847 protein-coding genes, 6 tRNA genes and 6 pseudogenes (2 of these 859 only partly in view) are annotated in these 902,540 nt (G+C 66.3%); 460 read left to right on the top strand and 399 right to left on the bottom strand.

The genetic code is table 11. The features are described 5' to 3' along the window. Positions 1–133 carry the 5' end (the start) of a response regulator gene (locus H7F35_RS04790; protein WP_187111817.1) on the bottom strand. It extends 272 nt beyond the left edge of the window, so 133 of the gene's 405 nt are visible here — the first part of the coding sequence; the start codon lies at positions 131–133; its stop codon lies off the left edge, out of view. A 237-nt stretch (positions 134–370) separates the two neighbouring features. Here H7F35_RS04790 and H7F35_RS04785 point away from each other — a divergent pair, with 237 nt between their 5' ends. Then, a complete protein-coding gene (locus tag H7F35_RS04785; RefSeq protein WP_187111816.1) occupies positions 371–2,383 on the top strand; it encodes an AsmA family protein in 2,013 nt (670 codons plus the stop codon). A gap of 15 nt (positions 2,384–2,398) precedes the next feature. On the opposite strand, the gene H7F35_RS04780 is transcribed toward H7F35_RS04785, so the two are convergent. From H7F35_RS04780 to gpmA, 3 genes are all read right to left on the bottom strand, one after another. Then, positions 2,399–3,157, bottom strand: coding sequence for a HesA/MoeB/ThiF family protein (locus H7F35_RS04780; protein ID WP_187111815.1), 759 nt, complete (start codon positions 3,155–3,157; stop codon positions 2,399–2,401). Between the two features lie 81 nt (positions 3,158–3,238). Next, complete coding sequence (locus H7F35_RS04775) at positions 3,239–4,681, bottom strand: S41 family peptidase (RefSeq protein WP_187114144.1); 1,443 nt, start codon at positions 4,679–4,681, stop codon at positions 3,239–3,241. Positions 4,682–4,785: 104 nt separating this feature from the next. After that, positions 4,786–5,529 (bottom strand): 2,3-diphosphoglycerate-dependent phosphoglycerate mutase, encoded by a 744-nt coding sequence (gene gpmA, locus H7F35_RS04770; RefSeq protein WP_187111814.1) that lies wholly within the window; start codon positions 5,527–5,529, stop codon positions 4,786–4,788. 106 nt (positions 5,530–5,635) lie between these two features. Here gpmA and H7F35_RS04765 point away from each other — a divergent pair, with 106 nt between their 5' ends. The 6 genes from H7F35_RS04765 (at position 5,636) to nadA (ending at position 9,995) form a co-directional block, all read left to right on the top strand. Next, a complete protein-coding gene (locus H7F35_RS04765) occupies positions 5,636–6,019 on the top strand; it encodes a rhodanese-like domain-containing protein (protein WP_410010812.1) in 384 nt (127 codons plus the stop codon). 20 nt (positions 6,020–6,039) lie between these two features. After that, positions 6,040–6,300, top strand: coding sequence for a glutaredoxin 3 (grxC, locus tag H7F35_RS04760; protein ID WP_187111813.1), 261 nt, complete (start codon positions 6,040–6,042; stop codon positions 6,298–6,300). A 127-nt stretch (positions 6,301–6,427) separates the two neighbouring features. Beyond that, entirely contained in the window at positions 6,428–6,892 is a 465-nt protein-coding gene (secB, locus tag H7F35_RS04755) for a protein-export chaperone SecB (protein ID WP_187111812.1), read from the top strand. Between the two features lie 25 nt (positions 6,893–6,917). Continuing rightward, the gene (locus H7F35_RS04750; protein ID WP_187111811.1) at positions 6,918–7,961 is read left to right on the top strand and encodes an NAD(P)H-dependent glycerol-3-phosphate dehydrogenase; all 1,044 of its coding nucleotides are present in this window, start codon (positions 6,918–6,920) and stop codon (positions 7,959–7,961) included. A 26-nt stretch (positions 7,962–7,987) separates the two neighbouring features. Then, the gene (nadC, locus tag H7F35_RS04745; protein WP_187111810.1) at positions 7,988–8,866 is read left to right on the top strand and encodes a carboxylating nicotinate-nucleotide diphosphorylase; all 879 of its coding nucleotides are present in this window, start codon (positions 7,988–7,990) and stop codon (positions 8,864–8,866) included. Between the two features lie 7 nt (positions 8,867–8,873). Next, on the top strand, positions 8,874–9,995 hold the full coding sequence (nadA, locus tag H7F35_RS04740; protein ID WP_187111809.1) for a quinolinate synthase NadA: 1,122 nt from the start codon (positions 8,874–8,876) through the stop codon (positions 9,993–9,995). A 117-nt stretch (positions 9,996–10,112) separates the two neighbouring features. Here nadA and H7F35_RS04735 read toward each other — a convergent pair whose 3' ends face one another. From H7F35_RS04735 to H7F35_RS04705, 7 genes are all read right to left on the bottom strand, one after another. Further along, positions 10,113–10,475 (bottom strand): 6-carboxytetrahydropterin synthase, encoded by a 363-nt coding sequence (locus H7F35_RS04735; protein ID WP_187111808.1) that lies wholly within the window; start codon positions 10,473–10,475, stop codon positions 10,113–10,115. 35 nt (positions 10,476–10,510) lie between these two features. Beyond that, entirely contained in the window at positions 10,511–11,149 is a 639-nt protein-coding gene (gene queE / locus H7F35_RS04730; RefSeq protein WP_187111807.1) for a 7-carboxy-7-deazaguanine synthase, read from the bottom strand. Then, a complete protein-coding gene (gene panC / locus H7F35_RS04725) occupies positions 11,146–11,985 on the bottom strand; it encodes a pantoate--beta-alanine ligase (RefSeq protein ID WP_187111806.1) in 840 nt (279 codons plus the stop codon). The genes queE and panC overlap by 4 nt, the downstream gene beginning before the upstream one ends. Before the next feature lie 9 nt (positions 11,986–11,994). Beyond that, a complete protein-coding gene (gene panB / locus H7F35_RS04720) occupies positions 11,995–12,894 on the bottom strand; it encodes a 3-methyl-2-oxobutanoate hydroxymethyltransferase (protein WP_187111805.1) in 900 nt (299 codons plus the stop codon). A gap of 72 nt (positions 12,895–12,966) precedes the next feature. After that, on the bottom strand, positions 12,967–14,538 hold the full coding sequence (nadB, locus tag H7F35_RS04715) for an L-aspartate oxidase (RefSeq protein WP_187111804.1): 1,572 nt from the start codon (positions 14,536–14,538) through the stop codon (positions 12,967–12,969). Between the two features lie 27 nt (positions 14,539–14,565). Further along, on the bottom strand, positions 14,566–15,402 hold the full coding sequence (locus tag H7F35_RS04710; protein ID WP_187111803.1) for a segregation and condensation protein A: 837 nt from the start codon (positions 15,400–15,402) through the stop codon (positions 14,566–14,568). 75 nt (positions 15,403–15,477) lie between these two features. Continuing rightward, positions 15,478–15,684 carry a DUF3460 family protein gene (locus H7F35_RS04705; protein ID WP_187111802.1) on the bottom strand — a complete coding sequence of 69 codons (207 nt, stop codon included), beginning with the start codon at positions 15,682–15,684 and terminating at the stop codon, positions 15,478–15,480. Positions 15,685–15,753: 69 nt separating this feature from the next. Here H7F35_RS04705 and H7F35_RS04700 point away from each other — a divergent pair, with 69 nt between their 5' ends. Continuing rightward, positions 15,754–16,230: an outer membrane protein assembly factor BamE gene (locus H7F35_RS04700; RefSeq protein ID WP_187114142.1), complete on the top strand. Its 477-nt coding sequence runs from the start codon at positions 15,754–15,756 to the stop codon at positions 16,228–16,230. Here H7F35_RS04700 and H7F35_RS04695 read toward each other — a convergent pair. Next, on the bottom strand, positions 16,227–17,912 hold the full coding sequence (locus tag H7F35_RS04695) for a SulP family inorganic anion transporter (RefSeq protein WP_187111801.1): 1,686 nt from the start codon (positions 17,910–17,912) through the stop codon (positions 16,227–16,229). The two genes, H7F35_RS04700 and H7F35_RS04695, sit on opposite strands and share 4 nt — an antisense overlap. Before the next feature lie 146 nt (positions 17,913–18,058). Here H7F35_RS04695 and H7F35_RS04690 point away from each other — a divergent pair, with 146 nt between their 5' ends. After that, positions 18,059–19,771 carry an enoyl-CoA hydratase-related protein gene (locus H7F35_RS04690; RefSeq protein WP_187111800.1) on the top strand — a complete coding sequence of 571 codons (1,713 nt, stop codon included), beginning with the start codon at positions 18,059–18,061 and terminating at the stop codon, positions 19,769–19,771. A gap of 16 nt (positions 19,772–19,787) precedes the next feature. Here the strand turns inward: H7F35_RS04690 and H7F35_RS04685 are convergent, their stop codons facing one another. Both H7F35_RS04685 and metG read right to left on the bottom strand, forming a co-directional pair. After that, complete coding sequence (locus tag H7F35_RS04685; RefSeq protein WP_187111799.1) at positions 19,788–20,000, bottom strand: hypothetical protein; 213 nt, start codon at positions 19,998–20,000, stop codon at positions 19,788–19,790. A 10-nt stretch (positions 20,001–20,010) separates the two neighbouring features. Next, positions 20,011–22,107 (bottom strand): methionine--tRNA ligase, encoded by a 2,097-nt coding sequence (gene metG, locus H7F35_RS04680; protein ID WP_187111798.1) that lies wholly within the window; start codon positions 22,105–22,107, stop codon positions 20,011–20,013. Between the two features lie 92 nt (positions 22,108–22,199). Between metG and H7F35_RS04675 the strand changes: the two genes are divergently transcribed. The 7 genes from H7F35_RS04675 (at position 22,200) to H7F35_RS04645 (ending at position 27,194) form a co-directional block, all read left to right on the top strand. Beyond that, a complete protein-coding gene (locus H7F35_RS04675; protein ID WP_187111797.1) occupies positions 22,200–22,862 on the top strand; it encodes an LpxA family transferase in 663 nt (220 codons plus the stop codon). A gap of 131 nt (positions 22,863–22,993) precedes the next feature. Next, positions 22,994–24,025, top strand: coding sequence for an isocitrate/isopropylmalate dehydrogenase family protein (locus tag H7F35_RS04670; RefSeq protein WP_187111796.1), 1,032 nt, complete (start codon positions 22,994–22,996; stop codon positions 24,023–24,025). A 30-nt stretch (positions 24,026–24,055) separates the two neighbouring features. Further along, positions 24,056–24,757, top strand: a complete 702-nt coding sequence (locus tag H7F35_RS04665) for a phosphodiester glycosidase family protein (RefSeq protein ID WP_187111795.1) — start codon at positions 24,056–24,058, stop codon at positions 24,755–24,757. Positions 24,758–24,813: 56 nt separating this feature from the next. Beyond that, a complete protein-coding gene (locus H7F35_RS04660) occupies positions 24,814–25,503 on the top strand; it encodes a YceH family protein (RefSeq protein WP_187111794.1) in 690 nt (229 codons plus the stop codon). Between the two features lie 60 nt (positions 25,504–25,563). Next, a complete protein-coding gene (locus H7F35_RS04655) occupies positions 25,564–25,815 on the top strand; it encodes a hypothetical protein (RefSeq protein WP_187111793.1) in 252 nt (83 codons plus the stop codon). 3 nt (positions 25,816–25,818) lie between these two features. Then, positions 25,819–26,613 (top strand): phytanoyl-CoA dioxygenase family protein, encoded by a 795-nt coding sequence (locus H7F35_RS04650; protein WP_187111792.1) that lies wholly within the window; start codon positions 25,819–25,821, stop codon positions 26,611–26,613. Positions 26,614–26,711: 98 nt separating this feature from the next. Beyond that, the gene (locus tag H7F35_RS04645; protein ID WP_187111791.1) at positions 26,712–27,194 is read left to right on the top strand and encodes a hypothetical protein; all 483 of its coding nucleotides are present in this window, start codon (positions 26,712–26,714) and stop codon (positions 27,192–27,194) included. A gap of 12 nt (positions 27,195–27,206) precedes the next feature. Here the strand turns inward: H7F35_RS04645 and H7F35_RS04640 are convergent, their stop codons facing one another. Continuing rightward, complete coding sequence (locus tag H7F35_RS04640; protein WP_187111790.1) at positions 27,207–27,797, bottom strand: TMEM175 family protein; 591 nt, start codon at positions 27,795–27,797, stop codon at positions 27,207–27,209. Positions 27,798–27,899: 102 nt separating this feature from the next. Here H7F35_RS04640 and H7F35_RS04635 point away from each other — a divergent pair, with 102 nt between their 5' ends. Continuing rightward, positions 27,900–29,102 carry a M20 aminoacylase family protein gene (locus tag H7F35_RS04635; protein ID WP_187111789.1) on the top strand — a complete coding sequence of 401 codons (1,203 nt, stop codon included), beginning with the start codon at positions 27,900–27,902 and terminating at the stop codon, positions 29,100–29,102. Between the two features lie 8 nt (positions 29,103–29,110). Here H7F35_RS04635 and H7F35_RS04630 read toward each other — a convergent pair whose 3' ends face one another. Further along, on the bottom strand, positions 29,111–30,304 hold the full coding sequence (locus H7F35_RS04630) for a patatin-like phospholipase family protein (RefSeq protein ID WP_187111788.1): 1,194 nt from the start codon (positions 30,302–30,304) through the stop codon (positions 29,111–29,113). A gap of 86 nt (positions 30,305–30,390) precedes the next feature. On the opposite strand from H7F35_RS04630, the gene apbC reads away from it, so the two are divergent. The 4 genes from apbC to tsaA all read left to right on the top strand — a co-directional run bounded on the left by apbC (position 30,391) and on the right by tsaA (position 33,657). Next, on the top strand, positions 30,391–31,482 hold the full coding sequence (gene apbC / locus H7F35_RS04625; RefSeq protein WP_187111787.1) for an iron-sulfur cluster carrier protein ApbC: 1,092 nt from the start codon (positions 30,391–30,393) through the stop codon (positions 31,480–31,482). 233 nt (positions 31,483–31,715) lie between these two features. Further along, entirely contained in the window at positions 31,716–32,675 is a 960-nt protein-coding gene (locus tag H7F35_RS04620; RefSeq protein ID WP_187111786.1) for a LysR family transcriptional regulator, read from the top strand. A 140-nt stretch (positions 32,676–32,815) separates the two neighbouring features. Further along, positions 32,816–33,163, top strand: a complete 348-nt coding sequence (locus H7F35_RS04615; RefSeq protein WP_187111785.1) for a winged helix-turn-helix domain-containing protein — start codon at positions 32,816–32,818, stop codon at positions 33,161–33,163. Further along, a complete protein-coding gene (gene tsaA / locus H7F35_RS04610; protein ID WP_187111784.1) occupies positions 33,160–33,657 on the top strand; it encodes a tRNA (N6-threonylcarbamoyladenosine(37)-N6)-methyltransferase TrmO in 498 nt (165 codons plus the stop codon). The genes H7F35_RS04615 and tsaA overlap by 4 nt, the downstream gene beginning before the upstream one ends. Here tsaA and H7F35_RS04605 read toward each other — a convergent pair. Beyond that, positions 33,618–34,289 (bottom strand): nitroreductase, encoded by a 672-nt coding sequence (locus H7F35_RS04605; RefSeq protein ID WP_187111783.1) that lies wholly within the window; start codon positions 34,287–34,289, stop codon positions 33,618–33,620. The two genes, tsaA and H7F35_RS04605, sit on opposite strands and share 40 nt — an antisense overlap. Further along, positions 34,286–34,525 carry a hypothetical protein gene (locus H7F35_RS04600; protein WP_187111782.1) on the bottom strand — a complete coding sequence of 80 codons (240 nt, stop codon included), beginning with the start codon at positions 34,523–34,525 and terminating at the stop codon, positions 34,286–34,288. The genes H7F35_RS04605 and H7F35_RS04600 overlap by 4 nt, the downstream gene beginning before the upstream one ends. 104 nt (positions 34,526–34,629) lie before the next feature. Between H7F35_RS04600 and modB the strand changes: the two genes are divergently transcribed. From modB to fdhD, 6 genes are all read left to right on the top strand, one after another. Next, complete coding sequence (modB, locus tag H7F35_RS04595) at positions 34,630–35,313, top strand: molybdate ABC transporter permease subunit (protein WP_187111781.1); 684 nt, start codon at positions 34,630–34,632, stop codon at positions 35,311–35,313. Between the two features lie 34 nt (positions 35,314–35,347). After that, positions 35,348–36,097 carry a molybdate ABC transporter substrate-binding protein gene (modA, locus tag H7F35_RS04590; protein ID WP_187111780.1) on the top strand — a complete coding sequence of 250 codons (750 nt, stop codon included), beginning with the start codon at positions 35,348–35,350 and terminating at the stop codon, positions 36,095–36,097. Continuing rightward, a complete protein-coding gene (locus tag H7F35_RS04585) occupies positions 36,094–36,885 on the top strand; it encodes an ABC transporter ATP-binding protein (protein ID WP_187111779.1) in 792 nt (263 codons plus the stop codon). The genes modA and H7F35_RS04585 overlap by 4 nt, the downstream gene beginning before the upstream one ends. Before the next feature lie 92 nt (positions 36,886–36,977). After that, a complete protein-coding gene (locus H7F35_RS04580) occupies positions 36,978–39,326 on the top strand; it encodes an FdhF/YdeP family oxidoreductase (RefSeq protein ID WP_187111778.1) in 2,349 nt (782 codons plus the stop codon). Beyond that, positions 39,323–39,613, top strand: a complete 291-nt coding sequence (locus H7F35_RS04575) for a hypothetical protein (RefSeq protein WP_187111777.1) — start codon at positions 39,323–39,325, stop codon at positions 39,611–39,613. Before H7F35_RS04580 ends, H7F35_RS04575 begins: the two co-directional genes overlap by 4 nt. 19 nt (positions 39,614–39,632) lie before the next feature. Continuing rightward, positions 39,633–40,544, top strand: a complete 912-nt coding sequence (gene fdhD / locus H7F35_RS04570; RefSeq protein ID WP_187111776.1) for a formate dehydrogenase accessory sulfurtransferase FdhD — start codon at positions 39,633–39,635, stop codon at positions 40,542–40,544. Here the strand turns inward: fdhD and mnmH are convergent. Genes mnmH through H7F35_RS04545 form a run of 5 tightly spaced genes read right to left on the bottom strand, consistent with a single transcriptional unit; the run spans position 40,478 to position 44,922 of the window. After that, a complete protein-coding gene (gene mnmH / locus H7F35_RS04565; RefSeq protein ID WP_187111775.1) occupies positions 40,478–41,548 on the bottom strand; it encodes a tRNA 2-selenouridine(34) synthase MnmH in 1,071 nt (356 codons plus the stop codon). The genes fdhD and mnmH overlap by 67 nt on opposite strands. Before the next feature lie 36 nt (positions 41,549–41,584). Beyond that, positions 41,585–42,385, bottom strand: a complete 801-nt coding sequence (phnE, locus tag H7F35_RS04560) for a phosphonate ABC transporter, permease protein PhnE (RefSeq protein WP_222622004.1) — start codon at positions 42,383–42,385, stop codon at positions 41,585–41,587. Beyond that, positions 42,382–43,242, bottom strand: a complete 861-nt coding sequence (locus H7F35_RS04555) for a PhnE/PtxC family ABC transporter permease (protein ID WP_261803528.1) — start codon at positions 43,240–43,242, stop codon at positions 42,382–42,384. Before H7F35_RS04555 ends, phnE (H7F35_RS04560) begins: the two co-directional genes overlap by 4 nt. Beyond that, on the bottom strand, positions 43,239–44,057 hold the full coding sequence (locus H7F35_RS04550; protein ID WP_187111774.1) for a phosphonate ABC transporter ATP-binding protein: 819 nt from the start codon (positions 44,055–44,057) through the stop codon (positions 43,239–43,241). The genes H7F35_RS04555 and H7F35_RS04550 overlap by 4 nt, the downstream gene beginning before the upstream one ends. A gap of 10 nt (positions 44,058–44,067) precedes the next feature. Beyond that, on the bottom strand, positions 44,068–44,922 hold the full coding sequence (locus H7F35_RS04545; RefSeq protein WP_187111773.1) for a putative selenate ABC transporter substrate-binding protein: 855 nt from the start codon (positions 44,920–44,922) through the stop codon (positions 44,068–44,070). 113 nt (positions 44,923–45,035) lie between these two features. On the opposite strand from H7F35_RS04545, the gene selD reads away from it, so the two are divergent. Next, positions 45,036–46,115: a selenide, water dikinase SelD gene (gene selD / locus H7F35_RS04540; RefSeq protein WP_187111772.1), complete on the top strand. Its 1,080-nt coding sequence runs from the start codon at positions 45,036–45,038 to the stop codon at positions 46,113–46,115. 147 nt (positions 46,116–46,262) lie between these two features. Here selD and H7F35_RS04535 read toward each other — a convergent pair. The 11 genes from H7F35_RS04535 to H7F35_RS04485 all read right to left on the bottom strand — a co-directional run bounded on the left by H7F35_RS04535 (position 46,263) and on the right by H7F35_RS04485 (position 59,376). Then, positions 46,263–46,355, bottom strand: a tRNA-Sec gene (locus tag H7F35_RS04535). A gap of 11 nt (positions 46,356–46,366) precedes the next feature. After that, positions 46,367–48,274, bottom strand: coding sequence for a selenocysteine-specific translation elongation factor (selB, locus tag H7F35_RS04530; RefSeq protein ID WP_187111771.1), 1,908 nt, complete (start codon positions 48,272–48,274; stop codon positions 46,367–46,369). Between the two features lie 13 nt (positions 48,275–48,287). After that, the gene (locus tag H7F35_RS04525) at positions 48,288–49,505 is read right to left on the bottom strand and encodes a ferritin-like domain-containing protein (RefSeq protein WP_187111770.1); all 1,218 of its coding nucleotides are present in this window, start codon (positions 49,503–49,505) and stop codon (positions 48,288–48,290) included. Further along, positions 49,471–50,331 carry a phosphate/phosphite/phosphonate ABC transporter substrate-binding protein gene (locus H7F35_RS04520; protein WP_187111769.1) on the bottom strand — a complete coding sequence of 287 codons (861 nt, stop codon included), beginning with the start codon at positions 50,329–50,331 and terminating at the stop codon, positions 49,471–49,473. Before H7F35_RS04520 ends, H7F35_RS04525 begins: the two co-directional genes overlap by 35 nt. A gap of 13 nt (positions 50,332–50,344) precedes the next feature. Next, positions 50,345–51,460: an acyl-CoA dehydrogenase family protein gene (locus H7F35_RS04515; RefSeq protein ID WP_187111768.1), complete on the bottom strand. Its 1,116-nt coding sequence runs from the start codon at positions 51,458–51,460 to the stop codon at positions 50,345–50,347. Between the two features lie 38 nt (positions 51,461–51,498). Next, entirely contained in the window at positions 51,499–52,947 is a 1,449-nt protein-coding gene (gene selA, locus H7F35_RS04510; protein ID WP_187111767.1) for an L-seryl-tRNA(Sec) selenium transferase, read from the bottom strand. Then, entirely contained in the window at positions 52,947–53,978 is a 1,032-nt protein-coding gene (gene fdhE, locus H7F35_RS04505; protein WP_187111766.1) for a formate dehydrogenase accessory protein FdhE, read from the bottom strand. Before fdhE ends, selA begins: the two co-directional genes overlap by 1 nt. Before the next feature lie 161 nt (positions 53,979–54,139). Further along, the gene (locus tag H7F35_RS04500) at positions 54,140–54,763 is read right to left on the bottom strand and encodes a formate dehydrogenase subunit gamma (protein WP_187111765.1); all 624 of its coding nucleotides are present in this window, start codon (positions 54,761–54,763) and stop codon (positions 54,140–54,142) included. A gap of 10 nt (positions 54,764–54,773) precedes the next feature. Beyond that, on the bottom strand, positions 54,774–55,748 hold the full coding sequence (fdxH, locus tag H7F35_RS04495) for a formate dehydrogenase subunit beta (RefSeq protein WP_187111764.1): 975 nt from the start codon (positions 55,746–55,748) through the stop codon (positions 54,774–54,776). A gap of 177 nt (positions 55,749–55,925) precedes the next feature. After that, a complete protein-coding gene (gene fdnG / locus H7F35_RS04490) occupies positions 55,926–59,003 on the bottom strand; it encodes a formate dehydrogenase-N subunit alpha (RefSeq protein WP_187111763.1) in 3,078 nt (1,025 codons plus the stop codon). Positions 59,004–59,091: 88 nt separating this feature from the next. Continuing rightward, positions 59,092–59,376 (bottom strand): hypothetical protein, encoded by a 285-nt coding sequence (locus tag H7F35_RS04485; RefSeq protein WP_187111762.1) that lies wholly within the window; start codon positions 59,374–59,376, stop codon positions 59,092–59,094. A gap of 201 nt (positions 59,377–59,577) precedes the next feature. Between H7F35_RS04485 and H7F35_RS04480 the strand changes: the two genes are divergently transcribed. Further along, the gene (locus H7F35_RS04480) at positions 59,578–62,094 is read left to right on the top strand and encodes an ABC transporter permease (protein ID WP_187111761.1); all 2,517 of its coding nucleotides are present in this window, start codon (positions 59,578–59,580) and stop codon (positions 62,092–62,094) included. Between the two features lie 89 nt (positions 62,095–62,183). Further along, positions 62,184–63,992: an AAA family ATPase gene (locus tag H7F35_RS04475; protein WP_261803527.1), complete on the top strand. Its 1,809-nt coding sequence runs from the start codon at positions 62,184–62,186 to the stop codon at positions 63,990–63,992. 8 nt (positions 63,993–64,000) lie between these two features. Here H7F35_RS04475 and H7F35_RS04470 read toward each other — a convergent pair whose 3' ends face one another. Then, positions 64,001–64,900, bottom strand: coding sequence for a LysR family transcriptional regulator (locus H7F35_RS04470; RefSeq protein ID WP_187111760.1), 900 nt, complete (start codon positions 64,898–64,900; stop codon positions 64,001–64,003). 143 nt (positions 64,901–65,043) lie between these two features. Here H7F35_RS04470 and H7F35_RS04465 point away from each other — a divergent pair, with 143 nt between their 5' ends. Beyond that, a complete protein-coding gene (locus H7F35_RS04465) occupies positions 65,044–66,552 on the top strand; it encodes an MFS transporter (RefSeq protein WP_187111759.1) in 1,509 nt (502 codons plus the stop codon). 139 nt (positions 66,553–66,691) lie between these two features. Here H7F35_RS04465 and H7F35_RS04460 read toward each other — a convergent pair whose 3' ends face one another. Beyond that, positions 66,692–67,585: a LysR family transcriptional regulator gene (locus H7F35_RS04460; protein WP_187111758.1), complete on the bottom strand. Its 894-nt coding sequence runs from the start codon at positions 67,583–67,585 to the stop codon at positions 66,692–66,694. 124 nt (positions 67,586–67,709) lie between these two features. Here H7F35_RS04460 and H7F35_RS04455 point away from each other — a divergent pair, with 124 nt between their 5' ends. Genes H7F35_RS04455 through H7F35_RS04445 form a run of 3 tightly spaced genes read left to right on the top strand, consistent with a single transcriptional unit; the run spans position 67,710 to position 69,655 of the window. Then, positions 67,710–68,453: an SDR family oxidoreductase gene (locus tag H7F35_RS04455; RefSeq protein ID WP_187111757.1), complete on the top strand. Its 744-nt coding sequence runs from the start codon at positions 67,710–67,712 to the stop codon at positions 68,451–68,453. A 34-nt stretch (positions 68,454–68,487) separates the two neighbouring features. Next, positions 68,488–69,384, top strand: coding sequence for an SDR family NAD(P)-dependent oxidoreductase (locus tag H7F35_RS04450; protein ID WP_187111756.1), 897 nt, complete (start codon positions 68,488–68,490; stop codon positions 69,382–69,384). A 46-nt stretch (positions 69,385–69,430) separates the two neighbouring features. Continuing rightward, the gene (locus H7F35_RS04445; protein WP_187111755.1) at positions 69,431–69,655 is read left to right on the top strand and encodes a SlyX family protein; all 225 of its coding nucleotides are present in this window, start codon (positions 69,431–69,433) and stop codon (positions 69,653–69,655) included. A 370-nt stretch (positions 69,656–70,025) separates the two neighbouring features. Here the strand turns inward: H7F35_RS04445 and trhA are convergent, their stop codons facing one another. The 8 genes from trhA to cyoA form a co-directional block, all read right to left on the bottom strand. Continuing rightward, positions 70,026–70,712, bottom strand: a complete 687-nt coding sequence (trhA, locus tag H7F35_RS04440; protein ID WP_187111754.1) for a PAQR family membrane homeostasis protein TrhA — start codon at positions 70,710–70,712, stop codon at positions 70,026–70,028. A 122-nt stretch (positions 70,713–70,834) separates the two neighbouring features. Then, the gene (locus H7F35_RS04435; RefSeq protein ID WP_187111753.1) at positions 70,835–71,380 is read right to left on the bottom strand and encodes a response regulator transcription factor; all 546 of its coding nucleotides are present in this window, start codon (positions 71,378–71,380) and stop codon (positions 70,835–70,837) included. Continuing rightward, positions 71,377–72,762, bottom strand: coding sequence for an ATP-binding protein (locus tag H7F35_RS04430; RefSeq protein WP_187114138.1), 1,386 nt, complete (start codon positions 72,760–72,762; stop codon positions 71,377–71,379). Before H7F35_RS04430 ends, H7F35_RS04435 begins: the two co-directional genes overlap by 4 nt. After that, positions 72,746–73,630 (bottom strand): SURF1 family protein, encoded by an 885-nt coding sequence (locus H7F35_RS04425; protein ID WP_410010763.1) that lies wholly within the window; start codon positions 73,628–73,630, stop codon positions 72,746–72,748. Before H7F35_RS04425 ends, H7F35_RS04430 begins: the two co-directional genes overlap by 17 nt. Further along, positions 73,627–74,022, bottom strand: coding sequence for a cytochrome o ubiquinol oxidase subunit IV (gene cyoD / locus H7F35_RS04420; protein WP_187111752.1), 396 nt, complete (start codon positions 74,020–74,022; stop codon positions 73,627–73,629). The genes H7F35_RS04425 and cyoD overlap by 4 nt, the downstream gene beginning before the upstream one ends. After that, complete coding sequence (gene cyoC, locus H7F35_RS04415; protein WP_187111751.1) at positions 74,019–74,663, bottom strand: cytochrome o ubiquinol oxidase subunit III; 645 nt, start codon at positions 74,661–74,663, stop codon at positions 74,019–74,021. The genes cyoD and cyoC overlap by 4 nt, the downstream gene beginning before the upstream one ends. Beyond that, entirely contained in the window at positions 74,656–76,665 is a 2,010-nt protein-coding gene (gene cyoB / locus H7F35_RS04410; protein ID WP_410010762.1) for a cytochrome o ubiquinol oxidase subunit I, read from the bottom strand. The genes cyoC and cyoB overlap by 8 nt, the downstream gene beginning before the upstream one ends. Then, complete coding sequence (gene cyoA, locus H7F35_RS04405; protein ID WP_187111749.1) at positions 76,662–77,687, bottom strand: ubiquinol oxidase subunit II; 1,026 nt, start codon at positions 77,685–77,687, stop codon at positions 76,662–76,664. Before cyoA ends, cyoB begins: the two co-directional genes overlap by 4 nt. Before the next feature lie 176 nt (positions 77,688–77,863). Here cyoA and H7F35_RS04400 point away from each other — a divergent pair, with 176 nt between their 5' ends. The 3 genes from H7F35_RS04400 to H7F35_RS04390 all read left to right on the top strand — a co-directional run bounded on the left by H7F35_RS04400 (position 77,864) and on the right by H7F35_RS04390 (position 80,310). Next, on the top strand, positions 77,864–79,204 hold the full coding sequence (locus H7F35_RS04400; protein ID WP_187111748.1) for an MFS transporter: 1,341 nt from the start codon (positions 77,864–77,866) through the stop codon (positions 79,202–79,204). Between the two features lie 98 nt (positions 79,205–79,302). Next, complete coding sequence (locus tag H7F35_RS04395; RefSeq protein ID WP_187111747.1) at positions 79,303–79,986, top strand: HAD family hydrolase; 684 nt, start codon at positions 79,303–79,305, stop codon at positions 79,984–79,986. Between the two features lie 60 nt (positions 79,987–80,046). After that, positions 80,047–80,310: a hypothetical protein gene (locus tag H7F35_RS04390; protein WP_261803526.1), complete on the top strand. Its 264-nt coding sequence runs from the start codon at positions 80,047–80,049 to the stop codon at positions 80,308–80,310. Here H7F35_RS04390 and H7F35_RS04385 read toward each other — a convergent pair. The 6 genes from H7F35_RS04385 to H7F35_RS04360 all read right to left on the bottom strand — a co-directional run bounded on the left by H7F35_RS04385 (position 80,253) and on the right by H7F35_RS04360 (position 85,178). Beyond that, positions 80,253–81,269 (bottom strand): isopenicillin N synthase family dioxygenase, encoded by a 1,017-nt coding sequence (locus H7F35_RS04385; RefSeq protein WP_261803525.1) that lies wholly within the window; start codon positions 81,267–81,269, stop codon positions 80,253–80,255. The genes H7F35_RS04390 and H7F35_RS04385 overlap by 58 nt on opposite strands. A 16-nt stretch (positions 81,270–81,285) precedes the next feature. Then, positions 81,286–82,029 carry an amino acid ABC transporter ATP-binding protein gene (locus H7F35_RS04380; RefSeq protein ID WP_187111745.1) on the bottom strand — a complete coding sequence of 248 codons (744 nt, stop codon included), beginning with the start codon at positions 82,027–82,029 and terminating at the stop codon, positions 81,286–81,288. Then, positions 82,026–82,745 carry an amino acid ABC transporter permease gene (locus H7F35_RS04375; RefSeq protein ID WP_187111744.1) on the bottom strand — a complete coding sequence of 240 codons (720 nt, stop codon included), beginning with the start codon at positions 82,743–82,745 and terminating at the stop codon, positions 82,026–82,028. Before H7F35_RS04375 ends, H7F35_RS04380 begins: the two co-directional genes overlap by 4 nt. Before the next feature lie 13 nt (positions 82,746–82,758). After that, complete coding sequence (locus H7F35_RS04370) at positions 82,759–83,454, bottom strand: amino acid ABC transporter permease (protein WP_187111743.1); 696 nt, start codon at positions 83,452–83,454, stop codon at positions 82,759–82,761. A gap of 170 nt (positions 83,455–83,624) precedes the next feature. Further along, complete coding sequence (locus H7F35_RS04365; protein ID WP_187111742.1) at positions 83,625–84,452, bottom strand: ABC transporter substrate-binding protein; 828 nt, start codon at positions 84,450–84,452, stop codon at positions 83,625–83,627. 111 nt (positions 84,453–84,563) lie between these two features. Next, complete coding sequence (locus tag H7F35_RS04360; protein WP_187111741.1) at positions 84,564–85,178, bottom strand: hypothetical protein; 615 nt, start codon at positions 85,176–85,178, stop codon at positions 84,564–84,566. A gap of 174 nt (positions 85,179–85,352) precedes the next feature. Here H7F35_RS04360 and fabV point away from each other — a divergent pair, with 174 nt between their 5' ends. The 4 genes from fabV to H7F35_RS04340 all read left to right on the top strand — a co-directional run bounded on the left by fabV (position 85,353) and on the right by H7F35_RS04340 (position 90,443). Next, a complete protein-coding gene (gene fabV / locus H7F35_RS04355; protein WP_187111740.1) occupies positions 85,353–86,549 on the top strand; it encodes an enoyl-ACP reductase FabV in 1,197 nt (398 codons plus the stop codon). Between the two features lie 27 nt (positions 86,550–86,576). Then, positions 86,577–86,996: a group II truncated hemoglobin gene (locus H7F35_RS04350; protein WP_187111739.1), complete on the top strand. Its 420-nt coding sequence runs from the start codon at positions 86,577–86,579 to the stop codon at positions 86,994–86,996. 42 nt (positions 86,997–87,038) lie between these two features. Beyond that, positions 87,039–88,262: an NAD(P)/FAD-dependent oxidoreductase gene (locus tag H7F35_RS04345; protein WP_187111738.1), complete on the top strand. Its 1,224-nt coding sequence runs from the start codon at positions 87,039–87,041 to the stop codon at positions 88,260–88,262. A gap of 129 nt (positions 88,263–88,391) precedes the next feature. Further along, entirely contained in the window at positions 88,392–90,443 is a 2,052-nt protein-coding gene (locus H7F35_RS04340) for a bifunctional 2',3'-cyclic-nucleotide 2'-phosphodiesterase/3'-nucleotidase (protein ID WP_410010811.1), read from the top strand. A 128-nt stretch (positions 90,444–90,571) separates the two neighbouring features. Here the strand turns inward: H7F35_RS04340 and H7F35_RS04335 are convergent, their stop codons facing one another. Together H7F35_RS04335 and radC are read right to left on the bottom strand one after the other, a co-directional pair. Next, on the bottom strand, positions 90,572–91,228 hold the full coding sequence (locus H7F35_RS04335) for a Smr/MutS family protein (protein WP_187111736.1): 657 nt from the start codon (positions 91,226–91,228) through the stop codon (positions 90,572–90,574). Next, positions 91,228–91,905 carry a RadC family protein gene (radC, locus tag H7F35_RS04330; protein WP_187111735.1) on the bottom strand — a complete coding sequence of 226 codons (678 nt, stop codon included), beginning with the start codon at positions 91,903–91,905 and terminating at the stop codon, positions 91,228–91,230. The genes H7F35_RS04335 and radC overlap by 1 nt, the downstream gene beginning before the upstream one ends. A 107-nt stretch (positions 91,906–92,012) precedes the next feature. Here radC and H7F35_RS04325 point away from each other — a divergent pair, with 107 nt between their 5' ends. The 5 genes from H7F35_RS04325 (at position 92,013) to H7F35_RS04305 (ending at position 96,001) form a co-directional block, all read left to right on the top strand. Then, positions 92,013–92,456, top strand: a complete 444-nt coding sequence (locus tag H7F35_RS04325) for a peptidylprolyl isomerase (protein WP_187111734.1) — start codon at positions 92,013–92,015, stop codon at positions 92,454–92,456. 82 nt (positions 92,457–92,538) lie between these two features. After that, positions 92,539–93,507, top strand: a complete 969-nt coding sequence (ispH, locus tag H7F35_RS04320) for a 4-hydroxy-3-methylbut-2-enyl diphosphate reductase (protein WP_187111733.1) — start codon at positions 92,539–92,541, stop codon at positions 93,505–93,507. Continuing rightward, on the top strand, positions 93,504–94,469 hold the full coding sequence (locus H7F35_RS04315; protein WP_187111732.1) for a threonine/serine dehydratase: 966 nt from the start codon (positions 93,504–93,506) through the stop codon (positions 94,467–94,469). The genes ispH and H7F35_RS04315 overlap by 4 nt, the downstream gene beginning before the upstream one ends. 52 nt (positions 94,470–94,521) lie before the next feature. Further along, positions 94,522–95,853, top strand: a complete 1,332-nt coding sequence (gene serS, locus H7F35_RS04310; RefSeq protein WP_187111731.1) for a serine--tRNA ligase — start codon at positions 94,522–94,524, stop codon at positions 95,851–95,853. A gap of 58 nt (positions 95,854–95,911) precedes the next feature. Then, positions 95,912–96,001, top strand: a tRNA-Ser gene (locus tag H7F35_RS04305). 210 nt (positions 96,002–96,211) lie between these two features. Here the strand turns inward: H7F35_RS04305 and H7F35_RS04300 are convergent. Then, positions 96,212–96,874, bottom strand: coding sequence for a tRNA-uridine aminocarboxypropyltransferase (locus H7F35_RS04300; RefSeq protein ID WP_187111730.1), 663 nt, complete (start codon positions 96,872–96,874; stop codon positions 96,212–96,214). Between the two features lie 281 nt (positions 96,875–97,155). Here H7F35_RS04300 and H7F35_RS04295 point away from each other — a divergent pair, with 281 nt between their 5' ends. Further along, positions 97,156–97,503: a hypothetical protein gene (locus H7F35_RS04295; RefSeq protein ID WP_187111729.1), complete on the top strand. Its 348-nt coding sequence runs from the start codon at positions 97,156–97,158 to the stop codon at positions 97,501–97,503. Between the two features lie 345 nt (positions 97,504–97,848). Here H7F35_RS04295 and H7F35_RS04290 read toward each other — a convergent pair whose 3' ends face one another. From H7F35_RS04290 to tssB, 23 genes are all read right to left on the bottom strand, one after another. Then, positions 97,849–99,813, bottom strand: a complete 1,965-nt coding sequence (locus H7F35_RS04290; RefSeq protein WP_187111728.1) for a 7TM diverse intracellular signaling domain-containing protein — start codon at positions 99,811–99,813, stop codon at positions 97,849–97,851. Continuing rightward, positions 99,723–100,514 (bottom strand): response regulator transcription factor, encoded by a 792-nt coding sequence (locus H7F35_RS04285; protein ID WP_410010761.1) that lies wholly within the window; start codon positions 100,512–100,514, stop codon positions 99,723–99,725. Before H7F35_RS04285 ends, H7F35_RS04290 begins: the two co-directional genes overlap by 91 nt. A gap of 134 nt (positions 100,515–100,648) precedes the next feature. Further along, entirely contained in the window at positions 100,649–101,518 is an 870-nt protein-coding gene (locus H7F35_RS04280) for a hypothetical protein (protein WP_187111727.1), read from the bottom strand. Between the two features lie 84 nt (positions 101,519–101,602). Beyond that, positions 101,603–102,835, bottom strand: a complete 1,233-nt coding sequence (gene tssA / locus H7F35_RS04275) for a type VI secretion system protein TssA (protein WP_187111726.1) — start codon at positions 102,833–102,835, stop codon at positions 101,603–101,605. After that, a complete protein-coding gene (locus tag H7F35_RS04270) occupies positions 102,835–106,914 on the bottom strand; it encodes a type VI secretion system protein (RefSeq protein ID WP_187111725.1) in 4,080 nt (1,359 codons plus the stop codon). The genes tssA and H7F35_RS04270 overlap by 1 nt, the downstream gene beginning before the upstream one ends. A gap of 40 nt (positions 106,915–106,954) precedes the next feature. Further along, positions 106,955–107,716, bottom strand: a complete 762-nt coding sequence (locus H7F35_RS04265; RefSeq protein ID WP_187111724.1) for a DotU family type IV/VI secretion system protein — start codon at positions 107,714–107,716, stop codon at positions 106,955–106,957. Between the two features lie 5 nt (positions 107,717–107,721). Continuing rightward, positions 107,722–109,062 carry a type VI secretion system baseplate subunit TssK gene (gene tssK / locus H7F35_RS04260; RefSeq protein WP_187111723.1) on the bottom strand — a complete coding sequence of 447 codons (1,341 nt, stop codon included), beginning with the start codon at positions 109,060–109,062 and terminating at the stop codon, positions 107,722–107,724. A 59-nt stretch (positions 109,063–109,121) separates the two neighbouring features. Beyond that, positions 109,122–109,598: a hypothetical protein gene (locus tag H7F35_RS04255; protein ID WP_187111722.1), complete on the bottom strand. Its 477-nt coding sequence runs from the start codon at positions 109,596–109,598 to the stop codon at positions 109,122–109,124. Further along, on the bottom strand, positions 109,595–111,064 hold the full coding sequence (locus tag H7F35_RS04250) for a dicarboxylate/amino acid:cation symporter (RefSeq protein ID WP_187111721.1): 1,470 nt from the start codon (positions 111,062–111,064) through the stop codon (positions 109,595–109,597). Before H7F35_RS04250 ends, H7F35_RS04255 begins: the two co-directional genes overlap by 4 nt. Further along, the gene (locus H7F35_RS04245; protein ID WP_187111720.1) at positions 111,052–111,786 is read right to left on the bottom strand and encodes an aspartate/glutamate racemase family protein; all 735 of its coding nucleotides are present in this window, start codon (positions 111,784–111,786) and stop codon (positions 111,052–111,054) included. Before H7F35_RS04245 ends, H7F35_RS04250 begins: the two co-directional genes overlap by 13 nt. Positions 111,787–111,799: 13 nt before the next feature. Beyond that, the gene (locus tag H7F35_RS04240; RefSeq protein ID WP_187111719.1) at positions 111,800–113,074 is read right to left on the bottom strand and encodes a dicarboxylate/amino acid:cation symporter; all 1,275 of its coding nucleotides are present in this window, start codon (positions 113,072–113,074) and stop codon (positions 111,800–111,802) included. 23 nt (positions 113,075–113,097) lie between these two features. Further along, the gene (locus H7F35_RS04235; RefSeq protein ID WP_187111718.1) at positions 113,098–114,117 is read right to left on the bottom strand and encodes an ABC transporter substrate-binding protein; all 1,020 of its coding nucleotides are present in this window, start codon (positions 114,115–114,117) and stop codon (positions 113,098–113,100) included. A gap of 17 nt (positions 114,118–114,134) precedes the next feature. Then, complete coding sequence (locus tag H7F35_RS04230) at positions 114,135–114,341, bottom strand: hypothetical protein (protein ID WP_261803524.1); 207 nt, start codon at positions 114,339–114,341, stop codon at positions 114,135–114,137. A 50-nt stretch (positions 114,342–114,391) separates the two neighbouring features. Continuing rightward, entirely contained in the window at positions 114,392–114,781 is a 390-nt protein-coding gene (locus H7F35_RS04225) for a DUF4280 domain-containing protein (RefSeq protein WP_187111716.1), read from the bottom strand. 3 nt (positions 114,782–114,784) lie between these two features. After that, a complete protein-coding gene (locus tag H7F35_RS04220; protein ID WP_187111715.1) occupies positions 114,785–115,495 on the bottom strand; it encodes a toxin-antitoxin system YwqK family antitoxin in 711 nt (236 codons plus the stop codon). A gap of 5 nt (positions 115,496–115,500) precedes the next feature. Beyond that, on the bottom strand, positions 115,501–117,450 hold the full coding sequence (tssI, locus tag H7F35_RS04215; protein WP_261803523.1) for a type VI secretion system tip protein VgrG: 1,950 nt from the start codon (positions 117,448–117,450) through the stop codon (positions 115,501–115,503). Then, a complete protein-coding gene (tssH, locus tag H7F35_RS04210) occupies positions 117,450–120,191 on the bottom strand; it encodes a type VI secretion system ATPase TssH (RefSeq protein ID WP_187111714.1) in 2,742 nt (913 codons plus the stop codon). The genes tssI and tssH overlap by 1 nt, the downstream gene beginning before the upstream one ends. Positions 120,192–120,205: 14 nt before the next feature. After that, positions 120,206–121,210, bottom strand: a complete 1,005-nt coding sequence (tssG, locus tag H7F35_RS04205; protein ID WP_187111713.1) for a type VI secretion system baseplate subunit TssG — start codon at positions 121,208–121,210, stop codon at positions 120,206–120,208. After that, positions 121,207–123,000 (bottom strand): type VI secretion system baseplate subunit TssF, encoded by a 1,794-nt coding sequence (gene tssF, locus H7F35_RS04200; RefSeq protein ID WP_187114135.1) that lies wholly within the window; start codon positions 122,998–123,000, stop codon positions 121,207–121,209. The genes tssG and tssF overlap by 4 nt, the downstream gene beginning before the upstream one ends. Before the next feature lie 10 nt (positions 123,001–123,010). Continuing rightward, entirely contained in the window at positions 123,011–123,469 is a 459-nt protein-coding gene (tssE, locus tag H7F35_RS04195; RefSeq protein WP_187111712.1) for a type VI secretion system baseplate subunit TssE, read from the bottom strand. Between the two features lie 25 nt (positions 123,470–123,494). Next, positions 123,495–123,974 carry an Hcp family type VI secretion system effector gene (locus H7F35_RS04190; RefSeq protein WP_187111711.1) on the bottom strand — a complete coding sequence of 160 codons (480 nt, stop codon included), beginning with the start codon at positions 123,972–123,974 and terminating at the stop codon, positions 123,495–123,497. A 39-nt stretch (positions 123,975–124,013) separates the two neighbouring features. Continuing rightward, the gene (gene tssC, locus H7F35_RS04185; RefSeq protein WP_187111710.1) at positions 124,014–125,513 is read right to left on the bottom strand and encodes a type VI secretion system contractile sheath large subunit; all 1,500 of its coding nucleotides are present in this window, start codon (positions 125,511–125,513) and stop codon (positions 124,014–124,016) included. A 62-nt stretch (positions 125,514–125,575) separates the two neighbouring features. Beyond that, entirely contained in the window at positions 125,576–126,154 is a 579-nt protein-coding gene (gene tssB / locus H7F35_RS04180; protein ID WP_187111709.1) for a type VI secretion system contractile sheath small subunit, read from the bottom strand. A gap of 514 nt (positions 126,155–126,668) precedes the next feature. Between tssB and H7F35_RS04175 the strand changes: the two are divergent. The 8 genes and pseudogenes from H7F35_RS04175 to H7F35_RS04140 form a co-directional block, all read left to right on the top strand. Continuing rightward, positions 126,669–126,931 (top strand): annotated as a pseudogene (locus H7F35_RS04175) (glutamate dehydrogenase); the annotation flags it as partial. Between the two features lie 788 nt (positions 126,932–127,719). After that, positions 127,720–127,989 (top strand): hypothetical protein, encoded by a 270-nt coding sequence (locus H7F35_RS04170; protein ID WP_187111708.1) that lies wholly within the window; start codon positions 127,720–127,722, stop codon positions 127,987–127,989. A gap of 388 nt (positions 127,990–128,377) precedes the next feature. After that, positions 128,378–129,292: a dihydrodipicolinate synthase family protein gene (locus H7F35_RS04165; RefSeq protein ID WP_187111707.1), complete on the top strand. Its 915-nt coding sequence runs from the start codon at positions 128,378–128,380 to the stop codon at positions 129,290–129,292. Positions 129,293–129,331: 39 nt separating this feature from the next. Continuing rightward, positions 129,332–130,090, top strand: coding sequence for an ABC transporter ATP-binding protein (locus H7F35_RS04160; protein ID WP_187111706.1), 759 nt, complete (start codon positions 129,332–129,334; stop codon positions 130,088–130,090). A 37-nt stretch (positions 130,091–130,127) separates the two neighbouring features. After that, positions 130,128–130,820: an ABC transporter ATP-binding protein gene (locus tag H7F35_RS04155; protein WP_187114134.1), complete on the top strand. Its 693-nt coding sequence runs from the start codon at positions 130,128–130,130 to the stop codon at positions 130,818–130,820. A gap of 62 nt (positions 130,821–130,882) precedes the next feature. After that, a complete protein-coding gene (locus tag H7F35_RS04150; RefSeq protein ID WP_187111705.1) occupies positions 130,883–132,076 on the top strand; it encodes an ABC transporter substrate-binding protein in 1,194 nt (397 codons plus the stop codon). Between the two features lie 10 nt (positions 132,077–132,086). Beyond that, positions 132,087–132,989 carry a branched-chain amino acid ABC transporter permease gene (locus H7F35_RS04145; protein WP_187111704.1) on the top strand — a complete coding sequence of 301 codons (903 nt, stop codon included), beginning with the start codon at positions 132,087–132,089 and terminating at the stop codon, positions 132,987–132,989. A 4-nt stretch (positions 132,990–132,993) separates the two neighbouring features. Next, positions 132,994–133,959: a branched-chain amino acid ABC transporter permease gene (locus tag H7F35_RS04140; RefSeq protein WP_187111703.1), complete on the top strand. Its 966-nt coding sequence runs from the start codon at positions 132,994–132,996 to the stop codon at positions 133,957–133,959. 236 nt (positions 133,960–134,195) lie between these two features. Here the strand turns inward: H7F35_RS04140 and H7F35_RS04135 are convergent, their stop codons facing one another. From H7F35_RS04135 to flgA, 5 genes are all read right to left on the bottom strand, one after another. After that, positions 134,196–135,059, bottom strand: a complete 864-nt coding sequence (locus H7F35_RS04135) for a response regulator transcription factor (protein WP_187111702.1) — start codon at positions 135,057–135,059, stop codon at positions 134,196–134,198. 144 nt (positions 135,060–135,203) lie between these two features. Next, positions 135,204–135,680 (bottom strand): YadA-like family protein, encoded by a 477-nt coding sequence (locus H7F35_RS04130; protein ID WP_187111701.1) that lies wholly within the window; start codon positions 135,678–135,680, stop codon positions 135,204–135,206. Positions 135,681–135,733: 53 nt separating this feature from the next. Further along, positions 135,734–136,189, bottom strand: coding sequence for a flagella synthesis protein FlgN (locus H7F35_RS04125; RefSeq protein ID WP_187111700.1), 456 nt, complete (start codon positions 136,187–136,189; stop codon positions 135,734–135,736). Beyond that, the gene (gene flgM / locus H7F35_RS04120) at positions 136,186–136,482 is read right to left on the bottom strand and encodes a flagellar biosynthesis anti-sigma factor FlgM (RefSeq protein WP_187111699.1); all 297 of its coding nucleotides are present in this window, start codon (positions 136,480–136,482) and stop codon (positions 136,186–136,188) included. The genes H7F35_RS04125 and flgM overlap by 4 nt, the downstream gene beginning before the upstream one ends. A gap of 91 nt (positions 136,483–136,573) precedes the next feature. Next, positions 136,574–137,284 (bottom strand): flagellar basal body P-ring formation chaperone FlgA, encoded by a 711-nt coding sequence (gene flgA, locus H7F35_RS04115; RefSeq protein ID WP_187111698.1) that lies wholly within the window; start codon positions 137,282–137,284, stop codon positions 136,574–136,576. A 219-nt stretch (positions 137,285–137,503) separates the two neighbouring features. Between flgA and flgB the strand changes: the two genes are divergently transcribed. From flgB to flgL, 22 genes are all read left to right on the top strand, one after another. Then, positions 137,504–137,911: a flagellar basal body rod protein FlgB gene (flgB, locus tag H7F35_RS04110; protein WP_187111697.1), complete on the top strand. Its 408-nt coding sequence runs from the start codon at positions 137,504–137,506 to the stop codon at positions 137,909–137,911. A gap of 50 nt (positions 137,912–137,961) precedes the next feature. Further along, complete coding sequence (gene flgC / locus H7F35_RS04105; protein WP_410010810.1) at positions 137,962–138,357, top strand: flagellar basal body rod protein FlgC; 396 nt, start codon at positions 137,962–137,964, stop codon at positions 138,355–138,357. 29 nt (positions 138,358–138,386) lie between these two features. After that, complete coding sequence (locus H7F35_RS04100; protein ID WP_187111695.1) at positions 138,387–139,070, top strand: flagellar hook assembly protein FlgD; 684 nt, start codon at positions 138,387–138,389, stop codon at positions 139,068–139,070. Between the two features lie 95 nt (positions 139,071–139,165). Then, the gene (gene flgE / locus H7F35_RS04095) at positions 139,166–140,383 is read left to right on the top strand and encodes a flagellar hook protein FlgE (protein WP_187111694.1); all 1,218 of its coding nucleotides are present in this window, start codon (positions 139,166–139,168) and stop codon (positions 140,381–140,383) included. A 40-nt stretch (positions 140,384–140,423) separates the two neighbouring features. Continuing rightward, on the top strand, positions 140,424–141,170 hold the full coding sequence (locus tag H7F35_RS04090; protein ID WP_187111693.1) for a flagellar basal body rod protein FlgF: 747 nt from the start codon (positions 140,424–140,426) through the stop codon (positions 141,168–141,170). A gap of 55 nt (positions 141,171–141,225) precedes the next feature. Then, on the top strand, positions 141,226–142,008 hold the full coding sequence (gene flgG, locus H7F35_RS04085; RefSeq protein ID WP_187111692.1) for a flagellar basal-body rod protein FlgG: 783 nt from the start codon (positions 141,226–141,228) through the stop codon (positions 142,006–142,008). Further along, on the top strand, positions 142,008–142,715 hold the full coding sequence (locus H7F35_RS04080; RefSeq protein WP_187111691.1) for a flagellar basal body L-ring protein FlgH: 708 nt from the start codon (positions 142,008–142,010) through the stop codon (positions 142,713–142,715). Before flgG ends, H7F35_RS04080 begins: the two co-directional genes overlap by 1 nt. 2 nt (positions 142,716–142,717) lie before the next feature. Then, positions 142,718–143,872, top strand: coding sequence for a flagellar basal body P-ring protein FlgI (locus tag H7F35_RS04075; RefSeq protein WP_261803521.1), 1,155 nt, complete (start codon positions 142,718–142,720; stop codon positions 143,870–143,872). Between the two features lie 10 nt (positions 143,873–143,882). Further along, positions 143,883–144,887 (top strand): flagellar assembly peptidoglycan hydrolase FlgJ, encoded by a 1,005-nt coding sequence (gene flgJ / locus H7F35_RS04070; RefSeq protein WP_187111690.1) that lies wholly within the window; start codon positions 143,883–143,885, stop codon positions 144,885–144,887. Positions 144,888–144,967: 80 nt separating this feature from the next. Continuing rightward, a complete protein-coding gene (locus tag H7F35_RS04065) occupies positions 144,968–145,492 on the top strand; it encodes a chemotaxis protein CheW (RefSeq protein ID WP_261803520.1) in 525 nt (174 codons plus the stop codon). A 171-nt stretch (positions 145,493–145,663) separates the two neighbouring features. After that, positions 145,664–147,223 carry a methyl-accepting chemotaxis protein gene (locus tag H7F35_RS04060; RefSeq protein ID WP_187111689.1) on the top strand — a complete coding sequence of 520 codons (1,560 nt, stop codon included), beginning with the start codon at positions 145,664–145,666 and terminating at the stop codon, positions 147,221–147,223. A gap of 7 nt (positions 147,224–147,230) precedes the next feature. Beyond that, positions 147,231–147,515, top strand: a complete 285-nt coding sequence (locus tag H7F35_RS04055; RefSeq protein ID WP_261803519.1) for a hypothetical protein — start codon at positions 147,231–147,233, stop codon at positions 147,513–147,515. 7 nt (positions 147,516–147,522) lie between these two features. Continuing rightward, entirely contained in the window at positions 147,523–149,250 is a 1,728-nt protein-coding gene (locus tag H7F35_RS04050) for a methyl-accepting chemotaxis protein (RefSeq protein WP_187111688.1), read from the top strand. A 141-nt stretch (positions 149,251–149,391) separates the two neighbouring features. Further along, positions 149,392–150,960, top strand: coding sequence for a methyl-accepting chemotaxis protein (locus tag H7F35_RS04045; protein WP_187111687.1), 1,569 nt, complete (start codon positions 149,392–149,394; stop codon positions 150,958–150,960). A 16-nt stretch (positions 150,961–150,976) separates the two neighbouring features. Further along, on the top strand, positions 150,977–152,599 hold the full coding sequence (locus H7F35_RS04040) for a PAS domain-containing methyl-accepting chemotaxis protein (protein ID WP_187111686.1): 1,623 nt from the start codon (positions 150,977–150,979) through the stop codon (positions 152,597–152,599). 15 nt (positions 152,600–152,614) lie between these two features. Beyond that, on the top strand, positions 152,615–153,136 hold the full coding sequence (locus H7F35_RS04035; RefSeq protein ID WP_187111685.1) for a chemotaxis protein CheW: 522 nt from the start codon (positions 152,615–152,617) through the stop codon (positions 153,134–153,136). 63 nt (positions 153,137–153,199) lie between these two features. After that, entirely contained in the window at positions 153,200–154,873 is a 1,674-nt protein-coding gene (locus H7F35_RS04030; protein ID WP_187111684.1) for a methyl-accepting chemotaxis protein, read from the top strand. Positions 154,874–154,973: 100 nt separating this feature from the next. Beyond that, complete coding sequence (locus tag H7F35_RS04025) at positions 154,974–156,695, top strand: methyl-accepting chemotaxis protein (protein ID WP_187114130.1); 1,722 nt, start codon at positions 154,974–154,976, stop codon at positions 156,693–156,695. Between the two features lie 98 nt (positions 156,696–156,793). Next, positions 156,794–158,191 (top strand): methyl-accepting chemotaxis protein, encoded by a 1,398-nt coding sequence (locus H7F35_RS35020; protein ID WP_187111683.1) that lies wholly within the window; start codon positions 156,794–156,796, stop codon positions 158,189–158,191. Positions 158,192–158,199: 8 nt separating this feature from the next. Then, entirely contained in the window at positions 158,200–159,564 is a 1,365-nt protein-coding gene (locus H7F35_RS04015; protein WP_410010760.1) for a methyl-accepting chemotaxis protein, read from the top strand. Positions 159,565–159,681: 117 nt separating this feature from the next. Further along, positions 159,682–161,643, top strand: coding sequence for a flagellar hook-associated protein FlgK (gene flgK / locus H7F35_RS04010; RefSeq protein ID WP_187111682.1), 1,962 nt, complete (start codon positions 159,682–159,684; stop codon positions 161,641–161,643). Positions 161,644–161,674: 31 nt separating this feature from the next. Continuing rightward, complete coding sequence (flgL, locus tag H7F35_RS04005; RefSeq protein ID WP_187111681.1) at positions 161,675–162,889, top strand: flagellar hook-associated protein FlgL; 1,215 nt, start codon at positions 161,675–161,677, stop codon at positions 162,887–162,889. A 25-nt stretch (positions 162,890–162,914) separates the two neighbouring features. On the opposite strand, the gene fliR is transcribed toward flgL, so the two are convergent. From fliR to fliF, 13 genes are all read right to left on the bottom strand, one after another. Further along, the gene (fliR, locus tag H7F35_RS04000; protein WP_410010809.1) at positions 162,915–163,700 is read right to left on the bottom strand and encodes a flagellar biosynthetic protein FliR; all 786 of its coding nucleotides are present in this window, start codon (positions 163,698–163,700) and stop codon (positions 162,915–162,917) included. Positions 163,701–163,708: 8 nt separating this feature from the next. Beyond that, the gene (fliQ, locus tag H7F35_RS03995; RefSeq protein ID WP_187111679.1) at positions 163,709–163,978 is read right to left on the bottom strand and encodes a flagellar biosynthesis protein FliQ; all 270 of its coding nucleotides are present in this window, start codon (positions 163,976–163,978) and stop codon (positions 163,709–163,711) included. Positions 163,979–163,988: 10 nt separating this feature from the next. Continuing rightward, on the bottom strand, positions 163,989–164,747 hold the full coding sequence (fliP, locus tag H7F35_RS03990) for a flagellar type III secretion system pore protein FliP (protein WP_315970469.1): 759 nt from the start codon (positions 164,745–164,747) through the stop codon (positions 163,989–163,991). Next, the gene (gene fliO, locus H7F35_RS03985; RefSeq protein ID WP_187111678.1) at positions 164,744–165,241 is read right to left on the bottom strand and encodes a flagellar biosynthetic protein FliO; all 498 of its coding nucleotides are present in this window, start codon (positions 165,239–165,241) and stop codon (positions 164,744–164,746) included. Before fliO ends, fliP begins: the two co-directional genes overlap by 4 nt. Continuing rightward, positions 165,238–165,678 (bottom strand): flagellar motor switch protein FliN, encoded by a 441-nt coding sequence (gene fliN / locus H7F35_RS03980; protein WP_187111677.1) that lies wholly within the window; start codon positions 165,676–165,678, stop codon positions 165,238–165,240. The genes fliO and fliN overlap by 4 nt, the downstream gene beginning before the upstream one ends. Further along, positions 165,671–166,672, bottom strand: a complete 1,002-nt coding sequence (fliM, locus tag H7F35_RS03975; protein WP_187111676.1) for a flagellar motor switch protein FliM — start codon at positions 166,670–166,672, stop codon at positions 165,671–165,673. The genes fliN and fliM overlap by 8 nt, the downstream gene beginning before the upstream one ends. Before the next feature lie 24 nt (positions 166,673–166,696). After that, positions 166,697–167,215, bottom strand: coding sequence for a flagellar basal body-associated protein FliL (gene fliL / locus H7F35_RS03970; protein ID WP_187111675.1), 519 nt, complete (start codon positions 167,213–167,215; stop codon positions 166,697–166,699). A gap of 151 nt (positions 167,216–167,366) precedes the next feature. Beyond that, entirely contained in the window at positions 167,367–168,776 is a 1,410-nt protein-coding gene (locus H7F35_RS03965) for a flagellar hook-length control protein FliK (protein ID WP_187111674.1), read from the bottom strand. A 16-nt stretch (positions 168,777–168,792) separates the two neighbouring features. After that, positions 168,793–169,248: a flagellar export protein FliJ gene (gene fliJ, locus H7F35_RS03960; RefSeq protein WP_187111673.1), complete on the bottom strand. Its 456-nt coding sequence runs from the start codon at positions 169,246–169,248 to the stop codon at positions 168,793–168,795. Continuing rightward, positions 169,245–170,687, bottom strand: coding sequence for a flagellar protein export ATPase FliI (fliI, locus tag H7F35_RS03955; protein ID WP_187111672.1), 1,443 nt, complete (start codon positions 170,685–170,687; stop codon positions 169,245–169,247). Before fliI ends, fliJ begins: the two co-directional genes overlap by 4 nt. A gap of 6 nt (positions 170,688–170,693) precedes the next feature. Further along, the gene (gene fliH / locus H7F35_RS03950; protein WP_187111671.1) at positions 170,694–171,491 is read right to left on the bottom strand and encodes a flagellar assembly protein FliH; all 798 of its coding nucleotides are present in this window, start codon (positions 171,489–171,491) and stop codon (positions 170,694–170,696) included. After that, a complete protein-coding gene (fliG, locus tag H7F35_RS03945; protein WP_187111670.1) occupies positions 171,478–172,476 on the bottom strand; it encodes a flagellar motor switch protein FliG in 999 nt (332 codons plus the stop codon). Before fliG ends, fliH begins: the two co-directional genes overlap by 14 nt. Next, entirely contained in the window at positions 172,469–174,202 is a 1,734-nt protein-coding gene (gene fliF, locus H7F35_RS03940; RefSeq protein WP_187111669.1) for a flagellar basal-body MS-ring/collar protein FliF, read from the bottom strand. The genes fliG and fliF overlap by 8 nt, the downstream gene beginning before the upstream one ends. Positions 174,203–174,496: 294 nt before the next feature. Between fliF and fliE the strand changes: the two genes are divergently transcribed. The 24 genes from fliE to H7F35_RS03820 all read left to right on the top strand — a co-directional run bounded on the left by fliE (position 174,497) and on the right by H7F35_RS03820 (position 199,502). After that, positions 174,497–174,814, top strand: a complete 318-nt coding sequence (gene fliE / locus H7F35_RS03935; RefSeq protein ID WP_261803518.1) for a flagellar hook-basal body complex protein FliE — start codon at positions 174,497–174,499, stop codon at positions 174,812–174,814. Between the two features lie 179 nt (positions 174,815–174,993). Beyond that, positions 174,994–176,646: a flagellin gene (locus H7F35_RS03930; RefSeq protein ID WP_187111668.1), complete on the top strand. Its 1,653-nt coding sequence runs from the start codon at positions 174,994–174,996 to the stop codon at positions 176,644–176,646. A 182-nt stretch (positions 176,647–176,828) separates the two neighbouring features. Continuing rightward, positions 176,829–177,173, top strand: a complete 345-nt coding sequence (locus H7F35_RS03925) for a flagellar protein FlaG (protein ID WP_187111667.1) — start codon at positions 176,829–176,831, stop codon at positions 177,171–177,173. Between the two features lie 55 nt (positions 177,174–177,228). Beyond that, complete coding sequence (gene fliD, locus H7F35_RS03920) at positions 177,229–178,668, top strand: flagellar filament capping protein FliD (RefSeq protein WP_187111666.1); 1,440 nt, start codon at positions 177,229–177,231, stop codon at positions 178,666–178,668. 27 nt (positions 178,669–178,695) lie between these two features. Next, entirely contained in the window at positions 178,696–179,115 is a 420-nt protein-coding gene (fliS, locus tag H7F35_RS03915; RefSeq protein ID WP_187111665.1) for a flagellar export chaperone FliS, read from the top strand. A 30-nt stretch (positions 179,116–179,145) separates the two neighbouring features. Further along, positions 179,146–179,478, top strand: coding sequence for a flagellar protein FliT (locus tag H7F35_RS03910; RefSeq protein WP_261803517.1), 333 nt, complete (start codon positions 179,146–179,148; stop codon positions 179,476–179,478). A gap of 19 nt (positions 179,479–179,497) precedes the next feature. After that, positions 179,498–180,808 (top strand): flagellar hook-length control protein FliK, encoded by a 1,311-nt coding sequence (locus H7F35_RS03905; protein WP_187111664.1) that lies wholly within the window; start codon positions 179,498–179,500, stop codon positions 180,806–180,808. Beyond that, complete coding sequence (locus tag H7F35_RS03900) at positions 180,805–181,113, top strand: EscU/YscU/HrcU family type III secretion system export apparatus switch protein (RefSeq protein ID WP_187111663.1); 309 nt, start codon at positions 180,805–180,807, stop codon at positions 181,111–181,113. Before H7F35_RS03905 ends, H7F35_RS03900 begins: the two co-directional genes overlap by 4 nt. Before the next feature lie 322 nt (positions 181,114–181,435). Continuing rightward, positions 181,436–181,822 (top strand): flagellar transcriptional regulator FlhD, encoded by a 387-nt coding sequence (gene flhD / locus H7F35_RS03895; RefSeq protein WP_261803516.1) that lies wholly within the window; start codon positions 181,436–181,438, stop codon positions 181,820–181,822. Next, entirely contained in the window at positions 181,819–182,406 is a 588-nt protein-coding gene (flhC, locus tag H7F35_RS03890; RefSeq protein ID WP_187111662.1) for a flagellar transcriptional regulator FlhC, read from the top strand. The genes flhD and flhC overlap by 4 nt, the downstream gene beginning before the upstream one ends. Before the next feature lie 63 nt (positions 182,407–182,469). Then, positions 182,470–183,330 (top strand): flagellar motor stator protein MotA, encoded by an 861-nt coding sequence (gene motA / locus H7F35_RS03885; RefSeq protein WP_187111661.1) that lies wholly within the window; start codon positions 182,470–182,472, stop codon positions 183,328–183,330. Between the two features lie 42 nt (positions 183,331–183,372). Continuing rightward, positions 183,373–184,323, top strand: a complete 951-nt coding sequence (gene motB, locus H7F35_RS03880) for a flagellar motor protein MotB (protein WP_187111660.1) — start codon at positions 183,373–183,375, stop codon at positions 184,321–184,323. 52 nt (positions 184,324–184,375) lie between these two features. Then, complete coding sequence (cheA, locus tag H7F35_RS03875) at positions 184,376–186,433, top strand: chemotaxis protein CheA (protein WP_187111659.1); 2,058 nt, start codon at positions 184,376–184,378, stop codon at positions 186,431–186,433. A 22-nt stretch (positions 186,434–186,455) separates the two neighbouring features. Then, positions 186,456–187,784 (top strand): EAL and HDOD domain-containing protein, encoded by a 1,329-nt coding sequence (locus H7F35_RS03870; protein WP_187111658.1) that lies wholly within the window; start codon positions 186,456–186,458, stop codon positions 187,782–187,784. 90 nt (positions 187,785–187,874) lie between these two features. Continuing rightward, positions 187,875–188,708, top strand: coding sequence for a CheR family methyltransferase (locus tag H7F35_RS03865; protein WP_261803515.1), 834 nt, complete (start codon positions 187,875–187,877; stop codon positions 188,706–188,708). Further along, positions 188,705–189,388 carry a chemoreceptor glutamine deamidase CheD gene (cheD, locus tag H7F35_RS03860; RefSeq protein ID WP_187111656.1) on the top strand — a complete coding sequence of 228 codons (684 nt, stop codon included), beginning with the start codon at positions 188,705–188,707 and terminating at the stop codon, positions 189,386–189,388. Before H7F35_RS03865 ends, cheD begins: the two co-directional genes overlap by 4 nt. Positions 189,389–189,444: 56 nt before the next feature. Then, positions 189,445–190,470, top strand: coding sequence for a chemotaxis response regulator protein-glutamate methylesterase (locus tag H7F35_RS03855; protein WP_261803745.1), 1,026 nt, complete (start codon positions 189,445–189,447; stop codon positions 190,468–190,470). Positions 190,471–190,500: 30 nt separating this feature from the next. Continuing rightward, entirely contained in the window at positions 190,501–190,896 is a 396-nt protein-coding gene (cheY, locus tag H7F35_RS03850; protein WP_185546042.1) for a chemotaxis response regulator CheY, read from the top strand. Between the two features lie 462 nt (positions 190,897–191,358). Then, positions 191,359–192,000 carry a protein phosphatase CheZ gene (gene cheZ / locus H7F35_RS03845; RefSeq protein ID WP_187111654.1) on the top strand — a complete coding sequence of 214 codons (642 nt, stop codon included), beginning with the start codon at positions 191,359–191,361 and terminating at the stop codon, positions 191,998–192,000. Between the two features lie 133 nt (positions 192,001–192,133). Further along, complete coding sequence (flhB, locus tag H7F35_RS03840; RefSeq protein WP_187111653.1) at positions 192,134–193,276, top strand: flagellar biosynthesis protein FlhB; 1,143 nt, start codon at positions 192,134–192,136, stop codon at positions 193,274–193,276. Positions 193,277–193,337: 61 nt separating this feature from the next. Then, the gene (gene flhA / locus H7F35_RS03835) at positions 193,338–195,437 is read left to right on the top strand and encodes a flagellar biosynthesis protein FlhA (protein ID WP_187111652.1); all 2,100 of its coding nucleotides are present in this window, start codon (positions 193,338–193,340) and stop codon (positions 195,435–195,437) included. Then, a complete protein-coding gene (flhF, locus tag H7F35_RS03830) occupies positions 195,434–197,884 on the top strand; it encodes a flagellar biosynthesis protein FlhF (protein ID WP_410010759.1) in 2,451 nt (816 codons plus the stop codon). Before flhA ends, flhF begins: the two co-directional genes overlap by 4 nt. A gap of 10 nt (positions 197,885–197,894) precedes the next feature. After that, positions 197,895–198,740 carry a MinD/ParA family protein gene (locus H7F35_RS03825; protein WP_187111651.1) on the top strand — a complete coding sequence of 282 codons (846 nt, stop codon included), beginning with the start codon at positions 197,895–197,897 and terminating at the stop codon, positions 198,738–198,740. Positions 198,741–198,767: 27 nt separating this feature from the next. After that, positions 198,768–199,502: an RNA polymerase sigma factor FliA gene (locus H7F35_RS03820; protein WP_187111650.1), complete on the top strand. Its 735-nt coding sequence runs from the start codon at positions 198,768–198,770 to the stop codon at positions 199,500–199,502. A 37-nt stretch (positions 199,503–199,539) separates the two neighbouring features. Here the strand turns inward: H7F35_RS03820 and H7F35_RS03815 are convergent, their stop codons facing one another. From H7F35_RS03815 to H7F35_RS03800, 4 genes and pseudogenes are all read right to left on the bottom strand, one after another. Next, positions 199,540–199,878 (bottom strand): hypothetical protein, encoded by a 339-nt coding sequence (locus H7F35_RS03815; protein ID WP_187111649.1) that lies wholly within the window; start codon positions 199,876–199,878, stop codon positions 199,540–199,542. Between the two features lie 47 nt (positions 199,879–199,925). Beyond that, a pseudogene (locus tag H7F35_RS35090) lies at positions 199,926–200,840 on the bottom strand (NAD(P)-dependent oxidoreductase); the annotation flags it as partial. Further along, positions 200,828–201,391, bottom strand: coding sequence for a gluconokinase (locus H7F35_RS03805; RefSeq protein WP_261803514.1), 564 nt, complete (start codon positions 201,389–201,391; stop codon positions 200,828–200,830). The gene H7F35_RS03805 and the pseudogene H7F35_RS35090, both read right to left, overlap by 13 nt. A gap of 4 nt (positions 201,392–201,395) precedes the next feature. Then, positions 201,396–202,157, bottom strand: coding sequence for an SDR family oxidoreductase (locus H7F35_RS03800; protein WP_187111646.1), 762 nt, complete (start codon positions 202,155–202,157; stop codon positions 201,396–201,398). A 184-nt stretch (positions 202,158–202,341) separates the two neighbouring features. On the opposite strand from H7F35_RS03800, the gene H7F35_RS03795 reads away from it, so the two are divergent. Together H7F35_RS03795 and H7F35_RS03790 are read left to right on the top strand one after the other, a co-directional pair. Next, entirely contained in the window at positions 202,342–203,295 is a 954-nt protein-coding gene (locus H7F35_RS03795; RefSeq protein ID WP_222622003.1) for a 2-hydroxyacid dehydrogenase, read from the top strand. 16 nt (positions 203,296–203,311) lie between these two features. After that, positions 203,312–204,379: an L-idonate 5-dehydrogenase gene (locus tag H7F35_RS03790; RefSeq protein ID WP_187111645.1), complete on the top strand. Its 1,068-nt coding sequence runs from the start codon at positions 203,312–203,314 to the stop codon at positions 204,377–204,379. 46 nt (positions 204,380–204,425) lie between these two features. On the opposite strand, the gene H7F35_RS03785 is transcribed toward H7F35_RS03790, so the two are convergent. After that, positions 204,426–205,253 carry an HDOD domain-containing protein gene (locus tag H7F35_RS03785; protein ID WP_187111644.1) on the bottom strand — a complete coding sequence of 276 codons (828 nt, stop codon included), beginning with the start codon at positions 205,251–205,253 and terminating at the stop codon, positions 204,426–204,428. 155 nt (positions 205,254–205,408) lie between these two features. Continuing rightward, positions 205,409–206,419, bottom strand: a complete 1,011-nt coding sequence (locus H7F35_RS03780) for a LacI family DNA-binding transcriptional regulator (RefSeq protein WP_187114124.1) — start codon at positions 206,417–206,419, stop codon at positions 205,409–205,411. A gap of 244 nt (positions 206,420–206,663) precedes the next feature. On the opposite strand from H7F35_RS03780, the gene H7F35_RS03775 reads away from it, so the two are divergent. Genes H7F35_RS03775 through H7F35_RS03760 form a run of 4 tightly spaced genes read left to right on the top strand, consistent with a single transcriptional unit; the run spans position 206,664 to position 211,357 of the window. Next, positions 206,664–207,590, top strand: coding sequence for an SMP-30/gluconolactonase/LRE family protein (locus H7F35_RS03775; RefSeq protein WP_187111643.1), 927 nt, complete (start codon positions 206,664–206,666; stop codon positions 207,588–207,590). Then, positions 207,587–209,113, top strand: a complete 1,527-nt coding sequence (locus H7F35_RS03770; RefSeq protein ID WP_187111642.1) for a sugar ABC transporter ATP-binding protein — start codon at positions 207,587–207,589, stop codon at positions 209,111–209,113. Before H7F35_RS03775 ends, H7F35_RS03770 begins: the two co-directional genes overlap by 4 nt. Then, the gene (locus tag H7F35_RS03765) at positions 209,110–210,201 is read left to right on the top strand and encodes an ABC transporter permease (protein ID WP_187111641.1); all 1,092 of its coding nucleotides are present in this window, start codon (positions 209,110–209,112) and stop codon (positions 210,199–210,201) included. Before H7F35_RS03770 ends, H7F35_RS03765 begins: the two co-directional genes overlap by 4 nt. 34 nt (positions 210,202–210,235) lie before the next feature. Further along, a complete protein-coding gene (locus tag H7F35_RS03760) occupies positions 210,236–211,357 on the top strand; it encodes a substrate-binding domain-containing protein (RefSeq protein ID WP_187111640.1) in 1,122 nt (373 codons plus the stop codon). Between the two features lie 48 nt (positions 211,358–211,405). Here H7F35_RS03760 and H7F35_RS03755 read toward each other — a convergent pair whose 3' ends face one another. Further along, complete coding sequence (locus tag H7F35_RS03755) at positions 211,406–212,320, bottom strand: alkaline phosphatase D family protein (RefSeq protein ID WP_187111639.1); 915 nt, start codon at positions 212,318–212,320, stop codon at positions 211,406–211,408. A 118-nt stretch (positions 212,321–212,438) separates the two neighbouring features. Then, the gene (locus H7F35_RS03750; RefSeq protein ID WP_187111638.1) at positions 212,439–213,335 is read right to left on the bottom strand and encodes a LysR family transcriptional regulator; all 897 of its coding nucleotides are present in this window, start codon (positions 213,333–213,335) and stop codon (positions 212,439–212,441) included. Between the two features lie 129 nt (positions 213,336–213,464). Between H7F35_RS03750 and H7F35_RS03745 the strand changes: the two genes are divergently transcribed. After that, positions 213,465–214,499 carry a Bug family tripartite tricarboxylate transporter substrate binding protein gene (locus tag H7F35_RS03745; protein WP_187111637.1) on the top strand — a complete coding sequence of 345 codons (1,035 nt, stop codon included), beginning with the start codon at positions 213,465–213,467 and terminating at the stop codon, positions 214,497–214,499. 361 nt (positions 214,500–214,860) lie between these two features. After that, positions 214,861–216,177 (top strand): FAD-dependent oxidoreductase, encoded by a 1,317-nt coding sequence (locus H7F35_RS03740; RefSeq protein WP_187111636.1) that lies wholly within the window; start codon positions 214,861–214,863, stop codon positions 216,175–216,177. A gap of 13 nt (positions 216,178–216,190) precedes the next feature. Here the strand turns inward: H7F35_RS03740 and H7F35_RS03735 are convergent, their stop codons facing one another. Together H7F35_RS03735 and H7F35_RS03730 are read right to left on the bottom strand one after the other, a co-directional pair. Further along, complete coding sequence (locus H7F35_RS03735) at positions 216,191–216,592, bottom strand: phage holin family protein (protein ID WP_187111635.1); 402 nt, start codon at positions 216,590–216,592, stop codon at positions 216,191–216,193. Then, positions 216,589–216,984, bottom strand: coding sequence for a VOC family protein (locus H7F35_RS03730; protein ID WP_187111634.1), 396 nt, complete (start codon positions 216,982–216,984; stop codon positions 216,589–216,591). Before H7F35_RS03730 ends, H7F35_RS03735 begins: the two co-directional genes overlap by 4 nt. Before the next feature lie 152 nt (positions 216,985–217,136). On the opposite strand from H7F35_RS03730, the gene H7F35_RS03725 reads away from it, so the two are divergent. Continuing rightward, positions 217,137–218,561: a sensor histidine kinase gene (locus H7F35_RS03725; protein ID WP_261803513.1), complete on the top strand. Its 1,425-nt coding sequence runs from the start codon at positions 217,137–217,139 to the stop codon at positions 218,559–218,561. A gap of 397 nt (positions 218,562–218,958) precedes the next feature. On the opposite strand, the gene H7F35_RS03720 is transcribed toward H7F35_RS03725, so the two are convergent. From H7F35_RS03720 to H7F35_RS03685, 8 genes are all read right to left on the bottom strand, one after another. Beyond that, positions 218,959–219,558 (bottom strand): LuxR C-terminal-related transcriptional regulator, encoded by a 600-nt coding sequence (locus tag H7F35_RS03720; RefSeq protein ID WP_187111633.1) that lies wholly within the window; start codon positions 219,556–219,558, stop codon positions 218,959–218,961. A gap of 75 nt (positions 219,559–219,633) precedes the next feature. Beyond that, positions 219,634–220,965 carry a tryptophan--tRNA ligase gene (locus H7F35_RS03715; RefSeq protein ID WP_187111632.1) on the bottom strand — a complete coding sequence of 444 codons (1,332 nt, stop codon included), beginning with the start codon at positions 220,963–220,965 and terminating at the stop codon, positions 219,634–219,636. Between the two features lie 17 nt (positions 220,966–220,982). After that, on the bottom strand, positions 220,983–221,654 hold the full coding sequence (locus H7F35_RS03710; RefSeq protein ID WP_187111631.1) for a site-2 protease family protein: 672 nt from the start codon (positions 221,652–221,654) through the stop codon (positions 220,983–220,985). Positions 221,655–221,698: 44 nt separating this feature from the next. Then, positions 221,699–222,334, bottom strand: coding sequence for an L-threonylcarbamoyladenylate synthase (locus H7F35_RS03705; protein WP_187111630.1), 636 nt, complete (start codon positions 222,332–222,334; stop codon positions 221,699–221,701). Positions 222,335–222,349: 15 nt separating this feature from the next. Next, on the bottom strand, positions 222,350–223,327 hold the full coding sequence (locus H7F35_RS03700) for a DMT family transporter (protein WP_187111629.1): 978 nt from the start codon (positions 223,325–223,327) through the stop codon (positions 222,350–222,352). Beyond that, complete coding sequence (locus tag H7F35_RS03695) at positions 223,324–224,181, bottom strand: 3',5'-nucleoside bisphosphate phosphatase (RefSeq protein WP_187111628.1); 858 nt, start codon at positions 224,179–224,181, stop codon at positions 223,324–223,326. The genes H7F35_RS03700 and H7F35_RS03695 overlap by 4 nt, the downstream gene beginning before the upstream one ends. Positions 224,182–224,402: 221 nt before the next feature. Then, entirely contained in the window at positions 224,403–225,449 is a 1,047-nt protein-coding gene (locus H7F35_RS03690; RefSeq protein WP_187111627.1) for a transporter, read from the bottom strand. Between the two features lie 38 nt (positions 225,450–225,487). Continuing rightward, entirely contained in the window at positions 225,488–227,122 is a 1,635-nt protein-coding gene (locus H7F35_RS03685; protein WP_187111626.1) for an inorganic phosphate transporter, read from the bottom strand. A gap of 158 nt (positions 227,123–227,280) precedes the next feature. On the opposite strand from H7F35_RS03685, the gene ppk2 reads away from it, so the two are divergent. After that, positions 227,281–228,201 (top strand): polyphosphate kinase 2, encoded by a 921-nt coding sequence (gene ppk2 / locus H7F35_RS03680; RefSeq protein WP_187111625.1) that lies wholly within the window; start codon positions 227,281–227,283, stop codon positions 228,199–228,201. Between the two features lie 48 nt (positions 228,202–228,249). Next, entirely contained in the window at positions 228,250–229,302 is a 1,053-nt protein-coding gene (locus tag H7F35_RS03675; protein ID WP_187111624.1) for an alpha/beta hydrolase family esterase, read from the top strand. A 15-nt stretch (positions 229,303–229,317) separates the two neighbouring features. Here the strand turns inward: H7F35_RS03675 and H7F35_RS03670 are convergent, their stop codons facing one another. Beyond that, a complete protein-coding gene (locus H7F35_RS03670; RefSeq protein ID WP_187111623.1) occupies positions 229,318–230,244 on the bottom strand; it encodes an AraC family transcriptional regulator in 927 nt (308 codons plus the stop codon). Positions 230,245–230,361: 117 nt separating this feature from the next. Between H7F35_RS03670 and H7F35_RS03665 the strand changes: the two genes are divergently transcribed. The 9 genes from H7F35_RS03665 (at position 230,362) to H7F35_RS03625 (ending at position 240,539) form a co-directional block, all read left to right on the top strand. Further along, positions 230,362–230,748 (top strand): nuclear transport factor 2 family protein, encoded by a 387-nt coding sequence (locus H7F35_RS03665; protein WP_187111622.1) that lies wholly within the window; start codon positions 230,362–230,364, stop codon positions 230,746–230,748. A 75-nt stretch (positions 230,749–230,823) separates the two neighbouring features. Beyond that, positions 230,824–232,305 (top strand): MFS transporter, encoded by a 1,482-nt coding sequence (locus tag H7F35_RS03660; RefSeq protein WP_187111621.1) that lies wholly within the window; start codon positions 230,824–230,826, stop codon positions 232,303–232,305. Positions 232,306–232,360: 55 nt separating this feature from the next. Next, entirely contained in the window at positions 232,361–232,693 is a 333-nt protein-coding gene (locus H7F35_RS03655) for a nucleotide pyrophosphohydrolase (protein WP_187111620.1), read from the top strand. A 117-nt stretch (positions 232,694–232,810) separates the two neighbouring features. Continuing rightward, positions 232,811–234,079, top strand: coding sequence for an urea ABC transporter substrate-binding protein (gene urtA / locus H7F35_RS03650; protein ID WP_187111619.1), 1,269 nt, complete (start codon positions 232,811–232,813; stop codon positions 234,077–234,079). A gap of 194 nt (positions 234,080–234,273) precedes the next feature. Beyond that, positions 234,274–235,821, top strand: a complete 1,548-nt coding sequence (gene urtB / locus H7F35_RS03645) for an urea ABC transporter permease subunit UrtB (RefSeq protein WP_187111618.1) — start codon at positions 234,274–234,276, stop codon at positions 235,819–235,821. After that, on the top strand, positions 235,818–237,041 hold the full coding sequence (urtC, locus tag H7F35_RS03640) for an urea ABC transporter permease subunit UrtC (protein WP_187111617.1): 1,224 nt from the start codon (positions 235,818–235,820) through the stop codon (positions 237,039–237,041). The genes urtB and urtC overlap by 4 nt, the downstream gene beginning before the upstream one ends. Continuing rightward, positions 237,038–237,916: an urea ABC transporter ATP-binding protein UrtD gene (gene urtD, locus H7F35_RS03635; protein ID WP_187111616.1), complete on the top strand. Its 879-nt coding sequence runs from the start codon at positions 237,038–237,040 to the stop codon at positions 237,914–237,916. The genes urtC and urtD overlap by 4 nt, the downstream gene beginning before the upstream one ends. Positions 237,917–238,465: 549 nt before the next feature. Then, on the top strand, positions 238,466–239,158 hold the full coding sequence (urtE, locus tag H7F35_RS03630; protein WP_187111615.1) for an urea ABC transporter ATP-binding subunit UrtE: 693 nt from the start codon (positions 238,466–238,468) through the stop codon (positions 239,156–239,158). 133 nt (positions 239,159–239,291) lie between these two features. Beyond that, a complete protein-coding gene (locus tag H7F35_RS03625) occupies positions 239,292–240,539 on the top strand; it encodes an MFS transporter (RefSeq protein ID WP_187111614.1) in 1,248 nt (415 codons plus the stop codon). A 22-nt stretch (positions 240,540–240,561) separates the two neighbouring features. On the opposite strand, the gene H7F35_RS03620 is transcribed toward H7F35_RS03625, so the two are convergent. Both H7F35_RS03620 and H7F35_RS03615 read right to left on the bottom strand, forming a co-directional pair. Beyond that, complete coding sequence (locus H7F35_RS03620) at positions 240,562–241,239, bottom strand: anti-sigma factor (protein ID WP_187111613.1); 678 nt, start codon at positions 241,237–241,239, stop codon at positions 240,562–240,564. Then, positions 241,226–241,792 carry a sigma-70 family RNA polymerase sigma factor gene (locus tag H7F35_RS03615; RefSeq protein WP_187111612.1) on the bottom strand — a complete coding sequence of 189 codons (567 nt, stop codon included), beginning with the start codon at positions 241,790–241,792 and terminating at the stop codon, positions 241,226–241,228. The genes H7F35_RS03620 and H7F35_RS03615 overlap by 14 nt, the downstream gene beginning before the upstream one ends. A gap of 136 nt (positions 241,793–241,928) precedes the next feature. Here H7F35_RS03615 and H7F35_RS03610 point away from each other — a divergent pair, with 136 nt between their 5' ends. The 10 genes from H7F35_RS03610 (at position 241,929) to H7F35_RS03565 (ending at position 255,802) form a co-directional block, all read left to right on the top strand. Further along, on the top strand, positions 241,929–243,173 hold the full coding sequence (locus tag H7F35_RS03610; protein ID WP_187111611.1) for a plastocyanin/azurin family copper-binding protein: 1,245 nt from the start codon (positions 241,929–241,931) through the stop codon (positions 243,171–243,173). Between the two features lie 84 nt (positions 243,174–243,257). Beyond that, positions 243,258–244,268, top strand: a complete 1,011-nt coding sequence (locus H7F35_RS03605; RefSeq protein WP_187111610.1) for an aldo/keto reductase — start codon at positions 243,258–243,260, stop codon at positions 244,266–244,268. Positions 244,269–244,403: 135 nt separating this feature from the next. Then, positions 244,404–245,894: an efflux transporter outer membrane subunit gene (locus tag H7F35_RS03600; RefSeq protein ID WP_187111609.1), complete on the top strand. Its 1,491-nt coding sequence runs from the start codon at positions 244,404–244,406 to the stop codon at positions 245,892–245,894. A gap of 4 nt (positions 245,895–245,898) precedes the next feature. Further along, positions 245,899–247,131: an efflux RND transporter periplasmic adaptor subunit gene (locus H7F35_RS03595; RefSeq protein WP_187111608.1), complete on the top strand. Its 1,233-nt coding sequence runs from the start codon at positions 245,899–245,901 to the stop codon at positions 247,129–247,131. Beyond that, positions 247,128–250,298 carry an efflux RND transporter permease subunit gene (locus H7F35_RS03590; protein WP_187111607.1) on the top strand — a complete coding sequence of 1,057 codons (3,171 nt, stop codon included), beginning with the start codon at positions 247,128–247,130 and terminating at the stop codon, positions 250,296–250,298. Before H7F35_RS03595 ends, H7F35_RS03590 begins: the two co-directional genes overlap by 4 nt. A 42-nt stretch (positions 250,299–250,340) precedes the next feature. Next, positions 250,341–251,054, top strand: coding sequence for a heavy metal response regulator transcription factor (locus tag H7F35_RS03585; RefSeq protein ID WP_187111606.1), 714 nt, complete (start codon positions 250,341–250,343; stop codon positions 251,052–251,054). Then, entirely contained in the window at positions 251,051–252,430 is a 1,380-nt protein-coding gene (locus H7F35_RS03580) for a heavy metal sensor histidine kinase (protein ID WP_187111605.1), read from the top strand. The genes H7F35_RS03585 and H7F35_RS03580 overlap by 4 nt, the downstream gene beginning before the upstream one ends. A gap of 122 nt (positions 252,431–252,552) precedes the next feature. Beyond that, positions 252,553–253,491 carry a DedA family protein/thiosulfate sulfurtransferase GlpE gene (locus H7F35_RS03575; RefSeq protein ID WP_187111604.1) on the top strand — a complete coding sequence of 313 codons (939 nt, stop codon included), beginning with the start codon at positions 252,553–252,555 and terminating at the stop codon, positions 253,489–253,491. 208 nt (positions 253,492–253,699) lie between these two features. Continuing rightward, a complete protein-coding gene (locus tag H7F35_RS03570) occupies positions 253,700–254,884 on the top strand; it encodes an MFS transporter (protein WP_187114122.1) in 1,185 nt (394 codons plus the stop codon). A gap of 39 nt (positions 254,885–254,923) precedes the next feature. After that, entirely contained in the window at positions 254,924–255,802 is an 879-nt protein-coding gene (locus H7F35_RS03565) for a DUF4272 domain-containing protein (RefSeq protein ID WP_187111603.1), read from the top strand. Here the strand turns inward: H7F35_RS03565 and H7F35_RS03560 are convergent. After that, the gene (locus H7F35_RS03560) at positions 255,763–256,695 is read right to left on the bottom strand and encodes a LysR family transcriptional regulator (RefSeq protein WP_187111602.1); all 933 of its coding nucleotides are present in this window, start codon (positions 256,693–256,695) and stop codon (positions 255,763–255,765) included. The two genes, H7F35_RS03565 and H7F35_RS03560, sit on opposite strands and share 40 nt — an antisense overlap. A 171-nt stretch (positions 256,696–256,866) precedes the next feature. Here H7F35_RS03560 and H7F35_RS03555 point away from each other — a divergent pair, with 171 nt between their 5' ends. From H7F35_RS03555 to H7F35_RS03540, 4 genes are read left to right on the top strand one after another with little or no spacing between them, the layout of a single operon-like run. Then, positions 256,867–258,213, top strand: a complete 1,347-nt coding sequence (locus tag H7F35_RS03555) for an aspartate aminotransferase family protein (protein WP_187111601.1) — start codon at positions 256,867–256,869, stop codon at positions 258,211–258,213. 8 nt (positions 258,214–258,221) lie between these two features. Further along, positions 258,222–259,109 (top strand): transporter substrate-binding domain-containing protein, encoded by an 888-nt coding sequence (locus H7F35_RS03550; RefSeq protein WP_187111600.1) that lies wholly within the window; start codon positions 258,222–258,224, stop codon positions 259,107–259,109. Between the two features lie 32 nt (positions 259,110–259,141). Then, positions 259,142–260,515 (top strand): cache domain-containing protein, encoded by a 1,374-nt coding sequence (locus H7F35_RS03545; protein WP_187111599.1) that lies wholly within the window; start codon positions 259,142–259,144, stop codon positions 260,513–260,515. Beyond that, positions 260,512–261,174: a response regulator transcription factor gene (locus tag H7F35_RS03540; protein WP_187111598.1), complete on the top strand. Its 663-nt coding sequence runs from the start codon at positions 260,512–260,514 to the stop codon at positions 261,172–261,174. Before H7F35_RS03545 ends, H7F35_RS03540 begins: the two co-directional genes overlap by 4 nt. A 518-nt stretch (positions 261,175–261,692) precedes the next feature. Here H7F35_RS03540 and H7F35_RS03535 read toward each other — a convergent pair. The 5 genes from H7F35_RS03535 to H7F35_RS03515 form a co-directional block, all read right to left on the bottom strand. Then, complete coding sequence (locus tag H7F35_RS03535) at positions 261,693–262,025, bottom strand: peptidyl-tRNA hydrolase (protein ID WP_187111597.1); 333 nt, start codon at positions 262,023–262,025, stop codon at positions 261,693–261,695. Between the two features lie 112 nt (positions 262,026–262,137). Next, entirely contained in the window at positions 262,138–262,386 is a 249-nt protein-coding gene (locus H7F35_RS03530; protein WP_187111596.1) for a hypothetical protein, read from the bottom strand. A gap of 59 nt (positions 262,387–262,445) precedes the next feature. Beyond that, positions 262,446–262,805 (bottom strand): hypothetical protein, encoded by a 360-nt coding sequence (locus tag H7F35_RS03525; RefSeq protein ID WP_187111595.1) that lies wholly within the window; start codon positions 262,803–262,805, stop codon positions 262,446–262,448. A gap of 125 nt (positions 262,806–262,930) precedes the next feature. Next, complete coding sequence (locus tag H7F35_RS03520) at positions 262,931–263,263, bottom strand: antibiotic biosynthesis monooxygenase family protein (RefSeq protein WP_187111594.1); 333 nt, start codon at positions 263,261–263,263, stop codon at positions 262,931–262,933. 195 nt (positions 263,264–263,458) lie between these two features. Next, positions 263,459–264,148, bottom strand: coding sequence for an alpha/beta hydrolase family protein (locus H7F35_RS03515; RefSeq protein ID WP_187111593.1), 690 nt, complete (start codon positions 264,146–264,148; stop codon positions 263,459–263,461). Between the two features lie 147 nt (positions 264,149–264,295). Here H7F35_RS03515 and H7F35_RS03510 point away from each other — a divergent pair, with 147 nt between their 5' ends. Further along, a complete protein-coding gene (locus H7F35_RS03510) occupies positions 264,296–264,433 on the top strand; it encodes a hypothetical protein (protein WP_187111592.1) in 138 nt (45 codons plus the stop codon). A 65-nt stretch (positions 264,434–264,498) separates the two neighbouring features. On the opposite strand, the gene H7F35_RS03505 is transcribed toward H7F35_RS03510, so the two are convergent. After that, the gene (locus tag H7F35_RS03505; protein ID WP_187111591.1) at positions 264,499–265,335 is read right to left on the bottom strand and encodes an oxidoreductase; all 837 of its coding nucleotides are present in this window, start codon (positions 265,333–265,335) and stop codon (positions 264,499–264,501) included. Between the two features lie 124 nt (positions 265,336–265,459). Between H7F35_RS03505 and H7F35_RS03500 the strand changes: the two genes are divergently transcribed. Together H7F35_RS03500 and H7F35_RS03495 are read left to right on the top strand one after the other, a co-directional pair. After that, positions 265,460–266,440, top strand: coding sequence for an AraC family transcriptional regulator N-terminal domain-containing protein (locus H7F35_RS03500; RefSeq protein WP_410010758.1), 981 nt, complete (start codon positions 265,460–265,462; stop codon positions 266,438–266,440). Between the two features lie 123 nt (positions 266,441–266,563). Next, entirely contained in the window at positions 266,564–267,190 is a 627-nt protein-coding gene (locus tag H7F35_RS03495; RefSeq protein ID WP_187111590.1) for a DUF938 domain-containing protein, read from the top strand. A gap of 2 nt (positions 267,191–267,192) precedes the next feature. Here H7F35_RS03495 and H7F35_RS03490 read toward each other — a convergent pair whose 3' ends face one another. After that, on the bottom strand, positions 267,193–268,779 hold the full coding sequence (locus tag H7F35_RS03490; RefSeq protein WP_187111589.1) for a serine hydrolase domain-containing protein: 1,587 nt from the start codon (positions 268,777–268,779) through the stop codon (positions 267,193–267,195). A 94-nt stretch (positions 268,780–268,873) separates the two neighbouring features. Beyond that, positions 268,874–269,224, bottom strand: a complete 351-nt coding sequence (locus H7F35_RS03485) for a hypothetical protein (protein ID WP_187111588.1) — start codon at positions 269,222–269,224, stop codon at positions 268,874–268,876. Positions 269,225–269,360: 136 nt separating this feature from the next. Between H7F35_RS03485 and H7F35_RS03480 the strand changes: the two genes are divergently transcribed. Both H7F35_RS03480 and H7F35_RS03475 read left to right on the top strand, forming a co-directional pair. Next, positions 269,361–270,497 (top strand): helix-turn-helix domain-containing protein, encoded by a 1,137-nt coding sequence (locus tag H7F35_RS03480; RefSeq protein WP_261803512.1) that lies wholly within the window; start codon positions 269,361–269,363, stop codon positions 270,495–270,497. A 170-nt stretch (positions 270,498–270,667) separates the two neighbouring features. Beyond that, positions 270,668–270,946, top strand: a complete 279-nt coding sequence (locus tag H7F35_RS03475; RefSeq protein WP_187111587.1) for an HU family DNA-binding protein — start codon at positions 270,668–270,670, stop codon at positions 270,944–270,946. 35 nt (positions 270,947–270,981) lie between these two features. Here the strand turns inward: H7F35_RS03475 and H7F35_RS03470 are convergent, their stop codons facing one another. Further along, positions 270,982–272,361 (bottom strand): MFS transporter, encoded by a 1,380-nt coding sequence (locus tag H7F35_RS03470; RefSeq protein ID WP_261803511.1) that lies wholly within the window; start codon positions 272,359–272,361, stop codon positions 270,982–270,984. A 152-nt stretch (positions 272,362–272,513) separates the two neighbouring features. Between H7F35_RS03470 and gcvA the strand changes: the two genes are divergently transcribed. From gcvA to H7F35_RS03455, 3 genes are all read left to right on the top strand, one after another. Next, on the top strand, positions 272,514–273,428 hold the full coding sequence (gene gcvA, locus H7F35_RS03465; protein ID WP_187111585.1) for a transcriptional regulator GcvA: 915 nt from the start codon (positions 272,514–272,516) through the stop codon (positions 273,426–273,428). Positions 273,429–273,513: 85 nt separating this feature from the next. Next, positions 273,514–273,900 carry a DUF4345 family protein gene (locus H7F35_RS03460; RefSeq protein ID WP_187111584.1) on the top strand — a complete coding sequence of 129 codons (387 nt, stop codon included), beginning with the start codon at positions 273,514–273,516 and terminating at the stop codon, positions 273,898–273,900. Between the two features lie 146 nt (positions 273,901–274,046). Beyond that, positions 274,047–274,535, top strand: a complete 489-nt coding sequence (locus H7F35_RS03455; RefSeq protein ID WP_187111583.1) for a C40 family peptidase — start codon at positions 274,047–274,049, stop codon at positions 274,533–274,535. Positions 274,536–274,539: 4 nt separating this feature from the next. Here the strand turns inward: H7F35_RS03455 and H7F35_RS03450 are convergent, their stop codons facing one another. Both H7F35_RS03450 and H7F35_RS03445 read right to left on the bottom strand, forming a co-directional pair. Continuing rightward, the gene (locus tag H7F35_RS03450) at positions 274,540–274,875 is read right to left on the bottom strand and encodes a hypothetical protein (protein WP_187111582.1); all 336 of its coding nucleotides are present in this window, start codon (positions 274,873–274,875) and stop codon (positions 274,540–274,542) included. Between the two features lie 215 nt (positions 274,876–275,090). Continuing rightward, positions 275,091–276,365, bottom strand: a complete 1,275-nt coding sequence (locus H7F35_RS03445; RefSeq protein ID WP_187111581.1) for an FAD-dependent oxidoreductase — start codon at positions 276,363–276,365, stop codon at positions 275,091–275,093. A 216-nt stretch (positions 276,366–276,581) separates the two neighbouring features. On the opposite strand from H7F35_RS03445, the gene H7F35_RS03440 reads away from it, so the two are divergent. From H7F35_RS03440 to H7F35_RS03430, 3 genes are all read left to right on the top strand, one after another. Then, complete coding sequence (locus H7F35_RS03440) at positions 276,582–278,654, top strand: carbon starvation CstA family protein (RefSeq protein ID WP_187111580.1); 2,073 nt, start codon at positions 276,582–276,584, stop codon at positions 278,652–278,654. A 4-nt stretch (positions 278,655–278,658) separates the two neighbouring features. Then, on the top strand, positions 278,659–278,865 hold the full coding sequence (locus H7F35_RS03435) for a YbdD/YjiX family protein (RefSeq protein ID WP_093238419.1): 207 nt from the start codon (positions 278,659–278,661) through the stop codon (positions 278,863–278,865). Positions 278,866–279,096: 231 nt separating this feature from the next. Next, complete coding sequence (locus H7F35_RS03430; RefSeq protein WP_187111579.1) at positions 279,097–281,262, top strand: TonB-dependent receptor; 2,166 nt, start codon at positions 279,097–279,099, stop codon at positions 281,260–281,262. A 16-nt stretch (positions 281,263–281,278) separates the two neighbouring features. Here the strand turns inward: H7F35_RS03430 and H7F35_RS03425 are convergent, their stop codons facing one another. Then, positions 281,279–282,190 (bottom strand): LysR substrate-binding domain-containing protein, encoded by a 912-nt coding sequence (locus tag H7F35_RS03425; protein WP_187111578.1) that lies wholly within the window; start codon positions 282,188–282,190, stop codon positions 281,279–281,281. A gap of 76 nt (positions 282,191–282,266) precedes the next feature. On the opposite strand from H7F35_RS03425, the gene H7F35_RS03420 reads away from it, so the two are divergent. The 5 genes from H7F35_RS03420 to H7F35_RS03400 all read left to right on the top strand — a co-directional run bounded on the left by H7F35_RS03420 (position 282,267) and on the right by H7F35_RS03400 (position 286,813). Then, entirely contained in the window at positions 282,267–283,319 is a 1,053-nt protein-coding gene (locus H7F35_RS03420; RefSeq protein WP_187111577.1) for a YeiH family protein, read from the top strand. Between the two features lie 115 nt (positions 283,320–283,434). Continuing rightward, positions 283,435–283,854: a sel1 repeat family protein gene (locus H7F35_RS03415; RefSeq protein ID WP_187111576.1), complete on the top strand. Its 420-nt coding sequence runs from the start codon at positions 283,435–283,437 to the stop codon at positions 283,852–283,854. Positions 283,855–283,897: 43 nt separating this feature from the next. Further along, positions 283,898–284,266, top strand: a complete 369-nt coding sequence (locus tag H7F35_RS03410) for a hypothetical protein (protein WP_187111575.1) — start codon at positions 283,898–283,900, stop codon at positions 284,264–284,266. Between the two features lie 135 nt (positions 284,267–284,401). Then, a complete protein-coding gene (locus H7F35_RS03405) occupies positions 284,402–285,502 on the top strand; it encodes an alpha/beta hydrolase (protein ID WP_187111574.1) in 1,101 nt (366 codons plus the stop codon). A 48-nt stretch (positions 285,503–285,550) separates the two neighbouring features. Further along, positions 285,551–286,813 (top strand): sterol desaturase family protein, encoded by a 1,263-nt coding sequence (locus H7F35_RS03400; protein WP_187111573.1) that lies wholly within the window; start codon positions 285,551–285,553, stop codon positions 286,811–286,813. A gap of 20 nt (positions 286,814–286,833) precedes the next feature. Here the strand turns inward: H7F35_RS03400 and metC are convergent, their stop codons facing one another. The 4 genes from metC to H7F35_RS03380 all read right to left on the bottom strand — a co-directional run bounded on the left by metC (position 286,834) and on the right by H7F35_RS03380 (position 291,480). After that, the gene (gene metC / locus H7F35_RS03395) at positions 286,834–288,042 is read right to left on the bottom strand and encodes a cystathionine beta-lyase (RefSeq protein ID WP_187111572.1); all 1,209 of its coding nucleotides are present in this window, start codon (positions 288,040–288,042) and stop codon (positions 286,834–286,836) included. 41 nt (positions 288,043–288,083) lie between these two features. Beyond that, positions 288,084–289,112 (bottom strand): Bug family tripartite tricarboxylate transporter substrate binding protein, encoded by a 1,029-nt coding sequence (locus H7F35_RS03390; protein WP_187111571.1) that lies wholly within the window; start codon positions 289,110–289,112, stop codon positions 288,084–288,086. A 67-nt stretch (positions 289,113–289,179) separates the two neighbouring features. Continuing rightward, on the bottom strand, positions 289,180–290,778 hold the full coding sequence (locus H7F35_RS03385; RefSeq protein ID WP_187111570.1) for a rhodanese-like domain-containing protein: 1,599 nt from the start codon (positions 290,776–290,778) through the stop codon (positions 289,180–289,182). A 111-nt stretch (positions 290,779–290,889) separates the two neighbouring features. After that, on the bottom strand, positions 290,890–291,480 hold the full coding sequence (locus tag H7F35_RS03380) for a cysteine dioxygenase family protein (RefSeq protein ID WP_187111569.1): 591 nt from the start codon (positions 291,478–291,480) through the stop codon (positions 290,890–290,892). Positions 291,481–291,587: 107 nt separating this feature from the next. Between H7F35_RS03380 and H7F35_RS03375 the strand changes: the two genes are divergently transcribed. Beyond that, complete coding sequence (locus tag H7F35_RS03375) at positions 291,588–292,460, top strand: LysR substrate-binding domain-containing protein (RefSeq protein WP_187111568.1); 873 nt, start codon at positions 291,588–291,590, stop codon at positions 292,458–292,460. Between the two features lie 27 nt (positions 292,461–292,487). On the opposite strand, the gene H7F35_RS03370 is transcribed toward H7F35_RS03375, so the two are convergent. From H7F35_RS03370 to H7F35_RS03330, 9 genes are all read right to left on the bottom strand, one after another. After that, positions 292,488–294,074: a GGDEF domain-containing protein gene (locus H7F35_RS03370; protein WP_261803510.1), complete on the bottom strand. Its 1,587-nt coding sequence runs from the start codon at positions 294,072–294,074 to the stop codon at positions 292,488–292,490. 85 nt (positions 294,075–294,159) lie between these two features. Beyond that, a complete protein-coding gene (gene lplT, locus H7F35_RS03365; RefSeq protein ID WP_187111567.1) occupies positions 294,160–295,365 on the bottom strand; it encodes a lysophospholipid transporter LplT in 1,206 nt (401 codons plus the stop codon). Continuing rightward, entirely contained in the window at positions 295,362–296,183 is an 822-nt protein-coding gene (locus H7F35_RS03360; protein WP_261803509.1) for a GNAT family N-acetyltransferase, read from the bottom strand. The genes lplT and H7F35_RS03360 overlap by 4 nt, the downstream gene beginning before the upstream one ends. A gap of 8 nt (positions 296,184–296,191) precedes the next feature. Further along, on the bottom strand, positions 296,192–297,286 hold the full coding sequence (locus tag H7F35_RS03355; protein WP_187111566.1) for a hypothetical protein: 1,095 nt from the start codon (positions 297,284–297,286) through the stop codon (positions 296,192–296,194). Then, on the bottom strand, positions 297,286–298,230 hold the full coding sequence (locus tag H7F35_RS03350) for a methyltransferase (RefSeq protein ID WP_187111565.1): 945 nt from the start codon (positions 298,228–298,230) through the stop codon (positions 297,286–297,288). The genes H7F35_RS03355 and H7F35_RS03350 overlap by 1 nt, the downstream gene beginning before the upstream one ends. Continuing rightward, positions 298,224–299,114: an iron-containing redox enzyme family protein gene (locus H7F35_RS03345; RefSeq protein WP_187111564.1), complete on the bottom strand. Its 891-nt coding sequence runs from the start codon at positions 299,112–299,114 to the stop codon at positions 298,224–298,226. Before H7F35_RS03345 ends, H7F35_RS03350 begins: the two co-directional genes overlap by 7 nt. A 108-nt stretch (positions 299,115–299,222) precedes the next feature. Beyond that, on the bottom strand, positions 299,223–300,053 hold the full coding sequence (locus tag H7F35_RS03340; protein ID WP_187111563.1) for an urease accessory protein UreD: 831 nt from the start codon (positions 300,051–300,053) through the stop codon (positions 299,223–299,225). A 32-nt stretch (positions 300,054–300,085) separates the two neighbouring features. Next, a complete protein-coding gene (locus H7F35_RS03335) occupies positions 300,086–300,607 on the bottom strand; it encodes a nucleoside deaminase (RefSeq protein WP_187111562.1) in 522 nt (173 codons plus the stop codon). Beyond that, positions 300,604–301,638: an ABC transporter substrate-binding protein gene (locus tag H7F35_RS03330; RefSeq protein ID WP_187111561.1), complete on the bottom strand. Its 1,035-nt coding sequence runs from the start codon at positions 301,636–301,638 to the stop codon at positions 300,604–300,606. Before H7F35_RS03330 ends, H7F35_RS03335 begins: the two co-directional genes overlap by 4 nt. 345 nt (positions 301,639–301,983) lie before the next feature. Between H7F35_RS03330 and H7F35_RS03325 the strand changes: the two genes are divergently transcribed. After that, positions 301,984–303,066, top strand: coding sequence for an aromatic ring-hydroxylating oxygenase subunit alpha (locus H7F35_RS03325; protein WP_187111560.1), 1,083 nt, complete (start codon positions 301,984–301,986; stop codon positions 303,064–303,066). Between the two features lie 306 nt (positions 303,067–303,372). On the opposite strand, the gene H7F35_RS03320 is transcribed toward H7F35_RS03325, so the two are convergent. After that, positions 303,373–304,674 (bottom strand): D-amino acid dehydrogenase, encoded by a 1,302-nt coding sequence (locus H7F35_RS03320; RefSeq protein ID WP_187111559.1) that lies wholly within the window; start codon positions 304,672–304,674, stop codon positions 303,373–303,375. A gap of 128 nt (positions 304,675–304,802) precedes the next feature. On the opposite strand from H7F35_RS03320, the gene H7F35_RS03315 reads away from it, so the two are divergent. Genes H7F35_RS03315 through H7F35_RS03305 form a run of 3 tightly spaced genes read left to right on the top strand, consistent with a single transcriptional unit; the run spans position 304,803 to position 306,224 of the window. Further along, the gene (locus tag H7F35_RS03315; RefSeq protein ID WP_187111558.1) at positions 304,803–305,270 is read left to right on the top strand and encodes a winged helix-turn-helix transcriptional regulator; all 468 of its coding nucleotides are present in this window, start codon (positions 304,803–304,805) and stop codon (positions 305,268–305,270) included. A 35-nt stretch (positions 305,271–305,305) separates the two neighbouring features. Next, positions 305,306–305,794 (top strand): GNAT family N-acetyltransferase, encoded by a 489-nt coding sequence (locus tag H7F35_RS03310; protein ID WP_187111557.1) that lies wholly within the window; start codon positions 305,306–305,308, stop codon positions 305,792–305,794. Positions 305,795–305,822: 28 nt separating this feature from the next. Beyond that, on the top strand, positions 305,823–306,224 hold the full coding sequence (locus H7F35_RS03305) for an OsmC family protein (protein WP_187111556.1): 402 nt from the start codon (positions 305,823–305,825) through the stop codon (positions 306,222–306,224). A gap of 12 nt (positions 306,225–306,236) precedes the next feature. Here the strand turns inward: H7F35_RS03305 and H7F35_RS03300 are convergent, their stop codons facing one another. Both H7F35_RS03300 and H7F35_RS03295 read right to left on the bottom strand, forming a co-directional pair. After that, positions 306,237–307,427, bottom strand: coding sequence for a serine hydrolase domain-containing protein (locus tag H7F35_RS03300; protein WP_187111555.1), 1,191 nt, complete (start codon positions 307,425–307,427; stop codon positions 306,237–306,239). Positions 307,428–307,449: 22 nt separating this feature from the next. Beyond that, a complete protein-coding gene (locus H7F35_RS03295; RefSeq protein ID WP_187111554.1) occupies positions 307,450–307,803 on the bottom strand; it encodes a winged helix-turn-helix transcriptional regulator in 354 nt (117 codons plus the stop codon). 114 nt (positions 307,804–307,917) lie between these two features. On the opposite strand from H7F35_RS03295, the gene H7F35_RS03290 reads away from it, so the two are divergent. Further along, the gene (locus H7F35_RS03290) at positions 307,918–308,790 is read left to right on the top strand and encodes an NAD(P)-dependent oxidoreductase (protein WP_187111553.1); all 873 of its coding nucleotides are present in this window, start codon (positions 307,918–307,920) and stop codon (positions 308,788–308,790) included. 31 nt (positions 308,791–308,821) lie between these two features. Here the strand turns inward: H7F35_RS03290 and H7F35_RS03285 are convergent, their stop codons facing one another. Further along, the gene (locus tag H7F35_RS03285; protein ID WP_187111552.1) at positions 308,822–309,940 is read right to left on the bottom strand and encodes an alpha/beta fold hydrolase; all 1,119 of its coding nucleotides are present in this window, start codon (positions 309,938–309,940) and stop codon (positions 308,822–308,824) included. A 152-nt stretch (positions 309,941–310,092) separates the two neighbouring features. On the opposite strand from H7F35_RS03285, the gene H7F35_RS03280 reads away from it, so the two are divergent. The 3 genes from H7F35_RS03280 (at position 310,093) to lpxO (ending at position 313,192) form a co-directional block, all read left to right on the top strand. Next, on the top strand, positions 310,093–310,776 hold the full coding sequence (locus H7F35_RS03280; RefSeq protein ID WP_187111551.1) for a response regulator: 684 nt from the start codon (positions 310,093–310,095) through the stop codon (positions 310,774–310,776). Further along, positions 310,773–312,200, top strand: coding sequence for a sensor histidine kinase (locus tag H7F35_RS03275; protein ID WP_187111550.1), 1,428 nt, complete (start codon positions 310,773–310,775; stop codon positions 312,198–312,200). The genes H7F35_RS03280 and H7F35_RS03275 overlap by 4 nt, the downstream gene beginning before the upstream one ends. Before the next feature lie 95 nt (positions 312,201–312,295). Then, on the top strand, positions 312,296–313,192 hold the full coding sequence (gene lpxO, locus H7F35_RS03270) for a lipid A hydroxylase LpxO (protein ID WP_116914233.1): 897 nt from the start codon (positions 312,296–312,298) through the stop codon (positions 313,190–313,192). A gap of 11 nt (positions 313,193–313,203) precedes the next feature. Here the strand turns inward: lpxO and H7F35_RS03265 are convergent, their stop codons facing one another. Beyond that, positions 313,204–314,106: a LysR family transcriptional regulator gene (locus tag H7F35_RS03265; RefSeq protein WP_187111549.1), complete on the bottom strand. Its 903-nt coding sequence runs from the start codon at positions 314,104–314,106 to the stop codon at positions 313,204–313,206. An 89-nt stretch (positions 314,107–314,195) separates the two neighbouring features. On the opposite strand from H7F35_RS03265, the gene H7F35_RS03260 reads away from it, so the two are divergent. Then, positions 314,196–314,639 carry a GlcG/HbpS family heme-binding protein gene (locus H7F35_RS03260; RefSeq protein ID WP_187111548.1) on the top strand — a complete coding sequence of 148 codons (444 nt, stop codon included), beginning with the start codon at positions 314,196–314,198 and terminating at the stop codon, positions 314,637–314,639. 15 nt (positions 314,640–314,654) lie between these two features. Here the strand turns inward: H7F35_RS03260 and H7F35_RS03255 are convergent, their stop codons facing one another. Then, entirely contained in the window at positions 314,655–315,344 is a 690-nt protein-coding gene (locus H7F35_RS03255; RefSeq protein WP_261803508.1) for a phosphatase PAP2 family protein, read from the bottom strand. 125 nt (positions 315,345–315,469) lie between these two features. Here H7F35_RS03255 and H7F35_RS03250 point away from each other — a divergent pair, with 125 nt between their 5' ends. Both H7F35_RS03250 and H7F35_RS03245 read left to right on the top strand, forming a co-directional pair. After that, complete coding sequence (locus H7F35_RS03250; RefSeq protein WP_187111547.1) at positions 315,470–316,153, top strand: response regulator transcription factor; 684 nt, start codon at positions 315,470–315,472, stop codon at positions 316,151–316,153. Next, entirely contained in the window at positions 316,150–317,496 is a 1,347-nt protein-coding gene (locus tag H7F35_RS03245) for a sensor histidine kinase (RefSeq protein WP_261803507.1), read from the top strand. The genes H7F35_RS03250 and H7F35_RS03245 overlap by 4 nt, the downstream gene beginning before the upstream one ends. Here H7F35_RS03245 and H7F35_RS03240 read toward each other — a convergent pair. After that, positions 317,432–318,628 carry an acyltransferase family protein gene (locus tag H7F35_RS03240; RefSeq protein WP_261803506.1) on the bottom strand — a complete coding sequence of 399 codons (1,197 nt, stop codon included), beginning with the start codon at positions 318,626–318,628 and terminating at the stop codon, positions 317,432–317,434. The genes H7F35_RS03245 and H7F35_RS03240 overlap by 65 nt on opposite strands. A 73-nt stretch (positions 318,629–318,701) precedes the next feature. Here H7F35_RS03240 and H7F35_RS03235 point away from each other — a divergent pair, with 73 nt between their 5' ends. Together H7F35_RS03235 and H7F35_RS03230 are read left to right on the top strand one after the other, a co-directional pair. After that, on the top strand, positions 318,702–318,932 hold the full coding sequence (locus H7F35_RS03235; protein WP_187111546.1) for an oxidoreductase-like domain-containing protein: 231 nt from the start codon (positions 318,702–318,704) through the stop codon (positions 318,930–318,932). Between the two features lie 98 nt (positions 318,933–319,030). Beyond that, positions 319,031–319,990 (top strand): DUF3829 domain-containing protein, encoded by a 960-nt coding sequence (locus tag H7F35_RS03230; protein WP_187111545.1) that lies wholly within the window; start codon positions 319,031–319,033, stop codon positions 319,988–319,990. Positions 319,991–320,047: 57 nt separating this feature from the next. Here H7F35_RS03230 and H7F35_RS03225 read toward each other — a convergent pair whose 3' ends face one another. The 4 genes from H7F35_RS03225 to H7F35_RS03210 all read right to left on the bottom strand — a co-directional run bounded on the left by H7F35_RS03225 (position 320,048) and on the right by H7F35_RS03210 (position 323,625). Further along, positions 320,048–320,818 carry an ABC transporter permease gene (locus H7F35_RS03225; RefSeq protein WP_187111544.1) on the bottom strand — a complete coding sequence of 257 codons (771 nt, stop codon included), beginning with the start codon at positions 320,816–320,818 and terminating at the stop codon, positions 320,048–320,050. A 13-nt stretch (positions 320,819–320,831) separates the two neighbouring features. Continuing rightward, positions 320,832–321,689 (bottom strand): ABC transporter ATP-binding protein, encoded by an 858-nt coding sequence (locus tag H7F35_RS03220; RefSeq protein ID WP_187114114.1) that lies wholly within the window; start codon positions 321,687–321,689, stop codon positions 320,832–320,834. Beyond that, positions 321,689–322,723, bottom strand: a complete 1,035-nt coding sequence (locus H7F35_RS03215) for an ABC transporter substrate-binding protein (RefSeq protein WP_187111543.1) — start codon at positions 322,721–322,723, stop codon at positions 321,689–321,691. The genes H7F35_RS03220 and H7F35_RS03215 overlap by 1 nt, the downstream gene beginning before the upstream one ends. A gap of 128 nt (positions 322,724–322,851) precedes the next feature. Then, complete coding sequence (locus tag H7F35_RS03210; protein ID WP_187111542.1) at positions 322,852–323,625, bottom strand: IclR family transcriptional regulator; 774 nt, start codon at positions 323,623–323,625, stop codon at positions 322,852–322,854. A gap of 159 nt (positions 323,626–323,784) precedes the next feature. On the opposite strand from H7F35_RS03210, the gene H7F35_RS03205 reads away from it, so the two are divergent. The 3 genes from H7F35_RS03205 to H7F35_RS03195 are packed head-to-tail and all read left to right on the top strand — an operon-like array spanning position 323,785 to position 327,393. Beyond that, positions 323,785–325,455, top strand: coding sequence for an OPT/YSL family transporter (locus H7F35_RS03205; RefSeq protein ID WP_187111541.1), 1,671 nt, complete (start codon positions 323,785–323,787; stop codon positions 325,453–325,455). Between the two features lie 50 nt (positions 325,456–325,505). Then, the gene (locus tag H7F35_RS03200) at positions 325,506–326,570 is read left to right on the top strand and encodes a DUF917 family protein (RefSeq protein ID WP_187111540.1); all 1,065 of its coding nucleotides are present in this window, start codon (positions 325,506–325,508) and stop codon (positions 326,568–326,570) included. Positions 326,571–326,601: 31 nt separating this feature from the next. Further along, the gene (locus H7F35_RS03195; RefSeq protein ID WP_187111539.1) at positions 326,602–327,393 is read left to right on the top strand and encodes an aspartate/glutamate racemase family protein; all 792 of its coding nucleotides are present in this window, start codon (positions 326,602–326,604) and stop codon (positions 327,391–327,393) included. 68 nt (positions 327,394–327,461) lie between these two features. Here H7F35_RS03195 and H7F35_RS03190 read toward each other — a convergent pair whose 3' ends face one another. Then, positions 327,462–329,765, bottom strand: coding sequence for an NADP-dependent malic enzyme (locus H7F35_RS03190; protein ID WP_187111538.1), 2,304 nt, complete (start codon positions 329,763–329,765; stop codon positions 327,462–327,464). A gap of 217 nt (positions 329,766–329,982) precedes the next feature. On the opposite strand from H7F35_RS03190, the gene H7F35_RS03185 reads away from it, so the two are divergent. Next, positions 329,983–331,320, top strand: coding sequence for an NAD(P)/FAD-dependent oxidoreductase (locus tag H7F35_RS03185; protein WP_187111537.1), 1,338 nt, complete (start codon positions 329,983–329,985; stop codon positions 331,318–331,320). Between the two features lie 317 nt (positions 331,321–331,637). On the opposite strand, the gene H7F35_RS03180 is transcribed toward H7F35_RS03185, so the two are convergent. Genes H7F35_RS03180 through gcl form a run of 3 tightly spaced genes read right to left on the bottom strand, consistent with a single transcriptional unit; the run spans position 331,638 to position 335,159 of the window. Further along, entirely contained in the window at positions 331,638–332,546 is a 909-nt protein-coding gene (locus H7F35_RS03180) for a 2-hydroxy-3-oxopropionate reductase (protein ID WP_187111536.1), read from the bottom strand. Positions 332,547–332,566: 20 nt separating this feature from the next. Further along, complete coding sequence (gene hyi / locus H7F35_RS03175; RefSeq protein ID WP_187111535.1) at positions 332,567–333,352, bottom strand: hydroxypyruvate isomerase; 786 nt, start codon at positions 333,350–333,352, stop codon at positions 332,567–332,569. A gap of 13 nt (positions 333,353–333,365) precedes the next feature. Next, on the bottom strand, positions 333,366–335,159 hold the full coding sequence (gcl, locus tag H7F35_RS03170) for a glyoxylate carboligase (protein ID WP_187111534.1): 1,794 nt from the start codon (positions 335,157–335,159) through the stop codon (positions 333,366–333,368). 112 nt (positions 335,160–335,271) lie between these two features. Here gcl and H7F35_RS03165 point away from each other — a divergent pair, with 112 nt between their 5' ends. Continuing rightward, on the top strand, positions 335,272–336,174 hold the full coding sequence (locus tag H7F35_RS03165) for a LysR family transcriptional regulator (RefSeq protein WP_187111533.1): 903 nt from the start codon (positions 335,272–335,274) through the stop codon (positions 336,172–336,174). A 276-nt stretch (positions 336,175–336,450) separates the two neighbouring features. On the opposite strand, the gene H7F35_RS03160 is transcribed toward H7F35_RS03165, so the two are convergent. The 5 genes from H7F35_RS03160 to H7F35_RS03140 form a co-directional block, all read right to left on the bottom strand. After that, positions 336,451–337,947 carry a carotenoid oxygenase family protein gene (locus tag H7F35_RS03160; protein WP_187111532.1) on the bottom strand — a complete coding sequence of 499 codons (1,497 nt, stop codon included), beginning with the start codon at positions 337,945–337,947 and terminating at the stop codon, positions 336,451–336,453. A gap of 10 nt (positions 337,948–337,957) precedes the next feature. Further along, positions 337,958–338,395: a DUF2141 domain-containing protein gene (locus H7F35_RS03155; protein WP_187111531.1), complete on the bottom strand. Its 438-nt coding sequence runs from the start codon at positions 338,393–338,395 to the stop codon at positions 337,958–337,960. A 148-nt stretch (positions 338,396–338,543) separates the two neighbouring features. Then, entirely contained in the window at positions 338,544–339,671 is a 1,128-nt protein-coding gene (locus tag H7F35_RS03150; protein WP_187111530.1) for an AI-2E family transporter, read from the bottom strand. Between the two features lie 161 nt (positions 339,672–339,832). Continuing rightward, entirely contained in the window at positions 339,833–340,537 is a 705-nt protein-coding gene (locus H7F35_RS03145) for a GntR family transcriptional regulator (RefSeq protein WP_187111529.1), read from the bottom strand. A gap of 8 nt (positions 340,538–340,545) precedes the next feature. Continuing rightward, positions 340,546–341,883 carry a C4-dicarboxylate transporter DctA gene (locus H7F35_RS03140; protein WP_187111528.1) on the bottom strand — a complete coding sequence of 446 codons (1,338 nt, stop codon included), beginning with the start codon at positions 341,881–341,883 and terminating at the stop codon, positions 340,546–340,548. Between the two features lie 200 nt (positions 341,884–342,083). Between H7F35_RS03140 and H7F35_RS03135 the strand changes: the two genes are divergently transcribed. Beyond that, positions 342,084–344,015: a patatin-like phospholipase family protein gene (locus tag H7F35_RS03135; RefSeq protein ID WP_187111527.1), complete on the top strand. Its 1,932-nt coding sequence runs from the start codon at positions 342,084–342,086 to the stop codon at positions 344,013–344,015. A gap of 18 nt (positions 344,016–344,033) precedes the next feature. Here H7F35_RS03135 and H7F35_RS03130 read toward each other — a convergent pair whose 3' ends face one another. Further along, positions 344,034–345,359 carry an MFS family transporter gene (locus tag H7F35_RS03130; protein ID WP_261803505.1) on the bottom strand — a complete coding sequence of 442 codons (1,326 nt, stop codon included), beginning with the start codon at positions 345,357–345,359 and terminating at the stop codon, positions 344,034–344,036. A gap of 258 nt (positions 345,360–345,617) precedes the next feature. Here H7F35_RS03130 and H7F35_RS03125 point away from each other — a divergent pair, with 258 nt between their 5' ends. Beyond that, complete coding sequence (locus H7F35_RS03125; protein ID WP_187111526.1) at positions 345,618–345,857, top strand: hypothetical protein; 240 nt, start codon at positions 345,618–345,620, stop codon at positions 345,855–345,857. Between the two features lie 21 nt (positions 345,858–345,878). Here the strand turns inward: H7F35_RS03125 and H7F35_RS03120 are convergent, their stop codons facing one another. The 3 genes from H7F35_RS03120 to H7F35_RS03110 all read right to left on the bottom strand — a co-directional run bounded on the left by H7F35_RS03120 (position 345,879) and on the right by H7F35_RS03110 (position 350,110). Continuing rightward, the gene (locus H7F35_RS03120; RefSeq protein WP_187111525.1) at positions 345,879–346,493 is read right to left on the bottom strand and encodes a response regulator transcription factor; all 615 of its coding nucleotides are present in this window, start codon (positions 346,491–346,493) and stop codon (positions 345,879–345,881) included. Continuing rightward, on the bottom strand, positions 346,490–348,655 hold the full coding sequence (locus H7F35_RS03115) for an ATP-binding protein (protein WP_187111524.1): 2,166 nt from the start codon (positions 348,653–348,655) through the stop codon (positions 346,490–346,492). The genes H7F35_RS03120 and H7F35_RS03115 overlap by 4 nt, the downstream gene beginning before the upstream one ends. 894 nt (positions 348,656–349,549) lie before the next feature. Next, on the bottom strand, positions 349,550–350,110 hold the full coding sequence (locus H7F35_RS03110) for a DUF2059 domain-containing protein (protein ID WP_187111523.1): 561 nt from the start codon (positions 350,108–350,110) through the stop codon (positions 349,550–349,552). A 410-nt stretch (positions 350,111–350,520) separates the two neighbouring features. Here H7F35_RS03110 and H7F35_RS03105 point away from each other — a divergent pair, with 410 nt between their 5' ends. Then, positions 350,521–351,165 carry an HAD family hydrolase gene (locus tag H7F35_RS03105; RefSeq protein WP_187111522.1) on the top strand — a complete coding sequence of 215 codons (645 nt, stop codon included), beginning with the start codon at positions 350,521–350,523 and terminating at the stop codon, positions 351,163–351,165. Position 351,166: 1 nt separating this feature from the next. Here H7F35_RS03105 and H7F35_RS03100 read toward each other — a convergent pair whose 3' ends face one another. Further along, the gene (locus H7F35_RS03100; protein WP_187111521.1) at positions 351,167–354,706 is read right to left on the bottom strand and encodes an indolepyruvate ferredoxin oxidoreductase family protein; all 3,540 of its coding nucleotides are present in this window, start codon (positions 354,704–354,706) and stop codon (positions 351,167–351,169) included. A 281-nt stretch (positions 354,707–354,987) separates the two neighbouring features. On the opposite strand from H7F35_RS03100, the gene H7F35_RS03095 reads away from it, so the two are divergent. The 3 genes from H7F35_RS03095 (at position 354,988) to H7F35_RS03085 (ending at position 357,392) form a co-directional block, all read left to right on the top strand. After that, the gene (locus tag H7F35_RS03095; protein ID WP_187111520.1) at positions 354,988–355,875 is read left to right on the top strand and encodes a LysR family transcriptional regulator; all 888 of its coding nucleotides are present in this window, start codon (positions 354,988–354,990) and stop codon (positions 355,873–355,875) included. A 482-nt stretch (positions 355,876–356,357) separates the two neighbouring features. Continuing rightward, positions 356,358–356,627: a hypothetical protein gene (locus tag H7F35_RS03090; RefSeq protein WP_187111519.1), complete on the top strand. Its 270-nt coding sequence runs from the start codon at positions 356,358–356,360 to the stop codon at positions 356,625–356,627. A 369-nt stretch (positions 356,628–356,996) separates the two neighbouring features. After that, positions 356,997–357,392 (top strand): hypothetical protein, encoded by a 396-nt coding sequence (locus H7F35_RS03085; RefSeq protein WP_187111518.1) that lies wholly within the window; start codon positions 356,997–356,999, stop codon positions 357,390–357,392. Positions 357,393–357,786: 394 nt separating this feature from the next. Here H7F35_RS03085 and H7F35_RS03080 read toward each other — a convergent pair whose 3' ends face one another. The 9 genes from H7F35_RS03080 to H7F35_RS03040 all read right to left on the bottom strand — a co-directional run bounded on the left by H7F35_RS03080 (position 357,787) and on the right by H7F35_RS03040 (position 368,173). Continuing rightward, positions 357,787–358,677 carry an NAD(P)-dependent oxidoreductase gene (locus tag H7F35_RS03080; protein ID WP_187111517.1) on the bottom strand — a complete coding sequence of 297 codons (891 nt, stop codon included), beginning with the start codon at positions 358,675–358,677 and terminating at the stop codon, positions 357,787–357,789. Between the two features lie 12 nt (positions 358,678–358,689). Further along, positions 358,690–360,138, bottom strand: coding sequence for an aldehyde dehydrogenase family protein (locus H7F35_RS03075; RefSeq protein WP_187111516.1), 1,449 nt, complete (start codon positions 360,136–360,138; stop codon positions 358,690–358,692). 23 nt (positions 360,139–360,161) lie between these two features. Then, positions 360,162–361,562 carry an amidase gene (locus tag H7F35_RS03070; protein WP_187111515.1) on the bottom strand — a complete coding sequence of 467 codons (1,401 nt, stop codon included), beginning with the start codon at positions 361,560–361,562 and terminating at the stop codon, positions 360,162–360,164. A 4-nt stretch (positions 361,563–361,566) separates the two neighbouring features. Further along, on the bottom strand, positions 361,567–363,060 hold the full coding sequence (locus tag H7F35_RS03065) for an ABC transporter substrate-binding protein (RefSeq protein ID WP_187111514.1): 1,494 nt from the start codon (positions 363,058–363,060) through the stop codon (positions 361,567–361,569). 41 nt (positions 363,061–363,101) lie between these two features. Further along, positions 363,102–363,923 carry an ATP-binding cassette domain-containing protein gene (locus H7F35_RS03060; protein WP_187111513.1) on the bottom strand — a complete coding sequence of 274 codons (822 nt, stop codon included), beginning with the start codon at positions 363,921–363,923 and terminating at the stop codon, positions 363,102–363,104. Continuing rightward, on the bottom strand, positions 363,920–364,915 hold the full coding sequence (locus tag H7F35_RS03055) for an ABC transporter ATP-binding protein (protein ID WP_187111512.1): 996 nt from the start codon (positions 364,913–364,915) through the stop codon (positions 363,920–363,922). Before H7F35_RS03055 ends, H7F35_RS03060 begins: the two co-directional genes overlap by 4 nt. Positions 364,916–364,919: 4 nt before the next feature. After that, a complete protein-coding gene (locus H7F35_RS03050; protein WP_187111511.1) occupies positions 364,920–365,804 on the bottom strand; it encodes an ABC transporter permease in 885 nt (294 codons plus the stop codon). Beyond that, a complete protein-coding gene (locus H7F35_RS03045; protein ID WP_187111510.1) occupies positions 365,801–366,751 on the bottom strand; it encodes an ABC transporter permease in 951 nt (316 codons plus the stop codon). The genes H7F35_RS03050 and H7F35_RS03045 overlap by 4 nt, the downstream gene beginning before the upstream one ends. Positions 366,752–367,090: 339 nt before the next feature. Beyond that, positions 367,091–368,173 carry a tartrate dehydrogenase gene (locus H7F35_RS03040; RefSeq protein ID WP_187111509.1) on the bottom strand — a complete coding sequence of 361 codons (1,083 nt, stop codon included), beginning with the start codon at positions 368,171–368,173 and terminating at the stop codon, positions 367,091–367,093. A gap of 349 nt (positions 368,174–368,522) precedes the next feature. Between H7F35_RS03040 and H7F35_RS03035 the strand changes: the two genes are divergently transcribed. Genes H7F35_RS03035 through H7F35_RS03015 form a run of 5 tightly spaced genes read left to right on the top strand, consistent with a single transcriptional unit; the run spans position 368,523 to position 372,380 of the window. After that, the gene (locus H7F35_RS03035; protein WP_261803504.1) at positions 368,523–369,986 is read left to right on the top strand and encodes a sensor histidine kinase; all 1,464 of its coding nucleotides are present in this window, start codon (positions 368,523–368,525) and stop codon (positions 369,984–369,986) included. A 32-nt stretch (positions 369,987–370,018) separates the two neighbouring features. Beyond that, a complete protein-coding gene (locus tag H7F35_RS03030) occupies positions 370,019–370,876 on the top strand; it encodes an aldo/keto reductase (protein ID WP_187111508.1) in 858 nt (285 codons plus the stop codon). Between the two features lie 21 nt (positions 370,877–370,897). Beyond that, the gene (locus H7F35_RS03025) at positions 370,898–371,389 is read left to right on the top strand and encodes a helix-turn-helix transcriptional regulator (protein WP_187111507.1); all 492 of its coding nucleotides are present in this window, start codon (positions 370,898–370,900) and stop codon (positions 371,387–371,389) included. Beyond that, a complete protein-coding gene (locus tag H7F35_RS03020; protein WP_187111506.1) occupies positions 371,386–371,793 on the top strand; it encodes a VOC family protein in 408 nt (135 codons plus the stop codon). Before H7F35_RS03025 ends, H7F35_RS03020 begins: the two co-directional genes overlap by 4 nt. After that, positions 371,790–372,380, top strand: coding sequence for a YdeI/OmpD-associated family protein (locus tag H7F35_RS03015; protein ID WP_187111505.1), 591 nt, complete (start codon positions 371,790–371,792; stop codon positions 372,378–372,380). Before H7F35_RS03020 ends, H7F35_RS03015 begins: the two co-directional genes overlap by 4 nt. 36 nt (positions 372,381–372,416) lie before the next feature. Here the strand turns inward: H7F35_RS03015 and H7F35_RS03010 are convergent, their stop codons facing one another. From H7F35_RS03010 to H7F35_RS02985, 6 genes are all read right to left on the bottom strand, one after another. Then, positions 372,417–373,907 carry a nucleobase:cation symporter-2 family protein gene (locus H7F35_RS03010; protein ID WP_187111504.1) on the bottom strand — a complete coding sequence of 497 codons (1,491 nt, stop codon included), beginning with the start codon at positions 373,905–373,907 and terminating at the stop codon, positions 372,417–372,419. 137 nt (positions 373,908–374,044) lie between these two features. After that, entirely contained in the window at positions 374,045–375,817 is a 1,773-nt protein-coding gene (locus H7F35_RS03005) for an EAL domain-containing protein (RefSeq protein ID WP_187111503.1), read from the bottom strand. A gap of 113 nt (positions 375,818–375,930) precedes the next feature. Further along, positions 375,931–376,698: a GntR family transcriptional regulator gene (locus H7F35_RS03000; RefSeq protein ID WP_187111502.1), complete on the bottom strand. Its 768-nt coding sequence runs from the start codon at positions 376,696–376,698 to the stop codon at positions 375,931–375,933. Positions 376,699–376,746: 48 nt separating this feature from the next. Beyond that, positions 376,747–377,484: an aspartate/glutamate racemase family protein gene (locus H7F35_RS02995; RefSeq protein ID WP_187111501.1), complete on the bottom strand. Its 738-nt coding sequence runs from the start codon at positions 377,482–377,484 to the stop codon at positions 376,747–376,749. 27 nt (positions 377,485–377,511) lie between these two features. Then, the gene (locus H7F35_RS02990) at positions 377,512–379,005 is read right to left on the bottom strand and encodes an NCS1 family nucleobase:cation symporter-1 (protein WP_187111500.1); all 1,494 of its coding nucleotides are present in this window, start codon (positions 379,003–379,005) and stop codon (positions 377,512–377,514) included. Between the two features lie 239 nt (positions 379,006–379,244). Further along, on the bottom strand, positions 379,245–380,981 hold the full coding sequence (locus H7F35_RS02985) for an S-layer protein (RefSeq protein WP_187111499.1): 1,737 nt from the start codon (positions 380,979–380,981) through the stop codon (positions 379,245–379,247). A gap of 215 nt (positions 380,982–381,196) precedes the next feature. Here H7F35_RS02985 and H7F35_RS02980 point away from each other — a divergent pair, with 215 nt between their 5' ends. Both H7F35_RS02980 and H7F35_RS02975 read left to right on the top strand, forming a co-directional pair. Next, on the top strand, positions 381,197–381,451 hold the full coding sequence (locus tag H7F35_RS02980) for a hypothetical protein (protein ID WP_187111498.1): 255 nt from the start codon (positions 381,197–381,199) through the stop codon (positions 381,449–381,451). 136 nt (positions 381,452–381,587) lie between these two features. Continuing rightward, positions 381,588–382,007 carry a hypothetical protein gene (locus H7F35_RS02975; protein WP_187111497.1) on the top strand — a complete coding sequence of 140 codons (420 nt, stop codon included), beginning with the start codon at positions 381,588–381,590 and terminating at the stop codon, positions 382,005–382,007. 48 nt (positions 382,008–382,055) lie between these two features. Here H7F35_RS02975 and H7F35_RS02970 read toward each other — a convergent pair whose 3' ends face one another. The 4 genes from H7F35_RS02970 to H7F35_RS02955 are packed head-to-tail and all read right to left on the bottom strand — an operon-like array spanning position 382,056 to position 386,718. Further along, positions 382,056–383,282 (bottom strand): M20 family metallopeptidase, encoded by a 1,227-nt coding sequence (locus tag H7F35_RS02970; RefSeq protein WP_187111496.1) that lies wholly within the window; start codon positions 383,280–383,282, stop codon positions 382,056–382,058. A 17-nt stretch (positions 383,283–383,299) separates the two neighbouring features. Then, entirely contained in the window at positions 383,300–385,078 is a 1,779-nt protein-coding gene (gene uraD / locus H7F35_RS02965) for a 2-oxo-4-hydroxy-4-carboxy-5-ureidoimidazoline decarboxylase (protein WP_187111495.1), read from the bottom strand. A 2-nt stretch (positions 385,079–385,080) separates the two neighbouring features. Continuing rightward, on the bottom strand, positions 385,081–386,046 hold the full coding sequence (gene puuE, locus H7F35_RS02960) for an allantoinase PuuE (RefSeq protein ID WP_187111494.1): 966 nt from the start codon (positions 386,044–386,046) through the stop codon (positions 385,081–385,083). Between the two features lie 6 nt (positions 386,047–386,052). Beyond that, positions 386,053–386,718 carry a GntR family transcriptional regulator gene (locus tag H7F35_RS02955; RefSeq protein ID WP_187111493.1) on the bottom strand — a complete coding sequence of 222 codons (666 nt, stop codon included), beginning with the start codon at positions 386,716–386,718 and terminating at the stop codon, positions 386,053–386,055. Positions 386,719–386,818: 100 nt separating this feature from the next. On the opposite strand from H7F35_RS02955, the gene uraH reads away from it, so the two are divergent. Beyond that, positions 386,819–387,169 (top strand): hydroxyisourate hydrolase, encoded by a 351-nt coding sequence (uraH, locus tag H7F35_RS02950; protein WP_056519771.1) that lies wholly within the window; start codon positions 386,819–386,821, stop codon positions 387,167–387,169. Positions 387,170–387,171: 2 nt separating this feature from the next. Here uraH and H7F35_RS02945 read toward each other — a convergent pair whose 3' ends face one another. Further along, a complete protein-coding gene (locus H7F35_RS02945; protein ID WP_187111492.1) occupies positions 387,172–387,669 on the bottom strand; it encodes a hypothetical protein in 498 nt (165 codons plus the stop codon). Between the two features lie 53 nt (positions 387,670–387,722). Between H7F35_RS02945 and xdhC the strand changes: the two genes are divergently transcribed. The 4 genes from xdhC to H7F35_RS02925 all read left to right on the top strand — a co-directional run bounded on the left by xdhC (position 387,723) and on the right by H7F35_RS02925 (position 392,969). After that, positions 387,723–388,529: a xanthine dehydrogenase accessory protein XdhC gene (gene xdhC / locus H7F35_RS02940; protein ID WP_187111491.1), complete on the top strand. Its 807-nt coding sequence runs from the start codon at positions 387,723–387,725 to the stop codon at positions 388,527–388,529. 210 nt (positions 388,530–388,739) lie between these two features. Beyond that, complete coding sequence (locus tag H7F35_RS02935) at positions 388,740–389,945, top strand: urate hydroxylase PuuD (RefSeq protein WP_187111490.1); 1,206 nt, start codon at positions 388,740–388,742, stop codon at positions 389,943–389,945. Positions 389,946–390,017: 72 nt separating this feature from the next. Continuing rightward, positions 390,018–391,358 (top strand): glycerate kinase, encoded by a 1,341-nt coding sequence (locus H7F35_RS02930; RefSeq protein WP_187111489.1) that lies wholly within the window; start codon positions 390,018–390,020, stop codon positions 391,356–391,358. Positions 391,359–391,526: 168 nt separating this feature from the next. Next, positions 391,527–392,969 carry an NAD-dependent succinate-semialdehyde dehydrogenase gene (locus H7F35_RS02925; protein WP_187111488.1) on the top strand — a complete coding sequence of 481 codons (1,443 nt, stop codon included), beginning with the start codon at positions 391,527–391,529 and terminating at the stop codon, positions 392,967–392,969. Here H7F35_RS02925 and H7F35_RS02920 read toward each other — a convergent pair. The 4 genes from H7F35_RS02920 to H7F35_RS02905 all read right to left on the bottom strand — a co-directional run bounded on the left by H7F35_RS02920 (position 392,966) and on the right by H7F35_RS02905 (position 397,839). After that, a complete protein-coding gene (locus H7F35_RS02920; RefSeq protein ID WP_187111487.1) occupies positions 392,966–393,682 on the bottom strand; it encodes an MgtC/SapB family protein in 717 nt (238 codons plus the stop codon). The genes H7F35_RS02925 and H7F35_RS02920 overlap by 4 nt on opposite strands. Positions 393,683–393,752: 70 nt before the next feature. Then, on the bottom strand, positions 393,753–396,518 hold the full coding sequence (gene mgtA / locus H7F35_RS02915) for a magnesium-translocating P-type ATPase (protein WP_187111486.1): 2,766 nt from the start codon (positions 396,516–396,518) through the stop codon (positions 393,753–393,755). 198 nt (positions 396,519–396,716) lie between these two features. Next, on the bottom strand, positions 396,717–396,911 hold the full coding sequence (locus H7F35_RS02910; RefSeq protein ID WP_187111485.1) for a hypothetical protein: 195 nt from the start codon (positions 396,909–396,911) through the stop codon (positions 396,717–396,719). Between the two features lie 364 nt (positions 396,912–397,275). Then, complete coding sequence (locus H7F35_RS02905) at positions 397,276–397,839, bottom strand: hypothetical protein (protein WP_187111484.1); 564 nt, start codon at positions 397,837–397,839, stop codon at positions 397,276–397,278. 152 nt (positions 397,840–397,991) lie between these two features. On the opposite strand from H7F35_RS02905, the gene H7F35_RS02900 reads away from it, so the two are divergent. Beyond that, a complete protein-coding gene (locus tag H7F35_RS02900; protein ID WP_261803503.1) occupies positions 397,992–398,390 on the top strand; it encodes a low molecular weight protein-tyrosine-phosphatase in 399 nt (132 codons plus the stop codon). 4 nt (positions 398,391–398,394) lie between these two features. Here the strand turns inward: H7F35_RS02900 and H7F35_RS02895 are convergent, their stop codons facing one another. Genes H7F35_RS02895 through H7F35_RS02870 form a run of 6 tightly spaced genes read right to left on the bottom strand, consistent with a single transcriptional unit; the run spans position 398,395 to position 404,019 of the window. After that, positions 398,395–398,829, bottom strand: a complete 435-nt coding sequence (locus H7F35_RS02895; RefSeq protein ID WP_187111483.1) for an acyl-CoA thioesterase — start codon at positions 398,827–398,829, stop codon at positions 398,395–398,397. Continuing rightward, positions 398,829–400,130: a TRAP transporter large permease gene (locus tag H7F35_RS02890; protein ID WP_187111482.1), complete on the bottom strand. Its 1,302-nt coding sequence runs from the start codon at positions 400,128–400,130 to the stop codon at positions 398,829–398,831. The genes H7F35_RS02895 and H7F35_RS02890 overlap by 1 nt, the downstream gene beginning before the upstream one ends. Further along, positions 400,127–400,651, bottom strand: a complete 525-nt coding sequence (locus tag H7F35_RS02885) for a TRAP transporter small permease (RefSeq protein WP_261803502.1) — start codon at positions 400,649–400,651, stop codon at positions 400,127–400,129. Before H7F35_RS02885 ends, H7F35_RS02890 begins: the two co-directional genes overlap by 4 nt. Before the next feature lie 42 nt (positions 400,652–400,693). After that, entirely contained in the window at positions 400,694–401,770 is a 1,077-nt protein-coding gene (locus tag H7F35_RS02880; RefSeq protein ID WP_261803501.1) for a TRAP transporter substrate-binding protein, read from the bottom strand. A 46-nt stretch (positions 401,771–401,816) separates the two neighbouring features. After that, the gene (locus H7F35_RS02875) at positions 401,817–403,055 is read right to left on the bottom strand and encodes an alpha-hydroxy acid oxidase (RefSeq protein ID WP_187111481.1); all 1,239 of its coding nucleotides are present in this window, start codon (positions 403,053–403,055) and stop codon (positions 401,817–401,819) included. Between the two features lie 28 nt (positions 403,056–403,083). Further along, complete coding sequence (locus H7F35_RS02870) at positions 403,084–404,019, bottom strand: Bug family tripartite tricarboxylate transporter substrate binding protein (RefSeq protein WP_261803500.1); 936 nt, start codon at positions 404,017–404,019, stop codon at positions 403,084–403,086. Between the two features lie 190 nt (positions 404,020–404,209). Here H7F35_RS02870 and H7F35_RS02865 point away from each other — a divergent pair, with 190 nt between their 5' ends. The 13 genes from H7F35_RS02865 (at position 404,210) to H7F35_RS02805 (ending at position 420,417) form a co-directional block, all read left to right on the top strand. Beyond that, positions 404,210–405,124 carry a LysR family transcriptional regulator gene (locus H7F35_RS02865; RefSeq protein WP_187111479.1) on the top strand — a complete coding sequence of 305 codons (915 nt, stop codon included), beginning with the start codon at positions 404,210–404,212 and terminating at the stop codon, positions 405,122–405,124. A 65-nt stretch (positions 405,125–405,189) separates the two neighbouring features. Further along, positions 405,190–406,443: an Nramp family divalent metal transporter gene (locus H7F35_RS02860; RefSeq protein WP_261803499.1), complete on the top strand. Its 1,254-nt coding sequence runs from the start codon at positions 405,190–405,192 to the stop codon at positions 406,441–406,443. A 152-nt stretch (positions 406,444–406,595) separates the two neighbouring features. Then, on the top strand, positions 406,596–407,375 hold the full coding sequence (locus H7F35_RS02855) for a sulfite exporter TauE/SafE family protein (protein ID WP_187111478.1): 780 nt from the start codon (positions 406,596–406,598) through the stop codon (positions 407,373–407,375). A 179-nt stretch (positions 407,376–407,554) separates the two neighbouring features. After that, positions 407,555–409,165, top strand: coding sequence for a xanthine dehydrogenase small subunit (gene xdhA, locus H7F35_RS02850; RefSeq protein WP_187111477.1), 1,611 nt, complete (start codon positions 407,555–407,557; stop codon positions 409,163–409,165). A gap of 2 nt (positions 409,166–409,167) precedes the next feature. Further along, complete coding sequence (xdhB, locus tag H7F35_RS02845; RefSeq protein WP_187111476.1) at positions 409,168–411,636, top strand: xanthine dehydrogenase molybdopterin binding subunit; 2,469 nt, start codon at positions 409,168–409,170, stop codon at positions 411,634–411,636. A gap of 94 nt (positions 411,637–411,730) precedes the next feature. Then, positions 411,731–412,723, top strand: coding sequence for a LysR family transcriptional regulator (locus H7F35_RS02840; protein WP_187111475.1), 993 nt, complete (start codon positions 411,731–411,733; stop codon positions 412,721–412,723). 77 nt (positions 412,724–412,800) lie between these two features. Beyond that, positions 412,801–414,207, top strand: coding sequence for an NCS2 family permease (locus tag H7F35_RS02835; RefSeq protein ID WP_315970467.1), 1,407 nt, complete (start codon positions 412,801–412,803; stop codon positions 414,205–414,207). A gap of 101 nt (positions 414,208–414,308) precedes the next feature. Further along, complete coding sequence (locus H7F35_RS02830) at positions 414,309–415,835, top strand: ABC transporter ATP-binding protein (RefSeq protein ID WP_187111474.1); 1,527 nt, start codon at positions 414,309–414,311, stop codon at positions 415,833–415,835. Further along, positions 415,828–416,979 carry an ABC transporter permease gene (locus H7F35_RS02825; RefSeq protein ID WP_187111473.1) on the top strand — a complete coding sequence of 384 codons (1,152 nt, stop codon included), beginning with the start codon at positions 415,828–415,830 and terminating at the stop codon, positions 416,977–416,979. The genes H7F35_RS02830 and H7F35_RS02825 overlap by 8 nt, the downstream gene beginning before the upstream one ends. Position 416,980: 1 nt before the next feature. Next, positions 416,981–417,901 carry an ABC transporter permease gene (locus H7F35_RS02820; RefSeq protein WP_187111472.1) on the top strand — a complete coding sequence of 307 codons (921 nt, stop codon included), beginning with the start codon at positions 416,981–416,983 and terminating at the stop codon, positions 417,899–417,901. Positions 417,902–417,950: 49 nt separating this feature from the next. Beyond that, positions 417,951–419,123, top strand: coding sequence for a BMP family ABC transporter substrate-binding protein (locus tag H7F35_RS02815; RefSeq protein ID WP_187111471.1), 1,173 nt, complete (start codon positions 417,951–417,953; stop codon positions 419,121–419,123). 160 nt (positions 419,124–419,283) lie between these two features. After that, complete coding sequence (locus H7F35_RS02810; RefSeq protein WP_222622001.1) at positions 419,284–419,769, top strand: hypothetical protein; 486 nt, start codon at positions 419,284–419,286, stop codon at positions 419,767–419,769. A gap of 84 nt (positions 419,770–419,853) precedes the next feature. Then, positions 419,854–420,417 carry a hypothetical protein gene (locus H7F35_RS02805; protein ID WP_187111470.1) on the top strand — a complete coding sequence of 188 codons (564 nt, stop codon included), beginning with the start codon at positions 419,854–419,856 and terminating at the stop codon, positions 420,415–420,417. A gap of 41 nt (positions 420,418–420,458) precedes the next feature. Here H7F35_RS02805 and H7F35_RS02800 read toward each other — a convergent pair whose 3' ends face one another. Beyond that, a complete protein-coding gene (locus H7F35_RS02800) occupies positions 420,459–420,854 on the bottom strand; it encodes a nuclear transport factor 2 family protein (RefSeq protein WP_187111469.1) in 396 nt (131 codons plus the stop codon). Positions 420,855–420,970: 116 nt separating this feature from the next. Here H7F35_RS02800 and H7F35_RS02795 point away from each other — a divergent pair, with 116 nt between their 5' ends. Next, a complete protein-coding gene (locus tag H7F35_RS02795; protein WP_187111468.1) occupies positions 420,971–422,035 on the top strand; it encodes an adenosine deaminase in 1,065 nt (354 codons plus the stop codon). Here H7F35_RS02795 and H7F35_RS02790 read toward each other — a convergent pair. Beyond that, positions 421,996–423,303, bottom strand: a complete 1,308-nt coding sequence (locus tag H7F35_RS02790; protein WP_187111467.1) for an MFS transporter — start codon at positions 423,301–423,303, stop codon at positions 421,996–421,998. The two genes, H7F35_RS02795 and H7F35_RS02790, sit on opposite strands and share 40 nt — an antisense overlap. A gap of 97 nt (positions 423,304–423,400) precedes the next feature. On the opposite strand from H7F35_RS02790, the gene H7F35_RS02785 reads away from it, so the two are divergent. From H7F35_RS02785 to H7F35_RS02775, 3 genes are all read left to right on the top strand, one after another. Next, the gene (locus H7F35_RS02785) at positions 423,401–424,354 is read left to right on the top strand and encodes a LysR substrate-binding domain-containing protein (RefSeq protein ID WP_187111466.1); all 954 of its coding nucleotides are present in this window, start codon (positions 423,401–423,403) and stop codon (positions 424,352–424,354) included. A gap of 95 nt (positions 424,355–424,449) precedes the next feature. After that, a complete protein-coding gene (locus H7F35_RS02780) occupies positions 424,450–425,259 on the top strand; it encodes a helix-turn-helix domain-containing protein (RefSeq protein WP_187111465.1) in 810 nt (269 codons plus the stop codon). A gap of 100 nt (positions 425,260–425,359) precedes the next feature. Further along, entirely contained in the window at positions 425,360–427,894 is a 2,535-nt protein-coding gene (locus H7F35_RS02775; RefSeq protein ID WP_187111464.1) for a penicillin acylase family protein, read from the top strand. Positions 427,895–427,929: 35 nt separating this feature from the next. Here the strand turns inward: H7F35_RS02775 and H7F35_RS02770 are convergent, their stop codons facing one another. Continuing rightward, on the bottom strand, positions 427,930–429,186 hold the full coding sequence (locus H7F35_RS02770) for an MFS transporter (RefSeq protein ID WP_187111463.1): 1,257 nt from the start codon (positions 429,184–429,186) through the stop codon (positions 427,930–427,932). Between the two features lie 192 nt (positions 429,187–429,378). Here H7F35_RS02770 and H7F35_RS02765 point away from each other — a divergent pair, with 192 nt between their 5' ends. Then, positions 429,379–430,491: a BMP family ABC transporter substrate-binding protein gene (locus H7F35_RS02765; protein ID WP_187111462.1), complete on the top strand. Its 1,113-nt coding sequence runs from the start codon at positions 429,379–429,381 to the stop codon at positions 430,489–430,491. Here H7F35_RS02765 and H7F35_RS02760 read toward each other — a convergent pair. After that, entirely contained in the window at positions 430,488–431,369 is an 882-nt protein-coding gene (locus H7F35_RS02760) for a LysR family transcriptional regulator (protein ID WP_187111461.1), read from the bottom strand. The two genes, H7F35_RS02765 and H7F35_RS02760, sit on opposite strands and share 4 nt — an antisense overlap. 105 nt (positions 431,370–431,474) lie before the next feature. On the opposite strand from H7F35_RS02760, the gene H7F35_RS02755 reads away from it, so the two are divergent. From H7F35_RS02755 to guaD, 3 genes are all read left to right on the top strand, one after another. Beyond that, a complete protein-coding gene (locus H7F35_RS02755; protein ID WP_187111460.1) occupies positions 431,475–432,080 on the top strand; it encodes a short chain dehydrogenase in 606 nt (201 codons plus the stop codon). Beyond that, a complete protein-coding gene (locus H7F35_RS02750; protein WP_261803498.1) occupies positions 432,077–433,057 on the top strand; it encodes a hypothetical protein in 981 nt (326 codons plus the stop codon). Before H7F35_RS02755 ends, H7F35_RS02750 begins: the two co-directional genes overlap by 4 nt. 76 nt (positions 433,058–433,133) lie before the next feature. Beyond that, entirely contained in the window at positions 433,134–434,420 is a 1,287-nt protein-coding gene (gene guaD / locus H7F35_RS02745) for a guanine deaminase (RefSeq protein ID WP_187111459.1), read from the top strand. Positions 434,421–434,437: 17 nt separating this feature from the next. On the opposite strand, the gene H7F35_RS02740 is transcribed toward guaD, so the two are convergent. After that, positions 434,438–435,706 carry a hypothetical protein gene (locus tag H7F35_RS02740; RefSeq protein WP_187111458.1) on the bottom strand — a complete coding sequence of 423 codons (1,269 nt, stop codon included), beginning with the start codon at positions 435,704–435,706 and terminating at the stop codon, positions 434,438–434,440. A 124-nt stretch (positions 435,707–435,830) separates the two neighbouring features. On the opposite strand from H7F35_RS02740, the gene dcd reads away from it, so the two are divergent. The 3 genes from dcd to H7F35_RS02725 all read left to right on the top strand — a co-directional run bounded on the left by dcd (position 435,831) and on the right by H7F35_RS02725 (position 439,035). Then, a complete protein-coding gene (dcd, locus tag H7F35_RS02735; RefSeq protein ID WP_187111457.1) occupies positions 435,831–436,397 on the top strand; it encodes a dCTP deaminase in 567 nt (188 codons plus the stop codon). A 110-nt stretch (positions 436,398–436,507) separates the two neighbouring features. Next, on the top strand, positions 436,508–437,416 hold the full coding sequence (locus tag H7F35_RS02730; RefSeq protein WP_187111456.1) for a neutral zinc metallopeptidase: 909 nt from the start codon (positions 436,508–436,510) through the stop codon (positions 437,414–437,416). A gap of 131 nt (positions 437,417–437,547) precedes the next feature. Then, the gene (locus tag H7F35_RS02725) at positions 437,548–439,035 is read left to right on the top strand and encodes a DEAD/DEAH box helicase (RefSeq protein ID WP_187111455.1); all 1,488 of its coding nucleotides are present in this window, start codon (positions 437,548–437,550) and stop codon (positions 439,033–439,035) included. A gap of 148 nt (positions 439,036–439,183) precedes the next feature. On the opposite strand, the gene H7F35_RS02720 is transcribed toward H7F35_RS02725, so the two are convergent. The 5 genes from H7F35_RS02720 to H7F35_RS02700 all read right to left on the bottom strand — a co-directional run bounded on the left by H7F35_RS02720 (position 439,184) and on the right by H7F35_RS02700 (position 444,013). Beyond that, a complete protein-coding gene (locus tag H7F35_RS02720) occupies positions 439,184–439,405 on the bottom strand; it encodes a hypothetical protein (RefSeq protein ID WP_187114105.1) in 222 nt (73 codons plus the stop codon). A gap of 153 nt (positions 439,406–439,558) precedes the next feature. Next, entirely contained in the window at positions 439,559–441,181 is a 1,623-nt protein-coding gene (locus H7F35_RS02715; protein WP_187111454.1) for a rhodanese-related sulfurtransferase, read from the bottom strand. After that, positions 441,178–441,795, bottom strand: a complete 618-nt coding sequence (locus H7F35_RS02710; protein WP_187111453.1) for a cysteine dioxygenase — start codon at positions 441,793–441,795, stop codon at positions 441,178–441,180. Before H7F35_RS02710 ends, H7F35_RS02715 begins: the two co-directional genes overlap by 4 nt. Further along, complete coding sequence (locus H7F35_RS02705) at positions 441,792–442,781, bottom strand: ABC transporter substrate-binding protein (RefSeq protein WP_187111452.1); 990 nt, start codon at positions 442,779–442,781, stop codon at positions 441,792–441,794. Before H7F35_RS02705 ends, H7F35_RS02710 begins: the two co-directional genes overlap by 4 nt. Next, positions 442,778–444,013, bottom strand: coding sequence for an acyl-CoA dehydrogenase family protein (locus tag H7F35_RS02700; RefSeq protein ID WP_187111451.1), 1,236 nt, complete (start codon positions 444,011–444,013; stop codon positions 442,778–442,780). The genes H7F35_RS02705 and H7F35_RS02700 overlap by 4 nt, the downstream gene beginning before the upstream one ends. A 143-nt stretch (positions 444,014–444,156) precedes the next feature. On the opposite strand from H7F35_RS02700, the gene H7F35_RS02695 reads away from it, so the two are divergent. From H7F35_RS02695 to H7F35_RS02660, 8 genes are all read left to right on the top strand, one after another. Then, positions 444,157–445,143: an ABC transporter substrate-binding protein gene (locus H7F35_RS02695; RefSeq protein ID WP_187111450.1), complete on the top strand. Its 987-nt coding sequence runs from the start codon at positions 444,157–444,159 to the stop codon at positions 445,141–445,143. 150 nt (positions 445,144–445,293) lie between these two features. Then, on the top strand, positions 445,294–446,403 hold the full coding sequence (locus H7F35_RS02690) for an LLM class flavin-dependent oxidoreductase (protein ID WP_187111449.1): 1,110 nt from the start codon (positions 445,294–445,296) through the stop codon (positions 446,401–446,403). 154 nt (positions 446,404–446,557) lie between these two features. Further along, positions 446,558–447,343 (top strand): class II aldolase/adducin family protein, encoded by a 786-nt coding sequence (locus H7F35_RS02685; protein WP_187111448.1) that lies wholly within the window; start codon positions 446,558–446,560, stop codon positions 447,341–447,343. Positions 447,344–447,370: 27 nt separating this feature from the next. Then, a complete protein-coding gene (locus H7F35_RS02680; protein WP_187111447.1) occupies positions 447,371–448,372 on the top strand; it encodes an ABC transporter substrate-binding protein in 1,002 nt (333 codons plus the stop codon). Continuing rightward, positions 448,369–449,454: an ABC transporter permease gene (locus H7F35_RS02675; protein ID WP_187111446.1), complete on the top strand. Its 1,086-nt coding sequence runs from the start codon at positions 448,369–448,371 to the stop codon at positions 449,452–449,454. The genes H7F35_RS02680 and H7F35_RS02675 overlap by 4 nt, the downstream gene beginning before the upstream one ends. After that, the gene (locus tag H7F35_RS02670; RefSeq protein ID WP_187111445.1) at positions 449,448–450,245 is read left to right on the top strand and encodes an ABC transporter ATP-binding protein; all 798 of its coding nucleotides are present in this window, start codon (positions 449,448–449,450) and stop codon (positions 450,243–450,245) included. Before H7F35_RS02675 ends, H7F35_RS02670 begins: the two co-directional genes overlap by 7 nt. A gap of 1 nt (position 450,246) precedes the next feature. Next, the gene (locus tag H7F35_RS02665; RefSeq protein WP_187111444.1) at positions 450,247–451,404 is read left to right on the top strand and encodes a c-type cytochrome; all 1,158 of its coding nucleotides are present in this window, start codon (positions 450,247–450,249) and stop codon (positions 451,402–451,404) included. 34 nt (positions 451,405–451,438) lie between these two features. Further along, positions 451,439–452,410 (top strand): ABC transporter substrate-binding protein, encoded by a 972-nt coding sequence (locus H7F35_RS02660; RefSeq protein ID WP_187111443.1) that lies wholly within the window; start codon positions 451,439–451,441, stop codon positions 452,408–452,410. Here H7F35_RS02660 and H7F35_RS02655 read toward each other — a convergent pair whose 3' ends face one another. Further along, the gene (locus H7F35_RS02655) at positions 452,411–453,895 is read right to left on the bottom strand and encodes a PLP-dependent aminotransferase family protein (RefSeq protein ID WP_187111442.1); all 1,485 of its coding nucleotides are present in this window, start codon (positions 453,893–453,895) and stop codon (positions 452,411–452,413) included. Positions 453,896–454,017: 122 nt separating this feature from the next. Between H7F35_RS02655 and H7F35_RS02650 the strand changes: the two genes are divergently transcribed. Beyond that, a complete protein-coding gene (locus H7F35_RS02650) occupies positions 454,018–454,743 on the top strand; it encodes a GNAT family N-acetyltransferase (protein ID WP_187111441.1) in 726 nt (241 codons plus the stop codon). A 321-nt stretch (positions 454,744–455,064) separates the two neighbouring features. Here H7F35_RS02650 and H7F35_RS02645 read toward each other — a convergent pair whose 3' ends face one another. Beyond that, positions 455,065–455,922 (bottom strand): symmetrical bis(5'-nucleosyl)-tetraphosphatase, encoded by an 858-nt coding sequence (locus H7F35_RS02645; protein ID WP_187111440.1) that lies wholly within the window; start codon positions 455,920–455,922, stop codon positions 455,065–455,067. 23 nt (positions 455,923–455,945) lie between these two features. Between H7F35_RS02645 and H7F35_RS02640 the strand changes: the two genes are divergently transcribed. The 8 genes from H7F35_RS02640 to H7F35_RS02605 all read left to right on the top strand — a co-directional run bounded on the left by H7F35_RS02640 (position 455,946) and on the right by H7F35_RS02605 (position 464,694). Then, entirely contained in the window at positions 455,946–457,256 is a 1,311-nt protein-coding gene (locus tag H7F35_RS02640; protein ID WP_187111439.1) for a hemolysin family protein, read from the top strand. A gap of 8 nt (positions 457,257–457,264) precedes the next feature. Continuing rightward, the gene (locus H7F35_RS02635; RefSeq protein WP_187111438.1) at positions 457,265–458,242 is read left to right on the top strand and encodes a lipopolysaccharide kinase InaA family protein; all 978 of its coding nucleotides are present in this window, start codon (positions 457,265–457,267) and stop codon (positions 458,240–458,242) included. A 26-nt stretch (positions 458,243–458,268) separates the two neighbouring features. Next, positions 458,269–459,252: a VWA domain-containing protein gene (locus H7F35_RS02630; RefSeq protein WP_187111437.1), complete on the top strand. Its 984-nt coding sequence runs from the start codon at positions 458,269–458,271 to the stop codon at positions 459,250–459,252. Between the two features lie 10 nt (positions 459,253–459,262). Next, on the top strand, positions 459,263–460,603 hold the full coding sequence (locus tag H7F35_RS02625) for an adenylosuccinate synthetase (protein WP_261803497.1): 1,341 nt from the start codon (positions 459,263–459,265) through the stop codon (positions 460,601–460,603). Between the two features lie 8 nt (positions 460,604–460,611). Next, positions 460,612–461,043: a hypothetical protein gene (locus H7F35_RS02620; protein ID WP_187111436.1), complete on the top strand. Its 432-nt coding sequence runs from the start codon at positions 460,612–460,614 to the stop codon at positions 461,041–461,043. Then, positions 461,044–461,688, top strand: a complete 645-nt coding sequence (locus H7F35_RS02615; protein WP_187111435.1) for an ankyrin repeat domain-containing protein — start codon at positions 461,044–461,046, stop codon at positions 461,686–461,688. A gap of 365 nt (positions 461,689–462,053) precedes the next feature. Beyond that, positions 462,054–463,712, top strand: coding sequence for a benzoylformate decarboxylase (mdlC, locus tag H7F35_RS02610; protein ID WP_187111434.1), 1,659 nt, complete (start codon positions 462,054–462,056; stop codon positions 463,710–463,712). 34 nt (positions 463,713–463,746) lie between these two features. Next, entirely contained in the window at positions 463,747–464,694 is a 948-nt protein-coding gene (locus tag H7F35_RS02605; RefSeq protein ID WP_187111433.1) for a ketopantoate reductase family protein, read from the top strand. A gap of 69 nt (positions 464,695–464,763) precedes the next feature. Here H7F35_RS02605 and H7F35_RS02600 read toward each other — a convergent pair whose 3' ends face one another. Continuing rightward, positions 464,764–465,114 (bottom strand): hypothetical protein, encoded by a 351-nt coding sequence (locus tag H7F35_RS02600; RefSeq protein ID WP_187111432.1) that lies wholly within the window; start codon positions 465,112–465,114, stop codon positions 464,764–464,766. A 65-nt stretch (positions 465,115–465,179) separates the two neighbouring features. On the opposite strand from H7F35_RS02600, the gene H7F35_RS02595 reads away from it, so the two are divergent. The 3 genes from H7F35_RS02595 (at position 465,180) to H7F35_RS02585 (ending at position 467,890) form a co-directional block, all read left to right on the top strand. Then, the gene (locus H7F35_RS02595; protein WP_187111431.1) at positions 465,180–465,665 is read left to right on the top strand and encodes a DUF2165 family protein; all 486 of its coding nucleotides are present in this window, start codon (positions 465,180–465,182) and stop codon (positions 465,663–465,665) included. 79 nt (positions 465,666–465,744) lie between these two features. Then, on the top strand, positions 465,745–466,089 hold the full coding sequence (locus H7F35_RS02590; protein WP_187111430.1) for a hypothetical protein: 345 nt from the start codon (positions 465,745–465,747) through the stop codon (positions 466,087–466,089). A 163-nt stretch (positions 466,090–466,252) separates the two neighbouring features. Beyond that, the gene (locus H7F35_RS02585; RefSeq protein WP_187111429.1) at positions 466,253–467,890 is read left to right on the top strand and encodes a YadA family autotransporter adhesin; all 1,638 of its coding nucleotides are present in this window, start codon (positions 466,253–466,255) and stop codon (positions 467,888–467,890) included. Between the two features lie 26 nt (positions 467,891–467,916). Here the strand turns inward: H7F35_RS02585 and nikR are convergent, their stop codons facing one another. From nikR to H7F35_RS02530, 11 genes are all read right to left on the bottom strand, one after another. Next, positions 467,917–468,396 (bottom strand): nickel-responsive transcriptional regulator NikR, encoded by a 480-nt coding sequence (nikR, locus tag H7F35_RS02580; protein ID WP_187111428.1) that lies wholly within the window; start codon positions 468,394–468,396, stop codon positions 467,917–467,919. Positions 468,397–468,420: 24 nt separating this feature from the next. Further along, entirely contained in the window at positions 468,421–468,882 is a 462-nt protein-coding gene (locus tag H7F35_RS02575; protein ID WP_187111427.1) for a GNAT family N-acetyltransferase, read from the bottom strand. A gap of 52 nt (positions 468,883–468,934) precedes the next feature. Next, positions 468,935–469,915 carry a CobW family GTP-binding protein gene (locus H7F35_RS02570; protein ID WP_187111426.1) on the bottom strand — a complete coding sequence of 327 codons (981 nt, stop codon included), beginning with the start codon at positions 469,913–469,915 and terminating at the stop codon, positions 468,935–468,937. Positions 469,916–470,263: 348 nt separating this feature from the next. Beyond that, positions 470,264–471,946: an amidohydrolase gene (locus H7F35_RS02565; protein WP_187111425.1), complete on the bottom strand. Its 1,683-nt coding sequence runs from the start codon at positions 471,944–471,946 to the stop codon at positions 470,264–470,266. Then, on the bottom strand, positions 471,943–472,980 hold the full coding sequence (locus H7F35_RS02560) for an ABC transporter ATP-binding protein (RefSeq protein ID WP_187111424.1): 1,038 nt from the start codon (positions 472,978–472,980) through the stop codon (positions 471,943–471,945). The genes H7F35_RS02565 and H7F35_RS02560 overlap by 4 nt, the downstream gene beginning before the upstream one ends. Beyond that, positions 472,977–474,029, bottom strand: a complete 1,053-nt coding sequence (locus tag H7F35_RS02555; protein WP_187111423.1) for an ABC transporter ATP-binding protein — start codon at positions 474,027–474,029, stop codon at positions 472,977–472,979. Before H7F35_RS02555 ends, H7F35_RS02560 begins: the two co-directional genes overlap by 4 nt. Beyond that, complete coding sequence (locus H7F35_RS02550) at positions 474,029–474,961, bottom strand: ABC transporter permease (protein WP_410010757.1); 933 nt, start codon at positions 474,959–474,961, stop codon at positions 474,029–474,031. Before H7F35_RS02550 ends, H7F35_RS02555 begins: the two co-directional genes overlap by 1 nt. Then, positions 474,958–475,935, bottom strand: a complete 978-nt coding sequence (locus H7F35_RS02545; protein WP_187111422.1) for an ABC transporter permease — start codon at positions 475,933–475,935, stop codon at positions 474,958–474,960. The genes H7F35_RS02550 and H7F35_RS02545 overlap by 4 nt, the downstream gene beginning before the upstream one ends. A gap of 21 nt (positions 475,936–475,956) precedes the next feature. Further along, positions 475,957–477,555, bottom strand: a complete 1,599-nt coding sequence (locus H7F35_RS02540) for an ABC transporter substrate-binding protein (protein ID WP_187111421.1) — start codon at positions 477,553–477,555, stop codon at positions 475,957–475,959. Positions 477,556–477,765: 210 nt separating this feature from the next. Then, positions 477,766–479,244 (bottom strand): NAD(P)/FAD-dependent oxidoreductase, encoded by a 1,479-nt coding sequence (locus H7F35_RS02535; RefSeq protein WP_261803496.1) that lies wholly within the window; start codon positions 479,242–479,244, stop codon positions 477,766–477,768. 34 nt (positions 479,245–479,278) lie between these two features. After that, positions 479,279–479,698 (bottom strand): nuclear transport factor 2 family protein, encoded by a 420-nt coding sequence (locus tag H7F35_RS02530; protein ID WP_187111420.1) that lies wholly within the window; start codon positions 479,696–479,698, stop codon positions 479,279–479,281. Between the two features lie 134 nt (positions 479,699–479,832). Between H7F35_RS02530 and H7F35_RS02525 the strand changes: the two genes are divergently transcribed. The 4 genes from H7F35_RS02525 (at position 479,833) to H7F35_RS02510 (ending at position 484,558) form a co-directional block, all read left to right on the top strand. Next, the gene (locus tag H7F35_RS02525; RefSeq protein WP_187111419.1) at positions 479,833–481,371 is read left to right on the top strand and encodes a PLP-dependent aminotransferase family protein; all 1,539 of its coding nucleotides are present in this window, start codon (positions 479,833–479,835) and stop codon (positions 481,369–481,371) included. A gap of 154 nt (positions 481,372–481,525) precedes the next feature. Continuing rightward, positions 481,526–482,539, top strand: coding sequence for a taurine ABC transporter substrate-binding protein (gene tauA / locus H7F35_RS02520; protein WP_187111418.1), 1,014 nt, complete (start codon positions 481,526–481,528; stop codon positions 482,537–482,539). 341 nt (positions 482,540–482,880) lie between these two features. Then, positions 482,881–483,669: a taurine ABC transporter ATP-binding protein gene (locus tag H7F35_RS02515; protein ID WP_187111417.1), complete on the top strand. Its 789-nt coding sequence runs from the start codon at positions 482,881–482,883 to the stop codon at positions 483,667–483,669. A gap of 34 nt (positions 483,670–483,703) precedes the next feature. Further along, positions 483,704–484,558, top strand: coding sequence for an ABC transporter permease subunit (locus tag H7F35_RS02510; RefSeq protein WP_261803742.1), 855 nt, complete (start codon positions 483,704–483,706; stop codon positions 484,556–484,558). Here H7F35_RS02510 and H7F35_RS02505 read toward each other — a convergent pair. Then, positions 484,470–485,489 (bottom strand): LysR family transcriptional regulator, encoded by a 1,020-nt coding sequence (locus H7F35_RS02505; RefSeq protein ID WP_187111415.1) that lies wholly within the window; start codon positions 485,487–485,489, stop codon positions 484,470–484,472. The two genes, H7F35_RS02510 and H7F35_RS02505, sit on opposite strands and share 89 nt — an antisense overlap. 201 nt (positions 485,490–485,690) lie before the next feature. On the opposite strand from H7F35_RS02505, the gene H7F35_RS02500 reads away from it, so the two are divergent. The 3 genes from H7F35_RS02500 (at position 485,691) to H7F35_RS02490 (ending at position 488,431) form a co-directional block, all read left to right on the top strand. Beyond that, the gene (locus tag H7F35_RS02500; protein ID WP_187111414.1) at positions 485,691–486,269 is read left to right on the top strand and encodes a dihydrofolate reductase family protein; all 579 of its coding nucleotides are present in this window, start codon (positions 485,691–485,693) and stop codon (positions 486,267–486,269) included. 90 nt (positions 486,270–486,359) lie between these two features. Then, positions 486,360–486,887 (top strand): polymorphic toxin-type HINT domain-containing protein, encoded by a 528-nt coding sequence (locus H7F35_RS02495; RefSeq protein WP_187111413.1) that lies wholly within the window; start codon positions 486,360–486,362, stop codon positions 486,885–486,887. After that, the gene (locus H7F35_RS02490; RefSeq protein WP_187111412.1) at positions 486,884–488,431 is read left to right on the top strand and encodes a hypothetical protein; all 1,548 of its coding nucleotides are present in this window, start codon (positions 486,884–486,886) and stop codon (positions 488,429–488,431) included. Before H7F35_RS02495 ends, H7F35_RS02490 begins: the two co-directional genes overlap by 4 nt. 112 nt (positions 488,432–488,543) lie before the next feature. Here the strand turns inward: H7F35_RS02490 and H7F35_RS02485 are convergent, their stop codons facing one another. Next, on the bottom strand, positions 488,544–489,074 hold the full coding sequence (locus tag H7F35_RS02485) for a hypothetical protein (RefSeq protein ID WP_187111411.1): 531 nt from the start codon (positions 489,072–489,074) through the stop codon (positions 488,544–488,546). 50 nt (positions 489,075–489,124) lie between these two features. Further along, complete coding sequence (locus H7F35_RS02480) at positions 489,125–489,334, bottom strand: DUF4287 domain-containing protein (protein ID WP_187111410.1); 210 nt, start codon at positions 489,332–489,334, stop codon at positions 489,125–489,127. Positions 489,335–489,619: 285 nt separating this feature from the next. On the opposite strand from H7F35_RS02480, the gene H7F35_RS02475 reads away from it, so the two are divergent. Next, positions 489,620–489,973 carry a nuclear transport factor 2 family protein gene (locus H7F35_RS02475; protein WP_187111409.1) on the top strand — a complete coding sequence of 118 codons (354 nt, stop codon included), beginning with the start codon at positions 489,620–489,622 and terminating at the stop codon, positions 489,971–489,973. Positions 489,974–490,028: 55 nt separating this feature from the next. On the opposite strand, the gene H7F35_RS02470 is transcribed toward H7F35_RS02475, so the two are convergent. Further along, on the bottom strand, positions 490,029–490,385 hold the full coding sequence (locus H7F35_RS02470; protein WP_187111408.1) for a hypothetical protein: 357 nt from the start codon (positions 490,383–490,385) through the stop codon (positions 490,029–490,031). A gap of 196 nt (positions 490,386–490,581) precedes the next feature. Between H7F35_RS02470 and H7F35_RS02465 the strand changes: the two genes are divergently transcribed. Beyond that, the gene (locus tag H7F35_RS02465; RefSeq protein WP_187111407.1) at positions 490,582–491,019 is read left to right on the top strand and encodes an SRPBCC family protein; all 438 of its coding nucleotides are present in this window, start codon (positions 490,582–490,584) and stop codon (positions 491,017–491,019) included. Between the two features lie 86 nt (positions 491,020–491,105). Here the strand turns inward: H7F35_RS02465 and H7F35_RS02460 are convergent, their stop codons facing one another. Continuing rightward, positions 491,106–491,531, bottom strand: coding sequence for a GNAT family N-acetyltransferase (locus tag H7F35_RS02460; protein ID WP_187111406.1), 426 nt, complete (start codon positions 491,529–491,531; stop codon positions 491,106–491,108). Between the two features lie 29 nt (positions 491,532–491,560). Continuing rightward, entirely contained in the window at positions 491,561–491,857 is a 297-nt protein-coding gene (locus H7F35_RS02455; RefSeq protein WP_187111405.1) for a hypothetical protein, read from the bottom strand. A gap of 214 nt (positions 491,858–492,071) precedes the next feature. Between H7F35_RS02455 and H7F35_RS02450 the strand changes: the two genes are divergently transcribed. The 6 genes from H7F35_RS02450 to H7F35_RS02425 all read left to right on the top strand — a co-directional run bounded on the left by H7F35_RS02450 (position 492,072) and on the right by H7F35_RS02425 (position 498,178). Then, a complete protein-coding gene (locus H7F35_RS02450) occupies positions 492,072–492,329 on the top strand; it encodes a ParD-like family protein (RefSeq protein WP_187111404.1) in 258 nt (85 codons plus the stop codon). Then, positions 492,329–493,120: a type I methionyl aminopeptidase gene (gene map / locus H7F35_RS02445; RefSeq protein WP_187111403.1), complete on the top strand. Its 792-nt coding sequence runs from the start codon at positions 492,329–492,331 to the stop codon at positions 493,118–493,120. The genes H7F35_RS02450 and map overlap by 1 nt, the downstream gene beginning before the upstream one ends. 159 nt (positions 493,121–493,279) lie before the next feature. Continuing rightward, the gene (locus tag H7F35_RS02440) at positions 493,280–494,509 is read left to right on the top strand and encodes an ABC transporter substrate-binding protein (RefSeq protein WP_187111402.1); all 1,230 of its coding nucleotides are present in this window, start codon (positions 493,280–493,282) and stop codon (positions 494,507–494,509) included. 82 nt (positions 494,510–494,591) lie between these two features. Continuing rightward, complete coding sequence (locus tag H7F35_RS02435; RefSeq protein ID WP_187111401.1) at positions 494,592–495,467, top strand: branched-chain amino acid ABC transporter permease; 876 nt, start codon at positions 494,592–494,594, stop codon at positions 495,465–495,467. A gap of 28 nt (positions 495,468–495,495) precedes the next feature. Further along, on the top strand, positions 495,496–497,421 hold the full coding sequence (locus H7F35_RS02430) for an ABC transporter permease subunit (RefSeq protein WP_187111400.1): 1,926 nt from the start codon (positions 495,496–495,498) through the stop codon (positions 497,419–497,421). Positions 497,422–497,455: 34 nt separating this feature from the next. Further along, the gene (locus H7F35_RS02425; protein ID WP_187111399.1) at positions 497,456–498,178 is read left to right on the top strand and encodes an ABC transporter ATP-binding protein; all 723 of its coding nucleotides are present in this window, start codon (positions 497,456–497,458) and stop codon (positions 498,176–498,178) included. 52 nt (positions 498,179–498,230) lie between these two features. On the opposite strand, the gene H7F35_RS02420 is transcribed toward H7F35_RS02425, so the two are convergent. Then, positions 498,231–498,662, bottom strand: coding sequence for a nuclear transport factor 2 family protein (locus H7F35_RS02420; RefSeq protein WP_187111398.1), 432 nt, complete (start codon positions 498,660–498,662; stop codon positions 498,231–498,233). A 17-nt stretch (positions 498,663–498,679) separates the two neighbouring features. Between H7F35_RS02420 and H7F35_RS02415 the strand changes: the two genes are divergently transcribed. After that, positions 498,680–498,871 (top strand): hypothetical protein, encoded by a 192-nt coding sequence (locus H7F35_RS02415; RefSeq protein ID WP_187111397.1) that lies wholly within the window; start codon positions 498,680–498,682, stop codon positions 498,869–498,871. A gap of 110 nt (positions 498,872–498,981) precedes the next feature. Here H7F35_RS02415 and H7F35_RS02410 read toward each other — a convergent pair whose 3' ends face one another. Continuing rightward, entirely contained in the window at positions 498,982–499,707 is a 726-nt protein-coding gene (locus H7F35_RS02410) for a hypothetical protein (protein WP_187111396.1), read from the bottom strand. Between the two features lie 10 nt (positions 499,708–499,717). Further along, the gene (locus tag H7F35_RS02405; RefSeq protein ID WP_187111395.1) at positions 499,718–500,413 is read right to left on the bottom strand and encodes a helix-turn-helix domain-containing protein; all 696 of its coding nucleotides are present in this window, start codon (positions 500,411–500,413) and stop codon (positions 499,718–499,720) included. A gap of 249 nt (positions 500,414–500,662) precedes the next feature. On the opposite strand from H7F35_RS02405, the gene H7F35_RS02400 reads away from it, so the two are divergent. The 10 genes and pseudogenes from H7F35_RS02400 to H7F35_RS02360 all read left to right on the top strand — a co-directional run bounded on the left by H7F35_RS02400 (position 500,663) and on the right by H7F35_RS02360 (position 512,029). Beyond that, the gene (locus tag H7F35_RS02400; protein WP_187111394.1) at positions 500,663–502,930 is read left to right on the top strand and encodes a TonB-dependent receptor; all 2,268 of its coding nucleotides are present in this window, start codon (positions 500,663–500,665) and stop codon (positions 502,928–502,930) included. Between the two features lie 2 nt (positions 502,931–502,932). Next, entirely contained in the window at positions 502,933–504,309 is a 1,377-nt protein-coding gene (locus tag H7F35_RS02395) for an MFS transporter (protein ID WP_187111393.1), read from the top strand. A 33-nt stretch (positions 504,310–504,342) separates the two neighbouring features. Then, entirely contained in the window at positions 504,343–506,001 is a 1,659-nt protein-coding gene (locus tag H7F35_RS02390; RefSeq protein ID WP_187111392.1) for a serine hydrolase domain-containing protein, read from the top strand. Next, positions 505,998–507,437 (top strand): annotated as a pseudogene (locus tag H7F35_RS34660) (M81 family metallopeptidase); the annotation flags it as partial. The gene H7F35_RS02390 and the pseudogene H7F35_RS34660, both read left to right, overlap by 4 nt. Before the next feature lie 51 nt (positions 507,438–507,488). Continuing rightward, entirely contained in the window at positions 507,489–508,376 is an 888-nt protein-coding gene (locus H7F35_RS34655) for an alpha/beta hydrolase (protein ID WP_315970487.1), read from the top strand. Then, the gene (locus H7F35_RS02380; RefSeq protein ID WP_261803495.1) at positions 508,373–509,566 is read left to right on the top strand and encodes an alanine racemase; all 1,194 of its coding nucleotides are present in this window, start codon (positions 508,373–508,375) and stop codon (positions 509,564–509,566) included. The genes H7F35_RS34655 and H7F35_RS02380 overlap by 4 nt, the downstream gene beginning before the upstream one ends. Positions 509,567–509,605: 39 nt before the next feature. Then, positions 509,606–510,469 carry a MotA/TolQ/ExbB proton channel family protein gene (locus tag H7F35_RS02375; protein ID WP_187111390.1) on the top strand — a complete coding sequence of 288 codons (864 nt, stop codon included), beginning with the start codon at positions 509,606–509,608 and terminating at the stop codon, positions 510,467–510,469. 34 nt (positions 510,470–510,503) lie between these two features. Further along, positions 510,504–510,932: an ExbD/TolR family protein gene (locus tag H7F35_RS02370; protein ID WP_187111389.1), complete on the top strand. Its 429-nt coding sequence runs from the start codon at positions 510,504–510,506 to the stop codon at positions 510,930–510,932. A gap of 12 nt (positions 510,933–510,944) precedes the next feature. Further along, entirely contained in the window at positions 510,945–511,379 is a 435-nt protein-coding gene (locus H7F35_RS02365; protein ID WP_187111388.1) for an ExbD/TolR family protein, read from the top strand. Next, entirely contained in the window at positions 511,376–512,029 is a 654-nt protein-coding gene (locus H7F35_RS02360) for an energy transducer TonB (protein WP_187111387.1), read from the top strand. Before H7F35_RS02365 ends, H7F35_RS02360 begins: the two co-directional genes overlap by 4 nt. Before the next feature lie 27 nt (positions 512,030–512,056). On the opposite strand, the gene H7F35_RS02355 is transcribed toward H7F35_RS02360, so the two are convergent. Then, positions 512,057–512,431: a tetratricopeptide repeat protein gene (locus H7F35_RS02355; protein ID WP_187111386.1), complete on the bottom strand. Its 375-nt coding sequence runs from the start codon at positions 512,429–512,431 to the stop codon at positions 512,057–512,059. A 191-nt stretch (positions 512,432–512,622) separates the two neighbouring features. Between H7F35_RS02355 and H7F35_RS02350 the strand changes: the two genes are divergently transcribed. Beyond that, positions 512,623–512,928, top strand: a complete 306-nt coding sequence (locus H7F35_RS02350) for a hypothetical protein (protein ID WP_187111385.1) — start codon at positions 512,623–512,625, stop codon at positions 512,926–512,928. A 44-nt stretch (positions 512,929–512,972) separates the two neighbouring features. Here the strand turns inward: H7F35_RS02350 and H7F35_RS02345 are convergent, their stop codons facing one another. Further along, complete coding sequence (locus H7F35_RS02345; RefSeq protein WP_187111384.1) at positions 512,973–514,232, bottom strand: D-alanyl-D-alanine carboxypeptidase family protein; 1,260 nt, start codon at positions 514,230–514,232, stop codon at positions 512,973–512,975. A 194-nt stretch (positions 514,233–514,426) separates the two neighbouring features. Here H7F35_RS02345 and kdsA point away from each other — a divergent pair, with 194 nt between their 5' ends. Then, positions 514,427–515,278 carry a 3-deoxy-8-phosphooctulonate synthase gene (gene kdsA, locus H7F35_RS02340; RefSeq protein ID WP_187111383.1) on the top strand — a complete coding sequence of 284 codons (852 nt, stop codon included), beginning with the start codon at positions 514,427–514,429 and terminating at the stop codon, positions 515,276–515,278. Between the two features lie 96 nt (positions 515,279–515,374). Here the strand turns inward: kdsA and H7F35_RS02335 are convergent, their stop codons facing one another. After that, the gene (locus tag H7F35_RS02335) at positions 515,375–515,674 is read right to left on the bottom strand and encodes a hypothetical protein (protein ID WP_187111382.1); all 300 of its coding nucleotides are present in this window, start codon (positions 515,672–515,674) and stop codon (positions 515,375–515,377) included. A gap of 203 nt (positions 515,675–515,877) precedes the next feature. On the opposite strand from H7F35_RS02335, the gene H7F35_RS02330 reads away from it, so the two are divergent. The 4 genes from H7F35_RS02330 (at position 515,878) to H7F35_RS02315 (ending at position 518,943) form a co-directional block, all read left to right on the top strand. Next, positions 515,878–516,921 (top strand): SAM-dependent methyltransferase, encoded by a 1,044-nt coding sequence (locus H7F35_RS02330; RefSeq protein ID WP_187111381.1) that lies wholly within the window; start codon positions 515,878–515,880, stop codon positions 516,919–516,921. An 8-nt stretch (positions 516,922–516,929) separates the two neighbouring features. Beyond that, positions 516,930–517,715 carry a DUF1295 domain-containing protein gene (locus H7F35_RS02325; RefSeq protein ID WP_261803494.1) on the top strand — a complete coding sequence of 262 codons (786 nt, stop codon included), beginning with the start codon at positions 516,930–516,932 and terminating at the stop codon, positions 517,713–517,715. Then, positions 517,712–518,359: a DUF6134 family protein gene (locus H7F35_RS02320; RefSeq protein ID WP_187111379.1), complete on the top strand. Its 648-nt coding sequence runs from the start codon at positions 517,712–517,714 to the stop codon at positions 518,357–518,359. Before H7F35_RS02325 ends, H7F35_RS02320 begins: the two co-directional genes overlap by 4 nt. Before the next feature lie 68 nt (positions 518,360–518,427). Beyond that, positions 518,428–518,943 carry a GNAT family N-acetyltransferase gene (locus H7F35_RS02315; protein ID WP_187111378.1) on the top strand — a complete coding sequence of 172 codons (516 nt, stop codon included), beginning with the start codon at positions 518,428–518,430 and terminating at the stop codon, positions 518,941–518,943. A gap of 9 nt (positions 518,944–518,952) precedes the next feature. Here H7F35_RS02315 and H7F35_RS02310 read toward each other — a convergent pair whose 3' ends face one another. Together H7F35_RS02310 and H7F35_RS02305 are read right to left on the bottom strand one after the other, a co-directional pair. After that, positions 518,953–520,266, bottom strand: coding sequence for an MFS transporter (locus H7F35_RS02310; protein ID WP_187111377.1), 1,314 nt, complete (start codon positions 520,264–520,266; stop codon positions 518,953–518,955). 61 nt (positions 520,267–520,327) lie between these two features. Next, positions 520,328–521,965 (bottom strand): GMC family oxidoreductase, encoded by a 1,638-nt coding sequence (locus H7F35_RS02305; protein ID WP_187111376.1) that lies wholly within the window; start codon positions 521,963–521,965, stop codon positions 520,328–520,330. Positions 521,966–522,060: 95 nt separating this feature from the next. Here H7F35_RS02305 and H7F35_RS02300 point away from each other — a divergent pair, with 95 nt between their 5' ends. Beyond that, positions 522,061–522,879 carry an IclR family transcriptional regulator gene (locus tag H7F35_RS02300; RefSeq protein WP_187111375.1) on the top strand — a complete coding sequence of 273 codons (819 nt, stop codon included), beginning with the start codon at positions 522,061–522,063 and terminating at the stop codon, positions 522,877–522,879. A gap of 15 nt (positions 522,880–522,894) precedes the next feature. Here the strand turns inward: H7F35_RS02300 and H7F35_RS02295 are convergent, their stop codons facing one another. Next, positions 522,895–523,344, bottom strand: coding sequence for a hypothetical protein (locus H7F35_RS02295; protein ID WP_187111374.1), 450 nt, complete (start codon positions 523,342–523,344; stop codon positions 522,895–522,897). Between the two features lie 157 nt (positions 523,345–523,501). On the opposite strand from H7F35_RS02295, the gene H7F35_RS02290 reads away from it, so the two are divergent. Both H7F35_RS02290 and H7F35_RS02285 read left to right on the top strand, forming a co-directional pair. Then, positions 523,502–524,707 carry a DUF2252 domain-containing protein gene (locus tag H7F35_RS02290; protein WP_187111373.1) on the top strand — a complete coding sequence of 402 codons (1,206 nt, stop codon included), beginning with the start codon at positions 523,502–523,504 and terminating at the stop codon, positions 524,705–524,707. 239 nt (positions 524,708–524,946) lie between these two features. Beyond that, a complete protein-coding gene (locus H7F35_RS02285; RefSeq protein WP_187111372.1) occupies positions 524,947–525,531 on the top strand; it encodes a hypothetical protein in 585 nt (194 codons plus the stop codon). 30 nt (positions 525,532–525,561) lie between these two features. Here H7F35_RS02285 and H7F35_RS02280 read toward each other — a convergent pair whose 3' ends face one another. The 8 genes from H7F35_RS02280 to H7F35_RS02245 all read right to left on the bottom strand — a co-directional run bounded on the left by H7F35_RS02280 (position 525,562) and on the right by H7F35_RS02245 (position 535,118). Continuing rightward, the gene (locus H7F35_RS02280; protein ID WP_187111371.1) at positions 525,562–526,359 is read right to left on the bottom strand and encodes a sulfite exporter TauE/SafE family protein; all 798 of its coding nucleotides are present in this window, start codon (positions 526,357–526,359) and stop codon (positions 525,562–525,564) included. Continuing rightward, complete coding sequence (locus tag H7F35_RS02275; protein ID WP_187111370.1) at positions 526,356–527,882, bottom strand: AMP-binding protein; 1,527 nt, start codon at positions 527,880–527,882, stop codon at positions 526,356–526,358. Before H7F35_RS02275 ends, H7F35_RS02280 begins: the two co-directional genes overlap by 4 nt. A gap of 8 nt (positions 527,883–527,890) precedes the next feature. Further along, positions 527,891–529,330, bottom strand: a complete 1,440-nt coding sequence (gene sauS / locus H7F35_RS02270; RefSeq protein ID WP_187111369.1) for an acylating sulfoacetaldehyde dehydrogenase — start codon at positions 529,328–529,330, stop codon at positions 527,891–527,893. Between the two features lie 18 nt (positions 529,331–529,348). Then, positions 529,349–530,338 carry a tripartite tricarboxylate transporter substrate binding protein gene (locus tag H7F35_RS02265; RefSeq protein WP_187111368.1) on the bottom strand — a complete coding sequence of 330 codons (990 nt, stop codon included), beginning with the start codon at positions 530,336–530,338 and terminating at the stop codon, positions 529,349–529,351. Beyond that, positions 530,335–531,150 carry an IclR family transcriptional regulator gene (locus H7F35_RS02260; protein WP_187111367.1) on the bottom strand — a complete coding sequence of 272 codons (816 nt, stop codon included), beginning with the start codon at positions 531,148–531,150 and terminating at the stop codon, positions 530,335–530,337. Before H7F35_RS02260 ends, H7F35_RS02265 begins: the two co-directional genes overlap by 4 nt. A gap of 402 nt (positions 531,151–531,552) precedes the next feature. Continuing rightward, the gene (locus H7F35_RS02255) at positions 531,553–533,289 is read right to left on the bottom strand and encodes a cobaltochelatase CobT-related protein (RefSeq protein ID WP_187111366.1); all 1,737 of its coding nucleotides are present in this window, start codon (positions 533,287–533,289) and stop codon (positions 531,553–531,555) included. Further along, complete coding sequence (locus tag H7F35_RS02250; protein WP_187111365.1) at positions 533,286–534,269, bottom strand: AAA family ATPase; 984 nt, start codon at positions 534,267–534,269, stop codon at positions 533,286–533,288. The genes H7F35_RS02255 and H7F35_RS02250 overlap by 4 nt, the downstream gene beginning before the upstream one ends. A gap of 30 nt (positions 534,270–534,299) precedes the next feature. Then, complete coding sequence (locus H7F35_RS02245; RefSeq protein ID WP_187111364.1) at positions 534,300–535,118, bottom strand: IclR family transcriptional regulator; 819 nt, start codon at positions 535,116–535,118, stop codon at positions 534,300–534,302. Positions 535,119–535,290: 172 nt separating this feature from the next. Between H7F35_RS02245 and xsc the strand changes: the two genes are divergently transcribed. Beyond that, entirely contained in the window at positions 535,291–537,114 is a 1,824-nt protein-coding gene (xsc, locus tag H7F35_RS02240) for a sulfoacetaldehyde acetyltransferase (RefSeq protein WP_187111363.1), read from the top strand. Between the two features lie 7 nt (positions 537,115–537,121). Next, positions 537,122–538,345 (top strand): acetate/propionate family kinase, encoded by a 1,224-nt coding sequence (locus tag H7F35_RS02235; RefSeq protein ID WP_187111362.1) that lies wholly within the window; start codon positions 537,122–537,124, stop codon positions 538,343–538,345. 27 nt (positions 538,346–538,372) lie between these two features. Here H7F35_RS02235 and H7F35_RS02230 read toward each other — a convergent pair whose 3' ends face one another. After that, complete coding sequence (locus H7F35_RS02230; RefSeq protein WP_187111361.1) at positions 538,373–539,314, bottom strand: LysR family transcriptional regulator; 942 nt, start codon at positions 539,312–539,314, stop codon at positions 538,373–538,375. 83 nt (positions 539,315–539,397) lie between these two features. On the opposite strand from H7F35_RS02230, the gene H7F35_RS02225 reads away from it, so the two are divergent. From H7F35_RS02225 to H7F35_RS02195, 7 genes are all read left to right on the top strand, one after another. Continuing rightward, entirely contained in the window at positions 539,398–542,337 is a 2,940-nt protein-coding gene (locus H7F35_RS02225) for a molybdopterin oxidoreductase family protein (RefSeq protein WP_187111360.1), read from the top strand. Continuing rightward, on the top strand, positions 542,334–543,176 hold the full coding sequence (locus tag H7F35_RS02220) for a 4Fe-4S dicluster domain-containing protein (protein WP_410010756.1): 843 nt from the start codon (positions 542,334–542,336) through the stop codon (positions 543,174–543,176). The genes H7F35_RS02225 and H7F35_RS02220 overlap by 4 nt, the downstream gene beginning before the upstream one ends. 4 nt (positions 543,177–543,180) lie before the next feature. Next, positions 543,181–544,113, top strand: coding sequence for a dimethyl sulfoxide reductase anchor subunit family protein (locus H7F35_RS02215; RefSeq protein WP_187111359.1), 933 nt, complete (start codon positions 543,181–543,183; stop codon positions 544,111–544,113). Positions 544,114–544,185: 72 nt separating this feature from the next. Continuing rightward, entirely contained in the window at positions 544,186–545,082 is an 897-nt protein-coding gene (locus H7F35_RS02210; protein WP_187111358.1) for a LysR family transcriptional regulator, read from the top strand. Positions 545,083–545,158: 76 nt separating this feature from the next. Beyond that, a complete protein-coding gene (locus H7F35_RS02205; RefSeq protein WP_187111357.1) occupies positions 545,159–545,806 on the top strand; it encodes a 4-carboxy-4-hydroxy-2-oxoadipate aldolase/oxaloacetate decarboxylase in 648 nt (215 codons plus the stop codon). A 53-nt stretch (positions 545,807–545,859) separates the two neighbouring features. After that, entirely contained in the window at positions 545,860–546,837 is a 978-nt protein-coding gene (locus tag H7F35_RS02200; protein WP_187111356.1) for a Bug family tripartite tricarboxylate transporter substrate binding protein, read from the top strand. A gap of 53 nt (positions 546,838–546,890) precedes the next feature. Continuing rightward, positions 546,891–548,027, top strand: a complete 1,137-nt coding sequence (locus H7F35_RS02195) for a hypothetical protein (protein ID WP_187111355.1) — start codon at positions 546,891–546,893, stop codon at positions 548,025–548,027. Between the two features lie 22 nt (positions 548,028–548,049). Here the strand turns inward: H7F35_RS02195 and H7F35_RS02190 are convergent, their stop codons facing one another. The 3 genes from H7F35_RS02190 to H7F35_RS02180 all read right to left on the bottom strand — a co-directional run bounded on the left by H7F35_RS02190 (position 548,050) and on the right by H7F35_RS02180 (position 550,194). Further along, positions 548,050–548,979, bottom strand: coding sequence for an SMP-30/gluconolactonase/LRE family protein (locus tag H7F35_RS02190; protein WP_187111354.1), 930 nt, complete (start codon positions 548,977–548,979; stop codon positions 548,050–548,052). Positions 548,980–549,034: 55 nt separating this feature from the next. Then, entirely contained in the window at positions 549,035–549,862 is an 828-nt protein-coding gene (locus H7F35_RS02185; RefSeq protein ID WP_187111353.1) for a hypothetical protein, read from the bottom strand. A 92-nt stretch (positions 549,863–549,954) separates the two neighbouring features. Then, the gene (locus H7F35_RS02180; RefSeq protein ID WP_187111352.1) at positions 549,955–550,194 is read right to left on the bottom strand and encodes a hypothetical protein; all 240 of its coding nucleotides are present in this window, start codon (positions 550,192–550,194) and stop codon (positions 549,955–549,957) included. 140 nt (positions 550,195–550,334) lie between these two features. Here H7F35_RS02180 and H7F35_RS02175 point away from each other — a divergent pair, with 140 nt between their 5' ends. Together H7F35_RS02175 and H7F35_RS02170 are read left to right on the top strand one after the other, a co-directional pair. After that, positions 550,335–550,991, top strand: a complete 657-nt coding sequence (locus tag H7F35_RS02175) for a response regulator transcription factor (protein WP_187111351.1) — start codon at positions 550,335–550,337, stop codon at positions 550,989–550,991. After that, the gene (locus H7F35_RS02170; RefSeq protein ID WP_187111350.1) at positions 550,988–552,373 is read left to right on the top strand and encodes a sensor histidine kinase; all 1,386 of its coding nucleotides are present in this window, start codon (positions 550,988–550,990) and stop codon (positions 552,371–552,373) included. The genes H7F35_RS02175 and H7F35_RS02170 overlap by 4 nt, the downstream gene beginning before the upstream one ends. Positions 552,374–552,433: 60 nt before the next feature. On the opposite strand, the gene H7F35_RS02165 is transcribed toward H7F35_RS02170, so the two are convergent. After that, positions 552,434–553,324 (bottom strand): LysR family transcriptional regulator, encoded by an 891-nt coding sequence (locus H7F35_RS02165; RefSeq protein WP_187111349.1) that lies wholly within the window; start codon positions 553,322–553,324, stop codon positions 552,434–552,436. Between the two features lie 147 nt (positions 553,325–553,471). Between H7F35_RS02165 and H7F35_RS02160 the strand changes: the two genes are divergently transcribed. From H7F35_RS02160 to H7F35_RS02150, 3 genes are read left to right on the top strand one after another with little or no spacing between them, the layout of a single operon-like run. Beyond that, a complete protein-coding gene (locus H7F35_RS02160) occupies positions 553,472–554,596 on the top strand; it encodes a mandelate racemase/muconate lactonizing enzyme family protein (protein WP_187111348.1) in 1,125 nt (374 codons plus the stop codon). Then, positions 554,593–555,522 carry a dihydrodipicolinate synthase family protein gene (locus tag H7F35_RS02155; RefSeq protein ID WP_187111347.1) on the top strand — a complete coding sequence of 310 codons (930 nt, stop codon included), beginning with the start codon at positions 554,593–554,595 and terminating at the stop codon, positions 555,520–555,522. Before H7F35_RS02160 ends, H7F35_RS02155 begins: the two co-directional genes overlap by 4 nt. Positions 555,523–555,551: 29 nt before the next feature. Continuing rightward, positions 555,552–556,523 carry a Bug family tripartite tricarboxylate transporter substrate binding protein gene (locus H7F35_RS02150; protein WP_187111346.1) on the top strand — a complete coding sequence of 324 codons (972 nt, stop codon included), beginning with the start codon at positions 555,552–555,554 and terminating at the stop codon, positions 556,521–556,523. Between the two features lie 30 nt (positions 556,524–556,553). Here H7F35_RS02150 and H7F35_RS02145 read toward each other — a convergent pair whose 3' ends face one another. Both H7F35_RS02145 and H7F35_RS02140 read right to left on the bottom strand, forming a co-directional pair. After that, the gene (locus tag H7F35_RS02145; RefSeq protein ID WP_261803493.1) at positions 556,554–558,347 is read right to left on the bottom strand and encodes an Ig-like domain-containing protein; all 1,794 of its coding nucleotides are present in this window, start codon (positions 558,345–558,347) and stop codon (positions 556,554–556,556) included. A gap of 278 nt (positions 558,348–558,625) precedes the next feature. Beyond that, the gene (locus tag H7F35_RS02140) at positions 558,626–559,204 is read right to left on the bottom strand and encodes an HD domain-containing protein (RefSeq protein WP_187111344.1); all 579 of its coding nucleotides are present in this window, start codon (positions 559,202–559,204) and stop codon (positions 558,626–558,628) included. Between the two features lie 346 nt (positions 559,205–559,550). Between H7F35_RS02140 and H7F35_RS02135 the strand changes: the two genes are divergently transcribed. The 3 genes from H7F35_RS02135 (at position 559,551) to H7F35_RS02125 (ending at position 564,269) form a co-directional block, all read left to right on the top strand. After that, on the top strand, positions 559,551–560,948 hold the full coding sequence (locus H7F35_RS02135; RefSeq protein ID WP_187114099.1) for a dicarboxylate/amino acid:cation symporter: 1,398 nt from the start codon (positions 559,551–559,553) through the stop codon (positions 560,946–560,948). A gap of 83 nt (positions 560,949–561,031) precedes the next feature. Next, positions 561,032–562,879, top strand: a complete 1,848-nt coding sequence (locus H7F35_RS02130; protein WP_187111343.1) for an ATP-binding protein — start codon at positions 561,032–561,034, stop codon at positions 562,877–562,879. Positions 562,880–562,886: 7 nt separating this feature from the next. Beyond that, positions 562,887–564,269 (top strand): sigma-54-dependent transcriptional regulator, encoded by a 1,383-nt coding sequence (locus tag H7F35_RS02125; protein ID WP_187111342.1) that lies wholly within the window; start codon positions 562,887–562,889, stop codon positions 564,267–564,269. 18 nt (positions 564,270–564,287) lie between these two features. Here H7F35_RS02125 and H7F35_RS02120 read toward each other — a convergent pair whose 3' ends face one another. Beyond that, positions 564,288–564,809 carry a helix-turn-helix domain-containing protein gene (locus H7F35_RS02120; RefSeq protein ID WP_187111341.1) on the bottom strand — a complete coding sequence of 174 codons (522 nt, stop codon included), beginning with the start codon at positions 564,807–564,809 and terminating at the stop codon, positions 564,288–564,290. 9 nt (positions 564,810–564,818) lie between these two features. Here H7F35_RS02120 and H7F35_RS02115 point away from each other — a divergent pair, with 9 nt between their 5' ends. Continuing rightward, positions 564,819–566,339, top strand: coding sequence for a hypothetical protein (locus tag H7F35_RS02115; protein ID WP_187111340.1), 1,521 nt, complete (start codon positions 564,819–564,821; stop codon positions 566,337–566,339). A 370-nt stretch (positions 566,340–566,709) separates the two neighbouring features. On the opposite strand, the gene H7F35_RS34585 is transcribed toward H7F35_RS02115, so the two are convergent. The 4 genes from H7F35_RS34585 to H7F35_RS02095 are packed head-to-tail and all read right to left on the bottom strand — an operon-like array spanning position 566,710 to position 574,262. Then, complete coding sequence (locus H7F35_RS34585; protein WP_222622000.1) at positions 566,710–567,966, bottom strand: HNH endonuclease; 1,257 nt, start codon at positions 567,964–567,966, stop codon at positions 566,710–566,712. A 4-nt stretch (positions 567,967–567,970) separates the two neighbouring features. Further along, positions 567,971–571,228 carry a helicase-related protein gene (locus H7F35_RS02105; protein ID WP_187111339.1) on the bottom strand — a complete coding sequence of 1,086 codons (3,258 nt, stop codon included), beginning with the start codon at positions 571,226–571,228 and terminating at the stop codon, positions 567,971–567,973. Next, positions 571,225–573,033, bottom strand: coding sequence for a phospholipase D family protein (locus H7F35_RS02100; RefSeq protein WP_187111338.1), 1,809 nt, complete (start codon positions 573,031–573,033; stop codon positions 571,225–571,227). Before H7F35_RS02100 ends, H7F35_RS02105 begins: the two co-directional genes overlap by 4 nt. Beyond that, complete coding sequence (locus H7F35_RS02095) at positions 573,027–574,262, bottom strand: DUF6361 family protein (RefSeq protein WP_187111337.1); 1,236 nt, start codon at positions 574,260–574,262, stop codon at positions 573,027–573,029. The genes H7F35_RS02100 and H7F35_RS02095 overlap by 7 nt, the downstream gene beginning before the upstream one ends. Positions 574,263–575,028: 766 nt before the next feature. Between H7F35_RS02095 and H7F35_RS02090 the strand changes: the two genes are divergently transcribed. The 8 genes and pseudogenes from H7F35_RS02090 to H7F35_RS02055 all read left to right on the top strand — a co-directional run bounded on the left by H7F35_RS02090 (position 575,029) and on the right by H7F35_RS02055 (position 583,244). Then, positions 575,029–576,354 (top strand): hypothetical protein, encoded by a 1,326-nt coding sequence (locus H7F35_RS02090; protein ID WP_187111336.1) that lies wholly within the window; start codon positions 575,029–575,031, stop codon positions 576,352–576,354. Continuing rightward, positions 576,351–576,851, top strand: coding sequence for a hypothetical protein (locus H7F35_RS02085; protein WP_187111335.1), 501 nt, complete (start codon positions 576,351–576,353; stop codon positions 576,849–576,851). The genes H7F35_RS02090 and H7F35_RS02085 overlap by 4 nt, the downstream gene beginning before the upstream one ends. Positions 576,852–576,865: 14 nt before the next feature. Continuing rightward, entirely contained in the window at positions 576,866–577,324 is a 459-nt protein-coding gene (locus tag H7F35_RS02080; protein WP_187111334.1) for a hypothetical protein, read from the top strand. A gap of 7 nt (positions 577,325–577,331) precedes the next feature. Continuing rightward, complete coding sequence (locus H7F35_RS02075) at positions 577,332–580,439, top strand: DEAD/DEAH box helicase (protein WP_187111333.1); 3,108 nt, start codon at positions 577,332–577,334, stop codon at positions 580,437–580,439. A 235-nt stretch (positions 580,440–580,674) separates the two neighbouring features. Next, positions 580,675–581,040 (top strand): transposase, encoded by a 366-nt coding sequence (locus H7F35_RS02070; RefSeq protein WP_261803491.1) that lies wholly within the window; start codon positions 580,675–580,677, stop codon positions 581,038–581,040. Then, positions 581,037–581,372: an IS66 family insertion sequence element accessory protein TnpB gene (tnpB, locus tag H7F35_RS02065; protein ID WP_218132270.1), complete on the top strand. Its 336-nt coding sequence runs from the start codon at positions 581,037–581,039 to the stop codon at positions 581,370–581,372. Before H7F35_RS02070 ends, tnpB begins: the two co-directional genes overlap by 4 nt. 74 nt (positions 581,373–581,446) lie before the next feature. After that, a pseudogene (gene tnpC, locus H7F35_RS02060) lies at positions 581,447–583,026 on the top strand (IS66 family transposase). Further along, entirely contained in the window at positions 583,023–583,244 is a 222-nt protein-coding gene (locus H7F35_RS02055) for a hypothetical protein (protein ID WP_187111332.1), read from the top strand. Before tnpC ends, H7F35_RS02055 begins: the two are co-directional and overlap by 4 nt. A gap of 433 nt (positions 583,245–583,677) precedes the next feature. Here the strand turns inward: H7F35_RS02055 and H7F35_RS02050 are convergent. The 6 genes from H7F35_RS02050 to H7F35_RS02025 form a co-directional block, all read right to left on the bottom strand. Beyond that, a tRNA-Thr gene (locus H7F35_RS02050) sits at positions 583,678–583,753 on the bottom strand. Between the two features lie 25 nt (positions 583,754–583,778). Continuing rightward, on the bottom strand, positions 583,779–584,795 hold the full coding sequence (locus H7F35_RS02045; RefSeq protein ID WP_187111331.1) for a class 1 fructose-bisphosphatase: 1,017 nt from the start codon (positions 584,793–584,795) through the stop codon (positions 583,779–583,781). Between the two features lie 37 nt (positions 584,796–584,832). Then, entirely contained in the window at positions 584,833–587,526 is a 2,694-nt protein-coding gene (gene pepN, locus H7F35_RS02040; protein ID WP_187111330.1) for an aminopeptidase N, read from the bottom strand. Beyond that, positions 587,513–588,199, bottom strand: a complete 687-nt coding sequence (locus H7F35_RS02035; RefSeq protein WP_187111329.1) for an HAD family hydrolase — start codon at positions 588,197–588,199, stop codon at positions 587,513–587,515. Before H7F35_RS02035 ends, pepN begins: the two co-directional genes overlap by 14 nt. Positions 588,200–588,204: 5 nt before the next feature. Beyond that, positions 588,205–589,309, bottom strand: a protein-coding gene (gene prfB / locus H7F35_RS02030; RefSeq protein ID WP_187111328.1) for a peptide chain release factor 2 whose coding sequence is annotated in 2 segments (ribosomal slippage) — positions 588,205–589,227 and positions 589,229–589,309 — 1,104 coding nt in all. Because the reading frame shifts where the segments join, the coding sequence is not laid out codon by codon here. 197 nt (positions 589,310–589,506) lie between these two features. Then, a complete protein-coding gene (locus H7F35_RS02025; protein ID WP_187111327.1) occupies positions 589,507–590,319 on the bottom strand; it encodes a MetQ/NlpA family ABC transporter substrate-binding protein in 813 nt (270 codons plus the stop codon). A 236-nt stretch (positions 590,320–590,555) separates the two neighbouring features. On the opposite strand from H7F35_RS02025, the gene H7F35_RS02020 reads away from it, so the two are divergent. The 4 genes from H7F35_RS02020 to H7F35_RS02005 are packed head-to-tail and all read left to right on the top strand — an operon-like array spanning position 590,556 to position 593,325. After that, positions 590,556–591,431, top strand: a complete 876-nt coding sequence (locus tag H7F35_RS02020) for a methionine ABC transporter ATP-binding protein (protein WP_187111326.1) — start codon at positions 590,556–590,558, stop codon at positions 591,429–591,431. Further along, positions 591,424–592,086: a methionine ABC transporter permease gene (locus H7F35_RS02015; RefSeq protein WP_187111325.1), complete on the top strand. Its 663-nt coding sequence runs from the start codon at positions 591,424–591,426 to the stop codon at positions 592,084–592,086. The genes H7F35_RS02020 and H7F35_RS02015 overlap by 8 nt, the downstream gene beginning before the upstream one ends. Positions 592,087–592,129: 43 nt before the next feature. After that, on the top strand, positions 592,130–592,951 hold the full coding sequence (locus tag H7F35_RS02010; protein ID WP_187111324.1) for a MetQ/NlpA family ABC transporter substrate-binding protein: 822 nt from the start codon (positions 592,130–592,132) through the stop codon (positions 592,949–592,951). A gap of 23 nt (positions 592,952–592,974) precedes the next feature. Further along, positions 592,975–593,325, top strand: a complete 351-nt coding sequence (locus tag H7F35_RS02005) for a hypothetical protein (RefSeq protein ID WP_187111323.1) — start codon at positions 592,975–592,977, stop codon at positions 593,323–593,325. A gap of 358 nt (positions 593,326–593,683) precedes the next feature. Here H7F35_RS02005 and H7F35_RS02000 read toward each other — a convergent pair whose 3' ends face one another. From H7F35_RS02000 to H7F35_RS01990, 3 genes are all read right to left on the bottom strand, one after another. Further along, positions 593,684–595,042 carry an LLM class flavin-dependent oxidoreductase gene (locus tag H7F35_RS02000; protein WP_187111322.1) on the bottom strand — a complete coding sequence of 453 codons (1,359 nt, stop codon included), beginning with the start codon at positions 595,040–595,042 and terminating at the stop codon, positions 593,684–593,686. Further along, positions 595,043–595,879: a MetQ/NlpA family ABC transporter substrate-binding protein gene (locus tag H7F35_RS01995; protein WP_187111321.1), complete on the bottom strand. Its 837-nt coding sequence runs from the start codon at positions 595,877–595,879 to the stop codon at positions 595,043–595,045. 104 nt (positions 595,880–595,983) lie between these two features. Continuing rightward, entirely contained in the window at positions 595,984–596,883 is a 900-nt protein-coding gene (locus H7F35_RS01990; protein ID WP_187111320.1) for a LysR family transcriptional regulator, read from the bottom strand. A 128-nt stretch (positions 596,884–597,011) separates the two neighbouring features. Between H7F35_RS01990 and H7F35_RS01985 the strand changes: the two genes are divergently transcribed. The 3 genes from H7F35_RS01985 to H7F35_RS01975 are packed head-to-tail and all read left to right on the top strand — an operon-like array spanning position 597,012 to position 599,860. Continuing rightward, the gene (locus H7F35_RS01985) at positions 597,012–598,022 is read left to right on the top strand and encodes an aldo/keto reductase (RefSeq protein WP_187111319.1); all 1,011 of its coding nucleotides are present in this window, start codon (positions 597,012–597,014) and stop codon (positions 598,020–598,022) included. A gap of 46 nt (positions 598,023–598,068) precedes the next feature. Next, entirely contained in the window at positions 598,069–598,767 is a 699-nt protein-coding gene (locus tag H7F35_RS01980) for an aspartate/glutamate racemase family protein (RefSeq protein ID WP_187111318.1), read from the top strand. 4 nt (positions 598,768–598,771) lie between these two features. Next, positions 598,772–599,860 (top strand): serine hydrolase domain-containing protein, encoded by a 1,089-nt coding sequence (locus H7F35_RS01975; protein WP_187111317.1) that lies wholly within the window; start codon positions 598,772–598,774, stop codon positions 599,858–599,860. A gap of 22 nt (positions 599,861–599,882) precedes the next feature. On the opposite strand, the gene H7F35_RS01970 is transcribed toward H7F35_RS01975, so the two are convergent. Further along, a complete protein-coding gene (locus tag H7F35_RS01970; protein ID WP_187111316.1) occupies positions 599,883–600,821 on the bottom strand; it encodes an alpha/beta fold hydrolase in 939 nt (312 codons plus the stop codon). 127 nt (positions 600,822–600,948) lie between these two features. Here H7F35_RS01970 and H7F35_RS01965 point away from each other — a divergent pair, with 127 nt between their 5' ends. Genes H7F35_RS01965 through H7F35_RS01945 form a run of 5 tightly spaced genes read left to right on the top strand, consistent with a single transcriptional unit; the run spans position 600,949 to position 604,368 of the window. Beyond that, positions 600,949–602,010, top strand: coding sequence for an aldo/keto reductase (locus H7F35_RS01965; protein WP_187111315.1), 1,062 nt, complete (start codon positions 600,949–600,951; stop codon positions 602,008–602,010). Further along, on the top strand, positions 602,007–602,498 hold the full coding sequence (locus H7F35_RS01960; protein ID WP_187111314.1) for an aminoacyl-tRNA deacylase: 492 nt from the start codon (positions 602,007–602,009) through the stop codon (positions 602,496–602,498). The genes H7F35_RS01965 and H7F35_RS01960 overlap by 4 nt, the downstream gene beginning before the upstream one ends. A gap of 8 nt (positions 602,499–602,506) precedes the next feature. Next, the gene (locus H7F35_RS01955; RefSeq protein WP_187111313.1) at positions 602,507–603,316 is read left to right on the top strand and encodes a DUF6348 family protein; all 810 of its coding nucleotides are present in this window, start codon (positions 602,507–602,509) and stop codon (positions 603,314–603,316) included. A 54-nt stretch (positions 603,317–603,370) separates the two neighbouring features. Beyond that, positions 603,371–604,006 carry a glycerol-3-phosphate 1-O-acyltransferase PlsY gene (gene plsY, locus H7F35_RS01950; protein ID WP_187111312.1) on the top strand — a complete coding sequence of 212 codons (636 nt, stop codon included), beginning with the start codon at positions 603,371–603,373 and terminating at the stop codon, positions 604,004–604,006. Between the two features lie 8 nt (positions 604,007–604,014). Beyond that, a complete protein-coding gene (locus H7F35_RS01945) occupies positions 604,015–604,368 on the top strand; it encodes a RidA family protein (protein WP_187111311.1) in 354 nt (117 codons plus the stop codon). A 15-nt stretch (positions 604,369–604,383) separates the two neighbouring features. On the opposite strand, the gene H7F35_RS01940 is transcribed toward H7F35_RS01945, so the two are convergent. Next, positions 604,384–605,028, bottom strand: a complete 645-nt coding sequence (locus H7F35_RS01940) for a TIGR02281 family clan AA aspartic protease (protein WP_187111310.1) — start codon at positions 605,026–605,028, stop codon at positions 604,384–604,386. Positions 605,029–605,033: 5 nt separating this feature from the next. Beyond that, positions 605,034–605,519: a YajQ family cyclic di-GMP-binding protein gene (locus H7F35_RS01935; RefSeq protein ID WP_093238814.1), complete on the bottom strand. Its 486-nt coding sequence runs from the start codon at positions 605,517–605,519 to the stop codon at positions 605,034–605,036. Between the two features lie 42 nt (positions 605,520–605,561). Here H7F35_RS01935 and murB point away from each other — a divergent pair, with 42 nt between their 5' ends. After that, a complete protein-coding gene (gene murB / locus H7F35_RS01930) occupies positions 605,562–606,614 on the top strand; it encodes a UDP-N-acetylmuramate dehydrogenase (protein WP_187111309.1) in 1,053 nt (350 codons plus the stop codon). Between the two features lie 19 nt (positions 606,615–606,633). Then, on the top strand, positions 606,634–607,479 hold the full coding sequence (locus tag H7F35_RS01925) for a glycine-rich domain-containing protein (RefSeq protein WP_187111308.1): 846 nt from the start codon (positions 606,634–606,636) through the stop codon (positions 607,477–607,479). Positions 607,480–607,573: 94 nt separating this feature from the next. Here H7F35_RS01925 and argG read toward each other — a convergent pair whose 3' ends face one another. The 4 genes from argG to H7F35_RS01905 all read right to left on the bottom strand — a co-directional run bounded on the left by argG (position 607,574) and on the right by H7F35_RS01905 (position 610,393). Continuing rightward, a complete protein-coding gene (gene argG, locus H7F35_RS01920; protein WP_187111307.1) occupies positions 607,574–608,914 on the bottom strand; it encodes an argininosuccinate synthase in 1,341 nt (446 codons plus the stop codon). Between the two features lie 13 nt (positions 608,915–608,927). Next, complete coding sequence (locus H7F35_RS01915) at positions 608,928–609,254, bottom strand: pyrimidine/purine nucleoside phosphorylase (protein WP_187111306.1); 327 nt, start codon at positions 609,252–609,254, stop codon at positions 608,928–608,930. Between the two features lie 115 nt (positions 609,255–609,369). After that, a complete protein-coding gene (locus tag H7F35_RS01910; protein ID WP_187111305.1) occupies positions 609,370–609,981 on the bottom strand; it encodes a hypothetical protein in 612 nt (203 codons plus the stop codon). Between the two features lie 58 nt (positions 609,982–610,039). Further along, positions 610,040–610,393, bottom strand: a complete 354-nt coding sequence (locus H7F35_RS01905; RefSeq protein ID WP_187111304.1) for an ArsC family reductase — start codon at positions 610,391–610,393, stop codon at positions 610,040–610,042. A gap of 36 nt (positions 610,394–610,429) precedes the next feature. Here H7F35_RS01905 and folC point away from each other — a divergent pair, with 36 nt between their 5' ends. From folC to H7F35_RS01855, 10 genes are all read left to right on the top strand, one after another. Then, entirely contained in the window at positions 610,430–611,737 is a 1,308-nt protein-coding gene (gene folC, locus H7F35_RS01900) for a bifunctional tetrahydrofolate synthase/dihydrofolate synthase (RefSeq protein ID WP_187111303.1), read from the top strand. A 60-nt stretch (positions 611,738–611,797) separates the two neighbouring features. Continuing rightward, positions 611,798–612,667, top strand: coding sequence for an SPOR domain-containing protein (locus H7F35_RS01895; RefSeq protein WP_187111302.1), 870 nt, complete (start codon positions 611,798–611,800; stop codon positions 612,665–612,667). 18 nt (positions 612,668–612,685) lie between these two features. Continuing rightward, a complete protein-coding gene (locus H7F35_RS01890; RefSeq protein ID WP_187111301.1) occupies positions 612,686–613,171 on the top strand; it encodes a CvpA family protein in 486 nt (161 codons plus the stop codon). Between the two features lie 13 nt (positions 613,172–613,184). Continuing rightward, a complete protein-coding gene (gene purF / locus H7F35_RS01885; RefSeq protein ID WP_187111300.1) occupies positions 613,185–614,687 on the top strand; it encodes an amidophosphoribosyltransferase in 1,503 nt (500 codons plus the stop codon). A gap of 8 nt (positions 614,688–614,695) precedes the next feature. Further along, positions 614,696–615,916, top strand: a complete 1,221-nt coding sequence (locus H7F35_RS01880; RefSeq protein ID WP_187111299.1) for an O-succinylhomoserine sulfhydrylase — start codon at positions 614,696–614,698, stop codon at positions 615,914–615,916. Positions 615,917–615,926: 10 nt separating this feature from the next. Then, entirely contained in the window at positions 615,927–617,315 is a 1,389-nt protein-coding gene (gene gltX / locus H7F35_RS01875) for a glutamate--tRNA ligase (protein WP_187111298.1), read from the top strand. 36 nt (positions 617,316–617,351) lie between these two features. Then, a tRNA-Ala gene (locus H7F35_RS01870) sits at positions 617,352–617,427 on the top strand. Positions 617,428–617,481: 54 nt separating this feature from the next. Next, a tRNA-Glu gene (locus H7F35_RS01865) sits at positions 617,482–617,557 on the top strand. Between the two features lie 69 nt (positions 617,558–617,626). Next, positions 617,627–617,703 (top strand) — tRNA-Asp (locus tag H7F35_RS01860). Positions 617,704–617,845: 142 nt separating this feature from the next. Continuing rightward, positions 617,846–618,001: a hypothetical protein gene (locus H7F35_RS01855; RefSeq protein ID WP_187111297.1), complete on the top strand. Its 156-nt coding sequence runs from the start codon at positions 617,846–617,848 to the stop codon at positions 617,999–618,001. Between the two features lie 88 nt (positions 618,002–618,089). Here H7F35_RS01855 and H7F35_RS01850 read toward each other — a convergent pair whose 3' ends face one another. Next, positions 618,090–618,383, bottom strand: a complete 294-nt coding sequence (locus tag H7F35_RS01850; protein ID WP_187111296.1) for a hypothetical protein — start codon at positions 618,381–618,383, stop codon at positions 618,090–618,092. 339 nt (positions 618,384–618,722) lie between these two features. Between H7F35_RS01850 and H7F35_RS01845 the strand changes: the two genes are divergently transcribed. Both H7F35_RS01845 and H7F35_RS01840 read left to right on the top strand, forming a co-directional pair. After that, entirely contained in the window at positions 618,723–618,878 is a 156-nt protein-coding gene (locus H7F35_RS01845) for a hypothetical protein (RefSeq protein ID WP_187111295.1), read from the top strand. Positions 618,879–619,371: 493 nt separating this feature from the next. Further along, a pseudogene (locus H7F35_RS01840) lies at positions 619,372–619,731 on the top strand (HU family DNA-binding protein); the annotation flags it as partial. Between the two features lie 178 nt (positions 619,732–619,909). Here H7F35_RS01840 and H7F35_RS01835 read toward each other — a convergent pair. The 3 genes from H7F35_RS01835 to H7F35_RS01825 form a co-directional block, all read right to left on the bottom strand. Then, positions 619,910–620,062 (bottom strand): hypothetical protein, encoded by a 153-nt coding sequence (locus H7F35_RS01835; RefSeq protein ID WP_261803489.1) that lies wholly within the window; start codon positions 620,060–620,062, stop codon positions 619,910–619,912. Between the two features lie 197 nt (positions 620,063–620,259). Further along, entirely contained in the window at positions 620,260–621,549 is a 1,290-nt protein-coding gene (locus H7F35_RS01830) for a DUF418 domain-containing protein (protein WP_187111293.1), read from the bottom strand. A 167-nt stretch (positions 621,550–621,716) separates the two neighbouring features. After that, on the bottom strand, positions 621,717–622,793 hold the full coding sequence (locus H7F35_RS01825) for a helix-turn-helix transcriptional regulator (RefSeq protein ID WP_187111292.1): 1,077 nt from the start codon (positions 622,791–622,793) through the stop codon (positions 621,717–621,719). A gap of 59 nt (positions 622,794–622,852) precedes the next feature. Between H7F35_RS01825 and H7F35_RS01820 the strand changes: the two genes are divergently transcribed. Genes H7F35_RS01820 through H7F35_RS01810 form a run of 3 tightly spaced genes read left to right on the top strand, consistent with a single transcriptional unit; the run spans position 622,853 to position 624,998 of the window. Beyond that, positions 622,853–623,848 (top strand): Bug family tripartite tricarboxylate transporter substrate binding protein, encoded by a 996-nt coding sequence (locus tag H7F35_RS01820; RefSeq protein ID WP_187111291.1) that lies wholly within the window; start codon positions 622,853–622,855, stop codon positions 623,846–623,848. Between the two features lie 12 nt (positions 623,849–623,860). Then, on the top strand, positions 623,861–624,562 hold the full coding sequence (locus H7F35_RS01815; RefSeq protein WP_187111290.1) for an aspartate/glutamate racemase family protein: 702 nt from the start codon (positions 623,861–623,863) through the stop codon (positions 624,560–624,562). Positions 624,563–624,605: 43 nt separating this feature from the next. Further along, a complete protein-coding gene (locus H7F35_RS01810) occupies positions 624,606–624,998 on the top strand; it encodes a Rid family hydrolase (RefSeq protein ID WP_187111289.1) in 393 nt (130 codons plus the stop codon). 124 nt (positions 624,999–625,122) lie between these two features. Here the strand turns inward: H7F35_RS01810 and H7F35_RS01805 are convergent, their stop codons facing one another. From H7F35_RS01805 to H7F35_RS01790, 4 genes are all read right to left on the bottom strand, one after another. Beyond that, complete coding sequence (locus H7F35_RS01805) at positions 625,123–625,482, bottom strand: hypothetical protein (protein ID WP_187111288.1); 360 nt, start codon at positions 625,480–625,482, stop codon at positions 625,123–625,125. A gap of 102 nt (positions 625,483–625,584) precedes the next feature. After that, positions 625,585–625,968, bottom strand: a complete 384-nt coding sequence (locus H7F35_RS01800) for a roadblock/LC7 domain-containing protein (RefSeq protein ID WP_187111287.1) — start codon at positions 625,966–625,968, stop codon at positions 625,585–625,587. A 25-nt stretch (positions 625,969–625,993) separates the two neighbouring features. Next, the gene (locus H7F35_RS01795) at positions 625,994–626,518 is read right to left on the bottom strand and encodes a GTP-binding protein (RefSeq protein WP_187111286.1); all 525 of its coding nucleotides are present in this window, start codon (positions 626,516–626,518) and stop codon (positions 625,994–625,996) included. Then, positions 626,515–627,228 carry a hypothetical protein gene (locus tag H7F35_RS01790; RefSeq protein ID WP_187111285.1) on the bottom strand — a complete coding sequence of 238 codons (714 nt, stop codon included), beginning with the start codon at positions 627,226–627,228 and terminating at the stop codon, positions 626,515–626,517. Before H7F35_RS01790 ends, H7F35_RS01795 begins: the two co-directional genes overlap by 4 nt. 417 nt (positions 627,229–627,645) lie before the next feature. On the opposite strand from H7F35_RS01790, the gene H7F35_RS01785 reads away from it, so the two are divergent. Continuing rightward, entirely contained in the window at positions 627,646–628,230 is a 585-nt protein-coding gene (locus tag H7F35_RS01785) for a YSC84-related protein (protein ID WP_187111284.1), read from the top strand. Positions 628,231–628,261: 31 nt separating this feature from the next. Here H7F35_RS01785 and H7F35_RS01780 read toward each other — a convergent pair whose 3' ends face one another. Together H7F35_RS01780 and H7F35_RS01775 are read right to left on the bottom strand one after the other, a co-directional pair. Then, positions 628,262–629,095, bottom strand: a complete 834-nt coding sequence (locus tag H7F35_RS01780) for a plasmid replication/partition related protein (protein WP_187111283.1) — start codon at positions 629,093–629,095, stop codon at positions 628,262–628,264. 30 nt (positions 629,096–629,125) lie between these two features. Next, on the bottom strand, positions 629,126–629,929 hold the full coding sequence (locus tag H7F35_RS01775; protein WP_187111282.1) for a 4'-phosphopantetheinyl transferase family protein: 804 nt from the start codon (positions 629,927–629,929) through the stop codon (positions 629,126–629,128). Between the two features lie 321 nt (positions 629,930–630,250). On the opposite strand from H7F35_RS01775, the gene H7F35_RS01770 reads away from it, so the two are divergent. From H7F35_RS01770 to H7F35_RS01735, 8 genes are all read left to right on the top strand, one after another. Then, entirely contained in the window at positions 630,251–630,784 is a 534-nt protein-coding gene (locus tag H7F35_RS01770) for a sigma-70 family RNA polymerase sigma factor (protein WP_187111281.1), read from the top strand. Between the two features lie 119 nt (positions 630,785–630,903). Then, a complete protein-coding gene (locus H7F35_RS01765) occupies positions 630,904–631,152 on the top strand; it encodes a DUF4880 domain-containing protein (protein ID WP_187111280.1) in 249 nt (82 codons plus the stop codon). 210 nt (positions 631,153–631,362) lie between these two features. Beyond that, positions 631,363–631,623, top strand: coding sequence for an MbtH family protein (locus tag H7F35_RS01760; RefSeq protein WP_187111279.1), 261 nt, complete (start codon positions 631,363–631,365; stop codon positions 631,621–631,623). Beyond that, positions 631,623–632,375, top strand: coding sequence for a thioesterase II family protein (locus tag H7F35_RS01755; protein ID WP_187111278.1), 753 nt, complete (start codon positions 631,623–631,625; stop codon positions 632,373–632,375). Before H7F35_RS01760 ends, H7F35_RS01755 begins: the two co-directional genes overlap by 1 nt. 68 nt (positions 632,376–632,443) lie before the next feature. Further along, positions 632,444–637,744: a non-ribosomal peptide synthetase gene (locus tag H7F35_RS01750; RefSeq protein WP_187111277.1), complete on the top strand. Its 5,301-nt coding sequence runs from the start codon at positions 632,444–632,446 to the stop codon at positions 637,742–637,744. Next, positions 637,744–642,303: a type I polyketide synthase gene (locus tag H7F35_RS01745; RefSeq protein WP_187111276.1), complete on the top strand. Its 4,560-nt coding sequence runs from the start codon at positions 637,744–637,746 to the stop codon at positions 642,301–642,303. Before H7F35_RS01750 ends, H7F35_RS01745 begins: the two co-directional genes overlap by 1 nt. Continuing rightward, positions 642,300–645,656 carry a non-ribosomal peptide synthetase gene (locus H7F35_RS01740; RefSeq protein WP_187111275.1) on the top strand — a complete coding sequence of 1,119 codons (3,357 nt, stop codon included), beginning with the start codon at positions 642,300–642,302 and terminating at the stop codon, positions 645,654–645,656. The genes H7F35_RS01745 and H7F35_RS01740 overlap by 4 nt, the downstream gene beginning before the upstream one ends. Next, entirely contained in the window at positions 645,656–653,875 is an 8,220-nt protein-coding gene (locus H7F35_RS01735; protein ID WP_187111274.1) for a non-ribosomal peptide synthetase, read from the top strand. Before H7F35_RS01740 ends, H7F35_RS01735 begins: the two co-directional genes overlap by 1 nt. Before the next feature lie 115 nt (positions 653,876–653,990). Here the strand turns inward: H7F35_RS01735 and H7F35_RS01730 are convergent, their stop codons facing one another. The 3 genes from H7F35_RS01730 to fhuF all read right to left on the bottom strand — a co-directional run bounded on the left by H7F35_RS01730 (position 653,991) and on the right by fhuF (position 658,010). Further along, positions 653,991–656,216 (bottom strand): TonB-dependent siderophore receptor, encoded by a 2,226-nt coding sequence (locus H7F35_RS01730; RefSeq protein WP_187111273.1) that lies wholly within the window; start codon positions 656,214–656,216, stop codon positions 653,991–653,993. 86 nt (positions 656,217–656,302) lie between these two features. Further along, positions 656,303–657,148: a formyltransferase family protein gene (locus H7F35_RS01725; protein WP_187111272.1), complete on the bottom strand. Its 846-nt coding sequence runs from the start codon at positions 657,146–657,148 to the stop codon at positions 656,303–656,305. Between the two features lie 106 nt (positions 657,149–657,254). Beyond that, positions 657,255–658,010: a siderophore-iron reductase FhuF gene (fhuF, locus tag H7F35_RS01720; RefSeq protein ID WP_261803488.1), complete on the bottom strand. Its 756-nt coding sequence runs from the start codon at positions 658,008–658,010 to the stop codon at positions 657,255–657,257. A 204-nt stretch (positions 658,011–658,214) separates the two neighbouring features. On the opposite strand from fhuF, the gene H7F35_RS01715 reads away from it, so the two are divergent. The 5 genes from H7F35_RS01715 (at position 658,215) to H7F35_RS01695 (ending at position 665,532) form a co-directional block, all read left to right on the top strand. Continuing rightward, positions 658,215–659,900 carry a cyclic peptide export ABC transporter gene (locus H7F35_RS01715; RefSeq protein ID WP_187111271.1) on the top strand — a complete coding sequence of 562 codons (1,686 nt, stop codon included), beginning with the start codon at positions 658,215–658,217 and terminating at the stop codon, positions 659,898–659,900. Positions 659,901–659,950: 50 nt separating this feature from the next. After that, on the top strand, positions 659,951–661,252 hold the full coding sequence (locus H7F35_RS01710; RefSeq protein WP_187111270.1) for a lysine N(6)-hydroxylase/L-ornithine N(5)-oxygenase family protein: 1,302 nt from the start codon (positions 659,951–659,953) through the stop codon (positions 661,250–661,252). 146 nt (positions 661,253–661,398) lie between these two features. Then, entirely contained in the window at positions 661,399–661,638 is a 240-nt protein-coding gene (locus tag H7F35_RS01705; RefSeq protein ID WP_187111269.1) for a hypothetical protein, read from the top strand. A gap of 45 nt (positions 661,639–661,683) precedes the next feature. Beyond that, positions 661,684–664,161, top strand: coding sequence for a penicillin acylase family protein (locus H7F35_RS01700; RefSeq protein ID WP_261803487.1), 2,478 nt, complete (start codon positions 661,684–661,686; stop codon positions 664,159–664,161). A gap of 207 nt (positions 664,162–664,368) precedes the next feature. Next, a complete protein-coding gene (locus H7F35_RS01695) occupies positions 664,369–665,532 on the top strand; it encodes a glutamate carboxypeptidase (RefSeq protein ID WP_222622033.1) in 1,164 nt (387 codons plus the stop codon). A gap of 31 nt (positions 665,533–665,563) precedes the next feature. Here the strand turns inward: H7F35_RS01695 and H7F35_RS01690 are convergent, their stop codons facing one another. Then, complete coding sequence (locus H7F35_RS01690) at positions 665,564–666,268, bottom strand: glutathione S-transferase N-terminal domain-containing protein (RefSeq protein WP_187111268.1); 705 nt, start codon at positions 666,266–666,268, stop codon at positions 665,564–665,566. A gap of 51 nt (positions 666,269–666,319) precedes the next feature. Beyond that, a complete protein-coding gene (locus H7F35_RS01685; protein WP_187111267.1) occupies positions 666,320–667,279 on the bottom strand; it encodes a TIGR03571 family LLM class oxidoreductase in 960 nt (319 codons plus the stop codon). Positions 667,280–667,420: 141 nt separating this feature from the next. Here H7F35_RS01685 and H7F35_RS01680 point away from each other — a divergent pair, with 141 nt between their 5' ends. Then, the gene (locus H7F35_RS01680; protein WP_187111266.1) at positions 667,421–667,855 is read left to right on the top strand and encodes a nuclear transport factor 2 family protein; all 435 of its coding nucleotides are present in this window, start codon (positions 667,421–667,423) and stop codon (positions 667,853–667,855) included. A gap of 339 nt (positions 667,856–668,194) precedes the next feature. Here H7F35_RS01680 and H7F35_RS01675 read toward each other — a convergent pair whose 3' ends face one another. Then, a complete protein-coding gene (locus H7F35_RS01675; RefSeq protein WP_187111265.1) occupies positions 668,195–668,878 on the bottom strand; it encodes a TetR/AcrR family transcriptional regulator in 684 nt (227 codons plus the stop codon). Positions 668,879–669,079: 201 nt separating this feature from the next. Between H7F35_RS01675 and H7F35_RS01670 the strand changes: the two genes are divergently transcribed. Genes H7F35_RS01670 through H7F35_RS01660 form a run of 3 tightly spaced genes read left to right on the top strand, consistent with a single transcriptional unit; the run spans position 669,080 to position 672,600 of the window. Then, positions 669,080–669,883 carry an SDR family NAD(P)-dependent oxidoreductase gene (locus H7F35_RS01670; protein ID WP_187111264.1) on the top strand — a complete coding sequence of 268 codons (804 nt, stop codon included), beginning with the start codon at positions 669,080–669,082 and terminating at the stop codon, positions 669,881–669,883. Between the two features lie 25 nt (positions 669,884–669,908). Continuing rightward, positions 669,909–671,054 carry a DUF5938 domain-containing protein gene (locus H7F35_RS01665; protein WP_187111263.1) on the top strand — a complete coding sequence of 382 codons (1,146 nt, stop codon included), beginning with the start codon at positions 669,909–669,911 and terminating at the stop codon, positions 671,052–671,054. A gap of 4 nt (positions 671,055–671,058) precedes the next feature. After that, positions 671,059–672,600, top strand: coding sequence for an acyl-CoA synthetase (locus tag H7F35_RS01660; RefSeq protein WP_187111262.1), 1,542 nt, complete (start codon positions 671,059–671,061; stop codon positions 672,598–672,600). Here H7F35_RS01660 and H7F35_RS01655 read toward each other — a convergent pair. After that, entirely contained in the window at positions 672,588–674,210 is a 1,623-nt protein-coding gene (locus H7F35_RS01655) for a class I adenylate-forming enzyme family protein (RefSeq protein ID WP_187111261.1), read from the bottom strand. The genes H7F35_RS01660 and H7F35_RS01655 overlap by 13 nt on opposite strands. 124 nt (positions 674,211–674,334) lie before the next feature. Between H7F35_RS01655 and H7F35_RS01650 the strand changes: the two genes are divergently transcribed. Next, entirely contained in the window at positions 674,335–674,988 is a 654-nt protein-coding gene (locus H7F35_RS01650) for a DUF1345 domain-containing protein (RefSeq protein WP_187111260.1), read from the top strand. Positions 674,989–675,009: 21 nt separating this feature from the next. Here H7F35_RS01650 and H7F35_RS01645 read toward each other — a convergent pair whose 3' ends face one another. From H7F35_RS01645 to H7F35_RS01635, 3 genes are read right to left on the bottom strand one after another with little or no spacing between them, the layout of a single operon-like run. Then, positions 675,010–675,954 (bottom strand): DMT family transporter, encoded by a 945-nt coding sequence (locus H7F35_RS01645; RefSeq protein ID WP_187111259.1) that lies wholly within the window; start codon positions 675,952–675,954, stop codon positions 675,010–675,012. Between the two features lie 28 nt (positions 675,955–675,982). Then, on the bottom strand, positions 675,983–676,480 hold the full coding sequence (locus tag H7F35_RS01640) for a methylated-DNA--[protein]-cysteine S-methyltransferase (RefSeq protein ID WP_187111258.1): 498 nt from the start codon (positions 676,478–676,480) through the stop codon (positions 675,983–675,985). A 6-nt stretch (positions 676,481–676,486) separates the two neighbouring features. After that, positions 676,487–678,082 (bottom strand): DNA-3-methyladenine glycosylase 2 family protein, encoded by a 1,596-nt coding sequence (locus H7F35_RS01635; protein WP_187111257.1) that lies wholly within the window; start codon positions 678,080–678,082, stop codon positions 676,487–676,489. Positions 678,083–678,192: 110 nt separating this feature from the next. Here H7F35_RS01635 and H7F35_RS01630 point away from each other — a divergent pair, with 110 nt between their 5' ends. Beyond that, positions 678,193–679,575, top strand: a complete 1,383-nt coding sequence (locus tag H7F35_RS01630) for a phosphomannomutase/phosphoglucomutase (RefSeq protein ID WP_187111256.1) — start codon at positions 678,193–678,195, stop codon at positions 679,573–679,575. Between the two features lie 168 nt (positions 679,576–679,743). After that, positions 679,744–681,126 (top strand): 3-deoxy-D-manno-octulosonic acid transferase, encoded by a 1,383-nt coding sequence (locus H7F35_RS01625; RefSeq protein WP_187111255.1) that lies wholly within the window; start codon positions 679,744–679,746, stop codon positions 681,124–681,126. 123 nt (positions 681,127–681,249) lie between these two features. Here the strand turns inward: H7F35_RS01625 and H7F35_RS01620 are convergent, their stop codons facing one another. The 4 genes from H7F35_RS01620 to H7F35_RS01605 form a co-directional block, all read right to left on the bottom strand. After that, positions 681,250–682,791, bottom strand: coding sequence for a TolC family outer membrane protein (locus tag H7F35_RS01620; protein ID WP_187111254.1), 1,542 nt, complete (start codon positions 682,789–682,791; stop codon positions 681,250–681,252). Positions 682,792–682,813: 22 nt separating this feature from the next. Beyond that, positions 682,814–683,152 carry a rhodanese-like domain-containing protein gene (locus H7F35_RS01615; RefSeq protein WP_187111253.1) on the bottom strand — a complete coding sequence of 113 codons (339 nt, stop codon included), beginning with the start codon at positions 683,150–683,152 and terminating at the stop codon, positions 682,814–682,816. Between the two features lie 16 nt (positions 683,153–683,168). Beyond that, a complete protein-coding gene (locus tag H7F35_RS01610; RefSeq protein ID WP_187111252.1) occupies positions 683,169–683,846 on the bottom strand; it encodes a protein-L-isoaspartate O-methyltransferase family protein in 678 nt (225 codons plus the stop codon). An 89-nt stretch (positions 683,847–683,935) separates the two neighbouring features. Next, complete coding sequence (locus tag H7F35_RS01605; RefSeq protein ID WP_187111251.1) at positions 683,936–684,613, bottom strand: TetR/AcrR family transcriptional regulator; 678 nt, start codon at positions 684,611–684,613, stop codon at positions 683,936–683,938. Positions 684,614–684,715: 102 nt separating this feature from the next. Here H7F35_RS01605 and msrA point away from each other — a divergent pair, with 102 nt between their 5' ends. From msrA to H7F35_RS01575, 6 genes are all read left to right on the top strand, one after another. Next, positions 684,716–685,270 carry a peptide-methionine (S)-S-oxide reductase MsrA gene (gene msrA, locus H7F35_RS01600; protein ID WP_187111250.1) on the top strand — a complete coding sequence of 185 codons (555 nt, stop codon included), beginning with the start codon at positions 684,716–684,718 and terminating at the stop codon, positions 685,268–685,270. A gap of 19 nt (positions 685,271–685,289) precedes the next feature. Continuing rightward, positions 685,290–685,679 (top strand): hypothetical protein, encoded by a 390-nt coding sequence (locus H7F35_RS01595; protein ID WP_187111249.1) that lies wholly within the window; start codon positions 685,290–685,292, stop codon positions 685,677–685,679. Positions 685,680–685,757: 78 nt separating this feature from the next. Continuing rightward, entirely contained in the window at positions 685,758–687,953 is a 2,196-nt protein-coding gene (locus H7F35_RS01590; RefSeq protein WP_187111248.1) for a TonB-dependent receptor, read from the top strand. 8 nt (positions 687,954–687,961) lie between these two features. After that, positions 687,962–688,348: a hypothetical protein gene (locus H7F35_RS01585; protein ID WP_187111247.1), complete on the top strand. Its 387-nt coding sequence runs from the start codon at positions 687,962–687,964 to the stop codon at positions 688,346–688,348. A 79-nt stretch (positions 688,349–688,427) separates the two neighbouring features. Then, positions 688,428–690,530, top strand: a complete 2,103-nt coding sequence (locus H7F35_RS01580) for a TonB-dependent receptor (RefSeq protein WP_187111246.1) — start codon at positions 688,428–688,430, stop codon at positions 690,528–690,530. Positions 690,531–690,686: 156 nt separating this feature from the next. After that, complete coding sequence (locus H7F35_RS01575) at positions 690,687–691,637, top strand: AEC family transporter (RefSeq protein ID WP_187111245.1); 951 nt, start codon at positions 690,687–690,689, stop codon at positions 691,635–691,637. 140 nt (positions 691,638–691,777) lie between these two features. Here H7F35_RS01575 and H7F35_RS01570 read toward each other — a convergent pair whose 3' ends face one another. Then, positions 691,778–692,143 (bottom strand): hypothetical protein, encoded by a 366-nt coding sequence (locus tag H7F35_RS01570; RefSeq protein WP_187111244.1) that lies wholly within the window; start codon positions 692,141–692,143, stop codon positions 691,778–691,780. A 24-nt stretch (positions 692,144–692,167) separates the two neighbouring features. Here H7F35_RS01570 and H7F35_RS01565 point away from each other — a divergent pair, with 24 nt between their 5' ends. Next, the gene (locus H7F35_RS01565) at positions 692,168–693,373 is read left to right on the top strand and encodes an OmpA family protein (RefSeq protein WP_261803486.1); all 1,206 of its coding nucleotides are present in this window, start codon (positions 692,168–692,170) and stop codon (positions 693,371–693,373) included. Between the two features lie 9 nt (positions 693,374–693,382). On the opposite strand, the gene pdxH is transcribed toward H7F35_RS01565, so the two are convergent. Continuing rightward, entirely contained in the window at positions 693,383–694,036 is a 654-nt protein-coding gene (pdxH, locus tag H7F35_RS01560; RefSeq protein ID WP_187111242.1) for a pyridoxamine 5'-phosphate oxidase, read from the bottom strand. 29 nt (positions 694,037–694,065) lie between these two features. Here pdxH and H7F35_RS01555 point away from each other — a divergent pair, with 29 nt between their 5' ends. Next, positions 694,066–694,632, top strand: coding sequence for an NTP transferase domain-containing protein (locus H7F35_RS01555; RefSeq protein ID WP_187111241.1), 567 nt, complete (start codon positions 694,066–694,068; stop codon positions 694,630–694,632). 16 nt (positions 694,633–694,648) lie between these two features. On the opposite strand, the gene H7F35_RS01550 is transcribed toward H7F35_RS01555, so the two are convergent. Both H7F35_RS01550 and H7F35_RS01545 read right to left on the bottom strand, forming a co-directional pair. Next, a complete protein-coding gene (locus H7F35_RS01550) occupies positions 694,649–695,188 on the bottom strand; it encodes a superoxide dismutase family protein (RefSeq protein WP_187111240.1) in 540 nt (179 codons plus the stop codon). After that, complete coding sequence (locus H7F35_RS01545) at positions 695,185–695,889, bottom strand: gamma-glutamylcyclotransferase (RefSeq protein WP_187111239.1); 705 nt, start codon at positions 695,887–695,889, stop codon at positions 695,185–695,187. The genes H7F35_RS01550 and H7F35_RS01545 overlap by 4 nt, the downstream gene beginning before the upstream one ends. Positions 695,890–696,024: 135 nt before the next feature. Between H7F35_RS01545 and H7F35_RS01540 the strand changes: the two genes are divergently transcribed. The 4 genes from H7F35_RS01540 to H7F35_RS01525 all read left to right on the top strand — a co-directional run bounded on the left by H7F35_RS01540 (position 696,025) and on the right by H7F35_RS01525 (position 699,974). After that, complete coding sequence (locus tag H7F35_RS01540; protein WP_187111238.1) at positions 696,025–696,573, top strand: OmpA family protein; 549 nt, start codon at positions 696,025–696,027, stop codon at positions 696,571–696,573. A 193-nt stretch (positions 696,574–696,766) separates the two neighbouring features. Next, positions 696,767–698,602, top strand: coding sequence for a phosphogluconate dehydratase (gene edd, locus H7F35_RS01535; RefSeq protein WP_187111237.1), 1,836 nt, complete (start codon positions 696,767–696,769; stop codon positions 698,600–698,602). Then, positions 698,593–699,237: a bifunctional 4-hydroxy-2-oxoglutarate aldolase/2-dehydro-3-deoxy-phosphogluconate aldolase gene (gene eda, locus H7F35_RS01530; RefSeq protein ID WP_187111236.1), complete on the top strand. Its 645-nt coding sequence runs from the start codon at positions 698,593–698,595 to the stop codon at positions 699,235–699,237. The genes edd and eda overlap by 10 nt, the downstream gene beginning before the upstream one ends. An 8-nt stretch (positions 699,238–699,245) precedes the next feature. After that, positions 699,246–699,974: a haloacid dehalogenase type II gene (locus tag H7F35_RS01525; protein ID WP_187114093.1), complete on the top strand. Its 729-nt coding sequence runs from the start codon at positions 699,246–699,248 to the stop codon at positions 699,972–699,974. Positions 699,975–699,977: 3 nt separating this feature from the next. Here the strand turns inward: H7F35_RS01525 and H7F35_RS01520 are convergent, their stop codons facing one another. Beyond that, positions 699,978–700,532 (bottom strand): DUF1697 domain-containing protein, encoded by a 555-nt coding sequence (locus H7F35_RS01520; protein WP_187111235.1) that lies wholly within the window; start codon positions 700,530–700,532, stop codon positions 699,978–699,980. Between the two features lie 256 nt (positions 700,533–700,788). On the opposite strand from H7F35_RS01520, the gene H7F35_RS01515 reads away from it, so the two are divergent. Next, positions 700,789–702,003, top strand: coding sequence for a tyrosine-type recombinase/integrase (locus tag H7F35_RS01515; protein ID WP_187111234.1), 1,215 nt, complete (start codon positions 700,789–700,791; stop codon positions 702,001–702,003). A 621-nt stretch (positions 702,004–702,624) separates the two neighbouring features. On the opposite strand, the gene H7F35_RS01510 is transcribed toward H7F35_RS01515, so the two are convergent. Next, positions 702,625–703,302 carry a helix-turn-helix domain-containing protein gene (locus H7F35_RS01510; RefSeq protein WP_187111233.1) on the bottom strand — a complete coding sequence of 226 codons (678 nt, stop codon included), beginning with the start codon at positions 703,300–703,302 and terminating at the stop codon, positions 702,625–702,627. A gap of 79 nt (positions 703,303–703,381) precedes the next feature. Between H7F35_RS01510 and H7F35_RS01505 the strand changes: the two genes are divergently transcribed. The 11 genes and pseudogenes from H7F35_RS01505 to H7F35_RS01460 all read left to right on the top strand — a co-directional run bounded on the left by H7F35_RS01505 (position 703,382) and on the right by H7F35_RS01460 (position 720,707). Then, complete coding sequence (locus tag H7F35_RS01505) at positions 703,382–703,672, top strand: helix-turn-helix domain-containing protein (RefSeq protein ID WP_187111232.1); 291 nt, start codon at positions 703,382–703,384, stop codon at positions 703,670–703,672. Between the two features lies 1 nt (position 703,673). Further along, the gene (locus H7F35_RS01500) at positions 703,674–703,850 is read left to right on the top strand and encodes a hypothetical protein (protein ID WP_187111231.1); all 177 of its coding nucleotides are present in this window, start codon (positions 703,674–703,676) and stop codon (positions 703,848–703,850) included. Further along, positions 703,847–704,860, top strand: coding sequence for a DUF1376 domain-containing protein (locus tag H7F35_RS01495; RefSeq protein WP_187111230.1), 1,014 nt, complete (start codon positions 703,847–703,849; stop codon positions 704,858–704,860). Before H7F35_RS01500 ends, H7F35_RS01495 begins: the two co-directional genes overlap by 4 nt. Beyond that, the gene (locus H7F35_RS01490) at positions 704,847–705,524 is read left to right on the top strand and encodes a DUF6475 domain-containing protein (RefSeq protein ID WP_187111229.1); all 678 of its coding nucleotides are present in this window, start codon (positions 704,847–704,849) and stop codon (positions 705,522–705,524) included. Before H7F35_RS01495 ends, H7F35_RS01490 begins: the two co-directional genes overlap by 14 nt. After that, a complete protein-coding gene (locus H7F35_RS01485) occupies positions 705,521–713,884 on the top strand; it encodes a PLxRFG domain-containing protein (protein ID WP_187111228.1) in 8,364 nt (2,787 codons plus the stop codon). The genes H7F35_RS01490 and H7F35_RS01485 overlap by 4 nt, the downstream gene beginning before the upstream one ends. A 57-nt stretch (positions 713,885–713,941) precedes the next feature. After that, positions 713,942–714,256: a hypothetical protein gene (locus tag H7F35_RS01480; RefSeq protein ID WP_187111227.1), complete on the top strand. Its 315-nt coding sequence runs from the start codon at positions 713,942–713,944 to the stop codon at positions 714,254–714,256. Further along, entirely contained in the window at positions 714,253–714,792 is a 540-nt protein-coding gene (locus H7F35_RS01475; protein WP_187111226.1) for a lysozyme, read from the top strand. The genes H7F35_RS01480 and H7F35_RS01475 overlap by 4 nt, the downstream gene beginning before the upstream one ends. Beyond that, the gene (locus H7F35_RS01470) at positions 714,792–715,337 is read left to right on the top strand and encodes a hypothetical protein (RefSeq protein WP_187111225.1); all 546 of its coding nucleotides are present in this window, start codon (positions 714,792–714,794) and stop codon (positions 715,335–715,337) included. The genes H7F35_RS01475 and H7F35_RS01470 overlap by 1 nt, the downstream gene beginning before the upstream one ends. Before the next feature lie 294 nt (positions 715,338–715,631). Continuing rightward, positions 715,632–716,360: pseudogene (locus tag H7F35_RS35085) on the top strand (DUF6531 domain-containing protein); the annotation flags it as partial. Positions 716,361–716,408: 48 nt separating this feature from the next. Continuing rightward, the gene (locus tag H7F35_RS01465) at positions 716,409–720,062 is read left to right on the top strand and encodes an RHS repeat protein (RefSeq protein WP_187111224.1); all 3,654 of its coding nucleotides are present in this window, start codon (positions 716,409–716,411) and stop codon (positions 720,060–720,062) included. A gap of 426 nt (positions 720,063–720,488) precedes the next feature. Then, positions 720,489–720,707 carry a hypothetical protein gene (locus H7F35_RS01460; RefSeq protein WP_187111223.1) on the top strand — a complete coding sequence of 73 codons (219 nt, stop codon included), beginning with the start codon at positions 720,489–720,491 and terminating at the stop codon, positions 720,705–720,707. Positions 720,708–720,903: 196 nt separating this feature from the next. On the opposite strand, the gene gloA is transcribed toward H7F35_RS01460, so the two are convergent. From gloA to H7F35_RS01430, 6 genes are all read right to left on the bottom strand, one after another. Beyond that, positions 720,904–721,353, bottom strand: coding sequence for a lactoylglutathione lyase (gloA, locus tag H7F35_RS01455; protein ID WP_187111222.1), 450 nt, complete (start codon positions 721,351–721,353; stop codon positions 720,904–720,906). Positions 721,354–721,415: 62 nt separating this feature from the next. Then, positions 721,416–722,096 (bottom strand): glutathione S-transferase family protein, encoded by a 681-nt coding sequence (locus tag H7F35_RS01450; protein ID WP_187111221.1) that lies wholly within the window; start codon positions 722,094–722,096, stop codon positions 721,416–721,418. A gap of 101 nt (positions 722,097–722,197) precedes the next feature. Next, complete coding sequence (locus tag H7F35_RS01445) at positions 722,198–722,881, bottom strand: ABC transporter ATP-binding protein (RefSeq protein WP_187111220.1); 684 nt, start codon at positions 722,879–722,881, stop codon at positions 722,198–722,200. Then, positions 722,878–724,560: an ABC transporter permease gene (locus tag H7F35_RS01440; RefSeq protein WP_187111219.1), complete on the bottom strand. Its 1,683-nt coding sequence runs from the start codon at positions 724,558–724,560 to the stop codon at positions 722,878–722,880. The genes H7F35_RS01445 and H7F35_RS01440 overlap by 4 nt, the downstream gene beginning before the upstream one ends. Before the next feature lie 37 nt (positions 724,561–724,597). After that, positions 724,598–725,665: a Fe(3+) ABC transporter substrate-binding protein gene (locus H7F35_RS01435; protein ID WP_187111218.1), complete on the bottom strand. Its 1,068-nt coding sequence runs from the start codon at positions 725,663–725,665 to the stop codon at positions 724,598–724,600. A 137-nt stretch (positions 725,666–725,802) separates the two neighbouring features. Further along, entirely contained in the window at positions 725,803–726,354 is a 552-nt protein-coding gene (locus H7F35_RS01430; protein ID WP_187111217.1) for a PaaI family thioesterase, read from the bottom strand. 75 nt (positions 726,355–726,429) lie between these two features. On the opposite strand from H7F35_RS01430, the gene H7F35_RS01425 reads away from it, so the two are divergent. From H7F35_RS01425 to H7F35_RS01410, 4 genes are all read left to right on the top strand, one after another. Further along, positions 726,430–726,885 (top strand): MarR family winged helix-turn-helix transcriptional regulator, encoded by a 456-nt coding sequence (locus H7F35_RS01425; protein ID WP_187111216.1) that lies wholly within the window; start codon positions 726,430–726,432, stop codon positions 726,883–726,885. 103 nt (positions 726,886–726,988) lie between these two features. Further along, positions 726,989–728,320 carry an MFS transporter gene (locus H7F35_RS01420; RefSeq protein WP_187111215.1) on the top strand — a complete coding sequence of 444 codons (1,332 nt, stop codon included), beginning with the start codon at positions 726,989–726,991 and terminating at the stop codon, positions 728,318–728,320. Between the two features lie 26 nt (positions 728,321–728,346). Then, a complete protein-coding gene (locus H7F35_RS01415) occupies positions 728,347–729,780 on the top strand; it encodes an MATE family efflux transporter (protein ID WP_187111214.1) in 1,434 nt (477 codons plus the stop codon). Positions 729,781–729,806: 26 nt separating this feature from the next. Then, on the top strand, positions 729,807–730,523 hold the full coding sequence (locus tag H7F35_RS01410) for an SDR family oxidoreductase (RefSeq protein ID WP_187111213.1): 717 nt from the start codon (positions 729,807–729,809) through the stop codon (positions 730,521–730,523). A 66-nt stretch (positions 730,524–730,589) separates the two neighbouring features. On the opposite strand, the gene H7F35_RS01405 is transcribed toward H7F35_RS01410, so the two are convergent. The 5 genes from H7F35_RS01405 to H7F35_RS01385 form a co-directional block, all read right to left on the bottom strand. Then, positions 730,590–730,910: a hypothetical protein gene (locus tag H7F35_RS01405; protein WP_187111212.1), complete on the bottom strand. Its 321-nt coding sequence runs from the start codon at positions 730,908–730,910 to the stop codon at positions 730,590–730,592. A gap of 194 nt (positions 730,911–731,104) precedes the next feature. After that, positions 731,105–731,842: an aldolase gene (locus H7F35_RS01400; RefSeq protein WP_187111211.1), complete on the bottom strand. Its 738-nt coding sequence runs from the start codon at positions 731,840–731,842 to the stop codon at positions 731,105–731,107. Positions 731,843–731,879: 37 nt separating this feature from the next. Then, positions 731,880–732,521: a 2-dehydro-3-deoxy-6-phosphogalactonate aldolase gene (locus H7F35_RS01395; RefSeq protein ID WP_187111210.1), complete on the bottom strand. Its 642-nt coding sequence runs from the start codon at positions 732,519–732,521 to the stop codon at positions 731,880–731,882. Continuing rightward, complete coding sequence (locus H7F35_RS01390; protein ID WP_187111209.1) at positions 732,518–733,426, bottom strand: 2-dehydro-3-deoxygalactonokinase; 909 nt, start codon at positions 733,424–733,426, stop codon at positions 732,518–732,520. The genes H7F35_RS01395 and H7F35_RS01390 overlap by 4 nt, the downstream gene beginning before the upstream one ends. Before the next feature lie 330 nt (positions 733,427–733,756). Then, the gene (locus tag H7F35_RS01385; RefSeq protein ID WP_187111208.1) at positions 733,757–735,493 is read right to left on the bottom strand and encodes an IlvD/Edd family dehydratase; all 1,737 of its coding nucleotides are present in this window, start codon (positions 735,491–735,493) and stop codon (positions 733,757–733,759) included. A 149-nt stretch (positions 735,494–735,642) separates the two neighbouring features. Here H7F35_RS01385 and H7F35_RS01380 point away from each other — a divergent pair, with 149 nt between their 5' ends. The 5 genes from H7F35_RS01380 to H7F35_RS01360 all read left to right on the top strand — a co-directional run bounded on the left by H7F35_RS01380 (position 735,643) and on the right by H7F35_RS01360 (position 740,729). Next, entirely contained in the window at positions 735,643–736,386 is a 744-nt protein-coding gene (locus H7F35_RS01380) for a FadR/GntR family transcriptional regulator (RefSeq protein ID WP_187111207.1), read from the top strand. A 103-nt stretch (positions 736,387–736,489) separates the two neighbouring features. After that, a complete protein-coding gene (locus tag H7F35_RS01375; RefSeq protein ID WP_187111206.1) occupies positions 736,490–737,872 on the top strand; it encodes an ABC transporter substrate-binding protein in 1,383 nt (460 codons plus the stop codon). A 43-nt stretch (positions 737,873–737,915) separates the two neighbouring features. After that, positions 737,916–738,791 (top strand): carbohydrate ABC transporter permease, encoded by an 876-nt coding sequence (locus tag H7F35_RS01370; protein WP_187111205.1) that lies wholly within the window; start codon positions 737,916–737,918, stop codon positions 738,789–738,791. Further along, the gene (locus H7F35_RS01365) at positions 738,788–739,639 is read left to right on the top strand and encodes a carbohydrate ABC transporter permease (protein WP_187111204.1); all 852 of its coding nucleotides are present in this window, start codon (positions 738,788–738,790) and stop codon (positions 739,637–739,639) included. Before H7F35_RS01370 ends, H7F35_RS01365 begins: the two co-directional genes overlap by 4 nt. Before the next feature lie 19 nt (positions 739,640–739,658). Next, on the top strand, positions 739,659–740,729 hold the full coding sequence (locus tag H7F35_RS01360; RefSeq protein WP_187111203.1) for an ABC transporter ATP-binding protein: 1,071 nt from the start codon (positions 739,659–739,661) through the stop codon (positions 740,727–740,729). A gap of 19 nt (positions 740,730–740,748) precedes the next feature. Here H7F35_RS01360 and H7F35_RS01355 read toward each other — a convergent pair whose 3' ends face one another. After that, positions 740,749–741,789, bottom strand: coding sequence for an endonuclease/exonuclease/phosphatase family protein (locus H7F35_RS01355; RefSeq protein WP_187111202.1), 1,041 nt, complete (start codon positions 741,787–741,789; stop codon positions 740,749–740,751). Positions 741,790–741,900: 111 nt separating this feature from the next. Next, positions 741,901–743,724, bottom strand: a complete 1,824-nt coding sequence (locus H7F35_RS01350) for a DEAD/DEAH box helicase (protein ID WP_187111201.1) — start codon at positions 743,722–743,724, stop codon at positions 741,901–741,903. 298 nt (positions 743,725–744,022) lie between these two features. Between H7F35_RS01350 and ettA the strand changes: the two genes are divergently transcribed. Further along, the gene (ettA, locus tag H7F35_RS01345; protein WP_187111200.1) at positions 744,023–745,684 is read left to right on the top strand and encodes an energy-dependent translational throttle protein EttA; all 1,662 of its coding nucleotides are present in this window, start codon (positions 744,023–744,025) and stop codon (positions 745,682–745,684) included. 69 nt (positions 745,685–745,753) lie between these two features. Here ettA and H7F35_RS01340 read toward each other — a convergent pair whose 3' ends face one another. The 5 genes from H7F35_RS01340 to H7F35_RS01320 are packed head-to-tail and all read right to left on the bottom strand — an operon-like array spanning position 745,754 to position 750,897. Continuing rightward, a complete protein-coding gene (locus tag H7F35_RS01340) occupies positions 745,754–746,218 on the bottom strand; it encodes a carboxymuconolactone decarboxylase family protein (protein ID WP_187111199.1) in 465 nt (154 codons plus the stop codon). Next, on the bottom strand, positions 746,124–746,633 hold the full coding sequence (locus H7F35_RS01335) for a MerR family transcriptional regulator (RefSeq protein ID WP_187111198.1): 510 nt from the start codon (positions 746,631–746,633) through the stop codon (positions 746,124–746,126). The genes H7F35_RS01340 and H7F35_RS01335 overlap by 95 nt, the downstream gene beginning before the upstream one ends. Before the next feature lie 51 nt (positions 746,634–746,684). Then, complete coding sequence (pabB, locus tag H7F35_RS01330; protein WP_187111197.1) at positions 746,685–748,484, bottom strand: aminodeoxychorismate synthase component I; 1,800 nt, start codon at positions 748,482–748,484, stop codon at positions 746,685–746,687. After that, the gene (locus tag H7F35_RS01325) at positions 748,465–749,850 is read right to left on the bottom strand and encodes a TAXI family TRAP transporter solute-binding subunit (RefSeq protein ID WP_187111196.1); all 1,386 of its coding nucleotides are present in this window, start codon (positions 749,848–749,850) and stop codon (positions 748,465–748,467) included. The genes pabB and H7F35_RS01325 overlap by 20 nt, the downstream gene beginning before the upstream one ends. 18 nt (positions 749,851–749,868) lie before the next feature. Then, the gene (locus H7F35_RS01320) at positions 749,869–750,897 is read right to left on the bottom strand and encodes a P1 family peptidase (protein ID WP_187111195.1); all 1,029 of its coding nucleotides are present in this window, start codon (positions 750,895–750,897) and stop codon (positions 749,869–749,871) included. Between the two features lie 39 nt (positions 750,898–750,936). Between H7F35_RS01320 and H7F35_RS01315 the strand changes: the two genes are divergently transcribed. Then, complete coding sequence (locus H7F35_RS01315; RefSeq protein WP_187111194.1) at positions 750,937–752,238, top strand: NAD(P)/FAD-dependent oxidoreductase; 1,302 nt, start codon at positions 750,937–750,939, stop codon at positions 752,236–752,238. 15 nt (positions 752,239–752,253) lie between these two features. Here H7F35_RS01315 and H7F35_RS01310 read toward each other — a convergent pair whose 3' ends face one another. The 27 genes from H7F35_RS01310 to H7F35_RS01180 form a co-directional block, all read right to left on the bottom strand. Then, on the bottom strand, positions 752,254–753,237 hold the full coding sequence (locus H7F35_RS01310; RefSeq protein WP_187111193.1) for an acetyl-CoA carboxylase carboxyltransferase subunit alpha: 984 nt from the start codon (positions 753,235–753,237) through the stop codon (positions 752,254–752,256). Positions 753,238–753,304: 67 nt separating this feature from the next. Continuing rightward, positions 753,305–753,595, bottom strand: coding sequence for a copper-binding protein (locus H7F35_RS01305; protein WP_187111192.1), 291 nt, complete (start codon positions 753,593–753,595; stop codon positions 753,305–753,307). Between the two features lie 32 nt (positions 753,596–753,627). Further along, on the bottom strand, positions 753,628–754,095 hold the full coding sequence (locus tag H7F35_RS01300) for a DUF411 domain-containing protein (protein ID WP_187111191.1): 468 nt from the start codon (positions 754,093–754,095) through the stop codon (positions 753,628–753,630). A 16-nt stretch (positions 754,096–754,111) separates the two neighbouring features. Then, the gene (locus H7F35_RS01295; protein ID WP_187111190.1) at positions 754,112–754,627 is read right to left on the bottom strand and encodes a plastocyanin/azurin family copper-binding protein; all 516 of its coding nucleotides are present in this window, start codon (positions 754,625–754,627) and stop codon (positions 754,112–754,114) included. A gap of 22 nt (positions 754,628–754,649) precedes the next feature. Further along, positions 754,650–756,038, bottom strand: a complete 1,389-nt coding sequence (locus H7F35_RS01290; protein ID WP_187111189.1) for a multicopper oxidase family protein — start codon at positions 756,036–756,038, stop codon at positions 754,650–754,652. Between the two features lie 371 nt (positions 756,039–756,409). Beyond that, positions 756,410–757,924: a TolC family protein gene (locus H7F35_RS01285; protein ID WP_410010755.1), complete on the bottom strand. Its 1,515-nt coding sequence runs from the start codon at positions 757,922–757,924 to the stop codon at positions 756,410–756,412. A gap of 77 nt (positions 757,925–758,001) precedes the next feature. Next, positions 758,002–758,418, bottom strand: a complete 417-nt coding sequence (locus tag H7F35_RS01280; RefSeq protein WP_187111188.1) for a hypothetical protein — start codon at positions 758,416–758,418, stop codon at positions 758,002–758,004. Between the two features lie 24 nt (positions 758,419–758,442). After that, a complete protein-coding gene (locus tag H7F35_RS01275; RefSeq protein ID WP_187111187.1) occupies positions 758,443–758,727 on the bottom strand; it encodes a hypothetical protein in 285 nt (94 codons plus the stop codon). Next, entirely contained in the window at positions 758,724–759,716 is a 993-nt protein-coding gene (locus H7F35_RS01270) for a glycerophosphodiester phosphodiesterase (protein WP_187111186.1), read from the bottom strand. Before H7F35_RS01270 ends, H7F35_RS01275 begins: the two co-directional genes overlap by 4 nt. Next, the gene (locus H7F35_RS01265; RefSeq protein ID WP_187111185.1) at positions 759,713–760,297 is read right to left on the bottom strand and encodes a DUF1439 domain-containing protein; all 585 of its coding nucleotides are present in this window, start codon (positions 760,295–760,297) and stop codon (positions 759,713–759,715) included. Before H7F35_RS01265 ends, H7F35_RS01270 begins: the two co-directional genes overlap by 4 nt. Before the next feature lie 56 nt (positions 760,298–760,353). Beyond that, on the bottom strand, positions 760,354–761,322 hold the full coding sequence (locus H7F35_RS01260) for a succinylglutamate desuccinylase/aspartoacylase family protein (RefSeq protein WP_410010754.1): 969 nt from the start codon (positions 761,320–761,322) through the stop codon (positions 760,354–760,356). 2 nt (positions 761,323–761,324) lie between these two features. Beyond that, on the bottom strand, positions 761,325–762,305 hold the full coding sequence (locus tag H7F35_RS01255; RefSeq protein ID WP_187111183.1) for a Bug family tripartite tricarboxylate transporter substrate binding protein: 981 nt from the start codon (positions 762,303–762,305) through the stop codon (positions 761,325–761,327). A gap of 92 nt (positions 762,306–762,397) precedes the next feature. Then, entirely contained in the window at positions 762,398–763,291 is an 894-nt protein-coding gene (locus H7F35_RS01250) for a LysR family transcriptional regulator (protein WP_187111182.1), read from the bottom strand. A 25-nt stretch (positions 763,292–763,316) separates the two neighbouring features. Further along, positions 763,317–765,020 (bottom strand): M14 family zinc carboxypeptidase, encoded by a 1,704-nt coding sequence (locus H7F35_RS01245; protein ID WP_187111181.1) that lies wholly within the window; start codon positions 765,018–765,020, stop codon positions 763,317–763,319. Positions 765,021–765,040: 20 nt separating this feature from the next. Next, the gene (locus H7F35_RS01240) at positions 765,041–765,535 is read right to left on the bottom strand and encodes a GNAT family N-acetyltransferase (RefSeq protein ID WP_187111180.1); all 495 of its coding nucleotides are present in this window, start codon (positions 765,533–765,535) and stop codon (positions 765,041–765,043) included. Between the two features lie 39 nt (positions 765,536–765,574). Continuing rightward, positions 765,575–766,072 carry an AAA family ATPase gene (locus H7F35_RS01235; RefSeq protein WP_187111179.1) on the bottom strand — a complete coding sequence of 166 codons (498 nt, stop codon included), beginning with the start codon at positions 766,070–766,072 and terminating at the stop codon, positions 765,575–765,577. 175 nt (positions 766,073–766,247) lie between these two features. After that, the gene (locus H7F35_RS01230; protein WP_261803485.1) at positions 766,248–767,027 is read right to left on the bottom strand and encodes an amino acid ABC transporter ATP-binding protein; all 780 of its coding nucleotides are present in this window, start codon (positions 767,025–767,027) and stop codon (positions 766,248–766,250) included. Further along, complete coding sequence (locus H7F35_RS01225) at positions 767,011–767,664, bottom strand: amino acid ABC transporter permease (RefSeq protein ID WP_187111178.1); 654 nt, start codon at positions 767,662–767,664, stop codon at positions 767,011–767,013. Before H7F35_RS01225 ends, H7F35_RS01230 begins: the two co-directional genes overlap by 17 nt. An 18-nt stretch (positions 767,665–767,682) precedes the next feature. Then, on the bottom strand, positions 767,683–768,345 hold the full coding sequence (locus tag H7F35_RS01220) for an amino acid ABC transporter permease (RefSeq protein WP_187111177.1): 663 nt from the start codon (positions 768,343–768,345) through the stop codon (positions 767,683–767,685). A gap of 15 nt (positions 768,346–768,360) precedes the next feature. Further along, the gene (locus H7F35_RS01215; protein ID WP_187111176.1) at positions 768,361–769,161 is read right to left on the bottom strand and encodes a transporter substrate-binding domain-containing protein; all 801 of its coding nucleotides are present in this window, start codon (positions 769,159–769,161) and stop codon (positions 768,361–768,363) included. Next, a complete protein-coding gene (locus tag H7F35_RS01210; RefSeq protein ID WP_187111175.1) occupies positions 769,158–769,931 on the bottom strand; it encodes a GntR family transcriptional regulator in 774 nt (257 codons plus the stop codon). Before H7F35_RS01210 ends, H7F35_RS01215 begins: the two co-directional genes overlap by 4 nt. A gap of 109 nt (positions 769,932–770,040) precedes the next feature. Beyond that, positions 770,041–771,381: an MFS transporter gene (locus H7F35_RS01205; protein ID WP_187111174.1), complete on the bottom strand. Its 1,341-nt coding sequence runs from the start codon at positions 771,379–771,381 to the stop codon at positions 770,041–770,043. A 33-nt stretch (positions 771,382–771,414) separates the two neighbouring features. Beyond that, positions 771,415–772,488, bottom strand: a complete 1,074-nt coding sequence (locus H7F35_RS01200) for a hypothetical protein (RefSeq protein WP_187111173.1) — start codon at positions 772,486–772,488, stop codon at positions 771,415–771,417. Positions 772,489–772,834: 346 nt separating this feature from the next. Continuing rightward, complete coding sequence (locus H7F35_RS01195) at positions 772,835–773,614, bottom strand: SDR family NAD(P)-dependent oxidoreductase (RefSeq protein ID WP_187111172.1); 780 nt, start codon at positions 773,612–773,614, stop codon at positions 772,835–772,837. After that, positions 773,611–774,117, bottom strand: coding sequence for an ester cyclase (locus tag H7F35_RS01190; protein WP_187111171.1), 507 nt, complete (start codon positions 774,115–774,117; stop codon positions 773,611–773,613). The genes H7F35_RS01195 and H7F35_RS01190 overlap by 4 nt, the downstream gene beginning before the upstream one ends. Before the next feature lie 179 nt (positions 774,118–774,296). Next, entirely contained in the window at positions 774,297–774,737 is a 441-nt protein-coding gene (locus H7F35_RS01185; RefSeq protein WP_187111170.1) for an OsmC family protein, read from the bottom strand. Positions 774,738–774,848: 111 nt separating this feature from the next. Next, positions 774,849–775,253 carry a CHRD domain-containing protein gene (locus H7F35_RS01180; protein ID WP_187111169.1) on the bottom strand — a complete coding sequence of 135 codons (405 nt, stop codon included), beginning with the start codon at positions 775,251–775,253 and terminating at the stop codon, positions 774,849–774,851. A 328-nt stretch (positions 775,254–775,581) separates the two neighbouring features. Here H7F35_RS01180 and H7F35_RS01175 point away from each other — a divergent pair, with 328 nt between their 5' ends. Beyond that, positions 775,582–777,282: a long-chain fatty acid--CoA ligase gene (locus H7F35_RS01175; protein ID WP_187111168.1), complete on the top strand. Its 1,701-nt coding sequence runs from the start codon at positions 775,582–775,584 to the stop codon at positions 777,280–777,282. Between the two features lie 24 nt (positions 777,283–777,306). Here H7F35_RS01175 and H7F35_RS01170 read toward each other — a convergent pair whose 3' ends face one another. After that, positions 777,307–777,786 carry a tetratricopeptide repeat protein gene (locus tag H7F35_RS01170; protein WP_187111167.1) on the bottom strand — a complete coding sequence of 160 codons (480 nt, stop codon included), beginning with the start codon at positions 777,784–777,786 and terminating at the stop codon, positions 777,307–777,309. 122 nt (positions 777,787–777,908) lie between these two features. Here H7F35_RS01170 and H7F35_RS01165 point away from each other — a divergent pair, with 122 nt between their 5' ends. Beyond that, positions 777,909–778,430, top strand: coding sequence for a thermonuclease family protein (locus tag H7F35_RS01165; protein WP_187111166.1), 522 nt, complete (start codon positions 777,909–777,911; stop codon positions 778,428–778,430). A gap of 25 nt (positions 778,431–778,455) precedes the next feature. Here H7F35_RS01165 and H7F35_RS01160 read toward each other — a convergent pair whose 3' ends face one another. Beyond that, positions 778,456–779,334 carry a LysR family transcriptional regulator gene (locus H7F35_RS01160; protein ID WP_187111165.1) on the bottom strand — a complete coding sequence of 293 codons (879 nt, stop codon included), beginning with the start codon at positions 779,332–779,334 and terminating at the stop codon, positions 778,456–778,458. A 72-nt stretch (positions 779,335–779,406) separates the two neighbouring features. Between H7F35_RS01160 and H7F35_RS01155 the strand changes: the two genes are divergently transcribed. Next, complete coding sequence (locus H7F35_RS01155; protein WP_261803484.1) at positions 779,407–780,810, top strand: MFS transporter; 1,404 nt, start codon at positions 779,407–779,409, stop codon at positions 780,808–780,810. 82 nt (positions 780,811–780,892) lie between these two features. Here H7F35_RS01155 and H7F35_RS01150 read toward each other — a convergent pair whose 3' ends face one another. Continuing rightward, positions 780,893–782,239, bottom strand: a complete 1,347-nt coding sequence (locus tag H7F35_RS01150; protein WP_187111164.1) for an NAD(P)/FAD-dependent oxidoreductase — start codon at positions 782,237–782,239, stop codon at positions 780,893–780,895. Positions 782,240–782,394: 155 nt separating this feature from the next. Here H7F35_RS01150 and egtB point away from each other — a divergent pair, with 155 nt between their 5' ends. The 5 genes from egtB (at position 782,395) to H7F35_RS01125 (ending at position 787,111) form a co-directional block, all read left to right on the top strand. Further along, positions 782,395–783,672, top strand: coding sequence for an ergothioneine biosynthesis protein EgtB (gene egtB / locus H7F35_RS01145; RefSeq protein WP_187111163.1), 1,278 nt, complete (start codon positions 782,395–782,397; stop codon positions 783,670–783,672). A gap of 2 nt (positions 783,673–783,674) precedes the next feature. Beyond that, positions 783,675–784,688, top strand: a complete 1,014-nt coding sequence (gene egtD, locus H7F35_RS01140) for an L-histidine N(alpha)-methyltransferase (RefSeq protein WP_187111162.1) — start codon at positions 783,675–783,677, stop codon at positions 784,686–784,688. An 811-nt stretch (positions 784,689–785,499) separates the two neighbouring features. Further along, positions 785,500–785,781, top strand: a complete 282-nt coding sequence (locus H7F35_RS01135; RefSeq protein WP_187111161.1) for a DUF427 domain-containing protein — start codon at positions 785,500–785,502, stop codon at positions 785,779–785,781. Beyond that, complete coding sequence (locus H7F35_RS01130; protein ID WP_187111160.1) at positions 785,778–786,533, top strand: 2OG-Fe dioxygenase family protein; 756 nt, start codon at positions 785,778–785,780, stop codon at positions 786,531–786,533. The genes H7F35_RS01135 and H7F35_RS01130 overlap by 4 nt, the downstream gene beginning before the upstream one ends. A 140-nt stretch (positions 786,534–786,673) precedes the next feature. Then, a complete protein-coding gene (locus tag H7F35_RS01125; RefSeq protein ID WP_124457957.1) occupies positions 786,674–787,111 on the top strand; it encodes a universal stress protein in 438 nt (145 codons plus the stop codon). Here H7F35_RS01125 and H7F35_RS01120 read toward each other — a convergent pair. After that, positions 787,101–787,775, bottom strand: coding sequence for an RluA family pseudouridine synthase (locus H7F35_RS01120; protein ID WP_187114089.1), 675 nt, complete (start codon positions 787,773–787,775; stop codon positions 787,101–787,103). The two genes, H7F35_RS01125 and H7F35_RS01120, sit on opposite strands and share 11 nt — an antisense overlap. A gap of 99 nt (positions 787,776–787,874) precedes the next feature. Between H7F35_RS01120 and H7F35_RS01115 the strand changes: the two genes are divergently transcribed. Continuing rightward, positions 787,875–789,194 (top strand): MFS transporter, encoded by a 1,320-nt coding sequence (locus H7F35_RS01115; protein ID WP_410010753.1) that lies wholly within the window; start codon positions 787,875–787,877, stop codon positions 789,192–789,194. On the opposite strand, the gene H7F35_RS01110 is transcribed toward H7F35_RS01115, so the two are convergent. From H7F35_RS01110 to H7F35_RS01100, 3 genes are read right to left on the bottom strand one after another with little or no spacing between them, the layout of a single operon-like run. Further along, entirely contained in the window at positions 789,191–789,472 is a 282-nt protein-coding gene (locus tag H7F35_RS01110) for a 2Fe-2S iron-sulfur cluster-binding protein (RefSeq protein WP_187111159.1), read from the bottom strand. The genes H7F35_RS01115 and H7F35_RS01110 overlap by 4 nt on opposite strands. A gap of 2 nt (positions 789,473–789,474) precedes the next feature. Next, on the bottom strand, positions 789,475–789,771 hold the full coding sequence (locus tag H7F35_RS01105; protein ID WP_187111158.1) for a VF530 family DNA-binding protein: 297 nt from the start codon (positions 789,769–789,771) through the stop codon (positions 789,475–789,477). Next, a complete protein-coding gene (locus H7F35_RS01100; RefSeq protein WP_013542593.1) occupies positions 789,768–789,917 on the bottom strand; it encodes a hypothetical protein in 150 nt (49 codons plus the stop codon). The genes H7F35_RS01105 and H7F35_RS01100 overlap by 4 nt, the downstream gene beginning before the upstream one ends. An 85-nt stretch (positions 789,918–790,002) precedes the next feature. Between H7F35_RS01100 and H7F35_RS01095 the strand changes: the two genes are divergently transcribed. From H7F35_RS01095 to H7F35_RS01085, 3 genes are all read left to right on the top strand, one after another. Beyond that, a complete protein-coding gene (locus H7F35_RS01095) occupies positions 790,003–790,521 on the top strand; it encodes a GNAT family N-acetyltransferase (protein WP_187111157.1) in 519 nt (172 codons plus the stop codon). Further along, positions 790,521–791,198: a PepSY-associated TM helix domain-containing protein gene (locus H7F35_RS01090; protein ID WP_187111156.1), complete on the top strand. Its 678-nt coding sequence runs from the start codon at positions 790,521–790,523 to the stop codon at positions 791,196–791,198. Before H7F35_RS01095 ends, H7F35_RS01090 begins: the two co-directional genes overlap by 1 nt. A 116-nt stretch (positions 791,199–791,314) precedes the next feature. Further along, positions 791,315–792,223: a DUF808 domain-containing protein gene (locus H7F35_RS01085; RefSeq protein ID WP_187111155.1), complete on the top strand. Its 909-nt coding sequence runs from the start codon at positions 791,315–791,317 to the stop codon at positions 792,221–792,223. 27 nt (positions 792,224–792,250) lie between these two features. On the opposite strand, the gene H7F35_RS01080 is transcribed toward H7F35_RS01085, so the two are convergent. After that, positions 792,251–792,463, bottom strand: a complete 213-nt coding sequence (locus H7F35_RS01080; protein WP_187111154.1) for a hypothetical protein — start codon at positions 792,461–792,463, stop codon at positions 792,251–792,253. A gap of 25 nt (positions 792,464–792,488) precedes the next feature. Continuing rightward, a complete protein-coding gene (locus H7F35_RS01075; RefSeq protein WP_187111153.1) occupies positions 792,489–793,676 on the bottom strand; it encodes a YncE family protein in 1,188 nt (395 codons plus the stop codon). A 103-nt stretch (positions 793,677–793,779) separates the two neighbouring features. On the opposite strand from H7F35_RS01075, the gene H7F35_RS01070 reads away from it, so the two are divergent. The 4 genes from H7F35_RS01070 to H7F35_RS01055 all read left to right on the top strand — a co-directional run bounded on the left by H7F35_RS01070 (position 793,780) and on the right by H7F35_RS01055 (position 795,904). Then, a complete protein-coding gene (locus tag H7F35_RS01070) occupies positions 793,780–794,274 on the top strand; it encodes a GNAT family N-acetyltransferase (RefSeq protein ID WP_222621998.1) in 495 nt (164 codons plus the stop codon). Positions 794,275–794,296: 22 nt separating this feature from the next. Beyond that, entirely contained in the window at positions 794,297–794,569 is a 273-nt protein-coding gene (locus H7F35_RS01065; RefSeq protein ID WP_187111152.1) for a DUF2164 domain-containing protein, read from the top strand. A 96-nt stretch (positions 794,570–794,665) separates the two neighbouring features. Then, positions 794,666–795,088: a hypothetical protein gene (locus H7F35_RS01060; protein ID WP_187111151.1), complete on the top strand. Its 423-nt coding sequence runs from the start codon at positions 794,666–794,668 to the stop codon at positions 795,086–795,088. Positions 795,089–795,106: 18 nt separating this feature from the next. Next, on the top strand, positions 795,107–795,904 hold the full coding sequence (locus H7F35_RS01055) for an enoyl-CoA hydratase/isomerase family protein (RefSeq protein ID WP_187111150.1): 798 nt from the start codon (positions 795,107–795,109) through the stop codon (positions 795,902–795,904). 34 nt (positions 795,905–795,938) lie between these two features. Here the strand turns inward: H7F35_RS01055 and H7F35_RS01050 are convergent, their stop codons facing one another. Further along, positions 795,939–797,042 carry a M14 family metallopeptidase gene (locus H7F35_RS01050; protein ID WP_187111149.1) on the bottom strand — a complete coding sequence of 368 codons (1,104 nt, stop codon included), beginning with the start codon at positions 797,040–797,042 and terminating at the stop codon, positions 795,939–795,941. A gap of 43 nt (positions 797,043–797,085) precedes the next feature. Continuing rightward, complete coding sequence (locus H7F35_RS01045) at positions 797,086–798,402, bottom strand: MFS transporter (RefSeq protein WP_187111148.1); 1,317 nt, start codon at positions 798,400–798,402, stop codon at positions 797,086–797,088. A gap of 134 nt (positions 798,403–798,536) precedes the next feature. Here H7F35_RS01045 and H7F35_RS01040 point away from each other — a divergent pair, with 134 nt between their 5' ends. Continuing rightward, positions 798,537–799,445, top strand: coding sequence for a LysR substrate-binding domain-containing protein (locus tag H7F35_RS01040; protein WP_187111147.1), 909 nt, complete (start codon positions 798,537–798,539; stop codon positions 799,443–799,445). On the opposite strand, the gene H7F35_RS01035 is transcribed toward H7F35_RS01040, so the two are convergent. Further along, positions 799,442–800,098, bottom strand: a complete 657-nt coding sequence (locus tag H7F35_RS01035) for a glutathione S-transferase (protein WP_187111146.1) — start codon at positions 800,096–800,098, stop codon at positions 799,442–799,444. The genes H7F35_RS01040 and H7F35_RS01035 overlap by 4 nt on opposite strands. A gap of 85 nt (positions 800,099–800,183) precedes the next feature. On the opposite strand from H7F35_RS01035, the gene H7F35_RS01030 reads away from it, so the two are divergent. Continuing rightward, positions 800,184–801,059 carry an AraC family transcriptional regulator gene (locus H7F35_RS01030; protein ID WP_187111145.1) on the top strand — a complete coding sequence of 292 codons (876 nt, stop codon included), beginning with the start codon at positions 800,184–800,186 and terminating at the stop codon, positions 801,057–801,059. Positions 801,060–801,113: 54 nt separating this feature from the next. Next, positions 801,114–802,010 (top strand): SDR family NAD(P)-dependent oxidoreductase, encoded by an 897-nt coding sequence (locus tag H7F35_RS01025; RefSeq protein ID WP_187111144.1) that lies wholly within the window; start codon positions 801,114–801,116, stop codon positions 802,008–802,010. A gap of 15 nt (positions 802,011–802,025) precedes the next feature. Here the strand turns inward: H7F35_RS01025 and phnN are convergent, their stop codons facing one another. From phnN to phnF, 3 genes are read right to left on the bottom strand one after another with little or no spacing between them, the layout of a single operon-like run. After that, the gene (gene phnN, locus H7F35_RS01020; RefSeq protein WP_187111143.1) at positions 802,026–802,583 is read right to left on the bottom strand and encodes a phosphonate metabolism protein/1,5-bisphosphokinase (PRPP-forming) PhnN; all 558 of its coding nucleotides are present in this window, start codon (positions 802,581–802,583) and stop codon (positions 802,026–802,028) included. Further along, positions 802,580–803,305 carry a DUF1045 domain-containing protein gene (locus tag H7F35_RS01015; RefSeq protein WP_187111142.1) on the bottom strand — a complete coding sequence of 242 codons (726 nt, stop codon included), beginning with the start codon at positions 803,303–803,305 and terminating at the stop codon, positions 802,580–802,582. The genes phnN and H7F35_RS01015 overlap by 4 nt, the downstream gene beginning before the upstream one ends. After that, positions 803,298–804,062, bottom strand: coding sequence for a phosphonate metabolism transcriptional regulator PhnF (gene phnF / locus H7F35_RS01010; protein ID WP_187111141.1), 765 nt, complete (start codon positions 804,060–804,062; stop codon positions 803,298–803,300). The genes H7F35_RS01015 and phnF overlap by 8 nt, the downstream gene beginning before the upstream one ends. 75 nt (positions 804,063–804,137) lie before the next feature. Here phnF and phnG point away from each other — a divergent pair, with 75 nt between their 5' ends. The 11 genes from phnG (at position 804,138) to H7F35_RS00955 (ending at position 813,295) form a co-directional block, all read left to right on the top strand. Then, positions 804,138–804,641, top strand: coding sequence for a phosphonate C-P lyase system protein PhnG (gene phnG / locus H7F35_RS01005; RefSeq protein WP_187111140.1), 504 nt, complete (start codon positions 804,138–804,140; stop codon positions 804,639–804,641). Further along, positions 804,638–805,276 carry a phosphonate C-P lyase system protein PhnH gene (phnH, locus tag H7F35_RS01000; RefSeq protein ID WP_187111139.1) on the top strand — a complete coding sequence of 213 codons (639 nt, stop codon included), beginning with the start codon at positions 804,638–804,640 and terminating at the stop codon, positions 805,274–805,276. The genes phnG and phnH overlap by 4 nt, the downstream gene beginning before the upstream one ends. A 1-nt stretch (position 805,277) precedes the next feature. Continuing rightward, on the top strand, positions 805,278–806,381 hold the full coding sequence (locus H7F35_RS00995; protein WP_187111138.1) for a carbon-phosphorus lyase complex subunit PhnI: 1,104 nt from the start codon (positions 805,278–805,280) through the stop codon (positions 806,379–806,381). Further along, a complete protein-coding gene (locus H7F35_RS00990) occupies positions 806,378–807,253 on the top strand; it encodes an alpha-D-ribose 1-methylphosphonate 5-phosphate C-P-lyase PhnJ (protein ID WP_187111137.1) in 876 nt (291 codons plus the stop codon). Before H7F35_RS00995 ends, H7F35_RS00990 begins: the two co-directional genes overlap by 4 nt. Further along, positions 807,250–808,038, top strand: coding sequence for a phosphonate C-P lyase system protein PhnK (phnK, locus tag H7F35_RS00985; RefSeq protein WP_187111136.1), 789 nt, complete (start codon positions 807,250–807,252; stop codon positions 808,036–808,038). The genes H7F35_RS00990 and phnK overlap by 4 nt, the downstream gene beginning before the upstream one ends. Then, positions 808,035–808,748, top strand: a complete 714-nt coding sequence (gene phnL / locus H7F35_RS00980) for a phosphonate C-P lyase system protein PhnL (RefSeq protein ID WP_187111135.1) — start codon at positions 808,035–808,037, stop codon at positions 808,746–808,748. Before phnK ends, phnL begins: the two co-directional genes overlap by 4 nt. Beyond that, entirely contained in the window at positions 808,745–809,899 is a 1,155-nt protein-coding gene (locus tag H7F35_RS00975; protein WP_187111134.1) for an alpha-D-ribose 1-methylphosphonate 5-triphosphate diphosphatase, read from the top strand. Before phnL ends, H7F35_RS00975 begins: the two co-directional genes overlap by 4 nt. Positions 809,900–809,992: 93 nt before the next feature. Then, positions 809,993–810,880, top strand: coding sequence for a phosphonate ABC transporter ATP-binding protein (gene phnC / locus H7F35_RS00970; protein WP_187111133.1), 888 nt, complete (start codon positions 809,993–809,995; stop codon positions 810,878–810,880). Positions 810,881–810,942: 62 nt separating this feature from the next. Then, positions 810,943–811,887, top strand: coding sequence for a phosphonate ABC transporter substrate-binding protein (gene phnD / locus H7F35_RS00965; protein ID WP_187111132.1), 945 nt, complete (start codon positions 810,943–810,945; stop codon positions 811,885–811,887). A gap of 37 nt (positions 811,888–811,924) precedes the next feature. Next, entirely contained in the window at positions 811,925–812,728 is an 804-nt protein-coding gene (phnE, locus tag H7F35_RS00960; protein WP_187111131.1) for a phosphonate ABC transporter, permease protein PhnE, read from the top strand. 9 nt (positions 812,729–812,737) lie between these two features. Further along, complete coding sequence (locus tag H7F35_RS00955) at positions 812,738–813,295, top strand: phosphonate degradation HD-domain oxygenase (RefSeq protein WP_187111130.1); 558 nt, start codon at positions 812,738–812,740, stop codon at positions 813,293–813,295. Positions 813,296–813,315: 20 nt separating this feature from the next. On the opposite strand, the gene H7F35_RS00950 is transcribed toward H7F35_RS00955, so the two are convergent. After that, a complete protein-coding gene (locus H7F35_RS00950; protein ID WP_187111129.1) occupies positions 813,316–813,732 on the bottom strand; it encodes a hypothetical protein in 417 nt (138 codons plus the stop codon). A 198-nt stretch (positions 813,733–813,930) separates the two neighbouring features. Here H7F35_RS00950 and H7F35_RS00945 point away from each other — a divergent pair, with 198 nt between their 5' ends. Together H7F35_RS00945 and zigA are read left to right on the top strand one after the other, a co-directional pair. Beyond that, positions 813,931–814,497 (top strand): fatty acid desaturase CarF family protein, encoded by a 567-nt coding sequence (locus tag H7F35_RS00945; protein WP_187111128.1) that lies wholly within the window; start codon positions 813,931–813,933, stop codon positions 814,495–814,497. Between the two features lie 102 nt (positions 814,498–814,599). Continuing rightward, the gene (gene zigA, locus H7F35_RS00940; RefSeq protein ID WP_187111127.1) at positions 814,600–815,793 is read left to right on the top strand and encodes a zinc metallochaperone GTPase ZigA; all 1,194 of its coding nucleotides are present in this window, start codon (positions 814,600–814,602) and stop codon (positions 815,791–815,793) included. Positions 815,794–815,833: 40 nt separating this feature from the next. Here zigA and H7F35_RS00935 read toward each other — a convergent pair whose 3' ends face one another. Next, positions 815,834–816,310: a transcriptional repressor gene (locus H7F35_RS00935; protein ID WP_261803483.1), complete on the bottom strand. Its 477-nt coding sequence runs from the start codon at positions 816,308–816,310 to the stop codon at positions 815,834–815,836. A gap of 113 nt (positions 816,311–816,423) precedes the next feature. Between H7F35_RS00935 and H7F35_RS00930 the strand changes: the two genes are divergently transcribed. From H7F35_RS00930 to H7F35_RS00915, 4 genes are all read left to right on the top strand, one after another. Then, a complete protein-coding gene (locus H7F35_RS00930) occupies positions 816,424–817,401 on the top strand; it encodes an AraC family transcriptional regulator (protein WP_187111126.1) in 978 nt (325 codons plus the stop codon). An 81-nt stretch (positions 817,402–817,482) separates the two neighbouring features. Next, positions 817,483–818,418, top strand: coding sequence for a tryptophan 2,3-dioxygenase (locus H7F35_RS00925; RefSeq protein WP_187111125.1), 936 nt, complete (start codon positions 817,483–817,485; stop codon positions 818,416–818,418). An 11-nt stretch (positions 818,419–818,429) separates the two neighbouring features. Further along, positions 818,430–819,602 carry an FAD-dependent oxidoreductase gene (locus H7F35_RS00920; protein WP_187111124.1) on the top strand — a complete coding sequence of 391 codons (1,173 nt, stop codon included), beginning with the start codon at positions 818,430–818,432 and terminating at the stop codon, positions 819,600–819,602. A gap of 111 nt (positions 819,603–819,713) precedes the next feature. Next, positions 819,714–820,700, top strand: a complete 987-nt coding sequence (locus tag H7F35_RS00915) for a Bug family tripartite tricarboxylate transporter substrate binding protein (protein ID WP_187111123.1) — start codon at positions 819,714–819,716, stop codon at positions 820,698–820,700. A gap of 24 nt (positions 820,701–820,724) precedes the next feature. Here the strand turns inward: H7F35_RS00915 and H7F35_RS00910 are convergent, their stop codons facing one another. Continuing rightward, the gene (locus H7F35_RS00910; protein ID WP_187111122.1) at positions 820,725–821,033 is read right to left on the bottom strand and encodes a hypothetical protein; all 309 of its coding nucleotides are present in this window, start codon (positions 821,031–821,033) and stop codon (positions 820,725–820,727) included. A 117-nt stretch (positions 821,034–821,150) separates the two neighbouring features. Between H7F35_RS00910 and H7F35_RS00905 the strand changes: the two genes are divergently transcribed. The 8 genes from H7F35_RS00905 (at position 821,151) to H7F35_RS00870 (ending at position 827,606) form a co-directional block, all read left to right on the top strand. After that, entirely contained in the window at positions 821,151–821,813 is a 663-nt protein-coding gene (locus H7F35_RS00905; RefSeq protein WP_187111121.1) for an alpha/beta hydrolase, read from the top strand. A 44-nt stretch (positions 821,814–821,857) separates the two neighbouring features. Next, entirely contained in the window at positions 821,858–822,175 is a 318-nt protein-coding gene (locus H7F35_RS00900) for a putative quinol monooxygenase (protein ID WP_187111120.1), read from the top strand. A 165-nt stretch (positions 822,176–822,340) separates the two neighbouring features. Continuing rightward, positions 822,341–823,897, top strand: a complete 1,557-nt coding sequence (gene gshA, locus H7F35_RS00895; protein WP_187111119.1) for a glutamate--cysteine ligase — start codon at positions 822,341–822,343, stop codon at positions 823,895–823,897. Positions 823,898–824,045: 148 nt separating this feature from the next. Then, a complete protein-coding gene (locus tag H7F35_RS00890; protein ID WP_187111118.1) occupies positions 824,046–824,426 on the top strand; it encodes a response regulator transcription factor in 381 nt (126 codons plus the stop codon). 114 nt (positions 824,427–824,540) lie between these two features. Further along, the gene (locus tag H7F35_RS00885; protein ID WP_187111117.1) at positions 824,541–825,470 is read left to right on the top strand and encodes an SDR family NAD(P)-dependent oxidoreductase; all 930 of its coding nucleotides are present in this window, start codon (positions 824,541–824,543) and stop codon (positions 825,468–825,470) included. A 102-nt stretch (positions 825,471–825,572) separates the two neighbouring features. Continuing rightward, complete coding sequence (locus H7F35_RS00880; protein ID WP_187111116.1) at positions 825,573–826,001, top strand: nuclear transport factor 2 family protein; 429 nt, start codon at positions 825,573–825,575, stop codon at positions 825,999–826,001. After that, on the top strand, positions 825,988–826,464 hold the full coding sequence (locus H7F35_RS00875) for a MerR family transcriptional regulator (RefSeq protein WP_187114085.1): 477 nt from the start codon (positions 825,988–825,990) through the stop codon (positions 826,462–826,464). The genes H7F35_RS00880 and H7F35_RS00875 overlap by 14 nt, the downstream gene beginning before the upstream one ends. Next, a complete protein-coding gene (locus H7F35_RS00870) occupies positions 826,461–827,606 on the top strand; it encodes an alpha/beta hydrolase (protein WP_187111115.1) in 1,146 nt (381 codons plus the stop codon). Before H7F35_RS00875 ends, H7F35_RS00870 begins: the two co-directional genes overlap by 4 nt. Here H7F35_RS00870 and H7F35_RS00865 read toward each other — a convergent pair. The 3 genes from H7F35_RS00865 to H7F35_RS00855 form a co-directional block, all read right to left on the bottom strand. Beyond that, positions 827,593–827,952, bottom strand: coding sequence for an HPF/RaiA family ribosome-associated protein (locus H7F35_RS00865; protein WP_187111114.1), 360 nt, complete (start codon positions 827,950–827,952; stop codon positions 827,593–827,595). The genes H7F35_RS00870 and H7F35_RS00865 overlap by 14 nt on opposite strands. A 118-nt stretch (positions 827,953–828,070) precedes the next feature. Next, positions 828,071–828,499 carry a CBS domain-containing protein gene (locus tag H7F35_RS00860; RefSeq protein ID WP_187111113.1) on the bottom strand — a complete coding sequence of 143 codons (429 nt, stop codon included), beginning with the start codon at positions 828,497–828,499 and terminating at the stop codon, positions 828,071–828,073. 133 nt (positions 828,500–828,632) lie between these two features. Next, positions 828,633–829,241, bottom strand: a complete 609-nt coding sequence (locus H7F35_RS00855; RefSeq protein WP_187111112.1) for a cell envelope protein SmpA — start codon at positions 829,239–829,241, stop codon at positions 828,633–828,635. A gap of 207 nt (positions 829,242–829,448) precedes the next feature. Between H7F35_RS00855 and ylqF the strand changes: the two genes are divergently transcribed. After that, positions 829,449–830,426 (top strand): ribosome biogenesis GTPase YlqF, encoded by a 978-nt coding sequence (ylqF, locus tag H7F35_RS00850; protein WP_187111111.1) that lies wholly within the window; start codon positions 829,449–829,451, stop codon positions 830,424–830,426. After that, positions 830,426–830,893, top strand: coding sequence for a hypothetical protein (locus H7F35_RS00845; RefSeq protein ID WP_187111110.1), 468 nt, complete (start codon positions 830,426–830,428; stop codon positions 830,891–830,893). Before ylqF ends, H7F35_RS00845 begins: the two co-directional genes overlap by 1 nt. A gap of 17 nt (positions 830,894–830,910) precedes the next feature. Here the strand turns inward: H7F35_RS00845 and H7F35_RS00840 are convergent, their stop codons facing one another. Beyond that, the gene (locus H7F35_RS00840) at positions 830,911–831,738 is read right to left on the bottom strand and encodes a hypothetical protein (RefSeq protein ID WP_187114524.1); all 828 of its coding nucleotides are present in this window, start codon (positions 831,736–831,738) and stop codon (positions 830,911–830,913) included. A gap of 110 nt (positions 831,739–831,848) precedes the next feature. Between H7F35_RS00840 and H7F35_RS00835 the strand changes: the two genes are divergently transcribed. The 7 genes from H7F35_RS00835 to H7F35_RS00805 all read left to right on the top strand — a co-directional run bounded on the left by H7F35_RS00835 (position 831,849) and on the right by H7F35_RS00805 (position 840,070). After that, entirely contained in the window at positions 831,849–832,934 is a 1,086-nt protein-coding gene (locus tag H7F35_RS00835) for a suppressor of fused domain protein (protein ID WP_187111109.1), read from the top strand. Positions 832,935–832,965: 31 nt separating this feature from the next. Beyond that, positions 832,966–833,418, top strand: coding sequence for a Fur family transcriptional regulator (locus H7F35_RS00830; RefSeq protein WP_187111108.1), 453 nt, complete (start codon positions 832,966–832,968; stop codon positions 833,416–833,418). A 109-nt stretch (positions 833,419–833,527) separates the two neighbouring features. Continuing rightward, the gene (gene ykgO / locus H7F35_RS00825; RefSeq protein ID WP_013542562.1) at positions 833,528–833,677 is read left to right on the top strand and encodes a type B 50S ribosomal protein L36; all 150 of its coding nucleotides are present in this window, start codon (positions 833,528–833,530) and stop codon (positions 833,675–833,677) included. A gap of 182 nt (positions 833,678–833,859) precedes the next feature. After that, a complete protein-coding gene (locus H7F35_RS00820) occupies positions 833,860–834,567 on the top strand; it encodes an ABC transporter ATP-binding protein (protein WP_187111107.1) in 708 nt (235 codons plus the stop codon). 385 nt (positions 834,568–834,952) lie between these two features. Beyond that, positions 834,953–836,353 (top strand): ABC transporter permease subunit, encoded by a 1,401-nt coding sequence (locus H7F35_RS00815; RefSeq protein WP_187111106.1) that lies wholly within the window; start codon positions 834,953–834,955, stop codon positions 836,351–836,353. Between the two features lie 10 nt (positions 836,354–836,363). Next, complete coding sequence (locus H7F35_RS00810; RefSeq protein WP_261803482.1) at positions 836,364–837,839, top strand: ABC transporter permease subunit; 1,476 nt, start codon at positions 836,364–836,366, stop codon at positions 837,837–837,839. A gap of 47 nt (positions 837,840–837,886) precedes the next feature. Further along, positions 837,887–840,070, top strand: a complete 2,184-nt coding sequence (locus H7F35_RS00805; RefSeq protein ID WP_187111105.1) for a TonB-dependent receptor — start codon at positions 837,887–837,889, stop codon at positions 840,068–840,070. A gap of 322 nt (positions 840,071–840,392) precedes the next feature. Here H7F35_RS00805 and H7F35_RS00800 read toward each other — a convergent pair whose 3' ends face one another. Continuing rightward, the gene (locus H7F35_RS00800) at positions 840,393–842,030 is read right to left on the bottom strand and encodes a DUF4139 domain-containing protein (protein WP_187111104.1); all 1,638 of its coding nucleotides are present in this window, start codon (positions 842,028–842,030) and stop codon (positions 840,393–840,395) included. 235 nt (positions 842,031–842,265) lie between these two features. On the opposite strand from H7F35_RS00800, the gene H7F35_RS00795 reads away from it, so the two are divergent. Then, positions 842,266–842,703 (top strand): PaaI family thioesterase, encoded by a 438-nt coding sequence (locus tag H7F35_RS00795; RefSeq protein ID WP_187111103.1) that lies wholly within the window; start codon positions 842,266–842,268, stop codon positions 842,701–842,703. Here H7F35_RS00795 and H7F35_RS00790 read toward each other — a convergent pair. Then, positions 842,630–843,871 (bottom strand): acyltransferase family protein, encoded by a 1,242-nt coding sequence (locus tag H7F35_RS00790; RefSeq protein ID WP_187111102.1) that lies wholly within the window; start codon positions 843,869–843,871, stop codon positions 842,630–842,632. The genes H7F35_RS00795 and H7F35_RS00790 overlap by 74 nt on opposite strands. 155 nt (positions 843,872–844,026) lie before the next feature. Here H7F35_RS00790 and H7F35_RS00785 point away from each other — a divergent pair, with 155 nt between their 5' ends. Next, on the top strand, positions 844,027–844,674 hold the full coding sequence (locus H7F35_RS00785) for a hypothetical protein (protein WP_261803481.1): 648 nt from the start codon (positions 844,027–844,029) through the stop codon (positions 844,672–844,674). A gap of 344 nt (positions 844,675–845,018) precedes the next feature. Here the strand turns inward: H7F35_RS00785 and H7F35_RS00780 are convergent, their stop codons facing one another. Then, positions 845,019–845,216, bottom strand: a complete 198-nt coding sequence (locus tag H7F35_RS00780) for a hypothetical protein (RefSeq protein WP_187111101.1) — start codon at positions 845,214–845,216, stop codon at positions 845,019–845,021. A 202-nt stretch (positions 845,217–845,418) separates the two neighbouring features. Between H7F35_RS00780 and H7F35_RS00775 the strand changes: the two genes are divergently transcribed. From H7F35_RS00775 to H7F35_RS00745, 7 genes are all read left to right on the top strand, one after another. Beyond that, on the top strand, positions 845,419–845,712 hold the full coding sequence (locus H7F35_RS00775; protein WP_187111100.1) for a single-stranded DNA-binding protein: 294 nt from the start codon (positions 845,419–845,421) through the stop codon (positions 845,710–845,712). Between the two features lie 10 nt (positions 845,713–845,722). Next, complete coding sequence (locus H7F35_RS00770; RefSeq protein ID WP_187111099.1) at positions 845,723–845,914, top strand: hypothetical protein; 192 nt, start codon at positions 845,723–845,725, stop codon at positions 845,912–845,914. Between the two features lie 109 nt (positions 845,915–846,023). Then, positions 846,024–846,173, top strand: a complete 150-nt coding sequence (locus H7F35_RS00765) for a hypothetical protein (protein WP_187111098.1) — start codon at positions 846,024–846,026, stop codon at positions 846,171–846,173. 70 nt (positions 846,174–846,243) lie between these two features. Next, positions 846,244–846,543 (top strand): hypothetical protein, encoded by a 300-nt coding sequence (locus tag H7F35_RS00760; RefSeq protein ID WP_187114523.1) that lies wholly within the window; start codon positions 846,244–846,246, stop codon positions 846,541–846,543. A gap of 179 nt (positions 846,544–846,722) precedes the next feature. Beyond that, positions 846,723–847,925, top strand: coding sequence for an ammonium transporter (locus H7F35_RS00755; RefSeq protein ID WP_187111097.1), 1,203 nt, complete (start codon positions 846,723–846,725; stop codon positions 847,923–847,925). A 126-nt stretch (positions 847,926–848,051) separates the two neighbouring features. Continuing rightward, the gene (locus H7F35_RS00750) at positions 848,052–848,987 is read left to right on the top strand and encodes a succinylglutamate desuccinylase/aspartoacylase family protein (RefSeq protein ID WP_187111096.1); all 936 of its coding nucleotides are present in this window, start codon (positions 848,052–848,054) and stop codon (positions 848,985–848,987) included. 13 nt (positions 848,988–849,000) lie between these two features. Then, positions 849,001–849,399: a hypothetical protein gene (locus H7F35_RS00745; protein ID WP_261803480.1), complete on the top strand. Its 399-nt coding sequence runs from the start codon at positions 849,001–849,003 to the stop codon at positions 849,397–849,399. Positions 849,400–849,469: 70 nt separating this feature from the next. On the opposite strand, the gene H7F35_RS00740 is transcribed toward H7F35_RS00745, so the two are convergent. The 3 genes from H7F35_RS00740 to H7F35_RS00730 form a co-directional block, all read right to left on the bottom strand. Beyond that, positions 849,470–850,420: a restriction endonuclease gene (locus H7F35_RS00740; RefSeq protein WP_187111095.1), complete on the bottom strand. Its 951-nt coding sequence runs from the start codon at positions 850,418–850,420 to the stop codon at positions 849,470–849,472. A 73-nt stretch (positions 850,421–850,493) separates the two neighbouring features. Next, on the bottom strand, positions 850,494–851,402 hold the full coding sequence (locus H7F35_RS00735) for a M23 family metallopeptidase (RefSeq protein WP_187111094.1): 909 nt from the start codon (positions 851,400–851,402) through the stop codon (positions 850,494–850,496). 54 nt (positions 851,403–851,456) lie between these two features. Beyond that, positions 851,457–852,008, bottom strand: a complete 552-nt coding sequence (locus tag H7F35_RS00730; RefSeq protein WP_187111093.1) for a pseudouridine synthase — start codon at positions 852,006–852,008, stop codon at positions 851,457–851,459. Positions 852,009–852,094: 86 nt separating this feature from the next. Between H7F35_RS00730 and H7F35_RS00725 the strand changes: the two genes are divergently transcribed. Further along, complete coding sequence (locus tag H7F35_RS00725) at positions 852,095–852,397, top strand: hypothetical protein (RefSeq protein WP_187111092.1); 303 nt, start codon at positions 852,095–852,097, stop codon at positions 852,395–852,397. Positions 852,398–852,407: 10 nt separating this feature from the next. On the opposite strand, the gene H7F35_RS00720 is transcribed toward H7F35_RS00725, so the two are convergent. Both H7F35_RS00720 and H7F35_RS00715 read right to left on the bottom strand, forming a co-directional pair. Next, complete coding sequence (locus H7F35_RS00720) at positions 852,408–853,802, bottom strand: hypothetical protein (RefSeq protein WP_187111091.1); 1,395 nt, start codon at positions 853,800–853,802, stop codon at positions 852,408–852,410. Between the two features lie 69 nt (positions 853,803–853,871). After that, a complete protein-coding gene (locus H7F35_RS00715) occupies positions 853,872–855,686 on the bottom strand; it encodes a glutamine--tRNA ligase/YqeY domain fusion protein (RefSeq protein WP_187111090.1) in 1,815 nt (604 codons plus the stop codon). Positions 855,687–855,834: 148 nt separating this feature from the next. Here H7F35_RS00715 and H7F35_RS00710 point away from each other — a divergent pair, with 148 nt between their 5' ends. After that, positions 855,835–856,179, top strand: a complete 345-nt coding sequence (locus H7F35_RS00710; protein WP_187111089.1) for a hypothetical protein — start codon at positions 855,835–855,837, stop codon at positions 856,177–856,179. 82 nt (positions 856,180–856,261) lie between these two features. Here H7F35_RS00710 and H7F35_RS00705 read toward each other — a convergent pair whose 3' ends face one another. The 6 genes from H7F35_RS00705 to H7F35_RS00680 are packed head-to-tail and all read right to left on the bottom strand — an operon-like array spanning position 856,262 to position 861,057. Next, entirely contained in the window at positions 856,262–857,092 is an 831-nt protein-coding gene (locus H7F35_RS00705; protein ID WP_187111088.1) for a LytR/AlgR family response regulator transcription factor, read from the bottom strand. A 21-nt stretch (positions 857,093–857,113) separates the two neighbouring features. Beyond that, entirely contained in the window at positions 857,114–858,127 is a 1,014-nt protein-coding gene (locus H7F35_RS00700; protein ID WP_187111087.1) for a sensor histidine kinase, read from the bottom strand. 59 nt (positions 858,128–858,186) lie between these two features. Beyond that, the gene (locus H7F35_RS00695) at positions 858,187–858,486 is read right to left on the bottom strand and encodes a 2TM domain-containing protein (protein WP_187111086.1); all 300 of its coding nucleotides are present in this window, start codon (positions 858,484–858,486) and stop codon (positions 858,187–858,189) included. Positions 858,487–858,532: 46 nt separating this feature from the next. Continuing rightward, on the bottom strand, positions 858,533–859,531 hold the full coding sequence (locus H7F35_RS00690) for an alpha/beta hydrolase (protein ID WP_187111085.1): 999 nt from the start codon (positions 859,529–859,531) through the stop codon (positions 858,533–858,535). 13 nt (positions 859,532–859,544) lie between these two features. Further along, complete coding sequence (locus tag H7F35_RS00685; RefSeq protein ID WP_187111084.1) at positions 859,545–860,501, bottom strand: sterol desaturase family protein; 957 nt, start codon at positions 860,499–860,501, stop codon at positions 859,545–859,547. A gap of 34 nt (positions 860,502–860,535) precedes the next feature. Next, complete coding sequence (locus H7F35_RS00680) at positions 860,536–861,057, bottom strand: DUF6622 family protein (RefSeq protein ID WP_187111083.1); 522 nt, start codon at positions 861,055–861,057, stop codon at positions 860,536–860,538. Positions 861,058–861,377: 320 nt separating this feature from the next. Between H7F35_RS00680 and H7F35_RS00675 the strand changes: the two genes are divergently transcribed. The 4 genes from H7F35_RS00675 (at position 861,378) to H7F35_RS00660 (ending at position 871,402) form a co-directional block, all read left to right on the top strand. Beyond that, entirely contained in the window at positions 861,378–862,853 is a 1,476-nt protein-coding gene (locus tag H7F35_RS00675) for an efflux RND transporter periplasmic adaptor subunit (RefSeq protein ID WP_410010752.1), read from the top strand. A 24-nt stretch (positions 862,854–862,877) separates the two neighbouring features. After that, positions 862,878–865,997, top strand: coding sequence for an efflux RND transporter permease subunit (locus H7F35_RS00670; RefSeq protein WP_187111081.1), 3,120 nt, complete (start codon positions 862,878–862,880; stop codon positions 865,995–865,997). A 625-nt stretch (positions 865,998–866,622) separates the two neighbouring features. Beyond that, positions 866,623–869,907, top strand: a complete 3,285-nt coding sequence (locus H7F35_RS00665; protein ID WP_187111080.1) for an efflux RND transporter permease subunit — start codon at positions 866,623–866,625, stop codon at positions 869,905–869,907. Between the two features lie 10 nt (positions 869,908–869,917). After that, a complete protein-coding gene (locus H7F35_RS00660; protein ID WP_187111079.1) occupies positions 869,918–871,402 on the top strand; it encodes an efflux transporter outer membrane subunit in 1,485 nt (494 codons plus the stop codon). 91 nt (positions 871,403–871,493) lie between these two features. Here the strand turns inward: H7F35_RS00660 and H7F35_RS00655 are convergent, their stop codons facing one another. Next, entirely contained in the window at positions 871,494–871,859 is a 366-nt protein-coding gene (locus tag H7F35_RS00655; RefSeq protein WP_187111078.1) for an SPW repeat protein, read from the bottom strand. A gap of 296 nt (positions 871,860–872,155) precedes the next feature. On the opposite strand from H7F35_RS00655, the gene H7F35_RS00650 reads away from it, so the two are divergent. Then, on the top strand, positions 872,156–872,884 hold the full coding sequence (locus H7F35_RS00650; protein WP_187111077.1) for a GntR family transcriptional regulator: 729 nt from the start codon (positions 872,156–872,158) through the stop codon (positions 872,882–872,884). Between the two features lie 133 nt (positions 872,885–873,017). On the opposite strand, the gene H7F35_RS00645 is transcribed toward H7F35_RS00650, so the two are convergent. After that, positions 873,018–873,884, bottom strand: a complete 867-nt coding sequence (locus H7F35_RS00645) for a MurR/RpiR family transcriptional regulator (RefSeq protein ID WP_187111076.1) — start codon at positions 873,882–873,884, stop codon at positions 873,018–873,020. 137 nt (positions 873,885–874,021) lie between these two features. Between H7F35_RS00645 and H7F35_RS00640 the strand changes: the two genes are divergently transcribed. The 3 genes from H7F35_RS00640 to H7F35_RS00630 are packed head-to-tail and all read left to right on the top strand — an operon-like array spanning position 874,022 to position 877,004. After that, positions 874,022–875,356 carry an aspartate aminotransferase family protein gene (locus tag H7F35_RS00640; RefSeq protein WP_187111075.1) on the top strand — a complete coding sequence of 445 codons (1,335 nt, stop codon included), beginning with the start codon at positions 874,022–874,024 and terminating at the stop codon, positions 875,354–875,356. Positions 875,357–875,414: 58 nt separating this feature from the next. Next, complete coding sequence (locus H7F35_RS00635) at positions 875,415–876,329, top strand: transporter substrate-binding domain-containing protein (RefSeq protein WP_187111074.1); 915 nt, start codon at positions 875,415–875,417, stop codon at positions 876,327–876,329. Positions 876,330–876,341: 12 nt separating this feature from the next. Next, positions 876,342–877,004, top strand: coding sequence for an aspartate/glutamate racemase family protein (locus H7F35_RS00630; RefSeq protein WP_187111073.1), 663 nt, complete (start codon positions 876,342–876,344; stop codon positions 877,002–877,004). Here the strand turns inward: H7F35_RS00630 and H7F35_RS00625 are convergent. Further along, entirely contained in the window at positions 876,990–877,880 is an 891-nt protein-coding gene (locus H7F35_RS00625; RefSeq protein WP_187111072.1) for a hypothetical protein, read from the bottom strand. The two genes, H7F35_RS00630 and H7F35_RS00625, sit on opposite strands and share 15 nt — an antisense overlap. A 177-nt stretch (positions 877,881–878,057) precedes the next feature. Between H7F35_RS00625 and H7F35_RS00620 the strand changes: the two genes are divergently transcribed. Then, complete coding sequence (locus H7F35_RS00620) at positions 878,058–878,882, top strand: undecaprenyl-diphosphate phosphatase (protein WP_187111071.1); 825 nt, start codon at positions 878,058–878,060, stop codon at positions 878,880–878,882. A gap of 16 nt (positions 878,883–878,898) precedes the next feature. Here H7F35_RS00620 and H7F35_RS00615 read toward each other — a convergent pair whose 3' ends face one another. Then, the gene (locus H7F35_RS00615) at positions 878,899–879,720 is read right to left on the bottom strand and encodes an IclR family transcriptional regulator (RefSeq protein ID WP_187111070.1); all 822 of its coding nucleotides are present in this window, start codon (positions 879,718–879,720) and stop codon (positions 878,899–878,901) included. A gap of 130 nt (positions 879,721–879,850) precedes the next feature. Here H7F35_RS00615 and H7F35_RS00610 point away from each other — a divergent pair, with 130 nt between their 5' ends. Then, complete coding sequence (locus tag H7F35_RS00610) at positions 879,851–880,819, top strand: Bug family tripartite tricarboxylate transporter substrate binding protein (protein ID WP_187111069.1); 969 nt, start codon at positions 879,851–879,853, stop codon at positions 880,817–880,819. A gap of 10 nt (positions 880,820–880,829) precedes the next feature. Further along, positions 880,830–883,178: a cytochrome P450/oxidoreductase gene (locus H7F35_RS00605; protein ID WP_187111068.1), complete on the top strand. Its 2,349-nt coding sequence runs from the start codon at positions 880,830–880,832 to the stop codon at positions 883,176–883,178. A 10-nt stretch (positions 883,179–883,188) separates the two neighbouring features. Here the strand turns inward: H7F35_RS00605 and H7F35_RS00600 are convergent, their stop codons facing one another. The 4 genes from H7F35_RS00600 to H7F35_RS00585 form a co-directional block, all read right to left on the bottom strand. Continuing rightward, on the bottom strand, positions 883,189–885,099 hold the full coding sequence (locus tag H7F35_RS00600; RefSeq protein ID WP_187111067.1) for an ATP-binding protein: 1,911 nt from the start codon (positions 885,097–885,099) through the stop codon (positions 883,189–883,191). Further along, positions 885,009–885,734, bottom strand: coding sequence for a response regulator transcription factor (locus H7F35_RS00595; protein ID WP_187111066.1), 726 nt, complete (start codon positions 885,732–885,734; stop codon positions 885,009–885,011). Before H7F35_RS00595 ends, H7F35_RS00600 begins: the two co-directional genes overlap by 91 nt. A gap of 127 nt (positions 885,735–885,861) precedes the next feature. Continuing rightward, on the bottom strand, positions 885,862–886,482 hold the full coding sequence (locus H7F35_RS00590) for a GNAT family N-acetyltransferase (RefSeq protein WP_261803479.1): 621 nt from the start codon (positions 886,480–886,482) through the stop codon (positions 885,862–885,864). A gap of 62 nt (positions 886,483–886,544) precedes the next feature. Beyond that, a complete protein-coding gene (locus H7F35_RS00585) occupies positions 886,545–886,925 on the bottom strand; it encodes a YciI family protein (protein WP_187111065.1) in 381 nt (126 codons plus the stop codon). A 497-nt stretch (positions 886,926–887,422) separates the two neighbouring features. Here H7F35_RS00585 and H7F35_RS00580 point away from each other — a divergent pair, with 497 nt between their 5' ends. Next, a complete protein-coding gene (locus H7F35_RS00580; protein WP_187111064.1) occupies positions 887,423–888,904 on the top strand; it encodes an amidase in 1,482 nt (493 codons plus the stop codon). Between the two features lie 13 nt (positions 888,905–888,917). Here the strand turns inward: H7F35_RS00580 and H7F35_RS00575 are convergent, their stop codons facing one another. The 3 genes from H7F35_RS00575 to mutS are packed head-to-tail and all read right to left on the bottom strand — an operon-like array spanning position 888,918 to position 893,213. After that, positions 888,918–889,736 carry an alpha/beta fold hydrolase gene (locus tag H7F35_RS00575; RefSeq protein ID WP_187111063.1) on the bottom strand — a complete coding sequence of 273 codons (819 nt, stop codon included), beginning with the start codon at positions 889,734–889,736 and terminating at the stop codon, positions 888,918–888,920. A 14-nt stretch (positions 889,737–889,750) separates the two neighbouring features. After that, a complete protein-coding gene (locus H7F35_RS00570) occupies positions 889,751–890,590 on the bottom strand; it encodes a proteasome-type protease (protein WP_187114081.1) in 840 nt (279 codons plus the stop codon). 28 nt (positions 890,591–890,618) lie between these two features. Further along, complete coding sequence (gene mutS, locus H7F35_RS00565) at positions 890,619–893,213, bottom strand: DNA mismatch repair protein MutS (protein WP_261803478.1); 2,595 nt, start codon at positions 893,211–893,213, stop codon at positions 890,619–890,621. Positions 893,214–893,433: 220 nt separating this feature from the next. Between mutS and H7F35_RS00560 the strand changes: the two genes are divergently transcribed. Genes H7F35_RS00560 through H7F35_RS00545 form a run of 4 tightly spaced genes read left to right on the top strand, consistent with a single transcriptional unit; the run spans position 893,434 to position 897,122 of the window. Then, positions 893,434–894,063, top strand: coding sequence for a hypothetical protein (locus H7F35_RS00560; RefSeq protein WP_187111061.1), 630 nt, complete (start codon positions 893,434–893,436; stop codon positions 894,061–894,063). 32 nt (positions 894,064–894,095) lie between these two features. After that, on the top strand, positions 894,096–895,073 hold the full coding sequence (locus H7F35_RS00555; protein WP_187111060.1) for a magnesium and cobalt transport protein CorA: 978 nt from the start codon (positions 894,096–894,098) through the stop codon (positions 895,071–895,073). A 52-nt stretch (positions 895,074–895,125) separates the two neighbouring features. Further along, positions 895,126–895,593, top strand: coding sequence for a MarR family winged helix-turn-helix transcriptional regulator (locus H7F35_RS00550; RefSeq protein ID WP_187111059.1), 468 nt, complete (start codon positions 895,126–895,128; stop codon positions 895,591–895,593). Then, a complete protein-coding gene (locus H7F35_RS00545; RefSeq protein ID WP_187111058.1) occupies positions 895,590–897,122 on the top strand; it encodes a DHA2 family efflux MFS transporter permease subunit in 1,533 nt (510 codons plus the stop codon). Before H7F35_RS00550 ends, H7F35_RS00545 begins: the two co-directional genes overlap by 4 nt. A 132-nt stretch (positions 897,123–897,254) precedes the next feature. On the opposite strand, the gene H7F35_RS00540 is transcribed toward H7F35_RS00545, so the two are convergent. The 3 genes from H7F35_RS00540 to H7F35_RS00530 form a co-directional block, all read right to left on the bottom strand. Further along, positions 897,255–898,094, bottom strand: a complete 840-nt coding sequence (locus H7F35_RS00540) for a siderophore-interacting protein (protein ID WP_187111057.1) — start codon at positions 898,092–898,094, stop codon at positions 897,255–897,257. Positions 898,095–898,137: 43 nt separating this feature from the next. Continuing rightward, entirely contained in the window at positions 898,138–898,725 is a 588-nt protein-coding gene (locus tag H7F35_RS00535) for a PadR family transcriptional regulator (RefSeq protein ID WP_187111056.1), read from the bottom strand. Between the two features lie 103 nt (positions 898,726–898,828). Next, the gene (locus H7F35_RS00530) at positions 898,829–899,980 is read right to left on the bottom strand and encodes an FAD-dependent oxidoreductase (RefSeq protein WP_187111055.1); all 1,152 of its coding nucleotides are present in this window, start codon (positions 899,978–899,980) and stop codon (positions 898,829–898,831) included. A gap of 73 nt (positions 899,981–900,053) precedes the next feature. On the opposite strand from H7F35_RS00530, the gene H7F35_RS00525 reads away from it, so the two are divergent. Further along, on the top strand, positions 900,054–900,494 hold the full coding sequence (locus H7F35_RS00525) for a MarR family winged helix-turn-helix transcriptional regulator (protein ID WP_187111054.1): 441 nt from the start codon (positions 900,054–900,056) through the stop codon (positions 900,492–900,494). A gap of 12 nt (positions 900,495–900,506) precedes the next feature. Here the strand turns inward: H7F35_RS00525 and H7F35_RS00520 are convergent, their stop codons facing one another. The 3 genes in view from H7F35_RS00520 to H7F35_RS00510 are tightly spaced (at most 17 nt apart) and all read right to left on the bottom strand, a layout consistent with a single transcriptional unit that may run on beyond the window. Further along, on the bottom strand, positions 900,507–901,397 hold the full coding sequence (locus H7F35_RS00520) for a 2OG-Fe(II) oxygenase (RefSeq protein WP_187111053.1): 891 nt from the start codon (positions 901,395–901,397) through the stop codon (positions 900,507–900,509). A gap of 4 nt (positions 901,398–901,401) precedes the next feature. After that, positions 901,402–902,016 carry a hypothetical protein gene (locus H7F35_RS00515; protein ID WP_187111052.1) on the bottom strand — a complete coding sequence of 205 codons (615 nt, stop codon included), beginning with the start codon at positions 902,014–902,016 and terminating at the stop codon, positions 901,402–901,404. Between the two features lie 17 nt (positions 902,017–902,033). Beyond that, positions 902,034–902,540 carry the final stretch of a cytochrome-c peroxidase gene (locus H7F35_RS00510; RefSeq protein ID WP_187111051.1) on the bottom strand. 921 nt of this gene lie beyond the right edge of the window, so 507 of the gene's 1,428 nt are visible here — the last part of the coding sequence; its start codon lies beyond the right edge, outside the window; its stop codon occupies positions 902,034–902,036.

The raw sequence follows: 902,540 nt of genomic DNA, 5'->3' as shown, positions 1-902,540 counted from the left end.
ATTCGCGTGCGTGGTCTTCGGTCTCGGCAAAACCGACGACCGTGGTGCAGGTGAGTTCTTCCAGCGTGCCAATGAGGTTTTCACGGATCGTGAGGTTGTCTTCGACGACGTATGTCTGCAATCTGGAATCCATGCCGAGCCACGCTTCCTCTGACGTTGGCAGGTGCACCCGAAGCGCCCCCGCTGAGGGAATGCCTGCACATGGACATTGAGGCCATCCCGTCGCGCATCATGCAGGGTTCATGGGCCGGGTGTTGTAGGCGTGTTCCGACGCACGCGCTGCCGGCAGCGCATTCGTAGGCAATGCCGCACGGTTTGTGCGGTCCATTGCCGACCCGGGGCCTGTCTCCACTGAGGTATTCACTTGAACATGGCAACGCACATCTTTCGCACCCGGCCGGTCTGGCAGAAGCTGCTGGTGTCCCTCGTGCTGCTGCTCGCCGCATTGCTGATTGCGCTGATCTTCTTTCCGTGGGACGTGCTGCGCGAGCCGGTCAATCGCTACGTGAGCGAGAAGACCGGACGCAAGTTCGAGATCACGCGGCGGCTCGATGTCGACCTGGGCTGGCGCACGGCCACCGTCAAGCTCGACGGCCTGGAGTTCGCCAACCCTTCGTGGGCGCGCGACCCCTACCTGGTGAAAGCCGACCGCGCCGAGTTCGACATCCGCGTCTGGCCGCTGATCGCCAGCAAGATCGACATTCCACGCCTGGCGCTTTTCTCGCCCACGGTCGGGCTCCAGATGGAGCAGGACGGGCGCCGCACCTGGGCGCTCGGCAAGGACACCTCCGATTCGGGCACGGTGCCCAGCATCGGGCTCATCCAGGTCGACACCGGGGCGGTCGACTTCCTGGCCAAGCACCTGCGCGTCGACCTGCACGCCGACCTGAGCTACGACACGAGCCGCGGCGAGTTGCCGCTCAACTACCGCATCAAGGGCCGTTACAAGGGACAGCCGCTGACCGCCAGTGGCCGCACGGGCAACGTGCTGCAGATCAACGCCGCCGGCGCGCCGCCGTTTCCGCTGGAGATCACTGCTGCGGCCGGGCAGACGCAACTCAAGGCCACCGGCACCGTGGCCGAGCTGGCGGGGCTCGACGGCATCGATGCCAAGTTCGAGATCAAGGGACAGACGCTGGGCGCACTGTTCCCGTTGCTGGGCATCGCGCTGCCGCAGACCTCGCCCTACGCGCTGAGCGGCGACCTGAGCAAGCGCGGCAAGCTGTGGGCAGTGGCGGGCCTCAAGGGCAAGCTGGGCCTGTCAGACATCGCGGGCGACATGCGCTTCGACCAAGCTGGGAGCCTGCCTCATCTGGCGGGCGAGCTGCGCTCGAAGGTGATGGACATGGACGACCTTGGGCCGCTGATCGGCCTGCCGCCGACGGCACGCACGGCCAACGCAGTGGAAGGCGTCGCACCTCCGCCGACGATCACGCAGGTCAAGCGTCCGGCGGGTGGCAAGGTGCTGCCCACCGCGCCGCTCGACTTCGAGCGTTTGCGCGCCATGAATGCCGACGTGAAGTACACGGCCGATCGCATCCGCAACGTGCGCGAGATTCCGCTGGACAGCGGCAGCGTGCAGGTGAAGCTGAACGATGGCGTGCTCACGCTCGATCCGCTCGACCTGGGCGTGGGTGGCGGCAAGCTGGTGGGCGCCATCCGCATCGATGGGGCGAAGAACCCGGCGGACATCCGTGCCTCGCTCGACCTGCGGGGCATGCAACTGGCCCGCCTGTTCCCCAAGCTCGAAACCACGGGCAACAGCGTGGGCCGTCTCGATGGTCGCCTCAACCTCTCGGGGCCGGGCAGCTCTGTGGCCAACTGGCTCGGTGGGGCGTCGGGCGACGTGGCGGTGCTGTCTGGGCGCGGCCAGTTCGGCAACCTGCTGCCCGTGTTCGCGACGCTCGTGGGCGGCGACATCATCAAGTTTTTGCTGCGTGGCGACCGCAATGTCGAGTTGCGTTGTGCGGCCATTGCCTTCGACGTCAACAAGGGCCTGATGACCGGGCGCACGCTCGTGGTGGACACCACCAATGCGCTGTTCACCGCCAGCGGCCAGGCCAATCTGGCCAATGAAACGCTCGATTTCGTGGTGCATCCGGAGCCCAAGAGCAAGAGCATCCTTTCGATCCGCACGCCGCTGGTCGTGGGTGGCACCTTCGGCAGCCCGAAGGGTGGCATCGAGATCGCGCCTCTGGCAGGGCGAGGCCTTGCCGCGCTGGCGCTCGGCGCCATCAATCCGCTGCTGGCGCTGGCCGCGACCATCGAGACCGGGCCCGGCGAGGATTCGGATTGCAAGGGTGTGGTGGCGGATGCGAATCGTCCGACGGCTGGGGCCGCGGCCAATGGGGCTGCGAGGGCGAAGGGCGCCAGGCAGCCTTGAGGCCGGATGCAGGGGTCAGGCGCCGGGGCGTTGGGCGCAGACGCTGCAGTGCGGGTCTCGCGCCACGCGCAGCGTGTCGAACGCCGTGCTGCGACCGTCGAACATCAGCAGCTTGCCCGCCAGCGACGGGCCGATGCCTGCGAGCAGCTTGAGCGCCTCGCTGGCCTGCAGCGTGCCGATGGTGCCGACCACGGGGCCGAACACGCCCAGTACCGCGCAACGCGTTTCCTCGAAGGCAGCGTCGGGGGGGAACAGGCAGGCGTAGCAGGGCGAAGCGGCATCGCGTGTGTCGTACACGCTCAACTGGCCGTCGAAACGGATCGCTGCGCCCGCCACGAGTGGCTTGGCATGTGCCACGCAGGCACGGTTGATCGCGTGGCGGGTGGCGAAGTTGTCGCAGCAGTCCACCACAACATCGGCTGCCGCGAGAAGGCGCGACAGCAGTGCTTCGTCGGCACACAGAGCGTGAGTTTCGATGGCGATGTCGGGGTTGATGTCGCGCATCGCCTGCGCAGCGGATTCCACCTTGGGGCTGCCGACGCGGGCGTTGGTGTGGGCAATCTGCCGCTGGAGATTGGTGAGGTCGACTTCGTCGTCGTCCACCAGAGTGATGTGGCCGACACCGGCGGCGGCAAGGTAAAGCGCGACGGGGGAGCCCAATCCGCCTGCGCCGATCACCAGAACACGCCCGGCACTGACGCGCGCCTGCCCGTCGATGCCGAACTCTTCAAGCAGGATATGGCGCGAGTAGCGCAGCAGGTCGTGATCGTCCATGCGCGCTTCGGTTCTCGCGAATGAAGAAGCGAAACCGTTGACGGCGCGAACCGCACTGTGCGTGCGGTCCGGTCACCGGCTTCAGTTTTCCTTCTTCTCTTCCTTGTTGTCGACGATCACCTGCGTCTTGCTGACCAGCACCGGCTGGCCCTTCAGGCGGTTGAGCGCCTGCACCAGCGGGAAGTCCTTGTCGGTACCGAATTCGGGCACCTTGCGGTCCTGCGGCGGCTTCTTGGCCTCTTCCTCGAGGCGCTTGCGGGCTTCGTCGCGGGCCTTTTCGCGTTCCGGGTCCTTGGTCTCGGGGCCCTGGCCGCTGGCCAGATGCTTTTCGAGATCGGCTTCCCGCATGCGCAGGGCGGCGAAGGGGCTGCCCTCGGCGCTTTCGTCGACCAGCACGTTGGGCACGATGCCCTTGGCCTGGATCGAGGTGCCGCTTGGCGTGTAGTAGCGCGCCGTGGTGATCTTCAGGCCGGTGTCCGGGCCGAGCGGGCGAACCGTCTGCACCGAGCCCTTGCCGAAGGTCTGGCTGCCCATGACGATGCCGCGCTTGTGGTCCTGCAGCGCGCCCGCCACGATTTCGCTGGCGGAGGCCGAGCCTTCGTTCACCAGGATCACCAGCGGCACGGTCTTCAGGGCCGCAGGCAGGCTGCGCAGCGGGTCGCTGCCTGAGCGGCGCTGGTAGTACTCGGGGGCCGCCTTGTAGACCGACTTGCTTTCGGCCAGCTGGCCGTCGGTGGTCACCACCGTGACGTTCTCGGGCAGGAAGGCCGAAGACACCGCCACGGCCGCGTCGAGCAGGCCGCCTGGGTCATTGCGCAGGTCGAGCACCAGGCCCTTGAGGTTCGGGTCTTCCTTGTACATCTCGTCGATCTTCTTGACGAAGTCTTCGACAGTGCGTTCCTGGAATTGCGACAGGCGGATCCAGCCGTAGCCCGGCTCCATGATCTTGCCGCGGACCGACTGCGTGCGAATTTCCTCGCGCGTGATCGTGACCGGGAAGGTGCGGCTCTCGTCCTTGCGGAAGATGGTCAGCAGCACCTTGGTGTTGGCTTCGCCGCGCATGCGCTTGACCGCTTCGTTCAGCGACAGGCCGCGCACGGCGGTGTCGTCGATCTTGGTGATCAGGTCATTGGGCTTGAGGCCGGCACGGAAGGCCGGGGAGCCTTCGATGGGCGAGACGACCTTGATGAGGCCGTCTTCCTGCGAAATCTCGATGCCCACGCCGACGAATCGGCCGGTGGTGCCTTCCCGGAATTCCTTGAAGGACTTCTTGTCGAAGTACTGGGAATGCGGGTCGAGCCCGGCGACCATGCCGGAAATTGCATCGGAAATGAGCTTTTTCTCGTCGACCGGTTCGACGTAGTCGCTCTTGACCATGCCGAAGACGGCAGCGAGCTGCTGCAATTCCTCGAGCGGGAGCGGCGCAAGCGATCCGCGTGCGACCGTCTGCAACGAGACGGTGGTCAGGACGCCAGCTACGGCGCCGGCGGCGACCCAGCCGGTGATCTTCAGTTTCTGGCCCATCATGAGTGGTTGTCCTTGTCGGCGGCTGTCGAACCAATATACACAGCTTGGAAGCAATTTGTTTGCCGGGGTTCCACGGGGGAGCCGGCAAGCGGGGTTTTCTTTCAGCCTTTGCCTTGCGAGGCCACCGCGGCGGCGGCCTGTTCGGCTGCGGCGGCGTCGCCGAGATAGTAGTGCCGCAGCGGCTTGAGGTCGTCGTCGAGCTCGTAGACCAGCGGAATGCCGTTCGGGATGTTCAGGCCGACGATGGCGTCGTCCGAGACGCCGTCGAGGTACTTCACCAGCGCCCGGATCGAGTTGCCGTGGGCCGCCACCACCAGGCGGCGCCCGGTGCGGATGGCCGGCGCCATCGATTCGTTCCAGAACGGCAGCACGCGCGCCACCGTGTCCTTCAGGCATTCGGTGAGCGGAATCTGCTCGGGCGACAGCTTGGCGTAGCGCACGTCGCCGCGCTCGCTGCGCGGGTCGTCGGCTTCCAGCGGGGGCGGCGGGGTGCCGTAGCTGCGGCGCCAGACCAGCACCTGCTCGTCGCCGTACTTCTTGGCGGTCTCGGCCTTGTTCAGGCCCTGCAGGCCGCCGTAGTGGCGCTCGTTCAGGCGCCAGGAGTGCACCACGGGCAGCCAGGTGCGGTCGAGTTCGTCGAGCGTGTGCCACAGGGTGCGGGTGGCGCGCTTGAGCACGCTGGTGTAGGCGACGTCGAAGTCGTACCCCTCGGCCTTGAGCAGCCGGCCGGCCTGCTTGGCCTGCGCCACGCCAGTCTCGGTCAGGTCGACGTCCGTCCATCCGGTGAAGCGGTTTTCGAGATTCCAGGTCGATTCGCCGTGACGGATCAGTACCAGTTTGTGCATGTGGGAGGCCTTTGGCTGCGCTTGCGAAACCTCGCATTCTAAAATCCCCGGTTTGCCATTCAAGGAACCCCCCGTGAAATTGATCGAATTCGTCACCGCGAACTGGATGCTGATCCTGATCGCGCTCAGCTCCGGTGCCATGCTGGCGTGGCCGCTGGTGCGGGGAGCGGGCGGTGGAACGCTCACGGCCCAGGGCGCCGTGCAGCTCATCAACCGCGAACGCGCCGTGCTGGTCGACGTGCGCGAGGCGGAAGAATTCGCCACCGGCCACATGATCGGTGCGAAGAACGTTCCCCTGAACCAGCTCGAAGAAAAGCTGGCCGGCGCGGTCAAGAACAAGACCGTGCCGCTGCTGCTGGTATGCGCCACCGGTGCCCGCGCCCAGCGCGCCGTCGCCGTGGCCAAGAAGCTCGGCTACGAGCAGGCCCAAGCGGTCGCTGGCGGGCTCAAGGCCTGGAAAGACGCTAACCTGCCCGTTGAAAAGGCCTGAAGCTTCCCAAGGTAAAGAGCATGCAAGCAGTCAAGATGTACACCACCGCCGTTTGCCCCTACTGCACGCGTGCGAAGCAAATCCTCAAGTCCAAGGGCGTCGAGCAGATCGAAGAGATCCGCATCGACACCGACCCCCAGGCCCGCAGCACCATGATGGAGATCACCCAGCGCCGCACGGTGCCGCAGATCTTCATCGGCGACACCCATGTCGGTGGCTGCGACGACCTGGTGGCGCTCGACAGCCGGGGCGGCCTCGTGCCATTGCTCCAGGGCGCCTGAAACACAAAGCGGCCGCCGTCACGAAAGTGGTCCGGCGGTAGGGCGATAATCCTTTGCTCATTCATCTGCAGCCCGCTGCGGGAACCTCTCCCCGGCGGGCATTGTTTTGATCCTCGAAAGTTCAGCCATGGCCGACCAGCAAGCCCAAGATCCCGTGTTCCAGATCCAGCGCGTCTACCTCAAGGACCTGTCGCTCGAACAACCCAATTCGCCCGCGATCCTGCTGGAGCAGGAGCAGCCCACCGTCGACATCCAGCTCGGCGTGGACGCCCAGCCCGTGACCGACGGCATCTTCGAGATCACCGTGTCGGCCACCGTGCAGACCAAGATCGGCGAGAAGACCGTGTTCCTGGTCGAAGCCAAGCAAGCCGGCATCTTTGAAATCCGCAACCTGCCGGAAGACCAGATGGGCGCCATTCTCGGCATCGCCTGCCCGCAAATCGTCTACCCGTACCTGCGCGGCAACGTCGCCGACGTGATCCAGCGCGGCGGCTTCCCGCCCGTGCACCTCGCCGAAATCAACTTCCAGGCGATGTACGAGCAGCAGCAGGCGCAGGCCGCCGGCCAGCCCTCGTCGATCGTCACGCAGTAAACACGGCACAACGCCACCAACGCCGATGAAGATCTGCGTTCATGGCGCCGGTGCCTGGGGCACGGCAGTCGCCGTCAACGCGGCAACTCGCCACGAGGTCACGCTCTGGGCGCGCGATGCGGCCCAGGCTGATGCCATTTTGAAGGCGCGCGAAAACACCCGCTACCTGCCGGGGCTGGCACTGCCGGCCTCGCTCGTCGTTCGTGCGGGCGACATCCGGCAGGCGCAGGCCGGCGCCGACCTCGTCATCGTGGCCACGCCCATGGCCGCCCTGCGCCAACAGCTCATTGCACTGCGCGGCACGACCGCGCCAGTGGCGTGGCTGTGCAAGGGCGTCGAACCCGCGCTCGACACATCCCCCACATCCTTCGGCCTGCTTGCCCACGAAATATGGGCGCAGGTTGCTCCTGATTTAAGAGCGGGCGTGCTCAGTGGCCCCAGCTTTGCGCAAGAGGTCGCCGAAGGGCGGCCGACCGCGCTGGTGGCCGCCAGCCCGCATGCGGCAGTGCGCGATGCCCTGGTCGACGCCTTCCACGGTCCGGCGCTGCGCGTCTACGCCAACGACGACATCGTGGGCGTGGAGGTCGGCGGCGCGGTCAAGAACGTGCTCGCCATTGCCACCGGCCTGTGCGACGGCCTCGCGCTGGGGCTCAATGCCCGTGCGGCGCTCATCACGCGGGGCCTGGCCGAAATGACGCGCTTCGGCCTGGCGCTCGGTGCGCGGGCCGAGACCTTCATGGGCCTTTCGGGGCTCGGCGATCTCGTGCTGACATCGACCGGCGACCTGTCGCGCAACCGCAAGGTCGGCCTGCTGCTGGCCCAGGGCCACACGCTGGCGCAGGCCGTTGCTTCGCTGGGCCACGTGGCCGAAGGCGTGTACTGCGCGCGCACCGTGGTGCAGCGTGCTCGCGGCCTGGGCATCGAAATGCCTATCGCCGAAGGCGTGGTCGCGCTGCTCGACGGCCGTGTGAGCGCCAAAGACGCCGTCGCTGCGCTGACTGGCCGCGACCCGGTGCCCGAATCGGTTCAGCCCGGCGCGGCCGCGGCGAACCCCCACCATTCCCCCTGACAAGACTGCTGAAGACAAAAAGAGCCATGAGCCCTCGCTTTGATTTTTCTGCGTCGGCCGTGGCCGCGCTGGCCCTGGCCGATGCCACGCGTGCATTGCAGGAAGACGTCGCCGACGGCGACCTCACCGCCTCGCTGGTCGATCCCGACCGCCGCGCCCGTGCCCGCGTGCTCGCGCGCGAATCCGCCGTGCTGTGCGGCGCGCCCTGGGTCGAGGCCACGCTGCGGCAGCTCGATCCGCAGGCCCGCATCACCTGGCTGTGCGGCGAAGGCGAGCGCTGCGCCGCCGACCAGACCGTGCTGGAGATCGAAGGCGCCGCCCGCGCGCTGCTGACGGCCGAGCGCACCTCGTTGAATTTCCTGCAATTGCTGAGCGCCGTCGCCACCAAGACGGCTGTCTATTCCGATGCCATCAAAGGCACCCGCGCCCGCATCGTCGACACCCGCAAGACCCTGCCGGGCCTGCGCCTGGCGCAGAAGTACGCGGTGCGTACCGGCGGCGGCCTGAACCATCGCATCGGCCTGTACGACGCGGTGCTCATCAAGGAAAACCACATCGCCGCAGCCGGTGGTGTCGCTGCGGCCCTGCGCGCGGTGGCGCCGGTGGCCGGGCGCGCGGCTTTCGTCGAGGTCGAGGTCGAAACGCTCGCCCAGTTGCAAGAGGCGCTGGAAGCCGGCGCGCGCATGGTGCTGCTCGACAACATGGACCTGCCCACGCTGCGCGAGGCGGTTCGCATCAACGACGAAGCGGGCAATGACCGCAAGGCTGTGCTCGAAATTTCGGGCGGCGTCACACTCGACGGCCTGCGCGCCCTGGCCGAGACCGGTGTCGACCGCATCTCGGTCGGCGCGTTGACCAAGGACGTGAAGGCCATCGATTTCTCGATGCGCTTCCAGGAAGGCTGATCCACGCATGGCGTCCTCTCTCGTCATCGATGTTGACTACGAGCAGCCCGCAATGCTGCAGGGCGCTGTGTGCGACACGCGCCATGCCTGGGCCCGTGTCCCGCCCGAGCCGTTGCCGGACGAACGCATCGCGCTGAAGGAGCGCATTCGCCGCCTGCTGCGCGAGCGCAATGCGGTGATGGTGTCGCACTTCTACGTGCACCCCGATCTGCAGGACCTGGCCGAGGAAACCGGCGGCATCGTGAGCGATTCGCTTGAGATGGCGCGCTTCGGCCGCGACCATGCCGCGCAGACGCTGGTGGTGTCGGGCGTGCGTTTCATGGGCGAGACCTCGAAGATCCTCTCGCCTGAAAAGCGCGTGCTGATGCCCGATCTGGACGCCAATTGCTCGCTCGACCTGGGCTGCCCCGTCGACGAATTCAGCGCCTTCTGCGACCAGCACCCTGACCGCACCGTGGTGGTCTACGCCAACACCAGCGCGGCCGTGAAGGCGCGCGCCGACTGGCTGGTCACGTCGAGCTGCGCGCTCGACGTGGTGAACGCGCTGCACGCTGCCGGCCAGAAGATCCTCTGGGGCCCCGACCGCCACCTGGGCGACTACATCCAGCGCCAGACCGGCGCCGACATGGTGAGCTGGAACGGCGCCTGCATCGTGCATGACGAGTTCAAGGCGCTCGAACTTGAGTTGCTCATGAAAGAGCATCCGAAGGCGAAGGTGCTGGTGCATCCGGAATCGCCGTCCGACGTGATCGCGCTGGCCGATGCAGTGGGTTCCACCTCGGCCATCCTGAACGCGGCGCAGCGCATGGATGCCACTGAATTCATCGTCGCCACCGACAGCGGCATGTTGCACAAGCTGCGCACGCTGAACCCCGGCAAGACTTTCATCGAAGCGCCGACCGCTGGCAATGGCGGCACCTGCAAGAGCTGCGCGCATTGCCCTTGGATGGCGATGAATGGGCTGGTGGAGCTGGCGAATGCGTTGGAAACGGGCTCGGGCGAAATTCATGTCGACCCGGGGTTGGGCCTGCGGGCGCGTGTGCCGATCGATCGGATGCTTGCGTTCACGGCAGGCCTGAAGAACGGGCAGGCGCCCGGCAGTTTGATCGCCGGCATCGGCGCAGCCTGACCTTGTCTTGCTCCTTCCCCCTCTGGGGGAAGGTTGGGATGGGGGCGGGCAGAGCGCTCAATGGGTACGCCGCTTGCCCCCACCCCAGCCCTCCCCCGGGAGGGGAGGGAGCAAGACCTAGAAATCCACGGTGCAGGAATCGCCGAGCGCCTCGCGCCAGACCTTCACACGCGCCAGTGAAGCCCGCAGATCCGGCAACGCATCCGCAATGAACACACAGAGGTTTTCCAGCGTCGGCGGATGCAACCCCGCCACGTCGTCCAGCAGGTGATGGTCGAGCAGCTCGCGCACATCCTCCAGCCGCCGACGCAGCAATCCCAGGTCAATCACCATCCCCGTCACCGGATCGCGCTCCCCTGCGAGCCAGACTTCGGCGTGGTACGTGTGGCCGTGGATACGGCGGCTGCCTTCGACTTCGATCTCCCGCTTCAGCGTGTGAGCGGCATCGAAGAAAAAGCGTTGGCTGATGGTGAAGCGCATCGTCAAAAAAGAAACTCAAAAATAAAGGCTGTCACTCAGCGGATGCCAGTGATCTTGTGCGTCTGCACGCTGAGCCGCCATGCCGGCTGGCGCATGCACTCGGCAATGCACAGCTCGGTGTTCGCGACCCGGTCGGGCCCGTCCATGGGCTGCAAGAAACGGTGCGTGAACTCGCCGGTGCGCGCCATCGTGTCGAGGTCGAACGCGGTCTGCGGCCAGACCAGCTTCAGCTCTTGCCCGCGCTGCTGCACCCACGGTGCGCCGGCCTTGGGGCTGATGCACAGCCAGTCGATGCCTTCGGGCGCGACGACCGTGCCGTTGCTCTCGACCGCGATGCGAAAGCGCCGCGCGTGCAGCGCATCGACCAGCGCCGCATCGACCTGCAGCAGCGGCTCGCCGCCCGTCAGCACCACGAGCCGGTGCTCGGCGTCGCCGGCTGGCCATTGCGCAGCGACGGTGTCGGCGAGCAGATCGGCGTTCTTGAACTTGCCGCCCAGCGTGCCGTCGGTGCCCACGAAGTCGGTGTCGCAGAAACGGCAGACGGCACTGGCGCGGTCTTCCTCGCGGCCCGTCCAGAGGTTGCAGCCCGCAAAGCGGCAGAACACGGCCGGCATGCCCGCCTGGCCGCCTTCGCCTTGCAGGGTGTAGAAGATTTCCTTGACGCTGTAAGTCATGAGGCGGGAGAGTCGGTTTCCAGGTTGTCGATCAGACGCGTGCTGCCCAGCCGCGCCGCAGCCAGTGCCACCAGCGGCTCACCCGCCGACGGGGCCTGCAGGTCCGACCGGCGCCGCAGCACAAGATAGTCCGGTTGCCAGCCGCGCTGCGTCAGCGTTTGCATTGCCCGCGCTTCGATCGCGGCCAAATCGCGCTCGCCGGCCTGCACGGCCGCAGCCATCGCCTTCAGCGCTTTCGACAATTGCACGGCCTCTGCACGCTCTGTCTCGCTCAGGTAGCCGTTGCGCGACGACAGCGCCAGCCCGTCGTCGGCGCGGAAGGTCTCGCTGCCGACGATCTCGATGGGCAGCGCGAACTGCCGCACCATGTGGCGGATCATCATCAACTGCTGGTAGTCCTTCTTGCCGAACACGGCCACGCGCGGCTGCACGCATTGAAAGAGCTTCATCACCACCGTGCACACGCCGACGAAGAAGCCGGGCCGGAAGTGGCCTTCGAGGATGTCGGCCAGCGCCGGGTCCGGGTGCACCTTGCAGGTCTGCGGCTCGGGGTAGAGCGCTTTCTCGTCGGGCGCGAACAGCACGTCGCAGCCGGCGGCGCGCAGCTTCTCGCAGTCGCTGTCCCAGGTGCGCGGGTAGGTGTCGAAGTCTTCGTGCGGCAAAAACTGCAGGCGGTTGACGAAGATGCTCGCCACCGTCACGTCGCCCAGCGGCTTGGCCTGCTTCACCAGCGCCAGATGGCCTTCGTGCAGGTTGCCCATGGTCGGCACGAAGGCCGGGCGCTTGAAGGCCGCCAGATGGTCGCGCAGGTCGGCGATGGTGTGTGCGATGTACATGAACAGTCCTTACCAGGCGTGAAGTTGATCGTCGGGAAAGCTGCCGTCCTTCACCGCATGCACGTAGGTCTGAAGCGCCTGCGCGATGCTCGAAGAATCGGCCATGAAGTTGCGCACGAACTTCGGCATGCGGCCGAGGTTGATGCCCAGCATGTCGTGCAACACCAGCACCTGGCCGGCGGTGGCCTTGCCGGCACCGATGCCGATGGTGGCGCAGTGCGTCAGTTCGGTCGTGAGTTGGGCGGCCAGCGCGGCCGGCACCATCTCCAGCACGAGCATCGTCGCGCCCGCGTCCTGCAGGGCATGGGCCTGCTGCTTGAGCAGGGCGGCGGCTTCATCGCCCTTGCCCTGCACGCGGTAGCCGCCCAGCGCATGCACCGTCTGCGGCGTCAGGCCCAGGTGCGCGCACACGGGGATGCCGCGCTCGACCAGGAAGCGAACCGTCTCGGTGGTCCAGCCGCCGCCTTCGAGCTTGACCATGTGGGCGCCGGCCTGCATCAGCACCGTGGCGCTGCGCAGCGCCTGTTCGCGCGATTCCTGGTAGCTGCCGAAGGGCAGGTCGGCAATCAGCCAGGCTGTGCCCTGCACGCGGCGCAGGCCACGCGAGACGCTGTCAGTGTGATAGCGCATGGTGTCCAGGCTCACGCCCACGGTGCTGCTCAGGCCCTGGCAGACCATGCCGAGCGAATCGCCGACCAGCAGGCAGTCGATGCCCGCCGCATCGGCCATGGCCGCGAAGGTGGCGTCGTAGGCGGTCAGCATCGCGATCTTCTCGCCGCGCGCATGCATGTCGGCCAGGCGCGGCAGGCTGACCGGCTTGCGCGACGCGGGCGGTGAGGCCGGTGGCAGCGTGCCGTAGGGCGAGGCCGGCGGGGCGGTGTGGAGGGCGGTGGCTGTGGTGGTCGACATGGTTGGGTTTCTCCCTGCGGGCGTCGGTGGCCGGGCATCCTTGGGTGACAGAAGATGAAAGCGGGTGGGTCGTCAGCCGGCCGGCGGCACCAGGACGGTCGGTGCGGTGGGCTCGGCGAGCGAAGGGTAGTCGCGGCTGAAATGCAGCCCGCGGCTTTCGTGGCGTGCCTGGGCCGAGCGCACGATCAGCTCGGCCACCTGCACGAGGTTGCGCAACTCCAGCAGGTCGCGCGTGACGTGGAAGTTCGCATAGAACTCCTGGATCTCGGCCTGCAGCAGCGCGATGCGATGGCTCGCGCGCTCCAGCCGCTTGTTGGTGCGCACGATGCCCACGTAGTCCCACATGAAGCGGCGCAGCTCGTCCCAGTTATGCGAGATGACGACGGACTCGTCGGCGTCGGTGACGCGGCTGTCGTCCCAGGCCGGCAGCGCGGCGGTGCGATGCGCGGGCGCTTCGGCAATGGCCGTTGCCGCGGCGCGTGCGAACACCATGCACTCGACCAGCGAATTGCTGGCCAGCCGGTTGGCACCGTGCAGCCCGGTGCAGGCGGTTTCGCCGATGGCGTAGAGGCCCGGCACGTCGGTGCGGCCGCTCAGGTCGCTCAGCACACCGCCACAGGTGTAGTGCGCGGCCGGCACCACCGGAATCGGCTCGCGCGTGATGTCGATGCCCAGCTCGGCGCAGCGCGCCAGGATGTTGGGGAAGTGCTCTTGCAGGAACGCGGCGGGCTGGTGCGAGATGTCGAGGTACACGCAATCGAGCCCGTGCTTCTTCATCTCGAAGTCGATGGCGCGTGCCACCACGTCGCGCGGCGCGAGTTCGGCGCGCTCGTCATGCTTGGGCATGAAGCGCGTGCCGTCGGGCAACTTCAGCAGGCCGCCTTCGCCGCGCACCGCTTCGCTGATCAGGAAGGACTTGGCATGCGGGTGGTAAAGGCAGGTCGGGTGGAACTGGATGAACTCCATGTTCGACACCCGGCAGCCGGCGCGCCAGGCTGCGGCAATGCCGTCGCCGGTGGCCGTGTCGGGATTCGTTGTGTACAGGTACACCTTGCCCGCGCCGCCCGTCGCCAGGATGGTGTGCGGCGCGCGGAAGCTCAGCACCTCGTCGGTGGCGTCGTCCAGCGCATAGAGGCCCACGCAGGCCGGGTCGTTCAGGCCGAGCTTGGTGCCGGTGACCAGGTCGACCAGCGTGTGGTGCTCGAACAGCGTGATGTTCGGCGTGCGGCGCACCCGCTCGATCAGCACCTGCTGCACGGCCGCGCCGGTGGCGTCGGTCACGTGCACGATGCGGCGCTGGCTGTGGCCGCCTTCGCGTGTCAGGTGCAGGCCGCCGCCTTCTTCGGAAAAGGGCACGCCCAGCTCGCGCAGCCAGCCGATGGCTTCGGGTGCGTGCTCGACCACGAAGCGCGTGGCCTCGGGGTCGCACAGGCCGGCGCCGGCCACCAGCGTGTCTTCGACATGCGCGTCGAAGCTGTCGCCCGCCGCCAGCACCGCGGCAATGCCGCCCTGCGCCCAGGCGCTGGAGCCGTCGTTCAGCGCGCGCTTGGTCAGCACGGCCACGCGGTGCGTGGGGGCCAGCAGCAGCGCGGCGGAGAGGCCAGCGAGGCCGCTGCCGACGATGAGGACGTCGAAGTCGTGCACGGCGGAATTCTCGAAGTAGGGAGGGGGTCAGGCCGGCGAGTAGGCCAGCCGCACGTAGATGGGGGCGAAGGCTTCGGCCTGGGTGATGTCGATCAGCGTTTCCTTCGCCAGCTCGAGCATCGCGATGAAGGTGACGATCAGCACCGGCGCGCCGCGCGACACGTCGAACAGCTTCTCGAATTCGACGAAGCGCTGCCCCTGCAGGTGGCGCAGCACGATGCTCATGTGCTCGCGCACGTTGAGCTCTTCGCGCGAGATCTTGTGGTGCTGCACGAGCTTGGCGCGCTTCATGATGTCGGCCCACGCGTCGCGCAGCTCGATCACGTCCACATCGGGAAAGCGCGGCTTGAGCGATTGCTCGATGTAGACCTGCCCCTTCCAGAAGTCGCGGCCGTAGGTCGGCAGGGCGCTGATGGCGGCGGCCTGCAGCTTGGTCTGCTCGTACTCCATCAGGCGGCGAACCAGTTCGGCGCGCGGGTCTTCGGCCTCTTCGCCGTCGGCCACCTTCTTGGGCGGCAGCAGCATGCGCGACTTGATCTCGATCAGCATCGCGGCCATCAGCAGGTACTCGGCCGCGAGTTCGAGGTTCGTTTGGCGGATTTCGTCGACGTAGCTCAGGTACTGCCGCGTGAGCCCCGCCATCGGGATGTCGAGGATGTTGAAGTTCTGCTTGCGGATCAGGTAGAGCAGCAAGTCCAGCGGGCCTTCGAAGGCCTCCAGGAACACCTGCAACGCCTCGGGCGGGATGTACAGGTCCTTCGGCATCGCGAACAGCGGCTCGCCATAGAGCCTCGCGAGCGCGACCTGGTCGACCACATCGGGCATGGCGACCACCAGCCTGCCGTTGTCCTCGTCGCTGCTCATCGAATGATCACTATCTTTTTAATAGCGGCATGCGCAATGCGGACGGGCGTCAGATGCCGATTCGGCATTGCCGGATTACTTGGCCTGGGTCTGGTAGACGTACGGCTGCATCGGCACGCGGGCTTCGCTGTATTCCTCCAGCAGGCCGCGGTCGAGGTTCTTGTCCCACAGCAGGGCGCGGCCGGCGCGCTGTTCGGCTTCCAGCGTCGGCTTCTTTTCTTTCATCTCCTCGATGAAATTGGTGATCTCGGAAGAGTAGTGGGGGCGGTTGAAGATGGACATAGACTGAACCTTTATGGCGCGAATTTTACCGGGGACGGCATGAGGCAACGGCGACTGTGGCAGATCGGCATGGCAACGGGGCTTTTGGCGGTGGTGATCGGCCTCGCAGGCTGCGACCGCAAGAACATCAGCGAGCTTGAAGAAGGCGTGTCGACCGAGGCCGATGTGCGCGCCCGGTTCGGCGAACCCGAGAACGTCTGGGACGCCCCGAACAGGGGCCGCGTGTTCGAGTACAACCGCCAGCCCCAGGGCCAGAAGAACTACATGATCACCATCGGCGCTGACGGCAAGATGAGCGCGCTGCGACAGGTGCTCACGCCCGAGAACTTCGCCAAAGTGCAGCCCGGCATGCCGATGGAAGAACTGCGCAAGCTGCTCGGCAAGCCTGCCAAGGTCACGCCCTATGCGCTCAAGCGCGAGACCGAATGGGAATGGCGCTGGGTGCAGCCGCCGAATTCACCAATGGTGTTCACTGCCACGCTGAACGACGACCAGCGCGTGCTGCGCAGCGGCTCCTCGCCCGATCGCGGCACCGAAGCGCCTTAGCTTTCTTCCGCTGGCGGCGCTCCCGGCCGGCCGGCCACCAGCTCCGCCGCGAAGCCCGAGCGCTCGATCACCTCGCGCGGCTGCGGTTGCAGCGACTCCACGCGCAGCAGCCCGTCGCGCGCCAGCACCGCCCGGTGCAACTGCCGCAACGCATCGATCCCCGTGGCATCCAGGTAGATCAGGTGCGTGGCGTCCAGCACCACCGTCATGCCGCGCGGCGCGCGCTCGGCCGCGTTCACCGCCTCGTCGAGCTTGGCGGCCGCACCGAAGAACAGCGCGCCGTAGATCCGGTAGGTCAGCACCGGCGGCTGCAGCGTCACCAGCTCGACGCTGAAGAGGCCGCTCATGCGCCGGATGAACAGCGCGCACGCCAGCACGATGCCCACCTGCACCGCCACCGTCAGGTCGAACACGACCGTCAGGAAGAAGGTGCCCAGCATCAGCAGCCGGTAGTGCCGGCTGAAGTGGCGCAACTGGCCCGGCGTGAATTCGCGCCACTCGCCCATGTTCAGCCCCACGAACACCAGGATGCCCGCCAGCACCGCCAGCGGCACATGGCGCGCGAGCGGCGCCGCCAGCAGCACCACGACCAGCAGCGTGATCGCATGCACGATGCCCGCGATCGGTGAATTGCCGCCCGAGCGGATGTTGGTCACCGTGCGCGCGATGGTGCCGGTGGCCGGCATGCCGCCGAAGAAGGGTGTGACGATGTTCGCGATGCCTTGTGCCATCAGCTCCTGGTTCGGGTCGTGGCGCGGCTGGCCGCTGATCTGGTCCGCCACGCGCGCGCACAGCCGCGACTCGATGGCGCCGAGCAGCGCGATGGTCAGCGTCGGCGTCACGAGCTGCTTGACCGTCTCCCATGAGAAGTCGGGCAGCGCAAAGGCCGGCACGCCTTCGGGAATGCCGCCGAAGCGCGTGCCGATGGTTTCCACCGGCAGCTCGAAGCCGTAGGACACCAGCGTGAGCGTGACCAGCGCGACGATCGGCCCCGGCAGGCGCGCACCCGCCTGCACCGCGCGGGAGCGCGCCACCCGGCCCACCACGCGATGCACCGCATGGCCCACCTTCGACTCGACGCGCAGCAGCAGCGGCCACACCAGCAGGCCGGCCACGCACACCACCCCGAGCGCGAAGGCATAGGGGTTGAAGGTGCCGATCTGCAGTGCCATTGCATGCAGTTGCGAGAACACGTCCGCCGGCATCTTCGCCACCGACAGCCCCAGCAGGTCCTTCAACTGCGACAGCAGGATCAGCACCGCAATGCCGTTGGTGAAGCCCACCACGATCGACAGCGGCACGAAGCGCACCAGCCGCCCCAGCCCGAACAGCCCCGCCATGAACAGCAGCACACCCGCGCAGGCGGTCGAGATCAGCAGGTTCGCCACGCCATAGCGCTCGACGATGCCGTAGACGATCACGATGAAGGCGCCGGCCGGCCCGCCGATCTGCACTGCCGAGCCGCCCAGCAGCGAGATCAGGAAGCCCGCGATGATCGCCGTCCAGATGCCCGCCTCGGGCTTCAGCCCCGACGCGATGGCAAAGGCCATCGCCAGCGGCAGCGCCACGATGCCGACTGTGGCGCCCGCACCCAGGTCCTTGAAAAAGCGTTCGCGGTTGTAACCGGCAAGCGCGTCCATCAGGCGTGGACGGAAGCGGGTGATGTTCAACGGCGATTGCATGGGCGGTCATTGTGGCCTGCGCGCCCCGAGGGCCCTCTCAGCAACCCTTCATGCGAACTTTCGATCAACTTATCCGAAACGGAAGATCCAGATACATTTTTGACATTAATTGACATTTAGACACCAACATTACCAAGGGCGTCCCGATGCACATCCTGCTTGTCGCAAGCGCGTTCAACAGCCTGACGCAACGGGTTCTGGCCGAACTCCAGGACCGCGGCCACACCGTCGGCGTGGAACTGGCCCTGGGCAATGACGACGCCCTGCGCGAAGCCGTCCGCCGGCATTCGCCCCAGCTCATCGTGGCGCCGATGCTGACCACCGCGATCCCCGAGGACGTCTGGACCGCCCACACCTGCCTGATCGTCCACCCCGGCCCACCGGGCGACCGGGGCCCGTCGTCGCTCGACTGGACGCTGCAGGGCGGCGTGGAAAGCTGGGGCGTGACGGTGCTCGAAGCCGTCGCCGAAATGGACGCGGGCGATGTCTGGGCCTGGTCGCCGCTGAAGGTGCCGCCGCTGGCCGGCAAGAGCGACCTTTATCGCGGCGAGGTGGCCGATGCCGCCATCGACGCGGTGCTGCTGGCCGTGGAACGCTTCGCCTCCGGCAAATACAAGCCCAAGCGGCAGAAGGCCGCGGACCTTGCCACCGGCTGGCGCCCGTTCATGAAGCAGGCCGAACGCCGCATCGACTGGGCCACGCAATCGACCGAATCGGTGCTGCGCCAGTTGCGCGCAGCCGATTCGCAACCCGGCGTGCTCGACGAACTGCTCGGCGAGAAGTGGTACCTGCACGGCGGCCACCCCGAGGATGAATTGCGCGGCGTGCCCGGTGCACTGATTGCCTGCCGTGCCGGCGCCATCTGCCGTGCGACCGTCGATGGCGCGGTGTGGATCTCGCAACTGCGCCCCTGGCGCGAGCCCGGTTCGGCGCTTCCCAGCTACAAGCTGTCGGCCGTCGAGGCGCTCGGTGACCTGCTTCCCTTCGAGGTGCCCGAAGTGCCGGTACCGCTGCAATTGCCCGCCGACCGGCGTACCTGGACCGACATCCGCTACAGCGAGAACGGCGCGGTCGGCGTGCTGAACTTTTCATTCCCCGGTGGCGCGATGAGCACCGTGCAATGCCGGCGCCTGCTGGAGGCCTACCGCTTCGCGAAGACGCGCCCGACCTCGGTGCTGGTGCTGGGCGGCATGCGCGATTTCTTCTCCAACGGCATCCATCTCAACGTGATCGAGGCGGCCGACGATCCGGCCGAGGAATCGTGGGCCAACATCCACGCGATGAACGACCTGGTCGAAGCGGTGCTCACCACCACCGACCGGCTCACCGTGTCCGCACTGGGCGGCAATGCGGCCGCGGGCGGCGTGATGCTCGCGCTGGCGGCGGACGAGGTCTGGTGCCGCGATGGCGCCGTGCTCAACCCGCACTACACGCTGATGGGCCTGCACGGCTCCGAATACTGGACCTACACCCTGCCGCGCCGCGTGGGCGAGAGCGAGGCGCAGCGCCTCATCCAATCGGCTTTGCCCGTGAGCGCGAAGCGAGCTGTCGAACTCGGCATGGCCGAACGTGTGCTGCAAGCCGCACCGGAAGAACTGGGCGATGAAGTGGCCCGGCTGGCCGCGCAACTGGCCGCCTCACCCGACCTGGCCGCGCGCATCGAGAAAAAGAAAGCGGCGCGAGCGCAGGGCGAATCAGCGAAGCCGCTGCAGCAATACCGCGATGAAGAACTGGCGCACATGCGCCGCAATTTCTTCGACGCGAGCGAGCCGCATCGCGCGTTGCGATCCGCCTTCGTGCGCAAGGAAAAGGCGCTGCACACGCCGCCGCACGTCGCCCGGCTGGGCTTGGCGGACTGAGCCTCTGCTGGGTGGCTTACTGGCTGTCGGGAATCACCGCATCGGCCGCGGCACCCACGGCCTTGCCGGTGATGCGCACGGTGCCGATGGCCGCGTCGGCTGCCAGCCCGACGGCGCTGGCACCCACGCTCACCGCAGTGCCCGCCACACTCACCACTGCGCAGCCGCCGAGCGTTGCCACCGCAAGCGACAGGATCGCGATCAACAGCAGGGGCGAGCGGCGCTGCATGGCGTAACGCTCAGCGAACCCGCATGCCCGGTGTTGCACCTGGCCACGGTTCGAGCACGTGAATGCCCGGATTGGCTTTCTCGTCGCCATGGCTCGCGGCCAGCACCATGCCCTCGCTCACGCCGAACTTCATCTTGCGCGGCGCGAGGTTGGCGACCAGCACCGTGAGCTTGCCCACGAGTTGTTCCGGCTGGTAGGCCGAGGCGATGCCGCTGAACACGTTGCGGGTCTTGCCCTCGCCGGCATCCAGCGTCAGGCGCAGCAGCTTGGTCGAGCCTTCGACCTTCTCGCAATTCACGATCTTCGCGATGCGCAGATCGATCTTCACGAAGTCGTCGATGGTGATGGTGGGCGCGATGGCTTCGCCGCCCGGCAGTTCCTGTGCTTCCACGACGACCGGCGCGGCAGCGGCAGGCTCGGGCGCATCGAACAGCTTGTCGACCACCTTGGCATCGGCACGCTGCATCAGGTGCTTGTAGTCGCCGATGGCGTGGCCGGCGGGCAGCGCCTGTGCGGCGTCGCCCCAGACGAGCGGTGAAATCTTCAGGAAGGCTTCGACATTCACCGCCAGAGCCGGCAGCACCGGCTTCAGGTACAGCGTAAGCAGGCGGAAGGCTTCGATACACACCGTGCACACGTCGTGCAGGCGGGCCTCGGCGCCTTCCTTCTTGGCCAGCTCCCAGGGCTTGTTCTGGTCGACGTATTCGTTCACCTTGTCGGCCAGCGCCATCACCTCGCGCAGCGCACGGGCGTAGTCGCGGCCGTCGTACAGCGAATGGATCTGGGTTGCCGCGTCGCGCAGCGCGAACAGCAGTGCGTCGCCGTCGGCCGACACTTCGCCCAGTTGGCCACCGAAGCGCTTGCCGATAAACCCCGCCGCACGGCTGGCGATGTTGATGTACTTGCCCACGAGGTCGCTGTTGACGCGCGCGACGAAGTCCTCGGGGTTGAAGTCGATGTCCTCGTTGCGGCCGTTGAGCTTGGCTGCGATGTAGTAGCGCAGCCATTCGGGATCGAGCCCGATCGACAGGTACTTGAGCGGGTCGATGCCGGTGCCGCGGCTCTTGCTCATCTTCTCGCCGCTCACTGTCAGGTGCCCGTGCACGTAGATGGCATCGGGCGCCTTGCGGCCGCTGAAGTGCAGCATCGCGGGCCAGAACAGCGTGTGGAAGGTGATGATGTCCTTGCCGATGAAGTGCACCTGCTCCAGGTCGGGGTCGGCCATGTACTCGGTGTACGAGATGCCGTCGCCGCCCAGTTCGATGCAGCGCTTGTCGAGCAGGTTTTTCAGCGAGGCGAGGTAGCCCACGGGTGCGTCGAGCCACACGTAGAAGTACTTGCCCGGCGCATCGGGAATCTCGATGCCGAAGTAGGGCGCGTCGCGGCTGATGTCCCAGTCGCCCAGGCCGCCCTTGCCTTCATCGTCCTTGTAGAGCCATTCGCGGATCTTGTTCTGCACCTCGGACTGCACGTGGCCGAGCGTGGCGGTCCATTCCTTCAGGAAGGCCTCGCAGCGCGGGTCCGACAGCTTGAAGAAGAAATGCTCCGAACTGCGCAGCTCGGGCTTGGCGCCCGACAGGGCCGAGTAGGGGTTGATCAGCTCGGTGGGCGCGTACACGGCACCGCACACCTCGCAGTTGTCGCCGTACTGGTCCTTCGAGTGGCAGTTGGGGCACTCGCCCTTGATGAAGCGGTCGGCCAGGAACATGCCCTTTTCAGGGTCGTAGAACTGCTCGACGCTCTTGGTGGCAATCAGGCCGTTGGCGCGCAGGTCGCGGTAGATGTCCTGCGCGAGCTGGTGGTTCTCGGGCGCATCGGTCGAGTGCCAGTTGTCGAACGAGATGTAGTAGCCGTCGAGGTAGGGCTTGCGGCCCGCCGCGATCTCGGCCACGAAGGACTGCGGCGTCACACCGGCCTTGTCGGCCGCGATCGTGATGGCCGCGCCGTGCGCGTCGTCGGCGCAGACGAAGTTGACGTCGGCGCCATTCATTCGCTGGTTCCGCACCCAGATGTCGGCCTGGATGTATTCCATCATGTGGCCGATATGGAACTTGCCGTTGGCATACGGCAGGGCGGTGGTAACGAAGAGCTTGCGCGGGGCGGACATCGGGGAGGGCGCTTTCGGGAGTGACGGACTTGCGGGAACCGGGCATTTTAGGTGGCGGCGTCCGTCTGCGTGTTTGCTGGCAGCATCACCCCATGCCGCACGCCATCGACCTCCATGCCTACGTCGTCGGATTTGCCACGTCGCCCCTGGCGCGATGGGGTGCCTGTCTTCCCTGGGAACTGCCGATGCAGGCGAATGCGATCGTGCGCGAATTGCTGGCGGCGCTGCCCGCCGGCGAATACGCCATCGAAGGCGACATTGCCATCCATCGCAGCGCCCGCATCGAGCCCGGCGCCGTGCTCAAGGGGCCGCTGATCCTCGGCGCCGGCTGTTTCGTGGCCACGGGCGCTTACCTGCGCGGCGGCAACTGGGTCGATGCAAACTGCAGCATCGGGCCGGGCGTCGAGCTGAAGTCGTCTTTCGTGTTCGCGGGCACGGCGCTCGCGCATTTCAACTTCGTGGGCGATTCGGTGCTGGGCGCCGGCGTCAACCTCGAAGCCGGCAGCATCGTCTGCAACCACCGCAACGAGCGCGCCGACAAGAACATCCGCGTGCGAAGCGGCGAGGGCGGCACGTTGCAGCCCTCGGGCTGCGAGAAGTTCGGTGCGCTGATGGGCGACGGCGTGCGCATCGGCGCCAATGCGGTCGTCGCGCCTGGCGCGCTGCTTGCGCCGGGGTATGTCGTGGGCCGCGCGACGCTGCTCGACCAGGAGCAAGACGCCCAAGGGGCCCGGGCCGGCAACGCCACACCATGAACCACGCACTTCCTCAACCATGACCCTTTGGAGCGACCCTGAAGCTCGTTGGGTAGCGGAGGGCGGCGTTATTCTCCAGCCTTCGCGCCGAACCGGCCGCGACACCTCATCTACCTCACAAGGGCGCTTCCATGACCACCCCCATCCCCGCAACCCTGATTCCCGGCGACGGCATCGGCCCTGAAATCGTCGACGCCACCCTGGCCGCGCTCGACGCGCTGAAGGCGCCCTTCGTGTGGGACCGCCAGATCGCCGGCCTCGGCGGCGTGGTGGCTGCGGGTGATCCGCTGCCCGTTGCCACGCTGGACAGCATCCGCCGCACCCGCCTGGCCCTGAAGGGCCCGCTGGAGACGCCATCGGGCGGCGGCTACCGCTCGTCGAACGTGCGGCTGCGCGAAGAGTTCCAGCTTTACGCCAACCTGCGCCCCGCGCTCACCATCATTCCCGGCGGCCGCTTCGACAAGATCGACCTCGTGGTCGTGCGCGAAAACCTCGAAGGCCTCTACATCGGCCACGAGCACTATGTGCCCATCGATGGCGATCCGCACGCCGTGGCCATGGCCACCGGCATCAACACGCGCCAGGGCAGCCGCCGCCTGCTCGACTACGCCTTCCAGACGGCCGTGGACACGGGCCGCAAGAAGGTCACGATCGTGCACAAGGCCAACATCATGAAGGCGCTCACGGGCATCTTCCTGGAGACCGGCCTGGACCTCTACGAGAAGAAGTACAAAGGCAAGTTCGAGCTCGACACGGTCATCATCGACGCCTGCGCGATGAAGCTGGTGCTCAATCCCTGGCAGTTCGACATGCTGGTCACGACCAACCTGTTCGGCGACATCCTGTCCGACCTCGTGGCCGGATTGGTCGGCGGCCTGGGCATGGCGCCCGGCGCCAACATCGGCGCCGATGCCGCGATCTTCGAGGCGGTGCACGGCTCCGCGCCCGACATCGCCGGCAAGGGCATTGCCAACCCCACCGCGCTGCTGCTGGCCGCCGCGCTCATGCTCGACCATGTCAAGCTGCCCGAGCTGGCCACGCGCCTGCGCAAGGCCATCGACGAGACGCTGAACATCGACAAGGTCCGTACCGGTGACCTGGGCGGCACGGCGGGCACGGCGGCTTTCACCAAGGCGCTGGTCAGCCGCATCGCGGGCGGTTGATACGCGGGGCGCAGGGCTCGCACACGCTTCATGAAAAAGCTGCTGCTCGCGCTGGCCGTTCTCTTCGCGAGCTTTTCGTCCGCTGCGGCGGACCCGCGCTACACAGTGGTAAAGGTTGACCTTCGCACCGAGAAGCTCGAGCTGTTCCTGAACGACGACACCGGCGTCGCGTTCAAGCGCTTCGACCGGCTCGACGCCTGGCTGAAGGCGCAGCACCGGCAGCTCGGCTTTGCCATGAACGCCGGCATGTACCACGCGGACTTCGCGCCGGTCGGCCTGCTGGTGCGCGATGGCCGCGAAGAGGCGCCGCTCAACCTGGACAGCGGCGCCGGCAACTTCTTCCTCAAGCCCAATGGCGTGTTCCTGGTGTCGGACGCAGGCCCGCGCGTGGTCGAGTCGTCGGAATACCCGGCGCTGGCCAAGGGCGTGCGGCTGGCCACGCAATCGGGGCCGCTGCTGCTGCGCCATGGCGTGCTGCATCCCGCGCTCATCCCGCATTCGGACTCGCGCAAGATCCGCAACGGCGTGGGCGTGTCGGGCCATGTGGCGGTCTTCGTCATCAGCGAGACGCCGGTGAATTTCCACGAGTTCGCGCTCTACTTCCGCGACGTGCTCCATTGCCGCGATGCCCTGTACCTCGACGGCACCGTCTCGGCCCTGCGTTCGCCCGCGTTGCACCGCAGCGATTTCGTGCGCGAGCTGGGACCGATACTGGCCGTGGTGTCGCCTTGAACCCGTCAAGCCCTCACCAGCCTCTTTGCGTTTTCACTTTCGATCGTCGTTGAGCCATGTCTACACCGCTGCCCATCCTGTCCCTTCTCGAAACCCGTGTCCTCGGCGTGCTGGCGGAAAAGCAGCGCACCGTGCCCGACAGCTACCCGCTCACGCTCAACTCGCTGGTGTCGGGTTGCAACCAGAAGACCAGCCGCAACCCCGTGCTCGAACTCACTGAGTCGCAGGTGCAGGCCGCCATCGACAGCCTGAAGGGCTACAGCCTTGTCGCGGAAACCAGCGGCGGGCGCGCGTTTCGCTATGAGCACAACACCGACCGGGTGCTGCGCATCCCGTCGCAGTCGGTCATCCTGCTCACGGTACTGATGCTGCGCGGGCCACAGACGGCGGGCGAACTGCGCATCGCCTGCGACCGCATGCACAACTTCGCCGACATCTCGTCGGTCGAAGGCTTCCTCGAAGAGCTTGCGGAGCGACCGGCCGGTGCGCTGGTGGTGAAGCTGGCCCGCCTGCCCGGCGCGCGCGAAAGTCGTTGGGCACATCTGCTCAGCGGTGCACCGGCGGAGGAAATCGCGGGCCCGGGGGGCGCGTCGTCATCCGATGGGTCCTATGCGGCGCACGATGTGTCGCTCGGCGAAGTGGCTGCGCTCAAGGCCAACGTGGCGCGGCTCGAAGCCGAGCTTGCAACGCTGAAGGCGCTCGTTGGACGTGTGTGTTCGGAGCTGGGGATTTCTGAAGCGGGCTGAAATGGGGTCGAGGGTGGCGATTTGCCAGGTGGGCGCACGCTGGGGTATCTTGCGCGGCACATGAAACCTCCGCTCTCGTTCATCCTCACTTGCATGGCGGCATTGATCGCGGTGGGCGTCACTCTCATCGTGGTTTCGCTGGGTATTGCCGCGTTGCTTCCCCGGGGTCATCGTGCTGCGGATCAGCTTCGGGCATTTGCGGCACGGGTGCCGCTGTTCATGTTCGGTGGCATCGCGCGGCTGGACGTCCTGATATTCGGCGGCGTCGTGCTGTTGGTGCCGGTCGTGCTGCTTTTCAAGTTCCTTTCGTAAGCGATGCCTGACAGCGCGGTTTTGAGCGAAGCGCGTGCGGATGCCTTCATTCGCGACGGATTCCTGCGTATCGACAACGCTTTTCCTCGCGAACTGGCCGATCAGGCCCTGGCGATCCTGTGGCGCGATACCGGCTGCAACCCCGACGAGCCGTCGACATGGACGCGGCCGGTCGTTCGCCTCGGCATGTACCCGCAGCCGCCCTTTGTCGATGCCGCCAACACACCGCTTCTGCACCACGCCTTCGACTTGCTGGTCGGCGCCGGGCGGTGGCAGCCGTGCAGCAGCATGGGGACCTTTCCCGTACGCTTTCCTTCGGACGAAGACCCGGGCGATGCCGGCTGGCACATCGACGTGAGCTTCGGGCTGGAGAACCCCGACTTCATGGCATGGAGGGCCAACATCCATTCAAAAGGCCGGGCGCTGCTGATGTTGTTCCTGTTCTCGGATGTGGGCGAAGACGACGCGCCGACGCGCATCCGTGCCGGTTCCCATTTCGACATCGCGAGGATGCTCGCTCCCGCTGGCGAGGAAGGCCGCTCACTGGGGGAGCTGGCGCGCAACGGTTTTGCCGAATCGGTTGGGCGGCCCGAGGTGTTGGCGACGGGGCTCGCTGGCACGGTCTACCTCTGCCACCCGTTTCTCGTGCACTCGGCTCAGCCGCATCGCGGCACGCAGCCCCGCTTCATGGCCCAGCCGCCGCTGCTCCCCATGGGGTCGTTCGACCCGGGCCGTGCGGTGTCCATGCGCAGTCCGGTCGAAGCGGCGATTCAGCAGGCGCTCGTGCAACAGACGTGAACATCGGCGCGCGGCACTTCACACAGGCTTCACGCTGACCGCACGCGCGATCCCTAAGGTCGGACCCCATTGCAGACATCACCAATGGAGCACTGGCCATGGACAACGGACACATCGCAGCGTGGCGCGACCACATGCCCTTCGACGACATCACTCGGCGTGCGCTCGCGGGGCTGGCCGCATTGGCTGGGATCGCGAGTCTCTATGCGCTTTTCTGGTGGGCCGCGTCGGCCACCGGGTTCTTCCTGTTCGATGGTTACCTCAACACTTGGCGCGGCCTGGGCACGGCGCTCGCGTTCCGGGACATGGACACGGTGTATTACCTGTCGAGCTGGGTCTTCTCGGTGTTCGGCGGGCTGTTCGGCTGGGCCGCGCTGACCGGCTTCGCCCTGGCGCACCGGCGCGGGTGGGACGCGGTGCCGTCCTGGATCAAGCTCGGCTGCGCGGTGGGCGCGGCGGCCGGACTGGCCTTCGAGCCCGGCCGTCTGCTGGCACTGGCGCCCATCGTCTGCGGGATGACGCTGCTGCTGCGATCGATGCTGATGCCGGCAGGTGCCGGTCTTTCTGCGCAAGGCCGTTAAGGCTGCGGACAGTCAGCCCGCAGGTGCGAAGCGCCGGTACACCCGCACCACCAGCCCCGCGCCCAGATTGAGCGCAAGGGCCCACAGCGCCTGCCCCGGAATCACGAAGCTCAGGGCCATCGTGAGCAGGCATGAAGCCAGCAGCACCAGCAGCGACACGCGCCGGTCCAGCCAGTGCGCGTCGCGCACGGGATCGGGCAGCAGCGACATCAGCAGGAACGCGGTCAGCGCAACGACGCCGATGTTGGCGGCGTAGATCACGGTCGCTGCAATGTGCGACGTGAAGCGCCCCATCAGCACCGTCGAGAACGGGATCAGCGTGACGAACAGCAGGTAGACAAGGCTCCACTTGGCGTAGCCCTCACCCACCATCTCGCCCCGCGAGCGGGCCTTGATGAGCGACAGCCAACTGGCGCCCAGCACATAGAAGCTCAGCAGGTACGGCAGGAACTTGGGGCTCAATGCCCACAGGGCGCGCAGCAGCGACATCTCGTCCGGGCCCACGGCGGTGTCGTCGGGGATGCGCAGGTCCAGCACGAGGATCGTCATGCCCACGGCGAAGATGCCATCGGTCAGCGCGTCGAGACGGTTCTTGGGGTGCATTGCGATGGATCTTTGGTCGTTACCCGGGCGCACGCAAAAACGTTGCGTTGTGGAGGCTGATTTTGCGCGCCCGTACCGCCGCATTGTCCATAGCATCGCGTCATGACACACCTTGACGAACCCTTGCGTGACCAGCTCACCGGCTGGCGGCGGCAACTGCACGCCATGCCCGAGACTGGCTTCGAGGAGGCGAAGACCTCGGCCTTCGTGATCGGTGTGCTGAAAGCGCTGGGGCTTGAAGTGCACACGGGTATCGGAGGCACCGGGCTGGTGGCAAACCTGAAGGTCGGCCAGGGCAAGGGCGTGATCGGCCTGCGCGCCGAGATGGATGCGCTGAACATCACCGAGGTGGCGGCCGGACGCGCCTACGCCTCGGGCACGCCCGGCAAGATGCACGCCTGCGGCCACGACGGCCACATGACGATCATCCTCGGCGCGGCGCAACTGCTGCGCGAGCGCCGCGACTTCGACGGCACCGTGCGCTTCATCTTCCAGCCCGCCGAAGAGCATGGCCGCGGCGCCAGGGCGATGATCGACGACGGCCTGTTCGAGCGCTTTCCGGTCGACGAAATCTACGGCCTGCACAACATGCCCGGCCTGCGCGCCGGCACGATCGCCACGCGCGTGGGCGGCCTGATGGCGAGCGAGGACAACTTCGTCATTCACATCAAGGGCCGGGGCACGCACGCCGCGCGGCCGCACATGGGCATCGACCCCATCGTCATCGGCGCGCAGATCGTGCTGGCGCTGCAGACCATCGTGTCGCGCACGCTCGACCCCGGCGCGCAGGCGGTGGTTTCGTGCACGGAGTTCATCACCGACGGCATCCGCAATGCGATCCCGTCGAACGTCGTCATCAAGGGCGACACGCGCAGCTACGACGCCGGGGTGCAGAAGATGCTGGCCACGCGCATGCGCGAGATCAGCGAAGGCATCTGCCGCACGCACGGCGCCGAGTGCGACTTCAGCTACACGCATGAGTTCGCGCCCACCGTGAACTGGGCCGAGTGCGTGCCGACGGCGGTGGCTGCCGCGACGGCCATCGTGGGCGCCGGGAACGTCGATGCCGACGTGGCACCGGTGATGGCGTCCGAAGACTTCGGCGTGTTCCTGAAGACCGTGCCGGGCGCTTTCGTGTTCCTGGGCAACGGGGCCGAGGGCGAGCCCGGCGGCACGCCGCTGCACAACGGCAGCTACGACTTCAACGACGCAGTGCTTGCGACAGGCGCGCGCTACTTCGCGGAAATCGTCCGGTTGCGCCTGGGAGCGACGCGCACGAGCGCGCAGGCCGTTTCAGTGGGCTGAAGGCTGCCTCAGACCGCGTTCCACCCGAAGAACTGCAGGACCTCGTCGCGCTGCTTCATCGCATCCGAACGCCCGAGCGCCATCAGCTCGCGCGTGTAGCCCGACTCGAACAGCAGGTAGCTGGCGAGTGCGCCGCCTTTCACGTCGGCCGCCACCTTCGAGCCGCCCAGCAGATGCCGCACTGCGCCGGGCAATGCGTCGACGTGGCGCGCCGCGATCACATCCAGGCGCTCCGAGGGCGAGATCACCAGCAGGTCGAGCGGGCGCAGTCCGCTGGCTTCGCGCGCTTCCGCCGGAATGAGGCCCAGCGTGTGGTTGATGCGGTGCAGGCGCTCGATGTCGACCGCCAGCGCATCGAGAAAAATGCTCGACAGCGCATGGCCCGCGATCTGCGCCATTGTCGGATAGCCGCTGTGGGTGTTGGGCGCGGGCGTCTCGCGCGGCTCGTGCATGCGGCCCGCGCCAATCACCAGGATGCGCTGCGCGCCCAGATGGATGGCCGCCGCGATGGGGGCCGACTGCCGCATCGAGCCGTCGCCGAAGTACTCGGTGTGGCCTTGCATCGGCAGCGCCGTCGCCGGAAAAACGAAGGGAATGGCGGAAGAAGCCAGCAGGTGCGCATGCGTGATGCGGTCGCGAACCGACAGCCGCTGCGAGCGCACCCAGGGCTCCATCGGCACGGCCGCCTCGAAGAAGGTGACGTGCTCGCCCGAGCTGTAGCTCGATGCGGTCACGGCCAGCGCCTGCACGTGGCCCTGTTGCATGAGTTGCGGCAGCCGGTCCAGCGGCACCATGCGCTGGAGCAAATCGGCCAGCGGCGCATTGTCGAGCAGCGACTTGGGCTTGACGCGCATCCAGTTGGCCGCAAAGCGCCCGAACCCCAGCAGCATGCGCCAGCGCGCGCCGCTGCCGATCACCGAGAGCGAATCGGCCCGGTAGACCTGTTCCGCCCGGAACTGGCTCCACACCTCGGCGATGTGTGCCACCACGTGGTCGAAGTTGTCCGCCCCGCAGGCCAGCGCTGCCGCATTGATGGCGCCGGCCGAGGTGCCGGTGATGACGGGAAAGGGGTTGCCGGTGCCGGCGGCGGGGCCGGCGGCACGCCGTATCTCGGCGATGGCTTCGAGCACGCCGACCTGGTAGGCGGCCCGCGCGCCGCCTCCGGTGAGCAGGAGGCCGGTGACGGGGCTTGTCTCTGGCATGTATCGATTGTTCTTGGTTATTGGAAGGCTGTTCGGTGCGCCCCTGGAGAGCGCACTAGACTAGCGGCCACTCAGGAGTTCGATCAATGGCAATCACCCCAGAAGGGCTCATGGACGCGCTCAAGAGCGTCGCAGACCCTAACACCGGCAAAGAATTCGTGGCGAGCCGGTCGCTCAAAAACCTGCAGATCGCCGAGGGCGATGTCTCGTTCGACCTCGAACTCGGCTACCCGGCCAAGAGCCAGCACGCGGCCATCCGCAAGGCGCTGGTAGCGGCCGCCAAGGCGGTGCCGGGCGTGGAGAACGTGTCGGTCAACATCGTCACCAAGGTCATCAGCCACGCCGTGCAGCGCGGCGTGCAGTTGATGCCCAACGTCAAGAACATCATCGCGGTGGCCTCGGGCAAGGGCGGCGTGGGCAAGAGCACCACGGCCGCCAACCTGGCGCTCGCGCTGTCTGCCGAAGGCGCCACGGTAGGCCTGCTCGACGCCGACATCTACGGCCCGAGCCAGCCCATGATGATGGGCATCGAAGGCCGCCCCGACAGCGCCGACGGCAAGACCATGGAGCCGATGGAGCGCCACGGCGTGCAGGTCATGTCGATCGGTTTCCTGGTCGACCAGGACCAGGCCATGATCTGGCGCGGCCCCATGGCCACGCAGGCGCTGGAGCAGTTGCTGCGCCAGACCAACTGGAAAGACCTCGACTACCTGATCGTCGACATGCCCCCGGGCACCGGCGACATCCAGCTCACGCTGAGCCAGCGCGTGCCGATGACGGGCGCGGTGATCGTCACCACGCCGCAGGACATCGCGCTGCTCGACGCCAAGAAGGGCATCAAGATGTTCGAGAAGGTCGGCGTGCCGATCCTGGGCATCGTCGAGAACATGGCGGTGCACATCTGCTCGAACTGCGGGCATGTCGAGCACATCTTCGGCGCCGATGGCGGCAAGAAGATGGCGGCCGAATACCAGATGGAATACCTCGGCGCGCTACCGCTGGACATCAAGATCCGTCTGCAGGCCGACAGTGGGGCGCCGACTGTGGTGTCCGATCCGGACGGCGAGGTGGCGGGTCTCTACAAGGACCTGGCACGCCGCGTGGCCGTGGGCATCGCCGAAAAGGCCAAGGACTTCTCGTCCAAGTTTCCGACCATCTCGATCAGCAAGAACACGTAGGGGATGGCATCCTGCGCATCGATTCGATGTGTTGTGCGTTCTGAGCGCTGCTGTTCAGGGCGTCGCTCACGCCGACACGGTGCTCTTTTTCGCGAATGTCCCCCGCTTCGCTCCTCCTTTATTTCGCGAAAAAGAGCCCCGTATCGACGTGAGCGTTGGACAGAGCGGTCGTTGATCGGCTGCACACCAGCAGCGTGTCCCGAACAAAAGCAACAAGCAGCGGAGCCACAGGCATGAACCTGCTCGCCTCGATGCGCTATCTGGTCGCGCTCAGCGAGCACAAGCATTTCGGCCGCGCGGCACAGGCCTGCCACATCACGCAACCGGCCTTGTCGAACGCATTGCGCGCACTCGAGACCGAGTTCGGCGTGGTCATCGTCAGGCGGGCACGCGTCTACGTCGGGCTCACCCACGAAGGCGAGCGCGTGCTCGCGGCGGGCCAGCGCATGCTGCGCGACAATGAGGTGCTGCTGCAGGAACTGCGCAGCGAAGAGGGCGACCCGCACGGGCGCCTGCGCATGGCCGCGGTGCCGACCGCGATCCCGATGCTCTCGCGCTTCGCCGCCATGCTGCACCAGCGGCATCCGGGCCTTGTGCCGGCCGTGCTGTCGATGAGTTCGCAGGAACTGGAGACGGGGCTCGAAAGCCTGTCGATCGACCTAGCCCTCGGTTACACCGAACGCATGCACCTGCCGGGCATCAAGCTCACGGCCTGGCCGCAGAGCATCGAGCACTACTTCTTGCTGCGGCGCGCAAAGACACCCTCCACCGACAAGCTGCGCATCGGCGAGCCCATCACCTGGGCCGACGCGGGCAAGCTGCCGCTGTGCCTGCTCACGCCCGACATGCACAACCGCGCCATCGTCGACCAGGCACTGCGCGAGGCCGGCGTGTCGGTGACGCCAGCCATCGAGACCAACTCGGTGCTCACCCTCACGCTGGCGGTGAGCGCAGGCACCGTCAGCAGCGTGCTGCCGGGCGGCATGGTCGCGGCCGTACGCAGCCACCGCGAACTGGAGGCGCTGCCGCTGGTGGCGCCCGAGGTTCGCACCCCGATCGGCTTCATGACGCAGCACGGCGTGCGGCCTTCGCGTGCGCTGGATGCCGCGCTGGCCTTCCTGCAGACGCCTGAATGGCAGGTCCAGGTGCAGCAGCACAGCGGTACGCTGGGCGAAACGCTTCCGCCGACCTGATAGACAAACGGCTTCGGCCTTTTTCGCAGAATCCTCGTTTCCCCGGGGTGGGTGCGCCGCAGTATTCGTCGTTGCATAGCGACTGCGGCCCGCTGCGGGCGGACAATGGCGGCCCGCATTGGTTTACGCTTCGCGCCAACATGAAATCCAAAGTCCAGTTCCGTCTGCGCGTCTATCGGGACGACACCATCGCGATCGGCCCCGGCAAGATCGCCGTGCTCGAGGCCGTGGCCGAGACCGGTTCGATTTCCGCGGCGGCGCGGCTGCTGGGCATGTCGTACCGCCGGGCCTGGATGCTGATCGACGAAATGAACCAGTCGCTGGCCTCGCCGGCAGTGAACACGGCGGCCGGTGGCTCGCGCGGCGGCGGCACGGCGCTCACGCAGGTGGGCGAGGACATCGTCAAGCACTACCGCGCGATCGAGAACGCGGCGCGCCTGGCCACGGCGGCGGACATTCGCGCGCTCACTCGGCTGCTGGCGCCATGAGCGGCGAAGAGACAGCCAAGGTCGTGTGCCGCCCGGTCGGCATCGTGCGCAGCCGCTTCACCGAAGCCACCGGCATGCCGATCCAGACGGCGGGTGCGCCCGAAGAAACGGGCCGGCTCGAAGTGTTCGCCGAGTTCGCACCGGGCCTGCGCGACATCGAAGGCTTCGACTACCTGATCCTCGTCACCCATCTGCACCAGTGCGCGCACGAGCGGCTGGAGGTGGTGCCCTTTCTGGACAACGCCTCCCACGGCGTCTTCGCCACGCGAGCCCCCGCGCGGCCGAACCGGCTGGGCCTGTCGATCGTGAAGCTCACGGCGGTGGAGGGCACCACGCTGCACTTCAGCGGCAACGACATGATGGACGGCACGCCCGTGCTCGACATCAAGCCCTACGTGCCGCGCTTCGACGTGCGCGAGACCGAACGCGTGGGCTGGTTCGGCACCCGGCTCGATCAGTTGCCGCGCATCCGCTCCGACGACAGGATGGGCTGAGCGTCCGGCTCCGGTGATGAAGCTGGCAGCGCATCGCCCTGCCAGCACGACCACACGCTTTGCGACAGCGTTTCGCGCGCCTGCGGAGGCGCCTCGCGGATGGTGCCCATGCTGATGAAGCCCGCCAGGTATTCGCCGGGCAGCACGCCCACCTGCCGCGCCAGCGTCTCGTCATAGCAGCGTTCGCCGCTCAGCACGATCGCGCCGTAGCCCAACTGGTGCGCCGCGCTCAGGATGTTGCCCAGCGCCGCGCCGGCGCTCAGCCACTGCTCGCGCGCCGGCACCCGGCTGCGCTCGCGCGGCGACACCACGAAGCCGAGCAGCACGGGCGGGCGCGTGGCGTGTTCACGCGAACGCTTCAGGTCGGTCGGGCTGGCGAGCGGGTCGCGCCGCAGCTTTTCCTGCTCGAAGCACCAGGCCAGCGCCTCGCGGTTCTGCGAACGGAATTCGATGACGCGCCAAGGGTGCAGGCTGCCGTGATCGGGCGCGCGCAAACCGGCCTGGAGGATGGCGTCGAGTTCATCGGCATGGGGCCCCGGTTGCTGCAGCCGCCGCGGCGATACCGAGCGCCGCGTCAGCAGGACTTCGAGGATGCGCTCCGCACCTGTCATGTGCCGCCACATGTGCGTCATTGCTCCCGATGGTCGACCCACACCGCCTTGCGGCGCAGGACTTCCCCGATGTCGTTGGCGTCGGCCTGTGCCACGAAGAAGGACTGGCTTTCGCCACCAGGGGCGGTGATGGAAATGACGAAGCCTTCGGAATCCATGGCCTGCTCGATGCGCCATTCCTGCACCTGTGTCGCATGGCGAAGCTCCGGCCTGCCGGAGATCGAGCGGACAACGGTGTCGTGGGCGAAGGGGCGCATGGGGGTTGGCTGACGCTGTATCCCGCAGTATATGAAGAGTCATCGGTTTGCGCATCCCCGTGAGAACCTTAGGGCTCACCGTGTAACAATCCCGCCGTATTTTCATGAACACGACGCAATCGCTCATCGCCTCGACGGACTGGTTTCCGCTGGCCCTGTCGCTCAAGGTCGCCGCGGTCGCGACCCTGCTGGCGCTGGTCGTGGGCGTGGCCTTGGGCTGGGTGTTCGCGCGCAAGCGTTTTTTCGGACGCAACGTGCTGGAAGCCGTGTTCATGCTGCCGCTGGTGCTGCCGCCCACGGTGATCGGCTACGCGATCCTGGTGGCGGCCGGCCGCCGCAGCCCGCTGGGCGCGTGGCTGCGCGAGCACCTCGACTACACCATCATCTTCAGTTGGCATGGTGCCGTGGTGGCCTCGGCCGTGGTGGCGCTGCCGCTGGTGCTCAAGTCGGCCAGCGCCGCTTTCGCGGGCGTCGACCGCTCGCTCGAAGCGGCGGCGAGCACGCTGCGCCAGTCGCCGTTCTCGGTGTTCCTGCGCGTCACGCTGCCGCTGGCCTGGCCGGGCATCCTGGCCGGCACGCTGCTGGCCTTCGCGCGGGCCATGGGCGAGTTCGGTGCCTCGCTGATGGTGGCGGGGTCCATTCCGAAGCAGACCCAGACGCTGTCGATGGCCATCTACGACGCAGTGCAGTCCGGGCATGACGACCTCGCGCTGCTGCTGGTCATCGTGACTTCGGTGCTGTCGATCACCGTGCTGGTGCTGTCGAACCGATTTTTCTCACTTCGCTGATTTCGTTCTTCATCATTCTTATAAGGAGTTGCACATGCGTCCGTTCCGTCTCTTGTCTCTCGTGGTTGCTCTCGCACTGCCGCTGGCTGCCGCCGCGCAGCAGATCACCGTGTCCGCTGCCGCCAGCCTGACCGACGCGTTCAAGGAAATCGGTCCGAAGTTCGAGGCGGCAAAGTCGGGCGCCACGGTGCGCTTCAACTTCGCCGCTTCGGGCGTGCTGCTGCAGCAGATCAGCCAGGGCGCGCCCGTCGACGTGTTCGCCAGCGCCGACCAGGAAACCATGAACCGCGGTGTGGAGCAGAAGGCGATCGACACCGCCACGCGCAAGGACTTCGTGACCAACAGCCTGGTGCTCATCGAGCCGACCAAGGACGCCGTCGGCTTGAAGACGCTGCAAGACCTGACCGGCGCCGGTGTGAAGAAGATCGCCGTCGGCAAGACCGCCACCGTGCCGGTCGGCCGCTACACCAAGCAGGTGCTGGACGGTGCCAACCTCTGGACCGTGCTCGAACCCAAGTTCGTGCAGGCCGACAGCGTGCGCCAGGTGCTCGACTACGTGAGCCGTGGCGAGGTCGAAGCCGGCTTTGTCTACCGCACCGATGCGGCCGTGGCCGGCGACAAGGTGAAGGTTGCGTTCACCCCCACGGGCCACACGCCCGTGACCTACCCGATCGCCGTGGTCGCCGACAGCAAGCAGAAGGCATTGGCCGGCGACTTCATCGCTTTCCTCTCGACGCCCGCCGCACAGGAAGTGCTCACGCGCTACGGCTTCGGCAAGCCATGATCGACGTCGATCTGAAACTGACGGTGAAGGACGGAGCCCGGCGCTTCGACCTGGCCGTGCGCTTTCAGACCGACGTTCCCTTCGCCGCGCTCTACGGCCCTTCGGGCGCGGGCAAGTCGCTGACCCTGCAGGCCATTGCCGGCCTGCTGCATCCTTCGGCGGGCCATGTGCGGCTGGACGGCCGCACGCTGTACGACTCGGCGCAGCGCATCGACGTGCCTGCGCCGGCGCGCCGCATCGGCTATCTGTTTCAGAACTACGCGCTGTTTCCGCATCTCACGGTGCGCGAGAACGTGGCCTTCGGGCTGACCGCGTGGTATCGCCGCAGCCTGCCGACCAAGGACGCCGAGCGCGTGCAGGCCCTGCTCGAAAGCTTCGGCCTTGCCGCGCTGGCCGACAGCCGGCCGCAGAAGCTCTCGGGCGGCCAACAGCAGCGCGTGGCCCTGGCGCGCGCGCTGGCCTGCGAGCCGCAGGTGTTGCTGCTCGACGAACCCTTTGCCGCCCTGAACCCGATGCTGCGCAGCGAACTGCGCAACGAATTGGCGCAGGTGCGCAAGCAGTGGGGCATTCCGGTCCTGATGATCACGCACGACATCGAGGACGTGCTGGCCCTGGCCGACGTGGCCTTCGTCTACAAGGACGGCCAGGTGGTGCGCGAGATCGACCTGCACAACGCGCAAAGCCGCGACTTCGCCCTGCGGGACATCGCCGGCGTACCGGAGGTCGAAGACACGCCGCTGCGCAGCAAGCTGCGCGGGCTGCTGATGCAGGACATGCGCGGCACCTGATCGCAACGCCGGGCGTGTTCATTTCCGTTTTGAATCGCCGCATATCCCGATTCAATTTGACGCCCGGGCTCCCCTAGGCCAACACTGCCGCCATGAGCGAGCAGAAGATCGAGTTTTACAAGGGTCCCGCCGGCGGCTGGGGCGCATTGCGCAGCGTGACGAATGCGCTGCTGCGGCAGGACATTCCCATCAAGGGCGCGAAAACGCTGCTCTCGGCCAACCAGCCCGACGGCTTTGACTGCCCCGGCTGCGCGTGGCCCGACCGCAACCATGCCTCGACCTTCGAGTTCTGCGAGAACGGTGTGAAGGCCGTGGCGGCCGAAGCCACCGCCCGCCGCGCCGGTCCTGCGCTGTTTGCAAAGCACACCGTGGCCGAGCTGGCCGCGCAAAGCGACTTCTGGCTCGAAGACCAGGGGCGGCTCACGCACCCCATGGTCTACGACGCGGCCAGCGACAAATACGTGCCCATCGAATGGGACGATGCCTTTGCGCTTGTCGCGCGCCATCTGAACGCGCTGCCCGACCCGAATCAGGCCATGTTCTACACCTCGGGCCGGGCGAGCAATGAAGCCGCCTTCCTGTACCAGCTGTTCGTGCGTGAGTACGGCACCAACAACTTTCCCGACTGCTCGAACATGTGCCACGAGCCCAGCGGCAGCGGCATGCGTCCGCAGATCGGCGTGGGCAAGGGCACGGTCACGCTCGAGGACTTCGAGAAGGCCGACGCCATCTTCATCTTCGGCCAGAACCCCGGCACCAACCATCCGCGCATGCTCGGCGAGCTGCGTGCGGCGTCCAAGCGCGGCGCGCGCATCGTGAGCTTCAACCCGCTGCGCGAACGTGGCCTGGAGCGCTTTGCCGATCCGCAGGACAAGCTGGAGATGGCGACCATGGGCTCCACGCCCATCAGCACGCACTACTTCCAGTTGCGCGTGGGCGGTGATTTCTCGGCGGTCAAGGGGATGATGAAACACGTCATCGAGCGCGAAGACGCGGCCGTGGCGCGCGGCGAAGCCTCGGTGCTCGACCACGCCTTCATCGCCACGCACACCACGGGATTCGAGACGCTGGCCGACGACCTGCGCGCCGAATCGTGGGACGTGCTGGTGCAGGAATCCGGACTCACGCAAGCGCAGATCCGCGCCGCCGCCGAGGTGTACCTCGGCGCCAGGAAGGTCATCGCCTGCTGGGGCATGGGCATCACGCAGCACCAGCATTCGGTGGCCACGATCCAGATGATCCTCAACTGGCTCATGCTGTGCGGCCACATGGGCCGCGAGGGCGCGGGTGCCTGCCCGGTGCGCGGCCACAGCAACGTCCAGGGCGACCGCACCATGGGCATCTGGGAAAAGCCGCCGGTGGCGCTGCTCGACCGGCTGCAGCAGGTGTTCGGCTTCGAGCCACCGCGCAAGAACGGCGTGGACACGGTCGAGGCCATCCAGTTGATGCTCGACGGCAAGGGCAAGGTGTTCTTCGCGCTCGGCGGCAATTTCGCGGCCGCCACGCCAGACACCTACCAGACCTGGAAGGGCCTGCAGCAGTGCGACCTGACGGTGCACGTGACCACCAAGCTCAACCGCAGTCACATCGTGCACGGTCGCGAGGCGCTGATCCTGCCCTGCCTGGGCCGCACCGAGATCGACATGCAGGCCCACGGCCCGCAGGGCGTGACGGTGGAAGACTCGATGAGCATGGTCCACATCTCGATGGGCATCAACCCGCCCGCGTCGGAGCACCTGCTGTCGGAGCCGGCCATCGTGGCGCGGCTCGCGGCCGCGACCATCGGCGCGCGCAGCAACACGCCATGGCTGTGGCTCATCGAAGACTACGCACGCATCCGCGACAAGATCGAAGCGGTGTTCGATGACTTCAAGGACTTCAACGCACGCGTGGCGCACCCCGGCGGTTTTCGCCTGCGCAACACCGCGAGCGAACGGGTGTGGGCCACCGCGTCGAAAAAGGCCGTGTTCTTCACGCACGCCGTGCCGCTGGACACGCCCTCGCACCGGGCCCGCGCGCGCTATGGCAAGAAGGGTGACACGCTGGTCTTCACGCTGCTCACCACGCGTTCGCACGACCAGTACAACACCACCATCTACGGCATGGACGACCGCTACCGCGGCGTGTTCGGCCAGCGGCGTGTGGTGTTCATCCACAAGGAAGACATCCGCGTGCTGGGCATGAAGGACGGCGACTGGGTGGACATTCAGACGGTGTGGAGCGACGGCCAGGAGCGCCGTGCCGACCGCTTCAAGCTCGTGGCCTACGACATTCCACGCGGCAACCTCGCGGCCTACTACCCTGAGACCAACCCGCTGGTGCCGCTGTCGTCGGTGGCGGAGAACGCGGGCACGCCGACTTCCAAGTCCATCCCGGTGGTGCTGTCGCTGCATGTGGCGCCAGCTCCTGCGCCGGTGGATGCCGACGCCGTCGCGGCATGACGGCAGCGGCCTTCGACGCTGATTCCTTTTCCGTCGCCATCCTGCGCGCATTGGCCGAGGCGCCCGGCGATGGCGGCATATCGCTGCCGCGCCTGGGCAAGCGGCTCGGGCAGGGCGCGAGCGTGGTGATGCGCCAGCTCACGCTGATGGGCGATGCCGCCATTGGCGGCGTACGCGGCCCCGGCTGGGTGCGTGTGGTGCAGCTCGACGACCGCTGGGTCGCGCACCTCACCGACGCCGGGCGCGCATGGGTCGAAGCCTTGCCTGCTGACGAAAATCCCGGCTGAGCGGAGAATGGCTGCGGCCATGCAAGACATCCCTGAATCCGACGACACCCTGCCGCCGCTCTCGCGGCATGCCGTGCATGTTTTCGGCGAACGCGGCGTCGCACCCGAAGGCGTGATTCGCGACGACACGCTGGCGGCCGAGGTGCCGGTGGCGCTGGTCTTCAACGGCGTCTCGCACGCGGTGATGATGGCCACGCCGCAAGACCTCGACGTCTTTGCGCTGGGCTTTGCATTGAGCGAAGGCATCCTCGATACCGCAGCCGATTGCCGCGGCATCGACGTGCGGACGGTCGACGCACTCGACGCGGGCCTGCCCGAAGGCATGCCGGGCATCGAGGTGCGGCTCGAAGTGTCCACGCGCAGCTTCGAGCGCCTGAAGGACCGCCGCCGCAGCCTCGCGGGCCGCACCGGTTGCGGCGTGTGCGGTGTCGAAAGTTTCGCGGGGCTGGACCTCTCGCCGCAGCGCGTGCCGCAGCGCGACTGGATCGAACGCATCGACCTGCCCACCGTGCTGCGCGCCTTCGCCGCCATGCCACCGCGCCAGACCCTCAACGCCGAAGCCGGTGCGATCCACGCCGCCGCATGGGCCACGGTGGATGGCGAACTCACCGACCTGATGGAAGACGTCGGGCGCCACAACGCGCTCGACAAGCTGCTCGGCAAGCTCGCGCAGGCGGGCCGCCTGGCAGAGCCCGGCTTCGTGCTGATGTCCAGCCGTGGCAGCCATGAACTCGTGCGCAAGTGCGCGCGCCTGGGCATTGCGGCGATGGCGACCATCTCCGCGCCAACCTCGATGGGCGTGCGCATGGCCGAACTCAGCGGCCTGCGCTTCTGGGGGCTGTGCCGCGCGCCGCGCGGCGTGCTCTATGCCGACGGACTCGCGCGTCCGTCGAGCGCCAGCACCGCATCGGCCACCGCCTCGATGCCCTGATCCGACAGGTCGGTCGCAGGCACGCTCTGGCGTTGGGCCCAGGCCTTGAAGTGCAGCTCCTGCGACTTCTCGTAATGCGGGTCGTAGTGCAGCGTCATCAGCTCGGCGAACAGATGGGGCAGGTCGGCTTCGCGCGCCCATTGCTGCCAGCGCGTGACCGTTTCCTTGCCCTGCATTTCCTTGAGCACGCCCATCTTGTCGGCGAGCGCCTCGCGGTCGTCGCCCAGGTAGGCGTAGTCGCGCAGTAGATAGGCCAGCCGTGCCTCGGGCGTGGCGCGCACCTCGATGCACGGCGCCGCACGCATGCGCGCCACCAGCGACAAGGGCAGCGACAGCCGCCCGATGCGGACGCTCTCGCCCTCGACATACAGCGGGCGCGACAGGTCGATGGCTTCGAGCACGGTGGCGATGCGCGTCTCGAAGTGCTTTTGCGATGGTTGCGGCACGCCCGGCAGCGAGCCGAGCAGCGAACCCTTGTGGCTGGCGAAATCTTCCAGGTCGAGCACCTGCGCGCCGCGCTCGACCAGCGCATGCAGCACGCGTGTCTTGGCGCTGCCGGTGGCGCCGCAGACCACGCGCAGGTCGAGCTGCGGGGTCAGCGCGTCGATCTGCGAGATCACGTGGCGGCGAAAGCTCTTGTAGCCGCCCGCGAGCTGCTGCGCGTCCCAGCCCACGAGGCGCAGCCACGTCACCATCGAGCCGCTGCGCATGCCGCCGCGCCAGCAGTAGACCAGCGGCTTCCAGTTCTCGGGCCGGTCGGCCAGCGTGTCGCGCAGATGCCTGGCGATGTTGGCCGCGACCATCGCGCCGCCGATGCGCCGCGCCTCGAAGGCGCCGGTCTGCACGTACACGGTGCCGACGATGCGGCGTTCCTCGTCGTCGAGCACCGGGCAGTTGATGGCGCCGGGAATATGGTCGAGCGCGAACTCGGCCGGCGAGCGGGCGTCGATCAGCGTGTCGAAGGCGTGGCGGTCGCCGACCCGCACGGGCTGGCGATGACTCATGGCAGGAACCTCATGCTTCGATTGTCACCGCAGGTCTCAGGCATAGGCAGGGCCAAGCCCCTTTCGCAAGCGAGCGCTCGCAAAGTCCACGAAGGTCACCAGCACGAACATCGCGATCAACACCGTCATCGCCTGCTGCTGCTGAAAGATCGACAGGTGGAAGTACAGCAACTGGCCCAGCCCGCCGCCGCCCACGAAGCCCAGCACCGCGGCCATGCGGATGTTCATCTCCCAGCGGTAGAGCGTGTAGGCCACCCATTGCGGCAGCACGATCGGCAGGCTGGCGTAGCTGAAGGCGGTGACCGGGCCGGCACCCGCCAGCGTCAGGGCGTGTTCGGGCTCGCGCGGCGCGTTTTCCAGCGCCTCGGCGAACAGCCGTCCCAGCACGCCCGTGGTGTGCAGCGACAACGCCAGCGCACCGGCGAACGGGCCGATGCCGGCGGCCAGCACCATCAGCGCGGCCCAGACCAGCTCGGGCACGCTGCGCAGGAAGTTCAGGATGAAGCGCGCCGCATGGCGCGGCAGTCCGCCCGCACGGCCCGATGCGGGCAGCGCGAGCACAGCGCCCGCCAGCGCCGCAAGCACGGTCCCGAGCGCCGACACCGCCAGCGTCTGCAAGGCGCCGTTGCCCACCTTCACGAGGAAGTCGGACGACACGTCGGGCGGGAAGAACTCGGCGATGAACTTGCCCATCAGCCGCAGCGACTCGGCCGACCCCAGCGCGCTGTAGTCGATGCCGAGGTAGACGAAGCTGGCGACCACCGCCGCTGCGATCAGCAGCACGGTGAACCAGCAGCGCAGGCAAGGGCGCGGACGCGGCGGCAGATTCATGCTCATGCGAGCAGCCTTCGCAGCGCGTTGCTCAACACGTCCGCCAGCAGCACGAGCGCGAGGAACACCAGCAGGATGCTGCTGGCCTCGCCGCCGTTGAGCATCTTCATCGACTGGTCCATCAGTTGCCCCAGTCCGCCCGCGCCGACAAAACCCATCACCACCGAGGCGCGTACCGCGCATTCCCAGCGGTACACGGTGTATGAAGCCAGCTCCTGCGCGGTGTGCGGCAGCAGGCCGTAGCACAGTGCTGCCAGCCGGCCGCTGCCGCCTTCGAGCAGCGCGCGCGCCGGGCGCGTGTCGGTCGATTCGAGGATCTCGGCGTAGACCTTGCCCAGCATGCCGCCGTAGGTGATGGCCAACGCCAGCACGCCGGCCGCCGGGCCGAGGCCGAGCGCGCGCACGAAGAGCAGCGCCCACACGATCTCGGGAATGGCGCGCAGCACCATCAGCAGCCAGCGCGCCGCCTGCCGCACCACGGCGGCCTGCACGCGGCCGGGCCCCGGGCCAATGCGCGAGATGGACAGCGCGCGCGTGGTCACGAAGGCCAGCGGCGCGCCGATCAGCAACGCGAGCGCGGTGCCCGCCGTGGCCATGGCCAGCGTTTCGAGCGTGGCCTTGGCGAGGAGGGCCAGAAAGTCAGGCGAGCCTTCGGGCGGAAAGAAGCCCGCGAGAAAACCGCCGATGACGGCGAGGTTGCCGCTGCCGAACAGCGCCCACGGCTTGAACTCCGACAGCGCCAGCATCGGCCATGCGATGACGAGCGCGGCCAACCAGCCGGCCAGGCGGCGCCATGCCTGCGGGTCGCGCAGCGCGACGGCGGCGCGTGTCGGCACCTGCTGTGGCGACGTAGTGCCGCTCAAGGGCAGTCCGGTCGCTGGAACGCCGGCTCCGTCGCAGTGACAGTCGGTGGCAGCGGCCCTTGCGTGGCCACGCCGCCTTCGCTGGCATAGAGCGTGTCGAGCATCGCGGACGTGACCTGCGTGGCGGGCAGGTCGAACATCACCTGTCCGTTGCGCATGCCGACGACGCGGGGAAACCAGCGCAGCGCCAGGTCCACCGCGTGCAGCGAGGCCACCAGCGTGGCGCCGGTCGATTCGCTCTGCGCGACCAGTTGGCCGATGGCCGCGTCGGCCAGCGTCGGGTCGAGCGCGGACACGGGTTCGTCGGCCAGCAACAGGGCGGGGCACTGGTACAGCGCACGCGCGATGCCCACGCGCTGCAACTGGCCGCCGGAGAGGCGGTCGCAGCGATCGAACAGGCGGTCTTCCAAAGCCAGCCGCGACAGCACCTCGTGCGCGCCCGCAATGTCCGAGGGATAGAAGAGCGAGCCCAGCGCGCGTGCCGCCGACCACTCGCCCAGGCGCCCCGCCAGCACGGCCGTGACCACCCGCAGGCGCGGTGCAATCGGTGGCGCCTGGTGCACGGTGCCGATGCGCGCGCGCAGTTTCTTCAGTGCGCTTGCCGGCAACTGCCAAGGGCTGGCACCCAGGGTCTGGACCTCGCCTTCTCCCGGGCGCAGCGCGGCACCGAGCACACGCAGCAGCGTGGTCTTGCCGGCACCCGAGGGGCCGATGACGGCGATGCGTTCGCCGTCGCGCGCGGCCAGCGTCACTCCGGCCAGCGCGCGCTGGCCGTTGGGGTGCACCACGCCCACGCCTTCCAGCGAAAAGCTCATGCGCGCAAGCTCACTTGATCAAACCCGCCGACTTGCCCGCCGTCTCGATGCCATCGTAGTTCGACGACTTGGTCGGAATGAACTTGCTCGCGCGCTGCAGCGCCATGATTTCCTTGTGCGCCGGGTTGGCCGGGTCGAGCTTCAGGAAAGCGTCGGTCAGCTTCTTCTGCAGCACCGGGTCCATGCCGGGGCGCACCGTCCAGTTGTAGTCGTAGTACGTCGGCGTGGTCGCGAGCACGCGCACCTTGGCGGCGTTGGGGTTCTTCGACTCGACCAGCTTGTCCCACACCGAGGCGTTGAGCACGCCCGCTTCAGCGCGCGACGCGGCCACGAAGGCCACCGTGGCGTCGTGCGCGCCCGAGAACGCGACCGTCTTGAAGTCCTTCTCTGGGTTGATGCCGGCTTGCAGCAGGAAGTAGCGCGGCATCAGGCTGCCCGAGGTGGAAGACGGCGCACCGAAAGCGAAGGTCTTGCCCTTCAGGTCGGCCAGCGTCTTGGCGGGGCTGTCGATCGGCACGATGAACTTGCTGGTGAACACCTCGTCTTCCGCGCGCTGCACGATCGGCACCGCGCCGCCGTTGGTGCGGATGCGCGCCTGCACGAAGGTGAAGCCGCCGAGCCAGGCCATGTCGATCTTGTTCGTCGCCAGGCCCTCGACCACGGCGGCGTAGTCGGTCACGGGCGTGAACTGCACGTCCATGCCGGTTTCCTTCTTCAGGTAGTCGCCCAGCGGCGTGAACTTGCGCTGCAGTTCGGTGGGTGCCTCGTCGGGGATGGCCGAGACGCGCAGGACGCCTTGGGCAAAGGCGCCGAAGGCCGTGAGGGAGAGGGTCAGCGCAAGCGCCAGTCGGGACAGTTTGTTCATGGGTTTGCCTGTGTGTGGGCTGGGTTCAAGAAAAGGGTGTGTCGGCGGAGGCGGGCGCAACATGGGCAAGGCTTCGATAATCGCGGCTTGTTTCATTCGACCGAACCGCTGCCATGACCGATGCCGCAACCTCCAAGCTCCTGAATCCGCTGGCGCCGTTGCGGCTCACCAGCTTCTCGCACGGTGGCGGCTGTGGCTGCAAGATCGCGCCGGGCGTGTTGTCACAGATTTTGAAGAACCATGCGGGGGGAATGATCCCGCCCGAACTCATGGTCGGCATCGAGACCGCCGACGACGCGGCAGTCTACAGGCTCAACGACGAGCAGGCGCTGATTGCCACCACCGACTTCTTCATGCCCATCGTGGACGACCCCTACGAGTTCGGGCGCATCGCGGCCACCAACGCCATCAGCGACGTGTACGCCATGGGCGGCCGTCCGATCATGGCGCTGGCACTGGTTGCCATGCCGATCAACCAGTTGCCGGTGGAAGTGATCGCCGAGATCGTGCGCGGCGGGCAGGACGTGTGCCGTGCGGCCGGCATCCCGATTGCGGGCGGCCACACCATCGATTCGGTCGAGCCCATCTACGGCCTTGTCGCGATGGGGCTGGTGCACCCCGACCGCGTGCGGCGCAACGCCGACGCAAAGGCCGGCGACGTGCTGGTGCTGGGCAAGCCGCTGGGGGTGGGCGTGTTGTCTGCTGCGCTCAAGAAGGAGCAGTTGTCCGAGGCCGGCTACCGGCAACTGATCGAGAACACGACCAAGCTCAACACGCCCGGCATCGCGTTGTCGGCGCTCGACGGCGTGCATGCGCTGACCGACGTGACCGGCTTCGGCCTGGCCGGCCACACGCTCGAGCTGGCGCGCGGTGCGAAGCTCACTGCGGTGGTCGAATGGTCGAAGGTGCCGCTGCTCGACAACGTGGCGGAGATGGTTGCGGAAGGTTTCGTCACCGGCGCATCGGGGCGCAACTGGGCGGGCTATGGGGCCGATGTGGAACTGGCGGCCGACTTGCCGGCCACGGCGCAGAACCTGCTGAGCGATCCGCAGACCTCGGGCGGCCTGCTCGTGAGCTGCGCGCCCGGGGCCGTCGACGCGGTGCTGGAGATTTTCCGCAAGGAAGGCTTCGCGCAGGCAGCGGTCATCGGCCGCGTCGAAGCCGGAAAGCCCGCGTTGCGCGTCGTGTCCTGAATTTTCGTATTTCTCCCTCCCCCGCTGGGGGAGGGCAGGGGTGGGGGCACGCGGCCTTCGATTCAGCGCTGCGGTGTTGCAAGCGCCGCCTGCCCCCATCCCAACCTTCCCCCAGAGGGGGAAGGAGCAAGATAAAGACAAAAACGGCGGAAGGAGGAGGGAGTCGAACCCTCCCGGCGACGACTGGCGCCACCCACTGGGTTTGAAGCCCAGCCGCCCCACCAGGGACGATCCCCTCCCATGAGGCCCGGTCACGGGCCTGCTCCGAACAACGAGGTGTCGGGCCGCAGCAGGTGCGTGTCTTTCACGCGCCGCGTGTAGCCCACACGGTCAAAGAATTCCAGCAACTGGATCGCGCGCTTGCGCCCCAATCCGGTCGCATCCCGAAAGCTCGCGGCTTGCAAACCTTCAGGTCCCGCAATGCAGTCGCGCACCAGGCCGGCCAACTGCTCGATGGTCGCCAGCGGATAGTACAAGTCCTTCACCACCTGGAAGGCCTCGCCTTGCCGTGCGAGGCTCGCCAGGGTCTGCCGCACCATGGGTTCGCTCACCGCGCAGTCCTTCGCGAGATCACGCACCCATGGCGGATCGAAACCGCCATCGGCCAGCTTGGGCAACAGCTTCTGTGCGAGCTTCTGCTCGGCTTCATTCAAACGTGTCGCATGGTCCGGCAGGTGCAGCCATGTGCCACTGCGCACCAGCGCGCCGCGCGCGACCAGTGCGTCGAGTGCGTGCCGCCACAACGCATCGTCGGTGCGCGGGCCGGCCAGCCGCTTGAGGCGGCGCGCGTCGGGGCCGACCTCGTCGGGCGCCGCGCGATGGAAGTCGGCCAGGCGTTCGGTGATCTGTGCTTGCAGCGTGTCGAGGTGCTGCTGCGCGATGGCCGTGTGCGCAATGCGCACCGCATCGTCGGGCAGTGCCAGTGCATCTTCGTTCGCCAGCGAAAGCGCGCAGGCCAGCCGCGCCGTGTCGATGCCGAGCGGCGCGTTGTGCAGCAGCGCCGCCACGCGCGCGGGCCGGTCGTCGATGGCCCAGGCTGCCAGCGTGCGCAGGCGTTCGGACGTGCGCCGGTAGCGCACGGGCGCGAAGGGGTCGAGCACGCGCACGCCGGCCACGGTGCGGGTGGCCGAGGCATCGCGCAACACGCCGCGGTCGCCGTGCCATGCGCCGACTTCATCGCGCAAGACCAGTTGAGCCAACGCGGTCTCGCCCGGCGCGAGCGCATCGCGATCGAGCAGGGCCACCGAGGCCATCACATCGCTGGCGCCCAGGTGTGCGTGCACCGTCGCACCCGAGCGCAGGGGCTTGGCCTCGTCGGGCCAGAGCGTGAGCAGCACATCGATGCGCGCCGTTGCGAGTGCGATGGCCGGGGTGCAGACCCAGTCGCCGCGATGCACTTCGTCCTTGGTCACTCCCGCCAGCGCGAGCGCGCAGCGTTGCCCCGCGTGCGCCAGTTCGGCCTGCCTGTTCTGGGCGTGAATGCCGCGCACCCGCACCGTGCGTTCGCCGGGCACGAGCCGCAGCGCGTCGCCGATGCGCACCGTGCCGCTGAAGACGGTGCCGGTGACGACGGTGCCGACACCCGCCAGCGTGAAGGCACGGTCCACCGCGAGACGGAACGCGAGATCGTCTTCGCGTATGTGCTCTTCGCGTGCGACGTCCAGCAGCCGCGTGCGCAGCGTGTCGATGCCCTCGCCCGTGGTGGCGGACACCGCGAGCACCGGCGCGCCGGCCAGCGCTGTTTGCGCGAGCAGGGCGTTGATCTTTGCGCGCACTTCGTCAAGCCGTTCCGCGCGCGTGGCTGTGTCGATGCGGTCGATCTTGGTGATCGCCACCGTGGCCGCGCGCACACCCAGCAGCGCGACCACGGCAAGGTGCTCGCGCGTCTGCGGCATCACGCCGTCGTCGGCGGCCACCACCAGCAAGGCATGGTCGATGCCGGTGGCGCCAGCCAGCATGGTGTGCAGCAAACGTTCATGCCCCGGCACATCGACGAAACCGAGCGACACGCCATCGGGCGCATGCAAGTAGGCATAACCGAGTTCGATGGAAATGCCGCGCCGCTTTTCCTCGGGCAACCGGTCGGTGTCGACGCCGGTGAGCGCGCGCACCAGCGAGGTCTTGCCGTGGTCGATGTGGCCTGCGGTGCCGATGATCATGGTCGTGGCGGCTTCACATGAAGTTGCGCGTGTGCAGGTCGGACAGCCGCTTCGCCTCGTCGCGCTCGAAGCCCAGCCGCGCCAGCCGCGCGCGCCGACCGGCCGCCATGTCGCGCTGCAATTGCTGCACGGCCGCGTGGCCGCGCGCGATGGCCTCGGGCGACAGCTCGCCCGCCGCCAGCAGCACCAGCGCATCGAACACTTCTTCGTTGAGGCCCGCGGTGTGGGCCAGTGCGTCGTAGCGCACCTCGATGGCGTTGCGCAGCTTGGCCTGGTAGTCGGGTTGCACCGACAGCCGATATTCCAGATGCGCCATGCCGAAGGCCACGTGGCGCGCCTCGTCGCGCGCGGTGAGTCGCGCGATCTGCCGTGTCACCGGATCGGGTGCATTCGCCTGCAGAAAGTTGAGCAGGTTCACGAAGCTGCCTTCGCCGAGCACGGCGAGCAGGAAAGTGGCGACGGAGAAATCGGGCGCGTCGAACAGCGTGCGCAACGAAGCCTGCCCGCCGGCCGTGGACAGCGCAGGCTCGTGGCCGCGCAGCGTGGCACGCCGGGTGAACACTTCGACATGCCGCGCCTCGTCGCCGCACTGCAGCGCCAGCAGCTGCAGCACCTCGCGGTAGTGCGGATGGATCTGCCCCAGGTGGCGCGCGGGCACCAGCAGCGCGGCGTTCTCGTTCTCGATCAGGTAGGTCATGACCTGCACCACGGCGGCTTCGATCGGGGGCGGCAGCTCGAACACCGCATCCCAGTCGATGGCCGTGCCCGGGTCCCATTGGGCCGCTGCGGCCTGTCGATACAGCTCGCCGGCGGTCGCGGCCCAGAGTTCGTGACGCCGGTGCAGCGCAAAGAAAAAATCAGGACTGCCGGCTTCGACCGTGGCACCGCGCGCGGCCAGCCCCCAGCCGGAGGCAGCGTCTTCAGCGGGCATGCCGTTGATGTCGCCATGCGCAGTGCCGGTCGCCTGCGCATCGCGCCATCGACCTTCGGCATGCGGGCCGCGCGTGATGCGGGCCTGCGCGATGCCGTCCACTGCAGTCTCGAAGCGCAGCGGATGCCCCTGGCTGCGGCACCAGGCTTCCAGGTGCATCTGCCAATCCGGCGAACGGCCGCGCACCTGCAGCTCACCACCCACCGGCCGTTCGGCCAGCGCGCGGCGAATGAGCAGCAGGGCGCCCTGGTCCAGGCCCAGCGACTCAATATCGATAGTCGGGGTTGAGGATGGCGCCATCGCGGCTGTAGAAGTTTTCGTCGTCCACCGCGCGTTCAAGCAACGCGTAACCGCTGGTGCGGCCCGCACGCCATTCGCGCAGGCCTTCGAGTTCGAGCAGCGGCCGCACCTGGGGGTCGTCCCAGCGCATGGCCATCAGCAGCGCGACGAAGCGCTCGATCAAATCGGCAGGCGCACCGGGGCTGGTGGTGAAGTTGCAGTGGTCATAAGCGCCAGTGCGCGCAATGACGCGCGTGCTGCCCGAAGGCAGCGTGCCATCGAGGCCGAAGGCCAGGTGGTTGCCGTCGATGAGGCAGCAGGCATCGACCTCGCCGGCCATCAGCGCCACGGCTGCATCGCGCTCGCCGCCGATGTGGTCGCCGTGCTTGCCGCCCAGAACGTCGAAGTAACGCAACTGAAAGTCGCGCTGCTTCACAAGGCCTGCGCTGCGCAGATGATCGAGCGGGATCAACGTGGCCTGCGGTGAATCGAGTGCGCCCATGCCGACGGTCTTGTCGCGCAGCTCGGCCAGCGTCTGCACCGGGCTGTCGGCGCGCACGACGATGGCCGAGCGCAGGTCGCAGTCGGTGTCGCGCATGGCAACCGCCTTCACTTGCTGGCCCCGGCTGCGCGCGATGCGGTCGGCGCGCACCCAGGCCAGCGGCGAGTTCCAGGCCAGGTGCAGCGTGTCGTCGAATTGCGCCTCGACCTGCTTTTCGTAGTTCGAATACAGCACGTAGTCGAAGGGCAGGCCGTTCTTCACGAAGAAGGCCTTGAAGCCTTCCCAGATGGTGACGACCTTGGGCGCATAGGCCACGGCGCCCATGATCAATGTGGGTTCGGACATGAAGGGCAATCTTTCAGAACAGCGGCAGGCCGGTGATGGCCTTGCCGATGAAGTCGTAGAGCACGTCGGACGTGGGCGCCATCACGCTGGAGGCGCGTGCATCGCGGAACAGACGTTCGATGCCGGCCTCCTTGCGGAAGGCCGCGCCGCCGCACACGCGCATGGCGATGTCGGTCACTTCGAGCGCGCTCTCGGCGGCTGCGGCCTTCACTTCGAGCACGCGCAGCATGGTGTCGGCGCGGCCGGCGCCGATGGCGGCCACCGTGTCGTCGAGCAGCGTCTGCACCATGTCGGTCTTGATGCGCGCGCGGGCCAGGTAGGCGCGGATGGTGGGCAGGTCGGCCAGCGATGAATCGAGGTGCACGTGCCGCGTCTGGCCCACATGGCCGATGGCACGGCTCAACGCGCCTTCCATCAGGCCGACCGAGCAGGCCGCGCTGAGCACCGAGAACCAGGGCAGCACCACGCCCATCATCGTGTCGAAGCCCTTGCCGTCTTCACCAAGCCGCGCGCTGGCGGCCACGCGCACGTCCTTCGCGGTGATCGGGGTGGAGGCGTTGCCGCGCAGCCCGAGGCCATCGAAGCGGCCGGGCTGGGTGAGGCCATCGGACTTCGCATCGACCAGCCACAGCGTGCTCGCACCTTCGGCCGCGAGCGGCTTGCTCGACCACACATAGCTGTCGGCCTCGAAGGCGGAGGTGACCCAGCTCTTGCGCGCATCGAGCACCACATTCGCGCCATCGGCACGCGCGGTGCCGGTGGGCGCCCAGAAGTGGCTGCGCGAATCGGCTTCGGAAAAGGCGAGGGTGCTCAGGTGCTTGCCTGCGGCAATTGCGCGGCGTGTGGCCTCCGGGCCGAACTGTTCGATCACCGCGCTGGCGCAGTAGTGCATGCACACCACCATTGCGGTGGAGGGGCAGGTCTGCGCGATGCGCGAAACGACCTGCGCGGCTTCCTTCAGGCCGAGGCCCTGGCCGCCGACCGATGCGGTGGAGACCAGCCCGAGCAGGCCCGCCTTGCCCATCGCATCGATCACCTCTCGTGGAAAGCGTCCCTCGCTGTCGGTCCTTGGCGCCAGTGGCTGCAGCGTTTCAGTTTCGATACTGGCGAGCACGTCGAGGGGATTCATCGCTTTCTCCTGGTGGGTGGATGGGTTGGGGGAAGAAACTACGTCAGTCGCTCTCGCAGTTCGTCGAGCTGGGCTGTGAAGGGCGCGCTGTCTTCGAGGCAGCGCAGGTCGAGCAGAAGCCGGTCTTCCGCGATGCGGCCGATCACCGGCAATGGCAGGCCGCGCAATGCGGTGGCGAGCGCATCGAGCGCGGTGCCGATGCCTTTCTTCGAGGTGCCGGCAGGTGAGAGCGCGAGGCCGGCCGAGGGCAGGCGTTCCACCGGCAGCGAGCCCGAGCCGATCTGGCCCAGCAGCGACACCACTTCGACGGTGAAGCGGGGCGACACGGCAGCCTGCACGGGCGTCAGCAACGTATCGGCCATCTCGCGGATCGCGTCGGCCGGTCGCGTCAGCAGGCGCAGCGTCGGCAGGTCCTTGGCGAGCCGTTCGGGCCGCAGGTAGAGCGAGAGCGTCGCTTCGAGCGCGGCCAGCGGCAGCTTGCTCATGCGCAGTGCGCGCTTCATCGGGAACTTGCGGATGCGGCCCACGGCCTCCTTGCTGCCGACGATGAGTCCGGCCTGCGGGCCGCCCAGCAGCTTGTCGCCCGAGAAGGTGACGACATCGCAGCCGGCTGCGAGCATCTCCTGCGGCAGCGGTTCGCGCGGCAGGCCGTAGTGGGCCAGGTCGACCAGCGAGCCGCTGCCCAGGTCGGTGGCCAGCGGCACGCCGCGCGCATGCGCGATGCCGGCGAGCGTGGCTTCGTCGACCGCGGCGGTGAAGCCCTGCACGGCGTAGTTGCTGGTGTGCACCTTCATCACGAGCGCGGTTTGTGCGTTGATGGCGCGTTCGTAGTCTTGCGGGTGCGTGCGGTTGGTGGTGCCCACCTCGACCATGCGCGCGCCGGCGCTGGCCATCACGTCGGGCATGCGGAAGGCGCCGCCGATCTCGACCAGCTCGCCGCGCGAGACGATGACTTCGCGATCGCGTGCCAATGCCGCGATGGTCAGCAGCACGGCTGCCGCGTTGTTGTTGACCACCGTTGCGGCTTCGGCGCCGGTGATGGTGCACAGCAGCTCCTCGACCAGCGAGTCGCGGTCGCCGCGGCTGCCAGTGGCGAGGTCGTATTCGAGGTTGTTGGGCGAGGTCATCACCGTCAGCAGCCGCTGCAGCGCCGCATCGGCCAGCAGCGCGCGGCCGAGGTTGGTGTGGATGACGGTGCCGGTGAGGTTCAGCACGGCGCGCATGCGCGGTGCGAGGCGGTGTTGCACGCGGGCGGCGAGTGCATGGCCGAGCGCATCGGGTTGCACTTCCGAGGTGGGCAACTTTCCAGCGACGGCGCGAGCGCGAAGCCCTTCGAGCAGCGCACGCGCCTCACTGACAACGAGGGTATGGCCATGCTCGGCCAGCAGCGCACGCGGCGCTTCGGCGCGCAGCAGTTGATCGACAGAAGGCAGATCCTGGGGCCTTGCCGTCGAGCCGTGGACCACGGACTCTTCGGGCGTCGCCATCAGCCGCCTCCGCCGTCGTCGGTGATTTCTTCAGGGTCGCCGAACAGCAGCATCAGGTTATGGCCGCTGCGCTGGTGGCCGGCTTCGGACACCAGCAGGTCGAGCGTCACGCTGGCGAGGTCGTCCGCCACGGGTTCGACCTCGGGGTCTTTCTCCATCGCGATCTGCTTGAGGTAGTGGCCGCAGCTGTCGCAGCACTCGGCCTTCACCGCACCTTCGCGCGCGCCCGTGGCGGGCAGCTCGATGCCGGGCTGCGGCGTGAGTGATTCGAAGTGAATGCCCTTGGTGCTTTCGCAGTGCGTGCACTTGATGCGCACGTAGTGCCACTCGGTGCTGCACAGCGAGCAGTGCAGATAGCGAAAGCCCGCCTCGTCGGCGCCGATGCGCGTGATGCTCACGGTCGGCACGCTGCCGCAGCAGGGGCATTCATTGCCGGGGTCGGTGCGGCCGAAGATGTTCTCGCCATCGCGTTCGGCCACCTGCAGCACGAGCTGTGTCCAGTAGGCCTGAAGACCGGAGGCGATCAGCGGGGCCGCAGCAAGATCGAGTCCGAACATGATGCGGCGCGAGAGAAGATCGGCCTGCTGGTCGAGCCAGGCATCGTCGGCGGCCACCACGCGGTCGAGCGTGTCGCGCGCCGCGCCTTCGGGCAGGCGAACGCGAAAGAGGCCCAGCAGGCGCCGAAGCTCCTGCCGCCACACGGCATCGCGCGGCCAGCCGAAGGCAGGCATCGGTGGCTTGAGCGCTTGCGATGCGGCTTCGAGTGCGGTGGATTCAGGCAGGGCGACCTTCGGGTAGTCCTGCAGCACCTGATGCTGTGCTTGCGCCAAGTCCGCAATGAAGATCAGGTACTCGCGCATCGGGTGCGAGGCCGCGAGCTGGCGCAGGCGCAACTGCCGGTCGGAGAACACGGCGGCACGCACGGGCAGGCGCAGGAACGGCATTTGCCGCCCGGCCTGCATCGCGATCTGTTCGGGATCGAGAACGCGCGTGGTCCGGATCGGTGGTGGGGTGCCGGTGGGGCTGTTCATTCCGCCCACTCTACAGCGATCTGCGTTCCCGCATGTCTCCTTCCCCTTCCAGGGGAAGGCTGGGGTGGGGGCAGCGCCCAACGAGCGCCTTTGCAGGGGCGAGGCCGCTGTGCCCCCACCCCAACCCTCCCCCGGGAGGGGAGGGAGAAAGACAGGAGGCGTTATTCACCGCGCGTCATCTTGCGATGCCACAAGGGATGATTGAGCTTGGCCCATCCCTCGGTGACGGTGCCGCGCGTCATGGCGCGCAGCGTGCCCTTGACCCAGATCGCGGCGTAGATGTGCGTGATGACCGACAGGATCAGCACCACGGCCGAGGCCGAATGCACGACCACCGCAATGCGGCGCACGAGGATCGGGAAGAAGCCGACGAACCACGGGCTCCAGAACATGAAGCCGGTCACGAACAGCAGCAGCAGGCTGATGCCGAAGGCCCAGAACACCAGCTTCTGGCCCGCGTTGTACTTGCCCACCGGCGGCATGCTCGACTTGTCGCCCTTGAGCATCTTCGGCGCGTTGGCAATCCATTCGCGGTCGACCTTGTCGAGGATGTTCTCGCGCCACATGGTGAAGAACAGGAACACGAAGCCCAGCACCATCAACAGCCCCATGAAGGGATGCAGGATGCGCGTCCACGGGCCGCCGCCGAACAGCGTGCTCAAAAAGAACAGGCTGGGGTGGAAGAAGGCCAGGCCAGAGAGCGCCGCCGCGAAGAACATGATTGCAACGAACCAGTGGTTCATGCGCGTGGCATCGCGGTAGCGGCGAAGGTAGTAGCGTGTCATCGCAGTCTCCTCAGGCGCGGGGTTGTTCGCGCACGGGTTCGGCGGGTGTGGATGCCGTGGGCGGCGCTTCGATCACCACCACGTCGTCCGGCTTGCCGTCGAGGCCGGCATCCGGATGCTCGTCCTTCGGCTCGATCGGCCCGACCTTCATGTAGTGGAAGAAGCTGCCGACTACCGCGCCGATCATCGCGACCACCGCGAGCGGCTTGGCCACGCCCTTCCACAGCGACACCAGCGGGCTGATGTGCGGGTCCTTGGGAAGACCGGCGTAGAGGCCCGGTCGGTCGGCATGCTGCAGCACGTACATCACGTGGGTGCCGCCGACACCGGCCGGGTCGTACACGCCGGCATTGGCAAAGCCGCGGTCCTTCAGGTCGACGATGCGTTCCGATGCGTACTCGTGCATGTCTTCCTTGGTGCCGAAGTGCAATGCGCCGGTGGGGCAGGCCTTCACGCAGGCCGGCTCCAGGCCCACGCCCACGCGGTCGGAGCACAGCGAGCACTTGTAGGCCTTGTTGTCGGCCTTGCTGATGCGCGGCACGTCGAAGGGGCAGCCGGTGACGCAGTTGCCGCAGCCCACGCAATGCTCGCTGATGAAGTCGACGATGCCGTTGCTGTACTTGACGATGGCGCCCGGCGATGGGCACGACTTCAGGCAACCCGGGTCGTCGCAGTGCATGCAGCCGTCCTTGCGGATCAGCCATTCGAGCTTGCCGGCCTCGGGCTCGACTTCGGAGAACTTCATCACCGTCCATGACGAAGGCGTGAGGTCGACCGGGTTGTCGTAGGTGCCGTGCGTGGTGCCGACTTCGTCGCGCAGGTCGTTCCACTGCATGCATGCGACCTGGCAGGCCTTGCAGCCGATGCAGGTGGATACGTCGATCAGCTTGGCGACTTGCTGCACCTGCGGGCGGTTGCGGATGTCGGGCGACGGCGTGGTCGTGGCCGAGCGGGCGGCGATGTCGAGGGTTTGGAGGGAGGACATCAGCGGCTCCGGTCTTCTGTCTTGCCCCTTCCCCCTTTGGGGGAAGGTCGGGATGGGGGCAGGCCTTCGATGAAGCGCCGCGTTGTCGTGGAGGCCGTCGTGCCCCCACCCCGGCCCTCCCCCGGAAGGGGAGGGAGAAAGACAAAGTCATCGAGGGCGTTGAAAGCTCGCTTCATCTCATGCCTTCTCGATGTTCACCGTGAACGACTTGTACTCCGGCGTCTGCGTGTTCGCATCGCCGACAAAAGGCGTCAGCGTGTTCACCAGATACCCGGGCTTCGCGATCCCGACAAAGCCCCAGTGGTTCGGCAGCCCCACCGTGTGCACCGTGCGCCCGTCGACCTGCAGCCCGACGATGCGCTTGGTCACCAGTGCCACGGCCTTGATGAAGCCGCGCTTGCTCCACACCTTCACCGTGTCGCCATTGGCGATGCCTTTCTCCTTCGCCAGTTCTTCGCCGATCTCGACGAACTGCTGCGGCTGGATGATGGCCGAGGTGCGCACGTTCTTGGTCCAGTAGTGGAAGTGCTCGGTCAGGCGGTAGCTGGTCGCCACGTATGGAAAGTCCTTCGGCACGCCCAGGCGTTCGAGGTCGCCCTTGAAGATGCGCGCCGCGGGGTTGGCGCGCGCCTTCTCGTTGTTCGGGTGCATCAGGTTGTTGACCAGCGGCGACTCGAAGGGCTCGTAGTGCTCGGGCAGCGGGCCTTCGGCCATGCCGGTGGGCGCGAAGAGCCGCGCCACGCCCTCGGCCGTCATGATGAACGGGCGCACCGCGTCGGCTTCCATCGGGTTCGCGTCGGGCCGGATGTCGGGGATGTCGGAGCCGGCCCACTTGGTGCCGTCCCACGCGATCAGCCGGCGCTTGGCGATCCACGGCTTGCCGGTGGTCGGATCGGTCGAGGCGCCGTTGTAGAGGATGCGCCGGTTCGCGGGCCACGCCCATGCCCAGTTCTGCACCATGCCGATGCCATACGGGTCGGCGTTGTCGCGCCTCGCCATCTGGTTGCCGGCCTGCGTCCACGCGCCGCTGTAGATCCAGCAGCCCGATGCGGTCGAACCATCGTCGCGCAGCAGGCCGAAGCCCGAGAGCTGTTCGCCGGCCTTGGCCAGCGGCGGCTTGCTCGGGTCCTTCGGATCGAGCAGGTCGGTGATGGCGCGGCCGTTGTATTCCATCGCCAGCTCTTGCGCCGAAGGCGAGTGCGGAATCTTGTAGGGCCAGGTCAGCTTGACGATTGGGTCGGGGAAGGCGCCGCCGTCCTTGATGTAGGCCGCGCGCATGCGGTTGAAGATGCCCGCCACGATCTCGATGTCGCCCTTGGCTTCGCCCGGAGGCTCGGCGCCCTTCCAGTGCCACTGCAGCCAGCGGCTGGAATTGGTGAGCGAGCCGTCTTCCTCCGCGAAGCAGGTCGAAGGGAGGCGGAACACCGTGGTCTGGATGTCGGTGGTCTTGACGTCGTTGAACTCGCCGAAGTTGCGCCAGAACTCGCTGGTCTCGGTCACCAGCGGGTCGATGGTGACGAGGAACTTGAGCTTGGACAGCCCATCGACGATCTTCTTCTTGTCCGGAAACGAGCCCACCGGGTTGAAGCCCTGGCAGATGTAGCCGTTGAGCTTGCCCTGGTTCATCAGCTCGAAGGCCTGCAGGATGTCGTAGAGCTTGTCGATCTTGGGCAGGTAGTGAAAGGCCCATTCGTTGTCGGCCGTGGCCGCATCGCCCCACCACGACTTCTGCATGCTGACGAAGAACTTCGGGTAGTTCTGCCAGTAGCTCATCTGGTTGGGCCGCAGCGCCTTCAGTGCACGGGTCTTGTAGTAGTCGGGCAGGTTCTGTTCGCTGTCCCGCGCGAGCGACATGTAGCCGGGCAGCGAGTTCGACAGCAGCCCCAGGTCGGTCAGGCCCTGGATGTTGCTGTGGCCGCGCAGCGCGTTCATGCCGCCGCCCGCCACGCCGATGTTGCCCAGCAGCAGCTGCATGATGGCGCCGGTGCGGATCATCTGCGAGCCCTGGCTGTGCTGTGTCCAGCCCAGCGCATACATCACCGTCATCGTGCGGCCGCTGGTGCTGGTGCTCGCGATGTACTCGCACACCTTCAGGAACTTGTCCTGCGGCGTGCCGGTGATGCGGCTCACCAGCTCGGGCGTGTAGCGCGCGTAGTGCCGCTTCATGACCTGCAGCACGCACTGCGGGTCCTGCATGGTCATGTCGACCTTGGCCATGCCCTTGTCGTCGAGCGCGTAGTTCCACGACGAGGGGTCGTAGTTGCGCTTCTCGGCGTTGTAGCCACTGAAGATGCCGTCCTCGAACTTGTAGTCAGGCCCGACGATGAACGGCGCGTTGGTGTAGTTGCGCACGTACTCCGTCTGGATCTTGTCGTTGCTCAGCAGGTAGTTCAGCACGCCCGCGAGGAACGCGATATCGGAGCCCGCGCGTATCGGTGCGTAGAAGTCGGCCATGGCGGCCGAGCGCGTGAAGCGCGGGTCGACCACGACAAGGCGCGCCTTGTTCTGCTTCTTGGCTTCGATGACCCACTTGAAGCCGCACGGATGCGCCTCCGCGGCATTGCCGCCCATGATCAGCACGACATCCGCGTTCTGGATGTCCTGCCAGTGGTTGGTCATTGCGCCTCTGCCGAACGTCGGGGCCAGACTGGCCACCGTAGGTCCGTGTCAAACGCGTGCCTGGTTGTCGAACACCAGCATTCCGGTCGAGCGGAATGCCTTGTGCGTGATGTATCCGGTTTCGTTGGACGAGGCCGAGGCGCAGAGCATGCCCGAGCTGGTCCAGCGGTTGACGGTCTTGCCGTCGGCGTTGGTGGTCTGGAAGTTGGCGTCGCGGTCGGCCTTGAGCAGCTTGGCGATGCGGTCGAGCGCGTCGTCCCAGCCGATGCGCTTCCACTCGGTGCTGCCGGCCTCGCGCACCTCGGGGTACTTCAGGCGGTTGGGGCTGTGCACGAAGTCGAGCAGGCCGGCGCCCTTGGGGCACAGCGTGCCGCGGTTCACCGGGTGGTCGGCATCGCCCTCGATGTGGAGGATGTCGGACACCACGTTTTTCGCCTTGTCGCCCAGGCTGTACATGATGAGTCCGCAGCCCACCGAGCAGTAGGGGCAGGTGTTGCGGGTCTCGGTGGTGCGCGCGAGCTTGAAGTTGCGGGTCTCGGCCAGCGCGGCGGTCGGCGAGAAGCCGAGCGCCACGATGCTGGAGCCGACCAGCCCGGCGCTGCTGACGCGGAAGAATTGGCGGCGGCTTATGTCCATGACATCACCTCCTGCATCGCTGAAGTGGGTTGTTTCATCGGGGTCTTCTTCTTTGCGTGGAAATCGTGAAGGAGCGAATCGGGCGCCGCTATTTGGGCGCGGTGCCATCGCCGCCGCTCGGCGCGGGCGCGCCGCCGGAGGCACTGCCACCGCCGTTCGGGCCGCTCATGCCGCCGATGGCGGTGCCGCCTTCGGACGGGCCCTTGTGGGATGCGGAGGATTCGACCTTGTCGCCGGACTCGGCGGGAGTGATGCCCGCCGGGCTCGCGCCGGTGGTGGCCTTGGGCGTGGGAGGCTTGGGATCGCAGGCGCTCAACAGCACACCCAGGGCCAGGCAGAGGCCCATGAGTTGCAAGCGCTGACATCGTGGCATCGAGACTCCTTGGGGAAAGGCGGTCTGACTACGGGCTGTTTTTCTTGCACCGCTTTGCGCTGGCAGGGGCATGCCCGGTTTGCAACAAAGAGGAGGCGTTTGTCGCATCATGCGACAGCATCTGGCCGCGATCAAGGGCCATGGGGGCGCAATAACCCTTGAACCGAGCCGTGGCCGGGCCCGTCGGCTATCGTTCGCGCCATGAATGCTTCCCTCCGCCTGGGTTGGCGCACGCTCTGGCGCGATCTGCGCGCCGGCGAGTTGCGCCTGTTGATCGTCGCCGTGTTGCTGGCCGTGGCCGCGCTCACGGCGGTCGGCTTCTTTGCCGACCGGCTGCAGGGCGGCCTGCAGCGCGATGCGCGGCAACTGCTGGGCGGCGACGCGGTGATCGTCAGCGACAACCCGACGCCCGAATCCTTCGTGGCGCAGGCGAAGTCGCTGGGCCTTGAAGGGACTGGCACCTATGGCTTTCCGACCATGGCGCGCGCGGAAGATGCTCAGGGCGGTGCCAGCAAGCTGGTCGCACTGAAGGCAGTGACCACGGGCTATCCCTTGCGTGGCAGTCTGCAGACCTCGAACACCGTCGACGGGCCGGGCGCGATCACGCGAGAAATCCCGCCTGCGGGTGAGGTGTGGGTCGATGCCTCGCTGCTCGACTCGCTCGGGCTCAAGGTGGGCGATCCGCTGCTGCTTGGCGACACCAGCTTGCGTGTAGGCCGCGTGATCACGCTCGAGCCGGACCGTGGGGCCGGTTTCATGAGCTTCTCGCCACGCGTGATGCTCAACCAAGCCGACGTGGCACGCACCGCGCTCGTGCAGCCGGCCAGCCGCGTGGGCTATCGCTTCGCGGTGGCGGGCGCCGATGCGGCCGTGAAGCGCTTCACCGACTGGTCCGATGCGGCCATCAAGAAGGGCGACCTGCGCGGCGTGCGGCTCGATTCCTTCGAAGGCGGCCGGCCCGAGATGCGCCAGACACTGGACCGTGCCGAGAAATTCCTGAGCCTGGTCGCGCTGCTCGCGGCGCTGCTGTCCGCTGTGGCCGTGGCGCTCGCCGCGCGCGGCTTCGCGGCCAGCCACCTCGACGACTGCGCGATGCTGCGTGTGCTCGGCCAGAGCCAGCGCACCATCGCGATGGCCTATGCCTTCGAGTTCGCGGTGATCGGCCTCGTGGCCAGCGCGCTGGGCGTGGCCATCGGCTTCGCGGTGCACTACATCTTCGTGCTGCTGCTGGCCGGGCTGGTCGAGACTGCGCTGCCGGCCGCCACGCTGTGGCCCGTGGCCTTCGGGCTGGGCATGGGCCTGACGCTGCTGTTCGCCTTCGGCCTGCCGCCGGTGCTGCAACTGGCCCGCGTGCCGCCGCTGCGCGTGATCCGGCGCGACGTGGGCGGCCTGAAACCCGCATCGCTCGCGGTGCTCGGCATCGGCGTGGCGGGCTTCGCGGCCCTGCTGATGGCGGCCAGCAGCGACATCAAGCTGGGCCTGATCGCGGTCGGCGGCTTCGCGGGTGCGGTGGCCGTGTTCGCATTGCTGAGCTGGCTCGCGGTGAAGGTGCTGCGCCGCAGCGTCAACGAAACGACGGCGCCGCGCTGGCTGGTGCTGGCCACGCGGCAGATTTCGGCGCGGCCGGCCTACGCGGTGGTGCAGGTCAGCGCGCTGGCGGTCGGCCTGCTCGCGCTGGTGCTGCTGGTGTTGTTGCGCACCGACCTCGTTGCGAGCTGGCGCAAGGCCACGCCGCCCGATGCGCCGAACCGCTTCGTCATCAACGTGATGCCCGACCAGAGCGATGCGTTCCAGAAGTCGCTGCGCGACGCCGGCGTGGGCAAGTTCGACTGGTATCCGATGATTCGTGGCCGGCTCGTCGCCATCAACGACAAGCCCGTCACGCCCGACGACTACGCGGAAGACCGCGCCAAGCGGCTGGTCGACCGCGAGTTCAACCTCAGCAACGCCGTGCAGGCGCCCGAGCACAACAGCATCACCTCCGGCAAGTGGACGCCCGGCGCGGCAGGCGAGGTGAGCGTGGAAGAGGGCCTGGCCGAGACGCTGGGCCTGAAGCTCGGCGACAGCCTGCGCTTCGACATCGGCGGCATGCAGAGCGACGCGCGCATCACCTCGCTGCGCAAGGTCGACTGGGGCTCGCTGCACGCCAACTTCTTCGTGATGTACACCGTGGCCACGCTGCCCGATGTGCCCGTGACCTACATGGGCGCCTTCCGCGCGCCCGAGACCAAGGGCTTCGACAACGCGCTGGTGCGCAGCTACCCGAACGTGACCAACGTGGACATGAGCGCGACCATCAACCAGGTGCAGCGCGTGCTCGACCAGGTGATCCGCGCGGTCGAATTCCTGTTCGGCTTCACGCTCGCTGCGGGGCTGGTGGTGCTGTTTGCCGCGGTGACGGCCACGCGCGAGGAGCGGGCGCGTGAATTCGCCGTGATGCGTGCTGTGGGTGCGCGCGCCAGCCTGCTGCGGCAGGTGCAGCGCGCAGAGCTGGTGGGCGTGGGCCTGCTCGCGGGCTTCCTCGCGAGCATCGTGGCCTCGGTGATCGGCTGGGCGCTGGCGCGCTATGTGTTCGAGTTCACCTGGACCGCGTCGCCGTTTGTGCCCGTGCTGGGCGCGCTGGCCGGCGCGGTGCTGGCGCTGGGCGCGGGCTGGTGGGGCCTGCGCGACGTGCTGCGCCGGCCGGTGGTCGAGACGCTGCGCCGCGCGGCCGAATAAATAAATTTTTCTTCCGGCGCGGGCGGGGAAGGGGTGGGGAATGCAATACATTCCCCGACCCTGCATTCATTCGAAGAGAAGCCCCCTACATGCGCTTGGCGTCATTCCAGATCACCAACTTTCGCTCGATCAACGACAGCGGCCCCATCGATTCATCACAGATCACAGCGATCCTCGGTAGAAATGACAGCGGCAAATCGAACCTGCTGCGCGCGCTCCACAGCCTGAACCCGACACAGGGCCTGGCACCACTCAGCCCGATCAAGGACTTCCCCAGACACCGGCGCCTGGAAGAGTGCGCGGGCGACACGCCCGTCGTGCAAACACGCTGGGCTCTCGACGACAGCGAACGGGCCGAATTGGCCGCTATCTTCCCGCGCGCCACCGGCGTTCGCCACGTCACCGCAAGCCGGGGCTACGACACGGCCCGTTGGGCCGGGTTCGAGGGACTGGTTGACCTGTCCATCGACGTGAGCGACATCAAGGGCAAGGTCCGCAAGATCGTGCCGGCCATCAAGGCTGCCGCCGAAAAGGTCGCCGAAGAGGCCAAGGCGATGCTGGAGCAGGAGGCCGATGCCTTCGACGCAGCCATGATCGCCAGCCCCGATTTCATCAAGTGGTCGGCCGGCGCTGTGAAGGCCACGCAGGCACTGCGCAAGGCGCTCGCTGCCGCAGATGCAGAGCTCAGCGACAAGCAGGAACAGATGCTGGTCGAGCTCGAAGAGCTGTCGCTGTCCATCACCAACGACAAGCCGGCCCTCGACCGGGCGAAGGCCTGGGTCATCGAGAAGCTGCCTCGCTTCATCTACGTCGACGAATACCCGGCGCTGCCCGGCCGCCAGAACCTTGCCGACTACCTCGTGCGCAAGGGCTGGGGGCAGGCCACGCCCGAGCAGCAGAGCTTCGAGAAGCTGTGCAAGGTCGCGGGGCTCGACCCGCAGCAACTGCAGGACCTGCTGGAAAAGAACGACCAGGCCACGCGCAACCAGCTCGCCAATCGCGCCGGCTCGGTGGTCACTGCCGAGATCCGCCGGCTCTGGAAGGACCGCGCGCTCAAGGTTCGCTTCAACCTCGACGGGCAGCACCTGGACACGATGGTGTCGGACCCGAACGGCAGCTACGAGGTGGAAGTGAATCTCGATGAGCGCAGCCGAGGCTTCCAGTGGTTCTTCTCGTTCTACATTGCCTTCTTCGCGGACACGAAGGGCGGTCGCGCTGAAGACGCCATCCTGCTGCTGGACGAGCCGGGGCTGCACCTGCACCCGCACTCGCAGGCCGATCTGCTGGCGCATTTCGAGAAGGACTTCGGCAACCAGATCATCTACACCACGCATTCGCCGTTCATGGTGCCGACGCACCGGATCGACGCGGTGCGCACGGCGAGCCTTGATGAGGCTCGCGGCACCACGGTGAGCAATACCGCTGAAGGCGATGAGCGCACGCTGTTCCCGCTGAAGGCTGCGCTGGCTCTGAGCCGGATCGCGGGCGAGCCGGTGAAGCCGGAGCCTGTGAAAGCGGCGGCTGCGAAGGCGGAGCCGACGAAGGCTGTGCCTGCAAAGGCTGTTGCTACGGAGGGAGCAAAGCCTGCCAAGGCAGTGAAGCCCGTTGAAGTGGTGGCCGTTGCCGAGATCGCACCGGTTGCAGCGCCTGTCGCGGCGCCAATGCCAGCGCCAGCGAAGCAGGAGCCTGCGAAGCCGGTGGTTGTGGAGAGCGCAAAGCCCGCTGCCGAAACGGCACCTGTTGCCATGGCTGTACCGGTCGCCGCGCCCGCCGAAGCCGTGGTTGCCGTGGCGCCAGAGCCCGTGAAGCCGGTGGTCGCTGAGAGCAGCGTGCCGACCGAGACACCGGCCAGCGTTGCGAGCGAACAGGCGGACAGCGAACTCACTCAGGCCGCGTAGAGAGCGTTCTAGCGCCCAGGCGACGCATCTGGGTCGTTGAACATGTGCTCGCTCGCGAAGTCCACGAAGGCCCGCACCTTCGGCGACAGCTGGCGACTCGAAGGCCACAGGGCCGAGAACTGCCCGTTGCGCACGAGGTGCGTGGCCAGCACGCGCTGCAGTTCGCCACGGCGAAGCGAATCGCGCGCGAGAAAGTCCGGCATGTAGGCCACGCCGAGGCCGGCCACGGCCGCGCCGAGCATGGCTTCCATGTTGTTGCAGATCAGGCCGGGCGGCAGTTGCGCGGGCAGGCCTGGCAGGTCCCAGTCCTCGATCTTTCCGCCGGTCACGAACTTGTAGCGCAGGCAGCTGTGCTGCGCGAGATCGGCCGGCACCTGCGGCACGCCGTGGCGTGCGAGGTAGTCCGGCGAGGCCACGAGCACGAAGCTGAACGGGCCGAGCCGGCGCGCCACGAGCTGCGAGTCGACCAGCTCACCGCTGCGGATCGCCACGTCCACGCCTTCGGCGATCACGTCGACCAACCGGTCGTTGAAGTCGAGGTCGAGTTCGATCTCGGGAAAGCGTGCCTTGAAGGCCGGCAGCATCGGCAGCAGGAAGCGGTAGCCGATGGTCGGCAAGCTCACGCGCAGGCGGCCGCGCGGCGCCGCAACGGCGTCTTGCATCATGGCGCGCGCATCGTCCAGCTCGTCGAGGATGCGGCGGCAGCGCTCGTGGAACATCGCGCCTTCCTGCGTCAGGTGCACATGCCGCGTGGTGCGGTTGAAAAGCCGCAGGCCGAGCTGCTGTTCGAGCCGCGCCACGTTCTTGCCGACCGCCGATGCCGAGATGCCCAGCAGCCGGCCGGCCTTGGCAAAGCTGAGCAGGTCGGCCGCCCGCACGAAGGATTCGAGTCCGCTGAAGCTGTCCATGGATGGTCTGATTAACAACCTTTGGTTGGGAGTTTGAGGATCAATGGCGCTATTTTCATTCCATTGAATCCTTTCTATCTTCTCTTCACGCCCGGCCGCCGTTGCCGATCTGTTTCTCCCTTCTGCGTGAAAGCCTTCCTGCGATGTCCTCGTCTTCCAACAAGAACTGGCTGCTGGCCGCCGTCTGCCTGGCGGCGCTGGGCATGCCGCTGAGCTTCACGGGGCCAGCGGTGGTGCTGCCCGCGATCCGCGAGGCGCTGGGCGGAAGCCCGGTGCAACTCAACTGGGTGACCAACGCCTTCATGCTGAGCTTCGGCGCCACGCTGATGGCGGCCGGAGCGCTGGCCGATGCCTATGGACGCAAGCGCGTTTTCTTGCTGGGCCTGGCGGTGGTCGCATTGAGCAGTTCGCTGCTGACACTCGCACCGGGCATCGTCGCCTTTGACCTCGCACGCGCGCTGCAAGGGCTGGGGTCGGCGGCGGCGTTCGCGGCCGGTACTGCAGCGCTCGCGCAGGTGTTCGATGGCGCAGCCCGCACGCGGGCCTTCAGCCTGATCGGCACTTCGTTCGGCGTGGGCCTGTCGTGCGGCTCGATTCTTTCGGGCTGGCTCGCCGAATCCTTCGGATGGCAGGCGGTGATGCTCAGCCCCGGCGGGGTCAGCCTCGTCGCGCTGTGCATCGCTTCGATGAGCATGCGCGAGTCGCGCAACCCGAGCGCGATGGGCCTGGACATGCCGGGCACGGTCAGCTTTACCGCCGCATTGAGCCTGCTCACGCTGGGCGTGCTGCAGGCGCCCGACAGCGGCTGGGGCAGCCCGTGGGTGATCGGCGCGCTGGCGGGTGCGGTGCTGATGGGCGCGGCCTTCATCGCCATCGAGCGGCGCGTGGCGCATCCGATGCTCGACCTGTCGCTGTTCCGCTTTCCGCGTTTCGTCGGCGTGCAACTGCTGGCAGCCGCGCCGGCCTATGGCTTTGTCGTGCTGCTGGTGCTGCTGCCGATCCGCTTCATCGGGCTCGAAGGGCGCAGTGCGCTGGAAGCGGGCGGCTTCATGTTCGCGCTGTCGGGGCCGATCCTCGTGGTGCCGACGCTGGCGGCGTGGCTTGCGCATCGCTACTCGGCGGGCGTGATCTCGGCCGTGGGCCTGCTGGTGTGCGCGGTGGGGTTGTTCTGGCTGAGCCGCTGCGCGCCGGGCACGCCGCTGCACGACATCGTTTGGGCGCTGCTGCTGATCGGCGCGGGCATCGGCCTGCCGTGGGGGCTGATGGATGGCCTGGCCGTGAGCGTGGTGCCGCGCGAGCGGGCAGGCATGGCCTCGGGCATCTTCAACACCGTGCGGGTGGCGGGGGAGGGGATTGCGCTGGCGCTGGTGGGAGCGGGGCTCACAGCATTGGTGACGCGGCAACTGGGATCGTTTTCAGCCGCGTCGCAGGCGGCGCAGCGCGTGACGACGGGGGATCTGTCGCAGGCTTTGGCGCTGTTGCCCGGTGTGGACCGTGCGGCGCTGCTGCATGCGTACGGCGCGGCGTTCGGCACGTTGCTGTGCGTGCTGGCGGGGGTGACTGTGTTGACTGCGCTGGTGGTGTTCGTGTTCTTGCGTGGGGAGACGCATGCGGTGGCGAGCGCTGTGGCGTTGGAGTCGCCGGCCTGTTGATGGGCACTGTCTTGCTCCTTCCCCTTCCGGGGGAAGGCTGGGATGGGGGCACGCGGCCTTGGCAAGGCCGCTGCGGGTTGTTGTGCCGCTGGCCCCACCCCGACCCTCCCCCGGAAGGGGAGGGAGCAAGGCAACAGGGTCAGGACTCCGCAGCCGCGAAAATGTCCCGCAGCCACTGCGTGAACACCCGCACGCGCGACGACAACTGCCGGTTCTGCGAATACAGCACCGACACCGGCATCGGCGGCGGGGCGAAATCGGCCAGCAGCACCTTCAGCCGCCCGTCCGCGAGTTCGTTGGCCACGCGGTAGCGCGGGACCTGCACCAGCCCGAGGCCCGCGACGGCCGAGCCGGTGTAGAGGTCGGCACCGGTCACCGAGACGATGGCGCCGAGCTGTACGTTCGTCACCCGCCCATCGACGGTGAACTCGAGCGGCACCGCCTTGCCCGTGCCGCTCGAGATGTAGTGGATGGCGCGGTGCGTCGCCAGCGCTTCGATGCTGTCGGGCTCGCCGTGCGCCGCCAGATAGGCCGGGCTCGCGACGGTGACCTGCGGCAGCAGCGCCACGCGCCGTCCGACCATCGACGAGTCCTGCAGGTTGCCCGCGCGCAGCACGCAGTCGACGCCTTCGCGCACAAGGTCGACCAGCCGGTCGTCCTCGCCGATGTGCAGTTCGAGCCCGGGGTAGCGCGCCAGGAAATCGGGCAGCGCGGGCACGACGAAATGGCGCGCCAGCGTGCCCTGCAGGTTCACGCGCAGCAGGCCCTTGGGCGCCTCGTCGCGAAACAGGCCCTCGGCTTCTTCCACGTCGGCCAGCAGGCGCACGCAGCGGCGGTAGTAGGCCTCGCCGTCGGGGGTGAGGCGCACGGTGCGCGTGGTGCGCTCCAGCAGCCGCGTGCCGATGCGTTGCTCCACGCGCTTGATGAGGTTGGTGACGGTGGCGCGCGGGATCTGCAGGTCTTCCGATGCCTGCGTGAAGCTCTGGCGCTCGGCGATCCGCACGAAGGCCTGCATTTCCTGGAAGCGGTCCATGGCGCGGGTCCCTCGTTAATTATTGAAGTAAATGGAATGGTAATGGCGATTTACGGCTGATTATCTTTTGAATGGAACGATCGAAGATTCGCTCACCCATCCACCACTGCAAAGGAAACGCCCCATGAACCAGCCCATTCACACCAAGGTAGCCATCGTCACCGGCGCATCGCGCGGCATCGGCGCCGCCGTTGCGCAACGCCTCGCACAAGACGGCTTTGCCGTCGCCATCAACTACGCGTCGAGCCCGGCACAGGCCGATGCGCTGGTTGCCGAACTCACCGCTGCAGGCGCCCGTGCGATGGCCATCAAGGCCGACGTGGCCAGCGCCGGCGAAGTGCGCGCCATGTTCGACGCCGTCGAAGCGCAGCTTGGCAAGGTCGACGTGCTGGTCAACAACGCCGGTGTGCTCAAAACTGTGCCGTTGGCCGAGCACACCGATGCGCTCTACGACCAGACCTTCGACATCAACGTGCGCGGCACCTTCAACACGCTGCGCGAGGCTGCCACCCGGCTCAACGAGGGCGGGCGCATCGTCAACTTCTCCAGCACCACGCTGGCGCTGAACATGCCCGGCTACGCGATCTACAACGCCACCAAGGCGGCGGTCGAGGCCTTCACGCATGTGTTCGCCAAGGAGCTGCGCGGGCGCAACGTCACGGTGAACGCGGTGGCGCCCGGCCCGATCGCCACTTCGCTGTTCCTCGACGGAAAGACCGAAGAGCAGATCCAGGCCTTCGCCAAGATGCCGCCGCTGCAGCGCCTGGGCCAGCCCGGGGACATTGCTTCAGTGGTGTCGTTCCTTGTCGGTCCGGATGCGGGCTGGGTCAACGGACAGATCCTGCGGGCCAATGGCGGCGTGGCTTGAGTCCCTTCCTTCTTTTTCCCTTCGGAGAAACACCATGCAAAAGCAAATCATCCTGGTCACAGGTGCCGGCACGGGCATCGGCAAGCTCACGGCCCAATCTCTGGCTGAAGCCGGCCATGTGGTCTACGCGTCGATGCGAGACATTGCGGGACGCAACAGCGGCCGTGCCACTGAACTGCGTGCCCTGGCTGCGGCCAAGGGTCTCCAGTTGCATCCGCTCGAACTCGACGTGCTGTCGCAGGCATCCGCCGATGCAGCCGCAGCGACCATCGTTCGCGAGCAGGGTCACCTCGATGTGGTGATGCAGAACGCAGGCCATCTCGTGGTCGGACCGACCGAGGCCTTCACGCCGGAAGAAATCATGAAGGTGTTCGACACCAACGTGCTCGGCGCCCAGCGCGTGAACCGTGCGGTGTTGCCATTCCTGCGCAAGCAGGAGTCGGGGCTGATGCTTTGGATCAGCAGCACGACCACCAAGGGCGGCTTTCCGCCGTTCATGGGCCCTTACGGCGCGGCCAAGGCGGCGATGGATTCGCTGGCCGTGACGCTGGCCTACGAGATCGCGCGCTTCGGCGTCGAGACCTCGATCGTTGTGCCGGGTGCGTTCACAAAGGGAACCGACCACTTCCCGAGCGCAGGCAAGCCGGCCGATGCGGCCACCGCTGCCGCCTACAGCCGCTACGACGGCGTGATGGACCAGATCGGCGAGCGCCTGTCCGCGCTGACGCCCGACCACGCCGACCCGCAAGCGGTGGCCGACGACATCGTCCGCATCGTGGGCCTGCCGGCCGGCACGCGGCCAATGCGTTCGCTGATTGACTTCGTGGGCGACGGTGCGACCGAGGTGTTCGAGGTGTCGGAGCGCGTGCGCGTCGAGTTCGCCAAGCGCATCGGCATGGGCGACCTGCTCGAAGCGAAGGTTCGGCGCTGAGCGGGGCGTCACAAAAGTGCGGATGGTCTTCCTGTCCAATAGCGGCATGGAAAACCAATCGAACGAACTCGCAGAGCGCGTGACCGAGCTCGAAATCAAGTCGAGCTACGCCGAAGACCTGCTGGACCAGTTGAACATGACGATCTACCGCCAACAGCAGCAGATCGACAGCCTGATCCAGCAGGTTGCGCATCTCCGGCAGCAGAGCCAGAACGCATCACAGGACGGCTCCGGCGGCAATCCGCGTGACGAGCTGCCGCCGCATTACTGAGGGCCTGTTTGCGGTCTGTCTGGAGTGCGTTGCTTCCGCGCTGCTGTTCAGGGCGACGCTCACGCCGACACGGTGCTCTTTTTCGCGAATGTCCCCCGCTTCGCTCCTCCTTTATTTAGCTAAAAAGAGCCCCGTATCGACGTGAGCGCTCAGAGCGGTCGTTGATCGCAGGATCAATCAGAGCGTGCCCCTGTGTGAATGACGCCAGGTGCTCCCCGCAGCGAAATAAAGGAGGAGCGAAGCGGGGGACATTCGCGGAGGGGAGCACCCGGTGTCATTCGCACGCACCCCGAATGAACCCACGCAGCGCACCCCACCCGACAGTCACCTACACGGCCCTGAACGGACCGTAAACAGACTCAAGGAACGATCAGCCGTGCGAATGCCAGAGCACTGCAAAGAAGTGGCAAGTGCTGCCTGCCAGCACGAACAAGTGCCACACCGAATGGGCGTAGCGCACCTTGTTGTCGAACAGGAACACCACCGCGCCGGCCGTGTAGAACAGCCCACCGGCCACCAGCCAGCCCAGTCCCGCCGCTGACATGCGCTCGTACAGCGGCACCGCCGCCATCAGCGCCATCCAGCCCATCGCTACATAAAGCCCGGTCGACCACAGCGGGTGCTGCAGCCGGTTGAACAACTTGGCGCTCACGCCCAGCACGGCCGCTGCGCAGATCGCGCCGAACAGGGTCCAGCCCAGCGGCCCGCGCAGCACGCCGAACAGAAAGGGCATGTAGCTGCCCGCGATGAACAGGTAGATGGCCGCATGGTCCAGCCGGTTGAACCAGGCCTTGGCGCGGCCCATCGGCAGCGCGTGGTACAGCGTCGAGATCAGGTACAGCACGATGGCCGTGCCGGCGAACAGGCAGGCGCCTACGATGCCCGCGGCTTGGCCCTTCTGCGAGGCGCTGTAGACCAGGATCGGAAGCGAGGCAATGGCGAGCACCAGGCCCAGGCCATGGCTCAGCGCATTGAAGAGTTCTTCCATCGCCGTCTGGTCGCGCGCCACCAGAACGGGGGCACGGGGCGAAGGGTGCGTCTGTGAAGGTGCAGTCATCAGGAGCGAAACCTCATGAAAAATGGATTGCGGCGTCAAGCTTGCCAGAACTGCGCGGTGCGTTCTGTGCGCTTGACCAGCTTGCGATCAAGGACTTCTCCGGTCGTTCCCGATCGAGGGGCCTACTTGACCTGCTGCTTGCCCAGCTTGCGCGCCAGCGTGCGCCGGTGCATGCCGAGCCTGCGCGCGGTTTCGGAAATGTTGAAGCCGGTTTCGGCCAGCGTCTCGTGGATGCGTTCCCATTCGAGCGTCTTGATCGAGGTCGAGCGGTTGGTCAGCTCCACCTCGATGGTGCCGGTGGCACGCCCGAAGGCGGCTTCGATGTCGTCGGTGTTCGAGGGCTTGGCCAGGTAGTGGCAGGCGCCCAGCTTGATGGCTTCCACGGCGGTGGCGATGCTGGCAAAACCGGTCAGCACCACGATCAGCATCTTGGCGTTGTGCCGGTGCAGCATCTGCACGCAGGCCAGGCCCGAGGCTTCGCCGTTGAGCTTGAGGTCGACCACCGCGTAGCCGGGCGAACGGGTTGCGAGCAGCGTCTCGACCTCTTCGAGGTTGCTCGCATGCGTGACCGTGTAGCCCCGGCGCTCGAAGGAGCGGCCCAGCGTGCGCGCGAAGGCATCGTCGTCCTCGACGATCAGCAACTGGCGCTCGGCTTCGGTGTCAGTCATGGCCTTTGCACTTCGATGGTTTCGCTTTCCACGTCTTCGTCTTCTTCCTCTTCTTCTTCCAGCACGATGGCCGCCAGCGGCAGCGTGATCTTCACGATGGCACCGCCTTCGGGGCGATTGCCCGCGGCCACGCGGCCGCCCACGGTACGCGCGACGTTGACGACCAGGAACAGCCCGAGCCCGCCGCCGGGGCGACCCTTGCTCGACTGGTAGGGCTTGCCGAATTCCTTCAGGATGCCCGGCAGGAAGCCGGGGCCCGCGTCGCTGACCGTGATGGTCAGTGTGTCGCCGTCATGTGCCGCCTCGAGGCGCAGCCAGTGCGGCGAAGCCTCCAGGGCATTGTCGAGCACGTTGCAGATCATCTGCTTGAGCGCCGAGTCGGAAACCATGGGCAGGTCGTGTCCGAAGCGGTTCTCGTAGTCGAAGTCTTCCACCGGGCGCGTGGTGCGCCATTCCTCGACCAGGTCGTCCAGGAAGGTGCTCACGGTGGTTTCTTCGGATGACTCGCCGCGCGCCTCGCCGGCCGACAGCAGGATGCCGCTCACGATGCTCTTGCAGCGCTGGATCTGCAGTTCCATCTCGGCCACCTCGGTCAGCAGCTCGGGGTCGGAGCTGAAGTGCGGCAGCCGGCGCCAGTCGCCCAAAATCACCGCCAGCGTGGCGAGCGGCGTGCCCAGCTCGTGCGCGGCGCCCGAGGCCAGCAGGCCCATGCGCACGATGTGTTCTTCTTCCGAGGCGCGCTGGCGCAGGTCGGCCAGCCGCGCGTCGCGTGCGCGCAGGTTGCCGCTGATGCGGGTGATGAAGATCACCAGCAGCGACGCGTTGAGCGCAAAGCAGATCAGCATGCCCTGGATGTAGGGGCTCCACAGGCCGCGGTTGTGGTCCAGCGGCAGTGCGAGTGGGCGCGAGAACAGCGCCAGCAGTGCAAAGCAGAAGCTCGTGACCACCACGATGGTCCAGGTCGACCAGGCCTTCAGCAGCACCGCGCCCAAGATAACCTGCAGCAGGTACAGGAACACGAAGGGGTTGGTCGCGCCCCCGCTCAGGTAGAGCTGGGCAGTCAGCATGGCCACGTCGACCAGCAGCGCAAGGAACAGCTCGCCATTGGTCACGCGGCGGTGGGTGCGCGAGCGCAGCAGGCTCACCACATTGAAGAGCGCCAGGCATGTCAGCACCTGCAGCATGTGGTCCAGCGGCAGGCGGATGCCGAAGCCGTAGTGCACGACCAGGATGGTCACGACCTGCCCGACCACCGCGAACCAGCGCAGCTGGATCAGCTGCTGCATGTTCTTGTGGCCGGTGGCGTTGTCCAGGCTCGCGACCCCGGCGCGGGGCGCGTGCAGTTCCCCCGCGATCGCGACGGCTTCAGTCGCGGCGGGCATCTTGGGTGGGGCTGGCGTCGGCATGGGCTGCATTTTCGTCGCTGCCGTGATTGCCGCCGTTCAGGCCCCGCCGGCGCCGTTCGTCGCGCCACACGAACCATGCCGCGCCCAACACCATCAACGCCAAGCCGTACCAGGTCAGGGCGTAGACGAGGTGGCTGTTGGGAAAGGCGATGACCGTCAGGCCGCCAGCGGGCCAGGCAGAGGCGGCATCGCCGGCGCCTGGCGAAGAGGGGGCGGCCTCGGCATCGACGAAGTAGGGCGCCACGTCATGCAGGCCGCGCGCAGCGGCAATGGCCTGCACGTCGCGCGAGAACCAGCGGTCGGCCGCCGGGTCGTTCTTGCGCAGGAAGCCGCCCGTGGGTTCGGTGATGCGCAGCAGGCCGGTGACGGTGGTCTCGCCCTTCGGTTCGGGGGCGGTGCGGGCCGCGCGTTCTCGCGCCTCGGGCGGCACGAAGCCGCGATTGACCAGCACGACGGTGCCGTCGGCGGCTTGCAGCGGCGTCAGCACCCAGAAGCCGGCACCGAGCCGGGTGCTGGCCTGCACGAGGGTTTCCTTGTCGTGGAGAAAAGTGCCGGCGATGCGCAGTTGCCGGTATTCGTCATTGGCCGCGTTGATCTGCGGCCAGGTTTCCCGCCCAGGGGCCGTGGCGGCCGGGGCATGCACGCGCAGGTCGACGCGGGCAATGAGATCGAGCTTCCAGGCCCTGCGCTCGACCTGCCAGGTGCCGAGCGCCAGGAATCCGGCGAAGGCGGCGGCCAGGAAGACCGCCAGTGCCACCAGCCCGGCCACGGAGCGCTTGTTGCGGCCGGTGGCTGCGTTGCCGCTGTTGTCGTCGCGGCAGTGGACTGGCGGCGAGGGCGTCAAGGCATGTTCTTCATGTCGTGCATGGACGGCATCATGTTGGTGTTCATGTGGTACATGACCCACAACGAGCCGGCCAGGGTGATGACCACCACCACGATCGTGAAGATCAGCGCCAGCATGTTCCAGCCGCCTTCGGACTTGGCGTCCATGTGCAGGAAATAGATCATGTGGACCACGATCTGCACCATGGCGAAGCCCAGCACGATCAGCGCGGTGGTGTTGGGCTTGTCGAAGACCTTGGCCATCACCAGCCAGAACGGAATCGCGGTCAGGATCACGGCCAGCACGAAGCCGGTCATGTAGCCCTTGAAGGTGCTGTGGCTCACCGGGCCGTCGTCATGGTCGTCATGGCCATGGGCACCGTGGCCGGCGGTTTCGATATGCGCGCTCATTGCAGCGATCCCATCAGGTACACGAAGGAGAAGACGCCGATCCAGACCACGTCCAGGAAGTGCCAGAACATCGACAGGCACATCAGGCGGCGGCGGTTGGCGGCGGTGAAGCCGTGCTTGGGCAGCTGGACCATCAGCACGATGAGCCAGACGATGCCGAAGGTCACGTGCAGGCCGTGGGTGCCCACCAGTGCGAAGAACGACGACAGGAAGGCGCTGCGCTGCGGGCCCGCGCCTTCGTGCAGCAGGTGCGCGAATTCATACAGCTCCAGGCCGATGAAGCCTGCGCCCAGCAGGCCGGTGATGGCCAGCCAGATCAGCACGCCGCGCATGCGCTTGCGCTGCATCTCGAGCATTGCGAAGCCGTAGGTGATCGACGAGAGCAGCAGCAGCGAGGTGTTGATGGCCACCAGCGGCAGGTCGAACAGGTCGGCGCCCGAGGGACCGGCCGCGTAGTTGCGCCCCAGCACGCCGTACACCGCGAACAGGCAGGCGAAGACGAGGCAGTCGCTCATCAGGTAGAGCCAGAACCCCAGCAGGGTGCCGTTCTCCGGATGGTGGTCCTCGTTGCGGACGTTGAACAGCTCGAACGCCGGAGCGCCCGATGCGTTGCGGGAGGGGAGAGCAGTGCTATTAGACATGGGCAGCCAGGAGGCGCGTGCGCGCGTCTTCGGTGCGAACGACTTCTTCCGCAGGGATGTGGTAGTCGCGCTTGTAGTTGAAGGTATGGACGATCACGGCGGCCAGCATGGCGACGAACGCCAGGCCCGCCACCAGCCACATCGCCCAGATCAGCGCGAAGCCGCAGGCCGCGGCCAGTGCCGCGATGATGAAGCCGGCTGCCGTGTTCTTGGGCATGTGGATCGGCGAGAAGCCGTCCACCGGACGCTGGTAGCCGCGGGCCTTCATGTCCGACCAGGCGTCGTTGTCATGAATGCGCGGCGTGAAGGCGAAGTTGTAGGCCGGCGGGGGCGACGAGGTCGACCATTCCAGCGTGCGGCCATCCCACGGATCGCCCGTGGTGTCGCGCAGCGAGTCGCGGCGGATGTAGCTCACCACCAGCTGGATGATGAACGATGCAATGCCCAGCGCGATCAGCACGGCGCCGAAGGCGGCGACCTGGAACCAGATCTGCAGCGACATGTCCTGGAAGTGGCTCATGCGGCGGGTGACGCCCATCAGGCCCAGCACGTACAGCGGCATGAAGGCGAACCAGAAGCCGATGATCCAGAACCAGAACGAGCACTTGCCCCAGAACGGGTCGAGCTTGTAGCCGAAGGCCTTCGGATACCAGTAGGTGATGCCCGCCAGCATGCCGAACAGCACGCCGCCGATGATCACGTTGTGGAAGTGGGCGATCAGGAACAGGCTGTTGTGCAGCACGAAGTCGGCCGGGGGCACCGCGAGCAGAACGCCGGTCATGCCGCCGATCACGAAGGTGATCATGAAGCCGATGGTCCACATCATGGGCAGCTCGAAACGGATGCGGCCGCGGTACATGGTGAAGAGCCAGTTGAAGATCTTCGCTCCCGTCGGGATCGAGATGATCATCGTCGTGATGCCGAAGAACGAGTTCACGCTGGCGCCAGAGCCCATGGTGAAGAAGTGGTGCAGCCACACGAGGTACGACAGGATGGTGATCACGACCGTGGCATACACCATCGAGGCGTAGCCGAACAGGCGCTTGCCGGAGAAGGTCGAGACCACTTCCGAGAAGATGCCGAAGGCCGGCAGGATCAGGATGTACACCTCGGGGTGGCCCCAGATCCAGATCAGGTTCACGTACATCATGGCGTTGCCGCCAAGGTCGTTCGTGAAGAAGTTGGTGCCGACATGGCGGTCGAGCGTCAGCAGGGCCAGAACGGCGGTCAGCACGGGGAAGGCGGCGACGATCAGCACGTTGGTGCACAGGGCGGTCCACGTGAACACCGGCATCTTCATCATCGTCATGCCGGGTGCGCGCATCTTCACGATGGTTGCCAGCAGGTTGACGCCAGAGAGCAAGGTTCCGACCCCCGCTATCTGCAATGACCAGATGTAGTAGTCGACCCCCACGTCAGGGCTGAAGAGAATGCCCGACAGCGGCGGGTAGGCCAGCCAGCCGGTCTTGGCGAACTCGCCGACGAACAGCGAGGCCATCACGAGGCCGGCGCCGAAGGTGGTCATCCAGAAGCTGAAGTTGTTCAGGAACGGGAAGGCCACGTCGCGCGCGCCGATCTGCAGCGGCACCACGAAGTTCATGAGGCCCGTGACCAGCGGCATTGCCACGAAGAAGATCATGATCACGCCGTGGGCGGTGAAGATCTGGTCGTAGTGGTGCGGCGGCAGGAAGCCGGCGTTGTCGCCAAAGGCAAAAGCCTGCTGGGCACGCATCATGATGGCGTCGGAGAAGCCGCGCAGCAGCATCACCAGACCCAGGATGATGTACATGATGCCGATCTTCTTGTGGTCGATGCTGGTGATCCAGTCGCGCCACAAGGGGGCCCACAGCTTGAAGTAGGTCAGCGCGCCGAGCACGGCGAGCCCGCCGAGCGCTACGGCGATGAAGGTCACGAGCAGGATGGGCTCGTGAAGGGGAATCGCCTCCCAGGTGAGGCGGCCGAAGACGAGCTTCGTCAGGTCAAGGTTCTCGAGCATCGTCATTCTTCGGTAGTGCACATCGCCGTGACGTACTTGCGTTTCGGCGAATTGAGGGTGTCGGGCTGCCAGGTTTGCATGGTGGCTACGTTGAAGGCGCCGGGCTTGCCCAGTCCGCCGTCGGCATCGATGGCCATCATTTGCTTCATGCACATCTTGTTGCGGTCGACGCAACGGTTGAGGATGGCGTCATACAGGTCGGCGGGCACGGAGGCGTAGTGGCGCACCGCCTCGCGTTCGCTGGGCACTTCGAGCTTCTGGTAGCCCTCGCGGGTCAGCTCGCCTTCCTTGCCGGTCTTGACCTTGGCGACCCATTGGTCGAAGTCGCCGTGGCTCAGGCCGTGGAACTTGAAGCGCATGCCCGAGAAGCCGGCACCGCTGTAGTTGGCGGAGAAGCCTTCGAACTCGCCCGGCTTGTTGATCACCGCGTTCAGCTTGGTTTCCATGCCCGGCATGGCGTAGATCTGGCCGGCCAGCGCGGGGATGAAGAAGGAGTTCATGACCGAGGACGCCGTGATCTTGAACATGATCGGGCGGTCCACCGGGGCGGCCAGCTCGTTCACCGTGGCGATGCCCTGCTCGGGGTAGATGAAGAGCCACTTCCAGTCGAGCGCCACCACTTCGACCACCAGCGGCTTGGTGTCCGCGGGAATCGCGCGCTGGGCGTCGATGCGGCGCAGCGGCTGGTACGGGTCGAGCGTGTGGGTGCTGATCCAGGTGATCGCGCCCAGCGCGATGATGATGAGCAGCGGTGCCGCCCAGATTGCCAGTTCGAGCTGGGTCGAATGGTCCCAGTCGGGGCTGTACGTGGCTTCCTTGTTCGACTGGCGATAGCGCCAGGCGAAGAAGATCGTCAGCGCGATCACCGGGATGATGATGATCAGCATCAGCACGGTCGAGACGACGATCAGTCGTCCTTGCTGATTGGCGATGTCGCCGGAAGGGTTCATCAACACCGTGTTACAGCCCGCCAGGAGGATGGCGGGGAGCAAAAGGAGTGATCGGCGAAGGTTCTTGAGGATGTGCATGCCGAGAAAAGAGGTGCGAGGACGGCGCGAAAAGACCCCACAATCTACGCCCGAAGACGGGTTTCGCCTATTGGACGTTTTGTCCTATGGCGGTAAACAGGTTTCGGTGCGACGCTACAGGTTGTCCAGAATCTTATGTGTCGCGTTGTGAAGTGACACCCGAATTACAGCAAGCCATGACGACGTCCAGCATCAGTCCACAAGGCGCGGAGCCTGTGCCGCACTCGCCCGAACGCGGGCCCCGGCAGGGTGACGCCGACCATTCGCACATCGCCCCCGGCGAAATCGCGGTCGGCGTGATCATCGGCCGCGCCTCCGAATATTTCGACTTCTTCGTCTACGGCATCGCCTCGGTGCTGGTGTTCCCGGCAGTCTTCTTCCCGTTCGAGCAAAAGCTCGAAGGCGTTCTTTATTCGTTCCTGATCTTCTCCTTCGCCTTCATCGCCCGTCCCTTCGGGACTGTCATCTCGATGGTGATCCAGCGACGATTCGGGCGAGAGGCCAAGCTGACGCTGGCGCTTTTCGTGCTCGGCACCTCCACCGCCGGCATCGCCTTCCTGCCGGGCTACGCGAGCCTTGGCTTCACGGCCATCGTGTTGCTGTCGGTCTTCCGTTTTGCCCAGGGCCTGGCGCTGGGCGGCTCGTGGGACGGCCTGCCGTCGCTGCTGGCGCTGAATGCACCGGCCAACCGCCGCGGCTGGTACGCCATGCTGGGCCAACTGGGTGCGCCCATCGGCTTCTTCATTGCCAGTGCGCTGTTTGCCTACCTGTACTCCAGCCTGCCGAGCGAGGACTTCCTCGACTGGGGCTGGCGCTACAGCTTCTACGTGGCCTTCGCAATCAACGTGGTGGCACTGTTCGCCCGCCTGCGCCTCGTGGCCACCGACGACTATGCGCGCCTGCTCGAAGAGCGCGAACTGGAACCCACCAGCGTGACCGAGCTGGTCAGCTCGCAGGGCGGCAACATCCTGATCGGCGCGTTCGCCGCGCTGGCCAGCTACGCGCTGTTCCATCTGATCACCGTGTTCCCGCTCTCGTGGATCACGCTGTACTCGGACCAGTCGGTCACCGAATTCCTCGTGGTGCAGATGATCGGCGCTGTGCTCGGTGCCGCCGGCATCGTGGCCTCGGGCCTGCTGGCCGACCGCATCGGCCGTCGCTTCACGCTGGGTGGCCTGGCCGCCGTGATCGCGGCGTTCAGTGGCTTTGCGCCGACGCTGCTCGATGGTGGCCGCGTGGGCCAGGACATCTTCATTCTGGTGGGCTTCGTGATCCTGGGCCTGTCGTACGGTCAGGCGGCCGGCGCCGTGACCTCGAACTTCGCGCCCAAGTACCGCTACGTCGGTGCAGCCCTGACGGCCGACGTGGCCTGGCTGATCGGTGCCGCGTTCGCGCCGCTGGTCGCGCTGGGCCTGTCGGCCCACTTCGGGCTGGCCTACGTCAGCATCTACCTGCTGTCGGGCGCCGTTGCCACGCTGGCGGCACTGGGCCTGAACCGGGCGCTGGTGCGCGACTGACTGACTGAGCGGCGTTGTCGCCGTTCTTTCCAAAGGGGCCTGTGGGCCCCTTTTCCATTTCCGGCGCAACGGCCGGCTCACTGGCTTAGGATTCGCCGATGTTTGCCGCCGCCATCTTCGATATGGACGGGCTGCTCATCGATTCGGAGCGGCCCATCATGGCCGCCTGGATCGAGGCGGCCCGTACGCTCGACATCGAGCTTTCGCACAGCCAGTACCTGCAGGTGGTCGGGCTGGCTACCGTGGAGTCCGAACTGATCCTGGCCTCGCTGCTGGGCGGGGCGGAGGCGTACCGCCATGCTGTGGCGCATGTCCGCCATCGCCTGCAACTGGAGCGCGTGGACGGCACGCCGCTCTTTCCCATCAAACCCGGCGCGAACGAGTTCCTGACCGCCTTGCGCGAGCGCGGCACGCGCTGCGCCGTGGCGTCGTCGTCCACCAGCGGCCAGATCCAGGCCTGCCTCGGCAGCCTTGGCCTGCTGCATCACTTCTCGGCCTTCGCGGGCGGTGACGAGGTGGTGCGCGCCAAGCCCGACCCGGCGCTCTACCGGCTCGCCGCCGAGCGGCTGGACGTGGACCCGGCGCAGTGCATCGCCTTCGAGGACAGCGAGAACGGCGCCAAGGCTGCGCTGGCGGCAGGCATGCGGGTCGTGGTCGTCCCGGACCTGAAGCATCCGCCGGCCTCGATCGTCGAGCGCGCGTTCCATGTGCTCGATTCGCTGCACGATGCGGTGGCGCATGTGCCGCGCTGGTTTCCGGTGCCACCGGCGCAGCGCGTGTGATCAGGATCGGCACGCTCTGCCATGTGGTCGACAGCTGCCTCGCGTCGCCAATGACCGAGCGTGCAGTGGGCCGCATCGTCGAAGTGGTCTCGCTGCCTGCCCTACGCGGCGCCCAGCGAGCGCTACCTGCCCGGCACCTACTACGACGTGCTGTTCGAGGGCTGGACCTTCTACTGCCGCAGCGACAAGCTCGTGCCGATCAATGACCCCGACGCGGATATCGGCCGCTGGGAGGACGAGTTCCTCGACCAGCCTGCCAACGTGCCTCAGAGCACTTCGTCGCGCAACTGCGGGAACACCTTCGACACCTTCGCGAGCAGGTAGTCGCCGTAGCGGCCGCTGAAGGCGTGCACGTTGGCGCGGTCCCAGCGCTCGGCGCTGTCGTCCAGCGCCTCGGCGCCCGCAAGCCCGTCGATGCGCTGCACGCGCGCCTCGAAGTTCGGATCGAAGAACAACGGGAACGACAGTCTGTCCCGGCCCGAGGTGTTGCGCTTCACGCGGTGAGGCGTCGACTTGTAGAGCCCGCCGGTCATGCGGTCGAGCATGTCGCCGATATTGCAGATGAACGAGCCCGGAACCGGCGGCGCATCGATCCAGCCACCTGGCGTGTGCACGGCGAGGCCGCCTACGTTGTCCTGGTGAAGAATGGTAAGCAGGCCGTAGTCGGTGTGTTCGCCCACGCCCCATTGCACGTCGAGGCCTTCGGGCACTGCTTGCGTCGGGTAGTTGAAAAGGCGGAACAGGATCAGCGGGTCGGCCGTGTACCGCTCGGCGAAATACGAAGCGGGCAGGCCGAGGCTCAACGCGATGCCTTCCATCAGCCGGTGCCCGAGCTGCGTGACGGCCGCCATGTAGTCGAGGATGGTCTCGCGAAAGCCCGGCACGTCGGGGAAGAGATTGGGCCCGTGCACCGGCGTCTTCGCCTGCACCAGCGGATGTGAGGCAGGCAGCTCGGTGCCGAGGTACAGGCCTTCCTTCCAGTCGGGCCGGCCCGAGGTCAGCTCGCCGCCGAGCGGGAAGAAGCCGCGCCATGCGCGGCCGCCCAAGGCCATGCGCCACTGCATCTTGGTTTCCTCGGGCAGCTCGAAGAACCGGTGGCTCAGGTCTTCGAGCCGCTGCACCAGCGCCGCGTCGACGCCATGACCCGTGACATAGAAGAAGCCGTGTGCGCGGCAGGCCGCACCGATCTGCGCGGCCACGCCGTCGCGTGTTGCGGTGCCGGCCACGAGCGGTGCAACGTCGATCACGGGCAGCGAGAGAAGGTCGGAAGAAGTGGTGGTCATGGTCGTGGAAAGCATCTCATGCGCCGCGCGAGAACGGCGAGCGGATGTCCGAAAGGAACTGCTGCGCGCGCGGGTGTTGCGGGCGGTTGAAGAAATCGTCGGGCGTGGCGCGCTCCAGCACCTTGCCTTCGTCCATGAAGAGCACGCGGTCGGCCACTTCGCGCGCAAAGCCCATCTCGTGCGTGACGCACACCATGGTCATGCCGTCGCGCGTGAGATCGCGCATCACCAGCAGCACCTCGCCGACCATCTCGGGGTCGAGCGCGCTGGTGGGCTCGTCGAACAGCATCAGCGGCGGCTGCATCGCGAGTGCGCGCGCAATGGCCACGCGCTGCTGCTGACCGCCCGACAGCTCGCTCGGCCACGCGTTGGCCTTGTTCGACAGGCCCACGCGGTGCAGCAGCGCCATCGCGCGCTCCTCGGCCTCCTTGCGGCTGAGGCCGCGCAACTGCATCGGCGCCATGGTGCAGTTCTGCAGCACCGTGAGGTGCGGGAACAGGTTGAACTGCTGGAAGACGAAGCCGATGCGCGAGCGGAAGGCATTCACGTCGGTGCCGGGCGCATGGATGTCCTTGCCCTCGACCAGGATGCGGCCCGACTGGATCGGCTCCAGCCGGTTGAAGGTGCGGATCAGCGTCGACTTGCCCGAGCCCGAAGGCCCGCACACGACCACCACTTCGCCCTTGTGGATGGTCTCGGTCACGTCGACCAGGGCTTGGTAGCTGCCGTACCACTTGTTGACTTTGTCGAGTTCGATCATGCGGGCACCTTGGGGGCGGTAGAGGCAACGGTAGAGAGGCCGCGTCGCGCGAGCCGGCGTTCCAACCAGTAGGCGAAGCGCGACAGGCCGAAGCACAGGATGAAATAGGTCAGGCCCAGGATCAGGTAGATCTGCGCCGGCTTGGTGAACACCTGTGTGTTGATCTGCGTCGCGATGAACGACACCTCGGCCAGCCCGATGATGTAGCCCAGCGAGGTCTCCTTGATGGTCGACACGAACTGGTTCACCAGCGACGGCAGCATGCTGCGCAGCGCCTGCGGCAGCACCACGAGGCGCATCGCGCGGAAGTAGCTCAGGCCGAGCGCCCGGGCGGTTTCCATCTGCCCGCGTGGCAGGCCCTGGATGCCGGCGCGCACGATCTCGGCGAGGTAGGCGGCGTCGAAGATCACGAGCGCGATCAGCATGGTGGTGAACTGGTCGGTCTTGATGCCGGTCACGCTGGGCAGGAAGAAGTAGGCCCAGAAGATCACCATCAGCAGCGGCAGGCCGCGCACCACGAACACGAAGCCCGTCACGGGCCAGCGCAGCCAGCGCCACGGGCTCACGCGCGCCAGGCCGAGCGCGATGCCCAGCGGCAGCGCGAGCACCAGCCCGCAGGAGGCCAGCACCAGCGTGAGCACCAGCCCGCCGAGCGGCCCCTTCGGGTACTGCCCGATGAGGAAGTAGACCCAGTAGTCGTTGATGATTTCCAGCATGCCGTGCGCCCCGTCAGATGGTTCTTACCGGGAACCGGTGCTGATACCAGGTGGCCAGCCCGGTGATCGCCAGCGACACCGTGAGGTAGGCCGCGCTCGCGAAGGCGAACGACTCGAAGCTGCGGAAGGTGGCGCTTTCCACCTGGCCGGCCTGGTACATCAGCTCGGCCACGCCGATCACGGTGGCGATGGAGGTGTTCTTCCACAGGCTCAGCGTCTGCGAGATCAGCGGCGGAATGGTCACGCGCAGCGCCTGCGGCAGCACCACGCGGCGCATGGTGGCCAGGTAGCTGAAGCCCATCGCGCGTCCGGCCTCGAACTGCACTGTGGGAATTGCGCGGATGCCGCTGCGGATGTCTTCCGCCATGAAGGCGGCCGTGTAGAGCGCCAGCGCGATCACCGCGCTGAAGGCTTCGATGTGCCCGGCATAGAGCCACTGCTTGATGCCCTCGGGCAGCAGCTCGGGCGCGCCGAAATACCAGAACAGCATGTGCGCGAGCAGCGGGATGTTGCGGATCGACTCGACGTACGCAAAGCCGAGCCAGCGCAACGCCGCGAACGGCGACAGCCGCAGCATCGCCACTGTCAGCGCGATCGGCAGCGCCAGCACCAGCGCGGCCGCGAGCAGTTGCAGCGAAAGCAGCAGGCCCGCGACAAGCATGTCGTGGTACTTGCCGGTCAGCAGCAAGGAATAGTCGAACAGGGGCATGGGGGGCGACAGTATCACCGTCGCGAGCGGTATTGGCTCCCTCCCCCGCTGGGGGAGGGTTGGGGTGGGGGCACGACGGCGATCAACGCGTCACGGCCTGCGACCTGTTCAAAGGCCGCATGCCCCCATCCCGGCCTTCCCCCAGCGGGGGAAGGAGAAACACCGGGAGGTCAGTCGATCTTGTCGGTATCGAGCTTGAAGTCGCGCGTCTGGAAGCCGGAGGCCGTGTCCGGGCCGTACCACTTGATGAAGATCTTCTGCGCCTCGCCCGACTTCTCGAGTTCGCGCAGCGTGTCGTCCACCACGGCCTTCAGGCCGGTCTCGCCCTTCTTGATGCCGATGGCCAGCGACTCGGTGCTCAGGTTCTGCTTGAGCACCACGTACTGCGCTTTCTGCGGGCCGAGCTTGGCGTAGCTGCGCAGCAGCGCGGCTTCGTCGTCCACGTAGCCCACGCCCTTGCCCTGCTGCAGCGCCTGGAAGGCCTGCTGGCTCGTGTCGAAGGTCACCACGTCGGCGGTGGGCACGGCCTTGCGGATGTTGGGTTCCTGCGTGCCGCCACGGATGGTCAGCACCTTCTTGCCGCCGAGCTGCGGTACATCGGTGATGCCGCTGTCCTTCTTCACGATGGCCTTCTGGCCGGTCACGAAGGTGGTGAGCGAGAAGTCGATCTGCGCCTCGCGCTCCTTGTTGTGCGTGAGGCCGGCCGCCACCAGGTCCACGTGGCCCTGTTGCAGCTCGGGAATGCGCGCAGCCACGGCGATCTGCTTGAGCACCGGCTTCACGCCGATCTTCTTCGCGATGGCGTTAGCCAGGTCGACTTCGTAGCCCACGATCTGGCGCGTCTTCGGGTCGATGAAGGTGGCGGGTTCGTCGGTGCCGAGCACGCCGACCACGAGTTCGCCCTTCTTCTTGATGTCGGCCAGCTGGTCGGCGTGGGCGACGGTGCCGAGCAGGAAGGTGGAAGCGGCGACGGCCGCGGCAATGAGGTTCAAGCGCATGTTCTTCTCCTTCTGGGAAAGCAAGAGCGGCACCTTATCAATAAAGCTTCAGATCATTAAATGGTCAATTCATATATCGACATGTACGTGCGGCTATGAGCGGGCGACGGCTCATGGCGGCAACTCCCATGGCATGGCTTCGTCTGTCCCGCTGCCGCCGCAATAGGGCCAAGGCTGGGTACCCCGGGTGCCGGTGTAGGAGCCGCCGAAGCTGGCGTTGAACAGGCGCCAGCTTGGTGGGGGCGGTGGCTCGTTGGCCGTGCGAAAAAGCCTGCCGATGAATGAACGTTGCCTCACAGGCGGCGGCGGTTCGACTTCAAAGATACCCAGCATGGTCTCGAGCGATTGCCGCCATTCGGGGCCTGTGCCCACCATGCCGCCGATCTGGCTGGTGTCGAGGTGGACGTACTCGAAGGGCGTCCGTGCCAGCATCGAGGCGAACTGGTTCAGCCAGACCGGGTCCATGCCTGGGAAATGCGAGATCAGCCGCGGGCGTCGCGTGTCGAGCATGGCGATGGCCTGCGCTCTCTTCTTGGCGAGGTAGGGCCAGACGTCGTCCGGCTCTTCCGACTCTCTGCGATCGGCGATGTCTTCGCCATCGAACATGGCAAGCCAGAACAGAGGCACGTGGTACTTGGAGAGCAGGTATGGAGAGGTGTCCGAAAGCTCCCCGCGCCCTGGAGGGGTCTTGACGCCCGAGAAGTACAGCTCCGAATAGTCACCCATGTCTGGCCTCGCAAAACAGATCGGTTGTGGATGTCGTTCGCGGCACCGATGGCCGCGCCGGTGGCATTCTGCCTTTGGGGATGCTGAAGGCCCCGCTTTCGGGCTGGGTTAAATTCGCGGCGCCGAAAACGCGCTCCCGCCGTTCCCCTCTGCATCTCACCCAGCGAGCTTCCCATGATCATCAAACCGCGTGTGCGCGGCTTCATCTGCATTACCACCCATCCTGTGGGTTGCGAAGCCAATGTCCGGCAACAGATCGACTACGTCAAAGCCCAGGCACCCATCTTGGGCGGACCCAAGCGGGTGCTGGTGATCGGCGCATCGACCGGCTACGGCCTGGCCGCGCGCATCACCTCGGCCTTCGGCTGTGGTGCCGACACGCTGGGCGTTTTCTTCGAGCGTGCCGGCAGCGAGACCAAGCCCGCATCGCCCGGTTGGTACAACACCGCGGCGTTCCACCGCGCCGCCACGGCCGAGGGCCGCTACGCGAAGAGCATCAACGGCGACGGCTTCTCCGATGCGGTCAAGCAGCAGACCATCGACACGATCCGCGCGGATCTCGGGCAGGTCGACCTCGTGGTCTACAGCCTGGCCGCACCGCGCCGCACGCATCCGAAGACGGGGCAGGTCTTCACCTCCACGCTCAAGCCCATCGGCAAGGCCGTCAACCTGCGCGGCCTCGACACGGACAACGAGGTCGTCAAAGAGTCGGTGCTGCAGCCCGCCACGCAGGAAGAGATCGACAACACGGTGGCCGTGATGGGCGGCGAAGACTGGCAGATGTGGATCGACGCGTTGCAAGCGGCCGGCGTGCTGGCCGACGGCGTGAAGACCACGGCCTTCACTTACCTGGGCGAGCAGATCACCCACGACATCTACTGGAACGGCTCCATTGGCGCCGCCAAGAAAGACCTCGACCAGAAGGTGCTCGGCCTTCGCGAGACGCTGGCCGAGAAGGGCGGCGACGCGCGCGTGTCGGTGCTGAAGGCGGTGGTCACGCAGGCCAGCTCGGCCATTCCGATGATGCCGCTGTACCTGTCGCTGCTGTTCAAGGTGATGAAGGAAGAGGGCACGCACGAAGGCTGTATCGAGCAGGTGCACGGCCTCTATGCCGAGAGCCTGTACGGCAATGCTCCGCACATCGACGACGAAGGCCGCCTGCGCGCGGACTACAAGGAACTGGCGCCGCAGGTGCAGGCCCGTGTGCAGGAACTGTGGCCGCAGGTGACCAACGAGAACTTGTACGAGCTGACCGATTTCGCCGGCTACAAGACCGAGTTCTTGCGGCTCTTCGGCTTTGCCGTCGAGGGCGTGGACTACGAGGCCGACGTGAATCCCGACGTGGGGATTCCGGACCTGATCCAGGTCTAGGGAGTCCACGGAGGGATACTCCCGCCCATGCAGATTCAAGAAAAACCGCCCGCCGGAACCCCCTTCGAGTGGATCGGCGGCGAACCCAAAGTGCAGGCGCTGGTCGAACGCTTCTATGACCTGATGGACCTGGAGCCGGCCTACGCGCAACTGCGCGCCGTGCACGGCACCAGCCTCGACAACGCACGCCAGCGCCTGTTCTGGTTCCTGTGCGGCTGGCTCGGCGGCCCGCAGCACTACACCGACCGCTTCGGCCATCCGATGCTGCGTGCGCGCCATATGCCGCAGGCCATTGGCGGCCACACCATCGGCATCAAGGAGCGCGACCAGTGGCTGGCCTGCATGGACCAGGCGATGGGCGAGACCGAGGTGCCCGATGCATTGCGCGAGCGCCTGCGCGGCTCGTTCTTCCAGACCGCCGACTGGATGCGCAACCGCGGCGAGTAAGCCAGACAACCAGACAACGACTCCGAAAGACTGTTCTTCATCATGAATTCCATCGTCATCATCGGTGGCGGCCACGCCGCCGCCCAGCTCTGTGCCGGGCTTGCGGAAGCCGGGCAGGGCGCGCGCGTGCACCTGGTCTGCGAAGAGGCTTGCGAGCCGTATCACCGGCCGCCGCTGTCCAAGGCATTCCTGAAAAGCGCCGAAGAAACGACGCAACCGCACAAGGCCACCGACTGGTACCGCGAAGCGGGCATCACGCTGCACCTGGGCGACGCGGCCGTGGCGATCGACCGCGAGGCGCGCACCGTCACGCTGCGCTCGGGTGCGACCCTGCCGTGGGAGCGCCTGGTGCTGGCCACCGGCACGCGCGCACGGCAGATGGCCGAACTGAAGCCGGGGCTTGAAAACGTCGCCAGCCTGCGCGCCGCCGACGAAGCGCATCGCCTGCGCGCGCGGCTTGCTTCGGCCGAACAGGTCACGGTGCTGGGCGGCGGTTTCATCGGGCTCGAAGTGGCCGCGACGGCCAAGGCACTCGGCAAGTCGGTGCAGGTGATCGAAAGCGCGCCGCGCCTGCTGGGCCGTGCCGTGTCGCCCGAACTTTCGGCGCACGTGCTTGCCACGCACCGCGCGGCAGGCATCGACATCGTGCTCGGCGCGCAGACTGGCGCGTTTGAAGTGACAGGCGACCGGCTGGTGTCGATCGAGGTCAACGGCGCGAAGCAGCCTGTGGATCTCTTGCTGCTCGGCATCGGCGCGGTGCCCGAGACGGCATTGGCGCAGGCCGCCGGCCTTGAATGTGCCGACGGCATCGTGGTCGACGGCCACATGCAGACCAGCGCGGCCGACGTGCTCGCGGTGGGCGACTGCACGCGCTTTCCGGATCGCCGCGCGGGCCGCTCGCTGCGGCTCGAATCGGTACAGAACGCCAACGACCAGGCGCGCACTGCAGTGGCCACGCTGACCGGCGCTGCGCGCACGCACGATGCGGTCGCGTGGTTCTGGTCGGACCAGGGCAGCATGCGCCTGCAGATGGTCGGGCTGATGCCGGCCGAAGGCACGCCGGGCCTGAGCAGCGTGCGCCGCCCGGGGCCCAAGCCCGAGGCGTTCTCGCTGTTCCATTACGTCGACGGCCAGCTCGTGTGCGTCGAGTCGGTGAATGCGCCGGTCGATCACATGATGAGCCGCAAGCTGCTCGAAGCCGGCCGCAGCCCCGACCCCGTGGCAATCGCCGATGCTTCAATACCACTAAAGAATCACCTGTCGTAGCCGCGCCGCAAGTCAGGGTGGATTCACCACCCTGTCACTCTGCTTTCAGAGACTGGGTCTTCCTCAAATCAGCAGGGAGACCCCTCGATGAAGAAAGCAGTGGCTGCGTCGCTTTGGCGCCTCGCCCCCATGTCCACCTGTGCCGCAGTTTTGGCCGCCGCGCTCACCGCCTGTGGTGGCGGAGGCGGAGGCGGCCCGGTCTTTCCGCCGGTCGTGCCGGTGCCTGGTCCCGCACCCGTTGCCGCAGGCACGCGCACGACGGTCGCGTTGCTGGAGACCACCGACCTGCACTTCAACGTGCGCAGCTACGACTACTTCAAGCTCGCCGAAGACAAGTCGTACGGCTATGAACGCACCGCCACGCTGATCAACGCGGCGCGCAAGGAGTTTCCGAACACGGTGCTGCTGGACAACGGCGACACCATCCAGGGCACGGCGCTGGCCGACTATGAAGCGCTGGTGAGCCGCATCCCGTGCACCCAGCCGCTGTCGATCTACAAGGTCATGAACGCCACCGGCTACGACGCCGGCACGCTGGGCAATCACGAGTTCAACTACAGCCTGGATTTTCTTAACCAGGTGATTGGCGGCGGCCTCGATGTCGAGGGCGTCGACGGCACGAAGAAGTGCGCTGGCCCGACCTTCCCCATGGTGCTGGCGAACGTGCAGAGCGTGAAGAGCGGCAAGCCGCTGCTGGCGCCCTACACCATCGTGACCAAGCAGTTCACCGCGACCGGCCCCGACGGCAAGGCCGTGACGGTGCCGATCAAGGTCGGTGTGATCGGCTTCACCACGCCCGGCATCCTGAACTGGGACAAGCGTTTCCTCGAAGGCAAGGTGAGCACCCAGGGCGCGGTGGAAGCGGCCACCAAGTACATCCCCGAGCTGCGCGCCAAGGGCGTCGATATCGTGGTGGCGCTGCAGCACGGTGGCCTCGATGCCTCGCCCTATTCGCCGACGATGGAAAGCCCTGGCCTTTATCTGTCGAAGGTGCCGGGCATCGACGCGCTGATGATGGGGCACCAGCACGGCACCTTCCCTGACCCCGGCACCAACCCGAGCTACAAGCAGCCGGGCGTGGACAACAAGGCCGGCACCGTCAATGGCGTGCCGGCCGTGATGGCCAGCTCGTGGGGCAAGGCGCTGGGCCTGATCAGGCTCGATCTTGTGTATGACGGCAAGGCCTGGAGCGTGGACAAGACCAAGACGGCCGTCGAGGTGCGCTCCACGCAGACCGGCAAGGACGGCGCAGGCAAGGCGATCTACGTCGATGCCGACCCCAGCGTTGCACCGCTGATCGAAACCCAGCACCGGGCCGCAATCACGTACGTGAAGACGCCGATCGGCAGCACCGACTTCCGCATGAACACCTACTTTGCGGACGTGGGCGATCCGGGCGCGATCCAGATCGTGAACCAGGCGCAGGCCGACTATGTGACGACCTACATCCAGGCCAACCTGCCGCAGTACGCGAGCCTGCCGGTGCTGTCGGTGAGTGCGCCCTTCAAGTCGGGCTATGAAGGCGGACGCGACTACACCGACGTGGCCGTTGGCAACCTGGCGATCTTCAACGCGGCCGACCTGTACCTGTACCCGAACACGGTGTATGCGGTGAAGGTCACGGGCGCGGAGATCAAGGGCTGGCTCGAAGCGGCGGCCAAGCGCTTCAACAAGATCAGCACTTCCGTCACGACGGACCAGCAGCTCATCAGCACCTTCCCGGGCTACAACTTCGACATGTTCACCACGCCGGACATGCAGTACGAGATCGACGTGACGCAGGACGTGGGCAGCCGCATCAAGAACCTGACGTACATGGGCGCAGCCATCGACCCGGCGAAGGAATTTGTCATCGCGACGAACAACTACCGTGCGACGAGTGGTGGGAGCTTCATTCCTGCGCTGGACGGGCGCGCGACGATCTATGCATCGCCCGATGCGAACCGCGACGTGCTGATCGCGTACATCAAGGCCAAGAAGACCATCACGCGCGCAACCAATGGTGCGGCGCGCAGCTGGCGCTTCACGCAGGTGACAACGGCGGGGAACGTGGTGTTCACGTCGGGGCAGGGGCAGTTGGGCGCGGCGACGGATGCGGGGCTCGCGAACATCTCGGTGCTGACGCCGGACGACGGCAGTGGCAAGGGCCGCTCGGTCTACAAGCTGGACCTGAGCAAGTAACCCGCATTGCTCCCTCCCCTTCGGGGGAGGGCAGGGGTGGGGGGCACGACGGCGTTGCCGCATGCGTGGCGCCTGTTCGACGGCCTGCCCCCATCCCAACCTTCCCCCGGAGGGGGAAGGAGCAAGACTCAGCGACGCACGGGCGCTAGGAGCACCACGAGGGCTCCCGCCCCGCCTTCGGCGGGCTTCGCCTGCACGAAGGCAATCACCTCGTTCTTCTGGATCAGCCAGCGCTGCGTCTTGGTCTTGAGCACCGGCTGCTTGCCGGGCGAGCCCAGGCCCTTGCCGTGCACCACGCGCACGCAACGCAGGCCTTGCTTGTGGGACGTGCGGATGAAGCCGCCGAGGGCCTCGCGCGCCTCGTCGCTGCGCAGGCCGTGCAGATCGACTTGAGCCTGTATCGACCAGTCGCCCCTGCGCAGCCGCGCGGTCACGTCGGTGCCGATGCCGGGGCGGCGAAAGCTCATGGCGTCGTCGACGTCGAGCAGCGTGGTCACGTCGAACTCGTCGGACAGCGATTCGCGCAGCACGCGCTGCTCGTCGAGCTGGTGCTGCACCGGGATCGGCGCGGGAGGCTCGGGCGTCAGTGGCACGGAGGCCTTGCGGCGCAGCGGTTCGGTGGCACCGATGGCGCGGGTGAACAGGTCTTTTTCGGCTGCGCGCCTGCGTTCGGCGGCGGCCTTCGCAGCCGCCTCGGCAGCTTCGCGCTCGCGGGTTTCGGCGAGCACGCGCTGCACCTGCTTGAGATCGGCAAGATTCTTCAGAGAAGGTGGACGCGAGGCCATCAGAGCAGTCCTTTTTCTGCCATCGAGAAACTCAACCCCGGGCTCACGATGATGTGGTCGAGCACGCGCACGTCGACCAGCGCCAGCGCGGCCTGCAGCGTCTTGGTGAGCGATTCGTCGGCGCGCGAGGGTTCGATGCTGCCGCTCGGGTGGTTGTGCGCCAGCACCACGGCTGCGGCCTGGTGGTGCAGGGCGCGCGTGACCACTTCACGCGGGTACACGCTGGTCTGCGTGAGCGTGCCGCGAAACATTTCTTCCATGGCGATCAGGCGGTGCTGCACGTCGAGGAACAGCACCGCGAACACCTCGTGCGGGCGAGCGCCGATGTGCATCTGCAGGTATTGCCTGACCGCATCGGGCGAGTCGAACACCGTGCGGTGCCGGAGCTTTTCGCCCATGGCGCGGCGCGCCAGCTCGAGCACCGCGATCAGCTCGGAGCGCTTGGCGTCGCCGCCCATGCCCTTGATGGTCTTGAGGTCGTCGGCGCGGGTGTGCAGCAGCCCCGACAGGCCGCCGAAGCGTTCGAGCAGTTGCTGCGCGAGCTGGAGCACGTTCTTGCCCGCCACGCCGGTGCGCAGCAGCAGTGCCAGCAGCTCGGCGTCGGCCAGCGCGGCGGCGCCCCGCGCGATGAGCTTTTCGCGCGGGCGGGCGTCGATTGGGAGATCCTTGAATGCCATGAAACCCTGCTGAAACCTTGGCGGATGCGGGTCGAAGTCCCGATCCTTAAAATGAGGGCCAGTTTATCGGGACACCCACCTTGTCTTTGCCCACCTCTGATGCCTCCATGTCCCATGTTGTGACTTCCGGCTCCTTCCTGACCCTGCACTACCGGCTGGCCGGTCCGGCGGGCGACATCATCAACACCTTTGCCGACAAGCCCGCGACCCTGTCGCTCGGCACCGGCGAGCTTTCGCCTGCCATGGAGCAGCGCCTGCTGGGTCTGGAAGAGGGCACGCACGCCACCTTCGAGCTGCCGGCCGGCGAGGCTTTCGGCGAGCGCAATCCCGAAATGCAGCAATGGGTGGCCAAGAAGCTGCTCGCGAAGATGGGCGATCCCGACGAGCAGTACGCCAACGGCGATGTCGTGCAGTTCCCCACGCCAGACGGCACGGGCAGCTACGCAGGCGCGGTGATCGAATCGAACGAGACCGCCGTGCGCTTCGACTTCAATCATCCGCTGGCCGGCCAGCCCGTGACCTTTGAAGTGAAGCTGATCGGAGTTCTATGACGCCCCCACGCTCATCGCTTCGCGTATCGCTGCCCCCCGAGGGGGCGCGTGTCTCCTTTGGGGCGGCCCGGCAGGAGGCACGATGAACCCCGACATCTCCGAAGTCCTCCTGGCCGAGCCGCGCGGTTTCTGCGCCGGGGTCGACCGTGCCATCGAGATCGTCGAGCGTGCGCTCGCCAAGTTCGGCGCACCGATCTACGTGCGCCACGAGATCGTGCACAACACCTATGTGGTGAACGAGCTCAAGGCCAAGGGTGCGATCTTCATCGAGGAACTGTCCGATGTGCCGCCCGGCGCCACGCTGGTGTTCAGCGCGCACGGCGTGAGCAAGGCGGTGGAGCAGGAGGCGCGCGATCGCGGCTTCGAGATCTTCGACGCCACCTGCCCGCTGGTGACCAAGGTGCACGTCGAGGTTGCCAAGCTCGCCAAGGAAGGCTACGAGTTCATCATGATCGGCCACAAGGGGCACCCCGAGGTCGAGGGCACGATGGGCCAGTTGTCCAGCGGCATCCACCTCGTGGAAGACGTGAAGGACGTGGCGACGGTGTCGCCCGGGCAGACCGACAAGCTCGCGGTCGTCACCCAGACCACGCTGAGCGTGGACGACGCAGCCGAGATCGCGGCTGCCGTGCGCGCGCGCTTTCCCAAAGTGCGCGAGCCCAAGCAGCAGGACATCTGCTACGCCACCCAGAACCGCCAGGACGCGGTGAAGATCATGAGCCCGCAGGTCGATCTCGTGATCGTGGTCGGCAGCCCCACCAGCTCCAACAGCAACCGGCTGCGCGAACTGGCCCAGCGCCTGGGCACCGAAAGCTACATGGTCGATTCGGCCGACGAGCTCAAGCCCGAGTGGTTCGACGGCAAGACGCGCATCGGACTCACGGCTGGTGCCTCGGCGCCCGAAGTGCTGGTGCGCGAGGTGATCGACCGCGTGCGCGCGCTCGGCGCGGTGTCGGTCCGCAAGATGGACGGCATCGAGGAAACCATCAAGTTCCCGCTCCCCAAGGGCCTGAAGCTCGACGACATTCCGCCCCCAGGGCACATCTCTTGAACACCATGAATACAACCAACTGGCGCTCTGAAATAGATAGCGCCATCCAAAGGCTGCGCGAGCGTTCCGGCAATTTTCTGCGTGAAACCCCGCTCTGGAAGCTGCCGGCGGCCGCGTTCGGCATCACGGTGCCGGGCGTCGAGGTCTGGCTCAAGCTCGAACACATGCAGGTCAGCGGCAGTTTCAAGGCGCGCGGCATGATGAACCGGCTGCTGGCCAACGACATCCCCGAAAGCGGTGTGGTCGTGGCATCCGGTGGCAATGCCGGCATTGCCACCGCAGCCGCAGCCAAGGCGCTGGGCGTGCGCTGCCAGGTGTTCCTGCCCGGTGTGTCGCCCGAAGCCAAGCGTGCGCGTTTGCGGGCGCTGGGCGCTGAAGTGGTCGTGGTCGGTGAGCTGTACCCCGACGCACTGGCTGCCTGCCTGACGCGCCAGAAGGAAACCGGCGCCTTGCTGACCCACGCCTACGACCAGCCCGAAGTGGTGGCTGGCGCAGGCACGCTGGGGCACGAGATCGAAACGCAGGGCGGCCTGCCCGATTCGGTGCTGGTGAGCGTCGGTGGTGGCGGCCTGATCGGTGGCCTGGCCGGCTGGTTCGAGAAGCGCGCCCGTGTGGTGGCGCTCGAACCCGAGAAGTCGCCCACGCTGTTCCGCGCCCGCGAGGCCGGCGAGCCGGTTGATGTCGACGTGAGCGGCATTGCGGCCGATTCGCTCGGCGCGCGCCGCATCGGCGCCATCGCGTGGGAGATCACGCAGCAGCAGGTGCAAGACGCGCTGCTGCTGTCCGACGAGTCGATCCGTGCCGCGCAGCAGTGGATGTGGAAAGAGATGAAGCTCGCCGTCGAGGCTGCCGCCGCACTGCCGCTGGCGGCGCTGCAGACCGGCGCCTACGTGCCGCGCGAAGGCGAGAAGGTGTGCCTGATCATCTGCGGCGCGAACGTCGATCCGGCCACCGTCGCCTGATCCCGCGGGCAGGGTGGGCACGGCCGATGCCGCGCCCACCTAAAATCGGCCGATGCTCGACATCACCCTGCTCCGAAAAGACCTGGCCTCCGCTGTGGCCGGCCTCGAAAAACGCAAGAAGAACCAGCCTTATCTCGACGTGTCGGCGTTCAGCGCGCTCGAAGCCGAGCGCAAGACCGTCCAGACCCGCACCGAAGAAATCCAGGCACGCCGCAACACGCTGAACAAGCAGATCGGCCCGCTCAAGGCCAAGGGCGAATCGGTTGATGCGCTCATGGCCGAAGTCAATGCGCTCAAGGCCGAGCAGGAATCGCAATCGAAGCGGCTCGAAGAAATTCAGCCCGAGCTGCACGCGCTGCTGCTCGCGGTGCCCAACCTGCCGCACGCCAGCGTGCCGCTCGGCGAAGACGAAACCGGCAACGTCGAAATGCGTCGCTGGGCTCCGCAAGGCGGCGCTGGTGCTGACGCCAAACCATTGGCCTTCGCCGCGAAAGACCACGTGGACCTCGGCGCGCCGCTGGGTCTCGACTTCGAGATGGGCGCCAAGCTCGCCGGCTCGCGCTTCACCGTGATGAAGGGGCCGATCGCCCGCCTGCACCGCGCGCTCGCGCAGTTCATGCTCGACATCCAGACCGAAAAGCACGGCTATGCCGAGTGCTACGTGCCCTACATCGTCAATGCCGCCACGCTCAGCGGCACCGGCCAGTTGCCCAAGTTCGAGGGTGACCTGTTCGCCGCGAAGAAGGGTGGCCAGGACGGTGAGCCCGCGCCCGACCATTCGGCGCTGTACCTGATCCCGACCAGCGAAGTGCCGCTGACCAACTTCGTGCGCGACGAAGTGGTGCCCGAGTCGCAACTGCCGATCAAGCTCACGGCCCACACGCCGTGCTTTCGCTCGGAAGCCGGCAGCGCGGGCCGCGACACGCGCGGCATGATCCGCCAGCACCAGTTCGACAAGGTCGAGATGGTGCAGATCGTGCACCCCGAAAAGAGCTACGACGCGCTCGAACAGATGACCGGCCATGCTGAAGTCGTGCTGCAGGCGCTGGAGCTGCCGTACCGTGTGGTGCTGCTGTGCACCGGTGACATGGGTTTCGGTTCGACCAAGACCTACGACCTTGAAGTCTGGTTGCCGGCGCAGAACACCTACCGCGAGATCAGCTCGGTATCGAACTGCGAGGCCTTCCAGGCACGTCGTCTGCAGGCGCGGTTCAAGAACGTGCAGGGCAAGAACGAACTCGTGCACACCCTCAACGGCTCTGGCCTGGCAGTAGGGCGCGCGCTGGTGGCCGTGCTGGAAAACCACCAGAACGAAGACGGCTCGATCAACGTACCTGCAGCGTTGCGGCCGTACATCGGCGGCATCGAAGTTTTGCGCGGTTGAAGCAGGGGCTTCAAAAAAGCGGGATTTCATCCGCTATAATCGAAGGCTCGACAGCACCGGAGAGGTGGCAGAGTGGTCGAATGTACCTGACTCGAAATCAGGCGTACTAGCGATAGTACCGAGGGTTCGAATCCCTCCCTCTCCTCCAAACTCAAGCCCCAGTAGCAGCCCTTGTTACTGGGGCTTTTTGCTGGGCGCGGGGCTTGGAGCACTGGTTGGCTGGCCGCGTGCAATGGTTTTGCCCATGTTTTGGTTTGCCCCCGTGCGCGGTGGGTGTTGGCGCCAGGCCGAAGTCCAGCAAACAGAAGAGTAAGGCAGCGGGCACAACGCGGCCAAAACCAGCCATTTAGCTGGTCGCTTAAATGAACCCTGTAACCCTTGGTCGAGGGCAGGACTTGTCAGTTTGCGCGTTTCGCTGCCCGCCAGCCTGCTCCAAGTACTCTACAAACCCGTCGAAGGCATCCAACAAGGGCTGGAACCGCGCTGCACCGCCTTCCAGTTGGCACAAGGCGTAGCAGGTCGCCTCCAGCGTGGACAGTTGGTCGGGCCCATGGGCTTTGCGGATACGGTAGTGCGAAGGCGGCACGTTGTGCAGGGCCAAGCGGGGCAACTGTTGCAGTGGCGGGCTTTGGTAGAGCATCTTTCGGCTTTTGCGCCAGGTGCCGTCCAGCACGACCAGGCGCAGGCGCGACTGGGCTTGCGGCCACTCGGACGGTAGCGGGGGCGGGACCCGCAGGTCCGGGGCGGTATCTTGCAGACTGTCTGGGTACAGCAGCAGCGTGTGCTTGCCGTCCACCGGCCAGACTGGCACGGCAAATGCCTCACCCACCACCAAGCGGCAGTGCGCCAAGCTGAGGTGCAGCAGGCGGGCACTGCCTTTGGCCTGGTGTACCTCCAGCGGGTGCTGCAGCACCAGTACCTCCACCGCGTGGGCGGTGGGCGCGACCCAGCGGCAAATGCAGGCGCTGAGCGGGCGCAGGCAAGCGGTGCACTGGGGGCGTGGGACTAAAGCGGCGGACATGGCTGGATTTTATTCAGCATGCCTGGCTAGACAATGCGTGGAAGGAGATGTCGCTTGGCTTTGGCGCGACGACCGGCAGCTTTGGACAATGTCGGAAGACCGCAGTGGGCCCATATCCGCCGATGGCGGTGGGGTGGTAGATGCCCTCTTTTTGACGAATGGCATTGCGGGCATTCAACGACGCGCCGCTCGGGTGAGCAGCCCCGCCAGTCAGGTAAGTTTTTTGCGACGATTCGGTGCGCCGCTGTCGGTCACACGCTCACCTCCACACTGGGTTCCGGATGCTCTTGCTCGAAATGCTCGTTATCGTGATTCTTCCTGCAATCTACGTTGCTGGAAGCGCGCTCCTTGCATGGCCAACAATCTCTCGCCCTTGGCTCTTTGTCGTTCTGACACTGTGCGCGATGTATCTGCTCTACGTTGCGGTCTTCTTTCTTCTACCAGCGCCGCCGCAGGGCTACTACTCCGAAGTAGGGGTGAATGCGCAGCGAGAAACCGAGGTCATCACGAGATCAACCGACGGAAGAGTTGAGCCATCGATGCTTCGTGATGTTCTCAAGCAAATTGCGGTGTTTTCGCTGCTGGCATTTCCGTCGCTTTGGGGGGCGATTCGCCTTTTCCGTCGGTGATCGATTGAACCTGCGGCCGGAACTACGAACGTCGGCCGAGGGGCATGCCTGCTGATGGCTTTGGTATTGAGCGTCTGAGCAGCACGCAGATCGGGGTGGAACTCGCGACCGTGCTACAAGCGGCCAGAACCTGTCATTCAGACCAATGAGCTATCTTCGACCTTTACTGGAAAGCGAATCCTTGCGGATGCAGTTTCCGATCTGCCCTCTCGGCGTGCCGATTGCACGGATCTCTGCGCAACTGGAAATTCCGTTTGGCGATTTTCATGAAATGGGCGAGTGTCTGCGGGAGATGTCCACCGTGGATGTGATTTCACCGCACATTCTGCCGCGCTCCCGGCGCCCTCATGTATCAGGCGGAGCACCCCTTCCGGCGCCCGGCGCGGCGTCGATGCGTGCCTCGATGAGGCTTCCCTCGCACGACGAGGTGATCCGGAACTCTGCGCCGATCCGGCTGGCGCGCGCCTCCATGCTGCGCAGGCCGATGCCGAGCATGGACTCCGACACCATGGCCGCGTCGAAACCGACGCCGTTGTCCTCTACCGCCAGCCGCGTCTGGCCATCGGCCTGTACCGACAGCGAGACGTGCAGGCGGGTGGCGCGGCTGTGCTTGATGGCGTTGGTCAGCGCTTCTTCCAGGATGCGTGTCAGGCCGAGCAACTGCTTGGTGGACAGCGGCGATGGCCAGGTCGGCGGAACCTGCCATTCGCTGTCGATGCCGAGTTCGTCGAACAGCTGGACGAAGCGGTAGCGGATCGGCGCCAGCCACTGCAATGGCGTATCAGCCACGGTGGTGGACGCGCTGCTGCTGGTGTCGATCACCTGGCGCAGATCGTCGCGCAGCGACTTGAACATCGACAGGTACTGCTTGACCTCGATCGCCTGCCCCGACTGTTCCACCAGCGCGATCGAGCGCACCAGCGAGCCGCCGAGGCCGTCGTGCAGGTCGTGCGCGACCTGGAGGCGTTCGCTCAGGCGCACGTTGTCGAGTTCCAGCCGATGCTCGCGCGTCAGCGTGCGTGCCAGGTCGTCGCGGGCGAGGCGGACCTGCCCCTCGAGCTCGACATTGAAGGACTCGGCCCGCTTCACGCTGCGCGCGAACCGGCTGGCGAGGATCAGCGTCATGCCGATCGTGATCAGGGGCGAAGTGATCGGCGTGTAGGCGGAGCCCGCGCCGATGAGGCCCAGCACCAGCAGCGTGTCGTGTACCGCCGCGACCAGAAAACCCACAAGGCACGCCGCCAGCAGCAGGTGTTCGATCTCGCGCGTGCGACTTGCCCGCACGATGAACTGCAGGCAGGCCGCGATGAAAAGCAGCACGCAGCTAAAGAAGACGGTGCGTGTCGCGTTCGCATACCAGCTCGGGGGCATGAACAGGAACAGCAGTGCAACCGCGCCGCTGACGGCCCACAGCGTGCGCGCCAGGCGCGGGAAGCGCTGACCGCCGAAGGCCCACAGGAACATGCACAGGGCGTTGCAAAAGAAAGTCATGCTGACCGTGACAAGGCGCGACCAGCCTTCGGTGGTGCTGAAAGGCCAGGGCGTCGTGACCACGGTATTGCTGAAGAACAGCAGCCAGGTGGCGGAGGTCAGGGCGTACCACCCGTAGGCGCTGTCCTGGCGGCGTAACAGCCACAGCGCCAGGAAGAAGGCACCGAGCGTGGCCGAGATGACCAGGTTGATGCCCGGCAAGGTGCGGACAAAGAAGCTCCGGTTCTGCGCGTGCGATGCCGCCGCGTCGACGCTCGCGATCATCAGGTTGCCCAGGCCGGAGTCGAAACGGCTGGCGCCGACGACCTGGATGAACAGGGCGTTGCCTTCAGGCCGCAGCGCCGCGGACGGAAGGGCGAAGAAGCGCGGCATGTTCCAGCTGCGGCTCAGCGGTTCCACGAGGCTGGGATCGCGCCAGAGCAAGGTCTGGTTGACGAAGACAGCGCCGGCCATGTTGAGGTAGTCCAGCGCCACGCCCAACTGCGCGGCGCTGTCGGCGTTGCCGGCCTGGGCCGCACAGGGCAGGCTCCAGTCGATGCGATACCACGCCGTGCCTTTGAAATCGGACCATCGCTGCGTCCAGCGGTCCGGCAGGCTGGCGGGCTCCCAGCCGGTCCGTGGCAGCGCCGCCGGATCGCGGATGTCCGGCGCGGCGCGCAACACCGACACGGCCTCGATGCGGGGCGCGCAGTCCTGGCTCCAGGCACCGGTGGCCGTGAGCAGCAGGATCAGGGCAACAAGCCACGAGAGCGCGCCTCGAAGACCGCCTTGGTCCGACTCGAAACGGCGAGCTTTTGGTAGATGTGCTTGATGTGGCATTCAACGGTATGTCGGGACAGGAGGAGCTGCTGCGCAATCTCCCGGTTGGTCAGGCCCTGCGCGACGAACTGCAGGATCTCGCGTTCGCGCGGTGTCAGGTCGACATCGGGTCGTCCCCCATCCGCCCGCGCTTCCTCGCGGCGCGGCGAAGCGGGTGCCGTCGCATGCGTCGCGGCGGGCGCCGCGTCATCGTTGGCCGCGGTCGGCGGTGAATGTGCCAGCTCGAGGATGCGCCGGGCGATGAAGGGATCGATGGGTGCGCCGCCACGCAGCACGCTGCGCACCGACAGCGACAACTCGATGTCGTCGCGCTCCTTCAATACATAGCCGGTCGCGCCGCTGCGCAACGCATTCAGGATGACGTCTTCCGTGCTCCAGGCCGAGATGACGAGGATCGGCAAGGCGGGGTCGTCGGCCCTCAGTTCCTCGATCAGCGACACGCCGCTGCCGTCGGGCAGGCCGATGTCCACCAGCGCCAGCGCATGCGGCTGCGCGGCCATGTGGGCGCGCGCCTGCGCGATCGACTTGGCGAAGACCAGCGCGTCATTGCCGTAGCCCAGCGCCGCCAGCACGCCGTAGATGCGGCGCTGCATCAACGCATCGTCCTCGACCACCAGCACGGGGGCCGGAAGAACCGCGTCGCGCCCGCCTTCGGGGCCCAGCTGCAGAGTGCGCGCCGGGCCGCCTGATTCCATTGCCATTTGCTTCCTTCGCCGCGATCGCACGCGTGCTCATGTGTCCGGCGAGTCTGACCGCCCGGCGGACATCGGAAATCACCATATCTGGTGAGCTCGCCGCGCACGCGTGTCGACCGGTGCGTCAGGGCAGGAAAGACTCAGTTGAACTTCGAATTATCGGCATCGTTGGTGTAGGCGGACTTCGTGACCGCCACCGCCGACACGGCGATCGGCTGCAGGAAGGTGGACACCGTGCCCGCGTAGGTCTTCAAGGTCTCCCAGCCTGTATTGGGGTCGTACTTCGCCTGCTTTTTGCAGTAGCACCACAGTTTGCAGTCCACATGCTGCGTCTGGATCGCCGTGATTTGCATGGCTTGAGCGGCATTGCTGGGGCTCAAAGTAGTCATCAGGGCAATTTGATCGCGCACGTTTTTCGTGATCTTGTTGGTCATGTCCGTGAGCTGCACCTCCTGGACACGCTCCAGATCCGCAATCCAGCCGTCCACCGCATCCATCACTCTCTTGAACTTGTCCAACTCTTCCTTGAGCATCTTCTTTCGGCGCTGCACCTGCTCGTACAAAAGAGTGAACTGGTACATGTCATCGCATCTTTGGGGGCTTGTGTTGTAGACCCCGATTCCTTCGTTGAGCGCTTCAAAAGACTGGGCGACCTTCCAGCGATACCTGTCGAGGTTTTCGACCGTCAGCTCCTTGATGCCGAATTTGGCCATGTCCTCGTTCGAAGCGCCGGTACCCGTATGACTGCCATGAAGTGCGCCCCGGACCTTCCCGTTGACCGCGTCGACGACCGCACCTACGACGGAGCCCACGACAGGAACCGGTATCAAGGCAAGGAACAGCTTTCCCACGCCCACAGCCGCTCCAATGCCCTTGCTGGCGAAAGAACCCTTGCTCGAGAACGCACTGCGCGTCGAGTGGAAGAGACGGGAGTGCGCAATCTGCGAGCCCATGCTCTTGTTTGCCACTTCCAATTCAGCTTGCTTGAATGGATCTGGATTGAACGCCATATCTTTTCCTCATGAATATAAAAATCATCAACAAATGAAGCGGAGCCATTCCGCTCACGGACAGCACACGGTTTGAAAGCCGACTCACTCCGGCCTGATGCCCAGAATCGAAAAGTAGCGATTGAGGTCGCCGTCCTCGCGCAGCACTTCCTGCATCAGCTGCGGCAACGGCATGCGCCCCCATGCCACCGCGCGGTTCACGAGGTAGGGCGTCGGGCTGTGCGGCTCTTCGCGCAGCAGGTAGGCGGCCGCCAGTTCCAGCAGCCGGTAGGCCTCGGCGCGGTTGCCGATGCGCTCGCCAGCTACCGCCTGGGGCAGTGAGGAAGGCTCCGCGGACGCGGTGAAGGCGGCGGAAGAAGAAAAAGGGGCTTCGCTCATGTCGTCGTCCATCGGGTTCGCGGGAGGCCGCACTGCCACGTCGTCCACCGCATGCGGTGGTGCGTACAGCGTTGCGGGGATGGGTTGGTCGCGCGGGTCGCGCTCCTGCAGCAGGCTGCGCAGCGCCTGCCGCATGCGCGTCAGCATCTCCGCCACCTTCGACAGGCTGGGCGCGTCGGCGCCCAGGCGCTCGTCGAGCAGCACGGTCAGCTCGCGCCAGGCATCGACGGCCAGGGCCACCTGGTCGTCGAGCGCGGCAAGCGCATGCAGGTTGCGCGAGGCGTGGTCGAGGATGTCCTGCCGCGACACCGTCTGCGCGGTCAGCTCTTCGGCCACTTCCGTTTCCGTCGATCTGGCGGTGCCGGCGGCGGCAGCCGCTCCGGCGCCGAACTCGGTGGTCAGCGCGCGCTGCCAGTCGCCCAGGTTGATGAAGGGCGGCGAAAAGTCGGCCCATGCGAGCAGGGGCACGCGCATCAGCAGGGTCTGCCCGAGGGTGTCGTTGATCCACACGAAAGTGGCCGCGCGCATGTCCGCATCGCCGTCCTCCTCGATGCGCGGATGCACGTCTTGCCAGAACTCGCGTGCCAGCCCTTCGAGCAGCCGCGCTCCCGCGATCAGCCCGTCGATCGCATGGCGATGTACCCAGGCCTCGGTGAGCCACGCGGCCACCTGCAGGTCCTTGCTGCGCCGCTGCAGCAGCTCGGAGCACAGCATCTCGGCGGCACGCCAGTCGGCCTTCTTGAGCGGACGGGTCCATTCGCCCATCGGCAGGCTGGCGTCTTCCTCCGTGCGCGCTTCGCGGATGCGGGCGTACACCGGGTCGTAGCGAAGCGACGGCCCCGCGGGGCCCTCGACCTCCACCGGTGCAAGGAAGGCCGCGAGGTCGGGCGCAAAGCCGTTGGCGGCCTCGGCGTTCAGGGGGGCGAGCAGGGCAGCCATCAGGGCGTGTTCCATTCAGGAGCGCGTGCGGGGAACGCGGCGGGCCAGATCAGGGCGGTCTTCTTGCCGGCGGGGCTTGCCGCAACGCGCAGGAACACGCGCGCGCGACCGCCGGCCGGCGTCTGCGCCGCGTCGCCGGCCGACTGGGCCACCAGCGGAAACTCGAACTTCAGCAGCTGCGTGCGGCCGTCCGGGCGTTGCGACGCATCACCTTCCCGCTGGCGCTGCGCCAGCGTGAGCAGCGCCCACGGATCGGCAAAACGGAAGCTCACGCTCTGCCCGTCGGTCAACAGCGCGGGCTGCTGCGGATCGGCGCGCGCCACCACCGGCGAGTCCTTCGCGATGCGCAGCACCAGCGCCACCGGCATGCCGTATTCCCAGCGCAGCGTGCGTGGTGCATCGCGCTGCTTGAGCACCTGGTCGCCGACCTCGAAGGACCAGTCGATGATCTTGTTGCCCTCGATCTCGGCCATGGTGTTTGCGCGGAAGTCCACGCTCAGGTCATAGCCCGGCGTGGCGCCATCCTCGGTCGGGAACAGCGGCGACAGGAAGTCGCGCGCGCGGCCGAACTGGTCGGCGAAGCGGCGCGCGGCCGCACCCGGCATGGCGGCGGTGCGCACGCCGCCCTCCGCGCGGCTTTCCTTCAGTGCGCGCGCCAGCGGGTCGAAGGCCCGCGCCAGGTCGTTCACGTCCGCCGGATCGGCCAGGTCGAAGGCGCGCGCCGTGGTGGCCGCGCCGAACGGATGCCGGCCCGCCAGCGAGCGGTTGAAGCGCGCGGAGAACTGCGTCCACAGTTCCTGCTGGTCACCGAACTGCAGCTCGTAGCAGCGCGCGAGCAGGGCGCTGTAGATCTGCTGGTGGCGGTCGGCAAAGTAGTCGCCGATGCGCGCCGCCGGTGCCTTGCCGGCCAGCTTGGCGGCGCAGGTCTCGCGATCGATCTCGGCGCCGGTCGTGCCCAGGAACTGTTCGAGCAGCAGCAGGCTGCTGTTCGGGTTCTTCAGCCGGTAGCGCTCCAGGTCGCGGTTGATCGCCTGCCAGCGCTGCGCGAGCACCGAGCCCGCACCCGCGCCGTCGAGCGCCGCGATGTAGCCGTCGGCCAGCTTGCCCAGCGTTTCGGTGCGGCTGAACTGCTGGCCCAGGTAGGCCGCGAGCGAGCCCGCGTCCGAGACACCGAAGGCCACCAGCATCGGCCCGCGCTCGCCGCGCCAGCCCTGGAAGTCGCGCCCGCGCATGGCGTACAGCTCCGACTGGTTGAAGGCTTCGTCCACGCCTTCGAGGCGCTGCAGCGCATCGCGCGACATCAGCGCGCGCAGGTCTTCGGCGCGCGGGCCCGCGCCCAGCTCGTACAGCAGCGCCTGCACCTTGGCCAGGCGCTGGCGCGAGGCTTCATAGGATGCGGCCTGCGTGTCCGTGGCCATCAGCGCGCCCGATGCGGGGCGCATGCCCTCGCTCGTGCCGGTCGCGGCCTCGGCCACCTGGTCGACCACCAGCTGCGCGAAGTGCGCATTCAGCGCGCTCTCGATGCCCGGGCGAACCGTTGCCGGAAAGGCCTGCATGCCGTCGGTCATGTAGCGCTTGCGGATATCGCCGATGGCCAACGCCTGGTCGAGCCGCGACAAGTCCCATCCGGCCATCGGGCGCATGCCCGCGGCCGGGAGGTCGCGATCGCGCGCGGCCGCCATGAAGGGCTGCGCCAGCAGCGCGGTGAGCGCGTCGCGCAGCGCGATGCGTTCGGGCGCCAAGGCGAAGCGGCCTTCCTTGTCCTGCCACACGAGGCCGGGCTGCGCGCCACCGAAGCGCAGATTGAACTCGGCGCGGAATTTCTGGAACGCGTCCTGCGCGCGGCTGCGCACCGCATCGGCCGGCTCCTGTCCCAGCAACCGGTTCTGCTCGATGCGCGCAATGGTGCGGTCGTAAGAAGCGCCCAGCACCAGCACCGGCTGGCGCATCCAGCCGCCCTTGCCCGAGGCCACCAGGTCTTCCTGGTCCTTGATGGCGGCGATCACTTCTCGGTAGCTCGCCGTGGTGCGCGCGAAGGTGCCGGCACTGGCGAGCGACGGCAGCAGCCGTGCCAGCGACTGCTCGGACACCAGCAGCTCGTTGTTGACGAACAGCCGCGCGTCCAGCTGTGCGGTGCCCTTGTCGAGCGCACAGCGCAGCGCGGCTTGCACCGGCGTCAGCGGAATCGCCAGCGCCTTGCCCTCGGCCGCCTGGCGGAAGTAGCGCAGGTTGCGGCTCAGGTCGGCCGGCAGCTCGGCGCCCAGCGCATAGCGCACGGCCACGCGCAGGTCTTCCGCATTGCCGGTGGATGGCTGGCGCAGGCGCTCCACCGCCTGCAGCGCGGTGTCGAGTTGTTCGGCCGAACCCAGGTAGCGCTGCAGGGCGCCGAACTCGGGCTGGTCTTCCACCAGCAAGCCGTTCTTGCGCGGTGCGTCGCCGATGGTCTTGAAGCTCGGCGGCAGGCTGCAATTGGCGCCGACGATGAACTCGCCGGTGGCTTCGTCCTGCTCCACGCCGCTCAACTGGCTCACGCGGGCCATCAGCTCGCGCCGCAGCGTGCTCACGGCGATGTCGCCGAACTCCCGCTCGATGCGCTCGATCACGCGTTCGTTCAGGTCGTCGAAGGGCTGCCACGAGCCGGGCATGAAGAAAGAGTACGTGCCGTCGGTGCGCAGCCGCTCGTTCATGGCCAGCAGCGACAGCGCCTTGTTGCGGTACCACGCGGTCGGAATGGCTTCGCCGCGCTGCAGCGCACGCATGCGGTATTGCGCGTCGTGCTGCAACTGCGACAGGGCCGACACCAGCGTGGTGTTGTGCCGGTGCAGTTGCCATGTCGCCACCACCAGGCCGATGCCCCAGCCGCCGAGGAAGATCACCGCCGTCCAGCGTAGCGCGCGGTGCAGCACCGGGCGCGCCAGGGTCTGCGTGCGCGACGGCCGCGTGAGGCCGTACTCGAGAAAGATCTTCTTCTCGAACAGGTCGCGCAGGAACGCCGGCTGGCGCATCAGCTGCGCGATCAGGTCGTCGCTGGCGGGCTCCTGCCGGCCGTAGGTGTCGCGCTCGGCGTCGATGGCGGCAACGGCCTGTGCCGATTCGCCGCTGTCGCCGGTCAGGTAGATGCCGCGAAAGAAGAAGGGCTCGTGGTACGCGCTCGGGCGCATCAACTCGTCGACGTACAGCTGCAACTGGCCGCGCAGCGCCTCGATGCGCGAGGGCAGCAGCAGCTGCGGACCTGCGCCCTGCGGCGCGGTGTCGGTGGCAAAAAGCTCGGCCGACACGTCGGACACCGTGCGAACCACCGTGCCCACCGCTTCGTCGACCCAGCCCGGCTGGTAGGTGGTCGACAGGTCGTAAGGCGACGACCAGCCCAGCATGCTCGCGCGCAGCGGCTCGGGCAGGGCGCTCGCGAAGGCGCTGAAGCCTTCGAGCTGTTCCGCGCCGGTGATCAGCACATACACCGCGAAGCGCATCGCGAAGCGGTTCTGCGCGAGCCACAGGCGGCGGTGTGCGAGCTTGGCGCGCTTGGAGAGTTCGAGCCGCCCGTCGGTGCTGTCGTCGAGCAGCAGCGCTGCCGGAATGGTGATGACCACCGAGTCGAACGGCCGCTGCGGCCGGTAGGCCCGGCACATGCCCAGGAACTCGTCCCACGGCTTCTCGGAAGCATCGTCGTCATCGGGCGAGCCGAGGTACGCGCCCTGGATGTCGATGACGACGCCACGGTCGAAGAAGTGCCACGAAATGCCCTGCGTGGTCGCGGCCGAGGCCGATTCGGTACTCAGTGCGCTCGCCACGCCCGACTGCTCGATGGGCAACTGCCGGTGGTCGTCGCCCTCGTTGAGCACCATGATCCACGGGATGCCGTAGCGGTCGGCGCGCGAGGCGATGTTGCCTTCGATCAGCTCGACGGCCTGGCGGAAGGAACTGCGCAGCGAATCGAAGCGGATGCGCGCGACCTTCGGGTCGCTCGAAGGTTTGGCGTGCGAGCGGCGCGCTGCAAAGTACAGCACCATGCCCAGCACGAGCAGCACCACCAGCGTCAGCACCGCGATGGAAATGAGGAAGAGCTGGTCTGTCAGCATGGCGACGACCTCCTGGGGCTCTTGAGTTGGCGGACGATGTTCATCGCTGGTAGGCCCCCGACGCATCGACCGCACCCGGCTGCAGCACCTGCCGCACCGGCCACGACTGCCACAGCCACAACAACTCCGACACCGCCAGCAGCGAGGCGACGCCCAGCAGGAACAACACCGTCCAGCGGCTCAGCGTGGGCAGCTTGCGCGGCGCGATGTGCGAGAGCGTGCTCGCATACGCCCGCTCGGACACCACGCGGTCGCGGCCCGAGAAATCGGCCGGCCGCTGGTAGACGAACTGGAACAGTTCCTCGCGATAGCCGAGCAGGCGCGCTGTTTCGCCACTGCCGCGGTACTTGCCCTGGAAGCCCAGCGCCAGCGCAAAGAGATACAGCCGCGCGATGTCGCGCTTCGAGGGCTCGCGGGCCGACAGCAACTCTTCGATGCGACTGAACACCAGGTCGCCCGCGATGTTGGTGCGAAACAGCGAAGACTCCAGCAGGTGGGCGGTCCAGCGCTCGCGCCCGACCCACGGCGTTTGCAGCAGGATCTCGTCGGCCAGCGCGGCCTTCAGGTAGCGCGCGTCGGCCACGTTCTCCAGCTCGAAGCGCGTGCTGTCGCGGCGCGATTCGAGCGACTGCAGCTCCAGCAGGTTTTCCAGGTGGCGGGCCAGCGCCTGCGCCACCATGTCGGGGTCGGTCTCGCGCGATTCGACGGTGCGGTCGCGGGCCTTCACGATCTCGTCGTAGAACGCGCGGAACTGCTTGGTGATGTGGTCGTCGACCGCAAGGTCGGGAAGGGTGCGTGCCATGGGCGTCAGTCCTTGATGAACAGCACGATTTCCTGCGGAGGCTGCGCGGTGGCGCCTTCGTTGGCATTGGCTATCACCAGCAGCTCGCCGGGCACGGTCAGCGCGGTGCTGGTCTGGATGGCGTAGAGCAGGTAGCCCGAGCCGGGGCGCAGGCCGAGCTCGTCGGCCGACTCGATGGGCCGGCGCACCGCGCCCAGCACGCGGCGCTCGCGCAGCGAGGGGTAGGCCGACTGCGAGCCGATGATGGCGCTGTCCATCCAGGCCAGCAGGTCCTTGTCCGACTGGCCGCGCAGGCCGACCACGATGCGCGTGCCGGCCAGCCACGGCGGCTGCAGCGTGGTCTCGAAGGCCCCTTGGCGAAACTCGAACTTGTGCTCGCGGTATTCCTGGCTCACCTCGGACACCGCATCGCGCAACGCCTGCAGCAGCGGCTTGAACACGCGCGAGGGGTTCGCATGGTCGTAGTCCATCGGCAGCGGTGGCAGGCCGCCGGGCCGCAGCAGGCTCAGCGACGCCAGCAGCGCGCACAGCGACCAGTACATCGGCAGCGGATGCAGGTGCGGCGTGCGCAGCACGGCCTCGGCATGCGGCAGGCCCGACAGCAGGCTGCGCAACCGGTCCTTCAGTTCGAGATGCGCAAGGCGGTCGTCCACGCGCGAGGACGGCACGGCCGTCTGCTTCGCAACGAAGGCGGCCTTGCCGCGCAACTGGCCCAGCAGGGCGGCAGCCGCCGTCCACAGCGGGTTGTCGCGCGCCACCTCCAGCAGCGGTGGCTGCACGTCGCCCAGCTTCACCACCTCGTTTTCCTTGAACACCTGGCCCAGGCGCAGGTGCACGTGCGTGCCGGGCGGCACGGCGCCGGCGCTGAGCGCCAGGCGCGGCAGCATGCGTGGAATGTCCGCGGGCTCGGCGTCCGACACGGCGTCTTCCAGCGGCGCGCCAGATACCGAGCGATAGCGCACGGTATCGGAGCGATGCCGTGTGAGGCCGGTAACCGGCAGCGTGAGGTAGATGTCGAGCGGCCCGTTGGCCAGTTGCTCCGCATGCGATGCGAGCGACAGCTCGAGCGTGCCGTGCGCGGCCTCGGCGGCCGAGTACTGCACGGCGGTGCCGTCCGGCAGGATCGCGTCCAGTGCCTGCACGCGCAGCAGGTTGGCGGGCAGCAGGTCCTGGTCGAACACCAGTCGGCGTACGCCCCAGCTGAAGGGCACGGCGGCCAGCGTCTGCCAGGCCACGAGGGAGTCCATGCGCGCCGAGAACTGCTGGAAGTGCTGCGGCGACAGCAGCATGCCTTCATGCCACTCGATGCGGTCGGTGATGGGCGCGGCGCGGTGCACGTCAGACATGGCGGGCTCCTGCGCGGGAAAGATGGAATGCGGTGTTCACTGATGAAGGTCCGGGTTGTTCAGCGTGTGGTGGACACGTCGAAGCTTTGAACGTCGAAGCGGGCGACAACGGCGCCCTTGAGGTCTTCCACCCGCACGCGATTGGCGCCGGGCGTGGTGTAGTTCGCGAAGACGAGCACGGCCGCCACGCGCTGCGAGCCGAAGGCGCTGGAGGGCACGCGAATCGTCTGGCCCGGCACCAGCTCCCACGAGAGGTACGACAGGCTCTGCGGAAAGGTCTTCTGCAGGTCGGCGCGCGCGCCGAACCACTTGGCTGCGGTGAGCTCGGTGATGCGGGCGAGCATGGTGTCGTCCAGCACCATCACCACATCGACTGCCACCGGGCTGTTCTGGTTGGCGCCGGGTGCGGCCGACAGCGTGAACTCGCTCCAGTCCACGCGCGTGCCCTTGGGCAGCAGGCTGCCGCACGCGGCCAGCTGCGTGAGCAGCAGCACGGCGGCGACCCATCGGAAGAAAAAATTATTTGTCCGGTTCATCGCGAAATTCCAGGATTCGTCGCGGCGGAAGTCGCATACGCGGCGGAGGGCAGGACGGCCTGCCGCGCGCCCACGGCAATGCCCATCAGCAGGATCAGCAGGGAGGCCAGCACGCTGCAGCCCGCCAGCAGCGCGATGTGGCCGCGCGTGAGCACCAGGCGCAGCGGCTGCGGGGGCGTCGCGTCTGCCGCGGGCGCCGTCACGCGCTCCGACGGCAGGCCGGCCGACACGATCGAGATCAGCGCGCAGCTGGCCAGCAGCGTGAGCAGGTTGCGCGGCCCCTCGCAGATCAGGTCGATGGCCAGGAACAGCGCCAACGCCGCTTCGATGGGCAACTGCAGCAGCGACAGCACGATGCCCGCATAGCCCACGTTGGTCAGGCTGTTGTTGCCCGCCGAGGCGAAGGCCGCGACCGTCGCGCCGGTGCCGATCATTCCGATGTCGGCCGCGCTGAGCGTGCGGTCGTACAGGTTGGCCACGAACAGCGCCAGCAGCACGTAGTAAAGCGCCGAGCCCGCGCGCAGGAACACGGATGCGGTGGGCACCACCAGCTCGACGATGCCGCGGCTGAAGCCCAGGCGCGCGCTCATCGCCTCGATGGTGTGGGGAATGCTGGCCGTGGTACTCGACGACATCAGGCTCACCAGCATCGGCGTCTTCAGGTGCTGCAGCACATGGGCCAGCGGCTGGTTGCCGCGCCGGTGGATCACCGCGATGGCGGCCATGCCCAGCAGCGCCACCAGCACCACGAAATGCAGCAGGAAGCCGCTCATGGCGCGGATCGTCACCGCGTCGGTCTGTGAGAACACATGCGCCGACATGCCGAAGGCCACCACCGGCAGCAGGATGTTGGCGCGCGCGATGATGAGTTCGAGCGTGCGGTAGATGCCCTCGAACATGTGGTTGAGCGCGGCATGCTGCGTGCGCGCCAGCGCGGCGAAGGCCAGGCCGAATATCAGCGCGCACGACAGGATGCCCAGCGAGCGCCCTTCCACCAGCACACGGAAGAAGTTGTCGGGCACCACCGTGGCCCGGGGGCGTTCGATGGGTGTTGCCTGCGTGCCGCTTTCGTACAGGCGCATCTCGAGGTCGCCGCCGTCGCCGGCCTTTTGCACCAGTTCGCCGAGGTGCTCGCGTGCATCGGCGTCCAGATGCGCGCCCGGCGCATTCACCCAGCCCAGCGCCAGCCCGGTGCCCGCGCAGCTCGCCACCAGCAGCAGCGCAAGGCCCGCGATCATCGCGATGCGCCGGCCTGGAAAGGGCAGGCCCATGGTCTGTCGCAGGCCGAAGAAGGTGGCCACCACCAGCAGCGGAATGGCCGCCATGCTCACGATCGACAGGTACACCTGCGCCGCGGTGTACGCCACGTCGCCCACCGCGGGCGCATACACGCCCGCGACAGCGCCTGCCGCCATGCACAGCAGCAGGGCGAGCAGGCTGTGGGACATGCGCGTCAGGAAACCCATGTCGGCTTGTTCCATCCCCTGTCGAGCGCGAAGGCGACGGTGGCGCGGGCCAGCTCCAGCGAGCTGTCGATCAGCGTCAGCGCGCTGTGCCCGGCGGCGTTCGCGGCATGTGCGGCAATCGGCAACTCGGTGCAGCCCATGATCACCGCGGTGGCACCGGTGGCGGCCAAGGCTTCGAGTGCAAGCTCGAAGGCGGCCGCGCCGGCCTGCACGTCGCCGCCCTTCACGGCGCGGATGCAGGCGTCCACATGGTCCTGGCCGGTCGTGGCGTCGGGCACGATGAAGTCGATGTCGCGTTCGCGCAGCGCCTGCTGGTAGAAGCCCGAGGCGAGTGCGCCGCGCGTGGCGAGCACCGCCACCCGCACGGCCCGTTCGTTCGGCGCCGTCGCGACGGCGGCCACGCACGACTGCGCGATATGGATCAGCGGCGCCCGGCTGTGCGCGGCCATCTGCGCGTACCAGTGGTGCGACGAGTTGCAGGGAATCGCGATCACGCCCACGCCGATGCCGTTGAGCACGTCGATGCCCGCGAGCAGCGCACTCAGCGGGTCGGGCCCCGTGCCCAGGATGGCGCTGGAGCGGTCCGGCACGTGCGGCAGGTTCGCCACGATCACCGGCAAGTGCTCCTGGTCGCGCGTGGCGGGCGTGAGCTGGATGATCTTTTCCATGAAGTCCACCGTGGCCGATGGGCCCATGCCGCCGAGAACGCCGATGCGTGACATGAGTGCGTGCCCTCTAGATCTTCAGTGGCCGGGGGCACACGACAGCGACGGCCGCTGTGTTGCCGATGACCAGCACCAGCGTGCGCAGCATGTCGCACACCGGGTCCACCGCCAGGAACAGGATGAATGCCGCCTCGAAGGGCAGGCCCAGGTAGGTGCAGGTCATGCCGATCAGCGACACCGTCACCAGCCCCGTCATGCCCGCCGAGGCGAAGCCCGCGAGCACCGACGAAGTGAGCACGATGCCGATCTCCACTGCCGACAGCGAGCGCCCGTAGATCTGCGCGATGAAGAGCGTGGCGCACACGTAGTACACGACCGGCCCGATGCGCAGCAGCGACACCGTGAGCGGCACCAGCAGTTCGACCCGCGAGCGCGCGAAGCCCAGCCGCGTGACCAGGCTCTCGATCATGATCGGCATGCAGGTGGCGCTGCTGCGCGTGGCCAGTGCCAGCGCGAAGGGGCCGCGCATGGCATTGAGCGTCTGCCCCAGCGTGCCGTTGGAGCGCTTCCAGATGATCACGCACGCCACCGCCAGCAGCAGCACCGACACCACCAGGAACGCCAGCACGAAGGCGCCCATCGCACGCAGCGGCTCGATGCCGGTTTTTCCCAGCTGCGCCGCGCTCATGCAGAACAGCACCACCGGCAGCGGAAAGCTCAGCCAGCGCATCAGCGTCTGGCAGGCGTGATAGACCGTCTCCAGTGCCTGCGTCAGGCCATCGGAGATGCGGGTGGGCACGTGCCCCACCGCCAGGCCGAACAGCAATGCGAACACCAGCGTCTTGAGCGTGTCGCCGTTGGCCAGCGCCGAGAAGATGTTGGCCGGCACCAGGCTCACCAGCATGTCGGCGAAGCTCGCGGTCTTCTTGACTTCGTCGACGCCGCGCAGGTTCATGGCCGTGTCGCTGGCGCTCAGGTCGCCGCCGACGATCTGGCCGAAGGTCTGCATGGTGCTGGCCGGCAGGTTCTCGCCGGGGCGAAGAATCAGCAGCGTGGCTGCGCCGGCAATGGCCACGAAGGCCGAGAACGCGAGGAACACCAGCGCCACGCGGCCCAGCAGGCTCGCGGTGCCGCCGTCGCGGAACAGCCGCTGCAGGCTGAAGATCACGGCCGAGACCATGAAGGGCAGCGTGATCATCTTCAGCAGGTCGACGTAGATGTCGCCCACGAAGCCCAGGGTGGTCGCGAGCGCGGGTGCGAGCATGCCGAAGGCGACGCCGGCCCCGAGGCTGATGATCACGACCCAGGGGTTGAGGACGAAGGCGTAGAACTTGGAGGGATTCATGATGGTGGTGTGTCCTGTGCCGCTCAGCGCTCGAGTGCCTGCAGGACCTTCTGGATGTCGAGCTTCTCGGTACGCTGGGCAAGGAACTGGTTGACGTAGGCCAGCAGCGTGGGGTCGGTCACGGCCACGCCGATGCCCAGCGTGTCCTCCAGGTCCTTCAGCGTCACGGTGCGCAGCACGAGCGACACGGTGGGATCGGCCTTGAGCACGCGCTTGACTTCGAACTCGTCGCGGTAGGCGCTCACGATCTCGCCTTTGTGCAGGGCCGCCAGCACGTCGTTCCACGTCGGGAATTCCTGCACCTTGGCGTGCGGGAAGTTGGTGCGCGCGTAGTCCGCGAACGACGACTTGGCGATCACGCCGATGCTGCCGTTGAAGTTGCGGATGACCTCCGGCAGCGGCCGCCCGTGCGAGAGCTGTGCGAACTTCACGCGGTTGAGGATCAGCGAGTGGTTCAGCGTGAGGTATGAGTCGCTGAAGGCGATGGTCTGCGTGCGCGCCAGCGTGCGCGACAGCTTGCTGATGGCCAGGTCGGCCTGGCCGCTGGCCAGCAGGTCGACCACCGCGTTGAAGGTGCCGGCGTCGCGGTTGAAGCGCAGCTTGACGCCCAGCTCCTTGGCGAGCGACTGCGCCAGGCCCACTTCCAGCCCGGTCCACTGGCCGCTGTCGTCGAAGAAGAAGAATGGCGGCGTGTCGACCTTGAGCATGGCCACCACGAGCTCGCCGCGCGTGACGATGCGCGCGATGTCGGGTGCGAGCAGGCGGCCGTCGGGCACCCGCACGAGGCCGTTGGTGATCACCGGGGCGGGCGGCGCTGCGGGGACGTCCGACGTGGTGGCGGCCGTGGATGTTGCGGAAGCGGCGACTGCCACCACGGGTGCAGCCGTGGCAGGCGCGGCGATCACGCCCTGCGCCACGGGCCGCTCGCCCGCCGCGCCAACGCCGCTGCTCGCGCAGAGGCCGGCGAATGCCAGCAAGGCGGGAAGGGCAAGGCGCCGCAGCGCGATGTGCATGCCCGTGAGGTGTCGTGTGTTGTTCGACATGCTTGGAATCACTTTGGTCATTGGGTGGGGGCGGGAGCCGGCGCGACCGCTGGAGCGGGCGCGGGGGAAGACGATGGGGATTGCAGCGGCGCGGGCGCCACGACGGCGGCAGCAGGAACAGGCGCGGGCGCCAGCAGCTTGCCGATCTCGATGCCCATCAGGAACAGGAGGGCGCACAGCAGCACCAGGCAGGTCACCGTGATGGCGACCATGCGGGAGCTCATCGTGAAAACGTATTGCGACATGGGTGGGCGGGGGTTGAGTGATGACCGGCTCAGGGAACCATGGAGGTGAACTGCCCCGGCACGACGACCTGGATCACGCCGCCCCAGTTGCAGGCGAGCTTGGAGCTGTCCTGCAGCGCGGGCATGTTGCCGAGCAGCACCGTGGGCGAACCGGGCGCCCAGGGCGCGACCGTCACCGGAATGCAGGGCATCGGCGTGAAGGCGCCGAGCGCGGCGGCGGTGGCAGCGGCCACCATCGGGTTCGACATGCTGTTGCAGGTGCCGAAGGGCAGGATGTTGGCCAGCGGCTTGTTGTCCATGATGGTGGCGCCCGGCACGCCGCTGGTGACCACGCCGCTCACGGGCAGCACCACAAGGCTGGAAGGCGCGGCGCCGAAGCTGCACTGCAGCGTGGCCCCCATGCAGACATGCATGCCCATGGTTCAGCCTCCTCTCACAAGTTTTTCCAGGCTCTTCATGAAGCCCGGTGGCGCGGCGGTGTCCACGATCTCGCGGCCCGCGTCGTCGTAGCGGCGCGGGTTGCCGTACGGCTTTCCCTGGCGGTAGGCGATCTCTTCCATCAACTGGCCGTTGGGCCAGAAGCGCCGCAGCGGACCGTGCAGCACGTTGGCCACATAGGTGGACGACTGCGCCACGCCGCCGCTTGGCAGGTGGTCGAGCACTTCGCCGTGGAGCAGTCCGGTGCGGTAGTGCTCGCGCCGCACCAGGCGCCCTTCGTGGAAGTAAGTGGCTTCGCCTTCGAGCCGGCCGGCCGTGTAGCGCAGCCGCGCCGTGACATCACCCGATTCGGCATACGCCACGGCTTCGCCATGCAGCGCGCCGCGCACATGCTGCTGTGTCTGCATCAGCTTGCCGCTGGGGTAGTAGCTGCGCGTGATGCCTTCGGCCACACCGCCCAGGCGCTGCGTTTCCTGCAGCAGCTGGCCGTGTTCGTCGAAGAGGCGCATCGCGCCGTGCGGCAGGCCTGCCTGATAAGAGGCTTCCATCGCAGGCTTGCCCGTGGCCGAGAAAACCTGCATCGGCCCGTGTGCTGCATCGCCCAGGAACGACGCGCGCACGACCGTCTGGCCGGCGCCGTCCAGCGCCTCGCGCACGACGGTATCGGGTGCGGATGGAAGAGAGGGAAGGGCCATGGCGCTCAATTGATCTTCACCAGCCCGCCCTTGAGCGTGACCATGCCGCCACCCTCGACGGCGTTCATGCCCGAGGCCTTGCTGCTGATCGACGGCGCTTCGTTCGACAGCGAGGCGCCGCCCTTGGCCGACAGTGCCACGCCGGCCTCGGCCTTGAAGTTGACGCCAGCCTTGGCGCCCAGGTCGGTGCCGGCCTTCAGGTCCAGCGTCTGGGCCGACTTGATGAGCAGGGTGCCCGTCACGTCGATCACCAGGTTGCCCGTGACCTTGAGCTCGTAGTTGCCCGTCACCGTCTGCGTGAAGTCGGCTTTGTTGCCGTGCGTCTCGTTGCCCGTGATGTCCAGCGCGCGCGTGCCCTTGACCGAGTGGGTCTCGTTGCCCGTGTCGACCTTGACCGTGCGATTGCCCTTGGTGACGGCGTGGACCTCGTTGCCGGCCATCACCGTGGTGCTCAGGTCGTTCTCGATTTCCACGCGCATGTCTTTCTGCGCGTGCAGGTAGAACTCTTCGGCGTCCTTCTTGTCCTCGAAGCGCAGCTCGTTGAACCCTTCGCCGCCCTTGGTCGAGTTCGAGCGAATGGTGCTTTGCGACGACATGCCCGGCAAGGCGACCGGCGTGGGGTTCGTGCCGTTGTAGACGCTGCCCGAGACCAGCGGCCGGTCGGGGTCGCCATCGACATAGCTCACGACCACCTCCTGCCCGATGCGCGGCAGGAAGAGCGCGCCCCAGCCCTTGCCGGCCCACATCTGCGAGACGCGCACCCAGCAGGAACTCTTCTCGTCCTTCTTGCCCAGGCGATCCCATGGGAACTGCACCTTGATGCGACCGTGCGCGTCGGTCCAGATTTCTTCACCGCTCGGCCCGACCACCCGCGCCGTGTGGCTGCCCGCCACCACCGGGCGCGGCGTCAGGCGCGGCGGGCGGAAGGCGGTGGTGGGAGGCAGGGTCTCGAAGCTGTTGCTGTAGCGCTCCTGCTCGGCGTGGTGCTGAACGCTGCGCACCACGTGCTTGGCGTTGAGTTCCTCGCGCGGATGTTCTTCCAGCGTGAAGGTGGTGCCCGGCGTCAGGTAATGGCAATGGCTGTCGCCGCGGCCCGAGCGGCTGCCGGCCTGGTGCTCTTCCAGGCGGATGCGCGCGCGCGTGGCGCCAGCAGCCGGCGACTCGGCGCGCGAGGGATATACGTAGTCGAAGCCGCGTCCGCTTTCGGCCTCGCGCTGCGCCAGCAGGCTGGTGTCGGGCGTGAGGAAGTCGTAGTCGTCCACCGCCTGCGACCTGGCCACCAGCCGTGCATCCGACTCGAAGCGGGTGACGGCATGGGTGTGCGCGCTGTCTTCCTCGCCGCTGCGCACGACGAGCTTCTCGGCATGGGGGCAGGGCGCGTATGCCGACGGGCTGTCGGCCAGCACCAGCGTGTGCGCGCCGTCCGCGAAGGTGAAGTAATAGAAGATGCCTTCTTCTTCCATCAGGCGCGAGACGAAGTCGAAGGCCGTCTCGTCGTAGCGCACGCAGTACTCGCGCTTTGCGTAGGTGCCGCTCAGCTGCGTGCTGTAGACCACGCCGAACTCCGTGAGCACCTGCTCCACGATCTCGGGCGTGCTCAGGGTCTGGTAGATCACGCGGTCGCGGCCCAGCGTGAGCAGCCACATGCGCGGCACCAGCTCGAGCGTGTAGATCGCAAAGTTGCGGCTGCTGCCCAGGTAGGTGAAGCGGGAGACGATGCCGTTGAAGAAGCGTGTTTCGCTCTCGTGCCGCTGCAGCGCGACGGTGGCCGAGGTGCCGATCACATCGGCGGCCTCCAGCGTGTTCGAGTCGGCGCGCATGGTGAGCGTGCACGCGAACAGCTGCGACAGGCCCTCCGTGGCCTGGAAGGCGTCGAGCAGCAGTTCGTCCGGCCCGAGCGCGGTCCGCACCGTCAGGAAGGCGCCGTGCTGGGTGAAGCCCTCGCGCATGTTCATCAGCTCAGCGTTGCCGGCTCGAAGCGGAAGGCGAAGGCGCCGTCGCCGTCCATGCCCATGTGCACCGCGGTGAACGCGGCGGCCATCGAGATGCGCTCCAGCACCTGGCGCGAGAGTTCGGGCAGCACCGCATGGGCCAGGATGTGGTCGATGTTGCGGGCTCCGCTGTCCACCTCGGTGCAGCGCGCGGTGATGGCGTCTTCCACCTGCACGTCCCAGGTGAAGGCGGCGTGGTGGTTCAGCGCAAAGCGCCGCGCCAGCTTGCCGAGCTTGAGGTTCGCGATCGAGCGGATCTGTTCGTCGCCCAGGTGGTGATACGGCACCAGCGCCAGACGGCCCAGGAAGGCCGGGCTGAACTGCTTGAGCAACTCGGGGCGCAGCCGCTCCACCAGCTCCTCGGGGTCGGGCCTGCGCCCGCCCTGCGAGGCCTGCGTGATCACGTCCTGCGCGGCGTTGGAGGTGAGCAGGATCAGCGTGTTCTTGAAGTCGATCTGCACGCCTTCACCGTCCTCCATGGTGCCCTTGTCGAACACCTGGAAGAACAGCTCCAGCACGTCGGGATGGGCCTTCTCCATTTCGTCGAGCAGCACCACGCTGTAGGGGCGGCGGCGCACGGCCTCGGTCAGCACGCCGCCGCGCCCGTAGCCCACGTAGCCGGGTGGTGCGCCCTTCAGGCTGGAGACGGTGTGCGCCTCCTGGAACTCCGACATGTTCACGGTGATGACATTGCGCTCGCCGCCGTACAGCAGGTCGGCCAGCGCAAAGGCCGTCTCGGTCTTGCCGACGCCACTGGGGCCCACCAGCATGAACACGCCCACGGGCTTGCCGGGGTCGTCGAGGTCGGCGCGGAAGGTGCGCACGCGCCGCGCGATGGCGTCGAGTGCGTCGTCTTGCCCGACCACGCGCTCGGCGAGCTTCTCTTTCAGGTTGAGCACCGTGTGCAGCTCGTCGGTCATCATCTTGCCGACCGGAATGCCGGTCCAGCCCGAGATGACTTCGGCCACCATCACGCCGTCGACGCAAACGGGCACCATGGGCTCGTCGCTCTGCAGAGCTTCCAGGCCTTTCTCGAGGCGGCGCAGCGCGGCGGTGAGCAGCGCGGGGTCGTTCTCCTCGTCGGGCGGTGGTGCGTTGTCGCGCAGGCTGTCGGAAATCTTGCGGCGCAGCGCGACGATTTCCATCACCGCGTGCTTCTCCTCGTCGACTTTGTCGGACAGGCGCTTGTGCTTCTGGCGCAGCGTATCGAGCCGCGCGCCGAGCGTGGCGATGGCGTCCTGGTGGTCGCCGCCGGTGGCGGCTTCGTGGCGCAGCACGCGCAGTTCGCTCTCGCCCGTGGCGATGTCGCGCGCGGCCGATTCGAGTTCGGCCGGCAGCCCGTTCTGCCCGATGGCCACCCGCGCGCAGGCGGTGTCGAGCACGCTGATGGCCTTGTCGGGCAACTGGCGGCCGGTGATGTAGCGGTGCGAGAGCTTGACGGCCTCGCGCACGGCGTCGTCGACGATCTCCACGCCGTGGTGCTTCTCCAGCGTTTCGACCATGCCGCGCAGCATGTCGATGGCCACTTCTTCGCTCGGCTCCTCGATCTTCACGACCTGGAAGCGCCGTGCCAGTGCCGGATCGCGCTCCACGTATTTCTTGTACTCGGCCCAGGTGGTGGCGGCAATGGTGCGCAGCTCGCCGCGCGCCAGCGCGGGCTTGAGCAGGTTGGCCGCGTCGCCCTGGCCCTCGGCGCCGCCCGCGCCGATGAGCTGGTGCGCCTCGTCGATGAACAGGATCACCGGCGTGGGCGAGGCCTTGACCTCGGCAATGACCGATTTGAGCCGGTTCTCGAACTCGCCCTTTACGCCCGCGCCGGCCTGCAGCAGCGCAAGGTCGAGCGAGCGCACCGACACCTGGCGCAGCGCGGGCGGCACGTCGCCCTGCACCACGCGCTGTGCGAAGCCTTCGACCACGGCCGTCTTGCCGACGCCGGCCTCGCCGGTGAGGATGGGGTTGTTCTGGCGGCGGCGCAGCAGCACGTCGATGATCTGGCGGATTTCGCCATCGCGGCCACGGATCGGGTCGATCGCGCCGTCGCGCGCGAGCTGCGTCATGTCGACGGTGTACTGGTCGAGCGAGGGCGTGGCCGAGTTGTTGCGGCGCGCGGTGGGCATCTGCAGCGGCGGTGTGCCGGCGGCTGACGCCGATGGCGCGGCCGGCTGGTTCACGGCGGGCGCCGATGCCGCTGGCGCCACCGGGGCATTGGCCAGTGCCGAAGCGGCTGCGTCCTCGGGCGAGGACTGCAGCAGGCCGGCAAGTTCGTCGCGCAGCGTGCCGCGCGGAATCTGCAGCAGCGCAGGCGCGGCGTCGACGAGGCGACCGCGCAGCCGGTCCACCTCCAGCAGCGCCAGCATCAGCGTGCCCGAGCGGATGTGTTGTTGGCCCAGCAGCATCGAGCTCATGAGCCAGGCTTCCTGGAACAGCGGCGCAAAGTCGGGCGCCAGGCTCGGCGTGCGGCCGTTGCCCCGCTTGAAGGTGTCGAGCGACTTCTGCAGTTGCGCCTGCACGGCATCGGGCCGGATGCCGAAGCGGCCGAACACCAGCCGCAGGTCGGGTGCTTCGTTGTCCACCAGCTTCAGCAGCAGGTGTTCGAGGTCGACGTTGTAGTGCGTCTGCTGCACGCACAGCTCGGCCGCCTGTTCCATGGCGCGCTTGCATTCGGGGTTGAGCCGGCCGAGCAGGGTGCGGATGTCGATGTCCATAGGGCGTGTGCGGGTCAGGCGCCGGGCGTGTCGCCGGCGTCGCTTGTCAGGGTGTGTCGAACAGGGGGCAGTGCGCCCCGGAAAGTCGGTCCCGCGATCCACGAGGTCCAGCCCAGGCGCATCGGGTTCGCGGCGCAGAGCTTGTTGCTGCGCGCCTCGGTGGGCGCGAGCCGCAGTTCCGTCTCGACCTTGAGGTCCTGCGGGATGAAGCGGCGCACCAGCCACTTGGCGAGCGCGTGGTCGGCGCCGCGTGGCAGCAGGCCGTGCAGGCGCTGCTGGCTCAGGTCGCTGAACGTGAGGCGGATGCCGGCGCCCTGGTCCCACACCCGCTTGCCGAGCACCGCGCCGCCGCCCAGCGGCGTGCGCATGTCCAGCCGTGCCGAGGCATCGGGCTCCAGCGCGAGCCAGCGGCCACGGAACTGGGTGCCCTGCACCTGCACACCGAGGCGGTCGCGCAGCAGGGCCAGCAGCGCGGTCATGCTGCGCGGCGCGCCGCCCAGCAGGCCGGCATGGCGCAGCCACAGGGCGGAGCCATCCGGCGCGCGCACGCCGGTGCGCAGGCCCAGTGCGCTGGCTGCGTCCAGCGTGGACGCCAGGGTGGAGCCAGACGGCGACTGCGGGTTGAGCGCCACATGGTGTTTGCGGCGGCTGCGGTACAGGAACGCCAGGAAGCGGTGGTTGAATATGTCGAGGAAGTCCGCCGTCGCATGGTCGCGCCGCATCCGGCGCTCCAGCAGCATTTCGGTGAAAGGCATCGGCAGCGGGCCGCCGCTGCCGCCCAGCGACAGCGCGGGCGTTGTGAGCGTGAAGGGCTCGCCGGTGACCGCATCGGTGCCAACCTCGCGCACGTCGCTGGCCTCGAATGCCAGCGAGACGAAGGCGTGCAGCCGCACGGCCTCGCGCTCGCGCGGGCCTCGCGAGCGGCCCACGGGCACCGCCTCGGGCGCGGCGCGCTCGAGCAGGCTGATGGCCTGGAACAGGTTGAAGTCCTGCGGACGGGCGGTCAGGCGTTCGATCACAGCACGACCTGGCGACCTGTCATCGGCGCCCATTGCTTGCGGACTTCCTCGCCGCTGCGCACCGCGAGGCGAACGAAGGAGTTCACCGAGGTGTACATCGCGAAGAACCGCGCGAGCACGGCCGACATCAGCAGCGGGGACCCGCCGACGAAGGCGTCGTCCTCGAAATCGAGCGTGACCTGCGTGCCGCGGCAGTAGCCACGCCAGGCCTCGGTGCCCACGTGCGCGGTGACGCCGCGCGCCGAGAGCCCGGTGATGCCGTGGATCTGGGCATGGTCGCGGCGGCTGTCGGAGGCGAACAGCCGCAGCATCTCGCGCAACTGGTCGCGGCCGGTGGAGCCGTCCACCAGCGACTGGTGGTTGAGTGTGAGCAGCGACACCAGCCGCCACAGCGTCTCGCTGCCCAGCGGTGGGTCGCGCTGCGCGGTGGGCTCGTACAGGCAGCGCACGTGCGTGGGCTGCGACGGTCCCTCGGCCACAAGGCGCGCGCCCACGGGCACCTGCTCCGCCAGCCGCCGGTTGGTGCACAGCAGGTGCGCGTAGACCACAGGCTGCACAGGCCGGCTGTGCGTCTTGCCCTGGTCGACGAAGGACAGGAAGACGTCGGTGCCGGGGATGTTCTGGCGCAGGCAGGGCTCGCGCCGCGCGGCCCAGAACACCGCGCCCTGCGTGCCCTGTGCGCCATCCATGTGGCCCAGGGCGGCGAAGCCCGGCACGTCGACGGGCTTGTCGGCATCGGGGTCGGAGGCGATCACCGAGACGATGGAGTGCACCTCGGTGGTCGCGTCGCGCTGGCGGTCGGGCACCAGCATGTATTCGTAGTGGCGCTGGTCCATCACCAGCGGCTCGCTCACGCGCGGGAACAGGTTGACGATGGGCGTGCAGCCGAGCTGGAAGTTGTCGGCGTCCAGGTGCCGCAGCGCGCGTGCGGGCCGGTCGAGCTGGAATGCCAGCTCGCAGCGGCGCCCGCGCCCCAGGCGCGAACGCAGGTGGTGCAGGTCGAAGAAATGAAACTTGCGCGGAAACGCGAAGTACTCCTGCAGCAGGCCGTAGGCCGGTTGTGCGTTGGCGGGCTGCGGCAGCACTTCCTCGCCTTCGGCAAAGCCGACCTCGCGCAACGCGTTGGCCGGCAGCGTCTGCGGCGCGCCGCCTTCGGGAGTGACGCTGACCGACTTGACGCCCGACACCAGCGCGTCGTACAGCGGCATCGTGGTCATCCAGTCGCCTTGCAGGTGGATGCGCAGCCAGTCGATCTCCAGTTCGGAGAAGTCGGCCTCGGTATCGCATTCGAGCGTGAGCCGCAGCACGGCGTCGGTGTCGATGGCGGCGTGCGCAATGCGCAGGGGCCACAGCACGGTGTCCCAGGCGGTGCGAAAGCGGCACTCCTGCGAGGGCGCGGATTGCGGCGGCACGGGCTGGGCGCGCGCGGTGCGCGCATGCAGCATGGTGTGGCGCGGCACGCGAAAGCCCGCAGTGACCTTGCCTTGCGCCGGATCGAGGCCGAATTGCGCCACCGACATCGAGGGCAGCGGCTGCACCAGCGACGGGCAGAGGTTGTCGAGCAGCGCGTAGGCGACGTCTGGAAATTCCTGGTCGAGGTCGCGGTGCACGCGCGCCGACAAAAAGGCCACCGATTCGATCAGCCGTTCGGTGTGCGGATCGAGCGATTCGCCGCCGTGCAGCGACAGCCGCGAGGCGACCTTGGGATAGCGCTGGGCGAAGTCCGACCCCTGTCCTCGCAGGTAGGACAGTTCGCGCTTGTAGTACTGCAGCAGGTCGCTATGCTGGATGTCGGACACGTCAGGCGACTTTCATCAGGCTGTCCGGCGTGCCGAGCAGCATCTCGAAGTCCACGCGTCGCAGCGTGACCCCGGCCTGCGCCTGTGCGCCGATGTGCACGAGTGCCACTTCATGCCGGTTGGGCGTGGCGCTCACTTGCACGCTCACGTCCGACAGGCGCGGCTCGTAGCGCTGCACGGCCAGGTGCAACGACGCCGCCAACTGCTGGAGGTCGGCGGCGTTCTGTGCGCTGAGCGCGGAAAAATCGGGAATGCCGTACTCCAGCACGGTGCCGCTTCCTTGCGCGTAATCGGCCACCGACAGCGGCGAACGCGTGTTGAACAGCTGGCGCAGCTCGCGGCCGATGGAATCCTGGACGGACTCCATCGTCTCGAGATGCGCGCCGTTGACGCGGTCGGACGGCGCCGACACCAGCCGGTCGAACAGGGGCGCGACGCCCCCTTTGACGAGTTCGGACACAGTAGGCGTCGGGTGTGAGCGTCGGTCAGGAAGCGGTGTTCGTCGCGACGTTCCAGACGAACGGCGCCACGCCATCCGGGCCGCCTTCCTTCTTCTGCTGCTTGTACGCGATCTCGATCTTGGAGTAGTTCAGGCTGAGGCTCTCGCTCGGAGGATCGCCACCGCTGGACAGTTGAAGCGAGCTGAGGATCGCGTCGGTGAGCTTCATGACGATCAGGTCGAGAAGGGCACCGTTGTCCTCGCGCGTGAACGAGATGATGGTTTCTCCCTTGAAGACTTCACCCGAGGCGAGCTTTTGCAGCAGCTGCGGGGTCGCCGAGTCGCAGTAGCGCGATAGGCTGATGTCGGAGAAGTTCGGCTTGTCGAGAGTCCGTGTCTTGTTGGTGGTGATGCTGGTCACGGAGATCTGGGCACCGAACGAGAAGCTCGAGACTTCCAGCTCGTCCTTGTGTCCTTCGACCTGAGTTTGTCCCGTGATACCCGGGAACTTGATGTAGATAGCCATCTGGATGTTCTTTCAGTTTGTGAGTGCGGACGAAGGGGCTCAGGCGGCTGCGGCCGGCAGGTCGGCCACCAGGCGGATCGAGGCCGAGAGTTCCTCGAGCTGGAAGTGCGGCTTCAGGAAGGCGATGGCGCGGTACGAGCCCGGCTTGCCCGGCACTTCGGTCACGTCCACGCGGGCCTGGCTCAGCGGGTACTTGGCCTTCATGGCCTGCGGCGCCGAGGGGCTCACCAGCACGTAGTTGGCGACCCAGTTGTTCAGGTGCTTTTGCATGTCGGTCTGCGTCTGGAAGCTGCCGACCTTGTCGCGCACGATCACCTTCAGGTAATGCGCGAAACGCGAAGCCGCCAGGATGTAGGGCAGGCGCGCCGAGACCGCCGCGTTGGCGTTGGCCGCGTCCTTGTCGTACACCTTGGGCTTGTTCACGGTCTGGCCGCCGAAGAAGGCTGCGGTGTTCGAGCCCTTGGAATTGACGATGGCGATGAAGCCCAGGTCGCTCAGTTCCTTTTCGCGGCGGTCGGTGATGGTCACTTCCGTCGGCGGCTTCAGCGCGATGTCGCCTTCGTCCGTCTTGTAGGCGTGGGCCACCATGCCGTCGACCTTGCCGCCGCCCTCGACGCCGCGGATGGCGGTGGTCCAGCCGTACAGCGAATGCGCCTGCGTGATGCGCAGACCCAGCTGGTAGGCCGCGTTGGCCCAGAGGTACTTGCCGTGGTCGGAGCCGTCCACGTCTTCTTCGTAGTTGAAGTTCTCGACGGGGTTGGTCTTGGCGCCGTAGGGCAGGCGCGCGGCGTAGCTGGGCAGCACCAGCGACACGTAGCGCGAGTCTTCCGATTCGCGGAAGCTGCGCCACGAGGCGAGCTCGGCGCTCTCGAAGGTCTTGGACAGGTCGCGCGGAATGCCCAGTTCGGTGAACGACTTGAAGTCGAACAGGGCGGGCGCGGCGGCGGCGATGAAGGGCGCGTGCGCGGCGGCGGCCACGCGGGAGACGCGCTCCAGCAGGGCGATGTCTTGCGGGTGGCGGCCGAAGTAGTAGTCGCCGATCAGCAGCGAGTAGGGGTGGCCGCCGTAGGTGCCGTATTCCTCTTCGTAGATCTTCTTGAAGAGCACGCTGGTGTCGTGGTCGACGGCGGTCTCCAGGTCCTTGAGCAGGTCTTTCTTGCTCACGTTGAGCAGGCGCAGCTTCAGGTTGCTGCCGGTCTCGGTGCCGAAAACCATGTCGCGCAGCCCGCGCCAGGAGCCTTCGAGGGCCTGGAACTCGGGGGCGTGCAGGATCGCGTTGAGCTGGTCGGTCAGCAGGCGGTCGATTTCGGCGACGCGCTCGTTGATCAGCGTGACCACGCCCTTGTCGGGGCTGGTCTTCATGCCTTCGTCGAGGATCTGCGAAGCCAGCTGACCGATCAGCTTCTTCGCGTAGGCGCCCTGCGAAGGCTCGGTCGTCATGTTGCCTTCTTGGACGATCTTGTCGAGCAGACCCATGTCACTGGTCGTGACGGTGGTTGCTGCGCTGCCGGCTTCGGCGGCTTTGGATTTGTTGGCCATCTCTATCACCATTCAAAAGTTGCCAGGCGCACCCCGGAAGGGGCTGCGGCCGGCGTGGTTGATCACGCTGCCGGTGCTTCGGCTTCGGGGGACGATTCGGTTTGCGCAGCCGGTGCTGCCGGGGCGGTCTGCGCCGGTGCGCTGCCCGCTTCGGCCCTGGCCTGGCTCTGGACCGTCTTGAGGTCTTCGCTGTTCTGCACCACGCGCTCGAGCAGGTCGTCGAGTTCGTCGTTGCCGTCGAGCTTGGCGAGCAGGTCGCGCAGTTGCTGGCGGGCTTCGAGCAGCTTGGCCAGGCGGGGCACCTGGCTCACGATGGCTTCGGGGTGGAAGTCGCCGAATTCCTTGAAGTTCAGCTCGATCTTCAGGTTGCCGTCGCCCTTCATGGTGTCGGGCACCGACAGGTCGAGGCGGGGCGAGATGTTGCCGAGCACCTCGTCGAAGTTGTCGCGGTCGACTTCGACGAAGCGGCGCTCCTTGAGCTTGGGCAGGGGCTGTGCGGGCTGGCCGGACAGATCGGCCAGCAGGCCCACGACCAGTGGGAGCTCCTTCTTTTCGACGGCATCGCCGATCTCGACGTCGTAGGTGATCTGAACGCGCGGCGGACGGTTGCGTCCCACCCAGTTTTGCAGGCTATTCGACATTTTTCGCTCTCAGAAAAGGTTGAATTGACAAGAACACACGTGAAGTTTTTCGGCGCTCTTCGCCAGATTGGGCGGCGCACGGACCGTTGCCGTTGCAGTCCCGACATGCATCAAAGGCGAACGGAAGATACAAATAGAGATATTTACTAACAATCCCCAGAAATGGGTAGGGACTCCATTTGCACGAGACAAAACCCAATAAAAACAAGTACCTAGAGTTGAAAAAGTTACATATATTGGTGTTTTGTCACACAAATGAGTGGGCAAATACTAGGTAGATGCGTCGGCCGGCGCATCGGACCAAAGTCCAATGACAAAAAAGCAGAGGTGGTGTTATCGCGCGCGAGAGGCGATGAAGCGCCGTCGACGGGCAACCCCTTTTGGGGGCGCAGGCGGATCGGGCAATCTTTTGAATGCACCTGAAGGGGCTTCAGGCCTCGAATTGGTTCATGAATCAGGCGAAATGCAAGATTCGCATAAGGTTATGCGTCAATTTGAAGAGGGAAGGATTGGAATGAAGCACGCATCCGTCGGGGTTTCCTGGCACATGTCGCACAACGCAACCCCGGACAGTCCGAGTACCTGCAGGCCGTGACCGAAGTGATGGAAAGCCTCTGGCCGTACATCGAGCAACACCCCAAGTACACCGGCCACAGCCTGCTGGAACGCCTCGTGGAGCCCGAGCGCGTGATCATGTTTCGCGTGTCCTGGGTCGACGACCAGGGCGAAGTGCAGGTCAACCGCGGCTTGCCGGGCGCATACAGCACGCCATGGCCTTCGAGCACTTTCACGGCCTCCATCGTTGGAGGCATGGTCGCGCCCTCGGCCAGCCGCGCACACGGTTGGAATCGTTGCCATGCAGGATGTTTGAGAACCCGCTTGGAGGCGAAATTACGGTTGGATCGGCTGGGCGTCGATCAAGTCCTCTCTTGACATGTCCATCTTGCGCGGACACGCCATGGGGCAGGTCGCATACATCCATCTTTGCAAGATCGTCATTTCGGCCCTGATCCCGCGACCGTTGTTGCTCGCGGTTGCGCTGCACGTACTCGGGCCGAGCGACTCGCGGTGGTTGCGCCAGTAGTCGGAATTGCGCTGCGACCACGCCTGCTGGGCGGCGCGTTGGTTGATCCGGTAGTCGGAATCGGACTGGCGCTTTGTCCGCTGCCACTGGCGCTTGCGGGCGCGCTGGCAGTCGGTCGAGGCGCAGTAGGCCTGGTCGGGAGTTTGCGGGCGTGGCGCGAAAGGTTTGCGACAGCAGGCACAGCATCGTGTCATCGTCGGGGGCTCCATGCAAAAGGGCGCTGGAAACCGCGGCGGCATTGCTGCCGTGCCACATGCGGGGTAGCCGATGCAGGCCGATATCGCCACGGTGGTCCTGGACGACGAACGTTGGCTTGGTTAGCGGCGGCGCTTTTCCACCATGTCGCTGCGGGCATAGGCGCGCACCGTCTGGTCGCCCACCAAGCGGGCTAGCGCAAACTCCAGCATTTCGGCGGGGTACTCGGTATGGTCCATACCCCAGGTGTTCCATCATCGGCGCCGTCAGCAAGCAGACCGGCAAGATGCTGAGCCTGCACTTTGCCGTCGAAATCGGGCGTGGCGCAAACATCGACTTTGCCTACACGGTGGTGGTTGCGAGTGCGCGAGCCGTGACGAAAGGTGCGAACACGCGGGAGATCGCGGACGCAATCACCGTCGTGATGGCCGAGGCCGTGGGCGGGCTCGACAAGACGCCGATGGAGCGCGTTACGCGAACGGTGGGCAATCGAACCTTTTCGGGCCTGGCCAGCACGGCAGCCGGGCTCATCATGAGCGTCAACCCGGCAAAGTAGCCAGCGAGCGCGAGTCTGTTGGCGGCCCGCGGTCGAGTCGCAAGAAGTTTTCCGACGGGCCGCAGGGGCCTGCAGCGCGATCCAGCGAGCAGTCTGCAGCTGGATGCTCTGTCGCCCCTCCCGTCGCAGCGCACGCATTGCGCGCGCCCTTCCGGGTCCATCTGCGGCACGGACCTTTCGGCGCATCAGCACGGTGCCCGTCCCGCTCCACCCCGGGGCACTTCTCCCTCCGACAGCCCGTTCCAGCCGTCTCATAAACAGAAATCGGTTGGCACGCAACCTGCTAAATACACCGAGAAAATATTTTAGATATCTTTCTAATATATTAGTAATTCGAGGGAATCAGCTTCCTCACAACCGACCTTCATCCGTATCAGGAGCATTCAACGTGAGCAATCCCCGCTGGCAAGGCATCTTTCCCGCCATCACCACCAAGTTCCACGCCGACGAGAGCATCGATGCCGAGGGCACCGCCCGCCACATCGACTTCCAGATCCGCAATGGCATCCACGGCCTGGTCACCTGCGGCTCGCTGGGCGAAGCCAGCACGCTGACGCTGGAAGAAAAGCTGCAGGTCGCCAAGATTGCGCTCGAAGCCGCCGACGGCCGCATCCCGGTGCTGGCCAACGTGTCGGAAACCAGCACGCGCGAGGCGCTGCGCTACGTGGACGGCGCCAACAAGCTCGGCGTGGCCGGCTTCATGATGATGCCCTCGGTGATCTATGTGGCCGATGCGCGCGAAGCCATGCTCAACGTGCGCACCATCGCCAATGCCGCGCAAAAACCCATCATGGTCTACAACAACCCGGTGGCCTACCGTGTCGACCTCAAGCCCGAGCACATGGTCGAGCTGGCCGACTGCGAATGGATCGCGGCGATCAAGGAGAGCACGGACAACATCCGCCGCATCACCGACCTGCGCAATACCGTGGGCGACCGCTACCAACTGTTCCTGGGCGTGGACGACCTGGCCTACGAAGGCCTGGCGCTGGGCTGCGATGGCCTGCTGGCCGGCGTCGGTTGTGCCTTCCCGCGCGAGACCGTGGCGCTGTACGACCTGATGAAGGCCGGCAAGTTTGCAGAGGCGCTCAAGCTCTACCAGTGGATGACGCCGATGCTGCACCTGGACGTATCGACCAAGCTGGTGCAGAACCTCAAGCTCATCGACCTGCTGGTGGGCGTGGGCTCCGAGCACATGCGCCGCCCGCGCCTGCCGCTGATCGGCGAGGAACGCGCCTTCATCGAAGCGGTGGTCAAGAAGGCGCTGGCTACGCGTCCTGCCCAGTACCAGTCGGTCGCCTGAAGCGCCGACACACCGAGCTGCTCGCGCGGAACCCATCGCATGGACACGGACATCATTCTTGAAACCAAGGGGCTCTCCAAGGAGTTCCGCGGCTTCCTCGCTGTGCGCAACGTCGACCTGCGCGTGCGGCGCGGATCGATTCATGCGCTGATCGGGCCGAACGGCGCCGGCAAGACCACGGTCTTCAATCTGCTGACCAAGTTTCACATCCCCACCAGCGGACACATCCTGTTCAACGGTGCGGACATCACGCATGAGAAACCGGCGCAGATCGCACGGCGCGGCGTCGTCCGCTCGTTCCAGATCTCGGCTGTGTTTCCCGAACTCTCCGTGCTGGAGAACGTGAAGATCGCGCTGCAGCGCAAGCTCGGTGTCGACTACCGCTTCTGGCAGTCGGTGTCCGCGATGCGCAAGCTCGATGCCCCTGCGATGGCGCTGCTGGAGCAGGTCGGCCTGCCGCGCTTCGCGGCATCGCTGGCCCGCGATCTTCCGTACGGCCGCAAGCGCACGCTCGAAATCGCCACCACGCTGGCACTGGACCCCGAGCTCCTGCTGCTCGACGAGCCCACGCAGGGCATGGGCCATGAAGACGTCGACCGCATCAAGGACCTGATCAAGAAGGTCTCGGCCGATCGCACGGTGCTGATGGTCGAACACAACATGAAGGTCGTCGCGGACATCAGCGACACGATCACCGTGCTGCAGCGTGGCGAGGTGCTCGCCGAAGGTCCGTACCCCGTCGTCTCGGTCGATGCGGCCGTGCGCGAAGCCTACATGGGAACCGAAGAGCATGAATGACGCCAAGGCCAACGCGCAGGGAAGGCCGGCCGCGGCCATGCTGACCATCCGAAACCTCAACGCCTGGTACGGCGAGTCGCACGTGCTGCAAGGCATCGACCTCGACGTCAAGGCCGGTGAATGCATCACGCTGCTGGGGCGCAACGGCGCGGGCCGCACGTCCACGCTGCGCGCCATCCTCGGGTTGGTCGGCAAGCGCACCGGTTCCATCCAGGTGGCGGGCACCGAGACCATCGGCATGCCGCCGCATCGCATCGCCCGGCTGGGCCTGGGCTACTGTCCGGAAGAGCGGGGCATCTACGCATCGCTCACGGCCGAAGAGAACCTGCTGCTGTTGCCCAAGGTCGGCGACGCCGGCATGTCGCTCGAGCAGATCTACGGCATGTTCCCGAACCTCAAGGAGCGCGCCTCCAGCCCGGGCACGCGCCTTTCGGGCGGCGAGCAGCAGATGCTTGCCATGGCCCGCATTCTGCGCACCGGCGCGAACCTGCTGTTGCTCGACGAAATCACCGAGGGGCTGGCACCGGTGATCGTGCAGAAGCTCGGCCAGGTGATCCGCGAGCTCAAGGCGCGCGGCTTCACGATGGTGCTGGTCGAGCAGAACTTCCGCTTCGCCAAGCACCTGGCGGACCGCCACTACGTCATCGAGCACGGCCAGGTGGTCGAGGTGATCGAGCGCAACGAAGTCGAGGCCAAGCAGGACCGCCTCAACGAATTGCTCGGCATCTGAGCCCGACGCATTGCCGTCTTTCCAACACCTTGTCTTCCCATCTTCAAACCCTGGAGCCTTTCATGCATTTCAAGAAACTTTCCGTGTGCCTGATGACCGGCGCGGCCCTCACGGCCCACGCGCAGGTGAGCGACGACGTCGTCAAGATCGGCGTGCTCAACGACCTGTCGGGCATCTACTCGGATCTTGCGGGCCAGGGCTCGGTCACGGCGGCGCGCCTGGCCATCGAAGAGATGGGCGGCAAGGTGCTGGGCAAGCCGGTCGAGCTGGTCTTTGCCGACCACCAGAACAAGCCCGACGTGGCGGCCAACCTGGCGCGCGGCTGGTTCGACCAGGGCAAGGTCGACATGGTCACGGACTTTCCCACCGCATCCACCGCGCTGGCCGTGATGGAGATCGCCAAGCAGAAGAACCGCATCGTCATGCCTTCCTCCGGGCTGGCCACCGCGATCCTCGGCGAGAAGTGCACGCCCCTCACGGCGCAGTGGACCACCAACACCTACGCGCTGGCGGCCGGCACGGCGCGCGCGCTGGTCAAGGACGGCAAGAAGAGCTGGTACTTCATCACCGCCGACTACACCTTCGGCCACTCGCTCGAAAAGGACGCCACCGAGGTCATCAAGGCCGAGGGCGGCACGGTGGTCGGCAGCTCGCGCCATCCGTTCCCGGGCAACGACTTCTCTTCGTTCCTGCTGAAGGCGCAGGCCTCCAAGGCCGACGTGATCGCGCTCGCCAACGCGGGCAACGACACGGTCAACGCCATCAAGCAGGCCAACGAGTACGGCATCACGCGCAAGCAGGTGGTGGCGCCGCTGCTCACCTACATCTCGGACGTGCACAGCATCGGCCTTGAAAAGGCGCAGGGCATGTACCTCAGCGAAGCCTTCTACTGGGACTTCGACGACCGCTCGCGCGCATGGTCGAAGAAGTTCTTCGACAAGCAGAAACGCATGCCGACCGCCGCACAGGCCGGCGTCTATTCGGCCACGCTCAACTACCTGAAGGCCGTCCAGGCCGCGGGCACCGACGAGGCCAAGGCCGTCATGGCGCAACTGCGCAAGATGACCATCGACGATGCGGTGATCCGCAACGGCAAGCTGCGCGAGGACGGCGCGCTGGTGCACGACATGCTGCTGCTGCAGGTCAAGTCGCCCGCCGAGTCGAAGGCACCGTGGGACTACTACAAGGTCAAGTCGGTGCTGAAGGGCGCGGACGTGTATCCGCCGCTGAACCCCGCCTGCCAGAACGGCAAGTAACGCCCGCACCATGTTCGATATCTCGATGCAGGCGCTGGCGGCCCAGCTGCTGGTCGGCCTGATCAACGGCTGCTTCTACGCCATGCTGAGCATGGGCCTGGCCATCATCTTCGGGCTGCTCAACATCATCAACTTCGCGCATGGCGCGCAGTTCATGGTGGCGGCGTTCCTGGCGTGGATCGGGTTCACGCAGCTGCCGCTGCTGCTCGGCCCCACGTTCCAGATCAACTTCTGGGCGGCGCTGGTGCTGGCGCCCGTCATCGTCGGCGGGCTGGGCGTGCTGCTGGAGAAGACGCTGCTCAAGCGCCTGTACCACCTGGACCATCTCTATGGGCTGCTGCTGACCTTCGGCGTGGCGCTGGTGCTCGAAGGCTTGTTCCGGCATTTCTACGGCATCTCCGGCGTGAGCTACGACCCGCCGCCGTTGCTGCAGGGCGGTGTCGACCTGGGCTTCATGTTCCTGCCGGTGTACCGGGCCTTCGTGGTCGTCGCGGCGATCCTGATCTGCCTGGTGACCTGGTACCTCTTCGAGAAGACCAAGCTCGGCGCGCTGCTGCGCGCGGGCACCGAGAATCCGAAGCTGCTGCAGGCGTTCGGCGTGAACATCCCGCTGATGATCACGCTCACCTACGGCTTCGGCGTGGGGCTGGCGGGGCTGGCCGGCGTCATGGCCACGCCCATCATGCAGGTCAATCCACTGATGGGAGCCAACCTGCTCAACATCGTCTTCGCGGTGGTCGTGATCGGCGGCCTCGGCTCCATCGCGGGCGCCGTGGTCAGCGGGCTCGCGCTGGGCATTCTCGAAGGCCTGACCAAGGTGTTCTATCCCGAGGCCTCGACCGTGGTGGTCTTCGTGATCATGGCCATCGTCCTGCTGACCCGTCCCGCTGGCCTGTTCGGCAAGGAGAAATAAGAACATGAAGTCGATTCCGATGCCCATCCGCATCCTGCTAGTGCTGCTGGTTCCCGCGCTGCTGGTGCCGGCCTTTCCGGAAATTGCGTACCCGGTCTTCGTGATGAAGGTGCTTTGCTATGCGCTCTTTGCGCTGGCCTTCAACCTGCTGATCGGCTTCACCGGCCTCGTGTCCTTCGGGCACGCCGCCTTCTTCGGCTGGGCCGGCTACACCACGGGCATTCTGATGATCCGGTTCTCGGCCAGCGGCTTTCCAGTCGAGCTGGCCATCCTGGCCGGCGTGGCCGTCGCCGTCGCCATCGGGTGGCTGATCGGCACGCTGGCGATTCGCCGCACCGGCATCTACTTCGCGATGATCACGCTCGCGCTGTCGCAGGTGGCCTACTTTCTCGCGGTGCAGATTCCGTGGACCGGCGGAGAAGACGGCATGCAGGGCATTCCGCGCGGGCACCTGCTGGGGCTGGTGGACCTGTCGGACGACAACCACATGTACTACTTCACGCTGGCCGTGTTCGTGGCCGGTTTTCTCGCCACCCACCGCATCGTGCATTCGCCGTTCGGGCAGGCGCTGAAGGCGCTGCGCGACAACGAGCCGCGTGCCGTGTCGCTGGGCTACGCCACCGACCGCTGCAAGCTCTATGCGTTCATGCTGTCCGCCGGGCTGGCGGGGCTTGCAGGTTCGCTCAAGGCACTGGTGCTGCAACTGTCGGCGCTCAACGACGTGATGCTCAGCACATCGACGGAGGTGCTGCTGATGACGCTGCTCGGCGGCCTGGGCACGAGCTGGGGCCCGGTGGTCGGCGCGACGCTGGTGGTCAGCCTGCAGAACCACCTGGCGGCGCTCGGCGGCGTGGTCACGATCGTGATCGGCATGACCTTCATCCTGTGCGTGTCGTTCTTCCGGCGCGGGCTGGTGGGAGAGTGGCAGGCATTGCTGGAGCGCCGGAAAGAGAAATCGCAGAAGCGGTGACGCCGTCCGGCGGCCCCGCCGCCTTCAACCCGCGCCAGTGTTGGCTCCCTTCAGCCCGGCTTAAGGTTGCGTGGCGATACTCGAGCGGACGGTCTTCAGGCGTTGGTAGAGGTCGCTTCGGCACCCGCTCACAAGAGTGGTTCCTCGAGGCCGGAGGTCGTCACAAATTTCCCCTGTCACGGGGGCTGCGGGCACGGGGCCGCAGCCCCCGCATCTGAAGAAGATCGCCTCGTGGCTCAGGCCCGGGCGCGCGCCGTCTCACCGATCCACACCGGCTCGTTCGACGTGTCCGGGAAGCCGGAGGCATTCATGCCAGGGTGGCCGTTCATGTCGTCGCGGTGGTGCGCGTGCGCATCGTCGTCGCCCAATGATGTGGTCGGCAGATGGCGCAACTCGTAGCCCCGCCCGTACACCGAATGCAGGTCGAACCCGCTCTCCTTGTGCAGCGAGAGCTTGCGACGGATGTTGGCCACGCAGCAGTCGAGCACGCGGCTCTTTCTTTCGATCCTGGCGTCCACCCACAGCGAGGCCAGCAGCCAGTCGCGTTCCAGCAGCCGTCCGGCATTGCGGAACAGCAACAACGCCAGTTCGAATTCGCGGGGCTTCAGGCGGATCTCCGTGCCCTTGTGGATCACCACGCGCCGGCTGCCCAGGAACTGGTAGTCGCCGAAGAACGCACTCACCGACTGGGGATGCAGCAGCGTCTCGTTGCGCCGCAGCGATTCGCGCACGCGCAGTTCCAGCTCGAAGTCGTCGATGGGCAGCACCGCAAAGTCGATGTTCGCGCCCGGCGAATCATTGCCTGCCGCCGAAAGCACCTCGATCAGCAGTTCCCGTTGCGAGGCGCTTGCCACCAGGCAGATCGGAATGCGCAGCGCCTTGCACATGGCCGTCAGGATCGGCCATGCGCCTTCGTCCTTCAGCATGATCAGGAGCAGGCCGAACTGGCTGCCGCCGGTCACGGCCAGCAGAAAGTCGGCGCTGGTGTCGAACGAGGCCGGCTCGCAGCCCATCAGGCGCAGCCTGTTGCCCCAGGTGGCCTGCTGGGCTTCGTCGCAACCCACCAGCGCGATCTGGCGCGAACCCTGGGAGGCCGTCATGACTGCGACCCGCCCGGCATGGCCACGTCGTTCAGGGGCATTGGCTTCGGAAGAGGATTCTTCATATCGATGGCATCCATGCGGTTGTGGTGGAAGGAGGCGCGGCGGGGCGCCGAGTGAAACGAAGGCACGGCAGGCAATGGGTCAGTGATCGCCGGCGCGCGGCAGCTTCCAGCCGATGCCGGCATTCAGGCCCCAGTCGCTGCCGGAGGTGGCGACGGCCATGCCCCAGGCCATCCGGCCGTCGTCGGACAGGGCCTTGAAGCCGAGGCTGGCCGAGGCGTAACTCCTGTAGGTGCCCATGGCCAGGCCGATGGACTTTTCTCCGGGGTAGAGCGTCGGCGCGTAGGCGCCCGACAGCGCCACGGCCATGGCCGTGCCGGAGTAGGCGATGCGGGCCACCTCGCGGCCCTCGGCACGCACCTGGTTCAATTGGCCGAGGTTGACCGCATCGCCGGGCAGCACGCCCGGTGCCAGCTCGAAGGCGCTGGCGCTGGCATGCACGGTCACAGCGGCGAGCGAAAGAACAACCAGCACGCCAGCCCACGCGAGGCGCGCGCACGACGCGGGCTGCCTGCCCTTGCCGTCGCCTGTCGCGCTTTCGCTGTGTGGAGTGACCATGTCCGTTGACTGAAGAAATGCGGTGAACCCGCTGGCAGCGTGACGCGGGGCAATCAGCCCGCGGCAAGCCGGGTGCCGGCGCCCGCCTGCGTCTTGCGAACGCCGTCGGGCCCGTAGAAAAGCTGGGCGCTGGCTTGAAGGAAGTGCAGCGCCTGCTGCGTGAAATCGAGATGCGCATAGACCATCGAGCCGTTGCGCATGTTGTGGCTGCGTGCCTCCACGGCGAACGCCAGCAATGCGGCCCATGCCTCCTGCATGGGCGCGCCGCCGGCGGCCGCCGCGGCATCCGCGCCGGCACGGCCGGGCTCGAAGCCCAACGCTGCCTGCAGGGCTTCGCGCTGCTGGTCGAGTTCGGCCATGCGGTCCAGCAGTTGGGTCTTCTGGCCGGCAATGGCAGCCAGATCGGTGAAGACGCCGCCCGACATCGCCTCGGCTTCCCGGCCCAGCACGCCGAGAAATTCCTCGATGCAGGACGCCTCTGTGCGCAGGTGGGCCAGCAATGTGTTCATTCCCTGCCCTTCGGATCGAGCAGGTCGCGCACGCTGGCCAGCAGGCCGTCGGCGATGCGCTCGGGGCGGATCTCGTAGCGGCCGGCGCGAATGTCCTCGCGGATCGCCGCCACGCGCGCTGCGTTGAAATCGCTGCCGCCCACGGCGGCAGGCATCGAATGAACGTGCGCGGAGGCCTGCGCCGCCTCTTTCGGGCGCTCGACGGCTTCGGTGCCGGTCGCGGGCGCAGCCACGCCGGTTGCGGGCGTTCGATGGAGGGGCGTCGGCGAAGGGGCGGGTGGATCGATTTTCAAGGTGATTCCTCAGGGGCTGACCCGTATATCGGCAGCTTGGGCAAGAACTTTAGGCATTGCGTGCACGAAGCTTGCGGCGGGCGGCGATGGCCTATTGCGTCAGCTGGATCTGTCCTTCTTCGTCGGCCACACCGCTGATCAGCCGCCCGTCCAGGGTCTTGGCCTGCACGATGGCGCCGACCTTCGCGCCGGTCATGGCCTTGCCCTCGGTGCTGACGACGAAACCCTGCCCCTGGGCCACTACCTTCACGGCCTGCCCCTGCTGGATGACGGTGACGCCGCGCACCAGCTCCTTGCGGATCGGCGCGCCGGGCGCGATGCGGTTGGCGCTCACTACGCCGACCAACTCGGCGGCGCTGGTGATCACCGAGCGCGGCAGCCGCGACAGGTCGCCGGTGCGTTCGGTGACATCGCCCGCGCCCAGCGGCCGGCCGGTGTCGATCGCGCGCGTGGCAACGAAGTAGCTGCCTTCGACGGACACACGGGCCTGCACGAAACGCGTCCAGGGTCGCTCCGTCTGGCAGCGCACGCCCACCGAGATCCGGCCCCACGGCGTGACGCCCGGCGGCAGAAAAACCTCGGGCGCTTCGCATTCGGGCAGCGTGGCGGTGCCGCGCCCTTCCAGGCTGATCGTGACCTTGCCCGGCAGGCCGGCGCTTTGCATCTGCAGGTACTTCTCGATGGCCACCGTGGCGGCATCAGGTGCCGGTGCGGCCGCGAAAACGCAGGCCGAACCCATGGCCGCCATCAGTGTCATCGACACGATGCGCGGCAGGCGGGTGCGGGGCAGAAAGTGGTTCATCTGGCGAGAGGAGGGCGTGCGAAAAATGCGGTGCGCCAGACCAGGAACACACAGTCCGGCGCCGTGCAATTCTAGAAATTCGGGCCCCAGGCGAAGTCGCGAGCAGCAGGCGAAAACCCCCTTTGTTCGGGCGATTGCAAACGCGCCGCATGCATAGACTCGCTTTCCATCGGTTGCCGCGCCCCGCGCATTGGCGACGACTCAAGAGATGGAAAACAGATGATCGACAAGCTGGATGCGGCGCTTCGCTTCAACCGCGAAGCCCTCAACCTCCGGGCAGAACGCCAGGAGGTGCTCGCGGCCAATATCGCCCATGCCGACACGCCCAACTACAAGGCGCGCGACTTCGACTTCAGCAGCCGGCTGAACGAAGCCGTCGAGCGCGGCCGTTCGTCGCAGTCGGTGTCGCTGGCCACCACCTCGTCGCGCCACCTGGCCGGCCAGGCGCAGGCCGCGTCCGACAAGGACCTGCTGTACCGCACGCCCCACCAGTCCAGCATCGACGGCAACACCGTCGAGATGGATGTCGAGCGCGTGGCCTTCGCCGACAACGCGCTGCGCTACGAGTCCAACCTCACCATCATCAACGCCAAGATCAAGTCGTTGCTGTCGGCGGTTCAGCAGTAAACCGCCACAGACAGCACGGAGCACCACGCATGCCCATCGCCAGCAATTCCATGAACATCTTCAACGTGGCGGGCTCCGCCATGACCGCGCAATCGCAGCGCATGAACGTCACCGCCAGCAACCTGGCCAACGCCGAGAGCGTGGCCGGCCCCGACGGCATGCCCTACCGCGCCAAGCAGGTGGTGTTCGAGGTGGCCTCCTCCGGCAACCAGGACATCGGTGGCGTCAGGGTGGCCGGGGTCATCGACGACCCGTCGCCCGCCAGGCTGGTGTTCGACCCCAAGAGCCCGCATGCCAATGCCCAGGGCTATGTGTCGATGCCCAACGTCAACGTGGTCGAGGAAATGACCAACATGATCTCGGCCTCGCGCAGCTACCAGGCCAACGTGGAAGTGCTCAACACCGCCAAGACGCTGATGGTCAAGACGCTGACGCTCGGCCAGTAAATCCATCTTCAGAAAAACCCGGACACGCCATGGCCATCTCAGACACCTCTTCCATCAGCGGGCAGAACGCTTCCACCGCGACGAACAGCAACAACGTCGCGAACGCGGACAGCGAGCAGCGCTTTCTCAAGCTGCTGGTCACGCAGCTCAACAACCAGGACCCGCTCAACCCGATGCAGAACGCCGAACTCACCTCGCAGCTTGCGCAGATGAGCACGGTGAGCGGCATCGAGAAGCTCAACACCACGCTGGCCGGCCTGGTGAACCAGACCGGTTCCAACCAGGTGCTGCAGGCCGCCTCGCTGATTGGCTACAACGTGCTGTCGCCGGGCGACGTGCTCACCACGAAGAAGCCCGAAGAGGGCAAGGAAACGGCCACCCAGGCCTTTGCAGTGCAACTGCCGGGCACGGCCGCGGACGTCGAGATCAAGATCGTCGATGCCACCGGCAAGGTGGTGCGCACCATCGACGCCGGCGCCATGAAGGAAGGCGTCAACGCCGTCACCTGGGACGGCAAGGACGACGCCGGCGCCGTGGTGCCCGTGGGCGCCTACCGCTTCACGGTCGACGCCAACAACGGCGGCGTGGCTGTGAAGGCCACCGCGCTGACTTTCTCGCAAGTGGCCGCCGTCAAGCAGGGCACCGGTGGCGTCACGCTCGAGCTGGCCTCGGGCGCCAGCATCGGCCTGGCCGACGTGCGCCTGTTCCTCTGAATCTCCGAAACGTCCTGCGCGCAAGCGGCTTTTGCAGCCGTCGCGCGGCAGGTCTTTTTTCCATCGCATCGAACGCATTGAAGTAAGGATCCATCATGAGTTTTTCCCAGGGCATCAGCGGTCTCGGCGTGGCCGCGGCAAACCTCGACGTCATCGGCAACAACATTGCCAACTCCGGCACGGTGGGCTTCAAGTCCGCCGCCGCGACCTTCCAGGACGTGTACGCCGGCTCGCGCGTCGGCCTGGGCGCCTCGGTGTCGGGCGTGACGCAGAACTTCACGCAGGGTGTGACGCAATCGAGCAGCCGCCCCCTGGACGTGGCCATCCTGAACGGCGACGGCTTCTTTCGTCTGAGCAGCCCCAGCGGTGAGGTCATGTACTCGCGCAACGGCCAGTTCACGCGCGACAAGGACGGCTACATCGTCAACGCCTCGGGCCTGCGCCTGACGGGTTACGGCGTCAACGCCAGCGGCGGCATCAACGGCGGCACGCCGTCGCCGATCCAGGTGCAAAGCGCATCCATGACGCCCAACCCGACCGGCAACGTCAACGCCGTGTTCAACCTCGACGCGCGCAGCACGGTGCCCGCCAAGACGCCTTTCGCGGCCGGCGACTCCGCCACCTTCAACTACTCGAACGCCATCGGCCCGGTCTACGACTCGCTGGGCAATCCGCACGACGTGGCCGTCTACTTCGTGAAGACCGCGGCCAACACCTGGAACGTGTACGGCACTTCCGACGGCGCGCCGCTCGCCGCCGGCGCGCCCCTGCTCACCGGCATGACCTTCGACACCAAGGGCGTGATGACCGCACCGGCGGGCGGCTCGCTGAACATCGGCCCCATCAACTTCGCCAACGGCTCCGCGCCGCTGAGCGCCAAGGTCGACCTGACGGGAACCACCCAGTTCGGCGCCACCAACGGCATGACCAAGCTGAGCCAGGACGGCTACAAGTCCGGCGAGCTGACCTCGTTCTCGATCAACCCCGACGGCACCATCACCGGCAAGTTCTCCAACGAACAGACCAAGCTGATGGGGCAGATCGTGCTGTCGTCCTTCGCCAACCCCAACGGCCTGGAGCCCAAGGGCAACAACGTGTGGGCCGAGACGCTGGCCTCGGGCAACGCGCTCACCGGCACGCCGGGCGAGGGCACCAAGATGGGCTCGCTGGCTTCCGGCGCGCTGGAGTCGTCCAACGTCGACCTGACCTCCGAACTGGTCAACCTGATCGTCGCGCAGCGCAACTACCAGGCCAATGCGCAGACCGTGAAGACGCAGGACCAGGTCATGCAGACGCTGATGAACATCCGCTGACGCGGCCACCCCGCACGACTGAAAAAATCAGGAGCACCCAGTGGATCGAATGTTGTATGTCGCCATGAGCGGCGCCAAGCAGGCCATGGAACAGCAGGCCTCGGTCGCCAACAACATGGCGAACGTCTCGACGCCGGGCTTCCGCGCGCAGATTGCCAACTTCCGCGCGGTGCCTGTGGTGGGCGCAGAAGCGCAGACCCGCGCCTTCGTGGCCGCCACCACGCCCGGCGCCGACTTCACCCACGGCCCGCTCACCGAGACCGGCCGCTCGCTCGACGTTGCTGTGAGCGGCGCTGGCTGGCTGGTGGTGCAGACCCCCGACGGCGGCGAGGCCTACACCCGCGTGGGCAACCTGCAGATCGGCGCCGACGGCCAGCTCACGACCATGGGCGGACGCCAGGTGGTGGGCGACAACGGCGCGCTGACCGTGCCGCCGGGCTCCACCGTGGTCATTGCCTCCAACGGCCTGGTCGCATCGCGCGACGCCGCCTCGGGCACGCTCACCGGCATTGCCGAAGTCGGCCGCCTGAAGCTGGTCAACCCGCCCACCGCTGATCTGGTGCGCGGCGACGACGGACTGTTCCGCATGCGCGAAGGCCAGCCGCCCGCCGAGGCCGACGAGGCCGTCACGCTGGTCACCGGCGTGGTCGAGGGCAGCAACGTCAATCCGGTCGAGGCCATGGTGGCCATGATCGCCAACGCGCGCAGCTTCGAGATGCAGATGAAGTCGCTGCAGACCGCCGACACCAACGCGCAGTCGGCCAACAAGCTGCTGTCGTACGGCTGATCCGCAGCCCACCCGGCCACACACGCCGCAACACACCCGCAGGACTCCTCAAGAAATGATTCGCTCCCTCTACATCGCCAAGACCGGCCTGGACGCCCAGCAGACCCAGCTCGACGTCGTGTCCAACAACCTGGCCAACGTCGGCACCACGGGCTTCAAGCGCAGCCGCGCCGTGTTCGAAGACCTGGTCTATCAGAACCTGCGCCAGGTCGGCGGCCAAAGCTCCGACCAGACCCGCCTGCCTTCGGGCCTGCAGGTCGGCACCGGCGTGCACGTGGTCGCTACCGAGCGCATCCACTCGCAGGGCAACCTCACCAAGACCGACAAGCCGACCGACGTGGCCATCAGCGGCAGCGGTTTCTTCCAGGTGCTGATGCCCGACGGCACCACCTCGTACACGCGCGACGGCTCGTTCCAGAAAGACCGCGACGGCCAGCTCGTGACCGCCAGCGGCTTCCCGGTGCAGCCGGCCATCACCATTCCCGCCAACGCTTCCAGCATCACGGTGGGCCGCGACGGCATCGTGTCGGTGGTGCAGGCCGGCAGCACGAACACCGTGCAGATCGGCCAGCTTCAACTGGCGACCTTCGTCAACCCGACCGGCCTGGAAAGCAAGGGCGAGAACCTGTATGCCGAGACCGATGCATCGGGCGCACCCAACCAGGTGAACCCCGGCGTCGACGGTGCCGGCGTGCTGAGCCAGGGCTACGTGGAAGCATCGAACGTCAATGTGGTGGAAGAGCTGGTGAACATGATCGCCACCCAGCGCTCGTACGAAATCAACAGCAAGGCCGTGCAGACCTCCGACCAGATGCTGCAGCGCCTGGCCCAGCTGTGATGCAGGGTGCGCGCTTTCTTCGTCGTGGCGTCTTCCTGCGGGCGCTGCTGCTGGTGCTTGCCACTGTGCTGGCCGCGGGCTGCGCGCAGGTGCCGCGCGAACCGCTGGTGCACCAGCCGATGACTGCGCGCGCCGATGCCTATGCCGCCGTGCAGTCGCGCCGCGCGCCGGGCGCGATCTTCCAGGACGGACCCGGCGCCAACGCGCTGTTCGAGGACCGCCGTCCGCGCAACGTGGGCGACATCCTCACGATTCTCATCAGCGAGAAGGTCAACGCGACCAAGAATTCCGGTGCCAATGCGAGCCGCAGCGGTGGCACCACTGGCGTGTTCGCCGGCATTCCGAAGTTGATCGGCGGCCTGCTCGACGGGCAGGACACCAAGCTGTCGGGCACCAACACGCTCAACGCCAAGGGCGGCGCCAATGCCAACAACACCTTCAACGGCGTGATCACGGTCACGGTGACGGACGTGATGAGCAACGGCAACCTGCTGGTGAGCGGCGAAAAGCAGATGGGCATCAACCAGGGCACGGAGTACATCCGCTTCTCGGGCGTGGTGAACCCGCGCACCGTGTCGGGCAACAACACCGTGCCTTCCACGCTGGTGGCCGATGCGCGCATCGAGTACTCGGCCAAGGGCTACATCGACGAGGCGCAGACCATGGGATGGATGCAGCGCATCTTCTTGAACGTGATGCCATTCTGAATATGACTTACCCCCAGGCTTCGCGCCCGGCAAAGCCGGTTCCGCTGCATCTCAAGAATTTTTCGGCCCGCTTGCGCATCGCTGCGCTTTGCGCGCTCGTGTTTTGCGTGCCCGTGCATGCAGAGCGGCTCAAGGAGCTGGCGAACATCCAGGGCGTGCGCGACAACCCGCTCATCGGCTACGGGCTGATGGTCGGGCTGGACGGCACGGGCGACCAGACCATGCAGACGCCGTTCACCACGCAGAGCCTGAACAACATGCTGCAGCAACTGGGAATCACGATTCCGCAGGGCGTGAACATGCAGTTGAAGAACGTGGCGGCCGTCATGGTGACGGCCACGCTGCCTTCGTTCGCGCGGCCGGGGCAGAACATCGACGTGACGGTGTCGTCCATGGGCAATGCCAAGAGCCTGCGCGGCGGCACGCTGCTGATGACGCCGCTGAAGGGCGTCGATGGCGCGACCTACGCGGTGGCGCAGGGCAACATGGTGGTGGGCGGCGCGGGCGCCGCCGCCAATGGCAGCAAGGTGCAGATCAACCAGCTCAGCTCGGGGCGCATTCCCGCCGGGGCGCTGGTCGAGCGCACGGTCGAGGCGCCGGTGGGGGGCGAAGGCACCTTCACGATCGAACTGAACCGTTCCGACTTCGGCACCGCGCAGCGCGCGATGGATGCGATCAACCGGCAGTTCGGCCCCGGCACGGCCGAGGCCATGGACGCCCGCGTGATCCGCGTGCAGGCCCCCGAGCCGCAGCGGCGCGTGGGCTTTCTCGCGCAACTGCAAGACCTCGAAGTCACGCCGACGCAGGCCGGCGCGCGCGTCGTGGTCAATGCGCGCACGGGCTCGGTCGTCATGAACCAGGCAGTGCGCGTGAAAGATTGCGCCATTGCGCACGGCAACCTGTCGGTGGTCATCAACACCGAGCCGGTGATCAGCCAGCCGGGCGCGCTTTCGGGCGGCAGCACGGTGGTGGCGCAGACCTCGCAGATCTCGGTCAATCAGGGCGGCGGCGCCATCCAGATGGTGCGCGGCGGTGCGTCGCTCTCCGATGTGGTCAAGGGCCTGAACAGCCTGGGTGCGAATCCGCAAGACCTGGTGTCGATCCTGCAGGCCATGAAGTCGGCCGGTGCGCTGAGCGCCGAGCTGGAGATCATCTGAGGCCGCATCCATGACCATCTCTCCCAACAGCGCGTGGACCGGCGCCGACGCGGCCAGCCGCAGCGGCGCGCTCGACCAGCGTTTTGCGCTCGACGTGCAGGGCGTCGATGCCCTGCGGCGCACCGTGCGCAGCTCGCCCGAAGAGGGCCTGCAGCAGGTCTCGCGCCAGTTCGAGGCCCTGTTCATGAACATGGTGCTCAAGAGCATGCGCGAGGCCACGCCTTCGAGCGGCATGCTCGACAGCCAGGACCAGAAGGTCTACCTGTCGATGTTCGACCAGCAGCTCACGCAGAACCTTTCGGGGCGCGGCGTGGGGTTGGCCGAGGCGATGCTCGCGCAACTGCGCCGCACCATGCCGTCGGGCCCGCCCGATGCCGAGGCCGACGCCCAGATCGGCATCAAACCGATGTCGCTGGAGCCGCGCGGCGGCCTGCCGTTTGCGCCGAATGCGGGCATTCCCATCGGCTCGGCGCCCAGCGCCCGCGTGTCGACCGCCGCCGACCTGGGTGTCTACCAGATCAACAGCAACGACCGCCGTGCACCGGCCGCGAATGCATCGCTGCAGGGGCAGGTCGATGAGTTCGTGGGCCGCATGGGCGCCTCGGCGCAAGTGGCCAGTGCCGCGAGCGGCGTGCCCGCGCCGCTGATCCTGGCGCAGGCTGCGCTCGAATCCGGCTGGGGCAAGCGCGAGATTCGCGCCGACGACGGCACGCAGAGCTTCAACCTGTTCGGCATCAAGGCCGACCGAAGCTGGAAGGGCCCCACGGTCGAGACCACCACCACCGAGTACGTCGACGGCGAGCCACAGAAGGTGCGCGCCAAGTTCAGGGCCTACGCCTCGTACGACGAAGCCTTCACCGACTACGCACGCTTCATCACCCGCAACCCGCGCTACGCGAACGTGCTGGCAACCAGCGACCCGACCGAGGCCGCGCACGGCCTGCAGCGCGCGGGCTACGCCACCGATCCACGGTACGGCGAGAAGCTGGTTCGCATCATGCAGAAGTTCGGCTGAGCTGCCCGCGGCCCGGCCTTTCATTCGCAGGTTCATTCGTACGCATGCGCGCGGCGGGACACACCACGCAAAGGAACACCATGGCAGAGATTGCAGGCATCCAGAGACAGCAAGTGCAGCAGCACGCATCGCAAGGCAGCGCCGCCAACGGCCCCAAGCTGGAGGTTGTGACCTTCAAGCTGGGCGAAGAGGAATACGGCATCGACATCCAGAAGGTGCAGGAGCTGCGCGGCTACGACGCGGTGACGCGCATCGCGAACGCGCCGGAGTACATCAAGGGCGTGGTGAACCTGCGCGGGATCATCGTGCCGATCATCGACATGCGCATCAAGTTCGCGCTGGGCGATCCGACCTATGACCAGTTCACGGTGGTGATCGTGCTGAACATCGGTGGCCGCGTGGTGGGGATGGTGGTGGACAGCGTGTCGGACGTGATCACGCTGACGGCCGAGCAGATCAAGCCGGCACCCGAGATGGGTTCGGTGCTGGACACGGACTACCTGATCGGTCTGGGCACGCTGGACGAGCGGATGCTGATCCTGGTGGACATCGACCGGCTGATGTCCAGCGACGAGATGGGGCTCATCGAAAAGATCGCCGCCTGACAAGGTGCGAATAAACCTACTGCGCGCCCCGATCTCGCACCTGCGGTCCTCACCGTACAGAGTACGGCTCCGGTCCTCGTGCAAGCTCGGCGCGCTCGCTACGGTTTCTTCACACCTTGTGAGCCCTCGAAGCGACACAACAACGGCAGAGGTTAGAGAGGAGACACGCAGATGAAGAATTGGACGATAGGAATGCGCCTGGGTGCCGGCTTTGCGCTGGTGCTGGCGCTGCTGGTGGCCACGGCGGGCGTCGGCGTGCTGCGCCTGCAGGGCGTGGGCGAGGCCACGCAGGAGATGGCCCAGCGCTCGCTGGTGAAGGAGCGCCTGGCTTCGGCCTGGCAACTGGGCACCAGCACCAACAGCGTACGCACCTTCTCATTGCTCAAGAGCAACGACGCCGAGGTGCAGGCCTACCTGCAGAAGAACATCGCCAGCACCAGCGCCGTGATCTCCGAGACGCAGAAGAAGCTCGAAGACATGCTGAGTTCGCCGGCCGAACTGGCGCTGAGCGCCGGCATCAAGAAAAAGCGCGGCGACTATGTCGAGCTGCGCAACCAGATCCTCAAGCTCAAGGCCGACGGCCATCTGGACGAGGCCGCGAAGCTCACCGACACCCGGCTGCTGCCGGCGCTCGACGGCTACGACGCGAGCATCCGCGCCATGGTGGCTCACCAGCAGCAGGACATCGACAAGACGGCAGCCGCCATCGACGCGCAGTACCGTTCGGGCCGTGTGTACCTGATCGCGCTGGCTGTGTTCTCCGTCGCGCTGGGCTCGGTGCTCGCGTGGCTGCTGACGCAAAGCATCACGCAGCCGATTGCCGAGGCGCTGTTGATCGCCGAGACGGTGGCCGCTGGCGACCTGAGCCAGGAGTTCGAGACCGAACGCGGCGGCGACTTCGGCCGGCTGCTGCGCGGCATGGGCGAGATGGAAGACACGCTCACCGACCTCGTGACCCGCATCAAGGCCTCCACCGACTCGATCGCGGTGGCATCGCGGCAAATCGCGGCGGGTAATCAGGACCTGTCGTCGCGCACCGAGCAGCAGGCCAGCTCGCTGGAGCAGACGGCTGCTTCGATGGAAGAACTCACCAGCACCGTCAAGCAGAACGCGGACAACGCGCGGCAGGCCAACCAGTTGGCCGTGTCGGCATCGGCCGTGGCGGTGAAGGGCGGCAGCGTGGTGTCGCAGGTGGTGGGCACCATGGGCTCGATCAATGACTCGTCGAGAAAGATCGTGGACATCATCGGCGTGATCGACGGCATCGCCTTTCAGACCAACATCCTTGCGTTGAATGCGGCCGTGGAAGCGGCGCGCGCGGGTGAGCAGGGCAAGGGCTTTGCGGTGGTGGCATCCGAAGTGCGCAGCCTGGCGCAACGCTCGGCAGCCGCCGCCAAGGAAATCAAGACGCTGATCGGCGACTCGGTAGAGAAGGTCGCAGAGGGCAGCAAGCAAGTCGCAGAAGCTGGCCGCACGATGGAAGAGATCGTGGGCAGCGTCAAACGCGTGACGGACATCATGGGCGAGATCACCGCAGCGAGCCAGGAACAGACCTCCGGCATCGAGCAGATCAACCAGGCCATCACGCAGATGGACCAGGCCACGCAACAGAACGCGGCCTTGGTCGAAGAGGCGTCCGCCGCGGCGCAATCGTTGCAGGAGCAGGCCGACAGCCTCGTGCAGGCCGTCAGCACCTTCAAGCTCGATGCCGACGAAGCCCTGGCGGCCTGAAGCACCCGTGTTGCGCTCCCGTCTCAATCCGAAGATTGCGCTTCGCCTGGCCATGGGCTTCGTTGCCTTGCTTCTGCTGCTGGCGGCGGCGCTCGGCCTGGGCTTCCATGCCGGTGCGGGCTGCGCCTGGGCACGCCAGGTGGTGCTGTTCCTGGCCGGTGCCGCATTGCTTGGCGGCATCGCCATCGCGTGGTTCGTCACGCGTTCGATCAGCCGGTCCTCCGACGACGCGGTGAAGGTCGCGCAGCGGCTGGACCGGGTCTTTCAACATGTCAACGCCAAAGATTCCTGAAAGCGCCATGAACTCCCTTCTCAACCTCAAGATCGGCACCCGTCTCGGCATGGGCTTTGCAGCCGTGCTCCTGCTGCTGGCGGCCGTGGTCGGCCTCGGCCTGAACTCGATGGCCGACATTCAGGCGCGGCTCAACGGCATCGTGACCAGCAATAACGTCAAGGTGTCTTCGGTCAACGCGATGGTGGATGCGATCCGCGACATTGCGATCTTCGACAGCAACCTGATCCTGCTGACAGAAGACGCCGCCATGCGCGAGGAGGTCAAGAAGATCGCCGCTGCGCGGGACCGCTTCGCCGCGGGCCGCGAGATGCTCGTCAAGATGCTGGTCACCAAGGATGGCAAGGCGCTGCTGGCCAGGGTCGAGGAAAGGGTGGCGGTGCTCTTGCCGCTGAACGCCCAGTTGACCGAACTCGGATTGCAGAACAAGAACGAGGAGGCGACGCAACTGTTCGTCACCAAGTTCCAGCCGGCTGTGCAGGCGCTGGTGGATGTGCTCAATGAAATGATCGCCCACGAAACCGAGCTGTCGAACCAGGCCAATGCGCAAGCCAACGCGGGATACGCATGGGCGCGCAACCTGATGCTCGTGCTGGGCGGCTTCGCGATGCTCGCGGGCGCAGCGATCGCGTGGTTCATCACGCGTTCGATCACGCGGCCGATTGGCGCGGCGGTGCAGGTCGCGGAGAAGGTGGCGGCGGGCGACATCAGTTCGCGCATCGAGGTGCGGTCGAAGGACGAGACCGGCCGGCTGATGTCCGCGCTCAAGGCGATGAACGAGAGCCTGGTGAAGATCGTGCGCGAAGTGCGCACGGGCACGGACACGATTGCGACGGCTTCGGGGCAGATTGCTTCGGGGAACCAGGATCTGTCTTCGCGGACTGAAGAGCAGGCGAGTTCGCTGGAGCAGACGGCTGCTTCGATGGAAGAGCTGACCAGCACTGTCAAGCAGAACGCGGACAACGCGCGTCAAGCGAACCAGTTGGCTGTCTCGGCCTCTGAGGTGGCAGTGAAGGGCGGAAGCGTTGTGTCGCAAGTGGTCGACACCATGGGCTCGATCAATGCGTCGTCCAAGAAGATCGTGGACATCATTGGCGTCATCGATGGCATTGCTTTCCAGACCAATATCCTGGCGCTGAACGCGGCTGTTGAAGCCGCGCGCGCAGGTGAGCAAGGCCGTGGCTTTGCGGTCGTTGCCTCTGAAGTTCGCAGCCTCGCGCAACGCTCGGCCGCAGCAGCCAAGGAAATCAAGACCCTGATCGGCGACTCGGTGGAGAAGGTCGAAGAAGGCAGCAAGCAAGTCGCGGAAGCTGGCCGCACGATGGAAGAGATCGTGGGCAGCGTCAAGCGCGTGACCGACATCATGGGCGAGATCACCGCAGCAAGCCAGGAGCAGACCTCCGGCATTGAACAGATCAACCAGGCCATCACGCAGATGGACCAGGTTACACAACAGAACGCCGCATTGGTCGAAGAAGCCTCGGCCGCAGCGCAATCGCTGCAAGAGCAAGCCGGCAGCCTCGTGCAGGCCGTGAGCGTCTTCAAGCTCGACGCCAATGCAGCAGCAACCACGGCCCGCCCCGGCTTCACCCGCATCACACCGATCCCCAAGCCGGCCAAGCCAGCGCCCAAGTCGCCTGCCAAGGCGCTGCCCTCCCGCCGCGAGCCCGGCACCGGCACGGCCCCCCAACTCGCCATGGCCAACGACGCCAAGGGCGATTGGACCGAATTTTGAGAAGAAAGGTCTCAAGTCTGGTGATCTGATGCCGATAACAGGGAGACGGTGTTGTCTCGGCGGCCCGTCATGAATCCATTTCATGCCGGTGGCCCCGCTGCGCGCCGCGGACACCGTCCCCGTTATTGAAGGAAGAGAGCGATGAGTTTGAAGGATCTGAAAATCGGCACGCGCCTGGGGCTGGGCTTCGCGGTGATGCTGTTGCTGATGGCTTTCATTGCAGGCACCGGCGTGCTGCGCCTGACCAAGGTGGGCAATGCCACCGACGAAATGGTGGAAGGCGCGCTGGTCAAGGAGCGCCTGGCGACCGAGTGGCTCAGCCTGCTGCGATCGAACACGGTGGCCAATTTCGCGATGGTCAAGACCACCGACCCCGAGATCGCCGCCTACTTCGCCAAGATCCAGGCGGCAGGCTCGGCGCGCATCACGCCCGCACAGAAGAAGCTCGAGGCGATGCTCGCCACGCCGGAAGAAAAAGCGCTCTACGCCGCCGTGGCGGCTGCGCGCGCCGTGGTGCTCGAAACGGTGGGCATCCTCAACAAGCTCAAGGACGAGAAGAAGCTGGACGAGGCCAACGTGATGGTCGACACCAAGTTCACGGCGGCGCTGGCCGTCTATGCCAACGCCGTCGAGGCACTGGCCAATCACCAGCGCGAACAGATCGATGCCGCAGCCAAGGGCATCGCGGTGGACCATACGGAAGGCCGCACCACGCTGATCGTGCTGTCCGCCATTGCCCTCGTGGTGGGCGCGCTGTTCGCATGGCGCCTGACCCTGGGCATCGTTCGCCCGCTGGGCCACGCACTGGAAGTGGCCGAGACGGTGGCCGCGGGTGACCTGAGCGCGAACATCCGCGTGGAAAGCCGCGATGAATCGGGGCAGTTGATGCAGGCGCTGAAGGACATGAACGCCAGCCTGGCCAAGGTGGTGGGCGAGGTTCGCATGGGCACCGACACCATTGCGACGGCATCCAGCCAGATCGCTTCTGGCAATCAGGACCTGTCTTCGCGTACGGAACAGCAAGCCAGTTCGCTGGAGCAGACGGCTGCTTCGATGGAAGAGCTGACTTCTACCGTGAAGCAGAACGCCGACAACGCGCGGCAGGCGAACCAGTTGGCTGTGTCGGCCTCTGAGGTCGCGGTGAAGGGCGGAAGCGTTGTGTCGCAGGTGGTCGACACGATGGGTTCGATCAACGCATCGTCCAAGAAGATCGTCGACATCATTGGCGTGATCGATGGCATTGCCTTCCAGACCAACATCCTGGCACTGAATGCTGCCGTTGAAGCTGCACGTGCAGGCGAGCAAGGCCGTGGGTTTGCTGTCGTTGCCTCTGAAGTGCGTAGCCTCGCGCAGCGCTCCGCCGCAGCCGCCAAGGAAATCAAGACCCTGATCGGCGACTCAGTCGAGAAGGTCGCAGAGGGCAGCAAGCAAGTCGCAGAAGCTGGCCGCACGATGGAAGAGATCGTGGGCAGCGTCAAACGCGTGACAGACATCATGGGCGAGATCACCGCAGCGAGCCAGGAACAGACTTCAGGCATCGAACAGATCAACCAGGCCATCACGCAGATGGACCAGGTCACGCAGCAGAACGCGGCGCTGGTGGAAGAAGCCTCGGCCGCAGCGCAATCGTTGCAGGAACAGGCAGGCAGTCTTTCGCAGGTCGTCGGTGTCTTCCGCCTCGGCGGCTCCAACCAACTGGCGCTGGCCTGAAAGCGGCGACCGGACCATGCGCGTCAATCTGCCCATCACCGACATCGAATACGAGCTTTCGCAGGGCGAGGCCCTGGTGTCCCGCACCGACCTCAAGGGGCGCATCACCTACGTCAACCCGGCCTTCGTCGAGGCCAGCGGCTATGCCGTCGGCGAACTCATGGGCAAGGCGCACAACATCGTGCGTCACCCCGATGTGCCACCGGAGGCCTTTGCCGACCTGTGGCAAACGCTGGGCCAGGGCCTGCCCTGGACCGGACTGATCAAGAACCGGCGCAAGAACGGCGACTTCTACTGGGTGCTCGCGAACGTGACGCCCATCAGCCGCAACGGCCGCGTGCAGGGCTACATGTCCGTGCGCAGCCGGCCCGCGCGCGCCGAAGTGGCGCAAGCCGATGCGCTCTATCGCCGCATGCGCGAGGGCGGCGCCAAGGGCATCGAGATCCTGCAGGGCGAGGTGGTGCAGCGCGGCTGGACGAACCCGCTGGCACGCCTGCGGCGCATTCCGGTGCGGGGCAGGGTTTTCGGCGCGACGGCGGTGGCCGCGTTGCTGTCGCTGGGCTTCGGCGCGATGGGCTGGATGGAAGCGTCCAGGCTGGCTGCGGCCTCCGGTGCGCAAAGCTGGCTTCCCGGTGTCGTCGCCGTGGGTTCCGTGGGCGCTGCGCTGGCCTGGCTGGGGCTGGGGCAGTTCCTTGGCCGCACCGTGTTCCGCCCGCTGGACGAGGCGGTGGAAGTGGCACGGGCCATCGCGGGCGGCGATCTGGCGCGCTTCGAGGTACGGCCCGGCGACGAGATCACGGGGCTGCTGCGCGCGCTGAACCAGATGAGCGCGAACCTCTTCGCGATCGTGGCGGATGTGGGCACCAATGTGGCCGGCGTGATGTCGGCGTCGAGCCAGATCGCCTCGGGCAACCAGGATCTTTCTTCGCGCACCGAGCAGCAGGCCAGTTCGCTGGAACAGACGGCAGCGTCGATGGAGGAGCTAACCAGCACCGTCAAGCAGAACGCGGACAACGCACGGCAGGCCAACCAGTTGGCCATGTCGGCCTCCGAAGTCGCGGTGAAGGGCGGCACCGTCGTGTCGCAAGTGGTCGACACCATGGGCTCGATCGATGCGTCGTCCAAAAAGATCGTCGACATCATCGGCGTGATCGACGGCATTGCCTTCCAGACCAACATCCTTGCGCTGAATGCGGCTGTCGAGGCCGCACGCGCGGGCGAGCAGGGCAAGGGCTTCGCGGTGGTGGCCTCCGAGGTGCGCAACCTCGCGCAGCGCTCGGCATCGGCCGCCAAGGAAATCAAGACGCTCATCGGCGACTCGGTGGAGAAGGTCGCGGCGGGCAGCAAGCAGGTCGCAGAGGCTGGCAGGACGATGCAGGACATCGTGGGCAGCGTGAAGCGCGTGACCGACATCATGGGCGAGATCACGACCGCGAGCCAGGAGCAGACCTCCGGCATCGAACAGATCAACCAGGCCATCGCGCAGATGGACCAGGTCACGCAGCAGAACGCCGCACTGGTGGAACAAGCTTCCGCCACCGCGCAATCGCTGCAGGAACAAGCCGACGGCCTGGTCAGTGCCGTGCGGGTTTTCAGGGCCGAGGCCGGCGATGGCGCCAGCGGTCGGAACGAGTTTTAAACCGGAGGAGAAGAGATGCTGACGAACGCAAAAGATCCATTGAAACAAGCCGCCTCGGCGCCGTCCCCGGCGGCCAACGGCCCCAAGCTGGAGGTTGTGACCTTCAAGCTGGGCGAAGAGGAATACGGCATCGACATCCAGAAGGTGCAGGAGCTGCGCGGCTACGACGCGGTGACGCGCATCGCGAACGCGCCCGAGTACATCAAGGGCGTGGTGAACCTGCGCGGGATCATCGTGCCGATCATCGACATGCGGATCAAGTTCGCGCTGGGCGATCCGACCTATGACCAGTTCACGGTGGTGATCGTGCTGAACATCGGAGGCCGTGTGGTGGGGATGGTGGTGGACAGCGTGTCGGACGTGATCACGCTGACGGCCGAGCAGATCAAGCCTGCGCCCGAGATGGGTTCGGTGCTGGACACGGACTACCTGATCGGGCTGGGCACGCTGGACGAGCGGATGCTGATCCTGGTGGACATCGACCGGCTGATGTCCAGCGACGAAATGGGCCTTGTCGAGGCCGCCGCCACCGCCTGATTGCCGCGTCGTGGCCGCATGGCCAGGTCCGGTTCACCGCCTTCAACCTTCAAAGCCAGCACCATGACATTGTTCTCCAACCTTCGTATCGGGACACGGCTGGCCGTGGCCTTCGCCATCGTCCTGGGCCTGACCGTGGTCTCGACCGCGATTGCCCTGGTCTCCGCGCGAAGCAACGCAGAGGCCACCCGGCTCATGATGGAAAGCCCGCTGGCCAAGGAGCGGCTGATCTCCGACTGGTATGTGCTGACCTACTCGGCGATTGCGCGCACGTCGATGATCGCCCGCACCACCGACGAGACGCTGCCGGTGGTTTTTGCGGATGTCATTTCCGACAGCGTGAAGAAGGGCAGCGAGACCATGGCGAAGGTCGAGAAGCTGTTGGTGACCGAGGAAGAGAAAGCGCTGTTCAAGTCCATCGTCGCACTGCGCGCCAAGTACCAGGCGGCCAAGGACGAGGTGGGCAAGGCCAGGGCGAGCGGCAGCGCAGTGGACACCACGCGCGCGTTCAAGGAGTCGTTCCAGCCGGCCGCCAAGGCCTACGAAGGCCGGGTGCTCGACCTGCTGCAGATGGAACGCAAGGCAATCGACGACATGAGCATCGCCATCGACGCGGCGAACGCGCACAGCTTCAACCTGCAGATGTTGTTGACTTTTCTGACGGTGATCAGCGGCGCGATCTTCGCGTTCTTCATCTCGCGCAGCATCGTCCGGCCGCTGGCCAGGGCCGTCGTGGTGGCGGAAACGGTGGCTGCCGGTGACCTGAGCGCGAACATCGAGGTCGAGAGCCGTGACGAAGCGGGCCAGTTGATGCAGGCGCTGAAGAACATGAACGCGAACCTGGCGAAGGTGGTGGGCGAGGTGCGCACGGGCACGGAGACGATCGCGACGGCTTCGGGGCAGATCGCCTCGGGGAATCAAGATCTGTCTTCGCGGACTGAAGAGCAGGCCAGCTCGCTGGAGCAGACGGCTGCTTCGATGGAAGAGCTGACTTCGACCGTGAAGCAGAACGCGGACAACGCGCGGCAGGCGAACCAGTTGGCTGTGTCGGCTTCGGAAGTCGCGGTGAAGGGCGGCAGCGTGGTGTCGCAGGTCGTGGACACGATGGGCTCGATCAATGCATCTTCCAAAAAGATCGTGGACATCATTGGCGTCATCGACGGCATTGCTTTCCAGACCAACATCCTGGCGTTGAATGCCGCCGTCGAAGCTGCTCGTGCAGGCGAGCAGGGCCGTGGTTTCGCGGTCGTCGCCTCTGAGGTTCGCAGCCTTGCGCAACGCTCGGCAGCCGCTGCCAAGGAAATCAAGACGCTGATCGGCGACTCGGTGGAGAAGGTCGCAGAGGGCAGCAAACAAGTCGCAGAAGCCGGCCGCACGATGGAAGAGATCGTGGGCAGCGTCAAACGCGTGACCGACATCATGGGCGAGATCACCGCCGCGAGCCAGGAACAGACTTCAGGCATCGAACAGATCAACCAGGCCATCACGCAGATGGACCAGGTCACACAACAGAACGCCGCATTGGTCGAAGAAGCCTCGGCCGCAGCGCAATCGCTTCAAGAGCAAGCCGGCAGTCTTGTGCAAGCCGTGAGCATCTTCAAGCTCGACACGGACGGCCAGGCCGCATCCCGGCCTCGCGCCAGGGCGCTGCCCGCCGCGAGCCAGAAGAAGCCGGCCGCCGCAGTGCCCCGGCTGGCCGCGGCAGGCGCCGACACCGGCGACTGGCGTGCGTTTTAGGAATGGATACCGCTGCGGGCACCGTCGGCCGGCCCGGCCGGGCGACCGCATCCCGCAGCGGTGAATTGAATCGGGCGCCCCATGGCCCAAAGGAAAAATCATTAAAACTTTCTACAACCTCAAAATCGCGACCAAGCTGCTTGTGTCGTTCATCGCCGTCCTTGTGTTGACGGCTTGCGTCGGCGCCTTCTCGATGGTGCAACTCGGCAAGGTCCACGACATGTCCACGGACCTGGCGACCAACTGGATGCCGGCCACGCGTTCGCTGCTCGAGATGAAGAACCTGGTGTCGCGCTACCGTTCGCAGGAGTTGCAGCACATCCTGTCGGGCTCGAACGACGAAATGGCCGGCTATGAAAAGTCCATGGACGAAACCTGGGCCAGCCTGCAGAAGGCCCGTGCCGAGTACGTGACGCTGATCTCGGAGCCCGAGGAGCGCGAGGTCTACCCGGTGTACGAGAAGCTGCTCGCCCAGTACGAGATCGAGCACAAGAAGATCATCGCCATCTCGCACACGCAGGAGAGCGAGCAGGCCACCGCGCTGATCCGGGGCAAGTCGCTGCAGTTGAACCGCGAGATGAACACAGCGCTCGACAAGCTGACCGACGTGAACGTGGCGGGTGCCATCAAGGCCGGCCGCACGGCCGATGTGGTGTACGCGGAAGCCCGCCTGTGGGTGCTCGGGCTGCTGCTGGGCAGCGTGGCGCTGGGCCTGGCGCTGGCGCTGTGGATCGCGCGCATCGTCGCGCGGCCGTTGGCCGAAGCGGTGAAGGTGGCGCAATCGGTGGCGGCGGGCGACCTGACCAGCCACATCGAGGCGCAGACGACGGACGAGACCGGCTTGCTGCTGGACGCCTTGCGAGGCATGAACGACAGCCTCGTGAAGATCGTCGGCGAAGTGCGCACGGGCACGGACACCATTGCGACGGCATCGAGCCAGATTGCTTCGGGCAATCAGGATCTGTCTTCGCGTACCGAGGAGCAGGCGAGTTCGCTGGAGCAGACGGCGGCTTCGATGGAGGAGCTGACTTCGACCGTGAAGCAGAACGCCGACAACGCGCGGCAGGCGAACCAATTGGCGGTGTCGGCGTCGGAAGTGGCTGTGAAGGGCGGCGCTGTTGTGTCGCAAGTGGTCGACACCATGGGTTCGATCAACGCGTCGTCCAAGAAGATCGTCGACATCATCGGCGTGATCGATGGCATTGCCTTCCAGACCAACATCCTGGCGTTGAACGCGGCTGTCGAAGCCGCACGCGCCGGCGAGCAAGGCCGCGGCTTCGCCGTCGTTGCATCCGAAGTTCGCAGCCTTGCGCAGCGCTCGGCCGCTGCGGCGAAAGAAATCAAGACGCTCATCGGCAACTCGGTGGAGAAGGTCGAAGAAGGCAGCAAGCAGGTCGCGGAAGCCGGCCGCACGATGGAGGAGATCGTCGGCAGCGTCAAGCGCGTGACCGACATCATGGGCGAGATCACGGCGGCAAGCCAGGAACAGACTTCCGGCATCGAACAGATCAACCAGGCCATCACGCAGATGGACCAGGTCACGCAACAGAACGCGGCACTGGTCGAAGAAGCCTCCGCCGCAGCGCAATCGCTGCAAGAGCAAGCCGGCAGCCTTGTGCAAGCCGTGAGCATCTTCAAGCTCGGCACCCACGCCGTGGCCGCGCGCCCCGCTTTCAAGCGCCTGACGCCGATTCCGAAGACCGCCAAGCCGGGGCAGAAGCCGCCCGCGAAGGCACTGCCCGCGCGTCGTGCGGCCGGATCGGGCACGGCCCCCCAACTTGCCATGGCCGGCGATGCGAAGGGCGACTGGGCCGAGTTTTAAGAGAAAGGGGCTCAACACCGCCCGGCCGGTGCCGATAACGAAGCGACAACGCCGCGTTCCGCGGCGAGATTCGTTCCAGTTCTGAAAGAAGAAGACAAATGAGTTTGAAGAATCTGAAAATCGGCACCCGCCTGGGGCTCGGCTTCGCGGCCATCCTGTTGTTGATGGCGGTCATTGCCGGCACCGGCATGCTGCGTCTGGCGAACGTGGGCAGCGCCACCGACGAAATGATGAAGCACGCGCTGGTCAAGGAGCGCCTGGCCAACCAGTGGTCGAACCTGCTGGGCCCGACGATCGTGCGCTCCTTCGCCATGGTCAAGGCCACGGACCCGGCCGTCGTGACCTACTTCGCCAATGCCCGCGCCGAAAGCTCGGCAAAGATCAACCCGGTGCAGAAGAAGCTCGAAGAGATGCTGACTTCGCCGGAAGAAAAGAAGCTGTACGCCAACGTGGCCGATGCGCGTGCGGTCGTGCTGGAGATCATCGAGAAGATCAACAAGCTCAAGACCGAGGACAAGGGTGCGGAGGCCAGCGAGCTGGCCGACACCAAGTTCGCGGCGGGACTGACCGTCTACGAAAACGCCGTGGCCAGCCTTGCGGCACACCAGCGCGACAGGATCGATGCGGTGGCCCAGGGCATCGCAGCCGACCAGTCGAGCGGCCAGACCACGCTGATGGTGCTGTCGGGCATCGCGCTGCTGGTCGGTGCGCTGTTCGCATGGCGTTTGAGCGTGGGCATCGTGCGCCCGCTCGGGCGTGCCGTGGCCGTCGCCGAGACGGTGGCCGCCGGTGACCTGAGCGCGAACATCCGCGTGGAAAGCCGCGACGAAGCAGGCCAGTTGATGCAGGCGCTGAAGGACATGAACGAGAGCCTGGCCAAAGTGGTGGGCGAGGTGCGTACGGGCACGGAGACGATCGCGACGGCTTCGGGGCAGATTGCTTCGGGGAATCAGGACCTGTCGTCACGTACGGAGCAGCAGGCCAGCTCGCTGGAGCAGACGGCTGCTTCGATGGAAGAGCTGACCAGCACTGTCAAGCAGAACGCGGACAACGCGCGTCAAGCGAACCAGTTGGCTGTCTCGGCCTCTGAGGTGGCAGTGAAGGGCGGAAGCGTCGTGTCGCAAGTAGTGGACACGATGGGCTCGATCAATGCGTCGTCCAAGAAGATCGTGGACATCATTGGCGTGATCGATGGCATCGCGTTCCAGACCAATATCCTCGCGCTGAACGCGGCTGTTGAAGCCGCGCGCGCAGGTGAGCAAGGCCGTGGCTTTGCGGTCGTTGCCTCTGAAGTTCGCAGCCTCGCGCAACGTTCGGCCGCAGCAGCCAAGGAAATCAAGACCCTGATCGGCGACTCGGTGGAGAAGGTCGAGGAAGGCAGCAAGCAAGTCGCGGAAGCCTGTCGTCGCGCGCCGCCGAGGTCAAGTCCTTCTTCGACGAGAGCGAGGAGGGCACCAAGCTCTACGGCCAGTTCGAGAGCCTGGTGGGCCCGCTGAAGGCGCACATGAACGACTTCGTGGCGCTGGTCAACAAGCAGCCGCTGGACAGCTCGCAGTTCACGAACCAGGTGGGCGAGGACAGCACGGCGCTGCTGAAGGAATCGCGCGGCCTGGAAGGCGTTCTCAAGGGCATGGTCGCGCACAGCAAGGAGCTTGCGCGCGTGCGCGCCGAGCAGGCGGATGCAACCTACAAGACATCGCGGCTGATGATGCTGGTGATGGCGCTGGCCGGCATCGCGGTCAGCGTGGGGCTGGGCGTGCTGGTCGCGCGCCTGATGGGCCGCCAACTGGGCGGCGAGCCGCAGTACGCCGCCGACGTGGTCGGGCGCATCGCCAACGGCGACCTGTCGCTCGAGGTCGAGGCCGACGCCGCGCGTGACGGCAGCCTGCTGCACTCCATCAAGCAGATGCAGGCGACGCTGACCTCGGTCGTGGGCAGGATCAAGGATTCGAGCAACACCATCGCCACGGCCTCGGGGCAGATCGCGGCGGGCAACCAGGATCTGTCTTCGCGGACTGAAGAGCAGGCGAGTTCGCTGGAGCAGACGGCGGCTTCGATGGAGGAACTGACTTCTACGGTCAAGCAGAACGCGGACAACGCGCGTCAAGCGAACCAGTTGGCCGTGTCGGCTTCGGAAGTGGCTGTGAAGGGTGGCAATGTCGTCTCGCAAGTGGTGGACACGATGGGTTCGATCAATGCGTCGTCCAGGAAGATCGTGGACATCATCGGTGTCATCGATGGCATCGCGTTCCAGACCAATATCCTGGCGTTGAACGCGGCAGTCGAAGCTGCACGTGCAGGCGAGCAAGGCCGTGGTTTTGCGGTCGTCGCCTCTGAGGTGCGTAGCCTTGCACAACGCTCGGCAGCCGCTGCCAAGGAAATCAAGACCCTGATCGGTGACTCGGTCGAGAAAGTCGCAGAGGGCAGCAAACAAGTCGCAGAAGCCGGCCGCACGATGGAAGAGATCGTGGGCAGCGTCAAGCGCGTGACAGACATCATGGGCGAGATCACCGCCGCAAGCCAGGAGCAGACCTCGGGCATCGAACAGATCAACCAGGCCATCACGCAGATGGACCAGGTCACACAACAGAACGCCGCGTTGGTCGAAGAAGCCTCGGCCGCAGCGCAATCGCTTCAGGAGCAAGCCGGCAGCCTCGTGCAGGCCGTGAGCATCTTCAAGCTCGACGCCAACGCAGCAGCAACCACGGCCCGCCCCGGTTTTACCCGCATCACACCGATCCCCAAGCCGGCCAAGCCGGCGCCCAAGCCGCCCGCCAAGGCGCTGCCCACCCGCCGCGAGCCGGGCACCGGCACGGCACCCCAGCTCGCCGTGGCCAACGACCCCAAGGGCGACTGGTCGGAGTTCTGATCAAGAAAACCGGCATGCGCCAAACCGGCCCTCAAGTTTTGGCCCGCGCTGCCGATAGATACCCAGAGGCATCGTTCGCGATGCCAGCACCATCACTCCATTGACAGGTAAAGCCTTATGTCCAGCATGTTCTACACGGGTCTGAGTGGCCTCGGCGTCGCCCGCACCGCGCTGATGACCACGGCCCACAACACCGCCAACGTGTACACGGCGGGCTACAGCCGCCAGGTGGCCGAGATCGCCTCGGCCGGTGGCATTTCGAGCGGCTCGGGCTTCATCGGCTCGGGCGCCAACGTGCTCACCGTGTCGCGCAGCTACGACCGCTACCTGACCGCGCAGCTCGCGACCGCGCAATCGGCTTCGGCCGCGCTGGCCACCAACGGCACGCAGATCAACCGCATAGACACGCTGTTGGCCGACAAGACCTCGGGCATCGCTCCGCTGATGCAGAGCTTCTTCACCAGCATTCAGGGCGTGGCCAACACGCCGGCCGACCCGGCCGCGCGCCAGCAGATGATCAGCTCCGCGCAGGCACTGGCGAGCAAGTTCCGCGCGACCGACCAGTACCTGTCGGACCTGAACAGCTCGGTCAACGAGCAGATCACCGGCAGCGTGGACCAGATCAACACCTACGCGACCAAGATCGCCAGCCTCAACCAGCAGATCAGCCAGATCAGCGCGATGGCCGGCGGCCAGCCGCCGAACGACCTGCTCGACCAGCGCGACCAGCTCGTGAGCCAGCTCAGCCAGGTGGTGGACGTGAAGGTGCTGCAGCAGGACAACGGCAAGTACAACGTGTTCATCGCCACCGGCCAGTCACTGGTGGTGGGCGACTACGCCGCGAAGATGGCGGCGGTGCCGTCGGCGGCCGACCCGACCCGCAAGGTGGTCGCGCTCTCGGGCTTTGCCGGCAACACCAGCGAGCTGGACGACAGCACCATCAAGGGCGGCGTGCTCGGCGGCCTGATGGCCTTCCGCCAGGACACGCTCATTCCCACGCAGAACGCCATCGGCCGGCTCGCGATGTCGGTGGCCGACGCGGTCAATGCGCAGCACAAGCTGGGCGTGGACCTGAACGGCGCACTCGGCACGAACTTCTTCACCCAGGCCGTGCCGGGCGCAATCGCCAACGCCGGCAACGCGGGCAACCTCGAATTGGGCGCCACCCTGTCCGACGCATCGAAGCTCACGACCAGCGACTACAACGTGAGCGTGACCGACGTGGCGGGCACGCTGACCTATTCGGTCACGCGGCTGTCCGACAAGACGTCGATGGGCAGCTTCACCACCTTCCCGATCACCTTCGACGGCGTGAGCCTCACCGCCGCCAGCGGCACGGCGCAGGCCGGCGATTCGTTCCTGGTGCAGCCCACGCGCACCGGCGCACGCGATCTCGACGTGCTGGTGCGCGACCCGGCCAAGGTGGCCGCCGCATCGCCCATCGTCACGGGCAACACCGCGGGCAACAAGGGCAGCGGCGCGCTGGGCGCGGCCACGGTCGATGCGTCCTATCCGGGCACGCCGCTGGCCGGGCCGGTCACGCTGAGCTTCAACGCGGCCACCGGCACGCTGTCGGGCTTCCCGGCCACGTCGGCGGTCACGGTCACGCTGGCCAACGGCGCCAGCACCAGCTACCCGGCCGGCACGCCCGTGCCCTACACGGCCGGCGCCAAGATGAGCTTCGACGGCATCACCGTCGGCATGACCGGCACGCCCGCGCAGGGCGACACCTTCACCATCAACAAGAACACCTCGGGTGTGTCCGACGGAAGCAATGCCTTGCTGCTGGGCGCGCTGCAGCGCAAGACCACGATGGCCAACGGCACGGCGACCTTCAGCGGCGCCTACTCGCAACTGGTCAGCGAAGTCGGCAACCGGGCGATGGCGGTCAAGGTCGCCAGCGCCACGCAGGACAGCGTGACCGGCCAGATCAAGGCCAGCCAGCAGGCGATTTCCGGTGTCAACCAGGACGAGGAAACCGCCAACCTGCTGATGTTCCAGCAGATGTACCAGGCCAACGCCAAGGTGATCCAGACCGCGTCGACCATGTTCGACACGATCCTCGGCATCCACGGCTGACCCCCACCACGCACAGATTTCAGGAACCGCGATGCGCATCAGCACCCAATCCTTCTACGAGCAGAACGTCAATGCCATGGGCGCGCAACAGCAAAAGCTGTTCAAGGTCCAGCAGCAACTGGCGACCAACTCCAAGTTCCTCACGGCGGGCGACGACCCGGTCGGTGCGGCCCGCGCGCTCGGCGTGAGCCAGACGCTCTCCGAGATTTCGCAGTACGCCACCAGCCGCCAGCGCGCGGCGCTGTCGCTGTCGACCGAAGAGAACGCGCTCAACTCGGTGACCTCGATCCTGCAGAACATCAAGACGCTGACGGTGGCGGCGGGCAGCGGCACGCTGTCGGACGCCGACCGCGGCTCGCTCGCCACCACCATCCAGAACAACCTCGACCAGCTCGTGGGCGTGGCCAACTCCGACGACGGCAACGGGCAGTTTCTGTTTGCCGGCTTCAAGAGCGGCAGCCCGCCTTTCGTGGCCGGCCCCGGTGGCGGCGTGCAGTACGTGGGCGACCAGGGCCAGCGGCTGATGCAGATCGACGTGGCGCGCCAGTTGGCGACCGCGGACGACGGCCGGTCGATCTTCCAGTCGGTGCAGGGCGGCGCGGGCTATGTGACCTCGGGCGCGGCAAGCAACATCGGCACCGGCGTCTTCGGCCCGATCGCCGTCACGAGCGCCACCACGCCGGGCTACGGGAAAGACTTCACCATCAGCTTCAACAGCGGCAACTACACGGTCACGACCAAGGACACGCCACCCGTGGTGGCGGCCAGCGGCCCCTTCTCGCCGGACACGCCGATTTCATTCGGCGGCGTGCAACTGAAGATCAGTGGCGCACCGGCAGACGGCGACACCTTCGACGTGTCGGCCGCGAAGAACGCCGGCACCGATATCTTCGCGGCCATCGGGCAACTGGTGAGCGCACTGCGCACGCCGCTGACCGGCGGCGGCCCGGCGGCACAGGCGCAGTTGCTCAACGCATTGAGCACCGCCAACGTGAAGGTCACGAACGCGCACGACAACGTGCTGACGGTGCTGTCGTCGGTGGGCTCGCGCCAGAACGAGATCGATGCGCTCGACACCGGCGGTTCCGCGCGCAAGCTGCAGGAAGAAAGCTACCTGTCGAGCATCGAGGACCTGGACCCGTACAGCGCGATCGCTGAGTTCTACCAGCGCCAGTCGTCGCTGCAGGCCACGCAGATGACGTTTGCGCGGCTCAACAGCATCTCGCTCTTCAACTACCTGGGCTGATGACCCGCCTCGCAAGGACTGTGCGCTACGGCCGCAGCCCTTGCGTGAAGCGCAGCATGTTCGCCAGCGATTCCGCAAAGCGGGGTTCGAGAAAAGCGCCCAGGTTGGGCATCAGCAGTTGCAGCATCACGATGCCGGCCAGCAGCGTGAGTGGGAAGCCCACCGCGAAGATGCTGAACTGCGGCGAGGCGCGGTTCAGGATGCCCATGGCGAGGTTGAGCGTCAGCAGCGCGGTGACGAGCGGCAGCGCCAGCAGCAGTCCGCTCGTGAAAATGTCGCCAGCGGCCAGCACCAGGAACATCCAGCCGCCGGCCACCCAGGGCCCATCGGCAATGGGCAGTGTGTGAAAGCTCTGGGCCAGCGCGTTCACCATCAGCAGGTGTCCGTCGAGCGCAAGAAAGATCAGCATGGCCAGCATGTTCAGCAGCCGCGACACCACCATCGTGCTGCCGTGGCTCATCGGGTCGAAGAAGGATGCGAAAGACAAGCCCATCTGCAGGCCGATGTATTCGCCCGCTGCCAGCACGGCCGTGAAAATCAGCCGCATCGAAAAACCCATGGCCGCGCCGATCAGCACCTGCTGGATGATGATCCAGAAGCCGCCGGCCGACACCACGGGCACTGCGGGAAACGGCCCGATGGTGGGCGAGATCACCAGCGCCAGCATGGCGGCAATGCCCACCTTGACCTGCCGTGGCGCCCACGGTTCCCCGAACACCGGCGCCGTGCTGACCAGGGCCAGCATGCGAATGAACGGCCACAGGAAGGCCACCGTCCAGGCTTCGAGCTGGCCCGAGGTGACGGAAAAGATCGAAGGCGTCACGCCAGCATCTGCGGGATGCCGGCGAACAGTGCGCGCATGTAGTCGAGCATGCGGTCGAGCATCCAGGGGCCGGCCACCACCAGCGTGGCGAACACCGCGAGCAGCTTGGGAATGAAGGACAGCGTGGCTTCGTTGATCTGCGTGGCCGCCTGGAAGATGCTGACGATCAGGCCGATGATCAGCGCCACCAGCAGCAGCGGCGCGCCCAGCAGCAGCGAGATTTCCATGGCCCGGTGGCCCATGGTCATGACGGATTCGGGAGTCATCTGTGCATGCCTAAAGGTAGAAGCTCTGCGTCAGCGCGCCGATGAGCAGTTGCCAGCCATCGGCCAGCACGAACAGCATCAGCTTGAAGGGCAGCGCAATGGACGCGGGCGGCACCATCATCATGCCCATCGACATCAGCACGCTCGCCACCACGAGGTCGATGATGAGGAAGGGAATGAAGATGGTGAAGCCGATCTGGAACGCCGTCTTCAGCTCGCTGATGACGAAGGACGGCAGCAATATGCGCAGCGGTACTTCTTCAGGGCCCTGCATGTCGGGCACCTTGGCGAGCCGGGCGAACAGCGCCAGGTCGGTCTCGCGGGTCTGCTTGAGCATGAAGGTCTTGAAGGGCGCAATGCCGCGCTCCAGTGCCTTGTCGGCACTGAGCTTGTTTTCGGAGAAGGGCACGTAGGCGTCGGTGTAGACCTTGTCGAACACCGGCGACATCACGAAGAAGGTCAGGAACAGCGACAGCCCCACCAATATCTGGTTGGGCGGCGAGGTCTGCGTGCCGATGGCGGTGCGCAGCAGGCCCAGCACGATCAGGATGCGCGTGAAGCTGGTCATCGACAGCAGCAGCGCGGGCAGGAAGGTGAGCGAGGTCAGCAACACCATGGTCTGCACGCTCAGCGACCAGGTCTGGCTGCCGCCGGGGCCGGGTGTGCTGGTGATGCCGGGCAGCCCCTGGGTCCAGGCGGCGGCGGGCAATGTGGCGGCGAGCAGCAACAGCGCGACGCGCAGGCCGCGGCGCAAGGCAGGATGCGTCATGGGGCGGTGCGCGCCTTGCCCGAGAGGGATTCGCGCAGCTTCTGGGAAAAGAGTTCGACCGCACCGCGCGGGGTGGCCTGCGTGTGGGCAGGCGTCGAATGCGCCTGGGCCGGCAGGGTGTGCAGCGTGTTGACCTGGCTGCTGGTGACGCCGAGCACCAGCCATTGGCCGCCCACTTCCACCACGACCACGCGTTCGCGCTGGCCGACCATGGCGCTGGAAACCACCTTCACCACCTGGCTGCCGCCCATCCGCTGAAGGCCGAAGCGCCGCGCGAGCCAGGCGCACAGGAAGATCAGGCCCACCACCGCAGCCATGCCGAAGCCGGCCTGCAGCAGGCCCGCGCCGCCGGTCGCGACCGGTGCGGCCTCGTGCACCGGTGTCGGCACCGTGGGCAGGGCCGCGTGAACTGCCCGTGTGCCGAGGGCCAGCAACGCCGCCCCCCGCGCAACGACGGATGCGGCCCGCGTCAGGTGGCGTCGCGCCAGGTTCATGTGCGCGCGAGCTTCTGCATGCGCTCGGAGGGCGTGACGATGTCGGTCAAGCGAATGCCGTACTTCTCGTTCACCACCACCACTTCGCCCTGCGCGATCAGGTAGCCGTTGATCAGCACGTCCAGCGGCTGGCCGGCCAGGCCGTCCAGTTCCACCACCGAGCCCTGCGACAGTTGCAGCAGGCTCTTGATGGTGATGCGTGTGCGACCGATCTCGGCCGTGAGCTGCACCGGCACGTCGAGCACGCGGGCAATGTCCACGGGCGTCGAGCTGCTGGAGGGCGCGATCGGCGTGTCCAGGATCTGCTGGAAGACCTGCGCGGTGGCCGGGGCCACGGCGGGTTCGGGAGCCGGCGTCGGCGCGGTGGCCGCGGTCTGCTCGGCCAGCGCGCTGGCCCAGTCGTCCGCGTCGCTGGCGGCAGGGGTGTTGTCAGTCATGGTCGTTCTTCAAATCGCTGTCTTGGTGGGAGATCATGTGTTGCACGCGCAGGGCGTAGCGCTCGTTGGAGGTGCCGTAGCCGCACTCCATCACCGGCACGCCGCCGACCTTGGCAACGACCGTCGCCGGCAGCTCGATGGGGAGCACGTCGCCGATCTGCAGCTTCATCACTTCGCCCAGCGTGGAGGGCATGGTCACGAAGTCGGCGGTCAGCTCGACGTCGGCGCTCTGCATCTGGCGCGACATCTGCGTGACCCAGCGCTTGTCGACCTCGACCTCGTCCTGGATCGGGTTGGACAGCAGGTCGCGGATGGGCTCGATCATCGAGTAGGGAATGCACACGTGCAGGAAGCCGCCCACCGGGCCGAACTCGATCTGCAGCGTGGTGTTGATCACCACCTCGTTGGGCGCCACGATGTTGGCGAGCTTGCCGTGCATCTCGGCGCGCACGTAGTCGAAGTCCAGCGGAAACACCGGCTGCCAGGCATCGCCATAGCACTGCAGCGACAGGTCGAGCAGGCGCTTGATGATGCGCTGCTCGGTGCGCGTGAAGTCGCGGCCTTCCACGCGCACGTGGTAGCGGCCGTCGCTGCCGAACAGGTTGTCCACCACCAGGAACACCAGCTTCGGGTCGAACACGAAGAGGGCGGTGCCGCGCAGCGGCTTCATGTGGATCATGTTGATGTTCGCGGGCACCGGAAGGTGCCGCACGAACTCGCCGTACTGCTGGATCTGCACCGGCCCCACCGAGATGTCGGGGCTGCGCCGCATGAAGTTCAGCAGCGCGCTGCGCAGGCCACGCGCAAAGCGGTCGTTGATGACCTCCAGCGTGTGCATGCGGTTGCGCACCACGCGGTCGGGCGCGCCGAGGTCGTAGGCCGGCAAGCCGTCGGGCGGTGGTGGCGGGGAGGCCGCCTGGTCGAGGTCGCCGCCGGTGACGCCTTGCAAGAGCGCATCGACCTCGTCCTGGGAAAGCACCTGTTCATACGCCATGGGTCGCTTGTCTGGGGAAGGGTGTCACTGCACGACGAAGGTGCTGAAGGAAACGCTGAAGATGCCCAGCTCGGGCATGCCGCTGGCCAGCGGCGCGTTCAGGGCCTTGCGGATTTCCTCGGCCAGCTTGGCCTTGTCGTCCGACGTGACCAGCGACTCGGGCGGGCGGTTCGACAGCAGCACCAGCAAGCGGCTGCGCAGCTCGGGCATGAACTCGACGATCTGCGCCTTGGCCGCCTCGTCGCGCACCTTCAGCGCCATGCCGATCTGCAGAAAGCGCGAGCGGCCTTCGGACTGGAGGTTGACGGTCAGCGGGTCCAGCATCACGAAGATCGGCTTTTCGGGCGTGGGTGCCTTGGCCGTTTCCGTGGGGGTGGCGACCGCGCCCATCAGGCGGGGAACGAAGACGTAGGCGGCCGCGCAGGCGGCGGCGATGCCGACGGCGATCACGAGTCCGATCAGCAGCTTCGAGGAGCGGCGTGGGGCCGATGACCCGGCCGAAAGAGGGGCGGCGGCGGTTGCAACTGGAGAGGAAGAAGCCATGGTGAAGCGGGTTGACGTGTCCGATCTATTCTTTGCGAAGTCCCCCGCGAATGAACGGCCGAACAAGCGCACAAAGGCGTTTCATATCCGTTCATTGCCGGGCGCCCCGGAGGGGGCGCCATCAGGGCGGGGAGGCGAGGGGGCGCGGGCCTCAGGCGAAGGTGTCGACTCCTGGGGCCGCGTTGCCGGGAAGGCTGGTGCGTGCGGCGGCGACAGGCGCGGCCGGCGTGCTGGCAGCAATGCGGCCGGCACCGGGGTAGGCGGGGCCTTGCTGTTGCCGCGCGGCGTTCTGCTGCTGTTGTTGCTGCTGCTGCGCGAACGCTGCGTCCTGCCCGAAGGGCTGGCGGGTTTCCGCGCCGACCGAGGCCTGGCCCAGCGTGATGCCTTGCTCCGACAGGCTGGTGCGCAACTGCGGCAGCGCGGCTTCGATGGCCTTGCGCACGCTTTCATGGGCCGACACGAACATGGCCTGTGCCTGGTTCTCGCCCATCGACAGCGTGACCTTCAGCGGGCCGAGGCCGGCGGGGTTGAGGTTCAGCTCTGCCGTGTGCGTGCCGCTGACGCTCATGCGCGCGAGCTGCTGGCCGAGGGCCGGTGCCCACTTGTCGCTGCCGACTTCGGGTGCGATGGTGTGCAGGGGGCCGCGCGTGGCGGAGGCGTCGGCCGCGCGTTCGCTCGACGTCGTGACGGCGGCGGGTTGTTGCAGCGCGACGGGGGTTGCGGTCGCGGTGGCATCCGTGTGGTCACCGCTTGCGGCAGCCAGCACGGCGGCCGTGGGTGCGACCACGGACTTCGCTTCTTCGGCAGCCTTGGGCTGCGTGGCAGCCGCCAACTGCTCGGCGGTGGTCGCGCTCATGGCGGTGCGGCTTGCGCCGGCGCGGCCCGATGCGGCCGTGCCGACGGGAGCGCCGGCAGGCGTGGAGGCAGGCTTCGCGTTGCCGACGGCCACCGTCTGCGCGGCCACGGCGGCGCGGGCGAGGTCCTGCAGCGAGGCGGGCGGTGCGACCGGCGCAGCGTCGGTATCGGGCGGCGCTTTCTGGGCGACGGGTGCAGCAGCCTTTTCGGTAGCAACGTCCTTGGCTGCGAAGGCGGCCTCGGGCGTGGCCTGCGTGTCGGCGCCGACCAGCATCGTGCCAGGCGGGGTTTTCGCCTGCGCGTCCTGCACGGCGGTGTCCACGGGAATGTCTGCTGCCACGCCGGCGGCCACCGGCACGCCGGGTGCGTCCGACGTGCGGCCGTCCTGCGCGGCGGTGCGCCCGGCGAGGGTCAGCGCATGCAGCGGCGTGTGGGCGGTGGCCAGGAAGGCGAGGTTCGGGTCGGGCGGCAGCGCGTCTTTCGTGTCCTCGGCCGGCTCCGGCTTGCGCAGCGGCTTGCGTTCGATGGTGGCGACATCGGTGCTCCCGTCCTGTGCCTTCGCGGTGTTGCCGTTGCGCGAGCGGTCGAGCGCGGCGCCGAAGCTGCGGCCCTGCGCCTCGTCGGCGTTGCGGCTGCGCGTGCCGCCCTGCGACACCGGCTGGCCGGAGGCGTTGGGAGTGACGGAGGGCGTGATCATGGGAGGCATGTCGATTCCTGGGAATTCAGAGGGTCGGGTGCGAGGCCCGGTCGAAGAACTTGCGGGCGGAGCGCTCGTCGCTGTCGCGCTGCTCGCGCTTGGCCTGGACCATCAGCTCCTGCATGCGCACGCGCTCGGCGAGGGTGTCGAAGGAATTGAGGCGGCGCTTTTCCTGCTGCCAGTCGGTGCGGCCACGGTCGAGCCGGGTTTCGGTCTGGGTGGCAATGGCGCGCTGCTGCTCGATGGCGCCGTCCAGCGTGCCGAGGAAGTTGCGGTAGTTGCGCCATTGCGAGGACGGCAGGCCGCCGCGCATCAGCGCGTCGAGCTGGTCGTGATAGTCCTGGCGGTACTGCAGCAGCAGGTCGAGCTTCTGCCGGGCGCTCAGGTGGGCGCTTTGCAGCGCGCCCAGCCGGCGCGCGGCATCGTCGGTCTGGTTCTTCGCCAGGTCGATCAGCATGTCCAGGGGTAGCTTGCTGCTCATATGCGTCCTTGCTTCATCTGCACCCGTGGTGGCTCGGGCTCGAACAGGCTGTCCAGGTGGGCGATGGAATCCGTGTAGTCGGTGCGCTCGTGCATCGACTGCTGCAGGAAGGCTTCGATGCGCGGGTACATCGCGATCGCCTGGTCCAGTTGCAGGTCGTGGCCGGGCGCGTAGGCGCCCACGCTGATCAGGTCGCGGTTGCGCTGGTAGCGCGACAGCATCTGCTTGAAGCGGCGCACGGTGTCGAACTGCGCGGGCGAAATCAGCGAGGTCATGGCGCGGCTGATCGAGGCCTCGATGTCGATGGCGGGGTAGTGCCCCGCCTCGGCCAGCGTGCGCGAGAGCACCACGTGGCCGTCCAGGATGGCGCGCGCCGCGTCGGCAATCGGGTCCTGCTGGTCGTCGCCTTCGGACAGCACGGTGTAGAAGGCGGTGATCGAGCCGCCCCGGCCCTGCGCGTCGCGTGCACCGTTGCCGGCGCGTTCGACCAATGCAGGCAGGCGCGCAAACACCGAAGGCGGATAGCCCTTGGTGGCGGGCGGTTCGCCCACGGCCAGCGCGATCTCGCGCTGCGCCATCGCATAGCGGGTGAGCGAATCCATGATGAGCAGCACGTCGCGGCCCTGATCGCGAAAGTACTCGGCCAGGCAGGTCGCATAGGCCGCGCCCTGCAGGCGCAGCAGCGGCGAGTTGTCGGCGGGGGCGGCCACCACCACCGCGCGGGCCAGGCCTTCTTCGCCCAGCGTGTTCTCGATGAAGTCCTTCACCTCGCGGCCGCGTTCGCCGATCAGGCCGACCACGATCACTTCGGCGCTGGTGTAGCGCGCCATCATGCCCAGCAACACGCTCTTGCCCACGCCGGAGCCGGCGAACAGGCCCATGCGCTGGCCACGGCCGACGGTGAGCATCGCGTTGATGGCGCGCACGCCGACGTCGAGCACCGAGTCGATGGCCGCGCGCGACAGCGGGTTGATCGGCGGCGAGGCCAGCGGCACCTTGCGCGCGACGTCGAGCGGGCCGAGCCCGTCGAGCGGGCGCCCGGCCGCATCGACCACGCGGCCGAGCATGCCTTCGCCGACCGGCAGGCGCTTGGTATGGGCATCGCCGGTCGTGCCGGGCTCCAGCAGGCCGGGCCGCGCGAACACGCGCGCGCCGGGCAATAGGCCCGCCACTTCGGTCTGCGACATCAAAAAGAGGCGGTCGCCGGCGAAGCCCACGACCTCGGCCTCGGCATGGCGTTGCGGATGGCCGGGTGGCAGCTCGATCAGGCAATCGCTGCCCACGGGCAGTTGCAGGCCCACGGCTTCGAGCACCAGGCCGACGGCGCGCGTGAGGCGGCCCGAGGCGGTGGTGGTCGTGCAGCGGCCGACATCGCCGCGTGCCTTGTCCAGCGTGGCCCGCAGGGATTGCAGATGGGGGTTGGGGTCGGTGGTCTGCATCGAAGGTCAGACCGCTTCGGCCTCGCCGTCGGCATCGCCACGCAGGGCCGCGCTCACGCGCTTCCAGCGCGTGGGCAGGCTGCCGTCCAGCTCGCCGGTGGCGGACTGCACGCGGCAGCCGCCGCGCGCGATGGTGTCGTCGGGGCGCACCTGCCAGCCGGCGGTTTCGAGTTCGTGGCCCAGGCTGTTCTTGACCAGCGCCACATCGTCGGGATGCAGCAGCAGGCGCGGTTCGCCGCGCAGCGCGGGCTCGGCGTTGATCAGGTCGCGCACCAGCGGCAGCACCCATTCGGGCTCGGCCTGGAAGGTGCGATGCACCACCTGGCGCGCCACGTCGAGCGCCAGCGCGAGCACGGCCTCGGCCAGCTCGCCTTCCACGCGGCGCAGGGCATCGGGCAGCGACTGGGCCAGTGCGCGCAGGCGTTCGGCGTGCACGCTGGCCGCGGCAAGGCCGGTGGCCAGGCCTTCGGTGTGGCCTACCTTGCGGCCTTCGGCCAGGCCCGCGATGCGGCCCTCGGCTTCGCCGTTCGTGCGCGCTTCCTTGCGGATGCGGGCCAGGTCGGCCAGGTCGATCTTCGGCGCTGGCGGTGCGGCCGGCACGCTGTTGTTGCGTTCGGCGGCCTTGCGCGATGCCGGCGTGGCGGAGGACGGGGTCTTGCCGTCGAGCGTGCCCATCTCCCAGCGTTCCCAGGCCGAGAGCACTGGCTTGCCGGACTTGCCGGGTGTGGCCTGGCGCGCGGCCGCATGGATGGCCGCGAGGCGTTCGCGCGATCCGCCGAAGGCGGTGGGGTCAGACGAAGTCATCGGTGCCAGGCGCTGCAATCACGATTTCGCCGGCTTCCGCAAGGCGGCGTGCCACCTGCAGGATGGCCTTCTGCTCGGTCTCGACCTGCGACACGCGCACCGGTCCGCGCAGCTCCATGTCTTCGCGCAGGGTCTCGGCCGCGCGCTGCGACATGTTGTTGAGGAACTTGTCGCGCAGCTCCATCGGCGCGCCCTTGAGCGCGATGATGAGCGAGTCGCTCTCGATGTCCTTGAGCAGGCGCTGGATGCTGCGGTCTTCCAGACCCAGCAGGTTCTCGAACACGAACATCTCGTCGACGATGCGCTGGGCCAGCGCCTCGTCCTGTTCGCGCACATGGGCAATGGCTTCTTCTTCCACCGCGGTGCTCATGAGGTTGACGATCTCGGCCGCCGTGCGCACGCCACCCAGGCGGCTGCGCCGCAGGCCCTGGCCCGCGAGCATTTCGGTGAGCACGTCGGTCAGCTCGTTCAGCGCCGAAGGCTGCACGCCGCCGAAGGTGGCCACGCGCATGATCACGTCGTGGCGCAGGCGCGCGGGCAGCTTCTCCAGCACTTCGGACGCCTTCATGCGGTCCAGGTGCACCAGCAGCGTGGCAAGGATCTGCGGATGCTCGTCGCGGATCAGCTCGGCCACTTCGCTGGCTTCGAGTTCGTTCAGCCGCTCGATGCCGCCGTGCGGCTCGTCGGGCTGCAGGATGTCTTCGAGCAGGTTGCTGGCGCGGTCGTCGCCCAGTGCCTTCTTCAGCACGGCGCGGATGTAGCTGGTCGAGCCCAGGTGCAGGGCCGAGAGCTGTTCGGTCTCTTGCCGGAACTCGGCCAGCACGGCGGCCAGCTCTTCCTTGGAGACCGACGTGAGCTTGGACATGGCCAGGCCCAGCGCCTGCACCTCGGAGGTGGGCAACTGGTGCAGCGCGGCGGCGGCGCGGTCTTCGCCCAGCGCCATCAGCAAGATCGCGCCCTTGCGGGTTCCGAGTTCGCTAGTCATTGGTGTTCATCCAGTGCTGGATCAGGGTCGCGACCAGCTTCGGGTCTTTGTCTGCGATCTGGTGGGCGTAGTCCATGTCGGCCTTCTGGCGGTTGGCTTCGCGCTCGCGCAGGCTTTCTGCGGGCGACAGCCCATCCGTGCCCGGTTCGTCGACCGGGGCGATGGGGGCGGCAACGGTTGCTGGCGGCGGCGTTGCGTCGGCCAGGTGGCGGCGCATCAGCGGACGCACCACGGCGAGCCAGGCGAAGAGCGCCAGGAGGGCCAGGAGCAGGTACTGCCCCAGGGTCTTGCCGATCTCCACGTTCTCGCGGTCACGCCAGAACGGCACTTCGGGCGCGGGGCCGGCCTCGGTGTCGCGGGCGAAGGCGCTGTTGACCACGTTGAGCGAGTCGCCGCGCTCCTGGCTGAAGCCCATGGCTTCCTTCGCCAGGTTGCGGATCTGTTCCAGCTCGGCCGGCGTCAGCGGGCGGTTGCTGGTCTTGCCTGCGGCATCCACCGCATCGCGGTTGTTCACCACCACGGCCACCGACAGGCGCTTCACGCCGCCAGCGGCTTGCTGGATGTGGCGGATGGTGCGGTCCAGCTCGTAGTTGGTCGTGACGTCCTTGCGGGTGTTGCTCGGGCCGTTGGCGGCGGCGGCGGTCGATGCCGTCGTGGCACCCGGCGCGCCCGGTGCGCCCGGCGTTCCCGGTGCTGGGGGCGTGCCCGGCGCATTGGGTGCGCGCGGGCCGACGATCGGCGCGCTCGGGTTCACCGGCGGCTGGTTCGACAGCGCGCCCGGCACGCCGCCGGGCGGCGCGCCGTTGTGCTGCGCCGATTCGCTGGTCTGCTGGCTGCGGATCGCCGATTGCGTCGGGTCCTGGTTGGGCTTGTACTTCTCGTCGGTGTGCTCGACCACCGTGAAGTCGATCTCGGCCGCGACCTGCGCGCGCACGTTGGTCGTGCCGACGATGGGCTGCAGGATGGCCTCGATGCGGCGGATGTAGCCGGCCTCGATCTCCTGCGCATATTTGAGCTGGCTCACGTCCAGCCCGCGGTCGCTGCCGCGCGCCGAAGACAGCAGGTTGCCGCGCTGGTCGACCACGGTGACGCTCTTGGCGTCCAGGTCGGGCACGCTGCTGGAAATCATGTGGACGATGGCGCTGACCTGGCCTTCGTCGATGCTGCGCCCGCGCATCAGGCTCAGCACCACCGACGCCGAGGGCTTCTTCTGGTCGCGCACGAACAGCGAGGGCTTGGGCAGCGCCAGGTGCACGCGCGCCGACTCGATGGTGCCGATCGACTCGATGGAGCGCGCCAGCTCGCCTTCGAGCCCGCGCTGGTAGTTGATCTGCTCGGCGAACTGGCTGGTGCCGAACTTCTGGTTGTCCATCAGTTCGAAGCCGACGCCGCCGGCCTTGGGCAGGCCCTGGGCCGCGAGCTTCAGGCGCGTTTCGGCCACCTTGTCGCCCGCGATCAGGATCGCGCCACCGCCTTCGGCGAACTTGTAGGGCACGTTCATCTGCTGCAGCGACGCGATGATCGCGCCGCCGTCGCGGTCCGACACATTGGTGTAGAGCACCTTGTAGTCAGGGGCGCGGCTCCACAGCAGGAACGCGGCCGCCGCGGCCACCAGCGCTGCGGCGCCGATGATCATCGGCAGCTTGGGCTGGGCGCGCATGCGGTCCAGGATCGGGGGGAGGCCATTGGCCGCCGGCAGGCTGCCCGCGGGCGCTGCAGTGCTCATGGGCTGGCCTTCGTCATGGCCTTCGGGCCGCAGTGGTCCAGCGCCATGGTGAGAGAGGGGATTCGGTGTTGAGATGTCATTCCGGGGGGCCGGTGATGTCGTCCGCGGCTTGTTCGTTTCGCGAACGATTGTCAACAGTCGCCGCGAAATTCGATCGGTCGAACAGCCGGGGTTTTTGCCCTCAGTTGAGCGCTTGAATCGGGGTCTTCCCTTGTTACGCTGCACGCAAGCCGGAGGGTCTGGGCCCTCCATGTCAAGTCACGCAGAAGTGTTCACACGAAAAAAGAATTCCTCATGTCGATCAACGCCATCGAATCCGTCTTGCAGCAAATGCGCACCACCGCGCTCGCCACCGGCATCGCGCCCGCGTCGGGCGCGCCCGTCGAGGCGGGGGGGTTCGCGGCCGAACTGAAGCGCTCGCTTGCCAATATCAGCGGCGCGCAGCAAAGCGCCTATGCGCAGGCCGAGTCGTTCGAGCTGGGCAAGCCCGGCGTGGCGCTGAACGACGTGATGGTCGACCTGCAGAAGGCCAACGTGGCCTTCCAGACCGGGCTGCAGGTGCGCAACCGCCTGGTGACGGCCTATCAGGAAGTGATGAACCTGCAGGCTTGATGCGGGTGGGGGTTGTGGTGTGGGCCGCCGTACATGGAACTTTTTTGTACGCCGCCCTAAATGTTTGAAAGCTCCGGCCGATAACCAAATCAACGATGGCTTGAGTCTGACAGCAGGAGCGGGTCCAGCGTTACGGCCTAGTGCCGGTTACCACAACCTTCGTAAACCAGGAGTCGAAAATGGCATCAGTCATTAATACCAATTCTCTTTCGCTGCTCACGCAGAACAACCTCACGAAGTCGCAATCGGCTCTGAACAGCGCCATCGAGCGCCTGTCCTCCGGCATGCGCATCAACAGCGCCAAGGACGACGCAGCCGGCCAGGCCATCGCCAACCGCTTCACCGCCAACATCAAGGGCCTGACGCAAGCAACGCGCAACGCCAACGACGGCATCTCGATCGCTCAAACGACCGAAGGCGCGCTGACCGAAGTCAACAACAACCTGCAACGCATCCGCGAACTGTCGGTGCAAGCCGCCACCGGCACGAACTCGTCGACCGACCTGGACTCGATCCAGGGTGAAATCACCCTGCGCCTGGACGAAATCAACCGCGTCTCGGAACAAACCCAGTTCAACGGCGTGAAGGTTCTGTCGGCCGACGCCGGCAAGCTGACCGTGCAAGTCGGTGCGAACGATGGCGAAACCATCGACATCGACCTGAAGGAAATCAGCGCCAAGACCCTGGGCCTGGACGGCTTCAACGTCAACAACACCGGCGCGAAGAACAAGACCGCGACCGAATCCGACCTGCTGATCGCCGGCTTCGCCAAGCAGCCAGTTGCTGGCGGCGTGACGCCGTACACCCGCACGCTCACGGCTGCTGCCAACGGCGCATCGGCCAACGACGTGCTGGCCGGCATGAAGGACGGCGGCAAGGTCGTCATCGGCGGTTCCACGTACACGTACAGCGCCACCAGCAAGGATTACACCGTTGCTGAAACGGCCCGTACCGCGACCAACACGCTCGCCGCGCTGACGCCGGCTGCCGGCACCACGGTGACCGCCACCGTCAAGCTCGGCTCGCAGTCGATGAACGTCAAGATCGACAGCAACGGTGCTCTGACCGATGCTGGCGACAACTCGGCCCTGTACCTCGATGCAACCGGCAACCTGACCAAGACCGGCGCTGGCGCACCGGTGGCCGCAACCCTGGCCAACCTGGTCGACAGCACCAACGGCATGAAGGCCGCCGGTGACTCCATCACGTTCGCCGCCACGGGCGCCAAGTACACGGTCAACACCCCGGGCACCGGCGTTGCCGCTACGTTCGACGTTGCCGGCGAGAAGGCTTCGGCTGGCCTCGTGACTGCCAAGATCAACTCGTCGATCGGCACCATCGACCAGACCGGCGCTGGCACCACGGTGTACAACCTGGCCGCTGCCAATGGCAAGACGGACGGCTTCATGGGCGTGAGCGGCCTGACGAAGGTTGCCGCCGAGACGATCAACGTCAACGCCAACGGCAACATCACGACCACCAGCGGCAGCATCGTGTATGCCGACTCGAACAAGGCCGGAAGCCTGACGGACAAGGCCGTTGGCGCAGGCAAGGCAACGATCGATCCGCTGAAGGCACTGGACGCCGCCCTGTCGAAGGTCGACCAGCTGCGCAGCTCGCTGGGCGCGGTGCAAAACCGTTTCGACTCGGTGATCTCGAACCTGGGCACCACGGTGACCAACCTGTCGTCGTCGCGCTCGCGCATCCAGGACGCCGACTACGCGGTCGAAGTGTCGAACATGACGCGCGCCCAGATCCTGCAACAAGCAGGTACCTCGGTGCTGTCGCAAGCCAACCAGACCACGCAAGGCGTGCTGTCGCTCCTGCGTTGATCGACAAGGTCTAGCCAGTAGCGAAAGAAACGCCGGCGCCCTCCCGCAAGGGTGGGTGTCCGGCGGGCGCAGGTCCCCGGACGCAAGCCGGGACTGCCTGCGCTGTCCTCTGCGGCCATGCCCGATGGCAAGGCTGCAGAGGACAGCGAACACAACAAAAGGTGGAAATGATGTCGAACCCCGTGCCAGCAATCCCCGCGAAGGACAGCCATTGGACGCAGATGCTCGTCGGTGGCGCCCTGGGGACGGGCTCGCGCGGCGGCGTGGTGGCCGGCGCGAAGGACGAAGCCCGGGAAGAGGCAACGCCGGTGCAGCTCGAGCAGGCCGTGCGCCAGGTGAACACGGCCCTTGCACTGCGCGAAGTCGGGATGCAGTTCGAGGTCGACAAGGACACCGACAAGCTCATCGTCAAGGTGATCGACCGCACCAGCGGCGAGGTCATCCGCCAGATCCCGAATGAAGACGTCTTGCGCATCGCGAAGCTGATGAGCGAAGGCAAGGGTCTGCTGGTGGACCACGCGGCCTGAGGTCGCACCCGATTCTTCAATTGCAGCAGCACCCCTCATTCAGGAAAACACTCACATGGCAACGATCAGCAGCCTCGGCGTCGGCTCCAACCTCAACCTTGCCGACTTGCTCAAGCAACTCGAGACCGCCGAGAGCCAGCCGCTCGTGGCACTGCAGGCGCGCGCCAAGAGCTACACCAGCAAGCTCTCGGCCTACGGCACGATCCAGGGCGCGCTCAGCACGCTGCAGGCCGCCGCCAAGAAGCTGGGCGACCCGGCGCTGTTCCAGAACGTGGTCGGCACGCCGACGGTCAGCGGCATCCTGTCCGCATCCGCCACCGACGTCAGCGCGGCCGGCAACTACACCATCGACGTGAAGCAGCTCGCGCAGGCACAGACCGTCATCAGCGGCGGCCAGGCGAACACCAAGACCGCGATCGGCAACGGCACGATCACCATCGACTTCGGCACCGTCACCGGCGGAAAGCTCGATGCCGTGACCGGCCAGTACACCGGCGCCACGTTCACGCAGGACACGAGCCAGGTCGCCAAGCCGATCACCATCAACCCCACCAACAACACGCTGGAGGGCATTCGCAACGCGATCAACGACGCCAAGGCCGGCGTGACGGCCACCATCGTGAACGATGGCAGCGGCACGCCCAACCGGCTGGTGTTGACGTCTGCGCAGACCGGCGAGAAGTCGAGCATGCGGATCTCGGTCGACGGCGACGCGGGGCTGAAGAACCTGCTGTCCAACGACCCGTCCGGCACGCAGAACCTGAAGCAGACGGCGGCCGCGCAGAACGCGCAGCTCAACGTCAACGGCATCGACGTCACCAGCGCGACCAACACCGTCAAGGACGCCATCCAGGGCGCCACGCTGACGCTGGTGAACACCGGCAAGACCGGCCTGTCGCTCAAGGAAAATACGGCCGGCGTGAAGACGGCGATCACGGATTTCGTGAAGGCCTACAACACCCTGCAGAGCACGGCCAAGACGCTGACGGCCTACGACGCCAACACCAAGACCGCCGCCGCGCTGGTCGGCGACACCACGCTGCGCAACCTGCAGGTGCGCATCCGCCAGGCGCTGACCGCGCCGCAGGACGGCGGCCCGAACGACATGAAGGTGCTCACCGAGATCGGCGTGTCGTTCCAGCGGGACGGCACCCTGGCGGTGGACAACGACAAGCTCGACAAGGCCCTGGCCACCAACCTGAAGGGCGTGGGGAACCTCTTCTCGAGCGCTGCCGACAGCCAGGGCGGCTACGGCAAGCAGCTGGACGCGATCGTGACCGACCTGAACGCCGGTGCACTGAAGGTGGCCAGCGACGGCGTGACGTCGACGATCAAGGCGCTCGACACCCAGTACGACGCCGCGCAATTGCGCGTGGACGCCACGGTCGACCGCTACCGCAAGCAGTTCAACCAGCTCGACGTGCTGATCAACAGCATGAACAACACGAAGACCTACCTCACGCAGCAGTTCAACGCGATGTCGGGCACGAAGTAACAAGACGAAGACCTGGAGCCACAGCCGATGTACACCCCTCACAACTTTCGCACCGGCGCTGGCGCGTACGCGCGCGTCGGCGTGGAAACCAGCGTGATGAGCGCGTCGCCGCACCAGCTCATCGTCATGCTTTTCGACGGCGCCAAGACCGCCATCGGCATGGCCCGGCATCACATGGTGGCGGGCGAGGGCGAAGCCAAGGGCAACGCCATCTCGAAGGCCATCGGCATCGTGGACAACGGCCTGAAGGCCGGGCTCGACGCCACGGCGGCCGGCGATGCCGGCGCCGAGCTCGTGGGCAACCTGTCGGCGCTGTACGACTACATCGTGCAGCGGCTGTTTCGCGCCAACCTGCACAACGACGTGCAGGCGCTGGACGAGGCCGACGCGTTGCTCGAGAACATTGCTTCCGCATGGCGGGAGATCGACGGCCGGGCCCGCGGCTGATGCGCGGGTCGCTATTGAAGACAGGAAAAAATGTTAGTCCAGAGTGAGGTCGTTCATTGCTACGAGGAGCTTGCCTCCAGCATCTCGTTGATGCTGGTGCTGGCACGCGCCAAGGAATGGGGTCGGCTGCCGGAGCTGGAGTCCCGGTGCTCGGCGCTCGTCGACAAGTTGAAGCTCATCGAGCCGCAGGAGGCGCTGGACGCGACGCAGGTCGAGATGGTGCTGCGCCTGATCGACCGCATCCGCGTGGAGCAGGCCGAAGTGTCCGGCCTGATCAAGCCGCAGATCGACGACCTCCTTGGCAGGATGGGGCATCTCCATCAGCAGAAGAACCTGGGCAAGGCCTACGGGCCGACGCACTGACTGACCGGATGCCGCAACCATGAGTGGACTGACCGGATTGATCGATGCGCTGCTGGCCGCGAGGCTGACGCCGCGGCTCGACGTGCTGGGCATCAAGCCTGAAGCCACCATCGGCGCGCCCGGCGCGGCGCTCGGCATCGGCAAGCTCGCCAACGATGTGCGGTTGCCTTCCAATGCGGCGCTCGACCGGCAACTGCCGGGCGCGGTGTCGGGCGGCGGCGGCGTGGCGCAGCCCGGCACGGGCGCGCCGCCCTCGGTGGCGACGCAGTTGTCGATAGCGGCACGTGTGATCGGTGCGGTGCTGGCGGATCTGCAGGCGGAGCCGGGACCGGTGCGCGGTGCTGCGCCGCTGTGGCCTTCGCGGCAACCCGCGAGTGCCCCGGCGCTGGCCGGCGCGCTGGCGCAGACGGTGTCGGGCAGCGGGCTGTTCTATGAGTCGCACCTGGCGGAGTTCGCGACGGGCACGCGCACCCTGGCGCAGATGGCACGCGAGCCGCAGGCACGCTGGGCGACGCCTGTTGCCGCACAGGCTGCTGTTGCTACGGCGGCGGTGCCGCAAGCGTTTGCACAGGCGCTCGGGTCGGCCGCGCTGCAGGATGCGTTGCAGGCCGGCGTTGCACAACAGCCCTTTGCATCGGCACCGGACGACAGTGCTGCAGGCCAGGCGCCGCGCGCGGCAATGCATGCGACCGCGCCGCAGGCTGCGCCCGGCAATGCGTCGACGCAGGGCCTTGCGGCATCGCCCGCCGCAAACACGGCGCCGAATGCAGAGCAGGTTTCTTCTTCCGACGCGGCACGTGTTCAGGCGGCCTACCGCCAGCCCGAAACCGCATCGTCCGGTAACGTGCTGGATTCGATGCCGGCGCACCGTGCGAACGAGAACACCCGTCTGGCGGACAGCCCGGCCGTTGCACAGGCAGTGCGTGGCGAGGTGATTCATCCGCAGGCCGTCACGCTCGTGCACCAGCAACTCGACCTGCTGGCCAGCGCCGCCTTCCGCTGGAGCGGTCAGGCCTGGCCCGAGGTGCCGATGGCGTGGTCGATCGAAGAAGAACAACAACAAGCGAAGTCCGATGCTCGCAGTGGCGCGGGCGCCGACGAAGAGAGCCAGCGGCGCTGGTCGACCACGGTGTCGTTGGTGCTGCCGCGACTGGGCGAAGTCGATCTGCGCCTGAGCGTGAGCGGCCCGACGATGCAGGCGCATCTGTCCGCGAGCCAGGCGTCCACCATGGCTCGCATGCGTGGCGATGCCGGCCAGCTCGCGCAGCGCTTCGAGGCGGCCGGCCTCCAGCTTCAGCAGGTGCAGGTCATGGCGAAGGCGCACGCATGAGCGACGCCCTGGACAACCGCAACAGCGCGATCGCGCTCTCGTACGCGGACAAGACCAAGGCTCCGGTGGTCGTGGCCAAGGGCTATGGCGTGGTGGCCGAATCGATCATGCGGGAGGCCCGAGAGAACGGGCTCTATGTGCACTCGTCAGCCGACCTGGTGAAGCTGTTGATGCAGGTGGATCTCGATCAGCAGATCCCGCCGCAGCTCTATCTGGCGGTCGCCGAAGTGATGGCGTGGATCTATGGCCTGGAAGAAAAGGCTGCAATTCCAACCACCATCGGCGCAGGCCGGCCGGTGCATTAAATAACCGGTGGTTCTATTCAAAGTAATGAATCATCGGAAAGTTGAAACAATCGCCATTGATCGATATGTAAAGAGGGTCAATAGTCTTTATCAATTCAATTTTGGCGGCGTATAAATTCCCATCCAAAAAGGTTATCTGTAACAACTAATTTCGCGGATGGGATTCACTCGCATCGAGCTTCGAGGAGCGCTCTCATAGGAGAGAAGTCTTCACGGTGTCAGATTCATCCTACGTTTTTTCACCGATAGCATGACAAAGTCTTCAAAGTGTAAAACTTTGTGTATATAATGTATACACGATTGATTGAAACGCGGAGTGGACATGGAATCGGAAATGGAAATGAGCATGGAAAATTGCAATGTCAACGCAAGCGGCGTGATTTCGAGGGAAATCGGCGAGATTAATCTGGCCTATATGCTGCTTGCACAGAAGCTGGTGAAACAGGACCGGGCGGAGGCCATGTTTCGATTGGGCGTAGGGCGCGAGCTGGCCGATTTGCTGGCGAACATGTCGCTCAGCCAGATCGTGAAACTGGCCGCCTCCAATTTCCTGTTGTGCAGCTTCCGGCTGGATGATCGGCCGATGTTCGCGGTGGTCGGCGAGGGCAAGGAGCCCGCGCTGCAGCAGGCGCACATGTCGATCCTGATGACTGCGCGACAGGCGCAAAGGCAGGCGCAACTGCGTGAAGCTGGCGCGGCGGCTGCATGACTCGCAAAAGCGTTCTGGGCGAGGTCCGGCAGGTTCAGCTTGCCGTCCAACTGATCGGGCTGGGGGCGCGCCTCCAGTTCCTGGAAGCCGCAGTGCAACTGAGCCGGGAACGCCTGATCCGCCTGTACAAGGAACTCAAGGGCGTCTCGCCGCCCAAGGGCCTGCTGCCGTTTTCTACCGACTGGTACATGACCTGGCTGGCCAACATCCACTCGTCGATGTTCTACAACATCTACCGCTTCATGCTCGACGAAGCCGACGAGAGCGAGCTGCCCGCACTCATCAAGGCCTACCGCCTTTATTCGGAGCAGGTCGAGTCGCAGGGTGGCGAGGTCGTGCTCGACTTCACCCGCGCCGAGACCATGGTGCGGTTCTTCGACAGCGACATGCTGCAACTGAGCACCTGCAGCCGCTGCGGCGGCCACTTCGTGGCCCATGCGCACGACAACAAGAACGGCTACGTGTGCGTGCTCTGTCGTCCGCCTTCGCGCGCGGGCAAGGCACGCAAGCCCAAGGTGCTGGAAGTGCGCCGTGGCGGCCTGATCTCCGTGGCGCCGGTGCTGGACATCGGCGGCGCTGTCTAGGGAAGTGCCTCGCGCTCCGGTGCGGGGTTTTTGATTTGACGCCTCAGGGCATAGGGGAAGCGCGTGCTGGTTCTGGTTGGATATCTCGTGGTGATCGGTGCGGTCTTTGGTGGCTACGGCCTCATGGGCGGGCACTTCGGCGTCCTGTTCCAACCGGTGGAGTTGCTCATGATCGGCGGCTCCGCGCTCGGCGCGTTCATCGCGGGCAACAACGGCAAGACCATCAAGGCGACCATCAAGGAACTGCCGCTGCTGCTGCGCTCCTCCAAGCACAACCGCCAGCTCTACATGGACCTGCTGGCGCTGCTGTACGAGCTGCTCGCGAAGGCCCGCAAGGAAGGCATGATGAAGCTGGAGTCCGACGTCGAGGACCCGGCCCAGAGCGAGATCTTCGGCCGCTACCCGAGCATCATGGCGCACGAGGGCATCACCGTCTTCCTGTGCGACTACCTGCGACTGGTGATCAGCGGCAACACCGACGCGCACGAGATCGAGGCCCTGATGGACCACGAGATCGAGACCATCCGCCACGAGGCCGCCGTGCCCGGCCACAGCCTCTCGCGCGTGGGCGACGCACTGCCCGCGCTGGGCATCGTCGCCGCCGTGATGGGCGTGGTGCATGCGCTGGCCTCCGCCAACCTGCCGCCTTCCGAGATGGGCGCGCTGATCGCGCACGCGATGGTCGGCACCTTCCTGGGCGTGCTGCTGGCCTACGGCTTCGTGTCGCCGCTGGCCTCGCTGATCGAGCAGAAGGTGGAAGAGGGCATGAAGATCTACCAGTGCGCCAAGGTCACGCTGCTCGCCAGCCTGAACGGCTACGCGCCGCAACTGGCCGTGGAGTTCGGCCGCAAGGTGCTGTTCTCGACCGAGCGTCCTTCCTTCACCGAGCTGGACGACCACGTCCGGGAAGTCAAGGCGCGCTGATGCCTCCGCGCGTCGAGTGAAACAGCGAACGAGCAAGCGACCATGAGCGAAGGCAAGCCCCGGATCATCATCAAGCACGTCCACAAGGCGGGCGGCGGCGCCCATCATGGCGGCGGCTGGAAGATCGCCTATGCCGACTTCATGACGGCCATGATGGCGTTCTTCCTCGTCATGTGGCTGCTGTCGATTTCGAGCCCCAAGCAGCGCGAAGGCATTGCCGAGCACTTTCGCATGCCGCTGCGCGTTGCGATGGCCGGCGGTGACAAGAGCAGCCTGAGCACCAGCATGATCCCGGGCGGCGGCGCCGACGTGATGCATGTCGAGGGCGAGGTCAAGCACACCGAGACGGCCAGCGAGGACGAGGCCGACGCCAGCCGCCTGGTCGAGATGAAGAAGAAGCTGGACGAGTTGATCGAGAAGAGCCCGGTGTTCCAGCAGTTCCGCTCGCAGATATTGATCGACATCACGACCGAGGGCCTGCGCCTGCAGATCGTGGACAGCGAGAACCGCCCGATGTTCGAGCTGGCCAGCGCCCGCGTGGTGCCGCACATGCGCGCCATCCTGCGCGAGCTGGCGCCCGCGCTCAATGGCCTGCCGAACAAGCTCACGCTGTCGGGTCACACCGACGCCATCGTCTACACCAACGACCGTTCCTACGGCAACTGGGAACTGTCGGCCGACCGCGCCAATGCCTCTCGGCGCGAGCTGGTGGTCGGCGGCATGACCGAAGACAAGGTGCTGCGCGTGATCGGCCTGGCCGACAGCATGCACCTGGACCGGGCCGATCCGCGCAACCCCATCAATCGCCGCATCAGCATCATCCTGCTGAACCATCGCACGCAGGAGCGCATCGAGCGGGAAAACAGCAACGACGCCGGTGTCACGCGCGTGGGCGGCCTGCCGTCCGCGACGAACGCTGGTGCCGGTGCCGCCCGTGTCTCCAGCGAAGCCGCGAAGCCGGTGGCGCCCAAGGCAACCGTCGCGGCGGAATAACAACGACAACACCCAAGTGGCCACGCCAGCGCGCCGGCCCCGGAGCAACCAGATGGACCTCAGTCAATTCACCCAGGCCTTCTTCGTCGAAGCCATCGAGCTTCTGGCGGAGATGGAGCAGTTGCTGCTCGACCTCGACGTCGAGGCGCCGGACAGCGAGCAGCTCAACGCCATCTTCCGCGCGGCGCACTCGATCAAGGGTGGCGCGGCGACGTTCGGTTTCACCGCCTTGACCAACACCACGCACGTGCTCGAAACGCTTCTGGACAGGGCCCGCCACGGGCAACTGCGCCTGAGCGGTTCGATGATCGATGCCTTTCTGGAAACGAAGGACGCCTTGCAAGAACAACTCACCGCCTACCAGGCCGGCAAGGAGCCGGATCCTGAAATGGTCGCGCACATCTGTGGCGTGCTTCACCAACTGGCACTGGAGAGCGGCGCTGAAAGCGCGGCGGCCCCTGCGGCGGCACCTGTGCCCGCGCCGGTGGCCGCCCCGGTCGCTGCGGCACCGGTCGCCGCCAGCGGTGGAGGCGACGGCGTGCTGCGCATCCGCTTCGCACGCCTGTCCGACAGCGAATGCGAGCTGCTTGCCGGCGAGCTGACCAACCTGGGCAAGGTCCTGTCGCGCACGCGCAGCAACGACCAGTTCACGGTGATGCTCGAAACCACCTGCGACCCCGACGACATCGTTGCCGTGTGCTGCTTCGTCATCGACGAGTCGCAGATCGACATCACGCGCGAAGTCGCCGAGGCCGAGACGCCCGTGGCGGCGCCCGCACCCGCACCTGTGGTGGTTGCCGAGGAACCCGCCAAGGCGCCGGTCGCCGCCGCCCCAGTGCAAGCAGCAGCCGCACCGGCGGCCGCCGCAGCAGCCCCCGGCGCCAAGGAGTCCAGCTCCATCCGCGTCGACGTCGAGAAGGTCGACCAGCTCATCAATCTGGTGGGCGAACTCGTCATCACGCAGTCGATGCTCACGCAGGCCGCGACCATGCTCGATCCGGTGGCCTACGAGCGTTTCCTGAGTGGCCTGGGCCACCTGGAGCGCAATGCGCGCGACCTGCAAGAATCGGTGATGTCCATCCGCATGATGCCGATGGACTACGTATTCAGCCGCTTCCCGCGCGTGATCCGCGATGTCAGCGCCAAGCTCGGCAAGCAGGTGCGCCTGGACACCTACGGCAAGGAAACCGAACTCGACAAGGGCTTGATCGAACGCATCGTCGACCCGCTCACGCACCTGGTGCGCAACAGCCTGGACCACGGCATCGAGACCCCCGAAGTGCGCCTGGCCAAGGGCAAGGACGCCACCGGCCAACTGCTGCTCTCGGCGCAACACCATGGCGGCAACATCGTGATCGAGGTCAGCGACGACGGCGCGGGCCTGAACCGCGAACGCATCCTCGCCAAGGCCATGCAGCAGGGCATGGCGGTGAGTGAAACGATGCCCGACGAAGAGGTGTGGCAACTGATCTTCGCGCCCGGCTTTTCCACCGCCGAGCAGATCACCGACATCTCGGGCCGTGGCGTCGGCATGGACGTGGTCAAGCGCAACATCCAGGAGATGGGCGGCCACGTCGAGATCCATTCGCGCGGCGGGCAGGGCACCACCACGCGCATCGTGCTGCCGCTGACACTCGCCATCCTGAACGGCATGTCGGTCAAGGTGGGTGACGAGGCCTACATCCTGCCGCTGAGTTACGTGATCGAGTCGCTGCAGCCGTTGCCGGAGCACCTGCATTCGATCACCGCCGACGGCCATGTGATCCGCGTGCGCGGCGAGTACCTGCCGCTGATCGAGCTGCACCGCGTGTTCGACGTGGCCGGCGCGCAGACCCATCCCACGCAGGGCATTCTGGTGATCGTGCAGGCCGACGACAGCCGCTTCGCGCTGATGGTGGACGAACTGCTCGGCCAGCACCAGGTGGTAGTGAAGAACCTGGAGACCAACTACCGCAAGGTGCCGGGCATCTCGGCCGCGACCATCCTGGGCGATGGCAGCGTGGCTTTCATCATCGACGTGGGCGCGATGCCGCGCATCCAGCGCGCACAGGCTGCGAGCACGGCAGCCCTGGCGGGTGCCGCCCGGAGGACGGACGCCGTCGCCCTGTGAGAATTCCGACGGAGACCGCCGCATGAGGTTCGATTTCTTCCGACGCTCCGGGTCCGGGGACGCCGTGCCCGATGGCTTGGGCACCGGCGCGGCCGCTTCGCATGTGCTGAGCGACGCGGGCGCCAATGGCCAGGTGGCCTACGCCATGCTGCTCGATGGGCAGCGCCGCGTCATCGGCTACCGCATGGCCTGGCGCGCCGCGGGCGAAGCAGCGCCCGGTGCCCACGCGGGTGCCGGCGTCAAGGCGCTCATGGACACGCTGGCCCTGCACCTGAACCCCGAAGGCAAGGGATGGCTGCTCGGCTCGCAGATGCTGTTCGTCGACGTGACGGTCGACGCGCTGTTCCAGAGCGAGCTGCAGTCGCTGCCGGCGCAGAACGTGGTGCTGTGCATGGGCGCCGACGACCTGATGGACGCGGACATGCGCTCCATCCTGCTGTTCCTGCGCGAGCAGGGTTTCGGCTTCATGCTGTGCGGCGCACCGGCGTTGCCGGACGACGCCGAACTGCGCGCCATCGTCACCCACGTCGAGGTGAACGCGGGCGACGCCGCCATCGTGGCGCGGCTGCAGAACGAGGTGCAACTGGGCCATCCCGCGGTCGAACTGATCGCGCCGCGCGTGGACAACTGGGCACAGTTCGACGCCTGCGCCGCGCGCCGCGTGAATGTTTTTGTCGACGGTGCGTTCCGCAATCCGCCAGTGAAGGAAGCCGAGGACGCGCTGCAGCCCGAGTCGCTGCTGATCGTGAAGCTGATGCAGATGATCCAGCGCAACGAAGACGTGCGTGCCATCGAAGGCGCCCTCAAGCACGACGCTGCGCTCACCTACCGCCTGCTGCGCTACATCAACTCGCCCTCGGTCGGCATGGCGGTGGAGATCCATTCGCTGCGCCACGCGGTGGCCATGCTGGGCTACTCGCCGCTGTACCGCTGGCTGTCGCTGCTGCTGGCCACGAGCAACAAGGCCAGCTCGCCCTTCATGATGAAGAAGGCCATCCTGCGTGGCCGTTTCGTCGAGCTGATGGGGCAGGGCATGCTGCCGGCCAGCGAATCCGACAACCTGTTCGTGGCCGGCATGTTCTCGCTGCTCGACCAGTTGCTGGGCGTGTCGATGGAAGGCGTGCTGCGCAAGGTGCAGCTTACCGAGGCGGTGCAGCAGGCCATCCTGTCGCGCAGCGGCCTCTATGGCCCCTTCGTCGCGTTGGCCGAAAGCTGCGAGATGGACGACGGCCGCGCGCCGCGTCTGTCGGAGGCGCTGTTCCTCGGTGCGTCGCAGGTCAATGCGGCGCAACTGGCGGCGCTCGTGTGGTCGCTCGATGCGAGCCCGGCCACCACGGATGCTGCCGCATGACCCCGGAAGTGCAGGGCTTTTGCGCGTCTGATCGGGCCATTGGAAACGGCGCCCGCTATGTACATTGAAAGCCATGCTTCCAGGCTGGCTGTGACTACTGAGTTCCTTTTTACCGACAACGACTTCTCCAGAATCCGGACCCTCATTCATCACCGTGCTGGCATTGCCCTGGGCGAGCAGAAGCGGCAGATGGTGTACAGCCGGCTCTCGCGTCGCCTGCGGGAGCTTCAGCTCCCGGAGTTCACGACCTATCTGGACTTGCTCGAAGCCAGTCACGACGGGCAGGAGTGGCAGTTGTTCATCAACTCGCTCACCACCAACCTGACCTCGTTCTTCCGCGAGGCGCATCACTTTCCCGCGCTGGCCGAGCACGTGCGCAAGATGCCGCAGCCGATCACCGTGTGGTGCGCGGCGGCCTCGACGGGGGAAGAGCCCTATTCGATCGCCATCACGCTGATGGAGGCGCTTGGTGAGCGCGCGGGTTCGGCCCGCGTGATCGCCACCGACATCGACACCGCCGTGCTGGCCAAGGCCTCGGCTGGCGTGTTCACCACCGAGCAGGTCGCGCGCATGTCGCCCGAGCGGCTGCGGCGCTTCTTCAACAAGGGCACGGGCGCGAATGCCGGCAAGGTACGCGTGCGCCCCGAAGTCGCGGCGCTCGTCAAGTTCTCGCGGCTCAACCTTCTCGACACCTCGTGGTCGGTGAAGGAGCCCGTCGACGCGATCTTCTGCCGCAACGTGATGATCTACTTCGACAAGCCGACGCAAAAGAAGGTGCTCGACCGCTTCGCGCCGCTGCTCAAGACCAACGGCCTGTTGTTCGCCGGGCATTCCGAGAACGCGTCGCTCGTCAACCAGGCCTTCAAGTCGCTCGGCCAGACGGTGTACGAGCTGTCGCGCACACGCGCATCGGGTGTGCCATGACGGCAGCGTCGAACGCAGCCGCGCCCGACTCGGTGGCCAGCCACCATTACTTCGATCGCGATGTCGGCTTCATGGCCGTCAAGCTGCTGCCCTCCGAGTACTACGTGACCGCCAACGACACCGTGCTGAGCACCGTGCTCGGCTCGTGCGTGGCCGCCTGCCTGCACGACGTGGAAGCCGGTGTGGCGGGCATGAACCACTTCATGCTGCCCGACGACGGCGAACCCGGCACGCGCGATCCGGCCGAGTCGATGCGCTACGGCACCTACGCCATGGACGTGCTGATCCGCGAACTGGTGCGCGCGGGCGCACGCCGCGACCGGCTGCGGGCCAAGGTGTTCGGCGGCGGTGCGGTGCTGGCCAACATGACCACGCTGAACATCGGCGACCGCAATGCCGACTTCGTGCTGCGCTACCTGCGCGCCGAGCGCATCGAGGTGGCGGCGCAAGACCTGCGCGGCCCGCACGCGCGCCGCGTGTGCTTTCTGCCGGCCACCGGCAAGGCCATCGTGCGCAAGCTGCGCGCGCAGACCGAAGTGCAGTCGATCCAGCGTGAAGAGGGCGAGCTGCTGCGCAGGCTGTCGGGCCAGCGCGCATCACCCGAGGCGGAAAGAACAACAACAAGCAATGTCGTGGCGGCCCGCATGGTGCCCGCGGCAGGAAACAAAGGAAGCCGGTGAGCGTAAAGAAAATCAAGGTGCTCTGTGTCGACGATTCGGCGCTGATCCGCAGCGTGATGACCGAGATCATCAACAGCCAGCCCGACATGACCGTGGTCGGCACCGCCGCCGATCCGCTGGTGGCGCGCGACCTCATCAAGGTCACGAACCCCGACGTGCTGACGCTCGACGTCGAAATGCCGCGCATGGACGGGCTGGAGTTTCTGGAAAAACTCATGCGCCTGCGGCCGATGCCCGTGGTCATGGTGTCGTCGCTGACCGAGCGCGGCTCGGAGATCGCACTGCGCGCGCTCGAATTGGGCGCGATCGACTTCGTGACCAAGCCGCGCCTGGGCGTGCGCGACGGCCTGCTCAACTACACCGAACTGATCGCCGGCAAGATCCGCACGGCCGCCAGTGCGCGCCTGTTGCCGAGCCGCCATGCCGCATCGGCCCGGCCGGCTTCGGACGTGCCGCAGGAGTCGCTGTTGCGCAGCCCGTTGTTGAGCACCGAAAAGCTGATCATCATCGGCGCATCGACCGGTGGCACCGAGGCCATCCGCGAAGTGCTGCAGCCGTTGCCGCCGGACTCGCCCGCGGTGCTGATCGCGCAGCACATGCCCGCTGGTTTCACGCGCTCCTTCGCGCAGCGGCTGGACGGCCTGTGCCGCATCAACGTCAAGGAAGCCGAGCACGGCGAGCGTGTGCTGCCGGGGCATGCCTACATCGCGCCCGGTGGTTTTCACCTGTCGCTGGGCCGCAGCGGCGCCAACTACGTGGCGCACCTGGACCAGGAACCGCCCGTCAACCGCCACCGGCCTTCGATCGACGTGTTGTTCGATTCGGCGGCCAAGCATGCCGGCAAGAACGCCATCGGGATCATCCTGACGGGCATGGGCAAGGACGGTGCCGAGGGCTTGCTGCGCATGAAGCGTGCGGGTGCCCACACGCTGGCGCAGGACGAGGCCAGTTGCGTGGTCTTCGGCATGCCGCGCGAAGCGATCGCGCTGGGCGCGGTGGATGAAGTGTCCCCTTTGAGTGAAATCTGTCGCCGGGTTCTGGCGCACCTGCGCACGTTCGGCGAACGTGCGAACCGAGTTTGAAAAACGACCTGTGGAGTTGGAAACATCGTGATCGATAAGAGCATCAAAATTCTGGTTGTGGACGACTTCCCGACCATGCGGCGCATCGTGCGCAATCTGCTGAAGGAGTTGGAGTTTCTCAACGTCGACGAGGCCGAGGACGGCGCGGCCGGCATCGAGAAGCTGCGCGGCGGCAACTTCGGTTTTGTGGTGTCCGACTGGAACATGCCGAACATGGACGGCCTGACGATGCTGCAGACCATTCGCGCCGACCCCGAGCTGAAGAAGCTGCCGGTGCTGATGGTCACGGCCGAGGCCAAGAAGGAAAACATCGTTGCGGCTGCGCAGGCCGGCGCCAACGGGTATGTGGTGAAGCCTTTCACTGCTGCCACGTTGGAAGAGAAGATCACCAAGATTTTCGAGAAGCTGGCCAAGGAAGCGGGCTGAGATGACGTCCCGCATTTCTGTTCGTCGCGTTGTACGTGACGTGCGAAGGGCTGGGCGGTGTTTGGGGTGCTGCTGTTTGGGGTGCCGTCGTTCAGGGCAGCACTCACGCCGACACGGTGCTCTTTTTCGCGAATGTCCCCCGCTTCGCTCCTCCTTTATTTCGCGAAAAAGAGCCCCGTATCGGCGCGAGCGTTGGACAGAGCGGTTGTTGATCGCAGGATCACCAGCAGCGTGCCCCTGTGCGAATGACGCCAGGTGCTCCCCGCAGCGAAATAAAGGAGGAGCGAAGCGGGGGACATTCGCGGAGGGGAGCACCTGGTGTCATTCGCACTCGCCCCGAATGAACCCGCACCCGCACCCGCACCCGCACCCGCACCCGACCCCGCTCCGAACAGCAGCGCCCCAAACAACGGCACTCCAAACACAAGCAATCCGCAACACAACGCGCGACGGAACACTGACATGACTCTAGATGCATCGGGAGCCGCAGACCCGACAGACACCGCGGAAAAACTGCTGGGCCGCATCGGCCAGCTCACACGCCAACTGCGCGAGGGCCTGCGCGAGCTTGGGCTCGATAAACAGGTGGCCAAGGCCGCGCAAGCCATTCCGGATGCGCGCGACCGCCTGAGCTACGTGGCCGCCACCACCGAGCGTGCGGCGCACCGCGCGCTCAATGCCATCGACGTGGCACAGCCGCTGCAGGAAGCCCTGGCAACCGATGCCAAGGGCCTGAGCCAGCGCTGGGACGAATGGTTCCAGAACCCCATCGAACTCGACCATGCACGCGAACTGGTGCTGGACACGCGCGGCTACCTCGACGGCGTGCCGCAACGCGCCAGCGCCATCAACTCGCAGTTGATGGAGATTTTGATGGCGCAAGACTTCCAGGACCTGACCGGCCAGGTCATCAAGAAAATGATGGAAGTGGTCAACGACGTCGAGACGCAACTGCTGCAGGTGCTGATCGACAACTCGCCACCCGAGAAGCGCCAGGAAGCCGTGCACAGCCTGCAGAACGGCCCGCAGATCAAGCCCGGCAACCCCGATGCCGTGACCGACCAGGCGCAGGTCGACGACCTGCTGGAGAGCCTGGGCTTCTAAGCCCGCACAAGCTGATCGATTGTCCGAATTGCAGGGCGATACCGGCCCTGATCGACGGATTGTTCCGAGCGACCGGATTCAATAATTTGGTCTTGAGCAAGGCGTACTTCGCCAGTGCTGGTTCGGAGCATGAATGGCTGAGGAAAGCGATCTCGAAAAAACGGAACCCGCCTCCGAGCGGCGCCTGGAGAAGGCGCGCGAGGAAGGCAACGTGGCCCGTTCGCGCGAGCTCACCACCTTCGTCATGCTGGGCACGGCCAGCGCAGGGCTGTGGTTCGCGGCGGAGTCGCTCAGCGCGAGCTTGAACGGCGCGCTGCGCCGCGGCCTGCAGTTCGACCGCGCCAGCGCCTTCGATCCCTCGCACATGCTGGCGCAGACCGGGCTCATGGCGCTGCAGGCGCTCATGGCCATCGGCCCGCTGTTCGGCATGATGATCGTGGCGGCCGTGGCCGCGCCGCTGATGCTGGGCGGCTGGATGTTCTCCACCAAGGCCGTCGCGCCGAACTTCGGCAAGCTCAATCCACTGGCCGGCATCGGCCGCATGTTTTCCGCGCAGGCGCTGGCCGAGCTGTTCAAGGCGCTGGCCAAGTCGGCACTGATCGGTGGCGTGGCCTGGTGGGTCATCGTGAACGACATCGAGCCCGTGATGGCGCTGATGGCCCAACCCGCGCACTACGCGCTGCCGCACGCGATCGTGCTGGTGGCCAAGCACTGCGCGCTGATCGCGGCCACGCTGTTCATCGTCGCGCTCATCGACGTACCGTTTCAGTTGTGGAGCTACTTCCGCAAGCTGCGCATGTCGCGCGAAGACGTGCGCCAGGAGCACAAGGAAAGCGAAGGCGATCCGCACATCAAGGCGCAGATCCGCCGTCAACAACAGCAGATGGCGCGCCGCCGGATGATGGCCGAGGTGCCCAAGGCCGACATCGTGCTGACCAACCCGACGCACTTTGCGGTGGCGCTCAGCTACCTCGACAGCGACATGCGCGCGCCGCGCGTGGTGGCCAAGGGCACCGAGCTGGTCGCCGCGCGCATCCGCGAGCTGGCGAAGGACAACAAGGTCGCCATTCTCGAAGCGCCGTCGCTCACGCGCGCGCTCTACAAGCACACCAAGCTGGGTGAAGAAATCCCGGCGGGCCTGTACACCGCGGTGGCCGAGGTGCTGGCTTGGGTCTACCAGCTCAAGCGCTGGAAGAACGAGGGCGGCGACGCCCCCCGCACACCTACCGATCTGCCGGTGCCGGCCGATCTTCAATATTCCGTGGACGCTGCATGAACGCAGCGCCGGGCCGCCCCAAGCAAGTTCGCACCGCAGTGCGAAGCACGAAGGTTATGAAATGTTCGCGATGACAAACCTGTTGCGTCTGCCGACGCGAATGCTCTCCGGGGTGCCGTTCAAGGGGCTTGCCGGCCCGGTGCTGATCATTCTCATCCTGAGCATGATGGTGCTGCCGCTGCCGCCCTTCCTGCTGGATTTGCTCTTCACCTTCAACATCGCCATGTCGGTGATGGTGCTGCTGGTGAGCATGTACACCATGAAGGCGCTGGACTTCGCGGCCTTCCCTGCGGTGCTGCTGTTTTCGACGCTGCTGCGCCTGTCGCTGAACGTGGCTTCCACGCGCGTGGTGCTGATGCATGGCCACACCGGGCCGGACGCCGCGGGCAAGGTGATCGAGGCCTTCGGGCACTTCCTGGTGGGCGGCAACTTTGCGGTCGGCGTGATGGTGTTCATCATCCTCGTGCTCATCAACTTCATGGTGATCACCAAGGGCGCGGGGCGCATTGCTGAGGTGGGCGCGCGCTTCATGCTCGATGCGATGCCGGGCAAGCAGATGGCGATCGATGCCGACCTGAACGCCGGCCTGATCGGCGAGGAAGTGGCCCGCAAGCGCCGCGCCGAAGTCGCGCAGGAAGCCGACTTCTACGGCTCCATGGACGGTGCCAGCAAGTTCGTGCGCGGCGATGCCATCGCGGGCCTGCTCATCATGGTGATCAACATCATCGGCGGGCTGGTGGTCGGCATGGTGCAGCACGGGCTCGACTTTTCGACGGCCGGCAAGACCTACACGCTGCTGGCCATCGGCGACGGCCTGGTGGCGCAGATTCCGGCGCTGGTGATCTCCACCGCCGCCGGCGTGATCGTCTCGCGCGTGACCACCGACGAAGACGTGGGCAGCCAACTGACCGGCCAGCTTTTCTCGAACCCGCAGGTGCTGTTTCTCACGGCCGGCATCATCGGCCTGATGGGCATGATCCCGGGCATGCCGAACCTGGCCTTCCTGCTGATCGCGGGTGGCCTGGTGTGGCTGGGCCGCCGCCTGGTGATGCGCAAGCCGCGCGAAGCCGCCGCAGAGCAAGCCGCTGCCGCCGAGGCCGCGAACCTCGCGCCCACGGCCGAGATGGCCGAGGCTACCTGGGACGACGTTGCGATGGTCGATCCGCTCGGCATGCAGGTCGGCTACCGCCTGATCCCGCTGGTGGACCAGTCGCAGCAGGGCGAACTGCTGGGCCGCATCAAGAGCATCCGCAAGAAGATTGCGCAGGAGGTCGGCTTCCTGGTGCCGGTGGTCCACATCCGCGACAACCTGGAGATCAAGCCCAACACCTACGTCATCAGCCTGAAGGACGTGGAGATCGGCCGGGGCGAAGCCTTCCCCAACCAGTGGATGGCGATCAACCCGGGGCAGGTCACCGGCACCTTGCCCGGCACGCCCACGCGAGACCCGGCCTTCGGCCTTGCCGCGACCTGGATCGACGCCAGCCAGCGCCAGCAGGCGCAGGTGTACGGCTACACGGTGGTCGATGCCTGCACCGTGATGGCCACGCACCTGAACCACCTGATCCAGACCCATGCCGCCGAGCTGCTGGGCCGCCAGGAAGTGCAGCAACTGCTCGACCAGATCGGCAAGACCGCGCCCAAGCTCACCGAAGACCTGGTGCCCAAGGTGCTGTCGCTCAGCACGCTGCACAAGGTGCTGCAGAACCTGCTCGACGAAGAGGTGCCGATCCGCGACATGCGCACCATCCTCGATGTGATGGCCGAGCACGCGCCGACCATCAAGGACCCGACCGAGCTGACCACGCTCACGCGCCTGGCCCTGGGCCGCGCCATCACGCAGCAACTGTTCCCGGGCGACACCGAGATGCAGGTGATCGGCCTGGACGGCTCGCTCGACGGCGTGCTGCAGCAGGCCCTGACCAACAGCAGCGGCATCGAGCCCGGCATTGCCGACAACCTGCTGCAGCAGGCGCAGGCCGCGATCGTGCGCCAGGAGCAGATGGGCCTGGCGCCCGTGCTGGTCGTGCAGCACTCGCTGCGCGTGCTGCTGTCCCGTTTCCTGCGGCGCAGCCTGCCGCAGCTCAAGGTGCTCTCGCATGCCGAGATACCTGATTCCCGCACCATCAAGATCACCGCCGCCATTGGAGGACGAGTTTGAATTCCCAGCAGACCGACATGCGCGACGTGCGTACCCCCGCACGCAAATTCGTCGCAGCCACCGGCCGCGAGGCCCTGCGACTGGTGCGCGAGGCGCTCGGCGCCGAAGCCATCGTGCTCACCCACCGCGCCACGGCCGAGGGCGTCGAGATCGTCGCCATGGCCGAAGGCGATGTGCAGGACGCGATGGAGAACGCCGCGCCCGCCATCCAGGTCGAGCCCGTCGTGCCCGTGGCGCCGGTTGCTGCGCCGGCACCGATGCCGCTCGCTGCGATCGCGGCAGCGGCTGCCGCTGCACCGGCGGACACGGCTGTGCTCAGCGAACTCCACTCGATGCGCGGAATGATCGAGGAACAGCTCGCCAGCGTGGTCTGGAGCGACAAGCAGCGCCGCGACCCGGTGCGCGGCCGCCTGCTGCGCACGCTGCTCGGCGCCGGCTTCAGCGCGCGGCTGTCCAAGGCCATGCTGGAGAAGCTGCCCACCGGGCAGAGCTATGCAGAGGGCATGGCCTTCGTGCGCTCCGAACTCATTCGCGCGGTGCCGGTGCATGAAGACGAAGACGCGCTGTTCGCGCAGGGCGGCGTGTATGCGCTGATGGGCCCCACGGGCGTGGGCAAGACCACCACCACGGCCAAGCTGGCCGCGCGCTGCGTGATGCGCTTCGGTGCCGACAAGCTCGCGCTGGTCACCACCGACAGCTACCGTATCGGCGCCTACGAGCAACTGCGCATCTATGGCGAAATTCTCAACGTTCCGGTGTATGCCGTGAAGGACGCGGCCGACCTGCACCTCGTGTTGCAGGACCTGCGCGACAAGCACATGGTGCTGATCGACACGGTCGGCATGAGCCAGCGCGACAGGGCCGTGTCGGAGCAGATCGCCATGTTCGGCAACAGCCACCGACCGGTCAAGCGGCTGCTGCTGCTCAACGCGACCAGCCACGGCGACACACTCAACGAAGTGGTGCATGCCTACCGCAACGGCAACGACCTGACGGGCTGCATCTTCACCAAGGTCGACGAGGCCACGCATCCGGGCGCGCTGATCGACACCGTGATCCGCCACCGTCTGCCGGTGCACTACATCTCCAGCGGCCAGAAGGTGCCCGAGAATTTGCTGAAGGCCGACCGCGCGCAACTGGTGGACAGCGTGTTCCAGCCGCGCCAGCACAGCCCGCTGTTCGTGCCCGCGGAAATCGATCTGCACGATGAACCCGCAGGTGCGGGCCCGTCGGCGCAGGTGGTGCAGGCACAGGGCGAGACTGATCGCCTGCGCCTGAAGTACCAGAACCTGATTCGCGCCATGGCGCACGACGCGCAAGAACTGGCCACCGCAGCGAGCGCGTTGGCCGGTGCGCAGATCGGCTTCGAGCGCGCGCGCGGACTCTGGCGCCAGGCGGGCGACGATGCGATCGGCCACAAGGCGGTGCTGCAGGATCTGTCGGAACATGCCCGCAGCGAAGTCGCAGCCGGTTGCGAGACCCACGTGCTCGCGCTGTGCGGGCAGGTCGGGTTGCGCTCCAGCGAAAGCGGCGATGCCTACGAATGCCACGGCAGCCTGTTGCTGTCGGACCGCACGGGCCTGCCGCTGGCCGCGCCGAACCAGTGGCTGTCCACCGCCGCCACACGCGGCGCGACGGATGCCGCGCGCAGGCCCGGCATGCGGCAGGTGCAGTGGCTGCGTCAGCAGGACTTCGGCAAGTCGCTGGTGCATGTGCTGGGCAAGCTGCCCGGCCTCGAGTTCGTGGTTCAGTGGCAGGCCTCGGGCCAGCGTTGGCTGTCGCGCGCACCGGGCTCGACGGCGGTGATCGATCCGCGCACCGGCGGCGCCTGCACGCTCGCACGCATCGGCTTCGCGTACGGTGAAGCGCGGCCCGTGAGCTTCCGCGGCAAGCCCGCGCTGCAATGCGAGGCGCATGCCGACGTGGTGCCGCGCCCCGGCGCAGCCGCCCTGGCCGCCGGCATCGACCGCGAGGCCATGCCCATGCTGCGCTGCGTGGCGACACAGGTGATCGATGCGCGCAGCCGCAAGGTCTTGTCGCAAAGCTATGCGCTGTCCAACGTCGGCAGCGAAGTCGGCACGCAGCAGCTCGCGCAATGGCAGGGTTGGGCGAATGATGCAGAGCCGTGCTTTCGCCTGATGCGCGACGGCGTGCAACTGGTCGGCGGCATGGGCGAGCTGGGCGACCCGCACATGATGAAGCGCCTGCTGATTGCCGGCCAGATGAGCACCACCGTGTGGCGTCTGCTGCAGTCGGACGGCGACTGGGCCGGGCGCACGCGCATGCTGCTGAGCCAACTGACGGGGCGCCCCGTGCGTGCGGGCCGCCCGATGACCGGCGGCGCGCTGTGCGCGGGCGTGGGCAAGTTCTTCCTGCTGCTCGAAGCGCTGGGCACCGAGTCGACCGCGCCCACGCAGGCGCCTCGCGCACTGGCGCAGATGGGGTGAGGCGCACCGCATGAGCAAGCAGGTCACGGATCAGGCAGACGGACTGCGGCGCCTGCTCGCGCAGACGCCGACGCGGGTTGTCGCCGTGGCGGGCATGGGCCCCGGCGCGGGTGCCACCACGGCCGCCATGAGCCTGGGCGCGGCGCTGGTGCAGCAAGGCAAGAACGTGCTGCTGCTGGACGAGCACTGCCCGAAAGCGCGATCAGCCTGCGACGGCTGGGCCATCGATCCGCTGGGGAACCTGGCCGATGTCGCCAGCCAGCGCCTGAGCATCGAGAAGGCCGCCGCCCGCGCGGGTTCCGGCGTGCATGTGCTGCCTGCGCCACCCGGTGTTGCGGACGACGCGACCGATCCGCGTTCGATGTGGCCCAGCGGCGTCGTCATCGTCGATGCGGCCTTCGATGGAGAAGGCCGGCTGTCGGCGCTGGCGCAATGCGCGGATGAACTGCTGCTGGTGCTGCAACCGCATCCCGCATCCATCACCTCGGCGTATGCGGGCATCAAGCGCCTGCACTACGCGCATGGGCTCAGGCAACTGCACTTTCTGGTCAACGGCGTGGCCGATGTCGAGGCCGTGCAGAAGATCATGAGCAACCTGGCCAATGCGGGCAGCCGCTATCTCGCGCTGTCGCTGCAGCCGGCCGGCTGGGTGCGTTCCGACCCGCGGCTGGCCGATGCATGGCGCCTGAGGCAGACCGTCGTCGAGGCCTTTCCTGCGAGCGCCGCCGCTGTCGATTTCCGGCGCATCGCCGATGACATGGGGCGATGGCCGTGGCGCGAGGCGGCATCGCGCGCGCCATCGGGCGAGCGCGCCGCCGCGCTGTTGCCGTCGTCACAGCACGCGGTCGCTGCCTGACCTGGAAGAAACCGGAAAAGGACGGCCGTGTACACCGCACAGGGAACCATCGAGAAATCGCATCTGCTGGCGCAGCACCAACCGCTGGTGCGCCGCATCGCGCTGCAGATGATGGCCAAGCTGCCCGCCAGCGTGGAGCTGGACGACCTGATCCAGGCCGGCATGCTGGGCCTGCTGGACGCGTCCAGTCGCTACCAGGACAATCGCGGCGCGCAGTTCGAGACCTTCGTCAGCCAGCGCATCCGCGGCGCCATGCTCGACGAATTGCGCGCCAACGACTGGGGCTCACGCGGCCTGCGCCAGTCGGCACGCGGCATCGAGAAAGCCATCCAGGCGCTGGGCCACCGGCTCGGTCGCGCACCCTCCGAAGGCGAGATCGCCAAGGAGCTGAAGATCGACCTGGAGGCCTACCAGTCGATGCTGCAGGAGATCCAGGGCTGCCAGCTTCTGTATGTGGAGGACTTCGCCAAGGGCGAGCCCGACAACCCCTTTCTCGACATGCATGCGCAGGACACGCGCAAGGACCGCCGCGGCAGCGACGACCCGCTGGAGCAATTGCTGGAGAGCGGTTTTCGCCACCAGCTCGTGGAGGCCATCGAGGCGCTGCCCGAGCGCGATCAGCTGCTGCTGAAGCTCTACTACGAGGAAGAGCTGAACCTGCGAGAGATTGGTGCGGTGCTTGAAGTGAGCCAGTCGCGCGTGTGCCAGTTGCACAGTCAGGCGGTCAGCCGGTTGCGGGCGAAGCTGAAGGACGTGCTGTAGGCGCGTGCCGCTTCAGGCGCAGCCGGCTCACTCCTTGTCAGTCCTTGGCGAGCGGAAATTCCTCGGCGCTGAACACGGTGTGAAAGACCGTGCCGTCGAACATCTCGAACAGCGCCTTCGACACTTCGCGGCTCTCGTAGCGCACGGGGGAATCCAGCGCGCGTGCGATGTCTTCGCGGCTCGCATAGCGGATGGACAGCACCATCGCCAACTCGGGGTCGCTCACATCGCTTTCGAGCTGTCGCAGCACGCGCACTTCGAGCGCACCGGGGAACCGGGTCCACAGTGGCACGAGCTTGTCGTGCACGTGGCGGTTGAAGGCTTCCTCCATGCCAGCCTTGACCTGGCCCCTGAAAAACGCGCAGCGAATGAACATGGATTTCTTCTTTCGGGTTTGAACTGTGGGACGTGTCGGTGTATCGATCAGGCGCGGTCGTAACCGCTGAACTGCCGCATCATCGCGGCCGTGTCCTCGGCACCGAGGCCGGCCGCGACGAAGCTGCGATGCAACTCCGAGACGGCGCCCGTCAGCGGCAAGGGCAGGCGTTGAACCTGCGCAAAGGCCTGCACTGCTTCGAGGTCCTTGAGCATGTTGTCGATGCGGCCGGTGGGCGTGTAGTCGCGCACGGCCATCTTGGGGCCGAACTCGCGCAGGATCTGGCTGTCGGCGCGGCCACCGGCCAGCGCGGCGGGCAGCTTCGATGCATCGACGCCGCCGGCTTCGGCCAACCGCACCGCTTCGGCCACGGCCTGGAAGCCGATGGCGCACAGGAGCTGGTTGACCAGCTTGGTGGTCTGGCCCGCGCCGTTGTCGCCCATGTGCGTGTAGTTGGCGCACAGGCTGTCCATCACGGCGCGTGCGCGCTGCACGTCGTCGGCGCTGCCGCCCGCCATGACCGTCAGTTGGCCGAGCAGCGCCTTGGGCGCGCCGCCCGAGAGCGGCGCATCGACGAAGCCCATGCCGGTGCGCTCGCGCAGCGACTGCGCCAGCCGGCGCGTGGCGGGCGGGTCGATGGACGACATGTCGATCAGCAGCCGTTGCGCATCGACGGGCGCGGCGGCAATGCCGGCCTCGCCGAAGATCGCGCGTTCCACCACGGCGGCCGAGTTCAGGCTGGTGATGACGAAGTCGCTCGTGGCTGCGGCCGTGGCCGCAGTGCTGGCGGATTGCGCGCCATGTGACTGGAGCGCGGCGACCTTGAGTGGATCGAGGTCGAACACGCTGACCGTGTGGCCGCATTCGAGCAGCCGGTGCGCAATGGCCGAGCCCATGATGCCGACGCCGATCACGGCCACGCGCTGGCTGGCGGGCAAGTTGGAAGAGGTCATGCGGGCGCTTTCATGAAGGCTGCGTTCGCGCGTTGAAGAAGCTGCGCGCCGGTGCTGGCGACGATGAGCGCAAGGGGTGCGCCGATGTCCGCATGCAGCACGTCGGGCTCATCGGCATCTGGTTTTTCAAGCGTCTGCAACTGGCTGTCGAGCAGCGTTGAAGGCATGTAGTGATTGCGGCGCGCTTCCAGCCTTTGCCGGATGAGCGCCGGCGGTCCGTCGAGAAAGACGAAACCAAGATCCGGCACTGCACCGCGCAGTCGGTCGCGGTACGCACGCTTCAGCGCAGAGCAGGCCACCACCACGCCACCGGGCGCGGCCGTGCGATCGGTCAGGCAGGCGCCGATGCGGTCCAGCCAGGGCCAGCGGTCGTCATCGGCCAGTGGCAGGCCGGCGCGCATGCGTGCGACGGCCTCGGGCACATGCAGGTCGTCGCCGTCGACCCACGGCACGCCGAGCAGGCCGGCCAGGCCCGAAGCCACGCTGCTCTTGCCGGTGCCGGACACGCCCATCACCACCACGGCCAGCCTGGGCCGTTGCTGCTGCGCCGAGTCGGACACGGTGCTACAGGCTCGCGGTGATGCCGCCATCCACATAGAGGATGTGGCCGTTGACGAAGCTCGATGCGTCCGAGGCCAGGAAGATGGCTGCGCCGCCCAGCTCTTGCACGTCGCCCCAGCGGCCGGCGGGCGTGCGGCCCGAGAGCCATGAGGTGAAGGCTTCGTCGGCCACCAGCGTCTGTGTCAGCTCGGTCTTGAAGTAGCCCGGCCCGAGGCCGTTGACCTGGATGCCGTACTTGCCCAGGTCGATCGCCATGCCCTTGGTGAGCATCTTCACCGCACCCTTGGTGGCGGCGTAGGGCGCAATGCCGGGGCGGCCCAGCTCGCTTTGCACCGAGCACACGTTGATGATCTTGCCGCGCTTGCGCTCGATCATGCGTTGCGCCACGAAACGGCCCACGAGGAACACGCTGTCGATGTTGGTGGTGGTGATCTTGTGCCAGGCATCGATCGGGAACTCCGCGAACGGCCCGCGGTGCTGCATGCCGGCGTTGTTGACGAGGATGTCGATGGCGCCGATGTCGGCTTCGATGGCGGCCACGCCGGCTTCGACCGCGGCGGCATCGGTGACGTCGAAGGCCACGGCTTCGGCCGCGACGCCCTGGGCGCGCAGCGCATCGCGGGCCGTGGCGAGCGCGGTGGCATCGCGCGCATTGAGGACGATGCGCGCGCCGGCAGCGCCAAGCGCCTGTGCCAGCGCGAAGCCGATGCCTTTGCTGGAGCCGGTGATGAGGGCGGTGCGCCCGGACAGATCGAACAGTTTCAAGAGAAGCTCCTGGGAATGGGGCGCAGCGGCATGCCCGATGCGTGACAGCGGAGATACGTTACCGGTATCTTGTTTGGACGTCAACCCGGTGAAACCTGCGTTGCGGGCTTTATGTTCGATCAATTATAGTTACCGGTATCATTTGAATTCCATCGATCCGAAACGCCATCCGCAGGAGACCCGCTTGACCGCTACCGCTACATCCCCGCACGTGCTGATGCCAGGCACCTATCTGGAATGGGACATGGTGCCGATGCAGGCGGCCTACACGCTGCACCGCCTGTGGGAGGCGCCGGACCGGCAGGCCTTCATCGCCGAACACGGGCGGAACATTCGCGCGGTCGCCACGCGCGGGGAGCTGGGGGCCAATGCCGAACTCATCGCGGCGCTGCCGAAGCTGGAGCTGATCGCCTGCTACGGCGTGGGCACCGACGGCATCGACCTGGCCGCCTGCCGTGCGCGCGGCATCCGCGTGAGCAACACGCCCGACGTGCTCAACGGCGACGTGGCCGACCTCGCTGTCGGGCTCACGCTGGCGCTGCAGCGGCGCATTCCGGCCGCCGATACCTTCGTGCGCAGCGGTGCCTGGGCCCACGGCGGCATGCCACTGGCCACACGCGTCTTCGGCCAGCGCATCGGCATCGCGGGCTTCGGCCGCATCGGCAGCACCATCGCGCGGCGCCTTTCGGGCTTCGATGTGGAGCTGGGCTACTTCAGCCGCACGGCCAAGGCGGACAGCCCGCACCGCCACTTCACCAGCCTGCCCGCGATGGCCGACTGGTGCGACGTGCTCATCGTCATCCTGCCCGGCGGCGAGGCCACGCGCGGCATCGTCAATGCGCAGGTGCTGCAGGCGCTCGGGGCGAAGGGCTGGCTCGTGAACGTGTCGCGCGGCACCACGGTCGACGAAGGCGCGCTGCTGCAGGCGCTGGAGTCACGCAGCATCGCCGGCGCGGCGCTCGACGTGTTCCTCAACGAGCCGCGCATCGATCCGCGCTTTGCGGCGCTCGACAACGTGGTGCTGCATCCGCACCATGGCAGCGGCACCGAGCAGACGCGCCGCGCCATGGGCGAGCTGGTACGCCGCAACCTGGAAGCCCACTTTGCGGGCCAGCCGCTCATTACCCCCGTTGCCTGAAGAAAGAAGAAACATCATGCGTTTGCGTTGCATGTGCCTCGTGATCCACGCGCCGGACGACCTGCGCCTGGACGAACAGGATGCCGGCGAGATCGGTCCCGGCCAGGTGCTGGTGAAGGTCGGCATGGGCGGCATCTGCGGGTCTGACCTGCACTACTTTCACAACGGCGGCTTCGGCACCGTGCGCATCAAGGAGCCGATGGTGTTGGGCCATGAAGTGGCCGGCACCGTGGTTGCGGTGGCGCCCGGCGTGGAGAGTGTTCGCATTGGTGACAAGGTGGCGATCAACCCCAGCCGGCCTTGCGGCGCCTGCAAGTTCTGCCTCGAAGGCTTGCCCAACCAGTGCCTGGAGATGCGCTTCTACGGCAGCGCGATGCGCACGCCGCACGTGCAGGGCGCGTTTCGCAACATGCTGCTGTGCGAGGCCACGCAATGCGTGAAGGTGGCCGACCATGTGCCGCTGCGGCTGGCGGCGCTGGCCGAGCCGTTCTCGGTCGGGCTGCATGGCGTGTCGCGCGCCGGCCCGCTGCTGGGCAAGCGCGTGCTGGTGTCGGGCTGCGGGCCCATCGGCGTGCTGGCGATCGCAGCGGCGCGCGCGCACGGCGCGGCCGAGATCACCGCCGCCGACGTGGTCGACGAACCGCTGGTGATTGCACGCGCGATGGGCGCCGACCAGACGATCAATGTTGCGCAGGACAAGGCCTGGGTGTCGCGCTATTCGGCCGACAAGGGCACCTTCGACGTGATGCTCGAATGCTCGGGCAACGAACGCGCGCTGCGCGACGGCCTGGAGGTGATGCGCCCGCGTGGCGTGGTCGTGCAGCTTGGCCTGGGCGGCGACGTGAGCATTCCGCAGAACATGGTGGTGTCGAAGGAGCTGAGCATCTGCGGCTCGTTCCGCTTCCACGCCGAGTTCGCGCTGGCGGTGCGGCTCATCAACGAAGGTCGGGTCGACCTGTCGCCGGTGGTGACGCACACCTTTCCGATGCTGAAGGCGCGCGAAGCCTTCGAGCTGGCCAGCGACCGGAAGCAGGCGATGAAGGTGCTGATCGACTTTGCGGATACCGCCGTCGAGTCGCTGTGATCGACGGCTGCGGATTCCCGGAATAGATCGCGTGGACCCCGCAGGGTCAGGCGATCATCGATTCGAGGTCCGCGGCGAGCACGCGCGGCGCCGGCATCTCCTGGACGATGTCCTCGGTGATGCCGATGGCCATGGCGGACTGGCTCGGCCAGAAGCCACCGACGTTGCTCAGGTCCACGCCCTGGCGCTCCAGCGCCACGCGCCACACGGCCAGATGAAGAACGCCGCCGAGCGCATCGGGGTGTTCCGACTTCGCGGGATTCACGAAGCTCGAAAGCGCACCGACCAGGTCGGAAGCGAAATCCCACCGCTGCGCCAGCGACGCACTCACATCGCCATAGTGGTACCCGAACTCGACCAGTTCCAGTTGCGCGCGCCCCAGCGCATCGAAGGGGTGCAGGGCATTCAGCGCGGCCATGCGCTCAGGCATGGCCTGCGCCATGAGCAGGTGGCCGATGGCATGCATGCTGCCCGCGGTGAACGCCAGGTTGGCGTCGACACGCCGGGTCTTGGACGCCAGGTACCGCGAGACCGACGCCACGCGCAGGCTGTGGGCCCAGAAGTCGGGAAGGTTGACGCCCTCCACCTTCCTGAAGGCGCCGGACAGGCCCGAGCTCACGACCAGCGATCGGATGGTGGAGAGACCCAGCATCAGGATCGCGCCCTGGATCGAGGAGATCTTTCGCCGAAGCCCGAAGAACGGCGAGTTGACCATCTGCAGCACCCTGGCCGCGAGCACCTGGTCAAGCTCGATCCGGTGCGCGATGGCCGCGAAGGGCACATCGTCGTTGCGCAGCATCACGATCAGATCGGACACCACCTTCGGGACGGTGGGGAGCGACTCGTCATTGGCAAAGAGTTCGTCGAGTGTCATGGCGCTGAGGGGGCGTTGCGTTTGTATGCAAAAGATTCTCCTCCCGCGCACCGCCTGGTGAACCCCCGATCCGCACGAATCTGCAATTTCTACGGATTCCGGTAGGTGCGGCTTTGCGGGCGATGCCGAGCTCGCCCGGAGGCTTCAGAACTTCTTCAAGAACTTTCGCGCTGCTCGATATGGAACGGGATCATCACCGTCTCCGCAGGCGGCCGGTGTCCATCCCGCGTGCCGTCGATCACCCGCAGCAGCAGTTCGCCCGCTGCCTTGCCGATGCCCACGCAGTCCACCGCCACGGTGGTGATGCGCGGATGGCAGGCGCGCGCCACCTCGAAGTCGCCGAAGCCCGCGATCGCGATGCGGCCCGGCACGTCCCAGCCCTGGCGCTGGCATTCCATCAGCGCGCCGAAGGCCGAGAGGTCGGACACGCAAAGCACGGCATCCACGTCGGGCCACTGGCGGATCAGTTGCGCCACCGCCTCGCCGCCTTGCGCCATCGAGATCGGCGGCTGGCCGAAGCTGATGACGCGCCCATCGGGCAGCCCCAGCTCGCGGATCGCCTGCGCATAGCCGCGCTGCCGGTCGGCACCGCGCGTGTCGCGGTTCGAGGTGCCGCCGATGTAGGCGATGCGCCGGTAGCCCTTGCCATGCAGGTGCCGCACCATCGCAGCGGCGGCTTCCGCATTCGAGAAGCCGACCGTGTGTTCGATGGGCGTGGTTGGAAGGTCCCAGGTTTCAATCACCGGCACGCCGGCCGTCTGCAGCATGGCGCGCGCGGCGGGCGTGTGGGCACCACCCGTGAGGATCACGCCTTCGGGCCGGCGCGCGAGCATGGCGCGCAGCAGGCGCTCTTCGGTCTCCACGCGGTAGTCGGTGTAGCCCAGCAGCACCTGCAGGCCGCGCGCTTCCAACGCCGCGGTGATGCCTTGCGCGGTCTCTGAAAAGTTGGAGTTGTTGAGCGACGGAATCAGCACCGCGATGAAGCCCGAGCGCTTGCTGGAGAAGGTGCGTGCCGTCTGGTCGATCACGTAGCCCATCTCTTCGCAGGCCTGCAGGATGCGCTGGCGCAGCGCTTCCGAAGTCACGCGGTCGCTGCCCACGCTGCGGTTGAGCGCGCGCGAGACCGTCATCTTCGAGACGCCGACGCGCGCGGCCACGTCGGCCATCGTGGCCGGGCGGGAAAGGGGGGCGGGGGCTTTGGTCGGGGGCAATGGGCGCTCTCTGGAAATCGGGTTCGAGGATATGCGACGGGATGCGCCGGGGTTGATGAGATACCGATAACGACGGAATGGCCTCTTTGGATATCGAAAGAGTTCCGCTTGTTTTGAAAATTCTAGAGACAAAAGGCCGCATGGGTATCTGCGGGAAAAGCCTAAGTTACCGGTATCTTTTTGGTGCCAGACTTCGCCCATGCCCATCGAAGTCTTCGACGCCCGCTTTTCTTTCGTCGCGCAACAGGCCGGCACGCTCGAGTGCCTGTGCACCGGCGCCATCTGGAGCGAAGGCCCTGTGTGGATGAAGGAAGACGGTGCCGTGCTGTGGTGCGACATCCCCAACAACCGCATGCTGCGCTGGCACGCCGAAACCGGCATGCAGGTGTGGCGCGAGGCCGTGGAGTTCACCAACGGCCACGCGCGCGAGGCCGATGGCGCGCTGCTGCATTGCTCGCACGGCCTGCGCGCCATCGTGCGCACGCGCTTCGCGCCGGGCAGCCTCGTGCCGCTGGCCGACGAGGTGCTGGTCGATCGCTACCAGGGCCGCCGGCTCAACTCGCCGAACGACGTGGTCGTGAAGCGCGATGGCAGCATCTGGTTCACCGATCCGCCCTACGGCATCGTGTCCGACCATGAAGGCCACAAGGCCGAGAGCGAACTGGGCCGCAACCATGTCTTCCGTTTCGACCCCACCAACGGCGTGCTGCGCTCGGTGAGCGACTTCGTCGAGGAGCCCAACGGCCTGGCCTTCTCGCCCGACGAAAGCATCCTCTACGTGAGCGACACCTCGGCGGCCTTGCGCACCGATGGCTCGGGCCATCACCACATCGTCGCGTTCGACGTGATCGGCGGGCAGGACCTGGCCAATCCGCGCGTGTTCGCGGTGGTGAACCCGGGGCTGTCCGATGGCTTTCGTGTCGATGTGCACGGCTTCGTCTACACGAGCAGCGCCGACAGCGTGCAGGTCTACCACCCCGACGGCACGCGCATGGCGCGCATCGCGGTGCCGGAGAAGGTGGGCAACCTCACCTTCGGCGGCGCGCAGGGCGACGAGCTGTATGTGTGCGCCTCGACTTCGCTCTACCGCATCCGCCTGAACACACGCGGAGCGACCTGCGCATGAGCAGCAGCACGCCTCACTTGCTGCAGTTCCAGTCCATCAGCAAACGCTTCGGCGGCACGCAGGCCGTGGACAACGTCACGCTCGACGTGCGTGCCGGCGAAATCCTTGCGCTGCTCGGCGAAAACGGCGCCGGCAAGTCGACGCTCATCAAGCTGCTCGCGGGCATCTATCCCGCGGACCAGGGCGAGATTTTTTTCGATGGCCGCGCGCAGGCCGACTGGCGGCGCGGCGACCGGCGCGAACAGCCGGTGGCTTTCATCCACCAGGACCTGGGCCTTGTCGAATGGATGACGGTGGCGGAGAACGTGTGCCTGGGCACCGGCTACCCGCGTCGCTTCGGCCTGATCGACTGGTCCGCCGCGAGCGTCATCGCGCGCCGTGTGATGGCGCGCGTGGGCTGCGACATCGACCCCGGTCGCCGCGTGTTTTCGCTCACCCGCGCCGAAAAGTCCCTGCTGGCCATCGGCCGTGCGCTCGAAGTGAAGGCGCGGCTGCTGGTGCTCGACGAGCCCTCGGCCAGCCTGCCCATGAGCGACGTGGAGCGCATGTTCGGCGTGCTGCGCGAGCTGCGCCGCCAGGGCATGGCGATGCTGTACGTGTCGCACCGGCTCGACGAGGTCATGGCCATCTCCGACCGCGCGGCCGTGATGCGCGACGGCAAGCTGGTCGCAGTGAAGACCACCGCCGAAACGAACGAAGGCGAACTCGTGGGCCTGATCGTCGGCAAGACCTTGTCGGCTTCGGTGCAGAAAGCCAGGGCGCCTGTGCTCCGCGACCCCGTGCTGCGGCTCGACGGCGCGGCCAGCGGCAACGCCGGGCCGTTGAGCCTGAGCGTGCATCGCGGCGAAGTGCTGGGGCTGGTGGGCCTGCGCGGCGCGGGACATGAAGCGATCAGCCGCGCCATCTTCGGACGCGAGCCGCTGTCGGCCGGGCGCATGGACCTGCTCGGCAAGGCGTGCGGCTTCACATGCCCCGCCGATGCCATTCGCGCAGGCGTGGCCTACGTGGCCGGTGAACGCCTCGAAGAAAACCTCGCCGGCTCGATGACCGTGCTGGAGAACCTCTTTCCGAATGCCGCGATGCACGGCGACCGTGGCCTGGCCTTCGGCCGCCCGCGCCGCGAGAACGACAGCGCGCTCGCGCTGATCCGGCGTTTCGACGTCAACCCGCCCGCGCCTTCGGCCGAGGTGCAGCAGCTCTCGGGCGGCAACCAGCAGAAGGTGGTGTTGGCGCGCTGGTTCCACCTGGACAAGCCGCTCGTGGTGCTCGAAGAGCCGACCGCCGGTGTAGATGTCGGCGCCAAGCGGCAGATCTACGGCGTGCTGCGCGAACGCGCGGAGGCCGGCGCCGCGTTGGTGGTCGTCTCCACCGACTTCGAGGAGATCGCGACCGTCTGCACCCGTGTGCTCGTGTTCCGCGACGGGCTGATCGCCGCCGAACTCGAAGGCGATGCGATCACGGTCGAAAAACTTCTGGCATTGGCAGCAGGCGCCGTCGTGGCGCACGAGGAAATTTCCGCATGAGCAGCAGTTCGATCAAGTCCACCGCGCTGGAGCCCGACAAGTCCCTCGACGGCGAAGCGCTGTCCGTCGCGCAGCGCATCGGCCGCGCCATACCGGTCTACGGTTTGGTGGTGCTGATGGTGGGGCTCGCGCTGTTGTTCTCGCTGCTGCTGCCCGATACCTTTCCGACGCTGTTCAACCTGCGCGCGATCCTGGCCGACAAGTCGGTGATCGCGCTGCTCGCTCTGGCCGCGACCATCCCGATGATCACCGGCAAGATCGACCTCACAGTGGGTTACGGCATCGTGCTGTGGCACATCCTGGCGATCAGCCTGCAGACCCAACTGGGCCTGCCATGGCCGGTGGCTGTGCTTGTGGTGCTGGTTTGCGCCGCGCTCTTCGGCATGCTCAACGGCCTGCTGGTCGAGCTGGCGCAGATCGACTCCTTCATTGCCACGCTGGGCACCGGCACCGTGATCTACGCGGTGGCCATGTGGCACAGCGGCGGGCGGCAGGTGGTGGGTGAATTGCCTGATGGCTTTGTCGGCATTGCAGGCGGCAACCTGCTGGGGCTGCCCATCGGCGCCTTCTACGTGCTCGCGGTGAGCGTCACCTTGTGGGTGGTCACCGAATTCACGCCGCTGGGCCGCGCGCTGTACGTGATCGGCGCCAACCCGAAGGCGGCGCAGCTCAACGGCATCGCGGTGCGCAAGCATGTGATGGGCGCGTTCGTCGCGTCGGGCCTGCTGTCGGGCTTTGCGGGCGTGCTGCTCGCCTCGCGGCTGCAGATCGGGCAGGCCAGCGTGGGGCTCGAATTTTTGCTGCCGGCGCTGGTCGGCGCCTTCCTCGGTTCCACCACCATCCGGCCCGGCCGCGTGAACGTGTGGGGCACGCTGGTCGGCGTGGCGATTCTTGCCATCGGCATCTCGGGCATCCAGCAGTTCGGGGGCGCCTTCTATGTCGAGCCGCTCTTCAATGGGCTGACCTTGCTGGTGTCCATCGGCATCGCGGGCTGGGCGCAGCAGCGGCGCAACCGCTCGATCAAGCGGCGCATTGCCGAGCGGCAACTCGACCACGCGCCATCGGTTCCCTCGACGCCTTCGGCCTGACGGCCCATCCAACAACCAACGACTGGAGACACGCATGAAGAACAAGACAGTTCGCCACGCCCGCACCGTGGCCGCCGCCGTGCTGGCGCTGTGCGCCGCCACGCTGGCACCCAAGGCCCTGGCCGACGATTTTCTCGATGCCGCGAAGAAGAAGGTCGAGGTCGCGACCATGACCAAGGAGAAATGGGACGGCCCGACCTCCGGCCCCAAGGCCACGGCCGGCAAGACCATCGTCTTCGTCGCGGGCGACATGAAGAACGGCGGCATCGTCGGCGTCAGCAAGGGCGTCGAAGAAGCGGCGCGCGCCATCGGCTGGACGGTGCGCGTCATCGACGGGCAGGGCACGGTCAGCGGCCGCACGGCGGCCCTCAATCAGGCGCTGGCCGTCAAGCCGGCCGGCATCGTGGTCGGCGGCTTCGACACCACCGAGCAGAAGGCCGCGTTCTCGGGCGCAGCCAAGTCGGGCATTCCGCTGGTCGGCTGGCACTCGGGCGAGCAGCCCGGTCCGAACGACAAGGCCGGCCTCTACGCCAACGTGACGACGGTGACCGACGACGTGGCCGATGTCGCCGCCTCGTGGGTGGTGGCCGATTCCAATGGCAAGGCGGGCGTGGTGATCTTCACCGACTCGCAATACGCGATTGCGCTCTACAAGGCCCGCGCGATGGAAGCGGTGATCAAGAAGTGCGGCGGCTGCACGGTGCTGAGCTTCGAGGACAGCCCGATCTCCGAAAGCTCCACCCGCATGCCGCAGCTCACCACCTCGCTGCTGCAGCGCTTCGGGGACAAGTGGACCCATTCGCTGGCCATCAACGACCTGTACTTCGACTTCATGGGCCCTTCGCTGACGGCGGCGGGCAAGAAGGGCGACGGCTCGCCCAAGGCGGTGTCGGCCGGTGACGGCTCCGAGGCCGCTTACCAGCGCATCCGCACGCAGCGCTACCAGGCCGGCACCGTGCCTGAGCCGCTGAACATGCAGGGCTGGCAGATCGTCGATGAACTCAACCGCGCCTTCGCCAAGGAGAAGTGGTCGGGCTATGTGCCCAAGGTGCACCTCGTGACGGTGGGCAACGTGGGCAAGGACGGCGGGCCGAAGAATGTGTTCGACCCCGACAACGGCTATCGCACGCAATACAAGGCGGTCTGGGGCAAGTAGGTCTTGCCGGATGCGGCGCTGCGCTGTTCGCGCGGCGCCGCCACATCGCTAGACCTCCTGGTACTCGAAGGTGGCGTTGTCGATGCGGTTGTGCGTTTCGAGCCCCTGCTTGTTGAAGAGCTTGATGTCGGTGCTGGCCGGTGAGTAGTCGAGGATGCCGAAGTTCTCGCGATCGCCGACGTACTTGTACTTGGTGACGAAGGCGCCCGAGGAAATGATCTCGAAGATCTTTGTCTCGCCGGGCGGCGGCAGGAAGGCGTTCTCGTGGATGTCGCCCGACAGGAAGATCACGTTGCGCTTGTAGGTGAGCTGGCGAAAGCGCGCGTAGTCGTCGCGGTAGCGCATCCAGCCGTTGCCGGTCGCCCGGATCGGCGTGCCGGCGCAGATCAGCACGAAGCCGTGCTCGTCTTTCAGTTCCGCTTCCAGGAACTTGAACTGGTCTTCGCCGAGCAGCGTGTGGCTGTCCCCGGGCAGGTCGCGATACCAGCGTGTGTCCAGGAAGATCGCCTTGCCGATGCGCTGCTGCTGGTGGATCAGGGGGATCGCGTAGTAGATGCCGGCGGTCGGCGGGTTGATCTGCATGAACTGCGAGAACAGCTCGCGCGCCACGGCCTTCACCGGCGGCTTGACCTGCGTGCCGCAGGCGTTGTTCCAGGCGAAGTCGTGGTCGTCCCAGGTGCCGTAGACGCCGCCGCCGTTGTCCTGGCGCTGGCGCATACCGTCGAACAGCAGCTTGAAGTTGGGCACGTTCCATTGCGCCGTGTACTTCGCGGTCATCACCTCCCTGAACTGGGGCGCCTCCCACTTGGCGGGCTCCTCCAGGTGGGGAAAGAAGTCCATGTAGATCTGGTCGCCCAGCAGGAACAGGTAGTCGGGCTGCTCGGCCGCGATGCGGTTCCAGACTCGCTGGTAGCCGTTGGGACCGGCCTCGAAGTTCATGCAGGAGGCGAAGGCGATTTTCATGGGGTCCCTCTCACCGGTGTCGTGCCCGGGGTGAGCCGGATCATAGGGAGCGGGGGCCTTTTGTCGCTCAACAGAATATGGGATGGCGCATACAGCGCGCGCGGTGCAGTCGCCGTGGTCAGGCGCGTTGCTTGAGTTGGCGAAGGGCCGCCTGTGCATGCACGACGAAGCGGCTCGACAGCAGCGACGCCGCGAAGTTCTGGTTGGTCACCGCGAACACGTCGAACAGCGGGGCCTTGAGGATCGGCCGGTGGCTCAGCCGGTCGGTCATGCAGCCGCGCGCCGTGAGGTCGTCGACGATGGCAATGCCGGCGCCCGCCGCGGCCAGCGCGCAGGCGGCCTGGCCGGCGCGCACCTCGATCTGCGCATCGGGCTTGCAGGCATTGCTCACGCACCAGTCGGCAATGATGCGGCCCTGCGGCGTGTCGGGGCTGAAGGAAATCATCCGCTCCTTCAGGATGTCGATCGGCCTGAGCGTGCGCTTCGCTTCGAGCGGATGGCCCTTGGGGAAGACGCCGGCCAGCGTCCATTTGCCGATGGGGCGCGAATCCAGCAACGGGTCGTCGATGGCCAGCGTCGAGATGGCGACGTCGACTTCGTGGGCCGCGAGCCGCTTGGCCATGTCCTTCGCCAATGCAACCTCCATGTAGATGCTGGCGGACGGAAACTCCCGGCCGAGCGCGGTGAGCGCGTTGGGCACCATCTCCAGCCCGGTGCCGGGGCTGCACAGCACGCGCAGCGTCAGCATCTTGCCGTTCTTCAGCGCCTGCGTGCATTCGTCGATGCGGGCGACGCCGCGGTAGACCTGCTCGACTTCGGCAAACAGCGCCTGGGCCTCGGGCGTGGCCAGCAGCTTGCCTTTGCGGCGCTCGAACAGCGGCAGCCCGAGCTGCAGCTCGATGTGCGACAGCATGCGGCTGATGCCGGGTTGCGACACATGCAGCAGCCGCGCGGCATCGGTGACCGAGCCGGCCAGCATGACGGCGCGGAAGACTTCGATCTGTCTGAGGTTCATGACTTTCTCCGTCGTCTGGAGCCCAGGGGATAACGCGATGTTATGGGCATACGACAAGTTGGTATTTGTCGGCCGCCGGACGCCTTCCTAGGATCGGCGGATTCGCAGAACACAGAGGCAGACAAGCACATGGTCCAACGTCCCCCCGCAGCTTCCGGCACGAATGCCCCGGGCATCACCCGCAGAAACGTGTTGTCGGCACTGGCCCTGGCTGCCGGCGGCACGCTGGTCGCAGGGCTGCCGCGCGAAGCTGGCGCCACGGAGGCCTGGCCCACGAAGCCGTTGCGCATCATCGTGCCCTTTGCGCCGGGTGGCGGTGCCGACGGCTCGGCGCGCGTGCTGGCCGAGGTGCTGGCGCCGCAACTGGGGCAGGCGGTGGTGGTGGAAAACAAGCCGGGCGCGGGCAGCGCGATCGGCGTGGCGGCGGCGGCGCAAAGCCGTGACGGCCACACGCTGCTGATGGGCAGCAACAGCATGGTGATCAACCCGGTGCTGAACCCCAAGCTGAGCTATGACGTGGCGCGCGACTTCGACGCGATCGGCATGGTGTCGCGCCAGCCGTTGGTGCTGGTGGTGCCTGCGGACTCGAAGGCGATGACGATCGGCGACCTGATCGGGCAGGCCAAGGCGCAGCCGGGCAGGCTCAGTGCGGGCAACAGCGGCACGGGCACGTTGGCGCATCTGACGGCCGAGCTGTTCTCGCTGGAGACGGGCACCTCGCTGGTCAGCGTGCCGTACAAGGGCGAGAGCGCGCTGATGCCCGATCTGATCTCGGGGCTGGTGTCGATGGGTTTCCTGAATCTGCCGAGCGTGATCGTGCATATCCGTTCGGGGCGTCTGCGGGCGTTGGCTGTGTCTTCGCCGCAGCCGGTGACGGAGCTGGCCAATGTGCCGACTTTCCGCAGCCTCAAGTTGCAGAGCCTGGAAGTCGAGGGCTGGGCCACGCTGGTCGCGCCCAAGGGCACGATTCCGAACGAGGGGCTGGCAAGGCTCGAAAAGCTGTTGACTGCGGCGTTGCAGTCCGAGGTCGTGAAGAAGCGCTTCGACGCGCTGAGCCTGGAAACCTTCACGAGCGGACGCGAAGCCACGACGAAGTATCTGAAGGCTGAAGGCAATCGTTGGAGCCAGGTGGTCAAGACCCGTGGCATTCGGTTGGAGAGCTGAGGATGAGCGCTCGTTTTTCTGCTCGTTGTGTTGTGTTTGACGTGCGTTGTTCAGGGCGACGCTCACGCCGACACGGTGCTCTTTTTCGCGAATGTCCCCCGCTTCGCTCCTCCTTTATTTCGCGAAAAAGAGCCCCGTATCGACGTGAGCGTTGGGCCGAGCGGTTGTTGATCGCAGGATCACCAGCAGCGTGTCCATGTGCGAATGACACCGGGTGCTCCCCGCAGCGAAATAAAGGAGGAGCGAAGCGGGGGACATTCGCACAGGGGAGTACCCGGTGTCATTCGCACGTACCCCGAATGAACCCGCCCCCCAAACCCCGAACGCCCCAATCACGAGCAACCCGAACGGGACCCCTGACATGAGCGCGAACCCAAACATCGGCAGCCACGTCATAGAAGCTGACGTGGTCGTGTGCGGCGGCGGTGTCGCGGGCACCATGGCTGCGGTTGCGGCGGCGCGCCAAGGCGCCTCGGTGGTGCTGGTGGAACGGTACGGCTTCCTGGGCGGAAATGCCACGGCCGGTGCGGTGGCGCAGTTCAACAGTTGGCAGACCGGCAACGGCCGCCGCGTCGTGGCGGGCCTGGCCGACGAAGTGGTCGCGCGGCTGCGCTTGTATGGCGGAGCGCGCGCGCACGAGAGCTTCGTCATGTCCACCGGGCACCACATGGACCGCGTGGAATACGCACCCGAAGTGCTCAAGCTGGCGCTCGACGACATGGTGGCCGAGGCCGGCGTGCGGCCGCTGCTGCACGCCAACCTGCTGGACGTCGAATGCGAAGGCCGGCGCGTCGTCGGCATGCGCGTGCTGACCAAAGGCGGCGTGCTGCGCCTGCGTGCTGGCGTGCTCGTCGATGCATCGGGCGACATGGATGCGCTGAAGCAGGCGGGCGCCCGTTTTCTCGAACTCGGCGACAACGAAACGCTGCAGCCGGCCACGATGATGTTCCGCTTCGGGCCCATCGATTTCGACCGCTTCGGCGCGCTGACGAAAGCGCAGCTGGCCGAGCTGGCTGCACGGGGCTACGCGCAGGGCCAGCTCGCGCGCGCTGCGTTGCATTCGAGCCGCGACCCCTATTCGACGGACGGCTGGTTCAACATCAGCCGTCTGGGCATCGACGCTACCGACCCGATGGCGCTGGGCGCCGCCGAGATCGAAGGGCGCCGGCAGGCCTGGAAGGCGGCCTGGTTTTTGACCAACTCGGTGCCCGGCTGCGAAGACGGCCGGCTGCGCGCCTTTGCCACGCAAGTGGGCGTGCGCGAAACCCGCCGGGTAGAAGGCGACCACGTGCTGACGGCCGAGGAGCTGTTGAAGCCCGTGCAGTTCCCCGATGCGATCGCGGCGGGCGCCTACCCGATCGATATTCACCCGGCCTCGGGCGGCGCGCTGCACTACGTGCCGATGGATGCCGACCATGCGTACCAGATCCCGTACCGCAGCCTGATCCCGAGCACGCTCGACAACGCGCTGGTGGTCGGGCGGGGCATCTCGGCCAGCCACGAAGCGTTGGCGGCGATCCGTGTCATGACCATCTCGATGGCGGTCGGCCATGCGGCCGGCATTGCTGCGGCGATGGCTGCCAGGGCCGCGGACGCTGGCATGGGCGTGCAGGTCCGGGCAGTGCCCGTACCGGCGCTGCGCGAGGCGCTGGTGCGCGGCGGCGCGGTGCTCGGCTAAGTCGGCAGGGAACTCAGAGCCAGTTGCCGCTTTGCGGCATCTGCACTTTCTCGGCCGGGTCGTTGCTCGTGACGAACGAGCCGATGACGATGCTCAGCAGCGAGATGAAGATGCTCGCGAACAGGGCCGTCCAGAAGCCGGACACCCGGAACCCCTTCACCAGCGCCGCCACCAGCAGGATCATCAGCGCGTTGATGACCAGCAGGAACAGCCCGAAGGTCACCAGCGTCAGCGGCAGCGTCAGCAAGATCAGCAGCGGCTTGACGATGGCGTTGGCCAGGCCCAGCAGCAGGGCGGACACCACCAGCGCGCCGGTGCTGTCGAACTTGAGCCCGCGAAACAGGTGGCTGGCCACCCAGAGCGAGACGGCGGTGATGGCCCAGTGGATGAGGAAGGGGGTCAGGTTGTTCATCATGTCGGTGGTGTGTGGCAGCAGACGCAGAGTTTGTTTCCGTCCGGATCGCGGAAGTAGGCGCCATAGTAGTCCGGGTGATAGTGCGGCCGCAGCCCGGGAGGGCCTTCGCACACGCCGCCCCGGGCCAGTGCCGTGGCATGGGCGCGGTTGACGGTTGCGCGGTCGGTGGCCATCAGCGCCACCATCTGGCCATTGCCCGGGCTGGCGCGGTTGCCATCGAATGCGGTACCCACCAGGAACAGCGGACGCGGCGCATCGGGGCTCTGCCAGCCGGCCCAGGGTTTGGTGTCGTCGCGAAACCTCAGCTTGAGGCCGAGTTCGCTCATGAGCGCCGAATAGAAAGGGAAGGCGCGCTCGAAGTCGGTCACGCCGATGAAAACATGGGACAGCATGCTGAGATTTTTCCCGAATGTTTTTGGGAAGGTCCGGGTTTGTTTTGAATCGTTACTCCGTGAAACAATAACCGACGGCCCGTTAAGATCGCCGACTCTTCACGCCCCTTGTCCAAAGGGGCTTTTTTTGGGTGGCCGGATAAACAAGGGTCATGCGCCATATGGCCAATGCGTCGATCGCCAGCTTGACACCCGCCCCGGCTTCGGCCGACGAGGCCGAATCGTGGGTGCGCGGCGAGCTCATCCGCAGCCTGATGCGCTCCGCGCGCGGCTCCTACTTCGTTTCCTTCGCGCTGATGCCGGCGATGGTCGGCCTGAACTGGGGCTACGTGCCCCGTTGGGAACTGCTCACCTGGCTGGTGGCCGGCGTCATCGCCACCGCCTGCCGCGCCTGGGGCGCGCGGGTCTACGCGGTGCGCTACGCCGGCCGCAGCGCCACGGCGCAGCAGCAGTTCACCGAGCGCTATGGCTTCATCTGGAGCACCAGCGCGGTGGTGTGGGGTTTCTCGATCCTGCTGTTCTTCGAGCGCACGCCGCAGGTCAACCAGTTCATGAGCTGGCTCATCGTGGCGGGCGTGGGCACCTTCCCGCTCAACGGGCTGGCGCTGCATCCGCCGCTGCTCAAGCGCTACGTCAACACGCTGTTCATCACGATGCTGGGCGCGGTGGTGATCCGCCTGTCGTTCATAGTCCTGCAGCATCCGCAGTTCCAGTACAGCTACCTGATGCCGATCCTGCCGATCCTTCACTGGTTCCTGTTGCTGCGGGCGGGGCGGCACATCCACGAGACGGCACGCAACAGCCTGGAGCTGCTGTTCCACAACCACATCCTGATCAAGTCGCTCACCCAGCAGCGGCAGGCGGCGGTGTCGGCCGTGGCCATGAAGAACCGCTTTCTGGCCAGCGCCGCGCACGACATGCGCCAGCCCGTGCTGGCACTTTCGTTGTACGCCGACTGGCTGCGCAACGAGCCCGAACTGGTGCTGGAGCTTGCGCCGAAGATCGTGCGCGCCACGCATGCGGTGAACGCGTTGTTCGATTCCATGTTCGACCTGGCGCGCATCGACTCGGGCCAGGTGCGGCTGCACATCGAGCGTGTCGACGTGTCCGAGCTGCTGCACGACCTCGAACTGCAATACCGCCCGGTGGCCGAAAGCCGCGGGCTGGACTTTCGCGTGCACGTGACCGAGGGCTCGTTCCTGACCGACCCGATCCGCGTGCGTCGCATGATCGGCAACCTGCTGGCGAACGCGATCAAGTACACGACCGAAGGCGGCGTGCTGCTGGCCGCGCGGCAGACGCGCGAAGGCATGCGCGTCGAGGTATGGGACACCGGCATCGGCATTGCGCCCGAGCACCTGCGCGACGTGTTCCTGGAGTTCTACAAGGTGGCCGACCATGCCGGCACGTCGGACGGCTTCGGCCTGGGCCTGGCCATCGTGGCGCGACTGTCGCACGTGCTGGGGCACCCGGTCAGCGTGCGTTCGCGGGTGGGTGGCGGCAGTGTGTTTCGCGTGGCGCTGCATGACGCTGACGAAGCCGTGGCGCAGGCGCGTGTGAGTGCTTCGGGCGGTTGAGGCGCGCCGCTGTTCGTTCGTGGATGGCTTGGTGTGGGTTGAGCCGGGGATACGGGTTCATTCGGGGCGAGTGCGAATGACACCAGGTGCTCCCCTCCGCGAATGTCCCCCGCTTCGCTCCTCCTTTATTTCGCTGCGGGGAGCACCTGGCGTCATTCGCACAGGGGCACGCTGCTGGTAATCGCCGATCAACAAGTGCTCTGAGCGCTCGCGTCGATACGGGGCTCTTTTTAGCTAAATAAAGGAGGAGCGAAGCGGGGGACATTCGCGAAAAAGAGCACCGTGTCGGCGTGAGCGACGCCCTGAACGGCAGCGCCTCCAACGCAGCCAATAAAAAACCGCGCACAAGGCGCGGTTCTCGACAGCAGCAGCCACTTCCAGCCGCGAAGCCCCGGGTTCAGCCCGACAGCAGCCCGTTGGTACGCGCGAAGTGCAGCGCCTGTGTGCGGCTCTTCACACCCAGGCGACGGAACAGGCGCCACAGGTGCACCTTCACCGTGTGTTCGCTGATCTCCAGGTCGGTGGCGATGTCGCGGTTGCTCATGCCCTTGTCGAGCATGGCGATCAATTGCGTCTGGCGCTTGGACAGCTTACCGCTGTTGGCCGCCGGCAGTTCCTCGGTATCTTCCGATCCCGCCATCAGCAGGCCGCGCAGGGCGGCTGCCAATTCGTTCGAGCTGGCCGACTTCTCGATGTAGGTGTCGGCGCCGGCCTCGATGCACGCGTCTTCCATGTCCGCGGCCGGTGCCGCCGAATACACGGCGATCGGCACGTTGGGATAGACCTGCTTGACCGCGATGACGCCCGAGACGCCGTTGGTGTCCGGGAGCTTCAGGTCCAGGCAGAAAAGGGTGGGAGCGCCACGCTGCTGGACGGAGCCCGCGAGCTTGTCGAGGCGCTCGAGCTCGACGATGTTCTCGGCCGGTCGCAAGCGCCGCAAGACCATCACGATCGCGTCGCGCATCAGGGGGTGGTCGTCGATGACATAAATGCTCATGTTTTCTTCCTTTGTGATCGCACCGTCTTCTCTCTTCCTGCTCACCGGCGGATAGGCCGGTGGGTCCATATCGGATCAACTTCCGTGGGTTGTGGTCGTTGCCTCCGCCATTGCCTCCAGCGCCTCGGTGACGGCGCGTGTTCCTTCTGTGTCGAGCGGCTCGAGCTGCGCGGCCAAGGTGGCCAGTGCAGCGCCGCGCTGTTCCTGCAAAGCCGCGATGGTACGGCCGGCTTCTTGCGGTGACGTGAAACCGCGACTTTGCAGCAAGGTTTCGCCGCGTGCATCGAGCAGCTTGAAATAAAAGAGCCCGTCGGCACGCTCGCGGTATTGCTTGAAGCTGGGCCTGGCGACCTTGGCCGCCTTGGTGCCGCCCTGGCCCTTGCCTGTCGCGAGGTTGCGCAGGCCGACCGCGTGGCGCAGGCGCGTCATGAAGGGTTTCGAGAGGTCGCGTGCCTTCTCCGCACCGATGAGCAGGATGCGCTCGATCTCGGCCGGGTTGCTCATGAGTGCGTCGTAGCGCGCGCGCAGCGGCGCGACTTCGAGGTCGATGCGCTCGAACAGCAACTGCTTGGCGTCGCCCCAGCCGATGCCGTCGGCATAGGCCTTGCGCAGCATCTCGGTCTCGTCGGCATCGGCAAAGGCCTGGTAGATCTGGAAGAGTGCGGAGCCCTCGGTCTCCTTGGGCTCGCCGGGCGCGCGCGAGTCGGTCACGATGCTGGCGATCTGCTTTTGCAGGTACGCACGCGCTGCGAACAGCGGAATCGTGTTGTTGTAGCTCTTGCTCATCTTGCGGCCGTCGAGGCCGGGCAGGGTGGCAACGGCGTCGTCGATCTCGGCGTCGGGCAGCGTGAAGTGCTCGCCGTACTGGTGGTTGAAGCGCTGCGCCATGTCGCGCGCCATCTCGATGTGCTGCACCTGGTCGCGGCCCACGGGCACCTTGTGGGCGTTGAACATCAGGATGTCGGCGCCCATCAGCACCGGGTACATGAACAGGCCTGCCGTGACGTCGGTGTCGGGGTCTTCGCCCTTGGCCACGTTCTTGTCGAGCTGTGCCTTGTAGGCATGGGCGCGATTGAGCACGCCCTTGCCGGTGACGCAGGTGAGGAACCAGGTGAGCTCGGGAATCTCGGGAATGTCCGACTGGCGGTAGAAGGTGACGCGCTCGGGGTCGAGCCCGCAGGCCAGCCAGCTCGCGGCAATCTCGAGCGTGGAGCGCTGGATCTTTTCAGGCTCCTGCACCTTGATGAGCGCGTGGTAGTCGGCCAGGAAGAAGAAGCTCTCGACACCGGGCGCGACGCTTTGCCGCACCGAGTGGCGGATCGAGCCGACGTAGTTGCCAAGGTGCGGCGTGCCGGAGGGCGTGATGCCGGTCAGGACGCGCAGGGGAGCTGGGGAAGACGAAGCCATGTGACGTGCGGGGAAACTTAGAGCAGCAGTGCCTTGAGCGGCGTAATGATCAGGTTGATGACGAAGTAGCCGACGTCCATCAGCGGCCGCAGCCAGTAGTTGCTGACGACACCCGCCAGCACCAGCGCCATCACGATGAAGAAGCCATAGGGCTCGATGCGCGCAAGGAAATTCTGCGCTGGCCCGTTGGGCAGCAGGCCGGCCAGCACGCGGCCGCCGTCGAGCGGCGGCAGCGGGAACAGGTTGAAGGCCCACATCACGAGGTTGACCAGCACGCCACCCTGCGCCATCTTGATGAAAAAGGTTTCACTGACGCCGGCCGCGACCAGTGCCACCAGCACCAGCGCCCACAAGATGGCCTGGATGAAGTTGGAGACCGGCCCCGCCAGCGCGACCCAGACCATGTCGCGCTTCGGATGGCGCAGCCGCCCGAAGTTGACCGGCACCGGCTTGGCATAGCCGAACAGGAAGGCACCCGATGTCGCGAAGTACAGCATCAGCGGCATCAGGATGGTCCCGATGGGGTCGATGTGCTTCATCGGGTTGAGGGTGACGCGTCCCATCGCCTCGGCCGTGTTGTCGCCGAAATGGCGCGCCACATAGCCGTGGGCCGCTTCGTGCACCGTGATCGCGAAGATCACGGGCAGTGCGTAGATGAGTACGGTCTGTATCAGATTGGAAATATCCACCGGGCGATTGTGTCAGACAGGCAATGGTTATCAGGCGCAACTTTTCAGAGGCCGAGCACGGCCAGCGTGCCGCGTCCCTGCCGCACCACAACCGGGTCGTCGCCCGTGCCCATGGGCGTCAGGTCGACCACGGTGGTGGGCTGCGAAGGGCAGGCACCGGCGTCGATGACGGCGCCGATCTGTTTCTCGAAGCGTTCGCGGATGGTCTGCGCGTCGTTCAGCGCTTCGGTTTCGCCGGGCGCAATCAAGGTGGTGGCCAGCAGCGGTGCGCCGTGCAGCGCGAGCAGCTCCAGCAGCACCTTGTGGTCGGGCACGCGCAGGCCGATGGTCTTGCGCTGCGGATGGCTCACGCGGCGCGGCACTTCCTTCGTGGCTTCGAGCAGGAAGGTGTACGGGCCCGGCGTGGCCGCCTTCAGCAGGCGGTATTGCTTGTTGTCGACGCGCGCGTAGTTGGCCAGCTCGCTCAGGTCGCGGCACAGCAGCGTGAGGTGGTGCTTGTCGTCGACCTGGCGGATGCGGCGCAACTGGTCGACCGCATCCTTGTCATCGAGGTGACAGGCCAGGGCATAGCTGGAGTCGGTGGGCACGGCGACGATCTCGCCGCGCTCCAGCAGCGCGACAGCCTGCTTGAGCAAGCGCTGCTGCGGGTTCTCGGGGTGGACTTCGAAGTACTGGGCCATAAAGCTATCTCCTGATCAGGATTCCGCGGGTTCGATGGGCACGCGCCGCTCGCGCACCGTGAGCCACGCGCCGGCCGCGCCGCAGACCGCGATCATCGCCATGCCGAGCAGCGAGAAGCGGTCGGGCACGTGGGAAAAAATGAGCCAGCCGCCCAGCATCGCAAAGCCGATCTGCGCATACAGATAAGGCGTGAGCGTGGATGCAGGCGCGCGCTGGTACGCAAGGATCAGCATGAAGTGTCCCACCGTGCCCATGAAGCCCATGAGGCACAGCAGCGCCCACCATTCCCACGAGGGCAGGGCGGTCCACACGAAGGGCAGTGCACACGAGGCGATCAGTGTGCCGACCCAGCCCGTATAGAAATGCATCGTGAGCGGGTTCTCTGTCTGCGCCAGCTTGCTGGTGAGCACCTGGAACCACGCGTTGGTCAGCACCAGCCCCAGCGGCAGCAGGACGGCCCAGCTGAACGAACTGCCGCCAGGCCGAAGAATCACCAGCGTGCCCAGGAAACCACCCGCCACCAGCGACCAGCGCAGCGGCGACACATGCTCCTTGAGCGTGGTGGCCGCCAGCAGCGTGATCACCAGCGGCGCGATCAGCACGATCGAGGTGAACTCGGCCAGCGGCATGTAGCGCAGGCTCAGGAACGAAAAGATGCTCGACGACAGCAGCAGCGCGCCGCGCAGCATCTGGTAGCGCGGATGTTGGGTACGCAGCAACGCGGGGCCGTGCAGCGGCAGCAGCACCATCGTGGTGGCAACCGCCTGGAAGGCATAGCGGAACCACACGCCCATGAGGATGGGCACGCCGAGCGTGGAGTACTTGGTGGCGGTGTCGAGCGTGGAAAAGCAGGCCACCGCCACGATCACCAGGCCGATGCCTGCGAGGATGCGTTCCGATTCCTTGCTGCGGCTTTGCTGCTGCGCTGCGCGTGCATTCGCCAGCGCAACGGTCGCCGCGTTGTCGATGCCGGGCCCGGGGCTCTGGCTCACTGCTGGATGCGATGGCCGAGCAGTTCCCACACCGGCGTGAGCTTGCCGGGCAACGGTGGCAGCTTGCCGAGATCGCAGTGGCTCTCGTCGGGGCTGTGGAAATCGCTGCCGCGCGAGGCGGCGAAATCGAACTCGAGTGCCTTGTCGGCGTATTCGACGTACTCGGCCGGCGTGTGGCTGCCCGTGACCACCTCGATCGCCTGGCCGCCATGCGCCTTGAATTCGAGGAACAGCGCGTACTCCTCGTTGGCCGTGAACTTGTAGCGTCCGGGGTGCGCGATCACGGCCATGCCCTTGGCGGCGGTGATCCAGTGCACTGCATCTTTCAGCGAGGCCCAGCGGTGCGGCACGTAGCCGGGCTTGCCTTCGGTGAGGAACTTGCGAAACACCTCGGACGTGTCGCGGCAGTGGCCTTGCTCGACCAAAAAGCGCGCGAAGTGCGTGCGCGAAATCAATTCGGGATTGCCGACGAAGCGCAGCGCGCCTTCATAGGCGCCCTGGATGCCGACCTTGGCCAGCCCCTCGGACATTTCTTGTGCGCGCTTGCCGCGGCCACCGCGCGTGTCGTAGAGGCCTTGCGTCATTGCGGCGTCGTCGGGGTCGAAGCCCAGGCCGACGATGTGCACGGTTTCGTTCGCGAAGGTCACCGAGATCTCGGTGCCCGTGAGGTAGCGCATGCCGTTCTCGCGCGCCGCAGCGGCTGCGCGGTGCTGGCCGCCGACCTCATCGTGGTCGGTGAGAGCCCACAGCTCGACCCCGTTGGCGGCTGCGCGCGCGGCCAGCGCTTCGGGCGTCAGTGTGCCGTCGGAGACCACGGAGTGGCAGTGAAGATCGGCATTGAGAGTGGAGGACACCCCGCCATTCTATGGGGTCTGGAATATCGACGCGGGCGCATGGATGCTGTGCAAGGCGCTACTAAATAAATAGCATTACTGGCCCGCTGCATGCGGCGTCACAAGGTGTGAAGAAACCGTAGCGAGCGCCCCGAGCTTGCATCGAGGACCGCAGCCGTACTCTGTACGGTGAGGACCGCAGGTGCGAGATCGGGGCGCGCAGCAGGTTTGTTCACACCTTGTCAGCGCTTCTTGCGAAAAGCCGCCCAAGCCGCCACCGCGGTGAAGCTCGCGACGATCGCCACCACGATCCAGAAGCCGTGCTTGTGGTCCGCCAGCGGAATGCCGCCCACGTTCATGCCGAACAGGCCGGCCAGGATGTTGATGGGCAACGCCAGCACCGTGACCACCGTCAGCACGAACAGGCTGCGGTTGTTGTCCTCGTTGACGTTGGCTGCTATTTCTTCCTGCAGCAGCTTGATGCGCTCCTGCAGCGCCTGCATGTCGCGCAGCACCACCGAGAACTCCTCGGTCGAGCCGCGCAGTTCCTGCGCATCGGGTTCGGTCATCCATGTGGGCGGGCCTTGCAGCAGGCGAAAGAGCGCGGCCGGCTCGGGCGCCAGCAGCCGCTGCAGCCGCACCAGCAGCCGGCGCAACACGCCCAGCCGCGCGCGCTTGTGGTCGAGGCGACCGGCCAGCAGCTCGTCTTCGATTCGGTCGATGCGCGAGGTGACGCCGCGCACGATCTTCACCAGCACGTCGGCCTGCGCGCGCAGCAGGTGTTCAAGCAACTCGGTGCTCGAGCGCGGCGCGTCGCCCGCCTTCACCGCCGTGCGCAGTGCATCGACCGAGCGCAGCGGCTTGGTGCGCGCCGTGACCACGAGGCGCGGGCCCACGCTGATCCACAAGGTGGAGATGTCCGAAGGCTCGAAGCTGAACTCGAAGTGCACGTCGTTGATGACGGCGATCAGCGAATCGTCGGCACGCTCGATGCGCGTGGAGGGCAGGCCCTCGTGCAGCGTCTCGTAGAAGGTGTCCGACAGGTTCGCATGCCGCACCAGCCAGCGTTCCGCATGTGCATGGCTCAGGTTGAAATGAAGCCAGACATAGGCCGGGTTCTCGTCCGCGTCGTCTCCGCTGCTGCATCGTTCGGCCAGCCATGCGGCAGCTTGCGCCGAGTCGATGACCCGCGCAGGCTCCGGCGCCGAGGCGTCGAACAGGTAACCGGAAATCAGCCCGGCTTCGTCGCCGCCGTAGGACTGGGCCGCGAGGTCATGAAATGCCGACAAGGTGCGTGATCAGAAAAACAGGTCAGAGGAAGCAGGTGTCAGAACAGGCGGGTGAACAGCCAGTAGAGCGAGCCCGACAGCAGCATCGCCACCGGCAGCGTGAGCACCCAGGCCAACGCGAGGTTGCGCAGCGTGGACATCTGCAGGCCCGAGCCGCTGGCTGTCATCGTGCCGGCCACGCCGGACGACAGCACGTGCGTGGTCGACACCGGCAGGCCGTACATGTCGGCCGCGCCGATGGTGAGCATGGCCACCACCTCGGCCGATGCGCCTTGTGCGTAGCTCAGGTGCGTCTTGCCGATCTTCTCGCCCACTGTGACGACGATGCGTTTCCAGCCGATCATCGTGCCCAGGCCGAGCGCGATGGCGACCGCGATCTTGACCCACAGCGGAATGAAGCGCGTCGCCGTGTCCAGTTCTTCGCGGAAGGCGCCGACACGCAGTCTGGTTTCGTCGTCGAACTTCGCGGCGCCGCTCTTGTCGAGGTGGCGGATGGCTTCGGAGGCCAGGTACATGTCGTTGCGCACGTTGGCGACGGCTTCGGCCGGCACGGCAGCGAGCGATCCGTGCTGCTTGACCTGCTGGGCGATGCTGCCCGCGGTGGCGGCCAGCGCCGGCACGACCGACGCGTTGAAATCGCGGGTGCGCACATAGGTCGAGAGCGCATCGCGCGCGGCCGCCGGTTGCAGCGCAGGCAGCGAGGTCGGCACGTTGCGGTTCAGCGCGTTCTGCGCCATCTCGGCCACGGCCACGAACTTGATCGATTCGTTGGCGGGCATCGCGCGGTTCAACGCATAGGCCATCGGCACCGTGCCCACGAGGATCAGCATGATCAGGCCCATGCCTTTTTGCCCGTCGTTGGAGCCGTGCGCGAACGACACGCCAGTGCAGGTCAGGATCAGCAAGCCGCGAATCCACAACGGCGGCGGTGCGCTGCCCTTGGGTTCTTCATACAGCGCGCGGTTCTTCACGAAGGCGCGCAGCGCCAGCAGCAGCAGGGCGGCGCAGCCGAAGCCGACCATCGGCGACAGCAGCAGCGAGTAGCCCACCTTGGTGGCCTGCGCCCAGTCGACACCGCTGGTGCCGTCGCGCCCGTGCATCAATGCATTGGCCACGCCCACGCCGATGATCGAGCCGATCAGCGTGTGCGAAGAAGAAGCCGGCAGGCCGAGCCACCACGTGCCCAGGTTCCAGATGATGGCGGCGATCAGCAGCGCGAACACCATCGCGAAGCCCGCGCCCGAGCCCACCTGCAGGATCAGCTCCACCGGCAGCAGCGCGATGATGCCGAAGGCCACCGCGCCGCTGGACGCCAGCACGCCCAGGAAGTTGAAGAAGCCCGACCACACGACCGCAAAATTGGGCGGCAGCGAGTGGGTGTAGATCACCGTCGCCACGGCGTTGGCCGTGTCATGGAAGCCGTTGACGAACTCGAAGCCCAGCGCAATCAGCAGCGCCACGCCCAGAAGAATGTAGGGAACCCAGGTCGTGACCGGTGCACCGGACGCCGTGACGTCGCCCACGAGGCTCCAGGCCGTGAACAGCAGGCCTGCGGCCAGCAGGCCCACGAAGGTGATCAGTGTGACCGGGCCGGGCTTGGCGTCGAGCTTGGGCCGGTGTGCGGCGGCGGGCGCCGGCGGCATCTCGGCGTGGGGAGCGGCGAGCGTGTTCATGGGCGCTTTTTTCGTGTTGGAGTGGCTGCAGATGGTGTTCGCGGCATGTGACAGCGGCGTGTCGGCGGGCTTGAAACCGTCTGCAAACCGTCACGCGGCAGACATATGCAGCGGGCAGAGTGCTTTTTCCTGACCCCACCACCTTCATCTTTTTCATCATGCTGACGAGCGCACTTCCAGACCACGAAGAACTGATGCAACGCATCGCCCGCGACCTGATCGACAGCTACGACGAAGAGCTCGAGCTGGAGATCGAAGACCGCAACATCGACGGGCTCGACCCCGCCGCCCACACCTCCACCGACAAGGCCGCCCGCCAGGCCTACTTCAAGGAGCTGTTCCGCCTGCAGGGCGAACTGGTCAAGCTGCAGGACTGGGTGCAGCAGAGCAAGCAGAAGGTGGTCATTCTTTTCGAGGGCCGAGATGCGGCGGGCAAGGGCGGTGTCATCAAGCGCATCACCCAGCGGCTGAATCCGCGCGTGGCCCGCGTGGCTGCGCTGCCGGCACCCAACGACCGCGAGCGCACGCAGTGGTACTTCCAGCGCTATGCCGCGCATCTTCCGGCGGCCGGCGAGATGGTGCTGTTCGATCGCAGCTGGTACAACCGCGCCGGCGTCGAGCGCGTGATGGGCTTTTGCAGCGACGACGAGTACGAAGAGTTCTTTCGCACCGTGCCCGAGTTCGAGAAGATGCTGGTGCGCTCGGGCATCAAGCTCATCAAGTACTGGTTCTCCATCACCGACGACGAGCAGCACATGCGCTTTCTCGGCCGCATCCACGATCCGCTCAAGCAATGGAAGTTGAGCCCGATGGACCTGGAAAGCCGCCGCCGCTGGGAGGAATACACCAAGGCGAAAGAGATCATGCTGGAGCGCACCCACATCCCCGAGGCGCCGTGGTGGGTGGTGCAGGCGGTCGACAAGAAGAAGGCGCGGCTCAATTGCATCAGCCATCTGCTGGGCCAACTGCCCTACCAGGAAGTGGCGCATGCGGCGGTCGAGCTGCCGTCGCGCGTGCGGCATGACGACTATCTGCGCCAACCCGTGCCGGCCAACATGATCGTGCCGGAGATCTACTGAGGATTCGCGGCCGTTTGGCCGCCCGGCGCTTTGCCCTCACACTGCGCCATGGCCCGTCGCTCCACCGCTTCCGTCTTTGCCCGCGCTTACGAGCGCAACCTGAAGGCGCTCACCAAGATCACGCTGAGCAACAGCAAGCGCGTGGCGGGGCAGGTCCAGCGCGCGGCCGCCAAGCGGATGAAGCCGCCGCCCGGCAAGGGCGACTGGCTCAGCGGCATGGCCATGGGTGCGGGCGGCGCGCGGGGCTATCACCTGTTCCGTCCGGCCGATCTGAATTTGCAGCCCGGAGAAAAGCTGCCGCTCATGGTCATGCTGCATGGCTGCGGCCAGACGGGGCGCGACTTTGCATCCAGTACGCGCATGAATGCGCTGGCGGTGCGCCAGCGCTTCCTGGTGCTCTACCCCGAGCAAGACCGGCTGGCCCATCCCCAAGGCTGCTGGAACTGGTACGAGCGCCGCTCCGGCAAGGCCGATGCCGAGGCGGCCACGCTGATGGCTGCCGTCGACCAGGCCTGCATGCTCTACCCGGTCGATCGCGATCGCGTGGCGCTGGCTGGTCTATCGGCTGGCGCCAGCATGGCGGCCCTGCTGGCCACGCGCTACCCGAACCGCTTTCGCGCGGTCGTCATGCATTCGGGTGTTGCGCCCGGCGCCGCGAAGTCGTCGGCCACTGCGCTTGGCGCCATGCGCGGGCAGAACGTGCCGCCGATGCCCGTCACCGCGGTCGGCAAGGCCATGGGCGCCGCGGCCGTCTTTGCGACCCTGCCGCCGATGCTGGTGCTGCATGGCGATGCCGATGCCGTGGTGGCGCCCAGCAATGCCGCCAGCAGCGCGGCCGTGTGGGCCACGGCCATGGGCGCGCGGCCGGGGCTTTCGCGCGACACGCAGCGCGGCAAGCGCCGTGCGATGCGCGTGACCGACTTCAAGCGCAAGGGGCGCACGGTCGTCATGCTGTGCGAGATCGCGGGCCTGGGGCATTCGTGGAGCGGCGGTGCGGCGCGGCTGATGTTCAGCGACCCGTCCGGGCCCGACGCCACGCGCATGACATGGGCCTTTGCGTCCGCGCAGTTCAAGCACGCGGCCAAAGCGACCAAGGACTGAGAAAGAACAAGCCCGCTACCCGGCCACCGTTTCGCGGGCGGCCGCGCGCCACGCACCGGGCGCCATGCCCTTCTCGCGCTTGAAGGCCTTGCTGAACGCGGCCTCCGATTCGTAGCCCACCGCGCCGGCAATCGTGCCCACGGCGGCGTGGCCCTGGCCCAGCATGTTGCCGGCCTTGAACATGCGCCACTGCGTGAGGTATTCCAGCGGGGCCTGCCCCACGCGCTCGCGAAAGCGCTGCGCGAAGGCCGAGCGCGACAGGCTCGCGGCTGCCGCCAGCGATTCGACCGTCCAGTCGCGTGCCATGTCCTTGTGCATCGCGCGCAGGGCCGGGCCGATGCGCGCGTCGGCCAGCGCGGCCAGCCAGCCCGTCTGCGATTCGTCCTGGGCCGCGACGTGGGCGCGCACCGCCTGCACGAACACGATGTCGGCCAGCCGGCTCACGAGCAGGCTGGAGCCCAGGCCGGGCTCGCCGGTTTCCATCGCCAGCAGTTGCAGCGTGCCTTGCAGCGCGAGCGCGCGGGCCCGTTCCATCTTCACGTGCAGCAGCACCGGCAGCAGGTCGAGCAGCGGCCGCGCGGCGCGCTGGTCGAAGTGGAACCAGCCGCAGATCACCGAGGCCGCCGTGCCCGTGCCGCCCAGTTCCACGAGGCCGCCGATGCGGTCGCGCACGACCGAGACGCAGCTCACCGTGGGCGTGTCCGGATGGTCGCGCAGCACGTAAGGCGTGCCGTGCGCCAGCACATAGCAGTCGCCCGCGGCCAGCGCCACGGGCTGCTCTACGCCCTCGACTTCGAGCAGGCAGCCACCGCGCACCACGAGGCCGAAGCGCGCGCTTTCTCCGCCGGCCAGGCTCACGCCCCAGGGCGCGCCGGCCTCGAGGCGGGCATACACCGCGCTGCGCACGCGCATGGCGGCGAAAACGTCGTCGAGGGGGTCCATGAAGGCTCCTGTGGAAGTGGACGATTGGACAAGATTGTCGGCCTTTCAGGCATTCACTGTCCATCGATTGCGGAAGAAACTGCAGCCTCACTCTTTCGCCGCACTGGAGCAGACCCCATGAATGCCAACCCCGCATTTGCCGAACTTGCCGACCGCTATGTCGCGGTCTGGAACGAAACCGATGCCGCCGCGCGCCGCGACGCCATCGCCAGCCTCTGGGCGCCTGATGGCGAGCACTACGTGCGCACGCTGCAGGCCAAGGGCTACGAGGCGCTGCAGCAGCGCGTCACCAGCTCGCACGAGAAAAACGTGCGCGACGGCGGCTTTCGCTTCGTTGCCACGGGTGACGCCCAGGCGTTGCACAACGCCGTGATGTTCCATTGGCAGATGGTCCCTGCCGCCGGCGGCCCCGTGGTCGCACTCGGGCTGGAGTTCCTGGTGCTGGCACAGGACGGTCGCATCGCCATCGACTACCAGTTCATCCTGCCCACGCCTGCCGTCTGATCGCCTGAAAAAGCTCGGCCATGACCTTCGAGGTCATTGCTGTCATGCGCCATCACCCCAACACTCGAGCCCATCATGACCCCCTCCAACCCCGCTGCTTCGGCAGCATCGCTTTCCTCCCCGGGCATTCAGGGCGGGGCCGCAACGAAGCCCGGGCCGCTCGGCCTGTGGGTCATGCTCAGCGGCACCTTCCTGGTGGTGCTGGATTTCTTCATCGTCAACGTCGCGCTGCCCTCGATGCAACGCGAGCTGCAGGCCGGCACCGCCACCCTGCAACTGGTGGTGGCGGGCTACGGCCTTGCCACCGCCGCCGGCCTGATCACCGGCGGCCGGCTCGGCGACATGTTCGGTCGCCGCCGCATGTTCATGCTCGGCCTGCTGCTCTTCACGCTGGCGTCGGCCGCCTGCGGCTTCGCGCCGAACGCTGAACTGCTGGTGGCCGCTCGCGTGCTGCAAGGCCTGGCCGGCGCGCTGTTGCAGCCGCAGGTGCTGGCGATGATCGGCCTGGCCTACACAGGCGAAGACCGCGCGCGTGCCTTCGCGGCCTACGGCCTCACGCTGGGGCTCGGCGCCACGCTGGGGCAGCTCGTCGGAGGCCTGCTCATTCATGCGGATCTGGCGGGGCTCGGCTGGCGCAGTTGCTTTCTCATCAACGTGCCCATCGGCCTGCTGGCGCTGGTACTCGCACCGCGCGTGATTCCGCCGACGGCAAATGGCGGAAGCCACAACAGCAAGCTCGATCTGGTCGGCATGCTGCTCGTGGCTGCGGGTTCGGTCGCGGTGGTGCTGCCGCTGGTGGAAGGCCGCCAGCAAGGCTGGCCGCTGTGGAGCTGGCTGTGCCTTGCCGCCGCGCTGCCCTTGCTGGCCGCGTTCGCCTTCCAGCAGCGCCGGCTCGCCGCACGCGGCGGTGCGCCACTGGTGGCGCCGGCCTTGTTGGCGAACCGCCGCTTCGTCATGGGGCTGCTCACCGTGCTGGCCTTCTACGTGGGCAACGCCTCGCTGTACTTCGTGATGGCCCTCTACCTTCAGCAAGGACTGGCGCTGGACCCGCTGACCTCGGGCATCGTCTTCACATCGCTGGCGATCGGCTTCCTCGTCACCTCGATGGCCGGCGCGCGCCTGGCACGCCGCTTCGGCGGCAAGCCGCCCATCACGCTCGGTGCTCTCGTGCTGGCGGCGGGCCATGCGCTGCAGTTCGTCAACGTGGCCGGATGGGCGGGGCACACGCACGTGGTCGCGTGGATGGTGCCGCTGTTCCTCTTGCAAGGCGCGGGGCTCGGCATGGTGATGGCGCCGCTGGTGTCGACCGTGCTGGCCGGCCTGCCGCCGCAGCATGCGGGCGTGGCCTCGGGTGTGTTGTCGATGGTGCAGCAGGGGAGCAATGCGCTGGGCGTCGCGTTGATCGGCATCCTGTTCTACGGCCGGCTGGGCGACGCGGTGGACACGGCCAGCTATTCGGGCGCGCTCGGTGTGGCGCTGATCTACCTGATGGGGTCTGCGCTGCTTGTCGCGGTGCTGCATCGCCGCGGCAGCCGGCAACCCTTCGCGCAGGGGTGAGCGTGCGGTTGCCATGCCAAACTCCTGCCCGCATCACAGGAGTGGCAGGAGCGACATGGACACCGGACTGGAACAACTGAATCAGGCGCTGCGCGAGTTCGCCAGGGCCCGCGACTGGGAGCCCTTCCATTCGCCCAAGAACCTGGCGTCGGCGCTTTCGGTGGAGGCGGCCGAACTGCTGGAGCATTTCCAGTGGCTGACCGAGGCGCAGAGCAGATCGCTCTCGCCCGAAAAGCGCGCCGAGGTCGGCACCGAGATCGCCGATGTCTTTCTCTACCTGCTGCAACTGGCTGACAAGCTGGGCATCGATCTGGTCGAGGCGGCGAAAAGCAAGATGGTCCTGAACGCGATCAAGTACCCGGTTCCGCCGCTGTCACCGCTGGCCTGAGTACCTCCGTGTACGCCACCCGGCGTATTTCCCCTTCCTGGTGCATTCCGCAGACTCCTCTCCATCGCCAGCCGTGCGCTGTCGACAAGGTTCAACCCACCCGGAGCAGGAGTCCACATGCAACGTCGTTTCACACTCAAGGCGCTCACCGCCGCCGTCGCGCTGGCCAGCATTTCTGCTGCGCCTGCATTTGCCGCCGACACCATCAAGGTCGGCGTGCTGCACTCGCTGTCGGGCACGATGGCCATCTCGGAAACCGTGTTGAAAGACACGGTGCTGATGGCGATCGACGACATCAACAAGAAGGGCGGCGTGCTGGGCAAGCAGCTCGAACCCGTGGTGGTCGACCCGGCTTCCAACTGGCCGCTGTTCGCTGAAAAAACCAAGCAACTGCTCGGCCAGGACAAGGTCTCGGTGATCTTCGGCTGCTGGACCTCGGTGTCGCGCAAGTCGGTGCTGCCGGTGGTCGAGGAAATGAACGGCCTGCTGTTCTACCCCGTGCAGTACGAGGGTGAAGAACTCTCGAAGAACGTGTTCTACACGGGCGCCGCGCCCAACCAGCAAGCCATTCCGGCGGTCGACTACCTGATGAGCAAGGAAGGCGGCGGCGCCAAGCGCTGGGTGTTGCTGGGCACCGACTATGTGTACCCCCGCACCACCAACAAGATCCTGCGCGCCTACTTGAAGAGCAAGGGCGTGAAGGACACCGACATTGACGAGAAGTACACCCCCTTCGGCCACAGCGACTACCAGACCATCGTTGCCGACATCAAGAAGTTCTCGGCCGGCGGCAAGACGGCCGTGGTGTCGACCATCAACGGCGACTCCAACGTGCCCTTCTACAAGGAACTGGGCAACGCGGGCCTGAAGGCCAAGGACGTGCCGGTCGTCGCCTTCTCGGTGGGTGAGGAAGAACTGCGCGGCGTGGACACCAAGCCGCTGGTCGGCCACCTGGCCGCCTGGAACTACTTCATGAGCCTGAAGAACCCGACCAACACGGCGTTCATCAAGGAATGGAGCGAGTACGCCAAGGCCAAGAAGATCCCCGGCCACATGGACAAGCCGCTGACCAATGACCCGATGGAAGCCACCTGGATCGGCATCCACATGTGGAAGCAGGCGGTCGAGAAGGCCAAGAGCACCGACACCGACAAGGTGATCGCTGCGATGGCCGGCCAGACCTTCACTGCACCGTCGGGCATCGTCTCGAAGATGGACGAGAAGAACCATCACCTGCACAAGAGCGTGTTCATCGGCGAGATCAAGGCCGATGGTCAGTTCAACGTGGTGTGGAAGACGCCGGGCCCGGTGAAGGCCAAGCCTTGGAGCCCGTATATCGAAGGCAATGACAAGAAGCCGGATTACCCGGCTGGCAAGTCGATGTAATTTTTCGACAACTCCCTGGCTCTTGCTCCCTCTCCCCTTGGGGAGAGGGCAGGGGTGAGGGCAGCGGCGGTCGATCTGGCCGCCGTGTCTTTTGGAAGGCCGCCGGCCCTCACCCCAACCCTCTCCCCCAGGGGAGAGGGGGCAACACGAATCTCATGATGCTTCGACGAACCCTTCACTGCGCACTCGCCGCCATGCTCCTCATGGCATCGGCCGCCCACGCGCTGACCGCCGACGAAGCCCGGGCCATTGCCTCCGGCGAATCCGAAGCCCGCATCGCCGCGCTCAACAAGGCCGTGCTCACGGCCGACGACAAGACCGCCGCCTTCATCCAGGCCATGTCCGACGACGCGGTCAAGTACAGCGAAGACAAGGTCTTCGTGATGAAGGACGACAAGGGCTACGACCCCGTGACCGGCGCCGAACTCAAGGTGCCCGACACAGCGGAAGACGTCGTCAACAACAACCTCATGCGCGGCGCGCTCGATGCCGCGCAAGCCGCGCTCAAGCTCACAAGCAAGGACGACGCGGTGCGCGCCGAAGCGGCGCAGGCGCTCTTCAAGGACCCTGACGAATCCCGCATCCCCATGGTCGAGAAGGCGCTCGCCGCCGAGACCAACCCGAAGATCAAGGCGCAGCTCGAATTGGTGCGCGCCGCCGGCATGCTCGCCAGCGCCGACAAGGCCAAGCGCCTCGTGGCCGCCAAGGAGTTGGGCAACAACCGCAACCCCGACACCAAGCTGCTGCTCAACCAGCGACTGGCCGATGAAACCGAGGCGGACGTCAAGGCGGCCATCGTGGCTTCCATCGCCCACATCGACGGCTCGCTGGTCTGGGGCGACCGCATCAACGCCATCTTCAGCGGCATCAGCCTGGGCTCGGTGCTGCTGCTCGCCGCGCTGGGCCTGGCCATCACCTACGGCCTGATGGGCGTCATCAACATGGCGCATGGCGAGCTGATGATGATCGGCGCCTACGCCACCTACGTGATGCAGGGCATCTTCCAGAAGTACATGCCCGAGGCGGCGTTCGGCTGGTATCTGGTGGCAGCGATCCCCGTGTCCTTCCTCGCATCGGCGCTGGTGGGCGCGGTGCTCGAACGCGGTGTGATTCGCTTCCTGTACGGCCGGCCGCTCGAAACGTTGCTCGCCACCTGGGGCATCAGCCTGATGCTGCAGCAACTGGTGCGCACGCTCTTCGGCGCGCAGAACGTCGGTGTGGAAAACCCCGGCTGGATGAGCGGCGGCTTCACCATGCTGAGCAACGTCACGCTGCCGTGGAACCGCATCTGCATCATCATCTTCGCGGTGCTCGTATTGCTCGCGATGGGCTGGCTCATCGGCAAGACGCGCCTGGGCCTGTTCGTGCGCGGCGTCACGCAGAACCGACCGATCGCTTCGTGCATGGGCGTGAACACCGCGCGCATTGACACCTACGCCTTTGCGCTCGGCTCCGGCATCGCGGGCCTGGCCGGCTGCGCGCTGAGCCAGATCGGCAACGTCGGCCCGGACCTGGGCCAGAGCTACATCGTCGACAGCTTCATGGTGGTCGTGATGGGCGGCGTCGGCCAGTTGGCGGGCACCGTGTATGCGGCGCTGGGGCTGGGCATTCTCAACAAGTTCATCGAAGGCTGGGCGGGCGCCGTGCTTGCCAAGATCGCGGTGCTGGTTTTCATCATCATCTTCATCCAGAAGAGACCACAGGGCATCTTCGCGATGAAGGGCCGGAGCGCAGAGGCATGAGCAAGGTCACGTTACCAACCAAAGGGCCGCTGCTGAGCGGCAAGGGCTGGACAGCCTTCTTCATCGCGCTGATCGTGGTGTGCGCCGTGGCGCCGGTGCTGAACATCGTGGTGCCGGTCGACAGCCCACTGCACATGAGCGACTACGCCGTGGCGCTGGTCGGCAAGATCATGTGCTACGCCATCTGTGCACTGGCCATGGACCTGATCTGGGGCTACACCGGCATCCTCTCGCTGGGCCACGGCCTGTTCTTCGCGCTCGGTGGCTACATGATGGGCATGTACCTCATGCGCCAGATCGGCCGCGACGGCAACTACAAGAGCGACCTGCCCGACTTCATGGTGTTCCTCGACTGGAAGACGCTGCCCTGGCACTGGACCTTCAGCGACAGCTTCGTGATGACGCTGGTGATGATCGTCGCGGTGCCCGGCTTCATCGCCTTCGTGTTCGGCTTCTTCGCGTTCCGCTCGCGCATCAAGGGCGTGTATTTTTCAATCATCACGCAGGCCATGACCTTCGCCGCGATGCTGCTGTTCTTTCGCAACGAGACGGGCTTCGGCGGCAACAACGGCTTTACCGATTTCAAGCGCATCCTGAACATTCCGATCGCCACGCAAGAGATGCGGATGACGCTGTTCGCGCTCACGGGTCTCACGCTGCTGGGCTTCTTCCTGTTCGCCAAATGGCTCATCGGCAGCAAGTTCGGCCGCGTGCTGCAGGCCATTCGCGATGCCGAAACGCGCGTGATGTTCTCGGGCTACAACCCGCTGCCCTACAAGCTCACGATCTGGGTGATCTCCGCCGTGATGTGCGGCGTGGCCGGCGCGCTGTATGTGCCGCAGGTCGGCATCATCAACCCGGGCGAGATGAGCGCGGCCAACTCCATCGAGATCGCCATCTGGGCCGCGGTGGGCGGACGCGCCACGCTGATCGGGCCGATCATCGGCGCCTTCATCGTCAATGGCGCGAAGAGCTGGCTCACCGTGGCGTATCCCGAATACTGGCTGTACTTCCTGGGCGCCTTGTTCATTGCTGTCACGCTGTTCCTGCCGAACGGCATCGTGGGGTTGGTGCGCAAGTGGTTGTCGCGCGAGAAGAAGAAGGAGGCCGCGCCCGCCGAAGCGGTGCAGGAGGCACGACGCGCCGTGGCAACCGAGCAGGGCGTGGAGCCCGATGCACTGGCCTCGTTGCCGGTGGACGCGAAGGGAGCCCGCGCATGACGCCCGACCTGATGGAAGCCGGCGCCGAGCGTGCAGCGCGCGCGAGCGGTCTTGTGCATGGCAGCGGCAACACCGAGTCCGGTGGCCGCGCCGCCGGCTTCGGCCGCGTCGCCACGCCGGGCGAGGTCGACATCACGCACGGCCGCATCCTGTACCTGGAAGACGTGAGCGTGAGCTTCGACGGATTCAAGGCCATCAACAAGCTGTCGCTCGACATCGCGCCGGGCGAGCTGCGCTGCATCATCGGCCCGAACGGCGCAGGCAAGACGACGATGATGGACATCATTACCGGCAAGACGCGGCCCGATTCGGGCACCGTGTTCTTCGGCAGCACCATCGACCTGCTGCGCCATCGCGAGGCCGACATTGCGCAACTGGGCATCGGACGCAAGTTCCAGAAGCCGACGGTGTTCGAGCATCTGACGGTGTTCGAGAACCTCGAACTCGCGCTCAAGACCAACAAGGGTGTGCGCGCGTCGATGCTGTTCAAGCTCGACTCGGCGCAGAGCGATCGTCTGGCCGAAGTGCTGGAGACCATTCACCTGGCCGAGAGCGTGTCGCGCATGGCCGGCAACCTCAGCCATGGCCAGAAGCAGTGGCTCGAAATCGGCATGCTGCTGATGCAAGACCCGAAACTGCTGCTGCTCGATGAGCCCGTGGCCGGCATGACCGACGAAGAAACCGCTCGCACAGCCGAACTGTTCCTCACGCTCAAGGGCAAGCATTCGCTGATGGTGGTGGAGCACGACATGAGCTTCATCCGCACCATCTCCGAGATCGTCACCGTGTTGTGCGACGGCTCCGTGCTGGCGCAGGGCACCTTGGACGAAGTGCAGGCTGACGAACGTGTGATCGAGGTTTATCTTGGACGCTGATGCTGTTCAGGGTGCGGCGATGGGGGTTGAGCCCTTGGGCGGCCGACGTCACCGGCCCTTCGGGCTTCCCTGCGCTGCTCGCGACGGGCGGGGTCTCGCAGAACTCGCTTCGCTCAAACAGCTGCGAGCCCTGATCCGCCCGTCGCTGCGCTGCTCGGCGGTGCCTCAACGGCCACCCAAGGGCTCAACCCCCATCGCCGTGGGCGGCGCTGTTGTCGATTGCCCCGCCTTTGGGGCCGTGTCTGTGCTTGCGCCCGCGTCCCTGTCTTGCTCCCTCTCCCTTTGGGAGAGGGCTGGGGTGAGGGCCGACGGCAACAACTCCACGACCGGCGCCCGGTACGCGGTGCGGTGTGATCGGCCCCTCTGTGCCGCCGAGGAGCGCAGCGTTTCGCGGATCAGGGCTCGCAGCTGTTTGAGCGCAGCGAGTTCTGCGAGACCCCGCGAAATGCGAGCACCGCAGGGAAGCCCGAAGGGCCGGCACAGTGGGGCTGACCGCGCCGTGCCGTGTACCGGGTGCTCTCCAAAGAACCCAAGGAAGGAGTCAAACAAATGCTGACAGTAAAAAACATCCACCAGTACTACGGCGGCTCCCACATCCTGCGAGACGTGAGCTTCGAGGCAACGCTGGGCAAGGTCACCGTTCTGCTGGGCCGTAACGGCGTAGGCAAGACAACGCTGCTGAAATCGCTGATGGGCCTCGTCCCCATCAAGAGCGGCAGCATCGAACTCGAAGGCAAGCCGATCCAGAAGGCGACCCCTTACGACAGGGCAAGAGCAGGCATCGGCTTCGTCCCGCAAGGCCGCGAAATCTTCGCCAGGCTCACGGTAGAAGAAAACCTGCGCATGGGCCTCGCCTACAAGAGCGGCAGCACGCCCATTCCCGCAGAGCTGTACGACCTGTTCCCCGTGCTCAAGCAGATGATCAACAGGCGCGGCGGCGACCTTTCCGGCGGCCAGCAGCAGCAACTCGCCATCGCGCGCGCCCTCGCACCCAAGCCCAGGCTGCTGATCCTCGATGAGCCCACCGAAGGCATCCAGCCCAGCATCATCAAGGACATCGGTCGCGTCATCCGCATGCTCGCCGACCGTGGCGACATGGCCATCGTGCTGTGCGAGCAGTACTACGACTTCGCCCAGGAACTGGCCGACGACTACCTCGTGATGGAGCGCGGCGAAGTCATTGCGCGCGGCCTTGGCAAGGACATGGAAGCGCAGGGCGTGCGCCAGCTCGTGGCCATCTGAACCTGCGGGGAAGGGCCTGCAAGGCGGTGCAGATACCGGGCCACCGGCATCCGTGTATCGGCATGATTTCAGGGTTTACCCTAAAATCGCGCTTCTGCCCGTCGTCGCTGGGCAACCTCTCAGGAGCCTGGCCTTGAACGCCTCCCCACCCGCGCTGGACAGCGCGGACACCGATATTTCCGTTTCCCCTTCCTCGACGTCGCCTCCCAATTTCTTGCGGGCAGTGCTTGCGCTCGGCGTTGGTGGCTTTGCCATCGGCACCGGCGAGTTCGTCATCATGGGCCTGCTGCCCGAGGTCGCGAGCGACATCGGCGTCAGCATTCCGCAGGCGGGCCACGTCATCAGCGCCTATGCGCTGGGCGTAGTCATCGGCGCGCCCGTGCTCGCGGTGCTTGCGGCCGGCTGGGGCCGGCGCGCACTGCTGATTGCGCTCATGGCCGTGTTCGCCGCCGGCAACTTCGCCAGCGCAATGGCGCCGGGCTACCTGTCGCTCAACCTGCTGCGCTTTGCGACGGGCCTGCCGCACGGCACCTACTTCGGCGTCGCCGCGCTCGTGGCCGCCACGCTCGCGCCACCCGGGCGCCGCGCACGCGCCGTGGGCCTCGTGATGCTGGGGCTCACCGGCGCCACGCTCGTCGGCGTGCCCATCGCCGCATGGCTCGGCCAGTTCTTCGGTTGGCGCGCGGCCTTCGTGTTCGTCGGCATCATCGCGCTGATCGCCGTGGCGCTGCTGCGCCGCGACATCCCCGACATCGCAGCCGCACACGGCGCCAGCCCGTGGCGCGAACTGGGCGCACTCAAGCGCAAGCAGGTGTGGTTCACGCTCGGCATCGGTGCCATCGGCTTCGGCGGCATGTTCGCGGTGTTCAGCTACATCAAGCCCACGCTCGTCGAAGTGGCCGGCCTGCCGATCGGCGGCGTGCCCCTGGTGCTCGCGCTGTTCGGCCTGGGCATGGTCATGGGCAATCTCGTCGGCGCGCGGCTGGCCGACAAGTCGCTGATGCGCACCATCGGCGGCCTGCTGGTCTATGCGGCGCTGGTGCTCGCGATGTTCACCTTTGCGGCGCACAACGTGGTGACGGCCGCCATCAACGTCTTCCTGATCGGCACCACCGTCGCCATCGGCCCGGCGCTGCAGATCCGCCTGATGGACGTGGCCGGCGATGCGCAGACACTGGCGGCCGCGCTCAATCACTCGGCCTTCAACATGGCCAACGCGCTGGGCGCGTGGCTCGGTGGCGTGGCCATTGCCGCGGGCCTGGGCTGGACATCGACCGGCTGGGTCGGCGCCTTGCTGGCGCTGGCCGGCATGGGCGTGTTCGGCTGGGCGATCGCCAGTGCGCGCGCCGAGGCGAGGCGACCGGGCACGGTGGCCTGCTGAGCGCTGCTCGCGTCGTCTTGCGCTAGGGGCGTGCGGTGGTTGGCGCGGTGCGCTCGCGCATCAGCGAGGCAAAGTTCTGCAGCTCTGCCGCATTCAGGTCCGACACGGCCCAGGCCTGCATGCCGCCCTGGGCCCAATGGATGAGCTGGTAGCCCTGCCTTGTAGAGAACGCCGGTGCTGCCGGCTTTGCATCCGCTGCCGCAGGCCAGTAAAAAAGATTGATGACGTGCGGGCCTGATCGGTACACCAGCGCGGCCACGGTGCGCCCATCGAGGTAGTCGAGCCGGCCGCCCGTCAGCGGAAAACCATCGGTGGCCAGGTCGACCACGGGCGGCGAGAAATCGAGCTTGCCCGCAAACCACGGTTTGACCGTGTGCTGGTCGGACGAAGCCACATCGGCCAGATGCGACGCCATCAGCGAGCGCACATGGTTGCCCGTGACTGCCTCGGCCAGTGCGTCCTGCGACGGCACCGGGCTCGCCAGCAGAACGAGCGCAAGGCCCCACGCCGTTGCAGCGCCCGTACCGAACCAGGCCAATCCCTTCCACCCGTCGCGTGGCTTTCGCGTCAGCGCCGGTGGTGTGGCAGCAGCCTCGGTACGCACCGACTGGCGGATGCGCTCCGCCAGCCCCTCGGGCGGCGCATGCCGTACCGCATGGCGACGGATCAGCGGCCTCAGTTCGTCGTCAGAAACCTGCATGGTGTGTCCTTTCTCCCGCATCGCCGGGGCGTTCCGCGCGCAGGCTGTCGCGCAGCAAGGCCCGCGCGCGCGACAGGCGCGACATCACCGTGCCCAAAGGCACGCCGGCGATGCGTGCAATGTCTTCGTAGCGCATCTCTTCCAGTTCGCGAAGCACGATGACTTCGCGATAGACCGGCGGCAACGCATCGATGGCCGCATTGACGCGCTCGCCCTGCGCGCGTTGCTCCCACAACCTCGCCGGATCGCCTGCATCCGCCGAAGCCGGCGCGGCGGCGGATTCACTGTCGCGCAGCTCATCGAACTCCACCTGGTCGGCCAGTTGCCGGTTCTGCCGCATCCAGTCGTAGCAGGCATTGCGCACGATGCCGAGCAGCCACGGCCGCGCGCTTTCGCCGCGCAGCCCTTCAAAGAAACGGAACGCGCGCAGATACGCCTCTTGCACCGCGTCGTCGGCCAACTGGTCGTCGCGCAACAACCAGCGCGCAAGGTTCCACGCCGCATCGAGATGCGGCAGCGCGGCGGCTTCGAACTGGCGTGTGCGGTCGGTCAATGGGCTTCTTCTTCCTGCATGACGTGGCAGCCCGGCGCTTTATTCCCACTTTTTTCAACGACCTGTCGGGAATAAGAAGGGCACGCCATGCGTCATGCCCTGTGTCGATTCTGCTCTTCATCAGGAGTTATTCACCATGACCGCCATTCCCCGATTCACCCGCTTTCTTGTTGTTCTCGCGGCCCTCGCCGCCTCCGTTGCCACCGCTTCCGCAGCCGGTCCCAAGGCCTATGTGGGCAACTTCAAGGACAGCACAGTCAGCGTGATCGACACCGACAGTGAGGCCGTCGTCGCCACCGTCCCCGTCGCCGCAGGGCCGGACGGCATCGTCGTTTCTTCCAACGGACGCAGCGTGTACGTCAGCGGCTCCGGCGCGTCGGCGGTGAGCGAGATCGACGCCGCCACCGACCGCGTGGCGCGCAGCATCGACGTGGGCAAGGGGCCGCAGGGCCTGGCGCTGACGCCCGATGGCAAGTGGCTGCTGGTCGCGGTCAACGGCGACGACCGCATGGCCCTGGTCGACACTGCAACGCATGCCGTGAGCGCCACCGTGCCGGTGCCCAAGCCGCACACCATCGCCGTGCGGCCCGACGGTCGCCAGGCTTATGTCGCGTCGCAGGAGCCGGGGCATTTCGCGCTCGTCGTCATCGACCTGGCCGCGCGCAAGGTGGTCACCGAGCTGCCGCTCGACAAGGCGCCGCGCGACCTGGAGTTCGGCCATGACGGCAAGGCGCTGTACCTCACGCTGGCCGGCGTGCCCGCCGTGCAGGTGCTGGACCCCGCAACCAACCAGTGGGGCGCGCCGATTCCCACCGGCGTCTCGCCGCACATCGCCCAGCACTTCGCCGGCATGGCGAGCGGCGTGGTGGTGGTGCAGGGGCCCGGTGAAGTCATGCTGTTCGACCCCGCCGCGCGCACGGCGGTGCGCAGCATCGGCGTGGGCAAGCAGCCGCACTGGCTCGACCTCTCGGCGGATGGCAAGAAGCTGTGGGTGAGCAACGAGGGCTCCAACGATGTGAGCGTGGTCGATCTGGCCGGCGGCCCGATGCACACCGTGGCCGTGGGCAACGCGCCGCGCAAGATTGCCGTGCAGCGCGTTGCGTTGGCAGCGTCCGCGCACGCGGCCGGCTCATCGCATGTGGCGATTCGCAACTTCGCCTTCGAGCCTGCTCAGATCACCGTCAAGGCCGGCCAGAGCGTCACATGGCAGAACGATGACGGCGCGCCGCACGGCCTGGTCTTCAAGAACGGCAGCGCCGGCATCGACCTGATGCTGCCGGGCAAGTCCTTCACCCGCAGCTTCGACAAGCCGGGCACCTACGACTACGCCTGCACCGTGCATGCGTACATGACGGCAAGGGTGACGGTCATTGCACCCTGACCGGCGCGGTTTCGGTGCGATGTCTATGATGGTTCCGCGAGCCGCGCGCGTGCACGGCCCATCCGCTTTCCAGGAGCCAACCCCATGAGCATTCCCACCACGCGGCTCGGCCGCACCGGCCTGACCGTGTCCCGCCTCGCGCTCGGCACCATGACCTTCGGCCTGCAGACCGACGAGACGGTGTCGCACCAGATCCTCGACAAGGCGGCCGACGCCGGCATCAACTTCCTCGACACCGCCGACGTGTACCCGCTCGGCGGCACCGTCGAGACCACGGGCCGCACCGAAGAGATCATCGGCAACTGGCTGCAAAAGCAGGGCCCGGTCGGCCGCCGCCGTTTTGTTGTCGCCACCAAGGCGGTCAACAAGGTCGGCCCCAACCCGTGGGACCAGGGCGCATCGCGCAAGCATCTGCTCGATGCCATCGACCTCTCGCTCAAGCGGCTGAAGACCGACCACGTCGACCTGTACCAACTGCACATGGACGACCGCGAGACACCGCTCGAAGAAAGCCTCGAGGCGCTCGACATCATCGTGAGGTCGGGCCGTGCGCGCTACATCGGCGTGTCCAACTTCCTGGCGTATCGACTGGCCCGCGCGCTGGGCAAGTCCGAGCTGCACAAGCTCACGCGCTACGTGTCGGTGCAGCCGCGCTACAGCCTGCTGTTTCGCGAGATCGAACGTGAGCTGCTGCCGCTGGCGAGCGAAGAAGGCCTGGGCGTGATTCCCTACAACCCGCTGGCCGGTGGCCTGCTGACCGGCAAGTACAAGGCCGGCGCCAAGCCCGAGGACAACACGCGCTTCACGCTCGGCACCGCCGGCAACATGTACCAGGACCGCTACTGGAACGAGCGCAGCTTCAACACCGTGACGCAACTGCACAAGCTGGCGGATGAGGCCGGCGTGCCGCTGGCGACGCTGGCCGTGGCGTGGGTGATGGCCAATCCGCTGATCACCGCGCCGCTGCTGGGCGCGAGCCGGCCCGAGCAGCTCGATGCGACCATTGCGGCGGCCGAGTACACGATCGATCCGGCGTTGAAGCAGAAGCTGGACGATCTGACCGCCGAGTACCGCAAGGGCGACGCGCCCCGCTGAGTTTGTCTTCTTGCTCCTTCCCCCGGAAGGGGAGGGAGCAAAACCGAAGCAGGGAGGGCGCAAAACCGAAACTGTCAGAACTGTCAGTTAGTCGACAGCGAGGGGTTTGAGGGCGGTACTTAGAGTGCCCTCATCATGGTTCCTTCCGCTGCAATCCCCTCACCGCGCAGGGCAATCGCGCCAACAGCCATTGCGCTCGCCGCGCTGCTCCTCGCAGGCTGCGCCGTCGGCCCCGACTACGTCCGGCCGCAGATGGACGTCCCGACCGCCTACAAGGAAACCGGCGGCCCCTGGAAGACAGCCACGCCGCAGGTCATCGACGCCGATCACCCGTGGTGGGAGGTCTATGGCGACAGCACGCTCAGCGCGTTGATCGTGCAGGCCAACGCGGCCAACCAGAACATCCGGCAGGCCGAGGCCCAGTACCGCGAGGCACAGGCCATCACCGCCGCAGCGCGCGCCAACTTCTTCCCCACCGTGGGCCTCAACGCCGGCGCGACCCGGGGCCAAAGCAACAGCACCGGCACCGTCAAGCTCGGCACCACCGACACCCTGGGCCTGAGCGCAAGCTGGGAGCCCGACCTGTGGGGCGCCGTGCGCCGCTCGGTCGAGGCCGGCACCGCCAGTCAGCAGGCCAGCGCCGACGACCTGGCCGGTGCCCGACTCAGCATCCAGACCACGCTTGCGCAGGACTACCTGCAGGTGCGCGTGATCGACCTTCAGCGCGACCTGTACGCCAGCACCACCGCGGCCTACGCCAAGGCGCTCGAACTCACGCAGCACCAGTACGCAGCCGGCACCGTGCTGCGTTCCGACGTGGCACTGGCCGAGAGCCAACTCAAGACCGCACAGGCGCAGGCGGTGGACCTCGAAGCGCAACGCAGCCTGCTCGAACACGCGATCGCGGTGCTGACGGGGCAGGCGCCCGCATCGTTCTCGCTGCCGCGGCTCGAATCGGCTGCGCAGCCGCCGACGGCGGAATCGCTGTCCTCGGCTGCGGCCCTGCATGTGCAACTGCCGGTCACGCCCACGGGCCTGCCTTCCGAACTGCTCGAACGCCGCCCCGACATCGCGGGCGCCGAGCGCCGCGTGCAGGCCGCCAACGCCAACATCGGCGTGGCCAAGGCCGCCTACTTTCCGCAGATCGTGCTGAGCGCCAGCGGCGGCTTCAGCGCCGGCAGCCTGGCTTCGCTCTTCAACACGCCCAGCCGCGTGTGGTCGCTGGGTGCTGCGCTGGCGCAGACCGTGTTCGACGGCGGCTTGCGCAAGGCCCACAGCGACCAGGCCGTGGCCGCCTACGACGTGTCGGTCGCGCAGTACAAACAGACGGTGCTCGGCGGCTTCCAGCAGGTCGAGGACAACCTCGCCACGCTGCGCGTGCTCGACAGCGAATCCGGGCTACAGGCCGACGCCGTGCGCGCAGCCCAGCTCGCCGAGCGCCTGGCGCTGAGCCAGTACCGCGCCGGCACTGCCACTTACTTGAGCGTGGTGACCGCACAGACGCTGTCGCTCACCAACCAGCGCACGGCCGCGCAGGTGCTGGGCCGCCAGTTGGCCGCCAGCGTCGCGCTCATCGCGGCCACGGGTGGCGGCTGGACCGCTGCAGAAACGACTTCCGGGAATTGATGCCATGACGACGACCACAGCAGCCACCACCACCCAAGCTCTCTTCCAGCGCCGATCGACCTGGCTCGCGACCGCCACGTTCGTGGTCCTGCTGGGCGGCGGCGCCTGGGCGATCAACCACAACACCGCCCATGCCGCCACGGCCGAAGCACCCAAGACCCCGCCGGTGCAGGTGACCACCACGCACGTCAAGCAGCAGGAGGTGCAGGTCTACCGCTCGGGCATCGGCACCGTCGCCTCGATGGCCACGGTCACGGTCAAGGCGCGCATCGACGGCCAGCTCGACAAGGTCGGCTTCGTCGAAGGGCAGGACGTGAAGGCCGGACAGTTGCTGGCCCAGCTCGACCCGCGCACGCTGCAGGCGCAGCTCGCGCAGGCGCAGGCCACCAAGGCCAAGGACCAGGCCACGCTCGTCAATGCGCGCGCCGACCTCCAGCGCTACACCACGCTGATCGCGCAGGACGCGGCCACGCAGCAGCAGGTCGACACGCAGAAGGCGCTCGTCAACCAGCTCCAGGCCACCGTGCAGAACGACGCCGCGCAGGTGCAGTACGCCGAGGTGCAACTGAGCTTCACGCGCATCGCCTCGCCCATGAACGGCCGCGTGGGCGCGCGGCTGGTGGACCCGGGCAACATCGTCCATGCGGCCGACACCAACGGGTTGGTCGTCATCAACCAGATCGATCCCATCGCCGTGCAGTTCACGCTGCCCGAAGACGCGGTGCAGGACATCAACCGCGTGCAGCAGCAAAGCGCGCAGCCGCTGTCGGTGGTGGCTTACGACCGCAGCGGCACCCAGATGCTGGGCACCGGCAAGCTCATCTTGCTCAACAACCAGATCGACACCACCAGCGGCACCGTGCAGCTCAAGGGCAGCTTTGCCAACCCGCAGCACACGCTGTGGCCGGGCCAGTACGTCAACGTGCGGCTGCAGCTCGACCGCCGGGCCAACTCGCTGACCGTGCCCGCTGCCGCCGTGCAGCGCGGGCAGGACGACACCTATGTCTGGGTGGTCGATGACCAGAACAAGGTCAACAACGTGCCGGTGCATGTGGTGCAGATTGCCGATGGCGTGGCCGTGATCGACAAGGGCCTGAGTGCCGACCAGCGCGTGGTGGTCGACGGCCAGTACAAGCTCAAGCCCGGTGCCTCCGTCATCGAGCCGCCGCCCGCGCAGAAGGGCAGCACGGGCACGGGCGCCGACGTCAAGAAGCCCGCGAGCGGGAGCAGCAATTGAGCATTTCCGCCGCCTTCATCAAGCGCCCCATCGGCACGACGCTGCTGGCGCTGGCCATCCTGCTGGTCGGTGCGGCGGTGTTTCCGCTGCTGCCGGTGGCGCCGCTGCCGCAGGTCGACTTTCCGACGATCCAGGTCTCGGCCAGCCTGCCGGGTGCCAGTCCGGAGACCATGGCCTCCAACGTGGCGCAGCCGCTGGAGCGGCAGTTCTCGCTGATCGCGGGGCTGTCGCAGATGACATCGACCAGCGGCCTGGGCTCGACGCAGATCACGCTGCAGTTCGACCTTGACCGCAGCATCGATGCCGCCGCGCTCGACGTGCAGGCCGCCATCAACGCGTCCACCGGCCAACTGCCGGCCAACTTGCCGAGCCCGCCGACCTTTCGCAAGGTGAACCCGGCCGACGCGCCCATCCTCATTCTGTCGGTGCAGTCGAAGACGTTGCCGCTGACCGAGGTGAACGACTACGCCGACAACATCCTTGCGCAGCAGATCTCGCAGATCTCGGGCGTGGGCCTGGTCAACATCGGCGGTGTGCAGAAGCCGGCCGTGCGTATTCAGCTCGATCCCGCCAAGCTCGCCGGGTTGGGCCTGAGCCTGGAAGACGTGCGCACCGTGCTCGCGTCGGCCACCGTGAACGCGCCCAAGGGCACGATCGACGGGCCGAACCAGAGCTTCACGGTCTACACCAATGACCAGTTGCTCAAGGCCCAGCCCTGGAACGATGTGGTGCTGGCCTACCGCAACGGCGCGCCGATCCGCGTGCGCGATCTGGGCGTGGCGGTCGATGGTCCCGAGAACTCCAAGATCGCGGGCTGGGCTTACGCGGGCGCCGCCGCCGTCGAGGGCAACACCATCCAGAACGGCCGCTCCATCGTGCTGGCCATCACCAAGCAGCCCGGCGCGAACGTGATCGAGACGGTGGACCGCATCAATGCCGCGATGCCGCGGCTGCGGGCTTCGATCCCGCCCACGGTGGAGATCAATTCGCTGGTCGACCGCACGCAGACGATCCGAGCGTCGGTGAAGGACGTGGAGTTCACGCTGCTGCTGACCATCGCGCTCGTGGTGGCCGTGATCTTCGTGTTCCTGCGCAACGTGCCCGCCACGTTGATTCCCAGCGTGACCGTGCCGCTCGCGCTGCTGGGCACGGTGGCCGTGATGTACCTGCTGGGCTACAGCCTGGACAACCTCTCGCTCATGGCGCTGACCATCGCGGTGGGCTTCGTGGTGGACGACGCCATCGTGATGCTGGAGAACATCTACCGCTACGTGGAAGAGGGCATGTCGCCGATGGAGGCCGCGTACAAGGGTGCGAGCGAAATCGGCTTCACCATCATCTCGATCTCGGTGTCGCTGGTGGCGGTGTTCATTCCGCTGCTGCTGATGGGCGGCATCGTGGGCCGGTTGTTCCGCGAGTTCGCGGTCACGGTGACACTGACCATTGTGGTCTCGGTCGTGATCTCGCTGACGCTGACGCCGATGCTGTGCTCTCGTTTCCTGAAGAACGAGCACGGCCGCAAGCACGGCCGGCTCTACCTGCTGTGCGAGCGCGGCTTCGACGCCATGCTCAATGGCTACAAGCGCGGGCTGCACGTGGTGCTCGACCACCAGTTCATCACCCTGATGGTCTTCATCGCCACCGTGGCCGCCACGGGCGTGCTGTTCGCGATCATCCCCAAGGGCTTCTTCCCGCAGCAGGACACGGGCTTCATCTCGGGCTTTGCAGAATCGGCGCAGGACGCCTCGTTCGCCTCGATGAACGCACGCATGATCGAGTTGGCCGACGTGGTCCGCCGCGACCCCGATGTGGCGGACTTCGGCATGAACGGCAGTTCGTCGACCTTCAATACCGGCAACTTCTACATCAACCTCAAGGGCAAGGAAGAAGGCCGCACCGCGAGCGCCGACGAAATCATCACGCGGCTGCGCCCGCAGCTTGCCAAGGTGCAGGGCGTGAACCTGTTCCTGCAGGCCGGGCAGGACATCCGCGTGGGCGGGCGTGCATCGCGCACGCAGTACCAGTACACGGTGACCGACTCGAACCTGGATGAACTGAACACCTGGGCACCCAGGTTGCTCACGCGCTTTCGGCAACTGCCCCAGCTCACCGACCTGGCCACCGACCAGCAGAACGCCGCCGCATCGGCCGTGCTGACCATCGACCGCGACCGCGCATCGAGCTTCGGCATCTCGCCGGCCACCATCGATGCCACGCTCTACGACGCGATCGGCCAGCGCCAGGTGGCGCAGTACTTCACGCAGCTCAACAGCTACCACGTGGTGCTGGAGGTGACGCCTGCGCTGCAGCAAGATCCCGCGCTTTTCAGCAAGCTCTACCTGACCTCGCCGCTGACGGGCCAGCAGGTGCCGCTGTCGACCTTCGTGAAGGTGGACACCAGCAAGACGGCGTACCTCTCGATCAGCCACCAAGGGCAATTCCCGGCGGTGACGATCTCGTTCAACCTCGCGCCAGGCGTGGCGCTGGGCGACGCCGTGAACGCCATCAACAAGGCGCAGGCCGAGATGGGGCTGCCGCAGTCGCTGACCGGTTCGTTCCAGGGCACGGCGCAGGCCTTCCAGGATTCGCTGTCTACCCAGCCCTACCTGATCGCCGCGGCGCTGGTGGCGGTGTACATCGTGCTGGGCCTGCTGTACGAGAGCTACATCCACCCGCTGACGATTCTCTCGACGCTGCCCTCGGCCGGCGTGGGGGCCCTGCTGATCCTGATGGCGGGCGGCTACGACCTGAGCGTGATCGCGCTCATCGGCATCATCCTGCTGATCGGCATCGTGAAGAAGAACGGCATCATGATGATCGACTTCGCGCTCAAGGCCGAGCGCGAGCAGGGCATGTCGCCGCACGACGCCATCTACCAGGCCTGCCTGCTGCGCTTTCGCCCGATCATGATGACGACCATGTGCGCGTTGCTGTCCGGCCTGCCGCTGATGCTGGGCCACGGCTCGGGCTCCGAGCTGCGCCGGCCGCTGGGTTATGCCATGGTCGGCGGGCTGATACTCTCGCAGGCACTCACGCTGTTCACGACCCCGGTGGTCTACCTGTACCTGGACCGCGCCCACTATTGGTACATGAGCCGCAAGGAAGCGCGCAAGGCCCGCAAGGCGGCCAGGGCCGGGGAAGCCCCGCCGGTGGCCGGGGCGCACTGATGAATACCGTTTGAACGGAGCGACCAGAGACATCGCAACGCCATGAAGATCCTGATTGTCGAAGACGAACTGAGAACCGCGGACTACCTCTCGAAGGGTCTGACGGAGCAGGGCTGCGCGGTCGACATGGCGCACAACGGCATCGACGGCCAGCACCTGGCGCTGACGCACGACTACGACGTGATCGTGCTGGACGTGATGCTGCCGGGGCAGGACGGCTTCTCGGTGTTGCGTGCGCTGCGTGCCGTCAAGCAGACGCCGGTGATCATGCTCACCGCCCGCGACCGGGTGGAAGACCGCATCAAGGGCCTGCACGAAGGCGCGGACGACTACCTCATCAAGCCCTTTTCCTTTCTCGAACTGCTGGCGCGGCTGCAGGCGCTCAACCGGCGTGGCCGCAAGCAGGAGCCGATGCAACTGCGCATTGCCGACCTGCAGATCGACCTGCTCGCGCGCAAGGCCTTCAGGGGCAGCACGCGCATCGACCTCACGGCCAAGGAATTCGCGCTGCTCGCGGTGCTGGCGCGGCGCCAGGGCGAGATCCTGTCCAAGACCGCCATCGCCGAGCTGGTGTGGGACATGAACTTCGACAGCAACACCAACGTGGTCGAGGTGGCCATCAAGCGGCTGCGCGACAAGATCGACGTGCCCTTCAGCCCCAAGCTGCTGCACACCATCCGCGGCATGGGCTATGTGATGGAGGTGCGCGAGACCGAGAACGACGGAAAGAGCGAAGGGGAGGGCGCCGCCCTGTGAAGCGCTCGATCACCGCGCGGCTGGTCATCATGTTCGCGGTGGCGGCACTGGCCACCTTCGCGCTGATCGGCGCGGCGCTGCACGGCGTGCTGGAGCGCGAGCTTGATCGTCACCAGTACGACGAACTCAAGATCGGCCTGCGCAACATGCAGTACTCCATCGAGCGCGTGGGCACGGTGGACCGCTGGGCCCGTGTGCAGGCCAAGATGGACACGCTCACGCCCGAGGATGGCAGCGTGCGCTTCTGGGTGCTGAGCGACGACCCGCGCTTCCAGTACGGCAAGGGCCTGGCCGACATCGAACGCATGAGCCATGACCCCGACGGGCGCGGCAGCATCATCCTGCCGGGCCGCCAGGAGCCGCTGCGCACGCTGTCGATCCACATCGAACCCTTGCTGGACAGGCCGGCCGTGCGGCTGATCGTCGGCAGCGATTCGGCGCCCTATGCGCACACGCGGGAGGCTTTTCTGACCGCACTGGTGGCGCTGGGGCTGGGCGCGGTGCTGGTGGTGGCGGTGGCAGGCTACTGGATCGCGCGCGTCGGGCTGCAGCCGGTGAAGCAACTGTCGCGCGAGGCACAGGCCCTGCGGCCCAAGACGCTGTCGCAGCGCCTGCAGTCGGAGGCGCTGCCGGTCGAACTCTCTGCGCTGGCCGAAGCCTTCAACGGCGCGCTCGGGCGGCTCGAGGAGGCCTATGGCCAGCTCGAGTCGTTCAACGCCGACGTGGCCCACGAGCTGCGCACGCCGCTGGCCAACCTGATCGGCAGCACGCAGGTGGCGCTGTCGCGACAGCGCAGCGCGGGTGAGTTTCAAGAGGTGCTGCAGGCCAACCTCGAAGACCTGGAACGGGTACGTTCCATCGTCAACGACATGCTGTTCCTTGCACGTGCCGACCGTGGCGAGGTGGCCACCGGGCTGGTGCTCACGCCGGTGGCGCAAGAGGTGCGAAAGACCATCGAGTTCTTCGAGTTCGTGCTCGACGAGACCCGCACGCAGGTCAGCATCGAAGGCGACGTGCTGGCCGAGGCGCGGCTTGAGAGCGCGCTGTTCCGCCGCGCCATGTCGAACCTGCTGCAGAACGCCATCGAGCACACGAAGCCGGGCGCGGGCATCACCGTCACCTTGCGCGAAGAGACGGCCGTGACCTGGATCACCGTGTCCAACCCCGGTGCCGCCATCGACGAGCAGCACCTGCAGCATCTGTTCGACCGCTTCTACCGCGTCGATGCCGCGCGCAACGATGGCGGCGAGCACCACGGCCACGGCCTGGGGCTGGCCATCGTGAAGGCGGTGGCGAGCATGCATGGCGGGCAGGTTTGCACGTCCAGCGTGGACGGAGTGAACACCTTCGGCTTCAGCGTGTCGCGGGCCGGCTGAGCCGGCGGCCTGCAAATGGCCTGTGCCCGGTACGTTCATGGGCCATGCTGGAGAATCGCCGGTGGCATGACTCCCCTACCTCGTTCGCAAACTCCCTCCATCGGATCGACCGAAAGGCTGTCATGGCACAGCTGATGTCGCTGCTGGTGCAGAACGCGATCCTGGTGGTGTTCGCCGTGAGCTTTGCCGCCCGCCTCGGGCTGCCGGTGCCGGCTGCCGCCGTGCTGGTGGTCACAGGTGCGCTGCTGGCGGCGGGCGATGTGTCCGTGGTGGGCGTGGTGCTCGCCGCGGTGGTGGCCAACCTGCTGGGCGACGGCGCGTGGTTCTATGCCGGGCGGCGCTTCGGCTACCGCTTCATGCGGATGCTGTGCCGCATCTCGCTGTCGCCCGACTCGTGCGTGCGGCGTGGCGAATCGCTCATCACCGAATGGGGCGGCCTGTCGCTGGTGGCGGCCAAGTTCGTGCCAGGCGTGTCGGTGGTGGCGCCGCCGATGGCAGGCGCGCTGGGCATGTCGGTGCGGCGCTTCATCGGTTTCGACGTGGGCGCCGCGCTGGTCTGGACGGGGTTGTTCCTCGGCCTGGGCTGGCTCTTTCGCAACCAGATCCAGGAAGTGCTGGCCGTCATGGCACAGGCCGGCGGCATTGCCACGGCCGCGCTGGCGGTGCTGCTGGTGGTGATCCTGGCGGTGCGCTACTGGCGCCGCCGTGCCTTCCGCCGGCTCACGGGCATGCCACGCATCACCGTCGACGAGCTGCACGACCTGCTGAGCGGGGAAGAGCCGCCGCTCATCATCGATGTGCGCGGCAAGGCCGGCATACAGGTCGACCCGCGCCGCATTCCGGGCGCGCTGCCGTACACGCTCAAGGCGCTGCAGCAGCGCACCCTCGACCTGACGATCGACCCCAACCGCGACGTGGTGCTGTACTGCAACTGCCCCAACGAGGTGTCGGCCGCACAGGCTGCGCGCGTGCTGCTGGCACGCGGCGCCCGGCGCGCCTTGCCGCTGACCGGCGGGCTCGACGCCTGGGTGGCTTCGGGCCGCCCCACCAGCCTGCATTGACCGGCGCCTGCAGGAATCGGCCTGCCATGCTAAGGTGCCCGGCCCGGGTTAACCCTTGGTCTTCTTTCTCCTCTCCGGAGACCGCCGCCACCCGCTACCGAGGCCTTCCGTGCCACTTCCCGACGCTCCCTTTCCCAATGCCGCGCAAGCAGCCAAGGCCGACGAGGCTGACAAGGCGCAAGCTGCCAACGATGCCGGCCACACCGGCCTGTCCCCGGCACTGACGCTGGTCTTCGCCGTCGCCTGCGGCCTGTGCGTGGCCAACATCTACTACGCCCAGCCGCTGATCGGCCCGATCTCCGACACGCTGCAACTGCATGCGGGCCTGGCCGGCCTGATCATGACGTTGACCCAGCTCGGGTACGGCGCCGGCCTGTTGCTGCTGGTGCCGCTGGCCGATGTGGTCGAGAACCGGCGCCTGATCATCGGCGCGCTGTTCGGTGCGGTGATCGGGCTGGTGGGCATTGCGCTCTCGGGTTCGGCCGTCACCTTCCTGGCGGCGTCTTTCGTGGTGGGCGCTTGCGCCGTGGCGGCGCAGGTGCTGCTGCCCTTTGCCTCGCACCTCGCACCCGAGGCCACGCGCGGCAAGGTGGTCGGCAACATCATGGCCGGCCTGCTGGGCGGGATCATGCTGGCGCGGCCTTTCGCCAGCGTGGTGGCGGCCACCCTGGGGTGGCGCGCGGTGTTCTGGATCTCGGCCGTGTTGATGGCTTCACTCATCGCCGTGCTGTGGCGCGTGCTGCCTCAACGGCATGCGCATGCATCGGTGGGCTATGCGCGCACCATGGCTTCGCTGCCCGGCATCGTGTGGAACACGCCATTGCTGCGCCGGCGCGGCCTGTACCAGGGGATGATGTTCGCGGCCTTCCAGGCCTTCTGGACGGCCGTGCCGCTGGCGCTGGTGCACGAGTTCGGCATGGGGCAGGGCGGCATCGGCCTGTTCGCATTGGCCGGTGCGGCGGGCGCGCTGCTGGCACCTGTCGCGGGCCGGCTGGCCGACCGGGGATTGACGCGGCCTGCCACCGGCGTGGCCATCGTCGTCGCGCTGCTGTCCTTTGTGCTGGGCGCCGTGTCGATGCACTTCCATTCGCTGGCCGGGCTGGTCGCGGCGGGCATCCTGCTCGACGGCGCGGTGCAGCTTTGCCAGGTGCTCAACTTCCGCAGCCTGTTCATGCTGGCGCCCGAGTTGCGCGGCCGGCTCAACGGCCTGTTCATGACCTTCATCTTCATCTGCGCGGCAATCGCTTCGGGCATTGCGGCGGCGGTGTATGCCTTCCACGGCTGGACGGGCCTGTGCCTGCTCGGTGGCGGCTTCGTGACCGTGGCGCTGCTGTACTACGCGACTGAATTCATCGGCCGCGCGGCGCCGGCCACGGCCACTGCGGGGCGTTGAACGACAGAGGAGAAATGGCCCGCGCTTAGACTGCGCGCCATGAATTTTCTTCGCCGCTGGTGGGACCGGCAGAACGAACGCGACGCCTTCAAGAAAGGAGTGATCGCGTTCAGCAAGCACTGCGTTGCGGCCGTGAAGCACCAAGTGCCGGAAGCCACCAGGGTTCGCACCCGCGCCCTCTGGTATGGCGACCAGACTGGCGCGCGCGTCGTGTGGACCGATGGCAGCGGCCGCGAGTGGCAATGGCCTCTTTACCTCGCCTTTCACGCGTACCGGCAGACACCCGCGCAGCGCGAGGCCGTCATCGCGCGTTCGCTGCATGCCTTGCTGAACCCGCCCGACGACGAAGAGGACGAGGAAGAAGAACAGCGCGTGTCCCGCACCCCAGAGCAAGTCGCACAGCGCCTGCTGGCACTGGTCGCCGTGGTGTGGCGCGCCAACGCCAGCGAAGAGATCGCGCAGGAGGGCATCGCCTGGGCCAAGGCGCAGGGCATCACCGCGTTTCTCTCTCCCGCTGAACACAGCTTCATCTTTCACGAACAGCGTCCGCCGCAAGCTGACGTTGTGAACCTCGGCTGGCGCGCAGAGGCCATGGTGCCGATGATCTGGGCCCTTGGCGGCTTGCCCGCCATGCCGCCTTCGAACGAGCGCAGCACAAGCTGGTCGAACCCGATGCTCCGGCAGGCCATGAAATCGCCGGCCGACTTCATCGCAGGCGCCACGTTGCGTCCGGCCGTCGAAGTGGAAGCGGAAGAAAGCCGCCTGCACGACGAGCACTGGCATGTGCGCGACGCCCAGTTGCGCCGCCAACCCGTGCCCTCGGGCCTCGAAGCCGGCATCGTCATCGAGCGGCGCTACGCCCTGAGCTGGATGGTCGGCTACGGCGACAACTGGGACGACGTACCCACCGACACCTGACGCGCTCCCGGGGCGCAGATGCGCTCCCACAGCCGCCCGACCACGGCCCGCGCGTTGATCCGCGACCGGTAGGCCACGATGCTCACTTCCACGTCCCAGGCGCCATCACCCACGGGCACGAGGTCCGCGAGCCGCCCTGAAACGAAAGAGCTGTCGGGCAGCCATGCGATGCCCATGCCTTGCGACGCCAGGTCGCCGAGCACGTCGGTCATCTCGGCCTCGAAGGCGCGATAGCCGAAGAGCGGCTGGGGCGACTGTTCGATGGCCGAATCGACCACGCGTGCGAAGTAGCCGCTGGGCGAATACATGAGCAACGGCACCGGCTTGGCCGATGTGCCCGGCAGTGCGAGCCCGCCCGATTCAGCCAGCGCGCGCGACACATAGGGCCGCACCTTTTCAACGCCCAGCTCATGCCGATCGAAGCGGGTCATGTCGAGCTGGATCGGATGCGCCGCCTGGTGAAAGCCGATCAGGATGTCGGCCGAGCCCGCGTTGAACGCGGACACCGTGTCGTGCACGTTGCCCACCTCCAGGCTGCAGGTGATGCCGCCTTCTTCCGACCACTGCGGCCACCATATCGGCAGTCGCGTGCTGACCAGCGCATAGGTCGAGGCGATCCGCACATGGTTGCGCGATGGCGCATCGCTGATCTCCGCCCTGGCGTCGGCGATCTGGTTCAGCAAGCCGGTTGCGATCTTGCGAAAGCGCTCACCCGCGGGCGTGAGCCGCGTTGGAAACGCAGCCCGGTCGATCAGCTTGGCGCCCAGCCATTGCTCCAGCGCCTGGATGCGGCGGCTGAACGCGGCCTGCGACACGTTGCGCATCTCTGCCGCGCGGGTGAAGTTCTGCACTTCGGCCAGCGTCACGAAGTCCTGAAACCAACGAGTGTCCATCGCGAGATTTGCTCCTTTGCACACGCGGATTGCAAGCCGTGTGCCTATTCGTTTTGCGCATCGCCCATGCGTGCCGCGCATTGCGGCCGGATGCAAACTCGACATTGGACCGCAGGGCCGCTGCTGGTGACCATTCACGAATCCTCTCTTCACAACCTCAAGGATTCGATCATGAGCGAGCAACTTCGCGCGGCGGCCAGGCAATACATGGTTCGCTACGGCGGCGACACTTTCCCCAACCTGTTCCGCAGCGCCAGGGGCGCCATCGTGATCGACGACACCGGCCGCGAGATTCTCGACTTCACCTCCGGCCAGATGTGCGCCACCATCGGCCACAACCACCCGGCCATCGTGCGCGCGGTGCATGAAGCGGGCGAGAAGGCCTTCCACATGTTCAGCGGCATGATCCCCGAGGTCGTTGCCGAACTCGCGCAGAAGATGGCGACCGACTGGATGCCCGCGCCGCTCACCAAGTCCATCTTCGTGAACACGGGCTCCGAGAGCAACGAGGTGGCACTTCGCATGGCGAAGATGTACACGGGCGGCTTCGAGATCCTGGCCGTGGGCGGTTCGTGGCATGGCGTGACGGGCGGCACCAGCGCCGTGTCTTTTGCGAGCGACCGCAAGGGCTACGGCGTGCATGTGCCGGGTGTCTTCGTGATGCCCGAACCCAACGCCTACCGGCCATACATCAAGGGCATGTCGGCCGAAGAGTCGGCGCTGACCTGCCTCGACCTCGGCCTGAAGATGTACGACATGGCATCGACCGGCCGCCGCGCGGCCATCATCATCGAGCCGATCATCAGCGCCGGTGGCGTGCTGGTGCCGCCCAGGTCGTACATGCAGGCACTGCGCAAGGCCGCGGACGAGCGCGGCATGCTGCTGATCTTCGACGAGGCGCAAACCGCCTTCGGCCGCATCGGCCATCGCACCGCATCGGACTTCTACGGCGTGGTGCCGGACATCATGTCCGTCTCGAAAACCATGGGCGGTGGCCTGCCATTGGCTGCGACCGTCACCAGCCCGAAGATCGAGCAGGACGTGTTCGAGAAGGGCTTCACCTTCTACACGAGCCACGTCTCCGACCCGCTGCCCGCCACGGTGGGTTTGGCCGTTCTGGAAACCATCCGCAAGGAGGGCCTGATCGAACGTGCCCGCACCACAGGCGCCTACCTGCGCGGCCAGCTGCTCGACATGCAAAAGCGCTACGAAGCCATCGGCGATGTGCGTGGCGAAGGCTTGCTGCTGGGCGTGGAATTGGTGCAGGACCGCGAATCGCGCCTGCCGTACCACGAGCTCGGCGCGCGCACGACGAAGAAGTGCTTCGAGCTGGGCCTGAGCATGAACATCCGCCGCCGGCCCGAACGCGGTTCGGTGTGGCGCATTGCGCCGCCGCTCACGGTGAGCAACGAGGAGATCGACCGCGCCACCGCCATCCTCGATCGCGCCCTGCGCGAGAGCCTCGACGAGATCGCCCGGCCCGCGCCCGTGGCCCCTGCGGCCGTTGCTGCGAATTGAGCGACACCATGACGAACCGATCATTGGTCGTCGGCGCCGTGCTGGCCCTCACGCTCGTGGGTGCCAGTGCGCAGGACAACGGCACGCTGGCCAAGACAAAGGCCGCAGGCACCATCACCATGGGCGTGCGCGAGGCATCGCCACCGCTGTCGTACTCGCTCGGCACCGCCTACGTGGGTTACCACGTCGAGCTGTGCGAGCAGATGCTGGCCAAGCTGCTCCCCGGCGTTGCCATCCGGCAGATGGCCGTGACCTCGCAGAACCGCCTGCCGCTGCTGCAGAACGGCACCATCGACATCGAGTGCGGCTCCACCACCAACAATGCCGCGCGCCAGCAGCAGGCCGCATTCGCCAACACGACCTACATCACCGAAGCGCGCTTCGCCGTGCGGGCTGCCAGCGGCATCACCTCCGTCGAGCAGCTCAAGGGAAAGACCGTGGTGACGACCACCGGCACCACGCTGGTCCAGCGGCTGCGCAAGCTCGAACAGGACAGGAGCTTCGGCATCACCGTGGTGCTGGCCAAGGACCATGCGGAGAGCTTCCTGCTGCTGGAAAGCGGCCGGGCCGATGCCTTCGCCATGGACGACAACACCCTGGCCGGCAACATCGCCAACGCCCGCAACCCGGCGGACTTCAAGATCGTGGGCAAGCCGCTGGGCATCGAGCCCATCGCCATCATGCTTCGCAAGGACGACCGCGCCTTCAAGAGCGCTGTCGACGGCTACCTTGCCGGCGCCGTGGCCTCCGGCGCGCTGGAGAAGCTGTATGCCAAGTGGTTCATGGCGCCGATCCCGCCGAAGAATGCCGTCATCAACATTCCGCTGAGCGATTCGCTCAAGGCGGCATTTCTCTCGCCGAACGACCGGCCGGCGGAGGCCTACGAAGACAGGTAGGCCGGCAAGCGGGGTGGTAGCCTTGCCCCCCGATGAACCTTCGCACCAAGATCGTTGCGCTTGCCGTGGCACCTCTGCTTGTCGCACTGGTGCTGGTGGCGTTGGCGGTGCGCCACCAGGAGCACGACCTCGCGCAGCGTGAGCGCGCGCTCATCGAGCGCAGCTATATGGCCCAGCGCCGCAGCGAGCTGCGCAGCTATGTCGACCTGGCCGTGAGCAACCTGCTCCCGCTCTACGAATCCGGCCAGGACGACGAAGCCACCCGCAACGAGGCGCTGCGCCGCCTGGCTGCGCTCAACTACGGCGACGACGGTTACTTCTTCGTCTACGACCTGGAGGGCAACTCGCTCATGCATTCGCGCCAGCCCGAGCTGGTCGGCCAGAACCTCTGGGAGCTGCGCGACTCGCGCGGCCGCTACACCATCCAGGAACTGATCAAGGGCGCGAAAGAAAACGGCGGCGGTTATGTCGAGTACGAATGGCGCAAGCCGTCGAGCGCGCAGATGGCGCCCAAGCTCGGCTACGTGACCGCCATGCCGCGCTGGAACTGGATGGTCGGCACCGGCCTGTACCTGGACGATATCGAGTCGACCATGGACACCCTCGACCGGCAGATGAATGCCAACGTCACCGCCACGCTGTTGTGGATTGCAGGCATCGCCGCGCTGTGCCTGGGCGTTGTCAGCGCGGCCGGCCTGTTGCTGAACCTGAGCGAACACCGCACGGCAGAGGCCAAACTGCGCCTGCTCGCGCGGCGCGTGGTGCAATCGCAGGAGGAAGAGCGTGGCCACCTCGCGCGCGAACTGCACGACGGCACCAGCCAGACGCTGGTGTCGGCCAAGCTGCTCATTGAATCGGCCGTCGAATCGCTCGACCGCCAGCAGCAGCCCACGCCGCCCGCACTCGGCAAGGCGCTGCAGCGGCTCAACGATTCATTGCTCGAAGTGCGCCGCATCTCGCATCGCTTGCGACCCGCACTGCTCGACACCCTGGGCCTGCCCGCCGCACTGGAGCGGCTGGCAGACGAGTTCAGGGAAGAGGGCGGCGTCGATGCATCCATCATGCGGCAGGGTGAGACCTTCGAGCTGTCGCCCGAAGTCAAGACCGCGCTCTTTCGCCTGACGCAAGAGGCGCTGACCAACGTGCGCAAGCACGCACAGGCCCGGCACGTGCACATTGCGCTGGGCTTCGACGAAGAAGAAGGTGTGCGGCTCGAAGTGAGCGACGACGGCATCGGTTTCGACATCGACGCCGTGCAACTCGACCCCAAGCGCGGCATCGGCCTGCGCAACATGCGCGAGCGCATGGAGTCCATCGGCGGGCGGCTCACCATGTGCTCGAACGAAGGCCGCACCTCCATACTGGCCGAGGTGCCCGCCCGCAACGCGAGGCCCGAAGCCACATGACAGCGACGACAGCAAAAGATGCATCGGGGCCCGCAGTGATCCGCCTGTTCCTGGTGGACGACCACCCGCTGGTGCGCGACGGCCTGCGCGCCCGGCTCAGCACCATGCCCAACCTGGAGATCGTCGGCGAGGCCGGCAGCGCCGCCGAAGCGCTTGCGCTGGTAGGCACCGTGCAACCCGACCTGCTGTTGATGGATGTGGGCATGAAAGACATGAACGGCATCGACCTTGCGCAGTTGCTGCTGCAACGCCAGCCCGCGCCGCACATCGTGATGCTCAGCATGTACGACAACCCCGAGTACGTGCAGAAGGCCCTGCAGGTGGGCGCGCGCGGCTATGTGCTGAAAGACGCGCCGGCGGCAGAGATCGTCGCCGCCATCGAGGCCGTGTCGGCCGGCGGCACCTTCCTGAGCCCGGCGGTGTCGAAGAAGCTGTTTCGCAACCAGGCGCCGAGGCCGCTGCTCACGCCGCGCGAGAGCGAGATCCTCACCGCGCTGGGCCGGGGTGAATCGAGCAAGCAGATTGCGCGCGACCTGGACCTGAGCGTGCGCACGGTGGAGGCACATCGGCAGAGCATCAAGCGGCGGCTGGGGATCGAAGGGCAGGCTGAACTCATCAAGTATGCGGTGGAGCATGCGCGGGAGTTCGGGCGGCGCTGAGTTGATTGCTATGCTGTTCTTCTAGCCATGGCCGCCAGGGCTTGTGCAGCGTTACAGCCTGCTTCATCGAGAGAACTTCATCTTGCAAGCTGGAGATGCCTCCTATGCCCAACGCTTGGCGGCAACGTTGAGCGACTGCTCTTCGCTGAAGCGGATGGCGGATTTGGGGTGCAATCTATGTCGGCTTCGGGCGGCTGCCACAGAGGAACGCTGCAACGTTCTGCGCCAAGACGGGGTCGGCAGACCGTACCGCCAAAGTCGAAGGCTCGTCGGCGATTGGGTCAACAGAGACGAGCTGCCCTGGCTCGCCCCGAAGACAAAGCGTCAGTTCGGTCCATTCCTCGTCGTCCGGTGTTCGACTGTTCCCGTCAGAGTCGATGTTGCAGCCGGCTCCCCACAGATGTGCCGCGAGTTTCCAGTACGCAGGACGACGCCCGGCCACGCGGATGTGCACGACGTGCATTGGGGATGATGGTTTTGAGGTCATGTCGCCAAGGTCCGGTTGTGGCGGCGCCCTGTCATTCAGACACAGCCGGAGGCAATGGAGCCTCCTTGTAGAGCCGAAGGAATTTGAACATCTTTGGCCATTCATCCCGAGGCTTGAAGACAATCGCCACCTCTCGATTCTCAAGTGCAGATTCAGTCAAAACCAGATGATCAGCAACCTGTTTGGCGTTTTCGAACTCTTTGGCATTCGCCTTACAGACAGCCTTGAAAAAAGGGCCTGAAAGCCACTTCTGTGTTTCTGGCTCGTTCTGAAACTTGAGATAACCAGCCAAGGATGCATGAGCCACGGCGACCATAGCGAAGCCTAGCGGGATGTCGTCTCGGACAAGGATGTACATCTTCATCTGTCTATTCACGCCGCAAGCGTATTGCTCCTCAGGTTGGGGTTCGAGCTCTGTTGCAATCAGCCGCGACGCTCGATGACCGGTTCTGGCCGCCCGCCGCCTGTTGTTCGTGTCACGCAGTTTGAACAACCTCCAGTTCATCGGCAAGAAAGTCACCCAACCAGACCGTCGTACCGTTGCCGTCGCTGCTCTCAACGACGTACCGGTCGGCAACGCCAGGCGCAGCTAGGACATCGAGCAAGGTTCCCATGTCTCCAACGGCGGGAGCCCGTTGATTCACTCCCCAGCCGTCATAGTCATCAGCTTGTCCGACCAACCTCAGAACACGCACGACGACGTAAGGGTTGAGAGTTTTGTCCATAACTTACATGTCTGGCGGCGACACAAACAGCCGGTTCTGGCCGCAACTTGCCACGCTCTTCATAGTCTCCATGCCATGTGAGAAATCACACCGCCTAATGCCAACCATGGCCAGAGCGAGAGAGGCCAGTTGCCACTGACAACATGCCCTTCATGGAGGGTGGTGCCATCCACCTCGACCTTGATTGGAAAGGAACGGAAGCTGGCATGTCCCCAGGACAAGGTGACTTGGTGATGGATACCCTTATGCTCGAATTCGGCCGAATGCGAGCCGGTTAGCTTGAACACGCCACCGGTCCTGAGCAAGCACTTCCCGTCAAGAAACACATCGATGGACGCGGCCTGCCACAGCTTTCGTGGAAGGAGCGTCGAAGTCACGGCGAATTTGGAGCCATTCCATTCGAGTTCTAATTTTGGCATCGCTTTGAATTTTCTTGCCGGCGGCGTTCACATGCGACGTCTGCTCCTGGTCGACTGGAGCCAAAACTTGGCACAGAGAACCTGATAGCCGACCGCCCACGGCATCGCGCTCGTATGAACGCCCGCTAGCTTTGGGGTGGAGCAGAGAAGACCTTGACCACCTCGTACATACCGGGGTCGAACTTCGCTATGGCGAGTGCTTGGTCAAGGAATGGTGACGCGACCGGATTTGAACGCATCGCTTGGTAATGCTCGGCGCTTTCCCACTGCGCGTACATCGTGACTTTTGTACCGTCGACACTGCGATGAAGAGCTGCGGAGACGAAGCCCGGTACGTTGCGGACGGACGTGTCCGTGGCGCGTGCTAGTAGCGTGAGGAGCTCCGATTGATTCGCAGGCTCGACGGTGAAGACGTTGATGAGGGTGACGAATCCTGTTTTCTCGGCAATTGTGGTCATGTGAATTTGCTCCGGACTTTGGGAGGGGAGTATGGCTCGACGCGCCACTTTTTGAGGGCGGTCGGCAACGCCTGCTTTTGGCCGTCTGTAGTCGGACGCGTCCTCGTCGAGCAGGGGCCCGATCCGTTCATTCCGTCCGACAGAATTCAGTGAGATGTGCCAGGAATGCGCACCCCGCTTGCCAGAATTCGTGCCCTAGCAAACCACGAACTTGCAAATCTCGCTCGAATACTCCCGGAGAAACGCACGCTTGTCGGGTAGTGGCTCCGTTGCGTGTGGCGGGGGAATGTCCATAAATGAGAAATGGCCGGCCCCTTCTGTGACGCGGACATCCACAGTGCTCCAATCGCGCATGGCATGCGCCAGCCATTCGGTTTGGGCCGGAGGTGTGATGCTATCCGCCGAACCCACCCATGCCAAAACTGGGATTCGCACCGCATCAAGTGCTGCCGGAGCCTGGAAGAAGCCGGTTGGTGGTGCCAAGAGCGCTAGACGAGCCAAGCGGTCGTCTGGTGCGATGCTGACGCGCCGGCCCGGCCCTAGCCACATTTGAGCTCCCGCCATGGCGACGAGGGTCGCTGCACCAATTGAATGCCCCACTCCTATTGCCTTTGCAGAGGGCTCAACGAATGCGTCGAGTGCGAGGGAGAGGCGTCTTGCCCGTAGGGTCAGCTCGTCCTCTCTGGGCGTCGTCGAAGCAAGCCGCTCGAAATGCGGTGCAACAACCGCGCAACCGGCCGCAGCCAAGGCGTTCAGGAGCGTTGAGAGACGTTCTGGTTGACCACCCGATCCCACGGCGAAAAGCACCACCGGAGAACCTGCGGCGGCTTCGTGCACCGAGACCTCGAATGAGTCAACTCCGTCTTGCAGTGTCTGCATCAGCATTGAAAATTATTCCTCGTGGCAGGTGGTTTCGATAGGGATTTGTGCCATGCATTGGCCGTCAAGCACCTGGCGGATTCTGTCCGAATGCTTAGGATCCGTTCCTCGCCGCATCTGCCTGACCGACGACCGGCTGCTTCGGAGGTCCACTTGAGCGAACAGATCGACAGGCTTCTGAAAGAGGTCTCCGCCTCGCAGGTGGACTGGCGAGATACCTTGATGGGAGCAGGTCTCGCGGGAAACGACTGGCCCTTGGTTGCCCAAAGATTGGGCTTTGAGATCGCCTAGACGATGGGCCGCGCCTGACGATGGCTTCCATAGAGCGGCTCGATGAGATCGCTCCGGACGCGACGTCAAGAAATATCGGTCGAGCGCGTCAGCCCTTCATGTCTTGTCAGGCTCGCTTGCATCGCATCGAGCTTTGCTCGTACGACCCCGAGCGCGTCGCTGCCGATCAGCAGGTGCTCCGGCGGCTCCGGCATGTCCACCAGAGTGAGGATCGCCGCAGCGGCCTTGTCCGGATCGCCTGGCTGCTTGCCGCTCTTGTCCACGCGCGATTGCCGAACTGGATCGAACAGGCTGTCGTAGTCGCTGATGGAGCGCGCGCTGCGCACCATCGAACGGCCCGCCCAGTCTGTCCTGAAAGATCCGGGGGCGACAGCCGTGACTGCGATGCCGAGGCCTTTCACCTCTTTTGCCAAGGTCTCGGAGATTCCTTCGAGGGCGAACTTGCTGCCGCAGTAGTAGCTGATGCCGGGCATCGTGATGTAGCCACCCATCGACGTGATGTTGACGATGTGGCCGCGCCGGCGCTGACGCATGAACGGCAGGAACGCCTTGATGACTGCGACCGCGCCAAAAACGTTGACGTCGAACTGGCGACGCATGTCATCGAGCGACGATTCCTCCAGGATGCCCTCATGGCCGTACCCCGCGTTGTTGATCACCACGTCCACCGGCCCGATCTCCGCCTCGACGGCGGCGGCGAGTGGCGCAACGGCGTCGAACTGTGTCACGTCGAGCAGCCTGACATGGGCCTCTGCGTGAAATTGCCCTTTGAATTCGGTCGCCGCTTGCTCGGTACGAACGGTTCCGACGACCCGGTGGCCGGCCCGCAGCGCGGCGTTCGCAATGGCGCGGCCGAAGCCGCTGCTGACGCCCGTGATGAAGAAAGTCTTGCTGTTTTTCATGCGTCGATTCTGGAATCGAGAGGACGTTGAAGCCAGTCGCAATCCTATGAGTTGCTTGCCTATTGCTATGAGCACCGTCCAACACCAGGTCACTTTTTGTTCGAATTGATGCACAGTAGGCTGAATGAGCAAGTCGCACGCATCCACCATCGACCGCGTTCGCAAGTCCCGCCAGGAGCGCCAGGCCCGCATGGTGGCGCTCTTGAAGCGACTCGCACCTCAAGAGGGCTACACGCTGACGGCGCTGCCGGACGTGCGTTTCCTGCGCTCTGATCGTCCATTGGCCTCGACCCCCGTGCTCTACGAACCCGGCATCGTCATCGTCTGCCAGGGACGCAAGCGCGGCCTCTGGGCCCATCAGGTCTACCTCTACGATGCCCAGCATTACCTTGCGGTGTCCGTGCCGGTGCCGTTCACCATGGAGACCGACGCCAGCGCCGACGAGCCTCTGCTCGCGATCTACTTCAGCCTGGATATCCCCGTTCTCGCCGACCTTGCGCTGCAGCTCGATGAACTTACCGAGAGTGAGAGCGCACGGGCCGCACCGGTGGGCATGTTCTCCACACCGATGGACGACGCGCTGGCCCAGACCGTCCTCCGGTTTCTTGAAGCCATGAGCTCGCCCGTAGAGGCGGTGTTGCTCGGGCCAGCGATCGTGCGCGAGATCTACTTTCGGGTACTCAGCACAGAGCAGGGTGGGTCGATGCGCGCGGCGCTCGCCAGCCAGGGTCAGTTCGGAAAGATCGCCAAGGCCGTGCGGCGCATCCACACCACCTACAGCGACCGCCTCACCGTCGAGCGCCTGGCCCGCGAGGCGGGCATGAGCATCCCTACGTTTCACACTCACTTTCGTGCCGTCACCCAGAGTTCCCCGATGCAGTACCTCAAGTCGGTACGCCTTCATCAAGCGCGCCTGCTGATGCTGAGAAACGGGAAGACGGCGTCCGCGGCGAGCATCGAGGTGGGCTATGAAAGCGCGTCGCAGTTCAGTCGTGAGTTCAAGCGCTTCTTCGGGCTCAGTCCGGGCGATGAGGTTGCGCGCCTGAAGTCGAGCTTCGCGATGCCTCCTTTGCCGGGTCAGCAGGGATGGGTGACGTCGCATTGATCGATTGATTGCCTGACGAGGCCGGATTCGCGCGGTGCGGCCGTTTGCCGTCGAACGACAGGCACGCGTTGGAATGGCCTCGCCTGATACCCTTCAAGCCGCATCCATGAACGCCCAATCCCTATGCCTGATCTTCCCCACAGCCCCGCCGCCGACCGCAACAAGCAGCCCATCCTCGATGCATTGACCGGCATCCTCGGCGAGAGCGGCACCGCGCTGGAGATTGCATCCGGAACAGGTCAGCACGCCGCTTGGTTCGCAGCGGCAATGCCTGCCTGGATCTGGCAGCCCACCGACGCGGATGCCCGCATGCTCCCTGCGCTCGCAAGGCGGGTCGCAGACGCTGCGCTGTCTAATCTGCGCCCGCCGCTCCTGCTCGACGTGATGGCCCCTGAATGGCCGTCGCATGGTTCCGAGTTCGCGGACAAGGAGGAGAAGTTCGACGCCATCTACTGCGCCAACATGCTGCACATCGCGCCGTGGCCCGCATGCGCCGCCCTGATGCAAGGGGCCGCGCGGCATCTGCTTCCTGGCGGGTTGCTGATCACGTACGGGCCTTACTTCGAAGAAGAAGGCCCACCGGTGCCAAGCAACCGGGCGTTCGATGAAGACTTGCGCGCTCGAAACCCCGCCTGGGGCATCCGTCGCCTGGAAGATGTAGTGGCGCAGGCGAGGCGAGCAGGCCTTGCGTTGCGCGAGCGGCATGCGATGCCAGCGAACAACCTGCTGCTGGTCTTCGGCCGCGACTAAGGTCAGTGCTGCGGCACCGCCGCAGTCAGCAGCGCAAGCGCCTTGTTCAGCGTCGAGGTTGCGAACGGCGCTCCCTTGGAATAACCGATCCGCACCACGATGAGGTCGTGCGACGGAATCACGACCACGAACTGCCCGTCGGCGCCGAGCATGTAGTAGGCCGACGTCGGCGCAGCCAGCCCACCCATCCCGTTGATCCAGAAAAAGCCGCCATAGATCGGGCGCTTGTCCGCAGCCCATGCCGGCGCCACGCTGCTCACGAATTTGACAAAGCCCTCGGGAAGGATGCGCTCGCCATTCCACACGCCGTCCTGCAGGTAGAGATTGCCCAGGCGGGCCCAGTCGCGCGCCGACATGAAGTCATAGCCTTGCGTGAGGAAGTTGCCGTACGGGTCGGTCTCGATCACCATGGAGCGAATGCCGATCTTGTCGAAGAGCGCGCGCTGCGGAAACGAGAGGTACTGCTCACCGCGTTTTTCCACCGCGAGGCGCACGAGGTAGTTGGCCAGCACCGGATCGGTGTTGCGGTAGCGGCCCACAGCGCCGGGCGGCCATTGCTGCGGCCGGGTGGCTGCGTAGTTGAACGCGTTGATGCGGCCCGTGTAGAAGTAGATGTGATCGGGGTAGGTGCCGTTGGGATCGAAGTCCGGATCGTCGGGCGCCTTGATGCGCAGCCCGCTGGACATCTGCATGATGTCCGAGATCTTGATCTTCTGGCGGCCATCGCCGGCACCTTGCCATTCAGGGATGGGCGCCTGCTGGTCGAGCGTGTAGACGCCCTGCTTCATCAGGATGCCCATCATCGTGGCCGTGACGCTCTTGCCCATCGACCATGATTCGAGCGGCGTCGTCGCGCCGATGCCGTTCATGTAGCGCTCGCCGACGATGCGGCCCTTGTGCGTGACCACGAAGGCCGATGTGTAGGCCTCCGGCACGCTGAACGCGGCGTCGACGGCCTGGGTGATCTTGGTCATGTCGACGCCGGCCGGCGGCGGGTCGCTCGGCAGCACGTCGCCCATCGGCCAGGGCTGGGTGGCGGGGTCGGGCAGGGTGCTCTTGATGTCGACGGGCGTGAAGAGCACGTCGTCCTTGCCGGCCGGCAGCGTGATGCAGCCTTGCGAGCCGAAGTAGCGCGCCACCAGCGTCGGGCCGTTGGGGATCGTGATGCGTACTTCCTTCTTGGCACGGTCGACCACGGGTTTGCCCACGTTCTGGCGCTGGGCGTATGGTCCGACGAAGTAGCCGAGGCTTTCGGCAGCAACGTCGGGGTCGATACCGGTGATGAACACGGCGGAACACATGGTCTTGGCAAAGCCGGAGGTGTTGTGCTCCAGCACGTTGCCGGGCGGCGGCACGTAGGGCGTATCGAGTTCGAGGGCACGGGCCCGTGCGATGAGGGCATCGCGTGCCGGCAATTGCGCCGTGGTGGTGGGCGCGGGCGCTCCGCCGGTGCCAGTACCGGCGCCTATGCCGATCCCGATGCCTCCACCACCACCTCCACCGCCGCCCCCTCCGCAGGAGGCCAGCACTGCCGTCAGGCACAGCGCGGCGGCGGCTGTCGTGAGTGAACTGCGGATTGAGCACTTCATGGGCGGTCCTTGCGATAAGCGGTTGCGGTCGCGAACTTCAACACCGGCGGGATTGTGGGCGAAGACCGCGCCGATGCCCAGCTTTCTTAAGAAATCAGAAGAGCTTCATACCCGGACAAGTCTGCCGTTCAACATACTGCTGCTCCCATCCGTGCTTGGCCATGCAGGCGTCGAACTTCGGCTTCCAGCAGGCCTCGGGCGAGACGATGGCTTGCGCATGGTTGGAGTAACGGGCGCCGGGCGCTTTTTCGCAGGCATCGAAGAGCGACGCGAGTTCCTTCGTGCAGGCCGTGTCCGCGTTTTCCTGGCTTTCCGCGAACAGCGAGGTCTTGACCCATTGCTGCTGCGAGCTTGTCATGGCGGGGCCCCAGAAGCAGCATCCCGTCATCGTCGCGGTCAGCGCGAGGAGGGCGGCGGCCCTGACCCATGGTGTGGTGTTGAGCATTTTTCGAGTTGTCGTGTTCGGGGTTGGCACAGGTTCGAGCAAGGGCGTGAGGCGGCATTGTGGCCGCCATCTCGCGCCCGGCACAGCTCGCCTCAAGCGCGGCTGTCGACTCGCGAATGCGCCCCGGCGCTTCTCGGTGAAAATCGCCAGCCGCGAGCACCAACGCAACAACACCCCCGCCCATCCCATGTTTCCCGATCGCGTTCTGACAGAACGCCTGCTGCTGCCCCCAGCACCGCCGATGCTCGCGCCCGGCATCGTCCACAGCAATTTCAGCGTGCAGGGCGATGCGCGTCAGAGCCTGCTGGCGTGGCAGGAGCGAATGAGCCCTGTCTACGACATACGCCCGGTGTCGAATCGCGGCGAGGAAAGCTTCGATGCTTCGCTTTCCCGCTACTCCATCGACGATCTGACTTTCTTCGAGATCCACACCAGCCCCAATGTGGCCGAGCGGTCGCTGGGCCGTGTGTCTACGGAAAGCGTTCGCGACATTTCGTTCAGCCTGTTCCTGGAAGGCGAGCCTTCTCATTTCAAGGGCCGCAGGCATCAGCCGGATACGCAGCACACGCCGTCCGTTCCAAGCATCCTGGCGCTGGACATGGACCAGCCTTGCACCATCCGGAGTTTCCATGGCCGGATGCTGCTGTTCTTCGTGCCGCGCGCGCTGGTGGAAAACGCCTTTCCTGATGCAGCCTCGCTGCATGGGCGACGGGTTCATGCCGTCACGCCATTGATGCGCATGCTGGTCGCGCATCTCGTCGCGCTCAATCAGCAGATCGTGGGCCTGAGCAGAGACGACGCGGGCGAAGCCTTCCGCACCGCGATTCAGTTGCTGGCTGCGGTTTTCAGCCGGGAGGCGGGTCTTTCCGGCAACGCCCGCGCGGCCGTGCGAGCCGCTGTCTACGGGCAGGTGCGGCGCCATGTCGAGGCCCATCTGCACGACCCCGATCTGTCTCCCGACAGCGTGCTGCAGTCGCTGCACCTGTCGCGTGCCACCGTGTACCGCCTGTTCGAGCACGAAGGTGGACTGGCCGCCTACATTCGCGCCCGCAGGCTGCGAACGGCGGCCGATGAACTGGTGCGCTTTCCGCATGTGGCGGTGCAGGACATTGCATCGGGGCTGGGGTTCAACAATGCATCGAGCTTCACGCGTGCGTTTCGTCGTGCCTATGACATCGCGCCGCAGGAACTGCATGAATATGCGCCGTTGATCCAACGCGACCGCTCGAAACCGGATCTGCATTCGTCCTGGCGCAGGCCGGCTTTCAGGTAGAGGCAGCGCCGGCTTGATCGGGCGAAGACCCGGCCATCGATCACGATGTTTCAGTTTTGAAACGCCTGCGTGCCTCGATACGGGCTCCGGGGCGTTTAAATTCGGTGCCGGTGCGCTTGCGCGTGAACCGAACCCTCCCAACCCTTCCATTGAAGAAAGAACCCCTCGTTTTGAACAAGACCGAACTCATCGCCGCCATCGCCACGGACACGAACCTCAGCAAGGCCGACGCAGCCCGCGCGCTCGACTCCGCCATCGAAAACCTGTCGGGCGCCCTGGCGCGTGGCGAAACGGTGCAACTGATCGGCTTCGGCACCTTCACGGTGGCGAGCCGCCCCGAGCGCTCGGGCCGCAACCCGTCGACCGGCGAGCCGATGACCATCAAGGCCAGCAAGGCGCCCAAGTTCGCCGCCGGCAAGGCGCTGAAGGACGCGGTCAACGTCGCCTGACGGCTCTTCAGGCGGCATCCGCATCGCGTTGCCTGTCATGCTTTTGCGCGGATCAACTGCGCAAGCAGGGTCAGCACGGCGAACACGAGGATGACCGCCACGCCCGCATACAGCATCGACAGCTGTGTGCCGGGCAAGATCGCTGCGGTGACCACCGCGAGGCCGCAGGCCCCGCCCACCTGCAGCGAGCTGTTGAGCAGGCCGGCGGCGAGCCCTTGCTCTTCGTCGGCCACGCCGCTGGTGCCGGCCACCATCAGCGCCGAGATGCTCAGGGCAAAGCCCACACCCCACAACACCGACGCGGGCAGCAGCACGCCCCACAGGTCCGGCTCCGGGCCGATGCGCAGCATCAGCAGGTAGCAGGGCACGAAGGCCGCGAGCCCGACCAGCAGCACGCGGTTGACGCCGAACCTGCCGATGAGCGCGCCGATCTTCGGCCCGATGACGACCACCATCAACCCCGCAGGCAACAGCACCAGCGCCATCTGCCACGGCGTCCAGCCGTGCAGGTTCTGCAGGTACAACGCAATCAGGAACTGAAAGCCCATCGCGCCGCCGTACAGCAATGCGGCACTGACGTTGGCGGCCACCAGGCCCCGGTTGCGAAAGATGCTCAACCGGATCAGCGGCTGCTTCGCGTTGCGCTCGATGACAACGAAGCCCACGAGCAACAGCACGGACAGGGCGAAGCCGCCGAGGGTCCGCAGCGATACCCAGCCCGCCTCTTCTGCAGAGACCACAGTGAAGACCAACAGCAACGTCCCCGCAACCAGCGTCAGCGCACCGCCGATGTCGAGCCGCAGCCGTTCGGTGCGCGGCGGGTCCGGTGGCAGAAACCGCAGGGCGGCCAACAGCAGCAGCACGGCCACCGGGATCGGCAGGATGAAGATGTAGCGCCAGTTCATCGCCGCGAGCAGGCCGCCGATCAACAACCCTGAGGAGTAGCCCGACGCCTCGAAGAGATTGAAGATGCCGAAAGCCTTGTTGCGATACGGTCCTTCGGCAAAGCTGGTGGCCAGCAACGACATGGCGGCCGGTCCGGTGAAGCCTGCGGTCATGCCCTTGATGAAGCGCGAGACGATGAGCAGGAACGCGTCGTCGGCGAACACGCCGAACACCGACACCAGCGCGAACACGGCCAGTCCGATCACCAGCACGCGCCGCCGGCCGAACAGATCGGCGCATCGCCCGCCGAGCAACAGGAAGCTGCCGAACGCCAGGATGTAGGCGCCGACAAACCACTGCGCGGTGCCCGCGCTGATGCCGAACTCGTGCTGTATCTCGGGTATGGCGACGGCAATCATCGAGATGTCGAGCCCGTCCAGCAGAATCACGCCGCTGAAGATGAGCAGCGCGACCCACAGGCGCGCGGGCCAATGCAGGGAATCTCCATCAGGGTCCAGGGGGCCGCCCAAGGTCCCGCCGGCCGTGCGCTCTTCGCACGGGGTCGAGCAAGCCGACATTTATATTCACTCCATCGTTGTCAATTCGCACGATCATTCCCGGGGGAGCGGGCGTTGGGAAACGAGTAGTTCTCGACGAACCATCAAATGGAGCTTGAAGATCGATGAACCGCATGCTGCCGGGAACGCGCGCACTCCGGACCTTCGAGGCGGCCGCGCGGCACCTGAACTTCACGCGCGCGGCCGACGAGGTCGGGCTGACGCCAGCGGCGGTCAGCTACCAGATCAAGGAGATCGAAGACCAACTGGGCGTGGTGCTGTTCACGCGCACCAGCCGCACGATCCAGCTCACGCCGGCCGGCGCCGTGATGTTCGAGACAACGGCCGATGCGCTCGACACCCTGCAGCGCGCCGCCGGCCGCGCCCGGCGCATGACGCGCAGCGCCGCGCATCTGCGCATTTCGCTGAGCGCAAGGTTCGCGACCAACTGGCTGCTGCCCAGGCTTGCCCGGTTCCGCGCCGAGAACCCGGGCCTGGAGCTGAGCTTCGACATCAGCGACGAGCTTCGCAGCTTCGACATGGACGACATCGATGTCGCGATCCGCTTTGGCACCGGTAGCCATGAACACGCACGATCCGATCGATTGTTCGACACGGTGATCGTGCCGGTCTGCAGCCCGAAGCTGCTCGAAACCGGACCCCGGCTGCAGGAGCCACAGGACCTGTTGCAGCACACGCTGTGCTACGTGGACTGGAAGACCGAGGGCATGATCTGGCCCAACTGGCGCATGTGGATGGCCGCGGCCGGCATCGCTGATTTCGACGACAGCCGGTGCGTGGCGTTCTCCGATTCAGGCTTCGTGGTGCAGGCGGTCATCGAAAGCGGTGCCGTGGGTCTGGCCGACCTGGACATGATCGCCACCGATCTTGCGCAGGGCCGGCTGGTGAGGCTGTTCGACATCGGCGTGAGCGTGGCGCGGCCTTACGCCTACCACCTTGTCTGTCCGGAGGGCAGCAGCGAAGATCCGCGTGTGCTCGCGTTTCGCGAGTGGATGCTCAAGGAGGCGGCGCAGTCGTAGACTCCGGCGGTGCGCCGCCCGATGTGCGTGGAAGGCCGATCTTCTGCCATCGGGTCGAGCCCATCAACAACGGAGACCGTCGTCCATGTCGCCCGAAGCTCCTCTCAGCATCAGCCAGATCGTCGTCCAGGTCTGCTTGTTCTTGGTGGCTGCCATCGCCATCTTCGGCGGCAGCCTCCAGATGTACCTGGGCCAGCCTGAAACCTCGCCGCGCTACGACAACGTGCACAGGTTCATGGCGGGGGTCTATCTGTCCACGGGGCTCATCTGTCTCTGGGCCGCGTTCACGGTTCGCCAGCAGGGCGTTCTCATCTATCTCCTGGCGCTCGGCGTGTTGCTTGCTGGTTGTGGGCGCCTGTTGTCCATCAGCAAAGTGGGCCTTCCCGAGCCGGCGGCCGTCTGGCTCGGCTATCTGATCCCCGAGCTTCTCATTCCTTTTGTCATGGCCGGGGCTCACTACGTGGGTCACTAGGGTGAATCGACATTCAAACGGGGCCGCGTTGGCCCGCTTTGCACCCGGCATTCGTCCTTCGCGGCCCCGTTTGAATGTCGACTCACCCTAGCAGGCAGTGCCGTCGCGCTAGAGTCGGCCCACGACCACAAGACCCGTCACGCCACATGTCCCTGCTTCAGCTTCTTCGATGGCTCCCGATCGGGGCCTGCCTTCTGGTGCTGGGCTGCGCGAGTCCGCCGGGACCGCCATCGTCATCGTCCGCACCCGTCATGTCTTCGCTGACGCCCGATCAGTCGAACGGCATCGCGATCCATGCGCTGGGTCTGGTCGGCACGCCGTACCGCTATGGCGGCAACACGCCGGAGGGCGGTTTCGATTGCAGCGGGCTCATCGGCTATGTATACCGCAGCAGCGTGGGGCAGGTGCCGCCGCGCACGGTGGCGCGAATGGCGGGCTTCGGCCGTCCGGTGGCGATGTCCGAGATCCGCACCGGCGACCTGGTGCTCTTCGGTCCGTCCACGCCATCGCATGCGGGCATCTATGTTGGGGGCGGGCGTTTCGTGCATGCGCCGTCGACCGGTGGCGAGGTGCGACTCGATCGGCTGGATGGCGTGTACTGGTCGCGGCAGGCGATGCAGGCGCGCCGGCCCTGAGTCCTCAGTCTTCGAGGTCGCGCTGCTTCCTTTGGCGCCAGGCACGGTGTTCATCGCTGACGCGCGCCGGCCTGCATGTCGTTCGCGCGGCTGTGGCTTCGCTGCGCCTCAAGGGTTGCCAGTCGCTCGGGTTCTCGGCCTGAGACAGGCTCAGCCACTCCGCGCCGCAGTGACTGCATGAGGCCACGAGCGCGTCGCGCCCACCGTGGCGTCCGATGAGGGTCTGGTCACCGAGCGTGGGCGTGCCGCAGCACGACCAGAACAGCGTCATGTCCGGCCGCGCCTGGGTCTGCCTGACCCAGGCGGCGGCGCGATACCAGAGCGTTGCGTTCAACACCATGTCACGCCCTGCCCGAACGGCTGCGCGGTGCGTCGAGCCTGCGAATGCGCACCCATGTTTCAGCCGAGACGATCCACACGGCCGCGATGACGACCAACCACACGAAGTCCATTGCTCACTCGTTGCCTTGCGAAGCATCGAGTGTCCGAAGACGCGCATAAAAACGGCGTCGAATGTTCACGCGAGCGCGTAAACAAGACATAAAGAGAAGGTGCTCAGGCGCGCGGCGACTGCACGTGCTCGGGCCGCACACCCAGCCCGACCGCGCGCGCGGGCAGCCTGCGCAGCAAGGGCCAGCGCGACAGCAGCCGCAGCGGCCATGGCACATGCCCTGCCGCGCCCGAAACCTTGCCGTCGAGCACGGGCATCAGCACACGGTCTTGCGCCATGCGCTGGGCGGCCTGTGTCACACGCACCGGCCATTCCCTGCGGCGTTGCAGTTGAGGCAGCAGGTTGTCGATCTGCTTGTCGGTCGCGCTGCCGGCCAGCGGCAATGCCAGCAGGTTGGCGGCGGCCACGGCGTCCTGCACGGCGAGGTTGATGCCCACGCCACCCACCGGCGACATGGCGTGTGCGGCATCGCCGATGCACAGCAGGCCGGGGCATGACCACGACTCGAGCCGGTCGACCGTCACTTCGAGCAGCTTCACCGCGTCCCAGTCGGGCAGGGCCGACGGCAGCCGGGCCGCAAGAAAAGGCGCGACCTTGGCGATCTCGGCGTGAAACGCGGCGATGCCCCTGGCCTGCAATGCGGCGTGGCCGCCTTTGGGGATCACGAAGGCGCACTGCCAATAGTCGCCACGGTTCAGGGTCACCAGGAGATGCCCGCCGGCGATGTGGCCGGCGGTGGCTTCGGGGTCGCCGGGTGCCTTGGGAATGCGCATCCACAAGACGTCGATGGGCGCGCCGTAGCTGATGTGCGGCAGTGCAGCGGCATCGCGCAGCGTGGAGTGGCGGCCATCGGCCGCCACCACCAGCGAGGCGTGCAGTTCGATGTCCTGCGGCTGGCCGGCCCGGCTGCCGCGCCGTACTTTCACGCCGTTGACGCGGCCTTTGTCCTGCAGCAGGCCGATGGCCTCGGCATCGGTCCACAGCTCGAAGCCCGGATAGCGCCGGGCCTCGTCGCACATGAAATCCAGGAACTCCCATTGCGGCATCAGCACCAGGAATTTGCTGTGCGAAGGCAGGTGCGAAAAATCGGCCACGGGAAGGTCCCGGCCTTCGAAGGTCACGCGCAGTTCTTCGATGCGGTCATGCGGGCGCTGCAAAAATGCGTCGAGCAGGCCCAACTCATGCAGGATCTCCAGCGTCGATGGATGGACGGTGTCGCCGCGAAAGTCACGCAGAAAGTCGGTGTGCTTCTCCAGCACCACGACGGGCACGCCGGCCCGCGCAAGCAGCAGGCCCAGCACCATGCCGGCCGGACCGCCGCCCGCGATGCAGCAGCGCGGTGGCGCGGCGGCCGGGGGAGTGGCGGAAGGTATGTCCATGGCTTCGATCTTTCTGTACCGTCGATGGCAGGGCGTATGTTGCAGTCTGGTCCGGTTCGTGCGTGTAGGCCCGCAGGCATAGCACTGCTGCGTGGCAGGCTGATTGTTCGGGTTTTCCATTACGCAATGCCACGCAGGCCGCCCACGCGGTCCGACGGATGCGCCAACACCCCGCGCCGGCAAGACTCCTCGCTCCAATATTGAGGAGACATCCGCATGCACAGCATCCGACGCCATCTGGTGTGGCTGGTCGTGGCCGTGGTCGGCGCATTCGCGCTCGGCACCGTGGCCCTGACCCGAGGTGAAAGCGTCAACGCCCTGTGGGTGGTGGCCGCCGCGATCTGCACCTACCTGATCGCCTACCGCTACTACAGCCTCTTCATCGCCGACAAGGTGCTGGGCCTGGATGGCAACCGCAAGACGCCGGCACATCGCCACAACGACGGCCTGGACTACGTGCCGACCGACAAGAACGTGCTGTTCGGCCACCACTTCGCGGCCATCGCGGGTGCGGGTCCGCTGGTGGGCCCGGTGCTGGCCGCGCAGATGGGCTACCTGCCCGGCCTGCTGTGGATCCTGGCGGGCGTGGTGTTCGCCGGTGCGGTGCAGGACTTCATCATTCTGTTCATCTCGACGCGGCGCGACGGCCGCTCGCTGGGCGACCTCGTCAAGCAGGAGATGGGCGTGGTGCCCGGCATGATCGCGCTGTTCGGCACCTTCATGATCATGATCATCATCCTGGCGGTGCTGGCGCTGATCGTGGTCAAGGCACTCGCCGAATCGCCGTGGGGCACCTTCACGGTGGCGGCCACGGTGCCGGTGGCGCTGTTCATGGGCGTGTACCTGCGCTTCATTCGCCCGGGGCGCATCGGCGAGGTGTCGCTGATCGGCTTCGTGCTGCTGATGCTGGCCATCTTCGGCGGCCAGGCCGTGAGCCAGAGCGCCGAATGGGCGCCGCTCTTCACCTTCGACGGCAAGGCGCTCACGTGGATGCTGGTGGGCTACGGCTTCGTGGCCGCGAGCCTGCCGGTGTGGCTGCTGCTGGCGCCGCGCGACTATCTTTCGACCTTCCTGAAGATCGGCACGATCATCGCGCTGGCCATCGGCATCATGTTCGTGATGCCGACGATGCAGATGCCTGCGCTCACGCAGTTCGCGCAGGGCGGCGGCCCAGTGTGGTCCGGCAGCCTGTTCCCGTTCCTGTTCATCACCATCGCCTGCGGTGCGGTGTCGGGCTTCCACGCGCTGATCTCCTCGGGCACCACGCCCAAGATGCTCGACAACGAGCGCCATGCGCGCTTCATCGGCTACGGCGGCATGCTGGCCGAATCCTTCGTGGCAGTGATGGCGCTGGTGGCGGCCTCGTGCATCGAGCCGGGCATCTACTTCGCGATGAACAGCCCGGCCGCGCTGGTGGGCAGCACGGCGCAGCAGGCGGCGCAGACCATCTCGAGCTGGGGCTTCGTGATCACGCCCGAGATGCTGCTGCAGACCGCGAAGGACGTGGGCGAAACCACCATCCTGGGCCGCGCGGGCGGTGCCCCGACGCTGGCGGTGGGCATTGCCCACATCCTTCATCAGGTGATCGGTGGGCAGGCCATGATGGCCTTCTGGTATCACTTCGCAATTTTGTTCGAGGCGCTGTTCATCCTCACGGCGGTGGACGCCGGCACCCGCGCCGGCCGCTTCATGCTGCAGGACCTGCTGGGCAGCTTCGTGCCTGCGCTCAAGCGCACCGATTCGCTGCCGGCCAACCTGATTGCCACGGCGCTGTGCGTGGCGGCCTGGGGCTACTTTCTGTACCAGGGCGTGGTCGATCCGCTGGGCGGCATCAACACGCTGTGGCCGCTGTTCGGCATCTCCAACCAGATGCTGGCCGCGGTGGCGCTGCTGCTGGGCGTGGTGGTGCTGTTCCGCATGAAGCGCGAGCGCTATGCGTGGGTGGCCATTGCGCCGGCCGCATGGCTGCTGGCCTGCACGCTCACGGCGGGCTGGCAGAAGATCTTCTCGGCCGACCCGAAGATCGGCTTTCTCTCGCATGCGGCGAAGTACACCGAAGGCCTGGCCAACGGCGTGCTGGTGGCGCCGGCCAAGACGCCCGAGGCCATGTCACGCATCGTCTTCAACGACCGGCTGGATGCGGCGTTGTGCGCGCTTTTCATCTTCGTGGTGCTGAGCGTGCTGGTCTACAGCATCAAGGCCTGCCTGGCGGCGCGCGCGGCCAACCGGCCGACCACGCGTGAAACGCCGTTCGAGCCGGTGGGCACTGCGTCGTCGGCAGCCCACTGACGCCATGGGCCTCGCATTGCCGGAAGCCGGGCGCTACTTTGCGCGCTCGCTCAAGCAGTCGCTGCGGCTCATGGTCGGGCTGCCCGACTACGACGCCTACCTGACCCACATGGCGGCCACCCACCCGGACCGGCCGCCGATGAGCTACGAGGTTTTCTTCAGGGAGCGGCTGGAGGCGCGCTACGGCGCGGGCAAGGGACGCTGCTGCTAGCGGCGGGCCTGTGCGGCTGCCGGACACAGAGAAGGCACGATTTATAATTCTTTGGTTCGCGCGATGCGATCCCTTTGCTGCAAGCCCGGCCCCGCGCCGGTGCCGAGCGGCAAAGGCACCCAACCCAGATTTTTCCAGGCAGGGCACATCCGGTTTCTCCACTTGAGAGGTGGCGAGCCGGCGTGTTGCTTCGCGATTTCACAAAAAAAATCGCCCTGAGGGAAATCAACCATGTCCGTTCGCTCGCCTGCGCCGCGTTTTCGCCTGCGCCATCCGTCCTTGTTCCTTGCCGTGCTGGCCGCCTTGAACGGCGCCGCGCATGCCCAGCAGAGTGCCGGTGGCACCACGCTCAAGGAAGTCACCGTCAGCTCCGAGCAGGATGCTGGCTACGCCCCCTCCGTCAGCAGTACCGCCACCAAGGGCAGTGCGCCGCTGCGCGACATTCCGCAGGCGGTGAACGTGCTGCCGGCGCAACTGCTGCACGACCAGGGCGCGACCTCGATGCAGGACGCCCTGCGCAATGTGCCGGGCGTGTCCTTCAACGCGGGTGACGGCCAGCGCGACCAGGTGGTCATTCGCGGCTTCTCGGCCATTGCCGACTGGTTCGTGGACGGCGTGCGCGACGATGCGCTGTACTTTCGTGACCTGTCGGACACGGAACGCATCGAGGTGCTGAAGGGCCCGGCTGCCGTGCTGTATGGCCGTGGCTCGTCGGGTGGCCTCATCAACCGCGTGACCAAGAAGCCCGTGTTCGAGCGCCCCTTCGGCGAAGTCTCGCTCGGCCTGGGCACCCATGACTTCAAGCGGCTGACCACCGACCTGAACACGCCCATCGGCGAGAACATGGCCTTTCGCCTGAACGTTGCGCGCGAAAAGTCGGGCAGCTTTCGCAACCAGCAGTTCATCGACCGCTACAGCATCGCGCCGTCGTTGGCGATCAAGTTCAGCCCGCAGACCGACCTGCTGCTGCAGTACACCAACGCCTACGACCAGCGCCTGACCGACTTCGGCATTCCCGCGCTCAACGGCCGGCCGGTGAACGTGCCCATCGGCACCTACTACGGCTCGGCCTTCGGCAAGCGCGACGACACCACCACGACCCGCGTGCAGTCCTTCACCTCGACGCTGAACCACCGCTTCAACGAATCGCTGGACCTGCGCAACGTCACGCGCTACTACACCTACAAGCTGGACCGCTTCAACACCTTGCCCAGCGGCACCACCGACCCGGTGCGCATGACGGTGGGCCGCACGCGCGGCTTCGTGGACCGCGACGAAAGCGGCTGGTTCAACCAGACCGACCTGACCTGGCGCAACACCATCGGCGGCTTCAAGCAGGAGTGGCTGGTGGGCGCGGAGTTCGGCAAGCAGGACAAGCGCCTGTACTCGGTGTCTTCGGCCACCGGCTACGAACGCGTGAGCATCCTGAACCCGATGGCCGCGCCCGCGCCCATTCCACTGGCGAGCTACCAGGCCGCCAGTGCGATCCCGAGCAACTCGACCTTCAAGACGGCCGCGATCTACGCGCAGAACCAGATCACCCTGGCGCCGCAATGGAAGGCGCTTGTGGGTGGCCGCTACGACGTGTTCGGCCAGGAGACCTCGTTCGAGCGCTCGCAGGCGCCCATCGAACGCACCGACCGGAAGTTCAGCCCGCGCGCAGGCGTGGTGTGGCAGCCGAGCGAAACGCAGTCCTACTACGTCTCGTACAGCCGCTCGTTCCAGCCTTCGGCCGAGACCTTCGCGCTGTCGACCGGCATTGCGGCCAATGACCCCGAGATCACGGTCAACAAGGAAATCGGCGCCAAGTTCGACTTTCTGGACGGCGCGCTCAACTTCACGACGGCGATCTTCAACCTCGAACGCTCGGGCATGAAGAACACCGACCCTGCCAACCCGGCGCGGCAGATCAACGTGGGCACGCAGCGCACCAACGGGCTCGAACTCGCGCTGGCCGGCAAGCTGCCGGGGCGCTGGGACATCAGCGCGGGCTATGCGTACCTCGACGGCCGCATGGTGAAGTCGCTGGCCACGGTCAGCTCGCTGCAACTGCCGGTGGGCGCGGCGTTGCCGGTACAGGGCAAGGTGGCGGCGCTCACGCCGCGCCACTCGGCCTTCGTGTGGCTCATGAAAGACCTGGGCAACGGCCTGAGCGCAGGCGGCGGCGTGAACTATGTGGCCGCGCGCTATGCGTCGCTCAGCAACCTGGTCACGCTGCCGGGCTACGTCACGGCCGACCTGGCGGCCAGCTACAAGACGGCGCGCTACGAGATTTCGGTGAACCTGAAGAACCTCACCAACAAGAAGTACTACGTCTCCGGGCACGGCAGCGTCGACAACCTCATCATGCCCGGCGCAGGGCGCGAACTGCAGGTGGCATTGACCGCGAAGTTCTGACGACGGTTGTTGCGCATCAGGCCCGCGGCGCGCGGGTCGATGCGCCGCCCTTGCGCTCCAGCAGCTCGACCATCTTGAGCGCAGCGGGCGCGAGCGGCCGGTTCTTCAGCGCCAGCCGATAGAGCGGACGCGAGAGGGCGGCACCGCCCGCCAGCTTCAGCTCGCGCAGCGTGCCGAGTGCGAGCATGTCGACCACCACCACGCGCGGCAGCATCGAGATGCCGACGCCACTGGCCACGGTGCGTGCGATGGCTTCGTTGCTGGCCATTTCCATCCAGGGCAGGGCAGCGATGCCGTGGGTTTCGCACAGCGCCTCGGTGGCCTGCCGCGTGCCTGAGCCGGGTTCGCGCAAGATCCAGTTCTGGCGGCCCAGCGCCTGTGCCGTCACCGCACGCCGCGGCAACGCCGAGTCCGGCGCCACCACCAGTGTGAGCGGGTCGGCCTTCCATTCGCTGACCTCGATGCGCTCTTCATCGACGCGGCCTTCCACCAGCGCCAGGTCGATGCGGCATTCAAGCAACTGCTCGCACACCCATTGCGTGTTGCCGACCGTCATGCGCGGCACCACCGCCGGATAGGCGTCGCAGAAGGCCGCGACATACGGCGGCAGCCAGTAGCTCGCCACCGTGGTGCTGGCGCCGATGGTCAGGCTGCCGCGCTGCACGCCGACACGCGCACGCACATCGTCGAGCGCGGCGCGCTCCATCGCGAAGATGCCGCGCGCATGCGTGAGCAGCGAGGTGCCCGCCTCGGTGAGCCGGAAGCCCTTGCCGGTGCCGCGCTCGATCAGCGTCAGGTCGAGCTGATGCTCCAGTTCGCGGATGCCCTTGGACACCGCCGGCTGGCTGATCCACAACCCTTCGGCCGCGCGAGAAAAGCTGCCCGCCTCCGCCACCGCGACGAAAAGGCGCAGCAGGTGCAGGTTCATCGCCATAACTTCATTTCATGCATCGGTGAAGTTTATGTCTTTGACTCATGGGGTGTCCATTCCTAACCTCGGGTCCATGCACTCCCTTGTTGCTTCGTTCCCCGGTTTCTCTTTTGTTCGCACCCGCTGGCCCGGGCTGCTTCTCGCGGCCCTGTTGGCCGCCATGGCCGCGCTGCTGGCGCAATGGAGCCCGATGCTGCAGATGGGCCTGAGCGCGATGACGCTGGCCATCGCGTTGGGAATGCTGGTGGGCAACACCGCGTTTCCCTCGGTGGCCGACCGCGCCGGTGCGGGCGTGGACTTTGCGCGCAGCGTGCTGCTGCGCGCGGGCATCGTGCTCTACGGCTTTCGCATTTCGCTGCACGACATCGGCGCGGTCGGCTGGCCCGGCCTGCTGATCGGCATGGCGATGGTGGCGCTGACCTTCGGCATCGCGGTCCATGTCGGCACCCGCTGGCTGGGGCTCGACCGGCAGACCGCCGCGCTGATCGGCGCGGGCAGCGCCATCTGCGGCGCGGCCGCGGTCATGGCCACGCAGCCGGTGGTGCGCGGCGAGGAGCACAAGGTCTCGATCGCCGTCGCCACGGTGGTGGTGTTCGGCACGCTGTCGATGGTGCTGTACCCGCTGGTGTTTCCGTACCTGGGGCTGTCGGAGCATGCCTTCGGCCTGTTCGCCGGGTCGACCATCCACGAGGTGGCGCAGGTGGTGGCCGTGGGCGAAACCGTCGGCCCCGCGGCAGCCAACGCAGCCGTGGTCGAGAAGATGCTGCGCGTGATGATGCTCGCGCCGTTCCTCATGTGGCTGTCGTTCCAGTCCGCCGCGTCCATGAAGGGCGCGACCAGCTTCAAGGCCTGCTGGAAGCAGGTGCGAATTCCGTGGTTCGCGGTGCTGTTCATCGTCGTGAGTGCGGTGCATTCGCTCGATGTACTGCCGCATGCGTTGGTCGAAGGGCTGGTGCAGCTGGACACACTGCTGCTGGCCACCGCCATGGCCGCGATGGGGCTTCGCACCAGTGCCGTGAGCCTGCGCCGCGCCGGTGTGCAGCCGCTGAAGCTGGGGGCGCTGCTGTTCGTGTTCCTCACGGTTGGCGGCTACTGCGTGAACGCGCTGGTGCTGTCGATGTTCTGAGGGGCACTGAAGGCAAGGCCTCAGGCAGCGGCTGAGGCGGCCTGCGTGAATTCCAAGTTCTCTTTCGAGCGCCTTCGCGCCAGGATGGTATCCACGTTATTTGTGGAGAACATCGATGTCATCCGAACTCAACCAGATCGCCAGTTGGTCGCTGCGTTGGCGCATTTTTCTTTCGGGCGTGCTGTTCCTTGCGGCGGCACTCGCATCGGCGAAGCCCTTCGACGAGAACACCGATCTGCATGCGGAGCAGCGCTTCCAGTTGGCCCTGGAAGCACAGACGGCTCGCGACTACCGCACCATGCTCGATCAGTTGCGGCTGGCTGCCACCGAAGGCCACGCCGAGGCGCAGGAAATGCTGGGCATGGTGCTGCTGACAGGCCAGACGCTGTACGGGCCGGCGGTGAAGGCCGACCGCTGTGAAGCGCGGACATGGATGCTCCGGGCTGCCGGGCAGGGGAGCGAAACCGCGAAGGTCCAACTGGCGTTCCTGAACAGGTTGCGCGGGTCGCCGGCGGGCAAGAGCGCCTGCGGTTGAACCAAAGAAGAGCGGCTGCGGTCAGAATCCGGGCAAACCTCCCATGACCCAGCCTGCCGCCTCACCACCCAGCCGCCTTCATCGCGCAGGCATCGTCATCCTGATTGCCGGGTGGGTTGTCGCGGCGTTTCTCTTTGTCCTGGCAGAGCGCAACGAAGATGGCATGGCAGCCGACCAGCGCGTCGTGAACGGGCAGGTCTACACGGTGCCGCTGGATGCATCGAAACGCGAGCTGCAAGAGGTCGAACGGATGGGCGGCAAGGCGACCGTCTGGATGGTCGAGTCCGAGGCATGGCTCGGATCGCTCTTTCATGGCAAGCGGCTCGCCTACACGCTGGCGGTGTTGTCGAGCGTGGTCGCAGGCGCATGCATCTACCTGGCCGCCTTGGCGGCGGAAGAGGTGGGCGAGTAGAGGCCGCGTCGCAATTCCTCTGTGCACAGTTGGGGTTTCAACGGAGGCCCGCCGTGCAAGCGCGGTGAGAGCATGGCAGCGCCCATGCAAGGTCCGAAGCGGGCGCGTCCGTCGAAAGAACTACAGAGGAAGACAATGAACTTCAGGCTCCCCCTCCATGTCGCGGCGCTGCTTGCCGCTGTCGCACTCGCCGCCTGTTCGCAACTGCCGCCGACTTATGCCGAGAAGGCCGCTGCGCAAGCCACGGCCAATGCGCAGCCCGGCGCACGGCGCTCTCCGGCGCAGGTGAGCCCGGTGCCGACGAACGAGGTGAGCCCGCAGATGCAGGCCTTGATCGGCGGTGGCTACCCCGGCCACTTCAACGCGGCACCCAAGGACACGGCCGAGTGGAAAGCGCTGGTCAACAGCCGCGCGGCGCCGGTGGTGGCGATGATTCCCGCGCTCAAGGAAAAGCTCGGCGTCTCCGTGCAGGCCGTGAAGATCGCCGGCGTGAACGCGTTCATCGTCACGCCCAACAAGATTGCGCGAGGCAACGAGAAGCGCCTTCTGATGCACGTGCATGGCGGCGGCTACGTGTTCGGCCCCGGCGAGTCCGCCTTGCCCGAAGCGATGCTGCTGGCCGGCTTCGGCGGCTTCAAGGTGGTGTCGGTCGACTACCGCATGCCGCCGGACTTTCCCTACCCCGCGGCCATGGACGACGCCATGGCGGTCTGGAAGGAACTGGTCAAGACCAACAAGCCGCAGAACATGGCGGTCTTCGGCACGTCGACGGGCGGCGCGATGACATTGGCACTCGTGCTTCGCGCAAAGGCGGAGAAAGTGCCGCTGCCCGGCGCCATCGCACCGGGAACCCCGTGGTCGGACATCGCGAAGATCGGTGACAGCTACCAGACCAACGAATGGATCGACAACATCCTCGTCACCTGGGACGGCTGGCTGGGGCGCGCCGCGCTGCTGTACGCCGCCGGCCGCGATCTGAAAGACCCGCAGCTCTCGCCGATCTATGGGGACTTCAGCGGCTTTCCGCCCGCGATCCTGACCACGGGCACGCGCGACCTGTTCCTGTCGAACACGGTGCGCACGCATCGCAAGCTGCGGCGCGCCGGCGTCGAGGCGGAGCTGAATGTCTACGAAGGCCAGTCGCACGCACAGTACGGGATCAACTCGGACGCGCCAGAAACCCGGGAAGCATTTGGCGATATCGCGCGTTTCTTCGACAGGCACCTGGGGCGTTGAGAAGCGCCGCTCGTCCATACTCGGTCGCCACGAAAAGAGCGACCCTGTATGCCCACTCCTTCTCCCGTAGACCGCCTCAAGAACGACGTTGCCCATGAAATCCGCAAGGGCGTAGACCTCGCCCTCTCGCACGGCCCGCTGCGACGCGGCAAGGGCATGGTCAGCGGAATGATCGCCCTCGTGCTGGCCAACTTCAGCATGCTGGCCGTGCTGATGTTCCAGTTCCCGGCCTTCCTGAGTACGCCCAAGGTGCGCGAGGTGCTGAGCTTCGACGCAATGCGCACCGTGCTGCTGGTGGCAATGGTGCTGTGCGGCGCACTGGCGTTGACCAACATCGTCTTCAACCGTGTGCGCCGCCTGTCGGCATGGGCCTTGTTCTGGCTGGCGGTTGCCGTGGTCGGGTCCCAACTGGGCGTGAGTGCCACCGGGCACGGGTGGCTGCCCGCCGGCAGCCTGCCGTCGAACATGCCGTACCTCGGCGTCGACTGGTTCATCTTCGACCTGCTGGCGACCACGCTGCTGTTCACCACGATCGAGAAGCTCAAGCCCCTGCGGCCCGACATGCCGATCTTTCGCAAGGAGTGGCAGACCGACTTCATGTACTTCGTGACGGGCCACCTGCTGGTGGGGCTCACGCTGTTCCTGGTCTACGCCATCCTCTACGGCGTGACCGGCATGTTCGCGGGTGTGAACCCGGTGGGGCAAGACACGCTGCGCGGCTGGTTTCGCAACCTGCCGTTCGGCTATGCATTGCTGCTGCTGATGCTGATCACCGACTTCGCGCGCTACTGGCTGCATCGCTTCTATCACGAGACCGCCATCGGCTGGCGCCTGCATTCCATTCACCACAGCGCCGAAAGCATGGACTGGATTTCAGGCAGCCGCACGCACGGCGTCGAAACGGTGCTGTCGACCGTGGTGATCCTGGCGCCGGCCTTCCTGCTCGGGTTTTCGCAGAGCGTGATCAACGTCTACATCGTGATTGCGGGCGTGCAGGCGGTGTTCAACCACACCAATGCGTCGGTGCGGCTGGGGCCGCTGCGCTACCTGATCGTGACGCCGAATTTCCATCACTGGCACCACAGCCGCGATGCGGAAGGGCTGGACCGTTGCTATGCCGCGCACTTCGCGTTCTGGGACTACCTGTTCGGCACGGCGGTGAAGGCCGACAAGAACAAGGTCTGGCCCGACAACTACGGCGTGGTGGGCGACTATGTGCCCAAGGGGTTCTGGCGGCAGCAGCTTTATCCGCTGACATGGTCAGGGCGGTGGACCGATGAAAACGGCGTCGAGCATCGGGAGAATCGCTGAGGCCAGGTCGAGGGAGGTTTTCAGTCCGCCGTTTTCATCGCTGCAAACCCGCGCGCCAGATCCGCCACCAGATCCGAAGGCGCCTCCAGCCCAACGTGCAACCGCACGACCGCACCGCGCCGGCTCCAATCCGTCACGCTGCGCACCGCGCGCATGTTCGTCCAGGCCACCAGACTCTCATAGCCGCCCCATGACGAGCCACGCCCGAACAGCGTGAGTGCATCGACGAAGCGCTCGACGGCCGCGTTCTCGATGCCGGGTTGCAGTTCGATCGACAGCAGCCCGTTGGTGCCGCGGCAGTCACGCTGCCAGATGGCATGCCCCGGATGCTGCGGCAGCGCCGGGCAGAACACCGTTGCCACTTCAGGCCGCGTCTGCAGCCAGTGCGCCACTTCGAGCGCATGCCGCTCGTGCATCTGCAGCCGCGCCGACAGCGTGCGCATGCCGCGCAGCACCAGCCAGGCGTCATCGGGGCTCACGGTCATGCCGAAGGCGTCACAGCGTTCGTTCAGCGGCTGCCAGGCTTCGCGCGTGGTGGCGACCGTGCCCATCATCACGTCCGAATGGCCCGAGAGGTACTTGGTGGCGGCCATCGTCGAGATGTCCGCACCCAGTTCGAGCGGGCGGTACTGCACGCCCGATCCCCAGGTGTTGTCGGCCGCGAGCAGCGCGCCGCGCGCATGCGTCAGGGCCGCCAGCTTCGGCAGGTCGCACATCTCGTAGACCAGCGAGCCGGGGCACTCGGCGTACACCAGCTTCGTGGTGGGCTCGAACAGTTCCTCGATGCCGCTGCCATCCGCAGCGAAGAACGAACTGCGAATGCCATACGGCGCCAGGAACGAATGCACGAGGTTGCGCGTGGGCTCGTACACGCTGTCCGACAGCAGCACATGGTCGCCGGGCTTCAGGTACGACAGCAGCACCATGCCGATGGCCGCCAGGCCCGTCGGAAAGAGCCGCGTGCGGTACGCGCCTTCCAGCTCGCTCACCGCGTCTTCGAGCGCGAAGGTGGTGGGCGTGCCGCGTGCGCCGTAGCTGAATGCGCGTTCGTCGCCACGGCGCGCCCGGGTGTCGCGCATCGCGGCCACGCTGTCGAACAACACGGTGCTCGCGCGCACCAGCGGCGTGTTGACGGGCGTGCCGCCGAAATACGCAGGCGCCTTGCCGGTGCGCGTGAGCCGGGTGTCGAGGGCCTGTACAGCGGGGTCTTCTTTGTGCGGGTCGGACATGGTGTTCTTCGATCGAGCGTGGGCCAGGCCTCAATGGTGCGTCAATCTGCCTTGGCGCCGGAAAGTTTGACGATGCGCGACCAGCGGTCGATGTCCTGGCGCAACTGCGCGGCAAAGGCTTCCGACGAGTTGGCCACCACTTCGCTGCCGCCATCGTTCACCAGCTTGGTCACCTCGGGCATGCGCAGCGTGCGCACGATGGCTTCGTTCAGGTAGGCCACGCGTTCGGGCGGCGTGCCGGCCGGCGCGAAGAAGCCGTACCAGTCTTCGAAGCGTGCGCCGGCGTAGCCCAGTTCCTCGAGCGTCGGTGCATTCTTGAAGACGCCGATGCGGCGCGGGCTGGTCACGGCCAGTACGCGCAGCTTGCCGTTCTGCACCAGGCCTGCGACCGAGGACGTGGAGGTCACGAGCACGTCGACCTGTCCGCCGAGCAGGTCGGTGAGCGCGGGGCCGGCGCCCTTGTAGGGCACGTGCGTCATGGCGATGCCGTCGTCCTTCGACAGCACCACGCCGACGAGGTGCGACAGCGTGCCGTTGCCCGGCGTCGCATAGGTCACCTTGCCGGGGCTGGCCTTGGCCTTGGTGGCAAGGTCGGCGAAGTTCTTGAGCGGCGAGTTGGCATCCACCACGAGCGCGAGCGGCGCGGCGTTGATCTGCGTGATCGGAATGAAGTTCTTAATGGGATCGAACCCGGCCGACGCATAGAGCGTGGGGTTGACGGCCATGATCGACACCTGCGAGGTGAGCACGGTGTAGCCGTCGGGCCGGGCGTCGGCCACGGCCTTGGCACCGATGTTGCCGCCCGCGCCGCCTCGGTTGTCGACCACCGCGACCTGTCCCATGACTTCCGACAGCCGCGTGGTAACCAGCCGAGCCGTCGCGTCGTTGCCGCCGCCCGGCGGGAAGGGCGAGATGAACTTCACCGTTTGCGAGGGGAAGCCGTTGCGCTGCGGTAGGGGCTCGGCCGAGGCGGGCTGCAGGGCGAGTGTCGCGAGCCACGCGGCGGCGACCGCGAAATTGGCAAGACGGGCAAAGCGGGCAAGGTGCGGGATACGGCTGGCAGACGACATGACGGAACTCCTGGGGTAGGAACGGACAACGACGAAAAGAAAGCGAAACCGGGGCTTGAAACGAAGGTCAGGTGTGCGATGCGGCGGGGCCGGCAGGCAGCCGGAAGGCGGCCCGCTCCTGCGCGTCGAGCTGCGCGACGAGGCCGGTTTCCCAGGCGAGGTAGCGGCGTGCGGCTTCCTTGTTGCCGTCGTGCCGGTCGTGCACGAAGAACAGGTAGTCGATGCAGGCGGCGTCGGCGGGCAACTCGGGTGTGGCTGCTACCGGCAGGCCGGCCTTGCGCCATGCGGCCATGCCGCCTTCGAGCAGCAGCGGAGCGGGCGCGTGGCCCGCGAGTTCGGAGGCAACGGCCCAGGCCGCGAGCGCGGCGTCGTCGGCGACCAGTACGAGCTGGCGCGTCTCGCCCTTCAGATCGTCGGCAAGGCGCGGGCGGATCGACCAGCGGGCCTGCGGGATGTGGCCGGCACGGAATTGCATGCTCGCGCGCAGGTCGATCAGCGCGACATCGCCTCGTGCCAGTTGCGCAGACAGCGCTTGTGCATCGATGGTCGACAGCGCGGGTGCGGAAGGCGCATCCACAGGCGCCAGCGACAAGCCGCTCGCAAGCCCGCCTTCGAGCACGCTCGCGTCATGCCCCATCTGCCGCAACCAGCTTGCGATGGTGGGGGCGCGCACACCGTCGTTGTCGAACAGCACCAGCCGCGCGCCGCGCACGCCGAAGTACTGATCGCCGGCCTGCATCAACTGGCCACCGGGCGTGTGCTGCGCACCCGGCAGGCTGCCGGCCGCGAATTCCTCGGGCGTGCGCACGTCGCACAGGAACAGCGTGCGGCCCGCGTCGGCGGCCCACTGTTGAACCGTGGGTGCCGTGACGGTCGGCACATCGAAGCGCGCGGCCAGGGCTTTGGCAGCGGGGCGCAGGTCGGCATTGCCGCTGTCGTCCGCATAGCGCTGCGTGTCGCCGTGTCCCAGCACGTGATCGCCCAGATACCAGCCCTGCGTGCCGTTTTCCAGCGCATAGACCGGATTGGGCAGGCCCAGGTTGATGAGCGTCTGCGCGCCGATGATGCTGCGCGTGCGGCCCGCGCAATTGATGACGATGGGCGTGGTGGTGTCGGGCACCAGCCGGCGTACACGGTAGGCCAACTCGCCGTTGGGGCAGCAGGTGGCGCCCGGAATGTTCATCTTGTGGAACTCGCTGACGGGGCGCCCGTCGAGCACCACCACCTTGTCCTGGCGCGCCAGCATCTGCGCCAACTGGTCGGCGCTGACGCGGGGGGTGTGGTACGTCTCTTCGGCCAGTTCGCCGAAGGTCTTGGAGGGCAGGTTGACGCCTGCGAAGAGCACATAGCCCTCGGCTTTCCAGGCCAGCGTGCCGCCCTGCAGCACATGCACGTCGGTGTAGCCCAGCGATGCGAGCCGTGCGGCGGCGCGCTCGGCGACCTTGGCCGTGCTGTCGTCGGCCGCGTCGTAGGCCACCACCCGTACGGCGCGGCGCGGCAACAGGCGCGGTGCGTCGATCTCCAGCCGGCTGAAGGGCAGGGGGATGCCGTAGAACAGGTGGGCCTCGCCGTACTGGCCGTGCTCGCGCACGTCGAGCAGCGCGATCTCGCTGCCATCGTGCAGCCAGGATTTGAGGGTCTTCGGGTCGATGTAGGAAGTCGTCATGGGCAGGAAGGTCGGTCAACAACAGCGAATGCGGCGGGACGAGCGCGCCCCTGCGAGGCCGCACGGCGGCCCGCATCCGGAAACTGCAAAGGGGAAAGAAGAAGGAGGCGCTCAGCGGCGCGTCTGCACGCCGATGCCCATCGTTTGATAGGTGCCAGCGGCCACGTCGTACGCGGTGCGCTGCGTCAGCGTTTCGAGCGCGCGGCCGTACATGTGCAGGTGGCGAATCACCTGCTCGCCCTGGATCTCGACCGAGTGGATGTCTTCAGGCATCAGCGCGATGCCCGTACCCGGCGCCACGATGACCAGCGCCGTTTCCTCGAGCTTGCCGACGCCGGGCACGGAGCCGTCGTCGGTGCGTTCGTACACGCGGTTGTGCTCGGTGCCTTCCACGGCGGAGATGCAGGCCCAGGTCGTGTGGTTGTGCGGCACGATCTTCTTGCCCGGGCGCATCACGTTCAGGTAGAGCGCGTAGCTCTGGTCCGGGTCTTCGGCGATCAGGTAGCGGGCCTGGTGCTCGCCGGCCTCGGGCGGCGGGAAATCGGCGGCGCCCCAGTACGCGGTGTGCGCGGCCAGCCCTTCCAGCGAGGCCAGCACCACGGCGAGCTTTTCGCGGGTGGGTTCAGCGCCGCCGATGCTTTGCTTCATGTCGGCGATGGACGCCGCTACGGCTTGGCGGCGTTGCTCGGATGGGGTGCTCATGCGGTGTTCTCCAGTGGGGTGGCCTGTTTCGTGTGCATTCACTGTAGTGACGGTGGCGTGACGCCACAATCCAAGCAGCGCAAGAAACACATCAATAAAATTAATGAATGCCCACGCTCGATCTTGAACTGCTGCGTTCCTTCGCGGCTGTCGTCAGCCACCACAGCTTTGCGGCGGCGGCCGTTCACCTGGGGCGTACCCAGTCGGCCATCACGCAGCAGATGCAGCGGCTCGAAGAGCAGATCGGCCAGCCGCTTTTTGCCAAGCAGGGCCGCCAGAAGCGGCTGACCGAGCAGGGCGAACGCCTGCTCACCTACGCGCATCACATGCTCGCGCTGAACGACGAGGCGCTGCGCAGCATGCGGCAGGGCCAGCTCGAAGGCAACCTGCGCATCGGCGCGCCGCACGACGTGGCCGAGACCATGCTGCCGCTGCTGCTGACCGAGGTGGCGCGCACGTCGCCGCTGCTGCAGCTCGACATCCACATCGGCCGCAGCCCCTACCTGATGACTTCGCTCAAGAGCGGCGAAGTCGACATGATCATCTCCAACCGGGCCGACCCGCAGTTCGACGGCGTGGTGCTGCGCAATTCACCCACTGTGTGGCTGTGCGCCGCGAGCTATGTGCACGACCCGACCAAGCCGGTGCCGCTGATCATGGCCGACGGGCCCAGCATCTTCCGCCGCATCGGCCACGAAGCGCTCGACGCGGCCGGCGTGGCCTGGACGCCGCGCTACACCTCGTCGAGCCTCATCGGCATCAAGGCGGCGTTGCGCGCGGGCCTGGGCGTGACGGCGCGCGGCGTGGAGCAGCTCGACGCGGGCCTGCGCGTGCTGGGCGCGGGCGACGGCATGCCGCGCCTGCCCGACCTGGCGTATTACCTGTACGTGCGCAGCCACGTGGTGAACCCGGTCACGCGGCAGGTGTTCGAGACCTTGAAGAAGCACCTGCGCTTGCCGGGCACGGACGCGCCGGCCTGAAGGCAACGGCACCGGGCAAGGCAGCGCTCAGCTCGAAGCGGGCGTCATCGCATAGCTGCTGCGCCCGCTTTGCTTGGCCCGGTACATGGCTTTGTCGGCTGCGGCGAGCAGGTCTTGCGGCGTTTCGTTGCCGTTGCCCAGGGCGATGCCGATCGACACGCCGATGACCGTCTCGGAATGCGCCAGTTGCAAGGGCTGGGCGATCGCGTCGATGCATCGTTGTGCCAAGGTCAAGGCGCCCTGTTCCGGGGCCTCTGCGAAGTCGGCGGCCAGCAGCACGAATTCATCGCCGCCGATGCGCGCCACCGTGTCGGTCTGCCGCACCAGTGCCTGCAGCCGGTGCGCGATTTCCCTGAGCGCCTTGTCGCCCGCCTCGTGGCCGAAGGTGTCGTTGAGTGTCTTGAATCCGTCGAGGTCGAGGTAGAGCACGGCCACCTGGTGGGCATGCCGCCTGGCTCGGAGCAGCGCCTGCTGCAGCCGTTCGTCCAGCAATTTGCGGTTGGGCAGGTCGGTCAGCGTGTCGTGGTGGGCCAGGTGCGCCAGCGCCTGCTGGTTGTCGAGCAGCTTGGCCAGCAGCCGGTTGAAGGCCTGCGTCAGGTGCCCGATCTCGTCGTTGCGCACCACCCGCAGCGGCGCCAGCGCGAGTTCGCCGCGGGTCATCCGGTCGGCCTGGTCGGCGGCACGCAACAGCGGGCGCAGCAGCCAGGCCATGATCAGCCCGATCACGACGAGCACCGAGATCACGGCGGGTGCGCGTTGCTGCAGGATGAAAGTCTGCATGCGCCCCACCGGCGCCAGCGCCTGCGCAACCGGCACCCGCGCCACCACGAACCAGCCGCTGTTCGGCACCGATGCAATGGCGGAAATCTCGTCGATGCCCTTGGCGTTGCGCGTCGTGCCGCTGCCGCGAAAACCTGTCATGGCGCGGTCGTGCAGCAGGTTCACGCCTTCGGGCGGGGTCGGCGTGAGCGACATCGAGACGTCCGTCGAGGCCACGAAGATGCGGTCGCGCGGCGACACCACCAGGATGCCGCCGTCCTGGCCCACGCGCCCGCGTTGCAGATGATCGAGCAGGCCGTCGGCCGAGAGGTCCGCCGTGCCGAGCAACAGGGCAGTGACTTGCCCGGCGGCGTTGCGCACGGGCACGGCCATGGGCAGCACCGAGTGCCCGGAGGGTGCCGCCTGCGGACGGCCCAGTGCGGACCGTCCCTCGCGCGCGGCCATGTATTCCGAACCGTCCGTGACCAGTTGCCCGTCGCCGTCGAGCCGCTTGCCGGTGGCGTCCGCGACCTTCAGGCCGAGCGGGAAAACGGGGCTCAGCGTGCTGCGCTCCTGCAGCCACGCGCGCAGCCGCTCGGGCTGTGCCAGGCGTTCCGGCGGCAGGGTGGCCGCCAGGCGTTCCAGGAACGACAGGCGCTCGCCGAGGTAGTTGTCGACATCGCGTGCCACGTAGGCGGCCAGCGCCGTTTGCTGCACCGCCACCGATTGGGTCAGGTCTTCCCGCAGGAAGCGGCTGAGCTGGATGTAGCTGGTGGCGGTTCCCACGATGGCCATCAACAGGCCCATCACGAGCAGGCGCACAACCAGGCTGTTGGCAGGTTTTCTGAAATTCACTCTGGCGGCGGGACGTGGGGGAGGTGCGGGACTGTATCCCAAGCGACACCCCGCGCAGGCTCCGCGCGGCAGCTACCCCCGCGCGTTACACGTTCTGGGCGGCGAGCGCGTCGCGCGCCGGCCGCAGGCGCCGCGACCAGACGAAGATGCCGCCCATGGCCAGCACCAGGAAGCCGCCGAAGCCCGCCAGCGTGGGCAGCAGCGGCGCCTCGACGTAGATCAGCGCGCCGTACACACCGAGCATGGCCAGCGAGGCCAGGCTTTCGTTGAAGTTCTGCACCGCGATCGATTGGCCCGGGTTCATGCGCAGCAGGCCACGGCTTTGCAGCAGCGCGTTCATCGGCACCAGCAGCAGGCCGGCGAACGCGCCGATCGCCACCAGCAGCGCGGCCGCGACGGCGGGCTGCGTGACCAGTGTCATCAGCAGCACCGCGGCGCCGAGCACGACGCCCAGCGGCAGCGCGCGCAGGGCACGCGGCAGCGGAAACCAGCGCGATGCGCCCAGCGCACCCATCGCCATGCCGACAGCCACCGCGATCTGCAGCAGCGCGCCTTGCGACAGCGTCATGCCCAGCCGTTCGGCGGCGAAGCGCAGCACCAGGAATTGCAGCGTGGCGGAGGCCGCCCAGAACAGGCTGGTGACGGCCAGCGAAATGCGCGCATCGGGGTCGCGCCACAGCAGGGCCAGCGAATGCCCGAAGCCCCGCAGCAGCACGCCCGGATGCGCCAGCGCCGCGCGGTTGCGCGCCGGGCTGTGCGGAATCGCGAGCGTGCACGCCGCAGCCAGCAGGTAGATCGCGCCGATGGCCAGCAGCGACTGGCCGCTGCCGACCAGCGTGCTGCCGAGCGCCACGCCGAACAGGATCGACAGCACCGTGGCCGCCTCGACCCAGCCGTTGGCGCCCACCAGCGCGTCCTGCGGCAGCAGCTCGGGCAGGATGCCGTACTTGGCCGGCGAGTAGGCCGCCGCACCCAGCCCGACCAGCGCGTAGGCCACCAGCGGCTGCACGTGGAGCAGCAACAGGCCGCAGCCGCCGAGCTTGATGAGGTTGGTGACCATCAGCACGCGGCCCTTGGGTGCCGCGTCGGCCACCGCACCCGCAAAGGCCGCCAGCAGCACGTAGGAAAGATAGAAGAACAGCCGGAGCGCCGGCGTCATCCAGCCGGGCGCGTGGCGCTGCATGAGCAAGTCGATGGCGACGATCAGCAGTGCGTTGTCTGCCAGCGAGCTGAAGAACTGGGCTGCGACCACCGTTGCCAGCGCGCGCCGCGAACGCAGGTGCACCGTCACGCGGGGGCGCCGAAGAAGTGCTGGCGGTAGCGCGGCGCCACGTCGTCCACGCGCAGCATCAGCGGCAGGTCGGCGGTGTTGAAGGCGAGGTCGAGCGCGGGCGGGCCAAGCAGGCGCGCGCCGCAGCGCAGGTAGCCCTTGATGAGCGGGGGCGCGGCGGGCGGTGCGGTGTCGCTGTCGTCATCGGCCTGTGCATCGGTGTCCAGCGGCAATGCGACGCGCGGCTCGACGCGCCAGCGCCGCTCGACCAGGTGCGTGCGGCACAGCCGGTGCCACAGCCGTGCCGCCGTCAGGCCGTGGTCGTCCATGCCGATGCTGGCGCAGCCGATCATGGTGTCGAGCCGGTGCTCGACCATGTACTGCCCCAGCGCGGTCCACAGCGCCATGATCACGCTGCCCGAGCGCCAGTCGGCGTCCACGCACGAGCGGCCCAGCTCCAGTGCGCGGCCGCGCAGCGGCGCGAGCGGGGCCAGGTCGAACTCGGTGTCGGTGTAGAAACCGCCCGCGCGCCGCGCCGCCTCGGGTGTCAGCACGCGGTAGGTGCCGATGAGCGGGCCGGGCCCGTGCACCGGATCGACGGCGCGCACCAGCAGGTGGTCGCAGAACGGATCGAAGCGATCGACATCCAGGCCGGGCGGCGTGCCGTGGGGCGGTGTCAGGCGCGCGCCCATCTCCTGTGCGAAGACCCGGTAGCGCAGGCGCTGTGCGTCGCGCACGTCGTCTTCGCAGTCGGCCCAGTGCGTTTGCAGCCGGAGCGCGTGCGTGTTGGCGGCCCAGTGATGCGATGAGGTGTGCCGGGCGAGGGTTTCCGTCTGCATGCGATGACTCAGTTGGAGGGCGGGTACCGGTCGACCAGCCGATTCTGCCGCCGGTTGAGCCGTGCGAGCGCGAGCAGGCCGATCGGCCGCACGCCGGCCCTGCATTGGGCGGCGCCAATGGCAAACAGCAGCCGCTGCTTGGCGAACACCATGCGAAAGCCTTGCAGCACACCGGTGTCCGGGTCCCAGGCCTCGATGGCTTCGGAGCCTGCGCCGTTGATCTCCATCAGGGTGAAGCCGCGCCCGGCGCCCAGCTCGCGCAGGCTGTCGTAGCGCACGTCGAAGCGCCCGAAGTGAAAGTCGGGCATGTCGCGCGCGACCGCATCGATGGCGCGCACGAGCTCCGGCGTGATGAGCGCCGCGCCGTCGCGGTACAGCCCGCCCACGCGGGTCGAGCCGATGGTGGCCAGCCGCACCTGCTGCCCGGCGGCGGGCACGCTGTCGGGCGGCACGCCGCATTCGTGGCGCGGCGAGCGTGCGATGCGGCGCGCGCGCACATCGGCCGCCACCAGTTCGGCCACCGTGCTGTGGCCGTCGCCCGTCACGCGCGGGTAGTAGCGCAGCGCCAGTCCGATGATGCGGCCCTGGCCGCTGACCGGGTCGCGCGCGTAGAAGATGCCGGCTTCGCCCTCCTGCGGCAGGTAGCGCTGCAGCACCACGGTTTCATCGCGCGGGAAGGCGTGCAGGTAGGCCTTCAGGGCCGCCATGTCGGCCAGCATGCGAACGCCGTAGCCGCACAGGCCGAGGTTCGGCTTGGCGACCACGGGGAAGGCGAGGCCGCTGTCAGTCATGGCTTGTTGAAGCGAGGCTTCCGTTGCCAAGCCGTCGTTGAAGACCCCGGAGTAGTCGGCCGTGACCGAGCGCGCGAGCGGCCCCATGCCGCTGAAGTATTCGAGCTTGCCTTCGCCCACCAGCCCGCCCGAGGTGATGTGCGGGTTGGCGGCGGACGGCACCGTGGCGCCGCCGTATCGCAGCGAGAGCCACAGCCATTGCATGACCAGCGGCACGCAGATGAGCCACTTGGGCATGCGTTCGAGCACGCTGCATTCGCGCACCACGGCCAGTCGGGCGGTGTCCACGCCGAAGTCGAGTTCGGCGGCCATCAGGCAGCTCCCGAGGGGCGGGTGGCGACGAGTCCGACAGCCGCGATGCGGTCGATGTGCGCATACACCGGCCGCTCGAGTTCTTCGCCGAACACGTCGGGGTCGATCTCCGCGTACGACCAGTCGCAGCCGGACGCTTCCAGCAGTGGCTGCATCTCCGCGAGGAACGGGTCTCCCCCGTCGAGGATGGCCACGCCGGTGTAGAGCAACAGTTGCCCGCCCGGTGCCAGCCGCTGGAGCGACTCGGCCGCGATGCGCGCGCTCAGCGCCCGGCCGAGCCGCATGCCGCCGTGCCGGTATGCGCGTTGTGCCGTATCGTCGAGGTAGGGCGGGTTGGAAATGATGAGATCGAAGTCGCCTTCGACAGCCGACAGCGCATCGCCCTGCGCGAGCGTCACCGGCACTCGTGCCACTTCTGCGTTGACGGCGGTGAATTGCAGCGCCAGCGGGTTGATGTCGTTCATGACCACCGCTGACGACAAGCCGGCTTCGGCCAATGTACGCGCTGCGGCGACGCCGCCCGCGCCGCTGCCGCAGCCCACGTCCAGCACGCGCAGCGGGCGTGGCGTGTGTGCCCGGCGCGGCTGCAAGGCATTGCGGATGAAGCGCGCGAAGCGGCTGGTATCCGGCCCGAAGAAAACCGCGTTCTCCTGGACGGTCGGGTAGGCCGAATGAAAGAACAGGTCGTCGCCAAGGCTGGCAATGCGCACGGTGCTTTGCAGCAGCGTGCCCGAATGCCGCACGATGCCGGCGTCCTTCATGCCGGCCAGCATCGACGGCGAGACGGCGCCGGTCTCGAACGGCAGGTTCCAGCCGAAGATGTCCCGCAACGTCGTGCCGGGTTCGCGCCGGGCCATGACGCGCTGATGGGTCAGCGGCGTGACCGTGGTGAAGCGATAGCCGGTGGCGGCCACCTCGCGCAGAACGCCGGCGGCATTCAGCATGCGAGCGCCTCCTCGGTGCGCAAGGCTTCGCTGTAGCGCGCGAAGCAGCGCTCGCCGCACACCAGCCGCATGAGCGCGCCTTCGGCGATGAACTGCCCGCAGGCCGGGTCGGCCTCGACCAGCGGGCGGATCACTTCGCGCAGCCATGCGCGCGCATGCGACACATCGAGCGCCCCATGCAGGTCGAAGTAGGCCCGCGCACGCCCGCTCAGGCCCAGGCGGCGCATGCCGGCCGCCACCTGCTTCACGCGGCCGGGCGCAGTGAGTTCGATGACACCGAGCGCGCCGATGGCGTGGTAGCCGTAGCGGCGGGTGGTCGCCAGGCCCACCATGGTGTTGGCGAGCGCGAGCGATTCCCACACGGTGGTGTCGATGCCCGGGTGCAGGTCGAGTTCACGCACCATGTGTTCGAGCATCTGGCCGTGCATCGCGCTCTGCTTGCCGTGGCCCATCTCGTCCCAGAAGTTGCGCGCGCATTCGAGCTTGGGCTGCGGCGGCAGCTTGACCTGGGTGTAGGCCAGCAGGTCCTCGAAGCCCGCTTCGCCCGCAGCTTCCTGCGTGAGGAACCAGCGCATCTGCGGCAGCGTGGCTTCGTGCGCCAGCCAGTCGAACAACGGGTGCTGCTGGCCCGGCCCGGTGTGTTCGAGGGCCTGGAACCACTCGACGAAGTGCGCTGCGTTGCCCGCGGCGCCTGCCGTCTGCGCTTGCACCGTGGCGCGCAGGGTTTCGAGGTAGTGGCCTTCCAGCAGCCGGAATTGATGCTCGTTGGTGAGATCGTCCCGCCACCGTGGAGAGGGGACGCCGAGCCTGAGCCGCTCGGCGTTGAACTTCGCAAGGCGCCGGTGAAGCCGCGTGTTCTCGTTCTGGGTGTCGTGCGCAGGCATGGCCGTTCCTTGTTGTCCAGCAGGGAAGAGGCAGCGTGCGCCTTTGCGGCGCGGCTGTCCGTCAGACAGCGGCTACAAATTCGTCCCCGGGGCGGGGGACCAGGGCGCTCAGGTCGCCCAGATGCGCGGCATGGCTGCGCTCAGTTGCCACAGCTCGTTTCGCCAAGCCAGCCAGACCTGCCGCAGCAGTTTCATCGCCGGCTCGACCACGGGCGTCAGCACGCGCAGCACCACCACTTCCGGATGTGGGCTGGTGGCGCCCGCGCTGTCCTGCAGGCCGTGCGCATCGAGCAGTTCGCGCGCCTGGGCAAGCAGCGCGTCGCGACGCGCGCGTGCCATCGGCGAGCCCGCCACGAAGAACAGCGATGCCATGCAGCGGTGGCCGCCCAGCCCGAGCGGGCTTTGCAGCAGTCGATGGTCGGCCGCGTCGATGCGTCCGCGCTCCAGCCAAACGCCAGGCACTTCGATGTGCTGCAGGTAGGTGCCGCGCTCGAAGGGTTGGTTGGCATTTGGCAGGCCAAGCGCGGTGACGTCCCAGCCGATCAGCTCGGCGCCGGGTTCGACTTCGATGTTCAGCCGGTTCTCGGCCTGGCAGCCGCTGTAGCAGATCGCTTCGAGCGGCAGCCATTCGAGCCGCGCGCCAGCCGCCAGCCGGATGCGCGTGCGTTGCAGCGCCAGCTCGCCTTCGGAGCGGTAGAAGCGCGAGGCGCCGGGCGTGGTGATCAGGCCGTGGCTGCCGTCGGCGGCCTCGATGTCGATGTCGAGCGTGTCGCCACCCACCAGGCCGCCTGGCGGATGCACCAGCACGTTGTGGCAGACGGTGTCGCCTTCGGGGTACAGGCTCTGCAGGATGCGCAGCGGGCCGTCATGCCGGAAACGGGCGACGGTGCGGGCGGCTTCTTTTTGGTAGTCGAGGTGGAGACGGGCGTGCCAGGGCATGCGGCGAGTCTAGTGCGCGCTCTCGTGGTCGGTCAGACCTTCCAGGCGCCGTCGTGCGCGGCGCTGGCTTCGTCGATGAGCGCCGGGCCGATGCATTCGATCGGGTGGGGCGAAGCGCGGAACACGTCGCGGCACGACAGTTCCGCATCGCGCTGGTCTTGCCGCTCGCCACGGAACACGCGCAGGCGCTCGGCGTCGATGCCGAACACCACGCGGCCGATGTTCGACCAGAAGATCGCGCCCGCGCACATCACGCAGGGCTCGCCCGAGGCGTAGAGCGTGGCGCCCGCGAGTTCTTCGCGCGTGAGCTTGCGCCCGGCCAGCGCGCGCAGCGCATTGACCTCGGCGTGGGCGGTGCAGTCGCCGGTTTCGGTGTTGCTGTTGCCGGCCTCGGCCAGCACTTCGCCGGCGGCAGAGACGATGACCGAGCCGAAGGGCCGGTTGCCGCGCCGGCGCGCTGCGTGCGACCAGACGATGGCCTTGCGCAGATAACGGCCGTCGCGTTCGTCGAGCGTGGTTTCTTCAGGGTAGGTGGTGGAGTTGCTGGAGTTCATGCCTTGGTGGGGATCGTTCGTTCGCTGCGCGATGGGAGCATGGAGCCGTTGAAGATGGCGTCGGACGCGGGCTTGACCTTGAGGCCGAACACATCGGCCACTTCGTCGACCTGCTGTTCGAGCGTGAGCTTCCTGATGTCGCCGAGGCCGTGGCCGCGCGTGTCCGCCGCGCCCACATACTGCGCCGTGACGCCCCAGCGTTCAAGCTCGATCTTCTCGTCGAGGATGGGCTCGCGCTGGCGCATGGCGGCGATGCTGGGGGCAGGGTTGGCAAAGGTCTCGACGATGGCGCGGTTGGTCGCGCGCAGGAAAGCGGCAACCACCTTCGGGTTTTGCGCGATGAGGTTGCTGCTCGCAAGGATCGCGTTGCCGTAGAGGTTGACGCCCGCGTCCGCGTACTTGAGCACCGAGAGTTCATCGGGCTTCATGCGCGCGAAGAGCGAGATGGCCGAGTCATGGAAGTAGGTGGCGGCATCGACGTCGCCGCGCACCATCACGTTGTCGCGCGCGCTGAAGTCGGTGGTCTGCCACTGGAAGGCGTCGGCGCGCATGCCTTGCTTGCGCGCCACCATCGGCCAAGCACGGCGGGTCGATTCGACGGCGGCTGCCGCAACCTTCTTGCCCTGCAGGCTCTTGAAGTCACCCGTCACGCCGCGGTCCTTGCGGCCGATGATCACGAACGGTGCGCGGTTGTAGTACTGGTAGACGGCCTGCACCATCGGCGTGCCCGCGTTCTGCGCATTGAACTCGACCAGCGAGCTGATGTCGCCCAGGCCCAGTTGATAGACGCCGCTGGCGATGCGTGTGATCGACGCGACCGAGCCGGCACCGGTGTCGATGGTCACGTCCAGGCCTTCGTCCTTGTAGTAGCCCTTGGTCTGCGCAAGGAAGAAGGGCGCGGTCTGCCCGTTGATGCGGAAGTCGAGCGTGAACTTGAGCGGGGTGAGCTTGCCGCCCTGTGCCAGGACGGAAGGAGCGGCAAGGGATGCGGCGACGGCAGAGGTGACCGCGAGAAAGGATCGGCGTTGCATGGTGGGGCCTCGGAATCGTGGGTCTTGAAATCCCCTGCAGGGCAGCAGAAGGCGCTTCAAGAGCAATTTCCGGGCGGCGCACTTGGGTGGTGCGTGCGCTGCTGAACGCTTCTACTCTTGCAAGGGGCCATGCAGGACGCATGCCAAGGCGTTTCGCTTGGGCTTTGCGCGAAAGTGCGTGCATTGGGTGCGAGGGCGCGCCACAATCCGGGCGCGCAATTTGCATGGCATCTGGCGCAGAGTAGAAGCGTTCAGCCCCTTGCCTTCACATATATCCCGAAGGCACCGTGGTCGGAAATTGCTCTTTCACGTTCGTCCCCACACGCACACCGAAGGAGTCCGCGCATGCTCGTTACCCAACAACCCGTCTTCCGCAAGTTCTGGCATGCCGTCATGCCGCTGACCGAACTGGCCCACGGCCCCAAGCCTTTCACGCTGCTGGGCGAAGACATCGTTCTCTTCATCGACGCCGACGGCCAGCCTGCCGCGCTGCGAGACCGCTGTTGCCACCGCACCGCGAAGCTCTCGAAGGGCTGGTGCGTGGATGGCGAAGGCAAGGCCTGCGGGCAGGGCGCCATTCAGTGCGGTTATCACGGCTGGACTTATGACCGCAGCGGGCAGGTGATCCGCATTCCGCAGTACGAGGCCGACCGCAAGATATCGCCCGACTACCGCACCACGGCCTACCGTTGCACTTCGCGCTACGGCTATGCGTGGGTGGCGCTGGAAGAGCCCGTTGCCGACATTCCGGCGATTCCGGAGTTCGAGGACGCGGGCTATCGCACGATCTTCCAGTTTTACGAGGAGTGGCAGACGAGCCCGATGCGCGCGCTCGAAAACTCTTTCGACAACTCGCACTTCAGCTTTGTGCACCGCGCCACTTTCGGTGTGGCTGCGAGCCCGAAGCCGAGCAAGTACGAGCTGGTCGAGAACGAGTCGGGCTTCTATGCAGAGACGGTGATCGAAGCGAACAACCCGGTGAAGTTCCACACGATCAGCGGCGTGACCGATGCGATCACCACGCGCCACATGCGCAACGCCTACTTTCTGCCGTTCTCGCGCCGGCTCGACATCGAGTACCCCTCGGGCATTCGGCACATCATCATCAACTGCTTCACGCCCATCGACGATGGCCGCATGCAGTTGTGCCAATGGCTGTTCCGCAACGACACCGAGGCGGATTGCGCGGCGCAGATGTTGATCGACTTCGACGAAGAGATCACGCGGGAGGACAAGGACATTCTTGAATCGACGGACCCTGATGCGTTGGTCGATACGCGGCGGCGGGGTGTCGAGTATTCGATGGAGTCGGATCGGCCGGGCATGTTGATTCGCAAGTATCTGATGCAGTTGCTTGCGAAGCATGGTGAGGCGGAGGTCTATCGGGGCATGAGCAGTGCGGTCATTCCGATAGCCAAGGCTGCTTGAGGGGGTGCTGCACGGTGTGATGCGGGTTCATTCAGGGCGAGTGCGAATGACACCAGGTGCTCCCCTCCGCGAATGTCCCCCGCTTCGCTCCTCCTTTATTTCGCTGCGGGGAGCACCTGGCGTCATTCGCACAGGGGCACGCGGTTGGTGATCGCCGATCAACCAGTGCTCTGAGCGCTCACGTCGATACGGGGCTCTTTTTAGCTAAATAAAGGAGGAGCGAAGCGGGGGACATTCGCGAAAAAGAGCACCGTGTCGGCGTGAGTGCCGCCCTGAACAGCAGCGCCAACGAACGACCAAACAGCGTCAAGCAGGCGCGGTCGCAGGGTTCGGGCGCGCGGTGTGCGACGCGCCCTGCTCGTAGCGGTCCATGCCCAGCCCGTCGGTACGAATCTCCGGCCGCTGGCCCATCACCATGTCGGAGATGAGCTTGCCCGAGCCGCAGGCCATGGTCCAGCCCAGCGTGCCGTGGCCGGTGTTGAGGAACAGGTTGGCGTAGCGCGTAGCGCCGACGATGGGCGTGCTGTCGGGCGTCATCGGGCGCAAGCCGGTCCAGAAGCTCGCGTTCGGCAGATCACCGCCCGGGAACAGATCGCTCACCACCTTCTCGAGCGTGGCGCGACGGTTCGGGTTCAGGCGCAGGTCGTAGCCGCCGAGTTCGGCCATGCCGCCCACGCGGATGCGGTTGTCGAAACGGGTGACCGCAACCTTGTAGGTCTCGTCGAGCACGGTCGATTGCGGCGCCAGCGATTCATCGACCAGCGGCACGGTCAGCGAATAGCCCTTGACCGGGTACACCGGAATGTCGAGACCCAGTGAGGCAATGGCGGCGCGCGAATAGCTGCCGAATGCCATCACATAACGGTCGGCCGTGAGGATCTTGCCGGTGGTGGTGCGCACGCCGGTGATGCGGCCGCCGTCGGTTTCCAGGCCGTCGATGGTCTGGCCGAAGCGGAAGTCCACGCCCAGCGTGCGTGCGATGTCGGCCAGGCCACGCGTGAACAGGTGGCAGTCGCCGGTTTCGTCATTGGGCAGGCGAAGGCCACCGGAGAGGCGGTCGCGCGCGCCGGCCAGCGCGGGCTCGACGCTGGCGAGCGCATCGCGGTCGAGCAGCTCGTACGGCACGCCGCATTCCTCGAGCACCGCGATGTCGCGCTGCACCGCATCGAGCTGCGCCTGCGTGCGGAACAGTTGCAACGTGCCGCCGGTACGGTGTTCGTACTGCAGGCCGGTGTCGGCGCGCAGTTGCTGCAGGCAACCGCGGCTGTATTCGGCCACGCGCATCATGCGTTCCTTGTTGATCGCATAGCGCTCGGGCGAGCAGTTGCGCAGCATCGCGGCCATCCAGCGCAACTGGTAGAGCGTGCCGTCGGGGCGAATGGACAGCGGGGCGTGCTTCTGGAACATCCACTTGATCGCCTTCAGCGGAATGCCCGGCGCGGCCCATGGCGTGGAGTAGCCGGGCGACACCTGGCCCGCATTGCCGAAGCTGGTTTCCTCGGCGGGGCCGGCCTGCCGGTCGAGCAGGGTGACCTCGGCGCCGGAGCGTGCAAGGTAGTAAGCCGTGGTGGTGCCGATCACGCCGCCGCCCAGAACGATGACTTTCATGGTGTTTCCGCTGATTCAAATGGAATGATGTGAATCTAAGGTGCACAATGAAGTGAATTCCATTGTTTTTGGGCGTTTGGCGGTGGAATTCACTGTCAGGAATCGCCGAATGACGCGCCCGGAGTGAAATGCCCGAACTCGACCGAATCGACCGCAAGATCCTCGACCTGCTGCAACGCCAGGGCCGTGTCTCCATGACCGAGCTGGCCGAGCACATCGGCCTGTCGGCCTCGCCTTGCGCGGAGCGCGTCAAGCGCATGGAGCGCGACGGCGTCATCACCGGTTACCACGCGCGGGTGTCGCCCGAGGCGCTGGGCAAGACGCTGCTGGTGTTCGTCGAAATCAAGTTGTCGGCCAAGTCGGGCGAGGTGTTCGACAAGGTCAAGCAGGAGCTGCTGCACATGCCCGAGGTGCTCGAATGCCACCTGGTATCGGGCAGCTTCGACTACCTCGTGAAGGCGCGTCTGAGCGGCATGAGCGAGTACCGGCACCTGCTGGGCGACATCCTGAAGAAGCTGCCGGTGGCGGCCGAGTCGCACAGCTATGTGGTCATGGAAGAGATCAAGGAAACGCTGATGCTGGCGGTGGACCGCTGACGATCGCTGTGCACGGCGGCTACCATCTCGGGCGCATGCAAGACACAGCCATTCCCATCGTCATCCGCCCCTGGCAATTCGCCGATTTCGACGTCGTCAAGGCCATCCTCGACGACAGCTTCGCGAGCACCTGGCAGCCGCAGCTCACGCCCGAGGCCTTGCAGGTCTACCGGGACAGCGGCGAGCCCATCGGCTACATCGACCAGATGGGCACTGCGTTCTTCGTCGCCGAGATCGACGGCGAAGTGGTCGGCATGGTGCATTGGGAACACGACTTCGTGCATGCGCTGCACGTGCCCACCGCGCACCAGCGCAAGGGCGTCGCCCGCGCGCTGATGGCTTTCGCCGAAGACGGCATGCGCGCGGCGGGCGTCGACGTGGCGCGACTCGAAACTGACACCTTCAACGAAAGCAGCCAGGGCTTCTACCTGGCGCACGGTTACCGCGAGGCGGGGCGCTACCCTGATCTCGAATGGCACAGCGGCTTCACGACCATCCTGTACGTGAAACCGCTCGGCCTTTGAACCCTTTCCCTTCACCAAGGACACCGGCATGAGCATTTCAATTCGCCGCGACGGCACCACCGGCACGCGCCACATCCTCAAGATCCGCAACCACGAGATTCCGGTCGATGCCTCGCCGGCTGGTGGTGGCAGCGACGGCGGCGCCGAGCCGCACGACCTGTACGACGCATCGCTGGCCGCCTGCAAGGCGCTGACGGTGCTGATCTACGCGCGCCGCAAGGGCATTCCGGTGGAAGACATCGAGGTGGTGGTCGACCGCGACGACAGCGAGGAGCGCAAGGGCGTCTACCGCCTGAAGTCCGGCCTGCGCCTGACCGGCGACCTCACCGAAGCACAGCGCGACGAGCTGCTGCGCGTGGCCGGCAAGTGCCCCATCCACAAGCTCATGACCGAGGTGAAGACCGAGATCGAGACCGGCTGGGCCGATTGATTGATTGATTGATCAGCGCAGCACGCGGTAGGCCCGCAGGGCGCGCAGCAGCGCCCACAGCCCCGCTTCCGCCGGCACGTTCTTCTCGTTGAACGCTACGGCGATGTACACGTCGTCGGCCGGCACATAGGCCACGATGCTCGTGAAGCCTTCGATGCCGCCGCTGTGGCCGAGCATCAGGCCGGGGCCGTCGGGCACGTCGTAGAGCTGAACGCCCATGCCGTAGAAGGCATTGCTCCCGGCATAGGGGCCGAGCATCGGCGGCATGTCGGTGAACATGCGGCGCACCGTCTGCGTGGGCAGCACCTGTCCGGCCAGCAGCGCATGCCAGAAGTGCACGAGGTCGCCCGCGGTCGATGCCAGCGCGCCTGCCGCGTAGGGCGTGGCGTACTGGTCCGGCGCATCGTCGACGGGGCGGCCAGCCGAATGTCCCGCCACCACGGGCAGCGCGACGCCGGGCCGGCGCATCACCGTGCGGGAAAGCGACAGCGGCTGCAGCAGCCGTTTCGCGAGCACCTCGGACAGCGGCATGCCTTCGATCTTCTCGACGATCACGCCCAGCATGGCGTAGCCGGTGTTGGTGTAGCTCCAGCCCGTGCCGGGGCAGAACTGCGGCGGCTGCGCGGTGCCGAGCGCGATGATCTCGGCGGGCGGGCGGTACTTCGTTCCGAACGAAGGCAGCGCGTTGAAACTCACCAGTCCGTTCGTGTGCCGCAGCAGTTGCTCGATGGTGATGAGCCGCGCATTCGGTGCATCGGGAAACCAACGGTCGATGCTGTCGCCGAGCTTCAGCTTGCCTTCCCCGACGAGTTGCAGCACCACGGTCGCCGTGAAGGTCTTGGCCGTGCTGGCGACCTGGAAGGCCTGGTCGGCAACGACCGGCGTGGACGACGCCTTGTTCGCCATTCCGCGCGTGGCGGACCACATGCCTTCGCCCGGAATCGCGACCGCCACGCTGGCGGCGGGCACGTGCTGGAGCATCTTGTCGAGCGCGTCGCCGAGGGTCTTTTGCAACTCGGTCGGAAGTTCGCCATCGATGGAACGGCTGAAGTCTTTCCGCCATACCGACTCGGGCGCCGAACGCATCGGCGGGCCGGCGTAGACGGGCGAGGACGCGCACGCCGATTGAGCCAGCGCCAGACCGGGCGAAAGCTGCAGGGCCGCGAAGAGCACGGCCGACGAAATCTTCAGCAACGATGGCATGTGGTTTCTCCGGCTCGCGTGATCACTTCGCCGCTTCGGCCTTCTTGCGTGCGGCATCCACGCGCTTGGCGTAGAGGTCGCCCCAATCGGCCAGCGCCCCCAGCGCCGTGTTGAGCGTCGCACCCAGCTTGGTCTCGGAATATTCGACGCGCGGTGGCACTTCGTGGAACACCTCGCGATGGACGATGCCGTCGGTTTCCAGCTCGCGCAATTGCTGGATCAGCATCTTCTCGCTGATGCCGGGCAGCAGCCGCTTCAGTTCACCGAAGCGGCAGGGTTTGGCGTGCAGCTCCCAGAGGATCACCGCTTTCCACTTGCCGCCGATGACGTCGAAGGCGGGACCGATGCCGCAGTTGTAGGGCTTCTTGGACTTCATGAGGGTTCCATTACTGACGTTTTTGTAAGTACCTTACTTTATTGTAGGTACTTGACCGTTGGGAGGCGAAATTCCTACGATGCGGGCGTCATCACAACCTGCGAACAAATCGTCATGAGCAACAAGGAAGTTTCCGTTCTGGGCCTGGGGGCGATGGGCCTCGTCATTGCACAGATCTATCTGGACCAGGGCTACAAGGTCACGTTGTGGAACCGCACGGCGGACAAGGCCGATGCACTGGTGGCCAAGGGTGCCGTGCTGGCGCGCAGCGCGGCCGAAGCATTGCGGGCCAGCCGCGTCGCCGTGATGTGCGTGTACGACTACCGCGCCGCCGATGCCATCTTCGCCATGGACGGCGTGGCGGCCGCGATGGACGGCCGCCTGCTGGTGCAACTGACCACCGGCAGCCCGCGCGATGCGCGCGACGCCGAAGCCTGGGCGCACCGGCACGGCGCCGCGTACCTCGAGGGTGCGATCCAGGCCGCGCCGGACCAGATGGGCCGCTCCGACACGCCGCTGCTGGCGTCCGGCGCGCAAGGCGTGTTCAGCGAAGCCGAGCCGTGGCTGAAGGTGCTGGCCGGCGGCATCGTCTACCTGGGCGAAAAGGCGAGCGCGGCGGCGGCCATGGACCTGGCCACGCTGTCCACCATCTACGGCACGATGCTCGGCTTTCTGCATGGCGCGCGCATTGCCGAACACGAAGGCTTCGACGTGGCCGAATTCGGCCGCATCGTCGCCGGCATCATGCCGACCTTCGCGGCCTTCCTTCAGCATGAAGGCTCCGTGATCCAGTCCGGCGACTTCACGATCTCGCAAAGCCCGATGCGCATTTCGGTCGAGGCGACACAGCGCATTCTGCAGGCGGCGCAAGAAGCGGGTATCAACACCGAGTTTCCGGCCTTTGCGGCGGGCCTTTTCAAGCGGGCCGATGCGGCAGGACTCGGTGGCGAGGAGCTGGCGGCGCTGATCAAGTTGTTGCGTCAATAGATGGCGCACCGATAGGAAGGGCAATGGAAGCTCAAGCCCATGTCATGAACTGGATCGCCCGCAACACCTCGGCTTCGCGCTCCATGTAGAAGTCGGTGTGGCTGCAGTTGTCGAGGGTCAGGCGGTGCGGTGTGTTCAGGGCGGTCATGAGGCGGTTCGAGTCCGAAATGCGCGCGTGCCGGAAGATGCGCAGGTAGTCCGCCGCGTCTTTCTCCGTCTTTGCATCGAGCGGCAGTTCGAGCCAGGGAAACAGGTCGCGGTTGTCTGCGGGCAGGGCGGTCACGACCAGCGAGGGCGCGCGCACGGCCCGGTAGTCCGGCGAGAAATTGTGGGCGGCGGTGTCCATGGCGGTGTCGATGTCCTCGGGTGTGTTCATGCGCACGCTGCCGTCGGCGCGCAGGTCGACGGCAGCGAGCAGGTTCGCTTCGAGCGCGGGCCACCAGTTCTTGGTCTTGCGTCGGTTGAACGCGATGGCGGCCTCCAGCGAGCGGCCGTCCTTGGGGCCTGGCCTGGGCTCGTCGAGCCGCCGGTTGAGCGGCGGCTCCTCGCCGCCGGTGTCGCCGCTCACGGTGTAGTCGAAGCTGGTGTCGAGGTAGATGAGCCCTCGCACCCGCTCGGGGTGACGCCCCGCAAAGCGCGTCAGCTCGTTGCCCGCGATCGAATGGCCGCCGAGCACCACACGCAGCAGGCCCAGTTCATCGAGCACCGCCTTCAGGTCGCAGGTGAGCGTGTCCACCTCGTAATGCTGGGTCGCCGTCTTCATCGGCCGTGGTTTGTCGGACTGGCCGTAGCCGCGCCGGCTGATCGCCACCACGCGCGAGCGGGAAGCCAGCGCGGGCGCAAGGCTGTCGAAACACCGCGCGTTGCCGCCCAGGCCCGCCAGCAGCACAATGGTCGGTCCGGTGGCGCCGGGGCGCTGCCAGTCGCGCACCTGTAAGGACACGTCGGGCGCGGTCGACACTTTCACACGGCGGTTGGTGACGGAAACCGGGCCGTGGCCCGCGCTGCTGCCCGCTCCCACGTGGGGAGCGCTGCTGCGGCCGCAGGCCGCGAGACCGGCCACACCGGTGAGTGCCAGGGTACGCAGGATGTCCCTGCGCCCCGGTTGAAACCGGGTGGGCCGAAGCGGCTGGACAGGGGGGCGATTCACGTCGAAGTTCCGTGTGTGAGGCATCGATCCAGTGTCGTTTTCGTACCTGAAGAACCCCTGCAGCATTCATGAAGATTTCCTGAAGTGCGTGGATGGTGCTTGGCAGATACTTCGGCCTTATCCCGAAATCGGGCGAGTTCGCGTGGAGACCCATGAATCTTTTGCTTGTTGAGGACGACCTTGATCTCGGCAACGGCGTGCGCATTGCGCTGGCCAATCAAGGCATGGACGTGGTGTGGGTCCGCCGCCTCGACGACGCCCTGCGTACCCTCGACGGCGGCACCTTCGACATGGTGCTGCTCGACCTGGGCCTGCCCGACGGCGACGGGCTCGACCTGCTGTTTCGCCTGCGCCGCGACCGCCAGATCCTGCCGGTGCTGGTGCTGAGCGCGCGTGATGCGCTCAACGACCGCCTGCGCAGCCTGGACGACGGTGCGGACGACTACCTGGTCAAGCCCTTCGCGCTGGCCGAGCTGCTGTCGCGTGTGCGGGCGCTCGCTCGCCGCAGCTACGGCTTCAACGACGAGACCATCCGCATGCGCGGCCTGGCGCTGCACGAGCCCACGCGCGGCGTGATCGTCGACGGCGAGCCGGTGGAACTGTCGCGCTGCGAATTCGATCTGCTGGCGCTGCTGCTCAAGCGCACCGGCCGCGTGGTGACGCGCCGCGTGATGGAAGAGCAGGTGCTGCCCGGTGGCCAGGCCAATGGCAGCAACTCGCTCGAAGTGCATATCTCCAACCTGCGCCGCAAGATCGGCCAGGGCTATATCCGCACGGTGCGTGGCATCGGTTATGTGATCGACGTGCAATCGCTGGTGCGGAGCACGCCGAAATGATGCAGGCGCTGGCGCAGCGCTGGAAGAACTGGGCACAACCTTCCCTGATGCGGCGCCTGCTGCTGGCGCAGATGGGCGTGGTCGCCCTGCTGTGGACCATGGCCATTGCGCTGCTGCTGTACGACTCCTACGAAGACCCGGAGCTTCTGAAGTACGACAAGATCTACCAGACGGTCACCTCGATCGCGCAGAACCTGGTCGATCGGCCCGACAAGCAGCAGGAAACGCTCGCCGCCTTCGACGCCGCATTGCTCGAAACCGTGGGCGACGGCGACGCCGCCTCCGACACCTCGCCCGTCATGCAGGTGTGGCAACGCGGCAAGCTGATCTACCGTTCGACGGCGGCGGTGCCCGTCATCCTGAATTCGGCGCCGAATCTCATCGAGACCGTCAAGGCGGGCGGGCGCGAGTGGCGTGCGCGCACGCTGCAGTCTCCCAACTCCGATACCAGCGTGATGCTGGCCGAGCCCAGCGTCTGGCGGCTGACCGTCACGGTCATCAACCGGGGCTTTTACCTGCTGCCGCTGGTCATCAGCCTGCCGTTTCTGATCTTTCCGGCCTGGCTGTCGGTGCGGCTGGCGCTGCGTCCGTGGCGCCAGGTGAGCAAGGAGACCTCCGAGCGCGGCCCCAACGACCTGACACCGCTGTCGTATGCGCCGCCCCACAAGGAGCTGAAGCCGCTGGTGCACAGCATCAACAGCCTGCTGCAGCGGGTGCGCGACAGCACCTCGCGCGAGCGCAGCCTGATCGCCGATGCGGCGCACGAGCTGCGCACGCCGCTGGCCGCCATGCGGGTGAACGTGGAAGCACTCAAGGAACAGAGCACCGACGAGGGCCAGCGGGAATTGATGGGCAATCTGCTGCGAAGCAACGACCGCGCGGCGCGGCTGGTGGGCCAGTTGCTGCAGCTCATGCGCAGCGACGCCGTTTCTGACAACGCCTTACCGGTCATGCTGTCGCTCGACGCGCTGGTGCAGGACAGGCTCGCCATGATCGAAGGCTTGGCCAGCGCCCGCGACGTCGAGCTGGAACTGGTGAGCGACGACCGCGTGCCGGTGCTGGGTGAGCGCGAGAGCCTGGTCTCGATGATCGACAACCTCATCAACAACGCCATCAAGTACAGCCCGCCGGGCGGAACGGTCATGGTGCATGTGGCCCAGGACGGGCAGCAAGCCCTGCTGACGGTGGCCGATCAGGGCCCCGGCATTCCGGCCGCGCTGCGCGAGCGGGTGTTCGACCGGTTCTTTCGCAACCCAGATCAGAACCAGAGTGGCAGCGGCCTGGGGCTGGCCATCGTCAAGTCGGTGGTCGACAAGCACGGTGGCGAGGTGGTCCTGGGCGAAGCGCCGGGGGGTGGTCTGCTGGCCTCCGTGCGGCTGCCGCTGGCGATGGCCGATGCGCCCCAGCCCATGCTCTGCAGCTGAAGATCCCTTCCGGGACGTGGCCAAAGGGCTTGGTCAGGTCCGTTTCGGGGCCGCGATTTACACTAGCCGGTGCGCTCTACAGGACACTTTCAAAAATGAAGTGGGTCATTCTTGCTATCTTCGCGCTCAGCGCGCTCTACGTTCATTTCCGTGGCCAGGTCCGGCACAAGTTCTTCAGACAGCTCTCTGACCACTCGACCTTCCTGGCCCCGCTGAACGTCTTCATGTACCTTTTCTCGAAGGTGCCGGGTACGCCGTACCTGTCGCCTGCGCAGTTTCCCGAAATGCGCATCCTCGAAGAGAACTGGGAAGTCATCCGCGAAGAAGCGCTGGCCATGCGCAACGGCGGCAGCATCAAGGCATCGAGCCAGTTCAACGACGTGGGTTTCAACTCCTTCTTCAAGAGCGGCTGGAAGCGCTTCTACCTGAAGTGGTACGACGAGGCTCATCCCTCGGCGGCTGTCCTGTGCCCGCGCACGACCGAGCTGCTCAAGGGCATCGGCACCATCAAGGCGGCGATGTTCGCCGAGCTGCCACCCGGCAGCCGCCTCGTGCGCCACCGCGACCCCTTCGCCGGCTCGCTGCGCTATCACCTGGGCTTGTGGACGCCAGGCGTCGAAGGCTGCTACATCGACGTGGACGGCCAGCGCTACCACTGGCGCGACGGCGAGGCCGTGGTGTTCGACGAAACCTTCATCCACTACGCCGAGAACACCACCGACCACGACCGCGTGATCCTGTTCTGCGACATCGAGCGCCCGCTGAAGTACCGATGGGCCAGCGCGGTGAACCGCTGGTTCGCCAAGAACCTGCTGGCCGCCGCCAGCTCGCCCAATGACGCGGGCGACAAGACGGGCGGCATCAACCGCGCGTTCAAGTACATCTACCAGATCCGCGTGGTCGGCAAGCGACTGAAGGCCTGGGACAAGCGCGCGTACTACCTCGTGAAGTGGGCCATCTTCGGTGGCCTCGCCCTCTGGATCTTCTGGTAACCAGCCAGGGTTCATGCAAGGCGCCCGGCGTGGGCGCCGACCATTTCCGCCAGCGCGTCGGCCACGGCCCGCACGCGCGGCGAGCGCCTCACATCGGGGTGCACCACGCTCCATATCTCCCGCATTGCCGGCCGGCCTTCGCCGGGCACTTCGACCAGCAGCGCGTCGCCGCGCGCCATGAAGTCCGGCAGCATCGCAAGCCCGAGACCGCCGCGGCAGGCGTTGTGCAGCGCCGTCAGGTCGTTGCTGCGCAGCACGAAAGGGCGTTCGCCCGCGATGTCGGCCAGCAACCGCTGGTGCGGCACGTTGCCGGGCGGATCGCTGTAGCCCAGGAAGCGCCAGTCGGCTTCGGGCCGTGACAGCCATGCCGGTGCGGCGTACAGCCTGAACGACAGTTCTCCGAGCTTGCGCGCCGCAAGGCCGGGCTCGGTCGGGCGCATGAAGCGCAGTGCGATGTCCGCGTCGCGCCGCTGCAGGTTGGCGCTGCGCAGCTCGCCGACGATGTCCAGTTCGATGCCCGGCCACCGCCCGGCCTGTGCGGCCCACAACGGCACGATGAAGTGGCTGGCAAAGGCCGGCGGCGCCGAAACCCTGACCGTGCCCTGCGCAGCGGTGCTGGCGGCGGCGGCGCGCGCGAAGGCCATCACCTCCTGCTCCAGCCGCTCGGCGGGCGCGAGCAGCGCTTCGCCCTCGCTGGTCAGTGCCCAGCTTCGCGGCAGGCGATCGAACAGGCGCACGCCGATGTGCGACTCCAGCGCGCCGACCCTGCGCGCCACCGTCGAATGCTCGACACGCAACTGCCGGGCCGCGCCCGACAGGCTGCCCTCGCGCGCCACCGCCACGAAATAGCGGATGTCGTCCCAGGTGAGCGAGGCGAGTGCGGCGTCGTGGGGGTGAGCTGGCGATTCGTGCACAACAGATGCGAAGGTTTGGGGAATGGCGGTTGATTCTGCCCGTCGCTATCGTTCGGCGCATCGTTCGTTTCATCTTCCAAGGACTTCGCATGAACATCGCGCCAGCAACGCAGCAACAACCCTTCATTCCCTACGGCGCGCCCGTGTCCCTCGATGTGGCGCGGCGCGTGGCCGCCGCCGCCGAGGCCGAGGCACGCGTCAACGGCTGGCCGATGGTGATCGCCGTGATGGACAGCGCCGCCAACCTCGTCGTGCTGCACAAGATGGACCACGCGCAGACCGGCAGCGTGGAGATCGCGCAGGCCAAGGCCCGCAGCACCGTGCGCTTCAAGCGGCCGACGCGCGTGTTCGAAGAAGCGCTGGCCGCGGGTGGGCTGAACCTGCGGCTGCTCGCCACCGAAGGCGCGTGCCCGCTCGAAGGCGGCTTGCCGCTGATGCACGACGGGCAATTGATCGGCGCCATCGGCGTCTCGGGCATGCAGTCGACACAGGACGCGCAGGTGGCGGCCGTGGGGGCGCAGGCCGTTGCCTGATCCTGACGGGCCGGCTCAGGCTTCGGTCAAGACGAGCCGGCCGCGCGTGGTTCCGACCCAGCTCACCACGCCCGCGAGCAACGTGCCGCCGAGCACGTCGATCAGCACGTGCTGGCGCGTCGCCAGCGTCGAGTAGACGATGCCGAGCGACCAAAGCACATTCACCGCATGCGTCCACGCGGGCGCCTTCATGCTGCGCAACTGGCGCCCCAGCAGCACGGCGGTGAGCACCGCGAACGCGACGTGCAATGAAGGGAACGCATTGCCGCCCACGTCGGTGGCCTTGAGGAACTGCAGCGCCGGGTACTGTGCCCAGTCCACCGGAAACACCGGCACCGTGGTCGGAAAAAGCCAGAAGACCGCCAGGCCAACGGCCGCCATGATCGCGGCGTCGCGCGCGCAGGCCCACAGTTCGGCCTTGTCCTTCGCGAGGGCCGGGGCCAGCGAGATGTAGAACCACAGCGAGCCGTACAGCAGCATGGCGTCGTCGCTCACGCCGACCCAGTGGTCCAGCGGCGTGAGCGGCATCACCGTCGGCTCCGACGGCGGGTTGTGCATCACCCAGAAGTACAGGACGAAGAAGCCCGAGATGCCGAGCGTGGTGCCGATCATCTTGACCAGCCAGAGCGCGGCGATCCGCTGTCCCAATGCCATGTACCAGGGCACGGAGGGAAAGGAGGAGGGGCTCGCGGGGCGGAATGTCACCGATGCAGCTTCTTCAGTAGGACGAAACGACACAGCTTATGCGCGTGCATTGCGCGAACATTGCGCAAGGTCTCTCCTAAAATGACCCGCTTATTTTTTCAGCAACCGGCGCGTCACCATCCCTCATGAGAATCCTGCTCGTCGAAGACGAAGTCGATCTGGCGCAAGCCCTGGCATCGGCGCTGCGTCAGAACCAGGCGGTGGTCGATGTGGCCAGCTCGCTGCGCGAAGCCGAAGAGGCCGTGCTCGGTGCCCAGCATGACGTGATCGTGCTCGACCGCGGGCTGCCCGACGGCGACGGCCTGTCGCTGGTGGCCTTCCTGCGCCAGAACGAGATTGCCACCGCCGTGCTGGTGCTCACCGCCATGACCGACGTGGCCCAGCGTGTGTTGAGCCTGGACGGCGGCGCGGACGACTACCTGGCCAAGCCTTTTTCAATGGACGAGTTGATGGCGCGCGTGCGTGCATTGGCGCGGCGCCCCGCCGTGCGCGCCAACCTCGTCATGACGCTGGGGCAACTGCGCTTCGACCACCACGCGCGGCAGGCCCACGTGGGCGAGTCGAGCTTCACGCTGCCACGCCGTGAATTGCTCGTGCTCGAAACCCTGCTCGAGCAACGGGGCCGCACGGTGCTGCGCGAAACCCTGCAAGACCGCGTGTACGGCCACAAGGACGAGATCCAGTCGAACGCGCTCGACACGCACGTCTCGCGCCTGCGCTCCAAGCTCGACAAGGCCGGCGCGCAGGTCGAGATCCATGCGATACGCGGCGTGGGCTATCTGATCTGCGCCGCGTCGTCTTCCCCATGATGAGCCTGCTCTCGCTGCGGTGGCGGCTGATCTGGAGCCTGATCCTGCTGCAGGTGGTGGTCGGTTCGCTGGTGCTGGGTGGTTTCATCGGCCTGGCCTGGGTGCTGGGCCGCGTGGTCGACGAAACCGGGCAGGAGACCATCGGGGTGATCCAGCGGGCGCTGGCCCGCGATGCCGAAGGCAAGCTCGTCATGGCGCCAACGCCCGAGTTCCAGCGCCTGCAAAAGGCCGATCCGCCCTTCTGGTTCATCGCCCGCGATACCAAGGGCGAAGAAGTCCGCGAAGGCGAGGTGCCGCCGAGGTACGTCGCGCTGCTGGCGGCACTCGACGGCATGGAACGCATGGGCATCGAGCCCTCGCCGGACAACACGCAGCCCAAGGCCCGCTTCGAGCGCGTGGAAACCAGCGCGGGCCCGGTCAACGTGATGGCCCAGACCGGCGGCCCGCTGACGGTCAAGAACACGCTCAAGGGCACGGGCATCGTGTTCCTGTTCCTGGTCGCGCCGATGGCGCTGCTGACCAGCCTCGGCGTGATCCTGGCCACGCCCTTCGTGGTGAAGCGCGGCCTCAAGGGCGTGGTGGCCACCGCCGAACATGCCGAGAGCATCGACGTGCACGAACGCACCACGCGGCTGCCGCTGGACAACGTGGCCAGCGAGATCCGGCCGCTGGTCAATGCGGTCAACCGCGCCTTCGACCGGCTCAACGAAGGCTACGACCGGCAGGAACGTTTTCTGGCCGACGCCGCGCACGAGCTGCGCACGCCGATCACCACGCTGCAGATTCATCTCGAAGGGCTGCCGAGCGGTGCGCTCAAGGTGAAGCTGATGCAGGCCTCGGCGCGCCTGGCCACGCTGGCCGAGCAATTGCTCGATCTGCAGCGGCTCGACCACATCGCATCGCACGACCAGCAGGTGGACCTGAAGGCGCTGTGCGAGCGCGCGGCGGCCGACATTGCGCCGCTGGCGATCATGAACCGCTGCACGCTGTCGGTCGACGCGCCCCTGGCATTGATGGTGCGTGGCGATGCACCCTCGCTCGAACGCGCGCTTGCCAACCTGATCCAGAACGCCATCGAGCATGGCGGGCAGGGCTGCGACATCCAGGTGCGGCTGTGCGAGCCGTCGTGCATCGAGGTGCTGGACTCGGGCCCCGGCATTCCCGAGGCGGACCGCGAGCGCGTGGTGGCGCCGTTTCACCGGCTCGTGCCGCGCGGGCGCGGTGCAGGGCTCGGACTGCACCTGGTTGCCGAGGTTGCGCGCCTGCACGGCGGGCAGCTCACGATCGGGTCGGGCGAATCGGGGGGCGCGAAGATGCGGCTGGAGCTGAACCTCGACGCCTGAGTGCCCGGTTGCAGGGTTCGGAAAACCACTGCGCTACCACCTGCCCCAGCAGGCCCGAGGCGGCGACCACGGCCACGAACCAGAGCGGAATCCACGCAGCCGGCGCACCGGTCTGCTGGTACAGCCAGGCACCGGGGATCACGACGAACATGTGCGTCAGATAGACCTCGTAGCTGTTGCGCCCGAACCAGCGAAGCGGTGCGGCCGCCACACCTGCGCACCACGTCCACGGCCGCCACTGCGTGACCACCAGCAGCAGCGCCACGCCCAGTTCCAGCAGCGTCACCTGCAGGCCGAAGCGCGTCAGGCCCAGATGGAACGCTTCCTTGCGAAAGCAGAAGACCCCCACGCTCAGCGCCACGCCCGCGAACAGCATGAGCCGCTGCATGGTCACCGTCGGCAACCGGGGCATGCGGTGCGCGAGCAGGGCCGCAAGGCAGCCGAAGGCGATGCCGTCCATGCCGGAGAGGTACGCGTGGTCCTGCCACAGCTCGTTGTCGGTGAACACGCTGCGCGCAAACGGCCCGAGTGCGATCGGCACGAGCAGCAGCAAGCCCAGCCGCCGCTCGTTGCCCGTCAGCACGCAGAGGAGGGGAAAGAAGAGGTAGAAGGCCTCTTCCACCGACAGCGACCACAGCACGCCCCACGGCCCGGGCAGGTAGCCGACCTGGGCTTCCAGCCAGTTCAGATGCAGCCCCAGCGCCGCCAGCCATGCGCGCCACAGCGAGACCTTGCCCGCGTCCAGTGCGAACCATGTGCTGCCCGCCAGATGCAGCACGCTCAGCACCATCAGGAGCAACAGCAGGCTCGGCAGGATGCGCGCGGCGCGCAGGCGATAGAAGGCGGCCGGCCGCACCTGCGACAGATCGCCCCAACGCCGTATCGATGCGCTTGTGATGAGATAGCCCGAGACCACGAAGAACACGATCACCGCGTAGTAGCCGCTGCGAAACAGGATGCCCATGAGCCGTGGCCCCAACGACTGCGCCAGCTCCGATGGCCCGAACGGAATGCGCAGGTTCGCGTGCAGCAGCACGACGAACACCACGAGCAGCCCGCGCAGCAGGTCGACGTGCGCCATGCGCGGCGGCGTGGTTTGCAATGGGAGCGGGGCGGTGGCAAGACGGGCCATCGCGGCGATTCTGTGCGAGCTCTTCGGGTCGAGCCTGAAGGGCTGCTGAAGCACCGACAATCGAACGCTGCCCATGCCTTTCGCCGACTTAGACCTTCCCCAGCCTGTCGACCTTGCCAGCGCCCAGGCGCTGATCGCGGCCATTCAATCCGAAGCCGCGATGCAGCAGGTCGCCTTGCGCGTGCCACCGTCCGAGCCCACCACCTGCTGTGGTCGCGGCTGCAATGGATGCGTGTGGGAGGGCTGGCTGGCGGCAGTGGCCTATTGGCGCGACGAGGCTTCCCTGCTGCTCGACTCGGCCTGAGGCATCGCCGCAATGGCTTGCACTAGCACACGAACCTGAAGGCCTCGGCGGTCACCGCCGTATAGAGTGGCCGATTCGCAAATTCAGGAGGAATCCGCATGACAGCATTTCGCCGAAGCAACGTCGCTCGTCTCGTTTCCGTTCTCGCGCTGCCGTTGGTCGTCGTGCTTGCCGGTTGCAAGCCAGAAGCCCCTGCGGCACCGTCGGCTGCGGTGGCCCCGGCCGGCCTGGTGGTGCCCGAGAAGCAGCAAGCCGAAAAGCTCAACGCCTACGTCGTGGCCTACAACAAGCTGCTGCAATGGCACAGCTTCGGCAAGATCCTGCGCGACTACCAACGTGCCAACCCGAAGATCGCCAAGGCCGGCGCGCCGCTCGACAGCTACAGCTTCGGTGGTGGTGACGTCGACGACGCCTTGCGCGCCTTCGACAAGGCAATGGCCATGACGCAGCCACTGCCGGAGCTGGACGAGCCGGGCAAGGTGCTCAAGGCCGCGCTCGAAGCGGTCAACCCGCTGATCAAGGAAGCCCGCACCTACGAAAGCACCAAGGAATACCTGAGCGACAAGGGCGCCAAGGCGCGCCAGATGGATGCGCCGCTGGTCGCGGCACTCGGTGCGGCCAACAAGGCCACGGCGACCTTCGGCACCGCCCTGTCCGGGCAGACGCTCAAGCGCGACGAGGCGGAGCTGGCCGCGCTCAAGCCGGGCACCCTGGGCTTTCACAAGCTGAAGGTGTCGCTCGAAACCCGCAAGCTCGCCAGCGCCGTCAAGCTCGCGCTCGACGACAAACAGAACGTACCTGCCATCGACACCGCACTGCAGGCCGTGAGCGCCGCGAACACCGAACTCGGCACGCTGCGCAAGGACCCGAAGGCACCGCCCGCATGGGACCCGGTGTGCGCGATGTACAAGGACAAGATCGACACTTTGATCGGTGGCACGCGCACGCTGGTGAGCGCCATGAAGGACGGTTCGGGCAAGGCGGTCGCCGATGCCGCGAACCAGTGGTTCGACATGCGCAACAAGGCGGTCGACGCGTCGAACAGTTGCGGGGATTGAGCCACTGACCGGCACGCGCCGCAGGGCGCGTGCCGGCCGGTCAGTGGTGGCCGCGCATCATTGGTTCTGCGAACCGCGATGCGCCCAGCCGGTCGTGTGCTTCTCGATCACGCTGAAGAGTTCATACATCAGCATCGCCATCGCGCCCACCACCATCAGGCCCGCGAAGGCCAGGCCCATCTGCATGGCCGAGCCGGCCGAGATCAGCAGGTAGCCGATGCCTTCGTTGGCGGCCGTCATCTCGCTCACCGTGGTGCCGACGAAGGCCAGCGTGATGGCGACCTTCAGCGAGCCGAAGAAGTAGGGCATGGAGCGCGGCAGGCCGATCTTCATGAGCACGTCCCAGCGCTTGGCGCCGAGCACCCGCAGCACGTCTTCAAGCTCCGGCTCCAGCGTGGCCAGGCCGGTCGCGATGTTGACCATGATCGGGAAGAAGCTGATCAGGAAGGCCGTGAGAATCGCCGGCCCCGCGCCGATGCCGAACCACACCACCAGGATCGGCACGAAGGCCGCCTTGGGCAGCGCGTTGAAGGCCGTCATCAGCGGGTAGATCGCCGCATAGGCAATGCGCGAGCTGCCGATGACGAAGCCCATCAGCACGCCCACCACGATCGCCAGGCCGAAGCCCGCCATCGTGACCCAGAAGGTGCGCCACGCATGGCCCGCGATGATTTCCTTGTATTCCCAGAACTGCGTCCAGATGCGCCACGGGCTCGGGAAGATGAAGTCGGAGACCTCGAAGCCCGCGCAGATGACCTGCCAAAGTATGAGCACGGCGACCAGCAGCAGCCAGGGCGACCAGCGTTCGATTTGCTTGGTGTTCTTCATGGGTGCGCTCCGCTCAATGTGACACGGCAGCGGCCGTCTGCGCCGCGCTGATGCCCGTGTTGCGGATGGCGCCGATGTGCCCGCGCAGCTCCAGCACGATGTCGGTGAACTCCTTGGTGTAGGTGATTTCGAGTTCGCGCGGACGCGGCAGCTCGATCTCGCGCTTGACCACAAAGCGCCCCGGGCTCTTGCTCATCACGTACACCGTGTCGGCCAGGAACACCGACTCGCGCAGGTCGTGCGTGACCAGGATCACGTTGAACTGCTGCTCGGTCCAGAGGTCGCGCAAGATGCACCACAGCTCTTCGCGCGTGAACGCGTCGAGCGCGCCGAAGGGCTCGTCGAGTAGCAGCATCTTGGGCTCGTGAATGAGCGCGCGGCAGATGCTTGCGCGCTGCTGCATGCCGCCCGAAAGCTGCCACGGAAACTTGTCTTCATAGCCCGCAAGGCCCACCTTCTGCAGCAGCTTGCGCGCGCGCTCGACGTATTCCTTGCGCTTGGCCTTGAAGTTCGAGCGATAGGGCTCGACGATCTCCAGCGGCAGCAGCACGTTGTCGACCGTGGTGCGCCACGGCAGCAGCGAGGGCGCCTGGAAGGCCATGCCGGAAATCTTCAGCGGCCCGGTGACCGGTGCGCCGTCGATGCGGATCTTGCCCATCGACGGCATCTTCAGCCCCGTGGTGAGCTTCATGAAGGTCGACTTGCCGCAGCCTGAAGGCCCGACGATGGCGATGAATTCCCCGCGCTTGACCTTCAGGTCGATGGCCTCGACCGCGAAGTGGTTCTCGCGCAGCAGTTCTTCGTTGTAGGCGAGCCAGACGTCCTGGAAGTCGACGAAGGGGGCCGTGGTGTCCGGTGCGGCTGCCTGCATCACTTGCGCAGGACGGTGTTGAGTTCAGCGGCGGGCGGCAGCAGCGAGGCCGTCCACACGGCATCGGGGCTCACGCGGGTCTTGGTGTTGAAGGCGTCCGACACCTGCGACGCCATCAGCGCCATGCGGCCCGCGTTGACGCCGCCGAAGCCCTCGGCGCGCGCGTCGGGGCTGTTGATGACGGTGTCGATGGCCAGTTGCAGGCGGCGCGTTTCGAGCTTGCTGTCGATGATGCCGTCGCGTGCCTTCACCGATTCGATGGCCACCGCAGGGTTGGCAATGACTTCCTTCGCGCCCTTGGTGAAGGCCGAGAGGAAGGCCTTCACCGCCGCCGGGTTCTCCTTGATGAGCTTGGGCGACGCGATGATGACGTTGCCGTAGAGCTTCACGCCGTAGTCGGGGTAGGGAAGGATCACCACGTCGGCCGTCTTGGCGCCGCGTGCTTCGAGGTTGAGCAGCGAGGTGAAGGTGAAGCCGGTGATGGCGTCGATGTCGCCGCGCATCAGCATGGTTTCGCGCAGCGTCGGGTCCATGGCGGTCCAGTTGACGGCGCCGATGTTGTTGGCCTTGGCGAAGATCGGAAACGCGCGGCGGCCCGCGTCGAACACCGGCGCGCCGAGCTTCTTGCCCGCGAGGTCGGCCGGCTTGGTGATGCCGCTCTTCTTGAGCGCCATGACCGAGGCCGGCGTATTGTTGTAGACCATCATCACCGCGACCGGCTTGTTCGGGCTGTCGGGGTTGTTGGCGTGGAATTCCATCAGCGCCGCGAGGTCGGCAAAACCCATTTCATAAGCGCCCGAAGCCACGCGCGTGACCGTGCCGCCCGAGCCGTTGCCCGCGTCGATGGTCACGTCCAGACCGGCTGCCTTGAAGTAGCCCTTGGCCGCGGGATGCAGGAACAGCGCGGCCGGTCCTTCGAAGCGCCAGTCGAGCTGGAACTTGATCGGCGTCGGGGTCTGCGCAAAGGCCGAAGACAGGCCGAAGCTGAGGGCCGAGGCGGCGAGGAAGGACTGGACCAGTTGGCGCTTGTTCATGCGGGTTCCGTGAATGTGAATGCTTCGGCATTCAAGCAAAAACGGTGCCCGCACGCGATTGGTGCGAACCCTTCCGGTGAAACGCGGTGGTGCATGGCCTGCACCCTTCAGGGGTTCAGCTCTGTGTCTCAGGCATTTGATGCACCGAAGCCGAGCCAATACGGATCGCCCACCCGCTTGCCGACGCTGCTGGCGGCGTCGCGCACGATCGCGCTGAAGCGCTCGATGAGCGGCTCCGACAGCATTTCCGCCGGCAGCGCGATGCCGAAGGCGTAGGTCTGGCGCGTGGCGGCATCGAACACCGCCGCGGAGATGCCGGCCACGTTGGTCACGTATTCACCGCGCGACAACGCCCAGCCGGTCTCGCGAATCACGGCCAGCCGGCCCAGCAAATCCTTTCGCGTCTTGGGGGCATGGCCGCGGCCCTGGTCGAGCCGGCTGCCGAGCAGCGCCGTCACTTCTTCGTCGCTCTGGCGGGCCAGCAGCGCGCGGCCCATGGCGCTCGAATAGGCCGGCGCACGGCTGCCCGGCGGCGTGTAGATCTGCAGCGCGCCGGCGCCGGTACGCATCTGGATCACCAGCGTGTCGACCCCGTCGAGCACGTTGATGTAGCCCGTGAAGCTGGTCTCGCGCACCAATGCGTCGAGGGCTTCTTCCACCAGTGACGCCGTGTTGCGCGATGCGCGGAAGTGGTAGGAGGCTTCCATGATCACGCCGCCCGGCCGGTAGGCGCGGGTGGCCGCATCGCGGTCGAGAAAACCGTAGCCGGCCATCATGCTCAGCGTGCGCGAGGCGGAGCTTTTCGGCAGGCCCAGCTCGGTCACCACGTCCGTCACCGTGATGTCGCGGCGCAGCCGCGCGATCAGCTTCAGGACGTCCATGGCGTTGGCGAGGGTGCTCATATTTCTTGGCTTGTGGCGGGTTGGGGATCATAGGTTCGACAGCGTCGGGGTCTTCCCGGATCGGCGCGAACACGTCTTGACAGCGGATTGCGCCGATCTATCATTCGGTTCTATTTTATTGGATGTAGTTCCAAAATATGGAGCTTTCAAGGAATGACCATGACCCATGAAGTGACGGCGCTCGCACCGCTGCACGACGAAGGCGCTGCATCGAAGGCCCGGCTGGCTGCGCAGGCATCGAGCGGCCCGCACCATCACCCACATCCAAAGGCGCTGGCACCCGCCAACCTGATCCTCACGGTGGTACTGAGCGTGTTCGGCGCCATCGTCGGCATGCAGATGCTGGCGAGCCTGGGCATCACGCCGAGCACTTCGCTGATCGGCGCGCTCGCGGCCATGACGCTGGCGCGGGTGCCGCTGGCCATGTTCCGTGGCTTTCGCTCGGTGCATGCGCAGAACCTGGCGCAGACCAGCATTTCGTCGGCCACCTTCGGCGCGGCCAACAGCCTGTTCCTGCCGATCGGCATTCCCTTTCTTTTCGGCCTGCCCGACATGGTGGTGCCGATGCTGGTGGGCGTGAGCCTGGCGATGCTGCTCGACGCCTGGCTGCTCTATCGCATGTTCGACACGCCGGCCTTTCCGGCCAGGAACCCGTGGCCGCTGGGCATTGCCGCGGCCGAGGCCATCAAGGCCGGTGACGGCGGTGGCAAGCAGGCGTGGCTGTTGCTCGGCGGGCTGGCAACGGGTGTGGCGGGCGCGGTGTTCAAGCTGCCGATGTCGGCCTTCGGCGTGGCGCTGATCGGCGGCCTCGGCGCCATGATCGCCTTCGGCATCGGGCTGCTGGTGCGCGGCTATTCGGCGCCGCTCTTCGGCCTGGACATCGGCGCGCTGTACGTCCCGCACGGCATGATGATCGGCGCCGGCATCGTCGCGCTGGTACAGGTGGGGCGCGTGGTGCTGAAGAAGCGCGACAGCGGCTCGCGCAACGCAGCCGCCGACACGCAGGAAGCACGCGGCGCCACCGCGCTGGGCCGCTCGCTGCGGCTGGGCAGCGTCGGCTATCTCGCGATCATGGTGCTGCTGGCCGTCGGCACCGGCGTATACACCGGCATGTCGCCCACGATGCTCGTGTGCTTCGTCGTCTACGGCACCTTTGCGGCTTTCGTGCACGAGCTGATCGTCGGCATCGCGGCGATGCACTCGGGCTGGTTCCCCGCGTTCGCGGTGGCGCTGATCTCGCTGCTCATCGGCATCCTGATCGGCTTTCCGCCCGAGGCGCTGGTGGTGCTGGCCGGCTTTTCTGCCGCCACCGGCCCGGCCTTCGCAGACATGGGCTACGACCTGAAGGCCGGCCACATCCTGCGTGGCGAAACCTCGGGCACCGCGTTCGAGCTGGACGGCCGGCGCGAACAGATGATCGCCGGCATGGTGGGCTTCGCGGTGGCCATCGTCGTGGTCGCTTGCACCTACAAGATGTTCTTCGCCAACCACCAGACGGCGCCCATCAATGCCGCTTACGTGGCTGCCATCAAGGCCGGCATCTCGGGCGACACGGCGCGCAACCTGGCGCTGTGGGCCGTGCCGGGCGCGATCCTGCAAGTGCTGGGCGGTTCGCGCCAGCAACTGGGCGTGCTGTTCGCCACAGGCCTTCTCATCGCAAGCCCGATGGCCGGCTGGATGGTCGCGGCCGGCATCGCCTGCCGCCTTGTCGTGCATCGCGTGGTCGGCGTGTCCGCGCGCGAAAAGCTCGAAGTCTTCGCGGGCGGCGTGATCGCAGGTGATGCGCTCTACAGCTTCTTCTCCGGCGCCGTGAAGAGCCTGCGCAAGTAGCGCTCTGCATCTGTCTTTTCTTCCCTTCATCACACAGGAACAACGAATCCATGAAACGCAATCTGACAAGCGACGACGTCCGCGCGGCCATCTGGGGCGGCGCCATCCTCGGCGGCGGCGGTGGCGGGCTGATCGAGGCCGGCGAGCGCGCCGCGAAGCTCGCGCTGCAGGTCGGCACACCGCAACTGTGGAGCATCGACGAGTTCGACCCCGCGGCGCTCACCGCCACCATGGCGCTGGTCGGCGCACCCGCCGCACCCGATCCGCATGTGCAGCCCGCGCACCTGCTGCGCACCATCGAGCTGCTGCGCCGCGAACTGCCGGTGGGCCAGAAGCTGGTCGGCCTGCATGCCAACGAGAACGGCGCTGAAACCACCGTCAATGGCTGGTTCCACGCCGCCATGACCGGCCTGCCCGTGATCGACCTGGCCTGCAACGGCCGCGCGCATCCGTCGAGCGTGATGGGCGCGCTGGGCTTGCACACCGAGCCGGACTACCTGTCGATCCAGGCCTATGCCGGCGGCGAGCCGCACCGTTATGTCGAAGGCGTGGTGTCGGGCCGGCTCGAACAGACCTCCGCCGTGGTGCGCCGCGCCTCGGTCGAGGCGGGCGGTCTCGTGGCCGTGGCGCGCAATCCGGTGAGCGTGGGCTATGCGGGGCAGCACGGCGCGCCGGGTGCCATCAGCCATGCGATCGCGCTGGGCCAGACCTACCTCGACGGCGGCGTCGATGCCGTGGCCCGTTCGCTGGACGGCCGCATCGTGGCCGAGGGGACAGTGCGCACCTACCGCTGCGAGCAGCAGGAAGGGTTGGACGTGGGCGTGGTCGAACTCGACGACGCGGCCGGCACCACGCTGCGCTTCATCAACGAATACATGCTGCTGGAACAAGGCGGCAAGCGCATCGCGCGCTTCCCCGATCTGGTGATGACCTTCTCGGACGATGGCCAGCCGGTGGTGTCGGCGCATGTGCGCCAGGGCGCGAAGCTGCGCGTGCTGGTCGCGCCGCGCGCGCGCTTGCTGCTGTCGCGCACGATGTTCATGCCCGAGCTGTACCGGCCGCTGGAAAAGTCGCTGGGCGAGGCCTTCGCACCTGAAGAAGAAGCGCTGGCCTGATCCGTTCAAACCTACACAGGGAGGAATCACCATGACATTGCGCGTGCGATGGATCCGAACCGTCGGCAACGACACCTACAACGAACGCTTTGCCCAGGAGTTTGCCGAGGTGAAAAACCAAGGCACCGAAGTCGAAGTGGTGTCGCTGCGAAACGCTTCGGTGCAACACCACGTCGAGTACCAGAGCTACGAGGCGCTGCTGGGCGCCGACATCGTGCGCGTGGTGCGCGATGCCGCCGTGAAGCAGTTCGACGCCGTGGTGGTCGGCTGCTTCTACGACCCGGTGCTGGTCGAGGCGCGCGAGATCTCGGGAGAGACGGTGGTGGTCGCGCCGTGCCAGGCCTCGTTCGAGGTCGCCTCGAACCTGGCGCAGAAGGTGTCGATCATCGTCGGGCGCCGCAAGTGGGTACCGCGCATCGAGTCGCGCGTGCGCGAGTACGGCCACGGCCATCTGCTGGCCTCGTGCCGCGCGCTGCAACTGGGCGTGGAAGACTTCCAGCGCGACCGCAACGAGACCGTGCGCCGCATGGTCGAGCAGGGCCGCCGCGCCATCGACGAAGACGGCGCCGAGGCGCTGATCCTCGGCTGCACGCTGGAGTTCGGCTTCTACAGGCAGTTGCAGGACGTGCTGGGCGTGCCCGTCATCGACTCGGCGCTGGCCGCCTTCAAGCGCGCCGAGGCGCTGGCCGATACGAAGCAGCGTTTCGGCTGGAAGCCCAGCCGCGTGGGTGGCTGCGAACCGCCGCCTGAAGCCGAAGAGCTGCTGGCCTGGAACGTCTTCGACCCGGCGCAGGTGCCCATCGCATCGCCGTTCAACGCTTGAGACAGCCCAAGAAAAACGCCCCGCTGCGATGACCGCAGCGGGGCGTTTTCATTGATGCGAGAGCAGGCTTACTTCAGCGCCGTCGTCGCATTCGCCACGGCCAGCGCCGTCATGTTGACGATGCGCCGCACGGTCGACGTAGGCGTCAGCACATGCGCCGAGCCCGCTGCACCCAGCAGGATCGGCCCGACCGTGATGCCGTTGGCGCCGGTCATCTTCAGCACGTTGTAGAGGATGTGCGCCGAGTCGAGGTTCGGGCACACCAGCAGGTTGGCTTCGCCGGTGAGCGTGGTCTCGGGCAGGGCGGTGCGGCGCACTTCTTCGGACAGGGCCGAGTCGCCGTGCATTTCGCCGTCGCACTCGATGTCGGGTGCCATCTGCGAGAACAGGTCGCGCGCCAGCCGCATCTTGCGTGCCGAGCCGCGGCTCGAGGTGCCGTAGTTCGAGTGCGAGAGAAACGCCACCTTGGGCGGCAGGCCGAAGCGGCGCACTTCCTCGGCCGCCATCATCGCGATGCTCGCCAGCAGCTCGGCGCTCGGGTCTTCGTTCACGTTGGTGTCGGTGATGAAGACCGTGCGCTTTTCCAGCGTGAGCGCGTTCAGCGTCGCGAAGCCCGGCGCGCCGCGCTTCAGGCCGATCAGGTTGCGGATGTGCTCCAGGTGCACGTCGAAGCGCCCGACCAGGCCGCAGATCATGGCGTCGGCATCGCCCAGGTGCAGCATCAGCGCGGCAATGGTGGTGTTGGATCGGCGCACCATCGTCTTGGCGGCTTCGGGCGTGACGCCGCGGCGGCCCATGAGCTTGTGGAAGCTCTCCCAGTAGATGCGAAAGCGTGGATCGTCTTCGGGGTTGACCACTTCCACGTCGGTGCCCACGCGGATGTGCAGGCCGGCCTTCTTGATGCGTGCCTCGATCACGGCGGGGCGGCCGACCAGGATCGGCTGCGCCAGGCCTTCATCGACGGCCAGTTGCGCGGCGCGCAGTACGCGCTCGTCTTCACCTTCGGCGTACGCCACGCGCTTGGCCGTGGCCAGCTTGGCGGCGGTGAACACCGGACGCATGAACATGCCGGTCTGGTAGACGAAGCGCGTCAGGTGCTGGCGGTAGGCCTCCATGTCCTCGATCGGGCGGGTGGCAACGCCGGAGGCGGCAGCAGCCTTCGCCACGGCCGGTGCGATGCGCAGGATCAGGCGCGAATCGAAGGGCTTGGGAATGATGTAGTCGGGGCCGAAGGCCAGCTCTTGCCCGGCGTAGGCGGTGGCCACTTCTTCGCTGATGTCGGCCTTGGTCAGATCGGCGATCTCGCGCACGCAGGCCAGCTTCATCTCTTCCGTGATCTTGGTGGCGCCGCAATCGAGCGCGCCGCGGAAGATGTACGGGAAGCACAGCACGTTGTTGACCTGGTTCGGGTAGTCCGAACGGCCGGTGGCAATGATGCAGTCGGGCCGCACGGCCTTGGCCAGCTCGGGCCGGATCTCGGGTTCGGGGTTGGCCAGCGCCAGGATGATCGGCTGCGTGCCCATGGTCTTGACCATCTCGGCCGACATCACGCCAGGGGCCGAGCAGCCCAGGAACACATCGGCGTCCTTCACCACGTCGGCCAGGGTGCGGGCGCCGGTGTCTTTCTGGGCGTAGCGCGTCTTGGATTCGTCGAAGCCGCCTGCACGGCCGGCGTAGATCAGGCCCTTGGAGTCGCAGGCGTAGATGTTGGCGGGCTTGGCGCCCAGGCCCACCATCACGTCGAGGCAGGCAATGGCGGCGGCGCCGGCACCCGACACGGCGATCTTCACGTCCTCGATCTTCTTGCCGACCAGCTCCAGCCCGTTGAGCAGCGCGGCGGCCGAGATGATGGCCGTGCCGTGCTGGTCGTCATGGAACACGGGGATGTTCATGCGCTCGCGCAGCTTCTTCTCGATGTAGAAGCACTCGGGCGCCTTGATGTCTTCCAGGTTGATGCCGCCCAGCGTGGGCTCCAGCGCCGCGATGATCTCGACCAGCTTGTCGGGGTCGTTCTCGGCCAGCTCGATGTCGAACACGTCGATGCCGGCGAACTTCTTGAAGAGGCACCCCTTGCCCTCCATCACCGGCTTGGCGGCCAGCGGGCCGATGTTGCCCAGGCCCAGCACGGCCGTGCCGTTGGTGATCACGCCCACCAGGTTGCCGCGCGCCGTGTACTCGTTGGCCAGCGACGGGTCGGCCGCGATGTCCAGACAGGGATAGGCCACGCCCGGCGAATACGCCAGCGACAGGTCGCGCTGGTTCAGCAGGGGCTTGGTCGGGGTGATCGAAATCTTGCCCTTGACGGGCGACCGGTGGTACTCGCGCGCTGCTTCGCGAAGTGCTTCTTCTGCCGGGGAAAGGGGTGCAGCCATGAATGTCTCCTTGTTTCTGACGGGCAATGAGGCTACCGCAAAAGCGCGGCTTGTTCTTACAGGGGGAATGCCGAAAACGCCTGGATCGATAACGCCCGGATGTATATCTTCCGCCGGATAAGCCCGGCGGGTCGGTTCGCTAAACTCCGACACTGTTACCCAAGGTTAATTGGGGCACCGTCAACCGCGATACAAAACGACAACGGAGGGGCAGCGCATGACACCCGGACCTTTCACCAGTACCGACCCGGACGTCTTGGTCATCGGCGGCGGCCCCTCGGGCTCCACGGTGGCGGCGCTGCTTGCGGACAAGGGCCATGACGTGGTGCTGATCGAGAAGGCGCAGCATCCGCGCTTTCACATCGGCGAATCGCTGTTGCCGATGAACATGCCGCTGTTCGACCGGCTGGGCGTGCGCACCGAGGTCGAGGCCATCGGCATCCGCAAGCACGGCGCCGAGTTCGTCTCGCCCTGGCACGACCACACCAGCCATTTCGACTTCGGCCAGGCGATGGACAAGAGTTTTCCCTATGCCGTGCACGTGCGCCGTTCGGAGTTCGACGAACTGCTGTTCCGCCATGCCGGCAACCGGGGCGCGCGCACCTTCGAGGGGCAACGCGTCACCGGCGTGGACATGGACGCCGGCAAGGGCACGCCAGACAACCGCCCGCTGGTGAAGGTCAAGGCCGACGACGGTGCCGAGACCACCTGGCGCCCGCGCTTCGTGATCGACGCCAGTGGCCGCGACACGCTGCTGTCGAACCAGTTCGACGCCAAGCAGCGCAACCGCAAGCACGCGAGCGCCGCGCTCTACGGCCACTTCGCCAATGCCGAGCGTCGGCCCGGCCGCTTCGAGGGCAACATCTCGCTGTTCTGGTTCGACCATGGCTGGTTCTGGTACATCCCGCTGAAAGACGGCACGGTGAGCGTGGGCGCGGTGGCATCGCCGGCCTACTTCAAGCGCCGCAAGGGTTCGCTCGAAGAGTTCCTGATGGAAACCATCGCGCTGGCGCCCAAGCTGGCCACGCGCCTGAAGAACGCCACGCTGATGGAGGGCGCGACCTCCACCGGCAACTACGCCTACGACTCGAAGTTCTGCCGCGGCGACCGCTTCATGATGGTCGGCGACGCCTATGCCTTCGTCGACCCGATGTTCTCGTCGGGTGTGTACCTGGCAATGAACAGTGGCTTCGAGGGCGCCACTGCGGCGGATCTCTGGCTCAAGGGCGAGGCGAAAGAAGCCGAGAAGGCCTTCCGTCACTACGAGAAGGTCATGAAGCATGGGCCGAAGATGTTCTCGTGGTTCATCTACCGCATCACCTCGCCGGCCATTCGCCGCCTGTTCATGGCGCCGCGCAACATCTGGCGCATGCAGGAGGCGTTGCTGTCCATCCTGGCTGGCGACCTGTTCCGCGACACACCCATCGGGCCGCGTTTCTGGGGCTTCAAGGTGACGTATTACGTGTCGTGCATCGGCATCCTGCCGCAGGCCGTGAAGACCTGGGCGTGGCGTCGGCGCAACCTGAAGGAGTCGCTGGAAGCCGCGAAAACTTGATCTCTTGTGGGGCATCGGGCGCCGTTGTTGTTCAGGGCGTCGCACACGCCGACACGGTGCTCTTTTTCGCGAATGTCCCCCGCTTCGCTCCTCCTTTATTTCGCGAAAAAGAGCCCCGTATCGACGTGAGCGTTGGACAGAGCGGTTGTTGATCGCAGGTTCACCAGCAGCGTGCCCCAGTGCGAATGGCACCGGGTGTTCCCCGCAGCGAAATAAAGGAGGAGCGAAGCGGGGGACATTCGCGGAGGGGAGCACCCGGTGTCATTCGCACCCGCCCCGAACGAACCCGAACCCGCGCCCGGCAACTCAACGGATGCTCAGTCTGGTGTAACAGTGTGCTGAGCGAGCGCTTCCAGCGACTTGACCAGCGCAGAGTGGTCGAGCTGGCCATAGCCCAGCGCCGAGCAAGCGTTCATGAGCTGCGCCGCATTGGCCGTCTGCGGCAACGACACGCCCAGAGAACGCGCACTCTGCAACGCCAGATTCAGGTCCTTCTGGTGCAGCGAGATGCGGAACCCCGGCGCAAAAGTGCGCTTGATCATCCGCTCGCCGTGCACTTCCAGAATGCGCGAGCTGGCAAAGCCGCCCATCAGTGCCTGCCGCACCTTGGCGGGATCGGCACCGGCCTTCGAGGCGAACACCAGCGCCTCGCTCACTGCCGCAATGTTCAACGCCACGATGATCTGGTTGGCCACCTTGCACACCTGGCCGTCACCCGCGCCGCCCACCAGCGTGATGTTCTTGCCCATCTTGTCGAGCAGCGGCTTCACGCGGCCGAAAGTGCCTTCATCGCCGCCGCACATGATCGTCAGGCTTGCGGCCTTCGCGCCCACTTCGCCGCCCGAGACCGGCGCGTCGATATAGCCGGCACCCAGCGCGACGATGCGGCGCGCAAAGTCCTTGGTGGCAATCGGGTCGATGGAGCTGCAGTCCACCACGATCTTGCCGTGCGAGTCCTTCAGACCGGCGGCCACGCCTTCCTTGCCCGGTTCGCCGAACAGCACCTTCTCCACGTCGGGCGTGTCCGGCACCATGATGAAGATGATGTCGGCCTTGCGCGCCACCTCGGCGCCCGAGGCGCAGATCGTGGCCTTCGAGACGAAAGGCTCCGGCGTGTTGCCGTGCGTGTTGACGAACAGCTCGAAACCCGCGTCGAGCAGGTGCCCCGCCATGGGCGCGCCCATGATGCCGAGGCCGATGAATCCGATTTTTTGTTGGGTTGCCATGTCTGCTTTTCCTGTGTTGTTCATTGCGGTTGCGTGAGGGCTTCGCGCCAGCCCAGGCCGTTGACCGTGTCGGTGCGCGGCTTGTATTCGCAGCCGATCCAGCCGTCGTAGCCCAATGCATCGATGTGCCTGAAGAGCCACGGGTAGTTGATTTCGCCCGTGCCCGGCTCGCCGCGTCCGGGGTTGTCGGCCAACTGGATGTGGCCGATCTGCGCCAGATGCTTCGTGAGCGTGTTGCCCAGTTCGCCTTCCATGCGCTGCGCGTGATAGATGTCGTACTGCACGCGCAGGTTCGACGAGCCCACGGCTTCGATCAGCGCCAGCGCCTTGTCGGTGCGCGTGAGGAAGAAGCCCGGAATGTCGAAGCTGTTGATCGGCTCGATCAGAAGGCGCAGGCCCGCGGCTTCCAGCTCGCGCGCAGCAAGGCGCAGGTTGTCGATCACTGTGCGGTTGACCACGTTGATGTCGGCGCCGGGCGGAATCTTGCCGATCAGGCAATTGACCTGCGGGCAGCCGAGCGCGGTCGCGTAGTCGATGGCCATCGCGATGCCTTCGGCGAACTCGCCCGCGCGATCCGGGTGGCAGGCGATGCCGCGCTCGCCCTTGTCCCAGTCGCCGGCCGGCAGGTTGTGCAGCACCTGCTGCAGGCTGTTGGCGCGCAGGGCGGCGGCCAGCTCCTTCTTCTCGAAGGCATAGGGGAAGAGGTATTCGACCCCCTTGAAGCCCGCTTTGGCGGCGGCCTCGAAGCGTTGCATGAAGGGCAGCTCGGTGAAGAGCATCGTGAGGTTGGCTGCGAACTTGGGCATGTGGTGGGTCTCCTCAATCCAGCATCGCCACGGCAAGGGCCGTGGGTGCATCGGCCGTGCTCTCGGCCAGCGGTTCGAATTCATTGATGGCGTCGATCTCGGTGCCCATCGCGATGTTGGTCACGCGCTCCAGCATCACCTCGATGACCACGGGCACGCTGAACTCGGCCATCAGCGCCTCGGCGCGGGCAATGGCGGGCGCCATCTCTTCCTGCTTGCTCACGCGGATCGCCTTGCAGCCCAGGCCCTCGACCACCTTCATGTGGTCCACGCCGTAGCTGCTCTCGATGCCGGCATCGGGTGCTGCGTTGATGTTGTCGAACGCGAGCTGAACGCAGTAGTCCATCTCGAAGCCGCGTTGCGCCTGGCGGATCAGCCCGAGGTAGGAGTTGTTGACCACGATGTGCAGGTACGGCAGCTTGAACTGCGCGCCCACGGCCAGCTCTTCGATCATGAACTGGAAGTCGTAGTCGCCCGAGAGCGCGACGATCTTGCGCGTGGGGTCGGCGGCGCGCACGCCCAGCGCGGCAGGAATGGTCCAGCCCAGCGGGCCGGCCTGGCCGCAGTTGATCCAGTGACGCGGGTTGTACACATGCAGGAACTGCGCGGCCGCGATCTGCGACAGGCCGATGGTGCTCACGTAGCAGGTGTCGCGGTCCAAGTGGTTGTTCATGCACTGGTACACGCGCTGCGGCTTCATCGGCACGTCGGCGAAGTTGGTCTTGCGCAGCATCGTCTTCTTGCGGTCGCGGCATTCGCCGGCCCAGGCGCTGCGGCTCGGCAGCTTGCCGGCGGCCTTCATCTCCTCGGCCACCTGCACGAAGAGTTCGAGCGCGGCCTTGGCATCGGACACGATGCCGAAGTCGGGCGTGAACACGCGGCCGATCTGCGTCGGCTCGATGTCCACGTGCACGAAGGTGCGGCCCTTGGTGTAGACCTCGACCGAACCGGTGTGGCGGTTGGCCCAGCGGTTGCCGATGCCCAGCACGAAGTCGCTCGCCAGCATCGTCGCGTTGCCGTAGCGGTGGCTGGTCTGCAGGCCGCACATGCCGGCCATCAGCGGATGGTCGTCAGGGATCGCGCCCCAGGCCATCAGCGTGGGAATCACCGGCACGCCGGTGGCTTCGGCAAAACGCACCAGCAGGTCGGCCGCATCGGCGTTGATGACACCGCCACCGGCCACGATCAGCGGGCGCTCGGCGGCGTTCAGCATGCCGATGGCCTTTTCGATCTGGGCGCGCGTGGCGGCCGGCTTGTACGGCGTGAGCGGCTGGTAGCTGTCGATGTCGAACTCGATCTGCGCCATCTGCACGTCGAAGGGCAGGTCGATCAGCACCGGGCCCGGACGGCCCGAGCGCATCAGGTGAAAGGCCTGCTGGAACACCTGCGGCACCTGGCCGGGCTCGCGCACCGTGACCGACCACTTGGTGACGGGCTTGGAGATCGACTCGATGTCGACCGCCTGGAAGTCTTCCTTGTAGAGCCGCGCACGCGGTGCCTGGCCGGTGATGCAAAGAATGGGAATGGAGTCGGCCCACGCCGAATACAGGCCGGTGATCATGTCGGTGCCCGCCGGGCCCGAGGTGCCGATGCACACGCCGATGTTGCCGGCGATGGCGCGGGTGTAACCCTCGGCCATGTGCGAGGCACCCTCGACGTGGCGCGCGAGGATGTGCGAGATGGTGCCGCGCTGGCGCAGCGCCGAATACAGCGGGTTGATCGCCGCGCCGGGCACGCCGAAGGCTTGGGTCACGCCTTCCTTTTCCATCACCAGAACCGCGGCCTGGATCGCTGTCATCTTTGCCATGTGGCTGTCTCCTTGAAGTGAAGGCCACTGTAGGAAGAGCGGGCGATTCCAAGAAGATGGCTGGGGACCATAAAACCTATTCCATGGCGGAATAACTGGCTACCATCCGGCCATGGATCGTCTCTTGGCAATGGAAATGTTCGTGCGCGTGGTCGAGACCGGCAGCTTCTCGAAAGCGGCGCGCGAGTTCAACACCACGCAGCCCACCGTGACCAAGCAGGTCGCGGCCACCGAGGCGCGGCTGAAGGTGCGGCTGCTCAACCGCAACACGCGCGGCGTGAGCCTCACGGAGCCGGGCGCGCTGTACTACGAGAAGTGCAAGACCATCGTGCGCGACGCCGAAGAGGCCGACAGCATCGTGCAGTTGCGGCAGAACCAGGCGCAGGGGTTGCTGCGCATCGGAACCTCTGTGGCCTTCGGTCGCCGCGTGGTGGTGCCGCTGGCGCTCGAATACATGCGAAGGCATCCGCAGGTGCAGCTCGACCTGAGCTTCGAGGATCGCTACGTCGATCTCATCGCGCAGGGCATCGACGTGGCCATCCGCATGGGCAAGCTGGCCGATTCGTCACTGGGCGCGCGCTACCTCGGCGCCAACCCGTGGGTCATGGTCGCGTCGCCGGCATACCTGAAGAAGCACGGCACACCCAAGCGTGCGCAGGACCTGAGCGCGCATGTGGCGTTGATCTACAGCAGCGTGGTGGGCGACGAGTTCTGGCGCATGCACACGCCCAAGGGCGAACCGGTGACGGTGCCGGTGTCGGGGCGCTTTCGTTCGAACAACCTGTCGGCTGTGCTGGCTGCCGCGCGCGACGGGCTGGGTATTGCGTTGATGCCGCGCTATGTGGCTAGCGAGTCTCTGGCTGCAGGCAAGGTGGTTGCGGTGCTCGGTGACCATGCGCTGCCGGAGCAGGAGATTCACGCTGTCTTTCCTTCTCCCAAGTTGGTGCCGGGGAAGGTGTCTGGCTTCGTGGCGTTTCTGCAGGGGCGGTTTGACGAAGGTTGGTGGGCGGGCTGAGGGCTGCAGGGTTCATTCGGGGCGAGTGCGAATGACGCCAGGTGCTCCCCTCCGCGAATGTCCCCCGCTTCGCTCCTCCTTTATTTCGCTGAGGGGAGCACCTGGCGTCATTCGCACATGGGCACGCTGCTGGTAATCGCCGATCAACAAGTGCTCTGAGCGCTCACGTCGATACGGGGCTCTTTTCGCGAAATAAAGGAGGAGCGAAGCGGGGGACATTCGCGAAAAAGAGCATCGTGTCGGAGTGAGCGACGCCCTGAACAGCAGCGCCCCCTTTCAGACCTTCACGAAAGCACCGTGAAGGCCCAACGGAAGCGCGTAAGGCAGCGTCGCCTGCGCCACAGGACCCGCCCCGAGGTGATCGGCCGCGAAGCACGACAGCACCGTCTTCTGCCGCCCGAAGTCGAACACCGTGCCCAGCACCCAGCCCGGCTTCTTGCCGTCCGGCACGTAGACGTGCTCTTCCACGATGGCCTGCGCGCCGTAGCTAAAACGTTGGCTGCGGCCAGTCTCGACATCCGTTTGTGCGACCGACCCGAAGCCCGGCAGGTCGGGCCGGATCTGCGTGGCGTGCACCACCTGGCGGTGACGCAGGCCGACACGGCGTGGATCGATGCGCGGAAACTCGGCCTCCTGCGCCAACGCCGTCTGCGTGGCCTTGCCGGTGCCCAGGTTCAGCGTGACCACGGTCAGGTGCGGGTCGGCGCCTCTCACGCGGCGCGCACGCATCACCTCGCGGTTGCTGGTGAACACCGAGTCGGCATTGTCCGAACGCACATAGTCGACGTGGATCAGCGTGCCGCGCGGCGTGTCTTCCTCCCAGGCATTGCCCACGTGGAAGAGGAAGCCGGCCGGCAGTTCGAGCATTTGCCGCTTTTCCCAGTTCTGCTTGTCGACCACCAGCGCGCGCATGCCCAACTCGGGCCGCCAGACATGGGCATCGAGAAAGCTCGCGCCAGCTTCCTTGCGCTTGCTGTCGTAGACCAGTGGCGGCATCAGGAACACCAGGTGCCGCTCGGTCACCGCGAAGTCGTGAACCATCGGCATGTCGGCCACCGGCACCACGGCCGCGCGGCGCAGCGCGCCCTCGGGCGCGATCTCGTACAGCGCCAGCAGGCCCTGGCCGGAGCTGACGCCGAAGTTCCACACCGTGCCGTCCGGGTCCACCTTCGGGTGTGCCGAGAACGGCATGCCGGCAAGGTCGGCGCGCCAGGTCTTCACGCCCAGCGTGTCCAGCGTGCGCGCATCGATGCGTGTCGCCGAGCCGCCTTCCCACAGTGCCAACACCTCGCCCTGCATCGGCAGCACGCTGGTGTTGGCGACGTTGATGCTGTCGGCCGATGTCGGTGGCTCGATGCCCGGCGGCATGGTGCCGAAGGCCTCGAACAGGCGGCGGCCGGCTTTCACTTCGGCCACGCGCTTGGGCGTGGCGACATAGCGGCCCTGGTGCCGCACGTCGGCGCCGTCGATCATGAAGCGATGCACCATGCCGTCGCCATCGAACCAGTGGTGATAGCGCTCGCCGCCCAGGTCATGGCCGGCCGGGCCGACGCGGAACAGCGTGCCGGCAACGGCATCGGGGAAGCGCCCGCGCACCGTGGCGCGGGTGAGCGGCAGGTCGTCCGCAGGCGTGGCAAAGCCACTTTTCCAGGGCGCGCTGGCGGCCTCGAACTGGGCTTGCCAGTCGTCGGTGCCGGCAGCACGTGCCAAGGGTGCCAGCAGGGGCAGGGCGCCGGCCGATGCCAGCAGGCGCAGGAGTTCGCGTCGTTCCATGGTGGCCACCTCAGCGCAGATGAATGACGGTCTGCAGATCGGCATCGACGCTGATCGCCGCGGCCTCGAAGTCGGGCGCGGCCCGGTTGCCCTTGGCATCGTTCGAGAAGCCGTAGCGCTCGGTCGGCATGCCCATGAGGTTGGTGTCGAGCTTGCCGTTGCCGTTCTCGTCGGCGAACACCCGCAGCGCGTAGCGCCCCGGCGCCAGCCCCGCGAACACGAGCCGGGCCTTGCCGTCGCGCATGGGCGCGGTCTGCGATGCGACGGCCTTGCTGGCGGCATAGCCGGCGGCGTCGTTGTACAGCGCGACGTAGAGCGTGGCTTCGGCGGCGGGGCCGTCGGCAACACTCAGGCTCAGGTCGGCGGCAAGCGCGCCCACGGGCGCGAGGACCGCGGCGGTGCACAGGGCGCGCACGGCCGGGCGGGACAGGAGAGCGGGAAGATGCATGGCAGGCCTCGTCTGGAGTTGGAGGCCCGACGATCTCGCAGGCACCTTGCGGTGCCCAGCGCCATGCGACGGAATGCGGAAATGCGCGCGTGAAATGCACGCAGGGAGAGCGGGACGATCAGGCCGCAGCGGGGCGACCGATCATGTTTCAGGCCTTTTCCTGGTCCTTCTTCTTGTCTTCGACGGCTTCCGCATCCTTTGCGCCTTCAGCCGCTGCATGCCCCATGCCCACATGGCCCGAGTCCACGAACAGGCTCCACGCGGCCATGAACAGCGCCGCGATCACCGGCCCGATCACGAAGCCGTTGATGCCGAAGATCGCCATGCCGCCGATGGTCGACATCAGCACGATGTAGTCGGGCATCTGCGTGTCCTTGCCCACCAGCAGCGGGCGCAGGATGTTGTCGACCAGGCCGATCACGAACACGCCCACGAAGATCAGCACGCCGCCTTGCCAGAAATGCCCCGTGGCCAGGAAGTAGATGGCCACCGGCCCCCAGATCAGCGCCGCGCCCACGGCCGGCAGCAGCGACAGGAAGGCCATCAGCACCGCCCACAGCAGCGCGCCCTGCACGCCGAGGAACCAGAAGGCCAGCCCGCCGATGGTGCCCTGCGCGATGGCCACGGCCACATTGCCCTTCACGGTGGCGCGGATCACGGTGGTGAACTTGTTCAGCAGGTAATGCGTGTGCGGCTTGGCCAGCGGCACGGCGTCGCGCATGGTCTTGGAGAGCGTGGAGCCGTCGCGCACCAGGAAGTACAGCAGGTACAGCATCACGAAGAAGCTGACGACGAAGTCGAAGGTGTTCTGGCCGATGGCCAATGCCTGGCTCGCGATGATCTGGCTCGCCTGCCCGGCGGCCGCCGAGATGCGCGCCTGCCAGGCCGCCATGTCACCGAGGTTGAAGCGCTCGACGAGGCTCAGAAGCCACTGGGGCGACGCATCGAGGATCTGCTGGAAGTAAGCCGCGAAGTTGATCTGGCCCGAGCGGATGCTCTGCGTGACGAGCGCCACTTCCTGCACCAGCGACACGCCCACCATCGCCAGCGGCAGGATCACGATGAACAGGCAGATGGTCAGCGTGGAGAGGGCGGCGATGTTGCTCCCGCCGGGCATCTTCTTGAGCAGCCACTTGAACAGCGGCGTGAACAGGATCGCCAGCGCCACGCCCCACAGCACCGCGCCGAAGAACGGCAGCAGCACCCAGATGAAGGCGGCGGTCACAGCGGCGAGAAGGGCGAGAAACACGCCGCGCTGGAGTTGGGGTGAATTCATAAGTGTCTCGGACTGTAGCCGAGCCGCAACCCAGGGCCGTGTCAGCCGGAGCGCTCTTGTGCAGCGGAATGAGGTTGCCGGACGAATCTGCCTGACACGGAGGCTGGGTCTTCGATGCCTGCTATTGAATCAGTAGCGGCTGCCGGCACTAATGCACAGCTTCAACGCTTGGCGCGCGGCAGCGCCACGGGCGCCAGCGTGGCGCGCAGCCGGCTCGGCGCGTCCGGCTCGGTGGTGGCATCGACCTCGAGCGCCCGCTCCACATTGCCGATGTGATCGAGCATCAACTGTCGCGCCTTGTCCGTGTCGCCCGCTTCGAGCGCGGCGACGATGGCGCCATGCTCGGCGCACGACTGCCCGGCCTCGTGCTTCGACTGGTAGAGCGTGGCCGCCAGCGTGGTGCGGGCCGTGAGGTCGCGCAGCACGTCGACCAGCAACTGATGCCCCATCTGCTCGGCCAGGCACACATGGAAGTCGGCCAGCAAAAAGGCGCGCGTGGCCGCGTCGGCGCCTTCGATGGCGCGCCGCTCGTCGGCGATGTGGTCGCGCAGCTTGCGGATCACCTTGGCCAGCGGCCGGCCTTCGCTCGCGGCCAGGATGCCGGCCTCGACGATGCGGCGCGCCGAGAAGGCATCGCGCGCTTCTTCGGCCGAGGGCTCCACCACGTACCAGCCGCGGCGCGACTGCACTTCGACAAAACCGCGCGCCTGCAACTGCATGAGCGCCTCGCGCACCATCGTGCGGCTCACCGAGAAGTTCTCGGCCAGCGCCTGCTCGCCCAGCCGCTCGCCCGGCGCGAGCTTCTGGGCGAGGATGGCCTCGACAACGCGCTCGGCGATGGCGGTGGGGCTGACGTCGGTGGCCATTGGTTTTTTCAGTGAGCGGTGGATGCGGTGGCGGTGCCGGTGTTTACCACGGGCTCGGCCGTGCCCAGCGGTTCGTCGTCGGGCGCGTAGGTGCCGTCGAGCACCGCATGCGCGCGCTCGCGGTCGATGTCGCCTTCCCATGCGGCAATGGCGACGGTGGCCACGCAGTTGCCGATCAGGTTGCCCAGCGCGCGGGCGATGCCCATGAACCAGTCCACCGACAGCACCAGCACGAGGCCGATGGCGGGAATCGCCGGAATGGCATGCAGCGTGGCGGCCAGCACCACGATGGCTGAGCCCGGCACGCCGTGCGCGCCCTTGGAGGTGACCAGCGCGATCGCAAGAATGGTCAGCAGGTCCGCCATCGAGATCGGCGTGTTGGTCGCCTGCGCGATGAACACGGCGGCCAGCGTGATGTAGATCGAGAAGGCATCGAGGTTGAACGAATAGCCCGTGGGAATCACCAGGCCCACCGTTGAATCGCGGATGCCCATGCGGCGCAGCTTGGCCATGACCTGCGGCAGCACGCTGTCCGACGAAGTGGTGGCGAACACGATGGCGAGCTCTTCGCGCAGATAGCGCAGCAGCTTCCAGATGCTGAAGCCCGAGAAGCGCATCACCAGCCCCAGCACCACGAACACGAAGATCAGTACCGCGCCGTAGAAGAGCGCCACCAGCATGCCCAGTTGCTTGAGCGAGCCCACGCCGTATTGCCCGACGGTGAACGCAATGGCGCCCAGCACGCCCAGCGGCGCGAGCTTGATGAGGATCCCCATGATCTTGAACAGCACCAGCGAGAGCGCGTCCACCACCACCGCCACCGGCTTGCCGCGCTCGCCCAGCAGCGTGAGCGCGCAGCCGAACAGCACCGCGAACAGCAGCACCTGCAGCACGTCGCCGGTGGCGAAGGCGTTGACCACCGTGGTCGGAATCAGCCGCATCAGAAACTCGACCGTGCCGCCGCTCGTGAGCTTGTCGGCGGTCGAGGCATAGGCGCTCATTGCGGCCGGGTCGAGCTTGGCGGGGTCGACATTCATGCCTGCGCCGGGCTGGAACACGAAGGCCAGCACCAGGCCCATCGCCAGCGCGATGGTGGTCAGAACCTCGAAGTAGATGAGCGCCTTCACGCCCACCCGGCCCACGCGCTTGAGGTCGCCCGCGCCGGCAATGCCATGCACCACCACGCAGAACACCAGCACCGGAATGATCATCTTGATCAGCTTGATGAACCCGTCACCCAGCGGCTTGAGCTTGACGGCGTACTCGGGAGCGAACAGCCCCGCGAGCACGCCGAGCACCAGCGCGATGACCACCTGACCGAAAAGCGATTTGGCGAAGCGAGGCATGGAGTCTCCTTTTTGCATGCAAACAATGCCCTGTCTTGCATGCAAGAAATGTAGGCAAGAAGACTTCCGAAGAAGCAGAGGGTTATCCCGAGCCTCGGGGAAATGGGGTTGAGCGCGCTCGTCACCCCCTTTCCCAGGGATTGCCAGCAAGGGTCGGGCGCAACACAATCCGCACCCCGCAGAACGGAAGGAGCATCCCGATGAGCGATTCCCCCGACAGGCCCGAGCCTCCCGTCGACCGCTTCTGCGATCTTGTGATGAAAGGGGGCATCACCAGCGGTGTCGTCTATCCCAAGGCCATCTCCCGCCTGGCCCGGGAGTACCGGTTCCGAAGCATCGGTGGAACCTCCGCGGGGGCCATCGCAGCGGCGGTCACCGCCGCCGCGGAATACCGCCGGCGCCAGACAGGAACCCGGGACGGCTTCGAGATCCTGTCAGGGCTGCCCGATGAACTCCAGGCCGATGTGCCTGGAACCCGTGGCACCAAATTGCTCAGCCTGTTCCAGCCACAACCTGGAACGCGGCGGCTCTTCTCGGTCCTGGTTCGAGCGCTCAATCGGGGAGGCGCGTGGAGCCGGATTGCCGCGATCACCTTGGGCCTGATGGAGGCCTACTGGCTGGCGACCGCCGCGAGCCTCGTCGTCGCGGTGGTCGCGCGTTGGTGGGGGCTGGACTGGATCGGCGTCGTGTTGCTCCTGCTGGTTGCGCTCGTGGGAAGCGTCGGGCTTTGCCTGTATCGCGACCTCACCGGCCGCGTCGTGGCCAACGGGTACGGGTTGTGCACCGGGCTGACCGCCGATCCAAAGAACCCGGCGCTGACGCCGTGGCTCCATGAACTGATTCAGCGAACTGCCGGCATCGAAACGAAGGAGCCGCTGACCTTCGGGATGCTGTGGAACGCGGCGGATCCGCCGCAAGTGTGGTCGCAGCTTCGGGCAAGCCAGAAGCCGTCGAGATCCATCGATCTGCAGATGTTTTCGACCAATCTTGGACACGGTCGGCCCTACATCTTCCCGCTCGCCGAGAGCGACGTCAGTGCCGACGCCGAACTCTTTCCGAACCGCGAACGGCTGTTTTTCAATGCCGACGAACTGAACCGGTATCTGCCCGCAGACGTCAGTGACTGGATGAAGCGCAAGGGCAAGCCTTACGTTGCCAACCCGGCGCGCGGCAACCACGAGCCCTCGACGGAAGAGGCGAGGCGACTGGGCTTGACAGAGGTTCCCGAGCCCGCGGATTTTCCGGTCATCCTGGCCGCGCGGATGAGCCTGAGCTTTCCGTTCCTGTTTGCGGCCGTGCCGCTTTGGTCGATTGACTACAGCCCACCGCCCGGCCAGCGGCATTTCCGCAAATGCTGGTTCTCAGACGGCGGCATCAGCTCCAACTTTCCGATGCATTTGTTCGACGGACTGGTCCCGCGATGGCCCACGTTCGGGATCAATCTCGAACCGGCCATCAAGGAGCGAAGCAAGCCGGAGGACGAGGTCTACCTGCCCACAAGCTATCGCGAGGGCTACGGCGAACGCTGGGACCACTTCGATGACGCCGCCGATGCCGCGCAGAGGCTCGGCGGGTTTGTCTCCGCCATCCTCGGCACCATGCAGAACTGGAACGACAACAGCTTGGCCCGCATGCCGGGTGTGCGCGACCGCATTGCGCGTGTTCGGCTGAATGCCTCTGAGGGTGGCCTGAATCTGAACATGAAGGCCGGGGACATCCACGCTGTCGTCCAGCGTGGCGAGGTCGCTGCGGAAAAACTGATTGCCCGTTTCTCGACGCACACACCACCGGCGCAGGCGCCGGGGTGGGACGAGCAACGCTTCGTCAGGCTCGGTACCTTGCTGAAGATGCTCGCGGAGCGCGCGCCATCCGTGGCCATCGCGCTCGACGCGGGCTGTCCCCACGCAACCAGCTATGCGAACCTGATTTCACAGTGGACAGCCAACAGTGCCGTGCCCGATGCGGCGGCGCCGCCTGGCTATGCGCAACCGCTCAGCCAGCAGCAGGCCGATACCTTGCGCAGGCTCGTGGCGGAACTCGAACGACTTTCACTTGCGATGGATGCGCCGGGGAATCAGACGGCGTTCCATCCGATTCCGATGCCGGAGCTGCGCGTGCGGCCACCGCTGTGAGTGGCCATTGCCGGCACCTTACTTGTCGTTGTGCAGGTACGTCGCCTGCTTCGGCAGCAGCAAGCTCACCAAAAACACCACCACCATCATCGCCGTCACGTACCAATAAAAGTACGACTCGTGCCCGATCGACTTCAGCCCCAGTGCCACGTACTCGGCGCTGCCGCCGAAGATCGCATTGCCCACTGCATACGACAGCCCCACGCCCAGTGCACGCACTTCGGGCGGGAACATCTCGGCCTTCACGATGCCGCTGATCGAGGTGTAGAAGCTCACGACCGCCAGTGCCAGGGTGATGAGCACGCCGGCCATCAACGGGCTGCTCACGCTTTGCAGGCTGGTCAGCACGGGCACCGTCATCAGCACGCCCAGCGCGCCGAACAGCAGCATGTTGCTGCGCCGGCCGATGCGGTCGGACAGCGCGCCGAACAGCGGCTGCATGCACATGTAGATGAACAGGCAGGCGGTCATGACATTGCTGGCCGTCTTGATCGACATGCCGGCCGAGTTCACCAGGTACTTCTGCATGTAGGTGGTGAAGGTGTAGAAGATCAGCGAGCCGCCGGCCGTGTAGCCCAGCACCACGAGGAAAGCGCGCTTGTGGTGCCTGAACAGTTCGGTCACGCTGCCTGCGCCCTTGGCGGCGCGGGTCTTGGTGCTGGCGGTCTCGGTCAGCGTGCGGCGCAGCAACAGCGCCACGATGGCGGCCACGGCACCCAGCACGAAGGGAATGCGCCAGCCCCAGCTCTTGAGTTCGGCGTCGTCCAGGAACTGCTGCAGCACCACCACCACGACCACGGCCAGCAGTTGGCCGCCGATCAGGGTCACGTACTGGAAGGACGAGAAGAAGCCGCGCTGTCCGCGCATGGCCACTTCGCTCATGTAGGTGGCGGTGGTGCCGTACTCGCCACCGACCGACAGGCCCTGTAGCAGGCGCGCGGCCAGCAGCAGCGCGGGCGCGGCGGCGCCGATCTGTGCGTAGGTCGGCAGGCAGGCGATGACGAGCGAGCCCACGCACATCATGACCACCGAGGTCACCATCGATGTCTTGCGGCCCTTGCGGTCGGCCAGCCGGCCGAACAGCCAGCCGCCGATCGGGCGCATCAGGAAGCCGGCGGCGAACACGCCAGCCGTGTTCAGCAACTGCGCCGTGGGGTCGGACTTGGGAAAGAACGCGGGCGCGAAATAGACGGCGCAGAACGCGTAGACATAGAAGTCGAACCATTCCACCAGGTTGCCGGACGACGCGGCAAAGATCGCGAAGATGCGCTTGCGCTTTTCTTCGAAGGTGTAGGGGGTGGAGTCGCTCGGGCTGGCAGCACCGGCGTTGGCAATGGCGGTCATGGGGGATGGTCCTTGTCTCTGGCCGCGACCCGCCGCGGGGCCGCCTGAAGCCGTGCCAGCGAGTCTGGCCCGCCGTGTCCGCGCCGTCGTCCGTAGCCTCCGGTCGCGCGGCTGCGTAGGTGTACGCAAGGGTAAGTACCTAGATGTACGTCATGGCAAACCCGCGAATCCATCCGCCGGGTCAGCGCGTAGTAGGCATGGGAAGCCCCCAATCGGGCCATTCCCCGGCTTTCTCTCCCACTGGCGCAAGGAGAAACCATGGCGACCTACGAGCAAGTCATCCGCGAGACGGACCGCATCGAAGTGATCGACGCCTTCGACCATCGGAACACGGTGATCGAATGCCGCGCCTACGTCGAGCGCGTCAGCATCACCAAGCACTACCAGCCGGTCTGCAAACAGGTCAGCTACAGGCTGGCCGACGGGCGACCCGTGCGCCGCACGCACAAGGCCTACTTCGATACGGAAGACGGCAGGGACCGCTTCTTCGTGGCCTGACCTGAACGGCCGTCGGGCCGCTCAGAGCCCGTGTTCGCGCAGGAAGCGGTCGAGTTCGTGGCTGTTCGACAGGCCCAGCTTGGCGAACACATGGGCGCGGTGGGTTTCGACCGTGCGCAACTCCAGCGGCGCGAGTTCGAGCGCGATGCGCTTGTTGGGCTTGCCTTCGGCGACCAGCCGGGCCACCTGCATCTCGCGCGGCGTGAGCTTGGCCCACAGCGTCTGCGCGGCCTGGCGGGCCTGCCGGCGCACGGCGATGTCGCCGGCCTGCTGCAATGCGCGGGCGATGCTGTCGAGCAGGCGTTCGTCGTTGCAGGGCTTTTCGAGCCAGCCGAAGGCGCCGTTCTGCACCGCCTCGACCGCCATCGGAATGTCGCCGTGGCCCGAGAGAAACAGCACCACCAGCGGACTGTCTTGCGCGCGCAGCGCATCGAACACCTGTAGCCCGCTCATGCCGCTCATGCGCAGGTCCAGCACGGCGCAGCCCGCGCGCTGCAGGTCGGCGCCGGCCAGGAAGTCTTCGCCCGAGGCAAAGGTCTGCACCGCGTAGCCGCGCGACAGCAGCAGCAGGCCGAGGGAGCGGCGCACGGCTTCGTCGTCGTCCACCACGCACAGGTTGTTGGCAAGCGCATTCACGATGCAATCTCCAGTTCCAGGGTGAAGACCGTACCGCCTTCGGCCCGGTTGGCAAAGGACAGGCGGCCGCGATGGGCCTCCACGATGGTGCGGCAGATGTTCAGGCCCAACCCCAGGCCGCCGGCCTTGGTGGTGAAGAAGGGCGCGAACACCTGCTCGGCCAGTGCGGCATCGATGCCCGGGCCGTGGTCGGCCACGCGGATATGCATGCGGCCGCCAAGCACCTCGGCCTCGACCTCCACCACGCGCTGCTCCGGCGGTGTGGCCTGCATGGCCTGAAGGCTGTTCGACAGCAGGTTCAGCAGCACCTGCTCCAACAGCACGCGGTCGCCGCGCACGGCGGGCAGTGAGGTTGGAATGCGGACCTCGGCGCGCACTTGCCGCAGCCGCATCTCGCCCTGCAGCAGCGCCAGCGCGTTCGTCACCAGCGCGGCCACCGCGCAGTCTTCAGCGCCCATGGTCCGCTGGCGCACGAAGCCGCGAATGCGCCGCACGATCTCGGCGCTGCGCTGGGCCTGTGCCACGGTTTCGTCCAGGCTGCTGACCAGCAACGACTGGTTGCCCTGTTCCGCAAAGGCCTTGGCCGCGCTGGCGAAATTGCTCAGCGCCATCAGCGGCTGGTTCAGCTCGTGCGCCAGCGTGGAAGCCATCTCGCCCAGGCTGGCCAGCCGCTGCGCGTGCTGCAACTGCTCGTCGTTCTGCCGCTGGCGCAGCTCGGCGCGCTTCTGCTCGGTGATGTCCACCACCGAACTCATCCAGCCGCTGTGGCGGCCCTCGACATCGATCAGCCGTGCGGTGTAGACCATGGTGATCACCTCATGCCCGTCGCGGTGCCGCACGCTCGACTCGAAGCCCGAGAGCGCCGACTGCCCGCTCATCATGGTTTCGTACTCGCGCCAATGCTGCGCGGTGTCTTCGGGGCGCCAGTAGGGGTAGGGCGGCAGCTTGCCGAGCAGTTCGTCGGCGCTGTAGCCGGTCATCTCGCAGAAGGCCGGGTTGACGTAGATGATGCGGCCTTCCAGGTCGCGTGCGCGCATGCCCACCAGCAGCGAATCTTCCATCGCCTTGCGGAACGCATGGGCCTCGTCCAGCGCGTGCGTGCGTTCGCGCACCCGTAGTTCGAGGTCGCGCCGCGCATCGCGCTGTTCGGCGAAGCGGCGTTCACGCAGCTGCCAGTACAGGCCGCCCAGCAGCAGCACGCCGGCGCACAACAGGCCCAACATCCAGGTGCGCTCGCGTGCCTGAGTGACCTCCGAATGGTCGGCCATCACCGTCAGCGTCCAGCCCAAGTCGGGCAGCGGCTCGTCGACTGCGAGAAAGCGGCGCGGCTTGCCGCCGATGTCGGTGCGTACCAGGTAGCCCGGTTGCCCTTCGTCGCGCGCCACCTTCCAGGGCAACAGCGGGAAGCTGGTGCGCGGGCCGTACTGCTGATGGCGCTGCACCCAGTTCAGGTCCGTCTCATCCAGCGAGCGGTTGGCCCGGTACAGCCATGCCGGCACCGAACTCAGGAACACGATGCCGCGCGCGTCGGTCAGCAGGATCGGCTCGCGTGCGAAGCCCCAGGCCTCTTGCAGCTCGCGCAGGCTGACCTTGACCGTCACCACGCCCAGCACCGGGCCGCCCTCGGGCTGCACCGGCGCCGAGATGAACAGCCCCGGCTCGCCCGTGGTCTGGCCCACGCCGTAGAACAGCCCGCTGCGGCCCGCGCGGGCGTCGATGAAGTAGGGCCGGTTGGCATAAGACTGGCCGACGAAGCTGTGCGAGGTTGCCCAGTTGCTCGCCGCCAGCGTGAGGCCCTGCAGGTCGCTCAGGTACAGGTCGTCGGAGCCGGCCAGGCGATTCACTTCCTCGATGTAGCGGTTGGCGCGCTGCCGGGTGGCCGGGTCCTGCGGATGGGCCAGCACGGCCAGCACATCGGGGTGCATGCCTGCGGTGAGCGGCAGGTAGCTGTACTTGCCGGCGGCATCGCGCAGGCCCAGTACGTGCACCTCCATCGCGCGGCGGATCGAGTCGGCCTGGAAGCTCGCCTCGCGGCTTGCGGTCCATTGGGCTGCGATGGCGATCAGCAGGAGGGCGGCCAGGACGGCTGCTGCCCAAGCGTACAGGGTGCGCTGGGCGGGGCGGGGTCTGGGAATCGTGGGTTCGGGGGTGAGGGGCGGCATGGGGGCGGGGCCGACCGGCGCGGCGGCTGGAATTTTGCCTTGATCGCGCTGGTGCCCCTGTCGGCAGAGGATGTGGCAGGGCAAAGAGGGGCACTGTGCCTGCCGTGCCAAGCCAGCAGAGTCAGAAGCGGGCCAATGAAGGTCGCGATGGAGGCAATGGACAGGGGGCGAGGCTGGTCGCGGGCCGTTCAACCCAAAGTCGATCTGGATGGCTGCTTCAGATGGGTTGCGGTCCTTCAGTCAAGGCGCCCGACCGTCGCATTCGGGCGCCAAGCGGAGGTTCCCGTCTATCGATAGCAGACGCTCATTGTTGAAGTCGAGTCGCGAGCGGCGACCTGCCGACGCGAGTCGACTCAAGCGGCTGGCTAGACGTCTTCGCGTTCGTCCCAAAGATGCAATAGCCTGTGCTCAAGATGAAGTGCAGCCAGCGCAGACCGGATATCTCGGGAAAGCTGCCGCTGATGCTCCAGACCGACTTCAATGATGGGAAAGACGCTCACGTCATACTCGTATTTGCATAGGTCGGCGGATTTCAAAATGGACTCAGGGGGGTCGTCAAACATCCAATTTCGCTCTAAGTCGAAGATGTTTCCGCTGTACTCGATGAACCCACGTAACAGCTTGGCGCCCACTAGCTGCTCGCAAAATTGACCAAGGAGTTCCCCCTCTGAAAGAGGCGAGCTAAGAAAGAGCCGAAGTCTGTAGTCGATGGGTGGAGTTAGAGTCACGGCTGTTTTTGTCTTCTGGCTGACGTCTAATGTGCAAGCTCAGCGTGCGGCGAAGCCGTTCGCTGAAGCACAGGGTTGGGCCTCTCGCTGGAGGCTAAGGAAAATGCGGGCTCGCGGTCAAAGCCTCTTCTTCGGCGATGGTCCAGTCCTGGCCGAACCCTGTCGCTCACTTTGGGTCTTTCCTGTATCTGAGCACAATGGCTTGTACCTCCTGCTGTGCTTCCTTGAATGCTCTCTCCATGGCACTTTTCATCGCCTTGTTCATGTAGGTCAGCACTGCGAAATTGGCTTCTGACGACACTGAGACATAGCGCCGACCTGCGGCTGAGGAAAAGAAAGAAACCGTCGCTTCAAGCTCACCCTCTGACAAATTCTGCGCATATTGCTCTGCAAACACTCTTGCGTACTCGTCGGCGGTAACCGCCGAACAGACTGTTGATTGATAGCGCCTGTACAGCGCTACAACTTCAGGCCAGTAGGCCGACTGCGGAGAAATGCCGCTGAAATAGCCGGGCTCTACGTCAAAAATTCGCTTGGGATCAAGATACGTCCCCTCCACGCCACATCGGGTGATGTATTCGGAGGCAACTCGCCGCACTTGAATGAGGTCGGCAAGTTCAACCGCCAATGCCGTCTTTCTTGTATCTGCGGCAGCATCGATGCCTAAGGACGCAAGTGCTGAGAATGTGAGGCATGCCGAAATCAGGCGTTTCGAAAGTTGAGCCATGTTCTATTGGTTCAGGTGAGGGTGACGATGACTTCCGTGGGCGCAAGGATCGCCGTGGTCGATGGTTCAATTGGTGAATTGGCTGGCCGACTTGAACGTCCGCCGCTGAACCCGGGAGTTTAGAGCCGGCCAACGACGGTCTGCTCCCGCTGCGAAGCAGAAGCGCGGGACGAAGTGAAGGCCCGTACGACGGCAAGGCGCCCTACGACGGGCGCCCCGTCGACATGACCGCACCGCCAATTTGCGTCTTTGGCAAGGCCTGCAACGGCTGCTTGCCTCAGACGTCACGGCGAGAACGCGTCGACTGAATCTGCGGCCGAAATCTTTGGCTTTGTCTGCAGCGCAGTACATCGGCGCCGGTAAACTCCAACTCCTCCCGCGCATCGCTGCCCCACCGGCAACCCCCCCGGATGCCCAACACCCCCACCCTCGCCGCCTTCGACTTCGACGGCACCATCTCCACTTCCGACAGCCTGCGCGCGTTCGTGCACGGGCTGGTCGGCCAAGGGCGATTCGCCACCGGCGCGTTGCGTTCATCGCCCTGGCTGGCAGGCGCATGGGCGGGCATTTGCGACCGAGGCACTGCCAAGGCGCAGTTCCTCTCCGCCACCATCGGCGGCATGCAGCGGCGCGAACTGGAAGACGCTGCACGGCATTTCGCGACGCACGAACTGCTGGAGATGATCCGCCCCGAGATGCTCGACAGAGTTCGCGAGCACAAGCGCCGCGCACACAGGCTGGTGCTGGTCAGCGCATCCCCATCGCTCTACCTGAACGTGTGGGCCGCGCAAGCGGGCTTCGACGCGGTGCTCGCAACCGAACTCGAATGCATCGACGACAGATTCACCGGCCGCCTGGCTTCCCCAAACTGCTGGGGCCCGCAGAAGGTCGCGCGTTTGAAGCAGTGGCTGGGCGATGAAGAGCGCCCCGCCACGGTCTACGCCTACGGCGACAGCCGGGGCGACCGCGAGATGCTCGCATGGGCCGACCGGCCGTGGCTGCGGGGCGACGACGGCGCATTGCCGCCGCTTCCGCCCCACGGCGCGGACAGCTAACTCATAAGACGGCGCTGACCTCGTTGCGCTGCGGTGTTACCGCATCCAGCTTCTTCACCAGCGCCTGCCACCGCACCCGCGCCGACACCACGCTTTCTTCCTTCACATGCCCGAAGCCGCGGATCTGCTCGGGCAGCCGCGCGAGCGACAGCGCGGTATCGAAGTCGATCGCATCGAAGCGCGCCAGCAGGTCTTCGACCATCGCGCGGTAGTCCTCGATCAACTGGCGTTCCATGCGCCGTTCGGCGGTGCGGCCGAAGGGGTCGAGCGCCGTGCCGCGCAGGCCACGAAACTTCGCGAGCAGGCCGAATGCGCCCAGCATCCACGGCCCGAAGCTGGTCTTTACGGCATGGCCTTCGGCATCGCGACGGCCCAGCACCGGCGGCGCGAGGTGAAAGCGCAGCGTGGGCTTGCCCTCGAACTGCTCGCTCAGCTTTTCCATGAAGCGCTTGTCGGTGTACAGCCGCGCGACCTCGTACTCGTCCTTGTAGGCCATGAGCTTGTAGAGGCCCGACGCAACGGCCTTGGCCAGTACGTTGCTGCCGCGTTCGCGCTGTTCGGCATCGTGCACGCGCTCGACCAGTTCCGAATAGCGCTGTGCATAGGCCGCGTTCTGGTACGCGGTCAGCAGCTCGATGCGATGCGCAACCAACGCCTCGAAGCTCTGCGGCCGTTGCAAGGCCACGACCTTCGACGGCGTTGCTTCGCGCGTCACGCCCGCCAGATCCAGCGCCGCCTTGCGCCCCCAGCGAAACGCCGCCTGGTTCGCCTTCACCGCCACGCCGTTGATCTCGATGGCCTTGTTCAAGGCGTCGGCCGATAGCGGCACGAAACCTTTCTGGAACGCAAAGCCCAGCAGGAACAGGTTGGCCGCAATGGCGTCGCCCATCAGGCGCGTGGCCAGTTGCGTGGCATCGATGAAGTCGGCGCGGCCCTCGACCGATTCCTCGATCAGCGCGCGCACCTGCGCGGCCGGGAATTCCCAGTCGGGCTGTTGCGCGAAATGCCCGGTCGGTTGCTCGAAGGTGTTGACCAGCGCATAGGTGCGCCCCGGCCGCATGCGCGCGATGGCATCGGGCGCGCCGGCCGTGAGCATGTCGCAGCCCAGGATCAGGTCTGCCTCGCCGGTGGGAATGCGCTGCGCCTTCAGTTGTGCCGCATCGCGCGCGATGCGCACGTGCGACGTGACGGAGCCGTTCTTCTGCGACATGCCCGTCATGTCGAGCACGCTGATGCCCTTGCCTTCGAGGTGCGCCGCCATGCCGATCAGCGCGCCGATGGTGATGACGCCCGTACCGCCGATGCCGGTGATGAGGATGTTGTGCATGCCGTCGAGCGCGAGCGGCGCGGGCTCGGGCAGCGGTGCTTCTTCCGACGCAGCCTTCGCCACCACTGGCGCGTGCTTGCGCGGCTTCACGCCTTCCACCGTCACGAAGCTCGGGCAGAAGCCCTTGATGCACGACTCGTCGGCATTGCACGCGCTCTGGTCGACGCGGCGCTTCAGGCCCAGGTCGGTCGGCTGTGGCAGCAGGGCGGTGCAGTTCGACTGCTCGCCGCAGTCGCCACAACCTTCGCACACGGCCTCGTTGATGAACACGCGCCGCGCGGCCTGCGGAAACTCGCCCTTCTTGCGGCGGCGGCGCTTCTCGGCCGCGCACACCTGGTCGTAGATCAGCACCGAGACGCCCTCGAACTCGCGCAGTTCGCGCTGCACCGCATCCATCTGGTCGCGGTGGTGCACGGTGAGCACGAAGCCCTCGCGGTCGGCCGGCAGCACGCTGCGGTCGGCCCAGCGCGTCGGGTCTTCTGCGACCAATGCGAGGCGCTTCACGCCTTCGGCCGCCATCTGGTGCGCGATGCGCGGCACGTTGATGGGCCCGTCCACCGGCTGGCCGCCTGTCATCGCCACCGCGTCGTTGTAGAGGATCTTGTAGGTGATGCTCACACCGGCGGCCACCGCCGCGCGGATCGCCATCGAGCCTGAGTGGTAGTAGGTGCCGTCGCCCAGGTTCGCGAACACGTGCTTGCGCTTCGAGAACCACGCCTGCCCCAGCCACGGCGCGCCTTCGCCGCCCATGTGCGTGGTGGTCTTGTTGTGCTCCGGGTAGATCGCGGTCGCCATCACGTGGCAGCCGATGCCCGCGAGCGCGAGGCTGCCTTCGGGCACCTTGGTCGAGGTGTTGTGCGGGCAGCCCGCGCAGTACCAGGCCGGGCGCGGCGGCGTGGCCACAGCCTTGCCCAGCACCACGTCCTTGGCGTCGAGAATCGCCAGCCGCATGCGGATGCGGTCGCTGGTGTGAAAGCGCGCCACGCGTCCGGCAATGACGCGCGCGATCTGCGCCACCGAGAAGTCAGCCGTGGCCGGCAGCAGCCACTGGCCGCGTGGATGCGCGCCCCATTCGCCCTGTTCGTCGAACTTGCCGATGACGCGCGGGCGCACGTTCTCGCGCCAGTTGTACAGGTGCTCCTTGAGCTGGTATTCGACGATCTGGCGCTTTTCTTCGACTACCAGGATCTCTTCGAGCCCGTCGGCAAACTCTCGGATCGAATCGGGCTCCAGCGGCCACGGCATCGACACCTTGAACAGGCGGATGCCGATGCGCGCGGCCTCGTCGGCATCGATGCCCAGTTCTTCGAGCGCTTCGAGCACGTCGCGGTACGACTTGCCCGAGGCCACGATGCCCAGCCGCGCTTTCGGCGAATCGATGGTCACGCGGTTCAGGCGGTTCTCGCGCGCATAGGCGATGGCGGCGTAGATCTTGTAGTCCTGCATCAGCGCTTCCTGCTTGCGCGCCTGCACGCCGAGCGTGTCGGTCGACAGCCGCGCATGCACGCCGCCCGGCGGAAACACGAAGCCTTCGGGCAACCGCGTGTGCACGTCGAGCGCTCCCGCCGCGATGGAGCCCGAAGACTCGACCGTGTCCGCCAGCGCCTTGAAGCCCACCGGCAGCCCCGCAAAGCGCGACATCGCAAAGCCGTGCAGGCCCAGTTCGATGTATTCCTCCACGCTCTGCGGATAGAGCATCGGGATCATCGAGGCCGCGAACAGATGGTCGCTCTGGTTGGGCAGCGTGGAAGACGACGCGCCGTGGTCGTCGCCCGCCACCAGCAGGATGCCGCCGTTGGGCGAAGTGCCCGCATGGCTCATGTGCTTGAACACGTCGCCGCAGCGGTCTACGCCCGGCGCCTTGCCGTACCACATGGCAAAGACGCCATCGACCGCGGCCTCGCCGGTCAGGTGCACCTGCTGCGTGCCCCAGACGGCGGTGGCGGCCAGCTCTTCGTTCACGCCCGGCAAGAACTTGACGGCGTTGGCTTCGAGCTGCGGCTGGGCTTTCCACAGCGCTTCGTCCAGGCCACCGAGCGGGGAGCCGCGGTAGCCCGAGACGAAGCCCGCGGTGTTCAGGCCCGCCGACTGGTCGCGCCACTTCTGCACGAGCATGAGGCGCACCAGTGCCTGGATGCCGCTGAGGTAGATCCGGCCTTCGGTGGCCGTGTATTTGTCGTCCAGCGCAACGCTGGCCAGTTCGTGGGATGCCATGACTGAAAAAGACTCCGGGTAGGACTCGTGGGATGCGGGCGTGGCCCCGGTAGAGGGCCGGCCCGCGAAATGCCTCGTCGGGGTAGACGGCGAGACACCAACGATTCTTGCGCCGGGCGCGCGGAAAGTGCTTCTTCGTTGGGGCAGGGCGGGGCGTTTTCCGGAAGATCTGTCTTTTGCGGCGGCATATCGCCGAAAGGAATTCGGCGGCCTTGCGAACCTCCGCAGGCCCGACAATGGCCGCCCGCGGGCCCGGAGCCCGACCCCACAACGAGAACGCGATGAGACCCGACCTGGATTCGCTGGCGCTTTTCCTGCGCGCGATTGAGCACGGCAGCCTGTCAAAGGCTGCGGCCGAGAGCCACATGGTGCTGTCGGCCGCGAGCCGGCGCCTGGCGATCCTCGAAAGCCAGCTCGGCGTTGGCTTGCTCAACCGCAGCTCCCGGGGCGTGACGCCTACGGGCGCAGGCGAGTCGCTGGCCATGCATGCGCGCCAGATCCTGCGCGACGTCGACCGCATGCGTGCGGACCTGTCGGACTACGCGCAGGGCGCCACTGGCCGCGTGCGGTTGCATGCCAACGCGTCGGCCATGGGGCAGTTCCTCCCCGACGACGTGGCGAGCTTTCGCCAGCGCTACCCCGAGATTCGCGTGAGCGTGGAAGAGCACCGCAGCGTCTACATCGTGCAGGCCATCCGCGACCGGCAGGCCGATGTCGGCGTGATCACCAGCGAGGCCGCCGACCCCGCGCTGCACTTCATTCCCTACCGCACCGACCGGCTCGTGGCCATCGCGCCCCAGAAGCATCCGCTGCGCGGCCGCGAGGTGTCGTTCGAGGAAATGCTCGACTTCGATTTCGTGGGGCTCGAAGACGACTCGGCCATCTCGCGCACGATGGAAGACGCGGCGATGAGCGCGCGCAAGGTGTTGCGCCTGCGGGTTCGAGTGAAGAGCTTCGAGGCCGTGTGCCGGATGATCGAAGCGGGCATGGGCGTGGGCATCTTGCCGGAGGGGGCGGCGGTGACTTACCGCAAGGAGATGAAGCTGCGCTTCATCAACCTCACCGACGCTTGGGCGTCACGTCGCATGTACCTGTGTACGCGGCAGGAAGCGTTGAGTTTTCCGCAGCGTCGGCTGGTGGATCACTTGTTGGCGCGGGGCATGCCTTAGTTTTTGTCGCGCTGTTCGGTTTTTTGCGCTGTTGTTCAGGGCGACGCTCCCGCCGACACGGGGCTCTTTTTCGCGAATGTCCCCCGCTTCGCTCCTCCTTTATTTCGCGAAAAAGAGCCCCGTATCGACGCGAGCGTTATGCGCAGCCGCGGACTGGCACGGCGCCCATGAAGCCCGTGCGCGGCGCATTGCGGAAGCTGCATTTGTTGGCGCTTGTCGAGACTTCGTGCCGCACGAAACCGCCACCGTGCTGCGCTCTTCCCTAAAGTGGTTGCCCCTGCCACTCACAACCCCAACAAGGGGACAAGGACGGCGCTACTCACAAAGCCATTGAATGTTTGAAGGCTGCTTGCCTCGCGGCAGGTCGTCGGTGCGAAAGCAGCGATGCAAATGCGAGGTATCAAAGGCGACGGCCAGGGTGTTACGAGCACCCCGGCCGTCTAACCAAGTTCGTGCAACAACCTTGGAAGGAACGCACAAAAATGGCTACCAAGACTATAGCCCGGCCTCGCACACCGGCAGCTTCCGAAGAAAACGCCCAAGACCCGGCGGATCTTCTCGAAAACACCCTCTCTCAACTCGAAGCTCTGCTGTGGGTCTGCCACGGGGAAGACATCGACTGGTGCAGCGGCGAAGGGCCTCGACAACTGGACAACCTGCTTTGGCTTGCGGCAGAACTGGCGCGCAAGGCAAGGGAGTTGTTTCAGGTGAGCGAGAAGGCGCGACGCGGAGCGCTTGAGACCGGCGGTTAGCGGCTGGTCTGCGGGCTGCGGGGTTCGCGGCCCGCTCTGGTGAACGGGTTCTTTTTGGGTACGACGGCTGAAGCCTTTGTGATGGAGGGAATTCGGTTCGGTTGAGGTTGCCTGTGGGGTAGGCCACGGTAGCAGCCATGCGCTCCATGCTGATCGTCGGCAGACAATGCGAGCGGCTGCTTTGCAGCGGAAGCGGACTGTTGCCGCTCAGGGCTAGACTTCCGATTTCGGCCACAACCAGCCGTTCGCAGCGTCCGCCAAACTTCGCCCACTTCCAGACATTCGCGGCACGTAGCTTTTGGGCAGCGTCCTGGGCTTTCGGCTTGCGCCGCGGCCGATGAAAATCGCCTCTGTATACAGCCCTTTCATATGCCTACCTTGCGCCCTCTCTTTAGCGTCACGGCGCAGATTGCAATCGTCGTCAGTGTCGCGTCGAGAGGCTCCAGTCTGGCCGTCGACGTGGATTTGCAGGGGGCGAGCTCGTCAGGCTTGCGAGTCGACTTTCACGGCTTGGTCGGCTACCGCGTGTTGGACGAACGCGACCTTCCGCAGTATCGGCACAGCGTAGGGAACTCAGGGGCGTGCAACAACTGCTTGCTTTATGAAGTGACTTCGGGTGGCTGGGCTGATGACCAGATGGCCCAGTCACCGGTGATGGCCGCAGGCTTCTATTCAAAGCTTCGGGAATGGGTCGTCGTCAGTGACGATTGGTGCGTATCGGTTCTCTCAGAGTGGGATGACGACCCACGCGTCAGCGAACGTTGAATGCCGGCTATGGAGCAGCGCCGTAGGTCGGCTTAGGGCCCTGTAGTGCCATAAATCCGGCGGTCACGGATGTCCGCTTTGCAGTCTGAAGCGGACATCGAACGCAGTCATGCCAATGTCGACCGTGGCCGACGCCGGACCTTCGGAGTTCTGCTTGTCCAGCGCCCGTCTCTCGCGAAAGCTCAGCGGTGCGCCCGCGCATGTCCATCTGCAATCCGCCGCAGCGGTCGAGCCGCCAACGCCACAGCCGTGCTCATCGTGCGAATGACGCCGGGTGCTCCCCGCAGCGAAATAAAGGAGGAGCGAAGCGGGGGACATTCGCGGAGGGGAGCACCCGGTGTCATTCGCATGTACCCCGAATGAACCCGCCCCCCAAAGAAAACTCGAAGCGTACTTAGCGCAGCGCTTCGACCAGATCCAGCACCATGCGATCCGCCCCAAACTTCTCGACCCCATGCGTCAGCAGCGCATCGACCGCCTGCGCAATGCCATGGCTGGAAGAAGACTGCTCCGCCATGTCGTTGTAGTACCCCAGGTCCTTCTTCGCATTCGCCATCGAGAACTTCAGCGAATCGGTGCTGCCCGTCAGCAGCTTGGGCTTGACGCGTTCCAGCGCCACGCCATTGCCGCCGCCCTTGGCGAGCACATCGACGAACACATCGGGCTTCACGCCGGCGCGCTCTGCGCAGGCGGCCGCTTCGCACAGCAATGCGACCGTGCCCAGCGACACGAAGTTGTGCAGCAGCTTCATCGCATGGCCCGCACCAATGCCGCCCACGTGCGTGATGTTCTCTGCAAAGCAGCGCAGCAGCGGCAGGCACGAGGCCAGCACTTCCGCGTCGCCACCCACCAGCAGGTTCAGCCGGCCTTCGGCGGCTTCCTTCGCGGTGCGCGTCATCGGTGCATCGAGAAACTTGCCACCCTTGGCGCTCACAGCCTCGGCCACCTTGGCGGTGGAGGCTGGCACGGCCGTCGAGCAGTCGATCACTACCGTGCCGGGGCGCAGAGCGCTCAATGCGCCCTTGTCGCCCAGCATCACGGCTTCGACCTGCGGCGTGCCGGTGACGCAAAGAATCAGCACATCGACCTGCGCGGCCAGCGTGGCGACATCAGCCACCGAGGTCGCGCCCGCCTTCAGCAGCGCGTCGAGCGGCTGGTTGCCGGCATGTTCCAGTACCGTCAGTTGGTGGCCGTGCTTGACGATGTTGCTGGCGATGCCGTGGCCCATCAGGCCGACGCCGACGAGGCCGACTTTGCGCGGGGTTTGCTGTTCAGTGGTGGTCATGTGTTGTCTTCTTCATCCGTGTTTGATGGCGATGGTCTTGAGCGTGGTGAATCCGAGCAGGGCCTCGAAGCCCTTCTCGCGGCCGAAGCCGCTGGATTTCACGCCGCCGAAGGGCAGTTCTACACCACCCGCCGCGCCGTAATTGTTGATGAAGACCTGGCCGCAATGCAGTTTGTGGGCCATTCGCAGTTGCCGGGCGCCGTCGCGCGTCCACACGCCGGCCACCAGGCCGAAGTCTGTGCCGTTGGCCAGGCGCACCGCTTCGGCCTCGTCGGCAAAGGGCATCACCGCCAGCACCGGGCCGAAGACCTCGCGCTGCGCGAGATCGCTGTCGTGCGGCACGTCGCGGAACAGCACGGCTTCCTGGTAGTAACCGGTGGCCGATGCGTTGGGCGACACCGTGCCGCGCGCCGCCACCTTCATGCCGCTCGCCTCGGCGGTCGCAACCATGTCGCGCACCTGGCGGAACTGCTTTTCGTTGATGAGCGGGCCCATGTCCAGGTCTTCCGCCGGCGTGCCCGCGCGCACTGCAGTGAAGCGCTTGGCGAGGCGCTGCACGACCTCTTCGTAGATCGACTGTTCCACCAGCACGCGGCTGCCCGCCGAGCAGGTCTGGCCGGCGTTCTGGATGATGGCGTTCACCAGCACCGGCTCGGCTGCGTCCAGGTCGGCATCGGCGAACACGATCTGCGGCGACTTGCCGCCCAGCTCCAGCGTCACCGGGCAGTGGCGCTCGGCGGCAGCCAGGCCGACGCTGCGGCCGGTCATGGTCGAGCCGGTGAAGGAGATGTGGTCGATGCCCTTGTGCGCGCACAACGCGGCGCCGGTTTCCTTGCCGTAGCCCGTCACCACGTTGAGCGCGCCAGCGGGAAAGCCCACCTCGGTCGCGATCTCGGCCAGCCGCAGCAGCGAGAGGCTGGCGTCTTCCGCCGGCTTGACCACGCAGGCGTTGCCCGCCGCGAGCGATGCGCCCACGCTGCGGCCCGCGATCTGCATCGGGTAGTTCCAGGGAATGATGTGGCCCGTCACGCCGTGCGGCATGCGCACCGTGAGCACGGTGTAGCCACGCTCGTAGGGCAGGGTGTCGCCGTGCAGCTTGTCGCAGGCGCCGGCGTAGTACTCCATGTAGCGCGCGAGCGCGGTCGCGTCGTTGCGTGCCACGCGCAGCGCCTTGCCGGTGTCGCGGGCTTCGAGTTGTGCGAGTTCTTCGTGGTGCTGCATCACGGCGGCGCCGAGCTTGGCGAGCAGGCGCCCGCGCTCCAGCGCGGTCGTCGCGCCCCAGGGGCCGTCGAAGTTCTCGCCCATGGCTGTGCGCGCGGCGCGCACGGCGGTGTCCACGTCGGCGGCGGTGCCGCGCGCGATCTCGCCGAATTTCTGGCCATCGCTCGGGTCGATCACGTCGATGGTGGCGTTGCCTTCGGACGGCGTGTGCTGGCCGCCGATGTAGTGAGTTGCGTTCATTCGGTTTGTCTCCTTGCGGCGGATCACTTGGGTTCCGGCCATGCGCGCTGTGCGTCGCGGATCTGCTCGAAGGCGCGGCTGAACTGCAGCACGCCCAGGTCATCGAAGCGGCGCCCTGCAATCTGCAGGCCGATGGGAAGGCCCTCGGCCGAGTAGCCGCAGTTGATCGACGCAGCCGGTTGCTCCGACATGTTGTAGGGCACGGTGAAGCCGATGTGTTCCAGCGGCAGCATCGGGTCGTTGGTCGGCGAGGCATGGTCCGCGGGCGCAGGCATGTTCGGCGACACCGGCGAGATCACGAAGTCGTAGGCCTTGGTGGCCGCCACCGTGGCCGCGCGCGTGGCGATGAACTGGCTGTAGGCGTCGAAGATGTGCGCGCCCGAAAAGCCGGCCGCGCTCTCGGCCCACTCGCGGATGTACGGCAGGATCTTCGCGCGCTTCTCGGCCGGCATGGCCTGCATGTCGAGGCACGAGCGCATGCGCCAGAAGTGGTCCATGCCCTGCAGCATCTTCGGCGTCATGAAGGCCGGGATTTCCTCGATGTGCGCACCAGCGGCCTCGATGCGTTGGGCGGCGCGGCGAATGGCTTCGGCGATCTGCGGATCGAGCGGCAGGCCGCAGCCCGCGTCCATGTGCAGCGCCACGCGCTTGCCTTTGAGGAACGACGGGTCGACCTCGAAGGCGTTCCAGTCGATGGTGGGTGCGGGCAGTTCCGAATGGTCGCGGTCGTCGGGTTGTGCGACCGACGCCATCATCAGTGCCGAGTCGGCCACCGTGCGCGTCATCGGGCCGGCGCAGCGGCCCATGTAGGGCGTGCTCAGCGGAATGCGGCCGAAGCTGGGCTTGAGCGTGTAGATGCCACACCAGCTTGCCGGCAGGCGCAGCGAGCCGCCGATGTCTGTGCCCACGTGCAGCGGGCCGTAGCCTGCGGCGGCAGCCGCGCCGGCGCCTGCGCTGGAGCCGCCGGGCGTGCGCGACAGGTCCCAGGGGTTGCGCGAGAGTTCATGAAAGCTCGACAGGCCCGACGACAGCATGCCCAGGTCGGGCATCGTGGTCTTGGCCACCAGCACCGTGCCGTCTTGCTTCAGGCGCGCGGCGGGCGGCGAGTCTTGCGTCATCGGCACGAGGTCGTAGGCGGCGGTGCCCAGCGGCATCGGGTCGCCTTCGGTTGCGAGGTTGTCCTTGATCGTCACGGGCACGCCGTCGAGCGCGCCGCGTGGCGTGCCGGCCAGCCAGCGCGCTTCCGAGGCGCGGGCCTGTTCGAGCGCGAGTTCGGGGCGGAACAGCCACGTCGCATGCAGCTCGGGCTCATACGCCGCGATGCGCTCGTTGACCGAACGCGCTACTTCCACGGGCGAGAGTTCTTTGCTGCGGTAGGCCGCGTGCAGTTCCTGCACGCTCAGCGAATAAAAGGGTTTCGTCATCGCATCAACCCCACGAAATCGCGGCCAGGTCATTCACCACGATCGGCATGCTCGGCCACAGGCCCTTGACTTCCTTGCGCGCAATCGTCGGGAACACCGCCTGGTACAGAAAGCCGTTGACCGCATCGGTGGCAAGCTGGCGCTGGGCCTCGGCCAGCAGGTCGGCGCGGCGCTTCTTGTTCTCTTCGTTCTGGATCGTGACGAACAGGTCGCGGAACTTCTTCGAGTCGTAGCCCCAGTAGTAGTCGGGCTCGGTGTACTTCACCAGGTCGAAGGGCTCCACGTGGGCCACCATCGTCAGGTCGAAGTCGTGCGCGCCGCCGAAGGTGCCGCTGAGCCACTGGGCCCACTCGACGTTCTGGATCTTCACGTTGATGCCGATCTGCGCCAGTTGCGCCGCGATCATCTCGCCGCCCTGGCGTGCATACGACGGTGGTGGCAGTTGCAGGCGCAGCTCGAGCGGCGTCTTCACGCCGGCCTCGGCCAGCAGCTTCTTCGCCTTCTCGATGTCGAAGGGGTTCATCGCGGTCGTGTCGATGAAGCCCGGCGCGCCCATCGCGTAGTGGCTGCCGATGGGCTTGCCGAAACCATCCGCCGCGCCCTGGATGATCGCGTTGCGGTCGATGGCCGCCAGGATCGCGCGGCGCACGCGCACGTCGTCCAGCGGCTTCTTGCGGTTGTTGATGGTCAGGATCACCTTGCCGCGCGTGCCGACCTCGATCACCTGGAAGCGCGGGTTGCCCTTGAACTGCGCGACCGAGCGGGTGCCTGCGCGCGGGAAGATGTCGATGTCGTTCGCCATCAGCGCGGCGGTCTGCGCAGCGGTGTCCGACATGAAGCGGAAGATGAAGCGCTCGGTCTTCGCGAAGTTCGGATCGCGATACGTCGGCGACTTGACCAGCGTGCACGAGGCACCGCGCTGCCACGCGCTGAGTTTGTACGGACCGGTGCCGACGGGCGCGGTGACGTTGGTCTCGGCGCTCTTGGGCTCGACCAGGCAGGCGGTCGACTGGCCCAGCATGAACGGCAGGTCGGGGTTGGGCAGCGTGCTGTTGACGCCGACCGTGTGCTCGTCGAGCACCACCGTGCCGATCTCGCTGAAGAAACGCTTGTCCTTGTTCGTGCTCTTGGCGCCGCCCGCGCGGTCGAACGAGAACTTCACGACAGCGGCGTTGAAGGGCTGTCCGTTCTCGAAGCGCACGCCCTTGCGCAGCTTGAAGACGAAGGTCTTCATGTCGGGCGACGACGACCAGCTCTCGGCCAGCATCGGCGTGACCGAGCCGTCGGCGTTGACCTTGGTGAGCGTCTCGAAGATGTTGTATTGCGTGATCTCGGCAATGGCCGAAGCGGCGCCCGTCGTCGGGTCCATGCCCGGCGGCTCGAGCGGCATGCCGATGGTCAGCGTGTTCTTGCCGGCCTGTGCGCGGGCCTGCGGCAGAAAGACACCCGGGATGGCCGCGGCCATGGCGGAAGTCATGACGGTGCGTCGCTTCAACATTCGATAGCTCCTGGAAGTGAGAGGGAAAGACCGCCGCGCGCCTAGCGCGACGGCGTGTGCAGCACGGCCGACAGCAGGGTGCGCGTGTAGGGATGCTGGGCGTGCGCGAACAGGTCCGCAGGCTTGCCGCGCTCCACGATGCGGCCCTTGAAGACCACGCAGACTTCATCGCACAGGTGGTTGACCACCGCGAGGTCGTGGCTGATGAGCAGGTAGCTGATGCCGAACTGCTGCTGCAGGTCTTGCATGAGATTGAGCACCTGGGCCTGCACCGACACGTCGAGCGCGCTCACAGGTTCGTCAGCCACGATGAGTTTGGGCCGCGTGATCAGGGCACGCGCAATGGCGATGCGCTGGCGCTGGCCGCCCGAGAACTCGTGCGGGTATTTGTCCATGTCGGTGGTGCGCAGACCCACGGCGGCAAGTGTTTCGGCGGCGCGTTCGCGTTGCACGGCGCGGCTGGTTTCGGCCAGCGCTTCGAGTGGCTCGGCCACGATGCGCGCGACGGTCTGGCGCGGATCGAGCGAACCGTACGGGTCTTGAAAGACCATCTGGAAGTCGCGCCGTGCGGTGCGCAGCTCGGCCTTGGGCAGCGTGTGCAGGTTGCGGCCTTCGAGGGAGACGGTGCCCGAGGTCGGCGTGTCGAGCGCCATCACGAGGCGCGCGATGGTCGACTTGCCGGAACCCGATTCGCCGACGATGCCGACGCTCTTGCCGGCCTGCACATCGAAGCTCACGCCGTTGAGCGCCTTCACGGTCGGCGGCGGCCCGAAGAGCTTTTCGCGCGGCAGCGCGTAGTGGCGATAGAGGTTGTTCACGGACAGCAACGGCTGACCGGGTGTGGCGCGCGTCGGCTGGCTCATGATGCAGCCGCCTTGGCGTTCAGCGCCGCGATTTCCGCCAGCCGCAGGCAGCGCACCGCATGGCCGTTCGGCAGCATCGTGGCAGGTGGGCGCGTGCTCTGGCACAGGTCGATGGTGTGCTCGCAGCGGCCCGCGAAGCCGCAGCCCCGGGGCAGGTCGACCAGCTCGGGCACGCTGCCGCGGATCGTCGGCAGTCGCCCGGCACGCAGCGCGCCGATGGCAGGCCGTGCCGCGAACAGGCCGCGCGTGTAGGGATGGGCGCGGCCGGCGAAGACCACGTCGGTCGGGCCGCTCTCGACCGCGCTGCCGCCGTACATCACGAGCATGCGCTTGACGCTGTTGGCGATCACGCCGAGGTCATGCGAGATCAGGATCATCGCCATGCCCATCTCTTTGACCAGGCCCTGGATCAGGTCGAGCACCTGCTTCTGGATGGTCACGTCGAGGGCCGTGGTGGGCTCGTCGGCGATCAGCAGGTCGGGGCCGCAGGCCAGGGCCATCGCGATGCCGATGCGCTGGCGCTGGCCCCCCGAGAACTGGTGTGGATACGCGTCCAGGCGCGAAGCCGCATCGGGAATGCCCACGCGGTCGAGCAGGCCCAGGGCTTCCTTGCGGGCCTGCGCTTTCGTCAGGCCGCGATGCAGTTGCAGCGGCTCGCCGACCTGGCGCGCGATGGTGTGCACCGGGTTCAGTGCCGTCATCGGCTCCTGGAAGATCATGCCGATGCGGTTGCCGCGAATCTGGCACATCTGCCTTTCGGGCAGGCCGACCAGTTCCTGGCCGTCGAGCTTGATGCTGCCGGTGACGTTCGCGGTCGATGGCAGCAGGCCCATCAGCGACATCACGGTGATCGACTTGCCGCAGCCCGATTCGCCGACGATGCCCAGCGTTTCGCCGCGTTCCAGCGAGAACGAAATGCCGCGCACGGCCTGCGCCGGCCCGCGCTGCGTTTGCAGGCCGATATGGAGGTTGTTGACTTCGAGGAGGGGCATGGCTTCAGCGGGCTCTCGCCAGGCGGGGGTCGAGCAAATCGCGCAGGCCGTCGCCCAGCAGGTTCAGGCCGAGCACCGCCAACGCGATGGCCATGCCGGGGAAGACGGCCAGCAGCGGTTGCTGGAACATGAGGGTTTGCGCCTCGCTGAGCATGCGGCCCCACGAAGGCTGCGGTGGCTGCGTGCCCAGACCCAGGTAGGACAGGGCAGCTTCGGCCAGAATCGCAATGGCGAAGCGGATCGTGATCTGCACGATCAACACGGCCGAGATGTTCGGCAGCACGTGCTGCATCGTGATCGAGAACGGCCCCTTGCCGCAAGCGCGCGCAGCGGCCACGTACTCGCGTGACCAGATCGCGTTGGCCGAGGCGCGCGTGATGCGCGCGAAGGTCGGGATGTTGTAGATGCCGATCGCAACGATGGCATTCACGATGCCTGCGCCGAACACGGCAGTCATCATGATGGCCGAGAGGATCGCGGGGAAGGCGAGCGTGAAGTCGGAAAGCCGCATGACCGCTTCCTCGACCCAGCCGCGCCTCGCGGCGGCCAGCAGGCCCAGCGCGGTGCCGACCACGAGGCCGATGCCCACGGCGATCACGCCCACGAGGATGGAGGCGCGCGCGCCGACCAGCAGCAATGAAGCCACGTCGCGGCCGAATGCATCGGTGCCGAGCCAGTGCGACGCCGAAGGCGCCTGCATCTTGTTCGCCATGTCCATCGCATAGGGCGACCACGGCGTCCAGACGAAAGACACGAGCGCCGCGAGCAGCAAAAGGGCGGCGAGGACGCCGCCGATGACGAAGCTGCGATGCTGCGAGGCACGGCGCCAGAAGCCCGGCACCTTGAGCGCCGCAGCGCCCGGGGCTGTGAGGGTGTTACTGCTGCTCATATGTCGCTGGCCTTGATGCGGGGATCGATCACGGCGTAGAGCACGTCGACCACGAAGTTCACGATGACCACGAGCGCCGCAAGCAGCATCACGCAGTTGCGCACCACGATCAGGTCGCGGTTGCTGATGGCCTGGAAGATCAAGCGGCCCAGGCCCGGCAGGTAGAACACGTTCTCCACCACGATGGTGCCGGCCAGCAGCTCGGAGAACTGCATGCCCATGACGGTGATGACGGGGATCATCGCGTTGCGCAGCACGTGGGTCCACAGCACCATGCGCTGCGACACACCTTTGGCGCGCGCGGTGCGCACGAAGTCTTCGCGCATCACTTCGAGCACCGCAGAGCGCGTGATGCGCGCGAGGATCGCGGCCTGTACCACGGCCAGCGAGAGCGCAGGCAGCAGCAGTGACTTGAGGCCCGCGAAAAAACCTTCGCCCCAGCCCTCGAAGCCGCCTGCGGAGAACCACTGCAGTTGCACCGAGAACACGAGGATCAGAAGAATCGCGAACCAGAAATTCGGGATGGCAATGCCCACTTGCGCCATGCTCATCAGGCCGACGTCGCCGAGCTTGTTGTGTCGGGCCGCGGCAGTCACGCCCACCAACAGCGCGATCACGACGGTGATGGCCATGGCCAGCAGCGCGAGCGGCACGGTGAGCGCGAGTCGTTCGAGGATCAGGTCGAGCACCGGCGAGCTGTAGGCGTAGCTGTCGCCGAGGTTGCCGGTCAGCATGCCGCCGATCCAGTGCCAGTAGCGTGTCCATGCCGGGAGGTCGAGACCGAGTTTCGTTGCCAGTGCGGCCACGGCTTCGGGCGAGGCGTCCGGGCCCATGAGCATCTGTGCTGCATTGCCCGGGAGAATTTCCAGCACCAGGAACACGATGATCGACGCACCGATCAGCGTGCCGATGAGTGTCAATGTGCGCTTGAGCAGGAACAGGCCCATGTCAGTGGCTCCGCCTCTTGTGTTGCGGGTTCATTCGGGGCTTGTGCGAATGACACCGGGTGCTCCCCTGTGCGAATGTCCCCCGCTTCGCTCCTCCTTTATTTCGCTGCGGGGAGCACCCGGTGCCATTCGCACCTGGGCACGCGGCTGGTGATCCTGCGATCAACGACCGCTGCGCATAACGCTCGCGCTGGCGGTGTGCTCTGCGCAGCGAAATAAAGGAGGAGGGGCGCGCAGCGCCCCGGGGGACATTCGCGGAGCAGAGCACGCCGTCGGCGTGAGCGCGCCCTGAACGACGCACGCCAAACACAACCCGGCGAAGAACAGAAAAGCAAGGCGTCATGCCGAGATGCAGTCAGCGATGGCACGCCCCACGTCCACAGTGGAGGCCGTACCGCCCATGTCGCGGGTGCGCGGACCTTCGCTCAGCACTGTCTCGATCGCCGAGATCACCGCCGCCGAGGCTTGGGCATACACAGGGTCGTTGTTGCCCAGATGGTCCAGCATCAAAGCGGCCGACCAGATCTGGCCGATCGGATTCGCGATGCCCTTGCCCGCAATGTCCGGCGCCGAGCCGTGCACCGGCTCGAACAGCGACGGAAACTTGCGCTCCGGGTTCAGGTTGGCCGACGGCGCAATGCCGATAGTGCCCGTGCAGGCCGGACCCAGATCCGACAGGATGTCGCCGAACAGGTTGGAGGCCACCACCACGTCGAACCAGTCCGGGTGCTGCACGAAATGCGCGCACAGGATGTCGATGTGGTACTTGCTGGTCGCGATGTCGGGGTAGCGCTTGGCGATTTCGGCCAGGCGTTCGTCCCAGTAAGGCATGGTGACCGAGATGCCGTTCGACTTGGTCGCGGCCACCAGGTTCTTGCGTGGGCGGCGGCTGGCCAGCTCGAAGGCGTATTCGATGATGCGGTCGACGCCGACGCGCGTGAACACCGCTTCCTGAATCGCCATTTCGCGCGGCGTGCCTTCGAACAGGCGCCCACCCACCGAGGTGTATTCGCCTTCGGTGTTCTCGCGCACGACCAGGAAGTCGATGTCGCCGGGCTTGCGGTGCGCCAGCGGGCCGGGCACGCCGGGCATCAGGCGCACGGGGCGCAGGTTGACGTACTGGTCGAAGTCGCGGCGGATCTTGATGAGCAGGCCCCACACGGCGATGTGGTCGGGCACCTTGTCGGGTGCGCCCACCGCGCCGAAATAGATGGCGTCGTGGCCCTGGATCTTCTCGGCCCAGTCGGCCGGCATCATCAGGCCGGTGCGCACGTAATGGTCGGAGCCCCAGTCGAAGTGGTCGTACGAAAAGTCGATGCCGAAGCGGCGACCGACCGCGTCGAGCACGCGAAGCCCTTCGGGCATGACCTCGACGCCGATGCCGTCTCCGGGAATGACGGCAATCCTGTGCTTTTTCTGCATTGACTCAACCTGTTCCAAGTTCGTTTTGATGGGGGGCCGACGCTCGTGACGCAGGACCATCGAAAAATTCTAGGAGCACACGCCGTGCCAGAGGGGCGGGGTTGGCACCCACCCGGCATTGACAAAATAAGAAGGCGAGAAGAAGAGGTTTCACCGAGAAAGCGGTGATTCTCCTGTCATAAAAGTGTCTTGGCCTTCTGAAATTGAGAAGGCAACGGACGCCGGTTGGCACCCGGCGGATGCCTTGCGCCGAACGCTTCATGAAGGTTTTCTGAATTTCACCGTACGGCCTCCCAGATACTGGGCGCGCTCGCGACACCCCCGCCCGGGGCAGGTCGCCAGGAGACTCATGAATGTTTTGCTTGCCGAGAACAACGCCGCATTGCGGCCGCTACGCACGCGCGAAGAGCGGCACGCGGTGATGCAGGCGTTTGTCCGGCGATGGAGGCAGTGGGTCCAGCCTTCGCTGGTGCGGCGACTGCTGCTGGCCCAGATCGGCGTGGTGACGCTGCTCTGGGGCCTGACCATCGGTCTGTGCCTGTACGACTCCAATACGGTGCCCGAGCTGGTGCGCTACGACAAGGTCTACAGCCTCATCCTCACGACGGCACAGAACCTGGCGGCCTCGCCCGACCGGCAGCAAGAGACCCTGCAGGCCTTCGACCTGACATTGCTGGAGAACTCAGGCTCGAACAAGGCGCCCGTCATGCAGGTGTGGCAGGAGGGCGTGCTCATCTACAACTCCAACGAGGGCCTGCCGGTGATGCTGAACTCGGTGCCGGGCCGGATCGAGACGATCCGGGTCGGCGACCATGAATGGCACGCGCGCACACTGACTTCGCCGATCCTGGACACCCGCGTGATGTTGGCCGAGCCGAAGATCTGGCGCTTCAACTTCAACTTCACCATCGACAACCGCGCCTACTACCTGCTGCCGCTGCTGATCAGCCTTCCTTTTCTGATCTTCCCGGCATGGCTGTCGGTGATGCTCGCGCTGCGGCCCTGGCGGCGGGTCACGGAGGAAACCGCCGCGCGCGGCCCGGCCGACCTGACGCCGCTGTCCTTCGAGCCCAAGCACAAGGAATTGCGGCCGCTGGTGCGCAGCATCAACGACCTGTTGCGCAGCGTGCGCGACCGCGCCGCGCGCGAGCGCGGGCTGATCGCCGATGCGGCCAACGAACTGCGCACGCCGCTGGACGCGATGCGCGTGAACGTGGAGGCGCTGAAAGAGCAGACCGACGACGCGGGCCAGCGTGAGCTGATGGGCAACCTGCTGCGAAGCAACGACCGCGCCTCGCGCCTCGTGGGCCAGTTGCAGCAATTGATGCGCAGCGACGAGATTCCGCAGGACGCCTTGCCCACCGTGCTCGCGCTCGACGGGCTGGTGCAGGACAGGATTTCGCTGGTCGAAGGCCTGGCCGGCGCGCGCGGCGTGGTGCTGGATTTCGTGTCCGAAGGGGCCACGCCCGTGTTCGGCGAGCGCGAGAGCCTGATCTCGATGATCAGCAATATCGTGGAGAACGCCCTCAAGTACAGCCCGGATGGTGGCACGGTGACGGTGCGCATCGCCCGCGAAGGACCGATGGCGGTGCTGCGCGTGACAGACCAGGGCCCTGGCATTCCGCCTGCCTTGCGCGAACGCGTGTTCGACCGCTTCTTTCGCAACCCGGACCAGACGCAGTCGGGCAGCGGGTTGGGCCTGGCGATCGTCAGGTCGGTGCTGGGCAAGCACAACGGCCGCATCGCGCTGGACACCAACCCGCAAGGCAGCGGGTTGCACGTGACGGTGTGGCTGCCGCTCTCGCTGGCCTGACAACGGCTTCGCCCCCTCGTACCATGGGGGCCATGCGAACACTTCCACTCCCCACCGGCGGCGAGATGCCGGTTCTCGGTCTCGGCACCTGGCGCATGGGCGAGGTGGCCGGCCGTCGCGCGGCCGAGGTGGCCGCCGTGCGCGAGGCCATCGGCCTGGGTTACCGGCTCATCGACACGGCCGAGATGTATGGCGAGGGTGGCGCCGAGACGGTGCTCGGGCAGGCCATTGGCGAGGCGTTGCGCGCGGGCGATGTGCGGCGCGAAGACCTCTTCGTCGTCAGCAAGGTCTATCCGCACAACGCGAGCCGTCGCGGCACACGCGATGCCTGCGAACGCAGCCTGAAGCGGCTGGGACTCGATGCCGTCGACCTCTACCTGCTGCATTGGCGCGGCAGCCATCCGCTGGCCGAAACGGTCGAGGCGATGCAGGCGCTGGTTGCCAGCGGGCGCATCGGCCACTGGGGCGTGAGCAACTTCGACACCGACGACATGGAAGAACTGGTGCAGGTCACAGGCGACGGCCCCGGCTGCGGGGCCAACCAGGTCTACCTGTCGTTGGGGGAACGCGGCCCCGAGTTCAGCCTGCTGCCCTGGCAGCGCGAGCGCGGCATGCCGCTGATGGCCTACAGCCCGATCGACCAGGGCGCGCTGGCCGAAGACGATGCGTTGGGAGAACTGGCGGTGCGGCTCGGCGTGACCGCCGCGCAGCTCGCGCTGGCCGCGGTGCTGGCGCGTCCCGGCGTCGTCGCGATTCCGAAGGCGGTGCGCAGCGTGCACCTGAAAGAGAACCTGGCCGCTGCTGCACTGAAGCTCGATGCGGCCACGCTGGCTGAACTGGACCGCCTGCACCCGCCGCCGCGCCGCAAGACGCCGCTGGCAATGATCTGACGTGGCCCTCCGGCGCACGACATGAACGGCGAACTCCCGAACCAGGACCCCGCGCTGCTGCGCCGCCTGCTGCGCGCCAAGGACCGGATGGACGCGGCCTCGTCCGAAGACTGGCCTGTCCATCGGCTGGCGGATGTGAGCGGTGTTTCCGAAGCCCACTTCGCCCGCTCGTTCAAGGACGCCTTCGGCGTTCCGCCGCACCGGTATCTGCTGACGCTGCGCATCGAGCGGGCGACGGCACTGCTGCGCGACACCGACCTGCCCATCACCGAGATCGCGTTCCACACGGGCTGGGAGAGCCTGGGCACGTTCGGGCGCACCTTCCGCGACATCACCGGCGAGAGTCCGAGTGCGATCCGTGCGCGCGCAAGGGCCGAGGCAGGCGAGCCCGGCCGCGTGCCCCTGTGCATCCTCGGCGCGGCGCAGCGGCCCGACCTGATCACAGCAGTTTCGGAGAAGCGGCGCCGGGAAGCCGCCGATATAAACAGGCCACACAACAAGGAGTCTTCATGAGTCAAGGTGTTCAAGTGGTGGGCCTGTACGTTCGCGATCAGGACGAAGCGCTCGCGTTCTATGTCGACAAGCTCGGGTTTCGCGTTCACACGGACGTGCGCAACGGAACCTATCGCTGGCTCACGGTTCAGCACCCGGAGCAGCCGTCGTTTCAGTTGGGGCTGTTCACGCCGGGACCGCCGGTCCTCGATGCTGCGACGGCGCAGACGCTGAACGCGGTCGTGGCCAAGGGCGCGATGCCACCGCTCGTGCTGAGCGTGGCCGACTGCCGCGCCGCCCATGCGCAAATGACCGCCCGGGGCGTGGAGTTCACGCAGGAACCGGTGGCCCGCTTCGGCACGGTGGATGCCGGCTTTCGTGACCCGTCGGGCAACGGGTGGAAGATGATCGAGGCCCGGCAATGAATCCATCGAACCCCAAGGTCGATCCCTATTTTTCGAAGCCCAGGCCCTGGCGGGCCGAACTCGAATTGCTGAGAAGCATCCTCCTCGGCTGCGGCCTCACCGAGGAGCTCAAGTGGGGCAAGCCCACCTATACCTGGGACGGCAGCAACATCGTCGTGATCATGCCGCTCAAGGAAACTTGCGCGCTGCTTTTCCTGAAAGGCGCGCTGCTGGAAGACCCTCGAAGCCTGCTCATCCAGCCCGGAGAAAACTCGCAATCGGCCCGCCAGATGCGTTTCACGTCAGCAGCTGAAATCACGAGGCTGAAGGCCACGGTGAAGCGCTTTGTGAAGCAGGCCATCGCCATCGAAGAGGCCGGCCTGAAGGTGCAATTCAAGAAGAGCTCGGACCTGGTCTACCCCCAGGAGTTCCAGGCCAAGCTCGACAGGAACTCCGCCTTGCGCGAGGCATTCCATGCCTTGACGCCGGGGCGCCAACGGCAATATCACATCTATTTCACCGGTGCGAAGAAAGCGCAGACCCGGGAAGCCCGCGTCGAGAAAGCCCTGCCGCTGATACTCGACGGCATGGGATTGAACGATCGTTGAACGGGTCGTCGGCAGAGGTCGGGGTGGTGCCTTCTTCTAGTGCGCCTCGGCCTGCTTGGCCGCAGCGATCACGGCTTGCTCGTCGTGCTTCGCACCATTGAGGAACAGGTTCAGCAGCACCGCAGCAATCGACGCCAGCAAGATGCCCGACTCGATCAGCGAGTGAATGGCATGTGGCATCCATTGCTTGAAGTTGGGTGCGATCAGCGGAATCATGCCGATGCCGATGGACACCGCGACGATCATCGCGTTGTGGCGGTTGGTCTTGAAGTCCACGCCCGAGAGGATGCGGATGCCGGTGGCCGCCACCATGCCGAACATCACGAGGCCCGCGCCGCCCAGCACCACGGTCGGCAGCGACTCGACCAGCGCGGCCATCTTGGGCAGCAGGCCCAGCACGATCAGGATCACGCCGCCGGCCACGCACACATAGCGGCTCTTGATGCCGGTGACGGCCACAAGGCCCACGTTCTGCGAGAAGCTGGTGTAGGGGAAGGTGTTGAAGATGCCGCCGATCAGCGTGCCCAGGCCGTCGGTGCGCAGGCCCTTGGCAAGATCCTTCTGGTCGATCTTGCGGCCAGTCATCTCGCCGAGCGCGAGGAACATGCCGGTGGATTCGATCATCACCACGATCATGATGAGCGTCATCGTGAGAATCAGGATCGGGTCGAACTGCGGCATGCCGAAGTGAAAAGGCAGCACGATGTCGACCCATGCGGCCTTGCCGACCTTTTCATAGGTCATGAGCCCGGTGACCGAGGCCACCACCGCGCCGATCACGATGCCCAGCAGCACCGAGATGTTGGCGACGAAGCCCTTGGCGTACTTCACGATCAGCAGGATCGACACCAGCACCAGTGCGGCCACGCCGAAGCCCGACAGGTCGGCGTACTTGGGGTTGGGCACCGTGGGCATGATCGCGAAGCCCTTGGGCACGGCGGGAATCGAACTGCCTGGCGAGGTGACCTCGGCCAGCCATTTCGCATACACCGGGTCGACCAGCGCGGGTGCCGTCGGGCCCACCGGGTTGCCGAAGATCCAGTTGATGCCCACGCGCATCAGGCTGATGCCGATGACCGCGATGATGGTGCCGGTGACCACCGGCGGAAAGAAGCGCAGCATGCGGCTCACGAGCGGCGCGATCAGTATCGACACCACGCCCGCGCCGATGATGGCGCCGAACAGCAGTTGTGCGCCGTTCTGTCCCGGGTTGGCGTTGGCCATGGCGACCATCGGCGCTACCGATGCGAAGGTCACGCCCATCATCACCGGCAGCTTGATGCCGAACCACTGCGTGGCGCCCAGTGCCTGGATCAGCGTGGCAATGCCGCAGCAGAACAGGTCGGCCGATATCAGCAGGGCGACTTCGTCAGGCGAAAGCTTGAGCGCGCGGCCGACGATCAGCGGCACCGCGACGGCGCCCGCGTACATCACCAGCACGTGCTGCAGGCCGAGGGCAGCGAGCTTGCCTGAGGGCAAACGCTCGTCCACGGGGTGAACTCTGGAAAGTGTGTTGTCGGCCGTCATCGTTGTCTCCTGCTGCTGCGAGGGGAGAGGCGGCGCGACACGGGACTGCCCTGACGCACACCTCGTTGTGTACGCCAAACTGTATACAACTTATGCAACAATCCGGACTCGGAAAAACCCGAATCCGGCCGGGTGCCTTACGGGCGCGGCCGAGGCTCGCGCACCGTGAGGCCCGACGCGGTGTGCTTGGCCTCGTGTTTGGCGATGGCCGCCTCGCTGGCCACGTCCTCAGCGTGCCTGAACATGTCCGGCGGAATGCGCACCGCACCGATGGAGAGCGTTGCGCAGGGCGTGAAGCGCAGGACGCCCTGCCGGTCTTCCCCTTCGACGCCACCCGCCAGCCTGTCCGCCTCGTCGTAGAGGCCGGGTGCCTGCCGGTTGAAGTCGTCGATCATCCCCGTGCAGCGCTGTTGCCAGTCGGGGCTTTGGTACAGCACCAGGAAGTCGTCGCCGCCGATGTGGCCGACGAAATCGCGGTGCGGGTTGGCGTGCTGCGTCGCCAGGCGCGCGAGCAGCAGGATCATCTCGTCGCCGCGCCAGTAGCCGTAGTGGTCGTTGAACACCTTGAAGTTGTTCAGGTCCGCATAGCAGGCGACAAAGTCGGCACGGCCCTCGAGCAGGCGCGCGATATGGATGTTGATGGGGATGTTGCCCGGCAGGAAGGTCAGCGGGTTGGCGTGCCGTGCGGCTTCGATGCGCGCCTCGGTCACGGCGCGCACCAGCTGGTCGCCGGTGCCCAGGCCCGCGTAGCGCTTTTTCTCCGTGACGATGAAACCTTCGCTCAGGTAGCGCTGGTCTTCCGACATCAGGATGCCGAGCAGGCTCTCGACGTTCTCCTCGCGCTCCACGATGCGCGGCGAGAGGCTGCCATACAACAGGCAAGGGCGGCGGCCGTGCACCTCGCGAAAGTACATCCTCGCGTAGTCGTTCATGAACGACTGCCGGTTGATCAACGCCACGGGACGCCCCTGCTCGACCACGGCGAGCGCATGCAGGTCGGGATGCTTCTGGAAGATGGCCGAGACCTCGTCGATCGGCGTCTGCGGGCTCAGTGCGGGCGCCTGGATGACCGACAGGCTGCGCAGCACGTTGGGCTGCGACGGCTGCGAGGCGTGCGGCATCACCGCGATGCGGGCGTCGCGGATGGCTGCCGTCACGGCCTCGGGCAGCGTGGGCTGCAGCGCGGGCGCCGGCCGGCCGAACAGGTAGCCCTGGCCATGGGCAATGCCGAGGTCGCGCAGCACGCGCAGGTCCTTGGCGTCTTCGACGCCTTCGGCCACCAGTTCGGCGCCCAGTGCGTTGCCGAGGCCGACGATGGCGCGCACCAGCGCCACGCTTTGCGGGCTGCTCGCGATGCCTTGGGTCAGCAGCTTGTCGATCTTCACGAAATCGGGTTGCAGGTCTTTCCAGCGCCGCAGGTTCGAATGGCCTTCGCCGAAATCGTCGAGCGCGATGAGTGCGCCCAGTGCGTGCAATGCCTTGACCGCGTGCTGCAGCGCCTCGGGGTTGACGGCCGCGCGTTGCTCGGTGAGTTCCACCGTCACGTCGCGAGCCGATATGTCGCAGTGCGCGAGCATGCGTTCGAGCCAGCAGGCCGCGCCCACGTCGCCCATGGCGGCGACCAGCGCGTCGGCGCTCATGTTCACGAAGAGGCGTCCGGGCTTGGACAGCCGGCCCCAGTGCGTGAAGATGACTTCCACGCAATGCAGCTCGAACTCGGTCAGCCGCGATTCGCTGGCGGCCAGCGCCAGCAGTGCCAGAGGACAGTGGAGCGGGGTGCCGGCGGGGCCGCGAATCAGGGCTTCATGGCCGAAGATCGTTCCCTGGCGCAGGTCCACGATGGGCTGGAAAACAGGGGAGACCGCGGGATGCGAGGCAGGGGTGTCGCTGGGCCGAATGTGCCGGGGCATGCTGTTGGGATGTTCGTCGGTGGCGCATCCGCAAGAAGAAAGAACGCGGAGCCTGTCCGGGGTGCAGCATGACGCGGTTCTGTGACAGTCGCACCGGCCCGCCGGCCGTGGCGTCAGGCCAGCAGTGCCTTGACCAGGTCGAGCTGGCGGTCGGGCTTGTCAGTGCCCAGCTCGAGGCTGGCCTCGATGCGCTCCAGGTGGTCGATCATGCTGGTCACCGCGCCTTCCACGTCGCCCTTGCGGCACAGGCGAAGAAAGTCGGCGTGCTCGTCCGAAGAGCAGTGCGGATCGTTCGACGAGTGGTAGAGCATCGCAATCAGCGAGCTGCGCGCCACCAGTTCGCGCACCAGTTCGGCCAGCGTCTTGTTGCCCGTGGCCTCTGCCAGCGCCACGTGGAAGTCGCCCAGCAGCTTCTCGCGCACGGTGCCCGTGGTGGTGGTCTGGCGCAACGCGGCGCGCTCGAACTTGATGTGCTGTTCCAGCACCTGGTAGTCGCGCGGCCGAGCATTGGCGATGAACAGGCGCACCACTTCGCTCTCGAGGATGCGGCGTACCGTGAACACCTCGCGCGCTTCTTCCACCGAAGGTTGGCAGACGAAGGCGCCCTTGTCGGGAATCATCTCGATGAGCTTGTCTTTCGACAGCATCAGCAAGGCTGCGCGCACCTTGGTGCGGCTCACCGAGTAGACGCGGCCCAGCGCCTCTTCACGCAGCCATGTGCCGGGCGGCAGGCGCTTCTCGACGATCGCGGTGGCGATGTCGTTGGCGATGCTTTCGATGGAGCTGTTCTTGTCGGCTGCGGCCGGTGCAACGGCGGCGCCGTTGTCGGCAGGAGCCGTGGTTGCAGGGGAGGCAGGAGATTTGGAGCTGGCGCGGGGCATGCGCAGATTGTGGCCCAGCGAGCGATGGCGGCTGTGACGGTGCCCGTATCACCCGACGAGGGTGAAGCCTTCGAGCGCGCCCTTCATTGTCTTGGGCAAGGGCCGTGCGAGTTCGCCGCGCTTGCTGGTCTGCAGCTTCAGCGTGACCAGCGACTCGATGAGCTTGGTGCCCGCGGCCACGCCGTCGATCACCGGCACGCCGAGCAGTTCGCTGATGTGCTCGCACAGGTCGGTCATGCCGGCGCAGCCGAGCACGATGCAGTCGGAGCCATCTTCTTCAAGCGCGCGCCGGCATTCTTCGACGATGCGTTCGCGCGCACGCGAGCCCGGCTCTTCGAGTTCGAGCACCGGCAGTTCGCAGGCGCGCACGTTGGCGCAGAAGCGCTCCATGCCGTAGATCTCGGCCAGGTGCCAGGCCTGTCCCATGGTGCGGCCCAGCGTGGTCACCACGCTGAAGCGGCTGCCGATCATGCTGGCCAGGTGCATCGCCGCTTCGGCGATGCCGACCACCGGGCCGCGCGCGAGTTCGCGGGCGGCCTTCAGGCCCGGGTCGCCGAAGCAGGCGATCACGTAGCCGTCGATGCCGTCGCGCTCGCCTGCCGCAATCTCCTGCAGCAACCCGGGCACGGCCAGCGCTTCGTCGTAGTGGCTCTCGATGGAGACCGGCCCCATGGCCGGGCTCACGGCGACGATCTCGGTGCCGGCGTGCGCCACCGCGCGGGCGCAGGCACCGATCTTCTCGGTCATGCTCCAGGTGGTGTTGGGGTTGATGATCTTGATGCGCACGGCGCGGTCCCTTTCTCTTTCAGTGTTTCAAGTCTTGTTGTTGCGGTTCAGCAGCACGTAGAGCACGAAGCCCAGGCCCATGCCGATGAACCACGCGTAGTTGGCGGCACCGCGCAGCGTCGGCACCATCACGCACAGGATCGGCACCAGCGCCGATGGCACCAGTGCCATGATCGCCTTCGGGTTGTAGCCGCCGCTGTACCAGTACTTGCCCTGCGTGCTCATGGTGTAGAGCGCGTCGACGTCGATCTGCTGCTTGCGCACGATGTAGTAGTCGGCAATCAAAATGCCGAACAGCGGGCCGATGAACGAGCCCAGCACGTCGAGCGTGTAGTGAATGACCTCGGGGCTGTTGTAAAGGTTCCAGGGCGTGAGAAACACCGAGCCCACGGCCGCGATCATGCCGCCCGTGCGCCAGCTGATGTGTTGCGGCGCCACGTTCGAGAAGTCGAAGGCCGGCGAGACGAAGTTGGCCACGATGTTGATGCCGATGGTGGCGATCATGAAGGTCAGCGCGCCCAGCACCACGGCGGTGGTGCTGTCGATCTTGCCCACGGTGTGCACCGGGTCGGTGATGAGTTCGCCGAACACCGGCAGCGTGGCCGCGGTGGTGATGACGGTCAGCAGAGAGAAGAAGATGAAGTTGATCGGCAGGCCCCAGAAGTTGCCCTTCTTCACCGCGTCGAAGCTCTTGCCATAGCGCGAGAAGTCGCCGAAGTTGAGCATCGGGCCGCTGAAGTAGCTCACCACCAGCGCAATGGCCGAGAGCATCACGGGCAGCGCGTCCCAGCCCTGGAACTTGATGCCGCCCAGGTTCAGGTCGATCTTGCTCCAGCCGGCCTTCCACACCAGCCAGCCGCACAGCACGGTCATGACCACGTAGACGGCCGGGCCAGCCCAGTCGATGAACTTGCGGATGGCTTCCATGCCGTGCCAGAACACGAAGGCCTGCAGCACCCACATGACCATGAACGCGACCCAGCCGAGGGTGGACAGACCGGCGAAGCCGTGCTGCGCGACATCGGCATACGGCGCCAGGCCGGGGGCCATGTGCAGCGCCAGCACCATGAAGGCGGCCGACGCAAGGTAAGTCTGCACGCCGTACCAGGCCACCGCGATCAGCCCGCGGATGATGGCCGGGATGTTGGCGCCGAGCACGCCGAAGGGCGCGCGGCACACCACCGGGTAGGGCACGCCCGTCACCTGGCTGGGCTTGGCCACGAGGTTGCAGAAGAATTGCACGATCACGATGCCGACCAGCAGCGACACCAGCACCTGCCAGCTCGACAGGCCCAGCGCGAACAGGCTGCCGGCGGTGATGTAGCCGCCCACGCTGTGCACGTCGGACATCCAGAAAGCAAAGATGTTGTATTGGCCCCAGGTCTGCTTCTTCAGCGGGGCGAGGTCTTCGTTGGTCAGGCGCGGGTCGTAGCCGGGCTTGATGAGTGCGTTCGATTCCGCGTGCGGCGCAATGCCGGCTTCGCTTGCCCCCGCGGGGGCCTGGCTGACGACTGTGCTCATGGTCTTTCCTCGTGCGAGTTAAGTTGGGTTTTGGGAGCCCGTTTTGACGCAAATTTCGCGCCGGCTTTTCGAGTGCGTTATTTGTATACAAAAACTGCACGCAATCAAGACCATTCGAGGAATCATATATCCGTAGATTCCCTGATGCACGGCGAGGGCAAGACAAAGAAAAAAGCGCCATGTCCCGCAAGGGTCATGGCGCCTTGTGCGCTGGAGAACCAGCGGCAAAGAGAGATGGCCTACAGCGCGGCGACCTTCACGAAAACCGGGTTTGAGTAGAACCACAGGTCGGCGTAGTTGCGGGCATTGATGGCGTTGAAACCCTTGACCGGTTCGGCACCCACCGTCAGCTCGGTATCGGGCAAGGGCTCGCCGTTCGATGTCTCGTTCGCAACGTCCGTCCCCAAGTTGGTGCCTCGCAGGCGGAAGTACTGGTTGCGTCCGGCTTTCACGGTGTAGCTGATCGCGAAGTAGCCGTCGGCGTCGAGCTTCCAGTCGGCGCGCGTGAAGCGCTTGAGCACGCGGGTCGACGGGTTGTTGGCGCGCGAGTAGCCCGGTGTGCCCGGGGTTTCAGGGCCGGTCACGTCACCGGCGATCAGGTCGACGTGGTCGACCACCGGCTTCACGTTGGCGTAGACGCCGCTGCCGAGGTGGTACTCGAAGTTGTTGCGCTCGGGGCTCTTGAAGCGAATGGTGATCTTCAGGTCTTCGCCTGCGTTAGCAGCCACTTCCGAGCCCATCTCGCCGGTGGATTTCGCACTCTGCACCTTGAAGTCGAGCGCGTTGATCAGGTCGCCGTTGACCGCGAAGAGCTTGCCTGCGCGGAAGGCCGCGAGCAGCGACTTCGGGTCCTTGATGTCGCCCCACAGGTGGTTCTTGGCGTACTCGCCGGGCGCATAGCCGCTGGCGTAGAGGCCTTTGGAGGTGGTGAAGTGATAGTCCGAATCCGCCACGTTCCAGATGCGGCGGCCTTCGGAGAGCAAGGCGTCCCAGGTGCCACCGAGATTGGCCACGAGGTAGTCGACGCCGCCGTAAGTGCGCGAGGGCAGGTTGGCGGGGATGTATGCGCTGACGTAGCCGCCCCGGTTTCCCTCCATCTGGTTGCCGACCATGCCTTCGAGCGAGAACACGATGTTGGGCGCGGCGTCGTTCATTTCGCGCAGTTGGGCGATCGTGTACTTGCCGACGTTGCGCGACGGGTGGTTGATCTGCAGGTAGCTCGTGTCGGGATAGTTCTTCTTGAGCCAGGCGATGGCTTTGAGCACGTCCTCATGGGTGGCGTTGGCCCGTGCGTCCTTTGCGTTCCAGGCCGCCACGTCGTCGGCCGGGAACATCACCGGGTCGCGGGTGGTGAAGAGGTACTCGAACTGGCTCACGGCCTTGAGCGCGGCGTCCGACATCGGGTTGTCGGTCAGGATGCCGACGTTGCCGTGGTCATGCGTGGGCATGTCCCACTCGAAGGACGAGAAGATCGTCTTGTCCGCGTACTTGCCGCTGGCTTGCAGTGCCTTGATGCGCGGCACTTCGTACATTGCCATGCCCGTTGAAAACGGGATCACCGGCGGGAGCGGCTTGTCGTTGCCGTCGAACCGTGGGAACGAGATCGCTGCGGGGAGCGTGTTGCCGTCGTTGTCGTAGGAAGACTCGCGCAGATGGTTCGAGAGGGTCGCCCAGTCGAGCCCGAAGCGGTCGAAGGCCAGCGCCAGCACCTGGTCCAGCGTGGAGACCTGCTGCGTGTCGTCCGACTGGATGGTGTGGATGTGCAGGTCGCCCACCGTCCAGCGGCCGGGCTTGGCGGCCGGTTCCGGGTCAGCAGGCGCGACAGGCGGCGCTGAGGCCACCGGAGCCGCAGGAAAACCGAAGAACGGCATGCCGCCATCGGACCCGCCGCCGCAACTGGCGAGCAGGACGGTGGCGAGTGCGAGGGAAACCGTGAGGGGCGTTGAAACGGAAGGAAGCAGGAAAGCGGATTTCATGAGGGCAGACGCGAAAACGGCCAGCAGGTCGCTGGCCGTCACGCTCGGGTTTTCGAGGCAGGAGAAGCCGCCGAGTCTGGATTCGGGCTGTGACGCGGCGATGAAACCGCGAGCAAGAGACCGCGCGCAGTTCCCCCACACCTGAAGATTTCATGAGCCCACGCGCGTTCCACTGGCGCTACCCTGTACGCATGTTGAGCCGGCAGGACTTTCCCATGACATCTCGCACGCCGAAGGACTATTGGTTCCCCGCCAAGCGCTATGGCTGGGGTTGGGGTGTGCCGACGCGCTGGCAGGGCTGGGCTGTGATGCTGGGCTACTTCGCCCTGCTGGGCGCGGCGGTATGGCGGATCCGGCCCGACCGCGCGCCCTTCACTTTCTTTCTGGCGACCGTTGGCCTGAGTGCCGTTCTCGTGGCCATCTGCTGGCTGAAGGGCGAGCCGCCGAAGTGGCGATGGGGCAAGGAGTGAATTTCGCGCTTGAAGACAGCACGAACAGTGGTGCGATGAACCCGTACGTTGGGTCGCGGGTCCACGAGGGCAAAATACAGTCATTGCGGCGGGCCCGGCCCGGCCGCTCTTCATCAACGAACCTGTGGTCCGATCTATGAAAAAACTGGTTCTCCTGGCCTTCCTGGGTTTGAACGCCGTTGCCGCCTTCGCCCAGCGCGACATGGACGTCTACGAAAGCGATCGCAGGTACTGCGCCAGCGGCCGTTCCGGCGTCGACTTCAACAGCTGCATGTGGCGGCTTCAGAACGATCGCAGCGGCCGCCACGAGCGGCGTGAATACGACCGCCGCTATGGCTGGGGTGAAGCACCGCAGCGCTATGTGCCCGTGCCGGTTCCGGTGCCCGCACCCCAATGGCAGCCCGATCCCTACGGGCCGCGCTGGGAGGCGCCGCAGCAGCGCGACGGGCCACGGCTCAGCGACATGCAGAAGCTCGCGTTGCAGAACTGCAATGTGCTGCATCCGCGCGACCAGCCGGGTTGCCGGGCTGCGGTCTGGTCGACTGTGGGTCGCTGAAGACGGGCGAGTTGACCCGGCCGGGCTGGCCGGGCGACCTGGCCAGGGTCAGGCCAGCAGATCGCTCAGCGTGCGCGCAATGACCTTCGTTGCGCGGCGCAGATCTTCCAGCACCACGCGCTCGTCGCTGCGCTTGGCGTGCGATTCGAGCACGGTGCGCGGGCCGGCGCCGTAGATCACGCCGGGAATGCCGGCTTCGCCGTAGAGGCGAACGTCGGTGTACAGCGGCGTGCCCATGGCCTTGATCGGCTCGCCGAACAGTTCGCCGCCGTGCTTCTGGATCGCATCGACCAGCGGCTTGTTGCCCGCGAGCGGCTTCATCGAATTGGCCAGCAGCAGGCGCTTGATGTCGACCGTAATGCCTGCGCTCTCGGCGGCGGCATCGGCAATCACCTTGCGGATCGTGGCCTCGACTTCGACCGGGTTCTCTTCGGGAATCATGCGGCGGTCGAGCTTGAACACCACCTTGCCGGGCACCACGTTGGTGTTGGTGCCGCCTTCGATGCGGCCGACGTTGAGGTAGGGGTGCGTGATGCCCTCGACCTTCGACGTCACCTGCTGGTAGAGCGTGTTCTGCGCATAGAGCGCGTTCAGGATCTTCACCGCGCCCTGCAGCGCATCGACGCCGGAGGTCGGGATGGCCGCATGGGCCATCTTGCCGTGCACCGTCACTTCCATCTGCAGGCAGCCGTTGTGCGCGGTGACCACTTCGTAGCTGAAGCCGGCCGCGATCATCAGGTCGGGCTTGGTCAGGCCGTTCTTGAGCAGCCAGCCCGGGCCGAGGATGCCGCCGAATTCTTCGTCGTAGGTGAAATGCAGCTCGACGCTGCCCTTGGTCGGCTTGGCGACCGCTTCGAGCGCGCGCAGCGCGAAGGTGAAGCTGGCGAAGTCGCTCTTGCTGACTGCGGCGGCGCGGCCGTAGAGGCTGCCGTCGGCGATCTCGCCGCCGTAGGGGTCATGCGTCCAGCCTTCGCCCGGGGGCACCACGTCGCCATGCGCGTTGAGCGCCACAGTCAGGCCGTTGTTGCCGTACTTGCGGCGCACGATCAGGTTGGTGATCGATTCGAGGCCGTAGTCCTTCACGTCCTGTGCGGGCACGGCGTGCTTCTCGGCGTCCAGGCCGAAGTCTTTCAGCAGCTCGGCCGTGCGTTCGGCGTGCGGTGCGTTGTTGCCGGGCGGTGTGTCGGTGGGCACGCGCACCAGTTGCTGCAGGAACTGCACTTCTTCGTCGAAGTGGGCGTCGATCCAGGCGTCGAGCTTCGTGTAGTCGGTCATGGTTGTTCTTCTGTGAATCAGTGGGCTTGTTCGGTCGCGAGGTTGTCCAGCAGCAGCTGGAAAGCCTGCACGGCGAGCTGGATGTCGTCGTTGGTGCTCGATTCGAGCGGGTTGTGGCTGATGCCCGAGTTGATGCCGCGCACGAAGAGCATCGCTTGTGGCATCACCTCGTGCAGCTTCATCGCGTCATGGCCGGCGCCGCTGGGCATGCGGAACAACGGAATGCCTAGCGCGTCGACGGCCTTTTCCCAGCGTTGCTGCCAGGCCGGCGCGCTTGGCGCGGCGGCGGCGCGCATCGTTTCTTCCAGCTCGCAGCGCACGCCGCGGCGCTCGCAGATGTCCTTCAGTGCATTCACCACGTCGGTGGCCAGCGCGTCGCGCTGCGCGTTGTTGGGCGCGCGCAGGTCCAGGCTGAACTTGCAGCGCCCCGGCACCACGTTGATGGAGCCGCTGGGCACTTCGAGCATGCCAACGGTGCCGACCGAATCGCCGTCTTTCGCCGCGCGTTGCTCGGTGAAGAGAATCAGCTCGGCCACGGCAGCGGCCGCGTCGCGGCGGCGGTCCATCGGCGTCGTGCCGGCATGGCTGGCCATGCCGATCACTTCTCCCACATAGCGCACGCTGCCGTTGATGGACGTGACGATGCCCAGTGGCAGATCAAGCTCGGTGAGCACCGGACCCTGTTCGATGTGCACTTCGACAAACCCCAGGTAGCGCGCGGGATCGCGCTGGATCTTCGGGATGTCTTCCTGTTTCAGGCCCGCGTGCTGCATGGCCTCGCGCATGGTGATGCCGTCGGCATCCTTCTGGTCGAGCCAGCGCGGGTCGAAGTGACCGATGAGCGCGCCCGAGCCCAGGAAGGTGGCCTTGTAGCGCTGGCCTTCTTCCTCGGCAAAGCCCACCACCTCGAAGGCGAAGGGCAGGCGCCGGCCTTGGCGCTTGAGTTCACGCACGCAGGCCATCGGCACGAAGATGCCCAGGCGCCCGTCGTACTTGCCGCCGTTGCGCACGGTGTCGTAGTGCGAGCCGGTGAGCAGCGCGCGCGCGCCCGGCTGCGTGGCTTCGTAGCGGCCGACCACGTTGCCGACTGCATCGATGTGCACCGAGTCGAAACCTACGTCGCGCATCAACGCGCTGATCTGCGCGGCGCAGGCGCGGTGCGCGTCGGTGAGGTAAGTGACGGTGAGCTGGCCCTTCTCGGCATAGCCGGGGTCGGTGTGCACCGAGAGCTGCTCCTGCCAGTCCCACACATCGTTGCCGAGCGTGATGTCGGCGGCGAACTTGTCGTTCAGGCGGATTTCGGCGATGCGATGGATGTTGCGCAGCGCCTCGCCCAGCTCGAAGCTCGGGTGGTTGTACAGCCGGCGCTCGAAGGTGTCGATGATCTCGCGCTTCGAGAGCCCCGTGCCGCGCGGCCCACGCACCGCCAGGATGAACGGAAAGCCGAACTTCGCGTTGTAGTCGGCGTTGAGCTTCTGGATCTTCGCGAACTCTTCGGGCGTGCAGTCGGTCAGGCCGGCCTTGCTCTGCTCGTTGGTCGATTCGGCCGTGAGCGTCTTGCTGACCATGGCCTTGCCTGCCAATTCCGGGTGGGCGCGGATCAGGCCGATCTGCTCGTCGGCTGTAGCCGCGGCCAGCGCCTGCACCAGCGCGTGCTTGAGGTGCGCGAGCGTGCGAAAGGGCCGTTGCGCCAGCGCGCGCTGCGCGATCCACGGCGAGTGCTCGTAGACGCCGTCGAGCAGTGCGACGGCCGTGGCCGGCGCGGCGGCGTTGAGTTGGGCGAGGGTGAGGCTCATGGTCAGTTTCCGGTGACGGCCGATTCGAAGGGGTGCGCCTGCTTCCAGTGCCGCGCGATGTCGACGCGGCGGCAGACCCACACGCGGTCATGCTGTGCGATGTGGTCCAGGAAGCGCTGCAGCGCCGTGATGCGGCCGGGCCGCCCGAGCAGGCGGCAGTGCATACCGATGCTCATCATCTTGGGGCTGTTGTCGCCGTTGGCGTCGCCTTCGGCGTACAGCGCGTCGAAGGTGTCCTTCATGTACTGGAAGAACGGATCGGCGTGCGAGTAGCCCTGCGGCAGCGCGAAGCGCATGTCGTTGCAGTCGAGCGTGTAGGGCACGATGAGCTGCGGCACCACGCTGCCGTCGGTCTTTTGCACCTTCATCCAGAAAGGCAGGTCGTCGCCGTAGTAGTCGCTGTCGTATTCGAAGCCGCCGTAGTCCGCCACCAGGCGGCGCGTGCGCGGGCTGTCGCGGCCGGTGTACCAGCCGAGGGCGCGTTCGCCGGTGAGCTTTTCGATGGCTTCCATGCCCAGGCGCATGTGTTCGCGCTCGGTGGCTTCGTCCAGGTTCTGGTAATGGATCCACCGCCAGCCGTGGCAGGCGATCTCGTGGCCCAGTTCCTTGAAGGCGGCGGTCAGCTCGGGGTAGCGCTGCAGCGCCATGCCCACGCCGAACACAGTGAGAGGCAGGCCGCGCTTTTCGAACTCGCGCAGGATGCGCCACACGCCGGCGCGCGAGCCGTACTCGTAGATGCCTTCCATGCTGATGTGCCGGTCGGGGTAGCTGGCCGGGTTGAACATCTCGGAGAGGAACTGTTCGGAACCCGCGTCGCCGTGCATCACGGCGTTCTCGCCGCCTTCCTCGTAGTTGAGGACGAACTGCACCGCGATGCGCGCACCGCCGGGCCATTGCGCATGCGGTGGGTTGCGGCCGTAGCCGATCAGGTCGCGCGGATAGGGCAGGGTGGTGTCGTAGACGGTCATGGGTGTTCAGGCCAGGGCGAGCGAGATGTCGTTGGTGGGGACCTTGCGGTCGAACGTGAGGTTGGCCTCGACGTGCTCCAGGTGTTCGGTCATGAGGCGCACGGCGCGCTCTTCGTCGCGGGCGGCCAGCGCCTTCACGATGTCGGCGTGCTCGTCGTTGGAATGCTCGGCCGCGCTGGTGCTCTGGTACATCAGCGTGATGAGGGCGCAGCGCGAGATCAGCTCGCCGAGGATCTGCGCCAGCACCTGGTTGCCCATCAGCTCGGCCATGCGTACGTGGAAGTCGCCGAGCAGCTCGGTGCGGCCGGAGATGTCTTCGCCCGACACCGCGGATTTTTCAAGCGCGACGTGTTCCTTGAGCGCCTTGATCTTGGCGGGCGTGACGGTGCGCACGAACTCGCGCGTCATCTCGGCTTCGAGCATGCGGCGCACCGCGAACACCTGCTTGGCTTCGTCGACGGCCGGCGCGGCAACGAAGGCGCCGCGCGCGGGTTCGAGCCGGATCAGCTTGTTCTGCGAGAGCTGGAACAGCGCCTGACGCACGAGGGTGCGCGACACGCCGAAGTGGTCGGCCAGCTTCTGCTCGGCGAGTTTGGTGCCGGGCTGAAGCCGGTGCTCGACGATCGCTTTCGTGAGCGCGTCGACGATCGAACGGGTGGTGGAGGACTCCATGTTTTCATGATAGACCCAAAGGCGTGAACTGTATACACTTTTGTCCACCGGAATATCCCGCACCCGTCGATCCGACTTTCGAACTTTCAAGGAGCGCCCCATGGGCCTGAGCACTCACGTACTGGACACGATGCATGGCGGCCCCGCCGCGGGCATGGAGGTGGCGCTGTTCACCACCGACGGCGACGCCGCAACGCTGGTGAAGCGCTTCACGCTGAATTCGGACGGCCGCAGCGACGGGCCGCTCTATGACAACAACTCGTTGAAGGCCGGCACCTACCGGCTGGTGTTCGACGTGGCGGGCTACTTCAAGGCGCGCGGCGTGAAGCTGCCCGAGCCGAACTTCCTGAACAAGGTCTCGCTGGATTTCGGCGTGGCCCACACCGACCAGCACTACCACGTGCCCCTGCTCGTGAGCCCGTGGAGCTACTCCACCTACCGCGGGTCTTGATGTCAGTCCCCTTGCTGCTGGCCTTCGGTGAGGGTGTCGAGCTGGAAGCGCCCGCTTTCGTCCCAGAGCCAGGTGTCGGTCCACGTGACGGCGCCCAGGCGGGTGGCGCGGGGGAAGGGCGAAGCCTGCAGCACCGCACGTTCGATTTCCGCGATGACCTCGGGCGCATGCTTGGGCGCGCGCAGCCAGTTCATCGATTGCACCTTGCCGACCGCATCAAGGTTGACCTGCAGCGTGCCGACAGCGTAGAGCACGGGCGGCAGTTGCCCCTTGTAGATGCGCGAGCGGTTGATGTCGTAGATGTGGCGTGCCGCGTCGCGGCGGTAGTCGCGCGCGTTGGCCGCGTTCGATGCGCGCGGCGCGGGGCCGGAGCCAACGGCGCCCGAGGCTCCGCTCAACTGGCCGGGAACAGCGCCGGGGCTGCCGCAGCCGGCGAGCCAGAGTGCGGAAAGAACGGATGCCACCAGGGCAAGGCGGCGCGGCGTAAGCTGACGATTCATCGCCGGGTTTATACCGTGAGTCTTCGCGGGCCGGGCAACCGAAGGTATCGGCAATGAGCGGTGCGGTCGATCAACTGCTGGCGCGTCTTCGTCGTGAAGACGGGGTGCTGGTGCGTGTCGAGTCCACGCAGGGCTCGGCGCCGCGCGAGGCCGGCACATGGATGGCGGTGTGGGCCGAAGGGCTCACCGCCACCATCGGCGGCGGCCAGCTCGAGTTCCAGGCCACGCAGGAGGCGCGCGAACTGCTCGACGGAAAACGCGCCATCGACGGCATCCAGCGCTATCCGCTCGGCCCCAGTCTCGGGCAATGCTGCGGCGGCGTGATGTTCCTGTCGTACCAGCGCATCACGGCCGCCGATGCCTCCGCATTGCAGCGCGAGTTGGTGGCGCAGCTCCAGCCCGTGGCGTTGTTCGGCGGCGGCCACGTGGGCGCAGCACTGGCGCGCCTGCTGGCCGGGCTGCCCTTCGCCGTGCGCTGGATCGACAGCCGCGATGGCGTCTTCCCCGACGAGCTGCCGGCGCAGATCGACACCGAACACTCCGAACCCGTGCAGGACGCCGTGGCCGCGCTCGCGCCGGGCAGCCGCGTGCTCATCATGAGCTTCAGCCACGCCGAAGACTTCGACGTCGTCATCGCCTGCCTCAAGCGCCTGCGCGATCGCAACGACCTGCCGTACATCGGGCTGATCGGCAGCAAGACGAAGTGGGCCACCTTCAGCCACCGGCTCGAAGCGCGTGGCTTCACCGCCAAAGAACTGGCCCGCATCACCTGCCCGATCGGCGTGCCCGGCATCACCGGCAAGGAGCCCGAGGTGATCGCGGTGGCCGTGGCGGCACAGTTGTTGCAATCGCTCGGCTGAACAGGGTTTTCCCGGCGGCGACGCCCCAAAAAACCATCCCGTCCCTTGCCAAAACTGTATACACTTTCGGTCCACAACAAGCCGCAGCGGAGCGAGGCCCACCCGGAGCCTGCGTTCGCGGCACTTTCTCTGCTTACAGCGCCCGCAGTGGTGAGCAGGCTGAAACCCCTCTGGGGCGCCCCACGCGCCTAGAGGGTTGCGAGAGAGCACATGGAAAGCTATTACCTCGACTGGGCCAACCTGCTGCTGCGCTGGGTCCACGTCATCACCGCCATCGCCTGGATCGGCGCCTCCTTCTACTTCGTGATGCTGGACAACAGCCTCGAGAAGCCGCAGGACCAGGAATCGCTCGACAAGGGCGTGGGCGGCGAGCAGTGGGCTGTGCACGGCGGCGGCTTCTACAACATGCAGAAGTACACGCTGGCGCCCAAGAAGCTGCCGGACCACCTGCATTGGTCGTACTGGGAAAGCTATTCGACCTGGATCACCGGGTTCACGCTTTTCACCATGTCGTACCTGTGGAACGCCAGCACCTACCTCATCGACAAGTCGAAGATGGACTGGCAGCCCGGCGCTGCCATTGCCGTCGCGCTGGCTTTCTTCGTCGTGTTCTGGATGGTCTACGACGGCATCTGCCAGGTCTTCGGGCGCCGCAAGAACGGCGACACCATCGTCGGCGTGCTGATCGCAATCTTCATCGTCTTCGCGACCTGGCTGGCCTGCCAGTGGTTCGCGGGCCGCGCGGCCTTCCTGCTGGTGGGCGCGATGATGGCCACGACCATGAGCGGCAACGTGTTCTTCTGGATCATTCCGGGGCAACGCAAGAACGTGCAGGCACTGCGCGAAGGCCGGCCGGTCGATCCGGTGCACGGCCAGCGCGGCAAGCAGCGCAGCGTGCACAACACCTACTTCACGCTGCCCGTGCTGTTCGCGATGCTGAGCAACCACTACAGCTTCACCTACACGCACAAGTACAACTGGGTCGTGCTGCTGCTGATCATGCTCGGCGGTGCGGCCATCCGGCAGTTCTTCGTGGTGCGCCATCGCTTCAAGCTCGGCAATGCGGGCAACCCGCTGCCGTATGCGCTGGTCGGCATCGTGGTGCTGGGCCTGACCATCGTCTGGATGAAGCCCGCGCCGGTGGCTGCGCCGGTCGTTTCGGCGGCCGCGCCTGCCGTGCCTTTCTCGGACGTGCAGAAGGTGCTCGAACAGCGCTGCTTCATGTGCCACGGCCCGGCCGTGCAGATGAAGAACGTGCGGGTCGATTCGCCCGAGCAGGTGGCCGCGCATGCGCAGGCGATCTACCAGCAGGTCGTGGTGACCAAGATCATGCCGATGAACAACGCGACCGGCATCACCGACGAAGAACGCGCCCTCGTCAGCCGCTGGTTCCAGGCCGGCGCAAAGACCAACTGAACACCGCAAACTGACCGGCGAAGCGCGGGTCACGGTCCGCAGCACAATCGCCCGATTGGAGACAAAGCAGCAATGACCGCATCGAACCCATCCTTCGGCCCCGCTCCCGATCCGCGCGAAGCCCCGCGCGCTTTCCTCGAACATCTCTACCGCGTGGCGGTGGACCGCGCGTTGCCGCTGTCCACGCTGGGCGCCCATCTGCCAAAGCCACCCAAAGGCCGTACGCTGGTGCTCGGTGCCGGCAAGGCGGGCGGCTCGATGGTGCAGGCGCTCGAAGCCCTGTGGCCGGCCGACGCGCCGCTGTCGGGCCTCGTCGTCACGCGCTACGACCACATTCCGCCGCGCCCCGAAGGCGTGCCGCAGCGCATCGAGATCGTCGAGGCCGCGCACCCGGTGCCCGACGCGGCCGGCCAGCAGGCGGCCGAGCGCATCCTCACGTTGACGCAGGGCCTCACGGCCGACGACCTCGTGCTGTGCCTGATCTCTGGCGGCGGCTCCTCGCTGCTGGTGTTGCCGGCCGAAGGCCTGACGCTGGCCGACAAGCAGCGCATCAACAAGGAACTGCTCGAAAGCGGTGCCGGCATCGGCGAGATGAATTGCGTGCGCAAGCACCTCTCGCGCATCAAGGGCGGCCGTCTCGCTGCAGCCTGCGCGCCGGCGCGCGTGGTGACGCTCACCATCAGCGACGTGCCGGGCGATGACGCGGCCGTCATCGCGAGCGGCCCCACGGTGCTCGATGCCACCACCTGCGCCGATGCGCTCGCCATCCTCGACCGCTACGGCATCGACGTGCCCGCGCCTGTGCGCGCGCAACTCGCCAGCGGCGCGCTCGAAACGCCCAAGCCGGACGACGCCGTGTTCGCCGGCCACGAGGTTCACATGATCGCCACGCCGCAGCAGTCGCTCGAAGCCGCCGCCAAGGCCGCGCGTGAAGCGGGCATTGCCGTGCATATCCTCAGTGACGAGATGGAAGGCGAGTCGCGCGAAGTGGGCAAGGTGCATGCGGCCCTTGCGCGCGCCGTGGCGCACCGCGGCGAGCCCTTCGCTAGGCCCTGCGTCATTCTGTCGGGCGGCGAAACCACTGTCACCATCCGCCCCCGCCAGCCGGGCCAGGCCAAGGGGCGGGGCGGGCGGGCCGGCGAGTTCTGCATGGGGCTGGCCGGCGCGCTGATGGGCCAGCCGCAGGTCTGGGCGCTGGCCGCCGACACCGACGGCATCGACGGCGTGGAAGACAACGCCGGCGCCTTCGTCACGCCCGACACGCTCGTGCGCGCGGCGGCTGCGGGCAAGAAGCTGTCCGATCACCTCGACCGCAACGATGCCTATGGCTACTTCGACGCCATCGGCGACCTGTTCGTGACCGGTCCCACGAACACCAACGTCAACGACTTCCGGGCGCTGCTGGTGCTTTGAAGGGGTGAGGTCGGGTTTCCCAGCCTCGGCGAGGTTTGTGAACTCGGGTTAATCTACGCACCCGGCAGCTTGCTGCCGCCGTTGTTGCAAGCGCACCCCCCGTGGTGCCGCGCCGCGCACCCAGATTTCCCCCTTTTCATCATCCAGTCCTCGAAGGAAAAGTACGCCATGACCGCCACCTACACCGACACCCGCCTGCTGATCGACAACGAATGGGTCGACGCCGTCGGCGGCAAGACCCTGGACGTCGTGAACCCCGCCACCGGCAAGGTCATCGGCAAGGTGGCGCATGCCAGCATCGCCGACCTCGACCGTGCCCTGGCAGCTGCCCAACGCGGCTTCGACAAGTGGCGCAACACCCCCGCCAACGAACGCGCCGCCGTCATGCGCCGCGCTGCGGGCCTGATCCGCGAACGCGCCGGCGACATCGCCAAGCTGCTGACGCAAGAGCAAGGCAAGCCGCTGGCCGAAGCCAAGGGCGAAACCCTGGCTGCCGCCGACATCATCGAATGGTTCGCCGACGAAGGCCGCCGCGTGTATGGCCGCATCGTGCCTTCGCGCAACCTGGCCGCGCAGCAACTGGTGCTGAAGGAGCCGCTGGGCCCCGTCGCCGCCTTCACACCCTGGAACTTCCCGATCAACCAGATCGTGCGCAAGCTCGGCGCCGCGCTGGCCACCGGCTGCTCGTTCCTGGTGAAGGCGCCTGAAGAAACCCCGGCATCGCCCGCCGCGCTGCTGCAAGCCTTCGTGGACGCAGGCATTCCGCCCGGCACCGTGGGCCTGGTGTTCGGCAACCCCGCCGAAATCTCGAATTACCTGATCGCCCACCCGATCATCCGCAAGGTCACGTTCACGGGCTCCACCCCGGTCGGCAAGCAACTGGCCGCACTGGCCGGCTCGCACATGAAGCGCGTGACCATGGAGCTGGGCGGTCACGCACCAGTGATCGTGGCCGAAGACGCCGACGTCGCGCTGGCCGTCAAGGCCGCCGGTGCCGCCAAGTTCCGCAATGCCGGCCAGGTCTGCATTTCGCCCACCCGCTTCCTGGTGCACAACAGCCTGCGCGAAGAGTTCGCCCGTACGCTGGTCAAGTACACCGAAGGCCTGAAGCTCGGTGATGGCCTGGCCGAAGGCACGACCATCGGCCCGCTCGCCAACGCCCGCCGCCTCACGGCCATGGCCCATGTGCTGGAAGACGCGCGCAAGAAGGGCGCCACCGTGGCTGCCGGCGGCGAACGCGTCGGTGACACGGGCAACTTCTTTGCCCCCACCGTGCTGACCAACGTGCCGCTGGACGCCGACGTGTTCAACAACGAACCCTTTGGCCCCATCGCCGCCATCCGCGGTTTCGACACGCTCGAAGAAGCGATCGCCGAAGCCAACCGCCTGCCGTTCGGCCTGGCCGGTTATGCCTTCACCAAGTCGATCAAGAGCGCGCACCTGCTGAGCCAGAAGCTCGAGTTGGGCATGCTGTGGATCAACCAGCCCGCCACGCCGTCGCCGGAAATGCCTTTCGGTGGCGTGAAGGATTCGGGCTACGGTTCGGAAGGCGGCCCCGAGGCGCTCGAGGCCTACCTGAACACCAAGGCTGTCTCGATCCTGGGCGTTTAATCTTCAGCGCTGGCGTTCCAGAAGGCCTGCTGCACGCCTTCGAGCGCCTCAAGCTCCGCAATCACCCGGTCGAGCTCCAGCGGCTCGACCGCGGTGGCGTACAGCGTCGCTTCGATCTCCGTGTCGGCTGGCCCGAAGGCGTGCTGGTCGACATCGCGTACCGGGTAGTTCGCGGCTTCCAGCAACAGCAGCAACTGATCCATCACGTCGGGCCGTGCCGCGCGCGAGCAGATCACGCGCACGATGTAGGTCGCCTCGCTCGACTCCTCGCTGATCGGGCGGCGGTTGATGCGATTGACCACCGGCCGCAGCAGCGTGTTGCTGGCCAGCACGAACAGCGCGGCGACCATTGCTTCGCCGATCAGGCCCGCACCCGCGCATGCGCCGACCGCACCCGACCCCCACAGCGTGGCCGCCGTGTTCAGGCCCGTGATGTTGGCGCCTTCCTTCATGATCGCGCCTGCGCCCAGAAAGCCGATGCCCGACACCACATAGGCCGTGACATGCACGGCGCCTTCATGCCCGTTCAGGCGGCTTGCCATGTTGACGAACACGGCGGCGCCCACCGCCACCAGTGTGTTGGTGCGCAGCCCTGCCGTGCGCTGACGGATCTGGCGTTCCAGCCCGATCAGCGAGCCGAGCGCGAAGGCGACCGTCACGCTGATGAGCGTGTCGAGCAGCGAGATCAGGTTGAAACTGTTGATGGCTTGCATTGTTGTTCTCCTCGATGCAATACAGGGTAGCCGGGCCGCGTGACAACACGGCGCCGGCCCCGCGCGTCATTCACTGCCATCCATAGCGCCGCGCATACCAGCCCTTGACCGTCTGCGTCAGCACCGCATAGCCCACCAGCATTGCCACCAGCCACGGGAAGTACATCAGCGGCAGCGCCTGCAGCTTGAAGTAGTGCGCCAGCGGGCCCATCGGCAGCCAGATGCCCACTGCGGCAATCGCGGCGCCCATGGCCAGCAGCGGCCACGCGGCGCGGCTTTGCAGGAAGGGAATCTTGCGCGTGCGGATCAGGTGCACGATCAGCGTCTGCGACAGCAGGCCCTCGATGAACCAGCCCGACTGGAACAGCGTCTGGTGCTCCACCGAGTTGGCGGCGAACACGAACCACATCACCGTGAAGGTCAGGAGGTCGAACACCGAACTCAGCGGCCCGAAGAACACCATGAAGCGGCCCAGGTCGGCAGGATTCCAGCGCTGCGGATTTTTGAGAAATTCTTCGTCGACGTTGTCGAAAGGAATCGCGATCTGCGACACGTCGTACAGCAGGTTCTGCACCAGCAGATGCAGCGGCAGCATCGGCAGGAACGGAAGAAACGCGCTCGCCACCAGCACCGAGAACACATTGCCGAAGTTCGAGCTGGCCGTGAGCTTGATGTACTTGAGCATGTTGGCGAAGGTGCGGCGGCCTTCGATCACGCCTTGCTCCAGCACCATCAGGCTTTTTTCCAGCAGGATGATGTCGGCCGATTCCTTGGCCACGTCCACCGCGCTGTCCACCGAAATACCGATGTCGGCCGCGCGCAGCGCCGGTGCGTCGTTGATGCCGTCGCCCATGAAGCCGACCACGTGGCCGTTGGCATGCAGCGCATGCACGATGCGCTCCTTGTGCGCGGGCGTGAGCTTGGCGAACACCTGGTGCTGTTCGACCCGCACCTGCAGCTCGGCGTCGTCCATCTCTTCGATCTCGCGGCCCAGCACCATGCGGCCTGCCTCCAGTCCCACGTCGGCGCAGACCTTGCGCGTGACCAGTTCGTTGTCGCCGGTCAGCACCTTCACGGCCACGCCGTGCTCGGCCAGGGCGCGCAGCGCGGGCGCGGTCGATTCCTTCGGTGGATCGAGAAAAGCCACGTAGCCCAGCAGCGTGAGCCCCGATTCGTCGGCCACGCTGTAGGCCGGCTTCTGCGCTTCGAGCGCAAGCGCACGGCTCGCCACGGCCACCACGCGCAGGCCCTGGGCATTGAGTTCCGACGCCACGCGATGGATGCGCGCGAGCACATCGGCGTCGAGCGCCAGCACTTCGGCGCCGCGTTCGACCGAGGTGCACACCGACAGGATCTCTTCCAGCGCGCCCTTGCAAATCAGCAGGTGCTGGCTGCCGCCGTTGGCCACCACCACCGACATGCGCCGGCGCGAGAAGTCGAAGGGCACTTCGTCGATCTTGCGGTAGGCGGTCTGCAGACGGGTTTCGAGCTGCATCTCGGCGTGGCTCAGCACCGCCTTGTCGAGCAGGTTCTTCAGGCCCGTCTGGTGAAAGCTGTTGAGATAGGCCAGTTGCAGCACATGGTCCGATGCCTCGCCCCAGGCGTTGGTGTGGCGTTCGAGCACGATGCGGTCCTGCGTGAGCGTGCCGGTCTTGTCGGTGCACAGCACGTCCATGGCGCCGAAGTTGTGAATGGCTTCGAGCCGCTTCACGATCACCTTCTGGCGTGACATCACGACCGCGCCCTTGGCCAGCGTGGCGGTCACGATCATCGGCAGCATCTCGGGCGTGAGGCCGACCGCGATCGACAGCGCGAACAGCGCCGCCTCCCACCAGTCGCCCTTGACCACGCCGTTGATCACCAGCACCAGCGGCGCCATCACCAGCATGAAGCGGATCAGCACCCAGCTCACGCGGTTGATGCCGGCCTGGAAGGCGCTGGTGCCGCGGTCGGTGGCCGTCACGCGCTGCGCGAGGGCGCCGAAGAAAGTGCGGTCACCCGTGTGCACGATGAGCGCGGTGGCGGTGCCGCTGATCACGTTGGTGCCCATGAAGAGCAGGTTCTCGCGTTCGAGCACGCCGGCCGCGCGCTCGCTGCGGTCGACGGCGAACTTCTCGACCGGCATGGCTTCGCCCGTCAGCGCGGACTGGCTGATGAACAGGTCTTTGGCGGTGATCAGACGGCAGTCGGCGGGGATCATGTCGCCGGCCGACAGCGCGATCACTTCGCCCGGCACCAGGTCGCGCATCGGCACTTCGACGCGCACCGTGCCGGCATGCGTGGTGTCGAAGCCTTCGTCGCCGGCCGGGCTGGCCTTGTAGCCCGGCGCGGGCCGCAGCACCGTGGCGGTGTTGCTCACCATCGCCTTGAGCCGGTCGGCCGCCTTGTTGGAGCGCGACTCCTGCAGAAAGCGCAGCACCGTCGACAGCACCACCATGCTGCCGATCACGAGCGTGGCCTTCATGTCCTCGGTCGCGTACGAGATCAGTGCGAGCACCGTCAACAGCAGGTTGAACGGATTGCGATAGCACTGCCACAGGTGCTGCCACCACGGCAGCGGCTGCTCGTGCCGCACCTCGTTGCTGCCCAGGCGCTTGCGCAGCACCTGGGCGTGGCCTTCGCTCAGGCCGCGCGGCGAGCTGCCGAGCTTGACGAGCATCTCGCCGGCGTCGGTGCGGGACGCGGTGGCCAGGGCCTTCGCGATGTCGGGCGGCATGCTGACGAAGCCGGTGCCGACGGGTTTCGAGCCCAGCAGCGTCTGCCAGCGCTCGAAGTGATGCAGCATGTGGCGGCTGCGCAGGAAGCTCTCGAAAAAGGACTTCAGGACGTTTTTCATTTTTCTCTCCTTCACGGCGGCGCGGGCCGCGAAGGAAAGAAGCTCACGCGTCAATCAGGCGTGGCAGTCTCTCCGCAGCACGGCGCGCTGCACTCTTGCAATCGATCGGAACGAACGGGGCGCGCGAAGGCGCCAATGAGAAGCGGGGTCCATGAGTGCCTCCTTTTCTGCGTGGGGTGTCCGTGCTTGCGGTGCGCTTCAGCGCTGCGCCGCGCGCGCGGGCAGGTCGAGCAGCGTCAGGAAGCTGCGGATGCGGCGCGTGGTCCAGAGCGCGGCGGCCTGGTCCAGCGTGCCGTCGATTTCGGGCGCGGCTGTGCGAGCAGGCGCATGCGCCGACGGGCGCACCTGCGGCTGCTGCAACGGCTGCGGCTGACGAAGTTGAAACTGACGCATGGCAAGGCTCCTTCGCAGTGAAGGGCCTCGTGCATGGGCGCACGCAAGCTGACTGAAAAAGTCAGTGACGAGAACGACGGAAATCGGGAGGGGAGAACCGCTTGCCTGAAGGCAAGAGGGTCACGCTGCGTGCACGGCGGCCACAGCGCGGGGAGCCTGCGCTAAAGGGCCTGGAGTGTCACGCCTGCCGAGGCACGCGTCTTGTCACTGATCCAACTGGCACTGTCCACGCACGGGGCTCCGAAATAAAGATTCCGAATTGTTGCACCGCGGCATGCGGGGCGTCAACCCTTGGGATGGAGTTCTATGATGCAAAAAAGGTCTTGTCGCCTCTGTGTTGCGATTCGATGGTGGCCGTGGCGCATCAGGGTGACTGAGGCTTGCGCAAGCGCTGGACTGCTTCTGCTTCCTTGGCTGTTTCCTGGCGCCTGAACTCTGCGCCCGAAAGGAACTCGAGCCCGCAAACCGCCACTTTCGTTGAGCAGATCAACTTGATGTCCGCCTCTGCTTTTGCCCACCGGGCGTAGCTGCCGAACGGGTAGCGGCCCGAATCGCTCGGTCCGCCGAATCGACGTTCGACTGATGACCTGACCACCGACTCGTCGCCGATCGGCATCCCGCGGACCTTCACGTTCTCCAGGATCCCTGCCGAGGTGATCGTGAGCTTGGCTTCGCCGCGCCCGACCCAGTCGGGCGACTTGTCCTCCGGCAGCAAGGCACGTCCGGTTTGTTTCTTGTCCTTGCCGATAGAGGGACGATCGAGCCAGCACACCGTGTTGGACGTCTTGAGGTTCGGTGCACATGCCTTGACGGCATACGGCATCTTTGCTCCAAGCGGAAGGCCGAAAATCTGGAACTGCTCCTGTGCCACCGCTGTACTGGCGAGGCCTGCGAGTGCCAGAAGCGCGACGTGTCCTGCTACCTTCATCTTTGAAATCACTCTTTGCTTGCTGTGAATACGTGGGCGATTATGTGGTTCGGTAGGCAACCGGTATGAGAATGCCGGCCATGAAGAAACATGTGGTCTTGTTCATCTGCACCGGCAACATTTGCCGATCCCCCACGGCTCATGCTCTCCTCATGCACAAGGCCCGAGCGGCGGGCTTCGAGGTCGATGTCGACAGCGCCGCCATCTCCGACGAGGAGCGCGACAACCCACCCGACCCGCGTTCGGTGGCCGAGGCCAGGCGCCGCGGCATCGTGATGCATGCGCACCGCGCGCGGCAGGTGCGAAAGGCCGACTTCGAGCGCTTCGATCTGATCGTCGGCATGACCGCCCAGCATTGCGCCGCCTTGCGCAGACTCGCACCTCCAGGAACGGAGGTAAAGGTCCATCTGTTCACCGAGTTCGCGGAAGGCATCGAAGGTGATGTGCCCGACCCCTGGTACGGCGGCCAGAAGGACTTCATCGAAGTCTTCGACCTGATCGACCATGGCGTCGACGGCCTGCTCGCGAAACTGCAGGCCGAGGCGGGCTGAAGGCCTACTCGCAGAGCACCCGAATCGAAGCCGGAATCGCCACCGCCCGAATCCCCCCGCCTTCACGCTTGGCCCCGAAGATCCGCACCTCCTCGCATTCGAGGATCAGGTCTTCCCCGCGCGTCACGCGGTAGGTCTGCACGAAGCTCTTGTCGCGCCATTCGGTGATGCGAACGGCAATCTTCAGCGTGTCGCCGTAGCTCGCAGCCTTCACGAAGCGCGTATGGGTGTCGACCAGCGGCGTGCCGATCACGCCGAGCGTCTCGGTCGTTTCTTCCCAGCGCGGCACGCCGCACTCGGCAAAGAAGTGCCGCGAGGCCGCGTCGATCCAGCGGAAGAAGTTGGGAAACCAGACGATGCCGGCGGGGTCGCAATCGCCGAACTCGACGCGCGCGGTGTAGACGACTTCTTTGATGTTGTTGCTGCTGCTGTTGCTCATCAGCCCATTCTCGTCGGCAGCCACAGCGCAATGACCGGGAACGCGATCAGGATCACCAGGCGCACGATGTCCGTCACGATGAACGGCAGCACACCCTTGAAGATGGTGGTGAAGCTCACGTCCTTCACCACGCTCTTGATGACGAAGACGTTCATCCCCACCGGTGGATGGATCAGCCCCAGCTCCACGGTCATCACGATGATCACGCCGAACCAGATCGGATCGAAGCCCAGGTGCACGATCACCGGGTAGATGATGGGCACGGTGAGGATGATCATGGCCATCGCGTCCATCAGGCAGCCGAGCACGAGGTACATCAGCATGATGAGCGCGAGCACGCCATAGCGGCCGATGCCCAGGCCGGTGAGGAACTCGGTCAGCTTTTGCGGGCTTTGCGTGATCGTGAGGAAGTAACCGAACAGCAGTGCGCCGATCAGCACGGTGAACACCGCCGCCGCGGTGCGCGTGGCCGAGAGCAGGGCCTCGCGGATCTTCGGGCCGTCGAGCTTGCGCCGCACCAGCCCGAGGATGAAGGCACCGCTCGCGCCCACGCCACCGGCTTCGGTCGGTGTGAAGAAGCCGCCGTAGAGGCCGCCGATCACGAAGACGAACAGTACCAGCGGCGCCCACACGTTCTTCAGGTCCTTGAAGCGTTCCGACCAGGGCTTGACCTCGCCGCCGGGCAGCCAGTCGGGCCGCAGCTTCACGATGATCGCAATGGTCATCACATACATCGCCATCGCCAGGATGCCGGGCACGATGCCCGCCATGAAGAGCTTGCCGATGTCCTGCTGCGTGAGGATGGCGTAGACCGCGAGCACGGTCGATGGCGGCAGGATCGCGCCCAGCGTGCCGCCCGCGGCGATCACGCCGGTCGAGAACGACTGCGGGTAGTTGAAGCGCCGCATCTCCGGGTATGCCACCGCCGAGAAGGTGGCTGCCGTGGCCACCGACGAGCCGCAGATCGCCGCGAAGCCGCCGCAAGCCACCACGGTGGCCACGCCGAGGCCGCCGCGCAGGTGGCCGATCATCGAGTTGGCGGCCTTGAAAAGCTCGCGGCTCACGCCGGACACCGACACCAGCGCGCCCATCAGCATGAACATCGGGATCACGCCGAAGGTGTAGTCGGTCACGGTGCGCATGGAGGTCTGGCCCACCAGCTTCAGCGCAGGCCCGGGGCCCACGAGGTAGCTGTAGCCGGTGACGCCCACCAGCCCCATCGCCATGCCCACCGGCACGCGCAACAGCATCAATACGAACAGGGCGACAAAGCCCAGGACTGCAACTGCATCGGGGCTCATTCGTCGGCCTTCTGTTCAGGGTGGATTTCTTCAAGCTGTTCCGGATGAAAGATCAGCCGGTAGGTGCGAATGGCGATCAGCAGCACGGCGCACACGTCGCCGGCCCAGGCCACGGCGTAGAACGGCCAGGTCGGAATGTTCAGGTCGTAGGTCTGCACGTTGTCGACGTAGGTGCCGCGCACCTTGTCGAACAGCATGGCGGTCTGCACCGCGACCACGACCAGCAGCACCAGCGTGGCGAACACGTCGATGACGCGCTTCATGCGCGGGCCCGCGGCCGTCCACACCAGGTCGACCGTGATGTGGCCGCCGCGGTAGCTGGTGGCCGCGATGCCCCAGAAGATCAGGATGCCCAGCAGCATGCGACCGAAGTCGTAGGCATCGGGAATCGAGGTGTCGAAGAACTTGCGCAGCACGACGGCCACGAAGATGTTGAGCGCAACGATGCCCACGAAGATGGCGGCGAGCCATTCGATCGTGTTGATCGCGCGGTCCATGTAGCTGGCGGACCGTGTAGCCATGTGTCTCCCTTTTCAGGCCGATGCCCCCGAAGGGGCGATCGATCAAAGTGCCGACTTGTACTTCGCGAGGCTGCCCTTGAGCGCGTCCATGACGGCCTTCGGGTCTTCGCCGACCTTCTTCACGCTCTCGGCCCATTGCGCCTCGGAGGGCGCGGCGGCCTTGCGCCATGCATCGAGCTGCTCCGGCGTGAGCTTGTAGATCTCGTGGCCCGGCAGCGCGGCCATCTTGGCGTGCCCGGCGAACTCGAAGTCCGCCCACGGCCCGGCCACCTTCTGTGCCCACTCGCTGGTGCAGTGGTCGTCGATCACCTTCTTCTGCGTGGTGGACATCGCGTCGTACTTGCCCTTGTTCATCACCCACACGAAGGGCGTGACGTACAGCGGCGCATCCATGTGGTACTTGACCACCTTGTCGATGCCGAACAGGCCGATCGAGCCCCAGGGGAAGGTGATGGCATCGGCCACGCCGCGCTCCAGCATGTCGCGCGATTCGGGCGCCGAGGCCTGCACATTGGTGCCGCCCAGCGAGGTGATCAACTGGCCCACGGTGCTGGTGGCCGGCCGCACCTTCAGGCCCTTGACGTCGGTGGGCAGCACGATCTTCTTGCGCGAGTGGAAGGTGCCGGGGTCGTGCACGAAGGCGAAGCAGTACTTCACGTCCTTCATTTCCTTGGCCGCGTAGTTGCGGTACCAGGCGTCGATGGCGGCCGAGCCTTCCTTGCCGTTGGCGAACAGGAAGGGCAGCGATGCGCCGGCCATGATCGGGAAGCGGCCCGGCTGGTAGCCCGGATTCACGTAAGAGAAGTCGGCGATGCCGTCGCGCGCCATGTCGTAGTGGTCGAAGGCCTTGCCAAGCTGTTCCGACGGAAAGAGGATCGCGGTGATGGTGCCGTTCGATGCTTTCTTGACGTCGTCCGCCCAGGCCTGCAGCGCGGGGTTGAGCGGATGCTGCGCCGGCACCCAGCTCGACAGCTTGAGCTGCACGGGCTTGTCTTGCGCCTGCACGGCGGGCGTGCCCGCGACGAGTGCGGCGCAGGCCGCAAGCAGTGCGAGGGGCGAGGCGCGAAAAACACGCGATGGCCGTGTACCGCGGCGGCGGGGAGGGGGGATGTGTTTCATGTGTCTCTTTCGTTATGGTGTTTTTGAATCGTCGAGGTCGGTCAGCCTAGGCAGTCGCGCGGGCTGGGTAAATGGAGGCTTTCCCGTGCGGGGTTTCCTTGATTCGCTGCGCGGCGTTGTCCTGTTCGGTGGGTGAACGCGGCGCGGGCCGGTCGACATGGCGTAGCCCGAGTTCGTGCACGTTGGTGGCGCCCAGCAACGTCATCGTGCGTTCGGTTTCCTCGGCCAGCAGCCGCAGCACCGACAGCGCGCCTTGCTCGCCATCGCAGGCCAGTCCATAGACCGGTGCGCGGCCGACAAGGGTTGCGCGTGCGCCAAGGGCCAGCGCCTTCACGATGTCGCTGCCGCGCCGGATGCCCCCATCCATGAGGACGGGGATGCGGCCACCGACGGCACCCACAATGGCCGGCAGTGCCGCGATGCTGGCCGGAGCTGCATCGAGTTGGCGTCCGCCGTGGTTCGAGACCACGATGCCGTCGGCACCGTGGCGCACTGCACGTCGTGCGTCTTCCGCACTCAGCAGGCCCTTGATGAGCAGCGGCCCGTCCCAGAGCTTGCGCAGCCAGGTCAGGCTGTCCCAGGTGAGCGTGCGGTCCATCGCACGCGAGAGCAATGCGGCCTGGGTCTGCGCCGACACCGGCGCGCCGTCGTCGTCGGGCAGCAGGTTCGCAAACTGCGGCATGCCCCCGCGCGCCAGCCGCAGCAGCCATGCGGGATGCCGCGCCATGTCGATCAGCGTGCCGGGCGTGAGTTTCATCGGCACGCGAAAGCCGTGGCGCAGATCGCGCTCGCGCAGTCCGCTGACCGGCACGTCCACCGTGAGCACCAATGCCTCGAAGCCGGCTGCGCGTGCGCGCCGCACGATGCGCTCTGCGATGGCGCGCTCGCCCATCACGTAGAGCTGCATCCACAGCGTGGCGTCGGGTGCGGCGGCGCGCACGTCCTCGATGCGCGTGTTCGATGCGGTCGAGAGAATGAAGGGAACGCGCGCGGCTTGCGCGGCGCTGGCCAGCAACGCATCGGCACCCGGTCGCACGAGGCCGGCCAGCCCGATCGGCGCAATGGCGAAAGGCGCGCGCCAGCGGCGGCCGAAGAGTTCGATGCCGATGTCCATGGCGCTGGTGTCGCGCAGGCACTCCGGAATCAGCGGCAGGCTTTCCAGCGCGTCGCGGTTGCGCTGGAGGCAGCGTTCGTCCTCCGCGCCGCCATCGACGTAGTCGAACACCAGGCCCGGCAGAACCCGGCGCGCGCGGCGCCGGTAGTCGTCCACATTGAGAAGGGCCATCGGTGATTCCGTGCGTGCCGGGCGGCAATCAGTCCGCGACGATCTTGCGTTCGCGGATGAGCGCGCCGAAGCGCTGCGAATCGGCTGCCGCGCGTTGCTGGAAGGCGGCCGGTGAACCGGGCTGCGCCTCGCCGCCAAGCGACGCGATGCGCTCCTGCACCGCAGGCAGTGCGAGCGTGCGATTGATCTGCGCATTGAGCTGCGCCACCACGTCCGCTGGCGTACCCGCCGGCGCATAGAAGCCGAACACGGTGTCTGCGTCGAAGCCGCGCAGGCCTGCTTCGTCGAGCGTCGGCACGTCGGGAAAAAGCGGCGAACGGCGCGGGCTGCCCACGGCCAGCAGACGCAGCTTGCCTGCGCGCACCTGCGTCAGGGCGATGCCGGGATCGAAGGCGTAGTCGATCTGGCCCGCGAGCAGGTCTTGCAACGCGGGCGCGGCGCCGCGGTAGGGCACATGCAATGCAAAAAGATGGGCCTGGCTCTTGAACATTTCGCCGGCAAGGTGCGGCGAACTGCCGTTGCCCGGCGAGCCGTATGACAGCTTGCCCGGGTTGGTCTTCACATAGGAGATGAACTCCTTCACGTTCGCCGGCGGCAGCGAGGGCTTGGTGACCAGGAACACCAGCACGCGTGCGGCGGCGGCCACCGGCACGAGGTCTTTCGCCGGGTCGAAGCTCATGCGCGCGTAGAGATGCGGATTCACCGACACCATGCCGCCCGAACTCATCAGCAAGGTGTAGCCATCGGCCGGCGCACGCGCCACGGCTTCGCCACCGATGTTGCCGTTGGCGCCGGCGCGGTTCTCGATCACCACGGGTTGCTTGAGCGATTCCTGCAGCGGCTGCGAGATGGCCCGCGCGATCTGGTCGGCCGCGCCGCCTGCCGGAAAGTTGACGATCACCTTGATCGGCTTGGCCGGCCAGGTGTTGGCGCGTGCGGGGCCCAGCAGGGCGATGGTCGCCATCAACAGCAGGCATCGTTGCCAGGGAAAAGCGGGGCGGAGCATTTTTTTTTGTTTCCTCAAGTCGTTGTCAAACTTTGGTGGGCAAGGCCGCACGCCCGGCTGCAGCAGGCCCTGGGTGATGTGTTTTGGGGGGTGTCGCAGTTTGGTCGCCGCGCCGCCATACTTCAATAAGATAAAAAGGCTATCCAATATGAACTCAGTGCATATCGACACGGTGGACCTGAACCTGCTGCGGCTCTTCGATGCGGTCTACCGGACCCGCAACGTGAGCCGCGCGGCGGAGGCCCTGGGCCTGACGCAGCCCGCAGCCAGCCATGGCCTGACGCGGCTGCGGCTGCTGCTGGGCGACGCGCTCTTCACGCGCTCGCCCGGCGGCGTGGCGCCCACGCCGCGGGCGGAGCGGCTGGCGGTGTCGGTGCAGTCGGCGCTGACCTTGCTGCAGCAGGCGCTGGCCGAGCCCGAGCGCTTCGACCCGGCCGCCTCGCGCAAGCTGTTTCGCATCCACATGAGCGACATCGGCGAAGGCCGCTTCCTGCCGGCGCTGATGGCACGGCTGCGCGAGCTGTCGCCGGGTGTGCGGGTCGAGACCATGCCGCTGGCCGTCGGCGACATTGCGACCGCGCTCGACAGCGGCCGGGTCGACTTCGCCTTCGGCTTCCTGCCCAAGGTGAAGGACACCCAGCGCGCCCAGTTGCTGAAAGACCGCTACATCGTGCTGCTGCGCAAGGACCACCCCTTCGTGAAACGCCGCCGCAGCGGGCAGGCGCTGCTCGAAGCCCTGCAGGAGCTTGATTACGTGGCCGTGCGCACGCATGCCGAGACCCTGCGCATCCTGCAGTTGCTGAACCTCGAGGACCGCCTGCGCCTGACGACCGAGCACTTCATGGTGCTGCCGGCCATCGTGCGCGCCACCGACCTGGCGGTGGTGATGCCGCGCAACATCGCGCGCGGCTTTGCCGAAGAGGGCCACTACGCCATCGTCGAGCCGCCGTTTCCGCTGCGCGACTTCACCGTGTCGCTGCACTGGAGCAAGCGCTTCGAGGCCGACCCGGGCAACCGCTGGCTGCGGCAGGTGATCGTGGCTTTGTTCTCCGAAAAGGCCTGATCCGTCTGCATCCGGCACGCGGGGTTCATGTGCCGGTCAGCCTCGGCATGCCACCATCGGCCAACATGAAGAAACGCATTCCCTCCTTTTTGCGCCACGTCGGCCCCGGCGTGGTGACTGGCGCGGCCGACGACGACCCGTCGGGCATTGCCACCTACACCCAGGCCGGCGCCCAGTTCGGCACTGGCCTGCTCTGGACCGTGTTCCTGTCGCTGCCTTTCATGGTGGCGATCCAGCTCGTGTCGGCACGCATCGGCCGCGTCACCGGCAAGGGCGTGGCGGCCAACCTGCGCGAGCACATGCCGCGCAGCTTTCTCATCGTGCTGGTGGCGCTGCTGGTGGTGGCCAACACCATCAACATCGCGGCCGACATCGCCGCCATGGGGGAGGCGCTGCAACTGGTGGTGGGCGGCGGCGCGCACTTTCATTCGCTGATCTTCGGCGTGGTCACGGTGCTGCTGCAGGTGTTCGTGCCGTACCGCAAGCTGGCCCACATCCTCAAATGGCTGACGCTCACGCTGTTCGCCTATGTGGCGGCGGTGTTCGTGGTGCAGGTCGAATGGGGCCGGGTGCTGCACGACCTGGTCGTGCCGAAGCTGCAGTGGAGCAGCGACTACTGGATGATGCTCGTGGCGCTGCTGGGCACCACGATCTCGCCCTACCTGTTCTTCTGGCAGGCCTCGCAGGAGGTTGAGGAATTGCGGCTCAAGGGCGGGCAGCGAGGCACCGACAAAGAGGTGCGACGCGACCTGCGGCGCGTGCGGCTGGACACCTGGGTGGGAATGACTTTTTCCAACCTGATCGCGTTCTTCGTGATGGTGGTGGGGGCGTCGGTGCTGTTTTCAGCGGGGGTGCATGACGTGACCTCGGCGGCGCAGGCTGCCGAGGCTTTGCGTCCGCTGGCGGGCGATTTCGCTTTCTGGCTGTTCGCCGGCGGGATCATTGCGACGGGGCTGCTGGCCGTCCCCGTGCTGGCTTCTTCGGCGGCCTACGCCGTGGCCGAAGCCTTCGGGTGGGAAGAAGGGCTCGAGCGGCACTGGCGGGAGGCCAAGGAGTTCTACGGAATCATCGCCGTGGCCACGCTGGTGGGAACGGCGCTGGACTTCACGCCGATCGATCCGATGAAGGCGCTGTACTGGAGCGCCGTGATCAACGGGGTCGTCGCGGTGCCGATCATGGCGGCGATGATGATCCTGGTGACGCGGGAGAAGGTGATGGGGGTCTTCACCTCCGGGCGCCGCACCCGCTGGCTGGGTTGGGGCGGCACCGCCCTGATGGGGTTCGCGGCCCTGATGATGGGTTGGGACCTCGTGCGCTGAAAGCCTTCGCTGCTGCCGCGCGGTATTCTTGGAGGGCGCCGACCCGCGCCTTCCCGTCGTCCTGATTTGCCCCGAATGCCTTTTCCGTCTCTCTTCCTCCACGCCTTCCGTTCCCACCTCGCGCTTTCCACCGCACCCTGACGACGTATCCGGTGCAGGCGATTCTTTCCCAGGCCGGCCCCGTGCTGGTCTTCATGGCGTGCGTGGCGCTCGCCACCTATGCGCAGAACCTGACGGGTTTTGCATTCAGCCTCATCCTGCTCGGCCTGGTGTCGGTGTTCCATATCGCGAGCGTGAGCGACACCGCGAACGCCGCGACGGTGCTGAGTCTGGTCAATGCATGGACGTACTTTCGCGCCCGGCCCGGCGTGGTGCCCTGGCAACTGATGAAGCCCGCGCTCAATGGCAGCACCGTCGGCGTGATCGTCGGACTCATGCTGCTCACGTGGCTCAGCGGCAGCGCTGTGGAGTGGTTGCGGGGCTTGCTGGGCGTGTCGATCCTGGCCTGCGCGCTGCTGCTGGTGCTGCAGGGGAGGCCGCTGCCCGTGGTGTCGGGCCAGAAGAGCTTTGCCATCATCGGTGGCTTGTCGGGCGTGCTGGGCGGGCTGTTTTCCAGTTCGGGGCCGCCCATCGTCTTCCACATGTACCGCCAGCCGCTGGACCGCGAACTCGTGCGCCGGGCGCTGCTGCTGATGTTTGCATTCAACTCGCTCGTGCGGCTGGTGATCGTGGTGCCGACGGGGCATTTCTCCTGGTATTCGGCGCTGCTTGCCGGCTGCGCGATGCCGGTCGTCTACGGCGCGACGCGGTTGCATCACCGCCTGCCGAACAAGCTGCAGCCACGCACGCTGAAATGGCTGGTCGGCGGCCTGCTCGCGGGCGCGGGCTCGACGCTGATCGCCACGGCCTGGGTGGTGATCGCGCAGGCCTGATTCCCGCGCCCGCCGTCGCGGCATGGCCCGAGAATTGCTGCTTGACCGCAAGGGTTTCCCCGTACGTGCCATACCAGCCCCTACATACGCAATATGGCCCCGCCGGTATGTACAGGCCGCCACAAGCCGCTAACGTCCATGACTGGCCCACAAAGGGCCACCCCACGAGCCTGAAAAGCATGAGCACCGAGAGCAGCAGTAGCAATAGCAAGATCCAACCCGTCCGCTTTTTCCATCGCGGAAAGATCGTCGACGTCAGCGGTGTCCATCCGACGCGCTCGGTCCTCGACTGGCTGCGCGAAGACGCGCACTGCACCGGCACCAAGGAAGGCTGCAACGAAGGCGATTGCGGCGCCTGCACGGTCGTCATCGGCGAGCTGGCCACCGATGCCCACGCGCCGGGCGCCATCGGCGGCCTGCAACTGCAGACCGTCAACGCCTGCATCCAGTTCTTGCCCACCCTGCACGGCAAGGCGCTGTTCACGGTCGAAGACCTCAAGGCCCAATGCACGACGCAAGACGCCAGGAAGCACCCCGTGCACCACCTGCACCCGGTCCAGCAGGCCATGGTCGATTGCCACGGCTCCCAGTGCGGCTTCTGCACGCCGGGCTTCGTGATGTCGCTGTGGTCCACCTACGAACACCACCAGGCCGAGGGCACGCAGCCCACGCGCCAGCAACTGGCCGATGACCTGTCGGGCAACCTGTGCCGCTGCACGGGCTACCGGCCGATCCTCGATGCCGGCCAGCGCATGTTCGACCTGCCTTCGGTGCGCCTCGATACGCAGCCCGTGGTGGCGGCGCTCACCGCGCTGCAGAACGACGGTCTGGACTACGCCGCCCCACTGGGCGCCCGCATGGACCACTTCCACGCCCCCAAGACCCTGGCCCAACTCGCTGCGCTGCGCGAACAGAAGCCGCGCGCCCAGTTGCTGGCGGGCTCGACCGACGTGGGCCTCTGGGTCAACAAGCAGTTTCGCGACCTGGGCGACATCATCTACGTGGGCGATGTGGCCGAAATGAAGACCATCGAAACCCGCCCCGACGCCGAAGGCGGCGAGCTGTACATCGGCGCCGGTGCCTCGCTCGAATCCGCCTTCGCCGCGCTCGTGGCGCGCGTGCCCAGCCTGTCGGACGTGTGGCTGCGCTTCGCCTCGCCGCCGATCCGCCATGCCGGCACCATGGGCGGCAACGTGGCCAACGGCTCGCCCATCGGCGATTCGCCGCCGGTGCTGATGTCGCTCGACGCCCAGATCGAACTGCGCCGCGGCGACGCCGTGCGCCGCATGCCGCTGCCCGACTTCTACATCGACTACATGAAGAACCACCTGCAGCCGGGCGAGTTCGTGCAGGGGCTGGCGATTCCGCTGGCCGCCATGCGCCGCCAGGTTCGGGCCTACAAGATCAGCAAGCGCTTCGACTGCGACATCTCGGCGCTGTGCGCGGGCTTTGCCATCGAGCTGGAAGACGGCAGCGACACCGTGAAGGCCGTGCGCCTGGCCTTCGGCGGCATGGCCGCGACCGTGCGGCGCGCCGCGAATGCCGAAGCGGCCTTGGTCGGCAAGCCGTGGAACCAGGCCAGCGTGAGCACCGCCAAGCTCGCGCTCGCACAAGATTTCAAGCCGCTGTCGGACATGCGTGCCTCGGCCGACTACCGGCTGCAGGTGGCGCAGAACCTGATCCAGCGCCTCTGGCTCGAAACCCGCACCGAAGATGCGTTGTCCCTCGAGGAAACCAGCGTCTGGAGCGTGATGCCCCACGCGCCCAAGACAGCGGCCGAAGGAGTCTGACCATGAACAAACCCATCGACGCCCGCCTGCTGCAGCCCGCCGAGGCTTTTGCCGACTACCTGACCAACACAGCCGCCCGCATCGACGTCGGTGCCGAAGCGCTCGCGCATGACCTTGGCGCGCGCGTCGGCATCAGCCGGCCGCACGAGTCGGCACACCTGCACGTGGCCGGCGAGGCCACCTACATCGACGACATTCCCGAACTCACCGGCACGCTGCACTGCGCGCTGGGGCTGTCGCCCATCGCCAACGGCCGCGTCACGGCGCTGTCGCTCGACGTCATCCGCGCGATGCCCGGCGTGGTCGCCGTGCTGACGGCCGACGACATTCCCGGCGTCAACGACTGCGGCTCGATCATTCACGACGACCCGATCCTGCTGCCCGTGAAAGACGGCGGCGAGATCCGCTACCTCGGCCAGCCGGTGTTCGCGGTGATCGGCGAAACGCGCGAAGCCGCGCGCCGTGCGGCCGCCAGGGCCAAGGACGCGATGACCATCGAGGCGCAGCCGCCCGTGATCACGCCGCAGGACGCCCATGCGCGCGGCCAGTACGTGGTGCCGCCGATGCACATCGTGCGCAGCGGTGGCGCTGCCAACCAGGGCGACGAGGCCGCCGTGCGCGCCGTCATCGCCAAGGCGCCGCACCGCCACAAGGCCACGCTGGACGTGGGCGGCCAGGAGCAGTTCTACCTCGAAGGCCAGATCAGCTACGCCATTCCGAAGGAGGGCGGCGCACTTCACATCCATTGCTCGACGCAGCACCCGAGCGAAATGCAGCACCTGGTGGCGCATGCGCTGCACCTGCAATCGAATGAAGTGCATGTGGAATGCCGGCGCATGGGCGGTGGCTTCGGCGGCAAGGAATCGCAATCGGCGATCTTTGCCTGCGTGGCGGCCATCGCGGCGCGGCAACTGCAACGCCCGGTCAAGCTGCGGCTGGACCGCGACGACGACTTCATGATCACCGGCCGCCGCCACTGCTTCTGGTACGAGTACGACGTTGGCTACGACGACGAAGGCCGCATCCTCGGCGCCGAAATCACGATGGTTTCGCGTGCCGGCCACTCGGCCGACCTGTCGGGCCCGGTGATGACGCGCGCGCTGTGCCACTTCGACAACGCCTACTGGCTGCCGAACGTGGCCATGCACGGTTTTTCCGGCAAGACCAACACGCAGAGCAACACCGCCTTCCGCGGCTTCGGCGGCCCGCAGGGCGCGATCGCCATCGAGAACATCATGGATTCGGTGGCGCGCGAGCTGCGCCGCGATCCGCTCGATGTGCGGCGCGTCAACTTCTACGGCAAGGCGGAGAACAACGTCACGCCCTACCGCCAGACCGTGACCGACAACATCGTCCACGAACTGGTGGCCGAGCTGGAAACCAGCAGCGACTACCGCACGCGGCGCGAAGAGATCACGGCCTTCAACAAGAAGAGCGTCGTGCTCAAGCGCGGCCTGGCGCTGGCGCCGCTGAAGTTCGGCATCTCGTTCAACGTGAAGCATTTCAACCAGGCCGGCGCGCTGGTGCATGTGTACACCGACGGCTCGATCCTCGTGAACCACGGCGGAACCGAGATGGGGCAGGGCCTGAACACCAAGGTGGCGCAGGTGGTGGCGCACGAGCTGGGCGTGAGCTTCGAGCGCGTGCGCGTGACCGCGACCGACACGACCAAGGTGGCGAACACCTCGGCCACCGCCGCATCGACCGGCGCCGACCTGAACGGCAAGGCCGCGCAGGACGCGGCCCGCCAGATCCGCGAACGGCTGGCCGAGAGCGCGGCCGAGCGCCACGGCGGCCAGGCCGGCGCTGTGCGCTTTGCCAACGACAAGGTCGAGGTCAACGGCAAGACGCTGGCCTTCAGCACCGTGGTGGGCGAGGCGTATCTCGACCGCAAGCAGCTCTGGTCCGATGGCTTCTACGCCACGCCCGGCCTGAGCTGGGACAAGGACAAGATGCAGGGCCGCCCGTTCTACTACTTCGCCTATGGCGCGGCGGTGAGCGAGGTGATCGTCGACACGCTCACCGGCGAATGGAAGCTGCTGCGTGCCGACATCCTGCACGACGCGGGCAAGTCGCTGAACCCGGCCGTGGACATCGGCCAGGTCGAAGGCGCCTTCATCCAGGGCATGGGCTGGCTCACCACCGAAGAGCTGGTGTGGCACCCGCAAAGCGGCAAGCTCACCACGCATGCCCCCAGCACCTACAAGATTCCGACCGCCAACGACTGCCCGCCCGTCTTCAACGTGCGCCTGTTCGAGGGCCAGAACTTCGAGGACTCGATCCACCGCAGCAAGGCCGTCGGCGAGCCGCCGTTGCTGCTGCCGTTCTCGGTGTTCTTCGCGATCCGCGATGCGGTGTCGGCGGCCGGCGACCACAAGGTCGATCCGCCGCTGAAGGCGCCGGCCACGAGCGAGTCGATTCTTCGTGCCGTCACCGCTGTCCAGGCAGCGCCCTCTGCATCGGTCGAATGAAAACGGGCCGTGCTCGCACGGTCCGAGCTTTCCTACTTCATCCAAATGCCGCGCTGTATAACTGTTCGCACAGACAAGAAAGGTGTGAACAGCCATGAGAGACCAGGCGCTTTTCGACAAGATCGATCTTCATTTGATCCGGGTGCTTCACACCGTGCTGACCGACCGCAGCGTCTCGCGCGCCGCCATTCGCCTGGGGATGTACCAGCCGGCCGTCTCGGCCGCGCTGAAACGCCTGCGCGAGCTGTCGGGCGATCCGCTGCTGGTGCGCTCGGGTTCCGGCATGGTGCCGACCGACGCGGGTCTGCGCATGATCGAGCCGGCAGCGAGCATCCTGCGCGCGGCCGAGATGCTGTTCTCGGATGCGCGCGGCTTCGAGCCGCAGTCGGCGGCCACCACCTTCCGCATTGCCGCCAGCGACTACATGGACCCGCTGTTCCTGCCGATGCTGGTGGCGCAGGTCAAGCGCGATGCGCCGCTGTGCCAGATCGAGATCCATGCGCTCACGCACGACTCCGACTACCACGGCCACCTTGCGCTCGGGCAGGTCGACCTGGTGATCGGCAACTGGCTCAAGCCGCCGGAAGACCTGCACATGGCGCGCCTGTTCGGCGACGAGGTGGTGTCGCTGGTCAACCAGGACCATCCGGCGGTGCGCCGCGGCTGGGACCTCGAAACCTGGCTGGCGGCCGAGCACATCGCGCCCACGCCCATGCACCCGGGCGGGCGCGGCATCATCGACCAGATGCTCGACGAGCTGGGCCGGCAGCGCAACATCACCGCGCGCTGCGCGCACTTCAGCCTCATCCCCGACATGGTGGCGTCGAGCCTGCTGGTGCTGACCACCGGCCGCCAGTACTGCGAGCGCTTCGCGGCGCGGCTGCCGGTGAAGATCCTCGATTGCCCGGTGGCGCTGCCGCGCCTCATGTACTACCAGCTCTGGCACGAGCGCACCCACTCGTCGAGTTCCGCGCGCTGGCTGCGCGAATGCATCAAGGACGTGGCGGCGTCGCTGCGGCCGGCCCTCGCGACACCCACCGCACGCACCCGCCCGGCTGACGCGCCCGGCCTGCCAGAGCCTCCCTGAATCCTTCGGTCGCGCCGGCGTCGCGACTGGGGCAACGATGAACGAACCGCCACATACAACAGCTGGAGACAAGCGAAATGAACAGGTTTGAAGAGGTGCCCAAGGTCACCGAGTCCGGCACGCCCGGACATACCGAAACGCGATCCCGTACCACCGCAGCAGCAGGCAGCGGGCCGGGTGCCGCGGGCTGGCTCGAACGCATGTTCAAGCTCAGCGAGCACAACACGACGGTGCGCATCGAACTGGTGGCGGGCCTGACCACCTTCCTCACGATGGCCTACATCATCTTCGTGAACCCCTCGATCCTGGGCGATGCGGGCATGCCGAAGGGGGCCGTGTTCGTGGCCACCTGCGTCATCGCGGCGCTGGGCACGCTGATCATGGGCCTGTACGCCAACTACCCGATCGCGATGGCGCCGGGCATGGGGCTCAACGCCTACTTCTCCTATGTGGTGGTGCTGGGCATGGGCTACACATGGCAGGTCGCGCTGGGGGCGGTGTTCATCTCGGGCTGCTTGTTCCTGGTGGTGACCGTGACGGGGCTGCGCAAGCTGATCATCGACGGCATACCGCATTCGCTGCGAACAGCGATCACGGTGGGCATTGGCATGTTCCTGGCGCTGGTCGCGCTCAAGAGCGCGGGCGTGGTGGCGGCATCGCCAGCCACCTTCGTCACGTTGGGCGACCTGCACTCGGCGCCCGTGGTGCTGGCCACGCTGGGCTTCTTCGTCATCGTGATCCTGGACCGGCTCAAGGTGCGCGGCGCCATCCTCATCGGCATCTTGGCCGTGACGGTGCTGTCCTTTTTCTTCGGCGGCAACAAGTTCGGCGGCGTGTTCTCGGCACCGCCGTCGGTTGCGCCCACCTTCCTGCAGCTGGACATCATGGGCGCGCTCAAGGGCGGCATCCTGAACGTGGTGCTGGTGTTCTTCCTGGTCGAGATGTTCGACGCCACCGGCACGCTGATGGGCGTGGCCAAGCGCGCCGGCCTGCTGGTGCCCGGCAAGATGGAGCGCATGAACAAGGCGCTGCTGGCCGACAGCGGCGCGATCTTCGCGGGCTCGCTGCTCGGCACGTCGAGCACGACCGCCTATGTGGAAAGCGCGGCCGGCGTGCAGGCGGGCGGCCGCACCGGCCTCACGGCCGTGGTGGTGGCGGTGCTGTTCCTGGCCTGCCTGATGATCTCGCCGCTGGCCGGCTCGGTGCCAGCCTATGCGACAGCACCGGCGCTGTTCTTCGTGGGCTGCCTGATGCTGCGCGACCTGGTCGAGCTGGACTGGGAAGACACGACCGAGGTGATCCCGGCCGCGCTGACCGCGCTGGCCATGCCCTTTACCTATTCGATTGCCACGGGCCTGGCTTTCGGCTTCATCTCGTACGCGGTGCTGAAGCTCTTCACCGGACGGGCACGGGAAGTGCATGTGTCGGTGTGGATCATCGCGGCGGTGTTCCTCTTCAAGTTCGCCTACGTCGGGGCGCACTGAGCGGAGCGCCAAAGGGCCACCGCCGGTGGCGGACACGCTATTAAACTTATAGCTGTACACCGCCTTGTTGCTGTTGAACGAGACAACCCACGAAAACCGGCATGACAACCCCCAGACTCCAGCTCGCGCACATCACCAAGCGTTATCCCGCGGTGGTGGCGAACAGCGACATCTCGCTCGCCGTGGCCCCCGGCGAAATCCATGCCGTGCTCGGCGAGAACGGCGCCGGCAAGTCGACCCTGATGAAGATCATCTACGGGTCGGTCAAGCCGGACGAAGGCACCGTCACCTTCGACGGCCAGGCCGTCAACCTGCGCAACCCGCAGCAGGCGAGGGCGCTGGGCATCAGCATGGTGTTCCAGCACTTCAGCCTGTTCGACACGCTCACGGTGGCCGAGAACGTGTGGCTGGGGCTCGATAAGTCGCTGCAATTGGCCGAGGTGGCGCGCAGCATCACCGCCAAGGCGAGCGAATACGGCCTGGACATCGACCCGTCGCGGCCGGTGCACACGTTGTCGGTGGGCGAGATGCAGCGCGTGGAAATCATCCGCGCGCTGCTGACCAACCCCAAGCTGCTGATCCTCGACGAGCCGACCTCGGTGCTCACGCCGCAGGCCGTCATCAAGCTCTTCACGGTGCTGAACAAGCTGGCCTCCGAAGGCTGCAGCATCCTGTACATCAGCCACAAGCTGCACGAGATCCGCGAGCTGTGCACCGCCTGCACCGTGCTGCGCGGCGGCAAGGTGACGGGGGTGTGCAATCCGCAGAACGAGAGCAACGAATCGTTGTCGCGGCTGATGATCGGCAGCGAGCCGCCGCCATTGCAGCACCGGCCGGTGCATGCGGGCGCGGTGGCGCTGCGCGTCAAGGGCTTGTCGCTGGCACGGGAAGACCAGTTCGGTGTCGACCTCGACGGTATTTCGCTCGAAGTGCGCGCGGGCGAAGTGGTCGGCATCGCGGGTGTTTCGGGCAATGGCCAGAAGGAATTGCTCTACACGCTGTCGGGCGAAGACGTGCGTGCCGAGCCTGCGATGGTGCAGGTGTTCGACAAGCCGGCCGGGCGGCTGCGCCCACGCGCGCGCCGTGCGCTGGGCCTGCACTTCGTGCCCGAGGAACGGCTGGGCCGCGGCGCGGTGCCCACGCTGGGCCTCGCACACAACCTGCTGCTCACGCGCAGCAACGCAGTGGGCAAGGGCGGCTGGATCAACACCGCCGCGCTCGATCGCCATGCGCGTTCCATCATCGAGCGCTTCAACGTCAAGGCCGGTGGGCCCCATGCGGCGGCGCGCTCGCTGTCGGGCGGCAACCTGCAGAAATTCATCGTCGGCCGCGAGATCGATGCCAACCCCAAGCTCTTCATCGTCTCGCAGCCGACCTGGGGCGTGGACGTGGGTGCGGCCGCCCTGATCCGCGGCGAAATTCTTGCGCTGCGCGATGCCGGCTGTGCCGTGCTGGTGGTCAGCGAGGAACTGGACGAGCTGTTCGACATCAGCGACCGGCTGCACGTGATCGCCAAGGGCCGGCTCTCGCCCTCGATCGACCGCGCGGCGGCCACACTGCCGCAGATCGGCGAATGGATGAGCGGCCTGTGGCAAGGGCAGAAGAACACGGAGGCTGCCCATGCTTAAGCTCGAACCCCGCCCGGAGCTTTCGCGCTTCTGGACTTATGCCTCGCCGATCCTGGCGTTGCTCATCACCGTGCTGATCGGCGTGGCGCTGTTCGCCGCGCTCGGCAAGGACCCGGTGAAGGGCCTGCTGGTGTTTTTCTACGAACCCATCAAGAGCGGCTATGCGATTGGCGAGCTGATGGTCAAGGCCACGCCGCTGCTCATCATCGCGCTCGGGTTGGCCGTGTGCTTTCGCTCCAACGTCTGGAACATCGGCGCCGAAGGGCAGTTCGTGTTCGGTGCCATCGCGGCGGGCGGCGTTGCGCTGCTGGCCGACAAGAACACCGGCCAGTGGATCGTCGTGGCCATCCTGGTCGCGGGCATCGTCGGCGGCATGGTGTGGGCGGGCATCGTCGCGTTCCTGCGCGACAAGTTCAACGCCAACGAAATTCTCGTGAGCCTGATGCTGGTCTATGTGGCCACGCTGCTGCTGGGCTACATGGTCTTCGGCCCCTGGAAAGACCCGAACGGCTACAACTTTCCCCAGACCAAGACCTTCGAGGCGGTCACGCAGATTCCCAGGCTCTTCAAGGGCTCGCGCGTGAGCATCGGGCTGGTCATCGCGCTGGTGGGCGCGGGGGCGCTCTGGGTGTTTCTGTTCCGCACGCGGGCCGGCTTTGCGCAGCAGGTGGGCGGCCTCGCTCCGGCCGCCGCACGCTATGCGGGCTTCTCGGCGCGGCGCGCGGTGTGGATCGCATTGCTGACCTCGGGCGGCGCGGCCGGGCTGGCCGGTGCGCTCGAAGTGGCCGGGCCGCTCGGGCAGCTCACGCCGTATGTGCCGGCAGGCTACGGCTTCGCGGCCATCATCGTGGCCTTCGTCGGGCGGCTGCATCCGGTGGGCATGGTGTTCTCGGCCATCCTCATGAGCATGTTCTACATCGGCGGGGAGCTGGCGCAGTCGCGGCTCGGGCTGCCGAAGTCGCTGACCGGCGTGTTCCAGGGCCTGCTGCTGTTCACGCTGCTGGCGTGCGACACGCTCATCGCCTACCGCATCCGGCGCAAGGCCGCTGCCAAGGCGGCCGCCTCCACGATGACCACGAGTTCGCTGCAAACCAGCACGCCCATCACCGCGCCCGTCGCGCGCCCGACCGAGGGAGCCCTCTGACATGGACAGCTACGCACTCCTGCTCGGCTCCACCCTGAGCGCAGGCACCGTGCTCGCGATCGCGGCACTGGGCCTGCTCATCAACGAGAAGGCCGGTATCGTCAATCTCGGTGCCGAGGGCCTGATGCTCTGCGCCGCCATCGCGGGCTTCGCGACGGTGGTCATCACGCGCAACCCCTGGCTCGGCTTTCTTGCCGGCATGGCGGCAGGCGCCTTGCTCGCGGCCTTCTTCGGTGTGCTGGTGATCTGGCTCAACACCAACCAGTACGCCACCGGACTGGCGCTGAGTCTGTTCGGCGTGGGCTTTTCGGCCTTTGCCGGCATCAACTTCGTGCAGGCCAAGCTGCCGGAAAGCGTGTCGTACGCGATCCCGGTTCTGGGCGACATCCCGCTCGTGGGCCCGGCCCTGTTTCGCCATCACCCGATGGTGTATTTCGCGGTGGTGCTGACCTTCGGGCTGATCTGGTTCCTGTACCGCACGCGCGCCGGGCTGGTGCTGCGCTCGGTGGGCGAGTCGCCGGAGTCGGCGCATGCGCTGGGCTACCCGGTGCGGCGCATCCGCTTCATGGCGGTGATCGCGGGCGGCGCGCTGTGCGGCCTGGCGGGCGCGTACCTCTCGACGGTCTACACGCCGCTGTGGGTCGAGGGCATGGTCGCGGGCCGCGGCTGGATCGCATTGGCGCTCACCACCTTCGCCACCTGGCGGCCGATCCGCGTGCTGCTGGGCGCCTACCTGTTCGGCGGCGTCTCGATGCTGGGCTTTCACCTGCAGAGCAGTGGTGTCGACGTGCCGCCCCAGTTCCTGAGCATGCTGCAGTACATCGCGCCCATCGTGGTGCTGGCGCTGATCTCGCGCAACCCGGCTTTCATTCGCATCAACATGCCGGCTTCCATAGGAAAACCGTTCTACCCCGGCTCATAATCCCGTTCTCGTTTTTTTGCCAACCCGTCCTTTTTGAGGATTTCCGACAATGAATGATCTGAACAAACGCTCCCTGCTCAAGCTCGCCGCCTTCACCGCGGTGGCTTCGGCGGCCCTCATGGGCTGCGGCAAGAAAGAAGAAGCGGCAGCACCGGCCGCACCCGCGGCCCCCGCGCCCGTGGCAGCCGCACCGGCTCCCGCCACCACCGCGCCGCTGAACATCGCATTCGCCTATGTCGGCCCGGTGGGCGACGGCGGCTGGTCCTTCGCGCACGACAACGCCCGCAAGGCGCTCGAGAAGGAATTCGGCGACAAGATCAAGACCACCTTCGTCGAAAGCGTGCCCGAGGGCGCGGACGCCGAGCGCGTGTTCCGCGACTTCGTGAGCCAGGGCAACAAGCTGGTCTTCGGCACCACCTTCGGCTACATGGAGCCGATGCTCAAGGTCGCTGCCGACGCCAAGGACGTGAAGTTCGAGCACGCCACCGGCTACAAGACCTCCGAGAACATGCGCACCTACGACAGCCGCACGTACGAAGGTGCGTACATGGCTGGCGTGATCGCCGGCTCGATGACGAAGAGCAACACGCTCGGCGTGGTCGGCTCGGTGCCGATTCCCGAAGTGCTGCGCAACATCAACAGCTTCACGCTGGGCGCGCAATCGGTCAACCCGAAGATCACGACCAAGGTCGTGTGGGTGAACGAATGGTTCAGCCCGCCCAAGGAAACCGAAGCCGCCACCGCCCTCATCAACGGCGGCGCCGACGTGCTGTTCCAGAACACCGACTCGCCGGCCGTGCTCAAGACGGCACAAGAGAAAGGCAAGCGCGCCTTCGGCTGGGATTCGGACATGACCGCCTACGGCCCCAAGGCCCACCTGGCTTCAGCCGTCATCAACTGGACCCCGTACTACATCAAGGCCACCCAGGAAGCCCTGGACGGCAAGTGGACCACCGGCCAGAGCTGGTGGGGCGTGAAGGAAGGCGCCATCGACCTCGTGTCGATCGCCGACGACGTGCCGGCCGCAGCCAAGGCCAAGGTCGAGGAAGTGAAGAAGGGCCTGAAGGACGGCAGCTTCGTGATCTGGAAGGGCCCGATCCTGGGTCAGGACGGCAAGGAAGTGGTCGCCAAGGATGCCGTGGCCGATGACAAGTTTCTGTCGGGCGTGAACTTCTACGTCAAGGGCGTGGAAGGCAAGGTGCCGGGCGGCGACAAGAAGTAAAAGCAAAAGACAGCTGATTACTTCACGGGCCACCCCTGCAAAGGGGTGGCCCGTTTTAAATTGTGCAGGGCCTTGTGGGTCTACGATGAATTCGCATTACCGACGAGCATTTTCGTCGGCAATGCGAAATCATCAATAAGACTTTCAGGGGGAAATCAACATGGCTACAACGCCTCAAGCCGGGCCTGCGCCCGCATCCACGGCAAGCGGAAATTCTCGAAATGAATTGAGCGGACGGAAATGGGTTTCAAGGTTTCCGACCGGAACATCCACCAACGATCTGACACCGGTATTCAGGCGAAACGCCGATGACTTCATTGCCGCCATCAGGACTGCCGGTGGGACGGTGAGGATTTCCGCAACCTTTCGCCCCAGGGAGCGCGCCTACCTGATGCACTATGCCGCAGCCATCGCAAATGGCACCACCGCCGCGGAGCGTGTTCCGGCAATGCCTGGTGTCGACATCGAGTGGGATCACGGCTCGGCCGAGAAGTCCCGAGCCGCGGCCCGTGAAATGGCTTCGGCCTACGGTATCGTGTATCCGCCTGCATTGGCATCCCGGCATACGGAGCGAAGCGCGATCGACATGACGATTTCAGGCGTGAAGAACAAGAAAATCAAGAACGCCTCGGGGGCGGGGTGCTGATCAAGAAAGAAAGCGACTTTCATTCCGTTGGCGCGACATATGGCGTCAAGCAACTCGTCAGCGATCCTCCGCACTGGTCAGACAATGGCTTTTGAAAAATACCTCCTGCCGATGGCGTTGCTCGTCTCGGCCCTCGTCGCGTCGGCCGCGCAGCCGACTGCCGGTTTGATCGAAGTTCGCCCGGACGGCAGGCGAACCGTGTTCACGACCGAACGGTTGAGCCGCAACGACCACATCGTTGCGCAACACGCCCAGGCACAGGGCGGCGCGAAGTGTTGCGTCTCCCTGCGAATCACCGGAATGCAAAGGCGGCGGACAGACGTCTCGGACGAGCTGAAGGGCCGACAGGTGAGGGCGTATGCATTGCCACCGTTGAAAACTGCGGATGCAGTGCCCTTCGTGGGCGGGGCGCTGGTGTTCAAGGCAGGTGAGCGAGATTCAGTTGCGGCTGAACGCGCATTGCTGGGTGGTGCGGCGGACAAGACAATCCCGCAGTTCTGCACCAGCAGCGAAGGCGCGCATCTTCTGCAACTGGGGGGCGGTGGCGAACCGCAGGCGCATCTCTACATGCACTTCAGCTACGACGTTGAGCCGACCTGCAACGAGGCCTTGCTCGAGAGGCTCAGCGAGGCCGGAGCCCTGAAGTGACCGTGAGTCTCCAGGCGCGCCGCCGCTGATCGCGACCGCCTCTACGGCTGCGCCGCCTGAAGAAGCTGGGCCCCCATCTTCTGATGGATCAGGTTCACCGCCTTCAGGGGGCGCAGCATCACCTTGAATTCGGTGATCCTTCCCGCTTCGTTCCACTTGATCATGTCGACGCCGTTGATGACGATGCCGTCCAGTTCGAGCTCGAATTCCAGTACGGCATCGTGTGCGCCCTTGAGTTCGCGCACATAGCGAAAGCTCTCGTTGAAGAACACCTGGAAGGCCGCGGACAGGTACTTCTTCGTGATGCTCTTGCCGACCTGGGGCTTGTGCACCACCGGCGAATGAAAGACGGCTTCGTCGTCGAGCAGGGCGTCCAGCCCCGCCAGATCACGTTCCTTGACGAGCCGGTGCCAGGTGGCAAGGGTGTCGATCGGCATGCGTTGTCTCCTGTTGCTGTGGAAAACCCAGTCTATCGAACGTATACGTTTACCGTGATCGCCTGCGCGACGGCTGCGCTTATGCTGTGCGGGATCACAACGCCGAGTTCCCCACCATGACCGACTTCCGACCCGCCTTCGACAAGACCCTTGCCAGCAAGATCGCCGTCGAGCGCCTGCCAGAGCTGCTGCGCGCCATGCCCAAGGCCGAACTGCACATGCACATCGAAGGCTCGCTCGAACCCGAGCTGATCTTCGCGCTCGCGCAGCGCAACGGCGTGGCCATTCCGTATGCCAGCGTCGAAGACCTGCGCCGCGCCTACGCCTTCACCAACCTGCAGAGCTTCCTGGACATCTACTACGCCGGCGCCAGCGTGCTGCTCAAAGAGCAGGACTTCTACGACATGGCCTGGGCCTACCTGGAGCGCGCCGCGGCCGACAACGTGGTGCACACCGAGATGTTCTTCGACCCACAGACGCACACGGCACGCGGCGTGTCGATGGAGACGGTGGTCAATGGCCTGTATCGGGCGTGCATCGATGCGCAGGCGAAGCTGGGCGTGAGCGCCACGCTGATCCTGTGCTTCCTGCGCCACCTGAGCGAGGAAGAGGCTTTCGAGACGCTGGAGCAGGCGCTGCCGTTCCGCGACAAGTTCATCGGCGTCGGCCTCGATTCGAGCGAACTCGGCCATCCGCCCGAGAAGTTCGCCCGCGTGTTCGCGCGCTGTCGCGAGCTGGGCTTTCACCTCGTCGCGCACGCGGGCGAAGAGGGGCCACCGGCCTATGTGTGGAGCGCGCTCGACGTGCTGAAGGTCGAGCGTGTCGACCATGGCGTGCAGAGCGCGAAAGACCCGGCGCTGATGAAGCGGCTCGCGCAAGACCGCATTCCGCTGACCGTGTGCCCGTTGTCGAACCTCAAGCTCTGCGTGTTCCCCGACCTGTCGAAACACAATCTCGGCGCGCTGCTCGATGCCGGCCTGGTCGCCACCGTCAACTCGGACGACCCGGCCTACTTCGGCGGCTACATGAACCAGAACTTCACGCAGACCTTCGCGGCCACCGGGCTCGATGTGCAGCAGGCCTGGCAGCTCGCGGCGAACAGCTTCGAGGGCAGCTTCATCGATGCGGCGGCCAAGCGCGCTCATGTGGACCGGCTCAACGCCGTCTTCGCGACGTTCTGATCGACAGTGGCCGCGGTATCGGGCCGCGGCACCAGCAGCGGCATCGCCACCAGCGCACAGGCGCTGGCCGCGAGCCACACCAACGGCCAGCCCTGCAGCGCCAGCAGGTGCGGAATGGAGAAGGGCGTGACGAAGCACACCAGGAACACGCTGGTGTTCGCCATGCCCAGCGCCGTGCCGGCACGGGCTGCACCGGCCAGCGTGGCGAGTTCGGTGTAGGCCACGCCGTGCCAGGCCGATACGCAGACACCGCTCACACCCAGCAGCACGACCAGCGCGATGCGCAGCGCCAATGAATCGGCGACATGCGTGCCGGCGGCCATCACCAGCACCGCCAGTGCGGCGAACAGCAGCACGCTGAGTGCGCTGCAGGCGCGCAGGTAGGCCGGCCGGTTGCGGCGGCGGTCGGTCCAGCGGCCGCTCCACACGCGCATCACCATTGCGCCGACCTGCGTGAAGACCATGGTGGCGGTGATCGTCGCGAAGCTAGCGTGGCCGAAGTCGTGCAGGAACACCGTGCCGAAGGACAGCACCGCGAACTGCGGCGCGCAAAGGATGCCGATGCCCAGCACGATGCGCCAGACGCGGGCGTCGCGCAGCGGGCCGCTCTTCGGCATGGCATGCGTTTCGGCCGTGGCCTTGGTGCGGGGCGCAACAGGCGGCTCGTGCACCCAGGCCCAGCTCATGGCCGCGCTCAACGCACACAACAAGGCCAGCAGGCCGTAGAGCGCGGCAAAGCCGAAGTGCAGCGCGACGAAGGGCAGCACCAGCGCACCGATGCCGCCGCCCAGCGGCACGGCGGTCTGCCGGATGCTCATTGCGAGGCCGCGCTCGCCGGCGTCGAACCAGGTCATCACCGCGCGGCCGCTGGCGCCGTTGACGCTGCCGCCCAGCAAGCCGACCAGCAGCAGGCCCGCGGCCAGCCAGCCGAGGCCAGGGATGTGCTGCGCGTTCGGTGCGGCCCACAGCGCCATCGCCACGAGCGCGACGGCGGTGCTGCCCAGGCCGGTCAGCAGCACGGGCCGGTCGCCCCAGCGGTCGGTCAGCAGGCCCCAGGGCAGCTCGCTCACGGCGATGCCCAGGCCCATGAGGCCGAGCACCAGCCCGAGCGTGGCGTTGTCGAGCCGGTAGCCGGTGCGCATCAGCACGGCGGTCATCGGAATGCCGCTGAAAGCCACGGAGAACGCGGCGTTGGCGGCCACGCCCGCCGCCAGAACCTTCCAGCGGTGGCGGGGTGCGAACGATGGGGAATCGGATGAGTGGGTCATGTTGCGGTGCAGTGTCCGCCGTTGCAAAGGTTTTGAAAATCAGAAAATAATGAGAGAACCGTCCTGAAAAACAGGATGATTGAAAAGGGAAGAAACCATGTCCCAGGTGATGTTCGATCTCGACGTGCTGCGCAGTTTTTCCACCGGCATCGCGCTCGGCAGCTATGCCCGCGCGGCCGACCGGCTCGGCCGCTCGACCTCTGCCGTGAGCGCGCAGCTCAAGAAGCTGGAGGCGCAGGCCGGCACGGTGTTGTTCCGCAAGGCGGGTCGCGGGCTGGAGCTGACGGATGCGGGCGAAACACTGCTGACCTACGCCCATCGCATGCTCGAGCTCAACAACGAGGCCAGCGCCGCCATGCGCGGTGTCGACCTGCAGGGCGCGGTGCGGCTGGGCCTGCAGGAGGACTTCGGCGAGACGCTGCTGCCCGCCGTGCTGGGCCGCTTCGCGCGGGCGCATCCCAAGGTGCGCATCGAGGCCTGCGTGGCACGCAGCGCCGACCTGCGCGAGCGGCTCGAACTCGGGCAGCTCGACCTGGCGCTCGCGTGGGACGCGGGCGACCAACCCCTGTCGCCCCATGCCGAGCGCGTGGCACGGCTGCCGCTGCTGTGGATCGGCCCCAAGGCGCCCGACAGGATCGACGCCGCCTGGTGGACCGAGCGCGAGCGCCGTAGCCCGGGCGCGCGCAAGAGCCGCGAGCCGTTGCCGCTGGTCATGCTCGACGCGCCGTGCCCGCTGCGCGAAATCGTCATCGCCGCGCTCGACCGCGCGGGCGTGCCGTGGCGCCGCTCGTTCGCCAGCGCCAGCCTGTCGGCGCTGTGGGCCGCCACCTCGGCCGGGCTGGGCCTCACGGTACGCACCCCCTTCGGGCTGCCCTCGCATGTGCGCACCATCGACCGCGCGATGCTGTCGCTGCCGGCACTGCCGCAGATATCGCTGGTGCTCTATCGCGCACAGGCCCATGCCGAGGCCCCGGCGAGCCGGCTGGCCACCCTGCTGCTGGAGGCGGTGCGCCAGCACGTGCAGACCGATGCCTTGGTGGCGGCACACTGAAGGAATGCTGAAGGCGGGGCGCACAAGCCCTTGCCTGGCCGCAGCGGCAATGCGTGAGAATCCGCCGCTGGAGACAAAGACAAAAGTGATACGGCATGGCCACGCAACAGAATTTCCTGCACCTGTGGGATGACAGGTTCCTCTACATCACGCCGGCGATCCAGTCGGGGCTGACGGCGCGTTCGTCGGCCACGCTGCTGGCGTCGGTCAGCGGCCATCCCTTCACGCTCGAAGCGGTCGACGGCACGCGCGTGCGCTGCACCGCCGCGCTGGTGGCGCCGCATGTGTCGCGCCGGCTCGATGTCGATGGCTGCGGGTTGCTGTCGCTGAACCTCGATCCGGCATCGAGCGCCTACCGCATGCTTGCCCGGCACATGGGCGGCCATGGCATCCAGCCGATCGATGCCCGCCGCTTCGGCCGGCTGCGCGACGACTTCGACCCGGCGCAGCGCGGCCTGCTGTCAGACCGTCGGTTGCAGATGCTCAGTGCCAAGCTGGTCGAGGCCATCACCGAGCACCCGGAGCTTGAAGTGCCCATCGACAAGCGCATCGAGCGCGTGCTGCAGGCCATCCGCGCGCATGCCGGGCAAATCCAGTTGCGTGAACTGTCGACCGTGGCCTGCCTGTCGCCCGACCGGCTGACGCACCTGTTCGCGGAGCAGGTGGGCGTGTCGGTCAAGCGCTATGCGTTGTGGACCAAGGTGCGCCGCACGGTGCAGCAGTTCACCGGACGCAGCCCGCTCACCGACGTCGCGCTGGTCAGCGGCTTCACCGACGCGGCGCACATGAGTCGCACATTCCAGCGCTACTTCGGCCTGGCGCCGTCCTTTCTTGCGAACCAGGTGAGCGTGACCGCGGACGAGCAGGCCTCGTATGCGTGGGGGCGTACCGGGGCTCCGGCCTAGGGCCAACCCTAGGCAGCACAGCGGCTGCGTTCAAGCTGCAGGCAAGGGCCTTGCCTAAGCTTCGGAGTGCTCCGTCAAGAGAGCATCAACTGGAGACCCCATGAGAAAAACCACCCGTCGTGGCGCCATGCCGCTGTCCCTGCTCGCGCTCGCCGCGGCTGCCACCCTGACCGCATGCGGTGGTGGCGGAGGCAACGGCTTCTCGTTCCTGCCGCTGCCACCAAGCCCTGGCAATCCACCGGCCGAGAGCACCTACAAGGCCGAGATCCGCCGCACTGCGATGGGCGTGCCGCACATCAAGGCCGACAACTGGCCCGGCGTGGGCTACGGCTACGGCTATGCGCAGGCGCAGGACAACCTGTGCACCATGGCCGACTCGTTCCTTACCTACCGCGGCGAGCGCTCGCAGTACCTGGGGGCCGATGCGCAACTGCTGGCCAGCAGCACCATCGCGCGGCCCAAGAACATCGACTCCGACTTCTTCCACAGGCACGTGATCTCGGCCGACGTGCTCAAGAAGATGATCGATGCACAGCCCGACAACCTGAAGAAGCTGGTTGAGGGTTTCACGGCGGGCTACAACCGCTACGTGCGCGACGCGAAGGCCAGCGGCAGCGCGCATGCGGCCTGCCGCAGCGAGGCCTGGGTCCAGCCGATCACGACCGACGACATCTACCGCCGCATGTATGCAGCCAACCTGGCGGGCGGCTACAGCAACTTCCTGCCGCACATCGCCAACGCGATCGCACCGGCAGCCGTGGCGCCGACGAAGGTCAGCGCACGCAGCCATAGCCACAAGAAGCATCAGGCATTGCAGCTCGCCATGCGCGACATCGCCGTGCCCGAGATGCAGGTCGGCGGCAAGGAAGGCGTGGGCAGCAACATGATCGGCTTCGGCACCGCTGCCACCGGCGATGCGAGCCCGCTGCTTTTCGGCAATCCGCACTGGTATTGGCGCGGGCCCGATCGCTTCTATCAGGCGCAGCTCACCATTCCGGGCCAGCTCAACATCAGCGGCACGTCGTTCCTGGGCATTCCGGTGATGCTCATCGGCTTCAACGACAACATCGCGTGGAGCCACACCGTGTCGACGGCGCGGCGCTTCGGGTTCTACGAGCTGACGCTCGCCGCGGGCGACCCGACCAGCTACATGCGCGACGGCAGCGCCGTGAAGATGCAGGCCCAGGAGATCACGGTCAAGGTGAAGCAGGCCGATGGCAGCGTGACGCCGGTGACGCGCACGCTCTACAAGTCGGAGTACGGGCCGATGGTCAACCTGACGTACCTCAACGACAAGCTGCCGCTGTGGAACCAGACCACCGCCTACGCCATCCGCGACATCAACGGAGAAAACTACCGCACCTTCCGCAACTGGCTGCGCTGGAACCAGGCGAAGTCGCTCGACGAGTTCACTGCCATCCAGCGCGAGGAAGCCGCCATTCCGTGGGTCAACACCGTGGCCGTGGGCCGTGGCAGCGCCAAGGCCTGGTATGCCGACATCGGTGCCGTGCCCAACGTGTCGGCGGACCAGATGGCGAAGTGCTCGAGCACGAGCACTGCCGGCCTGACGCTCAGGGGGGCACTGGCGCGCGTGCCGATCTTCGACGGCTCGCGCAGCGCCTGCGATTGGCAGACCGATGCCGACTCTGTGCAGAAGGGCGCCATCGGCCCCTCGCGCATGCCGAACCTGATGCGCGACGACTACGTGGCCAACATGAACGACAGCTACTGGCTCGCCAACCCGAACGCACCGATGACCGGCTACCCCGACATCATGGGTCCGGCTGGCACCGAGGCTGTGAGCTTCCGTACCCGCATGGGCAACGTGCTGGCGCAGGGCCGCCTTGGCGGCACCGACAGCTACGGCGCCAAGGGCGCGACCGTCGACACCGTGAAGCGCATGGTGCTCAACAGCCGCGTGCTGACGGCCGAACTGTTCAAGGACAAGGCGCTGACCATGGTGTGTGCGTCGCCGACGATCAACGTCGCCAAGGACCCGCTCGATCCGACCTTCGCCGGCCAGACCGTCAACACCGGCGCGGCTTGCGCTGCGCTGCAGGCCTGGGACAACACCGGCGTCACGGGCGCACGAGGCGCGCATCTGTGGGACGAGTTCTGGAGCCGCGTGAAGCTTCCGTCGACGGCCTACGACAAGCCCTTCGATGCCAACGACCCGGTCCACACGCCGCGCGACCTGAACATCACCGAGGCACCCGCGCTGACGCAGGCCTTCGGTGCAGCCATCGCGCGCGTCGAGGCCAGCGGCTACGCGGTCGACGCGCAGCGCGGCGATTACCTGTTCGCCACGCGCGGCGACAAGAAGATCCCGCTGTACGGAGGCTGCGGCGGCCCGGGCTACTTCACCATTTCGTGCTCGGAGAACCGTCTCGACAAGGGCGGCTACAACATGGACGGCAACCCCAACGGCAACAGCTACATGCAGATCGTCCGCTTCCCCGAAGGCGGCGTGGAGGCCCACACCTTCCTGACCTTCTCGCTGTCCGACGATCCTGCATCGGCGCACAACGGCGACTACACCCGCGCCTACAGCGCCGGGCAGTGGCTGAAGGTGCCGTTCTCGGAGTCCGAGATCAAGGCCGACACGGCCTACAGCAGCGCGGTCGTCAGCGAGTAAGAGCGCCGCATCGGAGTGCGCGCGGCGGCGGTGGCTCAGGAAGGCTGCCGCCGCTTCGCGAGCCAGTTCCATCCGGCACCCGCTGCCATCAGCACGCAGGTGCCGAGGAACACGGCACGCATGCCGATGTGCCCGCCCACGAAGCCGCCCAGCAGCGGCCCCGTGACCTGGCCCGTGTACTGCGCCGAAGTCGAATAGCCCAGCATGTTGCCCGCCACGCGCTCAGGCACGTTGTGGCGGATCACGCTCGCGATGCAAGGCAGCAGCCCGCCGAGCGACAGACCCATCAGGAAGCGCAGCACCACGAGCTGCCAGCCCGAGGTGACGAAGGCCTGCGGAACCAGCAGCACCGCCGACACCGCCAGGCAACCCACGATCACGTTCCAGTGCCCCACGCGGTCGGCCAGCTTGCCCAGGCGCGAGGCCGAGAGGATGCTGCCGAGCGCTGCGGCGGACATCACGAAGCCGGCCATCATCGTCACGCGACTCGGGTCTTCGACCAGCGTGGCCACGTAGACCGTGATGATCGGTTCGATCGACATGTTGGCGAGCATCAGCAGCATGCCGGTGAAGAGCATCGCCACCAAGGGACGCTTGTCGGGAATGGCCGCCCAGCCGCTGCCGGCCTCGCCGCGCTGCTTCGTGGTCGAAGGCCGTTTTTTCTCTTCGCGGATCAGGAAGGCGGTGGCGAGAAAGGCCACGAAGATCATTGCGCCCGCCGCGAAGAAGGTCGCGCGAATGCCGATCAGCGGCGGCAGCACGCCGCCGACCAGCGGGCCCACGAGGTTGCCCGCCATGATGGCCGACGACATCGTGCCCAGTGCCCAGCCGGTGCGCGCCTTCGGCGTCTGCGTGGCGACCAGCACCATCGAACCCGAGGCGTAGCCGCCCAGCAGGCCCGCGAGCAGCCTCAGCCCGACGAGTTGCCAGACGTTGCCCGCCATGCCGATCAGCGCCATCGCCACTGCCATGCCCAGGCTGGCGCGAATCAGCATCGGCTTGCGGCCGTAGCGGTCGGCCAGCCGGCCCCACAACGGCGCCACCAGCGCGGCGGTGAAGAAGGTGGCGCCGTAGGCCACGCCGGACCATTGCACGATGGCAGCATGGTCCTTCACGCCCAGTTGCTCGACGTAGAGCGGCAGGAAGGGCAGTAGCAGCGTCATCGCCACGATGGTGGTGAACGAGCCGAACATGCAGACGGCAAGGTTGCGCTCCCAGTGTTCGTTAGCGCTGCTGGTGGCAGGTTCCGGCGCGGATGCGCTGCGCGAGGCGTTGGTTGTCGAGTTCGTCATGGGGCGAACTCATTGTGTGGCGACGCGGCCGATCTGGCGCCTGCCGATTGGCGTCGCCACCCATCGCGAGCGGCGTATGCAAGGCCGTGGTGCTGGCCTGAGACCGCTGCGCACTAAAATCGCTGCCCCGCAGCCGGGCGTCCCGGCCGGCTGCGGGTTTTTTGCTTTTCCGGGGCCATGTAGAGGACCACCATGTACAAAAACCTCGCGGGCCGCGCCGTTCTGGCGTGGGCATCCGCTTGCTTTTTCACCAGCTTTTCATTTCCCGCTTTTTCCCAACCGCAGGCGCCGAAAGAGCCGCTGAAGATCGGCTTCGTCTATGTCACGCCGGTCACCGACGCCGGCTGGGTGCGCCAGCATGAAGAGGGCCGCAAGGCCGTCGATGCGGCGCTGGGCGCCAGGGTGAAGACCACCTTTGTCGAGAACGTGGCCGAAGGGGCCGACGCCGAGCGCGTGATCCGCGACCTCGCGCAGCAGGGCAACAAGCTCATCTTCACGCCGAGCTTCGGCTACATGGAGCCGACGCTCAAGGTGGCGAAAGACTTTCCCGATGTGAAGTTCGAGTCGATCACCGGCTACAAGACCGCGCCCAACGTCGCGACCGCGAACGCGCGCTACTACGAAGGCCGCTACCTGGCGGGCATCGCCGCAGGGCGCATGACGAAGACGAACGTGGCGGGCTATGTGGCGGGCTTTCCCATTCCGGAAGTGCTGCAAGGCATCAATGCTTTCGCGCTCGGCATGCGCTCGGTGAACCCGAACGCCAAGGTGATCGTGGTGTGGCTCAACGAGTGGTTCGACCCGCCGAAGGAGCGCGATGCGGCGATGACGCTGTTCAACCAGAACGCCGACGTGGTGGCTTTCCACACTGGTTCGACCGCCGTGATGTCTGCGGCGCAGGAGCGCGGCAAGATGGCCATTGCTTACCACTCCGACATGCGCAAGATTGCGCCCGACGCGCAGATCGTCGCGGTCACACACCAATGGGGCGGCTACTACACGCAGCGCGCACGGGCGGTGCTCGACGGCAACTGGAAGAGCGGCAACCTCTGGGGCGGCGTGAAGGAAGGAATGATCCGCGTCGGCGACTTCGGCACCAAGGTGCCCAAGGCTGTTCAGCAGGAGGTGATGGCGCGCCAGCAGGACATCGCAGGCGGCAAGCTGCAGCCGTTTCGCGCAACGGCGGGCGATGTGCGCGACAACGAAGGCCACGTCGTCATCGCGAAGGGCGCGCAACTGAGCGACGACCAGATCCTGAAGATGAACTGGCTGGCCGAAGGCGTGCAGGGGCGCGTGACGCGCTAACCCAATCGCTCGACCACGAAGTCGACGAAGGTGCGCAGCTTGGCGCTGGGGCGTGCTTCGGGCATTCGCATGATGTGCACCTGGCGTGTCGGCAGTTCCCACTCGGGCAGCAGTTGAACTACCTGGCCCGAGGCCAGGGCAGGGCCCAGTAACGCGTCGGCCTGCACGATCACTCCCACGCCGGCCATTGCGGCTGCCAGCAGCGCTTGCCCGTTGTTGGTGGTGAGCGGGCCGCGCACCGGCACATGCACCGTCTGGCCGTCGCGCGTGAAGCGCCATGAATGGTTAGGCCCCCAGGTGGCAAAGCCCAGTAGTGGAAAAGCTTCGAGGTCCGATGGATGCCTGGGCTGGCCGTGGCGCTCGACCCAGGCGGGGCTGGCGACCGCGAACATGCGCGCCAGCGCGAGCGGACGCGCGATGAGCCGTTCGTCGACTGCCGCCCCCGAACGGATGCTGCAGTCGAAACCTTCTTCGGCCAGGTCGACCACGCGGTCGTTGAGCACCAGGTCCACCTTCACCTGCGGATAGGCGGCGATGTAGTCGCCGATCACCGGCGTGAGCCGATGCGCGCCATAGGCCACCGGCGCGGTGACGCGCAGCACGCCCTGCGGCATGGCGCGCAGCGACTCGGCCACGCCATCGGCCGTGTGCACGCTGGCCAGCACGTCGCGGCAGCGCTCCAGGTAGGCGGCGCCGATCTCGGTCAGCGCATGGCGCCGCGTGGTGCGTTCGAGCAGCCGCGCGCCGAGCTGCTCTTCGAGCGCGCGGATGTGCTTGCCGACCATCACGGCCGACAGGTCGAGCGCCTCGGCGGCGGCGGCAAAGCTGCCTGCGTCCACCGTGGCAACGAAGACTTCCATGGCGCGAAGCTTGTCCATATTGATAACTCTGAGTTCTGAATGGCCGAACCAGATGCCAATTTATCAAATGAATGGTTCGTAAAACAATGACCGCTTCTTTGATTCACTTTGGCGGGGTTCTTCATGAAGGTTCTTGTTGTGGGCGCGACGGGCGCTGTTGGCAGTGCGGTGGCACAGGCGCTGGCCGTGCGTGGGCATGAGGTGGTGCGTGCGGGCCGCACGCGCGGTGACCGGCAGGTCGACATCACGAGCGACGCCAGCGTCGAGGCGCTGTATGAGGCGGTCGGGCGTGTCGATGCGATCGTCTCGGCGGCGGGCGGCCTGTTCTTCGGGCCGGTGGCCGAGATGACGCCGGCGAACTTCAACGTCGGCCTGCAGGACAAGCTGCTGGGCCAGGTGCGGCTCGCGTTGCTCGGCCAGCATGTGTTGCATGACGGTGGTTCGATCACGTTGACCACGGGCGTCGCGGCCGACGACCCGGTCCGCGGGGGAAGCAATGCGGCTGCCGTGAATGCGGCGGTCGAGGGTTTCGTGCGGGGCGCAGCGATCGAGCTGCCGCGCGGCCTGCGCATCAATGCGGTAAGCCCCACGCTGCTGACCGAATCGGCGGCGGCGTATGGCGCGCTCTTTCCGGGCGTTGAAACCGTACCGGCCGCGCGCGTGGCGCTGGCCTACGTGCGCAGCATCGAAGGGCCGTTGACGGGGCGCGTGTTTCGCGTGTGGCAATGAGCGCGCGCACACGGCTGGCCGGCGCGCTGCTTGCGCTCGCCACGACGGCGGCCGTTGCAGCTCCGCCTGTGGTGCAGGTGCTGCCCGAAGACTGGTATCCGGAAAGCGTCGCCATCGGCCTGGGCGGCGCGTTCTACGTCGGCAGTTGGCGCCAGGGCGCGGTCGCGCGGCTGAAGCCCGGCGTGGCGCCCAAGGCCGAGGTGCTGGTCAAGCCCGGCGCCAATGGCCTGGCGAACGGGCAGGGCGTGCTGGTGGATGTCGGGCGCCATGCCCTGTGGGTCTGCTCTGGCAACAGCGGCTTCACCACGGTGCCGCAAACGCCGAGCGCGCTCAAGCGCTACGACCTCGCCACCGGTGCGCCGCGCGCGAGCTACGCGATGCCGGACGCCGGCTACTGCAACGACATCGCGCAGGACGCGCGCGGCAATCTCTACGTGACCGACTCCTACCACCCGCGCGTGCTGAAGCTCGCGCCAGGAGCCACGGCGCTGACGGTCTGGAAGGAAGACCCGGCGCTGGCCGGGGAGGGGCCGTACAAGGGCCTGAACGGCATTGCCATCGATGGTGGGCGCAATGTGTATGTGAGCCTCGTGGCGGCGGCTTCCCATCTGCTGCGCATCGATCTGGGCGCAGACGGCCAGGCCGGTGAGGTCACGCGCGTCGAGGCGCCGCGCACGATGAAGAACGTGGACGCGATCCGCGCCTGGAAGCCCGGGCGCCTCGTGCTGTTCGAGAGCAATGCCTTCGGCGAGGGGCCCTACGGCGGGCAGGTCACCGTGGCGCGCATCGATGGCACGAAGCTGGCCCTGCAGACGGTGGTGACGGGGCTCAACGATCCGTCTTCGGGCGCGGTGTGGGGAGATCGCGTCTATTTCATTGAATCGAAGTACGGGTTGCTGACCAAGCACAAGGACGGCGATCCGCCCATCCCGGCCGGCGTGCCCTTCGACATTCAGTCGCGCGCACTGCCGCGGTGAGTGCATTCGGCATATAGCACTCATATGCGCATGGAAATTGCAGCGGCGCGGGGCTGGATTACCCTCCGCAGCCACGATGAAAAAAGCCTACCGCGCCTCCCTCCTGCGATTCGATGCCGCCGGCCAGCCCGTTTTCGATGAAGACGGCCTGCTGGTCATTGCCCCCGACGGCACCGGCCGCCAGCGCGTGCTCGATGCCGGCAGCCATGCCGCCGTGGCACCGCGCCACCCCGATGCCGAAGTGACCCACCTGCCCGGACGCATCCTCGCGCCGGGCTTCGTGGACATGCACATCCACTATCCGCAGACCGACATCATCGGCGCGCCCTCGCCGGGGCTGCTGCCCTGGCTGGAGAACTACACCTTCCCGGCTGAAAGCAAGTTCGTCGACCCGGCGCATTCGCGTGAAGTGGCCGACGTGTTCTTCGACGAACTGCTGCGCAACGGCGTGACGACCTCGCTGACCTTCGCGACCTCGCACGTGGCCTCGGTCGATGCCTTCTTCGAGAGCGCGCAGCGCCGCCAGTTGCGCATGATGACCGGCAAGGTGCTGCAGGACCGCAACTCGCCCGACGGCGTGCGCGACCAGACCGAGCAGAGCCTGATCGACACCGAAGCGCTGATCCGCAAGTGGCACAACGTCGATCGCCTCGGCTATGCCATCACGCCGCGCTTTGCGCCCACCAGCACCGATGCGCAGATGCGCGGCGCGGGCGAGCTGGCGGCGAAATACGGCGACACATGGATTCAGTCGCATGTGGCCGAGAACCGCGACGAAGTGCAATGGGCGCGCGAGCTGTACCCCAAGTCGCGCTCCTACCTGGACGTGTACGCGGGCTTCGGCCTGATGCGCGAGCGTGCCGTGTACGCGCACTGCATCTACATCGACGACGAAGACCGCCGCCTGATGCGCGAGACGAAAACCGCATCGGCCGTCAGCCCCACGAGCAACCTGTTCCTGGGCAGCGGCTTCTTCGACTTCGGCGCGGCCGACCGCATCGACCATCCTTACGGGCTGGCGAGCGACGTGGGCGGGGGCACCAGCTTCAGTCCCTTCCACACGATGCTGGCGGCCTACTACGTGGGCCGCGAAGGCCAGACCAAGACCGGCCTCAGCATCGCGCCCTCGCGGCTGTGGTGGCACCACACCGGCGGCGCGGCGCGTTCGCTGGGGCTCGACGGCGTGGTGGGCAATCTGCAGCCCGGTTGCGAGGCCGACTTTCTGGTGCTCAACCCTTCGGCCACGCCACTGCTGGCGCGCAAGACCGCGCTGGCGAACAACCTCGAGGAAATGCTGTTCGCGATGATCGTGCTGGGCGACGACCGGCTGGTCGAGCGCACGGTGATTTCGCAGGCCGCCTGATTGCGGCCACGTCGGGCCTACGAAGCCTGGCAGGTCTCGATCAATGACGCACGGTCCGCGCCGGGGCGCAAGGCGGTGATGCGTGCCGCCGCGCTCTTGCACGAAGCCTGGGTCTGGCTTCGGGGGCGCGTGTCGCTGCTGCGGGTGAATTCTCCGAGGTAGATGTTCGCCACCTCGCGCCAGGGGTCCTGCGGCCAGGATGCGATGGCCTGAAAGAGCGCCGTCTCGCCTTCCTGCCAGACGCGCCCCTGGCTCGACGGGCTGATCGCGCTGACGAGGTTGTGGGCGTAGGCGCCACCGTCGGAACACCACGCGAAGCGGCCGTTCACCTGCCGGGAGACGGCCTGGACGATGTCCATCCGGCGCTGGGAGAGCGCGTATTCGAAAAGGCGCTGCAGTGCCCCTTCGCCAGCCCGCAGCGGCTGTGCGCGATGGTTGGCCAGCACCCGCAGCATGTCGGTGGGAACGGGGCCCTGTGGCTTGGCGATGGCTCCCGATTCGCGAAGCGCGATGGTTGTGGATCTGTCTTCCGCCTTCATGAGCCAGGGGGCGTACTCTTCGCGCGCTGCAAGGTCGGCAAAACAGGTGCCGGGGGCAGAGGCGATGGAGACGCCACGCCACGTCCCGGACTTCTGCGCCTCTTGCTGCGCGAGGTCGAGATAGCGGTCGAGGACTCGCCATGCATTGGCGGTGAACGCGTTGTCCAGCAGCCGCGAGGTGTCGAGCGCACCCATGCCGCATGCATCGTTGTCGATGCGCATGCGGAAATCGGGCGGCACCGTCGTGGCGAACGCAACGCACGCCTTGCCCGCGGTTTCGAGGGCGGCGGGGTCGTCTGCGTCGATGGCTTTCGTGATGTCGGCGAGGTGGTTCTCGAAGGAAGCTTTCCAGGGCGCGAACACGGCGGCCTCTTGTGCGTCTGCATGGGCCATGTCGCGTTGACGGGACCACTCCGACACCGCGCCGATGCCCATGAACAGCCCCACCGCGCCGAAATACGCGATGGAAACCGTCATGGTTCGAAATTTCAGCGCAGCCGCCAGCAGCAGGGCGAGACCAAAGCCGCTCGCGACGGCGCCGGCCCCGATCCAGAAAGACGAGCCGGACGAACCGCCGCCGTGGCCCCCGCAACATCCTCCCGCGAGCGCGCCGCCGATCGCACCGACCAGCGCGACGCCCATCGTGACCAGGCCGATCAGGAGCAGCGCCAGGCCGAGCAGCGCCTGGGTCTTGCGCGACATGCGGACGTCCGGCGCGCCGGGGAGTGTCTGGCTTTCAGGGTTCATGGTCTGTGGCCGGCGCTTTCGCGGGCCGGTCTTGTGGTTGTCCGCGGCAGGATAGCCTCAAGCCGCGCGCATCGACCGGCATGCCACAATTCGCGCCATTCCCCCGCAGCAGCAGTGACCGCATATGAGCATCAAGAGCGACAAATGGATCCGGCGCATGGCCGAGCAGACCGGCATGATCGAGCCCTTCGAGCCCGGCCAGGTGCGCGAGAGCGACGGCCACAAGATCATCAGCTACGGCACCTCGAGCTACGGCTACGACATCCGGTGCGCGCCTGAATTCAAGGTCTTCACCAACATCCACAGCACCGTGGTCGACCCGAAGAATTTCGACGAGAAGAGCTTCGTCGACATGCACGGCGACTTCTGCATCATCCCGCCCAACAGTTTCGCGCTGGCGCGCACCGTCGAGTACTTCCGCATCCCGCGCAACGTGCTCACCATCTGTCTGGGCAAGAGCACCTACGCGCGCTGCGGGATCATCGTCAACGTGACCCCCTTCGAGCCCGAATGGGAAGGCTACGTGACGCTCGAATTCAGCAACACCACGCCGCTGCCCGCCAAGATCTACGCGGGCGAAGGCTGCGCGCAGGTGCTGTTCTTCGAGAGCGACGAAGTCTGCGAGACGAGCTACAAGGACCGTGGCGGCAAGTACCAGGGCCAGCGCGGCGTGACATTGCCGAAAACCTGACGGTCCCGCGGGCCGCGCGCTGACGGCCGGTTACCCCGCCGGGCGCCAGCCCAAGTACCATCCTGCGTCACCGGCAACTACTCCTGCAAAAAGCCGGTAAGGAGATCGCGATGAGATGGGAAGGCAACGAACAATCGGACAACGTCGAAGACCGCCGTGAAGAGGGCGGCGGTGGTGGTGGTGGTGGTGGTGGTGGCGGCGGGGGCTTCCTCGGCGGCCGCAGCATCGGCATCGGCACCATCGCGGTCGCATTGATCGCAGGCTGGGTCTTCGGCATCAACCCGCTCACCGTGCTGAGCCTGCTCAGCGGTGGCGGCGGGCCCGCCCAGGTGCAGCAGCAACCCCAGCAGGGGCCGGCGGCCAAGCCGCCCTCTGGCGATCGCGAAGCGGCCTTCGTCTCTACCGTGCTCAAGAACACCGAAGTGGTCTGGACCGATGTGTTCCGGCAGAACGGCGGCACCTACCACGCGCCCAAGCTGGTGCTGTTCCGCGGTGTCACGCCCACGGCCTGCGGCACCGGGCAATCGGCCATGGGCCCGTTCTACTGCCCCGGCGACCAGAAGGTCTACATCGACCTCGGTTTCTACGACACGCTCAAGAACCAGCTCGGCGCGCCGGGCGAGTTCGCGCAGGCCTATGTGATTGCGCACGAGGTCGGCCATCACGTGCAGGACGAACTCGGCATCACCGCCAAGGTCGACGGCATGCGCAACCGCCTGAGCCAGACGCAGAACAACGCGATGAGCGTGCGTGTCGAGCTGCAGGCCGACTGCTTCGCAGGCGTGTGGGCCCACCATTCGCAGGAGTCGAAGAAGTGGCTCGACCCAGGCGACATCGAGGCCGCCATGAACGCTGCGCAGAAGATCGGCGACGACGCATTGCAGCGTTCCGCAGGCCGCGCGGTGGTGCCCGACAGCTTCACCCACGGCTCCAGCGCGCAGCGCCAACGATGGTTCGGAGCGGGCTATCAAAGCGGCGACATGAAGTCCTGCGACACCTTCAACGCGCGCAGCCTCTGAGCTTCGAGGGCTTGAGAGGCCCATTTCCATTGACTTGAATGCTATTGAATAAATAGCAATTCCACCGTCACGGGCGTTGTCACGCCGCCGTCACTGCTGTTTTTTGCGGCAGTGCGACAATACCGGGCTCAATGACAAGTTCCTTCTCCAATCTTTCGCTGGCAGAACCGCTGGCGCGCGCCGTGGCCGAAATGGGCTACGAGACCATGACACCGATCCAGGAGCAGGCCATTCCGGTCGTGCTTTCGGGCCAGGATGTGATGGGCGCCGCCCAGACAGGCACCGGCAAGACGGCGGCGTTTTCGCTCCCGTTGCTGCAGCGCATGCTCAAGCACGAAAACACCTCCACGTCGCCTGCGCGGCATCCGGTGCGTGCGCTCGTGCTGTTGCCCACGCGTGAACTGGCCGACCAGGTCGCGCAACAGGTCAAGCTGTACGCCAAGTACACCAACCTGCGCAGCACGGTCGTGTTCGGCGGCATCGACATGAAGCCGCAAACGCTGGAACTGAAGAAGGGCGTCGAAGTCCTGGTGGCCACGCCCGGCCGGCTGCTCGATCACATCGAAGCCAAGAACGCGGTGCTCAACCAGGTCGAATACGTGGTGCTGGACGAAGCCGACCGCATGCTCGACATCGGCTTCCTGCCCGACCTGCAGCGCATCCTGAGTTACCTGCCCAAGCAGCGCACCACGCTGCTGTTCTCGGCCACGTTTTCGCCCGAAATCAAGCGGCTTGCAGGCAGCTACCTGCAGAACCCCGTCACCATCGAAGTGGCGCGCCCGAACGAAACGGCCTCGACCGTCGAGCAGCATTTCTACAGCGTGAGCGACGACGACAAGCGCCGCGCGCTCAAGCAGATCGTGAAGCAACGCGGCATCACGCAAGCCTTCGTGTTCGTCAACAGCAAGCTCGGCTGCGCGCGCCTCGCACGCTCGCTGGAGCGCGATGGTCTTCGCACCACCGCACTGCACGGCGACAAGAGCCAGGACGAACGCCTGAAGGCGCTCGCCTCGTTCAAGGCCGGCGAAGTCGACCTGCTGGTGTGCACCGACGTCGCGGCCCGCGGCCTCGACATCAAGGACGTGCCGGCGGTCTTCAACTTCGACATTCCGTTCAATGCCGAAGACTATGTGCACCGCATCGGCCGCACCGGCCGCGCAGGCGCTTCCGGCCTGGCCGTGAGCTTTGCGAGCGGCGGCAACGATGCTCGCCTGGTGGCCGACATCGAGAAGCTGATCAAGAAGAAGATCGAACTCGAACCCGTCGAGTTCGAGGAAGACCGTCCGCGTGGCCGCATCAACGATGGGCGCCGTCATTGGCGCGAAGAAGGCGAAGCCGGCGACGCGCGCGACGTGCTCGACCAGCCGCGTGAACGCAGCAGCAGCCTGAGCGGCAGCGACGCACGCCGCGGCAGCAGCAGCAGCGGTGGTGGCGGACGCCCGCACCGCCCGTCGGCACCGCGCGATCCGTTCTTCGACAAGCCCTACGAAGCGGGCGAGCCCGACGCCACGCCAGCCTGGGAAGCCGCCGCCAAGGCCGCGCCCGCGCGCGGCATCTCGAGCAACATCAAGAGCAAGCGCAAGGTCGCGGCCCTCTTCAAGAGCGCCGAGCCGAGCTGACCAACTCGGCCGATGTCGCGCGAAGCCGCGGCATCCGGCAATCCTTCCAGAAACACCGAGGAACCGGCTCTGCCGGGCCTCAGGTGTTGCCCCCGATAGGGGGTTGGCGCAGCGACACGAAGTGCGCGCAGCCTGGGGGCGAGTTCAATCACCTCCAACCGCGGTGCCAGCCGTACCGCGGGTGATGCCAGCCCCAGCCATAGCGCGGGTGATAGGCCCACACGAAGCCGATGCCGGGCGACACATAGGTCGGCGAGACATACGCCACGCCCGGAGGTGCCGCATACATGGGTTGCGCGGGTGCGACCACGCAGCCGGTGAGTGCAGCCGCCAGCGCGGCGGCAGAAATGGCGAGAACAGGGAATCTCATCATGGCGATGCTCCTGGGACAAGTTGTTATCGATGTCCTCAAGCAACGCCCCGTTTCATCGGGGGATGACGGCCTTTACCCGGGCGAAACAGTGTCACCGGCCCGTTGCAGGCCGGTGTCTTTTCAGTCTTTCAAACTGCTTTCGCGCTGTCGTCAGATCACGTTGAAGTGATGCGTTCCGTCGCGTCCCAACTGCGCGACAAGGCCGTACTCCCAATCCAGATAAGCCTGCATCGCCTCGGCCGGTGCATCGGTGCCTTCGTAGGGGCGGCGGTAGCGATCGGTGCGTGGTGTGGCCAGCCGTGTTTCGCCTGACTCGATCTCAAGGCCCGCAGCAAACCACGCCGCGTTGCCGCCATTCAGCACCTGCACTTCGACATCGCCCTTGCCGCGCGCATCGAGCAGCGTGCGCAGGTCCGCCGCGGCGTAGCGCGCGAGCAGGCTGCTGCCGCAGGTCAGCACATAGCGCTGCGCCAACGGAATGACGGCATCCAGCGCCTGAATGAGTTGCGCGCGGATCACGTACCAGGCGCCGGGGACGTGGCGCTTCGCGTAGTTGGCGCTGGTGGTCACGTCGATCACGGCCGTGCCGGGTTGCTTCAGCAAGGCTGCGAGTTCAACCGGCGCGATCTCTCCCACGACAGCGGCAACAGGCGGATGGGCAGGCACCGGGACTGCTGTTTCGGTCAACGCCGAAGCCGCAGGCACTGCGTCCAGCACGTAGACCTCCCAGCCCATCTGCGCGAGCCACGACGCGCTCATCGATGCCCGCACGCCATCGTCGTCGACCAGCACGATGCGCGCGCCGCGCACCGGCACTTGATGGTCGGTTTCCTGCACAAGCTGCCCACCGGGTGCGCTCGCAAAGCCCGGCAGATGGCCCGCCGCATATTCCTCGGGCGTGCGAACGTCGAAGCGGTACACCGTGCGGCCCGGCGCTTCGAGCGCCTGCAACGCGTCGAGTGCAATGCGCCGTACTCCCGCGCGATCGGCCACGCGCCGTGCATCGGCCTGCGCCTGCGCGCGGTGCGCGTCGGACACCGCCGCCGGCGCCTGCCGATCGGCCCCATGGTCCAGCACCTGCCCCGCCAGCTTCCAGCCGATGGTGCCGTTGCGCAGCGCAGCCACCGGGTTCGGAATGCCTGCATTCACCAGCGACTGCGTGCCGATGATGCTGCGCGTGCGACCTGCGCAGTTCACGATCACTTGCGTGGCCGGATCAGGCGCCAGCTCGCGCACGCGCAGCACCAGTTCCGCGCCGGGCACGCTGGTGGCCGAGGGAATGCTCATCGTCTGGTATTCGTCGAAGCGGCGCGCATCGAGCACCACCACATTGGCCTTGCCATCGACCAGCGCCTTCACTTCGGGCGCGGAGAGCGAGGGCGTGTGCCGCTCGTGCTCGACCAGTTCGCCGAAGGATTTGCTCGGCACGTTCACGTCGCGGAACAGCTCGCCGCCCGCCGCGCGCCAGCCTTCGAGGCCGCCTTCGAGCAGGTGCACGTTGGTGTAGCCGAGCGAGGCCAGCGTCTTCGCCGCCAGCGGCGCCAGATCGAAGCCGTCGTGCGCGCCGTACAGAACGATCAGCGTGTCCCGCCGCGGAATGCGCCGCCAAGCTTCGATCTCGATGCGCGACAGCGCCAGGTTCGCGGCCCACAGCGGATGCTCCTGCGCGAACGGGTCTTCCTCGCGCACATCGAGCAGGGCGATTTCTTCGCGGGCAATGAGGCGCTCGCGCACGGCGGTGAAAGAGAGAAGGGGAAAGGTGGCAGTCGTCATTCAGGCGTTGTCGATCTGAGTTCGGCGGAGCGATCCCACAGGTTGGGGAGCAGCGTGTTGGAGTATCCGGAGACAAAGGGCTTGCGGCCACCCTCCGTCGGGTAAGTATGCCGCCGCACGGCGCCGATATTCGCGCCGTAGACATGGATGCTGATCGATACGCGGTCCGCGTGCGCGTTGTGCACGCGGTGCAGGTCGCCGACGGTGGGCGACACGGCTTCCACATCGCCTGCGTCCAGCCGCACCGCTTCGCCATGAGGCTGTGCAATGCCGTCGCTGCCGAAGACATAGCCCTGGCTGTATTCCGCGCCGCGCAGCATGCCGATCAGCCCCCACACCGTGTGGTCGTGCACCGGCGTGGCCTGCCCCGGCCCCCAGACAAAGCTGACGACCGAAAAACGCTCGGTGCTGTCCGCGTGCAGCAGGAACTGCTGGTAGCGCGCCGGGTCGGGCTGGGCAAAGGCATCGGGCAGCCAGTCGTCGCGCGCGACCAGCGTGCGCAGCAGCGTGTCGCCTTCAGCGAGGACGCGAGATTCTTCAGGCGCGCTGTCGAGCAGCCGGCCGAAGGCGCCGACGAATTCGCGCAGCGGCGCGATCGAAGACGGCGCGGTCACGCCGCGCGTTTCCAGAGCTGCGTGTCGGTGATCGCGCGCACGTCGATTCGCACCGGCAGGATGCCGTCGCGTGCGGAGCGATCGGCCACGGCCTGCAGCGCGACGATGTCCGCTTCACTCACTGGCCGGCCCGCCACCGAGGCGCGCGCGGTGATGATGCGCGACGACTCGATCGGCAGCCGCGTGAGCTGGCCGTAGGCCTGCGCGTAGGCCTCGGGATTGGCCAGCGCCCAGTCGCCCGCGCGGCACAGCCGGTCGAGAAACTGCACGATGGCTGCGCGCTTGGCCGGATCGGCCAGCGAATGCTCGCTCGCCGTGATGAAGCCCAGCGCGGTGTTGATGCCGCGCCCGTCGCGCAGGATGCGGCCGCCTTGCTGCAGCGCGATCGCGTAGTACGGATCGAAGATGGCCCAGGCGTCGATCTGCTTCGAGGCAAATGCTGCCGCTGCATCGGTCGGCAGCACGAACTTCACCGTCACTTCGTCGCGCCGCACGCCGGCTTCTTCGAGCGCGCCGTAGAGCTGGTATTGCGAGATGCTGCCGCGCGCGGACGAGACGATCACCGTCTTGCCGCGCAGCTCGGCCACGCTGCGCAGTGGTGAGTCGGGCTGCACCACGATGCCCAGCGAATCGGCTTTGCCGACGCGCGTGGCCACGATCTTGAGTGGTGTCTTGCCGACGGCCGCGGCCAGCACCGGCAGGTCACCGGCCATGGCGGTGTCGACCGCCGCGCTGCGCTGTGCCTCGAACAGTGGCGCCGCGCCCTGGAAGTTGGCCCAGCGGTAGGAGAAGGGCGCGCCGTCCAGCGTCTTCGAGGCTTCGAACAGCGAGCGCAGGCCGCCCGCCTGGTCGCCGAGGATCAGCGTGGTCTGCGTGATCTGTGGTTGTGCGAAGGCGCGCAACGAGCCGGCGGCGGCCAGCGACAGCGCGGCGCCTTGCTTCAGCCAGCTTCGGCGAGAGGCTTTGGAGAACAGCAGGTCGGTCATGCGGCAGCTCCCGCAGCCAGCAGCGCGCGCTTGCCCGCTGCGATCAGGACCGCATCGTTCTGCGGCGTGTGGATGCGGCTGCACAGCACGTCGCGGTAGTGGCGCTCCAGCGGGTTCTGCCGCGTCAGGCCGTGGTTGCCGCTCAGTTGCAGGGCGAGTTCGACCACGCGGATGGCGTTGCCCGTCACGCTGTACTTCAGCAGTCCGCTGTCGGCGGCTGGTTGTGCGTGGCCGTGGTCGACGGTGCTGGCCGCATCGTCGAGCAGCACGCGGTTGGTGCGCAGCAGCGCCTCGATCTCGCCCACGTGCTCCTGCACGCGCGGCAGGCTCGCGAGCGGCGCGCCCAGGCTGCCGGGCGCGCGACTGTTCAGGAAGCCGACCAGCCAGTCGCGTGCGGCGCGGGCCACCGCGTCGTAGAGGCTGCCGAGCAGCACCACCATCCAGGCCTGCTGCGTGGCGTGGGCGTCGATGTCGGTCTGGCTGCCGGCATCGGGCGCCCAGTCGGCCGGCGCGCGCAGGTCGACGGCATGGTCGAGGTCGATGGTCACGTTCTCGAACATCACTTCATGGCTGCCCGAAGCGCGCAGGCCCAGGTGGTCCCAGCTCGCGATCACGCGCACGCCGGGCGCATGGCGCGGCACCAGGAACACGCCGGTACGGGGCGAGGCTTCGTCGGTGCGGGCCCACACGGCGAGCCATGCCAGGCCTTCGATGCCGGTGGTGTAGAGCTTGTGGCCGTCGATCTTCCAGCCGTTGCTCTCGCGTCGGGCGACGGTGCCGGGCAGGCCGCCCCTGGCGGGTGAGCCGAGCGCTGGCTCCACGCGCAGCGAGTTGATGAGCGCACCGCGCTCCACCGCGTCGCGCGTCACCCGCTCGCGCAGGTGCGGCGGCCAGCGGCTGTCGTTGCGCGTCAGTGCGTGGTGCTGCAGATAGGTCATGGTGAGGATCAGCGCCGTGGCCGGCTCGCCGCGCGCCACGGCGGCGATCACGCGTCTGGCCGTCGCGAGCGTGGCGCCACCGCCGCCATGCGTGGCCGGCGCCACCAGGCCGATGAGTCCGTGCGCCTGCAGCGCCGCGAAGTTCTCGCGGGGAAAAGCGCCGCTGCGGTCATGGTCGGCCGCGGTGGCGGTGAATTGCGCCGACAGGTGCGCCAGCACCGAATCGTCGACGGTGGCGGGCAGATGTTGTTCTTCAGTCGTGGCCGGCGCGCGGCGCAAGGGGAGTGCACTCATGGTCCCCGCACGGTAACGGGCTGCCGGAGCCTGGAAAACGATGCATCCCGCATATCCAAACTCGTTTTTCTGCGTTCGCTTTCGGCGGCCCTCTCGTTACGGTCTCGTGACTCCCGAAGCAGGAAGAAGAAAGAACTCAACGCATGAAACCGGATTTCTCCCTCGACCGACGCAGCCTGCTGCAAGCCGCCGCGGCATGGGGCGCCGCAGCGACCGCAGGGTGGGCCGGTGCGGCCACGCCATCGCGCGACCTGTCGGGTGTGACGCTGCGCGTGGGCACCTACAAGGGGCTCTGGCGGCCGCTGCTCCAGGCCTCGGGGCAGGCGAACACGCCCTACAAGATCGACTGGCGCGAACTGAACAACGGCGTGCTGCACATCGAGGCCATCAATGGCGACGCGCTCGACCTGGGCTCGGGCAGCGAGATTCCGCCGGTGTTCGCGGCGCGCCAGAAGTCCAGCGTGCGGCTCGTGGCCGTGACGCATGAAGACCTGAACAACCAGGCCACGCTGGCGCGCAAGGATTCGCCGATCCGCAGCATTGCCGACTTCAAGGGCAAGCGCGTGGGCTATGTGCGCGCCACCACCTCGCACTACTACCTGGCCAAGCAGCTGGCCGAGGCAGGGCTTTCGTTCAACGACATCCAGGCCGTGAGCCTGACGCCTTCCGATGGCCTCTCGGCCTTCGCGCGTGGCGATCTCGATGCCTGGGCCATCTATGGCTACAACGGCCAGATCGCGCGCACTCAGTACGGCGCACGAATCATCAAGACGGGTGTTGGCTATCTCTCGGGCAACTTCCCGATCTATGCCAACCCGCGCGCGCTCGACGACGCGCTGCGCCGCGCGGCATTGAGCGACCTGCTGCAGCGCCTGCAGCGTTCCTTCGCGTGGATCAACGGCAACTTCCTGGCCTATGCGCGTGCGCAGGCGGCCGAGACGCGCGTGCCCGTCGGCGACATCGTCGAGCTGTTCAACGGCCGCAGCGGCGACTACAGCCTGGGCCCCGTGAGCGATGCCGTGGTGCGCAGCCACCAGGACGTGGCCGACACCTTCCTGAAGATCGGCGTGCTCGACGGCCCCGCCGACGTGAAGCCCCTGTGGGACCGCAGCTTCGAGAGCGTGCTGTAGACATGTCCACCCCCAGGCTTCGCGCACTTCGTGTCGCTTCTCCAACCCCCTCGCCGGGGGCAACACCTGCAGCCCGGCAAAGCCGGTTCTGCGGTGTTCCCGCAATGAACCCGCATCACACCTTCGCCAATTGACAAAGAGGACATCGCTATGAGCCAGAACGACGTTGAATTCATCGGCATGATCCAGGGCCAGAAGGTCTCGGAGATCCACGCCGCCAAAGGCCCGGCCATCGACCGCGACTACGTGCGTGCCTTCGCGCAGGCGCACGAGAACGCCGGCTTCGACCGCGTGCTGGTGCCACACCATTCGACCGGCCCCGACGCCACGCTCACAGTGGCCTATGCGGCTTCGGTCACCGAGCGCATTCACTTCATGCTCGCGCACCGCCCGGGTTTCGTGTCGCCCACGCTGGCGGCGCGGCAGTTCGCTTCGCTCGACCAGTTCAGCGGCGGCCGGCTCGGCGTGCACTACATCTCGGGCGGCTCCGACGAGGAGCAGCGGCGCGACGGCGATTGGCTCGACCACGACCAGCGCTATGCCCGCACCGACGAATACCTCGACGTGCTGCACAAGGTGTGGGCCGCCGAGAAGCCTTTCGATCACGAAGGCGCGCACTACCGCTTCCAGAACGCGTTTTCCGAAGTGAAGCCGCTGCAGACGCGCAACGGCAAGCCGCATGTGCCGGTGTACTTCGGCGGCGCGTCGGAAGCCGCGATTCCGGTCGCCGGCAAGTACGCCGACGTGTATGCGCTGTGGGGCGAATCGCTCGACCAGGCGCGCGAGCTGACCACGCGGGTGCGCGCCGAGGCGGCCAAGCACGGACGCAGCGTGCGCTTCTCGGTGTCGTTCCGCCCGATCCTGGCCGAGACCGAAGAGGACGCATGGGCGCGCGCCGAGAACATCCTGGCCGAGACGAAACGCCTGCGCGTGGTGCAGGGCTACAACCGCGGCGGGCCGCAGCAGAGCGAAGGCGCGAAGCGCCTGCTGGCCGCTGCCGACAAGGGGCCGCGTGTGGACAAGCGCCTGTGGACCGCGGTGGCGCAGGAGATTGGCGGTCGCTCGAACAGCACCGCGCTGGTCGGCACGCCCGAGCAGGTGGCTGATGCGCTGCTCGACTACTACGACCTTGGCGTGACCACCTTCCTGATTCGTGGCTTCGATCCGCTGGAAGACGCGACGGACTATGGCCATGAGCTGATTCCGCGCACGCGCGAGTTGGTCGCGCAGCGCGCTGCCTCCGTTCGCAAGGCTGCCTGATTCCGTCTTTCTCCCTCCCCCTCTGGGGGAGGGCAGGGGTGGGGGCAAGCGGCATTCAATGCCGCGCAGCCTCGAAGGCCGCGCGTGCCCCCATCCCAACCTTCCCCCAGAGGGGGAAGGAGAAAAACCAAGAAACCGAACACGAGGAATCCCCATGAGCGCCGTTCTTTCCATCGACCGCAACGCCCCCCAGCCGCTGAAGCTCAACCCGAACCCCCAGCAGAAGTACTGGTTCGACCCCACCCCCCCGCGCACCAGCGTGCAGGCCGAACGCCGTCACCGGCAAGAGCGCCTGGCCGGCGCCTTCCGCCTGTTCGCCCGCTTCGGCTTCGCACAAGGCCTGGCCGGCCACATCACCGCGCGCGACCCCGAGCTGACCGACCACTTCTGGGTCAACCCGCTGGGCATCCACTTCTCGCGCATCAAGGTGTCCGACCTGCTGCTCGTCAACGCAAAGGGCGAGACCGTCATCGGCGACAGGCCGCTGAACAAGGCCGCCTTCGCCATCCATGCCGCGATCCACGAGCACAACCCGAAGATCGTTGCCGCCGCCCACACGCATTCGACCTACGGCAAGGCCTGGTCCACCCTGGGCCGCAAGCTCGACACGATCACGCAGGACAGCTGCGTGTTCCATGAGGACGTGGCGCTGTTCGACGATTTCACCGGCATGGTGGGCGACCGCAAGGGCGCGATCCTCAAGAACCACGGCATCCTGACGGCGGGCCCGACGGTGGAGGCCGCCGCGTGGTGGTACATCGCGCTCGACAACGCCTGCCACACGCAACTGCTGGCCGAGGCCGCCGGCAAGCCGCAGCCCATCGACGAGGCCACCGCGCGCCACACACACAGCCAGATCGGCGGCCCGGAGGGGGCCATCCATTCCTTTGACAGCCTGTACGAAGGCCTGGTCGAAGCCGAGCCCGAGCTGCTGCTCTGATCCCCAAAAAAACGTCCGGAGTTGTCGATGAACGCATCCCTTACCCGCCGCAGCGTGCTGCGCGCTGGCGGCGCCGCCGCCGTGGTCGCCTCGGGCGGCCTGATCGCCTCGCAGGCTTTCTCGCAGCAGTCCCGCAAGCTCACCTTTGCATGGAACGCGGCGGCCTTCTGCCTCTCGCCCGTGGTGGTGGCGCAGGAGCGCGGGTACTTCGAGCGCAACGGCCTGCAGGTGGACCTGATCAACTACACCGGCTCGACCGACCAGTTGCTGGAGTCGCTGGCCACGGCCAAGGCCGATGCGGCGGTCGGCATGATCCACCGCTGGCTCAAGCCGCTGGAAGCGGGCTTCGACGTGAAGATCGTCGGCAGCTCGCACGGCGGCTGCGTGCGGCTGGTGGGTGCCAAGAGCGCGGGCGTGACCGACATCGCCAGCCTCAAGGGCAAGATCATCGGCGTGTCGGACATCGCGAGCCCGGGCAAGAATTTCTTCTCGATCCTGCTCGCGAAGAACGGCGTCGACGCCGACCGCGACGTCACCTGGCGCCAGTACCCGGCCGACCTGCTCGACATTGCGGTGAAGAAGGGCGAGATCCACGCCGTTGCCGACGGCGACCCCAATGTCTACCTGATCGAGAAGCGCAACAAGGGCGTGTTCGTCGAAGTCGCGAGCAACCTCTCGGGCGAGTACAAGGACAAAGTCTGCTGCATCGTTGGCGCGCGCGGCGAACTTGTGCGCAAGGACAAGGCGACGGTGGCTTCGCTCGTGCGTTCCATTGCGCAGGCCTCGGACTACGTGGCCGAGAACCCGAACGAATCGGCCAAGCTCTTCGCCAAGTACTCGCCCAACGTGCCGGTTGAAGACCTGCGCGCGCTGCTGGGCACGCTCACGCACAACCACCATCCGCTGGGCAAGAACCTGCGCGACGAGGTGGAGTTCTATGCGCGCGATTTCCGCAGCGTCGGCGTGCTGAAGAAGACGACCGACCCCGCGCGCTTCGCCGAGCACGTGTCTTACGACCCGCTGGCATGAGTACGCCCGACCCCGCGCTGGGCTTCGATTCCCTCCCCTTCCGGGGGAAGGCCAGGGTGGGGGCTGCGGCGCCCGCACGCGCACAGGCCCCCGCTTCGACGCTGCAGCACCGCATCTCTACGGCCTTGCCCGCGTGGCGCAGCGGCTTCGCCGCCGCCGTCGCATGGTTCGCCTTGGGCCTGCTCACGGTCTACTGGCCCAACAAGGCCGTCGGCTTCAGCGACTGGGCCTACACCGACGAGTTCGGCATCGCCGCCATCGTCGTCGGCGCGTTGCTGCTGGCCGTCGCGCTGCTCGGTGCGCGCGCCGGCCGCGTTGCGCGCGTACTGCGGCCCGCCGGGCCGTGGCTCATCGCGCTGCCCGTGCTGTTCGCCATCTGGGAGATCGCGACCGCCAAGCTCGCCTTGCTGCCTACGCCTTTCTTCGCGCCGCCGCAAAGCCTGGTCGAGACCTACATCGACGATTGGCGCCGCCTCGGTGAAAGCCTGCTGCATTCGACCCGGCTGCTCGCCCACGGCTTCGTGCTGGGCGCACTCGCCGGCTTTCTGACGGGCGTGACCATTGGCTGGTCGCGCATCGCGGGTTACTGGGTGCATCCGGTGCTGCGCTTCGTCGGCCCGGTGCCGGCCTCGGCGCTGCTGCCGCTGGCGTTCTTCTTCTTTCCGTCCAGCTATGCGGCGGCCGTGTTCCTGATTGCGCTGGCCACGGGCTTTCCGGTGGCGGTGCTCACGTGGTCGGGCGTGGCGACTGTCAATCGCAACTACTACGACGTGGCACGCACCATGGGCGCGAGCGAGCGTTTCCTGGTGCTGCGCGTGGCGATTCCTGCGGCCTTGCCCCAGGTGTTCGTCGGCCTGTTCATGGGGCTGGGCGCGGCCTTCTCGGTGCTCGTTACCGCAGAGATGATGGGCGTGAAGGCCGGGTTGGGCTTCTACCTGTCGTGGGCGCAGGGCTGGGCCTCGTACTCGAACATGTACGCCGCGCTGATCGTCATGGCCGTGCTGTGCTCGGGCCTGATCACGCTGCTCTTCAAGGTGCGCGACCGCGTGCTGTCGTGGCAGAAGGGAACCGTGAAATGGTAGACGCCGTCACCGCCGCCGAGCCCAGCGTTCGCAAGGCCGGCGCGCACATCGACATTCGCGGTGTGAGCCACTGGTTCGATGTGCCGGCGGGGCCGCTGCAGGTGCTCGATGACATCGACCTGACCGTGAAACCGGGCGAGTTCGTCGCGCTGCTGGGGCCGAGCGGCTGCGGCAAGTCAACGCTGTTGCGGCTGGTGGCCGGCCTCGAACCCGCCACGGCCGGCCGCATCACGCAGGACGACGTGCAGATCACGCGGCCCGACCCATCACGCATCGTCGTCTTCCAGGACCCGACGCTCTACCCCTGGCGCAGCGTGTGGGACAACGTGGCGCTGGGCCTGCAGGCACGCGGCGTGCTCAAGGCGCAGCGTGGGCGTGTCGATGAGGCGCTCAAGCTCGTGGGCCTGACCGATTTCGCGAAAGCCTTTCCGCATCAGCTCTCGGGCGGCATGGCGCAGCGCGTGGCGCTGGCGCGCGCATTGGTCAACGACCCGCAACTGCTGGTGCTCGACGAGCCGCTTGGCAAGCTCGACTCGCTCACGCGCATCGCGATGCAGAGCGAGTTGGTCAACCTGTGGCAGCGTGCGGGCTTCTCTGCGCTGCTGGTCACGCACGACGTGGAAGAAGCGCTGTTCCTTGCCAACCGAGTGATCGTGCTGAGCGACCGGCCGGCGCGCATCGCGGCCGAGATCGTGGTCGACCTGCCGTATCCGCGCCACCGTGGACATGCGCGACTGGCCGAGCTGCGCCACGAAGCATTGAAGCACCTGGGGCTCGACGCCACCTGGTGACATGAACAGCACGCCCGAGGCCGATTGGCTCAACCTGCTGATCGGCCTGCTACAGGGCGCGCAATTGCAGTTGCTGCGCGTGCTCGATGCGCTGGGGCTCGCGACGCGGGTGCACGGACAGCCAGCGTGGCCGTGGGCGCATCGGCTGTCGGGCGAGAACCTGCTGATCGACCTGGGGCAAGCACGCAGCTTGGCGTGGACGCTGGTGTTCGTCGCCGTGGCGGTGCTCGCGCTGCTGCTTGCCGTGTTCTGGCGGCGTCCGCGCCTCTACTTTCTCGCGCTGGTGCCGATGCTGCTGATCGCAGCGCCCTGGCCCGAGGCGCGCGTGGTGCTGGTGCCTGCGACACCCACGAGCTTTCAGCAGTCGCCCACGGGCTTCACTGCCGCATCCATCGCGCAGGGGCGGGCGCTCTATGACCAGCACTGTGTCGCCTGCCACGGCGTGGACGGCAAGGGCGAAGGCCCGCTCGCAGCTTCGCTGGCCGTGTGGCCGCCCAACCTCAGCGGACCGCTGCTGTGGCGGCGTGCTGATGGTGACTTGCTCTGGCGCATTCTTCACGGCACGCGCGAAGCGCAGCAAGGCAAGTTCACGATGCCCGGCTTCGGCGGCAAGCTGGACGAGGCCGACGCTTGGGCCCTGGTCGATTTCATGAAGGCGCAGGGTGCGGGCCAGAGCCTGCGTGCGCTCGGCAACTGGCCGCAGCCCATCGGCCTGCCCGACATGGCGGTGCGATGCGGCGTCAAGCCGCTGCGCCAGCTCGCGAGCTGGCGAGGGCAGCGGCTGCGCATCGTGGCCGGCAACGTTGCGCCGTCAGAAGATCCGAGGCTGGTGACCGTGGTGCTGAGGCCGCCGTCGTCGCACGCGTCGACCTCCGCCGACTGCGTGGCCGAGTCGCCCGCCGCATGGGAGGCGCTGGCGCTGATCGCCGGCACCGACCAGCTCGACGGCACCCAGCTCATCGCCGACCGCGACGGCTGGCTGCGCGCGCGTGGCGAGCCCGGCAAGGCGGGTTGGTCCGACGACGACTTGCTGTGCCGCAGCGAGCGCCTGCCTGTGCCCTCAAAGACCGCGACAGGCACCGGCGACGGACTGGGCGCGCTGATCGCCCGCATGGACGCGGAGCCCGTGCGCTTCGTCAAGGGCGGTTTCATCCACTGAATTTCCTTTTCCATTGATCGACACCGTAGAACCCATGAACAAACACCTCGACAGATCGCGTAGGCAGCTCATCACCCACGGTCTTGCCGCTGCCACCGCCGTAGCGTTGCCCGCGTTTTCCTTGCAGGCACGCGCGCAGGGGCGGCCCGTGCTCAAGGCCGGCGACCAGAAGGGCGGCCTGCGTGCGCTGCTCGAAGCGGCCGGCGGCCTTGAAGGCCTGGGCTACGACATCCAGTGGTCCGAGTTCCCGGCTGCCGCGCCGCTGGCCGAGGCGCTGAACGCAGCAGCGGTCGATTCCGGCCCCATCGGCGACGCGCCGCTGATCTTCGCGCTCGCAGCCGGCACGCGGGTCAAGGCGATCGGCGCGAACCGGTCCGACTCGTACGGCACCGCCGTGCTGGTGCGGCCCGATTCACCGCTGAAGAATGCGGCCGACCTCAAGGGCAAGAGCGTGGCAACCAACCGCGGCTCCATTGGCCACTACGTCACGCTCAAGGCCATCACGGCGGCCGGGCTCAAGCCCGAGGAGGTGAACATCCGTTTCCTTGCGCCGGCCGATGCCAAGCTCGCGCTGACGCAGGGCTCGGTCGATGCATGGGCTACCTGGGAGCCCTACACCGCACTGGCCGAAGTCAGCCACCATGCACGCGTGCTGGTCAGCGGGCGCGGGCTGCTGCCGGGGCTGAGCTACCTCGCGGCGACCGATGCGGCCATTGCCGCCAAGCGGCCAGTGCTGCAGGATTTTCTGCAGCGCGTGGTGAAGGCACAGCTCTGGTCGTACCGCAACGTCGATGCCTACTCGGCTGCGCTCGCACGCATCATCGGTATCCCGCCCGAGGCCGCCAAGCTGCAGTTCGAGCGCCGTCAGCAGAAGTGGGTGGCCATCGACGCGCAGGTCATCGCCGACCAGCAGGGCACGGCGGACTTCTACCGGCAGGTCGGACTCATCAAGCAGCCGCTCGACGTGAAGGGCACCTTCGACACCGGCTTCGGCGTGGCGGGTTGATCAGGCACGTTCGGCCGCGCGCGCCAACTGCGACAGCCGCTTGACCAGCGGCTCAAAGAGTTCGGCCGGCGTGTTGCCATAGCCCAGCACCAGCCCGTTGTCCGAAGGCGTCGGCTGCATCGCGAAGCCTGACAGCGCCGACGGCGCGATGCGATGGCGCAAGGCATCGGCTGCGATCCGGCGGTCGTCGAAGCGCTCGGGCAGCCGCACGGTCAGGTGCAAGCCGCAGTGGCCGCCGTCGATCTCGTGCGGCACCTTGAAGTGCTTGCCCAGCGCCAGTCGCAGGGCCTGCTGCCGGTCGCGGTACAGCCGCCGCATGCGGCCCAGGTGCCGGCTGAACTGGCCGCTCTCGATGAAGTCGGCCATGGCCAGTTGCTCGTGCCGGTGGCCGCCGCGCAGCATTTCTTCCAGCGGCGACTGCACGGCGGCCACGAGCTGTTCGGGCAGCACCAGGAAGCCCAGGCGCAGCGACGGGAACATCGTCTTGCTGAAGGTGCCGACGTAGAGCACCGGTGCCTGCGCCACCAGCCCCTGCATTGCGCCGATGGGCTCGCCGTTGTGGCGGAACTCGCTGTCGTAGTCGTCCTCGATGATCCAGGCACCGTGATGGCGCGCCTGCGCGATCAGCGCCAGCCGGCGCGCGATGCTCAGCACCGTGCCGGCCGGGTACTGGTGCGAGGGCGTGGTGTAGATCAGCCGGGGCGGGTGCTTCTGCCAGTCGCGCTCGCTCACGCACAGGCCTTCGGCATCGAGCCGCAGCGGCACGATGCGCAGGTCGCCCGCATGCATGGCCGCCTTCACGCCGCGATAGCCAGGGTCTTCGACCCAGCCGATCTCGCCGGGGTTCGACAGCAGCCGCACGCACAGGGTGATGGCTTCCTGCGCACCTTCGGCAATGACGACCTGGTGTGGCTCGCAGCGCACGCCGCGCGCAATGGCCAGGTGCCGCGCGATGGCGGCGCGCAACTGCGGCTCGCCCAGCGGATCGCCATAGCCGAGCGTGGCGGGGCTGGCGTTGCGCATCGCGCGGTCGAGCGAGCGCCGCCACGCGGCCATGGGAAAGTGCGACAGCGCGGGCACGCCGGGCCGCAAGGCCGCATCCATCGCGGCACGCGGTGCGCTGGGCCGGATATGAAGCAGGCGCTGCGCGGTGGACGGCATGGCGTCTGGCTTGCCGGTGCGTGCGGGGCGTGCGAGAAGTACGGGCGACGACAGTTCGGTCACGCGCGTGCCCTGCCGGTCGGGCTGTACATAGCCTTCGGCGGCCAGGTGTTCGTAGGTCGCGGTGACGGTGTTGCGCGAGATCGAGAGCGCCTCGGCCAGCGCACGCGAGCCCGGCAACCGGCTGCCCGGCGCCAGGCTGCCGTCGAGGATGGCGCGCTTGAGGCGGTCGTGCAACTGGCGCTGCATCGAGCCCGCGTCGCGGTCTTTCACAAGGGCGGCTTCGAGCAGCGTGGTGGTAACGGGGTCCGGCGAATCGGTCATGAAAGGGCAGATGCGCGTGGCACCATGAAAAGCATTGATCGTGGTGCTTCCGGTGGCGCCACGTTCCGCGTACTTTATAGGTCTCCGGCGATGCCGTTCCCTTTGTTCCGAAAGTCCCTTCCATGCCAGTCCGCCACAACGAACACGGTCAATCCCTCGGCCCCCTCATGCCCGAATGGAGCGCCTGCCCGCAGCCACCGCGCGAGCCCATCGAAGGCCGCTATTGCAAGCTCGAACCAGTGAACGCCGCGAAGCACGCCGACGACCTGTACGCCGCCTACGCGCAAGCCCCCGACGGGCGCGATTGGACTTACCTGGGCGTCGAGCGGCCCGCCGACCTGAACGCCACGCGCGCCCACATCGAGCGCCTTTCGCAGAGCACGGACCCGTTGCACTTCGCCGTCATCGACAGGCAGAGCGGCCGTGCGGTCGGCACGTTGTCGTTGATGCGCATCGATGCAGCGAACGGTGTGATCGAAGTCGGCCACGTCAATTTCTCGCCGCTGCTCAAGCACACCCCGATGTCCACCGAAGCGCAGTACCTGCTGATGAAGCTGGCTTTCGACACCCTGGGCTACCGGCGCTACGAATGGAAGTGCGACAGCTTCAACGAACCATCGAAGCGCGCGGCCGCCCGTCTGGGCTTTCAGGCCGAGGGCGTGTTCCGGCAGTACAGCATCTACAAGGGCCGCAGCCGCGACGCGGCGTGGTTCTCGATCATCGACAGCGAATGGCCGGCGTTGCGCACGGCGTTCGAGCGGTGGTTGTCGCCCGCGAACTTCGATGCGCAGGGGCAGCAGCGCATGGCTCTCGACAGGTTCCGGCTGCCTTCTGTTGCCACTGAATGAGATGACGGTTTACGGTTTGGGCGCTGCTGCTGTTCAGGGCGACACTCCCGCCGACACGGTGCTCTTTTTCGCGAATGTCCCCCGCTTCGCTCCTCCTTTATTTAGCTAAAAAGAGCCCCGTATCGGCGCGAGCGCTGGACAGAGCGGTCATTGATCGCAGGATCACCAGCAGCGTGCCCATGTGCGAATGACACCGGGTGCTCCCCGCAGCGAAATAAAGGAGGAGCGAAGCGGGGGACATTCGCGGAGGGGAGCACCCGGTGTCATACGCACTCGCCCTGAACTACAGCGCCTGAACACCAGCGCTCTGAACTGAACTGCTCAGCCCCCGGGCTTTTGCGCCTGCTCGCACTTCACCTGGATCAGCTCGCGCTCGTCCAGCGTCGCGCCGATACGCACCGCGCTCAGGCAACCGCCCCAGACGCATCCGGTGTCCGTCGACAGCAGGTCGGGCCGCGAGAGCCAGCCCAGCGTCGACCAATGGCCGAAAGCGACGGTGGCCTTGGCGGTCTTGCGGCCGGGCACGTCGAACCAGGGCATGAAGCCCTCAGGTGCAGTGGCCGCACTGTCCTTGGCCTCGAACTCCATCACGCCATCGGCCGTGCAAAAGCGCAGGCGCGTCAGGGCGTTCACGATGGCGCGCAGCCGCGCGTTGCCCGTCAGCGTGTCGCGCCATTCATCAGGCTCGTTGCCGTACATGGTGAGCAGGAAATCGCCCAATGCCGGCCCGCGCAGCACCGATTCGACCTCGGCCGCCAGCACCAGCGTGTCGCCCACCGTCCACTGCGGCAACACCCCCGCATGAACCATCAGCAGGTCGCCCGCCTTCTCGCCCTGGCCGATCTGCATGTGCAGCGCCATGTGCTGCTGACGCACCCAGTCGAGCATCGCCTCGCTGTCGGGCGCGGCCAGCAGATCGGCCAGCGTGTCTTTGCGGCCGGCCTTGCGCGCCCCGTGCGCCACGCCCAGCAGGTGCAGGTCGTGATTGCCCAGCAGGCTCAGCGCCGAGCCTCCGTAACCCTGCACGCGCCGCAGCACGGCGGCCGAATCGGGGCCCCGGTTCACGAGGTCGCCGAGCAGCACGATGGTGTCGCGGCTGGGCGAGAACGCGATCTCGTTGAGCAGCCGTTGGAGGGCAGGGTCGCAGCCCTGGACGTCGCCGATCAAGTAAAGTGACATTCCTTCATTCTCTCCCCCCGTTCATGGATGTTTTCCTGCTGGCCTTGCTGACCACGCTCAATGCGGCGTTCGCAATGTCCGAAATGGCCCTTTCCACCAGCCGGCGCGCACGCCTCGCGGCCCTGGCCGAAACGGGAGACACCGGCGCCGAAGCCGCGCTCAAGTTGATGGAATCGCCCACGCAATTCCTCTCGACGGTGCAGATCGGCATCACCTCCATCGGCATGCTCAGCGGCATCGTCGGCGAGGCCGCCTTCGCTGCGCCGCTCGCGGTGTGGATGGAAAGCGTCGGCATGGGCGCGGGCACCGCGAGCATTGCCTCCACCGCGGTGGTGGTGACCTGCATCACTTTCTTCACGATCATCTTCGGCGAGCTGGTGCCCAAGCGCATCGGCCAGCTCTACCCCGAGCCGGTGGCCCGCTTCGTGTCGCGCCCGATGCGCGGGCTGGCCAAGGCGGCCAAGCCCTTCGTGTGGCTGCTGGCGGGTGCCACGGCCACCATGCTGCGGCTGCTGCGCATCGACGCCAACGCGGCCCGTTCGGTGACCGAGGAAGAAATCTCGGCCAGCCTCGAAGAAGGCGTGGACGCCGGCGTCATCGAACACCATGAGCACCAGATGGTGCGCAATGTGTTTCACCTGGATGACAGGCGCCTGTCGTCGCTGATGGTCCCGCGGGCCGACATCGAATGGCTCGACGCGTCCAACTCCGTGTCGCAGGCGCTGCAGAAGGTGGCGGATGCGGCGGCGCTCAACCTCGTGCATTCCTGGTACCCCGTATGCCGCAATTCGCTGGATGACGTGGTCGGCGTGATCAGCGTGGCGCACCTGTTGCGCCTGGGCGCTGCATACCCTGGCGTGCTGGGCCAGGAAGCCACGCCCGCCGTGTTCGTGCCCGAGACGCTCACCGGCATGGAGCTGCTGGAGCAGTTCCGCGCGCGCGCCGGCCGCCTGGTCTTCGTGGTCGACGAATACGGCGTGGTGCAGGGCCTCATGACCCCGCGCGACCTGCTCGAAGCCATCACCGGCGAACTGCAGCCCGGCATGCAGACTGACGCCTGGGCGCGCCAGCGACCCGACGGCGTGTGGGAGCTGGATGGCCTGATGCCGGTGTCCGAGCTGCGCGCGCGGCTCGGCATCCGCGAGCTGCCCGACGAAGAGCGCGGGCGCTACAACACGGTGGCGGGCCTGCTGATGTCGGTGTCCGGCCATCTGCCCGAGGTGGGCGAGCACATCGACTGCGCGGGTTGGTGCTTCGAGATCGTCACGCTCGAAGGCCGTCGCATCGACCGCGTGCTGGCGTCGCCTGACCCCGCCGCGCGCGAAGAAGACTGAGGCCGGGCATGCTGTCGCTGCTCGCCCTGAGCTGCCCTCAATGTTCCGCACCGCTGCCGCGCGCCGCGCGCTGGCGCACCGTCAACTGCAGCTACTGCGGCGCCACGATCACGCGCGGCGAGGAGACGGTCGAGCGCGAGAGCTTTCGTGCCGCGCTGCGCCGGGCCAATGCCGACGTGGCCGGCGGTCGCATCCTGACGTGGCGTGAGTCGCGCTACCGCGTGCTGGCACCGCTGGCCACCGGCGAGCACAGCGAAGTGCTGCTCGCCGAACGGTTGGGCGCGCTGCCCGAGCGCGTCACGTTCAAGCTGGCGCGCGACTCGGCCGCCAACGGCGTGCTCGCGCGCGAAGGCGTCGTGCTGCAGGCTTTGCAGGCGCTGTCGGTGGCGGGTGCTGCCTACTTCACACGCCGGCTGCCGCAGCCGCTGGGCGTGGGTGTGGCCGAAGGCCTGGGCGATGGCGCACGGCAGGCGCTGGTGCTGCGCCACCCGACCGGCTTCTGGGGCAGCCTGCAGGATGTGCTGCAGGCCAACCCGCAGGGCATCGATGCGCGCCATGCCGTCTGGATCTGGCGCCGCATGCTCGAAGTGCTGGCCTTCGTGCATGGCGCCGGCTGGACGCACCGCGACCTGTCGCCCGCGCATGCGCTCGTGCATCCGCGCGATCACGGCGTGCTGATCATCGGCTGGTCGCGCGCGCAACAGGCCTCCGCATCCGCACATGCTGCGGCCGTGGCACGCGACCTGATGCAAACCGCCTGGACCGTGCGCGCGCTGCTGCACGGCGGCGCGGCCGGCGAGCCGGGGCTGGGCGCGCACACGCCCGCACCGCTTGCCACCTTGCTGCGCCAGTGCAGTGAAGACGCCGCCACCTGCGCACGCCTTGGCGCGCAGGGCATCGAGCAATCGCTCTCCACCGCGTCGCGCGAAGCCTTCGGCGCGCCGCAGTTCGTTCATTTCGATCCCGCGCCGCGCGTCGGCGCCTGAAGAATCAATCCTCAAGGAGCACCCCCATGGGCTACGGAAACTACTCGCACGCCGCTCACACGGCGCTGATTGCCGACCGCGCCGCCAAGCCCGGTGCCGAGGTCTTCACGCAGCGTGCCACGCACGCGCTGATGAACCCCAAGGGTTTGAAGGTGCGCGAGTCGCGCGACAACGCCGACCACCCCAACTCGCTGGGCATCGTGTTCGCACTCGACGTCACCGGCTCGATGGGCGACATCCCGCAGACTCTGGCGCGCCGCGAGCTGCCCACCTTCATGAAGCTGCTGACCGACTGCGGCGTGGCAGACCCGCAACTGATGTTCATGGCCATCGGCGATGCGACCTCCGACCACGCGCCGCTGCAGGTCGGCCAGTTCGAGTCGACCGCCAGCCTCATGGACCAGTGGCTCACCTGGAGCTACCTCGAAGGCGGTGGCGGCGGCTCCGGCGAAGAAAGCTACGAGCTGGCCTTCTACGTGATGGCGCAGCACACCGACATGGACTGCTGGGTCAAGCGCAAGAAGCGCGGCTACCTGTTCGTGACCGGCGACGAGCTGCCGTACCCGGCCGTCTCACGGCACCAGATCGAAGGCCTGATCGGCGAAAAGCTCGATGAAGACATTCCCATCGAGGAAGTCATCGCCGCCGCGGCCGAAACGACCAACCTGTTCTTCCTGATCCCCGACGCGCAACGCCGCCGCCGCTGCGAACCGCGCTGGCGCGAGCTGCTGGGCGATCACGTCATCTGCATGGATTCGCCCGACGACGCCTGCGCGGTGGCCGCCGGCATCGTCGCATTGACCGAGAAGGCAGTGCCCAACCTCGACGGCCTGGCCAAGGTGATGAGCGCTACCGGCATGGCCAAGGAGCGCGTGGGCGGTGTGCTGCATGCGCTCGACGGCTATGCCGCGCTGCTCGACCCCACGGCACCGCGCCGCGCGCCGCCGGCCGTGGCCACCGCTGCGGCATCGGGCACGCGCTCTTCGTGGTGGAAGCGGCTGTTCGGTTGATCGACGCCGTGTGACGACGCGCTACGTCTCGCTGCTCGGCCTCGGCTTCGGGGATTGCGGCAAGGGCCTGTACACCGACTATCTGTGTGCCGCATGGCAGGCCCACACGGTGGTGCGCTTCAACGGTGGCGCGCAGGCCGGACACAACGTGGTGCTGGCCGATGGCCGCCACCACACTTTTTCCCAATTCGGCGCCGGCAGTTTTCATGCGGGCGTGGCGACGGTGCTCGCGAGCCCGGTGGTGGTGCATCCGACCGCGTTGCGCATCGAGGAAGAAGCGCTGCGGCGCGTGGGCGTGCACGACGCCTTTTCGCGGTTGCTGGTCGATGCGCGCTGCCGGGTGACGACGCCCTTTCATCAGGCGGCGGGCCGTCTGCGCGAATGGGCGCGAGGGGCGCGGGCGCATGGCAGTTGCGGTGTGGGCGTGGGTGAGACGGTGCGACAGGCATTCGCTGCCCCTGGTGACACGCTGCACTACGGTGACCTGAAGAATCCTGTGCGCGCGCTCGACAAGCTGGAGGCTTCGCGCGTCTCGCTGCACCGCGAGTTCGCCGGCATCGATGCGTTGCCATCGCACGCCGATGCGGCGCAGGAGCTGGCCATGCTCGACGACGATTCGCTCGCCGCACGCTGGCTCGACGCCGTGGCCCCATGCCTGCGACAGTCGCCACCCGCCAGCGCAGACGCGATCGGGCAACGGCTCGCACGCTCCGGCACCGTGGTGTTCGAGGGCGCACAGGGCGTGCTGCTCGATGAGTGGCGCGGCTTTCATCCGCACACCACCTGGAGCACCATTTCCACCGCAGCCGTGGAAGCCGTGCTGCACGACGCGGGCATCACATCACCCGTGCAGCATCTCGGCGTGCTGCGCAGCTACCTCACGCGCCACGGCTCGGGCCCGCTGCCCACGCACGACCATGCGCTCGATGCGCGACTGGCCGAGCCGCACAACGCCGACGAAGGCTGGCAGGGCGTGTTCCGGCGCGGCCATCCCGACGCGGTGCTGCTGCGCCATGCGCTCGATGCCGTCGGGCCGCTCGACGGATTGGTGGCGAGCCATCTCGATGCGATCGACGGCGCGGGCTTGCGCTGGTGCAGCAGCCATCGTTCGCCGGACGGTTCGATCCTCACCTCGTTGCCGTGCAGCGATGTCGCGCACGACCTCGATCATCAACACGCGTTGACGCGGCTGCTGCAAAGCGCCCAGCCTATTTACGAACCCGGCGCCATCGCCAGCCCGCAAGAGTGGGTCGAACGCGTCGAAGCCCTGAGCGGGCGGCCCGTGCGCTACGGCGCGTTCGGACCGACACGCGACACGGTGCGCGTCGTTCGCCCCATCCAGAGTTTTTGAAAGACCTTGTGCCTGCGACCTACAACCTTCCCCTGATCCTCGCGGCATGCCTCAGCGCCGTGGCTGCGCTGCTGCATGTCTGCATCGTCTTCGGCGGCCCCGCCTGGTATCGCTTCTTCGGCGCCGGAGAGCGGATGGCCTCGGGCGCGGCGGCCGGCCATTGGTATCCGCCCATCGTCACCTTGCTGATTGCCTGCGTGCTGGGCATCTGGGCCGCGTATGCGCTGTCGGGCGCCGGCGTGCTGCGGCCACTGCCGTTGCTGGCCTTCGTGCTGCCGGCAATCACGGCTGTCTATCTGGTGCGCGGGCTCGCCGCGCTGGCCTTGTTCGTCTTCGACCGTCGCCGTCTTACCGCCTTCTGGGTCTGGAGTTCGACCATCTGCTTTGGTTTTGGCATCGTCCATCTGCTGGGATTGGTGCAGGTCTGGGACAGGCTCTGAATGCGCGCACCTTCCAAAACCTCGCTCTTCGCCGCCGCCAAAATCTGGGACGTCGCCTCGGTGGCGGCTGCGTTGTCTCAGTCGCCTGAACTGGTCACGGCCACCGACCCGCAGGGCCGCACCGCGTTGCATCAGGCTTGCACCATCAAGCCCGGCAGCAGTCCGCCGCTCATGGAGCCCAACGGCCTGAAGACCGTGGCAGCGCTGCTCAAGGCCGGCGCCGACCTCGAAGGCGAGGTCCCCATGGACGAGGACGAAGGCGACTTCCGCGCGACGCCGCTCTGGTACGCCGTCGCGCGCGGCGAAAACATGCCGCTGGTCGCGGCGCTGCTCAAGCGCGGCGCCAACGCCAGCTATTCGCTGTGGGCGGCCGTCTGGCGCGACGACGAAAAGATGTGCGGCGCGCTGCTCAACGCTCGACCGCAACTGAACCTGCGCGCCCATGGCGAAACGCCCATCTTCTACGCAGCAAGGCTCCAGCGCCTCAAGACACTGAGCCAGTTGATCGATGCGGGTGCCGATCCCTCCATCGCGGATTTCAGCGACCGTGATGCGTTGGACATCGCGCGAGCCCGGCGTCTGCCGAAGGAATTCATCGAACGCCTCGAAGCCTTGAAGCAACGCAAGCGCATTCCACGGTCATGAAGAGCGGTGGCTCATGGCCCTCCACAGCCGGGCCCATCGCGGCACGCCACTGAAATTCGCGCTGCAGGTCGAGGCGGCATTGATCGACGAGGTCGTGCCACGCGCGCGTGCCATTCCATCCACTGCATCCACATCTGCGCAAACTGCGGCGCCCGCGTCTGAAGGGCAGCGTCTGCAGCAGCCCCAGATGGCCCGGGCCGGCAGAGGAATCGTCCCGGTCGGATCGACGTCTTTGACATGCACCGAATGAATATTCGATAGTGCCCTCATCTTATTGATTTATGAGGCACGCACTCCGAAGATCGGTGCTCACTCGTTCAGGTTCGCCACCGCCGTGCGGTCCGCGTCCCAATCAAAAACCGTTCATGACCATCTCTTTCGCAACAACCCCTCTCGCTGCCGCCGCAGCTTCCGCCAGCGCCGAGCGCCTCACCGTTCGTCAGGCCGTGCTCGATCTGCTGCGTGCTTTCGGCATGACAACCCTGTTCGGCAATCCGGGCTCGACCGAGCTGGGTCTGTTCCGCGATTTTCCGGCCGACTTCGACTATGTGCTGGGCTTGCAGGAGTCGGTGGTGGTGGGCATGGCCGACGGTTATGCGCAGGCCACGCACAAGGCCAGCTTCGTGAACCTGCACTCGGCGGCGGGCGTGGGCCATGCGATGGGCAACATCTTCACCGCGCACAAGAACCAGACGCCGATGGTGATCACCGCGGGCCAGCAGGCGCGCTCCATCCTGCCGTTCGATCCGTTCCTGTTTTCCGCGCAGGCCACCGAACTGCCCAAGCCCTACGTGAAGTGGAGCGTGGAGCCGGCCCGCGCCGAAGACGTGCCGCTGGCCCTGGCGCGCGCCTACTACATCGCCATGCAGGAGCCGCGCGGCCCGGTCCTGGTGTCGATCCCGGCCGACGACTGGGACCGCCTGACCGAGCCCGTGCTGCCGCGCGTGGTGAGCACCGAATTCCGCCCCGAGCCGGTGGTGCTGGGGCAGATCGGCGATGCGCTGGACGCAAGCCGCCGCCCGGCCTTCGTGGTCGGCACGGGGGTGGACCGCAGCCAGGCGTGGGACGACATGGTGGCGCTGGCCGAGCGGCACAACGCCAGCGTCTGGGTGGCGCCGATGTCGGGGCGCTGCGGCTTCCCCGAAGACCACCCGCTCTTCTCCGGCTTCCTGCCCGCGGCGCGCGAACAGATCGTGCAACTGCTCGGCGGCCACGACTACATCTTTGCGGTGGGGGCGCCAGCCTTCATCTACCACGTGGAGGGCCATGGCCCGCACGTGCCAGCCGGTGCCGCGCTGGGCCAACTGATCGACGACCCGACCATCGCCGCCTGGACGCCGGTAGGCACCACCGCCGTGGGCAATGTGCGCCTGGGCTTGCAAGACCTGCTGGACCGGCCCGTGGCTGCGCAAGTGGCCGGCCGGGCTTCGCCTGCACCGCGTGCGGCACGGCCCGTGGCGACGGCACCCGAGGGTGAAGAGTTGATGTCGGTTGCCTATGTGCTGCAGACCCTGGCCGAATTGCGCGACCGCGCCAGCATCGTGGTCGAGGAGGCACCCACAGCGCGCTCGGTGATGCACCGCTACCTGCCGATGCTGCAAAGCGGCGGCTTCTACACCATGAGCAGCGGCGGGCTGGGCCACAGCATGCCGGCGGCGGTGGGCGTGGCGCTGGCGCAGGCCAAGGCGCGCAGCGGGCGCAAGGTGATCGGCTTGATAGGCGACGGCTCCAGCATGTATTCGATCCAGGCGCTGTGGAGCGCTGCGCAACTGAACCTGCCCATCACCTTCGTGGTCCTGAAGAACCGCCGCTACGCCGCGCTGCAGGACTTCGCGCCGGTGTTCGGCTTCGCGCCCGGCGAGACCCTGCAGGGCACCGATCTTCCTGGGCTGGACTTCACGGCGCTGGCGCGCGGCCAGGGCTGCGAGGCGGTCTCGGTGCGCGATGCCGGCGCGCTCGCCGGCGTGCTGCGTGCGGCGCTGGCGGCTGCGCGGCCCATGCTGGTCGAGGTGGAGGTGGCTTGAGGGCCAGCCGTCTTTCTGATCGAAGCGCGACCCGATGAAGAATCTTTCCCCAACCCCGGGCCGCATCGGCATCCTTGGTGCAGGTGCCATGGGCACGCTGTTCGGTGCACGACTGGCCAGTGCGGGCGTGCCCGTGTCACTGGTCGATGTGAACGACAACTTGCTCGAGACACTGCGGCGCGAAGGCGCACGCTGCACAACCGACGAAGGCCTGCTGCAGACCCCCGTCGAGGCCTTGCGTGCCGACCAGTTGCAAACCGGCCCTGAGCGTTGGCTGGTGTTCACCAAGTCGGCGCACACTGCTGCGGCCCTGCAGAGCATCGCTCACCTGATCGGGCCCACCACGCACTTCCTGAGCCTGCAGAACGGCATCGGCCATGCCGAGGTGCTGCAGCGCTTTGCGCCCGCCAGCCGCGTCGCGGTCGGCGTGACCACCTGGCCCGCGCGGCTGCTCGGGCCGGGCGAGGTGAGTTCGCTGGGGCAGGGCGGCATTCGCTTCATGGCTTGCGATGGCTGCGTCAACCCGGTCTTCGAGCAACTCGTGCAAGACCTGAACGCGGCGGGGCTGAACAGCAGGATCGACCCCGACGTGCAAGCGGCCATCTGGGAGAAGCTGGCCTTCAATGCCGCGTTCAACGGCATCTGCGCCCTCAGCGGGCAGACCGTGGGCGGCCTGGCCAATTCAGTGGGCGAGCCCTTGCTGGAGGCTGCGCTCGAAGAGGCGCTGGCCGTGGCCCATGCGAATGGCGTGAACGCCAGTGGCGAGCGGGTGCGTGCCGCAGTGCGCGATGCGCTCGACCACCATCAGGGCCATCAGCCCTCGATGCTGCAAGACCTGCTGGCCGGCCGCGCCACAGAGGTCGAGGCCATCCACGGCGCGGTGCTTCGGGCGGCCGAAAACCATGGCCTGCCCACGCCGGTGATTCGCACCCTGTACCAACTCATTCACCTGCGCGAGCGCGCCGCACACCAGCCAGCCTGATTTCCGTTTTTTCATGGCCAGAAGACTTCAAGGGGACAAGAAACATGCGCAGACAACTGCTGACCTTGCTCAGCGGGGTGAACTCAGCCGTCGCAAGCGCACGGTCAGTTCCTTGACCAACTGAAGCTCTCCGTGTCGCTGCGCGACTTCGAGCGCCTTCGCAAATGCCGCCTCGGCCTTGGCGTTGTCGCCAAGGGCCAGGGCGATCAGACCGTGCAGGCGGCCGGCAACGGTGAACTCCGGATCGAAGGCGAGTGCCTTCTCGACATGCATCAGCGCGGTCTGCTCTTCCTCACGCCGGTGGTAGGCCAGCGCGAGGCTCATGCGCAGCAGCGCACCGTCGCGGCCCGCAGCCAGCATGCGTTCGAGCGCCTCGGGCGAAGGGCCGGGTACTGAAGAAGAATTCGTGGGTGTGTTCATGGCGTGCGGGCTTCGTGTTTATTATCAAAGAATAATCTTTGATATTCAATGCGACAGGCTTCCCGATGAATCTCCCTGCCTCCGTCTGGTTGTTCCAGTCCCTTCACGCGCTCGGCATGGCGCTGTGGCTTTCCATTGCGGTGATCAACAACTGGCGCGGCTTCGCGGGATCGGCCAGGGCGGTGGGCGGCACGATGTCGATGGCGCCATTGCTGGCCGAGCCCGCGGTCGACACGCCTTTGTGGTCGCGCCGGGTCCGCTCGCCGGCGTTGCACCGCGCGGCGCTGATGGTGGTGCTGGCCCTGCAGGCCGTGGGCGCCGTCGCCTTCTGGGCCGGCAGCTATGCGTTGTTCATCGGCGATGGGTTGCCGGCCGCGCGCCCGTGGCTCAACCTGGGCCTCAGCGCCTTCGCTGCCTTCCTGTTCGCCATGCACCTGGGCGGCCTGTGGTTCGGCTACTGGATTCGGCAGGAGAGCCTGCAGCACACGCACCTCGCGCTGCTGCTGTGGGTGATGGCGGCGTTCTTCCTGTTCAACCATGCCTGGGCCTGAGCACCCGGCCCCTGCGTCCGGCGGGCGCGATTCCTCCCGTCCTACAGGCATCAGACCTTTCGAGCTCGAGCATCGCGGCATGAGCAAACTGATCCTTGCGTGCCTGGGCGTGGCCACGTGCTGCTTCGCCGCCACAGCGACCGCCGAACCCGTGAAGGTGCCCGTCGACAGCGACGACAAGGGCACCGTCTACGTGGCGCCCAACGTCACCTCCACCGAAGACTCGGCCTACACCAAGGGCGCGACGGTGGGTGTGCAGCGGCCCGACGGCAGCGGCGGGTACGTGGGCACCGATACGTCCACGCCACGCCCCACCTATTCGCTGGGCGCGAGCACCGGCGGCAACGTGTCGCTCACGGGCGGCGTGTCGTCGGACGGCAAGACCAACAACGGCGTGAAGGCCGGCGTGACCATCAAGTACTGACGACAGCCTGCGCGGCAACGCCTGCGCGCTCGTTCTCTCGTTTACTTGTTTTCGGGGATGGCCCCGCTGAAAACAAAAAGACACACTCCGCCGCGTTTGTGTTTGTTTGCTTTCAGAGGTGAGGATGTCCCAATCAACTGAGGTCGGTGCCAACAACGGTGTCATGCGTGAACCCCACCGGGCCAAGCATGGGTTGCCGCGTCTGCGCGTATTTCGCTGGCTGCCGGCGATGGCCTTGCTGGCGATGGGATGCGCTCACGCGGCCGGTTACGTGGCGGGTGGCACGGGCAATGGCGGCGCCGGGCAGTCCGGCGGAACCGGAGGCGCCGGCGGCGCCGGCGCCACGGTTTCTGGAGATGGCGCCACCTCGATCGGTGCGGGCGGCGACGGTGGCGTGGGTGCCTCCGGCGGAACGGGCGGCACCGGCGGCGTGGGCGCCAGCGCCACCGCGAACGGTGCGACGGCCATCGGCGGCGGTGGCACCGGCGCGCTAGGCGAAGCAGGGGGAACGGGCGGCGTGGGAGGAAGCGGCGCCCAGGCCTCGGCGAATGGCGCGATCGCACTCGGCGCTGGCGGCGCGGGCGTCGCCGGCTGTTGCGGCAACCCCGCGCCGGTGGGCGGCAGCGGCGCGCAGGCTTCGGGCAATTCCGCGGTCGCCATCGGCAGCGCCTCGGGCAGCAGCCAGGGTGCCGTGGCCTCGGGCGACGGCAGCACCGCCATCGGCGGGGCGAACGGCGGACGTTCGGGCGCGGCCGCGTTGGCCACGGGCGGCGTGGCGATCGGATCGGGCAGCCAGGTCGCGATCGGCGCGACCGGCAGCGTGGCCATCGGCGCCAACTCCGTCGCCACCGCGGCCAACACGGTGTCTTTCGGGAGCGCGGGCCAGACGCGCGCGCTGGTCAACGTCAGCGCCGGCGCGGTGACCGCCACCAGCACCGATGCCGTCAACGGCAGCCAGTTGTTCACCGTACAGGGCACCGCCAATTCGGCGCTCGGCCTGGCGCAGAACTCGGCGCAGTACGGCGCGGGCGGCACCACGCTGCAGCTCAATGCCAACGGTGGCGCCGGCACCACCATCAACAACGTCAGCGCCGGCCAGGCCACCACCGATGCGGCCAATGTCGGCCAGGTGCAGCAGGCCCAGCAGACGGCCATCACCACGGCCAACAACTTCACGATCCAGCAAGTCAACGCCCTGCAGGGGCTGATGAACCAGGCCCTGACCAGCGGCGTGTGCGCGGTGAACGCGAATGGCTCGGTGGCCTGCGGCCCCGGGGCCAGTTCCAGCGGCGCGGGCAGCACGGCAATGGGCAACAAGGCGGCGGCCAGCGGCAACAACGCCGTGGCACTGGGCGCCAACGCGCAGGCCACGGGCAACAACGCGGTGGCACTGGGACAGGGCTCGGTGGCCGACCGCGACAACACCGTGTCGGTAGGCAATGCCGCCACCGGTCAGTTGCGCGGTATCACGAATGTCGCGCCGGGCGTGCTGGGCACCGATGCCGTCAACGTCAACCAGCTGCAGCAGGCGGTGAGCAACGCGACCAGCCAGGCGAACGCCTTTGCCGCACAAGGCGTGGCGGCAGCCCTGGCCATGCCGAGCATGCCGACGTTGCCGGCGGGCAAGAAGTGGATGGGCGCAGCGGCCGGCAACTATGCGGGCGCGTCGGCCATCGGCTTTGCCTTCGGCTACCAGGTCAACGAAGGCCTGAACCTGGGGGTGGGCGTTTCCACCGCAACCAGCAGCGGCAGCAATGGCAACCGCGTGGCGGCCCGGGTGCAGGCGGGCTACGCATGGTGAGCCCGGCGCACCGACAGCTCAGTGAGTCAGTTGCGCGGCGTGAAGTGCATGTGCACGCCGGCCGTGCCGTGCGCATGGTGCCGCTCGCCGGTGGCGTCCAGCGGCACCATGTGCACATTGCCGTGGCGCACACCGCGCAGTGCCACCAGTTGCTCGGCGCAGGCCTGCACGGCTGCCGTCGGGCCGCGCAGCACCACGGTTTCCAGGCAATGGTCGTGGTCCAGGTGCGTGTGCACGCAGGTGATCACCAGCTCGTGGTGGTCGTGTTGCAGGTCCAGCACGCGGGAGGTCACTGTCCGGTCGTGGTGGTCGTACACATAGCTTGCGTTCGCCACGCACCATGAGGCCTTGCCCTTGCGCGGTGCCGTGTCCAGGGTGGCACTGCCCAACGCCGAGCGCAGCAGGTCGCGCACGGCTTCCGAGCGGTTGACATAGCCTTTGTCGGTGATCAGTTGGTCGAACTCCAGCGCGAGTTCGTCGTCCAGCGAGATGGTGAAGCGTTGCATGGTCGGGCACGCCCTGGCGTGGCGTCAGACGGTGGTGGCGTAGATGATGAAACCCGAATGCTCGGCGACCTTGTCGTAGAGCGTCCGGCCTGCTGTGTTGGTCACGTGGGTCTGCCAGTACACGCGATGCCCGCCGACGCGCTGCGCATGCTGGTACACACCCTCGATGAGTTTGCGGCCCACGCCCTGACCACGTTCTGACTGCAGCGTGAACAGGTCCTGCAGGTAGCAGGTCGGCTCGATGCGCGTGGTGCTGCGGTGAAAGAGGTAGTGGGTCAGGCCCACCAGCTTGCCGTCCCGCTCGGCGACCAGTGCGTGAACCGGCTCGTAGGCGTCGAAGAAGCGCTGCCAGGTGGCCTGGGTGATCGCATCGGGGAGCGCGGTCGGGCCCTCCCGTTCATAGAAAGCGTTGTAGCCGTCCCAGAGCGGCTTCCACGCTGCGTAGTCTTGCGGCGTGGGAGGGCGGATCAGGAGTGGGGAAGTCATGCGTCTGCTGCCTGCACGTGTTGAAAAACGTGCGATTGCAACATGACTTGGCTCAGCCCGCGAAGAAAACTTTCAGTGCTTCTTCAGGCAGTTGGTGCCGCAACCCGATGGCAACCACGCCCGCGCGCGCATCGCCAGCAGGCGGCGCCGCCTTGCGCAGCGAGCCGTGGCGTCCGGCGAACTGGACCTCGGACCACTCGTCGCCCTGAGCGCCATGGCCGGTGCGCAGCAGGCCCTTGAGGCGCAACACGCCCGGTGGCATGTCGCGCAGCCAGGCACGCAGGATGGCGGCGGGAATGATCGCTTCGGGCTGCACGCTCCAGGTCTGGAACAGGGCACCGTGGTCCGGCGAATGGCTGTGGTCATGGTCGCGGTCGTCGTGCGCGTGGTCATGCTCGTGACCGCAGACATGACATGAGGCGTTGGGCGCAGCCTCCTGCAGCGGAAGGCCAGTCAGCAGCGCCAGCGGCACCGTCGACTGCGCGGTCTGTATGCACGGCGTTCCGGGCGCGGTGGCCTCGACCCAGGCACGGGCTTCGGCCAGTGCGTTGCCGGACGCCAGATCGATCTTGTTGACCACCACGAGGTCGGCCGATTTCACCTGCCGCGCCAGTGTGTCCGCCAGCAGGGAATCGCGCGACTGCTGTGCCACCACACTCGCATCGACCAGCACGATCACGCCCTCCAGGCTCAGCTCGGGCGCCGCCATGCCGATCTGCGCGATGCGCCACGGATCGGAAACGCCACTGGCTTCGATGACCACCGCGTCGAAAGGCGTGGTCGATTCGATCACCTGCACCAGCGCACGTCCCAGGTCGTCGCCGATCTGGCAGCACACGCAGCCGTTGGTCAGCGCCAGCGTGTCGCCGTGCGTGGCGGCGATCAGGTCGGCGTCGATGTTGAGTGCGCCGAAGTCGTTGACCAGCACAGCCATGCGCAGGCCCTTCGCGTCGCGCAGCCAGCGGTTGAGCAGCGTGGTCTTTCCGGCGCCCAGGAAGCCACCGATGACGGTGAGCGGTAGTCGCTTCTTCATCTGCATCGGATGGGGTTCAGTTTTTTTTCACGTTGACGTTGTTGCATCGGCTCTTGTCCGGGGCGAGTGCGAATGACACCGGGTGCTCCCCTCCGCGAATGTCCCCCGCTTCGCTCCTCCTTTATTTCGCTGCGGGGAGCACCCGGCGTCATTCGCACCTGGGCACGCTGCTGGTGATCCTGCGATCAACGACCGCTCTGAGCGCTCACGTCGATACGGGGCTCTTTTCGCGAAATAAAGGAGGAGCGAAGCGGGGGACATTCGCGAAAAGAGCACCGTGTCGGCGTGAGCGATGCCCTGAATAGCAGCGCCCCAAACGACCAACGCAACAGACAAAAACGCAAGACTTCATTTCAGCGGACGTTGCGCCTCGAACACCCGCCCCGACAGCACCGTGCCCCACACACGCGCATCCTTCAGTAACACAGGGTCCATCTCCAGCGGATCGTCTTCCAGCACACAGAAGTCCGCACGCTTGCCGCATTCGATGCTGCCGATCTCGCCGTCGAGCTTCAACGTCCAGGCTGCACCGAGCGTGATCGCACGCAACGCCTGAGCCACCGTGATGCGCTCCGCTTCGCCCAACAGCCGACCCTTGGGCGTGATGCGATTGACCGCGCACCACGCGGTGAACAACGGACCCAACGGCGTGACCGGCGCATCGGAATGGATGGCCAGCGGAACGCCCGCCGCGAGCGCGCTGCCGCAGGCATCGAGCCGGTTGGCGCGGTCGGGGCCCATCGTCATCTCGTAGTGCTGGTCGCCCCAGTACCAGATGTGGTTGGCGAACAGGTTGGCGCACAGGCCCAGCGACGCCATGCGGCGGAACAGCGGCGCGTCGATCATCTGGCCGTGCTGCAGCGTGTGGCGGTGGTCGGGGCGCGGCGCATTCGTCAGCACGCGTTCGATGGCGTTGATGGCCACCTCGCTGGCCTCGTCGCCGTTGGTGTGCGTGTGGATCGTGAGGCCCGCGCGGTGGTAGGTCTCGAAGTCGGCTTCGTATTGCGCGGGCGCCGTCACCCAGATGCCATTGGGCGCGCCGTTGAAATGACCCGGCCATCGCAGCCGCGCCGAGAAGCCCTGGATCGAGCCGTCGAGCATCATCTTCACGAGGCCGTAGCGCAGGCGGTCGGTGTTGCGCGGCAGCAGGCTCTTGACGTGCTCCGCGCCGAGCGCGGCGCCATGCGTGCCGTGAAAGGCCTGGAAGGCCGGAAGGATGCGCACGGCGAAGCCATCGTCCTGCGTCACCTTCTCCAGCACGCCGCAGTCTTCTTCCGTCAGCTTGTTCACGAGGTCGGTCGCGGTGGTCACGCCCTGCAGGCAGGCCAGGCGGCCGAACGAGCGAATGCCGGCCTCGGTCATCGGCGCGAGCAGGCCGGCATTGCCGATCTTGCGCAGCACCAGGAACATCGCGGCCGGCTCCTGCAGCTCGCCGGTGGGCTCGCCTTCTGTTTCGCCGCTCGCGAACTTGACCACGCCCTCGACCTCGTTGTCGAGCGTGATCTCGGCAATGCGCAGCATCGCGCTGTTGACGTTCATCAGGTGGCCGTTGGCATGGCCGATGACGATGGGGCGCGTGGCGCTCGCGCGGTCCACGTGCTGCACCGTCATGCGCTCGCCGCCGAAGTAGATCGGATCGAACCCCCAGGCCACCAGCGGCTCGGTGTCGGGCACGCCGTCGGCCGTCATCTTCGCGGCGACTTCGGAAAGGCGCGCCACGACTTCATCCATCGAGCGCAGGCCGCTCCACACCTTGCCTTCGGGGTCGCGGCGGTCGAACCAGCCCAGGTACGTCCAGTCCCACATGCTGCCTTCTTTCAGGTGGCAGTGGCCTTCGACCAGGCCCGGCATCAGCACCTTGTCGGCGAAGCGTTCGTCGAGCGTGAAGTTGCCCCAGGCCTGCATGTCGGCGAGCGAGCCCACGGACAGCACGCGGCCGTCGCGCACCGCCACGTGGGTGGCGTGCGGCTGCATCGGGTTCATGGTGATGATCTTGCGGGCGGGGTAGACGGTGGTTTTGCTGGTGCTCATGGCGATGTGGGAATCGAAAGAGGAGGGCGCGGCAGGCCGTCGACGACGTCGACACGCCTGCAGCGTACCCAATGATCGGGCGCGACTTCGCGCAGCGGCGGGAGTTCGGCCGCGCAGGCTGGCTCGGCAACCGGGCAGCGCCCGGCAAAGCGGCAGCCCTTGGGCGGATTGATGGGGCTCGGCGGATCGCCCATGAGCTTGATGCGGTTCGCGGCGCGCCGGCGCCCGCCGCTCAAGGTCGGCACCGCCGACATCAGCGCCACGCTGTACGGATGCAGAGGCCGCGCGAAAAAACTGCGCCGTGGCGCGCGCTCGACGATCTGGCCCAGGTACATCACGGCGATGTCGTCGCAGATGTGTTCCACCACCGCCATGTCGTGCGAGATGAACAGGTAGGTCAGGCCCAGCTCGCGCTGCAGCCGCGCCAGCAGGTTCAGGATCTGTGCGCGAATGGCGATGTCCAGTGCCGACACGGGCTCGTCGCACACCACCAGCTCGGGGTTGGTGGCCAGCGCCCGCGCGATGTTGATGCGCTGGCGTTGCCCGCCCGAGAACTGGTGTGGAAACAGGTGCTGCTGTTCGGGCCGCAGGCCCACGGCCTCGAACAGCTCGGCCACGCGGCGCGTGCGCTCATCGGGCGTGCCCACCTTCATCAGGTCCAGCGGCGCACGCACGGCCGCACCCGCGCGTTCACGCGGATTCAGCGAAGAGAACGGGTCCTGAAAAATGATCTGCATGCGCGTGCGCGCCTGCCGCAGCTTCTCGCCCTGCAGCGCGCCGAGGTCGGTATCGCCCAGCCGCATGCTGCCGGACGTGATGGGCGACAGCCGCATTACCGCCAGCGCGGTCGTGGTCTTGCCGGAGCCCGATTCGCCCACCACCGCGAGCGTGCTGCCACGGCGGATCTCGAAGGAGACGCCGTCCACCGCCTTCACCACCTCGGGCGTGCGGCCCCAGCCGGCCTTGCCGCGCGGAAAGTGCACTTTCAAGTCGTCGACCGCGAGCAGCGTGTCGGTCTTGCCGATGAACGTCATGCGGCTTCCTTCTCGCGCTGTTCGAGCGCTTCCGCGTGCAGCCAGCAGGCCGCGCCATGTGGCACGCCACGCGCCACATGCCCGTGCACCGCGAACATCGGCGGCACTTCGACGGCGCAGCGCGCCAGCGCCTGCGGGCAGCGTTCGCGGAAGGCGCAGCCGGTGCCCAGTTCCCAGATCGACGGCACCACGCCTGCGATCTCGGCCAGCTCCTGGCGCGCGCCGTCCTCGAAGGCTGCGCTGCTGCCCAGCTCGGGCAGGCAGTCGATCAGGCCGCGCGTGTAGGGGTGGCCGGGTTCGGACAGCACCTGCTCGGTCGTGCCCTGTTCGATCACGCGGCCGGCGTACATCACCATCACGCGGTCGGCCATTTCGGCCACAGCGCCCATGTCGTGGGTGATGAGCATGATGGCCGTGCCCTTCTCGCGCTGCAGGTCGCGCAGCAGGTCGAAGATTTGCGCCTGCACCGTCACGTCGAGCGCGGTGGTGGGTTCGTCGGCAATCAGGATGTCGGGCCGGCAGGCCAGCGCCATCGCAATCATCACGCGCTGGCGCATGCCACCCGAGAGCTGGTGCGGGTACTCGTCCACACGCCGTTCGGGCGCCGGAATGCCCACCTGCTGCAGCATCTCGATGGCTCGCTGGCGTGCCGCGTGCGCGTTCATGCCGGCATGCAGCTGCAGCGATTCACCGATCTGGTCACCCACGGTGAACACCGGGTTCAGCGACGTCATCGGCTCCTGGAAGATCATCGAGATGCGGTTGCCGCGCACCTCGCGCATGCGGGCCTCGCTGGCCTGCACCAGGTCTTCGCCTTGGAACAGCACGCGGCCGCTGCGGATGCGCCCCGGCGGCGAGGGAATGAGCCGCAGGAGTGCCAGCGCCGTCATGCTCTTGCCGCAGCCCGACTCGCCGACCACGCACAGCGTTTCGCCCGCGCGAATCTCGAAGTCGACGCCGTTGAGCACCAGTGCTTGCCCGCGCCGGGTCTTGAACTCGACGTGCAGGTCCTGCACGCGCAAGAGTGCGTCGTTCTTGGTGCTTGTCATCAGCGCTCCCTCAGCTTGGGGTTGAGGGCATCGTTCAGCCCGTCGCCGATCAGGCTCACGGCCAGCACGGTGACGAAGATCGCCGCGCCGGGAAAGGCCACGGCCCACCAGCACGACAGCACGTACTGCCGGCTGGAGCCGATCATCAGCCCCCAGCTCATCTGGTTCGGATCGCCCAGGCCGAGGAACGACAGGCCCGCCTCGAAAAGAATGGCCGCGCCCACTGCCAGCGTGGCCGACACCACCAGCGGTGGCAGCGCGTTCGGCAGGATCACCTTCCAGATGATGCGGGCGTCGCGCGCGCCAATGGCCCGTTCGGCGCGCACGAACTCCAGCCCCCGGAACTTCATGAACTCGGCCCGTGTGAGGCGCGCGGTGCCGGTCCAGCTCACGACGCCGATGGCCAGCGTCACCGTCACCAGCGTGGGCGAGAACAGCGTGACCACCACCATCGCAAACAGCAGCGCGGGCAGCACCTGGAAGAACTCGGTGAGCTTCATCAGCGCGGCATCGATCTTGCCGCCGTAGTAGCCCGCGAAGGCGCCGAGCGTGATGCCGATCAGCACCGACAGCAGGGCGGCCACCGCGCCCACCAGCAGCGTGGCGCGCCCACCGTAGATCAACGCGGTGAGCACGTCGCGGCCCAGGTAGTCGGTGCCGAACCAGGCCTCTTCGCTGAAGGGCGGCGTGAGCGGCGCGGCCTTGATCTCGAACGGGTCGGCCGGCAGCACCCACGGCCCGGCGATGGCCACCAGCAAAATCAGCAGCAGCATCGCCATGCCGACGATGGCCGAAGGGTTGCGCAGGAACATGCGCAGCGCCTCCATGCCGGGGTGCTCCACCCGTACGGCGGGCCGGGCCGTGGTTCCGGCTCCGGCGTTGGTTCTGGGCGGTACGGCAGGGACGGAGGACATCGCGACGACCTTGTTCATGAAGCCTTGATCCGTGGATCGATGAAGCGGTAGCAAAGATCGGTGAGCTGGTTCATCACCACCACCACGATGGAAGAGAACAGCAGCACGCCCAGGATGGTCGGGTAGTCGCGCCGCAGCACCGACTCGAAGGCCAGCCGGCCCAGGCCCGGCCAGTTGAAGACCGTCTCGACCAGGATCGCGCCCGCCAGCACATTGCCGAACTGCAGCCCCAGCACGGTGACCACCGGCAGCAGCGCATTGCGCAGCGCATGCTTGTAGAGCACCACGCGATCGGCCAACCCTTTGGCGCGCGCGGTGCGGATGAAGTCCGAGCCGAGCACGTCGAGCATTGACGAGCGCGCAAGCCGGCTGTACTGCGCCAGGTACACCAGGCTCAGCGTGAGCGTGGGCAGCACCAGGTGGTAGGCCACGTCGACCATGTCCGCCAGGCCGCCGGTGCCGCTCGAATCGATGGCGCGCATGCCCGCCACCGGCAGGATGGGGAACACCGAGGCCAGCAGGATCACCAGCATGATGCCGAGCCAGAACACCGGCGCCGCAAAGCCCACCAGCGACAGCACGTTGATGAACTGCGACAGCCAGCCGTTCGGCTTGCGCGACGACAGCACGCCCAATGCCGTGCCCACCACGAAGGTCAGCAGCACCGAGCTGAGCACCAGCAGCAGTGTGGCCGGCACCCGCTCGGCAATCAGGTTCGTCACCGGCAGGTTGAAGAAGTACGAATAGCCGAGATCACCGCGCACCACCTTGCCCAGGTACACGAACAGTTGCACCGGCAGCGGCTTGTCGAGCCCGTACTGCGTGCGCAGTTGTGCCATCAGCTCGGGCGACATGCCGCCGCTGGCGCCGGCAATGGTTTCCACCGGGTCGCCCGGTGCGGCGTGCACCAGCACGAAGTTCAGGACCACCACCGCCAGCACCAGGCCGATGGCCTGGAGCAGTCGCGAGGCGGCGTAGCGCAGCGTTCCCATGATGTTGTCGCCGCGCCCTTCTTACTTGAAGTAGACCTCGTCCATCGGCGACATCGGCCCCCAGATGGTGGTGGGCACGTTCGCCAGCTTCTTGCTGGTGACCGTGTGGTACGGCACCTGGTTGATGAACTCGATGGGCAGGTCGTCGGTCACGATCTTCTGGAAGGTCGCGTAGTAGGCCTTGCGCTGCGTCGCATCGATCAGGCTGCCGGCGGTGTTGAGCAGCTCGTCCACCTTCGGGTTGGCATACGACTGCGTGTTGGTCCACACGATCGGCTTGATGTTGGTCGACAGGTAGGTGCGGTGCACGCCGATGATCGGGTCGCCCCAGTTGAATACCGTGTCCATCGACAGGTCGAAGTCGTGCGAGGCCAGCCGCTTGGCCCAGGCCGGGAAGTCGGCCGAGGCACGCACCTCGACCGTGATGCCCACCTTCTTGAGCTGGCCACGGATGTACTCGGCCACGTTCTTCTGCTGGTCGTCGGCGCCGGGCAGGTAGTCGATGGTGAGCTTGAAACGCTCGCCGCCCGCGCCGGCCTTGTAGCCTGCGGCGTCGAGCATTTCGCCGGCCTTCTTCAGGTCGAGCGGGTAGCGCACGAGGTCCGTCACCGCAAAGGGGCTGCTCGCCACCAGCGGGCCATCGGACACGGTGGCAAAGCCACCCATCAGCGCCTTGGTGATGAAGTTCTTGTCGATGGCGGTGGCGATGGCCTTGCGCACTTGCACGTCCGACAGCGGCTTCTTCGCGGTGTTGAAGGCCAGCCAGTTGAGCGCGCCAATGCCCTCGTAGCCCTTGGGCGTGAGCGACACCTTCGGATCGTTCGCCAGGCGCTTGAGGTCGGTGGGCAGCGTGGCGAAGGGCACCATCTGGATGTCGCCGCGCTCCAGCCCGAGGATCAGGCTCGCCGAGTCGGGCGTGATGTTGACGATGATCTTGTCCAGGTACGGCTTGTTCGGCAGGAAGAACTTGTCGAAGCGCTCCAGCACCACGCGCTGCGCCGGCTTGAAGTCGGTCACGCGGAACGGGCCCGAGCCGACGACGTCGGTGCTGTTGCGCGGATGGTTCTTCAGGTCTTGCCCGTCGCCATAGATGTGCTTGGGAAGAATCGGGCACAGGGCCGGCGACATTGCCAGCACGATGGCGGGGTGCGGCACGCTCATGCGGATGATGGCGGTGTACGCATCGGGCGTTTCCACCTTTTCGACCGGGCCGAGCATGGTGGTGAACGGGTGGTTGGCCTTGATCGCCATGATCGAGAACGCCACGTCGGCCGAGGTGACCGGCTTGCCGTCGTGGAACAGCGCGTCCTTGCGCAGCTTGAGCGTGAGCGACTTGCCGTCGTCGGCCAGCTTCCACGACTCGGCCAAGTAGGGCTGCGGGTTCCACTTGTCGTCGAAGCGCAGCGGGCTCGCGAAGATCTGTGTCGAAGGCAAGGCGGTGGCAATGCCCGATTGCACCGCGCCGTTCAGGTGCCGTGGCGTCTGCGTGCTGCCGATCACCAGCGTGCCGCCGCGCTTGGGTTCATCGGCTGCGAAGGCCGGCAGCGCAAGCAAGGTGTTCGCGCCAAAAAAGGCGGCCGAGAGCAGGGTGGTGCGACGCGTGAAGCGGGGAAGGGGCATGACAAGACCTCTGGGAGTTCGACACAGGCAATCCATATCGGCTCGCAAGAGCCTTGGTGTCGAAGATAGGCGCTGGCTGCGCGCCAGCGAAGAGCCAACGGTGGGCGATCCGCAGGGCCAGAGGGCACGGGTTTGCCCCGTTGTGCAACGAGGCGATGCGCCACTTCGGGGAATGCGCGCCGCCGGTGCGTGGCCCTGCGTGTGCCTAGGCTATTTCTCGTCGCGCAGCCAATACCACTTGTAGAGCATGCGCTGGCCCATGCGGCGAAAGGGCGCGAAGGCCTGCGACTCGACCATGCCCATCACGTTGGGGAAGGGCAGCGGCGAGTGATAGATCGGCAGCTCGAACACATCCTTGCCCGTGTCCTTGCCCGCCACGCGCTCGGCCAGCCGCTTGCCGGCCCAGGTCGAGAACGACACGCCGTTGCCGCCGTAGCCCACCGCGTACCAGATCTTCTTGCTGGCGTCGGGTTGGGTGATGCGCGGCATCATGTCGTGGCTCATGTCGACCCAGCCCCACCACGAGTAGTCGATGCGGATGCCCGCCAGCGGCGGGAACTTGCGCGCGATGGCATCGGTGAGCAACTTCAGGTGCACCGGATCTTCGGCGTCGGCGCCGCTCACCGCGCTGCGGCTGCCGATCTGCAGCCGGTTGCCCTTGAGCAGCCGGTAGTAAAAGCGCAGCGTGCGCGTGTCGGTCATGAAGGTGAGCGACTTGAAATTGGTGGCCTTCAGCTCGGCATCGGTGAGCGGGCGCGTCACCACCGAGTTCGACAGGATCGGCATGATCCGGTTCTTCAGCAGCGGGTTGAGCGCCTGCCCCGTGTAGCCGCCGGTGCACACCGCCACGCGGCGCGCGCGCACCACGCCGGCGGGCGTTTGCAGGTGGTGCACGCCGTCGATGGTGTGCCAGCCTTGCACCGGGCTCGATGTGTGCACCGTCACGCCCAGCGCGCGCGCCCGGCGCATCAGGCCGAAGGTGAACTTCAGCGGATGAATGCCCACGCCTTCGGGCTCGAACATGGCGCCCACGGTTTCGCGCTCATCGCAGTAGTCGTGCCGCACTTCTTCGGCGCTCATCATGCGCGTGGCGTAGCCGAACTTCTCGCGCATCAGCCGGGCTTCGGTGTCCAGGCCCGCGAGCTTTTCGGACCGGTGCGCAAGGTGCAGGTGGCCGCCGTCGCAGGCGTCGCAGTCGATCTGCGTGGTCAGGTGGCGGAAGTTCTCGAAGCCGCTGCGGATCTCGGCGTCGAGCTTCTTCGCGGTGTCCAGGCCCCAGCGTTCGATCCACTGCGAGCGCTTCAGGCGCCCGCTCGCGTTCTGGCCCTGGCCGCCGCTGCGGCTGGAGCAGCCCCAGGCGGCCTGGTTGGCTTCGAGCACCGTGGCGCGAATGCCATGCTCTTGCGCGAGGTACAGCGCGGTCGACATGCCGGTCGCGCCCGAGCCGATGATGGCTACGTCGACATCGATGTCGTGCACCAGCGGGCCGTCGTCCTCGGGCGGCGTGCCGGCGCTCGCCACCCACCAGGTGGGCGCGTAGGCGCGGCCGGCGCCGGGGTCGGGTGCGTGCAGCGGGTCGTATTGCGGGTCGTAGGGGCGAAAGGGCGCCTGCTGTGGCTGCTGCTCGAACGATGCGCCGTCGATGGCGACGCTGGCGGTGGCGAATTGCACGGTGCCTGTCATGGTCATGAAGGGCTCCAGGAAGAGAGGAAGAAAGGCCGGCTTACTTCGCGGCGGGCAGGTTCGGGCGTGCCTTGCGGAACACGTTCTTCAGGTGGATCTTTCCGTCCCTGAAGGTGAAGACGTCGATGCCGTCGGTCTCGATGCGGCCGCCGTCGGCAGCGGTGCCGGTGAAGGTCCACTGCGAGGTGCCGAAGTCGCCCTGCACGGAGTGCTGGCCGTTGACCCACTGCGCGTCGGGCACCGCAGCCCAGGCGGCGGCGAAGGCCTTGCGCACCGCCTCGGTGCCCACATGGCGGGTGCCGCAGGCGTCGGGGCCGGCGGCGGTCTGGAAGATGCAGTCGGGCGTCATGAAGCTCATCAGCGCGTCGATGTCATGGCGGTTCCAGGCGTCGCTGAAGGCGGCGAGGGTGGCGGTGGATACGGTGGTCAGGGGGGAAGAAGAGGGCTGCTGTGCGGTCACGCGGGAACTCCGGAAATGAATGGGCCAAGGGTAGGCAGCCGGTTGCCGGTGCGATAGGGCCAGTTGCGGGGATTCGACCGAGCCAGAGCCGCAGCACCACAGATGCCGGTGCCTGCCCTAAACTGCGGCGCACCATGCCCCCGAACCCGCGAGCCACTCAATGGGCGCAGCTCTTCGCGCTGCCCGATCAACCGGCACTGCCGTTGCAAGCCCGCTTGCGCACCGCGGTGGTCCAGGCGATCCTGGAAGAACACCTGAGCCCCGGCGCACCGCTGCCGTCATCGCGTGAACTCGCCACGCTGCTCGGCATGAGCCGCAACACCGTCACCTCGGCCTATTTGCAACTCATCGACGAAGGATTTCTGGAAGCCCGTCCGCGCAGTGGTGTGTTCGTGGCGCGCAATGCGCGGCCGCAGTCGGCCGCGCATGCCGAGCCGCTGGTGGGGCGCAGCGGGCAGGCCAGCCAGCCGCCCGACTGGTCGGGCCGCGTGCTGCGCTCGCTGCTTGACAAGCCCACCCTGTCCAAGCCCGACCGGTGGCGCGACTACCCGTATCCCTTTGTCTACGGCAACTACGACCCACAGCTTTTTCCGACCGAAGATTTCCGCGAGTGCTGCGCCCGCAGCCTTGCGCGCTCGCAACTGCCGCACTGGACGCCCGACTTCGAGACCGACGACGTGCCCGACCTGATCGAGCAGATCCGCACGCGGCTGCTGCCCAAGCGCGGCGTGTTCGCGCTGAAGGAAGAGATCCTCGTCACCATGGGCGCGCAGCACGCCTACTACCTGCTGGCCGAGGCGCTGTTCGACGAGCAGACGCGCGTCGGGCTGGAAGAGCCGGGGCATCCGCATGCGCGCAACAGCTTTTCATTGCGCCAGCCGAAGTGGGTCGAGGTGGATGTCGATGAGGACGGGCTGGTGGTCGATGCGCTGCCCGCTGCGGACTACCTGTTCGTGACGCCATCACACCAGAGCCCGACGACTGCGACCTTGAGCCTGGAGCGGCGGCAGTGGCTGCTGCGCAAGGCCGAGCTGCAGGACTTCGTGATCATCGAAGACGACTACGAGGCCGAGAACCTGTATGAAGGCACGCCGATGCCCGCGCTCAAGAGCCTGGACAAGACAGGGCGGGTGATCTACGTGGGTTCCGTGTCGAAGAGCCTGTCGCCCGCGCTGCGGCTTGGATTCATCGTGGCGCCGCGCGCGCTCATCAAGGAGCTGCGTGTGATCCGGCATGCGATGGTGCGGCACCCGAGTGCGTTCCTGCAGCACGCCTATGCATTGTTCTTGTCGCTGGGGCATCACGAGTCGCATGCACGACGCGTGAATCACGCGATGCAGGAGCGCCTGGCTTTGGCGGCGCAAGCGCTGCGCGATCACCTGCCCGATTTCGAATTTCGCTTGCCATCGGGCGGCGCTTCGATCTGGGTGCAGGCGCCCACCTGGGTGGACGCGACCGAACTGTCGCTGATGGCGCGCAACCACGGCGTGTTGATCGAAGCTGGCGACGTGTTCTTTGCGAAGCCGCCGTATCCGTGCCCCTTCTTTCGCTTGAGGCTTTCCTCCATTGCGGCCTCGCAGATCCCGGCAGGGATTCGAGCCTTGGGAATGGCAGTGGAAGAACTGGCCCTGGCGCGTGGAGAGAAGCGGGCCGCCGGGTTGCGGGCGCACTGAGTTTTTTCAGAAGGAGCGCCCCGTCCGAGTGCCCCATGCACCAAGACAAGGGTATTCACCGACAAGCTGGCTCCACACCCACAAGAGCACTGGCACTTCCTGGCTGGACCCGATAGGCGCAAAGTCGCCCCGATTCACTCACTGGAGAAAATCGATGACCATGTCCCGCCGTCTCCCCCTCCAACTCGCGGTACTGGCCGCCGCGCTCACCACGCTGTGCGGCAGCGCCTTCGCACAGCAAACCAAGGAACTCACCTTCGCCCATCAGGACATGCTGGTGCCGCTGCGCCTGGTGATGGAATCCGGCGAGGTCGAGAAGGCCACGGGCTACAAGATCAACTGGCGCATGTTCTCGGGCGGCGGCGACGTGATCCGCGCGATGGCTTCAGGCGACGTGCAGATGGGTGAAACCGGCTCCAGTCCGCTGACGGCCGCGGCCAGCCAGGGGCAGGACATCAAGCTCTTCTGGATCTCGGCCGACATCGCGAACGCGGAAGCGCTCATTGCGCGCAACGGCTCCAACATCAACAGCATGAAGGACCTGGCCGGCAAGAAGGTGGCCACGCCCTTCGTGTCGACCGCGCACTACCAGCTCATGGCCGGCATGAAGATGGACGGCGTCGACCCCAAGAGCGTGAACGTGATGAACATGCGCCCGCCCGAGATCGCGGCTGCATGGGAGCGCGGCGACATCGATGCCACCTTCATCTGGGACCCGGTGCTCTCGAAGATCAAGTCCAACGGCAAGACCATTGCTACCTCGGGCAGCATCGGCAAGCGCGGCGCACCGACCTTCGAGGGCATCGTGGTCAACGCCAAGTGGGCTGCGGCCAACGAGCCTTTCATGGTCGCGTTCGTGAAGGCGCTCAATCGTGCGAACGAGGAATACAAGGCCACCGGCAAGAGCTGGACACCCGATTCACCGCAGACCAAGGCAATGGCCAAGTGGACGAAGGCTGATCCGAAGGACGTGTCGGCCGCGATGGCGCTGTACACCTTCCCTACGATGGCCGAGCAGGTCTCGCCGACGTGGCTGGGCGGTGGTGCGGCCAAGGCGATGGCGGGGACTGCGGCTTTCCTGAAAGAGCAGGGGCGGGTGCAGGAAGTGAAACCTGATTACGGCGCGTTCGTGACTACCGTGTATGTCGACAAGGCGATGGGCAAGTAGACGCTAGGGGAGACCGTTGTCCAGGGCGTCGCTCGCGTCGACACGGTGCTCTTTTTCGCGAATGTCCCCCGCTTCGCTCCTCCTTTATTTCGCGAAAAAGAGCCCCGTATCGGCGCGAGCGCTCAGAGCACTTGTTGATCGGCGATCACCAGCAGCGTGCCCTTGTGCGAATGACGCCAGGTGCTCCCCGCAGCGAAATAAAGGAGGAGCGAAGCGGGGGACGTTCGCGGAGGGGAGCACCTGGTGTCATTCGCACGCACCCTGAATGAACCCGAATCCGAACAGCAGCGCCAAAAAACAGCAAGGCCCCGAACACGCACAACGTGCAATGGAGAACTGAAATGCCAACGCTCGATATTCGCGACCTCACGGTCAACTACGCCGTCAAGGGCGGCACGCTGCAGGCGCTGGCCCCCGTCAACCTCACGATGCACGACGGCGACTTCGTTGTTGCGCTTGGGGCCTCGGGATGCGGAAAGACCACCTTGCTCAACAGCATCGCCGGCTTTCTTCCTCCCTCGACCGGAGAAATCCTGCTCGACGGCAAACCCGTGGTCGGCCCCGGTGCCGATCGTGGCGTGGTGTTCCAGAAGCATGCGCTGATGCCCTGGCTCAACGTGCGCGACAACGTGGCACTCGGCCTGCGACTGGCCGGCACCGGCAAGGCCGAACGTGACCGCATCGCCGAAGAAAAACTCGCACTGGTCGGCCTTCAGCAATACGCCGACCGCGCCGTGTACGAACTGTCGGGCGGCATGCAGCAACGCGTGGGCATTGCGCGTGCACTCGCCAGCGACCCGGCCGTTCTGCTGATGGACGAACCCATGGGCGCCCTCGACGCGTTCACGCGCGAACAGGTGCAGGAGATTTTGCTCAAGGCCTGGTCCAAGTCGAACAAGATGGTGTTCTTCATCACCCACTCGGTGGAAGAGGCGCTGTTTCTCGCCACACGGCTGATCGTGATGAGCCCGAGCCCCGGGCGCATCTCGCACGTCTACGACACCGTGCCGTTCTCGCGCCAGTTTCTTGCGCACGGCGACTCACGCAAGGTGAAGTCCGAGCCCGAATTCATCCGCATGCGCGAAGAGGTGCTGTCGATCATTCATCATCGCGAGGTTGCACATGCCTGAGGTCACCATTGCATCGCCTGTCGCAGTTGCCGTCATGACGCAACCACCGCCATCCAAGCCCGCTGCGTCGCCTGCCCCCGCGGCCGGCGCCAAGCTCAAGACCAGCGCCTTCAAGGTGCCGGGCGAAGGGTCGAGCGTGACCATCAGCGTGGTCACCGTGGCGTCGCTGATCGCGCTGTGGTTCCTTGTCACCAACATGGGCTGGGTCAAGCCGCTGTTCCTGCCGACACCGCAGGCGGTGTTCCAGCAGTTCTACGAATACCTCACCGGCCAGGCCAACGACAAGCCGCTGTGGCAGCACTTCCTGGCGAGCATGTTCCGCGTGTTCTCTGCCTTTTTCCTGGCCTGCATCACCGCCATTCCGGTGGGCATTGCGATGGGCATGAGCCGCTTCTGGCGCGGCATCTTCGATCCGCCGCTGGAGTTCTACCGGCCGCTGCCGCCGCTGGCGTACCTGCCGCTCATCATCATCTGGTTCGGCATCGACGAACTGCCCAAGGTGCTGCTGATCTTCCTGAGCTGCTTTGCGCCGCTGGCACTGGCCGCGCGCTCGGGCATGCGCAGCGCTTCACAAGAGCAGATCAACGCGGCGTACTCGATGGGCGCCAGCTACATGCAGGTGATCCGCCACGTCATATTGCCTTCGGCGCTGCCCGACATCCTGGTGGGCATGCGCATCGCCATCGGTTTCGGCTGGACCACACTGGTGGCCGCCGAGATGGTGGCGGCCAGCATGGGGCTGGGTCAGATGGTGCTGAACGCGTCGAACTTCCTGCGCACCGACATCGTGATCATGGGGATCATCGTGATTGGCGTGGTGGCTTATCTGTTCGACTTGCTGATGCGGTGGCTCGAGCGACGCCTTGTGCCCTGGAAAGGGCGCATGTAGTCTGCGAGACCGCCGATGCCGGTGGCAGCGTGGGCGGCTCGCCGAGCAGTTCCTTCGATTGCTCAAGAAAATCGAGCATCGCGCGCATCGCAGCGCTGTTGTGGCGGCGCTGCGAGTAGGCCGCGTACAGCCAGTGGTCGTGGTCGCGCGGCATGTACTCGCGCAACACCGGCACCAGCGCGCCGCGTTCCAGGTGCGACTGCGCCAGCGGCTCGGGCACATAGACCGCGCCCACACCGCGCAGCGCCAGTTCGATGAGCGCCACGGCGTCGTTGGCTTCCATGCGGCTGTGTACCGGCACCTCGTGCTGCTTGCCGCCGGTCTCGAAGGGCAGGTGCGTGGTGGGCATGGCCGAGTAGCTCAGCACGTCGTGCCGGGCCATGTCTTCCGGCACCTGGGGAATGCCGCGCTGCGCCCAGTAGGCCGGCGAGGCACACACCACCATGTCGAACTTCACCAGCCGCCGCACGATCAGGTTCATGTCGTCGATGCGCCCGCCCGTCAGGTGGATGTCGATGCCTTCGCCGATCAGGTCGACCTCGCCGTTGGTGAAGACCAGGCTCACGTACACGTCGGGGTAGAGCTTGATGAACTCGGCGATCACGTCCGACATCCAGCCGGCGATCAGGCCGTTGGGCGCGCTCATGCGCAGGCGCCCGCGCGGGTGGGCGCCGTGGCCCTGCAGGTCGTTGAGCGTGTTCTCGGCCATCGTCACCAGCTCGGTGCTGCGGTCCAGCAGCACCTGGCCGGCGTCGGTCAGGCTCAGGGAGCGGGTGGAGCGGTTCAGCAGGCGCACGCCGCTGCGGGTTTCAAGCTCCGCCACATAGCGGCTGACCGTGGCTTTCGACATGCCCAGCGAGATCGCTGCGCGGGAGAAGCTGCGCCGGAACGCAACCTCGCGGAATGTTTTGATGAGATCGAGGCCGTCCATGGTGCAGGCATTGTTCCAGCATCGGGGTTGGGGCTGCGGGTCGTAGGGGAATCCCCGCTTCCATTCCTCGAACAGCGGGGATATTTGCGTGGCTATACTGCGCCCGTCGCGCAAAAAAATAGGCGTGGCCGGGATTGGTCTCCTGAAGCATCTCTGCGACGAAAGCCGCTGCAACCTCCAAACCCAAGCATGGAGACCCGCATGAGAACGCTGAAAATCATGGCGCACATCTCGCTGGACGGCGTGATCCAAACCACCGGCGAAAACGATTTCCCCTACGCCGACTGGACCATGCCCTACCGGACCCCCGCCGGCCGGGACGAGCTGCTCGCCGCGCAGGGCGAGCACGTCGATCTGCTGCTCGGCCGCCGCACCTACGACATGTGGTCCGGCTTCTGGCCAAAGGCACCGAGCAGCCCGATGGCGGACAGCTTGAATGCAGCGACCAAATTTGTCGTGACCCACCGACCGGAAAGCCTTGAATGGGGGCCTTTCGAGGGCCTGGGGCCGGACGTCGTTGAAGGCGTTCGCCGCATCAAGTCGCAGGCGGGCCCGAACCTGATCCTCTGGGGCAGCGCCACGCTGACATCGACGCTGCTCGAACATGGGCTGGCGGATGAAGTCCTGCTGATCGTCTATCCGGTCTTGTTGGGCGCCGGAAAGCATTTCTTCGCGGAGGGGACGCCGCCACGCGCCTTCGAACTTGTCAGCACGAAAGCCATGCCGTCCGGCATCATCTTCAGTGCGTACAAGGTCGCCGGGCCTTTGAAGGCCGGTTAGTCGAACAGTGCGACAGCACAACAGCGCGCGCGAAAAACGCTTGTCGACCGCGGCCGCTTCTATCCTTTGGACTGCAAGACGCATTTCTCCATGCTCACCACGCCATTGCCCACCCTGACGCCGGCCCCCGAATCGGGATTCGCCAGTGGGACACGAATACACACGAAGCAAGGCCTGCAACCCATCGAGGACATTCGTGCGGGGGATTGGGTTCTCACGCACGCGGAACAGCGGCCTCCGCCTCCGCGTCGCCGCCATCACGGCGAGTACCAATACCGGCGGGTGACGCTCATGACGAGCGTCGAGGTGCAATCGATGGTGCGCGTCACCTTGCAGAACTTTGCCGACGGCATCAAGGACACCCTGCTTGTCGCTCCAAGCCAGCCGATCTGGACTCAGTCGTCGGGTTGGCTGGCTGCCAGCCAGCTCGGCACCGGGCAGGCCCTGATGCTCAGCTTCAACGGCAATGCCATGGTGCAGGAGGTACAGGCCAGCGCTCAACCTGCGCGCGCCTATCGCCTGGAGGTGGAGGAGGGCAATGGCTACTACGTCGAACTGCTGGGAGCCTGGGTTGGCTGCGACCCACCGATGACCGGTGGAAGGGCGCCATCCATTTGATTGGCGCCTTCCTGGGCGAGTGCACCATTCGCAGTCTTGGAGGGCACTGGGCAACCCACGAAAACATGCTTTGCATAGCGCTGGACAGAAAAGATCTCGTCTTTCCGCACAACAAGGTCATCAAGCAATTCAGATACGGGAAGGAAGGCGGCGACTCGATCCTGGCTTTCTACGAGATCAACAAGCTCATGGACGAAGTCAAGTCCCGCACGCTGACGCCGGCCCAGGAGCGGCTGCAGGAGTTTTCCCGCCACGGCGGCAATCGCATCTTTGTGCCCAACATGTCGGGTGCGACGCCGCGATGGGTGCAGGTCGCGGAGGTCAACGACGGCCAGGTCAAGCTGCTGGCGCCACCGACCCAGCGTTACGCCGTGTCGGGCCTTATCACCGACGTGAAGTGCTTCTACGTTTGCGACCCCAGGGGGCAGCTGCTGCACACCGAGTGGGTCAATAAATCCGATTGGCACAGCTTGCCGCCGGACATCCTGAAGCAGCTGCAGAGCAAGCTGGCTGCCGATACCTCGCTGACGCTCAACCAGTTGGAGCGTGGCAAGCAGTTCATCGAGATCTCCTACGGCGCGAGCGATCAGCGGGCCGACGGTCGTTATTACTGCTATTCGACCAGCATCAAGAACATCTCCCCGCACAAGATCCAGATCACCAGGTTCGGCGGGTACATCCCCCAGGATGCCGCATGGCAGTTGAGCAGCGTGACGGGCGATTTCTACACGGCAGACCAGTTCAAGGATTGGTATGGCCAGAAGGTGGAATACCTGCTGCCGGGAGAAACGGTGTGCGACGCTTTGAACTGGGGGAATCCGCCCGTTCTGTGGGCCTACCACGGCATCACCAACACAGGGGAATCCTTCGTTGCGGGCAAGGTGCTGGAAAAGCCCTTGGCTGGTTCGGGCGCGCACTTCGTCAAGCCGGTGCAACCGGAGCCGGAAATGGAGCGCATCGTCAACAAGCTGCGCGCCAGCTACGAGCTGCGGCAGCAGCATATGAACTCCATCGCGCTGGCGTCGCTGCTCGGGCCCACGCCGCCATGGTTGAAGCCAACCGACGGCCTGACTGAATTTTTCGAGCGGCAGACACTGCTGCTCACCGAGGGGCATATCGTCTGGGGCGCTCTGGTTCAAGCCAATCAGTTGTTGTTCAAGCCCGGGGAAGCCAACTGCCCGGCGTTGCTGGTGCACTCGCCGGACAGCTACTTCGACTCGCGCCCGCAAGAGTTGCGGTTGATCGGCCACACATTCTTCTCGCTCAAGAACATCGATTTCGCCGATCCGGAGCTGAAGGAGGTGGCCAGGCTGGTCACGGATGAAATGGATCGCTCCATGGGGTTTGAACTTCCCAAGGTGTTTTCCAACAAGGTGGTGCAGTCCGCGACGTTCATGGGTTTTCGCAAACACATCCCGAATGGCGTGCTCTCATCGGGTTTGTTTCCCATCCTGACCCACCCATCGACCCGGGCGGTGATGATGGTGCCGTTCGAGTTCTGGCCGATCGAGCTGATCGTGCTTTGGAAAGAGGGAAGCCTCTAAGCCCAGGTCGCCACAGCACAACAGCGCGAGCGAAAAAAGGCAGATCGACTGCGGCCGCTTCCATCCTTTGGACTGCAAGACTTGCCGGATGTGCCGGACCTCGCCGGATCGCTCATCGATAAATACCCAGCAGCTCGAAGCGCTTCATCGTGCTCGTCAACGTGAGCGTATCGGTGGCCGAATTGCATGCCACAGAACCTACCTGGGCTCCCTGGCTTTTGGTGACATCAATGAGGGTTGATCCCTCCATCGATTCATAGATGGCGTATTCGTATCCGGCGTTCGAGAAACTCAACGTGACGCCCTTCGCCTGCAGTGCGAGACGAAAGTTTCCCTTTGGATGCGCCTGGCGTTCGGGGAATACAAACTCCGTCTTCGAAGCGCTGCCAGCGCGGTACTGCATGTAGCCTGCGTTGGCTCCAAGGTCCTTGGATGAGCACAGAGAATAGATTTTCTTCTTGGCCGCACAAGACCATTCGGTGACTTCATTCGGCGCGCACAGGCTTGGTTGAGCCATGGCACTCAGATGGAAGAAGGAAGTGGCAGCCAACAGACAGGTAGATAGATTTCGCATGGCTTCAGTTTGATGAGTGCTTGTTGTGATCGTTCTTCGCCTCAACCGATCGCTTGGGTTGTCATCCATTCGCACCGCTGTTGACCCAAAGCACGCATTCCTTGCGCGCAGGGCGAGTGCTACTTCTTCGCAAGAAATGCCGCAACCAAGGCGTTCGCGTGCCCGTGGCCGATCTGGTGCTGGGCTTTGAGCTGGTTGACAAGCTCCATGTGCTTCAGGGGGCCTGCTTCCTGAAGAATCGCCATCCAATGCGCGATGGGCTTGGCGTACGTCTTTTCGATCGAGGGAAAGTAGGAGGCGGGTCCCTTTACCTTGGCTGTCTCGGTCATGTCGGTCTTCTTCGTGGGTTGAGAGAGTGCTGTTCATGCAAAGCCCAAGAGCTTTGCTCTGATGCGGCATTCGAGGCGACATGCAGGCTCGAGCGAATTGCCCGTTCGTGGCTGCGAACTGTCATCCTCTGGCCGACTGTAGCCGGTCGCGCGACTGTCCGGTTACGGCCACTCGATCCGCGTGCCCGCCTGATCGGCGGGGGTGATCGGCTCTTGTCGAGTCGGGAAAATTCGCTGACAGCGCCCATGCCGCCCGCGGCCGGAAGCGTTTGCTACAGTGTTTCCATGACCGACACGACCACGCTCCCTCTCGACCTTCAGGTCGCCATGCGTGAACGCGACGAAGCCTTTTATGCAGTCGATTCGGCGCAATGGGGTAGATACACCGCGAGCAACTTCACGACTGTCCAGCAGAACGGCCAGTTCATGTCTCGGACCGAACGGATGGGCAACCTCCAAACGCAGAAGCAGCGGCCCTATGTCCCGCGCGAACGCGAGCAACACGAACAGCAAGGCGATCTTGTGATCACTCGCTTTTTCAGCGGCGGGCTGTGGGTGGTGGAGGTTTGGAAGCGCATTGACGGTGCATGGGCGACCGTCATGACTCAAGCCACCAAGGCGACTGGCAGCAAGCCCTGACCCACCGCTCATGGGCCGTCGGCCGTCTTTCAGGTGCTGACCCGCTCCGACAGCCTTACTGCCGGAACCAAATCTTGAGCGTCACATACACCGCATAGCCCAGGCCAAGCACCATCCACGCGAGGTAAAACATGTTGGCCCAGTAATCGCCCGCATTTGCCGCCAGTGTGTAGACGTGCATCTTGCAACCCTTGCCGATGCATGGCACCTCACCCCGAACCAGCGCGCGCAACAACGCGAACAAGAGGTAGCAGGCCACGGCAGCAATCACGAGCATTCCCACCGGCCCCACAAGTCCTTCGGTGCGTTGGTCGTTCTCATCGCGATAACCCTTCCGGAGTAGGTTTTGCCCGAATTTGTACCAGGCAAATCCGAGCAAGAGCATCAGCAGGTAGTAGAGCGCGGTGAGCATGTCCTCGAGTCGTTTGCTTGTGAGGGGGGAAGAATGAATCGTCAGGATGGTAGCCGAGCGGACGAGCGCGCATTGGCCGACGGAAATCTCATCGCATGTGCCGAGCCATGTCCGGAATATCCCGCCTCGCCTAGCGTACTACTCGGGTTCTGCGGGAGGCATTCCGCTAGGCTTCGCAACAAGCTTCATCCATCCTATGCATATCGAAGAACGCATCCACATCGCAGTCCCGCCCACGGTCATCGACCATATTTGGAGCGAGGTCGACCGATGGCATCTTTGGGACCCGGACACAAAGCAAGCCCGACTCAATGGGCCATTCGCGGTTGGTACAAGGGGCCGGATTTCTCCCCGCAAAGGCATGGGCGTGCCGATGGCTGTCACGGAGCGTACCGAGGGCCGATCGTTCACCGTAGAGGGTTACATCCCTCTGTTTCGCATGCACTTCGAGCACACGGTGTCTGCGGTAGCCGGCGGGTCGGAGGTGGCTCACCGCGTGTGGTTCACAGGTGCCCTTGCCTTTCTGTTCGGGCCGGGCGTTGCCAGGCAGGTTCGCGAGGGGCTTCCTCGAACCATGCAGTCGCTCAAGGCATATGCCGAGCAACGCCACAAGCCTCTCAACAGCGACGCCTGACTCCGCGCTCGATCCGACTCTCAACTTCAGGCCCTCATCTCATTCCGAGCCTTCCATGCCCATTCGCCGCTCCTGTCCGCAAGACGTCACAGCGTCTTCGTCAAAAATATGCGGCTTGTTCCGGTCGGCGCGCATGGAATCTCGCCAAACACCTTCCACCCATGGCGCTTGTAGAACTCCGGCGCTTGAAAACTGATGGTGTAGAGAACCGCTGAAACGCAACCGCGTCTTTGACCCTCGGTTTCGAATTTCCGCAGAATCTCCGAACCCAGACCGCGACCTCTGAGCGTTGCAGGAAGGTAGAAGAGGTCAAGAAAAAGCAACCCCAGCGATGATCGTCCGACAGCACCACCGATGGGCTGGTGTGTCTGTGCGTCGGACAGGACGACGGCAAGTGGCGTTCTGTCGCCATACCCCACCGCGACATCGTTGAAACCATTGAGCCCTTGCTCGAGCAAGGCTGCGAATGCTGGATCAATGTCGTCGCAGACGTGTATATCTGTCGTGTGCATGGATCGGTTGAATCGGCCGCCGAAAGCGGCTAGGCAGACGGGCATCCCTCGTCCAACAGTGTCAGCGCGAGTTCGACCTGATGCCGAGCTCTCAGCTCTTGTTCGAACTGAATGATTTTCGGCGGGGGCGTGGCCCGGCAAGCCGCAATCAGAACCCTGCTCGGCTTGCTGCGCACCACTTCATCCACCACAGGCGTGGCGAGCTCAGATCTGACGTCGCCTACTTGATAGGCAGTCGGGGTGATGCGGACCTCGACGGGCTTGGAAGCGAAGCAGCCGGCAAGTGCCAATGATGCGAGTGCAGCAGACCAACGAATGATTCTCATGGTTCTCCAAGCTATTGGGGCCTCGGTCGGCGACCAGAAGGGCTCTGCATCCTGTCTGGGTTCGCGAATCGAGCGAGTGCCGATGGCCGACTGTAGTTGAAGTCCCGGCGGCTGCACTGTGACCCGCAGCGGCCTTGGGGACCTCATCTGCCCAGATCCCGCTCGACCATATGATGTATATATAATTGATATACGTTTCATATAGAGATTGCAAATGGGCATCGTAAAAATTTCAGACCTCATGCACGAGAACCTGCGAGTGGCGGGGAACGCCCTCAGCAGGTCCATCAACGCGCAAGCCGAGCACTGGATGCGGGTCGGCATGCTGACCGAGATGCACCCGGAGCTGGATTACCGGGAGGTCTGCCAACTGTTGATACAGGCTGAACTCTCGGGCGGGCTGGACATCGCTGCGGCTGCAACAGCCCAGTCTTCTGGCAAGCCGCGCGCATCGGCAACCGGAAAACGCTGATGGCTCGCGACATTTCCATCAAGTCCGCAGAGGACATCGAAATGGCGCGGCGGGCCGGCGGGCTTGCCGCGGAGGTTCTCAGCATGATCGAGCCCTACGTCGTGCCGGGGGTGAGCACGGAGACGCTCGACCAGATCTGCCACGAGCACATCGTGAAAGTGCAGGGCGCCATTCCAGCCAACGTGGGGTATCTCGGATATCCCAAGACCATCCTCACTTCTGTCAATCAGGTGGTTTGCCACGGCCTCCCTTCACCCGACAAGATTCTGAAGAAGGGCGACATCGTCAACATCGATGTCGCCGTCATCAAGGATGGCTGGTTCGGCGACACCAGCCGCATGTACTTCGTCGGCACCCCCAGCGTGTTGGCGCGGCGCCTGGTGGAGACAACGTACGAAGCCATGCTGGCCGGAATCCACCAGGTCAAGCCTGGAGCGACGCTGGGCGATATCGGCCATGCCATCCAGTCGGTTGCCCAGCGGGAGCATTTCAGCGTGGTGCGCGAATACTGCGGGCACGGCATTGGTCAGGTCTATCACGAAGAACTGCAAGTGCTGCACTACGGGCGGCGTGGGGAAGGTCTCAAGCTGGAGCCGGGGATGGTCTTCACCATCGAGCCGATGCTCAACGCAGGCCAACGCGAAACCCGGCAATTGCCCGACGGGTGGACGGTCGTGACGAAGGACAGGTCTCTGTCCGCCCAGTGGGAACACATGGTGGCTGTCACACCCGAGGGATATGAAGTGCTGACGGCTTGGCCGGGAGGCACAGGCGCCTACGCGCCCGTCTGACTCCCGGCGTGGGGGAGGTCTCCCTCGGAACAGGTCCGGCTAGGGTTGTCACTCTCTGGGCGCCGAACGGTTTATCGACTATGTTTTGCAGGCTTCGCACTTGCGCGTCGTCCCTTTCGGTCCGACCCAGACCTTCACAACATCGTTGGAGACCTTTCCATGCAATTCCGATTCAAGCTGCTGGCCCTGACCAGCGCGCTCGCCCTTTCGGTCGCCGCCTTCGCGGCCGATCCGATCAAGATCGGCGTGGACGGTCCCTTCACCGGCGGCTCGTCCTCGATGGGCGTGAGCATGCGCGACGGCGTGCGGCTGGCCGCCGAAGAAATCAACAAGTCCGGCGGTGTGCTGGGCCGCCAGATCCAGTTGGTCGAACGCGACGACGAAGCCAAGAACGAACGCGGCGTGCAGATTGCCCAGGAGTTCGTCAACAAGGAAAAGGTCGTGGCCGCCGTGGGCTACATCAACACCGGCGTGGCGCTGGCCTCGCAGCGCTTCTTCCAGGAGGCGAAGATTCCGGTGCTCAACAACGTGGCAACCGGCTCGGTCATCACGCACCAGTTCGACAAGGAGCCTGAGAACTACGTCTTCCGCAATGCCGCGCACGACAGCATTCAGGCGCCGATGATCGTGGAAGAGGCCATCACGCGCCGCGGCTACAAGAAGGTCGCGATCCTGGCCGACTCCACCAACTACGGCCAGCTCGGCCGCGAGGATCTGGAGCGCGCGCTCAAGAACAAGGGCATCACGGCCGTGGCGGTCGAGAAGTTCAACATCAAGGACGTCGACATGACGGCCCAGTTGCTGAAGTCGAAGGAAGCCGGCGCCGAGGCCGTGCTCACCTACGGCATCGGCCCCGAGCTGGCCCAGATCGCCAACGGCATGACCAAGCTGGGCTGGAAGGTGCCGATCATCGGCAGCTGGACCCTGGCCATGGCCAACTTCATCGACAACGCCGGCCCCGGCGGTGACGGCGCGCGCATGCCGCAGACCTTCATCCAGGAGCCGACCACGCCCAAGCGCAAGGCGTTCATCGAGGCCTTCGTCGGCAAGTTCAAGCCGAAGAACAACCGCATGGATTCGCCGGTGTCGGCGGCGCAGGGCTACGACTCCATCTACCTGCTCGCTGCTGCGATCAAGCAGGCCGGCAGCACCGACGGTCCGAAGATCAAGGCCGCGCTCGAAGACCTGCAGGCACCGGTCGAAGGCGTGGTGACGACCTACAACAAGCCCTTCACCAAGACCGACCATGACGCCATCACCGCCAACATTCCGGTGTTCGGCGAGGTCAAGGCCGGCCGCGTGGTCTTCGCCAGTGCCGACGATCAGAAGAGCGCCGGCACCGTGCGCATGAAGGATGTGGCCGCCAACGATGCCCTGCTGAAGAAGTAAACAGCGGCCCGAGCGCCGGCGCCGCCCCGGGCCCGTTCCCGCGGCGGCGCATTTTTTGGTCCAACGCTTCTCTCGAGCCGCCATGCAAATCCTCACCCAACTCATCTTCAGTGGCATTGCGCTGGGCATGATCTACGCCGTCATCGCATTCGGCTACCAGCTCACATTCGCCACGTCGGACACGCTGAACTTCGGCCAGGGCAACGCCCTCATGCTCGGCGCCATGGTCGGCCTGACGCTGGTGAACATGGGGCTGAACTACTGGCTGATGATTCCGCTGGTGTGCCTGTTCGGCGCCTTCCAGGGGACGGTGGTGGAGCGCATCGCCGTGCGGCCGGCGATCAAGATCAAGTCCGAGTTCGGCTGGATCATGTCCACCATCGCGCTGGGCATCATCTTCACCAACGTGGCCGAGAACGTCTGGGGGCGCGACGACCTGAAGTTTCCGTCGCCGCTGCCTGAATCGCCGCTGCACTTCCTGGGCGCGAACGTGCTGCCGATGGAGATATTGGTGGTCGTCGGTGCGCTGCTCATGATGCTGGCGGTCGAGTTGTTCAACCGCCGCTCGATCTACGGCAAGGCCGTGGTCGCGACCTTCAATGACCGCGACGCGGCCAAGCTGATGGGCATCAACACCGGCCTGGTGATCACCTTCTCGTATGCGCTGTCGTCCATGACGGCGGCCTTTGCGGGCGTGCTGATCGCGCCGCTTACCCTGACCGGTGCCTCGATGGGTGCGGTGCTCGGCCTGAAGGCCTTCGCGGTTGCCATCATCGGCGGGCTCACCAGCGGCATGGGCATCGTGGTGGGCGGGATCATCCTGGGCATTGCCGAGACCACCACCGGCTTCTACCTGAGCACCGGCTACAAGGACGTGCCCGGACTGGTGCTGCTGCTGATCGTGCTCGCCATACGCCCCTCGGGCCTGTTCGGCAAGGCTGCCATCAAGAAGGTGTGAGCGCGTGGCCATGAATCCCAAAGAAAAAATGAAGACCAGCCGTCTCCTTCTGGCCATCGCCGGCGTGGCCGCGCTGCTGCTGTTCCCGATCGGCATCGACAACCCGTACTACATCCACCTGCTCGAGACCATCATGATCTACGCGATCCTGCTGTTCGGGCTCGACATCGTGGTCGGCTACACCGGCCAGGTCTCGCTGGGCCACGCTGGCCTGTTCGGCCTGGGCGCTTATGCGGCCGGCGTGCTGGTGTTCAAGCTGTCGGCGCCGTTCTGGATCACGGTGCCGTTCGCCATCTTGTTCACCGCCGGCTTCGGCGCGCTGCTGGCCTTGCCGGCGCTGCGCGTGTCGGGGCCCTACCTGGCCATGGTCACGCTGGCCTTCGGCACGATCATCCAGATCCTCATCAACGAGATGAGCTTCCTGACCGACGGCCCGATGGGCATCAAGCTTGAGAAGCCCGCGCTGTTCGGCCACAAGCTCGACGACCGCGAGTACTACTGGGTGGTGGCGGTGCTGATGGTGCTGGCGCTGGTGGTGGTGCACCGCATCCTGCGCTCGCACCTCGGGCGGGCCTTCGAGGCGCTGCGCGGCAGCCCGGTGGCCTCCGACTGCATGGGCGTGTCGGTCTATCGCTACAAGGTCTACGCCTTCGTCATCAGTGCGGGCTTTGCAGGGCTTGCGGGCAGCCTCTATGCCTACTCCGAGCAGTACATCTCGCCCAACTCGTACAACTTCGAGCTCACCGTGCTGTTCCTGCTGGCGGTGATCATGGGCGGGCGCAAGAGCCGCATCGGCGCCATGCTGGGCGCCACCATCATCGTGCTGCTGCCCAAGCTGCTGGACGACGTGGTGCTGTTCCGCTATGTCTCGGTGGGGCTGGCCGTGCTGGTGCTGGTGGCCGCGGTGGTGGCCATCAAGCGGCAGCGCGTCACGCCGGCGCAGATGGCCATTCCCGTGGTCGGCAGCATCGCACTTGCGGGCCTGGCCTTCTGGCTCGATGCCATGACGGACTGGCGGCTGTCGATCTTCGGCGTGATCATGCTGTTCGTCGTGTACTACCTGCAGGACGGCATCGTCGGCTTCGTGCGCCAGGCCTTCAACATTCGCCGGCCCGTGGCGTCGGTCGCGGCGGCGGATGTCGACGCAGCACCGGCCGATGCCGTCTCCACCGCGGCCCATGCCGGCGGCACCGAAGACGTGCTGGAGGCCTCTGGCGTGCTGATGCAGTTCGGCGGCCTGAAGGCTCTCAACAACGTCGACCTGCGCATCAAGCGCGGCACCATCCATGGCCTGATCGGACCCAACGGCTCCGGCAAGAGCACCATGATGAATGTGCTGACCGGCATCTACGTGCCCACGGCCGGTGCCATCTCCTTCGGTGGCCGTTCGCTGGTCGGTCGCACCTCGGCCGACATCGCGCTGTCGGGCATTGCGCGCACCTTTCAGAACGTGCAGCTCTTCGGCGAAATGACCGCGCTGCAGAACGTGCAGGTCGGCCTGCACCACAGCTTTGCGAGCAACCTGCTCGACGTGGCGGTGAGCACACCGCGCTACCGGCGCGAGAGTGCGGCGGCGGTGCAACGAGCGCTGGGCCTGCTGAAGTTCGTCGGCCTAGAGGCCTTCGCCACCGAGGAGGCGCGCAACCTGCCCTATGGCAAGCAGCGCCTGCTGGAGATCGCGCGTGCGTTGGCGCTCGATCCGCAGTTGCTGCTGCTCGACGAGCCGGCCGCGGGGCTGACCGCGCCCGACATCAAGGAGCTGATCACCATCATCCGCAAGATCCGCGAGCACGGCGTGACCGTGATCCTGATCGAGCATCACATGGACGTGGTGATGAGCATGTGCGACACCGTCTCGGTGCTCGACTTCGGCCAGAAGATCGCCGAGGGCGAGCCGGCCAGGGTGCAGGCCGACGAGAAGGTGATCGAGGCCTATCTGGGCGGCAGCACATGACACGCGCTGGCAACGCAAGACCAGGAAACCCATCATGCTGACCATCCAGAATCTTTTTGCGGGCTACGGCAAGGTGCAGGTGCTGCACGGCATCTCGATCGAGGTGCCCAGAGGCAAGGTCGTGACGCTGATCGGCTCCAACGGCGCCGGCAAGACCACCACCATGCGGGCCGTCTCGGGAATGATCGCGCCCACCGCGGGCGAGATCACGCTCAACGGCAAGCGCATCGACGGCCTGGAGTCGTACCACATCGCCAAGCAGGGCCTGGCGCATTCGCCTGAAGGCCGGCGCGTGTTCGCGACCATGACCGTCACCGACAACCTCACGCTGGGCGCCTTTCCGCGCCTGACCGGCAGCCGCCCGCGCGGCGATGTGGCGGGCGACCTGGAACGCGCGCTCGAACTCTTTCCGCGCCTGAAGGAGCGCCGCACGCAACTGGCCGGAACGCTGTCGGGCGGCGAACAGCAGATGCTGGCCATGGCGCGCGCCGTGATGCTGAACCCCGAGGTGGTGCTGCTCGACGAACCCTCGATGGGCCTGGCGCCGATCCTGGTGGCCGAGGTGTTCCGCATCATCGAACGGCTCAAGAGCGAGGGCGTGACGATGCTGCTGGTGGAGCAGTTCGCCGCCGCCGCGCTCGGCGTGGCCGACTACGGCTATGTGCTGGAGAACGGGCGCATCTCGCTGCACGGGCCGGCGGAAAAATTGCGCAGCGACCCGGCTGTGAAGGCTGCCTATCTAGGTGGTGGGCACTAGGGACCCGGCGCGATGGAAGGGGCAGGCCGCGCATCTACAGCGCGACGCATGCTCACTTGGGTATGGGGATCGACTTGGCTGCAATGCGGTCGGGCAGGACACGAGCGATCAGTTCCGTGTCGCAATATTCTTCATATCGAATGATCTTTCCGCCCTCGAAGTGGATCACGAAGACATAGTCGTTCTCGTAGCGTTGACCGTCGCGGGTCAGGTTCTTGCCCCTGGCTTGCAGAACGATGACATCACCACCATCCACCAGGCGGGTCGGGATGGTGGCTCGTTCAGCGAGCGCGCGATTGAGCGGGCGGAACACCTCGTCGATGATGGTTTGCTTGCCTGCGAATTCGCCGCTCCAGGAGCCTTCGCCGATGGTTCGCCAGACGACATCATCGTGGCATGCCTCCCAAAAAGGCGCGCCATTGCCCTTGGCGACTTCGTCGAAGATGTCGGAGACGAGTTGGGCGTTGGGGGAGAGTTGACGCATAAGGCTCCTGTTCTTTGATGGTTTTGGAAGTCGTGTGCGGCCGCAAGCGCGGCAATGAGGAAAGACTTGAGAAAACGCAATGGAGTTCGCCTTCCATCGTCGCTTGCAAGACGCGATTGCGCGTCACGATGCAGTTGCCCGGTGCTTCCAGGGCGCGCGAGCTGATGAGCCACCCCGAAATCTTCCTCACCCGCGTCTCGGCATGGTAGTGGAGCAGAACAGAAAAGGGCATCACCGCGGTGAAGCTCAATGTCCAGAAGGTCGGTCATGGCGGAGTTCTTCCCGAGCTCAGCGCAGCCGATGTCCAACTGCGCAGGCCCTACGGAGTCTTTCCAGGTTGTAGTTTTCGGGTGTTGGCGCCAACCTGAGACTGAACCGCCGAACAGGCACTGTCGTTCTCGTGGTCTTCTCTCCACGGATGGATGCACCAACCGTTGGGCCGCCACGCCTCGAAGGAAACGGGACGGTCCTTGTTGGCCTTGGTGATGCGTGCCGGGTCTGGCTTGAAAATGCCGCCCGTCGGTCCATCGTTCTGCCGCCAGTTCTGCGCGATTTGACTGTGGAACAACCAGCCGCGTCGATCCTGGTCGTAGCGGAAGGTGACGTAGTCCGTCCAATGTTGAAGCAGGCCGCAGGCAACGCCGTGCTGCACAGTGAAATAGCGACCCTTGATCGCGAGCCCATCATCGGCGCTGTCGGTGAACGGATCGCACTGGCCGCCATCGTTGGCGCGCAGTATGACTGCGTCATTTCTCGCCGCCAGCCTGAACGTGCCAGCGGGCTCCTGGGTGAAGATCAGCAAGGGGCGTGGAGATGGTTGCTCCATCGTATCGACAGCACGATGGATGACCACCAGGTAGTCCAGGCGGTTGGTGCCGGAAAGGTGGCCGGAGAGATGGTCCAGCTCTTCATACCCCGCTGGTATGAGTTCGACGATGCTCGCCGGCAGGTCGGGATTGTCCGGAGAGCGAGACGGAGCCGAGGCCGTTTCAGCTGCATGCAGCGCGCCGCAGGCAAGGAGCAGTAGCCAGATGAGCCTCTTCATTTTCGCAACCTTATTTCTGTTTCTTTCCCCGCGACGCGGGCACTGACGCAGACGCCACGGCGGTTGCGGCATCGGGCTGGCGAGCGGCCGTGTGTTCGACAGATGCGCTCATCGACGGATGCGCTTCCCCCACGGATTCGCAGACCGAGAGCAACCGGCACGGGGCGTCGCCAACGGCCAGGTAGGCGTGCCCCATGTCGCTGTCGAAGTAGACCGAGTCGCCGGGATTGAGCAGCACCGGCGCGTAGAGCTCGGTGTGGAACTCGATCTGTCCTTCGAGCGCATAGCTGAACTCTTCGCCTGGGTGGTGAATGAAGCCGCCGAACTCCGCGAAGAAATCGTCAAGGCTGCGTGCGCGCACTTCCGTGACCATCGGCGTCAACCGCTTGTTCAAAAGTTCGGTGGCCAGGTAGGTCTGGCCATAGCTGCGATTGCCGATCGCCATGCCTTCGCCGCGGCGCTGCACGATGCGCCGCCCCGTGGTGCGGCCCTGTGGCAATGGCGCGCCGCGCGCACCGGCCATGCCGCCGGTGCTGCCCAAGGGTTCGAGCACCTGCGCCATGTCGACGCCCAACCCGCGGCTGATCAGGTGCAGTTTTTCGTACGACAGGGACGCGTGGCCTTTTTCCAATTTGGACAATGTCGACACGCCCAGGCCCGTGCGCGCGCTGACTTCGCCCAGCGTGAGGCCCAGGCGTTTGCGCAAGGCACGAATCGTTTCTCCAGGGGCAGTGCGAGCGAGAGAAGGAGGGGGCAGGGCTTCGATCATGGATGGGTGCGAGGGGGCGTTGGGGTCGGTACGGATTGCGATTATCGGATCTATGTGGGCAGTAAAACTTGTCGTATTCACTAGTTTTATACATATAAGAAAATAAATTGCGAATATAGAAAATAGTTTGTAGGATGCCGACCGGATCGACCACCGCCCCGCCATTTCGTTGGAGTGCCTCACACCATGAATCGCCTCGACCGTCCCGGTTTCTGCCGGACCTCCCGCCCCTTGTCGCTGCGCGCCGCACCGCTCGCATTGCTGGTGGCTTCGGCCGTCGGCCTGATGGGGCAGACCGTGCAGGCGCAGCCTGCACCCGTGCCGCCAAGCCCTGACGCACCGAGCGAAGCAGGCGCCCCATCGGCCAAGGCGCTGGACAGCGTCACCGTCACGGCCACACGCCGTCGCGAACCGGTGCGCGAAGTGCCGATGCAGGTCAATGTGCTGCAGGGCGAGGCGCTGGAGCGCGCCGGTGCCAAGACGCTGTCCGACTACGTTGCGGACCAGCCGGGCATCAACCTGATGGGAACGGGGACCGTGGGCGGCGCACTCAGCATCCGCGGCCTGACGACCGGGCAGCAGACCATCTCGACCGTCGGCGTGTACATCGACGACGTGGCGACAGGCTCGAGCGCGCCCTACGCGCTGGGCTCGTCCACGCCGCTGGACATGGGTCTGCTGGACCTGAACCACATCGAGATCCTGCGCGGACCGCAGGGCACGCTGTACGGTGCAGGCGCGATGGGCGGCGTGCTCAAGTACGTGACCAACCAGCCCGATACGACCGAGTTCGCGGGCTCGGTGACGCTCGGCACGTCGTCGACCAAGGGCGGCGGTCCCGGCTACACGGCCAGCACCGTGCTCAACGTGCCGATCAAGGAAGACGTGGCGGCCATCCGCATCGCCGCCTTCCACGACCATTTCGGCGGCGACTACAGGGCGGTCGGCCCGGCGGCGGGCTGGAACATCAACAGCGGCAACACGGACGGCGCGCGGCTGTCTCTGCTGTTGACGCCGACGAGGGAATTGAAGGTCCGCTTGACCGCAACGACGCAGGATGTGCGCCGCAACGGCTCGGGCATCGAAGACCTGGACCCGGTCACCGGTCGGCCGATCGAAGGCAACCGGACCCGGCGCCTCTATCTCAACGAGCCCTTTCGCAACCGCACCACGCTGTACGGGCTGGATGTGGAGTACGACTTCGGCTGGGCGCGCCTGAATTCGATCACCTCCGTGCAGGACGTGAAGATCAGCACCGTCAACGACGTCAGTCCCAATTTCGTGCCGACGCTGGCTCTGGCGGGCCTGCCGGCACAGTCGGCGAGGCTGTCGGACGTCGTTCCGCAGCATCGCCTGAGCCAGGAGTTCAGGCTGACCTCGCGCCCCGATTCCAGCATCGAGTGGTTGGCCGGCCTGTATCTGAACCGCGAACGCGGCAACCAGATCGGGTCCGCCGATGCGACGCTGGGCTACGGGCTGGGCAACCTGAACCTGATCACCTCGACCGAGCCCAGCACCTACCGGGAGGTGGCTGCCTACGGCGATGTCACATGGCACCCGACGCCCGCGCTGTCGCTGACCGGCGGCGTGCGCGTGGCGCGCAACCACCAGAGCTACACCAGCACTTCGTCGGGGCTGTTGACGGGCCCGACCTCGACGTCTGGCGGCACGTCGTCGGAGAGCGCCGACACCTACCTTCTGGCGGCCAAGTACGCCCTCACGCCGACAAGCAATGTGTACGTTCGCGCCGCCAGCGGCTATAGGCCCGGCGGCCCCAACGGGCTGCTGCCCGGTGCCGAGACGGCGCTCATCCAGCCGATGTTCAAGTCCGATTCGCTGTGGAGCTACGAGCTGGGCTACAAGGCCGACCTGCTGGCGCGGACGCTGTCGCTGGAGGCGGCGCTCTACGACATCGAGTGGCGCAACATCCAGCAGTTCGTCAAGAGCGGTGCCTTCAATTACTACACCAATGCGGGCAACGCACGCATCCGCGGTGGCGAGCTGACGCTGAACTGGATGCCGAGCACCGAATGGCGGGTGAACGCCTCCGCCTCCGCCATCGACGCCCATCTCACCACCAGTGCCGCAGGGCTGGGCGCCAATGCCGGCGCGCGGCTGCCCATGACCGCACGCTTCTCCGCCACGGTCGGCGCCACGCGCCAGTTCGTCGTTGCAGGGCGCCAGGCCTACCTGGGGGTCAGCGCGCGCCATGTCGGCGAGCGCGACGCCGGCTATGCCGGCAGCACCATCCTGCCGAGCTTCAGGATGCCGGCCTATACGGTGGTCGATCTGCAGGCCGGCATCGCCTTCCCGCACTTCAGCCTGGCGGCCTATGTGCGGAACCTGGGCAACTCGCGCGGGCTGACGAACGTTGCCACCATCAACCCCGGCCTGCTGCAGGCCGCGTTGACCCCGGCGCGCACGGTCGGCATGAACCTCACCGTGCCGTTCTGAAGATGTCGAATCCGGTATCGATCGCTGGCGAGCCGGCGGTGCAAGCCTCGTCCGCCGTCCCGGTCGCTGCGCGTGAGCGGGCATCGGCGAGCGCCTGGTATGGCCTGGCGGTGCTGATCGTCGCGGCACTGCTGGGGGCGATCGACCTGATGATCTTCAACCTCCTGGCCGAGCCTGTGCGCATCACGCTCGGACTGTCCGACACGCAACTGGGCTTGCTTCGGGGCGTCGGATTGACATTGTTCACGACCCTGGCGACCTTGCCGCTGGCCTGGCTGAGCGACCGCTACGACCGCCGCTATGTGCTCGCCGCCTGCGTCGTGCTGTGGAGCGCCGCCACAGCGATGCGCGGCCTGGCGCCGAACTACACCATGCTGTTCATCGCGTCGATCGGCCTGGGTGTGGGCGAGGCCGGTGTGAACCCGATCGTCAACAGCCTGATCCCCGAGCTGTTTCCGCGTGCGCAGCGTGTGCTGGCCAATGCCGTGTATGCGCTGTCGCTCCTGTTCGGCAGCGCGCTCGGCTCGATCCTGGGCGGTGTCATCGTGACAGTGGTCGACGGCGTGCGGCACCTGCTGCCCGTGTCGCTGCAGGGGATGGAAACCTGGCGCCTGGTGTTCTTCGTCATGAGCACCGGCGCGGTGCCGGTCGTGCTGCTGTTGCTGACGACGCGCTGGCCCCGGCGCGCCCGCGACCCGCGCCCGGTGGCACAAGAGGCGCACACCATCGGCTACGGCGACTACCTGCGCACGAACTGGCGCACTCTGGGCGGCATCGTCGTCGGCCTCGGCTTGGCGTCGATCGGATTGATCGCGCTCGACACCTGGATCCCGATCATCATGGTGCGCCAGTTCGGTGTCGCGCCGGCCGACATGGGGCGGGGCATCGGCCTTGCCGCGCTCGCGGGAATACTCGGCGGTGCGGTGCTGGGCGTCGGCTCCATGCGCTTTGCGCAGCGCGTCGTCGGGCCCGCCGCGGCGCTGCGCATGATCGCGCTGGGCCTGGTCACGGCGGCGTCGCTGTCGGTGCTGCTGCTGTTCGTGCGTTCGCCGATGGACGTGTACGTGCTGCAGGCACTGGTGCTGGTGCCGCTGATCGGCGGCTCGATCCTGTCGCCCAACGTGCTCCAGGACATCAGCCCGCCGCACCTGCGCGCCCGCGTGCTGGCTGCACTGGCGCTCGCGATGCTGCCCTTCGCCGTTCTGAGCCCGCTGGCCATCGGCATGTTGTCCGATGCCGTCAAGGCCAGCTCGCCCAACGGGCTGGCGCTGGCCGTCGTTGCCGTCACGCTGGTCACCAGCGGCGTGGGCGCCTTGATGCTGCGCGCGACCGAGGGCTCTTTCGTGCGCCTGGTGCGAACGCTGCAGCCTGCTGCCTGACACATCTTCATGTCGATCCGACCTCTCTTCTCCATGTCCGAACCCATTTCGACTTCCGGCCTTGCCGCCATCGATGCGCTGCTGCAGCCCTTCAACCGCAGCGATGCCCCCGGCCTTGTCATCGGCATCGCGCAGAACGGCAGGTCGCTGTACCGCCGCGGCGTCGGCATGGCCAGCCTCGAACAGGGCGTGGCCAACACGCCGCGCACACGCATGCGCATCGCCTCGACGAGCAAGCACTTCACGGCACTGGCCGTGCTGCTGCTCGCCGAAGACGGTTGCCTTCACATCGACGATGCGGTGCAAAAGCACCTGCCAGAGCTGCCGCAACTGGGCGCGGACGGCCCCACGCTGCGTCAACTGATGAACCACACGGGCGGCTGGCGCGGCCATGACGAACTGTGGTGCATCGTGAACGGCCTGGCGCTTCAGCCACGGGGGCTGGGCCTGCCCGCGATGGCCAGCCAGAACGAGCTGAACTTCGAGCCCGGCACGCGCATGGTCTACAGCAACGGCGCCTATTTCATGCTGGCGAAGATCATCGAGCGCGTGAGCGGACAGGGCTTCGATGCGTTCATGAAGGCGCGCATCTTCGAGCCGATGGGCATGGCCGACACCGAGTCGGTGGCCAGCGACCTCGATGTGCGCGCCGGCCTCGCCGGTCTCTACGTGCCCGCATCGGGCGGGCAGTGGCAGCGCGGCATCTACCCCTGTGAACTCGAAGGCGGCGGCTCGCTGGTCTCGACGCTCGACGACATGCTGCGCTGGCTCGCGCACCTGCGCTGCAGCCACAAGACCGTGGGCAGCGCGAGCAGCTGGGCGCAGATGCTGGCGCCGACCACGCTGTCTTCCGGCGCCGTGGTGCCCTATGGCCTCGGGCTGTTCCGGCACACCTATCGCGGCGTCGAAGTGATCCATCACGCGGGCGGCGTGATCGGCGGCACGTCGCAGATGCTCACGGTGCCGGCCCACAGCCTGGACATCATGGTCATGGCGAACGGTGCCGCAGTGTCTCCACCGGCCCTCGCGTATCAACTGATCGACCTGCTGCTGGCCGACGCATTGCCCGAACCGCCCGAAGAACGCACCCCGGCCAACGCCTTCCCCGCGCTGGTCGGCCAGCGTTACCACGCGCCGGCGACCGGCAGCGTGATCGGCTTTGCCGATGTCTCGGGCAAGCTGGGCCTGTCGTGGCAGGGCTTCACCGCATTGCCGCTGCGCCAGCGAAAGGACGGCCTGTGGCTGGCCGCGCAAGACCTGGCCATCAACGCCCTCGAACTCGATGTGTCCGGTGTCGGCGCCACGCACGCGCCCGACACCTTGGCGCTGCGCGAGGGCGGGCACCTGCAGCGCTTCGAGCGCCTGCCCGCAACGGCACCCGACATCGCATGGCTGGCACCGCAGCTGTGCGGCGACTACCGCAGTGCCGATCTGGACGCGAGCGCGCAGATCGAACGCACGGACGACGCATTGCAGATGACGGTCCAAGGCCGACATGGCCGCCAGATCGGTCGCCTGCAAGCCCTGTCGCACGACGTGATGACCTTCACTTCGAGCGACCCGATGCTGGCGGCCCTTGGCGGCAGCAGCGTTCTCAACATCGAGCGCAGTGCAGGCCGTGTCGTCGGCCTGCGGCTGGACAGCCTGCGCACCCGACACATCCACTTTTCACGCCAAGAGACCCACGCATGAAGTTCTTTACCGCCTCCCTTGCCACCGAAACCAACACCTTCGTCTCGGCCCCCACCGGATGGGGCAGCTTTCGCGAATACGGCATCTTCCATGGCGATGCCAGTACGCGCGATTCGGTCGGCTATGGCATGTTTCCGGCCGAGCTGCGCCGGTGGCTCGCAGCCGAGGGCCACGAAATGGTCGAGAGCCTGCTGGCCTTTGCGCAGCCGCTCGGGCGCACCGTGCGCGAGGTCTACGAAAGCCTGCGCGACGAGATCCTTTCCGACCTGACCGAAGCCGGTCCGGTGGACGGCGTCATCCTGGTGCTGCACGGCGCGATGGTGGCTGACGGCTATGACGATTGCGAAGGCGACCTGATCTCGCGCGTGCGTGCCCTCGTCGGGCCGAAAGTGCCGATCGGTGTCGAGCTCGACCTGCATTGCCACCTCACGCAGCAGATGCTGGGCGCGGCCGACGTCATCGTCGGCTACAAGGAATATCCGCACACGGATGCCTTGCTGCGCATGCGCGAGCTGACCCGCATCGTGGTCGATGCCGCGCAGGGCCGCGTGAAGCCGGTCATGGCCGTGCACGACTGCCGCATGGTCGGCCTGTGGCACACCACGCGCGAACCGATGGCCGGCTTCGTGCGCCGCATGCAGGCCTGCGAGCAACGCCCGGGCGTGCTCTCGGTCTCGCTCGGTCACGGCTTCCCATGGGCCGACGTGCCCGAGGCCGGCGCCAAGCTGTGGGTGGTGACCGACAACGATCCCGCGCTGGCCGCGGCAGTGGCCGACGAACTGGGGCGTGCGTTCTGGAACCTGCGCCACCTGATCGGCGCGCCCGTGCTGTCGGTCGACGAGGCATTGAGCGAAGCGTCGGGCACCGAGGGCGGCCCCGTGGTGCTGGCCGACATCGCCGACAACGCCGGTGGTGGGGCGACCAGCGACAGCACCTTCATCCTGCGTGCGCTGATCGAGCGCAACATTGCCGACGTCGCCATCGGCGCCTTCTGGGACCTGGGTGCGGTCCAGCTGTGCCGCGACGCGGGCGTCGGCGCCACATTCGACCTTCGGCTGGGCGGCAAGTGCGGTCCGGCGTCGGGCGACCCCGTCGATCTGCGCGTGACGGTCAAGGCCGTGCACGACGACTACACGCAAGGCGGCCTCACCGCCGGGATGCGTACGGCCCTCGGGCCCAGCGTGTGGGTGCAGGCTGATCACGGTCTGGACATCGTGCTCATCAGCAAACGCAACCAGGTGTTCTCGCCCGACCTGTTCACGGGCCTGGGCATCGACCTTGCAGGCAAGAAGCTGATCGTCGTCAAGTCGGCGCAGCACTTCCATGCCCAGTTCGCGCCCCTCGCGAAGGCGGTGTTGTATGTCTCGACACCGGGCGCGATGAGCAACGACTTCGCCACGCTGCCGTACCGCGTGCGCGACCTCGACTACTGGCCGCGCGTGGAGGCGCCGCAACGCGGCGACCAGCCGGCAGCGCACCCGTTCGCCATGCCGGCACCCGGCGAGTTGCACACGATCGACGGGCTGAGGATGCACCTGCAACGCAGCGGCCCTGCACCGGCCGATGCCTTGCAGCCCACCCTTGTGATCGAAGCCGGTGGCGGCTGCGCCTCGCCGATCTACGCGCGGATACAGCAGGTGCTGTCGGCGAAGTACCCGGTGGTCAGCTACGACCGCCCCGGCATGGGCTGGAGCGACATCGACGGCGCACCCTTCGACGCGCAGCGCAATGCGCACCGCCTGCATGCGCTGCTGGCCGCAGCCGGCGTGACCGGCCCGATCGTGCTGATCGGCCATTCGCTGGGCGGCCTGCTGATGCGCGTCTACACCGGCCTGTACCCGGAGCAGGTGGTCGGGCTGGTGATGCTCGATGCCAGCCACCCGGACCAGTTCGAGGAGATCGGCGAAATGCCGACGGCGCAAGTCGCCATGGAGCGCGACAAGCGGGTGAAATTCCAGGAAGGCGGTCCGCCGCCGCCGGAGCTGGCGATGGCCGGCGCCATCTTTGCCGACATGCCCCATGTCGTGCAGCAACTGACCGCGACCTTCACGCCCGAATCGATCGACACGATGGCGCGCGAGATCGAGGGCCTTCCCCACGTCGCCCGCCAGGCCGCAGCCGTTGTCGACCTGGGCGCCCGTCCGCTCGCCGTGCTGTGGGCGCCGGTGCAACTGCCGGCCGGCTCCGACAGTGCGACCGCCATCCAGAAGCGGTGGCCGAGCTTTCAGCAGGCGCATGCGGCGCTGTCTTCGCACGGCCGCTCGCACGAAGTGGCGGGGGCCGATCACATGAGCCTCGTGCTGCTGCCGCCTTTCGTGAACCGCGTGGCCGAAGAGGTCGACCGGATGATGGCCCAGCTCGGAAGCGCGCGATGAAGCCGTCCGCACAGATGAAGCTTGCGGAGCTTGCGACGCCGGCGCTGTTGCTCGACAGCGCGGTGCTCGAGCGCAATTGCGAGGCGATGGCCCGGCGCGCGGCGAACCACGGCGTGGCGCTGCGCCCGCATCTGAAGACCTCCAAGTCGGCCGAAGTGGCGCGCCTGGCCACGCGCGGGCAGGGCGGCGGCATCACGGTGTCGACCGTGGCCGAAGCAGACTATTTCGCATCCCACGGCTTCACGGACCTGAGCTATGCGGTGGGCATCTGCGCGAGCAAGATCGACGCGCTTGCGCGCATCCAGCGCACGCACGGCGCGCGGGTGACGCTGCTGGCGGACCGGGTCGAGACGGTCCGCGCCGCGGCGGCTCGTGCGCGTGCGCTGGATGCCTCGTTCCGGATGCTGGTAGAGATCGACACCGGCGGTGGCCGTGGCGGCATTGCGCCGGACGATGCCGAACTGCTGGCCGTCGCACGCGAAGTGCAGCACAGCGAGGTGTTCTCTTTCGCGGGCGTGCTGACGCATGCCGGCCACAGCTATCACGCCGAGGGGCTGGACGCGATCCGCGCCATTGCCGAAACCGAGCGTGCCGGCGCGGTGCAAGCGGCCGGGCGCCTGCGCGCGGCCGGCTTCACGGTGGACACCGTCAGCGTGGGCGCCACGCCCACGGCGGTATGCGCCGAACGGCTCGACGGCGTGACCGAGATGCGCCCCGGCGTCTACACCTTCTTCGATCTGGACCAGGCCGCGCGCGGCATCTGCGGGTTCGAGGACATCGCGCTGTCGGTGCTGGCCACCGTCATCGGCCACAACCCGCGGTCGGGCCGCGTGCTGATCGATGCCGGCGCGCTGGCCTTGTCGAAGGACAGTTCGGGCGCCGAGTTCCGTAGCGACCTTGGCTACGGGCTGGTTTGCGATGAGGACGGCGGTGCGCCACTGACCGGATTTCGTGTGGCCGAACTTCATCAGGAGCACGGCCTGATTGCCAGCAATGGGCAAGCGCGGGCGATGTTCGATGCGCTGCCCGTCGGCAGCCGCGTGCGCATCCTGCCGCACCACGCCTGCATGACCGCAGCCCCTTATGACCGTTACCACGTCGTGCGCGGCGCCGGCTCCGGTGTGCATGCCGTGTGGGGAAAGACCCGTGGCTGGCATGCAGGCGGCCCGCCGGATGCGCGGGTCGCTTGATCTCAGCGCACCTGTTCTGTTTTTTTGTTGGAGACACTCATGAAGAAATCGCTTCTCGCTAGGCTGTTCGCCCCCGTTGTTCCGTTGGTTCTGGCCTTCTGCCTGACGAGTGCTTCGCACGCCGCTGATGCCCCGTCCGGCGCCGCGCCGACGACGCAAGACGCAGGCACTGCAGCATCCGTTGCAGCGCCCGTCGCCGTGCCCGCACCTGCGCCGATGCCCGCAACAGCCGCGACCACCAAAGTCGACAACCCCTACGGCATAGGCGCCCTGTGGGCGCAAAGCGACCTGGTGGCCAAGGCTGTGCTGGCCATCCTGGCGATCATGTCCATGGGCAGCTGGTACGTGATCGTCACCAAACTGCTCGAGCAGATGCGCATGGGCCGCCAGGCCAAGGAAGTGGACAACGAGTTCTGGAACGAGCGAACCGTGCAGGCCGGCACAGAGAAGCTCGCCGAAGGCAGCCCCTTCCGCTTCATCGCCGATGCCGGCGTGCACGCCACCAAAAAGCACGACGGCCTGCGCGGCAAGGTCGACTTTGCCGACTTCGTCGACCTGTGCATCCACCGCGCCACCGAGCGCGTGCAAAGGCGCCTGAGCAACGGCATGTCGCTGCTGGCCACCGTGGGCTCCACGGCACCCTTCGTCGGCCTCTTCGGCACCGTCTGGGGCATCTACCACGCCCTCACCGCCATCGGCATCGCCGGCCAGGCCTCCATCGACAAAGTGGCAGGCCCCGTGGGCGAATCGCTCATCATGACCGCCATCGGCCTGGCCGTGGCCGTGCCCGCCGTGCTCGGCTACAACTGGCTGCTGCGTCGCAACATCACCGTGATGGACGACGTGCGCGAATTCAGCGGCGAACTGCATTCGGTCATCCTGGCCGGCAGCGCCGCCGCCTGAGCCCCCGCGCCGCCGCAATGAACCGGGCCACATCATGGCGATGAACATTCCATCCGCCGGGGGAGACGAGGAGCAGGTCATTGCCTCCATCAACACCACGCCGCTCGTCGACGTGATGCTGGTGCTGCTGATCATCTTCCTCATCACCATTCCCGTCGTCAATTACTCCGTGCCGGTGCAGGTCCCCAAAGAGCGCAACGAGGTGCGCGAGAGCAAACCCGACACCGTCGTGCTGTCCGTCGACGCCACGGGCCGCATCTACTGGTTCGACACCCCCGTGCGCGATGTGAACGCCCTGGCCGACAAGCTCAAGAAAGTGGCGGCGATGACCCCGCAGCCCGAAGTGCACATCCGCGGCGACTGGCACTCCGACTACGAGCCCGTGGGAAAGATCATCTATGCGTGCCAGTCCGCCGGCATCGTCAAGGTGGGCTTCATCACCGAGCCGCCCGCGCGCAACTGAGAAGACACAGCCATGCGAAAAGAAAAACAGGGGCGCCGCCGCAGTGCGCCGTCCGACGAGCCCATGATGGACATCAACACCACGCCCCTGATCGACGTGATGCTGGTGCTGCTGATCATGCTCATCATCACCATCCCCATCCAGTTGCATGCGGTCAACCTGAACATGCCCAACGGCAACCCGCCGCCCATCGACATGAAGCCCGAGGTGCTGCGCGTGGACATCGACGAACACAGCACCGTGCTGTGGAACGGCGAGGCCATTGCCGACCTGGCGGAAGTGGAACGGCGCTTCGAGCAGATCGCGACGCAGGCGGTGCAGCCTGAAGTGCACCTGCGCCCCGACAGGCACGCCAAGTACAACATCGTGGCCGGCGTGATGGCCTCGGCGCAGCGCTCGGGCCTGACCAAGCTGGGCATCATGGGCTCGGAGCAGTTCATCCCATGAGCCGCGCCAACGACTTCGACCCCAAGTCCCGCTTCGGCCCTATCGGCATCGGCGTGATGATCCTGTTTCATTTGCTGGTCGGCTACGCGCTCGTCTCGGGCCTGGCCCGCAAGGCGGTGGAGATGATCAAGAAACCGATGGATGCGACCATCATCGCGGAGATCAAGCTGCCCCCGCCACCTCCACCGCCGCCGCCGCCCCCCAAGAAGATCGTCAAGCTGGAGACGCCCAAGGCCCCGCCACCGCCGCGCCCGGCCTACGTGCCGCCACCGGCCGTGACGCCGCCACCGAGCACCGCGCCCACGATCACGGCGGTGCAGAGCGTCGAGCCGGTGGCACCGCCGCCCGCCGCGCCGCCAGCACCGCCCGCGCCACCGGCCCCGCCGAAGGCGGTTTCTTCAGACATCGCCGTGGCGTGCCCCAAGCAGGTCAAGCCCGAGATGCCGCGCAAGGCGCTGGACGAAGGCACCAGCGGCGTCGTCAAGGCAGAGGTACGCATCAAGGGCAGCCATGTGACGGAAGTGCGCTTCCTGTCGGGGCCGCGCGTGTACTACGGGGCGGTGCGCTCGGCCATGATGCGCTACGAGTGCCAGACCACCGGCGATGCGGAGATCCTGGCTACGCAGGAGTTCGTCTTCAAGATCGAGTAGGCCGACTTCTTTGCTGGGCCTGTCTGCTCAATTTGCCTGGGCGTCGAAGTAGGCCTCCCACGACAACGGCGAAGCTTTGAACCTCTCGGCGCTCCGGAAGGCATCCATTGCCTTCTCGCGTGTGCCGCAGTTCATCGTTGCCACGCCGAGATTGAAGTAGGTGTTGCGGTCGGTTGACCCGAGGCCTACCGCGCGTTGCAGGACGGAGGCCGCCTTTTCGTGCTTGCCCTGGTCGGAAAGTACTGCGCCCAAGCACGTCAACGCAAGGACATCTCCGGGGACTTCAAGGAGTGCCTTCGAGAGAATCGCCTCGGCGCAGACCAGGTTCGACTCGCACGTCTCGGGCTTTTGCCATGCCTCTTCGACAAGAGACCGGCTGGCGGAAATGATGTCCAGGTTCATGGGGTTTGAGGCTTGTTGCAGGCTCGATCTCGACCCGCGCGGGAATGGCTGGTGCTGGCCGAATTTAGCCTGTCGAGGCCAGCAAGCTTATGACCCGGAGCTGCCTGTCACGAAGACACGAGGAGGCCGGTTGTGGGACGATCTGCGTCATCGTTCGCTCTGGAAAGCGAAAGACCTGCCTGGAACACAACATGGACAGCGAAGCAATGACTTCAAAACCGGTGCGCCCACTGCCCGCCCTGTTGCTCACGGCGGCGGCCCTTTGCCTGGGGGCGGCGCTGCTGTTGCGCTGGTTTCTTTTCGGCGGCCATGCCGGCTTGGCCGCAGTCGCCTTCCTGGGACTGGGCATGATCGTCTATCCCAGCGGCGTGATCTTGCTCATCGTCTACGCCGTGCTGGACAAGCCATGGACGCGCCCGTTCCGGCGCGCCTGGTTCTTCTGGTTGCAAGTGCTGGTGATCGTGGCAATCGGCATGAGCGTCGCCGGCTGGCGATAGTGGCAATGGCAAGGCTGCGGCGCGTCACGCCGCGCCTGTGGCCGTTATTTGCCAAACAGCTTCATCAGGTGCTGCCACAGGCGCAACATAAAGCCCGCGCGCTCCACATCGGCCTGCGCGACCAGCGGGGTTTCTCCCACCGGTTTGCCATTGGAGCTGGCGACCACCTTGCCGATCACCGTGCCTTTGGCCACCGGTGCTTCCAGTGCCGGGTTGATCTGCACCGAGGTCTGCACTTGCTGGCCGCGCGGCACGGTCACGCTCCATGGCGACCCCAGAACCGCAGGAACCGTGTCGACCTTGCCGAAGCTGACCTTGGCGGCCGTCACCGCCGTGTTCGGCTGAATGGGAGTGGCCTGCTCGAAATTGCTGAAACCCCACCCGAGCAGCGTGCGCGTCTGGTCGGCCCGCGCCTGCGCGCTGTTGGTGTTGAGAATCACCGTGATGAGGCGCATCCCGTTGCGCTTGGCTGAAGTGACGAGACAGAAGCCCGCTTCCTGGGTGTGGCCGGTTTTCAGTCCGTCGACCGTGGGATCGGTGTACAGCAGGGCGTTGCGGTTTCCCTGCTTGATGTTGTTGTATTTGAATTCGCGCTCGGCGTAGATCGGATAGTAGTCGGCACTGTCGCGGATGATGGTGCGCGCCAGGATCGCGAGGTCGCGCGCAGACGACCTGTGCTGCGGGTCGGGCAGCCCCGTCGCATTGACGAAATGCGTGTGCGTCATCCCGATGCGTTGGGCTTCGGCGTTCATGAGCTTGGCGAAGTTCTCTTCGGAGCCGGCCATGTGCTCGGCGATCGCCTTGGCCGCGTCGTTGCCGGACTGGATGACGATGCCGCGCAGGATGTCGATCACCGTGGCCTGGCTGTTGAGCGGCAGGTACATGCACGACTCGGTGCTCGAGCCTCGGCACCAGGCGTTCTGGCTGACCGACACAAGATCTTCCTTCTTGAGCTTGCCCGAGCGAAGTGCCTGCTCGACCATGAAGCTGGTCATCATCTTGGTCAGTGACGCCGGCGGCAGCGGTTCATCGGGGTTGTCCGAGGCGAGCACCTCGCCGGAGTCGAAGTCCATCAGCAGCCATGCCTTGGCGGCCAGCGCTGGCGGCCCGCCGGCGACAGCGGGCTGCGCTGCGGCTGGCGTCGGGGCAGGCGCGGCAGCGGCAGGCTTCTGGTGGGCCGCGGGCTTGGCGGCATGGTGTGAGGCTGCATACGACGCCGAGTACGGCGCAAGGGTCCCCGCGGCGATTGCGAAGACGACGGAGAGGGTGGAAAGACGCTTGGTTTGAAGAATGGTCAGGGGCATGGCGAACATTGTGGCGAATCGTGTGTTGATCGCGCAATGGGATTGAAATGAGGCGAGAAGGTTCAGACGGCAGAAACGGGCCGCTTCGCGATTTTCCCAGGGCGCCCGGGAGGGCCGGCCACTGCCCGGGCAAAGGCGTGGTTTTTGGCCGGCCGGAGCGCGAGAATGCGGGCAACACCACAGGAGAACCTTTCTTGACGACCGTCGCCATCACCTCCGCAATCAACGTCAGCAACAGCAATGGCTTTGTCCTGTTTGGCGGCGTGAACGTCCTCGAGTCGAAAGACATGGCCCTGCGTGCTGCGCAGGAGTACGTCCGGGTCACCCGAAAGCTCGGCATCCCCTACGTTTTCAAGGCAAGTTTCGACAAGGCGAATCGCTCGTCCATCCATTCCTTCCGAGGCCCCGGCCTGGAAGAGGGGCTGAAAATCTTCGAGGCCGTCAAGGCCGAGTTCGGCGTTCCCGTCCTCACCGACGTGCACGAGCCATGGCAGGCGAGTCCCGTCGCCGAAGTGGTGGACGTTTTGCAGCTACCTGCCTTTCTCGCCCGCCAGACTGATCTGGTGGTCGCTCTTGCCAGGACGGGCAAGGTCATCAACGTCAAGAAGCCCCAGTTTCTGAGCCCGCCGCAAGTGCTCAACATCGTCGAAAAAATCAGGGAGGTTGGGAACTCCCCCATCATTCTGTGTGACCGGGGAACCTGTTTCGGCTACGACAACCTGGTGGTGGACATGCTTGGCTTCGGTGCCATGAAGAAGGTCACCGGGAACCTGCCCGTCATCTTCGACGTGACCCATGCCCTCCAGCAACGCGAGGCGAACGCCGCTGTCTCCGGCGGGCGACGTGAGCAAGTGGTTGAACTGGCGCGTGCCGGCCTGGCTGTAGGCCTGGCAGGCCTCTTTCTCGAAGCTCACCCTGATCCAGCGCAGGCCAAATGCGATGGTCCCAGCGCTCTGCCGCTGGACCAGCTGGAGCCTTTTCTCGCGCAGTTGAAGGCGTTGGACGATTTGGTGAAGTCGTTCGCGCCCCTGCATATCCGAGCCTGAACGAGACATCGCGACCCAAAGCGCCCGCAAGGGCAAGTTCAGGGTCGGTTGAAATCCGACAGGGTGTTGATGCGGCCCGTCAGCGCCGCGACATGCTCATCGCTCGCGAACCAATCGGGTGTATCGCCAGACTCCCCAGATGGCCCCGACGGCGATGCCGATTCCCACGCTCCAGCCCGGCGGAAAACCGAATCCGAATGCCAGGAGCAGCATCAAGCCGGCGCTGGCCAGTCCGATGAAAACCAGCGTGACGAAATCAAAGCGCGCGACTTCGAACGTGTCCTCGGCAACGCTGCGGTTGCGGCGGCCCTGCTTGCGGCGCTGGCCTCTGAACAGAAAGACATCGATAACGAAATCGAAGATGCCGACGAAGAGATCGGCCAGGATGCTCCACATGAGGACGCTCCATTTGCGGTGACACCCAGGGTTGTTGTTTTTGTTCTCGTGATGGTCCGACCAGGGTGGAGCGGCGGATCATGTCGAAATGTTACCGTGCTTCCGGCAAGGGGATGCTTTTGCAACCCGCATCCAAAACCCACCCCGCCGCGTACAGGTGCCTACGGCACGCACTTCGACGTGCCCTTGGCCGAGGAACAGTCATGCCGCAGGACATCGCATTCGCCATCCGCTGGGTCGAAAAAGGCCTGGTCCCCGACACCATGGTTCGCCAGGGCATCCGCCGGCTGCTCAAGGAGCGGCTGACCGAACTGCACGCCGGCAACGCGCTGGCGGTGGCCGAGCTGACGCAGGACTTCGTCGCCAGCATGGGCGCGGCCCACCTGGCGCCGCTGCCGGAGAAGGCCAACGAGCAGCACTACGAGGTGCCGGCCGCCTTCTTCGGCGAAGTGCTGGGGAATCACCGCAAATACAGCAGTTGCTACTGGCCCGAAGGCACGCGGACGCTGGAAGAGGCCGAGTCCGCCGCGCTGACCGCCACCTGCGAGCGCGCCGGTCTGGTCAATGGGCAGGACGTGCTGGAACTGGGCTGCGGCTGGGGCTCGCTCACGCTCTGGATGGCGGCCAGGTACCCGGGCAGCCGCATCACGGCGCTGTCCAACTCGAGTTCGCAGCGCGAGTACATCGAGGCGCAGGCGGCGCAGCGCGGCCTGGGCAATGTGCGCGTGCTGACCCGCGACATCAACGTGTTCGACACCGACGCGCGCTTCGACCGCGTGGTCTCCGTCGAGATGTTCGAGCATCTGCGCAACTGGCCGCAGGCCTTTGCGAACGTCGCGCGCTGGCTCAAGCCCGGCGGGCGCTTCTTCATGCACGTGTTCGCCCACAAGGAAGCGCCGTATCCCTTCGAGGTGCGCGACCCCAGCGACTGGATGAGCAAGTACTTTTTCTCCGGCGGCATGATGCCCAGCGACGACCTTGCGCTGTACTGCCAGGACGACCTGCGCCTGCTGCGCCGCTGGCGTTGGGAGGGCGGCCACTACCAGCGCACGGCCGAGGCCTGGCTGCGCAACATGGACGAGCGCCGTGCCGCGCTGCGCCCGCTGTTCCAGGCCACCTACGGCGCCGACGCGAATGTGTGGTGGACCCGCTGGCGGCTGTTCTTCATGTCGGTGGCGGAGCTGTTCGGCTTCGATCACGGCCAGCGCTGGTGGGTGAGCCACTACCTGTTCGAGCGCCGCGCATGAGTGGTTTCATGGATTTGGCGCTGGCCGGTCTGGCATGGACCGCGTCCCTGGCATTCCTCACCTGGGTGGCGAGCCTCGTGCGCCGAGACGCCAGCCTGATCGACCGCATGTGGCCCCTGTGCATCGTGGGCGCCGGCCTCGTCTACTTCGCACTGCTGCCGGTGCAGACGGTGCGCGGCCTGTGGATGGCCGTGCTCGGCACCGCCTGGGCAGTGCGGCTGTGCCTGTACATCACCTGGCGCAACTGGGGCCACGGCGAAGACCGCCGCTACCAGGCGATTCGCGCGCGCAACCAGCCGAACTTCGGGGTCAAGAGCCTGTACCTCGTGTTCGCGCTGCAGGCGGTGCTGGCGTGGATCGTCTCCGCGCCCTTTCTGCCCGGCATGGCTGCGGCGCGGCCGCTGGGCGTGCTCGATGCGCTCGGCATGGTGTTGGCGCTGTCCGGCATCTTCTTCGAGGCGATCGGCGACGCGCAGATGGCGCGCTTCAAGGCCGACCCCGCCAGCAAGGGGCAGGTGATGGACCGCGGCCTGTGGCGCTACACGCGCCACCCCAACTACTTCGGCGAGGTCTGCGCCTGGTGGGGCCTGTGGCTCATCGCCATGGGCGGCGCGGGCTGGAGCGGTGCATGGAGCGTGGTGTCGCCGCTGCTCATGACCTGGCTGTTGCTGAAGGTTTCAGGCGTCGCCATGCTCGAAGGCGACATCGGCGAGCGCCGGCCCGCCTACCGCGACTACATCGCACGCACCAATGCCTTTTTTCCGGGGCCGGTGCGCAATCACAAGGCGTCATGACAAACAAAGCACACTGGATCTTCATGTTGGCCGCGCTGGTGGGCAGCGCGGCATCAGCAGCGGCGGGGCCCGCCGGTGGTGAATGGAACTTCCGCGTGTTGCTCGACGACGCGCCCATCGGCGAGCACCGCTTCGCGCTCAGCACGGCCGGCGACGAGCGCAAGCTCACCAGCCAGGCCGAGTTCGCGGTCAAGCTGCTGGGCGTGACTGTCTACCGCTACCAGCACACCGCCACCGAGCACTGGCGCGGCGACTGCCTGCGGCAACTGGTCTCCAGGACCGACGACGACGGCACGCGCGAAAAAGTCGATGCGCAAGCCTCGGGCGACAACGCGCTGGCCGTGGCCACGCCCAAGGGCACGCAGTCGGTGGACGGTTGTGTGATGAGCTTCGCCTATTGGAACCCCACCATCCGCAAGCAGGAGCGGCTGCTGAACGCGCAGAGCGGCAAGATCGAAACCGTGCAGATCAGCCGCGCCGGCAACGGAACGGTGGAAGTGCGCGGCCAGCCCGTGGCGGCCACCCGCTGGCGCATCGCCACGACGGCCCAGCCCATCGACGTCTGGTATTCGCAGCAGGGCGACTGGATCGGGCTCGACTCGACCGTGAGCGGCAATCGCAAGCTCAGCTATCGTTTGAAGTAGCTCGGAAGGGACCGCACGCGTCGGCCTCGCGCGCCGATGCCCAACACCTGCGCTCCAGAGGACACCATATGCACGTTGAACTGGCTTCCGAAACCCGGCATGAATCGTTGACAGACCTGATGTGCGAGTTGCACGCCTTCTACAACGAAGGCGCCGTGGCCTCGCGGGAGGCTGTGCGGGAACACCTTCTCCAGAATCTTCTGGCGCCCGGGTCGCCGCAGCGTCTGGTCGTGGCGGTGGGCGATGACGGTGTGGTGCTCGGCCTGGCCGCCATCGGGCTGGTCTATTCGCTGGTCGAGTTCGACCCCGAAAACCGCAAGCACTGCCAGTTGAAGGAGCTGTACGTGAGGTCGTCGGAAAGAAGCCACGGGGTCGGCAAGGCGCTCATGGCGTGGGTGGCCCGGTACGCCTTCGACAACGGTTGCCGCCGCATCGACTGGCCCGTCAAGGCATCGAACGCGAGGGGCATGGCCTTCTACGAGAGCCTTGGCGCCGCAAGAGTCGTCGACAGGCTCAGCTACCGGCTCTGCGAACCGAAGCTGAGCGAGCTGTGCGGTGCGCCCGCGAGCGCACCGCCGCCATGACGAACGAGTTCACCGCGAGGGTACGGCCACCGGCTCGTCGGCCGGCGACGCGCTGCGCCCGATCATCCACGCGCACGCGGCCGACACCACCCCTGCGAACAGCACATACAGGCAGATCTGCCACGGCTCGCCTCCGCCCGACTTGAGGAGCGCGGTCGCGATGATCGGCGTGATGCCCGAGGCAAAAATGCCCGAGAACTGGTAGACGAAAGAGATGCCCGTGTAGCGCACCTTGGCGTCGAACAGGTCGCAGAACAGCGCGGCCTCCGGCCCGTACACCGACGCATACAGGATGCCGAAAGGCACGATGATCGCGAGCCACACCAGCAGCACGTTGCCACCGCTGTGCGTCATCAGCCAGAAGCCGGGGAAGGCCGACACCGCCGTGATGAGCGAACCCCACATGTAGACCCTCGGCCGCCCCATCCTGTCCGACAGGCGGCCGAAGAAGGGAATGAAGAAGATCATCACCACCGCCGCCGCCATCACGCCCAGCAGCGCCTCGGTGCGGCTGATCTTGAGGGTGCTCGTGAGGTAGTTGATCGAGAACACGCCGAAGATGTTGAAGAACACACCGTCGATGTAGCGCGCGCCCATGCCCTTGAGCACATTGCCGGGGTAGCGGCGGATCATGTCCATGAAGGGAATGCGCAGCTCGGCGTTGCGCGCCTTCACCGCCGCGAACTCGGGCGTTTCCTGCACGTGCAGCCGGATGTACATGCCCACCATCACCATCGCGCCGGAGATCAGGAAGGCGATGCGCCAGCCCCAGGCCAGGAACTGTTCGTCGGTGAGCAGCGACGATAGGAGCGCCACCACGCCCGAGGCCAGGCACAGGCCAATCGCCAGACCGATCTGCGGCAGCGAGGCGTAGAAGCCGCGCTTTTCCTTCGGCGCGTATTCGTAGGCCATCAGCACCGCGCCGCCCCATTCGCCGCCCAGGCCGATGCCCTGCGCCACGCGAAGCAGCAACAGCAGCAAGGGCGCCGCAATGCCGATCTGCGCATAGGTGGGCACCAGCCCGATCAGGAAGGTGGCCACGCCCATGATCATCAGCGTGATGATGAGCATGCTCTTGCGCCCGATCTTGTCGCCGAAGTGGCCGAAGATCACGCCGCCCAGCGGCCGCGTGACGAAGCCCACCGCAAAGGTCGTGTACGCCAGCAAGGTCGACACCACCGGGTCGCTGCCGGGGAAGTAGAGCTTGTTGAACACGATGCCGGCCACCACGCCGTACAGGAAGAAGTCGTACCACTCGATGGTGGCGCCCACCAGGGCCGAAACCACCACCCTGCGAATCGCTTTTTCGTCGCTTGCACTCATGTGTGTCTCCGATGAGGTTTGTCGTGGCGGCCTCTGCGGGCCTTGTTGGATTTGCAAAAACTCAGTGCGCGGCGGATGCCGCTCTCAGGTCCTCTCTGATCAGGTCGACGGCCTTCTCGGCCATCATCACGGCGGGTGCGTTGGTGTTGCCCGACACCAGCGTGGGCATGGCCGAACAGTCGATCACCCGCAGCCCCGCGATGCCGTGCACGCGCAGGCGCGCATCGACCACGGCCAGCGCATCGCTGCCCATGCGGCAGGTGCCGGTGGGGTGGAAGATGGTGGCGCCGTTGTTGCGACAGAACTCGAGCAGGTCGGCGTCGCTCGCGGCATCGGGGCCGGGCTTGACTTCGCGCTTCACGTAGGGCCGCATCGCGGGCGAGTCGGCAATGGCGCGCGCCGCTCTCACGCCGGCCACCGTGGTCGCGCGGTCCAGGTCGGTGGCCAGGTAGTTGGGTTGCATCTCGGGCGGCTCGGCCACGTCGCGCGAGCGGATGCGGATGTGGCCGCGCGATTCGGGCCGCAACTGGCACACCGACATCGTGAAACCCGAATACGGATGCACCTTGCCACCCGCCATGTCGGCCGAGAGCGTGGCAACGTGGAACTGGATGTCGGGCGTGGCCGCCACCGGCCGGCCGTTTGCATCCTTCAGCGCGCGCATGAAGCAGCCGCCCTGGTTGATGCCTACCGCCAGCGGGCCGGTGCGGTGCAGCAGCCATTCGAGGCCCATGCCGATCTGGCCGGTCCATGAATTGAGCTGGTCGTTGGTGGTGATGGGTTTCGTGCACTCGTAGCCCAGGCGGATCTGCAGATGGTCCTGCAGGTTCTCGCCCACGCCGGGCAGCTCGTGCACCACCGGGATGCCCAGGCGCTCCAGCAGCGCGCGTGGCCCGATGCCCGAGAGCTGCAGCAACTGCGGCGACTGGATCGAGCCCGCCGACAGCAGCACTTCGGCGCGGCAGCGCGCCGTCCTCAGTTCGCCACCTTGGCGGTAGCTGATGCCGACGGCGCGGCGCCCCTCGAACAGCAACTGGCTGGCCATCGCATCGGTCTCGATGCGCAGGTTGGGCCGGTGCTTCGCCGGCGTCAGGTAGGCCTTGGCCGTGCTGCAGCGCCAGCCCTTGTGCGTCGTCAGCTGGTAGTAGCCCGCACCTTCCTGACCAGCGCCGTTGAAGTCTTCGGTGCGCGGCACGCCGGTCTGCTGCGCACCGCCGATGAAGGCTTCGATCAGCTCGTGCTTCGCCGCGATGTCCGACACCTTCAGCGGCCCGTTGCCGCCGTGGAATGGATTGGCGCCGCGCTGGTTGCCTTCGGAGCGGATGAAGTAGGGCAGCACGTCGTCGTAGCCCCAGCCTGCGTTGCCCAGTGCGGCCCAGTGGTCGTAGTCCTCGCGCTGGCCGCGGATGTAGATCAGGCCGTTGATCGCGCTCGAGCCGCCCAGCGTCTTGCCGCGCGGCCAGTAGATGCGCCGGCCGTTCATGTTCGGGTCGGGGTCGGTCTCGAAGCGCCAGTTGTAGGTGGGGCTCCACATCGTCTTGCCGTAGCCGATGGGCAGGTGAATCCAGAGCGACTTGTCGGGCGGCCCGGCTTCGAGCAGCAGCACGCGCGTGGCCGGGTCTTCGCTCAGACGGCCGGCCAGCACGCAGCCGGCGGAACCGGCGCCTACGACGATGTAGTCAAACTCTTCATCAGGCATGCAAGGGGTCCGGGAGTGGAACAATCGCTGGGCTCGGCCGCATCGTAGGCCATTGATTTTCGGAACGCAATGTTCCATTTTTAAGGTTTACCCGCATGCCCCGTCCCGCGCGCACGCCTGCCGCCGTCATTGCAGCCCCTTCGCCGGTGCCGTCCGTGGCGGACGAACCCGGTTCCGGTTCCTCGGCCGAACGCAGCCTGCGCCTGCTGGCGCTGCTGGCCAACGAGGGCCGCGCGCTCACGCTCGCCGAGCTGGCCGCGCAACTGGGTCTGCCCAAGGGCACCGCGCACCGCATCTGCACGCAACTGCTGGCGACGGGATTTTTGGCGCGCGACGTGGACGAACGCTCGTTCAGCGTCGGCCCTGCGCTGCGCAAGCTGGCTTTCGACACGTTGAACCACGGCGTGGTGCGCGGGCTGCGGCACGAGGTGCTGTCCGAACTCGTGCGGCAGGTCGGCGAGACCTGCAACCTCACCACGCTCGACGGCGCGCAGGTGTTGTACCTCGACCGCGTCGAAGCGCAATGGCCGCTGCGGCTGACGCTCGACGTGGGCTCGCACGTGCCGCTGCATTGCACCGCCAGCGGCAAGCTGTTCCTGGCGCTGATGCCGGGCAAGGAACGCGACACGCTGATCGACAAGCTGCCGCTGGCGCGCATGACCGCCAACACGATCACCACGGCCCATGCATTGCGCGCCGAGTGCGATGCGATCGCGGCAGGCGGCTACTCGTGCGACCGCGAGGAATTCATCGCCGGGCTGGTGGCGGTGGCCGTGCCGGTGCACGATGCGGCCGGCGCGGTGCGCGCCGCGCTCGCGGTGCATGCGCCGACGGCGCGGATGTCGATGGACGATGCGATGAAGCGCATCGATGCGCTCAAGGCTGCAGCGGCGAAGATCACCGCGCTGCTCTGAGCGTTCGGGGATTCCTTACTGCTTCACAGCCCGGCAGTTGACGAGCTTGGGCGAAGGCACCAGCGCGCTGGCCAGAAAGCCTTCGTTCAGGCACTCGAAGACGAAGCTGCTGGAGAGCTGGAAGGCAGTGAGCTTTCCGTCCTTGAACTTCGGCTTCAGTGCGTCCTGGTCGGCAACGTCGAAGGAGGTGTCGAAGCTCGAACCGTCGTCGGCGACCGCGCCGAAGTAAGTGGTGCCCGCATCGCCACCCATGCGCATCACCTTGCCGCTGAACGCCAGTCGCTTCTTCGTGTACTTGGCCGCAGCCTCCTGCGGGTTGGCCTTGTAGGCAACGACGATCTGGCTGTAGGCGACGACGGGCGCCGCCTCGGGCTCGTCCGCCTGGGCCTTGCCATGCCAGAAAGAGGCTGCGGCAAGCACCGAGAGTGCGGAAAGAAAAGCCAGTCGGCAAGAGATGGTTCGCATGCGGTGATAGACCCTGAATCCGTTGATTTTTGTTGAACAAGCGCCGCGAGGGCCGGGCGAATATACATGGCGATTTCCGCTCGAATGCGTGCGCGCCAACAGGCGTTGGCGCGAGAATCCTGTGCGCCATACGGTGTGCATGAGAAACGGGGAACGAATGCCGAACGTCGTCGAAACCATCCGCAGCTTCAACGCAGGCCGCGACCCCGAGCGCCTGGCGATGAAGTACGCCAACCTGCGCACCAATTCCTTCGTTTTCCTGCGCGGCACCTGCCACCTTTTCTACGACCGCTTGCCGGTCGATGCGTTGTTCGCCAAGGCGCCCGCGAGCTGGCTGTGCGGTGACGCGCATCTGGAAAACTTCGGCAGCTACAAGGGCGACAACCGGCTCGTGTACTTCGACCTCAACGATTTCGACGAGGCGGCATTGGCGCCCGTGACATGGGAGCTGGTGCGCTTCCTGTCCAGCATCCTGGTGGCCGGCGACAGCCTGTGCGCGAGCGCCGACGATGCAACGGCGCTGTGCAAGGTCTTCCTCGATGCCTATGCCGGTGCGCTCACGCTGGGCAAGGCCCGCTGGGTCGAGCGCGACACCGCCGACGGGCTCATCGGCGATCTGCTGGACACGCTCAAGGCGCGCACCCGGCCTGCCTTCCTGGACCGGCGCACCGACACCAAGGGCCATGGCCGCGTCATTCGCTGCGACGGCAAGCACGCGCTGAAAGTCGACGATGCGGCGCGGGACCGGGTGACGAAGCTGATCGACACCTTCGCTGCGTCGCAAGACAAGCCCGGTTTCTTCAAGGTGCGCGACGTGGCGCGGCGCATCGCCGGCACCGGCAGCCTCGGGGTCGAGCGCTACATCGTGCTGGTCGAAGGCAAGGGCTCGCCCGACGGCAACTACCTGCTCGACCTGAAACAGGCGCTGCCATCGTCCCTTGCACCGCACCTGAAGCTCAAGCAGCCCGATTGGCCGTCGCAGGCGCACCGGGTGGTGGGGCTGCAGCGCCGCATGCAGGCCGTGTCGATGGCCTTCCTGCATCCCGTTGCGCAGGCCAAGGCCTCCTATGTGCTGCGCGGCCTGCAGCCCAGCGAAGACCGCGTGACGCTCGACGTGCGCCACACAGGGCTCGACCAGATCCGCGGCGTGATCGATGAAATGGGGCAACTGATGGCCTGGGCGCAACTGCGCAGCGCGGGGCGCCAGGGCTCGGCCATCGCGGATGCGCTGGTCGAATTCGGAGGCTCGGTCAAGTCATGGCGCGATGACCTGCTGGACGCAGCGCACCAGTGCGCTGCGCAGGTCGAAAAAGACTGGAAGGCCTACGGCGAGGCCTTCGACAGCGGGGCGTTGAAGGCCTGAGCGGCCCGCGCTTCGCCTTCGAGGTCAGAGCAGGGACCCAGCCTCGGCCTCGCCGGTGGTTGTCGGCTGCCGCGACGGCCGCGAAATCTCGCGCGGCAAATCGGGCATGGAGCGCAAGTTTCGGAATGAAAGCGCTCCTTGATTCGGGGCCGACCCGACAGACAACCTGAGTTCTAATTCGAACAGCGACCCGTATCGAGGTTCGCTTCAAAAACGAGACAGATAGAGAAGGATCAGAGATGATATTCAGCGGTTTTTTCTTCTTCCTGCTGCTGTGCGTGGGCGCGGGTATCTGGGCTTCCAACCGTGGACGCTTCGGTGTGGGCTGGTTCTTCATCAGCATCATCGTGAGTCCCGTGATCGGGTTCATTCTGCTAGCGGTCCTGAAGGATCTTTCGAAAGACACCGCCGAATTCGTGTCAGGGGGACAGACGAACCGGGCGCCAGTCCCGCCTCCCGGTCCAGCCGATGACGACTATGCGGTCGCGCTCGAAGAGGTGAGCAACGGGCAACGCAAGGCGGGCATCTGGGCGAAGGCATTCACGGACGCGGTCGGTGACAAGGACCGTGCCGTGGCTCTGTACACCGCACGTCGTGCGCAGGATTTGGCCGATGAGCGCAGCCGCCGTGCGGCCGACGAGCTTCGACAGACTGAGGAAGGCCGCGCACTTCTGGCTCAGCAAACGTACGATGCGCTGCCAAAGGGCACGTGCCCGAATTGCGGAACGGTGATTCCGCTCGATTCGCCCATTTGCCCCCAGCCGAAGTGCGGCGCGTCCTTCGATGCGCCGGATGGCTGGCGCATCAAGCCGCTGGGCACCTGAGCATTTCCGCACCCACGAGGGCGCGACGACTCAACCCATCAGCCCGATCACCGAGCGAACGACGCTCACCGTCGCCAACCCGATCAGCAGGTTCAGCACGTGCTTCCTGAACTGCTCCGGAGAAACCCCCTTGAACGAGCGCTGCCCCCACCAGATGCCCGCCAGCATCGCGGGCGCCAGCCACAGCGCCCACTTGAGCGTGTCGGGCCCCAGCAGGTTGCCCGAGGCATGCGCCGCGGAGGGCATGAGCGCCGCGCAGATCAGCGACACCACGTCGCTGAACAGCAGCAGCGCGATCAGCGTGGCGCGCAACGCGGCCGGCGCCATCTTCGCGGTGCTCAGCATCACCGCGATCGCGATGCCGCCGATGGCTGCCACGCCGTTGATGAAGCCCGACGCCAGCCCGGCCGCGAGCCGCACGCCGCGCGTGGGCACCAGCGTGACGTGTGCCCCACCGCGCAGCAGCAGGGCCGCCGCCATCAGCAACGCGCCGATCAGCAGGCGCAGCGGTGTCTCGGGCAGCCACGCCAGCAGCGCCACGCCGAGGGGAATGCAGATCAGGTTGCCCAGCATCAACCAACTGAGCCAGGGCATGTCGACATCGCGCGCGATGCCGCGCAACTGGCTCAGGCTCGCGAGGATTTCCAGCGCGAAGATCGCGGGCACCACCAGCGCGGGCGACACCACCAGCGACATGCCGGCCACCGTGATGGCCGAGAAACCGAAGCCCGCAAAGCCGCGCACGATGCCTGCCGCGAACACCACGCACAGGCTGTACACGAGCAGGGCCGGCGCCAGCGGCGGCACCAGGAGTTCGGCCGCCGTCATGCCTCGAACAGCGGCAGCAGCTTCAGGCGCTGCACCTTTCCCGAAGGCCCGCGTGGCAGGTCGGTCACGAAGCGGTAATGGCCGGGCGCCTTGTAGCGTCCAAGCGCGCTGGTGCTGAAGGCGCGCAACTCTTCTTCGGTGCAGGCGAAGCCTTCGCGCAGCACGATGCACACGCCGATCTCCTGGCCGTAGTGGCGATCGGGCACGCCCACGGCGGCGGCCTCCAGCACGGCGGGGTGCTGCAGCAGCGCCTCGTCGATCTCGCGCGGGGCGATGTTCTCGCCGCCCTTGATGATCAGCTCCTTGATGCGCCCGGTGACGAAGAAAAAGCCATCGGCATCGCGGTGCCCCAGGTCGCCGGTGCGCAGCCAGCCATCGGGCGTGAAGCTCGCGCGCGTGGCTTCGTCGTTCTTGTAGTAGCCGAGCATCACGTTCGGCCCGCGAATCACCAGCTCGCCGGTCACGCCGTTGGGCACGGCCGCCAGTTGCGCATCGACCACGCCCGCCATGCAGCCCGACGCACGGCCCACCGAGCCGAGCTTGCGCGCGGCCGGGTCCATCGGGTTGGAGAACGAAGGCGCGGCCGTTTCGGTGAGCCCCATGGTCTCGACGATGCCGATGCCGAACATCTGCTCGAAGGCGCGATGGTGCTCCGGCGGCAGCGCGGCCGAGGCCGAGCGGCAAAAGCGGATGGCCACCGTCTGCGCGAGCGGCGGCCTCGGGCCTTCGAGCAGGTACGAGATCATCGTGGGCACCACGTTGATCCAACTGCACTGCGTGTGCGTGGCCTGCGCCCAGAAGCGGCCGGCCGAAAACTTCGGTGGCATCGCCAGGCTGCCGCCATGCGCCAGCGGCGCCAGCATGGTCACGGCGAAGGCGTTGATGTGATACAGCGGCAGCACCGCGAGCACGCGGTCGGAAGGCTGCAGTGCATGTTCGGCGCTGATCGCATGCGCGTTGGCTGCAAGGTTGCGCTGCGTGAGCATCACGCCCTTGGGCATGCCGGTGGTGCCGGAGGTGTACATCAGCAGGGCCACGCTGCCGGGTGCGGGCGGCGGCGTGGCGGGCGCCGTGTCTTCGTCGTTCTCGCCAGGCAGCGCATCGGCTTCGGGGTCGGCCACGATCACCATCACCGGCCGGTCGAAGGCCTGCACCATCTCGCGCACACGCGCTTCCCATTCGGGCGCGACACAGACCACGCGGCAGTCCGAATGCGCGAGCACATAGCGCATCTGCTCCGGCTGCGACAGCAGGTTGACCGGATTCACGCAGAAGCCGCCGTGCATCGCGCCCAGCAGCAGCCGCAGCGTCTGCAGCCCGTTGGGCATGACGACCGAAACCGTGTCGCCCGGTTGCGCACCATGGCTGCGCAGCACTGCGGCCACGCGCCGGCAACTGCGCGCCAGTTCGCCGTAGCCGATGTGGCGGTCGTTCTCCGTCGTGCGTGCGTACACCGCTTGCGGCTGCAGCCGCGCCTGATGTTCGATCAGCGCGTGGACGGTCTCCAGCGCCGAAGATGCCACCGTTGTGCTCACTTCGCGCCGTGCGTCGCGAAGAAGGCGCCGAAGATCTCTTCCTCGCTCGGCACCTGTTCCGGAATCGGGCGCGACACGCGCGTGATGTTCAGGTAGTGGCGGTAGTTCATGTTGTCGGAAAAATTGTTCTTGCCCCAGGTGCCGCAGCCCATCGACAGCGAGAAGGGCAGGCCGTTGTCGAAGCTGCCGCCGGTCGCGATGCAGTGCGCCTGGTCGACGATCACGCGCGACACCGGCAGCGTGAGGCCCAGCGTGAGCGCGCGTTCGGGCACGGTGCTGTGCAGGCCCACCGAGTGGCCCGCGCCTTCGTAGCCGTAGATGCGCTCGACCGTGGCGGCCGCTTCGTCGAAGTCGCGTGCCGCGTAGACGGCGAGCACCGGGCTCAGCTTCTCCCCGGAGAACGGATGGTCGTGGCCCACCGCGTCCTCGGCCACCATGAGGATGCGCGGGTCGGTAGCGGCAATCGCCAGCCATGCTTCGCGGTTGGCGCCATCGACGGCCGCCGCGCGCTCGGCGATGGTGCGCGCGGACTGCCCGATGACAGCAGCCGACAGCTTGCCCTCCGGCCACATCAGCGCCTGCAGCGTGGCCTTCTGCGGGGCCGCAAGCATGACGGCGCCACGGTCCTTCAGCGCTGCGAGCATCGGCGCGCGCACCGCGTCGACGATCACCAGGCTGTTCTCCGATGAACAACTCGTCGCGTTGTCGAAAGTCTTGGAGCGCACGATGCGCTCGGCCGCCGCATTCACGTCGGCGGTTTCATCGACGATGCCCGCCACGTTACCCGCGCCCACGCCAAAGGCCGGCGTGCCGCTCGCATAGGCCGCGCGCACGTTGGCCTGCGAGCCGGTGGCCACCACCAGGTCGCACAGGCGCATCAGCTCGGCCGTCGATTGCTTGTTGATGGGCTGGGGCAGCAACTGCACCAGATCGCGCGGCGCGCCGATGCGGTCGAACTGCGCGTGGATGAACTCGATCAGCCGGGCCGCAGTCGACCAGCCCTTGGGCGACGGCGCGACGATGACCGCGTTGCGCCCCTTGAGCGCATTGATGATCTTGTTGGCCGGCGTGGCGCCGGGGTTAGTCGATGGCGTGACGGCGCACACCACGCCCACGGGCCGCGCGATCTCGACGATGCCGCGCGCCGGGTCTTCGCCGATCACGCCGACCGAGCGCGCGCCGTGCAGGTCGCGCAACAGGCCGAAGGTCTTGCGGTGGTTCTTGCGCACCTTGTCTTCGACGTTACCCACGCCGGTGTCGGCCACGGCCAGCTCGGCCAGTTCGCGGTTGCGCGCCGGCTCGATGATGGCCCAGCCGGCCGCCACCACGGCGGTGTCGACCTGCGCCTGCGACCATGTTTCATAAACGCGCTGCGCGGCGCGGGCGCGCGCCACGAGTTCGGCGATGGGGCTTGATGGGGATGCGGGATGTTCCATGGGATCTGTCTTTGTCGATCAATCGACTTTGATGTTGGCCTCTTTGGCGAGCTTCTGCCAGCGCACGAGTTCCGTGCTCACGACCTTGCCAAGCTGCCCCGGCGTACCGCCGACGCCTTCGCTGCCTTGCGCCAGCAGCTTGTCGCGGATTTCGGGTTCTTTCACCACGATGTTGATGACGCGATTGAGCTTGTCGATGACGGGTTGCGGCGTCTTTGCCGGCACGAACACCGCGTACCACGAGTCCACATCGAAATCGGGCACGCCGGCTTCCTGCATCGTCGGCACGTCGGGAAAGGCCGCGCTGCGCTTGGTGGTCGACACGGCGAGTGCCTTGAGCTTGCCGGCCTTCACGAACTGCGCGGCGGCCGGAATCGACACCCACAGCAGCGGCACTTGCCCGCCCATCACATCGGTCACGGCCGGGCCGCCACCGCGGTACGGGATGTGCGTCATCTGCGTGCCGGTGCGCAGCTTGAGCAGCTCGCCCGCCAGGTGCCCCGGCGAGCCATTGCCCACCGACGCGAAAGAAATGCTGTCGGGCTTGGCCTTGGCCAGTGCGACCAGCTCGGCCACCGTGTTCGGTGCGAACTGGTTGTTGGCCACCAGGATCTGCGGCAGCGAGGCGACCATGCCGACAGGCGCGAAGTCTTTCGCCGTGTCGAAGCTCAGCTTGTTGTAGATGGCCGGGTTGATGGTGTGCGACGACAGCGTGAACAGCACCGTGTAGCCATCGGGCGCCGACTTGGCCACGACCTCGGTGCCGATGGAGCCGGCCGCGCCGCCGCGGTTGTCGATCAGCACCTGTTGCCCCAGCAGGCTCGAAAAGCGCTCCTGCACGATGCGCGCGATCACGTCGGTGCCGCCGCCGGGCGGGTAGGGCACGACGAGGCGGATCGGCTTGGTCGGGTAGTCGCCGGCGTGTTGTGCCTGCGTGGCGAAGGGCGCTGCCAGGGCCGCGGCGGCCAGCAGGCCCGCGCGCAGCCAGGGGGCGAGGAACAGGTTCATTCGAGTCTCCTTCTCTTTGTGATGGATGTCGGGAGCTGCTGCCCTGCCGCGGGCTCGGGGCTGGCGCGGTAGCCCAGCGTGATGCTGGCGTCGCGTGCGCAGGCCCTGATGTGGTCGGCCAACTCGCGCGCCTGCGTCCGCGCGAAGCGGATCGACGGCACGCTCATACCCACGGCTGCGATCGCTTCACCGCGCGCGTTGAACACCGGCACGCCGAGGCCGCAGACACCAAGGCGCCATTCCTCGCGGTTCTCGGCGTAGCCGCGTGTGCGTGTGCGCTCCAGTTCAGAGAAGAGGGCATCGAAGTCGGTGATGCTGTTCTTCGTGTGTGCGACCAGCGTGCCCAGCCGCTGCTGGAGTGCGGGCACGTCGAGCGAAGCCGCCGCCAGCAGGGCCTTGCCGGAGGCTACGCAATAAGCCGCCGCACGACCGCCGACGCGCGAGTAGGCGGCCACGGGCAGCGGGCTGTCGAACTTGTCGAGATAGACGATTTCGGCGCGGTCGAGCACTGCGAGATGGATGGTCTCGCCGGTGGCCTGCGCGAGCAATGCCAGGTGGGGGCGCAGCAGTGCGCCGACATCGGCCGCCTCGCCGACCAGTGCGCCCAACTCGAACAGCCGCAGGCTGGGGCGGTAGGCGCTGGTGTCGGGGTCTTGCACGGCCCAGCCGCACTCGACGAGCGTTTGCAGCGTGCGATGCGCGTTGCTGCGCGCCATGCCGAAGGCCTGGGCCAGGTCGGTGACGCGGCAGTCGCGCTGCTGGCGCGTCATCCATTCGATGGCGGCCAGACCCTTGGCTAACGTGGAATCCATTCGAACCCTCTTTGGATGTTCCAAATATCGGAACAGCGTTCTCGGATGTGAAACGCAATGTAAGAACCCTTGGGGCTCTTTGTCAATCGGGGGAACGGAGCTTTGCTTTTCTTGGCTGCCTTTGTGGGTTTGGAGGGCCGCTGCAGTTCAGGGCGTCGCTCACGCCGACACGGTGCTCTTTTTCGCGAATGTCCCCCGCTTCGCTCCTCCTTTATTTCGCGAAAAAGAGCCCCGTATCGACGTGAGCTTTGGACAGAGCGGTCGTTGATCGGCTGCACACCAGCAGCGTGCCCCTGTGCGAATGACACCAGGTGCTCCCCGCAGCGAAATAAAGGAGGAGCGAAGCGGGGGACATTCGCACAGGGGAGCACCTGGTGTCATTCGCACGTACCCCGAACAATCTCAGCGCCGATGCCACCCAGCCATGAGCTCGATGACTTCGCGAAAGATCGTGTTGCCCGCCGAGGTAGCAAGGTCCAGCACATGGCTGCGGCTGTAGTACGGACTCAAGTCCAGACCCACGCCGATGCCGGAAATCGCGATGTCGCCGCGTTGCTCCTGCCGTGCAACCACATCACGCAGATGGTGGTCGAGGTAATGCGCATCGTTGGCGAGGTGGGTGGCGCTGTCCATCGGCGAGCCATCGGAAATCACGAGCAACAGCTTGCGTTCTTCCGTGCGTTGGCGAAGGCGCGTGCAAGCCCAGTCGACCGCCTCGCCGTCGATCCCTTCTCGGAACAGATCGGCCTTGAGCAGCGCCGCCATTGCAGGCCGTGCGCGCCGCCACGGCGTGGCTGCGGCCTTGAAGACGAGATGGCTGCGCTCGTTCAGGCGGCCGGGGTGGGCCGAACGGCCTGCGCGTACCCATTCGCGCTGTGCACGGCCGCCGTTCCATGCGCCGGTGGTGAAGCCCAGCACCTCACTGGTCACACCGGCCTGTTCGAGGGCGCGCGCGAACACGTCGACCATCATCGCGACCGATTCGGCGTGCTCCTTCATCGAGCCCGAGCAGTCGATCAGGAAGGTGACCACGCTGTCGGCGACCGGCTCCATGCGCTCGGTGCGGAACAGGCGGCGTTCGGTGGGCGAGGCCACGAGTTGTGCGAGCCGGCGGCCGTCGATCAGGCCTTCTTCCTGCCCGCCGTCCCAGCCGTCACGTGTCGGCTCGGCCAGCAGCGCGCGCAGTTCGCGCGCCAGGCGGGCGATGTTCACGCCCTGCGCGGCGATGCGGCGGTCGAGCTTTTCGCGCAGATCGGCGAGCACCTCCTTGCGCGCGAGCGTGGCGGCATCGTGCTCGCGGTCGTAGGCGGTGGTGAAGACGCGGTAGGCGCCACCCGCATCGTCGAGCACGGCGCTGCGGCCCGACTCGGCGGTGGTGAAGCGCTCGATGATCTCCTGGTCCATGTCGGCGACGAGGCTGAACACGCTGCGCTTGTCGTCGACGTGCGCATCGCGCGCGGTGTCGCTGCCTTCGTCGCCGGCCTCGTGCAGCATGGTGGCGATGGTGCGTGCGATGGCCCGTGCGTGTACGGCGTAGGCGGCCTGGTCGGCACGATCTTTGCGCAGTCCTGCGAGTGCATGGCCGATCAGCGGTGCGAGCGCGAAGCGCGTGGCTTCGAGCATGTCTTCGGTTTCTTCCACCACCTGCTGACCGTTCACGCGGGCGCGGCAGATCTGGGCCACGGCATAGAGCAGCAGGCCGCGTGCGGTGTCGGTCAGGCCCGAATGGTGGAAGGCGAGCGACCACTGCTCGTGTCGGTGCCGCAGGTTGTGGCGCATGCCGGCCATGACTTCGGGCACGAGCGCTTCGACGCGGAACTGTTCGAGCATCTCGAACACCATGCGCTCGACCGGCTCTTCGGGGCGCAGGCGTTCATGAAGTGCTGCATCGGAGTCGGTGAGCCGGAGCGCCAGCCCATCGGCCACGCCGCGGAAAGACGCAAAGTCGTCGGTCTCAGGCGACGGGTGCAGATGCGGTGCGAACCACGGCAGCGCGGTGCGACCACGATGCAACCGGCGCCCGCGAAAGTGCAGGTCGCGCTCGCCGCTGAAGGCCCGCACCACGCCCGCGCACAGCTCGGCCACCAGTTCCTCTTGCCGCACGCGGCGCTGCATCGCGCTCGCGGGCGTGTCGGTCATGGCTGCGCGCCCGGCGAGAGTTGGTGCGACTCCTTCAGCTCCTGGTCGAAGCAGCGCTGGAAGTATTCGGCGACCAGTGGTCGCTCGGCGTCGTCGCACTTGTTGACGAACGAGAGCCTGAACGCCAGTGCCGGGTCTTTGAAAATCTCGACGTTCTCGGCCCAGGTGATGACCGTGCGCGGCGACATCAGCGTCGACAGGTCACCCGCCGCGAAGCCCTTGCGCGTGAGGTCGGCCACGGCCACCATCTGCGCGACGAGCTTGCGTCCCGCATCGTCGGCCAGCGACGGCACGCGCGCTTGCACGATGGCTATTTCTTCATCGGCCGGCAGGTAGTTGAGCGAGGCGACGATGTTCCAGCGATCGATCTGCGCATGGTTCAGCCGCTGCGCGCCGTGGTACAGGCCGTTGAGGTTGCCCAGGCCGACTGTGTTGGCTGTGGCGAACAACCGGAAGAAGGGGTGCGGCCGCAGCACCTTGTTCTGGTCCATCAGCGTGAACTTGCCGTCGCGCTCCAGGATGCGCTGGATGACGAACATCACGTCGGGCCGGCCCGCGTCGTACTCGTCGAAGACCAGCGCCACGGGCCGTTGCAGCGACCAGGGCACGATGCCTTCCTGGAACTCGGTGACCTGTTTTCCTTCGCGCAGCACCACCGCGTCTTTGCCGACAAGGTCGAGCCGGCTGATGTGGCCGTCGAGGTTCAGCCGCACACAGGGCCAGTTCAGGCGCGCAGCCACCTGTTCGATGTGGGTCGACTTGCCGGTGCCGTGCAGCCCCTGCACCATCACGCGCCGGTCGCGCGTGAAGCCCGCGAGGATGGCGAGCGTCACGTCGGGGTTGAAGCGGTACACCGCATCGACCTCGGGCACATGGTCGTCGCGTTCGCTGAAGGCGGGCACCTGCAGGTCGGTGTCGATGCCGAACACCTCGCGCACGCTCAGCATGCGGTCGGGCCGAAGGTCTGCGGTGTCGGTCACGGTGGTCTTTCGATATCGGACGGATGGGGCTCAGGCCAGCGCGCGGTCGGCGCCGGCGTCGGTGTCGATGCGGCTCAGCGCCAGCGCGGCGCGCTGCAATGCCGGCAGCAGCGTCTTCGCCCTGGCCGCATCGAGCCGCATGATCGGCGCCTGCACCGCGATGCAGAGATTGGAAGGGGCGTCGTCGCCCGAAGGCACCAGCGCGGCAATGCACAGCAGGCCGGGCAGGAACTCTTCGTTGTCGATGGCAAAACCGCTCTTGCGCACGCGCTGCACTTCCTTCTCCAGCACTTCCGGGTCGGTCAGTGTCTTGGGTGTGTAGGGCTCCAGCGGCGCATTCGACAGCAGGCGGCGGCGCTGCGCGGGGCTCATCTGCGAGAGAAAAATCTTACCGCTGGCCGAGCAGTGCACCGGCACGCGCGAACCCGAGTGCAGGTAGAAGCGCAGCGGCGCGGCGGTCTCCACGCGGTCGAGGTACACGACCTCGCTGCCCGACAACGCCGTGAGGTTGCAGCTCTCGCCGATCTCTTCGACCAGTTGACGCAGCACCGTATGGCGCGCACCGTGCAGGCTGTCGTTGAGCAGCAGGTTCTCGGCCAACCGCCGCAGCCGCGTGCCGATGCCGTAATGGCGCCCGTCGCCTTCGCGCTGCAGCAGGCCCGCGCCTTCGAGCTGCTGGAGCATGCGGTGCAGCGTGGGCTTGGGCAGGCCGGTTTCTTCGACCAGGCCCTGCAGCGAATAGCGCAGGTCTTTCGCGGCCATGACTTCGAGCAGCGCGAACAGCCGCATGGTGGGTGTGTCACCCGCCGGTTCGGTGGCCTCTGGCGTGAGCCCTTTGACGATCTTCATGGGGCCGGATCATAGTCTTTTTGCAAAAAACAAGACAAGGCGTACCGTTTTTTGTAAATTGTTTGACGCCGCCGCGATGCCGTCCTATATTCCGCCGGAATGAATTTCGGAACAAGAGGTTCCGACTTTTCGAGTTGCCGAACAACCCCCATCCCTCCAGGAGACGCCTTCCATGAGCCAGAAGAAACCCGCCGCACCCGCCCGTGAAGCCGTTACCGGCGTGCAGAAGATGACGCCCTCCGAGGCCTTCGTCGAGACCATGGTCGCCAACGGCGTGACCGACATCTTCGGCATCATGGGCTCGGCCTTCATGGACGCGATGGACATCTTCGCGCCCGCCGGCATCCGCCTGATTCCGGTGGTGCACGAGCAGGGCGGTGCCCACATGGCCGACGGCTATGCGCGCGTGTCGGGCCGCCACGGCCTCGTCATCGGCCAGAACGGCCCCGGCATCAGCAACTGCGTGACGGCCATCGCGGCCGCCTACTGGGCGCACAGCCCGGTCGTGATGATCACGCCCGAGACCGGCACCATGGGCATGGGCCTGGGCGGCTTCCAGGAAGCCAACCAGTTGCCGATGTTCCAGGAGTTCACCAAGTACCAGGGCCATGTGAACAACCCCAAGCGCATGGCCGAGTACACGGCGCGCTGCTTCGACCGCGCCATCTCCGAGATGGGCCCGACGCAGCTCAACATTCCGCGCGACTATTTCTACGGCGAGATCACCACCGAAATTCCGAAGCCGATGCGCGTGGAGCGCGGCGCGGGCGGCGAGAACAGCCTGAACGCTGCGGTCGAACTGCTGGCCTCGGCCAAGTTCCCGGTGATTCTTTCGGGTGGCGGCGTGGTCATGGGCGATGCGGTGCAAGAGTGCAAGGCACTGGCCGAGCGCCTGGGCGCGCCGGTGGCCAACGGCTATCTGCGCAACGACTCCTTCCCCGCAAGCCACCCGCTCGCGGCGGGTCCGCTGGGGTACCAGGGCTCCAAGGCCGCGATGAAGCTGATCGCGCAGGCCGACGTGGTGCTCGCGCTCGGCTCGCGCATGGGCCCCTTCGGCACGCTGCCGCAGCACGGCATGGACTACTGGCCGAAGGACGCGAAGATCATCCAGGTCGAGGCCGACCACACCAACCTCGGTCTGGTGAAGAAGATCACCGTCGGCATCCATGGCGACGCCAAGGCCACGGCCAAGGAACTGCTCAAGCGCCTGCAGGGCAAGACGCTGGCCTGCGACGCCACCAAGGCCGAGCGCGCCGACAAGATCAAGGCCGAAAAGGCTGCGTGGGAAAAAGAGCTCGACGAGTGGACCCACGAGCGTGACCAATACAGCCTGGACGCCATCGAGGAAGCCAAGGGCGAGAAGACACCCACCGGCGGCAGCTACCTGCACCCGCGCCAGGTGCTGCGCGAGCTTGAAAAAGCCATGCCGCCGCGTGTGATGGTCTCCACCGACATCGGCAACATCAACGCGATTGCCAACAGCTACCTGCGCTTCGAGGAGCCGCGCAGCTTCTTCGCGCCGATGAGCTTCGGCAACTGCGGCTACTCGCTGCCGACCATGATCGGTGCCAAGTGCGCCGCACCCGACCGCCCGGCCGTGGCCTACGCCGGCGACGGCGCCTGGGGCATGAGCATGGTCGAGATCATGACGGCCGTGCGCCACGACATTCCGGTGACCGCCGTGGTCTTTCACAACCGCCAGTGGGGCGCCGAGAAGAAGAACCAGGTCGACTTCTACAACCGCCGTTTTGTCGCGGGCGAACTCGAAAGCGAAAGCTTCGCGGGCATCGCCAAGGCCATGGGCGCCGAGGGCATCGTGGTCGACAAGCTCGAAGACGTGGGCCCCGCGCTGAAGAAGGCCATCGACATGCAGATGAACGAAGGCAAGACCTGCGTGATCGAGATCATGTGCACCCGCGAGCTGGGCGACCCGTTCCGCCGCGACGCGCTGGCCAAGCCTGTACGATTCCTCGACAAGTACAAGGACTACGTCTGAACATCCCATGGCCGATGCGCTGCTGACACTCAACGCCGGATCGTCGTCGATCAAGGTCGCGCTGTTCGATGCGGGCGATGAGGCACGCAGCGATGGTCGCGTTCTGCCGGCGGCGCTGTGGTCGGGCCAGGCCGACGGCCTGGGTGCCGGACTGAAGGCGCGGCTGCGCGTGCGCGATGCGCAGGGCAACACCCTGCACGACGCCGCACTCGATGGCGCGCAGGCTTCGCACCAGGGCGCGCTCGCGGCGCTGCTTGACTGGCATGCACAGCAGGGCGACGGCTGGCGCATTGCCGGTGTCGGGCACCGCATCGTGCATGGCGGCACGGATTTCGTTACGCCGGTGCGCATCGATGCGCAGGTGCTCGAAGCACTGGCCCAACTCGAACCGCTGGCACCGCTGCACCAGCCGCACAACCTGGCCGGCGTGCGCGCGGCAACGGCGGCCTTCGAGAGCGTGCCGCAGGTGGCGTGCTTCGACACCGCCTTCCACGCGGTGCAGCCCGAGGTCAACCGCCGCTTCGCATTGCCGCGTGCGCTGCACGATGCGGGCGTTCGGCGCTACGGCTTCCATGGGCTTTCCTACGAATCCATCGTGGCGCAGCTCGTGCATGTGGCGCCCGAGCTGGCGCAGCAGCGCGTGATCGTCGCGCACCTGGGCAATGGCGCCTCGATGTGCGGCATTGCGCAAGGTCGCTCGGTGGCCACCACGATGACCTTTTCTCCGCTCGACGGCCTCACCATGGGCACGCGCTGCGGCCACATCGATGCGGCCGTGGTGCTGTACCTGATGCGCTCGCGCGGCATGTCGGCCGACCAGGTCGAGACGCTGCTGTTCCGCGAATCGGGCCTGCTCGGCATGTCGGGCGTGTCGAGCGACATGCGCGCGCTCGAAGCGTCCGTCGAACCCGCCGCGGCCGAGGCCATCGGGCACTTCGTCGAACAGGTGGTGCAGCACATGGGCAGCCTGGCGTCAGCGCTGCGTGGTGTCGATGCCATCGTGTTCACCGGCGGCATCGGCGAGAACTCCGCCGGGCTGCGTGAACGCATCCTCGAAGACTGCGAATGGCTGGGCGTGAATGTCGATGCCGCCGCCAACCGCAGCCGCCAAGATGGCGCGCAACGGCTCACCACGCCCGAGAGCCCGGTCAGCGCCTGGGTGCTGCGCACCGACGAAGAGGCCGTCATTGCGCATCACACGGCGCAAGTGCTGCACGCGCAAGGCGCCTGATGGCAAAAGCCTGAGCGGCCGCCAGCCTCAGCGCAACACCGCAGTGGCCGCAAAGCGTGGCACGGTCGCCCCGCAATGGCGAAGGAAGTCGGCGGTGGCACGGCCCAGCAGCTTGTCGCGGTGCATCACCGTGGCCAGCCGCCGGACGCCGGCGGGCAAGCGCGTGCGCAGCTCGATCAGGTGGCCGTCTTCCAGCGCCTGCGCCACCGTGTAGCGTGAGAGGCAGGCCAGCCCGGTGCCTGAGGCCACCACGCGCTTGATGGCCTCGGTGCTGCCCAGCTCGAAGCCCACACGCACCTGGTCGAGGTTCTGGATCAGCCATGCATCGGTCACCTGTCGCGTGCCCGAGCCGTGCTCGCGCAGCACCCAGGTGGCTTGCGAGAGTTGCCGGTGGGTGGCGACGCGGTTCGCCAGCGCATGGCCGGGCGCGGCCACGATCACCAGTTCGTCTTCGCGCCATGCACGCACGACAAGGTCGGGGTGTGTCTGCGGCCCTTCGATGAATCCGACATCCACGTCGAAGCCCGCCACCGCCTCGATCACGTCGCGCGTGTTCGCGATGTGCAGGCGCACCTGGCTCTGAGGATGCAGGGCGGTCCATTGCGACAAGCGTTCGGGCAGCAGGTATTCGCCGATGGTGAAGCTGGCCGCCACGCGCAGTGGCGCCGCATGCTCGCCGCTGAAGAGTGCCTGCAGGTCGCTGGCCTGATCCAGCAGCGCCTGCGCCTTGGGCAACAGCGCGCGGCCGTTTTCGTTGAGCACCAGCCGGCGGCCGATGCGGTCGAACAGGAGGGCGCCGACGGACGCTTCCAGGTCAGCGAGCGCGCTGCTTGCCGCCGACTGGGAACGCGCGATGCGGTCGGCCGCGGCACGGGTGCTGCCGCCACGCGCGGTGGCCACGAACACTTCGAGCTGGCGCAGGTTCAGGCGCAGCCGCTGGGCGGATTGCTGATCTGTTTTTCCGGTCATCGTGAGCAATATTCTGCGCTTTTTCGTTTGATGGAAGACCCCTAGCATCGGCGCAGCCCCCGCTTGAAAACAAAGGACCGCCAGTGTTCAGTTTCCTGTCCCGCGAGCCCGTGCACGATCCGCTGTCGGCCCCCACGCCCACGGCCGACACCGAGGTCAAGACCACCACCTGCTACATGTGCGCCTGCCGCTGCGGCATCCGCGTGCATCTGCGCGAGGGCGAGAAGGGCCCCGAGGTGCGCTACATCGACGGCAACCCGAACCATCCGCTGAACCAGGGCGTGATCTGCGCCAAGGGCTCGTCGGGCATCATGAAGCAGGTGTCGCCCGCGCGCATCACGCAGCCGCTGCTGCGCAAGGCCGGCAGCGAACGCGGGGCGGGGGAGTTCGAGCCCATCAGCTGGGAGCGCGCCTACGGCATGCTGACCGAGCGCCTCGGCCACATCCGCGCGACCGATCCGAAGAAGTTCGCGCTGTTCACGGGGCGCGACCAGATGCAGGCGCTCACCGGCCTGTTCGCTCGGCAGTTCGGCACGCCCAACTATGCGGCGCACGGCGGTTTCTGCTCGGTCAACATGGCCGCGGGAATGATCTACACCATCGGCGGCAGCTTCTGGGAATTCGGTGGGCCCGACCTGGAACGCGCCAAGCTGTTCGTGATGATCGGCACGGCCGAGGACCATCACAGCAACCCGATGAAAATTGCGATCAGCAAGTTCAAGCGGGCGGGCGGGCGCTTCATCTCGATCAACCCGATTCGCACGGGCTACTCGGCCATCGCCGACGAGTGGATTCCGATCAAGCCGGGCACCGATGGCGCGCTGTTCATGGCGCTGCTGCACGAGCTGATCGGCAATGAACTGGTGGACCACGCGTTTCTGAAGCGCTTCACCAACGCGCCGCAGCTCGTGGTGCTGGACGACTGCGAGCGCGAAGGGCTGTTCGCCTTCGATCCCGAGCGCGGTCCGCCGGGCGACGGACGGCATCCGCACAACAAGCTGGTGTGGGACAAGACAAGCAGCAGCGTGAAGCCCGCATACCCCGAAGGCATTGAAGAGGGTTGCGACCCTGCCCTCGAAGGCCACTACACGCTGGCCGATGGCACGCGCGTCGCGCCATCGTTCCAGTTGCTGCGCGAACGCGTGGCGAGCTGCACGCCCGAGTGGGCGCAGGCCATCACCGGCATCGACGCCGCGCGCATCCGCAAGCTGGCGCGCGAGATGGGCGAGACGGCGCTCAAGCAGGCTTTCGAGCTGCCCATTCCGTGGACCGATGCGTGGGGCAAGAAACATCCGACCACGCAGGCGCGCCCTGTGGCCTTTCATGCAATGCGTGGGCTGGCGGCCCATTCCAACGGCTTCCAGACCGTGCGCGCGCTGGCGGTGCTGATGAGCGTGCTCGGCACCATCGACGCGCCGGGCGGCTTTCGGCACAAGGCGCCGTACCCGCGCCACATCGTTCCCAATTACCGGGCCTTCAACGACCCCGGCATGATCCAGCCGAACACGCCGCTCAACGCGGCGCCGCTGGGCTTTCCGGCCAACCCGGAAGAGCTGGCGATCAACCCCGACGGCTCGCCGATCCGCATCGACCATGCCTTCTCGTGGGAACACCCGCTGTCGGCACACGGGCTCATGCACAACGTGATCACCAACGCGGTGAAGGGCGACCCCTACCGCATCGACACGCTGATGATCTTCATGGCCAACATGGCGTGGAACTCCAGCATGAACACCATGGGCGTGCGCGAGATGCTCAACCGCAAGGATGAGAAGGGCGAGCACATGATTCCCTTCCTCGTGGTGTGCGATGCCTTCCAGAGCGAGACCGTGGCCTTTGCCGACCTGGTGCTGCCCGACACCACCTACCTCGAACGCCACGACGTGATGGGCATGCTCGATCGCCCGATCTCGGAGTTCGACGGACCGGTCGATTCGGTGCGCGTGCCGGTGGTGCCACCGACAGGGGAGTGCAGGCCGTTCCAGGAAGTGCTGATCGAGCTGGCCTCGCGCCTGAAGTTTCCGGCCTTCACCACGCCCGAGGGTGGGCGCAAGTACACCGGCTACCCGGACTTCGTCGTCAACTTCGAGCCACAGCCGGGCATCGGCTTCCTGATGGGCTGGCGCGGCAAGGACGGCACCGAGCATCTGCGCGGCGCGCCGAACCCCAAGCAGTGGGAAGCCTATGCGCAGAACAACTGCGTGTTTCAGTACCACATGCCCGAGACCATGCACTACATGCGCAACTGGAACCGGGAGTACCTGGACTTCGCAAAAGGCAAGGGCTGGCGCCAGCGCAACGACCCGGTGCAACTGGCGCTGTATTCCGACACGCTGCAGAGCTTCAGGCTCGCGGCGCAGGGAAAGAGCACCGGCCGGCAACCGCCCGATGCATTGCGCGAACGCATCGACACCTACTTCGACCCGCTGCCCTTTTGGTATCCGCCGCTCGAAGAGGCCGCGACCGATCTCGATGCGTATCCGCTCAACGCGCTGACGCAACGCCCGATGGCGATGTACCACTCGTGGGATTCGCAGAACGCCTGGCTGCGGCAAATTCACAGCCACAACTACCTGCACGTGAATCCGCTCACCGCGCAGGCAGCAGGCATTGCCGACGGCGGCTGGTGCTGGGTCGAGAGCCAGTGGGGCAAGGTGCGCTGCATGCTGCGCTACAGCGAGGCCGTGGAGCCGGGGACGGTGTGGACCTGGAATGCGATCGGCAAGGCCGATGGCGCATGGCAACTGGCGCCGGGGTCGGACGAGGCGCGCAAGGGGTTCCTGCTGAATCACCTGATCAGCGAAGAGCTGCCCTTCGCGGGAACGGCGAGCGGACGCATCAGCAATTCGGATCCGATCACCGGGCAGGCCGGCTGGTATGACGTGCGGGTGCGGATACGGCCGGCGGAACCTGGGGAACCTGAAGAGACTTTTCCGCAGATGGCGAGCATGCCGAGTGCGCCTGGGGTGTTGGGGAAGGCGGCGAGTGTGTTGACGTACTTTGCGGGGCGGGGCAGGAAATGATGCAGTGGCTGAAAGACCTGATCGCGGCGCCGTCCCCGGTCTTGCTCCCTCCCCTTCCGGGGGAGGGTTGGGGTGGGGGCACGACGGCCTTCATTGAAGTGCGGCCCGCAGTTGATGCGCCGCCGCCCCCACCCCTCCCCTCCCCCGGGAGGGGAGGGAGTCATACGGGGTCCAAACGCGCCGAGCAGGGCGAGACGCTCGCCAAGCAACTCGCCCTCGTCATCGACCTCAACGTTTGCGTCGGCTGCCACGCCTGCGTCACGTCCTGCAAGCAATGGAACACCTCCGGCAGCGCCGGACCGCTGGCCGACGAGCGCCCCTACGCCGCCAATCCCACAGGCACCTTCTTCAACCGCGTGCAGACCTACGAGGCCGGCGCCTTCCCGGCCACCGAGACCATCCACTTCCCCAAGAGCTGCCTGCACTGCGAAGACCCGCCGTGCGTGCCCGTGTGCCCCACAGGCGCGAGCTACAAGCGCAAGGAAGACGGCATCGTGCTGGTCGACTACGACAAGTGCATCGGCTGCAAGTACTGCGCATGGGCCTGCCCCTACGGTGCACGCGAGTTGGACGAAGAACGCCAGGTCATGACCAAGTGCACCTTGTGCGTCGACCGCATCTACGACGAGCAGTTGCCCAAGGAAGACCGCAAGCCCGCCTGCGTCAAGGCCTGCCCGACCGGCGCGCGCATCTTCGGTGACGTGAAAGATCCGGACTCCGACGTGTCGAAGGCCATCCGCGAACGCGGCGGCTACCAGTTGATGCCCGAGTGGGAAACCAACCCGGCCAACCAGTACCTGCCGCGCCACATCACGCCGTCGACCGACGCGCGGGAGTAGCCGCATGCATCCCGCGTTCTCGATTCTTTTCTTCACCACGCTCGCCGGTGCGGCGCAGGGGCTGGTGTTCACGCTCGCACTCGGCGCGCTGTTCGGTCTGGAGATGGCACCGGGCTTCCTGACGCTGGCGTTGGGCGTGGCCGAGGTGCTGCTCGTGGCCGGCCTGGCCGCGTCGTTCATGCACCTGGGCCGCAAGACCCGCGCATGGCGTGCGGTGCTGATGTGGCGCACTTCGTGGATGTCGCGCGAAGTGATCGTATTGCCGGGCTTCATCGCGCTGGTGGCGCTGTGGTGGCTGTCCTTGCAGTTGGGCGCAGATGCACCGTGGTCGTGGCTGCTGCCGGTGCTGGTGCTGTGCGGTTGCCTCGCACTCTGGTACTGCACGGCGATGATCTACGCGTGCCTGCGCTTCATCGAGGAGTGGGCGCATCCGCTGACCGTCGTCAACTTCACGCTGATCGGGTTGTCGTCGGGGCTGGTGCTGGCGTGCGCGATGGCGGCAGTGGCCGGTGAGGTGCGCTTCGTGCAGGTCTTCGGGCCGTGCGCGCTGGTCGCCACCCTGGCGGCATGGGCGGCGCGCGGGCAGGCACTGCGGCGCAACGCCGGCATTCGCCACAAGTCGACCTTGCAATCGGCCACGGGCATCCGTACCGAAAAGCTGGTGCAGAAGTCGATGGGCATGTCGGCCGGGTCGTTCAACACGCGCGAATTCTTCCACGGTGCATCGCTCGCCGCGCTCAAGAACATGAAGCTCGGCTTCCTGCTGCTGGCCTTCGTGCTGCCGGCGCTGCTGCTGGTGTGCGGTTTGATGAGCAGCGCCGTGTGGCCGTGGCTGTTCGCGGTGCTGGTGCAGGCGCCGGGCCTGCTGGCCGAGCGCTGGTTCTTCTTCGCGCAGGCCAAGCACCCGCAGAACCTGTACTACCAGGTGGTGTCCTAGCCTTTCCTGACGACTGCCTGCACGGGTTTGCATCCACCCTGGGGCCGCGTGCCCGTGGCACGATCCCCCGCCATGAACTTTCGTCAATTGCGCTACTTCTGCGAGGTGGTCGACAGCGGCACTCTCTCACGCGCTGCAGAGCGCCTGTTCGTCGCGCCCACCGCCATCAGCATGCAGATCGCTCAACTCGAGCAAGGTCTCGGCGGTGCCTTGTTCGATCGCACCGCCAAGCCCATGACGCTGACGCCGCTCGGGCTGTTCTTCCTGCCTCGGGCCAGGGAATTGCTGGCCAACGGCCAAAGGCTGGAAGAAGAGACCCGCGACGTGGCCACCGGCAAGAGCGGCTGGCTCGGCATCGGCTTTGTTCGCTCGCTGCTCAACTCCGTCGTGCCGGCCGCGGTGCGGGCCTTTCGGCACAAGCACCCCGACGTCAAGCTGGAACTGGTCGAACTGCTGTCCGAACACCAGCCGGCGCAGCTGCGCAGCGGACGCATTCACATCGGCCTGTCGCGCTTTGCCGCGCCGCCGGAGCCGCCCGCGGACCTGCGGCATGTGACGCTTTTCGATGATCCGTTCGCCGTTGTCGTTCCCGCGGATCACCGGTCGGCCAAGCGCGGCAGAGTCTCGCTGGCCGAGCTGTCGAAGTTGCCGCTGATCAGCTACCCCAAGGACCCGCAGAGCTCCTTCGCGCAGCAAGTGATTGCGCGGTTGCGCGAGGCAGGTGTCGAACCGCGCGTGGGGCACGAAGCCATCGAGATTCACACCGCGCTCGGACTCGTCGCAGCGGGCCTGGGCTATGCGGTCGTCGGCGCCTCGGTGGCGCAGCGCGGGCAGAGCGACGTGGCCTTCGTCAAGCTGGCGGAACTCAAGGCGTGCACCACGGTCGTGGCCGTGACGCGCGCCGACGAGGAGGGCCCGCTGGTCGCTTCGATGCTCAAAACCCTGGCGTCAGTCCGGCCGATGTCGTAGAACTTCAAGATATCTGAAGATATCCGCAGAAAACGGCAATATCGTTCAGGAGTTCATCGGGTGATCATCCGCACCCATGAGACAAGAATCACATGACAACGCCCTTGAGCGCCTGCGTCAGCTGGGCGCAGCCACCGTCTACGAAGCGCAGGGGGCGCGCGGCGCGTTCGACAGCGGACTGAAGCCGCTCGATCCCGCCAGCCGCCTCGTGGGCCCGGCCCTCACCGTGGACATTCGCCCCGCGGACAACCTCATGCTGCACTACGCGCTGCTCAAGGCGAAGCCGGGCGACGTGCTGGTGGTCGATGCCAAGGGCTTCATGGAGGCCGGCCCGTGGGGCGACGTGCTGACGCAAGCGGCCTTGGCGTGCGGCGTGGCGGGCCTCGTCATCCACGGCGCGGTGCGCGATGCCGAGGCCATCGTGCGCATGGGCTTTCCGGTGTTCTGCCGGGGGCTGTCGATCAAGGGCACCGGCAAGCATCAGCCCGGACTGTTGAACGTGCCCTTGTGCATCGGCGATGCGGTGGTTCGGCCGGGCGACATCGTCGTCGGCGACCGCGACGGCCTCGTGATGGTCGAGCGCGATGCCGTCGACCTCGTGCTGGCGAGCGCACTGGCCCGCGAGGAGAAGGAGGCCGGATTCCGCCGCGCGATCGCGAACGGAAGCTCCACGGCGGAACTGCTCGGCCTGACCGACACCCTGCATCGCCTCGGACTGCACTGAGGCGCGGCCGCGCCGCGGCCAGAACAACGAAGACCCCCCAGGAGACAAAACCCATGAACAAGCGAACCGTCCTCAGGCTCTGCGCGTGTGCTTTCGCGCTGGCCGCCACTGCATCCGCACCCCTGGCCTTTGCGCAAACCTATCCGCAAAAGTCCATCCGCCTGATCGTTCCATGGCCTGCGGGCGGTGCGACCGACTCGGTGGGCCGCTCGGTGGCCGAAGCCTTGCGTGTGCAGCTGGGGCAGCCCGTCATCGTCGACAACATTGCCGGCGCGGGCGGCAACATCGGCACGCAGCAGTTCGTGCGGCAGCCGCACGACGGCTACACGCTGCTGCTGGCCACGAGCTCGACCAACTCCGCCAACCCCTACCTCTACAAGCGCACCGGCTTCGACCCGATCAAGGACTTCGCGCCGGTCGCATCCCTGGCTGTCATCCCGAGCGTGATGGTGGTGGCGGCCGGGTCGCCCTACAAGACGCCCGCGGACATCGTCAATGCCGCCAAGGCCAGGCCGGGCACGCTGTCCTTCGGTTCGGGCGGCGTCGGCAACTCGGCGCATCTGGCGGGCGAGCTCTTCAAATCGGTGGCCGGCATCGACGTCATCCACGTGCCCTACAAGGGCAGTTCGCCGGCGCTGACCGACGTGATGGCGGGCCAGCTCGACTACATGCTCGACACGGGTGCCTACGGTCAGGTCAAGGGCGGAAAGATCCGCGCCATCGCCGTTGCCTCGGAAAGGCGCCATCCCATGCTGCCGGGCGTGCCAACCTTCGAGGAGCTGGGGATCAAGGGCATGCACATGAATGCCTGGTATGGCCTGGCCGCACCGGCGGGCACGCCACCCGCCGTGGTCGAGCGGCTCAACGCGGCGGTGCAGACGGCCTTCAAGAGCGGTGACCTGAGCAAGCGGCTGTCCGACATCGGCGCCGAAGTGCGACCCGGCGACGCCGCGAGCTTCGCCGCCTTCTGGAAGTCCGAGCTCGAGCGCTACGCTGGCCTTGTGAAGCTCACCGGCGCATCATTGGATTGATGCGCACAGGCATTGCGCTGCTCGGCGAGATCAACAAGAAGGAGACAAGACAGATGAGTACCACTGCATTTATTGCCGCAAGGCGCCTGGGCGTCGTGCTGGCCTGCACGGCTGCTGCGATCCTCACTGCCGGCTGCGCGGCACCCGGCAACAACACCGCCGGCGCACCGTCGTTCCACGTCGACGCGTCGTGGCCTCAGCCATTGCCCAACCGCTGGATCCTCGGCCAGGTCAGCGGCGTGGCCGTGGACACCGAAGATCACATCTGGGTGTTGCAGCGCCCGCGCAGCCTTTCCGAGGACGAGGCCGGCGCAGCCGCCACGCCGCCGCAGTCCAAGTGCTGCCTGCCTGCGCCACCGGTGCTCGAGTTCGACACCGTGGGCCGGCTGCTTCGTTCATGGGGCGGCCCCGGTGCCGGCTATGACTGGCCGGGCAACGAGCACGGCATTCACGTCGATGCCAAGGGCTTCGTCTGGATCACCGGCAACGGCGACAACGACGGCCAGTTGCTCAAGTTCACGCGCGACGGCAAGTTCGTCCTGCAGATCGGCAAGGTCGGGCCGCAGACCGGCAGCGCCGACACCACCCGCCTGGGCAAAGCTGCGGGCGTGGAGGTCGACGGTGCGGCCAACGAGGTGTACGTGGCCGACGGCTACCAGAACCGCCGCATCATCGTGTTCGATGCCGACACCGGCGCCTACAAGCGCCATTGGGGCGCCTACGGCCGCCCGCCCAGCGATGCCGAGAAGCCGCAGGCGCGCCGCACGTCGCCTCCCATGCAGGCCCAGCTCCAGCAGTTCGGCACGCCAGTGCACTGCGTGCGCGTCGCGCGCGATGGGCTCGTGTATGTGTGCGACCGGCTCAACAACCGCGTGCAGATCTTCAAAAAGGACGGCAGCTTCATCAAGGAATTCATGGTCGAGCCCGCCACGGCCGGCAACGGCTCGGTGTGGGACATGGTGATCTCGCGCGATGCGCAACAGAGGTGGCTCTTCATGGCTGACGGCCGCAACAACCAGGTGCTGACGCTCGACCGCAGCACCGGCGTAGTGGCCGGCACGCTGGGCCGGCCGGGCCGGTATGCGGGCGAGTTCCATTGGGTGCACGACCTCGCGATCGACTCGCGCGGCAACCTCTACGCAGGCGAGGTCGACAACGGCAAGCGTGTGCAGCGGTTTACGCGCGATTGACGAGGCGGCCCGGGCGGTCTGTTCAGGCCTCGAAGTTCAGCGCGAGCCCGGGCGTGGGCCAGTCGTCGATGGCGATCAGCCTTCCGCTACCCGACAGCGTGACGTAGGCCGTGCGCCGGTCGCGCCCGCCGAAGCAGATGTTGGTGGTGTAGCGGTCGGGCAGCGGCACGTGCTCGATGGTGCCGCCATCTGGCGAGACGATGCTGATGCCGCCGTGCAGCAGCGTCGCCACGCACAGGTTTCCGAGCGCATCGACCGCCATCGAATCGAAGCGCTGGTAGTGCCCGCCCGGCGAGGCGCACAGCATGCGGCCGCCATGTGGCGAAGGCCAGCCGTCCTTGCGCACACGCCCCGGTGCGGTGATGTCGAAGGCCCAGACGCGTGCGCCTTCGGTCTCGGCGTAGTAGAGCGTGTTGCCATCGGGCGAGAGGGCGATGCCGTTGGGCGTCATCACGGGCCGGGCGATCACGTGGGCGGCGTTGCCATCGGTGTGGCCGTAGAACAGGCCGCCACGGTCCATGTCGCGCTCGCGCGTCTTGCCCAGGTCGGTGAAATAGAAGCCGCCCTGCGCGTCGAACACGATGTCGTTGGGGCCGCAGAGCGCGCCGTCTTCGACCGTGTCGTACAGGCGCTCGGCGCGGCCGGTGTTCAGATCGACGCGCTCGATGCGTCCGCCCGAATAGTCGGCGGCCTGGCCCACGGGCCGCAGGAGGCCATCGGCCTCGGTGTGCCACCTGAACCCGCCGTTGTTGCAGACATAGACCGCGCCATCGGGCCCGATGGCCGCGCCATTCGGGCCGCCACCCAGATCGGCGACCACCTGCACCAGCCCGTCGGCGCGCACGCGCGTGAGCGTGCCGCGTGCGATTTCGACCAGCAACACCGAGCCGTCATCCATGGCAATCGGGCCTTCGGGAAACTGCAGGCCGGTGGCGAGTTCGCGGATGCGCATGGGGAGACCTCGGTGGTGCGTCGGGTCCCCAGTTTGCTACGTCTTGCCGGAAACGCTAAGCAAAAGCATTCCGCGCAACGGGCTCCCGGATGGCGGCCCGCGCGAGCCGCCATGCGAGGAACAGGAAAGCCAGCGGCAGCACGATGGTCTGCAGCACGAACAGCGCAATGAGCTTCACGATGCGCTCGGCCCAGTCCGAAGCCGACTTCAGGATCTGCTCGTAGGTCGCCTTCAGGTTGGGGAGTTTCGGCAGCCAGCGTTCGATGCGGTCTTTCCAGCCTTCCTGCGCGATGGGTGCTTCTTGCGTGGCGTCGACCACGGCAGTCGGTGATTTCTCGATGCCCGACAGTGCAGTCTGGTACTCGTTCGCCATGAACACGCGGTAGATGCCCTCGTTCGCTACTGCGCTGAGCGGCACCGCGAAGCGCACCAGCAGCAGGCCGATCAGCGCCGACTGCAGCCAGCGCGGCGAGCGGCCGTGCCGCCAGCGCACCACGATCCAGGCGAGCGCGACAGCACAGACGAGGTAGGACATCAGGTGATGCGCGCCGATGTTCAACAACACCAGCTGGATGCCGAACGACACGCTGGCCGCCAGCATGATGGCCGCGAATTGCTCGATCAGTTCGTTCAACGGCTTCAGCGCCTGCCCCGGCGCAAAGCTCACACCGACGCCGCCCGGCGTGGCATCGACCTGCGTGCCTTGCGCGACCGACACCACGGCGCCCAATGCGCGCGCCGCCGCAAAGGTGGTCAGTGCGCGTTTCAAGCCGTTGTTGACCTGCTCGCGCGCGGGCGCATCGACCGGCGCAATCCAGCAGCCGATGAGGACAAGGGCGGCGATGAGCAGCAGGTAGGCGCGTTGCAGAGTCGGGGCCTTCATGTTCAAGTGGTTTCGCATGAGCGCCATTCTGTAGCCTCGCTGTGGCCGCGCAGGGTCTTGCCCGCAAGAAGGACGGGGGCACGCGCCGGCAGTTACTTCAGCAGTGCGCGCAGCAGGCCCGACCGCTTCAACCGCATGATCAGGCTGCAGCGGCTGAGCCGGCAGCGCAGTTGAAGCAGGAGCGGCTTGGCACGCGGGTCGTTGTCGAGGCCGTGCTTGCCGGTCGCATCCTGCGCATGTGCCACAGGAGCGCCATGTACCACCACCTCGTCGGGGCGCGGCGCTGTGGCTGCGGGCAGCCCTTCGCCGTCGCCGCAGGCGGAGAGCGCCATGGCGACCAGAATCGCTGCCAGAAGCGAACGGTGCTTCGAGATTCTGAAGACGGGGACCACGCAAAACTCCATTGAGAGGCCGCATTGTTCGCCGCCGAACCTTTGGCAATGCTTAAGGTTGGTGCATGGACAATCCGGCCATGCACCTCCTGCTCATCGAAGACGACCTGGACCTGGGCCGGGCCCTCTCGCAAGCGCTCAAGGCCGAAGGATTCAGCATCGAGTGGCTGCGCCGCATCGCGGACGCTCCGCGATCCTTCGAGGGCGACGCCTGTGGCTGTGTGCTGCTCGACGTGAGCCTGCCCGACGGGTCGGGCCTGCAACTGCTCTCGCGCTGGCGGCGTTCCGGGGTGACGGTGCCCATCGTCGTCATTACCGCGCGCTCCGCGCTCGAAGACCGGTTGGCCGGGCTCGACGGCGGCGCGGACGACTATGTCGTCAAGCCTTTTGCCACGCCCGAACTGGTGGCGCGCATCCATGCCGTGCGGCGGCGCTACGCGCACCAGGCCAGCGACGTGTGGGCCTTCGGCGAGTTGGAGATCGAACCGCGCAGCCATGTGGCACGGCTCGGCGGCGTGGTGCTCGACCTGTCGCCGCGCGAATTCCAGTTGGTGCTGGAGCTGGCGCGCGAGCCCGGGGCGGTGATTCCCAAGGGCACGCTGTCGCAGCGGCTCGACCCGCTGGGCGAGCCGGTCGACTTCGGCGCCATCGAAGTGCATGTGTCGAACCTGCGCCGCAAGATCGGCGCCGAGCGCATCAAGACAGTTCGCGGCGTCGGCTACATGCTCGTGTCATGAAGTGGCTGTTCCAGCGCAGCCTGGTGCGGCGCGTGGCGCTGTCGCTGCTGCTCGCCTTCACACTCGCATGGGCCGTGCTCGTGGCCTACATGTACCTGGACTTCCGAAGGACCATGGACACCGACTCCGGCGTGGTGCGCGCCGGCCGCGAACTCAACAGGGCGCTGGCCGGCGTCAGGCGTGACGATGTCGCGGTAGCGGTCATGGACACCATGGCGAAGATGATCAACGAACTGCGCCGTGGGGAAGGCAATCTTCCTGGGAAGGTGGTCTTCCTGCTGAAGGACACCGACGGAAAGCTGGTCTACGTGTCGCCGGAGATCGAGGGGCTGGCCGTGCGGGGCGACCCCGAAAAGATGGTCGACGTCAAGTTGGGCGAACAGCGTTACTGGCTCTACGAGGGGAGCAACCCGCGCTGGCAGGTGTGGGTGGGCGAGCCGCACTCGGGCATCCCGTGGCTGCTCGGTTTCATCGGCAGCTCGCTCATCGTGCCTTTTCTGATCGCGTTTCCGTTCGTGCTTGCGCCCGTCTGGATTGCCGCAGCACAGGGCATCAAGCCGTTGAGGATGCTTGGCGAGCGCATTCACCTGCGCAGCGCGGAAGACCTCTCACCACTGGGCTTCGATGCGAAGTACGCCGAGCTGAAACCGCTCGTGAAGGCGCTCGAAGATTTGCTGGCGCAGCTGCGAGGCAAGGTCGATCGCGAGAGATCGTTCGTGAACGACGCGGCGCACGAGCTGCGAACGCCGCTGGCTGTGATCGGTGCGCAGGCCCACGTACTGTCGCGCTCCATCGACCCGGCCGAACGGCAGGAGGCGGCGCAGCACCTCGAACACGCCATTGCACGCGGCTCGCACCTGATCCAGCAACTGCTGGAGCTGGCGACCATGGACGGCTCGACGCGCCCCGAGATGCAGCGCGTCGATGTGGCCGAGCTGACGCGGCGGTATCTGGCGCAGGCCGCGAAAGATGCGGCCAACCGGCAGCTGGAGCTGATCCTCGAATCGCCCGACAGCGTGCGCTTCAGCCTGCCGGTGCCGCTGTACGAATCGGTGCTGCGCAACCTGCTCGACAACGCGGTGAAGTACGTCGATGAGGGCGGGCATGTGGTGGTGACGCTGCGGCTCGAGGGCGGCGTGCTAATGCTGTCCGTGGTCGACAGCGGGCCGGGCATTCCGCAGGAAGAACACGCGCTTGTGTTCGATCGCTTTCATCGCGTATCGGGCACGTCGGCACAAGGCACGGGGCTGGGCCTTTCGATTGCGCGGCAGGCATGCCAGCGCATGGGCGGCACGATCGAACTGACGCAGAACCCGACGGGGCGTGGGTGCGCTTTCGAGGTCCGCATTCGGAGCCGGCTCACGCTCGATTCGTTGCGTTGAACGCAGCGCACTGTTAGCGCGCCGGTCACACGTTCGATCCGTGTTCGGGGAGCCAGGTATTCAGCGCGTTGCGGCTTGTGGTGGAAAGTGCGCTCGCGCAATGTCCACCAGTGCATCGACCAACGGCGCCCGCACGGTCGAGCGTTGCCAGAGAACGCCCACGGTCCTCACGGGGCAGGGCGGGGGCAGCGGCCATTTCTTGAGTTCGCGGTTGGGCGCGCCGATGACGGCCCAGTCGGGCAGCACCGAAACGCCCAGCCCTTCGGCCACCAGCTTCGCGATGTACTCGATGCCGTCAAGTTCGACGCGAACATTGGGGCGAATGCCGAGCTGGCGCAGGTAGTCGTCGGCCATCTTGCCGCCGACAACCTGGCGGTCGTAGCGGATGAACGGCTCGCGCGCGATCGTGGCGAGCGCAGACGTGACCTTCATGCGCGCAGGCGTCAGCAGCACCAGCGGTTCGTGACGCAGGCAGTGCCAGTTGATGGTCTTGGGCAGCTCGAAGGTCGGGTGCACGAGGATCGCTGCATCCAGCTCGCCTGCCATCACGCGGCCATACAGCGCCGTGCTCGAACCCAGCTCGATGTAGATACCGATGTGCGGATGGCGCCGCACCCAGTCCTTCAGGATCAGCGGGATGATGCCCATGAGCCCCGTGGGAATGGCGCCGAGCCGCAGAGGCCCCGCGGGAAGCTCCGTGTCCGATGCTGCCGACTGCAGGTCCCGCAACTCCCGCAGCACGCTGCGCGCTCGCGCGAGGATGCGTGCGCCCGACACCGTGGGCCTGACGGTTCGCCCCGAGCGAACGATGAGCTGGCTGCCGATGTCCGCCTCCAGCGCGCGCACGCGCTGCGCAATCGTCGCGGGCGTCATGTCCAGATGGCGGGCCGCCTCGGCGATCGACCCGAGTTCGACGACCGACACGAAGCTCTGGAGAAAACGTGAATCCATGGTGTTTGATGCCCCAAGTGCAAAGCGTGCGGGCCGACTGTGCCCGCATCAGAAGAAACAATTTACTTCTTCAGAAGATATGGAACAACCATTTTTCTTTGCTTTGAGGAATCCCAGAATCTCCTTCGACACAACCAGGAGACCTCATTGCCGAAGATTCAATCCGTCCATTTCTGCGCCGCCGCCATTCCGCTCGACCGCGTGACGTCGTTCTCCAACCGCACTGTCAGCGTTCGCCACTACGGGCTCGTCAAGGTCCGTTCCGACGATGGCGTGGAAGGTATTGGCTTCTGCTATGTGGGCAGCGCCGGCGGTGCGCTGTTTGCCGCCGCAGTCGAGCAGTTGCTCGCGCCTGTGCTGATCGGCAAAGACTCCTACGCCGTCGAAGGGCTGTGGTCCGCCATGTACCAGGAGTCGCTGCTGCAAGGGCGCTCTGGCACGGTCATGCGCGCCATCAGTGCGCTCGACACGGCGCTGTGGGACCTGAACGCCAGGACGCACGAGCTTCCGTTGCACAAGTACCTGGGCGCGGTCGAGCTTGAATCGGTGCCGGCCTATGCCAGCGGCGGCTACTACCTCGAAGGCAAGACGCCCGCGATGCTGGGCCACGAGATGGCCAGCTATGTCGACAAGGGCTTCAAGGCCGTGAAAATGAAGACTGGCCGCCTCTCGCCCAAGGAAGAAGAAGCGCGATTGAAAGCGGCACGCGATGCCGTCGGGCCCGACGTTGAACTGATGATGGACTGCAACAACGGCTGGGTCGACACCACGCAGGCGATGCAGTACATCCGCCGCTTCGAGGCCTACGACCCGTACTTCATCGAAGAGCCCTTCGGCCCCGACGACATCGAGAGCCACGCGAAGCTGGCGAGGCTGACGCGCATTCCGGTGGCGACCGCGGAGATCGGGTACGGCCGCTGGTATCACAAGGAACTGCTGGACAAGGGCGCGACTTCGATCCTGCAGACCGACGCGCTGGTGTGCGGTGGCATCACGGAGTGGAAGCGCATTGCCGCAACAGCAGCGAGCTACGGCGTGGTGATGTGCCCGCACTGGTTCCATGATGTGCACGCCCCGCTCGTTGCCGCCACGCCGAATGCGCGCTACGTGGAGTTTTTCTGGGATGACCAGGTGCTGAACTTCCGCCGCCTGATCGATCGTCAGCTCGATCACAAGAACGGTCGCGTCATCCTGCATCAGACCCCGGGGCTGGGCTTCGGATTCGAAGAGAAGGCGGTGCAGAAGTACGGCCAATGGGGCGTGGTGCGATGAGCGCACCGAAGCTGCGCGGCGTGCTGTCGCCAGTGCTCACACCGTTCGATGCCGATCTCTCTCCGTCGGTGCCGCGATTCGTCAGGCATTGCCGCTGGCTGCTCGATCAAGGTGTGGGCCTGTCGGTCTTCGGCACGAACTCGGAGGCGAATTCGCTGACCGTTCAAGAGAAGCGCGCGTTGCTGGATGCGTTGCTCGAAGCCGGCATCTCCCCCGGCCGCTTGATGCCGGGCACCGGAACTTGCGCGCTCAGCGACACCATCGAACTCACGCGGCATGCCGTGGCTGCGGGTTGTGCCGGCGTGCTCATGCTGCCGCCGTTTTTCTACAAGGGGGTGTCGGACGAAGGGCTTTTTCGCAGCTTCGCGCGGGTGATCGATGCAGTCGGTGACGAGCGCCTGCGCATCTACCTGTATCACATCCCCCCGGTCTCGCAGGTCGGCATCAGCCTGGCGTTGATCGAGCGCCTGCTCAAGGCCTACCCACATGCGGTGGCCGGCATCAAGGACAGCTCGGGCGACTGGGACAACACGGCGGCGATGCTGCGCGAATTCCAGCCCGAGGGTTTCGACGTATTCGCCGGCACGGAGACGGTTCTCTTGCCGACGCTGCGCGGCGGTGGTGCGGGCTGCATCACCGCGACCGGCAACGTGAACCCCGCGGCAATCGTCAATCTCTACGAACACTGGACTGAAGCGGATGCCGACGACAAGCAGAAGGCCCTCAACGAAACGCGCGCCGTCTTCCAGAAGCTGCCGATGATCGCTGCGATGAAAGCGACCATTGCACGCCAGACTGGCGATGCCGGCTGGGCGGCCGTGCGTCCGCCGCTCGTGGAAATCGAATCCTCGCAGCGGACGACGTTGGCGGCCGGCCTCGATGCCTGCGGCTTTCGCATGCCGAATGCGTCGGCACTTGCCGTCTGACACCCAAGAAAAATCAGGAGACAAAAACAATGAAGCGCAGGTTATTTACCGGCGGTGCCGTTGCGGCCACCCTGGCCGCAACGGGCGTGTTCGCCCAAACGATGCCCAAGAGCGTGACGCGGCTCGTCGTCGGGTTTCCGCCCGGTGGCGGCACCGACGTGCTGGCGAGGCTGATGGCGCAGAAGCTGGGCGTGATGTGGGGCATTCCGGTCGTCGTCGAGAACAGGGCGGGCGCGGCCGGGATCATCGCGGCCGAGCAGGTGGCAAGGGCAGAGCCCGATGGCAGCACCTTGCTGATGGCGCACATCAACAGCCACGGCATCGCGCCGGGGCTGCAGCCGGGCCTGGGCTATTCCGCGGAACGCGACTTCGCGCCGATTGCACTGGTCGGCGCCACGCCGCAGATGCTCATCTGCGCGAGCAACCAGCCGGTGAAAACGCTCAAGGGGCTGGTCGAGCTGTGCCGCAGCCGTCCCGGAGAGATCGTCTTCGGCTCGGCCGGCAACGGATCGGCCCAGCACCTGGCGCTGGAGCTTTTCAAGGCGCGCGCCAACATCGATGTGCTGCACGTGCCGTACAAAGGCTCCGCGCCGCTCGTCAGCGACATGCTCGGCGGGCATGTGCAGTACAGCTTTGAAGGCATGACCACCGCCACGCAGTACCTGGGCAGCGGAAAGATGACCGCCATTTCGCAGACGCGCGCCAGGCGATCCAAGAGTTTCCCCGCCGTACCGACGCTTGCGGAATCGGGCTTCGAAGGCTACGAGGCAAGCATCTGGTTCGGGCTGGTCGGGCCGGCGAAGATGCCGCAGGCAATGGTCGCCCGCATGAACAAGGACGTGAACACCGCGCTGGCCATGCCCGATGTGATTGCGCGGCTGGACCAGTTCGGCGCAGAGGACGGCGGCGGGAGCGCACAGCGCTTCGGCGACTTCATGCATGCCGAGCGCGAGAAGTGGGCCCGCATCATCAAGACCGCCAACATCTCCGTCGACCGGTAGGGCCTGTGGCGCGAAGAGGCTAACGCCGCGTCAGCTCCTGGGGTCGCGGGACGCGGCGGCCGTGCGGATCTTCGCAGCCACCGGCGGTGCGGCATGCGCTTGTGCATTGCCCGGGGCGTTGGTCTCCTCGCTCTTCAGTGCAAGCGCCCGGTAGGGCACCACATGAGCATTCACCTGCATCTGGGCCGACACGCTGGCGGCATTTCCGGCCGCATCGATGGCCCGCGCCTCGACGCTGGCGTAGCCCGATGCAGCAGGGGTCCAGTTGCAGGTGTAGGGCGCGGCCTTCACGGTGCACAACGTCTTGCCATCGACGATGAACTGGATCTGGGCAATGCCGACGTTGGCCTGCGCCGTGGCGGAAAGCGTCGTCGACGTGCTGACGCTGGTGAAGGTGGGCGCGGCCACCGACACCGTGGGCGGTGTGGTGTCCGCCGGCGGATTGACCATCACATTCGCCGTCGCCATGGCCGAGTTGCCCGCAGCGTCCACGCCGATCACGCGGATCGTCTGCATGCCGGGTGCCAGCGGCGTCCATGTGCAGGTGTAGGGCGGGGCGTCGAAGGTGCAGATCGGAATGCCGTCCGTGCCGGCCACCTTCACGCCCCACACGCCCACGTTGTCCACCACCGCCGGCGCGATGGTCATGGGCTGGCCCACCGTGGCCATGGCCGGTGCCGACAGCGACACTGTTGGCGGCGTGGTGTCGACCACGCCCAGCGCCACGTCGATCGTGAAGGTCGACTGGCCCTTCACGGCCTTCTGCTCGAAGGCGTCGAAGATCGTGAACCAGCTCGCCATCGGCGCCCGGCCCGGCGTCGAGGCCTTGACCAGCAGCGTCGACTTCGCGCTGTTGAAGCAGGTGAAGCCGCAGTCCCAGTCGAATGCGAAGTGGCCCGCGGCGTCGGCGTTGCCCTGCACCAGCAAGACCATCGGCTGCTGTGTCGACGTGCCGGCATTGCGCCACACCGACACCTGCGCGCCGGGCAGCGCCGCGCCTGTTTCGCGGTCGGTGATGCGCACCTGCGTGGCCGTGGTGCCCGCCATGTACTTCGAGGTGCCGAACTTCGGCCAGTCGCTCCAGTCGGTGTTGATGTTGGCCTTGGTGCCTGCCGTGAAGCGGATCATGTCCAGCGTGATGATGCGGTTGGTGGCCGGATCGCGCCGCTGCTCGAACACGGTGCCCAGCAGCGGGTCGAGCCGCCAGCTCTGGCGCGTCCACCAGTAGCGGTCGGTGTCGCTCATCAATGCCAGGTCGGCCTGCGGCGCGGTGCCGGTGGTGTCCTTCACCATCGCGGCGTTGTAGTACTCGCCTGCACCGGCGCCGAACACGTGTTCCAGCTCGTGCAGCAGCGTCTTGAGCTGGCGGCCCAGGTAGTCCTTCTCGGTGGACTCGGGCGCGGCGGCGGTGATGGCGCGCGACAGGCGCAGCGGGTCGTGAATGGCAATCCAGTTCAGGTTCCAGGTCACGCCCTTTTGCGGAAAGGTCCAGCTCGCGGCAAGGCCGCCGTGGCTGTAGCCCTTCGTCGATTTGGAGACGCAGACCGCAATCTCCCCGTCGACCAGCCCGCTGTGGCTGCATGGCGGCGCAGAGGCAGGCGCGATCAATTGCAGGTCGCTCGCCGGGTTGAACACGAAGCTGCGCACGGTCTCGCGGGTGAACACCGTGTTGACGTCGGCCACGTACTGCGCGAGGCGCCGGCCCGCTTCCGCGGCACCAATTTCATCGGCCAGCGCCGGGTCGACGAAGAACTTCAAGCGGTGCACGCTGCGTGGCGCATTGCCAACACTGTTCAGTTCGGCCCGGGCTGCGTCGGGTGCCATGAAAGCACCGCAGAACAGCGCCACGGCAGAGAGAAGAACGCGAGAAAAGAGCGAGGTTGCGGCACCCATCTGTTCGCGCTTTTGTGTATCAAAAATGTAAGATTTATGTGATTTAAACACATAAATGCCTCATTATTTACACAAAAGAAACAACTGGGCGAGCGCCCGGTGCGGGCTGCTGTGGTCACTGGGCCGTCACCCGTGGGTGGGAAAAGTCAGTCGCTGATGCAGCCGTGGTGAGCTGCTCGATGGCGGCCGCATCGCCAGGCGGCCGCTCGTCACGAATCAAACGGCGGCACGATGCGGCGCCGCGTGTCGTCGTCGACCAGCGCGCGCAGGGCGCTGAACAAGGGCGTGGTGCCCGTGTGCTTCCTGCCGTAGCCGAGGTTGAAGGCGTAGTCGAAGTCCTCGGGGTTGGCGCCCTGGTTGTGCTGCAGGATGGTTTCGAGCTTGTCGAGCGCCTTCACCGCCTTGGCTTCGGGGGAGGCGGCGTTTTCATACTCGTCCCACAGCGCCAGCAGCTCGCCCCGCAGCTTCTCGTCGAGCGGCGCCATCAGCGTGAGCAGGTCCGCGCGCTCGCGCTCGCTCTTGTCCAAATGGGCACCCTGGCTCACCGCCGGAATGTCGCCATGAATGGCCTCGCCCAGGTCGTGCACCACGCACAGCTTGAGCACCTTCAGCACGTCGAGCCCGGCCAGTTCTTCTTCGAACGCCATCGCCATCAGGCACAGCCGCCAGCTGTGCTCGGCCGTGCTCTCCGCGCGGCCCGAGGAGGTGTGGCTGCTGCGCAGCACGTCCTTGAGTTTTTCCGCCTCGCGCAGGAAGGCGAGCTTGCCCTTGAGTTTCTCGATATTCATCGCGAAGGATCGTAGGGAGGGGGCGCGCCACTGTCCACGCATGAGATATGCGTGTGTGGGGCGCAGCGGCGCCGTTGGTGAATGGCCTAGGGTTTGCCCTAGACCCAGGGTCCGGAGGGCCGGACGGGCTGCTCACGCCGCGGCCGGATCGTCGGCAGAGGCATGCCCCTTGGCCCGGCCCCGATCCTCATGAAATCAACGACTTGGCGCGTTGTACGCCACCTCCTGGCGCGTGGCATATCGATTGCTCAGTGACAGGGTCGCCCCATCGGTTCGATGCGGGCGTCGGCATGCCGGCCCACAGCCGATGCCTGCAGCCGCACCCCTCACGCCGACCGGCAGGTACATGCCGCCAGCGCCTGAAATTTTCCAGGAGACATTCGTGGACCACTCACCCGTACGCCAACCTTTCTACAAGTCTCTGTACCTGCAGGTCATCACCGCCATCGTGCTCGGGGTGCTGCTGGGGCATTTCTACCCTGACACCGGCGCTTCGATGAAGCCGTTGGGCGATGGCTTCATCAAGCTGATCAAGATGATCATTGCCCCGATCATCTTCTGCACGGTGGTGGTCGGCATCGCCGGCATGGAAGACATGAAGAAGGTCGGCAAGACCGGTGGCCTGGCGCTGCTGTACTTCGAGATCGTGAGCAGCGTGGCGCTGATCGTGGGCCTCGTCATCATCAACATCGTGCGCCCCGGCGCGGGCATGAACGTCGACGTGAGCCAGCTCGACACCAAGGGCATCGCGGCCTACACCGGCCCGGGCAAGATGCAAAGCACCACCGACTTCGTGCTCAACATCATCCCCAACACGCTGGTCGATGCCTTCGCCAAAGGCGAGATCCTGCAGGTGCTGCTGATCGCCGTGATGTTCGGCTTTGCACTGCACCGCTTCGGCGGCCGCGGCACCCTGGTGTTCGACGTGATCGAGAAGGGCTCGCACGTGCTCTTCGTGATCGTGGGCTACATCATGAAGCTGGCGCCCATCGGTGCCTTCGGCGCCATGGCCTTCACCATCGGCAAGTACGGCGTCAGCTCGCTGCTGCAACTGGGCCAGCTCATGGCCACCTTCTACGCCACCTGCCTGCTGTTCATCTTCGTGGTGCTGGGGGGCATTGCCAGGGCCCATGGCTTCAGCATCTGGAAGTTCATCAAGTACATCAAGGAAGAGCTGCTGATCGTGCTGGGCACGTCGTCTAGCGAATCGGTGCTGCCGCGCCTGATGGCCAAGCTGGAGAACCTGGGCGCGAAGAAGTCGGTGGTCGGGCTGGTGGTGCCCACGGGCTACTCGTTCAACCTCGACGGCACGTCCATCTACCTGACGATGGCCGCAGTGTTCATCGCCCAAGCGACCAACACCGACATGACCCTCACGCAGCAGCTCACGCTGCTGGCCGTGCTGCTGCTCACGTCGAAGGGGGCTGCGGGCGTCACGGGCAGCGGCTTCATCGTGCTGGCGGCCACGCTCTCGGCGGTGGGCCATGTGCCGGTGGCGGGGCTGGCGCTCATCCTGGGCATCGACCGCTTCATGTCCGAAGCCCGTGCGCTGACCAACCTGATCGGCAACGGCGTGGCCACCATCGTGGTCGCCAAGTGGACCGGTGACCTCGACACCGTGCGCATGCACCAGCACCTGAACCAGGAAAGCACGCTGGAAGCCAACGAGCCCGAGCGCGTGCTCGATGCCACCGACGCGCACATGCCCGCCGGCCCGGCAGCCGCAGCCTCCCGTCAGGCCTGAGCCGGGCTTGCGTGCCTGGCCCCGCAAGGGGCCATCGGGCTGCCACCGATGCGGGCGGCCCGGCCTTGTGCAATAACGCTCCCATGATTTCAAGGGAGCCGGTCCGGCGTTTCGACATGCCTTCCGACAGCAGTACAAGGGGATGGCGCGGCCTGCCGCGCTGGTGCGGCGCAGTGGCCCTGGTGGCCGTGGCCGCCTTTGCCGGCCACCAGCTCGCCATGCAGGCCGGTCTGGCGCGCCTGCGCGAGGCGGCCGACCACCGCCTCGATATGCTCGCGACCGGGCTCGATGCCGACCTGGCCCGCTTCGACTACCTGCCCGCGCTGCTGGAAATGACGCCCATCGTGCCGGCGCTGCTCGGCACGCCCTCCGATCTGCATCTGCGCGATGCCGTCAATCGCTACCTCGACGGCGTCAATGCCACGGCGGGCGCCGAGATGCTCTACGTGATGGATGGCTCCGGCACTTCGCTGGCCGCATCCGACTGGGACAAGCCCGGCACCACGCTGGGCCAGGACCTGTCGTTCCGGCCCTATGTGATCGACGCGCTGGCACAGGGCCGGGGCCGCTTCTACGGCGTGGGCGTCACCAGCAACCGGCCGGGCTACTACCTGTCGTATGCGTTGCGGCGCGGCCAGCCCTCGCGCGGCGTGGTGGCCGTGAAGATCAACCTCGCGGAGGCCGAGCACGCCTGGCGCAAGCTGCCGGGCGACGTGGTGCTGATCGACCAGCGCGGCGTGGTGATCCTGTCCACGCGCGACGACCTGAAGTTCCGGCCGCTGCTGCCGCTCGATGCGCTGCAGCGCGCCGAAGTGCTGCGCTCGCGCCCCTACGGCGACGCCAAGCTGCAACCGCTGCAATGGACGCAGAAAGAGGCGCTCGACCGCGACGTGCAGGTGATCGCGCTCGACGGCCGAGACCAGCTCGCCACCGCCCGGACCCTGCGCGGCGCCCCGTGGCAGCTCGTGGTGCTCGACGACCTGGCGCTGGTGCGCGTGGCCGCGCGCAACGCGGCCATCACCGCCAGCCTCGCGATGGCCGTGCTGTTGCTGCTCGCCGTCGCGCTGTGGCAGCGCCGCCGCGCGGTGCGCCAGCGGCTCGCCAACCAGGCCGCGCTGCAGGCGGCGCACGACACGCTCGAATCGACCGTGGTGGCCCGCACCGCCCAACTGCGCGCCGCGCAGGGCGAGCTGGTGCATGCGGGCAAGATGGCCGCGCTGGGCCAGATGTCGGCCGGCGTGGTGCACGAACTCAACCAGCCCCTCACGGCCATGCGCACGCTGTCGGAAAGCGCCGGCATCCTGCTCGACAGAAACCGCCTGGACGACGTGCGGGGCAACCTCGAACGCATCCGCCGCATGGTCGATCGGCTCGCACGTCTGACCACGCAGCTCAAGACTTTCGCGCACAAGAGCGAACTGCCGCTGGAGCCGCTGCTGCTGTCGCAGGCCATTGCCGATGCGCAGGTGATCGTGGCCGAAGCCTCGAAAAAGCAGCGCATCACCTTCGAGATCGACGTGCAGCCCGCCACGCTGGGCGTGATGGCCGAAGAGGCCGCACTGGGCAGCGTGCTCGTCAACCTCATGCGCAACGCCATCGACGCCATGCAGGACGCCCCATTGCGCACCCTGCGCCTGGAGGCCCGCCCGAAAGACGGCCGCGTGACCTTGAGCGTGAGCGACACCGGCCCCGGCATCCACCCTGACGTGCTGCCGCGCCTGTTCGAACCCTTCGTGACCGGCAAGCCCGCCGGGGCCGGGCTGGGCCTGGGGCTCGTCATCTCGGCACAATTGGTGCGGGCCATGGATGGCACACTGCGCGCGGCCAACCTGAAAGACGGCGGTGCGTGTTTCGTGATCGACCTGCCCGCCGCCGTTGCCGAAACCCGCAACGCCCTCATTCCCTTCCTTTCCATTGCACAACAGGAGTGACCCCCCAGTGAGCGAAGCCCCTGCCATCCGGGTGTTGCTCGTCGAAGACGACGAAGACGTCCGCATCAGCACGACCCAGTTGCTGACCCTGGCCGGTTTCGAGGTCGAATCCTTCGCGAGCGCCGAGCGCGCGCGCCCGCACATCGGCTTCGGCGTTCCCGCCATCGTGGTCTGCGACGTGCGCCTGCCGGGCATCAGCGGCACCGAGTGGCTGCTCGAGCTGCGCAACACCGATGCCGAGCTGCCCGTGATCCTCGTCACCGGCCACGGCCACATCGCGATGGCCGTGCAGGCCATGCGCGAGGGCGCCTACGACTTCATTGAAAAACCCTTCAGCGCCGAGCGGCTGGTGGCCATCGTGCGCCACGCCATCGAGCGCCGGCAGCTCACGCTGCAGGTGCGCGCGCTGCGCGACGCGCTGGAAAACTGGCAGGGCATCCAGTCGGTGCTGATCGGCCGCTCGGCGCAAATGCAGCAGGTGCGCCAGACCGTCAAGACCTTGGCCGAAACCTCGGCCGACGTGCTCGTCTACGGCGAGACCGGCACCGGCAAGGAGCTTGTGGCGCGCTGCCTGCACGATCACAGCGCACGCCGCCGCCAGCACTTCGTGCCGCTCAATTGCGGTGGCCTGCCCGAAGCGCTGGCCGAGAGCGAGCTGTTCGGCCACGAGGCCGGCGCCTTTACCGGCGCCAACCGCGTGCGCATCGGCAAGTTCGAATACGCCAGCGGCGGCACCCTGTTCCTCGACGAGGTCGAGAGCATGCCCATGGCCGTGCAGATCAAGCTGCTGCGCGCGCTGCAGGAGCGCAGCATCGAGCGCATCGGCGCCAACAAGACCATTCCCTTCGACTGCCGCGTGGTCGCCGCGAGCAAAGAAGACCTGAAGGCCATGAGCGACCAGCAGAAGTTCAGGGCCGACCTGTACTACCGCCTGGGCGTCGCCTTCATCGAGCTGCCGCCGCTGCGCGAGCGGCGCGAAGACATCCCGCTGCTGTTCGAGCACTTCACCCTGCTGGCCGCCAGCCGCTACGAGCGCGCCGCGCCGCTGCTGAGCAGCGCGCAACTGGCCGACCTGATGGCCTACGCCTGGCCCGGCAACGTGCGCGAGCTGCGCAACGTGGCCGACCGCTTCGTGCTGGGTCTGCTCGGCGAGCGCCTGACCCAGACGCGCGGCGTGGGTGGCAACAGTGCTGCTGCCGAAGGCGTGCCCGCTTTGCCGAACGGGCTGCCGCAGCAGGTCGCGTCTTTCGAGCGGGCGGTGATCGTTGAAGCGCTGCGCAAGCACCGGGGCGACCAGCCCGCGACAGCCACCGCGCTGGCGATTGCGCGGCAGACCTTGCATGACAAGCTGCGCAAGCTTGGTATTGCGGCGGAAGAGTTCAAGTCCTGACGGGGCCGCCGGCCCGCGTTAGCAGAGCGTTTCGACCAGCCGCGCCGATGTGCCATCGGACAGCGTGAGCCGCGTCCACCGGCACAGGCTCTGCGCGATGGGCACCAACTGCGAATCGTTGGTGCCCGTGACGAACTCCAGCGAGGGCGGCGCGAGCGCATCGCGCCAGCCGATGTCGTCGAGCATCGCTTCCTTGCCCGCGATCTCCGGCGTGGCATAGCGCCAGAGCGAGCGGCCCAGCAACGTGGAGAGCGGCGCGCCGAACTCGGTGGCCCTGCGCGCGGAACAGGCCAGCAGTCGATGCGTGATGTCGCACACCAGATGCACCGGCCGCGGGCTCTCGTCGACGAGCCTGGCGAGCGCATGGTCGGCGGCTGCATCGAGCCGGGCTGACAACAGCTTTTCAGCACGGGCGCGCTCGGCGGGCTCCATGGCTTGCGTGCCGGACTCCCAGCGCGAGATGGTCGATTGGTTGACGTTGAAGAGTTCGGCGGCGTGTGATTGCTTCACGCGATGGAGCAGGCGCCAGGTGCTGACCATCGACCACCTTTGGGCACCGACTTCAGTGGTACAACTTCGTCGGATCAAAAAATCACTCCAATGCAAAGCCATGGCATCCAAAGCATTCTTCCGACCGGGAAAAAATCCACTCTCGATTTCATCACTATGAATGCTCTCCTGGTTCACCCCACGAGCGGAGCCAGTGGCAATCTCCTTTGGCCACTGCCTCCGTCAGACGCGGACTTGGAACGCATTCGTTCCGGCGTCGATTACATGCGCTCACTAGGGTACTGGGCCAGTCCATTTCCAGAACGCGACGGTGTCACGTTCAACAAGGAAGGCTATGAGCCCTCCTTGGGGTTGACGCATCTACGGGAGGCGTTCACCTTCATGACGATTGAAGAGACAAAAGGCGCTCACGCGTATGACGTCTTAGGAGCACTCGCACTGGATGCCACCATTACGACAACCTACCTTGTCCCCGTCGATAGTCTCCTTCTATATGAAACCCTGAAGCTCGGTAGGACGACGATTCATGCGCCGGTCAACGGTGAAGATATCCCGCTGCAATTGCACTCGTGGGGCACAGCACTTTGTGACGTACCAGGCGCAGATGTCGATCCCAACTGGGCCCCCCTCAGAAAGAAATCATTCAGCAGCTTGGCGACGCTATTGAGCTACCCCCTCATTGAACGGCGCATCGAAATTCCCGCCAAAATCCTGTACGCGGCGAAAGTTTCGGTTTCCGGCCAAGAGCGACTAATTGACTATGTAGCCCAGGATGCGGATCGCTCTCTCGACTTGTTGAGATGGCAATTTTGCTCGCACAAACGACTTGAGTACCTTCCCGGCAAGGCTGGATGGGTGGGCGAATTCTGCTACGCCTACGTTGTTCCTGATTTTGGACTAAGAGAGGGTCTGCTCGGTGCCAAACCTCAGGTTCTCCGGGTGGAGAACAACTGGCTCGGATTGGAGGTCGATATATCTCCAGATGGTGGAGTCATCTCAGCCCTGGCAAGCATCTTCGACGGCGACAGCAACAATGCGTTGTCTAAGGAAATTAGATCCGCACTGCGATCAATAGGGCAAGCGTATTACCTGGTCGAACCTGAGGCCACTTTCTTGAGCTTGGTCTACGCAATCGACGCGCTATGCGAAGTAGGTGACCTACGCGGCGATCACCAACGAGCCTGGGTCTGCGCAGCGGCAGCTAACGGAAGCCCTGAGCGCTTCACAGATCTTCGGCCGCAATATGAACTCTTGTACAGCCTCCGAAATCGGCTGGTTCACGGCGGCGAGACCTTCAGCAGTCTCGGCAAAGAGCCGCGAGAAGTAAATCAACTCGTCGGCTCGATTCTTTCTGCGGTAATTGAGGGCATTCTCAGCAGGGATTGTCTCTCTCGACGTGATTTTGTAGACGCGATTTTGGCCGACCTCCAGCGCCCGGAATACGTAGATGCAATCAACCAGTGGGGTTCCAGTCACATCAAGTGCCCCCTCTCCTCCTTGATGGACGACAAGACTTTCGCCAAAGTAATTGAAAGGGGATCGACATACAAGAAGGACTGAGCCGGCGTTCCATTGACGGCCCGCAGCCGAGGCTTGTTGAGCGAACAGCGCGAATGGCGGGCATGCCCTATGTTGGCCGCGCTTTCGTAAGCAGAGGGTCACCATATACAGTCATGGCCAGTGAGACCTGCCCCTGTTCGAGCAGGCGCTGGCCCGACTGATGGTCTGACTGGCGTCAGTGGAACGGGCGGTCCGGCGCGCCAGTTCAGGCTCGCGTCGCCTTCGTGCAAGGCCGGGTTTGCGTCGCATGGCAAGGAAGTCTCGAGGGTCGACCAGGCTCAGACGATTTAGGGCGTCCCGGACAGGCTGAACTGTCAAGACCGTGTGGCAGCGCCTGCAGGCGCAGTCGCGCACCCTCGGTCCCGCACGGTCAACCAAATCCGTGCGTCTCGCGATGCTGCCGGATGTAAGGCAGATGCCGAGGCTTCAGGAGAACGCGGGCGTCTCTCGCAAGTCCGACGCAGGCAAGTGCGCCGTCATCCAACGCATCCGACACCAGCAACCGGCCGTCGTCGCGAAAGGCGATGAGCCCCGCATCGAAGAGGCGGTCGACGGACGCCGCGAGAAGCAGTCCGTTGTACTCGTCCAGCCTCGCATGATTGGAGCAGGTGGCCCACGGCTGCGCGTGGGAGGCGACGAGCACGCGCTCGACGGCGCAGCCCGTCGCGGCGCACTTGGCGCCCCACAGCCTCAGCATTCGCGCCCGATAGCCACCCTGGCCGACGCGCGCGTTCGCCAGTGCCCTGCGCGTCGTTTCCGGCAGGCCCATTGCCAGGGGGTCGTCCGCCAGCTCGGCTTCGGCACCGCGCGCCTCGACACCCAGCATCCGATCCTCGGGCGACGGGGCCGGCAGGCGCTGGCGCAACACCGCCATCGATGCGGGTGCCAGGGTGCACGGAGCGAACTGAAGCGGGCCGTCTTCAAGAGCCCGACCCGTGTGCAGGTTCCTCAGATCGCCGCGGCGAATCGGCGAATCGAGTGGGCCGACATTCTCCAGTTCGACCCATGCGCTCGGCCCGACCTGAGTCTGTACTTCGACGACATCGCCCGCCAACGAGGTGCTCGCGTCCGTGTCGCTTAGAGCGATCAGCACCGTCAGCGGGGCGAGGCCCGCAGACCTGTCGTGCAGGAGCGTTTTGATGGTGCTCCAGTTCTGACCCCGCAGATGCAGACCCAGACCGCCGTTGCCCAAGTCGTGTAACGACTGGGGCGACGACTCGATCGAGGTCCACACCACGTCGGGTTCGTGGCCTGTCGTGCGCCGGCCTTGCAGGTAGTCCTCCGGCGTCCCCAGGGGCGCGAGCTTCGCGCCCCGCACGAGGTGCCGCAGTTCCGCGGCGATCACGTAGCCCTTCACATTCCGCCGTGCATGGAGCTTGAGGCTGTTGCTTCCTTTGCCGGCGGAGGGCGGATCGTCCGTCACGCGCGCCGACGCGCCTTCGAAGACCACGGCGTGTATCACCTCTTCCAGGCGATCGACATAGACGCCTTGTCCGTGCCGGTCGGGGCCGATCACAAAACCTTCTTGCTGGGTGCCGATCTGCACCTTGCGGTAGGGAAACCGGAGCTGGTCCTCCTGGTCCACCAGCGCAAACCGATGGTCGATGGATTCCTTCTTGCTGGGCATCGGGCTAGGCCGGGGAGGTGGGTCTGTAGTTGATCGGCGCCAGGTCGATGAGCAGCGCTCGGCGGATCTCATCCAGATCCTGCGCGTCGTAGTTTCTGCGCAGGAGGTTCTCGATGAGCTCCTGCTGGCGCGGTTGGCCGAAGGACAAGCGGTAGAGCGACAGGATCCGAAGAATTTCGTCGAGGCGTGAGACCTCGGCACTGAAGGGCATGGACGGGACCACGCGCTCGATCCGTGCTGTGCCGCCTGGGACGTACCAGAACGGAACCATGTCCGTCTTCTGGGCCGCGGCACTGGCGAGCCGGAATAGCTCCGACCAAGGATCGGCGGCATTCCCGAGATGCGGTCCGTGCACCTGAGCCACCCGCTGGCGCACCACGAGCGACTTGAATCGGTTGACCCTTCCTTCGCGTTGCTCCAGGTCGATGGGGTTGGAAGGCAGGCTCCAATGGACGACGCGACGGCAGTACCAGTGGAAGTCCAGGCCCTCCTGTCCGATCGAAGTGGAGTTCAACATAAACGGCCAGAAGGGCGAGTTGAAGGACGCACGGATGTGGGCGATGCGGTTCAGGCCCGCTTCCTCGGTGCCGCGCTGGTTGCCCAGGGGAACGGCATAGTGGCAGTGGAAGCGCACGTCGTGGTTGCGACGCTCCGAGCCGGGCAAGTTGCTTTGGGCGGTGACCGAGACGGCGCTGGTGCCAACGGCGACCTCGAAGGCCTCCACCGACTCCTTCATCGTGTTGTTGGCGGGCTTGAGCAGGTGCATGTACTCGTCCAGCACGGCCTGAAGATTGCCCATGGCCGCGTATTGCACGACCGCGACCCAGGGCCTGGCGCGCGGCAGGACGGCACGGATCACGAGTTGCGACTCGACGCGATTCATCTTGTCGACGAAGGCGAGCGCGGCGTCCGAGACGCGCATGAGCCGGGTTTCCAGCGAGTCGTTCGATCCCGGCGGCCAGGTGACATCGAATGCCCTCTTGAGGCACACGCCGGGCCCGGCGATGGCCAGGTCGACCAGGAACGCGAGCAGATCGGCCGGTGGCGCTCCGAGTTGCAAGTCTGCCCCCTCGGTCCCTTTGGCGGCTTCCACCATCCTCGCGACCTGGGTCTTCCGGGCGACGGCGACCTTGGATCTGGCGATCGAGCGTGCCCACGTGTCGAAGTGGTCCGTCTTCCCCTTCAGTCGATCGAGGAGCATGGGTGCCATGGCATACCAGCGAGTCTCGTGGCGGCGCGTGCCGCCACCGTGCTTGGCGACCAGCGCATCGAAATCGGTCTGGATGCGATTCCGTATTGAGGCACGCAGCGCGCAGAGTTCGCCACCGTTTGGCGACAGTCGCACGGCGCCCAGCACCGCGGACGGGTAGACCAGGGCCCATGCCGCGGATACAGCGTTCTCGTCGCTGCGAAATGCGCGGCTGGATGATTCCCTGGCATCGAAATAGGACGGGCGTTTGCCGCGTTTCGGTTGGAGCCTGCGTTCGCACTCATAGGACACCAGGCTGCTCAGTGCGCGAGGCGCAGCCATGAGTGATGAGAACAGCAGCGTTTTGCTGAACCCTTCCTTGTCTCGGAAGGGCCCGTCCGCCGCGTAGTTCGGCAGGCTGGGAGCCAACCAGAGGAGTTGCTCCGCCCCGCAGGGCGCGGCCACTTCGAGCACCTGCTTGAACCTGTCACTGGGCGCGTCTTGGCCCAGATCGATCTGGAAGTTGTTCAACGCCGCGGCGGGAATCCAGGCGGCGCCGGCCTTCTTGAGTGCCTCCTTGACCATGGGCACGCCGCAGTGCGAGCGAAGGGTGTCTCTAAATTGGTAGCCAGACAGGAACGAGAGACTCCAGGGGGCCGCCTTGTGGAAGGACATGACGTCCGCGACGCCGGGGCTGATGGACGATGTCTTGAGCGCCTCGGCGAGGCGGTCCAGTGCGATGAACGACGCCACTTCCGCGTTGCTTGGCGTCGACGCGCGCATCCGCCTGTCCACGAACACCTCGTCGATGCCCCGTTCGATGCCCGCACGCTCCGTGCGGCAGATGTAGTGGCGCAGCGCCGATTCGGCATCGTGTTTCGGCTCCCGCGGCAGGCTGCCTGGCACCAGTGGGCTGGGAGGCAGGCACAGCAGGCTTTGAAGCAGGGCCTGGCGGGCGATCTCGTACCGCTGCCGGGTGTCTGGGTCGCGCTCGGCCAGGTAGGCCAACAGCTGCGTGATCTGCTGCGAATGGGCCTTCTGGTCGTCCTCGTCGCCCAGGTGCGACAAGGCCTTGAAAGGGGTCGCCGACAAGAGCAGCGTCGCATAGCCGTCGCCCTCGTGCAGCACCCGGCGGGCAATCAATTGGCGTTCGGACTGCTGCACGGTGTCTTGCGTGCCGTGGCCGGACTGGGGTTCGATCCGCACCAGGTCGTCAAAGCGCTGGAACTCGTCCAGGATGAATAGGTCGGCCCCCAAGTTCCCCGCGCAGCACTGGACGAAGACATGGCGAAGGCCGGCACGCACGACGGCGCTCAGGTCGGAGAAAACGTGCGCTTTGCCCGAGCGTCGACCGATCGCGCTGGCCAACGCGCGCCAACTGCGAAGGCTCAGACCGGCGTCGATCGCCGCCTGTGTCGTCTTGTCGTCCAAGCTCGGCTTGGTGCCGAGCATCCGGCGGAATTCCTTGAGCGATCGGGGCTCCAACCCTTTGCTTTCCTGGAAGAACTTGCCGGCATCGCTCCATGCTCCGACATAGTCCCGGCTGAAGAAGCGCTCGAGTTGCGGCGTGTCGTCGACACCCGCGCTCACCACGGCACGCCAAAGGATGAAGCGCTCACGTGCATTGCCGCCCCCTTGCGTCAAGGTGAACGAGGTCGCGGGGGTGAGCGTGCAAAGCTCGATGAGCGCACCGGACGGAGCTGCCGGCCGCCGAAGGCCGAGCTCAGCCAGGCGGCTGAAATTGGGCGCGCTCACCCACCGCTCGGCGTCCTTGTCGTGAAAGATCGCGAGCTTGCGCTCGTTCTCCCTCGCGAGCGCCTGGTTGGAGCAGATGTAGGCCACGCGCAATGGGCGACGGACCTCGCCTGCCTTCAGCCGCTGCTTGAGCAACGAGGCGATGACGCCCCGTGCAACGAGCGTCTTGCCCAGACCCACCTCGTCCGCCACGAGCAGCCTTCGCCCCAAACTCTGCCCACCATCGAGGCGTTCGCAGGCGGCTTCGACGGAAGCCCGCTGAAAGTCGGTGAGGGAAGCCAATGCCTTGTCGACGGCGGCAAGCGCGGGGTGCGTCATTCGGGATGCCTTTTGCAGAATGGCTCAAAACCCGTGAACAGCTCGGCGAGCTCTTCCGGCAGTTCGACGCCTTCGTCGCGCGCACGCTGCCAGACATGCAGGGCCCTGGCGATGCGCTCGGGCGCTCGGGCGGCGGCGCGCAGCAGGCGTTCGTACAGGCCGCCACTGCCGTCGATGCCGAACATGTCACCCGCGCCGCCCTTGCTTTTTTCCTTCACGCCCTTGAAGCCTTCCGAATCCAACAGCATGTGAAGGTAGCTCAGCAGCTTCTCCCTCGAGCCGACCGTCTCCTTGAAGACGGCACGACGGCGCGCGTCCGAGAGTTCGGCCGACACGCGTGCCTGCACGGAAAACCGGGCCAGGACAGTGCCGCCCTGTCCGCTGATTTCCACTGGCACGAAGGCGCTGATCTCCGTCAAGCGCAGCGTGTCCCAAGCGGTTCGCGAGGCCAGTGGTTTCCACGCGTCGCGGCACAGCAGCCCCACGGACACCGCGAAATCGGGCGGGACCACGGGTTCGGGGTCGAGCGACAACTCGACCCGCCAATGGTTTTCGCCGGACGGTTGCGCCTGAAGGCGCCATTGGCAGGACACCAACTGATGGGTGAGGCGTCTGAGTCGCTGGCGCTCCTCCGCGGTCGCGCCCGTGGGTTCCGCGAAGACGTGCGCGGTGAACACGTCGTGCTTGGACCACTCCTTCATGAGCGCCGCGGGCCCCGCACGGTTGTTCGCGCCGTCCAACCGAAGCATGAATTCCTGGTTGCGAGGAGCGCTTTTGCCGGGTTTGCCAAAGGCCGCGTTCGTCATGTTGGCGGACCCGATGTGCCAGTACGCGTTCTTGCCCACCCGGACCACGACAAGCTTTGCGTGCAGGTTCTGGGGCGCAGCCCGTGACTGGCCCAGGCGTTCCTCGCCATCCACGACGGCGTCCCGAAGTCGCTGCACCTGCCAACCGTCCAGGCTGCCCGCGCGGACGGCGTCCAAGGTATCGGCGCGGCTGATGAGGGTCTTGCTGCCCGTGGTCCGGAGAGCGAGGTGCTGCAGCATGCTGTCCGGATCAACGTCCAGAAACGGGGAAACGACCAGCAGTTCGTCGAATCGTCCCGTCATGAGGTCCGAGGCGAACGGCGTCCGGTGGCTGCGTCCTTCCTTGGCGCCGTGGCCGGGCAGCATGGCCACGCGATCGAAGAACGGCGGGGCATCCCAAACGACATCGCTAAGCGACTCGCGCATGTTGTCGAGCAGGCTGGCGTGTTGCGTCGATGCGGGGAGCGTGCGAAGGAAATCCTGCAGCGCATCGGGTTGCTCCCGGCGCCGTCTGCCCGAGGGGGTGCCGTCCAGCGCGACGGCCACATCCCAGCTGCGGTCGAAGGTGAGGTTGCGCGACAGAACCACGAGCCGGAACACCCGCTCGTTTGGATCCGCGATCGAGCAAAAGCGCATGAGCCAGACCTTGGGATGGAACGATGCGTACGCGCCGTCCGCGCCATCCATCGCCATGCAAGGCACGAGCAGCGGTTCCAGCAGGGAAAAAAGTCGATTGAACTCGCCGGGTACGTGAATGCAGCCGCTTTGGTGAAAGACCAGCAAACGTCCCTGCAGCTGGTCCAAGCACTCCAACAGCGCCAGGCGCTCGCTCGAGATGTCTCCCTCGAGCGTCTGGTCCATGTGAAGGGCCAGGGAGGCCGCCACCAGGGCGCCCAGATCGAGGGAATAGGTCGTCGCGAGGGCGATGTCCAGCTGGAACCCCTCGGGTGGCTGGAGCTCTTGGCCGTAGTCGAGGCGGTCGTCCTTGATGCTCAGCATGCCGCGGGTTCCGCGATGTCCTTGAGCATCCTGCGCGCGGTCTGCCAGCGGTAGTCCAGCGCTTCCATGCCGAACCAAGACGACGCCTGCTGCGGCCCACGCAGCAACAGCGAGCGTTCCTTCTTGTTGCCCTTGGCCTGCGCCTCCACCAGGTCTTCAAGGAACCTCATAGGCTTGTCGGCACGCATCGCATCGTTCCAGGCAACCAGAAAATCCCGGGTCTGACCGCGCACCTTCAGCTGACCGTGTACTGCCGCGCTAAGCCAGACATCGGGCGCTTCGGCGTGGAAGAGCTCGGTGGCTCGCGCATCCGCGCGCCAGTCCCGAAAGCGCGTGCGGGTTTCATCGGCGAGCCGCGTGATCTCGAAGCGGCGCGCCATCAGTCTGTTGAACACGATGTGGGCGCCCTCGACCGCGCGGCTGAACTGGTCTGCGGCGGCGATCGTCTCGCGGCTTTGCGCACTCAGCGTTTTTTGGCCATGGGCCCACTGCGCAAAAGCGCCAAACCGGGTCGTCTCGCCGGACAGGGCACCTGCGGCAAGTCCGGACGACAGCAGCTGCGCCATAACGCTGTGCGCGAGGCCCTTAGCGTCGCGGATGCGCGTCTCGAGGAACGCCGCTTCCTTCTTGTTTAGGTCGAGCGTCAGGGTGTCGCGCAGCGGCCCATGCGAGCTTGGCGGGCGGCGGACCTTGGTTTCGAACCGGTGGTCTGGGTCGTCGGTGCCATCGTCCGCCTCGACCAGACCGTGGGCATGGTGATCACGTCGCCACTCGCGGCAAAACTCCGCCAGCGATTGCTTGGTATCCACGATTCCGAAGACTCGAAGTCCGTTCCAGTACGTCGACGACGGACGCCGCTCGACGCCGCCGGTGGCGACCGCCGTGTGACCAATGATGTCGGTCGGCGAAATACCCAAGCGCTCATGATTTGCCTTAAGGACGCGGGCAAGATCATTCTCGGCGCGCGCCAGGTACTCGGCCAATGGCTTCTTGCGCCTCTTCGCATCCGGGAGTTCGGCCCAGTCAAGCAGCAGCTTGGGGACCGCCAGGAAGTACCTCGCGCAGGTTTGAATGGTGGACAGGCCCGGAAACATAGCGTCCGAGAACGCGTCGCGGACCTGGCCAATGCCCAATTCATCCAGCGTGCCGGCCTCCTTGAGCAAAGCCAGCACCTCACGGACCCGATCTCGGTCATCGGACGAAAAATCGACCCATCCCAGGCGACCCACGCTCAGACTCCTTGTCGCGGTTCAGCAGTCATGCGATGTACTCAAACTCAAGATCAATGGCTGGACGGTGAAGAGGCAGTCTCGGCTTCGAGGCGGCAAAACATGTCGCATCGCGACAACCAATGACGCCATCGATTGTGACACAATCAGTTACGTATTTGGGACTTTGCTGGCCGAAGCTTTTAAAGACAAATGTGCGCATTGGCCCGGTCATGAAAGCCGCTGTCCGTATCCTTGGGCATGTCAGTGACAGCGAAGCGTTGTTGAGCTGTCGTTGGAAAGGCGTAAGTGAGGGGCAGCAACCGCTGCGCAGCAGTCCATTAATCTCCATCGCCGCGGCCGACGCACTCAAGGCCGTGGGTGTGGGCGACGCTGTGTAAACCGCTGGGATGCCCTGTCCGGGCTCATCTAGAGCCGGGCCAGCGCTGTTCAGCCGGTGCGCCGCCGCTGCGCCTGCATGCCCGCACGTTGGACTCCTATGCCATCGCGGGTTCAGCCAGTTCACGGCACAATCTGATGCCAAATGTTTCACGCGGGGCTGCTTTAGGCCGCGTCAAGGGAGAACAAATCGGTGGGGATACTGGACGATTTGGGTTCGCTGTTTCAGTCGTTGTTGGCGCCCGCCTCCACCTCGGGGCCCTCCAGAGCGTCGTCGCGACCGACAACGCACGCGCCTCGGAAACTGACGCCCGGCGACGTCCACAAAGGCACTGTTCGGTACGTCGGAGCGAAACACGCAAACATCGATTCCAACGGGTTCCAAGCAGTGGTGTTCCGGACCGAGATGGCGCGTCACTTCGTCCAGGATGCCGCCGAAGTCGTTTCGATTGGAGACGCCGTCGAGTTCGTGCTGGTCGCGCCGAGCGACCGCGGTGGCTGGATTGCCAGCCTGTCCGCTGTGGAGGAGGCCAGTGCCCGCGAGTCCATGGCGCACCTGAAGCCGGGCGACGAACTGGACGGCACGGTGATCGCCCTCGAAGCCCGGCATGCGGTGCTCGCGTGCGAAGGCTTCAAAGCCCATGTGCCGCTCGCGGAGATGTCTTGGGGCCGCGTCCGCGGGCCAGGCGACGTGATGGACCTGCACCGTTCTTACCGGGTGCGGGTGCTCGACGTGCGCCTGCCGGACCTGTGGCTGATCAATAAGCACGCCCGCAAAGCCCATGTCATCGCCAGCCTGCGAGACTGTCAACCCTGCCCCGAGTCGCCTCTCATTCGGATGCCGTTCAGCGCGATGCCCTTCCGGCTGTGGGCCGAACCCCGCAAGCCGCGTACTTGCGATTCAGTCATGTTGTACCTGTTGGACGAACTCGATCGGGGCACACTCATGGCCACGATCCGCGATACGACCGGCCTGCCCGCCAACGCATTGGCACGCATGCTCTCTGTATTGGAAGGGGAAGGCTTAGTCAGCGGCGTCCTTCTGACCGGGCAGGGGCGTGCGCTCGCGGCGTCGCTGGCCCGAGCAAGCTCGCACAACAGGAAGCCGCTGCGCGGCCTGTTCGCCAGCGCCGCACCTGGGCAGAAGCAGTTCCTGCCGCCTGCCACGTCGACAGCGGATGCGGACTACCCGCGGTCTTGGCCCAGCCCGCCACGTGCACGCAGGTCCGAGGAAAGTTTCCTCCAGTTCTTCGGTGACGCCCTACCAGTGGCGTCTCTGCGTGCAGTGATCGACGCCCCAGCGCAGTCGCAGTTCACGTCGCTGTTGGACGACCACGGCCTCATGGTGCTTGCGCAGCGCGACGGCAGGAAGCCTTCACGAACGGTGTGGCTTGACGTGCCAGATCACTGGATACTGGCAAGCCTGCATTCCGCCTTCGAGCCACTCGGCCCCACGCCCTTCTGTCCCGCCGACGTGGCTGACCATGCCCGCCAACTGCTACTGGTGAAGCTGACAGTCGCAGCGCCGCACACGCAGACCGAGCAGACGGTGTATCTAGAACCCTGGACCCGCACCTGCTGGACGAAGCGGCGGGACGGCCGTATACGCGAATTTGAACGCGACGAGACCCACTTCCCACCTCTGCCCGACCCAGTCGTGCTGGGTAGCCAAGTCACGGCCAGCACTTGGGTCGTCCTGGAGATCAAGTCATGACTGCACCGGCTCCGAAACACGCACTGCGGTTCATGGCCGGCATCGCGCAGGAAGCCCAGAAGCTGGGTCTTCGCAAAGGGTTGGGCGCCGCCGCGGCGAAGGCCAACCCGGTAGTCATGGTGCTCGAGGCCGCATCCGCCATCGTCGGGGTCGTTGACTCTTTCCTGCAGTACCGCACCGCCGCGGCCCACCGCGATGGGCTGCGCGACATGATCCCGAGCGAAGCCGGGCGCTTGGCGGCAGAGCGTGCGCAACTGGCACTGCAGATCGAACGGGTCCGTGCAGACATGAATCAACGCGAGCAGGTGCGTGACCGTCTCGTGCAACTGGTAAAGGCCTGCGTCGGTGCTGTGCGAATGGCATGGGACGAATTGAGCCGCCTGCGGGACGACGACCTGCCCGACCTCAACCGCATCGATGCGATGACCGCTGATCTCGATGACGCCTGGCGCCAGTTCCAGACCGCGTTGGAACACCACCATCAGACCACCCACTGAACCGAAAAGCACCCATGGCCTCTTTAAAGATCAACCTGCCCGCAAACGGGACCTCTGCATCAAGCCACGATGGCGACCCCAAGATCTTCCTCGAGCAGATCAAGGCGGACACCGCCCGCGACAAGGGCCGGCTGGACATCATCAAGGAAGCCATCGGCGTCGTGAACTCGATCTTCGGCGTGATCAAGTCGTACCAAGAACTGCAGGGCAAACGGGCGGAGTGGGTCGGACGCGTCGACGTGGCCCGGTCGGAGCTGGCCAAGGCCGAACTCGACTTGGAGAAGGAACTGCAAACGACGGTCCAGCACCTCGCGTCGCTGCAGTCGATCAACCGGACACAGGAGAAGCTGCTTGGCTTCTTCGATCAGCTGATGGCCGAACTGACTTCGGATCAGGTCAGCGAACAGGTGCGGCGGGACACCCGCCAAGAGCTGTTGAAATTATCGGAACAGCTTGTCAAGCTGAGCAAGTGAGCGGCGAATGATCTGGCTCTTGGTGTCCGCCGGCATCACGCTGACGGCCACCGCCATGTCTTGGTGGAACAACGGTCGCACCGCCGACGTAGACGCGGAGATCACTCGGCTGAACGGTCAGCATGCGCAACTGCAGCTAGCCGATGCGGCGGCACGTCGTCAGTTACTCGCGGGCTACATCGACTCGTTCGCACGTTTGGTCGCCGGGGAGCTGGCCGTGCGCAAAGCCGTCGAAGCCGACCTGACGAGATGCCTAGAAAAGTCCCGTGCGGTTCGGCAGCGACGCTTCGGTGCACGTGAAGGCGTGTCCTTACAGCGGGCCACACTGGAACTGGAGCTTGCGTTGGGCCGTGTGTCCGCAGAGCGGGTGCACCTAGAGGCATTGGAACGCTCGCTTGCGGTCGACGCTGATGCCACGACACTCCCGGATACCGGTAGCTTGCAACTCCCCGGCAACTTCCCACGATGGGGTGCCTGCATCGATGGGGTCGACGGCGGCACGCTGCCTCGTTCGCTGCACGGCTACGCGGTCCGGACGCTGGACGGCGAAGGCGGAGACCCAAGCCGCGGTGTGGTGGTCGCCGTGGACCACGTCGCTCGCACTGTCACGCTGTCGACGTCCCGCCGCCCGCTGCTGGAAGCCAATCAGTCGGATGGACGAGAGCCGTTGAGGGCGGTGGTTCAACGTCGCGATGCCGACGGCATCCATCTGCATGCCCACGGCGTTCCGCTGCTGCTGCATGCCGGGCGGGATGGCGCTGCGATGGCGTTGCTGCCAGAGCAAGAGGTCGAGGTCTATCCGGAGGTGTGGACCCTTGGCGAGTTGTGCGAGCTCGACAGCGCACGCCCGCTTCACGTCCGGCTGAACCCGAGCGTCCATGGCAACCGAGGCCGTTGGTCGGCGATCCGCTTGGCCTTCCAACAAGCACAACTCGCGCAGCTGACCGCGGCCGCCGAGCGCCTCGCGGCGTTTCCCGAGACCGATCCGCCCTGGCGCCTGCACGAGCTGGATTCGGGACGGCTCGCGTTTTCGATCGGCGATGTGACGCTGGAGACCGAACCCAGCCTTGCATCTATGGCGTTCGAGTTGAAGGCCGTCCACTTGCACGCCGAACCTGCCCCGCCGCTGTCGATGCGCGTTCACGCGGAACTGTGTGCCTTCGTCTCCGGCACGGACGACGACGCCGAACTAAGTGGCTCGCAGTTCGTGCCGTTCCTCGAAGCCATCCACGACGAACTCGGCAGCCTGCAAGCGCGCACGTTGCAGCAGCACACCGCGCTGCGACTGCGCAAGCTGTCTATGATCTACCAGGACCAAGAAGAACACATGCGTACCAGCCGCTCCATCGGCGTGGTGGTGACCGAGCAGAAGCGCCAAGGCCGGCTTCTGACGGTGCTTTTGGTAGGTGGAAAGACGCCCTCATGGTTGTCTGCTTCGCTGCAAGCCCCGGCCGGCTCCCGCCTGAGGGCCTGCCACTCGCACGCCGCCTGGGACGTGGTGTCGGCCCAATGGATCGACCCCAAGTATGGGCTGCTGACGCTGGAACTGGCTGTGCCGCCACAGGCCTTGTTGCGCGAAGTCGCACCGTTCGAGATTCACCGACTGGAGCTCGCCAATGAGGGGTCGCAGCAGCAGACGCTATCGCGTGCACTGGAGCGCACGATCCAGGGGCGTTTCGTATCGACTGGTGTCCACACCACGCTGATCGGGTTGCCCGGCGAGACGGTTCCCAACGAAATACTCGGAAGCGAGGCTGTCGCGCAGCTGCTTACGACGGACACTGACGTGGTGGCCATCTGGGGACCGCCGGGCACGGGCAAGACAACTACTCTTGTCAAGTGGCTGCTGTCCATCTTCCCGGAAGGCGACGAGTCCGCGTGGCCGACCATCCTGATGACTGCCCCCACGCATGTGGCCGTCACCAAGCTGCTCGGCGACCTGCTGGAAAAGGCGCCTTGGCTGGAGGCGGGGAGCGTGCGTTACGCGGGGGTGGAGCGCATCCAGGGTTCAGGGCTCGAAGCCATCTGGCACCAAGCCCTGATCAATGCGCTCGATCCAGGCACGCGTGGGCTGGTTACCGACGAGGGCGCGGGTGCACGGTGGATTACGGTGCTACGCACGCCGGAAGGCCGGCAAGCCGCTTCGCGCTGGCTGCTGGGCTCGCGTTATGTGCATGCGGTCACCTGTGTCGGAATAGCCCGGCGCGACCACGCGCTGTGGGACCGCTCGTTCGACATCGCCATCATCGACGAAACCGGGAAGGCCTTTGGTGCGGAGCTGATGATTCCGTGTTCTGTGGCACGCCGCGTGGTGATGGTGGGGGACCACAACCAGCTGCCGCCCACCGTGACCAGCGAAGCGCTGGATCCCCGGATCGGCTACCGCCTGCCTTTCGACGAAGTGAAGGACCTGCTGGCGCGCAACAGCTTCCAGGACATCTTCGAACAGCTGCCCGCCCACAAGAAGGGCATGCTGACGCAGCAGCACCGCATGCATGCCGACATTGGTGACCTCGTTGGCCACCTGTTCTACGAAGGCCGCCTCACTTCGTCGCGGCACGGCGGCCGCTGGCGCCTGACACGTCGTCGCCTCATGTTCCTCGATTTCTCCTGTGTCCGGGACTACCGTCACGTTCAACCCGAGGGGTCAAGCTCGCAGGAAAACGTCACCGAGCGCGAGGCCCTGCTGGCCCTGCTCTATCGCCTGAGCATGCGCAACCGAATGCAGGTTCGCCGCGCCCTGGTCATCTGTCCCTACGAAGCCCAGCGCCAGGCAGTGCAGCACGCGCTGCAGGGGACCCGGCAAACCTTCAGCGTGGAAGTTACCACTGTCGACGCCGTGCAGGGAGGCGAAGCTGACGCCGTGATCTTGATGATGACTCGCAGCCATGGCGGGGTGCAATTCCTGCTCGACCGTCACCGGTTGAACGTCGCGTTGTCGCGGGCCCGCGAGGCAGTGATTGTGCTGGGACATCGGCAGGCGTTGAGCCCGCGGCGCGGCGGCCCGGTCCACGCATTGATCGAGGAAGGTGAGCGCCGCGGAACTCTCAAGTGCGTCGAGGTTCAATCCGACGACCCCGGCTGGCGCCGGCTTGCCGACTGGGTCGTCCCCTGACCGTTGAGCAGCTCGTCGCGTAGCAACGACCGTTGCTAGCTGCATGCAGCGGTCCGGCATTGGTACGCCCCTCCAATGCCCTGTGGCCTTTGGGCACCTACAGGCTTTGACGCATTCATAGATGCCTGCTCAGGCCCAAGGACCGCTGCCTGTGCACGGTCAAGGTATGCGTCCGGCCAACCCATCTTGAATCCGCCGGGAGGCCCGACCAGCATGGTGTCCACCAGACTCACAGGTGGACACCATTCAAGACTCCAAACGACTCCCCCGGCGGCGGCATGACGCAGCCCTCAAGAGGCAGGTGCTGGCCGAATGCGCCAAGCCCGAAGCTTCAGTGGCCAGTATCGCGCTGGCCTATGGCCTGAACGCGAACCCGGTGCACAAATGGCGCCGGATGGCCGAGGTACCGTCGGCGCGCCAAGCCACTGAGAGATTGACTCCCGCACACTCCTTCATCGCGCTGCCGCTCACGGCCTCGCAGCCCACACCGGCGCAAGAACTCGTCATCGAACTGCGCCGCGGCGCGCTCACGGTCAAGGTCTCCTGGCCCGTGGCCGCTGCGTCCGAGTGCGCGGCCTGGATGCGCGAGCTGCTGCGGTGATCCGTATCGATGCAGTGTGGCTGGCAGCCGAGCCGTTGGATATGCGCGCGGGCACCGACACCGCGCTGTCGCGCGTCGTCCAGGTCTTCGGGTCGGCCAAGCCGTACCACGCCTACCTCTTCGCCAATCGACGCGCCAACCGCATGAAGGTGCTGGTGCACGACGGCATCGGGATCTGGCTGTGTGCGCGCCGGCTGCATCAAGGCCGATTCCTCTGGGCCAACACCGCCCTGGGAGCGCAGATGGCCCTGTCTCGTGAACAGCTCGATGCGCTCGTGCTCGGGCTGCCCTGGCAGCGCCTGGGCGATGCAGGCGCCATCACCATGGCGTGAGCGGCAGGCGGCCCCGCAGCAATTGGGGCGTTTGCGAATAGGCCCGTGCTGCGAAGATCGGCACACTGGCGGGCATGTTCACCAGCGAACAACTCCAGGGACTCGGCGAGGCCGAGTTGCGCGCGCTGGCGCAGGACTTGTTGGCGCGACTGTCGCACTCCGACGGCGAGATCCTGATGAAGGATCGCAAGCTCGTCTGGAGCGAGGCGCGTATCGACCAGCTCACTCATGAGATCGCGGTCCTCAAGCGTTGGAAGTTCAGTGCCCGCAGCGAGCAGCTCGACGCCGCGCAGAAGAGCCTGCTGGACGAGAGCGTCGACGCCGACATCACCGCCGTCGAACTGGAGCTCGACTTGCTGCGCTCCAGGCCGCGGCCCTCGGATCCACTGCAGCCCCGGCGTCACCCGCTGCCTGCGCACCTGCCGCGCACATCGTTCCACCACGAACCTGAATCCAGGACCTGCAAATGCGGCTGCGTGCTCCAGCGCATCGGCGAGGACGTGAGCCAGAAGCTCGACTACACGCCAGGTGTGTTCACGGTGGAGCGCCACATCCGGGGCAAGTGGGCCTGCGCGAAGTGCGAGACCCTGATCCAAGCACCCGTGCCTGCGCAGATCATCGACAAGGGCATCCCGACGGCCGGCCTGCTGGCCCAGATGCTGGTGGCCAAGTACGCCGACCACATGCCGTTGTACCGCCAGGAAAGCATCTTCGCGCGCGCTGGCATGCCGCTGGCACGCTCTACGCTGGCCGAATGGGTGGGTGTGTGCGGCGTACAGCTGCAGCCGCTGGTGGATGCTCTCAAGGACGAGATCCTGAGCCACGGCGTGCTGCATGCCGACGAGACGCCGATGGCAATGCTCGCGCCAGGCAAGAAGAAGACGCACAAGGCCTATCTGTGGGCGTACTGCCCTGGCGTCTTCGAGGGGCTGAAGGCCGTGGTCTACGACTTCGCGGACAGCCGTGCCGGCGAGCATGCTCGAGCGTTCCTGCAACGGGGCAATGAGCCATGGAAGGGCAAGCTGGTCTGCGATGACTATGCGGGGTCAAGGCCAGCTTCACCCAAGGCATCACCGAGGTCGGCTGCGCGGCCCATGCGCGGCGCAAGTTCTTCGAGCTGCACACGAGCAACAAGAGCGCGGTGGCCGAGCAGGCGCTGAAGTTCTTCGGGGAACTCTACGAGATCGAGCGCGAGGCGCGGGATCTGGGCGCGCAGCAGCGGCTGGAGATTCGCCGGCAGAAGGCGCGACCCATCGCTGATGCGTTGCACGCCTGGATGATCGCGCACCGACTGCGGGCAACCGACGGCACTGCGCTGGCAAGGGCGCTGGACTACAGCCTGAAGCGATGGACTGCGCTCATACGCTACATCGACGATGGGCAATTGCCGATCGACAACAACTGGGTGGAGAACCAGATCCGTCCGATTGCGCTGGGGCGTTCGAACTGGTTGTTCGCGGGTTCGCTGCGTGCGGGCCAGCGCGCGGCTGCGGTGATGAGCTTGATCCAATCGGCCAAGCTCAACGGGCTCGATCCGTACCAGTACCTCAGGGATGTTCTGCAGCGCTTGCCCACGCAGAAGGTCCGGCTCGTGGGTGAGCTTCTGCCGCATCGTTGGGCTCCCGTCAGCGCCGGCCAGAATGCTCAGGCATGAAGAATATCGAAGCACTGATTGCAGACGGCGGCGAGATCACGATCGGCGCGATCTACCCGATCGAGTGCACAGCCACTGCCGCCGACGGCCACAACAGCGTGGCCATGCTTGTTCGTCGTGAAGGCGAAACGCTAGACGCGTTACTCGAGCGGCTTGATAAAGCCATCGCCCAGTTCTACGACGATGGAGAAGCCATCGACGAGATCAATGGCGTTTGACGCGGTATCCGCGTCAAGATGACATGGCCGGTCGCTTACCGGTCAAGACAATGCCCGATCGGAAATGCCTCCCGACTGCCAGAGTCCCGTCAAAGACTTCTTCGACGCCGACGACGGCACCGTCCACCTGGTTCTGGGCACGCTCAGCTCATCCACCAGCGGGCTCGGCGCGCTGCTCGGGTGCGGTGTGCTCGCTGTGTTTGGCTGAGCGGTGGCAGACGCCACGCGCACCACCGCGACCAGGGCGCTGAACGAGAGCTTCATGACGGCCGAGCACGCCTGTTTTCGTCTCGGTGCAAGTGGTGCCTGACTTGGGCGACCGCGAAATGGCTCTTACACCCGCCGTTACACCGACCAGTTTTTCGGCCCCAAAGAAAAAGGACCTACAAGCCCCGAGGGTCCTGTAAGTCCTTGATCCGAATCATAAAATTCTTGGTGCCGGAGAGATGAATCGAACACCCGACCTTCTCATTACGAATGAGCTGCTCTACCGACTGAGCTACACCGGCGAAGCCTCAGATTATAGCCACGTCTTCAGGCCTTTTCGGCGTGGTACTGGGTCAAACGCTCAACTTCGTTACGCGAACCCAACATCACGCTCACGCGCTCGTGCAGCTTGGTGGGCTTCAGGTCCAGGATGCGCTGCTTGCCGTTCGTGGCCGCGCCGCCGGCCTGCTCGACCAGCCAGCTCATGGGGTTGGCCTCGTACATCAGGCGCAGCTTGCCGGCCTTTTCGGGCTCGCGCTTGTCCCACGGGTACATGAACACGCCGCCGCGCATCAGGATGCGGTGCACGTCGGCCACCATGCTGGCAATCCAGCGCATGTTGAAGTCCTTGCCGCGCGGGCCTTCCTTGCCGGCCAGGCATTCGTCGATGTAGCGCTTCATGGGCTCGTCCCAGTGGCGCATGTTGCTCATGTTGATCGCAAATTCCTTCGTGTCCACCGGAATCTGGATGTCTTCCTGCGTCAGCACGAAGCTGCCTTGCTCGCGGTCGAGCGTGAACATGGCCACGCCGTTGCCCACGGTCAGCACCAGGGTGGTCTGCGGGCCGTAGATGCAGTAGCCGGCGGCCACCTGTTGCGTGCCGGGTTGGAGGAAGTCGCCTTCCTGCACGCCGGGGTGGTCGTCGGGCTTCTTCAGCACGCTGAAGATGGTGCCGATGCTCACGTTCACGTCGATGTTGCTGCTGCCGTCGAGCGGGTCGAACATCAACAGGTATTCGCCCTGCGGGTAGCGGTTGGGCACCACGTGGATGGTTTCCATCTCCTCGCTGGCCATGGCCGCGAGGTGGCCGCCCCATTCGTTGGCCTCGATCAGCACTTCGTTGGCGATGATGTCCAGCTTCTTCTGAATCTCGCCCTGCACGTTCTCGCTCTCGGCGGTGCCGAGCACGCCGCCCAGCGCGCCCTTGTTGACGGCCTGGCTGATGCTCTTGCAGGCGCGGGCCACCACTTCGAGCAGCAGGCGCAATTGACCGGGAATGAGGCCGTCGGCGCGCTGTTGTTCGACGAGGTAGCGGGTGAGGGAAATCTTTTGTTGTTGAGCCATATGCTTTCTGTGTGTCTCTTGCTGCTTGGTTGCCGGCTTAGTTTCCGGCCAGGGCGCGGGTCACGACTTCGTGCGTGTCCTTGCTCAGATCGGGCTTGGCGGCCACGCGGGCGATGGCTTCGCGTGCGGCGCTGCGATACGGCTCGGCCAGCTTGCTCCAGCGGTCGAGCGAGCGCGCAAGGCGTGCAGCCACCTGGGGGTTGATGGCGTCGAGTTCGATCACGCGGTCGCTCCAGAACACGTAGCCGGCCGCGTCGGAGCGGTGGAAGGCGCCGGGGTTGGCGCTGCAGTAGGCAAAGATCACGCTGCGCGCGCGGTTCGGGTTCTTGAGCGAGAAGTCCGGGTGCTTCATCAACTGCTTGACCAGCGGCAGGATGTCGCCGCCACGGTCGCCGGCGCCGGCTTGCAGCGAGAACCACTTGTCGATGACCAGCGCCTCGTCCTTGAAGATGGCATGGAAGCGCGCCAGCGCCTGCGCCGCGAGCGTGTGGCCCGACGACACCAGCGCGTTGAGCGCGTTGAAGCGGTCGGTCATGTTGCCCGCGTCCTTGAAGCGCTGCAGCGTCTTGCCGGGCCACACGGTGTCGCCCGAGGCGCGCGCCGCCAGGCACAGGAAGTTGAGCGCCATGCCCGCCAGCGCGCGGCGGCCCGACGAGGTCGGGTCGGGGCTGTAGGCGCCGGTGTCGTGGTTTTCTTCGTAGGCCTGTTGCCAGTCGGCAAAAAGGGCGGTGGCCAGCTGGGCGCGCATGGTGTCGCGCACCAGATGCACGCGCTGCGGGTCGACCACGTCGAGCTGCTCGGCAATGTAGGTTTCCGACGGCAGCGTGAGCACCAGTTCCTTGAAGGCGGCGTCGAGCTGCGGGTTGCGCAGCACGCTGCGCATGGCGTCGATGTAGGCGTCGTTCAGCACTGGGGTGCTGTCGGTCGCCAGTGCGGCAATGCCTTGCAGCGCGGCGCGCAGGCCCAGGCGCTGACCGGCTTCCCAGCGGTTGAACGGGTCGGGGTCGTTGGCCAGCAGGGTGAGCAACTGGGCGTCGGTGTACTCGAAGTCGAGGATCACCGGCGCGCTGAAGCCGCGCAAGATCGAAGGCACGGGCTCGGCGTCGAGGCCCACGAAGGTGAGCTGTTCGCCGGCGCGCGACAGCACCAGCGTGCGGGTGCCGCGCGTCACTTCGCTTTCGCCTTCGAGCTGCAACGGCAGTTCGCGGCCGTTGGCATCGAGCAGGCCGATGTTCAGCGGAATGACGAAGGGTTCCTTGGTTTGCTGGCCCGGGGTGGGCGGGCAGCTTTGCACCACGCTCAGGGTGTAGCTGCGGTTCTGCGCGTCGTACACGCCGTGCGCGGCCAGGCGGGGCGTGCCGGCCTGGCTGTACCAGCGCTTGAACTGGGGCAGCAGGCGGGCCAGTTCCGAATCGGGGTTGGCGTCGGCAATGGCCTGTGCGAAGTCGTCGCAGGTCACGGCCTGGCCGTCGAAGCGTTCGAAGTAAAGGGTGATGCCCTTCTCGAAGCCCTTGCGGCCGACCAGCGTCTGCATCATGCGGACGACTTCGGCGCCCTTTTCATAGATGGTGACGGTGTAGAAGTTGCTGATCTCGATGTAGCTGTCGGGCCGCACCGGGTGGGCCATGGGGCCCGCATCTTCGGGGAACTGGGCGGTGCGCAGCACGCGAACGTCTTCGATGCGTTTCACGGCGCGCGCCGAGGCGTCGGCGCACAAGTCCTGGCTGAATTCCTGGTCGCGGAAGACGGTGAGGCCTTCCTTCAGCGACAGCTGGAACCAGTCGCGGCAGGTCACGCGGTCGCCGCTCCAGTTGTGGAAGTACTCGTGGCCGACCACGCTTTCGATGTTGCTGTAGTCCGCATCGGTGGCGGTGGCCTGGTTGGCCAGAACGTACTTCGTGTTGAAGATGTTCAGGCCCTTGTTCTCCATCGCGCCCATGTTGAAGTCGCTGGTGGCGACGATCATGAAGCGGTCCAGGTCCAGCGGCAGGCCGAAGCGGGCTTCGTCCCACAGCACGGAGTTGATGAGCGAGTTCATCGCGTGCTCGGTCTTGTCGAGGTCGCCGGCGCGCACGTACACCTGCAGCAAGTGCTCCTTGCCGTTGCGTGCCTTGATGCGCTGCTCGCGCGCCACCAGCTTGCCCGCCACCAGGGCGAACAGGTAGCTGGGTTTCTTGAAGGGGTCGACCCACTTGGCGAAGTGGCGGCCTTCGGGCAGCTCGCCCTGCTCGACGAGGTTGCCGTTCGACAGCAGCACCGGGTAGGCGGCCTTGGCGGCGCGCAGCGTGACGGTGTACATCGCCATCACGTCCGGACGGTCGAGGAAGTAGGTGATGCGGCGGAAGCCCTCGGCCTCGCACTGCGTGAAGAAGGTGTCTTCGCTCACGAACAGGCCCATCAGCTTGGTGTTCTTGATGGGGCAGCAGGTGGTGAAGAGCTCAAGCTCGAAGGCGTCGGGCAGCCCGTCGATGACGAGCTGGTCGCCTTCCATGCGGAACGAGGCGCCCTGGCCGTTGACCAGCACGCGCGCCAGGTTCAGCTCGTCGCCATGCAGGCGCAGCGGCTCCACGGGCACTTCGGGGTTGCGGCGCATCTGCATGCGGTTGAGCACGCGGGTCTTGGCGGGGTCGAGGTCGAAGGTGAGGTCGACGGTGTCGATCCAGTACGCCGGGGCGGCATAGTCTTCGCGGCGAATGGCAATCGGTTGCCCTTGAGCGTCACGCAGCATCATCGAGTGTCTCCAGAAAATTCGAATGGGCGAGTTCGTTGTAGTCACGAACCGCGGCAATCACATGGGGGCCGGCAAGCTCGGCGGCGGTATGGGTGCTGCACACGGCCACGGCACGCATGCCGCCACGGCGGGCGGCCTCGATGCCGAAGGGCGCGTCTTCAAAAACGATGCAGCGCTCGGGCGCAATGCCGATGCGGCGCGCGGCTTCGAGAAAAATGGCGGGCGTGGGCTTGCCGCTGAAGCCTTCGTCGCCACCGACGATGGCAAGCGGCAGCGGGTCCATCTTCAGGCGCGACATCGCGAACTCGATGTTGTGTTTGTCGCCGGCCGTGCCGACCGCAATCTTCAGCCCGCGTGCCACGGCCGCCTTGGCGAAGGCGGTGAAGCCGGCCACCTCGGCGAACTTGTCGTGGAAGAGCTCTCGGTAGATTTCTTCCTTCTCGTGCACCATGGCCTGGCATTCGGCATCGGACAGTTCTCGCTCGAACAGCTCGCGCATGCTCTCGGTGCCGGTGCGACCGGTGGTGCGCGCGAGGATCTCGCTCACATCGAGCTTCACGCCGTGGCGCTGCGCAAACTCCACCCACGAGCGCGCATGCCAGGGCATGGAGTCGATCATGGTGCCGTCCATATCGAAGATGAAGGCTTCGACCTTGCCGTTGTTCAGGCTCATTGGATTTACACGCCTTGCTTCAAAGAGGCTTCGATGAACACATCGAGGTCACCGTCCAGCACCTTCTGCGTGGCAGAGACTTCGACGTTGGTGCGCAGGTCCTTGATGCGGCTGTTGTCCAGCACGTAGCTGCGGATCTGGTGGCCCCAGCCCACGTCGGTCTTGCTGTCTTCCAGCTTCTGCTGCTCTTCCTGGCGCTTGCGCATCTCGAAGTCGTACAGCCGCGAGCGCAGGCGTTTCCACGCCACGTCACGGTTGCTGTGCTGGCTTCGGCCGTCCTGGCACTGCACCACAATGCCGGTCGGGATGTGCGTCAGGCGCACGGCCGAGTCGGTCTTGTTGATGTGCTGGCCGCCCGCGCCACTGGCACGGAAGGTGTCGGTGCGCACGTCCGACGGGTTGATGTCGATCTCGATCGAATCGTCGATTTCCGGGTACACGAAGATGCTGGCAAAGCTCGTGTGGCGGCCGCCCGACGAGTCGAACGGCGATTTGCGCACGAGGCGGTGCACGCCGGTCTCGGTGCGCAGCAGGCCGAAGGCGTAGTCGCCCTCGACCTTGATGGTCGCGCCCTTGATGCCGGCGGTGTCGCCGGGCGTTTCGTCTTCGATCTGCGTCTTGAAGCCCTTGCGCTCGGCGTACTTCAGGTACTGGCGCAGCAGCATGCTGGCCCAGTCGCAAGCCTCGGTGCCACCGGCGCCGGCCTGGATGTCGACGAAGGCGTTCAGCGGATCGGCCGGGTTGTTGAACATCCGGCGGAATTCGAGCTGCTTGATGTCGGCTTCGAGCGTGGCGGCGTCATCGGCAATGGCCTGCAGGCCGTCCATGTCGCCGTCGGCCTTCGACATTTCGAAGAGTTCGGTGTTGTCCGACAGCCCGTTGGTGAGCTTGTCGAGCGTGACGACCACGTCGTCGAGCGACTTCTTCTCTTTGCCCAGTTCCTGGGCCTTCTTCGGGTCGTTCCAGACGTTCGGGTCTTCGAGCGATGCGTTGACTGTCCTCAGTCGTTCAGCTTTGGCATCGTAGTCAAAGATACCTCCGTAAATCGACCGTACGGACGCTCAGGTCCGCGAGCATTGCGCCGATTTGGTTGATTTGTTCTGCGTCCATGGGGTGTCCTGACTGTGTTCGGGGAAACCGGACATTTTCTCATGCTCCGGTGACCGGCCAGGGAGCGCCCCCGTATTGCTCCTTCCCCCTCTGGGGGAAGGTTGGGATGGGGGCGGCTCCCGCATTCAGTGCGGCGCTTGGGTTGGCGCCGCGTGCCCCCACCCCAGCCCTCCCCCGGAAGGGGAGGGAGAAAGTCATCAGAACGCGGGGACCAGCGAGCCCTTGAACTGGGTTGCGATGAAGCTCTTCACCTCCGGCGACTGGTACGCCGCCACGAGGCGCTTGGCCCAGGGCTTGTCCTTGTCGGCGCGGCGCACGGCGATCAGGTTGGCGTAGGGGCTTTTCGCGGCCTCCTTGATCACGGCGTCCTTGTTGAGCGACAGGCCGGCCTTCTCGGCGTAGTCGTTGTTGATGGCGGCAATGCTCAGGTCGTCGAGCGAGCGCGGCAGTTGGGCGGCGTCGAGCGCGATCAGCTTCAGCTTCTTGGGGTTGCTCACCACGTCGAGCGGCGTGGCCGTGTTGTTCTTCACCGCGTCGGGCTTCAGCGTGATGAGGCCAGCCGTCTGCAGCAGCAGCAGGGCGCGGTTGCCATTCGACGGATCGTTCTGGATACCAACCGACGCGCCGTCAGGCAACTGATCGATCGACTTGATCTTGCGCGAGTAGAAGCCCAGCGGCGCGGTGATGGTCAGGCCCACGGGCACGATGTCGAAGCCACGCGCCTTGTTCTGGTTGTCGAGGAAGGGCTGATGCTGGAAGGCATTGGCGTCGAGGTCGCCCGAGGCCAGCGCAGCGTTGGGCAACTGGTAGTCGTTGAACACCACGAGCTGGATGTTCAGGCCGTCCTTGGCGGCGACCTTCTTGACCACCTCGAACACCTGCTCGGAACTGCCGACGGAAACGCCGACCTTCAGGGTGTTCTTGTCCTGCGCGAAGGCGGGGCTGCCTGCGAACAGGGCGGCTGCCAGCGTGGCAAGGGCGAGGGTGCGGCGGCGGAATGTGGTGTGCATGGTGACGCGAAATCAAAAAATGAAGGCGCGAATGTGGCACCGCAGCACGAGATTGGGAACGAACGAATAGGCATATCGATATGGCGTGTATGGCTTGCGTTCGGGTTTTCTTATGCATTTACGTATATAAACACCATCCTTTTTCTTCGTTCCCTTTTGCCGCTTTTGTTTTCATACTCGGCACCTTTTTCGCGAACCTTCGTGTCCGGCTTTCTTGCTGGCCGCGCTTCTTCCCAATGAGCCATCTTTCGTCCGATGCGGGCCGCGACAACGCGGCACCGGTCATCCGTCTTCAATCGGTGCAGAAGTCTTTTGCCCTGCCCAGTGGCGAGGTGTTCGACGCCGTGCAGTCGCTCTCGCTCGACATCCACCAGGGCGACGTGTTCGGCCTGATCGGCAAGAGCGGCGCCGGCAAGTCCACGTTGCTGCGCCTCATCAACCTGCTGGAGCGGCCCGATGCGGGCAAGGTCTTTGTTGGCGGGCGCGATCTCACCACGCTCTCGCGCAGCGAGTTGCGCGACACGCGCCAGAACATCGGCATGATCTTCCAGCAGTTCAACCTGCTGCAGAACGCCACGGTGTTCGACAACGTGGCCTTCCCGCTGAAGATCCACGGCCGCCACTCCAAGGCCGAAATCAACACGCGGGTGCGCGAATGCCTTGACCTCGTCGGCCTGGCCGAGAAGATCGACACCTACCCGGCACAACTGTCGGGCGGCCAGAAGCAGCGCGTGGCCATTGCCCGCGCGCTGGCGCCGCGCCCGCAGGTGCTGCTGTGCGACGAGCCGACCTCGGCGCTCGACACGGAAACCACCCGTTCGCTGCTCGAAACGCTGCGCGACATCAACCAGAAGATCGGCGTGACCATCGTGATCGTCACGCATGAGCTGTCGGTGGTCGAGGTGCTGTGCCGCAACGTGGCCATCCTTGAAAAAGGCCGGCTGATCGAACAATTCGCCGTCGATGCGCCGGGACCCGAGCGCAAGACTGCGCTGGGCCGCGAAATCGACGAGCTGGTGCGCCGCCGCGAACGGGATGTGCGCGAAGCCCGCGAATCCGCCGCCCCCGGTGCCTCGCTGAACCTCAATGCCCAGGAGCCGGCCTATGTTTGAAAACATCGCTCCCATCCTTCCCGAGCTGTGGGTCGCCACGGGCCAGACTTTCATGATGCTGGCCATCGGCCTGTCGGCCGCGGTGCTGATCGGCGGACCGCTGGGCATCCTGCTGTTCCTGCTGGGCCCCGGCCAGTCGCTGGAAAACAAGCCGGCGTTCCTGGTGCTGAACTGGATCGTGAACACGGTCCGTTCCTTCCCCTTCATCATCCTGCTGGTGGCGCTGGTGCCGTTCACGCGGGTGATCGCGGGCACTTCCATCGGGCCGCTGGCGGCCGCGGTGCCGCTGTCGTTCGCGGCAATTCCTTATCTGGCGCGACTGGTCGACCAGTGCCTGCGCGAAGTGCCGCGCGGCGTGATCGAGGCGGCGCATGCCATGGGTGCTTCAGAAATGCAGATCGTCTGGCGCGTGCTGCTGGTCGAGGCCCGCTCGGGCCTGGTGCTGGCGCTGACCGTGCTGGCCGTGAGCTTTCTCTCGTACTCGGCGGTGGCCGGCGTGGTGGGCGGCGGCGGCATCGGTGACCTGGCGATCCGCTACGGCTACTACCGCTTCCAGACCGACGTGATGGTGCTCACCGTGGCGCTGCTCGTGGTGCTGGTGCAGATCCTGCAGTTCGTGGGCAACACCACGGCGCGCAGGCTCGACAAGCGTTGATTCCTTCTTTCCCCTTTATCTTCTTCTTCTCTCTGCTCATTTCATGAAAACCGCACTGCTGCGCCGTTCCGTTCTCGCCCTGTCCCTCGTTGCGCTGTCGTTCGGCGGCCTCTCGCTGGCACAGGCCCAGGAAGCCAAGAAGAACCTCGTGATCGGCGGCACCGCCGGCTCCAATGCCGACCAGCTCAAGGTCGGCATCATCCCGATCCTTGAAAAGAAGGGCTACAAGGTCAAGCTGGTCGAGTTCAACGACTACGTGCAGCCCAACCTCGCGCTGGCCCAGGGCTCGCTCGACGCCAACTTTTTCCAGCATCAGGTCTACCTGAAGAAGTTCGCGGCCGACCAGAAGCTCGACCTTGCCGAACTGGTGCAAGGCCCGATCGCGCCGATGGGCGTGTACTCGACCAAGCGCAAGACGCTGGCCGACGTGAAGGAAGGCGACCGCGTGACGCTGCCGAACGATCCGAGCAACCTGGCGCGCGCGTTGGTGCTGCTGGAGCAGAACAAGCTCATCACCATCAAGACCGGCATCGACCCGCTGCGCGCGTCTGAAAAAGACGTGGCCGAGAACCCGAAGAAGCTGAAGTTCATTCCGCTCGAAGCCGCGCAACTGCCGCGTTCGCTGGGCGACACCGAGTACGCCATCGTCAACGGCAACTTCGCGATCTCGTCGGGCCTGAAGCTCACCGATGCCGTGGTGCTCGAGAAGACGCCTGACTACTACTTGAATGTCGTGGCCGTGAAGACCGCCGACAAGAACACCCAGTGGGCCAAGGACATCGCCGACGCCTACCGCTCGAAGGAATTCAAGGCGGTGGTCGACAGCAAGTTCCAGGGCTACGCCAAGCCCAGCTTCCTGCAGTAAACACACCCATCAAGGACGCACCCATGCCCGTGCTCGCCGTATTCGATGCCCAAGGAAGCTGGCGCGACACGCATGTGTGCGACGGCTGGATCACCGAGCACCTGGCGCAGCAGGGCGTGAGCTGGGGGCGCGGCAAGGCCAAGGGGCAGCGCGCGCTGGACAGTGCGGGGCTGTTCTATGTGCCGACCGCTGACGGTTATCTGGGGTTGTTGCTGGAGGCCGGCGAGTGGGCAGCCATGCCGGCTGGCAAACCGCATTTTTTCGATGCGGGCGAGGCGGAGTCTCTTGAAGGCTTGCCCGCCGTGTTGCCGTTGTTCGAGGCCTTCGTCGAGGAAGTGTTGTCGCTTACGGGTAACGACGCCGACGAAGAGTGATGTAGCGCGGCTCCTGGGGGCTGTGCCGGGGCCTCTCCGATGCCTGTTGGGTTTGCTGCACGGGTGTGATGCGGGTTCATTCGGGGCGGGTGCGAATGACACCAGGAGCTTCCCTCCGCGAATGTCCCCCGCTTCGCTCCTCCTTTATTTCGCTGCGGGGAGCACCCGGCGTCATTCGCACGGGGCACGCTGCTGGTGATCCGGCGATCAACCACCGCTCTGTCCAACGCTCACGTCGATACGGGGCTCTTTTTCGCGAAATAAAGGAGGAGCGAAGCGGGGGACATTCGCGAAAAAGAGCACCGTGTCGGCGTGAGCGTCGCCCTGAACAGCAGCAGCGCTACAACACCCCCGACAGTCAGGCAGCCAGCCGTTGCGCCGCCCGTCCGCCGGGCCGTGCCAACCCCAGATGGTCACGCAGCGTGCGCCCCTCGTACTCGGTGCGAAAGAGGCCTCGCTTCTGCAGGATCGGCACCACACCCGTCACGAAATCCTGCAGCCCATGTGGCAATGCATCGGGCATCAGGTTGAAGCCATCGGCCGCGCCACCCTTGAACCAGTGCTCGATGTCGTCGGCGATCTGCTCGGGCGTGCCGACGATCACGCGATGCCCGCCGCCGCCCGCCAATTCGCGGATCAACTGACGCACCGTGTAGCCGTGCGTGCGACCTGCCGCCACCACCGCGTTGAAGAAGGTGTGGTTGCCGTTGCCGTTGCCATTGCCGGGCAGCGGCAGGTTGTCGGGCAGGCGTTCGTCGAGCTTCAGCCGGTCGGGCGTGATGCCCAGCGTGCCGGCCAGCCGCGTGAGGCTGTAGTCCCACGGAATGAGGTCGACCAGTTCATCGCGGCGACGGCGCGCTTCGGCTTCCGTGTCGCCGACGATGGTGGTCAGCCCAGCCAGCACCTTCACAGCATCGGGGCCACGGCCCAACTCGGCCGCGCGGGTCTTGAGGGCGCGCGCATAGGCCTGCGACTCCTCGAAGGATTGCGATGCAGAGAACACAGCCTCCGCATGGCGTGACGCCAGCTCGCGTCCATCCGCCGAAGCACCGGCTTGCACCAGCACCGGATGGCCTTGCGGCGGCCTGGGCAGGTTCAGCGGCCCCTGCACCGCGAAGTGCTCGCCACGGTGCGCAATTGCATGCACCTTGTCCGGGTCGATGAAGCGGCCCGTGGCCTTGTCGCCGATGAAAGCGTCGTCCTCCCAGCTGTCCCACAGCGCCTTCACGATGTCGGTGAACTCCGAGGCGCGGGCGTAGCGCTTCGCATGGTCGGGCGTGGCGTCGTGGCCGAAGTTGCGGGCCGAGGGCAGGTCGGCCGTGGTCACCACGTTCCAGCCCGCGCGGCCGCCGCTCACATGGTCGAGCGTGGCGAAGCGGCGCGCGATGTTGTAGGGCTCGTTGTAGCTGGTGGATGCGGTGGCGATCAGGCCGATGTGCGTGGTGGCGGCGGCCACGCAGGCCAGCAGGATGGTGGGTTCCAGCGCAGTGATCGGCCGGAAGTGGATCTGGTCGACGATGGCCGCGTTGTCGGCCAGGAAGATCGCGTCCAGCTTGGCCGCCTCGGCAATCTGCGCCGTGTGGATGTAGTGCTGGATGTCGGCAAAAGCCCACGGATCGCTCTCGGGCAGGCGCCAGGCCGAGGGCACGAAGCCCGAGTGCAGGATGTTGACGTTCAGGTGCAGTTGCCTGCGCGGTGCGGTTGTGCTGCTGCTCATTTACTTGGCGAAGTAGTCGGGCAGTCGGTAGCCCGCCCACACCGGGTTGGCCTTGAAGAACTGCTGGAACTCGGCCGACTGGTAGGCCGCCACGATGTCTTTCGCGAACTTCGCGTTCTCATTGCTGCGCTTGACTGCCACCACGTTCACGTAGGGCAACGTCATGTCTTCGAGCTTCAGCGCTTCGGTGAGCTTCAGGCCTGAGGCCACCGCGAAGTTGCCCTGCACGGCGGCGAGGTCGGCGTCGGCCAGCGAGCGCGGCGCCTGTGCGGCATCGAGCGGCACCAGCTTCAGGCGCTTGGGGTTGCTTGCGATGTCGCGCTCGGAAACGCTCAGCGGGCTCACGCCCGGCTTGAGCGTCACCCAGCCGATGGCCGCGAGGATGTTGAGCGCGCGCGCCGCGTTCACCGGATCGGCCGGCAGCGTGACCGTGGCGCCATCGGGCACCGTGTCGAGCGATTTGTGGCGCTGCGAGTACAGGCCCATCGGCGGCGTGGGCACATGCACCACCGGCACGAGGTCGAAGTTCTGCTGCTTGTTGGTGGCGTTGAGGTACAGCGAGTGCTGGAAGATGTTGGCGTCGATCTGTCCGCGCTCGACCGCGTCGTTGGGCTGCACGCCCTGGCTGAACTCGACGTACTTGACGGTGTAGCCGAGCTTCTTGAGTTGGGGCTCGATGCCGTTCGTGAAGGCATCGCGGTAGGGGCCGGGCATGAAGCCGACGCGCAGGTCGGCGGCGTGGGCGGAAACGTGAAGGAGCAGGCTCAGTGCAAGACCGCCGAGCAGCGGCACCACGGACCAGCGCGCCAGCGAGGGCGCGCGCGAAGAAAAACGCATCAAGGGCAACTCCGGAGGGGCAGCAAAGGGAACTGCGCACTCTAGGTTGCGGTGCTCGCCCGACGAACGAAGATTTGCGCGCTTGGTTATCCGCTGGCCGGATATCAGTGTGTCGCTTCGGCCTTCAGGAAGTCGACGAAGGCGCGCAGCGGCGCCGGCATGTGCGTTCGGCTCGGGTAGTAGAGGAACGGGCCCGAGAAGCTCTGCCACCAGTCTTCGAGCACCGGCACCAGCGCGCCGCTGTCCAGCGAAGGGCGCAGGTATTCGTCGAAGGTGTAGATCAGGCCCAGGCCCGATTCGGCCGCGTGCACTTCGAGGTCGAGCATCGAGGCGATCAGCGGCCCGGTCGGCGTGATCTTGATGGTTTTGCCCTTGCGCGCGAAAGCCCATGTCGCCAGCACGCCGCTCGGAAAACGATGCCCGATGCAGGCGTGCTGCAGCAGGTCGGTCGGGTGCTTCGGCGTGCCGTGCGCGGCCAGGTAGGCGGGCGAGGCCGCGGCCACGAAGTGCTGCACGCGCGGGCCCAGCGGCACGGCGATCATGTCGCGCGCAATGCTCTCGTCATAGCGGATGCCGGCGTCGAAGCCGGCCGCGAGCACGTCGATGAAGGTGTCGTTGGTCGTCACCTCCAGCGTGATGCCCGGGTGCGCCTTCAGGAAGCGGCTGGTCAGCGGCGGCAGCACGCGCTGCGCGACGATCATCGGCACGTTGAGCCGCAGCGTGCCGGTGGGGCTGTCGCGAAAGCTGTTGAGCGTGTCGAGCGCGCCGGCTATGTCGTCCAGTGCCGGGGAGATGCGGTCCAGCAGGCGCTGGCCGGCCTCGGTGGGCGTGACGCTGCGGGTGGTGCGGTTCAGCAGCCGCACGCCAAGCTGTGCTTCGAGCCGGCGCATGGCCTCGCTGAGCGAGGAGGGCGACACGCCGCGCAAGGCTGCGGCACCGCGAAAACCACGTGCCCGCGTGACGGCCACGAAGGCGCCAAGGTCGGAGAGATCGGGGTCGGTCATGGCGCGATTGTGCGGTTTTACGCACAGACCGTGCGGTGCTGGACGGATTATCGAACGGGCTGTTTCCTTCCAAACTACCGGCATGCCGCTCGCAATCGCTTGCGGAGCCCTCTGAAAGGATGCATCCAATGAACACACGCCAACTCGGCGCCACCGGCCCGCAGGTTTCCGCCATCGGCCTCGGCTGCATGGGCATGTCGGGCATGTACGGCCCGTCGGACCGCGCGGAAAGCATCGCCACCATCCACGCCGCAATGGATGCGGGCATCACGCTGCTTGACACCGGCGACTTCTATGGCAGCGGCCACAACGAGATGCTGATCGGCGAAGCGCTCAAGGGCCTCAAGGGTTCGCAGCGAGACGCAGCCCTTGTCAGCGTGAAGTTCGGCGCCATGCGCGACCCCGCGGGCAACTGGGTCGGCTATGACGCACGCCCCGCGGCGGTGAAGAACTTCCTGGTCTATTCGCTGCAGCGGCTCGGCCTGGACCACATCGACATCTACCGGCCGGCGCGGCTCGATGCGAGCGTGCCCATCGAAGACACCGTGGGCGCCATCGCCGACATGGTGAAGGCGGGCTACGTGCGGCACATCGGGCTGTCGGAAGTGGGCTCGCACACGATCCGCAAGGCGGCGGCTGTGCATCCGATCGCGGATCTGCAGATCGAGTACTCGCTGATCTCGCGCGGCATCGAGGACGACATTTTGGCCACCTGTCGCGAACTCGGCATTGGCATCACGGCCTACGGCGTGCTCTCGCGCGGCCTCATCAGCGGGCATTGGCAGAAGGGCGGCGCGGGTGCGAAGGATTTCCGTACGCACAGCCCCCGCTTCCAGGGCGAGAACGCCGACCGCAACCTCGCGCTGGTCGAGGCACTGCGCAAGATCGCCGACGCCAAGGGCGTGACGGTCGCGCAGATCGCGATTGCCTGGGTGGCGGCGCAGGGTGACGACATCGTGCCGCTGGTCGGTGCGCGGCAGCGCACGCGGCTCGAAGAAGCGCTGGGTTCGCTGGGCGTGGCGCTGTCGGCGGACGATCTTGCCGCCATCGAGCGGGCGGTGCCCAGGGGCGCGGCGGCCGGCGACCGCTATGCAGCGGCGCAGATGGCGCACCTGGACAGCGAAGCGGGCCACGCCTGAGCCCGGCGTGACGGGCATGGCGCGTTCTTTTTTGTAGGATGCCGCCATGACCCAGCACATCGGAATCGTCGGCTGCTCCGCCGAAGGCGCAGCGCTTTGCTATCAAACCATCTGCGTGGAGGGCGCGAAGCTGCTCGGCCCGCATGCCCACCCTGAAGTCTCGATGCACACGCCGTCGCTGTCGGATTACATGGTGCACATCTACCGCAATGACTGGCAGGGCGTGGGCGAGGTGATGCTCGCCTCTGCCCACAAGCTCGCGAAGATCGGCGCGGACTTTCTCGTCTGCCCCGACAACACGATCCATCAGGCCTTGCCTTTCATCGAAGCGCGCTCGCCGCTGCCTTGGCTGCACATCGCGGGCTGTGTGGCCGATGAAGCGGCGCAGCGCGGCTTTCGGCGCATCGGCCTCACCGGCACGCGCTGGCTGGTCGACAGCGAGGTCTATCCCGAAAAGCTCTCGGCGCGCGGGCTCGAATACGTTCGCCCCACCATCGAGGAGCGCGACGAGATCGCCCGGATCATCATGGACGAGCTGGTCTGCGGCATCTTCAAGCCCGAGGCGATCGCGACCTTCCAGCGCGTGATGCAGCGCATGAAGGACGAAGACGGCTGCGACGCGGTCGTGCTCGGCTGCACCGAGATCCCGCTGATCATGAGCGACGCCAATTCGCCGCTGCCGACGCTGGACTCCACGCGCCTGCTGGCGCGGGCGGCGCTGCGCCGGGCGACCGGTGGCGGCTAAGCCGGTGCGCGTCCTCGCGTTTTGCCTGGCGACGGTGTGCCTGCTGCTCGCCGGCGCGTGCACGGCGCCTCTTGCTGGCAATGCCGGCGCCGCTGTCTTCCCGCTTTCGTCGTGGGAGTTTGTTCCCCCTGCGCAGCTCAGTACCGCATGCAATAGGCAGCTCGATGCGGCCCGTGAGTACCTGAAGACACTGGACACCACCGCCGTGATGGCGGTGCAGGGCGGGCGCGTGCTGTTCAGCGAAGGCCCGCTGGACGCCGTCAGCATCGTGTTCTCCGTGCGCAAGAGCCTGCTGTCGATGATGTATGGCAAATACGTGGCAGACGGCACTGTCGACCTCGACCGGACGCTGGCCGATCTGGGCATCGATGACCTCGGCGGCCTGCTTGCAAGCGAGCGCGCGGCGCGCTTGCGCGATTTGCTGACGGCGCGGTCGGGCGTTTATCACGCAGCGGCCAATGGCGGGGACGATCTTGCGTTTGCGCCCGCGCGCGGATCGCAAGCGCCCGGGAGCTACTTTCTTTACAACAACTGGGACTTCAACGCCGCTGGCACCGCCTTCGAGAAGTTGACCGGCCGCAGCATCTACCGGGCCTTTGCTGATGATCTTGCGGCGCCGCTGATGCTGGAGGATTTCAATGTGGCCCGCCACAAGCGCAGCGGCGACAGCGCGAAGTCCGAGCACCTGGCGTATCCCTTCTTCCTGTCGACGCGGGACATGGCGCGCCTGGGCTACCTGATGCTTCGCCAAGGCAACTGGCGCGGGCAACAACTGGTGCCCACCGCGTGGGTCGCGCAGATCACGCAGCCAGTGACCACCTCCGCGCAGATGCACCCGCCCCATGTGGCGCGGCGCGGTTTCGGTTATGGCTACCTGTGGTGGCTTCTGGAAGAGCCGGCGGACTCTGTGTTGAGCGGGGCGTACATGGCGTGGGGCGTGCACGGCCAATACATCCTGGTGATCCCGAAGCGGAACATGGTGATTGCGCACAAGCGCCAGGTGCCGGTGGCAGGCAACTGGAATCCGAGCACGGTGGTGCCGGGCGACTTCCTGCGTGCGGCAAGGATGATCGCAACGGCGCCCTGCGGCTGAGTCCGCGCGCCCGCAGCGGCGTTCAGGTCGCCAGGAAGTCCTCGATCATCCGCGCCACCTGCTGCGGCTGGTCGTGGTGCAGCATGTGGCCCGCGTCGTCCAGCCGTTCGGTGTGCACCGAGGGCACGGACTTCAGGCGCTCGTGGAATTCATCGAGCGTGTAGCGGTTCTTCCACCAGCCTTGCAGGCTGTCGTCGGAGGCTTCGACCATCAGCAGCGGCGCCGTGATGCGCGCATAGAGCGCCAATGTTTCGTCGACGCGGAAGATGTGCGCGTTGACGATCTTGTGCGCCGCTTCGCCAAGGATCTGCCAGCGCATGCTGCCGTCGGGCTGCGCGTGGCCGGCCGACCAATGGCTGGCCAGCCAGTCGGCCTTGTCCTGCGACAGGCGCGGGTTGGTCTTCATGAGCCGGCGCGCCACGCCGTCCACCGCCGAATAGCCGGCCAGCGCCATCTCGCCGCGGTGCAGTCGCTTGAGTTCGTCGATCCACTGGCCGTAGCGCGCGGGCGCTTCATCGGGCTTGCGCGCGGGCATGCCGAAGCCTTCGAGGTTGACGAGGCGGCGGATGCGTTCCGGTCGCACACCCGCGTAGTGCATGACGACGTTGCCGCCCATGCTGTGGCCGACAAGGTCGATCTGCCGGGGGCTTTCGCCTTCGCGGACTTCGCCCACGTAGTGGTCGAGCAGCCATTCGAGGTCGGCGAGGTAGTCCGCCAGCCAGTAGTTGTCGACGCCGCCGCCATCGGTCAGGCCGAAGCCGCGCCAGTCGGGCGCGATGATGAAGCGGTCTTGCGCCATGGCATCGACCACGAACTGCCAGGAGGCGGCCACGTCCATCCAGCCATGCACGAGCACCAGCGGAGGACGCACATCCGAGGGCAGGCCCCAGAGGCGCACGTGGTAGCTGAGGTTGCGCACGGGCACGAATTCGCTGCGGGAGGGACGGAGGGCTTGGTACATGGGCGTCGATGATACGGAGGGCATCGGCCGCGCGCAGTCCGGCACACGACAGCGGCCGTATGCCGTGGCGCTCGGGCTTTGGCGGTGCTGCCAGCAGATTGCGGAGGAGGGCGGTAGCATCCCGCGCATGAAAAAGATCCAACTCGGTCAAAGCGACCTGCACGTCACCCCGATCTGCCTGGGCACGATGACCTTCGGCGAACAGGTCGACGAGCCCACCTCCCATGCCATCCTGAGCCGTTCGCTCGAACGCGGCATCGACTTCATCGACACCGCCGAGATGTACTCGGTGCCCACGCGCAAGGAAACCTACAGCGTCACCGAAACCATCATCGGCAACTGGTTTGCCGCCAACCCCGGTGCGCGCCAGAAGCTTGTGCTCGCCACCAAGGTGGCTGGCCCGTCGCGCGGCATGCCCTGGGTGCGCGAAGGCAGCGGCATGACGCCCGACGACATCGAGGCTTCGTGCAATGCCAGCCTGAAGCGGCTGAAGACCGACGTCATCGACCTGTACCAGATCCACTGGCCCGAACGCCATGTGCCGCTGTTCGGCAACATGTACTACGACCCGGCCAAGGAAACGTCGAAGACGCCGATCCACGAACAGCTTGAAGCGCTGGGCAAGCTGGTGAAGGCCGGCAAGGTGCGCACGATCGGCCTGTCGAACGAAACGCCATACGGCGTGCACGAGTTCGTGCGACTGGCCGAGCAGCACGGGCTGCCGCGCGTGGCGTCGGTGCAGAACGTGTACAGCCTCATCGCCCGCGGACACGAAAACGGGCTCGACGAGACCATGGACCGTTTGGGTGTGTCGCTGCTGGCTTATTCCCCGCTGGCTTTCGGCCTGCTGACCGGCAAGTACGACCAGAGCGGCATCGAGGGCCCGGAGGCGCCGAAGGGCGCGCGCATTTCGAGCTACGAGTCGGTGCGCAAGCAGCGCTGGGGCCGCCCCGATTCGCTGCGCGCGGCCAGGCGCTACAACCAGCTGGCACGCGACAACGGCCTGACGCCGACGCAGCTTGCGCTGGCGTTCTGCTACACGAAGTGGCAGGTGGCGAGCACGATCATCGGCGTGACGTCGGTGGCGCAACTGGAAGAAGACCTCGACGTGTACGGCACCACGCTGTCGCCGGAGATCCTGGCCGAGATCGACAAGATCCGTTGGGAAATTCGCGATCCGGCGGCGTGAGCAAGAAGGCCCACGTTTCCGAAACCCCCGCAACCCAGCTGTTGCGGGCGCACAAGGTCGCGTTCACCGAGCATCCTTACGAGTACCTGGAGCACGGCGGCGCCCAGCGCGGCGCCGAGATGCTGGGGCTCGACCCGTTCACCGTCATCAAGACGCTGGTGATGCAGGACCAGGACGCCAAGCCGCTGATCGTGCTGATGCACGGCAACCGCACGGTGTCGACCAAGAACCTCGCCCGGCAGATCGGCGCGAAGTCGGTCGAGCCCTGCAAGCCCGACGTGGCACAGCGCCACAGTGGCTACATGGTCGGGGGCACCTCGCCGTTCGGCACGCGGCGCAAGATGCCGGTGTACATCGAATCGACCATCCTCGAGCTGCCGGGCATCGTGATCAACGGCGGCCGGCGCGGCTACCTCATCGGCATCGATCCGCAGGTGTGCGTGGCGCTGCTAGGGGCCCAGGCGGTGCAATGTGCGCTGGCAGAATAGCCGGCGCCATGAATCCATCGCCCTCTGATTTCTTTCCTTCGCGCATTGCTGGCAACCCGGGCCAGGGCGCCTCGTTCGAGATCTCGTTTCGCAACGACGAGCGCGCGTGGACCGAAACCATCGACCTGACGGCGCTGCTGCTTGAAGCGCTCGCTGCGCGCGGCCACGTCGGCAAGCGGGAGCGCGAGGGCTGGATCGTGCTGCCCGACGGGCTCTGGCTGCTGCCGCAGATACTGAGCCTGTCGATCCCCCCAGACGGCCACGCGAGCAGTTCCACCACCATCGAGGTGGCGCACGAGCGGCTGCTGCCGAAGGGCACTTTCGAGTTCCAGCATTCCAACGGCGACACGGCGGCCGGGACGCTCTCCAGCGGATTCGACCTGTGGGCCCAGGTGGACCTGGTCGTGTTCCAGGACGCCTTGCGCACTGAACTCTCCCATTGCACGTCGATGGGCATGAACTGGGCGGCGCAAGAGGGCGCGCAGAGCGGGCGCGAGCGGCGTGTGCTGTTCGGCCCGGTGGCGAGCCGTGCGATGCACGAGGCCGCGGAAGACGAAGAGCATCCGTTTTGCCCTTGTTGCCTGTTCACCAACACCTGGGAAGCCTTCCAGCCACTGATCGAATCGAACGGTGTGTTCGGCCTGCGGCTCTACGCGGCGCGCAACGCCCAGGGTGAAGTGCAGGCCGACTGCCGCGTCAACGGCGAAGACTGGCCGGCCGGCGCAGATGCCCTGCGCGCCTACGTGCGGCAGTGGCCCGATCGCGGGCTGGAGTTTCGCAAGCAGTACGTTGTGATCCAATCGCCGCCCGAGACCTGACGACGGCACACCGTCGTCACCGAAGAAAAACAACCATCCCCGCGGAGCGCCGTCTTGAGCTTTCATTTGCCATCCCTCATTGCCATCGTGGCGTCGTACCTGATCGGCTCGCTGTCTTTTGCGGTCATCGTGAGCAAGTCGCTCGGCATGGCCGACCCGCGCAGCTACGGCAGCGGCAACCCCGGTGCCACCAATGTGCTGCGCTCGGGCAACAAGGGCGCGGCGCTGGCCACCTTGCTGCTCGATGCACTCAAGGGCTGGCTGCCCGTGTTCCTCATTCATCATTTCGGCGCGCAGTGGGGCCTGGGCGAAGGCGTGGCCGCGCTGGCGGGCCTCGCGGCCTTCCTGGGCCATCTCTACCCGGTGTTCTTCGGATTCCAGGGCGGCAAGGGCGTGGCCACGGCGGCCGGCGTGCTGGTGGGCATCGCGCCCTGGCTGGGGCTGGCGACCGGCGTCACCTGGCTGATCATCGCGGTGTTCTTTCGCTATTCGTCGCTGTCGTCGCTGGTCGCGGCCTTTTTTGCCCCGGCCTACTACCTGCTCGGCGGAAACATTGCGTGGCCGCTCGACCGCACGGTGCTGATTGCGCTCATCATCATGAGCTTGCTGCTGATCTGGCGGCACCGCGAAAACATCCGCCGGCTCGCGGCCGGCACGGAGTCGAAACTCGGCTCGAAGAAAAAGGCTTGAAGAACACCATGGCATCCATCACCCGCTTTCACGTTGGCCCGCGTCTGTCCGAGACGGCAGTGCACAACGGCACCATCTACCTCGCCGGGCAAGTGCCCGACGACACCACGCAGGACATCCGCGGCCAGACCGCGCAGGTGCTGGGCATGGTCGACCGCCTGCTGGCCGAGGCCGGCAGCGACAAGTCGCGCATTCTCATGACGCAGATCTTCCTGGCCGATATCACCGACATCACGGCGATGAATGAGGTGTGGGACGCCTGGATTCCGGCCGGCAACACGCCGCCGCGCGCGACGGTGCAGGCCAAGATGGCCAATGCGGCCTACAAGATCGAGATCGTGGTGACCGCTGCTGCGGTCTGAGGCTCGGCGCGCAGCTCAGTACCGCTTTTCGAGGACCATCTGGTCCGCATCCCGGCGCATCGAGAAGCGGTTGATGAAGCTGTTGCCCAGCAGCACGAAGGGCATTGATTCCTGCGAGACGACGGCGTCGATGTCGTAGACCTCGACGTCGCCCACGCGCACGGACTGCAGCCGCAGCCTGTAGCCCTGGGCCGTGCCGTTGGCGGTGCCTATCTGCACCGGCCGTCCCTTGCTGTAGTCGAGCCCGATGCGCTGCGCATCGGCCGCCGACAGCGCGATCGAAGTGGCGCCGGTGTCGAGCATGAACGTGACTGTGCGGCCATTGATGGTGCCCGGCGTCATGAAGTGGCCGCGGCTGTCGGCCGACAGCACGATGCGGCTGCCACCGCTGGAGCCGCCGCCATTGCCGCCGATGCTGACCGGCGTGTCCATGCGCAGCGTGGTGCGCTTGCCTTCCAGCTCGACCACCGCCTGCTCCGATTGCAGCGACACCAGCTTCACGCCCTGGAAACTCTCGCCGACCGCCACGGTCTTGGGCGGCGCGCCGTTCACGATCAGGATCGCGCGGCTGCCGATGGTGCCGGTCAGCGTGACCGAGCCGGCGGCATTCGCCATCGCAACGGCGGTCAGAAGATGCGCTGCGATGACGAGGGATTTCATGAAAATCAGTCGCGGAAGTTGTTGAACGAGAGGGGCATGTCGGGCACGTCCTTCTTGATCAACGCCATCGCGGCCTGCAGGTCGTCGCGCTTGGCGCCCGTGATGCGCACCGCGTCGCCCTGGATCGCGGCCTGCACCTTGAGCTTGCTGTCCTTGATGATGCGGGTGATCTTCTTGGCCTGCTCGCTCTCGATGCCGCTCTTGACCTTGATGACCTGCTTGACCTTGTCGCCGCCGATCTTCTGGACGTCGCCCTTGTCGAGAAAGCGCACGTCGACGCTGCGTTTGGTGAGTTTGGCGCGAAGAATGTCTTCGACCTGCACGAGCTGGAACTCGGCGTCGCCGATCATGGTGATCTCTTTGTCCTTGAGATCGACGGCAGCGGCGGTGCCCTTGAAGTCGAAGCGCGTCGCGATTTCCTTGGCGGTGTTTTCGACCGCATTCTTCACTTCGGGCAGATTGGGCTCGCAGACGGTATCGAATGACGGCATGGGCTCTCCTGGATGCACTGGGCTGAATGCGACAATTCTCCCATGATCGTGGAGTCCAACGTCCCTCTGCAGCCGTACAACAGCTTCGGCATCGTCGCGCGCGCGCAGCATCTTGCGCGCATCACCGACGAGGCCGACCTGGTCGCGCTGCGTGCCGATCCGCAATGGCGCGACGCCCCCCGCTTCGTGCTGGGCGGCGGCAGCAACATCGTGCTCACTGGCGACGTCAAGCCGCTGGTGCTGAAAATCGAAATCAAGGGCCTGCGGCTGGTGGAAGAAACCCCGCGCGCCTGGATCGTGGAGGCCGGTGCCGGTGAAATCTGGCACGACACGGTCGAATGGATGGTGCGCAGCGGCTATCCGGGGCTGGAAAACCTGGCCCTCATTCCCGGCACGGTGGGCGGAGCGCCGGTGCAGAACATCGGCGCCTATGGTGTCGAACTGCAGGACCGCTTCGAGTCGCTCGACGCCTTCGACCTGGAAACGGGGCGCAGCTTCACGCTCGACGCCGCGCAGTGCGCCTTTGGTTACCGTGATTCGGTGTTCAAGCACGTGCGCAGCGGGCCGAACGACTTTGGCCTGTCGGGCCGGGCGGTGATCACCCGCGTACGCTTTCGGCTGCCCAAGCCGTGGAAGGCCGTGGTCGGCTACCTCGACCTGGAGCGCAAGATGGAAGAGGCCGGCAACTTCACGCCGGATGCGCAAGACATCTTCGACTGGATCTGCGCCATTCGCCGCGCCAAGCTGCCCGACTGGCGCGTGCTGGGCAATGCCGGCAGCTTCTTCAAGAACCCGACGGTCACGCCGGAGCAGTGCGCGGACATCATCGCGCGCGACCCGAAGATCGTTCACTACCCGATGGACGACGGCAGCATCAAGCTCGCGGCCGGCTGGCTCATCGACGCCTGCGGCTGGAAGGGCAAGTCGGTGGGCAACGCCGGTGTCTACGAGCGGCAGGCGCTGGTGTTGGTCAATCGCGGCGGCTCTGCCAACCCGGTGACGGGCGGCGAGGTGATGACCTTGGCCAAGGCCATCCAGACCAGCGTGTACGAGCGCTTCGGCATCCGGCTGGAGCCGGAGCCGGTGGTCGTCTGACCCGCTGACCCACCGGCGCATGGATCTCGACTTTCTGCCCCTGAATTTCCGGCGCCGCATCGCGGCCCTGGTGTGGGCCCGGCGAGCGGTGCCGTTTGTTGCGCTGGTGGCCGTGTTCCTGGGCTCGCACCGCTGGGGCGTGGTGGTGGCTCTGATCGTGGTGGCAGTGCTGTTCTCGGCGGTGCTCAAGTTCCTCGAAACCAGCCTGCGACGCCAGTTCATCCGTGAGGCGCGATTGCCCCCGTTCCTCATCGGCAAGCTGCGCGAGGCGCACCCGCAGCTCAGCCGGCGTGACGCCGAACTGGTGCTGCGCGGGCTGCGCCAGTTCTTCATGTCCCATCTGCGCAGCGATCGCAAGTTCGTTGCCATGCCCTCGAAGGTGGTCGACACGGCGTGGCATGAGTTCATCCTGCACACGCAGGGCTATCAGAACTGGTGCAGTGCGGCCTTCGGCGGCATGTTGCACCACAGCCCTGCCGAGGTGCTGGGACGCGACCCCAAGCGCAACGACGGCCTGCGCCGCACCTGGTACTGGGCCTGCAAGGAAGAGAGCATCGATCCGCGCAATCCGGCGCGGCTGCCGCTGCTGTTTGCGCTGGACATCAAGTTCGCGATTGCCGGCGGCTTCAGCTACGTGCCCGATTGCCGGGCGGTCGAGCGGCATATCGGTTCGGACGCGCAATGCGGTACCAGCTTCGGGGAATCGTCATCGTCGGACGGCGGCAGCTCGGGAGATGCCAGCGGCTTCGGCGGCAGCGAATCGAGCAGCAGCGGCGACGGCGGCTCCAGCGATGGCGGTGGCTCGTCCGGCGACAGCGGCAGCGGGTGTGGGGGCGGCTGCGGCGGAGGTGGTGGCGGGGATTGACGTCATCGGTCATCCAACCAACCACCGACGAAAAACGGGCCCCGAGGGGCCCGTCGTTGTTTCTGCCCCGAAGGGCAGCATGGCATTCAGCCGGTCAGCTTGCGTCGCCGTCGTTGGTCAGCTTCGGGAGCGAGGCGCCTTCGCTTGCCGTCAGCAGGCCGGTGCGGGTGTAGATCGCCAGCTTTTCGCGCGTGTCGATGATGTCGAGGTTGCGCATCGTGAGCTGGCCGATGCGATCCAGCGGCGTGAATGCGCCTTCGACCTTTTCCATGCTCAGGCGCTCGGGCTTGTACGTGAGGTTGGGCGACTCGGTGTTCATGATCGAGTAGTCGTTGCCGCGGCGCAGCTCGACTGTCACTTCGCCGGTGATGGCGCGCGCCACCCAGCGTTGCGCCGTCTCGCGCAGCATGATGGCTTGCGGGTCGAACCAGCGACCCTGGTACAGCAGGCGGCCGAGGCGGCGGCCGCTGTCGCGGTACTGCTCGATCGTGTCCTCGTTGTGGATGCCGGTGACGAGGCGCTCGTAGGCAATGAACAGCAACGCCAGGCCCGGGGCTTCGTAGATGCCGCGGCTCTTGGCTTCGATGATGCGGTTCTCGATCTGGTCGCTCATGCCCAGGCCGTGGCGGCCGCCGATGCGGTTGGCTTCGAGGATCAGTTCGACCAGGCTCGGGAAGCTCTTGCCGTTCAGCGCGACCGGCACGCCTTCCTCGAAGCGCACCGACACCGTTTCGCGCTTGACCTCGACTTCGTCCTTCCAGAACGCGACGCCCATGATGGGCTGCACGATCTGCATGCCGCTGTTCAGGTGCTCCAGGTCTTTGGCTTCGTGCGTGGCGCCCAGCATGTTCGAGTCGGTCGAGTAGGCTTTCTCGGACGACATCTTGTAGGCGAAGCCGGCCTTCTGCATGAATTCGGACATTTCGGTGCGGCCGCCGAGTTCGTCGATGAAGACCTGGTCGAGCCAGGGCTTGTAGATCTTCAGTGCAGGGTTGGTGAGCAGACCGTAGCGGTAGAAGCGCTCGATGTCGTTGCCCTTGTAGGTGCTGCCATCGCCCCAGATGTTGACGTCGTCTTCCTTCATGGCCGACACGAGCATCGTGCCGGTCACCGCGCGGCCCAGCGGCGTGGTGTTGAAGTAGGTGACGCCGGCAGTGGTGACGTGAAAGGCACCGGCCTGCAGGGCGGCGATGCCTTCGTTGGCGAGCTGCACGCGGCAGTCGATCAGGCGGGCGTTCTCCGCGCCGTAGAGCATCGCCTTGCGCGGGATCTCGTCGTAGTCGGGCTCGTCGGGCTGGCCGAGGTTGGCGGTGTAGGCGTAGGGAATGGCGCCCTTGTTGCGCATCCAGTGGAGCGCCGCGCTGGTGTCCAGGCCGCCGGAAAAGGCAATGCCGACCTTCTGGCCGGCGGGAACGTTTTGGAGAATGGTCGACATGTCAGGTCCCGGTTCAGCCGAAATGGCAGATGTAGCTGTAGGGCTCGCCGGTCACCCGGATCTGGAAGCTCGAATTGCCAGGCACGTTGAACTTCTGGCCGGGGCCGGAGGCGACCCATTCGGTGGTGCCTGCGAGCAGGTATTCGCAACTGCCGCCAGCGCCTTCCATGATTTCAGGGGCGCCGGTGTTGAAGGTGAGGGTGGACGCAAGGATCACGCCGACCGATTTTTTCGTGCCGTCCGCGAGCGTGAGGTTGTGGCTCACGCACTTGCCGTCGAAGTACACATTGGCCTTGGTGGCCACTGCGGCGCTGTTGATTGTGTCGGTAATCGTCGTCATTGGGTGGCGCCGGCGCCTGGGCGGACGGCTGATCGAGGACGCACCGCACCGGCGGCGCACCCGTCAAGGGTTGGAAAAGTCCTCGATTTTAGGGGGTTGACGAACCCCCGCCCGCTCAGCGGTGCCAGCCGCCGCGGAAACCGCCGTAGCCGCGATAGCCGTAGCCACCGCCACGGTAATAGCCGCCACCCCAGCCGCGCGAATAGCCCAGGTTCAGCGAAATGCCGACCGGCGGATAGGCATAGGGATAGCCGTAACCGTAGGCATAGCCAGGATCGACGTAGACCGGCGCCGCATAGACAGGGGCTGGCTGCACATACACGGGAGGAGGGCCGCCCGCGCCAACCACCACGCCCGGTTCGGGCACGACGTTGTCCCAGGGCGAGCCGCCCGACTGCTGGTACTGCTGGCCGTTGCCGGCTTCGACCGGGTAACCCTGCATTTGCGATTGCGGTGCGACCGGCGAGGTGGTCACGCCATACGCGCTGGCCTGGACCGCGATGGTCGAGCCCGGGCGAGTGGCGGTGCGGGTGGTGTATTGGCGGCCGTTGTATTCGTAGGTGACGTTGTAGTTGACGTCGCTGCCGGTCGATTCGCGGATCGGCGTGGCCGAAATCACCCGGGCCTGGACATACTGCGCCTGCTGGGCATGCACGAGGCCGGCTCCGCCCGCGAGCGCGCCGGCCACGGAAAGGCCGGCAAGGGTGCGAAAAAGGTGTTTGTTCATGGTGTATCTCTCCTGCAGAGAGCGGTTGGAGGTCCGGCGAAGAGGCGGGTTCCGGGGTTTACACGGCGTTGACAGCCCAGGCGTCGGCGTCGAATCCGGTTGTCACGCCGGTTTTGGCGCCCCAATTGACCACCGGCCGCTTGATCAGGCTGGGGTTGGCCAGCAGTACGGGGCGGGCGGAAGCCGCGTCGACCACCGCGTTGCGGGTGGCGTCGTCCAGCTTTCGCCAGGTGGTGCCCTTGCGGTTGACCAGGGCCTCCCAACCGGGCTTCTTCAGCCATTGGTCGAGCTCGGCTTCGGGCACGCCTTGTTTCTTGAAATCGTGGAAGGTGTAGGCCACACCATGTTCATCGAGCCAGGCGCGGGCGCGCTTGACGGTGTCGCAGTTCGGGATGCCGTATAGGGTTGTCATGCCCGCCATGATGCCCCGGGCGGCGGGTCGGCGACAATGCCGGCCTCCATGGAAACCCTTAACGACTGGCTCGCGCGCGCCGAGCAACTCCATCCCAAGAACATCGAACTCGGGCTCGAACGTGCCAAAGAGATGGCGCAACGCCTCGGCCTGCGCTTCGACTGCCCCGTCATCACGGTGGCGGGCACGAATGGCAAGGGCTCGACCTGCGCCATGCTCGAGTCGATCCTGACGCACGCGGGCTACCGCACGGCCGTCTTCACCTCGCCGCACCTGGTGCGCTTCGAGGAGCGGCTGCGGCTCAAAGGCGAGGCGGTCGATGCTTCCAAACTGATAGCAAGCTTCGAAGCGGTGGAGAAGGCGCGTGGCGACATGCCCCTGACCTACTTCGAGTTCACGACGCTCGGCATCCTGCATTGCATGATCGAGGAAAAGCCCGATGTGGCGATCCTCGAAGTCGGCCTCGGCGGCCGGCTCGACGCGGTCAACATCATCGACGCCGACTGTGCGGTCATCACCAGCATCGACCTCGACCACATGGAATACCTCGGGCCCGACCGCGAGAGCATCGGCTTTGAAAAGGCCGGCATCCTGCGCGCCGGCAAGCCGGCCATCGTGAGCGACCCGATGCCGCCGCAAAGCGTGATCGACCACGCGAACGCCATCGGCGCCGACCTGTGGCGCTTTGGCACCGACTTCAACGTGTCGGGCGACAAGCAGCAGTGGGGCTGGTCGGGCCGCGGCCGGCGCTACAGCGGGCTGGCCTATCCAGCGCTGCGCGGTGCCAACCAGCTCATCAATGCGGCGGGCGTGCTCGCGGCGCTCGAAGCCCTGCGGCCGCAGTTGCCGATCACGGCGCAGGCCGTGCGCAACGGCCTGGCCATGGTCGAGCTGCCGGGCCGCTTCCAGATCGTGCCGGGCGAGCCCACGCTGGTGCTCGACGTGGCACACAACGCCCATGCCGTCGCGGCGCTGGCCGAGAACCTCGATGCGATGGGCTTCTCTCCCACGACGCATGGCGTGTTCGGCGTCATGGCCGACAAGGACCTCGCGCCGATCCTGGCCCGCATCGGACCGCTGATCGACCGCTGGTACTTCACCGACCTGCCCACGCCGCGCGCGGCCAAGGCGGCCGATCTGCTGGCCGCCTGGCAGGCGCAGAACACGCGCACCGATGCCTCGGGCAGCGTGCACGCAAGCCCGATGGAAGCGTTGCGCGCAGCCATCGAGCAGGCAGACCCCGCTGATAGAATCGTCGTCTTCGGATCGTTCTTCACCGTGGGTGGCGTGCTCGAAAACGGCACCCCCCGGCTGCAAGCCAAACACCTGCTGCCAGGCGGTTGATCGCCGGGCTGTCCACACCTCTGGCGTCACCTCGCTGCACTCCTTCAGGGATCGAACTTCATGGCGTTTTTCAAGTTCCGCACGCGCGGCCCGCAAGGCAACGAAGGACGTGGCGCCCCGGCCGCAGTTCCCGCGGAAAGTGTCGAAACCATGCGTCGTCGTGCGCGCCACCGGCTGCTCGGCGCAGCGGTGCTGGTGCTGCTGGGCGTGATCGGTTTTCCGCTGCTGTTCGATACACAGCCGCGTCCGGTGTCGGTCGACATTCCAATAGAAATTCCCGACCGCAACAAGGTCAAGCCGCTGCCCGTGCCCGCCACGCCGGCGCCTGCCGTCAGCACTGCACCTGCCGCGCCCGACAACGGATCGCGCGTCGCGGCCGCATCCTCGGCCGGCGGCATGATCACCGAGACCGCCGACGGCACCGTGATCGATCCGGGCAAGCCGGTGGCCAGCACCTCGCCGGCAGCGCCCGTCGAGCGCAAACCCGACCCCAAGCCTGAGCCGAAGCCCGAGCCCAAACCGGAGCCGAAGCCCGAACACAAGCCGGAACCCAAACCCGAGCCCAAGCCCAAGCCGGAACCCAAGCCCGCAACGCCCAAGCCGGCCGCAGTGGACGATGGCGCCCGCGCCCGCGCATTGCTCGAAGGCAAGCCGGTCACCGCCGCGACGCCCAAGCCGGCTGCTGCTGCCGACGAAAGCGCCGGTCGCTTCGTGGTCCAGGTCGGCGCGTTCGCCGATGCCGACAAGGCGCGCGAAGTGCGCCAGAAGCTCGAGAAGGCCGGCCTGAAGACCTATGTGAACGTGGCAAAAACGGCCGATGGCGAGCGCACGCGTGTGCGTGTCGGTCCGTTCGGTTCACGCGCCGAGGCGGACAAGGCCGCCGAGCGCGTCAAGGGCTTGTCTTTGTCGGCCGCGATCCTCACCTTGTAATCGCCACTGCCTGTAGCCGTGGCCTTGCTCGACTGGATCGCCGTCGCGCTCATCGGGATGTCGATGCTGTTCGGCCTGGTGCGCGGACTGGTGTTCGAGGTGATTTCCCTGATCGGCTGGGTGGCCGCATTCATCGCTGCCCAGTGGCTGGCTTCCGGTGTGGCGGCGTGGCTGCCATTCGGCGAGCATGACGCCACATGGCGCTATCCATTGGCTTTCGTGCTGGTGTTCGTGGCGGTGGCGTTCGGCGTGGGCCTGGTGGCCTCGCTCACGCGCAAGCTGATCACCGTGGTGGGGCTGAGGCCCGTAGACCGTATTTTGGGAGCAGCGTTCGGTGCAGCGCGGGGTGCGGTGGCCCTGCTCGTGCTGGCGGTCGTTGTTCATTTGCTGGTGTTGAGCGACAGTGCCTGGTGGCATGAATCGCGCAGCGCCATTGTTCTCGATGCGGCATTGCGGGGCCTGAAACCCGCATTGCCCGAAAAGTTGGCAAGCTACCTGCCCTGAGAGGAATCGTTTCATGTGTGGAATCGTCGGCGTTGTCAGCAGCGCACCCGTCAACCAGTTGCTCTATGACGCACTGCTGCTCCTGCAGCATCGCGGCCAGGATGCGGCCGGCATCGTGACCTTGCTCGAACGCAAGTTCTTCATGCACAAGGCCAAGGGCATGGTGCGCGACGTGTTCCGCACCCGCAACATGCGCGCGCTGCCGGGCAATGTGGGCCTGGGCCAGGTGCGCTACCCGACCGCGGGCAATGCGTACAGCGAAGAAGAGGCGCAGCCCTTCTACGTGAACGCGCCTTTCGGCATCGTGCTCGTGCACAACGGCAACCTGACCAACGCGCATGCACTGCGCGCGGAACTGTTCTCGACCGATCACCGCCACACCAACACCGAGAGCGACTCCGAAGTGCTGCTCAACGTGCTGGCGCACGAACTGGAACGCTCGTCGCGCGGTGTGCCGCTGCACCCGGCCGAAGTGTTCGCCGCGGTCAAGAACATGCACAAGCGCCTGCGCGGCTCGTACGCCGTGGTCGCGCTGATTGCCGGCCATGGCCTGCTTGCTTTCCGCGACCCCTACGGCATTCGCCCGTTGTCGATGGGCCGCAGCGCAGATGGCACGGTGATGGTGGCCAGCGAATCGGTCGCGCTCGAAGGCTCGGGCCATGTGTTCGAACGCAACATCGATCCGGGCGAGGCGGTGTTTGTCGACCTGGAAGGCAAGGTCCACTCGATGCAATGCGCCGAGTCGCCAACGCTCAACCCCTGCATCTTCGAGTTCGTCTACCTGGCGCGGCCCGACTCGGTGCTCGACGGCATCTCGGTCTACCAGGCGCGCCTGAACCTCGGTGAAACGCTGGCCAAGCGCGTGGTCTCCACGGTGCCGCCGAACCAGATCGACGTGATCATCCCGATCCCCGAATCGAGCCGTCCGAGCGCCACGCAACTCGCGCACCTGCTGGGCGTGCCGTACCGCGAAGGCTTCGTGAAGAACCGCTACGTCGGCCGCACCTTCATCATGCCGGGGCAGGGCGTTCGCAAGAAGTCGGTGCGCCAGAAGCTCAACGTGATTGCCAGCGAGTTCAAGGGCCGCAATGTGCTGCTGGTCGACGACTCCATCGTGCGTGGCACCACCAGCCGCGAGATCGTGCAGATGGCGCGCGATGCTGGCGCCCGCAAGGTCTACCTGGCCAGCGCTGCGCCGCCGGTGCGCTACCCCAACGTCTACGGCATCGACATGCCGACCAAGGACGAACTGGTGGCGCACGACCGCACCATCGAGGAAATCCGTGAACTGATCGGCTGCGATGCGCTGATCTACCAGGACGTCGATGCGATGAAGCGCGCCATCGGCTCGCTTAACCCGAAGCTCAACGGCTTCGATGCCTCCTGCTTCGATGGTGTCTACGTGACCGGTGACATCGATACCGATGCCATCACGCGCATGAACGGCAACCGTCCCCGCGTCGAAGAGACCGAAGAAGATTCCTCGCGCCTTGCGCTCCCCAACCCCAGCGAGTGAGGGCTGAATTGACCGACGAACGAACCCTGCCGCCCGGACTGCACCGCGACACGCTCGCGCTGCGCACGGGTCTCGCACCGAGCCAGCACGGCGAACACTCCGAAGCGCTCTTCCTCACGAGCGGCTTCGTGCAGCCCGATGCCGAGACCGCAGCGCGCCGCTTTGCCGGCACCGAAGCGGGCTTTACCTACTCGCGCACCTCCAACCCCACGGTGGCCAGCTTCGAGCAGCGCCTTGCGGCGCTCGAAGGCACGGAAGCGGCCATCGGCGCCTCCACCGGCATGGGTGCAATCCTCATGATGTGCATGGGCCTGCTCAAGGCCGGTGACCATGTGATCTGCTCGCGCTCGGTGTTCGGTTCCACGCTGAACCTGTTCGGCAAGGAGTTCGCCAAGTTCGGTGTCGAGACCACTTTCGTCTCGCAGACCGACGTGGCGGAATGGCGTGCGGCCCTCAAGCCAAACACCAAGCTGCTGTTCGCGGAAACGCCGACCAATCCGCTGACCGACGTGTGCGACATCCAGGCGCTGGCCGAGCTGGCACATGGCGCTGGCGCACTGCTGGCGGTCGACAACTGCTTCTGCACGCCCGCGCTGCAGCGTCCGACCGAACTCGGTGCCGACCTCGTCATTCATTCCGGCACCAAGTACCTCGACGGCCAGGGCCGCGTGATGGCCGGCGCGATCTGCGGCCCGTCGAAGCTCATCGTCGACGTGTTCGGTCCGGTGGTTCGCACCGCCGGCATGGCGCTGTCGCCGTTCAATGCGTGGGTCGTGCTCAAGGGCATGGAAACGCTGGGCATCCGCATGCAGGCACAGAGCGCCAATGCGCTGGCTGTCGCGCGCTGGCTCGAAGCACAGCCCGGCATCGCGCGGGTGTACTACCCGGGCCTGGCGTCGCATCCGCAGCATGAGCTGGCCATGCGCCAACAGTCGGGGCAGGGCGGGGCGGTCGTGTCCTTCGATGTGGTCGGTGACGATCCCGAGACGGCGCGCGCCAATGCCTTCCACGTGATCAACCGCACGCGCGTGGTGAGCATCGCCACCAACCTGGGCGACACCAAGACCATCATCACGCACCCCGGCACGACATCGCATGGGCGCCTGACCGAAGTACAGCGCCAAGCCGCCGGCATCGGCCAGGGCCTGATCCGCCTGGCGGTCGGCCTCGAGTACATCGACGACATCACGGCCGACCTGCAGCGCGGCCTGAGCACACTGAATTCCTGAATCGATTTTCATGACCGGCAAAGTTCGCACCCGCATCGCACCGTCTCCCACCGGCTTCCTTCACCTGGGCACGGCCCGCACGGCGCTCTATTCGTGGGCCTATGCACGTCACCATGGTGGTGAGTTCGTTCTGCGCATCGAAGACACCGACGTGGCCCGCTCCACGCAGGACTCGACCGATCAGATCCTCGCCTCGATGCACTGGCTCGGCCTCGACTACGACGAGGGCCCGATCTACCAGATGCAGCGCCTGGAGCGCTACCGCGAAGTCATTGCGCAGATGCTCGCGGCCGGCACGGCCTATCACTGCTACTGCACGCCGGCCGAGCTTGAAGAGATGCGTGAAGCGCAACGCGCGCGCAACGAGAAAACGCTGTACGACCGCCGCTGGCGTCCGGCACCGGGCAAGGTGCTGCCGCCCGTGCCCGAAGGCGTGCCGCCGGTGGTGCGCTTTTGCAATCCGCCCGAAGGCGACGTGACGTGGAATGACCTCGTCAAGGGCGAGATCACCATCAACAACCGCGAGATCGACGACCTCATCATCCTGCGGCCCGACGGTGTGCCCACCTACAACTTCGCGGTGGTGGTCGACGACTGGGACATGAACATCACGCATGTGTTCCGTGGTGACGAGCACATCAACAACACGCCGTGGCAGATCAACATCTTCCGCGCGCTGGGTGCACCGCTGCCTGCGTTCGGTCATGTGCCCGTGATCCTTGGCGACGATGGACAGAAGCTTTCCAAGCGCCGCGGCGCCGTGAGCGTCACTGCGTACGAAGAGAACGGCTATCTGCCCGAAGCGATGCTGAACTATCTCGCGCGCCTCGGCTGGAGCCACGGCGATGACGAGCTGTTCACGCGCGAACAGATGGTGAGCTGGTTCGACGGTTCGCACCTGTCGAAGAGCCCTGCACAGTGGGACGCAGCGAAGCTGGCATGGGTCAACGCGCAGTACATCAAGGCGAAGACCGGCGACGAACTCGCGCCTCTTGTTGCAGCACAGTTGCAAAAGCGCGGCGTCGTGGCCGACGAAAGATTGCCCGCGATTTGCGCGTTGTTCAAGGACCGTTGCGAGACCACGGTAGCACTCGCCGACTGGGCTGCAGCGTTCTATGCGGACATCGAAGTGAGCGATGCCGATCGCGCGCAGCACATCACCGATGCAGTGAAGCCCGCGATCGCAACGCTCGCAGAAAAATTGATGACGGTGACCTGGGACAGGCCCTCAATCGCAGTTATCATCAAGGAAGTGCTCGCGACACACACGCTGAAAATGCCAGTGTTAGCGATGCCAGTACGAGTGCTTGTGATGGGAACATCGCAGACACCGTCCCTCGATTCAGTCCTCGAAATTTTTTTCCGCGAAAAAGTTATCGAACGATTGAAAAAGGCCTGAAATTTCGGGCTATAATTTGAGGCTCGACACCGGCACGGGGGTATAGCTCAGCTGGGAGAGCGCTTGCATGGCATGCAAGAGGTCATCGGTTCGATCCCGTTTACCTCCACCATCAAAGTGTCGAGAAGAGAAGAAGTGCTGATCGCAGCACAGTTCCTAAGGTTTTGACCCTATCGTCTAGAGGCCTAGGACACCACCCTTTCACGGTGGCTACCGGGGTTCGAATCCCCGTAGGGTCGCCAGTTTCACGCAAGTGAAGCCGGCACAAGTCGTCAGCACTTGGCTCCGCAAGGAGTGAACGTTGTCTACCAGGAGTGGTAGTTCAGTTGGTTAGAATACCGGCCTGTCACGCCGGGGGTCGCGGGTTCGAGTCCCGTCCACTCCGCCAGTCAGAAACCCTTGCAGCTCAATGAGTTGCAAGGGTTTTTCACTTTCTGGCGTGCCCAAACTCATGACGGCCGTCTTGCTTGGATTTCAAACTTTGCAATCCACCTCAAGAGTGAGATCCGAAGTCCGCTAACCTGCTGCGTATGGGCGAGTTTCTTTCCTTCTGGTTGTTGCGAATTGCTGGAGCCGTCTTCGAGTACAGGCTGCTGAAAAGCGACGACCAAGGATTCCGGGTTGGCATCATCGCTGCCGGTCTTGTCATCGTTGGCTGCTTGATCGCGATGTCGATCTACGCATAGCACTTGACCGCCATTTCCAAGCCGCCCTGGGCAATCACGGCGGCTTTTTCTTTTTGGGTTGATGGTGTTGGCCTGCCCACGAGTTCGGTCAGTTACCTCCGAGTGGCAGCTTCTTGTTGTACGTGTTGTGATCGATCTGCGCCGCTCTCCGCTTCATGGCAGCAGCGAGGGCGGCATTTGCTTCAAAGTCGTGTTCGGTGATCGTTAGGGTGTCGTCTGCATTGATGTGCGCAGTCGCGAATGCACCGCTAAGTATCTGAATGCTGTCCACCTCGGGACGCACGAAAACGATCGTGTTGTGGCCATAGCCGATGGTCAGCTTGCGATAGTCGTTCGGGTTCTTCTTGCGGTCGTTGCTGCTGCGCTGCACCGGTGACTTCATCTACCTCTCTGGCGTGAGTGCCCGTCTGCCGGACGGCTCGATCGGCCGGTGCGTCAACGAGGGCCGCGCGGCTCTACGCGATGTGGGCGTGCAGGCCCGCAGAGGCATTCGCAATGTCGCGGAGATTCTTCAACTGGCCGATGCGAACCACGGTCATCGTTCGTGGATTGCCGCACCTGGACATGGTTATCAAGAGCAAGCCCGTGACTTGGCTTGGCTGCGGCAGTCGCCATCGGTGAATTCGACGGAGCGAGAGGCCGAGCATGCTGGACGAACGCGCACTGAAGCCCCTGTCCCCCGGAGGCACGCAGCCAGAGCGAATTCTGGACAAGCCAGTCGATGATGCAACGCTGGTGGCGCTGTACAAGCTCGCAGCAAGCCAAGACGACGCTGCTGCCCGCGTTGAGCCCCGGCAATATCGAGAAGACGATGTCGGCCTCGGTGACCGCAGTGCTGGCGCACGACACCCGTTTCGTTCGTCGCGCGGCCCAGTAGTTTTCGCACCGGCCGGCGATCTTCGACGGATTCGCTGCCAATGCCGCACTGGCCGAGATCACCGCATTCCGCAACGGATGCCTTCAGGCAGCCCATTCGATGATCGCGGCACGCGCACTCGGGCTCGACTGCGGGCGCATTCCAGCTTCGACGAGGCGGCTGTCAATCGACTGCTTTTGGGGGATGGCGACATGCAGGCCAACTTTCTCTGCAACCTGGTTACGGTGATGCGAGCAAGATTTCCCCAAGGCTTCCGCGGCTCGCGTTCGAGGACGCTTGTTCGATCCGATAGGCTCCTGCAGGCCTTCCGTTGGGTGACGGTCACTTATTTGGCGCTTTGAAACGATGCCCGACCGATGGTTTGAAGGGCCTTTGAATCGTGTCCTTTACATGGACGGTCGCGCAGTCGAATAAACTCCGCCCCGCTTGCAGCTTGCATTCGTTGCTGCGCCGCCATAGGCAACATGGCGAATTAAACCTATTAGGAACTCAGTTGAACCGTATCGAACTCGTCGAAAAAATCGTCACCGCCCACAACGTCAGCAAGGCAGAAGCCGCGCGCATCCTGGAGACCGTGACCGGCTCCATCGTCGCCGCAGTGAAGAAGGGTGACCCCGTCCAGATCGTCGGCTTCGGCACCTTCAAGCAAGTGGCGCGTGCCGCACGCTCGGGCTTCAACCCCAGCGCCGGCACCAAGATCAAGATCGCCGCACAAAAGGTGCCGAAGTTCGTGCCGGGCGCTGCCTTCAAGGCCGCCGTGGACCCGAAGGCCGCCAAGCGCAAGGCCGACAAGGTCGTGACGGCCAAGCCAGCAGCCAAGCCAGCAGCCAAGCCGACTGCCAAGGCTGCTGCAAAGCCCGCAGCCAAGCCGGCAGCCAAGCCAGCAGCAGCAGCGAAGAAGGCTGCAGCACCCGCCGCCAAGAAGGCCGTGGTCGCAAAGAAGAAGTAATGCATTGCGGCCCTGTGCCGCATGTGCAGAAAAAGGAAACGGCCCCTCGGGGCCGTTTTTTATGGGCGTGGCACAAGAGGCCTCAGTCGGGCTGGATGACGCCTTCATCCAGGTAGCGCTGGTACTCCGCGATGGGGATCGCCGTGGTCTGCGTGCTGCCGGCGTCACCCCAGCTCAGCACGGCGCTGTCCGGCGCAAGCTCGATCTCGATGGGTCCTTGGGGAATGAGGATCAAAGGGCCGTCTCCGGCGCGGTACTCAACATTTCCGGTGACTTTCGCGTTCGCTGGCATGGGTTCTTTCCTCAGGGTGTGGGGGCGGGCACACCAGCTTAGCGCGTCAGCACAGACTTCGGGTCATCGGGCTGCGGGAATGTGTGTAGGTCTGCTGGCCATTCGCGCTGTTGCGCGCGGGCGGTCATGCCGCCGAGCGCTCAGGTCGTGGCGGGCAGCCGCATGGATTGGGGCTTTCCGTAGACGAGGCTGCGCCACAGCCATTCAGCCGGTCCGAACCTGAAACGGGTCAGCCACCAGCAACTGAACGCGGCCTGCAACCCGAAGATGACGACGCTGCAGGCCACCACGCCCACGAGTCCGAAGCGCGGCCCGGCGCCCAGGCCAATGCCATAGAACAGGCCCAGGCCGAACAGCGTCTGCGCGAGGTAGTTGGTCAGCGCCATGCGTCCCGTCGGCGCGAGCTTGCGCAGCCAGTGCCGCCATGCGGCCCGCTGGAACAGAAGCACGAAGGCGGCCATGTAGAACAGGCCCTGCGCCAGCGGCGCCAGGTGGCGCAGCAGGCGCGTCACGACATTGCCCACATCGCTTCGCAGCCATCCGGCCGCCATGCCCGTGGTGCCGTGGTCCCGCAGGAGCAGCAGCACTGTCGCGACGACACTCACTGCGAGGCTCGCGGCCAGCAGGCGCACCCAGAAGCGCCGGTGCGCGATCGACTCCTGCAGCACGCCCGCACGGCCGATGGCCGCCCCGATCAGCAGCCGCCCGAAGACGAACAGCGGCAGCCACCACACGGCGATGCGCATGCGCATGTCGCGCGTCAGGTTGCCGTCGAGCATCGTGGACCACTGGTCGCTGCCAAAGGCGGTCAACGCGCCCGCTGCCGATTGGGCAGGACTGATCTGCGTCGGCAGGAGGCCCGGCAGCACCGGCTGCAGCAGCACCGGCATTGCGACAGCCACGAACACGCCGAGCGCGGCCAGCATGCGCGGTGACAGTCTTGTGAATGCGAGCAGCACCAGCCCGAACACCGCGTAGTAGCGCAGGATGTCGCCCCACCAGAACAACCACGCATGCACGAGGCCAATGGCCAGCAGGATCAGCATGCGCCGGACGTATCGACGCGTTCCATCCGCCGTGTCCGTCGACCGGCGCATCTGCATCGCGAAGCCGACACCGAACAGCAGGGAGAACAGCGTGATCGAACGTGCATCGACCAGCAGCTCCATGGCCATCTCGATGGCGCGGTCCCATGCAGCGGTGGGCAGGCCGCTCCGATCCGCGGGGGTAAGAAATTCGAAGAGCGAGAAGCTGCGCAGGTTGGCCATCAGCACGCCGAACAGCGCGAAGCCGCGCAGCGCATCGAGCAGCTCAAGGCGGCGAACGCCGGTTGCTGGCGATGTGAGTGCGCGGGTGGGCTCGGCGCCGGAACGGGTCAACGAGCCGCCGGCGGTCGAATAGCGCGGCAGGCGTGTGGGGTTGGGTGTCATGGGGTCGCGTGGTGAGGGTGGGCGCACGGTCGCGAATTGCCGAGCGAAACCGACCACGCCATTCCCGCGATGCTACGAATCGGCATTGCATGAGCATTGCGATTCTTGTTGTGGGCGTTGCGAGCCCTGCGAGAGCTTTGCCGAAGGCCGAGCAGAGCCTTGGTTTTTCAGGCTCCGGCGTTGACCGCCGGCGCTTGCCGCAGCCGGTACTCACGCGGTGTCACGCTGTGGTGCCGGCGGAATGCAGCGGTAAAGCGACTGTGGCAGGCCCATCCCGCCTCGGCCGCAATGGCCTGCACGCTGAGTTGCGTGTCGCGCAGCAGGCGCGCTGCCAGCGCCATCCGCTCGGCCATCAGAAGGCCGTAGACGGTCGTGCCTTCGGCCTCTCGCACATGCGCCTGCAGCCTGACGGCGCGCAGGCCGAGCCGATGTGCAAGTTCATCGACGGTCCATGTGCGCGCAGGAGCATCGCCGAGCAGCGCGCGCAGCCTGCGCACCGTGCTGGCGGCCGCGGCGCTGCCATCGCCGTTGCTCGAGCGCGCGGGACGCAGCAACTGGTTGAGGTCGAGCAATACGCAGGTCAGCAGTTCGGTGGCGCGCGCATGGAACAGCGGCACGAAAGCAGGGCGGTTGGTGGGTTCGTCGCTGATGCGCGCCAGGCAGTCGCGCACGCGCGGTGTGAGCGCCGCGTTGCACAGCACGCGGCCGTCGTCGCGGTCGACCAGTTCGCTCATCTGCCGTGCGGGCAGCCGCACGCCCAGTGCATGCAACCAGCGCGGCAGCAGTTCACGCCGCAGGCGGAACTGCACGAAATTGTTGCGGCAGGCGCCGGGAATATGAATGAGGTAGCCGCCGTCGCGGTTCGGCGTGCGCAGCAAGGCACGGTCGACGCGAAAGTCCAGCGGCCGGCCCTGCGCGCTGCCGATCTCGCCCGTGACATGGCCCGAGAGAAAGAAGGTCAGCAGCAGTTCGTCGCCCGGCGGGAGCTGCACATGCAGGTCGTCGTTGAGGCGAAAGTCGAAGTACAGCGCGCTGGCGCCTTCCCACGGCGCAGTGCGCAGCCGCAGGATGCGGCCGCCGTCGCGAGGCCAGCGCACCTCGCGGCTGGCGCCGTCGTGCAGGGCCGGCAGCGCAAGCGGGCGATCGGCGGGCAGTCGGATCAGTGCGGCATTGAAGTCGTCTTCGCGCAGCGCGGCGACGAACGGGGAGGGCTGGATCGGCACAGTCAGCGGTTGGATCGGCATAGAAAACCCTGCCCTGCGGCGTTAGCGTTGCAACACTTTGGTTTGAACGGAGTTTATGGATGAATGCTCGACGTGTCTGTCGGTTTCTGGGGCTGCTGGTGGCCTTGTTCGCAGGGCTCGTTCCGGTGCTTTCCGGTGCGCAGGGCACCTCTTCGGCATGGCCCACGCGGCCGATCCGCCTGGTGGTGCCCTTCGTGGCGGGCGGCGGTGCCGACGTGGCGGCGCGGCTGATTGCCGCCAAGCTGCAGACGCAACTGGGCCAGCAGGTGGTGGTCGACAACAAGCCGGGCGGCAACACGCTGATCGGCGCGCAAGAAGTCATGAAGGCACAGCCCGACGGCTACACGCTGCTGTGGTCCATCGACCAGACCTTCGTGCTCAACCCCTCGCTCTACAACCGGCTGCCGTACGACCCGAGGAAAGACTTCACGCCGGTGGCACTGGCGATCACTTCACCCACGGCCGTCATTGCGCGCGCCCATCCGGGCAGCGTGGGCGATGTGCATGAACTGGTGAAGCGCGCCAAGGCCGACCCCGGGAAGATCAACATCGGCGCGGCTGCGATCCTGTCGCAGATGGCGCTGGAGGAGTTCAACCGCAGTGCCGGCATCGAGACCACGCGCGTGCCCTACAAGGGCAGCGCCGAGGTGGCGCAGGCCACCATCGCGGGCGACATCGACGCCGCCTTCGACGGCATGGCGCCCTATGTGCAGTTCGTGAAGGCAGGGCGCGCGAAGATTCTTGCCGTGACTTCGGCCCGTCGCTTCTCGGGCCTGCCCGATGTGCCCACGCTCGACGAACTGGGCTACAAGGGCGTCGATTTCTCGGTGTGGTTCGGCGTCGTCGGGCCGGCGGGTCTGCCGCCGGAGATAGCCAAGCGCGTGGGCGAAGGCGTCGACCGGGCCATTCGCGAGCCCGATGTGGTCGAAAAACTTCTGGTCTTCGGTTTCGAGCCGGCCGGGCAGACCAGCGCAGTCGCACTCAAGGCTCGCATCGACAGCGACCTGACCCGCTACGGCCCGGTGATCCGCAGGCTCGGTTTCAAGCTCGACTGAAGGAGACGCCGCATGAAAGTCGCGGGCCTGATCGGAGGCGTCGCGTGGCCATCCACGCTCAGCTACTACCGTTTGTTGAACGAACACATCCAGCGCGAACTTGGCGGCCTGCATTCGGCCCGCTGCGTGATCGTGAGCCTGGACTTCGCTGGCATCCATGCCGCCATGGCAGCGGGGCGCCCCGACGATGCACGCGCGCAGATGGAAACCGCCGCACGGCAGGCGCGCGCCGCGGGCGCGGAGCTCATCGCGATTCTTGCGAACACCGGCCACTTCGCCGCCGATGCGGTGCGGGCCGCAGCGGGTGTGCCGCTGGTGCACGTGGCGCGCGAAACCGGCGATGCCGTGGCCGCCCTGCATCCGTCGATGCGCCGCCTCGGCCTGCTGGCGACGAGCTTTGCGCTCGACGCGCCGTTCTTCGGCCAGATGCTGAGGGAGGGCGCGGGCTTCGAGCTGGTGCTGCCCGATGCGGCACAGCGGCGCGCGCTCGATGCGGCGATCTTCGGGTCGCTGGCACGGGGCGAAGTCGACCGCGCCGATGCCGCCGTGGTCTCGGCGCTGTGCAACGCGCTCGTGGCACGGGGCGCCGAAGGCATCGTGCTGGGCTGTACCGAACTGAGCGCCATGTGGCCCTGGATTGCGTGCTCCGCACCCATCTTCGATTCCACCGACATCCACGCCCGCGCCATCGCGCGCGAGATGACCCGGTCCTGAGCCGGAATTTCCATTCACAGAGAAAGAAAGAGAGACCACTCCCATGCAGATCGCCGATTTTCCGTTGCCCTTTGTCAATGCGCCCTACAGCCGCGCGATGTTCGACGACGAATGGATCTTCGTCTCGGGCACCATCGGCATGGACTACGACACGCAGAAGCTCGCGGTCAGCGCCGAAGACCAGACCCGCCTGATGGTGCGCAACATCGCCAAGTACCTGCAGGCCTGCGGCGGACAGCTGGAGCAGATCGTCAACTACACGCTGATCGTCGCGGGGACCGAGCATCTGGGCGCGGTGGTGACGACGCTGTCCGAGGTGCTGCCCTGCAAGCCGACCGGCACGGCCATGCTGGCCGGCATCGCCGTGCCCGAAGCGTGGGTGGAAATGCAGGTGATTGCGCGCAAGAGCCAACCGGTGAGTGGCGGGCGGTCATGACGCCGTCCAAGATGGCCGTGGACTGAAGAACTTCTGCAAGCGGGCACCTTGCCGGGTTCCTGCCATCGGCCTTCGCTTGCGCAGCCGTCCCGGAACGGTCCGGTCGGCTGCGGCTGTCGATCTCTCAGAGCGTCAGGCCCTGCTCCACGTCCAGTGTCTTGCGGCGGGCCAGGGCAAGGTTCGACTTGCTCTTTTCAAGCACGAGGTACACGAACAGGCCTTCCTTCTTCTGCATCGGACGAATGATGTGGTACTGCTTGCCGAGCGTGATGAGGATGTCTTCGATGACATCGTTCAAGCCGAGGTCGCGCATGGTCTTGAGCTTGGCGCGAACCACTTCGGTGTTGCCGGCTGCCGCCACTTCGAGATCCACGCCCGAGCCGATCTGGCCCAGGATCATGCCGCTGCTCGAATCGACCAGCGCCGCGCACAGGGCGCCGTCGCAAGTCATCAGGTCGTCCATGGATTGCTTGATATTTGCCATCGAGATGTTTCCTAGTCCCTCGCCCCTGAAAGTCGGCAACCACCCGGGCGAAGAGATGGGCGGCAGCCGGAGTCGAAACGGTGTGTCGAGTGCGCGGCGCGCTCAGGCGTTCTGCAGCGACAGCGTCGCCTGCTTCGCGAAGTAAAGGACCTGGCCGATGATCGCGTCGCGGCCCGCGACCACGCTCACGATCAGCGTGACCTCGGGATGGCGGGCCTGCAGCATCAGGATGTGGCCGTGGGTGGCCTCGATGGTCACGTTGTCGCAGTCACCCAGATGGCTCTCTTCGCCCGCGACGGCACCCAGTGCCGCCAGCGAACTGGCGATGGCGGACAGGCGCGCCACCTGCGCGGTGTTCTCCACGCGAGCGGCCAGTTCGAGGCCGTCTTCCGTTGAAATGACCACGGCCTTCACGCCCTTGATCTCACGCATCAGCGTGTCGATGGCGGATTCGGCGGCGAGCTTGATTTTTGGAGTTATGTTCATGGCTGCTTTGGAATGAGGGGAGAGTTCAGGTTTCGAGTTGGAGCAGCAGCAGCTCCAGCAACTGGACGACTTGTGGCGGGTCGGTGACGTTGGCCGGCAGCACCGGGCACAGCACGCCCTTGATCTCCAGGTGCCGGGCGTAGGCATCGATGCCCGGTTTCGGATGCGCTTCCATGCGGCCCACCGCCACCACGCAGGAGGTCTGTGCAATCAGGTCGGCAAAGCCGTCGAGGTAGATGTCGAGATCGGCCAGCGGGTCCGGCCGGCTGTTGTCGATCAGGATCACCACGCCGAGCGCGCCGCGACCCAGGATGCGCCACATGAAGTCGAAGCGCATCTGGCCGGGCGTGCCGTACAGGCGCAGCTTCTCGCCGTTGTCGAGCGTGAGTTCGCCGTAGTCGAGTCCGACGGTGGTGGTGGCCTTGGCGACGGAAGCGTCGTTGTTGCGCACGTCGGTGCTGACCGGTGGTATCTCGCTCACGGCCGCGATGGCGGTGGTCTTGCCGGCGCCCATGGTGCCGGTGAAGAGGATCTTGTGTTCGACTGTCATTTGTGCCCTGTCGGCAAAAGGCCGAGGCGGCTGCGGATACGGGCCAGCAGGCCGGGTTGCACCGGGTCGCGTGGCAAGGCTGCGGGGCGGCTTTCGACGGGTAGCGCTTCAGGTGCCGGGGCGGAGGCCGGGCCCTGGCGGGTGCTTTCGAGCAGGTCGGCACGCAGCAGGTCGAGCAGGAAGTCCAGGCAGTCCTGCTGCGCGAATCCTGAACGCTGCTGCAGCAGAAGAAGGCTGGTCGGCCGGCCGGTCATCAACGTGGCAAGCCGGATGCGAAGGGGCGCCTCGAGCATGGCAGCGGGCGGCCAGCGCAGCAGCCGAAACTCGTCGTCTTGCGCGATGTGCCCGGCCGACGATGCCAGGCCCAGTCCGCGGGCATGGACGACCATGGCGCCCAGGCTGTTGAGCGTGTGCTCCAGCACGTCGGCATGGAGCGGCAACGCAAGGAAATGGCCGCCGCGCTGCGGATCGACATGGCCGACGGCCAATACCGGCACCGCCTTGGCCGGGATTTCTTCTGTCGCCAGTGGCTCGCCGACGACCCGCAGATCGGCCGATTCGGCCTTCCACGCCCAGTGTTGATGGGTCCGGTGGTCGAGCAATCGCACCAGGGACCTGAACAGCAGTTCTTCCCGGGGCGGCAACCCCTCGACGCTGAAGCTCAGCAAGGCGCGTTGGCCTTTGGTCGCGGGATTGGCTGCTGTGGTCATGACCGGCGCGTGCAGCGAATGGGGGCAGAGCGGTGCAGGCGGGCGAAAGATTCGCCTGGAACCAAAAGCACCAATTTGGGGCGAGTAGGCCGGTTTGATTGCAACTTAAGGCTCTCTATGGGGAATTTCGAAGATGAAACGCGCATGGCGTGGGTCGAAATGAGAGCTAAAGTTTTATCAATATGTGTGACGTCGAAAATATAACACTTGTTGCAAATAAAAACACTAGATTACGGATGGAAGGTTTTGCTCGATTTCCAATGCGCATCGGGTGCGCGTTCGCCGACGGCGTGACTTCACGTAGGCCGACTCCCCAAGTCGGATTTGCCACGGTTTCCCGGAATTAGCATGGGTCGCAGCTGCCGCAGATGGCAGTGATTTCTTCGTCGATCCATGTTCTTTGCAAAGGATTTCGTCATGAACACCATGAACCTCCGCACGCTTGCGCTCTCGTCCGCCGTTGTGATCGGCAGCATTGCTTTTGTCGGCTGCACCACCACGCGGCCGCAGGATCAGGCGAGCAGCACGTCTTCGCGCACATCCATCGACGCGCAGGTCGACGCGTCTTTGTCCAAGCTGTATGACTCGGTGCGCGGATCGCGCGAGCTGGTCGCCAAGTCGAGCGGCGTGCTGGTGTTTCCCGCCGTCGTCGGGGCTAGCATGGGTGTGGGCGCCGAATATGGTCGCGGCGCGTTGCGCGTGAACGGCCGCACGCAGTCGTACTACAGCACCACCGCAGGCTCGATCGGCTTCCAGGCCGGCGCGCAATCGAAGGCGGTGATCTACCTGTTCACCACGCAGGCGGCGCTGGACAAGTTCCGCAACAGCAAGGGCTGGACGGCCGGCGCGGATGCGACAGTGGCTGTCGCGACCATCGGTGCCAATGGCAATGTCGACACCAACACGATCCGCCAACCGGTGGTGGGCTTCGTGATGACCAACGTGGGTCTGGAAGCCGGCGTCTCGCTGTCGGGCGCGAAGATCAGCGAGATCCAGCTCTAAGCAGCCTGCCGGCGCAGGCAGAGTGAGGCCTTTACTGGCCGAGTTGTGCCCGCAGCTCGGCCACTTGCCTGCGCAGGTCTTCGTTTTCGGCCGTGAGTTCGGCCACGCGCTGCTCCAGCAACTGGGTGGCGTCGGGCTTGGCCTGCGATTCGTCCGCTTCCGCTTCGGGCGACTCTTCGCGCGGCTTCTTCTTCGATTCACGCACGCGCTTGGCGGCCTGCTTGAGTTCGTCCTTGCCTGCGTTCGCGGCGAAGACTTGTTCTTCGGCCGGCAGGGTTGCGACGGCTGCAGCGGTGTTGATGGAGATGACGCCCGACTTCACGGCCGCCACCAGTTCAGGCGCCGCCTGCTTCTGAATCTTTTCGATCATGCCGACTTGGCTGCTGCTCAGCCGCGCGGCCTTGGCGATGGCTTCACGGCTGTTCATGGGCGCCTGAGGGGGCATCGCCGGGGCGTCGGCGGATGCTTCGCCTGTTGGCGTGTCGACATCGAACGGCGCATCGGAAGAGGAGGGTTGCTCGGCCGATGATGCGCGGGCGCGCTGCTCGTCGACGATGTCCTTTTTTCTCAGCGCCAGAACGCCGCGCAGGAAGTCCGAGATGCTGCGCCGGCCCAGGTGCTGGTCGATCATCCAGAGGTGCACGTCATCGATGCTCTTGAAGCGCGTGTTCTGTACCGTCTGAAAGGGCAGGTCGTGTTTCTGGCAGATGCCGTAGCGGTTGTGGCCGTCTACCAGCACGTCGCCCCACAGCACCAGTGCGTCGCGGCAGCCTTCTGTGAGGATGCTCCGTTCGAGTGCTTCGTGTTCCTCCGGAGTCAGTGGATCGATATAGGCTTTGAGTTCTTCGTTGACGACGATGTTCATGGGGAGGGGATCGGGGAGAGGGGCAGGATTTTAGATGGGCGCGCTTTCGCGGGTCGCGCGAACCTCCAATGGCCTCTCCCATTGCAGCGGTGCGACCTCACGGCACACGATGCGTGTGGTGGTCGATTTTTCCGGCGCAGCGCACAGGGCCACCAAGTGCTCGGGGGTCGGCTGGAATTGCCAGAAATGCCAGCGTTGCGCCGCGTCATCGCTCGAATCTGCGAGCGCGAATTCGATGGTGCAGTCGTTCTCGTCCAGCGCGAAGCTGAAGCTGTCGAGCGGGATCTGCAAGCCCATGCCGCGTGCCTTGATGTAGCTCTCTTTCAATGTCCACAGCTCGAAGAAGCGTTCGGACTGGAGAGCGGGTGGCAGTGCGCCCAATGCTTTTGCTTCGACGGGCGAGAAGAAGTGATCGGCAACATCGAGCGCCGCCTTGCGTCCGACGTTTTCGGCATCGACGCCCAGGTCGATATGTCGCGCGAGCGCCAGCACGATGAGGCCGTCGGCGTGGCTCAGGTTGAAGTCCAGGCCGTGGCCTTCTTCGACGATGGGCGTCTCGACGCGAGGACGTCCGAAAGGGCCGAGGGCGAAACGCCAGGCTTGTGCGTGCACCGGCGCATAGCGCGACAGCACCGAGCGCACCAATGCTCGCGTCAGCAGGTAGCGATAACGGTCGCTCGCGAAGTGGAAACGGTCTTGCTTCGACAGCTCGTCGGGCGTCAACAACGCGCGACAGGCCTCGTTCAACGCAGGGCTGCCGGACTTGCCGTGAAAGCAGAACCAGAGGTGAATGTCGCCCGCGGGCAAGGGAAGCAGAGAGGCGGCGCTTGGCATGAAGGGGCTGCAGCGCATTGGCCGCGATCGCAAATTTTGTGGATGATGACACGGTGCGAAGTGGACTATCATCGCGATCCCCCGCATATGCGATGCCGGGCTCCGCGTTTCCAGCGGATCTCCGGGCCACGTGATTCGCGTTGCCGAATGCTCCCGGGGGCCTCACAACACTTGTTTAAAAGTTGATCCCAAAGGGTCATCAAGATGACTCGAAATCCGCATATATATAGAAATGATTCTTATTTAGATTTGTGCATCGAAAGTAGTACGTCGGACTTGCGGCCCGTTTCGGCTCGCTCACAGGAGGAAGAGGTGTTGAACATGCCAGTGCATTCGTCCGAGCCTTCGCTCGGGGAGGTATTCATCGCCAACCGGCCCCAGCTCTGGCGCGTGGCCCGGAAGATCGTCAACACGGCGGACCTGGCCGACGATGTCGTGCAAGACGCCTACCTGAAGATCGTCGATGGCCCCTGCGTCCGGCATGCCGACCGTCCCATCGGCTATTGCTGCCAGGTGGTGCGCAACATGGCGCTGGACTACTGTCGCCGTCACCGCGTCGAAGCCAGCTATCGCACCTTCGACGTGGACGTGGAACTGCTCGACGTGCCGGGCGCCGCCACGCCTGACCGCATGATGTGCGAGCGCCAGGTCATTACCGCAATCGACAAGGTCCTCTGCGGGCTCGCCCCGAGAACGCGGCTGGTGTTCGAGCTCTACCGCCTCGAAGGCCTGACACAGCGCGAAATCGCCGCGCGTCTGGGTTGCGCGCTGGGCCTCGTGAACGGCCTGATCGCCGAGGCCGCGACGGCCATCAAGTCCTGCGGCCATCTGCTGCTCGAAAGCGACGGGCGTTAGAGGCCAGCCATCGGGCGCGGAAGGGGACAGGCCCGTTTCCCGCGAGAATGCGCGAACGCGTGCATTGGCAGGGAGCGTTCCAGACCCGGCCTGCACGGACAACGCGAGCGGCTTCAAGAATGACTCAGGAAAAAGACGATCCCATCTGGAACACCGCATGGGATTGGGTGCAGCGCGAACACGATCGCGAGCGCTTCGACGATGCGGCACGCACCGAAATGACGGCCTGGCTCCTCGCCGAGCCTTCGCATCGCCGCGCCTACGACAAGGCCGCGCAGCTCTGGCTGCTCGCGGGCTTCGTGCCGCCGGCCAATGACTTCGGTGATGGCGACGAATCGCCCGACGCCGCGCCTCAGGCCAACAACTAACGCCAGACGCCATGCGAACGCGCGCCGCGCCGCGCGTTCCTGCTCCTGCCTCGCCGTCAAAGCCCGGCGAATGCGATCGTGCCCGCGGGCGCATCGTGAAATGAACAGATTGGCCCGCGAAGCGTCCTGTTGGCAGGGGCGCCGCGATTCGATGCGGTCCACGACCGGCCACCGGGCGCTCCTTCTGTTCAATCACACAAGGATGCACCGATGTCGACCAGTTGCTTTGACCGCGAAGACGAGACCTTCATCGTTCTGGTCAATCGCGAAGACCAGCACTCGATCTGGCCCCACTGGAAGGCCGTTCCCGCCGGATGGGCGGCCGTCGAGGGGGTCAAGGGCGACAAGAAAACCGTCCTCGCCTACGTCGAAGGCCACTGGACCGACATGCGGCCCAGGTCGCTGCGCGACTGGATGCAGCAGCAAGAGCTGCAGGCAGGCGCACCAGTCGCGGGGAACGTGGCCGGCTGATGACCTCACGGGCGCCTCTCACACTGTTGTGCCTGCCGTGCGCCGGCGCGAGCGCCACGATGTACCTGCGTTGGCGCCGTTTCCTGCCGGCCTGGGTCCATCTCGTGCCGGTGGAGTTGCCGGGGCGCGGCGCCCGCATGGGCGAAGCCTTCGTCGAAGACTTCGATGCTTTGGTCACCCGTCTGTGCGCCGAGCAGGCCACTGCGATGCACGGCAACTTCGCAATCTTCGGGCACAGCATGGGCGCGCTGCTGGTGTATGGGGTTGCCCGCAAGCTCCAGGCATTGCAACGGCCTTTGCCGCGCGCGCTGCTGGTGTCTGGCTGCGCTGCACCTTCGCGGCGCAATCCTGAGCGTTTCGACGGCAAGGAAGACGACGCCTCCCTGATTGCCGAGCTGCGCAAGCAGGGCGGCACGCCCGAGGAGGTATTCGCCAACGCAGAGCTCATGCGCATCACGCTGGATGTGATGTGTGCCGACTATCGCGTCTGCCGCAGCTACGACCACGGCGATGTGGCGAACCAGCCTCAGCTGCCGCTGCCCGTGCATGCCTTCGCTGGGCGCGAGGACGACATCGACGCGCAAGAGATGGCCGCTTGGTCGGAAGAGTCCGGCGGCTTCTTCACCCTGGACTGGTTCGAGGGTGGTCATTTTTTCATCCGGCAGCACGAGGCCACGTTTCTCGCGGCGCTGGCACGGCGGCTGGGCCAGGTCGTCTCGGGAGTCGGCCTTGCGCCCCGTGCCTTCGCCTGAGTCGTTGCCGGCGGACGCACACATCTTGAAGCTGCGATGCCTTCGGCGTCGCCTGGCAAAGGGTAGATATGAAGATTGAAATGCTCGCGACGCAGCCCGCTGATCTGCGGCCGCGCAACTTCGTGGCGCACCTGCGCGCATTGGCCGATCGACGTGCGGACGACGTCTGGCTCACAGTGGTCGATGAGGTTGACGGCGTGTACAGCGAATTGCCCATCACCTACGCCGTCTTCGAGCGGCGCGTGAGGGCGCTCGCGGCGCGGCTGCAACAGCAGTTCGCCAAGGGTGACCGCGCGCTCGTCATGCTCGACAACGGCGACCACTATGCGGTGAGCATGCTGGCCTGCTTCTATTGCGGCGTGATTGCCGTGCCGGTGTTTCCGCCGGAGTCCACCCGGCCTCAACACCTGGCACGACTCACGGGCGTGGCGACCGATTCGCAGGCGCGCTGCGTGCTCACGTCGGCCGCCTTCAGTGCCTCGATGGCCGCTGCAGGCAACCAGTTCGGCAACGTGACCATCGTCGCCGTCGATGCGATCGACCCGGCGCTCGTCGACGCGTGGCAACCCTTCGAGCCGGGCGACGAAGACATCGCCTTCCTGCAATACACCTCGGGCTCGACCTCCGCACCCAAGGGCGTCATCGTCACGCACGGCAACCTGATGGCCAACGAACACGCCATCCAGGTCGGCATGGGCATCGGCCCGGACGACAAGTTCGTCTCGTGGGCGCCGCTCTATCACGACATGGGCCTCATCGGCGGCCTGATGCAGCCGCTCTACAGCGGCATCCCGCTGGTGCTGACTTCGCCGCGCTACTTCCTCGAGCGCCCGGTGCGCTGGCTGGAACTGATCTCGCGCCATCGCGGCACGCTCAGTGGCGGTCCCGATTTTTCTTTTCGCCTGTGCCTCGACCGCGTGAAGGACGCACAGCTTGCACAGCTCGATCTGTCGAGCTGGCGCGTGGCCTACACCGGTGCCGAGCCCGTGCGCGCCGACACCGAACTCGATTTCATCGAACGCTTCGCTCCCGCAGGTTTCGACCCGGGCGCGGTCTACGCCTGCTACGGGCTCGCCGAGGCGACCCTGTTCGTGACGGGCGGCCGGCGCGGCGGCGGCATGGTGGCGCGTGGCTTCAGTGCCGACGGTCTGGCCGGCGGCAGCGGCACGCCGAGTGAAGACGGTGCCTTGCTGGTCGGTTGCGGTGCGGTGGCGATCCATCACGAAGTCGAAATCGTCGACCCCGCCACGCTGTCGGCCCAGGCGCCCGGACGCATCGGCGAGATCTGGGTCCACGGGCCGAGCATCGGCGCCGGCTACTGGGGCAAGGAGCGCGAGTCGCGTGAAACCTTCGTCGAGCGGGCCGGCCGACGCTGGCTGCGCACCGGTGACCTCGGCTTCGTCTGCGACGGCGAGCTCTACGTCACAGGCCGCATCAAGGACCTGATCATCGTTCGCGGCCACAACATCTATCCGCAGGACATCGAGCGCGTCATCGAGGCCGAGGTGGATGCCGTGCGCAAGGGGCGTGTCGCTGTGTTCACGGCCAGTGGACCCGATGGCGAAGGCATCGGTGCGGCGGCCGAGGTGTCGCGCAGCATGCAGAAGCTGGTGCCGCCACAAGTGCTGGTCGAAGCGCTCAGCGCTGCCGTCAGCGAAGTGTTCGGCGAGCCGCTGTCGGCCGTGCTGCTGCTCAACCCGGGCGGCATGCCCAAGACCACGAGCGGCAAGCTGCAGCGCAGCGCCTGCCGCGCGAGCTGGCTGGACCGCAGCGCCGACGCGTACGCCATCTACGAAAGCGGCGCTTTCATCAAGGGCGGCCCTGTCGAAACGCAGGCCGAAGAACCCGCGCTGGACGAGACAGAACGCGCCATCGATGCGATCTGGCGCGAAGTTCTCAGGCCGGCCGATGCGAAACCCTTTGCGCGCGAAGCCCACTTCTTCACGCGCGGCGGCAGCTCGCTCACCGCCACGCAGGTCGCGGCACGCATCTCGGCGCACTGGGAGATCGACTACCCGGTGCGCCTCATGTTCGAGCAGCCGCGATTGCGCGAATGCGCGGCCGCCGTGCGGCAGCGACTGGCAGAGGGCGTGCGCGCACGGCCCGCACCCACCGCGGTACTGCCTGTCGAACGCAGGCTGCATGCGCTGCCGCTGTCCCATGCCCAGGAGCGCCAGTGGTTCCTGTGGCAGCTCGATCCGAACAGCGCGGCGTACCACATGAGCGGTGCGCTTCGCCTCGCTGGTGCATTGCAGATCGATGCATTGCGCGCGGCGCTCGGCGATCTCGTCGCGCGCCACGAGTCGTTGCGCACGGTATTCCGCGCCGGCAGCGACGGCGTCGCCGCGCAATGGATCAAACCGTCTGGCACGCTGGCGCTGGAAGTGATCGACCTGCGCGCCGTGCCTGCCGACGAACGCGACGACCGGTTGGAGAGTGAGGCCCGGCGCATCAAGGCCGCTCCCTTCGATCTTGGCCAGGGCGACCTGCTGCGCGCGGCGCTGCTTCGCCTGTCGGACGACACGCAGGTGCTCGCCGTGGTGATGCACCACATCGTCTCCGATGGCGCCTCGATGCAGGTGCTGATCGACGAACTCGCCGCAGGCTATGCGGCGCGCCTGCAGGGCAGGGCGGCGGCGCTTCCCGTCCCGCGCGTGCAATACGCCGACTACGCGGTGTGGCAGCGCGAGTGGCTGGCAGCCGGCGAGGCGGAGCGGCAGCTCGCCTGGTGGCGCGCGCAACTCGGTGACGAGCACCCGGTGCTCGAATTGCGCACCGACCATCCGCGCAAGCCGCAGGCCAGCTATCGCGCGGCGCGGCATGCCTTCGAGTTGCCGGTGCCTTTGCTTGGCCAACTGCGCGGGCTGGCGCAGGCGGATGGCGCAACGTTGTTCATGGTGCTGCTGGCCGGCCTCCAGGCCCTGCTGCATCGCTACACCGGGCAGGAAGAGATTCGCGTCGGTGCCGCGATCGCGAACCGCAACCGCGTGGAGTTCGAGAACGTCATCGGGCTGTTCGTCAACACCCTGGTGTTGCGCAACCCCATCGACGGCCGCACCCGCCTGTCGCGCGTGCTGGCGCAGGCCAGGGACGCGGTGCTGGGCGCGCAGGCGCACCAGGACCTGCCCTTCGAGCAACTGGTGCAGCGGCTGCAGCCCGAGCGCAGCATGAGCCACAGTCCGCTGTTCCAGGTGATGTTCAACCACCTGTACGAAGACCACCGGGCGCTGCAACGGCTGGGCGACATCGAAGTGCACGACCATGCGCTGCCCGACCTGCAGACGCAGTTCGACTGGGTGCTGGAAGCACGCGAGCGGCCGGACGGACGCCTGAAGCTCGATGTGATCTACGCGGCCGACCTGTTCGAGCCCGAGACCATCGCACGCATGGCGCAGCACTACGTGGCCGTGCTTGCTGCGTTGTCCGCCGATGCGAGTCGCGCGGTCGGCGACGTCGACCTGCTGGATGCCTCCGAGAAATCGCAGCTCGCGCAATGGAGCGTGAACGCGCGACGCGAGCCGCAGCCACAACCCGTGCACCAGACCATCGCGCAACATGCCGCGCTGCAGCCCGATGCCATCGCACTGCTGTTCGGCGACGAAGCGTTGAGCTTCATCGAACTGAACCGCCGCGCCAATCGCCTTGCGCATCGGCTGATCGCCCTGGGCGTCAGGCCCGACTCGCGCGTGGGCATCGTCATGGAACGCTCGGTCGAGATGGTCGTGGGCATCCTTGGCATCCTGAAGGCCGGCGGCGCCTACCTGCCGCTGGACCCTGAGTACCCGATGCAACGGCTGGCCTATATGGTGGAAGACAGCGGCATCGAACTGCTGCTGACACACAGGGCCACGCGCGGCCACATCGCCGAGCGCGTCGACCTGGCAACGCTCGATGTCGACACCACCGATGTTTCGGCCGAACCCGACACCGACCCGCAGGTTGCACTGCACGGCGAGAACCTCGCCTACGTCATCTACACCTCCGGCTCCACCGGCAAGCCCAAGGGTGCGGCCGTGCGCCACGAAGCGCTGCACAGTTGCATGGCCTGGATGCAGCAGACCTACCAGTTGACCCGCGCCGACACCGTGCTGCACAAGGCACCCTTCGGTTTCGACGTGTCGGTGTGGGAGATGTTCTGGCCGATGACCGCGGGTGCGCGGCTGGTCGTTGCCAACCCCGGCGATCACCGCGATCCGGCCCGGCTGGTGCAACTGATCCAGCGGCACCAGATCACCACGCTCAACTTCGTGCCTTCGATGCTGCAGGCCTTCCTGGGGCACAAGGACATCGAGGCCAGCACGCGGCTGAAGCACATCATCGTCGGCGGCGAGGCCATGCCCGCCGAAACGCAGAAGGAAACGCTGCAACGGCTGAGCGGCGCCACGCTGCAGAACCTGTACGGCCCGACGGAAACCACCATCCACGTCACGCGCTGGAGCTGCCGCGACGATGGCCGCAGCCTAGTGCCCATCGGCCAGCCGATCAGCGACACGCAAACCCACGTGCTCGACGCCGAACTGAACCCGGTGCCGCGCGGCGTTGCGGGCGAGCTGTACCTGGGTGGCGTGAGCCTCGCCCGGGGCTACCTCAACAAGCCCGCGCTCAGTGCCGAGCGCTTCGTGGCCAATCCTTTCGGCCAAGGCGATCGGCTGTATCGCACCGGCGACCTCGTGTGCTGGAACACCGAGGGCCAGATCGAATACCTCGGCCGCATCGACCACCAGGTGAAGATCCGCGGCTTTCGCATCGAACTCGGCGAGATCGAGGCGCAGATCCTTGCGCAGCCCGCCGTGCGCGAGGCCGTCGTGGTGGCCCGCGAGGGCGCGGCCGGTGCGTCGCTGGTGGCCTACGTCGCGACGCATGCGGACCAGGCCATCGATGCCGCCGCGCTGCGCGAGCGCCTGGGCCAGACACTGCCCGACTACATGGTGCCGCGCGCCATCGTGACGCTGCCCGCACTGCCGCTCAATGCCAACGGCAAGGTCGATCGCAAGGCGCTGCCTGAGCCCGAGGGCCTGGGTCGAGCGAGCACCTACGAAGCGCCGCAAGGCCACGTGGCCCGCACGCTCGCCGCCATCTGGTCCGAGGTGCTGCAGGTCGAACAGGTCGGCCTGCACGACAACTTCTTCGACCTCGGCGGCCATTCGCTGCTGCTGATCCGCGCGCACCGCCTGCTGGAAGACCGGCTGAAGACCGCCTTCCCGCTGGTCAATCTCTTCAAGTACCCCACCGTCGAATCGCTGGCCCGCTGGATCGAGCAGGGCGCAGGCCATGCCGCTGCAGCTTCTGCCGCGGCCGGCGACGAACGCGCGCTGCGCCAGCGCGCCGCAATGCTTCAACGCCGCAAAGCGGCAGAGAGAGTCAACTGATGTCCACCTTCAACGAACCCGCCGAGCCGACAGGCCTGGAGATCGCCATCGTCGGCATGGCCGGGCGCTTTCCCGGCGCCGACGATGTGGACGCCTTCTGGCGCAACATCCGCGACGGCGTGGAATCCGTGTCGACCTTCACCGACGAGCAGTTGCGCGAACGCGGCGTGCCGCAAGCCCTGCTGGACGACCCCGACTACGTGAAGGCCGGCGTGCTGTTCGAGGGCTTCGACCAGTTCGACGCCGGCTTCTTCGGCTACACGCCGCGCGAGGCCGAGAACCTCGATCCGCAGCAGCGCGTTTTTCTGGAATGCGCGTGGGCCTCGCTGGAGCATGCTGGCTGTGACCCTGAACGCTGGCCCGGCAAGGTGGGGGTCTATGCGGGCGAGGGCGCGAATGTCTACCTGATCCGCAACCTGCTGCCGTCCTTCGGCCTCGGCGCGCACACCGGCATTGCCGACCTGCTGGGGCTGATGAGCGGCAACTCCGGCGGCTCGCTGTGCACGCGTGTCGCCTACAAGCTCAACCTGCGCGGCCCCGCGGTGACCGTGCAGACCGCCTGCTCGACATCGCTCACCGCGGTGCACACCGCCTGCCAGGCCCTGCTGAGCCACGACTGCGACATGGCCCTGGCCGGTGGCGTGTGGCTCAACCTGTTGCAAGAAGGCGGCTACCGCTACCAGGCCGGCGCGATCCTCTCGCGCGATGGTCATTGCCGCGCCTTCGATGCCGACGCCGATGGCACGGTGATCGGCAGCGGCGCCGGCGTGGTCGTGCTCAAGCGCCTGGACGAAGCGCTGCGCGACGGCGACACCATTCACGCGGTCATCAAGGGCACGGCGGCCAACAACGACGGCTCGGCCAAGGTCGGCTTCACCGCGCCCAGCGTCGATGGGCAGGCGGAAGTGATCCGCGCGGCGCAACTGATTGCGGGTGTCTCGGCCGACACCATCGGCTACGTCGAAGCGCACGGCACCGGCACCACGCTGGGCGACCCCATCGAGATTGCGGCGCTCACGCAGGCCTTCCGTTCCGACACCGAGCGGCGCGGCTTCTGCGCCGTGGGCTCGGTGAAGACCAATGTCGGCCACCTCGATGCGGCGGCCGGCGTGGCGGGGCTGATCAAGGCGGCGATGGCGCTCAAGCACCGCACGCTGCCGCCGAGCCTGCATTTCGAGCAGTCGAATCCGCAGATCGACTTTGCGGGCAGCCCGTTCTATGTGAGCGCGCAAGGCAAGCCCTGGCCCGAAGGCAGCACACCGCGCCGCGCGGGTGTGAGTTCGTTCGGCATCGGCGGGACCAATGTGCATGTGGTGCTCGAAGAGGCGCCGCAGGTGCACGCGGCGGCGAAGACCTCGCAATGGCAGGTCTTGCCGCTCTCGGCGAAAGACGAAACGGCCCTCGGCCAAGGGCGCACGCAACTCGCGGCGCATCTGCGGTCGAACGAAGGGCAGATGCTCGAAGACGTGGCTCACACGCTGCAGAGCGGCCGACGTGCCTTTGCATGGCGCAGCGCGGTGGTCGCGAACCAGCCCGCACTGGCTGCGGACATGCTTGCTTCGCCTGCGGTCGCAGCGACCCAGACCGCGGCGACTGCGCCCGAAGTCGCGTTTCTGTTTCCGGGTGGCGGCACGCAGCATGCGCTGATGGGCGAAGCCCTCTACCGCGACAGCGCCGTCTACCGCGACGAACTCGACCGCTGCGCCGTCGTGCTCAAGGCCGACAGCGGCATCGACCTGCTCGCATTGCTGTTCCCCGCCGTCGGCGAAGAACAGGCGGCGAACGAGCGCCTGTTCCGCATCGAGTTTGCGCAACCGGCGCTGTTCGCCGTCGAGTACGCGATGGCACGCTGGTGGATGAGCTGCGGCGTCCAGCCAGCCTTGTTGTTGGGACACAGCCTGGGCGAGTACGTCGCCGCCTGCCTGTCAGGCGTGTTCTCTCTGGGAGACGCGCTGCGCATCGTCGCCGCGCGTGGCCGCCTGATGCAGACGCTGGCACCCGGCGCCATGACCGCGGTGCCGCTGTCCGAAGCGGAACTCGCGCCTTTCCTTGCCACAGGCTGCGACCTGGCCGTGGTGAATGGCGAGCAGCTTTGCGTGCTGGCAGGTCCGGCCGATGCCATTGCGCGCGCTGAAGAAGCACTGCTCGCGCGCCAGCACCAGCCGCGTCGCCTGCATGTGTCCATGGCCTCGCACTCGCGGCTGGTCGAGCCCATGGTTGCCGCGCTTGAACGCCTGATCGCATCGGTGCCTAGACACGCACCGCGCATTCCCTTCATCTCGAACGTGACCGGCAAGCCGATCACCGCTGAAGAGGCAACGAGTCCCGCCTATTGGGGCCGGCACCTGCGCGGCACGGTGCGCTTCGCCGACGGCCTGCGCGAGATATTTTCCAGGCCCGGTCGCGTGTTGCTCGAAGTGGGCCCCGGAGAAACGCTCGCCGGCCTGGCGCGCCAGCATCCCGACAGCCAATCGGCCGCAGGCATCTGGGCCAGCCAGGCGCATCCGCAACAGCTCGCGCGCAATGCCCAGCAATTGGCGAATGCGGTTGCAGGCCTGTGGACCGTGGGTGTGGACATCGACTGGGCCGCGTGCCGCACCGGCCCCGAGCCGCGTCGTGTGCCGCTGCCCACCTACGCCTTCCAGCGCCGCCGCTTCTGGGTGGAACCGGGTGAAACCGTGCGCCCGGTGGACAGCACCGCGCCGGGTCTCTTCTATGCGCCGGGCTGGAAGCGTGCCGTGCTGCCACCGGGCCAGGCGACAGCCGTGGCGTCGGGCTGCACGCTGGTGCTTGGCGATGCGAACAGTTTCACCGACCGTCTTGCACGCACCTTGCGCGAACGGGGCGAGCGCGTGATCCTGGCCTTGCGCGGAAAGAAGTTCGCGCGCACCGCCGAAGGGCAATACACCGTGCGTGCGGCCGAGCGCGCCGATCATGAAGCGTTGCTGCGTGAAGTCGAGGCCGAAGCCGGCCCCGTCACGCGCCTCTTCCATCTGTGGAGCCTTGATGGCGACAAGCCCGTGGCCTCGCATGACGCGGCCTTCGAGGCTGGCTACTTCAGCCTGCTTGCGTTGGCGCAGGCGCTCGACAGCGTCGACGGCTCGGTCCGGCCGCCACTTGCGTTCACGGTGGTCACCGACCGCGTGGAGGATGTTGCCGGCACCGAGGCACTCGCGCCCGAGAAGGCGACCGTGCTGGGCATCGCGAAGGTGCTTGGCCAGGAATCGCCGTCCATCGCCTGTCGCGTCGTGGACGTGGTGCTGCCGGCGCCTGAAAGCGCTGCCGAAACCGAACTGGCACGCAGGGTCGTCGAGGAGGCGGCTGCCCCGCAGGACGAATTCGTCGTGGCCTACCGCGGGCCGCATCGCTGGATCAAGACCTACGAGCCGCTGCCGGTGCAGACCCCGGGCGTGCAGCGTCTGCGCCAAGGGGGCGTGTACCTCATCACCGGCGGCCTGGGCGGCGTCGGCCTCGCGTTGGCGCGCTATCTCAGCAAGACATGGCAGGCCAGGCTGGTGCTGCTCGGTCGCACGCCGCTGCCCGAACGCTCGGAGTGGGCACGCCTTGCCGCATCGGTTGACCAGCCCGCGTCGCTGCGTCGCAGGCTGCAGCAACTGATCGAGCTTGAAGCGAGTGGCGCGCAGATCATGGCGGTGTCGGCCGACGTCACCGATCCCGCGCAGTTGCGCAGCGCACTGGCTGCCGTGCACGAGCGTTTCGGCGCGGTGAACGGTGTGGTCCACGCGGTCGTCCAGCCTGATCGCGGCATGATCGCCCAGCGAACGCAGGCGCTGGTGGCGGCGGCGTTCGCACCCAAGATCGCGGGCACCCTCGCGCTGCTCGATGCGTTGCGTGCCGAGCCGCTCGACTTCGTGCTGCTGTGCTCCTCGGTCGCGAGCCTCATCGGCGGCCTGGGTCGCAGTGACTATGCGGCCGCCAATGCGTACCTCGATGCGCTGGCGAACGCGCACCGGCGCAGTTCCTCGCTGCCGGTGTTTTCGGTCAACTGGGATGCCTGGCGCGATGTGGGCGTGGCGGTCGATATGGACATGCCCGAAGGCGTGGGCCTGGACGAGCACACCGGCGTGCTTGCCTTCGAGCGCATCGCCAACGGCTCCGATCTGCCGCAGACCGTGGTCTCCATCTCGCCTTTTGCGCCGCGCCTGCGTCCGCTCGATGGCCTGTTCGACGCGCTGGACGACGAGCCCGTGGCGCAGGCCCGTTCGGGTCATCCGCGCCCGGTGCTCCAGACCGCGTTCGTCGCTCCGGAAGGTGATCTGGAGGAGGGGCTTGCCGAGTTCTGGACCGAAGCGTTGGGCATTGCGCCGCTGGGCGCGAACGACAACCTGTTCGAGCTGGGCGGCGATTCGCTGCTGGCAATCCGGTTGCTGTCCAGGGTGCGCAAGGCCTATGGCGTCGAGCTGCATCCCGCCGCTTTTTTCAAGGCCCCGACCATCGCCGAGCTGGCTGCGCTGGTCGAACTGCGGCTGATCGAAGAGATCGAGAGCGATCCCGAAGCCGCCGACGCGACCCGTTCCACTGCGAGTTTTTCATCATGAGCGAAAGCAAGGATCTGTCCGAGCGCCGGGCAAAACTGTCCCCCGCGCAATTGAGCATGCTGCAGCGCCGGCTGCGGCGCGACGGCGATGCCGCTGCCACGCCCGCGCGCCCGTCGCGCGATGCCATCGTGCGTGGCGCCGACGACGGCGCTGCCGTGCCGGTTTCCTTCGCCCAACAAGGGCAGTGGTTCCTGTGGCAACTCGATGCGGGCAACACCGCCTATCACGTCGGCGGCGGCCTGGGCTTCTCCGGGCCGCTGGACGTTGCCGCATTGCAGGACGCGGTGCATGCGCTCGCGATGCGCCACGACACGCTGCGCACTGTCTTCAGCTCGGGCCCTCATGGCCTGCCCGAGCAACGTGTCGAGCCCACGAGCAGCATCACGATTCCCTTTGTCGATCTGAGCGCGCTGGATGCGCAGGCCCGTGAATCTCGCTTCGGCGAGATCGTGCGCGAGGTCTGCCGCACGCCCTTCGACCTGACGACCGGGCCGTTGCTGCGCGGCAGGTTGTTGAAGATGGCCGATGGAGACCATCAACTGCTGCTGACGATGCATCACATCGGCTCCGATGCTTGGTCGGTCGAGCTTATCCTCGACGAGCTGGCGCGCCTTTACGCGCAACGGGTGGGTGCTGCACCCACCGCTGGCATGCCCGAGCCAGAGGTCCGCTACATCGACTTCGCACTGTGGCAGCGCAAGTGGCTCGAAGGCGCCGAGGGCGAGCGCCAACTGGCCTACTGGCAGCGCCGGCTCGGCGGCAGCCAGCCTGTGCTCGAACTCACAACCGATCGGCCGCGTTCGGCCGATGCGAAGTACAGCGCGGCGCAGCACACACTCGAAGTGCCGGCGCAACTGGCACGCGAACTGAAGCAGCACGCGCGCGAGCAGGGCGGCACCCTTTTCCCGGTGTTGCTTGCGGCGTTCCATGCCTTGCTCTTTCGCTACAGCGGGCAGGACGAAGTCCGTGTCGGTGTGCCCGTTGCAGGCCGCAACCGGCCCGAGACGGCGGGCGTGGTGGGCGCCTTCATCAACACCGTGATGATGGACGCGCGCATGGAGGCGCGCATGCGCCTGTCCGAGTTGGTGGCACAGGTGCGCGACACCTCGCTCGAAGCACAGGCGCATCAGGATCTGCCGTTCGAGCGGCTTGTACAGGCGCTGCGCCCGGACCGCGCACACGCCGGCTCGCCGCTGTTCCAGGTCATGTTCAACCACCTGGGCGAAGGCGACCGGCCGTTGCGCGGATGGCCCGGCTTGCAGGTGCGCCGCATCGATCTCGGGGAGCGCGCTGCGCCGTTCGAGCTGATCCTCGAAACCATCGAGTGCGAAGACGGCAGCATCCGGGCCGCGTTCCGCTACGCGGCAGAACTGTTCGAGCCGGGAACGATCGAGCGGCTGGCGAGCCACTACCGGTGCGTGCTCGAAGCCCTCGTGTCCGAGCCGGCATGCACGTTGCGCGATCTGCAGTTGCTCGACGAAACGGAGCACGCACAGCTCGCGCGATGGGGCGCTTGTGCGCAAGACCAGAGCGCAACCGCCACCGTGCATGGCCTGATCGAGTTGCAGGCTGCGGTGCACCCCGATGCCATCGCGGTGGTTTTCGAGAAAGAAGCACTCCGCTATCGCGAACTCAACCAGCGGGCCAACCGGCTGGCGCACCGCCTGATCGAAAGCGGCGTGCGACCCGAAACCAAGGTCGGCGTGGCGCTGGAGCGCGGCATCGACCTGGTGGTTGCACTTCTCGCGGTCATGAAGGCCGGCGGTGCCTATGTGCCGCTGGACCCCGAATACCCGGCCGACCGCATCGCCTACATGGTGCAAGACAGCCGGCTTGCGCTGGTGCTCACGCAGGCCCATTTGCGAGACCGCATGCAGTTGCCCGCCGGCATCCCTGCGCTGGCCGTCGATGCGGCGGATTCGGGCGAGTACCCGACGACGAACCCTGACGTTCCACTGAACGGCGACAACCTCGCCTACGTGATCTACACCTCGGGCTCCACCGGCAAGCCCAAGGGCGCGCAGCTGTGCCATCGCAATGTGACCCGGTTGCTCGGCGCCACGGCACCGTGGTTCCAGTTCGGGCCGCAGGACGTATGGACCCTGTTCCATTCCTACGCCTTCGATTTCTCGGTCTGGGAAATCTTCGGTGCGTTGTGCACCGGCGGCAAGCTGGTCGTGGTGCCCTTCTGGGTGAGCCGTTCGCCGGCAGACTTTCTTCAACTGCTGCGCGAACAGCGGGTGACGGTGCTCAACCAGACGCCATCGGCATTCGGCCAGTTGATCGCGTTGCCGCAGGTCCATGAAAAAGGCCTGTCGCTTCGCGCCGTGATCTTCGGCGGCGAAGCGCTGGAGCCGCAACGGTTGCGCACGTGGATCGAACACCACGGCGACCAGCAACCCCAGTTGATCAACATGTACGGCATCACCGAAACCACGGTTCACGTGACCTACCGCCGGATCACCGCGGCGGACCTCGGGCAGCAGCGCAGCCCGGTCGGCATCGCCATTCCCGACTTGGGCCTGCAGGTGCTCGATGCGCAGTTGAATCCTGTGCCGCCCGGCGTGGCCGGCGAACTGCATGTGTCAGGCGCCGGCCTGGCGCGCGGCTACCTGAACCGCGCCGCCCTCACGGCCGAGCGCTTCATCGCGACGGATGACGGCGGCCGCCTCTACCGCACCGGTGACCTGGTGCGCTGGAATGCACAGGGCCAGCTTGAATATTTGGGGCGCATCGACCATCAGGTGAAGGTGCGGGGCTTCCGCATCGAACTCGGAGAAATCGAGGCGCAGTTGCTGGCGCAGTCCGAGATCCGCGAGGCCACCGTCATGGCCAGGGAGCACGCCGGCGCGACGATGCTCGTGGCCTATCTGTCCGCGCATGCGGGGCAGGCGATCGACACGGCGCAGGTGCGCTCGCGGCTGGGCCGCGCGCTGCCGGAGTACATGGTGCCCGGCGCCATCGTGGTGCTGGAGGCGCTGCCGCTGAATGCGAACGGCAAGGTCGACCGAAAGGCCTTGCCCATGCCCGGCTTCGACAGCGAACGCGCCTACGCGGCACCGGAGGGTGACACCGAGCGCGCGTTGGCGCTCATCTGGTCCGAAGTGCTGGGCGTGGAGCGCATCGGCCGCAACGACCATTTCTTCGAGCTCGGCGGCCACTCGCTGATGTCGATGCAGGTGATGGCTCGCGTGCAGGGCGCCATGCATGCCGACCTCGCGGTCAAGGACATCTTTCAACACCCCGTTCTGATGGACATGGCCCGGTTGATCTCGCAGGCGAGCGAGCGCAAGCCGCAAGCGGAAGCCCTGTCCGATATCGACTCTTTCATTGACAGCCTCGAGACCACCTGATGGAAATCACGGCCACCCACGACCATATCGGCCGGCGCTTTTTGCGCCTGACCCCGGCACAGCGCCGCGCGGTCTACCAGAAGATCCGCGCCGAGGGCCTCACGATCGGTCAGTTTCCGATCGTTGCACGCGACGAGGCTGCGCGCACCGCGTGCCCGCCTTCCTATGCACAGATGCGGCAGTGGTTTCTGTGGCAGCTGGAACCGGGCAGCTCGGCGTATCACATCTCGGGTGGGCTTCGGCTTGAAGGGCGGCTCGATGTCGATGCGCTGAAGGACAGTTTCGAAGCGCTGGTTGCGCGCCACGAATCGCTGCGCACCGTGTTCAGCGTGAACGCCGAAGGAGAAGTCGAGCAGCGCGTACAGGCGCATGTGGCACTGGACATTCCGGTCATCGACCTGACGCACCTGGCTGACAGCGGGCGCGAGGCACGTGCGCGCGAAGAGGCACAACGCGTCGGCGATGCACCCTTTGACCTGACGGTCGGCCCGCTGCTTCGCGTCGTGCTCATCCGCCTGGGTGCCGAAGCACACATGCTGGCGGTCGTGATGCACCACATCGTGTCCGATGGGTGGTCGATGCGCATCGTCGTGGACGAGTTGGTGGCCGGGTATCAGGCGCGGGTGCAGGGCCGTGCGCCGGTGCGCGATGCGCTGCCGGTCCAGTACGCCGACTACGCGATCTGGCAGCGGCACTGGCTGGAGGCCGGCGAGAAGGAGCGGCAGCTCGACTACTGGAAGGCGCAACTGGGCACCGAGCATCCGGTGCTGCAACTGCCGGTGGATCACATGCGCCGCGCCGACGGCAAGTACCGCGCGGCCCGTCATGGCACGGCGTTGCCGCCGTCGCTGGTCGAGTCGCTGCGCCGGCGCGCACAGGCGCAGGGTGCGACGCTGTTCATGATGCTGCTCACCGGCTTCCAGGTGCTGCTGAACCGTTACACCGCGCAGCAGGACGTGCGGGTCGGCGTGCCGATTGCCAACCGCCACCGCGTGGAGTCGGAGCGTGTCGTCGGATTTTTTGTCAACACGCAGGTGATGCGCAACCTGCTCGACAGCCGAACCCATCTGCACGAAGCGCTGGCCGCGACCCGCGAGGCGGCGCTGGGTGCGCAGGCGCATCAGGATTTGCCGTTCGAGCAACTGGTGGAGGCCCTGCAGCCGGAGCGCAGCCTGAGCACTGCCCCTCTGTTCCAGGTGATGTTCAACCATCTGCAGCAGGACCACAGCGCGCTGGACAACCTGCCCGGCCTTGCGTTGCAGACCTGGGAGTTCGGCGAGCAGACGGCCCAGTTCGAGCTGACACTCGGCGTGGTCGAAGACGGACGCGGGCAGGTGCAGTTGAACTTTCACTACGCGCGCGAACTGTTCGAGCCGCAGACCATCGAGCGGATGGCGGGTCACTACGTGGTGATCCTCGATGCGCTGGCTGGCGATGCCAGTCGTTCGATAGCGGAGATCGATCTGCTGGGGGCGCCCGAGAAGGCGCAGCTCACGCAATGGAGCGTGAACACGCAACGTGAGCCGGATGCGCAGCCCGTGCACCACAGCATCGCGCGCCACGCGCGGCTGCAGCCCGAGGCGACAGCGCTGCTGTTCGACGAAGTGTCGTTGAGCTACGGCGAGCTCAACCGCCGGGCCAACCGCCTCGCGCATCGCCTGATCGCCCTGGGCGTGCAGCCCGACATGCGCGTGGGCATCGTGATGGAGCGCTCCATCGAGATGATGGTGGGCATCCTGGGCATCCTGAAGGCCGGTGGCGCCTACCTGCCGCTGGACCCCGAGTACCCGGCGCAGCGCCTGGCCTACATGGTGCAAGACAGCGGCATCGCGCTGCTGCTGACACACAGGGCCACGCGCGATCTCATTGCCGAACGCGTCGGGCTCATGCGACTCGAAGCCGACAGCCTGGACCTCTCGGGCGAGCCCGACACCGACCCGCAGGTTGCACTGCACGGCGAGAACCTCGCCTACGTCATCTACACCTCCGGCTCCACCGGCAAGCCCAAGGGCGCTGCCGTGCGCCACGAGGCGCTGCACAGCTGCATGGCCTGGATGCAGCGCACCTACGGCCTGGGCGGCAACGACACCGTGCTGCACAAGGCCCCCTTCGGCTTCGACGTGTCGGTCTGGGAGATGTTCTGGCCCCTGACCACCGGCGCCAGGCTGGTCGTGGCCAACCCCGGCGACCACCGCGACCCCGAGCGACTGGTGCAACTGATCCAGCGCCACCAGATCACCACGCTGAACTTCGTGCCCTCCATGCTGCAGGCCTTCCTGGCGCATCCGGGCATCGAGGCCAGCACGCGCCTGAAGCACATCATCGTGGGCGGCGAGGCCATGCCCGCAGAGACGCAGAAGGAAGCCCTGCGGCGCCTGAGTGGCGCGACGCTGCAGAACCTGTACGGCCCCACCGAGACCACCATCCATGTCACGCGCTGGACCTGCAGGGACGACGGCCAGAGCCTGGTGCCCATCGGACGGCCCATCAGCGACACGCAGACCTACATCCTCGATGCCGAGCTGAACCTGGTGCCGCGCGGCGTGGCGGGTGAGCTGTACCTGGGCGGCGTGAGCCTGGCACGGGGCTATCTCAACAAGCCGGGCCTGAGCGCCGAGCGCTTCGTGGCCGATCCCTTCGGGCAGGGCGACCGGCTCTACCGCACCGGCGACCTCGTGCGCTGGAACGCCGAAGGGCAGATCGAGTACCTGGGGCGCATCGACCACCAGGTGAAGATCCGGGGCCTGCGCATCGAGCTGGGAGAGATCGAAGCCCAACTGCTGGCGCAACCCGAGGTCAGGGAAGCGGTTGTCGTGGCCCGGGAGATCGCGGGCGCGACAGCCTTGATCGGCTACGTGGCCGCCCACGCAGGGCAGGCCATCGACTCTGATGTGCTGCGCGAGCGCCTGGGCCAGGTGCTGCCCGACTACATGGTGCCGCGCGCAGTCATGGTGCTGCCGGCGCTGCCGCTGAATGCCAACGGCAAGGTGGAGCGCAAGGCGCTGCCCGAGCCGGAGCTTGCGCAGGGCCAGGGCTACGAGGCACTGCAAGGCGAGTTGGAAGAAACCCTGGCTGTCATCTGGGCCGAGGTGCTGGGGCTGCAGCGGGTGGGGCGCAACGACAACTTCTTCGAGCTGGGCGGGCACTCGCTGCTGGCGCTTCGCTTGCTGGAGCGCATGCGTGCCAGAGGTTTGCAGGCGCAGGTGCGCACGCTGTTCCAGCACCCGGGGTTTGCGGCCTTTGCGAAGGCGCTGGTGCAGGAGCAGGACACGGGGCGCCCGCAGGTGCAGGTGCCGCCCAATGGCATTCCTGCGGGGTGCGAGGCGATCCGTGCGGAGATGGTGACGCTGGTCTCGCTCGATGAGCGGGAGATCGGGCGCATCGAGGCGGCGGTGCCGGGTGGGGCTGCGAACATCCAGGACATCTATCCGCTGGCGCCGCTGCAGGAGGGCATCCTGTTCCATCACCTGATGCAGGCCGATGGGGACGTCTACGTGACGCCGCAACTCCTTGCCTTCGAATCGAAGGCGCGGCTGGAAGCGTTCATCCACAACCTGAACCAGGTGATCGCGCGGCATGACATCCTGCGCACGGCCGTGCTGTGGGAAGCATTGTCGGAACCGGTGCAGGTGGTGTGGCGAGAGGCGCGGCTGCAGCTCGAATGGCTGGACGTGGCGGCCGGCGACGACGTGCTTGCAAGCCTGAATGCCGACGCGAGCCGCCGTCGCATCGACGTGCGCCATGCCCCGATGATCCGCGCCATCGCGGCCGAAGATGCCGGCCACCAGCGCTGGCTGTTGCAACTGCCGAGCCACCATCTGGTGCTCGACCACGCCACGCTCGAGTTGATCGTCGAAGAAATCGCCTTGCTGGCGAACAATCGCCATGAGGCGCTGCCCGCGCCCGTGCCGTTTCGGCGCTTCGTGGCGCAGACCCGGCTGGGAGTGAGCCAGGCTGAACACGAAGCCTTCTTCACCCGGATGCTGGGCGACGTGGACGAACCCACGACGCCCTTCAATTTGCTGGACGTGCGAAGCGACGGCGCCCGCGCCGAGAAAGCAGTGCTGTCCGTGGACGCGGACCTCGCTGCCTCGTTGCGGCACGAAGCCCGTCGGCATGGCGTGAGCGCCGCCTCGCTGTTCCATCTGGCCTGGGCGCTGGTGCTGGCCAGGGCCACGGGCAAGGACGACGTGGTGTTCGGCACGGTGCTCTTCGGTCGCATGCAGGGCGGCGCTGGCGCGGATCGGGCATTGGGCCTGTTCATCAACACGCTGCCGCTGCGCATCCGGCTCGGGGCGCTCAGCGTCGAGCAGTGCGTGCGGGAAACGCATGCAGCACTGACGCAACTGCTGCACCACGAACACGCGAGCCTGTCGCTGGCGCAGCGCTGCAGCGCGCTGCCGGGCAGCACGCCGCTGTTTTCGGCGCTGCTGAACTATCGCTACAGCGCTGCGATCGAGAAGAAGGATTCGGCCGCCTGGCAGGGCATCGAGTTCCTGGGCGGACAGGAGCACAGCAACTACCCGTTCGACATGTCGGTGGACGATCTGGGCGAAGGTTTCGATATGACCGCGCAGGTGCATGAATCGGTCGATGCCCGGCGCGTGTGTGGCTTCATGCATGTGGCTGTTCGCGCGATCGTGGATGCACTGGTCACGCAATCGCAGCAGTCGGTGCGCGAGCTGGACTTGCTGTCGGACGAGGAGCGGCGTTGGCTCACGCAATGGAGCGTGAACACGCAACGTGAGCCGGATGCGCAGCCCGTGCACCACAGCATCGCGCGCCACGCGCGGCTGCAGCCCGAGGCGACAGCGCTGCTGTTCGACGAAGTGTCGTTGAGCTACGGCGAGCTCAACCGCCGGGCCAACCGCCTCGCGCATCGCCTGATCGCCCTGGGCGTGCAGCCCGACATGCGCGTGGGCATCGTGATGGAGCGCTCCATCGAGATGATGGTGGGCATCCTGGGCATCCTGAAGGCCGGTGGCGCCTACCTGCCGCTGGACCCCGAGTACCCGGCGCAGCGCCTGGCCTACATGGTGCAAGACAGCGGCATCGCGCTGCTGCTGACACACAGGGCCACGCGCGATCTCATTGCCGAACGCGTCGGGCTCATGCGACTCGAAGCCGACAGCCTGGACCTCTCGGGCGAGCCCGACACCGACCCGCAGGTTGCACTGCACGGCGAGAACCTCGCCTACGTCATCTACACCTCCGGCTCCACCGGCAAGCCCAAGGGCGCTGCCGTGCGCCACGAGGCGCTGCACAGCTGCATGGCCTGGATGCAGCGCACCTACGGCCTGGGCGGCAACGACACCGTGCTGCACAAGGCCCCCTTCGGCTTCGACGTGTCGGTCTGGGAGATGTTCTGGCCCCTGACCACCGGCGCCAGGCTGGTCGTGGCCAACCCCGGCGACCACCGCGACCCCGAGCGACTGGTGCAACTGATCCAGCGCCACCAGATCACCACGCTGAACTTCGTGCCCTCCATGCTGCAGGCCTTCCTGGCGCATCCGGGCATCGAGGCCAGCACGCGCCTGAAGCACATCATCGTGGGCGGCGAGGCCATGCCCGCAGAGACGCAGAAGGAAGCCCTGCGGCGCCTGAGTGGCGCGACGCTGCAGAACCTGTACGGCCCCACCGAGACCACCATCCATGTCACGCGCTGGACCTGCAGGGACGACGGCCAGAGCCTGGTGCCCATCGGACGGCCCATCAGCGACACGCAGACCTACATCCTCGATGCCGAGCTGAACCTGGTGCCGCGCGGCGTGGCGGGTGAGCTGTACCTGGGCGGCGTGAGCCTGGCACGGGGCTATCTCAACAAGCCGGGCCTGAGCGCCGAGCGCTTCGTGGCCGATCCCTTCGGGCAGGGCGACCGGCTCTACCGCACCGGCGACCTCGTGCGCTGGAACGCCGAAGGGCAGATCGAGTACCTGGGGCGCATCGACCACCAGGTGAAGATCCGGGGCCTGCGCATCGAGCTGGGAGAGATCGAAGCCCAACTGCTGGCGCAACCCGAGGTCAGGGAAGCGGTTGTCGTGGCCCGGGAGATCGCGGGCGCGACAGCCTTGATCGGCTACGTGGCCGCCCACGCAGGGCAGGCCATCGACTCTGATGTGCTGCGCGAGCGCCTGGGCCAGGTGCTGCCCGACTACATGGTGCCGCGCGCAGTCATGGTGCTGCCGGCGCTGCCGCTGAATGCCAACGGCAAGGTGGAGCGCAAGGCGCTGCCCGAGCCGGAGCTTGCGCAGGGCCAGGGCTACGAGGCACTGCAAGGCGAGTTGGAAGAAACCCTGGCTGTCATCTGGGCCGAGGTGCTGGGGCTGCAGCGGGTGGGGCGCAACGACAACTTCTTCGAGCTGGGCGGGCACTCGCTGCTGGCGCTTCGCTTGCTGGAGCGCATGCGTGCCAGAGGTTTGCAGGCGCAGGTGCGCACGCTGTTCCAGCACCCGGGGTTTGCGGCCTTTGCGAAGGCGCTGGTGCAGGAGCAGGACACGGGGCGCCCGCAGGTGCAGGTGCCGCCCAATGGCATTCCTGCGGGGTGCGAGGCGATCCGTGCGGAGATGGTGACGCTGGTCTCGCTCGATGAGCGGGAGATCGGGCGCATCGAGGCGGCGGTGCCGGGTGGGGCTGCGAACATCCAGGACATCTATCCGCTGGCGCCGCTGCAGGAGGGCATCCTGTTCCATCACCTCTTGCAGACGCGAGGCGACGTGTATGTCTACCCGCTGTTGATGAGTTTCGACAGCCGAGAGCGTCTGGCGCACTTCATCGAGAGCTTCAACCAGGTGATCGCACGGCACGACATTCTGCGCACCGCGATCGCGTGGGAAGGACTCAGCGAGCCGGTGCAGGTGGTGTGGCGGGAGGCCCGGCTGCAACTGCAATGGCTCGAAGAAGACGCAACATCGGCGGGGATGGACGTGGCCGAGCGGCTGAATGCCCGTGTCGACCCCATCGGCTACCGCATCGACGTGCGACGCGCGCCGATGGTCGAGGCGGTGGCAGCGCACGACGCCGCACAGAAGCGCTGGCTCTTGCAGTTGCCCTGCCATCACCTGATCTCGGACCACACGACGCTGGAGCTGCTGATGGACGAGATCACGTCGATCCAGCAGAAGCCGCAGATCGAGCTGCCGCCGCCCGTGCCGTTCCGTGACTTCGTGGCCCGCGCGAGGCTGGGTCTGAGCCCGGCCGAGCACGAGGATTTTTTCAAGCAGATGCTGGGCGATGTGACGGAGCCCACCACGCCCTTCGGCCTGACCGACGTGCGGCGCGATGGCTCCGATGTCGACGATGCCAGGCTCGCGCTCGACGCGACGTTGGCATCGCATCTTCGGCGCCAGGCGCAGCGCCATGGGGTGAGCCCTGCGACGCTGTTCCATCTTGCGTGGGCACTGGTGCTGGCCAGGGCCACGGGAAAGGACGATCTTGTGTTCGGCACGGTCCTGTTCGGACGCATGCAGGGCGGCGAGGGCGCCGAACGTGCGATGGGCCTGTGCATGAACATGCTGCCGTTGCGCATTCGTCTGGGGGCGCTCAGCGTCGAGCAGTGCGTGCGGGAAACGCATGCGGCGCTGACGCAGCTCATGCACCACGAACACGCGAGCCTGTCGCTGGCCCAGCGCTGCAGCGGTCTGCCGAAGGGAGCACCGTTGTTCTCCTCGCTGCTGAACTATCGCCACAGCCCCAAACGCGCATCCATGGGGGATTCCGACTGGGAGGGCATCGAGTTTCTTGCAGGGCAGGAGCGCAGCAACTACCCGCTCGGCCTGTCGGTGAGCGATCTGGGCGATGGCTTTGCGTTGACGGCGCAGGTCAGCAAGTCCGTGGGTGCCGCGCGCGTCTGCGAGTACATGCAGGCGGCCGTCGCCGAAGTGGTCGACGCCTTGGTCAATCGGCCCGGGCAACCGGCGCGTGAGATCGATGTGATGGCCGGACTGCAGGTGCGGTCAGCCGCGGCACTGCCGCCGGTTGCGCACAAGACCCATGAGGCGCCGAAAGACGACGCGGAACGGACGCTGGCCGCCATCTGGGCGCAGTTGCTGGGCCTGCGACGCATCGGCCGCCACGACAACTTCTTCCAGCTCGGGGGCGACTCGTTGCTGAGCCTCAAGATGATGCTCAGCCTGCGGGAACAACTGCCGGGCAGCCGCCGGTTGAGCCTTGCGGACGTGATGCAGGCCGGCACGCTGGAGGCGCTTGCCGCGCGATGCTGACAGGGCCTGATCCGCTGAAGAAATAAAGGAAAAGGCCCGGCGCAATGTATGCGCCGGGCCTTTCGTTTCAGTGATTCGACACGTCGAACCCGAGGCGCCTTGGCGCCCCGGTTCTTTACCAGCGGTAGGTTCCTGTCGCGATGATCGAGCGCGGAGCGCCGTAGTAGCACTTGCCGTACTGGTCGCAATTGGCGATGAAGTTCTTGTTGGTCAGGTTGCGCAGGTTGAGCGCGATGCTCCAGCGCTCGAAGTCGTAGCCGACCATGGCGTCGTACACCGTGGAGGCAGGCACCTTGTTCGGCGCGAGCTTTTCTCCGTCGCCGTAGTTCGAGCCGGTGTAGCGGGCGCCCAGGCCGACCTTCACGCCATTGCTGAAGCGGTAGTCCGCCCAGACCGACAGCCGGTTCCTTGGCACCGCATTGGCCTGTTTGCCGATTTCCGCCGGATTGGCGCTGGCCGTGACGATGGCGCGTGGTGTGTAGCCGTAGGCGGCCGTGATGTTCAGGCGCGGAAGGATCTCGGCCGTGGCTTCCAGCTCCAGCCCGCGGACTTGGATCTCGCCGGTCTGCTTGGGCATGAAGTTCGCGTCGTTCGAGATGTAGTTCTGGCGGCGCAGGTCGAAGATGGCCGCGCTGTAGCTCTGCTTGGTTCCCGGCGGCTGGTAGCGGATACCGGCCTCGTACTGCTTGCCCGTCTCGGGCTTGAACGGCACGCGCGAGACCGGATCGACCTGGCCGGTCGGCGCGAACGACTCGGAATAGCTGAGGTAAGGGGCCAGGCCGTTCGGGGCCAGGTAGACAAGGCCCGCACGCTTGGTGAATTTGTTCTGGGAGATGCCCGTGCTCTTGCCCGTCAGCCGGTCGAACACGTCGCTGTCGGCACTGTCGTAGCGACCGCCCAGGGTCAGCGACCAGCGGTCGCCCCATTTGATCTGGTCCTGCACGTACAGGCCGGTCTGGGTCAGGCGTGTGTTGGAGTTCATCCAGGGCGCGCCTTCCACGATCGGGCCGCCGTACACCGGCGCGTAGATGTTGATCGTGGGCGCGGTGCCGGTGGAGAAGCTGTACTGGTCGATGCGGTTGCGCTGGTAGTCCAGGCCGATCAGCAGCTTGTGTTGCCAGTCGCCGGCGCGCAGGTCGGCCTGAACCTGGTTGTCGATGCTGAAGGTCGAGACCCGTTCGCGACTGCCGGTGGGGTAGCGGCCCAGGAACATGAAGTTGAGTGGGTTCAGCGGATTCTTGCTGTCCACCGTGGTGAGGCGGCGCAGCGGCCAGACACCGGCGTAGTCGACCTTCAGCTCGCCGTAGCGGGCGTTCTGGCGCAGCGTGATGGTGTCGTTGAGGCGATGCTCGAGTTCGTAGCCCACCATCCACTGGTCGTTGTTGAAGTGGTCGTAGGTGGGGTCGCCGGTCCCCAGCGTGGCCGGAATGCGGGTGCCGAACAGGGTCGGGATCACGGAACCGACCTGGGGCTGGATGCGGTTGTAGACGCCGGCACGCGTGCGGTCGATTTGCGCATACACCGTCAGCTTGGTGTCTCCGGACATGCGCCAGGTCAGCGAAGGCGCGAGAAAGAGGCGGCGATCGGGCATCTTGCCGGTGGGCAGGTCGCCGTCGCGCAGCAGGCCGACCACGCGGTAGAGCACCTTGCCGTCGGCGTCGAGCGGGCCCGAGAAATCGCCCGCGATCTGCTTGCGGTTGTGGTCGCCGATCTGCATCTGGAGTTCATGCAGCGGTTCGGCCGTGGGGCGCTTGCTCACGACGTTGACCACGCCGCCCGGGCCGGCCTGGCCATACAGCACCGAGGCGGGGCCGCGCAGCAGTTCGATGCGCTCGGCACCGTAGTTCTCGGTGCGCCAGACGCCCCAGTTGCCGTTGTTGCGCAGCGGCAGGCCGTCCAGGTAGAAGCCCGGCGCATAGGCGTCGAAGCCGCGCAGCGTGAGCCAGTCATAGCGCGAGTCGGCGCCGAAGGTCGTGATTGCCACGCCGGGCGTGTAGCTCAGGGCGTCCTTGAGTGTGACCGCTCCGGTGGTCTGCATGCGATCGGAGGTGATGACCGAGATCGACTGCGGCGTCTCGATGATCGGCGTGTCTGTCTTGGTGCCTGTCGCGCTGCGCTTGGCCACATAACCGGTCACGTGACCGGTACCGCTTTCCTCCGCATCGGCATTCACCGTCACCGCGGGCAGCGTGGTGCCCGTTGGCTGGCCTGTGGCGGTTGTCGTCGTCGTGCCCGACGTTTGCGCGTAGCTGCCCAGGCTCCAGAGGACGGCTGTAGTTCCGAAGGCCGCCACGAGCGATGCATGCAGCAAGCGTTGGCGAGGAAGGGGGGGAGTGTGCATGGAAGGACTTTGAAAGTATTAGAAGCGGGCGGATCTTAATGAGAATTGCTCGCATTTCAAAGTCAAAATGCCAGGCAAACCCGCCGCTACCGGGTTTGCGGGCCCAGGACGTGGGGCGCCAGCAACGCCATGCCTTTGTGCATGGCCGGAAAGAGGCTGCGGTTGAAGTTGTTCCAGCGCAGTTCGAGGATGGTGTCTTCCGGGTCGATGGGGGTGTCGAGCACGTCGAAGATGACTTCGCCCGAATCGATCCCGTTGTCCACGTAGTGCAGCGATGCGCCGGTCTTGTCGACCACGGGCACCCGCAGCTTGGTCATCGTCGTCCAGTCCACGACCTTGTTGCCCTGTGCGCCGTGCAGCGCATCGAGCGTGGCGTAGGCACCCCGGCGCTGATAGGGCGACTCCAGGCGGGTGATGCCGGGGTGGATGTTGACGATCTTGCGGTAGTAGCGGCTCCCGGGCCGCACGAGCTCGTCGAGGATGACGAGCAGCCCGTCGAGCAGCACGACATCGGCGCCCAGCGTCAGCAGCTTGTCGAGCAGCGAACGCTCGAATGCGCTCTTGCCCGCGGCGCGTCCGGGCGCGTCCATCGGCATGCGGCGGTAGGCCGAGGGCACCGGATGCAGCATGTCCCGCAGCAGCTTGCCCTGCGCGCGCAGCTCTGCCGGAAAAATCCATTTGCGGTCGGGATGCCAGGCGAAACCGTAGGCCTGCAGGGCTGCCTGGTCGCGCGGCGATTGCGCGTCGTCGTCGTAGACGATGCCTTCGAGCGAGTACACATCGCCGAGTGGTGTGGTGTCGAGCGCCTGCGCCAGGTATTCGAGCGGCGACTTCATGTAGCGCGGCGCCCCCTGGTAGTCGATGTCCTGGCCGGCCTTGTCGGCGGCGGCGTTTCTCAAGGACATGATGTAGACGAGCTTGGCCTTGGGCATGGTGGTGCTGTGTGTGTGGGTGAGGTTGAAGCGGGCGGGTCGGTGCCGCGCGGGCGCGCGCTTTCCCGCGTCGCCTCTTGAGGAGACGAAGCGCGACGCGATCTGTTCATCGGGGCAGTGCCAGCGGGCAGGCGCTGCAGGCGGCCTCGTCGGGCAGCAGGTGATTGAGGCAGCACTGGCGGTGCAGCTTCGTCGGCACCTGGCGGCCGCCGCGCCATTGAACGACTTCGCGCTGGCGGCCGTGCAGCGGGTTGGTCGCTGCCTGTGGCCAGGCGGCGCTTTGCAGCAGATGCGCGCGGTCCTGCGTGATCGGTGCCGCGCCACCGGTCAGAGCCACCGCCTGATCCAGGATCGGCTCGAGCACCCGCGCGACATTGCCCCACAGAATCTTCGGCGCGAGCCGCGTCAGGCCGGCGACCGCCTCGAACAAGGGCGCCAGGTGATGCCACAGCAGCGGTGCATAGCGTTGCGCGGTGTCGGTGCCGTGTAACGGTGCGCCCAACTCTCGAATGTGAAAGTGCGAGGGTGCGCCACGGCCATCGAATTGCACCCACATCTGTGAGGCCGCGACCGGAAAGCCGTGTTGCAGCACGCTGGCAGCTGCCACCACGGGCGGCAACAGCACCGAAAGATAGGCCAGGCTCCATGCAGAGGCGACGGCCCGCAGGTCGTTGTCTTCGACGCGCCTGAACTTCGCGTGCCGGTGCAGCACCCCGGCAAGCATTTCGGTCGAAGACGCCAGGTCCGCCACGCGCAAGGCATCGGGCGGAAGGTCCCGCGTGCACACCAGCCGTTCACCGAGCGGCGCCAACTCGCCCCGGAAGATGGGCTCCAGCAAGGCAATCACGGACGGGCGCGGCAATGCTCGGGGTTCATTCTTGCAAGACGTTTCTCCGCCTTGCATGTTCATCGCGGCGAGCGCCGATGAACATCGGCCGGGCCCGGCCGTCTATGCAGAAGGAGGCCTCGTGCCGCCGCGTCCTGTCCGCCGGGCAGGATCGCTCTCAGCTGTTTCGGGTCCCGCCGCGGGGCCACCGTCGCCCCTGCGGGCGGAAAGAGTGCTTGCATGACATCGACCAGTGGCAGTGGCAACGGCGCGGAAATCGCGCAACTGCTCAAACCCTTCCTTCCGTGGATCGTTCTGTCCCTGGTCACCGGCGTGTGCGCGGGTGCTGCCACGGTCGCCTTGCTGCGCACCATCAACCTGGTGCTGAACCAGCAGGGCGGCATGGCCGGTGGGCTGCTGCTGACCTTCATCGGGCTGTGTCTCGTCGCGCTGTTCGGCCGCATGGCTTCGGACGTCTCGACCAATTTTGTCGGGCAGCGCCTGGTGGCCCAGGTGCGCAAGAGCCTTGCGCAAAAGATTCTCTCGGCCCCCATCGACGCCCTGGAGCGCTACCGCACCCATCGCCTGATGCCCGTGCTGTCGCAGGACGTGGACATGATCAGCGACGTCGCCTTCGTGCTTTCATCGACGCTGATCGCCGTGGCTGTCGCGCTGGGTTGCCTGGGCTACCTGGCCTGGTTGTCGTTGCCGCTCTTTTGCCTGCTGGTGGTCGCGCTCGTGATCGGCGCAACGATCCAGATCATGGCGCAGGCCCGCGGCAGTGCCGGCTTCTGGAAAGCGCGGGCGCACGAAGACCAGTTGCACAAGGCCTACCGCGCCATCAGCGAGGGCGCGAAGGAGCTTCGCATGCACCGCGATCGCCGCACGCGCATGTTCGGCGACCAGGTCGAGCGCATCGTCGACAACATCCGCACCGTCAACAGCCGCGCGATCAACACCTACGTGATGGCCACGGCCTTCGGCTCGGCCCTGTTCTTTCTGCTGATCGCATTGATCCTGGGCTGGGCATCGTTTCGCAGCACCGAGCCCGTGGTACTCAGCGGCTTCGTGCTGGTGCTGCTGTTCCTGAAGGGGCCGATCGACATGATCGCGGGCGCGCTGCCCAATGTGGGCCGCGCCAAGGTCGCGTTCCAGCGCATCGCCGACCTTTCGGCGCGTTTTGCCACGCCCGAGCCTCACCTGCATCTGGAGCGGCCCGCTGGCGGCGCGAAGATGGACGAGGGCATCGGCATGCGCGATGTGCGCTACGTCTTCGACGCGCCCGAAGGCAGCGAGCCCTTTGTGCTCGGACCCATCGACATCCAGCTTCGCCGCGGTGAAATGGTGTTCGTGGTGGGCGACAACGGCTCCGGCAAGACCACGCTGATCAAGCTGCTGCTGGGCCTCTACGCGCCGCAGTCGGGTGACGTGCTGCTCGACGGCAACGCCGTCACGCCCGAGACGCGTGACGACTATCGCCAGCTCTTCACCACCGTGTTCTCCGACTTCTACCTCTTCGAGGACCTGGTTGCGAGCGAGAAGGGCGAGGCGGGTACGCAGGCGCTGCCGCAGGCGGCCTTGCCCTATCTGCAGCGCCTGGAGATTGCCCACAAGGTGAGCATCAAGGACGGCTCGTTCAGCACCGTCGACCTGTCGACCGGCCAGCGCAAGCGGCTTGCGCTGGTGCATGCCTACCTCGAAGGCCGCCCGGTGCTGGTGTTCGACGAGTGGGCTGCGGACCAGGACCCGGCCTTCCGCCATCTTTTCTACACCGAGCTGCTGCCCGAGCTGCGTGCCAAGGGTCACCTGCTGGTGGTCATCTCGCACGACGACCGCTACTTCCACCTGGCCGACCGCGTCATCACCATGAAGGCCGGACGCATCGCGGAAGACCGGGCCCGTGCCCCCGCGAGCCTTGCCGCATGAAGGCCCGCATTTTTTTCGCCCGCATCAACACACAGAGGAGTTGAGATCCCATGCAACACATCCATGACCTGATCGGCGTCGGATTCGGTCCCTCGAATGTCGCACTGGCCATTGCGCTCGAAGAGAAGCGTCACGCAGGCAAGCCGCTGGACGCCCTGTTCATCGAACGGCAGCCCAGCTTCGCCTGGCATCCGCACATGCTGCTGGACCAGGCGCACATGCAGATTTCCTTCCTGAAGGACCTGGCGACGCTGCGCAATCCCACCAGCCGCTTTACCTTCATCAATTACCTGCACGAGCAGGGCCGGCTGCCGGACTTCATCAATCTCAAGAGCTTCTTTCCGAGTCGCCATGAGTTCAACGACTACCTGGGTTGGGCCGCGAGCCAGTTTCGCGACAACTGCGCCTATGGCGAAGAGGTGTTCGAGGTGCTGCCGGAAAAGCAGGGCAATGAAGTCTCGTTGCTGCGCGTGCGCTCGCGCGGGGCCGATGGCCGCGTGCAGGATCGGCTGGCGCGCAATCTCGTCGTGAGCATCGGCGGCACGCCCAACGTGCCCGAGGGCTTTCGCGCGTTGCGCGGCGATGGGCGCGTGTTTCATTCGAGCAGCTATCTCAAGGACATTGCACGCCATCCCGACGCGCGCCGGATCGCGGTCATCGGTGCCGGCCAGAGCGCGGCCGAAATCTTCATGGACCTGCAGGGACGTCCGAACCAGCCGCAGGTCGACCTCGTGATGCGCGCGCGCTCCATCCGCCCTTCGGACGACAGCCCGTTCGTGAACGAAGTCTTCAACGTCGACTTCACCGACTACATGTACAGCCGCGCAAGCGACGAGCGCGCAGCGCTGCTCGACGAGTTCTCGCAGACCAACTACGCGGTGGCCGACCTCGAACTGATCCAGCAGATATTCAAGGTTTTCTACCAGCAGAAAGTCGCGCGCGGGAACCGCCTGCGCATGCTGCGCCAGCACGACGTGCGCGCGGTGCGCGCGGCGTCCGACGGCATTCACCTCACGCTTCGGGACCAGGACGCGGAGCGCGAGAGCACGGTGCGCTACGACGCCGTGGTGCTGGCCACGGGCTATGCGCGCGAGCAACACAAGGACCTGCTGAAGCCGATTGCCCCGTATCTCGGCGATTTCTCGGTCGACCGCTACTACCGCCTTCACAGCACGCCCGATTTCCACCCGGGCATCTTCCTGCAGGGCGCTTGCGAAGACAGCCACGGGCTGAGCGACACGCTGCTCTCCGTGACCTCCGTGCGCACAGGGGAGATCGGCAACGCGTTGTTCGCCGCCCAGCCGCGCGCGCGCAGCGTCGTGCGGGAAGAGGCGCCTGCCGTCCAGATCTAGAGATCTCGCGAGGCGCTGCCGCATCGAAGGCGCGGCGCGACATGGCACGCCTGCGCCTTCCGCTCCGATCGAAATGAACATGTGCAAAGGCGCTGCGTCTATGCAGTGAACACGAGAACTTTCGCTTGCATCAAAGGCAGTCGACGATGGCCACCAGAACCCATGTTTCCGCAGAGACTGCCTTCGATACGGCCTGGGCGCTTTTCTGCCAGTTGCACGATGCGCCTTCGCGCGACCATGCCGACCGGCTCATCCATTGGCTCGGCCAGGACCCCCGCCATGTGCGCGCGCTCGATGAAGCACTCACACTGTGGGCGCTTGCCGGCGTCGCCCTCGTCAAGCCGGTGATCGAAGAGGCGCGCCGCCGCGGCCCCGATCTGCAATAGCCACTGAAGCCGGCGCTCTGCGCGCCGAGCTGCCCGAGGACTTCCGTGAAAACTTTTCCAAGACCCCATCGCCGCGCGCTGAGCCGCTGCATTGCCGCCATCGCGTTGGCCGGCGCCTTCATCGGCGCCGCGCCTGCATGGGCCCAGCGCGAATCGCCAATGGCGACCATTGAAATACGCCGCACTGCCGACGGCATCCCGCATGTCCGGGCCACCACCTGGCGCGGGCTGGGCATCGGCTTCGGCCAGGCGCAGGCCGAGGACACCTTGTGCACGCTGGCCGACGCCTTCGTCACCTACAGCGGGCAGCGCTCCCTGTACTTCGGCGCCGAGCGGAAACCACACACGCGCTCGACCTTCGGCAACGCCACAAACCTGGAGCTCGACTTCTTCTTCAAGGCCTTCGCCGGTCCGGAGGCGGTCGAGGCGCTCAGGCGGGAGCAGCCGGCCGATCTGGACGAACTCATCACCGGCTACGCGGAAGGCTACAACCGCCAGGTGCGGGCACTCCAGCAGTCGCACGATGTCGCTGCGCGGCACGCCTGCGCGAATGCGCCGTGGGTACGAACCATCGGACCTGAGGACATCTATCGGCGGATGATCGCCGGCGCCCTGGCGGGCGGGTACACGCACTTCGTTCCCGAGATCGTGAACGCCAGGCCCGGGGCGGCCGCGTCGCCCGCGCCTGCGGACAAGCTTTCGCTGTCTTCAAGGCTGAACATTTCCGTGGGCGATGCGCACGGCATCGGCAGCAACGTGCTGGCCTTCGGGCAGGCGGCCACCGGCGAGCGCGGCAGCAGCGTGCTGCTCGGCAACCCGCACTGGTACTGGGGTGGGCCGGACCGCTTCTACCAGGTGCACCTCACGCTGCCAGGAAAGATGGACGTGGCGGGCGTGTCCTTCCTCGGCATCCCGATGGTCATGCTCGGCTTCAACAACGATGTGGCCTGGAGCCACACTGTCTCCGCCGCGCGGCGCTTCGGGCTGTTCGAGCTGACGCTGGACCCCGCCGACCCCACGCGCTATCTGGTCGATGGGGCTTCCGAGCCCATGCGGGCCCAGCCGCTGAACGTGGCGGTGCGCCGGCCTGACGGCACGGTGGATCTGGTTCGCCGCACGCTCTACCGCACGCGCTTCGGGCCCGTGGTCGACCTGGGCGCGCGCAACGCTGCGCTCGGCTGGGGCAGCCGCAAGGCCATCGCAATTCGCGACATCAATGCCGACAACCCGCGCATCTTCCGCAACTTCTTTCGCTGGGACCAGGCGCGCTCGCTCGACGAGTTCATCGCCATCCAGCGGCAGGAGACCGCGATGCCCTGGGTCAACACCGCCGCCATTGGCCGTGGCGACGGCCGGGTCTGGTACGCCGACATCGGTGCGGTGCCGGGTGTTTCCGACGAACTGCGCGCGGCCTGCGCGACGCCGCTGTCGAAGGCCTTTGCGGCCATCGATCCGGGCACGCCCATGCTCGATGGCAGCCGCTCGGCTTGCGAGTGGCAGTCCGCGAAGACCTCGGTGCAGCCCGGCACCATGGCCGCCGACCGCCTGCCCAGCCTGCTGCGCGAGGACTACGTCGCCAACATGAACGACAGCTACTGGCTCACGAACCCGGCGCAGCCGTTGACGGGTTTCGCGTCGATCCTCGGCGGAGAAGGCCATGCGCTGTCGATGCGCGGAAGGGAAGGGCATCGCATCGCGGGCGAACTCGCCCGAACGGGTGAAACCTCTGCCAGAGGGCTCGCGCAGCGGCTGATGCAAAAGACGCTGGAAGCGCGCTCTTACACCGCAGACCAGTTCAAGCAGCCTTTGCTCGATGGCGCCTGTGCCTCTGGCGATGTGGCGCTGACATCCGACGATGCGACACCCGGCCAGTCCGGCGGCGCGAAGGCGGAGGCACCGGCGCCGGCGCCGGCGCGGATGGTCGATGTGCGCCAGGCCTGCCAGGTGCTGCGCAAGTGGTCGAACCGCGCCGATGTGCAGGACCGGGGCGCGTTGCTGTGGGATGCCTTCTGGGAAAGGCTGCGCAAGATTCCGGAGCGGGCGCTCTACACGCAGGCGTTCTCGGCCGATGCGCCGCTGCAGACGCCGGCCGGCATCCATGCCGCAGACCCGCGCGTGGCGCGCGCCCTTGCCGGAGCGGTCGAAGACATGGCGCGCAGGGGCTGGGCACTGGACACGCCGCTCGGGCAACACCGCTTCGCCCGCAGCGAAGGCCGCGAAGTGTCGCTGTTCGGTGGCTGCGACGCGGAGGGCTATTTCACCTCGGCCTGCGTCACCGAAGGCGACTACACCATGGGCGAGCTGTCCAACAGCAACACCTACCTGCAGGTCGTGTACTTCGACAAGCGCGGCGTCCAGGCACGCACGCTGCTCGCACATGGCGAGCGCGAAACCGCCGTGACGAACGGCCCGGGCCTTGCCGCCGTCGCGCGCTACGCAAGGAAAGACTGGCTGCGCTTTCCGTTCCGCGAGGAAGACATCGCGCGCGATCCTCTGCTCCAGCGGGTGATCGTTCGTCCCTGAGTTGGCCTGCCGTGGCTGTCGCTTGACCCGTCCGCAAGGCGGGTGATAGCCTGCCGCGCCTCTTCCCCTCGGCCTTCACAGAACAGAACGGACAACATGCAGACTCACAAGCGTTCGACATCCTTCACCCGCGCACGCGCGCCTCAATGGAAACGCACCGCATGCCACGGCGTGCTGCTCGCATGCACACTGCTGGCCGGCACTGCCATGGCCCAGAAGCCGCACCAGGGCGTGCTCGATGCGGCCACGCAAAGCAAGGACGAAGCACTCAAGATGCTGGAGCGCATGGTCAACATCGACTCGGGCTCGGCCAGCACCGAAGGGCTCGGCAAGGTGCGCGAGATCGCGGTCGAGGAACTGCGCAAGCTCGGCGCGCGCATCGAGACCTTTCCGGCGGACCCGCACCCCGGCACCAACGTGGTCGCGACGCTGACCGGGCAGGGCAAGAAGAAGATCCTGATCCTGGCCCACATGGACACCGTGTTCAAGGAAGGAACGGCGACGGCCAAGCCCTTCTACATCAAGGACGGCCGCGCCTATGGCCCCGGCGTGATGGACGACAAGGGCGGCGTGGTGGCCGGCCTCTATGCGCTGAAGATCCTGCAGCAGATCGGCTTCAAGGACTATGGGCAGATCACCTTTTTGCTCGACACCAACGAGGAAGTCGGCTCCGTCGGCACCAGCGCGCTCATCGAACGCATTGCCAAGCAGAACGATGTGGCGCTCAACCTGGAGCCGGGACGCCCGGCCGATGGTCTGGTGGTCGAGCGCAAGGGTTCGGCGACGGCGTTGCTGGAGGTGAAGGGGGTGGCCGCGCACGCGGGCGTGGCGCCCGAGGCTGGCCGCAATGCGGCGATGGAAGTGGCGCACCAGGTGCTGCAACTGTCGAAGACGGCGGACCCGGTGAAGAAGACCACGGTCAACTTCACGGTGCTCACGGCCAACGGCCCGACCAACGTGATTCCCGCCATCGCAAGCGCCAAGGCCGACGTGCGCGCGGCCACGCCCGAGGAGTTCGACCGCGTCGAGAAGGACATGCTGCGCATCGCGCAGAACAAGCTCATTCCCGAGTCCGAAGTGCGCGTGCGTCTGAGCCGGGGCCTGCCGCCCATGCCGCGCCTGCCTTCGTCGGACAAGCTGGTGACGATGGCCGAGGGCATCTACGCGGAGATCGGCAAGAAGCTCACCATCGAGAGCAGCGGCGGCGCGGCCGATGCCAGCCTGGTGGCGGGTGTCGGCGTGCCGGTGCTCGATGGCTTTGGCATCGTGGGTGGCGGCATCCACACGCCGGAGGAATACGCGGAGGTCGAGAGCGTGGTGCCGCGTCTCTACCTCCTGTCGCGCATGCTGATGGATCTGTCCGCGAACTGATCGCACAGTTCGCAAAGCAGGGCCGGCTTGATCAGCCGCGCTTGGGGATGGTGAGGCCGGCCACCACAGCCGGCCGCGCCACGAAGGCTTCGAGCGCGCGCGCGACGTTCTTGAAGTCCTTGAAGCCCACCAGGTCGCCCGCTTCGTAGAAACCGATCAGGTTGCGGATCCAAGGGAACGACGCAATGTCGGCAATGGTGTAGCTGTCGCCCATGATCCATGCGCGATCGGCCAGGCGCTTGTCGAGCACGCCCAACAGGCGCTTCGATTCGGCAACGTAGCGGTCGCGCGGTCGCTTGTCTTCGTACTCCTTGCCCGCGAACTTGTTGAAGAAACCGAGCTGGCCGAACATCGGCCCGATGCCGCCCATCTGGAACATCACCCACTGGATGGTCTCGTAGCGGCCGGCGGCGTCTTGCGGAATGAGCTTGCCCGTCTTTTCGGCAAGGTACAGAAGGATCGCGCCAGACTCGAACAGCGCCAGCGGCTTGCCGCCCGGGCCGTTGGGGTCAACGATCGCGGGGATCTTGTTGTTCGGGTTGAGCGACAAAAACTCCGGCGACATCTGGTCATTGGTCTCGAAGCTCACGAAGTGCGGCTCGTAGGGCAGGCCGGTTTCCTCCAGCATGATCGACACCTTCACGCCATTGGGCGTGGCCAGCGAATAGAGCTGCAGGCGGTCGGGGTGCTGCGCGGGCCATTTTTTCGTGATGGGGAAGCTCGAGAGATCGGTCATGGGTAGGTTCCTTGAGAAAGATGGCGACACGAGCGCCGGATTCTGCCCGCGTCAGGCGGCCAGCGTGCGTGCATGGCCTTGCAGGCGCGGCAGTACGTCACGCCCGAGTTCCTCGACCACGTCCAGCGCCGGCCGCGGCCCGCGCACCAGGTTCAGCAGCACGTGGCTCACGCCCGCGTCTTCCATGCGATCGAGGTAGCCGATGAGCGCATCGCGACCCGCGCGCAGGCCCAGTTCGATGGGCTCGGGCGGTGCATCGGCCCGTTCCAGCAGATCGAGTTGCAGCGACTGCACGAAGGGCTTGGGCTCGCTGCCCGCGCGCTCGCGCAAGGCCGATTGCCACAGGCCGATGCGGCCCTGTTGGCGCGCTTCGTCGCGGTGGTAGGTGGCCCAGCCGTCGGCATGCGTGGCGGTCCATTGCAGCGACTGGCGTGCCGAGCCCACCACCAGCATGCCGATGCGCGTGACGGGCGGGGTCATCAGGTCGTAGCCGCCCGTGGCTTCGTGCAGCACGGCACGTCCGGCCGGTTCCGGCGACAGCGCGGAGCGCACGATGTGCCACCGTTCGCGAAAGGTCTCGGCACGCAGCGCAATGTCTTCCTTGAAGATCGCGAACTCCGCTTCACGGTCGCCCGAGCCGAGGCCCAGGATGAAGCGGTCTTGCGACAGGCGGTTCAACGACAGCGCGGCCTTGGCCACGTGCAAGGGGTGGCGCAGCGGCAGCACAGCAGCGGCCGTGCCGAGTGCAATCTGCTGCGTCGATGCGGCCAGCGTGGCGAGCCAGATGAAGGGTTCGTCGAGCACGGAGATTTCTTCGCCTTGCGGCACCATGACGGGCACGTCGCGTGTCCACAGGGCCGCGAAGTCGAGCTGGTCGGCGCGCTGTGCGATGCGGCGTTCAAGCTCGAGGTCGGCCATGGCGCCGTTGGCGCGTGCGGCGGGTGTCATCAGGCCCAGTGTGAGACGGCCGGCAAGGAGTGTCTGCCGGTAGGCGCGGTTGAACTCTGTCATGGGTTGCTGCTGGGAATCCGTGAGGCGTTTCTTGCGGAAGATGATCGCATCGTTCGCGTGCCACGTTTCGTTGTGGGGCGAAGCGTTCTGCATGAACGCCCTCCAGACTCGGCCTTCATCAACAAGCCCACAAAGACAGGCATGCACAACGACAACACCGAAGCGGACATTCGCCGCATCTACGAACAATGGCACCACACAGTGGTGGCGCGCGACATCGACGGTTTGATGGCGCTCTATGCCGAAGACGCCGTTCTTGAAACCCCGCTGATTCTTGCGGCCTTGCCTTCTAGCACGGTGGGCATGCTGGAAGGCAAGGCTGCGATCCACGCGTTCTTCGATGCGGGCTTGCGCAAGCTGCCGGGTGAACTGGGGCGCTGGTATCGCACCGGCACGTTCTTCTCCAACGGGCGGCAACTGACTTGGGAATACCCTCGCGCTACGCCGCAGGGCAACCAGATCGATCTGGTCGAGGTGATGGATGTTGTCGATGGGCTCATCGTGCACCATCGTGTTTACTGGGGATGGACCGGGTTTCAGTCGCTGATGGATATCAGGGGGCGTGCGATGCGATAGGGCGTTTGCGGTTTTTGCGCTGTCGTTCAGGGCGTCGCTCATGCCGACACGGTGCTCTTTTTCGCGAATGTCCCCCGCTTCGCTCCTCCTTTATTTCGCGAAAAAGAGCCCCGTGTCGACATGAGCGGTCAGAGCAGTCGTTGATCGCAGGATCAATAGCAGTGTGCCCCAGTGCGAATGACGCCGGGTGCTCCCCGCAGCGAAATAAAGGAGGAGCGAAGCGGGGGACATTCGCGGAGGGGAGTACCCGGTGTCATTCGCACGCGCCCCGAACAACGGCGCCAAAAAAGAGCACCTCAATCAACCGCAGGCGCCACGCACGACAGAAACTGAAACGACTCAGGCGGCTCGCTTGCGTGCGGCGACAGAAGCCTTCTTCGGGACCGGTGCGGCGAACAGCCGCGTGATCGACTGCCGCACATCCGCCTGCATGTCGCCAATCGCTTTCGCATCACCCGACAGGTGCTTGAGCAGCGCCTGCTGGAACAGCCCATCGAACAGTGCGTAGGTAGCCGAAGGCGGGATGCCGGGCGGCTCGCCGGAGAGATCGGCGAAGCGGCTCATGATGCGCCAGATCATGTCTTCCAGGCTCTTGTCGATCTGGACCACGTCGGTGCGAAAGGCTTCCTCGAACAGCGCCTGCGAACGCAGGTCGTACCAGAGGCGATGCACATGGCCTTCGTCGCGCAGCGTGTCGGCCAGGCTCTGCAGGAAGCCTTCCATCAGCTCGTCGAAGGTGGTGGCGCTTTCCACCGCATGGTCGTAGCGCTTGACGCAGCGCGCCTTGTATTGCTTGACGCTGCAGATGATCAGGTCGACCTTGTCGCTGAAGTAGTAGTGCAGCACGCCATGCGAGAACTCGGAGTTCTGCGCAATCTCGCGCAGGCTGGTGCGTGCGTAGCCCAGCGCGGCCAGCGTTGTCAGTGCGGCTTCGCCGAGTTCGGCGCGCCGCTCCGAGAATTTGTCGATCCGTGCCTTGGGCACCCGTTCGGCGTGTTTCTTTGCACGTTGATGTGTCGTCATTTCAAGCGGGGCCGCATGCTGCCGGCCGCCCTGTTTCCTGGTGATTGCAAACCATAGCATGCAAGCGGGAGAACCCGCATCCGGCGTGCTACGCATGTCATTTTAGAAGTTTTGACGTGCGTCAAATAAAAACTTGACACTTGTCAAGTCGATTTCTAGGATGACCGCTCCATCTCACAACATATCTACAGGAGACAAGCGATGGCCAAGTTCGACTTGAAAGGGCGCAAGGCCCTGGTGACGGGTGGTGCGCGCGGCATTGGCGCGAGCATTGCCGAAGCGCTGGCGGCAGCTGGTGCGTCCGTGATGATTGGCGACGTGCTCGCCGATCTGGGCCGGGAGACTGCCACCCGGCTTTCTTCTTCAGGCGCGAAGGTGGGCTTTGTTCCGCTCGACGTCACGAAGGACGGTGATTGGGCTTCGGCCACGGAAACCACCGTCAAGGAACTGGGTGGTTTCGACATTCTGGTCAACAACGCCGGCATCGAGATCACCTCGTTGGTGATCGACGTTGACGGCGACGACCTGCGCCGCATGCTCGACGTGAACGTGGCCGGTACGCTGCTCGGCATGAAGCACGCGTTTCGCGCGATGCGCCCTGGTGGCAGCGCGGGCGGTGGTGGTGCCGTGGTCAACATCGCGTCGGTCGCGGCAACCATCGCGTTCCCTGCGATTGCAGGCTACTCGGCCACCAAGTCTGCAGTCGATCGCGCCACGCGCGTCGCGGCCATGGAGTCCGGCAAGCTGGGCTATGGCGTGCGCGTGAACTGCATCTACCCCGGGCTGGTACCGACCGACATGGGCATGAAGCTCGCCAACGACATCGTGGCCGCCGGGCTCGCACCGAGCGTCGAAGCGGCCGTGGGCGACGTCATCGGCCAGACACCGCTCGGCCGTCTGGGCGAAGTCGGCGACATGGCCGACGTGGTGGTCTTCCTCTGCTCCGATGCAGCACGGTTCATCACCGGTGCCGGCCTCGCGGTGGACGGCGGCATGGGCATGTGAGCACACAACATCAAGGAGACACAACATGAGCAGCAGCAGCAGCAACAAGAAGAAACCCGTCGTCGTCTACGGCGCCTCCGGCTACACCGGCCGGCTGGTGTGCGAATACCTGCGCGAATACAACATTCCCTTCATTGCAGCGGGCCGCAGCGCGCAGAAGCTGGAAGCGGCGATGAAGTCCAACGTGCCCGGCATCGAGACCGCGAACTACGAGGTCGTGGAGGTGGCGCATTCGGTGGCGGCGCTCACCGAACTCTTCACCGGCGCCTCGGTGGTGCTCAACACGGTGGGGCCTTTCGCCAAGTTCGGCCCCGAGGTGGTCCAGGCATGCCTGGCTGCCGGCTGCCACTACACCGACACCACGGGCGAGCAGGACTGGCTCATCACGCTCGAGCGTGAGTACGGCGCCAAGTTCGCCGCCGCGGGCCTGCTGCTTTCGCCCGGCCTGGCGCAGATGTACACCACCGGCGAGATCGCGGCCCAGTTGTGCCTGGAGACGCCCGGGCTCGACACGCTGGACATCGCCGTGTTCTGGGGCGGCAGCCCGACGATCGCATCCACCCAGACCATCCTGGTCAATGCGGCCACGTCCAAGGCCTTCTACCTGGAGCAGAACGAGTACGTGGAGTGGCAACCCGACGCGGGCCTGTACCACCTGTCAATTCCCGGGCAGCACGAGGCCGCACTGGCGCTGCCCTGGGGCGGCACCTCGCACCCGGTGTGGTTCAAGCGCGATCCGCGCGTGGCCAATGTGAAGGTGCTCGGCGGCGTCTTCAACAAGGCGCTGATGCAGGGCGTGCCGCTGATCGTGGCCGCCGCGCTCAAGGCCACCGAAGGCATGAACGATGAGGATCGCTATGCCGCCCTGGCCCAGACGGCGGCAGGCGTCATGAACACCATGCCCCCGCGCGAGAACCCGCGCATCAACAAGTCCGTCGATTCGGTGCATGCGTCCGGTCCGTTGGGCCGTGTGCACTGCGTGATCTTCGGCAACTGCAACTACAAGCAGACTGGTTTGCTGCAGGCCTATGCGGCCGCCTCGCTGCTACAGCAGGCGCCACGGCGCGCCGGCTTCGCCTCGGGTTGTCAGGCCTTCGGGCATCGCGAGTTGCTGGGCGCGCTGCGCAGCTTCGGGCTTGTGCAGGAACCCATGCTCACCCGGATGGGCTGACCCGATGCGCCTCGTCGACTACCTGGACAAGGGTGCTTCGCTCGGCACCGACGCACCTTGCCTGCGCATGGGCGACGTGCTGCTGTCGTACGGTGACGTGCAGCGGCTCAGCCACCGCGTGGCCCGCGCGCTGCAGCGCAGTGGCGTCGTGCCGGGCAGCAAGGTGGCAGTGCTGTCGAGCAATGACCCGGTTGCCTTCGCCTGCGTGTTCGGGCTGTCGCGTGCCGCCGCCGTGTGGTGCCCGATCAATCCTCGCAACGAGGCGGCTGAAAATCGCTTCGTGCTCGACGCCTTCGACTGCAGTTGCCTGATCTTCCACAGCAACTACGCGCCGCTGGTCGAGCAGATGCGCGGCGAGTTGCCCAAGGTGACGACGTTGGTGTGCATCGACAAGCCGATGCCCTTCGCTCCCTCGCTGGACCAATGGCTCGCAGATGTGAGCGATGCGCCCATCGACATAACGGTGGTCGATGACGTCGCCATGATTGCCGGCACAGGCGGCACCACCGGCCAGCCCAAGGGCGTGATGCTCTCGGGCCGCAATCTCGAAGCCATGTCGGCGCTCACGCTGATGGGCTACCCCTTCGAGGGCCGACCCGCTTATCTCGCGCTCGCGCCGCTCACCCATGCGGCCGGCGTGCTGTGCCTGCCGGTGATGGCGCTGGGCGGGCAGGTCGTGATCATGCCCAAGCCCGACCTGGGTGAGTTCCTTGAATTGATCGAGCGGCACCGCGTCACCCACACATTCCTGCCGCCCACGCTGATCTACATGCTGCTGCAGCATCCGCAGCTCGCGACGACCCAACTCGATTCGCTGCAATGCTTCTGGTATGGCGCGGCGCCCATGTCGGCTGCGCGGCTGGAAGAGGCGCTGCAGAAGATCGGCCCGGTCATGGCGCAACTGTTCGGCCAGACCGAGGCGCCGATGATGATCTCGATGATGTCGCCGCGCGAGCACTTCAATGTCGACGGCACGGTGGCGCGGCATCGCCTGGCTTCGGCGGGGCGACCCGGCCCGCTGGTGCAGGTCGGCGTGATGAACAGCGACGGCGCGCTGCTGCCCACCGGTGAAACCGGCGAGATCGTGGTGCGCGGCTCGCTCGTGATGCTCGGCTACTACAAGGACCCGAAGGCCACGCAGGAGGCTTCGCGCCACGGCTGGCATCACACGGGCGACATCGGCTACCTCGATGCCGACGGCTTTCTCTACATCGTCGACCGCGCCAAGGACATGATCATCTCGGGCGGCTTCAACGTCTACTCCGCCGAGGTGGAGCAGGTGCTGATGCAGCACCCCGACGTGCAGGACAGCGCCGTCATCGGCCTGCCCGACGAGAAGTGGGGCGAGCGCGTGGTGGCGGTGCTGCAACTGCATGCCGGGCGGCAGGTGGATGCGGAAGACATCAAGGCCTTCGTCAAGGCGCGCATCGGCAGCGTGAAGGCGCCCAAGCAGGTCGAGGTCTGGGTCGACCTGCCGCGCTCCAAGGTGGGCAAGGTGCTGAAGAAGGAAGTGCGCGCCGCGCTGTTGCCGCCTCAGCCGGGCTGATAGTGCGACTGGTGCGCGCGGCGCAGCTCGAACTTCTGGATCTTGCCGGTCGACGTCATCGGCAGTGCCGCAAGAAAGATGATTTCCTTCGGCACCTCGAAGCCGCCGAGGTTCGCCTTGCAGTGCGCCGTCAGCGCCGCTTCATCGAAGTCTGCCGGCGCATCGGGCCGGCGCGTCACGAAGGCCGTGATGGCCTCGCCCCAATGGTCGTGCGGCAGGCCCACCACGGCCGCGTTGAGCACGGCGGGGTGGCGCAGCAGCACCTCTTCGACCTTGATCGACGGCACGTTCTCGCCGCCCGACTTCACCATGTCCTTGAGGCGGTCAAGGAAGATCAGTTGCCCGTCCTCGTCGAGCTTGCCCAGGTCGCCCGAGTGGTGCCAGCCAAAGCGCTGCACCTGGGCCGTGGCTTCCGGGTCCTTGTAGTAGCCGAGCATCACGTTGGGCCCGCGAAAGACGATCTCGCCGACCTGATCGGGGCCGAGCAGATCGCCGTCGTCGCCCATCACCGCGACCTCGTTGACCAGTGTGGCCACGCCCCAGTACGAACCGAAGCGCTTGCGCTGCTCATGCGCCTCGAAGATGGTGGCGCCGGGGTACATCTCGGTCTGGCCGGAGACCAGCGCGAAGTTGGGGCAGAACTCGTCGAGCAGCCGCAGCAGCAGCGTGCGTGACATGGGGGCCATCGCGTAAACGCACAGGCGCAGGCTCGACAGATCGCGCGTGGGGCGCTGCGGGTGCGCCAGCAATGCGCCGTACATCATCGGCAGGCCGACCATCACCGTGATCTTGTGGCGCTCGATGGCGCCGAGCACCGCGCCGGGATCGAAGCCGCGCAAGATGACGAGCGCGCCGCCCACCGTCAGCGCCGACATCAGCACCGTGTGCTGGCCGCAATGAAAGAGCGGCAGCACGCTGCTCCACACGTCGCCGCGGTCGGGGCTGCTGCCCCATTCGACCATGTTGCTCATCAGCACCGAGTGCACCGAGGCATGCGAATGCATCACGCCTTTCTGGCGGCCGGTGGTGCCGCTCGTGTACATGATGAGCGCGAGCTGGCTGCTCTCGATGTTCACTTCGGGCGGCGTCGCCGGGCCTTGCGCAATGGCTTGCGGCACGGTCGACAGCCCGGCTGCCGGCGTGTCGCCATCGAGCACGCACAGCAGGGGCGCGATGCCGGCGCCGTCGAGCAGTTGCCGCAGCTCGGGCCTGGCGTGCAGCGCTGTGTCGATCACGAGGTGGCGCACTTCGGCATGCGCGAGGATGTAGCCGATGGCATCCACCGCGAGCGCGGTGTTGATCGGCACCCACACCAGCCCCGCCTTCTGGATGCCGAGCATGGCGACCACCATCTGGATCGAGTTGTTGCACAGCATGCCCACGCGCTCGCCGCTGGCCAGGCCAAGGCCCAGCAGGTGGTGTGCGAAGCGGTTCGACGCGGCGTCGAGTTCGCTATAGGACATGCGGTGCTCGCCCTCGATCAGCGCGGTGCGCTGCTGGAAGCGGCGCGCGGAGCGATGGATCACGTCACCCAATGCAACGCGTGCAATGCGCTGGGCGAACGCGAGAGGCGGTGCGTCGGGGCGGGGGCTCGAAATGGCGGTGGGCATGCTCTGTGTCTCCGTTCTTCGTTCGTTGGGGCGCAGCCTAAGGCTGGCTGCAAGCTCCCGTCTTGCGAAGAGTGGCTACACAGAGTCCTCCGCGAAGGCGGGCCGCGCGGCGCTACAGTGCCGCATGCGCCAACACCTCTCCACCACTACCGGCCCCCAGCGTCTTCTGTATGGCGGCGTGGTCGGCATTGCCGTCGCGCTGATGCCCTGGCCCATCGGCTTCACGGCGCGCGGCCTGGCCGGCTGGTGCGCGGGCGTGCTGGTGTTCCAGGTGCTGACGTGGTGGCTGGCCGACACCTTCGATGCGAAGCGCACGCGCGAGCGCGCGCAGTTGCTGGACCAGCCCAACATCGTGATCCTGGTCTCGATGCTGGTGGCGGTCGGCGTGAGCGTGGTGGCCATCGCGATGATGCTGCAGGAGGTCAAGCAGATGGACGGCATCGTGCGCGCCGTCCACATCGCGCTCGGTCTGGTGGCGCTGGTGGGCTCCTGGCTGATGATGCATTCGATCTACGCGTTCCACTACGCGCACCGCTACTACATCGACCAGAAGGGCGGCTCACCCGATGGGGGCCTGGACTTTCCGGGCAAGGACGATCCGGACTACTTCGACTTTCTCTACTACTCGTACGTGATCGGCATGACCTCGCAGGTGTCGGACGTCCAGGCGACCTCGCGCGAGATGCGCCGCATCACGCTCATTCACAGCATGCTGTCGTTCGCTTTCAACATGCTGGTGCTGGCGTTGTCGGTCAACGTGGTGGCCGGCGCCGTATAGGCCCGGCCACCCGAAAGACCGTCAGACTGTGGCCTTGCGCGTGGGGCCGAGCTTCACGATGCCGGTCGACAGGGCCACGCCGCAGACGATCACCACCGCGCAGATCAGCATCCACTGCGTGATGCTCTCGCCCAGGAAGACCGCGCCATAGAAGAGCGCGAAAACGGGCACAAGGAAAGTCACAGTCAGCGCGCGGGCGGGGCCGGCGCGTTCGATCAGGCGAAAGAACAGGATGTACGCCACGCCGGTGCAGGCAATGCCCAGGGCCAGCAGCGCGAGCCAGGCGCGCAGGCTGGGCATCTGCGCAGGCCAGAGCCAGATGGCGGGCAGCGCGAGGAACAGCGTGGCGCCGATCTGGCTGCCGGTGGCTGTGGTCAGCGCGGGCACGCCGCCCAGGTGGCGCCGCGTGGCGCTGGCCGAAATGCCGTAGCACAGGCAGGCGCCCAGGCAGGCGAGCACGGCCCACAGTGCCGCATGGCCGCTGGCGCCCGCATGCAGGCCGGCGCTGCGGCTGGCGAGCATCGCCACGCCGGCAAAGCCGATCACCAGGCCGATGAGGCGCGAACCGTTGGGGCGCTCGCGGAACCACGCCCATGCCACCAGCGCGCCGAACATCGGGGTCGTGGCATTGAGCACGGCGGCAAGGCCGGTGTTGATGGTCAGCAGCGCGAAGCAGAAGAGCGCGAACGGCATGCCCGAATTGAAGACGCCGACCGCGAGGCTGGCCTTCCAGTGCTTCGCGAGGGACGGACCCTGGCCGCGCAGCAGCGCGATCGGCAGCAGGAACAGCGAGGCAATTGCCACCCGCACGGCGGCCGTCGGCAGCGCGCCGAACTCGGCGGCGCCGATGCGCATGAAGAGGAAAGACGCGCCCCAGAGCGCGGCCAGGAGCACCAGATCGATAAGCCAGGCGGTAGACGCGGCCGGTGGTGCTGCGACGACGGTGTTGTTGTTCGTTGTGGTCATGCGTCTTTCTGTCTTCTTCGGGGTGGTGCTACAGCGCGCCCTCTAGCTCCAGCAGCGCTGTCTTGCGATCGAGCCCGCCAGCGTAACCGGTCAGGGAACCGTCGGCGCCGAGCACGCGGTGGCAGGGCACGATCACGCTGATCGGGTTGCGCCCCACGGCCGCGCCCACCGCGCGCACAGCAGCCGGGTTGCCGACGTTGACGCTCAGTGCACCGTAGCTCGTGGTCGCGCCGGCCGGAATGGCCAGCAACTGCTGCCACACGCTTTGCTGGAAGGCGGTGCCGTGCGACAGGTCGAGCTTCATGTCGAAGTTGTCGCGCTTGCCGGCGAAGTAGTCGTGCAGTTGCGCGGCGGCCTCGACCAGCGCGGGATGGTCGTCCTTGGTCTGCCAGCCGGTGGTGTCGGGCCAGTGGCGTTGCTGGTCGAACCAGACACCGGCCAGGCCCAGGTCGGTGGCGGCCATCGTGATGCCGCCCAGCGGCGTGTCGATGTGCGAGGTGTAGATGACTTTGCTCTTGAACTTCATGACATTTCAGGCGGTGAGGCCTGCCGTGGTGATGATGGGAGATTCGGTGGCAACCGGGTCGGCGGCAACCGTCGAAGGCGAGGGCGCATGCCAGGCGCGCAGCACCGCGTAGCTGCGCCAGGGCCGCCAGGCCTGCGAGGCTTCGCTGGCCGCGCGGGAGGTGGTGACGCCCAGCGCCTTCTGCAGCGCGACATCGCCGGCCGGAAAGGCGTCGGGCCAGCGCAGGGCCCGCATCGCGATGTACTGCGCGGTCCATGCGCCGATGCCGGGAAGCTCCTGCAGCGCCGCGATGGTCGATGGCACGTCGGCACCCGCATGCAGGGCCAGCTTGCCGGACGCGACTTCGCGGGCGATGGCCTGCAGGGCGGTCTGCCGCTGGCGCACGATGCCGAGCTGGCCCAGTGCGTCGCCGCTTGCGGCCGCAATGGCTGCCGGTGTGGGAAACAACCGGTTCAACCCTTCGACGGGCGTGACGATCGCCTCGCCGAAGGCCTCGACCAGCCGCGAGCCCAGCGTGCGCGCCGCGGCCACCGTGATCTGCTGGCCCAGCACCGCGCGCACCGCCAGCTCGAAGCCGTCGACGGTGCCCGGCACGCGCAACCCGTCGCCGTGCGGAAAGGCCGCATGCAGCGCGGCGTTGATGGCCATCGGCTCGGCGTCGAGGTCGAACATGGCGCGTGCGCGGCTGATCACGATGGGCAGCACCGCGGCGAGCGAATCGCTGACCGACAGTAGCATCTGCTCGCGCTCGATGTCGAAGCGCAGTTGCAGCCAGCCGGCGTGGGTCTGCCCGCCTTGCTGCACGCGCAATGTGCGGGCGAGCTTCACGTAGGTGGGCGTGCTGCCCTTGACGGGTTCCTTGCCGTCTGCTGTCGAGGCGATCTCGACGCCGCGCAGCGCCCGGCGCGCGAAGAAGGCGAGCATGGCGTGGGTGTCGTAGGGCGGACGAAAGCCCAGCCGCACTTCGATCGCCTTGCCCCCGCCGCCCTCGACGGTGGTGCCGCCGGCACGCCGCAGTGCGCTCGGGTTGAGGCCGTAGTGCTCGACAAAGGCTGCATTGAAACGGCGCACGCTGGCGAAGCCGCTGGCCAGCGCCACTTGCGTCATGGGCAGCCGGGTGTCGGCGATCAACTGCTTGGCGGCCAGCAGGCGGCGCGTCTGCAGGTACTGCAAGGGGGACACGCCGAACTGCGCCTCGAAGATGCGCCGCAGGTGGCGGTCGCTCACGCCCAGGCGCGCCGCAATTTGCGCCGCACCGGGGCCGTCTTCGGACCACGCATCGGGCTCGTCGATCAGCCGGGCGGCCTGCAGCGCCAGGATGCGCGAGGCGTCCTCGGTCGACCAGCTCGCCGCACGCGGGGCCAGTTCGGGCCGGCAGCGCAGGCAGGGGCGAAAGCCCGCCGCCTCGGCCTGGGCCGCATGGCGGAAGAACCGGCAGTTCTCGCGCCGCGGCAGCTTCACGCGGCAGACCGGCCGGCAATAGATGCCGGTGGAGGTCACGGCGGTGAAGAACGACCCGTCGAAGCGCGCATCGTGCGTCTTCATCGCCAGGTAGCAGGCGTCGCTCTCGAGCGCTTCGGTGGGGGCGTGGGTGGTAGGCATGGGCAAATGATACGGTTTCGACTCGTTTCAACTGGCCGTTTTCGGACATGTGGGCCCGTGGTGCGTTGCCTACAATGCCCCGTTCCAAATACAACAGGGAAACGCCCTTCATGCAGCTCAGCGCGTCGATCTTCAAGGCCTATGACATCCGTGGCGTCGTGCCCGTCACCCTCGATGCCGAGGTTGCCGAAGCGCTCGGCCGGGCCTTTGGCAGCGCTGCCCGCGCCGCCGGTGAAAAGTCCGTGGCCGTGGGGCGCGATGGCCGCCTGTCGGGCCCCGCGCTGGTCGAAGCACTCATCAAGGGCCTCGTGGCCACCGGCATCGAAGTGATCGACGTGGGCGCCGTCACCACCCCGCTGCTGTACTTCGCAGCCCACACGCTGGCCTCCAGCGGCATCCAGGTCACGGGCAGCCACAACCCCAAGGACTACAACGGCTTCAAGATGGTGCTGGCCGGCCGCGCGATCTATGGCGACGAGATCCAGGGCCTGCGCAAGACCATGGAAGAGGGCAGCGCCAAGCTCGCACCCGGTGGCAGCGTGCGCAAGGTCGACGTGACCGATGCCTACGTCAAGCGCATCGCCGGCGACATCAAGCTGGCCCGCCCCATGAAGATCGTGGTGGATTCCGGCAACGGCATCGCGGGTGCGACGGCTCCGGCCATCTTCCGCGCCATCGGCTGCGAGGTGACCGAGCTGTTCAGCGAGGTCGACGGCGACTTCCCCAATCACCACCCCGATCCGAGCAAGCCCGAGAACCTCAAGGACCTGATGGCCGCGCTGGCATCGGGCGATGCCGAACTGGGCCTGGCCTTCGACGGCGACGGCGACCGCCTGGGCATCGTCACCAAGGACGGCCAGAACATCTTTCCGGACCGCCAGATGCAACTTTTTGCACAGGACGTGCTGTCGCGCGTGCCGGGCGGCACCATCGTCTACGACGTGAAGTGCTCGCAGCGCCTGGCGCCGGCCATCGAGGCCGCGGGCGGCGTGCCGATGATCTTCAAGACAGGCCATTCGCTCATCAAGGCGAAGATGAAGGAAATCGATTCGCCGCTCGGTGGCGAGATGAGCGGCCACATCTTTTTCAAGGAGCGCTGGTTCGGCTTCGACGACGGTACCTACGCGGGCTGCCGCCTGCTCGAGATTTTGAGCAAGAGCCCGGATGCGAGCGATGTGCTGAACGCGCTGCCCACCAGCTTCTCGACGCCCGAACTCAACGTGCCCTGCGCCGAAGGCGAAGCACACGCGGTTGTCGACAAGCTCGTCAAGGGCGCGAGCTTCGCGGCCCCCGCCAAGGTCTCGACCATCGATGGCCTGCGCGTGGACTGGCCCGATGGTTTCGGCCTGATCCGCGCTTCCAACACCACACCCGTGCTGGTGCTGCGCTTCGAAGGCCAGACTGACGCGGCGCTCAAGCGCATCGAAACAGAGATGCTTGCGCTGCTGCGGACCGTCAAGCCCGACGCCAAGCTGGCCGAAGCTTCACACTGAACAGGATGACCCCCAGTCTTCGCGCACTTCGTGTCGCTACGCCAACCCCCTTTCAGGGGGCGATACCAGTGGCCCGGCAAAGCCGGTTCCACGGTATCCCTGGCACAGAGGGTTGCTCCGGTTTCACGCGTTGCGAGCTTCGCCATCGCGTGATGGAGCGTTAAACCCGTGCGTTCTATCTTGCTGCGCCTGTACGGCGCCTTCACCACCGTTGTGCAACCCCTGGTGCGCCGCAAGTTGCGGCGCAGGGCGCAGGCCGAGCCCGGCTATGGCGTCGCCGTCGAAGAGCGCTTCGGCCATTACGACGAGACCATCACGGGCAATGCCCAATGCTGGGTGCACGCCGTCTCGCTCGGCGAAACGCGCGCCGCCGCCATCCTGATCGCCGAGCTGCGGCGGCAATACCCGGGCGTGCCGATCCTGCTCACGCATGGCACCGCGACCGGCCGGGAAGAGGGCGCCAAGCTGCTCGAACCCGGCGACACGCAGGTCTGGCAGCCTTGGGACACGCCCGGCGCCGTGGCGCGTTTTCTGGACAAGTTCCAGCCGCAGATCGGCGTGCTGATGGAAACCGAGGTCTGGCCCGAAATGGCAGCGGCCTGCGCCGAGCGCCGCATTCCGCTGGTGCTGGCCAACGCGCGGCTCAACGAAAAATCACTGGCTGCGGCCGAACGGCTTGCCTGGCTGGCGCGGCCCGCGTATTCGGCGCTCACCGCCGTGTGGGCACAGACCGAGGCCGACGCGCACCGGCTGGTGTCGCTCGGCGCCAAGGTGGCCGGCGTCTACGGCAATCTCAAGTTCGACGCCACGCCCGACACGCGGCAACTGGCCACGGCCGCGTCGCTGCGCGAGCATCTGCCCAGGCCGATGGTCGTTCTTGCAAGCTCGCGCGACGGTGAAGAGCGGCTGCTGCTCGAAGTGCTCAAGCGCTTCGGTGCGACTTCGCCCGTGCCACCTGAACAAGGCGCGATCCGCTCGATCGCCAAGCGCGTGCACGACGTGCAATGGATGATCGTGCCGCGCCATCCGCAACGCTTCGACGAAGTAGCGGCGCTGATCGAGGCGGAAGGCTTCGCGGTCGCGCGGCGTAGCGCGGCGGGTCAGCCGACCGACGCCGAGATCTGGCTGGGCGACTCGCTGGGCGAAATGGCGCTGTACTACGGCCTGGCCGACGTGGCGCTGCTGGGCGGCAGCTTCGAGCCGCTGGGCGGACAGAACCTGATCGAGCCGGCCGCCTGCGGCTGCCCGGTGATCATGGGACCGTCGACCTTCAACTTCGCGGAGGCGGCGCAACTGTCGCTCGCGGCGGGCGCATCGCTGCGCGTCGAGGGCATGGAGCAGGCCGTGACGGCGGCGCTGAAGCTGGTCGAGAACCCCGAGCGGCGCGCCATCATGGCGCAGGCCGCGCTGGCGTTTTCGTCGTCGAACCGGGGTGCAGCCGAACGCACGGCCGCCGCGGTGCTGGCGATTGCGCAGGCTGCGGAACCGGTGGCAACCGCCAACGCGCCGCTGGAAGACGAGCCGCCGAGGGCGGAACCCACACTGGACTGATCGGTCTTTGTCTTTGCTCCTTCCCCCTCTGGGGAAAGGTTGGGATGGGGGCTCGACGGCGCTAGAGACGTCGCTGATACCCACCCCGGCCCTCCCCCGGAAGGGGAGGGAGAAAGCGGAGTCTCAGCGCACTGGCGGATTCAAAATCACCGGCGGCACAGGCGCCGTCGGCATCGTCGGCGCAGGCGGATTGAACGGCTGCACCGGCACCGGCGGAATCACTGGAATGCTCGGCGGCGTGACCGGCACATACGGCACGGCGCGGTCTGGCGTCGACGTGATTGCCGCCGGCACGGCCGGCACGTTGCCATTGCTTGCCAGCGTCGCGTTGATCGCATTCATGTCGTCGGTCGTCAGCGTGCCGTTGGCCTGGCGCAGCTTCAGGTTGCCCAGCAGCACGTTGTAGCGCGCCTGTGCAAGGTCGCGCTTGGTCTGGAACAGCTGGCTCTGCGAATTCAGCACGTCGATGTTGATGCGCACGCCCACCTGGTAGCCGAGCTTGTTGGCATCGAGCGCGCTCTGGCTCGAAGCCTCGGCCGCTTCCAGCGCCTTGACCTGCCCTGCGCCCGACACCAGCCCGAGGTAGGCCGCGCGCGTGGCCTGCGCCACGCTGCGCTGTGTGCCGTCGAGCACGCTGCGCGACTGGTCTTCGAGCGCCAGGGTTTCCTTGATGCGGTTCTCGGTGGCGAAGCCGGCGAACAGCGGCAGGTTGAAGGTCACGCCGACGGTGGTGGCATTGACCCGCGTGCCGACCGCACTGGTGCTGGTGCCCGTGGGGTTGCGCGTGACGTTGTAGCCGAGGTTCGCGTCGAGCGTGGGCTTGTGGCCGGCCTGGGCTTTCTGGACTTCGAGTCCGGCCACGTCGAGGCCGAGGCGGGCCTGCCGGATCGCGGGATGCACATCGTTGGCTTGCGCGACCCAGGCGTTGATGTCCGCCGGCATCGCGGTGGGCAACACGACCGGCACCGCCAGCGGCACTGGCACGCTGCCGGGCACGCCGACCAGTTGGTCGAGCACGATCTTCTTGACCTGCAGGTCGTTCTCTGCCGCGATCTCCTGGGCGATCACGAGGTCGTAGCGGGCCTGGGCCTCGCGCGAATCGGTGATGGTCGATGTGCCGACCTCGAAGTTGCGCTTGGCCGATGCAAGCTGCTCGGCCACGGCGACTTTCTGTGCGCGCACGAGCGCCAGGCTGTCCTGGCTCGCGAGCACGTCGAAGTAGGCCTGGCTCACGCGCACGATCAGGTCCTGCTCGGCAAGGGTGAGCACGGCCTGCGCAATGTCGGCCTGCCGCTTGCCCTGTTCGTAGGTGGCCCAGTTGGCGGGGCGGTACAGCGGTTGCGTGGCGTTGATGCCCACGTTCTGCGTGTTGAAGTCACGCGGCGTGGTGCCCCGGCTGTTGCCCGTGAGGGTGTCGATTTCCAGGTCGGTGCGCGTCACGCCGGCGGTGAGTCCCACGGCGGGCAGGATGCCGGCCTTGGCCTGCGCGGCGCGCGCCACGTTCGCTTCGTACTGGGCCCGTGCGCCCTGGTAGGTGGCGTCGTAGCCGCGGGCGGCTTCATAAAGTCCGTTCAGTGTCTGGCCCTGGGCCGGCAATGCGAGCAGTGACGCAATGACGCTTGCAAGTGCTGCGGAAAGGGGCAGAAGCCGGGGCCTTGGAGGCATTGAACGTCCTTGAAGAGAGAAGCTAGTAGCGCGGCACGGAAGGGTCGTGCTGCGAAGACCAGGCGTCGATGCCGCCCGCCACATTGGCGAGCTGGTCAAAGCCGTTCTGGTTCAGAAAAGCGGCCACGCGCTGGCTGCGCGCGCCGTGGTGGCACAAGCAGGCGATGCGTTGGCCTTCGCCCAGCTCGGCCAGCCGCCCGGGAATCTCGTTCATCGGGATCGCCACCAGCGTGAAACCCTGGGGCGCGACGCTCGCCGTCTGCAGTTCCCAGGGCTCGCGCACGTCGAGCAGCACGGGGGCGGCGTCGGCGTCCTGTGCGAACCAGGCGGCAAGGTCGGCGGGGCGGACTTGGTCGATCATTCGGTGGACCGCCCGCTCAGAACGAGAAGCGCGAGGGCTCGGGGAAGTTCAGCAGGCGCGGTGCCACGATGTCCCAGGGCTGGATGGTTTCCCACTTGCTTTCGCTCACGCGGGTGACGAAATGGGCGCGCATCATCGGCTCTTCGCCCACGATGGCCGACAGGCGGCCACCGACCTTGAGCGAACCCAGCAGGTTCTGCGGAATGCGGGCGACCGAGCCGCTGAGCACGATCACGTCGAAGCTGGGGCCGCTGGCCAGCGGCACGGCGCCGTCGGCGTGGCGCACTTCGACGTTGGTCACGCCGTTCTGGCGCAGCGTCTGCGCGGCGCGGGCGGCCAGCACGGGGTTGATTTCAAGCGACAGCACCTGGGCGGCGCGGGCGCCGAGCAGGGCGGCCATGAAGCCGGAACCGGTGCCGATTTCAAGCACCGACTCGTGCTTCTGGATGTGCAGGTCTTGCAGCGTGCGGGCCTCGACCTTGGGCGAGAGCATGAACTCGCCGGGCACGGAGCCGTCGAGCAGGGGCAGTTCCATGTCGAAGAACGACAGCGTGCGGTGTTCTTCCGGCACGTAGTCTTCGCGGTGGATTTCGGCCAGCAGTTCGAGGATGTCCGTCTCCAGCACATCCCAGGGGCGGATCTGCTGTTCGATCATGTTGAAGCGCAAGCGCTCGAGGGTAGGGGTGGGGTTCATGGCGTGGCTTTCCTTGTGGGCTCAGGACAAACCTTTAATTTTAGGTTGCGCCGATGACACCCGCCGCCCAGTCGGCCATCCATGGCCTTTCATGCCTTGTCCCCGGCGCGCACGCTGAGCCCGTAAAGCACCGTTTCCGCTTGCGTGGCGAGGTACTTTTCGGGGTCGAGGGCGCTGACGCCGTCGACGCAGACCATGGCCGAGTGCTTCCAGAGCATCAGGAAGACCATGGGCGCCACCACCGAATAGATGGCGTGGTCGACGTCGACCGGTGCGAACTCGCCGCGGTCGATGCCGCGCTGCAGGATGCGCCGCAGCAGCACGTGTCCGGGACGCACCACCTGCTGCCGGTAGAACTCCGCCAGCTCGGGGAAATTGGCGCCCTCGCACACCATCAGCTTGGTCAGGCCCGAGGCCTTGGTCATGCCGACGCGCTCCCACCAGACATTCATGCAGTAGCGCAGCATCTCGGCCGACGTGCCCTCGAAGGCCTCGAATTCGGCGTTCCACTCGGTGAAACGGCCGCCGAGGTTTTCCATCACCACGGCCTTGAACAGCTCTTCCTTGCTCGGAAAGTACAGAAAGAGGGTGCCCTTGGACACGCCGGCACGGGCCGCGACTTCCTCGGAACGGGTGGCGGCAAAGCCTTTTTCCACGAACAGGTCGAGCGCGGCCGCGAGCAATTCACCGGGGCGTGCCTCTTTCCGGCGCTCGCGCTTGGCGCGGACCGGGCAGATCTTGTCGACGAAGGAGCGGGGCGTGGGCATGTTTTTAATGACTGGCGGGTTAGTAATGTAGTGACCGGCATCCGGCACGTCAAGCCGCGACAATATCGGGTTCGCTTTTTTCCAACCTCCCGGAGCCGTGCCATGACCCCCTCATCGTCGCCCAACGAAACCATCGTGATCGGTGGCGGCTGCTTCTGGTGCACCGAAGCGGTGTTCGACCGGGTACAGGGCGTGGTCGACGTGGAGTCGGGCTATTGCAACGGCCAGGTCGTCAACCCGACCTACGAGCAGGTCTGCACCGGCCGCACCGGCCATGCCGAGGTGGTGAAGCTCGAGTTCGACCCGGCGCAGATCAGCCTGCGCGAGATTCTCGAAATCTTCTTCGTCGTGCACGACCCGACAACGCTCAATCGCCAGGGCAACGACGCCGGCACGCAATACCGCAGCGGCATCTACTACACGAGCGATGCGCAAAAGCAGGTGGCCGACGAGGTCATCCGCGAGATCGAGGCCAGCAAGACCTACGCCTCGCCCGTGGTGACCGAAGTGGCACCGCTCGCCAACTACTCCACCGCCGAGGCCTACCACCAGGACTACTTTCTGAACAACCCGAACCAGGGCTACTGCGCGTTCGTCGTGGGCCCCAAGGTCGAGAAGTTCCAGAAGACCTTCGCCTCGCGCGTCAAGAAGACCTGAGCCTCCGCTCCTGCATCCCGTGCACATCGCCCGCCCAGCCTCCACCCGTTCGTCGCGCGCGTTCATCGTCGCGCTGGCGTTCGCGTTGTGGATCGCGGGCACGCTGGGGGTGATGCACCGTTCGCTGCACGTTCCCGGCCTTGCCAAGGCCGCGGCGACCGTGCAGGCGACAAGCCAGGGCGGCCTGCACAAGCATGCGGACCACGGCCTGGGCAGCCTGTTCGGCGAACACACCGACGCCGAATGCCGCCTGTACGACCAGTTGGAGCACGGCTCCACCGCACCCGGCGTGCCGCTGGTGGTGCTGCCGATCCTGCTGCCGTCGGCCACCTTCGCCTATCTGCAGGGCGAAGCCATCGCCCGCTGGATCGCGCTGTTCGACGCGCGCGGTCCGCCTTCCACTCGCTGAATCCCTCCGTGTTCCGGCTGCCACGTCCGCTTTGCGCGGGTGGAGGCAGGTCGTTCATCGATTCAACGAGTGCCCATCATGATTCCCAATTTCCGTCGCAATGCCGTTGGCATTGCCGTTCTTTCCCTGCTGTCCTGGCCGGCCTTCGCCCAGGACGCAAGCCCCCCGATACCTGCGCCCACTGCCGAAACCACCACCACGGTCGAGCCGACCACCGCTCCCGGCACGCTGTCGACGGTGGAGATCCAGTCCGAGCGCCTGAAGAAGGCGCGCATGGAGCTTTCGCCCGAGGTCGGCGCCACGGTCTACCGCATCGATCGCGCGGCCATCGACGCGCTCGGCAAGGGTGACGCCACCCCGCTCGACGACGTGCTGCTCACGCTGCCGGGCGTCGCCAAGGACTCGAAGGCCTCCGGCTCGCTGCACGTGCGCGACGACCATGGCAATGTGCAGTACCGCGTCAACGGCGTGCAGTTGCCCGAGGGCATCTCGGGCTTCGGCCAGTCGCTGGACACGCGCTATATCGACTCGGTCGATTTCCTCACCGGCGCCTTGCCCGCGCAGTACGGGCTGCGCACCGCGGGCGTGGTCGACATCCAGACCAAGCAGGGCTTCGGCAAACCCGGCGGCTCGCTCGGCTTCACCTTCGGCAGCCACAACACGCTGGAAGAAAACGGATCGATCTACGGCACCAAGGGCAACCTCAGCTACTACCTGTCGGGCAGCCTGGTCTCCAACACCAACGGCATCGAGAACCCGCAACCGACGCTGAACGCGCAGAACGACCGCACGCGGCAGGGCAAGACCTTCGGCAACCTGTCCTACTACCTCGACGCGGACACGCGCGTGGGCCTGATGTTCGGCACCTATAACGGCAAGTTCCAGATCCCGACGAACCCGAATCAGGCGCCGGCTTTCTCGCTGGCCGGCTACAGCGACCTGGGCACGGGCTTCAATGCGCTGCCTTCGTCCAACGTGCGCGAGCGCCAGACCGAAGCCACCCGCTTCGTGGCGCTGTCGTTCCAGAAGACGGTGGGTGCGCTGGACTACCAGGTCTCGGCCTTCCACCAGTACTCGAACCTGCACTACCTGCCCGACCCGGCGGGCGACCTGATCTACAACGGCGCGGCCTCCGACACCCTGCGCTCCAACTCGTCGAACGGCCTGCAGGCCGATGCGTCGTACAAGGCCAGCGACACCCACACGCTGCGCTTCGGCGGCGCCTACACGCGACAGACGACGCGCAGCATCAATGCGGTGAACGTGTTCCCGGTCGACGACAGCGGCGCGCAGGTCGGCAACACGCCGGTGCTGATCAACGACAACTCCAGCAAGGTCGGCCAGCTCGCCAGCCTGTACGTGCAGGACGAATGGCGCATCGATCCGAAGCTGACCTTCAACTATGGCCTGCGCTACGACAGCGTCGACGCGTTCACCAAAGAGCACCAGTGGAGCCCGCGCCTGAACCTCGCGTACAAGCTGTCGGACGACACAGCGCTGCACGCGGGCTATGCGCGCTACTTCACGCCGCCGCCGCAGGAGCTGGCGTCTCAGCAGAGCATCAACCTGTACGCGGGCACCACCAACCAGCCCGCGGTGCCCACGTCCGATCCGGTGAAGGCGGAGCGCACCCATTACTTCGACCTGGGCGTGGACCACAAGGTGAATGCCAACCTGTCGCTGTCGGCCGATGTCTATTACAAGAACATCACCAACCTGCTCGACGAAGGCCAGTTCGGCCAGGCGCTGATCCTGTCGCCCTTCAACTACGACAAGGGCTTCGCGCGCGGGCTGGAGCTGTCGGCGCGCTACAACGACGACCACTGGTCGGCCTACGCGAACTTCGCCTACCAGAAGGCGATGGGCAAGAACATCGTGTCGAGCCAGTCGCTGTTCGGCACCGACGAGCTGGCCTACATCGCCAACCACTACGTGTACCTGGACCACGACCAGACCTACACGCTGTCGGGCGGCGCCAGCTACCGCTTCGGCGACAACCAGGTCAGCGGCGACCTGATCTTCGGCAGCGGCCTGCGCCGCACGCCCGATGGCGGCGCGCCCAACAGCGCCGCGCTGCCGCACTACGCGGTGGTCAATGCCGCCTACTCGCACACCTGGAAGGAATCGTCGGGCGGTGACATCGTCGGGCGCATCGCCGTCCTCAACCTGTTCGACAAGAGCTACCTGCTGCGCGACGGCACGGGCGTCGGCGTGGGCGCGCCGCAGTACGGCACGCGGCGCAGCCTCTACGTGAGCATGACCACGCACTTCTGAACCGCCGCATGACGATGAACCCGAGGCTGTCGCGCACCGTCGCTTTCGCACTGCTCGTCGCGGTGTGGCTGGCGTCGACGCTCGGCCTCGTGCATGCCACGCTGCATGTGCCGGGCGACCGTGGCTGGGCCGCAGCGGCCGAGCGCACGGCCGTGGCCGCGAAGGCCACGGCCCCGCTGCAGCGGCACGACGGGTTGTATGCGCTGTTCGTCGACAAGACCGATGCCGAATGCCGGCTGTACGACCAGTTGGCGCACGGCTTCAGCGCGCCGGGCGTGCCGCTGGTGGTGTTGCCGATGCTGCTGCCGTCGGCCACCTTCGCCTACCTGCAGGGCGAAGCCGTTTCTCGCTGGATCGTGCTGTTCGACGCACGCGGTCCGCCTGTCGCTCGCTGAATTTCCTTTGTGTTCCGACTGCCGAACCCGCCTTGCGCGGGGGCGGTGGATCGCCCATCGATTCAACGAGTGTCCATTCATGATTCCCAATTTCCGTCGCAACGCCATCGGCGTTGCCGTTCTTTCGCTCGCTGCTTTCGCGAGCGCTTCCCATGCGCAGGCCCAGGGCGCTGCCCAGGCCCAGCCTGCTGACGCTTCGAGCCTGCGTGAAGTCACCATCACCGGCAACCCGCTCGGCGCCAGCGAGCTGATCGCGCCGACCACCACGCTGTCGGGCGACAAGCTCCTGCTGCGTTCCGAATCGACGCTCGGCGAAACGCTCAACAACGTGCCCGGTGTGAGCAGCAGCTACTTCGGCCCGAACGCGAGCCGCCCGATCATTCGCGGACAGGACGGCGACCGCATCCGCATCCTTCAGAACGGCGGCGGTGCGCCCGACGCCTCGGCACTGAGCTACGACCATGCCGTGCCGGTCGACGCGCTGGTCACCGAACGCATCGAAGTGCTGCGCGGCCCCTCGGCGCTGCAATACGGCGGCAGCGCGGTCGGCGGCGTGGTCAACGTGATCGACAACCGTATTCCGACCGAGCCGATCAACGGCTTCGGTGGCCGCGCCGACCTGGGTTACGCCACCGGCAACAAGGAAAAGAACGGCGGCGTTGTGCTCGAAGGCGGCAACGACCGCTTCGCGGTGCACGTCGACGCCTTCAAGCGCGACTCGAAAGACGCCTCGGTGCCCATCGACCTGAACTGCAGCAAGCCCGGCTCGCCGTGGCGCGCGCGCAAGATCTGCAACTCGGCCAACGAGGCGCACGGCGGCGCGGTCGGCGGCACGCTGTTTTTTGACCAGGGCTACATCGGCGCGTCGGTCAGCACCTACCGCAGCACCTACGGCACGGTGGCCGAAGACGACGTGACCATCGGCATGAAGTCCGACCGCTATACGCTGGAAGGCGAGTGGCGCCCGGGCGGCATCATCAGCAGCGTTCACGCCAAGCTCAGCCACACCAACTACCGCCACACCGAGTTCGAGGGCAGCGAAGCCGGCACGAAGTTCTCGAACATGAGCAACGACCTGCGCATCGAGGCCCGTCACCAGAAGATTGGCAACTTTGAAGGCCTGATCGGCTTCAGCAGCGAGACCAACCGCTTCGCCGCCGATGGCGAGGAAGCCTTTGCGCCGCACAGCCGCACGCGCTCGAACGCGCTGTTCCTGTATGAGGAGTACGGCACCTCGTGGGGCCGGCTGAGCTTCGGCGCGCGCACCGAGAAGGTCCGCATCCGCTCGCTGGGCTACCCCGACGATCCGACTGTCACACGCTTCGCCATTGGCGAGCGCACTTTCAATCCGCACAGTGCTGCCTTCGGTGCGTTGGTCAACCTTGCGCCGCAGTGGCAACTGACCTCGAACCTCGCCTACACCGAGCGCGCGCCCAAGGACTACGAACTGCTCGCCAACGGCCCGCACGTGGCCACGGCCGCCTGGGAGGTGGGCGACCCGAACCTGAAGAAGGAAAAGTCCACCGGCTTCGACCTCGGGGCGCAGTGGAAATCGGGCGCCAACACGGCCCGTGTCAACGCGTACGTTACGCGCTTCGGCAACTACATCGGTCTGACGGCTTCGGGCCGCACGCTCGACAAGGAAGGCCAGGTGGTGACCGATCCCGAAGTGACCGACACGCTGGCCGAGTACCTCTACCGCGGCGTGCGTGCGCGCTTCACCGGTATCGAGGCCAGCGGCAATCTGCGCCTGCTGGGTACCGAAGGTTTCGCGCGGATGGTCGATGCTTCCACGCTCGACCTCGAATGGCGCGGCGACATCGTGCGCGCGAAGAACCTTGACACCGGCGAACCGCTGCCGCGCATCGCACCGCTGCGCGTGGGCGCGACGCTGGTTTACGGCAACGGCCCGTGGGGCGCGCGCTTTGGCTTTGACTACAACGCGGCGCAGCATCGCGTGCCGTCTGTCGGCGCACGCGAGACGGATGCGTACACGTTGTGGAATGCGGCGATCACCTACCGCATGAAGGTGCAGCGCGCGAACCTCACCTGGTACGCGCGCATGGACAACATCACGAACAAGCTGGCCTACAGCCCGACGTCGATCCTGACGACGACGGTGTATCCGAATGCGCCGTTGCCGGGGCGTTCGCTGAAGGTGGGGTTGCGTGTGACGTTCTGACCCCGCCTTGCTCCCTCCCCCTTTGGGGGAGGGCAGGGGTGGGGGCAAGCGGCATTCAATGCCGCGCAGCCTCGAAGGCCGCGGGTGCCCCCATCCCGACCTTCCCCCAGAGGGGGAAGGAGCAATGCGCAACAAGCCCTCGACTATCCTCGTCGGGTGAATTCCTTCGTCATCTCCTCGCTCCTGCCCGTCGTTCTTCTCATCGCCGCGGGCTACCTGGCCGGAAGGCGCCGCTGGATCGGTGGCAATGCGGTCAAGGACCTGTCGAACCTCATCTTCCTGCTGCTCGCGCCCGCGCTGCTGTTCCGTGCCATGAGCACGGTGCACGTCGAGCAACTCAGCCTCAAGCCGGTTGCGGCGTACTTCATCGCCTCGGGCCTGCTGTTCGCGGGCACGCTCGCGTTGCGCGGCTTCAACCGCACGGCGGCCGTGATCGCGCTGGCCAACACCTACAGCAACACCGTGATGATCGGCATTGCACTCATCGGCCTGGCCTACGGCGAAGAAGGCATGGTGGTGCTGCTCACATTGATCTCGCTGCACTCGCTGGTCCTGCTGACCAGCGCCACCGTCGTGCTCGAGCTGGCCGTTGCACGCGAGCACGTGGTGGTCAGCGGCGAGGAAAAACGCTCGATGGCCCGCACCGTGCTGCGCGCCTTGCGCAACGCCATCATCCATCCCGTGCCGCTGCCGATCATCGCGGGCCTGCTGTTCGCCCAGACCGGACTCACGATGCCTGAAGTCATCGACAAGCCGATCCAGTTGCTCGGCCAGGCCTTCGGACCGGTGGCGCTGGTGATGGTGGGCATCACGCTGGCACTCACGCCCATCGGGCGGCACTGGCGTGGCGCGCTGGTGCAGGCATTGGTCAAGAACCTGCTGCATCCACTGCTGGTGGCCGGCATCGGCTGGCTGCTCGGCGTGCGCGGCATACCGCTCACCGTGATGGTGGTGGCGGCTGCCCTGCCCATCGGCGCCAACGTGTTCCTGTTCTCGCAGCGCTACCGCACCGCCGAAGACCTGGTGACGGCCAGCGTCGCGGTGTCGACCGTGCTGGCGCTGGGCACGCTCACACTGGTCATGGTCTGGGTGCAGTGGCTGCCCTGAGCCCTTCGGTTCTCTCTTCGTAGCGCATCGCGAACTTTCGCGCTAGCGCGGTCCTTCGCGCGCCCTATGCCGTTCGGCAGGGTGGCCGTTTGGTGAGATGGCGCGCGGCGCTCGCGGCCCTACATTTGCCGGCTGATGATTTACCCGGCGCGCTCTTCGGCCCTTCCTGTGATGGCGTTGGTCGCGATGGTGATCGCGCTGCAATGCATGCCCGCGCGGGCCGCCGCCGATGCGAAGCCCTGCAGGACGCCGTGCCTGGCCGTCAACGTGCCTCGCGAGCCGGCGGACAAGCCGGTCGAGAAAGCACCGGAGTTGAAGCCCGCGCCGGCGCCTGCGGCCGTGGCTCGGCCGGCCGTGAAGCCCCGGCCGCAAACCACGGCACAGGCCGCAACGGCATCGCAGGACGCGCAGAGGGAGCCCATCACGAGAAGGCCCGCGCCCTCGAAGCGCTGCAGCGAGATCAACATGCGCGCCGCCGTCGGCGAGCCGCTGTCGGACCAGGACATGAAGACATTGAGGAACCAATGTTGATGACGAACTCCCTCCACCGCATCCGCGCGTCGCTGCGCGTGCTGGCGCTGTGCGCCACTGTCGTGCTCGCCACCGCTTGCGCGCACCGCCCCGTGCCCGGCAACGCCATGCCTTTCGACCAGGCCGTCAACCAGGCGGTCGACGACCTGATGGTGCAGACGCAGAAACTGCCGACCTTCCTGGCCAAAGTGGAGTCGTCGCTCAAGCAGAGCCGAATCGTGATCGATCCGCTGCTCGAAGGCGCGAGCGGCCAGCAGACCGAGGTAACCCGTGTGGCCGAGCAGCACATCGTCCAGCGCATGCAGGCCCAGTTCAAGCAGTTCACGGTGACGCCGTTCAACGCCACCGAGATCGGCAACGCGCAGTACGTGCTGAACGGCACGCTGGTGCGGGACAAGGACGCCTCTGGCGGCCCGTACCGCCTGAACCTTGCGCTGACCGAGATCAAGAGCGGCGTGGTGATCGCGCAGTCGGTGGCGCGCATCAGCGACGCATCGCTGGACACGCGGCCCACCGCCTTCTTTCGCGACAGCCCGGTGAACGGCAAGGACCGTGGTGTCGAGGGCTATATCCGCACCGCGGAAACCCAACCGGGCCAGGCGGCCGACGCGCTGTATCTCGAACGCCTGCCGACCTCGACCGTGCTGCAGGAAGCCACCGCCGCCTACGAAGCCGGCCGCATGAGCGAGGCGCTGAGCCGCTACGAGGCGGCATCGAAGCGGCCCGACGGGCAGCAGTTGCGCATCTACAGCGGCCTGTACCTTGCGCAGTCGCAACTGGGGCGCACGGCCGATGCGGAGAAGACCTTCGGCACCATCGCGCGGCTGGGGCTCGAAACCAACAACCTGAGCGTCAAGTTCCTGTTCAAGCCGGGCTCGACGGACTTTCTTTCGGACCCGAAGATCAGCGCGGCCTACCCGATGTGGCTGCGCCAGATCGCGCGGCAGGCGGCGCAGATCGATTCATGCGTGGTGGTGACGGGGCATACCAGCCGCACTGGCTCGGAGGCGGCCAACGAGCGGCTGTCGCTGCAGCGCGCGGTCAGCGTCAAGTCGCGGCTGGTGACCGAGGCGCCGCCGTTGTCGAAGAAGCTGCGCGAGTCCGGCAAGGGCTATCGCGAGAACATTGTCGGCACCGGGGCCGACGACGCGAGCGACGCGCTGGACAGGCGCGTCGAGTTCAAGGTGATTGGCTGCGAGGCCTGACGCCGAGGTTCAGGGCGCGAGCCGCTCGCGCACCCAGTCGGCGCCTTCGAGCCGGTAGCGCAGCCGGTCGTGCAGCCGGCTCTTGCGGCCCTGCCAGAACTCCCAGCGGTCGGGCACCAGCCGGTAACCGCCCCAGTGCGGCGGGCGCGGCGGCGACAGCAGGTGCCTGGCGGCGGCCACGGCTGCGTTCTTCACCAGCACATCGCGTCCGCTGATGACCTCGCTCTGCGGGCTGGCCCAGGCGCCGATGCGCGAATCGAGCGGTCGGCTGGCGAAGTAGGCGTCGCTTTCGTCGGCGCCGGCTTTCTCGACGCGGCCCTCGATGCGCACCACGCGTTCAAGCTCGACCCAGTGGAACTGCAGCGCGGCATACGGGTTGCCCGACAGTTCCTGGCCCTTGCGGCTTTCGTAATTCGTGTACCAGACGATGCCGCGCGCGTCGTAGCCCTTGATCAGCACGATGCGGCTCGACGGCCGCAGGTCGCTGCCCACGGTGCACAGCGTCATGGCGTTGGGCTCCGGCACTTGCGAATCGATGGCCTCGGTGAGCCAGCGCTCGAACTGCTTGAGCGGATCGCCGGCGCTGTGGGCCTCGCCGAGCTCGGCGCGCTCGTAGCTCTTGCGCAGCGCGGCCAGCGTTTCGTTGGGGGGAGAGGAAGTCATGACCGAATTGTTGCGCACATACTCGGCCCATGACGACCAAGGCGAATTCCCCGGTGGTGATCGTGCTGGCTTCGGGCCGGGGCGAGCGCTTCATTGCGGCCGGCGGCACAGGCTCCAAGCTGAAGGCGATGCTCGCGGGCAAGCCGGTGCTGGAGCGCACGCTCGACGCGGTGCGCGCCAGCGGGCTGCCGTGGCACCTGGAAGACGCCGGCCATCCCGGCATGGGCGACTCCATCGCCGCCGCCGTGCGGGCCACGCCCGATGCCGTGGGCTGGCTGATCCTGCCGGGCGACCTGCCGCTCGTGCGGCCCGAGACGCTGCAGGCGGTGGCCGCCGCACTCAGCGGGCGGGTGAACGCCGTGCAGCCTCAGTACCTGGGCGAACGCGGGCATCCGGTCGGCTTTGCGGCCGGTTGCCGTGCGCAGCTTGCAACGCTGGAGGGGAATCTGGGCGCATCGTCCATCCTGCGGTCGATGCGCGCTATCGATTCGGTAGCGGACCTGGTGGTGGACGATGTCGGTGTCGTGACCGACATCGACACGCCCGAGGCCCTGGCGCGCGCCGAGGCGCTCTGGCTGGCGCGCGCGGGCCGCTAGCCAGCAAGTCAATCCATCAGGCCTTCGGGATCACCGCGCAGGCGATGCGCGGGCCCGAGTTGCCGGCCGGCTGCGTCGTGAAGTCGTCGCGGTCGCGGTGCACCACCAGCGCGCGGCCCACCACGCTGTTGGCAGCGCCATCGGTCAGCGAGATCGAGTGGTCTTCCACGCTGAAACGTGCCACGCCACCGGCGTCGGCCACGAGGCTCGGCAGTTCGCCGGCATGGCTGCCCGGCGCGGCGAACTTGCCGTGCGTGCCGCCGCTCGGGTTGAAGTGGCCGCCCGAGGCATTGCCGTTGTCGCCGCAGTCGCCCTTTTCGTGGATGTGGAAACCGTGCTCGCTGCCCGGCACGAGGCCGCGCACTTCGCCCGACACGCGCACGCCGTGCTCAAGCGCGGTGAAGGTCACCGTGCCGCGCGTCGGGTTGGGCGTGATCGCGGCGGTCGGCACCAGCTCGACGGCTGTGCTCGCCTTGCCACCCATGCTGCCGCAGGCGGCCAGGACGGCGGTGGCGAGGAGGGCGGTGCCCGTGGCGATGAGACGACGATGGTTCATGTGTTTTCCTTGGACGGTCCGGAAGGTTGGGAAGAAATGTCGGTAGACCCCGGAACATATACCGGAGCCGGCGGCGCATCGCAATCGGCGGCGGCCTTGGACGGCTGCGTCGTCGGCTGCGCTGGCGCGGGTGCGAGAGCCACCAGCCGGGCCAGCGCGGCGTCGTGGATCGAATGCCGCTGCAGCTCCAGCAGCGTCTGCTGCGCGTAGTCGAGCGAGCTGCCGTAGCGGCCGACCGCGTGGGTGAAGATGTGGCGGTAGCGCTCTTCGCTCAGCTCACCCGTGAAGTTGGGGCTGCGGCGCGACAGCGTGAAGGCCAGCGCGCTCACGTTGCCTTCGGCCGTGCCGCAGCGCAGCCACTTGGGGTCGTACACGCCGGTCGGCATCTCGCGCAGCCAGAGCCGTTTCAGCGTTTCCAGTCCTTCGGCCTTCGGCACACGGAACACCATGCCGCGGCAACTGCCGCCCGAGAGCAGCCCGAACACGAGGCCCGGCGTCTGGACGCTGCCGCGGTTGACGCGGCTCCACATCTTCAGCGCCCGATGCCAGCCGTGCACCCAGGCCGGGCGCCATTCGACAAAGCCGAAGTCCGGCCGCCAGATCAGCGAGCCGTAGCCGAACAGCCAGAGATCCTCGTGCCCACCCCAGTCGGCGATGGCACGCTCCAGCATCGGCTGCGGGTCGCGCAGGGGCTTGGGCATCGGGTCCAGTCCCGGCGGACCGGGATCCGGCGCGGGGTCCGACACGGGGGTGTCAGGAGCGGCGCCTACAATTTCGCGATCATGGTTCACCGCACCATTATTTACCTACCCCTTCCCTACGGAGCAAGACCCGCAATGAGCGACGACGACAGCCAGCAAAATTTCATCCTCGGATTCCTGATGGCCTTGATCGCTCTGGTGATCTTTTTCGTGATCGGCATCGTGCTCTGGCACAAGGGTCACAGCGTGGCGGCCGTTCCGGCCAAGCCCGCAGTGGTGATCTCGTCGCCGGCTCCCGGCCAGGAGGTCAAGCTGGCCGAAGTGACCGAAACGGTGACGGTCACGATCCCCGACGGTGCGAGCATCCGTGTGGTCAACGGCGTGGTGAGCTTCTACTTCGCGACCGGCAGTGCCGACCTCGCACCGGGTGCTGCCGAAGCACTGGCAGCGGTCATCAAGGGCGTTGAAAGCGGCCACAAGGCTGTGGTTTCGGGCTTCCATGACGCCACCGGCGACGCCGCCATCAACGAAGAACTCGCCAAGAAGCGCGCCCAGATGGTGCGCGACGTGCTCACCGGCCTGGGTGTGCCGGCCGACAAGATCGACCTGCAGAAGCCGGCCGTGACCGCCGGCACGGGCAACAACGCCGAGGCGCGCCGCGTCGAAGTCAAGCTGGTGGACTGAGCGCCACGGCCTGCCCGCAGAACAAGCCCGGTGATGCCGGGCTTTTTTGTGCCCGCCGCCGCGCCGGCCATGCCTGAGTAAATTCGTATTGTTCGGCGCCCGGATTTCATCAGCCCTTTGCCGTCAACTTGGTACGATGGGCCTCCAGGCCCACAGTCGCACCGGCGACACGCAGCAAGAGCCACAGACCCCCATGAGCAGCACACACCCCACCGTTCGCGACGTCACCGATCGCATCCGCGAGCGCAGCCATGCGCAGCGCAGCGCGTACCTCTCCAGGCTGGCCGACATCCGCGGCCGCGACCGCGGCTCCGACCGCATGGGCTGCGCCAACGTGGCGCACGCGGTCGCGGGCATTCCGGCCAACGACAAATTCAGGGTGGTGACCGAGCGCGCGCCCAACATCGGCATCGTCACCGCCTACAACGACATGCTCTCGGCCCACGCGCCGTACCAAGGCTATCCGGACATCATCAAGCAGGAGGCCCGCCGCCTCGGCGCCACCGCGCAGGTGGCGGGCGGCGTGCCGGCCATGTGCGACGGCGTGACGCAGGGCACGCCCGGCATGGAGCTGAGCCTGTTCAGCCGCGACGTGATCGCGATGAGCACCGCCATCGCGCTCACGCACGACATGTTCGACGGTGCGCTGCTGCTGGGCGTGTGCGACAAGATCGTGCCGGGCCTGCTGATCGGCGCGCTGCACTTTGGCCACCTGCCGACCGTGTTCGTGCCGGCCGGCCCGATGCCTTCGGGCCTGTCGAATGGCGCCAAGTCGAAGGTGCGCGAGCAGGCCGCGCAGGGCCTCGTGGGCCGGCAGGGCCTGCTCGATGCCGAGATGGCGGCCTATCACACGGTGGGCACCTGCACCTTCTACGGCACTGCCAACAGCAACCAGATGCTGCTTGAAGCCATGGGCCTGCATGTGCCCGGCACGGCCTTCATCCAGCCCGGCGACGCGATGCGCGAGACGCTCACGCGCGAAGCGGTGCGCACGGTGCTCGGCAAAGCGAGCGACGTCGCGTTCAGTTGCCCGCCCATCGGCGAGATGGTCGACGAGCGCTGCATCGTCAACGCCATGGTCGCGCTGCTGGCCACGGGCGGCTCCACCAACCACCTGATCCACTGGGTGGCCGTGGCCCGCGCGGCCGGCATCGTGATCGACTGGGACGACTTCTCGAAGCTCTCCGACATCATTCCGCTGCTGACCCGCGTGTACCCCAACGGCAGCGCCGACGTGAACGAGTTCCAGGCTGCGGGCGGCCCCGGCTTCGTCATCGGCGAACTGGTCGATGCGGGCCTGATGCACGGCGACGTGCTCACGGTGCGCGCCGGCGGCATTCGCGAATTCGCCAACATCCCCACGCTGGTCGAAGGCGGCGAGCAACGCCTGGCATGGCACTCCGCCGCGCCCTCGAAGAACGACGCCGTCGCGCGCACCGTCGCGCAGCCGTTCAGCGCCACCGGCGGCCTCAAGCTGCTCAGCGGCAACCTGGGCCGCAGCGTGATCAAGGTGTCTTCGGTGCCCGACGACCGGCACGTCATCGAAGCGCCTGCACGGGTGTTCGATTCGCAGGCCGCGCTGCACAAGGCCTTCACGGCCGGCGAGCTGGATCGCGACGTGGTCTGCGTGGTGCGCTGGCAGGGCCCGCAGGCCAACGGCATGCCCGAGCTGCACAAGCTCACGCCACCGCTGTCGGTGCTGCAGGGCAAGGGATTCCGCGTGGCGCTGGTCACCGACGGTCGCATGAGCGGCGCGTCGGGCAAGATACCGGCCGCGATCCACGTCTCGCCCGAGGCGGCGGCCGGTGGCCCGCTTGCCAAGGTGCGCGACGGCGACCTGATCCGCCTCGATGCCGTCGCGGGTACGCTCGCGGTGCTGCTGCCCGAAGACGAATGGGCCGCGCGCGAAACCGCGACGCTGCCCGAAGCGCAGCGCATCGCCGACGGACACGGCCTCGGCCGCGAGTTGTTCGCCGGCATGCGCCGCAATGCATTGACTGCTGAAGAAGGAGCCTGTTCATGGCTATGAACCCCCAAAAACTCACCGCGCTCGAAGTGATGCGCGACGCCCCCGTCATTCCGGTCATCGTGCTGAACGACGTCAAAGACGCCATTCCGCTGGCCCGCGCGCTGGTGGCCGGCGGCATCCGCATGCTTGAAGTCACGCTGCGCACGCCGCAGGCGCTGCAATGCATCGAGGCCATCGCCAAGGAGGTGCCCGACGCCGTGGCCGGTGCCGGCACCATCCGCAGCGCGGCCGATGCACAGGCCTCGGCGCTGGCCGGTGCCAAGTTCGGCGTGAGCCCGGGCTACACGCGCTCGGTGGGCAAGGCCTGCCACGACCTCGGCCTGCCGCTGTTGCCCGGCGTGGCCACCGGCAGCGAAATCATGACGGCGCAGGAAGACGGCTACACCCAGCTCAAGTTCTTCCCCGCGCTGCAGGCCGGCGGCCTGCCGATGCTCAAGGCATGGCAGGGCCCGTTTGGCGACGTCACCTTCTGCCCCACGGGCGGCATCCATGCGGGCAATGCGGCCGAGTTCCTCGCGCTGTCGAACGTAGCCTGCGTGGGTGGCTCGTGGATCGTGCCGGCCGATGCCATCCGCGAAGGCAACTGGGCGCTGATCGAGCAACTGGCGCGCGCCGCGAGCCAGCTGCCGCGCTGATGACCGCCATGCGCGCCGACTTCGACGCGAGCGACCTGAAGGTCATTGCCTTCGACGTCTTCGGCACGGTGGTCGACTGGCACAGCGGCATTGCCGCCGAAGCCGAAATCGCCTTGCCGGGTGTCGATGGCGCCGCCTTCGCGCTGGCCTGGCGCGCGGGCTACCAGCCCGCAATGAAGGCCGTGATGGAACGCATCGCAGCGGGCGAGGGCGGCTTCACGCTGCTCGACGAACTGCACCTGAGCATGCTCGAACAGGTGCTGCGCGATTTCGACCTGAGCGATCGCCTCGACACCGCCGCCCGGCGCGACCTGAGCCGCGCCTGGCATCGCCTGCCGGCATGGCCGGATTCGGTCGCGGGGCTCACGCGGCTCAAGAAGAAGTTCACGATCTGCACGCTCTCCAACGGCAACATCGGCCTGCTCACCGAAATGGCCAAGCGCGCCAGCCTGCCCTGGGACTGCGTGCTGTCGGCCGAGGTGTTCAAGGCCTACAAGCCCGATCCGCGCACCTACCTGGGCGTGGCGGGCGTGTTCGACGCCACGCCCGGCCAGGTGATGCTGGCCGCCGCGCACCACGACGACCTGGCCGCCGCACGCGGCTGCGGCCTGAAGACCGGCTACATCGAGCGGCCCCATGAGTTCGGGCGGGCCAAGCCGAAGGACGTGTCGCCGCAGCCGGACAACAACCTGCACGCGCGCGACATCAACGAGTTGGCCGATCTGCTCGGCTGCTGATCCTCAGTCCGTGAGCAGCTTCTCGACCGTGCGCAGGTTGCGCGTGGTCGTGCTTGATTTGTAGCGGGCTTTCGCCAGCAGCTTGGCGACCGGTGTGTCGGTGCTTTCACCGCGCGGACATTCCCAATAGAGAACGCCCTTGCCGTGTTTCAGGCGCTCGACCTTGGCGTCGACCGCGCCGGCCTTCTCGATGATTTCATCGAGCATCGCGGCGTCGGAGCCGAACACGAGGTAGGGATGCCGTTCTTCGTCGATGCGCTCGAAGGGATAGGCCGCAGCCATGCCAGCCACGGTCTTTTGCGTGAGCAGCACGATCCACGCGTCGTAGCCGAAGCGCTTGCGCAGCGCCTGCTCGATGCGCGTGCGCAGCGCGGCGGCATCGCCTTCGTCTGTATCGAACAGCACGTTGCCGCTGGCGAGCACCGTGCGTACCGCGCCGAAGCCGAGCTCGACAAAGAGCGCCTTCAGATCGGCACTCTTGATCGTGATGCCGTTGACGTTCACGCCGCGCAGCAGCGCGACATGGCGCGTGGCCGTCTGCTTTTTGGGGCTCGCCATGGACGCTACTGCCGGCTGTGGTTCAGCGAAGGCCGCCGCCGGCGCCGCTTTCGTCGCGCTGGATCAGTTCTATCTTGTAGCCGTTTGACTGGGTTTCTTTCTGCATGAGAATCCAATTAAATCAATAACTTACGCGAGTGAACGGCTGTTGATATCCGCTCAAATACCGCTAAAGTCAGCTCCAGACGCCACTAAATGGCGGCCGAAACTCCACCAGACCGATAGGATAATCGTCTGGTCAACCAGAGGAAATGACATGGCGAGACCACGACAAAGAGAATCAGGAAAGTGGGAAATTGGCCTTCGACACCCGTCGTTGCCAGGAGGGCGTAAATACTTCTCTTTCGACACAGAGGCTGAGGCTATCAGCTACGGCGAGCAGTGGAAGCTGATGAAGTTGGCGGGCGTGGCGCCGCCCGACGAACTGCTGAAACCAGCGTCTCCGGCGAACAGCAAGAACCTGGGCTTCATCGTGAGGCAGTGGGCAAATAGTGGCTTGGCGGCGCCATCGCAGCACTCGGTGCTGGGCTCGCTGATTGCAGAGGTTGGGAGTGTTCCGCTAGCAGACGTGACTTATGCCTGGATAGCACAGTACGTCCAGCGACTCAAGGTCAAGAACAACTTGGCACCCAACTCGATCCGCCATCGGATACAGGCGCTGGGCCGTTCAATTGATGAACACCTGAGAAACAACCCTGAGGTTGTGTTTGTGAACCCTGTTCGACTGCTGCCGAAGGGCTACAGCACCTACAGCGCCTTGGATCAGAAGCTGACCGAGGCGGCGGGCAAGAAGGTTAAGGAGGATGTGTCTCGTGACCGCCGCCTCTTCCCTGGTGAACAGGAAAAGATCGTGGCAGCGCTGTCCGGCTTTCAGCGCGAAGACCGTGAGCGCGGCCTGATGCTACTTGGCGGGAACGCGCTACTGACGATGTTCCTGTTGATCGTCTATTCTGGCCTGCGATTGCGCGAGGCGTACACGTTGACGCGCGGGCAAATTGATTTTGACGCAAAGGTCATTCGCGTTCGCAGTTCCAAGCAGTGGCGCGGAAAAGTCGTCTTTCGCGATGTCCCCATGCGCCCAGAAGTGCACCGCGCATTGCAGAGCTATCTGTCGACGCGCCGGCTATTACCTGCAGCGAATCTGTTTCCATTCATGGATGAGGACGAGGGGCTGACTCTGACGACGGTTACGGCGCGCCTTTCCTCAAGATACCTCATTGCGTTCACCTATGCGGGTTGCGAGGGGCTGCATGAGCACGACTTGCGGCATGAGGCCACGTGCCGATGGCTTGAGCTGCGTGACGCTACTGGGAATTGGATGTTCAGGCTTGAGGAAGTAAACCGGATCATGGGGTGGTCTTCAAATTCGACCATGGCCCAGCGCTACGCGAGTTTCCGGGGGGCGGACTTGGCGCAACGCATGTGGGCTACGTCGGAAGCAGCACCGGAGGCACGCGCCGTCGCGACTTGACGGGCGCCTTGGCGTCTGCGATCAGAAGGTCGAGCTTCGCCTGTTCGTATGCCAAGAACAGTTGGTCGCAGGTTGCATGTTGCGTGGTGGACATCGATCTTTCCTAAACGGGGGTGCTTGCTGAAAACCTGAGCCGACTGATTGCAGATGGCTCAGGTTGTGGCCCGCTTGCGCAGGCCGCTCCTGCTGTTACCGCGCCAAAGCAGGTAGGCGCCTTTCGGACTGGCCCTGTAGCGTCAACACGCGGCACCCGCGATTGGGTGACGCGCTCGGCAAGGGAGCGCCAGGCTTCGCCTCTTTCTCGTTCTGCTCAGGCGGGGGTGCAGGGCGCCTCGCGTTGGGGCGCCTGGGATATCCATCAATGCGAGAGACGCGTGTGGCGGCCTGTTTGGCCGCCGCCTGCCTCTCGCTCAAATTTTTAAAGGGCTACAGGTGGTCGCCGATCCGATTCGCCTGACGCCAGTCGTTGGCGTGAGCGAATTCTACGAATGTAGAAATACATCCGTCAACATGTGTAGAAATTATTTCAACAAAAAAGTGCCAAAACGAAAAAAAGCCACCCGAAGGTGGCTTTGTTGAAACTGGTGCGCGCTGGAGGAGGGCGCAGCGAAACGACTTCGCTTATCGCGGTTTGCGGTACTTCCTGTGCTCCACCATCGTGCCAACGATGTAGATCGGGACGACATCCGAGCGCATGGAGGGGTAGTCGTCATTGAGCGGGATCAGCTCAAAAATCAGCGCGCCATTCGCGTCCATGCTGCGAGGGCGGTACTTCTTGAACGTTGCTTCTTCCTCTCCATTCTTCGCCGCAACGAAGTCGCCCGGCTGCGGGGCCACGTCCGGGTCGATGATGACCCGATCACCCTCTTTGAACTCGGGAAGCATGGAGTCGCCCTTGATCTGCAGGGCGAACGTATGAGGGGAGACATCCTGGTCCGTCGTGAGCCAGTCGTCTGCGTCCCCTGGCTGGAAGCGATCAATGATTTCGGCCCACATGCCCGCTTGAATGTAGCTAACGAGAGGGATGCGCCGTGTGCCTGCAGGGACGGGGGTCACGTTGCTCGGCACGGCAGTTCCTGCCATGAGGGCGCGCACGTCGTAGTCATGTTCGGCGTCTTCAAGCATCTCCAGCGTCATGCCCATCGCAGCAGCCAGCTTGGTGGAGAACTTTGAGCGGGAGCTACCTCGGTTTTCCAGCGCGTTGATAGTCCCGACCTCGACGCCTGAGAGGTCCGAGAGATCTTCAAGCGTGAGTCCCGCTTTGCTGCGGTAGTGACGGATGCGTGCGCCGAGTGACATGCCCCGAGTTAAACATATGTAGAGTTGATTGAAAACACAATTGTTGAATCCAGACTTCTACACATGTAGAATCTTCGGCATGAATTCAACACTTGATGCCAACCCCGAAGTTGACGGTAATCCACCGCTCGCGGCTGATCCGGTCCTTGATGCCATCCGAGCGGCAATCCAAGGTGCTGGAGGACCAGCAAAGGTAGCGCAGGAGGTCGATGTCTCCGTGCAAGCCGTGTGCTTCTGGCGCGATGGCAAGCGCAAGTTCCCCGCCGAGCACGCGCCCGCACTGGAGCGGATGAACAGCGGTCGTGTTCGCTGCGAGCAGATGTGCCCCAAGTCCGACTGGGGTTATCTGCGAGGTACGGAGAGGGCTTGATATGGCAACGACTATCAAAGCCCTCACCCCTGAGATTCTTCGCGCTTCCGCTCAAGAGGCTGCGCGCCAGCATGTTCCCTTCGAGGAGGCCTGCCACTACGAAAAGGGTTCGCCGTTGTGGCGCGCCTTCCAGGCCGCATACGTCGAAGCAACGGCCACGGAGCTGGAGGCCGCGTGAGCGAGGCACCCGCGCCACTGACACCGGAAGACTGCGATTTGCAGGACTTCCCGTTTATGCCGCTCGACGTTGCACGTCTGCGTGATAGCGACTTGGCGTCGGATGAGTCTCCCGAGGCATGCTGGGCGGCCGTGCTGCTGTGGGCGGCCTCTTGGCATCAAGTGCCCGCCGCATCCATGCCGAGCAATGACAACTGGATTGCCAAGCAAGCCGGCTATGCACAGCGAGGCAAGATTTCCGAAGACTGGGCAGGCGTGCGTGAAGGTGCCATGCGGCACTGGCTGCTGTGCAGCGACGGGCGCCTGTATCACCCGGTGGTGGCCGAGAAGGCGCGGGATGCGTGGGCGGCCAAGTTGGCGCAGCGATGGCGCACCGAGTGCGGCCGCATCAAGAAGCACAACGACCGACATCCCGGTGCGAACGTGCCGCGCCCGACGTTCGAGCAATGGATCGCGTCGGGCCGCCCGGTGGGACAGCCCCTGTACGTCCCCAACGATCCTGCGCCGCGTCCCGAGGGACATGGCGCGCGTCCGGCAGGGGACACGCCCGCTGGCGCATCAGGACACCCCCCGCGAGTCCCCGGCGAAACAGCTTCCAAGGGACAGGGAGAGGGAGAGGGACAGGGAGACCTTAATTCCGTACCTAAAGGTACGGGCGGAAAGCCGCTTGCACCGCCGCCGTTGCCTGCGAAGGTCAAGACCCCCGAAGAAATGGCGAAGTCTGAACTGTGGCGCGCTGCGGTGTCGGTGCTGGAGAACGGCGGTTGCCCTGTTTCGCAGTGCCGCACGTTCATGGGCAAGCTGGTCGTTGACTACACGTTCCCGGTTGTGCAGCAAGCGGTCGCTGCCGCCGTCACCGCGCAGCCGGCTGATGCACGCGAATACCTCAAGGCGACGTGCCAGCGCCTGAAGGGCGAGCGGCCATCGGCCAACCGCCAGGAAGCGCTGGAGCAACGCGGCCAACAGGTCGTGGATGACTGGGCGGAAGGGGCGGGCAATGCAGGCGCATGAACGCAAGGACTTCGGCCAGCTCGTGAAAGACGTGATGGCGTACTACGGCAAGGACACAAGCAAGTTCCTGCTGGATGTGTGGTGGGACGCCTGCCAGTCGTTCGACTACGAGCAGATCGTGACGGCCGTGAACCGGCACATCAAGGACGCGGAACACGGCCAGTTTCCACCCAAGGTTGCGGACATGGTTCGCATCTTGGCGGGCACCGCGACTGACCGCGCGGTGATCGCGTGGGGCAAGACCCTCGCGGCCATGACTAGCGTGGGCGGGCATCAGGACGTGGTGTTCGATGACCCAGCGATTCATGCCGTGGTGGAAGACCTGGGCGGCTGGCCGAAGGTGTGCCGCACCGAAACCAAAGACCTGGGCTATCTGCAACACCGGTTCTGCGAGAGCCACCGCGCCTACACGCGCGCGCCGGGCTTCGACTATCCGCGCCGGCTGTCGGGCGAATCGACCGATACGGACGGCGAATACCTCCGCGTCGGATTAACGCCGCCGCGGCCCGTGCTGGTGGGCAATGCGGACGTGGCGCAACAGGTCTACCTCAACGGTAGCAACACCGGCAAGACCGCTATCACCTTCCCTGTGCGCAAAGCGCTGGAGGTCTCGAAGTTGATGCGTCTGACCAATCAAAACGACAACAAAGGCAGTCAAGGATGACTTTGAAAACCTCAACCATCGCGCAGGACTTCGCCGTAGAGCGCCACCGCTGCGATGCACCGCGCCTGTTCGTGCGCGATGCGGTCAACGTAGACCTGACGCCAGCCGGCAAGGCTGAGATTCGGCCCGCCGTGCGCAAGGTGTCGGACAAGCCCATCACGCACCTGTGGGCGAGCCCGCTGCATGGCGACACCTTCGGTGCGCTGGGCGATCAATGGGTGCGGGTGGACCCGACGACCTGGGACACCAAGGGGCTGGCGACGGTGGGCGAGGGCGATCTGTCGTTCGAGGTTCTAAACAACCAGGTGCTCGCGGCTGGCCCTGCCGGCATCTACGTCTTCGACGGTGCGGTGGCGCGGCGATTGACTATCGACACGCCACCGCCGCCGATGGTGGCCGCCACTGATGGTGCCCTCGTACCCGGTAGCTACGGCGTGGCCGTGGCATGGCTGCGCGGCGCCACCGAGTCGGCCCCCTCGGGCATCACGCATCTGGCGGTGCCTGTCGGTGCCGGTCTCGAAATCACATTGCCGCTCTGCATGGACGCGAGCGTGACGCACGCGCGCCTGTACTTCACGCACCCGGATGGTGGCGAGCTGGCACGAGGCGAGGAATACCCGATCAGCACGGCCAGCGTGACCGTGCCGCTGCTGCCACGCCTCGGGGCGCCGCCGCAGTTCCTGCACAAGAGCCCGATGCCGACCGGAAAATTCCTCAAATACTGGCGCGGCCGACTGCTGACCGCGCGCGCGAACGTGCTGCGCTTCTCCGAGCCGCTGGCCTACCACCTGCACGACGAACGGCACGGGTTCGTTCAGATGCCGCAGCGCATCACGTTCGTGTTGCCTGTGGACGGCGGCATCTGGGTCGGGCAGGTTGACCATGTGGCGTTTCTTGAGGGCGCGACCCTTGACGGCCTCACCTTGCAGCGCAAGGCCGCACGCGCCCCTGTGCCGGGCAGTGCCACCAATGGGCGTTGGAAGGTCAAGATTCCTGATGGCGCGAACATGCGGGCCGAAGCCAAAACAGGTTTCGGCACCGGGCACTACCCGTTCTCGCGGTTGGTGAACGCGGCTTTCAGCAACCAGACCGTCAAGATTCGCAAGCGCGACAGCGAGGGCCGCGAGTACCTGGACACCGAGGCAACCGACGAGGCCAACGGCAAGATCAGCGACATCCGCGCCAAGTTCGGCGAATGGCTGTGGTCTGACCCTGAACGCCGCGTCGCTCAGGAGCGCGAGTACAACGAGGTTCGCAACGCCTACGCGACGCCGAAGTACGACGGCTCGTTCCTCAAGTTCGAGGGCATGGCCCTGAGCCTTGGAAATGGCCCCTTCGATCTGCGCAGCCATCAGGCAAATGCGATCTGGCGTGCGCTGGTCAACCGCCGCAGTCTGAACGCCCACGAAGTGGGCACCGGCAAGACCTTCACGATTGGCGGCATTGCCGTCGAGAGCCGCCGCTATGGCCTCGCCAAGAAGCCGATGCTGTTCGCACACAACGCCAACAGCGCGACCGTGGCGGCCGAGATTCAGCAGATGTACCCCGGCGCCAAGGTGCTGTACATCGACAACCTGAGCCCGGAAACCATCGCGGTCAAGATGCGTCAGATCGCGAATGACGACTGGGATGTGGTTGTGCTGCCGCATTCGCTGATTGATCGCCTTTCGTTCCGCGAGGAAACGCTGATGGCGATGGCACAGGAAGACATTGTTTCTCTCGAAGAAGAAGCCTACGCCGCAGCCAATGAAGACGGCGTGACGTTGACCGAAGAAATCATGGACAACGAGGACGAGCTGAAGAAGCTGCGTTCAGTCACGGCAAAGGAACTGGTCAAGGCGCGCAATCGCATCATCGAGACGATCAAGGATCAAGCGATGCGCTCCAGCAAGGAGGGCGCGATTCCTTTCGAGGAACTGGGCATCGACATGCTGATGGTCGATGAAGCGCACGAGTTCAAGAAGCCGCCGATCAGCACCCGCATGAGCATGAAGGGGCTGAACACGCAGACCTCGAACCGATCGATTGCGCTTCAGTTCATCACTCGCTACATCCGCGCCAACAACGGCGGCGGGAACGTTCACACGTTCACTGGCACACCCATCACCAACACGCTGACGGAGATTTATCACCAGATGCGCTACGTGATGGAAGACGAAATGAAGGCCGCAGGGGTGGAGACCTGGGACGGCTGGTTCGGCTCGTTCGCCAAGGAAGTGCAGGACGTGGAACTGTCAGCCGCTGGCGAGTACGAGGCGGTCACGCGGCTGGCGGGCTTCATCAATGTCCCGGAGCTGCGCCGAATGATCGGTCAGTACATGGATGTCGTTTTCGCCGACGACATGCCTGAGATGCAGCCGCGCAAGACGGCCAGCGGCAAGACGATGGCGGCCAAGGACTTGACCGAGCGCGAGCGCGCAGAGCTGTTGAACGGCCGCACCGAGGGCGCCAAGGACCGCCCATACAAGAAGATTGTGAATGTCACGTCCGACCTGACGGGCGAGCAGCAAAACATCTTCCGCCAGTTGCAGGGCTATGCCCGTGCGTGGCGGAACATGGGCGGGAAGGCGCGCAAGGAGGCGATGGCGGCGGGCTCCCCCGAATCGCCAATCATCACCGAGGGCATGGCGAACAAGGCCAGCTTCGACGTGCGCCTGATGCACGACGCGCTGTATGCGGGCCAGGAAGGAATCGCGGCCGACGATCCGGGCAGCAAGGCGTCGAAGGTGGTTGCGAACGTCCTGGAGGTCTACCGCAGCGACAAGCGCGCCGCACAGGTCATCTTTGCGGAACAGGGCTACTCGACCTCGCAGAAACGCAGCATTGGCCGCGATCCAGAAGGCAAGAAGCTGTACCGCACGGTCAAGACCTTCTCGACCATGCGCGACATCGTGGCGCGGCTGGTGGCTCAGGGCATCCCTGCCGATCAGATTGCCATCGTGGACGGCGGCACATCGAAGGAGAAGCGCAAGGAAATCGCCGATGGCATGAACACATTGCGCATCCGGGTGGTGATCGGCTCGACCGACACGCTGGGCGTTGGCGTGAACATGCAGCGCAACCTGCGCGCGATGCACCACATGGATGCGCCCTACATGCCGGGCGAGCTGGAGCAGCGCAACGGGCGCGGACTGCGCCAGGGCAATCAGTGGAACACCGTCATGGAATTCCGCTACATGACCGACCGCCTCGACGGCCGGCGCTGGCAGATTCTGGCGGTCAAGCAGCGGTTCATCACAGCGTTCCTGAAATCCAACAGCGAAAGTCGTGTGATCGAGGGCGATGCGGCCAGCGACACCGAGAGCGACATCGTGCAGTCGTTCAGCGAAGCCGCTGGCGACCCGCGCATCTTGATTCGCGCCAAGCTGGCGAAGAACGTGGAAGCCCTGAAGCGTGCCGAACGCATGCACACCAACGGTATCGCCGACGCCAAGCAGGGCGTTCGCCGCGTGAGCGACAGCATCGAATGGGCGAAGAAGCGCCTGAGCGAGCTGACGGCCAACAACCTGCCGGCGACCGTGCGTGACCTGCTGCAAAGCCAAACGGACAACTACCGCGCGACGGTGGACGGGACGGTCTACGACAGCCGCAAAGACGCGGAAGTCGCAATGGACAAGCACCTGCGCGAAACCATGCGGATGGAGCAGAAGGGCGTGCCTGTGGGCAACTACGCCGGCCATGCCGTCACGGCGTCGTGGCCGTCGATGGTCAGCACGCCCGATCTGAGCATGACGATAGGCAACCAGCAATTCACGAGCGGTACGCTGCGCGGTCTTGAATCGCAGTTGCGCGGACTGCCGGCGCGCATCGAGCGGGTGCGCGAGGAAATCTCGACCAAAGAGGCCAGCATCGAACGCATGGAGGAAGTCTCCAAGGCACCATTCGCTCGAGCCGCAGACCTGGAACGCGCGCGCACGCAGTTTGAGGCACTGGTGAAGGACATCGAAGTCAACCCGGTGCCCCCTCCTGCATGGCTGCGCGCTGGGGCGCCTGTCGATGCTCCCGTGTTCCGCGACGGCCACGAGTTCGTCGTCACGGGCCATCGTTGGACGAAGGACGGCTGGTTTGTGCTGGCGCAGGATTCCGTTGGCGACACCGCCATCCCCTACAGGGAGGCGACCGACGCACAGGGCATGCCGGTCTACGAGCCGCGCGAGTTCGTGGCGCCCGAAGTTCACGAGAAGACGGCCAAGGACACGGCCAAGCCTGCCGAGAAAGCCGCGCTTGCCGAAACCACTGTCGGCGATGACGAAGTGAGCTTCGCGCGGTCGAAAGTGGAGTTCAGCCCCGCTGCGCGTGCCCAGTCGATTGCCGCCGTTGAGCGCACCGCCGATGCGGTGAAGGCTGGATGGGCGAACGCGCCCGGCGTGATCGTGGCATTCGACATGAACGATCCAGTGGTACCCGAAAGCGCGCGTCGCGCCGATCTGAAGCAGCGCAGCGGTGGCGCGCGTGGTGCGCCCGAGGGCTTCTATCACCGTGGCAAGGTCTACCTGATGGCCTCGCGCCTGAACACACCCGCCGATGCGGCGCGCGTGCTGTTCCACGAGGCACTGGGGCACCATGGTCTGCGTGGCGCGTTCGGCGGGCAGCTCGACGGCATCCTGAACCAGATCGGCACGATGCGCCGCGCAGAGGTCGACGCGAAGATCAAGGAATACGGGCTGCGCGGTGTGAACCGGCTCGACCGGCGCGCCGCGGCTGAAGAAGTCTTGGCCGAGATGGCGCAGACCACGCCCGATATCAGTTTCGTGCGCCGGGCCGTGGCCGCGATTCGCACTTGGTTGCGCCACAACGTGCCGGGTTTCCGCAACATGGCGGTGACCAACGATGAAATCATCCGCAGCTACATCCTACCGGCGCGCCGGTTTGTGGAGCGCGGCGACCCCGGAGGCGGTGGGCTGCGCGGTGACGCCTTGTTCAGTCGCGGCGCCCAGGCACTGCGGCCCGCCGCCAATTTCCTTCAAGCGCGTGTCGCGGCCTCGCAGTTTCAGGGGAAGCCGCTGACGAATGACGCCACCGGCATGGTGGCAACCATGACGCGCAACAGCCTGGACAAGATGCTCAGTCGGAAGGCGGTGGACAAGTCATCGTCGGCCGCAGACCAGGCGCTGGCCGTTGCCAACCTCGATCAGTTGTTTCGTGACGCCACCTATGGCTGGAGCAAGCCCGACGACGGCGGCAACACCAATATCAAGCAGGTACATCGCTTGTTCGCGCCAATGCAGACGGAAGACGGCGTGCGTCTCGTGAAGCTGACGGTCAAGGAGTTCGTGGCGGCAGAGCAGGGCAACCGCATCTACACGGTGGAATCGGTAGACGTAAACGAAAAATCCCCTGCGGCTCAGTGGGTTGACGCGACAGTACGAGACGATGGCCTCGACCCGACTTCAATCCGCTCCGCAGGGGAAGTACGTAGTCTAGCGGAACAGATTGAACGCCACAACGTAGGTGCCGACGACGGCGAATCGGGCGGAACGCCCATGTTCAGCCGCTCGAAGATCGCCGAGTACACCAGCAAGGCGACGGCCGAGCTGAACAAGACCCTGAATGCGCCGGGCCGGCTGTCGTGGTGGCACAAGACCATCGGGACCATGAACAACCTCGCCGAGCGCTCGCCTGCTTTCAAGCCGGTATTCGAGGCGGCGCAGGGGTTCGTGGACGATGTGAGTTTCTATGCCACTGACGCCTCCGAGCTGGCCCCCAAGCTGTTGCCAAAGCTGGATGAATGGCGCGACATCAAGAAGCGCCCGGTATCTGCGGCCGACAACACGGCCGTGGCAAAGCCGGTATTCGAGGGCACGCTGTCGTGGGCGCGCGACGACGAAGGCAAGCCGGTGAAGCTGGCCGATCTGGAAGCGCAGGCCGCCACGATGACGGTGGAAGAAAAGGCACGTCGCCTGCTGCGCCGAAACGAGATCGATCCGGGCATGCTGGCCGCTTGGCAGGGTATGCCGCTCGACTCCTACGAGCGCGCGGTGCATTCGCGCTACCAGTCGCGCATCCTGGCGCCGGGCGTCGTGTGGACGGACGCAGAACTGAATGGCACGTTTGGCCTCAATGTCGAGCAGATCGCGCTGTACCGCGAGTTCCGCGCGGCGACGGATCGCAGCCTGGACACGATGGCGCGCGCTGACATGCTGCGCTACGCCGGGGATGACTTGAAGCCAATGCAACAGGCGGTGATGGATGCGGCCGACGTGCAGGCCGCGACCACGCTGATTTCGCAGTACCTGCAAGAGCTGCAACGCGAGCAGCCCGACCGTGCCTCGCAGATCGCCGACACCATGAACGGCATCGTGAAGCGAGCCGACAAGGTGAAGGAATTGCAGGACAAGGGCTATGCGCCGCTGTCGCGCTTCGGCAAATACACCGTTGACGTGATGGAGGGCGAGGAACGCCAATACTTCGGCCTGTTCGAGACGGCACGCGAGGCCAATGCGATGGCCGAGAAGATGGCGCAGGAGTACGGCGAGGCGAACGTGACGCAGGGCACGCTGTCGGATGAGGCATTCAAGATGTTTGCCGGCATCACGCCCGAGAGCCTGGAACTGTTCGGCAACATGCTGGGCCTCGATACCGATGGCAGCAATGCGCAGGATCAGGCGTTTCAGGAATATCTCAAGCTGACCAAGACCAACCGCAGCGCCATGCGCCGGCTGATTCACCGCAAGGGCATCGCCGGTTACAGCGAGGACGTGGGCCGCGTGCTGGCGAGCTTCATCTACAGCAACTCGCGGCAGACAGCGGCGGGTCTGCACATGGGCGACCTGGGCGAAGCGGTGAACGAGATTCCAAAGGCGCAGGGCGAGCTGAAAGATGCGGCCGTGCGACTGGCCGAGTACGTGAAGAACCCGCAGGAAGAAGCACAGGCCGTGCGCGGCCTGCTGTTCGCGCAGTACCTGGGCGGCTCGATTGCTTCGGCGTTCGTGAACATGACCCAGCCGGTAGCAGTCACCTTCCCTTGGTTGAGCCAGTTTGGCGGCGCGGCCAAATCGGCATCGGCACTGGCCAGGGCCGCCAAGGACATGGCGACCAAGGGATTCAAGTACGAAGCCGACCTTGCAGCGGCGCTCAAAGCAGCCGAGGACGATGGCACTGTGAGCCCGCAGGAAGTGCACCAGCTCATGGCGCAGGCGCGCGGCTCGGGCTCGCTGCGCTCGGGTGACGGCACGCGCATGGGTAGCGTGCGCGCCGAGGCCGGCAACGCAATGACCGCGCTTTCGATGGCCTGGGGCAAGGTGTTCGGTGCGGCCGAGCAGGTGAACCGCCGCGTGACGTTCATCGCCGCTTACCGGATCGCCCGCGAGCGCAACATGCCGAGCCCGTTGCAGTTCGCAAAGACGGCGGTGCGGGAAACCCAGTTCCTCTACTCCAAGGCCAACAAGATGCAATGGGGGCGCGGCGCCATCGGCGGCACGCTGATGACGTTCAAGACCTACAGCGTGGCCTACATCGAGCTGCTGGGGCGCATGTGGACGCAAGGCGGCCCCGAGGGCAAGAAGGCTGCTGCGCTGGCGCTCGCCACGCTGATGCTGATGGGCGGCGCAGGTGGCCTGCCGTTCATGGAGGATGCCGAAGACGTGGCGACCGGGCTGGCGCAGTTGATGGGCTACAACCTCAACGCCAAGCAGGCCAAGCAAGAGTTCCTGGAAGACGTGTTCGGCAAAGCGCTGGCTGACTTCATCGACAAGGGCGTCACGGGCCTGCCGGGTATGCCGGTGGACGTGTCGGGCCGCCTGGGCATGGGCAACCTGATTCCCGGCACTGGTCTGCTGCAGGAGAAAAGCAGTCATACCCGCGACGTGCTCGAAATCGTCGGCCCCATGGGCGACTTTGCGAGCCGCATCCTGTCGGGCGGGCGCAACGTGTTGGGCGGCAACGTCGGAGCCGGCGTGTTGGAAATGATGCCCGCCGCTGTGCGCAATGCTGCCAAGGGGGCCGACATGGCGGCCACGGGCATGTACCGCGACAGCAAGGGCTACAAGGTGCTGGAGACGACGCACGTTGAAGCGGCATTGAAGGCCATCGGGTTCCAGCCGGCAACCGTGGCGAATGTGCAGGAGGCGAATGGTATCAACCAGGCCGCGAAGAACTTCTACAACCTCAAGGCGCAGGAGATCCGCTCGATGTGGGCGCGCGGCATCTTCGAGGACGACCCGGCCGAGGTACAGGCGGCGCGCGACGCCATCGCTGCATGGAACCAGAAGAACCCGGATCAGCCCATGCTGATTACGGTGCCATCGGTCATGCACAAGGTGAAGGAAATGCGCAAGCCAAAGGATCAGCGTATCGCGGATACCGCGCCCAAGGCGATGCGCGCTCAGATGAGGGAGAGCCTTCACAGGCCTGTGCCGTGAGGCCGGACCCCCTCTAGGGTTCGCGTTGATGGGGGTATCTCGGAATGATCCGGGACCATGAAAACCCTCATCACCGCCATCCTCACCGCCCTGGGCATCCACGGCAGTTTGAGCGCGGAGCAGAAGCATGATGTAGTCACCGCCACGGTCCATGCCGTGCCCGGTGGCGCTGCCGCAGGAGGGGCGCATGTTGCACAGTTGCCCCTGAGCGACATGCTCGTGGTCTGTTCCATCGCGTTCGTCCTGCTGCAAGCCGGGTATCTCATATGGAAGTGGCGCCGTGATGCGCGTCGCGACCGCGAGCGCCAGGAAGACCGCCGCCTGGGGGTGCATTCCCCGTTTGATCCTGCTGACGATGGAGAGCCGTCGTGAACGGCGCGCTTCGCTCCCGGCTGCTGGCGGTTGCCGGCGCCAGCGCGCTCGCCATCGCCGCCACGCTTGGCGACTGGTACGAGGGCACCGGCCCGACCGTCAAGCAGCCGAGTGGTGCCGTTCTCTACAAGCCCTATCCCGACAGCGGCGGTATCTGGACGGTCTGCCGTGGTGTGACTGGCGCCAAGGACGTTGACCCGTCGCGCCTGTACACCGAGGCCGAGTGCAAGGCGCTCGAAACCAAGCACCTCAAGATCGCCGAGGCCGCCGCGCGCCGGCACATCGCCGGCTACGACCAACTCAACAAGTGGCAGCAGGCGGCACTGATTGACTGGTTCTACAACCTGGGCGCTACGCCCGCCACCACGCAATCGACGCTGGTGGCGAAGTTCGCGCGCGGCGACATCGACGACGGTTGCCGCGAGTTGTCGCGCTGGGTCAAAAGCCGCGTTCGCGGCGAGTTGGTGACGCTGAACGGTCTGGTGGACCGACGTGGCGCCGAGGCCGAACTCTGCCTGGACTGGGGGGCGCGGTAATGCCTGACCTCAGGACGCCACTGCTTTGGTTGCTCGGTGTGCTGCTGCTGGGGGCGTTGGCCGCTGCTGCGGCGGAACGCACTCAGGCGCTCAAAGCGAGAGTCGATGTTTCTACGGCGAAGAAAGCGCTGTCCGATGAAAAGCTCGACCGACAGGCCGAGAACACCCGCCGTGCGCTCGCCGCACTCGAAGACTTACGGCGCGTGCTCGCATTGCAAGCCGCCCACGCCAAAGCTCAACAGGAAAATTTCGATGCCTACGAAAAGAATCTCGCTGCACTCGACGGCCGGCGCCGCGCTGCTGCTGGCGATGCTGAGCGGGTGCGCCAGCAATACGCCGCCTACGCCGCCCGTGATCGGGATCAAGCCACAACCGACCCCGCTGCCTGCATCCGCATCGCGGATCGATCCGCAGTCCTCGCAACCCTGGCTGCGGAAGGTCGAGAGCTACTTTCACAAGGCCGACTTGTTGTTGAACAGCGAGACGCTGAAGTAGGGCTGCTGCTGCACACAATCAAGAATGACAGGGCGCTGGTGGCGCCATAGCGGCAGTTGCTGGCCACGTTGATTGGCCGGCACCATGCGGGTCATGAGGATGAGGCGCGCGCGCAGGCAGCTATGGGCCGGCTTGTCGGACCGCGTGCCACTCAACAGTCGTTCACCGACAACAGCGACCCTGAAGAATTGCGTACTTTCATTTCCAGTCCGTTTCTGACACTCGCAGCGTCATCGATTTGCCGTTGTCTGCGTGTGGCCTTTCGGATAGCCTGAAACAAGTTGTATGGCACGTGCAACGCAGTAGGCATTCGCCCGAAGTGCGGCGAGCCCAGAACAAATTCAATGGATAGCGTGCACGCACTGGTCTGTCGAGGACTAAGTGAAAAAAGAGGGGGAAATTTGAAACTCGTAATAGCACGCCTGCTAGCGTCAATTTCTGTGCGGGGGCTGCAAAGTGGCGTCATGCTTCTTGGAGCAATGATGTGCTTTCCACAGCCCGCTCGTGCGGATTTCGAGCCAACAGTCAATGAGTGGGCAGTCGAATGGTCCCCACCAATCTATAAGCCCACAAGACCGGAAGCGTGTGCAGCTATGAAGGCTGTGCTGGACAATCCGCAGTCATACTTTGTGCTGCAGTCTGACAACTATCCCGGTTATCAATGGGGCCAGTGCTACTACATTCAGTACGGTCGTGGAACTAGCGTGCCCTGGGGTTACTTCTTGAAGCCCTATGTGCCAAAGCAAATGCTTTGTCCACGCGGGGCATATCTAAACGGGTACAACTGCGTGTGCAAGGTTTCCTACCAGCAGATCGGGTCTGCCTGCGAGCCACCCGAACCAGAAGTGCCGGAGGAAAACTCCTGCCCTCGCCCGATTGGTCCAACTGGCGTCTCCATTGGAAACCCAATACTTCCTGCATCAGGAGAAAAGTATCAGTCGGAAACTGATTGGACCGATTCTCGCTCGCAAGGTTTGAGCTTTAAGAGAATATACAGAAGCTCTAGAGCGACTGATACAACCCGGGCAGCGACCTCTCTGGGAAAAGCTTGGACACATAACCACGATTTCACGCTTGTGAGGGTCGGAACGCTTGTAAAAATCAGCGACGGAGATGGGGGGTTGCATGCCTTCAATAAGCCGCCAAATGCTGCGGCCTGGACGCCGACAAACAACGCTGATCAACTCATTGAAACCCCCGGCGGATGGACTTTTATTCAATCTCCCTCAGACGAGATTTTTCTGTTCAATGCGACTGGGAAACCCATATCGCGTACTTCGCGAAACGGCTGGAAAACCACCTACGCCTATGATGCCGATAGCAGATTAGCCTCAATCTCAGGCCCCTTTGGCAGCATCGCGGCGCTGACTTACGACACCGAGGGCCACCTTGTGACCCTGACGGCAGTAGACGGAAAAACAGTGAGATATGCCTATGACGCAGTAGGACGCCTCAATAGTGTTACGCAGAATGATCAAACTGTGCGAACGTATGTGTATGAGAACACTACTTTTCCGGATGCTTTGACTGGCATCGTGGATGAAAGCGGAGTGAGATATGCCACGTTCCAATACGACAGTACGGGCTGGGCTATCAGCACAGAACATGCAGGTGGGGTTGGGCGATATTCCTTTACCTACAGCACCAACGGCGACCAAACTTACGCTTCTGTTCAAGACCCCTTGGGATCTTGGAGAAGTTATCGATATGCCAACAAGTTTGGGAAGCTCGCAGTGGTTGGCAGTTCACTGCCAATTGGGAACTCGGAGAGCAGGGTCCAAGACGCCAATGGTTTTGTGACTCAGGAAACTGACTTTGTAGGCAATAAAACGCTATTTTCCTGGGATCCTGTACGCCGCTTGAGAACATCCGCAACAAGAGCAAGCGGTCTTCCAGAATCGCAAACAACCACCGTGCAGTGGCACCCCGCCTTCAGCATGCCAGCACTGGTAACTGAATCGGGACGAACCACCGCCTACACCTATGACATTTCCGGAAATGTTCTAGTTAAGACCATTACTGATACGGCAACGAACAAGGCCCAAACTTGGCAATATACGTACAACGGCCAAGGGCTCGTTGAGGCGGCTGTTAATCCCTCCAACGCATCTACCCAGTATCAGTATGACATTCAAGGAAATATCACCACAGCAACCAATTCATTGGGACATGTCACAAGCTATACCTATGACACGTCAAACCGGGTAAAAAGCGTCACCGCTCCGAATGGTTTGGTAACGACGCTGACCTATGACCTGCGTGATCGCGTGTTGACCCAAACTGTTGGGACAGGTCTCAATGCTTCTCAGACCACAACCTTTACATACAAACCTACCGGGCTTCTGGAGTCGGCATCCTTGTCCAGCGGCTTGAGCATCGCCTATACATATGACGATGCACATCGATTGATCGGTTGGAGCAACAATCGCGGGGAGTCTGGCATCTATACCTTGGATGGCATGGGCAACCAGAAGAAGGCGCAAATTAAGGATGCCGCTGGTGTAGTTGCTTGGCAGTTGGCAAGGTCTGTAAACAGCGTCAATTTGGTGAGCGGCGAAACCTTGGGTGAGAATACGGCTCGAAGCATTGAATACAACGCAAATGGCGAAGTAAGGTCAGAGACGTTCGGAGGGATTGCAACAACTTCCATATTGGACGGGTTGGGCCGTGCGACGTCCATTAGCAGGGCCAGTACCACCGCGACGTTGAAGTACAACGCCCTTGATGCCATCACCGAGGCCAAAGACTTCAAGGGCGTCGTTACCGCCTACGGCCGGGATGCGCAAGGCAACGCCACCAGCGAGAGCAGTGCTGATACGGGTGGGGCCAGCACCCAGTACGACAACCTGGGCAGGCCCAGCCAAACCACCGACGCCCTGGGCCAGGCAACGACCATCAACCGCGATGCGCTGGGCCGCCCCACAAGCCTGGTCTTCGCGGACGGCAAGACCACCACCCTGCGCTATGACCTCACGGCCAACAGCAAGGGCTATTTGTCCGAGATTGTGGACCGCAGCGGCACCACCGAGTACACCCGTGATGCCTTCGGGCGCGTCACCCTCAAGAAGCAGACCCTGATCAACGGTAGCGTGCAGCAGGTCAGCTACGGCTACAACGCCAACGGCACGCTGGCGAGCATCGGCTACCCCAACGGCGTCACGCTCTCCTACCTGTACGACGCCACCGGCCGCCTTGTGGGCCTGAACTGGAACGGCAACCCGCTGGTCACCGGCATCGCCTGGAACCCGCTGGGCCAGCCCACGGCATGGACCTGGGCTTTCACCGCCGGTAGTCCTCAACTGGCCACCAGCCGCGCCTACGACACAGCAGGCCGGCTGATCAACACCGAGTTTGGTAGCTATTTGTATGACTCGTCGGGGCGTCTCACAAAGATCACCCAAAATCTCTACAAACCAGGAGATACCAATCCTGCGAATAGCACGCTGACGAATGGAAACTCGGTTTGGGTCATAGATTACGACAGCCTCAATCGGGTGTCGCGTTTCTACTTGAGCGGAACTGCCGCCGTTGATTCGCGGTACTCCTACGATGCCAACGGAAATCGAACAAGCAGTACTCGCATCATCAACGGTCAGACCACCAGCCGTACCTACACGGTGGGCGCTGCGAGCAACCAACTGACAGGCTTCACCCAGAGCATCAACGGCGCGAGCAACACCAGCGTCACCTATGGCTACAACGCCAATGGCGACATGGTGAGCGATGGCCTGCGCAGCTACACCTATGACGCTGAAGGGCGCCTCGGTGCATCGACCACCGGCGCTACCGATACCAGCCCTACCACGCGCTACGCGCACAACGCATTGGGGCAGCGGGCGTTTAAGACCGAGCCGCTGTATCCGCCGAGCCAGGGCAATGCGGCCGATCCGGGGGGCATGCAGAGTCTGATCGCTTTCTTCACCGAGCTATGGAATCCCACGGCAAACCAAGCCGAGCAGTTGGGCTATGCGTACGTCTACGATGAGCAGGGCACGTTGATTTCGGAAGTAGGCAGCGGCGGTACGTACAGCGGGGGGCAAGCGCAGTACATCTACCTGCCCACGGCCAATGGGCCTATGCCGATTGCGGCGGTGATCAATGGCAACACCTACGCAGTGCACAGCGACCACCTGAACACGCCGCGCAAGCTGACCGATGTGAACGGGCAAGCAGCCTGGCAATGGAGCTACAGCGCGTTCGGGGAGGACAAGCCCACGACGGCAAAGAACCGTTTCGCCAACCTCGACATCACACCGAACCCAGGCACAACAAGCGTCTCTGATGTGAAGCTCAACCTGAGGTATCCGGGGCAGTATGCGGATGAGGAGTCAGGGTTGTTTTACAACTACTTCCGCAGCTATGACGCGAGGACGGGGAGGTATAGCCAGCCGGACCCCATCGGACTTGGCGGTGGATGGAACCGATTCGGCTATGTAGATGGAAATCCGCTTGGCGACGTAGATCCGCTGGGATTGGCTGGAGCTGGTAAACCTGACCAATGGTGGCGTCCCTGCAATGGCGACCAAGTATCACAATGCAAGGCGTCGTGCACCAGCCAGGGTAAGGAGTACGAAAGCTGTGCCGTGCGCTGGATGAAAGGGAAGGACTGGACGGGCACGCCTTCAGGCGGTGGCCTCAGCTGTAGTTGCAAAGATTCAGAAGCGCAGCAGCAAAATTTTTGCAGCGGAAATTGCCAGCGTGTCTTGAAAACCATCACTGATACGGCAACCGGTTTGCTGATTTTTACTTTCGTTTTGGTATGCGCTACATCCTGATATAGAGGTGAAAACTATGTCTAATTCGCTTGAATCTCGCTCTGATTCGTTAACGCCAGGACAGCCAGTGTTCCTGCTTGGCTACCACGATAGGGAGATGCGGCTGCCATTCATTGAAGCCTACGTATTTCTCGGGGTGAGAACGCAAGATAGGGCGCCATCGGAAAGATGGTGCTTTCAGCAAGCGGAAACATACCTTCGGAGTCCAATCGAGAGCATAGAAGCGGCACAAAGCCGCGAAGGCGTGCTCTATGTGGACAAGGAGGGACTGGGAACTATGGTTGATTGGATAGGCCTTGTTGCTGAGCTAGCAGAGCGGTTGGAAGATCAGCGTCATCGTTGACGGCTCACGAGTGTTTTGTTCATCACCGTCCGAACAGCTTCCGAACAATCGATGATCCGAGCAGTCCCGTGAAGAAGGACTCTATGAAAAAAGAACTTGCTCAACAGATTGGCCAAGAGGTCGATGAGATGCTCAATCGCTTTGGTGCGACCCTTCAACTCGTGAGGGACTCGTGCACCGACGAGGAATTCAATTGGTACAAGTCGACGGTTGCACCCGTGATGGGCGCGCTTGTGCTTGACGTGCTCAATCCACTCTACGAAAAGTGCCCTGAAGCGAAGCCTGAGGGATACGACGACTGATTCGTTGAGAAGGCCCGGTTTCCACACTTGGCCTCCGTTCATCACCGTCCGAAAATCTTCCGAAAGATCGATGGCCCGAGTAGCCCCGTCAGGAAGGGATGGCGCTCAACTAGTTGGTTGCCGATTGAGGGTCGCCCAAACGAAAAAAGCCCGCACGAAGCGGGTTTTTTTGACCGCACCGGGCGGGTCGAGCGGGTCAGCCGTTGCGCAATGCGTCGCCCGTATTGGCGGTCGATTGGTGGGCATCATCGTAAGTCTTTGATTTGTCTTGTATTAATTCGATCTTGTACCCATCGGGGTCCGTCACGAAGGCGATGACGGTCGTGCCGCCCTTGACCGGGCCGGCTTCGCGCGTGACGTTGCCGCCCGCGGCCTTGATCTTTTCGCAGGCTGCGTAAGCGTCGGGCACGCCGAGCGCGATGTGGCCATAGGCGGAGCCCAGCTCATAGCTTTCGGTGCCCCAGTTGTAGGTCAGCTCGATCTCTGCCTGGTCGGGGTTGCCCTTGCCGTAGCCGATGAAGGCAAGGCTGTACTTGTACTCGGGGTTTTCCGACGTACGCAGCAGGTTCATGCCGAGCACCTTGGTGTAGAAGTCGATGGAGCGCTGGAGGTTGCCAACGCGCAGCATGGTGTGAAGAAGTCGCATCTCGTGGTGCCGTGTAGTTGTGGGGTTAGGAGGCCGCTATTGTCGGCTTCCAGGCGTGGCGATCAAGCCGCCAGCGTCAACAGGTGGGCCTGATGGCGTTGCAGGAAGGCCATCAGGTGCTGCGGGTACTCGGGCACCACCGCGCTGCGCACGCTCGGGCGAGCGGCCAAGGCCTGGCGCCAGGCGCTCACCTTGGGCAGTGCGTCGAAGATGTGCGAGTCGTGCAGGGCGTCGAACACCTCGAAGTAGCGGAACACTGGCGCAAAGACCGCATCGACCAGGCTGAAGCCCGTGCCCGCGAAGTAGGGGCCTGTGCCCAGCGCCGCTTCGACGCGCTCGAACTTGGCGACGAGCGCGAGCCGCTTCTGCTCGAACACAGCCGCGTCCTGCGTGGTCTCGTAGCCCCAGAGGTCGCCTAGGATGGCCGAGCCGAACTCCATCCATGCACGATGCTCGGCGCGGGTGAGCGAGTCTTCGGGATGCAGGCGGGCGCCGGGCTGCGTCTCTTCGAGGTACTCGCAGATCACATTGCTCTCGAACAGCACGGCCTCGCTGCCGTCGGGGCGCCGGACCTTCAGCAGCGGCACCTTGCCCAGCGGCGAGATGTCGAGAAACCACTGGGGCTTGTTCGCGAGATCGATCACGACGCGCTCGAAGGGCACGCCTTTTTCATTCAGCGCAATCGCGGCGCGCTGGACGTAGGGGCACAGCAGATGGCTGACGAGGGTAAGGGGCTGCGACATGGGGCTTCCGTTCTCGAAGAGGGTGTTGCGGATCGCCGCGATTCTTGCGATCTCGGACAACCTTTTCCCGGAAAGCCCATTCGGGGAAAAACGCCCCTGTGCTATGGCGCCGTGTTCAGCCAGTGCGTGATGCGGCCGCCATGCATCACGCCGATGCGGTCGGCCATGGCACGAGCCTCGGCCTCGTTGTGCGTGACCAGGATCGCCGTCTGGCCGGCCTGCTTGAGGATGCCGCGCACCTCTGCGGTCAGGCGCTCGCGGGTGCCTCCGTCGAGGTTGGAGAAGGGTTCGTCGAGCAGCAGCAAGGCCGGCGAGGGTGCGAGCGCGCGGGCCAGTGCAATGCGCTGCTGCTGGCCGCCTGAAAGCTCGTGCGGATAGCGTTCGCCCGCCTCGGCCAGACCGACCAGCGCCAGCATCTCGGCGACGCGGGCCTGCTGCGCCGCGCGATCCAGGCGGCGCAGTCCGAAGGCCACGTTTTTCGCGGCCGACAGGTGCGGGAACAGGGCGTATTCCTGGAACATCATCCCCACGCGGCGCTGCTCGGGCGGCAGGTGCTGTTGCGCCGAAGACAACAGCACATCGCCCAGGCGGACCGTGCCGGCGCGCACCGGCTCGAAACCCGCGATGGCGCGCAGCACCGTGGTCTTGCCGCAGCCCGAGGGGCCGAACAGGCAGGCGATGTCGCCCGCGGCCATCGAGAGCGAGAAGCCATCGACGACGGTGTGCAGGCCACGCGGCGTTTCGTACGCGAGCTGGACCGAATCGAGATGCAGGGGGGAACTCATGTCTTTGTCGTATCGGACGTCACCGAGGATGCACCCAGCTGGTTGCGCGCCAGCAGCACCACCGGCAGCAGGCCGGCCAGCACGATGGCCAGCGCGGCAATCGCGCCTTCTTCGTAGGTGCCGCGCGCGGCCTCGGCGTAGAGCCAGGTGGCGAGGGTGTCGAAATTGGCGGGGCGCAGCAGCAGCGTGGCCGGCAGTTCCTTCATGGCGTCGACGAACACCAGCAGCGCACTGGCCGCCATCGCGGGCCGCAGCAGCGGCAGGTGCACGCGGCGCAGCGTGCCGCCGGTGGTTTCGCCGAGCAGCCGCGAGGCTTGTTCGATGGCCGGTGGAATGCGTGCAAGACCGGCTTCGATGCCGCCGACCGGCATCGCCAGGAAGCGGATCGCACAGGCCACCACCAGCACCACGCCGGCCCCCATGAGCGGCAGGCCCTGCAGGCCGAGCGCGGAGGCCAGTGCGGCATCGAAGGCCAGCGCCGGCGTGAGCAGGCCGATGGCGAGCACCGTGCCCGGCACCGCATAGCCCAGTGTGGCAACACGGGCCTGCCAGCGCGCGCGATTGCGGCCGGAGCCCTGGCTGCGCGAAACCCATGCGACCACCAGGCCCGCAGCCACCGCCACCACCGTGACGCCTGCTGCCAGTGCCAAGGTGTTGCCGAGGCTTGCGATCAGCCCCTGCGAAATGCCTCCGCCCTGATGCAGCCGTTTGGCACTTTCCCAGACGAGGTACAGCGCGGGGGCCACGAAGCCGATCAGCACCGGCAGTGCGGCCGTGGCGGTCGCCGCCCATGCCGCGCCGCCATGCAGTCGTTTCGGCTGCACGGCACGCATGCGTTGCGCCGAGCCGAAGCGCTGGTGCCGGCGGCCATTGCGTTCAAGCCAGACCAACGCTACGACCATGAACAACATGGCGCAGGCGATCTGCGCCGCGCCGGCCAGATCGGAGCGCGTGATCCAGGTGGTGTAGACCGCCACCGTCAGCGTGTTCACGCCCAGGAATTCGGAGGCACCGATGTCGTTGAGCGTTTCGAGCAGCGCCAGGCTCAGGCCCACGGCCAGCGCCGGCCGCGCGAGCGGCAGCGCCACGCGAAAGAAGGCGCCGCGCCGGCTCTCGCCCAGCGTGCGCGCCGCTTCCATCAGGTGCGCCGGCTGTGTCATGAACATCGCGCGCGCCGTCATGTAGACGTAGGGGTAGAGCACGAAGCCCAGCACGAAGATCGCACCCGGCATCGAGCGCAGATCGGGCAGGCGGAACTGGCGCGGGCTGTCGAAGCCCAGCATCCAGCGGATCGCGCCCTGCACGGGGCCGATGGGGTGCAGCAGGTCGAGGTACGCGAAGGCGACGATGTAGGTCGGCATCGCCAGCGGCAGCAGCAGCGCCCAGTGCAGCACGTTGCGTCCGGGAAAGTCATGGGCCGTGACCAGCCACGCGCAACCGGTGCCGATCACCAGCACCAGCGTGCCGACGCCCGCGAGCAGCACGGCGGTGTTGAGCGTCGCCTGCGGCAGCACGTGCGCGAACAGCGGGCCCCAATGTCCCACGCCGGAACCGAAGGCGAGCCACGCCAGCGTGAGCACTGGCGCAAGCACGCCGATGGCGATGGCGAACGAAGTCCAGCGCCAGACCGGACCCGCAGCCTGCAGGCCCGGCGGCTGGCGCCGCGCTATCAACAACATTCTTCAGGCACTTTCAAGGCGTGCCCGGCCAGGTCCGTCACTGGTCGAAGCCGACCTTGTCGACCAGCGCGCTGGCCTGCTTGCGGTACTTGGCAATCTCGGTCAGCGGCAGCGGGTCGACCTTCAGCTCGCCGATGGTCTGGCTGATGATCGGGTCGAGCGCGACGCCCTTGCGCACCGGGTATTCGTAGTTGGCCTGCGCATAGAGCGATTGGGCCGGCTCCGACACCAGGAATTCGAGCAGCTTGACAGCGTTGGCGCGTTGCGGTGCATTCTTCGCCACGGACGCACCACTGATGTTGACGTGCGTGCCGCCGCTCTTTGCATTGGAGAACGTCGGGCGAATGACCTTGATGGCGTCGCCCCATTTGCGCGCGTCGGTGCCTTCCTTGGCGCTCTTCATCTGGCCCACGTAGTACGAGTTGGCCAGGCCCACGTCGCAGATGCCGCCGAGGATGTCGCGCGCCACGTCGCGGTCGCCGCCGGTCGCCTTGCGTGCCAGGTTGGCCTTCACGCCGCGCAGCCACTGCTCGGCCTTGGCCTCGCCGTCATGCGCGATCAGCGCGGCCACGAGCGCGGTGTTGTAGGGATGCTGGCCCGCGCGGATGCAGACCTTGCCCTTGTACTTCGGGTTGGCCAGGTCTTCGTAGCGGAAGCTGGTCAGCGGCTGGCTCTTGTCTGCATACAGCACACGGGCGCGCAGCGACAGCGAGAACCACTGGCCGTCGGCACCGCGCAGGTTGGCCGGAATGGCCGATTCGAGCGCAGCCGACTTCACCGGCTGTGTCACGCCGCCGTCGACCAGGTCCATCAGGTTGCCGATGTCCACCGTCATCAGCACGTCGGCCGGCGAGCGTGCGCCTTCGGCCTTGACGCGCTCCAGCAGGCCGTCTTTCACGAACACGGTGTTGACCTTGATCTTGCTCTGCGCGCTGAAGGCCGAGATCAGCGGCTGGATCAGCGCGGGCTCGCGCGTCGTGTAGAGCGTGAGTTCGTCGGCAGCGGCGGCCTGTGCGGGCAGGGCGGTGACGGCCAGCCAGGTGGCGCTGACGCCGAGAAGTGCGCGCGCAGCGCGGCGGCCTTGGACGCGGGAGCGTTCGGTCATGAAGGATCCTCCGGGAGCAGTGACGTGTTCTGGAATGCATCGGCGGCAAAGCGGGTCTGCGGCGCCGATGAGAATAATTATCACTGGGAGGAGGTAGGGCGCTGCCTTTGGACTTACGGGTCGAAGGCCTACTTGCCTCAGCGTGCCGGCGGAATCTCGAACACCAGGCAGGTCGTCGTCGCGTGCGCGTACAGCGTGCCATCGGGGCCGAACAGGCGCGCCTCGGCGGTGGCGAGTTGCTTGCCGCAATGGATCACCTTGCCTTCGGCACGCACGCGCTGCACCTTGGGCGTGAGGCCCTTCACGTAGTTCACGCCGAGTTCGGCGGTCGTGTAGGCGCGGCCGGGCGGCATCATCGTGTGGATCGAGCAGCCCAGAGCCGAGTCGAGCAGGGTGGCGACCCAGCCACCGTGGATGGTGCCCAGCGGGTTCAGGTGTTGCGGCAGCGGCGTGCCCTGGAACACGGCATGACCCTTGCTGACTGACAGGATGGTGAAGTCGAGCGTCTTGGCAATCGCGGCATAGGGGATGTCGCCGTTCAGCATGGCCTGCATGATTTCGAGGCCGGTCTTGCCGGCGAGCTGCTCGGGTCGGGCCAGTCCGGGGCCCGGGCCGCCGTCGAGGCGGTCGGTGATCTGTCGCTCTTCGGCGATCCATGCGTCGAGCAGATTGAGTGGGTTCGTCGTCATGCCTGTGTTCCTTCTGGGGGCTTTGGCGGGTCGGGTAAGTTGCATATGCAATAGTTGCACATACAATAATACCTCATGGACATCCAGACCAAACCCCGCGGCTGCACCAGTTTCAAGGTGCGGCAACTGATGCGACGCCTCTCGCAGCACTACGACGCCGAGGTGTCGCAAAGCGGCCTGAAGACCACACAGTACTCGCTGCTGTCGCACCTCAAGCGCCTGGGCGCCACGCGCCCGGTCGACTTCGCGGCCGAACTCAAGATGACCGCCTCCACGCTGAGCCGCAACCTGCAGCCGCTGATCGCCGCGGGTTGGGTGGCGCAAACCGCCGGCGCCGATGCGCGCAGCCGGCTGGTTGCACTCACGCCCGAAGGCGAAGACAAGTGGCGCGAGGCGCAGCACCACTGGAAGACCGCTCAGCAGAAGCTCAACGCACTGCTGGGCGTGGAGCGCGTGCTGGCGCTGCATCTGCTTATCGACGAGTCGCTCGAACTGCTTGGCACCGAAGACGCGCCCGACTGCGCCGACTGAACCCGGGCACCGCGCAACACCCCTTTCGTTTCACGCGCGTCGCTGCGCGGGGCACTGCTTTCTTTTCTCCTCCTCCACATCTCATTCCAACAGCCGAGGTCCCATGTTCGCCACCCCCGTTTCCGCATGGCTCCAGCGCCGCGGCATCCACTACGGATGGATCGTCGCCGCCATCACCTTCCTGACCATGCTGACCATGTCGGCCGCACTGGGCCTGCCGGGCGCCATGCTGCAGCCGCTGGGCAAGGAGTTCGGCTGGAGCACCGAGCAGATCTCGTCGGCGCTCGCACTGCGCTTCGCGTTGTTCGGCCTCATGGGCCCGTTTGCTGCTGTGCTGATGGAGCGCTACGGCCTGCGCGCCGTGGTCTGCACCGGCCTGGCGCTCGTCGGCCTGGGCATGGCGCTGGTCACCATGGCGTCGCAGCTCTGGCAGCTCTTCTTCCTGTGGAGCCTGATGCTGGGCCTGGGCACCGGCATGACCGCGCTGGTGCTCGGCGCAGTGGTGGCCAACCGCTGGTTCGTGGCGCGTCGCGGCCTTGTCATCGGCATGCTCACGGCCAGCTCGGCCACGGGGCAACTGGCCTTTTTGCCATTCGCAGCCTGGATGATCGAGCACTGGGGCTGGCGCTCGGCCATCGTGCCGATCGTCATCGGCAGCATCCTGATCGGCGTGCTTGCGCTGTGCTTCATGCGCAACCGGCCTTCGGACATCGGCCTGCTGCCTTACGGTGAAGTGCCCGGCACGCAGCCGGCCGCACCGGTTGCGGCGGCACCGATGATGAACTTCGCCACGCCGTTCCGCGTGCTGAAGGAAGTCTCGACCAACCGCACCTTCTGGATTTTGGCCGGCACCTTCTTCATCTGCGGCCTCAGCACCAACGGCCTGGTGCAGACGCACTTCATCTCGCTGTGCGGCGACAACGGCATGGGGGCAGTGCCGGCCGCCTCGGTGCTGGCCATGATGGGCGCCTTCGACTTCGTGGGCACCATTCTTTCGGGCTGGCTCTCGGACCGCTACGACAACCGCAAGCTGCTCTTCTGGTACTACGGCCTGCGCGGACTGTCGCTGTTCTGGCTGCCGCATTCGGAATTCACGATCTACGGCCTGGGCATCTTCGCGATGTTCTACGGCCTCGACTGGATCGCCACCGTGCCGCCCACCGTCAAGCTTGCCGGCGCTGCCTTCGGCCCGGCCAAGGTCGGCCTGGTGTTCGGCTGGATCTTCGCCGCGCACCAACTGGGCGCCGCCACCGCCGCCTATGGCGCCGGCTTTGCGCGCACGCTGCTGCTGACCTACACCCCCGCGCTCTACGCGGCCGGCGCAGCCTGCCTGGTGGCGGCGCTGCTCGTGATGATGATTCGCCGCCCGGCCGCCAAGACCGGCGCGCCGGCTTCGACGGCGTCGAAGGCCTCGACATCGACGGCACGCGCCTGACACGCAACCGAACGCGCACGCCAGCCATGTCCACCGCAACTTCTTCCATCGCCTCGTCGGCCGACCTCGACCCCCGCACGCGCCGCCTGCTTGAAGCGCCCATCGTGCCCACGCTGCTGCGCCTTGCGGCGCCCAACGTGCTCGTGATGGTGGCGCAGGCCTCCGTCGGCCTGATCGAAACCTACTTCGTCGGCAAGCTCGGCACCGACGCGCTCGCCGGCATGGCGCTGGTGTTCCCCATCGTCATGCTGATGCAGATGACTTCCAGCGGCGCGATGGGCGGCGGCATCGCTTCGTCGATTGCCCGCGCGCTCGGTGCACGCCGCCGCGCCGATGCCGATGCGCTGGTGTGGCATGCCATCGTCATCGCGCTGGGCTTTGGCCTGTGCTTCACGCTGGCATTGCTCTTCGGCGGGCGCTGGCTCTACGGGATCATGGGCGGCACGGGCCCTGCGCTCGATGCGGCGCTCACGTACTCCAACTGGGTCTTCGCGGGCGCGGTGCTGGTGTGGCTGTTCAACTCGCTCTCCGCCATCATCCGCGGCACCGGCAACATGTCGGTGCCGGCCAATGTGACGGTGGTGGGCGTGGTGTTCCTGATTCCGGCGTCGCCGCTGCTGATCTTCGGCTGGGGGCCGATCCCTGGCATGGGCATCGCGGGCGGTGCGATGGCGCTGCTGCTGTACTACCTGCTGGGCTCGATCGCGCTCATCGTCTACCTGCGCTCGCCACGCAGCCTGCTGCGGCCCACGCTGGCGGCGCTGAAGCTGCGCTGGCCGCTGTTCCGCGACATCCTGCGCATCGGGCTGGTGGGCGCGGTGTCGACCGTGGCGACCAACCTGTCGATCGGCATTGCCACCGCGCTGACCGGGCACTTCGGTTCGGGCGCACTGGCCGGCTACGGCACGGCATCGCGGCTCGAATACCTGCTGGTGCCGCTGGTGTTCGGCCTCGGTGCGCCGCTGGTCGCGATGGTCGGCACCTGCATGGGCGCAGGGCAGCGCGAGCGCGCGCTGCGCGCCACATGGGCCGGCGCGGGGCTCGCCTTCGCGCTGACCGAAACCATCGGGCTCGCGGCCGCATTCTTCCCGCGCCCCTGGCTGCTGCTGTTCGGCAACGACCCGGCGATGCTCGAAACCGGCACGCACTACCTGCGTGTGGTCGGGCCGCTCTACGGCTTCTTCGGCGTCGGGCTGGTGCTGTACTTCGCGTCGCAGGGCGCGGGCCGGCTGCTGTGGCCGGTGCTCGGCAACATCGCGCGGCTGGCCGTGGCGGGCACGGGCGGCTGGCTGGCGCTGCGCTGGGGCGGCGGCCTCACCGGCGTGTTCGCTGCGCAGGGCGTGGCGCTCGTGGTGTACGGCATCGTGATCGCATCGGCCATTGCGGGCGGCGCATGGTTCGGCCGCGTGGGATGGCCCCGCAGCACCACCGGATTGCTGCGCCGCGTGGCGCAGGCCTGAATCAATTTCTCACCGAAAGGCTTGCCATGAAAATCAAGGACTCCGTCGTCTTCATCACCGGTGCGAACCGTGGGCTGGGACTGGCTTTCGCCAAGGCCGCGCTGGCGGCCGGTGCACGCAAGGTCTATGGCGCCGCGCGCGATCCGAAGAGCATCACGCTGGCCGGTGTGACGCCGGTGGCGCTCGACGTGACGCAAGCCGCGCAGATCGAAGCCGCCGTGCGCGCCTGCGGCGATGTCACGCTGCTCGTGAACAACGCCGGCATCTCTCGCGGATCGAGCTTTCTCGGCGCCGGTGCGGTCGATGCCGCGCGCGCCGAATTCGAAACCAACTTCTTCGGCCCCTGGGCGCTGACGCAAGCCTTCGCGCCCGTGCTCGCCGTCAACGGCGGCGGTGCCGTCGTCAACGTGCTGTCGGCCTTGAGCTGGACCACCTTTCCGAGCGTGGCGACCTACAGCGCGACGAAGTCCGCGGCATGGTCGCTGAGCAATGGCTTGCGCAATGAACTGGCGGGGCAGGGCACTCAGATCACGAGCCTGCATGTGGCCTTCATGGACACCGACATGGCTGCACACGTGCCGGGTGCCAAGGCGTCGCCGGACGACGTGGCGCGCCAGGCGCTGGACGGTGTGGAAGCGGGCAAGCCCGAGGTGTTGGCCGACGCGGTCACCCGTCAGTTGAAGCAGGGCCTGTCGAGCGAGACGCCGCCCTATGCGGCGTCACCCGCGCGCGCTGCGGCATAGAGCGCGCCTGCACAAAGAAAAACCCGGGCGCTCGGCCCGGGTTTTTCGATCTGTCCGAGTCGCAGATCAGTTGCGGTAGGGATTGTTGGGCCGGCGGTCGTAGCGGTTGGGCACGCCGTCTCCGTCGTTGTCCCGGCGACCGCTGTAGTGGCGGCGGTCATCCCAGCGGCGGCCGTGGTCGTAACGGTCGTGCCCGCGGTAGTAGCGCGGGCCGTAATGGTGGCGCGGCGGTGGCGGCGCGTAGTAGCGGCGCGGAGGCGGCGGTGCGGGCACCACGTAGACCTGCGCCTGGATGAAGCGGCCGCCCGTCTGGGCCTGGGCCGGAATGCTGAGCGAGGCGAGCGACAGAAGGGCCGCGGCGCCAATTGCGAAGGTAAGCTTTTTCACTGATCCCCCAGTGGTGTGATTTGGAAGCTTCATCCTCGCCCCCTTGTGTGAAGTTGCTGTAAGGCTGGAGCGAAATCGGATGAAGAGCTGTAAGCCCATGCGCGTAGGACGCATGCCTGCTACGCAGCCATCCTAGGGGCTTTGCCGCCGGAAAAACACCGCCGGGCGTCTTCCATCGGCCATAGGCCGGTCGTTCAGTGGTGCGGCGGCGGCAGCATTCGGCGCAAGGCCTCGAAGAACAGGTCCGACTGCTCGCGTTCACCCTGGATCTGCGCCGCCACATGCGCCGCCAGCTTCGCATTCACCGGCACCAGCGGGCGCCCGGTCGATTGCGCGATCACCTGGTGCAGGCATGCGCGTTCGAGGTAATACAGATCGTCGTAGGCATGCGCGATGGTGGCGCCGGCCACGATCACGCCGTGGTTCGCAAGAAAGGCCACCTCCTTGCCCGACATCGCGCGGGCGATGCGCTCGCCTTCCGCATCGTCGAGCGCCAGGCCGTTGTATTCGGCGTCGATCGCGATGCGGTTCATGTAGCGCATCGCGTTCTGGCTCGCGGTCGGATCGAGCGCGCGGTCGACCGTGATCGTGAGCGCGGTCGCATAGGGCATGTGGCAGTGCAGCACCACCGCATGGCCCGTGAGCCGATGCACCGCGCCATGGATGAAGAGGGCGGTCGGCTCCACGCGATGGCGGCCAGCGAGCACCTCGCCGTGCACGTCGATCAGCACGATGTCGTCGGCGCCGATCTCGCTCCAGTGCAGCCCGCGCGGGTTGATCAGGTAGCGGTCTTGCGCGCCCGGCAGCATCACGCTGAAATGGTTGCAGACCCCTTCGGACAGCCCATGATGGGCCGCAGCGCGCAAGGCAAGGGCAAGGTCTTCGCGCAGCTTGCGCACGGCGGGGCTGGCGTAGGTGGCATCGGCGGTCATCGGGGTCTCCTTCTTTTTCTTGGGGCGGGGTCGTGGATCAGGTGCGCGTCACGCCCGTCCAGGCCGCGACGAACTGCTTTGCGTCGTCACGCACTGCCGGGGCTTGCTTGCCGGGCTTGTAGAGCGCGGAGCCGATGCCGAAGCCTGCCGCACCTGCCGCGCGCCACACCGCCATGTTCGCGGGCGTGATGCCGCCCACGGGCATCACCGGCGTGCCGGATGGCAATACGGCCAGCAGCGCCTTCACCACGGCCGGCGAGGCCAGCTCGGCCGGGAACAACTTGAGCCCGGTGGCACCGGCCGCGAGTGCGCCAAAAGCCTCGGTCGGCGTCATCACACCCGGCAGGCAGACCATGCCGAGCCGCACGGCTTCGGCAATCACTTCGGCGTTGAAGTTGGGCGACACGATCAGTTCGCCACCGGCGGCATGAACGTCGCGCACTTGCTGCGCAGAAAGCACGGTGCCCGCGCCGACCAGCGCTTGCGGAAAGCGCGCGCGCATCAGCGCGATGCTGTCGAAGGGCTGCGGCGAATTGAGCGGCACTTCGAGCAGCCGGAAGCCGGGCTCGACGATGGCATCGCCCACGTCCGCGGCTTCGGCGGGCGAAAGCCCGCGCAGGATGGCCACCAGTGGCAGCTCGCGCATGGCCGCGCTGAATTTTTCGAGAGGGGTTGTCATGGTTGGATTTTGTCGGTTGCCAGAAAGCCGGACAGCGCATGCAGTCCGGCCCAGGTGGCTTCGGCCCCGAGCATGCGCGTGGCGACGCCGGTGGCATGCAAGGCCAGCGTGTAGCGCTGGGTGAGGGTAGGCGAGCCGATCAGCACGACCTCGCCGGCCGCACGCAGCGATTGCGTGCGCAGTTCTTCGCCGATCAGCAGGCCCGAGAGATAGCTGGAAAGCTCCTGCTTGGGCATGCGCTCGAACAGCGCGAGCGTGCGTGCGCCGAAGGCGTTGTGCAGCAGGCCGTGGCCGTTCTCGGAGAGCGTCACGCCTTGCAGGAATGCGGCTTCGTCGAGCGGTGCTGCCGCATCGAGCGTGCGGGCAAGGATCGAGTGCTGGCTCAGCAACGCATAGAACTCGCCCGTCATGTAGGTGCGAAAGCCCGCCACGCGACCTTGCCTCACCGTGACCCATTTGTTGTGGGTGCCCGGCAGCACGAAGATGCCATCGTTCAGGCCGGTGAGCGTCATGGCGCCGAAGATCTGGACTTCTTCGCCGCGCATCACGTCGGGCACGCCGTCGTGTTCGTCGCTCAGGCCCGGCACGATCGCGATGCGCGCGCCGGGAATGGCATCGATGTCGATGATCTTGCGGCCCACTTCGGCGCGGCCGGCGGGGCAGGCGCAATACGGCGCTTCGACCCAGCCTTGCTTGCTGCCGGCCATGCCGGAGATCAGGCAGCGCGCGCCTTCGATGCGCATCCAGTCACCGAAGAGCGCTTCGAAGACTGCGGGGAAGCCGCCTTCGGGCACGGTGAGGATGCCGCGTGCGTCGCTGCGTTCTTCGAGCACCTTGCCATCGGCGTCGAGCAGTGCGCCGCGCAGTGAGCTTGTGCCCCAGTCGATTGCTACCAGTCTTGTCATTTCAGTGGCTTGGCGTGTGGTGTTTCGTGGCTGTTGTTCTTGGCGCTGCTGTTTGAAGCGGGTTCGGGTTCATTCAGGGCGGGTGCGAATGACGCCAGGTGCTCCCCTCCGCGAATGTCCCCCGCTTCGCTCCTCCTTTATTTCGCTGCGGGGAGCACCTGGCGTCATTCGCACAGGGGCACGCTGCTGGTGATCCGGCGATCAACAACTGCTCTGTCCAACGCTCACGTCGATACGGTGCTCTTTTTCGCGAAATAAAGGAGGAGCGAAGCGGGGGACATTCGCGAAAAAGAGCACCGTGTCGGCGTGAGTGCCGCCCTGAACAGCAGCCTAGTGATTGTCGCGCGGCACAAAAGCCCCACGACGACCACGCAGGAAGTTCAGATCAGCCCCCTGGTCGGCCTGCAAAACCGTGTCGACATAAAGCTTCCAGTACCCGGAGTCGAGCGGAGCCTTCGGCGCAACCCATTTCTCGCGCCGACGCGCCAGCTCTTCGTCACTCACATGCAGATGCAGCTTGCGGTTGGGCACGTCCAGCTCGATGATGTCGCCGTCCTGCACCAATGCCAGCGGTCCGCCGGCCGCAGCTTCAGGCGCCGTGTGCAACACCACCGTGCCATAGGCCGTGCCGCTCATGCGCGCATCGCTGATGCGGACCATGTCGGTGATGCCCTTGCGCAGCACCTTCGGCGGCAGCGGCATGTTGCCCGCTTCTGCCATGCCGGGGTAGCCCTTGGGGCCGCAGTTCTTCAGCACCATGATGCAGTGCTCGTCGATGTCCAGGTTCTCGTCGTCGATGCGCTTGTGCAGGTCTTCCGCGCTCTCGAACACCACCGCACGGCCCTTGTGCACCAGCAGCTCGGGCGTGGCTGCGCTCGGCTTGATGATGGCGCCGTTGGGTGCGAGGTTGCCGCGCAGCACGCAGATGCCGGCCTTCTCCTTGAAGGGCTCCGCCATCGTGCGGATGACCTGCGGGTTGTAGTTCTCGGCGTCCTTCACGTTCTCCCACACGCTCTGGCCGGTGACCGTGAGGATGTCCTTGTGCAGGTGCTCGGCGATTTCCTTGATCACCACCGGCAGGCCGCCGGCATAGCAGAAGTCTTCCATCAGGAACTGGCCCGATGGCTGCAGGTTCACAAGGCAAGGCAGCTCGGCGGCAAGACGGTCGAAGTCGTCGAGCGTGAGGTCGACACCGATGCGGCCCGCGATGGCCAGCAGGTGAATCACGAAGTTGGTCGAACCGCCGATGGCCGCGTTGACCTTGATCGCGTTCTCGATTGCCTGGCGCGTGAGGATCTTCGACATGTTCATGTCTTCATGCACCATGTCGACGATGCGACGGCCCGCCTGGCGCGCAAGCACATTGCGTCGGCCGTCGACGGCGGGGTAGGCCGCGTTGCCCGGAAGGCCCATGCCGAGCGACTCGACCATGCTGGCCATGGTGCTCGCCGTGCCCATCGTCATGCAATGGCCGTGGCTGCGGTGCATGCAACTCTCGGCCTCGAAGAAGTCTTGCAGCTTGAGCGTGCCGGCACGCACCTGCTCGCTCATCTGCCACACGCCGGTGCCCGAGCCCAGTTCTTGCCCGCGCCACTTGCCCGAGAGCATCGGGCCGCCCGAGACGCCGATGGTCGGCAGGTCGACGCTGGCTGCGCCCATCATGAGCGCGGGCGTGGTCTTGTCGCAGCCCATGAGCAGCACCACGCCGTCGAGCGGATTGCCGCGGATGCTTTCTTCCACGTCCATGCTCGCGAGGTTGCGATACAGCATGGCGGTGGGGCGCAACAGCGTTTCGCCGAGCGACATCACTGGGAATTCGAGCGGGAAGCCGCCTGCTTCATACACGCCGATCTTGACCTGCTCGGCCAGCGTGCGGAAGTGCGAGTTGCAGGGCGTGAGTTCGCTGAAGGTGTTGCAGATGCCGATGACCGGACGACCGTCGAACTGATCGTGCGGCACGCCCTTGCCTTTCATCCAGCTTCGGTAGATGAAGCCGTCGCGATCGTTGCGGCCGAACCATTGCTGGCTGCGCAGCTCGCTGGATTTTTTCTTGGGGATTGTGCTCATGGGGTTTGTCTCCGATTGCCGAATTCGCGGCGACAAACCTCAGGGTTTGTCCTGCCGAAATGCATTTTCAATCATCATATGATAAGCGCGGACAGCCTGCCAGAGCCCTGCTTTTTTGGAACGGCGGGATACCGAAATTCACATCGCACATGATCAAGAACATCCACGGCCGCACGCTAGAGCTGCTCGGTGAAGCCGTGGTGGCGGGGCGCTATGCGATCGGTGCGTCCATACCCGCGGAGCCGATCCTGGGCGAAGAACTCGGCGTGAGTCGCACCGTGGTGCGCGAGGCCATCAAGTCGCTCGTGGCCAAGGGCCTGATCATCACGGGGCCGAAGGTCGGCACACGCGTGTTGCCCAAGGACAAGTGGAACTGGTTCGACCCCGACGTCATCACCTGGCAGGCGCGCGCCGGACTTACGCCCGAGTTCCTGCGCGACCTGCAGGACTTGCGCCGCGTGGTGGAGCCCGCAGCGGTGCGCCTTGCGGCCGAGCGCGCGGGCCCCGAAGAAATCGAGGAAATAGAAAAGGCCTACGCGGGCATGAAGGACGCCGTGGAAAACGGCGGCGACTACGTCACCTTCGACCTGCGCTTTCACAACGGCCTGCTGAGCGCCGCACGCAACCGCATGCTGGCGCAGATGAGCAAGGCACTCAACGCGCTGTTGCGCACCAGTTTCGAGATATCGACGACCAAGCCCGATGGCCCCGCCATGTCGTTGCCAATGCACCGCGCGGTGCTTGACGCGGTGATCGCGCACGACCCGGCGAAGGCCGAGCGCGCGGTGATCCGGCTCATCGACGGCGCGCGCCAGGACATCGAGGAAGTGCTCGGCTCGCGCCGGCGATTGCCGCGCTTGAGTCGGCCACCGCCAAGGCTCAAGGCCAGCTAGCCGCATCGGCGCTGCCTTAGCGTTTGTCCGAAGTTCGCATCAGGTTCTTTCACCCTACGCTCGCGCCCCGAGCAATTTCCACCGAAGAAGAAGGAGACAAACCATGAAACTCGTCAAGTCGCTCATTGCGCCGACGCTGGTCGCGCTGGGCCTGATCGCAGCGGGCAATGCCGCCGCGCAGGAAAAACTCACCGTCTGGTGGGTGAAGGGCTTCTACAAGGCGGAGGACGACGCGCTGTTCGCCGCCATCAAGAAGTTCGAGGAGAAGAACAAGAACGTGAAGATCGAGCTGTCGCAGTACCCGATCCAGGACATGATCCCCAAGACCGTGTCCGCACTCGACTCGGGCAGCCCGCCCGACGTGGCCTATGCCGACGTGTACGACTTCCAGGTCACCGGCAAATGGGCTTACGACGGCAAGCTCGAGGACATTGGCAGCGTGCTCGCACCCATGAAGGACCGCTTTGCGCCCAACACGCTCGAGACGACGTTCCTCTACAACGAGCAGACGAAGAAGAAGGCGTACTACGCGTTCCCGATCAAGCAGCAGACGATGCATATCGAGTACTGGAACGACATGCTGACGGAGGCCGGCTTCAAGGAGTCCGACATCCCCACCACCTGGAAGGACTACTGGTCGTTCTGGTGCGAGAAGGTCCAGCCCGCCAGCCGCAAGGCCAGCGGCAAGCGCACCTTTGCCATCGGCCAGCCGATGGGCGTGGATTCGAGCGATTCCTTCTATTCGTTCCTGACCTTCATGGACGCCTACAACGTCAAGCTGGTGGACGACAACGGCAAGTTGCTGGTCGACGATCCGAAGGTGCGCGCCGGCCTCATCAGCGCGATGACTGACTACACCAAGCCCTACCTCACGGGCTGCACGCCGCCTTCGTCCACGAGCTGGAAGGACCCGGACAACAATGTCGCGTTCCACAACAAGACGACCGTGATGACGCACAACGCGACCATCTCGATCGCAGCCAAGTGGCTCGACGATTCCAACAATGCCTCCCTCACGCCCGAGCAGCGCGAGGAAGCCCGCAAGAACTACACCGAGCGCATCCACACCGCCGGTTTTCCGAACAAGCCCGACGGCAGCAAGATGGTCTATCGCACTGCGGTGAAGACCGGCGTGGTGTTCAAGGACGCCAAGAACAAGGCCCGTGCCAAGGAGTTCGTCTCCTTCCTGCTGCAAGAGGAAAACCTCACGCCGTACGTCGAGGGCTCGCTGGGCCGCTGGTTCCCGGTCACCAAGGTTGGACAGGCGAGCGAGTTCTGGAAGGCCGACCGGCATCGCCTGTCGGTGTTCAACCAGTACGCCGCCGGCACCGTGACCTTTGAATTCACCAAGAACTACAAGTTCACCGTGCTGAACAACGAGAACGTGTGGGCCAAGGCCATGAGCCGCATCGTCACCGACAAGGTGCCGGTGGACAAGGCGGTCGACGAGATGATCGCGCGCATCAAGACGGTGGCGGCGCAGTAAGCCGGCCGCACGGCATCACCACCCACACCAGCGGCTGATTCGCATGAGTTCTACTGCCACCGCCGCGCCGTCCCCGGCGCCTGTTGTCAATCTTGGAGCACGGCACGCGCGCTGGCAGTTCTGGGGCGCGGTGATGGTCGTGCCCTACCTGCTGGTGTTCGTGGTGTTCGTGCTCTACCCGGTGGGGTACGGGCTGTGGCTCGCGCGCCATCCGCAAAGCTACGTGAAGCTGGTCGAAGACCCGATCTTCTTCCGTGCGGTGATCAACACGGCCATCTTCCTGGTCGTGGCGATCAACCTGAAGATGCTCGTGGCACTCGTGCTCTCGGGCTTCTTCGTCACTTCGCGCTGGTGGATCAAGATCGTCTCGGCGATCTTCATCCTGCCGTGGGCGATGCCGTCGATTCCGACCATCCTGTCGTTCCGTTTCATGCTCAACCCCGAGTGGGGCGTGATCAATACCACCATCTTTCGCCTGACGGGTGCCGATGGCCCCAACTGGCTCAACGACCCGACGCTCGCGCTGGGCTTCGCGATGCTGGTTCATATCTGGAAGTCGCTGCCGTTCTGGACGCTGATCCTGGTGGCGGGGCGGCTTGCCATTCCCACGGAGCAGTACGAGGCCGCGTCGGTGGACGGCGCCTCGTCGTGGCAGAAGTTCCGCTTCGTGAGCTGGCCGGCGCTCAAGACGCTCTACATCACCTCGCTCATCCTCTCGATGATCTGGACGCTGGGCGACTTCAACAGCGTGTACCTGCTGACCGGCGGCGGCCCTGCTGACCTGACACATGTGCTGGCGACGCTGGGCATTCGCTACCTGCGGCTCGATCAGGTCGACCTGTCGATGGCATCCATCGTGGTGGCGCTGCCGCTCATCTTGCCGCTCGTGTACTTCATGATGAAGAGGCTCTCGAAATGAAGCAGTGGACCCCCAAGGCCGTGGCCACCGAGGCCAAGCTGCTGTTGATCGGCATTCCGGTGCTGCTGTGGACGCTGATCCCGGTCTACCACATGGTGCTGTTCGCGATCTCGTCCAAAGACTCGGCGACCTCGGGCCACCTGTGGCCGAAGAACCCGACGCTGGACAACTTCCGCATCGTGTTCCAGCAGAAGCACTTCTACCTCGACCACTTCTGGCTGCAACTGTGGAACTCGTTGCTGATCGCGGTGTCGGTGGGGGCGATCACGCTGTTCGTCGCCACCACGGCTGCGTTTGCCATCAGCCGGTTGCGTGTGCGGGGCGGGCGCACGGTGATGAACCTGGCGCTGTTCACCTACTTCATTCCCGCGGCTTTTCTGGCCGTGCCCATGTACAAGACGATGGGCAACTACGGGCTGCTCAACAGCCAGTGGGCGCTGATCCTGGCGATGGTGACGATCGCCTCGCCGTACTGCATCTGGGTGCTGAAGCAGGCGTCGGACAAGCTGCCTTACGAGCTGGACGAAGCCGCGCGCATGGACGGTGCCTCGCCGCTGCAACTGTTCCGGCTGGTGTACCTGCCGCTGATGGTGCCGTCGCTGGTGGCCGTGGGCACGTACTCGCTGCTGCTGGCGTGGAACGAATACCTCTACGCCTTCCTGCTGCTGTCGAACGACAAGAGCGTGACGCTGGCCGTGGCGCTCGGCAACTTCCTGTCGGCCGACGATTCGCCGTGGGAGCTGCTGATGGCCACCGGCCTGATCTACGCACTGCCGCCCGCGGCCATTTACTACGCATTCAAGCGCTACATGGTCGGCGGCCTGACGGCTGGCGCCGTCAAGAGCTGAACGATTTCAGGGACAACACATGGCATCCGTATCCTTTCGCAATATCCAGAAATCCTTCGGCAAGGTCCAGATCATCAAGGGCCTGGGCTTCGACATCACCGATGGCGAGTTCGTGGTGCTGGTCGGGCCTTCGGGCTGCGGCAAGTCGACGCTGCTGCGCATGCTCGCCGGCCTGGAAGACATCAGCGGCGGCGAGATCATGATCGACGGCCGCGTGGTCAACGACCTCGAGTCGAAGGACCGCGACATCGCCATGGTGTTCCAGAGCTACGCGCTCTATCCGCACATGACGGTGGGCGAGAACATGGGCTTCAGCCTGCGCCTGCGCAACGCCGAAAAGTCGGTGACCGACGAACGCGTGATGCGGGCCGCGAAGATCCTCAACCTCGATGCACTGCTCGGACGCTACCCGCGCGAGCTGTCTGGCGGGCAACGCCAGCGCGTGGCCATGGGCCGTGCCATCGTGCGCGATCCGAAGGTGTTCCTGTTCGACGAGCCGCTGTCGAACCTCGACGCCAAGCTGCGCGTGGCAATGCGTGCCGAGATCAAGTCGCTGCACCAGCGCCTGAAGACCACCACCGTGTACGTGACGCATGACCAGATCGAGGCCATGACCATGGCCGACCGCATCGTGGTCATGCACGACGGCATCGTCGAGCAGATCGGCACGCCGCTCGATCTGTACGACCGGCCCGACAACCTGTTCGTCGCGCAGTTCATTGGCTCACCGTCGATGAACGTCATCGAAGGCACGGTGCGGCGCTCGGGCGGCGAATGCCATGTCGAGGCACAGGGCGCGCGCTGGCCTGTGGCCGCGGGTGCTTCGGCGCCCGATGGCCAGCCGGTGCACTACGGCATCCGGCCGGGCGACATCACGCTGGGTGGCGGCTCGCACGGCGTGGAGGCGAAGGTGATCGTGGTTGAGCCCACGGGCGCCGAGACCGAGTTGCTGGTGCAGGTCGGCGAGGCCAAGCTGGTGCTGGCGGTGCATGGCCGTGTCGATGCCAGGCCCGACGAGATCGTGCGGCTCGCGATCGATGCCGAGAGCGTGCACCTGTTCGACCGGCAGACCGGCAAGCGCATGGGCTGACCTCGCCCAGGCGCGGGGTTCAGGCCGTGCGCAGCCGCAGCAGCGCGCGCACGAAGCCGTGGTCCGAGCGCGAGCGGTCGCGCCCTTCGTGCAGGTGGTCGTTGAAGTAGTCGACCCGCCGCACATCGCCCAGGCTGTGGCGGCTGTTCGCGATGAATTCCTCGCTCACCAGGATCTGGTCGAGCACGTCCGGAAAGCCCTGGTGGATGTGGGAATAGGCCACGTCTTTCTTGAGCGCCGACTCGCCCTGCATTTCGTAGGCGTTGAACAGCGCCACGTCGCGCGCGGACTTGTCGTAGGCCACCTCGGACGTCGCGGCCACCAGTTGCGTGGTCACGCTGTGCGGGTTGTCGTTGAAGTCGCCCATCACCACCAGCGGCGTGTCCGTGCCCTGCAGCAGGTCGATGACGATGCAGCGCAGGGCGGCGGCCTCCGCGCCGCGCATCAGCAGCGAGCGCAACGAGGCCATCACGCCCACCTTGCGGTCGTCTCGGTCTTCGAGATGGTTGCCCTGCGCGTCCTGCAGGAACTTCGGCCGCTTGGACTTCAGGTGCACCGTCAGCACATGCACTTGCTGGCCGTGCTTCATGCGCAGCGTGGCCAGCAGGGGCGGGCGCTCGAAGCGCGTGTGCGGGCCGATACCGGGCACCTCGACGCTGAAGCCCGGAGGGAAATCGAAGAAAGATTGGATGTGGTCCACCTGCAGTCGCGTTGCAATGCCCACGCGCGGCGTGCCCTGCGCGCCTGGCCTTGCAGGCGTGCCAGCAGGGCTGCCGGGCGGCGGCGTGTTCTCGGCACCCGGCACCGAGACGAAGTCATAGCGCAAGCCGCTGCGCGCGATGGCGGCTTTCAGCGCGGCTTCGTCCCACACCTCCTGTACCGCGAGCACATCGGCATTGAGCGCGTGGAAACGCTCGCCGGTCCATTCGATCTTTCGCTCGTACTCACGCTCGGTGTAGGCGTCCTGGTTTTCGTAGTACACGCGATTCGGGTTCGCGAGGTTCAGGAGGTTGCAGGTGGCTACGAAGAGGGTGGCGTAGTTGGGTGGGATGTATTGCATGGCGACACGATTGTGGCCCGGTCATGGCACCGCCGCGCCACCAAAGAAAAAGGGCACCGAAGTGCCCTTGCTCAGGTTCCGGGCAGGCGCGCTACCCGGATGTGTGTGCTCTTAGCGGCCGAAAGAACGGCCACCGCCGCCGCCACCACCGGAACGGCCGCCACCGCCGCCGCCGTAGCCACCACCGCCGCCACCCGAACGGCCACCGCCGCCCGAACGGTTGCCGCCGTAGCCACCACCACCGCCGCCACTCGGGCGACCGCGTCCACGGCCTGCACCCATGTGGTCGACGCTCGTGCGCAACGGATCCGGCTGACCCTCGCCACCCGAGACCGCTTCGGCACGCAGGTGCGCGACTTGGTTGGCTTGCGTCGGGCTGTGGCTGTTGCCGTGATGGCGCGGTTGGCGCTCGTCATGCGGCAGATGATTCTGTTGTTGATGCTGGGGCGCATGGTGCGGCGCGCGTGCCGGACCTTGCGGGCCGCGGCCTTGCGGTGCGCGTGCACCCTGGCCACGCGGGCCTTGACCCTGGCCCTGGCCGCCGCCATTGGGGTTGCGGCCTTGACCGCCACCGCCGCCACCGCCCTGGCCACCACGGCGTTGACCGCCGCCACCACCACCACCAGCGCGTTCGCCGCCACCTTGGCCGGCCTTGTTCTCGCGGATGCGCGAGAGCATCTCGGTGCGCGCAGCCTTGGCAGCTGCCTGCATCACGTCGCGGCTCGGCGGACGACCGGCGCCGCCCCAGATCGTCTGGCGACCCATGGCGATCGGCTCGGCGCGTTCGCCGTCTTCAGGACCGAAGCCCTCGACGATCTGCACTGGAATCGTCTGCTTGGTGAAGCGTTCGATTTCCTGCATGAAGCCTTCTTCGTCCAGGCACACGAAGCTCACGGCTTCGCCGCTCGAACCGGCACGGCCGGTGCGGCCGATGCGGTGAACGTAGTCTTCGCTGACGTTCGGGATTTCGTAGTTCACGACGTGCGGCAGCTCGTCGATGTCGATGCCGCGGGCCGCGATGTCGGTGGCCACCAGCGCGCGGATGTCGCCGCTCTTGAAGCCGGCCAGCGCCTGCGTGCGTGCGCTCTGGCTCTTGTTGCCGTGCAGCGCCATCGCCTCGATGCCGTTCTTGGTCAGGAACTCGGCCACGCTGTTGGCGCCGAACTTGGTGCGCGTGAACACGAGCACCTGGCTCCACTTGTTCTCGTTGATGATGTGCGCGAGCAGCGCCTTCTTCTTGCCGCGGCCCACGGGGTGGATCACCTGGGTGATGCGCTGCACGGTGGTGTTGCGCGGCGTGACCTGGATGCTTTGCGGGTTCTTGAGCAGCGTGGCGGCCAGGTCGCGGATTTCGTCGCTGAAGGTGGCCGAGAACAGCAGGCTCTGCTTTTCCTTGGGCACCAGCGCGAGGATCTTCTTCACGTCGTGGATGAAGCCCATGTCGAGCATGCGGTCGGCTTCGTCCAGGATCAGCATCTGGACTTGGCTCAGGTCGAGCATGCCTTGCTGTTGCAGGTCGAGCAGGCGGCCGGGCGTGGCGACGAGGATGTCGACGCCCTTCTTGAGCTTGCTGATCTGGGGGTTCATGCCGACACCGCCAAAGATCACGGTCGATTCGAGCTGCAGGTACTTGCCATAGGTGCGCACCGACTCTTCGACCTGGGCCGCGAGTTCGCGGGTGGGGGTCAGCACGAGGGCGCGGATGCCGACGCCGCCGAACTTGTTGGTGGCGCTGCGGCTCATGGTGAGCTTGTGCAGCATCGGCAGCGTGAAGGCGGCCGTCTTGCCGGTGCCGGTCTGGGCGCCGCCGAGCAGGTCGTGGCCGTCGAGCACGGCGGGGATGGCTTGCGCCTGGATGGGGGTCGGGGTGTCGTAACCGTGCTCGTGCACAGCCTTCAAGATGGCAGGAGCCAGCTTCAGTTCATCAAAATTCATTGGAAACAATAAGCGCCATACACGGCGCAGTGGCATCGGCCCGCTTGGCGTCTTGTTGACGCCGAGCCAGTCAAGGCAGATGAAGGTCAGGGGTGGGAGCCGAAAAACCCGTCGTGATAAAGGGCTTTCTTCGTCCCCGGCAGAGAGCCGGTGTTGCGGGCAACTGGACCCGGCAACGGTGTGTATTGTCGCATGAGTCGATAATCGGTGGTTTGCCGCGCCCGAATGCCTCCCAAGGGCTTCTTTCTGGCGACCGCGCTTTTCCCCGAATCTTTGTACCCAAGGTAACTACTCCCAGATGGCTCAATACGTCTATTCGATGAACCGCGTCAGCAAGACCGTGCCGCCCAAGCGGCAGCTCTTGAAAGACATTTCGCTCTCTTTCTTCCCCGGCGCCAAGATCGGCGTGCTTGGCCTGAACGGCTCGGGCAAGTCCACGCTGCTCAAGATCATGGCGGGTGTGGACAAGGAGTTCGAGGGCGAGGCGCTGCCCATGCCGGGGATGACGATCGGCTATCTGGAGCAGGAACCCAAGCTCAACGCCGAGCACACGGTGCGCGAATCGGTCGAAGAGTCCATGGGCGCGGTGTTCGCGGCCAAGGCGCGCCTCGAAGAGGTGTACATCGCCTATGGTGCCGAGGACGCCGATTTCGACGCGCTGGCCGCCGAGCAGGCCGAGCTCGAAGCCATCATCGCCACCGCCGGCACCGATTCCGAACATCAACTGGAAATCGCCGCCGATGCCCTGCGCCTTCCGCCGTGGGACGCGAAGATCGGCCTGCTGTCAGGCGGCGAAAAGCGGCGCGTGGCGCTGTGCCGTCTCTTGCTGTCCAAGCCCGACATGCTGCTGCTCGATGAGCCGACCAACCACTTGGACGCCGAATCGGTGGAGTGGCTCGAAGTGTTCCTGCAGCGCTTCACGGGCACCGTGGTGGCCATCACCCACGATCGCTACTTCCTGGACAACGCGGCCGAGTGGATCCTGGAAATGGACCGCGGTCGCGGCATTCCCTGGAAGGGCAACTACAGCACCTGGCTCGAGCAGAAGGGCGAACGCCTGGCGCAGGAGCAGAAGAGCGAAGAAGCCCACGCCAAGGCGCTGAAGAAGGAACTGGAATGGTCGCGCCAGAACCCGAAGGCACGCCAGGCCAAGAGCAAATCCCGCCTGGCCCGCTTCGAAGAGCTGAGCGACATGGAATACCAGAAGCGCAACGAGACCCAGGAAATCTTCATTCCGGTGGCGGAGCGGCTGGGTCAGCAGGTGTTCGAGTTCCACGGCGTCAGCAAGTCCTTCGGCGACCGCATGCTGATCGACAACCTGAGCTTCACCGTGCCGCCGGGCGCGATCGTCGGCATCATCGGCCCGAATGGCGCCGGCAAGTCGACGCTCTTCAAGCTGCTCGCGGGCAAGGAACAGCCGGACGCCGGCAGTGTGGTCATCGGCTCGACCGTCAAGGCGGCTTTCGTCGACCAGCACCGCGACGAACTCGCCAATCAGAAGACCGTGTGGGAGGACATCTCGAACGGCCTGGACATCATCAACGTCGGCAAGTTCCAGATGGCCAGCCGTGCGTATGCAGGCCGCTTCAACTTCAATGGGGCGGACCAGCAGAAGAAGGTCGGCACGCTGTCGGGCGGTGAGCGCGGTCGTTTGCACCTCGCCAAGACCCTGATCGCCGGCGGCAACGTGCTGATGCTCGATGAACCGTCGAACGACCTGGACGTCGAAACCTTGCGCGCGCTCGAAGATGCGCTGCTCGAATTCGCCGGCACGGTCATGGTGATCAGCCATGACCGCTGGTTCCTCGACCGTATCGCCACGCACATCCTCGCGGCCGAAGGCGACAGCCAGTGGACCTTCTTCGACGGCAACTACCAGGAGTACGAAGCCGACAAGAAGAAGCGCCTTGGTGAAGAAGGCGCCAAGCCCAAGCGCATGCGCTACAAGGCCCTCAAGTAAGGCCTGGTCTTTCTCCCTCCCCTCCCGGGGGAGGGTTGGGGTGGGGGCACGACGGCCCCCAAACAAGCCTCAAGCTGCTTCGACAAGAGCGCGCGGTTCCGCAAGGGGCCGCGCGCTTTTTTCATCGTCGGCCGCAAACACCTCGCGCGCCGCGGTCAGGCCGTTGAGCGCCGCCGGAAAGCCCGCGTACACCGCCATCTGCATGATGATCTCGATCACCTCGGTGCGCGTCACGCCGACATTCAATGCGCCCTGGATGTGCACCTTGAGCTGCGGCGCGGCATTGCCCATGGCCGTGAGCGCGGCCACCACCGCGATCTCGCGGGCACGCAGGTCGAGGCCGGGGCGCGAGTAGACGTCGCCGAACGGAAACTCGATCAGCAGGCGGGCGAAGTCCGGCGCGATGTCGGCCAGGCTCTCGACCACCTTGACGCCGCCTTCACCGTCGATTTCCTGGAGCTTGGCCAGGCCGCGCGCGTAGCGCAGGTTGTCGTTGCCGCTGCTGTTGTTCTGGCTTGCTTGTGTGTTCGTCATCGCTCGTCTTTCTTTCCGGGGCTGTGCCCTTTGGCGGAGTACGAGAGGGACGCTTTTCGATCGCGCGGTAGTGTTCGATCTTGAGCGAAAGCGCCTGCATCGATTGCTGCAGCGCCTGCACCCTGGCCTGAACCTCGGCGAGATGCTGTTCGAGCATCTCGCGCCGTTCGCTCACGCTGGCGTCCCCCTGGCTTCGAAGCCCGGCGAAGGCCTGCATGCCCTGAATCGGCATGCCGGTCTCGCGCAGGCGCAACAGGAAAGCCAGCCAGTCCATGTCGGCGCTCGCATAGCGCCGCTGACCGCCCGGTGCACGGGACACCGCGGCAATCAGCCCGATGCGCTCGTAGTAGCGCAGCGTGTGGGCCGTAAGGCCGGTGCGCTGTGCGACTTGCGCAATGGTCAGACTGGTTTCCATGGCGTTGATTCTCAAAGTTGGAGCGCGCTCTAAGTCAAGCGCTTTGCCGAACTATTTTTGCGAAGGGTACAGATCCGCGTCGAGCCGGCCGCGCAGGCTGTTCACGAAGGCGAAGGCCTGCACCCGGGGCAGATCGTCCACCCGCACGACGGCTTCGGCAAGCTGTCCTTCGCGGATGCGGCGCGCGCGGCCGATGCCGTCCAGCAGCCCGCAGCGCAGCGGCGGCGTGACCCAGCGGCCGTCGAGCAGCAGCGCGATGTTGCCGCGCGTGCATTCGGTGATCTCGCCGTGGCGGTTCCAGAGCAGGGTGTCGAACACGCCGGGCTCGGTGGGCGCGAAGGCCTCGTAGTGCGCGCGGCGCGTGGTCTTGAAGCGCGAGAAGTCGCTGTCGGCTTCGTCGAAGGCGCGTGTGGCGAGCTGCAATCGGACACGCGCCGGTGCCGCATCCATCGCGAAGGCTTCCGCACGCGGTTGTCCTTGTGCATCGAGCAGCAGGCGCACACGCCGTGCGCCCGTCGGATGCGCGCCGCTCAGGCGATGCAGGCATTGCGCCACAAGCGCTTCGTCCCAGGGAAAGCCGAAGTGCGCAGCTGCGTTCCGCATGCGCGCCAGATGCGCCGGCGCATCGCGCAGATGGCCGTTCACCAGCGCAAGTGTTTCGAGCAGATCGAAAGGTGGTTCGGCAGCCACTGGTGCAGGCGTGCCACCCTTGCCGAGAAAAGCCCGCTTGTGCCGCCACTCGTCCCATTCCGCATCCGCGCGCGCATCGGCCGTGATGCCGCTGCCGATACCGCATCGTGCGTCGGTGCCGCGCAGGGTCACGGTGCGGATCGGCACGTTGAAGGTCGCATGGCCACCCGGCCGCACCACGCCCACCGCGCCGCAATACACGCCACGCGCCTCGGGTTCCAGTGCGTGGATCATCCGCATCGCGCTGACCTTCGGCGCGCCGGTGATGGAGCCGCAGGGGAACAGCGCCGCGAACACATCCACCAGCGAGACGCCTTCGCGCACCGTCGCCTCGACATCGGAGGTCATCTGCCACACGGTCGGCAGCGCCTCGGTGTGGAAGAGCCGGGGCACGCGCACCGAGAAAGGCTGCGCCACGCGTGAGAGGTCGTTGCGGATCAGGTCCACGATCATCACGTTCTCGGCGCGCTCCTTGGGCACGGTGCGCAGTTGCAGCGCCAGTGCCTCGTCTTCGGCGGGTGTCGCGCCGCGCGGGGCTGTGCCTTTCATGGGCCGGGCAAGGATGCGCTCGCCCTGCCAGTCGAAGAACAACTCGGGCGACACCGACAGCACCTGCTCCTCGTCGGTGTCGATGAAGGCGGCGTAGCCATTCGGCTGCGCCCGTTGCAGGGCCATGAACAAGGCCTGCGGATCGCCACGGAACTTGGCGCTCAACGGCGCCGTGTAGTTGAGCTGATACAGCTCGCCATTGCTGATGGCGCTGTGGATGGCCTGCATGTTCCTGTCGAATGCCGCACGCGACAGCGCGGACTGCCATTCGATCGCCGGCACGAACCCATCGGATGCATCTTCCAGAGGCCACGGCAGCGTGGCGTCATGCACCCCGAACCACGCCAGTGGCCCTTCGCTCGCATGCACCGCGAATGCAGGATCGAAGGCGGCCGCCGCTTCGTAGCGCAGGTAGCCCACGCACCAGCGCCCTTCGCGCGACAACGCCTCGACCGCTTCCAGCACCGACCGCACCTCGTCCGGCGTGCGCGCCACGAGCATGCGCGAAGGCGCTCCGAAAGCCGCGCGCAGCCGCGTCTTTCCGTCGCTTCGCGGCTCGGCGAAATCGATCAGCGTCTGCACGAAATGCGCGTCAGGCAGTCTCAGCCTCATCCGGTTCGCCGGACGCCACGTCGTCCTTGGGCGGCGAACCCGCCAGCACCCGCTTGCGCACCGCATAGATGTTGTTGCGCAGCGCATAAAGCTCGTCGGCATACGACAGCGGCACGGCCACCTTGTTGACCACGCGATCCAGCTCGTCCAGCTCCTTGAGCAGCGTGTCGCGTTCGCCGCGCTTGGCGTCCACCTTCGCCTCGATGTCGCGCAACCGCGCGTACCAACGGAACACGCGGCGGCGCACACGGAACTGGTAGAGCGGCGGAATCACGCGGCTCAGCGGCAGCATCAGCACCAGCAGGCCGCCGAGCACCAGCCACATGCGTTCGACAAGGTTGCTGGCCCAGAAGGGCAGGTAGCGCTGCCAGACCGGTGGCGTGCCGTTGATGGCGCGGTCGCCCTCGGGGCTCACCGGCAGTTCGCTGGTGCGCGTGTTCGGAAAATCGCGCGCACGGTTGAACCAGCCGGCGCCGCTGTGCACCGTCTGCGCCGCCTGTGCGAACAACTGGCGCAGGGCCGGGTGGGTTTCTTCGCGCGACAGCAACGAGGTGGTGGCCGCGAGCAGCGACACGTCGTGCGATGGCAGGTCTTTCGACAGGTCGACCACGCCGCGCGGCAGCGTCACGGTCGACAGGAAAGGAAAGCGTCGCGAGTAGGCGTCGGCCTGGCCGAAGTCCATCAGCTTGATGCCGTCCGCCCGCAGCAGGTGCTGCACCTGTGGCGACTGCGGCGCCGAAGACAGCACGATGGCATCGAGCAGCCCGGCTTCCAGCGCCCCGGCCGCGGCGGCCTGTTCGAGGTTCGACAGCAGCACGTCGTCGGGTCCGAGCCTGTTGGCCTTGAGCAGACGCTCCATGATCTCCGGCAGGCCGCTGCCTGGCATGTCGACGTTCACGCGCAGGCCGTGCAATTGCGCGAGCGAGGTCAGCGTGCTGGTCTTGCGGTCGATCTTCTGCGCCGAGTCGGCGCGATAGAACAGCCAGATCGGCTCGAAGAACAGGCTGCCCAGCGAGCTGAGGCCGGCCTGTTCGTCGGCCACCGGGTCGGCACTGCCGCCGCGCACGAAGCCCACGTCGGCCCCACCGGTGCGCAGCAGCTGCAGGTTTTCGGTCGAGCCCGAGGTGGCTTTCAGTTCCACCTCGATGCCGCTGTGCTTCAGGGCTTCCGCATAGCGCTTGCCGAACTGGGCGTAGGCGCTGCCGGTCGGGCCGGTGGCCAGCGTCACGTGCTTCGGTGGCTGCGGCTGCAGCCACCAGTAGGCGGCGATCAGCAGGCCGATGACGAGGAACACGATGGGCCCCGCCGAAGCCATCAGGTCGCGGATCGACAGCAGGATCAGCTTCAGTGTTCTGGGGAACGCCATGGTGGTCCTTTCTTTTTTTCAGCCGCGTGTTGCGGCCAGGTCCGCGGCGCAGGGAATGTGAAGCTCGCCCACCGTGACGGCGCGTGCCGCATGCACCGCGCGCAATGTGGCAATGGCCACCACCTCGGCCGCCATGGTGCTGAGCACGGTCATGCCCGGCGCATTGCCCTCGAGCGGCACGCGACCGGTGGCCAGCGCGAACAGCGTGTCGCCGTCGCTCATGGTGTGCACCGGGTTGATGGCGCGCGCCAGCCCGTCGTGGGACACGTTGGCCAGCCGGTTGGCCTGCACCTTGGTCAGCACGGCATCGGTGGCGATCACGCCGATGGTTGTGTTGGTGCCCGCCAGCAGCGGCTTGGGCAGGTCGCCGCGCAGCAGGGCCCGGCGGGTGTCGAGCAGGGCCTTGCCGTCCTCGGTGCGCGCACCGGCCACCGGCTGGCCGGTGTTGTGGTCGATCACGTCGCCCAGCGAATTGACCGCGATCAGTGCGCCCACAGTGACGCCACCGACCGTGACCGACGCGGTGCCGATGCCGCCCTTCATCGCGCGGTTCACGCCGAAGAGCTTGCCCACCAGTGCGCCGGTGCCTGCGCCCACGTTGCCTTCGGCGGGGGCGGCGGTGCTCGCTGCTTCGCAGGCTGCGTAGCCGGCCGCCGCATCAGGGCGGATGCGCGCATCGCCCATCGGCAGGTCGAACAGCACCGCGGCGGGCACGATGGGCAGGGTGCCGAAGCGCACGTCCATGCCGATGTCGCGCTCTTCCATCCAGCGCATGGCGCCCTCGGCGGCGGCCAGGCCCCAGGCGCTGCCGCCCGCGAGCATCACGGCGTGCACGTGCTGCACGAGGTTGCCGGGTGCCAGCAGGTCGGTCTCGCGCGTGCCGGGGGCCGCGCCACGCACGTCCACGCCGCCCACCGCGCCTTCGCGCGCCATGATCACGGTGCAGCCTGTGGGACGGCGGGTGTCGGAGAAATGACCGACTTCGATGCCGGCGACGTCGGTGATGGAGCCGGCGGAATGAGAAAGGGTGGAAGAGGGGGCTGACATGGCGGCCGATTATGAGACCGCGCCTCTACGATAGGCGCCATGACAGTTGCAAGAAGTAGTTTCTCCAAGGATGGTGATACGCGGCGTCACGTCGTGGTGATCGGCGCGGGCGCCGTGGGCAGCGCCACCGCCATCGAGGCGCTGCGCGCCGGCTTGCGCGTGACGGTGGTCGAGCCCGGCGAGCCCGGCGGCCCGCAGGCCGCGAGTTACGGCAACGCCGGCTGGCTGTCGTCGCATTCGGTGGTGCCGCCCGCGCTGCCCGGCGCCTGGCGCAAGGTGCCCGGTTGGCTGGCCGACCCGCTGGGGCCGCTCGCGTTGCGCTGGCGTTACCTGCCGCGCGCCACGCCGTGGCTGCTGCGCTATCTGGCATCGGGCTGGACCGAGGCTCGCGTGCAGCGCACCGCCGACGCGCTGCGGACCTTGCTGGTGGATGCGCCGGCCTTGCATGCGGGGCTCGCGGCCGAGGCGGGCGTGCCGCAGCTCATCGAACAGCGGGGCCTGCTGCATGCCTATCGCTCGCGCGACGAATTCGACGGCGATGCGCTGGCGTGGCGCGTGCGCCAGCGCACGGGTGTCCATTGGGAGGAATGGTCGGCCGATGAACTGCGTCGCCAAGAGCCGGACCTCGACGCGCGCTACACGCTCGGCATCTTCGTGCCCGAAGCCGGCCATTGCCGTGATCCGGGCAGCTATGTGGCGGCCTTGGCGCGGCATGCGCAGGCGGGCGGTGCCGATCGCCTTGCCACGCGTGCTACAGGTTTTCGCATCGAGGGTGGCCGGTTGCGCGCGGTGCTGACCGAAGCCGGCGAGATCTCCTGCGATGCGGCCGCCATCTGCGCCGGTGCGCGCTCCGGCGCGCTGGCGGCAGCGGCAGGCTCCGCCGTGCCGCTCGAGTCCGAGCGCGGCTACCACGTCGTCGTCGAAGGCGCCGCGGTGGGGCCGCGCACGCCGGTGATGGTGGCGGACGGCAAGCTCATCGCCCACTGGATGAACGGTGGCCTGCGCGCCGCAGGCCAGGTCGAGATCGGCGGGCTCGAAGCCGCGCCAGACTGGCGCCGCGCCCAGATCCTGCATCGCCATCTGCAATCGATGTTTCCCGCGCTTGCAGACACGGCTGGCACCACGACCGTGAAGCAGTGGCTCGGCCATCGTCCCAGCTTGCCCGATGGCTTGCCCTGCATCGGTCCGTCGGCGGCCAGCGCCGACATCGTGCTGGCCTTCGGGCACGGCCATGTGGGCTTGTGCGGCTCGGCGCGCACGGGGCGGCTTGCGGCGCAATTGCTTGCGGGCATCACGCCCGAAACGTCGCTGGCGCCGTTCGATCCGAAGCGCTTCGGCTGAGTCCTGGGCGGGTTTTCAGCGCCCGCCTGCACTCGCCTTGATGTCCACGAAGCGCCCGTAGCTCTGCAGCTTCGCGTAGCGCTGGTCGACCAGCGCCTGGGGCTTCAGGTCGGTCAGTTGCCGCAGCGCGTCGCCGAGCGCGCGCTTGAGCGACGCCGCAGCCTGCTTCGGATCGCGGTGGGCGCCGCCGACCGGCTCGCTCACGATCTTGTCGATCAGGCCGAGCGCCTTCAGGCGCGGCGCGGTGATGCCCAGCGCCTCGGCCGCGTCCTGCGCCCGTTCGCTGGTCTTCCAGAGAATCGATGCGCAGCCTTCGGGGCTGATCACCGAATACACCGCGTACTGCAGCATCAGCATCTGGTCGGCCACCGCGATGCCGAGCGCACCGCCGGAGCCGCCTTCACCGATCACCGTGGTGACGATCGGCACTTCGAGCTGCGCCATTTCCAGGATGTTGCGGCCGATGGCCTCGGACTGGCCGCGCTCCTCGGCGTCGATGCCGGGGTAGGCGCCCATGGTGTCGACGAAGGTGAACACCGGCAGGCCGAATTTTTCGGCCGTCTTCATCAGGCGCAGCGCCTTGCGATAGCCCTCGGGCTTGCACATGCCGTAGTTGCGCAGCACGCGCTCGCGGGTGTCGGCGCCGCGCTGGTGGCCGAGCACCATGCAGGGCGTGCCATTGAAGCGGGCCAGGCCACCGACCAGCGCCATGTCGTCGGCGTAGTGGCGGTCGCCGTGCAGTTCGACGAAGTCCGTGAAGATGGCCTGGATGTAGTCGAGCGTGAGCGGGCGCTCCGGGTGCCGTGCGATCTTGAAGACCTGCCACGGCGTGAGTTCACCGTAGATGTCCTTGGTGAGTTGCTGGCCCTTCTTGTCGAGCTGGTCGATTTCCTGCGAAATGTCTACTGCGGACCCTTCCTGCATCGAGCGCAAGGCGTCGATCCGGGATTCGAGTTCCGCAATGGGGTGCTCGAAGTCGAGATAGCTTCGTTTGGCCAAGTTCTGTTCCTGTGTCCGGCGTGTTCGTCGCCGCATTCTAGGGATGCGGCGACGGGGCTCCCCGGACTCAGTTGGCCGGCTCGATCGACATGACCGTCAGCGCGCCGTCGACCTTGTCGGCCGTGAAGCGCACCTTGTCGCCGGCCTTGACCTTGGTGAGCAGGGCCGGGTCTTTCACGCGGAAGACCATCGTCATGCCCATCATGTCGAGGTTCTGGATGTCGCCGTGCTTGAGGGTGATCTTCTTCGCATCGGTGTCGATCTTGCGCACTTCGCCGTCGACGGACGGCAGCGTGGCCTGGGCGAATGCAGCGGCGGCAAGCAGGGCGGCCGAGAGCGCGGTAACGAGTTTTTTCATGGTGAATTTCATTTCGAGGGTTGTCAAAGAGTTCAGCGGTAGCTTTGGTAGATGTGCGTGCTGCCGTCGGCGAGGATCAGCAGCACGTCGTAGGGATCGCGCTGATCGCCATACGCCGGGCCGTCCATGCCCGGCGAGCCGACCGGCATCCCGGGCACGGCAAGGCCGATGGCCTTGGGCTTTTCCTTCAGCAGGCGATGCACTTCGCGCGCGGGCACATGGCCTTCGATGGCATAGCCACCGACCCGCCCGGTGTGGCACGAGCCCAGCTTGGCGGGCACGCCCAGCCGTTCGCGCGCGGCGCTGTTGCCTTCGTCGTGCACGCGGGTGGCCAGACCGTTCTTGTTGAGGTGCTTGACCCAGTCCTGGCAGCAGCCGCAGTTCGGGTCTTTCCAGATCTCGACCATCGGCGCCGCGGCCAGGGCCGCGAGCGGCAATGTGGCGGCGGAGGCGAGCGCCAGCAGCGGGGCGGCGCGTTTCAGCAGTGTTCGTCGTTGCATGGTTCTTTCCTTGTCGTCATGGCTTGGGCGCGGCGGCGGCCAGCACGCGGATGCGGCCGGCCATGCCGAGTTCGTAGTGGTCCTTCACCAGACAGGCGAAGTCGAAATCGCCGGCGCGGTTGAAGGTCCAGACCATGTCGCCGGTCTTGCCGGCGGGCACGTGCACCATCCACGGGTCGTCGTGCTCCATGTCCGGGAATTTCTTCATCATGGCCGCATGGGCTTCGATCTCGGCCGTGGTTCCCAGCACGAGTTCATGCAGCTCCTTGCCGCGGTTCTTCAGTCGCAGGCGGATGGTGTCGCCCTCGCGCACTTCGATCACCGAGGGGGTGAAGGTCATGTCGTCGGCCATCGCGATGTCGATGGTGCGTTTCACCGAGCGCGCCTGGCCGGCGATGCCCCAGGGCTTCTGTTCGGGCGCGGCCGTGGTGGTGCCGTGGGGCTTGGCGCCGTGGTTCTCGTGGGCCTGCGCCATGGTGGCGGCGCCAGCGAGTGCGAGGCAGGCGGCGATGGATGCGAGTGTCTTGTTCATGAAATGACTTCCAGAAAAATGATCAGTGGTTGTGAGCGCCCTGGCCCGAGGGCTTGCGCACAGTGGCGTCGGTCTTGCCGTCGCCGTCCTTGGCAGAAGAGGTGCTGCGCGTGGCCGGCGGTACGGCCGCGCCGGGCACTTCGCGCGCGACGGTCCCGGCCGGGTGCTTGAACCAGCCGGGGTTGCGGTAGTCGCCCGGTTTCTGGTCGCGTCGCACCTTGAGCAGCGTGAACATGCCGCCCATCTCGGCCGATCCGAAGGGGCCGGTGCCGGTCATCATCGGCATCGTGTTGTCGGGGATGGGCATTTCCATCTCGCCCATGTCCGCCATGCCCTTGTCGCCCATCACCATGTAGTCGGGCACCAGCTTGCGGATCTTGTCGACCACGCCTTTCTGGTCGACGCCGATCATGGTCGGCACGTCGTGGCCCATCGGCCCCATCGTGTGATGCGCCTTGTGGCAGTGCAGCGCCCAGTCGCCTTCCTCGTCGGCGATGAACTCCATCTGCCGCATCTGGCCCACCGCCACGTCGACCGACACCTCGGGCCAGCGTGCGGTGCGCGGCACGGGGCCGCCATCGGTGCCGGTCACCTCGAACTCGTGGCCGTGGATGTGGATCGGGTGGTTGGTCATCGTGAGGTTGCCCGCGCGGATGCGCACGCGGTCGCCCTTGCGCACGTTCAGCGTGTCGATGGCCGGGAACACGCGGCTGTTGAAGCTCCAGATGTTGAAGTCGGTCATGGTGTTGACCTTGGGCGTGGCGCTGCCGGGCTCGATGTCGAAGCTGCCGAGCAGAAAGCAGAAGTCGCGCTGCACGGGCTCGATCAGCGGATGGTCTGCCTTCGGATGGGTGACCCAGAAGCCCATCATTCCCATCGCCATCTGCACCATCTCGTCGGCATGCGGGTGGTACATGAAGGTGCCGGGGCGGCGTGCGGTGAACTCGTAGACGAAGGTCTTGCCGGGCGGAATGTGCGGCTGCGTGATGCCGCCCACGCCGTCCATGCCGTTGGGCAGGCGCTGGCCGTGCCAGTGCACGGTCGTGTGTTCAGGGAGCTTGTTGGTGACGTAGATGCGCACGCGGTCACCCTCGACCACTTCGATGGTCGGACCGGGCGACTGGCCGTTGTAGCCCCACATGTTGACCTTGAAGCCGGGCGCCATTTCGCGCACCACGGGTTCAGCGACGAGGTGAAATTCCTTGACGCCGGCGTTCATGCGCCAGGGCAAGGTCCAGCCGTTGAGGGTGACGACGGGGTTGTAGGGCCGGCCATTCGGCGGCACGAGCGGTGGTGCGGTGGCGGTGGAGCTTTGGGTCACCGGTTCGGGCAGTGCGGCCATCGACACGCGGCTGACTGTTGATGCGGCGACGGCCGTTGCAGCGCCCGCGAAGAAGTTGCGTCGGTTCATTTCAGTTGTCCTTGGCGGAGATGTTGCTGTGGCTCGGGTGTGGGTGCGGGTTCATTCGGGGCGAGTGCGAATGACACCAGGTGCTCCCCTCCGCGAATGTCCCCCGCTTCGCTCCTCCTTTATTTCGCTGCGGGGAGCTCCCGGCGTCATTCGCACATGGGCACGCTCTGATTGATCCTGCGATCAACGACCGCTCTGTCCAACGCTCGCGCCGATACGGGGCTCTTTTTCGCGAAATAAAGGAGGAGCGAAGCGGGGGACATTCGCGAAAAAGAGCACCGTGTCGGCGTGAGCGACGCCCTGAACGGCAGCGCTCAGAACAACGCACGCCAAACACAACAACGCGACGAACAGAAGAGCAAGCTGTCATCTCAGTGCCCCCCCGCCGCAGGTTCACCGGTCGCAGCCGTCTGCAGTGCCGTCATGCCACCGGGCGAGCTGCCCGTGAGCACCAGCTGCAGATCGGTGTCCGCCAGCCAGAAGTCGCGCTGCGCCTCGATGCCGGCGTTCACCACCAGCATGCTCGCGCGCGTTTCGCCCAGCAGCTCCCACACACTCGCGAGCATGCCGTTGTAGCGCAGCACCATCTCTTCGTTCACCTGCTTGCGCAGCGGCAACACCTCGTCGCGGTAGCGGCGGGCGATGGCGTAGGCGGTGTTCCAGCCCTGCCAGGCCTCGCGTGCCTCGCTCGCGGCCAGCACACCCACGTCGCGCACGCGTGCGGCCGACTGCAGGTACTGCGCCTCGGCGCGGCCGTTGCGCGCCTGGCCCCAGTCGAAGATCGGAATGGGCAGATCGAGCTCGAAGCCGCGCTTGGTCTTTTTCGTGCGGTCGGCGTCGTTGTCGAACGTGGTGTTGCGCACCACGCCCAGTTCCATTGCGTTGATCACGCTGGTGGCGTGCGTGAGGCCGAGCGAACCGGCGACCGCCGTGTTGTGCGACTGCGCCGAGCGCACATCGAGCCGGTCGCGCAGCGCCAGCGCCTGCACGTCGCCCAGCTCGGGCGCGGCTTGCGGCAGCGGCGGCAGGCGGTCGGGCAAGGTGTAGCTGATGCGTGTGCCGCTCAGGCCCATCAGGCGCGTGAGCTGTTCGCGGCTCGCGACGGCGGCCTGCTCGGCCCGCGCAAGCTGCGCGGCCGCGTCGGCCAGCAGCAGTTGTTCGCGCGTGCGTTGCAGGGCGCTCCAGTTGCCGGCTTTGGCCATGCGGTGTGCGAGTTCAGCGCCGGCTTCGGTGGCCTCCTTCGCATCACGCAGGTAGACCACGCTTTGTTGCGCCGCCACCGCGCGCACCCAGGCGCGGCGGGTGTCGGCGGCCAATATCAGCACGCTCTGCGCGGCCTGCAACTTGGCAGCCTCGTGCCGCTGGCCGGCCCAGCGGGCCTGCCACGGCAGCGTGATCAGGCCCACCACGTTGAAGCTGAGCATTCGCTCGAACTCGCGTTCGCTGCCCTGCGCCAGACGGCTGAAAGAGAGCACCGGGTTCGGCAGGCTCGCGGCCTGCACGCGGTCGGCGTCGCTCAGTTGCAGCGTGGCAAAGGCGTCCTGCACGCGCGGGCCGTTGACGAGCGCGATGCGCACGGCGGCTTCGGCGTCCAGTGGCTTGGCGAGCAGCGTATCGACGCTCTTTTGCGAAGCCTCGTCAGGCGTGCGCTGGGCCGTGGTGCCCGCCATCAGCGGGTTGCCGCTGACCAGCGCCTGCACGTCGGCGATGCCGCCGTCGGACGAGAGGCTGGCGCAGCCGGCCAGCGTCAACACGCCGGCCAGGGCAACGGCACTTCGGATGAATGAATGAGAGGCCATGCGTCCGCTGGGCGGGCGCAGATCGCCATGTGGTGTTGTCACATGGCTGGGGATGCCGGCAGCTTGCCAGCGAACAAAGGGGTTCACGCTCGATCTCCATGAGCAATTCGACGGACGCTGCGAGCCTGCAAAGGCTCACTGCGGACGGACTACGGGCAGGGAGATCAGGAAATGGGCGGCTTGAAGCCCAGGGCGGGCTCTGCGCTGACGAAGCGGCTCGCGTGTGCAGCGGGCGGCGCCTGGGGCGCACCGTGCACGATGTCGATGAGGGGCATGCCGCCGAGCGCCACCGTGTGGCAGACCTGGCAGGCGGTGCAGGTGTTGCAGCCTTGATGGTCTGCGCCGTTGTCGCTGCTGTTGTCGTGGGAGCCGGTGTGGTCGGCCATGTCCATGGCGCCGTTGCCGGCCTCCATGGCTTCATGGCAATGCGCTTCAGAGGCCATGGCGGCCGAAGAAGCCATCGACACGGCCACTGCTGCCGTGGGCAGCGAGTGCCGCACCATCTCGACCGCCATGGCGTCGCCGAGCCAGCCGCGAATGGGCAGCAGGACGATCATCAAGGCGAGCAGCAGGGTGCGCATGGGGCGCGATGATAAACCGGTGCCCTAAGACACCAGTTGGCCGCGGGCCTTGTCGGCCCACACCTGCAGGTTGTCGAGCAGGTCTTTCTGGCTGAAGGAACAGCTCTCTTCGCTGAAGAGCGCGCTCGATTCGAGCCGGTCCAGCAGGTTCAGCAGCACCTCGCCGTAACGCGGGGGCAGGGCGGCGAGCAGTTCGGTGCTGGTGCGGGCGTCGGTCGACAGCGTGGTGACCGAGCCGCCGCCGCCATTGCGCAATGCGCCCAGGCGCGCGGCGATGGCGTCGAGTTGCTGGTTGGCGTTGCCGCTCATGACGTGGCCTTTCCGGGTGGTGGCAGCGACAGGCCGCGCTCGCGTATCAGGTCGCGCAGCACGTCGGGGTAGTCGGTGATGAGGCCATCCGCGCCCCAGTCCATCAGGCGCAGCATGTCGGCGCGTTGGTTCACGGTCCAGGGCAGCACCTTCATGCCCAGGCGCTGCGCTTCCTTGATGACTGCGGGTGTCAGGTCGGCGTAGGCGGGCGACCAGATCACCGCGCCGGGCGTCGTGCCCGCCGCCGCCTTCACCATCTTCGGCACCGAGGCAAAGCCGGCGGCGTCGAGGCCGGCCGTCCAACGGCTGTCCTTGAGCGTGCGGGCCGTGCTGAGGTAGGCGCGCGGCAACTGCGGCGCGAGCTGGCCGACCAGCGCCAGCGTGCGCCAGTTGAAGCTCTGGATGGTCACGCGGTCGGCCATCTTGGCCTTGTCGATCTCGGCCAGCAGCGCGCGCACCATGGGCTCCGGTGCGGCGGTTTCATTCGGCTTGTTCGGATCGATCTTGGTCTCGATGTTGAAGCGCACCGTCGCTGCATTGGCGCCGCGCGCTTGCACTTGTGCGAACAGCGCGGCCAGCGTCGGAATGCGCTCGCCATCGCGCGGCTGCTGCAGCGCGAACTGCTTGCCGTAGTCGCTCGCGGGGTTGAGGCGACCCACGTCGTAGGTCTGCAGTTGCGCCAGCGTGAGCGAGCGGATCGCCGCGCCGCTCTTCGGCGCAAGCCAGGCACCGTTTGCGTCGCGCGTGTGGTCGGGGTTGAGCGAGGTGTCGTGCGAGATCACGACCACGCCGTCGGCCGTGAGCCCGATGTCGAGTTCGAGCGTGGTCACGCCGAGGTCGATGGCATTCGAGAAGGCGGCCAGCGTGTTTTCAGGGGCAAGGCCGCGTCCGCCACGGTGCGCTTCGAGGTCGAAGTGCTGCTTGGCCGTGGGCATGACGGCTGTGCAGCCGGAGAGCGTCAGGGCGACGGCAAGAAGGGCGTGTTTCATTTGAGTTGGACTTTGATCCCACTGTCTAACACGGTGATGTCGCCGATCTCGTAGGTCTTGCGGCCGACCGTGAGTTCATCGGCCGTGAAGCTGCGCAGCACCTGGCCTTGCAGCAGTTCCTGAGCGACCACGCCGCCGACCTTCTGCAGCCGCTGCGCATCGCGGCCTTCCACGCCCTGCAGCTCGAGCTTTTCCGCCTTGGGGTGATCGAGCCGCAGCGCACGGGTGGCGGCGTCGTACCTGAGCGCGCTGCTGACCGACACGACCCCCTGGACTGGCGAGGCCGCCAGCAGGGGGCTCGCAATGGTCAGCGTGGCAGTGATGGTCGCGCGGTTGGTTTGCGCATCGAGCGCCAGTTGCGGATCGCGCAGCCCGACCATGAAGATCTCGGCATAGCGCTCGGCCACCGGAAAGCGCTTGGCGATCTGCGTCTGCAGCTCGTCGCGGGTCGCGGTGTACTCGTTGGTGAAGAAATTGAAGCCGGCCAGCGCCGCGAACGGCGCCTGAAGGGCCGCGGCGCCCAGCAGCGCGCGCAGCAACCGACGGCGGGAGGTGGTGGGGGACGGGGTGCGGAGGTTCATACCGTCCCGAGCTTGCCACAGCCGCAAAGGTTCCCGCCAGCCGTCCCGACGTTGTTTCAGAGCAGCCGGCGGCGGGCGTAGCGCACGACAGTCACGCCGGGCTTGGCCTGGCGCGTCGAGGGCATCACGAGCACGCAGTCGTCATAAGGCGTGACCACGGGCTCGCCCTCGTTCCAGCCGATCACGGTGCCCGCGCGCTCGATCACTTCCAGGCCGGTGAAGGGCTGCGCAAAGCGGAAGTCTTCGCCGCGCGCGACCACCGGGCCGGTCACGTCCAGCGCCCACTGGCGCGGCGCGTCGGGCTGCAGCCAGCCGGGCAGTTGCTGCGCGATGGCGTCGTCGTCCAGCGTGCCGGCGGCGCGCAGGAAGCGCGCGCACTGGTCCTGCGCCACGGTGCGGCTGGCCGGATCGCCGTGGAAACCGCATTCGACCAGCAGCGCCAGTGCATCGCTCTGCGCGTCGGCATCGGGCGCCCCGAAGCGGCCGAAGTCGCGCATGCGCACGCCGTCCTTGTGGCCTGCGTCGATGACCACGTGCTCCGGGCTGCGCATCGCCTGCGCCAGCACCAGGTTGCGCGGCTGGATGCCGGTGAGCGTCAGCGGCGCCGAGGGCTCGTGCATCGAATGCAGGTCGAGCAGCCAGTCGGCCTGCGTCACATAGGGCTGCAGCGCGGCGGCGCGGCGCCGCTCCCGCGTGCCACCGGCCTCGATGCGCTCGGGCAACCACTGGCGGTTGAGGTCTTCGTCGACGAAGCGCGAGGCATCGTGATCGGCCGCATCGAAGGTGTCGAAGGCTTCCAGGTTGCAGAACGCCAGCGTGAGCCGGCCGCTTTGTGGTCGCACGCCGGCTTCCAGCAGGCCCTTGAGCGCCCAGGCGCCGCACACTTCGTTGCCGTGCACGAGCGCGCTGATCATCACGTGCCGGCCGGGCGCTTCGGCCTCGAAATGCCAGACGCCTTCGACGCCGGTGTTGCCGGCGCGCCAGGCAGAAAGGTCGGGGGCGGGGAGTTGAAACAACGTGGACAAGCTCATTCCTTGATGTTGGCGAATTGGACGATGGTCTTGTACTTGGCGGTTTCGGTGACGATGAACTTGTCGATGTCCACGTTCGTCGTCGGGACGACCGAGCTGGTGGCCTCCATCTTCTTGCGGAAGTCGGGCGACTGCAGCGTCTCGCTCAGTGCCTTCTTCAGCCGGCTCAATACCGGCTCCGGCAACTTCGCCGGCCCCATCAGCGCGAACCACACGCCGATGTCCAGGCTCTTGAGGCTCGGGCTTTCGCTGAGCGCGGGCAGGTCGGGCGTGATGGCCGAGCGCTTGGCCTCGGTGGTGCCGAGCGCCACCATCTTGCCGCTGCGGATGTAGGGCAGGGCGCTGGAGAGAACGAACACGCCGAAGTCGATGTTGCCGCCCAGCAGGTCGTTGGTGAGCGGTGCCACGCCGCGGTAGGGCACGTGCGTCATGAAGACGCCGCCCTGCTGCTTGACCATTTCTCCGGCCAGGTGCAGCGAGGTGCCGACGCCGGAGCTGCCGTAGCTGTACTTGCCGGGGTTCTTCTTCAGCAGCGCGAGGAATTCGCCGGTGTTCTTCACGCCGACGCCCGGCGCCGCCACCAGCACCAGCGGCTGGGAGGCGATCAGGCCGATGGGCGTGAAGTCCTTCGCCTCGTACTTCACGTTGCTGTTGACCAGCTTGTTGATGGCGATTTCGTTGCTGGCACCGGCAAGCAGCGTGTAGCCGTCGGGTGCCGCATTGGCGACCTTCTGCGCGCCGATGGCGCCGCCGGCACCGCCCAGGTTGTCGATGATCACCGGCACGCCCAGGCGATGCGACAGCTCGACGCCGAGCGCGCGCGCGGTGAGGTCGGTCGAGCCACCCGGCGGATAGGCCACCACCAGCGTGATGGGTTTGTTCGGATAAGCCTGCGCGTTGGCCGGGCCGGCTGCGGCCCAGGCAAGGGCGCAGAGGGTCACGGCGAGACAGGAAGAGAAAGTACGGGAAAGACGCATCGTTGCCTCGGGGTTGTAGTAATTCCGAGGATTCTGCGGAGCCGGCCCCTCTTGCGCGGTGCCGTGCTGGCACGAAGTCGTGCTGATTGGGCTCAGCGTGGCGTCATGGCACGCCACACATCCTCGGCCAGCGGGCTCAGGCGGCGCTTCGGCCGATACAGCCTGACTTCGAAGCGCACTTCCATGCGCCGCCCGCCCACTTGCACCAGCCGGCCCGATTTGCAATCGCCCTGCACCATCGACCAGGGCAGCCACGCCACGCCCAGCCCCCTGAGCACGTATTCATAGAGCGCATCGGCCGAATCGCATTCGATGCGACGCTTCAGGCCCGGCGCTTGCGGGTTGTTGGCGAGCAGGTCTTCCACCATGCGACCCATGGCGAGCGTGCGGACATACGACAGGAAGGGCACTTCATCCGCGCCGTCGAAGCTGTGCACCGCGCGGCCCTGCGCGTCGGCGCGCGACACCGGTACGAGCTTGTCGGAAGCCACCGTCACATGGGCGAACTGCCGCCCGTCGAGCCTGAAGGTGAGCGCGGCGTGGTGAAAGATCAGCGAGAAGTCGACCTCGTTGTGTTCCAGCATCCGCACCGTTTCTGCCAGCGCGCCCGTCAGCACGCGCACCTCGCCCTGGCCCAGCACGGGCTGCAGCCGTACCAGCCAGTCGGCCATCACCGTGCGTGCCAGCGTGCGGCCGGTGACCACCGTGACCGTGCGGGCCTGCCGGCCGGCCACGTTGTGCACCTCTTCGCGCGAACCCTCGACGCTGCGCACCATCTGGCTGGCGTTGTCCAGGAAGCTCTCGCCCGCCGCCGTCAACACGACCGGCGAGCTGCCGCGCACGATCAGCGTCGTGCCTGCCCACGATTCGAGCGCGCGGATGCGCCGCCCGAAGGCCGGATGCGTGACGTGCCGAAGCTCGGCCGCGCGCGTGAAGCTGCGCGTCTGTGCCAGCGCGATGAAGTCTTCCATCCACTTGAATTGCATGGTGTGGCGTGGTTGGCTGGTTGCGCTAGTTCAGGCCGGCTACCGGGTAGCGTCGCCACCCGGCTTCCGCATGGCGCCGGCCGTGCGCAAAGATGTAGCCCAGAACGGCTTGCGGGTCGGGGAGCTTGTCGGGGTTGTCCTGCTTCCATTGCTCGAAGCCGGCCTTCAGCAGCGGTTCGTCTTCCAGCATCTGGCGAGCCGTGTCCTCGAAGACATAGTCCGAGAAGGTCTCCTTCTTCTCCAGCACGCTGTTGAAGAAACCCCAGCGAAAGAAGCTGTCGTGGGCTTCAGGCTCCAGTGTCTCGACGACATAGCGGGCCTGGGCCTGGTCTAGCGGAATCCGCACGTCGCCGGCGCGGGCGTGCACGGTTTCGGTCCGGGCAACGAGCACCACTTCGTCGTGGAACATGTGGCCTTCGTACGGACCCGCCCGCGAGACCACGCGCTCGATGCCATACACCCGGGCGGAGGGAAAAACCTGGTCTTGCGCCAGACGCTGCATCGTCACGCCATTCCATTGCAGGCGCTCGATCACCTCGCGCCAGGCCTGGGGAATGAGGTAGGCCTTGGGCGCAGTGGTCGCGGCGTCTTCTACATAGCGATTGAAGTAGGGGATGTCTTTTTCCCACGGCTGGCTGCGGTCATAGGACAGGCGCTGGTAAGTGCCAAGGCTGCTGGGCGTGTGCACCGCCCGATACCCCTTGAAGCGCAGGTTGGCCGGCCGGCTGCGGTCGGATCGCCACAAGAGCGGCCAGTGCGCTTGCTGCGCGGCGCTGGCCTTGGCCTCGCGCCGCAGGCCCTGAATCTGCGCCGCATGCGCGACGCTGAACCCCAGCACCACCTCGACCAGCGCGCGCATGGCCACCACGCGATCGGCGTAGGGCTTGAGCATGTGGGTCTCGGGCATGAAGCCGATGGTGTGGTGCAGGGTCGCGTAGCCGGTGGAAAAGCGCGGCAGGTCGAGAAAGTCGGCAATACCATCGTCCGGCGTCTCGGCCACGCAGTTCACGTAGGGGCAGGTAGGCCATCCGCGCTGGTCCATGCCGCTGTAGATCGCCGGCAGCATGCGCTCGCGCAGGAACTGCCCGAGCCCTGCGCCCAGCTTGTCGGGCTGGGTCGGAATCAGCGTCATGGTGCAGGCGTAGTCGGCGCCGTTGGAGGTGTGGGTGTCGACCATCACGTCCGGGTCCCACGCGGTGAAGAACTGGTTGAACACCTGCGCGGCGAGGCTGTCGCACTTGATGAAGTCGCGATTCAGGTCCAGGTGCCGCCCGTTGCCGCGAAAGCCGAAGGACTCCGGCCCCTGCTGGTTCACGCGGGAGGTGCTCTGGCGGTTGAGGCAGCCGTCCACGTTGTAGACCGGGATGAACAGGAAGACCGTGTCGCCCAGCGCCGTGAGGCGATCCGGTTGAATGCAGAAATCGCGCACCAGCGCCATGCAGGCATCGATCCCCTCGGGCTCGCCGGGGTGGATGCCGTTGTTGTTGAAGAACACGGGCCGGCGCTGGTGTTGCAGCGTCTCGCGATCGAACTGCGCATCGGCCGTCACCACGCCGGCATGGAGCGGAATGCCGTTGTCTGACATGCCGATCTGCATCCATCGCAGCACCGAGGGAAAGTGCTCGGCCAGCCGTTCGTAGAAGACGATGCACTCGGCCCAGGTGGTGGTCTGGTTGTGGTTGCCGGCTTCGTACGGCGTGAGGTAGGCGATGTCTTGCGTGGCAGTCATGGGCAGACGCTCCGTTCGGGTTATTGATGGCGTTCCAGCGGAAGTTCGTAGCGCGCAAAGGACGTGGCCCCTTTGCTGATCTCGCTGTGCAGCGAAAACCCGAAGCGCTCGTAGAGCGTGCGCAGCGGTGCGCGGTCCGCCACGCAGTCGAGCCGCAGATGCTGAAGGCCCAGGCTCGACGCACGCTCACGCGCGAAAGTCAGCAATGCAGTCGACACGCCGTGCCCGGCCCAGCGCCGGCCAACCGCCAGCTTGTGGACGAACGCCGAACTGCCGCTCTCGATCTCGGGCCAGAAGTAAGGGTCTTCCAGGTCGAATCGCATCACGCCCGCCGTCTCTCCGTTTTTCCGGGCGATGAAGTAGCGCCCTGCGTCGGTGTCGCGCTGCACGCGTTCAAGACTGGTGTCCGCAGCCGACCACAACGGCCGGCCTTCAGTGGCCAGCCATTGGGCGGCTTCGGTCAGGACGGCCGCAACGGTGAGTGCTTCAGTGGGGAGGGCTTGTTCGATCTGCATGGGGCGCAAGCATAAGCATGCGCCGCGCATCGGTTTGACCTACGCGTGGCGGACCACGTGAAACCCTTCGTTTTCCGACGGCGCCGCGAAGTGGCTCGTGATCAGGTCGAACTGTGCATCTGTCGTCTCGAACGGGTGTTCTCCGCTCGCGTTGCGCGCGCGCAGGCGCTGCTTGCAGACCTCGTCGGGCACATCCAGAAAGTGAAGCTGGTGTGCTGCGCCTGCCGCCTCGAAGATGCTGCGCGCCCAGGCCCTGTTGCTCACCGTGTTGGCCGGAAAGTCGAACACCACCGAAACACCCGCGGCCAGCAGCGACGAGACGTGACCCGCCATCGCCTGTTTCAGCCGCCCCGAGGCACGCACGTAGTCGGGCAGCTCGCGGATCTCGCCCGGATACAGCGCATCGAGCCAGGTGTCTTCGCTGATGAGCACGGTGGCGGGCTCCAGCGCGAGGCGCCGGGTGAGCGTCGATTTGCCGGCGCCGATCTTGCCGCAGACCATGTGCAGCGTGGCGGACGTTGATGGGGTCAATTTCATTTCTCCTGTGACTTCGGAACAAGACCCCAGGAGACAAAAAACCCGCCTCATGGGGCGGGTCGTGTGGCGTGAACTTCTTCGGATCGCGCGCTAACCCACCATCTTTGCGATGGTGCGAATAATCGACGCGATCTGGAGGCAGGCCATGGGCCGAGGATAGCGCAGGTCGCCGCCCTCAGTCATGCAGCGACGACAGGAACTGCTTCAGCTCTGCTGTCTGCGGGTTGCCGAACATCTCCGCCGGCGGCCCCATCTCGTGCACGCGGCCCTGGTGCATGAAGATCACGCGGTCGCTGACCTTGCGCGCGAAGCTCATCTCGTGTGTGACCATCAGCAGCGTCATGCCCTCGTCGGCCAGCGACTCCACCACGCGCAGCACTTCGCCCACCAGTTCGGGGTCGAGCGCCGAGGTGATCTCGTCGCACAGCAGCACCGCGGGCTCCATCGCCAGCGCACGCGCAATCGCCACGCGCTGCTGCTGGCCGCCGGACAGTTGCTCGGGCATGGCGTCGAACTTCTCCGCCAGCCCCACGCGCTGGAGCAGTTTGCGCGCCTGCGAGGCGGCTTCCATCGACGAGCGCTTCTTCACCAGCGTGGGCGCGAGCATCACGTTCTTGCCGACCGTGAGATGCGGGAACAGGTTGAAGCTCTGGAAGATCATGCCCACGCGCTGGCGCAGCTCGCGCATGGCCATGGCGCTCTCGTGCAGCAGCGGCTTGCTGTCGACGGTGAGCGAGCCTTCCTGGAACACTTCCAGTCCGTTGATGCAGCGCAGCAGCGTGCTCTTGCCCGAGCCGCTCTTGCCGATGATGGCGATGACCTCGCCGCGCTTCACGTCCAGGTCGATGCCCTTGAGCACTTCGTTGGTGCCGTAGGACTTGCGCAGCGCCGTGATGCGCACGATGGGCGCGGCGAAGGTAGCGGGTTCCGGTTGTTTTTCAAGCACGGCGGCCATGGGTCTTCCTCTCGAGGTTCTTGGCGTACAGGCTCACGGGGAAGCACAGCACGAAGTAAAGCAGGGCCACGCAACTGAACACCACGAAGGGCTTGAAGGTGGCGTTCGAAATCATGCTGCCGGCCTTGGTGAGTTCGACGAACCCGATCACCGAAGCCAGCGCCGTGCCCTTGATGACCTGCACCAGAAAACCGACCGTGGGCGCGATCGCGATCTTCACGGCCTGCGGCAGGATCACATGGCGCATCTGCTCGCCGAAGCTCAGGGCCAGGCTGCCAGAGGCTTCCCACTGGCCCTTCGGAATCGAGGCGACGCAGCCGCGCCAGATTTCGGTGAGAAAGGCGCTGGTGTAGAGCGTGAGCGCCACGCTGGCGGCCGTCCACGCCGACACGTCGATGCCGAACAGCGCAATGCCGAAGTAGGCAAGAAAGAGCTGCATCAGCAACGGTGTGCCCTGGAAGAGCTGCACGTAGAGGCCGACGGCCTTGTTCGCGATCTTGCCGCCGCGCATGCGCAAGAACAGCAGCAGCGCCCCCACGATGCCACCGCCGACAAAGGCGATGAGCGAGAGCACGACGGTCCAGCGCAGCGCCATCAGCAGGTTGCGCAGGATGTCCCAGAGAGAAAAATCGGTCATGACGACGGGCTCCTGCGTTCAGCGGCCGAAGAAGAATTTCGGCCCCGCCCAGTCGAGCAGCCGCCGCAGCGCCACCGACAGCGCCAGGTAGATCAGCGTGGCGACGATGAAGGCCTCGAAGGCGCGGAAGTTGCGGCTCTGGATCAGGTTGGCGGCGTAGCTCAGCTCTTCGGTCGATATCTGGCCGCACACCGCCGAGCCCAGCATCACGATGATGATCTGGCTCACCATCGCGGGCCATACCTTCTTGAGCGCTGGGGGCAGCACCACGCGCAAAAAGACCTGGGCCTTGCTGAGCGCCAGGCTCACAGCCGCCTCGATCTGCCCCTTGGGCGTGGCCTCGATGCCGGCGCGGATGATTTCGGTGGAGTAGGCGCCCAGGTTCATCACCATCGCGATCACCGACGCCACTTCGGGCGAGAGCTTCACGCCCGCCGCCGGCAGGCCGAAGAAGATGAAGAACAACTGCACGATGAAGGGCGTGTTGCGGATCAGCTCCACGTACGTGCCCACGATGAGCCGCAGCCAGCGCGGCCCGCCCGAGCGGGCCCACGCGCAGAAAGTGCCCACGATCATGCCCAGCACCGTGCCCACGGCCGTGAGGCCGATGGTCCACGCCACGCCGCGCAGCAGCAGCGGCCATTCGGCGAGCACCGCTCCGAAATCGAACTCGATGTTCATGGCCGCGTCGGTCGTTTAAACGGGCAGGTCGCCGGCCGGACGGCCGAGCCACTTCTTGGACATGGCATCGATCGTGCCGTCCTTGCGCGCGGCGGCGATGATCTCGTTGACCTTGGCCTTGAGCTTGTCTTCGCCCTTGGCGATGCCGACGAAGCAGGGGCTGTCTTTCAGCAGCAGCTTGTATTCGGCATTGAGCTGCGGGTTCTTCACCATCATGTCGCCCGCCACGGCGGCGCTGGCGGCCAGCGTCTGCGTCTGGCCCGAGACGAAGGCGGCAATGGTGGCGTTGTTGTCCTCGAAGCGTTTGAAGTCCACGCTGGTGGGCGCGACCTTGGCGAGTTCCTGGTCTTCCATCGCGCCGCGCGTCACGGCCACGCTCTTGCCGCCCATGTCGGCGAAGGTCTTGATGCTCAGGCTCTTGGCCGCGAACACGGCCTGGAAGAAGGGCGCGTAGGCCGAAGAGAAGTCGATCACCTTCTCGCGCTCGGGGTTCTTGCCGAGCGTGGAGATCACGAGGTCGGCCTTGCGCGTCTGGAGGTACGGGATGCGGTTGGCGCTGGTCACGGGCACCAGCTCGATCTTCACGCCGAGCTTGGCGGCGATCAGCTCGGCCATCTCGACGTCCAGGCCCTGGGGCTTCATGTTCTTGTCGACCGAACCGTACGGCGGGTAGTCGGTCGGCACCGCGATCTTGATGGTCTTGGCCTTGAGCACGTTGTCCAGGGCGTTCTGGGCCTGGGCGGCACCGGCGGCCGCCAGCATGGCGACGGACACCAGCGCGAGCGAGAGGTGGCGTTTGGAGGAAGAGAAGTTCATAGCAGGGCTCCTAGGTAAGTCGAAGAATCTGTGGTGTCGTCGGGGGAGGGCGCGGCGGCCTTGCGACGCCTGGGTTTGGCAGGGGCGACGGCGTTGGTGTTGTGAAGCGGTGCCAGCGCGTCGCGCAGTTGCGCGAGCGGATCGCTGGGCGCCTGCACGCGCAGCGCCGATTGCACCGTGCCGATGTGCTCGGCCATCAGCGCCTCGGCGACGGCGTGGTCGCCACGCTCCAGCGCCGCAACGATCTGCACGTGGTCTTCGCACGACTGCACGGCGTCGTGCGTGGATTGGTAGAGCATGGCGATCAGCGTGGTGCGCGCCGTGAAGTCGCGCAGCGTGTCGGCCAGCAGCGTGTTGCCCAGGCATTCGGCCAGGCACACGTGGAAATCGCCCAGCAGAAAGCTGCGGTTACCGACGTCGCTTTCTTTCAGTGCAGCTTTTTCACGCTGCAGGTGCGCCTTCAGTTGGCGCAGCGCGGCCTTGTCGATGCGGCCGGTGCTGCGGATCAGGCCCAGCTCGATCACGCGACGCGCCTCGAAGGCTTCGCGCGCCTCGTCCTGCGAAGGCTCGATGACGAACCAGCCACGCCGTGCGCTCACCGTGACGATGCCGCGCGCCGCCAGCCGGGTGAGGGCTTCGCGCACGATGGTGCGGCTGCAGTCGAACAGCATGGCCAGCTGCTGCTCGCCCAGGCGCGAACCGGGTGCGAGCTTCTGCGCCATCACCGCTTCGACGATGCGTGCACTGATTTCGGATGCGGAAATGGCCATAGGCCTGCATATCAGCAGCTTCTGTGCCAACTGGTATGCAAGGCGTGTGCACCGAAATGGGCCTCGGCCGGTGCCCGCACCCGCCGTTCCGGGGCGCGGCTGGTGCGCGCTACCGCTTGCCGAGCGCGCTGCGCGGTAGCGCCAGCAGCATGAGCAGCGCCGACAGCACCAGCGCACCGCTCAGGATGTACAGGCTCGCCGTGAACCCGCCCGTCGCGGTCTTGAGGGCGCCGACCATCATCGGCGCCACCAGCCCCGCGCTGCCGCCGATGGTGCTGATGAGCGCGATGCCCGCGGCCGCTGCGCGCCTGGACATGAAGCTGCCGGGAATCGACCAGAGCACAGTGAACGCGCTCGAAATTCCCATTGCCGCCAACGCCAGGCACAGCACGGCGGCGAAGGGGTTGTGCATGAACATCGTGGTCAGCGCCAGGCCGGCCGCGCCCACGAGCGCACCCAGCGCGAAGTGCCAGCGCCGTTCCTTGTGCCGGTCGGAATGCCGCCCGACGACGATGTTGGCCGCGATGCCCGCAACCGCGGGAATGACCGAATAGAAACCGATCTGCAGCACGCTCAGCCCCATCGATTTCAGGATCGTGGGCTGCCAGAAAGACAGCGCGTAGATGCCCAGGATGATCAGGAAAGACATGAAGCCGATGAGCCACACGCGCCCATCGCGCATCGCCGCTCCAAAGGTGTGGCGCTCGGCAGCGCCGTGCACGGCCTGGTCTTCGGCCAGCAGATGCGCCACGCGCTCTTTCTCGGGCGCGGAAAGCCACGGTGCCTGCGCCGGGTTGTTCGACAGGTAGCGGAAGGCCGCGATGCCCAGCAACACGCTCGGCAGGCCTTCGAGCAAGAACAGCCACTGCCAACCCCGCAGCGCCAGCACGCCATCGAGGTAGGTCATGGTGAGCCCGGCGATCGGCCCCGCCACGATGGGCGCCGCGCCGAAGGCCATGAAGAACAGCGCGGTGGCCTGCGCCCGGCGGTGCGACGGGAACCAGAGCGTCAGGTAGAACAGCACGCCGGGCGCGAAGCCTGCCTCGAACACGCCGATCAGGAAGCGCAGCACATAGAACTGCGTGGGCGTGGTGGCGAACACCATCGCCGCCGACGCCAGCCCCCACAGGCCCATGATGCGCAGCAAGGTGGCGCGCACGCCGATCTTCGCGAGCATCAGGTTGCTCGGAATCTCGAACACCGCATAGCCGATGAAGAAGATGCCCGCGCCCAGTCCGAACACCGCATCGCTGAAGCCCAGCTGGTCTTTCATCTGCAACTGCGCATAGCCGACGTTGGTGCGGTCCAGATAGTTCAGCACGTAGCAGGCGCACAGCAGCGGCATCAGGCGCCAGGTGATCTTGCGGAACAGGGCAGCGTCGTCGCGCGCGCTGGCATCGGCAGACGCGGGCGTGCGCGCATCGGCGGCATCGAGGGTGGCGGTGTTCATCGTATGTCTCTCTTTGTTTTTTTCGACGGTGCGTCAGGCGCGCACCGGGGTGCCGAAGCTCGTTTCGCCCCAAAGGTAGCTGGCCGGCGCGCCCGGAAACAGCCAGTGCGGCGAGCATTCGGCCGACGGCACGACGTTGCTGAAGCCGTGCAGGGACGAAGTACCGGCCAGCGTTTTCTCCAGCACCATCGACAGGTACTGGTCGTTGCTGCTCTCTTGCGTGTTGCCGTTGAGAATCACCTCCGCGCCCGTGGCCTGTGCATAGCGGCGGATGCCGTTGTGGCGCGACTGCAGCGGTGCCCAACTGTCGGCCGCCACGCCGTTCTCGCTGCTCACGCGCAGGCCGTCGTCGGTGCGGTAGACCAGCGAATGGTTGCCTTCGGTATGGCCTGGTGTGTGAACCAGTGCGAGGCCGTGGCCCAGCTGGATGCTGCCGTCGAAGGCGACGATGCGCGTGGCGGGTATGTCGTCCAGCCCATGCGGGCAATACCACTCGGCCTGCACCGGCAGCAGGCCGTGCACGTTCGCGAGTTCCTGGCGATGCACCAGCAGCCTGGCGTTCGGCAGCAGCCCCGGCGCATCCGCGCTGCCGAGCCAGCGGCGCACGTCCTGTGTGTGCAGGTGGTCGTAGGTGATGTAGTCGATCTGCGCGGGCGACACGCCGCAGCTTTGCAGCGCCTGCAGCACGGTCTGGTAGACCGGTGCGATGGCCTTGTGCAGGAACTTCGGCGTCTGGTCGCTCAGGCGCTTGAAGTAGGGCGTTGCGTTGCCCGCCTCGAAATCGGCAGGCGTGAAGAGCAGGGTGCGCAGCCGGCCTTCGAAGTCGTCGTACTGGACCAGCGTGGTGCGTGCGAGCAGGTGGACCATGTGCGGCTTGAGCAACTGCTGCGAGTACACGCCGGTGAAGGCGAACCATGCGGGATACGGAATGCGCAGCAGGTTGAAGCTGCGTGCAAAGCGCACGGGCGGCCCGGCGAGCAGTTGTTCGCGCAGGGCTTCGGCGCCGTGGCGGATGGCGCGCAGGCGGTCTTGCGGCATGGCGGCGTTGCGTGCGCCGTCGAATTGTGTGAGCTGTGCGAAGCCGGTCGGTTCGGGGTCTCGGGTCATGTGCGTCTCCTGGAGATGAAAACTTGCTTTTCGATTCGTCGTGTTTGTGTGGGTTGAGCGCTGCTGCTGCTGTTCAGGGCGACGCTCACGCCGACACGGTGCTCTTTTTCGCGAATGTCCCCCGCTTCGCTCCTCCTTTATTTCGCGAAAAAGAGCCCCGTATCGACGTGAGCGCTCAGAGCGGTCGTTGATCGACGATCACCAGCAGCCTGCCCATGTGCGAATGACGCCAGGTGCTCCCCGCAGCGAAATAAAGGAGGAGCGAAGCGGGGGACATTCGCGGAGGGGAGCACCTGGCGTCATTCGCACCCGCCCCGAATGAACCCGTACCAGTACAGAGAAAAACTCAATACATCGAACGCCCACCAGAAATATCGAACACCGCCCCAGTACTGAAAGAGCAGTCGTCCGACGCCAGCCAGGCTGCCATCGCAGCCACTTCGTCGACCTCGACAAAGCGCCCCATCGGCACACGCGCAAGCAGGGCGCTGCGCAGTTGCTCGCGGTGCTCGGCAGGAACGCCTGCGAACACTGCGGTGTCAGCCGCCGATGGCGTGATGCAGTTCACAAGCACGCCGGACGCGGCCAGCTCCTTGCCCAGCGATTTGGTCAGCGCGATCAACCCCGCCTTGGAGGCCGAGTACGCGGCGTTGAAGCCATTGCCTTCCTTGCCCGCGACCGAGGCGATGTTGACGATGCGCCCGCGTTGCTGCTGCGCCAGCATCACCGGCACGACCGCGCGGCAGCACAGCCACGCGCCCGTGAGGTTGATGTCGAGCACCTGGCGCCATTGCGCGGGCGTGTGCTCCCAGGCGGTCACCGTCGGCCCGAGCACGCCCGCGTTGTTGACGAGGATGTCGATGCGGCCGAAGTTCTCCTGTGCCTGCGAGGCCCCGCGGGCAACCTGGTCTTCGTCGCGCACATCGACCAGCGCCGAGATTGCCGTGCCGAGCGGTGCAAGCTGTTGCACCGCATCGGCCAGCGCTGCGGCTTCCACGTCCCACAGCGCGACGCTCGCGCCGGCCGCGAGATACCGCCGCGCGATGGCCAGGCCGATGCCGCGTGCACCGCCAGTCACGATCGCATGGCGGCCTTCGAGGGGCCGGCCGTGTGCGATCGTGGTCATGCAGCAGCGGTCTCTGGCTTGGGCGCCGCCGCCGGCTGGCTGAGCAGCCCGGCGACCAGTGGGCCCACTGCCTCTGCCGGCACGCCCACCAGCAGTTGCCGCAGCATCGTCAGCGTGTCGAAATACACCCGTTCGCAAACCAGCCTGTCGCCCTCGAAGATGAAGAAGGCGTTCATGCGGCAGCGGAAGCTGTTGCCCGTCGGTGGCAGTCCCTTGAGCGGACCACGGTGCGTGCCGAGCAGCCAGAACTCGACGATCACCGAATCGTCGGCATGCCGAAGCTGGATGATCTCGTGCCGCTGGTCGGGGAAGGCGCGGCGCGTGTCGGTGTAGTACTGGCGCACATCGGCGATGCCGTCGTGCACCTCGCCGCTCGGAATCAACTCGTAGTGCGGATGCGGGAAGGTGCCGAGCACGGCGTCGAAATCCTGCCGGGTCTCGTCGGCGAAATGGTCGAGGACGAGGCGCTCGCGGCGGGCTTGAAGTTCGGTCTGTTCTTTCATCGGGGGTGCTCCATGTGACAGGGGACATCGGGTCGCCGCGAATGCGTCGACCCGGGTTGCCTGCGTACTATCGGCACCCCCTTGCAGCAAGACTGTCCGTTGTTGGCAATCGCCACCCCGGACAAACCCCCGATGCCATGCACCCGGGCTGCTCGACCGCGAGCAGCCAGTGCGGGCGATCAGCCGGCCAGCGTGGCCTTCAGCGTGATCTCGGGCACGCTCGCCAGCGCTTTCGACAGCGGGCAACCGGCCTTGGCGGCGGCTGCGATCTGCTGGAACTTCGCCTCGTCGAGGTTCGGCACGCTCGCATCAAGCTCCAGCGCGATGCGGTCGATCTTGAAGCCGTCACCATCCCTGGCCAGCCGCACGGCCGCCCGGGTGTCGATCTTCGTGGCGGCCAGGCCTTCTTTTTCGAGCGCGAATGCAAAGGCCATCGTGAAGCAGGCCGCATGGGCCGCGCCGACGATTTCCTCGGGGTTGGTGCCGCGCTTGTCGTCCTCGAAACGGCTCGCGAAGCCGTAGGGGTAGTCCTTGAGGGCGCCGGTCTCGGTGCTGACCTGGCCTTTGCCGGTCTTGCCGGCACCTTCCCAGTGAACGCTTGCGTGCTTGTCTGCGGCCATGGAGTTTCCTTTTTGAAAAACCGCAGGTATCGCTCCGAAAATCGCGCCTGTCTGTAGTCGCAGGGCGCATCGCGCGCGGCGGTGCCGCCAGCGCCGCGCCCCTGGCCGATGTCAGCCGCCGTGCACGCCGGCAGTGCTGCGCTTCATCTGTCCCCGGACTTCGCCTGCCGGCCAATCGCGGGTCGATACGCTGACGTACCAGAGGCCGGCCATGAGGTCGTCCATCTGGGCCTGCGTCAACGTGCTCGTCCCGGTCAGCTCGTAGCCGGCGTCGGGGCCCGTGTTGTGTTGCACGCCTTCGCTGTGCGGCGGCAACCGGACCACCAGCGGACCGTTGCTGCCCTTGGCGGCAGGGCCATAAACGCCCGCGAGCGTGGCCGGCCCGCTCAGGCGCGCGTAGTTCACGCGCCACGTGAAGCGGCCGGTGGCCAGCGTCAGTGTTCCGAACATCGAGCCGCCGCCTTTGCCGGCGTGGGGCGGGACCACGTCTTCGGTGCCGAGCGAGCAGTCGGCCATGAACCACGTCGGCGGCTCCTTGGGCTGCGAGTCCGCCGGCGGGTCCTGCGGTCCGAACCGGGAGGCCAGCGCGCAGCCCGACGCGGCCAGCGCGGCACCGAAGAGGATGAATCGTCGTCGGAGTGCTTTTCGGATGGGCTCGAGCATGACAAACAGGACCAGGCTGCGGGCGCGCGGCCCGGGGTCTGCACGATAGCCGATGCCTGGCGTACGAAAAATGGGCGTCGCCAAGGTGACGCCCCGGGGGCTTCCCCGATGGGAGCGGGGCCCCGGGCGGCTTACGCTGGTGCGCCGCCAATTTTTCTCTTTTCCCCCGCCTGTTCTCACCATGCAACAACGCCCGCATTACAAGTTCTGGCCCAAACGCCTGCCGCATTCGATCACCGTGCCTGCCACCTCGATGTGGCACAACCTGGCTACATCGGCCGCGCGCTACCCGGACAAGGCCGCGCTGGTGTTCTTTGGCCGCGTGGTCAGCTACCGCGATTTCGCTGCCCAGGCCGAGCGCCTGGCCGGCACGCTGCAGGCGCTGGGCGTGAAGCGCGGCGACCGCGTGATCCTGAACATGCAGAACTGCCCGCAACTGGTGATCGCGCATTTCGCGATCCTGCGGGCCAATGCCGTGGTGGTGCCGGTCAACCCGATGAATCGGGCCGAGGAGCTGAAGCACTACATCACCGACCCCGACGCCCGGGTGGCCCTGACCACCGGCGACCTGGCCGGCGAACTCGCCAAGGCCAGCGACGCCTTGCCGGCCAGCCAGCAGCTCACGCACATGATCGTGACCCAGTTCACCGACGCCTTCGACGCCGGCGTGACCGGCGACGACGCGCCGGCACCCGCGTGGAACGACTGGCTCACCAAGCGCCATCCGCTGCCGGCCCTGGCCGACGGCCAGGTGATCGCCTGGACCGACGCGCTGGCCGCCGGCCATGCGCCGCCCGAGCACGTGGTGGGCACCAACGACATGGCGCTGCTGCCCTACACCAGCGGCACCACCGGTCTGCCCAAGGGCTGCGTGCACCACCATTCGAGCCTGATGCACAACGCCGTGGCCGGCCAGCTCTGGGGCCAGGCGACATCGGAGGCGGTGGTGCTGGCCGTGGTGCCCATGTTCCACATCACGGGCGTGGTGAGCATGATGCACACCTCGATCCTTGCGGCGGCCACGCTGGTCATCATGCCGCGCTGGGACCGCGACGTGGCGGGCCGGCTGATCTCGCGCTGGAAGGTCACGAGCTGGACCAATATTCCGACCATGGTGATCGACCTCATGGCCAGCCCCAATTTTGCGAGCTACGACCTGTCGAGCATGACCCACATCGGCGGTGGCGGTGCGGCCATGCCGCAGGCCGTGGCACAGCGCCTGTTCGAGCAGTACGGCCTGAAGTACCAGGAGGGCTACGGCCTCACCGAGACCGCCGCGCCTTCGCACACCAACCCTTCGGACAACCCCAAGCAGCAGTGCCTGGGCATTCCGTTCATGAGCACCGACGCGCGCGTGGTCGACCCCGATACGTTGAAGGAACTCCCGGTCGGTGAATCGGGCGAAATCATCATCCACGGCCCCGAGGTGTTCCAGGGCTACTGGAAGCGCCCCGACGCGACCGCCGCCGCCTTCGTCGAGTTCGAGGGCAAGCGCTTCTTCCGCTCGGGCGACATGGGCCGCATGGACGAGGACGGCTACTTCTTCATCACCGACCGCCTCAAGCGGATGATCAACGCGAGCGGCTTCAAGGTGTGGCCGGCCGAGGTCGAGCTGCTGATGTTCCGCCACCCCGCGATCCAGGAGGCCTGCGTCATCTCGACCAAGGACGACTACCGCGGCGAATCGGTCAAGGCCGTGGTGGTGCTGCGCGCCACGCACAAGGACACCACTGAGCAGCAGATCATCGACTGGTGCCGCGAGAACATGGCGGTCTACAAGATCCCGCGCAAGGTGCAGTTTGTCGATGCGTTGCCCAAGAGCGGCAGCGGCAAGGTGATGTGGCGGCTACTGCAGGAAGACGAGAACGGGGCGAAGAAGTAGGCCGCGGAAGATCGCCGGGAAAATTCACTTTCGTCCCAGCGACTTCAGCAGCCTCCCGGCTTCTTTCTTTCCGTCCGCGCTGACGCCGGGCGAGGCCACTGCCTGGGTCAGGTAGTGAACGACCTTGTGGTCGTTCCGGTTCGGGCCTTCCCAGAGAAAGAGCCGCCCCAGTTCCAGCGCCGCGTCGCCATCGCCCTGGGCGAAAGCGCGCTCGAACCAGAACCGGGCCCAGCGAAAGTTGCCTTCGTCCCGGTAGCAGATGGCCAGGTTGGCGCAGCCCGCAACGTCGCCCGCCTTGGCGGCCTTGCGATACCAGTCGCGCGCAGCCGCGGCGTTTTTCTTCACGCCGATGCCGTGGTCGAGGAAATAGCCGACGCTGTTCAGCGCGTGGGTCTCGCCTGCTGCCGCGGCCTTGAGGAAGAGTGACAGCGCCTTCTTGTGCGCGCCCGCATCCCATGCGTTGTTCGCTTCGAGGAACCAGTCGTCCTGAGTGGGTTCTTGCATGGTGCTTGCTCTCCTTCGACGCGCTGCTCAAAAGAAAAAGTCTGTGTACCGATCCGTTCAGGCGCGTGGATCACTTAGCCTCGATCGGCCCAGCCATTCTGCCTACCTCCCGTTTCTTCTTCATGCTCTTGCGCGCGCCGCTGCTTTTCAGCCTTCTTGTCTTTTCTTCCTTCCTGGCCCAAGCGGCTCCCCGAACCTGCCTCGTCGTCGGCATCAGCGACGGCGACACGCTCACCGCGCGGTGCGGCCGCATCGGCGCCTACGAGCGCGTCAAGGTGCGCATTGCCGCCATCGATGCGCCCGAAAAAGCACAGCCTTACGGCCAGCGCAGCAAGCAGGCACTGAGCGACATGTGCTTTCGCGAGAACGCGCGCATCACCGAGATCGACACCGACCGCTACGGCCGCACGGTGGCCGACGTGAGCTGCAACGGCGAGGACGCCGGCAGCCGCATGGTGTCCCAAGGCTGGGCCTGGGTCTACGACTACAACCGGCTGGCCACCAAGCGCGGTGGCGGGCTGTTCAAGCTGCAGGACAGCGCGCGGGCCAAGCGCCTGGGCCTGTGGGCCGACGCGAAGCCGACACCGCCCTGGGACTGGCGCAAGCGCCAGCGCGAGCAGCCGCATTGGGGCGGGTTCTTCTGAGCGGCTGGGCGCACGCCGTCCCGGCCTACCTTGTCTTGTCCAAGGCGAGAGCCTTTTGCGAGGCGACGACCTCGATCAGAAAATCCATTACCGCGCGCATTGGAGCCGCACGTCGCAGGTCGCGATGCACCACCAACCAGATGTCGCGTGAAAAGCTCTCGCCTTCGTGCTTCAGGCGCAGCAGCACGGGATCGGTATCGGCGAGGAAGCACGGCAGCCCTGCGACGCCGGCCCCCGCGCGTGCGGCGGCCAGGTGGCCGCTGATGTCGCTGAGTTCGCAACTCACTGGCCGGTGGCCAGCGATTCCCAGAAGCCAGTGTTGCTGCGGCATGTCGGCGAACTGTGCGTCATAGGCAATGAACGTCCAGTCCTGCGGGCGGCGCAGCGGCGCATAGTCGCGACTTGCATACAGCGCAAAGGGCATGCACCCCAGCTTGCGCACGACACTGCCTGCTTCCTTGGGGCGTACCAACCGCAGTGCGATATCGGCTTCCCTGTGGCTCAGCGAAACCTGATGGGCCTGTGCCGATATGGAAAGCTGGATACCAGGATGGGCGACACGGAAGTCGGCCAGCTTGCCGGCCAACAGGTGCGTTGCCAGGATCGGCGGCGCACTGAGCGTCACTTTGCCATTCAGGGGATGCCGGCTCGCCTGGGTTCGTCGCTCGATGGCATAAGCGCCTTCCTCCATGGCCAGCGCTTGTTCAAAGACTTGTTGGCCCATCGGGGTCAACTGGCAGGCGCGCGGCAAGCGCTGGACCAATGAGGCCTGCAACTCGCTTTCAAATGCGGCCAGCCGCCGACTGACCGTTGCATGGTCTACCTGCAGTGCACGGGCGGCGCCGGATAAGGTTCCGGCACGGGCCACTGCCAGGAAATGGCGAAGATTTTCCCAGTCGAACATCTGTGCATTTTCTCCAGTATGACTGGAGCTTATACAGAATTTACGCGGACAGCCTGTCGACCTAGCATCGAAGTGAATCAGCTTTTTTGGATCATTTTGAAGCCCTCAATTTCTGTTCGCCATCCTCGTGCCACGCTGGTCGCTGCCGCACTCGGATTCGTCGTCGTCCTGTTGGATGTCAGTGTTGTCAACGTTGCCCTTGAGGCCCTCCGCCAGGAGTTCGGTGCTGACGTGTCAGGACTGCAGTGGGTGCTCAACGCCTACACGCTGGTTTTCGCAGCGTTGCTCCTAACCAGTGGTGCACTGGGCGACCGCTTTGGCGCTCGGCGGGTTTTCATATTCGGCTTTGTCCTGTTCACGCTGGCATCGGGAGCCTGCGGTCTGGCCCCAAACCTGTCGGCACTGGTGGCTGCACGAGTGATCCAGGGTCTGGGCGCGGCGCTGCTGGTGCCCAATTCCCTTTCCATGTTGCAGCAGGCTTTCCCTGATCGGGAGCAGCGCAGCCGCGCGGTCGGTTGGTGGGGCGCCATCGGCGGTATTTCCTTGGCTGCGGGGCCGGTGTTGGGCGGGTTGCTGATCACGCACACCGGCTGGCGCAGCATTTTCCTGATCAATCTGCCTGTGGGTTTGATCGGACTGTTCCTTGCCTTGCGTCATACCGCGCCGGGGAGCGCTGGTCATCGCCGCAACCTCGATCTTCCCGGTCAGGTGGCGATCATCTCGGCACTGGCTGCTCTCACGGTGGCTCTGACCGAGGCCGGTCGCCTGGGCTGGCAGCATCCGTGGGTCCAGGGTGGCCTCCTGCTGGCACTGGTCGCGGCCATCAGCTTCGTGCGCATCGAGTTGCGCAGCCAGGCGCCGATGCTGCCCCTCGGGCTCTTTCGCATCCCTACTTTCACCGTGGCTTCACTGGCCGGCGTTGTCGTGAACTTTGCCTATTACGGGCTGATCTTTGTCTTCAGCCTGTTCTTCCAGATTGAGCAGCAGCTTTCGCCTCAGCAGGCAGGCCTGGCGTTCCTGCCCATGACGATCGTGCTGATGGCGGTGAACGTCATCGCCGGACGTTTGATCACGCGCATGGGCGCCAGGCGCCTGATGGTTCTGGGGCTGGCACTTGCGGCTTGCGGCTATCTGATGCTGCTGCCGGTCAGCATCGACGGCTCCTATTGGATGCTGGTCGTTCCGATGCTCTTGGCGGCCAGCGGTGTCGCCCTGACCGTGCCTACGATGACCAACGCCACGCTGTCATCGGTTGACGCCTCGCGTGCCGGTATCGCCTCGGGTGTCCTCAACTCGGCGCGCCAGATCGGAGGCATGTTGGGCGTGGCCGTGTTTGGCTATCTGGTCCGCGACACTGCGCCAGAGCCGTTCATGCGCGGCATGCATTGGTCGCTCGGTATATCGGTTGCGCTGCTGCTGGCGGGAAGCCTGATGTGCCTCTTCGGAATTCAGAAGGATCGGACACAACCTGCATGAGGAGGTCGTCGGCGAGCGCATGCCGTCCCGCAGGCCCAGGACGTTCTCAGGAGACGGTCCACCAGAACGACGACATGACGGGCTACGACTCGCTCTTGCCCTGCACGTCCGCCACCACGCGCGCATTGCGCTGGAAGCTCCAGTAGGCGCCGGCCCAGTCCATCATCACGACGATGCGATTGCGAAAACCGATCAGGAAGTACGCGTGCGCGAACAGCCAGAACAGCCACGCGAGCCGGCCGCTGAAGCGCAGCGGGCCGAAGGGCGTGCCCAGGTCCACCACCGCCGAGTTGCGGCCGATGGTGGCCAGGTTGCCGTAGTCCGCGTAGCGGAACGGCACCGTGGGCTGGCCCGCGATGCGGCGCAGGATGTTCGCGGCTGCGGCGCGCCCCATCTGCTTGGCGCCGGGTGACACGCCGGGCACCGGCTTCGGCGGCTTGCCGGGCGCGTGGCTCATGGCGGCGGCGAGGTCGCCCACCACGCTGATTTCAGGGTGGCCCGCCAGGCTCAGGTCGGGCTCGACCTTGATGCGGCCTGCGCGGTCGCATTCGACGCCGGTTGCGCTGCCGAGCATGCGCCCCAGCGGAGAGGCCGCGACGCCGGCCGCCCAGACCACGCAACTGCTATCGATTCGGTAGCTCGCGATGGCCGCGCCATCGGCGCCACCGCCGGTCTGCACTTCGAGCCCGGTGGCGTCGATGGCGGTGACGCGCGCATTCAGCCGCACTTCGACGCCCAGTTTTTCCAGTTGCTCCAGCGCCTTCTGGCTCAGCGATTCGGGCATGGCCTGCAGCACGCGCGGGCCGCCTTCGACCAGCAGCACCTGCGCACTCGACGGATCGATGTGGCGGAATTCGCCCGAGAGCGTGTGCTTGGCGATCTCGGCCAGCGTGCCGGCCATTTCGACGCCTGTGGGGCCGGCGCCGATCACCACGAAGGTGAGCAGGGCGCGGCGATGTTCCAGGTCGGCGGTGATTTCGGCCGCCTCGAAGGACAGCAGCACGCGGCGGCGGATCTCGAAGGCATCGGCCAGCGTCTTCAGGCCCGGCGCAACGGGCGCCCATTCGTCGTGCCCGAAGTAGCTGTGCGTGGCGCCGGCAGCCACGATCAGGTGGTCGTAGGGCACGTGGTCGCCGTGGGCCAGTTGCACCGAGCGCGTGGCCGGGTCGATGGCGCTCACTTCGCCCAGCAGCGTGGTGATGCGCGGCTGCTTGCGGAACAGCGAACGCACCGGCGCCGCGATCGACGGGGCGGCAAGCCCGGCGGTCGCCACCTGGTAGAGCAGGGGCTGAAACAGATGGTGGTTGGTCTTGTCGATCACCGTGACATCGACGTCGGCGCCCTGCAGCTTGCGCGCCGCTTCGAGTCCGCCAAATCCGCAGCCGACGATGACGACACGTGGCCTGTCCGAAGGGTTGGTCGTTTGCATCCGACGGATGATACGCAGGCGTTTTGCACGCCCTCGAATCTTGTGCCACAGTGGCTGCCCGCCGAATTTTTGGCGGCGGGCCCGCGGCGTTCTGTCCTACGCACGGCCGCAACCTGAATGGGCTAAAACTTGCGGCTGACCCCACTGGAGACCCCATGACGCTTTCCCGGCCGATCACACAGGCGGCGGGCGCACTGCGCGACAAGTTTCGTGAGGTGCGCGCCATGAGCCTGGCGCTTGCCGCGCCGCTCTCGTCCGAAGACCAGTGCATCCAGTCGATGCCCGATGCGAGCCCGACCAAGTGGCATCTGGCGCACACCACCTGGTTCTTCGAGACCGTGCTGCTGCAGCCGCATGCCGCGGACTATCAGCCTTTCGATCCGCGTTTTCATTACCTCTTCAACTCGTACTACGAAGCGCTGGGGCCGCGCCATCCACGGCCGCATCGCGGGCTGCTGACACGGCCTTCGGTGGACGAGGTGCATGCGTACCGCCGGCATGTGGACGAAGCAGTGGTGGCGCTGCTCGAAGAGGGCGGGCTCGATTGGGCTGCGATCGAGCCCATCGTCACGCTCGGGCTCAACCACGAGCAGCAGCACCAGGAGCTGTTGCTCACCGACATCCTGCATGCGCTGTCGTGCAATCCGCTGCTGCCGGCGTACAAGCCTGCGAGCGGGCCGGCTGTGCGATTGGCTGCCGTGCCGCCCGCGGTGCGCTGGCTGTCGCGGCCCGGTGGTGTGGTCGAGGTGGGGCATGCAGGCCCCGATTTTTCTTTCGACAACGAAACGCCACGCCATCAGGCGTTGGTGCTGCCCTATGCCATGGCCGACCGCCTGGTGAACTGTGGCGACTACGCGCAGTTCATTGCCGATGGTGGCTACCAGCGGGCCGAACTCTGGCTGTCCGATGGCTGGGCTGCGGTGCAGGCGAATGGCTGGCGTCATCCGGCGTACTGGCTTGCGCCGGACGACCCGCGTCTTGCAGTCGGTTTGCAGCCGCAACAGCAACAGCCGTCGCCGCAAGGCGCTGCTGCGGGCTGGCATGTGTTCGGTCTTCATGGTGTGCGCCCGATGGAGGCCGATGCGCCGGTGGCACAACTGAGTTTTTACGAAGCTGCCGCGTATGCCGAATGGGCCGGTGCGCGACTGCCGACCGAGTTCGAGTGGGAAGCCGCATGCGACGCTCCCGGCATCGTGCAGATGACGGGCCATGTCTGGCAGTGGACGCGCTCGTCCTACGATCCGTATCCGGGTTTCCGCCCGATGCCCGGCATCGCGGCCGAATACAACGGCAAGTTCATGGTGGGGCAACTTGTGTTGCGCGGTGGCAGCGTGGCCACGCCGGCCGGGCACACGCGGCCCAGCTATCGCAACTTCTTTCCGCCGGCGGCGCGCTGGCAGTTCTCGGGGCTGCGGCTCGCGAAAGACCTTTGATCATGCGCAATCCAAACACCTCGCCTTCTTCGCTGTCGTTCGTGTCCGCGAAGCCGCAGCAGCAGTCATCGCAACGCGCGCCATCGGCGGGCGAGCCGCTGTCCGAATTCGGGCGAGAGATGCAGGCAGGCCTTGCGCGCACGCCGCGCAGCATTTCGCCCAAGTTCTTCTACGACGCGGCGGGGTCGCAACTGTTCGATCGCATCTGCGAGTTGCCCGAGTACTACCCCACGCGCACCGAGCTGCGGATTCTTGGCGAGTGCGCGGGAGAGATCGCCGGGCAGATCGGGCCGAATGCCGAGATCGTCGAGTTCGGCGCGGGGTCGCTGACCAAGGTGCGCCTGCTGCTCGATGCGCTGGAGACGCCCAAGCGTTATCTGCCCATCGACATTTCAGGTGAGCATCTCGAAGCTGCGGCCGAGCGGTTGAAGGCGGACTATCCGAAGCTCGTGGTGCAGCCCATTGCTGCGGACTACACGATGCCGCTGGTGCTGCCTGCGCCGATGGCCGGGGCCGGGCGGCGCGTGGGGTTCTTTCCGGGGTCGACGATCGGTAATTTCGAGCCTGAAGAGGCCCTGGCCTTCCTGCAGTTGGCTGCGCGGATGCTGCGTGGGGGTGGGCTGCTGATCGGGGTCGACCTGGTGAAAGATCCGGGGCGTCTGCATGCGGCTTACAACGATGCGCAAGGGGTGACGGGTGAGTTCAATCTCAACCTGCTGCGCCGGGCGAATTCGGAACTGGATGCGGACTTCGATCTGGATGGGTTTGCGCACGCGGCGTTCTACAACGCGCCGCGGCAACGGATCGAGATGCACCTTGTGAGTCGGCGGGCCCAGACCGTTTCCTTGAAGGGGGAACAGTTCGGGTTTGAGGAGGGGGAGACGATTCATACGGAGTACTCGCACAAGTTCACTGTGGATGGGTTGCGTGCTTTGGCTGTGCGGGCGGGGTTTCGGCCTGGGGCTGTTTGGACCGATCCTGAAAAGCTCTTCAGCGTTCACTGGTTGCTTGCCTAGTTTGGGTTCCGAGGCCGGGTCTCGGCCCGGCGGCCGACCTACTTTTCTTTGCTTCGCCAAAGAAAAGTAGGCAAAAGAAAGGCGACCCTGCTGTCTGCGACCCTTCGCTGCGCTACGGGCGACCTGCGGTGCACGACGCCGGTGGGGGTCCGCAGAACTCGCTTCGCTCAGACAGCTGCGGCCCTGATCCCACCGGCGCCGAGCACCGCAGGCGCAGCCAGAAGGGGTTTGGAAACCGTACGGGCCTTTGCTTCGCTCGGCCACCAAGGCACTCCTGCGCTGCGCGCCGCGGTGCCTTGGGATGGCGCATCGAGTTCGACGGTGGCTGGTGCTGATGGCTGCTGCCTGCGGGCGGTTCCCGGGCCGAGCGAAGCGACGGCCCGAGTTGTCTCCAACCCCCTCTGGCTGCGCCGAGGAGCGGAGCGTTTCGCGGATCAGGGCCGCAGTTGTTTGAGCGAAGCGAGTTCTGCGGACCCCGCGAAACGTGAGCACCGCAGGTTGCCCCGTAGCGAAGCGCAGGGGTCGCAGACAGCGGGGTCGCCTTTCTTTTGCCTACGTTTCTTTGGCGAAGCAAAGAAAAGTAGGTCGCCCGCCGGGGCGAGACCCGGCCTCGGGAAGCAAACCTTCGACCGGAAAAACAAACTCCCAGCTTCAGAAAACAAACAAAGCAATAGTGCCCATATCGCCCTGAAAAAAATGACCACCACAAGCAACGGCACAATACCCCCCAGCCCCGTGCGGCAGCGCAACGGCCAGCGCCCCCGCCACCTGCGCTGACGCGCAGCACTCCCTCCCTCTGGAGACCAAGACCATGAAAGCAACCTGGAACGGCGTCACCATCGCCGATAGCGACGACACCGTGCTCGTCGAAGGCAACCACTATTTCCCGATGAGTTCGCTCAATCGCGATCACGTCACCTTCAGCAACCACAAGACCACCTGCCCCTGGAAGGGCACCGCGAGCTATTACTCGCTGCTGGTCAATGGCGAGCTCAACACCGACGCCGCCTGGTACTACGCCGACCCGAAGCCCGAAGCCGAGGAAATTCGCGACCGCGTCGCGTTCTGGAAGGACGTGAAGGTCGCCGCGTGACAACGGCCGCATTCACCCCGCCCTTCATCAACCCCGCCGAACTGCCCGCCGCATTGCGCGAGCAGGGTTATGCTGTGCTGAGCCCGCAAGGCGTGTCCGACTGGCTCGGCGTGCCGCTCGCGCAACTCAACGCACTGCATGCGGACTGGAACGATCTGCCGCCCGACGACTACCTGAAGGACGGCGGCCGCTATCGCACGCGGCGCCATGCCTGCTTCACCGTCGAGGCCGACGACCACGCCACGCTGCAGCAAGTGCCGCATCGCGCGCACTGGCAGCCGGTGGAGTACAACGCGCTGCACGGCGGCATGCAGCGCTGGTTTGCGCCGATGCTGGACGCCACGGTGGCACAGCCGGTGTGGCAGCGGCTGCTGCAGCAGCTCGGCAAGGCCAGCAGCGACATGCGCGGTGCACCGCAGCGCTGGTACGTCGAGGCGCACCAGTTCCGCATCGACACCGCCGGCGGCATCGGCCGCCCGACGCCGGAAGGTGCGCATCGCGATGGCGTCGATCTGGTCGCGGTGGCGCTGGTCGGGCGCCAGGGCATCAAGGGCGGCGAAACGCGCGTGTTCGAGGCCAACGGCCGCCGCGGCGAACGCTTCACCATGACCGAGCCGTGGACGCTGCTGGTGCTCGACGACGCACGTGTGATTCACGAATCGACGCCGATCCAGCCGATGGAAGAGGGCGGCGACGGATGGCGCGACACGCTCGTGGTCACCTGCCGCGCCAAGGGTTTCCAGGGGGAATAAACCCTCTGCGCGGCATGCGCACGCAAGCCGTGCGCCGTCGCTGGCTGGAGTCCTACAGCCACCCTTGGGAACAGAGGTTAAATTCGGGGCCCGGCTCGAGATCGAGCCGTGTCTGTCTGCGAACGAAAGCGAGGTCCGCCATGTTCAATCACATCCTGGTACCCATCGACGGCTCCGAAACTTCCATGCTCGCGGTCAGCAAGGCCAGTGGCCTGGCGTTGGCCTTTGGAAGCCGCATCACGTTGATTCACGTGATCGACAACTACCCCTTCATCGGCGTGGGCGCGGACTACGCGCTCGGCCAGAACGAATACCTGGCTGCCGCCACGGCGAGCGCCAATGCAGCCCTGGCACGCGGCGTCGCGGCGCTGGCGGCCGAGGGCCTGCACAGCGACCAGCGTGTGATCGACGGCCACGTGGTGCACGAAGGCATCGTCGACACCGCCATCGCCATTGCAGCCGACCTGATCGTGATGGGGTCGCATGGCCGCAGCGGCATCGAGAAACTGCTGCTCGGCAGCGTGACGCAGCGCGTGCTGCAGGACGCGAACATGCCGGTGCTGGTCGTCAAGGGCTGAGCAGCGCAAGAGAAAAGCCGGGCGGGCTCTTCCATCGAAGGTCTTGCTGCGTCACCGGGTGCACGAAACCCAGTTCGCTCGCATGCAACAGCAGGCGCGGAGCACGCGCCTGCACTGCGGCATCGCCGTACAGCGCATCGCCGAGGATCGGATGCCCGATCGACAAGAGATGCACGCGCAATTGATGGGTACGGCCGGTCAGCGGCTCCAGCAACACATGCGTGGCTTCGGGTTCATCGAGCGGCGTCGTTGAAGCCAGCGCACGCCAGCGCGTGATGCTGGGTTTTCCGTCCGGATCGGTTTTTTGCAGCGGACGGCGCGGCCAGTCGGCCATCAGCGGCGCGTCGATCAGCGACCAGTCCTCGCGCAGCGACATGCGTCCGTCGACGATCGCTTCGTAGCGCTTGTGCACCCGGCGCTCGGCGAAGGCTGCGCTCAGTGCGCGCTGCATCTCGACGCCGCGCGCCATCACCACAAGGCCGCTGGTGCCCATGTCGAGGCGATGCACGATCAGCGCATCGGGCCATTGCCGCAAGGCGCGTGCGCTCAGGCAGTCCTGCTTGTCGTCGCCGCGGCCGGGCACGCAGAGCAGGCCGGCGGGCTTGTCGAGCACCAGCAGGAACGGGTCTTCGTGGATCGGTTGCAGAAGCGGTGGCACGGTCATGGATGCCGCCGAGTTTAGAGAGCCGCGTTCCCAGGGGCAGGGCGGGGCGCTCATGCCCGCTCATGCCCTGCTCATGGAGCCTCGGCTATCCTCGAACGAATGTCCGGCCCTGCCCCAGCCTCTTCCCCCTCTCCAGACGCCGCCGCCATTGCGCCCGGCAATCTCCCTTCGCCGAGCTTTTCCGACCTGACGCGCGAGCGCCCGTTCATGCAGATGTGGACGGCGCGGCTCTTTGGCACGGCTGCTTCGCAGATGCTGCTGGTGGCCATCGGCTGGCACATGTACGAACTCACCGGCAGCGCCTGGGATTTGGGCCTCGTGGGCCTTTACCAGTTCGTGCCCGCGCTGCTGCTGGCGCTGCTGGCCGGCCACATCGTCGATCGCCACCATCGCGGTCGCATCGTGGCCGCCTGTTTCGCGGTACAGGGGCTGGTGGCGCTGGTGCTGCTGCTGGCGGTGCAGGAGAAGCACGACACACGCGGCCTGCTGCTGGGCCTGTCGCTGGTGCTGGGGGCGGTGCGCGCCTTCCAGATGCCCGCGCAGCAGGCGCTGACCCCACTGCTGGTGCCGCCGACCATGCTGGCGCGCGCGATGGCCTTCAGCTCGGCCGGCATGCAGGGCGCGATCATCGGCGGGCCCGCGCTCGGCGGGCTGCTGTTCGTGGCGGGCATGGCGGTGGTTTACGGCGCCAGCGTGGCCTTCTTCGCCGTGGCCTGCGCGCTGGTGCTGCGGCTGCGCTATGCCTACACGCCGGCCGCACGCGAGCCGGTCACGCTGGCCACCGTGTTCGCGGGCGTCGACTTCATCTGGAAACGCAAGCCCGTGCTGGGTGCCGTCTCGCTGGACCTGTTCGCGGTGCTGCTCGGTGGTGCCGTGGCGCTGCTGCCGATCTATGCCAAGGACATCCTGCACACGGGGCCGTGGGGGTTGGGCCTGCTGCGCGGCGCGCCCGCGGTCGGCGCGCTGGTGATGTCGATCGCGCTCACGCGGCGGCCAGTCGAGCGCCACATCGGACGCACGTTGCTGATGGCGATTGCGCTGTTCGGCCTGTGCATGGTGGTGTTCGGCCTGTCGAAGAGCTTTGTCGTCTCCCTGATTGCGCTGGCGGTGTCCGGTGGGGCCGACATGGTCAACGTGGTGATCCGCCAGACGCTGGTGCAGCTCGAAACGCCCGACGCCATGCGCGGGCGGGTGAGCGCGGTCAATTCGATCTTCATCGGTGCCAGCAACCAGCTTGGCGAATTCGAGTCAGGCGCCACGGCCGCATTGCTTGGGCCGGTCGGCTCGGTGGTCGTGGGTGGTGTGGGAACTGTGCTGGTGGCGCTGACCTGGTTCCGGCTGTTCCCGTCGCTGGCGCAGCGGGACCGGATGGTGGTGGCAATGCCCGCCGCCGCCGTCAAATCGCCCGGAACGGCCTAGAAAACCGAGAACGCCTTCGGCACGTCGAGCACGAGGTCGCTCAGCGCCTCGGCCACGCAGGGAAGAATCCAGCCCTCGTCCTTTTCATCGGCGCTCAGGCCGGGCCATTCGATGATGTGGCGCGTTTCGCCGGACAGCCGCTGGCAGATGCAGGTGCGGCAGGTGCCGTTGCGGCACGAACTCGGCAGCTCGATGCCGGCCGCTTCGGCGGCCTTCAGGAGCGTGGTGCCGGCTTCGGTCTCGAAGTCCAGCCCGGATGGTTCGAGTCGGACCCTCATCGTCACGGTTGCTGCGGGTCTTGCGGGGGTTGTTGCTGCTGCTGTTCGCGGCGTTGCTCGCGCAGCATGAAGAGATAGAGGCTCTCGACCTTCTCGCGCGCCCAGGGTGTCTTGCGCAGGAACTTCAGGCTGGAGCCCACGCTCGGGTCGATCGCAAAGCAGCGGATGGGCACCAGCTCGCCCAGGTGCTCCCATCCGTAGTAGTCGGCCAGCGCCGTCACGATGGCCTCCAGCGTGAGCCCGTGCAACGGGTTCCGGGGCTGGATCGGCTTGCCTGGCGCTGGCGTCTCGTCGGTCACTTGTTCTTGAGCTTGCCGCGCGGAATCACCGCGGTGGTGATCGTGCGGACCGGCTCGATGCCGCCCGTGCCCACGGGCTTCGGTGGCGAGGTGTCCTTCTTCGGTTTCTTCGCTTCCTTGGTGCTGCGTTGCTGACTCTTGGCCATGTATTTCTCCTGTTGATACGACGGATACACCGGGCAGTTTAGCGGTGCGGCGACAATACGAGGTTCCATTGATTCCCCCGCATCCATGTCAGATTACGAAGTTCGCCCCGCCACCCTGCGCGACGCCAAGGCCGTCGCCGAAGTCCATGCCCTGGCCGCCAAGGCCGCCTACGAAGGCATCCTCTCCGAAGAAGACCTGCGCGTCATCGCTCCCGCCTCGCGCGAAGCCAAGTGGCGCGAAGCCATCGAATACAGCGAGCCGCAGGTGCGCGTGGCCGTGCTGGGCAGCGAAATCGTCGGCTTTGTCGGTTTCGACCGCTCGCGCGACCCCAAGACGCCGCCCACCACGGGTGAAATCTGGGCCATCTACGTCAAGCCCGAACACTGGGGCAAGGGCGTCGGCGTGGCCCTGTGGGACGCCGCGCGCGAAGGCCTGGAAGAAGAAGGCTGCAGCACGGTCACCATCTGGGTGCCCATCCGCAACGACCGCGCCATGCGCTTCCATGAACTCGCCGGCTTCAAGCGCGAGATGAAGACCGCCAAGACCACCGCACTGGGCACCGTGCGCGTGGAAGAAATCCGCCTCAAGCGCACCGTCGCCTGATGGACCGCGACAGCAGCCTCGGCCACACCGCACGCGTGCGGGCCCACCAGCGCCGCACGACCATCGTGCAATGGATTCGCCGCACCCACGGCTGGTTCGGGCTGTGGGGCGCGGTGCTCGGGTTGCTGTTCGGTTTCAGCGGCATCTGGCTCAACCACCGCAATGTGTTGAAGCTGCCGCAGGCCCAGGAGCGCACCCGCGCCCAACTGGCGCTGCCCGACCCGGTGCCCGAAACGCCCGAGGCCATGAGCCAATGGCTGCAGGGCGCGCTGCGCATGAGCGGGCCGCCCAATTCCACGCGCATCGAGCCGGCCAAGCCGGTGGCCTGGGCCGACAAGAGCGACAAGAGTGCCCCGGCGCTCACGCAGCCGGCGCACTGGCTGTTCAATTTCGGCGGCCCGAACGAAGTGGTGCAGGCCGAGTACTGGCAGGGCAATCGCTCGGTCGGTGTGAACACCACGCACAACGGCTTTGTCGCCACGCTCACCAACATGCACAAGGGCGGCGGCATGCCGCTGCCGTGGATTTTGCTGGTCGACACGCTGGCCGGCAGCCTGATCTTCCTGTCGCTCTCGGGCGTGGCGCTGTGGATGCTCACGCACCGCCGCCGCGTGGGGCTGGCGCTGTTCGGCGCCTCGCTGGCCGCCATGCTGGCGATCGCGCTCAGCGCGCTCTGATCCGCAAATAAATTCCGCATCCGGCCCCGCGTTCGGGGCGGGGGCGTACGGTTATTGCCGGGGTGGCCGGCGGCTGCGGATAAGCTCGCCGCTTCTTTTCTGCCCCTTCCTTGCCCATGGCCACCAGCCTGCTCCTGCTGCTCGACGACATCGCGACCGTCCTTGACGATGTGTCGATCCTTACCAAAGTGGCCGCCAAGAAGACGGCCGGTGTGCTGGGCGACGACCTGGCGCTCAATGCGCAGCAGGTGTCCGGCGTCAGGGCCGAGCGCGAGATTCCGGTGGTGTGGGCGGTGTGCAAGGGCTCGTTCGTCAACAAGCTCATCCTGGTGCCCGCGGCGCTGGCCATCGGCACCTGGCTGCCCTGGCTGGTGACGCCGCTGCTGATGGTGGGTGGCGCTTTTCTCTGCTTCGAAGGCACCGAAAAGCTCGCGCACAAGTTCCTGCACAAGAAGGAACACGAGGCCGACACCGAACGCCACGAAAAGGCTGTGGCCGATGTTGCGGTCGACGTGGTCGCGGTGGAAAAAGAAAAGATCAAGGGCGCGGTGCGCACCGACTTCATTCTCTCGGCCGAAATCATCGCCATCACGCTCGGCACCGTGCAGGGCCAGCCTTTCATCACGCAGCTCAGCGTGCTGGCAGGCATCGCGCTGATCATGACCATCGGCGTGTACGGCCTCGTGGCCGGCATCGTGAAGCTCGACGACGCGGGCCTCTACCTGAGCCAGCGCGCCAGCGCGGCTGCACGCGCCCTGGGCCGCAGCATCCTGGCCACGGCGCCCTGGCTCATGAAGGGCCTGTCGGTTGCCGGCACGGCGGCCATGTTCCTCGTGGGCGGCGGCATCCTGGTGCACGGCGTGCCCTCGTTCGGCCATGCGATCGAAGACTGGGCCAAGGCCACGGGCGGCGTGTTCGGCACGCTCGGCTCGATGGGCGTGAACGCAGGCGTGGGCCTCGTGGCCGGCGCCATCGTGCTGGCGGGCGTGGAACTCTTCGGCAAGCTGCGCGGCAAGAAGGCTTGAGCCTGTCTCGCCGCGCGTTCGTACCTGCTACTGGCGCGACTTGCCGCGCTTGACCAGCTCGACCACGATCAGCGCAGCCCCCAGCACCAGCGCGAACCAGCCGACCAGGTAGGCGCCCGCCACCATCTCGAACCAGCGCGTGCCCTGCAGGAAGCGGGGCCCCAGCAGAACGGCGACGCCGATCACCAGGCAGAGGATGCCGCGTTCGAGCGTGCGGAGTTGTCGTTTGGGTTGCGCCATGGATTCTTCGTCGGGGATGAGTGGGTCAGTGCGTCATTGTCCCGCGCATCGAGGCCGGATGCCCCTGCAGCGGGAATGACTTGCCGGTGGGCACCAGCGCCTCGCCATCGAGCCGCAGGATCGTGATGTCCTGGTCGATGAAGTTGCCCACGTAGAGGTACTTTCCATCGGCGCTCCACACCGCGCCTTCGGGCAGGCCGCGCACCTCGACTTCGTTGGCACGCGTAACCTTCTTGCCGTCGATCTTCAGCAGCACGACCGAGCCGTTGCGGTTGTAGAAGTAGGCGTTCTTGGCCGCGTTGCTGCCGCGCAGGATCACCGCCACGGCATGCTTGCCGGTCGGGCTTACGGCCAGGCCTTCGGGGCCGTCGCCGACCACCACCTTGTCGACCACGCGCGGCGGTGCGGCCTCCATGTCGATCACGCTCACGGTGTCGATCTGGCCATCGGACGCGCCCGAATTGCCGTTGTCCGCCGTCAGCGCGAGCTTGCCGTCAGGTGTCACGTCCACGTTGTAGGGCCACAGGCCGGCCGCGAGGTCGACCTTGTTGTAAGTGACCTTCTCGCCGTTCACGTCGAGCAGCGCGATCTTGTGGCTCGGAAACTTGGCCGCCAGCGCACGCTTGCCATCGGGCGTGAAGCGCACATGCGCCACCGAGTCGCCCATGGCCACGGTGTCGATCAGCGTGACTTTCTTGCCAGCGATGCGCAGCACGCTGACCGAGTTGTCGGCGCGGTTGGCCACTAGCGCGAGGTTGCCCGCGCGGTTGATCGACAGGCCCGAGGGCTGCTTGCCGATCTGCAGCGTGTCGATCAGCCTGGGCGGCGTGGTCGTCAGGTCGATCACGAAGAGGCGGTTGTCGGGCACCTGCTTGCGCGCGCCGTTCTCTTCAACCACGTTGAGCGAATTGGCGACCAGCGCCAGCGTTTCACCGGGCGTGATCGCAAGGTTGGTCGGCGGACCGGCGATGGTGTTGTCGAGCTGCAGCGTGCCGATGACCTTGGGCGCCAGCGGGTCGGTGCCGATGTCGAGCACCTGCACCGTGTCGCGCCCCATCGGCCCGAGGATCACGCCGCCGGCGTCGTTCCACGACTGCTTTTCGTCGTTGGCGACCAGCATCAGTTGGCGCTGCGGCACCGTGGGGGTCATGCTGTTGCAGCCGGCGAGTGCGGCCAGGGCGAGGGCCGCCAATGCGGCAGGGCGAAACTTCATGGTGTTGTCTCCGTGTTGTTATGTCGTCGTTGTTGCGCAGGCGGCGGGGCCCGGCAGCGGATGGTAGCGAGAATGCGAAAAGTCGCAGCCATCCGGTCCCGCCATGAACACCTCGACGAACGCTTCTCCCATCGCCGCCAGCGCCCAGGTGCGCGAAGCCGTGATGGCCGACCTTGGCGCGGTGCAGGCGCTGTACGCCGAACTCCGGCCGCATGACCCGATGCTGGCGCCGGAAGAGGCGAAGCGGCTCTGGGCCGGCATCGTCGACAACCCGCATGCCTGCATCGTCGTCGCGCAGATCGACGGCCAACTGGGTGCCACCTGCATGCTGGCGACCCTGCCGAACCTTGCCAGCGGCGGCCGGCGCATCGGTGTCATCGAACACGTCATCACGGCTGCCGCCTTTCGCAGGCGCGGGCTGGCCCGCGTGGTGCTCGGACATGCACTCGCGCTGGCGTGGCAGCAGGGCTGCTGCAAGGTGATGCTGTTGTCGGGCATGGCGCGCGAGGAGGCGCATGGCCTCTACGAATCCGTCGGGTTTCGCGGCGACGTGGAGCGCGGCTTCGTGGCCAAGCCAGGCCCCGGCACAATCGATTGACCCAATCCCAGGGAGACGAACCGTGAGCATCGAGATATCGAAGGAAGCGCGACAGCAGGCCATCGCGTCGATCGAGCGCTATTTCCGCGAGAACATGGAAGAGCCGATCGGCAACATTGGAGCCGGTGCGCTGCTCGGTTTCTTTCTCGAAGAGGTTGGCCCGGTCGTCTACAACAAGGCCGTGACCGACGTGCAGGAGCGCTTGCAGTCCCGGCTTTCGGAAGTCGACCTCGAAGTGCACGAGGACGAATTCCAGTATTGGCGCAAGTTCGACAAACAGAAAAAGGGCCGGTAAATGCCGACCGCTCCACCGGGCGTCGAAATCACGACGTAGCGCCGACGCATCGTTTCCAATTCAAAAATGCTTCCAAACGTTGCAGAATCCGAAGCCATGCAACACCACCGCACGCCCATCCGCTTCATGTTCCGTTCGCTGCCACGCACCCTTGTCGCCTTGCCCCTCGTGCTGGCGGCCTCGCTGGCCGTCGCGCAACAGGACCCGTCCGTCTTTCCGCTGGATTCGGTCGGTTACCTGAATGAGGAATTGCCCCGCATGGAGGCCGCCATTGCCGCGAAAGACCGCAGCTTCTTCCACGGCGCGATGGTCCGCACGGTGGAGTTTTCCGAGCGCTGGGGCTTCAAGGTCAAGGCCAACCCCGATCTGGCGGCCTACCCGATGTGTACGGCGGCGGTCATGGACTACGCGGTGGTCGGCATGTGCAAGCTCACGCCTTCCGAAGAGTGCGAACCCGGGTTGGCGTCGCGTTTCGATGCCAACGTGCAGCGCTGCCGCGAAGTGGCGGCCAGAAAATAGACGAAAGAGACACCCGCCATGGACTACGCCCGCTACCAGACCCTTGCCATCACGCGCCGAGGCACCCATGGGGCGGTCCTCGACATCCAGATGCGCGCGGCCAACGGCAAGCTGCCCACGGCGGGCCATGACGGCCATCGCGAGCTGGCCGAAATCTGGCGCGATGTGTCGGCCGACGACAGCGTGCGCTGCGCGGTGCTGCGGGGCGAAGGGCAGGGCTTCTCGGGCGGCGGTGACCTCGCCATGGTGCAGGACATGACCACCGACGACGCGGTGCGCCAGCGCGTGTGGAGGGAGGCGCGCGACCTCGTCTACAACATCATCAACTGCGACAAGCCCATCGTGAGCGCCATGCATGGCCCGGCAGTGGGTGCGGGGCTGGTGGCGGGCCTGCTGGCCGACATTTCCATCGCCACGAAGAACGCGAAGATCGTCGACGGACATACGCGGCTCGGCGTGGCGGCGGGCGACCATGCGGCCATCGTGTGGCCGCTGCTGTGTGGCATGGCCAAGGCCAAGTACCACCTGCTGCTGTGCGAGCCGGTGAGCGGCGAGGAGGCCGAGCGCATCGGCCTCGTGTCGCTCGCTGTGGACGAGGCTGACCTGCTGCCGCGCGCCTACGAAGTGGCCGACCGGCTGGCCGCCGGCAGCCAGAGCGCGATCCGCCTGACCAAGTACGCGTTGAACAACTGGCTGCGCCAGGCCGGCCCGACCTTCGACGCCTCGCTGGCGCTCGAATTCATGGGCTTCGCGGGCGCCGACGTGCGCGAGGGCGTGGCCTCGCTGCGCGAGCGGCGCGCGCCGAACTTCGGCTGAAGAAGAAGTCCGGCGTCTGCCGGACTCGTCGACATCAGGCCTTGCGCAAGCCTTGCAGCGTCTGCAGCAGCACGACGCGCGTCTGGCCCAGCACCATGCCCTTCCATTCTTCGTTGTCGCAGTAGAAGGCGTCCCGCAGTTGCGCGCGAATCTCGCGCTTTTGCGCTTCCGATGCTTCGGGATGGCGGCGCAGCCAGGTGTCGGCGCGCAGGCGCACCAGCACCTCCAGGTCGGGCAGCGTGCCGAACTCCAGGCCCATCGGCGCGACGCGCGCGTTCGGGCATTCGTCGTAGGCGGTCGAAATCACCGGCCCCGATACGTCGGCTGAAGCCGAGTCGCCGGCAAAGGGCGCGAACACATCGGCGCCCCACCATGCATGCGCCAGCGCGAGGTCTTCGGGCGTGTTGCGGCCCGGGTAGATCTTCTCGCCATGACCGTAGGGGCCAAGGCCGGTGTGCACGTCGATCCAGCCGATGTGCGTGGCCGATGCCGCGTACTTGCGCAGGATCGCGCGAATGGTCTTGTTGCTCCACGACGGCGCGGTGCCACCGTAGAACAGGCCGTCGGGCGAGGTGTACTGGCCCTTGGTGACGGCCGCGCGAAAGGCGGTCATGCCGTGCTTGCCGATGTAGGCGGCCACGGCCGCGTCATCGGCGGGTGTGGGCGGCCAGTTTGCGGGCAGCACCAGCGGCTCGACCTCGGCGTACCCGGCGTTCACCGGCAGCGGCGTGTTGAAGTCGATGTGGTTGCGGTTCAGGTCGATGTTGTCTTCGTTCGTGCGGTGCAGGTGCGAAAAACCGTGCGGGTTCACCGCATGCACCAGCAGCAGCGCCACACCGGCCTGTTCGAGCCGGCTCAGCAGATCGGCGTCGTTCAGCGTGGCGACCTGCGCGCCCGAGCCGCAGAAGCCTTCGGGGCCGTGCGTGCCCGAGGTCACGAGCAGCAGTTTCTTGGCGTCTTTCGCGCCGATCAGCGCCACGTCGGTGGCGAGTTCTTCGCCGAGCGCGCCGCGGTGTGCTTCGAGCACGAAGGATTCAATGGCCGCGCCGCGCTGCGCAGCGGCTTCAAGGAACTTGGCGCGGGCTTCGACATACGTGCCCGAGAAATGGCGGGTGGCGGCGGTGCGTTGTGTTTGCATGGAATGGCTCCTGTCCGGAAAGTGGGGGCGAATGTGTTGTCAGTCAGGTTCGCGCGTACGCGTTGGCGGCATCGATGTCGCGGCCGGTGTGGTCGCGCAGCCAGAGCAGGCCCAGCAGCGAGACCACCGTCATTCCCACCAGGTACCAGGCCGGTGCGAGCTTGCTGCCCGTGGCATTGACCAGCCAGGTGCTGATGAACGGCGCGAAGCCACCGAACAGCGCCACGCCCACGCTGTACACCAGCGACATGCCGCTGGCGCGCACCGCCTTCGGGAACATCTCCGGCAGCATCGTGATGCCCGGCACCGTCTGCGCCACGAGGCCGACGCTCAGTGCGCCCAGCACGATGAACAGCACGGTCGGCGTCGGCGAGGTGTTGAGCCACAGGAAGGCCGGGTAGATCAGGATCGCGAGCGCGACGCGGCTCCACAGAATCAGCGGCTTGCGGCCCACCACGTCCGACAGCTTGCCGACGAAGGGCGCGAGCGCGAACGAGATCAGGCCGGTCAGAGCCGCACCGATCAGCGCCACCGATGGCGTGAGGCCCAGTTCGCGCACGGCGTAGGTCGGCATGTAGAAGGTCACCACATAGGCGGCCGTGGTGCCGCCGACCAGCGCAAGAATGGCGGCCAGCACCGTCTTGCCGTGCTGCGTGCAGACGATCTTCAGGCTGCTTTCACGTGGCTTGGCGGCTTCTTCCGGCGAGATGTGGAGCGATTCCTCAAGGTGGCGGCGGATGTACATGCCCACCGGCGCGATCAGCATGCCGAGGACGAACGGCACGCGCCAGCCCCAGCTTTGCATGGCTTCCGTGGACAGCGAGGCAGTCAGCACGCCCACTACTGCGGCGCCGAGCAACACGCCCAGGCCCTGGCTTGCGAACTGCCAGCTTGCCATGTAGCCGCGGTTGGCCGGCGTGGCGTGTTCGACCAGCAGCGTGGTCGATGCGCCCACTTCGCCGCCGGCCGAGAAGCCCTGGATCAGCCGCGCCAGCACGATGAGGATGGGCGCCGCGACACCGATGCTGGCGTAGGTGGGCGTGAAGGCGATCATTGCGCAGCCCAGGGCCATCAGAAAGATGGTCAGCGTCATGGCCTTCTTGCGGCCTGCGCGGTCGGCGTACGCGCCGATGATGATGCCGCCCAGCGGTCGCATGATGAAGCCGACACCGAAGCTGGCCACCGTCAGCAGCAACTGGCCGTACGAATTGAAGGTCGGAAAGAACAGCTTGCCGATCACCAGGGCCAGAAAGCCATAGACCGTGAAGTCGAAGAACTCCAGTCCGTTGCCGATGGTGGTCGCCACGATGGTCTGGCGCCTGCGCGCGGGCGCCGAGGACGGCGTGCTTGGAATGTTCATGTCTCTCCAGTGTGTGCTTTGCTTTTCGTGGATGTCGGTCGAAGGTATCTACACCCCGACCGCGCCGGATGCTAGAGACTCGCCGCTGTCATGAAAAGACAATAATTGGGCGTTAAAGATAACTTTTAGTTTTCATGAAACCCAACCAGTTGCACGCCTTCGTGGCGGTGGTCGAGCAGATGAGCATTCGCGCCGCCGCGCGCGTGCTAGGCATCTCACAGCCGGCCGTGACCAAGATCGTGCGCGAACTGGAGCGCGAGGTCGGCGCGCCGCTGGTGGAGCGCAGCGTCAAGGGCGTGCGGCTCACCGAATTCGGCCGGGCCTTCGCGCCCCGGGCCAGGCTGCTGCTGGCCGACATGCAACGTGCGCGCGACGAGATCACGCAGATCCGCGACGGTGCCACCGGCTCCATCTCGATCGCTGTCAGCGCCTCGTTCGCGCTGACCGTGCTGCCCGCCGCGTTCAAGGACTTCCACACGCGCCTGCCCGCGGTCGACGTGCAGTTCAGCGAAGCGGTGCTGCCGTGGATGCTGGCAAGGCTGCGCGACGGCTATCTGGATTTCGCGGTCGCCCACGTGGTGCCGGGCAAGCTCGATCCGCAGTTCGAGGCCATCGAGCTGTTTCCCGTGCAACTGGTGGTCGGCCTGCGCGAGCGCCATCCACTGCGCGCGAGCCGCTCGCTGATGGACCTGTACGAGGCCGAGTGGATACTGCCGGGCGACGATCACGACCAACGGGGAAGCGACTCGGTGGCGCCGCTGTTCATGCCGCTGGGCCTGCCACCGCCCACGCGCGTGATCCAGGGGCAGTCGGTCACGGTGGCGCTCGGGCTGGTCGGGCACATGGACCTGATCGGCCTGTTCGTCGAGCCGCTGGTCAAGCTCACCTTCAAGCGCCACGGCATCCGCCGCGTGGACATCCAGGAAACGCTGCCGACGCTGAACGTGTGCGTCATCAAGCGCAAGGGCCAGTTGCTGACGCCGGCGGCGCAGCACTTTGTGGAATGCGTGCAGCGCGCGTCCGTGGCTGCGACGGCGGGTTAGGCCGGGGGAAAGTCGACGCCGCGTTCGCCGCCTTGCCAGGGCGCGTACTTGTGCATGGCGCGTGCGAACAGATCCGAAGCGGTCCAGCCGGACAGCCAGGCGTGCAGGCGCGGCCAGGGTTGCGCGTCGAACCATGCGGGCTCGACCATTGCGAACTGGCGCACGAAGGGCATGACGGCGGCATCGGCCAGCGTGGCGTGCGTGCCGGCCAGGTGGGGCGAGGCTGTGAGCTTGGCTTCGAGATCGCGCAGGAACCGGGCGCCTTGCTCGCGCGCCGAATCCCCGGCATCCGCGAACCGGCCGGGGTACTTGTAGCGATCGAGCTGGGGCTTGAATTCATCGTCGCATGTGGCGACCAGCGCCAGCATGTCTTCGGGCGTGCCGGCGTCGGGTTGCAGCCAGCGGTGCGGGTCGTTGCGCTGCAGCGCCCAACGCATCACGTCCAGGCTTTGTTCGAGCACCGTGCCGTCTTGCGTCAGCAGCACCGGCACCGTGCCCTTGGGCGAGGCGGCCAGCATCTCGGGTGGCTTGTTCTTCAGCACCACCTCGCGCAGCTCGCAGTGTTGGCCGCTTGCGACCAGCGCGAGCCGTGCCCGCATCGCATAGGGGCAGCGGCGGAACGAATAGAGGACGGGGAGGGCGGCGGTAGACATTCGTGTGGGGCGGGCGGAAGCGGCCGATTTTCAGCGACTGCCGGCGGCTCGCGCCAGCGCGGGGTTTTCATCACAATCAGCAGCCATGGCCGAACGCCTCTTCCTTCGCCTCGACGAAGATCCCTTGCACGGGCCGGAATCAAGCGTGCCCGCCGGAACGCTGCGCGCGGTCCCGGTGGGGGCCGCGCTGCGGGCGCATGTCTCGCACATCCTGCTGTACCGCGAAACCATTGCGGAAGGCCATGAGGTGCGCGAGCGCGTGCTGCCCGATGGCGCGGTGCGGCTGGTCTTCAACTTCGGCGACGCGCCGTCCGCGGATGAAGGCGAAGGGCATGCGGCGGAAGCCATCGGCGCATCGATCGCACCGGTGGTGGTGCGCATGCGCCGGCGCGTGGAAGGGCTCTCCGTCACGCTGCGCCCTGGCGCCGCCGCCGCCCTGCTGGGAATGCCGGCTGGCGAGATCGGCGGCAGCGCCGTGCACCTCGATGCGCTTTGGCGTGGCGAAGGCGCCGAGTTGCTGGAACGCATGGCCGAGGCGCCGGGCGATGCGGCGCGAGTGGCGTTGCTGCACCGCGCCTTGCAGCACCGGCTGGCTGCGGGCGATGCCATGGGCCAGTCCGTTGCGATGGCGATGCGCGCGGCGCAGCTCATCACTGCATCGGGTGGACGCCGGCCCTTGCGCGAAGTGGCTGCTGCTGTCGGCGTGGGCGAGCGGCGCCTGCAGCAACTCTTTCACGGGCACGTCGGGCTGTCGCCGCGCGCCTGGAGCCGCCTCGCAAGGCTGCATGCCTGCCTGCGCACATTGCGCCTGCAGCCTTCGCCTGCGTGGGCGGACATGGCGGTCGATGGCGGCTTCTACGACCAGTCGCACCTGGTGAACGAATTCCGCGCGCTCTGCGGCGTCACGCCGACCGAGTTCATGGACCAGGCCATTTCGGGTTCTTCCAAGACGGCTGCCTGAGGGCGCACTATCTTCGTCGGCTCTTATGCAGGCAGATCGAAGGAACAACCGAACATGCAGAACGAAAGCGCCAACCGCCCATTGAAGAACTGCGTGGCCGTCGTGACAGGCGCAAGCCGCGGCGCGGGTCGCGGCATCGCCGTGGAACTGGGCGCCGCCGGAGCCACCGTGTACGTCACCGGGCGCAGCACACGCGAACAACCCGCGACCACCTACGCACAGTTGCTGGCCCTGTCGGACATGCAGGCCGTGCCCGGCAGCATCGACGACACGGCCGACGAAGTCACCCGCATGGGCGGGCACGGCATTGCCGTGTCATGCGATCACACACGCGAAGAAGAAGTGGTGGCGCTCTTCGCCCGCGTAGAGAAAGACGCGGGCCGGCTCGACCTGCTCGTGAACAACGCCTGGGGCGGCCACGAGACTTTCAACGGCGTGTTCGACGCGCCTTTCTGGGAGCACCCGCTGTCCAATTGGGACGCGATGTTCGACCGTGGCGTGCGCAACCATCTCGTGGCTGGCCGCTGTGCCGCGCCGCTGATGGTGCGCCAGAAGAAGGGGCTGGTGCTCACCACCACCTTCTGGGACCGCGACCACTACCTGCGCGGCAATCTCTTCTACGACCTCGCCAAAGCCGCGATGACTCGCCTGTCCTTTGGCATGGCGCAGGACCTGCGACCGCACAACGTCGCTTCCATCGCTGTGTCGCCGGGCTGGATGCGCACCGAATTCGTTCTGGCTGGCCACAAGACCGACGAGGCGCACTGGCACGAACAGCCGGCGCTGGCACGCACGGAATCGCCGCGCTACCTGGGTCGGGCGGTCGCGGCGCTGGCGGGTGATCCGAAAGTGATGGAGAAGAGCGGTGAAGTGCTGCGCGTGGCCGACCTCGCGCGGGAATATGGCTTCACCGACATCGACGGGCGACAGGTCGAAGCGTTCGAGATGTAGGCCGGCGGGCGCGCCCTACGCAACGGCCGCCAACTGGAGCGCGTGGGCCAGCCGTTCACCGGCCTCGGCCAGTCCATGGTCGTTGTGAATCTCGATGGCGGCCATGCCCGATGGCATCCGGAAATCGAGCGCACGCTGCACGCGCGCCTCCACCATGTCGGCGGACTCACGGCCTCTGGCCGTGAGGCGTTGCCGCAAGGTCTGGACGCTGGCCGTGATGTGAACCACTGTCATCTCCGGATAGCGCCGCGCCGCCTCCGGCAGATAGGCACGCGATCCGTTGACGATCACGACGGCGCTGCCGCGCAGCGGTGGCAGCTCGGCATGGCGCACGCCATAGCAAAGGCCGTTGGCCTCCCAGTCGAGCCCGAAGGCGCCGGCCTCGCGCAGGTGCAGGAAGCCGTGCACATCGATGCTGTCGTGCTGCTCGCCGTCGGCGGTGGCGGCGCGCGTGATGGTGCGCCGGGCGAATGCGACCGGCGCGTCGGGCGACAGTCGGTTCTTCAGCCACGCGAGCAGGCTGTCCTTGCCGGCGCCCGAGGGACCGGCAACGTACACGAGCCGTCCGGTCACCGGCCCAACTCCATCTGCGCCAGGCACATGAAGTCGGCGCCGGGCGCGGGTTCGGCGAAGAGGCTGATGCCCTCGAAGCGCAAAGGCGGCGATGCCAGGAGCGGCGCGAAATGTCGCTGTGCCGCTGCGCGCAGTGCTTCCACCATGTCGGGCGCGGTGTCGCGCAGCGAGCCCGTCAGCGACATGTGAAAGCGGAAACGCTCCAGCACGAAGGGGTAGCCCCATCGCACCAACAGCGCGTCTTCCTCGGGCGTGAGGCCGGCCGCGCGGCGGCGCTGAAGCTCGGCGGGCGAAAGGGGTTCGGCAAAGGCATGCAGGCCCGTCACGCAGGCACCGGCCACCGCGCGCAGCGCGGGACTCGGCTGCACGGGCACGAGCGCCAGGAAATCGTCGAGCAGCGCCACTTCGAGCGCGGGCATGGCGAACGGCTCCCAGGCCTGGCAGAGCGTTTGCAGGCCATCGCGCAAGGTCGCTTCCCCGATGTGCGGCCACAGCGTGAAGGGCGCTGCCAGCGTGGCATGCCAGCCGTAGCGGCGCGGCGCGGCAGTGGCCTTGCGTTGCAGCTCTGCTGGCAATCCGTCGAAGACCGGCTGCGGTCTTGGTGCGCCGCTGGCCGCGCAACGACCCAGCCAGTTGCTGCCGGCTTCCCACCAGGCGCTTTCGATGGCGGGTGCGAAGTAGGCGGCGTAGCGGTGCGCCCTGCGGGACGCGTGTTCAGTCATCGTGCTTCACCGTCAGCGTGGTGCGGTCGCCCGCAAACCAGGTGCGCGCGTATTCGATCGGCGCATTGGCCGTGTCCACGTTCACGCTCTCGACAAAGAGCACTGGCCGGCCAACAGGCTGGCGCAACTGTGCGGCCACAGGAGCCTCGGGCATCTGCGCCGTGATGCGGCTTTCGCGCCGCGTGTAGTCGTCCACGCCATGGGCCGCAAAGCCGGCCGTGATGGAGCCGGTCTCGCGCACCACGGCCTCCAGCCTCGCGAAGCGCGGCAGCGGAAAGAAGCGTTCGCTGAAGTGCAGCGGCTGCCCCTCGGCATCGCCGATCAGGTTCAGGCACAGCAGCGTGCTGCGCGCCGCGACATCCAGCGCGCGGGCCTGCGCAGCAGTGGCGCGCACGGTGCTGGATGCCACCACGTGCAGTGCACCCCGCAACCCCGCCTGCGCGAGGCGCTGATGGTGCCGCGGGCGCTTGCCCAGTGCGATGTCGACCGCGAACTCTTCGACATAGGTGCCGCTGCCTTGCGTCGCGCGCAGCAGGCCCTGGCTGATGAGGTCGGCCAGCGAGCGCCGGATGGTGTGGCGATTGACGCCGAACTGCTCTGCCAGCGCATGTTCGGAGGGCAAGCGTTGCCCCGGCGGATAGACGCCGCGCGCGATGGCGTCGGCAAGGTCGGCGGCGATGCGGGTCCAGAAACTTTCTCGAGTGGGGCGTTCAGTGCGTGCTGGAAGCGATGCGGAAGGACTTGTTGTGGTTGTCATGAAGTCGTCTTGCGCGCTATCTAAGCTCGCGCCGGTTGTTCAATTTGTCTATACAACTTTCAGAATATCACTTTCATGTTTCATGCTTTTGACACGGAACCCGCAGAGCGCCCCCTCGACCGGGCGCAGTGGATGGCGACACTGGCGCGGGCCCCGCTCGACCTGCTCGAACCTGCTCTGGGCGCGCATGCGCAGGGCGCGCCGCATTGGCTGCGTCCACCCGAAACCGGGCTGGTGATGGTGCAGGGCCGCGCCGGTGGCACGGGTGAACGATTCAACGTGGGCGAGGTCACGGTGACGCGTTGTGCATTGCGCCTGGGCGATGTGAGCGCGGCGGTCGGCGTTGCCTACGTGCTGGGCCGCTCGCACCGCCACGCACAACTGGCTGCGGTGGCCGACGCGCTGCTGCAAGACCCCGAGCAGCAGGCCTTGCTGAACACGCAACTGCTGGTGCCGGTGCGCCGCCACCTCGCGCTGCAACGCGCCCGGCGCCACGCCCGCGCGCAGAGCAGCAAGGTCGAGTTCTTCACCGTCGCACGCGAAGCCGGTGGCGCCGACGAAGAGGAGGGCGACGAATGAACGCGCACGATCTCTCGAATCTCGGCGCCGGCTTTTCCGACGCGGCACTGGGCAGCCAGTCGGTGTTTCGCGCGGCGCTGCAGGCGCTGTCGCACCCCGGCCGCGTGATCGCGCTGCCGCACGACGCGCAGACGCCGTCGCGCGGCCATGCCGCATCCGCCGCACTGCTGCTGGCGCTGCTCGACCCCGACTGCACCCTCTGGCTCTCGCCTTCGCTGGCGGGCAGCGATGCCGCCGCATGGCTGCGTTTTCACACCGGCTGCGTGCTGGTCGACGCGCCGGAGAACGCGCAGTTCGCATGGGTCGCGCAGGGCGACGAATGCCCGCCGCTTGATCGCTTTGCTCATGGCAGCGATGCCTACCCCGACCAGTCGGCCACCTGCGTGCTCGACGTGGCCGCATTGACCGAAGGCGGTGCAGGAAACGCACAAGGCTGGACGCTGCGCGGGCCCGGCATCCAGCACAGCACGCGGATCGAGGTCGACGGCCTGCCACACCCCGGCGCCTCTGCCTTCACCGTTCAGTGGGCCGCCAACCACGCCGGGTTCCCGCGCGGCGTCGACCTGTTCCTGGCCGCGCCGCAACAGATCGTCGGCTTGCCGCGCACCACCCGCATCGAAGAACTGGAGGCTTGAGATGTACGTTGCCGTCAAGGGCGGTGAAGCCGCCATCCTCAGCAGCTACGAGCTGTTGGCCGAACAGCGCCGTGGCGATGCGGGCACGCCTGAGCTGTCGGTATCGCAGATTCGCGGGCAGCTCAAGCTCGCGGTCGATCGCGTGATGACCGAAGGCTCGGTGTATGACCCCGAGCTGGCCGCGCTCGCCATCAAGCAGGCGGCGGGCGACATGGTCGAAGCCATCTTCCTGCTGCGCGCCTACCGCGCCACCTTGCCGCGCCTGGGCACCAGCGTTGCGCTCGACACTGCGCGCATGCAGCTGGACCGCCGCATCTCCGCCACCTTCAAGGACCTGCCCGGCGGGCAGGTGCTGGGCGCGACCTACGACTACACGCAACGCCTGCTCGACTTCACGCTGCTGGCCAATGCCCAGCCATCGCAACAGGCCGAGACGCGCGAAGGCGTGGCCGCACCCACCGTCACGCCGCGCGTGGTCGACTTGCTCAATCACGAAGGCCTGATCGAGACCCACGAGGTGCCACCCGGCGATCCGGCACCCGTGGACCTCACGCGCACGCCGCTGCGCTTTCCCGCCGACCGCGCCACGCGCCTGCAGAACCTGGCACGCGGCGACGAGGGCTTCCTGCTCGCCATGGCCTATTCGACGCAGCGCGGCTACTCGCACAGCCACCCCTTCGTCGGCGAGATCCGCGTGGGCAGCGTCGAACTGGAACTGGCGCCCGAAGAACTGCCCTTCACCATTTCCATCGGCGACATGGAACTCACCGAATGCGAAATGGTGAACCAGTTCGCCGGCAGCAAGACCGAGCCGCCGCAGTTCACGCGCGGCTACGGCCTGGCCTTCGGCCACAGCGAGCGCAAGGCCATGGCCATGAGCCTGGTCGACCGCGCGCTGCGCGCCGAAGAACTGGGCGAAGCGGTCGAAGCCCCAGCGCAGATGCAGGAATTCGTGCTCTCGCACAGCGACAGCCTCGAAGCCTCCGGTTTCGTGCAGCACCTGAAGCTGCCGCACTACGTCGACTTCCAGTCCGAACTCGAACTCGTGCGAAAGATGCGCGCCTCCTCGAGCAGGAACGAAGACGCCACGGGAGAACAGCCATGACCACCGCCACCACCTACAACTTCGCCTACCTCGATGAGCGCACCAAGCGCATGATCCGCCGCGCCATCCTGAAGGCCGTGGCCATTCCCGGCTACCAGGTGCCCTTCGGCTCGCGCGAGATGCCGCTGCCCTACGGCTGGGGCACCGGCGGCATCCAGGTCACGGCCGCGGTGATCGGGCCGAAGGACGTGCTCAAGGTCATCGACCAGGGCTCGGACGACACCGTGAACGCGGTCAACATCCGCCGCTTCTTCCAGCGCACCACGGGCGTGGAGACCACCACGCGCACGGCAGAGGCGACGCTGATCCAGACGCGCCACCGCATTCCCGAAGCGCCGCTCGCCGAAGGACAGGTGCTGGTCTACCAGGTGCCGGTGCCGGAGCCGATGCAGCGGCTGGAGCCGCGCGAGACCACCACGCGCACCCTGCACGCGCTGGCCGAATACGGCCTGATGCACGTGAAGCTGTACGAGGACATCGCGCGCTACGGCCACATCGCCACCACCTACGACTACCCGGTGCTGGTGAATGGCCGCTACGTGATGTCGCCGTCGCCGATTCCGAAGTTCGACAACCCGAAGCTGCACATGAACCCCGCGCTGCAGCTTTTCGGCGCCGGGCGCGAAAAGCGCATCTACGCGTTGCCGCCCTACACGCCGGTCGAAAGCCTGGGCTTCGACGACCACCCGTTCGAGGTGCAGCGCTGGGATGAACCCTGCGCGCTGTGCGGCGCGACCGACAGCTTTCTCGACGAAATCATCACCGACGACCGGGGCTCGCGCATGCATGTGTGCTCGGACTCCGACTATTGCCAGTCGCGCCAGCAGGCATCCACCGAACAGGCCGCACCCGAAGAACAGGTCTCCGCATGAACGCCGCACTTTCCCTTCCTCCTTTGCTGCGCGTGCGCGGCATCGGCAAGCGCTATGGCGACCGCGTGGCGCTGCAGGACGCGTCCTTCGACCTCTGGCCCGGCGAAGTGCTGGCCGTGGTCGGCGAGTCCGGCTCCGGCAAGTCGACGCTGCTCAACGCCATTGCGGCACGAGACAATCCCGATGCCGGCAGCGTCGAATTCCAGGTGCGCGGCGGCGGGCTGCAGGACATCTTCGCGATGACTGAAGCCCAGCAGCGCCTGTTGGCACGCACCGACTGGGGTTTCGTGCACCAGAACCCGGCCGACGGCCTGCGCATGGACGTGTCGGCCGGCGCCAACGTCGGCGAACGCCTCATGGGCCTGGGCGAGCGCCACTACGGCCGCCTGCGTGCCACCGCCGCCGAATGGCTGCAGCGCGTGGAGATCGATCCGCAGCGCATCGACGACGCGCCGCGCACTTTCTCGGGCGGCATGCGGCAGCGCCTGCAGATCGCGCGCAACCTGGTAACGCAGCCGCGCCTGATGTTCATGGACGAGCCGACCTCGGGCCTCGACGTGTCGGTGCAGGCCCGCCTGCTCGACCTGCTGCGCCAGCTCACGCGGCAGATGCAGCTGGCTGCCATCGTCGTCACGCACGACCTGGCCGTGGCGCGGCTGCTCGCGCACCGCATGGTCGTGATGCAACACGGCCGCGTGGTCGAGTCCGGCCTCACCGATCAGGTGCTGGACGACCCGCAACACGCCTACACCCAACTGCTTGTTTCTTCGGTGCTCACCCCATGACGACTCCATTGCTTCACATCCAGGGCGTGGCCAAGCGCTTCACGCTGCACCACCAGAACCGGCTTGAACTGTCGGTGTTCGATCAGGTCGATCTGAGCGTTTCCGCCGGCGAATGCGTGGTGCTCGACGGCGCCTCGGGCCTAGGCAAGAGCACGCTGCTCAAGCTCATCTATGCCAACTACCGTGCGAGCGAAGGCCACATTACCGTGCAGTCGGAAGACGGCCCGGTCGACGTGACGCAGGTGACGCCGCGCGAGCTGGTGCGCCTGCGCCGCGACACCATCGGCTACGTCAGCCAGTTTCTGCGCGTGATCCCGCGCGTGCCCGCGCTCGACGTGGTGGCCGAACCGTTGGCCGAGGACGCCGGTGATGACCCCGCCGGCATCGAGGCCGCGCGCGAGGAAGCACGCCGCTGGCTCACGCGCCTGCGCATCCCCGAGCGCCTGTGGCACCTGCCGCCCGCCACCTTCTCGGGCGGTGAGCAGCAGCGCATCAACATCGCCCGCAACATGATCAAGCCGAAGCCGCTGCTGCTACTGGACGAGCCCACCGCGTCGCTGGACGCGGCCAACACCGACACGGTCATCGCGTTGATCCGCGAGGCCACGGCGCGCGGCGCCGCCACGGTCGGGATTTTTCACGACGCCGAAGTCGGTGCCGCAGTGGCCACGCGCCGCGTCAACGTCGGCGAATTCAGGAGCCAGCCATGAGCGCACGCATGGTCTTCGCCAACGCACGCATGGTGCTGCCGAACGAAGTGGTGTCAGGTTCACTGTCGGTGGCCGGTGGCCGCATCGACGCGATTCACAGCGGCCCGAGCGCCGAAGGCTCGATCGACCTGGACGGCGACTACCTGCTGCCGGGCCTGGTGGAGATCCACACCGACAACTTCGAGCGCCACCTGATGCCGCGCCCGAAGGTGCACTGGAACCCGCTGCCGGCGCTGCTGGCACACGACGCCGAGGTGGCTGCCGCCGGCATCACCACGGTGTTCGACGCGCTCGGCGTGGGCGAGGCCGACCCGGAAAGCCTGCGCGGCAGCACCTGGGGCGCGACGCTGGCCATGCTCGATGCCTGCGCCGCACAGGACCTGCTGCGCGCCGATCATCACCTGCATGTGCGCTGCGAGCTGCCCGCGCCCAACACCATCGAGCTGTTCGAGCCCTTTCGCGGACACGCGCGGCTGTCGCTGATTTCATTGATGGACCACACACCGGGCCAGCGGCAGTGGGAAGACATCGAGCTGGCGCGTGTGTACTACACCGGCAAGAAGGGCTGGAGCGACAGCAAGTTCGAGCGGCGTCTGGCCGAGTCGGGCAGGTTGCAGACCGAGTACGCGCAACCGCACCGTCGACACTTTGTCGACCACTGCCGCACCCATGGCATTGCGCTTGCCAGCCACGACGACACCACGGTGGCGCATGTGGAGCAGGCCCATGCCGAGGGCGCGAGCATGTCGGAGTTTCCGACCACGCTGGCGGCGGCACGCGCGGCGCGTGCATTGGGCCTTGCCAACGTGATGGGCGGGCCGAACGTGATGCGCGGCGGCTCGCATTCGGGCAATGTGGCCGCGGCCGATCTGGCGCGTGACGGCCTGCTCGACATTCTTTCTTCCGACTATGTGCCCAGCAGCCTGCTGGGCGCGGCGATGCGGCTGGTGGACGACGCACTCGTCACGCTGCCGCAAGCCGTGGCCATGGTGACGCAGGCGCCGGCACGCGCCGCACGGCTGCACGACCGCGGTGCGCTCGAAGCCGGTTTGCGTGCGGACCTGGTGCAGGTGCGCATGTGCACCTTGCCCGATGGCACCCGGCATCCGCTGGTGCGCGGCGTCTGGCGCGAAGGGCGCCGCGTCATCTGAAATCTGCGTGACACGCGCTCGTCGCTGAAGTGTCGCTGCCGCGTCATACCGGTTGGCGAGACTGCATTTGTCTAGACGACTTTGAGGCCCGCCATGAACACTCTTTTGCATATCCGACAGCTCAACAAGCACTTCGCCAACGGCAAGCATGCGTTGCGCGACATCAATCTCGATGTGGCACGCGGCGAGATGGTGGCGCTCATCGGCGCCTCGGGCTCCGGCAAGTCGACGCTGCTGCGGCACATCGCCGGGCTGGTGGCGGCCGACGGCGCGACGCGGTCGCTGGTGGAGATCGACGGGCGCTGCGTGCAGCAGGGCGGTCGCATTCACTGCGACATCCGCAAGGTGCGCTCGCAGGTCGGCTTCGTGTTCCAGCAGTTCAATCTTGTCGCGCGGCTGCCGGTGCTGGTGAACGTGCTCGTGGGCTCGCTGCACCGCATGCCGTGGTGGCGCAGCTGGATGCGCCTGTTCACTGCGCAGGAGCGCGCATTGGCCCTTGAAGCGCTGGCGCGCGTGGGCATTGCCGACTGCCATGCGCAGCGTGCCTCCACGCTGTCGGGCGGGCAGCAGCAGCGCGCTGCCATCGCACGCACGCTGGTGCAGGGTGCCAAGGTGGTGCTTGCCGACGAACCCATTGCCTCGCTGGACCCGGAGTCGTCGCGCAAGGTCATGGAGATCCTGGCGCGCATCAACCGCGAAGACGGCTGCACCGTGGTCGTGTCGCTGCACCAGGTCGAGATTGCCATGAAGTACTGCCCGCGCGTCGTGGCGCTGAACCAGGGCCAGGTGGTGTTCGACGGACCTTCGTCGGCGCTCACGCCCGCGCTGCTGCACGAGCTGTATGGCGTGCAGGCCGAAGAACTGCTGCGGCCCGCGGTGTCCGCTGCACCAGTCGCGCCGGCCGCCGAAGGCGCCAGCGTGCATGTGCTGCCACCGCCCGTGGCGATGCCATGGGCTGCGCGCCCGGCCAAGGTCGCCTGACTCTCGCGCGCGCTGCGGCGTGCCCCGTTTTTCTTTCCCAACGTTCCACTTTGGAGTCATCCATGATCAAGAAACTCTGTGCAGCCCTGGCCCTCGGCCTGGGCATGGTCGGCGCGTTTGCGCAAGACATCAACTTCGGCATCATCTCGACAGAGGCGACGCAGAACCTCAAGGGCGACTGGCAGCCGCTGATCGACGACATGAGCCGCCAGACCGGCCTGAAGGTCACGGCCTTCTTCGCACCGGACTACGCCGGCATCATCGAAGCCATGCGCTTCAACAAGGTGCAGCTGGGCTGGTTCGGCAATAAGTCGGCCATGGAAGCCGTGGACCGCGCCAGCGGCGAAGTGTTTGCGCAGATGGTCAATGCCGACGGCACCCAGGGCTACTACTCGCACCTGATCGTCAACCGCGAGAGCCCGCTCAACACGCTCGACGATGTGCTGAAGAACGCCAAGAACCTGAGCTTCGGCAACGGCGACCCGAACTCGACCTCGGGCTACCTCGTGCCCGGCTTCTACGTCTTTGCGCAGAACAAGATCGACGCCAAGACCGCATTCCGCGTGACGCGCAGCGCCAACCACGAAACCAATTCGCTGGCCGTGGCCAACAAGCAGGTCGACGTGGCGACCAACAACAGCGAAAACCTGGAGAAGGTCAAGGAGCGCTTCCCCGAGAAGTTCAAGGACATCAAGATCGTCTGGACCTCGCCGCTGATTCCGCTCGACCCGCTGGTCATGCGCAAGGACCTGCCCGAAGCCACCAAGACGAAGCTGAAGAACTTCTTCTTCAACTACGCCAAGACCGATCCGCGCGAGAAAGAGATCGTCATGAAGATCTCCAAGCTCTCGGGCTTCAAGGAATCGAGCGACAAGCAACTGGTGCCCATTCGCCAGCTCGACCTGTTCGGCCAGCGCACCAAGATCGAAGCCGACACCGTGCTGAGCGACGCCGAAAAGAAGACGCGCCTGGCCGACATCGACAAGAAGCTGTCCGCGCTGAACTGATCGCCGACCGCTGCAGCACCACCACAGACCGACCGCCATGGCCTCGACGATTCCGATGACCCGCCCGCCGCTTGCCGCGGTGGTTCCCAAGCGCAACCTGGCGTGGCAGCTTTCCTGGGCCGTGCTGCTGGTTCTGCTGCTCGCCTCGTGGAAGGGGGCCGACATGCGGCCGCTTGACCTGATCCGCGACAGCGGCAACATGGCGACCTACGCCGCCGAGTTCTTTCCGCCCAACTTCACGCAGTGGCGCATGTACCTGCAGGAGATGGTGGTCACGCTGCAGATCGCGCTGTGGGGCACGGTGCTGGCGGTGGTGACGGCCGTGCCGCTGGCGCTGCTGGCCTCGGCCAACATCGTGCCGTGGTGGATCTACCAGCCGATGCGCCGCCTGATGGACAGCTGCCGCGCCATCAACGAGATGGTGTTCGCGATGCTGTTCGTGGTGGCCGTGGGCCTGGGGCCGTTTGCCGGCGTGCTGGCGCTCTGGGTGCACACGACCGGCGTGCTGGCCAAGCTTTTTGCCGAGGCGGTGGAGGCCATCGACACACAGCCGGTCGAGGGCATTCGCTCGACCGGTGCGAGCGCGCTGCATGAGATCGTCTACGGCGTACTGCCGCAGGTGATGCCGCTGTGGATTTCCTATGCGCTGTACCGCTTCGAGTCGAACATCCGTTCGGCGTCGGTGGTCGGAATGGTGGGCGCGGGCGGCATCGGCGTGGTGCTGTGGGAAATCATTCGTGGGTTTCAGTACGCCGAGACCTGCGCGGTGATGATCATCATCGTGGTGAGCGTGAGCGCGATCGACCTGGTGTCGGCGCGCATTCGCAAGGTGCTGATCTAGGCGCACAGCATGGCATTGACCCTGGACGACATCGCACGGTTGCTGGCCGGGCGTGGCCAGCAGCAATACGGCCGCGAAGCCGTGAGCCAGCTCGACCACGCGCTGCAGTGCGCGGCGCTGGCGGAAGACGCGGGGGAGAGCACAGAGACCGTGGTGGCGGCGCTGCTGCACGACCTCGGCCATCTGCTCGCGCCCACGAACGCACAGGAAGAAGCAACCGAAGCGCCGCGGGCGCGGGACGACTTGCACCAATACATCGCGCTGCCTTTCCTGCACGGGGTGTTTCCGCCCGGCGTGCTGGCGCCGATCCGCCTGCATGTGGATGCGAAGCGCTGCCTGTGCACGTTGGACGCGGGCTACTGGGACACGCTGTCGCCGGCTTCGAAGCACAGCCTGGAGTTGCAGGGCGGGCGCCATACGCAGGAAGAAGCCGAGGCCTTCATGCGCGCGCCGTTCGCCGAAGAATCGTTGCGTGTGCGGCGCTATGACGACCTGGCGAAGGTGACGGGAAAGGTGACACCGCCGCTGGCGCACTATCTGCAGAAGATGGCGCAGGTCGCGCTGTAGCAGACGCCCGCCGCGCGCGTCTAGTACGAGCGCAGGGCGATTCCCCAGTGCCCATCGACTCGCGTGGCGATCCACAGATTGCAATGGGTGCTGAGCACCACGCCCGCGTCGTTCCGCCGTGTGTAGGTGACGACGAAATGCACCTTGTCGTTGCTCACGAGCACGGCGTCTTTTTTCTCGTACTGCGTCCGGGACCAGCCTGAGGCTTTCAGCTTGTCGAAGAAGTCATGCGGATGCTGTCCGGGCTCGGCCCATTCGAGCCGCTGCGCGCCGGAGAGCATCAGGTGCGGAAAATGAAGCTCGGCATCCATCGCGCGGGTGTCCGACGCATTGAACGCCGCCGTGAACCGGTCGAGGCAGTCGGATGCGGCTTCGACGGCGTCGGCGTTTGGTTCGTCGGATGGCGGCGGGGCGACGAAGGTGGAAAAGTCGGTCATGTCCTTCGATGGTAGGTGAGCCGGCGTGGGTTGCGAAGTAGCACCGCACGGCACATCGGGCATCGCCGGAAGATACTGCGCAAGCGCTGCGCCGCGAAACCCTCCGGCCCGTAAACAATGCCCTCGCCCTTGTGCGAACCCGCTCCAGGGCATGCGTGTTCAACTCCGGAAAGTCCATGACGCTCCCGCGTCGGTTGTATGAGAGATCTTGTGTTCCAGTTCGTCGGCGTGGTTCTTCTGGCCGACTTCATCAGTGGTCTCGTGCATTGGGCGGAAGACGCCTACGTCCGCAAGGAAACACCCGTGGTGGGCAGATGGATCGGCGAGGCCAACATCGAGCACCACGTGCGGCCCCGCGCCTTCGTGCTGCGCGGCTGGTGGGCCAGTTCGTGGGACCTGGTGCTGACCGGTGCACTGGTACTGATGGGCGCATGGTGGCTCAAGGCGCTGACCTGGAAGGTGTGGCTGTTCACGGTGATCAGCATCAACGCCAACCAGGTCCACAAATGGGCGCATCGCGCGCCGCATGAAAACGGCCGATTGATCACGATGCTGCAGAAACTCAGGCTGTTGCAGACGCAGCGCCACCACGCGCAGCACCACGCGGGGCAGAAGAACTCGCACTACTGCTCGATCACCAATTTCCTCAACCCGCTGCTGGAGGAAATCAACTTCTGGCACGGCGTGGAGTACGTGATCGAAAAGACGCTGGGGTACAAGCGCAAGCCGGACATTTCCGTGAAGGCGGTTGCGCGGGCGGCCTGAGCCTGAAAAGGGGGGAGGTGGGGCGGCTGGTTGGCATGAAATGCAACATTGTTGCGATGATTCATATAATGCAATACTGTTGCATATATGGAGTTCGCCACGATGACCGCCCGTCTCCCCGTTACCGTGCTGTCCGGCTTTCTCGGCGCCGGCAAGACCACGCTGCTCAATCACATCCTCCACAACCGGGAGGGGCGCCGCGTGGCGGTGATCGTCAACGACATGAGCGAGGTCAACATCGACGCCGCGCTGGTGCGCGACGGCGGCGCCGAGCTGTCCCGCACCGACGAGAAACTGGTCGAGATGAGCAACGGCTGCATCTGCTGCACCCTGCGCGAAGACCTGCTGATCGAAGTCGGCCGGCTCGCCAAGGAAGGGCGTTTCGACCAGTTGGTGATCGAGTCCACCGGCATTTCAGAACCCTTGCCAGTGGCCGAGACCTTCACTTTCGCCGGCGAAGACGGCAAGAGCCTGGCCGACGTGGCGCGGCTGGACACCATGGTGACGGTGGTCGATGCCTTCAATTTTCTGCGCGACTACGGCTCGCCCGACAGCCTGGGCCAGCGCGGCCAGTCGCTCGGCGACGAGGACACGCGCACGGTGGTCGACCTGCTGATCGAGCAGATCGAGTTCTGCGACGTGCTGGTGGTCAACAAGACGGACCTTGTCACGCTCGAAGAGCGCGAGCGGCTGATGGCGATCCTGCACAGCCTGAATCCGCGTGCGCGCATCGAGGTGTCGGAATTCGGCCGCGTGCCGCTCGACCGCGTGCTCGACACCGGCCTGTTCGATTTCGAGCAGGCCGAGCAGGCGCCGGGCTGGCTGGCCGAGTTGCGCGGCGAGCACCAGCCCGAGAGCGAGGAATACGGCATTCGCAGCTTTGTCTATCGCTCGCGGCTGCCGTTCCACCCGATGCGCTTCTGGAAGCTGGTGCAGATCGAATGGGAAGGCGTGGTGCGCTCCAAGGGATTTTTCTGGCTTGCCAGCCGCGCCACGCGGGCGGGTTCATGGTCGCAGGCCGGTGGCGCCTGCCGCTATGGCGCGGCGGGCTTCTGGTGGGCAGCGGTGCCGCGCGAGCACTGGCCGACCGACGACGATTCGCTCGAGTTGATCCGCAAGAACTGGGACCCGGCCACGGGCGACGCCCGGCAGGAACTGGTGCTGATCGGTATCGGCATGGACGAAGATGCCTTGCGTGCGCAACTCGATGCCTGCCTGCTCACGGAAAACGAGATGCGCTTCGGCGCTTCGTGGTGGCAGAACTTTGCCGACCCTTTCCCGTCCTGGAATACCTAGGCCGGGGTCTGCGCGCGACAGTGCGCGAAGGGGGAGGAAGCTACCTCGCGCAGTCGCCGCAGGTGCCGTGCAGGGTGAGCGCCGTATGGCGCGTATCGATGCCCTGCTTGCGCAGCGCCTTCCCCAGCCGGCCCATCACCTTGGGCAGTTCGGGGTCGGACGGCAGGGCCAGCACTTTGTGGCACTGGTCGCACTCGAAGGTATTGCCTGATTCGGTTTCCACGTGGCGCGAGAAGCGGTTGACGCGGTCGGGGCCCACACGGCGGTCGCACAGGCCGGCTTCGACCAGCCGGTCGAGCACGCGGTAGATCGTCACGCGGTCGGGCGCCTCGCCGGTGGCGGCGGTGTAGGCGGCGGCGACTTCCTCGTGCGTCAGGGGCTGGGAGTTGTGTTCGAGCAGTTCGAGCACCGTTTGTGCGGCGCGCGTCACGCGCAGGCCGCTGTCGCGCAGCAGGGATTCGCTGTCGAATACAGCGGCGGCGAGAGGGGGCTTCGGGTGCGGGTTCATTGTCTTCATGCGAAACGACATTGTGTTGCATCCCCGCGCCTCTTGCGCAGAACCAGGAAAAATCGCCCGCCTGCCATGCCAGATAATCGCCCGCATCGCGATCAACGGGCGGCACGAACAGCATGGACTCAGAGCGGGGCGGCGACGTACTCAGCCGCGTGCTTGCAACGTACAGGTCCGAGCGGGCGGTCACCGCCCGTTTTTCTTTGACCGCCCCCTGGGCGCTGCATTCGACCGGGGTTGCCGGCCCGCTGATCCGCCTGTGCACCGGCGCACCGTACTGGATTGCGGTGGACGGCGCCGAGCCGGTGGCCGTGGCGCCGCGCGACATCGCGATGCTGCCGCAGGGCAGCGCCCACACCGTGTCGTCCGCGTCGGGGCTTGAGGCTGAACCCTTTCGCGACCTGATCACGGCCCACTCGGTCGGCCGGCACGGCGACCACCCGATCGTGTTCTCGCATGGCGGCGGTGGACCGGCGACCGAACTGTTCTCGCTGCACCTGTGGATGCCCGCGCAGGGCCTGGGCTCCATCATGGCCAGCCTGCCGCCACTGATCGTGCTGCGCCAGGGGCAGATTCCGACGACCGCGTCGCTGGCGCAGGCCATGGAGTCGTTGGTGAACGAGACCATCGCCCAGCGGCCGGGCTGGCAACTGTCGGCGGCGCGCATGGCCGACCTGCTGCTGGTGCACGTCCTCTGCGAGCACTTGTACGCCCAACCCCAGACCCAACAGGCGCAACAGACCGGGCGGCTGCGCGGGCTGGATGACGAGAGCATCGCCCGTGCGATGTCGCTGATGCACGAGCGGCCCGAGCACCCGTGGTCGGTAGCGACGCTGGCGCAGGCCAGCTACCTGTCGCGCACCGTCTTCAGCGAGCGCTTTCGCGCGCTGGTGGGCGTGACGCCCATGCACTACCTGGGCTCCTACCGCATGACGTTGGCGGCCGAGAAGCTCAAAAACCGGCAGCTGAGCCTGCATCAGGTGGCCGAAGCCGTGGGCTATGCATCGGAAAAGGCGTTCTCTCGCGCCTTCCAGCGCTGGACGGGCATGACGCCCGGCGCCTACGCCCGCCAGCACGGCAGGCCCGAGTCCGGCTGATTTCGTCGCGCCGGACGATCGGTGCCTAAATCCGGCGTGCCGGAGGTTGAGGCGGTTGCATGGGCGCCGAACAATCGGCGCATGGCCATCCAACGCAAAAGAGTCATTCCCGAAGTCCGCAACCCCGCGCTCGAAAATTCCCTTGTGAAGGCGATCGTGTCCGGCGACAACCGGCAGCGCGAAGCCACGGTGAAGAACACCGACGGCGAGCCGCTGCTGCGGTTCGAGGGCAACAGCAATCCCTACCTGGAACACCAGCGCAACGACCTGCTGCTGAGCATCCAGCACATGCGCAGCGAAGGCCACGACGAAATGGTCTTCATGTGCATCACGCACTGCAAGGAGCTGACTTTCAAGGCCTTGCACTACGAACTGGCCAACATGCAGGCGCGCATCCGCGCCGACGACGTGGCCGGTGCGCTGCAACTGGTGCCGCGGGTGCGCGCGCTGCTGGAGTTTCTGGGCAAGACCTGGGACGTGCTCTCGACCATCACGCCGCACGAGTTCAACCAGTTCCGCAACACGCTGGGCATTGCCTCGGGCCAGCAGTCGTACATGTACCGGCATGTGGAGTTCATCCTGGGCAACAAGTCGGTGCCGCTGGCGCGCGCGCATGCGAACAACCCCGATGTGTGGCCCTACATGGAGAAGGCGCTGAATTCGCCGAGCCTGTACGACGACGTGCTGGCGCTGCTGCACCGCCGCGACATCGCGATGCCGCCCGAGGCGCTGTCGCGCGACTGGTCGGCGCCGTACGTGGTGAATCCGGGCGTGGAAGCCGCATGGCTGTGGGTGTACGGTGACCCGACATCCGAGAACGATCTCTACCGGCTCGGCGAGGCGTTGATGGACATCGCCGATGTGTTCTCGCAATACCGCTGGCGGCATTTCGTGTCGGTCGAGCGCATCCTCGGCTTCAAGCCGGGCACGGGCGGCTCGGCCGGCGTGGGCTGGCTGCGCAGCGTGGTCGATCACAGGTTCTTTCCCGAACTGTGGTCTGTTCGCACCCAACTCTGAGCCGCCCATTCATGACTGCAACAAACAGGGTGCTGATCGTCGGCGCCGGCATCGCGGGTTGCTCCGCCGCCATTGCGCTGGCCGACAAGGGCATGCACGTCATGCTGATCGAGAAGCAGGCCGAGTGGCGCTTCCAGAGCTCGGGCATCTTCATCTACAGCAACGGGCTGGAGGCATTGCGCGCGGTGGGGGTGCTGCCGCAGATCCTCGACGCGGGCTTCGGCATTGCGGACGGCAGGAACGTCTACCTCGATCACCATGGTGTGCCCATCGTCGATGTTTTCTATCCCGCCTCGCGCGGTGGCGCGGTGCCGATCCTGGGCATCCGGCGCGCGCAGATGCACCGCATCCTTGCGGGCCGGCTCGATGCGCTGGGCGTCGATATCCGGCTGGCGACGACGATGACGGCGATCCATTCGCCCTCCGGGAGCGATCACGCGCAGGTCAGGCTGTCCGACGGATCGACGCAGCGCTTCGACCTGGTCGTCGGCGCGGATGGCATCCGCTCGCAGGTCCGCGAAACCGTGACCGGACCCGTGGCGCCGCGCTACACCGGCTTCGGCGTGTGGCGCAGCGTGCACGACCGCCCGCGCATGTTAGACGCGAAGATCATGATGATGGGCGTCGGCAAGCGGCTGGGCATCATGCCGATCAGCGACGACAGGCTTTACATCTTCGGCACGGTGAGCGAGCCGGCGGACCGCTGGTATCCGAGGGAAACCTGGCCCGAACGGATGCGGGAGCGGTTCGCGGAGTTCGGTGGCCCGGCACGGCAGTTCCTCGATCAGCTCTCGGCGGATTCGGAAGTGCTTTACACGGCGGTCGAGGAAGTGCAGGCGCCCTTGCCCTGGCATGCGGGGCGCGTGCTCCTGATCGGCGATGCGGCGCACGCTTCGACGCCGTTCATGGGGCAGGGCGGTGCCATGGCCGTGGAAGACGCCGTGGTGCTGGCCGAGATGCTGGCAGCGGATGGCATCGGCGAGCAGACCCTGCAGGCCTTCGGCCAACGCCGCTATCCGATGTGCAGGTTCGTGCAGGACGCCTCGCGGAAAGTGGGCGGGGCGGGCGCCGTGGAAGACGCCGCAAGCTGCGCGCGCCGCAACACCGCGATGCAGGCCACGGCGCAGCAGCAGGTCGATGCCTTCTACCGCGAACTCGATGCGCTGCGCGCGCTGCCGGGTTGACGTGCCTGCATATGCCTGGATGCAGCTAAGCATCTGACGAATAGGTCGTTGGCGTGGAGGCGGGCGCGCGACAGAATCGCGCGCTTTGCCTTCCGCAACCGAGAGCCTTCCATGCGTGCCCATTCCCTGCTGAAACCCTTCCTTGCACTGTGGGCCGGTGCCTTGCTGTCTGCTGGAGCGCAAGCGCAGCAGCAGCCGGCCGCCTACCCGTCGAAGCCCGTTCACATCACGGTCGCGAACACGCCCGGCAGCTCGCCCGACGTGCTGGCACGCTACCTGGCGCAGCGCCTGTCGGAGCAATGGAAGCAGCCGGTGGTGGTGGACAACCGCGCCGGGGCGGCGGGCATCCTGGCGGCCGACGGGCTGGCCAAGGCGCAGCCCGATGGCTATTCGCTGCTGGTAGGCGCCGACGGGCCGATCACCATCCTGCCCAACATCCAGGCCGGCCTGCCCTACGACGCGCGGCGCGACCTGGTGCCGGTGGTGTCGCTCGGCCAGATCGATTTCGTGCTGGTGGCCAACCCGAAGACCGGCTTTCGCACCGTGGCCGATTTCGTTCACGCGGCCAAGGCCCATCCGGGCCGCCTGAACTACGCCTCGGCCGGCAACGGCAGCCCGCAGCAGCTCAGCATGGAACTGCTCAAGCAGAAGACGGGCATCTACGTGACCCACATTCCTTACCGTGGCGGCCCGCTCGGCATGCAGGACGTGATCGCGGGGCAGGTCGACGTGATGTTCATTGCCGTGGGGCCGGCGCTGCCGCACATCCGAAGCGGCCGGCTGGTGGCGCTGGGCACCAGCGGGGAAAAGCGCCACGCGCTGTTGCCCGAGGTGCCGACCGTGGGTGAAAGCTACGCGGGCTACCGCTCGGGCACATGGTTCGGGCTGTTCGCGCCGGCGCGCACGCCGCAGCCGGTGCTCGATGCGATCGCGGCCGAAGCCGGGCGCATCGTGCAGGCACCCACAGCCAGAGCAGAACTCGCCGCGCAAGGCATCGAGGCCACCGGCCATCCACAGCGCCAGTTCCAGACGCAGGTCAATGCCGAATACGAGCGCTATGCGCAGATCGTGAAGGCGGTCGGCATCAAGGCCGAGTAACAAGGCCGAGTAAGGCGCGGCCAACTACCGAACGGACTTGGCCAGCGCCTTGGCGAAGGCCTCGACGTCATCGTCGCGGCAGACTTCGGCGGCCAGCGGGGCGTGGCCCTGTGCCACGGCCGCCAGCGCCATCGCTTTCTTGGGGCACAGGCCGAGGCAGCTCGACTGCACGACGCGCAGACGCACCGGCAGGTGCACCAGGTCGCGCTTGAGTTCCTTGCGGACCTGCCGGGCCCGCAGCTTCGTGGGGCCGTCGCTGCGCTCTTCGCAGTCGCCGCAGACCAGCACGACGCCGGCCAGCTTGGTCTCGACCAGGGGAGGGGATGAGCTCACGGGGTTTTCCTTTTGTTTCCAGCCATCTTGGGTGGGAAGGGGCAGTGGGCAAGTCAGTCAACCGCCCGAATGCGCTAAGGTCTGGTCATTCGCGTCTTTGAATACCTTTGCCCGACCATGTCCCGTCCTCCCATCGAAATCGAAACCGCCCCCAACCCCACCGGCACGGTGATCGTGATGCACGGCCTTGGCGCCGACGGCAACGACTTCGTGCCGATTGCCAATGAGCTCGACCTGTCGGGCGTGGGCCCGGTGCGCTTCGTGTTCCCCAATGCGCCGGTGATCCCGGTCACGCTCAACAACGGCTACCAGATGCCGGCGTGGTTCGACATTGCGGGCCCCGATTTCAACGTGCAGGAAGACGCGGCCGGCCTGCGCCGCTCGCAGGCCAGCATCGAGGCTGTCATCGCCAATGAAAAGGCCCGTGGCGTCGCCGCCGGCCGCATCGTGGTGGCGGGTTTTTCCCAGGGCTGCGCGATGGCGCTGCTGACCGGCCTGCGCCACACCGAGCGCCTGGCGGGCATCGTCGGCATGTCGGGCTGGTTGCCGCTGGCGGCCAGCACCGCGGCCGAGCGCCATGCGGCCAACCACGACACGCCGGTGTTCCTCGGGCACGGCCGGCAAGACCCGATGGTGCCCATCGCGCGGGCCCTGCAATCGCGTGACGCGCTCGCCGCATTGGGCTACACCGTGGAGTGGCACGAATACACGATGGCGCATTCGGTCTGCATGGAAGAAATTGCCGACCTGAACCGCTTCCTGCTGCGCGTGCTGGGCTGAACATGCCCCTCGCGCAGGCCCACGAGAGAAAAGGAGACAACGAAATGATCCTGGTCATCGGACACGCCCTCGCCAAGCCCGACACCTTGCAGGCGATGCTGGCCATCAGCGTGGAGCATGTGCTGCGCTCGCGCACCGAGCCCGGCTGCCTCTCGCACGAAGTCACGACCGACGTGCAAGACCCGTTGCGCCTGACTTTCGTGGAACGCTGGAGCGACATGGCCGTGCTGCAGGCGCACTTTCGCGTCGATGCCTCGCGGGCCTTCGGCAAGGCGCTGGCAGCCATGGCCGACGGCACGCCGGAGATCCACGTCTACCAGTCGGAGGAGATCGACCTGGCGGCGGGCCGCGCCAAGGCCTGAATCGCACACGCCAAACAGCCGGCAAACGACCATGTACGCATCGGTGTCTGCTATTGAAAAGGTAGCGCGCTGCAGGGTAGCCGACCCCGGGATTCCCTGCACGAGCAGTGCCTGCGCGCCCGTGCTACCTTCCAGCCCCTCAGAAGATTGATGGGTGATAACAATATGAGCAACAGATTGCAGGAGAGGTTGGGTGCACTTTCAGCCGCACGACTGAAAGGCATGCGCCGCGGGATAGAGAAGGAAAGCCTGCGCGCGCTGCCGGACGGCAAGCTCGCGCTGACGCCGCATCCACTGGCGCTGGGCTCTGCGCTCACGCATCCGCACATCACGACCGACTTCAGCGAATCGCAGCTCGAACTCATCACGGGCGTGCATGCGGGCGTCGAATCGGCGCTCGAAGAACTGACCCGGGTGCACCAGTTCACCTACCGCGTACTCGACACGCTCGGCGACGAACGCCTCTGGGTGTCGAGCATGCCCTGCGGCCTGCCGACCGACGAAACCATTCCGATCGGCCGCTATGGCTCGTCGAACGTGGGCCGCGCCAAGAGCGTCTACCGCATGGGCCTGAGCCATCGCTATGGCCGCCGCATGCAGACCATCTCGGGCATTCACTACAACTGGTCGCTGCCCGATGTGTCGAGCGAACAGTACTTCGCGCTGATCCGCAACTTCCGCCGCCACGCCTTCCTGCTGCTGTATTTGTTCGGCGCCTCGCCGGCCTTGTGTTCGAGCTTTGTCGCGGGACGCCCGCACGAGCTGCAGCCGCTGGGCGACGGCAGCATGTTCATGCCGCACGGCACCTCGCTGCGCATGGGGCGCCTGGGCTACCAGAGTGACGCGCAGGCTTCGCTGGCCGTGAGCTACAACAGCCTCGACGGCTACGGCGCTTCGCTGCAGGACGCGCTCACGCGCCCGTGGCCGGCCTATGAATCCATCGGCATCCGCAACCTCGGCGGCGACTACAACCAGCTCGGCACCAGCCTGCTGCAGATCGAGAACGAGTTCTACGGCACCATCCGCCCCAAGCGCGTGATCAACCCCGGCGAACGTCCCCTGCATGCGCTGCGCGAGCGCGGCGTGGAATACGTCGAAGTGCGCCTGATGGACCTTGACCCTTTCGAGACCGTCGGCATCAACGCGCAGACCATGCGCTTCATCGACGTCTTCCTGCTGCATTGCCTCTTGAGCGACAGCCCCGACGACACGCCGCAGGAAATTGCCGACCTGGCCCACAACCAGCACCTCACCGCCGCGCGCGGCCGCGAGCCGGGCTTGCGCCTGTCACGCGACGGCAGCGAAGTGGCGCTGGCCGACTGGGGCCTGGAGCTGGCCGGGCAATGCCTGCCCATCGCCGCCGCGCTCGATGCCGCCCACGGCGGCACGCAGCACGCCGATGCGGTGCGCGCTGCCCAGGCTGCGCTGCAGAACCCCGACAGCCTGCCGTCGGCCCGCGTGCTGGCGGCCATCGAGCAGCAGCATGGCAACTCCTTCGTCGGCTTTGTGCGCGCCCAGTCCGAGCAGACCCGTGCCGCGTTGCTGGGCCTGCCGTTCTCCGCCGCGCAGCAGGCCGGGTTCGAGCAGATGACGGCCGACTCCATCCAGGAGCAAAAGCGCATCGAGGCGGCCGACACGCTGCCCTTCGAGATCTACCGCGAGCAGTACGTGTCGCCTGCGCGCCTGGGCATGGCGCGTGGCCGCATGGCGGTTGCGGCCTAGCGTTCGGGCCAGGGCCTGTTCGTCATAGACGACAGCGGCGCTGGCTGATGGCCTACAGGGTTTGGCCTGCATGGCCCACCGCGTGCTTCGCTGGGGCTGCGAGGATGGCACCCATGCATTGCGCAAGCTCCGACCCGGTGAGATCTCTATGACCGTCAAGGCCTACCTGGTGGAGGACAGCCCCGTGATCCGCGAGAACCTTGTCGGCTTTCTCGCAGACGTGGCCGACGCCGAGGTCGTGGCCTCCGCCAGCACCGAGGATGAGGCCGTCACCTGGTTGCACATGCACCGCAACGACTGGGACCTGACCATCGTCGACCTGTTCCTCAAGCGCGGCAATGGGCTCGGCGTGATTCACGCGTGCCGCAACCGCGCGCCGCACCAGAAGGTGGTGGTGCTCAGCAACTACGCCACCGCCGACATGCGCCAGCGCTCGGAGCAACTGGGCGCCGACGCCTTCTTCGACAAATCGGCCGAGCTGGACCAGCTGGTGGCCTATTGCGACCTGGTCCGCTCGTCGCACGGGTGACTGGGGCCGCGCACCGGTGACTGCGTCACCGTGTCTTTCTGGGGTAAAACGCCACGCTGCCGCAGTGCGGCAACCGAATACCGGCAACTCCCCAAGGAAAGCGACACAGAGACCATGAGCAGCAACAGCATCGACTTCAAGGGCCGCGTGGCCATCGTGACCGGCGCGGGCGGCGGCCTGGGCCGCCAGCATGCGCTGGCCCTGGCGGCACGCGGCGCCAAGGTGGTGGTCAACGATCTGGGCGGCGCGCGCGACGGCTCCGGCGGTTCGGTGAGCGCCGCGCAGGCGGTGGTCGACGAGATCAAGGCAGCCGGCGGCGAAGCCATTGCCAACGGCGCCTCGGTCACCGATTTCGTGGCCGTGCAGGCCATGGTCAAGCAGGCAGTGGATGCCTGGGGCCGTGTCGACATCCTGATCAACAACGCCGGCATCCTGCGCGACAAGAGCTTCGCCAAGATGGAAGTGGCCGACTTCCAGCTCGTGGTCGACGTGCACCTGATGGGCGCCGTGAACTGCACCAAGGCCGTCTGGGCGCTCATGAACGAGCAGAAGTACGGCCGCATCGTGATGACCACGTCATCTACTGGCCTGTACGGCAACTTCGGCCAGAGCAACTACGGCGCAGCCAAGCTGGCGCTCGTGGGCCTGATGCAGACGCTGAGCATCGAAGGCGCCAAGAACGACATCCGCGTGAACTGCCTGGCACCGACCGCCGCCACCCGCATGACCGAGGACCTGTTCCCCAAGGACATGCTCGAAGCCTTCCGGCCCGAGGCCGTGGTGCCCGCCATGCTGGTGCTGGCCTCGCAGGACGCGCCAAACCGCACGGTGCTGTGCGCTGGTGCCGGCGTGTTCGAGGCTGCCCACATCACGCTGACGCAGGGCGTGTGGCTGGGCATCGGCCCCGACGTGCCCGAGCAACTGGCCGAACGGCTGGCCGACGTGACTTCGCGCGACGGTGAAGCCGTGCCGCAAAGCGGTGCTGCACAAGGCGGCAACGAGGTCGGCAAGGCGAAGGCAGGCGCGGGCGCTCTCAAAGGCTGAGCGCGCCACGCCGTTCATGGCGCTTGACCTCGAGTGCACTCGAGCATTTCCAATGAATTTGCCGGGCATTCCGGTTCATTCACTCATCGAGGAAATCACGCCATGAACACCACCGTCGACAACAAGGCCCTGGTCCAGCGCATCCATGCCGAGCTGGACAAGGGCAACGGCCAGTTCTTCGTCGACAGCCTGGCGGACGACGCCAGTTGGACACTGGAAGGCACCACGCCCTGGTCGCGCACCTACGCGGGCAAGAAGGCGATTCGCAAAGAGCTGCTGAACCCGTTGTTCGCGCAGTTCGCGGGGCCCTACGTGAGCAAGACCGAGCGCATCATTGCCGAGGACGACCGCGTGGTGGTGCTCTTCAGCGGCGATGTGCCCACCAAGGCCGGCAAGCGCTACAACAACCGCTACTGCTACATCTACCGACTCGAAGGAGGCCAGGTGAAAGAGCTGACGGAGTACTTCGATACCGCACTGGTGCAAGAGGCGCTGCAGGCGCCTCTTGCCGTGGCCCATGCCGGCCAGTGAGCCGGTCGCCGCACCGGTGGCGGCGAAGGGCATGCCCTTCCACATCGGCGAGCTGGCCACGCGCACCGGCCGCACGGTGCACGCCATCCGCTGGTATGAGACGCAGGGCCTGGTGCCCGGCGTGGCGCGCGACGACGGCGGCCGACGCCTCTATGGCGAACTGCACGTGGGCTGGCTCGACCTGATGGAGCGGCTGCGGCGCACCGGGATGTCGATCGCCGAGATGCGCCAATACACCGCGCTGGCGGTGCAGGGCAAGGTCACGCTGCGCGAGCGGCGCGACCTGCTCGCGGCGCACCGCACACGCGTGACCGAGACCATCGCCGAGTGGAAGAGGGCGCTGTCGCTGGTCGACCGCAAGATCGACTTCTACGACGAATGGATGGAGAGTGGCCATCGGCCGCCGCTCATTCCCGCCGAGACGCCCAGCCTCAAGCCACCGAAGCCACGGAAAGCCCGATGACCGACACCACCCTCGCTCCCTTGCCGCTGCCCGCCGGCATCCGTTCGCGCCAGGTCGACAACGGCAATGGCCTGTCGGTGCATTTGCTCGAAGCGGGTTTCGAGACGCCGGGGCGTCCCTGCGTATTGCTGCTGCACGGCTTTCCGGAGCTGGCCTATAGCTGGCGCAAGGTGATGCTGCCGCTGGCCGAAGCGGGCTATCACGTGATCGCGCCCGACCAGCGCGGCTATGGGCGCACCACTGGCTGGCAGCAGGGCTACGACGCGGGGCTCGACGAATTCCGCTTGCTGAACCTCGTGCGCGATGCGCTCGGGCTGTTGGCTGCGCTGGGCCATGACTCGGTGGAGGCGGTGGTGGGCCATGACTTCGGCTCGCCTGTGGCGGCATGGTGTGCACTGACGCGCCCCGATGTGTTTCGCTCGGTCGTGCTGATGAGCGCGCCTTTCGGCGGTCCGCCGTCCGCTGCCGCGACCGGGCTCGCCGAGGCCACGCGGCAGTTGCTCGACGGCCTTGCCGCGCTGCATCCGCCGCGCCAGCACTACCAGTGGTACTACTCGACGCGAGAGGCCAACGGCCACATGCAGCATGCGCCGCAAGGCCTGCACGCCTTCCTGCGCGCCTACTACCACCACAAGAGCGTCGACTGGCCGCAGAACCAGCCGTTCAGGCTGGCGGCGATGAGCGCGGAAGAAATGGCCCGGCTGCCGAGCTACTACGTGATGCGCGCCGACCAGACCATGGCCGAGACCGTGGCGCAGGAGATCCCGTCACCCGAGCAGATCGCCGCCTGCCGCTGGCTGCCCGACGACGAACTCGCCATCTACGCCGCCGAATACGCGCGCACCGGTTTCCAGGGTGGGCTGCAGTGGTATCGCTGTGGCACCAGCGGCCGATTCGTCACCGAGATGCAGGGTTGGGCGGGCCGCACGATCAACGTGCCCTCATGCTTCATTGCCGGTCGCAGCGATTGGGGCATCTACCAGAAGCCGGGCGATTTCGAGGCGATGCATACGGCGACCTGCACGCAGATGCGCGGCGTGCATCTTGTCGAAGGTGCAGGCCACTGGGTGCAGCAAGAGCAGCCCGGCGAGGTCAGCCGCCTGCTGCTCGGCTTTCTGCGGGAAACCGCTACTCGGCGGTAAAGCTCGCGTCCTTGCGGATCGAGTCGCGGTCGCGGTGGTTGTTCAGGCGGCCCAGCGTGCTGTCGAGCAGGCGCTTGAGCTTGTCGGCCGCGCCGCGGAAGGCCTCGTCGAGCGTGTTGGCGTGCTGTGTCACGGCCAGCGGCTGGTGGTGTGCAAGGCGGGCTTCCATCACGCAGCGCTTGTCGCCGCCGCCTGCCTTGTCGTGGTTCTCGTCGCTCAGATGGACCTCGATGCGCGTCACGTCTTCGACGAAACGGCTCAGGTGTTGCTTGATCTCCGTGTCGGCCCAGCGTTCCAGCGTGTCCTTGTTCTCGATACCGTTGCTCGTGTTGACCTGAATCTGCATGCAATGTCCCTGCTGGATGGATGAACGAGTGCCCACTGTGCGCCCTGAAGCGCCCCTGTGCGCGTAGGCCTTTTCCCTACCCACAAGCCGGGCAGGGTCCGCAATGCGGCTTTCTTGCTCAGCTCTGGATGTACGTGGTCAACTGTTCGATGGTCGCTTCGTGGTCCGAGATGATGTCGTCCATCAAGTCCTGGATGGAGATCATGCCCACCACCTTCTCGCCGTCCACCACCGGCAGGTGGCGGAATTTGCGCTGGCTCATCAGCGTCATGCAGGCGCGCGTGCGGGTCTGCGGGGTGACGGTCATCACGTCGGGCGTCATGATCTCGGAGACCTTCATCTCCTTCGAGTTCTTGCCTTGCAGCGCCACCTTGCGGGTGTAGTCGCGTTCGGACAGGAAGCCCACCAGCTTCTCGCCGTCCATCACCATCAGCGCGCCTACCTCGAAGTGGGCCAGCGTGGCCAGCGCATCGAACACGCTGGTGTGGGGCGAGGTGCGCCAGGCCGCGGAGTCATGACGCTTGAGCAGTTCGGAGACGGGTTTCATCGCGGTCACTCCATGAATAAAGTTTCGATTCACACCGACGCTCGTGCGCCGCACTCGAGCAAATGATAGGGGCGCAAAGGCCCCTCGCGATGCAAAACCTCTAGGGGATTGCGCGTGTGCGCCGCGCGAGAACTTAAGGCTGAGCCGTCGATGCCGCCAGCACGCGGCTGAGCGCCACCGGGTCGCCCACCACCGCCTTCACAAGACCCTTCTCGTCGAAGTGGACCTGGAACTCCGACCAGCTGTCGCGCCAGTAGCGCCAGATGGGCGCGTCGAGGCTGGGGTTCTCACTGGTCACCGGATAGGCGATGGCCATCAGCACCTGCTCGCGCGTCATGCCGGGCATCACCTTCGCGGCCAGGATGGCGTCGCGCACCGCGGGCGCGAAGGCCGCCATCGTCTGCTTCGGGTCGGTGGTCACCACGTAGCGCTGTGCGAACTCCGGCAGCGTGATGTTGCGGCTGTAGTCGTTCTTGATGCGCTGGGGCTTGCCGCCGAGATCGAGGCTGAACCAGCGGAAGTCATACGAGGTGATGCGCGCCGGCGTGCCCACCGCCACGATGCGCGTGCCCTGCTCGTCGTAGTTGATGTCGCTGATCGAGTCGCCGTAGGTGCGCATGTTGCAGCACAGGTAGCCGCTGACCATGGGGCCGGGCGACGGCGAAGGCCGCTGGGCATGGACGACGGTCACGGGAACGACGGTGGCTGCCAGCAGGGCGGCAGCGGCAAGGCGCTTGAGCATGGATTTCTCCTCGGTGTTTGTTGGAATGGCCGCGCGGGCGCGGCGCGGGGATTCTAGGATCGATCGTGCCCGCAACGAAGGCAAAATGGCCGTATCCAGCTATCGAAAAGATAGCGGCAAGCTGCCGTTCAGGTTCGCGGGCCACAATCCTCACCCGGCCCTGCGGCCAACCCCTTCCAGACAGCGCGAAAGAAAGAACACCCACCGATGGCGATCCAGTGGTTCCCCGGGCACATGTACACGACCCAGAAGGCCATCACCGAGCGGGTGAAGGACATCGACGTGGTCATCGAGTTGCTCGACGCGCGCCTGCCCGGCTCCAGCGCCAACCCGATGCTGGCCGAGCTCACGGCCGGCCGGCCCACGCTCAAGGTGCTCAACAAGCAGGACCTGGCCGACCCGGCGCGCACCACGCTCTGGCTGGCGCACTACAACGCGCTGCCCGACACGCGCGCCATCGGCCTCGATGCGAGCCAGACCATGCCCGCGCAGCAGATCGTGCGCGCCTGCCACGAACTCTCGCCCCGGCGCGGCGGCATGGCCAAGCCGATGCGCGTGCTGATCTGCGGCATTCCCAATGTGGGCAAGTCGACCCTCATCAACACCCTGACCGGCGGGCGCAAGGCCAAGACCGGCGACGAGGCCGGCATCACCAAGCTCGAACAGCGCATCACGCTGGCCGACGACTTCTACCTGTGGGACACGCCCGGCATGCTGTGGCCGCGCATCGTGGTGCCCAAGAGCGGCTACAACCTCGCGGCCAGCGGCGCGATCGGCCGCAATGCCTTCGACGAGGAAGAAGTGGCGCTCGAGCTGCTCAACTACCTCAAGACCCACTACGCCGCCGGCGTGGCATCGCGCTTCAAGCTCGTGGAACTCGACGACGCCACCATGGCCGAGATGAAGGACGAGGCGCTGCTCGACACCATCGGCCGCAAGCGCGGCGCGCTGCTGGGCAAGGGCAAGGTCAATCTGCAGAAGTCGGCCGAAATCGTGATGCACGAGTTCCGCGCCGGCAACCTGGGGCGCGTCACGCTCGAAACGCCGCAAGAGTTCTTGCAGTGGCTGGCCGAGGGGCAGCGCATCGACGCCGAGCGCGCAGCGAAGAAAGCGGCGCGCGGCAAGAAGGGCAAGCAGAAGCCCGAGGACGCGTCTGAGCCCACGCCGGAAAGCGACGACACCTGATGCCCAGCGTCTTCTTCCGCAAGGGTGGCCTGGACACCGACTCGGAAGACTATCCGGGGTTGGTGAGTGTTGCGGCGTACCTGCGGCAGATGAGCGCGCAGGAACACGAGCGCAAGCCCACCGACGCCGAAGGCTTCCTGCGCGAGCTGGACGCCTTGCCGTGGAGCGACGTGATGGCCGCCTGGCTGGTCCGGCAGGCTGGCCCGTTGCCCGCGCTGGTCTTGTGCGCCGACGACATCAAGGTGCAGTTGGGCGTCAGCGGCGTCTTTCACGAGCAGTTGCACTACTACCAGTTCAGCTTCAGCAGGGAAATGAAGAAGGGCTGGTTCTCGAAGGAAACGCAGTTGATCAGCTTCGAGATCCACGAGCGCGCGGACGTGGACGGCATCGTCCGGCCGTTCGTGCAGGGCGACTACGACGCGATGGCCAGTGAAGCCCGGCGCATCGGCCAGAACCTGGTCGAGTAGGCCGGGGCGAGCCCGGCTCAGTCCAGCGCGAACAGCCCTGCGGCCGCTTCGCTGAGCGCCGCCAGCCGGTGCGAATCCGGCGTGGGCCCCGCGGCCTTCAGCGCGCGCTGGTACATCGCGATGCGCGTGGCCGATACCGGCCGGCACAGTGGCCGGCTCAGATGCAGCGCAAAGCGCCGGTCGGGCACCACGTAACGCCCCGGGTTCAGCCGCGCAAAGCGGATGTAGGCCTGCAGCGCGAAGAGCATGTCGGCGTGCAACGCGTCCATCCGCTTCTCGGCGTCCTTGCCGATCTGCGCAAGGCCCTTGGCGTCCTTCGTTACCGGCACGCCGAGGATGTCGGCCATGTCGATCTCGAAATGCGTGAAGTCACCATACGGGCGCTTGCAGTCGATCAGGAAGGTCTGCCAGTTCGCCCGCTGCAGCAGCCGGATGTGCTCGTCTTTCACATCGAAGCTCGTGCGCTTGTCGAACGGCGGCAAAAAGGTGTAGTGCCCCGCCGCGAAGCTCGCATGCAGGAAGAAGGCGGACGCCACGTTCACGAAGCGGTCGAAGGCTGGCGACTGGCCGCCGTCGAGCAAGTTGCCGAACTGTTCGAGCGACATGTCGGCGGGCACGATGGCGGGGGCGCCCGATTCGCAGTTGATCCACTCGGCCCGGCTGCGGCGGAATGTGTCGATGTCATCCTGCGTGATCTCGAGGCTGCCCGCACCGGGCGGCTCCGGCGGGGCGGCGGTGGCTGTTGCGGGCGCGCTTTTCTGCCCGCAGCCGGCGGCGGCGAGCAGGGCAGAGGCGGCGCTTGCGGCCGACAGGGCCAGGACGCCCCGTCGATGGATCCAACTCACGATTTTTTCTCCCAGGGAAAACGTTTCGGCCCCCGAGGATGCCACGCCGGCCTGACCCGTGACTGAGGGCCCGGTGTAGGCTCGCCGGCATCGACATTGCGAGGAGCCACATGACGGATGCAACGCAAGCCCGGACCGACGAGGCGCACGACCTTTCTCCGGGCTGGGACGCCATCAGCGGCGCGCTGGAGCGCCTGTACCCCGGGCAGGAACCGAAGCACTACGGCACGGTCATCAAGTGGATGCTGGGCGGGCCCGATCCGCTCGACGGCATCAGCGCCTGGAAGCGCATGGACCCGGTGCCGCACTGGCACTTCGTGAGCTACGGGCTGACCGAGCTGTACAGCAAGGAATCCGATGATGCCGATACCAGCGGTTACGGCTTCGAGCTGACTTTTCGCCTGGCCTGCAACCCCGCCGACGACGAGCCGCCCGCATGGGCCATCAATTTCCTGCAGAACCTGGCGCGCTATGTGTTCAAGAGCGGCAACGTGTTTGGCGACGGCCACTGGATGACCGCCAATGGCCCGATCGCGCTGGAACGCGAGACGCTGATCTGCTCGATGGGTTTCGTGTTCGACCCCGAACTGCCGGCCATCGATACGCCGCACGGGCGCATGGCCTTCATCCAGGTGGTGGGCCTCACGGTCGACGAAGAGCGTGCCGCCAAGCAATGGCAGACCCGCAAGCTGCTCGACGTGCTGCTGCCCGAAATGCCGCTGTGGGTGACCGACCTTGCGCGGCCCTCGCTGCTCGACAACGCCAGCGTGCGCGCGCGGGTGGCCGAAGGCACGCAGCGCGATGGCTCGTCGAGCGGGTTTCTCTTCACCGATGTGCTGGGCTGGAAAGTGCAAAAGCGTTTGCTGCGCGCGCCTGTCACCGAGATCGTGCTGGGTGCGCGGCAGGTCGATGAACTCGTCACGCTGCTGCCGTTGCGCCTGCCTTTCGGCCGCGGCTTTCGCGTGGCCGGCCGCGAAGGCGCGTTGGTGTTCGAGCACGGCGATGTCAACAGCGTGAGCGAGAGCGATGGCCAACTGACGCTGCAACTGACCGACGACACGGTGCGCGAACTGGCCCGCACGCTGCAGCCGCGCGCCGGCACCTACACGCTCGAAGGCCTCGACGGCGTGCGCTGGCAGATCGAGAAGACCACGATCAAAAGCCCCGAAGGCAAGGTCGTTCGCACCATCGGCTGAAGCAAGACGGCCTGCCCACTATCATCGAAACATGCAACGTCTCACGCGCCAGCGCAACGCAGTTTTCTCCGCTTTCAGCGACGCCGGTCGCGTGTTGACCGCTCCCCAGATCCTGGCGCATGCGCGCGAGATCGTTCCCGAAATCAGCCTGTCGACGGTGTACCGGCAGGTGTCGCTGCTGCTGGCGGATGGCGAGATCGCCAAGGTCGAGCTGCCGGGCGAACCGGCGCGCTACGAAGTGGCGTGCAAGCCCGACGCGCATCGCCATTCGCACCACGACGGCGAAGAGGCCGATCACCACCATCACTACTTTCATTGCGCGGGCTGCGGGCAGGTCTTTCTGCTGCACGCCTGCCCGGGGCCGATGGACGACCTCGTGCCCAAGGGCTTCCAGGTGCGAAGCCATGAAGTGACCTTGCACGGGCTGTGCGCGTCCTGCGCGGACACGGGCGACAAGAAGGCGCGCGCACCGAAAGCGCATTGACCCACCGCCGGCCGCACGGCGGGGTAGGGTGGCGGTCAGGTTTTCAATGTTATTGAGAATGAATTCGCAATAACGTATAGTCGCGGGTCTTCCTTCTTACGGCCCACCTATGCAAGTCCTGTCCTCCCTCAAAGAAGCAAAGAAGCGCCACCGCGATTGCCAGGTGGTGACGCGGCGCGGCCGCACCTACGTCATCTGCAAGTCCAACCCACGCTTCAAGGCCAGGCAGGGCGGCGCGAAAAACAAGAACAAGCGCTGATCGCAGCCTGAAGGGCGCGGCGCACCGATACACGCCGCCGCTGCCCCTTCCGGCAAATTCTGCTTCTCGTTTTCGCGCGTTGGCGGTCCTCGCCAGCTTCAAGACCACCACTGAATTCACGCATCGGCGCACCCGCGCCGGGGCTGGCCTGCGCGCGTCTTTTTCAAAACCGGAACCTCTTCATGCTCCGAGCCATCGGCCTCACCAAACAGTACGGGACGCACACCGCGCTCGACCGTCTCGACCTCGACATCCGCGCCGGCGACATCTACTGCCTGCTGGGCGCGAACGGCGCCGGCAAGACGACGACCATCAACCTGTTCCTGAACTTCATCGCGCCGACCGCTGGCACGGTGGAGATCAACGGCATCGACGTCACGCGCCATCCGGTCGCCACCAAACAGTACGTGGCCTACATCCCCGAGCAGGTCACGCTGTACGGCACGTTGTCGGGGCTGGAGAACCTGCGCTTCTTCGCCGGACTGGCGTTGGGCAAAGAGCTGCCACGCAGCCGCTTGCTCGAACTGATGACCGAGGTGGGGCTCGACCATGCGGCGGCGGACAAGCGCGTGTCTGCCTACTCGAAGGGCATGCGCCAGAAGGTGTGGATCGCGGTGGCGCTGGCCAAGCAGGCGAAGGCGCTGCTGCTCGACGAGCCGACCTCGGGGCTCGACCCGCAAGCGGCCAGCGAGTTCTCGGGCCTGCTGCGGCGCGCTGCCGACAACGGCGTGGCCGTGCTCACCACCACGCACGACCTGTTCCATGCGCAGCAGACGGCCACGCGCGTCGGGATCATGAAGCGCGGGTTGCTTGTTGAGAGCCTGAACGGCGAGGCTCAGATTGCGCGTACCGATCTGCAGTCGCTCTACCTTCAGCACATGAGGGCGTAGATGACGCGTCCTCTTCGTCTTCGTCTGTTTTGTGTTGCTGGTCGCCGCTGTTCTTCAGGGCGACGCTCCCGCCGACACGGGGCTCTTTTTCGCGAATGTCCCCCGCTTCGCTCCTCCTTTATTTCGCGAAAAAGAGCCCCGTATCGGCGCGAGCGCTCAGAGCACTTGTTGATCGGCGATCACCAGCAGCGTGCCCTTGTGCGAATGACGCCAGGTGCTCCCCGCAGCGAAATAAAGGAGGAGCGAAGCGGGGGACATTCGCGGAGGGGAGCACCTGGTGTCATTCGCACCCGCCCCGAATGCACCCGCTCCGAACCCCAAGCCTCCAAAACCCAAGCCCCCGAACACAAGCACCCCGCAACACAACGCGAGATGAATCACTGATATGTCGCTGAACTGGATCGCACGACGCGAATTTTTGGAACGCCTGCGCGACGGGCGCCTCTACTGGGCCGGCGGACTGGTGCTCGTTCTGCTCCTCACCGCACTCGCAGTGGGCTGGGCACACCAGCGCGATGCGCGCGCTGAACAGCACGCAGCACAAGCCATGGACTACCGCGACTGGCTGCAACAAGACAAGCGCCATCCGCACGACGCCGCGCACCAGGGCATGCATGCCTTCAAGCCTGAAGCCGCGCTCGCCATGATGGACCCGGGCATCAATCCCTACATCGGCAGCACCGTGTGGCTGCAGGCGCATCGCCAGAGCGAAGTGAAGTTCAACGCCGCGCAGGACGCGACCGGCCTGCAGCGCTTCGGCAACCTGTCGGTCGGCTGGATCCTGCAGGTGCTCGGGCCGCTGCTGGTGATCGTTCTGGGCTTCAACGCCTTCGCGGGCGAACGCGAGCAAGGCATCCTGCGCCAGACCCTGAGCCTGGGCGTTCCGCCGCTGCGCCTGCTGGGCGGCAAGGCACTGGCACTCGCGGTTTCGTTGGCAGTGCTGCTGGTGCCGGCCGCAATCATCGCGACCATCGCGGTGGCTGTCGGTGCAGGTCCGGGCGAGCGACTGGACGCGCTGCTGCGGCTCGCCGCGTGGGCCTTCGGCTACGCCATCTACCTCGGCATCTTCGTGTTCCTGGTGCTGGGCGTGTCGGCCGCCTCGTCCACCTCGCGCATGGCGATCACCGTGCTGCTCGCGCTGTGGATCGGGCAGGCGGTGATGGCGCCGCGCGTGCTGTCGGAACTGTCGCGCGCCTGGTTCCCCAGCCCCACGCGGCTGGAGTTCGATCAGGCACTGAATGCCGAGCGCAAGGCCGTGTCCGACGAGGTCTGGCAGAAGAACTTCGGCACCACCGAGCGTTGGGGCCGCGACGTACCGCTCTCCAAGTGGGGCCTGGCGCTGCAACTCGACGACCAGTCTTCTTACGCCGTGTACGACCGCCACTACGGCCGCCTCTGGAACACCTGGGAGCGACAGCAGACAGTGCAGGAGTGGAGCGGCCTGCTGCTGCCCATTCTCGCGATCCGCAGTTTCTCGATGGGCATGGCCGGCACCGATTTCGCCCACCACCGCAGCTTCACGACCGAGGCCGAACTGCATCGCCGCGACATCCAGGACCTGATGAGCAAGGACCTCGTGGCGCATGCCGATCCGCTGGGCGATCGCCACTTCGCCTACCAGGCGCCGCACGAACTGTGGGCCACCGTGCCGCCTTTCGACTACCACCCGCCGGGAGCGGGATGGGCGCTGCTGCACCAGGCGCGCAGCCTCGCGGTGCTGTGCGTGGCGCTGCTGCTGGCCGTTGCCTTCGCGGCCTTTGCCACCGTGCGCCAGCGTGCGCTGTGAGAGGGCGAGCATGAGCATGACCATCCCTCTTCAACCTTCCCAGGGCCGGCGCCTGCTGGCCGTGATGCGCCAGGAATGCCGGCTGATGCTCGCCGAGCGCGGCCTCTGGATCGTCGGTGCGCTGTTCCTGCTGCTGGTGGCCTATGCCCTCGGCAACGGCCTGCTGCAGACCGCGCACCGCGACCGCGCGCAGGCAGCCGTCGCGCAGGCTGACCGTGACACCCGCGCCGCACAGCGCGTGCAGCTCGAAGCCATCCTCGCGGGCACCGCGCAGCCCACGCCGTTCCAGAACCCGGCCGATCCCTCGCGCATGGCGAGCAGCTACGGCGGCCATCATGCGATCTTGCCGACCGCGCCGCTGGGGCCGGTGGCGCTGGGGCAGAGCGATCTGTTCCCGAGCCAGTACGAGGTCACGAACCAGAGCCGCGTGGTGTTCATGAACCCGAGCGACATCGAGAGCCCTTGGCACCTGATGAGCGGTCACTTCGACCTGGCCTTCGTCATCGTCTATTTGCTGCCGCTGCTGATCTTCGCGCTCAGCTACAACCTGCTGTCGGCGGAGCGCGAGAACGGCACCCTGCGCCTGCTGCTGTCGCAACCGCTGCGCCTGCGCACGCTGCTCGCGGGCAAGCTGTCGGTGCGCGCCGCCGTGCTGCTGCCGGTGGCGGTGTTGCTGATCGCGCGGCAGGTGGGTTGGGTCGATGCGTCGGGCGATGTCGGCGGTGCCACGTTCTGGTGGGCGCTGCTGGTGGGTGCGTATGCGCTGTTCTGGTTCGCGCTGGTGGTGGCGGTCAATGCCTTCGGTGCCTCGTCGGCGACCAATGCGATGGTGCTGGTCATCGCGTGGGTGCTGCTGGTGCTGGTGGCGCCGGTGCTGCTGAACCTCGCCGTCACGCAGGCCAGCCCCGCGCCTTCGCGCACCGAACTCGCCACGCGCCAGCGCGTCGTCACCGCCGAGGCGATGAAGCGGCACGCGGACCTGTTGAGCGCCGATTACCAGCACGTCGGCCGTGGCGCGATCCTCGTGCCGCGCGACGGCAAGATCGAAATAGCCGGGCGTGCGTTGGCCATGTACGCCATCGAGCGCGAGGTCGACGAAGCCATTCGTCCAGAGCTTGATCGCTTCGAGGCGCAGCAGGCGCATCAGCAGGTGCTGCTGGGCCGCTTCGGCGTGGTGTCGCCAGCGGCGGTGGCCTACGAAGGCATGACCGCGCTGGCCGGCACCGGCGCACGGCGCCACGCGCGCTTTGACGCGCAGACGGTGGCGTACCACGAGGCGTGGAAGGCGTTTTTCTTCCCGCGCATCGAGGCACGCAATGCGCTGATGCCCACAGATTTCGACCGCATTCCCGCCTTCGCATGGCAGGAAGAACCCGCCAGCCTCATGCGCCACCAGGCCGTACTGGCCGTGCTGCAACTGCTGTTGCCCAGCCTGCTGCTGTTCGGTGTGGCCGCGTGGCGGCTGCGCCGCTTCTCGGTCGCGTAGCTGCCGATTCGATTCCGTTTTTCTTTTCAGCCATCAGAAGCAATCCAATGACCCCGTTCATCCGCACGGCCATGGCAGTGGCCGCCGCCACTGTCTTCCAGTCTTCCTACGCGCAGCAAGCCAATGCCGAGCTTGGCACCGTCACCATCGAAGGCAGCCGCGATGCCAACAGCCTGCACCTCGAAGAATCGAGCGGCACCGCGTCGCGGCTCGGCCTGTCGGTGCGCGAGACGCCGGCCTCGGTCGAAATTCTGTCGCAGGACGCGATCCAGCAGCGCGGCGCGCGCACCTTCAGCGAAGCACTGCGCGGCATGGCCGGCCTGTCGGGCGGTGGGCCACCGTCGTCACCGACCACGCTGTCCACGCGCGGCTTCACGAGCATCATGTATCTGTACGACGGTGTGCGCACCTCCGGCGCGGGCGTGGTCAACCGGGTGCAGGACACCTGGAACTACGACCGCATCGAGGTGCTGAAAGGCCCGGCCTCGGTGCTCGACGGCGAAGGCGCCATTGGCGGTGTCGTCAACTTCGTGACCAAGCGGCCCGACCGCGACAACCCGCACAAGGAAGCCTTGCTGTCTTACGGCAGCTACGGCTCCACGCGCGCGGCCTTCGGCTTCGGCGGCGCCCTCGGCGATGCCAGCGCCTACCGGCTGGACTACAGCCGCAACGACACCAAGGTGGGCACCATCGATCGCAACGGCGAGCGCATCGACCACTTCACCAGCGGGCTGATGGTCGACTTCGGCGGCTCGGTCAAACTGGACCTGGCCTTCGACTACCTGCGTGACAACAACCAGGCCTACTGGGGCACGCCGCTGGTGCCGCGCAGCTTTGCCACGCAACCCACCGGCGTGGCCAGCACACCCGACGGCCGCGTGATCGACCGGCGCATGACGCACGCCAACTACAACGTGCTGGACGACGACAACTCGTCCGAAACCTACTGGCTGCGCGCGCGCCTGACGGGGCAGCTCGATGGCGGCTGGTCCTGGCGCAACGAGTTCTCGGCCAACAAGTCGAACCGCATGTTCCGCAACTCGGAGTTCGCGGCCTTCGAGCAGCCGGGGAACATCGGGCGCGACCAGACGATGATCTCGCACGATCAGGACTTCTGGCTCAACCGCTTCGACGCCACGCACAAGGGCACGCTCGCAGGCATGGACAACCGCTTCGTGATCGGCGGCGAATACAGCGAAACGCGCTTCGGCAGCCAGCGCCGTTTCTCGAACAGCAGCGCCAGCACGGCGAATGCGCTGCGGGTGTCGGTGTTCAACCCGTACGTGGGCCTGTTCGACGAAAACCCCGCGCTGAGCGTGGGCGGCGGCAATCGCACCAACACCACCTCGAACGTGAAGGTCACGTCGGTCTTCGTGGAAGACGCGCTCAAGCCGATCCGCAACCTCACGCTGGTTGGCGGCCTGCGCCACGACCGCACCGAGGTGCAACGCGGCATCCTCGATCTGAACCTGGGCACGCTCAACCGCTTCGACACCAGCTACCGCTCGACCTCGGGTCGGTTCGGCGCGGTGTACGACATCACGCCGCAGTCGAGCATTTACGCGCAGTACACCAACGCCACGCTGCCGGTGAACTCGCTGTTCCTGCTGTCGGCGTCGAACGCGACGTTCCCGATGTCACGCGGCAAGCAAGCGGAGGTAGGTTTCAAGCAGAGCATTCCCGAAGCCAACCTGGAGTGGACGGCAGCGGTCTACAAGATCGAGCTGGACAACGTGCTCTCGCGCGATCCGAACAATGTCGCCAATACGGTGAACAACGGGCGCCAGTCTTCGCGCGGCATCGAGTTGTCGACCGTGTGGCGGCCAACGCGCGAATGGACGCTGGCGGGCAATCTCGCGGCGCTAGATGCGCGCTTCGATAGCTTGATCGAAGCGGGCAACGTTTCGCGCGTGGGCAAGACGCCGCCGAACGTGCCCGAGCGCGTGGCCAATATCTTCGCGACTTATCGGCCTGATGGTTCGAGGTTCGAGTACTTCGCCTCCTTGAACCGCACCGGCCACATGTTCACGGACAACGCCAACCAGATTCGCATCAACGGCTACACCACCATGGACGCGGCCGTGAGCTATCGGCTACAGAAGGCACTGCTGACCTTCCGCGTGCGTAACCTGACGGACAAGCTCTACGCTACCTGGGCGGGTCGCGCGACGAGCCAGGTGCTGTTGGCGCCGCGACGGACCTTTGAGTTGTCGGCCAAGTTCGACTTCTGAGGGTTTTCCGGGTTTGGGCGCTGCTGCTGTTCAGGGCGTCGCTCACGCCGACACGGTGCTCTTTTTCGCGAATGTCCCCCGCTTCGCTCCTCCTTTATTTCGCGAAAAAGAGCCCCGTATCGGCGCGAGCGTTGGACAGGGCGGTGGTCGATCGGCGATACACCAGCAGCGTGCCCCTGTGCGAATGACGCCAGGTGCTCCCCGCAGCGAAATAAAGGAGGAGCGAAGCGGGGGACATTCGCGGAGGGGAGCTCCTGGTGTCATTCGCACGCACCCCGAATGACCCCGCATCTAACCGCACAACCATCCCCCGAGCGCTGCCTCAGCGCATCTGCAGCCGGGCGTCCTTCGGATAGCTGACGGTGTAGTCGGCCGTCACGCGCGCGGTCTTGCCCGCGTCGAGGTCGAAGCGCCACATCGTCAGCCCGGGCTGCTTGTTCCAGGCCAGCTCTGCGGGCTGTGGCGAGAACTGCGACGCCACGCGCACCTGCTCGTCCACCGACACCGGCGCGGCCTCCAGCACCTGCACCGCAATCGGCGTGCGGTGGCGGTTCTCGACCACATAGGCGCGCTGCACCTTGCGTTCGGCACGAGAACCCGCAAAGCCGCCCGTGCCCTGGTTGTCGCGCTCGGGTTCGGCCTGAACCCGTACCAGCTCGTCGCGACCGAAAGACAGCGTGAGGTTTGCGTCGCTCGGCGCAGTCCAGCGGCCGCTGCCCACGAAGTTGCCGTCGCGATAAAGCTGCATCGGGCCGGCCGGCCACACGCCCGCAGGTTGCGGGAGTTCGGCGACCAGGAACGCACTGGTGTCCACGCGCGGGCTGGTGCGCACCGCCAGCTTGGCGGTGTCTTCATGCTGGCCCAGCGCCATCGTCACGCGCTGGCCGTTGGAGGGCACGTCGATGCTTTGCGGCACCGCGAATTCAGTCGCGAAGCTGTTGTCGAACACGCTCACGTCGAACAGCGGCTCGCGGCGTTCTCTGATGGCCTGCTTGGCGTCGATCGGTGCCATGGCAGGCGCGGCCGGTGCCGCCATGTAGACCTCATCGGCCTGCGCGGCCAGCTTGCGCGGCGGCGGTTCGATGCCGATGCGCCATGCGCCCGGCGTGCGGCCGGTGGTTTCGCGGCGCGGCTGACCGGTGGACAACACCAACTTCACGCCGCGCCAATCTTCGCCCGTGGCCTGCGCCACCAGTGCCTGTCGCTCGATGCGCACCTTGCGCGTGTTGGTGTCGAGCAGCGCGCGGTAGGTGGGCGTCCAGCCGGGGCCGTTGACCTGGTAGCTGAGCTTGATGTCGGCATCGGCGCTGGCGGCCAGCGTCACGGTGACGGCCACCACCTGGCCGCCGTTGCCCTGCGAGCGCGTGCGCTCGGCCAGCAGCGGGTTGAGCTGGCGGTCGATGTCGGTCTGCTTGCGCTGGATCTGGTGCTGCTTGAGCAGCGAGTCCTGTCCGGTGCGGCGCATCGCCTCGGTCATCGCGGCGAGGTTGCGTGCATCCAGTGGGGCGCGTGCGCCCTGGGCCGATTCGCCGCTGCCGCCCGACAGGCCTTTGAGATAACCGGTGACCATGCCCAGCGCATCGGTCTCGGCCTGCAGCGCGGCCTTCTGGTCTTCCAGCTCGCGGATGCGGCCGTCGAGCGCGCTGGTCGAGCAGCGTGCCGACAGTTCGCGCGCCTCGCTGAGCACCGAGGTTTCGCCCACGCGCACCGAGGCGTCGGCCGACACCTGCAGGCTCTGCACGTCCAGCCCCGCGGGCAGGCAGGCGAAGGTGACCGAGCGGCTGCCCGCCGCGATGCGCGCGACGCGCTCGACCGTGGCGCTGCCGGGGTAGACCTTGACCTGGGTGATGCGCGAGCTGTCGGCTGCTGTGCCCGGCACCTGGGCGCTGGCGCTCAGGACCAGCCAGCCGGCGGCAACGACGGTGGCGCGCAGAAGAAGGGTGGAGGACGGTGCTTTCATGAAGGGCCTTCGGAGGAAGTGAGTGGGTTTGTCTCCACTCATACGGCCGGGCTTGCGGAACGGGGTTAAGGCGGTGTCAAAAAACTTTCGCCAGGGTGCGACGTTCGTTGTCGCTGTCGCCAATGCAACCGCAAAAGCGTTGTCCGTCACCCGCGCGACGACGTGCAGAGCCTGCGGTTCTTAGAGTGCCCCGTACCCATCACCAACCCGCATCGCCACGCCAAGGAGACCTTCCATGCTCGACACGATCAAGACCATCAACCAATCCGCCGCCTTCAACCGCTGGGCCGGCTTCGAAGTGACGCACGCCGGCGACGGCCAGGCCGAACTGCGCATGAACTGGCGTGCCGAAGACATGGGCCAGTACGCCGGCTTCCTGCACGCCGGCATGATCGCCGCGCTGCTCGACACCGTGAGCGGCTACGCGGCCGCCACGCAGGCGGGCCGCGTGCTGGCCTCGCATTTCTCGGTGAACTGCATCTCGCCCGCGATCGGCCAGGCTTTCGTGGCGCGCGGCCGGGTGATCAAGGCCGGCCGCAAGCAGGTGTTCGTCGCGGCCGAGTTGTTCGCCCAGCCCGAAGGCAAGGGCGACGACGCGCTCAAGCTCGTGGCGACGGGGAACGCCATCCTGGTTCCGGTGGAAGAGCTTCAGTCGAAGCCTGCTGCTGCATAGGCTTTGCCCGGCGCCGCAGCTTCAGTCCGAACAGCGGGCGCAGCCAGTTGCTGCGGCGGATCAGCCCGTCGGTCAGCGCCCAGCAGCCGACGATGGTCAGCGCGACCAGCAACGCCGGTTCCAGCACCGGGCCCAGCGCGAGCGGCGCCAGCAGCGTCACGCCGACGATGATCAGCGTCTGGTGCAGCACGTACCACGGGTACACCGACTCGTTGGCCCAGCGCAGCCAGGGCCACGGGCGGTTCAGGTGGCGATGGCCGTGGCCCAGGATGGTCGCGACTGTCAGCCACAAGTAGAGCGTGCGCAGTGCGTCTGCCAGCAGACCGGAGGCCGGGCCCTTGGCGCCGACGCGCAGCGCGATGTACGTGGCGATCAGCGCGAGCACCAGCGCCAGCGACACCCGGCGCAACCGCTCCAGTTCTTGCCACACGCCGGTATCCACGCCCATCCAGTAGCCGTAGAGAAACATCGTGAAGTAGAGGCTGTGCAGGTAGAAGTCGCGCACCAGGTTGTGGGTGGGCGGGAAATGCGGGGCCAGCAGCGTCGTCCAGGCGAGCAGCGGCAGCACTGGCAGCAGCAGCAACTGCCAGCCGCGCAGCCCATTGAAGCGGCGTCGCATCCATTGGCCGGCGGCCGAATTCCACAGCGACAGCGTCAGCGCGATCACGGCCGTGTAGGCAAACAGATAGGGCAAGTACCAGAGATGGTTCCAGGTGACGCCGAACTCGGCACCGTCGAAGGCGCGCTTCGGCCACGGCTCGGCCATCGGCAGGTAGCGCAGCAGGAAGGCACCGAAGCCCGGCGCCACCATGCCGTTGGCCACGCCCTGCGCATAGGCCTGGTACGGCACGATCACCGCCATGCCGAACACCAGCGGCAGCATCAGCCGCACGCCACGGCTGCGCAGCAAGCCCCAGGTGCCTTGGCCGCGGCTCAGGAAGCCGAGCGACACGCCCGAGATAAGGAACACGAGGTCCATGCGCCAGAGGTTCAGCATCCGCATCGGCCACTGCAGCCATTCGGCCGCGTACGGACTTTTCAGGTGCCAGGGCCAGTCGGCCACGTAGTACATGCCCACGTGATAGAGGATCACGAACAGGAAGGCCAGGGCGCGCAGCGCGTCGATGTCATGGCGACGCGTGTTGGGCAGGTGGGTGGTTGCGGTCATCGCAAGCTCCTCGAAGCGAAGAAGCCGCGATGCTCGGGCCCGCAGCCCTGGCCGAGGGCTGCAAGGGGATGGATCGCCCCCGCTTTGTGACGAGCGGTGCCCCGCAGGGACGAAATTGGCCGGCCCCAAGGGCTAATTTCGCGAGAATTCCCCGCATGCGAGACCCGCGCAAGAACCTGTACGAACGCTACGAGCCGATTCGCCGCTACGTGGAGGTAGGTTTCTGGATCGTGCTGATGACGCTGCAGGCCGCGTTCAACATCTCGGTGGCGCTGGTGGATGCGCGGGGGCGAACCGTACCGCGCGCCGCCTGGGAGATCCTGGTGTGGGAGGGTTCCAGCCACCTCGTGCTGCTGGCGCTGGTGCCGGCCATCGTGGCGGTCGAGCGCTGGCTGTCGCCGTTGCCGCGCAGGCACCTGCTGCGCTACCTGGCGGCGCATGCGTTGGCCAGCGTGGTCTTCAGCGTGGTGCACGTGATGGCGATGTTCGCGCTGCGGGCGCTGGCCTATGCGGCGGTCGGCGAGCACTACGACTTCGCGGACTGGAGCAGCCAGTGGGGCTACGAATACCTGAAGGACGTGCGCGCGTACGTGTCGATGGTCTTCGGCATCTGGGCCTACCGGCTGTTCGTGCTGCGGCTGCAGGGTGAGGCGCGGGTGCTTGATGCGCCGGAGGAGGGAGCGGCCTTGCCGCCCGGGCCGTTGGCGGAAACGGATGGTTTCGAGCCAACAGACTCCGTAGCGTCTTGCTCGTCGTCTTCAGGGAATGCGTTGATCAGGGCTTGCAGCGTAGCAAGAGCTTGACTCTCGTACTCGTCCTCGGGGTCGAGCTTCGTTGCTAGACCTTCAAGCATCGCTCGCGTGGTGTCGTGGCCAGCGATGCGGGCAATCTTTGCTCTAAGTCCGATCGGGCATGGCCGCTTGCCGGTATTGATCGCCGCGAGATTCCCGTTTGGGATACCCAGCAGTTCTGCGAGTTTGTTTTGCGATCCTGCTATTTCAGACGCGATGCGGATAGAGAAATGCAATGACATTGCTATCACCTTTGATAGTGGTTTGTGGCAAGATGCTATCAAGTCTGATAGTAGTGCTATCAGATGTGGTAATTATCTAGGAGCCACCTGTATGCCACTTCGATGTGCCAATGGTTATTTTTCCCAAAGCTCGTATCGATCTTCCGGCAGTGGCTTTGGCTTCGGTTGTGGTCGCTTAATACCCGCTCGTTTCTTGGTGATCTTCGCTTTGATGATCGCAACGATGGCCGCGAATGCCAGTAGTCCGAATCCGCAGATGACGACGAGTGCAAATAGCTGGCCGAGTGCCGCTCCTGGGCTGGTGGGTTGCATTCCTCTGACTCCTGAATTTGTTGGTGCGTTCGTGTTTCTTGCCGTGGCCTCGTTCCTCGCTGCCCTGGCTCTTTGGAACTGCTGCATTTTGCCGGTGGCCGATTGGCTGGCTGACCGGTTCGCGCTCCCTGCCTGACGTTCCACACGATAGCCCTGCGTGCAGGGCCTTCGCGTGCAACGTCGCACGGATAGGAGCCACCACATGATCAAAGTCAGCATTCCGGCCGTCCTCACCCGCAATCAATCGGGCATCGGCAAGACCTCGGGCAAGGCCTACAACATGGACTTTCAAACGGTCTATCTGCACACCATCGGCAAGGATGGGAAGCCGAGTCCGTTCCCCGAGAAAACCGAAATCATCCTCGACAAGAACGAGCAGGGCCAGCCGCTCGTCTACGCAGTCGGGGAATACCAGCTGCACCCCGCAAGCCTGTACGTGGACCGCTCGGGGAACCTCGCGGTGGCTCCGCGCCTCGCTCCGCTCCCCAAGGCTTGAGGGGTGCACCATGCAATCGCGTGATGCGATGCAGGCCGCTCGGCTCGCGCAACTGGAGGGCGCTGTCCTCGGGCTGATGCGCGACGCCGAGGCTGATGGCCTCGATGGTCTGTCCATCGAAGTGACCGCCGACGCGGGCCAGATCGCAATCGATCTGAGCTACACGGCGAACGGCGTGCCCGTCTCGGGCGAATCGCTGTGACCGAAGTTCAAGTTTCCCCGTGGCCCTGGCTGGTCGTCAACGTCATCGTGTGCGGGGCGGTCGTCTGGTGGCTCGTGATCGACATTCGCCGTGAAGTGAGGTCGTGGAAATGAGCGCCTACGCTCGCAACTTCCTGCGCCTTCGCTACTGGCTCGAAGGCCTCGACGGCGGCGCACAGCGCTCGCTGTCGCAGTACGAGCGCGTCTTGGCGTCCAACCTTCGCGCGCAGGCTTCGCACTTGATCGAGGTCATGCTATGAGAGCGTTTCTGATCACGGTCCTTGCGGTGTGGGCGTTGTGCGCTCTCTACCTCATTGCGAAGGCCGGCGGATGAGCTACCTCGGCGCACGTCAGCACGAAGTCAACGCCGCACGCGCATCCTCCATGGAAGCGCTGCGCGCGTTCTCGCAGCGTCAAACCGCGCGCGATTTTCAGACCGCAGAAGCGCGCGCAGCGCGCGGGCTTGTCTCAGTATCAACAAGTGGTTTTGCTGCTCTCCCAACGGCTATGCGTTGGGTTGAGCAGTGCATCACCATCGACCGGGCGCAAGCCCGGCTGCACATGCATGACGGCACCACCGTGCCCTGCAGCCGGCGCTATCGGGACGCACTGCGCGCCGGCGCGGGCTGAGTCCTCCCTGGCCGATCGGACGGCCTGTTCCGGTGCGCAATGGACGCGAGATGTCCCGTTAATGGTTCGTTTCGCACCATCAAAGAGCTTCCGGGCACCAATTTTGCTTTCTTGCGCCGGCGGCCCGAGCAATTCGGGTGCGACGCACCAATTCAAATCAAAAACTGCAAGAAGCTCCAATGGACGCACTCAAACAGGGCGCAGACGCGCTGTTCATCCTTCTCGGCGCCATCATGGTGTTGGCCATGCACGCCGGTTTTGCCTTTCTGGAACTGGGCACCGTGCGCAAGAAGAATCAGGTCAATGCGCTGGTGAAGATCCTGGTCGACTTCTCGGTGTCGACCATCGTGTACTTCCTGGTCGGCTACGGCGTGGCCTACGGCACGCATTTCTTCGTGAGCGCCACCGAACTGTCGGCAAGAAGCGGCTACGAGCTGGTCAAGTTCTTCTTTCTGCTGACCTTCGCGGCAGCCATCCCGGCCATCATCTCGGGCGGCATCGCCGAGCGGGCCAAGTTCTGGCCGCAGTTGATTGCCACGGCGGTGATCGTCGGCTTCGTCTATCCGCTGTACGAGGGCATCGCCTGGAACAAGCACTTTGGCATCCAGGGCTGGATCGCCTCGCTCACCGGCCACGAGTTTCATGACTTCGCGGGTTCGGTGGTGGTGCACGCCGTGGGCGGCTGGCTCGCGCTGCCGGCGGTGCTGCTGCTGGGCGCGCGACGCAACCGCTACCGGGGCGACGGCTCGCTCAGCGCGCATCCGCCGTCGAACATTCCATTTCTTGCGCTCGGCGCATGGGTGCTGTGCGTGGGCTGGTTTGGCTTCAACGTGATGAGCGCGCAGAGCATCGACAAGATTTCGGGCCTCGTGGCCGTCAATTCGCTGATGGCAATGGTCGGCGGCACGCTGGTCGCGCTGGCCATGGGCAAGAACGACCCGGGCTTTGTCTACAACGGCCCGCTCGCCGGGCTGGTGGCCGTGTGCGCCGGCTCCGACCTGATGCACCCGCTGGGCGCGCTGGTGGTAGGCGGCGTGGCGGGCGCCATCTTCGTCAAGATGTTCACGCTCACGCAGAACAAATGGAAGATCGACGACGTGCTCGGCGTGTGGCCGCTGCACGGCCTGTGCGGCACCTGGGGCGGCATTGCGGCCGGCATCTTCGGCACGCAGATGCTGGGCGGCATCGGCGGCGTGAACCTGTGGGCGCAGCTCATCGGCACCGTCATCGGCGTGGCATGGGCCGCGTTGGCGGGCGCGGTGGTGTATGGCGCGCTCAAGGCGACGATGGGTCTGCGGCTGTCGCAGGAAGAGGAATACGACGGCGCCGACCTGTCGATCCACCACATCTCGGCCACGCCGGAGCGCGAGGTGAACTGGTAAGGCGGGCGCCCTGCGCGCAGGGCGGGCAAGGTGAGGCAGGCGGGGTGAGGCAGGGCGCGCGAGGCGAAAAATTGCCATCTGTAGCAAACTCGCCCGACCGCTCCGCTTCACCCCCCCAAAGCCCCCATGACCCAATCTCCCCCCGCTCTCGAAGTCTTGCCCCGCGACCTCTCTGCCTATCGCAAGGGCAACACCGGCATCGACTACGTGCACCGCTTCGAGTCCGGCAAGCCCGGCCCGCACGTGCTGATCAACGCGCTCACGCACGGCAACGAAATCTGCGGCATGACCGCCGCCACCCACCTGCTCGACACCAACGTGCGCCCCAAGATCGGCACGCTCACGGTGAGCTTTGCCAACGTGGCGGCCTACGAGTCCTTCAACGAGGCGCTGCCCTTCGACAGCCGCCAGCTCGTGCACAACCTCAACCGCGTCTGGTCGCCTGAATGGCTGGACGGCACCGAGGACAGCCCCGAACTGCGCCGCGCCCGCGAACTGCGCCCGGTGGTGAGCGCGGCTGACCACATCCTCGACATCCACTCCACCAGCCAGCCCGTCATTCCGTTCTGGGTGTACCCCGCCTTCGAGCGCAACGCCGCAGCGGCAATGGCCATCGGCCGCCCATCGGTGCACCTCGTGATGCCTGACGGCCTGGGCTCCGGCACGCCGCTGATCCAGCACGGCAGCCATGGCCAGCCCGAAGGCAAGGGCGTGGCGCTGGTGGCCGAATGCGGCCAGCACTTCCTGCGCTCGGCGTCGGAGCTGGCGACCGCCATCTCGCTCGATTTCCTGGCGCACTTCGGCCTCATCGACAAAGACCCGGCCGTGCCCGCACCCGGCGAGCAGCGCCGCTTCCAGTTGCTGCAGACGCACGTCATCCAGTCGGAAGACTTCGCTTTCGTGCGCCCGCTGATCGGCTTCGAGACCTTTGCCAAGGGCGAGCTGATCGCCACCAACGGCCCCGACGAAATCCGCGCGCCGTGCGACGACTGCACGATCTTCATGCCCGCGCAGCGCACGATCGTCGGGCGCGAAGCGGTGTACCTCACCAAGCCGCTCTGAGGCCGATCAGCCGATGACCGCCACGCCCGCCATGAACCGCTGGCGCGTGGCGGGCCTGGTTTTCATCTTCCTGTGGTTCGCCATCGGCGGCGTCGCGCACTTCGTGGCGACCGACGCCGAGATGCGCATCGTGCCGCCCTGGATTCCCTGGCCGCGCGAGACCGTGTGGGTGAGCGGCGCGTTCGAGCTGCTGGGCGCGGCCGGACTGTTGTGGCGACCCACGCGACGGGCTGCGGGCATCGGCCTGTTCCTGCTGACGCTGGCCGTGACGCCGGCAAACGTCTATATGCTGCAGCGCGCCGAGCTGTTCGCGAACGTGCCGTATTGGGCGCTGGTGTTGCGGCTGCCGGTTCAGGTGGCGCTGCTGGCGTTGATTGCGTGGAGCACGATGCCGACGCCACGCCGCCATTGATCGAGCGTGAAGCGGGACGACGACTGTCGTCAGCAGATCAGCAGGTGGATATCCATGGTCGAGGACGCAGCTAGACCGTGGCAGAGACCTTCGACTTTGGGATCGTCCTGCCCCGGCACTTGGGATAGTTCGCGCATCCCCAGAAACTACCCTCGCTCTTGGTCGAGTTTCTCTCGACCATCTTGGTGCCGCAGCTCGCACAGGTGGGCCGCCAGTACTCGCCCTCATAAGCCACTGCCAGCAATGCAGCCTGCTGCTCGGTTGTGCGCTGCCCGATCAGTTTGAGGAGGGCTGTGCCGTCCTGTGCGTGAATGCCGTTTGCCTTGGCAAATGCGAGTGCTTCTGCAGAGAAGGTCGAACTCGTCACATAGGTGCCGCTCTTCAACTGATGCGAAGCCATGACGCCGAGGAATTCGCGCACTTCCTTCACGCCGACAGCTTTGCTTTGCCAATGCTTGCATTGAACGATGCGTGGCACGTCGCTGTGCTTGGAGTGGAGCCAGATGTCGATGCCGCCATCCGCGCCGTGTGATTGGCTGCGTGTGGTGAATCCGGCTTGCGCGTAGAGCGCTTCGCACAATGCCTCGAAGCGTCGCCATTCGATGGCAGCGAGTACGGCGGCGCTCCATTGCTGCGCTTGTTTTGGCGAGGGCTCCGAACGAGAGGGCGTTGGCTGAGAAGGCTCTGACGCAAGGACAGGCTCGCGCGGAGTGGCAACAGCGGGCGGTGGTGTAGGGCGAGTCGCTCTGACAGTCGGCCGTGACTGCTCAATGGGCTCAGCCTGCGGAGACGCAGCCATGCGGGCCATCACGTAGTGCAAGCCCAGCAATGCCGCACCTACCACCAGGGCCGCCCAGCCAGCGGGACGAAGCGCTGGCCCGAGCGTGCCGATGATAGTGCCCTGCATGAAGCCAGGAACCACCAGCAGAAGGAGACCGACAAAGGTCATCGACCCGCCCGCACTCGCCAATTTCCCTCGTGCGCGCTCGCGACGTCGCTCGGCTCTCGTTTGCTTGGCCATTGCTCCAACCCGTCCCTTGTTTGAGTAGCGCGAGTTTATGGGGCGAGTGAACTCCGCAACTCAGGGTGAGTACTCAAGCCGCAATGAACAACGCAGGGTCCACCATCGCCCGATTCAGCATCACAGACCAATGCAGATGCGGCCCCGTCACCCGCCCGGTCGCACCCACCGCGGCCAGCCGCTCGCCGGTCTTCAGCACATCGCCCACCTTCACATCCACCCGGCTCAGGTGGCAGTACATCGTCAGCAGGCCGCCGCCGTGGTCGAGCCACACCGTGCCGCCGTTGAAGAAGTAGTCGCCCGTATCGATCACCTTGCCCGGCAGCGGCGCCAGCACCGGCGTGCCCGTGCCCGCTGCGATGTCCATGCCGCTGTGCGGATTGCGCGACTGCCCGTTGAACACACGGCGCAGGCCGAACGAACTGGAGCGGCGGCCCGGCACGGGCACGCGCATCTGCAGCGCGGCGTCTGGCCGCATCTCGGTGAGCGTGGCGATCACGGTAACCTGGTGATCGCGTTCGCGCTCGTAGCGCGATTGATCTTCCGGCGATAGATCGACGGTGCGCGGCGCCACGGTCAGGCGCTGCTCGCGGTATTGCTTCGGGGCGATCGTGTAGGCGATCTGCCGTTCGGGACGGCCTTCGGTGCGGACCGTGATGCTCGTGTCGCCGGGCGTGGCTGCGAGCGGGATGCCGACCAGCGCGGTCCATTCGATCGTGTCGCCGAGCACGAGAAGCGGCACATCGCCGGCAAAGGCCGTTGGCCTTGCTGCCGCAGGCCCCAATGACAGGCGAGCCACGCCGCCCGGTACCTGGGACGGATGCTGCCAGACGGCAGCGTGCGGTTGTTGCGACGGCTTTGCAGGCGTGGCTGCGCCGACGCGTGTGGCAGGCAACACCAGCAGGCCCAGGGCGCCGAGCAGGGTGGCGCGCCGGTTCAAGGCCGTCGAGGGGAGGTCGGAGAAAGGAGAAGGTATGTGCATGGACAACAAGGTTTCGGATGAAGTGGATGCGAACGGATGAGTCTCGGGGCCGCGCTATTCCCGCCAGGTTCCCGGTGCCAGCCCGTCGAGCGTGTGGGGCCCGATGGCGACGCGGATCAGGCGCAGCGTCGGCAGTCCGACGGCGGCCGTCATGCGCCGCACCTGGCGGTTGCGGCCCTCGCTGATCGCCAGTTCCAGCCAGGCGGTGGGAATGTTCTTGCGCTCGCGGATGGGCGGCTCTCGCACCCACACCTCGGGCGGCGGGTCGAGCAGGCGCGCCCTGGCCGGGCGGGTGGGGCCGTCGTTGAGCTGAACCCCGTTGCGCAGCGCGGTAAGCGCCTCTTCGGTGGGCACGCCCTCCACCTGCACCCAGTAGTTTTTTTCCATCTTGAAGCGCGGATCGGCAATGCGCGCCTGGAGCTTGCCGTCATCGGTGAGCAGCAGCAGGCCTTCGCTGTCGGCATCGAGGCGGCCGGCAACGTAGATGCCGGGGATGTCGATGAAGTCCTTCAGGCCACGCCAGCGCCCCTCGGGCGTGAACTGGCTGAGGACGCCATAGGGCTTGTTGAAGCGGATCAGGCGGGAAGAAGGGCTCGGAAGGTTCATGAGCCGACAGGATAGCCCGGGTCTGTCCTGCAACATTCAGCGGACACGGCGACTCCAATCTGGTCATCACCAAGGAGAACCCGGAAATGACGATGCGAAGCTTTATCCATCTCGCCTGCGTGGCGTCGGCGGGTTTTCTCATGGCCGCCTGCAACAGCACATCCGTTCGCGTCGGTGGCGCGCCTGAGGCGAGCGTCAAGAACTGCGTCGCCGCTGCCGCGCGCGAGTTGCGGGTGCCGCCGGCCAGCATCGTGGTGGACAGCGGTTCCACGCCGCGTGACGGCGTCTACACGATCAACCTGAAGGTCGGCTCGCAAGCGCGCTCCGCCGTGTGCACCACTGATGAAAACAGCGCGGTGCTGGGCGTGGTCTACAAGCGGCCGGAATAGCGACCGAGGGTCAGCGCTGGCCGACCTCGATGATCTTGCTGCTCGAGTAGTAGAACGGGTTCTTGCTTGTGTCCGTGTTCAGAAAATACGCGTAGTCCTCAAGAAAGTACCGCGTGTCCACGCGCTTGTACTGGTCGTCGTCGGTGCGGCATTCGAGCCGCTTGGCCTGGCCGGCCAAGTCCGGATGAAGAGTCGACGCCGCGACGCGTTCGATCACCTTGCATCGATGGACATACCGGTGGGTCCAGCTGCTGCCGGTGTCGATGTTGTTCGATGTGTGGTCGTAGACCAGTTCATCGCCCGGCTCCATGCGTGCCCATTCGCCCGTGAACACCACGTCGGTCGCCATTGCATTGCCCGACGATCGAGAGGAGTACTGCGTCTGCGAACTCAGGTCGAACAGCCCGAGGAAATTGACGGACTTGCCGGAGTAGCTCGGGCCCGTCGGCCCGAAACCTTGGGACTTGACGTTTGCGATGCCGGCGGCAGGGTAGGGCGAAAAGTCGTACTCCTCGCGGATCTGCTTGGTCTTGCCCTCGAAGGTCGAAGGCCCGCTCGTGACGAGCCGCGTCAACTGCTTTTTTGCCGCCGGCAGCTTCAACTGCGCGATGGCCTCCAGGGCTTTGGGGTCGGGCGCTCGCACGGTGGACGGATCGTCGCGCCGCTTGTCGCGGGTAACGAAGGCGGGCAGGCGGGACATCTGCGCGGCATCACCGCATGCGGTCTTGAAAAGCGCCTTGTAGTCGTCGTTTGTCTCCGGCCCGATGGATTCGGCCGGCATGAGCGTGCCGAACACGATGCCGTCGGTGACGCGTCCCTTTTCGTCGACATCGAAACCCGCGGTGTTCGTGAACCGCTGCTTGGCGCACGACAAGTGGAAGCGCTCGAACTTCTGCCCGTACGGCGCTTGGTACGGCGGGTCCAATGCCACGCGGCCGTAGTCGAGCATGGCCCAGAACCTGAGGTCGCTCCCGATCTTCTCGATGCTGTTGAGGTCAATGGCGGCGACTGTGCCGGTGTTGTCGCGCCGGACCTCGCGCCAGTCAGTTTTTCCACCACATGCGCTCGCGACGCTCGGCATGGCTTTCAGTCGCAGCGCGATGTCCTGATTCACCATCTGTCGAGGGCTGAAAAGCCCGGCTCCAGAGGGATAGCGGCGGGTCTTGGCGTGTGAGTACAGCAACCATGCCTGAGGCTTGTCGCAGGCGACTGTGTAGTTGGCGGCGACGCCGCCCTGCTGAACCGCAAAAGAAACCTCGTCGCCCACTCGCAACACGCTGTGCTCGATGGGGCGTGCCGCACTCAGTTGCGCCACATCGAAGGGGCCGACGGGGGCGAAGCGCGTCGCGCAGCCGCCCACCGCCATGGCCAGCGCGACACAAGCTGTGATGTACGTGAAATTCATGATCCTCCCTGCGCCGCTCGGCGGCTTGTTTTTTTATGCGCGACGCCCTGGCATCCCGGCGGGGCGTGGTTACTTGCCCCAGCTGTCCCGCATGCCAGCCGCGCGATTGAACACGCGCGGGCCTTCTGCGCCGGCCTTCGTGTCACGCACGAAGTACCCATGCCGCTCGAACTGGATGCCGACGCCCGGCTCGGCGTTGGCCAGCGACGGCTCCACGAACGCCAGGCAGGTCGACAGGCTTTCCTTATTCAGCTCGTCCAGCAGCTCGCCGCTGCCCGGATTCGCCGCCGCAAACAGCCGCTCGTACAGCCGCACTTCGGCCTGCACCGCATCGGCCGCAGCCACCCAGGTGATGTTGCCCTTCACCTTGATCGCGTCCGCGCCGGGCGTGCCGCTCTTGGTGTCGGGCACCAGCGTGGCCTGTACTTCCACGAGCTTGCCGTCTGCGTCCTTGGTGCCGCCGGTGCACTCGATGACGTGGCCGTACTTCAGCCGCACCTTGTTGCCCGGGAACAGGCGGAAGAAGCCCTTGGGCTGCACTTCTTCATAGTCGGTGCTTTCGATCCACACTTCGCGGCCGAGCTTGAACTCGCGCTTGCCCATCTCGGGGTGGTGCGGATGCACGGGGGCGGAGCAGTCGTCGAGCACGTCGTCGCCGCCCATCAATTCGCCCCAGTTGGTGATGACGAGCTTGACCGGGTCGAGCACGGCCATGGCACGCGGGGCGATGGGGTCGAGGCTGTCGCGCAGCGCGGCTTCGAGGCTGGCGTAGTCGATCCAGCCACCCGACTTGGTGGTGCCGCTGCGTTCGCAGAACAGGCGCAGCGCTTCGGGCGTGTAGCCGCGGCGGCGCAGGCCGGCAATGGTGGGCATGCGGGGGTCGTCCCAGCCGTCGACGTACTTTTCTTCGACCAGTTGGCGCAGCTTGCGCTTGCTGGTCATCACGTGCGTGACGTTCAGGCGCGCGAATTCATACTGGCGCGGGTGCGGGCTGGCGACAAGGCCGCCTTCAGCCAAGCGGTCGAGCAGCCAGTCGTAGAAGGGGCGCTGGTCTTCGAATTCCAGCGTGCAGATGCTGTGGGTGATCTGCTCCAGCGCGTCTTCGATCGGGTGCGCGTAGGTGTACATCGGGTAGATGCACCACTTGTCGCCGGTGTTGTGGTGCGTGGCCCGGCGCACGCGGTACAGCGCGGGGTCGCGCATGTTGATATTGGTGCTGGCCATGTCGATCTTGGCGCGCAGGATGGCGGCGCCGTCGGCGACCTGGCCGTCGCGCATGGCGCGAAAGCGCTCGAGGTTTTCGGCGGGCGTGCGGGTGCGGAAGGGGCTGTCGGTGCCGGGGGTGTTGAAGTCGCCGCGGTTCTTGCGCACTTCGTCCGCCGTTTGCTCGTCCACGTAGGCAAGGCCGGCGCCAATCAGGTACTCGGCGGCTTCGTACATGAAGTCGAAGTAGTTGCTGGCGAAGTACTCGTGCGGCTGCAGGGTGCCGGGGGCGCTGGGGCGGTCGGCCAGATAGGTTTCGTAGCCGAGCCACTTCACCGCGTCGCGGATGGAGTCGACGTATTCCTGGTCTTCTTTTTCAGGGTTGGTGTCGTCGAAGCGCAGGTGGCTCACGCCGCCGTATTCCTTGGCCAGCTCGAAGTTGAGCCAGATGCTCTTGGCGTGGCCGATGTGCAGGTAGCCGTTGGGTTCGGGCGGGAAGCGCATGCGGACCTTGGCCGGGTCGGGCATGCCCTGGGCGTGGTGGGCGGCGTCGCCGGGCGAACCGCCCCACTTGCGGCCAGAATAGGCACCCTGTGCGAGGTCGTTCTCGATCACGTGGCGCAGGAAATTGCTCGGTGCAGCGGTCGTTTTGGCGCCGCTTTTGTCGGTCGGGGAGGTCATCGGGGCATTCTAGAGGGGCCCCCTGCGGTGTTACCTTTGGCAACGCTCTTCACATTGCCCAGTGCACCCCCTTTGCATTTGCCGCGTTCAATACACACATGGGCGGTTCACACCCGAACGCAGCTCTCGAAACAAGGAGTCCAACATCATGAGCCTTACACGTTCTACTTTCTTCAAATGGGCCGCCGCAGGTGTCGTGGCAGCCGGTGCACTGTTTGCAGCCACTTCGGCCAGCGCCCGCAGCGACGTGAGCTGGTCGATCGGTGTCGGCGTGCCAGGCGTGGCGGTGGGCGTGGGCGGTCCTGCCTACTATCCGCCGGCACCTGCCTATTACCCGCCAGCGCCCGTGTACTACGCGCCGCCAGCCCCGGTCTACTACAACCCGCCGCCGGTCTACTACCGTCCGGCCCCGGTCTACTACGGCCCACCGGCTTATTACGGCCCGCGTTACTACGGTCGCGGCTACTACCGTGGCCATGGCCACTGGCGCTAATTCGCCACAGCATTCGTGACTGAATGAAAAAAAGCCGGCCCCGCAAGGGCCGGCTTTTTCATGGGCGCCGTGTGTCGGCTTTTCACATGGCGCGAAACAGGTGGGCGTAGAGGCGGCTTACCGGAATCTTCTCGGCCCGGCCGCGCAGCATCAGGTGCATCTTGCCGGCCTCGTCGCGGTGCACCGACTCGATGGCCGCGCTGCGCACCACCACCGCCCGGTGCACCTGCCAGAAGGTGTCGGGGTCGAGCTGGGGCAGCAACTGCTTGAGCGGTGTGCGAATCAGGTATTCGTGCGTGGCGGTCAGCACGCGCAGGTATTTGTCGGCGGCCTCGAAATACAGCACTTCGTCGATGGGCACCATACGCACGGTGCTGCCGCCGGCATCGCTGGCGGCAATCATGCGCAGCGGTGCGGGCGCCGGGGTGACCGCGCCGGTGCCGGCCGCGCCCAGTACCTGGCGCCATTGCGCGAGCGTTCGTTCGAGGGCTTCGTCGGCCACGGCTGGCGCGGCCGAGGACTGCTGCGCGGCCAGCGCCTGCTGCAGCCGCCCGACGGTCTTGCGCAGGCGTTCGGGCTGCACGGGCTTGAGCACGTAATCGATGGCCTGAGCCTCGAAGGCGCGCGCGGCGTATTCGTCGTAGGCGGTCACGAACACCAGTTGCGGCATGGGCGCCTCGTCGGTGGGCCAGCAGTCGGCCAGTTCGGCGGCTGCGCCAAGGCCGTCGAGGCCGGGCATGCGAATGTCGAAGAACAGCACCTGCGGCAGCAGGCGCAGCGCCTCGCGCACGGCGCTGCGGCCGTCACCGGTGGTGGCGACGATCTGCAGTTCGGGCCATGCGGCGGCCAGCTCGGCCTTGAGGGCTTGCGCGAGCAGGGGCTCGTCTTCGGCGATGAGTGCGGTGGGGTGCATCGTCTTCCAGTTGTGGAATGTTCAGGCGGGCAAGGGCAGGCTCAATGTGGCCCGGGTGCCACCCGCAGGCTCGGGCGCCAGGCTCAGCCGGCCCTGCGCACCGTACACGGTGGCCAGGCGCTCGCGCACCTGTTCGAGTCCGAAGCCGCTGCCTTCGGAGGGCAGGGCCGCATCGAGGCCGACGCCGGTGTCGCTCACCTCGATCACGAGCTGCCCCGCGTCGCTGCGCGCACGCACGGTGATCTCGCCGCCTTCCACCTGGGGCTCCAGCCCGTGGCGGATGCTGTTTTCCACCAGCGGTTGCAGCAGCAGCGGCGGCACCGGCGTGTTGCGCAGTTCGTCGGGCAGCTCGAGCGTGTAGCGCAGGCGCTCGCCCATGCGCACCGACATCAGTTCGAGGTAATCGCCCAGCCGGTCGAACTCGGCCGACAGCGGATGCGACAGCGCACGCGAGCCGCTGAGCGTCATGCGCAGGTAGCTGTTGAGGCGGTCGAGCATGGCCACGGCGCGCGGCGGATCGACCGTGATCAGCACGCGCAGGTTGGCCAGCGTGTTGAACAGCATGTGCGGCTCGAGCTGGGTTTCGAGCAGCTTGAGCCGCGCCTCGGTGGCATTGCGCTGCGCCAGCTCGATCTGGCCCAGCAGGTGCTTGCTCCTGCCGAGGCTGTAGAAGAAGAAGCACATGCCAATGGTGGCGGTGATCGTGATGACGACTGCGGTGGCCAGCTTGTGCCCACGGAAGTCGAGGAAGTCGAAGGCGGGTGCGCCGGACCAGGCATCGCCGATGAGGTTGCCCACGAAGAAGCCGACAGTCACGCCGATCGCGACCAGCACGAAGCCCCAGGGCCCTTTCGGCCACAGGATCTCGTGGCGCCCGCTCAGCAACAGTCGGCCGGTGTCGATGCACAGCCAGCTCACGGTGCCGATCGCCATCGAATAGACCAGGTGGTTGGCCCAGCCGCCGTCCTGGGTGATGCTCAGCGCAGCGGCGATGATGCAGCAGAAGACGGCAGTGACCAGGCCATGCCGCAGCATGTCCCGAAGGTTTTGGACATGGAACCGGGGAGGGGCTGCAGACGACGTCGGGCCCAGGCTCATCCGCGATCCCCGGCACGCAGCGCGCGGCGCTCGCGTTCCAGCAGCCGGTCGTAGAAGCCGCCGCCGGGCGCGATGAGCCAGACCACCGCGCCGTGCACCAGCAGGCCCAGCCCCCAGCCCATGAGCGGGTACATCGCCCAGGTGTGGCCCCTGGCGGCCGAGAGCGTGACCAGCCCGATGTTGACCAGTACGTAGACAAAGGCGTGGATGTACCAGCCCATCTTGGCGCCGGCGCGGCGGCGCGCGAGCTTCTCGATGTCGGACGGCGTGGCGTTTGAAGAGGTGGAGTGGTTCATGGCGGTGCTCCTCAGCATAAGCGGATCGGAAACTGGCGGCGGCGCATCACGGACCCGCCGCCGCGCCCGCGTCGAGCTTTTCGATGGCGGCCACTGCCGCGGCACGCGCGGCCGGATTGAGCGTGAGCGTGATGTGGCCCGCACCGGGCACCAGCGTGACCGGAATGTCGGGCCGGCCGGCGTCGGCGAACACCTGGGCGAACTTGTCGGCAATGAACACTTCGTCGTCGGCGCCCACCAGCACGGCGGTGGGTTTGCGGATGCCCTGGATGTCGGCCTTGTAGTTGGCGTTGGGCTGGAAGTTCGTCACCAGCGCATAGGAATAAGAGGGCGTGAGCTCGGCACGCGGCGCGTCGCTGACCGCGAAGTCGACCACCGGCAGATGGTTGAATGCGGCGATGCCGACACGGTTCAGCAGCGTGAGCGCCACCACGCGCGGAATGCCGACCGACACCCAGCCACCCGCATCGGGCCGGTAGTTCGGCGCATGGCGGCTGGTGTAGGGCGCCATCAGCAGGTAGTTGTCGAACAGCGCCTGCCGCGAGCTGCCGGCCATGCGCAGCGCAAAGCCGCCGCCGGCCGAAAAGCCGGCCAGTGTCCGGGGCTTGGCGGGCTGCAAGGCGTGGACGAAATCCTGCAGGTCTTCGTCGAGCTGGCCGACGTGCCCGATGTCGCCGCGCGGCCCCGATTCGCCGTGGCCGCGCACGTCGAGCGCATAGACCGTGAAGCCGGCTTGCGCCAGGCTCTGCGCGAGCGGATGCATGCTCTGGCTGTTGGCCGACGAGCCGTGCACCAGCACCACGCTGCCGCGCGGGGACTGGCCACCACCTGCGGCATAGCTGCGGTAGGCGAGCTGCGCGCCATCGCGCGCCGGGTAGCGCTGCAGCGGCGGCACGGCGGAAAAATCGACGCTGCTGAACGGATCGCTGATGCTTTGCATCGGCTTCGGGCGCGTTGGCCCACCGAAGGCCACGGCCACGCCGGTTGCTGCCAGCAGCAGGACCACGACGGCCGAAACGGTGAGGGCGGCGGTGCGCAGTTTCATGATGTCGAGGTCTTCAGGAAGGCTGGTTGCCCGCGATGCGTTCGCCGGACAGGTGTGGCGTGTCGGCGGGTGCCGGTGATGAAGAAGACGCGGCACGCTGCCGCAGTTCCTCGGTGGTTTCGCCGGGGCCATCCGGCCGCCAGCCCGGCGGCTTGACGAGGTAGCCGACAAAGGCGCGCACCGAGCGGGCCGAGCGCAAGTCGCGGAACAACGCGCGCCATTGCGTGAACTCGATCTCGAAGATGTTGTTCGAGGTGATCGGGTTCACCAGCCCATAGCGGCAGGGCAGGTCGGTGCGCTCCGGGATGTAGGTGCCGAACAGGCGGTCGAACACGGTCAGCACGCCGCCGTAGTTGCCGTCCAGGTATTCGAGGTTCGAGGCGTGGTGCACCCGGTGCGCCGAGGGCGTGTTCAGAAACCATTCCAGCGGCCCGAGGCGCGGAATCCAGGTCGCGTGAATCCAGAACTGGTACAGCAGGTTCAGCGTCAGCATCAGCAGCACCACCCGGGGCGGCATGCCCAGCAGCGGCGCCAGCATGAAGAAGGCCAGCGTGCCGGTGAGGCGGCCGGTCCAGCCGAAGCGGTAGGCGGCCGACAGGTTCAGTTGGTTCGGCGAATGGTGAATGGCGTGGGTGCACCAGAACCAGCGCACCCGGTGCGCCGCGCGGTGGTACCAGTAGTAGCAGAACTCCTGGCCGATGAAGCAGGCGGCCCAGCCGCTCCAGTGGTTCATCGGCAGCGTGAAGAGCCGGTGGTTCCAGAACCAGTCCATGGCGCCGGTCCAGAAGGCCAATGGCAGCAGCCAGCGCAGCGGGTATTCGCGCACCAGGAAGTCGACCACCGAGATGCCGGACGCCTTCCAGTCGTAGCTGCGCCAGCCGTTACGCCAGGAAAGCACCAGCGCCTCCGCGATCGAGGCGACAAGCACCACCGTGACCGAAATCTTGAGGATCAGCAAGAGCACGTTCATGGCGGTTCCTGGAAGCTGGGGCCAAGCGAAGATCTTAGGCCGCGCGGGCGCCGGCCGCCATCGAGTCGGTCGCGATGGCCAGCTTCCACAGGCGCAGGGCGCGGGCCGCGAAGACACCGGTGAAGGCGCCGTACAGCGCGGGCACCGCGATGGCGAAGGCGGCCTGGTGGTTCAGTTCCGGGTGCATGGCCAGGGCGGCGCCCACCACGTACTTGGTCAGGAAGATGCCCATCATCAGCATCAGCGGCACGGGGGTGCCGGCCAGGTGGAAGCGGCGCGCCGCCGCGTCGTAGCGGGTGGTGGCGGGCAGGGGGCGTTGCAGCAGCACGGCCAGCATCACGGCCGCGGCGGCGGCCCAGCCGAGCAGGGCGCCGATGGAGTCGCCGAAGGCCGAGATCACGCCGAACACCGACAGCCCGCCCATGACGAGCGGCATCAGCGTGACGCGGCTCAGGCTCACGCTGTTGGCCAGCAACTGCTTGGCGCCCAGCCAGACCAGCAGCACGAGAACGGCGAACACCCACTTGGGGGTATGGAGGATGACTTGCATCAGCATGGTGGCACTCCGTTGAAAGATGAAGGAAAGCTGAAAAAGGGAGGTCGAAAAGCGATGGGGTGGACTGTGCCGGCGCCCACCCGCACCCGCCATCGGCGTGCGACGGAATGCCCGGTGGCGGCGCGAGTTGCAGCCGGACGGCGTGAACGGCGGCCCTGCGGCGGGAGCTTTACCGCCGCTTTACGGCGCAGCCAACAGCGGGACTACCATTCGGCGCTGTACTCTAGGCCGCACCTCTGCCCCTCTCGCACGCACCGCCCATGGATTCCAACAACCCTCCCGACCCTCTGCCCGCCAACGTGTCTCACACACATCCTTCGGTGCGCAGACGCCGATGGGTCGGGGCCCTGCTGACCTTGCTGCTGCTCGCGGCACTGGGGGCTGGCGCCTGGTATCTGATCCAGCGCTCGAAGATGCCGGCGGTCGGCGCGGGTGGCCCGGGTGCTGGCCGACCGGGTGGTCCCGGCGCGGGCGGGCCCGGTGGGCGCGGCGGTGGCGGTGCTGCCGGCGGCGCGGCCTCCAGCACGGTCGGTGCGGCCACGGCCACGCGGGCCGACATTCCGGTGCAGCTCGAAGCGCTGGGCACGGTCACCCCGCTGGCCAATGTCACCGTGCAGCCGCAGGTGTCGGGTGTGCTCACGGCCGTGCTGTTCCAGGAAGGACAGATGGTCAAGAAGGGCGACGTGCTGGCCACCATCGACCCGCAGCCTTTCCAGAATGCGCTGGCGCAGTCCACGGGCGCGCGGCTGCGCGACGAGGCCTCGCTGGATGCGGCGCGCGTCACGCTCAAGCGCTACCAGACCCTGCTCGGGCAGGACTCCATCGCGCGGCAGGACGTGGACACGCAGGCCGCGCTGGTCAAGCAACTCGAAGGCACCGTCGCCATCGACCGCGCGAACGAAGGCACGGCGAAGCTCAACCTGACATGGAGCCGCATCACCGCGCCGGTGAGCGGGCGCATCGGCCTGCGGCCGGTGGACGCAGGCAACTACATCGCGACGGGCGCCACCGGCGGCGTGGGCACCATCACCCAGATCATGCCGATCGACGTCGAGTTCGCCATTCCGCAAGACCGCGTGCCCGAGGTGCAGGAGCGTCTTGCACAGGGCGCCCAGCTCGACGCCACGGCCTTCGACCGCACGCGCACGCGCCGGCTCGCCAAGGGCATGTTCGCCACGCTCGACAACCTGGTCGACACGCAGACCGGCACCGTCAAGGCCAAGGCCCGTTTCTCCAATGTCGACAGTTCGCTGTTCCCGAACCAGTTCGTCAACCTGCGGCTGTTGCTGCGCACCGTCGACAGCGCGGTGGTGGTGCCGGTCACGGCGCTGCGGCACGGACCCAACGGCGACTATGTCTATGTGATCAACAGCGACAGCACCGTGTCGCAACGCCCCGTCAAGCGCGGCGAGGCGAGCGTGGACAACGTGGCGATCATGTCCGGGCTGGAGTCCGGCGAGCAGGTCGTGACCGAAGGCGGCGACCGGCTGAAGGACGGCGCGCGCGTGCAGACCGCGGTCGAGCGCCCGGCCGTGCCGGCCTCCGGCGCCGCATCGGGCGCGCGACGTGGCGGCGCACATCGCGGTGGCAACGGCAGTGGCGGCACGGGTCGCCGCGAAAGCGGTGCGGGCGGCGCGGGCGCTGCCGGTGCTTCGGCTGGCTCCGGTGGCTCGGGCACGGGCGGCGGCGAAGCCCCCACCGTGCAACCCAACCCGTCCGGCGCCTCCGTTCCGCCGGCCGGCCCGGTCGTGCGGCCGGGCACCCCGCCCGCCGCGCCCGGCGGCACGATGCGCTGAGGTTCACCGAAAGCGCTGCCACCGATGAGCCCCTCACGTCCGTTCATTCTTCGACCGGTGGCGACCTCGCTGCTGATGGTCGCCATCGTGCTGGCCGGTCTGGTGGCGTTCCGCTTCCTGCCGCTGTCGGCATTGCCGCAGGTCGACTACCCGACCATCCAGGTGCAGACCCTCTACCCCGGGGGCAGCCCCGAGGTGATGAGCAACACCGTCACCGCGCCGCTGGAGCGCCAGTTCGGCCAGATGTCGGGCCTGGACCGCATGAGCTCGACCAGCGCGGCGGGCGTGTCGATCATCACGCTGCAGTTCTCGCTGGGCCAGACGCTGGACGTGGCCGAGCAGGAAGTGCAGGCCGCCATCAACGCCGGCGGCTCGCTGCTGCCGGCCGACCTGCCGGCGCCGCCGGTGTACGCCAAGGTCAACCCGGCCGACGCGCCGGTGCTCACGCTGGCCATCACCTCCGACACGCTGCCGCTCACCGAGGTGCAGAACCTCGTCAACACGCGGCTTGCGCAGAAGATCAGCCAGGTCTCGGGCGTGGGGCTGGTGTCGCTCAGCGGCGGGCAACGCCCGGCCGTTCGCATCCAGGCCAACACGCAGGCGCTGGCCGCCAACGGCATCGGCCTTGACACGCTGCGCACCGCCATCAGCGCAGCCAACTCCAACGGCGCCAAGGGCAACTTCGATGGCCCCAAGCGGGCCTACACGATCAACTCGAACGACCAGCTGGTCACGGTCGACGACTACAAGAACCTGATCGTCTCGTACAAGAACGGCGCGCCGATCCGCATGGTCGACGTGGCGCAGGTGGTCAACAGCGCCGAGAACACGCAGCTCAGCGCCTGGTCGGGCAGCAAGGCCAGCGGAAGCAGCCAGCTCACGCCGGCCATCGTGCTGAACGTGCAGCGCCAGCCCGGCGCCAACGTGATCGCCACCGTCAATGCCATCAAGGCCCAACTGCCCGAGCTGCAGGCGGGGTTGCCCAGCGGCCTGAAGATCGAGGTGCTGAGCGACCGCACCGCGGGCATTCGCGCCTCGGTGCAGCACGTCGAGATGGAACTGGTGCTGGCCGTGGTGCTGGTGGTGCTGGTGATCTTCGCCTTCCTCGGCAGCCTGCGCGCGACCGTCATTGCCAGCATCGCGGTGCCCATCTCGCTCATCGGCACTTTCGGCCTGATGTACCTGCTGGGCTACAGCCTGAACAACCTGAGCCTGATGGCGCTGACCATCGCCACCGGCTTCGTGGTGGACGACGCGATCGTGATGATCGAGAACATCGCGCGCTACATCGAGAAGGGCGAAAAGCCCATGCAGGCCGCCTTCAAGGGCGCGACGCAGATCGGCTTCACCATCATCTCGCTGACGGTGTCGCTGATCGCGGTGCTGATTCCGTTGCTCTTCATGGGCGACGTGGTGGGCCGCCTGTTCCGCGAGTTCGCGGTGACGCTGGCCATCACCATCCTGATTTCTGCGGTGGTGTCGCTCACGCTGGTGCCGATGATGTCGGCGCGCTGGCTCAAGCACGAGCCCAAGAAGGAGCCCGGTGGCACCGGCTTCGGTGCGCGCGCCCAGCGCTTCTTCGACGGCGTCATGGTGCGCTACGACCGCTCGCTGCACTGGGTGATCGAGCATCAGCCGCTCACGCTTCTGGTGGCGCTGCTCACCATGGTGCTGACCGTGGTGCTGTACCTCACGATCCCCAAGGGGCTGTTTCCCACGCAGGACACCGGCCAGTTGCAGGCCCGCGTCCAGGCGGCGCAGGACGTGTCTTTCGACCGCATGTCGCAGTTGCAGCAGGCGGCGGCCAAAGCCATCCTCGAAGACCCCGATGTCGAGAACCTCAGTTCGTTCGTCGGCGTGGACGCCGCCAACAACACCATGCTGCACACCGGCAGCATGCTCATCAATCTGAAGTCGGGCCACGGCAACCAGCAGCAGATCATGGACCGGCTGCGCGAGCGCGCGCGCGAGGTGGCGGGCGTCACGCTCTACCTGCAGCCCACGCAGGACCTGACCATCGATGCCGAAACCGGCCCGACCGAGTACCGCGTGTCGCTCGAAGGCGTGGACAGCGCGGCGATCACCTCGTGGATGAAGAAGCTCGTGGCGAAGCTGCAGGACTCGGACAAGGTGCGCAACGTGAGCAGCGACGCCGGCGCGCAGGGGCTGGCCGCTTTTGTGAACGTGAACCGCGACACCGCGGCGCGCCTGTCGATCACCGCGAGCACGGTGGACGACGCGCTCTACAGCGCCTTCGGCCAGCGCATCGTCTCGACCATCTTCACCGAGACCAACCAGTACCGCGTGATCCTCGAAGCGATGCCTGGCATGGTGAACACGCCGCAAACGCTGGGGCAACTGAGCCTGATCGCGGGCTCCGGCACGGCCACGCCGCTGTCAGCCATTGCCGACATCAGCGAGCAACAGGCGCCGTTGCAGATCACGCACGTGGCGCAGTACCCGGCGAGCACGCTGAACTTCGACACGGCGCCGGGCGTGTCGCTCGGCACGTCGGTCGATGCGATCCGCGCGGCGGCCAAGGAAATCGGGCTGCCCACCAGCGTGACCATGACCTTCCTCGGCGCCTCGGGTGCTTATGAGAAGTCGCTGTCGAACCAGTTGTGGCTGATTCTGGCGGCGGTGGTCTGCGTTTACATCGTGCTGGGCGTGCTCTACGAGAGCTACGTGCATCCGCTCACCATTTTGTCGACGCTGCCTTCGGCGGGCGTCGGTGCGCTGCTGGCGCTGATGGTCACCGGCAATGACCTCGGGGTGATCGGCATCATCGGCATCATCTTGCTGATCGGCATCGTGAAGAAGAACGCGATCATGATGATCGACTTCGCGATCGATGCCGAGCGCAACGAGGGCAAGTCGGCGCGCGAGGCGATCCATCAGGCCGCGCTGCTGCGCTTTCGGCCGATCTTGATGACGACGCTGGCTGCACTGTTCGCTGCCATTCCGCTGATGCTCAGTTTTGGCGAGGGCGCGGAGCTGCGCCGGCCGCTGGGGCTGGCGATCTTTGGCGGGTTGATCGTCAGCCAGTTGCTGACGCTGTTCACTACGCCTGTGATCTATCTGGCTTTTGATCGGCTGGGTGGGGGGAGTACTCGGCGTGCTGTGGTTGAGGAGGAGGCGGTTTGAGCCGTTTTTTCCCTTGCTCGATGTTTGTTTTCCGGGGCCGGGTGTCGCCCCGGCGGGCGACTTACTTTCTTTTGCTTCGCCAAAAGAAAGTAAGCAAAGAAAAGGCGACCCTGCTGTCTGCGACCCTTCGCTGCGCTACGGGCGACCTGCGGTGCACGACGCCGGTGGGGGTCCGCAGAACTCGCTTCGCTCAGACAGCTGCGGCCCTGATCCCACCGGCGCCGAGCACCGCAGGCGCAGCCAGAAGGTGTTTGGAAACCACACGGGCCTTCACTGCGCTCGGCCCGGGGGCAATACCAACAGCCAATTCAAATACGAGCCGCAGACGCGTAGCGTCTGTGGCAATTGGGCGGCCGAGCGAAGCGACGGCCCGAGTTGTCTCCAACCCCCTCTGGCTGCGCCGAGGAGCGGAGCGTTTCGCGGATCGGGGCCGCAGCTGTCTGAGCGAAGCGAGTTCTGCGGACCCCGCGAAACGCGAGCACCGCAGGTTGCCCCGTAGCGAAGCGCAGGGGTCGCAGACGGTGGGGTCGCCTTTCTTTTGCCTACGTTTCTTTGGCGAAGCAAAGAAAAGTAGGTCGCCCGCCGGGGCGAGACCCGGCCTCGGGAAGCAAAAGGAAGCACAGAGATGAATCTCTCGCTCCCTTTCGTCAAACGCCCCATAGGCACAGTCCTCCTGACCATCGGCGTAGCACTGGCCGGCATAGCAGCCTTCTTCGTCCTCCCAGTCTCCCCGCTCCCCCAGGTCGACTACCCAGTCATCTCCGTCAGCGCTGCCATCCCCGGCGCCAGCCCCGAGACCATGGCCACCAGCGTGGCCACCCCGCTGGAGCGCCACCTGGGCACCATCGCCGGCGTCAACGAAATGACCTCGACGAGTTCCGTCGGCACCGCGCGCGTCACGCTGCAGTTCGACCTGAGCCGCAACATCGACGGCGCCGCGCGCGAAGTGCAGGCGGCCATCAACGCCAGCCGGGTCGATCTGCCGGCCACGCTGCGCAGCAATCCGACCTACCGCAAGGCGAACCCGGCGGCGTCGCCGGTCATCATCCTGGCGCTCACGTCCAAGACCAAGACGCCGGGCCAGATCTACGACGCGGTGTCGAACATCGTGAGCCAGCGGCTGTCGCAGGTGGACGGCGTGGGCGACGTGGAAATCGGCGGCGGCTCGCTGCCCGCCGTGCGCGTCGAGCTGCTGCCGTTCGCGCTCAGCCGCTACGGCATCAGCACCGACGACGTGCGCGCCGCGATCCAGGCCTCCAACGCCAACCGGCCCAAGGGCACGGTGCAGGGCGACGGCCGCAAGCTGCAGATCTACACGCAGACGCCAGCCCTGCGCGCCAGCGACTACGCCTCGATGGTGGTGGCCTGGCGCAACGGCGCGGCGGTGCGGCTGCAGGACGTGGCCGAGGTGATCGACGGGGTGGAAGACACGCGCACGCTCGGCCTGTTCAACGGCGAGCCCGCGATCATCGTGCTGATCACGCGGCAGCCCTCGGCCAACATCATCGAGACGGTGGACAGCGTGCGCGCGCTGCTGCCCGAACTGCAGGCGCAACTGCCGCCCGACGTGACGCTGCAGGTCGCGTCGGACAGCACCAACTCGATCCGCGGCTCGCTGCGCGAGGTCGAGCTGACGCTGGTCATCTCGGTGCTGCTGGTGGTGCTGGTGGTCAGCCTGTTCCTGCGCAGCGTGCGCGCGACCATCGTGCCGGCGGTAGCCACGGTGGCGGCACTGCTGGGCACCTTCGGCGTGATGTACATGCTGGGCTTCAGCCTCAACAACCTGAGCCTGATGGCGCTCACCGTAGCGACCGGCTTCGTGGTGGACGACGCCATCGTGGTGCTGGAAAACACCAGCCGCCACATCGAATCGGGCATGTCGCGCATGAAGGCGGCGCTGCTGGGCGCGAAGGAAGTCGGTTTCACCGTGCTGTCGATCAGCGTGTCGCTGGTGGCGGTGTTCATTCCGCTGCTGTTCATGGGCGGACAGGTGGGCCGGCTGTTCCGCGAGTTCGCGATCACGCTGTCGGCCGCCGTGATGATCTCGCTCGTGATCTCGCTGACCACCACGCCCATGATGTGCGCTTGGCTGCTCAAGCCCGGCGGCGAGCATGACAAGAACAAGCCGCAGGGCCGCTTCGGCCGCGCGGCGGCACGCAGCTACGACTGGGTGCTCAAGCGCTACGAGACCAGCCTCGACTGGGCGCTCGACAACAAGGGCTTGGTCATGCTGATCCTGGTGGCGGTGGTGGGGCTGAACGTCTACCTGTTCAGCGCCGCGCCCAAGGGCTTCTTTCCGCAGCAGGACAGCGGCCAGCTCAATGGCGGCCTGCGCGCCGACCAGAGCATTTCGTCCAAGGCCATGGCCGCGAAGCTGCGCGAGGTGGTCGACATCATCCGCGCCGACGAAGCGGTCGACACCGTGGTGGGCTTCACCGGCGGCAGCCGCGCGGGCGGCGGCTTCATGTTCGTCAACCTGAAGCCGGCCAGCCAGCGCAAGGACAGCGGCCTTGCCGTGATCGCACGGCTGCGGCCCAAGCTCAACGAGGTGGCCGGCTTGCGCGTGTTCCTGGGGACGGTGCAGGACGTTCGATCGGGCGGCCGTTCCAGCAACTCCACCTACCAGTACACGCTCAAGAGCGACAGCCTGGCCGACCTGCGTATCTGGGCCGCCAAGCTGGCCGACGAGATGAAGCTGCAGCCGCTGCTGGCCGACATCGACACCGACCAGAGCGAGAACGGCGTCGAGATGATGGCGAAGGTCGACCCCGACAGCGCGAGCCGGCTCGGCCTGACCTCGACGGCCATCGACAACGCGCTCTACAACGCCTTCGGCCAGCGCCAGGTGGCGACCATCTACACCGAACTCAACCAGTACCACGTGGTGATGGAATGGGCGCCGCGCTACACGCTCAGCCCCAATGCGCTGAGCGACGTGTACGTGCCCGCGACCAAGACGGTGTTCGTTGCCGGGCAGGCCGTGACCACCCAGATCGCAGCCGCCACCACGACCGCCAACTCCGCGACCTCCGGCAGCAAGACGGCGGCGGGCACGTCCGCCGCCGCGAGCACCGCGGTGCCCGTTTCGGCCAACCCCGGATTGCGCAACGCCTCCTCGGGCAATGTGCTGAGCAACACGGCCACCAGCCTGGTGCCGCTGTCGGCCGTGGCGAAGTTCTTCGAGAACTCGGTCGCCACGTCCGTCAGCCATGAAGACGGCGAACTGGCAACGACGGTCTCGTTCAACCTCGTGGAAGGCGCGAACCTGGGCGACGCGCGCGAAGCCATCGCCAAGGCCGAGGCCAACATCGGCATGCCCACCAACGTGCGCGGTTCGTTCTCGGGCACGGCGGCGAGCGCGCAGCAGTCGCAGAGCCAGCAGGCCATCCTGATCCTGGCCGCGCTGGTCGTGATCTACATCGTGCTGGGCATCCTCTACGAAAGTCTCGTGCACCCGATCACCGTGCTGTCGACGCTGCCGTCAGCCGGCGTGGGTGCGGTGCTGGCGCTGCTGATGTTCCGCATGGAGTTCTCCATCATTGCGCTCATCGGCGTGTTCCTGCTGATCGGCATCGTGAAGAAGAACGCCATCCTGATCATCGACTTCGCGCTGGAGGCCGAACGCTCGCGCGGCCTCACGCCGCTGGAAGCCGTGCGCGAGGCCTGCCTGCTGCGCTTCCGGCCGATCCTGATGACCACGCTGGCGGCTGCGCTGGGCGCGCTGCCGCTGGCCATCGGCTTCGGGGAGGGCGCCGAGCTGCGCCGGCCATTGGGCGTGGCCATCATCGGCGGGCTCATCGCCAGTCAGTTGCTGACGTTGCTGACCACGCCGGTGGTCTACCTGCTGCTCGACAAATTGCGCCGCCGCGGCGCCCACGAAAACGAACTGGGCCGTGCCACGAATGCCTGAGAACACCGCCATGAACGCACTGCTTTCCCCCTCCCGTTCGAGCCCGGGCCGCCTCGCGCTTTCGGCGCTCGCTCTGGCCGCCTTGCTCGCCGGCTGCACCGTCGGGCCGCGCTACCAACTGCCCGCCAGTGCGTCGCCCACCTACTGGAAGGAACAGAAGGCCGCCGAAGGCTGGCTGCCCGCCGCGCCGGCCGACGCGCTGGACCGTGGCGAATGGTGGAAGCTGTTCGGTGACCCCACGCTCGACGAGCTTGCCGCGCGCGTGCAGGTGTCGAACCAGAACATCGCGGCGGCGGTCGCGAACTACGCCAACGCCCAGGCGCTGGTGCGGGGTCAGCGCGCAGCGCTGTTCCCGTCGGTGGCGCTCAGCGGCTCCGGCAAGCGCACAGGCGGCGACGACACCAGCCCGACCAACGCTTTCTCGGCTTCGCTCGGCGCCACCTGGGCGCCCGATGTGTGGGGCCGGTTGCGGGAGTCGGTGAACAGCGCATCGGCCAATGCGCAGGCCTCCGAAGCAGACCTGGCATCGGCGCGGCTGTCGGCCATCGGCGAGCTGGCGACCAACTATCTTTCGCTGCGAGAAGCCGATGTAGAGATCGGGCTGCTCGACGAGACGATCAAGGGCTACGAACGCGCCTTCGAGATCACGCGCAACCGCTACAACGCCGCCATTGCCGCGCAGACCGACGTGCTTCAGGCCCAGACCCAACTGGCCAACGCGCGCGCCACCCGCCTGACGCTGGTGCGTACCCGGGCCACGCTGGAGCATGCGATTGCCGTGCTGGTGGGCGCGGCGCCGGCCGACTTCAACCTGGCGGCCGCGCCCTGGACGCAGACGGTGCCCGGCATCCCGACCGGCGTGCCCACGACGCTGTTGCAGCGCCGGCCCGACATCGCGGCGGCAGAGCGCTCGGTGGCCGCCGCCAATTCGCAGATCGGCATTGCGCGCTCGGCCTACTTCCCGAGCTTCAACCTCAGCGCGTCGGTCGGCAGCAGTGCCAGCCGGGTGGGCAGTCTTTTCAGTGCCTCCAACACGCTCTGGTCGCTCGGCCTGTCGGCGGCGCAGGTGGTCTTCGATGCCGGCGCCATCGGTGCCAGCGTCGATGCCGCCAAGGCCAGCTACGACGCCAGCGTGGCGCGCTACCGCCAGACGGTGCTGGCTGCCTTCCAGGGTGTGGAAGACCAGCTCACCACGGGCGCCACGCTCGCCCAGCAGGAGGGCATGTACCGCGAAGCCTCCGGGGCGGCCGACAAGACCGAGCAGCAACTGCTCAACCGCTACCGCGAGGCCCAGGTGGCCTACACCGATGTGGTGACGGCCCAGGTGGCGGCGCTGAGCGCGCGGCGCACGCTGGTGCAGGTGCAACTGAACCGCCAGACGGCCGCCGTCGCGCTGATTCAGGCGTTGGGTGGCGGCTGGCAGGCCGAGTGGATGGGCGGCGAGGCGCAGGCGACGACGCAGCAACAGCCGTCCGTCTCCGAGCCCAAGCCCTGAGAAATTGAAAAGGGGACGGACGATGTTTGCGCCCGTTCCCCGGAGCCCGGCCGCCGGCTGCGCGCAGGGCCCTCTTTCATGGCGCGCCGGCTCAGTGCGCCGGGCGGTCGATGACGTGACCGAGGTAGTCCTTGTCGGTCACCAGCACCCAGAGCGCGAGCACCAGGATCACCGCGGCCACGAGCACCGCGTTGACCAGCGCTGCTTCCGTCGAGCGGAAGCCAAGCACCCAGGGCGAAACCGCGAGCCAGGCGGCGAGCGCGACCTCGGTCCACTCTTCCCATTGGCGCGGCACGAAGGTCGCGCCCAGCGCCACGGCGCCGAGCAGGATGCCGGTCGCCACCATCGTCCACATCGCGGGCGTCAGGTCCTGAAAGCCCAGGACCCAGGGCGAGACGACGAGCCATACGCCAGCCACGGCGTTGACGGGGTCTTGCCAGTGCTTCACTTGCTTCATGGTCATTACTCCTGTCGCGACAAGGCGCCGCGACAGCCGTTGGACTTGCGCCTGACCCTCAGGGTTCCGGAGGACCCGCCCCCCCGGATTGACTGCGCGTGCACCGCCTTGGGGCGCTCCGTGTAAGCGAACTACAGTGTTTTAACTTACACGTGTTAGTAAATGTTAAGAAATTCTCCGTAATACTCGAAAAAGTCCGAAAACTCTTTTTTACGGAAATCGGGGATATGACGCACCGATCCTGAGCCGTAACATCCGCGCGGCCTGATTCCGGCCGCCCCCGTTTCCGACCTTCGATGAACCCCCCAGATCCTTCCCGGACGCGCGCGTTGTCCGTGGCCGACATGCTGCGCGCCCGCATCTTCGACGGCGTCATTGCGCCTGGCGCCCACCTGATGGAGATCACGCTGGCCAACGAGTTCGGCGTGTCGCGCACGCCTGTGCGTGGTGCGATGGCGCGGCTGGCCGACGAGGGGCTGCTGGTCTATCACCCGCAACGGGGTTTTCAGGTTCGCCGGTTCGACGCCAAGGACGTGTTCGACGCCTTTAGCCTGCGCGCCACGCTGGAAGGCATGGGCTGCCGCCTGATCGGCGAGCGCGGCCTGGATGACCGTGCGCAGGAGCGGCTGGCCGAAATGCTGCAAGAGCAGCACGCGCTGCTGCACGGCGAGGAGTGGACCGATGCCCACGCCATGCTCTGGCACGACCTGAACCTCGATTTCCACCGCAAGCTGCTGGCGCTGGCGGACAACCGCTGGCTGACCGAGGCGGTGGTCCGGGCCTGCCAGTTGCCGATCATCTTCGACAGCAACCTGCGGCCGCACAACCGCGACGCCGCGATGCTGCTCTACCGGCGCGAACAGGCCCAGAACGCGCTGGAGGAGCACCGGCGCATCGTCGAGGCGCTGGGCCAGCGCGAGGCAGACCTTGCCGAAGGCACCATGCGCTCGCACATCACCGCCAATCGCGACCTGCTGGTCAGCAATCTGCGCCAGAAGGCCGGCCACACCCGCGCGCTCGCCTGACAAGGTGTGAAGAAACCTGCTGCGCGACCCGATCTCGCATCTGCGGTTCTCACCGTACAGAGTACGGCTCCGGTCCTCGATGCAAGCTCGGCACGCTCGCTACGGTTTTTTCACGCCTTGTGAGCCGCCTGGCTCAGCCGCCGCGCGCCACCGGCGCCATCAGGTAGGCACCCGACTCGAACAACTGCGCCTCGGCCTGGTCGATGCGCCGGATCACCGGCTTGCCCGCGCGGCTCGCGAGCAGTTCGACCAGCGCTTCCGTCACCGCCACGCCGGCGGCGATCGACGGAAAGAACGACGGGCTGTGGATCGTGAAGAGCAGGGTCTCGTCCGCCAGCAGCGACAGCGGCGACGTCACGCTGTCGGTGATGGCGACGATGCGGCAGCCCACCGCCTTGGCGGCCTGCGCCACCTGCAGCGCCTCGCGCGAGTAGGGCGCGAAGCTCGCCACCACCAGCGCATCGCCCTTGGCAAAGGCGCGCTGCTGCATCTCGAGCGAGCCGCCCTGGCCATCGACCAGGTGCACGCTGGTGCGAAAGAGCCGATACACGTAGACGAATGAAAAGGCGATCGGAAAGCAGGCCCTGAAACCCGCGGCGTGCACAGCCGGCGCTTTTTCGATCAGCGCGCAGGCCTTCTGCAACGCCTGCTCGCTCTGCCGGTGCGTGGCTTCGAGGTTGCGACGCTGCACCTCGAACATTTCGCCCGCGAGGGTCTGGTCCTTGGCACGGCCGACCAGTTGCTTGGCGCGCACGCCATAAGTCTCGGAACCCAGGCCCATGTCCGCCGCGAAAGACTCCTTCAACTGCGGCCAGCCCTCGAACCCCAGGTGCTGCGCAAAGCGCACGAGCGTGGCGGGCGTGCTCTGCGCCCGCGTGCCGACGTTGCGCATCGAGCCGGTGACCACCTCGTTCGGATGGTCGAGCACGTAGCGCGCCACCTGCTGCAGCGCGGGGCTCAGTTCGTTGAAACGCTGGCGGATCTGGTCTCTGGCGCCCATGGCGGTGTCTCTTTTCTGGCTGTCGTTGGAACGAATGTACCGGAGTGGTCGGCACGGAACAGTTGACGGAACAAATGTTCCAAACAATAATTCGATGGAAACGTTGGTTCCAAGATCTGTTCCGGGATTTCTCCGCCATGACGCATGTTTTTCACCGCCACCTTCGCCAGACCCCGCCCGTTGCCGCCGGCTCCCACGGCATGCTCATCCGCGATGCCGAGGGCCGCGAATACCTCGACGCTTCAGGTGGCGCCGCCGTGTCGTCGCTCGGCCATGCGCACCCCGAGGTGCTGGCTGCCATGCACGCCCAGCTCGACCGGCTGGCCTACGCGCACACCAGCTTCTTCACCAGCGAGGTGGCCGAGCAACTGGCCGACGAACTGATCGGTTCTGCGCCCGAGGGCATGAGCCACGTGTACCTGGTGAGCGGCGGCTCCGAGGCGGTGGAGGCCGCGCTGAAGATGGCGCGCCAGTACTTCGTCGAGATCGGCCAGCCGCAGCGCACGCACTTCATCGCGCGGCGGCAGAGCTACCACGGCAACACGCTGGGCGCGCTGGCGGTGGGCGGCAACGCCTGGCGGCGCGAGCCCTTCGCGCCGATCCTCGTGCCGGCCACGCATGTGTCGCCGTGCTATCCGTACCGCGAGCAGCGCACCGACGAAAGCGCCGAGCAATACGGCCTGCGCCTCGCGGCCGAGCTGGAAGCGGCCATCCTCGACCAAGGCGCCGACCGCGTGATCGCCTTCGTGGCCGAGACCGTCGGCGGTGCCACCGCAGGCGTTCTGACACCGGTGCCCGGCTACTTCAAGGCGGTGCGTGCGGTGTGCGACAGGCACGGCGTGCTGCTGATCCTCGACGAAGTGATGTGCGGCATGGGCCGCACCGGCACGCTGCACGCCTGCGATCAGGAGGGCGTGGTGCCCGACCTCATCGCCATCGCCAAGGGACTGGGCGGTGGCTATCAGCCGATCGGCGCGGTGCTGGCGCAAGGCCGCATCGTCGAGGCGATGTCCAAGGGCAGCGGCTTCTTCCAGCACGGCCACACCTACCTCGGTCATCCGATGGCCTGCGCTGCGGCGCTCGCGGTGCAACAGGTGATCCGGCGCGACGGCCTCGTCGCCAAGGTGCGCGAAGACGGCATTGCCTTCGGCGCGATGCTGGCCGAAACGTTGGACGCACATCCGCATGTCGGCGACATCCGAGGCCGAGGCTTCTTCTGGGGCATCGAACTGGTGGCCGACCGCGCGGACAAGACGCCTTTCGATCCCGCCCTGAAGCTCCACGCGACGGTCAAGAAAGACGCCATGTCGCGCGGCCTGCTGTGCTACCCATTCGGCGGCACGGTCGACGGCCGCCAGGGCGACCACGTGCTGCTGGCGCCGCCCTTCATTGCCACGCGGCAGGACCTGCAGGAGATCGTCGCGCGCCTGGCGGCCTCCATCGACGCGGTCACGCGTGCCGCTGCGCGCTGAGCGCCGCCCGATCTCTGTAGCCCCTTTTTCTTCAACCGCCGTTCCCAGGAGCGCTTCCATGCCCAAGCTTCGTCTCCCGATTCCCTTTGGTGCTGCCGCTCTCGCGGTGGCCTTCGCCCTTTTGTTGCCGCACACGGCTGCGCAGGCCCAGGACAACGACACGCTCGCCAAGATCAAGGCCAGCGGCAGCGTCACCTTCGGCTACCGCGAGTCGTCGTTCGGCTTCTCGTACCTCGACGGCAACCTGAAGCCGGTGGGCTACAGCATCGAGATCTGCAACCGCATCGTCGAGGCGGCAAAGGCCGAACTGAAGATGCCGGCCATCGAGATCAAGTACCAGGCTGTGACTTCGGCCAACCGCATGCCGCTGGTGCAGAACGGCACGGTCGACATCGAGTGCGGCTCCACCACCAACCTGGTCGAGCGACAAAAGCAGGTGGCGTTCTCGCCCGACATCTTTCGCTACAACGTGCGCATGCTGGTCAAGGCCGATTCGGGCATCAAGAGCATTGCCGACCTGCAGGGCAAGACGGTGGCCACCACCAGCGGCACAACCTCGTTCCGCCTGCTGCGCGAGGCCGACCGCGGCCGCAGCCTTGAAGTGAACAACCTCGCCGGCAAGGACCACAGCGATTCGTTCCTGCTGGTCGAAAGCGGGCGCGCGCAGGCCTTCGTGCTCGACGACATCCTGCTGGCGGGGCAGATCGCCAATGCGCGCAACCCGAAGGACTTTGTCATCACCGGCGAGAGCCTGCGCACCGAGAACCAGTCGCTGATGTTCCGCAAGGACGATCCGGCCTTCAAGGCGCTGGTCGACCGGGTGGTGTCGGGCATGATGAAGTCGGGCGAGATGGAAAAGCTCTATGCCAAGTGGTTCACCTCGCCGATTCCGCCCAAGGGCATCAACATCAACTACCCGCTCAATGCCGAAACGAAGGACGCGTTTGCCAACCCGTCGTCCAAGGGCATCTGAGCCGCCGACTTCATGACACGCATCGCCCTGATCCATGCGCTTTCGCATTCCGTCGCGCCCATCAACGAAGCCTTTGCGCGCGACTGGCCACAGGCGCAGCGCATGAACCTGCTCGACGACAGCCTCTCGGCCGACCTCGCACGCAGCGGACGCGGGCTGGACGCGGCGATGCACGCGCGTTTTGCGCGACTCGCGCAGTACGCGGTCGATACCGGTGCGCAGGGCATCCTCTTCACCTGCTCGGCTTTCGGGCCGTGCATCGAGGCCGTGGCGCGGCAGCATGCGGGCATTCCGGTGCTCAAGCCCAACGAGGCGATGGTCGAGGAAGCAACGCAAGGGCAGGGCGGCAGGCTCGGGCTGATCGCCACCTTCGCGCCCACGCTGGCGTCGATGCCGCCCGAGTTTCCGGCCGGCACGGCGCTCGAATTGGCCCTGGCCGAAGGCGCGCTCGATGCCTTGAACGCCGGCGACACGCAGCGGCACGATGCGTTGATTGCGGCGCAGGCCGCAGCGCTGCGCGAGCGCGGCTGCACGCGCATCGCGCTGGCCCAATTCAGCATGGCGCGGGCGCGTGATGCCTGCGCGCAGGCCAGCGGATTGCCGGTGCTGACCACCGTCGACAGCGCCGTGCGCGCGCTGCGCCGGCGCACGACGCAGGGTTCAGCGAGCGCCTGACGGGCTCGGGCTTTCGATGATCGAGAACAGCGCGGTCATTGCGATCTGCGCCGCATCGCTGCGTCCCAGCATGCGTGTGAGGCCGGTCTCGCGGTCGGTGGCTTCCAGGCCCTGCGACAGCCGGCGGTAGATGTCCGACGAAGGCAGCGTGGCCGAGGTGCCGAGCGCGTCGCAGTAGGTGCCGGCAAGGATGCCGGTGAGCTCTTCGCTCTGCGCATTCGACAGCTTCATGTTGTCGCCGCCGAACACGGCCGCGATGCAGTGCAGCAGATAGGCCTGTGTTTCGAGCGAAAACGAATGCTGCCGCACATAGCATTCGACGGCCGCCCAGAACAGCGGCTCGGAGGTGCGGCGCCAGCTTTCAAGCACCTTGCGCGCCTTGGCCACCAGGTCGGCATGCGCATCGCCCGGCTCGCTGGGCCGCAGCGCCAGGCCTTGCAGGGTGAGCGAGGCTTCCGGCCCGGGCGCGCCCAGGATGAAGCTCCAGAACTTCCAGCGGGCGTACCACTTCTTGTCGTGCGCCGGGTCAAGGGGCTCCAGCAGCCAGAAGTCGATGCTCTGGATCGCGTCGGCCCGCTGCTCGGCCACGCTGCCGTCGCCCAGGTCCAGCGCCTGCATGCCTGATTCCATCCGGTCGGCGGCGATGTGGCCCTGCGCGACGATGCCGGCGCTCGTGCCCGAACGGTCGATGTCGAGCAGGCGCTGCATCAGTTGCTGCAGCTCGTGGGCGGAGGCGCCGGTGGCCTCTGCCACCCGCTTCATCGAGGCGCGCTGGTCGGTCTCGATCTCCAGGGCGTTCTTTCGGCGGTCTTCGCCGTGGTCGTCGGCGGTCGACACATGCTCTTCATGCCCATCCCCGGGGGTGAACGTTCGCATTGCAAAACTCCTTCGGACGCAGATGAATGGTCACTTTGAAATATGTGTCAATGCGCCGTGCCCGAACATCACCTGAACTGGGTATCTTGCGGGCCGGATGTGTCGATTCATCGCCCGCACCTGAACATCACCTGACCTGTGCCATCGCGATAATTGCCGCTCTTTCAAGGAGTACGCGTGGACATCGTTTTGCTGGTCAAGGCCGCCATCATGGGCATCGTGGAGGGGCTGACCGAATTTCTTCCGATCTCGTCGACCGGCCATCTGATTCTTGCGGGCTCGCTGCTGGGCTTCGATGACGACAAGGCCAAGGTCTTCGACATCGCCATCCAGACCGGGGCCATCTTTGCAGTGATCCTGGTCTATTGGCAGAAGATCAAGTCGACCGTCGTCGCGTTGCCCCGGCAGCCCAAGGCGCAGCGCCTGGCGCTCAACATCTTCATCGGCTTCCTGCCGGCGGTGGTGCTGGGCCTGCTGTTCGGCAAGGTCATCAAGGCGCACCTGTTCATTCCGACCGTGGTGGCGAGCACCTTCATCATCGGCGGCTTCATCATCCTGTGGGCCGAAAAGCGGCCGCCGGGCTCGGTGCGCGTCGAGCACGTGGACGACATGACGGCGTGGGACGCGCTCAAGGTCGGCCTGGTGCAGTGCTTCGCGATGATTCCGGGCACCAGCCGCAGCGGCTCGACCATCATCGGCGGCATGCTGCTGGGCCTGTCGCGCCAGGCGGCGACCGATTTCTCGTTCTTCCTGGCCATTCCGACGCTGATCGGCGCCGGCGTGTACAGCCTTTACAAAGAGCGCGCGCTGCTGTCGGTGGCCGACATTCCGCTGTTCGCGGTGGGGCTGGTGTTCTCGTTCATCAGCGCCTGGCTGTGCGTGCGCTGGCTGCTGAAGTACATCAGCACGCACAACTTCATTCCGTTCGCCTGGTATCGCATCGCCTTCGGCATCGTGGTGCTGGCCACGGCGTGGAGCGGCGCGGTGGTCTGGGCCGACTGATCCCGCTCTCTCGGTCTCAGGAGCGGGCGCCGAGCATGGCGCTCGTGGCCTGGGCCTCCCGCCGCACGGCCGTGGCGATCGCTCCGTCGATGGCCGGATCGAACCCGCCCGTGGCACCCAGCGCCGTCAGCACGGCGCACACGCGGCCCGCATAGTCGTACACCGGCGCTGCCACGGCGCTGATGCCGCGCAGGTAGGTGTCCTTCACGCTGGCGCAGCGCGCCTTCTGCACATCGCGGCGCAACTGGCCGATCGGGTCGGCGGCGTCGAGCGTGGCGCGCATGTCCGGTGTGGCTGCCGCCAGTTCCTGCTCGGCGAGTGCCAGCACGCGCGATTCGTCGAGCAGCCCCAGGAACGCGCGGCCGGTGGCCGACCACAGCATCGACATCACCGAGCCGGCGCGCACGTTCACTGTGACCGGCAGGCCGGGCTCCTCGAAACGCACGATGGTCGGCCCCTTGTTGCCCATGACCGCGATGAAGCAGGTCACTTCCAGCGATTCGCGCAGGCGGATCAGGCAGGGCTCGGCAGCGCGGATCGGGTCGGCCTGCCGCATGGCCGCCAGCCCGATCTGGATGGCTTCGGTGCCCAGGTAGTAGTGCTGCGAGGCGGCGTCCTGCAGCACCAGGCCTTCTTCCATCAGGCTCGCCAGGTAGCGGTGCACCTTGGCCGGGCTTTCGGACACATGGGTGGAGAGCGCGGTCAGGCTGCTGCGGCCGCCGAGGTGCGCCAGTCCCTTCAGCACGGCCATGCCGGTTTCGGCGGCCTGGACCCGCTGGCGCCGTTCACGGGTTGCGGCCGGTGCGGCTGGAGATTCGGGGGGAGAAGAAGGGGTCATGTCGCCTGCATGTTAGGTGCTCGGATCGGTGGCGCCGGGTCGCCTAGGAGGAAGGGTAAATCCGCGAATCATAATTACGCAATGCGTATGATACTTACGCAATACACAATATCCAATCCGGAGACACCCCATGAAGAAGCACATTGCCAGCGGCCTTGCAGTCCTTTCCCTTGTCGTCGCGGCAAGCGCCAGCGCGCAGACCTATCCGGCCAAACCGATCCGCTGGATCGTTCCCTACGCAGCCGGCGGCGGCTCCGACTTCCTGGCGCGCACGGTCGGCCAGACGCTGGCCATGCAGGTCGCGCAGCCGGTTCTGGTGGACAACAAGCCCGGCGGCAACACCGCCCTGGCCGCCTCGGAAACCGCACGCGCGCCGGCCGACGGCTACACGATCCTGTCGGCCGACAACGGCACGCTGGTCTTCAACCCCGCGCTCTACAAGTCGCTGAGCTACAGCCCCACCAAAGACCTGACGCCCGTCACGCTGATGGGCAAGTTTCCGATGATCCTGGTGGTCGGCACCAACTCCGGCTTTGCCACGGCCAAGGATTTCATCGCCAAGGCGAAGGCCAATCCCGGTGGCATCAACTACGCCTCGCCAGGTGCGGGCAGTCCGCATCACCTGGCGATGGAACTGCTGAAGGTGGAGGCGGGCCTGTTCATGGTCCACGTGCCATACCGCGGCGCGGCGCCGGCACTGGCCGACGTGGTGGGCGGCCAACTGCCGGCCATGATGGTCGACCTGGCCGCCGGCGCCGGCTTCATCAAGGGCAACAAGGTGCGCGCGCTGGCTGTGGCCAACCCCACGCGCCTGCCGCAACTGCCCGACGTGCCGACCTTCGCCGAGCTGGGCTACAAGAACGTCGAGGCCGCCGCGCTGGTCGGCGTGGTGGTGCCCTCGGCCACGCCGCCGGAGGTGGTGAACACGCTCAACCGCCAGATCGTCGCGGCCATCAACGAGCCCGCGGTGCGCACGCGCATGGTCGACTTCGGCGTGGAGCCCGTGGGCAACACGCCCGCGCAGTACGCCGCGCTGCTGAAGAACGAAACCACGCGCTGGCACAAGCTGATTCGCGACCTGAAGATCACGCTCGACTGACCTGACCGCCATGCCCGACACCGCCACCCCTTCGCGCGCTTCCGGCTGCCCTGTTGCGCACGGCCCGCTCTCTGCCGAGCGCACGCCCACCGGCTGCCCCGTGAGCCAGCGCGCCGCCGGCTTCGATCCCTTCGAGGACGGCTACCAGCAGGACCCGCCCGAGTACGTGCGCTGGGCGCGCGAGCAGGAGCCGATCTTCTACAGCCCGAAGCTGGGCTACTGGGTGATCACGCGCTATGCGGACATCAAGGCGGTGTTTCGCGACAACATCACCTTCAGCCCGTCCAACGCGCTGGAGAAGATCACGCCCACCGGCGAGGAGGCCAACGCCGTGCTCGCAAGCTACGGCTTCGCGCTGAACCGCACGCTGGTGAACGAAGACGAACCGGCCCACATGCCGCGCCGCCGCGCGCTGATGGACCCGTTCACGCCTGAAGAACTCAAGCACCACGAGCCGATGGTGCGCGAGCTGGCCCGCAGCTACGTCGACCGCTTCATCGACGACGGCAAGGCCGACCTCGTCGACCAGATGCTGTGGGAAATTCCGCTGACGGTGGCGCTGCACTTTCTCGGCGTGCCCGAGGAAGACATGGACACGCTGCGCAAGTATTCGATTGCGCACACCGTCAACACCTGGGGCCGTCCCAAGCCCGAAGAACAGGTGGCCGTGGCGCATGCCGTGGGCAACTTCTGGCAGTACGCCGGCAAGGTGCTCGACAAGATGCGGCAAGACCCCGACGCGCCCGGCTGGATGCAGTACGGCATCCGCAAGCAGATGCTGCAACCCGACGTGGTGACCGACTCGTACCTGCACTCGATGATGATGGCCGGCATCGTGGCCGCGCACGAGACCACGGCCAATGCCACCGCCAATGCGATGAAGCTGCTGCTGCAGCACCCGCAGGTGTGGCAGGAGCTGTGCGAAGACCCGGGGCTCATTCCCAACGCGGTCGAAGAGTGCCTGCGCCACAACGGCTCGGTGGCTGCATGGCGCCGCCTCGTCACGACCGACACGCAGATCGACGGCGTCGACCTGCCGGCCGGCTCGCGGCTGCTGATCGTCACCTCGTCGGCCAACCATGACGAAGGGCACTTCGCCGATGCCGACCTGTTCGACATCCGCCGCGACAACGCGAGCGACCACCTGACCTTCGGTTACGGCTCGCACCAGTGCATGGGCAAGAACCTGGCACGCATGGAGATGCAGATCTTCCTGGAAGAGTTCACGCGGCGGCTGCCGCACATGCGCTTGTCGGAACAGCGCTTCAGCTATGTGCCGAACACTTCGTTCCGTGGCCCCGAGCATCTGCTCGTCGAATGGGACCCGGCTGCCAACCCCGAACGAAACAACGCCGGCCTGCGCGATGTGCAAGTGCCGGTTCGCATCGGCGAGCCTTCGCGGGGCGCGATCGCGCGGCCGGTGGTGGTCGAGCGCGTGACGCCGGTGGCCGATGGCATCGTCAGGCTGCGGCTGGTGTCGCCCGACGGCAAGTCGCTGCCGCGCTGGACCGCCGGCTCGCACATCGACGTGGAATGCGGCACGCCCGAACTGTCGCGCCAGTACTCGCTGTGCGGCGACCCCGACGAAGCCGGCGTGCTGGAGATCGCCGTGCTGCACGAGCCCGAAGGCCGTGGCGGCTCGGCCTGGGTGCACGGCCGCGTGAAGGTGGGCGACAGGCTGCGCATTCGCGGCCCGCGCAATCACTTCAGGCTCGACGAATCGTTGAAGAAGGCCATCTTCATCGCCGGCGGCATCGGCATCACGCCGGTGAGCGCGATGGCCCGCCGCGCGAAAGCGCTGGGCATGGACTACGAACTGCACTACAGCGGCCGCAGCCGCGCGAGCATGGCCTTGCTCGACGAACTGGCCGCGTTGCACGGCGATCGCCTGCATGTGCATGCGAGCGATGAAGGCCGGCGCAACGATCTGCAGGCATTGCTCGGGCAGCCGATGCCAGGCGCGCAGGTCTATGCCTGCGGCCCGCTGCGGATGCTGGAAGCGCTCGAATCCTGCTGCGCCGCGTGGCCTGAAGGCGCCTTGCGCGTCGAGCATTTCGAGTCGACCCTCGCGACGCTGGACCCGTCGAAGGAACATGCCTTCGAGGTGGAACTGAAAGACTCCGGCCTCGTCATCCACGTGCCGCCCGACCAGACCCTGCTGTCCGCGCTGCGCGCCGCGAATGTCGACGTGCAGAGCGACTGCGAGGAAGGCTTGTGCGGCTCGTGCGAAGTGCGCGTGCTGTCCGGCAAGGTCGATCACCGCGACGTGGTGCTGACCCGTTCGGAGCGCGATGCCAACACCAAGATGATGGCGTGCTGCTCGCGGGCTTGTGAAGGCCGGCTGGTGCTGGAACTCTAGGACCGCGCGTTCATGCGACGGTCGCAAGCGGCATCCGCAACGCCACATGCGTGTCGCCCGGCCGGGAGTCGAGTTGCAGTTCAGCCCCCAGCCGCCGCGCCCTAGCCCGCAGGCTTCGCAGGCCCGCTCCGTCGGCCTTGTTCACCGCGTCGACCGCAAAGCCGCGCCCGTCGTCGCGCACGCTGAGTTGAAGCTCGCCATCCGCGCGCCGCACGGCCACGTCCACGCGGCGGCTTGCGCTGTGCTTGAGCACATTGGTCAGCGCCTCCTGCAAGAAGCGCAGCAGCTCCAGGCTGTGCGACGGCGACAGCTCCAGCGTATCGACGCCCGACACCTGCCAGCGGCAGTCGATGCCGTTGGCATCGAGCAACTGCGAGATGCGGTGGCGCAGCGGAACCAGCAGCTCGCCGAAGGCGAGGGCGCCGTCGCTGTGGCCGGTGGCGTCGATGATCAGCCGCAGGTCGTCGCGCAGGCTCTTGAGCATGGCGAGCAGTTGCGGCGCCGACAGGTCTTCGGGCCGGCGCTCCAGCGTCGCGATGCTGCCGATCAGCATGCCGCCGAGCCCGTCATGCAGATCGCTCACGAGGTTGACGCGCTCGCCGATGCGCGCATGGGCCAGTTCCAGCGAATGCTGCTGCGCGAGCGTGGTGGCCAGCTCGGCCTTGGCGGCGTTCACTTCCTCGATCAGCTCGTTGTTGAAGTTCTCGATGCGCTTGAGGCTCTGCACGAAGCGCGCGGCCTGGGTCAGGGCCATGCCCAGCAGCAGCACGTACGACGACATCGTCGTGTAGTAGATGTTGCTGTCGATCACCTGCGTGAACACCAGCAGGTCGTGCCCGGCCGTCAGGGCCGACACCGCCATGAAGGGTGCGAGCGAGCGCATCGGGCTGTCGCGATGGCGCAGGGCGTGAATGATCGAGATGCCGTTCACGGCAATGACCGTCAGGCCGCCCACCAGGGTCCAGATGGCGCGGTGCACGGTCAGCGCGGGGCCGCTGGCGATCCACAGGTCGAGCACGCCGGCCGCGGCGACCAGCAGCGCAACGGCTTCCAGGCGCGGCATGCGTCTTTGGCAAAAGCGCAGCGCGAAGATGATGTAGGACACGTCGAACACCAGCAGCAGCGAGGTGTTCATCGCCTGCCAGCTGTGGTTGCTGGCAAAGGGCCACGGGCTGGTCGCGATCTGGTTGTAGCCGAACAGCAGCCACAGCACCGACATCAGGGCGAACCAACCGTACGCTGCTTCGCGCCGGCGCAATACCCACAGCGCGGCGAAGAAGGCCGAGACGGCTGCGCTCACCGCGAGGCCCAACACCTGCAGGTCGCGGCGCACGACGCGCTCGCGCTCGAACTCGGTCTGTATCGCGGCTGGCGTGCCCAGGCTGACCGGTCCCAGGCCTGCCTGGTAGGCGAACAAGCCCGACACGCGCACCAGCAGCGTGTTGGTGCCGGCCTTCAGCAGCGGCGGTGCCAGCAGCCAGTAGCGCGGCGTGTTCCAGCCGCGCGTGAGCGGCTCGACCAGGCTGTCGTCGCGCGAGATCGGGACGCCGTTGAGCGACACCTCACCGGCCATGTTGAGGTAGTGCAGCAGCAGGCCGGCTTCGCCGACCGGCGCCGGCTGGTCCCAGGTGAGCCGGTACCAGACCACGCCGTCGAAGTCGGGCCAGCGCGTGGCCCAACTGTCGGGCAGCGAGACGGGCGCCCAGCCTTCGGCAGGCGGCGCGGTGTCGTCCCAACCGGTGCCGCGCACGGCTTCGGCGTGGAGTTCGGGCGCTGGTTGTGCCAGCGCCGCGCCGGCCGCAAGAAAGAGGAAGAAGAACCAGGCGCCGATCAGCGCAGCAAACCGTGCTTTCGCCCCTGAAAGACGGCCTCGGTGCGCGAGTTGACGGCCAGCTTGCGGTAGATGTTCTTGGTGTGGCATTCGACGGTCAGCCTGGAGATCGAGAGCGCCTCGGCCATGTCGCGGTTGCTCAGCCCCTGCGCCACCAGTTCGAGGATTTTGCGTTCGCGCGGCGTCAGGGCCGTGGTCGGCGCCGAGACGGGCGCGGCACCACTGTCATCGGGCAGCTCGGTGGTCGCGTGTGCCGGGCTCTGCGTGGTCGCGAGCCACGCGATGATGCGGCGCGCAATGGAGGGGTCGATCGACGCGCCGCCCTGTTCGATGCTTCGCAGTGCGATGCTCAGTTCGAGGTCGTCGCGTTCCTTGAGCAGGTAGCCGATGGCGCCGGCGCGCAGCGCCGCAAAGATGATTTCTTCGGTCCGCCAGGCTGAAATGACCACCGCTGGAACACCCGGGCGGCGGGTCTGCAACCAGTTGATCAGCTCCACGCCGTTGCCGTCTGGCAGGCCGATGTCGACCAGCACCAGCCCATAGCGATGTTCTTCCAGCAGCAGCTTGGCCCCGGCCACGCTGTCGGTGACCGCGATCAACTGCTCGTCGCAGCCGAGCGTGGACAGCACATAGCGCAGGCGCTCCTGCATCGCCGGGTCATCCTCGACCACGAGCGCGGGGCTCAGTGACACGGGCTCAGCGTCTTCGATCTGGAGAAATGACATGTGGCGGCATTTTGGATCGGTCTATTGAGGCGCGTAGGACGTTTTTACTTATTTTCAGGAATTGTTGCCGGGTATTCCCATTTGTATCTTCCATTGCGAAATTTACAAGTCAGGGCCGGCGTGCGCGTCAAGTGGTGACCGACCGGGCCACCGAAGCGGGCCGGCACATGATCTCGTACACCGAGTTCGTGACCGGCTCCAGGGGGCTCGCTTCACGCCGGAAGCCCAAGCGCTCGTAGAAGGCCACGCTGCGCGGCGTGAAGGTTTCCAGATAGCACGGAACGCCCGCCGCGTCGGCTTCGGCCAGCGTGGGTGCCAGCAGCCTCGCGCCCAGCCCGCGCCCCTGCGCGGCAGGCGAGACGCCGAGGATCGACAGATACCAGGCCTGCGCCGGCACGGCGGCGCTCGCGTGCGGGCTCATGAATTCGACGATGCGGTGGTAGTTGTCATGGCCGCGCGGGCCCAGGGTGCGCGCCAGAAATGCGTTCTTTGCGGCCGACTCGAGCGCGTCCACCTGCCCGCTTCGTGGCAACAGCCAAGCCGCGGCTCCCAGTTCGCGGTCTTCCAGTGTTTCGCAACGCCCGGTCCTGCTGGCCTCACCCAGCGAGTACGCAAAGTACGCAGCCAACACCGCCTTGCGGGCTGGCAGATCGCTCTCGAAATCGACGGAAATCGCCAGGTAGAACGGATCGACGATCAGCGTGTCGACAAGGGCGGGCGTGGACAGGGACTCGGGCGGCAGTGGCATGCGGGGTACGGCGGGTTCTGGATGACCCGCGCGATTCTAGGGAGCCCCTCCCGGGCCTGGCCTCAGACCTGCGGAATGCGCGCCGGGATCACACCCGGGTCGTACCAGGTGATCGGCCGGATCTCGAACACGCCCGTCTCGAAGGCCAGCCGGTGCGCTGCGTGGGTGGCTTCCTCGACGGTTTCACACTCGACGGTGTAGAGGCCCATGAGCTGTTCCCGGGTTTCGGCGAACGGGCCGTCGGTGACCAGCGGGTGCATGTCGCCGGCGCGGCGCACCGTGGTGGCCATGTCGGGCATCAGCCGAAGCACCGTGCCGAGCCGGCCCTGCGCTTGCAGGTCGTCGCGCAGGTCGGTGTGGCGCTCGAGCATTTCCTCTTCGGCACCGGGTGCCGAAGCAGCCACCGCCGACTCGGAACCGTAGATCAGGATGGCATAGAGCATGGTCTTCCTTGTGTTGCATCCGACGCTGGACGAGTATGCGTCGCGCTGACGCGTCCGGCAAAAAAGGAGTGTGCGTTGCTGCATTGGCCGACTGCGGTGGTGCGGTGTCGGTACGTTGTCGGGACGAGTTCGGCTGGCGGGGGTACGCTGGGTGTGAGGCGGTTTGTTTAGGGCTGTTCAGGGCGTCGCTCACGCCGACACGGTGTTCTTTTTCGCGAATGTCCCCCGCTTCGCTCCTCCTTTATTTAGCTAAAAAGAGCACCGTATCGACGTGAGCGCTCAGAGCACTTGTTGATCGGCGATCACCAGCAGCGTGTCCCTGTGCGAATGACGCCAGGTGCTCCCCGCAGCGAAATAAAGGAGGAGCGAAGCGGGGGACATTCGCGGAGGGGAGCTCCTGGTGTCATTCGCACGCGCCCCGAATGAACCCGAGCCCGAACCCGCCCCAACAACAGCAGCGCCCCGCAACACAACAAGGAACAAAGGAAACACAAGAGATGACATTGGCAATGAGCTGGGAAGAATGGACCGCACACGACGGCGTAGGACTGGCCGAGCGCGTACGCAAGGGCGATGTGACTGCGGCCGACCTGGCGAAACAGGCGGCAGCCGGCATCGCGAAGACCAATCCGCAACTGGACGCGGTGGTCGAGGTGTTCGACGACGTGGTGGCCGACCCGCTGAAGGACGGCATGAACCCCGATGGCGTGTTCGCGGGCCTGCCCTACCTGATGAAAGACCTTGGCCCGACGCTCAAGGGCCGGCTGCAGGAGTTCGGCTCGATGATGATGCAGGGCCATCGCCCGGCGGCAGACAGTTTTCTCACCAGCAAGATCCGCAACGCGGGGCTGAACATCATCGGCCGCAGCACCACGCCCGAGTTCGGCGTGTGCAGCTCGGTCGAGAACGCGCTCTTCCTCACGCGCAATCCCTGGGACCTCGAATACACGACCTGCGGTTCCTCGGCTGGCACGGCAGCAGCCGTGGCAGCGGGCGTGCTGCCGCTGTCGCACGCCACCGATGGCGGCGGCTCCATCCGCATTCCGGCCGGCGTGAACGGCAACATCGGGCTGAAGGTGTCGCGCGGCGTGTTTTCGCTGGCGCCGGGGCTGTCGGATCTTTCAGGCCTGGTGTCGATCCAGGGCTGCCACAGCCGCACCGTGCGCGACACGGCGGCCTTCGTCGACAACTGCCGGGGCGGCGCGCCGGGCGAGTTCATGCCGTTCTGGTCGCCGGCGCAGCCCTACAGCGAACTCATCAAGAAGGACCCGGGCCGCCTGCGCATTGCGCTGTCGCACGAATGGGGCGACTTCCGCGCCACGCCGCACTTCGTGGCCGAGCTGGAGCGCGTCGGCAAATTTCTCGAAAGGCTGGGCCACCATGTCGAATGGGCGTTGCCCGAGGTGGACTTTCAAACCGCCTTTGCCGCGCAGACCACCTGCTACATCAGCAACTTCGCGCAGGTCATCGACGGCCATCTGCAGCGCCTGGGGCTGGAGCGCCCGCCGGCCGAGTTGCTGGAGCCCATCAACATCAAGATCTGGGAGGCCGGCGTGGGCACCTCGTACACCGAGCGCTCGAAGATGCAGGCGGTGTTCAACACCACCTCGCGCGCCTTCGGCAACTTCTTCCAGCGCTGGGACATCATCCTCACGCCGATCACTGCGCTGCCCACGCCCAAGGTCGGCACCAGCGAATACCTGACGACCAGCAAGAACCCGTCGGTCCATGACTGGTTCGCGAACCTGTGGCAGAACTTCGCCTACACGCCGCTGGCCAACCTGTGCGGCATGCCGGGCATCTCGCTGCCGATGGCCGCGCAGGAAAACGGCCTGCCGCTGGGCATCCAGGCGCAGGCGGCACAGGCCAACGACGGGCTGCTGCTGCAACTGGCCGCGCAGATCGAGCGGGCGCTGGATGGCAAGTGGAATCCCCGCCAGCGGCCGGGTGTGCACGTCACGCACGTCACCCAGGGGTGACGCGAGCGGGCTTTCAGAGCAGGTTGCGCAGCGCCGCTTCGACGGCGGCCGCCGTGGCGAGCGGCTTTTCCATCGGAAACAGGTGGCTGCCGTCGAGCATGGCAATGCGGCCCTTGGTGACCTGCTGGGTCATCGCCATGCCCACGCGCTTCATCTCGGCCGACTGGCGCCCGCCGATGAAGGCCGCCTTGCACTTGAGCGGATGGCTGCGCAGCAGCGCGCCCAGGTTGTGGGGCAGGGTGTTGTAGATCGCGGTTTCCACGTCGCGGTCGAAGCTCAGCTCGCGGCTGTCCTCGCCGGCGTTGATGCCGTCGAAGGTGCCGTGGTCGATGTAGTCGTGCAGCACCTGCTCGTCCCACTTCGCAAACGCCTTCTTGCTGCGGAAATGCTCGAACACCGCCTCGCGGTGCACCCAGGTGTTCTTGCGCTTGCGGCTGATGGCGCCGGGCGAAATGCTCTTCATGAGCGGCGTGCGCTTGACCACGTTGAGCGTATTGGCGCGCCAGCCGCCGAGGATCGGCGAATCGATCAGCACCACGCCCCGGGCCAGCGTGGGGTGCAGCGCGGCGCACATCAAGCTCAGGAAGCCGCCGAGCGAATGGCCGATGAGGAACACCGGGCCACCCGCGCGGTCGGCGCGCTGCCGGGCGAAGTCGGCCAGCTGCTGCACCAGGTGCGGCCAGTTGTCGGTGACGAGGTACTTCGGGTCGTGCCCGAATTTCTCGATGGCATCGACCTCGAAGCCGCGGTTGCGCAGGCTGTCGAGAACGACGCGGTAGGTGCTCGCGGGAAAGCTGTTGCCGTGCGAGAAGACGACGGGCGGCATGGCCATGGCCGTTGCCGCGCTCAGATGAGCTTTTCGTCGGGGGTCGAGATCTTGCGCAGCGGGCTGTGGCGCGTGGCCGGCATCTTCAGCGGATGCTCGGTGGCGCTGTCGTCCCACACCGGGTCTTCGATGCTGTCGAACACCTCGCGCAGCTTCTGGCCCCAGCTGTTGTGCATCATGCGGTAGTAGGGGTTGTCGGCGTCGATGCAGATCACCCGGTCGGTTTCGAGCTTGTTGGCCTCGTACACCACCAGGTCGAGCGGCAGGCCGACCGACAGGTTCGACTTCATGGTCGAGTCCATCGACACCAGCGCGCACTTGGCGGCTTCGTCGAGCGGGGTTTCGGGCGTGAGCACGCGGTCGAGCACCGGCTTGCCGTACTTCGACTCGCCCACCTGGAAGTAGGGCGTTTCGGTGGTGGCTTCGATGAAGTTGCCGGCCGCGTAGACCAAGAAGAGGCGCATGCCTTCGCCCTTGACCTGCCCGCCGAAGATGAAGGACACGTTGAAGTCCAGGCCCGCATGCTTGAGCGCCTCGGCATCGCGGTCGTACACATGGCGCACCGCCGAGCCCAGCACGCGCGCGGCATCGAACATGCTCTTGGCATTCCAGATGGTGATGGGGTCGCCCTGCGTGCCGTCTTCGCGCGTTTCGCGCAGCTCTTCGATTTGCAGGATCTCGCGCACCGACTGCGAAATGCTCAGGTTGCCCGAAGACAGCAGCACCATGACGCGGTCGCCCGGCTGCTCGTAGACGATCATCTTGCGGAAGGTGCTGATGTGGTCCACGCCCGCATTCGTGCGCGAGTCAGAGAGAAACACCAGGCCGGCGTTGAGTTTGATGCCTACGCAATAAGTCATGAGTTCATCTCGCATGAATCAGGCCCGCTCAGGCGGCACTGCGTTCACGCGTGTTCAGTTTTTGGAGGGCATAGAGCGCGTCGAGGGCCTCGCGCGGGCTCATGGTGTCGGGGTCTAGCGCGGCCAGCGCGGATTCTACGGCGCTGCTCAATGGCGTTTCGGCCACCGGAGGGGGCGCAAACAGGTCCACCTGTGCACGAGTTTGCGCATGCTGCGATTCAAGTGCCTCCAGCGCCTGCCGCGCGTGGTTGACCACCGCCGCCGGCATGCCCGCGAGCCGCGCGACCTGGATACCGTAGCTCTTGCTGGCCGGGCCGGGCTGCATTTCGTGCAGGAACACGATGTCGCGGCCGGCTTCTGTGGCGCTCACATGCATGTTCACCGCACCGTGGTGCGTGGCCGGGAACTCGGTCAGCTCGAAGTAGTGGGTGGCGAACAGCGTGAAGGCCTTGCTGCGGTCGTGCAGCTGGGCCGCGATGCCCGCGGCCAGCGCGAGCCCGTCGAAGGTGCTGGTACCACGGCCGATTTCGTCCATCAGCACCAGCGACTGCGCGGTGGCGCTGTGCAGGATCTGCGCGGCCTCGGTCATCTCCAGCATGAAGGTCGACTGCGCGTTGGCCAGGTCGTCCGCCGCGCCGATGCGGGTGTGGATCGCGTCGATCGGGCCGAGGCGGCAAGCTGCGGCCGGCACGTGCGAGCCGATGGACGCCAGCAGCACGATGATGGCCACTTGCCGCATGTAGGTCGACTTACCGCCCATGTTGGGGCCGGTGATGACCTGCATGCGCTGTTGCGGTCCGAGCTGCGTGTCGTTGGCGATGAAGCCGCCCGATGATTTTTCGGCCAACCGTGCTTCGACCACTGGGTGGCGGCCCTGCGAAATTTCGATGCAGGGGTGTGACACGAAGCTGGGCGCACGCCAGTGCAGCGTGTGCGAGCGTTCGGCCAGCGCGCAGAGCGCGTCGAGCGCGGCAATGCCGCCGGCCAGTTGCGTGAGTGCGTGCACCGAGGGCTGCAGCGCATCGAGCAACTGCTCGTAGAGCCACTTCTCGCGGGCCAGTGCGCGGTCTTGCGCGCTCAGGGCCTTGTCCTCGAAGGTCTTGAGTTCGGGCGTGATGAAGCGCTCGGCGTTCTTCAGCGTCTGGCGGCGGCGGTAGTTGTCGGGCACTTTCGAGAGAGCGCTTTGCGTCACCTCGATGTAGAAGCCGTGCACGCGGTTGAATTGCACGCGCAGGTTGCTGATGCCGGTGCGCTCGCGCTCGCTGACTTCGAGCTTGAGCAGGAAGTCGTCGCAGTTGTCGCTGATGGCGCGCAGCTCGTCGAGTTCTGCGTCGTGGCCGGTGGCGATCACACCGCCGTCGCGCACCAGCGCGGATGGGTCGGGCTTGATCGCGCTCTCCAGCAGGTCGGCGCAGCCCGGCGGCGGCGCGAGCCGCTGTGCAATCTGCGCCAGAAGCGCGGCGGATGCGGGAAGAAGGGGCGCAAGCAGCTCCGCTTTCGACAGCGCGAGGCGCAGCGCCAGCAGCTCGCGCGGGCGCACCTGCCGCAGCGCGATGCGGGCGGCAATGCGCTCCACGTCGCTGGTGTTCTTCAGTTGTTCGCGCAGCGTGCGCCAGGGCGCGGCCGTGCCGCCCAGCACCGTGGACTGCAGCGCTCCGATGGCTTCGAGCCGGGCCTGCGCCTCGGTGCGATCGCGCCGGGGCGACAGCAGCCAGCGCTTCACAAGGCGGCTGCCCATGCCCGTCATGCAGGTGTCGAGCAGCGAGAACATCGTCGGCGAGTCTTCGCCGCGCAGCGTCTGCACCAGCTCGAGGTTGCGGCGCGTGGTGGGCGGCAGCTCGATCAGGTCGCCGTCGCGCTCGACCGACAGGCGCTGCACGTGCGAGAGGGCGCGACCCTGCGTGTGCTCGGCATAGCCCAGCAGCGCGGCGGCCGCGGCATGCGCGTTGGTGAGCGATTCGGCGTTCCAGGCTGCAAGGCTGTTGCTGCCCATCTGCTCGCTGAGCTTGCGCTCGCCCAGGCCGCCGTCGAATTGCCACGCGGGGCGGATCGAGAGCGTGAAGGGCGTGGCCGTGCGCGCGGCCTTCAGGCGCTGCTCGAAGGCGGGCGTGACCTCTGCGCTGTAGAGCAGTTCGCTCGGCGCGATGCGCGCGATCCAGGTTTCGAGCGCATCGGCCGGGCACTCGGCCAGCCGCAGTTCGGCGCCCGTCACGCTGAGCCATGCCAGTCCGCAGAAATTGCGCGTGCCCGCATGCACCGCGAGCAGCAATGATTCGCTCTTGTCGCTGAGCAGTTCGGAGTCGGTCAGCGTGCCGGGCGTGACCACCCGCATCACCTTGCGCTCGACCGGGCCCTTACTGGCGCCGACCTCGCCCACCTGCTCGCAGATGGCAACCGATTCGCCCAGCTTGATGAGCCGCGCGAGGTAGGTGTCGACCGCGTGGAAAGGCACGCCGCACATCACCACCGGCTGGCCGGCCGACTGGCCGCGCTGGGTGAGGGTGATGTCGAGCAGGCGGGCGGCCTTTTCGGCGTCGGCCCAGAACAGCTCGTAGAAGTCGCCCATCCGGTAGAACAGCAGGGTATTCGGATGGTCCGCTTTCAGGCCTAAATACTGGGCCATCATGGGCGTGTGCCCGAGCGTTGCTTCTGCCCCGCCTGGGGACGCCGTCGATTTATCCTTCGAATTCAATGATTTCGCCTTGTGTCTGTGTCGGGGTATCCGAGCGAGCCTTGGCTCGGATTATCTTGTATAGGACACCCGCAAGGCGCCGGCCGGGCCCGCACCCACCGCTCTAAAATCCCTCGGCGCAACCCCCGCGTGAAGAATGAAAAAGGCGCCCATGGCCCAGCTGGATGATTTCAAAGGCCCTGAAGCGGACGCGGCTGCGCTGCCCGACAGCGCCACCTTGCCCGCAGAGCTTGCCGCGCTGTATCTCTGCATCACGCCAGCCCAGCTCGCGGAGCTGCGAAAATCGAAACGGCCCGAAGGGCGCGCGGGCAACGGCCCGTCGGTCATCCGACCCGTGGAAGGCGGCGCAGCGGGGCCCAAGGACCCAGTGCTCTACAACCTGGGCACCTTGCGCGAGTTTGCGAGAGCGCACACCGCCCCCTCCGCCTTCGACACCGCGGCCAGCACCGGCATCCTGGGTTGGGTGTCGGCGAAGCTGCCTTTCTTCGCGGAACGCGAACCCCGTATCAAGCGCGGCAAGCGCGTGCTCATCGGTGGCGCCTGGGACCGGGCCGACCCGTTGCGCGAGGCGCGTTTCGTCGATCTCGCGAAAGGCCGCATCCGCTTCGCATCGCTGACATGCTCCGAAGCCGCGGCCAGTCTGTGGGCCGATGTTGCGAGCCACTCCGCGCTGGCTGAAAAAGGGCTCGCCCTGCTCAGGAGCGAGACGCAAACCATCGAAGCCTCGTTGGCCGCCACCGCCCAACTGGCGGCGACTTCGAATTCCAGCACGGCGACCTGATCGACGTCGAGATTGAACATAAAAGGGTACCGATGCTGATCAACTGCGTGGCGTATGAAAACGGCGCCAAGCTCGCCGACATTTCGGTCGAGGACATCAGCGACTACATCAGCCGTCCGGGCTGCTTCGTCTGGGTGGCGCTGAGCGATGCCTCTGACGCGGAACTGACCGAGATGCAGCACGAGTTCGGCCTGCATCCGCTGGCAGTCGAAGACGCCCACCACGGCCATCAGCGCCCGAAGGTGGAGGAATACGGCGATTCGCTCTTCGTCGTCATGCACATGGTCGAGCCCTCGGCCGAGGGTGAGCACTGCACGAACGTGGGCGAGGTCGACGTTTTTGTCGGTGCCAACTACGTGCTTTCGGTGCGCAACCGCAGCAAGCAGGGCTTCCTGGGCGTGCGCGAGCGTTGCGAGCGCGAGCCTGAGTTGCTGCGCAACGGCGCGGGCTTCGTGCTGTATGCGCTGATGGACGCGGTGGTCGATCGCTACTTCCCGGTGATCGACGCGCTGGAAGTGGAGCTGGAATCCATCGAGCAGCAGATCTTCGGCCAGGGCGGCGCGGCGCGCGACAAGATCAAGCAGCTCTACGACCTGAAGCGGCGCAGCATGATCCTCAAGCGCGCGGTGGCGCCGCTGCTGGAGGCGGCTGGCAAGATGCACGGCGGCCGTGTGCCGCAGATCTGCATGAGCTCGCAGGAATACTTTCGCGACGTGGGCGACCACCTGGGGCGCATCAACGGCTCGATCGACGCCATGCGCGACACCATCGGCACCGCGATCCAGGTGAACCTGTCGATGGTCACCATCGAGGAAAGCGAAGTCACCAAGCGGCTGGCGGCCTGGGCCAGCATCTTCGCGGTGTGCACCGCCTTCGCGGGCATCTGGGGCATGAATTTCGAGAACATGCCGGAGCTGAAATTCCGCTACGGCTACGCGGTGGCGCTGGGGCTGATCGTCACCACCTGCGGCTATCTCTATTACCGGTTCAGGCGCGCCGGCTGGCTCTGAGGGTGCACATCCTCATTCCAAACTAATAAACATGTAGATAGTCTAGTCCCTTATGAAAAGGGACTTCACGCAGCGCTTCGGCTTCCTCGTCAAAAGCGTGGGCAAGCTCTATGGCGAAGAATTCGATCGGCTGGCGCGCGAGCGCATCGGCCTGACGAGCGCGCAATGCCGGTTGCTTGGCGCACTGGCCATGCATGGGGACGAAGAGCCGCTGTCGCAGGCTGAACTGGCCCAGCGCCTGGACCTGACCCCGATGGCCGTGGCCGGCCTGTGCGACCGCATGGCAGCAGCCGGCTGGATTCGCCGCGAGCCCAGTGCCACCGACCGCCGCGTCAACAAGATTCACCTGGAGCCCAGCGCTGAAAAGGCACTTGATGGCGCGCTCAGCATCAGCGACGGGCTCAATGCCCGCGTGATGGCGGTGCTGTCGCAGCCCGAGCGCGCGCAACTTCTGAGCCTGCTCACCAAGGTGCGCGGCAGCCTGATGGAAATCACCTCGGGCGGGGAGCCAAAGGCATGAGCGTCGCGCCCGGAACCAAGGTGCCGCATCGCGGCATGATCACCGTCTCGATCATGCTGGCGACCATCATGCAGGCGCTCGACACCACGATCGCCAACGTCGCCTTGCCCCACATGCAGGGCAGCCTGCAAGCCTCGCAGGACCAGATCACCTGGGTGCTCACCTCGTACATCGTGGCCTCGGCCATTGCGCTGCCGCTGACCGGCTGGCTGTGCGGCCACTGGGGACGGCGGCGCGTGTTCCTCATTTCGGTGATCGGCTTCACGGTGGCTTCGGCGCTGTGTGGCATGGCGACCTCGCTTATCGGCATCGTGGCTGCGCGGTTGCTGCAAGGCATCTTCGGCGCGGCGCTGGTGCCGCTGTCGCAGGCGGTGCTGCTGGACATCAACCCGCGCGAGAAGGTCGGCCAGGCCATGGCGATCTGGGGTGCCGGCATCATGGTCGGGCCGATCCTTGGGCCGTTGCTGGGCGGCTGGCTCACTGAAAATTTCGACTGGCGCTGGGTGTTCTTCATCAACCTGCCGGTGGGCATCTTCGCCTTCTGGGGCATCGCGCGCTATCTGCCCGAAAGCCGGCCGCAGGGCGAGAAGCTCGATATCTTCGGCTTTGTCACGCTGAGCCTGGCCATCGGCATGCTGCAGCTCTTTCTGGACCGCGGCGAGCAGCTCGACTGGTTCGACTCGTGGGAGATCAAGCTCGAAGCCGCCGCCGCGCTCGTGGCCTTCGGCTTCTTCGTGGTCCACACATGGACGGTGCAGGGCGTGTCGTTCTTCGACCGCGACCTGCTGAAAGACCGCAACTTCGTCACCGGCCTGCTGTTCGCCTTCATCGTCGGCATGATCCTGTTCGCGACGATGGCGCTGCTGCCCAACTTCCTGCAGGGGTTGATGGGCTACCCGGTGGTCTACACCGGTCAGGTGACGGCGCCGCGCGGGGTCGGCACGATGATCGCGATGATCATCGTCGGGCGGCTGGTGCAGAAGGTGGACGTGCGCATCATCATGGCGGTGGGCTTCGGCCTCACGGCTTTTTCGCTCTACCAGATGACGCGGCTCACGCTGCAGATGGACAGCAGCCTGATCATTGTGTCGGGCTTCATTCAGGGGCTGGGCATCGGCTTCACCTTCGTGCCGTTGTCGACCGCAACTTTCGCCACCCTGGCGCCGCGCCTGCGTAACCAGGGCACGCCGATCTTCAGCCTGCTGCGCAACATCGGCAGCAGCGTGGGCATCTCGATCGTGCAGGCACTGCTGACCGAAGGCTCGAGCAAGGCGCATGCGCAGATTGCCGCGACTGTGGCGCCTGGCAACCAGGGGCTGATCAACCTGCCGCCGATGATGCAGCCCGACACGCTGACGGGCCTGGCGTTGCTCAATGCCGAGGTCACGCGGCAGGGCGCGCTGATCGGCTACCTGGACGACTTCGCGATCATGATGGTGATCACGTTGCTGGCGATTCCGCTGTTGCTGTTGATCAAGAGTCCGCGCCGCAATGCAGCGGCATCAGGGCCGGCCGAAGTGCCGCACTGACTTTTGCGTTTCTCCCTCCCCCTCTGGGGGCGGGCGGGGTGGGGGCAGGCGGCGTCTCCACTGTCAGCGGCTTTTCAAGCGCCGCCTGCCCCCATCCCAACCTTCCCCCAGAGGGGGAAGGAGCAAGACAAATCACTCGTCGTGCGAGTCGTGCGTTGCAGCTGCACCGCGCCGCCAGTAGCCCGACGCCCGGGTCCACTTCGGATTGGCGCCGCGCTCGCCCACGAGGTGGGCGCGCAGGGCCTTGGCAATGGCCGATTCGCAACCCACCCATGCGTGGAAGTCGCCGGCCGGCAGCTTCATCGCCTTCAGCGCATCGACCAGCACGGGGCTCAAGCCCGGCTCGGCGCCGCGGCGGTGCACCCAGTGCAGCGTGAGTTCTGCCTGTGTGTCGAACGGAATCTGGTCGGCTTCGCTGTCGACTTCCGCGAGCACGACCACGCGCGCACCGGCCGGCAGTTCGGCCAGTCGGCGCGAGATCGCGGGCAGGGCGGTGTCGTCGCCGATCAGCAGGTGCCAGTCGAATTCGGTCGGCACGATGAACGAGCCGCGCGGGCCGCCCACGCCCAGGATGTCGCCGGGCTTGGCCTGCTCGGCCCATTGCGTGGCGGGGCCTGCGTCGTGCAGCGCGAAGTCGATGTCGAGCGTGCCGGCCTTGGCGTCGTGGTGGCGCGGCGTGTAGTCGCGCATGGTCGGGCGGCCGCTCGCGGGCCACACGGGGCCGTCGGGGCCGGCGGTCGGCAGCGTCAACTGGCCGGTCGCGGCATCGGGAAAGAAGATCTTGGCGTGGTCGTCGAAGCCGGGGCTGGTGAAGCCCGCAAGGTCGTCGCCCGTCAGCGTGATGCGGATCAGGTGCGGTGTCACGCGCTGCACGGTTTTCACCGTGAGCTTGCGAAAGCGCAGGTCGTGGCGCACCCGGCGCGGCATGCGGTCGGGTGCGGTGGAAGCAGATGAAGTACTGAAGTCAGTCATTGCAGAAGTCCTGGGTTACAGGGCGGGTTGAGATTCGGGGGGCTCAGATCTTTTCGAGCTGCTGGGCGGCGCTGTCGAGCACGGCCGCGAAGTCGTGGGCCTGTTGCGCGGTCAGCGCGGTGCCGGACAGGCGCATGCGCATCGCGAGCTTGAGGTTCTCGATGGCGCGCGTGACCTGCGGCGGGCGGCCGCCACGGGGGCCGGCACCGTCGACGCCGCCGGTCATGCGGGCCATCATCGCGTCGGCCATTTCGCGATTGGCCGCCAGGAATTCCTGGCCGCTGGCCGTGATGCTGTAGCGCTTGCGCCCGCCGTTGTCGGCGGTTTCCACGCTCAGGTAGCCGAGTTCTTCGAGCAGCGTGAGGGTGGGGTAGACCACGCCCGGGCTCGGCGCGTAGCTGCCGCCGAGGCGGTCTTCGATGGCCTTGATCAGTTCGTAGCCGTGGGCCGGCTTGTCGGCGATGAGCTGCAGCAGCACGAAGCGCAGGCCGCCGTGGCCGAACACGCGTCCGCCGCCGCCAGGACCGCCGCCGCCGCGCCCGCCACGGTGTCCGCGCCCGCCGGAAAGGCCGTCTTCATGCTCGCTGCGGGCGGTGCGGCAGTGGTGATGGTCGGTATGGAAATGTCTCATGGTGGGTATCCTTCTTGATGTGTATCGGAATTATTTTAGATATATCTAAAATAAAGTCAAACCGATAGGTATCGAAGACACCCAACGCGGGACGACGAGGGCGCTAAGCAGCGCTGCTGTTGCTGCTGTGCTGCCGCAGATGTTCCAGCGTCAGCGCCTTGCCGACGTGCGACATCTGGACGGCCGCCGCCTCGGCCGAACTCTCCGCAGCTTCGATCACGCGCTCGAACATCTGCGTCTCGTAAGTGGCCACGGCGCTTGCCCAGTCGCTTTCTTCGACAAGCAGCGCGGCCAGCTCGACGGCATCGCGCATCGCGGCGTTCACGCCTTCGCCGCCGAAGGGCGACATCACATGCGCGGCGTCACCCAGCAACGTCAGCCCGCGCCGGTTGGTCCAGCAGTGGCCGACAGGCAGCGCGTGGATGGGGCGCGCCACGAACAGGTCGTTGCTGGCGCGCAAGAGATCGGTGATCGAATCGTCATAGTCGGCAAACTCTGCGAGCAGGGCGCTGCGCACTGCGGCGGGGGAGGCGAGGTCGAAGCGCTTGGCCGCCCAGTCCATCGGCACCCGAAAGATCGCGTAGCCACGGATGTGCGCGTTGCCGTTGCGCTGCGCGATGATTTCCTTGCCGCCGCCCTCGACCCCCATCTTGCCCCGGCCGACCAGCCGCGAGAGCGCCGGGTGGCGCGCGTCCACGTCGTCGATGCCGAACTCGATGAAGGTCAGGCCGCTGTACTGCGGCTTGTACGGCGACAGAAGAGGCCGCACGCACGACCAGGCGCCGTCCGCGCCGACGACCAGGTCGAAGGGGCCGGCTTCGCCTTCGGCGAAGGCGAGATGCCAGCAGCCGTCCTCCCGCCGCTTCATTTCGCGCGGTGCGCGACCCCATTGCACGCACTGCGCCGGCAGCGAGTCCAGCAGCATGTCGCGCAGCGCGGTGCGGTCGACTTCGGGACGGTTGCCGGCACTGCTGTCAGCCTCTTCGAACAGCAGGCTGCCGGATACGTCCAGCAGCCGCGAGCCCTGGTCGTCGTAGCGTGCGATGCGCTGGAACGCGTCGTAAAGCCCGGCGCGCTGCAGCGCCAGCAACCCGGAGTCTTCATGCAGGTCGAGCGTGCCGCCCTGCGGGCGCGCGAGTGGACCTTCTTCGCGCTCGAACACGGTTGTGGGAATGTCGGCGATGTGAAGGAGGCGCGCCAGCGTGAGTCCGCCGGGGCCCGCGCCGACGATGGCGATGCGTGGATGCGTGTGCATTCGGAATGCTCCATTAAAAGGATAGGCTCCTATTTATATTGGCATAGGAGCCTATGTAGATAGAATGCGATGCATGACAGAACCCCATGCACCCAATCCCCTGAAGCTCATCGGCCAGGCAAACCGCGGATTCGCGCGGATCGTCGACGGCCGCCTGCGCGAGTTCGGCTTTGCCGTGGGCCAGTTGCCGGTGCTGGTGTCGCTCAAGATACGCAAGGCGCTGTCGCAGGCCGAGTTGGCGCGTATTGCGCAGGTGGAGCAGGCCAGCATGGCGCAGTTGTTGAGCCGCATGGAGCGCGACGGCCTGGTCGAGCGCGTGGACGACCCCGCCGACAAGCGCAGCCGCCTGATATCGCTGACGCCGCTGGCCACCAAGCGCATGCCGAAAGCCAAGGCGCTGATGGACGCGCACACGCAGGAGGCGCTGGCAGGTTTCTCTCAGGCCGAGATCGAACAGTTGGCGGCGATGCTGCTGCGGCTCAACGAGAACATCGAGCGCATGGGCGGCGCCTGACGCTCGCGCTGGTCAGCGGTTCGGCGCCTCTGCCGCGGCCACGAAGCGCCGCTGCCGCATCCACTTGGTCGCCACCCATTTCTCGCCGCGCAGCACGGGCCCGCCCGCATGCAGTGACGCATGGTCGACCTGCCCAAGGCTGTTGCAATACTCGAAGTACACCGCGCTGCCGCGTTGCGGCGACACCGACCATCCGGTTTCCGGGAACACCGTCTCGCCGCCTTCTTCCACCTCGTTGAGGTAGCTCACGAGTGTGCTCACACGCTGTCCGCTGCGCTCCAGCGAGGCCTGGTTGGCCGCATTCGACGGCACCAGGAAATCGAAATGCGGCATGCTCTGCGCGCCAGCCGGGTAGTGCAGCACCTGCAGACCTTCGCCGTTTTCCACCGGCAGGTTCATCAGTTCCGACACCCGCTGGTCGAGCCGCGCAATGAAGGCGTTCTCGCGCAGCTGGAAGAACATGCCCAGGCTGCTGCGCTGCTCACCTACGCGATCGCGCCCCGTCAGCGGATCGACGGTGGTCGAGGGCGCGAGCCGTGGCTTGGCAAGCGCAATCAGCTCCTCGCATTCCCGCGCGCTGAACACGTCGTTCAGTACGGCCATCGCAGGCTGCACCGCACGTGCCGCCACGCGCACAAGTCGGTCCGACGTGCGGATCGTCGTGCCTGGTGGCAGTCGCGATGCTTCATATTGGTACGCCGGTGCCACCGTGACCGAATCGGTCGGCACGGGGCTTCCAGTGCGCAGCGCGAACACAAAGGCATCGACGATGGCCTTGGCCGCTTCGGTTGGCATGTCTTGCGCGCGCATCGCCTCGACCACCTGCGCGGGCGTGCAACCCTGGCGCAGGTTGTGCATCACCCAGTCGCTCAGCGCGGGCGAGAAGCGCAGCACGGCATCCATCGGCTCAGATTTCCGCCGGCACCCAGCCGCTCTCGGCGCGCTTGAAGTTCTGCTTCAGTTGCATGGTGCCGGCCCCACGCACCACACGGTCCACCATCGGAAAAACCTTTTGCACGTCGGTATCGCTCGTCCACGGCGCGGCGTCGATCTTGTAGGTGTAAGTGACCACGACGGCGGATGCGTCCTTGCCGTCCTTGGGCGCCTCCCAGCCGACGATCTTGTCGAGCGTCAGATGGGCGGCACAGAAGTCGTTCTGGGGCTCGCGCGTGTGGAAGTACTTCTTGCCTTCATCGGTCAACGCATAGCGCATGACAGTGATCTCGGTGGGTTGTTCGCCTTCCTTGGCATCCTGGACCTTCGCCGTGGATGCACTCACCAGTCCGACATGCTCCAGCACCGGCATCTGCACCGCGTTGCGCGCCCGCGTGCCGACTTCGCGTTGCGGCACGTCGATGGGCCACTGGGTCTTGCCCAGGCACAGGTCGCCTCTCTTCGCCAGGTAGTCGTTCATCGCGACTGTCAGGTTTTGCAGATTGGCTTCGGGTTTCTGTGGGCCGCAGCCGGCGAGTGCGGCCAGGGTGACAACACCCAGTGCCAGGGAGATTTTTTTCTTGTTCATGAAAGTGAGATAAGAGGTCAATTGACACACGCACCCGGCTTCGTGGGCGTCGCAGGTTTCGTGTCCGCGTCGCTCAGGATGTTCAGGAAGCAGATCAGGTCGGTGATGTCCTGCTCGGACATGGGTGGCGCGGAGCCAGCAGCGCGGCCGTCCATCGGCAGTTGCGTGTCGATGTTCGACGCGTAGGCGGCCGGCAGGTCGTTGTACTTCTGCACCTTGCCACCCGTGTACTGCGTGGTGATCAGTCCGTAGCTCGGAAACCCGGGGTCGTTCGTCGCCTTGGGCGTGCCACCCACGGTCGGGTACCACAGCTCGGGCTGCGTGTCGCGCGTGTTGTAGAACCGGATGACCTGTTCCAGCGAGTGCATCACCCCGTTGTGGAAGAAGGCAGTGCGCGTTGCCACATTGCGCATGGTCGGTGCCTTGAACATGCCGCAGAAGCTGTTCGCTGCATTGGGCGTGGCCGGTACGTGGTCGGTGCGCAGCGGACCGCACACGCCCATGTCGAAGTACTTCAGGTCGTT

The sequence above is a fragment of the Variovorax sp. PAMC26660 genome (genome assembly GCF_014302995.1).
Taxonomy (GTDB): Bacteria; Pseudomonadota; Gammaproteobacteria; order Burkholderiales; family Burkholderiaceae_C; genus Variovorax.
This window is presented reverse-complemented; position numbering and strand designations above follow the sequence as displayed.

Coding starts and splice junctions, on each gene's coding strand:
- H7F35_RS01750 (WP_187111277.1), top strand. CDS start 632,444: ATGAAGATTGAAATGCTCGCGACGCAGCCCGCTGATCTGCGGCCGCGC.
- H7F35_RS01935 (WP_093238814.1), bottom strand. CDS start 605,519: ATGCCGTCATTCGATACCGTCTGCGAGCCCAATCTGCCCGAAGTGAAG.
- H7F35_RS02740 (WP_187111458.1), bottom strand. CDS start 435,706: ATGAACCCTGAAAGCCAGACACTCCCCGGCGCGCCGGACGTCCGCATG.
- fliJ (WP_187111673.1), bottom strand. CDS start 169,248: ATGAGCAGCAAGCTACCCCTGGACATGCTGATCGACCTGGCGAAGAAC.
- H7F35_RS02155 (WP_187111347.1), top strand. CDS start 554,593: ATGAGCGCACCGAAGCTGCGCGGCGTGCTGTCGCCAGTGCTCACACCG.
- H7F35_RS04375 (WP_187111744.1), bottom strand. CDS start 82,745: ATGCTGGAAATCATCAACGACTACTGGGTCTACTTCCTCATCGGGCAG.
- H7F35_RS04325 (WP_187111734.1), top strand. CDS start 92,013: ATGTCCCATGTTGTGACTTCCGGCTCCTTCCTGACCCTGCACTACCGG.
- H7F35_RS00680 (WP_187111083.1), bottom strand. CDS start 861,057: ATGCTGATGCAAGTCATCCTCCATACCCCCAAGTGGGTGTTCGCCGTT.
- H7F35_RS02100 (WP_187111338.1), bottom strand. CDS start 573,033: ATGCTGAGCATCAAGGACGACCGCCTCGACTACGGCCAAGAGCTCCAG.
- H7F35_RS01360 (WP_187111203.1), top strand. CDS start 739,659: ATGGCATCCGTATCCTTTCGCAATATCCAGAAATCCTTCGGCAAGGTC.
- H7F35_RS01985 (WP_187111319.1), top strand. CDS start 597,012: ATGAACACACGCCAACTCGGCGCCACCGGCCCGCAGGTTTCCGCCATC.
- H7F35_RS04470 (WP_187111760.1), bottom strand. CDS start 64,900: ATGGACAGCTTCAGCGGACTCGAATCCTTCGTGCGGGCGGCCGACCTG.
- H7F35_RS01120 (WP_187114089.1), bottom strand. CDS start 787,775: ATGACCGTGCCACCGCTTCTGCAACCGATCCACGAAGACCCGTTCCTG.
- H7F35_RS02085 (WP_187111335.1), top strand. CDS start 576,351: ATGACTGCACCGGCTCCGAAACACGCACTGCGGTTCATGGCCGGCATC.
- H7F35_RS02885 (WP_261803502.1), bottom strand. CDS start 400,651: ATGGCTACACGGTCCGCCAGCTACATGGACCGCGCGATCAACACGATC.
- H7F35_RS01335 (WP_187111198.1), bottom strand. CDS start 746,633: ATGGAAACCAGTCTGACCATTGCGCAAGTCGCACAGCGCACCGGCCTT.
- fliL (WP_187111675.1), bottom strand. CDS start 167,215: ATGGCTTCTTCCTCTCCAGTTGCAACCGCCGCCGCCCCTCTTTCGGCC.
- H7F35_RS04785 (WP_187111816.1), top strand. CDS start 371: ATGGCAACGCACATCTTTCGCACCCGGCCGGTCTGGCAGAAGCTGCTG.
- H7F35_RS04190 (WP_187111711.1), bottom strand. CDS start 123,974: ATGGCTATCTACATCAAGTTCCCGGGTATCACGGGACAAACTCAGGTC.
- H7F35_RS00740 (WP_187111095.1), bottom strand. CDS start 850,420: ATGGCCAAGCAAACGAGAGCCGAGCGACGTCGCGAGCGCGCACGAGGG.
- H7F35_RS03250 (WP_187111547.1), top strand. CDS start 315,470: ATGAGAATCCTGCTCGTCGAAGACGAAGTCGATCTGGCGCAAGCCCTG.
- phnF (WP_187111141.1), bottom strand. CDS start 804,062: ATGACAACCACAACAAGTCCTTCCGCATCGCTTCCAGCACGCACTGAA.
- purF (WP_187111300.1), top strand. CDS start 613,185: ATGTGTGGAATCGTCGGCGTTGTCAGCAGCGCACCCGTCAACCAGTTG.
- radC (WP_187111735.1), bottom strand. CDS start 91,905: ATGGCATTCAAGGATCTCCCAATCGACGCCCGCCCGCGCGAAAAGCTC.
- H7F35_RS01970 (WP_187111316.1), bottom strand. CDS start 600,821: ATGTACCAAGCCCTCCGTCCCTCCCGCAGCGAATTCGTGCCCGTGCGC.
- H7F35_RS03400 (WP_187111573.1), top strand. CDS start 285,551: ATGCCCACTCCTTCTCCCGTAGACCGCCTCAAGAACGACGTTGCCCAT.
- H7F35_RS01965 (WP_187111315.1), top strand. CDS start 600,949: ATGAAAAAGATCCAACTCGGTCAAAGCGACCTGCACGTCACCCCGATC.
- H7F35_RS00715 (WP_187111090.1), bottom strand. CDS start 855,686: ATGACCTCCCCGACCGACAAAAGCGGCGCCAAAACGACCGCTGCACCG.
- H7F35_RS01275 (WP_187111187.1), bottom strand. CDS start 758,727: ATGAGCGGCAACGCCAACCAGCAACTCGACGCCATCGCCGCGCGCCTG.
- H7F35_RS02750 (WP_261803498.1), top strand. CDS start 432,077: ATGAGCGCGCGCACACGGCTGGCCGGCGCGCTGCTTGCGCTCGCCACG.
- fliP (WP_315970469.1), bottom strand. CDS start 164,747: ATGACGCATCCTGCCTTGCGCCGCGGCCTGCGCGTCGCGCTGTTGCTG.
- H7F35_RS02150 (WP_187111346.1), top strand. CDS start 555,552: ATGAAGCGCAGGTTATTTACCGGCGGTGCCGTTGCGGCCACCCTGGCC.
- H7F35_RS01280 (WP_187111188.1), bottom strand. CDS start 758,418: ATGCGCACCCTGCTGCTCGCCTTGATGATCGTCCTGCTGCCCATTCGC.
- H7F35_RS01515 (WP_187111234.1), top strand. CDS start 700,789: ATGGCGAGACCACGACAAAGAGAATCAGGAAAGTGGGAAATTGGCCTT.
- selB (WP_187111771.1), bottom strand. CDS start 48,274: ATGATCATCGGCACCGCAGGCCACATCGACCACGGCAAGACCTCGCTG.
- fliQ (WP_187111679.1), bottom strand. CDS start 163,978: ATGACTCCCGAATCCGTCATGACCATGGGCCACCGGGCCATGGAAATC.
- H7F35_RS01820 (WP_187111291.1), top strand. CDS start 622,853: ATGAATGCTCGACGTGTCTGTCGGTTTCTGGGGCTGCTGGTGGCCTTG.
- H7F35_RS03210 (WP_187111542.1), bottom strand. CDS start 323,625: ATGAGCACCCTCGCCAACGCCATGGACGTCCTGAAGCTGATCGCGCGG.
- H7F35_RS01055 (WP_187111150.1), top strand. CDS start 795,107: ATGGACTACGCCCGCTACCAGACCCTTGCCATCACGCGCCGAGGCACC.
- flhC (WP_187111662.1), top strand. CDS start 181,819: ATGACTCGCAAAAGCGTTCTGGGCGAGGTCCGGCAGGTTCAGCTTGCC.
- H7F35_RS02235 (WP_187111362.1), top strand. CDS start 537,122: ATGGCCGATGCGCTGCTGACACTCAACGCCGGATCGTCGTCGATCAAG.
- metC (WP_187111572.1), bottom strand. CDS start 288,042: ATGTCCGACCCGCACAAAGAAGACCCCGCTGTACAGGCCCTCGACACC.
- H7F35_RS02480 (WP_187111410.1), bottom strand. CDS start 489,334: ATGACCGAGACAGCCAAGGTAAAGGGACCCGCCTCCTACTTTCCCTCG.
- H7F35_RS00545 (WP_187111058.1), top strand. CDS start 895,590: ATGAGCGTCGCGCCCGGAACCAAGGTGCCGCATCGCGGCATGATCACC.
- H7F35_RS01095 (WP_187111157.1), top strand. CDS start 790,003: ATGTCAGATTACGAAGTTCGCCCCGCCACCCTGCGCGACGCCAAGGCC.
- gshA (WP_187111119.1), top strand. CDS start 822,341: ATGAGCAACAGATTGCAGGAGAGGTTGGGTGCACTTTCAGCCGCACGA.
- H7F35_RS00945 (WP_187111128.1), top strand. CDS start 813,931: ATGAGAGATCTTGTGTTCCAGTTCGTCGGCGTGGTTCTTCTGGCCGAC.
- H7F35_RS01460 (WP_187111223.1), top strand. CDS start 720,489: ATGAAAAAAGAACTTGCTCAACAGATTGGCCAAGAGGTCGATGAGATG.
- H7F35_RS03375 (WP_187111568.1), top strand. CDS start 291,588: ATGCCCACGCTCGATCTTGAACTGCTGCGTTCCTTCGCGGCTGTCGTC.
- H7F35_RS04155 (WP_187114134.1), top strand. CDS start 130,128: ATGCTGACCATCCGAAACCTCAACGCCTGGTACGGCGAGTCGCACGTG.
- H7F35_RS00990 (WP_187111137.1), top strand. CDS start 806,378: ATGACCACCGCCACCACCTACAACTTCGCCTACCTCGATGAGCGCACC.
- H7F35_RS02590 (WP_187111430.1), top strand. CDS start 465,745: ATGAGCAAACTGATCCTTGCGTGCCTGGGCGTGGCCACGTGCTGCTTC.
- H7F35_RS02575 (WP_187111427.1), bottom strand. CDS start 468,882: ATGACTTCCCCACTCCTGATCCGCCCTCCCACGCCGCAAGACTACGCA.
- H7F35_RS03685 (WP_187111626.1), bottom strand. CDS start 227,122: ATGAACACGCTCGCCGCTCCCCACGCCGAGATGCCGCCGGCGCCCGCC.
- H7F35_RS02535 (WP_261803496.1), bottom strand. CDS start 479,244: ATGACCATGACAGGCACCGTGCAATTCGCCACCGCCAGCGTCGCCATC.
- H7F35_RS02335 (WP_187111382.1), bottom strand. CDS start 515,674: ATGTGGAGCATCCTGGCCGATCTCTTCGTCGGCATCTTCGATTTCGTT.
- H7F35_RS03440 (WP_187111580.1), top strand. CDS start 276,582: ATGCACAGCATCCGACGCCATCTGGTGTGGCTGGTCGTGGCCGTGGTC.
- H7F35_RS03965 (WP_187111674.1), bottom strand. CDS start 168,776: ATGCCTCCCATGATCACGCCCTCCGTCACTCCCAACGCCTCCGGCCAG.
- phnE (WP_222622004.1), bottom strand. CDS start 42,385: ATGAGCATGAATCTGCCGCCGCGTCCGCGCCCTTGCCTGCGCTGCTGG.
- trhA (WP_187111754.1), bottom strand. CDS start 70,712: ATGACTGCACCTTCACAGACGCACCCTTCGCCCCGTGCCCCCGTTCTG.
- pabB (WP_187111197.1), bottom strand. CDS start 748,484: ATGAGGCTGAGACTGCCTGACGCGCATTTCGTGCAGACGCTGATCGAT.
- H7F35_RS02945 (WP_187111492.1), bottom strand. CDS start 387,669: ATGAATCGTCAGCTTACGCCGCGCCGCCTTGCCCTGGTGGCATCCGTT.
- cyoA (WP_187111749.1), bottom strand. CDS start 77,687: ATGCACATCCTCAAGAACCTTCGCCGATCACTCCTTTTGCTCCCCGCC.
- H7F35_RS03775 (WP_187111643.1), top strand. CDS start 206,664: ATGCCCATCGAAGTCTTCGACGCCCGCTTTTCTTTCGTCGCGCAACAG.
- H7F35_RS01040 (WP_187111147.1), top strand. CDS start 798,537: ATGAAACCCAACCAGTTGCACGCCTTCGTGGCGGTGGTCGAGCAGATG.
- tssI (WP_261803523.1), bottom strand. CDS start 117,450: ATGAACATGCGCGAGGGCTTCACCCAGCACGGCGCCTTCCTGACGGTG.
- H7F35_RS02130 (WP_187111343.1), top strand. CDS start 561,032: ATGATTTCAAGGGAGCCGGTCCGGCGTTTCGACATGCCTTCCGACAGC.
- H7F35_RS02360 (WP_187111387.1), top strand. CDS start 511,376: ATGAGCCGCGCCAACGACTTCGACCCCAAGTCCCGCTTCGGCCCTATC.
- flgJ (WP_187111690.1), top strand. CDS start 143,883: ATGACCATCTCTCCCAACAGCGCGTGGACCGGCGCCGACGCGGCCAGC.
- H7F35_RS04395 (WP_187111747.1), top strand. CDS start 79,303: ATGTTTGCCGCCGCCATCTTCGATATGGACGGGCTGCTCATCGATTCG.
- H7F35_RS04245 (WP_187111720.1), bottom strand. CDS start 111,786: ATGTCACGCATCGGCGTTCTCGGCGGCATGGGCCCATCGGCCACGGTG.
- H7F35_RS02815 (WP_187111471.1), top strand. CDS start 417,951: ATGAATGATCTGAACAAACGCTCCCTGCTCAAGCTCGCCGCCTTCACC.
- H7F35_RS03435 (WP_093238419.1), top strand. CDS start 278,659: ATGGGCCTCGCATTGCCGGAAGCCGGGCGCTACTTTGCGCGCTCGCTC.
- H7F35_RS00720 (WP_187111091.1), bottom strand. CDS start 853,802: ATGAATTTCACGTACATCACAGCTTGTGTCGCGCTGGCCATGGCGGTG.
- H7F35_RS04295 (WP_187111729.1), top strand. CDS start 97,156: ATGCTCTTGCTCGAAATGCTCGTTATCGTGATTCTTCCTGCAATCTAC.
- H7F35_RS01505 (WP_187111232.1), top strand. CDS start 703,382: ATGAATTCAACACTTGATGCCAACCCCGAAGTTGACGGTAATCCACCG.
- urtE (WP_187111615.1), top strand. CDS start 238,466: ATGCTGACAGTAAAAAACATCCACCAGTACTACGGCGGCTCCCACATC.
- H7F35_RS02930 (WP_187111489.1), top strand. CDS start 390,018: ATGACCGCATCGAACCCATCCTTCGGCCCCGCTCCCGATCCGCGCGAA.
- H7F35_RS01795 (WP_187111286.1), bottom strand. CDS start 626,518: ATGACAGTCGAACACAAGATCCTCTTCACCGGCACCATGGGCGCCGGC.
- H7F35_RS00780 (WP_187111101.1), bottom strand. CDS start 845,216: ATGCAACCCACCAGCCCAGGAGCGGCACTCGGCCAGCTATTTGCACTC.
- H7F35_RS03930 (WP_187111668.1), top strand. CDS start 174,994: ATGGCATCAGTCATTAATACCAATTCTCTTTCGCTGCTCACGCAGAAC.
- H7F35_RS01440 (WP_187111219.1), bottom strand. CDS start 724,560: ATGTTGTTGATAGCGCGGCGCCAGCCGCCGGGCCTGCAGGCTGCGGGT.
- H7F35_RS04650 (WP_187111792.1), top strand. CDS start 25,819: ATGCCTGACAGCGCGGTTTTGAGCGAAGCGCGTGCGGATGCCTTCATT.
- H7F35_RS01135 (WP_187111161.1), top strand. CDS start 785,500: ATGAAAGCAACCTGGAACGGCGTCACCATCGCCGATAGCGACGACACC.
- H7F35_RS00640 (WP_187111075.1), top strand. CDS start 874,022: ATGACGCATGTTTTTCACCGCCACCTTCGCCAGACCCCGCCCGTTGCC.
- H7F35_RS03195 (WP_187111539.1), top strand. CDS start 326,602: ATGACATTGCGCGTGCGATGGATCCGAACCGTCGGCAACGACACCTAC.
- H7F35_RS04145 (WP_187111704.1), top strand. CDS start 132,087: ATGTTCGATATCTCGATGCAGGCGCTGGCGGCCCAGCTGCTGGTCGGC.
- uraD (WP_187111495.1), bottom strand. CDS start 385,078: ATGAGCCTCACCCTCGCCCAACTCAACGCCGCCGCGCCGGCCACGGCC.
- H7F35_RS02560 (WP_187111424.1), bottom strand. CDS start 472,980: ATGACGTTCATCGGCAAGACCGACACGCTGCTCGCGGTCGACGACTTG.
- H7F35_RS03620 (WP_187111613.1), bottom strand. CDS start 241,239: ATGCAGGTTTCTGACGACGAACTGAGGCCGCTGATCCGTCGCCATGCG.
- H7F35_RS04675 (WP_187111797.1), top strand. CDS start 22,200: ATGCCGCACGCCATCGACCTCCATGCCTACGTCGTCGGATTTGCCACG.
- H7F35_RS01775 (WP_187111282.1), bottom strand. CDS start 629,929: ATGCCAAGCGCCGCCTCTCTGCTTCCCTTGCCCGCGGGCGACATTCAC.
- H7F35_RS03780 (WP_187114124.1), bottom strand. CDS start 206,419: ATGGCCGACGTGGCCGCGCGCGTCGGCGTCTCGAAGATGACGGTCTCG.
- H7F35_RS02440 (WP_187111402.1), top strand. CDS start 493,280: ATGCAATTCCGATTCAAGCTGCTGGCCCTGACCAGCGCGCTCGCCCTT.
- H7F35_RS03205 (WP_187111541.1), top strand. CDS start 323,785: ATGACCCATGAAGTGACGGCGCTCGCACCGCTGCACGACGAAGGCGCT.
- H7F35_RS04450 (WP_187111756.1), top strand. CDS start 68,488: ATGCAAAAGCAAATCATCCTGGTCACAGGTGCCGGCACGGGCATCGGC.
- H7F35_RS01500 (WP_187111231.1), top strand. CDS start 703,674: ATGGCAACGACTATCAAAGCCCTCACCCCTGAGATTCTTCGCGCTTCC.
- flgA (WP_187111698.1), bottom strand. CDS start 137,284: ATGAACCACTTTCTGCCCCGCACCCGCCTGCCGCGCATCGTGTCGATG.
- H7F35_RS01940 (WP_187111310.1), bottom strand. CDS start 605,028: ATGAAATCCCTCGTCATCGCAGCGCATCTTCTGACCGCCGTTGCGATG.
- H7F35_RS01250 (WP_187111182.1), bottom strand. CDS start 763,291: ATGCAATTCAAGTGGATGGAAGACTTCATCGCGCTGGCACAGACGCGC.
- eda (WP_187111236.1), top strand. CDS start 698,593: ATGGCTATGAACCCCCAAAAACTCACCGCGCTCGAAGTGATGCGCGAC.
- H7F35_RS02985 (WP_187111499.1), bottom strand. CDS start 380,981: ATGAAATCCGCTTTCCTGCTTCCTTCCGTTTCAACGCCCCTCACGGTT.
- H7F35_RS00785 (WP_261803481.1), top strand. CDS start 844,027: ATGCGAGACCCGCGCAAGAACCTGTACGAACGCTACGAGCCGATTCGC.
- H7F35_RS03825 (WP_187111651.1), top strand. CDS start 197,895: ATGAGCAAGCAGGTCACGGATCAGGCAGACGGACTGCGGCGCCTGCTC.
- H7F35_RS03460 (WP_187111584.1), top strand. CDS start 273,514: ATGTCGCCCGAAGCTCCTCTCAGCATCAGCCAGATCGTCGTCCAGGTC.
- H7F35_RS01770 (WP_187111281.1), top strand. CDS start 630,251: ATGCCAGTGCATTCGTCCGAGCCTTCGCTCGGGGAGGTATTCATCGCC.
- H7F35_RS03585 (WP_187111606.1), top strand. CDS start 250,341: ATGAAGATCCTGATTGTCGAAGACGAACTGAGAACCGCGGACTACCTC.
- H7F35_RS02825 (WP_187111473.1), top strand. CDS start 415,828: ATGCTTAAGCTCGAACCCCGCCCGGAGCTTTCGCGCTTCTGGACTTAT.
- grxC (WP_187111813.1), top strand. CDS start 6,040: ATGCAAGCAGTCAAGATGTACACCACCGCCGTTTGCCCCTACTGCACG.
- H7F35_RS02715 (WP_187111454.1), bottom strand. CDS start 441,181: ATGACGACTGCCACCTTTCCCCTTCTCTCTTTCACCGCCGTGCGCGAG.
- H7F35_RS01320 (WP_187111195.1), bottom strand. CDS start 750,897: ATGTCAGCCCCCTCTTCCACCCTTTCTCATTCCGCCGGCTCCATCACC.
- gpmA (WP_187111814.1), bottom strand. CDS start 5,529: ATGCACAAACTGGTACTGATCCGTCACGGCGAATCGACCTGGAATCTC.
- H7F35_RS03010 (WP_187111504.1), bottom strand. CDS start 373,907: ATGACGGCCGACAACACACTTTCCAGAGTTCACCCCGTGGACGAGCGT.
- H7F35_RS03055 (WP_187111512.1), bottom strand. CDS start 364,915: ATGCCCCTCCTCGAAGTCAACAACCTCCATATCGGCCTGCAAACGCAG.
- H7F35_RS02285 (WP_187111372.1), top strand. CDS start 524,947: ATGATATTCAGCGGTTTTTTCTTCTTCCTGCTGCTGTGCGTGGGCGCG.
- H7F35_RS04670 (WP_187111796.1), top strand. CDS start 22,994: ATGACCACCCCCATCCCCGCAACCCTGATTCCCGGCGACGGCATCGGC.
- H7F35_RS02390 (WP_187111392.1), top strand. CDS start 504,343: ATGTCCGAACCCATTTCGACTTCCGGCCTTGCCGCCATCGATGCGCTG.
- H7F35_RS02770 (WP_187111463.1), bottom strand. CDS start 429,186: ATGACGAACTCGACAACCAACGCCTCGCGCAGCGCATCCGCGCCGGAA.
- H7F35_RS02615 (WP_187111435.1), top strand. CDS start 461,044: ATGCGCGCACCTTCCAAAACCTCGCTCTTCGCCGCCGCCAAAATCTGG.
- H7F35_RS02810 (WP_222622001.1), top strand. CDS start 419,284: ATGGCTACAACGCCTCAAGCCGGGCCTGCGCCCGCATCCACGGCAAGC.
- H7F35_RS01225 (WP_187111178.1), bottom strand. CDS start 767,664: ATGACCGATTTTTCTCTCTGGGACATCCTGCGCAACCTGCTGATGGCG.
- sauS (WP_187111369.1), bottom strand. CDS start 529,330: ATGGAACATCCCGCATCCCCATCAAGCCCCATCGCCGAACTCGTGGCG.
- apbC (WP_187111787.1), top strand. CDS start 30,391: ATGGCAATCACCCCAGAAGGGCTCATGGACGCGCTCAAGAGCGTCGCA.
- fdhE (WP_187111766.1), bottom strand. CDS start 53,978: ATGAACAGCCCCACCGGCACCCCACCACCGATCCGGACCACGCGCGTT.
- H7F35_RS01730 (WP_187111273.1), bottom strand. CDS start 656,216: ATGCACACTCCCCCCCTTCCTCGCCAACGCTTGCTGCATGCATCGCTC.
- H7F35_RS03305 (WP_187111556.1), top strand. CDS start 305,823: ATGAGCATTTCAATTCGCCGCGACGGCACCACCGGCACGCGCCACATC.
- pepN (WP_187111330.1), bottom strand. CDS start 587,526: ATGATGCTGCGTGACGCTCAAGGGCAACCGATTGCCATTCGCCGCGAA.
- H7F35_RS04575 (WP_187111777.1), top strand. CDS start 39,323: ATGACGGCAGCGGCCTTCGACGCTGATTCCTTTTCCGTCGCCATCCTG.
- H7F35_RS02175 (WP_187111351.1), top strand. CDS start 550,335: ATGCACCTCCTGCTCATCGAAGACGACCTGGACCTGGGCCGGGCCCTC.
- H7F35_RS02890 (WP_187111482.1), bottom strand. CDS start 400,130: ATGAGCCCCGATGCAGTTGCAGTCCTGGGCTTTGTCGCCCTGTTCGTA.
- H7F35_RS01765 (WP_187111280.1), top strand. CDS start 630,904: ATGACTCAGGAAAAAGACGATCCCATCTGGAACACCGCATGGGATTGG.
- H7F35_RS00775 (WP_187111100.1), top strand. CDS start 845,419: ATGATCAAAGTCAGCATTCCGGCCGTCCTCACCCGCAATCAATCGGGC.
- zigA (WP_187111127.1), top strand. CDS start 814,600: ATGACCGCCCGTCTCCCCGTTACCGTGCTGTCCGGCTTTCTCGGCGCC.
- H7F35_RS01175 (WP_187111168.1), top strand. CDS start 775,582: ATGCAACAACGCCCGCATTACAAGTTCTGGCCCAAACGCCTGCCGCAT.
- H7F35_RS01915 (WP_187111306.1), bottom strand. CDS start 609,254: ATGACGACGATTACCGACACAATCAACAGCGCCGCAGTGGCCACCAAG.
- H7F35_RS01510 (WP_187111233.1), bottom strand. CDS start 703,302: ATGTCACTCGGCGCACGCATCCGTCACTACCGCAGCAAAGCGGGACTC.
- H7F35_RS04135 (WP_187111702.1), bottom strand. CDS start 135,059: ATGACGGCCTCCCAGGGTTCGCGCCAGATCGCGCTGGTGGGTTGCGAC.
- H7F35_RS02695 (WP_187111450.1), top strand. CDS start 444,157: ATGAAACCGGATTTCTCCCTCGACCGACGCAGCCTGCTGCAAGCCGCC.
- H7F35_RS01375 (WP_187111206.1), top strand. CDS start 736,490: ATGAAACTCGTCAAGTCGCTCATTGCGCCGACGCTGGTCGCGCTGGGC.
- H7F35_RS02800 (WP_187111469.1), bottom strand. CDS start 420,854: ATGCCGATCGACACCCTTGCCACCTGGCACCGGCTCGTCAAGGAACGT.
- H7F35_RS01610 (WP_187111252.1), bottom strand. CDS start 683,846: ATGAACCCCACCCCTACCCTCGAGCGCTTGCGCTTCAACATGATCGAA.
- H7F35_RS03575 (WP_187111604.1), top strand. CDS start 252,553: ATGGCACAGCTGATGTCGCTGCTGGTGCAGAACGCGATCCTGGTGGTG.
- H7F35_RS03080 (WP_187111517.1), bottom strand. CDS start 358,677: ATGACCACCACTGAACAGCAAACCCCGCGCAAAGTCGGCCTCGTCGGC.
- H7F35_RS01050 (WP_187111149.1), bottom strand. CDS start 797,042: ATGCAAACACAACGCACCGCCGCCACCCGCCATTTCTCGGGCACGTAT.
- H7F35_RS03760 (WP_187111640.1), top strand. CDS start 210,236: ATGAAGAACAAGACAGTTCGCCACGCCCGCACCGTGGCCGCCGCCGTG.
- H7F35_RS01490 (WP_187111229.1), top strand. CDS start 704,847: ATGCAGGCGCATGAACGCAAGGACTTCGGCCAGCTCGTGAAAGACGTG.
- H7F35_RS02010 (WP_187111324.1), top strand. CDS start 592,130: ATGAAAACCGCACTGCTGCGCCGTTCCGTTCTCGCCCTGTCCCTCGTT.
- H7F35_RS01450 (WP_187111221.1), bottom strand. CDS start 722,096: ATGTCGCAGCCCCTTACCCTCGTCAGCCATCTGCTGTGCCCCTACGTC.
- H7F35_RS02905 (WP_187111484.1), bottom strand. CDS start 397,839: ATGAAGGTAGCAGGACACGTCGCGCTTCTGGCACTCGCAGGCCTCGCC.
- H7F35_RS03870 (WP_187111658.1), top strand. CDS start 186,456: ATGAGGTTCGATTTCTTCCGACGCTCCGGGTCCGGGGACGCCGTGCCC.
- H7F35_RS01955 (WP_187111313.1), top strand. CDS start 602,507: ATGAATCCATCGCCCTCTGATTTCTTTCCTTCGCGCATTGCTGGCAAC.
- H7F35_RS01480 (WP_187111227.1), top strand. CDS start 713,942: ATGAAAACCCTCATCACCGCCATCCTCACCGCCCTGGGCATCCACGGC.
- H7F35_RS02840 (WP_187111475.1), top strand. CDS start 411,731: ATGAGAGACCAGGCGCTTTTCGACAAGATCGATCTTCATTTGATCCGG.
- H7F35_RS02475 (WP_187111409.1), top strand. CDS start 489,620: ATGACCGACACGACCACGCTCCCTCTCGACCTTCAGGTCGCCATGCGT.
- H7F35_RS03295 (WP_187111554.1), bottom strand. CDS start 307,803: ATGAAGTCCAAGAAGCCCTACAACTGCGGCATCGGTCCCGCCTTCGAC.
- H7F35_RS01060 (WP_187111151.1), top strand. CDS start 794,666: ATGCAACACCACCGCACGCCCATCCGCTTCATGTTCCGTTCGCTGCCA.
- H7F35_RS02120 (WP_187111341.1), bottom strand. CDS start 564,809: ATGGTCAGCACCTGGCGCCTGCTCCATCGCGTGAAGCAATCACACGCC.
- map (WP_187111403.1), top strand. CDS start 492,329: ATGGCTCGCGACATTTCCATCAAGTCCGCAGAGGACATCGAAATGGCG.
- H7F35_RS01580 (WP_187111246.1), top strand. CDS start 688,428: ATGATTCCCAATTTCCGTCGCAACGCCATCGGCGTTGCCGTTCTTTCG.
- H7F35_RS02015 (WP_187111325.1), top strand. CDS start 591,424: ATGTTTGAAAACATCGCTCCCATCCTTCCCGAGCTGTGGGTCGCCACG.
- H7F35_RS01045 (WP_187111148.1), bottom strand. CDS start 798,402: ATGAACATTCCAAGCACGCCGTCCTCGGCGCCCGCGCGCAGGCGCCAG.
- mutS (WP_261803478.1), bottom strand. CDS start 893,213: ATGGCCCAGTATTTAGGCCTGAAAGCGGACCATCCGAATACCCTGCTG.
- H7F35_RS02550 (WP_410010757.1), bottom strand. CDS start 474,961: ATGAACAAGGTCGTCGCGATGTCCTCCGTCCCTGCCGTACCGCCCAGA.
- H7F35_RS01115 (WP_410010753.1), top strand. CDS start 787,875: ATGTCCGGCCCTGCCCCAGCCTCTTCCCCCTCTCCAGACGCCGCCGCC.
- flgK (WP_187111682.1), top strand. CDS start 159,682: ATGTCCAGCATGTTCTACACGGGTCTGAGTGGCCTCGGCGTCGCCCGC.
- H7F35_RS03455 (WP_187111583.1), top strand. CDS start 274,047: ATGTCCCTGCTTCAGCTTCTTCGATGGCTCCCGATCGGGGCCTGCCTT.
- H7F35_RS03490 (WP_187111589.1), bottom strand. CDS start 268,779: ATGAAGTGCTCAATCCGCAGTTCACTCACGACAGCCGCCGCCGCGCTG.
- H7F35_RS01350 (WP_187111201.1), bottom strand. CDS start 743,724: ATGAATTTTGATGAACTGAAGCTGGCTCCTGCCATCTTGAAGGCTGTG.
- H7F35_RS02380 (WP_261803495.1), top strand. CDS start 508,373: ATGAAGCCGTCCGCACAGATGAAGCTTGCGGAGCTTGCGACGCCGGCG.
- mdlC (WP_187111434.1), top strand. CDS start 462,054: ATGACCATCTCTTTCGCAACAACCCCTCTCGCTGCCGCCGCAGCTTCC.
- H7F35_RS01415 (WP_187111214.1), top strand. CDS start 728,347: ATGTCCACCGCAACTTCTTCCATCGCCTCGTCGGCCGACCTCGACCCC.
- H7F35_RS00900 (WP_187111120.1), top strand. CDS start 821,858: ATGATCCTGGTCATCGGACACGCCCTCGCCAAGCCCGACACCTTGCAG.
- H7F35_RS04350 (WP_187111739.1), top strand. CDS start 86,577: ATGCAGATTCAAGAAAAACCGCCCGCCGGAACCCCCTTCGAGTGGATC.
- H7F35_RS02510 (WP_261803742.1), top strand. CDS start 483,704: ATGACGCAACCACCGCCATCCAAGCCCGCTGCGTCGCCTGCCCCCGCG.
- H7F35_RS00830 (WP_187111108.1), top strand. CDS start 832,966: ATGCAACGTCTCACGCGCCAGCGCAACGCAGTTTTCTCCGCTTTCAGC.
- H7F35_RS00755 (WP_187111097.1), top strand. CDS start 846,723: ATGGACGCACTCAAACAGGGCGCAGACGCGCTGTTCATCCTTCTCGGC.
- fliM (WP_187111676.1), bottom strand. CDS start 166,672: ATGGCGTATGAACAGGTGCTTTCCCAGGACGAGGTCGATGCGCTCTTG.
- H7F35_RS01745 (WP_187111276.1), top strand. CDS start 637,744: ATGTCCACCTTCAACGAACCCGCCGAGCCGACAGGCCTGGAGATCGCC.
- H7F35_RS02220 (WP_410010756.1), top strand. CDS start 542,334: ATGATGCAGTGGCTGAAAGACCTGATCGCGGCGCCGTCCCCGGTCTTG.
- H7F35_RS01665 (WP_187111263.1), top strand. CDS start 669,909: ATGAGCAGCAGCAGCAGCAACAAGAAGAAACCCGTCGTCGTCTACGGC.
- H7F35_RS02455 (WP_187111405.1), bottom strand. CDS start 491,857: ATGAGAATCATTCGTTGGTCTGCTGCACTCGCATCATTGGCACTTGCC.
- H7F35_RS02755 (WP_187111460.1), top strand. CDS start 431,475: ATGAAGGTTCTTGTTGTGGGCGCGACGGGCGCTGTTGGCAGTGCGGTG.
- H7F35_RS02555 (WP_187111423.1), bottom strand. CDS start 474,029: ATGACAAGCACCAAGAACGACGCACTCTTGCGCGTGCAGGACCTGCAC.
- H7F35_RS03275 (WP_187111550.1), top strand. CDS start 310,773: ATGATGCAGGCGCTGGCGCAGCGCTGGAAGAACTGGGCACAACCTTCC.
- H7F35_RS04270 (WP_187111725.1), bottom strand. CDS start 106,914: ATGCTGACAGACCAGCTCTTCCTCATTTCCATCGCGGTGCTGACGCTG.
- H7F35_RS03315 (WP_187111558.1), top strand. CDS start 304,803: ATGCCCGAACTCGACCGAATCGACCGCAAGATCCTCGACCTGCTGCAA.
- H7F35_RS03485 (WP_187111588.1), bottom strand. CDS start 269,224: ATGCTCAACACCACACCATGGGTCAGGGCCGCCGCCCTCCTCGCGCTG.
- H7F35_RS00735 (WP_187111094.1), bottom strand. CDS start 851,402: ATGCACATACCTTCTCCTTTCTCCGACCTCCCCTCGACGGCCTTGAAC.
- secB (WP_187111812.1), top strand. CDS start 6,428: ATGGCCGACCAGCAAGCCCAAGATCCCGTGTTCCAGATCCAGCGCGTC.
- H7F35_RS03535 (WP_187111597.1), bottom strand. CDS start 262,025: ATGAAGATGTACATCCTTGTCCGAGACGACATCCCGCTAGGCTTCGCT.
- H7F35_RS03160 (WP_187111532.1), bottom strand. CDS start 337,947: ATGGAACGACGCGAACTCCTGCGCCTGCTGGCATCGGCCGGCGCCCTG.
- H7F35_RS02210 (WP_187111358.1), top strand. CDS start 544,186: ATGAACTTTCGTCAATTGCGCTACTTCTGCGAGGTGGTCGACAGCGGC.
- H7F35_RS03145 (WP_187111529.1), bottom strand. CDS start 340,537: ATGGCCACCGACGTCAGCCCCACCGCCATCGCCGAGCGCGTTGTCGAG.
- fdxH (WP_187111764.1), bottom strand. CDS start 55,748: ATGTCCTCCCTCCAAACCCTCGACATCGCCGCCCGCTCGGCCACGACC.
- H7F35_RS02630 (WP_187111437.1), top strand. CDS start 458,269: ATGGGCTACGGAAACTACTCGCACGCCGCTCACACGGCGCTGATTGCC.
- H7F35_RS04585 (WP_187111779.1), top strand. CDS start 36,094: ATGATCGACGTCGATCTGAAACTGACGGTGAAGGACGGAGCCCGGCGC.
- H7F35_RS02105 (WP_187111339.1), bottom strand. CDS start 571,228: ATGACGCACCCCGCGCTTGCCGCCGTCGACAAGGCATTGGCTTCCCTC.
- H7F35_RS03330 (WP_187111561.1), bottom strand. CDS start 301,638: ATGCAACGCCGATCCTTTCTCGCGGTCACCTCTGCCGTCGCCGCATCC.
- H7F35_RS01805 (WP_187111288.1), bottom strand. CDS start 625,482: ATGGCAAATATCAAGCAATCCATGGACGACCTGATGACTTGCGACGGC.
- H7F35_RS03325 (WP_187111560.1), top strand. CDS start 301,984: ATGCTCGTTACCCAACAACCCGTCTTCCGCAAGTTCTGGCATGCCGTC.
- H7F35_RS02780 (WP_187111465.1), top strand. CDS start 424,450: ATGGCCACGCAACAGAATTTCCTGCACCTGTGGGATGACAGGTTCCTC.
- H7F35_RS03260 (WP_187111548.1), top strand. CDS start 314,196: ATGAACATCGCGCCAGCAACGCAGCAACAACCCTTCATTCCCTACGGC.
- H7F35_RS01265 (WP_187111185.1), bottom strand. CDS start 760,297: ATGAACCTCCGCACCCCGTCCCCCACCACCTCCCGCCGTCGGTTGCTG.
- H7F35_RS01085 (WP_187111155.1), top strand. CDS start 791,315: ATGGCCACCAGCCTGCTCCTGCTGCTCGACGACATCGCGACCGTCCTT.
- H7F35_RS01290 (WP_187111189.1), bottom strand. CDS start 756,038: ATGAACCGACGCAACTTCTTCGCGGGCGCTGCAACGGCCGTCGCCGCA.
- H7F35_RS04170 (WP_187111708.1), top strand. CDS start 127,720: ATGCTGAGCCTGCACTTTGCCGTCGAAATCGGGCGTGGCGCAAACATC.
- H7F35_RS01945 (WP_187111311.1), top strand. CDS start 604,015: ATGGCATCCATCACCCGCTTTCACGTTGGCCCGCGTCTGTCCGAGACG.
- H7F35_RS02690 (WP_187111449.1), top strand. CDS start 445,294: ATGAGCCAGAACGACGTTGAATTCATCGGCATGATCCAGGGCCAGAAG.
- H7F35_RS02730 (WP_187111456.1), top strand. CDS start 436,508: ATGAGATGGGAAGGCAACGAACAATCGGACAACGTCGAAGACCGCCGT.
- H7F35_RS02075 (WP_187111333.1), top strand. CDS start 577,332: ATGATCTGGCTCTTGGTGTCCGCCGGCATCACGCTGACGGCCACCGCC.
- gltX (WP_187111298.1), top strand. CDS start 615,927: ATGACCGGCAAAGTTCGCACCCGCATCGCACCGTCTCCCACCGGCTTC.
- H7F35_RS02870 (WP_261803500.1), bottom strand. CDS start 404,019: ATGGCGACCATCGCCCTGCTGGGCCCCGCACGCGCCAACACCTGGCCG.
- H7F35_RS03910 (WP_261803517.1), top strand. CDS start 179,146: ATGTTAGTCCAGAGTGAGGTCGTTCATTGCTACGAGGAGCTTGCCTCC.
- mgtA (WP_187111486.1), bottom strand. CDS start 396,518: ATGAAAAACGTCCTGAAGTCCTTTTTCGAGAGCTTCCTGCGCAGCCGC.
- H7F35_RS04700 (WP_187114142.1), top strand. CDS start 15,754: ATGGCAACGGGGCTTTTGGCGGTGGTGATCGGCCTCGCAGGCTGCGAC.
- H7F35_RS01185 (WP_187111170.1), bottom strand. CDS start 774,737: ATGGCCGCAGACAAGCACGCAAGCGTTCACTGGGAAGGTGCCGGCAAG.
- H7F35_RS03110 (WP_187111523.1), bottom strand. CDS start 350,110: ATGGCTCAACTTTCGAAACGCCTGATTTCGGCATGCCTCACATTCTCA.
- H7F35_RS02700 (WP_187111451.1), bottom strand. CDS start 444,013: ATGAGTGCACTCCCCTTGCGCCGCGCGCCGGCCACGACTGAAGAACAA.
- tssC (WP_187111710.1), bottom strand. CDS start 125,513: ATGGCCAACAAATCCAAAGCCGCCGAAGCCGGCAGCGCAGCAACCACC.
- H7F35_RS03385 (WP_187111570.1), bottom strand. CDS start 290,778: ATGACGACTTCCTACATCGACCCGAAGACCCTCAAATCCTGGCTGCAC.
- H7F35_RS00955 (WP_187111130.1), top strand. CDS start 812,738: ATGGCATTGACCCTGGACGACATCGCACGGTTGCTGGCCGGGCGTGGC.
- H7F35_RS03015 (WP_187111505.1), top strand. CDS start 371,790: ATGAATCCATCGAACCCCAAGGTCGATCCCTATTTTTCGAAGCCCAGG.
- H7F35_RS01370 (WP_187111205.1), top strand. CDS start 737,916: ATGAGTTCTACTGCCACCGCCGCGCCGTCCCCGGCGCCTGTTGTCAAT.
- H7F35_RS03360 (WP_261803509.1), bottom strand. CDS start 296,183: ATGCAGACGGAAACCCTCGCCCGGCACACCTCATCGCATCACTGGGCC.
- H7F35_RS03405 (WP_187111574.1), top strand. CDS start 284,402: ATGAACTTCAGGCTCCCCCTCCATGTCGCGGCGCTGCTTGCCGCTGTC.
- H7F35_RS02330 (WP_187111381.1), top strand. CDS start 515,878: ATGCCGCAGGACATCGCATTCGCCATCCGCTGGGTCGAAAAAGGCCTG.
- H7F35_RS03900 (WP_187111663.1), top strand. CDS start 180,805: ATGAGCGACGCCCTGGACAACCGCAACAGCGCGATCGCGCTCTCGTAC.
- H7F35_RS01780 (WP_187111283.1), bottom strand. CDS start 629,095: ATGAACATCGTCGTCAACGAAGAACTCAAAGCCTATATCGATCCACTG.
- H7F35_RS02650 (WP_187111441.1), top strand. CDS start 454,018: ATGCCAGTCCGCCACAACGAACACGGTCAATCCCTCGGCCCCCTCATG.
- H7F35_RS02375 (WP_187111390.1), top strand. CDS start 509,606: ATGAAGAAATCGCTTCTCGCTAGGCTGTTCGCCCCCGTTGTTCCGTTG.
- H7F35_RS03500 (WP_410010758.1), top strand. CDS start 265,460: ATGAGCAAGTCGCACGCATCCACCATCGACCGCGTTCGCAAGTCCCGC.
- H7F35_RS04370 (WP_187111743.1), bottom strand. CDS start 83,454: ATGCCCCTGTTCGACTATTCCTTGCTGCTGACCGGCAAGTACCACGAC.
- H7F35_RS04455 (WP_187111757.1), top strand. CDS start 67,710: ATGAACCAGCCCATTCACACCAAGGTAGCCATCGTCACCGGCGCATCG.
- H7F35_RS03020 (WP_187111506.1), top strand. CDS start 371,386: ATGAGTCAAGGTGTTCAAGTGGTGGGCCTGTACGTTCGCGATCAGGAC.
- H7F35_RS00605 (WP_187111068.1), top strand. CDS start 880,830: ATGCCCGACACCGCCACCCCTTCGCGCGCTTCCGGCTGCCCTGTTGCG.
- H7F35_RS04080 (WP_187111691.1), top strand. CDS start 142,008: ATGCAGGGTGCGCGCTTTCTTCGTCGTGGCGTCTTCCTGCGGGCGCTG.
- H7F35_RS04445 (WP_187111755.1), top strand. CDS start 69,431: ATGGAAAACCAATCGAACGAACTCGCAGAGCGCGTGACCGAGCTCGAA.
- urtC (WP_187111617.1), top strand. CDS start 235,818: ATGAGCAAGGTCACGTTACCAACCAAAGGGCCGCTGCTGAGCGGCAAG.
- H7F35_RS01620 (WP_187111254.1), bottom strand. CDS start 682,791: ATGCCTCCAAGGCCCCGGCTTCTGCCCCTTTCCGCAGCACTTGCAAGC.
- H7F35_RS01240 (WP_187111180.1), bottom strand. CDS start 765,535: ATGCAGATCGAACAAGCCCTCCCCACTGAAGCACTCACCGTTGCGGCC.
- H7F35_RS02435 (WP_187111401.1), top strand. CDS start 494,592: ATGCAAATCCTCACCCAACTCATCTTCAGTGGCATTGCGCTGGGCATG.
- xsc (WP_187111363.1), top strand. CDS start 535,291: ATGAGCCAGAAGAAACCCGCCGCACCCGCCCGTGAAGCCGTTACCGGC.
- H7F35_RS01735 (WP_187111274.1), top strand. CDS start 645,656: ATGGAAATCACGGCCACCCACGACCATATCGGCCGGCGCTTTTTGCGC.
- H7F35_RS02545 (WP_187111422.1), bottom strand. CDS start 475,935: ATGGGAACGCTGCGCTACGCCGCCTCGCGACTGCTCCAGGCCATCGGC.
- urtA (WP_187111619.1), top strand. CDS start 232,811: ATGCAACGTCGTTTCACACTCAAGGCGCTCACCGCCGCCGTCGCGCTG.
- H7F35_RS02265 (WP_187111368.1), bottom strand. CDS start 530,338: ATGAACCTGTTCCTCGCCCCCTGGCTGCGCGCGGGCCTGCTGGCCGCC.
- mnmH (WP_187111775.1), bottom strand. CDS start 41,548: ATGAGTCATCGCCAGCCCGTGCGGGTCGGCGACCGCCACGCCTTCGAC.
- H7F35_RS03005 (WP_187111503.1), bottom strand. CDS start 375,817: ATGCCCCGGCACATTCGGCCCAGCGACACCCCTGCCTCGCATCCCGCG.
- H7F35_RS01435 (WP_187111218.1), bottom strand. CDS start 725,665: ATGACCGAACGCTCCCGCGTCCAAGGCCGCCGCGCTGCGCGCGCACTT.
- H7F35_RS02465 (WP_187111407.1), top strand. CDS start 490,582: ATGCATATCGAAGAACGCATCCACATCGCAGTCCCGCCCACGGTCATC.
- tssB (WP_187111709.1), bottom strand. CDS start 126,154: ATGTCGAATAGCCTGCAAAACTGGGTGGGACGCAACCGTCCGCCGCGC.
- H7F35_RS00875 (WP_187114085.1), top strand. CDS start 825,988: ATGCCGGCCAGTGAGCCGGTCGCCGCACCGGTGGCGGCGAAGGGCATG.
- H7F35_RS02145 (WP_261803493.1), bottom strand. CDS start 558,347: ATGGCACCCGACGCAGCCCGGGCCGAACTGAACAGTGTTGGCAATGCG.
- H7F35_RS01125 (WP_124457957.1), top strand. CDS start 786,674: ATGTTCAATCACATCCTGGTACCCATCGACGGCTCCGAAACTTCCATG.
- H7F35_RS00710 (WP_187111089.1), top strand. CDS start 855,835: ATGAGCCTTACACGTTCTACTTTCTTCAAATGGGCCGCCGCAGGTGTC.
- H7F35_RS01685 (WP_187111267.1), bottom strand. CDS start 667,279: ATGACAGAGTTCAACCGCGCCTACCGGCAGACACTCCTTGCCGGCCGT.
- H7F35_RS00790 (WP_187111102.1), bottom strand. CDS start 843,871: ATGACCGCAACCACCCACCTGCCCAACACGCGTCGCCATGACATCGAC.
- H7F35_RS02835 (WP_315970467.1), top strand. CDS start 412,801: ATGAACAGGTTTGAAGAGGTGCCCAAGGTCACCGAGTCCGGCACGCCC.
- H7F35_RS03610 (WP_187111611.1), top strand. CDS start 241,929: ATGACCGCCATTCCCCGATTCACCCGCTTTCTTGTTGTTCTCGCGGCC.
- H7F35_RS04220 (WP_187111715.1), bottom strand. CDS start 115,495: ATGGCCCTTCCCTCTCTTCCATCCGCACCCGATACCGTCGTGCGCGAG.
- H7F35_RS34585 (WP_222622000.1), bottom strand. CDS start 567,966: ATGCCCAGCAAGAAGGAATCCATCGACCATCGGTTTGCGCTGGTGGAC.
- panB (WP_187111805.1), bottom strand. CDS start 12,894: ATGTCGACCACCACAGCCACCGCCCTCCACACCGCCCCGCCGGCCTCG.
- H7F35_RS04235 (WP_187111718.1), bottom strand. CDS start 114,117: ATGTCGAACAACACACGACACCTCACGGGCATGCACATCGCGCTGCGG.
- H7F35_RS04665 (WP_187111795.1), top strand. CDS start 24,056: ATGAAAAAGCTGCTGCTCGCGCTGGCCGTTCTCTTCGCGAGCTTTTCG.
- H7F35_RS03430 (WP_187111579.1), top strand. CDS start 279,097: ATGTCCGTTCGCTCGCCTGCGCCGCGTTTTCGCCTGCGCCATCCGTCC.
- H7F35_RS00645 (WP_187111076.1), bottom strand. CDS start 873,884: ATGGGCGCCAGAGACCAGATCCGCCAGCGTTTCAACGAACTGAGCCCC.
- H7F35_RS00560 (WP_187111061.1), top strand. CDS start 893,434: ATGGCCCAGCTGGATGATTTCAAAGGCCCTGAAGCGGACGCGGCTGCG.
- H7F35_RS03085 (WP_187111518.1), top strand. CDS start 356,997: ATGCCTACCTTGCGCCCTCTCTTTAGCGTCACGGCGCAGATTGCAATC.
- argG (WP_187111307.1), bottom strand. CDS start 608,914: ATGTCGACCATTCTCCAAAACGTTCCCGCCGGCCAGAAGGTCGGCATT.
- H7F35_RS03115 (WP_187111524.1), bottom strand. CDS start 348,655: ATGCCGCCCCTCACCCCCGAACCCACGATTCCCAGACCCCGCCCCGCC.
- H7F35_RS01110 (WP_187111159.1), bottom strand. CDS start 789,472: ATGAGGGTCCGACTCGAACCATCCGGGCTGGACTTCGAGACCGAAGCC.
- H7F35_RS02910 (WP_187111485.1), bottom strand. CDS start 396,911: ATGCGTCAGTTTCAACTTCGTCAGCCGCAGCCGTTGCAGCAGCCGCAG.
- nikR (WP_187111428.1), bottom strand. CDS start 468,396: ATGCAACGCTTCACCATCTCGCTGGACGACGAACTCGCGCTGGAGTTC.
- H7F35_RS02665 (WP_187111444.1), top strand. CDS start 450,247: ATGAACAGCACGCCCGAGGCCGATTGGCTCAACCTGCTGATCGGCCTG.
- H7F35_RS02980 (WP_187111498.1), top strand. CDS start 381,197: ATGACATCTCGCACGCCGAAGGACTATTGGTTCCCCGCCAAGCGCTAT.
- H7F35_RS02790 (WP_187111467.1), bottom strand. CDS start 423,303: ATGACCCACTCATCCGATTCCCCATCGTTCGCACCCCGCCACCGCTGG.
- urtB (WP_187111618.1), top strand. CDS start 234,274: ATGCTCCTCATGGCATCGGCCGCCCACGCGCTGACCGCCGACGAAGCC.
- H7F35_RS00920 (WP_187111124.1), top strand. CDS start 818,430: ATGACTGCAACAAACAGGGTGCTGATCGTCGGCGCCGGCATCGCGGGT.
- H7F35_RS03790 (WP_187111645.1), top strand. CDS start 203,312: ATGCGTTTGCGTTGCATGTGCCTCGTGATCCACGCGCCGGACGACCTG.
- H7F35_RS00585 (WP_187111065.1), bottom strand. CDS start 886,925: ATGCTCTATGCCATCCTGATCTACGGTTCCGAGTCGGCGGTGGCTGCT.
- H7F35_RS00860 (WP_187111113.1), bottom strand. CDS start 828,499: ATGAAACCCGTCTCCGAACTGCTCAAGCGTCATGACTCCGCGGCCTGG.
- H7F35_RS04385 (WP_261803525.1), bottom strand. CDS start 81,269: ATGACCACCACTTCTTCCGACCTTCTCTCGCTGCCCGTGATCGACGTT.
- H7F35_RS00575 (WP_187111063.1), bottom strand. CDS start 889,736: ATGGCCATGCCGCCCGTCGTCTTCTCGCACGGCAACAGCTTTCCCGCG.
- H7F35_RS01470 (WP_187111225.1), top strand. CDS start 714,792: ATGCCTGACCTCAGGACGCCACTGCTTTGGTTGCTCGGTGTGCTGCTG.
- H7F35_RS02245 (WP_187111364.1), bottom strand. CDS start 535,118: ATGAAGATCGTCAAAGGGCTCACGCCAGAGGCCACCGAACCGGCGGGT.
- H7F35_RS04635 (WP_187111789.1), top strand. CDS start 27,900: ATGACACACCTTGACGAACCCTTGCGTGACCAGCTCACCGGCTGGCGG.
- cyoC (WP_187111751.1), bottom strand. CDS start 74,663: ATGTCTAATAGCACTGCTCTCCCCTCCCGCAACGCATCGGGCGCTCCG.
- ppk2 (WP_187111625.1), top strand. CDS start 227,281: ATGCTGACGAGCGCACTTCCAGACCACGAAGAACTGATGCAACGCATC.
- urtD (WP_187111616.1), top strand. CDS start 237,038: ATGACGCCCGACCTGATGGAAGCCGGCGCCGAGCGTGCAGCGCGCGCG.
- H7F35_RS01925 (WP_187111308.1), top strand. CDS start 606,634: ATGGATCTCGACTTTCTGCCCCTGAATTTCCGGCGCCGCATCGCGGCC.
- metG (WP_187111798.1), bottom strand. CDS start 22,107: ATGTCCGCCCCGCGCAAGCTCTTCGTTACCACCGCCCTGCCGTATGCC.
- H7F35_RS00865 (WP_187111114.1), bottom strand. CDS start 827,952: ATGCAGATTCAGGTCAACACGAGCAACGGTATCGAGAACAAGGACACG.
- ispH (WP_187111733.1), top strand. CDS start 92,539: ATGAACCCCGACATCTCCGAAGTCCTCCTGGCCGAGCCGCGCGGTTTC.
- H7F35_RS02045 (WP_187111331.1), bottom strand. CDS start 584,795: ATGGCTCAACAACAAAAGATTTCCCTCACCCGCTACCTCGTCGAACAA.
- H7F35_RS02860 (WP_261803499.1), top strand. CDS start 405,190: ATGAAGAAACGCATTCCCTCCTTTTTGCGCCACGTCGGCCCCGGCGTG.
- H7F35_RS01740 (WP_187111275.1), top strand. CDS start 642,300: ATGAGCGAAAGCAAGGATCTGTCCGAGCGCCGGGCAAAACTGTCCCCC.
- H7F35_RS03225 (WP_187111544.1), bottom strand. CDS start 320,818: ATGAAGAACACCAAGCAAATCGAACGCTGGTCGCCCTGGCTGCTGCTG.
- H7F35_RS34655 (WP_315970487.1), top strand. CDS start 507,489: ATGCCGGCACCCGGCGAGTTGCACACGATCGACGGGCTGAGGATGCAC.
- cheZ (WP_187111654.1), top strand. CDS start 191,359: ATGACTCTAGATGCATCGGGAGCCGCAGACCCGACAGACACCGCGGAA.
- H7F35_RS04775 (WP_187114144.1), bottom strand. CDS start 4,681: ATGGGCCAGAAACTGAAGATCACCGGCTGGGTCGCCGCCGGCGCCGTA.
- H7F35_RS03135 (WP_187111527.1), top strand. CDS start 342,084: ATGAGCGATTCCCCCGACAGGCCCGAGCCTCCCGTCGACCGCTTCTGC.
- H7F35_RS03730 (WP_187111634.1), bottom strand. CDS start 216,984: ATGCTGTCCCATGTTTTCATCGGCGTGACCGACTTCGAGCGCGCCTTC.
- H7F35_RS01100 (WP_013542593.1), bottom strand. CDS start 789,917: ATGGCCAAGAGTCAGCAACGCAGCACCAAGGAAGCGAAGAAACCGAAG.
- H7F35_RS02320 (WP_187111379.1), top strand. CDS start 517,712: ATGACAAACAAAGCACACTGGATCTTCATGTTGGCCGCGCTGGTGGGC.
- H7F35_RS03230 (WP_187111545.1), top strand. CDS start 319,031: ATGACAGCATTTCGCCGAAGCAACGTCGCTCGTCTCGTTTCCGTTCTC.
- H7F35_RS02595 (WP_187111431.1), top strand. CDS start 465,180: ATGAATCTCCCTGCCTCCGTCTGGTTGTTCCAGTCCCTTCACGCGCTC.
- H7F35_RS01895 (WP_187111302.1), top strand. CDS start 611,798: ATGGCGTTTTTCAAGTTCCGCACGCGCGGCCCGCAAGGCAACGAAGGA.
- H7F35_RS03745 (WP_187111637.1), top strand. CDS start 213,465: ATGGTCCAACGTCCCCCCGCAGCTTCCGGCACGAATGCCCCGGGCATC.
- H7F35_RS02140 (WP_187111344.1), bottom strand. CDS start 559,204: ATGAATATCGAGAAACTCAAGGGCAAGCTCGCCTTCCTGCGCGAGGCG.
- egtB (WP_187111163.1), top strand. CDS start 782,395: ATGACGCTTTCCCGGCCGATCACACAGGCGGCGGGCGCACTGCGCGAC.
- H7F35_RS00595 (WP_187111066.1), bottom strand. CDS start 885,734: ATGTCATTTCTCCAGATCGAAGACGCTGAGCCCGTGTCACTGAGCCCC.
- panC (WP_187111806.1), bottom strand. CDS start 11,985: ATGTACATCGCACACACCATCGCCGACCTGCGCGACCATCTGGCGGCC.
- H7F35_RS01800 (WP_187111287.1), bottom strand. CDS start 625,968: ATGAACATAACTCCAAAAATCAAGCTCGCCGCCGAATCCGCCATCGAC.
- H7F35_RS01410 (WP_187111213.1), top strand. CDS start 729,807: ATGAAAATCAAGGACTCCGTCGTCTTCATCACCGGTGCGAACCGTGGG.
- H7F35_RS04280 (WP_187111727.1), bottom strand. CDS start 101,518: ATGGCGTTCAATCCAGATCCATTCAAGCAAGCTGAATTGGAAGTGGCA.
- H7F35_RS04360 (WP_187111741.1), bottom strand. CDS start 85,178: ATGGGTGACTATTCGGAGCTGTACTTCTCGGGCGTCAAGACCCCTCCA.
- H7F35_RS01540 (WP_187111238.1), top strand. CDS start 696,025: ATGAGCGACGACGACAGCCAGCAAAATTTCATCCTCGGATTCCTGATG.
- H7F35_RS02515 (WP_187111417.1), top strand. CDS start 482,881: ATGCCAACGCTCGATATTCGCGACCTCACGGTCAACTACGCCGTCAAG.
- H7F35_RS03140 (WP_187111528.1), bottom strand. CDS start 341,883: ATGCCTCGCTTCGCCAAATCGCTTTTCGGTCAGGTGGTCATCGCGCTG.
- H7F35_RS01160 (WP_187111165.1), bottom strand. CDS start 779,334: ATGTTCGACTGGGAAAATCTTCGCCATTTCCTGGCAGTGGCCCGTGCC.
- H7F35_RS01485 (WP_187111228.1), top strand. CDS start 705,521: ATGACTTTGAAAACCTCAACCATCGCGCAGGACTTCGCCGTAGAGCGC.
- H7F35_RS01825 (WP_187111292.1), bottom strand. CDS start 622,793: ATGCCGATCCAACCGCTGACTGTGCCGATCCAGCCCTCCCCGTTCGTC.
- H7F35_RS01670 (WP_187111264.1), top strand. CDS start 669,080: ATGGCCAAGTTCGACTTGAAAGGGCGCAAGGCCCTGGTGACGGGTGGT.
- H7F35_RS02500 (WP_187111414.1), top strand. CDS start 485,691: ATGAGAACGCTGAAAATCATGGCGCACATCTCGCTGGACGGCGTGATC.
- H7F35_RS02675 (WP_187111446.1), top strand. CDS start 448,369: ATGAGTACGCCCGACCCCGCGCTGGGCTTCGATTCCCTCCCCTTCCGG.
- H7F35_RS03410 (WP_187111575.1), top strand. CDS start 283,898: ATGACCCAGCCTGCCGCCTCACCACCCAGCCGCCTTCATCGCGCAGGC.
- H7F35_RS01245 (WP_187111181.1), bottom strand. CDS start 765,020: ATGACTGCCACGCAAGACATCGCCTACCTCACGCCGTACGAAGCCGGC.
- H7F35_RS02760 (WP_187111461.1), bottom strand. CDS start 431,369: ATGGACAAGCTTCGCGCCATGGAAGTCTTCGTTGCCACGGTGGACGCA.
- H7F35_RS02705 (WP_187111452.1), bottom strand. CDS start 442,781: ATGACCGACCTGCTGTTCTCCAAAGCCTCTCGCCGAAGCTGGCTGAAG.
- H7F35_RS04430 (WP_187114138.1), bottom strand. CDS start 72,762: ATGCCCGCCGCGACTGAAGCCGTCGCGATCGCGGGGGAACTGCACGCG.
- H7F35_RS03220 (WP_187114114.1), bottom strand. CDS start 321,689: ATGCAGGCAGCCGCACCGGACACCACGGCCCCCTTCGTCGACTTCCAG.
- H7F35_RS02685 (WP_187111448.1), top strand. CDS start 446,558: ATGAGCGCCGTTCTTTCCATCGACCGCAACGCCCCCCAGCCGCTGAAG.
- H7F35_RS02055 (WP_187111332.1), top strand. CDS start 583,023: ATGAAGAATATCGAAGCACTGATTGCAGACGGCGGCGAGATCACGATC.
- dcd (WP_187111457.1), top strand. CDS start 435,831: ATGAGCATCAAGAGCGACAAATGGATCCGGCGCATGGCCGAGCAGACC.
- H7F35_RS02310 (WP_187111377.1), bottom strand. CDS start 520,266: ATGAGTGCAAGCGACGAAAAAGCGATTCGCAGGGTGGTGGTTTCGGCC.
- H7F35_RS01235 (WP_187111179.1), bottom strand. CDS start 766,072: ATGAAATTGACCCCATCAACGTCCGCCACGCTGCACATGGTCTGCGGC.
- H7F35_RS02865 (WP_187111479.1), top strand. CDS start 404,210: ATGAACTCAGTGCATATCGACACGGTGGACCTGAACCTGCTGCGGCTC.
- H7F35_RS02450 (WP_187111404.1), top strand. CDS start 492,072: ATGGGCATCGTAAAAATTTCAGACCTCATGCACGAGAACCTGCGAGTG.
- H7F35_RS03655 (WP_187111620.1), top strand. CDS start 232,361: ATGGACACCGGACTGGAACAACTGAATCAGGCGCTGCGCGAGTTCGCC.
- H7F35_RS00665 (WP_187111080.1), top strand. CDS start 866,623: ATGAATCTCTCGCTCCCTTTCGTCAAACGCCCCATAGGCACAGTCCTC.
- H7F35_RS03750 (WP_187111638.1), bottom strand. CDS start 213,335: ATGAACCTCAGACAGATCGAAGTCTTCCGCGCCGTCATGCTGGCCGGC.
- H7F35_RS04230 (WP_261803524.1), bottom strand. CDS start 114,341: ATGAGCTCCCGCATGGTCGCCATCACGGTGACCTGCCTGGTGCTGCTG.
- H7F35_RS00630 (WP_187111073.1), top strand. CDS start 876,342: ATGACACGCATCGCCCTGATCCATGCGCTTTCGCATTCCGTCGCGCCC.
- phnC (WP_187111133.1), top strand. CDS start 809,993: ATGAACACTCTTTTGCATATCCGACAGCTCAACAAGCACTTCGCCAAC.
- H7F35_RS03075 (WP_187111516.1), bottom strand. CDS start 360,138: ATGAACGCAACTCACTACATCGGCGGCCAGCACACGCCGTCCGAAGGC.
- H7F35_RS04460 (WP_187111758.1), bottom strand. CDS start 67,585: ATGGACCGCTTCCAGGAAATGCAGGCCTTCGTGCGGATCGCCGAGCGC.
- H7F35_RS04040 (WP_187111686.1), top strand. CDS start 150,977: ATGCGCGTCAATCTGCCCATCACCGACATCGAATACGAGCTTTCGCAG.
- H7F35_RS03215 (WP_187111543.1), bottom strand. CDS start 322,723: ATGAACAAGCGCCAACTGGTCCAGTCCTTCCTCGCCGCCTCGGCCCTC.
- H7F35_RS00555 (WP_187111060.1), top strand. CDS start 894,096: ATGCTGATCAACTGCGTGGCGTATGAAAACGGCGCCAAGCTCGCCGAC.
- H7F35_RS01150 (WP_187111164.1), bottom strand. CDS start 782,239: ATGCAAACGACCAACCCTTCGGACAGGCCACGTGTCGTCATCGTCGGC.
- H7F35_RS03605 (WP_187111610.1), top strand. CDS start 243,258: ATGAGCATTCCCACCACGCGGCTCGGCCGCACCGGCCTGACCGTGTCC.
- modA (WP_187111780.1), top strand. CDS start 35,348: ATGCGTCCGTTCCGTCTCTTGTCTCTCGTGGTTGCTCTCGCACTGCCG.
- fliE (WP_261803518.1), top strand. CDS start 174,497: ATGTCGATCAACGCCATCGAATCCGTCTTGCAGCAAATGCGCACCACC.
- H7F35_RS02355 (WP_187111386.1), bottom strand. CDS start 512,431: ATGAACCTGGACATCATTTCCGCCAGCCGGTCTCTTGTCGAAGAGGCA.
- H7F35_RS02080 (WP_187111334.1), top strand. CDS start 576,866: ATGGCCTCTTTAAAGATCAACCTGCCCGCAAACGGGACCTCTGCATCA.
- H7F35_RS03065 (WP_187111514.1), bottom strand. CDS start 363,060: ATGTTGAAGCGACGCACCGTCATGACTTCCGCCATGGCCGCGGCCATC.
- H7F35_RS03180 (WP_187111536.1), bottom strand. CDS start 332,546: ATGGCAACCCAACAAAAAATCGGATTCATCGGCCTCGGCATCATGGGC.
- H7F35_RS35020 (WP_187111683.1), top strand. CDS start 156,794: ATGAGTTTGAAGAATCTGAAAATCGGCACCCGCCTGGGGCTCGGCTTC.
- H7F35_RS02345 (WP_187111384.1), bottom strand. CDS start 514,232: ATGCCCCTGACCATTCTTCAAACCAAGCGTCTTTCCACCCTCTCCGTC.
- H7F35_RS00670 (WP_187111081.1), top strand. CDS start 862,878: ATGAGCCCCTCACGTCCGTTCATTCTTCGACCGGTGGCGACCTCGCTG.
- H7F35_RS01545 (WP_187111239.1), bottom strand. CDS start 695,889: ATGCCCAAGCCCCTGCGCGACCCGCAGCCGATGCTGGAGCGTGCCATC.
- H7F35_RS00635 (WP_187111074.1), top strand. CDS start 875,415: ATGCCCAAGCTTCGTCTCCCGATTCCCTTTGGTGCTGCCGCTCTCGCG.
- H7F35_RS02305 (WP_187111376.1), bottom strand. CDS start 521,965: ATGCCTGATGAAGAGTTTGACTACATCGTCGTAGGCGCCGGTTCCGCC.
- H7F35_RS03100 (WP_187111521.1), bottom strand. CDS start 354,706: ATGGCATCCCACGAACTGGCCAGCGTTGCGCTGGACGACAAATACACG.
- H7F35_RS02725 (WP_187111455.1), top strand. CDS start 437,548: ATGACAAGTTCCTTCTCCAATCTTTCGCTGGCAGAACCGCTGGCGCGC.
- H7F35_RS02585 (WP_187111429.1), top strand. CDS start 466,253: ATGCGTGAACCCCACCGGGCCAAGCATGGGTTGCCGCGTCTGCGCGTA.
- H7F35_RS02180 (WP_187111352.1), bottom strand. CDS start 550,194: ATGGCGCTCTCCGCCTGCGGCGACGGCGAAGGGCTGCCCGCAGCCACA.
- H7F35_RS00800 (WP_187111104.1), bottom strand. CDS start 842,030: ATGAAAGCACCGTCCTCCACCCTTCTTCTGCGCGCCACCGTCGTTGCC.
- fliH (WP_187111671.1), bottom strand. CDS start 171,491: ATGACTTCGTCTGACCCCACCGCCTTCGGCGGATCGCGCGAACGCCTC.
- tauA (WP_187111418.1), top strand. CDS start 481,526: ATGACCATGTCCCGCCGTCTCCCCCTCCAACTCGCGGTACTGGCCGCC.
- tsaA (WP_187111784.1), top strand. CDS start 33,160: ATGAGCGGCGAAGAGACAGCCAAGGTCGTGTGCCGCCCGGTCGGCATC.
- H7F35_RS01810 (WP_187111289.1), top strand. CDS start 624,606: ATGCAGATCGCCGATTTTCCGTTGCCCTTTGTCAATGCGCCCTACAGC.
- H7F35_RS02795 (WP_187111468.1), top strand. CDS start 420,971: ATGACCGACTTCCGACCCGCCTTCGACAAGACCCTTGCCAGCAAGATC.
- H7F35_RS01385 (WP_187111208.1), bottom strand. CDS start 735,493: ATGAGCACAATCCCCAAGAAAAAATCCAGCGAGCTGCGCAGCCAGCAA.
- fabV (WP_187111740.1), top strand. CDS start 85,353: ATGATCATCAAACCGCGTGTGCGCGGCTTCATCTGCATTACCACCCAT.
- H7F35_RS03675 (WP_187111624.1), top strand. CDS start 228,250: ATGGCCCGTCGCTCCACCGCTTCCGTCTTTGCCCGCGCTTACGAGCGC.
- H7F35_RS00690 (WP_187111085.1), bottom strand. CDS start 859,531: ATGAAACTGCGCACCGCCGCCCTCACCGTTTCGGCCGTCGTGGTCCTG.
- H7F35_RS01305 (WP_187111192.1), bottom strand. CDS start 753,595: ATGAAAAAACTCGTTACCGCGCTCTCGGCCGCCCTGCTTGCCGCCGCT.
- H7F35_RS04780 (WP_187111815.1), bottom strand. CDS start 3,157: ATGGACGATCACGACCTGCTGCGCTACTCGCGCCATATCCTGCTTGAA.
- H7F35_RS03665 (WP_187111622.1), top strand. CDS start 230,362: ATGAATGCCAACCCCGCATTTGCCGAACTTGCCGACCGCTATGTCGCG.
- H7F35_RS01400 (WP_187111211.1), bottom strand. CDS start 731,842: ATGACCGCCGATGCCACCTACGCCAGCCCCGCCGTGCGCAAGCTGCGC.
- H7F35_RS02300 (WP_187111375.1), top strand. CDS start 522,061: ATGCCCCGTCCCGCGCGCACGCCTGCCGCCGTCATTGCAGCCCCTTCG.
- H7F35_RS04605 (WP_187111783.1), bottom strand. CDS start 34,289: ATGACGCACATGTGGCGGCACATGACAGGTGCGGAGCGCATCCTCGAA.
- H7F35_RS03765 (WP_187111641.1), top strand. CDS start 209,110: ATGAGCAGCAGTTCGATCAAGTCCACCGCGCTGGAGCCCGACAAGTCC.
- H7F35_RS00700 (WP_187111087.1), bottom strand. CDS start 858,127: ATGCTGCGGCATGGCCTGGTCACTGCCGTCTTCTGCTGCATCATCGCC.
- fliG (WP_187111670.1), bottom strand. CDS start 172,476: ATGACTAGCGAACTCGGAACCCGCAAGGGCGCGATCTTGCTGATGGCG.
- H7F35_RS00925 (WP_187111125.1), top strand. CDS start 817,483: ATGGCCATCCAACGCAAAAGAGTCATTCCCGAAGTCCGCAACCCCGCG.
- H7F35_RS00915 (WP_187111123.1), top strand. CDS start 819,714: ATGCGTGCCCATTCCCTGCTGAAACCCTTCCTTGCACTGTGGGCCGGT.
- H7F35_RS02540 (WP_187111421.1), bottom strand. CDS start 477,555: ATGCCCCTTCCCCGCTTCACGCGTCGCACCACCCTGCTCTCGGCCGCC.
- H7F35_RS02315 (WP_187111378.1), top strand. CDS start 518,428: ATGCACGTTGAACTGGCTTCCGAAACCCGGCATGAATCGTTGACAGAC.
- H7F35_RS04150 (WP_187111705.1), top strand. CDS start 130,883: ATGCATTTCAAGAAACTTTCCGTGTGCCTGATGACCGGCGCGGCCCTC.
- H7F35_RS03415 (WP_187111576.1), top strand. CDS start 283,435: ATGTCATCCGAACTCAACCAGATCGCCAGTTGGTCGCTGCGTTGGCGC.
- H7F35_RS04705 (WP_187111802.1), bottom strand. CDS start 15,684: ATGTCCATCTTCAACCGCCCCCACTACTCTTCCGAGATCACCAATTTC.
- H7F35_RS02410 (WP_187111396.1), bottom strand. CDS start 499,707: ATGAAGAGGCTCATCTGGCTACTGCTCCTTGCCTGCGGCGCGCTGCAT.
- H7F35_RS02505 (WP_187111415.1), bottom strand. CDS start 485,489: ATGGACGGCCTCGATCTCATCAAAACATTCCGCGAGGTTGCGTTCCGG.
- gloA (WP_187111222.1), bottom strand. CDS start 721,353: ATGCGACTTCTTCACACCATGCTGCGCGTTGGCAACCTCCAGCGCTCC.
- H7F35_RS03165 (WP_187111533.1), top strand. CDS start 335,272: ATGGATCGTCTCTTGGCAATGGAAATGTTCGTGCGCGTGGTCGAGACC.
- H7F35_RS04500 (WP_187111765.1), bottom strand. CDS start 54,763: ATGACACGCTACTACCTTCGCCGCTACCGCGATGCCACGCGCATGAAC.
- H7F35_RS01080 (WP_187111154.1), bottom strand. CDS start 792,463: ATGGCGCAACCCAAACGACAACTCCGCACGCTCGAACGCGGCATCCTC.
- H7F35_RS02805 (WP_187111470.1), top strand. CDS start 419,854: ATGGCTTTTGAAAAATACCTCCTGCCGATGGCGTTGCTCGTCTCGGCC.
- H7F35_RS04640 (WP_187111790.1), bottom strand. CDS start 27,797: ATGCACCCCAAGAACCGTCTCGACGCGCTGACCGATGGCATCTTCGCC.
- H7F35_RS02880 (WP_261803501.1), bottom strand. CDS start 401,770: ATGAAACACATCCCCCCTCCCCGCCGCCGCGGTACACGGCCATCGCGT.
- H7F35_RS01365 (WP_187111204.1), top strand. CDS start 738,788: ATGAAGCAGTGGACCCCCAAGGCCGTGGCCACCGAGGCCAAGCTGCTG.
- H7F35_RS03105 (WP_187111522.1), top strand. CDS start 350,521: ATGCCCAACACCCCCACCCTCGCCGCCTTCGACTTCGACGGCACCATC.
- H7F35_RS01695 (WP_222622033.1), top strand. CDS start 664,369: ATGGCCCAGAAGCCGCACCAGGGCGTGCTCGATGCGGCCACGCAAAGC.
- H7F35_RS01205 (WP_187111174.1), bottom strand. CDS start 771,381: ATGAACACCGCCACCCTCGATGCCGCCGATGCGCGCACGCCCGCGTCT.
- H7F35_RS00590 (WP_261803479.1), bottom strand. CDS start 886,482: ATGCCACTGCCGCCCGAGTCCCTGTCCACGCCCGCCCTTGTCGACACG.
- H7F35_RS04465 (WP_187111759.1), top strand. CDS start 65,044: ATGTCCTCGTCTTCCAACAAGAACTGGCTGCTGGCCGCCGTCTGCCTG.
- H7F35_RS04645 (WP_187111791.1), top strand. CDS start 26,712: ATGGACAACGGACACATCGCAGCGTGGCGCGACCACATGCCCTTCGAC.
- H7F35_RS00815 (WP_187111106.1), top strand. CDS start 834,953: ATGTCGCTGAACTGGATCGCACGACGCGAATTTTTGGAACGCCTGCGC.
- H7F35_RS01355 (WP_187111202.1), bottom strand. CDS start 741,789: ATGCAATACATCCCACCCAACTACGCCACCCTCTTCGTAGCCACCTGC.
- fdhD (WP_187111776.1), top strand. CDS start 39,633: ATGCAAGACATCCCTGAATCCGACGACACCCTGCCGCCGCTCTCGCGG.
- H7F35_RS04480 (WP_187111761.1), top strand. CDS start 59,578: ATGAATGCTTCCCTCCGCCTGGGTTGGCGCACGCTCTGGCGCGATCTG.
- H7F35_RS03040 (WP_187111509.1), bottom strand. CDS start 368,173: ATGCAGAAAAAGCACAGGATTGCCGTCATTCCCGGAGACGGCATCGGC.
- H7F35_RS04130 (WP_187111701.1), bottom strand. CDS start 135,680: ATGGTCACTCCACACAGCGAAAGCGCGACAGGCGACGGCAAGGGCAGG.
- puuE (WP_187111494.1), bottom strand. CDS start 386,046: ATGACCGTCTACGACACCACCCTGCCCTATCCGCGCGACCTGATCGGC.
- H7F35_RS00685 (WP_187111084.1), bottom strand. CDS start 860,501: ATGAACGTGCTCTTGCTGATCCTCAAGATTTCGGTCACGGTGGTGCTT.
- H7F35_RS03155 (WP_187111531.1), bottom strand. CDS start 338,395: ATGCATCTTCCCGCTCTCCTGTCCCGCCCGGCCGTGCGCGCCCTGTGC.
- H7F35_RS04250 (WP_187111721.1), bottom strand. CDS start 111,064: ATGGGTTTCCTGACGCGCATGTCCCACAGCCTGCTCGCCCTGCTGCTG.
- H7F35_RS00975 (WP_187111134.1), top strand. CDS start 808,745: ATGAGCGCACGCATGGTCTTCGCCAACGCACGCATGGTGCTGCCGAAC.
- H7F35_RS00795 (WP_187111103.1), top strand. CDS start 842,266: ATGCTCGACACGATCAAGACCATCAACCAATCCGCCGCCTTCAACCGC.
- H7F35_RS03705 (WP_187111630.1), bottom strand. CDS start 222,334: ATGGCCCAGTACTTCGAAGTCCACCCCGAGAACCCGCAGCAGCGCTTG.
- H7F35_RS00625 (WP_187111072.1), bottom strand. CDS start 877,880: ATGCGAACGTTCACCCCCGGGGATGGGCATGAAGAGCATGTGTCGACC.
- H7F35_RS00660 (WP_187111079.1), top strand. CDS start 869,918: ATGAACGCACTGCTTTCCCCCTCCCGTTCGAGCCCGGGCCGCCTCGCG.
- H7F35_RS00885 (WP_187111117.1), top strand. CDS start 824,541: ATGAGCAGCAACAGCATCGACTTCAAGGGCCGCGTGGCCATCGTGACC.
- H7F35_RS01035 (WP_187111146.1), bottom strand. CDS start 800,098: ATGTCTACCGCCGCCCTCCCCGTCCTCTATTCGTTCCGCCGCTGCCCC.
- uraH (WP_056519771.1), top strand. CDS start 386,819: ATGGGCCTGAGCACTCACGTACTGGACACGATGCATGGCGGCCCCGCC.
- H7F35_RS02670 (WP_187111445.1), top strand. CDS start 449,448: ATGGTAGACGCCGTCACCGCCGCCGAGCCCAGCGTTCGCAAGGCCGGC.
- H7F35_RS01555 (WP_187111241.1), top strand. CDS start 694,066: ATGACGACCAAGGCGAATTCCCCGGTGGTGATCGTGCTGGCTTCGGGC.
- H7F35_RS02165 (WP_187111349.1), bottom strand. CDS start 553,324: ATGGATTCACGTTTTCTCCAGAGCTTCGTGTCGGTCGTCGAACTCGGG.
- H7F35_RS00750 (WP_187111096.1), top strand. CDS start 848,052: ATGACCCAATCTCCCCCCGCTCTCGAAGTCTTGCCCCGCGACCTCTCT.
- H7F35_RS04380 (WP_187111745.1), bottom strand. CDS start 82,029: ATGATCGAACTCGACAAAGTCAACAAGTGGTACGGCAGCTACCAAGCC.
- H7F35_RS00770 (WP_187111099.1), top strand. CDS start 845,723: ATGCAATCGCGTGATGCGATGCAGGCCGCTCGGCTCGCGCAACTGGAG.
- H7F35_RS02875 (WP_187111481.1), bottom strand. CDS start 403,055: ATGGCCCTTCTCAATGTGGACGACTACCGGCGCCGCGCGCGCCGGGTT.
- H7F35_RS01395 (WP_187111210.1), bottom strand. CDS start 732,521: ATGACAACCCCTCTCGAAAAATTCAGCGCGGCCATGCGCGAGCTGCCA.
- H7F35_RS03555 (WP_187111601.1), top strand. CDS start 256,867: ATGAGCGAGCAACTTCGCGCGGCGGCCAGGCAATACATGGTTCGCTAC.
- H7F35_RS03855 (WP_261803745.1), top strand. CDS start 189,445: ATGACCGAGATCATCAACAGCCAGCCCGACATGACCGTGGTCGGCACC.
- H7F35_RS01845 (WP_187111295.1), top strand. CDS start 618,723: ATGATGCAACGCTGGTGGCGCTGTACAAGCTCGCAGCAAGCCAAGACG.
- H7F35_RS01650 (WP_187111260.1), top strand. CDS start 674,335: ATGCGCCAACACCTCTCCACCACTACCGGCCCCCAGCGTCTTCTGTAT.
- flhA (WP_187111652.1), top strand. CDS start 193,338: ATGTTCGCGATGACAAACCTGTTGCGTCTGCCGACGCGAATGCTCTCC.
- H7F35_RS01525 (WP_187114093.1), top strand. CDS start 699,246: ATGCGCGCCGACTTCGACGCGAGCGACCTGAAGGTCATTGCCTTCGAC.
- H7F35_RS02290 (WP_187111373.1), top strand. CDS start 523,502: ATGCCGAACGTCGTCGAAACCATCCGCAGCTTCAACGCAGGCCGCGAC.
- H7F35_RS02565 (WP_187111425.1), bottom strand. CDS start 471,946: ATGAGCACCAGCAAAACCACCGTCTACCCCGCCCGCAAGATCATCACC.
- H7F35_RS02135 (WP_187114099.1), top strand. CDS start 559,551: ATGCCGCCAGCGCCTGAAATTTTCCAGGAGACATTCGTGGACCACTCA.
- pdxH (WP_187111242.1), bottom strand. CDS start 694,036: ATGACTTCCTCTCCCCCCAACGAAACGCTGGCCGCGCTGCGCAAGAGC.
- H7F35_RS00890 (WP_187111118.1), top strand. CDS start 824,046: ATGACCGTCAAGGCCTACCTGGTGGAGGACAGCCCCGTGATCCGCGAG.
- H7F35_RS03320 (WP_187111559.1), bottom strand. CDS start 304,674: ATGAAAGTCATCGTTCTGGGCGGCGGCGTGATCGGCACCACCACGGCT.
- H7F35_RS02935 (WP_187111490.1), top strand. CDS start 388,740: ATGGAAAGCTATTACCTCGACTGGGCCAACCTGCTGCTGCGCTGGGTC.
- H7F35_RS03390 (WP_187111571.1), bottom strand. CDS start 289,112: ATGTCGTCTGCCAGCCGTATCCCGCACCTTGCCCGCTTTGCCCGTCTT.
- H7F35_RS03735 (WP_187111635.1), bottom strand. CDS start 216,592: ATGATGAACAACCTGACCCCCTTCCTCATCCACTGGGCCATCACCGCC.
- lpxO (WP_116914233.1), top strand. CDS start 312,296: ATGAAGTGGGTCATTCTTGCTATCTTCGCGCTCAGCGCGCTCTACGTT.
- H7F35_RS00540 (WP_187111057.1), bottom strand. CDS start 898,094: ATGACTGACTTCAGTACTTCATCTGCTTCCACCGCACCCGACCGCATG.
- H7F35_RS00765 (WP_187111098.1), top strand. CDS start 846,024: ATGAGCGCCTACGCTCGCAACTTCCTGCGCCTTCGCTACTGGCTCGAA.
- H7F35_RS00995 (WP_187111138.1), top strand. CDS start 805,278: ATGTACGTTGCCGTCAAGGGCGGTGAAGCCGCCATCCTCAGCAGCTAC.
- H7F35_RS03095 (WP_187111520.1), top strand. CDS start 354,988: ATGAGACCCGACCTGGATTCGCTGGCGCTTTTCCTGCGCGCGATTGAG.
- H7F35_RS04015 (WP_410010760.1), top strand. CDS start 158,200: ATGAACGACTTCGTGGCGCTGGTCAACAAGCAGCCGCTGGACAGCTCG.
- fliI (WP_187111672.1), bottom strand. CDS start 170,687: ATGCAGACCACCGACCCCAACCCCCATCTGCAATCCCTGCGGGCCACG.
- H7F35_RS01570 (WP_187111244.1), bottom strand. CDS start 692,143: ATGTCCTGGTCCGACAGCGGCTCGCCGACGGCGGCGCGCATGTTGATC.
- H7F35_RS03450 (WP_187111582.1), bottom strand. CDS start 274,875: ATGGTGTTGAACGCAACGCTCTGGTATCGCGCCGCCGCCTGGGTCAGG.
- H7F35_RS01980 (WP_187111318.1), top strand. CDS start 598,069: ATGACCCAGCACATCGGAATCGTCGGCTGCTCCGCCGAAGGCGCAGCG.
- H7F35_RS01755 (WP_187111278.1), top strand. CDS start 631,623: ATGACCTCACGGGCGCCTCTCACACTGTTGTGCCTGCCGTGCGCCGGC.
- H7F35_RS00835 (WP_187111109.1), top strand. CDS start 831,849: ATGACGGATGCAACGCAAGCCCGGACCGACGAGGCGCACGACCTTTCT.
- H7F35_RS01420 (WP_187111215.1), top strand. CDS start 726,989: ATGTTCGCCACCCCCGTTTCCGCATGGCTCCAGCGCCGCGGCATCCAC.
- H7F35_RS01785 (WP_187111284.1), top strand. CDS start 627,646: ATGAACACCATGAACCTCCGCACGCTTGCGCTCTCGTCCGCCGTTGTG.
- H7F35_RS02205 (WP_187111357.1), top strand. CDS start 545,159: ATGAGACAAGAATCACATGACAACGCCCTTGAGCGCCTGCGTCAGCTG.
- H7F35_RS01590 (WP_187111248.1), top strand. CDS start 685,758: ATGATTCCCAATTTCCGTCGCAATGCCGTTGGCATTGCCGTTCTTTCC.
- H7F35_RS01725 (WP_187111272.1), bottom strand. CDS start 657,148: ATGCCCAAGGCCAAGCTCGTCTACATCATGTCCTTGAGAAACGCCGCC.
- xdhA (WP_187111477.1), top strand. CDS start 407,555: ATGAGCACCGAGAGCAGCAGTAGCAATAGCAAGATCCAACCCGTCCGC.
- H7F35_RS03125 (WP_187111526.1), top strand. CDS start 345,618: ATGGCGACCTACGAGCAAGTCATCCGCGAGACGGACCGCATCGAAGTG.
- H7F35_RS03905 (WP_187111664.1), top strand. CDS start 179,498: ATGAGTGGACTGACCGGATTGATCGATGCGCTGCTGGCCGCGAGGCTG.
- H7F35_RS03340 (WP_187111563.1), bottom strand. CDS start 300,053: ATGCCCTGGCACGCCCGTCTCCACCTCGACTACCAAAAAGAAGCCGCC.
- H7F35_RS02035 (WP_187111329.1), bottom strand. CDS start 588,199: ATGAGCCTGAACAACGGCAAGGTCGAAGCCTTCATCTTCGATATGGAC.
- H7F35_RS02605 (WP_187111433.1), top strand. CDS start 463,747: ATGAAGAATCTTTCCCCAACCCCGGGCCGCATCGGCATCCTTGGTGCA.
- H7F35_RS02720 (WP_187114105.1), bottom strand. CDS start 439,405: ATGAGATTCCCTGTTCTCGCCATTTCTGCCGCCGCGCTGGCGGCTGCA.
- H7F35_RS03000 (WP_187111502.1), bottom strand. CDS start 376,698: ATGCCCCGCGCCAGCTCCAAATCTCCTGCCTCCCCTGCAACCACGGCT.
- H7F35_RS02600 (WP_187111432.1), bottom strand. CDS start 465,114: ATGAACACACCCACGAATTCTTCTTCAGTACCCGGCCCTTCGCCCGAG.
- H7F35_RS03515 (WP_187111593.1), bottom strand. CDS start 264,148: ATGCTGATGCAGACACTGCAAGACGGAGTTGACTCATTCGAGGTCTCG.
- H7F35_RS02495 (WP_187111413.1), top strand. CDS start 486,360: ATGCTCACCACGCCATTGCCCACCCTGACGCCGGCCCCCGAATCGGGA.
- tssA (WP_187111726.1), bottom strand. CDS start 102,835: ATGGCTGCCCTGCTCGCCCCCCTGAACGCCGAGGCCGCCAACGGCTTT.
- H7F35_RS04485 (WP_187111762.1), bottom strand. CDS start 59,376: ATGCCACGATGTCAGCGCTTGCAACTCATGGGCCTCTGCCTGGCCCTG.
- H7F35_RS00730 (WP_187111093.1), bottom strand. CDS start 852,008: ATGAACCTTCCGAGCCCTTCTTCCCGCCTGATCCGCTTCAACAAGCCC.
- H7F35_RS03350 (WP_187111565.1), bottom strand. CDS start 298,230: ATGCTGAATGCCGCCGGCGTTCTGCGCGAGGTGGCCGCCACCGGCTAT.
- H7F35_RS03280 (WP_187111551.1), top strand. CDS start 310,093: ATGAATCTTTTGCTTGTTGAGGACGACCTTGATCTCGGCAACGGCGTG.
- H7F35_RS02025 (WP_187111327.1), bottom strand. CDS start 590,319: ATGCACACCACATTCCGCCGCCGCACCCTCGCCCTTGCCACGCTGGCA.
- H7F35_RS01090 (WP_187111156.1), top strand. CDS start 790,521: ATGGACCGCGACAGCAGCCTCGGCCACACCGCACGCGTGCGGGCCCAC.
- fliN (WP_187111677.1), bottom strand. CDS start 165,678: ATGACTGACAACACCCCTGCCGCCAGCGACGCGGACGACTGGGCCAGC.
- tssH (WP_187111714.1), bottom strand. CDS start 120,191: ATGGACATCGACATCCGCACCCTGCTCGGCCGGCTCAACCCCGAATGC.
- H7F35_RS00820 (WP_187111107.1), top strand. CDS start 833,860: ATGCTCCGAGCCATCGGCCTCACCAAACAGTACGGGACGCACACCGCG.
- H7F35_RS00525 (WP_187111054.1), top strand. CDS start 900,054: ATGACAGAACCCCATGCACCCAATCCCCTGAAGCTCATCGGCCAGGCA.
- H7F35_RS04045 (WP_187111687.1), top strand. CDS start 149,392: ATGAGTTTGAAGGATCTGAAAATCGGCACGCGCCTGGGGCTGGGCTTC.
- H7F35_RS04100 (WP_187111695.1), top strand. CDS start 138,387: ATGGCCATCTCAGACACCTCTTCCATCAGCGGGCAGAACGCTTCCACC.
- H7F35_RS01220 (WP_187111177.1), bottom strand. CDS start 768,345: ATGAACATCGAGTTCGATTTCGGAGCGGTGCTCGCCGAATGGCCGCTG.
- H7F35_RS03310 (WP_187111557.1), top strand. CDS start 305,306: ATGCAAGACACAGCCATTCCCATCGTCATCCGCCCCTGGCAATTCGCC.
- H7F35_RS02170 (WP_187111350.1), top strand. CDS start 550,988: ATGAAGTGGCTGTTCCAGCGCAGCCTGGTGCGGCGCGTGGCGCTGTCG.
- H7F35_RS03070 (WP_187111515.1), bottom strand. CDS start 361,562: ATGACGAAACCCTTTTATTCGCTGAGCGTGCAGGAACTGCACGCGGCC.
- H7F35_RS01270 (WP_187111186.1), bottom strand. CDS start 759,716: ATGAAACACGCCCTTCTTGCCGTCGCCCTGACGCTCTCCGGCTGCACA.
- H7F35_RS01445 (WP_187111220.1), bottom strand. CDS start 722,881: ATGAGTTCCCCCCTGCATCTCGATTCGGTCCAGCTCGCGTACGAAACG.
- H7F35_RS02645 (WP_187111440.1), bottom strand. CDS start 455,922: ATGTCACTTTACTTGATCGGCGACGTCCAGGGCTGCGACCCTGCCCTC.
- H7F35_RS02395 (WP_187111393.1), top strand. CDS start 502,933: ATGTCGAATCCGGTATCGATCGCTGGCGAGCCGGCGGTGCAAGCCTCG.
- modB (WP_187111781.1), top strand. CDS start 34,630: ATGAACACGACGCAATCGCTCATCGCCTCGACGGACTGGTTTCCGCTG.
- H7F35_RS01230 (WP_261803485.1), bottom strand. CDS start 767,027: ATGGCCGCCGTGCTTGAAAAACAACCGGAACCCGCTACCTTCGCCGCG.
- H7F35_RS04140 (WP_187111703.1), top strand. CDS start 132,994: ATGAAGTCGATTCCGATGCCCATCCGCATCCTGCTAGTGCTGCTGGTT.
- H7F35_RS03445 (WP_187111581.1), bottom strand. CDS start 276,365: ATGGACATACCTTCCGCCACTCCCCCGGCCGCCGCGCCACCGCGCTGC.
- H7F35_RS01520 (WP_187111235.1), bottom strand. CDS start 700,532: ATGGCGAGCCCCAAAAAGCAGACGGCCACGCGCCATGTCGCGCTGCTG.
- H7F35_RS03425 (WP_187111578.1), bottom strand. CDS start 282,190: ATGAACCTGCACCTGCTGCGCCTTTTCGTCGCGGTGGCGGAGGCGGGC.
- H7F35_RS04345 (WP_187111738.1), top strand. CDS start 87,039: ATGAATTCCATCGTCATCATCGGTGGCGGCCACGCCGCCGCCCAGCTC.
- H7F35_RS03300 (WP_187111555.1), bottom strand. CDS start 307,427: ATGCCATCGTTGCTGAAGATTTCGTCGGCCGTGCTCTTCGCGGCCCTG.
- H7F35_RS02005 (WP_187111323.1), top strand. CDS start 592,975: ATGCCCGTGCTCGCCGTATTCGATGCCCAAGGAAGCTGGCGCGACACG.
- flgG (WP_187111692.1), top strand. CDS start 141,226: ATGATTCGCTCCCTCTACATCGCCAAGACCGGCCTGGACGCCCAGCAG.
- phnG (WP_187111140.1), top strand. CDS start 804,138: ATGTTTCATGCTTTTGACACGGAACCCGCAGAGCGCCCCCTCGACCGG.
- H7F35_RS03550 (WP_187111600.1), top strand. CDS start 258,222: ATGACGAACCGATCATTGGTCGTCGGCGCCGTGCTGGCCCTCACGCTC.
- H7F35_RS01640 (WP_187111258.1), bottom strand. CDS start 676,480: ATGAAGTTCAAGAGCAAAGTCATCTACACCTCGCACATCGACACGCCG.
- H7F35_RS01705 (WP_187111269.1), top strand. CDS start 661,399: ATGGCCACCAGAACCCATGTTTCCGCAGAGACTGCCTTCGATACGGCC.
- H7F35_RS02200 (WP_187111356.1), top strand. CDS start 545,860: ATGAACAAGCGAACCGTCCTCAGGCTCTGCGCGTGTGCTTTCGCGCTG.
- H7F35_RS04365 (WP_187111742.1), bottom strand. CDS start 84,452: ATGCGCTTGAACCTCATTGCCGCGGCCGTCGCCGCTTCCACCTTCCTG.
- H7F35_RS02350 (WP_187111385.1), top strand. CDS start 512,623: ATGGACAGCGAAGCAATGACTTCAAAACCGGTGCGCCCACTGCCCGCC.
- H7F35_RS01675 (WP_187111265.1), bottom strand. CDS start 668,878: ATGACGACACATCAACGTGCAAAGAAACACGCCGAACGGGTGCCCAAG.
- H7F35_RS03190 (WP_187111538.1), bottom strand. CDS start 329,765: ATGGCTGCACCCCTTTCCCCGGCAGAAGAAGCACTTCGCGAAGCAGCG.
- H7F35_RS02255 (WP_187111366.1), bottom strand. CDS start 533,289: ATGACCGACACGCCCGCGAGCGCGATGCAGCGCCGCGTGCGGCAAGAG.
- H7F35_RS04660 (WP_187111794.1), top strand. CDS start 24,814: ATGTCTACACCGCTGCCCATCCTGTCCCTTCTCGAAACCCGTGTCCTC.
- murB (WP_187111309.1), top strand. CDS start 605,562: ATGATCGTGGAGTCCAACGTCCCTCTGCAGCCGTACAACAGCTTCGGC.
- H7F35_RS03715 (WP_187111632.1), bottom strand. CDS start 220,965: ATGGCTTCGTCTTCCCCAGCTCCCCTGCGCGTCCTGACCGGCATCACG.
- H7F35_RS03235 (WP_187111546.1), top strand. CDS start 318,702: ATGCCTTTCGCCGACTTAGACCTTCCCCAGCCTGTCGACCTTGCCAGC.
- H7F35_RS00615 (WP_187111070.1), bottom strand. CDS start 879,720: ATGACCCCTTCTTCTCCCCCCGAATCTCCAGCCGCACCGGCCGCAACC.
- H7F35_RS02785 (WP_187111466.1), top strand. CDS start 423,401: ATGTCCCAGGTGATGTTCGATCTCGACGTGCTGCGCAGTTTTTCCACC.
- H7F35_RS03345 (WP_187111564.1), bottom strand. CDS start 299,114: ATGCCTGCGCACGACACCCAGAACGAGAACACGCGGCTTCACCGGCGC.
- H7F35_RS01815 (WP_187111290.1), top strand. CDS start 623,861: ATGAAAGTCGCGGGCCTGATCGGAGGCGTCGCGTGGCCATCCACGCTC.
- serS (WP_187111731.1), top strand. CDS start 94,522: ATGCTCGACATCACCCTGCTCCGAAAAGACCTGGCCTCCGCTGTGGCC.
- H7F35_RS01380 (WP_187111207.1), top strand. CDS start 735,643: ATGATCAAGAACATCCACGGCCGCACGCTAGAGCTGCTCGGTGAAGCC.
- H7F35_RS01635 (WP_187111257.1), bottom strand. CDS start 678,082: ATGCCTACCACCCACGCCCCCACCGAAGCGCTCGAGAGCGACGCCTGC.
- H7F35_RS01425 (WP_187111216.1), top strand. CDS start 726,430: ATGGACATCCAGACCAAACCCCGCGGCTGCACCAGTTTCAAGGTGCGG.
- H7F35_RS01215 (WP_187111176.1), bottom strand. CDS start 769,161: ATGAACTTCTCTTCCTCCAAACGCCACCTCTCGCTCGCGCTGGTGTCC.
- H7F35_RS01910 (WP_187111305.1), bottom strand. CDS start 609,981: ATGAACAAACACCTTTTTCGCACCCTTGCCGGCCTTTCCGTGGCCGGC.
- H7F35_RS04255 (WP_187111722.1), bottom strand. CDS start 109,598: ATGAACCGGACAAATAATTTTTTCTTCCGATGGGTCGCCGCCGTGCTG.
- H7F35_RS03495 (WP_187111590.1), top strand. CDS start 266,564: ATGCCTGATCTTCCCCACAGCCCCGCCGCCGACCGCAACAAGCAGCCC.
- H7F35_RS01905 (WP_187111304.1), bottom strand. CDS start 610,393: ATGACAACCCTATACGGCATCCCGAACTGCGACACCGTCAAGCGCGCC.
- H7F35_RS01550 (WP_187111240.1), bottom strand. CDS start 695,188: ATGAACCATCGTCGTCTCATCGCCACGGGCACCGCCCTCCTCGCCACC.
- H7F35_RS02955 (WP_187111493.1), bottom strand. CDS start 386,718: ATGGAGTCCTCCACCACCCGTTCGATCGTCGACGCGCTCACGAAAGCG.
- H7F35_RS02830 (WP_187111474.1), top strand. CDS start 414,309: ATGACAACCCCCAGACTCCAGCTCGCGCACATCACCAAGCGTTATCCC.
- H7F35_RS01655 (WP_187111261.1), bottom strand. CDS start 674,210: ATGCCCACCGCCATTTCGAGCCCCCGCCCCGACGCACCGCCTCTCGCG.
- H7F35_RS03060 (WP_187111513.1), bottom strand. CDS start 363,923: ATGAGCCAGCCGACGCGCGCCACACCCGGTCAGCCGTTGCTGTCCGTG.
- H7F35_RS00950 (WP_187111129.1), bottom strand. CDS start 813,732: ATGACCGACTTTTCCACCTTCGTCGCCCCGCCGCCATCCGACGAACCA.
- H7F35_RS04525 (WP_187111770.1), bottom strand. CDS start 49,505: ATGGCGCCATCCTCAACCCCGACTATCGATATTGAGTCGCTGGGCCTG.
- H7F35_RS01990 (WP_187111320.1), bottom strand. CDS start 596,883: ATGACCGACCCCGATCTCTCCGACCTTGGCGCCTTCGTGGCCGTCACG.
- H7F35_RS04620 (WP_187111786.1), top strand. CDS start 31,716: ATGAACCTGCTCGCCTCGATGCGCTATCTGGTCGCGCTCAGCGAGCAC.
- H7F35_RS03670 (WP_187111623.1), bottom strand. CDS start 230,244: ATGGACCCCCTCGACGACGTTTTCGCCGCCATGCGCGTGCGCAGCGCG.
- H7F35_RS03520 (WP_187111594.1), bottom strand. CDS start 263,263: ATGACCACAATTGCCGAGAAAACAGGATTCGTCACCCTCATCAACGTC.
- flgB (WP_187111697.1), top strand. CDS start 137,504: ATGATCGACAAGCTGGATGCGGCGCTTCGCTTCAACCGCGAAGCCCTC.
- H7F35_RS03035 (WP_261803504.1), top strand. CDS start 368,523: ATGAATGTTTTGCTTGCCGAGAACAACGCCGCATTGCGGCCGCTACGC.
- H7F35_RS02260 (WP_187111367.1), bottom strand. CDS start 531,150: ATGGATTCCACGTTAGCCAAGGGTCTGGCCGCCATCGAATGGATGACG.
- H7F35_RS01690 (WP_187111268.1), bottom strand. CDS start 666,268: ATGACCGATCTCTCGAGCTTCCCCATCACGAAAAAATGGCCCGCGCAG.
- phnD (WP_187111132.1), top strand. CDS start 810,943: ATGATCAAGAAACTCTGTGCAGCCCTGGCCCTCGGCCTGGGCATGGTC.
- H7F35_RS01255 (WP_187111183.1), bottom strand. CDS start 762,305: ATGCGTCTTTCCCGTACTTTCTCTTCCTGTCTCGCCGTGACCCTCTGC.
- cheD (WP_187111656.1), top strand. CDS start 188,705: ATGACGGCAGCGTCGAACGCAGCCGCGCCCGACTCGGTGGCCAGCCAC.
- H7F35_RS00515 (WP_187111052.1), bottom strand. CDS start 902,016: ATGAACAAGAAAAAAATCTCCCTGGCACTGGGTGTTGTCACCCTGGCC.
- selA (WP_187111767.1), bottom strand. CDS start 52,947: ATGGCGACGCCCGAAGAGTCCGTGGTCCACGGCTCGACGGCAAGGCCC.
- H7F35_RS00935 (WP_261803483.1), bottom strand. CDS start 816,310: ATGAAGACAATGAACCCGCACCCGAAGCCCCCTCTCGCCGCCGCTGTA.
- H7F35_RS04515 (WP_187111768.1), bottom strand. CDS start 51,460: ATGAATCCCCTCGACGTGCTCGCCAGTATCGAAACTGAAACGCTGCAG.
- H7F35_RS04125 (WP_187111700.1), bottom strand. CDS start 136,189: ATGAACACATTGCTGGCCCACCTGCGCACAGAGGCGTCCTGCATCGAG.
- H7F35_RS00880 (WP_187111116.1), top strand. CDS start 825,573: ATGAACACCACCGTCGACAACAAGGCCCTGGTCCAGCGCATCCATGCC.
- H7F35_RS04750 (WP_187111811.1), top strand. CDS start 6,918: ATGAAGATCTGCGTTCATGGCGCCGGTGCCTGGGGCACGGCAGTCGCC.
- H7F35_RS04290 (WP_187111728.1), bottom strand. CDS start 99,813: ATGCCACATCAAGCACATCTACCAAAAGCTCGCCGTTTCGAGTCGGAC.
- H7F35_RS01855 (WP_187111297.1), top strand. CDS start 617,846: ATGGGCGAGTTTCTTTCCTTCTGGTTGTTGCGAATTGCTGGAGCCGTC.
- H7F35_RS01615 (WP_187111253.1), bottom strand. CDS start 683,152: ATGATCGACCAAGTCCGCCCCGCCGACCTTGCCGCCTGGTTCGCACAG.
- H7F35_RS00805 (WP_187111105.1), top strand. CDS start 837,887: ATGACCCCGTTCATCCGCACGGCCATGGCAGTGGCCGCCGCCACTGTC.
- H7F35_RS00610 (WP_187111069.1), top strand. CDS start 879,851: ATGAAGAAGCACATTGCCAGCGGCCTTGCAGTCCTTTCCCTTGTCGTC.
- phnE (WP_187111131.1), top strand. CDS start 811,925: ATGGCCTCGACGATTCCGATGACCCGCCCGCCGCTTGCCGCGGTGGTT.
- H7F35_RS04435 (WP_187111753.1), bottom strand. CDS start 71,380: ATGACTGACACCGAAGCCGAGCGCCAGTTGCTGATCGTCGAGGACGAC.
- H7F35_RS00650 (WP_187111077.1), top strand. CDS start 872,156: ATGAACCCCCCAGATCCTTCCCGGACGCGCGCGTTGTCCGTGGCCGAC.
- queE (WP_187111807.1), bottom strand. CDS start 11,149: ATGACTTACAGCGTCAAGGAAATCTTCTACACCCTGCAAGGCGAAGGC.
- H7F35_RS03335 (WP_187111562.1), bottom strand. CDS start 300,607: ATGAACTCCAGCAACTCCACCACCTACCCTGAAGAAACCACGCTCGAC.
- H7F35_RS02485 (WP_187111411.1), bottom strand. CDS start 489,074: ATGGATGACAACCCAAGCGATCGGTTGAGGCGAAGAACGATCACAACA.
- cheA (WP_187111659.1), top strand. CDS start 184,376: ATGGACCTCAGTCAATTCACCCAGGCCTTCTTCGTCGAAGCCATCGAG.
- gcvA (WP_187111585.1), top strand. CDS start 272,514: ATGAACCGCATGCTGCCGGGAACGCGCGCACTCCGGACCTTCGAGGCG.
- H7F35_RS03150 (WP_187111530.1), bottom strand. CDS start 339,671: ATGAATTCACCCCAACTCCAGCGCGGCGTGTTTCTCGCCCTTCTCGCC.
- H7F35_RS01585 (WP_187111247.1), top strand. CDS start 687,962: ATGACGATGAACCCGAGGCTGTCGCGCACCGTCGCTTTCGCACTGCTC.
- H7F35_RS02900 (WP_261803503.1), top strand. CDS start 397,992: ATGCACAAGGCCCGAGCGGCGGGCTTCGAGGTCGATGTCGACAGCGCC.
- H7F35_RS02295 (WP_187111374.1), bottom strand. CDS start 523,344: ATGCGAACCATCTCTTGCCGACTGGCTTTTCTTTCCGCACTCTCGGTG.
- H7F35_RS01300 (WP_187111191.1), bottom strand. CDS start 754,095: ATGCAACGACGAACACTGCTGAAACGCGCCGCCCCGCTGCTGGCGCTC.
- fliS (WP_187111665.1), top strand. CDS start 178,696: ATGTACACCCCTCACAACTTTCGCACCGGCGCTGGCGCGTACGCGCGC.
- folC (WP_187111303.1), top strand. CDS start 610,430: ATGCCGGCCTCCATGGAAACCCTTAACGACTGGCTCGCGCGCGCCGAG.
- H7F35_RS02640 (WP_187111439.1), top strand. CDS start 455,946: ATGGATGTTTTCCTGCTGGCCTTGCTGACCACGCTCAATGCGGCGTTC.
- H7F35_RS04630 (WP_187111788.1), bottom strand. CDS start 30,304: ATGCCAGAGACAAGCCCCGTCACCGGCCTCCTGCTCACCGGAGGCGGC.
- H7F35_RS04050 (WP_187111688.1), top strand. CDS start 147,523: ATGAACTCCCTTCTCAACCTCAAGATCGGCACCCGTCTCGGCATGGGC.
- H7F35_RS00695 (WP_187111086.1), bottom strand. CDS start 858,486: ATGAACCACTCCACCTCTTCAAACGCCACGCCGTCCGACATCGAGAAG.
- H7F35_RS03545 (WP_187111599.1), top strand. CDS start 259,142: ATGAACCTTCGCACCAAGATCGTTGCGCTTGCCGTGGCACCTCTGCTT.
- phnL (WP_187111135.1), top strand. CDS start 808,035: ATGACGACTCCATTGCTTCACATCCAGGGCGTGGCCAAGCGCTTCACG.
- H7F35_RS02635 (WP_187111438.1), top strand. CDS start 457,265: ATGCTGTCGCTGCTCGCCCTGAGCTGCCCTCAATGTTCCGCACCGCTG.
- H7F35_RS00520 (WP_187111053.1), bottom strand. CDS start 901,397: ATGGATGCCGTGCTGCGCTTCTCGCCCGCGCTGAGCGACTGGGTGATG.
- H7F35_RS02415 (WP_187111397.1), top strand. CDS start 498,680: ATGGTTTTGGAAGTCGTGTGCGGCCGCAAGCGCGGCAATGAGGAAAGA.
- H7F35_RS04545 (WP_187111773.1), bottom strand. CDS start 44,922: ATGAACAAACTGTCCCGACTGGCGCTTGCGCTGACCCTCTCCCTCACG.
- H7F35_RS03815 (WP_187111649.1), bottom strand. CDS start 199,878: ATGTTCATTCGCTGCGCGTTTTTCAGGGGCCAGGTCAAGGCTGGCATG.
- fliF (WP_187111669.1), bottom strand. CDS start 174,202: ATGAGCACTGCAGCGCCCGCGGGCAGCCTGCCGGCGGCCAATGGCCTC.
- H7F35_RS03565 (WP_187111603.1), top strand. CDS start 254,924: ATGAATTTTCTTCGCCGCTGGTGGGACCGGCAGAACGAACGCGACGCC.
- nadC (WP_187111810.1), top strand. CDS start 7,988: ATGAGCCCTCGCTTTGATTTTTCTGCGTCGGCCGTGGCCGCGCTGGCC.
- H7F35_RS02280 (WP_187111371.1), bottom strand. CDS start 526,359: ATGACGGCGGCCGAACTCCTGGTGCCGCCGCTGGCGCCGGCCCTGCTC.
- H7F35_RS00930 (WP_187111126.1), top strand. CDS start 816,424: ATGGACTCAGAGCGGGGCGGCGACGTACTCAGCCGCGTGCTTGCAACG.
- H7F35_RS02420 (WP_187111398.1), bottom strand. CDS start 498,662: ATGCGTCAACTCTCCCCCAACGCCCAACTCGTCTCCGACATCTTCGAC.
- H7F35_RS04655 (WP_187111793.1), top strand. CDS start 25,564: ATGAAACCTCCGCTCTCGTTCATCCTCACTTGCATGGCGGCATTGATC.
- H7F35_RS01645 (WP_187111259.1), bottom strand. CDS start 675,954: ATGACCACAACGAACAACAACACCGTCGTCGCAGCACCACCGGCCGCG.
- H7F35_RS04685 (WP_187111799.1), bottom strand. CDS start 20,000: ATGCAGCGCCGCTCGCCCCTGCTGTTGATCGCGATCCTGTCGCTTGCG.
- H7F35_RS02370 (WP_187111389.1), top strand. CDS start 510,504: ATGGCGATGAACATTCCATCCGCCGGGGGAGACGAGGAGCAGGTCATT.
- H7F35_RS01075 (WP_187111153.1), bottom strand. CDS start 793,676: ATGAAGTTTCGCCCTGCCGCATTGGCGGCCCTCGCCCTGGCCGCACTC.
- H7F35_RS01195 (WP_187111172.1), bottom strand. CDS start 773,614: ATGACCACGATCGCACACGGCCGGCCCCTCGAAGGCCGCCATGCGATC.
- H7F35_RS03355 (WP_187111566.1), bottom strand. CDS start 297,286: ATGGCCGCCGAACTCGACTTCGGCGTGGACACCGCCCGACTGGCCGTG.
- flgE (WP_187111694.1), top strand. CDS start 139,166: ATGAGTTTTTCCCAGGGCATCAGCGGTCTCGGCGTGGCCGCGGCAAAC.
- H7F35_RS00570 (WP_187114081.1), bottom strand. CDS start 890,590: ATGACTTATTGCGTAGGCATCAAACTCAACGCCGGCCTGGTGTTTCTC.
- H7F35_RS04060 (WP_187111689.1), top strand. CDS start 145,664: ATGAAGAATTGGACGATAGGAATGCGCCTGGGTGCCGGCTTTGCGCTG.
- hyi (WP_187111535.1), bottom strand. CDS start 333,352: ATGCCCAAGTTCGCAGCCAACCTCACGATGCTCTTCACCGAGCTGCCC.
- H7F35_RS04340 (WP_410010811.1), top strand. CDS start 88,392: ATGTCCACCTGTGCCGCAGTTTTGGCCGCCGCGCTCACCGCCTGTGGT.
- H7F35_RS04225 (WP_187111716.1), bottom strand. CDS start 114,781: ATGGGCATGCATGTCTGCATGGGGGCCACGCTGCAGTGCAGCTTCGGC.
- H7F35_RS04035 (WP_187111685.1), top strand. CDS start 152,615: ATGCTGACGAACGCAAAAGATCCATTGAAACAAGCCGCCTCGGCGCCG.
- H7F35_RS02570 (WP_187111426.1), bottom strand. CDS start 469,915: ATGAAGAAGCGACTACCGCTCACCGTCATCGGTGGCTTCCTGGGCGCC.
- H7F35_RS04695 (WP_187111801.1), bottom strand. CDS start 17,912: ATGCAATCGCCGTTGAACATCACCCGCTTCCGTCCACGCCTGATGGAC.
- H7F35_RS01015 (WP_187111142.1), bottom strand. CDS start 803,305: ATGACTGAACACGCGTCCCGCAGGGCGCACCGCTACGCCGCCTACTTC.
- phnK (WP_187111136.1), top strand. CDS start 807,250: ATGAACGCCGCACTTTCCCTTCCTCCTTTGCTGCGCGTGCGCGGCATC.
- H7F35_RS02920 (WP_187111487.1), bottom strand. CDS start 393,682: ATGCAAGCCATCAACAGTTTCAACCTGATCTCGCTGCTCGACACGCTC.
- H7F35_RS04615 (WP_187111785.1), top strand. CDS start 32,816: ATGAAATCCAAAGTCCAGTTCCGTCTGCGCGTCTATCGGGACGACACC.
- H7F35_RS03560 (WP_187111602.1), bottom strand. CDS start 256,695: ATGGACACTCGTTGGTTTCAGGACTTCGTGACGCTGGCCGAAGTGCAG.
- fliD (WP_187111666.1), top strand. CDS start 177,229: ATGGCAACGATCAGCAGCCTCGGCGTCGGCTCCAACCTCAACCTTGCC.
- H7F35_RS04600 (WP_187111782.1), bottom strand. CDS start 34,525: ATGCGCCCCTTCGCCCACGACACCGTTGTCCGCTCGATCTCCGGCAGG.
- H7F35_RS00725 (WP_187111092.1), top strand. CDS start 852,095: ATGACGATGCGAAGCTTTATCCATCTCGCCTGCGTGGCGTCGGCGGGT.
- H7F35_RS04710 (WP_187111803.1), bottom strand. CDS start 15,402: ATGAGCAGCGACGAGGACAACGGCAGGCTGGTGGTCGCCATGCCCGAT.
- H7F35_RS01170 (WP_187111167.1), bottom strand. CDS start 777,786: ATGCAAGAACCCACTCAGGACGACTGGTTCCTCGAAGCGAACAACGCA.
- H7F35_RS04265 (WP_187111724.1), bottom strand. CDS start 107,716: ATGGCACGCACCCTTCCCGACCTTGCGGTCGACGACCACATCACCAAG.
- H7F35_RS00550 (WP_187111059.1), top strand. CDS start 895,126: ATGAAAAGGGACTTCACGCAGCGCTTCGGCTTCCTCGTCAAAAGCGTG.
- H7F35_RS01030 (WP_187111145.1), top strand. CDS start 800,184: ATGGCCGAACGCCTCTTCCTTCGCCTCGACGAAGATCCCTTGCACGGG.
- nadA (WP_187111809.1), top strand. CDS start 8,874: ATGGCGTCCTCTCTCGTCATCGATGTTGACTACGAGCAGCCCGCAATG.
- H7F35_RS02820 (WP_187111472.1), top strand. CDS start 416,981: ATGGACAGCTACGCACTCCTGCTCGGCTCCACCCTGAGCGCAGGCACC.
- H7F35_RS04335 (WP_187111736.1), bottom strand. CDS start 91,228: ATGGCCTCGCGTCCACCTTCTCTGAAGAATCTTGCCGATCTCAAGCAG.
- H7F35_RS02765 (WP_187111462.1), top strand. CDS start 429,379: ATGTACAAAAACCTCGCGGGCCGCGCCGTTCTGGCGTGGGCATCCGCT.
- H7F35_RS01830 (WP_187111293.1), bottom strand. CDS start 621,549: ATGACACCCAACCCCACACGCCTGCCGCGCTATTCGACCGCCGGCGGC.
- H7F35_RS03090 (WP_187111519.1), top strand. CDS start 356,358: ATGGCTACCAAGACTATAGCCCGGCCTCGCACACCGGCAGCTTCCGAA.
- H7F35_RS04765 (WP_410010812.1), top strand. CDS start 5,636: ATGCTGATCCTGATCGCGCTCAGCTCCGGTGCCATGCTGGCGTGGCCG.
- gcl (WP_187111534.1), bottom strand. CDS start 335,159: ATGGCAAAGATGACAGCGATCCAGGCCGCGGTTCTGGTGATGGAAAAG.
- selD (WP_187111772.1), top strand. CDS start 45,036: ATGACCGATGCCGCAACCTCCAAGCTCCTGAATCCGCTGGCGCCGTTG.
- H7F35_RS01680 (WP_187111266.1), top strand. CDS start 667,421: ATGCACAACGACAACACCGAAGCGGACATTCGCCGCATCTACGAACAA.
- H7F35_RS04550 (WP_187111774.1), bottom strand. CDS start 44,057: ATGAGCTTTTCGCTGGAAGGCGTGGGCGTGGTGCACCCCAACGGCCAG.
- H7F35_RS04475 (WP_261803527.1), top strand. CDS start 62,184: ATGCGCTTGGCGTCATTCCAGATCACCAACTTTCGCTCGATCAACGAC.
- msrA (WP_187111250.1), top strand. CDS start 684,716: ATGACCCCCTCATCGTCGCCCAACGAAACCATCGTGATCGGTGGCGGC.
- guaD (WP_187111459.1), top strand. CDS start 433,134: ATGAAAAAAGCCTACCGCGCCTCCCTCCTGCGATTCGATGCCGCCGGC.
- H7F35_RS02990 (WP_187111500.1), bottom strand. CDS start 379,005: ATGAGCACAGTCGTCAGCCAGGCCCCCGCGGGGGCAAGCGAAGCCGGC.
- H7F35_RS02970 (WP_187111496.1), bottom strand. CDS start 383,282: ATGACCGACTACACGAAGCTCGACGCCTGGATCGACGCCCACTTCGAC.
- H7F35_RS01165 (WP_187111166.1), top strand. CDS start 777,909: ATGCTCTTGCGCGCGCCGCTGCTTTTCAGCCTTCTTGTCTTTTCTTCC.
- H7F35_RS01340 (WP_187111199.1), bottom strand. CDS start 746,218: ATGACGAACACACAAGCAAGCCAGAACAACAGCAGCGGCAACGACAAC.
- H7F35_RS01295 (WP_187111190.1), bottom strand. CDS start 754,627: ATGAACAAGACACTCGCATCCATCGCCGCCTGCCTCGCACTCGCTGGC.
- H7F35_RS02525 (WP_187111419.1), top strand. CDS start 479,833: ATGCCCCCGAACCCGCGAGCCACTCAATGGGCGCAGCTCTTCGCGCTG.
- H7F35_RS01995 (WP_187111321.1), bottom strand. CDS start 595,879: ATGCGTTTTTCTTCGCGCGCGCCCTCGCTGGCGCGCTGGTCCGTGGTG.
- H7F35_RS04030 (WP_187111684.1), top strand. CDS start 153,200: ATGACATTGTTCTCCAACCTTCGTATCGGGACACGGCTGGCCGTGGCC.
- H7F35_RS04400 (WP_187111748.1), top strand. CDS start 77,864: ATGACGACGTCCAGCATCAGTCCACAAGGCGCGGAGCCTGTGCCGCAC.
- H7F35_RS04075 (WP_261803521.1), top strand. CDS start 142,718: ATGACTTACCCCCAGGCTTCGCGCCCGGCAAAGCCGGTTCCGCTGCAT.
- H7F35_RS00810 (WP_261803482.1), top strand. CDS start 836,364: ATGAGCATGACCATCCCTCTTCAACCTTCCCAGGGCCGGCGCCTGCTG.
- H7F35_RS02215 (WP_187111359.1), top strand. CDS start 543,181: ATGCATCCCGCGTTCTCGATTCTTTTCTTCACCACGCTCGCCGGTGCG.
- H7F35_RS03050 (WP_187111511.1), bottom strand. CDS start 365,804: ATGAGCAGCAGTAACACCCTCACAGCCCCGGGCGCTGCGGCGCTCAAG.
- H7F35_RS02190 (WP_187111354.1), bottom strand. CDS start 548,979: ATGCGCATCCGCGAACTCGCCACCGGCCTGCAGTTTCCCGAAGGCCCG.
- H7F35_RS03200 (WP_187111540.1), top strand. CDS start 325,506: ATGAAACGCAATCTGACAAGCGACGACGTCCGCGCGGCCATCTGGGGC.
- H7F35_RS02470 (WP_187111408.1), bottom strand. CDS start 490,385: ATGCTCACCGCGCTCTACTACCTGCTGATGCTCTTGCTCGGATTTGCC.
- ykgO (WP_013542562.1), top strand. CDS start 833,528: ATGCAAGTCCTGTCCTCCCTCAAAGAAGCAAAGAAGCGCCACCGCGAT.
- H7F35_RS04240 (WP_187111719.1), bottom strand. CDS start 113,074: ATGAATCCCTCCAAGTTCTACGCCTTCGTCCTCAACCCCTGGGTCGTG.
- H7F35_RS02000 (WP_187111322.1), bottom strand. CDS start 595,042: ATGAGCAGCAGCACAACCGCACCGCGCAGGCAACTGCACCTGAACGTC.
- H7F35_RS03755 (WP_187111639.1), bottom strand. CDS start 212,320: ATGAAAATCGCCTTCGCCTCCTGCATGAACTTCGAGGCCGGTCCCAAC.
- flhD (WP_261803516.1), top strand. CDS start 181,436: ATGGAATCGGAAATGGAAATGAGCATGGAAAATTGCAATGTCAACGCA.
- H7F35_RS04285 (WP_410010761.1), bottom strand. CDS start 100,514: ATGGCAATGGAATCAGGCGGCCCGGCGCGCACTCTGCAGCTGGGCCCC.
- H7F35_RS02655 (WP_187111442.1), bottom strand. CDS start 453,895: ATGACCGATTCGCCGGACCCCGTTACCACCACGCTGCTCGAAGCCGCC.
- H7F35_RS03290 (WP_187111553.1), top strand. CDS start 307,918: ATGAGCAACAAGGAAGTTTCCGTTCTGGGCCTGGGGGCGATGGGCCTC.
- H7F35_RS02895 (WP_187111483.1), bottom strand. CDS start 398,829: ATGAGCAACAGCAGCAGCAACAACATCAAAGAAGTCGTCTACACCGCG.
- H7F35_RS02365 (WP_187111388.1), top strand. CDS start 510,945: ATGCGAAAAGAAAAACAGGGGCGCCGCCGCAGTGCGCCGTCCGACGAG.
- H7F35_RS04160 (WP_187111706.1), top strand. CDS start 129,332: ATGGACACGGACATCATTCTTGAAACCAAGGGGCTCTCCAAGGAGTTC.
- H7F35_RS02325 (WP_261803494.1), top strand. CDS start 516,930: ATGGATTTGGCGCTGGCCGGTCTGGCATGGACCGCGTCCCTGGCATTC.
- H7F35_RS02460 (WP_187111406.1), bottom strand. CDS start 491,531: ATGCACACGACAGATATACACGTCTGCGACGACATTGATCCAGCATTC.
- H7F35_RS04735 (WP_187111808.1), bottom strand. CDS start 10,475: ATGCGCTTCACCATCAGCCAACGCTTTTTCTTCGATGCCGCTCACACG.
- egtD (WP_187111162.1), top strand. CDS start 783,675: ATGCGCAATCCAAACACCTCGCCTTCTTCGCTGTCGTTCGTGTCCGCG.
- motB (WP_187111660.1), top strand. CDS start 183,373: ATGAGCGAAGGCAAGCCCCGGATCATCATCAAGCACGTCCACAAGGCG.
- H7F35_RS00705 (WP_187111088.1), bottom strand. CDS start 857,092: ATGCACCCCACCGCACTCATCGCCGAAGACGAGCCCCTGCTCGCGCAA.
- H7F35_RS01790 (WP_187111285.1), bottom strand. CDS start 627,228: ATGACCACAGCAGCCAATCCCGCGACCAAAGGCCAACGCGCCTTGCTG.
- H7F35_RS03130 (WP_261803505.1), bottom strand. CDS start 345,359: ATGACCGCCATTGCCAACGCCGGTGCTGCCAGCCCGAGCGACTCCACC.
- H7F35_RS03245 (WP_261803507.1), top strand. CDS start 316,150: ATGATGAGCCTGCTCTCGCTGCGGTGGCGGCTGATCTGGAGCCTGATC.
- H7F35_RS03770 (WP_187111642.1), top strand. CDS start 207,587: ATGAGCAGCAGCACGCCTCACTTGCTGCAGTTCCAGTCCATCAGCAAA.
- H7F35_RS03185 (WP_187111537.1), top strand. CDS start 329,983: ATGACACCCGGACCTTTCACCAGTACCGACCCGGACGTCTTGGTCATC.
- H7F35_RS03540 (WP_187111598.1), top strand. CDS start 260,512: ATGACAGCGACGACAGCAAAAGATGCATCGGGGCCCGCAGTGATCCGC.
- H7F35_RS02230 (WP_187111361.1), bottom strand. CDS start 539,314: ATGACCGGAAAAACAGATCAGCAATCCGCCCAGCGGCTGCGCCTGAAC.
- H7F35_RS03045 (WP_187111510.1), bottom strand. CDS start 366,751: ATGGGCCTGTTCCTGCTCAAGCGCACATTGACACTCATCGGCACGCTG.
- H7F35_RS01180 (WP_187111169.1), bottom strand. CDS start 775,253: ATGGCCGACTGCTCGCTCGGCACCGAAGACGTGGTCCCGCCCCACGCC.
- H7F35_RS00530 (WP_187111055.1), bottom strand. CDS start 899,980: ATGCACACGCATCCACGCATCGCCATCGTCGGCGCGGGCCCCGGCGGA.
- H7F35_RS01605 (WP_187111251.1), bottom strand. CDS start 684,613: ATGCCCACGCCCCGCTCCTTCGTCGACAAGATCTGCCCGGTCCGCGCC.
- flgL (WP_187111681.1), top strand. CDS start 161,675: ATGCGCATCAGCACCCAATCCTTCTACGAGCAGAACGTCAATGCCATG.
- ylqF (WP_187111111.1), top strand. CDS start 829,449: ATGGCGATCCAGTGGTTCCCCGGGCACATGTACACGACCCAGAAGGCC.
- H7F35_RS02400 (WP_187111394.1), top strand. CDS start 500,663: ATGAATCGCCTCGACCGTCCCGGTTTCTGCCGGACCTCCCGCCCCTTG.
- H7F35_RS01630 (WP_187111256.1), top strand. CDS start 678,193: ATGCAGCTCAGCGCGTCGATCTTCAAGGCCTATGACATCCGTGGCGTC.
- fliO (WP_187111678.1), bottom strand. CDS start 165,241: ATGAACCTGGCGCGACGCCACCTGACGCGGGCCGCATCCGTCGTTGCG.
- H7F35_RS00760 (WP_187114523.1), top strand. CDS start 846,244: ATGAGCTACCTCGGCGCACGTCAGCACGAAGTCAACGCCGCACGCGCA.
- H7F35_RS01190 (WP_187111171.1), bottom strand. CDS start 774,117: ATGAAAGAACAGACCGAACTTCAAGCCCGCCGCGAGCGCCTCGTCCTC.
- ettA (WP_187111200.1), top strand. CDS start 744,023: ATGGCTCAATACGTCTATTCGATGAACCGCGTCAGCAAGACCGTGCCG.
- H7F35_RS03030 (WP_187111508.1), top strand. CDS start 370,019: ATGCGAACACTTCCACTCCCCACCGGCGGCGAGATGCCGGTTCTCGGT.
- H7F35_RS03530 (WP_187111596.1), bottom strand. CDS start 262,386: ATGGACAAAACTCTCAACCCTTACGTCGTCGTGCGTGTTCTGAGGTTG.
- H7F35_RS03505 (WP_187111591.1), bottom strand. CDS start 265,335: ATGAAAAACAGCAAGACTTTCTTCATCACGGGCGTCAGCAGCGGCTTC.
- H7F35_RS01660 (WP_187111262.1), top strand. CDS start 671,059: ATGCGCCTCGTCGACTACCTGGACAAGGGTGCTTCGCTCGGCACCGAC.
- H7F35_RS03025 (WP_187111507.1), top strand. CDS start 370,898: ATGAACGGCGAACTCCCGAACCAGGACCCCGCGCTGCTGCGCCGCCTG.
- H7F35_RS02020 (WP_187111326.1), top strand. CDS start 590,556: ATGAGCCATCTTTCGTCCGATGCGGGCCGCGACAACGCGGCACCGGTC.
- tssK (WP_187111723.1), bottom strand. CDS start 109,062: ATGTCTGACGTGCACCGCGCCGCGCCCATCACCGACCGCATCGAGTGG.
- H7F35_RS03720 (WP_187111633.1), bottom strand. CDS start 219,558: ATGAGCATTTATGTCATCGACGACCACCCCCTGATGCGCGACGCGATC.
- H7F35_RS00600 (WP_187111067.1), bottom strand. CDS start 885,099: ATGCCACACCAAGAACATCTACCGCAAGCTGGCCGTCAACTCGCGCAC.
- H7F35_RS01200 (WP_187111173.1), bottom strand. CDS start 772,488: ATGACCCGAGACCCCGAACCGACCGGCTTCGCACAGCTCACACAATTC.
- H7F35_RS04065 (WP_261803520.1), top strand. CDS start 144,968: ATGGCAGAGATTGCAGGCATCCAGAGACAGCAAGTGCAGCAGCACGCA.
- xdhC (WP_187111491.1), top strand. CDS start 387,723: ATGAGCGGTGCGGTCGATCAACTGCTGGCGCGTCTTCGTCGTGAAGAC.
- H7F35_RS04520 (WP_187111769.1), bottom strand. CDS start 50,331: ATGTCCGAACCCACATTGATCATGGGCGCCGTGGCCTATGCGCCCAAG.
- H7F35_RS01565 (WP_261803486.1), top strand. CDS start 692,168: ATGACGAACTCCCTCCACCGCATCCGCGCGTCGCTGCGCGTGCTGGCG.
- H7F35_RS03785 (WP_187111644.1), bottom strand. CDS start 205,253: ATGACACTCGACGAACTCTTTGCCAATGACGAGTCGCTCCCCACCGTC.
- edd (WP_187111237.1), top strand. CDS start 696,767: ATGAGCAGCACACACCCCACCGTTCGCGACGTCACCGATCGCATCCGC.
- H7F35_RS01760 (WP_187111279.1), top strand. CDS start 631,363: ATGTCGACCAGTTGCTTTGACCGCGAAGACGAGACCTTCATCGTTCTG.
- xdhB (WP_187111476.1), top strand. CDS start 409,168: ATGAACAAACCCATCGACGCCCGCCTGCTGCAGCCCGCCGAGGCTTTT.
- H7F35_RS00535 (WP_187111056.1), bottom strand. CDS start 898,725: ATGAGACATTTCCATACCGACCATCACCACTGCCGCACCGCCCGCAGC.
- H7F35_RS03380 (WP_187111569.1), bottom strand. CDS start 291,480: ATGAGCACCCCATCCGAGCAACGCCGCCAAGCCGTAGCGGCGTCCATC.
- H7F35_RS01430 (WP_187111217.1), bottom strand. CDS start 726,354: ATGACGACGAACCCACTCAATCTGCTCGACGCATGGATCGCCGAAGAG.
- H7F35_RS03660 (WP_187111621.1), top strand. CDS start 230,824: ATGACCCCCTCCAACCCCGCTGCTTCGGCAGCATCGCTTTCCTCCCCG.
- H7F35_RS02425 (WP_187111399.1), top strand. CDS start 497,456: ATGCTGACCATCCAGAATCTTTTTGCGGGCTACGGCAAGGTGCAGGTG.
- H7F35_RS02680 (WP_187111447.1), top strand. CDS start 447,371: ATGAACGCATCCCTTACCCGCCGCAGCGTGCTGCGCGCTGGCGGCGCC.
- H7F35_RS02975 (WP_187111497.1), top strand. CDS start 381,588: ATGAAAAAACTGGTTCTCCTGGCCTTCCTGGGTTTGAACGCCGTTGCC.
- H7F35_RS00655 (WP_187111078.1), bottom strand. CDS start 871,859: ATGAAGCAAGTGAAGCACTGGCAAGACCCCGTCAACGCCGTGGCTGGC.
- H7F35_RS03740 (WP_187111636.1), top strand. CDS start 214,861: ATGAGCGCGAACCCAAACATCGGCAGCCACGTCATAGAAGCTGACGTG.
- H7F35_RS03600 (WP_187111609.1), top strand. CDS start 244,404: ATGGTTCCTTCCGCTGCAATCCCCTCACCGCGCAGGGCAATCGCGCCA.
- H7F35_RS02660 (WP_187111443.1), top strand. CDS start 451,439: ATGAACAAACACCTCGACAGATCGCGTAGGCAGCTCATCACCCACGGT.
- H7F35_RS01070 (WP_222621998.1), top strand. CDS start 793,780: ATGAACACCTCGACGAACGCTTCTCCCATCGCCGCCAGCGCCCAGGTG.
- H7F35_RS00580 (WP_187111064.1), top strand. CDS start 887,423: ATGACATTGGCAATGAGCTGGGAAGAATGGACCGCACACGACGGCGTA.
- H7F35_RS01710 (WP_187111270.1), top strand. CDS start 659,951: ATGCAACACATCCATGACCTGATCGGCGTCGGATTCGGTCCCTCGAAT.
- H7F35_RS04300 (WP_187111730.1), bottom strand. CDS start 96,874: ATGTCCGCCGCTTTAGTCCCACGCCCCCAGTGCACCGCTTGCCTGCGC.
- H7F35_RS03420 (WP_187111577.1), top strand. CDS start 282,267: ATGCACTCCCTTGTTGCTTCGTTCCCCGGTTTCTCTTTTGTTCGCACC.
- phnH (WP_187111139.1), top strand. CDS start 804,638: ATGAACGCGCACGATCTCTCGAATCTCGGCGCCGGCTTTTCCGACGCG.
- H7F35_RS00870 (WP_187111115.1), top strand. CDS start 826,461: ATGACCGACACCACCCTCGCTCCCTTGCCGCTGCCCGCCGGCATCCGT.
- flhB (WP_187111653.1), top strand. CDS start 192,134: ATGGCTGAGGAAAGCGATCTCGAAAAAACGGAACCCGCCTCCGAGCGG.
- H7F35_RS04580 (WP_187111778.1), top strand. CDS start 36,978: ATGAGCGAGCAGAAGATCGAGTTTTACAAGGGTCCCGCCGGCGGCTGG.
- H7F35_RS02185 (WP_187111353.1), bottom strand. CDS start 549,862: ATGAAGGCCCCGACTCTGCAACGCGCCTACCTGCTGCTCATCGCCGCC.
- cyoB (WP_410010762.1), bottom strand. CDS start 76,665: ATGACGATGCTCGAGAACCTTGACCTGACGAAGCTCGTCTTCGGCCGC.
- H7F35_RS01850 (WP_187111296.1), bottom strand. CDS start 618,383: ATGAAGTCACCGGTGCAGCGCAGCAGCAACGACCGCAAGAAGAACCCG.
- H7F35_RS01210 (WP_187111175.1), bottom strand. CDS start 769,931: ATGGCCATTTCCGCATCCGAAATCAGTGCACGCATCGTCGAAGCGGTG.
- H7F35_RS01325 (WP_187111196.1), bottom strand. CDS start 749,850: ATGGCGTTCCCCAGAACACTGAAGCTGATCCTGCTGTCGATCCGCGAC.
- H7F35_RS02195 (WP_187111355.1), top strand. CDS start 546,891: ATGAGTACCACTGCATTTATTGCCGCAAGGCGCCTGGGCGTCGTGCTG.
- H7F35_RS03595 (WP_187111608.1), top strand. CDS start 245,899: ATGACGACGACCACAGCAGCCACCACCACCCAAGCTCTCTTCCAGCGC.
- H7F35_RS03725 (WP_261803513.1), top strand. CDS start 217,137: ATGCGCCATATGGCCAATGCGTCGATCGCCAGCTTGACACCCGCCCCG.
- H7F35_RS02925 (WP_187111488.1), top strand. CDS start 391,527: ATGACCGCCACCTACACCGACACCCGCCTGCTGATCGACAACGAATGG.
- H7F35_RS03525 (WP_187111595.1), bottom strand. CDS start 262,805: ATGCCAAAATTAGAACTCGAATGGAATGGCTCCAAATTCGCCGTGACT.
- H7F35_RS00845 (WP_187111110.1), top strand. CDS start 830,426: ATGCCCAGCGTCTTCTTCCGCAAGGGTGGCCTGGACACCGACTCGGAA.
- H7F35_RS02775 (WP_187111464.1), top strand. CDS start 425,360: ATGAGAAAAACCACCCGTCGTGGCGCCATGCCGCTGTCCCTGCTCGCG.
- H7F35_RS00855 (WP_187111112.1), bottom strand. CDS start 829,241: ATGCTCAAGCGCCTTGCCGCTGCCGCCCTGCTGGCAGCCACCGTCGTT.
- cyoD (WP_187111752.1), bottom strand. CDS start 74,022: ATGAGCGCGCATATCGAAACCGCCGGCCACGGTGCCCATGGCCATGAC.
- H7F35_RS01715 (WP_187111271.1), top strand. CDS start 658,215: ATGACATCGACCAGTGGCAGTGGCAACGGCGCGGAAATCGCGCAACTG.
- H7F35_RS00905 (WP_187111121.1), top strand. CDS start 821,151: ATGTCCCGTCCTCCCATCGAAATCGAAACCGCCCCCAACCCCACCGGC.
- H7F35_RS04690 (WP_187111800.1), top strand. CDS start 18,059: ATGCACATCCTGCTTGTCGCAAGCGCGTTCAACAGCCTGACGCAACGG.
- flgC (WP_410010810.1), top strand. CDS start 137,962: ATGAACATCTTCAACGTGGCGGGCTCCGCCATGACCGCGCAATCGCAG.
- H7F35_RS03240 (WP_261803506.1), bottom strand. CDS start 318,628: ATGGCCCGTCTTGCCACCGCCCCGCTCCCATTGCAAACCACGCCGCCG.
- H7F35_RS01025 (WP_187111144.1), top strand. CDS start 801,114: ATGCAGAACGAAAGCGCCAACCGCCCATTGAAGAACTGCGTGGCCGTC.
- H7F35_RS00745 (WP_261803480.1), top strand. CDS start 849,001: ATGACCGCCACGCCCGCCATGAACCGCTGGCGCGTGGCGGGCCTGGTT.
- H7F35_RS01315 (WP_187111194.1), top strand. CDS start 750,937: ATGACAGTTGCAAGAAGTAGTTTCTCCAAGGATGGTGATACGCGGCGT.
- H7F35_RS02430 (WP_187111400.1), top strand. CDS start 495,496: ATGAAGACCAGCCGTCTCCTTCTGGCCATCGCCGGCGTGGCCGCGCTG.
- H7F35_RS01390 (WP_187111209.1), bottom strand. CDS start 733,426: ATGACAAGACTGGTAGCAATCGACTGGGGCACAAGCTCACTGCGCGGC.